This is a genomic window from Bradyrhizobium prioriisuperbiae (genome assembly GCF_032397745.1).
Taxonomy (GTDB): Bacteria; Pseudomonadota; Alphaproteobacteria; order Rhizobiales; family Xanthobacteraceae; genus Bradyrhizobium_A; species Bradyrhizobium_A prioriisuperbiae.
Window position 1 is genome coordinate 2,006,502 of sequence record NZ_CP135921.1, and the last position, 907,402, is coordinate 2,913,903.

The window sequence follows — 907,402 nt, forward strand, 5'->3', positions numbered from 1 at the left end:
GCTTCGAGCGCTCTGGAAGTAGCGATCTTGATCGGATAATCCTTTTCGATGAGGCGCCCCACCAGGGCCGGAAAGTCGATTCCCAACGACATCGAAACGATATCGGCCTTCCGTTTGAGCGCCCACTCCAACCCGAGGGTCACAGCTTCGGTCGAAGCGCCCTCCGGTCCAACCACTTTTACGATCAGCCCCCTGTCGATGCCCGGAGCGACTCCGATCCGCTTCCCGTCAACCGTACAACCGAAAGCCGTGCCAGCGACGTGAGTACCATGCCCGCTAGGCTCGTCCGGTGCACTGCCCTCCACACCTTCCGGATGAGCCACGAAATCAATAAGCTCCAGCTTAGTCTTGGTGAACGCGACGTGATTGTGGTCGATTCCAGTATCGAGAATGGCGATCGTAACGCCGCGACCAACCTCATCGCAGCGATTGGCGCCGACCGCTTCAACTCCCCATACTTCGCCAGCTCCGGCATCCGGAGATTGCGACGACAGCTCTAGCGGAGCGATCAAGCTCAAGTTCACGGATGGAATTACGTCTTTGACTAGCCCTTCTCGTCGCAGATCAGCAGCTTCGCTGTCAGTCAACTCCTCAGTGACCACCTCGAATGGAAAGCCACGGTACTCCTCGTCGGGTGAAGCGAGCTCAATACCCGCTTCCACTTCCGGCCGTCGTTTTATGACGAGATGCGTTTCCGCGCGTCTTTCCATTTAGTCCCTCATTTGGGCTTCCAATCGAACGAATTCCTCGTTCGATGGTGGACGGAGGTCCAGGCGGCCATCGCTACGTGGGCTTCCGATGCGATTTCCTCTACTTGCAGGCGCGAACGGCTAGTACACAACTCGACCTGCAAATTCGTCGTCCCCGATAACTTCATCGTACATCCGTGAACTTCGCCAGTAAAAAGGCACGATCGTCAACGAAGATCCGCCAAGTCGGCAGGCCGTAGAAACACCGCACCATTCCTTTCCACTTGGCCTCGCCTTTGTTTCTGAAAAGCGAGTTGACGCAGCGAATGCTTACGCCGCTCGAACGCTCTGAGGATTTCTGACGACCCGCGGGTGAGACTGCGTTTCTCGATATCCTCGAGTGTATCTCGGTGCACACGAGCCACCACACTTTTCTGGTCAACCAAAATTCCAAACTCGATTTCGTCCTCGGATACGATCCTGGTCATTTCATCGAGAAACAACTCTGGCCGCTGCTCGCGCTCCTTACTTGGCTCGGTCAACGGAAACGTCGCCAACACGGCAAGAGCTGCCTCCTCGGAAGGAAACAGGTTCAGATTCGGATAGAAGCGGATGGAATGATGCAGCTCGTCACGCTCGTAGGTCTTCTCCGACACGATCCCGAGAAAGTGGACACGTTCGCGAAAGTGCCTCGCGGCTTTAGTCGGGTTCCCAGGATCAAATGCACCTCGGATTGGATGCTGCCTCCCGTCACCAGTCACAAACCGACTCTCGATGCATTCCGGAACAGCGTTAGCTCCGTACGCGATCAAATGACCATCAATCCGGTCAGCGCCCATGACACCGAACGCTCGCGCGTCGACTACCAGCATAGAGAAGCGCGAGCCATCCGGACTCGGAAATTTCGCGGGCTGCCCCGCCTGAGCTGCTTTCCGCACCATGCGCTCAATGGCTTTTACAACCTCGCCCGCCGGGCTTTGTTTGGCCAACCTCTCCAGTCGTTGGCGCTCTTGATGGGCCTCCGCAACAATCTCTCGCCGGATCGCTTGTTTAAGCGCATCGTGTTCGCTACTCGCGTCCAACATCGCCAAGTCTCGTTCGCGCTTCTGGTCGGCTTCCTCGATCTCCCCAGGGCTTGGCGGTTGGTACGTAACTAAGAAGCGGCCAGAAACCGGCCCCTCTTGCCAGGTCGCGGCTTTGAGTGCGTCGCTTTCGTCCAGGGAGTAGAGTTCAACCAGCCAATGCCCAAAGCGAAAATCGACCGTCGTGTTGCCCACCCCTGCGGCATGCTCGTACTCTGGCGTAATTCCCCGGTCATGCAGCGCCAGCCCAAAGCGGCCCTCGAAAAGTGACGCCATGTTGTCGGTAGACAGCCCCCCTGTCTTCGCGATCCGCGCCACCAGTTGAGCGGCCCAAGACACGCCGCGGAGAGTGTCGAGAGCGCTCCGTGTCGCCTCGGCCTCGGCTTGGGACAAGTTGAAGAACTGTGTCATCAATTAGTCGCGGGAAAAGACCGATTTCGTCCTTTATCGCATGAGCTTATCCCACGGCGGTCCTAAGATTCAACGGCTCGGCCAGGTAAGGCATGCCCACCAGTCATGCCGCGGGCCAATCCCTCTCATCGGCACCAGATCCACCATGGTTTGGACAAATATGGCCTCAAGTGTTGGACGTATTCGGGTCAGCCCCTACATGTATTTGCCCGTCCCCCTTTTGTGAGACCGCTCCATGAGCGACGATCTTTGGCACCAACTGCCTTGCGGCTTCCTCAAAAAGACGTCCAAAGGCTGGATGCGTCTGGACCGGGACTTGAGACTGTTGATCGTGAAACTAGCCAGTGCGCAGAAATTTCGATGCGCATTCTGTGACCGAACCAAAGGTCTTATTGTCGAGCACGACCATTCGCCGGTGCGCGGCAGCGGCGACAAGCCCACGATCTACAACGTCCGTGGCCTCGCGTGCCATCGATGCAACTGGCATCTAGGTATGTACGAAGCCGACGCGCGAGGCGATTATCTCGCCTGGAACGATGTGTACATCCGCATCTCTGAATGCGATTTTGATCCATATAACTACGCCTACGAGTGCCGCGTACTTACATTGCTGGAAAATGAGCTTGAACAGCAGCTTGAGCCAAGAAATTACTGGCGTAGGCGCCAATTCCTACAGAAGTTCGACGATTGGAATGAATGGGGCCGCGGCTGTTACCCATGGCGGTCGTATTTCGCCGAGATCAAGGAACGGCAGCGCCGAAAAATCCGAACACCCGAGCAATTCTGGAACAATCTGGCGGATATCGTCCGTTTCTTCATCGAACAGCGGCAGAAGAATCCGGATGCCGAATTACCGGATTCGTTTGCAAAGCTTCTCGTCCGCCTGAAACCGATTTTGGACAATGCACGACCGATTATTGAGGAACGATATCGCGAAATTCAAGCGAGCCAGCTGACCATCGCGACTGACCTTCTTCCGCACCGCTGAAATGCGGAGGTGCGTGGGAGGAGTTCAGCCCATCACTCAGGACGGCCATCGGAAGCACCAACAACCTCCTCCACCTCGCTCGCGAGCACCCCACCGAGACAACGCAAACGAGTGCGGCGCCAGTCGAAGTGCGTCCCTAACGGACTATTCATCAGCGATGATCTGCATTTGGTGTCAAAAAGAGTTCGAGCGTCTCTCAGTTGAGCATGGGATCCCCCAGGCTCTTGGGTGCCCTGATGCCTTGGTCATGCGCAGGCCGGCGCACTTCGCGTCCGCGGCGGCCACGCTGGACAACCTGACCGGCGGCCGCGTGCGGATCAACATCGTGTCGGGCAAGGACAACCTCGCTGCGTACGGCGACAGCGAGGGTGATCAGGCCCACCGCTATGCCCGCACCAAGGAGTTCATGCGGCTGGTTCGCCGATTGTGGACCGAAGAGAACGTGACTTACGCCGGCGAGCACTTCCGCCTGACCGGGTCCACCGCGATGCCGCGCATTCCACTTCGCGGCGACCGCCGACACCCCCGGCTCTATTTCGGCGGAGCCTCGGAAGCAGCCGAACGGGTGTCCGCCACCGAAGCCGACGTACAGCTGTTCTGGGGCGAGCCGCGCGAGGGCGTCCGGGAACGGATCGCGCGACTCAACGCGTTGAGCAGGGAACTGGACCGCGACCTGCCTGCGCTGGAGTTCGGGTTGCGGATCACCACGCTGGTCCGCGACACCACGGAGCAGGCCTGGGCCGATGCCGAGGCGAAGGTCGCCGAGATGGCCAAGAGCAACGGCGCCGGCTGGAGCGACCACCGCGAGGCGGTCGCGGAGGGACAGCGGCGGCTGCTCGACCTGCACACGCGCGGCGAGGTGCTCGACGACAACCTCTATACCGCGCCGGGCAAGTTCGGCGGCGGCGGGGCCGGCACCACCTGGCTGGTCGGCTCAGCAGAGGACGTCGCCCGCTCCCTGCGCAAGTATCAGGATCTGGGCATCACGCACTTCGTGCTGTCCGACACGCCCTACCTGTCCGAGATCAAGCGTCAGGGCGACCAGTTGCTTCCGTTGCTGCGCAACTGAAACTCGGGGCATTGAACGCGGTCCTTGGTCTTTGTCATTCCGCGCGGAACTTGACCCCGAGCAGGTCCTCGAACGGCAACACCATCGCGCCTTTGTCCTTGTCGCCGTGCCCCTGGCGCAAGGCGGTCTGGTAGGTCGCGGTGGCGGCCGCCGTGACCGGCATCGGGAAATTGCCCTCAACCGCGACTGCGGCAGCGCTGACGAGATCCTTGTAGGCCTTGCCCATGGGATAGCCCTCATCGAACAGACCCTTGAGGATGCGCGGCACGAAGTACTGCGAGGCATAGCTGCGGCTCGTGCCTGATGTCACGACCTGCCCGAACTTTTCCGGATCAAGCCCCATCGCCACCGCCATCGGCAGCACTTCGGCAAGCGCAGCGATATTGATGTCGTAGAGCACGTTGTTGAGCGTCTTGGTCAGCTGCCCCGAGCCGCTCGGCCCCATGTGCAATACGTTTGTGCCGATGCGCGCGAGCAGCGGGCGCACGGCCTCGAACGCCGCCGCGTCGCCCCCGCACATCACCGTCAACGTGCCGGCCGCCGCTCCCGCGGGCGCGCCGGAGACCGGCGCATCGACGAACTTTTTTCCCTGTGCCGCCAGTGCCCGGCCGATCTCCAGCGCCTTGCCGTGCGCGGGGTGCTGAGGTCGACCACGATTGCGCCGTCGGCAAGCCTCGCCGCGACTCCGTCCGCACCGAACAGGACCGTCTCGACCACGTCCCCATCGGGCAGGCAGAGGAACAACACCTCCGCCCCCGCGATCCTCTCGCGGTCCGTTGTGGCGACGAGCCCCGGCGCAACAAGACCTTCAAGGCGGGCAGGGTCGGCATCCAGCGCCACGACCTTTTCGGAGTCCGCTTCGCGCTTGTTGGCGAGGTGGAGAGCGACCGAGCGCCCCATCGCACCGAGGCCGATGAGTGCGATGTGTTCCGTCGTCATGCGCTTCTCCGGTGATCTTGTCGGGGCAGGCAGACGTTTCCGGGAACGCATTCAGCCCGCCAGCAGGATGGTGAGCCGCAGTATAAGGGGGAAAACAGCAAGCGACAGCGCCATGTCGTGATATTCGGAGACCACATCGCCGCTATGCGGAGCGAAGCGGCCGGCCCTGCTCCGGGCCACCTTTATGTGCTGCAGGTGAAGGTCAAGGGGGCGATGTGGTGGAACCGCGCCGCGACGTCATTCGAGACAACGCGCTGACCACAAGCGTGGACGTCTGACGCGGTGACATTCCATGCGCTGGTTCGTTGCCGGAGCCCGATCTCGTTGAAACCGAAATCGGGCTCCAATTTTGGGCGTAACGCGTTTTGTCCGCGCGACACAATGCCGAGATCAGTCCCGATCACCGCCGCTGGAAGATCGCCTTGGCGACGTCGCCGATGGCTTCGACATCTTCGTCCATCCCCTCGAAGCAGACGATCCGGCAGGGACAGGCCTCGAGGCCTTCGTAGCGCCAGGGGAACGCGCCGATGATGGCGCGCTTGTTCAGCATCTTCTCGATGTCGCCGCCGACGTTCTCGGCGTGGATCAGTCCTTCCTGGAAGGCGTAGGAGTGGAAGGGAAACATGTCCTCGGTGACCTCGCGGCCGGACTTCTTGTGGATGTAGTTGTACTCGCCGAAGAAATGGTCGCAGCTCATCCCCACCTTGGCCTCGAAACGCTTGGTGAGATCGGGGCGCATCAGGCGGATCGAGGTGTTCATGGAGTGGTCGCCGGACCCGCAGTCGATTCCGAACCACTTGATCTTCTTCTTCAGCATCCATTCCAGCAGCTCGATCTTGCCGCCGGGATGCATACAGAAATAGCGCACGAGATCCTGCTGCGGCTGGCCCTCCCAATAGCGATGCCAGCCGGTGTGGAGGATCAGGATGTCGCCCTCCTTCACCTCGACGGGCGCGGCCTCGATCATCTCCGGCGTGATCACCGCCCAGTCGTCCATGTGGGCCGAGACATCGACCACGGCACCGGGACCGACGAGGAAATCGAGCGGATAGGAGGCCATGTCGCCCATGCCGTCGGTGCCGTGCATCGCGCCGTCGATATGGGTGCCGACATGAAGCGCGGTGTCGATGCGCTGCGCGACGATCATCTTGGTCTGCAGATTCTGCGCATAGTACATCTTGTTGCCGGCGTACCCGACCCAGCCCGGGGTATGCACGTTCATCAGGTGGGTCATGTCAACGATCTTCATAGCCGCTTCCTTCGGTCGGATGTGGGTTAGCTCTCACGCAGCCCGGCGAAACCAGGATTTGAAAAGTCCCTTCAAGGCCACCAGGAGCAGTGCAGCCCCGCCGATCGGCTGGACAGCAGGGCTGTCGACCTCGCGCGCCGCGTCCGTGCCACCCGTCACCGCTGCTGCGGACGTCCGGTCGGCGACAAGGGCGGCCTCCGCATTCCTGACAAAATCGGCGACCAGGGCGTTGGCGATTTCAGCGATCAGGCCGGTGCGGCCGAACTGCGCGATCGTGCCGGACAACTGGATGTCGGAATCGACAACGACACAGGTAGCCGCGCCGGAGGCCTGCAGGGCGCAGACCATCGTCATCTTGCCGCGACTGGCGCCCTTGCGATCGACGCCCTTGCCGTCCAGCGCCACCGACTTCTGCTGGTCGTCGTAGCGAACACCCGCCTCGCCCTCGAAGCTCGCCTGAAACGGACCGACCTTCGCCGAGACCCTGCCCTCGTGCCGGCCGTCTTCCTTGAGGCCGGTGTATTCGGCGCCCGGCAGGCACGCCGCGACACGGGGCACGTCGTGAAAGAAATCCCACACCGCGTCGAGCGGTTGCGCAATGGTGAATTCCTGATGCAGCTTCATGGTGCGGCTCGTTGCGGAGGGATCGCCGTTTTGCCTGAACGATGACGACGCGCGTCGCGGGGATTTGCGGCTATTGCGAGGGCGGCGCGGCATCCGGCGGCAATGCACCCGCGGCCTTCAGTAGCGGCACGTCCGCGGGACTGGGACCACCGACACTGACAACGCCGGTGCCGCGGTCCGCCTTGACGGCGTGTTTGACGCCGACCGGCACATGGACGATGCATCCGGCGTGGAACGGCAGCGAGATGTCGTTGGTGTAGTCGTGGATCGTCCCCTCGCCTTCAAGGATGAAGATCGTGTCCTCGGACAGCGTGTGGATGTGGGGCACGTTGCCCTCACCCGCCTCGAGGCGGACATAATTGAGGTTCGCGTCCCAGGCGCCGACTCCCGGCCAGATCACGAAACGCGCATCCTTCGAGATCAGCGGCAGCCGCAGCGTGGGATGGTCGCGATGAAACAGACGAATTGCCATCTGGAAATCAGCCCTCCTTCGATATCAGGCCTGCATAAAGGCCGGCGTCAGGCGGGCACGGCCCGCCGACGACCGTGATGCCGCCGTCGCCCGCCTCGATGCGATAGCCGTCGCCGGCGTCGATGTGGACCATGTGGCCTTCGGCGAACGCGAGGCGGGCGCCGCCATTTTCGTCGACGATGCAGCCTGTTCCCGCGATCACGTAGTAGACGCAGTCCGATCCATGGCAAAGGCTGACGGTGCGGGCGCCTTGCTGCAGCGAGATCAACTGGAAACTGCGAAACGTCCCGCCATTGTGCGGCGACAGCACGACCTTCGCGTTGCCCTCACCCTCAACGATGGGTATCTCTGGACATCCGGCCGCGCTGTCGATGACCCGGACACGGGAATGGGGGACGCTGCTCATGGCCACCTTGAATTTGAATATAAATCAACTATTTTTAATACAGTAAAAAAAGGCGACCTGCAATGTCCTCGTCACCCAAGCGAAAAACATCCCTGCGAGGCAAGCGCGAGGAGCGTTCGGAGCTCGGCAGTTCCCGCCCCGTCCCTCTCGGCGGCGGCGCCGAGGCTGCCGCATCGGAGGAGATCGCGGAGACAACCGCGAGCACCCTCGCCGCGATCGGCGTCCGAATCCGGGAGCTGCGGCAGTTGCGCGGCCTGAAACTGCAGGAGCTGGCTGATACGTCCGGCCTCAGCCCGTCCATGCTCAGCCTGGTCGAACGCGGGCGCGCGTCGCCCTCGATCGGCTCGCTGATCGTCATCGCCAGCGCGCTCGGCGTGGCGATGTCGGACCTGCTGGTCAACGGCGACGACAGCGAGGAGAAGATCGTGGTGCGCGCCTCGGAGGCCCGCATTGTCGAGACCGCCCAGCACGTCGTGCGCCGGCTGCTGCGCGAGGATCGCGCGCGCGGAGTGTCGGTCGCCGTCAACGAATACGCGCCTCACACCGGGAGCGCCGAGCATCCGATCACCCATGACGGCTTCGAATACGGCTTCGTGCTGGAAGGCGAGCTGACCGTGGAGGTCGACGGCTCCAAGCACGTGCTGCAGCAGGGCGATCTCATTGCCTACAGTTCCCGCCGCCGGCACAAGATCTGGAACCACGCCAGGAAGAAAGTCCGGACGTTGTGGTTCAATCTCGACAGAGAATAAAGGCCGGCACCGCGGCGCGCGATCGGCAGGGATCATGCGCACCGTCCCGCGAGAATGGCATGCAGGCGGTCGGGCGTGATCGGCAGCCGATCCACCGCACCGGGCCTTTGAATCGCGGCATCGATCGCCGCCGCAAGCGCCGCGCCCACCGCGGTGATGCCACCCTCGCCCGCGCCCTTGACCCCGAGCGGATTCAAGGGACTTGGCGCATCCTCGCGCAGCAGGACCTCGACATCGGGCACCTCGCGGCATGACGGCATCAGATAATCGGCAAAGCTGGTCGCCAGCGGCTGTCCGTTGTCGTCGTAGACGAACTCCTCCAGCAGGGCTCCACCGATGCCCTGCGCCGCGGCGCCGACGATCTGCCCCTCGATCAGCATCGGATTGATGGCCCGCCCCATATCATAGGCGACCAGATAACGCTCGATGGTGATGCCGCAGGTGGACGGATCGACGCTCACCTGGGCGAAATGAACGCCATAGGGATAAGTCATGTGATCGGCGCTGAACCGGCCCTCGCCGGTGAGCCCGCCGGCTCCGGCGAGATGGGCCGCGATCTCCGCCAGCGACAGCGAAGCGCCGCCCGTCGCGACGCCGATGCTGCCGTTCGACAGGCTGAGATCATCGACCCTCGCCTGCAGCAGATCGGCGGCCACGCCCATCGCCCGCGCGCGCAGCGCTTCGGCGGCGATCTTCACCGCGGAGCCGGTCATCACGGTGACGCGGGAGGCAAAGGCGCCGAAGCCAGTTTCGATCCGCACGGTCTGGCCATGGATGACCCGTATCCGCTCGATCGGAACATCGATCACCTCGGCACAGATCTGCGCCAGCACCGTCTCCACGCCCTGACCGACGGAGGCGACGCCGGTGACGATCTCGATGGTGCCCAAGGCATCGACGCTGATGCGGACGAGGTCATGCGGACCGAGGCCGCTCTTCTCGATGAAAAAAGCAACACCCGCTCCGACCATCTCGCCATCGGCCCGTCGTGCGGCGAGCTGGGCCTGCAGCCGGTCATAATCCAGATGGCCAAGCATGCGCTCGAACAGGTCGCGATACTTCCCGGAATCGTAGACCACATGGGTGCCGAGCGTCTCGGTGCCGCGGTCGAACGGCATCGCCTCCTCGCCGATGAGGTTGACCCGGCGCACATCGACCGGCGAGAGCGCGAGCGCGCTGGCGATGGCGTCGATCAGGCGCTCGCGGGCGAAGGTCGACTCATAGCGGCCGGGTGCCCGGTAGGTACCGGCCGGCGTCTTGTTGGTCAGCCGGATGTGGCCTTCCACGCGATAGGCCGGAACGAGATAAGGGCCGGGCAACAGGCCGGCGGAGAGATCGGTCACCGTGGTGCCATGGGTGCGTACATAGGCGCCCTGATCGGTGAAGAATTCCGCCTTGAGGCCGAGGATAAAGCCGCGGCGGTCGACGGCGGCCTGCAAACGATAAGCCTGGTCGCGCGAGTGGTTGGCGGCCAGCAGATGTTCCTTCCTGTCCTCGATCCATTTCACCGGCCGGCGCAGCCGCAGCGCTGCGGCACACACCAGCACATCCTCCGGATAAAGCTCGCCCCTGATGCCGAAGCCGCCGCCGACATGCCCCTCGCTCAGTTCGAGCCGGCCGGCGGCGAGGCCCAGCATCCGGCTGATGGCATCGCGGTTGTAGTGAGGGACCTTGGCTGCGCCATACATGGTGACGCCGTCGCGCCCGGCCTCGTAGACAGCCAGCACGCCACGGGTTTCCAGCGGAACCCCGGTATGGCGTCCGACTCGCGCCTCGCACGCGACAATGCGGTGGGCGGCGGCGAACGCCGTGTCCACATCTCCGTAAGCGCGCCGGATCACCGCCGGCTCGGACATCAGGCCGGGATGAACCTCGGGCATGAAGGCCACCGGCTCGGCGGTGGCATCGAGATGGGCGTCGAGTTCGTCGATGTCGCAGAACACGAGCTCGGCCGCGTCTTCCGCCACATAGGGATCGACGGCGAAAACGACCGCGACCGGCTCGCCGACATAACGCACATAGTCACGGGCGAGGACCCATTGCCGATAGGGCGCGAGCCGATCGAGGCCCATCTGCCGGAAATCGATCGGGGGCAAATCCTGGATGTCATCGATCGTCCAGATGGCGACGACCCCTTCGAGCGCAGTGGCCTCGTCGCACTCGATTCCGCGGATCCGCCCGAAGGCGAGCGGGGACCGCACCAGGCGCATGTGGAGTTGATCCGGCCAATTGCAGTCGGCGGCAAACACGCCGCGCCCGAGAAGCAGCGGATGATCCTCGATCCGCTTCAGCGACCGGCCGATATAGCTCATCCGCGTGGCTTCATCCGCAGCTCCCGCGCCGCGAGCCGCACCGCCTTGACGATGTTCTGATAGCCGGTGCACCGGCACAAATTCGAGGACAGCACCTCCTTGATCTCGTCGTCGGACATCTCGGGATCCTCCTGCAACGCACCGGCCGCGAGCATCAGGAAACCCGGCGTGCAGAAGCCGCATTGCAGGCCATGGTTTTCCCAGAATGCCCGCTGCAATGGATGCAGGGTGTCGCCATCGGCCAGCCCCTCGACGGTACGGATCGCCTGGCCCTGCGCCTGGACGCCGAACATCAGGCAGGAGCGCACCGGCTTGTCGTCGACCAGCACGGTGCAGGCGCCGCAGACGCCGTGCTCGCAGCCGAGATGGGTTCCGGTCAGGCGGCAGTCGTCGCGCAGCACGTCCGCCAGCGTCCGCCGCGGCTCCACGCATACCGCATGGACCTGGCCGTTGACGGTGAGATTGAAGTTGAGCTTGCTAGGCATGGACTGGTGCTCCCGCGCGGCGCAGCTGGTCGCGAATCCGCTGGGGCGTCGCCGGCATCTCGAACATCTCGATGCCGAACGGCGACAGCGCATCGACGACGGCGTTGATCACCGCCGCCGGCGCGCCGATCGCACCGCCTTCGCCAACGCCTTTCGCCCTGGTAACGCTTTCGGGCGACACGGTTTCCATATGGACGATCTCGATGTCGGGCATCTCGGCCGCCGTCGGCGGCAGATAATCGGCGAACGATGCGGTCAGCAGATTGCCGGCTTCGTCGTAGATCATCTCCTCGAACAGCGCATTGGCGATGCCCTGGGCAACGCCACCGGCGATCTGGCCGTCGACGATCATCGGATTGATCAGCACGCCCGCGTCCTCGACCACGAGAAACCGTTCGATGGTGACGCCACCGGTCTCGATATCGACCTCGACAATGGCGACGTGGCAGGCATTGGAAAAGGTTCCGCCCGGATCATAGACGGCGTTCTCATGCAGTCCGGGAGACAACTCCGCAAACCGATGGCTCTGGTGATAGGCCGCCCGTGCCAAAGCGCCGATCTCCATCGCCTTGTTGGAATTGGCGACGCGCGCCCAGCCGCTGTCCAGCGTGATGTTGTCGGGATCCGCATCCATCAATTGCGCGGCGATGACCTTCAGCTTGACGGCGATCTTTCCCGCCGCGAGCTTCGACGCCCCGCCGGCGATCACCATGGAGCGGCTGGCGAAGGTGCCCCAGCCATAGGGCGTGGCATCGGTATCGCCGGACACGATCCGGATGGTGTGCGGATCGATGCCCAGTTCGTCCGAGACGAGTTGGGCAAGGCTGGTCTTCAGACCCTGGCCATGGGGCGAGGAGCCGATGCGCAGCACGACATGACCCGAGGGATCCATCGTGCAGTCGACGATCTCGTAGCCGGGCACGATCTCCATGCCGCGGGCGGCGTAGGCCGGCGTGCCGTATCCGGTGCGCTCGCTGAAGACCGACAGGCCAACGCCGAGATAGCGCCCCTGCCGGCGCATCGCGGCCTGCCGCAGCCGGAATGCCGGGAGATCGATGGTGTCGACGGCCACCTCCATCGCCTGCCGATAGGAGCCCTGGTCATAGAGCAGCCCGGTGGGCGAGCGATGCGGAAACGTCTCGATCAGATTGCGGCGCCGGATCTCCACCGAATCGATGTTCAGGCGCTTCGCCGCGACCTCCATCAGGCGTTCCATGGTGAAGGTCAGCATCGGACGCGACACGCCCCGGTAAGGCGCCATCATGCAGGTGTTGGTCGCAACGCCGCGCGAACGGGCGCCATACTCCGCAAACGCGTAAGGGCCGGGCAGTTCGGCGAACGCCATCAGCGGCTCGACGCCGCAGGTGACGGGATAACAGGAGAAGGCGCCGACATTGGCGCGCAGATCGGCATCGAGGCCGAGCAGCCGCCCCTCCTGCGAAAACGCGCCGCGAACGGTGAAGGCCTGGTCGCGGCCATGGGCCGAAGCGAGAAAATTCTCCCGGCGATCCTCGATCCAGGCGACACTGCGCTTGAGCTTGCGCGCCAGCCAGACCAGGACGACATATTCGGGAAACAGCGACATCTTCTGGCCAAAGCCGCCGCCGACGTCGGGCGCGATGACGCGCAGATCGGCCTCGACGATGCCGAGCGTATCGGCGATGCCGGTGCGCAGCATGTGCGGCATCTGAACCGACGCCGTCAGCGTCACCCGTCCCGTCGCGGCGTCGTAGGTCGCAAGCCCCGCGCGCGCCTCCATCGGTGCCGCCGATTGACGATGCGACCGCAGCTCAAGCGTCACGATCTCGGCTGCGGCGGCGAACGCCGCATCAAAGCCCGCCGTCTTCATCCGCCCCTCGACCAGCACGTTCGAGGGCGCCTCGGGATGCACCGCCTCGGCACCGGAGACGAGCGCCAGGTCGAGATCGACGATCGCGTCCGTCGTGTCGATATCGACGAACACCGCGTCGGCGATGTCCTCCGCAAGCGCCGGATCGTCGGCGACGACGACGGCCACCGCCTGTCCACTGAAACTGATGCGATCGACCGGCAGCACGGGCTGGCCAATCGCAACATAATCCGGACGATGCAGGATCGGCCGGATCGGCTTCACCTCGGGCAGATCGCGCCCGGTGAAGACGGTCGCGCCCGGCGGAATCTCGATAGCGAGGATCGTGCCCCGCGCGATTGGACTGCGCACGAAACGGACGGCGGCGGCGCCGCTGATGCGATCGGCGACATAGCTGCCGCCGCCTTTCAACAAGGCGGGGTCCTCGAGCCGCGGCAGCGATCGCCCGATCCAGTTCATGCCACGGCCTCCACGAGCGCACGCCTGACCGCCGTTGCGATCAGGTCGCGGCGATACTCGGGCGACGCGTGAATGTCGCCGGTCGGCGTGATGGACTCGCGCGCCTCGCGCGCAATGGCGTCGATGACGTCCGGCGACGCGGGCCCACCGATCAATCGGCCTTCCAGCTGCCCGAGCCGGATCGCACGGTCCGCAACGCCGCCTATTCCGAGCCTTGCGTCCTTGATGATTCCGTTGTCGATCCGCAGCGCCGCCAGCGCCATGCCCAGCGCGAAATCGCCGGCGCGCCGCGAGAACTCGTAGAACCCCACCCGCCAGTCCCGCGACAGCGCTGGCAGGCGGATCTCGGTCAGCAGTTCGTCCGTCGCGAGCGCAGTCGAAAACGTGCCCCTGAAGAAATCCCGGCTGCCGATCACCCGTTCGCCGCGCACGCTGGTGACGACAAGATCGGCGCCGAGCGTAGCAGCGACAAGACACCATTCCGACGCCGGATCGGCGTGCGCCAGGCTGCCGCCGAAGGTGCCGCGCTGCCGGATCGGATAATGCGCGATGTGCCGCACCACCCTGGACAACAACAGTCCCAGCGGGCCGTCGACCACGGGGCGATGGAACGCGGCATGGCGCGTCAACGCGCCGATCGAGAGCCTGTCGCCATCCGGCCTGACATAACTCAGGTCCGGAAGGCGGTTGATGTCGATCAGAATCGACGGCCGCGCCAGCCGGAAATTCATGGCCGGAACGAGACTTTGCCCGCCCGCAAGAATCTTGCCGGCATCACCATGCGCCGCCAGCACCGAAATCGCCTCGGACAGGCTGGCTGGCTGGACATAGTCGAACGGCGCTGGCTTCAATTTTTTAATCTTGTTAAAGATGATTGAATTTTACTAACATGGAGAAATGGCGATGTCCACATCGGTCCTCCTGTTTCGGCTCCTGCCCGTTTCCGCACGGGCCGCGATTGCCATGACGGCGCATTCAGCGCCTGCTCCAGCTGTCCAGCAGATCGGAGGCGTCCATCACCAGGCCGAGATGCAGCGACACCATCCTCAGCGCCGCCTCTTCCATCTCATCGTCGGTGCCACGCACCAGGTCGCGCAGCACGATCACCCGATAGCTCAGATTGCTGGCATCGAAGGCCGCATTCAGAACGCAGCAGTCGGTCATGCCGCCGTTCAGGATCACAGCGCGGGCGCCCATCTGGCGCAGCAGGAAATCGAGATCGGTGGCGAAGAACGGCGACAACCGCTTCTTGCCGGCGACCACCAGGTCCTGCGGCTCGACGCGGGTCACGAATTCAGTCCAGCGCGAGCCTTCGATGGCATGGGCATCGGAGTTGGGAATGGCGCCGACATGGAGCGGGAACGTGCGGCGCCATGCGGAGGGAATGCCCGCGATGTCGTCGACACCGCCCTTCCGCAACACCGATTTGACATGGATGATCGGCACGCCCAGGGCGCGGGCCGCCGCGTGAAATTTGTCGATCGGCTCCACGATGTCACGTGCGCGCGGCGCCGGGCAGGGGCAATCCGGCGTATCCGCAAGATGCCCCTGGTGCATGTCGATGGATATGATCGCGGATCGCGCGGCGTCGGTGAAATCCTCGAACCCATTCGGAAGATCACGCCGGGTGCCGTAAACGTAGGTCTTCATCACGCCTCCTGTCATCGCCTCGGTTGTATCGGAACGGCGCTTCGCGCTCCCGGCAAACCACGCATGTTCGAGTGCAAGGCAATATCCAGGCCGCACGTCGATGCCGTCAGGCACGCCAGGCCGCGGTCTGGCCGCGACATCTTTCTTCAACACGAGCTGGAGGCCACATCCAGCAATCGGCACGAAACCATGATCGGTCTCGTACCAAGCAGGGAGGGGAAGTTGCCCATCGATTGGCTCGACGGTGACTAAACAATTGGCGTGCTATTTTTCCCAACAATGCGAAGATTTTTCGCCGCGCCCTTTGCGCCGACCGAAAAACCCCGCACAGCAAAAGGACTTTGCGTCATGCGATGGACTGCCATCCCCGTTCTTGCGGCTGCCCTGACCGGCGGTGCCGCGATCGCCTATGCAGCAGGCTTCACGCTGCCGGCTCCGCCGAAAATCGCCTTCCTGTACTTCATGGACAAATCCGACGGCGGCTGGACGCAGGCCTTCGAAGAGGCTCGCGTGAAGGTCGAAAAGTCGATGGGGCTGCAGATGCCTTTCGTTGAAGGCGTTCCGGAAGTCGCAGGCCAGATCACGCCGGCGGCCGAGCGTTTCATCCAGCGCGGCTACAATGTGATCATCGGCACCGCCTTCGGCTATTCCGACACCTTCAAGGAGCTCTCGCAAAAGTATCCGAAGGTGGCGTTCCTCAATGCGTCCGGCACCACCAACGGCTCCAACCTCGAATCCTTCTACGGCCGCACCTATGAGAGCCAGTATCTGTGCGGCATGGTGGCCGGCGGAATGTCGAAGACCGGCAAGCTCGGCTTCGTGGCGGCGCATCCGATCGGCCCGGTGAACTGGACCATCAACGCCTATGAGATGGGCGCGCAGAAGATGAACCCGAAAGCCACGGTGACCGTGGTCTTTACCGGCGCCTGGAACGATCCGGTCAAGGAACGCGCGGCGGCGCAGGCGATGGCCGACCAGGGCATCGACGTCATCGGCCAGCATGTCGACACCCCGACGCCGCAGATCGTGGCGCAGGAGCGCGGTATTTACGGCACCGGACATCACCGCGATTTCCGCGAGTTCGCACCGAAGGCGACGCTGTGTTCGTCGGTCTGGACCTGGGATCACTTCCTGACGCCGGAACTGAAGAAGGTCGCGGCCGGCAACTGGGAACCGAACCCCTATGGCGCGTTCCCCGGCATCAAGGATGGCGGCACCGATATCGCCTGCTGCAACACGGTGGTTCCGAAGGATGTGGTCGACAAGGTGATGGCCGAGCGCGATGCCATCATCGCCGGAAAGAAGATCTTCACCGGGCCGATCAAGGACGCGGCGGGCACCGAGCGCGTTGCGGCCAACGCATCGCTTGACGATGCCGGCCTCTGGAAGATGGACTGGTATATTCCAGGCGTGATCACCCAGAAATAACCACTGGACCGTTCACGCATGACCATGGCGTTGCAACTCGTCGGCATTCGCAAGTCGTTCGACGGTGCACTGGCTCTCGATGGCGCGTCCTTCGAGAGCCGGGCCGGCGAGGTGCATGCGCTGCTCGGCGAGAATGGCGCCGGCAAATCATCGCTGATGAATGTCGCGGCCGGACTCTATGCCCCCGATGCGGGATCGATCGTCATCAACGGCAGCGACGTTGCCCTGAACGGCCCGGCCGATGCCCGACGGCACGGCATCGGCATGGTCCACCAGCATTTCAAGCTGGTGAGGCCCTTCACCGTGGCGGAGAACGTGCTGCTGGCGAACCCGCGACCGCATTTCTCTTCCGGGATTCGCGATATCCGCGCCGCCATCCGCAAGCAGGCGGCCGACCTGGCCTTCGACATCGATCCGGACCGCCGCATCGACGCCATGACGGTCGCCGAGCAGCAGCAGGTCGAGATCATCAAGGTGCTGGTCGGCGGCGCGACCATCCTGGTTCTGGACGAACCGACGGCTGTGCTGACCGATGCGGAGTCCGAGAGCCTGCTCACGACGGTTCGCCGGCTGGCCGCGGCCGGCACCGCGGTGGTGCTGGTGACGCACAAGTTGCACGAGGTCAAGCGCTTCGCCGACGCCGTCACGATCATGCGCGGCGGCAGGACCGTCGCCAGCCTCGACCCGCGCCGCGCCAGCGCGGAGGAGCTGACCGAGCTGACGGTGGGGCAGACCGCGGCGCTGCCCGAGCGCACGCCGCATGAAGGCGGACCGACGCGCCTCAATGTCGGCGCCCTGACCTATGCGCGCGGCGATGGCCGCACCATGCTGAACAACACCAGTTTCCATGTCCGCGCCGGCGAGATCTACGGCATCGCCGGTGTCAGCGGCAACGGCCAGTCGGAACTCGCCGAGGCGCTGATCGGCGCGATCGAACCGAATTCGGGCGAAATCTGGCTCGACACCATCGGCAACATCAGCCATGCGGACCGCAGCAAGCGCCGCGATGCCGCGATCGCCGCCGTGCCCGCCGACCGTTATGCCTACGCGCTGGCGGGCAGCCTGTCGCTGGCCGACAACTTCGCGGTCGCGCATATCCGTTCCGGCCGTTACGGCGGCGTCGCCCGCCTCAACCGATCGGCGATGCGGCGCGAGGCGCGCGACGCCGTCAAGGACTATGATGTGCAGGGCGTGCGCAGCGTCGGGCAGAAGGCATCGCTATTGTCCGGCGGCAACGCACAGAAGCTGGTGATCGCGCGGGAGTTCAGCCGAGATCCGCAGGTCGTGGTGGCGCACAGCCCGAGCCGCGGGCTCGACGTGCGCGCCTGCGCCGCGGTTCACCAGCGCCTGATCGCCGCGCGCGAGCGCGGCGCCGCCATTGTGTTGATCAGCGAGGACCTCGATGAAATTCTCAGCCTGTCGGACCGCATCGGCGTGATGACCAAAGGCGCCATTGTCGCGGAGTTCAAGCGTCCCGCGGATCGCCAGGCGATTGGGCGCGCGATGGTGGATCATGCATGACCGTCTGCGCCAGCCGGCGATTCCCATGACGCCTCCCGCCGTCACCACTACGCCGCGCCGGTTCGGCCGCCTCACGCTCGACGTGCGTCAGAACGTGTCGCCATGGAAGCAGGCCGCGTTCGTCGGCGGCTCGCTGCTGATCGGGCTGGTGGTGTCCGTCGCCATTCTCGCTGTCACCGGCATCCCGCCGCTGACGCTGGGAAGCGAACTCGCCGGCGTGCTGGTCGCCGAGAACCTGCGCGGCGTGCTGATCCAGGCCGCTCCGCTGATCCTGGTCGGGCTGGGGGCGAGCCTCGCGTTCCGGATCGGCTTCTGGAATCTCGGGATCGAAGGCCAGATGGTCTTCGGCGGCATCTTCGCCGCCGCGATCTCGATCTACGACATCGGCCCGCCCGCCACACGGCTGGTGCTGATGGGAACGGCCGCCGCGATCGGCGGCATGCTCTGGGTGCTGCTGGCGGCCTTTCTCAAGACGCGATTCCGGGTCAACGAGATCATCGCGACATTGCTGCTGAACTACATCGCGATGTATTTCCTGTTTCACCTGCTGTACGGCACCTGGCAGGATGCCAAGACGGCGTTTCCGCAATCGTCGCCGTTCCGCCCGTTCGAGCGGCTCACCGACATCGCAGGCGGCGTCAACAGCGGTCTCTTGATCGCGATCGCCGGCGTGCTGGCCGCGGGCTGGCTGATTCATCTCAGCCGGATCGGCTTCTACACCCGTTTCATCAGCGCCAACCCGCGCATGGCGAGGATCGTCAACATTCCGGTGCAGGCAGTGACGATGAGCATCATCGCGGCCTCCGGCGCCTGCGCCGGCCTTGCCGGCTTCATCAACATCGCGAGCCAGGAGGGCCGGCTGACGCAGTCCTTCTCCAACGGCTATGTGTTTTCCGGCGTGCTGATCGCCTTCCTGTCGCGCAACGATCCGATCGTGGTCGCGGTGGTCGGCTTTTTGATCGCGGTGCTGTTCATCACCGGCCAGACGCTGCAGGTGTTCTACCAGATCCCGTTCACGATGGTGCAGATGATCGAAGCGATCATCGTCATCGCCGTCGCATCCTCGGAATTCCTGATCCGCCATCGCATTCGCTGGATACGTTAGGGCATGACCCGGACCCGGAGGGCCGCGTTAGCGCAAAGTGGGGACCGGTTCTCCGAAGAGGTCATGCTCAAGCAGAAGGCACCATCGTGAACGATTTCCTGATCAACTGGATGGCCAATGCACCGGTGACCGCGGTGCCCTACGCGCTGGCGGCGCTCGGCCTGATCGTGTCGGAACGTTCCGGCGTGCTCAACCTCACCGCGGAAGGCCTGATGCTGATCGGCGCGCTGGCGGGGGCGGGGACCTGCCTGACCCTCGGCGGTCATCCCGCGATTGCGCTGCTGGCCGCGATGGCCGCCGCCAGCCTCGTCTCGCTGCTGTTCGCGGGCCTCGTGGTGGTGCTGCGGATCAACCAGGTGATCGCGGGACTGGCCGTGGTGTTCTTCTGCCAGGGCTTCACCGGCCTGATCGGCACACTGGCGAAATGGCAGAACAAGCAGCTGACCGGCCTCGCCCCGCTGAAGCTCTGGCCGTTGTCCGAGATTCCCGCGGTCGGCCGGATCCTGTTCACGCAGGATCCCATCGTCTACCTCACCGTCCTGATCTTCATTGCGGTGAGCTTCCTGCTGTTCCGGACCATGCTGGGACTGCGCATCCGCGCGGTCGGCGAAAACCCGGCGGCCGCCGACGCCGCCGGCACCAGCGTCGTGCTGCACCGGATCCTCGCGATCGTCGCCGGCTCGTCCCTGATTGGTCTCGCCGGCGGCTACATCTCGGTTGTCAGCGTCAAACTGTGGGTGACGGGAATGACCGGCGGCCGCGGCTGGATTGCGGTCGCGCTGGTGGTGTTCGCGCGCTGGGCGCCGTGGCCGGCGCTCTGGGGCGCGCTGCTGTTCGGCTGCATCGAGGCGCTGATCCCGCATGTGGCCGCCGCCGGCATTCGCGTGCCGCAGTATCTGATGCTGATGACGCCTTATCTGGCGACCCTTGCCGTCATGATCTGGGTCGGCGCCAAGGACCGCAGCGGTGGCCGCGAGCCGGGCGCGCTGGGGCAGCCGCATGTGCGCGAGGAGCGGCGGTAGTGCAACGAGTCGTTCCCCCCTGTGGGGAGCGAGCCGCGCAGCAGCAACGTCCTGCCATGGGCAATGTCGAAGATCTCAATCTCAGTGCCCGGCCTGCGCGAGCGCGCCGGAGATCATGTCGGGCGACAGCGGCACATGGTGGAATTTGGGCGCACCGAGCGATCGCAGCGCATCTTCCACCCCCGAGGCGATCACCGCGCCCACCGCGATGCAGCCGGCCTCGCCGACGCCTTTGACGCCGAGCGGATTCAGCGGCGACGGCGTTTCCAGATGCAGGATCGAGATGTTGGGAATCTCGGTGGCGTAAGGCACCAGGAAATCCATCAGGCTGGCGTTGGCGAGATTGCCGTCGGGCTGATAGTCGAGATGCTCGTACAGCGCGCCGCCGATGCCCTGGGCGATGCCGCCGAGCACCTGGCCCTCGACGATCATCGGATTGATCATGTTGCCGCAGTCGTGGATGCAGACATATTTTCTGATCTTGACGGTGCACAGGCCGGGATCGACCTCGATGATCGCGGCGTGGACGCCATAGGCCCAGGTGGATTGCGACGGGCTGTAGTAATCGGTCGCCTCCAGCCCCGGCGCCTGCCCCTCCGCCAGCGGCGGGCCATCATGCTTGCTGGCCGGCGCGAACTGGGTCGCCGCCTGCGCGGCCTTGTTGAAGGCATAGCGCAGGGGATTGCTGGCGGTGGCGATCGCCGCCAGCGGCACAAAGCGGTTCGAGCCCTTCACCCAGGCGGCTGAGTCGCGCAGCTCGATGCTGTCGATGTCCACGTCCAGCATGTTGGCGGCGGCCTGCAGCACCTTGTTGCGCACGGTGATCGCGGTTTTGTGGATCGCGTTGCCGCTGACCACGGCGGCGCGGCTGGCGAAGGTCGCCACGCCCCAGTCGAACGCCTTGGTGTCGCCCTCGACCACGATGACATCCTGCGGGCTGACGCCGAGCTGATCGGCGACGATCTGCGCGAACACCGTGTCATGCCCCTGCCCCTGGTTGCTGAGACCGGTGTTGACATAGACCTTGCCTGTGATGGGGTGAATCTTGACATGGCCGCCCTCGTACGGACCGAGCCCCGTGCCCTCCACATAGCAGGCGAGGCCGAGCCCGAGATAACGCCCCTCGGACAGCGCCTTCGCCTGCGCGGCCGTGAAATCGCCGGCGCCGACTTCGGCGGCGGCCATGCCCAGCGCCCTGGCGTACTGGCCGCTGTCGAGCGTGACTTTCAGCCCGTCGGCGAACAGCAGGCCTTCGCGCTCGTACGGAAACTGGTTTTCGCCGATCAGATTGCGCCGGCGGATCTCGAAGCGATCGAGGCCAAGCTCCTCGGCCAACTGATCCATCGCGCGCTCGATGGCGAAGCAGGCCTGCGGGCGGCCGCAGCCGCGATAGGGCGTCACCTGCACCGTCGGGGTGTAGACCGCCTTGAACTCGACGAAGATGTTGGGAATCCGGTACGGACCGGCGATCGAGGTGGAAGCGACCTGCGCCACCGCGATGCCGTAGGGAATGAATGCGCCGGTGTCGTGCAGGAACACATCGCGCAGGCCGATCACCTCGCCGGTCTTCAGCGCGGCGAGCTCGATGGTGTGGATCTGGGTCCGCTCCTGGGAGGAGCCGATGAAATTCTCGCGGCGATCCTCGATGTACTTGACCGGCCGTCCCAGCCTCATCGCGGCCATCGGCACCAGCAGCTCATCGGGATAGAACAGCAGCACCTTCTGCCCGAAGCCGCCGCCGACATCGGGCGCGATGACGCGGACCTTGTCCTCGTCGAGCTGGAACACCGAGGCGAGGCCGCCACGCACCGAGATCGGCGCCTGCGTTCCATCCCACACCGTCAGTTCGCCGGACACCGCATCCCAGCGTGCCGCCACGGCGCGGCATTCCATCGGCGCCGCGGTGGAGCGATCCACCTGCACGGTGATCCTGGTGACGTGCTCGGCCCCCCTGAATGCGCCCTCCGGATCGCCGCTGGTCTGGACGAAGTGCGCCGCGAGATTATTCGGCACCGCCGCATGCACCGGCGGCGCGCCGTCAAGCAGGGCCTTCTCCAGATCCATTTCGACCGGCAGCGGGTCGTAGTCGACCTCGATCATGGCGGCGGCGTCCTCGGCGGTGTAGCGATCGACCGCCACCACCATCGCAATGGTCTGCCCGACATAATGGACGTCGCCCCGTGCCAGCGGGCGCTGGGTCTGCGGATTGGTCATCGACGGATGTGGAATCAACAGCGGCATCTCGACGTCGAGCGCACCGATATCGTCGCAGGTGTAGATCGCCACCACGCCGGGATGGCGCATAGCCGCCGCGGCGTCGAGACCACGCATGCGCGCGCGTGCATGCGGGCTGCGCAGGAAGGCGACGTGCAGCGCCTCCGGCAGCGGGATATCGTCGACGAAGGCGCCTTCGCCGCGCAACAGCTTCGGATCGACATTGCGCTCGACGCGTGCCCCAAACATCCGTGTCGACATCCGCGCCTCGTTCTTCAGGTTCGCCCGAGCAATTCGGCGGCGCGGCGCACCGCGGCGATGATATTGAGATATCCGGTGCAGCGGCAGAGATTGCCTGACAGCAGCTCCCGGATGCCGTCATCGGACAGATCGAGCGCTTGCGGCTCCTCGAAGCGTCCGACGATGTTCATCACCATCCCGGGCGTGCAGTAGCCGCACTGCAGGCCGTGGCATTCCTTGAAAGCCTGCTGGACCGGATGCAGCGTGCCGTCCGCGGCGGCGACGGATTCGATGGTGCGGATGCTGTATCCGTTCGCCTGCGCGGCCAGCGTCAGGCAGGCGCGGCCGGGCTTGCCGTCGATCAGGACGGTGCAGCAGCCGCACACGCCGTGCTCGCAGCCCACATGGGTCCCGGTCAGGCCGAGCTCATGGCGCAGGAAGTCGCTCAGCAGCATGCGCACGCTGACAGTGCGGCGCACCGTTTCGCCGTTGACGGTCAACGCCACATCGACGGTGGCATCGGCCGAGCGATCGGCACTGGCGGGCTTCATGGTCCGCGTCATTGCATCGTCCCCGTTCGCGCACGTTGCGCCGCTTTGGCGACCATTCTGCGGATCAGCGTGCCGAGCGCCCGGCGGCGATAGCTTGCCGACACGTGCATCTCGTCGGGCTGCGTCACCGCCGGCAGCGACGCCGCCACCGCGGCATCAAGGTCGGAGACGCCGAGCGCCGTGCCGTTCAGGAGCGCCTCGGCGGCTTTCAGGCGGACCGGCCGGTCGGCGATGCCGCAGGCCGCGAGCCGCACACCGGTGACGCGGCCATCGTCGTCCAGCGCCAGAACACAACCGACACCGACGATGGCGTAGTCGCCATGCCGCCGCGTCACCTCGTCGAAGGCCCAGCCCGCGCCGGGCGGCAACGGCGGGAAGCGCGCCTCGACCACGATCTCGTCCTGGCGGCGCGCGGTGGTGAGGAACGACTGGAAGAAATCCTCCGCGGCGATCTCGCGCTGGCCAGCGGGTCCCTGCGCGATCACCGAGCCGCCGAGCAGCACCAGCAGCAGCGGCATTTCCGCCGAGGGATCGCCATGGCAGAGGCTGCCGACCACGGTGCCCCGGGTGCGGATCGGAATATGCGCGACATGCTGCATCACCTCGGCGACCAGCGGATTGACCCGCAGCACCGCTGCATCGAGCTCGAGCTCGCGGTGCCGCACCATCGCCTTCACAACGACGCCGTCATCTCCGACCGCGATGCCGCGCAGGCCTGCGACATGCTGAATGTCCACCAGCAGCGTCGGGTTCGCGGCACGAAAATTCATGGCCGGCAGCAGGGTCTGCCCGCCGGCGAGCACGACGGCGTCGGCGTCGCCGGCCAGCAGGCGGACCGCGTCCGCGATGGTGACAGGCGCCTGATAATCGAAGATGGGAGGCTTCATCGCGTATCTTCAGGTCGCCGGGCGATCATACCGACCTCGCATGTTCAGCCACCGCTGTCATGAACAGCGCGACCAGCCCGTCGGGATCCGAGAGCTGCGGCGCGTGATCGCTGTCGAGACCGTAGACCGCGCGGCAGGGCGACATCTCCTGCATCTTGCGTTGCAGTGGCAGATGCACCGAGCGATCCGATTGCGCTTCGATATAGACCCGCGGAACGGTGTCGAACCGATCGGCGGAGAGCTGCAGCCGCGAGCGGCGGCCGCCTTCGGGCTGCGGCGTCAGACGCCGCGCGGCCGCCTCCGCCAGCGCGCGATCCGCCTTGTGATAGAAGACCTCCACGGCAGACACTGGATCAATGCGCGACAACAGCCCCGCGGCGTCATGGGTGACGCGGGCATGGGCGCCACGCATCCATGGCTCCAGATGCAAATCATAGAACTGCAGCACCGACATGCCGTTCGGCAGCAGGAACGCGGCGAGGAAGATCGCGAGCGCGATCCGCTCGGGGCGCAGCTCGCAGGCCTGAGCCGCCGCGGTGCCGCCCATGCTGTGCCCGACCATGACGATGGGACCGGGCGTCGCATCGATGATATCGACCACATGCGCCGCATAGCGCGCGAGATCGACTTCGGCCGGCGGCATCGGGTTGTGGCCGTTGCCCGGCAGGTCGACGGCGATGGCGTCGTGCCCCGCGGCCTTCAGGCGCGGAACGATGGTCTCCCAGGCCCAGGCGCCCTGCCATGCGCCATGGATGAGGATGAAAGTCAGGCGAGAGGGCGCGGCGGTCATGCGAGGGCCAGACCTATTTGTACGTGCGCCGGTACATCGCCCGCATGTGCTCCTCCACCGTGATCGGCGGATATTTCGGCTGCTCGCCGGGCGCAAGGCAGGTTGGAATGCATTCGACCTTGTGGGCGTAGTTGCCGGTATAGAAGAACGGCACCGAATAACGCTGCTGGCCGGAGGCATTGACCACGCGATGCAGGGTCGAGCGGTAACGATCGTTGGTCCAGCGCGCGATCATGTCGCCGAGATTGACCACGAAGGTGCCGGGCACCGGATCGGCATGGATCCAGCCACTGGTCCCCTGATCCCAGACCTGCAGTCCGCCGATATCGCCCTGCCGCAACAGCGTGAGGCCGCCGAAATCGGTATGGGCGCCGGCGCCTTTCTGGTTGGGAACGCCCTGCGCCGGCTGCGGCGGATAGTGCAGCAACCGCACAGTGGCCATCGCATCCGTGCAATAGCCGGTGAAATAGTCTTCGGACAGGCTCAGCGACAGCGCGATGCCGCTCATCATCCGCTCCGACAGCGCCAGCATCACCTCGAGATAGGCCTCCATCACCGGCTTGAACCGCGGCCGCGAGGCCGGCCACTGGTTGGCGCCGTGATTGAACATGCCGGCAAGAACCCGGGGATCGGCCGCGGCGTGCTCGGGGCCGATGTAATATCCCTCCTTCAGGTCGGGCGGCGCGCCGGGCTCCAGCGTCTGCCCCTGCAGCGGCTCATAACCGCGATTGGCCTTGGAGCGGGACTTGTCGACCTCCGCCTTGCGCTCGGGCGGCAGCTCGAAAAACGACGCCGCCTCGGCGAAGACGTCGGCGACGAGCTGGTCCGACACGCCATGATGGCTGATGTAGAAGAAACCGTTGTGCAGGCACGCCGCGCGCAGCCGGGCACCGACCGCCTCGCGATCGGACAATTTGTCCGACGACAGGCCTCCGATATCGATCACCGGCAGACTGGCCGACTGCACTCTTGCCGCTTCAAGCACGTTGCTCATGTCGCATCCCCGTTCCGATGGTGTTTTGCCTGACGTGTCTTGAGGGCCCGCGCCGACGATAGCGCCTGGCGCCACGGTTCCCCGCGCTCAAAGTTTCGGCAGGCTTCGGATTTTCTGAGCAGCCCGGCTCCAAACAACTCATGTCTGACCACCGCGGCAGCCATCAGGTCCTGCCACCGACATTGGCGAGGCCGCGCATGTGCTCGGTATTAACCACTCGTCCATGGCTGATCACCACGCGCGGCGGTGCGTGAAAGCGAAGCGCCTCGGTCACGCTCGGCTGATCCAGCACGACGAGACTGGCCGGATGGCCGACGTCGAGGCCGTATCCCCTGACGTTCATGGCCGTCGCCGCATTGGTCGTGATCATGTCATAGAGCGCATCGATCTCGCGCTCGCGCGTCATCCACAAAAGGTGCGAGGCGAGGAAGGCGATCTCCAGCATGTTGTTGCGGCCGAATGGATAGTAGGCGTCCGAAATATCGTCCTGCCCGAGGCAGACATTGACGCGCTGCCCCAGCAGTTCCTTGACCCGCGCATGCAGGGGGCCGGTGTGCGGATCGCTGACGATGCTGATGCGCGCCCGCCGCAGCAGATCCGCGAGCTCCTCGAAATAAGTATTGGAATAGAGCGCCATCGCCCGACAGTGATGCGCCAGCGCGCGTCCCTCGAAGCCGCGCGCCAGCGCCTGCCGGGACATCAGATCCAGCGTCGTCATATCGGCGTTGCCGACATCATCCAGCAGCATCGAGACATCGGCATCGAACTCGGTGGCGAGATCGAAGCAGAAGTCGATGTGCGCCCTGGCGGCAGCGTCCGTCGGCTCGATCCACGGGATGCCGCCGACGACGTCGGCTCCCATTTCCATCGCCTGGCGCATCAACGCATCGGTACCGGGTTCGCGGACAATGCCGTCCTGCGCAAAGGCCACGACCTGGATGTCGACGATGCCACGAAACTCCTCGCGCACCGCAAGCAGCGCCTTGACGCCTTGCAGGCGCGCCTTGGTATCGACGTCGGCGAAGGCGCGGATGTGCAGATTGCCGTGAAGCGCGGCCAGCGCCACCGCGCGCCGCGCGTTCGGGATGATCCACGACGCGTCGTATTTCTCCTTGACGCCCGCCGCGAGATCGATGGCGCTGAGCGCCTCGCTCATCCCGGCGCCGTGATAGGCCGCGAGCGCCGCCTCGGACATCATCGGCAGCGTCCAGACCTTGCAGAGATGCAAATGCGGATTGACGAAGGCCGGCGTGACGAGGTTTGCCCCGGCATCAATCGTCGTGCGGGCGTCCACGGCAAGGCTCTCTCCGATTCCGGTGATCAAGCCATCGGCAACGGCGATATCCACGACCGCATCGGCACATCCACGCAGCCGGGCATTGCGGATCAGGATATCAGCGTCGTCCGGCATGGCCGCGCTTCTCCGTCTCGGATTCAGCAAAATGCGCGCGTAGCGTTGAATATCTGGGTGCCATACCGATGAACCGCAGTGCAAGCGGCATCAGTATGTCTGCCATGATCGCGCCAAGTCAAAAATCGAATCGCGATGCGACTATCGGAAAAGCCGATAGCGCGGCAACGCCAAAACACGACGACGTTACAGCTTCGTCCCGAGCCTGATCGAGAAGGTCTCGCCGCCGGTCTGGTAGGCGCCATACACCGAGATCAGGCTTTTGACGGTAACGGTGAACGGGTGCTCGTCGACCTTGAAGGTGTAGGAGACCGCCGGACCGAGGGCGAGCAATTCGGCGCGCCGGCCATCCGGCGGAACACGGATGCCATTGCGCGTGTCGTCATTAAGCTGGGCCACGTACAACCCCACGAGCCCGACCTGATAGCTATCGAACCGCTCCGACACCGCGAAATTGATATTGACCACGTTGCCGTTGTGATAGCCGGTGGCGTCGTTGCGGCTGTAGGTATTGTAGAAAGTGCGAGCGCTGATCTCGGTGGCACGCCCCAACATCCCGCCGAAAATGCTGGGCACGGTGTAGGTCAGCGCCATATTGGGCGTGACGTCGAACACATGTCCGCTGTTATTGACCGACCGCTGTGCCGAATAGGCACCGGTCGGAAAGACCGTGCCGAGCCCGAACTGAACAGCGAGCCCATAAGGGATCTGCGGCAGGTCTTTGGGCTGCGCGGCGAAGTGCGCGCTCGGGAACAGCCGGCTCCAGAGCAGCAGATCGGAATACATGTCGCGCAAGCCCTGGACGCATTGCGTCGGGCCGGTCACCTTGATGCAGAGTTCCTGGGCACTCACCGAGAGCGTCGAGGCGATGCGGCCACCGAACACCTCGGCGTCATAGACATAGGCCAACGCGGCACCGCCGGCGAACTGGCTGCCGGACATCTGCGTCTCGGTGGATGTCGACAAATGATATTTGTCGACATTGGCGCCGAACATGCTGAGCGCGCCGTAAAGACCCGGCGCGGGCAACAGCGCCTGGCGAAAATCGCCGCTGCCGATCACACCAGGAAGCGTCAGCGCTTCCGCGGCAGTCGCGGGGACCCGTCCGCCGGCAGCGTAAGCCACCAGCAGCCCCAATGCCGCAACACGCCAGCGCGGTCTCATCCCCTGTGCCCCCACACAAGCCCGGCGACAGCCGGTGATCGAGACCTATCACGCCGCTTGCCGCCCGGGCCAGCACGGCCCGGTAGCAAAGACCGTCCTGCTCGCCAGCAGTGACGTCGCTGGCAGGGTCAAGCCGTCGCCGCCCCGCCCAGGATGGCCATCGCGGCACGCTCCGCCACCATCACCACGGTGGCGTTGAGGTTGGCCGAGATCATCTTCGGGAACACCGAGGCGTCGGCGACCATCAGCCGATCCACGCCATGGACCTGGAACGAGGCGGGATCGACCACCGCCATGGGGTCGGCGCCCATGCGGCAGGTGCTCGACGGATGATAGAGTGTCATACAGTGGCCCCGGATATGGCTGATAATCTCCTCGTCGCTCTCGCATTCGGCGCTGGGCGACAGCTCATGCGAAATCATGCCGGCGAGCGGTTCGGCGGCTGCGATCGCCCGGTTGATCCTGATGCCTTCGACCAGGGTCGCCAGATCGGCGCCCGACGGATCGCTCGCGAAATAGCGGGGATCGATTGCCGGATGCGCGATCGGATCGGCCGAGCGCAGGCGAATCTCGCCGCGGCTTTCGGGCCGCTGCAGCACCGCGAACAGCGAGAAGCCGGAGCCCGGATACAGAAACCGGGCGTAATCGCGATGCGGGCTGGCGACGCCATAGAGCTGCAGATCGGGCTCCACGCCAGGCCGCGAGCAGACATGCGCGCCGGCGGAGGCCCAGTTCGACGTCCGCGGGCCGGTCCGCTTGTCGCTCCACTCCATGAATGAGCTGGCGAAATCCTCGTCGGCCATGGCGCCAAGGCCGATCGGCTGCTTCGCGGCAAACGACGCCACGACGCAGATGTGATCCTGCAGGTCCTTGCCGACACCGGGGAGATCAACAACCGGCGCGACACCGGCGCCGCGCAGCTCGTCCGCAGGTCCGATGCCGGACAGCATCAGCAGATGCGGTGACGCGATGGCTCCGGCCGCGAGGATCACTTCGCTCGCAGCGAAGACGCTGACCGGCTGCCCGTTTTCAAGATAGGAGACGCCCACCGCCCGTCCCTGCTCGATCAGGATGCGGGTCGTCAGCACATGGGTCTTAACGGTCAGGTTTGGCCGCGCCATCGCCGGCGCGAGATAGGCCTTGGCGGTGCCGAACCGTTCGCCATTGCGAACCGTCAACTGGAACAGGCCGGCGCCCTGCTGCGACGCGCCGTTGAAATCCGTGTTCAGCCGGTGTCCGGCCGCTTGCGCGGACGCCAGCCACAGCCGTTCGCCGATATCGAGATAGGGGCAATCGTTCACGGCCAGCGGCCCCGTGGCCCCATGATGCGGATCGTCACCGAGGCGGCCATTATTTTCCGACCACAGGAAAGTCGGGCGCACGTCGTTCCAGCCCCAGCCGGGGCACCCCATCGCCTCCCAGCCGTCATAATCCGATGGCAAGCCGCGCATGTAGATCATCGCATTCAGCGAACCGGAGCCGCCGATCATGCGGCCGCGCGGCCAGAAGATCCGGCGGCCGCGGCAGCCGGGCTGCGGCTCGGTGTGATAGCCCCAATCGACGCCGGTGTTGAACATCGTGGTCCAGTCGGACGGTATGGCGGCGGCCTGCGGCGCGGGTCCTCCAGCCTCCAGCAGCAGCACCCGCCGCGCCGGATCCGCGCTCAGCCGGTTCGCCAGCACACAGCCAGCCGACCCCGCACCGATGATGATGGTGTCGTACATGCAGCTCCATTCGTCCTGGGTGTTGAAAATCCGGGGCGCGATCTGGCCCCTGCGTAATAAATTGAAACAAGAATATTTGAAAAGGCAAGCTTCTTTGGCAGGCACCGACGCATGCGCGAAGGGCGCGAGGCAGGACCGGTGCTCCCGGTTTGACATCGCCGGAGCCGGAGTTATGAGTGCAGCATCACACCCCGACGAGACTCCCATGACATCATCCGGGCCGTCATCCGGCGCACTCGCTTTGCTGATCCGCGGCGGCACCGACAACTGGTCGAACGAGCGCTGGAAGGCGCGGTTCACCACGGCCTGTCCCGGACGACCGATCGTACAGGTGCCCGAAGAAGGGTTCGATGCCGCATCGATCTCCTATGCGGCGGTCTGGAAACCGAGGCCGGGAGAACTGGCTGGGTTTCCCAATCTCAAGGTCATTTTCAATCTGGGCGCCGGCGTCGATGCGGTGCTGGCCGACACGCAGATGCCCAATGTGCCGCTGGTCCGTGTCGCCGTCGACGACCTGACCCAGCGGATGACGGAATACATCGTGATGCATGTGCTGATGCACCATCGCCAGCAAAGTTATTTGGCGGGCTGCCAGCAGCACAAGCAATGGAAGCCGACGCAGCAGTGGGCGGCCGGCGCCGTGCGGGTCGGGCTGCTCGGACTCGGTGTGCTCGGCCGCGACGCCGCCGATGTGCTGACCCGGCTTGGGTTTCGCGTGGCGGGCTGGAGCAACAGCCCGAAGACAATGCCCGGCATCGAGTGCTACGCGGGCGCCGCCGGCCTACGCCCCTTCCTCGCGCGCACCGACATCCTGGTCTGCCTGCTGCCGCTGACGCCGGACACACGGCATATCTTGAATCGCCCGCTGTTCGCGCAGCTGGCGAAAGACGGCCCGCTCGGCGGCCCGATCCTGATCAATGCCGGCCGCGGCGGCCTGCAGAACGAAGCCGATATCCTCTCCTGCCTCGAGGACGGCACGCTCAATGCCGCCACCCTTGATGTGTTCGAGACCGAGCCGCTTCCCGTCACCAGCCCGCTCTGGACCCATCCGCGCGTGACGATCTCGCCGCACAACGCGGCCGACACCGATGCCGACGCCATTTCGATATACGTCGCGAGACAAATCGCCGATTTCGAACGCGGCCTGCCACTTGCGAATGTTGTCGACCGATCGCGCGGCTACTGACTCCAGACCTTACGACGCCGATCGCCCATCCCAGCCATGCGGTCAGTCAAGCTTCGACGGCACCGCCACATAGGCCTCGACTTCGAGCAGCAGATCCCGCTTGGCGAGCGCCGCCACGCCGACCATGGTGCTGGCCGGCGGATTGCTCGACGACAGATATTCGGTTCGTACCTTCCGGATCGTCGCAACCGCTTCTTCGGACAAATTCCTCACGAAGAAGGTGAACTTCAGGATGTCGTCAAATGTCGCGTCGACCGCATCGAGCGCATGCGAGAGGTTCTCCAGAACCTGCCGTGTCTGCCGGGCCAGATCACCGATGCCGACAATGTTGCCGTCGCTGTCGTAGGCAACCTGTCCGGAAATGAATGCGAGCTCCCGGGCGGAGCCCAACGCGATATGCGAAAAGCCGCTAGTGTCCCGAATTCGAAGTTCGCATCATTTACCGCACCCCTGAACGAACTTCGAATTCGAAAAGGACACTAGCAACTTTATGATTCTAGTGTGCTTTATGAACGCGAAGTTCCTGAAAGAGCTAGCCGCATAATCACAGGAACTTCGCGTTCAGCACACTGGGCTTCGACAGTGCTGCGGGATTGATGAAACGCAGTCGATTGGGCATGTGGCGGTTCCTGGTAAAACCGGTGCGATTCGTAGATCGTGAAAGCCGACGGGAATGGTAGGCTCGGTACGGTTTTTCCCAAGCGGGAAAAAGCCCACGTGGCATCGGAGGTCAAATCAGGGCCGCGAGCCGCATGCCAATGGAGTTCAAGGGATGAAAATCACGAAGGTCGAAGGTGTTTTGCTGAGCGCCCCGCTCGCGGAGGAACACATCGTGCGATGGTCCGGCGGCGAGATGACGATCACCAATGCGGCGCTGGTTGTCATCTCCACCGATACCGGTCTTACCGGCATCGGCGACACCTACGCCGGCGGCTGGTTCTATCCGAAAGCCGCCAAGGCCATGCTCGAACACTTCGCGCCGCTGCTGCTCGGCGAAGATCCCTGCGAGCCCTTGCAGCTGGCCCACAAGCTGCGCTCGCGAAGCCTCTATTGGGGGCGCGTCGGCGCCTCCATCAACGCGATCAGCGCCATCGAGAACGCACTGTGGGATATCGCCGGGCAGGCGGCCGGGCTTCCGGTCTGGAAACTGATCGGCGGTCTCGCCCACGACAGGCTGCCGCTCTATGCCTCCGCCGGCCTCGACAAGCCCCGCGACGCCGTCATTAAGGAGATGGAGATCCATCTCGCCGATGGATTTCGCGCCGTGAAGATCCGGGTCTCGACCGACCTTGCGCGCGCAGTGGACAAAGTCCGGCTGTGCCGCGAGGTGCTTGGCCCGGGCACCAGGCTGATGGTCGACGCCGTGATGGGATCACACCCCGATCCGTGGGACGCCAAAACCGCCATCGGCTTCGCGCGCGCGATCGAACCCTTCGACATTGCCTGGCTCGAGGAACCCTGCGGCGGAGACGACTATGAGGGGTATGCCAGGGTTCGCGCCGCGACATCGATTCCGATCAGCGGTGGCGAGACATCATTCGGTGTTGGCGAGTTCATGCATTTCCTTCGCGCCGGCGCGCTCGACATCGTTCAGCCGGACGCCTGCACGTCCGGCGGCATCGTCGAAAGCCAGCGCATTGCCACTGCGGCCGCGGCGCATGGCCTGAAAGTGGCGCCGCATGCGTGGGGCTCGGCGGCGACGGTCACGGCCAATGTGCATTGGGCCTTCACCCAGCCGAACGTCGTGATCCAGGAATATCCCGCGTGGGGCTTCCCGTTACGGGACGCGCTTCTGGCCGAACCGCTCGACATCCGCGATGGCTTCATTCACCCGCCGCGGCAACCGGGACTTGGCGTCGTTCTGACCGACGACATTCGCCGAAAATTCGCTTGGCGCGAGGGCGGCGGCGCGCGCATGCGCGTCGACTGAGGACAAGCTGCACGCGCGACCGCGTGTCGCTCGGTGCAGGCGACCCATGGCAGCGCATTTGCTCAGGCTGCGCCACGCGATACGTGACTCGCATCTCGATGATGCGTTGCGATCGGACCGCACGCCACACTGGTAAACGACTGCGGGTGCGACAATTGCAAATGATGGCGATGATACCGTCACGCGGTACATACGTCCGCCAGCTCACGTAGAAACGCATACAAATTAATTGCGTTTTTCGCATTCGCTTATCGTTCTAAACTCTGCGGTGTAGATCGACGTATTCTCGTTGATCGGAGTTTCCCTGCGTCATGTCGTTGTTCAGGCACACAGGCAGCTTTCTGGTGTCGCGTCCTGCTACAATCGAGCGAAACAAATTAACGACTGGTAGTTTTTTACTCCGCCATTTTAACGCACCGACACTGACCGTCGCCTATGTCACGATTGCCCTGGCCGAATTCCTCTCGCTCGCAATCGCGGCCCTGGTGGCCATCGGATATCACGTCGCGGCTGACCCTCGTTTGCAGGTCGGCAAATTCACGATCGCTGCGGCGATCTTCGTCGGTGCAAGCGAGGTTGCGATATCGGTTGCGTCCAGCCAGTTCCGCCTGATCCAGCAGCCAACGCCGAATCGCTATCTCGGCATGGGCTTCGCGTCCGTCGTGTCCGCTTTCGTGCTGCTTGCAGCGCTCCTGTTCATTGGTGGCGTACCCACGATGTATTCTCCAAACATCCTGTTGCTCCAGATGCTGTTGTGCTGCACGGCGGTTCTGGTGTTCCGATTGGTCGCCTATGAGCGATTCAAGTCTGCCGCCGCCAGGGGACTGATCCATGGCCGGCGAGTGGTTTTGATCGGCCGGCAAAAGCATTTCGAAGACTATGCCCGCCAGCTCCGCTTCTCCGGCGCCGGTATCCAGATCATCTGCCGCCAGATCCCGCCCCGCGATGCGGACGGCCAGATCTGCACGACCGTGGACTCGATCGCGTCGACACTGGTCGAGGAGTGCCGTGCGCTGCAGGCCGACGACGTGGTGCTGCTGGCGGACGAGGCGCGCCAGCACGAGCTGTCACGCATCACGGCATCATTCATGGAGATTCCCGCCGCTGTCTACGCGGTCCCCCGCCGCAACCTCGGCTGGTGGGCGCAGGCGCATCTCGCAGAAGTCGCAGGCGTCGTCGCCATCGGCCTGTCGCGACCGCCGATGTCGCCGCTCGGCCTCGCGGTCAAACGCGGTTTCGACATCGTCGCGGCCATACTCGGGCTGATCATTCTCTCCCCCTTGATGCTGCTGATCTCCATCGCGATCAAGCTCGACTCCCGGGGACCGATTCTCTTTACGCAGACCCGGCACGGCTACAACAACCAGCCGATCCGCGTCATCAAGTTCCGCTCGATGCGGACCGCGCCCGACGCCGCGTTCCTGCAGGCAACCAAGGGCGATCCGCGCATCACCCGGCTGGGACGGCTGCTGCGCGTCACCAGCGTCGACGAACTGCCGCAGCTCATGAACGTGCTGCGCGGCGACATGTCGATCGTCGGGCCGCGCCCCCATGCCATTTCACACAACGCGATGTTCGTTTCGCACATCAAGCTGTTCTCGCGCCGGCACAACGTGAAACCCGGCCTGACCGGCTGGGCCCAGGTGAACGGCTTCCGCGGCGAGACCGACACCATCGACAAGATGATCCGGCGCATCGAATGCGACCTCTACTACGTCGACAACTGGTCGCTGTGGTTCGATCTCCAGATCATCCTGCTCACGCTGTTTTCGAAGAAGACATACACAAACGCGGGATAACACGCGTTTCATTCAACAGGTAGGTCGTTATGCGTATCGCTGTGGTCGACTACTCCGGGCATGCATTTGCCGTGCAATTGTCCCGCGCGCTTGCTTCACGCGGGCACGAGGTGATGCATCTGCACTTCTCCGAATTTCAGAGCCCACATGGCGAGCTGGAAATGAATGCCGACGATCCGGCCAGCCTGACGATCAAACCGGTTTCGCTGGGCAAGCCGTTTCACAAATATTCGTTCCTGCGCCGGCGCTTTCAGGAGGTGGCGATCGGACGCGTGTTCGCGGCCGAGATCGAGGCTTTCGCGCCCGAAGTGGTGCTGGCCGGAAACTGCCCGCTGGACAGCGTTGCCGAGATCGGACGCAGCGCGCGCCGCAACGGCCGGAAATTCGTATTCTGGCAGCAGGACATCTATTCCGCGGCGATCGGCCGGATTCTTGGCCAGCGCATCGGCTGGCTCGGGCGTTTGATCGGGCGGCATTACCGGCGCATCGAGCGCAATGCGTTGCGCGCCAGTGATGCCATTGTGGTCATCAGCCAGGATTTCGTCGACACCATCCGCCAGGAGCTCTCGCTGTCGGCGCGCAATGTCCATGTGATCGAGAACTGGGCGCCGATCGCCAGGCTGCCGCTGCGGCCAAAGGACAACAGCTGGGCCCGCCGCCACGACCTGATCGGCAAAAAAGTAATCCTGTATAGCGGCACCATCGGACTGAAGCACGATCCGCATCAACTGCTCGACCTCGCCTTGAATCTGCAGAGCGAGCCCGACACCATGCTGGTGGTGGTCTCGGAAGGCCCCTACGCGGACTGGCTGAGCAAGCAGTGCAAACTCCTGGACCTCTCCAGGGTGCTGGTGCTGCCGTTCCAGCGGTTCGAGGATTTTCCCGATGTGCTGGGCAGCGCCGATATCGCCATCGCGGTTCTCGAGCCAGACGCCGGCGTTTTTTCCGTACCGTCGAAAATCCTGAGCTATCTCTGCGGCGGCCGTCCCATCGTGCTGTCGTCGCCGCCGGAAAACCTCGCCGCGCGGATCATTCGCGGTTGCGACGCCGGACGCGTCGTCAATGCCGGCGACCGCTCGTCGTTCGTCCAGGCGGTACGGCTGTTTCTGGGAGATCGCCAGTTACGCGAGGATGCCGGCCGCAATGCCCGCGCCTATGCAGAGGCGGCCTTCGACATCGACCGTGTCGCCGCGCGCTTCGAGAGCGTTTTCGCTGGCGTCCTCAACGGCCGCCACACCTCGCAATCGGCTGACAAGCCCTTGCCGGAGGAGACGGCGCGCCCCTCCATCAAGCCCGTGCGTCGGTAGAACTACGCGCCACACCGGTATCGATCATGCTGCAGAGATCACGTTACTTCAAATCCCGATCGACAACGCGATGCCTGGCGGGCCACGCGCGCCAGGCCGCCTTAACCGTTCGTAATTGGACGTCGTGCATGCTCTTCGACGGGGCGCGACGCCAATGAGCAAGAAACGCGTTTTGATTATTTATCGATCGTACTTTCCGTCGCAGTCGCATCTGGGCCCGGCAACCGCGATCAAGAATCTCGTCGACAACATGAGCGCCGATTACGATTTTCATATCCTGACGCTGAACCACGACTTCGCGACCGGATCCCGGCTGTTCGCGCAGCCGCATTTGCGCGTTGTGATGCCGCATGTGGTGATCGAATACGTGCCCAGGGGAATAAAGGGCCTTCGCATCCTCGCCGCCCGGCTGGCCGAGGAATTCGACGTGGTCGATATCCAGTGCGCCTTCGATCCGCTGCTGGCGATCCCGGCGCTGCTGTTGTGCAAGCTGGGCCTGAGCGGCAACAGCCGAATCTTCCACACGCCGCACGGCATCTTCATGGACGTCATCATGGGGACGCGGCGGCCGCGCAAGACGCTCTACTGCCGGTTCTCGGATCTGATCGGCCTGTACCGCAACGTGGTTCATCTCGCTGGATCTCCCGGCGAGAAAAGCGACATCGACCGCAACCATCGGCGATCCCAGAATGTCGCCGTGGTCTCGCAGTTCGTTGAGCCGCTGCCCGCCGCCCAGCCACGCAACGCAAAGCCCCGCAACCGGCTGAAGATCGCCTTTGTGGGGCGGGTCACCGAACAGAAGAACCTGATCGCCGCCATCGAGATGCTGCGCCATCTGCCGGTTCCCGCCATCCTGGACGTGTTCGGCGACACCGCGGACACCGCCTATTACGAGCGCTGCGTCGCCATGATGCAGGCCGGCACCGGGCCCTGCGAGATTCGCTTCAAGGGCAATGTCAGCAAGGACGCCCTGCTGCAGGCCCTTCCCAGTTACGACGTGCTGCTCCATCCGACGCTGGGCGAGAACTTCGGCCACTCGATCGTAGAAGCGCTGCATCTCGGCGTGCCGGTGCTGATCAGCGACCGCAGCCCGTGGACTGATGTCGAAGCGAGCCATGCCGGCTGGGCGCTGTCGCTGTCGAACACCTCGGCTTTCGTCGACAAGCTCGCCACCATCTATGCGATGGGCGAGGAATGGTCGCAGCTGAGCGCCGGCGCCATCCAGTACGCACGCAAGACCTTCGACAAATCGCAGACCGTGCAGAGATACCGAGGCGCCTATGGCTGAGTCTCGGCAATATCCGGCCGGCAGGGAACAGACGCCATGCAATGGATGACCCTGAAGAAAGGCGCCTACTGCATGCTGCGCCCACGGCTGTGGCCGCAGATGCTGCACGGGGTAGCGCCTGCGATCGAGCACACCCGTGCACTCGGGCGCTTCACGTTCCGCACCGTCGTCGACGTTGGCGCCAATCGCGGCCAGTTTGCCACCTTCGCACGGTCGATGTTCCCGCAGTCGCAGATCTATTCGTTCGAGCCACTGGACGGGCCGGCACAACTGTTCAAGCGTTATCTTGGAAGCGAGGATCGCGTCCATCTGTTCAACAGTGCGATCGGAGACCATGCCGGCGACAAGACCATCTTCGTGGCGAGCAGCGACGATTCCTCCTCGCTGCTGCGTCCCACCGATGCGCAGAACCAGATCTTCGGCATCACCGTGGCGCGCACCGAGCAGGTGTCGGTGCGGCGGCTGTCGGAATGCCTGAGCGGCAGGCAGTTGCAGGGGCCTGCGCTGCTGAAGATCGACGTCCAGGGCGCCGAACTCGACGTGCTGCGCGGCTCGGCGGACCTCCTGAACCTGTTCGACGTGGTCTATGTCGAATGCTCGTACCTGCCGTTGTATGAAGGGCAGCCGTTGTATCCGGAAATCGCGCGCTGGATGGACGGCCACGGCTTCCACCTGGCCGGGGTCTACAACCAGCACGAAGACGCCACCCACGGGCCGATCCAGGCCGATTTCCTGTTTGCGCAGTCGTCGGGCGCCGCCATACGCAGGGGCGCGGCATGAACAACCTGCTCAATCCGATCGTCGTCAATATCGTGCTGCTGCGCAATCTGCTGATGGGCGGCTTCCTGAATTCGGCCGGGATCGGCTTCGTCGTCTATATCGGCGTGATTTTCCTTCCCGGCGTCCGCGGCACACCCGCGATGCTGGAGAGCCTGCGCGCCGGCGACACCACCATGGTCGACGTCGGCGGGGCCGGCCTGTTTGTCGCCGTGCCGGCCCTGCTGATCGGTCTTCTGGTGTTCGCGCGCCATGGCGCCATGACAGTGATCACCCACTTTCAGGCCGCGCTGGTGTTTCTCTGGGTGTTCTCCTGCCTGGTTATGCTGTTTACAGTCCTGCTCGGCGATTATCCGGACTCGATATCCCAAGTCACCCAGTACATCGTCACACTCGGTGGCTTCGTGCTGTGCATATGCTTCTGGCAGGCGGCCGAGCACGATGTCGACAACGCACTGACCATGGCGTTCGTCGCCCTCAGCGCCGGACTAATCATCGCGGCACTGGTGCAGGGCTTTCACGATTATCGATGGGTCGGGCTGATCCATCCCAACCATTACGGACGCTACGCCTACATCGCCCTTGTCGTGCACAGCATCTTGATTCGTCGGGTCAGCCTGCCGGTGTTCGTGCTCTGCCTCGCCGCCACTTATATGGTGAGCGCCCGCACCATCATGATCGGTTTGTTGCTGTTCTATGCCGGATACATATGCTGTACGTTCCCCGGTATTCCGGCGAGCCGTACCGGTCGCGATAAACTGCTGCGGCTGCTCGCCGCAGCCCTGATCGGACTGCCGATCGGGCTCGGCGTGATGATGCTGGTGTTCGACGGCAGCCGGCTGGTGAGCCGGCTGAGCGAGCAACTCGCGATCCTGGATCCCGATCGCGGCATCTTCTCCGGCTTCACCGGCCGGTCCGATTCCTGGAACGCGTTTTTCGATTCGATGGATAAGTTCGCGTTCTTTGGCTACGGCTTCCGCTCCAGCCGATACAACATGCATTCCGTGCACAGTGGCATTCTGTCCTATTTCATGGACTTCGGGCTGCTGCTCGGCGGCTTGCTGCTTACAGCCGTTCTGATTCGAACGACCTATCTGATCTGGTTCGGCCTCAAATTTCCGGACCGGCGATCGCTGATCTGCGGACTGGCGCTCGCCAGCACCCTGGTCATCCAGTGCCTGGAGCCCGACAATTTCAACATCGGCTTCATCGGCGCATTCTTCTTCATGATGATCCTCGCTTACGCCAAACGACCGCTGTCCGGCACCGCGATGCGGCCGCTGGTCTGGCGAGCGACGGATCCCGCGAACGACAATGCCAATCTCATCCGGCGGTATCGCGGCCTGGAATGGCTGCCTCCTTCGACGCCGGGATCTGCACGGATGACCTGACGATGCACGACACTTGAGACGACGATATTGAAGACGCGGATATTCAGACGACCGATACTGAAGACCTGAGTATTGAAGACCTGGAGAAAGCGGGAAAGCTTTTGGTGACACCATGATCAAGCTGGCAATTCAAATATTGGGGTTCATTTTACCGTGGTCGTTGCGCCGTCGCCTGCTTGCGGCCTGCTTTGGATACCAGTTGCACCCGGACTGCCGCATCGGCCTGTCCTTTGTCTTCGCCGATGCGGTGGAGATGGCGAAGGGAGCGCGGCTCGGCCACCTGAATTATGTCGGGCGCCTCAACAAGCTGCAGATGGACGAAGACTCCTTTATCGGCAACTTCAACTGGATCGGCGGATTCTCGACGCAGATCGAGACGCCATTTTTCAAGAGCGCAAAGAACCGCTACTCCCAGCTCACCATGGGAAAATGCAGCATGATGGGACACCAGCACTACATCGATTGCACTGACAGAGTGACATTCGGCCCGTTTTCGGGGCTCGCCGGATTTCGCTCCCAACTGGTGACGCACGGTGTCGAGATCATCCGGTCCAGACAATCCTGCGGACCGATCTCGGTCGGCGACTATACGATGATCGGCGCCGGCTCCCTGATCATGAAGGGCGTCAACATTCCGAACTGCTGCATCGTCAGTGCCGGTTCGGTGATCAATTATATCCACGCCGAACCCTATTCGCTGATCGCGGGCAACCCGGCCGAATGCACCCGCAAGGTGCCGGAAAAGGCGAAATTCTTCTCGCGGACCGGCAATGTCATTTACTGAGCACCGGCGGCACCATGATGGTGGGGTGGCCAGGGGCACGCGCCGGAAGGACGAAGATACCATCATCGACACTTTCAACTGGGTAGTTGATCAATTTTCAACTAGATAGTTGAACCTCGACGCCGGTCGATAGACCATTCTTAGGAAGCGCAAAACACGAGCACTCCGAACTCACCATGGGACGATGCAGCATGATGGGGCACCAGCACGATATCGAACGCGCCGACGATATCTCAAGCCACGACGTTGGCATCGGCTCGGTCATCAGCGGCGAATCCTGTTCGCCGATCGCGAGCGATCCAGCGGAATGCACGCGCAAGTTATCCAAAAGGGCAAATCCTTCTCTCGGACCGACAGTATCATCTAGTACAGAGGATCGGTGGCTCCAATGAAATCGATCATCGTCACCGCCCTCGTCGCGTGGCTGGCCCGCGCCCTCGCCATCGTCCTCAATCTCGTGGGGTTGCCTTTCGCGCTCGACAAGCTCGGACAATCGCGCTTCGGCCTGTTCCTGGTCGTCCTGAGCATCGGATCCTGGGTGGGCTTTGCCAACATCGGCATGGGCCGCGTCATCGCCAACGGGATCGCGAAATACGCGATTCGCGCGCCGACCTTCGTCGCCCGTTTTGTATCGATGGCGACGGTGCTGGCCGCGATCATCAATCTCGGCCTGTTCTGCATCAGTTCGGCGCTGTTTCTCGCGGTGGTGGCGACGGTTGAGCTGCCGCCGATCATCGCCGAGCACAAGACCGAGTTCATCACCAGCGTGTTGAGTCTGTTCCTGGCGATGAGCCTGTGGTTCTTTTTGACGGTGTTCGAAGGCATCGATGCCGGGTATCACAAGCTGCACCGGCTTTACGCCTTCCAGCTCGGCAGTTACGCGTTGTCGCTGGTGCTGCTGTTCGTGGTGTTTCCCCGCTACCCGTCGATCACGTTCGCCGCCTACCTGCTCAATCTGAGTTTCCTGCTGGGATCGATCGTCCATGGGTTCGACGTGGTACGGCGCAATCGCGGGCTGTTCGTCCGCCGCATCGTCTGGCACCGCAAGACCGTGCAGTTGTTGCTGCTGAGTTCGCTGGATTTCACCATCATCAGCCTCGGCCTCATGATCCTCTACCAGCTCTCCACCGGATTGTTCGGCCTCATCGCCGGGCCGGACGCCGTCATCGAGGTCGGCATTTTCATGCGCCTGCTGCAGTCGTACGGGGCGCTACTGGTGGCCTTCACCTTTCCGCTGACCAATGTGATTGCTTCGCGACTGGCGCACCGCGACAACGCCGGCGCCCTGCATGCTGCGCGCCTCAGCGGACTGATGGTGCTCGGCCTGGCAGCCACGGGAAGCCTCGGGCTCTATTTCCTGGGGAATCCGTTGCTCGCGCTGTGGTTGCATTCCGGCATCCAGTTCGAGACCGGCTTTCGGGTCTGTGCCGCTGCTCTGCTCTTTGCCAGTACGCTGCACTTCTATCTGGCGGCGCTGCTGATGGGGAGCGGGGCCACCAAAATGGTCGCGCGCGTTCACCTTGGCGAGGCGATGGTGTTCCTGCCTCTCGGCTACCTCTGCTTCAGCACCTTGCAGCAAACCGGCATCCTGTTGGCCCTGAGCGTGATCGTGACCTGCGGCAGCCTGCTGATGATCCGCCGGCTGATGACCCACGACGTGCTCGGCGACATCGTCGGATTTGGTTCGCCTGAGCGAGCGTCCGACGCGACACTCCTGAACCGAGAGTTGGCCACCGACCGATCGTAAGGCGCGGGATTCACACCACTCGATCTGACGCTGCCGAGACTGGGCGATGATTTTATCCCACATTCTTCGCGCTCTCACCGAGAGCGAACTGACGGAACGCTACGCTGTTCTCGGCAACTTTGCGTTCGCTGCATGAGCCCGCCCCTCTCGGGAGCAGGCAAGACAGCTCTCAACGACAGGGAGCGGCTTGTCTCACGCTGGCGGCTTCGTAAGCCTTAGCCTTGCGTATGTCGTCATGCGCGGCCCTGCCCAGCCTTCTCTCACGAAGCCGGGCTATGAGAGCGAAGTTGATGAGCGGCATCATTCCTGGAAACGCTCGCCTTTGGCCGGCTCGCGGCGCGTCTCGAACCATAAGGCCAGCCTGCGTTCACGGTGACAAGGCCCGCGACGACGGCAGGTCATGACGCGTTGTCGCGCACCACCCAGTGGGAATCCACCTTCTCGGACAGGCGGCGCAAAGCGCCGAAGTGCCACTGATACTGGCCAAGCTGATCAGTCTCGGCCTTGTTCAGCACCACGCCGAGCAGCCGGTCCTTGAGGGCGCGGGTCGCAATCAGTGCTTCCTCGACCGCGTCCACTCGGGTCTTGCCCCATTCCATCACCAGAACATACTGCTGGATGAAGTGGGTTGTCGCCCGCACGTCGATCGCCGGCATCATCGGCGGCAGGTCGACAAAGACATAATCGAACTGTTCGCGCAGTTTCGTGAACAGCTCATTGATGGCCGTCGATCCAAGTACCTCGTTCGAATTCGCCATCGGCGCGTTCAGCACCGCCGGCAGGAAGGCCATGCCGGTCTCCGGATCTCGCCAGATCACATCCTCGAGGGGCGTGAGCCCGGTCACCACCTGGAGTAGTCCGACGGTGGCCGACGGACTCAACTGCTTGGTGAGCGACGCATGGCGCAGATCACAGTCAACCACGATGGCTTTGGCGCCGACCTGCGCACTCAGCAGGCCGACCGAGGCGGCAACGGTCGACTTTCCTTCGCCCTGCAGCGTTGAAGAGAACCCGATCACCCGCGCCCGCTCAGGCCGATCGCTGAGATCGATGGCCCCCTTGATGGCCCGAATGCCTTCTGCGTAGCTTGAGAACTGGTCATGCAGCGCGCTCCACCCGATCGAGGCGTTGCGCGGAATACTGCGCGGCCCCGAAGGCTGGTCCGGAACGAGCGGGACTCCGGTGTCAGCAATCTTGGGCAGCAGCGACAGGCAATCGATGCCCAGCACCGATTCAGCCTGGCCGCGGGTGCGGATCACCCGATCCGCCATGTCATTGATGATGCCGATGCCGATCCCGAGCATCAGGCCGCTGACGCAGCCCACCAGCAGCACGAGCAAGGTCGAAGGGCTGCTGCGACGGCCCGGCCGGCTGGCCGACGAGATCACCCGCGCTTCGGTGATCGGATAGGTCTGTTGTTGAATGGTGTCAGTGTAACGTTCGAGGAAATTCTCGTAGATCGTGCGATAGGTCTGGGAGTTGCTCTCCAGTTCCTTCAGCCGGACCTGCGCCTGGCCGGTCATCTGCGAGTTCGAGACCGCGTCGTCGAGCGCGGCCTGCACGCCCTTCTCCCGCTGCTGGGCGATAGAATAGTCGCTGCGATAGGTCTCGGCGAGACGGCGGAGCTCTTCGCTGATCGAACGCCTCACTTCCTTCATCTGGTTGCGCAGGTTGACCGCGGCGAGATGGTTCGACCCATAACGGGACGACAAATCAGCCTCGCGATTGGCCATGTCGAGGTATTGACTGCGCAGCTTGGTCACGACTTCGCTGCGCAGCGCATCGGTCACCGTGGCTTCGCGCAGGTCGGACTTGGTGATCTGGTCGATACGCTCGAGCTTGACGCGGGCTTCGTTGGTCTGCGCCTTTGCCGCCGCCAGCTCCTTGCTGAGGTCCGCCACCCGCTGCTCCGAGATCGGACGGCCGCCGGCATCGACGATCTTGTTCTCGGCCTTGAAATCCGCGATCGATTTTTCGGCCGACATCGCCTGGCCCCGCAACTCGGCGATCCGGTCGGACAGCCAGGTGCTGGCCCGGCGGGCCGCCAGGTACTTCGCATTGAGCTGATCGTTGATGTAAGCCTCGGCAACCGCATTGGCGATCTTTGCCGCGCGCTCCGGATAAGCCGAGCGAAAGCTGACCTCGATCACATAGGTGACGCCGACCCGCTTGGCGCTGAGGCTCTTGGTGAACTGGCCGAGCGCGCGGCGGTTCGCCGCTTCCTCGGAGGTCGTTCCGCTGAAGTCGAACAGATCGAAGATTGAAAAGAAATAGTATTGGAGGTTGCCGAGGATGCCGCCGCCGTAACGCGTGAACTCCGAATCGTCCGCGAGTTTCATGTCCTCGATGATGGAGCGGGCGATGTTGTCCGACTTGATGACCTCAACCTGGCTTTCCACCGTCGGCGCATCCATCGGCGCGTCATTGAACAGGGATTGCGACTGAACCTGCACCTTTCGGGTGTCCATCAGGATGGTCGCCTGCGCGGTGTAGGTCGAACGCACGATCAGCAGATAGCCAAGCGCGAACAGCGTCGTCGCGACCAGCGCCATCAGCACGATCGGATATTGCCGCCGGAAGAACGCGATGATTAGCGAGAGGATCTGATCCGGCGCCATAACTTCCCCGGCCGGACTCTGCCGGTCGGTAACACGACTCATCTTCGAAATCTTCATGCTCATCACTTCACCAGATTGTGCAGGGCAACCCCGTTATAGGCTGCAACGATCGGATCGTTCACGGTGGCGGTCACCAGCCGGATGTAGTTCAGCATCTTAGCCACTTCGACCGCATGAGCGTTGGAAATATACAAAACATCCTTATTACGGGCGACCATCTGAGTGGTCAGGAAGTACATCGACGGGTCGCGCATGTTGAAATTGTAAACGATCGGAACGATCGGCGTGGTGAATCGAGCACAATCGACACCGAGACGTTCCGCGATCTCGCGCGTCTCGCCGCGGTAAACAAACACCGAGCCGGGATCGGCCATCGCATCGTTAAGACCACCAGCCTTCGCCACGGCTTCCGCGACGGTGACACGCCAGGCACCGAAATCGAACTGGCCTTGTTGTCCAGCGGCGCCGAATGCCACGAACGTCTGCGGCTCGCGGTACACATAGATCGTGTCTTGCGGATGCACGAAGATATTGTTCGACGGTTCATAAACCAGCGCACCAAATGGCACCTTGGCCCGCCGGCCGCCGCGCTCCAGTGACACCCAGGTATCATAGCCCTGCGCCTTCGGTCCGCCCGCACGGGCGATCGCGTCGAGCAGATGTTCGCCGGCGGCATTCGCCGGAAAACGCGACGGCACGTTCACCTCGCCAAGCACACTGATCAGCGACGTGCGCTGATCGATCAACGCCACCACCGCCTGCGGTTCGATCGCGCGATTCTTCAACGCACCGGCGATCGCCTGCTGCACTTCCGACGGAGTCTTGCCGGCCGCACGGATCGGGGGGGCATACGGAACCGAAATGTTTCCCTTGCTGTCGACCGGCTGGTTCGGCAGCGCGACGAAGTTGCCGGGCCGCACACCTGCCTCGATCGGAATGAACAAACCGCCAGGCGCCGCCTCGAAGATGGTGACACTGACCACGTCGCCGATGCCGAACCTGATTTCATTCGGCGGTCGCCGGTCGGCGAAGGCCGATGTCAACCGGCCGGTCGTCTCGCTGAGGATCGACACGACATCGGGCGTGACGTTGACGACGGCGTATGGGAGACTTTCGGGCGACACCGGCCGCTGTGACCTGATGTCACCGCTGTCCGGACCGTTCCTTGGCATTGTCGAACAACCGGCGAGCGCAAGGGCGACTTGAACTCCCGCGACAAAACACAACAAACGCTTTGGTAAATTTTTCTGCACCATGCGAAAGACGATGCACGCGTATGGTTAATGCAGTTTTAGAACCGCGATTTTGACACGCGGATTACGCATTCAAACGTAGTCCTGCCGTCCCGATACACCACCGCGACATCGAGCCCGGATTTTCCTACGCTCTCGAATAAGTACATTCGCGTAATCGACGCGCCGTCCGCTTCATCGGGTCACCGCGTGCGGTACGAATCGCTGATTCGCCGGACATGCGACGACATGCGCGGACGTCATGGGCAACGAATCGTATTACGTGGAAACACGCAGGCGTAACCATGCGGACGAATGGGTCCGTGAAACGCTTCCTTAGCCATGACTTCAACTGGTAAACCACGCGCGATCGACCGAACGAGCTCCAAGAACCATTTCAGGACAGCATGCACAGAGCCGTACAACTTTTCGCCGTTGCCGCGCTGGCCGCCGTGATCGTTCTCACGGTAGTTCCGGCGGCCGAACGGCCGGTAACCGGGTTCGGTCAGAACCTGGAGCACTTCATGTGTTTCGCTGTTGTGGGCGCGCTGACGGCACTCGCATTCGAGGTGCCGTTGAAGTTTCTGCTGCCGGCGACAATCGTGTTCGCGCTGGTGCTGGAACTCGTGCAGATTCCCCTGCCGACGCGTCATGCGCGGCTGGAAGACTTCATCGTCGATGCACTCGGCATCGGCTTCGGCGTACTCAGCGCGCGATTGTCGATACGGCTGCTGCAACAAGCCGGCTTTGGACGCGGCAAGCCTGTCGGCCTGCGCTGAGGCAGCAGCTCAGTCAGACAAATAAATCAGCGTGGCCCGGTGCCGGCATAACTGCCGGTGTAGCTGCTGACGTAACCACCGGTCCTGCTCGGATACGACCCCGTGGAAAACGGGCTGACGAACGGACTGCGAAAGGTGTCGTTGGTCGGGAATGTCGTGGTCGGCGAGTTCGGCGACACGGTGTACTGGTTCTGCCGCTGCTGGTTGACGGTGCCCAGTGCCGGATTCAGCGGATACATTCCCTGCGCAACCGCCTGACCCGGAATAAGCGCCAGACATGCGATGAGGGCGGATAGAACCTTCATGAGCGTGGTCCCTTCGATAAACGAATCGCTTTTGACGACGCAACGCAACTGACGCTCGATCTCTGCATGATCTCTTCTAACAATCGGTATCCACTGATCATGCCGCCGCAACCGCGAGGAACTCGGGCCGGCACTGCCCCAATTGCCAGTAATGCTCGAATACGGCGGTTTTGCCGATTCGTTCGCCGTAGGTGGCACTGACATGCCGCGGCAGGTCGCCATCCGGCCCGACGAACACCACGGCATTCTCGGCACGATTGAACAGGCGCGCGACGCCATAGGGCGTTGCACCGTCACGGCGCATCGCATTCGGGTAGGTAAACGTCGTCAGCGCATCATCGACACGCGACGCGGTGATGGTTTGAAAAATCTCGGTCGTGTCGGTCAGGACCGTATGCAGCGCGTCGGCGGGATCGGACAGATCGTTGGTGGCCGCGATCAGTCCGGCCGCGCCGCCTGAACGGCCGGTGGTCCAGTTCAGCACCGCGCCCATGTAGCGCGGCACGGCCGGCAAAGTGACCTTGCCATAACCCGCAAAGGCCAGGCCCAGGCCGCCCGAGCGCGCCACCCATTTGCCGGCGGCAATCGCGGTGTCGACATTGCCGACCTTCGCAATCGACTGGCCTGTCGGCGACCAGCCCAGCCATCGGCTATCCAGCCGATCGAAATCATCGAAAAACACCTGCTCCCGCAGGCTTGCTTCCGCGCAATCGATCGCGCTTGCGTACAGCGACAGCCGCTTGATGGTGGCGTTCCAATAACCCGTGGAGCCGCGGCCCAGCCGCGCCGTGGTCATTCCCGCAGGCGGAGCGACATCGATCCATTTCGGCGCCTTGCCGTTGACCGAGCCCAAGACGCTCGTCGCCCCCATCGCGATCGCCGCCGTCAAGCGCGCCAGCGGGGGAACGATTCCGAGTTGCGCCTCCGTCGGGACGCCGTTCGCAACCACCCTGACGAACAGCGCATGGTTGCGGAGCTGCAGTTCGACGAAATTTCTGTCGTCTTTCCATTCGCTCCAGAGCGACGCCGTTCCAGCAACGCGCGGCGCGTCGGCCGTGATGACCACCGACCGCTCGGGCTGCGCCAGATAGGCAGCGTGAGCCGGCGACAGCGTGATGTCATCGGCCGGGCGGGCCGATACGCCATAACTCGACCGCCAGGTTCGCTTTTCCAGTTGCGGACTGTTGATCTCGAAGCTGACGTCATACGCGCCCGCAACGGATATCTTGAGCGCCAGATTGGCATGGCTGTTGTGGCCGGCCACGGAGCGGACCTGAGCCCACCAGGCCTTGTCGGCCTGCAACTGCTGGATCGGCGCCACGCGCAGCGAGGCGACGGCCGGAACCCCCGCGGAATCGTTTTCAACGTTGAGCAGCCCGAGCCCCGCAACGTTGGCCATGGACCCGCCAGCGAGCCGGATCGCCAGCGAGCCTGTGAGATTCTCGCCGGCGGCAATCGCGAAATGCTTGGGCGAACCGAGCACGAGGTAGAGATCCCGCGTCGCCTGCCCCGTGAGCCGGAGCAGCCCTTGTCCGGCCCCTCGCCTGGTGAATGTCATGGTACATTCGGCTGTTGTCACCGGCTGCGGCAGCACGCGCCAGCCATTGGGGAGGGCCGTATCGCTGGAGTAGCCGGCATCCTCAATGCCGTTGGTCGACGCTTCCTCGACCAGAATGCCGGCGCAATCGCCGAACACCTCGTGATCGACATAACGCAAGGCGCCGGTCAGCGACTGCGCATGCGCGCTCTTCGCCGCCGGATCGGCCAAATCGAGATCAAGACGTGGTGTGGGATTGCGTTCGGTGGCGCAAGCCGATCGGATCGATCGCGGCGGGGCCATCGCCACGAGCGATCCGACGACAAAAGAGCGGCGCGAGAGCATGATTCGCAGCTTTCACATGCGCGACGGCGCATGCTGAGGAACAACGAAAAGATTATGTCACTCAAGTCCGCATTGTTACGTAGGGCTTTTATCATGCCATGTCGGGTCGACAGCCTCATCCATCGGCGAGGTGCAAGAGAGCGGCATGCCAGCAACAACTCAACGTGGAGCGGCGAACGGCACCAGCACGTCATCGACGATCCGGACGATCAGCTCGTCGGTGATCGGATCACCGGTGACGAGCAGCCGATGCCAGAGCACGCTCTGGCCCAGTTCGCGCGCGATGTCGACGGAGACATCGGATCTCACATCGCCGCGCGCGATCCCCCGCTGCAGCAACGCCACCATCTCATCCTTGCGCCAGCCGATGACATCACGACGGAATGTCTCTGCAAGTTGCTGGTCGTGAGACATGGCGGTCACCACGGCGCGCAATGCACCGGCTTCGGCGCCGCTGAACAACGCGAGCCAGCCACGCAGCACAGCAAGCATATCGCCGCGATAACTTCCAGTGTCGGCATGGGGGATCGCCGCCGCGGCCGTGTGCAGCAGGATGTCGCGCAGCAGCGACTGGCTGTCCGGCCACCGGCGGTAGAGCACGGCTTTGCTGGTTCCGGCTGCGACTGCGACCGCATCCATGGTCACACCGGCCGGACCATGGCGCTCGAGCAGCACCAGCACCGCCGACCTGATCGCCGCCTCCAGCTGCTCGCCGCGGCGCCGTTGCATTCTGACCTCAACCATCTACCAATAAGAAACGTTTGCGTTCCCTACCGCAAGGGTCTATAGCAACAAACCATAAGAAACGATTCAGTATCTTAATGCCTTGAACGTTTGGAGGCAAAACATGCCCCGACCCGTGCTCTATCCGCTCCGGACCGTGGACACGGCCATCGTCGGTTACATGCAGGCTCCGCACCTGCGCCGGCGGGTGACGATCGATCATCGCCCGCTGGCCGGAATCACGCCCGCGATGCTGCTGAACTGGTTCACCCATATCGGCGAAACCATGGAGTATGGCGGCGAGACGATTGAGCGCTATCTGGCGTGGCACCCGCTCGATCACATCCGCTGGGAATTGGCGCGGCCGGCGCCTGGTGGCGGCGCGGCCGAAGGCGCACGGTTTCGCATTGTCGAGAAATTCGGCAACCGCGATGAATTTGCCGTCGACGTGATCGACCGCGTCGAGAAGCTTGATGAGACCGGCATCCGGCTGGTGCAGCGCGTCGCCGGCGTCATCGTGTTCCAGCTCGAACACACCTGGTCCGCAGGGTCAGACGGCGCGCACTATGTCAGCGTGCTGGATGTCGGCGCTCGTTCGCGGCTGTTCACCCCGGTGAACTACCTGCTCACCCGCCGCTTCTCCGACGAAATGCTCCGCGCCTGGGTCAAGCACAACATCGAGGAAGTCGGTCAGCTCGCGTACCTGCTGCCCGCACTTCAGAGCGGCAGCTACGATGCCAGCGCCTTCATCTCCGCATAGAGGTCGGCCTTGCCCTCGAAGCCGATGCCCGGCAGTTCCGGCATGGTGATGAAACCGTTCTCCACCCGCACGCCGTCGGGGAAGCCGCCATAGGGCTGGAATAGATCGGGATAACTCTCATTGCCGCCGAGCCCGAGGCCGGCGGCAATGTTGAGCGACATCTGGTGACCGCCATGGGGAATGCAGCGCGACGGCGACCAGCCCTGGGCCTCCAGCACCTTCAGTGTGCGTTGGTATTCGCACAAACCATAAGACAGCGCGCAATCAAACTGCAGCCAATCACGATCCGGCCGCATCCCGCCGTAGCGAATGAGATTGCGGGCGTCCTGATGGCTGAACAGGTTTTCGCCGGTCGCCATGGGCCCTGGATAGAATTCCGCCAGCGCGGCCTGCAGCTGATAATCGAGGGGATCGCCCGCTTCCTCGTACCAGAACAGCGGATAGTCGCGCAGCATTTTGGCATAGGCGATCGCGGTCTCCAGATCGAAGCGGCCGTTGGCGTCGACGGCGAGTTGGGCCTGACTGCCGATTTCCTTCAGCACCGCTTCGATCCGCGTGCGGTCGTCTTCGATCGGCGCGCCGCCGATCTTCATCTTCACCACGTTGTAGCCGCGATCGAGATAGCCGCGCATCTCGGCACGCAGCATCGACAGGTCCTTGCCGGGATAATAGTAACCGCCGGCGGCATAGACGAACACCTTCGGGTTCGCCGCCCTGCCATGGCGCTCGGCCAGCAGGCGAAACAGCGGCTTGCCCGCGATCTTCGCCACTGCGTCCCACACCGCCATGTCGATGGTGCCGACCGCGACCGAACGCTCGCCATGGCCGCCGGGCTTCTCGTTCATCATCAGCGTCGCCCAGATCTTGTCCGGATCGAGATTGTCGCTGGTCTCATCGCGCAGGGTTTTCGGATCCGCCTGCAAGATACGGTCGCGGAAACGCTCGCGGATCAGGCCGCCCTGGCCGTAACGGCCATTGGAGTTGAAGCCATAGCCAACCACCGGATTGCCGTCGCGCACCACGTCGGTGACAACAGCCACCAGGCTCGACGTCATCTTGCTGAAGTCGATGTAGGCGTTGCGGATCGGCGAGGCGATCGGCTTGGTGACTTCACGAACATCGATAATGCGCATGTGGCTGTTCCCGGACTGAGCTTTTGGTCTATCGTCATCGCGTACACCGCCCGTTGTCGCAAGGCCAATGCCAAGATCGGTTTTGTCTATAAACGATCGGCATGACCTCCATGGATCGAACCTGGACCTGAGATGGACCTGAACTGGCTCGAAGACTTTCTCGCGCTCGCCGAACAGCACTCCTTCTCACGCGCCGCCGACTGCCGCAACGTGACCCAGCCCGCTTTCAGCCGCAGGATCCGCGCGCTTGAAGAATGGATCGGCGTGCCGCTGTTCATTCGCAGCGCGCAGGGCGTCTCGCTGACTGCGGCCGGCGCGTTTCTGCAGACCCATGCCGAGACCATCACCCGCGAGCTCTACCGTGTCAGGCGCGAGAGCCAGGCGATGGCCGAGCGCGCAACCGCGACACTGTATTTCGCCGCCACCCATGCACTGTCGTTCACGTTCTTTCCCGGCTGGATCCGCCGTCACATCGACTTCGAAGGGCTGGGCACGCTGAACCTGATGTCGGACAGCATGGAGGCCTGCGAGCAGATCATGCTGGATGGCAAGGCGCATTTCCTGCTCTGCTATCACCATCCGATGGCGCCGACGCGTTTTGCGCCGGAGCGGTTTCCAAGCGTGACTGTCGGCGGAGATGTCCTTGTGCCGCTGTCGGCGCCGGGACGGGACGGCCGGCCCGTCTGGCCTGCAGCCGGCGGCGCGCAGGCGCCGACACGCCGCCTCGCCTACAGCAACTCGTCGGGCCTCGGGCGAATCCTCAGCGCGATCCAGACCGGTAGCGTGGTCGGGAGTGAAACGGTCTTCACCTCGCATCTCGCCGCCACGCTGCTGACCATGGCGCGCCAAGGCCACGGCCTCGCCTGGCTGCCCCAAACCCTGGCCGACGACGATCTCGCAGCCGGGCGGCTTGTTGCTGCAGGCGCGGCTGATCTCAACATTCCGGTCGAAATCCGGATTTTCCGCGATACCAGTTGCCGCGGCAGCGCCGCCGACGCGATTTGGCAGCGCTTGACCCAGCAGACGGCGACATGACGACCCGCGGTTCCGCGAATGCGGCCATGCTTTCGCGACTGCTTGAACGCACCGTCGTGGCCGCCTAACCTGCGCGCGCTCAGGGAGAACCAACAACAATGGCGAATGAAACCGCGACGCTCGCAGCCTATGTCACAAACCTGAAATTCGGGGACATCCCGCAGGACGTGCTGGCGCGCGCCAAGGTGCTGACACTGGATTTCCTGGGCAGCGCAGTGCGGGCCCGACGCGAGGCGGATTCCACCGGTTCGATCCTGGCGATGCTGTCGGCGCTGTCGCTCGATGGCAGCGGCGACGCCACCGTGTTCGGCGACAGCAAGACCTACACGCCGGCCGTCGCGGCGCTGCTGAACGGCGCGCTGGGGCATTCGCTTGACTTCGACGACACCCATGCGGACTCCTCGCTGCATCCGAGTGCGCCGGTGGTGCCGGCAGCGTTCGCCGTCGGCGAGATGGTCGGCGCATCGGGACGCGAGGTGCTGACCGCGATTGTGGCCGGTTATGAAGTGTGCTGCCGGCTCGGCAACGCACTCGATCCGACCTCGCATTATGCGCGCGGCTTCCACCCGACCGCGACCGCCGGCACCTATGGCGCGGCCGCCGCAGCCGGAAAATTGCTGGGACTCTCCGAACAGCAACTGATCGCGGCGTTCGGCGTGTCCGGCAGCCAGGCTGCGGGATCGCTGCAGTTCCTGGTCAATGGCGCCTGGAACAAGCGTTATCAGGTCGGTGCCGCCGCCATGAACGGCGTGGTGGCCGCAACCCTTGCCAAGCAGGGTTTTGTCGGCGCGACGGAATCGGTCGAGGGCAAGCATGGCCTGCTGGTCGGCTACACCGACCATGCCGATGCGAACAAGGCGACCGCGGGACTCGGCAAGGTTTATGAGACCATGAAGATCGGCGTCAAACCCTATCCGAGCTGCCGCTACACCCACGCCGCGATCGACGCGCTGATCGCCATGCGCCGCGAACACAATCTGACGCCGGAGCGAATCGCAAAGGTCGAGATCGGCCTGCATCGCAACGGCATCACGCTGACCGGCGATCCCGACACCAAGCGCCATCCGCGCAGCATTGTCGGCGGCCAGTTCTCGATGTTCTTCACCGGCGCACTGGCGCTGGAGCAAGGCAGCTTCGGCTGGGACGATTACAAACGGCTTGGCGATCCCGCCATCGACGCGCTGGCCGATCGCATCAACGTGGTGCAGGACGACCGGCTCGAGGTCGGCCGCACCCATCCGTTCGGCGCGCGTGTCAGCATCACCAGCGACGATGGAACCCATGAGCGGCTGCTGGCCGATCCCTCGGGCGAGCCGGTGTCGTTTCCGGATGCCGCCGCCATGCAGCAGAAGTTCCTGCAACTGGCGCGTCCCGTGCTGAATGGGGGCGCGGAGAAATTCGCCGATGCGATTCTGTCGCTGGAGCGGTTTGCGAAAGTGAGCGAGGCGACGAGGCTGGGGCGGTGATGGCTCCCCATCCTGAGGCGCCTGCGAAGCAGGCGTCTCGAAGGATGAGGTCCGGACGCAGCAACTCCGCGCTTCATGGTTTGAGACGGCACAAGTGCGCCTCCTCGCCATGAGGGTTCAGGTCAGAGCGCTCTGCCTCAGATCGACTTGAAATCTCCGCCGCGTCCCAGGCCTGAGGAAAACCGTGCCGCGCCCTTGGCCGCTTCCGCGCGCAGCGGCGCTTCGCCGCCTTCGCCTTCGTGACGCAATGCGTCGGCGATATCTTTGCCCCATTGGGTGTAGCTCGACATCCGGTCGGCGCGCATGCAGACCTGCGGAAACTGCGCCAGCTGCGCCGCCAATTGCTCGGCCTCGGCGCGCGCGGTGCCTTGCGGCACCACGCGGTTGGCAAGCCCGAACGACAGCGCTTCGTCGGCGGCGACCGGACGCCCGGTGAGGATCATGTCCAGCGCGCGGCTGTGGCCGATCAGGCGCGGCAGCCGCACGGTGCCGCCGTCGATCAGCGGCACGCCCCAGCGGCGGCAGAACACGCCGAACATCGCCGACGTGGAGGCCACGCGCATGTCACACCACAAGGCCAACTCAAGTCCGCCCGCCACCGCGGGTCCCTCCACCGCCGCAATCACCGGTTTCGACAGCAGCATGCGCGACGGCCCCATCGGCCCTTCGCCCGCGGGCTCGCTCCGCGGCGCATTGGAGACGGTCTTCAGATCGTAGCCGGCACAGAAATAACCGCCGGCCCCGGTGAAGACGGCGACATCACTCGTCTCATCCTTGTCGAACGCGGCGAATGCGGCGCGCAGCAGCAGTGCGGTTTCATGATCGACCGCATTGCGCGCCTCCGGCCGGTTGATGATGACCGTGGTGACGGCCCCCTGTTTCTCGACAATGACTTTGCTCATGACATCCTCCCGCATCAGATCCTGCGTTCACGCCCGGCCCAGAACGGATCGCGCACCGCGCGCCGCAACAGCTTGCCGACCGGACTTTTCGGCACGTCGTCGATGAAGCGCACGGATTTCGGCACCTTGTAGCCGGCGAGGCGGTCCCGCGCGAAAGCGATCAGCTCCGCTTCCTCGACCGAGGTGCCATTGCGGATGGCAACAAACGCCGCCACCGCCTCGCCCCATTTGTCGTCGGGAATGCCGACCACGACCACTTCGCGCACCGCCGGATGCGCAGCCAGCGCGTCCTCGACTTCGCGGGGATAGACGTTGTAGCCGCCGGTGACGATCATGTCGGAGGTGCGGTCGACCAGGTAAAGATAGCCCTCCGCATCGAACCGGCCGACATCGCGGGTGCGGATCCAGTGTCCCGGCATGATGGTCTGCGCGTTGAGCTCTGGGGCGTTGTAATAGCCGGCCATGGCGAACGGCGCGCGCAGCACGATCTCGCCGCTGTCGCCAGGCGCGACATCACGGCCGTCTTCATCGATCAGTCGGATTTCGCAATCGATGCTGGGACGCCCGCAGGCGGCCAGGCGCTTGTCGGCGCCGGGACTGACGTGATCCTCCTTGGTCAGCACGGCGATGAACAGCGGCGCCTCGGTCTGACCGTAATACTGGATGAAGCGCGGCCCCCACAGTTTCAGCGCCCGCTCCATGGTCGGGCGCGGCATCGGCGAGGCGCCATAAAGCATGGTGGTCACCGAGCGCATGTCGACCTCGGCAATACCCGGATGGTCCAGCAGCATGCCGATCATGGTGGGCACGAGATTGAGCGCGGTCGGTTTCCAGCGCTCCACGGCCTCAATATAGGCGTTCGGCATGAAGCCCGGCAGCACCGCTGCGGTGCCGCCGCGAATCCAGTATGGCAGCACGAAACAACCGCTGGCATGGATCAGCGATGCCGCGTGCAGCATGATGTCGCCGGGTTTGATCTCCATGTTGCTGAGCACGTTCTCGCTCATCGCGGCCCAACTCGCCTGGGTGTGCAGCACGGCCTTCAGCTTTCCTGTGGTGCCCGAAGTATAGATCGCGATCACCACATCGTCCGGCTCCGGCGTGCGGTCGGGCAGTGTATCCGGTTGCGTCTGCGCAATCTCAGCAATATCGCCGTCGCCACCGGCGCCCAGGCTGCGGATTTTCAAACCCGGCAGGAGCTGCGCGAGCTCTCGGGCACGCTCGACCAGATCCGCGCCATGCAGCAACAGCGTGACGCCAGCGCCTTCCAGCATCTGCTTCTGTTCGTTGGCCGACAGCCGCGAGTTCAGCGGCACGCGAACAATACGGGCCTTGGCGCAGGCAAAATCGATCGGCATGCTCAGCAGCGAATTGTTCAGCAGCAACCCGACACGGCCACCGATAGCCAGGCCTTCGATCGCGATCAACGCATTGGCAAGCCGATTGGACAGGCGATCGACGTCGTCGAACGTCAGGCTTTGGTCGCCAAACAGCACCGCTGTGCGCGGGCCATGATAGAGCGCACCCCGCCGGACCATTTCCGTCATCAACACGGCATTTCTCCCGAATTTTTTATGTGATTGCCGGTGATGTTAGCGGCCGCCGGTCGCGTGTCAATCAAGCGAACGCGTGATGACAGCGCTCGCCACGCCTGCACCGAAATCAGGGCGACATCTTGCGGTCACACGCTACGCGGTCGCGCCGCAGTGGCAATTCCTTGCCATGTGGCTTAATCTTCCGATTGCGTTCCTGATGGAGACTTCCGATGAGCTGGCAACCCTCTTCCGATCCCGTGCTTGGCGATCCGCAATCCTGCGATGCGCTGGAACTCGTGGTGGTGCCGCGGGTGCGCGACCTCGGCGACGGCTTCAACGTGCGGCGCGCGCTGCCGCACGGCAAGCGGCAGATGGTGGGCCCCTTCATCTTCTTCGATCATTTCGGCCCGATGCAGTTCATCGCCGGCAAGGGCATGGACGTGCGGCCGCATCCGCATATCGGGCTTGCCACCGTGACCTATCTGTTCGACGGCCACATCATGCACCGCGACAGCGAGGGCAACATCCAGGAGATCATGCCCGGCGCCATGAACCTGATGACCGCCGGCCGCGGCATCGCCCACTCCGAGCGCACGCCGGATGTGCAGCGCGCGGTGGGGCAGAAGATGCTGGGCCTGCAGAGCTGGATCGCGCTGCCGGCCGGCCGCGAGGAAATCGATCCCTCGTTCCAGCATTTCGACGCGACACGGCTGCCCGTGGTGCAGGACACCGGGCTGAGCGCGCGGGTCATCGCCGGCTCGGTGTTCGGCGTGACCTCGCCGGTGGAGATGGTGTCGCCATGGTTTTATGCCGAGGTGACGCTGGAGGCCGGCAAGTCCGCGCCGCTCGACGCGGACCACGAGGAACGCGCGATCTACCTGGTCGAAGGCGAAATCGAAATCGCGAGGGATAAATTCGAGGGCCCGCGGCTGCTGGTGTTTCGCCCTGGCGATCGCATCACCGTCAACGCTCTCAAGCCGTCACGCATGATGTTCCTCGGCGGCACCGCGCTGGAAGGCCCGCGCCACATCTGGTGGAATTTCGTCTCGTCCAGCAAGGACCGCATCGAACAGGCCAAGGCGGACTGGAAAGCGGGGCGCTTCGCCCACGTGCCGCAGGAGCACGAGTTCATTCCGCTGCCGGAGTGATTGAGCAGCAACGCGGCGCATGCTAAGCGTCGGCCCGCTGAAAAAGGCACGGCCGGATCGGTAAGCCCGGCCAATCCCCTTGCAGGGATCTCTGCCCCGCCGCCCTGCGGCTGGAGGACCCACAGCCAGACAGGGTGTGCTCACGGAGCCACGCTGCTGGCGGGTTCATGGGCAAACTATCCTGACCGTCAGCAGTGCCGAAAGTCCCCCCTGTCTGTTTCCTCACACCAGACAGGAGCTCTCCATGCGACTTGAACACGCCAATCTCGCGACATCGGATGTCGCCGGTCTCACCACTTTGTTCATCCGGTTCCTTGGCTTCGAATTGGTCGAAAAGCGCGGCAAGGAAACCTTCGCCCTGCTGCGCAACCAGGACGGCTTCGTGCTGACCTTGATGAAACGCAAGGCGACCGACCCGGACAGCTATCCGGCCACGTTTCATCTGGGCCTCTACTGCGATACGCCCGAGCAGGTGCGCGCCAAGCATGCCGAGCTCAAAACCGCCGGCTTCTCCGTTGGCGATATCCAGACACCGGACCGCGGCGGTGATGTTACCGCGTTCTACTGCACATCTCCCGGCAACATCCTGATCGAAGTCGCCACGCCGCCGGGCTGGCGATCGGAGTCGATGGCGCCGAAAGCGTAGCAGCGGCAGTCCGTAGGATGGGTTTCGTTGCGCTCAACCCATCCTACTGTGGCGCCGAGGTCTGGCTCGCCAGATCTTCTCAGCCTGATCACGGCATCACGGGATGAGTCACTCTCTGACCAACGTCACGCGTCGAGAGTCGTTCATCGTGTCGGCCCGCGGCACGTTGCCGCCGCTCGAACCAGGCCAGGAAAGTCCCCAGCATCGTCAAATGAGCACGCTCGCTGTTGTATATCAGACTGATCGGCCACGACATCGACTCGTCAAGCGCGACCGGCACGACATCATCGGAACAGCTCTGGATCATCGCGAGATCGGCAAGACCTATGCCCGCGCCTTGGCTGACCAGCGCGAGCAGTGTCCGCTGGATCGACACCTCATGCACCAGCGACGGTTTTACCCCGCGATTCGCCATCATCGCTTCGGTCGCGGTGCGGATATGGTTGGGCCGGGCCAGCTGCACGAAGCGCTCACCATGAAGCTCGCTGAAATCGACCGAGGTGCGGTTCGCGAGCCCGTGGGCCCGCGGCACCGCGAGTGCCAGCCGGCTCTCTCCGAACGGAAGAAGCTGCAGATCGGTTCCGATCGGCTGCGGCCCGATGATCATGCCGATATCCGAGCCGCCCATCTCGATATCGGAGACAATCGAATCGATCGTCTCCGTCTTGATGGACACGGCGATCTCCGGATGATCGCGCAGATAGTCGCCGATCAGCGATGTTAGAGCACCCTCGGCGAGAAACGGAATGGTCGTCGCGTGCAACGTTCCCGGCGGCCCCGCGCGCAGCTCGGCAATCGCCTTGGCCACGGTCCTGAGGCCGGCCCATTGACGCTGCACCACGTCGAGCAATTGCGCACCGGCGGTGGTGAGCGTCATGCCGTAGCGGCCGCGCTCGAACAACGCGAAGCCGCATTCCTTCTCGAACGCGCCGATCGCGCGCGTGATGTTGGGCTGGGTGGTGTTGAGTTTGTGCGCGGCGCGCGTGGCCGATCCCGTCGCGGCGACGGCCCGGAAAATCTCAATCGTGCGGCCGTCCGGCTGAACCATGCAATCTACTGATGAGAAGTTCGAGAATTGGTATTTCTGGTTGAGTCGTCGTTACGCTAATAACAGTGCCGAACGAACCGGATCGCGTTTGCAGGGCAAGACTTCTGAACAAAGACCCTTCTGAACTAAAGACCCTTTTCTGAACTAAAGACATTCCGAACAAAGCCTTAGACCCACGGCTCAGAGCCGCGACCGGACCGACCCAGAATAGCATCAGGACTCGTAAACGGGAGTCACCTCCGTGTGTGAGGGGACGCGCGACGGTATTTAATAACAGTTTTAATCAAATTTGGCCGACATGAGGCCACTAAACAGGGCTGGAGGTTGCGATGACAGATGTCGGAAAACTTGCCGAGACACTTGCAGGAATGATCCTGTTCTGGGGCGGGCAAAAGAACAACATTCCTGCCGGCTGGCACGAATGCGACGGCACGCTGCTGCAGCAATCGCAATACCCCGACCTCTACACCGCAATCGGTTACGCCTTCGGCGCGTCTCCGCCCGCGGGACAATTCTACCTCCCCGACCTTCGCCTTCAGTTCGTGCGCGGTGTCGCCGACGGCGTAACCGATCCGGACAGCTCGACCCGCCACGATATGCAAAATCCCTCGCTGCTCTACTCCGGCGTCGGATCGGTCCAGGCGTGCGCGCTCCAGAATCATCAGCATAGTTATACGGAAGTCTCGAGTTCCTCCTCTTCACTCGTGATCGACGACGCCAAGTCCTATGGCTTCGTCGGATCGAACACCGGCAATCCCTCCGGCGCCAACACCAGTGGGTTCGAAACGCGGCCCACCAATGCGGCGCTCTATTACATCATCAATCTGGGTCTCCCGAAAAACAGGGCGCCGCAGCCATGATCATCAAGGAGCGCGACCTCTATACGCAGTCCACAACGGCTGCATTGATGAGTTCCGGCACCCGGATCGGAACCACCACCATTCAGTATGAGGTGCGGCGTTATGTCGACACCCGCAACCTGACGTCGACGAACAGCTTCGTCGTGACCTGCACGCAGAGGTTCTTCGTTCCCAACGGAGATCCCTTCTCGCCGACGGCGCAACAGGTCACGGGATTCGTGGACTATCCGGCACTGATCACCAACGGCATCACCTTTTCCGATCCGGACAGCATCGTCTCGACCATCCTGCTGCTCGACTATGCGCCGAAGACGATGAACACCTCGGTGACAACGAGCCAGAACGCGGCAACGTCGACCGGCACGACCAACACGCAGGAATATTCTTCGGGATCGAGCGTGGCCCAGACCAATTCCTACGGCGGGTCACTGTCGCTCGGCTTCTTCGGCAAGTCGCCCACCGGCGACATCGGCATCAGCGGCTCGAAGTCGAGCACCAACGAATCTTCATGGTCGCAGGGCTCCGGCCACACGGTCGATAGCGGGGCGCAATATTCCAACGACGCGTCGATGGCGATCAAGGACTGGGGCAGCTACGCCCAGCTCGATGCCACGACCAACTGCTGGCCGACCTGGATCTGGGGACAGGAATACCCCTGGGACCTGATCGACTTCCGCAACACGGACGAGAACGACAACATCGTCCTGCCGCAATATGTGATCGACCGCCTCTATGACGGCACCCAGGTCTATCCGCCGTCGGAGCTCGCCTTGCTGGGGGTCAATTTCGCCTCCAAGGCCTCATGGCTGGTGACGCTCAAGGCCGGCACGACCGACACCACGTCGCTCGATTTCGACCATGCACTGACGCTCTGCGTCGCCACGCACCAGTTGCAGTCGTCCGCGCTCGTCGCGACCATCCGCACCTATCAGCCCGCGACCGAGACAGTGACAAATCTGGATCTGGCGAGGCTCGCGCTCGATCCGATCGGCGGCAACAACGGCGCTGCAATGGTCGGCTTCATCCCCACTCAGTTCGACGCTGCCCCGACATCGACGGGCGGCCCGTTCCAGATCCGGGCTGAATCGAACCTGATGCTGGTGCGCGGCTCAGGCTTCACCGGCGCATCGCAGACCGGATTCATGACCACCGACTTTTCGGCCGGGACAGTCACGCTCACGCTCTATTTCAAGGTGCTCGAAACGTCCGAGGATGTCAGCCTGTCGTTCAAGCACTGGGTCGAGAACGGCGGAGTCACGCTGTCCATTCAGGTCAATGGCGGCACAACGATCACCAGGCTTATCGACGCACCCGAGGCGGGCGGTGGCGGCGACAACGTGACCGTCGTACCGCTCAGGCGGAAGGATTTCACCTCGGTCGACTTCTGCGACCTGCTGTCGCTCGGGACCAATACCGTGGTGGTGACTTTCGCCAAGGCCTCTTCAGGTTCCGCGGCCAACTACACATTGATGGCGATCGCCGCCGGCTGATCGCGCCACTGCGGGAGGAGGCGGCGGTGCCAAAGACCAAGGACGATTTCCTCGTCTTCCACTGGAACCTGCAGAAGAAGTCGCTGAACAGTTTGATAAGCGACAACGATATGGCGCAGCTGGTTGCCAAGGGAATTACCGACAATGTCCGCCGCCGTGGCAAAAGCCGCGACCCGCTGCCGTTGGTCGGGTTTCTGCAGGAGGTGATAGGAACGAGGGACGACGTCGCCAGCATATGCGGGCGGCTGAAGAAGGAGTTCGAGGCCCAGCGCGGCGAGGATGCAAAGCACCTCGGCAACGTCACGTTCGAGGCGTATCCCACCGGCGGGAAGGCCAGCATGAAAGAATGGACGGTCGTCGTGAGCCAGGGCCTCGACGTGACGAAGGTCGAGGATCTCAACGTTCGCGACGAGTACGCAAGGGTGATTGAGACGGACAAGACGGAGGCCGCGCAGAAAAAGCACGCGTTTGATAATCGCCCGAACAAGCGAGCCGCGCAAAAAAAGGCGAAGCAAGAGACCTACCGCAGCACCTCGTATGAAGCCAGGGACTTCCGCGACGGGCTCGTTGCCGAAATCAAGTTGCCGGGCAACCAGAGCTCCCGCATCGCCACAATCCATGCGCCCGGGCCCAAAATCATGAAAGATCTTCCCGGGCTTCTCCCGGCGATCCCGCGCTCCGCCGCCACGGCGAACGTGGCCTTCCTGACCGGCGACCTGAACGCGGACGGCAACCTCAACAAGAACGACGAAGTCGTGAAGACAGGCTTCCGGAACATCGGCGCGGATCTCGGGGGTACGACCTTCAAAAAATCGGCGATCGCGCCCGGCTCCAACCCGCTCGGCGTGAGGGTTCGCGACCGCAGCTTCGTTCACGAATCCTCCCAGCTTTATACAAAGAGGTGGAAGCCAATCGCGGTAGACCGGCAGCGCACACCGCGCGTCGTGGTGACTATGGTGCCGAAAAAATCGAGGCCGGGTTTCGCAACGAAGCGCAAGTCTAAATCCAAGCGCACTGTTTTAACGGGCGAACGAGCTGCGAACCTGCTCAAAACCGTGCAGCCGGACCTCTTCACCGATCACGCGCTGATCGTGACCAAGGTGCGCTGGAACGATCCCGCGCCGAGCGTCGCCGGCACGTCTCCACTGCAGCCGGCGCCGTCTGTCGACAAGACCTTCTCAGTGACGCTCAAAAAGGGTGCCGCTGCTTCGACGCACAAGCTGACCACGGACGAAAATACCCTGGACGACCCCACGAACCCAATGAATGAAGAGGAAATGACGGACGTCACGCAAGTGGGCGCCGAAGATGACGCGGGCGAGGAGGATGAAAACGGAGTAGCCACCGAGGCCGAAAGTGACGCGGAAATGGGCGCCACGGAAGAACTGGGAGGAGAGGAAGTCATCGATCTGCTGGCATTGGCCCTGTGAGCGCCCGCTGCAGGATGGGTTGAGCCAAAGGCGAAACCCATCATCAAATCGACGGCACAGAAGGATGGGTTTCGCTGCGCTCAACCGATCCTACGTCTGGTAACTGCGTCTGGTCACAAAAGACCGCGCATCACTGCGCGGCCTTTTACACTTGCTGTTATGGCAGCCTTAGATCCCCGCCATCATGATGTACTTGATCTCGACATACTCTTCGATGCCGTGATGGGAGCCTTCGCGGCCGAGGCCGGATTCCTTGACGCCGCCGAACGGCGCCACCTCCGTGGTGATCAGGCCGGTGTTGACGCCGACCATGCCGGACTCCAGCGCTTCCGCCACCCGCCAGACCCGGCCGAGGTCGCGGGAATAGAAGTAGGAGGCAAGGCCGAACGGCGAGGCGTTGGCCATGTCGACGACTTCCTTCTCGTCCTTGAAGCGATACACCGGCGCCAGCGGGCCGAAGGTTTCCTCGCGGGTGACCAGCGCATCCACCGGAACATTCGCCAGCACCGTCGGCTCGAAGAAGGTGCCGCCGAGAGACGAGCGCTTGCCGCCGGTCAGCACCTTGGCGCCATGCGACACCGCATCCGCAATGTGCTCCTCGACCTTCTTCACCGCGTTGGCGTTGATCAGCGGACCCTGCACCACGCCGTCTTCGGTGCCGTCGCCAACCTTCATCGCCTTGGCCCTGGCCGCGAGCTTCTCGACAAACGCGTCGTAGATCTTGTCCTGGGCGTAGAGGCGGTTGGCGCAGACGCAGGTCTGGCCCATGTTGCGGAACTTGGACACCATGGCGCCTTCGACCGCGGCATCGAGATCGGCGTCATCGAACACGATGAACGGCGCGTTGCCGCCGAGTTCGAGGCCGAGCTTCTTCACGCCCACCGCAGCCTGCTTGTACAGGATCTTGCCGACTTCGGTGGAGCCGGTGAAGCCGACCACACGCACCGCCGGATGTTCGCACAGCACCTTGCCGATGGCCGCGGAATCACCGGTCAGCACATTGAACACGCCTTTCGGGAACCCTGCCTTCTCCGCCAGCGCCGCCAGCGCCAGTGCGGTGAGCGGCGTCTCGGTCGCGGGCTTGAGCACCACGGTGCAGCCCGCGGCCAGCGCCGGCGAGACCTTGCGGGTGATCATCGAGCAGGGAAAATTCCAGGGCGTGATGGCGCCGGCGACGCCGATCGGCTGGCGGATCGCGAGGAGACGCGCATCGCCGCGCGGCGAGGGAATGGTCTCGCCATAGATGCGCCGCGCTTCCTCAGAGTAGAACTCGACATAAGCGCCGCCGATGTCCACTTCGCCCTTGGCTTCCGCCAGCGGCTTGCCCTGCTCGGAGGTGAGAATCAGCGCGAGATCGTCGCGGTTGGCGACGATCAGGTCGAACCATTTGCGCAACAGCACCGCGCGCTCTTTCGCCGTGGTCTTCGACCAGGTCTTAAAGGCGCGCTCAGCGGCTTCGACCGCCTCGGTGGCTTCCTTGGCGCCAAGCCGCGGCACGCTGACAATGGTGGCCTCGGTTGCCGGGTTGTCGACCTTGACCGATGGCGTGCCGACCCAGGCGCCGTCAATGAAGCAGCGGTCGCGCAGCAGCGACGGATCTTTCAGGCGGTCATGCAGGGACGCAGCAGACGATGCCGCGCGGGCGGTGGAAGAAGCAGGTGTCATCTCGGAAGGTCTCCTGGGCTTACGGCTAGCCGCGGAGAACGATTCGTTCAGGCGGCACCACTGAGATAGGTTTCGCGGCGGCCAATCATGCGCTCGGCCGCGGTTTTGGCATCCGCTTTGGTTGCGGTCGCACACGTCCGGTAGTCGAGATCGGGTGGCGCAGCTTCACGCCTTGCAAACCACGATGTCAACGATTTCGGCGCAACCTGGAGCACCGACAGTGCCAGAGCGAGATTATCGACCGCGCCAAACGCGAACAAGGCACCTGATGAGCGGTAACGCACCTCGTAGATACCGGGTCCGATGGGAGCTTCGATATTTTCACCGCGCGCTGCCTTGGGGTAGCGCTTCCACTCCGTCCAACTCGGGATCATGACCAGACCTTTCGCGGCATGGGCTGCCGCTCTCGCACGCTTTAACTAACCAGCTGTCCCCAGGCTGCCCCTAGCGGCGGTCTGGCATTGTGGCGTGACGTCAAACTCGCAGGCTGGGGATTCGTTCCGCGAAATTGTCGCCGCATGGCCATGGATATGGCGATTGCGCGATTTTGCTGCAAGTGCGTCCGCCCCCATTCCAAACACGGCTTTGTGAGATGGACCGCGACCGAGTGTCACAAATCCCGAAGCCCAAAAATCCAAGATAGCCGGGCGAGCATGTCCAGCACCGAAGCGCTTGCCGTCTCGAACCAGCGGGATCAAGATTATCGCCTCAAGAAAAACCAAAGGGGAAATGCATCATGGGCAATTCAGCACAAATTGATCAGGTTCTGCGCGCGGCTGCCGAGTCCGGCGCGATTCCCGGCGTGGTCGCAACCGCCGCGACCGGCAGCGATGTGATCTACCAGGGCGCCTTCGGCAAACGCGACCTCTCGAAGGATCAGCCGATGACTGGCGACAGCGTGTTCTGGATCGCATCGATGACCAAAGCCGTTACCACGGCGGCGGCGATGCAGCTTGTCGAGCAGGGCAAGCTCTCGCTCGACGATCCGATCGGCAAGGTCCTGCCCGATCTCGCCAGCCCGCAGGTGCTGGAAGGCTTTGGCAGCGACGGCGCGCCGAAACTGCGTCCGGCGAAAGGGCCGATCACCCTGCGCCAGCTGATGACCCATACCGCCGGCTTCTGTTACGACATCTGGAACGGCGACATGGCGACCTATCTGGAAAAGACGGGCACGCCGGGTGTCACCACCTGCCTAAATGCCGCGCTGAAAACCCCGATCATGACCGATCCCGGCACGCGCTGGGAGTACGGCACCAACATCGACTTTGTCGGCAAGGCGGTGGAGGCGGTGAGCGGCAAGAAGCTCGATGCGTATCTGCGCGACCACATGTTCACACCACTCGGCATGAGCGACACCGGCTTCAAGATCAGCGACGCGATGCGCACGCGGCTGGTCGGCATGCACGCCCGCGGCCCCGACGGATCGCTCACACCGATCCCGTTCGAGCTGGAGCAGGAGCCGGAATTCCACATGGGCGGCGGCGGCCTCTACAGCACCGCGCGCGACTATCTCCAGTTCACCCAGATGATCCTGAACAAGGGCCGCGGCAACGGCCAGCAGGTGCTGAAGCCGGAAACCGTGGCGCTGATGGGCCAGAACCACATCGGCGAGTTGCAGATGACCAAACTCACCACGGCGGCGGCGCCCCTGAGCAACGATGTCGACCTGTTCCCGGACATGGTGAAGAAATGGGGCCTCAGCTTCCTGATCAACACCGCGAAAACGCCCGAAGGCCGCAGCCCCGGCAGCCTGTTCTGGGCTGGCCTGGCCAACACCTATTACTGGATCGATCCGTCACGCGACGTGTCCGGCGTGATCCTGATGCAGGTGCTGCCGTTCGCCGACCACAAATGCCTCGACGCCTTCGCAGGCTTCGAGCGCGGCGTGTATGCGTCGCTGGATGAAGGCAAGCGCGCGGCGTGAGGGCTGAGTCCTCGCGCGACTTCCTATCTTGTCGTTGCCGGGCTTGTCCCGGCAACCCCGCTTAGGGACGCACTGCGCCCCTAAGCGAGATCACCGGGACAAGCCCGGTGATGACAATAGTGAGGTAAGACGACAAACCTAAACCGGCAGCCCGTGCTTCTGCGCCAGGTCCTTCAGCGAGGTCTGCGGCCGCGCACCGACATGCTGGATGACTTCGGCCGCAGCCAGCGCGCCAAGCCGGCCGGCGTCCTCGTGGCTCGTGCCGCGCACCAGGCCGAACAGGAATCCTGCGGCAAACAGGTCGCCGGCGCCGGTGGTGTCGACAAGCTTGTTGATCGGGAAGGCCGGCACCGCCGTCACCTTGTCCTTGGTCACCACCACGCAGCCCTTTTCGCTGCGCGTCACCACTGCGAAGCCGATGTCGTTGCGCAGCTGCGTCAGCGCGGCATCGACATCGCTGGACTGATACAGCGACAGCAGTTCGGCTTCATTGGCGAAAATCAGGTCGATGGTGTTCTTGCGCATCAGGCTCAGAAATTCGTCGCGATAGCGGCCGACGCAAAAAGAATCGGACAATGTCAAAGCCACCGTGCGCTTGGCGCCGTGCGCGATCTCGGACGCCTTGACGAACGCGTTCTTGGCCTCGGCCGGATCCCACAGATACCCTTCGAGATAGGTGATGGACGACGCCGCCACCTGCTCCGCATCGATATCGTCGGGGCGCAGGTTCTGCGCCGCACCGAGATAGGTGTTCATGGTGCGCTCGCCGTCCGGCGTGATCAGGATGTAGGAACATCCCGTCGCCGGACCGTCCGTCGCCGCCGGCGTGGTGAAGGTGACATTCGCGGTGCGGATGTCATGGCTGTACAGGCGACCGACCTGGTCGTCCTTGACCTTGCCGACATAGACGGCGCTGGCGCCGAACGCCGCGACGCCGACGATGGTGTTGGCGGCCGATCCGCCGGAGACCTGCGTCGCCGGTCCCATGGCGCTGTAGATCGAGGCGGCACGCGTCTCGTCGATCAGCTGCATGGCACCCTTGGCCATGCCCTGGTTGGCCAGGAAGGCATCGTCGGTCTGCACCAGGATATCGAAGATGGCATTGCCAATGCCGAGAACATCGTATTTCGCTGTGGTCATCGACAATCGCTCCGCGGGCGCTATCGGACAGGCCCGGTCAGGTTTGTGTTGCACGGACGATCGTGCAGAATGGGCCGACCTATCACGTCCCCGGCTTCGCCAGCAAGAGTGCGACAGCCCCATGCTTAAAATGCCATCATGATTCGCCACGTTGTCACGGTTTCTTCGGGCACCCTGTGCTCACGGCTCCTGGGTTTCGTGCGCGATTCCCTGATCGCGGCGCTGTTGGGCGCGGGGCCGATTGCCGACGCTTTCCTGGTCGCGTTCCAGTTCATCAATGTGACGCGGCGGCTCCTGGCCGAGGGTGCGCTGAATGCCGCCCTGGTCCCCGGTTATCTGCGCGCCCGCGAGACCGGTGGCGCGGTGGCGGCGGCCGCCTTCGCCGGGCGGGTGATGGGCACGCTGAGCCTGATCCTGATCGTGATCGCGGCACTCTTGGCGCTGCTGATGCCGCTGGTGATGGCTTTTCTGGCGCCGGGCTTCGTCGCCACCACACTGCAACTCGCGGTCACCGATGCGCGGCTGATGCTGCCCTATTTTGCTTTCGTCGGACCGGTGACGGTGATGATGGGCGTGCTCAATGCCGAGCATCGTTACGTGCTCAGTGCATTCTCGCCGCTGCTATTCAACATCACCCTGATCGGCGTCACCCTCGCGCTGCTGATCTGGCGTCACGATGCGGTGTTCGCGTCGACCGTGATGGCCGCCACCGTCGGCATCGCAGGACTGCTGCAGATGCTGGTGCTGATCCAGCGCCGCCGCGGGCGCGACGGCCTGGCGTGCCCGATCCGGATTTCGTTCGATCCGGAGATGATCGGTTTCCTGCGCAAGGCGGTGCCGGGCATGTTCGCCAACGCCGGCCCGCAATTCCTGATCGTCGCCGGCGCCATCATGGCCTCGTCATCACCCGCCGCGGTGTCCTGGCTGTACTTCGCCAACCGGCTGATCGACCTGCCGCTCGGCATGGTGGGCGTTGCCATGGGCACGGTGCTGGTGCCGTCGCTGACCCGCGCCGTCCATGACGACGACCACTCCCTGCTGGTCAAGACCGAGTCTCGCGGTGTCGAATTCGCCGTCGGTCTGGTGCTGCCGGCCACGCTGGGGCTGATGGTGTTGTCCGAGATGATCGTGCGCGTGCTGTTCGAGCACGGCGCTTTTACCGCCAACGACACCAAGTTCACCGCACAGGCGGTGATGGTGCTGGCGCTGGGCTTGCCGGCGCACGTGCTGATGAAGACACTGTCGCCCGCCTTCTTCGCCCGCGACAACACCGCGACGCCGCTTTATGCAACGCTGGCCGGGCTCGCCGCCGCGGTCGTTGCGGGCTTCATCCTGAGTTCGCGTTTCGGCGCCAACGGTGTCGCCGTCGGCATTGCCCTCGGCGCCTGGTGCTGCGCCGGCGTGCTGCTGTGGCGCAGCGCGCGGGTTTTCGGCCTGTCGCTCGACGCGAAAGCCCGCCAGCGGCTGCCGCGGATCGCCGCAGCCGCGCTGGTGATGGGCGGTGTGCTGTGGCTGGCGGAAACCTTCGTCGCGCCGGTGATGGCCAGCGCCCAGTTCATGGCGCAGCTCACCATCCTTGGCGGCCTGGTCGCTGTTGGGCTGGCGCTTTACGGCACGCTGCTGGAGCTGTTCGGCATCGTCAGCTGGAGCCAGGCGATCGACGACTTGCGTGCATGAGGCGACCGTGGCAATGGACGACCCCGCAGGGCCAAATGCCCCTCAGATGAACGGCTGGGAAACAAGCAAATGACGGCAAAAGAACTGGTGTTTTCCGGCGTGCAGCCGACCGGCAATCTGCACCTTGGCAACTACCTCGGCGCGATCGTCAATTTCGTCAAACTGCAGCAGACGCACGAGTGCATCTACTGCGTGGTCGACATGCATGCGATCACCGTCTGGCAGGACCCGGCCGAGTTGACCAAGGCCACGCGCGAAGTCGCCGCCGCCTTCATCGCCGCCGGCATCGACCCGACAAAACACATCATCTTCAACCAGAGCCAGGTGTCGGCCCACGCCGAGCTCGCCTGGGTGTTTAACTGCGTCGCCCGCCTCGGCTGGCTGAACCGCATGACCCAGTTCAAGGAGAAGGCCGGCAAGGATCGCGAGAACGCCTCCGTCGGGCTCTATGCCTATCCCAGCCTGATGTCTGCCGACATTCTGGTGTATCGCGCCACCCACGTGCCGGTGGGCGAAGACCAGAAGCAGCACCTCGAACTTGCGCGCGACATCGCGCAGAAGTTCAACAATGATTTCGGCGACACCATCCGCAGTCACGGCTTCAATGACGGCCTGTTCTTCCCGCAGCCGGAGCCGCTGATCACCGGCCCTGCAACGCGCGTGATGAGCCTGCGCGACGGCACCAAGAAGATGTCGAAATCCGACCCGTCGGATTATTCGCGCATCAATCTCAGCGACGACGCCGATGCCATCGCGCAGAAGGTGCGCAAGGCCAAGACCGATCCGGAACCGCTGCCGGTCGAGGAAAAAGGCCTGGAGCACCGTCCCGAGGCCGACAATCTGGTTGGCATCTATGCGGCGCTGTCCGGACGCGGCAAGCCTGACATCCTGCAGGAGTTCGGCGGCGGCCAGTTCTCGAATTTCAAATCGAGCCTGGTCGATCTCGCGGTCGAAAAGCTCGGGCCGATCGGCGCCGAGATGAAACGGCTGACCGGCGACCCTGCTTACATGGATTCAGTGCTGGCCGACGGCGCGGACCGCGCCCGCGTTTTGGCCGATGCCACCATGAACAAGGTGAAGGACATCGTCGGCTTCATTCGCAAGGCGTAACCCGCGAATTGAAGCGCTGTAGCCCGGATGAGCGAAGCGACATCCGGGATCGTCCCAGCCCCGGATGTCGCTTCGCTCATCCGAGCTACGGTGCCACGTTTTTGACAGAGCTCGATCGCGACTCCAGCCACGCCCCCAGGCCATTGGGAAACAGTTGCAATCCGGCCGCTGAGAGGTCTGCCGGATTGACCCATCGGGCACGGGCGGGCGTGCCGTCGTTTTCGGAAAACAGAATCTCGGCGCGAGCGTAAAGCGACGTGTCGACCAGTTCCACGTCGGCCGCGAAAACAATCTCGTGCCCGAGCTGGCCTTCGTGCCGATAGATGTTTTCGAACACATGCCAAGGCCCGGCGATTGTAATCCCGGTTGCGAGCTCTTCCTGAAACTCGCGATGCAGCGCCTGCTCTCTGGTTTCGCCGTAATCGATGGATCCGCCCAGCGGACGAACGCCTTTCACCGTCCCGCGATCGGTTTCGACATCCGCCACCAGCAGCCGCCCGGCATGCCAGGCCAGCCCGATCGCTTTCACCCGAATGCTGTTCGGAGGCCGCCAGACGGTCATGCTCAGATCCTCGATGTGCGCTGCGTCGCCGCGAGATTTCTTACCTTTGCCACAATCGGTGCAGGAATTCGCGGACCTGTTTGCTTGCCCGCTGCGGCATCGGCGTGGCAGCATCGCCGCAAGGCAGACTTCCGTTTTGGGGCATGCATGAGCACTCAGCGTCGCGCCTACGAATCCGGCCACAAGCCGAAATGCCTGGTCATCGTCGACGACACCGCGGAAGCCGATCGCGCCGTCTATTACGCCAGCCGCTGGGCGGTGCGCCTTGGCGGCGGCGTGGTGATGCTGCGGGTGATCGAAATCGAGGACCGCAATCAGCAATGGCTCGGCGTCGCCGACATCATGCGGGCGGAAGCGCATGAAGAAGCCAACACGGCGCTCGACCGCGCCGCCGGCCGCGCCAACGGGTTGGCCGCGATCACACCGGAGCGGGTGATCCGCGAGGGCAATCCAAGCGAGCAAATCCTCGACGTCATCGACAAGGACGTCGACATCGCCATGCTGGTGCTGGCCGCGAGCACCGGGGTCGAGGGCCCCGGGCCGATCATCACCGGCCTCGCCAGCATCGCTGGAACCTTCCCGATCCCGGTCACGGTGGTGCCCGGCGGGCTGTCGGACGCGGATATCGATGGCTTGTCATGACGGAGCCGCCCGGCCTCAAGGCCGCATCCCTTGCGCCAACCCCTTGATCCTGCTCGGCAAGAGACCATGTGAGATTGCAGGTCGGCTTGCGATAAACCGCGTTCCAGAACGCTCCGATCAGGCTTCTTTGTTTTGACGCGTTTTCTTCACGCGAACCGGTATCCACTTCGCTCGAAAACGCTCTAAGATGCCCATTCTATCAACCCCTTGGCCACACCGGCCTTGAACCGGTGAGCGGCCGGAGACATCGATGTTTATCCAGACCGAAGCGACCCCCAACCCGGCAACCCTGAAATTCCTTCCCGGCCGCGATGTGCTCGGCGAAGGCACCATGGAATTCCGCGTCCGCGAAGACGCCACCCGCTCGCCGCTGGCGGAACGGCTGTTCGCCGTGCCCGGTGTCACCGGCGTGTTCTATGGCTCGGATTTCGTCACCGTGACCAAGGACGACAGCGACTGGCAGCATCTGAAGCCGGCGGTGCTCGGCGCCATCATGGAACACTACATGTCCGGCGAGCCGCTGCTGAACGACGGCGCCCACGATGCCGACGCGGACGAGTTCTTCAATGAAGCTGACGCCGAGACCGTCGAGACCATCAAGGAGCTGATCGAGACCCGGGTGCGCCCGGCGGTCGCCAATGACGGCGGCGACATCACCTTCCGCGGCTTCAAAGACGGCATCGTCTATCTCGATATGAAGGGCTCTTGCGCCGGCTGCCCGTCGTCCACCGCCACGCTGCAGCACGGCATCCAGAACCTGCTCAAGCACTTCGTGCCTGATGTCGTCGAAGTCCGGCCCATGGCCTGAAAGATTTGACCTGAAAGATTTGGCCTGAAAGTTCTGGCCTGAAAAGATTATGGCCTGATCTTCCGACGGCGGACGCCGCGATCATTCCAGAGGGGGCAAGCGTCGAAACGCTTGCCCCCAATCCTTTTGACACGATGGTGTTTGACAGGCACTTTCGCGGGACTTCGATCCCCACGAACCATTGGCTCCATGCTCATTCTCGCCATCGATACCGCGCTCGACGCTTGTGCCGCGGCCGTGCTCGACACCGACGCCAACAAATTGCTGGCACAGGAGTCGCTGCCGATGAAGCGCGGCCACGCCGAGGCGCTGATGCCGCTGCTCGACCGCGTCATGAAGGCCGCGGCGGTGCCGTTTGCGGCGCTCGATCGCATTGCGGTGACCACTGGCCCCGGCAGCTTCACCGGATTGCGCGTCGGCTTGTCGGCAGCACGCGGCCTCGCACTCGCCGCCAACAAGCCGGTGGTCGGCGTCACCACTCTGTCGGCCTACGCGGCGGCGCCGGTGAGCGAGAACGGCGACGCGCCGGTGATCTCGGTGATCGATGCGCGTCACGACCAGGTTTATTTCCAGGTGGTCAGCGGCAGCGGTGGGACATTGATCCGACCGCGGATCGCGCCGATCACCGAGGCGCTCGAGGCCGCGCGCTTTGGCGCGCCGCGTCTGGTCGGCAATGCCGCGCAACTCGTTGCCGATCGCTGGCCCGGCGACGCACCGGTTGAAATCAAGCAGCAGCCGGCGCCGGAAATCGCCTGGGTGGCGTGGCTTGGCGCCGCGGTCAGCCCGAACACCGCGCCGGCGCGGCCGTATTATCTGCGTGCGCCCGACGTCAAGCCGCAGGCCGGCGCGCGACCTGCTCCGGCGCAACCCTCGTCACTGTGATGCGCGGCTGGCTTGCCAAGCTGTTCGACAGGAGTCCGCCGACGGTCGAGGCGGCGAACCTGCGCGACGCGCCACGGCTGGCACAGTTGCATGGCGCGTCGTTTCATCGCGGCTGGGGCGCGAACGAATTCGAACAGATGCTGCTCGACCGCAATACACTGACACACCGGTTGCGGCAGGGCCGGCAGATCATCGGCTTTTCGGTGTCGCGCATGGCCGCCGACGAAGCGGAGATTCTCTCGATCGCCATCGCGGCCGGACAGCGCGGCCGCGGCTTGTCACGCGACCTGCTGCGGACCCATCTGGGGCACCTGGCGGGACGCGGAATAAAAAAAGTTTTCCTCGAGGTTGAGGAAAACAATCAACCGGCGCGGCGGCTGTATGAACGGGCCGGATTCCGCGGGGTTGGACGGCGCGAACGCTATTACCGCGAGGCCGGCGGGGAACAACTGAATGCCTTGGTGATGCAACGCGACTTGTCGTAAACTGCGCACAATGGCACAACGGGCCATCCAAAGACTGCCACCAAGAAACGCCACCAAGGGATACCGAGCTTTGTCCGCCGCACGCCGGAATGGTTTCGGCTGGACAAACTCGAACGGGATTGAACCATGACGACGCTGAAACCGGTCACCGCTTCCGATCCGACCGACATCGAGAAACGTTGCGCGGCGACCGGCATGCGCATGACCGAGCAGCGCCGCGTGATCGCGCGCGTGCTGGCGGAAGCCGTCGATCATCCGGATGTCGAGGAACTGTATCGCCGCTGCGTCGCCGTCGATGACAAGATTTCGATCTCGACCGTCTATCGCACGGTGAAACTGTTCGAGGATGCCGGCATCATCGAGCGCCACGATTTTCGCGAGGGCCGCGCGCGTTATGAGACCATGCGCGACAGCCATCACGATCATCTCATCAACCTGCGCGACGGCAAGGTGATCGAATTCACTTCCGAGGAGATCGAGAAGCTGCAGGCCGAGATCGCCCGCAAGCTGGGTTACAAGCTGGTCGATCACCGGCTCGAGCTCTATTGCGTGCCGCTCGACGACACCCCGGACAAATCGTCCTGAGCCAGCTGTTCCCGAGACACGTCCGGATCGGGACGCCGATATCGGGCCGTTGCGGCCGCAAATGACCGCATTGTGCGCCACAATGGCCGCAAATCGTGTTGTAAAAGCTGGTATTTCCGGCCTTTTCGCTATATCTGACCGGCAATCCCGCGGGAACGCCCCGCGCTTTCATGTCTGCTGGAAACGTAAGTTCTGTTGAGAAGATGAGCGCGCCGCGCAAGCTGCATATCAAGTCATACGGCTGTCAGATGAATGTCTACGATGCACAACGCATGGTGGACACGCTGGCGCCCGAGGGCTTTGTCGAGACGGCGAACGCGGACGACGCGGATCTCGTGATCCTCAACACATGCCACATCCGCGAGAAGGCCTCCGAGAAAGTCTATTCGGAACTCGGCCGGCTGCGTGAAGCCAAGGATCTGGCCGCGCAGAGCGGCCGCACGGTCACCATCGCGGTCGCCGGCTGCGTTGCGCAGGCCGAAGGCCAGGAGATCATCCGCCGCGCTCCGGTGGTCGACGTAGTCGTGGGCCCGCAGAGCTATCATCATCTGCCGCAATTGCTCGCGCGTGCCGAGCGTCAGGGTCGCGCCCTCGACACGGAATTTCCGCTCGACGACAAGTTCAACTTCCTCGCGCCGCCGAAGCCGGCGGCGATCCGCGCGCGCGGCGTGTCGTCGTTCGTCACCGTGCAGGAAGGCTGCGACAAGTTCTGCACCTTCTGCGTGGTGCCCTACACCCGCGGCACCGAGGTTTCGCGCCCGGTTGCGCGCATTGTCGACGACGTGAAGCGTCTCGCCGACAACGGCGTGCGCGAGATCACGCTGATCGGGCAGAACGTCAACGCCTTCCATGGCGACGGCCCCGACGGCAAGCCCTGGCCGCTCGGCAAGCTGCTGCACCATCTGGCTGAAATCCCCGGCATCGTCCGCCTGCGCTACTCGACCAGCCACCCGCGCGACGTCGAGGACAGCCTGATCGACGCCCACCGCGACCTGCCGGCCCTGATGCCGTTCGTGCATCTGCCGGTGCAGTCCGGCTCCGACCGCATCCTGGCCGCCATGAACCGCAAGCATACCGCCGATGATTACCGGCGGATCATCGACCGGTTCCGCGCGGCCTGCGAAGACATTGCTTTTTCATCGGATTTCATTGTCGGCTTTCCCGGCGAAAGCGATCAAGATTTTGCCGCGACCCTCGCGCTGGTCGCGCAAATCGGCTACGCTGGCGCATATTCGTTCAAATACTCACCGCGGCCGGGAACGCCGGCGGCGGACATGCAGGAGATGGTTGCGACCGCAGTGATGGACGAGCGATTGGCGCGGCTTCAGGAGTTGATCGACAGCCAGCAATCGGCCTTCAACAAGGCCACGATTGGAAAAACCGTCGACGTGCTGTTCGAGCGCCCTGCGCGCAATCCCGGCCAGATCGTCGGCCGCACCGCTTATCTGCAGCCCGCCCATGTGATGGCCGGCCCCGACATCATCGGCCAGGTCCTGCCGGTCAAGATCGACAGCCTGGAGCGCTACAGCCTGTTGGGCGCGCTCGCGACATCAGCGGCCTCATCCGCCGAGATACGGAGCGCGACTGCGTCTCCGGCCATGACAACCGGAGCCTGAAAACCCTTGCCAAAAAGCGCATCGGATTCGCCTTCTCTCGCCCCTGGCCGCAAACTCGACCGTGATATTCAGGCCTTGCAGACTCCATCGACCTCGCAAGCCAACTCCGAGACGCAGGTCGTCGTCGCGTTCGACGACAACCGCGCCGCCTCCGCCCTTGTCGGCCCTTACGGCCAGAACCTGGCGCTGATCGAACGCCGGCTCGGCGTCGTGGTCGACCAGCGCGGCAACCACATCACCATCGCCGGATCGCGCGACGCCTGCGACGCCGCCCGCCGCGTACTGGAAACGCTGTATGAGCAGGCCGTTCGCGGCCAGGAGCTGGCGCAGGGCGATGTCGAGGGTGCGATCCGCGCCGTCATCGCCCAGGGCTCGCTGTTCGATTTCGATCCGAAGCTTGCGAAATCGGCGTTCGAGGAAATCAACCTGCGCAAGCGCCCGGTGCGCGCCCGCACCGCCGCGCAGGACTCCTACATCCGTGCCCTGAAACGCAACGAGCTGGTGTTCGGCATCGGCCCCGCCGGCACCGGCAAGACCTGGCTTGCGGTGGCGCACGCCGCGCAGCTGTTCGAGCGCAAGGAAGTCGATCGCATCATCCTGTCACGCCCCGCGGTGGAAGCCGGCGAGCGGCTCGGCTTCCTGCCCGGCGACATGCGCGAGAAGGTCGATCCCTATCTGCGCCCGATCTATGACGCGCTGTATGACCTGATGGACTCCCGCATTGTCGAGCGCGCGCTGCAGAGCGGCGAAATCGAAATCGCGCCGCTCGCCTTCATGCGCGGCCGCACCCTGACCAACGCGGCGATCATTCTCGACGAGGCGCAGAACACCACCTCGATGCAGATGAAGATGTTCCTGACGCGCCTGGGCGAAAACAGCCGCATGATCATCACCGGCGATCCGAGCCAGGTCGATCTGCCGAATGGCCAGCCATCGGGCCTCGCCGAGGCCGCAAAGCTGCTCGACGGCGTCGAAGGCATCGCGCAGGTCAAATTCACCGCCGAGGACGTCATCCGCCACGAACTGGTGGCGCGGATCGTCGCCGCCTACGAAGGCCTGCCGCAAAAGCCCGCGGCCGCGAAACGTTGATGTCTCCGTTATCTGCCGCAAGATCCAGATCGATGCCGCGCCAGGACCCTCCCCTTACCGATATTCTCGTCAGCGCCGATTGCTGGCCGGATGACGCCGGTTATGAGGAGACCATCGTCCGCGCGATCGAGGCCGCGGCCGAAGCCGCGGCCGATCCGGCCTCCAGCGGCGCGGAGATCGCCGTGATGCTGACGGACGATGCCGGCATCCAGACCTTGAACCGCGACTGGCGCGGCTTCGACAAGCCGACCAACGTGCTGTCGTTTCCGGCCGCCGAACAACCGGCCGCAGACGACGATGATGCGCCGCGCATGCTCGGCGACATCGCCATCGCCTATGAGACGACCCGGCGCGAGGCGGAGACCGAACACAAACCGTTCGAGCACCACCTCAGCCATCTCGCTGTCCACGGATTCCTGCATTTGATCGGCTACGACCACGAGACCGACGACGAGGCCGAGGAGATGGAAGGCCTCGAGCGCACCATCCTGGCGCAGCTCGGCATTCCCGATCCTTATGCGTCTTCCGATGAGGTGGGTTAAGTGACACCCGACCCACAGTCGTCCGCAGCCGAATCGCGCGACAGCGCGGCCGAGATAGCGCACGAGCCGCGCAACCTGCCCGTCCCGGTGCAGCAGGGCGAAATCCTGCGTCCCGCGGCCGATACATGGTTCATGCGCGCCTTGCGCACGCTGTTCGGCTGGAAGCCCGGCTCGCTGCGTGCCGACCTGCAGGTGGTGCTCGACGCCTCGACACCGGACGAGACCAGCTTCTCGGCCATCGAGCGCACCATGCTGCGCAACATCCTGGGATTGCGCGAGCGCCGCATCGCCGACGTCATGGTGCCTCGCGCCGACATCGTCGCAGTGAAGCGCGACATCTCGCTGGGCGAACTGATCGACATCTTCGAGAGCGCGGCACACTCGCGCCTGGTGGTCTACAACGATACCCTCGACGATCCCGAAGGTATCGTGCACATCCGCGACCTGCTGGCCTATATCGCGGAACGCGCCAAGGTCGACCCCGCCGTCAATGCCAAGCGCAAAAAGCCGTTTCCGGCGGGCCTCGACCTGCGCGCGGTGAACCTCGGCGCGCCGCTGTCGGACACCAACATCATCCGCAAGCTGCTGTACGTGCCGCCGTCGATGCCGGCGCATGATCTGCTGGCCAAGATGCAGGCGAGCCGCATCCACCTGGCGCTGGTGGTCGACGAATATGGCGGCACCGACGGGCTGGTGTCGATCGAGGACATCGTCGAGCAGATCGTCGGCGAGATCGACGACGAACACGACAGCGACGAGCCGCCGGCGGTGGTGCGCCAGGCGGATAATTCGTTCATCGCCGATGCCCGCGCCAGCCTCGAGGACGTCAAGTCGGTGATCGGCGAGGATTTCGTGATCGGCGAGGCCGGCGAAGAGGTCGATACGCTGGGCGGCTATCTGGTGGCGCAGGTCGGGCGCCTGCCGGTGCGCGGCGAGATCATTTCCGGCCCGGGCGATTTCGAAATCGAGGTGCTGGATGCCGATCCGCGCCGGGTCAAGCGGCTGCGCATCGGCACCCGCAAGGATCGCTCCGCCTTGCGGCATCGGGAAACCCGACGACGCGAAGCCGCCGCCGATGCCGCGCGCCCCCCCGACAGCGGCGGCGCGTCGCCACCGGCGGAAGGAGCTCCGCCCTCGTGAGCATCGCGGCGCGGCTTCATCCGACGCGACTGGGCGCGATCGGTCTCGGAATCATTCTGGTCTGGGGCTGGAAGCGGGCACTGATTGCGCTCGCGGCCGGCGCGGTGTCGGCGCTGGCGATGGCACCGTTCAATGCCTGGCCGGTGCTGTTTCTCACCTTTCCCGTCATGGTCTGGCTGGTCGACGGCGCGGGCGCCGGGCGGCTCGGCGGCGTGCCGGCAGCGGCGCTCAGCGGATGGTGGTTCGGCTTCGGTTATTTCCTCGCCGGGCTCTATTGGGTCGGCTACGCCTTCCTGGTCGACGCGGATATCTTCGGCTACCTGCTGCCGTTCGCGGTCACCGCACTGCCCGCCGGCCTCGCGCTGTTCATGTCCCTCGGCTTTGCGCTGGCGCGGCTGATCTGGACCCGCGATGCATCACGAATCCTGTCATTGGCCGTCGGCCTCACCGTCAGCGAATGGCTGCGTGGCCATGTCCTGACCGGCTTTCCCTGGAATGCGTTCGGTTATGCGCTGACCGAGCCGCTGGCGCTGGCGCAGACAGCATCGCTGATCGGATTGTGGGGGCTGACGTTTCTGGCGGTCGCGATCTTTGCGTCTCCAGCGGTTCTGATCGATCAGCCGCCGCCACGCGCCTCATGGCTGAGCAAGCCATGGATCGCGCCGGCCATGGCTGTGGCCGTGCTGATCGCCATGGGCGTTTTCGGCACAGTGCGGCTGGCGCACGAGCCGGTCCGGCTGGTGGAAGGCGTGCGGCTGCGGCTGATGCAGCCCAATCTGCAGCAGGACATGAAGTTCAACTATTCCGCCAAGCAGGCGGTGATGCAGAAGTATCTGACGCTGTCGGACCGTGCGACCGGGCCGGCCACCTCCGGCGTCAAGGATGCGACCGTCCTGATCTGGCCGGAATCGGCGTTTCCTTTTTTCCTGACGCGGGAAGCCGACGCGATGGCGCAGATCGCCGCGCTGCTGCCGCCGGGCACAACGCTGCTGACCGGCGGGGTGCGACCTCCGGATGCGCCGTCCGGTCCTCACGTTACCCGTGCTTACAATTCGATCTATTCCATTGACCATGATGGCAGCATCCTGAGCGTCTACGACAAGCTGCATCTGGTGCCGTTCGGCGAATATCTGCCGTTCCAGCAGGTGATGGAACGGCTCGGCTTCATTCAGCTGACCATGCTGCGCGGCGGCTACATTCCGGGACAACGCCGTAAGACCATGGAACTGCCGCACGCGCCGAAGGTGCTGCCGCTGATCTGCTACGAGGCGATCTTCCCCGGCGATATCGTACCGCCGGGCGAACGTCCCGGCTGGATCGTCAACGTCACCAATGACGGCTGGTTCGGCATCAGCACCGGCCCTTATCAGCATCTGCAACAGACCCGGCTGCGCGCGATCGAAGAGGGGTTGCCGATCGTACGTGCTGCGAATACCGGGATTTCCGCGGTGATCGACCCGTTCGGGCAGATCGTCGCCCGGCTCGGCCTCGGGGTCGAAGGCGTGCTGGACTCCGGGCTGCCGTCGGCGATTGCGCCGCCCTTGTACGCACGGGTGGGAGATTTGCCGGTGGCAATCCTGGTGGCACTGGCGGCGATTGTGGTCGGCCGGCGCCGCACCAAAACCACTTTGCTGGGCCGATGATCGGATCGCGCGATTCGTAGTCAATTTCGCAATGCGGAATTTATCTTATAATCGGACTTGATGTAGGCTCGGTTTTTTGAGATTTAGACAGTTGGCTTAATCAACTGATCAGTTACGATTTGACCTTGTCCGAACAAACGGCGTATGTCCGTATGAGCCGTTAACTATTCATGACAGCTATGCAAGGGGTGAGGAGTATGCTGATGTCGGCTAAGGCGCCCAATCCGGTTGACAAGTATGTCGGCAGCCGCGTGCGAATGCGCCGTATCATGTTGGGTATGAGTCAGGAAAAGCTCGGTGAGGCGCTCGACCTCACGTTCCAGCAAATCCAGAAATACGAAAAAGGCACCAACCGCATCGGTGCCAGCCGGCTGCAGCAGATCTCCGATATCCTGCAGGTGCCGGTGTCCTTCCTGTTCGAGGGCGGTCCGACCGGTACGCTCAATGCCGAAGGCCTGACCGATGCACCGTCGCCGGCCTATGTCTCGGATTTTCTTGCGACCTCCGAAGGCCTGGCCCTGACCCGGGCATTCACACGGATCTCCGATCCGAAACTCCGCCGGACCATTGTCGACCTGGTCGAGCAGATGGCTTCGCGCGAACAACCCGACCGGCGCTGATCGTTCCGTTCGGGACCTAACGATTATCGCTGGCCTCGAACGCCAGGGCGATGATCGAGACGATGATTTAAGAGCATTCTTGCTTCAGACGATCCTTGCTTCACGGGTCTTGTGTCCAAGGTCTTGCGTCCCTGGTCGCCGGCCGATATCAGGCCGCGCACCCGCGAGCGATGTTGAGCTCGCACCATTGACGCGGACAAGGATATGCCTGTGACAGACGACCCTGCCGGAGGCGATCACGCCGGTCATGCGCAGGGGTCCTTCTTCGGACGCCGCAAAGGCCACAAGCTTCGCAGCCATCAGGCGCAGCTCATCGAGGAGCTGCTGCCGCAGCTGGCGCTCGACCTCGCGACGCCCGCGCCGGCCGACCTGCGCACGCTGTTCAGCGTGCCGGTGAATGACGTGCGCCTCGAAATCGGGTTCGGCGGCGGCGAACACCTGGTGGCGGAAGCCCGCGCGTTCCCGCAGACCGGCTTCATCGGGGTCGAACCCTACGTCAACGGCATGGCCAAAATTCTCGCCGAGATCGAGGCCCAGCAGATCGGCAACATCCGGCTGCTGGCCGGCGATGCCGCTGAGTTGTTGGCGTGGGTGCCGCCCCAAACGCTGCGCCGCATCGATCTCATTCACCCCGATCCGTGGCCAAAGCGGCGGCACTGGAAACGGCGTTTCGTGCAGGATGCGACCATCGCCATGATGACGCGCGCGCTCATGACGCGTGGCGAATTCCGGTTTGTCTGCGACATCGATCATTACAGCGCATGGACACTCGCCCATTTCGTCCGCGCGCACGATTTTCGCTGGACCGCCGAGCGCGCCGACGATTGGCGGCTGCCGTGGCCGGACTACACCATGACGCGGTATGGACGAAAGGCGCAGCGCGAGGGGCGCAAGGCCGCGTATTTGATCTTTCAGCGCCGCGATTAGGTCCTACGCGGACAATCAGACTTCGGCGTGAGCCTCGGCCGGGCGCTTCTGCCAGAATTTGAGCACCCGCTGCGCCGTCGCCGGCACCAGCCGCTCATAGTTCATGCGCGCCTCTTCCATTTCCGGAATCGACGGATTGGGTTTGCCGGGTCCGATCCGGACGATGATCAGGGCGCGCACCGTGGCCCACTGCAGCCCCAGCGATTTGCCCATGATGAGGATCGGGTCATGGCGATCGCCGCGGATCAGATGGTCGATGATCGAGAGACTGACGCCGGTCATCACCGACAGGGTGGCGACGGTCTCTTCGTATTTGTGCTCTTTCGCGAACGCCATCAGCGCGGCTTCGTTCAGCTCTTCCGCCATGCTGAGTGTCAGGATTTCCCGCTGCGCACGGGCGAAGTCGCGCGCGCCGCGCGACGGCGCGGAGCCGATCCCGATCATGGCCTGGTTGATCGCCACCTTCTTGGCCGGCGATGCCATGTCGAACAGGCGGCGGCGCACGATGTCAGCCGAATGCTCGAGCAGCTCCTTGAGCTGCATCTGGGTGATGTCATGGCGCTTGCCGATCGCCAGCGCCAGCACGCCGTCGTCGCTGGCCCGGGTCAGCAGGCCGGAATAACCGGTGGTGGAGAACTGTGCGCCGGAGTTGCCGGCAACGCTGCGGATCACGTCGCGATCGCCGCGGCGCACGATCACGTCGGTGACCGGAGGCGACAGCGTGGCGCGCTCCGAAATCGCGAACAAATGGCCCTGGCCCTTGGCACCGGCGATCTCGATCAAGGTCGGCTCGTCGACCAGCGGCGACGAGCGCAGCAGCGGACCGGAGATGGCGATCTCGTCTTCGTGCACCAGGAGGCCGACCAGCGACGGCGGGGCATTGGGAATCGGGGCAATCTGCTCGGCGAGACGCACGCGGGCGTCGATCTCGACCAGCGGCACGAGGCCAATCAGGATACCGTCGAACAATTCAACGTGCCTGGGCTGGAAATGCGCCGCACCCTGCGCGAACAGATCGGACAGTTTGCGGATGATGTCGGCTTGCCGGCGCGCGTCACCACCCCTTACGACATCGTCGAGTTCCGGAATTATCGGTGTCGGTACGGCCATTACGTATCCTTGCCCGGCACAAGGTGTTGCCCCTGCCGCGCGGTGTTTGGGTCCGCCCTACGCTATTGCGCCCAGGTGAACGAAGGGTTTAGTCCGGCGCGCGCCTTCGCTTGATCGGATGAAATGGAACCGAAACGGCCGCAAGTGAGGGGTCAGCGCCCTTGCCCAGCGCGCAAGAAAAGGCTATATTGGCACCACTAAAGACGTCTCATACGATCGCGTATTGAGAGTGGGCTCCTCCGGGGACCCGCTCTTTTTTATTACCTGAAACAGGCTTGGAAACGGACCGCAGCAATGCGGGAAACACGCCCACGCCCGCGATGGCAGCGAGCGATCGGGGCTCCCTGACCGGGCGCCGGAACGGGACATTAGACGACGCTTAACCTTAAATCGGGTTTGGGATTTTGACTTCGGACATAAACGATCCAACCGCGCAGCCTGCGATCGACGAATTGCTGGACGAACCCCGTCTGGTGGTCGAGCCGGGCGTTGCCGCGCGTGTTGCCGCGGTCGCCGGCCCGGTGCTGCAGGGCATGGGTTATCGTCTGGTCCGGATCAAGGTATCCGGTGAAGCCGGCTGCACCGTGCAGGTCATGGCGGAGCGGCCCGACGGCACCATGCTGATCGAGGACTGCGAAGCGGTCTCGCGGGCGCTATCGCCGGTGCTCGATATCGCCGATCCGATCGAGCGGGCCTATCGCCTGGAGATCTCCTCACCGGGCATCGACCGGCCACTGGTCCGCCGCAGCGATTTCGAGCGCTATACCGGCCATCTGGTCAAAATCGAAATGGCCGTCGCCCATGAGGGCCGCAAGCGGTTTCGTGGCACCCTGACCGGGGTGGAGGGCGACCGCCTCAACCTGCGCCGTGACGACGCGCGTGCCGATGAGGTGGCCGACGTCGCGCTGGTGATGGAAGACATCAACGATGCGCGGCTGGTGCTGACCGATGAATTGATCGCGGAATCGATGCGCCGGGGCAAGGCGGCCGAACGCGACTTGCGCGAGGATCTCGGTCTCGCGCCGCCGCCGCCGTCCCATGCAAAGCGCGATCGTCAGAAATCGATGGCCGCGCCGCCGAGGAAGCCAACGCCGAAACCGAAGCCGAAAGCCAAACCGACCAACACCAAGCAACACCGGCTCGATGCGCAAAACCAGCGCAACGGGCACCACGAAGGAGACTAGGACCATGGCCGCTATCAGCGCCAACAAGCTCGAACTTCTGCAGATCGCCGACGCTGTCGCGCGCGAAAAATCGATCGACCGCTCGATCGTGATCGCGGCGATGGAGGACGCCATCGCCAAGGCGGCGCGGGCGCGCTACGGCAGCGAAACCGACGTGCATGCCGAAATCGATGGCAAGAAGGGCGAGTTGCGGCTGTCGCGTCACATGCTGGTCGTCGAACAGGTCGAGAATTCCTCAAACCAGATTTCGCTGGTCGACGCACAGCGTGCCAATCCGGGCGCGCAGGTCGGCGACACCATCGCCGACACCCTGCCACCGTTGGAATACGGGCGCATCGCGGCCCAGTCCGCCAAGCAGGTGATCGTGCAGAAGGTCCGTGAAGCCGAGCGCGACCGGCAGTACCAGGAATTCAAGGATCGCATCGGCGATATCGTCAACGGCACCGTCAAGCGGGTCGAATACGGCAGCGTGATCGTCGATCTGGGCCGTGGCGAAGCCATCGTGCGCCGCGACGAGATGCTGCCGCGCGAACTGTTCCGCAACGGCGACCGTGTCCGCGCCTATCTGTTCGACGTCCGCCGCGAGACCCGCGGACCGCAGATTTTCCTGTCCCGCACCCATCCGCAGTTCATGGCGAAGCTGTTCGCCCAGGAAGTACCCGAAATCTACGACGGCATCGTCGAGATCAAGGCGGTGGCCCGCGATCCGGGCTCGCGCGCCAAGATCGGCGTGATTTCGCGGGATTCCTCGGTCGATCCGGTCGGCGCCTGCGTCGGCATGCGCGGCTCGCGCGTGCAGGCCGTGGTCAACGAGCTGCAGGGCGAGAAGATCGACATCATTCCGTGGTCGCCCGACATCGCGACCTTCGTGGTCAACGCGCTGGCGCCGGCCGAAGTCGCCAAGGTCGTGATCGATGAAGACCGCGAGCGTATTGAAGTCGTGGTCCCCGATACCCAATTGTCGCTTGCAATCGGCCGCCGCGGGCAGAATGTCCGACTTGCCTCGCAGCTGACCGGCTGGGACATCGACATCCTTACCGAACAAGAGGAATCGGAACGGCGCCAGGCCGATTTCGAAAATTCAACCCGCGTTTTCATGGAAGCGCTCAACGTCGACGAAGTCGTCGGGCAACTGCTCGCGTCGGAAGGCTTTTCGTCGGTCGAGGAACTGTCATTGGTGGATATCAAGGAACTCGCAGGGATCGAAGGCTTCGACGAGGAAACCGCGCAGGAACTGCAGAACCGCGCCCGGGAATACCTTGAGCAGCAGGAAGCCGAACTCGACGCCAAGCTCAAGGAGCTGGGCGTCGATGAGGCGCTGAAGACGGTGCCGGGCACCAATCTGAAAATCCTGGTCAAGCTCGGCGAGAACGGCGTCAAGACCATCGAGGACCTGGCCGATTGCGCCACCGACGACCTCGCCGGCTGGACCGAGCGCAAGGACGGCGAGACCACCAAGCATCCGGGCTTCGTCGAAGCCGCGGATCTGTCACGGGAAGATGCGGAAGCCCTGATCATGCAGGCACGCGTCGCGGCGGGATGGATCTCGGAGGCTGACCTCGTCAAGCCGGCAGCGCCCGACGCCGCCGACGATCATCCGGCGTAAGGTCATGCCCTCGCATGCTGGCAGCCCTCGAACCCGCAGATCTTGACGACGGACCCCGGACCGCAAAGTCCGGGACCGAACGGATGTGCGCGGTCACGCGGCAGGTGCAGCCGATCGAGGACCTGATCCGGTTCGTGGTCGCGCCCGACGGCCAGGTGGTCGCCGACCTGAAACGCAAGCTGCCCGGCCGGGGCCTGTGGGTTTCGGCCGCGCAAGGAACGGTCGCGGAGGCCGTCAAGCGCGGCGTATTCGGCCGCGGATTCAAGCGCGATGTGCGCGTTTCGCCGGATTTCCTGGCCGAAACCGAAAATCTGATGGTCCGCAGCCTGATCGAGGCGCTGGCCATGGCCGGCAAGGCGGGCGCCGTGGTCTCCGGCTTCAGCAAGGTGGAAACCGCGCTGCAGCGGGGCGAAACCGCCGCCCTGATCCATGCCTCCGACGGCGCCGCCGATGGAATCCGCAAGCTGGACGCGACAGCGCGGCAAATCGCGGGCGAAACCGGTGAAATTCCGGTTCTCAACGCATTGACCTCTGCAGAATTGGATTTGGCACTAGGGCGGTCAAATGTGATACATGCTGCCCTGCGCGCGGGCTCGGCGGCCGAAACCGTCCTTGCCCGCTGCCGACGCGTCGTCCGGTTTCGCGCTGAACCGGACCGCCGGGTGACAAAAATTTCAAAGTCAAAGGACGTCTGAAGCAGACGGCTTGGACCGAGTGACGCGGCGCGCTGGCGCGCCCAACGAGATTAGGGATGACTGAATGGCTGAGACGAAGAATCCTGGCGACAAGACGCTAAGCGTCGGTTCGAAAACTCTGTCGCTGAAGCCGCGCACAGAGACCGGCGTCGTGCGCCAGAGTTTCAGCCACGGCCGCACCAAGTCGGTGGTGGTCGAAAAACGGACCAAGCGTCGCTTGCCCGGTGAAGGGCCAGGGCCGAGCGAAGCCCCACCGCGTGCGCCGGAACCGCCGGTGAAAGCTGCGCCCGTCGCTCCCCCGCGCCCGACCCCGCCGTCCCGTCCGGCTCCGCCGCCCCGTGGCGGTTCGGGCGTCGTGCTGCGCACTTTGACCGAGGACGAGCGCAGCGCGCGCGCATTGGCGCTCGCCGATGCCAAGGTCCGCGAAGAGGAAGAGCGCCGCGTCGCCGAGGAAGAGGCCGCGCGCCGCAACACCAAGGAATTCAAGGAGCAGCAGGAACGCGAAGCCGCCGAAGCGCGCCAGCGCGAGGAAGCCAACCGCCATCGCCTGGAGGCCGAAGCCAAGCGCAAGGCCGAACTCGAAGCCAAGAAGCGTTTCGGCGAGGAAGAAGCCAAGCAGCAGGCGGCGACCTCGGCTGCGCCGGCAGCGGCACGCCCCGCCGCGGGCGCTCGCCCCGCGACTGGCACCACGCCCGCACGCCCGGCCATCACGACCGCGGCCCGCCCGGCCGGAGTTCCGGCCGAGCCGGACGAGGATGACGGTCCGCGCCAGATCCGCCGTGGTCCCGGCGGCGCCGCGCGCCCCGTCATCGCGCCCAAGCCGACCGCCAAGCCGGCGCCGGCCAAGCAGCGGGGACGTCTGACGCTGGTCACCGCACTGACCGCCGACGATGTTCGCGAACGCTCGGTTGCCTCATTCCGCCGCCGCACCCAGCGGCTGAAGGGTCATCAGTCGAACGAGCCGAAGGAAAAGCTGATTCGCGAGGTGGTGATTCCCGAAGCCATCACCATCCAGGAGCTCGCCAACCGCATGGCGGAGCGCGCCGTGGACGTGATCCGCATGCTGATGAAACAGGGCCAGATGGTGAAGATCACCGACGTGATCGACGCCGACACGGCCCAGCTGATCGCTGAAGAACTCGGCCACACCGTCAAGCGCGTCGCCGAATCCGACGTCGAGGAAGGCCTGTTCGACGTTGCCGACGATCATGCCACCGATCAGACGCCGCGTTCGCCGGTGGTGACCGTGATGGGTCACGTCGACCACGGCAAGACCTCGCTGCTCGACGCGCTGCGCCACGCCAATGTGGTCAGCGGCGAAGCCGGCGGTATCACCCAGCACATCGGCGCCTATCAGGTGACCTCGCCGGAGAGCGGCAAGAAGATCACCTTCATCGACACCCCGGGCCACGCCGCGTTCACCGCGATGCGCGCCCGCGGCGCCAAGGTGACGGATATCGTGGTGCTGGTGGTGGCCGCCGACGACGGCGTGATGCCGCAGACGATCGAGGCGATCAACCACGCCAAGGCGGCGAAGGTGCCGATGATCATCGCCATCAACAAGATCGACAAGCCCGATGCCAAGCCGGAGCGTGTCCGCACCGAACTGCTGCAATACGAGGTTCAAGTCGAATCGTTTGGCGGTGAAGTCGTCGATGTCGAGGTCTCCGCCAAGAACAAGACCAATCTCGACAAACTGCTCGAGATGATTGCGCTGCAGGCCGACTTGCTCGACCTCAAGACCAATCCGGATCGTCCGGCGGAAGGCACCGTGATCGAAGCCAAGCTCGATCGCGGCCGTGGCCCGGTGGCGACCGTGCTGGTACAGCGCGGCACGCTGCGCATCGGCGACATCATTGTCGCCGGCGCCGAAATGGGCCGCGTCCGCGCCCTGATTTCGGATCAAGGCGTCTCGCTCGACGAGGCCGGTCCGTCGGTTCCAGTCGAAGTGCTCGGCTTCAACGGTCCGCCGGAGGCCGGCGACCGGCTCGCGGTGGTCGAGAACGAAGCCCGCGCCCGCGAAGTGACCGACTATCGCGCCCACCAGAAGCGCGAAAAGTCCGCCGCCAGCATCTCCGGCATGCGCGGTTCGCTCGAACAGATGATGTCGCAGCTCAAGACCACGGGCCGCAAGGACTTCCCGCTGGTCATCAAAGCGGACGTGCAGGGCTCGCTCGAAGCGATCCTCGGCTCGCTCGAGAAGCTCGGCACCGATGAAGTCGCAGCCCGCATCCTGCATGCAGGCGTCGGCGGCATCAGCGAATCCGACGTGACGCTGGCTGAAGGCTTCAATGCCGCGATCATCGGCTTCAATGTGCGTGCGCACAAGGAAGCCGGCAATCTCGCCAAGCGCAACGGCATCGAAATCCGCTACTACAACATCATCTACGATCTGGTGGATGACGTGAAAAAGGCGATGTCCGGCCTGCTCGCGCCGACGCTGCGCGAGACAATGCTCGGCAACGCCCTGATCCTGGAGGTGTTCAACATCTCCAAGGTCGGCAAGATCGCGGGTTGCCGCGTCACCGACGGAACCGTGGAACGCGGCGCCAATGTGCGCCTGATCCGCGACAACGTGGTCATCCATGAAGGAAAGCTTGGGCAACTCAAGCGCTTCAAGGACGACGCCAAGGAAGTCGTCTCCGGTCAGGAATGCGGCATGTCGTTCGAAAATTATCAGGACATGCGGCCCGGCGACGTTATCGAGTGTTATCGTGTGGAGACGATCCAGCGCTCGCTGTAAGTCCAAGTCTTACATCGAGTTTGGGATCGCATTACGAACCGACCTCATTTCGCGAGCAGCCCGTTTGAGCGGCTGCTCGCGATGAGGCCATAAATCTTTTAATCACTCACGATGAGGCGCGCGGCCTGCCGCGCGTCCCCAGTTCGTGAGGCAATGAGCAGATTTCAAATCATGCCCCGCCATCAACAACGCGGTCCAGGCAAGCCTTCTGGAAACAAGGCTTCTGGCAGCAAGGCTTCCAGCACCGAAGGTTCGCAGCGTCAGCTGCGCGTCGGCGAGTTGGTGCGCCATGCGGTGGCCGACCTGCTGTCGCAAGGCAGCGTGCACGATCCGGACCTCGAAGGTCACATCATCACCATTCCAGAAGTGCGGATGTCGCCGGACCTCAAGCTCGCCACCGTTTATGTGATGCCGCTCGGCGGTCAGGGCATCGACAAGGTGCTCGCCGCGCTCGAACGCAACAAGAAGTTTCTCCGCGGTGAAGTTGCGCGGCGCATTAACTTAAAATTTGCGCCTGATATTCGCTTTCGCGTTGACGAACGATTCGACGAGGCGGAACGAATAGAGAAGCTACTGAGAACACCTGCGGTTCAAAAAGATCTCAGACAAGAATCGGACGAAAACGAATGAACGGACATCCGCAAAACGACATCGATCTCGCCCCTTCGGATGATTCGAACGAGCATGCGCAAAATAAATTTGCTGGTTCGCAGGCCGTTAACAGCGAGCCGGATTTCCGCGCGCATCGGGAACAGCAGCCGCAGCAATCGCGCGGACAACATCGCGGACAGCAGGGCGGCGATCGCTCCGGCAAGCCGAAGCGCGACAAGCGTGACGTGCACGGCTGGGTGATTCTCGACAAGCCGATCGGCATGACGTCGACCCACGCGGTCGCGGTGATCAAGCGGCTGTTCCAGGCCAAGCGCGCCGGCCACGCCGGCACGCTCGATCCGCTGGCCTCCGGCGGACTGCCGATCGCACTCGGCGAAGCCACCAAAACGGTCCCGTTCGTGATGGACGGCCGCAAGCGTTACCGCTTCACCGTGACCTGGGGCGAGGAGCGCGATACCGACGACACCGAGGGCCGGGCCACGGCCACCAGCACGGAACGCCCGACCGCCGAGGCGATCCGCGCCCTGCTGCCGCAGTTCACCGGGCTGATCGAGCAGACCCCGCCGCAATATTCGGCGATCAAGATCCAGGGCGAGCGCGCCTATGACCTTGCCCGCGACGGCGAGGTGGTGGAACTGAAGCCGCGCCCGGTCGAGATTCACGAATTAATCCTTGTGGAACAGAAGGATAGCGACCGTTCGGTATTCGAGGCCGAATGCGGCAAGGGAACCTATGTCCGGGCGCTGGCCCGGGACCTTGGCCGGCTGCTGGGCTGTTATGGCCATATCAGCGCATTGCGCCGGACCCTGGTGGGCCCGTTCGTCGAAAACGACATGATTCCACTGGAACAACTGGAGGCTTTGTGCGATAGAGCCGCGTCCGGTGGGGCTAGCCTCGCCGACGCGCTTTTGCCCGTTGAGACCGCGCTGGACGACATCCCGGCACTGGCCGTCACACGGGCGGATGCGGCAAGGCTCCATCGGGGCCAGGCCGTCTTGTTGCGCGGACGGGATGCGCCCAATTCGAGCGGCACAGTCTATGTCACCGTCGGAGGCCGTTTGCTGGCCCTCGCCGAAATTGGCAATGGCGAACTCATCCCCAAGCGCGTGTTCAACCTGACCGGGCTGACAGCCAGTTCCAGTCGCAACGAAGGTGTTTGACGATGTCGATTACCGCAGAACGCAAAGCGGAAGTCATCAAGACGAATGCAAAGAAGTCCGGCGACACGGGTTCGCCGGAAGTCCAGGTCGCGATCCTCTCGGAGCGCATCACCAACCTGACCGAGCACTTCAAGACCCACGTCAAGGATAATCATTCCCGTCGTGGTCTGCTCAAGCTTGTGTCCACCCGCCGTTCGCTTCTCGATTATGTGAAGAAGACGGACGAGGCGCGCTACAAGGCGCTTCTCGAGCGGCACAATATCCGTCGTTAAGACAAGTCCACGCGCGCACAACCTGCGCGCGTTTTGTCATGCAGGCCGCTTATCGTGAACAAGTCACGGCGACCTGCATGATCCGCCCGCCGCAATACGGCGGCAGGCGGTGACGGGCAAGGGGCCCGTGAATCGAAGGACAGACGTTATTCGAAGCATGAAAGCCATGGCAGGATCGCCGGACGCTGACGTCGCAATTCATTTGCACGCAGCGTCTCGCCATCTTGGCATGGCTTTGGTGTTTTTGGCGTCCGGCCGTCGAAAAACCGATGAAAGATAATTACGATGTTCAATGTACATTCAGTCGAACTGGATTGGGGCGGACGTCCCCTCAAGCTTGAAACCGGAAAAGTTGCGCGCCAGGCCGATGGCGCCGTCATTGCGACCTACGGCGAGACCATCGTGCTCGCGACCGTCGTCTCCGCCAAGAAGCCGAAGGAAGGCATCGATTTCCTCCCGCTCACCTGCAACTACCAGGAAAAGACCTATGCGGCCGGCCGCATTCCCGGTGGCTACTTCAAGCGCGAAGGTCGTCCGACCGAGCGCGAGACGCTGATCTCCCGCCTGATCGACCGCCCGATCCGTCCGCTGTTCGCCGACGGCTATCGTTGCGACACCCAGGTCATCGTCACCACTTTGTCCCATGACCTCGAGAACGATCCGGACATTGTCGCGATGGTCGCGGCCTCCGCCGCGCTGACGCTGTCGGGCGTGCCCTTCATGGGCCCGATCGGCGCCGCTCGCGTCGCCTTCATCGACAACGAGTTCGTGCTCAATCCGCAGCTCGACGAGATGGCCGACAGCCAGCTCGAACTGGTGGTCGCCGGCACCGGCGACGCCGTGCTGATGGTGGAATCCGAAGCCAAGGAATTGCCGGAAGAGGTGATGCTGGGCGCCGTGATGTTCGGCCATCGCCACCTGCAGCCGGTGATCAAGGCGATCATCGAGCTCGCGGAAAAGGCGGCCAAGGAGCCGCGCGACATCGCGACCATCGACAATTCCGAGATCGAAAAGGAAATGCTCGGTCTCGCCGAGCAGGAGCTGCGCGCCGCTTACGCCATTCCGGTGAAGCAGGATCGCTACAAGGCTGTCGACGTCGTCAAGTCCAAGGTGCTGGCGCACTTCTTCCCGGAAGGTGCCGAGCCGAAGTTCGACAAGCTGCGTATCGCCGGCGTGTTCAAGGAACTGGAAGCCAAGATCGTTCGCTGGAACATCCTGGACACCGGCAAGCGCATCGACGGCCGCGACTCCAAGACCGTGCGCAACATCGTCGCCGAAGTCGGCGTACTGCCGCGCGCCCACGGCTCGGCGCTGTTCACCCGCGGTGAAACCCAGGCGCTGGTGGTGACCACGCTCGGCACCGGTGAGGACGAGCAGTACATCGACGCGCTGCCGGGAACATACAAAGAGACTTTCCTGCTGCACTACAACTTCCCTCCCTTCTCGGTCGGTGAAACCGGCCGCATGGGCTCGCCCGGCCGCCGCGAAATCGGCCACGGCAAGCTGGCCTGGCGCGCGATCCATCCGATCCTGCCGCTGCATCACGAGTTCCCCTACACCCTGCGTGTGGTGTCGGAGATCACCGAATCCAACGGCTCGTCGTCGATGGCCTCGGTGTGCGGCGCCTCGCTGGCGCTGATGGATGCCGGCGTGCCGTTGAAGCGGCCGACCGCGGGCATCGCGATGGGCCTGATCCTGGAAGGCGATCGTTATGCAGTGTTGTCCGACATCCTCGGCGATGAGGATCATCTCGGCGACATGGACTTCAAGGTGGCCGGCACCGAAAAGGGTGTCACCTCGCTGCAGATGGACATCAAGATCGCCGGCATTACCGAAGAGATCATGAAGGTCGCTCTCGGTCAGGCCAAGGATGGTCGTATTCACATCCTCGGCGAAATGGCGAAGGCTCTCACCGCGGCACGTGCCGAACTCGGTGAACACGCCCCGCGCATCGAAGTGTTCCAGATCGCAACCGACAAGATCCGTGAAGTGATCGGCACCGGCGGCAAGGTCATCCGCGAAATCGTGGAAAAGACCGGCGCCAAGGTGAACATCGAGGACGACGGCACCGTGAAGGTGGCGTCCGCCAATGGCGAATCGATCCGCGCAGCCATCAAGTGGATCAAGTCGATCGCCTCCGATCCGGAAGTCGGCCAGATCTATGACGGCACCGTGGTCAAGGTGATGGAGTTCGGTGCGTTCGTGAACTTCTTCGGCCCGAAGGACGGCCTGGTTCACATCAGCCAGCTCGCCGCGGCCCGCGTGCAGAAGACCTCCGACGTCGTCAAGGAAGGCGACAAGGTCAAGGTCAAGCTGCTCGGCCTCGACGATCGCGGCAAGGTTCGGCTGTCGATGAAGGCTGTCGACCAGACCACCGGCGAAGACCTCGAAGCCAAGCCCAACGCGGGCAGCGAGCCGCGCGAAGCCGCCGGCGAGTAATCCACGTCGTTTGAAAATACCGGAGTCGGAAAGGGCGGCCGCGAGGCCGCCCTTTTTCGTTCAGGCCTGTGATTCGCGCGCATGGAAGCAGTGCAGCATGACCGGCACGAGCCTCCCCTGACGAAACCAAATTCGCTTTCGATTTGAGCAAAATCAACGGCTTAAATTTGCGGCCGCGCGGCTCAGTAGAACTGAGCACCGCCTTTTGATATCAAGTAACGCGCGATTCAACCGCGCGTTGGTGATCAGGGGAAAGCAATGACGAGAAAGCTCGCGGCAGAGTTCTTCGGAACGTTCTGGCTGGTGTTCGGTGGATGTGGAAGCGCTGTTCTCGCTGCGGGCTTTCCGCAGCTCGGCATCGCCTTCGTTGGCGTCTCGTTTGCGTTTGGACTGACGGTGCTGACGATGGCCTATGCCGTCGGCGGCATCTCGGGCGGTCACTTCAATCCTGCGGTCTCGCTTGGCCTGGCGATCGGCAATCGCTTCAGCTGGAGCGAACTCATCCCGTACTGGATCGTCCAGGTCGCTGGCGGCCTGGTGGCGGCGGCGGTGCTTTACGCCATCGCGTCCGGCGCTCCCGGTTTCAAGCCGGGCGGCTTCGCGTCCAACGGCTATGGCGATCTCTCACCCGGGCATTACAGCCTGTTCGCCGCGTTCCTGGCGGAGACGGTGCTGACGGCTGCGTTTCTCATCATCATTCTGGGATCGACGTCGAAAGCGGCTCCGGCCGGCTTCGCACCGATCGCCATCGGCCTCGGCCTGACGCTGATTCACCTGATCTCGATCCCGGTCACCAACACGTCGGTCAATCCTGCACGCTCGACCGCCGTGGCGTTCTTTGCGCAGACCGGTGCGGTGTCCCAGCTGTGGCTGTTCTGGGTCGCGCCGCTGATCGGCGCCGCCATCGGCGCGATCATCTGGAAAGTGCTGCTGGCGTCGGATGAATCGTAGGGCTTGATGACGCTGCCGTATCGTCGACAAAGCCGCCGTGCTTCGAACGAAGCATGGCGGCTTTCTATCATGCGATCACGCCTCCGAGGGATGCCGCGCGCGCAACGTCTCGGCCGACAGACAGATCACCTCGGAAATCTGCAGCAACTGCCGCGCCAGCGGGCTTGTCTTGCGCCAGACCATGCCGATGGTGCGCGCGGGTTGCGGATTCTTGAAACGCGCGACGGACACCGGCGCCGAACGGGTTTCCACCGCCACCGCCATTTCCGGAATCAAGGTGACACCAATGCCGGCGCTGACCATCTGAACGAGCGTCGATAGCGAGCTCGCTTCCAGCACTTCCCGCGGCGGCGTCTGCATTTTGCAAAACGACAGCGCCTGATCGCGAAAACAGTGCCCTTCTTCCAAGAGCAGCAACCTCATCTCGCGCAGCGTTTCGATACTGGGCACCGGCGTTGCCTTGTCGGAGTCCGGCCTGACCAGCAGGAAATTTTCGTTGAACAAGGCGACCTCGGTTAGCGAAGGCTCGGACACCGGCAGAGCAACGATCGCCGTATCGAGCCGGCCTCCGGCGAGCTCCTGGATCAGCTTCGGCGTCACCGTCTCGCGGACATGAATGTCCAGTTCGGGATGCAGGCGCGTGAGGTTGCCGATCACTTCAGGCAGCAGATAAGGGGCAATGGTCGGGATCATGCCGATGCGCAACTGGCCCACCAGCCGGTCGCGCGACGCCCGCGCAAAATCTCCGAGTTCATCGACCGAGCGCAGGATGTCGCGGGCGCGTCGGGCGAGATCTTCTCCGAATCGCGTCAGCACGACCTGCCGCGCGCCGCGCTCGATCAGCACGCCCCCCAGGATTTCTTCCAGCTCCTTGATCTGCATCGACAGCGCCGGCTGCGAGATCGAGCACGATTCCGCCGCGCGTCCGAAGTGGCCATGACGTGCCAGCGCATCGAAGTAACGAAGCTGCCGGAGCGTGACATTATTCATCAGATTATCTTATTGCTGTAATCATTAAAGTCAATTTTACCTGATGATATCTGCTACGTAGAGTGGTTCTAACCAGACTTTTAGTTGCACTTGGAATTCTCAGAGGAGGCCACGATGGATGACAAAACCAAATGCCCGTTTTCGGGCGGAACCCCTGCACCCGCGAACCGGGACTGGTGGCCGAACCAGCTCGATTTGGGGATTCTGCACCAGCAATCGAACCTATCCGATCCGATGGGCGAAGCGTTTGATTACGCCAAGGAATTCAAGACCCTCGACCTGAATGCCGTGATCAAGGACCTGCACGCCTTGATGACGGATTCGCAGGATTGGTGGCCGGCAGACTTCGGCCATTACGGGCCGCTGTTCATTCGCATGGCCTGGCACAGCGCCGGCACCTACCGCATCGGCGATGGCCGCGGCGGCGCCGGTGCCGGACAGCAGCGCTTCGCGCCACTCAACAGCTGGCCTGACAACGCCAACCTCGACAAGGCGCGCCGGTTGCTGTGGCCGATCAAGCAGAAATACGGCCGCAAGCTGTCCTGGGCTGACCTCCTGATTCTCACCGGCAACGTTGCCTTGGAGTCGATGGGCTTCAAGACTTTCGGTTTCGCCGGCGGCCGCGCCGACGTCTGGGAGCCCGAGCAGGACGTCAACTGGGGCCCCGAAGCCAAATGGCTGGATGATCAGCGCTACACCGGCGACCGCGAACTCCATGGTCATCTCGGCGCCGTGCAGATGGGCCTGATCTACGTCAATCCGGAAGGCCCGAACGGCAAGCCGGACCCGCTCGCTTCGGCGCGCGACATCCGCGAAACGTTCGCGCGCATGGCGATGAACGACGAAGAGACGGTGGCGCTGATCGCCGGCGGTCACACCTTCGGCAAGACCCACGGTGCGGGCGACGCGACGCTGGTCGGTGTCGAGCCGGAAGGCGGCAGCATCGAGCAGCAGGGCCTCGGCTGGTCGAGCAAGCATGCGACCGGCATCGCCGGTGACGCCATCACCAGCGGTCTCGAAGTCACCTGGACCTCGACCCCGACAAAGTGGAGCACCAACTTCTTCTGGAACCTGTTCGGCTACGATTGGGAATTGACCAAGAGCCCGGCCGGCGCACACCAGTGGACGCCCAAGGGCGGCGCCGGTGCCAACTCCGTGCCGGACGCGCATGATCCGTCGAAGCGTCACGCCCCGGCCATGCTGACCACCGACCTCGCGCTGCGCATCGATCCTGCCTATGAAAAGATCTCGCGGCGTTTCTACGAGAATCCGGATCAGTTCGCCGACGCGTTCGCACGCGCCTGGTACAAGCTGACCCACCGCGACATGGGCCCGACCGTGCGTTATCTCGGCCCGCTTGTCCCCAAGGAAGAGCTGATCTGGCAGGATCCGATTCCGGCCGTCGACCACGAACTGGTCAGCGATCAGGACATCGCGGCGCTGAAGGCCAAGATCCTGGCCTCCGGCCTCACCGTGTCGGAGCTGGTTTCGACGGCCTGGGCCTCGGCATCGACGTTTCGCGGCTCCGACAAGCGCGGCGGCGCCAACGGCGCGCGCATTCGGCTTGCTCCGCAGAAGGACTGGGAGGTCAACCAGCCGGCTGAACTTTCGAAGGTGCTCGGCAAGCTCGAAGCGATCCAGAAGGAGTTCAACGCCGGTGGGAAGAAAGTCTCGCTCGCCGACCTGATCGTGCTGGGTGGTTCCGCTGCGGTCGAGAAAGCAGCCAAGGATGCCGGATACGACGTGAAGGTGTCCTTCAAGCCGGGCCGCATGGATGCGTCACAGGAACAGACCGACGTCGACTCCTTTGCCGCGCTCGAACCGACGGCTGACGGCTTCCGCAACTATATCCGCGGCAAGCATCCCGTGTCGTTCGAGGCCCTGCTGGTGGATCGCGCCCAGTTGCTGACGCTGACCGCGCCGGAAATGACCGTGCTGGTCGGCGGCCTGCGTGTGCTCGGCGCCAATGTCGGCAAGTCCAAGCACGGCGTGTTCACCGACAAGCCGGAGACGCTGACCAACGACTTCTTCGTCAACCTGCTCGACATGCGCGTCGTGTGGGACCCGGTCGCAGGCTCCGAGCACTTGTACGAAGGGCATGATCGCAAGACCCGCGCGGTCAAGTGGACCGGCACCCGTGCGGACCTGATCTTCGGATCGCACTCGCAGCTGCGCGCCCTTGCCGAGGTCTATGCCGCCGCCGATTCGAAGGAGAAGTTCGTCAAGGACTTCGTGGCGGCATGGACCAAGGTGATGAACGCCGACCGCTTCGATCTCGCCTGATCGCAGCGGAGGGTCTACGAGGCCTTCCAGCTCAAACGCAGGGCGGCGCTTCCGTGTGAAGGCCGCCCCGATACAGACCCTCTCGATGGGCCCCCAGGTTCAAACCTGGCGGGCCCATTGTCTTGAGCTCGCTTTCGGCGAGGGACCTTCGAGATAGCCGGCTGATCGGTCGCAGCATATATTTCTCCCGGCGACGCCACGGCCGATGGATTTTATCCGCATTTAGCTGCAAGAAGAGACAACTCGTCTGCATCAGTTCCGTGGTCGCCATCACGTCAGCCGGAGTCCCCGTCATGATGAAACTGTATTATTCGCCCCGCTCGCGATCGTTCACCGGCCTGTGGCTGATGGAGGAGACCGGCCAGCCCTATGAGCGGGTGCTGACCGACATCTCGACCGGCGCGCAGAAGACCCCCGAGTTTCTCGCCGTCAATCCGATGGGCAAGGTGCCGGCGCTCAGGGATGGCGATGTGGGCCTGGGCGAAGCCGCCGCGATCTGCGCCTATGTCGCCGAGCGTTACCCGGATGCCGGGCTGGCGCCGCCGGTCGGCGATCCCCGCCGCGCGCATTATCTGTACTGGATGTTTTTCGCCTCGACCTGCATCGAGGCGGCGGTGATGCAGATCTTCACCAAGATTCAGGTGCCGACGTCGACCGCGGGCTGGGGCGAGGCGACCCAGGTGTTCGACGTGCTCGACAAGGCACTCGAAAAGGGGCCGTGGATTCTCGGCGAAAAATTTTCCGCGGCCGACATCCTGATCGGTGCAGGTCTGAACTTCGCGATCAACATCTTCAAGATGGTGCCGGCACGGCCGTCATTCGACCGCTATCTCGCACGCTGCGTCGCCCGGCCCGCGTTCCAGCGCGCCATGGCGCTGGCGGCTTGAGCACACGGCTGTTGTAAAGACTCCCGGCGCCTCACACGCGTCGATATTTGCCGGCCATCACCAGCGACCAGGACGCGCCGCCGTCGAACGAATTCTCGACCACCGTCGAGAGCCCGTCCTCGCCGGCAACACGAAATGAGTGCCGCGCCATGCCGCGCGGCGAGGTCCTGATCAGGACCAGGTCGGAGCCTGTCCAGTCGCCGCGCGCGAGCGCCGGCGGCACGAAGCCGTAGCTGTCGAACCAGGCCATCGCATAATCAGATGTCTCGGTATCCCAGGTGATACGCGCGTGCGCTTCAAAGATAGCCTTGCCGTCGCGGCGCTGCACATGATCGAGCGTTAGCCAGAAGCCCTCGAGTGTCAGCGATGCGGACAACTCTGCGTCTGCCGCGCCACCGAGGCCCCACTGCGTCGGCGCAACGTGGTCAGTCCCGACAAAGCGGCCGCTCAACGCCGCCAACCGGCGATGCTGATTCATCAAGACAGGCATAACGATCAGGTCAGGCTTCGTCGGCCTTCAGTGCGCTCGGCTTCGGCATCAGCACCACGTTGTAACCGGAATCGACGTAGTGAATTTCGCCGGTGACGCCGCCGGACAGCTCCGACAGCAGATACAGCGCCGAGCCACCGAGTTCATCAAGAGTGACGCCGCGTCCGAGCAGCGAATGCTTCTCCTGGAAGGCGAACATCGCGCGGGATTCGCCGATGCCGGAGCCGGCCAGCGTGCGCACCGGGCCCGCGGAGATGGCGTTGACGCGGATGTTCTGGCCGCCATAGTCGGCGGCCAGATAGCGCACCGAGGCTTCCAGCGCCGCCTTGGTCACGCCCATGACGTTGTAATTCGGCATCGCGCGCAGCGAGGCCCCGAACGTGAGGGTGATGATCGAGCCGCCTGATGGCATCATCGCCGCCGCGCGCTTGGTGATTTCCGTGAACGAGAAGCACGAAATCACCATGGTGCGCGAAAAATTCTCCCGCGTGGTGTCGGCATACAGGCCGCGGAGTTCGTTCTTGTCGGTGAAGCCGATCGCGTGCACCACGAAATCCAGTGTGCCCCACTTGCTCTTCAGCGCATCGAACACCGCATCGACACTGGCGATATCCTCGACGTCGCAGGGCAGCACTGTGTCGACACCAAGCGATTCCGCCAGCGGCTTGACCCGTTTCGCCAGCGCCTCGCCCGCATAAGTGAAGGCGAGTTCGGCGCCGTGCGCATGCAGCGTCCTGGCGATGCCCCACGCGATCGAATGATCGTTGGCGATGCCGAGGATCAGCCCGCGTTTGCCTTGCATCAACCCGGTCATGACGACGCTCCGTTATTAAGGAATCCAGTCACCACACGCGACGGCGCGTGATGCGTGCTACAAAACGTGTGATTGCGAAAATTTCGCAGCCGCGCAACAGACGAAGATCTGCCCAGTCGACGTCACGCATCCAGCCGCTTGAACACCAGCGTGGCATTGGTGCCGCCAAACCCGAACGAGTTCGACAGCACGGTTCCGACCTTGGCGTTGTCGACGCGCTTGCGCACGATCGGCATGTCAGCGAACGCCGGATCGAGCTCCTGGATGTTGGCGCTCTCGCAGATGAAACCGTTGTTCATCATCAACAGCGAATAGATCGCCTCCTGCACGCCGGTGGCGCCGAGAGAGTGGCCGGTGAGCGACTTGGTCGCGGAGATCGGCGGGCATTTCTCGCCGGCGCCGAACACCTTGCGGATCGCAGCGATTTCCGGGGCATCGCCTGCCGGCGTCGAGGTGGCATGCGGATTGATGTAGTCGATCGGTCCCTTCACGGTGGACAGCGCCATCCGCATGCAGCGCTCGGCGCCTTCGCCTGATGGTGCCACCATGTCGTAGCCGTCGGAGGTCGCGCCATAGCCGACGACCTCACCATAGATCTTCGCGCCGCGCGCCTTGGCATGATCGAGCTCCTCGAGCACCACCACGCCCGCGCCGCCGGCGATGACGAAGCCGTCGCGGTTGACGTCATAGGCACGCGACGCGGTCGTCGGCGTATCGTTGTATTTCGACGACATCGCACCCATGGCATCGAACAGCACCGACAGCGTCCAGTCCAGCTCCTCGCAGCCGCCGGCGAACATCATATCCTGCTTGCCGATCTGGATGGTCTCGTACGCATTGCCGATGCAATGGTTCGAGGTGGCGCAGGCCGACGAGATCGAATAGTTCACGCCCTTGATCTTGAACCAGGTGGCGAGCGTCGCCGACGCCGTGGACGACATCGCCTTCGGCACCGCGAACGGTCCGACACGCTTTGGTCCCTTGGTACGGGTGATGTCGGCGGCCTCGACCACGGTACGCGTCGACGGGCCGCCCGACCCCATGATGATGCCGGTGCGTTCGTTGGACACATGGCCGTCTTCGAGGCCGGCATCGCGGATCGCCTGCTCCATGGCGATATGATTCCAGCCCGCGCCCTCGCCGAGGAAGCGCATTGCGCGGCGATCGACGACGTCAGCGGGATTGAGGCTCGGCGCGCCATGCACCTGGCAGCGGAAGCCGAGCTCGGCATACTTGGCTGCGCGCGAAATGCCGGACTTTGCCTCGTGAAGACTCGAAAGCACTTCCTGAGTGTTGTTTCCGATGGACGAGACGATCCCCATCCCCGTCACCACAACCCGCCTCATGATGTACCCTCACTCTCGAATGGAAATGCGTTCTGCTGACTGTGCGACGGATCAACGCGTTCGACACGTCCCGTCACCGGACAATCTTGTGTCATGCCCCTGGCAGCGTGGCGTCCTGCTGGAACAGGCCCACCTTCAGATCCTTGGCGCGATAGATAATCTCGTCGTCGGCTGAAAGCCAACCGTCGCCTATCCCGAGCACAAGCTTCGAACGCATCACGCGTTTCATGTCGATATTGTACACAACCTTCGTGACATGAGGCAGAACCTGGCCGGAAAACTTCAGCTCGCCGATGCCCAGCGCACGCCCGCGTCCGGCGCCGCCGAGCCAGCCCAGGTAGAAGCCGACCATCTGCCACAGCGCGTCCAGGCCGAGACAGCCCGGCATCACCGGATCGCCCTTGAAGTGGCAGCCGAAGAACCAGAGGTCGGGTTTCACTTCGAGTTCGGCGCGGATCAGGCCCTTGCCGAATTCGCCGCCGGTCTCCGAAATCTCGGTGATGCGGTCGAACATCAGCATCGGCGGCAACGGCAGCTGCGCATTGCCCGGGCCGAAGATCTCACCACGACCGCACGCCAGCAGGTCCTCGTAGTCATAACTGCTGCGCCGGTCGTGCATGCCGTACTTACCCCTCTGAATTAGCTATAGGAACGCGTTCGGCCGCTCTCTAACATAGGCCTTGTGGCGGGCAAAGCCGCCTTATGCGCCCGCCACGGCAAGTCTGCAGTTGCGAAAAACTTGCATGTAACTGCATGCTTATCCTATAATGGCTGAAATCCGAATTCCTTGCATAGGGCGGGCGATTTCCCGTTGTAAAATGAGTGACTTAACCCACACCCACGACGAACCGACCGATGCCGAGATCCTTGGATCGGTCCGTGCGCCTGCACTGACCGGCTGCCCTTGGCATGACGTCAACGAGATGCTGCAATCCGTGGGATTGCGCCCGACCCGCCAGCGCATGGCGCTAGGCTGGCTGCTGTTCGGCAAGGGTGATCGCCACCTGACCGCGGAAATGCTGTACGAGGAAGCCACCCAGGCCAAGGTGCCGGTGTCCCTCGCCACCGTCTACAACACGCTGAACCAGCTGACCGAAGCCGGCCTGCTGCGTCAGGTCAGCGTCGACGGAACCAAGACATATTTCGACACCAACGTGACGGCGCATCACCACTTCTACGTCGAGGGCAATCACGAGCTGGTCGACATTCCGGATCCGCATCTGATGCTGCAGAAGATGCCGGACGTGCCGGAAGGTTACGAAATCGCCCGCATCGACATGGTGGTCCGGCTGCGCAAGATCCGCTGACGCCAAGGTTTCTTTCGGAAGAAGACCCGTTCCAGAATGCAAAAGGCCGCGCCCAGCGCGGCCTTTTTTGTTGTCCAGTCCAACGCGTTAATCGATCTTTTCGTCGGCGTAGACACCCCACAGCCGCTGCTGCTCGATCCAGCCATCGAATCCCGTGCCGGTGACACGGCACCAGCCTGCGGCGCAGCGCTTCACCGACGTGACCACACCGGATTGCAGCCGGGCGGCGACGGCGCTGGTCGGATCGGCGCGATCGTACAGCGGCGCAAGATCTTCCTTCGACTTCAGCGTCACCACCGCGGTGCGCTTGCCCGACAGCAGCGAATGGTAGACCCAGCCTTCCGCACCCTCGGAATCGCGCACCCGGCGCCAGTTCTCGAATTCCGCGGTGACCTCTACCGGCAATCCGGAGCGGGTGTAGACCCAGCTGACGTCATTGTCCTTGGTGGGACCGCCGCGCACATTGACGTGGTCGGATTTCAGACTGACGTAACGCGGCACCGGCAATCCGCTGACCGCGCCGGCGGCATCCTTCGCCGCAAAAGCGCCCTGCGCCCCGCAGCACAGCCCCGCGAACACCGCCCCAACCAAATAACGCTTGAACCCCATTGCCTTGATCCCCTGCCGAGATCGTCCTGACCTCGAACGGCCGGCGCATCCCCGTGCGGACAGCCTGACACCCCGAAAATTCCGCCGTAACGAGCCCGTTTTCCGGTTCCTGGCTGGGTTCTTGTCTTGGCCCGGCCTTCTGATAGAGAGGACCGAGCGTAAGACCCATCACAAGAGCCAGCGAGAGCTTGCGACCGGCGCGGAGCGGCAGTTTCGGACAGCCCGGTTAACGAGACCTCAATGTCCCGGCAGAAGCTTTGGGAAACGCAGGGCGTCAGCTACGCTTAGGTGGAAGTCGTCGCTTGTCTTTAGTTGTCTATGGCCGTGGAACACACACGATGACCGTCCGGAAAAAACCTCTTGTTGTCGTCACGCGAAAACTGCCGGACAGCATCGAAACGCGCATGCGCGAGCTGTTTGACGCGCGGCTCAATCTCGACGACCAGCCGATGACCCAGGAGCAGCTCGCCGACGCGGTCCGCACCGCCGACATCCTGGTGCCCACCGTATCCGACGACATCGACGAGGCGGTTCTCAACCAGCCCGAGCGCAAATTGAGGATGGTCGCGAACTTCGGCAATGGCGTCGACAATATCGACGTCACAGCGGCCCATAGCCTCGGCATCACCGTGACCAACACGCCGAAAGTTTTGACCGAAGACACCGCCGACATGACCATGGCGCTGATCCTCGCGGTGCCGCGCCGCCTCACCGAGGGCGCCACCATTCTCACCGAGGGCAAGGACTGGGCAGGCTGGTCGCCGACCTGGATGCTCGGCCACCGCATCGGCGGCAAGCGGCTCGGCATCATCGGCATGGGGCGGATCGGCCAGGCGGTGGCGCGCCGCGCCCACGCCTTCGGACTGCAGATCCACTATCACAACCGCCGCCCGGTCGCGCCGCAGATCGAGGAAGAGCTCGGCGCCACCTACTGGGAGAGCCTGGACCAGATGCTGGCGCGGATGGACATCATCTCGGTGAACTGTCCGCATACCCCGGCGACTTTCCACCTGCTCTCGGCGCGCCGGCTGAAGCTCGTGCGCAAGGACGCCTACATCGTCAACACCGCGCGCGGTGAGGTGATCGACGAAGACACCATGACCAAGCTGATCGAAACCGGCGACATCGCCGGCGCCGGTCTCGACGTGTTCGAGCACGAGCCCGCGGTCAGCCCGAAACTGGTGCGGCTGGCGCGCGCCGGCAAGGTGGTGTTGCTGCCGCACATGGGCTCGGCCACCATCGAGGGCCGCGTCGAGATGGGTGAAAAGGTGATCATCAACATCCGCACCTTCCTCGACGGCCACAAGCCGCCGGACCGCGTGCTGCCGAGCATGCTGTAACAAGCGTTCCGCAAGGAATCACACCGCCGGCGAACGCGCGCTCCTGCGCGAGTCCTTGCGCCATTCCTGCACGAACGCGATGAATGCCCTCAGCGCGGACGGCGGCTGCCGCCGGCTCGGGTAATACAGGAACGGCCCCGGAAACGGTTCGCACCAATCCTCCAGCACGCTGACCAGCGCACCGGTCGCGACCGCCTCGTGCACATAACCCTCGAAGGTCGAGAGAAATCCGACACCATCGAGCGCCGCCCGCAATTGCAATCCCGGGCTCAACGCAATCAATTTGCCCGTGGGCGTCAGCCTGATCACCCGGCCGGCCTTCTCGAACTCCCAGTCGGGCAGCGCGCCGGTTGGAAAGCGGGTCAGGATCCGGGGATGCGGCAGCAGATCCCTGGGATGTTTTGGCTGACCGCACGCTGCGACGACCGCGGGCGAGGCCACCACCGCATAACGCTGCGGCGGCCCGAGCGGCACCGCGATCATGTCCTGCGCGAGATGTTCGCCATAGCGGATGCCGGCGTCGAACCCCTCTTCCACGATATCGATCATCGCGGTCTCGGCGATAATCTCCAGCTCGACCTGCGGATGGCGCGCAAGGAACGGCGCGACCATGGGCGCGAGCACCAGATCGACGGCCGGCGGCGGCCCGTTGATCCGCAACCGGCCGGACGGCACGTCGCGCAGCCCCCTCAACTGCTCCAGCGCATCGCCGACATCCTGCATGATCGGACCGACCCGGCCGAGCAGCAGTTCACCGGCCTGCGTCAGCGCCACACTCCGCGTGGTGCGGTTCAGCAGGCGAAGGCCCAGCCGCTCCTCCATGGTTCGCAGCCGCTGGCTGAGGCTGGAGGCCGAGACGTTCAGCTCGAGCGCAGCGCGGCGGAAATTGCGAGTCCGCGCCACGGCCACGAAGGTTTCCAGATCGCGGAGGTCGAAGTCCCTCATTGTTCACTATTTTGAACAAGCTATTCATGATTGTCCAGCTTATCCCCGCAATGGGACTGCGCCATATCAGCGGGCGCAGGCGACGCGTCGCGCCGCTTCAGATCCCCGAGCCTGCTGCCGGACGCCACCCAGCACGCTCCCTGACCGGAGAAAGCACCATGAAACAGCACAAGCTCGGAGCCGCCGGCCCCAACGTTTCGCTCATCGGCCTCGGCTGCATGGGCATGTCCGGCTTGTACGGCCCCTCGGACCGCTCTGAGAGCATCGCCACCATCCATGCGGCGCTGGACACCGGCATCACCTTGCTCGACACCGGTGATTTCTATGGCATGGGCCACAATGAGCTTCTGATCAGCGAGGCGCTGAAGGGGCACAAGCACGACAACGCTCTGATCAGTGTCAAATTCGGCGCGCTGCGCGACCCCGCCGCCGGCTGGATCGGCTTCGACTCCCGGCCCGCCGCGATGAAGACCTTCCTCGCCTATTCGCTGCAACGGCTCGGCGTCGATCATATCGACGTCTACCGCCCGGCCCGGCTCGATCCGGCGGTGCCGATCGAAGAGACCGTCGGCGCCATCGCCGACATGGTCAAGGCCGGCTATGTCAGGCACATCGGCCTGTCGGAAGTCGGCGCCGACACCATTCGCAGGGCCCACAAGGTGCATCCGATCGTCGATCTCCAGATCGAGTATTCGCTGATCTCCCGCGGCATCGAGGCCGACATCCTGCCGACCTGCCGCGAGCTCGGCATCGCGGTGACCGCCTATGGCGTGCTGTCGCGCGGCCTGATCAGCGGCCACTGGTCGAAGGACGGCGGTCGCGAGAACGACTGGCGCGACCTGAACCCGCGTTTCCAGGGCGACAATCTCGATCACAATTTGGCGCTGGTGGAGCGGCTGCGCGCGATCGCCGGCAAACGTGGTGTCTCGGTGGCGCAGCTCGCGATCGCCTGGGTGCTGGCGCAGGGCAACGACATCATCCCGGTGATCGGCGCGCGGCGGCGCGACCGCCTGAACGAAGCGCTCGGCGCACTCGATGTCACGTTGTCGGCGGACGACCTCGCCGCACTCGCGAGTCTTGGTGCTGCTGCCGGCGGGCGTTATGCCGAGGCGCAGCTGGTGCACCTGGACAGCGAGAAGGGCGCGCGCGGCTGAGAGCGTTCAGCGCGAAGCACCTCAAGTCGTCGCCGGCCGTTTACGGCCGGGACGACAGCTCGAGGGCGCTGGTCAGATCCCCCAGCGGCGGCTGATTGAAGGACGCGGTCGCCTGATCCCGCACCGTGATGCCGCGCAAGGTGGGCAACTCGAACCGGCGGGTGATGAAACGCAGGATCGAGGTGGTGTCCATCGGCGTGTGATCGACAAAGCCGCGACGCGCGAAGGGCGAAACAATGATCGCTGGAATGCGGCTGCCCGGCCCCCAGCGATCACCTTTCGGTGGTGCCACATGATCCCAGATGCCGCCGTTCTCGTCGTAGGTCACCACCACCAGCATGTGCGGCCATTGCGGACTTTTCTCGAGATGCGCAATGAGGTCGGCGATGTGACGGTCGCCGGCCTCGATGTCGGCATAACCGGAATGCTCGTTGAGATTGCCCTGAGGCTTGTAGAAGGCCACTTGCGGCAGCGTGCCCGCATCGATCGCCTTGATGAATTCCACACCGCCGAGGCCGCCGTCGCGCAGGTGCTCGGCGCGAGCTGCGGTGCCCGGCGCGAAGTTGACATAGTAGTTCAGCGGCGAGTGATGGAATTGAAAATTGGGGGCCGGCGTCTTGTTGCCGTGGTCGAGCACATCCTGCCAGGCTCCGCTGTACCAGGCCCAGCTCACGCGCTTCAGGCTTAGAAGGTCGCCGATGGTCGGCTCGGTCTGCGGCGGCAGCGTGGTGGACTTCTTGGGGTCTGCGAGGGCCGGGTCGCCCTTCTCGGCCGGCGGATTGCCACTCGGCTGGTAAGGCGGCTGCATGGTGTTGACGGCATAGAAATCCGGCGTGAGGTTGCCGTCGCCGACGAACTTCGGAATCCCGTCCATCGCCGACTTGGGTGAGTTGGCCGCAAGCGTGAGCGTCACGCCATCCGGATCGACCACGGCAATGGAGGGCTTGGCCGGGTTCTTGTCGGCATCCGGATAGACCGGCGCACAGGCGCACACCAGCCATTGATGATTGAAGAACGAGCCGCCGAAGCCGCCCATGAAGAAGTTGTCGGCGAGGGTGTAGGTCTCGGCCACCTTCCACATCGCGGTGCGCGCGCCGTCCCACATGCCCATCACCATGGCGCCGGAGTCGGCATAGGCGACGAACATGTCGTTCCGGCCGCCATTGATCTGCATGATGTTCTGGTAATAACGATGCCAGAGATCGCGGTTCATGGTGCCGAGCGGCAGATTGAAGCCCTGCGGATCGTCGACGAAATAGGGCCGGTTGGGCAGATGCTCGGTCTGCGCCTCGGTCACCGGTGGCGTCACGCCCTTGGACGTCAACCCTTCCCAGACCGGCGGCAATTCCGCCAGCGGCGTCCCATCCCTGTCGCGCTGGATCAGCGCGGTGGGCGACGCATTCTGAAAACCGTTGGCGCCGGGAAAGCGTCCAAACAGATTATCGAAGCTGCGGTTTTCCGCATAGATCACGACAACCGTTTCGATCAGTTTCAGATTCTGCGCGGGAGCGTCATTGACGCCGGCGGCGCGAGCCGATCCCGCAAGCCCGGCGGCGAAAGCCAGCGCCGCAGCCGCAGCGACCATCTCCGGTCGCTTTCCGATCTTTCCCACGGTGCAATCCCTCCCCGGTGCGCGTTGCGCTGGTCCCGCTCTCGTGTTGTGCTCTTTTCCTCGGCGAAGTCACTTCTCTCGTGCGGCGATCGCCTGACCAAACGACGGACGAAAAGAAATCATGGAACGGCCCCGGCATGCAAGGGCAGGACTGTACGCGATCCTGATCGCTGTCACCGCACTGACTTATATTCACGCGGGCCGCGCAACATCGGAACCGACGCAGCGCGACACACCAGGCGTTTCCCAGGGCGGCGGGCTATCACGCGCGGATGTGCGGCGCCGGGTCGAGAAGCTGAGCGAACTCGGGCGCGCGATGTTCTTCGATCCCGCACTGTCCAGCTCGGGCAAGATGTCCTGCGCATCGTGTCACGACCCACAACATGGTTTCAGCCCCGCGAACGACATGGCGGTCCAGCGCGGCGGCAGCGACCTGCGTCAGGCGGGATTGCGCGCCGTCCCTACACTCACCTATCTCCAGGTGGTGCCGCCTTTCACGGAGCACTTCTTTGACTCCGAAGACGACGCCGACGAAAGCGTGGACAACGGTCCGACCGGCGGCTTGACGTGGGACGGGCGGGTCGACCGCGGCCGCGACCAGGCGAAGCTTCCTTTGCTCTCGCCGCTCGAGATGGGCAATGCCGATGCGGCGGAGGTCGCACGCCGGTTGCTGGCCGCCGGATATGGCGCGCCGATCGCCGAGGCGCTCGGCCGGCCGGATGTGCCCGATTCCGACACGCTGTTCGCGACGGCCACCAAAGCGCTGGAAGTGTTCCAGCAGGACCACCGCACATTCTATCCTTATAGCAGCAAATACGATGCATTCCTCGCCGGCAAAGCGACGCTGACGCCTCAGGAAGAGCGCGGGCTCGCCTTGTTCAACGATGAGGCCAAAGGCAATTGCGATTCCTGCCACATCAGCCGGCGCGGCAAGGACGGAACACCGCCGCAGTTCACCGATTTCGGCCTGATCGCACTCGGCGTGCCGCGCAATCCGGCGATCCCCGCCAACCGCGATCCAAGCTTCTTCGACCTCGGCCTGTGTGGTCCGTTGCGCACCGATTTTACCGACCGCATGGAGTATTGCGGCCGCTTTCGCACACCGACATTGCGCAATGTGGCGCTGCGCAAGGTGTTCTTCCATAACGGCGTGTTCGGCTCGCTGCGGCAGGCCGTGGAATTCTATGTCGATCGTGACATCAATCCGGGCCGCTGGTTCTCGCGCCGGGCGGACGGCAGCATCAATCTCTATGACGACTTACCTGATAACGCCAAGGTGAATGTCAACACCGAGCCGCCCTTCGACCGCCGCCCCGGTCAGGCTCCGGCGCTGAATGCAACGGAGATCGATGACATCGTCGTTTTCCTCGGCACGCTCACCGACGGGTATGCGCCACCGCCGTAGCGGTCTTCAGGTGCCGCGGGATCCCGCGGGGAGATCGACGATCTCGGCGATCGCATCGACGCCACGGCCCTGCGCCGTCGCGGCGCCGCTGTCGTGCACATTGAGCGTGGCCCCATTCGAGAATTGAAGCACCCATCCGTCGTCGCTGTCGTTGCGGCGGCGGTCCGTCAGCTCGATGCCTGCTGCTGAAATCTGCGCAATGGCTTTGTCGACATCCATGATGTTTTCACCCGGCGACAGAAGATCACCCCCGTCCATTAGCGATCCGCCGCGACGGGAAGTCAAGACAGACGCGACGGCGGACTTCTCTCAGCGATGTCCGCTCAAATCCCTGATGGTCGGATGATCGCCATTGAGCGGATTCGACGGATCGCGCTGATAACGCAGTGTCTCGAAGCGCATGGCGCGCGCGTCGATCATCACCAGACGCCCGACCAGGCCCTCGCCAAAGCCGACGATCTCGCGAAGCACTTCCAGCGCGGTCATCGAACCGACCATGCCGGCCAGCGCGCCGAGGATGCCGGCCTCCTCGCAGGTCGGCACCGTGCCCGGCGGTGGCGGATCAGGAAACAGGCAGCGATAGGTCGGATTCAATTGCCCGTCTGCATTGGTCTCATGCGCGCGAATGGTGGTCAGCGACGCATCGAACACCCCGAGCGCCGCGCTGATTAATGGCTTCTTCGCCAGATAACAGGCATCCGAGACGAGATAGCGGGTGGCGAAATTGTCCGAGCCATCGGCGATGATGTCGTAACCGCCGATCAGCTCCTGCACGTTGGCCGCCGTCATGCGTTTGGCGTGGGCGGTGAAGGTCACATGGGGATTGAGCGCGCGGATCTTGTCCGCGGCGCTGTCCACCTTCGGCCGGCCGACATCGGGGGTGAAATGGATGATCTGCCGCTGCAGGTTGGACAGCGACACGGTGTCGTCATCGACCACGCCGAGGGTGCCGACACCGGCCGCCGCCAGATACATCAGCGCCGGCGCACCGAGCCCGCCCGCGCCGATCACCAGCACCCGCGCCTTCTGCAAAGCCGCCTGTCCCGGACCGCCGACCTCGCGCAGCACGATATGGCGCGCATAACGCTCGAGTTCGTCCGCGCTCAACACCTCAGTGTTTTCCTTCCATCATCCGCTGAACCAGCGGTTACCTGTTGCCGACCAAGCAGATATGGTACTTCCAGCCTCCCTGCCAGCCCAAACAAGCCATGAAGGGCGCCTCATGCGTACGATGACCGCTGCAGCTCTGATCGTCACGCTCACCAGCGTCGCGGCCCTTGCGCAAACGCCCACCGCGGGCGCTCCGAGCGCGGCGAAGCCAGCAGCCCCGGCGCCGGCTGCCTCGACCGCCCCCAAGCCGGTGAAAACCACCACGGTCCGGCCGGACGGAACCAGCGTGCCGGCCCGCCCCACGACACAGACCCCCGTCGACACGGCCAACGCCATGGCGGCGCAGGAACGGCAGGCGATCCAGTCGGACCTCGCCTGGGTCGGCGCCTACAACGGCGCGATCAATGGCGAAGCCAGCGAACGCCTGATCACCGCGATCAAGACCTTCCAGAAGGACAACAGCGGCAAGACCACCGGCGTGCTCAATCCGCAGGAGCGGGCTGCGCTGGCCGCCGCCGCCAAGGCGCTGCAGGATGCTGCCGGCTGGAAAATCGGCCTCGATCCGGTCAACGGCATCAGGCTGGGATTGCCGACCAAACTCGCTCCGGTGCAAAGCGCCACCGCCGCCGGCACCAAATGGTCATCGGCGCAGGGCCAGATCCAGATCGAGACCTGGCGCAACAAGGACACCAACCTGACCATTGCGGCGATGGCGGACAGCGAAAAGAAGGAGCCCGCCGGTCGCCGGATCGACTACAGCGTGGTGAAGCCGGACTTCTTCGTGCTGTCCGGCCTGCAGGGGCTGAAGAAATTTTATGTCCGCGGCCAGATCAAGGGCAGCGAAGTGCGCGGCATCACCATCCTGTACGATCAGGCCACCGAAGGCAGCATGGCGCCGGTGGTGATCGCGATGTCGAGCGCGTTCGCGCCGTTCAGCGGCAGCGAGATCGCGCTGACCGTGGCGCCCCCGCCGCGCAAGAAGGTCGAATACGCCACCGGCATCGTGGTCAGCAAGGATGGCGGCATCGTCACCGACCGCAATGCCGTCGATGGTTGCGAGACCATCGTGATCCCCGGCCGCGGCAACGCCGATCGTCTTCGCGACGATCAGGCCCGCGAACTGGCGCTGCTGCGCGTCTATGGCAGCACGGACTGGAAGCCGGTCGGCTTCGGCGGCGCCTGGAAATCGGAGGTGACCGTGACCGGCATCGCCGATCCGCAAAATCAAGGCGGCGGCGGCACCATCAGCAGCATGGCAGCGCATCTCACCTCGAACGGCGGCGACGTGAAGCTCGCGCCCGCGCCCGGCGTCGGTTTCTCCGGCGCGGCGGTCACTGACGCCGATGGCAAATTCGCCGGCCTCGCGCTGCTGAAATCGGCGGTGGTGGCCGGACCCACGCCCGTGCCAGCCCAGGCCGCGCTGGTGCCCGCGGAGATCGTGCGAACGTTTCTGACTGCGGCGAAGGTGACCGTGGCAGCGGGACTGTCCGACGCCAAGGCGTCGGTCGTCCGTGTGATCTGCATCAGGAAATAGAATCTTCGGGGCGGATTCCGTCGTTTCACCTCATGGTGAGGAGGCGCTCTTGCGCCGTCTCGAACCATGAGGCCGATGGCTCGCCATTTACTCACCATGCCCGGGCCTCGTCCTTCGAGACGCAGGCTTCGCCTGCTCCTCAGGATGAGGAGTCAGGTCGAGAATAACGCGGCAAGATTGGCTCTACTTCTGGCACACCGGGCACCAGAACGTGGAGCGGCCGTTCTGCGTGAAACGCTTGACGGTGCCCTTGCATCCCCTGGTCTGGCATTTCTCGTCTTCGCGATCGTAGACGCGAAACGAATGCTGGAAATAGCCGAGTTCACCCGAGGTCTGGCGATGATCGCGCAAGGACGAGCCGCCGGCCTCGATGGCCTGGTTGAGCACGGTGTGAATGGCATCCACCAGCCGCTTGGCGTGATCGGATGGCGCGCCGTTGCGCAGCGCCAGCGTCGAGGCCTGTCGTTTCGGCGACAGATGCGAACGGAACAGCGCTTCGCAGACATAGATGTTGCCGAGCCCCGCCACCACGCGCTGATCGAGCAGCGCCGCCTTCAGGCTGGTCTTCTTGCCGACACAACCGGCGGCGAGCAGCGCTGCGTCGAACGAATTGCTCAGCGGCTCGGGGCCGAGCCCGCGCAGGAACGGCTCCTCCTCCATCTCGCTGTGGCGGATAATCTTCATGTAACCAAAGCGGCGCGGATCGTTGAACGAGACGATCGCGCCCGATGCCATGTGGAAGATCACATGATCGTGCGCGCGATCCTCGCTGCGCGGGCGATGAAAAACACCGGGCGCCTTCGCCGAGGCATGCTGCACGATCCGGAACGAGCCGGACATGCCCAGATGCATCAAGAGCACGTCGCCGGAGGACAGATCGGCCATCAGGTACTTTGCGCGCCGTCCCAGCCCGACAATGGTCTGGCCCTCCAGCCGCGCGACAAAATCCTTCTGGAACGGGAATCGGAGATCGCCGCGCCGGGCTTCGACCCGCGTTATCCGATCTCCTTCCATGACAGGCTGCAATCCACGGCGGACGGTTTCGACTTCGGGTAATTCAGGCATGCGGCGATCGATTTATGAATGACGGTTGCGGCTGAGATGTGCGCTGATTTAGCCCTTGAACCGGCTCGCGGGATTCACCATACGACACGTGTCAAGGTGGGGTGGAGCGTTAACGATCCCTGCTTGTAGCGCGGGCCGACGCGCCGCGCTATGGTCCCGCCGCGGAGAGAGTATGTGATGGATCGAAGCGACGAAACCACCCATTTCGGCTACCGGGACGTGCCGCTGGGCGAGAAGCAGACGCTGGTGAACGACGTGTTTCACAGCGTGGCCTCGCGCTACGACCTGATGAACGATCTGATGTCGGCGGGCCTGCACCGGCTCTGGAAGGACGCGATGATTACCGCGCTCAATCCGCCGCGCGGCGACCAGCCATTCGCACTGCTCGATGTCGCCGGCGGCACCGGCGATATTTCGTTTCGCGCAGCCAAGGCGTCTGGTTTCGGCTTTCAGGCCACTGTCTGCGACATCAACACCGACATGCTGGAGGTCGGCCGCGACCGCGCCGTCAAACGGCAGCTCGACGATCGGGTGACGTTCGTCGAAGGCAATGCCGAAGCACTGAGCTTCGCGGACCGCAGCTTCGACGCCTACACCATCGCGTTCGGCATCCGCAACGTGCCGCGCATCGACGCGGCGTTACGCGAGGCGTTTCGCGTGCTGCGCCCCGGCTCGCGTTTTCTCTGCCTGGAATTTTCCGCAGCCGACCTGCCCGGGCTGGACCGAATCTACGACATGTATTCGTTCAATGTCATCCCGGCGATCGGGCGCGCGGTGACCGGCGACGCCGAATCCTATCGTTATCTGGTGGAATCGATCCGGCAGTTTCCAAAGCCAAATGCCTTTGCCGAGATGATCCGCGACGCCGGCTTCTCACGCGTCAGCCATCAGGCGATGTCCGGCGGCATTGTCGCGCTGCATTCGGGCTGGCGTTTGTGATTTCGGCGATCCCCCATGTCCTGCGCCTGACCCGCGCAGCGTATGTCGTTGCCCGCGAGGGCACCTTCGCCGTGGTCGATCCGGAGCCATTGCCGGCGCCGCTGCGTTTCATGCTGCGGGTGGCGCGGCTGATCGAGCGCCGCGACGCCAAATCCGGCCCGCGGCTGGCGCGGGCGCTGACCCGGCTGGGGCCGACCTATGTCAAGCTTGGCCAGGTGCTGGCGACGCGCCCCGATGTGGTCGGCGTCAAGATGGCGCGCGACCTGGAGCGGCTGCAGGACAAGCTGCCGGCATTCTCCCAGGCAGAAGCCGAGGCGGTTGTCGCCGCATCGCTGGAACGCCCGCTCGCACAGGCGTTTGCCGTGTTCGGCCCGTCGGTGGCCGCGGCCTCGATCGCGCAAGTGCATCGCGCCGAGATCGATAAAGATGGCGTGCGCCAACTGCCGGTCGCGGTGAAAGTGCTGCGGCCCGGTATCGCCGATCGTTTCCGCCGTGATACCAGCTCGCTGATGTTCGCCGCGCGCACCGCGGAGCGGCTCTCGTCGGAAGCTCGGCGGCTGCGCAGCATCGAGATCGTCGAGACGCTGGCGCGCTCGGTGGCGATGGAGATGGATCTCCGCCTCGAGGCGGCTGCGCTGTCGGAGATGACGGAAAACACCCGCGACGATACGGATTTCCGCATCCCCACCGTGGACTGGGACCGTACCAGCCATCACGTGCTCACCATGGAATGGATCGACGGCATTCCGCTGAGCGATCGTCCCAGGCTGGAAGCGGCCGGCGTCGATCTGCCGGATCTCGGCCGCAAGGTGATCCAGAGCTTCCTGCAGCATGCGCTGCGTGATGGCTTTTTTCATGCCGACATGCACCCGGGCAATTTGTTCGTCGACAGCGACGGCCGGCTGGTGGCGGTGGATTTCGGCATCATGGGCCGGCTCGGCATGAAGGAACGGCGCTTCCTCGCCGAGATCCTGCTCGGCTTCATCACCCGCGACTATCATCGCGTCGCCGAGGTGCATTTCGAGGCGGGCTATGTGCCCGCGCACCATTCGATCGACAATTTCGCGCAAGCCATCCGCGCCATCGGCGAACCGATCCACAATCGCCGCGCCGATGAAATCTCGATGGCGCGGCTGTTGACCCTGCTGCTCGAGGTCACCGCCCTGTTCGACATGCGGACGCGGCCGGAATTGATCCTGCTGCAAAAGACCATGGTGGTGGTCGAGGGCGTCGCCCGCTCGTTCAACCCGCGGCTCGACATTTGGAAAACCGCCGATCCGGTGGTGCGGGCCTGGATCGAACGCAATCTCGGCCCGATGGGCCGGATCGAGGGTGTCGCAAGCGGCGCCGGCCAGATCGGCAAGCTCTTGTCCGGGCTGCCCGTCATTGCCGGCCGCGCGGTGGCGGCGCTGGAGCAGGTCGAGGCCATGACCCGGGAGGGCCTGGTGCTGGCGCCCGCGACTGTCGAGGCCATCGGCCGGGCCGAAGCGCGGCAGAACCGCTGGCAGACCCGGGCGCTCTGGGTGATCGCCCTGACGTTCCTGGCTATTCTCTGGAAAATTAGCTGATATGATATCATTGCAATCAAATATTGATGGCATTGATATCATTTGCTAGCGTCGGCCATCCCCATCGAGGCGACGGATATGGCCAGTCTGACGGTTCGCAAGCTCGACGAAGCCCTGAAGGCCGAACTGCGGCTGCGGGCAGCCCGCAACGGCCGCTCGGTGGAAGACGAGGTCCGGGTCATCCTGCGCGATGCCGCCTTCGACCAGCCCACCGCCGGCGCTGGCCTGCCGGAGGCCGATCCATCCCCGTCGGAGAGCCATCCAGCCGCGCCCCTCGCCTCCGCTGCCGGACGGCGGGTGACCCTGATCATCGGCGGCGGCATCGCCGCCTTCAAGTCGCTCGACCTGATCCGCCGGCTCAAGGAGCAGAAGCTGCAGGTGCGCTGCGTGCTGACATCAGCCGCGCAGCAGTTCATCACACCTCTAAGTGTCAGTGCCCTGGCGCACGAGCCCTGCTACACCGACTTGTTCGATCCGCGCAGCGAGTTCGATGCCGGGCACATCCGCCTTGCCCGCGACTGCGATCTGATCGTGGTGGCGCCGGCGACCGCGGACCTGATGGCGAAGATGGCGAACGGCCATGCCGACGACCTCGCCACCGCCATTCTGCTCGCCACCCATCGTCCGATCCTGCTGGCGCCGGCAATGAACCCGCTGATGTGGAGCAACCCCGCCACCCGGCGCAATGTGACCCAGCTCACCCGCGACGGCGTGTTTCTGATCGGCCCCAATTCCGGCGAGATGGCCGAAGCCGGCGAGGCCGGCACCGGCCGGATGTCCGAACCGCTGCAGATCGCCGCTGCCGCGCTGGACGTGATACGTCCTCCGGCAAAGGACCTGCCGCTGCACGGCAAGCACGTCCTGGTCACCGCGGGGCCCACCCACGAGCCGATTGATCCGGTGCGTTATATCGCCAACCGCTCCTCCGGCAAGCAGGGCTTCGCCATTGCGGCGGCCGCCGCTGCGGCCGGCGCCGACGTCACGCTGGTGTCCGGCCCGGTGAACCTGGCCGATCCGGCCGGCGTCACCGTGAAGCGCGTGGAATCCGCGCGCGACATGCTGGCCCAGGTGCAGGCGACGCTGCCGGTCGATGTCGCAATCTTCGCTGCGGCCGTCGCCGACTGGCGCGTGGCCAATGCCGGCGAGCAGAAGATCAAGAAAACCGCAGGCGGCCTGCCATCGCTGACATTCGCGGAAAACCCGGACATCCTGGCGACGGTCTCGAAGCTTGCGACCAATCGCCCGCCGCTGGTGATCGGCTTTGCCGCGGAAACCGAACACCTGATCGACAACGCCCGCGCCAAACTCAAGCGCAAGGGCTGCGACTGGCTGGTGGCCAACGACGTGTCGCCCGCATCCGGCGTGATGGGCGGCGACCGCAACACCATTCATCTTTTAACCCGCGAAACCGTCGACTCCGGCGCTGTCGAAACCTGGCCGGTGATGAGCAAAGGCGAAGTCGCGACAACATTGGTCGCGCGGATCGCCGAATCAATTGGAGACACCACGCAATGACCTCGCCCATCAGCATCGACGTCCAGCAGCTGCCGCATGGCCAGGATCTCCCGCTGCCCACCTACCAGACCGCACATGCGGCCGGCCTCGACCTGCTCGCCGCGGTTCCCGCGGATGCGCCGGTGGTGCTTGCACCGGGACAGCGCGCGCTGATTCCCACCGGACTCGCCGTTGCGCTGCCACCCGGATTCGAAGCACAGGTGCGGCCGCGCTCTGGCCTCGCCGTCAAGCACGGCATCACGGTGCTGAATTCGCCGGGCACCATCGACGCCGACTACCGCGGCGAGATCGGCGTGCCGCTGATCAATCATGGCGACGTTCCCTTCACCGTGCGCCGTGGTGAACGCATCGCCCAGATGATCGTCGCACCGGTGGTGCAAGCGGCATGGGTGCCCGTGACCTCGCTGTCGTCGACCGAGCGCGGCAGCGGCGGATTCGGGTCCACCGGACGGTCGTCAATGACACGTGCAACGCTGCTGAACGATCTTGCCGAACGCATTACGCGTCTCGCACCCGGGATGCCGATTCGCGTCGCCATCGACGGACGGACCGCCGCCGGCAAGACCACTCTGGCGGACGAACTTGCCGTCGCGATCAGCCGCAGCGGCCGGGAGGTGATTCGCACCTCGATCGACGGCTTTCACCGGCCGAAGGCGGAACGTTATGCCCGCGGGCGCACGTCCGCTGAAGGCTACTACCACGACGCACGTGATCTCAAGGCCATCATAGCCCTGCTGCTGGCCCCGCTGGGCCCGGGTGGAGATCGGCACTATCGCACGGCGTCATTCGACCTGGAGAACGATTGCCCGATCGCGCAGGACGCGCTGTCGGCATCCGCCGACGCCATCCTGATCGTCGACGGCACGTTCCTGCAGCGGCCGGAGTTGCGCGACGGCTTCGACCTGACGATTTTTGTCGAAACCTCCGAGCGCACCTCCGAACAGAGGGGCGTCAACCGCGATGCCGATCGTCTCGGCGGCATGGCGGCGGCGGGCCAGCTCTACGCGAATCGGTATAAGCCTGCCTTCGTCCTGTACGAGCAGCTCTGCAAACCGGCCGATAGGGCGGATGTGATTCTGGACAACGACGACCTTGAGCGGCCTCTGATGCGAATCCGTCCGGACGGACGGCTGTCGGCCAGCGCATACGCGCTCCCACGGAAACCATAGGTTCCACCGCCGTTCGCAACATCTAGTGGTCGCGCGCCATCGGTGGCCAAATGCTGCGATGGCCAAATTTCGCCGGCACTCAATTTCAGCGGCTGCGACCACGTTCACGGTCTGGACTCTTACCCGTCGAGTCCCCTTGAGGATATTGTGAAACGATTCGCGAACGGTGGAGCGGACACCGCGCGAACGAAATTGCGAACTTCGCCGCGTGAAACCCGCGCGGCCGTGTGGAATTCGACGCCGGATCACGGACAATCGGTCGCCCGCCTTCGACCGGCGACCGTGATTGCGGCAGGGGCAGATCATGTCGGGCGTGGTCAGGGCGATACGTCGGACCTTGATGACGGGCACCGCGCTTGTGCGCGGTGGTCTCTGCGCCGCGCTGTGCGCGACGTCTGCACTGGCCGACAGCGGCAGGCCCTCGCTGCTCTCCCTGGAAGACATCTTCACCCTCAGCCAGCAGGAAACCGCGGCCCTGGCCGTGGCCGCAGCGATCCTCGGCTTCACCGTGGTCGCGACCATCCTGCTGATGCGCACGCGGGTGCGCGCATCGCGCGTCGAAACCCGGCTGCGCGCCGACGTGCGCGGGCTGCAGGCCGAGACCGACAGCCTGCGCGCACTGCTGTTCACCGAACCGCAGGTGCTGATCTCCTGGCCGGCAGCGGGCACCCGCCCTGATATCAGCGGTGATCTCGCCTTGCTGCTGCCGCAGACCGCCCAGCAATCGCCGCAGCGCGTGCTGGCGTTCGGCACCTGGCTGCAGCCCGAGCAGGCGCTGAAGATGGATCACGCCGTCGACGCGCTGCGCGCTGACGGCACGAGTTTCACCCTGCAATTGACCACATCGGCGGGACGGTCGATCGAGGCGCTGGGACGGGCGATCGGCGGCCAGGCCATCGTTCGCCTGCGCGAATTGAGCGGCGTGCGCCGCGAACTCGCGGAAATGACCCTGCGCCACCGCGACCTGCAGGAGGAGACCGGGACACTGCGGGCCTTCGCCGCCGCCCTGCCATGGCCGGTGTGGGCGCGCCGCGATGACGGCACGCTGGCGTTCGCCAATGCCGCCTATGCGCAGGCGACCGAGGCGACCGACGTCACCGACGCGGTCGGCCGTAACCTGGAACTGCTGGACAGCGGCGACCGGCAGGACATGACGCGGGCACTGAGCGAGACCGCGAACTTCAACGCGCGGCTGCCAATCGTGATCGGCGGCCAGCGGCGGATGTTCGACGTGCGCGCGCAGCGCGTCGCCGGTGGCACCGCCGGCGTCGCAGTCGATGCCAGCGAAGCGGCCATGCTGACCGACGCGCTGGAGCGCATGGCGGAGGCGCATCGCCGCACGCTCGATCAGCTCTCCTCCGGGGTCGCCGTGTTCGACGGCCAGCGCCGGCTGGCGTTCTACAACGACTCCTACCGGCGGCTGTGGAACCTGGACCCCGCGTTCCTCGACAGCAATCCCGACGATTCCAGCGTGCTCGACCGGCTGCGCGCGGCCCGCAAGATCCCGGAGCAGCCGGACTTCCGGCAATGGAAGAACAAGCTGCATGAGGCCTATCGCGCGGTCGAGACCGCCAAGGACGTCTGGTATCTGCCCGACGGCCGCGCGCTGAGTGTGGTGACCACGCCCAATCCGGAGGGCGGCGTCACTTATCTGTTCGACGACGTCACCGAAAGCCTCAAGCTCGCGCGCGAATTCGACGGACTGATCCGGGTCCAGCGCGAGACCCTCGATAATCTGGCGGAAGCGGTCGCGGTGTTCGGCAGCAACGGCCGGGCACAGCTGTTCAATCCATCGTTTGTGAAGATGTGGCAGCTGACGCCGGAGGCGATGGAGGCCCACCCGCACATCGAGACCGTGGAAGGCTGGTGCAAGCCGCTGTTCGACGATGCCACGACATGGCGCACCATCCGTGCCGCCATCACCGGCATCGATGACCGCAAGCCGGTGCCGCTGAAACTGGAGCGCAAGGACGGCAGCGTGCTCGACTGCATGGCGATGCCGCTGCCCGACGGCGCCACCATGCTGACGTTCCAGGACGTCACCGACACCGTGAACGTGGAACGCGCGCTGCGCGAACGCAACGAGGCGCTGGAGACCGCCGACCAGATGAAGGTCGACTTCGTCCACCACGTCTCCTACGAGCTGCGCTCGCCGCTCACCACCATCATCGGCTTCGCGCATTTCCTCAGCGATCCCGCCACCGGGCCACTCACCGTCAAGCAGGACGAATATCTCGGCTACATCACCTCATCGACCAATGCGCTGCTCGCGATCATCAACAACATCCTGGATCTCGCCACCATCGACGCCGGCGCGATGACGCTCAATCTCGGCCCGGTCGACATTCGGCGCACCATCGAGGCCGCCGCCGAAGGCATCCAGGACCGACTGGCGCGCGACCACATCAAGCTCGAAATCGATGCCGATCCCGGCATCGGCCAATTCGTCGCCGATGAGCGGCGCATTGTGCAGGTGCTGTATAATCTGCTGGCCAATGCGGTGGGCTTCTCGCCGCAGGATGGTCTCATCACCATCAGCGCGCGCCGCAACACCGACAACGTCTCATTCACCGTCAGCGATTCCGGGCCCGGCATTCCACCCGACGTCAAGGACAAGGTGTTCGACTGGTTTGAAAGTCACACCAACGGCTCGCGGCATCGCGGCGCGGGCCTCGGCCTGTCGCTGGTGCGCTCGTTCGTCGAACTGCATGGCGGCAAGGTCCGGGTGGACTCCGTGGTCGGCAAGGGCACGTCGGTGACTTGCGATTTCCCAAGTGACCAGGCCGCGCACCGCACCGCCGCCGAATGACATCGCCAGCCACATTCTCGCTCGCTCTCGCCAACGAAACGGCCACCGCGCACCTGATGGCCGATCTGGCGCTGCTGATCGGGCCGGGCGACGTCATCACCCTGACCGGCGATCTCGGCGCCGGCAAAACCGCGGCCGCCCGCGCATTGATCCGTTATCTCGCCGGCGACGAGACGCTGGAGGTCCCGAGCCCGTCCTTCACGCTGGCCCAGGGCTATGAGCTTCCCGCCTATCCGGTGCTGCACGTCGATCTCTACCGCGTCAACGATCCCAATGAGCTCGAGGAGATCGGCCTGGTGCCGCTGCCCGATGGCGTGGTGGCGCTGATCGAATGGCCGGAGCGCGCCGGCAACCAGCTGCCCGAGGACCGCATCGACATCACGCTGAGTCATCGCCCGGCGCTGGGATCGAACGCCCGCGCCGCGGAAATCACCGGCCATGGCCGCGCCGCGGCGCAGGTGGCGCGGCTGGAAAGCCTGCGGCAGTTCCTCGATCTCGCCGGCTACATGACCGCGCATCGCGTGCGCATGCCCGGCGACGCCTCGACGCGCAGTTACGCGCGCCTTGTCCGCGACGCCGATGACGGCGGCGGCACCAGCATCCTGATGAATTCACCGCAGCGTCCCGACGGCGCCGCGATCTATGGCGGCAAGTCCTACAGCGCGGCCGTTCATCTCGCCGAAAACGTCAAGCCGTTCGTCGCCATCGCCAATGGCTTGCGCGCCAACGGCATCTCGGCGCCGGCGATCCATCACGCCGATCTCGAAGCGGGCTTTCTCATCACCGAGGATTTCGGCAGCACGGGCTTTATCGACGGCACGCCGCCGGCTCCGATCGCCGAACGTTATCAGGCGGCCGCCGACCTGCTGGCGAAACTGCATCGCGAGACGCTGCCGGACACCCTGCCGCTGGTGCCGCAACGCGACTATCCGATTCCGACCTTCGATGTCGACGCCATGCTGGTCGAGATCGGCCTGATGCTGGAATGGTATCTGCCGGACCGCGACGTCCGACTGAGTGAGCCGCTGCGCGCTGAATTCATCACGATGTGGCGCGAGTTGCTGGCGCGTCCGGTGCTGTCACGCAAGACATGGATGCTGCGCGACTATCATTCGCCGAACCTGATCTGGCTCGACGACCGCCAGGACATCGCCAAAGTCGGCGTGATCGATTTCCAGGACACCGTGCTCGGGCCGCCGGCTTACGACATGGTGTCGCTGGCGCAGGATGCGCGCATTGACATTCCCGACGAATTGGAGATCGCGCTGCTGACCCGTTATGCCAAGGCCCGCCGCGAAACGGACTCCAGCTTCGATCCGCCGGCGTTTGTCGAGAGCTATGCCATCATGTCGGCGCAGCGCAACACCCGCCTGCTCGGCACCTTTGCGCGGCTGAACCGCCGCGACGGCAAGCCGCATTATCTCAAGCACCAGCCCCGGATCTGGACGTATCTGAACCGTTCGCTGGCCCATCCGGCCTTGGCGACGCTACGCGCCTGGTATGAGGCCCACGTTCCGCCGCCCAAGACCTGAGTTTTTCAAGGCCTAAACATGCGCGGCATCAGGCCGCCATTTACCGCTTGTTTACCTCGTATTAGCCACTGCGACCTACTGTCGGCCCGACGACCTGAGACCGGTTGTCCGACGGGAGCGACGATGATGGCAGAACGCCGCAGTGGCGAGCGAGTGAGTTTCGAGCGCGGCTTTTCCGCGCACATGATGGGCATCGACGGCACCTGGCGCCGCAACTGCATGATGGAAGACGTGTCCGAGACCGGCGCGAAACTGACCGTCGAAGGCTCCGTCGAAGGTTTGAACCTGAAAGAATTTTTCCTGCTGCTGTCGTCGACCGGACTGGCCTACCGCCGCTGCGAGTTGTCGTGGGTCAATGGCGACCAGATCGGTGTCACGTTTCTGAAACAAGTCGACAAGAAGAAGCGCCCGAGCCGCCGCAACAGCAACCAGACTGTTGACGGCTGATCGCGCCCGACCTCGCGTCGCACATCCGTCACGTTCGATATTTACAGCTGGCGGCGAAACGAATCGTCGGCAGTGCGCGTTGTTGGGACGCTGGCCGCGGCCACATTCGATGCTAAAATCATGCTAAGATCGCTTTTGAGATAATTGAGCCGAGACCATTTCGAGATGTCCGAGAAGCCCACCACCGCCATGGTTCTTGCCGCCGGCCTCGGCGTGCGGATGCGGCCGCTGACAGACCGGATGCCGAAACCGCTGGTGCAGGTCGCGGGCAAACCGCTGCTCGATCATGTGCTCGACAAGCTCGCGGATGTGGGTGTGCGCAAGGCCGTGGTCAACGTGCATTACCTGCCGGACCAAATCATCGCTCATGTGGCCGATCGTCAGCACCCGCAGGTGGTGATCTCCGATGAGCGCGACGTCATTCTCGGCACCGGTGGCGCCGTGGTGAAGGCGTTGCCTCTGCTCGGCGATAAGCCGTTCTTCCATCTCAATGCCGACACCATGTGGATCGACGGCGTGCAGCCCAACCTGGCGCGGCTGGCCGAACGCTTCGATCCCGCGCGCATGGACATCCTGCTGCTGATGGCGCCGACCACCGCCAGCATCGGTTATGACGGCAGCGGCGACTTCGCGATGGCGCCGGACGGCGCGCTGCGCCGGCGCAAGGAAAACCAGGTGGTGCCGTTCGTCTATGCCGGCGCCGCGATCCTGTCGCCCGCATTGTTCACTGAGGCACCCGCGGGCGAGTTCTCGCTGAACCGGATCTTCGATCAGGCCAACGAACGCGAACGCCTGTTCGGCCTGCGCCTCGACGGCACCTGGATGCATGTCGGAACGCCCGCCGCGGTGGACGCGGCGGATGAGGCGTTTCTCGCCAGCGTGGCGTGAGGGCGCGAGCCGGGCTTTCATTCAAGGCCGACTGATTCTCTCATCTGACAATGCGATCGCCGCTTGCTGGACCGCGGCAGCAATCCGTGCGCCGAGCGCCTTCTCGGGAACAGCGCGCGCGAGCATTGCGCCGCCTGCCAGCAGTGCAAGCAACGTCCAGGCCTGCGCCTCCCGCTCCTTGCGTGTCCCATTCGGCAATCCCGCGGCGATCGCGGCAACCAGCGACATCAGCTCCGTCTGATATGCCGTGCGGGTGGCGGGCTCGGCGCGCTCTACCTCCGCCGACAGCATCGGCAGGGTACAGGCTTCGGCCAGATCACAGGTTCGCTTCGGCCCAAGATAGATGCCCACGAAATCACGGATCCATCCGGACGTGCTGGTCGCGCGCAGCGCCTCGATCCCTTCCCGCAGGTCCTGCAGACCTGCGACAACCGCGGCTTGGAATGCATCGGCCTTCGACTTGAAGTGGCCGTAGAACGCGCCGTGGGTGACGCTGGCCTCCTGCGCCAGGCCGTCGACCCCGATGCCGCCATATCCGAGCTTGCGAAAGCCCCGCCCGGCGGCAGCAACAATCCGCGCCCGGCTCTCCTGCTTGTGTCCCGCGCCGTAGCGTGCCATCTGCCCTCTTTATGTTACGATCGCAATTTAATTCTTGATGATATTGCGATCGTAATGTAACCCTTGTCCGAGCGAAAGCGATCTGTCGCCGCGCGTCCGGAGGAGCACCCGCCATGCAGCTCGCCAACTACCTGTTCTTCACCACCACCTGCGAACAGGCGCTGGGGTTTTATGAACGCTGCGGCCTCGGTCGGACGGTGGAAATCCTGCGCCATGGCGAAAACGGCATGCCCGTTCATAACGAGGCGATGCGCGGCAGGATCATGCATGCGCGGTTCGAAGGCCCTGGCGTGCTGTTCTTCGCCTCCGACAATCACGACGCTGAGCCCATGCGCGGATCGGCGCACATCCTGATGATGGACGACCACACGCAGACGGACACGCTGTTCGGCAAGCTCGCCGATGGTGGCCGCATCACCACCCCGCTCGGGATGCAGCCATGGGGCGACTACTACGGCAAGCTGACCGACCGCTTCGGCGTACAGTGGATGCTCAATTGCGCGATCGCCTCGCGCCGCGACAGCACCGCGTAACGATCCGCATCCCCAACGCGTCAGCCCTGCACGAGCCCGTGGTACAGCGCCGCATACTGCCGTGCTGGCCGCTCCCAGCTGACATCGCTGCGCATGGCGCTGTGCTGCAGCCGCAACCAGACATCAGGGTCCTGCCAGGCGCGCAGCACACGCTCCAGTGTGTGGCGCAGCGCGTCGGTGGTGACCGGGGCGAACTGGAAACCGGTGGCCGCATCCGCGGCGAGTGCGGCTTCGTTCGCATCGATGACGGTGTCGGCAAGGCCACCGACGCGCGAGACCACCGGCAGGGTGCCGTAGCGTAGCGCCGCGAGCTGGGTCAGCCCGCAGGGTTCGAACCGCGACGGCACCAAGAGCGCGTCGCTGCCGCCCTGGATCAGATGCGCCAGCGCTTCGTCATAACCGATCCGCACGCCGACCGTGCCGGGAAACGCGGCAGCAGCCTGCGTGAAGGCTACCTCGAGATTGCGATCGCCGGTGCCGAGCACGGCCAGCTGCGCACCGCTGGCTGCGAGCTCCGGGATCACCTCCGCGATCAGGTCGATGCCCTTCTGCCCGGTGAGACGACTGACTATGCCGAACAGCGGGCCTGCGGTATTTTGCTCAAGTGCGAACGCCGCACGCAGCGCCGTCTTGCTGGCGGCCTTGGCCGCAATCCGCGCGGCGTCATAAGGGGCCGGCAGATGCGGATCGGCGCCGGGATCCCAGACCTGGGTATCGATGCCGTTACAGATGCCGGTGAGGACGGAGGCCCGCGCCTGCAGCAGGCCATCGAGGCCCATGCCGCCCTCATGGGTCATGATCTCGGCCGCATAGGTCGGCGACACCGTGGTGATGGCGTCAGCGAAATGCAGACCGGCTTTCAGGAAGCCGACCTGACCATAAAACTCCACGCCCTCCATCGCCATCATCGCGCCAGGCAATCCCAGCGCGCCGAAGATCGCCGGGTGGAACAGGCCCTGGAAGGCGAGGTTATGGATGGTCTGGACCGTGCGCACCCGCGTGTTGCCCGCGGCGCGGATGTAGGCGGGCGCGAGGCCGGCCTGCCAGTCGTGCGCATGGACGATATCGGGGCGGAAGTCCGGCAGCAGCCCCTGGCCGATGGCTCCTGCGATCCGGCCGAGCGCGGCAAAACGACGCCAGTTGTCCGGCCAGTCCCGTCCCGCGGCGTCGACATACGGATTGCCGCCCTGCCCATACAAATGCGGTGCATCCACCACCAGTAGGTCTAGCCCGGCGACCTCAGTGCGCAGCACGCGGGCCTCGGCGCCGAACAGATCGGCTTCGCGATGAAGCGTCTGCGCGTTGCCGATTTTTTCCATCACCGACGGATAGCCGGGGATCAGCGAGCGCACGGTGAAACCTTCGCGCGCCAGCGCAAGCGGCAACGCACCGGCGACATCGGCGAGCCCGCCGGTCTTGACCAGCGGATAGATTTCGGACGCGACGGACAGAACTTTCATCGATTGGTCAGGCGATCGATCATCGGCTGGGTGATGAGGCAGATGCCCTTCTCGGTGCGGCGGAAACGCTCCGCATCCGCAACCGGATCCTCACCGACAATCAGCCGATCGGGAATCCGGACGCCGCGATCGACGATGGTGTTGATCAGGCGCGCGCCACGCCCGACCTGCACATGGGGCAACACCACCGTATTCTGGATGCGCGCCCCGCCATCGAGCCGCACGCCGGTGAACAGCAGCGAGCGTTTGACGCTGCCCGACACAATGCAGCCGCCGCCCACCAGCGAGTCTTCGGCGACTCCCGTATGGCCATTGCCGTCACCAACGAATTTCGCCGGCGGCGTCACCTCGGCGAAGGTCCAGATCGGCCAGTTGCGATCATAGAGATCGAGCGACGGCAGCGGATCCGTCAGATCGATATTGGCCTGCCAGTAGGCGTCCAGCGTGCCGACATCGCGCCAGTAGGCCTCGCCGTCCGGACTGCTGCGAACGCAGGAGTCCGAGAAGCGATGCGCCACCGCATTGCCCTGCCGCACCAGGAAGGGAATGATGTCCTTGCCGAAATCGCGGCTCGATCCGCTGTGGGCCGCGTCGCGGCGCAACTGGTCGAACAGAAAATTGGTCTCGAACACATAGATGCCCATGCTGGCGAGCGCCATGTCGGGCTTGTCCGGCATGCCGGGCGGGTCCTCCGGCTTTTCCAGGAAGGACACGATCTTGTCGGTGTCGTCGATGGCCATCACGCCGAAGCCGGACGCGTCCTCCCGCGGCACCTCGATGCATCCCACCGTGACGTCGGCGCCGGACTGCACGTGCTGCTGCAGCATCAGCTCATAGTCCATCTTGTAGACGTGGTCGCCCGCGAGGATGACCACATACTTCGGACGATGGCTCTTGATGATGTCGATGTTCTGGTACACGGCATCGGCTGTGCCGGCATACCACATGGAATCGTCCATGCGCTGGCTCGCCGGCAGGATATCGAAACTCTCGTTGCGCTCCGGCCGCAGAAAATTCCAGCCGCGCTGCATGTGCCGGATCAGGCTGTGGGCCTTGTACTGGGTGGCGACCGCGATCCGGCGGATGCCCGAATTCAGCGCATTTGATATGGCGAAATCGATGATCCGCGATTTGCAGCCGAAGAACACGGCGGGCTTGGCGCGCTTGTCGGTCAGCTCCAGCAGACGGCTGCCGCGTCCGCCGGCGAGGACATAGGCCATGGCATGGCGTGACACCGGTGCCGAATGGGTGCGGGGGCTCGCCATGCGTTTTCTCCTCTTCGGAAGCCCGCAACTCTGCGGGGACTGTCAGCGAAGGCCTCCGTCCACGAACGACAGGCTGGCCGTTTCAGCGGGATGTGTCAACGAGAACGCCGCTGCCCCACGGCTCGTTCCTGATCTTGGCTGTCCGTTGAAAGATCGTGGCGTTCGTCCTCACTACGCCGCTAAAATATGCTTTAAGCCATTTCATGATGGCGCCATCGAATCAGGCGCGGCTCCGGATTTGGTATGCACGTCTTCAATATTCCAGCCTCGGTTCCCTTCCTGCCGGCCCTGATCACGGCGCTGGTCGACGGCCGGCTGATCGAGGGATTCGAGGCGCGCCGGCAACCGGAACGGCTGGCCGACGTCACGCTGTATCTGCCGACACGGCGCGCCGGCCGGATGGCGCGCGAAGTGTTCCTGGACGTGCTGCAGACCGACGCCGTGGTGCTGCCGCGGATCCTGCCGCTCGGCGACATCGACGAGGACGAACTCGCCTTCGCGCAGGCGGCCGCACACGCCCCGCTGCTCAGTCTCGATATTCCGCCGGCGCTCGGCGGCCTGGAGCGGCGGCTGGTGCTGGCGCAGCTGATCGGCGCCTGGGCAAAGACCACCGCGCCGAAAAATCCCGCCGACGCGCCGCTGGTGATCGGCGGCCCCGCCTCGACACTGGCGCTGGCCGACGACCTCGCACGGCTGATGGACGACATGACCACGCGCGAGGTGCCATGGCAGGCGCTGACGCAGCTCGTGCCCGACAACCTCGATGTGTACTGGCAGCAAACGCTGAAATTCCTGCACATCGCCACCAAGGCGTGGCCGGACTATTTGAAGGAACGCGACAAGATCGAGCCGGCACAGCGCCGCGACCAGTTGATCGAAGCGGAAGCCACGCGGCTTGCCACGCAGCCGACCGGCCCAGTGATCGCCGCCGGCTCCACCGGATCGATGCCGGCCACCGCGAAGTTCCTGCACGTCATCGCCAAGCTGCCGCATGGGGCTGTGGTGCTGCCGGGACTCGACACTGATCTCGATGCCGCCGCCTGGCAGTTGATCGGCGGCACCCAGGATCGCAACGGCGCCACGCTGTCGATGCCGTCACCCGGCCATCCGCAATTCGCGCTGCATGCGCTGCTGGAGCGTTTCGGCCTGTCACGCGACGATGTTGTGCCGCTGGAGGTCCATGCGCCGCAGGGACGCGAACTGCTGACATCCGAAGCGCTGCGGCCGGCCAGCGCCACCGCGCAATGGCATCAGCGCCTGACTGACGCCGTCATCAGCCAGCGCATCGCCGACGGCATGACCGAGCTTGCGGTGATCGCCGCGCCGACCGCGGACATGGAGGCGCTGGCGATCGCGGTGGCGATGCGCGAATCTTACGAGACCGCAGACAAGACCGTGGCATTGGTGACACCGGACCGGGCGCTGGCGCGCCGCGTGATGGCCGCACTCGATCGCTGGAGGCTGGCGTTCGACGATTCCGGCGGCGATTCCCTGATGGACACCTCCGCCGGCCTGTTCGCGCGGCTGGTCGCGGCCGCGGCCACCGACAATCTGGCACCGGCCACACTGCTGGCGCTGCTGAAGCACCCGCTGCTGCGGCTGGGGCAGCGCGCTGGCACATTCACCACCGCCATCGCCGACCTCGAACTGGCACTGCTGCGCGGCACCCGCCCGCAGGGCGGCACCCAGGGACTGCGCCGCGACTTCGACAGCTTCCGCGGCGAACTCGCCAAGCAGGCGCGCGGCGAGCCTTCGCTGCTGCATCGCTCCGAGCCACGCAGCCGCCTCGACGGAACGGCACTGGCTGGTGTCGACGACCTGATCGCGCGCCTCGCCACGGCGTTCGCGCCGCTCGAACAACTTGCCGTCGGCAAGGCGCATGATCTTGCTGATATCGCGGCCCGCCATCGCAAGGTCATCGACGCCCTGTCGCAGGATGCCTCCGGCATTGCCGTCGCCTTCGAGGGCAGCGACGGCTTGGCGCTGGCGCATGCCTTTGATGAGCTGCCCGATGACGGTTCGCCCAGCGGCGTGCCGCTGCCGCTGTCGGACTATCCCGACGTGTTCCAGACCGCATTCGGCGATCGCATCGTGCGGCGACCACCGGTCGCCCATGCGCGGCTGCGCATCTACGGTCCGCTGGAAGCGCGCCTCACCACCAACGACTGCGTCATTCTCGGCGGCCTGGTCGAAGGCGTGTGGCCGCCGGAGCCGCGCATCGACCCCTGGCTCAATCGCCCGATGCGGCATAAGCTCGGCCTCGATCTGCCGGAGCGGCGCATCGGCCTCTCGGCCCACGACTTTGCGCAACTGCTCGGCGCGAAAGACGTGATCCTCAGCCATGCCGCCAAGGTCGGCGGTGCACCGGCGGTGGCCTCGCGCTTTCTGCATCGGCTGGAAGCTGTCGCCGGCGACACGCACTGGACCGCGGCCACGGCCAAGGGCGACACTTATCTCGCCTGGGCCGCGGCGCTCGACCGCCCCAATGCGGTGCGCCCGATCGGCCGGCCGCAGCCGAAGCCGCCGCGCGCCACGCGTCCGCTGAAAATGTCGGTCACCGAGATCGAGGACTGGCTGCGCGATCCCTACACGATCTATGCCCGGCGCATCCTGACGCTGCAGAAACTCGATCCCATCGACATGCCGCTGTCCGCCGCCGACCGCGGCTCGGCGATCCATGCCGCCATCGGCGATTTCACCCAAGTGTACAGCGACCACCTGCCACAGGATCCGGTGCGGGCGCTGCGCGCGATCGGTGAAAAAGCGTTCGTGCCGCTGATGGACCGCCCCGAAGCCCGAGCGCTGTGGTGGCCGCGCTTCCAGCGCATCATCGCCTGGTTTGCCAACTGGGAAATCGAACGGCGCACCATGATCGCCGGCATCACGGCGGAAACCCGCGGCGAGATCGTCATTCCGCTCAGCCGCGGCCGCGCCTTCACATTGTCCGCCCGCGCCGACCGCATCGACCGGCGCAATGGCGGCGATTACGCCATTCTCGACTACAAGACCGGCGCGCCGCCGACCGGCAAGCAAGTGCGGATGGGGCTGTCGCCGCAGCTGACACTGGAAACCGCGATTCTGCGCGAAGGCGGCTTCGAGGGCATCCCGGCGGGATCGTCCGTCGGCGAGCTGATGTATGTCCGCCTCAGCGGCAACACGCCGCCCGGCAAGGCCGAGCCGCTGGAGCTGACACGCGACCGACGCACCGATCCGGCGATTTCTCCCGATGAAGCGGCGATCGAGGCGCGCAACAAGCTGGAGGCGCTGATCCGCAAGTTCGAAAACGAGGACCAGGCCTACACGTCGCTGAACCTCACCATGTGGGCGAACCGCTACGGCGACTATGACGACCTTGCCCGCATCAAGGAATGGTCGGCGGCCGGCGATGGCGGAGACGAGCTGTGAGTGGTCCGCGCCTCATTCCGCAGGACGCTCGCGCCAAACAGACGCGCGCCTCCAATCCCGCGGCCTCGGTGTTCGTCTCGGCCAATGCCGGTTCGGGCAAGACCCACGTGCTGGTGCAGCGGGTGATCCGGCTGCTGCTCGCCGACGTGGCGCCGGAAAAGATCCTCTGTATCACCTTCACCAAGGCCGCCGCTGCCAACATGGCGGAGCGGGTGTTCGAAACGCTCGGGCACTGGATCACGCTTGACGATACGGCCCTCGACGCCGCGATCCGCGATGCCGGCGCAACCACTGGACCGGCGATGCGGCGTCGCGCGCGCGAGCTCTTCGCCTGCGCGCTGGAGACGCCGGGCGGCCTGAAGGTGCAGACCATCCACGCGCTGTGCACCCGGCTGCTGCAGCAGTTTCCGTTCGAAGCGAATGTGCCGGCGCGCTTCAGCGTGCTGGATGACCGCGACCAGAACGACCTGATGGAACGCGCCAGCCTCAAGGTGCTGCTCGACGCCGCGGCGAAGTCCGACAGCCTGGCCGGCCAGGCGCTCGCCACCGCCATGACCAGCGCCGCCGATGTCACCTTCCGCGATGTGGTGCGCGAAGCGGTGCTCAGCCGCGACTATTTTCAGGCCTGGACCCATCAGGCCCGTACCCTCGACACGGCGCTGGCGCAGCTGAACCAGGCACTCGGCGTCGTGCCCGGCGACAGTCTCGAGCAGATCGAAGGCGAGATCGTGGATGGGCCGCATCTGCCGCGCATCGACTGGGCCGCGATATCAGCGCAGTTTGCCAATGGCTCGAAGTCTGACGGCGACCAGGCGGAGCGGCTGCAACTGGCCCTCAGCCTCAGCGGCACCGCGCAGGTCGAGGCTTATCTCGGCATTTTCTTCACCGGCGCGGGCGAACTGCGCAAATCGCTGCTGACCAAATCTCTCGCCAAGGACAATCCGGGCCTTGCAGCGGCGCTGGAGCGCGAAGCGTCGCGGGTGCTGGCACTGTTGCAGCGCCGCCGCGCCGTCGCCATTCGCGACCGCACCCGGGCGCTGCTGGTGATCGCCACCGCCGCCGCCGACAACTACCGCCGCGAGAAGGAAGAGCGCGGCCTGCTCGACTATGACGACCTGATCGACAAGACGCTGGCCATGCTGGAGCGTACCGCGTCGAGCTGGGTGCACTTCAAGCTCGACCAGGGCGTCGACCATGTGCTGATCGACGAGGCGCAGGACACCAGCCCGCGGCAGTGGGACATCGTCGAGCATATCGTCTCGGAATTCACCTCCGGCGCGGGCGCGCGCGGCGGCATCAAGCGCACCATTTTCGCCGTCGGCGACGAGAAGCAGTCGATCTTCTCGTTCCAGGGCGCGGCGCCGCGCGAGTTCGACCTGCGCCGTGGCCGCTTCAAATCCCGTTTCGAGGCCGCCGAACTGACGTTCGACCCGGTGGTGTTCAACTATTCCTTCCGCTCCGGCGCCGGCGTACTGCAGGCGGTGCAGAGCACGTTCAAGACGCCGGAAATCTATCGCAGCGTCACCTCCGACACCGACGGCATGGCGCCGCACATGGCGCTGGAGGACGCAGCGCCCGCCATGATCGAGCTGTGGGAATTGCAGGAGGCCGACGAGCGACAGGACCTGGAAGGCTGGCAGGCGCCGTTCGACGCAGTGTCGGAGACGAGCCCCGAGGTGAAACTGGCGCAGCGCATCCGCGACCGCATCAAGGCGCTCATCACCGAGCGCACCGCGACCGGGATCGCGAGCAAACGGCGCCTGCTGCGGTATGGCGATATCCTGATCCTGGTGCGCCGGCGCGGCAAGACCTTCAGTGCGGTGATCCAGGCGCTGAAACAATCCGGCATCCCGGTGGCCGGCGCGGACCGGCTGAAGCTGACCGAGCACATCGCGATCATCGACCTGATGAACCTCGCCGATGCGCTGCTGTTTCGCCGCGACGACCTGGCGCTGGCGGTGGCGCTGAAGAGCCCGCTGTTCGGGCTCGGCGACGACGAGCTGTTTCGCCTGGCCCACGATCGCAAGGGCAGCCTGCGTGATGCCCTGACGCGACATGCTGACGGTGATCTCGTGTTCAAGGCCACACTGCAGCGGCTGGAGAGTTATGAAGCGCGCGCGCTCAGCGGCACCCCGTTCGCGTTCTATGCCTGGCTGCTCGGCGGCGATGACGGCCGCGCCCGGATGCTGGCGCGGCTGGGCGCCGAGGCCAACGATGCGCTCGACGAATTCCTGGAGCTGGCGCTGAGTTATGAGCGTCGCGGCCCCGCCTCGCTGCAGGGCTTCATGGCCTGGCTGCGCTCCGCCGACACCGACATCAAGCGCGACATGGAGATCTCGCGCGACGAAGTGCGGGTGATGACGGTGCACGGCGCCAAAGGCCTGGAAGCGCCGGTGGTGATCCTCGCCGACACCACGTCGTCGCCGACCGACACCCAGCGGCTCAGCCTGATCCGCCTGCCCCATGCACACGGCGCCGGCGGCACCTGCGTGGTGTGGGCCGGCCGCAAGGCCGACGATCCCGCAAGCGTCGCCGCCGCCCGCGCGGCCATGACCGGCGACACCGAAGACGAGTACCGGCGGCTGCTGTATGTGGCGATGACCCGCGCCGCCGACCGGCTGATTGTCGGCGGCTGCATGCCCGGCAATCGCAACGAGGTGCGCGAGCACTCCTGGTATGACCTGATCCGCAAGGGCCTCGAGACGTCCGATCTCGCGGAAGAGACGATCGAGACCCGCCACGGCCCGGTGCGCCACTACACGCGATCGGCCGATCCGCTGCTGCCGGCGCCGATTTCTGCCGCGGCCGAGCCGGAAAGCACCGCGCCGCTGCCACCGTGGCTGCGCACATCGGCGCCGCGCGACCGCATCGACACCGTGCTGTTGCGCCCCTCCGAAACCGACGACGGCACGGGACATGAAACCAAGCCCGGCGAAGCCGCAGCCCAGCGCGCCCGCGCGCTCAAGCGCGGCGTGCTGGTACACCGGCTGCTGCAGTCATTGCCCGATATCGCCGCCGAACGACGGCGCGAGGTGGCGCTGCGCCATCTCGCCCGCAATGTCGCCGACTGGGACGAGACCGAGCGCACCGCGCTGGCCGACCAGGTCGCGGCACTGATCGCGGCCGAGAAGTTCGCGGCCGTGTTCGCCGCCGGCAGCCGCGCCGAGGTTCCGATCGTGGGGCGGCTCACGCGATTCGGCCTGCCGCCGGTGCTGGTGTCCGGCCAGATCGACCGGCTGGTGGTGACGCCGACGGAGATCCTGATCATCGACTACAAGACGAATCACAACCCGCCTAAGACCGCGGCCGAGGCGCCGGCGGCCTATCTGCGCCAGCTCGCGCTGTACCGCGCTTTGCTCGGCCGCCTGTATCCCCAGGCTATCGTCCGGGCGGCGCTGCTGTGGACAGAAGCCGCTGAAATCATGGAGATTCCCGCTCCCGTCCTGGACGCAGAGCTGGCCCGCATCATCTCCTCGTGACGAGCCTTGACCCGGCAACAGGCCGTTCATAGGTTCGTTTTATCTTTTTGGCGCGAATCTCCGCACGTTCCCCAGTTCAACGAGGCTCATCATGTCGGTCGGCAAGGTATCGGACGCCAATTTCGAAGCAGAGGTCCTGAAGGCGTCGGGACCGGTCGTGGTCGATTTCTGGGCCGAGTGGTGCGGTCCCTGCCGCATGATCGCTCCCGCGCTTGACGAGATCGCCGGCGTGATGGGCGAGAAGGTCAAGATCGTGAAGCTCAATGTCGACGAGAATCCGCAGACCGCCTCCAAGTATGGCGTGATGTCGATCCCGACTTTGATGATCTTCAAGGGCGGCGAGATGGCCTCGCGCCAGGTCGGCGCCGCGCCGAAGGCGAAGCTGCAGCAGTGGATCAACACCGCGGTCTGATCGCGCCTCGCATGTGATTACGAGACGGCCGGCCTCGCGCCGGCCGTTTTGTTTTTGATGATTGTTCTTCACGCAAATGGAACAGCAGACGTCGTCTAGCTCAGACAACGAGCTCCTCAATCAGCTCGCACAGGCGAGTCTCATCACCATCGCTTGCTGAGAGACCTTGATAGAAATTTGCGGCCTTGAGTTCGCCGAATAGCTTATTTGCCTGACTCTCTCGATATTTTCGGGAAAGCAAAACGGATTACCGCCCTTTGCGATGCGCACCGAGCGTGGCTTTCCCGCCCATTCGTAGACATCCTGAAACAGATGATGATGCACGGCACAGTAATGTGCAAAATCCAATTCACCGCCCGGCAACGGCTCAGTCGCACGCTGCGTGCTGATTTCCGCTTCGAAAGCATTCAAATCCGCGGCTTCGCGAAGATCCAGCTTGTTCCTTAAGACAGTGGAGCGGTCGTAAGTATAAGGATCATCGCTCGCATCGTACATCTGATCGGCGCTTAGCCCTTGCGATGCGCCCGAATGATGGTCTTGCGGGCGTCTTCGGCCGAAAGGCCCTTCGCCGTCGAATTTTCGGCCCGCCTGACCATCGCCGCCGACAAACGAATGCCTTCGACCGAGCTGATCTTGGTGAAGCTGTCCCGGCCAATCACGTAACCGGTTCGGCTTGCTTTTTCGGGCATCTTTTTCTGGTTCGGCATGATCGAAGCCTAGCATGAATTCAACGGCTTCGCCACACGTCCGAATCCTCGCACTTGCGCTGAAGCCTAACGTACCCAGCCGCTGCCGAGTGCGCGAACCCAGGTGCCGCGCCCCTTGCTCTGCGCTAGCGCGATCATGCGTGCGGGATCGTACGGCACATAACGGAACGTCACCTGCCAGCGGCCACTGCTGTTGTCGAGAATGGCGTAGCAGGGATCCGGCGTGCCGGTTTCCACCACATGCGGCACCGCGTGGGTCGGATCGGAGTAACCGGGGCAGCCGGCGCTGCCGGGATTGACGATCAAACGGCCATCGGGGAGGCGCACCACGCGTGGCAGATGGCTGTGTCCGCACAGGATCAGCGACTGCGAAATTCCTTCCGCAAATTTTTCGATCTGGGCCAGCGGCGCCAAGGCGACCGTGCCGTCCGGACGCGCGGTTTCGAGCCAGTAGGTTTCGTCGTGCACGGGCGTCGCGTGGCACAGAAAAACACTGTTGCGAAACACCTCTGTCATCGGCAGCGCGCGCAGCCAGTCGAGATGAACGCGCTCGAGCTGGCCGTGGACGTCGGCCTCCCACGGCCCCATGCCGTCGAGCGACAGGTCGGTCAGAAACCGATCGTGGTTGCCACGCACCGTCACCATGTCGCGCGCCATCAACAACTCGATGGTGCGCCGCGCCTCCAGCGGGCCGCTGGCGACATCGCCGAGATTGACGATGTCGGTGATGCCCTGCGCGTCGATGTCGGCAAGCACGGCCTCCAATGCATCACTGTTGCCGTGAATGTCGGCGATTGCGGCAAACTGCATTGGGAGGCCTTTCAAAACAGAGATAGGACAGCACGAAGATGGTTCGAAAAGATCATGCACAGCGGCGAAGATAAAGCACGATTGCGCGCCACGGCGGGCCTGCCGTTTGGTCAGCTCTCCGCAAGATGACGCGCGATCAACGCGACGGCTGAGCCGAGGAAATCCTGCTGGCTTAAGCCGGCGGGATCCTGGGCAACACTTGCGAGCAAGCTTTCGCCCGACATCGCCGCATGCATGTGGGCCGCGCTCAACAGAGCAATGGCGTATTGGGTATCAGACTTCGGCGGAGCCGGCCGCTTGGCTTTTCGCGCGGAGTCAATCCGCGCGCGATGAACGCGCTCGACCAGCGGCGCGAGCATGCCTGATCCCTTTGGCCGCCAGCCGGTGACGCTCAGCCAGAGGGCCAGCCTGGCGGCGCGTTCGTCCGCATAAGCGCGCTGAAACAGCCGGCCGAGCGCGGCAACGTCAATCTGATCGGGCGCCCAGCTTTCGATGGTTGCTTCAATGTCATCCACCAGCCGTCGCCCAATGCGACGCAGGAGGGCATCCATCAACGCTTCGCGCGTGCCGAAATGGTAGTGCACCGCCGCGTCGGTGATCCCCAGATCGGCGGCGATGCGCTGGATGCGCACGCCTTCGGGACCCTCGTCGTGCAGCCGCTGCTCCGCTGCATCCAGGATCGCAAACTTCGCCTCTTGCGGTGTTCGACGTTGTCGCGTGGTCATTGACATTCCTGCGTTGCTAACGCTTACTTAGGATACCCTAAGTAAGCGGATTGTCTATGGACGATTGGCATCCCGAGGCCCTGGCGCGAATAGCCGACCGGCTCGGCATTGCCTTGACCGACCTCACACCGCCGCACGCGCGGAGCTTCCGCGCGCGGGGCGGACCCCGCATTCACGCCCTCGATTGGGGGCGGCAACGGCCCTCCGGTGCTGCTGCTGCACGGCGGCGCGCTCACCGCGCACACCTGGGACTATGTCGCCCTTGCGCTGCGGGCGGATTTTCGAGTTTTTGCGATCGACCTGCGCGGTCACGGCGCCAGTGATTGGGCCGACGACTATTCAATACAAAGCTACGCGACCGACCTCTTGACCGCTCTCGACGGCCTCGGGATCGAACGCACCCACATCGTCGGCATGTCGCTGGGCGGGACGGTCGGGTGTGAATTCGCACTGCGCCACCCCGATCGCACCGAAAGCCTCGTCATGGTCGATGTGACCTCACGGCCCGTCTTCGCGGCAACGGCACGCATGCGCAGCTTCATGGCGGACTTTCCTGGCGCCGCGACAGTGACTGAGGTGGTTGAGATGGCGCTTGCGGTGAGTCCCAACAGCGATCGAGAACGCCTTCAGTATCGGATGCGTACCTTGCTGAAACGCGGCGAGGACGGGCGCCTCGTATGGAAGAGCGACCGCCGTCGTCCGTGGGATTATGACATGATCCTGAAACATCTCGCAGGTTTCGAGGCGCGTGTTCCCGGCATGGCCGCGCCGTTCCTGCTGGCCAGGGGTCGGGAAAGCCCCATTGTCACCGAAGACGCGGCGCGCGATTTCACCGCGCGTTTCCCCGACGGACGCTGGGTCAGCATCGCCGGCGCGCGCCACAACGTCCAGGAAGACAATCCGCGCGATCTGGCCGACGCGTTGAGAGCCTTCTGGGGCGGACGTCTGCAGAGCATGACACCGAAGGACACTCAATGTTGTGATGCGTCGTGATCCGCACGCGGCCCTATTTCGGCGGCGTGCCGTTCACCGCCAGCACATGGCCGGCGAGATAAAGCGAACCGGTGATCAGGATGCGCGGCGGCACTTCATAGGCGAGCCGCGCGATGACGCGCAGCGCCGCCTCGACACTGACAGCCGATTCCACCCGCATGCCGAGATGGCGGGCGGCATCGGTCAGCACGTCCACCGGCATCCCATTGTCCTGATCGGGGATCGCGACCGCGATGATGTGCCGGGTGAGACCTGCGAAATTCGCCAGGAAGCCGCGTGCATCCTTGTTGCCCATCATGCCGGCGATGACCACCAGCGGGCGCGAGACGCGCTCTTCCAGATCACCCAGTGCCGCAGCCACCACACGGCCGCCGTCGATGTTGTGGCCACCGTCCAGCCAGATCTCGCAATGGACCGGCGCCGCGGCCACCAGCGCGCCGGTGGTGAGCCGCTGCATGCGCGCCGGCCATTCCGCCCGTGCAATGCCGGCTTCGAACGCGGCGGGGTCGATCTTGAAGACATCGGTCGCGCGTAAAGCTGCGATGGCGAGCCCGGCATTGTCGAACTGATGGCGGCCGAACAGGCGCGGCGCGGAGAGATCAAGCAGGCCGCGCTCGTCCTGATAGACCAGACGGCCGCGCTCGACATTGACATGCCACTCCTGCCCCGCGGCGTGCAGCGGCGCGCGCGCCCGGCTGGCTTGGCTTTCGATCACGGCGGCAGCTTCCGGCCCTTGCTCGGCGCACACCACCGGTACACGTTTTTTGATGATGCCGGCTTTTTCGGCCGCTATCTTCAGCAGGGTGTCGCCGAGGAAATCCTGGTGATCGATCCCGATCGGGGTAATGACGCTGACCGCAGGCGCCTCGATCACATTGGTGGCGTCGAGACGACCGCCAAGGCCGACTTCCAGCAGCACTGCATCGGCGGGATGCTGCGCGAACAGTGTCAGCGCCGCCGCTGTTTCCATCTCGAAAATGGTGATGGGATCACCGCCGTTGACCTCTTCGCAATGCGCCAGCGCCGCCCGCAATTGATCGTCGGTCACCAGCACGCCGCCGCCGACCTGCCCAAGGCGAAAGCGCTCATTGATCCGCACCAGATGCGGCGAGGTGTAGACATGCACGCGCAAGCCAGCGGCTTCAAGGATCGCGCGCAAATAGGCGACGGTCGATCCCTTGCCGTTGGTCCCGGCCACATGGATAACCGGCGGCAGCTTGCGCTCCGGATGATCCAGGCGTTCGAGAATCCGCAGCATCCGGTCCAGCGTCAGATCGATCCGCTTGGGATGCAACGCAGACAGCCGCGCCAGGATCTCGTCGAGAGCAGGCAGCGGTTTTGCCGCGGGAGCACTCACGCGGGCGGCGCGGCGATGACGGCCGGATCCGGCGGCGGCAACGCATCCGCGGGTGCGGACTTTGGCGCTTGGACCTCGACAGCCGGCGCCTTCATCAGCAGGCGACAGAGCCGCGCCAGTGTCGGGCGCAGCTCGTGACGGTGCACGACCATGTCGATCATGCCATGGTCCTTCAGATATTCCGCGCGTTGAAACCCTTCGGGGAGCTTTTCGCGAATGGTCTGCTCGATGACCCGCGCGCCGGCAAAACCGATCAGGGCACCGGGCTCGGCGATCTGCACGTCGCCAAGCATGGCGTACGACGCCGTGACACCACCGGTGGTCGGATTGGTGAGCACGACGATATAGGGCAGCTTGGCCTCGCGCAGGATCTGCACCGCGACCGTGGTGCGTGGCAGCTGCATCAGCGACAGGATGCCTTCCTGCATCCGCGCGCCACCGGAGGCGGCGAACACGATGCAGGGCGAGCGCTTCTCCACCGCGAGCTCGAGGCCCTTGACGATGGCTTCGCCCGCGGCCATGCCGAGCGAGCCGCCCATGAAATCGAAATCCTGCACCACGACCACGGCCGGCGCGCCTTCCAGCTTGCCGTAACCGACCTTCACGGAATCGTTCAGGTTGGTCTTAGCGCGGGCGTCCTTGATGCGATCGACGTACTTGCGCTCATCACGGAATTTCAGCGGATCGGGCGTGACATCGGGCACCGCCACGTCGAACCAGGTTTCGTTGTCGAAGATCGACTTCAGCCGCGCCACCGCGCCCATGCGCATGTGGTAGTTCGAGCCGGGAATGACGAACTGGTTGCTCTCGACATCCTTGTAGAACACCAGCTGCCCGGAATCCGGGCACTTGATCCAGAGATTCTCCGGCGTCTCGCGGCGCAGGATGCTGCGGATCTTCGGACGGACGACGTTGGTGATCCAGTTCATGGTGCAACCTCCATCACCGCATTGATGTGCGGTTTGGGCGCCCCCGCGACAAGGGGGCAGGGGTAAAAAGCTATTCGGCGGCCTGTTTGGCGCCGCGCACGCCATGTGCGAGCGCCGCGGTCAGATCGGCCACCGCCTTCACCGTGCTGGCCGTGGCCCGGCCCTCGCTATCGAGGCTGCCACGCACCGCGTCGACCAGCGCGGTACCGACCACCACACCGTCGGCATGGCTTGCGATCGCACGCGCCGCCTCCGGTGTCCTGATGCCGAAACCGACGCAGACCGGCAAAGCGGTATGGCGCTTGATCCGCGCCACCGCCTGGCCGACAGCCGTGCTGTCGGCGCTTGCGCTGCCGGTGATGCCGGTGATCGAGACGTAATAGACAAAGCCCGAGGTGTTGGCGAGCACGGCCGGCAGGCGCTTATCATCGGTGGTCGGCGTCGCCAGGCGGATGAAGTTCAGCCCGGCCTTGAGGGCGGGGATGCAGAGCTCCTCATCCTCTTCCGGCGGCATGTCGACCAGGATCAGGCCGTCGACGCCGGCGGACTTCGCATCGATCAGGAATTTGTCGACGCCATAGATGTAGATCGGATTGTAGTAACCCATCAGCACCACCGGCGTGGCGTTGTCATCCTTGCGGAAGGTGCTGACAACATCGAGGGTTTTCTTCAGCGTGGTGCCAGCCTTCAGCGCGCGCAGGCCAGCGGCCTGAATCGCCGGACCGTCGGCCATCGGATCGGTGAACGGCATGCCGATTTCGATGACGTCGGCGCCGGCCTTGGGCAACGCCTTGATGATCTCAAGCGAGGTCGCAATGTCGGGGTCGCCGCACATCACGAAGGTGACGAAGGCCGCGCGGCCCTCGCGCTTCAGGTCGGCAAAACGGGTATCGATGCGCGTGGTCATGATGCGGCGTTCGTTGTGCTGTACCTCTCCTCATCGGGGAGAGGTCGGCTGCGCAGCAGCCGGGTGAAAAGGGAAGAGCGGAGCGCGACCGTCACTTGCGGCCTTTCAGAATTTCGGCGACTTGCGGGATGTCCTTGTCGCCGCGGCCGGACAAATTCACCACCATCAGGTGATCCTTCGGCCGCTTCGGCGCGAGCTCCATCACCTTGGCGATGGCATGGGCCGACTCCAGCGCCGGAATGATGCCTTCGAGTTTCGACAACAGCTGGAACGCCGAGAGCGCTTCCTCGTCGGTCGCCGAGAGGTAAGTGACACGGCCGGTCTCATGCAGCCATGAATGCTCCGGCCCGATGCCGGGATAATCCAGACCGGCGGAGATCGAGTGCGCTTCCTGGATCTGGCCGTCGTCGTCCATCAAGAGATAAGTGCGATTGCCATGCAGCACGCCAGGCCGGCCGCCGGCAATCGAGGCGGCATGCAGCTGCGTCAGGCCATGGCCGGCCGCTTCCACGCCGAAGATCTCGACGCTGGCATCGTCCAGGAACGGATGAAACAGGCCCATGGCGTTGGAGCCGCCGCCGATACAGGCGATCAGCGAATCGGGCAGCCGACCTTCAGCCGCCTGCATCTGGGTGCGCGTCTCGTCGCCGATGATCGACTGGAAGTCGCGCACCATCATCGGATACGGATGCGGCCCGGCAATCGTGCCGATGCAATAGAAGGTGTCGGAAACGTTGGTCACCCAGTCGCGCAGCGCCTCGTTCATGGCGTCCTTCAGGGTGCGCGAACCGGACTGCACCGGGACCACCTTGGCGCCGAGCGTCTCCATGCGGAACACGTTCGGCTCCTGCCGCGCGACGTCGACGGCGCCCATGTACACCACGCAATCCAGGCCGAACCGCGCGCACAGCGTCGCAGTAGCGACACCGTGCTGGCCGGCGCCGGTCTCGGCAATGATACGCGGCTTGCGCATCCGCCGCGCCAGCATGATCTGGCCCAGCACATTGTTGACCTTATGCGAGCCGGTGTGGTTGAGCTCCTCGCGCTTGAAATAGATCTTGGCGCCGCCGAGATGTTCGGTCAGCCGCTCGGCGAAATACAGCGGCGACGGCCGTCCGACATAATCCCTGAGATGGCCGTCCATCTCGCGCCGGAAGGCCGGATCGGCCTTGGCATCCGCATAAGCCTTTTCCAGATCGAGGATCAGCGGCATCAGCGTTTCGGCGACAAAGCGTCCGCCGAACTGGCCGAAATGCCCGTGCTCGTCGGGACCGCTGCGGAAGGAATTCGGTAACGGCAGATTCATGCGCGGCTCGCAGTCAGGGTTGGCTCGGAGGTGGCGGCCGCGGCACGCGCGGCGCTGATGAAGGCGCGGATCTTCTCGATGTCTTTGACGCCCGGCGCGCGCTCCACGCCCGACGACACATCGACGCCACCGGCGCCGGTGAAGCGCAGCGCCTCGGCGACATTGCCGGCATCGAGCCCGCCCGACACCATGAACGGAATCTTGAGATCGAGGCGCTCGAGCAGATGCCAGTCGAACGGTTTGCCAAGTCCGCCGGGACGAGTTGCATCCTTTGGCGCCCGCGCATCGAACAGGATACGATCGGCGACCGACGCGTAGCCCGGCAGCGCGGCGAGATCGGTCGAGGTCTCGACCGGGATCGCCTTCATCACCGGCAGGCCGAACTTCTGCTTGATGTCACGCAGGCGCGCCACGCTCTCGTTGCCGTGCAGCTGCAGGATCTGCGGCTGCAGCGCGTCGATGGCATTGGCGAGCGCCGCATCGTCGGCGTCGACCGACAACGCCACCTTGACGGCACGCCCCCTCGCCTGCCTGCCCAATTCGCGGGCAGTTGCCAGATCGATGTTGCGGGGCGACGGCGCGAAGAACACGAATCCCACCATATCCGCGCCCGCCGCGAGCGCCGCTTCGAGCGTCTCGGAGGTGGACAGACCACAGATTTTGACAAGCAGGGACATCGCTGAAAACAGGTTTCCGGACAGATGGTTCGGGCCGATCGACGGGGCGGGTTCTACAACGTTGCGCCGGCCTTGTCTCGCAGAGATCGCCGGCATGTCCGGGGCAGAACCGCCGCCGGTTTCGGCCCTATCTCGCGCGGTGCAGCAGCGCCGGGACCTGGTCCGGAACGCTGCGGGCCGGCGCCCGGCTGGCACGCAGATCGTCGAGCTGCAGGCGGGCCGTGCGGGCCTCCGCCTCGTGCTGGCGCGCCGCACGCCGCCAGCGACGCTGCCGGAACCAGGTGGCCGCACCGCCCGCCACCACGCCGAAGATCGCAACAAGAATGATCACCACGAACAGCGGCAGGGTCACCGAGACCGAGGGGGCGCTGGTGTTAAATGGATCGAACGACACCGTCACCAAATGGCGGTTGGCGACCGCGAACACCACGAAGATCACCGCAAGCGGGATCAGCACCAGAGCGTTGACGAATTTTCGCAGCATGATCCCTCGCGCACGATGATCGAAACGGTCCGGATCAACCTAGCACCGAACCTGCCACCGCAGGAGCACAACCAAGTGCACGACCCAGTGAAGCGCAAGACCCGATGACAAGGCCCGGTGAAGCGTCGGCCTTGTCCATGAGCCCACATAACAGACGGCCCACATACCGAGCTGGCTGTGGGCCGACCTTAAATGGATCCGGCCGGCTCCGGCGTGACGACGCTCTCGCCGTTCAGCTCCCGATTGAGCCGCTCGCGCATTTCCTTGCCGGTCTTGAAGAACGGGACGCTCTTCTGATCGACCGGCACATGCTCGCCGGTGCGCGGGTTGCGGCCGGCGCGCGCGGGGCGATGCTTGACTGAGAATGCACCGAAGCCACGCAGCTCGACACGATCGCCGCGCGCGAGAGCGGCGACAATTTCGTCGAGGATCGCGTTCACGATATTCTCCACGTCCCGCTGATAGAGATGCGGATTGTGCTCGGCGATGCGCTGAACGAGTTCAGATTTAATCATCGACACCGGTGTCCATGGATCATGCGAGCTACCATTTCTGTGAAAAGGCAAGGAACTGTCAAGACGTTAATTGCTTTTGCGACACCGCGAAACTGCGTGACAAATGCCCAAAAGGCGGCCTGTCCCAGCCTTCGTCGTTTGCTGCGGCGCGCTGGAACCGGGATTCACGGCGGTCATTGCGAGGCCGCCGGTTGCCAGAGCGCGAGCATGCCGTCGAGACTGACGCGGTCCACGGCCTGGAAAACACCCGACTGCTCGAGCCGCCGCGCCATCGCGGACAGACCGACCGCATCGAGCGTCAACGACGTTGCCGCCCGCAAGAACGTCATGTCGCTGAGACCAGGCGTCAGCTTGAAATCGCGGACCGGCGCATCGGCAGGGATTTTCTTCTCCGTGACCAGCCAGGCGATCGCGGTTTTTTCGTCACCAATCTGGTCGATCAGTTTCAGGCCGACCGCCTGATGGCCGGTGAAGACGCGGCCATCGGCCACAGTCTGCAGGGTGTCGTCATCCATCTTGCGGCGATCTTTGACCAGGTTGCGGAACCAGGCGTAGGAATCCTTCACCAGCATCTCAAGCGCGGCTCGCGCCTCGGGGCTGGTCGGCTCGAACCCGTTGGGCGCAGCCTTCAGCGGCGACGATTTCACCTCTTCGACCTTGACACCGACAGTCTTGAGGACTTCTGAAAAGTTGGGGAACTGAAACAGCACGCCGATCGAACCGACCAGTGACGTCTGCTGCGCGATGATGTGGTCCGACGCCAGCGCGGTGATATAGGCGCCCGAGGCCGCCAGTCCATCGACCACCACCACCAGCGGCTTTTTCGCCTTCAGCCGCACCAGTGCATCATACAGCTGCTCGGAGCCAGCGGTGGTGCCGCCGGGGGAATTGAGGTGAACGATCACCGCGGAGGCGGATGATTTCTCCAGGCGCTCCAGCGCCTCGACACGATCCCGATTGCTCTGGATCAGGCCCTCGATGGTCACCCGTGCAATCGCATTGCGTCCGGTCAGCGCATTGCGCCCGGCCGGCGTCAGCACCACGGCAATCACCACGATGGCGACAATCGCCGCCACAGTCGCAAGCACGCGCCAGAACGTCAGCTTCCGGCGGATCCGGCGGCGGTCGACGATCGCATCGGGTTCGTATGACATCGGATCTCTCCTGAGCTTCCGCCACGCGCCAAGGTCATGTCGGCGTGGCGTTGAAATGCCGTAACCTGATTTGATCAATTGCAACGCAATATGAAAAAACCATGGTGGTGCGGGCATTTCCGCAACACCGGCCCACACATATCGTTTCAGTAGAGCATTTTCCGGCGAGGGGAAACCCGCCCCGGATGGGGTGCGTGCGCCCGCGGCATCCGGCGAATCGATCGATGCGTTTGCATGATCCGGCGCCACGTGCGGCGCGGCTCCTGATCCCAAACCCGGCTCGATAAAAAAAGGGCCCCGGCGATGCCGGAGCCCTTTCACGTAAGGGATAACCCTTATGTCTTACTTGTCGCCACGCTGCTTGAGCGCGGTGCCGAGGATGTCGCCCAGCGTCGCACCCGAATCCGACGATCCGTACTGCGCGATGGCTTCCTTTTCTTCGGCCACTTCCAGCGACTTGATCGACACCTGGACCTTGCGGGCCTTCTTGTCGAACTGGATGACGCGGGCATCGACCTTCTCGCCGACCGCGAAACGCTCCGAGCGCTGCTCGGACCGATCACGCGCCAGCTCCGAGCGCTTGATGAAGGTGTTGAAGTCGGTGCCGACGATCTGCACGTCGATGCCGCCTTCCTTCACGTCCAGCACTTCGCAAGTGACGACAGCGCCCTTCTTGACATCGCCCGGCTCGGCGAAGGGATCGCCTTCGAGCTGCTTGATGCCGAGCGAGATGCGCTCCTTCTCCACATCGACGTCGAGCACCACGGCCTTGACCATGTCGCCCTTCTTGAAGTTGTCGATGACCTGCTCGCCCGGAAGCTTCCAGTCGAGGTCGGAGAGATGCACCATGCCGTCCACGTCGCCGTCGAGGCCGAGGAACAGACCGAACTCGGTCTTGTTCTTGACTTCGCCTTCGACAGTGGCGCCGACCGGATACTTCTCGACGAAGGTCTCCCACGGATTGCGCATGGTCTGCTTGAGACCGAGCGAAATGCGGCGCTTCGACGAATCGACTTCGAGAACCTGCACTTCGACTTCCTGCGAGGTCGACACGATCTTGCCGGGGTGCATGTTCTTCTTGGTCCACGACATCTCGGAGACGTGGATCAGGCCTTCGATGCCGGGCTCGAGCTCGACGAACGCGCCGTAGTCGGTGATGTTGGTGACGCGGCCGGTGAAGCGCGAGTTCAGCGGATACTTGGCCTCGATGCCCTGCCACGGATCGTCCAGCAGCTGCTTCATGCCGAGCGAAATGCGGTGGGTCTCGTGGTTGATCTTGATGATCTTCACCTTGACCGTCTGACCGATGGTCAGCACTTCGGTCGGGTGATTGACGCGACGCCACGCGATGTCGGTGACGTGCAGCAGGCCGTCGATGCCGCCGAGATCAACGAACGCACCGTAATCGGTGATGTTCTTGACCACGCCGTCAATGACCTGACCCTCTTCGAGGTTCTGCACCAGCTCCTGGCGCTGCTCGGCGCGGGTCTCTTCGAGAACCGTGCGGCGCGACACCACGATGTTGCCGCGGCGGCGGTCCATCTTGAGGATCTGGAACGGCTGCGAATTGTTCATCAGCGGGCCGACGTCGCGGATCGGACGGATGTCCACCTGCGAGCGCGGCAGGAAGGCGACTGCGCCGTCGAGGTCGACGGTGAAGCCACCCTTGACCTGATTGAAGATGACGCCGTTGACCTTTTCGTTGTTCTGGAAGGCCTTCTCGAGCTTGCCCCAGCTCTCTTCGCGACGGGCCTTGTCGCGGGACAGCACGGCTTCGCCGAGTGCATTTTCGATCCGGTCGAGGAACACTTCGACCTCGTCACCCACCTTGAGGGTGCTGTCGCGGCCGGGGCCGGCGAACTCACGAAGCGCCACGCGGCCTTCGGTCTTCAGGCCGACGTCGATGACGGCCATGTCCTTCTCGATGGCGACGACCTTGCCCTTGATGACAGAGCTTTCCTGCAGGTTGCCACCGCCGAAGCTCTCGTCGAGCATTGCGGCGAAATCGTCACGAGACGGATTGTAGGAGGTAGCGGTAGATGCAGCCATTTGTTCTCCAGATGCGGTGTCTTGCCGGCAGTTCGGGGTTAAGGGCGCATCACGCGTGAAGGGCCGGGGTCCGCAACCCCGACAACCGTCCTGCAAACCTCCAGCGAGGAAACCCTCAAACGAAGGATCAGCAAAAACGGGCCGGCAGAATGCCTGCACGAACGATGCGATGGTTATCTTGTCCGGGGTTCTTCAGGTGAAACGCACCTGAGGCCAATCGGGCCAGAGACCGGGAGCGGGCATTCCTCCAATGACGGCAGGGAGTTAGACCCTGGACCGGCCCGCTCGGACAGCCTCGACAATTGCGATGGCGGCCCGGACGCCGCCTTCTATATCCAAATGCGAATTATCGAGCAAGACCGCATCGGTGGCTTGTTTTAAAGGGGCCGCGGCCCGGTTCCGGTCGCGTTCATCGCGGCTGAGGATATCGGCAAGGATCAGCGCCTCGTCGGCAGGCTCTCCTCGGGCCTCCGCTTCCAGGGTGCGGCGGCGGGCCCGGATTTCGGGGGCCGCGACCACGAAAATCTTCACATCGGCGTCGGGGCAGATCACGGTTCCAATATCGCGGCCGTCCAGCACCGCCCCCGGTGCCCCGGCGGCGAACTGCCGCTGAAAATCGACCAGCGCCTGGCGCACGGCCGGGATCGCCGACACCACCGACGCGGCTCCGCCCACGGCTTGGCTCTTCAGGGCCGGATCGCCAAAGGTCTCCGGATCGAGCGCCTGGGCGGCAGCCACCGCGCGGGCCTCGTCGGTCAGTTCGAAACCGGCGTCCAGCAGCGCCTTGGCCACCGCACGATAGATCACCCCGGTGTCGAGATGGCGGTAGCCGTAATGCGCCGCAAGCCGCTTGCCGAGCGTGCCCTTGCCCGAGGCGGCCGGTCCGTCGATGGCGATGATCATGCGATCTCCGCGCCGAGCCGCCGCATCATCGGCACGAAATCCGGGAAGCTGGTGGCAATGAAGCTGGAATCGTCGATCTTGACCGGCGCGTCGGAGGCGAGGCCCATCACCAGCGCCGACATCGCGATGCGATGGTCCATGTGGGTGGCGACCAGACCGCCGCCGGGCACATGGCCGCGACCCTCGACAATCAGATCGTCGCCGGAGATCTCCACTTTCACGCCGTTGACGCGCAGCATGGCGGCCGTCGCCTCAAGCCGATCGGATTCCTTGACCCGCAGTTCCTGCAGGCCGCGCATGATGGTGGTGCCTTCGGCGTAAGCCGCCGCCACCGCAAGCACCAGATACTCGTCGATCATCGACGGCGCGCGCTCCGGTGGCACGGTGACGCCGCGCAGCTTAGATCCGCGCACCCGCAATTGCGCCATCGGCTCGCCGGCATCGCCGCGCAGATGGCTCTCTTCAATGAAAGCGCCCATTTCCTTGAGAGTCGTGAAAAGCCCTGTGCGCAGGGGGTTTGTCATCACATCGGTGAGCACGATGTCGGAATTCTCCACCACCAGTGCGGCCACGATCGGAAACGCGGCCGACGACGGATCGGCCGGCACCACCACCTGCGCGCCGACAAGCTCCGGCTGCCCCTGCAGCGCGATCTTGCGGCCGTGGACGCCTTCCTTCTCCGAAACGACCTGCGCGCCGAAATGCTTGAGCATCAATTCAGTGTGGTCGCGGCTCGCCTCCGCCTCGATCACGGTGGTGACGCCCGGCGCCGAGAGACCCGCGAGCAGCACCGCCGACTTGATCTGCGCCGACGCAACCGGCGTGCGGTACAGGATCGGCAGCGGATCGCGCGCGCCCTGCAGTGTCATCGGCAGCCGTCCACCCTCGGCTGAGCTGGTGGCCTTGGCGCCCATCAGTTCGAGCGGATCGAGAATCCGCCGCATCGGCCGGCCGCGGAGCGACGCGTCGCCGTCGAAGGTCGCCGTAACAGGGCAACCGGCAACCGCACCCATCACCAGCCGGCAGCCGGTGCCGGAATTGCCGAAGTCGAGTGGCTTGTCGGGCGCCGCAAATCCGGCCACGCCGACACCGCGGACCGACCAGGCGGTCTCGCCGGTGCGCTCCACCTTGGCGCCCAGGGCCTGCATGGCCTTGGCGGTATTGAGGACATCTTCGCCCTCGAGCAGCCCGGTGATGCGGGTTTCCCCGACCGCCAGGGCCCCCAAGATCAGGGCGCGGTGGGAAATCGACTTGTCGCCGGGGACGCGCACTTGCCCGGTGAGGGCAGAACTGGCGCTGGCCTGCAGCGGGCGGGCGGGCGAGCTGGAATGTGTCAAGATCGTGGTCCCTGAGCGTGGTCCCGGTCCGGACCGTCGTGAACGATGGCGCGGGGCTCGTATCATGCCTTAGCTTCGCCCGAAACCCGCTATTGACAGCAGCGCTTCAACTCGCCAAGTGAAGCACCGAATTTTCAGGACATTTCAGGACTCTCGCACGTGGCCAAATCTGAGCTTGGAACCAAGCGTATCTGTCCGACGACAGGCAAAAAATTCTACGATTTGAATAAGAATCCGGTGATCTCGCCCTATACTGGCGAGGTCGTGCCGATTGCACCCATCGCGCCGGCCCGTGTGAGCCGCGGTGAAGCTGCGCGCGCATCGGCAGCCGCCGAGGATGTGGCACCGGAGGCCGCGGAGATGGAAACCGTGCCGCTCGAGGAAGCCGATGCCGAGGAAAATACCGGCAAGGTGTCCGCGGCGGTGCCGGAATCGGAAGACGACATCGAGATCGACGAGACCCTCGACGACGACGATGACGACGATTCCACCTTCATCGCCGACGAAGAAGAAGGCGACGAGGACGTCACCGACATCATTGGCGACGTCGGAGGCGACGAAGAGACTTGAGATCATCCCTGATTTGTGTTCAGGGTTCGCCGCGCGCCGGTTGATTTGCCGGCAGCGCGACGGTTAGGGGCCATAGCTCAGCTGGGAGAGCGCTTGCATGGCATGCAAGAGGTCGGCGGTTCGATCCCGCCTGGCTCCACCAATTCCCCGATCTATTCCACACCGTGGAAATTTTACGATCTGATCCGACGCGCCGGCCTGTTGGCCCGCTGCCTTGATTGCCTCGCGCAATCGCCGCCCGCTTGATCGCACGGCCAAACCAGTATCCACTTTTGCAATACGCCATGACGGAAAGCGGCTGGCTCAAGCCAGCGGCCGCCGATATGGCTTTGCCATCATCATCCGGGAACCAGGGTTGACCTCATGACTTCAGAAGCTGCCGGCGGCGCAATGACGGGACTGCGCGTGATCGATCTGACACGCGTGCTCGGCGGCCCCTATTGCACGCAGGTGCTGGCCGATCACGGCGCCGACGTCATCAAGGTCGAACCGCCCGCCGGCGACGAAGTGCGCGAATGGGGCCCTCCGTTCCATGATGGCGACGCGGCATATTTCATCGGCATCAACCGCAACAAGCGCTCGATCGGCCTCGACCTCGCCTCCCCCGGCGGCCGCGAGGTGCTGATGACCCTGCTCGAGGGCGCCGATGTCCTGATCGAGAATTTCAAGCCCGGCACGCTGGACAAATGGGGCATCGGCAATGACGTGCTGCGCGAAAAATTCCCGCGCCTGATCCATTGCCGGATTTCCGGTTTCGGCGGCGATGGCCCGCGCGGCGGCAATCCCGGCTACGATGCCATCATCCAGGCCATGACCGGCATGATCGCGGCTACCGGCTCGCCCGAGAGCGGCCCGATGCGGATCGGCGTGCCGCTGGTCGACATCTCGACCGGATTGTTCGCCACCGTCGGCATCCTGATGGCGCTGGCGGAACGGCAGCGCTCCGGCCTCGGCCAGTTTCTCGAGACCACGCTGTACGAGACCGGCCTCGCCATCATGCATCCGCACACCGCCAACTATTTCCTACACGGCAAGCCGCCGTCGCTGACCGGCAACGAGCATCCCAATCTGTCACCCTATGCGATCTTCGCCACCCGCGACGGCAAGATCTTCACCGGCGTCGGCAATGACGGCACCTTCCGCAAGCTGTGCAAGGAGATCGGCAAGCCCGACCTCGGCACCGATCCACGTTTCGCGCGCAACCGCGACCGCGTCATCAATCGCGCCGAGCTGCGCGTCGAGCTGGAATCGGTGTTCAGGGAGCACGACACCGAGCCCTTGTGCGACCGGCTGCTGTCGGCCGGACTTCCCGCCGGTCCCGTGCAGTCGATCGACAAGGCGCTGGAGAATGCCCACACCGCGCACCGCGGCGATGTGATCACCAAGGACTGGTACAAGGGCGTGGCGTCGCCGATCCGATTCGACCGCAGCAAGGCATCGCTGCGCGGCACGCCACCGAAATTCAGCCAGCACGCGGAAGAGGTGCTGACCGAGTTCGGCTATTCAAAAGCCGACATCGACGGCCTGGTCGCCAAGGGTGTGGTCAGCGGTCCCGAACGCAAGCGCTGATTCGACCGCCGGACTAAGGATCCGGCGTCGACCTTCCCTGAATTGTCGCGCCGCATCATCCGCCATCCGGGCGATGCGGCACGCAATCCATTACGCCCACCGACGGATTGCTGAGACCGCCTGAAGATTTTCCGCTTTCCATCCAACGCTTTCCGCCTTTACCATCATCCGCGTCACACGCACGTCGTCCGGCGCAATTAACGCGCTTCCCACACATGACGACGGCTTTGCTGGAAACACGCGCAAGGAGCTCATCGATGACACGTCACCGGATCGGTTTTGGCCTGCTGGCCTCCGCCCTCGTTGCGCTTGCCTCGCCCGCGCATGCGGTGACCGAGATCCAGTGGTGGCATGCCCTGACCGGCGCCAACAACGACGTGGTGGTCAAGCTGGCGGAAGAATTCAACGCCGCGCAGAGCGACTACAAGGTGGTTCCCTCCTACAAGGGCAGCTATCCCGACACCATGAATGCCGGCATTGCCGCATTCCGCGCCAACAACGCGCCGCACATCCTGCAGGTGTTCGAGGTCGGCACCGCCACCATGATGGCCGCCACCGGCGCGGTGAAGCCGGTCTACAAGCTGATGCAGGAAACCGGCGAAAAGTTCGATCCGAACGCTTACCTCCCCGCGATCACCGGTTATTACTCCACCGCCAAGGGCGACATGCTGTCGTTCCCGTTCAACTCGTCGTCCATGGTGATGTGGATCAACAAGGACGCGTTGAAGAAGGCCGACATCGCAGAGATTCCGAAGACCTGGCCGGAGGTGTTCGCGGCCGCCAAGAAGCTGCATGCGGCGGGCTTCGCCAGTTGCGGGTTCTCCACGGCCTGGGTGACATGGGCCAATCTCGAACAGCTGTCGTCCTGGCACAACCTGCCGCTCGCCACCAAGGCCAACGGCCTGGATGGCTTCGACACCGAATTGAAGTTCAATGGTCCGGTGCAGATCAAGCATCTCGAAACCCTGATCGAGCTGCAGAAGGACAAGACCTACGACTACTCCGGCCGCACCAACAATGCAGAGGGCCGTTTCACCTCCGGCGAATGCCCGATCTTCCTGACGTCATCAGGCTTCTTCGGCAATGTGCGCGCCAATGCCAAGTTCGACTGGACCAACGCGCCGATGCCCTACTATCCAGACGTCACGGGTGCGCCACAGAACTCGATCATCGGCGGCGCGTCGCTGTGGGTGATGGGCGGCAAGAAGCCGGACGAATACAAGGGCGTCGCCAAGTTCCTCGCCTTCCTGTCCGAGACCGACCGCCAGGTGGCGATCCACAAGGCGTCCGGCTATCTGCCGATTACCAAGGCCGCCTACGCCAAGGCCAAGGAGCTCGGCTTCTACAAGGACGCCCCCTATCTGGAAACGCCGCTGCTGGAGCTCACCAACAAGGAGCCGACCGAGAACTCGCGCGGCCTGCGGCTCGGCAACATGGTGCAGTTGCGCGACGTCTGGTCGGAAGAGATCGAGTCCGCTTTGGCCGGCAAGAAGACCGCCAAGGAAGCCCTGGACACCGCAGTGCAACGCGGCAACCAGATGCTGCGGCAGTTTGAACGCACCGCCGCGCGCTGATAGCGTAGAGACTTCGCTTGTGCGGGCCGAGAACGTAGCCCGCATGAGCGAAGCGACATGCGGGACAGGTTTCCGCACAGCCATCGGCCTCGCTCCCGGATATCGCTGCGCTCATCCGGGCTACGGGTAACGTTTCAATCGGGGGCTCATGGAAAAGCAGTCGGTCTTCCAGTCGCGCCTGCTGCCGTATCTGCTGCTGGTGCCGCAACTCGCGGTCGTGCTGATCTTCTTCTACTGGCCCGCGTTCCAGGCGGTGTGGCAGTCGTTCCTGCTGCAGGATGCGTTTGGGCTGTCGACCACGTTCGTGGCCTTCGAAAACTACGCCGAGCTGTTGTCGCAGCCGGAGTATCTCAATGCCATCCTGCGCACCTTCGCCTTCTCGGCGGCCATCGCCGGCTCCTCGCTCTCGGCCGCGCTGCTGCTTGCGGTGATGGCGGACAAACCGCTGCGCGGCGGCGCGATTTACCGCACACTGCTGATCTGGCCCTATGCGGTGGCGCCCGCGGTCGCCGGTGTGCTGTGGCTGTTCATGCTGCATCCGGCGCTGGGCGTGTTCTCCCGGGGACTGCGGGCGATGGGCATCGACTGGAATCCGCTGCTCAACGGCAATCAGGCCGTTGCGCTGATCGTGCTGGCGGCGGCGTGGAAGCAGATTTCCTACAATTTCCTGTTTTTCCTGGCCGGCCTGCAGGCGATCCCGAAAAGCGTGATGGAAGCCGCCGCGATCGACGGCGCGCGGCCGATGCGGCGCTTCTGGACCGTGACGTTTCCGCTGCTGATGCCCACCGTGTTCTTCCTGATCGTCATCAACATCGTCTACGCCTTCTTCGACACCTTCGGCATCATCGACGCGATGACCGGCGGCGGACCGGCGAAGGCCACCGAAACCCTGGTCTACAAGGTTTATCTGGACGGCCTGCTCGGCAGCAATCTCGGCAGCTCCGCCGCGCAATCGGTGATCCTGATGTTTATCGTGATCGGCCTGACCGCGATCCAGTTCCGCTATGTCGAGCGCAAGGTGACCTACTAATGGTCGAGAAGAAGGGCATCCGCGGACTGGTGGCGCATCTGATCCTGTGGATCGGCATCGGCATCGTCGCCTTTCCGGTCTATCTCGCCTTCGTCGCGTCGACCCAGGACAACGCGGCGATCGCCAACGGCCAGATGTCGCTGCTGCCGGGCAGCCACTTCATCGACAACTATTATCGCACCCTGTTCGTCGGCACCTCCGGCTCGACGCGCGAACCGGTCGTCCACATGCTGTGGAACTCGCTGGTGATGGCGATGGCGATTGCGTTCGGCAAGATCGTGATCTCGATCCTCTCCGCCTATTCGATCGTCTACTTCCGCTTTCCGTTCCGCAAGACCGTGTTCTGGCTGATCTTCATCACCCTGATGTTGCCGGTCGAGGTGCGGATCTATCCGACCTACAAGATCGCCGCCGACCTCTCGCTGCTCGACAGCTACGCAGGCTTGACGCTGCCGCTGATTGCGTCGGCCACCGCGACGCTGCTGTTCCGGCAGTTCTTCATGACCGTGCCGGACGAACTGCTGGAAGCCTCTCGCATCGACGGCGCCGGTCCGTTCCGGTTTTTCAAGGATACGCTGCTGCCGCTGTCGCGCACCAACATGGCGGCGCTGTTCGTGATCCTGTTCATCTATGGCTGGAATCAGTTCCTGTGGCCGCTGCTGATCACCACGCGCGACGACATGCAGACCGTGGTGATCGGCATCCGCAAGATGATCACGACGCAAGACGCGATCACCGAATGGCCGCTGGTGATGGCGACCGCGGTGCTGGCGATGCTGCCGCCGGTCGCCGTGGTGGTGCTGATGCAAAAGCTGTTCGTCCGCGGCCTGGTCGAGACCGAGAAGTAGTTTCAGGGGAAGTTATGGCGAACGTCGTCCTGCGTGATGTGCGAAAGACCTATCCCGGCGGCGTCGACGCCATCAAGGGCGTCAGCTTCGCGATCGATGACGGCAAATTCTGCGTGCTGGTCGGCCCCTCCGGCTGCGGCAAGTCCACGCTGCTGCGCATGGTCGCCGGGCTGGAGACCATCACCGGCGGCGACATCGCGATCGGTGATCGCGTGGTCAACACCATCGAGCCGGCGGACCGCGATATCGCGATGGTGTTCCAGAATTATGCGCTCTACCCGCATATGAGCGTCTACGACAACATGGCCTATGGCTTGCGCAACCGCGGCATGGCCAAGCCCGAGATCGACACCCGTGTGCGCGAAGCCGCGCAAATTCTGGAGATCGGCCCGATGCTGGCGCGCCGGCCGAAGCAGCTCTCCGGCGGCCAGCGCCAGCGCGTCGCCATGGGCCGCGCCATTGTGCGACAGCCGAAGGTGTTCCTGTTCGACGAGCCGCTGTCCAACCTCGATGCCAAGCTGCGCATCTCCATGCGGGTCGAGATCAGCAAGCTGCAGCGCCGGCTGAAGACCACCTCGATCTATGTCACCCATGACCAGCTCGAGGCGATGACCCTCGCTGACATCCTGGTGGTAATGAACGGCGGCGAGGTCGAGCAGATCGGCAATCCGCTGGACATCTACAAGGCGCCCGCCACCACCTTCGTGGCGTCCTTCATCGGCGCACCGCCGATGAACCTGTCGCCGCTGACCGCGGCGGAGGCAGCGACGCTAGCCGGTGCCGCCGCCCCCACTGAGGGCGCCATCCTGGGCATCCGGCCCGAGGACTTCGCTATCTCGGCCGATGGAACTCCGCCCGGCGGCGTGGCGCTCGACCTGACGGTGGACGCTGTGGAACTGGTCGGGCCGGAAATTTTTGTTTACGGCACCCGTTCAGGCGGCAGGCCGGACATCCAGTCCGACGTCATTGTACGGATTCCGGGCCAGGAGGCGCCCGCGCCCGGCGCACAGCTGCGGGTGGTCGCTCCCCGGAGCAAGCTCCACCTCTTTACCACCGACGGCCGCCGCCGGATCACGATTTCGTAACAATATCAATCTGGTGAGTAACCCGGCCCGCCGTCTTGAACGGTGTTCCGCGATGCACATATGATAGGGACCGGACGGTGAGAATCACTGGCCGGAAGGGGTGCCAATCCTGGGCCCCGTCAAAGTCGCTTCGAGAGGACTTTGTAGAATGTCTCGTGTTCCTTCGTTGTCCAGTCCGTTTCTTTTGGGATTCGACGAAATCGAGCGTGCGCTCGATCGCGTCGTGAAAGGCGCCGACGGCTATCCTCCCTACAACATCGAGCGGCTCGACCGCGAAAACGGCGAGCCGGAACGCCTGCGCATAACGCTGGCGGTGGCGGGTTTTACCCGCGACCAACTCGATGTGACTGTTGAGGAAAAGCAACTCGTCATTCGGGGCCGCCAGCAGGACGACAAGACCCGGCAATACATCCATCGCGGCATCGCCGCACGGCTGTTCCAGCGCACCTTCGTGCTGGCGGACGGGATGCGCGTGCTGGGTGCGGATCTGAAGAACGGACTGTTGTCGGTCGACCTCGCCAGGCCAGAGCCTGAACGGGTCGTTAAGACAATAGCTATCAATGAGCACGAATAATAACGGAACGACAGCGGACTCGACCGCTTGTTTAACTAGAGGAGTCGAGGACCATGACTGAAGCGAACATCATCTATGATACTGCGGATGTCTCGCCGGAAGCTCTCGCGTCGATGGGCGAAGGCCACATCGCGTATGTGAAGCAGATCCGCTCCGAGGATGTGCCGGGCCTGTTTCCCCAGGCGCCCCACATCGCGCCGGGATTGAAGCTCTTCACGCTCAATGCAGCCGACGGCACGCCGATCATGCTGACCGATAGCCGCGAGGCGGCGATTGCGAATGCATGGAGCAACGAACTGGAAGCGCTCAGCGTCCACTGAGCATTTCAGCTCCGCTGTCGCTTGCGAAGATCAGGCGTGCGACATGCGACTGCGAGACGAGCACGTCTGCGAGAAACGAACGGCGGCGCCTTATGCCGCCGTTGCCGGGGGCAGAGCCAGAACCGAATAAAGCGCCTGCGCATCGCTTGATGCCCGAAGCTTTTTCGCGATCTCCTGATCCCGCAACAGACGCGCGATGCGCGCCAAGGCCTTGAGATGGTCGGCGCCCGCGCCTTCCGGCGCCAGCAGCAGAAACATCAGGTCGACCGGCTGGCCGTCCATCGCCTCGAAATCGATCGGGCGCTCGAGCCGCGCAAACAATCCAAACAATCTTTCCAGCTTGGGCAATTTGCCGTGCGGAATGGCGACGCCATAGCCGACGGCGGTCGTTCCGAGCTTCTCCCGCTGCAACAGCACTTCAAAGATCGCACGCTCATTCTGCCCGGTCAGCGCGGCGGCGCGCGCCGCGAGCTCCTGCAAAGCCTGCTTCTTGCCGTTGACTTTCAACGCCGGGAGAATCGCCTCGGGCGCGACCAGATCGGTGATCATCATGGGACGTTCCGAGGATAACGCTTTGCCAGGTTAAAGTGGACCAGCAGGTTTCAACACAAGTCCCAGACGGGGGCTGCATCCCGGTGCAGGAGCAGTCTGGGGCCGCAAAGGCGCCGGACCATAGGGACGGTCCGGCAGGGCGTCAATGGCGATACTTGCGCGTATTCCGCAAAAGTGGGAACCGGTTTTGCGATCAGAATACGCGCCAGATTTCAAATTTGAGCATTTTCTCATGAAAATGCTCTAGGTAGATTTAGCGTTAACTTCCGGGGGATCCACCCACCCCACGTTACCGTCGGCCCGGCGGTAGATCACGTTGATTCGGCCGCTGGAACCATGCTGGAACACCAGCACCGGCGCTCCCGTGAAATCCAGTTCCATCACCGCTTCGCTGACCGACAGCGAACGCAGCGACGTGGTGGATTCCGCGATGATGACGGGATTGAACGCGGTGACTTCGTCCTCGCCCTCACCCGGCGCCTCGATCACATAACTCGGCGCGTCATACTCCGACTGCGCGACCGCCGCCGCGTGGGCCTTGCGCGTGGAGCGATCTTTCAGGCGGCTCTTGTAACGACGCAGACGCTTCTCGATCAGCACCAGCGCCTGGTCGGCGCTGACATAGGCATCCGCCGCAATCGAATCCGCTTCCAGCGTAATTCCCGAATCGAGATGCAACGAGCAGTCGGTGCGGAAGCCGAAACCATCCTTGCTGAAGGTGATGTGTCCCGAATAATTTCCGTCGAAATATTTTCTCAAAACCTCCTCGGTGCGATCGCTGACGCGCCCACGCAGGGCTTCGCCGACGCTGATGCTTTTGCCGGAGACTCTGATCGTCATGTTTATGCCTCGCAAGTCATCTCGAGAGAAAGCCCATTTCGAAAGACACTCCACGCGCAGTCTGTTTCGAGCGGGTAGTTTCTTTGCGATCAGACGACGCGCAAGACCGTAGCATTCAGGCTGTTGGTGTCGCCGTCAAGCGGGTGCAGTGTCACGGGAGCGGGAGGTCATGTGCAGTGAACTCTGCTTTTCGCGCCGCCGCTGGACGGACGAGGGAATCCGCATGGCTTCGCGGTATTTCGCGACGGTCCTGCGGGCAATGTCAATGCCGTCGGCGCGCAGTTGTTCCACGATGGTATCGTCGGATAGAATGGCCGCCGGGTTTTCGGCATCGATCAGAATTTTGATGCGGTGGCGAACGGCTTCGGCCGAATGCGCCTCGCCGCCGTCGGCCGACGCGATCGAGGCGGTGAAGAAGTACTTCAATTCGAAACTGCCGCGATTTGTCGCCATATATTTATTGGCGGTGACGCGCGACACCGTCGATTCGTGCATCTGGATCGCGTCCGCCACGGCCTTCAGGTTGAGCGGCCGCAGATGCGCGACGCCATGGGTGAAGAACCCGTCCTGCTGGCGAACGATCTCGGTCGCAACCTTGAGAATGGTGCGGGCGCGCTGATCCAGCGCGCGCACCAGCCAGGTCGCGCTTTGCAGGCAATCCGAGAAGTACGACTTGTCGTCCGACTTGCGGATCGTCTTCGACAGCTGGGTGTAATAAATCTGGTTCACCAGCACCCGGGGCAGGGTATCGCTGTTGAGCTCGACCAGCCAGCCGCCGTCGGGGCCGGGCCGCACATAGACATCCGGCACCACCGTCTGCATGCGCGTTGAGCCGAACTTCAGCCCCGGCTTGGGATCGAGACGACGGATCTCAGCGATCATGTCGACGAGATCATCGTCGTCGACGCCGCAGATTTTCCGCAGCTGGTTGAAATCACGTTTTGCCAAGAGATCGAGATGCTCGACCAGCGCCTGCATCGCCGGATCGAATCGATCGCGGTCGCGTAACTGGATGGCGAGGCATTCGCTCAGATTGCGGGCACAAATGCCCGGCGGATCGAACTTCTGCAGCACCGCCACCACGGCTTCGACATCGCGCTCGGCCGCGCCCAGCCGCTCGCCGGCCTGGCCGAGGTCGGGCGGCAGATAGCCGGCCTCGTCCACCAGGTCGATCAGATACTGTCCGATCATGCGCTGCGCCGGCGCCGTGAACGCCACCGCAAGCTGTTCGGCGAGATGGCCCCCCAGCGTGGTTTCCGCGGCAACGAAGGCCTCGAGATTGTAGTCGTCGTCGTTGGACGAGCCGCCGCCCCACTCCGTGTAGGCGGTCGGCGCTGCGTCCTGGGCGACCCGCGCGGCGGCTTCCGCCGGCTCTTCCGTGAACACATTGTCGAGGCCGGTATCGAAGGTCTGTTCCATTTCGGACCGGCTGCCGAGGTCGCGGCTGAGCCAGTCCTCAGGCGCCGGATCCGCGCCATTGATGCTGGAGCGCTCGAAGCCGTCCCCAGAGCCGCCGTCTGCCTCGAAACCGCCGCCGTCACCTCCGGACTCATCACCGCCATCGGCCGACGGTTCATAGGAAGGTTCGCGGGCCTCGGCCGGCTCGCCGGTTTCCGCGGCGCGATCCAGCAGCGGGTTGCGTTCCAGCTCCTCCTCGACGAACGTGGCCAGATCGAGATTCGACAGCTGCAGCAGCTTGATGGCCTGCATCAGCTGCGGCGTCATCACCAGCGACTGGGTCTGGCGGAACTCTAATCTTTGGGTCAGCGCCATTGAAGCAAGAACCGTTCCGTAAATTGGTCCGATTTTTGCTTATACCTAGTCTGGCGACGAAGTACACGACTTGACGTACGGAAAAATGCGGTCCTAGCGCGGTGGTTAAGAAAACCCCGCCACCCCCTTCGCCCCGCCCCAAAGCCAATTCACGAGAACCGGAACCTCGACCTCGGACAGGCTCTGACTTGCCTATCGACCAAGCAATCCCGGCAGCGTCCTGTCGAGGCTTGCGGTCAGCAGGGCGCGCACGCCATCGCGCAGGACCGCATTGCTAACCACATCCGAGGGCGATCGCGGAAACGCTGTCTCCTCGAAATCGCGATGCGGTCCCACAACCCGGTCGGTCAGTCCGCGCAACATCGCGGGCTGATCGCTGGTTGACGCCACATCATGCTTGGTGACCGAGAAGTCCCGTCCATCGAAGATCTGGATGTTGGTCAAAGCGAACAGAATGGCCGAGGCCTTGATAATAATGGTGCCGGGGGTGCCGACGATGCCGATGCCCTCGACCGTTTGATTGGAGCTGCCAAAGCTATTGCTGGTCCTTGTCACCACCACGTAACGCTCGCAGTTCGCGCTCCCCGCGACTTGCCGCACAAGATCGCCGAACTTTATCGCTGGGCTGCTGAATAAACTGGCTGGCTTCAAGTAATCCGCGAATGTCCCTTTGGGATAAGTGATTCTCCGCACCGCAACACCGGGACCGGCCGCAGCACGAACGCGCGCGACGATTAGGTCGTCAAGATTCCAGCCGGCGACCGAGGTTTCGGCGTGTTCGTTGCCGAACACGGTGATGCCGACCCTCTGGACCACGAATTGATCTCCAATCACCGGAATGACACCGATCGCGCATGGTCCGCTCTCGGCGGGCACGACCGGCTTCACGGCGGCTTTCGCTTTCGATGGCTTCGCAGCGGACGTGTTCGGAGAGGATTTGGCCGTCGACTTTGCAGTCGATTTGGCAGGCGCGGCCGCGTTTGCAGGCGGCGGAGCGGCCGTCTGCGCGTGAGCCGGATGCGCGACATACAGCAGCGCAAACAACAGTGCGGCGATGCGAATCATGGATGCCCCCCAATGGGGAACTCATACATCAGCGCATGTCGCTGCGGCAAAACTAAAGCCGGAATTCCTCGCCGAGATAGAGGCGGCGCACGTCGGGATCGTTGACGATCTCTTCCGGGCTGCCTTCGGTGAGCACCTCGCCGGCATAGACGATGTAGGCGCGGTCGGTGAGGCCGAGCGTTTCGCGAACGTTGTGGTCGGTGATCAGCACGCCGATGCCGCGGTTGGTGAGGTGGCGCACCAGGTCCTGAATGTCGCCCACCGCGATCGGATCGATGCCGGCGAACGGTTCGTCGAGCAGCATGTAATTCGGCCGCGTCGCCAGCGCGCGCGCGATTTCCACGCGCCGCCGCTCGCCGCCCGACAATGCGATCGACGGCGACTTGCGCAGCCGCGTGATGTTGAATTCGTCCAGCAGCGCATCGAGTTCGCGCTCGCGCTTGCGGCGATCCGGCTCGACCACCTCGAGCACCGCGCGAATATTGTCCTCGACATTGAGGCCGCGGAAAATCGAGGCTTCCTGCGGCAGATAGCCGATGCCGAGCCGGGCGCGCTGATACATCGGCAGCTTGGTCACGTCATGGCCGTCGAGTTCGACACGGCCGCGATCCGCCGGAATGAGGCCGGTGATCATGTAGAACACCGTGGTCTTGCCGGCGCCGTTGGGCCCGAGAATGCCCACCGCCTCGCCGCGGCGCACATACAGGCTGACACCGCGCACGACCTGGCGCGAGCCGAAGGTCTTTTCGACGCCGTGAATGGCCAGGAAGCCCGAACGCGGCGCGGCGCGCTGCTGCGGCGCGACGTTGCCCGCTGCCGTGGCAACCCCATTGGCCATCCAGCGCGGCTGTTGCGGAGCCTCGTCGTACTGCTGTTCGTCGTAAGCTTCGTCGGCGGCGGGTTCGGATGGTTGGCGGGCCACAGCCGGCGCCGCCGGCGTTTCGCGCGACGGACTACGAAGCAGATCACCGACACGATCACTGAGTGACGTGATGTCCTTGGCGCGCCCGAATGCCTGCGGGCCGCGCGGTGGTCCCTTCCGACGGAACATGCGCAGGAGATCAACCATACCCGCTTCAATCAGCCTTTCGCGGCAATCGCCGTCGCCGCGCTTCGCAGCACCGGCGTGCGTCCCCGGGAGGGACGAGACCAGGAAGAGATAGGTATCCCCGCGCCAATGCCCATCGCGCGCGGTCCCGGTCCCCCGTCCCCAATACAGGCTTGCGTCGCACCGTTCAACCTCAGCGCTTTCCCGAACCGGTCAAGTCGTTGAGATTCGTTGGTTTTCCGGCACTGTTGGGCTTCGCTGGCGCAGCTGGAGGCTCACCGCCGCCGGGAATCAGCCCGCCGGGACCCGCTGCCTTACCGGCATTTGGAATCAGCATCTGGACCCGGCCACCGCTCTTGACCTCGACCCGGGACACGCCGGTGGTCATGTCCACGATCAGTCTATCGCCGCGCAGCACTTTGTCGGCCTGGGTCATGACCACGTTGCCGTTCATGGTGATGGTGTTCGACCGCATGTCGAACTCGCCGGTATCACCGGTCACGGTCTGGTCTTTCTGGGTGACGACAACGCCACCCTTGGCCTCGAGCCGTTTGATCGACGAGCTGCCGGTGGGACCTGGGGTCGCCGACGTCATGGTCGGCTTCGGCTGGCTGGATCCGCCGGAGTTTGCCCCGCCGTCGTAATACACCACCAGAACCTTGCAGCGCATGGTGGTGTCGCCCTGCACCACCTTGACGTTGTCCTTGAATGTCGCGGCCTTGTCCTTGTCACGCAGTTCAAGGCTGCCGGCATCGATCTGGATCGGCTTGTCGCGATTTTGCGAAAAGCCCTGCATCGCGTTGGGGCCCGCCTGCATGGTCGCGCCCTGTGCCGCAGGACCTTGCGCCCACGCATCGCAGGCGCCGGCCAGCGTCATCACAACCAGCGCCGCGCCGGCGCTACGCACCCATGGACTGCGCAGCCATACACTGCAGCCCCATATCCTGAAGCTTGATGTCCTGAAGCTTGATGGCCTCACCCGTCGCGTTGTCGGCACAAGCGTCATGAATTTCATTTCTTCTTTGCCGACGACACCGGCGCGGCGGACACCGGCTCGTCGCGCTGCGGCGCCGCCGGCGTAGCGGGCGGTTCCGGGATCATGATCATCGAAACACCGCCGTCGAACACCACCAGCGCGCCGCTGTCGGTGATGCGCAAACGATTGGCATTAAGGGTTCCGTTCAGCAGCTTGACGTCGACAGGCTGATCCGACGCGACCGTTCCCTTGGCGATATCGACCTGCGCCTGGCTGAGGCGGGCTTCATACCCGGTGGAGGATTGCAGGAAGATGTTGTCCTTGAGATCCAGGATCTGGCTTTTGGTATCGAACCGGCCGTTGAGCGCATCCATGGTCACGGTCGACTTGTCTTCCATCTGCACTTTCGAGCTCAGCTGATGCAGATCGACATGATTTGGATCGGTGACATCCTGGGTCGCGGTTTTCGCCCGCAGATCGTAGGGCCGCTGATCCGGGGTGAAGCCGGCGAGATGCGGCGATTCCATCGTGATCTTGGTGCCCGACACGGCGATATTCTTGATATCGATCGGCAACCCCGTGATGTACCGAAATGGATTGAAGATCGAGGCGCCGGCGATCACCAGCAGCGAGCTCACCACCACCACCGGAATCGCCTTGCGCATCAGGCGCACGCGCCGGCTGTGGCGATCGGCCCGCGCGAACCGCACCTCCATACCGGCCTGATAGGTCTGGCCTTGAATTGACACGGCCGCTCCGGACATTGGTCCCACCAACGAGTTTACGCCGAACGGCCGCCCGACGCAGCCCGCTTCCCATCACACAGACCGACGACTTTGACCGAAACGGGGCGCACAGCCCAAACGGCTGCGACCGGCGTTCTCGTTCAGGAATGGGCGAAAATATCCTGCTCGCTCCATCCCTGCAGATCGAGCAGCGCGCGCGCCGGGAGAAACCCGAAGCAGGCGTCCGCCAGCGCGGTCCGCTTTTCCCGCGCCAGCATCTCGTCGAGACGGGTGCGCAGGTCATGCAGATGCAGCACGTCGGAGGCGGCATAGGCAAGCTGCGCATCGCTCAAAGTCGGCGCGCCCCAGTCGCTCGACTGCTGCTGCTTCGACAGATCGATGCCCAGGAGCTCGCGGACGAGGTCCTTCAGGCCATGGCGATCGGTGTAGGTACGAACCAGCCTTGACGCGATCTTGGTGCAATAGACCGGCTGCGGCATCACGCCAAGCGCGTGGAACAGCGCCGCGAGATCAAATCGCGCGAAGTGGAAGATCTTGGTAATGGCCGGATCCGCGAGCAGCTTCTTGAGATTGGGTGCGTCGCTATGCCCTGCCGGAATCTGCACCACGTCAGCGGTGCCGTCGCCATTCGACAGCTGCACCACGCAGAGCCGGTCGCGATGCGGATTGAGGCCCAGAGTCTCCGTATCGATGGCGACCGAGGTGGTATAGCGGCCGAGGTCCGGCAAATCGCCGCGATGCAGGCGGATGGTCATCTGGTCTCAACCTGGATTCATGAACAATATGAGGCCGTTTAGCCGACTCAGGCCGCAAACGCACCCAAAAATAACGGGCAGATCTTAATGGATCCGGCAGCCAGGACCAGCGCCGGCATCCTTCGCGCCGATGATCTCGGGCAATCGTCCAGCGACCGCAGGATCGGGCCGACTTCGCAGCTGATGGGAGTTCTGATGGGATCAGCACCATCATCTGAAAATGATGGTGCCCAGGAAAGGACTCGAACCTTCACGACCTTGCAGCCACTGGCACCTGAAGCCAGCGCGTCTACCAATTCCGCCACCTGGGCATTGGGGCGACACATAGAGGTTCAGGTTTCGCCTTGTCAACAGGGGGATACCGGGCCCGGCGGATAGAGCGGGCAAAACCCCGAAAACCTTGGTCAAAAGGGGCTTTTAGTCTGCTCAGGACTGCGCGATCCGGCCAATCAGGTCGAGCAGCGGCCGGTCGTCGGCGAACTCCGTCAGAATCGGTGCCGCTCGCTCGATGAAGGGACGCTTGTCGGGCTGGATGAAGGTCACCCCCATGCGCTCCACGGTGCCCCGCGCCTTGGTCTGGAAATCGGCCCACAGCACATTCATGCGGTCGTAGGACGCGAGCGCCGCCTCGCGAACCATCGTTTGCTGCGCCGGGGCCATGCTGCTCCAGCGCGCCTCGCTGATCAGAAACACATCAGGCACCATGGTGTGCTCGTCGAGCGAGTAGTGCGACACCACCTCGCCATGCCGGCCGACGATCAGCGCCACGACGCTGTTCTCGGCGCCGTCCACCAGGCGGGAGCTGAGCGCCGTGAACACCAGGTCCCACGCCATCTCGACGCCTTCGGCGCCGAACAGACGCATCATCCGCGCCATGGTCGGCGAGGGCTGGATGCGAATCTTCAAGCCCTTCAGGTCGTCAGGATGATTGATCGGCCTGTGGCCGTAAAAGCTGCGCGAGCCGGCGTCATAATAGGTGAGGCCGACAAGGCCGACCGAGGATCCCGACGCCAGGATACTGTCACCGACCGTGTTGGTGGTCACGCTGCGCCAGTGGGCGTGATCGCGGAACACGAACGGCAGGCTGAACACGCGATACGCCGGCGCCTCACGCTCCAGCGCACTGGCGCTGACCTTGGCGAAATCGAGTTTGCCGGCCTTGAGCTGCGCCAGCAGATTGGTTTCCTGCCCGATCTGGCCGTCAGGAAACACCGCAAGCTCGATCGCGCCGCCGGATTTCTCGTGCAGCACATCGGCGAAATGCTGGATCGCCGGATGCACCGGATGGGTCACCGGCAAGGCGTGCCCAATCCGCAACCGCAGCGGTTCGGCGCGCAGCACCGCCGGACAGGCGAGCATCGCCCCTCCGATAGCCAGCACACGCCGCCGTGACCAGTGTCCCATTCCCCGCCCGACCATTGCCCAAATCCCCGGCCCAAAATTGCCAAATACGAACGCCGGCACTGAAAGTTTCGTGAGCCGGACCTGATAATTCAGCCCTTGAACAGGCCTGTCATCGTCATCTATCAGGTGTAAGTATGCGACAGCGTCGCACCCCCTTACAACACTCGGCGATGAGGGGGTCAGGCGACCAGCCCGGAAGAGATCACATGACTGACGCGCCCGCGACTTCAAGCCCCGTCCAGACCTCGACAAACACCCTGGTCACGATTTTCGGCGGCTCCGGGTTCCTCGGTCGGCATGTGGTGCGGGCCCTGGCCAAGCGCGACTATCGCATCCGTGTCGCCGTACGCCGTCCCGATCTGGCCGGGCACCTGCAGCCGCTCGGCAAAGTCGGCCAGATTCATGCAGTTCAGGCCAATCTTCGTTATCCGGAGTCGGTCACCGCCGCCGTGCGCGATGCCGAAATCGTCGTCAATCTGGTGGCCATTCTGGCCGAGAGCGGCGCACAGACCTTCGATGCCGTGCAGGTGCAGGGCGCCGCCACTATCGCAGCCGCCGCCAAGGCCGCCGGTGCCCGCCTGATCCACGTCTCCGCCATCGGCGCGGACACGAATTCGTCCTCGGCCTATGCCCGCGCCAAGGCTGCCGGCGAAAAAGCCGTGTTTGACGCCGTGCCGGACGCCACCATTTTCCGCCCGTCGCTGATGTTCGGACCGGAGGATCAGTTCACCAACCGCTTTGCCGCGCTTGCCCGCATCATGCCGGCGCTGCCACTGGTCGGCGGCGATACGCGCGTGCAGCCGGCTTTCGTCGGCGACGTGGCCCGCGCCATTGCCGACGCGGTCGACGGCCACGCGCGCAGCGGCGCGACTTATGAGGTCGGCGGCCCCGAAGTGATGACCATGCGAGAGATACTGGACTTCATCCTGAAGACCATCGAGCGCGACCGCGTGCTGATGCCGCTGCCGTTTGGCCTCGCCGGGATGATGGCCTGGTTCCTGCGGTTCGCACCGGGCGCGCTGAAGCTGACGCCCGACCAGGTGCAGCTGCTGCGATCGGACAATGTGGTGTCGGATGCGGCAAAGACCGCCGGCCTGACCCTGGAAGGCCTCGGCCTCGTGCCGGAGTCGCTCGCCGCCATCGCGCCGTCGTATCTCTGGCGCTTCCGCAAGACCGGCCAGTTCCGCAGCAGCGCGGCCTGATCGAACGAACTCAGCCTGTAGCCCGGATGAGCGTCAGCGACATCCGGGACTGACGGCATTGCCCGTCCCGGATGTCGCGAAGACGCTCATCCGGGCTACGAGCAAACCCACGTCCTTACTTTATTTCCCGAGCGCCAGCGCGATCAGGCCAAGCACGCCCACCGTCACGCGCCACCATGCGAAAAACGCGAAGCCGTTACGGGTCACGAAGTTCAGGAATGTCCGCACCACGATGATCGCGGTGATGAACGACACCACGAAGCCGATCGCGACAATGGCCAGATGATCGGTATTCATCTCGGCGCGATTCTTGTAGAAATCGTACGCGAACGCGGCGACCATGGTCGGAATGGCGAGGAAGAACGAAAACTCCGCCGCCGAACGCTTGTCGGCGCCGAACAGCATCGCCGACACGATGCTCGCACCCGAGCGCGACACGCCGGGAATCATTGCTGCGCATTGCGCGATGCCGATGCCCAGATACATCGGCAGCGAGAACGTGGTGGCATCGTGAAACCGCGGCTTCAAATCGAGGCGATCAATCCAGAGCAGCACCGCGCCGCCCACGATCAACGAGAAACACACCACCCAAGGATCGAAAAGTTTCTCCTTGATCCAATGTCCAAATAGCAAGCCCATCGCTACGGCAGGCAGGAACGCGATCAAAACCCCTATCACAAAACGCTGCGCAGCGGGGTCCGAGAACATATTCAGCGCAATGCGCCACAAGCGTTCAAAGTAAATCACCAGGATCGCCAGAATGGCACCAAGCTGGATCAGCACATTGAAGGTGTTCCAGAAGCCGCTGCCGTCGAGACCGAAAATATGCTGCACCAGCAACAGATGTCCGGTGGAGGACACAGGAAGGAATTCGGTGACGCCCTCGACGATCCCGAGAATGATCGCCTTGATTGTATCGGAAAGCATGTGATGACCTCGATCCTGCCCCGCAAAAAGCGGCCCCTTGTGGCCTATTCACCTGGCCGCCGCAACGCCAAAAAAACGCTTGCCACCTGCACAAAACCGTGTCGGCGCGCCTTAAAAATTCCTTCAAGACCTTGGTGCAATGGAGATTCTCGCCGCGGGCGAGACCTCCTTGAAACTTCCCACTGTCGCGGCCCGGCATGGGTAGTGTGCGGCACACGGCCGTCATATAACGGCCACGAACTTTTAAGCTTTTGCCTGTTGATCAGGGTTCTCATGTTCACACTGTTCCATCATCCGTTCTGCCCTCACTCTCGTTTCGTCCGGCTCGCGCTCGGCGAATACGGTCTTGACGTGCGGCTGGTGGAAGAGCGGGTGTGGGAGCGGCGTGAAGCATTTCTCGCCCTCAATCCCGCGGCGGCAACGCCCGTGATGGTGGTCGAGGGCGTTCCGCCCATTCCCGGGCCCGCCATCATCAGCGAATATCTTGATGAGAACCACGGCGCGGAGCTGGCCGATCACCGCCTGCTGCCGACGTCGACGGGCGAGCGCATCGAAGTGCGCCGGCTGATGGCCTGGTTCAACGAGAAATTCTACGAGGAGGCCAGCAACCCGCTGGTCACCGAGCGCATCTACAAGCGCTACATGAGCGAAGAGGACGGTGGCGGCGCGCCATCCATGGATGTGATCCGCGCAGCCAAGGCCAATGTGCGCTATCATCTGGCCTATATCGGCTGGCTGGCCCGCTCGCGGAACTATCTGGCGGGTGACACGCTGACCTACGCGGACCTCGCGGCGGCGGCGCACCTCTCAGCCATCGACTATCTGGGCGATGTGCCATGGATCGAGGACGACGCGGCAAAGGCGTGGTACGCGCGGATCAAGTCGCGCCCATCGTTCCGCTCGCTGCTGAGCGAATGGCTGGCGGGGGTTCCGGCCTCGCCGACCTATGTGGACCTCGACTTCTGAACACCTCGGACCAGAACGCGTCCCACAAGGCCACCGGCCCCGACCTCAGGGCGGCGCTGGAACGCGAAGCCACCGCGCTCGGCTTCGACGCCCTCGGCATCACCGATCCCGCCGCCATCGGCAGCGCGGGAGACAAGCTGCAGCAATTTCTGCAATCGGGCGCCCATGGCGACATGGCATGGCTTGCCGACACCCGCCGCACCCATCCCCGGCTGCTGTGGCAGGACGTCCGCTCGATCATCATGCTCGGCGTCAATTACGGGCCGGACGAAAATCCGCTCGCCGTCCTCGCGAAGCGCAGCCACGGCGCAATATCGGTCTATGCTCGCGGCGACGACTATCACGAGCTGATCAAGAAGCGCCTCAAGGCGCTGGCGCGCTGGCTGCTCGCGCAGGCGGGCGGTGACGTCAAGGTGTTCGTCGACACCGCCGCGGTGATGGAAAAACCGCTGGCGCATCAGGCCGGCCTCGGCTGGCAGGGCAAGCACACCAACCTGGTCTCGCAGGAGTTTGGCTCCTGGCTGTTTCTCGGCGCGATCTTCACCACGCTGGACCTGCCGCGTGACGTCGCCAAAACCGATCACTGCGGCTCGTGCCGCGCCTGTCTCGACAGCTGCCCCACGGCAGCGTTTCCCGCGCCTTATCGGCTCGATGCGCGGCGTTGCGTGTCCTATCTGACCATCGAACTCAAGGGGCCGATCCCGCACGAATTCCGCCGCGCGATCGGCAACCGCATCTATGGCTGCGACGATTGTCTGGCGGCCTGCCCCTGGAACAAGTTCGCCGAGGTCGGCCGCGAAACAAAACTCGCTGCGCGGGACGAACTGCGCGCGCCCGCGCTGCGCGATCTGGCCCGGCTCGATGATGCGGCGTTTCGCGCGACATTCACCAAGTCGCCGGTCAAGCGGATCGGCCGTGATCGTTTTGTCCGCAATGTGCTGATCGCGATCGGCAATTCCAGCAATCCGTCGCTCGCGCAGGAAGCCGAACGCCTGCTCACGGACGACAGCGCGATGGTCCGCGGCGCCGCGGTGTGGGCGCTGGCGCAATTGCTGCCGGCCGATGAGTTTGCAAGACTTGCGGCATCCGCGCACGATCCGGATGAGGCAGTGCAGCAGGAATGGACGCAGGCACTCGCGTCCAGCCCTGCTCAAGCAATTCCGATTTAGCCAGCCCGAGTCACGACAATTCCGTCACCGTCGCCAGCAGGCGCGAAATGTCCTGCGGACGGGAGAGCCGGTGGTCACCGTCCTGGATCATGGTGAGGACCACATCCTCGCTCGGCAGCCGGTGGGTCAGCTCGAAGGCGTGCTGCCACGGCACGTCGGGATCCTTCGCGCCCTGCAGAATGCGCACCGGGCAGCCGGTGTCGATGGTGGAGCCGAGCACGAGGTGCTTGCGCCCGTCCTCGATCAGCGCCCGCGTGATCGGCTGCGGATCGCCATACTCCGACGGGCGATACCAGACACCGTTGGTCTCGATCTCGGCCTTGATCGCCGGCGAGAACGCCTTCCACATCAGGTCTTCGGTGAAATCCGGCGCCGGTGCGATCAGGATCAAACCGGCGAGCGAGGCGCGCGGCGGAGACGCTTTGGAGCGCTTGGCCAACTCCTGCGCCAGCAGCAGCGCCATCCATCCGCCCATCGACGAGCCGATCACGATCTGCGGCCCCTCGCAAAACCGGTCGAATACGGCGAGGCTGTCCTCGCACCAGCGACCGATGGTGCCGTCGACGAATGCACCACCGGACTCGCCATGCCCCGAATAGTCGAAGCGAACGCAGGCCCGACCCTTCTTAGCCGCCCATTCGTCCAGCGCCTGAGCCTTGGTGCCCTTCATGTCGGAGGCGAACCCGCCGAGCCAGAACAGGCCGGGCGAAGTTCCGCTCCGCGCACGGACCGCGATGCGCCGCACGTCCTGCGCGGGCCCGACCTCGGTGAAGACAGGGGCCTCGGCACCCGAAATGCTCATGAATTGACCGCCTTGCGATGAAACCCAAAGCCGGCCTCCGCGTTACCGCTTGCGAAAGCTGGTTGCCCTTTCTATGTCAGTCCCGGGAATTTTGAACCACTTCATATTTCCGGACCACCCATAGGGCGGCGGGTTGGGGCGGCGGGTTGCGAGGCTGAAATACCTCTCATTTGATGGTTTTGGCGCTCGATCTGCGCATCGGTGCTTGCTCGCACCGGTTGAATGCTTCAAACTACCGGCTTCACCAACAACATTGGAGTTTTACCCATTCGCCGTCCCAGCAGAGCGCCAGCCCCCGTCCAAAAGGACGGACCGCGCATCAACGATGAAATCCGCAACGCGCAAATCCAGCTGATCGATCAGACCGGTCTCAACCACGGCACCGTGGAAACCATCGTGGCCGTCAAGTTGGCCGTCGAAGCCGGCATGGACCTGGTCGAGATCTCTCCGAACAACAATCCTCCCGTATGCAAGATCATGGATTACGGGAAGTACAAGTTTCAGGCGCAAAAGAAGGCTGCCGAAGCCCGCAAGAAACAGAAGGTCGTCGAGATCAAGGAAATCAAGCTTCGTCCGATGATCGACGATCACGACTACGAAGTGAAGATGAAGGCGATGCAGCGGTTCTTCGAGGAAGGCGACAAGGTCAAGATCACCTTGCGTTATCGGGGCCGCGAAATGGCGCACCAGGAAATCGGCACCAAGCTGCTCGATCGCGTCAAAACCGATGTCGCCGAGCTCGCCAAGGTCGAGCAGGACGCCAAGTTCGAAGGACGTCAGGTCGTGATGGTGCTGGCGCCGCGCTAACGCCTTCCATTACAGGCAAATCCAAATCCCAGACAATGTGACGGCCTGTCAGGTATCTGGCGGGCCGTTTTGCTGTGACGTGACTGAAACTAAAAATGGCGCCGCTATGCGGCGCCATGTCCGATCAGGACGCACGATCGAAATCGCGCTTGTCCCGCTTGTTAGAGACTGCGCACCGCTTCCCAGCGGCCGCTGCACGCGGTCGAGGCCGACTTGCCGCTCCACTGGCCCGCACCGGCATTGCCCTTGAGCTTGCCGCTGGCATTGGCGCGCTGATCGCCACGAGAAATCGAAACGCTGACGTTGCCGGCTTCGCCGACATTGCCGGTGATATCGAAGCTGCCGTTGCCGGAATAGCTGACCTGGCCGCCGGCCACTTTCACCGCATAGCTGTAGGCCGGATCGCAATCGCCGGACTGGGTGATGATGGTCACGCGCCAGTCGCCATCATGGGACGCGCTGGCCTTGGAATAACCCGCGAGCGCGATCGCCGCGGCAAAAGCGGCAATGGCAAAGAACCAGCGGAACAGCTGCAGGCGGGAGGTGTCCGAAGACAAAGCAATCGTCTTGGCGAAACGGGCCATGGGTAACGTCCGGATAAAACGAGAATGAATTGGTCGGCGGTGATGACAGGGATATAGGTTTCCTTTCCCAATTTCGCCAGTGCGCTGCACAATAAATCAGTCATCTAGTGTGCTGAACGCGAAGTTCCCGCAATTGTGCGGCAGGCTCTTCGGGAACTTCGCGTTCATAAAGCACACTAGAATCATAAAGTTGCTCGTGTCTTTGTCGCTTCGCAAGTTCGTACGGAGGTCGCTGAGAACGCAAACGAACTTGCGAAACGAGACACGAGAGTTGCCATTTTTGCCTCGCTCTGCCATAAGCCCAGCCTTCGTCGCCCGGCTGATTAAGGGCTGCCGTGTCGACGACCCTGCTGGCCATCTCGAATTTCGAAATGAGCAAGCAATTTCAACGCTCTAGCGAGCATTAACCGACCGAACCCCCTCGCGGGGAGTTCTTGCGTGTCGGAACAGGAGAGCCAAATGCCCAAGCTGAAGACCAAGTCGGGCGCTAAAAAGCGCTTCAAGGTGACCGCCTCCGGGAAGGTCAAACATGCTCAGCGCGGCAAGCGCCACGGCATGATCAAGCGGACGAAGAAGCAGATTCGTCAGCTCCGTGGCACGCGCGTGCTGTTCAAGACCGACGGCGACAACATCAAGAAATATTTCTTGCCGAACGCCTGATCGATCCCCCGGGCCGCGCTCGCGCGGTATATCTGTCACCATTGATTTGAAGGAGATCTGTCATGGCACGCGTTAAACGCGGTGTGACGGCTCACGCCAAGCACAAGAAAGTCTACAAGGCCGCCAAGGGTTTCTACGGCCGCCGCAAGAACACCATCCGCACCGCCAAGCAGGCGGTGGAGAAGGCCGGCCAGTACGCCTTCCGCGATCGCAAGCGCAAGAAGCGGACCTTCCGCGCGCTCTGGATCCAGCGCCTGAATGCGGCCGTGCGCCCGTTCGGCCTGACCTACAGCCGATTTATCGACGGCCTCGCCAAGTCGGGCGTGACTGTCGATCGCAAGGTGCTGTCGGATCTGGCCATCCATGAGCCGGCGACGTTCCAGCAGATCGCTGAAAAGGCCAAGGCCGCCCTCGCGGCCTAAAACCTTCGCCCGTTTTGGGCGCGTATTCCGCAAAAGTGGACACCGGTTTTGCGATTAGAATACGCGCTAGTTAAAAATAGCGCATTTTCTTACGGCAAACCGGCTTCCACTTTGCCGGAAAATGCGCTGCCGACATGACCGGGGCTTAAAAAGCCCCGATCCGTTCGGCTGGGCTTGCTTGACCCCTGCCGGACGGTCCACAGAGATGACCGTTCCGATTGGGGCTCATGATGTCCGATATCACCGCACTACAAGACGACTTGCTGAATCAGATCGGCGCGGCTTCCGACGAGGCTGCGCTTGAAGCCGTGCGCGTCTCCGCGCTCGGCAAGAAGGGCTCGATCTCGGCGCTGCTTGCCACGCTCGGCAAGATGTCGCCGGACCAGCGCAAGGTCGAAGGCGCCGCCATCAATGCGGTGAAGGACAAGGTCACCCAGGCGCTCGGTGAACGCCGTGATCTGCTGAAGTCCGCAGCCCTCGATGCCCGCCTTGCCCGCGAAACCCTCGATGTCACGCTGCCGGTGCGCGATGCCCCGGCGGAAGCCGGCCGCATTCATCCGCTCAGCCAGGTCTGGGATGAACTGACCACCATCTTCGCCGACATGGGTTTCACCATCGCCGAAGGTCCGGACATCGAGACCGACGATTACAACTTCACCAAATTGAATTTCCCGATCGGCCATCCGGCGCGGGAGATGCACGACACGTTCTTCTTCAACCCGAAGGAAGACGGCTCGCGGCTGTTGCTGCGCACCCACACCTCGCCGGTGCAGGTACGCACCATGCTGAGCCAGACGCCGCCGATTCGCGTGGTCTGCCCGGGCCGCACCTATCGGATCGATTCCGACGCCACCCACACGCCGCAATTCCACCAGGTCGAAGGCCTTGTCATCGACAAGGGCTCGCACCTCGGCCACCTGAAATGGATCCTGCACGAATTCTGCAAGGCGTTCTTCGAGGTCGACAACGTCAACATGCGGTTCCGGCCGTCGTTCTTCCCCTTCACCGAACCGTCGCTGGAGGTTGATATCCAGTGCCGCCGCGGCAAGGATGAAATCCGTTTCGGCGAGGGCGAGGACTGGCTGGAGATTCTCGGCTGCGGCATGGTTCATCCGAACGTGCTGCGGGCCTGCAACATCGATCCCGATGTCTATCAGGGCTTCGCCTGGGGCATGGGCATCGATCGCATCGCCATGCTGAAATACGGCCTGCCCGATCTGCGCGCGCTGTTCGACGCCGACGTGCGCTGGCTCAATCACTACGGCTTCCGGCCGCTCGAAGTCCCGACACTGGCCGGAGGTCTGTCGTCATGAAATTCACCCTCTCCTGGCTGAAAGAACATCTTTCGACCGACGAGCCGCTGGACAAGCTTGCCGACAAGCTGACCATGATCGGCCTTGAAGTCGAGCACATCGACGATAAGGCGAAGGCGCTTGCGGCCTTCACCATCGCGCGGGTGATTTCCGCCGAGCAGCATCCCAATGCCGACCGGCTGCGGGTGTGTATGGTCGATACCGGCCATGGTGCGGCTCCGGTGCAGGTGGTGTGCGGCGCGCCGAACGCGCGCACTGGCCTTGTCAGCGTGTTTTCGCCGCCGGGGACCTACATCCCGGGCAAGGACATCACGCTCGGCGTCGGCACCATTCGCGGCGTCGAAAGCCATGGCATGCTGTGCTCGGCCGCCGAACTGCAATTGTCGGAAGACCATGACGGCATCATCGAGCTGCCGGCAGATGCGCCTGTTGGCGCGACCTATGCCGAGTGGGCGAAGCTCGGTGATCCCGTCATTGAGATCAACCTGACGCCGAACCGGCAGGACTGTACCGGCGTGCACGGCATTGCGCGCGATCTCTCCGCCGCCGACATGGGCACGCTGAAGGATCCGGCGATCAAGCCGGTCAAGGGCGAGTTCCCCAGCCCGGTCAACGTCACCGTCGAAGACGCGGCGCTGTGTCCGGGTTTCGCGCTGCGGCTGGTGCGCGGCGTCAAGAACGGCCCGTCGCCGGAATGGCTGCAGAAGCGCCTGACCTCGATCGGGCTGCGGCCGATCAATGCGCTGGTCGACATCACCAACTTCATGACCTTCGACCGCAGCCGTCCCCTGCATGTGTTCGACGCCGCGAAGGTGAAAGGCAATCTCACGGTGCGCCGCGCCCGCGACGGCGAGACGCTGCTCGCCCTCGACGGTCGCACTTACACCCTCGACAGCAACATCTGCGTCATCGCCGATGAGCATGGTGTCGAATCGCTGGCCGGCATCATGGGCGGCGAAGCGTCGGGATGTTCGGAAGAGACCACCGATGTGCTGATCGAATCCGCGCTGTGGAACGAGATCAACATCGCCCAGACCGGACGCAAGCTCGGCATCAATTCGGACGCGCGTTACCGCTTCGAGCGCGGTGTCGACCCCGCCTTCATGGTGCCCGGCCTCGATATGGCAACCAAGCTCGTCATCGAACTGTGCGGCGGCACGCCGTCGGAGGCCGTCGTGGTCGGCAAGAGCCACGGCGACGACCGCGTGATCGATTTCCCGCTGACGGAGGTCAAGCGCCTCGCCGGCATCGAGGTGCCGTTGATCGAGATGCGCCGTATCCTCGGCCATCTCGGCTTCATGGTGGCCGGCAACGGCCCGGTGGTGAAGGTGGCGGTGCCGTCCTGGCGCACCGATGTCGACGGCAAGGCCGACATCGTGGAAGAGATCGTGCGCATTGTCGGCGTCGACCGGGTGCCGATGGTGCCGTTCCCGCGCGGTGACAATCCGCGCAAGCCGGTGCTGACCCCGCTGCAGCAGCGCACCCGGCGCGCCAAGCGCGCGCTGGCCGCTCGCGGCATGACCGAGGCTGTCACCTGGTCGTTCATCTCTAAGCCGCATGCCGAACTGTTCGGCGGCGGCCAGCCCGAACTCGCGCTCGCCAACCCGATCGCGGCCGACCTCAGCGACATGCGGCCGAGCCTGTTGCCAGGCCTGGTGCGCTCGGCGCAGGCCAATGCCGACCGCGGCTTCAACGACGTGGCGCTGTTCGAAGTCGGCCAGATCTTCAAAGGCGACCGGCCGCAGGATCAGTTCATTGCTGCCGGCGGGCTGCGGCGCGGCCTTGCCTCGTCGAAGGGCGTGGCACGCCATTGGTCCGGATCGGCAACCGCTGACGCGTTCGACGCCAAGGCCGATGCGCTTGCGGTGCTGACGGCAGCCGGCGCTCCGGTGCAGGGGCTGCAGGTGGTGCCGGTGCAGGACAGCAAGAATGCTCCGACCTGGCTGCATCCGGGACGTTCCGGCGCGATCCAGATCGGGCCGCAGAATGTGCTGGGATATTTCGGCGAACTGCACCCGCGCGCCCTCGAGGCGCTCGGCGCGGAGGGGCCGCTGGTCGGCTTCGAGGTCATCCTCGACCGTATTCCCGACGCCAAGGCCAAGCCAACCCGCGCCAAGCCGCTGCTGGATCTCTCTGCGTTCCAGCCGGTGTCGCGCGACTTCGCCTTCATTGTCGATCGCGGCGTCAAGGCCGGCGACATGGTGCGCGCCGCGCAGGGGATTGATCGCAAGCTGATCACCGCCGTCGATGTGTTCGATCTCTATGAGGGCAAGGGCATCGAGGACGGCAAGAAGTCGATCGCGATCGCCGTGACGCTGCAGCCGCGTGAAAAGACCCTGACCGACCAGGAGATCGACGCGGTCGCCGCGAAGATCGTGGCCGAGGTGACCAAGAAAACCGGCGGGGTGCTGCGAGGATGAGCCTCGCCGCGCTGCTGCCGTCGGGAATCAGCGTCAGTTCCGTCACCGCGATCTGCGTCATCGCGCTGATCGCAGGCGTCGCGCGCGGATTTTCCGGCTTCGGATCGGCGCTGATCTTCATGCCGCTCGCCAGCAGCATCGCTGCACCGAGCCTGGTCGCCGGCCTTCTGCTGGTGATCGATTCGATCGCCGCGGCGCCGCTGATTCCCGGCGCCTTCAGGCATGCGGACCGCAAGGCAGTGATCACCATGGTGGCCGGTTCGGCCGTCGGTGTTCCGCTCGGCACCTATGCCCTGACCCAGCTCGATCCCGTGACCACGCGCTGGATCATTTCGGCGTTTGTCATCGCCATGCTCGCGCTGCTTGCATCGGGCTTTCGTTATCGCGGCGAGGATCATGGCCCGATCGCCGCCGGCGTCGGCGGATTGTCGGGGTTTTGCAGCGGACTGGCGCAGACCGGCGGTCCGCCGATCGTCGCTTACTGGCTGGGCCGGCCGATCACCCCGGTGATGGCGCGTGCCAATATCGTGCTGTTCTTCGCGGCGGCTGACGTCTTCTCGGTGGTGAGTTACCTGATCGCCGGGCTATTGACCACGGATGTCCTGAAGCTGTCGCTGGTGGTCGGCCCCGTCTTCGCGTTCGGCCTCCTTGTCGGCGCGCAGATGTTCGGCAAGGCAAGCGAAACACTGTTTCGCATCACCTGCTACGCCCTGATCGCGCTCGCCGCCGTGATCGGCCTGCCGCTGCTCGACGGGCTGCTGCGCTAAGCGGCCCCCGGGCACGGCTTGCCTCGGCTACCGGGAGAAGACTAGGGTCTCCCGACCTCAAAAAAAAGCAGACCGGGAGAAACCATGATCGACCGCCGCGATATCCTGAAACTCGCAGTTGCTGGCGCCGCCACATCCCTGGTGTCCGCGCCGCGCGCCTTCGCGCAGGACGCGGCGAAAAAGCCGCGCACCCGCATCATCTTCCTCGGCACCAAGGGCGGCCCGCGCGTCGGCGCCGGCGCTTCCAACCCGGCCAATGCCGTGATCGTGAACGGTGTGCCCTATGTGGTCGACTGCGGCAACGGCGTCACGCGCCAGCTCGCAAGTGCCGGTGTTGCGCTTCCCTCGGTCAAATACATCTTCATCAGCCACCACCATTCCGATCACAATCTGGAATACGGCAACCTGGCCTACAATGCCTGGGCCGCCGGGCTCTCGACGCCGATTCACTCATTCGGCCCGAAGGGCATCGAGGAAATGACGAAGATCTATTGGGAACTGAACAAATTCGACGTCGAGACCCGCATTGCGGATGAAGGCCGGCCCGATCCGCGCAAGCTGCTGGTTGCGAAGGACATCACCGACGACGGCGTGGTGCTGAAGACTGACGATGTCACCGTCACCGCGTTCCGCACCCCGCATCCGCCCATCGTCGACAACTTCGCCTACAAATTCGAAACGCCTGACGGCACCGTCGTGTTCTCCAGCGACACCGCCTACAACCCGAAGCTCGCCGAGTTCGCCAAGGGCGTGGACGTGCTGGTGCACGAGGTGCTGTACCTGCCCGCGGTCGACAAGCTGGTGCTGCGCACCAAGAACGGTGCCACGCTGAAAAAGCATCTGCTCGACAGCCACACCTCGGCCGAAGACGTCGGCCGCATCGCCGCTGCCGCCGGCGTCAAGACATTGGTGCTCAGCCACATCGTGCCGCCGCCGGGCGACGGGCTCGATGTCACGGAAGAAGGCCTGATCGCCGGTGTGCGGCAGAATTTCAGCGGCAAGGTGATTGTTGCGAAGGACCTGATGGAACTGGCGTTGCCGGTGTGAGCCGCCGGACGATGACCCAAGAGTCGAGTTAAGAAGCAAATTCAGGTTGACCGGTTATTCCGGGGCGTGCGCGCAACGCGCGAACCCGGAATCTCGACAGTCACGACGATGCGTCATCGCAAGCGTCAGCTCCTCGGCCACGCCAGGCCGGGCGCGCGCTCCGGCGCGCTGGATTTCGGACGCGGTTTCCTTGCCGGACGCTCCGGCACCGGCTCCGCGGACTCCTTCAACGCGCCGATCTTCCGCAGCGCGGCTTCCGCCGCACGCTCGCCACTCTCCCACGCGCCGCCGACCGTGCCCCACTGGGTCTCGTGCGTGGCTTCACCCGCAAGGAACAACGCGCCCGAGGGCTCCATCAGCACGCGGCGCCCGGCCTGGCCGCCAGGCGCGGCCGCCGACATCGCGCCCAGCACATACGGCGCAGCATCCCACCGCGTCGTGCTGGAGCGCTTGATGCTACCAGCAATATCGCTGCCGAACAATTTGACCAGCCACTCGGTCGCGAACGCAACCATCGCGGCGTCGCCGCGCGCCGCGAGATCGCGTCCGAAGCTGCCGCCGACATCGACCATGCACAGCGACGAGCCACCAATATTGGCGTAGAGAATGCCGGTGCGATTGTCCTTGCTCTGCTCGATCAGAACATCGTCGCGCGACAATCCCAGCGGATTGCCCGGCAGCTCCAGCGCGATGTGATCGTAGCTGCCGAGCGAGAGCTTCGCCGCCGCCTCAAACTGCCGCTTCGGCAAGTCCGGCGCGAACTTGATCTTGCCTGACGTGAGCACATTGGTCGACGCGGTGACGATGACCGCGCGCGCGGCAATAGTGCCGGCGGACGTCTCGACACTGGCGTCGCGATTGCTCCACACAACGCGGGTGGCGGGCGTCGACAGCGCGACCGGCAGGCCTTCGCCGAGTTTGGCGATCAGGGCGCCGAGCCCGCGACGCGACAAGGCCACGGCATCGCGATGGGTCGAGCGGAATTGATCGCCGACCGAAAGATCCTTGAGATCCTTGCCGCCACCGAATGGCCCGAGCAGGAATTCCGCCGTGCCGGCCCAGTCGCCGAGATCTTTCGGCAGCACCGACGCGCAGGCGACATCGCTGCGCCGCGCGGCCTCGTCGATGGCGCGATTGGCGCGCACCAGTGTGGCCAGGAAATCCTCCGCTTCGCCCGCGCGCGCGTTGCGCCGTCCGATCCGGATCTTCTGGCCCTGTGTCGCGGGCGCGATCTCCATCCCCGCGCCGCGCGCCAGCTTGACCAGCGGATGGCTGTCCGGGTTGTACAGCCACCAGGCGCCGCGATCGAACGGCACTCCGAAGGTCGTGACATCGGTCTGGCAGCGGCCGCCGATCTGGCCTGTGGCCTCGACCACCAGCACCTTGCGGCCCGCGGCCACCACCCGCCGCGCCGCGGCGATGCCGGCGGCGCCGGCGCCGATCACGACAATGTCAGCATCGCGCGGCAGCGGCGCGGCAATGGCCCGCAGCGGGCCGGCTGCGGCCAGACCCAGCGATAGCCCCATCAAACCACGGCGCGTCAGCGGCATTGCCGGGTTTCCGAAATTGTCATTGGCATGGTTTCCGAAAGCTTGGCCTGATGGCTCTGGTGCTGGCACAGAGCGCGAACTTGCCGTATTGAGATGCCGTGGGCAACGGTCATGGTTACCTAGGAATGACCGCAATCGCCGGCCCATGAACCAAATTGCAATGGCTTTCGACCACCATGATGGGCACCAAACAAGCGGCCGGAACGAGCCGCAGCGGGAGAGAGACCCTCATGGGCCTGATGCTTGATACGGTCGGCAAGTTGATCGCGCGCTACCTCCAGAAGGAGGTGCCCGGATATGAGCCGTTCACACCCAGCGATCCGGAACGGCTGCGCGGCCTGATCCAGCCCGGTGACGTGCTGCTGGTCGAGGGTAACAACCGCATCTCCGGCATCATCAAGTATCTGACCCAATCGACATGGTCGCATTCGGCGCTGTTCGTCGGCCCGATCGACGGCGCGTCCGAACCCGACGGCGAGCCGCATGTGCTGATCGAGGCCAATGTGGGCGAGGGCGTGACGTCGGCGCCGCTGTCGAAATATTATCCCTATCACACCCGTCTCTGCCGTCCGGTGGGACTGTCGTTCGAGGACCGCACCACGGTCTGCCGCTACGCCATCAATCGCATCGGCTTCGGTTACGACACCAAGAACATCCTCGATCTGATGCGGTTCCTGATCCCGCTGCCGGTGCCGCAGCGCTGGCGGCGGCGCATAATCGCCATGGGATCGGGCGACCCGACCAAGATCATCTGCTCGGCGCTGATTGCGCAGGCGTTCGGCGCGGTGCGTTATCCGATCCTGCCGAGGGTCACCGAGGCCGGCAGCCGCCAGGCCCGCCGCGAAATCCTGCACATCCGCGATTCCTCGCTCTACATGCCGCGCGACTTCGACATCTCGCCCTATTTCGCCATCATCAAACCGACCATCGAGCGCGGCTTCGACTACACCGCGCTGCATTGGGCGGACAAGCCGAAGCCGCTCGCGGAGGTGGCGGCCGAGGAAGATCCCTTTCCAGCGCGAATCCACCAAGCGCCGGAGGCGCCGCTCGCGCCAGCCGACGACGTCGTAGTGCCCATGCGTCGACCTGCCGCACGCAGATTGGAACCGGTCGACTGAACCGCCGCAGACACCCACAAGCCTCGTTCTCCGCAAGATCTTGCATCCCAGCCCCGGCATATCTAACTCTGCCTGCGATTTTGCGGCATCGCGGTGATGTCCCGCGCCAGGAGAACGAAATGCTCGACGCGGCCGTCAAAGCCCTGTCCCAGATGTTGTCGGCCCCGATGCGCGCCATCCTGTGGAAGGCAATCGGCCTGTCGCTGGTGCTCATCGTGGTTGCGGGCATCGGACTGCAGCGCCTGCTGACCTGGTTCGCCGGCTCCGGCGAAGCCTGGATCGAGGCCTCGCTCGGGCCGGACTATCACACGGCCATCAATGTGCTGGCCTGGATCATCTCGATCGCCGCCAGCCTCGGCATCGTGTTCGGCGCCGTGTTCCTGATGCCGGCAATCACCTCGTTCGTGGCGAGTTTCTTCGTCGACGACATCGCCGACCATGTCGAGCGCGAGCATTATCCGGCCGAGCGTGTTGGCACCGCGCTGCCGCCCGGCGTCGCGGTGATGGAAGGCAGCAAGACCGCGCTGTTGACCATCCTGGTCTATTTGGTCGCGCTGCCGTTCGTGTTCCTCGCCGGCGCCGGCTTCATCGTGTTCTTCATCGCCACAGCCTGGCTGCTTGGCCGCGAGTATTTCGAACTCGCCGCCATGCGCTTCAGGCCGCCTGCGGAAGCAAAGGCGATGCGCAAGCAAAACAGCGCCATGGTGTTCACGGCCGGTCTCTTCATCGCCGCGTTCGTCTCGATTCCGATCGTCAATCTGGCAACGCCGCTGTTCGGCATGGCCTTCATGGTTCACATGCACAAGCGGCTGTCGGGACCGCGGCCGGAGCTGATCGAGCCGGGCCGGATCAAGGTGCCGACAACTTAAGCTGGCGCCTATTGCGGCTCGATGCCCGCGTCCTTGATCAGGCGCGTCCACAGCACGAGCTGGTCCCTGACGAATTTGTCGAGCTCTTCCGGTGTGCCGGAAAACGGCTCCATGCCGAGTTCGGACAGCCGCGCCTTGACCTCCGGCTTCTCGACGATCTTGCGGACCTCGGTGTTGAGCCGCGTCACGATCTCCTTCGGCATGTTGGCCGGACCGAACCAGGCCTGCCATGAGCTGATATCGAAGTCCGGCACGCCGGCTTCCTGCATGGTCGGCAGCTCAGGCATGAGCGAGGAACGATAGGTGGTGGTGACCGCAAGCGCGCGCAGCGCGCCTTCCTTGACGTGAGGCAGGCCGGTCGGGATGTCGACGAACATCATGCTGACACGGCCGCCGATCACGTCGGTCAACGCCGGCGGCGAGCTGCGATAGGGCACGTGCAGGAGATCGATGCCGGCCCGCCGCGCAAAGGTCGCTCCGGAAACGCTCGCCGACGAACTGCCGCTGGCATAGCTGAACTTGCCGGGCGCCCCCTTGGCCAGCGCCACCAGTTCAAGAACATTCTTTGCCGGCACGTCGGGGTGGATCAGCAGCATGAACGGCAGATCGCCGGTGCGTGCGATCGGCGTGAAATCCTTGATCGGATCATAGCTCATGGTCTTGAGCAGGCTCGGATTGGCCGAGTGCGTGGTGTTGGTGGTGACAAACAGCGTGTAACCGTCGGGCGCCGCACGCGCGACATAGGTCGCCGCGATCGAGCCATTGGCACCCGACTTGTTTTCGATCACCGTACCGACGCCAAGCGCCACGCTCAGATGCTGTGCGATGATCCGCGTCGTGGTATCGGTGCCGCTGCCGCCGGCAAACGGCAGCACCAAAGTAATGGTGCGGGTCGGATAAGACGATTGTGCCAGCGCGGTGGTTCCGCCACCGAATGGCGTGGCCGCGATCATGGATCCGAAACCGAGCTGTCCCAATCTCCGTCGTGAAATTTCCATGAGCCGTCCCTCAAGACTATTGTGCCATGCAGCGTCGAGCGCCGCTTGGGCGGCAGGCTAACGGGCCGAACACAAAACGCAAAGGCTTGGGAGATCGATCCCGGTCAGAATCTTTCGGCAAAATCCGCGGCGCGAAATTTCCGAACCGCTGCTCTCAAACGGCCTTTTCGGGCCAGCGGCAGAGATCGTTGATCAGGCAGACGTCGCAGCGCGGCTTGCGCGCGATGCAGATGTAACGGCCGTGCAGGATCAACCAGTGGTGCGCATGGCGCTTGAATTCCGCCGGGATGATGCGCTCAAGCCCGAGCTCCACCTCCAGCGGCGTCTTGCCGGGCGCGAGACCCGTGCGATTGCCGAGCCGGAACAGATGAGTGTCCACCGCAATGGTCGGCTCGCCGAACGCCATGTTGAGCACCACATTGGCGGTCTTGCGGCCGACGCCGGGCAGCGCTTCCAGCGCTTCGCGACTGCGCGGCACTTCACTGTCGTGATGTTCGATCAGCAGCCGCGACAGCGCCATCACGTTCTTGGCCTTGTTGCGATAGAGCCCGATGGTCTTGATCATGTCGCGGACACGATCCTCGCCCAGCGCGATCATTTTCTGCGGCGTGTCGGCGATGGGAAACAAATTCCGCGTTGCCTTGTTCACGCCGACGTCGGTGGCCTGGGCCGACAATGCCACCGCCACCAGCAGCGTATAGGGATTGAGATGCTCCAGCTCGCCTTTCGGCTCCGGATTCGCCTCACGAAACCGGCTGAACGCGTCGACGACTTCGGCCGCGCTCCAAGGTTTTAGAGATTTGGGTTTGAGCGCCTTCAATTTCAGAGCTTTAGATTTCGCAGTCTTTGATCGCGCCGACGCGACCGGCGTCTTGCCGGCGATTCGCGGGGCGGTCTTCCCAGCTGTTTTTGCAACCTTGGTTTCGGAGGTTTTGGTTTTTGCTGCCGAACCGCTCGTCTTTTTTGCCATGATGTTCGTATAATGAACCGTCATGACCTCGGGCAACGATTTTGATCAGGGACCGCAGCCGACGCTGTTCACAGCCCGCCTGACGCCGCACCGGTCGCTGAACCGCACCGGCTTCATCGTGCTGATGGCCTTCATCAGCGCCGTCAGCTTCGCGGCCGGGGTGGCGTTCCTGCTGATGGGCGCCTGGCCGGTGTTCGGCTTCTTCGGGCTCGACGTGCTGGTGATCTACTGGGCCTTCAAGGTGAACTTTCGCGACGCCCGCGCCTATGAGGACATCAGCGTGTCCTATTCCGAACTGCGCCTGCGCCGGGTCAGCCCTCAGGGCCACGCCATGGAATGGGTGCTCAACCCGCTGTGGATCCGCATCGATCGCGAGGTGCATGAGGAGTTCGGCGTGGAGCGGCTTTATCTGGTGGCGCGCGGCCAGCAGATCGCTTTGGCGCGCTTCCTCGGGCCCTCCGAAAAAGACAGTTTTTACAAAGCCTTGTCCGCCGCGCTGCAGGAGGCGCGGCGCGGTCCCACCTACAATCCGATAGTCTGAGGCCGAGTCGGGAATCGGGTGGTTCGGACATCCGCCCGGGCTTACATTTGAGCCATGATGAACCTTGCCATGAATGATCAACGCCTGACCAAACCCGGTCCGCAGAATGCCGCGCTGCGCGACTACGATTCCGTGCGCCGCGCCATCGCCTACATCTCGGAGCACTGGCGCGCCCAGCCGACGATCGAATCGATCGCGGAAGCGGCCAGCGTCACGCCGGATGAGCTGCACCACCTGTTTCGCCGCTGGGCGGGCCTCACCCCGAAAGCCTTCATGCAGGCGCTGACGCTGGATCACGCCAAGGGCCTGCTGCGCTCGTCCGCCAGCGTGCTCGATGCCGCGCTGGATTCCGGACTGTCGGGGCCGGGACGGCTGCACGATCTGTTCGTCACTCACGAATCGATGTCGCCGGGGGAATGGAAAGCCGGCGGCGCCGGCATGACGCTTATCTATGGCTTTCACGCCTCGCCATTCGGCACCGCGATCGTGATTTCAAGCGGCCGCGGCCTTGCCGGTCTCGCGTTCGCCGATCCCGGCGAAGAGCGCACCGCGTTCGCCGACATGCAGCGGCGCTGGCCCAATGCCACCTTTATCGAGGATCACCCCGGCACTGCTGGCCTCGCCCAGCGCATTTTCGACGCCAAGCTGTGGCGGCCGGACCAGCCGCTGCGCGTGACCATGATCGGCACCGACTTCGAGGTCCGGGTGTGGGAGACGTTGTTGAAGATCCCGATGGGATGCGCGTCGACCTACGGCGACATCGCCGCCAAAATCGAACGGCCGACCGCCTCCCGGGCCGTTGGGGCCGCCGTTGGCAAGAACCCGCTGTCGTTCGTGGTGCCCTGCCATCGCGTGCTCGGCAAAAGCGGGGCCCTAACAGGATACCACTGGGGTATCACCCGAAAGCAGGCCATGCTGGGCTGGGAGGCCGGGCAGGTCGGAATGAACTGACCCTTCGCCTCCCCCATTGACGATTTTTCCAAGATAATGGATTATCTATCCATCTTATTGGAAAATCCGATGACTGAGCCAGGCATCAACCAGCAGATCGCCGCGCGGGTGCGCCAGCTGCGGACCCAGCGCGCTTTGTCGCTGGAGGCACTGGCCGACCAGAGCGGGGTCAGCCGCTCGATGATTTCCCTGATCGAGCGGGCGGAAGCGAGCCCCACCGCCGTGGTGCTGGAAAAGCTGGCGGCCGGCCTGAACATGCCGCTGGCGGCGCTGTTCGAGCCCAAAACGCGTGCCTCCGGCCCCGTTGCGCTGAGGCAGGACCAGCCGGTCTGGCGCGACCCCGGATCGGGTTATCTGCGTCGCAACGTGTCGCCTCCGGGCAATCTGACCCCGATCCAGATCGTGGAGGTGGAATTTCCCGCGGGCGCGCGCGTGGCCTATGAGAGCGGCGGCCGTCAAACCCCGATCCATCATCAGGTCTGGGTGCTGGAAGGCGCCATCGACGTCACCATCGGCGACGAGTGGTACGCGCTCGAGAGCGGTGATTGCCTGGCGTTCGTGCTGGACCAGCCGACCACCTATCACAATGTCAGGAACAAGCCGGCGCGCTACGCGGTGGTGATCACCTCATGACGACACCGCCCCCCGACGACATCACGATCGACAGGCTCGACGAGTTGCGTGAAGCGGACGTTGCCCAGCTCGCCGACGTGCTGATCGATTGCGTCGATGGCGGCGCGTCGGTCAGTTTCATGCAGCCGCTCTCGCCTGACAAAGCCCGGGCGTTCTGGCGCGGCCAGACGCACGACATCACTGATAGCAAACGCATCGTGCTGGTGGCGCGTGACGCCAAGGGCATCATCGGCACTGTGCAGGTGATCTGCGCACAACCGGACAACCAGCCGCACCGTGCGGATATTGCGAAGATGCTGGTGCACCGTCGCGCACGCAAACGCGGCATCGGCGCCAAACTGATGCGATCAGCGGAAGATGCGGCACGCGCCGCCGGCAAGACACTGCTGGTGCTCGACACCGTCACCGGCGGCGATGCCGAGCGGCTCTACGCGCGGCTCGGCTGGGTGTTTGTCGGCATCGTACCGGACTACGCGCTGTGGCCGCAGGGTGGTCTCTGCAGCACCAGCTTCTATTATCGCAAGCTTGCGTGATTACCGGCCCAGATCGACCTTCGAGGCCACGGTGGAGTCGTCATTCAGCGTGTAGATGATCGGCGCGCCGGTCGCGAGTTCGCGCTTGAGGATCTGCTCCGGCGACAGCTTTTCCAGCACCATGATCAGCGCCCGCAGCGAATTGCCGTGGGCCGAAATCAGGGTGCGCTTGCCGCGCATGACGAACGGCAGGATTTCCTGCACATAATACGGCAGCGTGCGCGCCAGCGTATCCTTCAGGCTCTCGCCACCGGGCGGCGGCACGTCGTAGGAGCGCCGCCAGATCAGCACCTGCTCCTCGCCCCATTTGGCGCGGGCGTCGTCCTTGTTCAGTCCCGAGAGATCGCCGTAGTCACGCTCGTTCAGCGCTTCGTCCTGGATCACCGGAAGGCTGGGCTGGCCGAGCTCGGCGAGCGCCAGTTTGAGCGTGTGCTGCGCGCGGGTCAGCGCCGAGGTGAAGGCGATATCGAACTCGAGGCCCTGCGCCTTCAGCTTGCGGCCTGCCTCTTTGGCTTCCGCGACGCCCTGCTCGGTGAGGTCGGGATCCTTCCAGCCGGTGAACAGGTTTTTCAGGTTCCATTCGCTCTGGCCATGGCGGACCAGCACAAGACAACGATCGCTCATTCTTGAAGCTTCCGGTTTTAGAGCCTGATCCGGAAAAGTGGGAACCGGTTTTCCGAAAAGATCAGGCTCAAACAAAGAAATGAGATCGTGATGCGATGGCAATCGCATCACGATCTCGGTTGTCAGTCAGTGAGACCGAGCACGTCGGTCATGGAATAGAAGCCTGGCTTCTTGTCCTTCGCCCACAGCGCCGCCTTCAACGCGCCGTGCGCAAAAATCATGCGGTTTTCCGATTTGTGCGCGAGCTCGATCCGCTCATACGGACCCGCGAAGATCACCGTGTGATCGCCGGTGGCGGTGCCGCCGCGCAGTGTCGCAAAACCGATATCGCCGGGTGTGCGGGCGCCGGTATGACCATCGCGCGCGCGCACCGAATGCGATTGCAGATCGATGTTGCGGCCTTCGGCGGCCGCCTTGCCGAGCATGTAGGCGGTGCCCGACGGGGCATCGATCTTCTGCTTGTGATGCATCTCCAGGATCTCGATATCGAAATCCTGATCCAGCGACTGCGCCACGCGCTTGACCAGCGCCGCGAGCAGATTGACGCCGAGGCTCATATTGCCTGACTGCACCACGACGGCGCGTTTGGTGACGCTTTTGATCACCGCGTCGTCGGAGGCCGACAGGCCGGTGGTTCCGATGACGTGAACGATGCCACGCTCCGCCGCGATCGCCACATTGGCGATGGTCGCAGCCGGCACGGTGAAGTCGATGATGCCGTCGGCCTGCGCCGACAGCGCCCAGAGATCCGCGGACAGCAAAACACCGTTGGCGGGCAATCCAGCCAGCACGCCCGCATCCTGGCCGATCAGTTCGGAGCCCGGCGCTTCCAGCGCGCCGGCCAGCACGGCGCCGGACGTTTCCGCGATGGCGCGCACGAGCGTGCGACCCATCCGGCCGCCGGCCCCAGCAACGATCAATCGCATGTCAGACATGACGCAAGAACCTTTGGCTCAGACCTCGAAAAATACCCCGCCTCTATAGGCGATGGGGCCGCCCTTGTCAGCCCGGCTGCGGCCCGTCATAGCCATCGATGACGATGATGTCGGCGGTGCTGTGAGGCGCACGGATTGCGACCAGCCGCAGATATTCCGGGGACTGGTAGCAGGCCAGCGCGGTGGCGTAGTCGGGGAATTCAATCACCACGTTGCGGCTGCGGTGACTGCTGCCTTCCTTGGCCTCGAACGGGCCGCCCCGAATCAGGAACTTGCCGCCGTATTTGGCGAACACCGGCCCGTTCTGCTCGACATAGGCCTTGTATCCCTCGGGATTGTGCACATCGACGCGACCGATCCAGTAGCCTTTTGCCATTTTTTGTCTCCCTGATCCGTTCGAGTTTCAATCCAGCGCGCTGGCGATCTCAGTGACGATCGCCTCGGCCGCAGCCTTGGGATCGGTCGCGGCCACCACCGGGCGAGCCACCACAAGATAGTCGGCGCCGGCCTTGATCGCCTGCCCCGGTGTCATCACCCGCTTCTGGTCACCGGCATCACTGCCGGCGGGACGAATACCGGGAACGACCAGGTCGAGGCGGCTGCCGACCAGTTTCGACAGATGCGTCACTTCCTCGCCGGAGCAGACGAGACCGTCGACACCGATCGCCTGCGCCTGCCGCGCGCGCGTCTCGACCAGCGCGGAAACGTCGAGGCGATAGCCCGCCTCCTGCAGGTCGGCGTTGTTGTAGGACGTCAGCACGGTGACACCGAGAATACGCAGTGCTGAGGTGCCACGGCCTTCGACCGCGGCTGTCATGGTTTGCGGATAGGCATGCACGGTGAGGAAGGTCGCGCCGGATTTGGCGATGCTCTCCACGCCCTTTGTCACCGTGTTGCCGATGTCGTGCAGTTTGAGGTCGGCGAACACTTTCTTGCCGGCGTTCGCAAGCTTGCGGATCAGCGGCAGGCCACCGGCATAAGCCAGCTGGTAGCCGATCTTGTAGAAGGTCACGCTGTCGCCGAGCCGGGCGATCATCGCCTCCGCGGCCTCCACACTCGGCAGATCGAGCCCGACGATCAAACGGTCACGCGTTTCGATTTTGGCAATCGGCATGTCCATGGTCCCTCCTCACATCATCTGTTGTGCGACATCGATCAGTTGCTTCACCAGTGCGCGCAGTCCTTCGGCGTCGCGGCTGTCCTTCAAGTGTTCGTTGTCGTCGAACGCCTGATCCGCGCCGGACAGCGCGAACTGGCGTGGAATGACAGTCGCGCCGCAGCCCAGCGCCAGCACCTGCCGCAGCGCCATCAACGCGCGCAGGCCGCCGAACTTGCCTTCCGATGCCGCGGCGATGGCGAAGGCGCGATCGTGAAACACCTGCAGCGGCGGCTCGCCGCGCTCGCGCACCCGGCTGACCCAGTCGACCGCGTTCTTCAGCAACGGCGGCACCGAGGCATTGTATTCCGGGGTGACGATCAGCACACCGTGATGCGCGCCGATCATCTGCTTGAGATCGATCGCGGGCTTCGGCGCGCCGGAGCGGACTTCGAGATCGGCGTCATAGATCGGCAGCGGATAATCGGTCAGCGAGATCCGCGTCACATCGATGCCTGCCAGCGCGATTTCCTTCGCCGCCAGCGCCGCGAGGCGCGCATTGAAGGAGCCGGTACGGATCGATCCGGGAATCACGAGGATTTTGATCGCGGGCATCTGTTCCAGGGCATGAACCTGCGCGACAGCGCGGGGGTATCAGCCCTTGCGATACACCCAGACGCGCGCCGGCGGAAGGTTCATCCAGATCCGTTCCGACGCTTGGGTGTGGACACCCGACAGCGATCTGGGAATCGGCGGCGCCACCGAATAGGTGAACTGGATGAAGGGCGCACCGGGTGCCAGCGCCACAAAGGCGTCGCGGATCAGCTTCAGGCGGGTTCGCATCGGCTTGGTGACCAGCGGCAGGCCCGAAACCACCGCCGACGCCGGCTGGCCCATGACCTCCCAGAGCGTATCGCGCAACGCATAGGCATCGCCCTGCACCACGGTCGCCTGGGGATAGCGCTCGCGCAGCAGCGCGCAGAAGCCAGGATTGTATTCGACCAGGACCAGACGCTTCTGGTCGATGCCGCGGGCGATCAGCGCATTGGTAATGGCGCCGGTGCCGGGCCCGAGTTCGACGACCGGTGCATCGGAATGCGGATCGACATACCGCGCCATGGTCCGCGCCAGGACTTTGCCCGACGGCATCACCGCACCCATGTGCAGCGGCTTCTCGATCCATGAGCGCAGAAAGCGCACCTCATCATCAAGACGAAGCGGCTTTTTCAGAACACGCACAGACGATTGCGAAGGCATATCGGGACCGGCAAAGCTGAAAGCGGGGCGGGACGTCAGATTTTCGTCATAAATGGGTATCGCTGCCCGCCGCCATGGTCAAGTTTTAGGCTCAGGCCGTGCCGGCGCGCGGGCCAAAGAAGTCCTTGACCTTGGTGAAGAAACCTGCGGCCTCCGGCTGGGTTTCCCCGGACGACAGCTTTTCGAACTCCGCGAGCAATTCTTTCTGCTTCTTGGTCAGATTCTGCGGCGTTTCGACCACAACCTGCACATACATGTCTCCGGTCTGGCGCGACCGAAGCACCGGCATGCCCTTTGATGCAATGCGGAATCGCCGTCCGGACTGGGTTCCTGACGGGACTTTGACCTTGGTCTTGCCCTTGTCGATGGTCGGGACCTCGAATTCACCGCCCAAAGCCGCCGTGATCATCGAAATCGGCACGCGGCAGTGCAAGTCTGCCCCGTCGCGCTGGAATAGCTCGTGCGACCCCAGCGACAGGAAAATATAGAGATCGCCCGCGGGCCCACCACGCACGCCGGCCTCACCCTCACCCGCAAGACGGATGCGCGTGCCGTCTTCGACGCCGGCGGGAATGTTGACGGACAGTGTACGGTCCCGCGTGACACGGCCGGAGCCGGAGCAGGAGGAACAGGGATCCTTGATCACCTGGCCGCGGCCCTGGCAGCCCGGACAGGTGCGCTCCAGCGTGAAGAAGCCCTGGGCCTGGCGAACGCGGCCGGCGCCGCCGCACATCGCGCAGTTTTCCGGCCGGGTACCGGTCTTCGCGCCGGTGCCCGAGCAGGATTCGCAGGTCACCGACACCGGAATATGGATTTCGGCTGTCTTGCCGAGGAAGGCTTCCTCGAGCGAGATTTCCATGTTGTAGCGCAGGTCCGCGCCGCGCTCGCGGCCACCACTGCTGCGTCCGCGCTGTCCGGCCATGCCGAACAGGTCTTCGAAAATATCGGAGAACGACGAGGCGAAGCCCGCACCGAAACCGGCGCCACCACCGCCAGCCATGCCCTGCTCGAACGCGGCATGGCCAAAGCGGTCATAGGCGGCCCGCTTCTGGCCGTCCTTCAGGACCTCATAGGCCTCGTTGATTTCCTTGAAGCGCACTTCGCTGGACTGGTCGCCCGGATTTTTGTCGGGGTGCCATTTCATCGCCAGCTTGCGAAAGGCGGTCTTCAGACCGGGCTCGTCGACGGAACGTTCGACTTCCAAGGTCTCGTAATAACAGCGTTTCGTCATCGAGTTACTTGCTCGCAAAAACCTCCCCCGCGAGGGGGAGGTGATTGATCATGAGGATTACGCTGACTTCTTGCCGTTCTTATCGTCGTCGACCTCGGTAAATTCCGCGTCAACAACATCGTCCTTGGCGGCGTCCTTCTTGGCGTCGGCCTCGGCTTGCTGCGTATACATCGCCTCGCCGAGCTTCATCGACGCCTGGGCCAGCGTATTGGTCTTGGCCTTGATGGCTTCGGCGTCGTCGCCCTTCAGCGCTTCCTTCAGATCGCCAACGGCGTCCTCGATCGCCCGACGCTCGGTCTCGGCGACCTTCGACCCGTGCTCGGCCAGTGCCTTCTCGGTGGAATGCACCAGCGCGTCGGCATGGTTCTTGGCGTCGACCGCCTCGCGGCGCTTCTTGTCCTCGGCCGCATTGGCCTCGGCATCCTTGACCATCTTCTCGATGTCGCCCTCGGACAGACCGCCCGAAGCCTGGATGCGGATCTGCTGCTCCTTGTTCGTCGCCTTGTCCTTGGCGGACACATTGACGATGCCGTTGGCGTCGATGTCGAAGGTGACCTCGATCTGCGGCATGCCGCGCGGCGACGGCGGAATGCCCATCAGATCGAATTGACCCAGCATCTTGTTGTCGGCCGCCATTTCGCGTTCGCCCTGGAACACGCGGATGGTAACCGCATTCTGGTTGTCTTCCGCGGTCGAGAACACCTGGCTCTTCTTGGTCGGGATCGTGGTGTTGCGCTCGATGATGCGGGTGAACACGCCACCCAGCGTCTCGATGCCGAGCGACAGCGGCGTCACGTCGAGCAGCAGCACGTCCTTGACGTCGCCCTGCAGCACGCCGGCCTGGATGGCCGCGCCGATGGCGACGACTTCATCCGGGTTGACGCCCTTGTGCGGCTCCTTGCCGAAGAACTGCTTCACGACTTCCTGGATCTTCGGCATGCGGGTCATGCCGCCGACCAGCACCACTTCGCTGATTTCAGCGGCGGACAGGCCGGCATCCTTCAGCGCCTTGCGGCACGGCTCGATGGTCTTCTCGACCAGATCGCTCACCAGCGCCTCGAACTTGGCGCGGGTCAGCTTCATGGTCAGATGCTTCGGACCGGACTGGTCCGCGGTGATGAAGGGCAGATTGATCTCGGTCTGCGTGGTCGACGACAATTCGATCTTGGCTTTTTCAGCCGCCTCTTTCAGGCGCTGCAGCGCAAGCTTGTCGTTGCGCAGGTTGATGCCCTGCTCCTTCTGGAATTCGTCGGCCAGATAGCTGACCAGGCGCATGTCGAAGTCTTCACCGCCGAGGAAGGTATCGCCGTTGGTGGACTTCACTTCGAACACGCCGTCGCCGATCTCGAGCACCGACACGTCGAAGGTGCCGCCGCCGAGGTCGTACACCGCGATGGTGCCGGTCTTCGCCTTGTCGAGGCCATAGGCGAGCGCGGCCGCGGTCGGCTCGTTGATGATGCGCAACACTTCGAGGCCGGCGATCTTGCCGGCGTCTTTGGTGGCCTGGCGCTGGGCGTCGTTGAAGTAGGCGGGAACGGTGATGACGGCCTGATCGACCTTGGCGCCGAGATGCGCTTCCGCGGTCTCCTTCATCTTCTGCAGAATGAAGGCCGAGACCTGCGAGGGCGAATAGGTCTTGCTGTCGGCTTCGACCCAGGCGTCTCCGTTGCCGGCCTTGACGATCTTGTAGGGAACGAGGCCCTTGTCCTTCTCGACCATCGGATCGTCGTAGCGGCGGCCGATGAGGCGCTTCACTGCGAAGAATGTCCGCTCGGGGTTGGTCACCGCCTGGCGCTTGGCCGGCTGGCCCACCAGTCGCTCGCCGTCATCGGTGAAGGCGACAATGGACGGCGTCGTCCGCATGCCTTCCGCGTTCTCGATGACCTTCGGCGTTTTGCCATCCATCACGGCAACGCACGAATTCGTGGTGCCGAGGTCGATACCAATGACCTTTCCCATGGTTCTCACATCCTTGTTTTGCGGCGGGTTGGCTGGGCCCTGACGGCACCCCGGCCGAACCCCCTATTCATCAATTCTCCGCGACATGCGGCGCTCCGCCTCATATAGGAGGGGGGGTGCTGCCTGCAAGGACCGAAACGGGGTCTCGCCCCTAAAAGCAGAGGGTCTTCAAGCTCCGACGGACGGCACCTCCCACGATGGGGCAGGTTTCCGGCCTGTTCCGCGGCGTTTGCAAATGGCCTTGCAAATAGCGCACTGACCGACTGCGGGCCGGCACGACCCAAGGCTCACGACCCAAGGCTTAAGCAAGGCTTAAGGGGGAGGCTCACGATGGAGGCTCGCGACGGATCACATTGCGCGACCGACCGGCCACTCGACTGTCGGCGGGAACGGAATGGAGATAAGGGAGATGGGATATTGAGAAACAATGGTGCGGCCGCCGCGGCCTTCGGTCTCATCACAGGCACCATGGAACGGCCTTATTACAATCACATGAGACCTGCCATGAGACAGCTCCGCTCCCTCGCCCTTGCTCTCACTTTCGTTCTCTCCAGTGTTCTCTCGGGCCTTGCTGTCGGCCTTGCCACAAGCCCCGCTTTCGCCGCCGATCCGATCTTCCCGAAGGGCGCCCGGGTCGGCCTGGTTCCGATCGAGGGGTTGGCCGCAGCGACCGCATTCCCCGGCTTCGAGGCCACCGACAAGCGCGTCAAGGTGGTGGTTACCGAGTTGCCGAAGGAAGCGTTTACGTCGGTCGAGACTGCCTTCAAGACCGATCAATCCGCCCCCAACCGGCCGAAGCTCGAACCGTTCGAGCTCGCGTCCGGCAACAAGGCCTACCTCACGCGCGAAACCGCGGTCGATGAGGGCACCAATGTCCGGCGGTTCTCGCTGCTGGTGTCCGGCACCACATTCTCCGGCTATGTCGCCGCGCAAGTTCCCGACAACGCCAACTCGGCCTACTCGGACGAAGCCGTGCGCAAGATGCTGGCCAGCACCACGCTGCGCACCGACGTGCCGGCCGCCGAGCAGATGGACCGGCTGCCGTTCAAGCTGACCGAACTCAGCGCATTCAAGACCATGCGCACGCTTCCCATGGCCACCACCGTGCTGCTGACCGACGCGACCGACGAGGACAATCTCGACACCGCGCCCTACATGCTGATCGGCCTGATGGGAAATGGACCGGCGACGCCCGAGGACCGGGGACGCTTCGCCCAGCAGATCGCGGCCTCCCTGCCTGGCCTGCGCGATGCGCGCATCACGTCGTCCGAGCCGATGCGGATCGACGGCACGGCCGGCTACGAGACCCGCATCGAAGCCGTCACCGGCAAGGACAATACACCGATCACCGTGGTGCAATGGCTGCGGTTCGGCGGATCGAACACCACGCTGCGGATCGTCGCCGGCGCCAAGCGCGACGCATGGCAGCCGGCGTTTACGCGTTTCCGTGCCGTGCGCGACGGCATCGCACCGCGGTAGTCGCCCCAACCGTTCGGCAGGACCAAGATTAGGTCTTGTGCTTCAATCACCGGCTGTCGATGATCATCCCGTCATTGGGCGGAGGCTGTACGATGGTCGACAGACGACAATTCCTCGGCGGACTGGGTGGGGTGGCGGCGATGGTCAGCGTTTCTGCAAAGGCCGCCGACAAGGTCAAAGTCGATGCCGCATCGGTCCTGATTGTGGTGGACGTGCAGAACTGCTTTCTGCCGGGCGGCAGCCTCGCGGTGAAAAACGGCGATCAGGTGATCCCGATCATCAACCGGCTGGCCAAGGGCTTCGCCAATGTGGTGATGACCCAGGACTGGCATACACCCGAGCATATCTCATTCGCTTCCAGCCATCCCGGCAAGAAACCGTTCGAAGTGGTCGAGCTCGAGTACGGCAAGCAGGTGCTGTGGCCGGACCACTGCGTGCAGGGCACCGACGGCGCGGCGCTGTCGAAGGACCTCGCGATTCCGCAGGCCCAGCTCGTGATCCGCAAGGGTTTCCACAAGGAGGTCGACAGTTATTCGGCCTTCATGGAAGCCGACGGCAAGACCACCACGGGACTGAGCAGCTACCTCAAGGCCCGCAAGATGAAGAAAGTTTTTGTCACCGGGCTGGCGACGGATTTCTGCGTGGCCTGGACCGCGCTCGACGCCCGCAAGGCCGGCTTCGAAACCTACATCGTGGAAGACGCCTGCCGCGGCATCGACACCAAAGGCTCGCTCGCCAAGGCCTGGCACGACACCAACAAGGCCGGCGTGAAGCGGATCCAGTCGGGCGACATTGCCGTGTGAACCACAAACAACATCAAACAAAAAAGGCGCCGCGTGATGCGGCGCCTTTTTTCTTTCAACCTTGCTCTCACAACAACGCAACGTGTCCCGACAACAAGACCTCAGGTCGTAAAATCCGTCGTCGGCGCCGGCTTCGGGCCACCCTTGGCCACGCCGACCAGGGCGGGACGCAGGATGCGCTCGCCGATCTTGTAGCCGGACTGCACCACCTGCACGACGGTGCCCGACGGCACCGACGCATCCGGCACCTCGAACATGGCTTGCTGGAAGTTCGGGTCGAACTTCTCGCCCGACGGATCGAACTTCTTCACGCCGTTCTTTTCCAGCGTCGAGTGCAGCGAGCGCTCGGTCAGTTCGACGCCCTCGATCAGGGCCTTCAGGCCAGGATCGGCGGCCTCGCGCGCTTCCGCGGACACCGCATCCAGCGCGCGCTGCAGGTTGTCGGCGATGTCGAGCACATCACGCGCAAACGAAGTGATGCCGTAGGCGCGGGCGTCGGCGACTTCCCTGGCGGTGCGGCGGCGCAGGTTTTCCATCTCTGCCAGCGTGCGCAGCACCTTGTCCTTGGCTTCCGCGACCTCGCGGGTCAGTGCCTCGACCGATCCTTCTTCCGGATCGTCCGGCATGACATACGGCTTTGAGACAACAGGCTCAGCGGCCGCGTTGTCCTTGGTCGGATCGTCGGGATTTTGATGCCCGTTGGCTTCGGTCATTACTCCGCCTTCTAACTAAATGTCTCGTTCAAAACTCAAGCCCGCATATCAGGGCTCCGGAGCTGAAAATCAAGCTCCAGATCGCCTGGAACCGGCGGTCCAACCGCCTTTCCGGCTCTAAATAGGGTGGCAAAGTCCTTTGAAAATCACTTGCCGAGCATCTGGCTGACGATACGCGCGGCATAATCGACCATCGGGATCACCCGGGCATAGTTCAGCCGGGTCGGGCCGATCACCCCGAGGACGCCGACAATGTGGCCGGCGCCGTCTCGATAGGGTGCGATGATGGTCGAGGACCCCGACAGGGAAAACAGCTTGTTTTCCGAACCGATAAAAATGCGCATGCCGTCGGCGCGTTCCGCCCGTCCCAAGAGATCGATGACCCCGCGCTTGGTTTCGAGATCGTCGAACAACAGCCGCACTCGCTCCAGGTCTTCCAGTGCGTGCAGGTCTTCCAGCAGATTGGCATGGCCGCGCACGATCAGCTGCCGCTCGTCATTGGCGCCGCCCGACCAGCTTGCGATCCCCGCCGCCACGATCTTCTGGGTCAATTGGTCGAGCTCGCTGCGGCTCTGCGCCAGCGCGCTTTCGAGCTCGACGCGGGCTTCCGCGAGCGTGCGGCCGCGAATTCGCGCATTGAGGAAATTCGACGCTTCCGTCAGCGCCGAGGCCGGCACGCCCGGCGCCAGCGCCAGCACGCGGTTCTCGACCTGGCCGTCTTCGGCGACCAGCACCACCAGCGCCTGTTCCGGCTCCAACCGCACGAATTCGATGTGCTTGAGCCGGACATTGGATTTCGCCGTGAGCACCACGGCGGCGGTGCGGGTCAGGCCGGACAGCCGGGTCAGCGCCTCGCTCAGCGCAGCTTCAACGGTTTGCGCCTTGTTGACGGTGGCGAGCTGGGCCTCGATCGACTGCCGCTCCGGCTCGCTGAGATCGCCGACCTGCATCAGCGCATCGACAAAAAAACGCAGCCCGAGTTCGGTCGGCAACCGGCCCGCGGAGGTGTGCGGGGCATAGATCAGCCCGAGCTGCTCGAGATCCGACATCACGTTGCGGACCGAGGCTGGCGACAGCGGCAGCGTGATCAGGCGGGAAATATTGCGCGACCCCACCGGCTCGCCGGTCGCCAGATAATTCTCGACAATCTGGCGAAAAATGTCGCGCGAACGCTCATTGAGCTGCGCCAGCCCCGAATTGGGTGTGATCAGGTGACCGATCGGATCGTGGTGGGCCACGGCATGCTCCTTTGCGGCAACCCCATTTGTTCATATTCCGGGGCCTTTTCAAGCCTTTGAATGTGGCGGGGAATACGGCGGGCGCCTCAGCCCGTTTCAGCCCTTGCCGCTGCGGTCCTGCCCCCCTAAAAGCACCGCGAGATCATCATTTCCCTGCTTCTGGAGGACTTCCCATGCGGCCGAGCCGCCGTGCGCCCGATGAACTGCGCCCCGTGTCGCTGGAACGCGGCGTGGTCAAATACGCCGAAGGATCCTGCATGGTGAAATTCGGCGACACCCACGTGCTGGTGACGGCCACGCTGGAAGAACGTCTTCCCCCCTGGCTGAAGGGCCAGGGCCGCGGCTGGGTCACCGCCGAGTACGGCATGCTACCCCGCGCCACGCTGGAACGCACCCGGCGCGAGGCCTCCGCCGGCAAGCAAGGCGGCCGCACCGTCGAGATCCAGCGCCTGATTGGCCGTTCGCTGCGCGCCATCGTCGATCTCGAAGCACTCGGCGAGCGCCAGATCACAGTGGATTGCGATGTGATCCAGGCCGATGGCGGCACCCGCACTGCTTCGATCACCGGCGCCTGGGTGGCGCTGGCGGATTGTCTCAACTGGATGAAGAGCCGCAACATGATCCGCGGCGAGGTGCTGCGCGACAATGTCGCCGCGGTGTCATGCGGAATCTACAACGGCACGCCGGTGCTCGATCTCGATTACGCCGAGGACTCGGAAGCCGACACCGACGCCAATTTCGTCATGACCGGCGACGGCCGCATTGTCGAGGTGCAAGGCACCGCCGAGAAGACGCCGTTCACCCAGGACGAACTGCTGAAATTGCTGGCGCTGGCGCAAAAGGGCGTGACCCGGCTGGTCGACCTGCAGAAAATGGCTGTGGCGTAACCCGCCACGTCGTCTTCCGATTTTTGCTGCACCCTAGACCGAGGGTCTCTCGGACCCTCGGATCATGATAGGATTCGCTGATGAATCGCCGAATCACCGGACGCCTCGTGATCGCGACCCACAATCCCGGCAAGCTCGCCGAGATGCGCGAGCTGTTGGCGCCGCACGGCGTTGAGGCGGTGTCCGCCGGCGAGCTCGGCTTGCCGGAACCGGAAGAGACCGGAACCACGTTTCGTGCCAATGCGGCGATCAAGGCGATCGCGGCGGCGCAAGCAACCAAGCTCCCGGCATTCGCTGACGATTCCGGGCTTGCGGTCGATGCGCTTGACGGCGCGCCCGGCATCTATTCGGCGCGCTGGGCCGGCGCGAGCAAGGATTTCAACGCCGCCATGGCGCAGGTGGAACGGCTGCTGCAGGAACGCGGTGCGACCACTCCGGACAAGCGTGGTGCGCATTTCGTGTCCGCGCTGTGCGTGGCCTGGCCCGACGGTCATCTTGAAGAAGTCGAGGCGCGGGTGGACGGCACGCTGGTGTGGCCACCGCGCGGCACGGCGGGCTTCGGGTACGATCCGTCTTTTCTGCCCAATGGTTACGATCGCACCTTCGGCGAGATGACCAGCATCGAGAAGCACGGTCTGCCGCCGCATGGCCTCGGGCTGTCGCACCGCGCCCGCGCCTTCGTGAAGTTGCAGGAGCTGTGTCTTTCGCAGGAGAAGTCTGTTGGCTGAATCAGGCACACCAGCGGCTTTCGGCGTTTATGTGCATTGGCCGTTCTGCCTGTCGAAATGCCCGTACTGCGATTTCAACAGCCATGTGCGCCATGCACCGGTCGATGAGGAGCGCTACGTGCGCGCCTTCACCCGTGAGATCGAAACCACGGCGTCCCGCACACCGGGACGCACCGTCTCCTCGATCTTCCTTGGCGGCGGCACGCCGTCGCTGATGAAGCCGGAAACCGTCGGTGCCGTGCTCGATGCCATCGGCAAAAATTGGGCGGTCGCGCCCGACGTGGAAGTCACGCTGGAAGCCAATCCGACCAGCGTGGAAGCAACGCGTTTCCGCGGTTATCGCGCCGCCGGCGTCAACCGCGTGTCCCTCGGCGTGCAGGCGCTCGACGACGCCTCGCTGAAGGCGCTGGGCCGGTTGCACACCGCGCAGGAGGCGCTCGACGCGGTCAAGATCGCGCGCGGCGCATTCGATCGTTATTCGTTCGACCTGATCTATGCACGCCCCGACCAGACGCCGCAGATGTGGACGGCCGAGCTGAAGCAGGCGATCTCGGAAGCCGCCGAACATCTCTCGCTGTATCAATTGACCATCGAACCGGACACGCCATTCTTCGGCCTGCACGCCGCCGGCAAACTCAAGACGCCGGACGAAGCCGTCGCGCGCGCGCTCTATGATGTGACGCAGGACATCTGCGCCCAGCATGGCCTGCCGTCCTACGAGATTTCCAATCACGCGCGGCCCGGCGCCGAGTGCAAGCATAACCTGGTGTACTGGCGCGGCGACGAGTATGCCGGCGTCGGCCCCGGCGCCCACGGCCGCCTCGACATTGACGGCCGGCGCCACGCCATCGTCACCGAGAAGCGCCCCGAGGCCTGGCTGATGCGGGTCGAAGCCAGCGGCGACGGTATTTCAGCCGACGACCTGCTCAACAGCGAGGAGCGCGCCGACGAATTCCTGCTGATGGGTCTGCGGCTGGTGGAAGGCATCGATCCGCAGCGCTACGCCGCATTGGCCGGCCGCACCCTCGATCCCGCCCGCATCGCCCTGCTGCGCGAAGAAGGCGCCATCACGGTGGACACCAGCGGCCGCCTGCGCGTGACGCAGGAGGGTTTTCCGTTGCTGGATGCGGTGGTGGCGGATCTGGCGGCGTAAAATCCCTCGATGGATCGAACAGCCTATAAGTACAATCTGGAGTACAGAGCGACTGTCCGAATCAGGCTGGCTTCACTCGCAAAGAGCTTCATCGATGGCCGGCTTGGGGTAATCGAAGCTGCGCGTGAACTTGGTCGCCTTGGCGACGGATTTGAGCCAGAGATCAACGCGGTGCTTATCGCTTTTGTTGCCATCAACTCTGAAACTGACTCATTGCCCGTTGGCAAAGAACGTGCCCTTTGGAACAAAGACGCGCTAGCTCAGCATGATCACGACATTGTCGTTGCTGAAAAGCGTTGGCGAGACGAAGCAATAGCTGCAGCAACACAGCTCGTGAAATTGCTCGAGCAGAGCGCTTAGTTTCCGGATTTCGCGAATAAGCGCGCCGATTTTTTCGAACTCAAGTCGCAAAACTCTTCGGCGAGCCGGCCACCGCCTGGCCGCCGCCTGACGCGACCTTCATCACGGCGAGGCCGCGTTCGTTGGTGCCGTCATTGCGAAACCGAAACAGGCCGTCGATGCCGGCGAAGCCCGACGAGTTCAGCAGCACGTCGGACGAAAAGCGCTGGCCGCCTTGTGTGCGCGCCAGCGCCGCGACCAAGGCCACCGCGTCATAGGCCAGTGTCGCGGTGCGTACCGGCTGCTGGCCGTATTTGTTGCTGTAACGGCCGGCAAACGAGCGGAAGCCCGATGGATCCGGCGCGGCATAGAGCCCGCCTTGCAATGAGGCGCTGTTGAACACCCGCGGGCTGTCCCACAGGCCGGTGCCGAGCAGTTGCACGCGCTTCAGATTGGCGCCGCTGGTCACCAGCGAATCGGCGGCCGCGGCCAGTGAATCGCCGTCATCGGCCATGAACAAGGCATCGGCGCTGCCGAGCGCCTGCGCCACATTGCGCGCCGGACCGGTGCGATCGGCGCCGTATTTCTCAAAGGCAACGATGCGGCCGCCGCGACGGCCGACCGCCTGCTTGAACGCGGCCTCCACCACACCGCCATAGGCATTGTCCGGCAACAGCGCCGCGAACGATCGCTTTCCGGTGCCGGCGGCATAATCGATGATGCGGTTGACGTCGGACTCCGGCAGGAAGCTGAGCAGATAAACGCCGCGGCCCGCCACACTCGAATCGGTCGAGAATGCGATGACAGGCACGTTCTTCGCGCGGGTCAGCTGCGCCGCCGGGGGCACCGACTGCGCGAACAGCGGCCCGAGAATGATTTCGGCGCCTTCGTCGAGAGCCTGTTGCGCCCCTTGCTGCGCGCCTTGCGGCGTGCCGGCGTCGTCCTTGACCAGGAGCTGGATGTTCGGGTTCTGGAATTCGGCCAGCGCCATCTCGGCCGCATTCTTCATCGACTGCGCGGCAACGCCGGCATTGCCCTGTCCCGACAGCGGCAGGATCAGACCCACCTTGACCTGCCCGCTGCCCACCGATGACGGTTGCTGCGGCGGACCGGACGGACCGGGCGGCGGCGAATCCTGCCAAGGCAAATTCGACGTGATCGAGTTCCAGCCCGACTGCATGCTGGAGCAGCCGGCGACCAGCGGGCCCGCGAGCAGCAAACCAAGCGCCGACCGCCGGGAGGAACCCGGGCGTGGCGTCAACGGATCGTGCGGGGCAGCCATCGCGTCTCTTTCATAACCCTCGCCAGGTCACCAAGTCGGGAGACGCGAGGTCGCCCCTGCTCTGGAAGGGGATTGGGGCATATTGTCGTCCATTCGTTAAGCAACGCAAAAGGATTTTAACGACTGAGGACCAAGGAGTTACGCCATAATCGCATAGCTTTTAGGCAGGAAAACTGTCTCTGAGGCAAGACACTGCCTCTGAGGTGGAACGCAGCCTCTCGCAAACCGCTCTCCCCTTTTCCGGCACATACACTAGATTGCCCCCATGCGCGCCCGTCCCCATTCCACACCCGCCCCGTCCGATCCATCCGATGCCGAGGCGCGGACCTTCACGCTTTGGGGGCAGGTCCTGACCGCCCCGAAAGCCGCCGCCGGGCTGCATCTGGTGGCGACCCCGATCGGCAATCTCGGCGACATCACCCTGCGGGCGCTGGAAACCCTCGCCGGCGTCGACATCGTCGCCTGCGAAGATACCCGCGTCACCCGCAAGCTGATGGATCGTTTCTGCATCAAGGCGACGCTGAAACCCTATCACGAGCACAATGCGGCCCTCGCCCGGCCGGTGATCCTGCAGCATTTGGCGCAGGGCACATCGATCGCGCTGGTGTCGGATGCCGGCACGCCGCTGATTTCCGATCCCGGCTTCAAGCTGGTGCGCGAGGTCAGCGCCGCCGGCCACCCGGTGATCACACTGCCGGGGCCCTCGTCGGTTTTAGCAGCGCTGACGGTGTCGGCGCTGCCGACCGACCGGTTTTTCTTCGAAGGGTTTCTGCCGTCCAGGGAAGGGGCGCGCCGCACCCGGATCGGCGAACTGGCGCGGCTGGAAGCAACCCTGGTGCTGTTCGAATCCGGCAACCGCGTGCAGGACAGCCTGCGCGACCTCGCCGAGATCCTCGGTGCCCGGGATGCTGCGATCTGCCGGGAAATGACCAAGCTGCATGAAGAGGTGCGGCGCGGATCGCTCCCTGATCTTGCAGCCGGGGCCGATGCGCTGGAAACCCGCGGCGAATTCGTGCTGGTGATCGGGCCGCCGGCCGCGGCCGCCCGCGTGATGCCCGAGAGCGAGCTCGACGAGTTGCTGCGCACGCGGCTGCGGCAGGACAGCGTCAAGGATGCGGTGGCCCATGCACTCGAGGTTTCCGGCCGGCCGCGGCGCGAGATCTATGCCCGGGCGCTCGAATTGGCCAGAGAGCGGGACGATGGCGAAACCTGACGACATGACCTCGACCTCGAACGCGAAAGAGCCCTCGCCCGAACGCGTCATCGCATTCCAGACCGGCATCTCCGCAGAGAGCCGCGCCGCGGCCTACCTGCTGGCAAAAGGTTATCGCATCCTCGCCCGCCGCTTCCGCACCCGTTATGGCGAAATCGACATCGTCGCCCGCCATCGCAACCTGCTCGCCTTTGTCGAGGTCAAGGCCCGCGCCACACTGGATGACGCCGCCTACGCCATCACGCCGCAGCAGCGCCAGCGCATCATCGCAGCCGCAGAGGCTTGGCTGATGAACCATCCTGAACACGCCAATTTCGATTGCCGTTTCGATGCCATCCTGATTGCGCCGAAGTCGCTGCCGCGCCACCTGACCGCGGCGTTCGACGCAAGCACCTGAACCGTCTAAAAGACACCCCAACTCGATCGATCATCGCACCCGGACATACCCATGAAGCTGAATATCGCCGTCCAGATGGACCCCATCGCGCGCATCAATATCCGCGGCGATTCAACCTTCGCCATGCTGCTGGAAGCGCAGAAGCGCGGCCACACCATCTCCTATTACACACCGGACAAGCTCTCCCTGCGTGGCCAGGAGGTGGTCGCGCCGGTGCAGCCACTGACTGTGCGCGATGAAGAAGGCAATCATTTCACCCTCGGCGAGGCCAAGCGCACCAACCTCGAAAGCTTCGACGCGATCCTGCTGCGGCAGGACCCGCCGTTCGATCTCGCCTACATCACCACCACCCATCTGCTGGAACGGATTCATCCCAAGACGCTGGTGGTGAACGACCCGGCCAGCGTGCGCAACGCGCCGGAAAAAGTGTTCGTGATGGAATTTTCCGACCTGATGCCGCCGACGCTGATCTCGCGCGACGTCGACGAGATCAATGCGTTCCGCGCCGAACATGGCGACGTGGTGATGAAGCCGCTCTACGGCCACGGCGGCTCAGCGGTGTTTCGTGTCGTGCAAAAGGACATGAACTTCGGCTCGCTGCACGATATGTTCTCGACCATTTTCCGCGAACCCTGGGTGATCCAGCGCTTCCTCCCCGAGGTGAAGAGCGGCGACAAGCGCATCATGCTGGTCGACGGCGCGTTCGCCGGCGCGGTCAACCGTGTGCCGGCCGAGAACGACCTGCGTTCAAATATGGTGCGTGGCGGCGCGGCGAAGGCCACCGATCTGAGCCCCAGGGAACGCGAGATCTGCGAACGGCTCGGACCATCGCTGCGGGCGCGCGGACTGCTGCTGGTCGGCATCGACGTGATCGACGGTCACCTGACCGAAATCAACGTGACGTCGCCGACCGGCATTCGCGCCATCGCCCGGCTCGGCGGACCGGATGTCGCCGCCATGGTCTGGGATGCCATCGAACAGAAACGCACCTGACCGACCGGCACGCAGGCGCCTTAATGAATTGCTGACGACCTTGTGGCATTCAAATCGATGGGGTGAGGGACCGGGTCACTACGTACGTCGCGCAAGCGCACGTTCGGGTGTCCGATGCTCCCGGGGGTGCGAGTCGGGGTCGAGCTGCCAATGGCCATTGAGGTTTTCACCGGGACGTCGATTCCGCGTGATCTGTCGACCGCCGACATGGAATACCTGTGGGCCAAGTGGCGGACCCTCAACGCGACCAATGACCTGACGCTGCAACGGCTGATCGACGACACCGACCGTCCCTTGCGTGACCGCAGCATCGCCCTGATCCCTGTCGGCGATGATTTTGCCTATATCTATGTCGGCGAAGCGATGCTGGATTTCGTCAAGCGCGGTGCATCCGACACGCTGCTGATGCGCGGCGACAGCGTCGTGTCCAAGGACCTCGCCGAGGTCTATCGCCGGGTGATCCGCGAGATGAGCCCGGTCTTCATCCGCTTCACCGGCCGCCGCTCCGCACCCGGCACGCTCTGGCATCAGGTGGTCTTCCCGCTCCCGGTGGCCGGCGATCAGGTGATGCTGGTGAGCTATTCGGAGCTCGTCAGCCATCAGCTCGAAATCTATGAGCATCTGTTCCGCACCGCCCCCGACGCCATCGCGGTCGCCTCGCCCATCAGCAACGACGCGGGACATGTCACCGACGGCTGGGTGATGATGATGAACGATCGCGCCCGCGAGCTGTTGCGCTACACGGGACCGATCGGAAACCTGCGCCTGAGTTCGCTGCCGCAGTTCACCGGAATCGACCTGTGGGGCCGGATCTACGCGCCGCGCTCGGCCGTCACCTCGACGCTTTTGACCGCGCCGGACTTCACCATCGAGATCCTGCGCTTTCCCCATGTGTTCGGCCTGCGCCTGACGCCGAAACTGCCCGCCATCTTTGACGATGAGGTGACGCTGGCCTCGCAGCCGTTTGATGCGGAGCCGGTGCTGTAGACACCCAAATTAGGCCGTGCGTCGAGTTTTCGATCGGATGTTCCGGCCGCGTCTCACTGCTCGCGCGCGACAGCCGGCTCCGCGCTAGGTCGCAGGCCGACTACGCACCGGAACAATCTCCTTAAGGCGGTCAAGGATGAGGTTGCGGCATATGGTGGCGCGCTTCTTGCCGTACAGACCATACGGAATCAATTGTTTTTCTATGATTTCAATGGCTTCATTGGGAAGCGAAATTGAAAATTGGGGAGATTCGCCTTCTTGGTTCATGGGACGCAGCTACAATGTAATTGCAATGGAAAGACATTGTTATACAATAAAGCTGTAAAAGCGAATCGACATCGGTGGTGTGGATGCGCTTAAATAAAAAGCCCCTCGCAAGAGGGGCCTTTATTGATGGCGCGAGCGACCAGATTCGAACTGGTAACCGGGAACTTAGTAGGGACCTGCTCTATCCAGTTGAGCTACGCCCGCCACCACCAGAACGCCTCAGTGTTGCAAGCACTGGGGCGTTTTCTTTGCTCGACTCACCGAATCTGATGCGCCGGACATTGCTGAACGGTAAGACGAGTCCGTTCCAGCGGTCAAGGAATAGAGTCGGTTCCTAAATCAAGTACTAAATGTGGTGGAAGATTGGGAAAGGGCGGGTGGCCGATTCAACTCTCATTCACCGTAAGTATCAGTGAGTCCTCAGGGATTCGAAGCTAGAAAAGTTTCCGACAGCGGGTTTTTCTCACGCTCGCCTGCCTCATCACGGCGGAATATTTTGCTATTGGACCTCCATATTTGCGGGCAACCATCCTGAGAGGAGTTCGCGTTACCTCCGACGAACATAGAATTCCTGAACAGGCACGCCTCGGCTGAGTTGTTGAGATAAGCTCACCTGCCTGCGTAGAAGCTTCCGCTTCTCCAGGATGAACTCAGCGGCAAGGTCACCTTCCTCGCAAATCTCCAATCCCTCACCTAGCCCTTCGTGTTTCTCGAAATAGGCGAGCGCAGCCTCAGGGCTTGTTTCACCCGGCACCGACCAATCGTCTTTTTCTGGAGGGGAGAACTTCGGGGTGAGTCTCCTCAAGTCGTACCAGTGAACTTCCTTAGCCTCCGTACCAATGAGAGGCTGCTTCGTGAGGAGTTCTATCGCCCCCTCATAATCCAACCTCGCTTTCGTGAGCTGATCGATGGTTTCTGCGGTGTCATCCACGGTGCCAGTCACTTCAGCCCTTCCCGTTCGCATCTTGCCCGCTTCCAGCATCTCAAGTTGCCGCATGATCATCTCCCGCTTCGCCAGATAACTCATTGCCGTTTCCATCAAGACCGTCACAGGACCCGGAATATCGCGTGCGCCAGCTTCCCATCTGCGTACGGTGCGCCCACCATCAACAAGACCAAGCATGCGAGCGAGCCCATCCGCGCTGAACCCCAAGACGGCCCGAGCAGCCTTCAAATCATCGGGTGTTCGCACGAGTTTTGGGGGGATCGCCACTTACAACTCTCGCCATGTCGGGCATTGCGCCTAACCAGTATAGGCTAAATAATCCTATATCAAGTAGGTCCAATGGACCTAGCTTATCGCCATTGATGAGTGAGTTGCTGCGGATGTACAAATGGAGCCTTGCGGGCCGAGTTCGGAGAACTGGTAAGGAGCATATCATACGCCCGGCCATTTGTTCTTCTAATGTTCTTGCGTCCCTGCCCCCCTTCCGCTAGCCTTTTGCCCGGCACGGGGGCGGCATGGTCCAGCGGGTTTCCACGGTGGCGTTCGAGGGCATCGAGGCTCGCGCCGTCGACGTCCAGGTCCAGATCATCCCCGGATTGCCCAACTTCCTGATCGTGGGCCTGCCCGACAAGGCGGTGTCGGAAGCCCGCGAGCGGGTGCGGGCGGCGCTGGTCGCCTCCGGCCTCGCGCTGCCGGCCCGCCGCATCGTGGTCAATCTCGCGCCGGCCGACCTGCCGAAGGAAGGCAGCCATTATGATCTGCCGATCGCGCTGGGCCTGATGGCTGCGATCGGCGCATTGCCGTCCGACGCGCTTGCGGGCTTTACCGTGCTCGGCGAACTCGGCCTCGATGGCTCGATTGCGCCCGTTGCCGGCGTGCTGCCGGCCGCCATGGGCGCCAATGGCCGCGATGAGGGCCTGATCTGCCCCGCGGCCTGCGGACCGGAAGCGGCCTGGGCAAGCCCCGACATGGAGATCATCGCGGCAAGCTCCCTGATCCAGCTCGCCAACCACTTCAAAGGCACGCAAGTGCTGTCGCGACCGCAGGCCGCTATCCGCACTGAGGCCCCCAACCTGCTGGATCTGCGCGACATCAAGGGACAGGAGAGCGCCAAGCGCGCGCTGGAGATCGCGGCCGCCGGCGGCCATCACCTGCTGATGATCGGCGCGCCCGGCGCCGGCAAGTCGATGCTGGCGGCACGGCTGCCGTCGATCCTGCCGCCGCTGTCGCCGCAGGAATTGCTCGACGTCTCGATGATCGCCTCGGTGGCCGGCGAGATCAGGGACGGCGCGCTGACATCGCGGCGCCCGTTCCGCGCGCCGCATCATTCCGCCAGCATGGCCGCGCTGACCGGCGGCGGCATCCGCGCCAGGCCCGGCGAGGTATCGCTCGCCCACAACGGCGTGCTGTTTCTGGACGAACTGCCCGAGTTCGAGCCGCGGGTGCTGGATTCGCTGCGGCAGCCGCTGGAGAACGGCGAGGTCGCGGTATCGCGGGTCAATCATCGCGTCACGTATCCCGCCCGCTTCATGATGGTGGCGGCAATGAATCCCTGCCGCTGCGGCGAAGCGTTCGCGCCGGGCTTTTCCTGCAAGCGCGGCCGCATCGACCGCTGCACGTCGGATTATCAAAGCCGCATTTCCGGCCCGCTGATGGATCGCATCGACCTGCGCATCGAAGTGCCCGCCGTCACCGCCGCCGACCTGATCCTGCCGCCGCCGGCGGAAGGCTCCGCCGAGGTCGCGGCCCGCGTGGCGGCGGCGCGCGCCATCCAGGCGCAGCGCTACGCCGCCGCCGGCTTGCCCAGCGTCCGCACCAATGCGGAAGCGCCCGCCGCCGTGCTGGAGGAGATCGCGAAGCCCGATGCCCAGGGGCTCGCACTATTGCGCGACGCCGCCGACCGCATGCGCCTGTCGGCGCGTGGTTATCACCGCGTGCTGCGGGTCGCACGCACGCTGGCCGATCTCGACGGCGTGGCCAGTGTCGGAAAACTGCATCTGGCAGAGGCGCTGTCGTATCGCGCGCTGGCGGATGGTGTGCGCAGCGCGGCGTAATGCAATGGCGTCGAAGGCTCCAAGGAACATCCCCTCTTCGCACAACCTCCTGATGAGCTTTGAACCCAGCACTATTTCAAACGACATACCCCATATTGCTCATCACTGAATTGCATTTGACGCATTTGTCGCGACGACGGCGCTTTTCGCCGCGCGCGAAACAGGAGATTGCCATGTCCGTTGTGATGCGGTGGGATCCCACCATCCGCAATGATGTGACCGAAAGCGAGTGGCTCGAGGGCGTGAAGAGCACCTGGCATTACCTGATCGATCTGCCGCCCAACACGACCAGTCTCGCCATCATCAATGCGATACGAGGGACCGGCAAGAAGATCACGATCGTGCCGGAACCCAAGCCCTACATGCCCGATAAATCGGATGCCAACGCGCATGCCGATCCGGTCAATCCGCAGGCCGCGACCCGCCCCGGCGGCACACCGGAAGGCGGGACCAACCCGGGCTCCGGCACCGGCGGCGGTAGCGACGTGGTGCTGGCGTTTGTCGCGCAGGATTGGGACAAGCCGTCGGCGGCCGCCTCGCTGCGTGCGGCGGACGAAACGCTGCTGCACGAACTCGTGCACGCGATGCGCCAGGCGCAGGGACTGGAAGACACGATCCCGCTGGAGGCGCCGTTTGCCGTGCTGCGCAAGGGCAGCGGGAGCATTTCCTCGCTGATGAGCGGGGAGGCGGGACCGACCACCAAATACAGCCAGATCTACAATGAATATGAAGAGTTCGTCGCCATCGTCATTACCAACATCTATCGCTCGGAAGCCCAGCGCATCGGGCTCAAGCGCGACCATCTCGGCGAGAAAGGCAAGGACGCCGAGCTCAGATACCCGCTCACCAATCCCCGCAACTTCCTCACTGTGTGGCGAACGCAGCTCGAGCAGATGAGCCGGGAGATGCCGCGGGTCTGCGGCAAGCTTGCGGAGGTCCGCTGCGCCTTTAATCCGATCTCCGAACTGTACGCGAGCCGACGCAACGCGGCGTGACATCTCGGACGTCGCGCTGAGCGAACAGCAGGCGGCGGCTCACTCGGTCGTGCGGGCAACATGCAGATTCGGCACGCCCACCCCGCGGGCGCGGATCGGTACCGCCAGCTGCCCACCGCTGACATCGAGACTAAAGCCATCGCCGTCGGGGCGCAGGCGCAATGCGATTGTCCTGCCTGCATTGCGCCAATCCGCCGTCTCGCCATCGTCGAGATAGACAACGGAAGCGCCATGATCGCGTGTTCCGAACACGATCGCCGTCAGCCCGTTCTCGTCTTCGATCGGAACGATCGCGCCCGCGCGAACGAACAGCGGCAGCCGGCCCAGAGGGGCCGCAACGGTGACGGTTCGCCCGCCCTCGCATGGCGTGCCGTCATGCCAGTCGTACCAGCCGCCAGGATGGGCGGGCAGATAGACCTCGCGCGTGGTCGCTCCCTCCTCCAGCACCGGAGCGACAAGCAGATCGGGGCCGAGCATGAAGGCATCCTCGACGGCGCGCGCGCGCGCGTCCGCAGCGAAATCCCACAGCAGCGGGCGCACCGGCGGCACGTCGTCCGCCGCCGCGCGCCACATCTGGGTGTAGAGATAGGGCAAAAGGCTGTGGCGCAGGTTCATCGCGGACCGGACCTGGGGAAGCACGTCGGGATGCATCCAGGGCGCGGTGACGATGCCGCTGGTTTTCCAGGAGTTCATCACCATGCGCGGCCACAGCGCGCAGAACTCGACAAAACGACAGAGCAGTTCCGGGCCGGGCGACGGGCCATGGAAGCCGCCGACGTCGTGGCCGATGTTGTAGAGCCCCGACAGGCTCATGTTCAGGCCCTGGGTCAGATTGTAGCGCAGCGTCTTCCAGGACGTCTCATTGTCGCCGCTCCAGGTCTGGCCGTAACGAGCGATGCCGGCGCCGCCGGCGCGCGTGATGGTGTAGGGGCGCTTGCTAGGTGCCTGCGCGGCCTGCGTCTCATAGGCGAGCTTGTGCATCAGCAGCGCCTGCGCGGGACGCGCCAGCATTTGCGGGAACGGCCGGCCGTCGCCATTGCACACCGCGTCCTCGTCCCAGATCTCGAATTCGTTGTTGTCGCTCCACACTGATGTGACGCCATAGGCGAGCAGCGCGTCGCGGATGCCGTCCGCCCACCACTGCCGTCCCCCGGGATTGGTGAAGTCAACATGGAAGCCAAGGCCGTCCCAGAATTGCGCCACCGCAGGCTCGCCGGTCTCGCCGTCGGCGACCAGGATGCGGTTGGTCTTTGCCTGGTCGAGCCGCGGATGATCGTCGAGCAGGCAGGGCTTGATGTTGGTGACCGGCTGCATGCCGGCCGCCTTGAGCCGCGCCATGGTCGCCGCCGGATCCGGAAACTTGTCGCGATTCCAGTTGAAGACATAGCGCCGGTTGCCGATCGAGGTGTAGCCCGAGCCGAAATGAAAGCTGTCGCAGCGAATGCCGTGGCGTTTGCACTCGTCGATAAAGGCGGTGATGCGCGCGTCCGCATCCGGCGCGTCGGCGATGGTCATGGTGGTCATCGCGAAGCCGAGCGTCCAGCGCGGCGCGAACGCCTGTCCGCCGGTCAGCCAGGAAAACCGGCGCGTCACTTCAGGTACGGTCGGGCCGGCGAGCACGTAATAGTCGAGGTCACCGTCCTCGGCACGATAGCTGCGGAACAGCCCGTGGTAATTGTCGAGCGTGCAGCCGAGGTCGACCGCGCCAAGCGCAAGATTGTCGTAGAAGACGCCGTGAGCGCCGCGCGCGCCGTCGACAATGACAAACGGCAGCATCTTGTAGAGCGGATCGGACAGTTCGGCGTCGAAGCCGCAGGGGTCGACGGCATCGATCGCGAATCGCCGTCCGGTGCGATCGAGCGGACCGGCCTTGTCGCCGAGGCCGTAATGGCGTTCGTCCTCGTGCCGTTCCATGGCGTGCAGCAACGCGCCGGTCTTGCGCGACAGGAAATAAGCCTGGGTCGGGCGGTCGCGCAGAAATGCCTGGTCCTCGTCGGCGCGAAACCAGTCGATGCCGAACGGAGCGAGCCGCACCCGCGCGCGCAGGCCTGCTGTCACGAGCGTGATCACGCCATCGGTTTCCGACACCGTCGGCGCCGGATTGGCAAAACCTGAGACGTCATCGCGCGGCCGCCCCGCGAATGGCGGCTCGGTGCGGTTCGGGGCAATCGCCCAGCCGCGATCGAGGCGGTAGCCCTCTGGCCGGCGCAGGGTGACGCGGCCGATGTCGCTCTCGAGCATCGCGATGCGCAGCATGGCCAGCGGGGCCGCCGCCGGTCCGCTCGCGAGGTCGAACAGCGCGGCGTGGCCGTCGAGGCCGCGAAAACGGCCATGGGTCAGGGCTTTCATGAGATCAGGCTCCGGGGTCGATCAGGGCCGGGCGAGTGCTGCGCCGGTGTCGTCGAACAGATGAAGGTGGTCGGCGGCGAGGCGAATTGCGATCGCATCGCCACGGGCGAAGTGCGACTGGCCATCCTGGCGCAGCGTGATCTGCGGCAGGCCGGGAGCAGACGCATAGAGGAAGGTGTCGCCGCCGAGATGTTCGACGAGATCGACAGTCAGTGTCAGCATGCCTGCACCGGGCGCGACATCGATATGCTCGGGGCGGATGCCGAGCGTGACGTGCGCCCCGGCCGCGAGGCCCGAAGCCGCGCGCGGCAACGCGACCTCGCGCTCGCCAACGGTGAGGCGGAGCGTGCCGTCGTCGGAGATCACCGCCGCGGGCAGGAAGTTCATGCGCGGCGAACCAATGAAGCCCGCAACGAAAGCATTGGAGGGACGGTTGTAGAGCTCGAGCGGTGTGCCGATCTGCTCGATCCGGCCAGCCTTGAGCACCACGATACGGTCTGCGAGCGTCATGGCTTCGACCTGATCGTGGGTGACATAGATCATAGTGCCGCCGATCTCGGCATGCAGCGCGGCGAGTTCCTTGCGGGTCGCAACGCGGAGCTCCGCGTCGAGGTTCGACAGCGGCTCGTCGAACAGGAAGATCTTCGGATCGCGCACGATGGCCCGACCGATGGCGACGCGCTGGCGCTGGCCGCCGGAGAGCGCCTTGGGCTTGCGGTCCAGATAATCGGTGAGACGCAGCATGGCAGCGGTGCGGGTGACGCGTTGCTCGATCTCCGCCGGCTTCATCCCCATGTTCTCCAGCGCAAAGGCCATGTTCTTGCGCACGCTCATGTGCGGATAAAGCGCATAGGACTGGAACACCATGGCCAGCCCGCGCTCCGACGCCGGCAAATGGGTGACACGCTCGCCGTCGATATGGACGTCGCCGCTGGTCACGCTTTCGAGTCCGGCGATGACGCGCAGCAGGGTCGACTTCCCGCAGCCCGATGGACCGACGAAAACGACGAATTCGCCATCCCTGACCGCGAGATCGATGCCATGCAGCACGTCGATGGTGCCGAAGGACTTGCGCGCGTTGGTGAGTGTGAGGTCAGCCATGTTCGATAACCCGATCGGTCATTTCATCCCCGTCGAGCCGATGCCCGTGGTGATGAAACGCTGGAGGAACACGAAGACGAGGGCGACGGGAATCAGCGTCACCACCGTCATTGCCAGGAGGTAGTGCCACTGGGTCTGCAGTTCGCCCTGGAAGGCGTTGAGACCGATCTGCAGCGTGTAGGTCTCGGTTTTTGTCAGCACAGCCAACGGCCACAGGAATTCGTTCCAGCGCCACATAATCGAGAAGATGGCCAACACCGCCAGCGCCGGCAGGCTCAGCGGCAGGATGATGCGCCAATAGATCTGCCACTCGGAGGCCTTGTCCATGCGCGCGGCCTCGATCAGGTCCTTCGGCAGCGTCAGCATGTATTGCCGAAGCAGGAAGACGCCGGTCGGCGTCGCGGCGCCCGGAAGAATCACCGCCCACAGCGAGTTGACGAGGCCGAGCTTGGTCACGACCAGATAGACCGGCACCAGGATGATGGTCATCGGGATCATAAGTGTTCCGATCACCGCCAGGGTGGCCGCCGTCTTGCCGCGGAACTCGTAGACGGCCAGCGCATAGGCGGCCATGGAATTGATCAGCAGCGTGAGCAACGTGGCGATGACCGTCACGAACACGGAATTGGACAGGAAGCGCAGGAAAGCGAAGCGCTGCAGCGGCTCGCTGTAGTTCTCGGTCGCCAGCGCAATGCGGCGCACCGGTTGACGCTTGTCGATCGCGACACGGAATTGTTGCGAGGGGTCGGCGGGATCGACCATCTGGGCGATGAGCCCGATGCGCCGGACCTGCGCCAGTTCGCGGACCGAGCCGTCGGGAAGCGTCGCGCGGAATAGCGGCAATGGCTGCGGCTGACCGGGCACCGTCACTTCGACCTGGGAGAACGGCAGCAGCGACGGCGGAAACTCCAGCAGCGCGCTCTGGGTCTTGAACGACGACAGCACCAGCCAGAGCACGGGGCCGAACATCAGCACCACGCCGAGCGCGAGATAGGCGTAGGCGGCGATGTCGGTCCAATGCAGCGGGTGCCCTCGCCCGTTGCGACGCTGACCCAGCAAGCCGGCGAGGCGCATGGCGGCCATCTCAAACCTCCTTGCGCCGCGCGGCGGCGAATTGCAGCAGCGTCAGGACGAACAGCACGACACCGAGCACGACGGACGCGGCTGCGGCGAGGCCGAAGTTCTGCACCTGGTTGGAGAAGGCGGTCTCGTAGATGTACTGCACCACCATCAGCGTCGCGGTGCCGGGACCGCCACCGGTCAGCACGAACACCTCGTCGAAGGTCTGCGCGCCCTTGATCAGCGCGAGCACGATCACCACGATCATGTTGGGCCACAGCAGCGGCAAGGTGATACGCAGCAGCACGCGCCAGCGCGGCGTCGCATCCATCTCCGCCGCCTCGTAGAGATCGGCGGGAATCGCCTGCAGGCCGGCGAGCAGGATCAGGGTGTAGAAGCCCATGTGCGCCCACACCGAGACGAACACCGCCCAGAACATCGCCCAGCTCGGATCGACGAAGAACAGGATCTTCTGGCCACCGAGTGTGGTGATGGCGGCGTTGAGCAGCCCGTCGCGCTGCAGGATCCATTTCCAGATCAGCGCGACGACCACCGGCGACAGCAGCACGGGGAAGAAATAGACCGCACGGAAAAAGCCGCGTCCGCGGATCTTCATGTTGAGCACGAGCGCGGTGATCAGCGACAACAGCACCATCGCCGCCACCTGGAACACGACGAACTTGATGGTGTTGGCGACGCCGCGCCAGAAGTGGTCCTCGCGGCAGGTTCCCGGATCGAGATAGGAGCCGCAGTCGAGCAGATAGGCGAACTGGTCGCCGCCGACATAGGGCCGTTCCGAGGGAAACAGCGCCGTGCCGCCGGTCACCGAGAACACGATGTTGATGCCGATCGGCAGGAACACGAACAAGCCGAAGAACGCGAAGTTGGGCAACAGGAACAGATAGGCCATGCGCCGCGCGCCGATGACGCGCTGTATCCCGCGCATCGGCCCATCGAGCAGACGCATCGCCAAGTGAACCGGCAGGACCACGACGCGCCCGAGCTCCGCGAGCACAGCGGCGCCCGTGCCACGCGCCGATGGAGAGGCGAGCGGACTGTCCGTCATCGCGGTGACCCTCCGACCCCCGCCCCCGTTGTCTTCACTTCTTGTTGCGCTCGGCGATTTGCTGCGCGACGTCGGCGGTGATGCGCTTGTAGGCGTCATCGAGCGTGGTCTCGCCGGAGACCGCCTGGCCGAGCCGGCTGATCACCGCGTTGAAGATGATTCGGCTGTTGGTGTAGCCCTGGGTCCGGTAGGCGATCGGCGAAATCTTGGCCGCGCTTGCGGTAAAGACTTTCAGCGCGGCGGCGACGTCCGGGCTCGCCGTCGGATAGTCGATGCCTTTTTTCGCCAGCCCAAGGTGGCCGGGCACGAACAGCGCGCGCGCATAGAACTCCGCCAGCACCGGTTCGCTTGCGAGATATTCCATCAGCCGCGCCACTTCCTTGGGATGCTTGGTCCCCTTGAACGCGATGAGACCGGCGCCGCCTGGCATGCTGCTGCAGCCGCCCGGCCCACAGGGATTGGGGACCGCCACCCAGTCGAAGGCGTTGCCGATGGTCTTGGCGAACTGGCTGGTCTGCCACGACCCGGACAGATACATCACGACTTGTGCGTTCTTGAATTCGTCGTTGGCGCCGCGATAGGCCGTGCCGGAAACCGACCCCCACAGCTCCTTCGACATCACGCCGGACTTGTGCCAGTCGTAGACCAGCTGAGCCGTCCGCTTGAAGCCTTCGTCCACCACCTCAGGTTCGCCGTTCGCACCGAAGACCTTCGTCCCTTCCGACACGGCAAGCGCATAGAAACGATGGCCGGAGCGGTCGAGCGCCAGCGGGAACGGCGCCTGGACCTTGCCCGCAACCTCTTTCACCGCCTTGGCCCAGTCCTCCCAGCTCGCCGTCTCGCCCGGCATCGCGATACCGGCCTGCTCGAACAGGGTCTTGTTGACGAACGGGCCGGAGACAGTGAGCTGGGTCATGAAGCCCGGGATCGCCTGGGTCTCACCCGGCGGGCGCATCCATGCGAGGAAGGGGCCGAAGTTGCTGTCCCAGTAGGCCGGATCCTTGAGAAGAGGCCGCAGGTCGAGGGCGTAACGCGACAGGCCGCCCATATCGACCACACGCGCCATGTCCGGGCCCTGGCCGGAGGCCAGCTGCACCGGCAGGTTTTCGTTGATCGCCTTGAAGGGCACCTGATCGAGAACGACGTCGATGTCCTTGTTCTGCTCATGGAACCGCTTGAGCAGGTCGGCCATCACCTCGCCCTCGTTGCCGTCCGAGTACCAGGTCATGCGAAGCGTGGTGGTGTCGGCCGCGGCCGGCCCGCCGAATACGGTGGCAGCCAGCAGGGACAGCGCAAAAGACATGAGGACGGGCGTGGCGGCACGCATGGTGGTTTCTCCTCCCTGTTCGCCGGCCCGTTGCGGATCCCAGCGAGATGAAGCGCCCGGGTTCCGTTCTCCGACGGACTCCCCAGCGCAGACGTTTCCCTCGACGTCGGCGTCCGCCCAATCCAGCTCCGGGTCGGACAGCCGCTTCTCACGAGTTTGGTTGCACGGCTTGCAGTGACACGAACAACAGGCAGCAAACCGCCTGCACCCCTCGTACCACTAAAAACGACTTTGGCAAACGTTTGCCAAATTGTCAATCGCCGCTAAACTGGCCTTATGGCCAAGGCTGGAGGGGCTCGACAGCAGCCCCTCCAGATGACACTGAGAGCAGTGATCGGACCAGACCCCCGGAGGCCGATGCCGGAAGACGTTTCCCTTGCAACAGTCGCGGCGCGGGCCGGCGTCTCGGTTTCGACCGTGTCGCGGATCGTCAATGGCGAGATGCGCCGCGCCTCCGCGGCCACGGTGGCGCGGGTGCTCGACGCGATCGAGGCCGTGGGCTACCGGCCCAATCCGGTGGGACGGGCCCTCCAGCGCGGCCAAAGCCAGCTCGTGGCAATGATTGCCGCCAATCTCGACAATCCGGCCATGGCGACCATCGCAAGTTCCACCGAGGCGGCCCTGCGCGAAGCCGGCTACGTCATGATCCTGTGCGATACCCATGACCGCCCCGAACTTCAGGACGAGTATCTCTCCGCGATGCGCGCCCAGATGGTGCGCGGCTATGTCCTGGTCGCGGCGGTGCCGAGCCCCGGACTGAGCGAGTTTTCCGCCCTGGGTGCCCCGACGGTGTTCGTAAACCGCCGTAATCCGGCCGGCATCGGCCCGTTTGTCGGAATCGACGATCGCGCCGCGGGTGCAACCGTCGCCGACCATTTCGCCGATCTCGGGCGGCGCGCCCCAGCCGTTGTTTTTCCGCAGCTGAGCTCATCCGCATCGCGGGACCGCGTGTCCGGCTTCCTGGCCCGGCTGCGTGAGCGTGGCTGGTCCGACGAGGCGATCATCCAGGCCGACGGGGAGGGACGATCGCATCTCCAGGTCGGCTATGATGCCGGCGCGCGCATTTTCGGCGGCAGCAAAACCCCGGACGCCATTCTCTGTGTCAGCGACCAGATCGCTTACGGGGTGACCCGGCGCGCACGCGAACGCGGTCTCAAAATCCCCGATGATTGCGAGCTCGTCAGCATCGACGGCACGCCTCTCAACCAGTGGGTCGCGCCGTGGCTGAAGTCGATCGAAATTCCCTATACCGGCTATGGGGCGGAGATCGTCGCCGGCCTGCAATTGATCTGGCAAGGCGAGCCGTTTGGCGGACGCCTGCTTCCCTACACGTTCGGCTGACACACGGCTGTTCACGGCGATGCCGCACCGGACACGAATGCCCGCGCGCGCTCCTGTCAAAAATGCACATCGCGATTCACCACGCAAACCATCCGCTAACGATTTTCGTTTACGCTTCACCAACCATAAGCCGGTGTTTCGGGCTTATCCCCGTTGTGTTGCGTGTCGAGTTCGTCAGCCATGCTGCGTTTGAAGATTCTGGTATCGATCGTTCCGCTGGCCGTGGCCGGGTTCTTCGCGCGGGACCAGTTGAGCGCGGCCATCCGCCCCTGCATCGCCACCGCGACTGCGTCGGTTCAGATCGCGCAACTGCCCTGGCTGGCGCAGCACCGGGTCAGCTTCACCAGCGATCCCACCGCGGCCAACGTCCGTGTCCAGATCATCGACAGCCCCGAGATGGCCGATCTCACCGTGATCGATGACGTCGAGACCGCGGAAGCGGAGGACTGCGATGGCGCCGGTCCAACCGAGTTCATCGGCATTGCCGCCGAGCCGGCCACGGCACCGACCGTGATCTATCTGTCGCGTGACGGCGAAGCCGACTACCGCATCTTCGTCCGCTCCAAACGCTTCACCGCACGAGAGGCCGCGGCTCTCGTGGTCGGCGCCCATGGCGGGCGGCAGCAGCAGGTCGCCGGCGCGCTCTAGATTTACTCTTTATTAACCCTGTTTTCATCGCACGGCTCTCCGTCTTTTCGACCTCAAACACTTCGCAACATCCCCGCTGCACGTTTGGATCGGGGATCTCGCTCCACCCATTTCGGGACATCGGGTCATGACGCGGGGATTACGGATCAGACTGCGCTATCGCCGATTCAGGCGGCGGCACCCGTTGGCCGTCGCCTTGGCGCGCTCGCTGACGATCTTCTCGGCGGCGTTCGGCGGTACCTATGGCTTCATCGCCGGCAGCTATTCCAAGGACTACAATCCGCATACCTTCGCTCTCGGCATCAGCTTTTTGCTTGCGCTGGCGTGCCTTGCGCTTGCAAGCCTGAGCTTCCGGATGCGGCGGCTGCGCAAGGCGATGGCCGCGGTCGCGTTGCGCAACGAAGCCTTGATCGATCGCAACTGGGAACTGAAGGAAGCCGAGGAACGCTCGCGCAGCCTGTTTGAATCCCGCAGCGACCTGATCGTGCTGCGCGACGCGGAGCAGCGCATCACCTTCACCAACGACGCCTTCTGCGCGCTCGCACAAAAATCCCGCGACGAGCTGGTGGGCTCGATGTTCGTGCTGCCTGTGCTCGAGCAGGGCGATGCGGCGCTGGACGTCGACGGCACCCGCGTGCACGACCAGAAGATCGCAAGCGCCCTGGGTCCACGCTGGATTGCCTGGCGCGAAGCCCTGATCCGCACCGAGGCCAACCGCCCGGCCGACATGCAGAGTGTCGGCCGCGATGTCACCGACCGCGCCGAAACCGAACGGGCGCTGGGCGATGCCCGTGACCATGCCAATGCGGCCAACCGCGCCAAGTCGCGTTTCCTGGCCATGGCGTCGCATGAGATCCGCACGCCGCTCAATGGCATCATCGGCATGAGCGGGCTGTTGTTCGATACACAGCTTTCAGCCGAACAGACCACCTATGTGCGGGCGGTGAAGACCTCCGGCGAAGCTCTGCTGCTGCTGATCGACGAGCTGCTGGACTTCTCCAAGATCGAAGCCGGCAAGATCGACCTCGAGCATCGCCCCTTCGTGCTGGCGGCAATGGTCGAGGAGATCACCGAGCTGCTGGCGCCGCGCGCGCAGGCGCGACACCTGGAGATTGCCGCCTATATCGACGAGCGCCTGCCCACGGAAGTGATCGGCGACGCCGCGCGGCTGCGCCAGGTGCTGCTCAATCTCGCCGGCAATGCCATCAAGTTCACCGCGACCGGCGGCGTCGCGCTGATTGTCGAGCCCGGGATCTGGCCCAACGAGGTCAGCTTCCTGGTTCGCGATACCGGCATCGGCATCGCACCGGAGGCGCAAGAGCGGATTTTCCGCGAGTTCGAACAGGCCGACGAACGCACCGTCCGCAATTATGGCGGGACCGGCCTCGGCCTAAGCATTAGCGAACGCATCGTCAAACGCATGGGCGGACGCATCACCCTGGACAGCGCCCCCGGACGTGGCTCGACGTTCGAGGCGTCGATTCCGTTGATTGCATCCGCAAACCCCGCCGCCGGTGCATCCGCGTTCGTCGCCCCCGACCTGCGGGACAAAGCGGTCATGCTGGTGGCGCCGCAGGCGATCGAAGCCTCGCTGGTCGCGCGCCGGCTGGAGCGCTGGGGCGCTCAGACCTGTTCGCTGACCGACGCGGTGGTGGCGCAGGCGCTGCTGCCGGAACGGGCCTGGCACGCAATCATTGTCGACCACAATCTCGGCGCTGAAGAAGCAGAGCAGCTTGCCGAGGCCGCCCGTTATCATGCCCTGCACCGGATCGTGATGGTGACGCCATCGACGCGACGCGAGCGGCAGCCGTCGGACTCGAGCGCGTTCACCGGCTATCTGGTCAAGCCGTTGCGCGCTGCGTCGCTGGCGGCGCGGCTGGTGATGCCGGACGTCACAGACGCGCCGAAACTCGCTGTTGATGACGCGGATCTCGTCGAGGCCGCGCCGCGCCCAACGCCCTCGAGAGGCCTGTCGATCCTGGTCGCCGAGGACAACGAGATCAATGCGCTGCTGATGCGCTCGCTGCTGACCCGGCTTGGCCATCGTCCGGTCATCACCGTCAACGGCGCGCAGGCCATGGAATCCTGGCTGGCGGCGGAGACCGCCGGCGCGCCTTATGACCTGGTGCTGATGGACGTGCAGATGCCGGAGCTCGACGGCATCGAGACCACGCGGCGCATCCGCGCCCGCGAAACATCGCTGCAGATGCGTCGCACGCCGATCATCGCGCTGACGGCGAACACGCTGGTGGAAGATCGTTACGCCTGCTTCGCCGCCGGCATGGACGGCTTCCTGGTCAAGCCGCTGGATCGCGACAAGCTCAACGACGTGCTTGCCAGCATTCCAGCCTCTCCGCACCTTGCTGCGCAAGCGGTCCGATTCTAACATTCGCATCCCGTTTCAGCTGGTGTTTCTGCGAATGTTAAAATCGAAGGACCTCTTGCAATTGTAAATCACTCGTGGAGCTCTGGATTTGACATTCGCATGTCGGACTCGCGGCAACGTGGGGTGCGAATGTCAAATCCACTCCACGAGTGTCACGAATCTGAAATCATTGCGCCTCGCGCGTCGCATTGGGGATACGCGCAAGCGCCCGCCACTTGTCATAAATCCTTTGAACGCCCGTGATTAATGAAATCCACGGCCGCAGCGATTCGATGCGATCAGCGCGGCCGCGAGGGATTTCATGAAAGCCGATGAATTCGCGCGCTCCGGCCTCAACCTGAAGCAGATGCTTCGGCCGGACAACGCAGCCGCCGTGATGGCCAAAACCAAGGCCGTCGCCGGCCTGCTGATGCCGGCCTTTGTCAGCGAGGCCGCCATCAAGCTGCGGCCCGGCATCCATGCCCCCGCAGCACCGCTCGGCCGGATCGGACCGCTGGAGGTCCGGCTTGCGCACAAGAAGGCCGACGTGAAACGCGCGCAGAAACTGCGCTACAAGGTGTTCTACAAGGACGGCAGCGCGATTGCGGATGCCGCCACCATGCTGGCGCAGCGCGACAAGGACGCCTTCGACAAGATCTGCGATCACCTGCTGGTCATCGACCATGCCGCCAAGCCGTCGTTGAGCGGCAAGCAGCCGGTGGTCGGAACATACCGCCTGCTCAGGCAGGACGTCGCCGAGCGTCACGGCGGCTTCTACACCGACAATGAATTCGACGTGTCGGAGCTGGTCGATCGTCACCGCGGACTGAAGTTTCTCGAACTCGGCCGCTCCTGCGTGCTGCCGCCCTATCGCAACAAGCGCACCGTGGAATTGCTGTGGCATGGCATCTGGAGTTACGTGCGTCAGCACAATTGCGATGTGATGCTGGGCTGCGCGAGCTTCGAGGGCACCGATCCGGACCGGCTTGCGTTGCCGCTGTCGTTCCTGCATCACTATTCGCGCGCGCCGGAAGCCTGGCGGGCAGCGGCGCATCCGTCCCGCCGCGTCGAAATGAACCGGCTGGCCAAGGAAGCGATCAATCCGAAGGCCGCGCTGCACGAACTGCCGCCGCTGATCAAAGGCTATCTGCGGCTCGGCGCCTTCATCGGCGACGGCGCCGTGATCGACCATCAGTTCGGCACCACCGATGTGCTGATCGTGATGCCGGTGTCCGCCATCAACGCCCGCTACATCGACCATTTCGGCGTCGATGCCAATCGGCACGCGGCGTAAGCAAGTCCCGCTCTAGAAATCGAGCCGCCCGTAGAGATCGCTGAAAGGGATCATGACGTGCTCGCGATAGGCTTTTCGCTCCTGCAGCCGCTGATACCACGCCGTAACGTGCGGGATCGTCGGGCGATTAATCTCCAGCTCAAAATAGCGGTAGAGCGAGGTGCCGGCCGGAATATCCGCAAGGCTGAAACTGTCACCGCATAAGTACCTGCGATCCGCCAGCCAGCCGTCGAGCAGCTGAAAATAGGTCGAACAGCGCGCAATGCCCTGATTGATCGCAGTCCAGTTTCGCTGATTTTCTGGCGTCCGATAGAACCCCCAGAACACCTCCGTCAGAACGGCTGGCTGCAATGAAGTCTGCGACCAGTCCATCCAACGATCCACTCCGGACCGTTCGCCGGCATCCTTCGGCCAGAACCGATCTGCACCAAATCGCGCGGCAAGATATCGAAGGATGGCGTGGGACTCCCACACCACCGTTCCGGCATCATCGATCACGGGCACCCGCCCATGAGGGTTCATTGCAAGAAAATCCGGGCCATCGAGTTGGCCGAAACTGCCGCCGGCAGGTATGTGCTCGTGAGCGAGGCCCAACTCGCCTATCAGCCACATGACCTTTTGCACATTGAAAGAGTTGCGTCGCCCCCACACCTTCAACATTGCTCACCGTCATCTTTGCCGGCAGTCACTCCGTGCCAACTGCTTCGGAAAGCGCACCTACAGCCGCCGCAGCGACACCTTCTCGATCACATGCTCGCCGCCCTTCTTCAGGATCAGGGTGGCGCGGGGACGGGTCGGCAGGATGTTGTCTTCGAGATTGGCGAGGTTGGTGCGGTCCCAGATCGCGGTGGCGGTGGCGATCGCCTCGTCGTCCGACAGCAGTGCGTAGCGATGGAAGTATGATTTCGGATCGTGGAACGCGGTGTCGCGCAGCGACAGGAAACGCTGCACATACCACTTCCGCAACACCGGCTCTTCCGCATCGATATAGACCGAGAAGTCGAAGAAGTCCGACACGAACGGAATGGCCTGGCCGTCCCGCGGCAACCGTCCGGTCTGCAGCACGTTGACGCCCTCGAGAATCAGGATGTCCGGCTGGTCGATCTCGACGCTCTGGTGCGGCACGATGTCGTAGGTGTGGTGCGAATAGATCGGCGCCCGCACCGACCGCCGGCCCGCCTTGATGTCGCTGAGAAAGTTCAGCAGCGTCGGCAGATCGTAGCTTTCCGGAAAGCCCTTCTTCTGCATCAGGCCGCGGCGTTCCAGCACCGCGTTGGGAAACAGAAAGCCGTCGGTGGTGACCAGGTCGACCTTGGGGCGCGGCGACCAGCGCGCCAGCAGTGCCTGCAGCACACGCGCGGTGGTGGACTTGCCGACCGCCACCGAGCCGGCGACGCCGATGATGTAGGGCATCTTGCGGTCTTCGATGCCGAGAAAGCGGCGCTGCGCGAAGAACAATCGCTGGGCGGCGGCGACATACATCGACAGCAGCCGAGACAGCGGCAGGTAGATGTCCTCGACCTCCTTCAGGTCCAGCCGGTCGTGCAGCGAGCGCAGCGCCGCGATCTCGTCGGCGGCCAGCGTCATCGGCGTATCGTCGCGCAGCTTCGCCCACTCGTCGCGCGAGAACACCCGGTAGGGATTGTACTGAAGATCGATCCGCGCATCCATGGAAGCGGTACTCCCCACAAATTCCGAGTATTCGTCTGCCAAATACCCGTGTCCCGAATTCAACGTTCGCATCAGCGCTTGCGCGCCGCCTTCTCCTCAAGCCCGGACTGCTGGGTCCGCTGCGCCAGCACGGCCTCGACATCCTCGATCGACACGCCGCGCGATTTCAGCAGCACCAGAAGATGAAAGATCGCGTCGGCGCTCTCGGACACCAGGTGATCGCGGTCGCCCTCGACCGCGGCGATCACCGTCTCCACCGCCTCCTCGCCGAACTTCTTGGCGCAATGGGCCGGACCCTTGTCGAGCAGCTTGCGCGTATAGGACGCCTCCCCGCCGGACGCCGCGCGGGCATCGATGGTTGCAGCGAGATCATGGATCGTAAACCGGGACATCGCTACTCTTTCTGTCACATCCCTATCATATTGGGCTGAACTCGGCGTTAGCGAGTCTGGCCATTCTGGATCAAGGATCGAGACGCATCGGCAAACCGGCGCCGCGCATGTGCTCCTTGGCCTGCCGGATGGTGAATTCCCCGAAATGGAAAATCGAGGCCGCCAGCACCGCGGTGGCGTGGCCGTCGCGGATGCCGCCGACCAGGTGATCCAGGTTGCCGACACCGCCGGAGGCGATCACGGGAATTGGCACCCGGTCGGCCACCGCTCGGGTCAGTGCAATGTCGAAGCCCTGGCGGGTGCCGTCGCGGTCCATCGAGGTCAGCAGGATTTCACCGGCGCCCAACGCAGCCACTTCCTCGGCATAGCCCAGCGCGTCGATCCCGGTGGCCTTGCGGCCGCCATGGGTGAAGATCTCCCAGCGGTCCGGCGTGCCAGGCGCACTGACTTTCTTGGCGTCGATGGCGACCACGACGCACTGGCCGCCGAACTTCTCGGCCGCCTCGCGCACGAATTCGCGCCGGCTGACGGCGGCCGAATTGATCGACACTTTGTCGGCGCCCGAGGTGAGAAGCGTGCGGATGTCCTCGACCACGCGAACGCCGCCGCCCACGGTGAGCGGCATGAAGCAGGCTTCCGCCGTCCGCCGCACCACATCCAGCATGGTGCCGCGGTTCTCATGAGTGGCGGTGATGTCGAGGAAGGTCAGTTCGTCGGCGCCGGCGGCGTCATAGGCGATCGCCGCCTCCACCGGATCGCCGGCGTCGCGCAGGTCGACGAAATTGATGCCCTTGACGACCCGGCCATCCTTCACATCGAGACAGGGAATGACGCGCACCTTGAACATGATCAGGCCGCCTTGCGCGCTGACAGGATCAGCGCCATCGCTTCCGCAGGATCGAGCCGCCCGTCATACAGCGCCCGGCCGGAAATCGCGCCGGCCAGCTTTTTCGCCGCCGGCGTCAGCAGCGCCTTGACGTCGTCGATCGAAGCCAGGCCGCCGGAGGCGATCACCGGCACCGAAATGGCCTCCGCCAGTGCGATGGTGGCCTCGAGGTTGAGGCCCTTCAGCAGGCCGTCACGGGCGATATCGGTGAAGATGATGGCGGCAACGCCGGCATCCTCGAACCGCTGCGCGATCTCCAGCGCGGTGACCTGGGAGGTCTCGGCCCAGCCCTCCACCGCCACCTTGCCGTCGCGGGCGTCCAGTCCGACCGCGACCTGTCCGGGAAATGCTTTCGCGGCCTGCTTCACCAGCGCCGGATCGCGCACCGCGGCGGTGCCGATGATGACCCTGGCGATGCCCTTGCCGAGCCAGGCTTCGACCGTCGCGAGATCGCGAATGCCGCCACCGAGTTGCACCGGCATTTTCACCGTCGCCAACATGGACTCGACCGCCTGCGCGTTCATCGGCTTGCCGGCGAAGGCGCCGTCGAGGTCGACCACATGCAGATACTCGAAACCCTGGGTCTCGAAGCTTTTCGCCTGCGCCGCGGGATCATTGCTGAACACAGTGGCGCGGGCCATGTCGCCCTGTTCGAGGCGAACACAAGCGCCGTTTTTCAGATCGATGGCAGGAAACAGAATCACGGGGCCCACGTCAGAAAGTTGCCGATCAGAGCGAGCCCAAAGCGCTGGCTCTTTTCAGGGTGAAATTGAGTGCCGATGGCGGTGTCGCGGGCGACGATGGCGGTGACCGGGCCACCGTAATCAGCGCGGGCCACCACATCGGCGTCGTTTGCGGCGTTGAGGTGATAGGAGTGCACGAAATAGGCGTGACGACCGTCGTCACCCAGCGGCAATCCCTGCAGCACCGGATGCGGACGCTGGACCTGCAGCGTGTTCCAGCCCATGTGCGGGATCTTCAGGCTGGCATCACCAGGCGCGATCTTTTCGACATCGCCGGCAATCCAGTCGAACCCGGCCGTGGTGACGTATTCCTTGCCGCGGGTCGCCATCAGCTGCATGCCGACACAGATGCCGAAGAACGGCCGCGCCTTGCCGCGCACCGTCTCGTTCAGCGCCGACACCATGCCGTCGAGCGCGTCGAGGCCATGACGGCAATCGGCGAACGCACCGACACCCGGCAGCACCACGCGATCCGCCCGCGACACCACGTCGGGATCGCGGGTGACGACGATCTGCGGCGGATGATCGAGGCTGCGCGCCGCCAACTCAAACGCCTTCGCGGCGGAGTGCAGGTTGCCCGAACCATAATCGATGATCGCGACACTCATCGCGGCGCTCCCGGCTGCGGGAATAGCCCCATGATCTCGCCATGCGGCGGCTGCACCCGCGCGGCCGGACGCACCGGCGGCGGCGATCCGCGATCGATCGAGGCGCCATCGGCGGACGCTGTGCGTCCCTCGGCCCAGCGATCGAAGAACCGGCGTTCCGCCTCATCGCTATTCCTGGCGGCCACCACATCGAGTTCCCGCCATTTGCCGCGCGACAGGGTCCAGCGCCGCAGGCTGGACGCCTCGAAGCCCATCAGCAAGGCGATCAAAAGCATGACCGTAAAGCGCACATCGGAGCCGAGGCGCAGCGCCCAGAGCCCCGCCGCAACGGCCACGACAAGCACGAGGTAGCCCACCAGCGCCAGCCACAGCCGATGGAAAGCCAGCCACAGCGGAGCCGCGACCGCTGCCCAGACATGAAAGCCGTCGCGCACGAACACAAAGCGGTCGGTCGCCTCAGCGGCGCCACCTGCCGTCACCGGGCCATGAACTGTGTAAACCGGCATTGCACTCTCCGGATATCTTGCAGCTTCGCGCGACACCGCGAAGCCCGATCCGCATGACGGATCGCTATGAATCTTTATGTTTGAGCATGATCTTGTCGGAAAACCGGTACCCACTTTTCCGGATCATGCTCTAGCCGCCGAGCTGTCCCTTGGTGGACGGCACTTCGCCGGCATTGCGCGGATCGATCGCGACAGCCGCCCGCAGGGCCCGCGCCAGACCCTTGAAGCAGGATTCGGAGATATGATGGCTGTTCTCGCCATACAACGTCTCGACATGCAGGGTGATGCCGGCATTCATGGCGAACGCATTGAACCACTCGCGCACCAGTTCGGTGTCGAATTCACCGATCTTGTCGCGCGGGAAGTCCACCTTGAACACCAGCACCGGGCGCCCGGAAATGTCGATGACCACGCGCGTCAGCGTCTCATCCATCGGCATGTGGACGCCTGCATAACGCGTGATGCCCGCCATGGTGCCGAGCGCCTGCTTCACCGCCTGGCCCAGCGCGATGCCGACGTCCTCGGTGGTATGGTGATGGTCGACATGCAGGTCGCCATCCGCCTTGACGGTGATGTCGATGCGCGAATGCCGCGCCAGCAGGTCCAGCATATGGTCGAAAAAGCCGATTCCGGTCGCAACCTGGGACACGCCGGTGCCGTCCAGATTGACGGATACCGCGATGTCGGTTTCCTTGGTTTTGCGCGTAATCGTGGCCGTGCGCATTGCTGAAGAGCCTGTTTTGGAGGTCGGAACCGGGGCCCTTTTAACAGGCACGGACCGCCTTCGCTACTGCAGTATGACGCTATTATTGCAGCTATGGTGACCGGAAATCGCATTCCCGGGCAATGGGAAGACCCTGAAAAGGCGTCGGAAACGCCGCTGATTGCAAGTCGGCCACCGGCCCCCTAAATCTGGCCGATCGAAAAGGACCGGATATGCACCCATCGAACTCGGAAAACACCCCCGTCTGGCATGGCACCACCATTCTGACTGTCCGCAAGGGCGGACGGGTGGTGATCGGCGGCGACGGCCAGGTCTCCATCGGCCAGACCGTGATCAAATCCAACGCCAAAAAGGTCCGCAAGCTCGGCAAGGGCGACGTGATCGGCGGCTTCGCCGGCGCCACCGCCGACGCCTTCACTTTGTTCGAGCGGCTGGAAAGCAAGCTGGAGCAATATCCGGGGCAATTGACCCGCGCCGCGGTCGAGCTTGCCAAGGACTGGCGGACCGACCGTTACCTGCGCCGGCTCGAGGCCATGATGATCGTCGCCGACAAGGACGTCTCGCTGGTGCTGACCGGCACCGGCGACGTGCTGGAGCCGGAAGGCGGCGTGATGGCGATCGGCTCGGGCGGCAACTATGCCCTCGCAGCCGCCCGTGCCTTGGTCGACACCGACAAGGACGCGGAAACCATCGTGCGGCGCGCGCTGGATATCGCCGCCGACATCTGTGTCTACACCAACCGCAACCTGACCATCGAAGCGCTGAGCGCAACCTGACATGAGCAGATCCGGCGAGGCGCCTCAGATCGCGGCACCGGCGCCCGGGCTGTCGCTCTCCCGCGGGGTGACGATCGCGGTGCTGCTGATCGTCGCGCAGGCGGCCATCCTGTTCGCCATGGGTCGGCTGCCGATCTGCGCCTGCGGTTATGTCAAGCTGTGGCACGGCGTGGTGCTGAGTTCGGAGAACTCGCAGCACATCGCCGACTGGTACACATTCTCCCACATCATCCACGGCTTCATCTTTTATGCCCTGACCTGGCTGCTGCTGCCGAAAGCCACATGGATCGTCCGGCTGATCGTTGCCATCCTGGTCGAAGGCGCCTGGGAGCTGCTGGAGAATTCACCCATCATCATCGATCGTTATCGCGCCGGCACCATCTCACTGGATTATTACGGCGACAGCATCGTCAACTCGGTGTCCGATACACTGGCGATGGTGACCGGCTTCCTGGTCGCAAAAAAGCTTCCGGTGCTGGTCACGGTTGCGATTGCCATCGCCTTCGAGGTTCTGGTGGGCCTGCATATTCGCGACAATCTGACACTCAACATCATCATGCTGATTCATCCGTTCGAGACCATCCGCGCGTGGCAAAGTGGCCCACCGATCATCTGAACAGGCGACTTGTGATCCGGCCAATGCTGCTTAGGTCTCCACTGGACAACCGATGCCCATGATAACGAACGACATGTTGGCGAGAGGCGTGGCTGACGGCATCATTACTGCCGAACAAGCCGAGCGCCTGCGCGCGCTGGACAATTCAAGCGAACCGCTGGATCTGCCGTCGTCCCCCGACGATGAGCAACTGCGTTTTGTCAGCGGATTCAGCGATGTTTTCGTCACCCTCGGCCTTGCCATGTTCGTCGGCGCCGTCGGCTATTTCATCGACCGGTCGTACGGCGGCGCGGCCATGTGGATCGGCGTTGCCGTGATTACCTGGTTGCTCGCGGAATTCTTCACCCGGAAGCGGCGGATGGCACTGCCGAGCATCGTGCTTCTGATCGGGTTCGCCGCCGCGGCGTTCATCGGCTTGGATGCGCTGCTGGCCGGCCTGTTCGTGGACCACGGCGGCAGGCAAACGCCGTCCACCGCAATACCGCTGGGTATCGACGGCGCACCGCCCACGGTCATGGCGGTCGCGGCGCTGCTCACGGTTTTGCTGACGGCCGCACATTACTGGCGGTTTCGCGTGCCCATCACCATCGCCGCCGGCTGCGCCGCGCTGACGATTGCGGTTGTCGGACTGGCCTACAGCCTGATCCCTCAACTGGCATCGGTCGGATACGCTGCGGTCATTTTCGTTTGCAGCCTTGCTGTTTTCGCTTTGGCGATGCGCTTCGACATGTCTGACCCGGAGCGCCTGACCCGGCGCACCGACATCGCCTTCTGGCTGCACCTGCTCGCGGCGCCCTTGATCGTTCATTCGCTGATCCGAGGATTGCTGGTCGATCCCACCAGGCTGGACCCGGCATCGGCTGTTGCCATCATGGTGGTCTTTCTGGCGCTGAGCCTCGTCGCAGTGCTGATCGACCGCCGTGCGATGCTGGTCTCTGGCCTGGCCTACACCGGCTACGCCTTCGCGACATTGTTCCGCGCGGCGGGGTTTTCGGACATCACCACGCCGGCGACACTCCTGGTGCTCGGCGCCTTCGTGCTGCTGCTCAGCGCAGGCTGGCGGCCGCTGCGGGCGGCGGTCTGGCGCGTGACGCCATCAGTCCTGACCCGCCGCCTCCCCCGACTCAGTGTGCAGACCACCTGATGACGGACCACACCTACCAGTTCTCTCCAATGACCAGCGACGATCTGCCAATGGTGCGGCGCTGGCTGGAGACGCCTGATGTGATCGCATGGTGGGGCGATGCCGCCGAACAGTACGCGCTGGTGAGCGGCGATATGGACGAGCCGGCGATGGCGCAGTTCATCGTGGCGACCGACCGGCAGCGATTCGCCTATTTGCAGAGCTTCGATCTCACCGCATGGCCGGAGGACGGCTTTGGCCCGCAGCCCGCCGGCACCCGCGCCATCGACCAGTTCATCGGCGAGCCCGGCATGCTCGATCGTGGCCATGGTTCGGCTTTCATTCGCGCGTTTATCGCTGATCTCTTCACAATGGGAACACCCCGTGTCATCACCGATCCTGACCCCGCCAATGCGAGGGCGATCCGGGCCTATGAAAAGGCCGGCTTTCGTAAGGGTGGCGTGGTGACCACGCAGGGCGGCCCCGCACTTCTGATGGTATGCAACAATGACTGACTTCTCTCCCCGTGAAATCGTATCCGAGCTCGACCGCTTCATTGTCGGCCAGGGCGATGCCAAGCGCGCCGTCGCGATCGCGCTGCGCAACCGCTGGCGCCGGCTGCAGCTCACGGGCTCGCTGCGCGAAGAAGTGCTGCCGAAAAACATCCTGATGATCGGGCCCACCGGCGTCGGCAAAACCGAGATTTCGCGGCGGCTCGCCAAGCTCGCCGGCGCGCCCTTCATCAAGGTCGAAGCAACGAAATTCACCGAGGTCGGTTATGTCGGGCGCGACGTCGAACAGATCATCCGCGACCTGGTCGAGGTCGGGATCGGCCAGACCCGCGAGCGCAAGCGCAAGGACGTGCAGGCCCGCGCCCAGCTCGCCGCCGAGGAGCGCGTACTCGACGCCCTGGTCGGCGCCAATTCCAGCACGGCGACCCGAGATTCCTTCCGCCGTAAACTGCGCGCCGGCGAACTCAACGACAAGGAAATCGAGATCGAGGTGCAGTCTTCCGGCGGCATGCCGGCGTTCGAAATTCCGGGCATGCCGGGTGCGCAAATCGGCGCGATCTCGATCGGCGACATCTTCGGCAAGATGGGCAACCGCACCAAGCCGCGCCGCTTGACGGTGGAGGACTCCCACGAGCTTCTGGTCAACGAGGAATCCGACAAGCTGCTCGACACCGACAAGCTGATCGGAGAAGCGATCCATGCGGTGGAGAACAACGGCATCGTGTTCCTGGACGAGATCGACAAGATTTGCGCCCGCGATGGCCGCGCCGGCGCCGACGTCTCGCGCGAAGGCGTGCAGCGTGACCTCTTGCCACTGATCGAAGGCACCACCGTCACCACCAAGCATGGCCAGGTGAAGACCGACCACATCCTGTTCATTGCATCAGGCGCGTTCCATGTGGCGAAGCCTTCCGACCTGCTGCCGGAACTGCAGGGCCGCCTGCCGATCCGAGTCGAGTTGCAGGCGCTGACCCGCGACGATTTCCGCCGCATCCTGACCGAGCCGGAAGCCTCGCTGATCAAGCAGTATGTCGCGCTGATGTTAACCGAAGGCGTGACGCTGGACATCACCGATGACGCCATCGACGCGCTCGCCGACGTCGCCGTTGGCGTCAATTCCAGTGTCGAGAACATCGGCGCGCGGCGGCTGCAAACCGTGATGGAGCGGGTGCTGGACGAGATTTCGTTCGTCGCGCCGGATCGCAACGGCGAAACCATCCGTATCGACGCCGCCTATGTGCAGAAGCATGTCGGCGATCTCGCCAAGAACACCGACCTCAGCAGGTTTATTCTGTAAACACCTCGTGGCTCGACGGTACCTGCGATGTCCAAGCTCACATCGAATGTTTGGTCTTACTGGCTGAAGCGGGCAGACATCGTTGCGGAATACGCTTCGTGGAGCGGCGATGCCGCCCCCGATCTCGGCTTTCACTTTCACCGGACCGCGCAGATCACCTGCGTCAGGTCCGGTAAACGCGCCTTTCAGATCGGTGGGGAAACCCACGCGGTCGCCGCCGGGCAGAGCATCCTGATTCCCGCGATGGTGCCGCATCGAAGCCTGCCGTTGCGCTCCCGTGACGTGACCTGCCTGAATGTCTATCTGCCGCTTCCGCCGCTCGGGAATCGCCCGATCGTGGTCACTGCGCACGCTCCAGCGGAAATTCTCCGGGATGCCGCCCCTGTTGTCACGCGGCGTGCCATCGAAGCGCATTTTTTTGGTCACGGACGACTGGTCCAGCGCGATGCCGGTTTGCCGACAAATCCACTCGGCCGTGTTGCAAACACCACCGAGAGCATCGGCGCGATCGCAGCGCGTGCCGGGCTGAGCCGGGAAGGCTTCACCCGCAAATTCATCCGGGACATCGGCATGGCGCCCCACGCTTACCGCACTATCCATCGGTTGAACGAAGCCCGTCACCGCCTGCAGCAGGGCGACAGCATCGCCGGCGTTGCTGCGGACCTGGATTTTTCCGACCAGAGCCATCTCGGGCGGCTGTTCCGGCGCAGCTTCGGCGTCACGCCGCATGCCTACCGCGAGAGCGTGCGCTGATCACAAACGTTCCAGACGATGCGACCCCGGCGGTTTAGCTTTCCGGTTTTCGGAAGGCCTCCCATGGACTGGACAATCGTTACCCTCCTCATCGCGGCCGGCGTTGCCGGCGGCATCATCAACGCCATCGCCGGCGGCGCGACACTGATTACGTTTCCGGCCATGCTGGCGGCGGGACTCTCTCCGGTCCTCGCCAACGCCTCCAATGCTGTTGCGATTTCTCCCGGTCATCTGATCGCCGCGCTGGCGGATCGGGACAAGCTGCCGCCGTTCAATCGCCGGTTCGCATGGTCGCTGACCACGGCCGTGCTCGGTGGAATCGGCGGCGCGCTGTTGCTGCTGGCGCTGCCGGACAGGCTGTTCGTCCTGCCGGTCCCGGCCTTGATCGGCTTTGCCACCCTGCTGTTCGCGTTCGCGCCGCAGATCCAGGCATGGGCGGAGCATCGCTGGGCCGGCGCCGCGCCCTCGGCCACCGCAGAGCTTGCCGTGCTGGCGGGAGCCTCGATCTATGGCGGATTCTTTGGCGCGGGGCTTGGCATCGTTCTGACCGCGGTGCTGTCGATCGCCGAGCCCAATGACATCCGCAAGGTCAAGGTCCTGAAGAACCTCTTGGCAACTGGCGTCAGTGTCGCTGCGATCGTCGTCTTTGTCGGCCTGGGCGTGGTGCAGTGGCGGGAAACCATGCTGATGCTGCTGGGCGCGCTGGTCGGCGGGTATGCCGGCGGTTATCTGGTGCGGGTGCTGCCTGCAAATGTCGTCCGCTGGGCCGTGATTGTGGCGGGTACCGTGATGACGGCGGTCTACATCAGGCGTTACTGGTTTTGAGAGCGTTTTCGAGCGAAGTGGGTACCGGTTCGCGTCAAGAAAACGCGTTTGCGGCAAGTGGTGCAGGAACTTCAGATCGGCGGCACTGGATTACGTTTGTGTAACCCGTTGAACGTGTCTATGGCGGGCGCAGACTGATGTTCACAGGAGAACATCATGCGCGCCCTCATCATCCCAGCCCTACTCATGAGCACGCTCTCAGCGAACGCCACCGCCATATACCACTACCGTGATGTGCGACCCCGCCAACAGCACGATAGCAACGATACCGCGACCGAGAAATGCGACCCCTCTCACCAGCAGGAGTACGGGAGCCGCGCATTCAACAGGTGCATGCTGGCCCACGGCTGGCAGTTCAATTATATCGAGCACACACAGGACGACAGCTCGTCTTCCGATGGGTATGTCCCTCACTCCGCACAGTTTGATTCCAGCAGAGCTTTGATTCCGGGCTCTGACCGATAACCTTGGGCTGTCAAACCAAGCTCCGTGCCGAGGTCTTCATTGCAGCCGACTTGGAAGCATAGCTGGGGTTACCATGCCCCTCGGGGTGACGGATTACCTCGATTTAACTTCATACCAGCATGTTCGAGATTAAAGGCGCCGCCGCCGCACGCGCACATACAGCGCGCCGCCGCCGCCATGGCCGATGTGGGCTTCCTCGAAGCCGACCACGCAGTTGCGAAACTCCGCCAGTCCCAGCCATTCCGGCACCTGGCGCCGCAGCACGCCGCGCTCGGACCCCTCGGCCGTGGTGCGGCCCTTGCCGGTGATGATGAGCACGAACGACAACCCGTCGTCACTGGCCCGCTGCAGGAAGCCCAGCAGCGCGCGATGCGCACGCGCCTGGGTCATGCCGTGCAGATCGAGCCGGGCGTCGATATCCTTGATTCCGCGCGAGAGTTGCGAGCGTTCGCGGCGGCCGAGCGGCGCGAGCGACGGCGGCGCCGGTTTGGTGGGCTTGGCCGGCACGGCTACGGGACGAAGTTTGGGGAACGCCGCCACCTTGGTGGCGGGCTTCGGAATCTCTTCGGCTGCGACCGGCGAAGCGACCTTGGTCAACCGCGGTCTTTTCTTGAGCGGCTTGGTCGCGTGCGCCACCGCCTCCCATAGCTCCTGCTCCTCCGCGCTCAACGCGCGGCGGCGGCGCGACGACGCCGGCCTGGCAATATCGAGATCGGGTGGCGGCACGCGTTTCATCTGACATGCCGATGATGGCGGCGATGCCGAGCAGGTCGCCGGCGCTCAGGGCGCGCGGGGGCGGCGCGCTCGATCTTGTCGCTGGGGCGCGCTTCGGGCAGCGGCACTTGTTGCGGCTTCGTCTCCAACTTCGCTTCGGGTTTCGTCTCGGATTTGGCGTCGGCGACCGGCGGCACGGCGGGCGGTTTGGCGGAGCCGGTCACCTCTTTGGATGCTGCCGCCGCCGGCTGATCTTTCAGATCGCTTTTGGCTGCAGCAGGATCTTTGGCCGCAGCATCCTTCGCCGGCACCGCCTGCTGCGGAAACAATTTCGCGATCACGGCCGACGGCCGCGCTTCCGGCAGCGGCATGGTTTTGCCGCGCGCCGAGGGGTCGAGGCTTTTCGGAATCAGCATCACGAACTGGGCGCCATTGCGCAGCCGCCCCGACACCCGTCCCGCTTCATCGCCGGCACCGAAATAGATATCTGCCCGCGCCGGACCGATGATCGCCGATCCCGTGTCCTGCGCCACCATCAGCCGCCGGAACGGTGTTTTCGATTGTTCGGATTCCAGCGGCAGGTTGCCCTCGATGAAGAACGGCGTGCCGTAGACGTGCAGCGCCTTGTCGACGGCGATCGAGCGCCCGGCCGTGAGCTGCACGCCCTGCGCGCCCACCGCCTCGTCCTTCTCCGACAGCTGCACCTCGCGGAAAAACACATAGGAGCGGTTCTGCCGCCGCAGCTCCTTGGCGCCGTCGGGATTCTCCTCCATCCATTGCCGGATGCGCTGCATCGACATCTGCTCTTTCGGGATGATGTTGCGGTCGATCAGTACGCGCCCCACCGGCGTATACCGATAGCCGTTGTGCGCGTCGTAGTTGATGCGCACCACCGATCCGTCCTGCAGGCGGATGCGCGCCGAGCCCTGGATCTGGATGAACAGCAAATCCGTCTGGTTCTTGAGCCAGCAGATTTCCAGCCCGCGGCCGGCGATGGCGCCGTCCTCGATCTCGCCGCGGTCATAATAGGGCACCAGCTTGCGGCGGCCGATCTTGCGAAACACCTGGCCGCCATTGGGCAGGTTGGTCGCGCTCTGCTTGAAGCCGCGCACGAACAGGTTGGACGGCCGGCGATAGAGCGGCACGTTGTAGACGTCGGTCTGGGTGCGGGAGCCGTCGACAATCGGCTCATAATAGCCGGTCACGAAACCTTCGCTGTCGCCGAGCTTGGAAATACGCAGCGGCAGAAAATGCTCTTCGAAGAAGTCCCTGGCTTTCGCTGCGGTTGAAATACCGGCAGCCTTCGCAACCCGGCACGGCTCGCGCAGCGATAGGCCCAGTGCCTTGGCATCCGCCGGCGGCTTGGTTTGGGCAACGATGGCGGTGCAACTGGTGCGGAAGGTCTGGAACGCCGCCAGATGATCGTCGTCGGCCCAGCCGGGAATCTCCGTCCAGCCGATCGGCGCATATTGACTGTTGGGGATTTCGGGGGGCCAGATCGGAGTCACGACAGGGCGATGCGATACATGGCGGTGAACCGCTCGCCGCGCTTCCGTATCCGACGACAGCGAGAACATGATGAATGGAAGCGCTGCGAGCGCCAGTCCCGCGCGGATTGCGGCGCGCCTGCCTTTAATGTCCGCTTTCGGTGCCAACCAGCTTCCAGTTCGGATCGCGCGACGAGATATCGCGGGCGAACGTCCAGATGTCGGTGACATCGGTCACTTTCTCCGGGCTGCCGTCGACCACGGCACCGGCCTTGTCGCGGGTGACGGTCACCATCTGCGACACGAAGCGAACCGTCAGCTGCGCGGCGCGATCGCGCACCTCTGCATTGACGAGCTCCGCCTTGTCGATACCGACAAAACGCGTCTCGACCTTCTGCTCGCGCTGTTCACGCTCGCGGATGGCACCGTCGAAGCCCTCATAGACTTCCTTGGACAGGAGGTCCTTCAGCATGCGGCGATCGCCGCCGGCGAATGCGAGCACAATCATCTCATAGGCGCCCTTGGCACCGGTGAGGAAATGCTGCGGATCGAACGAGGCGTCGGAGGCGACCACGGCGTCGAGACCCAGCGCCAGCGCTGAGCCGGACTCGGCGACACCCTTCCAGCGATCGGGCGCGGGCCCGGTCTCGGACGGTGCGACGGGGGGTGCGTGATCGATCACGGTTCCGGGCATCGGAACAACATTGTTGTTGCCGGCCGCACCATTGGCCATGTCGCGGGCCGCCCGGTCGTAGGGCGGCCGTTCGCTGCCCGTGCGCTGTCCCAGGACGTTACGCAACCGCAAAAAGATGAACACGGCCAGGGCCAGGAAGATGATGGTATAAATATCCACGTCGCATTCACTTTCTGATCGGCACTGGATCTATTCATCTGGCGATGCATCGTTCCGGCGGCGGAACGGCGCTTTTCGCCCGGTCATGCACAAACTCGTTATGCATAGCCCGACATGCATACTCCGTTATGCGTACCCGGTCATGTAAGTCTCAAATCGGGCAGAGCCAATGACGCCTTTTGGCACGTGCACCATTGGGCGGCAGCTCTGGTTTAAGTCACCTTAGTGGCGCTGGTTTTCGGCGGATTCTAGACGATCCGGGGGCCGGGGCCAACCTCCCCCGTCTGCCCAATCGGCGTGCGTGATCCTTGTCGAGGGCCCGGGGCCTGTGATAGCCACTCGCGCGGACAAGGATCTTGATCTACCGCCCGGCGGATCCCGCAAAAATGATCACTTTTGCATCCGGATCAGCCCAGACCCCTGTCCATGATCTTCCGGGGATGACGTTTCAAATTATACGCTTTCTTCATGCGAACCGGACCCCATTCGCCTGAAACTGCGTCTGGAGACATTTTATGACCAATGGCAACGGCGCACCGCCCGAGAACGCCCCCCCGCCGCAGCTCAACGTTCTGGCGCAGTATATCAAGGACCTGTCGTTCGAGAACCCGAACGCGCCGGCCTCGCTCGCACCCCAGCAGCAGGCCCCCCAGATCGGCATCCAGATCAATGTCGGCGCCCGCAATGTCGCCGAACATGACTATGAAGTGACGCTGTCGATCGAGGGCAAGGCGGAAAACGCCGGCACCCTGCTGTTCAGCTTCGAACTCGCCTATGCCGGCGTGTTCCGGATCGTGAACGTGCCGCAGGAAAACATGCACCCGCTGGTGATGATCGAATGCCCGCGGCTGCTGTTCCCGTTCGCCCGCGAGATCGTCGCCACCTCGGTGCGCAACGGCGGCTTCCCGCCCTTGATGCTCGACCCGGTCGATTTCGTCGGCCTGTACCGCCAGAACATGGAGCGGCAGGCCGAGCAGCTCAAGCCGAGCTGAGCTCGATCAGCGACCGCGCGATCAACAACGGCCCGGTGCAGCAATGCCCGGGCCGATTTTTTATGACGTGGAGAATGAAAGACGCTTCTCCATACTCAGCGTCACCCGCGGGCTTGACCCGCGGGTCCAGCTCAAGCGTTCGATATACACTGGGACGGTGGAAGAAAGCTGGATTGCCGGGTCAAGCCCGGCAATGACGCAGTGGGGGGCAATCTCCCCTCACGCCTCCGCCAGGAATTCCTTCCAGATCAGCTTCTCACCAAAGGTGGCGATGAAGGCGCGGTGGGCTTCGCGGTCGGCGTCGGTCACTCGCGGTGTCAGCGGGGTCGGGCGTTGCCGCCGCGGCCCGTCAGCCTGCATGGTGGAATCCGACCGCGGCGTATCCGCCAGCAGCAGCTGCGACTGCCGCGCCCCCACCAGATCGATATAGACTTCCGCCAGCAGTTCGGCGTCGAGCAACGCGCCATGCTTGGTGCGGTGTGAATTGTCGATCGAATAACGCGAGCAGAGATCGTCCAGCCGGTTCGACACGCCCGGATGCTTGCGCCGCGCCAGCAGCAGCGTATCCACCAGCCGCTCCCTGGGGATTGGCGGCCACTTGATGCGTTCGAGCTCCGCATTGATGAAGCTGATGTCGAACGAGGCGTTGTGGATCACCAGCGGCGCGTCGCCGATGAATTCCAGGAACCCATTGACCACCGCTGAAAACAGCGGCTTGTCGGACAGGAACTCGGTCGACAGGCCGTGCACCGCGAAGGCCTCCTGCGGCATGTCGCGCTGCGGGTTGATGTAGCAGTGATAGCTCTGTCCCGTCGGCATGCGGTTGAACACCTCGACGCAGCCGATTTCCACCAGGCGATCGCCGCGCAGCGGATCGAGGCCGGTGGTTTCAGTATCGAGAACGATTTCACGCATGGAAGTCTGAATCCGTCAGGTCGCTCGCGAATCAGGCGCGCCGTCGTGGCATCTTAGCAACCTGCTCCAGAATTTCCCGGATTCGCTGCCGGACCGGATCGAGCCCGTGGGAGGTATCCACCACGAAATCCGCCCTTCGGCGCTTTTCCGCGTCCGGCATCTGCCGCGCCAGGATGGCATCGAGTTTTTCCGGCGTCATGTTGTCGCGCGCCAGGATGCGCTCGCGCTGAATTTCCGGCGTGGTGGTCACCACCACTACCGCATCAACGCCGGCATCCCCCCCGGTCTCAAACAACAGCGGCACGTCAAGCACGGCAACGGGAGCCCCGGCGCGCTCGGCGTCCTCGAGGAACTTCTGCCGATGCGATCGCAGCATCGGATGCACGATGCCTTCCAGCCGCTTCATGGCGTCGGGATTGTGCAGCACCGCCGCGGAGAGCTTCTGCCGGTCGACCTTGCCGTCCACTGTGGTGCCGGGAAACGCGGCCTCGACCGCAGGCGCCCCTTCGCCATCATAGACCAGATGAACCGTGGCATCGGCATCATGCACGGGAACACCGGCCTCCATGAACAATTTGGCGGTGGTCGACTTTCCCATTCCGATCGAGCCGGTCAGTCCGAGCAGCAGCATTCAGTTTATCCGCAATTGTGATGGCGTTTTATGCGGCCAGCAGACCCTGGTTGCGCAGGAAATCAAGCAAGGGCAGCAACGGCAGCCCCAGAATGGTGAAATGATCACCCTCGATGCGACTGAACAGGTGAACACCGAGCTTTTCCAGCTGATAGGCGCCCACGCTTGTCGTCACGACATCGCCCGCCGCATCGAGATAAGCGGATATCTGCGCCTCGCTCAAGGGCCGCATGGTCATCCGCGCCACCGACACATGCGCGAACAGCACGGTGTTGTCGCGGACCACGGCAATGGCGGAATGCAGCTCATGCATATGCCCCGCCAGGGCCTGCAGCTGATCGAAGGCGCCGGCGCGGCCGGCGGGCTTGTTGAACAGACGCTCGCCGAGCGCGAGGGTCTGATCAGCGCCGATCACCAAGCGCCCAGGATGATGCCTGGCGACAGCCGCGGCCTTCTCCGACGCCAACACCTGCGCGATGTCACCAGGCGCAGTCAGGCCCGACGATTGCTGGATCACCCGCTCGTCGATGTCTGCCGGAATAGCCTCGAAATCCAGACCCGCATTCTGCAGCAGTATCTGCCTGGAACGGCTTTGGGAGGCGAGAATCAGCGGCGTCGCACCGCGCCAGAGCGTCATGGTGTCAGCCTCGTTGCCGCTGCCGGTCGGCATAAAGCTTCATGATCGCGGCGGCGGTTTCTTCGATCGAGCGGCGCGTCACGTCGAGCAGCGCCCAGTTGTATTTCGCGCTCAGGCGACGCGCGAAGGTCACTTCCTCCGTCACCGACTGACGATCGATATAAGTGTCATTGCCGATCGGCGCGCCAATCCCGAGCAGCCGGTTCTGCCGGATCTGGATCAGCCGCTCGGGGGTGGCATGCAGGCTCACCACCAGCGGCTTGGTCAGGGTCTCCAATTGCCGCGGGATCGGAATGCCGGGAACCAGCGGCACGTTGGCGGTGCGCACGCCGCGGTTGGCAAGATAGATCGAGGTTGGTGTCTTGGACGTCCGCGACACCCCGACCAGGACCACGTCCGCCTCTTCCAGGCCTTCGACATGCTGGCCGTCATCATGGATCATCGAATAATTCAGGGCATCGATGCGCTTGAAATACTCCGCATTGAGTGTGTGCTGGGCACCGACCCGATGCGACGTCGCGGCTCCGAGATAAGCCTGGAACAGCTGCAGCACCGGCCCAATGATGGACAGGCTCGGAATGTTGATTTCCTTGCACTTGGCCTCGAGCCGCGACACCAGGTCTTCTTCCAGCAGGGTGAACAGCACGATCCCCGGCGATTCCTCGATTTCGGCAAGCACGCGGTCGAGCTGCTTCTGGCTGCGAACCAGGGGGTAGACATGCTCGACGGGGGTCACCGAGGAATATTGCGCAGCCACCGCACGCGCCACCGTGATCAGGGTTTCGCCGGTCGAATCCGACACCATGTGAAGGTGGAAATAACTACCGGTACTGGTCGCCATCACGCCGTATATCCTGTGAATCAGTGTGGGGTTCGTGCGGCATGAGCGGCCGGAGGTCGCGGTCTCTGGGAAAAACCCGGTTTTGCTTCACAGGCCTCATTGTGGGATGAAGCCCGACGGCAAAACGGATGATAATAAGGTTATGTGGATTTGTCTCTTGATAATCATCCCCGGAATGCGGCGAAGTCCTTGAAATCGTCCAACTTCCTCTGCCCCTGGGGACAATCCGGGAGATGCGGATAACCTCTGCGGCATGTGGATAGCACGGGGACAAGGAGTCGATGGTTTTGCGTGAGTCCAATCCACCGCCTAACAACTACAAACCTAAGAATCTTTAAGTATGGTTTTAGAGAAGAGTGAAGGACGACAAACCGGTGAGTAACTCGGTTCTCAATGTGCTCGCTGGCGGATCGGTTGTTCAGCCTCCGGTCTGGATGATGCGCCAGGCTGGCCGCTATCTGCCGGAGTATCGCGAGCTGCGTGCCAAGGCAGGCTCGTTCCTCGATCTCTGTTTCAATCCGGAGATGGCAACCGAAGTGACACTGCAGCCAATCCGCCGTTTCGGATTCGACGCTGCGATCCTGTTCTCGGATATCCTGGTCATTCCGCATGCTCTGGGCCAGACGGTCACGTTCGCGGTGGGCGAAGGACCTCAACTCACTCCGCTGGCGGACGAAGCTGCGATCGATCGCTTGCCACTCGAAGTGGATCAAACAATTCTTGCGCCGGTTTACGAGACGGTTCGCCGGGTCAAGGCGAGCCTCGATCCGGCTGTTGCCCTGCTCGGCTTTTGCGGCGCGCCGTGGACGGTTGCGACCTACATGATCGCCGGCCATGGCACGCCCGATCAGGCGCCGGCGCGGCTGTTTGCTTATCGGCATCCAAAAGCCTTTGAAAAGCTGATCGAACGGCTGATCGTCAATTCCATCGAGTATCTGCGGCGCCAGCTCGAGGCGGGCGCCGATGCGGTGCAGTTGTTCGACACATGGGCCGGCGTGTTGCCGCCGGAGGAATTTTCGCGCTGGTGCGTGCAGCCGGCGGCGCGAATCGTCGAAGGCGTGCGCAAGCAGGTCCCCGATGCAAGGATCATCGGCTTTCCGCGCGGCGCCGGCGCGAGCCTTGTGGATTACGTGGATCGCGTGCCGGTGAACGGCGTCAGCGTTGACTGGATGGCCGATCGCAGGCTGATCAGGGAGCACGTGCAGAGCAAGGTTGCGGTTCAGGGCAATCTCGATCCGCTGGCGCTGCTGGCGGGCGGTGATGCGCTGGATCGCTCAGTGGATCGCATCCTGGGGGATTTTTCCTCCGGTCCGTTTATCTTCAATCTGGGCCACGGCATCCTGCCGGAAACACCGATTGCGCACGTCGAACGAATGCTCAAGCGCGTCCGCGGTTGAGATTGGACTAAGCTAGTGTCCCGAATTCGAAGTTCGCATCACTTTGCAGCATCCTCTGAGCGAACTTCGAATTCGATCGGGACACTAGAAAACCTTAGACTCTAGTGTAGCTTGTATTTCCGAAATTCCCTCGACGAGGTCGCCGAGATGGGAGGGGAATTTCGGAAATGCTACCTAGGATCGTTGCGATGTATGAATGGCTGAAAGCGTTGCACGTCATCGCCGTGATCTCGTGGATGGCCGGCATGCTCTATCTGCCGCGGCTATTTGTCTATCACTGCGAGGCTGCGCCGGGCTCGCCGCAGTCCGAAACCTTCAAGGTGATGGAACGGCGGCTTTTGAAGGCCATCATCAATCCGGCCATGGTCGTGACCTGGATTGTCGGTCTGTATTTGGCCTGGGCCGGCCATTGGTATATGGCGGGCTGGTTTCACGCCAAGTTCGCCATGGTGCTGGCGATGTCGGGTCTGCATGGCTTTTTTTCCGCCCGTGTCAGGGACTTCAGCCTGGACCGGAATACCCGAAGCCATAAATTCTATCGTATTATCAATGAGGTAGTTACGCTTTTGATGGTCGGAATCGTCATCGTGGCGATTGTGAAGCCGTTCTGAACCAGCCCGGCAGTTTCCGCGACCGATGTGGGAGATGCGGAAACGATCTTGCGAAAAGCACCGCTGCTTTCTATATTTGCGTCATCCCACCCAACGCAGGCGGATGTGGTCGTGACACGGTTCATTTTTTAAACCGGTCGCCACATCAGGTTCTAGGCCTTCACCGGTACCTTCACGCTCAAGACCTGCGGATCTCCCTTTCCTTGTGATTCGCACGTCTGAGCCACCCTGCACCCTCCTCCTCTTCGCTCCCTACAGGACCATCCCAATGCGGGAAATGAAACTCCAGGACCTCAAGTCCAAGACCCCAGCCGAACTCGTCTCATTTGCGGAGGAGCTTGGGGTCGAAAACGCCAGCACCATGCGCAAGCAGGAGCTGATGTTCGCCATTCTCAAACAACTGGCCATCCAGGAAACCGATATCATCGGCGAAGGCGTGGTCGAGGTGCTGCCGGACGGCTTCGGCTTCCTGCGCTCGCCGGATGCCAACTACCTGCCCGGCCCCGATGACATCTACGTCTCGCCCTCGCAGATCCGCCGCTTCGGCTTGCGCACCGGCGACACCATCGAGGGCCACATCCGCTCTCCGAAGGAAGGCGAACGTTATTTCGCCCTGCTCAAGGTCAACACCCTCAACTTCGAGGATCCGGAAAAGGCCAAGCACAAGGTCAATTTCGATAACCTGACGCCGCTGTTTCCGGATGAACGTTTTCGGCTCGAGCTGGAAGATCCGACACGCAAGGATCTCTCCGCCCGCGTCATCGACATCGTCGCTCCGATCGGCAAGGGCCAGCGCGCTTTGATCGTGGCGCCGCCGCGCACCGGCAAGACCGTGCTGATGCAGAACATCGCGCACTCGATTACCGCAAACCATCCCGAGTGCTATCTGATCGTGCTTCTGATCGACGAGCGTCCGGAAGAAGTCACCGACATGCAGCGCTCGGTGAAGGGCGAGGTCGTCTCCTCGACCTTCGACGAACCCGCGGTGCGCCACGTCCAGGTGGCCGAGATGGTGATCGAAAAGGCCAAGCGCCTGGTCGAACACGGCCGCGACGTGGTCATCCTGCTCGACTCGATCACCCGCCTCGGCCGCGCTTACAACACCGTGGTGCCGTCATCCGGCAAGGTGCTGACCGGCGGTGTCGACGCCAACGCCCTGCAGCGCCCGAAGCGCTTCTTCGGCGCGGCGCGTAACATCGAGGAAGGTGGCTCGCTTACCATCATCGCCACCGCGCTGGTCGATACCGGCAGCCGCATGGACGAAGTGATTTTCGAAGAGTTCAAGGGCACCGGCAACTCGGAGCTCATCCTCGACCGCAAGGTGTCGGACAAGCGCACCTTCCCGGCGATCGACATCACCCGCTCGGGCACCCGCAAGGAAGAGCTGCTCACTGATCCGCAGCTGCTCAAGAAGATGTACGTGCTGCGCCGCATCCTCAATCCGATGGGCACCATGGATGCCATCGACTTCCTGCTCGACAAGCTCCGCAACACCAAGAACAACTCGGAGTTCTTCGAGTCGATGAACACGTAACGCAACCTCTGTTGCGACAATCTGAGATGACGATGGCCGGGCTTTGTCCCGGCCATTTTTCTTTCACGAACGGTGGTGTGGCGGAGGGCGGTTCTTTTCACTCCGTGTCATCCGCGGGCTTGACCCGCGGATCCAGCTTAAGCGTTTGATGCATACGACGACGGTGTTGAAGAAAGCTGGATTGCCGGATCAAGTCCGGCAATGACGCGGTGGGGATGTTCCGCTTCGACCGGAAAGTTAGCCTCCGGTCGTGCCGTGCTCCACCAACGCAGCCAGCGCTTCCGGTTTGATCACTGGCAGCGAACAGCTCTGTCCTCGGCAGACAAAGGCCGCGGCCTCACCCTTTATGGCCGCGATCTTGTCACGCGCCGGATGTTGCGGCGGCAAAGCATCGGTGCTCACAGCATGGAAGATGATCGTCGTCGCATGGGGCAGGCGTCGTGCCGCTGTGAGCAGGGCGTCGGATGCCTCGCCGTCTCCGGTCACCACGATCTGCGCGCCGCGCAGATGCAGGTCGAGTGCGTTGAGCAGCGACAGATGGCCGAACACATTTTCGGTGGCGCCGGGCAGGATGGCTGCGAACAGCGCATCGCGTTGGCGTCCCCAATGGGCATCGCCGGTCAGCACCGCCAGCCGCACCAGGTTCTGGGCGATCAGGCCGTTGTGATTCGGTATGGAGTCGTCGATGGTCGCGTGCGGCCGGACGATCAGGCCTTCGGCATCGTCGGCGGTGAGATAATAACCGCCGTGCTCGGTGTCGGCGTAGTGCCGGTCGAGGGCGTGCTGCCAGCGCACGGCCTGGTCGAGATAGCCTCGTTCGCCGGTCGCCTCATACAGAGCGAGGCCGGCGCGGATCATGGCGGCGAAGTCCGAGGCCAATCCCGGAAACAGCAGCTTGCCCTCGCGCCAGGAATGACCGAGCCGGTCGCCTTCTTGGGTGTTTTGGGTCATGGCTCGCGCCACGAAAGCGAAGGCCTGTTTGGCGATCGTTAGCCATTCCGGCGCGTCAAAGGCGGTGGCGCCGTGGGCGAGGGCTGAGATCATCAGCCCGTTCCAGTCCGCCAGCACCTTGTCGTCGAGCCCAGGTCGAACCCGCTTGCTGCGCTTCTGCTGCAGTCTGGCGCGCAGCATGGCGAGGCGCGCCTCGTCGTATTCCTTGTGGTCTAAACTATTGAGCCGGTTGAGGATATTGTGTCCCTCGAAGTTGCCGGCAGCGGTGACGTCGTAAATCGCAGCAAAATCTGCGGCGTCCGCGGAACCCAGGACCTGCTCCACCTCAGCCAGCGACCAGACGTAAAACTTGCCTTCCTCACCCTCGGAATCGGCATCCAATGAGGACGAGAAGCCGCCTTCCGGAATCGTCATGTCCCGGATGAACCAGCCGACGGTTTCCTCTGCCTGCTGCCGGAGCAGGGGGCTTTGGGTGCGCGAGAAATCCAGCGCCAGCAGGTCGAGGATCTGGGCGTTGTCGTAGAGCATCTTTTCGAAATGCGGCACCAGCCAGTGCTCGTCGACCGAGTAGCGGGCATATCCGCCACCGAGATGATCATAGATGCCGCCCTGGCTCATCCGCATCAGCGCCAGTTCAGTGGTGAGAAAGAAGCGCTGATCCGCCATGCGTGCGCCGGCGCGCCAGATGAATTCGAGCATCGCGCATTGCGGAAATTTTGGCGCACCGCGCAGGCCGCCATGCACGGGATCGGTCGCACGCGCAATCGAGGTGGCCGCGCTGTCGAGTTCGGCAAGGCCTATATTTGCAGGGTTATTCGTTTGCGCGCGCTCGGCGAGACGTGCGACCAGTGCGTTGCGATTCTGCGCAACTTTGCTCGGTTCCTCGTGAAAGATGCGCGCGACCTCACGCAGCACGTCGGTGAAGGCGGCGCGGCCGTATTGCGCGTGTTTCGGAAAATATGTGCCGCCCCAGAACGGCGAACCGTCGGGCGTGAGGAACATGGTCAGTGGCCAGCCGCCTTGCTCGCCAAGATGGTGCAGGGCGTTCATGTAGATCTGATCGATGTCGGGCCGCTCCTCACGGTCGACTTTGATGTTCACGAACAGATCGTTCATGACGCCGGCGGTGGTCTCGTCCTCAAAGCTTTCGTGGGCCATGACATGGCACCAGTGGCAGGCCGCGTAGCCGACCGACAGCAGGATTGGCTTGTTGGTCCGTTGCGCCTCGGTCAGGGCGTCGGGCCCCCACGGCCACCAGTCGACCGGATTGGCTTTATGCTGCAGCAAATAGGGGCTGGTTTCCGCAGCAAGACGATTATTGTGCGATGCAATATCGGCCATGAGCCGTCTTTCGGTATTGTTGCGATGCAACATGGAGCCCTAGAGCGCCGTTGTGCATTGCAACATAAGAGCTGATGGTGGCATGCGATTGCCAGCCGCCCTGATGGGAAATAAGCCTAAGCCATGGACTTAAGAGATCAAACCATCTTTGCATTGTCGTCGGGACGGCCGCCCTCAGCCATTGCGATTGTTCGCATTTCCGGCCGGCGGGCAGGGGCGGCGCTCGATTTACTCGCGGGACGGCGCCCAGTTCCGCGACTGGCGACGCTGGCCACACTTCATGATGGAGCTGGCCAGCCGATCGACGAAGCGGTGGCGCTCTGGTTTCCCGGGCCGCACAGCGCCACCGGCGAAGACGTCGCCGAGCTGCATGTCCATGGCGGCCGCGCGGTGCTCGCCGCGGTGTTCGAGACCCTCGGAGCCATGGACGGGTTGCGCGCGGCCGAGCCCGGCGAATTCACCCGGCGCTCCTTCGAGAACGGCAAGCTCGATCTGACCGAGGCCGAAGGTCTCGACGACCTGATTCATGCGGACACCGACCGGCAGCGGCGCCAGGCACTGCGGCAGCTGAAGGGCTTGCTCGGTGGTAAAGCCGAGAGTTGGCGGCAGCAGATCATTGAGGCGTCCGCGCTGATCGAAGTCGGCATCGATTTTTCCGACGAGGGCGATGTGCCCGACGAACTGATCGCGCCGGCCCTGGCGCGGATCGCGGCTCTCAAAGCTGAAATCGAAGAAACCCTTGCGGTATCGGCACAAAGTGAACGCCTGCGTGATGGACTGGTGGTCGCCATCGCCGGCCCGCCAAACGCCGGCAAGTCGACCTTGCTCAACCGCCTGGCCCGGCGGGAGGCGGCGATCGTCTCGCCCTATGCCGGCACCACCCGCGATGTGATCGAGGTGCATCTCGATCTCGACGGGTATCCGGTGACGCTGCTCGACACCGCCGGCGTTCGCGAGACCACCGATCCGGTGGAGCAGGAGGGGGTGCGTCGGGCCCAGCAGCGGGCGGCGTCCGCCGATCTGGTGCTCTGGCTGGTCGATGCCCGCGATCCGGCGTCACCTGGCGCCATCGGCGATGGGGCGCCGGTCTGGCGGCTCCGGAATAAGGTGGACCTTGTCGACGGCCCGGCCCCGACGCCTGATGGAGCCACGGGATTTGACCTGTCGGCAGCCCGCGGCGATGGGCTGACCGAACTGATCGCCGCCCTGGTGGTGTTTGCCCGGGACACATTCGGTTCCGGTGAGACTGCCCTGATCAGCCGTGTCAGGCATCGGACGCTGCTGCGGGAAACGGCGGACGCGCTGGGGCGGGCGTTGATCACGAAGGGGCAGGGCGAAGAGCTGGTTGCCGAGGAACTGAGGGTCGCAATTCACGCGCTTGGGCGGCTGACCGGGCGGGTGGATGTCGAGGACATCCTGGATGTCATTTTCCGCGAGTTCTGCATCGGCAAATAGCCCGGGGTGTTTCACGTGAAACAATTTGGGCCGCTGGTCCTGTTTCACGTGAAACATCTCGTTCTGGCGCCCGAGATCCACATATGACTTCCGGGTTTTATGTTTGCGCGATAGAAGGTGCCGCGAGCGCACCATGAGCACTGGTTTCGACGTCATTGTTATCGGGGGAGGCCACGCCGGCTGCGAAGCCGCGACGGGGGCTGCCCGCATGGGCGCCCGAACCGCCCTGGTGACTCACCAATTTGCCACCGTCGGCGCCATGTCCTGCAATCCAGCCATCGGTGGCCTCGGCAAGGGCCATCTGGTCCGCGAAGTCGATGCTCTGGACGGGGTGATGGGCCGGGTGGCGGATGCCGCGGGCATCCAGTTCCGGGTTCTGAATCGCCGAAAGGGGCCTGCCGTTCGCGGTCCCAGGGCTCAGGCCGACCGGAAGCTTTATGCCGCCGCCATGCAGGCCGCGATCCGGGAGACCGCCAATCTCAGCGTGATCGAAGGCGAGGCCGATGATCTGTTGCTGGCCGGCGGCCGGATTGCCGGGATTCGCCTGGCCGATGGCCCGGAATTCGCGACAGGAGCAGTGGTTGTCACCACCGGAACCTTCCTGCGGGGACTGATCCACCTCGGTGAGAAGAACTGGCCCGCTGGCCGCGTCGGCGAAGCCCCAGCCATGGGACTCTCCAAGGCCTTCGAGCGCATTGGCTTTACCCTGGGACGGCTGAAGACCGGCACCCCGCCGCGCCTGGATGGCACCACCATCGACTGGTCCGCGGTGGACATGCAGCCCGGCGACGATCCGGCCGAGCCGTTCTCGGTGCTGACGTCCAGGATCACCACGCCCCAGATCGAATGCGGGATCACCCGGACCACGCCGGCCACCCATGAGGTGATCCGGGCCAATGTGCATCGCTCGCCGATGTATTCCGGACAGATCCAGAGCCGGGGGCCGCGCTATTGCCCCTCGATCGAGGACAAGATCGTCCGGTTCGGCGATCGTGATGGCCACCAGATCTTCCTGGAGCCGGAAGGGCTCGACGACACCACGGTTTATCCCAACGGGATCTCGACTTCGTTGCCGGAAGAGGTGCAGCAGGCGATCCTGGCCACCATTCCCGGCTGCGAGCGCACCCGCATGGTTCGCCCCGGCTATGCCATCGAATACGACCATGTCGATCCCCGCGAGCTCGATCCGACCCTGCAGACCAAGCGGATGCCGGGGCTGTTCCTGGCCGGACAGATCAACGGGACCACTGGATACGAAGAGGCGGCCGCCCAAGGCCTGGTGGCCGGGTTGAATGCCGCATTGGTCGCGAGCGGCGGCCACCCCATCGTGTTCGATCGCGCCGACGGTTATCTCGGGGTGATGATCGACGACCTGGTGACTCGCGGAATCACCGAGCCCTATCGCATGTTCACCTCGCGCGCCGAATACCGGCTGACCCTGCGGGCAGACAATGCGGATCAGCGCCTGACCGAGCGCGGCATCGCGCTGGGATGCGTTGGGGCAGGGCGAACCGCGTTTCATCGCCACAAGATGGAAGCACTGGGTGCGGCCAAGGCGCTTGCGAAATCACTCAATATCACTCCGAACGAGGCGGCCAAGCACGGCCTGGCGCTGAACCGCGACGGGGTCAGGCGCTCGGCGTTCGAGCTGCTGGCCTATCCGGATATCGAATGGCACACGCTGTCGGCGATCTGGCCTGAGCTCGGCGGCATCGATCCGGCCATCGCAGTGCATGTGGAGATCGATGCCAAGTACGACGTCTATCTCGCCCGGCAAACCGCCGACGTCGACGCCTTCCGGCGCGACGAAGGCTTGCTGCTGACCGAGATCGACTACGACGCGGTGCCCGGTCTGTCGAACGAAGCCCGGCATAAGCTGGCCGCGGCACAGCCCCGGACCGTGGGCCAGGCCGGCCGCCTTGACGGACTGACGCCGGCGGCGCTGGCGATCCTCGCCGCCTATTTGCGACGGCAATCCCGCAGCCATGCGGGCAAGCCCGCGGCGGCCTCAACTTCATAAGGACAATGCGCCGTGGCAAATCAGTCGGCGGCCTTTCAGATCTCCCAGAACGACAAGGCGGAGGCTTTGGCGCTCACGCCTGTTTCACGTGAAACAGAGGCGCGGCTCGATCGTTATGCCGAGCTGCTGGTGACCTGGCAGGCCAAGACCAATCTGGTGGCGCCATCGACCCTGCCCCAGATCTGGACCCGGCACATTGCCGATTCGTTGCAGCTTCTCGAGCTGGCGCCAAACGCCAGGACCTGGGTTGATCTCGGCAGCGGCGGTGGCTTTCCCGGAGTGGTGCTCGCCTGCGTGATGGCGGATCGCGAAGGCGCCATGGTGCATCTGGTGGAGCGCAACGCCAAAAAGGCGGCGTTCCTGCGCGAGGCGCTGCGGGTCACCGGGGGACGGGGCACGGTGCACCTCGCGGATATCGTGGATTATGTGGATAGTTTCCGCGGTCCGATCGATTGCGTCACCGCGCGTGCGCTTGCATCGCTTAACGTGCTGCTGGGTTTTACGGAATCTCTGGTCAAAAACGGAGCCAAAGCTTTGTTTTTGAAAGGACAAGATGTAGAGTCCGAATTGACCGAAGCTACTAAATATTGGAAAATCGAGCCTAAGCTCCATCCCAGCCGCACCGGCGGACACGGCTGGGTCGCTGAATTCGACCGGATCGAACGGCGTCTCGCATCCCCCTCGGCAACGCAAACGGCCAGCAAATGAGTGAAAATATTCAATTGGATCAAGATCATACGGGCGAGAGCGCGTCTCCGCTGCACCCCCGCATCATCGCATTGGCCAACCAGAAGGGTGGCGTGGGAAAAACAACCACGGCCATCAACCTCGGCACGGCACTGGCAGCCATCGGCGAGCGGGTGCTGATTGTGGATCTCGATCCCCAGGGCAACGCCTCCACCGGGCTCGGCATCGACCGCCGCAACCGCGATTGCTCCACTTATGATGTGCTGATCGGCGAGGCGACGCTGCGCGAGGCCATCGTGCCGACGGCGGTGCCGCGTTTGCATATTGCCGCCTCCACCATGGATCTGTCCGGTCTCGAGCTCGAGCTCGGCACGACCCGCGACCGCGCCTTCCGTCTGCGCAACGCCATTGCCGTGCTCAACGAGAATTACCCCGAAGGCAATGATTACACTTATGTGCTGATCGACTGCCCGCCGTCGCTGAATCTGATCACCATCAACGCGATGGCTGCATCCGACGCCATCCTGGTGCCGCTGCAGTGCGAGTTCTTCGCGCTCGAAGGTTTGTCGCAGCTGATGCAGACCGTGGAGCAGGTGCGCTCCACGCTCAATCCAAACCTGTCGATCCACGGCATCGTGCTGACCATGTTCGACTCGCGCAACAACCTGTCGAACCAGGTCGTCGCCGACGTGCGCCAGTTCATGGGCAAGAAAGTCTACGACACCATGATCCCGCGCAATGTGCGGATTTCGGAAGCGCCGTCCTACGGCAAGCCGGTGCTGGTGTACGACCTGAAGTGCGTCGGCAGCGAGGCCTATCTGCGGCTCGCAACCGAAGTGATTCAGCGCGAACGTGAACTGCTGGCGCACTAGTCGAGCGCTTGCCTTTATCCCTCATCCTGAGGAGCCCGCGCAGCGGGCGTCTCGAAGGATGAGGCCGTGAAGTGAGCGCCTTGGCCTCGTGGTTCGAGACGGCGCTTTGCGCCTCCTCACCATGAGGAGATGAGTCTTTGTTTGAATGTATGTCGAGAGTGGAGCGCGGAGTTGAATCCAAAGGAGATGGTGGCGATGGCCGATGAGACGCGCTCGCGGTTGGGTCGTGGTCTTGCGAGTTTGATCGGCGACGTCGGCGGCGAAGCGGCGGCGCATCCCGAGCGCGCGCGCGCGCAGCGCAAGGTGCCGATCGAATTTCTCAAACCCAATCCGCGCAATCCGCGCCGCACCTTCGACGACACCGAGCTCAACGAACTCGCTGCGTCGATCAAGGAGCACGGCGTCATCCAGCCGATCGTGGTGCGGACTTTGAAAGGCTCGGCCGATCGTTTCGAGATCATCGCCGGCGAACGCCGCTGGCGTGCGTCACAGCGCGCCGGCCTGCACGACGTGCCGATCGTTCAGATCGAGGTCAGCGACACCGACGCGCTCGAGATCATGATCATCGAGAACGTGCAGCGCGAGGACCTCAACGCGATGGAAGAGGCGCGCGGCTATCACGCGCTCGCCGACGAGTTCAAGCACAGCCAGGAGAACATCGCCAAAGTCGTCGGCAAGAGCCGCAGCCACGTCGCCAACATGATGCGGCTGACCAGGCTGCCGGACGAAGTGCAGGACTACATCGCCTCCGGCCAATTGTCCGCGGGACATGCGCGGGCGCTGATCGGCGTGGCGGCGCCGACGGCGGTGGCCAAGCGGGTTGTCGAGGAAGGCCTGAGCGTGCGCCAGACTGAAGCGCTCGCCCACGAGGAAGGCGTGCCGGTCCGTGCGCCGCAGAAGCCGCGCGCCGCCAAGGCCGAAAAAGATCCGGACACCGTCGCGCTGGAAAAACGCATCGGCGATGCGCTCGGCATGAAGATCAATGTCGATCACCGCGATCCCGGTGGCACCGTGCAGATCAAGTACGGGACTCTCGACCAGCTCGACGAGATTTTGAGAAGGCTGGAAGCGGCGAAATAAGAGGCCAAATTTACAGGTAACGCGCCCCGCAAATTCTGCGTCATCCGCGGGCTTGACCCGCGGATCCAGCTTAGACGCTTAACGGGTGTTGTGATCTTGTTGAAGAAAGCTGGATTGCCGGGTCATGCCCGGCAATGACGGAGTGGGTGTGGCGAGCCTGCGCTCCTCACCCCCGCCGCCGCGTATTCACCGCCACCGCCATCAGCGCACGCTGCGCGATCGGGCTGGCGAGGTCGGACTGCTTGCGCATCTCGAAGGCGGCGTCGGCGAGCTGGCCGATGATTCGCATCAGCCGGTCCGCGGTCGAATTCTGCAGCGCTGTCTCGACCATTGGCTTTCTGGAAAAATGCAGCCGCGGAAATCCGGCATCGGCGGCGGACGAGACCGACATGCCGTCTTCAACCGACAGGCGGACCTTGTGCAGCAGCGCCGCCTGGCGCTGCGCTGCCATGATGATCATGCCGGGGTAGGTGCCGGACGCCATCGCCTTGGCGAACGCGGTTTCCACGTCCGCCGGGCGGCCGGCGAAAGCGCCGTCGACAATGGCGTCGAGTGCGAGCGCGGAGGCGTCGGTGACCACGGCCATGACATGCTCGAGCGTCACCTCGCGCTCACCGCGGGCGTACAGCGCGAGCTTGCGGATTTCGTTGCGGGAGGCCTGGCGGTCGCCGCCCAGCAGTTGCACCAGGGCGTTGCGCGCATCCTGCGAAATCCGCAGCTCGAATGCGCGCAGCTCGTCGTCGATCAGCCGCGCCAGGTCGCGCTCAGTATCGGGATAACAGGCGATGGCGACGGCGGTCTTGGAACGCTCGCAGGCCTTGCGCAGCGGTGCGTCGGGGCGCAGCTCGCCCGCCTCGATCACAATGCGGCAATCCTTCAGCGACATCTCGGCGAGGGTGTCGATGCCGCTGGAGAAGTTCTTGCCCCCGGCGCGGATGCGGATCGCCCGCCGGCCGCCAAACAGCGGGATGGTCATGGCCTCGTCGACCAGGCGCGACGGTTCGCTTGCGAGTTCATCGCCATCGAGCCGGATCAGGGAAAACGGATCGCTGGGATCATCGACCGCCGACGCCATCAAGGCATCGGCGCGCTCGCGCACGAGGCCGGTGTCGGGGCCATACAGCAGGATGATTGGGCGGTTTGAATCGGGCCTTGCGAGAAAGCCGTCGATTTCCTTGCCCCGAAGCGCGACCAAGGCGCGACGTCCTTATGACAATAGAGGATTGGTCAGGTGCCGGCGTACATGAACGAGGCGAGCCGGGTGTTGATGTTGTCGGCGACGACGCCGGCCGCACGATCCTCGGCGTCGCGCAGGCCGCGGTTCTTCGCGAAGCGCTGTTCCTGTCCCGGAATGTCGTAGGACACCCGCGCGAAGGTAGAGCCGGTCAGCACCGTCTTGCCGGTGGCATCCTTCAGCTCGTAGGTCACGTCGACGCCGTAGTTCTCGACCGCCGGCAGCTGGGTGGTGGTGTCCAGGATGATTGAAGTCCGCGACGCGGTCAGCCGCAGCAGCAGCTTATGGGTCGGCGCCGCGCCGACGGCATCGCCGTACATCTTGAACATCAGCGCATTGCGGATATTGAGGCCGACCCGGGCCTCGCGCGAGGCCTGCGGATAGTCCAGCGGCGGAACCTCGATGCCGGCCAGCCGCTCGCGCAAGGCGGGCTTGCCGTCGCTGCGTTCGGCATACATCGGCTGGAAACACCCGGCGGTGAAGGCGGCCAGAACGGCCACGACCAGCAACCGGCCAGCAATGCGCAGATCAAGCGACGACATTCACAATCCTCTGAGGAACAACGATAATCTTGCGCGGAGCTGCCCCATCCAGCACCCGTTTTACCTCATCGAGGGCCAAAACGGCAGCTTCAATTTCCCCGTTGGTCGCATTTCGGGCCACTGTGACATCCGCGCGCTTCTTGCCATTAACCTGGACCGGGAGCGTAATTGTGTCCTCGACCAGCAATTCCGGCTCGATTTTGGGCCAGGCTGCCTCGGACACCAGCCCGGATTGCCCCAGCGCCACCCAGCATTCCTCGGCGAGGTGCGGCATCATCGGGCTAAACAGTTGAATAAGGATGATCGCCGCCTCGCCGATCGCCCAGGCGAGATCAGGCGAGGGGGTGCCGGGACGCGCCAGGGTATCCGCCAGGGTGCTGGCGAATTCCCGGATATTCGCCAGGCAGACGTTGAAGTGCATCTTGTCGATGCCGCCCGAGACCTTGTCGAGGGCGCCATGGGCGGCCTTGCGCAGGGCCAGGGCATCGGGGCCGAAGGTAACCGGCCGCGTCGAGGGCGCGGATTTGGCGATTTCGGCGGATTCATTGGCCAGGCGCCACAGCCGCTGCACGAAACGGCTGGCGCCCTTGACGCCTTCCTCGCTCCAGATCACGTCGCGATCGGGCGGCGAATCCGACAGCATGAACCAGCGCGCGGTGTCGGCGCCGTAGGTGGCGATGATGTCGTCGGGGTCGACGGTGTTGCGCTTCGACTTCGACATCTTCTCGATCGAGCCGATGGTGACGACTTCGCCGGTCGAGAGCAGGGTGCCGTGGCGGTCGTTGCCGCTGATTTCGATTTTGACTTCATCCGGCGAGGCCCAGCCGCCGTCGGGCTTCTTGTAGGTCTCATGAACCACCATGCCCTGGGTGTATTGGCCGGCGAACGGCTCATCGAATACGATGTGGCCGGTGGCCTTCATCGCGCGGGTGAAGAAGCGGGCATACAGCAGATGCAGGATCGCGTGCTCGACGCCGCCGATATACTGGTCGACCGGCATCAGCCGGTCCACCACTGTGCGGGTGGTCGGCGCGTTCTCGTTCCACGGATCGGTGAAGCGCGCGAAGTACCATGACGAATCGACGAACGTGTCCATCGTGTCGGTTTCCCGCAGGGCTTTGCCGCCGCACTTGGGACAAGTGACGTGTTTCCAGGTCGGGTGATGATCCAGCGCGTTGCCGGGCTTGTCGAACGAGACGTCGTCCGGCAGCACCACCGGCAGATCCTTTTCCGGCACCGGCACCACGTCGCAGGTCGGGCAATGGATCACCGGGATCGGGCAGCCCCAATAGCGCTGCCGTGAAATGCCCCAGTCACGCAGCCGGAAATTGACCTGGCGCTGTCCCACCGGCCGGTTGTCCAGCTTCGCGGTCTCCAGTCGTTTCGCGATCTCTTCCCTCGCCTCGGCAATGGTTTTGCCGTCGAGGAAGCGTGAATTGATCATGCGGCCGTCACCGTCATAGGCGGTGGCGGTGATCACGAAGGTTGTCGGATCCTGGCCTTCCGGACACACCACCGGGATGTTGCCGAGGCCGTATTTGTTGACGAAGTCGAGGTCGCGCTGGTCGTGCGCCGGGCAGCCGAAAATGGCGCCGGTGCCATAATCCATCAGCACGAAGTTCGCCACATAGACCGGCAGCGTCCAGCTCGGGTCGAGCGGATGCACCGCCTTGATGCCGGTGTCGAAACCCTGCTTTTCGGCGGTGTCGATCGCAGCCTGCGCGGTGCCGGTGCGACGGCAGTCGTCGATAAAACTCGCGAGCGCCGGGTTTTTCTCGGCAGCGGCGCCGGCAAGCGGATGATCCGGTGACACCGCGATGAACTTGGCGCCGAACAGCGTGTCAGGCCGGGTGGTGAAGACCTCCACCTCGGCTTCGTTTCCCGGCGTGGTTGCCGTCTCGAGCGCGAACCGAACCAGCAGGCCTTCCGAACGGCCGATCCAGTTGCGCTGCATGGTGCGGACCTTGTCGGGCCAGCGGTCCAGCGTATCCAGTGCGTCGAGCAGCTCCTGCGCGTAGGTCGTGATCTTGAACACCCACTGCGTCAGCTCGCGCAATTCCACCGGCGCGCCGGAGCGCCAGCCGCGGCCGTCGATCACTTGTTCGTTGGCGAGCACGGTCATGTCGACCGGATCCCAGTTCACCTTGCGCTTCTCGCGCTCGGCGAGGCCGGCCTTCAGGAAATCCAGGAACAGCTTCTGCTGATGCTTGTAATAGCTGGGATCGCAGGTCGCGAACTCACGCGACCAGTCCAGCGACAGCCCCATGGTCTGGAGCTGCTTCTTCATCGCCGCGATGTTGTCGTAGGTCCACGCTTTCGGTGCGATCTTGCGCTCGATCGCGGCATTCTCCGCAGGCAGGCCGAAGGCATCCCACCCCATCGGGTGCAGCACATTGTAGCCCTGGGCCCGCCGGTAGCGCGCGATCACGTCGCCGAGGGTATAGTTGCGGACGTGGCCGATATGGATGCGCCCCGACGGATAGGGAAACATCTCGAGCACGTAGTATTTCGGCCGGGAATCGTCGTTGCGGGTTTTGAAAATCGCCTGCTCATCCCAGACGCGCTGCCAGCGCGGCTCGGTTTCCCCTGCGTTATAACGTTCGTTGGTCATCTGCGGTCTAGTGTCCCGAATTCGAAGTTCGCATCATTTGGCAGCGTCCTCAGAGCGAACTTCGAATTCGATCAGGACACTAGAAAACTTTAAGATTCTAGTGTGGCTCATATTTCCGAAATCCCCCTGAGGGCCTAGCCGCGATGTTGAGGGGGATTTCGGAAATGCCACACTAGCGTCCGTCGGCTCATCAAAAGGCGGCCGACTAGGACATAAAAGAGCACGCCCGGTCAACGCTTTGGGCCCAGGAAATTGCTGCGGAAACGGCGATTTCAGGCCCCACCGGGCCGTTCAACCGGCCATGGAAACCGGCGGAACGAACGCCCCGATCAGGCCGTGCGTGACCACCCGGTTGCGGCCCTGGTGCTTGGCGGCATAGAGCGCGGCATCGGCCGCTTCGATCAGCTCGGTCGGCGCCAGGCCTGCGTTCGGGGGGATCGCGCCGACCCCGACGCTGACGGTGACGTGGCCGTGTTCACTCAGGATGTGCGGGACCAGGAGCCGCTCCACCGCCTCGCGGACCATTTCACCGACCTCGACGGCGCGGGAGCGGTCGGCGCCCGGCAGCAGCAGGCAGAACTCCTCGCCGCCATACCGCGCGGCGAAACCCATGGTCTTGTCGGCGATGCCGGCCAGTGTTTCGCCGACGCGGCCGAGGCAGGCGTCGCCTTCGGGGTGACCGTAAGTATCGTTGAACAGCTTGAAGTGATCGACATCGATCATCATCAGCGCCAGGTGTCCCTCCACCTGCTGCAGCTTCAGCCATTCGAATTCGAGCCGGCTCTGCAAACCGCGCCGATTGGCCAGCCCGGAAACCATGTCGACCGACGCCATCACGGTCAGGCGGTCGTTGCTGGCGATCAGGTCGCGTTCGCGCTCGGCAAGTTGCGCGGCCATGACGTTGAAAGCGGTGGCCAGCGGCTTGAATTCGGAGGGCAGCCGCGCGCCGGTCGCCCGCGCCGTCAGATCGCCCTGTCCGAACCGGTTTGCCATGCTTGTCATCATGCGGATCGGGCGGATGATGAATTGCTCGCCGACCAGCCATGCCCCAAGCAGCGCAAGCAGGCTGACAATGGTGAGCTGGACATAAGCCTTCTGGATGTCGCGGTTGATCGGTGCCAGCATCGCCTTGTGATCGATGCTGACGACCAGGCTTGTCTCGGTGCCGGGAATGCGGACGAACGACACCAGCTTCTTGACGTCTTTGCTGGTGATCGTGGTCGAGCCGAAGTCGTTCTCGGCTTTGATCTGGCCCATCTCGAAGCCATCATAGACCTGGCCGACGATATCGCGCCCGGGAGGCTGAGCCGCGAGAACCGCGCCCTTGCTGTCGAGCAGGGCGGCTTCGACGCCCGGCCGTTCGCCGATTCCACTCAAAAGCTTCGACATCCACTCCATGTTGAGGCCGGCGATGATCACCGAGGGCTCACCGCCTTCGACCGCCGATGTCGGATAGTTCGCGAGCAGCAGCGCGTTGCCGGTCAGCCGGCTGATCACCAGGTCGCTCAGCACGAAGCCGTGGGTTTCAATGGTTTTCCGATAATAGGCGCCGTCGCTGACATCGAGGCCGACATAATTCGGGTGGGTCGAGCATGTGATGCGCCCGTCCTTGCCGACGACCGAGAGAGAATTGATCCATGGCATTTCGACGCGCAGGCTGGCGCGCAGGATCGCGCAGCTGCGCCCGGTTTTGTCTGAGGCGACCTGGATATAGGCGGCGGAGCGCAGCATGGCTTCGACCGACGAGATGATCTCGCGCTGCGCCGTGGCGCTGTGCTGAGCGAGTTTCATCAATTCGTCGCCGGCGAGCTTGATCTGTTTGGCGCGGGTGTTCTCCAGAACGAACACGCGATCCATCATCAGCGGCACCACCAGGATCAGCGCCAGCATCACCAGACGCGCGCGAATCCCGAACAGTCCCTTGAACCTTGACGCCCTGCCGCTGGAATGACTACGAGACACCCGACGTTCCCCCTTGCCCCGGGGGAACCATGCGGCAAGAGCACTCAAAAACACTTTCGTACATTCGCTCAAATTTGAACTATCTTTAAAATTTAGGAATCGATTGCTGCGATGAACGACACTGACGCGTCGAATGTAACCGGGTCTTTACCAACCGGGCTCGCCACGGTGGAGCGCGAGATCGTGACAGCCTGTCGTGATGCGGGGCGCGATCGCGCGTCGGTGACGCTGATGGCGGTGTCCAAGACTTTCGGCGCCGCCGAGATTTCGCCTGTCATCGCTGCGGGCCAGCGGGTTTTCGGCGAGAATCGCGTGCAGGAAGCCAAGGCGAAGTGGCCGGAGCTGATGTCGGCGCATCCCGGCCTCGCGCTGCATCTGATCGGTCCGTTGCAGTCGAACAAGGCCAAGGAAGCGGTGGCGCTGTTCGACGCCATTCATTCGGTGGACCGTCCGAGCATTTGCGAAGCGTTAGCCAAGGAAATCGTTAAGCAAGCGCGCAAGCCATTGCTGTTCGTGCAGCTCAACACCGGCGAGGAGCCGCAGAAGGCCGGCATCGCGCCCGTCGACGCCGACGATTTCATCGCGCGCTGCCATCAGACCTATGGGCTGGAGATTTCCGGGCTGATGTGCATCCCGCCGGTGGATGAAGCGCCCGCCCCGCATTTCGCGCTGACGGCCAAGATCGCCGCGCGCAATGGATTGAAGCTCTTGTCGATGGGCATGAGCGCGGACTTTCCGATCGCCATCCAGTTCGGCGCCACCCATGTCCGGGTCGGCTCCGCCATTTTCGGCCACCGCCCTCCTTTGGTCTGAACTCTACCCGATCACAATCCGGGTTCGCGGCCCGAGGCGGCTCAACAGCCGCAGCATCGCCGCCTGGGTCATGGCGACGCACCCCGCCGTCGGTCCGAACTGCGGCCGGGCCAGATGCAGGAACACGGCGCTGCCCCGATGGGCCACCCGGGGACGGGCATTGTGGTCGATCTCGATGATGAAATCGTACAGCCGGTCCTCGCGGGTCAGCCGGTCGCCATCGGCGCCAGGCTGGCGTCGTACAGGCCGGTTATAATGTCGGCTGGCCGGATCTTCATCCCAGGCATCCGTGGGTTGTATCGCCCTGATCGGAAGGAAGGTTTTCGGGCGTGGATGCCGGTCGGAACGAAACCACAGCCGCAGCGGGTGGAACGTGCCGCGGGGTGTTCCGCCGTCGCCCTCGCGCTTGTTGGCCCTGATGCCGCCGCGTCCCAGCGCCACCGGAATGGTCTGGCCGCCGGCCGTCAGCCAGCCACGAGTCGGGTGGCCTGCGATGGCGCGAATGACGATCAGCGAGAGCGGGCGATCACGGATCGGTGTCCGATAAGTGATTGGAAAATAAGTGCTTCCCATAAGATACAGCAGCTCCATCTTGCACTTTTGGCCGCAAGTGCTCTATTGCGGCCACCATCACCCACTGAGCCGCCGGCCCAAAGGATTGTACGCAATGGCGAATGCCCGCAAGATCCTGATCGTTGATGACGATACCGATCTCCGCGATGCGCTGGTCGAACAACTGTCGCTGCACGAGGAGTTCGAAGCGTCCGCGGTCGATACCGGCGCCAAGGGTGCCCAGGCCGCCAAGGCCAACACCCCCGATCTGGTTCTGATGGATGTCGGCCTGCCCGATACCGACGGCCGCGAAGTGGTTCGCAGCCTGCGCAAGGGCGGCTTCAAGTCGCCGATCATCATGTTGACCGGCCACGATACGGATTCGGACACCATTCTCGGCCTGGAATCCGGCGCCAATGACTATGTGGTCAAACCATTCCGGTTCGCGGTGCTGCTGGCGCGGATTCGCGCCCAGCTGCGCCAGCACGAGGCGAGCGAGGACGCGGTGTTCTCCGTGGGTCCGTACAGCTTCCGCCCCGGCTCCAAGATGCTGACCGGCGCCAACGCCAAGAAGGTCCGGCTGACCGAAAAGGAAACCGCCATCCTGCGCTTCCTGTATCGGGCCGGCCAGCAGCCGGTCTCGCGCGAGACCTTGTTGCAAGAGGTCTGGGGCTACAACTCGGGCGTGACCACCCACACCCTGGAAACCCACATCTACCGGTTGCGCCAGAAGATCGAGAAGGACGCGGCCAACCCCGAGATCCTGGTCACGGAATCGGGCGGCTACAAGCTGGTGCCGTGATACGATTCGGGCAATGATTCGTGTTTGCGGCCGGTTTGGCCGCGCACGGACCTTGTTTGCCGGTATCGTATGACGATTGAAGACGATGTTGCCCTGCTTGAACGCGTGCCTACGCTCCGGCTGTTGGGACGCGAAGCGCTGCGCAATCTCGCCTTTGGCTCCGAGCAGCGCGATGTCCCCCGTGGCGAGGCCCTGTTCCGGGCCGGCGATACCGCCGACTCCGGCTTCATCGTGCAGAGCGGTTCGTTTCGTGTCAGCGCCGACGACGGCAGCAAGCATGAGGTGATCGCCGGACCCGGCTCGCTGATCGGCGAGCTCGCGCTTTTGGTTCCCATGCAGCGCCCCTCGACCGCGGTCGCGCTGGAGTTCTCCTCCACCATCCGCATCTCGCGCAGCCTGTTCGGCCGTGTGCTGGAAGGCCACCCCGACGCCGCCCGCCGCCTGCGCGACGAACTCGCCGGGCGCACCAGCCAGGCGGCCAGCGACATTGTGCTGGTCGGGGCCAAGCTGAGTTGATTGATCGAAGTTTGTAGCCCGCATGAGCAATGCGATATGCGGGACTCGGATTGCGATCGTCCCCGGATATCGCGCTTTGCGCTCATCCGGGCTACACGCCTCAAAGCTCCATCACCGCCGTCACCGGCACATGATCCGACGGACCTTCCCAGCCGCGGGCGGCGCGGGTGATGCTGAAATCCGTGACACGGTCGCCCAGCGCCTGCGACACCCAGATGTGGTCGAGCCGGCGGCCGCGATCCGAGGCCACCCAGTCGGCGGCGCGGTAACTCCACCAGGTGTAGATCTTCTCGGACATCGGAATGCGTTGCCGCGCGATGTCGATCCATGCGCCGGCGCTCTGCACCGCAAGGAGTTTCTCGCATTCGATCGGGGTGTGCGACACCACATTGAGCAGTTGCTTGTGCGACCAGACGTCGTGCTCGTATGGCGCGACATTGAGATCGCCGACCAGGATATGCCGGTCGCCTTCAGCGGGATGCAGCGGCGCGCAGTCCCTCATCTCGTCCAGGAACGATAGCTTGTGCTCGAACTTCGGGTTGAGCTTCGGATCCGGGATGTCGCCACCGGCCGGGACATAGAAATTATGCAGCACCAGCGGCGCACTCATGCCGGCGCTTGATCCGAACGACACCGAGATGTGCCGTGAATCCACTTTGCCGCAAAAGGTGCGGATGTCGTGCGACTCGAAGGGAATGCGCGACACGATGGCGACGCCGTGGTGACCCTTCTGGCCGTTGAGGACGACGTGCTCGTAACCCAGCCGCTTGAAGCGCTTCAGCGGAAACGCATCGTCGGGGCACTTGGTTTCCTGCAGGCACAACACATCGGGCCGCACCGCCTTGATGAATTTGGCGACGAGGTCGATGCGGAAGCGCACCGAATTGATGTTCCAGGTGGAGAGCGTCAGGCGCATGAAGCCCGCGGGCGGGAGAATAAGGAGGACGTGAAAATGCGATGCAGGCTGCGAGTCGGAGACAAAGTCGCGATGATTATTGCACGTTGCGATACTGGTCGATGGCGTAATCGATCTTGAACTGGCTCGGATCGATTTTCCGCACCGTGTCGAGATTGTAGATCGCGACCGTGGTGTCGTAACCCTGCGGATCGGTGATGGTCCACTGCTTGAGCTGGTTGTCCTTGGCACCGAGCATCAGCATCAAGCGGCTGGTGCCGACCAGCGGCTGCTTCTCCTCGATGGTGACGCTGACGAACATGTCATCAGCGGTGACGCCGACCACATTGGTGTCCTTCATCAGGTCGATCTTGTCGGACAGCAGGAAACGCAGCGGCGTCTGCGACAGCGGATAGAGATCCTGGGTCGCAAGCTTGGTATCGCGCACGATGACCGACGATCCGTCGGCGACGATCGCGATCTTGCTCGGCGGATCGTATTCAAAACGCACCTTGCCCGGCTTCTGGATGAAGAAGCTGCCGGTGCTGCGCGAGCCGTCCGGACCGACCTGGACAAAGCTGCCGCTGAGATTCAGCAGCGACGACAGATACGAGCTGATCTTGGCGGCCTGTGCCCGTTGCTTGTCGTCGAAGGTGGTGAAGATGCTCGCCGGCGCGCGGTTGCGCGGATCCGGGATCACCGGATTGGGCGGCGTGGTCGCAGCGGTGGTAACCGGCGCCGGCGTTGTCGAGGCCGTCGGCTTGGCGGCATTCGGCGCGGCGACCACCGGTGCGCCATCACGGGCCTTCGGCGCCGGGCGCGGCAGCGGAATGGCTTGCGCCATCGCTGAGGGCACCACCATCGCCGCCAGCAGGGCAATCGAGAGCACGGCGGCGCCGCAGCTCAGGCGTGAGCCGTGCCGTTTCAAATCTTCAGCCTGCTGTTTCGCCATCATGCTCAATCGCTTGAATCCAAATAACCTAGCCGTTTTGCTCGCCCGCGCTAGTGTGCTGAACGCGAAGTTCCTGCGCCTGCTCGGCTGGCTCCTTCAGGAACTTCGCGTTCATAAAGCACACTAGAATCATAAAGTTGCTAGTGTCCTTATCGCTTCGCGAGTTCGTCCAGAGGTTGCCTAGAGTACAACGAACTCGCGAAGCGGGACACTAGTCCCTAAGCTGTGGCGATTTCGCGGCCTCGGGTTCCCTGCAAGTCATACGGATGCAATGCTGTTTTCGCGGATCAGAAGCGTTCCTCTTCCTCACCGACCAGGATTTCACGTTTGCCCGCATGGTTGGCCGGGCCGACGATGCCTTCCTGTTCCATCCGCTCCATCAGCGACGCCGCGCGGTTATAGCCGATCTGCAGCCGGCGCTGGATGTAGCTGGTGGAGGCCTTGCGGTCGCGTTTGACGATCTGCACCGCTTGCGTGAACAAGTCGTTGCTCTCGCCGCCGCCCATGCCGGTGGCGTCGAACACCGCGCCGTCCTCTTCGCTCTCTTCTTCGACGGTGACCGCTTCGAGATATTCCGGCGAGCCCTGGGTCTTGAGGTGGCGCACCACCTTCTCGACTTCGTCGTCGGAGACAAAAGGTCCGTGCACGCGGCTGATGCGTCCGCCGCCGGCCATGTACAGCATGTCGCCCTGCCCCAGCAGCTGCTCGGCGCCCATCTCGCCGAGAATGGTGCGGCTGTCGATCTTTGACGTCACCTGGAAGGAGATGCGGGTCGGGAAGTTGGCCTTGATGGTGCCGGTGATGACGTCGACCGAGGGACGTTGTGTCGCAAGCACGACATGCAGGCCGGCGGCGCGCGCCATCTGCGCCAGGCGCTGCACCGTGCCTTCGATCTCCTTGCCGGCCACCATCATCAGGTCGGCCATCTCGTCCACGATGATGACGATGTAGGGCAGCGGATCGAGCGCGAGCTTTTCTTCCTCGTAGATCGCCTTGCCGGTCTCCTTGTCGAAGCCGGTGTGCACCGTGCGGGTCAGTTCCTCGCCATTGGCGCGGGCTTCCCCCAGTCGCACATTGTAGCCATCGATATTGCGCACGCCGAGCTTCGCCATGTTCTTGTAGCGCTGCTCCATCTCGCGCACCGCCCACTTCAGCGCGACCACGGCCTTCTTCGGGTCGGTGACGACGGGGGTGAGGAGATGCGGGATGCCGTCATAAACCGACAATTCCAGCATCTTCGGATCGACCATGATCAGCCGGCACTGGTCCGGCCGCAGCCGGTACACCAGGCTCAGGATCATGGTGTTGATGGCGACCGATTTGCCGGAGCCAGTGGTGCCGGCGATCAGGAGATGCGGCATGCGGGCGAGATCGACAATGATCGGTTCGCCGCCGATGTTTTTGCCCAGGCACAGCGGCAGCTTGTGCGAGGTCTCATCCTTGGTCGACAGCATTTCGCGGAAATAGACCTTCTCGCGATGCTCGTTCGGCAGTTCGATGCCGATGGCGTTGCGGCCGGGGACCACGGCGACGCGGGCGGACAGCGCACTCATCGAGCGCGCGATGTCATCGGCGAGGCCGATCACCCGTGACGATTTGATGCCGGGCGCCGGTTCGAGTTCGTACAGCGTGACCACCGGGCCGGGCCGTGCATTGGTGATCTCGCCGCGCACGCCGAAATCCTGCAGCACGCCTTCGAGCAGTTTCGAGTTTTCCTCGAGTTCGCCCTTGCTGAGGGCCTTGCGGTCGGACGCCTTTGCGGCGGTGAGCACCGTGAGCGGCGGCAGCACGAACGCCGCGCCTTTTTTCGCCACCGGTGCCGCGGTCTTCGGTGCGCGCTTTTTCGGCGCGCGGGCTACCGGCTCTTCGTCGTCTTCGTCCTCGCTGTCGGCCGCTCCGTGACCCGCGGGCGCCTCGTCGTCATCATCGTCGTGCGCATGCGGCGCGATCGGCGGGCTGGTGCGCTCGCGTCCCCGCTCGAGGCTGGGTTCACGGCGATCGAACGATGCGGTGCGCGGCGCCTCGCGGCTGGCGATCAGGAAACGATAGGCCATCTTCAGGCCAACCCACATCCGCGCCTTCAGGCTGAGCAGCCCGTGCACCAGCCATCCCAGCGAGATCGAGCGGCTGTCATTGTCGTCATAGGCGTCGTCGTCATCGTCGTCGAGCACCGACGGCTTCGGTTCGACCACGGCTTCGCGCGATCCGACGCCGCTGGCGAACAGGAAGGTGGCGATGACGGCGGCCAACAGCAGCGTGCCGAGGATCAGCCGGTAGACCAGCCCCGGAGGGCCGAACATCACTGCGGGCGCGCGCACCAGCGCGTCGCCGACCACGCCGCCGAGGCCGGTCGGCAGTGGCCATGCGGCCGAGCGCGGAAAGCAGCTGAAGAAACCCGCCGCGACCACGGCGCAAAGGATCCAGCTGCCGATCCGCAGCGCCTCGCGGTCGAAATGGCGATGGGTCATCATCCGCCAGCCCCACACGGCGATCGGCAGGATCACCATGACGGCGCCGAGCCCCATGATCTGCATCAGCAGATCCGCGCCGATGGCGCCGGGAAATCCCATGATGTTGCGGATCTTGCCCGCGGTGGCATGGCTGAGCGAGGGATCCTGCACCGACCACGTCATCAAGGCCGCGGCAACGATCCCTGCAAGTCCGACCAACGCGAGGCCGGTGAGTTCGCGCAGGCGGCGCGCCAGCATCTCGCGGATCGGATCCGGCAACTGGCCGACGATGGGAATCACACGCTCGATTGCGGGCATGCTCATCGGTCCTCCCGAACGTGCTTGCCGTCCAGCACCGCAACAATCCGGTGCAGGCCTTCCGCCGCGGTTTCGCTGTCCTGCACCAGCGCGACGCGGATGTAGCCGGCGCCGGGATTGCTGCCGTCGGCCTGCCGCCGCGCCAGATAGCTGCCGGGAATCACCCGCACCCCGGCCTCCTTGAACAGCCTCACCGTGATCGCCGTGTCGTCGCCGAGTGCGGAGACATCGAGCCAGAGGCAGAAACCGCCGGCCGGCCGCTTGTAGCCGTAGCGCGATCCGAGAATCTGGTCGGCGAGGTCGAACTTGGTCCGGTACAGCGCGCGATTGACCTCGACATGGTCTTCGTCGCCGTAGGCGGCGGCGGCAACATGCTGCAGCGGCACAGGCACGGTGGGAGCCGCGACATTGCGCAGCTCATGCATCTGCGCCAGGAATTTTTTGTCGCCGGCGGCAAAGCCGACCCGCATGCCCGGCAGGTTCGAGCGTTTCGACAGCGACTGGAAGGTCGCGACATTGGCGAAGTCGGGCCCGGCGTGCTCCAGGATGCTGCCCGGCGCCGCCTTGGTGTAAATCTCCGAATAACACTCGTCGCTCAGCACCACGAAGCCATGGTGGTCGGCGAGCTGCTTCAGCCGCTTGAAATAGGAGGCCGTTGCCACCGCGCCCTGCGGGTTGGCGGGCGAGGCGATGAAGAAAGCCACGGTGCGCGCCAGCGTCGCGTCGTCCAGCGCCTCGAGATCCGGCAGGAAGCCATTGTCCGGGGTGGTCGGCAGCAGGATGCGCTCGCAGCCGGCGGCGTCGGCGCCCGCCGCATAGGCCGGATAGAACGGATTCGGCAGCAGGACCGCGGGCGTTCCCTTGCGCGGGCTGACAAAGCGGGCCGCGGCGATGGCGCCAAAAAACAGCCCCTCACGGCTGCCGCTCAGCACCAGCACCTCGGTTTCCGGGTCCACGGCCCGCGGCAGGTCGAACCGCCGGCCGAGCCAGGAGGCCACGGCCTCGCGGAACGGGGCAATGCCCTTGGCGATCGGGTAACGGCCGAATTCGGTGGCGTGCTGCGCCAGCACCGGACCGACAAAGCCGGGGACGGCATGCTGGGGTTCGCCGATCGACATATTGATCAGGGGTTTGCCCGGTTCATGCCCCTTCAGCAGGTCGGTCAGCCGGGCAAAGGGCGAGCGTTCGCTGTCCTTCTCCCCGGCGCCATCGGCCGGTTGGGATAAAGCGGGTGTAACCATTCTGAAACGCCAGCACTTTTGGTCTGTCGATCGCACCATGGATCGAGCGGGATCGGATCAGATCACCATAGATGCGGCGAGGTTAAGACGCGATTAACCATCGGTCGAGGGGTGGGGTTTCGACTTTATAATAGGCTGCGCTGTCAGCCCGCAGCCGCCGGCGGATCTGTCAGGCGTCCCTACCGCGCCGGCAGCTTCTCGAAGGCCGGCATCCCGTCGGGCACGTGGTGGAACGCCTGCTTGTCGCAGGTGTAGATCGCCATCTGCGGGGGAAAGAGCTTTGGATCGTCCAGGGTTCCGATCTTGATGATCGCGGCGGGCAGGCCGGGCGCCTTGGTCACCAGATGCGTGCCGCACTCGGGGCAAAACTCGCGCGTCACGGCGTGTTCGAGGTCCTTGCGGCTGAATTGCTTGGGCTCGCTGGCGGTATATGTGAAGCCGGTGACCGGCATTGCGACGAACGTGTTGGCCCCGCCGCCCGAGATGTACTGGCATTCCCGGCAATGGCACTGCCCCGCCATCATCGGTTCGCCCTCGGCCTGATAGCGCACCTTGCCGCAATAGCACCCGCCTTCGACCTTCATGACCTCCTCCCGGTTTGTTGGCTCGGCCTCACGTTTCACGAAAGCGTCTGGGCCGGCGCTTCCGGCCATACTGTCTCAAGTGGTGGAAAAAGCGAAGGGCCCCAGCTTGCGCTGGAGCCCCTCTGACGGCCGGTGCATTGCCGGGTTTGTGCCCCGACCGTTGTCTCTTCAATCTACGCGTATCCTGATCGCAAAACCGGAAACCACTTTTGCGGGATACCCGGTGACGCTTACATGTTGTAGGCGCGCTCGGTGTGCTCGGTGACGTCGAGGCCTTCGCGCTCCTTTTCGACATTGGCGCGCAGTCCGACGATCACATCGACCACCTTGTAGAGGATCGCCGAGCCGATGCCCGACCACACCAGCGTGGTGGCGACGGCCTTGCACTGGGAGATCATCTGGGTGGTGAAGTCGTAGTCGCCGATCTTGCCGGCCACGTAGTCCATCACGCCGGTGCCGCCGAGCGCCGGGTTCACCAGGATGCCGGTGCCGAGTGCGCCGACGATGCCGCCGATGCAGTGGACGCCGAACACGTCGAGCGAGTCGTCATAGCCCAGCGCGTTCTTGATGACGGTGCAGAAGAACAGGCAGACCACGCCGACCACCAGACCCAGCACGATGGCGCCCATCGGACCGGAATAACCGGCCGCCGGTGTCACCGCGACAAGCCCCGCAATCGCACCCGAGAGAGCGCCGAGCAGCGAGGGATGACCCTTGATGATCCACTCCGCGAACATCCAGGCCAGTGCGGCTGCGGCGGTGGCGAGGAACGAGTTGGTCATCGCCAGAGCAGCGCCGCCCGAAGCTTCGAGGTTCGATCCGGCATTGAAGCCGAACCAGCCGACCCAGAGCAGCGACGCGCCGATCATGGTCATGGTCAGCGAGTGCGGAGCCATCAGGTCCTTGCCGTAGCCGGTGCGCTTGCCGACCAGCAGGGCGCCGACCAGGCCGGCAATGCCGGCATTGATGTGCACCACGGTGCCGCCGGCGAAGTCGAGAGCACCCCACAGGAACACCTGGCCGGCATCGGCCATGACTTCATCAAGCTTGGCCTGCGCCGCAGCCTTGGCATCGGGAGCCGCTGCCGCCAGTGCCTTCGCCGCGTCGACGATGGCGTCCGGACCGGCCCAGTACCAGACCATGTGTGCGATCGGGAAATAGATCAGCGTCACCCAGAGCGGGATGAACAGCGCCACCGCCGCGAACTTCATGCGCTCGGCGAACGCACCGACGATGAGGGCCGGCGTGATCGCCGCGAAGGTCATCTGGAAGCAGAAATACACCAGTTCCGAGATGTTGGCGCCGGCGGTGAAGGTGGCGGCCATCGAGTCGGGCGTGATGCCCATCATGAACGCCTTGGAGAAGCCGCCGATGTAGGGCGAGCCGCCGGTGAAGGCGAGGCTGTAGCCGTAGAGCGCCCACAGGATGCAGACGATGCAGACGGTGTAGAACACCTGCGCGAGCACGGAGAGCATGTTCTTGGAGCGGACCAGGCCGCCGTAGAACAGCGCGAGGCCGGGGATGGTCATCAACAGCACGAGCACCGTCGAGGTCAGCATCCAGGCGTTGTCGCCCTTGTTGACCGTCGGCTCGGCGTGTGCGGCGGTTGCGGCCAGAAGGCCGACGGCGAGAGCTGCCAATCCCGCGCCAGTGGGACGCTTAAACGTCATTGTGTTTTACTCCTGAGTGAATGAATGAGCGCGAAATCAGAGCGCGGCCGCGTCGGCTTCGCCGGTGCGGATGCGAACCGCATGGTCGAGGCTGATGACGAAGATCTTGCCGTCGCCGATCTGGCCGGTCTTGGCGGCCGCGGTGATGGCGTCGATGGTCTTGTCGACCTGGTCGGAGGCGACAGCGACTTCGAGCTTGATCTTGGGCAGGAAGCTCACCGCATATTCGGCGCCACGATAGATTTCGGTGTGGCCTTTCTGGCGGCCATAGCCTTTCACTTCGGTGACCGTCAGACCGTGAACGCCGATGGCGGTCAGGGCGTCGCGCACCTCTTCCAGTTTGAATGGCTTGATAATGGCCATAACAATTTTCATGGGTTCATTTCCCCGCTTGGGCCCGGTCGGCGTTGACCGGGCGGACTAGACTGAAGGTCACCGCGCGAAGACGAAGCACTCCACGGGCACAGCCGGACCCATAGAATCAAATGCCGTGCCAACCGGCCGGCTTTGCCTAATCGTTTATGAATCCGATACTTTTCGAGCTGGTACGTGGAACAGCGTAGATGCGCCAAACTGACGCGCTTAATTCTTAGGCAGTCATGATCGATGTCTGGGCAAACCAGACATTGGACACAATCGTGCTCATTGGAGGGGCAGAAAATGGAGGCAGGGGTGCGGTAACCTACAACGGGCAGGAAGACCCGAGGCCTTCGCACAATCCTTCCGGGCATCGGTAAGCGTTCCCTCCCCCCTTATGGGGAGGGAACCGAGAAAAAGCATCGCGGTCGTTGTGGGCGATGTCGGATTGAGATGTGTGAAGCCGAAGGCTCCAGCCCGCCGCCGCCCGCGCTCACGCCGCCAGATCGCGTTGCCTGACGATCTTGTCGATCAGCCCCCATTCCAGCGCCTGCTCCGCCGTCATGAAGTGATCACGGTCCAGCGTCCGCTCGACATCCTCATAGCTGCGCCGACAATGCTCGGCATAAAGCCGGGTCATGCGCCGCTTGGTCTGCTGTATCTCCTCGGCATGGATCAGGATGTCGGACGCTTGCCCCTGAACGCCGCCGAGCGGCTGATGCACATGCAGGCTGGCGTTGGGCAGCGCGGCGCGCTGACCGGGCTCGCCGGCCATCAGCAGGAAGGATCCCATCGAGCGCGCCGTGCCCATGCACAGGGTATGCACCGGCGCCTTGATGAAACGCATGGTGTCGTACATCGCGAGCCCCGAGGTGATCACCCCGCCATAGGAGTTGATGTAGAGATTGATCGGCCGGTTCGGATTGTCGGCTTCGAGAAACAGCAGCTGCGCGCAGACAAGACCGGCCACCGCGTCATTGACCTCGCCGTTCAGGAAGATGATCCGTTCGCGCAAAAGCCGCGAATAGATGTCGAACGATCGCTCGCCGCGCGCGGACTGCTCAACGACCATGGGGACGAGCTGCATCATGTCGCGCATCGGCGACCTCCCTTTCTGCGGATGAGATGTTGAATTGAGTACGTTGTTGGAGCGGGACGAATTTAAGTTGAAGTAACTCCGTCATCCTGAGGTGCGAGCCTTGCGGTGCACTTGCACCGCTGGGCGAGCCTCGAAGGATGCACGGCCGATTCTACCTAAGCATTGGCCGTCGCCCTTCGAGGGCCGCGCTACGCACGGCCACCTCAGGATGACGGATTACGTTGATCGAACCATATCTCACCCCGGTTTAGATCGGTTTCTAGCAAAACTAAAAAATTTCTAAGCGGCGCGCATCAGGCTGCACCGGTTGCTGTTCGCAGCGGTCAGCATCCGCCTGACGTCGGCGCATGCGATTTCATGAATGATGCGGAAGCGCGTTCCGCCGGCTTCATTCGGCTCGATCCGGAACGTCACATGGCTTTCGAGATACGGCGGCTCGGCCTCGCGCATGCGATAACAAATCTCCTCGCCGGGCACCGACGACACTGGTTCAGCTCCCGCCAGATCGGATTGCGGCAGCCAGCGCTCGCGCAGAGCAGGGATCGTCACCGCACGCCAGACTTTGTCCGGCGGCGCATCGAGCTCGTACTCCAGCACCAGCTCGCGCTCGTCGTCGTGTGCGTCGCTTGTTGGTCCATCGCTCATTGATCCAACTCCTTCAGCAGGTCCTTCAGGGCGTCCACGCGCGTCGGCCAGTAGGAGCGATACTTGGTGAGCCATTTGCCGATGTGGGCGATGCCGGCGGGATCGACTTCGTAATTCACAAAGCGACCCTGACGCTGTTCGCGCACCAGGCCCGCGGTGCGCAGCACCGCCAGGTGTTGGGACATCGCCGGCTGGCTGATCGCCATGCCCTCGCGCAGCGTGGTGGCGTTCATGCTGCCGTCGGCCAGCTTCTCGAACACCGCGCGGCGGGTCGGATCGGCCAATGCCTTGAAGATCTCGCTCTCGATCATATCAGACACATAAGCATACACTTATCTGATGCGCAAGGCCGAAAGCCGGCATGAAAAAAGCCCGGCGGATGAGCCGGGCTTTGATCTCTGATGGCTGGTCGCAACGCCTTATTGCAGCGCCTCGCCGTGCTGGGTGATGTCGAGGCCTTCCTGCTCGTGCTCGCGCGAGACCCGCAGCGGCACCATCACATCGACGATCTTCAGCAGCACGAAGGTCATGCCGCCGGTCCACACAAAGGTGACGGCCACGCCATAGAGCTGGCTCAGGATCAGCCGCGAATTGCCTTCCAGCAGGCCCGATGTGCCGCCGATCGCCGAGGTCGCGAACACGCCGAGCAGGAGTGTGCCCAGCATGCCGCCGATGCCGTGGATGCCGAACACGTCCAGCGAATCATCATAGTTGAAGCGATGTTTGAGGCTGGTGCAGGCCCAGAAGCAGACGGCGCCGGCGATGATGCCGATCACGATGCCATGCCAGGGCGCGACGAAACCGGACGCCGGCGTGATGGTGCCGAGGCCGGCGATCGCGCCGGAGATCATGCCCAGCACCGACGGCTTGCGGCGGGTCAGCCATTCGATCAGGGTCCAGGTCAGCGCGCCGGCGCAGGCGGCGAGATGCGTTGCGAGGATCGCCATCACAGCACGCGGGCCGGCCTCCAGTGCCGAGCCGCCATTGAAACCGAACCAGCCCACCCACAGCAGACCAGTGCCGATGAACGCCAGCGACAAATCATAGGGCGCGAGATTGTCCGAGCCGTAGCCGCGGCGATTGCCCATCACCAGCGCGGCGACGAGACCCGCGGTGCCGGCGCTGAGATGAACCACCAGGCCGCCGGCAAAATCCAGCGTGCCGGCCTCGGCCAGGAAACCGCCGCCCCACACCCAATGCGCCAGCGGCACATAAACCAGGGTGAACCAGCAGATCGAAAACGCCAGATACGCCGAGAAACGCAGACGATCGGCCACCGCACCCGCCACCAGCGCCACGGTGATGACCGCGAAGGTCATCTGGTAAAGCGCGAACAGCGCTTCCGGAATGGTCTTGGCCAGCGGATTGACGCTGGTCATGTCGATGCCCGTCAGCAGGCCGCGATCGAGCGAGCCGATCCACGGTCCGTCGCCGACAAAGGCGAGGCTGTAGCCATAGATCACCCACAGGATCGAGATGACGGCCACCGCGGCAAGGCTTTGCGCCATGGTGGCGAGCACGTTCTTCTTGCGCACCATGCCGGCATAGAACAGTGCGAGGCCCGGCAGCGTCATCATCAGCACCAGGGCGGTGGCGACGAGCATCCAGGCGGTGTCGGCCGGGCTGATGGTCGTTGCCGGCGCGGGCGTTTGCGCAAACGCCGGTGTTGCGAGCAGGCCTGTCACCACGATCGATGCGATCGTGGCGACAGGTCTGATCTTGAAAGCTTTGGCCGTCATGGATGTCCCCGAAAAAAGATGTGAAGCATGGGCTGTCCTTGTCACGACGGCATGGACAGCTGTCCGAACACAGCCAGCAATGCGATGACGAGGCTGACGTAGTTGGCGCGCGATGTGGTGAAGGTGTGCTCGACCTTTTTCCGAAGCAGCCGCATGCCAAAGAAGATCACGGCCTGGACCACAAAGAACAGCAGCACCGGCGACACGAATAGGCCGAGCGGCTCTCCCCAGTTGCCGTGGGAAACGGACACGGCGGTCGACTTGCCGTAAAGGATCAACATCGCGACGATCAGAATGGTGAGCGAAATCGCCTGATGCATGCCGTCCGTTTCCTGTGGGATCGCCGTCCGCCGGCATACGGGGCCTGTCGTGGCGACAGGCCGGCTTGCGGAGGGAGCTGACGTCAGAGCGCGTCGTTGTCGGTCTCGCCGGTGCGGATGCGCAGCGCATGATCGACCGGCGTGACGAAGATCTTGCCGTCGCCGATCTGGCCGGTGCGCGCGCCGGCGGTGATCACTTCGACGGCCTTGTCGGCGAGCTCGGAGGCGACCGCGATTTCGATGCGCAGCTTGGGGAGGAAGTTCACCACATACTCGGCGCCGCGATAGATCTCGGTATGGCCCTTCTGCCGGCCATAGCCCTTCACCTCGGTCACCGTCATGCCGTGCACACCGATCGCGGTCAGCGCCTGACGGACTTCGTCCAGCTTGAAGGGTTTTATGATTGCAACGACGAGTTTCATGGTCAGGCTTTCATTCTCTCAGGTCCAGGCTCAGTATTTGGGCATGTCGGATGGTGCCTCATGCCGGCCCGAACTTGGCATCTTTCTGAGCAAATGGCACAAAAAAGTTGCAGGTTTCCGGGGAAACCTTCCGACCTGATGATCCCGGTCCCTGTACGAGACCCGGAGGGTCAACCAGAATGGGGCTTCACGAGTCTTTTTGGCCCCGCCAGAGCTCCGGCTGTTTTTTAGCGACACGCTTTTCAGGGAAATGAGAAAAAGATGGCAGAACGATCCTGGTTTTATGTGTCGAATGGCGAGCAACAGGGTCCTTACCCGGACGCGCAATTCCGCGATCTCATCGCCCGGGGGACGGTCGGCGCGGATACGCTGGTATGGACCGACGGCATGGCCGACTGGCAGGAGGCTGGGCACATTCCCGGTCTGGCCCCCGGCGGTTCTGGTCGGCCGTTAAGTCCGCAATCCCGCGGCATGCCGGTGAGCGCCGGCGGCCAGGACGGCGGACCGCTTTCGGCGGACCTGCCGGTCTGGGGTTTGTTCGGGCGCGCCCTGCTCTATGTCATCGGAATAGTGGTGGTGATTCCGCTGCCCTGGATCGTGACCAGCGTCTATCGCTGGTTCGTATCGCGTCTCCATGTTCCGGGGCGGCCCAACCTCGCCTTCAACGGCCGGGTCGGCGATATCTGGTATGTCTTCATCGCGATCGCGGTGCTGTTCTATGGTGGTCTGTACAGCGGCTACATCCAGCTCCTCGGGATTCTGGTCCAGGGCTTCCTGTCATGGATGATCGTCCGTTGGGTTGCAGCCAATCTCAGTTCCAACGATCAGCCGCTGCCGATTTCATTCAATGGCAGCCCGTGGATTTTCATCGGCTGGCAGGTGGCGCTGATTGTCTCCGCCATCACCGTCATCGGCTGGGCCTGGGTGCTCACCGCGATGATCCGCTGGATATGCCGCAACATCGAAGGCACACGACGCGAGGTCGTCTTCAATGGATCGGGATTGGAGCTGCTCTGGCGGACCATCGTGTACACGATCGCCAGTGTCTTCATCATTCCGATTCCGTGGATGCTGCGCTGGTACGCCAATTGGTATGTGTCGCAATTCGCGCTGGCCGAGCGGGGCGCTCACGCCGAAGCGTGAAGGCTATCCGCAAAATATTGCGGCAGATGATGGTTGATCTGCCGCGCAGCAATCGGCCGGTTAGGTCTTGCGCTCCCGGACCGAGCCTTCTTGGGCAACCGAGGCCACCAGAGTGCCGTCGGGCTTGAAAATCAGCCCCCGCGTGAGGCCCCGGCCGTCCTGGGCGCTGGGCGAATCCTGGCTGTAAAGCAGCCATTCATCGGCGCGGAACGGACGGTGAAACCACATGGCGTGGTCGAGGCTGGCCGGCATCATGCGCTTGTCGAATAGAGTGCGGCCATAACGCGCCATCACCGCGTCGAGCAGCGAGAAGTCCGAGGCATAGGCCAGGGCACACATGTGCAGCGCGGGGTCGTCCGGCAGCTTGGCGGCGGTGCGGATCCAGACATGAATCTTGCCGTCGTCGATCTTCTGGCCGAAGTAACGCCCGAGTTCGACCGGACGCAGTTCGATTGGTCGGTCGGATTCATAATAGCGGCGGATGAACTCCGGCATCTCCTTGAACAGTGGCTGCTTGGCGACCTCTTCCGCGGTGAGTTTTTCCGGCGGCGGCACGTCCGGCATCTTGTCCTGGTGATTGAACGATCCCTGCTCCTCCGCATGGAACGACACCATCATCGAAAAGATGGCGTGGCCGTGCTGGATCGCGGTGACGCGTCGCGTGGCGTAACTCTTGCCGTCGCGCAGCCGCTCGACTTCATAAATGATCGGAATCTGCGGATCGCCGGGCAGGATGAAATAACAGTGCAATGAATGCGGCATCCGGCCTTCGACGGTGCGGCACGCCGCCACCATCGCCTGCCCGATCACCTGGCCGCCGAACACCCGCTGCCAGCCGGTCTTCGGGCTGGTGCCGCGAAACATGTTCACTTCCAGCGGCTCGATATCGAGGATCGCGAGCAGGTCGATCAGGCTTTTGGACATGGCGTCCCTTTCGCAGCGTCTTTTCCGTCTGGCAGAACGTCAATTCGGTGCCGCAATCGACACGGAATGTTCGGGTTCCGGACATGCGGTATTGCTGATAGAACCGCGGCGTCGCAGCTCCTCGTGGGAACTATGTTGCCCATGCGAAGGTTTGTGGCAAGGGCGAGAATGGGAAGGCGACCATGACCATGCAGCGAGGGATCGTCATCGGCGGAGGCGCGTTTGCGGGTCTCGCGCTGGCACTGGCGCTGCGGCAGGGGTTTGGCGACGACACGCCGATCGTGGTCGCCGATCCGGCGCTGGCCACGCGGCCGTCGCGCGATCCCCGGGCCTCGGCCATCGTGGCTGCCTGCCGCCGTCTGTTTGAAACACTCGGTGTCTGGGAGCAGGTCAGCGCGACGGCGCAGCCGATCCTCGACATGGTGGTCACCGACAGCCAGCTCAACGATGCAACGCGGCCGGCGTTTCTCACCTTTGGCGGCGAGGTCGAGCCTGGCGAGCCGTTCGCCCACATGGTGGAGAACCGCCATCTGATCGACGCGCTGGTGCAGCACGCGGAGGCCGAGGGCGTCACGCTGCGCGCCACCGCGGTGACAAGTTTCGAGTCCAGTGCGGATGGTGTCACGGTCAGCCTGGGCGACGGCAGCACCATCGAAGCCAGTCTTCTGGTCGCGGCCGATGGTGCACGTTCGAAATTGCGCGAGCGCGCCGGCATCGCCACCCATGGCTGGGAATACGATCAGTCCGGCATCGTGGTTACGGTCGGCCATGAGCGCGACCATGAGGGACGCGCGGAAGAACATTTCCTCCCCGCCGGTCCGTTCGCGATCCTGCCGCTGCAGGGGCCGCGCTCCTCGCTGGTGTGGACGGAAAAACGCGACGAGGCCGCGCGCATCGTCGCCTTGCCCGAAGATGAATTTCATCGCGAGCTGGAGACGCGTTTTGGCCTCAAGCTTGGCGAGATCCGTGCGCTGGACAAGCCGCGCGCATTCCCGCTGGGCTATTTCGTGGCGCGCTCCTTCATCGCGCAGCGGCTGGCGCTGGTCGGCGACGCCGCGCACGTGATCCATCCGATCGCGGGGCAGGGCCTCAATATGGGCCTGAAGGACATTGCGGCACTGGCGGAATGCATTGTCGACGCCGCGCGGCTCGGCACCGACCCCGGACAGATCGACGTGCTGGAGCGCTATCAGCGCTGGCGGCGCTTCGACACCATGGCCATGGGCGTCGCCACCAACTCCCTCAACGCGCTGTTCTCCAACCACTCGACGCTTCTGCGCAGCGTCCGCGACATCGGCCTCGGCCTGGTCGATCGTTTGCCGCCTTTGAAGAATGCCTTCATCCGCCAGGCCGCGGGCCTCTCCGGCGACGTGCCGCGGCTGCTGCGTGGCGAGGTGCTGTAGACGCGAAATCTATTTCCTGCGTCATGGCCGGGCTTGACCCGGCCATCCAGCTTTCTTTATCGGCGATGCTTGAAGCTGGATCCGCGGGTCAAGCCCGCGGATGACGACTGGATTTGTTGATGTGATGTGTCGTCTCACCTCTAATCCAGCTTCCGTGCCTCTTCGGGCAGCATGATCGGAATGCCGTCGCGAATGGGATAGGCGAGGCGGGCGGCGCGCGAGATCAGCTCCTGGCGCTCGGCGTCGAATTCCAGCGGGCCCTTGGTCAGCGGGCACACCAGAATTTCCAGTAGTTTCGGGTCGACGGCGTCGGGGCGCCCGGCTGGGGTGTTCATGCGTTCGCTCCAGAGAAAGGCTGATCTGTTGCCGCGGTCTGTAGCACAGAGCGGCTGTTGATTGGTACAGGGGCTAGGCTTCAGCGATCCGGATCAACTCCGCGATCACCTCGTCCTGCCGCGCGCGCGGCAGCGGTTTGTCTGAGAGCACGTATCCCAGGAACGCCCAATAGAGAATCTGGGCCCGGGCGCGGGCTGTCTCGTTGGACGCGCCGGATTGCCGCAGCAACTGCTCGATATAGGACAGCCGCCGCTGGTCGATCGCCTGCACCGCCTTGCGCGCGGCGGTGTCGTGGGTGGCCCAGCTGCGCACCGCGAGTTCCAGTTCTGTCCTGAAGCTGAATGCGCTGCGCAGCAACTGCGGCAAGGCGTCGCCATGGGGCTGCGCTTCGAGGTTGACGATCACCTGCTCGGTGGCGATGTCGCGCCAGCGTGCCAGGATCGCCGCATGGAAGGCGTCGACGTCGGTGAAATGCCAGTAAAAGCTGCCGCGCGAAACGCCGAGCTGCTTGGCCAGCGGATCCGCCTTCAGCGCGGTGAAGCCACTTTTGGCCAGTGTTTTCAGGCCCTGATCGAGCCAGTCGGTCGCGGAGAGTTGGTCAGCCATGATCGGTTCCCGTGCCCCTCACCGTACACAACTGTATTGACAGGTGGCAATGTCAGCGCCATGCTCCATACAGCAGTGTATGGAAGGAGAGCGCCATGCGGGATATCTTATTGCAATGCGCCGGTGTCGTGGCCGTGGTGGTCGCGCTGATTCATGGCGTGCTGGGCGAAACCAAGGTGTTCGCGCGCGCCACCATCGAGCCCGCGTGGACGCGCACGCTGCTGCGGCTGGTCTGGCAGGCCGGCACCGTCGCCTGGATCGGTGGCGGCGTGCTGCTGTTCGCCGCACCCCTGATGGCGTCGGAGCCGGCGCGGCACTGGATCATCGCAACGATGTCCCTGGTGTTCGCGTTCGCCGCGATCGCCAACGCCATTGCCACCCGTTTCAGGCATTTCGGCTGGATGGCGATGACCGCGGTAACGGCGCTCGCCGTCGCCGGATATTAATTACTGCAGCGGCGGATCGCCTGACGTCTTCTTCTTCGCCAGATCCATCTCGGTCACCGCGATCAGGATTTCGGCGCGCGACTTCAGGTCGAGGGCTTCCAGCAGCGCCTGCTTTTCCGCGGCCCCATACGGCGACATCATCGCCAGCGCATTGACCAGCGCCTCGTTCGGCGCGTTGTCGATGCCGTCCCAGTCCACCTTCAGATTGTTGGCTTTGAGGAAATCGCGCAGCACCGCCAGCAGCGCCTCGCGGTCGACCTTGTCCTCGCCCTTGCGCGGGGTGAAATCGTCGATGAAGTCCTCGTAGCGAACGCGGCATTGCCGGTAGGGCGTCGTTGCCGCGATCTCTTCCATCAGCTTGAAGCGCGCCACGCCGGTGAGCTCGAGAATGTAGCGGCCGTCGCCGGATTCGGCGAGCTGGGTGATGCGCCCGATGCAGCCGACCTGAAACAGCACCGGCTTGTCGGCATTGTGCGAGTGGGTCGAATCCGGCTGGATCATGCCGATCAGCCGGTGTCCCGCACGCAACGCGTCGTCGATCATCGCGAGATAACGCGGCTCGAAGATGTTCAGCGGCAATTGTCCGCGCGGCAGCAATAGCGCGCCGGACAACGGAAACACCGCAATGGTGTTCGGAAGATCCTGCGGCCCGCGATATTCGGCATTGATCGGCATGAATTGGCCCTCGGCCTCTATCGCGGCGGTGTGCGGAGCGGTTTTAAGAAAACAGGATCGACGACAGCCGCCGGCGTCCTTCCGCGGTGGCCTCGTCGGTCGGCCCCCACGCTTCGAAGAACTGCACCAGCTGCTTGCGCGCGCCGTCGTCGTTCCACTTGCGATCGCGTTTGACGATGGCGAGCAGATGTTCGGTGGCGGCGGCACGATCGCCGGCGGCGTTCAGTGCGGTGGCCAGATCGAATCGCGCCTGGTGATCGAGCGGATCGGCGGCGATCTTCTGCTCGAGCTCCGCCACCGGTCCGACCGACTTGGCCTGCTCGGCCAGGTCGAGGATCGCCTGCACCGCCTTGACCGCGGGATCGTTGCGTTTGGATTCCGGCACCATCGCCAGGGTCTGGGTCGCCTGCTCCACCGCACCGGTCTCGGCGTAGCAGCGGGCGAGCCCGGCCAGCGCCGCGATATTTTCCGCATCCTCGCCCAGCACCTGGGCATAGATCTGCGCCGCGGACGACGGATCGCCCTCGTTCAGCAAGGTCTCGGCTTCCTTCAGCGCTTCGGCGATGCCGTCGCCACCCGGCGCGCCCTTGGACAGCTTGTCGATGAAGGCCGTGACCTGGCCTTCGGGCACGGCGCCCATGAATCCGTCAGCCGGCTGGCCGTTGACGAAGGCGATCACCGCGGGGATCGACTGGATGCCCATCTGGCCCGGGATCTGCGGATGCTCGTCGATGTTCATCTTGACCAGCTTGACCTTGCCCTTGGCGGCCTTGACGGCCTTTTCCAGGATCGGGGTCAGCTGTTTGCAGGGGCCGCACCATGGCGCCCAGAAGTCGATCAGCACCGGCTGGCGCTTCGATTCCTCGATGACGTCCTTCATGAACGTCTGGGTCGTCGTGTCCTTGATGAGATTGGCGGCTGCCGGCGCTGTGTCGCCGCTGTTTTGATCGATAATGCTCACGTGGTTCCTCGCCAGACGCCTTGAATGTCAGGATTGGGCCAATCCTAGCACGGCCCGGACCATAAATGGCGGCAACGGGTGGTATTTTCAATCCGGGCAACTGAGGGGAATCGCCGCGGAAAGCCCCCGATTCACCGGGCATCTCGGCCCGATCACGGCAAATCCCGCTGCCGGATCAATAGTTGCGCCAACGGTCGTCTGGCTGTTGCATTCTCGGGCGGCATTTGGCATAGGTCTGCCCGGCAGCGCCCTCCGGGGCGCCAATTTCTGCGATGCGGGTGTAGCTCAGGGGTAGAGCACGACCTTGCCAAGGTCGGGGTCGAGGGTTCGAATCCCTTCGCCCGCTCCAGAATTTCTTCTGTCCGGCCCGGAGACATAGGTAACAGACCGTACCTAGGACACGGGACATCAGAGTGTTACGAAAAGGCCGCCGCGAGGCGGCTTTTCGCTTTTCGGCGTGGTGTCCACCTGGGCTGGCATTCCTGAACGGCTCAAATGTGTTGCGTCTGAAGATTAGGAGAATGGTCATGTCGAGTGATTGCGTCACCATCTACACTGATCGCAACTTCAAGGGTGGAAGCGTTCAACTCGGGCCGGGAGACTACAACGTCAACTTTGCCGAGGTTGGCAACGACACCGTGAGTTCGATTCGCATCCCGCCGGGCTGGTCCGTGTCCGTATGGGAACACGTTGATTTCAACGGCGCCTCGGCGACATTCGCTTCCGACTCGCCCGACCTCGGCACCTTCGACAACAAGATTTCGTCGATCACGGTTCGCGGGGGAGCACCGAAGCGGCTCGGCGTTCTTTCCAGCAGTCTCCTCGAGGATAGCACGCTTCTCGGCGATCTTACCGGTTTCGGGACTGGTGTCTTGAAGTAAATAACCGCAATCGCCGCGGCTGATGCGTGAGTGTTCACGCGGCCTCCTGATGTTTACAATGACATAAGGGCTTCCGCCTCTTGCCAAGGTCGGGGTCGAGGGTTCGAATCCCTTCGCCCGCTCCAGAATTTCATATCTTCAGGACATGCGAGCGATAAAGACGGTCCTTCGGGGCCGTTTTTGCTGTGGGCGTTGTCCAGCGCCACCTGGAAGATGGCCTGTCTACGCCGGCAGCAGGCCCGCCGCGCGATAGCTCTCGATCAGCGAGTCGTACAGCGAGATGTCCGCGCGGCTCCGCGCCATCAGCTGCGCGCCGGCGACTGCGGCGAAGATCGCGCGCGCCCGCGATTCGCTCTCTCCGACACCGACCACAGCCGCAGCGGCGAGCACCTTGCTCAGCCATGCCACGTTGACGTCGGCAAAGGCCTGGACCTCCGTCTTCACCGGATCGGGCAGGTCGTCATATTCGGCAGCCATGAAGCTGCAGAGGCAGACGCGATTATCGTTTTCCAGCGCCTTGCGAAACGTATCGGGATAATGGCGCAGGCAGTGCAGTGGATCCGATCCGGCCAGCCATGTCTTCAGGCCGGCCGCGGTGTCCTCCCAATAGCGCCGCGCGACCGCGGCGCCGAGATCGGCCTTGCTCGGGAAATGGTGATAGATACTCGCCGCCTTGATGCCCACGTCGTCGGCGAGATCGCGGAAATTCAGCCCGCCATAGCCGTGTGCCTGTGCGGTTCGTTTGGCGGCCGCCAGGATGGCCTCCCGAGAGCTTGAACTCATGTCTCGCTGCCTCAATTGCTTCTGAGCTCCCTACCATGTGGCAGATAGGCGTTGACTGCACAAGCTCGGGGCCGCTATATGGGTCCTACCAAGTGACAGGTAGAGAGAAAAGCGATGAAGATTCACGATTGGCCCACAGGCCCCTATCCGGCGCGTGTGCGTATCGCGCTAGCCGAGAAGAACATGCGGGCGCGCGTCCAGTTTGTGACGGTCGATCTTTGGAAAGGTGAGCACAAGACGCCTGAATTCCTCGCCAAGAACTACTCGGGGACCCTGCCGGTGCTCGAACTCGACGACGGCACCTTCATCGCCGAATGCACGGCCATTACCGAATACCTCGACGCGTTGGATGGCGAACCCACCCTCACCGGAAGGATAGCCCGCGACAAGGGCGTGATCCACATGATGAGCAAGCGCGCGGAGCTGGAGCTGCTCGATCCCATCAGCGTTTATTTTCATCACGCCACGCCAGGGCTCGGACCTGATGTCGAGATCTACCAGAACGCCGAGTGGGGATTTCGTCAGCGCGACAAGGCCCTGAGGGGCATGCACTACTTCGATGGCATTCTGAAACGGCAGCCATTCGTTGCCGGTGACGTTTTCTCGATGGCCGACATCACGGTTATCGGCGGTTTGATCTTTGCGGGGCTCGTGAAGCTGCCGGTGCCCGCGGCGTGCGAGGCACTGCAAGCTTGGTACGCACAGATGCAGCAGCGTCCCAGTGTCAAGAACCGGGTGACGATGTCGAAGCCGATCGGGGCGTGAGTTTGAATCCGCGTTTTGAATCGATGTTTCCGCGCCCGCGGTTCACCTCGCCCCGCTTGCGGGGAGAGGTCGCCGCGCTATTGCGCGGCGGGTGAGGGGGCGTCGCCATGAGCTCAGCGGATTGAAAGCGCCCCTCATCCCGACCTTCTCCCCGCAGGCGGGGAGAAGGAGTGTGCTGCCGTTGCCGCAGCGATTCACCTCAAGCTGACGACGGATGGCGTTGACCGAACCGTATCTCGTACCGCTTGAGAGCCGGCGGATCGAAACCGCCGGGCAGCATTCTGCTTCGGTCGTGCGCTCAAGCCGCCGCGTTCGGCTGCCGAAACGCCGCATCCATCTCCCGGGCGCATCCGCGCCGCATTGAACTTCAGGCGACGGCGATATATATTCCGATCCATCGGAAGAATTTATGGAGGCTGTCATGAGCTCTGCTGCGGACATGCTGAAGCCCTCCGAGGCTGCGGTGGTCGCGCGCGTCGCGCTCCGGGATGTTAATCGGGTCATCGACGAGCACATCCTGCCCGAGTGGTCTATCTCGCTCGATGATGGCCGGCGCGTCGCAGCGACCGCCTGCATTCTCATCGGCTTCTACTTCGATAGCGCCAAGCGCCTCACCTCGGAGAAGCGTCTGTTGGCGATTCGGGAGGTTGGATCGCGCCTCTATAAGTTCCGCGCCCGCGATTTGGCCTCGCTGATCGAAGAGGATTGGATCGTTCGCGATGAGTTCCTCACGATCGACTTGGCGTCCTTCGTCCGGCGGACCAAGGAGCGTATGGAGCGCTTGGCGGCCGCCCGCGAGATCGTTGTCTCCGATCCGGACGTGCTCGGGGGAGCCCCGATTGTTCGCGGCACGCGCGTTCCCGTCCACGACATCGCCGCCTCCGTAGTATCTGGCCTCCCGATGAAGCGCATCCTCGCGGCCTATCCTTCCCTCGATGCGAACAAGGTTGAGCTTGCAGGGATCTACGCCGAAGCAAATCCCGCACGGGGCCGCCCGAAGGCGAGCGATGAGCTTCCCAAAGGTGCGATCGTCGTCGCCAAACGACAGGTCCCCCGCCGCGAGAAGGCGGGATGAAGTTCTTGATCGATGAGTGCTTGAGCCCCGAACTGACCAAGCTCGCGCACGCCAAAGGATATGGACAGTCGTCCCACGTCGTCTGGCTCGGTCGGGCTGGCCTGAAGGATTGGGAACTGAAGCCCATCATCCTGGACGGGGATTGGACCTTCGTGACCAAGAACTCCGTGGATTTCCGCGGCCCGCCGGAACGGCCCGGCGCGAAGGGCCAGTATGCGGACGTTGCTTTGCACGCCGGCCTCGTTTGCCTGAACGGGCCGCCGGGCATGGATCTCGACATGCAGATCGAACTGTTCGAGCAGGCGCTGGATGAGGTGGCTACCGATCCCGATCTCGTGAACCAGGTGTTGGAGATCTCTTGGGACGAGAAGGAGCTATATATCGTTCGTTATCGGCTTCCAGATATCGATTAGGCTGCGGGACATTCACGGGCGGCCAATGTAGTCGATAAAGCAAGGAGCTCGATAGTTCATGATTCGGCGCGGGTTGATCTCGCTGGCGGTTATGGCGGCGATTGTCTGGGCGCTGGTTGTGATGTTGCGGATCGTCGAAGCCGGACACAGCAAGATCGCGCCGTCTCTGTCTGTGCATGCCGATTCCGGTAATCCTGGATTGCGGGCCGATTTTGTGGAAAAGCTGCAAGAACAGCTGAATACGACAATGGTCAGGGCCGAGGTCCACGTGGAAGGCCCCAATGGGACGGTGCTGTGCGTTACGCGACTCGCGATTTCCCGACGCGAGCTTGAATCGCTGTTTCATCCGTATTGGGACGATCTTCCCCGGCAAGGCTTTGAGACCGTGCGTTTCTGCACGTCTGGGAAACGGGCATGCACCGAGAGCTACATCAAGCAAGACGACGAGAATCTGCGGTAGGTTCATCTTGCGAAGCGGTCGCATGCGCGCCGTTGAATTGTGAGGCCATGGTAGAGAGCGGCGCGACATGACATCGCGCCGCCGGATGACTTACCTTCGCTTACAAAGCCGCATTCGGTTGGCGGAACGCGGCTTCCATTTCCCGGCGCACCCGCACCGCGAAATTGTCCGGATCGTAGTCCACATCAGCCCACCGCAGCCGCTGTCCCTCGGCGATGTCGTTCTTGAGCTTGACCTGGTGGGCGAGGCCGAGCGGCAGATAACCCTGCCGCAGCGAGGCATCGGCGGGGGTCTGTTTGCCCCAGACACAGAAGCCGCCTTCGCCGTCGAGCATCTCGCCGGCCTTCAGCTTGCGCTTGGCGGTCGCCACCACATCCGAATTGAAGGTGATGGGTGCGCCGGTGGCCTCCTTGCGCAGGGCCGCGGAGGCGACGGAGATGCCGAGTTCGAGCCCGATCATGTGGATCGGACGATACAGCGAGGCGTATTTGCCGCTCTTGTCCTGCAGCATGCTGTATTCGCGGAAACACTCTTCGGAATAGGCGCTGTCGGTTTCGAACACCACATAGGTGCCCATCACCAGGCTGTTGGGCACATCGGTGCCGTCGCGATAGACCGATGACGTCACCTCGGTGACGCCGGCGCTTTCCAGCACGCCGCCGGCCGATTTCGGCTTGCAGATCTCCGCATGCTCGAAGCGTGTCGCCGGTGGAAACGACAGGCCCTCGCTCTGCGCCCGCAAGCCGGTGGCATTGCAGACCGCCGTCATCTCGATGCCCGACTTGGTGCCATCGACAAAGGAGTTGAACATCTTCGGATTGATCGAATTCCGGTCCTTGATTTTCATGTATTTGTCGAGGATGTCCCAGACCGAATCCGGGGTCGACTGGTGATAGGTCGGGTGATAACGCGTGCCCTTGCCGGCCGCGACCACCTTGAAGCCGGCAGCGCGGGCCCAGTCGACATGCTCGGCGATCAGCGCCGGCTGGTCGCCCCAGGCCAGCGAATAGACCACGCCCGCCTGCTTCGCTTTCCGCGCCAGGATCGGCCCGGCCACCGCATCGGCCTCGACATTGACCATGATGATGTGCTTGCCGTTCTCGATCGCCTTCATGGCGAAACGGATGCCGGCGCCGGGATCGCCGGTCGCCTCGATGATCACTTCAATCGCCGGATGAGTGATCAGAGCGTCGGCATTCTCGGTGACCACCGTGCTGCCGTGCTTCAGCGCATCGTCGATGGATGTGGCTGCATATTGCTCGTTCGGCCAGCAGCCGAGCTTGAGCTGCGCACGCGCCCGCGCGCTGTTGAGATCGGCGATGCCGACCAGGTGCATGCCGTCGGTCTGGCGGACCTGCGACAGGAACATCAGGCCGAATTTTCCGGCCCCGATCAGGCCAACGGTGATCGGTTTGCTGGCCGCCTTGCGCTCCAGCAGCATGCGATGAAGATTCATGAGACCGTCCTTGAGTGTCCTCGGGTGACGGCGGGTTGTCGCGGCTGTGAAGCGTGATGCGTCCCGCCTGTTCGCCTGAAAACGTTAGGCAGCGGACTCCCTCGGGGCAATTCAGATATTCGGCGCGACGATGTAGCAGCGCTAAAGAGTCAACGCATTGCTTTGCTCTCGCCAGAGATCGCGCTCGCCGCGCAGCCAGTCGAGAAAAGTGCGGGTCTTGCGGTGGCGCAGGTGGCCATGCGGGCAGACGATCCACTGCGTCGTCAGCGTCACCGCGGGTGGAGTCTTCACCGGGCAGATCAGCCGGCCATCGCGCAGCTCGCGCCAGGCCAAAAGTTCACTCTCCAGCCCGATGCCCACACCGTCGACCGCCGCGTCGATCGCCATGTGGCTGCGGTCGAACAGCACGCGACGCCAGCGTGTGGTCGACGCAACACCGGCCTCCACGAACCAGCGCGGCCACTGCACCTGGGATTTCACCGAATGGATCAGCCGTTGTTCCAGCACGGCGTCCGCCGACAGGCTGCCGGGCGCGTGCAACGACGGCGCACACAGCGGAAAGAAGCGCTCGTGGCCCAGGCTTTCGACAAACAGGCCGGGCCAGCCGCCTTCGCCATGGCGGATCTCGATGTCGACATTCTCCTTGTCGAAATCGGTCGGCTCATTGGTGCCGTCCAGCCGCAGTTCGATATCCGGATGGGCGTCGACAAAGCCGACGATGCGCGGTAGCAGCCACTTGCTGGACACGCTCGGCGCGGCGCGCACGGTCAGCGTGGTGGCGGAGCGGACGCCGCGCACATGCTGCGTCACGTCGGCGATGTGCTCGATCTCGCGGCCGATCATCTGGAAATAGCGCTCGCCGGCCTCGGTCAGCGTGATGTTGCGGCCGACGCGCGAGGTCAGCGCCGTGCCGAGATGCAGCTCCAGCGCCTGGATCTGCTGGCTGACGGCCGAGGGCGTCACCCGCAGCTCTTCCGCGGCCCGCGACAGGCTGCCCGCGCGCGCCACCGCATGAAAGACGATGATGGCGCGGAAGGGAATCTGCATCGTGAACCTTTTAGGTCAGCTAAAGAGACGACGAATATAATTCAATTGTCGCGCGTGACCAGCAATCTAGGCTTCTCTCCCGAAGGCAGGCCCGCGACAGATGGGCGCCACGAGGAAACGGACGGCGCAAAAGCAGCCGGTCCGCCTGGGATGGAGGGAGACGCTTCTCGAAAAGCCCTTTTGCCCGACGTTGCGATTCCGGCCGATGCGGCCGGGCGCGATGCAGGTGCACGTGTCAAATGATAAAAAAAGCGTTTTCCAGCGAAGTGGGTACCGGTTCGCGTGAAAAAAACGCGTCAAAAAAGAATCTGGCGCCGCAGTGCGCCGAACAAACATTTTGGGGAGGACACTCGATGCCGGACAACACCACGTCCAAGCTGCAGCGCGGCCTGTCTCGCCGCGCGATCCTGGCTGCGGCGGCGGCATTGCCGCTGGTCGCCATCCGGACACGGCCCGCGCATGCAGCGGAGTTCGAATACAAGCTGGCCACGGGCCAATCGCTGACCCAGCCGATCAATACCCGTCTCGAACAGGCCACCAAGCGGATCAAGGAGGCGAGCGGCGGCAGGCTGGAGGTCAAGTTCTTTCCGGCCTCGCAGCTCGGCTCCGACACGGATCTTTTGACCCAGATCCGCAGCGGCGGCGTCGATTTCCTCAACATCGCCGGCTCGGTGCTGTCGACGGTCTCGCCGGTCGCCGGCATTGCCAATGTCGGTTTCGCGTTTGCCGACTACACGCAGGTCTGGAGCGCGATGGATGGCGATCTCGGCAAGCTGATCGCGACCCAGATCGAGAAGACCGGCGCACTGGTGGTGGCCAAGCCCGCCGACAACACGTTCCGGCAGATCTCGTCGTTCTCCAAGCCGCTGAAGACACCGGCCGATCTCGCCGGGTATCGCATCCGCGTTCCGGTCTCGCCGATCTTCACCTCGCTGTTCAAGTCGCTCGGCGCCAATCCGACCTCGATCAACTTCAACGAGCTTTACACCGCGCTGCAGACACATCTGGTCGACGGCCAGGAGAACGGCCTGGTTACCATCGAGTCCGGCAAGATCTACGAGGTGCAGAAATACATCGCGGAAACCAACCACATCTGGGATCCGTTCTTCATTCTCGGCAATCGCCGCTCGATGAAGGCGTTGCCCGACGAACTGCAGGCACTGGTGCGGCGCGAGTTCGACCAGGCCGCTGTGGAGCAGCGCGCGGATGTGGGCAAGCTCAATCTGACCCTGAAGGACCAGTTGATCGCCAAGGGCATCACCTTCGTGCAGCCCGACAAGGACGCCTTCCGCAAGGGGCTGACCACGGCCGGTTTCTACAAGGAGTGGCGAACCAAGTTCGGCGAGGACAACTGGAAGACGCTGGAATCCGCCGTTGGGGCGCTGGCATGAGCGCCGTCGTCGACCATCGGCTGGCGGTCGCGCTTGGCGAGGAGCGCGGCACGCGAGCCAGCAGCTATGGACTCCGGCTGGAGCAATGGCTGCGCCGGCTGGTGGAAATCCCGGCCGCCGCGGTGGTCATCGCCGAGGTGGTCATCCTGTTTGTCGGCATCGTCGCGCGCGGCGTCTTCCATAAGCCGATCATCTGGTCGGATGAACTGGCCTCCATCCTGTTCCTCTGGCTCGCCATGCTGGGCAGTGCGATCGCCGTGCAGCGCTCAGCCCACATGCGGCTGACCTTCTTCATCTCCAATCTCTCGCCGCGTGGGGAGGCCTGGGCGTCGACGCTCGCTTCCGGCGGCGTGGCGTTGTTCCTTGCCATCATCCTGCATCCGGCGCTGGAATACGTCGACGATCAGGCTTTCGTGGAAACGCCGGCGCTTGGCTGGTCCGGCACCATTCGCGCGGCAGCGATTCCCGTCGGCTGTCTCATCGCGCTCGCTAGCACCTGCCTCGGCCTTGTCAGGCATTCGATCCGGGATCTGTTGTCGGTGGCGTTGCTGTTTGCGCTGGTCGGTGGCGCGCTGTATCTCGTCGGTCCCTCGCTCAAGGCACTCGGCAACTGGAATCTGCTGATCTTCTTTGTCGGCCTGCTCGGCTGCGCGGTGATGGCCGGTGTGCCCATCGCCTTTTCCTTTTGCCTTGCCACCGTCGCCTTCCTGCTGATCACCACGCGGACGCCGCTTTTGGTCGTGGTCGGCCGGATCGACGAGGGCATGAGCTCGCTGATCCTGCTGGCGGTGCCGCTGTTCGTGCTGCTGGGGCAGCTTGTCGAGAAGACCGGGATGGCGCGGGTGATGGTGGCGTTCCTCGCGTCCATCCTCGGCCATGTCCGCGGCGGCCTGTCCTATGTGATGCTCGGCGCCATGCTGCTGGTCTCAGGCATTTCCGGCTCCAAGACCGCGGACATGGCGGCGATTGCGCCGGTGCTGTTTCCGGAAATGCGCAAGCGCGGCATGAAGGACGGCGAACTGGTGTCGCTGCTCGCCGCCTCCGGCGCCATGAGTGAAACCATTCCGCCGTCGATCGTGCTGATCGCGATCGCGTCGGTCACCGGCGTCTCGATCGCGGCGCTGTTCACCGCCGGCATCCTGCCCGGCGTGGTGCTCGCCATCGTGCTGGCGTTTGTCGCGCGTTACCGGGCCGGCCGGGAGGAGGACGCCGCGGTCAAGGTCGCGCGCGCGCCGCTGTCCATGGTGGCGAAAACGTTCTGGATTGCATTGCCGGCGCTGGCGCTGCCGTTCCTGATCCGCAGCGCGGTGGTGGAAGGCCTTGCCACCGCCACCGAAGTCTCCACCATCGGCATCGCTTATTGCCTGGTGATTGGCCTCCTGATCTATCGCGGCGGCCTCGCCTGGAAGAGCGTGATGCCGATGCTGGTGCAGACCGCGTCGCTGTCCGGCGCCATCCTGTTCATTGTCGGCGCTGCCAGCGCCATGGCCTGGGCGCTGGCGCAGTCCGGCTTCTCCCACGAGCTGGCCGCGCGCATGGCTGGCGTACCCGGCGGCGCCTACGGCTTCCTGTTGGTGTCGGTGCTGGCCTTCATCGTGCTCGGCAGCGTGCTGGAAGGCATTCCGGCCATCGTGCTGTTCGGCCCGCTGCTGTTTCCGATCGCGCACCAGTTCGGCATCCACGAAGTGCACTATGCCATGGTTGTGATCCTGGCGATGGGCCTGGGCCTGTTCGCGCCGCCATTCGGCCTCTGTTATTACGCCGCCTGCATCATCGGCAACGTGCCGCCCGATGCCGGCATGCGCCGGATCTGGATCTATCTCGCCTGGCTGTTTGTCGGCCTGCTGCTGATCACCTTCGTGCCGTGGATATCGGTGGGCTTTTTGTGATGGACTGGGGCCAAAAGCGGTCGTCGGACACCAGCCACACGACCAAGAAAGAGAGACCGCCGTTGCCAACGATCTCTCTTATGGCATGGTCCGATTAGCCCTTTTGAACGGCGGCCGCGGCCTTGCGGATCACCTCGATCACGAGGTCGGGCTGGGAGAGCATCGGCACGTGACTGCTCGCCACCTCGGTGACGGTCGCTCCCATGCGTTTCGAGACCCAGCGCTGCAGATCAGGATGCACTGTACGGTCCTGCGTGGCCAGAATGTACCAGCTCGGCTTCGATCTCCACGCGATATCGTCGGCGCTGAGCTTCTGTTGACGGAATAGATCGTAGACGGGCGCATAATGGGTGGCCCACACGAGTTTCTGCTCTGTCTCGGAAAGGTCTCCAGCGAAGAACTCGGTGCCGTTCGGAAGCATCCAGGCGCGGCCATCTGCGACCTCGACGCGGGAGAAAATATCCGACGGATACTTGTCAAGCTGGTCCTGCACGGTCTCGCCGGCGTCCGGGGCGACCGCTGCAATGTAAACGAGGCCGACCACGCGCTCATTGGTGCCCGAGGCTGTGATGGTCGCGCCACCATAAGAATGACCGACGAGAAGGACCGGGCTGCCGACACGATTGAGCGTGCGCTTCACCGTCGCCAGGTCCTCTTCGAAGGAGTCCAGGCCATATTGAACCGCGATGACCTCGTGCCCGTCCGCCTGCAATGCAGGAATCACCTTGCTGAAGCATGAGCCATCGGCCCAGATGCCATGGCAGAAGACGATGGTTGGTTTTTGCGCAGGCATATGTCGTTCCCTTTTTGCACGAGTTGGACGGCGAATTCTGACCCTGGATATCTGCTGGCCGCTCTGGGGGTCGGGGCAGTGACCGCGGGCCTCATTGCGCGGGCTAGACTATTCGTTCATAGATGGCCGAATAGATGGAAATCGTTCGGTTCTTTCGCGATCAGATGTCCTGAATGGCAACGATTTTGGAAAAGACCGCCGGCCTGCTTGCCTTTGTGCGGACGGTTGATGCGGGGTCTTTTGCCGGCGCCGCAAAGTTGATCGGCGCCAGTCCTTCAGCGGTATCGAAAAGCGTCGCGCGCCTGGAACAACGTCTCGGTGTCCGCCTTTTGCAGCGGTCAACCCGCACACTCAGTCCGACGTCCGAAGGTGCCGCGTACTACGAGCGCGTGGCCCCCCATCTGCGCGCCATCGAGGAAGCCGAAGACATCGTGCAGATTCCGGGCAACGTGCGTGGCGTGCTTCGGGTTTGCGTGCCGACGACATTTGGACGCCCCCTGATCTCTGCATGGTCCGGCTCGTTTCTGGAACGCTACCCGGACATCAAGCTCGACCTCAGCGTCACAGACCGCCGTGTTGATCTGATTCGCGAAGGTTTCGACCTCGCGGTGAGAATCGGAGACTTGGAAGATACGAATCTGGTCGGCCGCTCGTTGGGCGTCTTGCAATATGTCCTGGGCGCATCGCCAGACTATCTCCAGCGCCGGGGAATCCCCCGGACGATCGATGATCTCAAGCAGCATGCTTGTCTCGGCCATTTGCTGGCCGGCCGGCCGCAACCATTCACGTTTGCCGACGGCACGCGGATCTTGCCCGCGGGCCCCTTCGACAGCGACGATGCTCAATCGTTGATCGAGGCCGTCCTGAAGGGTGTCGGTATCACGCAATTCATGCGGCTGGCGATCGAGGGTGACCTTGCAACCGGACGATTAAATGTCGTGCTGCCGGAGATACCGATGTTCACCACACCGATCTACGTCCTTCACGCATTCGAGCGGCAACTTCCGCTCCGGGCGCGTCTGTTCATCGATTTTCTTGTCGAGGCGCTGGGCGTTGATTCGAATTGAATGGGGGTCCGTTGCGCCTCCGATCGCGAGAGCCGGGCATACGAGCCATCCAGCTCTCCCGTCTTGCGCGAAGGCCGATGAATCGCAAATATCCCGGCATCAGCCATCACCCGCCTTACGTCTCACCTCAGGGAATTTCAGACCGATGCTATTTGATGACGTGATCCTCGGCCGCCGCAGCATCCGTGGATACAAACCGGATCCAGTCCCCAGAGCGCTGATTGAGGAAATCATCGGCCTGGCGATCCGCGCTCCGTCGTCGATGAACACCCAGCCCTGGAATTTCTACGTCATCACCGGCGAGCCGCTCAATAAAATCCGCGCCGGAAATACCGAGCGCATGGTGGCAGGCGTGCCGCAGTCGCGCGAGTTCCGCACGGGTCAGGCTTTTGCGGGCCAGCACCGCGACAGGCAGGTTGGCGTCGCCAAACAATTGTTCTCGGCCATGGGGATCGCACGTGACGACAAGGACATGCGACAGGACTGGGTGCTGCGTGGCTTCCGTCAGTTCGACGCGCCTGTCTGCATCATTGTGACGTATGATCGCGTGCTGGACGGCAGCGACGATACGCCCTTCGATTGCGGTGCCGTGGCGACCGCGCTGGTCAATGCCGCATGGTCTCGCGGACTTGGAGCCGTGATCAACAGCCAGGGCATCATGCAATCACCGGTGGTGCGTGAACATGCCGGAATAGCCGATGATCAAGTCATCATGAAAAGCATCGCACTGGGGTGGCCGGATGAAACCTTCCCGGCAAATGCGGTGGTGTCCGAACGAAAGTCAGTCGAAGAAGCCACGGTGTTTGTGGGGTTCGACGGTTAGCCAAGCGCCCGGCCGCTATCGCAGCAGCTGCCGCTGATGCGTTCTCTTACGGCGGCCGATGCTCCACGCCATAACGGGCATAGATCTCGCGGATGGTGCCGGCGGCCAGCAATTTGTCGACCGCCGCATCGATCCTCTCGCGCAGCGCAGCATCCGAGCTGCGCATACCGACAGCGACAGTCCACGCAAGTCGTGGCTCCTGCTCATAGGCATGGACCAGCCGGACTTTGCGGTCGGGGTGGGTCATGTTGAAGTAGCCGATGCTGACAGCCGATACCGCGGCGCCGTCGAGCTCGCCCGCCGACACCGCCTCCACCATCTCGTCCTCGAAGCCGCGCGGCGTGGTCGCGAGGCCGCGCTGCGACAGGATCATCTGCGCCAGCGAGCCGACCTGCACGCCGATGCGCTTGTCCTTGCCGAGATCGCCGAAGCCTTTGATCGCATCCGTGCCTGCCGGCAGCGCCAGCGCCACGCCGCTGCGATGATAGGGCTTCGACACCTTCACCGGGCTGTCGGCCTGGATCTCCTTGTCGACGATGGCATCCAGCACGATGTCGCAGTTCACGCTGGAGCGCTGGAACAGCACCGTCACCCACGCCACCTCGAGCCCGACCCCGAGCTCGCGGGCGAGTTCGCGCGCGATCTCGATCTGGATGCCGGGCGGCTTGTCGGCGCGGCTCGCGAACGGCAACGCGTTGGCATGCGCGCAGACGCTCAGCGCGCCGCGTGCCTTGATGGCGTCGAGCGTGCGGCCGAACGCTGCCGCCGGTATCAGCGCCAACAGCAGCACCATGGCTGTGAGCCGGCGAATGCGGGCGGTGAGCGCGAGGGTCATGGGACGATCACGATCCGTCCTTCAGGCCGCGGATATAGGCCACGATGGCGTGGATCTGCGCATCGTTGAAGGTCTGGCCGAAGGCGGGCATGCCCCGTGGATTGCCTTTCCGGATCTGGGTGATGATCTCCTCATCGGTTTTCTCGGTGCCCATCAGTTTGGGCCCGCGTCCCTGGGTGCGCCCGCCGTTCTGATGGCACCAGCCGCACGAGGTGGCGAACAGCTGCTTGACATTGATGTCCGCGGGCGCGGCATCATCTGCGTGACCCGGCGTGGCCGCGCACGCCAGCGCGTACGCGACCACTCCCGCTTTCCACCGATCCTTCACGATCAAGGCTTACCGCGCGTCCGGCAGTGCAAACACGACCAGCGAACCCGCGTCCTTGGGCATGTTGACGTAGTTGCCGCCGAACAAGGCGACGAACTCGTCACCCACCAGCGAGCCCCAGCCGGTCATCACGGCGACATACTGCTTGCCGCCGGCCGCGTAGCTGATGATCCCGCCGACATGGCCGATGCCGTTGTTGTGCGACCACAGTTCCTCGCCGCTCTTGGCATTGTAGGCATGCAGCAGGCCGCGCGAGTCCGGCACGAACAGCAGGTCGCCGCCGGTCGTGAGCAGGCTCGCCAGCGGCGGTTCGGGGAATTTGATCTCCCACTTCTTTTCGCCGGTGATCGGATCTCGTGCATCGACATGGCCGTGGGCCTTGTCGCCCTCCGGATCGCGCAGGGTGAAGTTGGCGCCGATGTTGAGTTGCGCCATCGGCTCCAGGATCGGCGTGGTCTTGACGACCTCGAGATCCATGCACCACTCCTGGCCCACCTTGTAGTAAAGGCCCGTGCGCGGGCTGTAGGCGCCGGTGTTCCAGCTGATGCCGCCGGCGATCGCCGGGCAGAGGTTCTTGTGCGATCCCTCCGCCATGTCGCGCCGGCCCTTCAACTCGCCGGTTTTCGGGTCGATGTCCGTCACGAAGTTGATGTTCTTCACCAGGCGCCAGACATTGGCGACCTTGGCGTCGTTGCGGTCGTAGACGAACACGAAGCCGCCCTTGTTGGGATGCACCGCGAGGTCGCGCCCGTCGCGCTCCAGCAGCAGGAATTCGCCCACCGCGCTGTCGAAGTCCCAGGCGTCATGCGGGATTTCCTGATGGTAGAATTTCAATTTGCCGCTGTCGGGATCGAGCCCGATGACGGAGGTGGTGTAGAGATTGTCGCCGGGCCGCGGGCCCTTGGTCTTCCAGTCCGCGCCGGACCAGTCGTACAGCGGCGCCGGGTTGCCGGTGCCCCACCACACCGTGTTGGTCTTGGCGTCATAGGTGCCGGGCATCCAGCCGCCACCGCCACCGGTGCGCCAGGACTCGCCGCCCCAGCTTGCTTTCGATTCCTCGGTGCCGGCCACGGTGAAGAACTCCCACTTCTTCTCGCCGGTCCTGGCGTCGAGGCCGTAGATCGGCCCGCGCCACGGCCATTCGCCGCCCTGCGCGCCGATGATCACCTTGTCCTTCACAAACAGCGGCGCGCCGGTGAAGCCGACCGTCAGCTTCTTGGAATCGATCAGTTTGGTTTCCCACGCCACCTTGCCGCTTTTCATGTCGAGCGCGATCACGCGCCCGTCGACGGTGCCGACATAGAGCTTGTCCATGCCGAGCGCGATGCCGCGGTTATAAGGCGAGTGCGTCTGCGCTGCGACCAGGTCTTCGTCGAGCTTGGGAATGTAGGACCACTTCACCTCGCCGGTGGCGCCGTCGAGCGCGAACACCCGGCTGTACGATCCGGAATAATACAGCGTGCCGTCGGCCACCAGCGGCATGGACTGCAAGCCGCGCGTCGCGCGTCCCGGCTGATGCATCCAGGCCACCTTGAGCTGGCGCACATTGCCGGCGTTGATCTGGTCGAGCGGGCTGAAGTGATAGGAACGATAGGTGCCGTGATAGGTCAGCCAGTCGTTCGGGTTGGGATCGGCCGCGGCGAGCCGCGACGGATCGACAGCGAGCGCTGGGGATGTGAGTGCTGTGGCAAGAGCAACAGTGCAGGCAAATAGAGACACACGTCTGGAAACCAGCGTCATCGGCTACCTCCCTATGTTCGTTTTTTGCAGTCGTTATTTTTCTTGTTGGTGTCCAGGTATCTTATCCGCGCGTCACGCCCATGACGACAACAAAGCTTTGTTTCAAAATGTCGGGACAGCATGCGCTGCAGCGCAACGTGGACACAGCGCCAAGTGGATTGCGCGTCGCATCTCGGGATGATGCAAGCTTTTGCATCGATTGCGATTCCACCGGTTGTTGCAGCTGCGACATTGAGCTGCAATCCGGAGCGGCCGGGGCCGTGCATGCGTGGTTCCGCGTTCGAGACGCCATGCACCGGACGTCACGACATCTCTTCGCTGACGGGGCCCAACGCAGGCGAACGCTCGGCATGAACGTCGCCCCACGAGGTTGTTGACATCTCGGTTGCCGCCAAATACCCCTTCATCAATAGTGCGAAAATAATTTCGCAATCCGAAAAAACGGAGGGGACTACGTTGGCTCAGCCGCGCGTTTCGAATGCGAGATCCGCCCGCCGCCGCGCCGGCGATGCGGAGGCCGCGCCGGCCGACAACCTGCGCAGCACCGTGCAGTCGCTGGCCAAGGGATTCCGGATTCTCGAAGCCTTCAACGCCGACAATGACGAGATGACGCTGAGTGAGCTGGCGCTGGCGGCCGGGCTCGATCCGGGTACGACCTTCCGCATGCTCAACACCTTGGTCGATCTCGGCTATGTCGCGAAGGTGCCGAACACCAGGTGTTTCACCTTGACTTTGAAGGTGCTGGACCTCGGCTTTCACGCCATCGGGCACAAGGATCTGCGCGCGGTGGTGCGCCCCGCGCTGCGCACCCTGGTCAACGATGTCTATGAGGCCGCGAGCTTCGCGGTGCTGAACGGCGCCGAGGCGCTCTATATCGAGCGCGTGCGCGCCGGCATCGCGCGGCTCGGGGTGGACATCCGTGTCGGCACCACCGTGCCGGCGCACCAGAGCATCATCGGCCACAGCATCCTCGCCTTCCTGCCGCCGGATCACATCGCAAAACTGCGGCAGACGCCGCCGCGCGAAACCATTTCCGCGCTGCACCGGATCGGCTGGGACGATATCGGTCCTTCACTGGCCGAAATCCGGCGCGACGGTTATGCGCTGCGCGATTCCACGTTGAGCGAAGGGCTGCGCATCCTGGCGGTGCCGGTGCGTGATCCCGATGGCGTCGCCATCGGTGCGATCAGCATCGCTGCACCGGCGGCGCGGATCTCCGCCGAAGATTTTCGCTCCCGTGCGCTGAAGCCGGCACGCGCCGCCGCACGCGACATCGCTCGCGCCCTCGAGGCCGGCGGCAGCGTCGGTTTCAGTCCTTAAAGCAGGATGAGGGACGACAACGGGATGAGGATATCTGCGATGTGAAATCGGCGTGGCAAACGGCAATTTGCCACACCGACACGCACTGCGGTGTGAACCACGGCACGGATGGGTGAGATTGGAACTGCACCCTCATCCGAGCCTAGCAAATTTTGACGCCCGCCGCCTAGCGGCGGGAGCGCCTTTGCTCGCGCTGCGCCGGGCGAAAGGCCGATCAACCATCGCAGCGGGTGAGGAGAAGCTTCATGCTGACAAAGACGGACTCGCAGTCCGCCCCAGTGAGCGCGCAGGACATCAGCGCGCGGCTGGAGCGGTTGCCGATCACGCGAAAACTGATGCTGACCCGCATCATCATCGGCGCGGCCACGTTCTTCGATGCCTACACGGTGCTGGCCATCGCCTTCGCCATGCCGGTGCTGGTGCGCGAATGGCAGCTGACGCCGGCGCAGGTCGGCATGATCCTGTCGTTCGGGTATCTCGGGCAACTGGTGGGCGCGGTGTTTTTCGGCTGGCTGGCCGAGCGGATCGGCCGGCTGCGGGTGCTGCTGCTGACCATCGTGCTGTTTGTCGCCATGGATGTCGCCTGCCTGTTCGCCTGGAGCGCGTGGTCGATGATCGCCTTCCGTTTCCTGCAGGGCATCGGCACCGGCGGCGAGGTGCCGGTGGCCAGTGCCTATCTCAACGAATTCATCGGCGCCAAACGCCGCGGCCGCTTCTTCCTGCTTTATGAAGTGATCTTCCCGGTTGGCCTGATGTTCGCAGGCCTCGTCGGTTACTTTTTTGTGCCGGTCTATGGCTGGAAAGCGATGTTCATCGTCGGTCTCGTTCCCGCCGTGCTGGCCATCCCGCTGCGCTGGTTCATCTCGGAATCGCCGCGCTGGCTGGCGTCCAAGGGCCGCCTGCAGGAAGCCGACGCCATCGTCTCCGCGCTCGAGCGCGCGGCAATTGCCGAGGGCAAGGATTTGCCGCCGCCGCAGCCGGTCGCGGCGACCGCCGCGTCGAAGCGTGACACCGACTGGCGCGAGCTGTTCCAGGGACTCTATGGCAAACGCACTTTCACCATCTGGGCGATGTGGTTCTGCACCTACATGGTGATCAACGGCCTGATCACCTGGCTGCCGACGCTCTACCGGGAGGTCTTCAAGCTGCCGCTGCAGACCAGCCTCGCTTATGGCTTCACCACCTCGGCCTGCGGCGTGGTCGCCTCCATCGCCTGCGCACTGTTGATCGACCGGGTCGGCCGCAAACGCTGGTATGCCTGCGCCTTCCTGCTCGGCACCGTTCCGTTGGGCGTGCTCGCGATGCTCGGCGCCGATACCGCGACCCATGTGCTGGTGCTGGCGACCTTGGCCTATGCCATCATCCAGACCATCGCGTTCTCGCTCTATCTCTATTCGGCGGAGCTCTATCCCACCCGGCTGCGCGCGCTGGGCACCGGATGCGGCAGCGCGTGGCTGCGGCTGGGCTCCTCGGCGGGTCCGCTCGTGGTCGGTTCGATCGTGGCCGGTTACGGCATCCATTATGTGTTCGCGATTTTCGCAGGCGTGCTCGTCGTCGGCGCGCTGGTGACCTCACTGTTTGCCATCGAGACCAAGGGCCGCGTGCTGGAGCAGCTCTCGCCGTGACGTAGGCCTCTCTCTTGTCGTTGCCGGGCTTGTCCCGGCAACCCCGCTTGGGGACGCAGTGCGCTCCTAAGCGGGATCACCGGGACAAGCCCGGTGATGACAGCAGTGGGTGGGATGCCTTCATGACAACGAAGAACGACCCCATCGAATTTACTTTTCCATCCTCCTCGGAGACCTCCCGTGACCACTCGCATCGATGCCTGGACGCACATTTTTCCGCAGGCTTATTTCGCCCGGCTGCAGACGCTCGCCACCGCGGCCGGACCGCTCAAGCGCTGGATGGAGCTGAAGCCGCTCTACGATCTGGATCAGCGTTTCCGGCTGATGGATGGCTTTGACGGCTACAGCCAGATCCTCACTCCCTCGATGCCGCCGATCGAAGATCTCGCGGAGGGGGAGGGCGCCACAGATCTCATGCGCCTGATGAACGATGGGCTGGCCGATCTCGTCGGCCGCTATCCGCAACGGTTTCCCGCCTTTGCCGGCGCGCTGTCGCTGCTCGATCCGGATGCTGCGATCACTGAAGTGGAGCGCGCCGCCGGTCTCGGCGCCATTGGCTTCCAGATCTGCACCCATGTGCGCGGTCGCGCGCTGGACGAGCCGCGCTTCCAGCCGGTGTTCGACGCCATTGCGGCGCGCAACCTCGCCATCTGGCTGCATCCGGTGCGTGGTCCCGTGCCGGACTATCCCACCGAGACCCGCTCGCGCCATGAAATCTGGTGGTGCTTCGGCTGGCCCTATGACAGCAGCGTCGCGATGGCGCGGCTGGCGCTGTCAGGCCTGTTCGACCGGCATCCGCACCTGAAGATCATTACCCATCACATGGGCGCGATGATCCCGTTTTTCGCCGGACGGATCGAGCAGGGCTGGGGGCTGGAAATGGGCTCGCGCACACCGCCGGCAGATGCGCATCTGCTGCCCGGGCCGCTGAAGCGCAACCCGCAGGATTATTTCCGCATGTTCTATGCCGACACCGCCTTGTCAGGCTCCGCGTCGGCCACCCGCTGCGGCCTCGATTATTTCGGCGCGGATCATGTGCTGTTCGCAAGCGACTTTCCGTTCGATGCGGAAGGCGGCAGCTATCTGGTGCGCGAAACCATCCGCGCCCTGGACGAGCTCGCCTTGCCGGCCACGGTGCGGCAGCAGATCGACCATGGGAATGTGACGGCGCTGATGCGCAAGGCGGGTGGGACATAGCGGTCTGGAGGATTGGTCGCCATTTTGCTCCCGGAATTGGTTCTTTTTTGAACCATTGCCAGGGTGCACATTGCGGGCTCCCCCACCAAAAGGATGCAAGGACCCGCGCGCCGTGACCGACACTTTGACCGAGGATACCCCGAGCTTTCCCGTCACCGAGCGTAACCGGGTCAAGCGGATGCACGAGCGCGGCCGCTACGATCGCGCCGCCGTGTTCGCGGTGCTGGATGCCGGCCTGCTGTGCCACGTGGCCTATACGCTCGACGGCCAACCCTATTGCACGCCGACCATTCACTGGCGCGAGGACGATAGGCTGTACTGGCATGGATCGTCCGCCAGCCGCATGCTGCGGCAGCTGAAGGCGGGAACGCCGGCCTGCCTCACCGTGTCCCATCTCGACGGCCTGGTGCTGGCCCGCTGCGGCTTCAATCACTCGGCGAACTATCGATCAGTGATGTGTTTCGGCACCGCGCGGATCATCGACGATCCTGAGGAGAAGGCCCATGCACTGCTCGGTGTGGTGAACCGCTTCTATCCGGGCCGCAGCGATGACCTGCGCACCACCTCGGCGCAGGAGAGCAAGGCCACCACCGTGATCGGCATGCGAATCGAAGACGCCTCCGCCAAGGTCCGCGCCAAGGGCGTCGCGGACGACGAGGAAGACTATGATCATCCGGTGTGGGCGGGCGTCATTTCCGTGCGCACGGTGATCGGCGCCGACCAGCCCTGCCCGCGCCTGCTCCCCGGCATCGCGCGCCCGGACGGCCTCTCGGCCTATCGCGAAGGCGAGCGGCTGGACGAGGCGCTGCTCCAGACGCAGCGGCTTTATGAGAACGAGTCGTAAACCCGCGGACGCTGGACGTCCCGGACCTGTTTGCGCGACCACGTCTCAACACTCTCTGTGTCATCACCGGGCTTGTCCCGGTGATCTCGCTTAGGGACGCGGTGCGCCCCTTATCGGGGTTGCCGGGACAAGCCCGGCAACGACAAAGGAAGGTGATCGTGTCGTGGTGAAGGGGCGTTTCCTGCAAGCCCACATGATGGGCACGGCGCGCCTGCTGTCACGCGGGTGACAATGCGAAGTCACATCCCGCCTTGGCGGAACAGCACCCGCACGGAACAACACTTGCAAGACAATCCGCGCCGCCGGTTTGTCGCGCCGCCATAACTTGTGCGCAGTCCGGTTGTAGTCTGGGTTTCAACCTCCGGATGGAGCGCAACCATGGTCCAGTCAGCGATCGCGGCGGTCACCGCCCGCATCATCGAGCGCAGCAAGCCGACCCGCGAGCCGTATCTCGGCCGCCTGGATGCGGCGGCGCGCCGGGGGCCGCGGCGGGGCGTGCTCGGCTGCGCCAATCTTGCGCACGGTTTTGCGGCATGTGGTGCCGGTGACAAGGCGGCGCTGGCCGGCGACGTGGTCCCAAATCTTGGGATCGTCACTTCCTACAACGACATGCTCTCGGCGCATCAGCCCTATGAGCGTTATCCCGCGCTGATCAAGGACGCCGCGCGCGCGGCCGGTGGCGTGGCGCAGGTGGCGGGCGGCGTGCCGGCGATGTGCGATGGCGTGACGCAAGGACGTCCCGGCATGGAGCTGTCGCTGTTCTCCCGCGAGGTCATCGCGATGGCCACGGCGATTGCGTTGTCGCATGACATGTTCGACGCCGCGGTGTTTCTTGGGATCTGCGACAAGATCGTGCCGGGCCTGGTCATCGGCGCGCTCACGTTCGGCCATCTGCCCGCGGTGTTCGTGCCGGCGGGGCCGATGCCGTCGGGCATCGGCAATGATGAGAAGTCCAAGGTTCGCCAGAGTTACGCCGAAGGCAAAGCCACGCGCGCCGAACTGCTGGCCAGCGAGAGCGCCGCCTATCATGCGCCGGGCACCTGCACGTTTTACGGCACCGCCAATTCCAACCAGATGCTGATGGAGGTGATGGGCCTGCATCTGCCGGGCGCGGCCTTCGTCAATCCGGACACGCCGTTGCGCGATGCGCTGACCCGCGCCGCCGCCACACGGGCGCTGGCGATCAGTGCGCTCGGCAACGACTACACGCCGATCGGGCACGTGCTGGACGAGCGCGCCTTCGTCAACGGCATCGTGGCGCTGCATGCCACCGGCGGCTCCACCAATCATGTGATGCATCTCACGGCGATGGCGAAGGCCGCCGGCATCGCGGTCACTCTCGACGATTACGCCGAGCTCTCGGAAGCCGTGCCGCTGCTGACGCGGATCTATCCCAATGGCTCTGCCGACGTGAACGCCTTCACCGCGGCAGGCGGCACCGGTTTCCTGATCCGCGAGCTGGTCGGCGCTGGCCTGGTGCATCCGGACGCCCGCACCGTGTCGGGCGCGCCGCTGGCAGAGTATGAGCAGGAGCCGTGGCTCGATGGCGAGGTGCTGCGCTGGCGCTCGGCACCGAAACAAACGCGCGACGACACCGTGTTGCGTCCCGCCGCGCGTCCCTTCGCCGACAATGGCGGGCTCAAGGTGCTGGACGGCACGCTGGGCCGTGCCGTGATCAAAATCAGCGCGGTGAAAAGCGAACATCATCATGTGCGCGCGCCGGCGCGGATCTTCCACGCCCAGGAAGAGCTGGAGCAGGCCTTCAAGGCCGGCGAGCTGTATCGTGATCTGATCGCGGTGGTGCGTTTCCAGGGGCCGCGCGCCATCGGCATGCCCGAACTGCACAAGCTGACGCCGCTGTTGTCCTCGGTGATGGCGCGCGGTTTTCAGGTGGCGCTGGTCACTGACGGGCGCATGTCCGGCGCCTCCGGCAAAGTGCCCGCCGCCATTCACGTCACCCCCGAAGCCGCCGAGGGCGGCCCCATCGCTCGCCTGCGCGACGGCGACATGATGACACTCGATGCGGTTGCCGGCACGCTGACCGTCGAGGTGGACGCGGCGGAATGGGCCTCGCGCCCGCTCGCCACCCATGACCTCAGCGATAACACCCATGGCATGGGCCGCGAGCTGTTCGGCGTGTTTCGCGCGGCGGCGTCGGGGGCTGCGACGGGGGCGAGCGTGTTTGGGTGAATTGTTGGCGACCTTGTCGTTATGCAGCTTGTCCCCATACTCTGCTGTCATGCCCGCGAATGCGGGCATCCAGTACGCCCGGTACGAGTTGAGCGAACGCAGTGCACACCACGAAGGCCTGCGTTTACTGGATCGTCCGGTTAAACCGGACGATGACACTGAGAGTGGCGATACGCTTCAGTTCTTGGAAGCTTATCCCGCCACCCTTATCTCCCCCCACCCAGCGCATCGAACGTGCCGCGGATCGTGAACATGAAATTATGTCCCGACCTGTCGGCGCCGGGCGGGGTGTTGTCGCGGGTGGTGGGTTGCCAGGATTTGCTGGCGGCCTGCTTGTAGGCATCGCGTTCCGCAATGGCTGCCAGATAACTCTCGCGGTCGTGCAGCGTGCCCACCTTCTGCTCGTCGTTGGCGCCGGTCGCGGCGCTTGGCGAATAGGTGTAGGTGATGCCGACATCGAGATCGACTGCACTGGTCACGCGTTTGGCGTAACGCAGGTCGAGATAGCCGAAATACTGCACCTGGCCGAGATTGGACATGTCGGGTTTCGCCAGCCCGGCAATGGTGCCGGACACACCCGCGCTGCGTCCGTAACGGGAATAGTGCAGGCCCAGTGCCGGCACGGGGACGTCGAAGAACACGCCCTTTGGAATCACCTGCGCGCCGCCGATGAACATCTCGCGGTCCGGCAGCGCCGCCAGCTGGATCGGCAGCAGCTCTTCGGTCGCCCCGATCACCGGGCGGCGCAGCGGCAGGATCGAGCTTGCGCTCAGCTTGATGAACGAGATCGGCAGGCCCAGCTTGACGGTGGCTGATGCATCGAAGCTCACGCTTTGCAGCAGCTGTTCGACGTCGCCCCGGCTCAGGCCGCGCCGCTTGGCGAAACGCACGACGGTGTCGATCAGCTGGCGGTTGTCGTAATGCAGCCGCAGCTTGAAGTCGCTGCGCAGCACCTTGAAGACGCTCGCGCTTCCCACCACGCCGATCTGCGACGGGCTGATGCTGGTGCTGGTGACTTTAAGCGCGATCTCGGTGGGGCTGTCGAACTGCGAGGGATAATCGGTGGCGAGCTCGAGCGTCGCCTTGGCTTCGCCGAACAAAGTCAGGGTGCTGAAATCGGGCGAGAGCGTCGTGTCTTTCAGGCGCAGTTTCAGGCTCGGTTTTTTCAGGCCGCCGCCGACGGTAGGCTGCGGCCGCCGGGCGTCGCGGTCGCGCAGCGGATGCAGTTGGTCACCGACCAGGTTGGTGGCGTTGCCTTCAGCCGGGCCCGGCACATCCGCGGCGCGGTAGATGTCGCCCAATATGTCGAGAATGTCCCGGCCGCCGCGGGTGAAATCCATCACGACGCCGGCTGCATCGTCCAGCCGTTTGAAGATCTTGGTCAGGTTGCGCATCGTCCCGACGATGCCGCCGTCTTCGGGCGGGCGCATGTGCAGCCCATCGAGAGGAGTGCCACCCATCGTCGACCTTTCTTAGCCGCGAAGCTGGGGGCGCGCCTGCGCCTCGCGCGACAATGTCCGTATGTTTTGGTCTTTCGGCCATGCCCAGTGGTTCGAAGGCCGGGACGGGGGCGGCCAGCGCCCTGCGGCCGATTGTCCGGCCAGTCACCAAAAAAGTTCCGTTTCGCAAGATTGCTGCAATTGAAGGCAACGAGAGTGCGGCGGTCGCTCGCGTTCGGCCCCCCCCCGGGACAAACGAGAGGCTGGGGTTGCCGGGCCCGTCGCCCGGCCGCCGTCCCGTCGTGAAAGTCGTCCACCCGTGCAGTCTCATATGGAATGTCGTTGATGCGGATTCTGGTCGTCGAGGATGAACCGGAGATCGCGTCCTTGCTGCGAACGGCATTGGAGCGCCAGGACATCGTGGTCGACCATGTCGTGCTGTTGGCCGACGCGGAGGAGGCCGCGCGGCGCGGCGTTCACGACGCCATCATTCTCGATCGGCGGCTGCCGGACGGGGACGGCCTGACACTGGTGCCCCGGCTTCGGTCCCTGGGCGTGGCCATCCCGGTGATCGTGCTCACCGCGCGCCGCGACCTGCCGGATCGTATCGAGGGGCTGAATTGCGGGGCGGACGATTATCTGACCAAGCCGTTTGCGCTGGAGGAGTTGCTGGCGCGGTTGCGCACCGTGCTGCGCCGGGCCGCAGGCCTTGGCGTGAACGAGGTCCGGTTCGGCACCCTCACCTTCAATCTGCACCATCGCGCGGCGAGTGTGGCCAACAGTCCGGTGCATCTGTCGCGGCGCGAACTGCTGGTGCTGGAAACGCTGATTCGGCGCGGCGGGCGAACGGTCTCGCGGTCGGTGCTGGAAGAGGCGGTGTACGGTTTCCAGGAAGAAATCCAGCCGAACGCGATCGATCCGCATGTGTCGCGGCTGCGCCGCAAGCTCACCGAGGCCGGCGCCGCAGTGGAGATCCGCAGCGTGCGCGGCATCGGTTATCTGTTGCGGCAGCTGCCATGAGCACCAGGAGCGACAAGACCGGCAAACGGCCGGGCTCGCTGCACTGGAGGCTGGTGCGCAACCTCCTGGCGCTGCAGGCAGTGGTGTTCGTGCTGCTGCTCACCCTGATCATCGTGGTGCTGAGCCTCAACGAGGTGGAGGACGACGCCGCCATTGTCGATGCCGTCCGCGGCGCGGTGTTTCGCGATGCAGCCGGCGCATTGGCGTTTCGCGACACGCCTGATTTGGCCAAGCTCCGCCTCGTCCGTCCGACGCTTTGGGTCGTGGTGCGCGATCAGGCCGGCGTGATGGCGTCATCCGGCGACGTCCCTCCTGAATTCAGGGGAGACTTCGGCGGTCCGCTCGCTGCGGCCGACCGGGCCACGGTCAGTTGGGGCCTCGGCAGTTCGAGCCCGACGGCTTCTCTCAAGCGGCTGACCACCGACGCCGGCCTGGTGCAGATCCTTGCCGGCACCGGCGAGCGCCGGCAGCGCGCCAAAACCGTCGGCCTGGATCTGGATGTGCGGCTGGAGGTGGCCGAAAACGCCGGCGGCCTGGAGACATGGCTGCGGATCCTGGCGGCGCTGGCGCTCGTGTTCGTGGTCAGCGGCATCTTGCCCGTGTTTTTCATCATGGGCGCGGCCACGATGATCGCCACGCCAATCGTGGTGCGGCGGGCGTTGGGCGGGCTGGTCGAAACCGCCGATCATGCGAGCTTGATCGATATCGATCGTCTTGCCGTTCGCCTGCCGATCGGTCGGGTGCCGACGGAGGTGGTGCCGCTGGTGCAGGCGGTCAATCGCGCGCTTGATCGCCTCGATGAGGGGTACGACCGCCGCAGCCGGTTCATGGCCGACGCGGCCCATGAGCTGCGCACGCCGATCACCATCCTGCAGACGCGGCTTGAGCTGCTGCCGCCCAGTCCCGAGCGCACCCGCCTGATCGAGGACGTGGCGCGCCTTGCCTTGCTCGCCGAACAATTGCTCGATCTGCAGCGCCTCGACCACCTCGATGCGCTCACCCCGCTCGACCTCGTGGCGCTGGCCCGGCATGTGGTCGAGGACATGGCGCCGCTGGCGATCGGCGCCGGTTATGATCTCGCGTTCGAGCCGGAGCAGGCCAGCATCTGGGTGCCCGGCGACCGGATCTCGCTGGAACAGGCGCTGACGAATCTGATCCAGAACGCCATCGAGCATGGCGGGCGCAAGGGCGTCATCACCGTTGCGGTGGACGGATCAGCCGCGGTCGAGGTGCGCGACGAAGGCGCGGGCGTCCCGCTCGAAGAGCACGCGCGGATCTTCGAGCCGTTCTATCGGCTGCACCCGCGCACCACCGGCGCCGGGCTCGGCCTCAACCTGGTGCGCGAAATCGCCAAGCGGCATCAGGGACGCATCAGCGTGGTCGACAGGCCGGAGGGCGGCGCGTGTTTCCGCTTCGCGCTGCCACGCCACATCGAAACGCCCGCTCCAGAGCCCTCCCACTCATCTTGCATCTGAAATCAGGAGTTTGAAGTGATGTCGTCCCGGATCAATGCGGCGCGTTTCGGCGCGCTGCTTTCGGCTCTGGCGTGTCTTGTGGTCGCCGGCTGCGCCTCGCAAGTCATGAAGTCCTATGTCGGACAGCCGATTGAATCGGCGATCGCCGACTACGGGCCGCCGGTCAATTCCTTCGCATTGGACGACGGCCGCCGCGCCTTTCAGTGGCGGCAGGTGCAGACGTCAGTTGTGCCGGGACAGACCCGTGTGGAGGTGCGGGACACTCGCCATGGCGAACGTTATCAGGCCACCACCACGCCCGGTCATGTGGAAAGCCGCGAGTGCTTTTATACGCTTTACGCGCGTTCGATTGACGGCCGCTGGATCGTCAATGATTTCCGGCAGCCGACGCTGTTGTGCGAATGAAGTGGCTGCCGAACTCTATGGCCTCGGATGCGGACCCTGACCCCCACGCGGACCATCGCCTCCACGCGGAGCGGGCTGCAGCGGCGGGGGCCAGCCCTCCCTGATCGGATTCCACCACGCGACCGTGGCCGGGATATCGCGCAGGCGGTTGAAAAAGTCTCGCTGTTCACTCCGAAATCTCTCCAGAACGCGCATATGGCGGCCTCTGTTGAGAAACGTTTCTGGATTTAGCAGGGGTGTGAAGGCCTGGTGATTGGCGCGAAGCTGCCGCGATCCTTTCTCGGCGAGGTAGATGTTACTCAGCACGACGGCGATAAACTCCTCCTCATCGCCGTATCCTTCATCCATTGCAGGCGGGTCATCGAAGTCGCGCACCCCTCTCATGGCACGGGAGGCGTGAACCAGTTCGTGAAACAGCACCTCATCGGCCCCGACTCCCACTCCCGTCTTGCCGGAAGTGCCGGTGACGAGGTGCGTCGCCGGATCATAGGTCACCGGACCCCACATCGACGCGGTGTACTCGATCACCGCGGTGCCGCTGCGGGTCGCGCCTGCGGTTGCATTAGGCCCCCATTGCGGAAAGATAGGGTTTTTGTTTCTGTAAGGCGTCTTGCCGAAATTCCAGTATGGGAAAATCTTGACCGTGGAATCGGCCGCAATGATTTCCCGCAGCAACGCTGTGCCGGCCTGCCGTTTCAGGATTTGATCGAGTTGGAAGAAAACGCCTCTGATGTGCCGATCTCTCTGGCTCCGGTAACTCCAAATGTTGACGTCGAGATTCCGGATCAGGGATGGGTCGAATCGATAGAGCCACAGAGGAAAAGGACGGTAGGTGACAACGATGATGCTGTCGGCTCCATACTCCACTTCCGGGGGTGAGAGCAGGCCAAGGCAGTCTGCTGGCCGCTCCCGCCGGAGCATGTCTTTGATTTTTCGCGACCAGTTCAGATAGCTGCGGCGGGCTTCGCTTCGGTCGGACATGATGCACGGCTCCTCTTCCGGCGCGCCGATATCGTGGCAAACGAGCATGCGCGTGGATGTCAGCCCGGCGTCAGCCGAACGTCAGCGGGGCGTATTGGTGGTGTCCGGAAGGGCGGAATGGGTCGCCATTACGCCCGCCGCCTAGAACAGGACAGTCACGCGTGAGGTGAGCAGTTGTGCTAGATCGGTGCGACCAACGCAACGATTGCCGGCCGCGCGAACAGGGGATGCACGACAATTCCGGGATCCTATGACACCGGCGTCGTCGTCTCCAAAGACGGCTGTCAGATCGGCTACCGGCAGATGGGCCGTGGGCCGGGTCTTGTTCTGGTCCATGGCGCCATGCAGTCATCGGCAAGCTTCATGAAGCTCGGTACCGCGCTTTGCGATGCGTTCACTGTCATCATCCCCGATCGCCGCGGTCGCGGCCTGAGCGGCCCGCATGGTGACGGCTACGCCATGGCGAAAGAGGTCGAGGATCTCGATGCGCTGCTGGCTGCTACCGGTGCGCGCGATGTCTTCGCCCTGAGCTCAGGCGCCCTGATCACGCTGCAGGCGGCGTTGACATTGCCCGCCATCCGCAGGATCGCGCTGTATGAACCGCCGCTGGTCCTTGACGGTGCGTCGTCGCCGGCGCTGGATTGGGTGCCGCCTTATGAAAAGCAACTCGCCGCCGGGAATCTCGGTGGCGCGATGGCTTGTGCCCTCAAAGGAACGGGCGACCGCGAGCTGTTCACCCGGTTGCCGCGATGGATCATCGCCGCAATGATGGGATTTGCGGTTCGCGCCGGTGCGAAGCAGGGCAGCGCGGAGGCGCCGTCGTTGCAGACGCTGATTCCCACAGTGCATTTCGATGGTCTGCTGGTCAGGGAGATGGCGGGCACGCTGATGCGCTTCAAGGCCATCCAGGCCGACGTGCTGCTGCTCGGCGGTGATCGCAGCATCGCCTATCTGCCGCCGGCGCTCGATGCGCTTGCAACCGTGCTGCCGCATTGCCGCCGTGTCGAACTTGCGGGCGCCGGTCATCTAGCAGCCGACGACGTCGGCACGCCGCAGCGTGTTGCGGATGAGCTGGCGAAATTCTTCTCGTAGAAAACGAGGACTACCCCCGCCGCTTGCCCTTCGGCCGCACCGTCTCGCCCAGCGAGACCACCAGGGCGCAGATCGCGACCAGTACCAGGGACGCGGCGGAGGCCGCGGGAAGATCGGTGCCGGTTTCGGAAATCTTGCTGTAGAGCACCAGCGGCAGGATGTTCACCTGGGTGCCGACCAGCGCGAGAGCCGTGCCGTAGGCGCCGACCGCCACCGCCGAGGTCAGGCAGAAAGCGGCCACCAGACTTGGCAGGATCTGCGGCAGCATGATTTCCACCACTGAGCGGAAGGCATTGGCGCCCAGCGAGCGAGCGGCGATCAGTTGGGTGCGGTCGAAATTGGTGATGGCCGGCAGCACGATCAGCACCACACGCGGCACCAGGTAATAGGAATACGCAAGCCCGAGCCCGATCGGGGAGAAGATGAAGGCGCCGATCACGGTCGGATCGAAGCCGAGCTTGGCCAGGAGAAGTGTGACGAAGCCCGCGCGCCCCAGCAGCAGGATGAAGCCATAGGCGACGATCAGTCCCGAGAATGTCAGCGGCAACGAGATCGCGATCAGCGCCGCGGTGCGCAGATGAGGTGCGACGCGCGACAGGGTCAGCGCGACGCAGAAGCCGATCACCAGCGAGAACAACGGCGCCACGGTGCCGAGCACCAGCGTGCCGCGCAGTCCGTTCCAGAAGATGCGATCGGCGCTGAGACGACCGAATGCCGCACCGCCGTCGGCGAAGGCACCGATCAGCACGGCGCTGACCGGCAGCAGGAAGAACAGCCCAAGCACGGCGATGCCCGGCAGGGCGAACGCAGTCAGGATCGATCGGGGAACGCGGGTGCTCATGGGGTGAAGCACGATGCAGTTGGGTTGACGCGGACTCTCCGCGCCCGCGGCTCACCTCGCCCCGCGTGCGGGGAGAGGTCGACGCGCACTTGCGCGGCGGGTGAGGGGGCGTCACCGCGAGCTCTGTGTCTCGAGCAGCCCCTCACCCCAGCCCTCTCCCCGCAGGCGGCTCTCCGATTCACACATCTTGGAGCCTCAAGGTGGTGCCGTATTTGATGCGCTGGAAGTCGTCGAGACCCCGACGCATGGTTTTTGGACCAGGTTTATCATAGTAACCGGTCCAGCCGCCGAGACGAGCGATGACCCATGCGGCGAAGGCGAGCGATCCCTTCGGATGCGGGTTCTGTTGGCGTGCGGTTTTGCCTTCCAGGCGGGCCGAGACGGCCTCCAGGATTGGTTGATCGGCTGGTTCGAAGGCCTCGAGCAGGCTTTGATCGGTGGTACCGTCGCGAGCTTTGACAAGTTGCATCACCGTGACTGCCGCGATGGCGATGGCCGCGACCAGCTTGATCATGACTTCGGGGTCGGCGATATCGGCCTGTTCGATGCTGAAGCCTGCGGTCTTGATGGTGTGGAAGTATTCTTCAATGACCCAGCGCATCCGATAGAGGCCGACGATCCTTTGCGCATCGGCAAGGCTCCTGACCGTGTGCGTCGTCAGCAACCGCCAATGGATCGGCTTTTCGCCCTCAGTTGCCGAGGTTTCGCGGACATCGACAACGCTCACCGTGGTCGCGGGCGGCAGATCAGAGGCGCCATGCAGCGGCCTGCGCAACTCGACGCGGCCAAAGCGGACAGCCAGTTCGCCCGTGCGCGCCGCCCGTCCCGGAGCCGCCGGGATTTCAACGCTAAAGCGGCCTTGTTCGGGCAGGCTGTCAACGTGCGCGAACAGCAGCCTCGTCTGCTCCTCATCGTCGGCTTCAATCCGTCGATTCTGGCACGCCCGCACGATCAGATGCATGTTGGCCGGACATTGCACGAAGTGCTCGTAGATGTCGCTTTCCCGATCCGATACGCCAGTGATGCTCCGCGCCGCTGCCAGCACCGCACCGGCACGCGCCGTCCCATCGAGCCAGCGCTGCGATTCCTTCTGCGCCGTCGTCCGCGATCGGCGGGATTTGACCTTGCCGCCGCTGCGGTTCCTCACCGGCGCATCGACGAGGCCCAACACCGCACCGGTACCGGCATCCACCGCTAAAACCGCGTGCAGCAACAGCCCACGCAGCGCCCCGCCTTTTCCCACCGGACCGTAGCCATTGGCCTTGGCACGACGACCTCCCAACGCAAGCTCGCTCGTATCCTGCACGACCAAAACATCGCGCCCTGCAACTCGCGCCGCCGTCCGCTCCGCCGCGTGCTCAGCCATCGCTGTCGCCGTCACCGACCCATTGCGAAGAAAGCGCGTAAACTGCATCTCGCCGGCCCGCGTCCCGCCCAGCCGGCGGATGCACGACCCCGGTCGGTCGACCAGCGCCGCGTGCAAACGCGCCCCCCTTTTTCCAGCCGCAGGTCGCCGAACCGCCCCAGGCCAAATTCCAGTCCAGACATCGAACGCTCCGTGAATCATCGAACAACCCACGGAATCAGTGATCAAATCATCTGGCAAGATGTGTGCATACGAGAGCCGCAGGCGGGGAGAGGGAGGGCGCCATCCGTCAACGCAACGCTTTGACCTGAATACCTCACTGCCCGAGCACGGCCTTCGCCCAGCCCGTATCGATCTCACCCTTCTTCGCCACCGCCTTGGCGATATCGATCGGGCGGATCTGCGGCGCGGCCGGCATCTTGTCGGCGACGGAGGCCGGCAGGGCAACACCGGGCACCGATGGGCGCACAAAACCTTCGGCAAAGATCTTCTGGCCCTCATCGGTCATGATGAAGTTAAGCCAGAGCTTGCCGGCGTTCGGGTTCGGGCCGTTCTTCACCAGCGAGATCGCGTAGGGCGCCGCGGCCGACGCCTCCTGCGGAATCACCACGGCGATGCTGTCGCCCATGCCGTCGACATAGCGCGCTTTCAGGCCGTCATTCTCGTAACCGATCCAGATCGGGATCTCGCCCTTGAGGAATTGGGCATAGGGCGTGGTGCCGACCGTGCGCAGCACGTTGCCGGCCTTGGTCAGCTTGCCGAGATAATCGATGCCGGGCGCGATGTCGTCCATGCTGCCGCCATTGCCGAATGCGGCGCCGAACGCCACCACCTGGCCCTGGCCGGTGGAGCGCGGATCGAGATAGACGATCGAACTCTTGTATTCCGGCTTCAAAAGATCAGCCCAGCTCTGCGGCACGTTCTTGACCAGCTTGGTGTTGACCAGGAAGGCGATGTTGAGGGTGTGGATGGTGAACCACTGCCCGCCTGGATGGCGCAGCGGCTCGGGCAGCTTCTCCAGGTTGACCGGTTTGAAATCGGTAACCACGCCCGCCTTGGCGGCATCGAGCGCGGAAGCCGCGAAATAATAGGCGGTGTCGGCCTGCGGCCGGTTGCGCGCCTTGTCGAGGGCAACAACGGTCGCCGCCGATCCCAGGTCGTTGTAAACCATCTCGACACCGGGATAACGCTTCTGGAACGCCTTGAACTGCGCCGCCCAGTTCGCCCAGGTCGGGCCGGTGTCGAACGACACCACGAGGCCTTCCTTCTTGGCCGCGTCGAACAGCGCCTGTTCGCCGGGATAGAGTTCAGCGCCTTCGAAGGCCAAAGCGGATCCGGCTGACAACAGCATGGCGGCTGCAGTCGCGGTGCGGAGCAATCGACGTCGGGTCACTGTTGTGGTCATTGGCAAATCTCCCTCCAGTTTGCACTCATATGATCAGGTGGCCGGCAGCAGCCGGATCGCATCGGGTGGAATCGTCACAGCCGTGACCGGCTCGCGCAGATGGGTTTCGACACGGATCAGCCCGCCGCTGACACTGAGATCGATGCGGCGGATCGGGCCGAGATAACGATCGGCGGTCACGGTACCGCTGAAACGGCCGACCGCATGCGAGTGCACCGTGGCCAGCGGCTCCACACGTTCGGGCCGGACGAACACGGTGACAGGTTCTCCCTTGGATCGGCCGCCGGTTTCGCAAGCGAGCGGCCCCAGCGCGGTATCGACCAGGCCCGTGCCGGCGATCTTGCCGGGCCAGAGATTGGACTGTCCGACAAAGGCGGCGACGTCGGCGTTGACCGGTGTCTCATAGAGCTCGCGCGGCGTGCCGACCTGCAGCAGGCGGCCGTCGCGCATCACAGCCACCTTGTCGGCGATCGACAGCGCTTCTTCCTGGTCGTGGGTGACGAGCAAAGTGGCGATGCCGGCGGAGCGCTGCACCCGCAGGATTTCGTCGCGCATCTCCAGTCGCAGTCCGGCGTCGAGCGCCGACAGCGGCTCGTCGAGCAAGAGGCCACGTGGTTCGAATACCAGCGCGCGGGCCAGCGCCACCCGCTGCTGCTGGCCGCCGGACAGCGCGGACGGAAAATCGTCCGTGCGATGGCCCATGCCGACCCGCTGCAGCATCGTTTCGGCGCGACTGCGCCGTTCCTGTTTGGACAGCCCGCGCACCTTCAGCGGATAGGAGACGTTCTCCCAGAGACGCATGTGTGGAAACAGCGCATAATTCTGGAACACGACGCCGAGCCGCCGCGTCTCCGGCAATTCCGCGCTGACATCCTGGCCGTCGATCAGCACCCGCCCCGATGTCGGCTTGACGAAGCCGGCCAGAAGTTTCAGCACGGTCGACTTGCCGGAGCCCGATGCGCCGATGATGGCGAGCAATTCGCCGCGGCCGATCTCCAGCGAGATGTCGAACACGCCGGTGGTCGTGCCGGGATAGGTGTAGCTCACATTCTCATAACGCAGGGTCATGCGAGGGCCTTTCCCTTGCTGGCGCCGGCAACCTGCGCAGTGATGCTGCTGGCGAGCGAGGCGATGATCGCCAGTGTCAGCAGCACGATGGTGGCCGCGCAGGCAAACCCTGTCGCGCCGTAGAACGCCTGCAGCAGCACCACCGGATAAGTGCGGGAGAGGAACCCCGACACCAGGTTGGACAATTGGAATTCGCCGATCGACAACGCCGCGACCGTCAGTGTCGACGAGAGAAGACTGGTGCCGAGTAGCGGCAGCGTCACATCGCGAAAACGGGCGATGAACGATGCGCCCAGCGTTGCCGCGGCATGCTCGTAATCGTCCAGGCCGAGCTGGTCCATATCGGCGATCAGCGCGGTCACCGTATAGGGCAATGTCAGCACCAGGTGTCCGGCGGCGAGCAGCCAGAAACTGCCAAGCCAGGGCAACGCGTCCGACGAAAACACCAGGATGAAGCCGAACGCCAGCACGAGCTCGGGCACAGTCACCGGCAGGAACGTCACGAGGCGCGCGGCGATCCGCACGCCGCCGCGAGCGCCGGCCTGGATCGCATAGGCCAGCGGCAGGCCGATCAGGATGTTCAGCACACAGGTGGTGACCACGATCTGGAGACTGGTGGTGAAAGCCCGGCGGAAACTGGGATCGGTTGCCACCTCGACAAACCAGCGGGTGGTGAAGCCAGTGGGGAGCAGGGTGTTGCTCCAGCTTTCGCCGAACGAGCCCAGCCCCAGCAGCAGCACCGGCGCTGCCAGGAAAATCAGGTACGCGATGGTGATGAACGGCAACCGGCGCTCCCCCAAACCGAACGTCGTCTTAAAGTGTCGTCACGCGCTTAGCGGCGTTTCATGATGGAACGGTGACAAAATGTAAGAAAATTTACAAACCCAGAATCAACCGATCCGCAATTCGTGCCAGCGCTTCGTCGACGGTCTTCAGTCGCGGCACATTATCGACCTGCGGCGCGTCGGCCAACGCCAGCACCAGCCGGTTGAACTGCAGTCCCAGGGCCATTTCCGACAGCGTGCCGACGCTGCCGCCGATTGCCACCAGTGCCACGCAGCAGCGGGCGATGATGGCGTTGCGGGCCGGGCCGATGCCGGTGGCGATCGGGATCGCCACATAGGCATTGGCGCCCTGCCATTCCTCGTCCGGCAGCAGGCCGATCGGCAATCCACCGCCCGCGGCATGGCCGCGGCAGGCCGCCTCCATCACGCCGGTCTTGCCGCCGCACAGCATTTGCAGGCCATAACGCGCGAGCTCGAGGCCCAGCTCCTCCGCGAGGTCGCACTGCGCCGCGGTGGCTTCGCGCGGCCCGATCACGCCGATCGGAACCCGCCTCAGCCGGCTGTCCGCCGCAAGGCGGGCCAGCGCCTCAATCGCGGTGATCGTTTCGCCCGTTCCAGCGGGACCCGGGCCTGCGCGCCAGGACAATGTGACGGGATCGAAGATATCCCCGTTCTTCACCAGCGTCTTTGCCGCGGGAAACCATTGCAATGCCGTCGTCACGTCCCCTCCAACTCTCCGGGCTAGACTTGCCGTCTTGATGTCCCACCCATCCACGGGTATGTAAGATATCTTACATGAAGGGGAAACATCAAAGGGAAAGCCGCATGGCCGGCGTGAACGGAATATTCGACGGGATCACGCTGCGGCAGCGCCAAATCATCCAGATCGTTGGCGAAAAGGGCTTTGCCACCATCGATGCCCTGGCCCAGCATTTCGAGGTCTCGGCGCAGTCGATCCGCCGCGACATCATCCAGCTCGACCAGGGGCGTTTCCTGCAGCGCTTCCATGGCGGCGCGGGCTTGCGCGATTCCACGGTCCGGCTTGGTTATGCCGAGAAGCATGGTCGCTCGGCCGAAGGCAAGGCGCGGATCGCCAGCGCCGCCGTTGATCTCGTGCCCGACGGCGCCTCGGTGTTTCTTGATGTCGGCACCACCGTGGAGGCGGTGGCGCGCAGACTGCGCCATCGCAACGGCCTGCGGGTGTTCACGTCGAGCCTCGCCGCGGCGATGATTCTCGCGGGACACGACGACATCGAGTTGCATGTGTTCGGCGGCACATTGCGCGGTCCGGACGGATCGCTGGTCGGCGCCGCCACCATCGCGGCGATCTCCGACATCCATTTCGATTGCGCGTTTCTCGGCTATTCCGGCTTCGATGACGACGGCGCGCTGATGGACTTCGATCTCGACAAGATCGCCGTCAAGCGTGCGGCGTTGCGCCGCGCCACCAAGGCCATTGCGGTCGGCGATGCCACCAAGTTCTCCCGCCGCGCGGTGGCGCGGTTGTCGCCGCCCGAGGATCTCGCGCACCTCATTACCGACGGCAAGCCGCCGGCATCGCTGTTGGCGGCGTTTCGCAAGGCCAACCTCGCGGTGACCGTGGTGTAGGCGCTGCGCGGCGGGTACCAGTAGATTCATCAGGTCTGTTTCGCCGCGACGCGTGGCGCTAAAGCGGACGAAAGCGGGAATCAGTATCGGAATGGCGAAGTCGTCTAAGCTCGTTGCCGCCAAGCGCGGCAAGATTCTTCTGGTGAGGCGTTGCGCCGATGGACTCTGGATGTTCCCCGGTGGGCGCAGACGGGCGCAGGAATCCGAGAAGGATTGCGTGCGGCGTGAAATCCGCGAGGAGCTGCCGGGACTCAAGCTCGGCCGCCTCAGCCTCTGGAAAGAGATCAAGACCAAGAACAAGCTCTCGGGCCGGAGGATGAGCGATGCCATCTTCATTGCGAAGAATGCCAAGGGCAGGCTGACCATCGGCGACAAGAAGGAAATCGATCGCGCCGTGTGGCAAAAGCCGCGCGCCGTCCGCCTGACACCGACCTCGCGCTACATCCGCGACCAGCTGTTTCCGCGGAAGCCGAAGTAGGCGCTTCCGCGACACGTGCGAGCACAACGAGTGGGTGGCAAGGCGTTTCATCCTCTCAGTGTCGTCCCCCGGCTCGACCGGGGGACCCAGTAAGCGGCACGGTCAATTGCTGGAACTCCGGGGCCAGACGCGGTGGCCACGAGGGCTTTGCCACCTCTTCATCCTCATTACACGCGCTGCCGGATACTGGATCGCCCTAGTACCCGGAATCAGAGCTGAGTGATACGCGATCCTCTGCGGAAGAAGGGGCTTCTCTTGCTAGCAGAATCATCCTGACCTTGAATCGCGACTCACGTTCCAAGAAAAGGGGGTACTAGCAACTCGGCTATGCCGAGTTGCGTTCTTTTATGCCGCAAGTCGGAAACATCCGACTTGCGGTCCTTCGGCCGGGCGATGACACCGCGTGTGGAGCGAAGCGTTTAAGCAGCGAGCGCCTCGGCTCAACCGAGCCCTTCGCCGTCCCCAAACATTCCTCCACGGCAGCTCAGCCCTTCGTCAGATAGCGGAAGTCCGGCTCGCGGGAGGGCCAGAACTGGTAGCCGCCGATGGTCTTCTGCATCGCGACGTCATGCAGCGGCTGCACGATCGGGATGACCGGCATATCGCTTTCGGCCAGCGCCACGAAAGCTTCGACATTCGCCTTGTACTCGGCCGGATCGTTGCTGAGGCGCGCCGCGTCGATCAGCTTGTCCATCGCCGGGTTCTGGTAGCTCGAGATGTTGAAGATCGAATTGCTGCCGTGGAAGTTCCAGAAGAAGTAGTAGTCCGGGAAGTCGAGCCATCCGCCAAAGCGGTTGATCGCCATCGGATGGATCTTCTTGTTGAGCTCGCCGCGAAAATTCGCGCCCGGAATTTTCGACAGCTCGACCTCGATGCCGATCTCCGCCAGCGCCTCCTTGAGCAGCACCGCCATCGGCTCCGCGATCGTCGCCGCGCCGGAATCGAAGATCAGCGAGGTCTTGACGCCGCCGGGCGCGGCTTGCGCCACCAAGTCCCTGGCCTTGACCGGATTGAATTCATAAGGGAAGGGCTGCGGCCAAAGGGAGGTCGGCCTGGCGGGGCCGCCCCACATCGCCACGCCGCGCCCGAACAGCGACGCCTGCATGATTTTCTCGTATGGCATCGCCCAGGCCACGGCCTTGCGCAAACGGACGTCGGTGAATGGTCCGGTCGCGGCGTTCAGCGCGACATACCAGAGTGCGTTCGGCACCGGCACGCCGACGACCTTGAGCTTGCCGGCGTCGAGCAGATTCTTGAAGTCTTTCGGCGGCAAGCCGTAGGAGATATCGGCATCGCCACGCTCGATCAGCGCCCGCCGTGTCGCGGGCGAGGGAATTTCGCGCGCGATGATCCGGCGCAGCGACGGCAGCTTGCCGGATGTCCAGTCGTCGTTGCGCACGTAGATCGTCTCGCTGCCGGGCTTCCAGCTCTCGACCTTGAACGCGCCCGAACCCGCGACATTGTTCTTGAGCCATTCCTTGGCCCACGGGTCGTCGCCGCCATTCCTGATCGCGAGCTCGCTGTCGATCACGAACGGGATGGTGACCGCGAGGTTCGGCAGGGTCAGTTTGTCCTTGCGCAGGAAGTCGATCCGGAACGTCTTGTCATCGACCACGACGAACTGCTCCGGCTTCTCCAGCGAGCCCGCCGCCATTTGCGTCCTGGCGAACCCGCCGATCGCGATGGCCCGGTCGAGCGACCATTTCACATCCTTGGCCGTCACCGGCCGGCCGGAATGGAATCTCGCCTCACGCAGCTTGAAGGTGATGCTCATGCCATCAGGCGCGATCTGCCAGCTCTCGGCCAGCTCCGGCTCGATGTCGGTCATGTTGAAGGTGCTGCCGTCGCCGCCCGGCAACGGCACGGGCTTGAAGCGGATCAACCGGTCGTAGCAGTTCAGTGCCACGCCATTGATCGGCTGCGACGAACCAATGCCCTGCATGTCGAGGCTGTTGGGGCCGTATTCCTGTACCAGCAGCAGCGTCTCGTTGCGGCTCGGCGCCTGGGCTTTGGCGGGTATGCGCGTCATGAAGGGTGCGGCGAGGCCGGCGGCAAGGGCGGTGCGGCGGGTGATTGTCATCGAGTCAATTCCTACGGTAAGCGACCAAACGCCCCCATGAGGTGGCGGTCCGACTCCATGCACGGAGTATGCCGCTCCGGGCGCCTGGTCAGCGTGCAGGAACAACCCGTCTCAACGACCCCCACGTTCGTCGCCGACGAAGAAGTGGGCGAGTGCGGTGAAGCGCAACGCCTTGTGAAGCTGGATCAGGCGGAGCGCACGCCCAGCAGACTGCTCGCGACCTGGCGCCGAATCGCCTCGCGCGTCTCCTGGAGCAAAGCGGTCCGCACCGAAGCCTTCTCCTGCGGGATCTGCGACACCAGCTTCAGCATGTGCAGGAGAACGATGGCCTTGGTCTCGGCGTTGGCCTGGGGCAGTCGTTGTGACGCCGCGGTCAGGATCGCGGCGATGCGCCGGCGCATGTCGCCGCGCAGTTTCGATCGCAGGTTGGCGCGATCGCTGCGGCTCTCCACGAACGCCAGCACCGCGTCCCGCTCCGGCAGCCGTCCCTGCATCATCTCGATCAAGGCGTCCGCGATCTGGTCCGGCGAGAGCTGCGCTGCGCGCGCTTCGATATCGTCGAGGGCGGCCCGCAGCCTTTCCCAATGGCGGGTGAGCAGCGCGTCGGCCAGCACCTCCTTGGTCGGGAAGAAGCGATAGAGCGAGCCGATGGCGGTGTCGGCCCGTGCGGCGATCTCCGTCATCGTCGCCGCGTCAAAACCTTTCTCGGCAAACACCGCGGCGCCTGCATCCAGGATCGCGGCCACGCGCTGGCGGCCGCGTTCACGTTTTGGTGCAAGGGCGGCGGCTGGCTGGGTTATTGACTTTTGCGAGGGCATCCTCAACTATCCAATATGCGAGACTGTCCTCGCATATCATTCCCTTCAGATCACGTCATCCGGCTTTCACGAATCCCCTTCACGAATCCTTTGCAGGAACCGTCACCATGCTCGACCTCGATCCCCGCACCACCGCGCTTGTCCTGATCGATCTGCAGAAAGGCATCATCGGCCGGCCGCTCGAGCCTCGCTCCGGGGCCGAGGTGCTGGCCGAGGGCAAGGGCTTGGCGCAGCGTTTTCGCGCGGCGGGGGCGCTGGTGATTCTGGTGCGGGTGGCATGGGCGGAGGATTTCGCTGACGCGCCCAGGCAGCGCGTGGATGCGCCGATGTCGGTGTCATCGGGCGCTCTGCCCGCCGACTGGATCGAATTGGTCGACGATCTGGCGCATCCCTCGGACATTGTCATCACCAAGAAGCAATGGGGCGCGTTCACGGGAACGGAGCTCGATCTGCAGCTGCGCCGCCGTGGCATCCGAACCATTGTGCTTGGCGGCATCGCCACCAATTTCGGCGTGGAATCGACCGCGCGCCATGCCTGGGAACTGGGCTACGAGGTCGTGCTGGCCGAAAATGCCTGCGCCAGCACCTCGCACAAACTCCACGACATGGCCGTGGGCGTGATCTTCCCCCGGATTGCCCGCGTGGTGCAGGCCGCCGACATTGGTCTGGTGGCGTGAGGGAGCGACGTTGATGGAGGCGGTCGCGAAGCGCCTTTTCGATTCGATTTTGCCGCGATGGGGCCTCATGCTGGTCTTGTCGGCATTGCTCGCCGTTGGCCTGGAATACGCCGGCTTGCCCGCGGCACTGCTGATCGGGCCGCTGCTTGCGGCGGTTGTCGTCGCAGTGACGGCCGGTCCGGTCGAGATCCCGGCGCCGTCCTTCCTGTTCGCGCAGGGAATCATCGGTCTGATGATGGCGCACAGCGTTCCCGTGTCCATTGCCGGCGAGATGGCCAGGGACTGGCCGCTGTTCGTGGCAGGCGTGCTGTCGGTGATGGTGGTGGCCGCCGCGCTCGGCTGGATGTTGGCGCGCTGGCACGTGCTGCCCGGCACCACCGCGATCTGGGGCTCGTCTCCCGGCGCCGCGACCGCGATGATGATCATGGCCGAGGCGCACGGCGCCGACATTCGTCTGGTCGCCTTCATGCAGTATCTGCGCGTGGTCTGCGTCGCGCTGGTTGCTTCCGTCGTCGCCCGCTTCTGGGTGGGAAGCACCGGCGACGCGCGGCCGCAGATCGACTGGTTTCCGGCGGTGGCGTGGCTGCCGGTGCTCGAGACGCTGCTGGTGATCGGGGCGGGGGTGTTGCTGGCGCGGGTGCTGCGTTTGTCCGCGGGCGCGCTGCTGTTGCCGTTGATCCTGGGCCTGGTTCTGCAGCATCTCGGATGGGTCACGATCACGCTGCCACCCTGGCTGCTCGCGATCGCCTATGCGCTGGTCGGCTGGAGCATCGGGCTGCGCTTCACCCGGCCGATTCTCGTCCATGTCGCGCGGGCGTTGCCCCGCGTGCTGGCCTCCACCTTGGCGCTGATTGCGATCTGCGGCCTGCTGGCTGCGTGTCTCGTTGTCGTCGCCGGCATCGATCCGCTGACCGCCTATCTCGCGACAAGCCCCGGCGGCGCGGATTCGGTGGCCATCATTGCCGCGTCGAGCAAGGTCGACATGCCCTTTGTCATGGCAATGCAGACCATGCGCCTGTTTCTGGTGCTGGTGACCGGCCCGAGCGTGGCCCGCTTCATCGCCGGCCGGGTCTCGGCGCGGGATCGGGCGCAAGAGCGAGCCGAAGAACGGTAGGCCGTCGTGCGTCTTTTGCGCGGCGAGCAACTCCTCCACCTCGAACAGCTGCTCCTTACCGAAAAACATCTCGTCGCCGACCGATTGCGAGCGCGACCGCTTGCAATCGTTGGTCAAAATCTATATTTTGTTCAACAAGGAGTCTCGCCATGTTGAAGACGCGCCCAGACGCGCCCGCCACGCCAGCGCAGCCGAACAACCTCCGGCGCCGTGCTGTCATGGAGACAGCGCGCCAACTTGGCTTGCTCGGTGGCGAGAACAGCCGCATCGGCGGCCGCATTCGCCGGGATCTGTTGGCGGCAGCGAAGAAGAAGTCGGGTATCGCCTCCGATACCGAGTTGCTCGAATACGCGTTGGCGAAGGTCGCGATCGAGGACGACTTCGGCACGAAGCTCGTCCGGCGCAAGGGTCGGATCGCACAAGACGTCGATCTTGAGTTTTGATCTCGCCAGAGCACTGCGGCGGATCAAGCCGCAGCGCATGGCGGAGGCAGTCCGCCGGCGACCATTTGAAGCGCTGCCTGCTGTACAATCACCCGTCGCGGCGGGAGCGGAGCTGCTGCTCGACACTTGTGTCTATATCGACGTCCTGCAGGGCCGCACGCCAGCGAGGATGGATGAATTGCTCCAAGTGCGGATCATCAACCACTCGACGATCTGCCTCAGCGAGATGACGCATCTCTTTGGCCGCCTGGACCCGGCGCATGCCGGCACTAAAGGCGTGTTGCGCGAGATCCGACATGCGATCGAGGACATGCCCGATCATCGTCTCTCATCGCCATCTGAGGCGGCGATGGGCGAAGCCGGCATGCTGGCGGGCCTCGTGTCCCGCCTGCTCGGCATGGGTCGCTCCGAGCGGCCGCTGCTGTTGAACGATGCCAGCCTCTATCTTCAGGCGCTTGAGCGCGGCTGGACGGTCCTCACGCGAAATGTTCGGGACTTCGATTGTTTCGACCAACTTCTTCCCGCGAACAAGGTCCTCTTCTATCAACAAGGATCCTGATCAGCAGGTTCGATCCGTCGACGGCAATTGCCGTGCGCGGGCTGTCGGCTTCGATGAGGGTGAAACGGCGTCGCGATCAAAGGCGGACTAGTGCCCCGCATCCGAAGTTCATGATGCATCGCAGCGTTAATCCGCGGCTCCATGCCGGCGCTCAGGCATCGCGTCCGGATGCCCGTGAGGGAGGCCTAAAAATCGGCCGGCGAAATCAGCGGCCCTTCCCCGCCCCCAGCAGCTCCTCCACGTCGCGCAGCTGCTCCTTGCCGAAAAACATCTCGTCGCCGACAAAGAATGTCGGGGAGCCGAAAGCGCCGCGGGCGACCGCGGTCTGCGAATTCTCCATCAGCCGGTTCTTGACGTCGTCGTCCTTGGTGCGGGTAAACAGTCTCGCGGCATCGAGGCCCGACTCCGTCATGGCTTTCACCGCCACCTCGAGATCATCCATCTTCTTCGGCTCGTTCCACATGTGGTGATAGGCGGCCTCGACATAACGATCGAGCACGCCGTCGAATTGCGCGGCGACCGCGCCGCGCATCAGCAGCAGCGTATTGACCGGAAAGAACGGATTCATGGTGTAGGGTTTCAGGCCGTAATGGGTCAGGAAGCGGCGGGTTTCCACCGCGTGGAATTCCAGCTTGTTCTTGACACCGGCGAAGGCCTCCATCGGCGAGCGGTTGTTGGTCATCTTGAACACGCCGCCGAGCAGGATCGGAACGTACTCGAACTTCACCCCGGTGCGCTGCTCGATCTGCGGAATCACCAGATGGCTGAGATAGGCATTCGGGCTGCCGAAATCGAACAGGAACTGGGGATTGGCCGCGGCCATGGTTTCACTCCACATGTGTTATGGCGGGCCTGATCCGCAGAACAACCGCCTCGCGTCAGGCAGCATTAAAGCAAATCATTCTTCCGCGGCAACCCCGTCTCGGGATTGCGGCTGTCGGCCACCCGGATGCGGTGCTAGGGATCAAGGCCTTTGCTGATGACTGGGAGGGGCGATGATCGATCGAACGACGCTGTTGACATACCTCATTGTGCTGGCGGGTTTTGTCGTAATTCCTGGCCCCGCGGTGTTGCTGACGCTCGCCCGTGCGTCCGGCGCGGGTGTCCGGACCGGACTCGCAACCTGCCTGGGCATTGCAATCGGCGATCTCATTCACACTGCGGCCGTGGTTATTGGGCTGTCGGCGGTGGTGATGACCTCGGCGCTTCTGTTCACCATCATCAAATACGCCGGAGCGGCCTATCTGGTGTATCTCGGCATCAGGGCGATGCTGGAGCGATCCTCAGCGGCAGCGCTGATCGCGTCCGCCGTGATCGAGGCACGGGTGGCCCTGCGTCAGGCTATCCTGATCGAGGTGCTGAACCCGAAATCGGCGATGTTCTTCCTGGCTTTCCTGCCGCAGTTCGTCCATCCGGAGAACGGTGCGGTGTCCCTGCAACTGGTGGTGCTCGGAGTTCTGTTCGTGCTGATGGGGCTGATGAGCACGACCATGGTCGCGGTCTGCGCTGGCCGCCTGAGCGGCCTGTTGCGCAGACACCCCGCCGTGATGCGCTGGCAAGGCAAGGCGATCGGGACGATCTACTGTGCGCTGGGCCTCCGGCTGGCGCTGCAGGAGCGGTAGGCTTTCTCCGTCATGCCCGCTTGTCGTGGGCATGACGGAGTGAGGATGATACGTTCTCCCTACACCAGCCGCTGGATCGGACGCTTGCGCCAGATCAGCAGATAGAAGCTCGCCTGCAGCACCAGCATGGCGCAGAAGGTGATGGGATAGGCGATCCACACACCGTCGAGGCCGATGATCCGGCTCAGGATCTGCGCCGAGGGAACCTCGATCGCCGCGATGGCGAAGATCGACAGTCCCGTCGGCACGAGCACCGTGCCGCTGGCGCGCATCACGGCTGAAAACACGCCGGCCATGCCGAACACCACCGAACTCCACAACACCAGATGCAGCGATCGTTGCGCCAGATCGATCACCGGCGGGCTGGTGATGAAAAAGCCCATGATGATGCGCGACAGCGCGTAACCCAGCACCGCCAGGCCGCCGGTGAGGATCAGATTGAGAACGATGCCGGTGCGGGTGATGGTATCGATCCGGTCCAACTCGCCGCGGCCGATCGCCTGCGCCGCAAAGATCGAAGCGGTGATGGCGATCGAGATTGCCGGGAATTGCACATAGCTGATCACCTGGTTGATCGCGCCATAAGCCGCCGTCGCATCCGACCCGTAGCCATTGACCAGGCCGAGCAGCACGATCTCGGCCAATGCCATCGAGGCGATCTGTACGGCGGTCGGGATGCCAAGCCGCAGGATGGTCGGCAGCAGCGACGTTTCGATCCGCATGCCTTGCAGAAACGCCGCGTCCGGCGCCAGCGGGTGGTTTTTCGCGCGCAGATAGAAGCCGTACCAGATCAGCGTGCCCAGGGACGCGACCACCGAGGCGACCGCGGCGCTGGAAACGCCCAGCCGTGGCAGGCCGAACCAGCCGAGGATCAATGCGGGCGTGACCACGAGCCCGATGATGGTGGAGACGCCAAGCGCAATCAGCGGCGTCACGGTGTCGCCGACGCCGCGGGTGAGGCTGGTCGCCAGGATGAAGGCGAACGTCACCGGCATCGTGACCATCATGATCCGGGCATAGGCTGTCGCCTCCGCCAGGATATCCGGCGGCGTCGCCAGCAGCGTCATCAGCTGCGGCGTGAACAAGGCGCCAAAAATCGCAATCAGGACGCCGCCGATCAGTGCGACGCTGAACGCGGTGCCGGCGACGGTCTTGACCTTGTCGCGCAAGCCGGCACCCCAGGCCTGGCCGATCAGGATCGAGGAGCCCGCGCCGAGCCCGATGATGAAGGAGATCAGGAAGAACAGGATCGGAAAGAACACCGATACCGCGGCAAGCGCGTTCACCCCGATCATCTGTCCCAGGTAGACGTTGTTGAGAGTGCCGAACAGCGCCTGCAGGATGTTGCTCAGCATCATCGGCAGCAAAAAAGCGAGATACGTCCTCCAGAGAGGCACGGGATAGGCGGTCATGACTTACGTCCTTCGAATCCTGGCGCGTTAACCGAGCGTGTCGTGAATTTGGTCCGGACCGTCACAGCCGGCGCGCCAACAAAAAGGCCCGGCGTGAAGCCGGGCCTGAGCGATCTCTTCAGAGAAAAGCTCTTCGACTTCAGATCTCCCTGCAGCTGATCGTACCGATCAGTGCTCCCGGAAAAATGCGATCCATCGAAAAGTCCTCGCGTTTGCTGCGCATGGCGGCGCAAAACTCTTGGCGTTCGTCATCGATGATACTCCGAACGGTTGGTTGACGCTGTCATCGACAGGCCACACCGCCAGAAATTCAGACCGCGCCGTCAACTCTCATTGAAGGCTTGGTCGGACAGACGCCGGGCATGGTCACGCACATCCACCGGCCAGGTGTCTGTCAACTGCGCGAACCGGGCCTGGTCGTCGGCGAACAGCGCGCGGATGGCATCCTCATAGTGCGGCCGATTGCCGGCCATCACCGACGCGAAGCGATAGGCCGCCTCGCGTGCACTGCGCTTGCGATCCCTCGCGCCGTGGACCTTGCGCGCGTCCTCGACCAGCTTGCGGATTGCGACCGAAGCGCCGCCGGGCTGCATCGCCAGCCAGTCCCAGTGCCGCGGCAGCAGCGTGATTTCGCGGGCGACCACGCCGAGCTTGGGACGGCCGGGCCCGCGCCGCGGCGCTTCGCTTGGCTCTTCCGCGTCGGCGGGCGCCGCTGAGGACGTCGACGGTAACCGGCTGAGCACGTCCTCGACTTTGCCGCGCAGGTCGATTTCGATGGGCTGGCTGGTCTGCGCGTTGAACACCAGAATGGCGCCATCCGCGGTGTCGGCGGCCTGTTTGACCAGCCGGGCGACCGTACGCAGGTCGCCCTCGGCAATTCGCTGGTCGCCCTGGAAAGCGATGTACATGGGTTGGCTCATTGGAAAACTCGATCCTGATCTCTGCTAATAATACCCGGATAAATTATGATGTCAATATGATCCGGGTAAAATTACCGGAGTGCCTGCTCGTCATTTCGTTTGCCGCCGGGAGCCTGCTACCACTCAGCCAACGATTTCAGTCGTCAACGCCGGGGGGCCTCCATGCTGACAGTGCATCACCTCAACAACTCACGTTCGCAGCGCGTGCTGTGGCTCCTGGAAGAGCTCGGCGTGCCCTACGAGATCGTGCGTTACCAGCGCCAGCCCAACATGCTGGCGCCGAAGGAATTGCGGGCCATCCATCCGCTCGGCAAATCGCCCGTCATCACCGACAACGGCAACACCATCGCGGAGTCCGGCGCGATCCTCACCTACATCGTTGAAGCCTACGGCAACGGGCGATTGATCCCGCCGCCGAACACGCCGGAACGTCTGCGCTACACCTACTGGCTGCACTATGCCGAGGGCTCGGCAATGTTCCCGCTGCTGCTGAAGCTGATCTTCAACCTGATGCCGAAACGCGCGCCGGCGCTGATGCGTCCATTCACCAAAATGATCTCAAGCGGCGCGATGACCAGCATGATCGATCCGCAGCTCAAGCAGCACATGGCGTTCTGGGAAGGCGAACTCGCCAAGTCCGAATGGTTCGCGGGCCCCGAATTCACCGCCGCCGACATCCAGATGAGTTTCCCGCTGGAAGCGGCATCTTCGCGCGCGGGCCTCGAGAGCGGGCATCCCAAGGCGCTGGCGTTCCTTGCGCGCATTCATGCACGGCCGGCGTATCAGCGGGCGCTGGAAAAGGGCGGGCCGTATCAGGTGGGGAAGTAGTCGCTCCACACTCCGCGTCATCCGCGGGCTTGACCCGCGGATCCAGCTTCCTTCACAAAATTAGCTGCGAATGTTGACCTAAAGCTGGATTGCCGGGTTGAGCCCGGCAATGACGGAGTGGGGAGGGTGCGTCGGCGCAAACCCTGTTGGACAAAGTGCGTAACTAAATCCTCGCCCTACTTCCCCGCCGCCGTCGCACCGCGGGTGCGTGGGTCGGGCGCGCCGAGCCATCCGTCTGGTGTTGCCGCAATCGTATTCGCCGAGGTCTGGCCAAGCCCTCCGGTGATCGCATGTCCCTTCGCTTTCAGCCCGGCGAGCACGTCGTCGGGGAAGCCCTGTTCCACGCGCACCTCCTCCGGCAACCACTGCTGATGCAGCCGCGGCAGCGCTACGGCCTGCGCCGCATTGATCTTGTAGTCGATCACATCGACCACGACCTGCAGCACCGCGGAGATGATGCGGCTGCCGCCGGGCGAGCCCGTTACCAGCACCGGCTTGCCGTCCTTCAGCACGATGGTCGGTGACATCGACGACAGCGGCCGCTTGCCAGGGCCCGGCAGATTGGCCTCGAAGCCAACCAGGCCATACGCATTCGAGGCGCCCGGCGCCGCGGTGAAATCGTCGAGCTCATTGTTGAGCAGCACACCGGTGCCGTCCGCGACCAGGCCGACGCCATAGGGAAAGTTCAGGGTGTAAGTGTTGCTGACCGCATTGCCGTCCTTGTCGACGATGGAGAAATGCGTGGTGTTGGTGCCTTCGCGCGGCGCGGCCTGCAGGGTCGCGATTTCCTTGGCGCTCGTCGCCTTGTCCGGATTGATCGAGGCGCGCAGCCTGGCGGCGTAGTCGCGCGACAGCAGTCGTTTCAGCGGGGCGTCCGCAAATGCCGGATCGCCGAGATAACGGGCGCGATCGGCATAGGCGCGTTTCATCGCCTCAATCAGCAGATGCAGCGAGTCCACCGACCCCTGCTTCAGTTCGCCGAGCTTGAAGCCCTCGAGAATGTTCAGCGTTTCCAGCAGCACGATGCCGCCGGATGACGGCAGCGGCATCGAGATGATGTCATACCCGCGATAGCTGCCGCGTACCGGTTTGCGCACGATCGGCTGATAGTTTTTCAGGTCGTCCAGGCTCATGATGCCGTTGGCTTTGTCGATGGCCGCAATCAGCTTGTTCGCCACCGTGCCCTGGTAGAAACCCGCCGGGCCCTGTTCGGCGATGGCTTCCAGCGTGGTGGCGAGATCGGCCTGCACCAGCCGGTCGCCGTCGCGCAGCACCGTGCCGTCGGGACGTGCGAACAGTTTCGCACTCGACGGCCAGCGCGCGAACCGCTTCATGCCGTCGGGCAGCGTATCGGCAAGATCGTCTGTGACGACAAAACCGTCACGCGCCAGCGTGATCGCGGGCGCGAGCAGATCCTTCAGCGCAAAGCGGCCGGAGCCGTAGCGCTCCAGCGCCAGCGCGAGGCCGGCGACGGTGCCGGGCACGCCGATCCCCAGCGCGGAATCGCGAGACTTCGCGATGTCAGGCCTGCCGTCGGCGCCGAGGAACACGTCGCGGGTGATCGCCGCGGGGCCGGTCTCGCGATAGTCGATGGCGAAAGCCTGCTGGTGGTCGCTCAGATGAATCACCATGAAGCCGCCGCCGCCGAGATTGCCGGCGCGGGGATAGGTCACCGCCATGGCAAAGCCGGTGGCCACAGCCGCGTCCACCGCATTGCCGCCGCGCGCCAGGATGTCCGCGCCGATCCCGGCCGCGATTTTTTCCTGCGCCACCACCAGGCCGTCCTTGGCGGTCACGGGCGTGATGGTGCTGCTGTAAGACGGATTGTAGAGGCTGGTCCGCGCATCCTGCGCGCGTGCAGGTGTGTGGGGGCCGCACAACAGGAAGAGGGCAACGGTTGCGCCGTGCGCCAAAGCCCTGAGCTTATTGGGATGATTCATCCTGCCTCCCGTGTCGGCCGCAAAGGTTGGTATCCCACGTTCATCAGATGTTATGACAGTTGCGGTCGAATCGACATGGCCAGTGCGGAATGCTGGCCATGTCGCGACACGAATCACCATGCTCCGGACGGGGCGTGCCGGAGCAACAGGCATGACGCAATCTTCCACGGCGGCTGATGGGCCCGCGTCCGCGCTGCGCCGCTATCCGCCCCGGTCCGCGGTGATCGGCTGGATCTTTTTCGACTGGGCGGCGCAGCCTTATTTCACCCTGATCACCACTTTCGTGTTCGCGCCCTATTTCGCCACCCATGTCGCCGCCGATCCCGCCACGGGCCAGGCGATGTGGGGCTACGCCACCGCGTCCGCTGGTCTCATTATCGCGCTGATGTCGCCGGTGCTCGGCGCCATTGCGGATGCCAGCGGCCGGCGCAAGCCCTGGATCGCCGCGTTCGGCGCGCTCTTGGTAATCGGCGCATCGCTCCTGTGGATCGGCCGGCCCGGCGATCAGGCGGTGATCCTGCCGCTGTTGATTGCGTTCGGCATCGCCACCATCGGCGTCGAATTCGCCACCGTGTTCAACAATGCGATGATGCCGACCCTGGTGCCGCCAGAGCGGATCGGGCGACTATCAGGCACCGGTTGGGCCACCGGTTATATCGGCGGCATCTTCAGCCTGATCCTGGTGCTGGGTTTCCTTGCCGCCAATCCGGAAAACGGCCGCACGCTGTTCGGCTTCACGCCGCTGTTCGGCCTCGATCCCGTGACCCATGAGGGCGATCGCATCACCGGCCCGCTCACCGGGCTGTGGTTCATCATTTTCGTGCTGCCGATGTTCCTGCTGACGCCGGACTACAAGGCGAAGCTGCCGGTGCGCACCGCTGTGCGCCAAGGCCTTCGCGAACTGCGCGAGACCCTGGCGAGCTTGCCGGGCAACCGGCAGATGGCGACCTTCCTGATTGCCAACATGGTCTACACCGATGCGCTGGTGGCGCTGTTCGCGTTCGGAGGCATTTATGCCGCGGGCACGTTCGGCTGGCACACCATCCAGATCGGTCTGTTCGGAATCCTCTTGGCGATCTCCGGCACCTTCGGCGCCTTCATCGGTGGCAAGCTCGATGATCGTCTGGGTCCGAAAAAAGTCATCGCCGGCAGCATGCTGATCCTGCTGCTGGCGATCATCTTTATTTTGTCGATCGATCGCGACCGGCTGTTCTTCGTGATCGCCGTCGCACCGCCGGTGGCGGGCAACGGTCTGTTCGGCGCGCCGGCGGAGAAGGCCTATGTGGTGCTCGGTGCGCTGATCGGCATGGCGGCGGGACCGCTGCAGGCGGCGTCGCGCACGCTGTTGATTCGCCTGGCGCCGCACGATCGCATCACGCAATATTTCGGCCTGTTCGCGCTGTCGGGCAAGGTCACCTCGTTCATGGCGCCGCTCGCGGTCAGCCTGGTCACCGGCTACACCATGAGCCAGAAAGCGGGCATGGCGGTGCTGATCGTGTTCTTCACCGCCGGCCTTGTGCTGCTGGCGCGGGTGCGCGAACCGGATCGCGTTTCTTAGCCCAGGTTTCTTAGCCCAAGTAGAATTCGAAAAACGTCGTGATCGGCGCCGTTGCCACCAGCGCCGGCAGCGGAAAGTTCCGCCATGGCGCTGCCACGTCGACGGTCGCAAAGGTCTGCAGGAAGGCGTCGCGCAACGTCGGCTTGATCGCCTCGGTGTGAGTCAGGAACTGGCCCCAGCTCGACTGGCCGCTGAGGCGGACCTTTGCCGCGGGCGTGCGCGAGGCGCCATAAGCCGGCGGGAACAGCCGGCGATAGGCCTCGAGATGATAGAGCCACGAGGTGCCCAGGATCGCTTGCGCCGCCGGATCCTCGCTGCGGATCAGCGCGCAGATCTCGGCCAGCTCCTGCTGGCGGCGTTCGGCCTTGGAGCGGTGCAGTGGGCTGAGACCGTCGCTGTCCCGGTTGAGGAAGTGGATGCGCACGATGCCATTCGCGTCGGAGGGATCGACCCCGAAGCAGCCGATGAAGCGGCGATGCGCGGGCAGGGTCTCCTCGGGGCCGCGTGAAAACATCTCCTGGGTCCAGGCGACGCGATCATTGTGATCGCTGAAGTGCTCCAGGCCGGCGACATAAGGCGCCCATTGTGGCGACACGCCCAGATGGTCCGGATCGCCAAGGCCGAAGCGCCGGTGCAGGTTGGTGAAGGTAAGCACAGCCTCGTCCAGCGGCATCGGCATGCGCTGCGCCAGCAGCTCCGCAAAACGCAGCTGCAGGGAGAAGAATTCACGCAGCCGTTCGGCGCGTGCGCGGCGGTCAGTCATTCAAAAATGCTCTAGTGCCGGAAATGCCTGGTGCCGGTGAACACCATGGCGATGCCATGCTCGTCGGCGGCCTTGATCACGAGGTCGTCGCGCATCGAGCCGCCGGGCTGGATCACCGCGGTGGCGCCGGCTTCGATCGCCACCAAGAGGCCGTCGGCGAACGGGAAGAACGCGTCGGACGCTACCACCGATCCCTTGGTCATCGGTTCGGACAGCTTCATCTCCAGCGCCGCGTCCTGTGCCTTGCGCGCGGCGATGCGGGCCGAATCGATCCGGCTCATCTGCCCGGCGCCGACGCCGACGGTGGCGAGGTTTTTCGCATAGACGATGGTGTTGGACTTGATGTGTTTGGCGACGCGGAACGCGAAGCGCAGATCCAGCAGCTCGCTCTCCGTCGGCGCGCGCTTGGTCACGGTCTTGAGGTCCATGTCGTCGACCACCGCATTGTCGCGGGTCTGCACCAAAAGACCGCCTGCGACGGTCTTGGCGGTCAGGCCCAGCGCGCGGGGATCGGGCAGGGCGCCGGCCAGCAGCAGGCGCAGGTTCTTCTTGGCCGCCACGATGGCGATGGCCTCCTCGGTGGCGTCGGGCGCGATGATCACCTCGGTGAAGATCTCGGTGATCGCGCGCGCGGCATCCGCTTCCAGCGTGCGGTTCAGCGCCACGATGCCGCCATAGGCCGAGGTGGAATCGCAGGCCAGCGCCTTGCGATAGGCGCTGATCATGTCCGGGCCCTCGGCGACGCCGCAGGGATTGGCATGCTTGACGATCACCACCGCCGCGGTGCGCTTGGCGTCGAACTCGCCGATGCATTCATAGGCAGCATCAGTGTCGTTGATGTTGTTGTAGGAGAGCTGCTTGCCCTGCACCTGCCGCGCGGTGGCGACACCGGGGCGGCGCTCGGGCAGCGCATAGAACGCCGCCTTCTGGTGCGGGTTCTCGCCATAACGCAGCGCTTCCACCAACCGGCCGCCGAAGCTGCGGAAATCCGGTGCGTCGATCTTCAGCTGGTTGGCAAACCAGTTGGAGATCGCGGCGTCATAGGCGGCGGTGCGGGCATAGGCTTTTGCGGCAAGGCGGCGGCGCAGCGTTCGCGTGGTGGCGCCACCGTGGGCGGCGAGTTCGTCAAGCACGCTCTGGTAGTCGGCGGCTTCCACCACCACGGCCACGTCGTCGTGGTTTTTCGCGGCGGCGCGAATCATCGCGGGGCCGCCGATGTCGATGTTCTCGATGCAGTCCTCTTCGCTGGCGCCTTTGTCGACGGTCGCCTCGAACGGATAGAGATTGACCACCAGCAGGTCGATCGGGACGATGCCGTGCTGGCTCATGGCGCTGGCATGTTCCGCATTGTCGCGAATCGCCAAAAGGCCGCCATGCACTTTCGGATGCAGCGTCTTGACCCGGCCGTCCATCATCTCGGGAAAACCCGTCAGCTCCGAGACGTCCTTGACCGCGAGGCCCGCCGCCGCGATCGCCTTGGCGGTGCCGCCGGTCGACACCAGCTCCACGCCGTGGCCGGCCAGCGCCTTGGCGAAGTCGATCAGGCCGGTCTTGTCGGAAACGGAAAGCAAGGCGCGGGTCACGCGGCGCGGATGGTCGGTCATGGCTCAAAATCCAGCGGGAGGAGAGCCGCCGGGTAGCATGATTTGAGGGGGCGAGAAACCGCAAAAACCGCACTTTTCCGGCATTTTCCCGGCCGGGGGCATTCCGCCTACAGCGGCAACTCCGGCTCGCGGCGGGCGTTGCGGCGGGCATTGGTGGCGGAGGCGGAGGAGGCCGAGCGCGCGAAGCTCCAGCGGACGCTGGGCGCCTGGCGCGCGCTCTGCTGGATCACGATCTGCACGGTGCGGCGCGGGCCGTCGGAGCCGGCCAGAAACACGCTGTCTTCCAGCTCGACGCGATCGTCCAGCGCCTCGAAGGTCCACACATCGCGGTTGGGCAGCACCAGCATCACGCCCTTGGCGTCGCTGAGCCGCGAGGCCTTGACCGACGGATGCAGGTGGAACCGGAGTGCGAAGTCGTCGGTGCCGGCCTTGAAGCGGTGGTTCGCCGGGCTCACCAGCGTGTCCTCGCCGTCGATGCGGCTGCCGTCATTGGCGACCAGCAGCATGCGCCGGTGCACCATGCCGAACTGCGGCACATAGCCGTCATGCGACGCCGTCAGCAGCGTGCCGTTGCCGACGTGCTCGCGCTCGACCTCGACAATCGTCGGTCCGCGGGTGACCGGCGCGCCCTTCAGCAGCCGTTTCATGGCCGACAGTTCGACAAACTGGCACGACGAGGTGCCGTGATAGGTCAAAGTGGAATGCGCCGGCGTGCCGCGCGCGAACGCACGCCAGTTGTCGCGCCCGGTGGCGGGCATGCCGCAATTGGTCAGGATCCGGCTGGTGCCGGCGGAGAGTTCGAACGCCAGGCACCCGGCATGGGCATCGTGGCTCACGGTGGCCGGCGGCGGCGGCCCGGTGTCCATGATCAGTGTCAGCGGACCGGCTTCGAGCCGCTGAAAGCCGGTGTGCGGCATGCTCGCCATCGGGTTGCCATGGGTGTCGTCATAGGCGAGCAAGGTGGCGACCTGATCGGTGGGCGTGTTGCTCATGCCGTTGAACAGGGCAAAGCTGCCGTCGCCATGGCGGAAGAACCGCAGCATCGGCATCATGCGGTCGATGGCGTTGAGCAGGGCCGGCGGTGGCGCGATGTTGCGGGCCGAGAATGTCTGGCGCAGCGGCAACAGGTCCAGCAGCAGTTCGATCAGCGTGCCGGGATTGCGCGAGATATGCCCGCCGTCAGGCAGGATCTGCCGCTGCAGCTCGTCGGAGAGCTTTCGCGTGGCATTGCGGATCTGCTTGGCCTGGTTGGCGAGGCACAGCGAGGCATAAGTCAGGGCGATCATCACCTGCAGCCGCGGCTGGCCGTCGGTGATGTCGACCATGGTGTGGCGCAGATAGCGGATCTCGCGGGTCAGCGAGCGCAGATAACGACGGTAGAACTTGCTGTCGGTGTCGGACAACACCAGCGGCGCCTGCGCCAGCAGCGAGATCACGCGCCGCGCCAGCACGTCGGCGCGCCAGGCGATCTTGCTGGTCTTGCCCTGATTGGTCAGCCAGTCCTCGGTCAGCGAGCGGGCGTTGGCGCGGGTCAGCGCGGAATCCGCCGCGCGCAGATGCCGCAGCCAGCCGAAGCCGAGCAGCGCCGCCTCCCAGTCCTCCGACGGCGGCTCCAGTTCGAAGATCGAGCGGCTGTGGGCGGTGACGATCTTGCCGGCGAACACAAAACGCCCGGCATAGATCTCGGCGGCGCGGGTGGCGTCGGTGGTGCGCAGGTCCTGCGGCGCGATGATCAGCCGGTCGGTCCGCGACGGGAACAGCCGCGACAGCATAACGGACCCGCCGCTGAAGCGCGCAGCGGTCTTTCTCGCAAAGCGGCCAAGCAGAAGAGTCGAAATCCGTCTTCGTTGAGCGGCCGTCACGCGCACCTGTTATCTAGAGTGGAGAATCAGTGCACTCTTTTAATCCGGAAATGTGCTGAAAACACCCTACCGGACAGACCCTAACAAAGCTCCATGAGTCGCAACATGAGCCGCGTAACGGCCTGAATGGCCGACCGAATCAGTGCGCGGCCAGCCGACCGACGTGCCACTGATTCGGGAGCAGTGCTTTCAGGCCTTGATCAGCCTTGCCGCGTAGAATCCGTCCATGCCGGCAAGCCGCGGATCACTGTGGGGCAAATGGCAGGGCAGCGTGCGGACGTCGCCCTGGCGGCTGATGACCTCGGTTAGGCCGCCGACTTCAGAGGCCTCGACCGGCGCGCGCCGCATGCCTGAGTCGCTCGCCAGCAGCGCATCGATGGCGTGCTCGCCTTCCTCGGGTTCCAGCGAACAGGTGCAGTACACCAGCGTGCCGCCTGGCTTGAGCAGCGCCACGGCTTTTTGCAGCAGCCGGCGCTGCAGGGCGGCCAGCGCACTGATGTCGGCCTCCTGCTTCAGCCAGGCCACGTCGGGATGCCGGCGGATGGTGCCGGTGGCGGCGCAGGGCGCGTCGATCAGCACGCCGTCGAAGGTCTCGCCCGGCCATTCCACCGCGTCGGCCACGATGGCGGTGGCGTCCAGCGAGAGCCGGGTGAGATTGTCGCGCAGACGCGCGACGCGGGCGGGCGAGCGGTCGATGGCGGTGACGCGGGCGCCGGCCTGGGCCAGTTGCGCGGTCTTGCCGCCGGGCGCGGCGCAAAGGTCTGCGATGCTTTTGCCATTGATGTCGCCAAACAGAGTGGCCGGCAGCGCGGCGGCGGCGTCCTGCACCCACCACTGGCCCTCGGCAAAGCCGGGCAGCATGGTGATCGGGCCGTGCAGCAGGGTGCGCACGGTTCCAGTCGGCAGCGCTTCGCCCTGCAACCGCGAGGCCCAGTGAACCGCGTCGGTCTTGACGGTGAGGTCGAGCGGCGGCTCGTGGCTGATGGCGCGCACGATCGCTTTCGCGGTGTCCTCGCCATAGTGGGCGATCCAGCGCGTCAGCATCCAGGGCGGCACATCCAGCGATTGCGATTCGACTTCGTTGATCAGTGGTTGCGCTTCGCGCGCGCAGCGGCGCAGCACGGCATTGACGAGGCCGGCATATTTCGCGGCGCGCCGGTCGGCCTGCACCAGCCGCACGGAAAGATCCACCGCCGCATGATCCGGCACGTCCATCCAGAGAATTTGCGCCGCCCCGATCAGCAGCGCGCTTTGCGCGCGCGGCGCGTCGGTCGGAATGCCTTTGTCGAGCAGCCGCGACAGCACATGGCCCAGCGTGCCGAGCCGGCGCAGGATGGTCGCCACCAGCCGGCGCATCAGCGCGCGGTCGCGATCCGACAGGGTCTTCAAACCCGGGTGAGCGGCGGCGCCGTCGAGCTGATCGTCGAGCATGCGCCGCTTGTGCAGCACGCCGTCGAGGATATCAGCCGCAATCCGGCGCGTGGCGAGGCCGGGAACCTCGGTGGGCGGAGCGAATCGCGAAGGCTTCATGCGCGGTAAACAACACTGACAGACAGGAAAAGGGAACGGCGACTGCCGCTGTGGCGGGATGTGGTCTTTGTGCCACGTGAATATGCCGAATATAAGAACGCGTCAGCCACTTCACAGGGCCGCTTCGACTGTTTATCTGCTGCGACGGAGGAGCGATCGGAGTTTTTCAAATGACGACGGACAATAGCAAGCAGGCGTCTTCGTCGACCGAATCGTCACCAGGCAAGGTGTTATCGCCGGCCGCCCAGCGCGCGCTGGCCGAGGCCGAAGAACGACGCGCCAAAGCGCAACAAGATACCGATGCGAAGCCCGGGGAGTTGCAGGGGCCGAAGGGCCTGGAGCCGACGCGTTACGGCGACTGGGAGCACAAGGGCATCGCCTCGGACTTTTGACGAGTCGGCACCGCCTTACCGTCGGCGTGGATATCGGCCGCGGCCGACCTCGACAAGCTTTGCCTGGATAAAGGTTTTGTTCTGGATTTGTGCTAGAGTGTGCACGCCCTGAGTCCCGCCTGAAGCTTTCTCGTCCATGTGGCTGCACCCGCGAATCAACGCTCCCATGCGCAGCCGCATCGCGGCGGTGCTGCCGTGGGTGTTCGTGATCGGGGTTGCGGTCGGCTCCCTGCTGCCGCTGCGCAAGTGGGTGCACATTCCCGGACTCAATTTCGAGACATCGCGCTCCTGGCCCGATCCGGCTGCCGAAATTCTGGGCGGCCGCACCGGCGGCGCCGACATCCGGCTTCCGGTCGAGGTGCTGCGGACCATCGACGGCGATACGTTTGTGGCGCGGGTGCGCCTGCGCGATCCCGATCGCACCATCGTCACGCGGGTGCGACTGCGCGGTGTCGATGCACCGGAATTGAAGGCCGCCTGCGAGAAGGAATGGAAAATGGCGCAAGCGGCGTCCGGCGCGCTGCGCGCGCTCCTGAATGAAGGTGGCGTCACCATCTACAATGTCGGGTCCGACAAATATGCCGGCCGCGTGGTCGCGGATGCCGCGACCACGCGCACTTCGAATATCTCGAGCGCGCTGTTGGCGGCCGGCCAGGTGCGCCGCTACGACGGCGGCCACCGCAATGGCTGGTGCAGGATCTGGGATCGCTGACGAGCAGCGATCTCAGCCGATCAGGCATGCGCCATCATCGGCACTTCATTGCCTCGTGCGTCGTAGATCTTGCCGTTCTGCACGTAGTCGCCGTCGTGCAGTTCGGCGATGGTATGCTGGCGGATGATGCGCTCGGTGCCTGCGACAAACACCGATTGCTGGTCGGAGTTGCCGGCCTTGACGTGATTGAACACGAGGTTCAGCACGATGGCCATGATCGCGGCCGAACTGATGCCGGAATGGAAGATGGTCGCGATCCAGCTTGGGAAGTGCTCATAGAACTGCGGTGCGGCGATGGGAATCATGCCGAAGCCGATCGACGTCGCCACGATGATCAGGTTCATGTTGTTGCCGTAGTCCACCCGCGACAGCGTGCGGATGCCGCTTGCCGCCACGGTACCGAACAGGATGATGCCGGCGCCGCCAAGCACGGAGGGCGGCACCGCCGCGACCACGCGGCCCATCACCGGCAGCAGTCCCAGCGCAACCAGGATCACGCCGCCGGTCGCCACCACATAGCGGCTTTTCACGCCGGTCACCGCAACCAGGCCGACATTCTGCGCGAATGCGCTCTGGGTGAATGATCCGAACACCGGCGCGATCAGGCTCGACAGCATGTCGGCGCGAAGTCCATCGCCCAACCGGCGCGAATCCACCTTGGTCTTGATGATTTCGCCCACGGCCAGGATGTCGGCCGAGGTCTCCACCAGGGTCACGATGATGACGATGACCATCGAGACGATGGCCGCGATCTCGAATGTCGGCAGGCCGAAATGGAACAGTGCCGGCAGCGCCAGATAGGCGCCGTTGCCGACTTGCGAGAAGTCGGTCATGCCGAGCAGCAGCGCGATCACCGTGCCGATGATGATCGCCAGCAGGATCGACAGCCGCGAAATGGCGGAGCTGCCGAGCTTGCTCAGCAGCAGCACGATGATCAGCGTCCCGGCTGCAAGCCCGATATTGGCCATGCTGCCGAAGTCGGGCGCCTTGCTGTTGCCGCCCATGGCCCAGCGCGCGGCCACCGGCAGCAAGGTGAGGCCGATGGTGGTGATGACGGTGCCCGTCACCACCGGCGGGAAGAACCGGATGATCTGGGAAAAGATCGGCGTGATCAGCAGCCCGAGCAGTGATGCGGCCATCACCGCACCCAGCACCGCTCCCATGCCGCCGCCGCTGGTCATGATGGCCACCATGGTGGCGACGCCGGCAAACGAGACGCCTTGCACCAGCGGCAACCGGCAGCCGAAAAACGGAAGGCCGATGGTTTGCAGGATCGTTGCAAGACCGCCGGCGAACAGCGATGCGGTGATCAAGAGGCCGATATCGCTGGGCGGCAGTCCAGCCGCCTGGCCGAGGATCAGCGGGACGGCGACAATGCCGCCATACATGGTGAGGACATGCTGAAGCCCAAAAGCGAGATTGGCGCCTACGCCCAGGTTCTCGTCTTCCGGCCGCTGCGCCGATGCCTCTCCCGTCGCATTGAAATGCACGATAGGATCCTCCGATGTGTTATCTGATCCCGGGTCGTTGCGCCCGGGACTGAGGCTGCAAGCCTCTGAGGCTGTAAGCCTAGCTCGATAACGATCGGCGGATTTTCCGGATTCCTTTGAAACTGCTTCCGCGTGGAGGCAGGCTGCGGCTTGATTTGATTGCGCCGTCTCGATATTTGCCACGCGCTGCGTGCGCGTTGGGAACCCCTCACCCGGATCGCTGCGCGTGTCCGACCTCTCCCCAACGGAGAGAGGTGAAAGAGAAAGCGTCTTGCTTGGAGTTTGCGTCGTTTTCACCTCTCCCCGCTGGGGAAAGGTCGGCGCAGCGCGCCGGGTGAGGCGGCATTGCCGCAGCTGAAACAGACAACTGCCAGGTTGTGGCTTCTCGAACGACTCAGCGCGACGTCACCACCACCGGCGTACCCACCGAAACCCGATCGTACAGGTCGGTAATATCCTCATTGTACATGCGGATGCAGCCGTAGGACACGAAGCCGCCGATCGACGCGCGCATGCTCGGCGCCGTGCCGTGGATGGCGTACTGGCCGCCACCGGACAGCGTCATCGCGGCGACGCCCATCGGGTTGGCGGGCGAGCCGCCGGGGATCACGTCGGGCATCGAGGGCTTGTCGCGCTTTACTTCGGCGGGCGGTGACCAGGCGGGGTTGCGATACTTGCCGTCGATGCGCGCCGAGCCGGCCCACTGCTTGCCGGCCTTGCCGACGCCGACCGGATAACGCACCGCGTGTCCCTCGCCGAGCACCAGATAGAGTTTGCGCTGGCCGGTCTTCACCACGATGGTGCCGGGCTGATAGGCCTCCGGGAACGCCACCAGGTCCGGGCGCGCCTGCGCCGGGCTCAAGGCCACAAGGCTGCCGGCCATCGCCAGCACGGCCATCACTCCAACCGACTTTTTCGCCGACATTCCCGTCTCCAATTTCAATTCCGCGCCGGATCTGGCTCGAGAGCCAAGCCCATGCGTGTGCAATAAAAAATGTAGGTCGCGAGGCCTGCCAATCGGTTCAAAAGACCCGCAATCCGCGCCGTTAAAAAGAAAATTGCGTCGACAAAGTAAATGCCCGGAAAACAACACTCGTCCGCAAAGCGTCCGCCGGCCCGGGTTGGGTGTTGAAAAGTGCGTGATGGTGGCGTGAGGGCCGCAGGGTCGAAGAAAAAGGCCCCGGATTCCGGGGCCTTTGGGGGTTCGAAAACCGGTCCGGGGAAGTCTTAACCCTTCTTCTTGTTTTGCCGGTTATGCACGAGGTCGTCGACCACGGCGGGGTCGGCCAGCGTCGAGGTGTCGCCCAGCGCGCCATACTCGTCCTCCGCAATCTTGCGCAGGATGCGGCGCATGATCTTGCCGGAGCGGGTTTTCGGCAGGCCCGGCGCGAACTGGATCAGGTCCGGCGAGGCGATCGGGCCGATGTCCTTGCGCACCCAGGCCACCAGCTCCTTGCGCAGCGCTTCGGTGGGTTCGGCGCCGACCATCAGCGTCACATAAGCATAGATGCCCTGGCCCTTGATGTCGTGCGGGTAGCCGACCACGGCGGCTTCCGACACCTTCTCATGCGCCACCAGCGAGCTTTCCACTTCCGCCGTGCCCATGCGATGGCCGGATACGTTGATGACGTCGTCGACCCGGCCGGTGATCCAGTAATAGCCGTCGGCGTCGCGCCGGCAGCCGTCGCCGGTGAAGTACTTGTTGGCGTAGGTGGAGAAGTAGGTCTGCATGAAACGCTCATGGTCGCCATAGACCGTGCGCATCTGGCCCGGCCACGAGCGCGAGATGCAGAGATTGCCTTGGGTTTCGCCCTCCAGCACCTTGCCGTCGGCGTCCACGATCTCCGGCACCACGCCGAAGAACGGCCGCGTTGCGGAGCCCGGCTTCAGCGCGGTCGCGCCCGGCAGCGGCGTGATCAGAATGCCGCCGGTTTCGGTCTGCCACCAGGTGTCGACGATCGGGCAGCGGTCGTCGCCGACCACGCGGTGATACCACTCCCATGCTTCCGGATTGATCGGCTCGCCGACCGAGCCGAGCAGCCGCAGCGACTTGCGCGAGGTCTTCTTCACCGGGTCGTCGCCGAACTGCATCAGTGCGCGGATCGCGGTTGGCGCGGTGTAGAAGATGTTGACCTTGTGCTTGTCGATCACATTCCAGAACCGCGAATTGTCCGGATAGTTCGGCACGCCTTCGAACATCAGCGTGGTGGCGCCGTTGGCCAGCGGTCCATAGAGAATGTAGCTATGGCCGGTGACCCAGCCCACGTCGGCGGTGCACCAGTAGATGTCGCCGTCATGATAATCGAACACATATTGATGCGTCATCGATGCGAACACCAGGTAACCACCGGTGGTGTGCACCACGCCCTTCGGCGCGCCGGTCGAGCCCGACGTATAGAGAATGAACAGCGGATCTTCCGCATTCATTTCCTCGCACGGACAATCCGCCGGCACCGATTTGGCGGCCTCGTCATAATAAATGTCGCGGCCGGCTTTCATGGTGACGTTGCCGCCGGTATGGCGCACCACGATGATGCTCTCGACACAGCCGGCCTTGTCGGCGGCGGCATCGGCATTGGCTTTCAGCGGCACTTTCTTGCCGCCGCGCAGGCCTTCGTCGGAGGTGATGAGCACGGCCGAGGTCGCGCCTTCGATGCGGCCGGCCAGCGAATCCGGTGAGAAGCCGCCGAACACCACCGAGTGGATGGCGCCGATGCGGGCGCAGGCCAGCATGGCGTAGGCCGCTTCCGGAATCATCGGAAGATAGATGGTGACGCGATCACCCTTCTTGACGCCGCGCGCCTTCAGCACGTTGGCGAATTTGCAGACTTCGGCGTGCAGCTCCTTGTAGGTGATCTTTTTGTCTTTGCCGGGATCGTCGCCTTCCCAGATGATCGCGGTCTGGTCGCCGCGCGTGGCGAGATGGCGATCGACGCAATTGTAGGCGACATTGAGCACGCCATCCTCGAACCATTTGATCGAGACTTGGCCCGGTGCGTAGGAAACGTTCTGCACCTTGGTGAAGGGCTTGATCCAGTCCACCCGCTTGCCGTGCTCGCCCCAGAAGCCGTCGGGATCGCTGATGGAGCGCGCATACATCTCGCGATAGCTGGCGTCGTCCAGATACGCGCGCTTCGCCCACTCGGCGGTGACCGGATAAAGCTTCTCAGACATGTTTCCTCCACATCGAACTTCGCCGCGCAGGCTTGGTGCGGGCCAACGCTGTTTGTTCCGTCGATTATGCGCCGCCCTTTACGGCGTCGACAAGCTGAAAGGAATAGGACGAAGGGCTAAAACGGGACGAGATATGGTTCGACCGACGTAATCCGTCATCCTGAGGTGGCCGCGCGTAGCGCGGCCCTCGAAGGGCGACGGCCAATACCTTGAGATACCTTGGCCGTGCATCCTTCGAGGCTCGCCCAGCAGTGCGAGAGCACTGCAAGGCTCGCACCTCAGGATGACGGAGTTGGTGCAGCAGTTGCCACGCACCAACGACAGGAACTTTTCTGTCACGGGTGATGGATTGATGAATGTGGCGACAGGTCGCTACGTCTCTGTCAGTCCCAGCAACGTTTCGCGCACCGCAACGATGTCATCGGCGCCCAGTCCCGCGACAACCGCGCCCGCAACCGCAAGTGTGATCACGGTCGCGAGCCCTTGCGGCAGTCCGTCGGCTCGCGCCGCGTCGCGCCAGCGACCATCCGCCGCGCGCAGGGCCGCGCGTGCCGGCGCGTCCGGCGGCAGCGCCGTGCGCAGGATGCCGAGCAAGGCATGGGGCGATCGTCCCTCCACATCAGCGTCGCTCAGCGCTGTGCGGATATGGGCGCGCAACCAGCCGCCGGTGTCGCCGGGGCGTCGGGTGCCGGCCGCGATCCATGCGGCGGTAGCTGCGTCGATCCGGGCGACGCGGCCCTCGACCAGGGCGATGAGCAGCTGCTCCTTGTCGGGAAAATGATAGAGCAGCCCGCCCTTGCTGACGCCGGCCTCCGCGGCCAGCCGGTCGAACGTCAGCGCATCCAGGCCGTGGCGGACAATGAGGGCCCCGGCCGCCGCCAGCAGGTCGGATCTTTTGCTTGCCCGCATCGGTCACCTTAACTATACCGTCTGGACGGTAAAGCTAGAAGGCTTGGATTCCCATGGCAAGAGGCCCATTTATCAGCGGTCCCCGGCCCGGTTTCACTGATCGGGAACCAACCATGCCGAATCGGCATTCCCGTATGGCTGCGCCTCCCGTATAGGGCCTATTACCGCCGATCTGACGGTCCTGCACCAGTTGTTGCAGCCTCGTCCCAGGAACGTCAGATCGAAAAGCGGTAATAGAATCATAAATTTACGAGTGCCCCTGATGCATCCGAAGTTCGCATCAGAGGCTGCTACGATGTTTCGCGAACTTCGGATGCGGGGCACTCGCGAGAGGCGTTATGAAACTGGACCAGCAGACCCTTCGAAAGGCCATGGCGGCACGGGTTGAACCCGTGGTCGTGTTGCCGCGCCCGGAAGCGCCAAAGGCGGGCATGCTGGCGCGCAAGCTGGGGCTCAAGCTCGGCGACCAGAGCGAATTGACCATCCGCCGCATCAAGCGCGGCCGCGGCTACAGTTTCATTCGCGAGAACGGCAAGCTGGTCCGCCAGTCCTGGGAGATCAGGCGCTTCAATGCGCTGGCCGTGCCCCCGGCGTATCAAGACGTGCGTTACGCCGCCGATCCCACGGTGCATCTGCAGGCGGTCGGCCGCGATGCCGCGGGACGGCTGCAATACCGCTATCATGCCGACTGGGAGCAGGTGCGCGAAACCCGCAAGGCGCACCGGCTGGCGACGCTGGTCGACGCGCTGCCGAAAATTCGCCGCGCCACCGCAAAGCATCTCGCGGGCGAGCTGCCGACGCGTGAGTTCGCGCTGTCAGCGGTGATCGAATTGATCGCCCGCACGGCCATCCGTCCCGGCAGTGAATCCTATGCGCGGCTGAACGGCACCCGCGGCGCCGCCACCATGCTGAAGTCGAACGTGACGCTGGAGGATGACAGCTTCATTCTCGCGTTCCGCGCCAAGGGTGGCAAGCAGGTGCGCAAGGAATGCAACGCCGCGAGCCTGGTGCGCGCGATGGGCATCCTGCGCACGGTGCCCGGCAAACGCATCTTCCAGTATCGCACCGACTCCGGTGTCATCCGCCAGGTCTCGGCCACGCAGGTCAACGCGTTCCTGCGCGAGATCGCCGGCATCCGGATTTCGCTGAAGGACTTCCGCACCCTGATGGCTTCCGCCGTGGTGATGGAATCGCTGGCCCGCGTGGTGCCGGCCGATAGCGCCCGCGCCCGCCGCAAGCAGGTGCTGGACGCCGTGCGCGCCGCCGCGGATGAGCTCGCCAACACACCGGCGATCTGCCGTCGCAGCTACGTGCACGACACCATCGTCACCGCGTTCGAAGACGGCATCCTGGAGCGTTTCGCCTCGACGCTGAAAGGCTGCCGCTCGGTGGTCAAACGCGAGCAGTTGCTGGCGAAGGTGGTGGCCGCTGCGGCGGTGTGATTCCTCAGTCTGTAGGGTGGGTTAGCGCAGCGTAACCCACCATTCGCACGCTCCAGCATAATGGTGGGTTACGCCTTCGGCTAACCCACCCTACGCGCTGAGCGCGAGACGCGCCTCACGCCAGCGTCCACACCACCGTGTGCTTGATCTCCGCATCCTCCAGCTCCCGCGTCACCGGCACGCGATAGTCCGCGAGCTGCCGCAGCTTGTCTTTCGGCAGATAACTGCGGCCGGGATCGCCGATCAGCACGGTGGCGCCGCGTTGCGCCTGCCGCGCGAGAAACGCGAAGGCGCGTTCCGCGGTGTCGCGCTCATAGAAGATGTCGCCGGCGAGAATGGTTTGAGCGGTGATCGAATGGTCGCCACTCAGCAGGTCGGCCAGCTCGCAGGTCACAGCCACACCATTGATCTCGGCATTCAGCGCGATCGCGGCGCGGGCGAACGGATCGATGTCGGCGGCCACGACGCTGCGTGCGCCGGTCATCATCGCCGCAATCGCCACCAGCCCCGAGCCGGATGCGAGATCGAGCACATCGCGGTCGATCGCCGCCGTCGGATGATCGATGATGTAGCGCGCCAGCGCCTGCCCGCCCGCCCAGGCGAACGCCCAGAACGGCGGCGGCAGCCCGCTCTCGCTCAGTTCATCCTCGGTCTTGGTCCACAGCGGCACGGCTTCGTCGGCGACATGCAGCGAGATCTCCGGCACCAGCGGCACCGGACGCAGTCGGGTGTTGGCGCGGATGAAGGCGGCGGGGTCGGTGATGCGCGGGGAGGTCATGCGGGGATGACGTGTGTGGAAGACGCACCGCATTTCCACGCCGTCGTGGCTAGGCTCGTTACCGTCTCTCGTTTGTCGAAGCGCATCATCCCCACCGCGTCATTGCCGGACTTGATCCGGCAATCCAGCTTTGTCACGGCAAGTTCAGCTCCAAGATGGATCACCGGGTCAAGCCCGGTGATGACGCAGGGAGTGGAGAGGTGCTTTGCCCAACAAAGCAGGAGCGGCCTCACACCCCGCCCAACTTGCACACATGCTTCCACTGCTCAGCCGTCACGCTCTGCACCGACAGCCGCGAATATTTCACCAGATCCATCTCGGCCAGCGTCTTGTCCGCCTTGATGGCCGCCAGCGTCACCGGGGTCTTCAGCGGCTTGTTGGCCTTGATGTCGACGCAGACGAACTTGCCGGTCTTGTCGCTGGGGTCGGGATAGGCTTCGCGGATGATCTCGGCGATGCCGACGATCTCCTTGCCCTCGTTGGAGTGATAATAGAAGGCGAGCTCGCCCTTTTTCATCTTCTCCAGGTTCTGCTTTGCGGTGTGGTTGCGCACGCCGGTCCAGGCTTCGCCCTTGGCACCTTTCGCGACCTGCTGGTCCCACGACCAGGTCGACGGTTCCGATTTCACCAGCCAGTAAGCCATTGTTGCTCTCCTATCCCTCGGCCTTGAACGGGCGCGCCAGCAATCCGGTGATTGCGGTGTCGATGTCGGTTCGCCCGTCGAGAATTGATGCCACGGCCTCCGAGATCGGCATGTCGATCCCTTTGGTCCGTGCGATGTCCAGCAGCACGGACGCGGTGAACGCGCCCTCGGCGAGTTTGCCGCCTGCCGCCTGCGCCGCGCTCTGTCCCTGGCCCAGCGCGATGCCGAATGAAAAATTGCGTGACTGCGGGCTCGAACACGACAGCACGAGATCGCCCAGGCCGGACAAACCGGCCAGCGTTTCCGGTTGGGCGCCGCAGGCGCGGCCGAAGCGTGTCAGCTCCGCAAAGCCGCGGGTGGTCAGTGCAGCAAGTGCTGAGGCGCCGAGTTTGCGGCCGACCACGATGCCGGCGGCGATCGCCAGCACGTTCTTGGCCGCGCCGCCGATCTCGACTCCGCGCACGTCGGTGGTGTGATAAGGACGAAACGTCGGCGATCCCAGCGCCTGGCACAGCGCCGCGGCGATCGGCTCATCGGGCGCGGCCAGCGTCACCGCCGTCGGCAGGCCACGCGCCACATCGTCGGCGAAACTCGGCCCCGACAGAATCGCCGGCACCGCCCGTGGTGCGAGTTCGGCGATGATCTCGGTCATGAACAGCCCTGTTGTCCGCTCGATGCCCTTGGCGCAAGCCATCACCACGCATCCCTGGGGAATCGCCGCCGCGAACGGCTTCAATGTCGCGCGCAAGGCCTGTGCCGGCACCACCAGCAGGATGACCTGCGCGCGCGCCGCGTCAGCCGCATTGCCGGTCATCACGACCTTGGATTCGAGTTTGATCCCGGGCAGGCGCGGCGATGTCCGATGCATCGCGATGTTCATGGCGGTCGCGTCGTCGCGGGCAACCAGGGTCACGTCGCGTCCGGCGCGCGCGGCCGCATTGGCCAGCGCAGTGCCCCATGCGCCGGCGCCGACGACTGCCACGGAGTTCAAAGCGGACATGTTTCAATCGACTCGTGTTGAGACGTTGCGATCAAGTGTAGCCCGGATGAGCGAAGCGATATCCGGGGCGAGCGTACCGACATACACTCCCGGATATCGCTTCGCTCATCCGGGCTACGAATCCACATCCGGCTCGATAATCGCGACATGATCAGTGCTGCGCGCGGGTGTTGGCGAACTGGGCCGGGGTCGGCGCGTTCTCGTCCAGCCGCCAGCGCGCGCGGGGCGCGGCGTCCATCGTATCCGTCATGCCGAGGGCGAGACGCTCGAGGCCGGCCCAGGCGATCATGGCGCCATTGTCGGTGCACAGTGCCGGCGGCGGGATCATCAGCGGTGTCCCGGCTTTCTCCGCGACCGCCTGCAGCGCCCCACGAATCGCCTGGTTGGCGGCGACGCCGCCGGCCGCGACCAGTGCGCGCGGCGGGCCGAACTGCTCGCGGAACAGCGACAGCCCGACACTCAGCCGGTCGGCGGTCGAGTCCAGCACCGCGGCCTGGAAACCCGCACAGAGATCGGCGATGTCCTGCGGCTCCAGCGGTCCGGTCCGCTCGGCTTCGTTGCGCACCGCCGTCTTCAAACCGGAGAGCGAGAAATTGGCGTCGGAACGCCCGAGCATCGGGCGTGGAAACGCGAACCGGTCGGGATCGCCGCTGGCCGCGGCCAACTCCACCTGCGGGCCGCCGGGATAAGGCAGCCCCAGCATCTTCGCGACCTTGTCGAAGGCTTCGCCGATCGCATCGTCGACCGTGGTGCCGAGCCGCACATACTGGCCGACACCGAGCACGGCCACGATCTGGGTATGCCCCCCGGACGCCAGGAACAGGCAATAGGGAAACGTCAGCGGCGTGACCAGCCGCGGCGTCAGCGCATGGGCTTCGAGATGGTTGACCGCCAGCAGCGGGGTGTTGTGCACCAGTGCAATCGCCTTGGCGGTGGTCAGCCCGACAATGACACCGCCGATCAGTCCCGGGCCCGCGGCGGCGGCGATGCCGTCCAGCCGTGAATAGGACACGCCGGCCTCCCGCATGGCGGTGGCGACGATGCCATCAAGCAGATCGACATGGGCGCGGGCGGCGATTTCGGGAACCACCCCGCCATACGGCGCGTGATCCTCGATCTGGGATTTCACGATATTGGACAAAATGCGGCCAGTGCCGTCGGCCTGGCGCTCGACCACCGCAGCTGCGGTCTCATCACAGGTGGTCTCGATGCCCAGGACCAGTGTGGAGACCAAAGTTGGCGCGTCCGTGAACAATTTCAGCCCTTTTCAGCCTGCCTCGGCTCTTGCGTTTACCGCCGAACCGGAGTTTCCCTTGCCGGCCCGACCCCGGCGTAGCATTACCGCGGATCGAGCAAAAGTGGGGTTTGCAAACCGGGATTTGCAGATTTGGGTTTTCAAGGAGTTTGACGTGCAGTCGCCCGTGCCGAACATCGTTGCGACCATCGGAACGCGGGGCAGCCCGCTGGCGTTGGCGCAGGCCCATGAGGTGCGTGCCCGCCTCGCGCGTGCGCATGCCATCGATCCGGAGCGGATTGCTGTTCGTACCATCCGCACCTCCGGGGACATCATCCAGGATCGCGCGTTGCTGGACGTCGGCGGCAAGGGGCTGTTCACCAAGGAGATCGAGGAGGCGCTGCTCGCCGGCGACATCGATCTGGCGGTGCATTCGTCCAAGGACGTGCCGACCTTCCTGCCGGATGCCACCTGGCTGTCCGCTTTCCTGCCGCGCGAGGATGCCCGCGACGTCTTCATCAGCCACAAGGCCACGTCGCTCGAAACGCTGCCCGCGGGCGCGGTGGTTGGCACCGCGTCGCTGCGCCGCCAGGCCATGGTGTTGCGGCTGCGGCCCGATCTGAAGGTCAATGTCATCCGCGGCAATGTCGAGACCCGGCTGCGCAAGCTCGCAGCGGGCGAGGCCGATGCGACATTGCTGGCGCTCGCTGGCCTGAAGCGGCTGAAGATGGAAGACAAGGCCACGCGCATTTTCGAGATCGACGAATTTCTGCCGGCGGTCGGCCAGGGCGCCATCGCCATCGAATCGCGCCGCAATGATGATCGCATCAATGCCTTTGTCACGCGCATCACCGATCCCGACACCGAGGTGGCGCTGACCACCGAGCGCAGTTTCCTGGCGCTGCTCGACGGCTCCTGCCGCACGCCGATCGGCGGCCACTGCCGGGTCAGCGGCGAGACCATTCATTTTCGCGGCCTGATCATTTCGCCCGATGGCAAGGAATGGTTCGAGACCACGCGCGAAGGCGCGCGCGGTGATGCGGCCAAACTCGGAACTGACGCCGCGCGGGAACTGCGTGAGCGGGCCGGGGAAAAATTCTTCACGCTGTTCGGCGGAGCCTGACCCCATGGCGGTGCTGGTCACCCGGCCGCATCCCGACAATGTGGCGACAGCAGAGGCCCTGCGCGGCAAGGGTTTCGACGTATTACTGGCGCCGATGCTGCGATTCGAGCCGGTCGCGTTCGAGGATGACGGCGCGCTATCGTATGACGGCGTGATCGTCACCAGCGCCAATGCGCTGCGCGCGATCGATGCGTATCCCGGCAAATCGAGTTGGCTGAGCCTGCCGCTGTTCGCCGTCGGCGCGCACACTGCGGATGCGGCGCGTGCGACAGGGTTTCAGGACATCATCGCCGGCAACAGCGGCGCAGCGGGGCTGCCCGATCTGATCGCGGCGCATTTCGACGACCAGAAAAAATCCGGTAACAAGTCTCGCAAGAAATCAGGCAAGACATCAGAGAAGGCATCGGACACGTCGACGCCTGAGGTGCTGCGCACACTGCTGTATCTCGCGGGCGCCGATCGGGCACATGATCTCACCGACGAGATGGACGAGCGCGGCTTTCATCTCGTTTGCCACACAACCTATGCGATGGTCCCGATCGCACGGCTACCCGCAGCCGTCTGCGACGCGTTCGCGGCCGATGATGTCGAGGCCATTCTGCATTATTCACGACGCAGCGCGCGGGCTTTCGTGACAGCCGCGCGCGCCGACGGCGTCGAAATCTCCGCTTTGGCGCTGCCGCAATGCTGTTTGTCCGAATCGGTCGCAGCCGTCATGCGCGACGCCGGCGCGTCCCGCGTTGTTGTGGCGCGCAACCCGGATGAAAAATCCATGCTGGATGCAGTGGAGCGCGCGCTGCGGCCGCAGCAGCGCTGAAGTGATTCGCGACGTATCATCCCCACTCCGTCATTGCCGGGCTTGACCTCAGCGACTTGGCTGCGCCAAGTCGGTCACAATCCAGCTTTCTTCAACAAAGTCACATTCGGGATTGAGGTTTAAGCTGGATCACCGGGTCAAGCCCGGTGATGACGCTGAATATGGGGCGCTGCTTTCCCTTGTTCTTAGAGTCAGACTTTGAGAAGCCCGCGCAACAGCATTAACCCCTGTGGCAGCCTCGCAGGTTTGATTGGACTTGAACGCCTGGGCCGGACTTCAGATGTGTCCACCCCTGATTGAACTTAGTCCGGTCGCAAAACCGGCATCCACTTTTGCCAAATAAGCGCTACAGTGAACCTTGCGTAACAGGAGCGAGCTTGATGGTCGACGACAAACCCGAAGGGACCGGTCCTGCATCGGACGGTGGATCGGCGGACACAGGCCGCAGGGGGCGCACCCCACCGACCATTGATCTGGAAGCCGCTCGGGTCGAGACATCAGATCAGGTTCACGTCGATCATACTGATACCGCTCATGCTGGTTCGGCGGACGCCGAATCGGTCTCCGACGCGGATGCTGCTGCAGCCCAGCCGTCTTCGGACAAGCCGTCTGCAGACAAACCTGCCGAGCCGCGACCGCGCAGAAGCGCCGGCGTGCTGGTGTCCGCACTGACGGGTGCCATCGCGGCGCTGCTGATCGGATTCGGCGCCTGGTTCGCCGGCCTGCTCGGCGGCTCGAATGGGCAGCAGGCGTCGATGGTTGCAACGCTGGAGACCATGGCGGCGCGCGTCGCACGCCTCGAGGCGACACCTGCACCGCCGCCGACGCTGAAGGCGGATCCGGCGCTCTCCGCGCGCCTCGATGCGATGGACAAGTCGCTGGCGATGCTGCGGTCGCATTACGATCGCCTGAACAAGACGATCGAAGACATCAAGGCGGCGCCGCGCGGCACGGCTGTGACGGTCGGGACGCCACCGGATCTCTCCGAGGTTGAAAGCCGGCTTGCGCAGCTTGATGCGAAGACGCAGGCGCTGTCGGCCGAAAGCGCTCAAGTCAAGGAGAGTGTCAAAGAAAGCGTCAAGGAAGCGCAGGCCGGGACCGAGGCCAAGCTCGATGCCAAAGTTGATGCAAAGATCGCCGGCATCAAGGCTGAGACCAAGCCCGCGCCGCCGGCCGATGACAGCAAGCTGCGCCGTGTCATCGCGGCGAATTCGCTGGATCTCGCGGTTCGTCAGGGTGATCCGTTCGCAACGGCGCTGAGCGCGGCAAAACAACTGGCTGATGATGCCGCCGCACTGAAGCCGCTCGAAGGCTTTGCCGCCAGCGGTGTGCCTGGTGCGGCCGCGTTGAGCCGCGAGCTGCTGACGCTGCTGCCGCAACTCGAACCGAAGCCTGACGGCGCACCGGCCGGTGCCGGCTTGCTCGACCGCCTGCAGGCGAGCGCCGCGCGCCTGGTCAAGGTCCGGCGCACCGATGCGGCGCCGGGCAGCGACAGCGACGCGATCCTGTCGCGGGTCGCGGCGGCGGCACGACGCAACGATCTGACTGATGCGAAACGCGAATTGATGACGTTGCCGCAGGCCGAGCGCAGCAAGGCACAATCCTGGATCGACAAGGTCGCCGCCCGTGACGCGGCGCTTGCCGTCTCGCGTCAGTTCGCCGCCAATGCGACGGCGGCCCTCACCACGCCAGCGCGATAGGCTTTGCCGATGTTTCGTATCATTCTGTTTCTTGTCCTGATCGCACTGGCGGCGTTCGGCGCGGCCTGGGTTGCCGATCAGACCGGCGATGTGGTGCTGACCTGGAGCGGCTGGCGCATCGAGGTCAGCCTGCCGGTGTTCGTGCTGGTGCTCGGCGCTGCCGTGGTCGCGGCCATGCTGGCCTGGTGGATCGTGCGCGCGCTGTGGCGCACGCCGGATCGCATCCGGCGCGGCAACCGCGCGCGGCGGCAAACGCGAGGACGCCACGCCATCACCCATGGCCTGATCGCCATCGGCACCGGCGACGCGATCGCGGCGCGCCGTCACGCTCACATCGCGCGCCGCGATGCCCAGCAGGAGCCGCTGGCGCTGTTGCTGCATGCCCAGGCCGCCCAGCTCGACGGCGATCGCACCGGCGCGCAACGCGCGTTTCGCGCCATGGCCGAGCGTGAGGAAACCCGGCTGCTCGGCCTGCGCGGCCTGTTTGTCGAAGCGCAGCGCGCCGACGATCCGGTCGCGGCGGTGGCGATTGCCGAGGAAGCGCTGAAGACCGCGCCGGCCTCGCCATGGGCCTCGCATGCCATTCTCGGTTTTCGCTGTGCCCAAAGCGACTGGAACGGCGCGCTGAAAATTCTCGACGCCAACTTTGCCGCTGGCCAGATCGACAAGGCAGCCCATCGCCGCGAGCGCGGCGTGCTGCTGACCGCGCGGGCGCTGGAGTTGGAAACCCAGAACCGCGACCAGTCCCGCGAAAGCGTGATGGAGGCGGTGAAGCTTGCGCCGACCCTGGTGCCGGCCGCGGTGCTCGCCGGCAAATTCCTGAGCGAAGCGCATCAGATCCGCCGCGCCATGCGCGTGCTTGAGACCGCATGGCTGGCGCAGCCGCATCCGGATCTTGCCGACGCCTACGCCCATGTGCGTCTCGGCGATTCCGCGCGGCAGCGGCTGGTGCGGGTGGAAACCCTGGCGGCGAAAACCCCGGGACATATCGAGGGCGCGCTGGCGCTCGCGCGCGCCGCCATCGACGCCACGGAGTTCAGCCGCGCCCGCGAGGCCTTGGCGCCCTTCATCGCCGCGCCGACCCAGCGGGTCGCCATGCTGATGGCGGAGATCGAGCGCACCGAACACGGCGACAGCGGCCGCGCGCGGAGCTGGACGCTGCGCGCGGTGCGCGCCGCCCATGATCCGGTGTGGACCGCGGATGGCTATGTGTCGGATCGCTGGCGGCCGGTGTCGCCGGTCTCCGGCCGGCTCGATGCGTTCCAGTGGCAGACGCCGCTTGCCGCGCTTCCCTCCGACAAGCCGGTCGAGGTCGAGCCGGAGCCCGCGATGCGCGATCTCCCGCCGCCCAGCCTGTCGCCGGCTCCTGCGCCCCAAGAAACTGCAAAGGTGGTCGCAAAGGAAGTTGCAAAGGACCCCACGCCTGTCGCACCCATCGCCGTGCCACATGAGGCCACCGATGTTCCGGTCGTCGCGGACGCTGCCATCGGCGTGACCGTGCCGGCGGAGACAGCCAGCGAGCCGGTCCCGGTGCAGGACAATTCCCCGCTGCCTGAGCCGCCCCTCGAGGAGGTGCCGCCACCTCCGCCCCCAGCACCGCTGCCATCCCCGCCGGTGTTCCGTTCGCGTCGTGATATCGACAAGACCCCGGCTGTTGCGCCGATCATTCCCATCATCCGGCCGCCGGACGATCCCGGCATCGACGATCCGCTGGCCGAGGAAGACACCTCCGATTCGCCTTATCCGCCCCAGGCCCAGCGCGGCGGCTGGCGCGGATTCCTGGCCCGCTGGGGGGCGTGAAGGCTACGGCATTCGCTCCAATTGATTAGTCGTTCCCTCCCCCCTTGTGGGGGAGGGTTAGGGAGGGGGGTGGCGACAGATCCGCAGCGTGAGTGATCGGCTGCTTCGCGCCATTCTCTTGTGCGGGTTGCGATGATCATTCTGGTCTGAACCCGGTCCGACCGGGTCGATTCCTGACATTTTGGACCGGGCTGATGCCTGACAGTATTCGGTCATTGTTTTGCTGTCGCTGCCGTTTTCTGCTGAACGCGGAACCGGGCGCGCGGGGGAGCAAAGCGGAGGAAACGGTGGTCACGATCGATCACCCCCAGATCCCGGTCGCAGAAGCGCAGGATGTGGCCGCCGGTGTCGCGTTCGGCGAGACCAACGAGTTCGCCTGCAAGCGCTTCACCGACGAACACGAGCTCGCCGCGCCATTTGATTTCGCCGGAGGAACGCACACGGCGGACCTCATGATAAGCATCGTACCAGGGGTCATGGAGATGGCTCGGCAGGGCGCGCGACGGCGACTGCCAGAGCTTGGCGGGCGGCGCTTGATCGAGAGCCTCGTGCGGCCGCTCCTGGTTGAAGTGGTGGCGGAAGACGTCGAACCGGCGCTGCTGCTCGGCAGCCGTTGCCGCCGGCGGTTTCGAGGTCTCAGCCTTCAGAGTGCGGTGCATGCGCTCGTGCCGGGCGTTGTCCTGCGGACTCGCCGGCGGGATGTAGTGCGGCTCGATGCCGAGCTTGAGCCACCACACCGAGAGTGCCGAAAGGCCGCCCGCCCCGTGGATCCGAACGGTGTACCGTTATCGGAGCGGATCGCATCGGGAAGGCCAATGTCCGCGAAAACGCGTTCCAGCGCGCCTTTAACGCCAGCCCAGGTCGGATCGACGATGCGGACCTCGACAAGAAAGCGGCTCGCAGCATCCGTGATGGTGAGCGGATCGCAGCGTGTCCCGTCGCGGGTTCGAAACCAGCCCTTAAAGTCGATCGACCATTCCTCATTGGGGACGCTTGCCGGCGCCACCACCTCGCCCTGTGCAATCGCTCGACGTCGGCGACGGCGTGTCTCGACCAAGCCTTCCCGCTTCAGGATGTCGCCGATCGTCGACGCCGCAGGCCAGTCGATCTCGGCCGCCCGCGCTCAAGCCATGCCTTGACCTTCTTCGGGCCGAAATGCGGGAACCGTCGCCGTGTCGCGATGAGGCAGTCGGCCAGTTGGCTAGCCGTCGCATGCGGACAGCTCTCCACCGCGTGGCTTCTCTCCTCGAACCAGTGCGGCTCCCCGCTCGCGCGGCGGCGCTTCCACACGTAGAAGGTCTCCCGGCTGATGCCATACCGCGCGCACAGCTCCGTCACCGAAAATGCTCCCGTCTCGTACTCCCGAAACAACGCGATACGCTCCTCCATAGGACTGCTCTCCCTGAAAGGCATCGCCTGATCCTCCATCGAATCAGACGAAGCTTGCCTGTCAGGAATCAACCCGGGTCAAATTGTCAGGACTCAGCCCAGTTTGTACCCCAGCACGCCCCCCTCCCAGCCCTCCCCACAAGGGGAGGGAGCCGCGAAAAACATCGTCCGTTGTGGGCAATGTCAGAAGATGGGTGAATCAGATAGGTCTGAGGGGCTCGGCAACGTCCTGATTCCGGGGCGCTTTCCCGGCGGGCCGGCCCCGGCCCGCGGCCCGGCCGTCGCAGGAACTTCATGCTGGGCGCCCGCGGAGTCCTTGCCAATCGGAGGCTTCGCCTTTATCAGGAGCGCACCTGACTGCACCGGTTCGCCGCCTTAGCTCAGCTGGTAGAGCACATCATTCGTAATGATGGGGTCGTAGGTTCGAATCCTATAGGCGGCACCACCTTCCCCCTGAAAAGCCTTGCCATTTGTTTTGATTCGGCTTCATTCGCGAAGTCGGCGAGGGCGCACCTTTGCGCCTGCCGCCATCCTTGATGGCGCAGACGATATCGTCGATCCTGTCGCCAGCGCCGCCGATATCAGAAAGTCTCGCCATGCACTCCCACTCGCTCCACCAATGGACCCACGACCACGTCTTCCTCGGCGCGGCGCATGATCGCAACGAGCGCCGAACCTGGCTCGTTGTCGCCCTGACGGCGGTGATGATGGTCGCCGAGATCGTCGGCGGCAGCATGTTCGGATCGATGGCGCTGATGGCGGACGGCTGGCACATGTCGACGCATGCGGCGGCGCTGGCGATCGCGGCGCTGGCCTATCGGTTCGCGCGCGCGCACGCGCACGATGCGCGGTTCTCGTTCGGCACCGGCAAGCTCGGCGAACTCGCGGCGTTCTCCAGTGCCATCATCCTGGCGATGATCGCGCTGTTCATCGGCTATGAGAGCGTGACGCGGCTGGTCGCGCCGGTCACCATCGCGTTTGCCGAGGCGCTGCCCATCGCCGTGCTCGGCCTTGTGGTGAATCTCGCCAGCGCGCTGCTGCTGCATGACGGCGGTCATCACCATCATCAAACGCATGATCACGACGATGATCACCATGACGATCACGGTCACGATCATCATCATGACCACTCCCATCACGGCCACCACGACAGCAATCTCCGCGCCGCATACGTGCACGTGATGGCGGACGCGCTGACATCGGTGCTGGCGATCGCGGCGCTGCTGGCCGGCCGCTTTTACGGCCTGAGCTGGATGGATCCGGCGATGGGTGTGGTCGGCGCCGTCGTCATCCTCTCCTGGTCATGGAGCCTCATTCGCTCTGCTGGCTCCGTGCTGCTGGATGCGATTCCCGATCCGAGCCTTCTGGTGACGGTGCGCGAGCGGCTGGAGGTCGATGGCGACAAGGTCGCCGACCTGCATCTGTGGCGGCTCGGCCCTGGCCACACCGGCGTCATCGCCGCGATCGTGTCAGACAATCCGCAGGCGCCGGATGCGTACAAGCAGCGCCTCGCTGAGGTCGCCGGCCTGTCGCATGTCACCGTCGAGGTGCAGCGCTGCCTGCATCACGCGGAAGCGGCGTGAGCGAGCCAAGAGCGGTGTCATGCAATTATCAATAACAAGAACCAGACACCGATTGTCGTGCTGACCCAGGCGACAATGCCGAGGCCCGTTGCCAGCCATCGGACTGTGTCGGGGGCTGAGGTTCGCTTCAGAAACCTGGTCGCGATCGCGCGTGTCAGGAGATAGGCAGGCCATCCTGCGCCGACACCGATGGCGTGGATGCCAACCAGCATGGGGATAGCAAAGATAAGGCCCGCGGAAAGCAGAACGGGCAATAGGAACAGCAGCACCGGCACAATGAAAATTGGATTGATTGGCGCCGGTGGAGGCGGCGGGGGAGGGCGCCATTGCCGAAGCGCGTTCAGTTTCTGAACGAAGTTGATCTTGCGAAGGTTCGCTATCTCGGCGTTACCACCATCCGGCAGCGGCTCCAGGAAGTCGTAACACTCGCCGGGCGCAAGCTGCATGCCGGCTTTCCGGGCATCCGACACCAGGCTCGCAAACAGAAATTCGTCCGGCCCGGTGAAAGACAGGCGCCTGCGAAACTCTGTTCTGTTGTGAGCGAATTTCTGCCAGCTGCCGTCGACGGTACTTAGCAAATGGATGCCGTCCCGTGCTTCGAAAAAAACGTCGCCGAAGCTGGAGATCAAAACGACGGTTTTATCGCGCAGGTCGATCCAGTTCACAGTTGCCAAAGCTTGCGCAATTTGTTCGGGAGACGGACGTATGGCGAGGATGTCGAACTTCGGAAGCGGGTCCTGATCCGAGGACACGAAGCTTCCGTTTAAGTCGGCCCGCTGATCAATCGACGACAAAGGTTTTGCCCGCCGCATGTCCCGTGTGCTCGCGCAGAATACACGCTGGCCGGGAATCCGCAAATCAAGTCGGAAGGCGAATCTCTTGCCGCGCGCCTTGATTTCGCCTTCCTTGACCCTCGACCGCTATCCCTGCTGCCGACAAGCGTCGTCTTGCTGAAGTCCTGGCTAGCCAGCTTGACACTGATCTGACGCCGCGCTGACGCGGCCGTGCTCCAATATGAACGCGAAATTGGATGGGGTCGCATCCCCTGGGGGCAGCGTAGGTCGTGATTCTGTCGGAGCGAGCGTATGTCGGATCCCCCTAAGCCCACGAGCCAGTTTTACAAGGACCTCAGGGCTCTGGACCAGGCGATGTCGGATCGCTGGATGCGCGCGACCAACGATAATCCGAGCCGCGCGCTCTCCTACGACGAGATGGTCGACATCGTCTGGTCATCCTGGAGCACGGAGAACGGTATACGAACTCCAATATTCGGCGACATCCGGTTTACCGAAAAGCAGGCGAAGGCGATCGCTTTGCTGATGACCAAGATCGACGGCGATCCCAAGTATAAATTCGTCGCGGCGATGCGGAAAGCCGATGTCAGCGGCATGTTCTTTGATGATACCGCTTACGCGGATGGACTGAAGCTTGTCAGGGAGGTCGTCGGAACCAGCGTTGGCCGCATTAACTGGCGCAGCCCGGGCTCTCAATTTCTGTATATCCCCATGCACTACGCCGCGGTGATCGAGCTGATGAATGAAGGAAAGATCAGTGCGTTCGAAAAACAGGACGGCGGGCTGGGTGAATGGCTGAACAAGGGATCCTTTAGCGACGAGAAGAATGCATTAAAGATTGTCCGCACTCAGTCCGACGCTGTGAGGCGCAATACGATTGTTCATGAGCTGACTCACGCGATCCAGGACTGGTACGATCTCAATATAATCAATTTGTACGCTGAAACCGATGCCCTGATTTGCGGCGCCGTCAGCGATCGCGTCGTGGGCCGGCAGAGCGACCAGGGCGCGATATTTGACGCGGCTTATGCCGCCGCGGAATTTGTCTATCTGAAGAAGGCTGTCAGGGAAAACGCGAGGTGGATGGCCGCCTACAAGGCGGTCGGGGAAGAACTCAAAAAACTGGACCCGAACTGGTCCGTTTCGATGGGGTTCGATGACGCGGTCGGCAAACGCAAAGGAGCCAGTGAGTCCGACATGATCAAGGCCGCTCTCCGCAAGGTCACCGGCGCGGCGAATGCCGGTGCGAGGTCGGGATCGGCAGCTTCGGCCGGCTCCAGGAAATAGACTGAGTTCGCCCGCTTCGTCGCCGCCAATGCGATTGTGATGCGCTCCTCATGATGAAGAGCACGGCATACGCGTCGCGAACCGTGAGTCCCCCTGCGACAATTGTTCCCCTCATTGTCTCGCCGGATTGACGTCGACCTGACGCCGCACTGACGCGGTCGTGCTCTCTTGTCCATGCGAAGTTGGCGCGGTTCGCATCGGGACCGCGTGATTTTTCATTTCGTCGGAGCATGCCCATGCCACCAAGCGTCAAACCCATCAGCCAGTTTTACCATGACCTCAGAGCCCTGGATCCAGGGATCGCGGACCGCTGGAGGTTCGCGACGAATGACGATCCAAACCGCAAACTCGACTTCGAAACGATGGTCAAGATTGTTGGCTGGTCCCGGAAAAAGGAATTCAACAAAAAAGGGCAGAAAGTAAACCGCCTGGTCCAGGGTGATGAATTTAATGGGAATCAAGCCAAGGCGATTGTCCTTCTGCTGGACAAGATGACCAACGAGAAAGACGCGAAAGATATTTTTGTAACGACATTACGTAAACTCGATGAGGAGGGCAGGCTGCTTGCTCGCAAGTGGGTGTTCTCGCCGGACGGAGCGAAGCGCATCACCGATCTCATTTTCTCATGCGCTCACGCACTTAGCTGGCACAGCCCTGGCAGCCGTTTTTCATATACTCCGCTCCAGTATTCCGCCGTGGGCGAGCTCATAAAGACGCACGAGATCGATGTTGTCGAATACTCAAGCGGAGGCTTGGACAGGGTCTTGCCGATTGCCGCTCAATACGACGCGGAGGTAAACTTGCTCAAGATCGATTTATCCAGGTCAGATGCCGAGAAGCGCTATTTTCTCTTTCGTGAGCTTACTCATGCCGTTCAAGACTGGTACGACCTCAAGGTCATCAAGCTGTTCGTGGAGAGCGATGCCTACATTGGCGGCGCCGTCGCCGCGCGTACGTCGGGCCAGCGATTATTTAAGGGTCGGCCGCTTTATGATGCGGCCTTCGCCGCTGCAGAATTCGTTTTCTCGAAAGACACGAGTCCTTCAAACGTGAATTGGATTTATGCGTATGGGGCAGTTGTAACCGAGGTCAAGAAATCACATCCCGACGCGCAGACGATGCCGTCGAACGGAGAAGTTCTCAAAAATGGAGGCAAGAGCGAGCAGCAGAGAATCGAAGACGTGATTAACAGCATCAAGGCGGAGGCTGCGGAGAGGCAGCGCCAGCAGCTGGAAAAACCACTGGGACCATATGACAGGTCAATACCCATACGATAGCTGCACCGGACAGATGTATGGTTTTCAGCCATCGTGCCGCGTCACACCTTCACCCCTGCCGTCCGCAACGCCCCGTTCGACCTGCGCACCCGCTCCCGGTGCGCCGTGTAAAGCCCGCTGGCGATAATGATGGCGGCGCCGACGAAGGTCCAGGCGTCGGGCACGTCGCCGAACACCATGTAGCCGAGGATGGTGGCCCAGATCGGCTGGGTGTAACTGAACGGCGCCAGTACCGAGGCATCGCCGTAACGATAGGCCAGCACCACCAGCCAGTGCCCGGAGGTCGCGGCAATGCCCAGGCACACGGCCAGCGCCACTTCGTGCACTGTCGGTGTGATCCAGAAGAACGGCAGCAGCACCGAGAGCAGGATGAAGCCGGTGATGGCCGAATAGGTCATGGTGGTCACCGCGCTGTCGCGGCCGGCGATCCTGCGCGTCGCTACCAGCGAGAAGGCCCAGCACAGCGCGGAGGTGATCGCAAACAGCGCCGCGGGATGGAACGCGCTGGTCCCAGGACGCACCACGATGATGACGCCGATCAGGCCGACGATGGTCGCGATCCAGCGGCGCAGGCCGACGCTTTCGCGCAGGAACAGGATCGACAGCACGGTGACGAAAATCGGCGACACGAAACTGGTGGTGGTGGCCTCCGCGATCGGCAGGAAACGCAATGCGGTGATGAACAGCAGCGATGAGCCGACCAGAGTGAGGCCGCGCAGCACCTGCAGATCGGGGCGCACCGTGCGCAGCGCCAGCCGCGGCGACATTGCGATCACGGCCGGGCACATGATCAGCATGAAGGTGACATAACGCAGCCAGCCGATTTCGACCGCCGGCAGCCGGAACGCCAGATATTTCGCCATCGCGTCCGATGAGGACAGGAACACCGTCGAGATCAGCACCAGCACGATGCCGCGCAATGGCTTGTCGACCGTCCAGCCGGTCGCGTGCGCCTCGGCCTCGACCTGGGTGACGTCGGCTTCAATGGACGGAGACGCCTGAGGCGTATCCCGCGCGGCTGCTGGCTGTGGAGGTGTCAACGATGGGCTCTGAATATGGGTCGCCGATTCGACGGGTTCGAGCGATAAACAGCCCTCTCACGCTTCGACCGATGTCGCAATAAAAACCCCGCAAAATCAGCGGTTGCTGAGGGCTGCCATGCTCTCAGCGCGGAGCTTTAGACAATCTTAATTTTCTGATGGCCCGTGCGGCCAAATGTCCATCGGGCCGGGCTTAGCCTTAACTTGTACGACAAGTGCATCTAACTTGTACGACAAGTCTGCCGGAACGGCCGGCAAGTGAAACAAGCGCGGGCGTCCCTGCAAGTCCTGCGCATCAGGGAGACGATCGATGCGGTTGAAATTGGCATGGAAACTTTCCTGCGGACTCGCACTGGCCGCGCTTGGCCTTGCTGCACCGGCGAAGGCGCAGGAGTGGCCGGCGCGGAACGTGACCATCATCGTTCCGTTCACGGCAGGCGGCACGGCCGATCTGTTCGCCCGCCATGTCGCCAATCACTTCCAGCAGAAGTTCGGCCATGCATTCCTGGTGGAGAACCGCGCCGGCGCCGGCGGCAATCTCGGTGCCGCCGCGGTCGCCAAGGCTTCGCCCGATGGCTACACGCTGCTGCTCGGCACCGTCAGCACCCACGCCATCAATCCCACGCTCTACAGCAAGCTGCCGTTCGATGCGGCGAAGGATTTCCAGCCGGTCAGCCTGATCGCGCGGCTGCCGAACATGCTGGTGGTGAATCCGAAAATTCCCGCCAAGACTGTCAGTGAGCTGATCACATATCTGAAGGCCAATCCGGACAAGATCTCGTATGGCTCGTCCGGGGTCGGCACCTCGATCCATCTCGCCGCCGAGCTGTTCAAGATCAAGACCGGCACACAGATGACCCACGTGCCGTATCGCAGCTCCAACGAGATCATGCAGAATCTCACCGGCGGCCACATCGATGTCGCCTTCGACAACATCACTTTGGCATGGCCGCAGGCGAAGGCCGGCACGCTGCGGGCGCTGGCGGTCACCAGCGTAACGCGCAGCCCGACTGCGCCGGAGGTGCCGACCATGGCGGATACGCTGCCGGGCTTCGAGGCCACCTCGTGGCACGGCCTGTTCGCGCCGGCCGGAACCCCGCAACCGATCGTGGACAAGATGGTGGTCGAGATGAAGCGCCTGCTGGAAACGCCGGAGACCATCGCGAAGTTTACCGAGATCGGCGCTGTGCCGTCGCCGATGACGCCCGCCGAATTCACCACCTTCATCGCCAGCGAGCGAGAGAAGTGGGCGGAGGTGGTCAAGGCCTCCGGCGCCAGGGTGGATTGAAAGCTGGTCGAAGCCAGCTTGACCCACGCTGCACGCGACGACGGCCGCCACACGCATCGTGTGACGGCCGTTTTCATGCCGCCGTCGCCCGTACAGGGCGTGCGGCGATGCGGCCCAAGCATTACTCAATTGTAACATTCGCGAGCTAATTCAAAGAGCTATGATGGGGTGTCGGTGCGGCCGTAGTCTTGGGGATTGCGGTTGCGTCCGGGTTCCGATTGCAAGGCGTGCGCTTTCGCGCCATAGAACGGGTCCCGCCAGCGCGTCCCAGCGAAACGCAGATATCCGCGACATGTGGATACCGGTCGTGTCCCGGAAACGCAGGCGACTTAAACGAACAGGGTTGGCATATTTCGTGCTCGACCCGACCTGCAGGGCATCGTGGCCCGCAGGAGTGACAGATGATTTTGGTTGTGACGCCGGATGCTCGATAGACTGCGCCAGTTCATTTCCGATGTGGTGTCTCCCGCCGAGGGGAAGCGCCATTTCGACGACACCGATTATCGTCTGGCTGCGACGGCGCTGCTGATTCATGTCATTTCCATCGACGGTGAGCCGTCGGAAGCCGAAAAGAGCAAGCTGCACAGCCTGCTCGAATTGCGTTTCCAGCTCGATCCCGGCACCGCCGACCGGCTGATCGCGGATGCGACGCAGGTCGAGGGTGAGGCGGTCGATCTCTATCATTTCACCAGCCGCATCATGCGCTCCGTCAACGAAGAGGGACGGCTGCGCATCATCGAGATGATGTGGGAATTGGTTTATGCCGACGGGCGTGTCAGCGAGTTCGAAGAGAATGTGGTCTGGCGCGCCGCCGACCTGCTCGGCATCTCGTCGCGCGACCGTATCAATCTCAAGCACCGGGTGGCGGACGGCCGGCTGACGCCCGATGCCGCGTCATAATTGCCGTGCCCATTGTTGTCTCTCCGACCCTCGCCGCCCGTTTTTAAATCCAGCAAGTATTGAAGAGATGTCATGGCCGAACGTGTGACATTGATTACCGGTGCATCGACCGGGATCGGCGCGGAGCTCGCGCGGATTTTCGCGGCCAATGATCATCGGGTCGTGCTGGTGGCGCGGCGCGCCGACAAATTGAGTGCGCTTGCGGACGAGATCGCCAATGGCGGCGGTGCGCCGCCGATCGTGATCGCCTGCGATCTCGAGCGCGCCGATTCCTGCGACATCATCGCCGGCGCGCTGTCGGCGCAGAATGTCGAGGTCGAGTTCGTGGTCAACAATGCAGGCTTCGGCCTGCTCGGCGAAGCCTGCGAGCTCGATCGCGGCGCCCAGATCGGCATGATCGACGTCAATGTGCGCGCGCTGACCGATCTGTCGCTGCGGTTTTCGGAGAGCGTGATTCGCCACACCGGCGGCATTCTCAATGTGGCGTCGATCGGCAGCTACCTGCCGGGGCCGCACATGGCGGTGTATTACGCCAGCAAGGCCTATGTGCTGTCGTTCACCGAAGCGCTGCACCAGGAATTGCGCCCCAAGGGCGTGCGGGTGACGGCGTTGTGCCCGGGACCGGTGCCGACCGAGTTTCAACGGCGCGCCGGCGTCGAGCCCGGATTCGATTCGCGCCTTCTGAGCATCTCCGCGGCGGCGGTGGCGCTGGCCGGCTATCGCGGCCTGATGGCCGGCAAACGCGTGGTGCTGCCGGGGCTGGCCATGAAGCTGATCCCGCTGGCGCTGCGGCTCGCGCCGCGCCCCATCGTGCTCGGCGCCGCCAGCAGCATCCAGCGCAAGCGCTGACGGCTGGCTTTCCGCCTAGGTGCATGATCCGGAAAAGTGGGTACCGGTTTTCCGAAAAGATCATGCCTAATTAAAAAAGCCCAGGTCGCTGGTGCATAAATGGTCGAAGCCTCATTTCGAGGCAGCAGCTGCTTAATAAAAACATTCCAAGTTTGGTAATAAATTCGGTAGTAATATTCCGTGGTTTCGATTTTAAAAGAATATCGATGTCGTCGCAGGCCGATCGGATCAAGGCAGCTTTAGCCTCTCGTCTCGCTCCTCGATTTTGCCAGGGAGTGCCGCCGACCGGCATGTCCGCGCCACAGCGCCCCATTCTCGTCATTCTGCACCAGGAAACCTCGACCCCCGGACGCGTCGGCAATGCCCTGCGCGCGCGGGGTTATGCCCTCGACATCCGCCGGCCCCGGTTCGGCGATCCGCTGCCGGACACCCTGGCGAATCATGCCGGCGTGGTGATGTTCGGCGGCCCGATGAGCGCCAACGACAGCGACGATTTCGTCCGCCAGGAAATCGACTGGCTCGCCGTGCCGCTGCGCGAACGCCGCCCGTTTCTTGGCATTTGCCTCGGCGCGCAGATGCTGGCGCGCCAGCTCGGCGCCCGTGTTGACGCGCACCCGGAGGGGCGGGTCGAAGTCGGCTACTACGCCATCCGCCCCACCGGCGCTGGCCGCACGGTGTGTGGCGAATGGCCCGGTCACGTCTATCAATGGCATCGCGAGGGCTTCGATCTGCCGTCCGGATGCGAGCTGCTGGCCGAAGGCGATGACTTCCCGGTGCAGGCGTTCCGCTCCGGCACTTGTTTCGGCGTGCAGTTCCACCCCGACGTCACCACCGCGATGATGCACCGCTGGACCACCCGCGGCCACGAACGTTTGGCTTCGCCCGGCGCCCGCGTCCGTGCCGACCATTTCACCTCCCGCGCCGTCCACGACGTGATGGAGCGCGCCTGGCTGGATGCGTTCCTGGGCTGCTGGCTGCGCCAGAACGACGAGTCCGAGCCGGCCTTCAATCCCGCGTCGGCCCCATTGCTGGTCGCGGCCGAATAGCCGCCCGTTTTCACACCCGGTCTACGCCCCAACTGACGGCCCGCTGACGCGGGCTGCCTAGCTTCGCGCCCACCACGGCGAATCACGCCGGACAGGGAGTGCGAAGCATGAGTGGAGTGAACGAGACCAAGCTCAATCAGCTGGTCGGGCAGATGCTGTCGGATCTGGGCGGTGCGTCGAGCATCGCGATGGTGCGGATCGGCGATGCGCTGGGACTTTATGAAACGCTCAAGACCAGGGGGCCGCTGACCTGCGCGCAGCTCGCCCGCGCGACCGATGTCAACGAGCGCTATCTGCGCGAATGGCTGTCGCATCAGGCCGCGTCCAACTATCTGACCTATGATCCGGCGGCGGATACGTTCTCGTTGCAGCCGGAACAGGCCATGGTGTTCGCAACCCCCGACAGCCCCGTCAACATGATGGGCGCGTTCGATACGGCCGCGGCCATGCTGGACAACCAGTCCAAGGTGCAGGCGGCGTTCAAGACCGGGGCCGGGGTGGCCTGGGGCCATCAGGCCGGCTGTCTGTTCTGCGCCGTGGCCCGGTTTTTCCGGCCGAGCTATCACAACAATCTCGTCAGTCAGTGGCTGCCGGCGCTCGACGGCGTGGTGAAGAGGCTCGAGCAGGGTATCAAGGTCGCCGATATCGGTTGCGGACACGGCTGGTCCACGGTGCTGATGGCCAAGGCGTTCCCGAAGTCGCTGTTCGTCGGCTACGATTTCCATCCCGATTCGATTGCCGATGCACGGGCGCATGCTGAAGCCCATGGCGTGTCGGCCAATACGCGTTTCGCGGTGGGCCTGGCGAAAGACTATCCCGGCAACGACTACGACCTCGTCACCTGCTTCGATTGCCTGCACGACATGGGCGATCCGGCGGGCGCCGCGACCCATATCAAGCAATCGCTGAAGCCTGACGGGACCTGGATGATCGTCGAACCGATGGCCGGCGATCGCCTTGAACAAAATCTGAATCCGGTCGGCCGCCTGTATTACGCGGCCTCGACCATGATCTGCGTGCCGACCTCGCTGTCGCAGGAGGTCGGCGCTGCACTCGGCGCACAGGCCGGCGAAGCCAGACTGCGCGAGGTGATCACCGCGGGTGGTTTCCGCAGCGTTCGCCGGGCCTGCGAGACGCCGTTCAACATGATCCTGGAAGCCCGGCCGTAGGTCCCTCTGGACAGTTCGCGATCCGCGCCCAGCGCCCCGGTTGGGGCGCTGGGCTCACGCGGGCCGGTTGGGTTCGATCCATAAATCGGAGAATTGAATGAGAGCGGTGTTATGCGGCGAGTTTACGGGTCCCGACAAACTGTGGATTGTCCGACCGGATATGCGGGGCTTGGCGCGCACCATCTCGGGATGACCGGAGAGGAAGCGATCCTGCTGGGGCGGATGGCGGCGCAGGTGTTCGGGCGCCCTAAACCAGGCGATCACTGTGTCGTCACGGCCTGGCTAACGGCAAGGGCCGGCCGCAAGGTGCTTGCCGACAGCGCGCTGCTGGGACCGGGAGGAGAGGTCCTCGCGGTCGCATAGGCAACGTGGGTCGTGGTCGACCCAAAGATCCAGCAGGGCTGACGGCGGCAAAGCGTTCGCTCTCAGAGCTTCGGTGGATCGAGCCGGGTGCAGCCGCCGTCGGCCACCGGGCGCATGATGTCCTCGGCTTTGACCTTGCCCTTGATCTTCAGAAGATCCCATCCGCTGTTGACCTCGGCTGGCGCCTTTACCTCGGCAAGCCACATGTCGTTCATCAACCGGCCGTCCTCGCGCACGCGCGCGCCGGGGGCGAAGAAGTCATCCACCGGCATCGCCTTCATCTTGCGCATCACGGTGAGCCCATCGGTGTCGTTGGCCGCCTCCACCGCGCGCAGATAATGACGTACGGCGCTGTAGACGCCGGCCTGCGCCTGGGTCGGCATCTTGCCGCCGTGCTTGGCGGCGAAGCGCTTGCCGAAGGCGCGGCTGGCGTCGTCATTGTCCCAGTAATAACCGGTCAGATACTGCACGCCCTGGGTGGCCTGCGGGCCCAGCGCATGCACCGAGGTCAGATAGAAAATCAGCACCGCCAGTTTCTGCTTGCCTTCACCGATCTGGAATTCACGGGCCTGCTTGATGTTGGTGACGGTGTCGCCGGAGGCATTGGCGAGTGCGATCACCTTGGCGCCGGAGGACTGCGCCTGCAGCAGGAACGACGAGAAATCCATGGTGCCGACCGGATGGCGGACAGCGCCGAGCACCTTGCCGCCCGCCGCCGTCACCACCTTGGAGACCTCGGCCTGCATCGCATGGCCGAAGGCGTAGTCGGCGGTGATGAAGAACCAGGTGTCGCCGCCCTGCTGCACAACTGCTTTGGCGATGCCCTGGGCCAGCGAGTAGGTGTCGTACAGCCACATCGCACCGGTGGGCGAACACGCCTTGCCGAACACATCGGCGGTGGCGGAGCCGACATGGACCAGAACCTTGCCGCGTTCGCGCGACAGCTCCTGCACCGCGAGCGAGATCGCGGAATTGCCGATGTCGAAAATCGCGTCGACGCCCTGCTGGTCATAGAGATTGCGCGCCAGCGTCACGCCGATGTCGGTCTTGTTCTGATGATCGGGCCCGAGCAGCACCACCGGTTGCCCACGCACCTTGCCGCCGGCGTCGTCGATCGCCAGTTGCGCAGCGGCAAGACTGCCGACGCCGCCCGCGTCCGAGAATACCGAGCTCTTGTCATTGAGGACGGCGACGGTCACCGCCTTGCTCACGGGGTCGGCAGTGGCCGACGCCATCGGCGTCAGCGCAAGGCAGGCGAAAATCAAGCCGGCGTCGAGCTTCATGGTTTTCCTCGCGATGTCTTTTGTTGGTTTGCGATCGGCCTCTTTGGGCCGCCGTGGGCGCCGATGGTCGCACCTCGCGCGCACGCAGACTTGTGTTTAGGCCTCGCGCTGACGTTGATGTCGTGGCGCGGAAACGGGCTGCGTGGGACAGCTCCCCGACGAACAGGGGGGCGCTATCGACGGACTGAGCCTGGATTGGACGAGCTTGGGTGCGGGGTGGTGGAGCCGAGGGGAATCGAACCCCTGACCTCCTCATTGCGAACGAGGCGCTCTCCCATCTGAGCTACGGCCCCCCGCGTCCGGGGGTGAAACCCGCCGAACAAGCGCGCCATTTACAATCCCGGCCCGCGCCAAGTCAATTGCCAAGTCAACCGTCAAGTCAGGGACATGTAAGGCAATGCGGCCGCTGATTTATCGGCCTTTTACGGCAACGTCCCTTGTTCCGCAGGGGGCGAACCAGTAATTTAGCCACATGAGCCTAGCCAGGCCTTCTGGGTGGGCATACATCCGGCAAAGACGACAAAGTCGGCCGATTTTCGATACCCACCCGTCCCCTATCCGCGATCCGCACGAGCCAGATCATTCATGCGCCCAATCCTCGCTATCATCGTCATCATACTTGATCTCTATAAGTATTTGCTGATCGCTGCGGCGGTGCTGTCGTGGCTGGTTGCATTCCAGGTTGTGAATACTCGCAACCAGTTCATCTCGATGATTTCGGAGTTTCTCTATCGGATCACGGAGCCGGTGCTTCGGCCGATCCGCAGGTGGATGCCGGATCTTGGCGGCCTCGATATTTCGCCGATCATCCTGATTTTGCTCATCTTGCTCATCCAGATGTATATCACCGATTACATCGTCCCTAACGTACCCTGAGGATTGGCGCCCGTGATGGCGCCGATCCCGCCGCCATCCCGGGTTCCTTCGTTCTTGGTTCCCTGGCGCGTGACCGATGGAGGCGTCCTGCTGGCAGTGCGCGTGACGCCGCGTGGCGGCCGCGATGCGCTCGACGGCACGGACGTGATGTCCGACGGTCGCGCGGTGCTCAAGCTCAGGGTGCGTGCGGCGCCTGACGACGGCGAAGCCAACGCAGCCGTCATCAAGCTGTTGGCCGCGGAATTGAAGCTGCGGCGGAGCGACATCGATATTTCAGCGGGAGCGACCGCGCGCGTGAAGCAGGTTCTGCTCCGCGGCGACCCGCGGCAACTGACGGCCCTGCTGCAGGAGCGGTGCGGCCCAATTGGCGAGGACTGAGGTTATGACGGCAGCCATCATCGACGGCAAGATCATCGCGGCGGATCTGCGCGCGCGGGTCGCGCAGGAGGTCGCGCGGGTGCAGCGCGATCACGCTCTGACGCCGGGCCTGGCGGTGGTGCTGGTCGGCAGCGATCCCGCCAGCGAAGTGTATGTGCGCAGCAAGGCCAAGCAGACCCGCGCCGCCGGCATGGCCTCGTTTGAACACGCGTTGCCCGCGGATGTTGCGGAAGCCGATCTGCTGGCCCTGGTCGCCAGGCTCAATGCCGATCCCGCCGTGCACGGCATCCTGGTTCAGTTGCCGCTGCCGAAATCGATCGACAGCCAGAAGGTGATCGCGGCCATCGATCCGGCCAAGGATGTCGACGGGCTTAACCCGTTCAATGCCGGGCGCCTCGCGAGCGGTTTCAACGCGCTGACGCCGTGCACGCCACTGGGCTGCATCATCCTCACCAAGACCGTGCACGCCTCGCTTGAGGGCATGAATGCCATTGTGATCGGGCGCTCCAACCTGGTGGGACGGCCGCTGGTGCAGTTACTGCTGAACGAGAACGCCACGGTGACCATCGCCCATTCGCGCTCGCGCGACCTGCCGCAGCTGTGCCGGCAGGCCGATCTGGTCTATGCGGCTGTCGGCCGACCGGAAATGGTGCGCGGCGACTGGATCAAGCCGGGCGCGGTGGTGATCGATGTCGGCATCAACCGGATTCCCGGCGCCGACGGCAAGAACCGCCTGGTCGGCGACGTGGCCTATGACGAGGCGCTGCAAGTGGCAGGCGCCATCACGCCTGTGCCCGGGGGTGTCGGCCAAATGACGGTGGCTTGCCTGCTGGTGAATACGGTGCGCGCGGCCTGCGCGATCAAAGGCTTGCCGGCGCCGGCGGTGTAAGACCCTAAGTCAATCTCAAGACGCCGTGTTCTGGATCAGCCGCCGGTAGAAGCGGATGATGTCGGCGTAGTTATCTATCGACAGCCGCTCGTTGGTGCCGTGAAAGCGGTTGAGGTCCTCCGCCTTCGCGCGCACCGGGAAGAAGCGGAAGATCTTGTCGGTGACGTTGGTGTAGTTGCGCGAATCGGTGGCGGCCACCATCAGGCTCGGTGCCACCACCACGTCGGGGAACACCTCGCGGATGGTCTGGTTCAACGCGCGGTAGGCGAAACTCGTGGTGCCGGTGATCGGCGGCGGGTTGCTGTTGCCCGGCGCCGGCTCGATCTGGATCCGGTCGTTGGCGATGGTGCGGCGGACGTGCTCAACGACGCTTGCCTCGGTGTCGCCGGGCAGCAGCCGGAAGTTCACCGTCGCTTCCGCCTTGCCGGGCAGCACGTTGTCCTTGTTGCCGGCATTGAAGATGGTCAGCGCGGTGGTGGTGTGAATCGCGGCGTCGGTGTTCGGCGCCTTGGCGAAGTCGCGCAGCACCAGCGGCTTGAACAGCCACAGGTTCGACAGCACGACGCGATTGAACGGCGTCATCTCCGGCGCGAGCGTATCGAACATTTCCAGCAGCGGTCCGCGGATCTGCGACGGCATCTGGCGCTGTTCCAGCCGCGCCAGCGCCGCACTCATCATGCCGATGGCGGTTTCCTTCGGCGGCAGCGAGGAATGCCCCGGCGTGGCCGAGACCTTCAGCGTCACCGTCGCATAGCCTTTTTCCGCTACCCCGATCAGCGCCGCCGGCTTGTTCAGCCCGCCGAGCACGCCGTTTAGAATCAGCAGCCCTTCGTCCAGCACGAAATCGAGCTTGACGCCGCGTGACGCGAGCAGGTCCGCCATCGCCTTGGCGCCGCGCAGTCCGCTGACCTCTTCGTCATGGCCGAACGCGAAATAGATGGTCTGCTTCGGCTTGAAGCCCTCCTTGGCGAGGCTTTCGGCGGCTTCCATGATCGCGAAGAGACTGCCCTTGTCGTCCCACGCGCCGCGGCCCCAGATGAAGCCGTCGCGGATCACGCCATCGAATGGCGGTGCTTGCCAGTCACCGTCCGTGCCGGGGGCGATCGGCACCACGTCCTGATGGGCCAGCAGTGCGATCGGCGCGGCTTTCGGATCGCTGCCTTCCCACGTGTACAGCAGGCTGTATTTGGCGACGATCTCGCGGCGGGCGGCGGCGTGGAACGCCGGGAAGCTTGCGGCGATGTGTGCGTGCAGTCCGGCGAACGCGTCGGCATTCTGGTCGGGCGCATTGGCATCGGAAATGGTGCGGAAGCGAATCGCGGCGGCCAGCCGTTCGGCCGCCTTCTGCGCATCGATTGGTGCCACGGCCAGAGGCGCAACCGCGATCTGGCGCGACTTCAGGCTGACCGCGTTAAAAGTCACGATCGCGGCAACCGCGACGATGACCGCAAGCAGCAGCATGGCAATGTAACGGAGAAATCGTGTCAGCCGTCGCATCAGCCGGTTCCGGAGAAGCCGCATCTCTTGTCGACGCGGTTGGGCGGGAGGAGATGTAGCAAAGGATCAAATGCGAAGGGATGAAGCAAGCGTGACGACGTCACGGCTGATACGCTTCGGTGCCTGCGACGGCGGACTCAGGCGGTCCAGGCGAATGCGACCTTGTCGAGGGTCTTGGTGCCGAATTGTTCGGATGAGCGCGCCACCATCCGGCCGCCGAGAGCGCGATAGAACTCCACCGCCGGCTCGTTGTCCGACAAGGCCCAGATCACCATGCTCTTCAGGCCGCTCTGCAGCAGGTCGCGGCGCGCGGCCGCGAACAGCCGGCGACCGAAACCAAGTCCCTGGAACTCAGGGCGCAGATAGAGCTCGTAGATCTCGCCTTCGAAATGCAGGCTGCGGGCGCGGTTGCGACCGTAGTTGGCGTAGCCCGCGATCTGATCGCCGAAGGCCAGCACGCTGACGCGGCTACCTTTGCGGATGGCGCTGTCCCACCACTGCGGACCGCGGCGATTGATCAGTTTTTCGAGCTCTGCGCCGGGGATGATGCCCTGATACGCGGCCCGCCACGCCTCGTCGTGGGTCGACGCGACAGCGGTTGCGTCGGACGTCTTGGCCTGCCGGACTTCGATGAGGATCGTGCTCATGATCCCAATCAAAGCAAGTCGCTGCCCCAGCTTCAAGGTCTATCGTTAATTATCAGTTAACATGTGGACTTTTTGCATCATGTTCCAGACATCAGCTGTGCCGAAAAAGGACAGTTGCAGGGGTGCGCTTGCGAGATGACGATGCCGGCGCAATGATCGGCCGGATGCGGGGCAAAAAATTCCTCAAAATTGCAGGCGCTGTTGTCGGCGCGGCGTTCATCTTCGCCATTCTCTCCGCGTTATCCGCGGGCGCGCAGGCGAGATTCGGTGCGCAATCGGCCGAGACCGAGCCCGCCCGCCGGCAGCAATGGACCGTTCCGTCACCAGATACCGCCACCGTGTCCCACGCGCTGCTGTATCGCCCGCCGGGCGATGGACCATTCCGCCTTGCGGTCATTGCGCACGCCTCGACACAGAACGCGCTGCGCCGCGCGCAGATGCCGCAGCCGGAATACGCGGCGCTGGCTTTGCAACTGGTTGCGCGCGGCTTTGCGGTGCTGGTGCCGGAGCGGCTCGGGCACGGCGCCACCGGTGGACCGTATCTCGAGGACCAGGGCGCCGGCTGCGACGATACGGATTATGTGACAGCCGGGCGGGTCGTGGCCGCAGCGATTCGCGCGGCCATGCTGTTTCTGCAAACCCAACCCTTCGTCCGGAAAGATAGCGCCATTGTGATCGGCCATTCCGCCGGTGGATTTGGTGCACTGGCGCTGGCGTCGTCGGATCCGAAGGCGGTATCGCACATCGTTGCCTTCGCGCCGGGACGTGGCGGTCATGCGGGCGATCGCCGATTTGCCGTGTGCGCGGAGGCGCGACTGGTGACGGCCGCCGGCGAATTCGGACAGGGTGCGCGCGTGCCGGTGACCTGGCTGGTGGCCGAGAACGACAGCTATTTTTCGCCGGAGCTGTCGCAGCGGATGGCTGAGGCGTTTCGCAGCCGGGGCGGCCAGGTCGATTTCCGCGTGCTGCGGGCGTCCGGGGACGAGGGGCACTGGCTGGCGGAGCGAGAGGTCGGGTCGGACATGGCTGCAATTCTTGATCGAGCTATCAGGCCGTCAAGGATTCAGACACGCTAGCGAGTCACGCATCGCTCGATGTGTCGGCCATCAAACAATCAATCAAGATTCTGGGGCAGGGAGATTTCAATGATCATCACGCGCAGGCGCTTCGGCGCAATGTGTCTGGCTGCGGCCGGCACAGTGGGCGCTCCGGCGGTCGTGCGGGCGCAAGGCGCGCCGCGTCAATTGGTGATGGGCTCGCCGATGCCGTCGCGCCATTCGGCTTCGACCTTCATGGTCGCTGCCGCGGATGCGATCCGCAAGGAGAGCAACGGCGCAATCGACATTCTGTTTCTCGCCGACAGCCAGCTCGGCTCGGAGGCGGACATGCAGCGGCAATTGCGTGCCGGTGGAATTCACTTCCTGGTCGCATCCTGCTCGTCGCTGCAGAACCTGACGGCCGTCGCCGGCATGCCCGGCGTCGCCTATGCCTTCAAGGATTACGGCCAGCTCTGGGCTGCGATCGACGGCGATCTCGGCGCTCTGATCAAGGACGCGCTGGGCAAACTCGGGATGACGGCATTCAAGTGCCTCGACAACGGTTTTCGCAACGTCACCACCAGCACGCGCGCGGTCAGCAGCGTCGGTGATCTGCAAGGGCTCAAAATCCGCGTGCCGCCAAGTCCGTTGCTGACCTCGCTGTTTCAGTCGCTTGGCGCATCGCCGACCACCATCAGCATCGGCGAACTCTATTCCGCGCTGCAGACCAGGATTGCCGACGGCATGGAAAACTCGCTGGTGCAGTTCGACGCGTTGAAGATCTACGAGGTCCAGCAGTACTGCGCCTTGACCCGGCACAGCTGGGACGGCCTCTGGGTGATGAGCAACACCCGGGCGTGGGATGCAATGCCTGGGGAGCAGAGGGACCTGATCACGCGGCATTTCGATGCTGCCGTGCTCAGCCAGCATGATGACTTCGCCAAGCAGGACATCGCGCTGAAGGCTGAGTTGGGAGCGAAACATCTTCGTTTCAACGACGTCGATCGCGCGCAGTTCGTCCAGGCGCTCGACAGGGCGAATTATTATCGGGACTGGAAGGCCAAGTTCGGTCCGGAGGCGTGGGCGAAGCTGGAAAAATACACGGGACCGCTCGGAAGCTGAGCGGGCGCCGCTTCAGCCAATCAGGCCCAGCACTTCCTTTGCGGCCCGCTCACCACTGTCGCGCGCGCCGTGGGCGGTGGAGAAGAAGTCCGGCGAGGTGGCTTCTCCCGCAAAGAACAAGCGGCCGTCGACCGGTGCGGCGAGGGTGGCACGGTCGTCGGCGTGTCCCGGCAGCGCATGGGAGTAGGAGCCGGTGGCATAGGGATCGTGCGCCCAGCGCGATTCCGCCAGCGGACGAAGCTTCTTGCGGTAATCCGAGCCGAGCAGCGCGGACACTTCCTCGATCGCCTGCGCTGCCATTGCGCCTTCGCCGGCATCTTCCAGGTCCTGGGCAAACCTGCCGCCGAAGAAGCCGGACACGCAGGGCTGGCCCATTGGACGCAGGTGATAACTGCCGACACCGGCGCGATCGATCCCGCCATACAGATGCCCGTCGGCTGGCAAATCATCCGGCGCGTCGAGCGCCAGCATCACCTTGTCGGCGAGGCCGAGCGGCAGGCCACCTGCCGCCGCAACCTTGTCGGGCAGCGCCGGTGAAAACCGAATCGACTGTTTGGCGATGAGATTGGTCGGCGCGGTGACGATCACCTTGTCGGCCGTTAGCGTTCCCTGCGAGGTCTCGATCCGGATGGTCTTGCCGGAATGATCGATCAGGGAGACCTTGGTGTTCAGCGCCACCTTGCAGGGCGCGCCATAGGCGGCGATCAGCGCGCCATAACCGCGCGCGACCCGCCAATTGATCTCGGTGTCCTCATAGGCGTCCATGTCGTAGGTGGACACCTTATCGAGTTCGCAGCCATTGATGTAGGTGGAGATCGCGTTGATCAGCGGGTTCCAGCTGTTGCCGGGCTCAAGCCATTGACTCGCGGCGCTGTCCTGCGGCAGGTCGGAGGCCGCTTCGGCGCGATCATAGAAGGCGTCGATCGCCGTCACGAACAGCGCGCGCTGGTTGGTCGGGAAGCTGAGGTTGAAGGTCTGCTCGCGCCAGCGTGGGCGGATGGTGTTGATCGCAAAGCCGATGTCCTGTGCGATCGGCACGAACGAATTCCGATCGGCGGAATGCAGCCATTCGCAGCCGACATCGAAGGTGATGTCGCCGGGCAGCTGGACCGTGTGGCTGCGGCCGCCGAGGCGGTCGCGCGCCTCCAGGATCAGAAGCGAAAGATTGGATTTTTCGAGAGTTCGCGCTGCGGCGATGCCGGCAGCGCCCGCGCCAATGATGGCAACGTCGACATGGTTGGGAAGAGCCACCCGATGATCACCCGGCTAAAACTTCCTCAACCCTGCCAAGACTTTGTGATCCTGCCAAGCCCTTCGCCCGAAAAAGGCGTTGCTTGGCAAGATCTTACCCAGCCAATTACCCGGCCAGGACTTCCTTGGTCTTTTCGGCCCGCTTGCGCTCGTTGGCATCGAGATGCTTCTTGCGCAGCCGGATCGACTTCGGGGTCACTTCGACCAGTTCGTCTTCCTCGATGTAGGCCAGCGCCTTTTCCAGGGTCATCCGGATCGGCGGGGTCAGCCTGACGGCTTCGTCCTTCGAGGTGGTGCGGATGTTGGTGAGCTGCTTGCCCTTGAGGATGTTGATCTCGAGGTCGTTGTCGCGGGTGTGCTCGCCGACGATCATGCCCTTGTAGACCTTCCAGCCCGGCTCGATCATCATCGGGCCGCGATCTTCCAGCTTGAACATGGCGTAGGCCACGGCCTCGCCCTGGTCGTTGGAGATCAGCACGCCGTTGCGGCGGCCGGCGATCTCGCCCTTGTAGGGCAGGTAGTTGTGGAACAGCCGGTTCATGATCGCCGTGCCGCGGGTGTCGGTCAGCAGTTCGCCCTGGTAGCCGATCAGGCCGCGGGTGGGTGCGTAGAACACCAGCCGCAGGCGGTTGCCGCCGGACGGGCGCATCTCGATCATCTCGGCGCGGCGTTCGCTCATCTTCTGCACGACGACGCCGGAATGCTCTTCATCGACGTCGATGACGACTTCCTCGACCGGCTCCAGCCAGTTGCCGGTGGCCTCGTCCTTCTGCAGCACCACGCGCGGGCGCGACACCGAGAGTTCGAAGCCCTCGCGGCGCATGGTCTCGATCAGGATCGCGAGCTGCAATTCGCCGCGGCCCGACACTTCCATCGAATCCTTGTCGGCGGCCTCGACCACGCGCAGCGCGACGTTGCCTTCGGCTTCGCGCAGCAGGCGGTCGCGGATCATGCGGCTCGTGACCTTGTCGCCTTCAGTGCCCGCCAGCGGCGAGTTGTTGACGATGAAGGACATCGACACGGTCGGCGGATCGATCGGCTGCGCCACCAGCGGGGTCTCGACCAGGGGGTCGCAGAAGGTATCGGCGACGGTGCCCTTGGTGAGGCCGGCGATGGCGACGATGTCGCCGGCTTCGGCTTCCTCGAGCGGCGTGCGCTCAAGACCGCGGAAGGCCAGAATCTTGGAAATGCGGCCAGTCTCCACCACCTTGCCGTCGCCCGACAGCACCTTCACGCTCTGGTTCGGCTTGATGGTGCCGGACGAGATGCGGCCGGTGATGATGCGGCCGAGATAGGGGTTGGCTTCGAGAATGGTGCCGATCATGCGGAACGGGCCTTCCTCGACGGTCGGCGGCGGCACGTGGCGCAGGATCAGGTCGAACAGCGGCTGCATGCCGAGGTCCTTCGGACCCTCATAGCTGTCCGCCATCCAGCCCTGCTTGGCCGAACCGTACAGGATCGGGAAGTCGAGCTGCTCTTCGGTGGCGTCGAGCGCCGCGAACAGGTCGAACACCTCGTTGATGACTTCGGACGGACGCGCGTCCGGGCGGTCGACCTTGTTGATGACCACGATCGGCTTCAGGCCGACCTTGAGCGCCTTGGAGACCACGAACTTGGTCTGCGGCAGCGGGCCTTCGGCGGCGTCCACCAGCACCAGTGCGCCGTCCACCATGTTCAGGATGCGCTCGACTTCGCCACCGAAGTCGGCGTGGCCAGGGGTGTCGACGATGTTGATGCGGGTGTCTTTCCACTGCACCGAGGCGGCCTTGGCGAGAATGGTGATGCCGCGCTCGCGCTCGAGGTCGTTGGAGTCCATCGCACGCTCGGTGACCTTCTGGTTGTCACGGAAGGTGCCGGACTGCTGCAGCAGCTTGTCGACCAGTGTGGTTTTGCCGTGGTCGACGTGGGCGATGATGGCGACGTTGCGCATATTCATGGGCGTATGTTCTTCCAGCTCTTAAAACGCGGTGTCGTGAGACGACGTGCGTCGAGGCGATCCAGTCCGCTGATGTATCTCAGCAGGGCGCCCGAAAAAGGCGGTGCCCGGTTCTGTTCGAACCGGGCACTCTCACGCGTTGCGGCGCAATATAGTCGGAATTCGCCGAAAAACAATGTGTTTGGATATGAAAATTAGCTCGTTTTGCGGGCTTTTCGGCGCGGAATCAGCTGATTTTCGGATCCAGGGTGACCGACCATAGGGCCGTATCGGCCCGATCTTGGATGTTTCGGTTGTTCCCCCGAACGAGCCATCAACCCCGGCTCGTTTGAAGCCGGCGGATCGACAGCCTTGTCAGAGGAGGTTGAGGGCCGCTGTGAAGTGCTCACTACCCGCGCCTGCGCGAATCCTCTCGGATCATCTCAACACCTCCCCAGGCCATGATCGCAGCGATAATCGCGAGAAGCGACCCGCTGAGACTGATGCTGATTTGGCCAGCGAGGATTTGGGACGCCATCATGTAAAGCACGCCAACAGCCGGCATCATGAAAACGAGACCCGCGAAAACCAATGGCGGGGGAATGCCCAGAAGCATCCAACCGAGATCTCTTAGATCCTCGTGGGGATCGTCAGGGGGAATGATTAGCAGGCGGTCGGGCTTGCTCATCGCGTCAGTTCCGTAGTTGTGCGGGCACGAACTTCGCCGATCACGCAGGTGCCAGCCAAGTCAAAGCTTGATCTGAAAATGGGGCGGCAATTGGTTTGTGAGAAGCGCGGCCACTGAAGCTGCCATGGCCGCGCGGATCGAAGCGGTGACGGGCGATCGCCGGTTCAGCCCATTCTCGGGTCCAACGTTACCGACCACAACGCCGTATCGGCTCGATCGCGCAGGGTTACGGTTAATTGCCCGGTCGCACCTTCGATCTTGCAATGGCCGAAGAACTGCATGCCGGCCGAGGGCGGCAGGTTCTGCTTGTCGGCGCCGGGCGCCTTGATGAACTTGATCTCGGGGCCAAACGTGTTGTCCATCGGGTTGGGGCCGAAGGTGCCGGCGTGCAGCGGGCCGGACACGAACTCCCAGAACGGATCGAAATCCTGGAACTGGGCCTTGTCCGGATTGTAATAGTGCGCAGCCGCATAATGCACGTCGGCGGTCAGCCACACCGTGTTGCGGATGCCGGCGGTCTTGATGAAACGCAGGAGATCGGCGATTTCGAGTTCGCGGCCGCGTGCCGGGCCGTCGCCCTGGGCGATGGCTTCCGATCCCTTGCTGTTGGTCGCGTCGTCATAAACGACGATGCCGATCGGCATGTCGGAGGCGATCACTTTCCAGGTGGCGCGCGAGGCCAGCAGTTCGCGCTTCAGCCAGGCCAGCTGATCGGCGCCGATGAAGTACGCGTCGGGGCCATAAGTCGTCTGCAGATTGTCGCCGTTCGGGCCGCGATAGCTGCGCTCGTCCAGCATGAACACGTCGAGGTGCGGGCCGTAATTGATGGTGCGGTAGACGCGGCCCGGCTCCACGATGCTTTCGCGCATCGGATACATCTCGTGAAAGGCGCGTGCGGCGCGCGCAGCCAAGAGCGTGATGTCGCGCTCCTTGTAGGTGGCGGGCAGTTGTTTCGACAGCGACCAGTTGTTGGTCACCTCGTGGTCGTCCCACTGCACGAAGATCGGCACCTCGGCATTGAATGCGCGCAAATTGTCGTCGAGCAAATTGTATTTGTGCGCGGCGCGGTATTCGGCGAGCGTTTCCGCGACCTTGGCTTTTTCCGGGATGGTGATGTTCTTCCAGATCTTGCCGTCGGGCAGCTTCACCTCGGCGGGGATCACGCCGTCGGCATAGATTGTGTCGCCGGAGTGGATGAAGAGATCCGGATTGTGTTTGCGCATGGCGGAGAAGATGCTCATGCCGCCATCGTCCGGATTGATGCCCCAGCCCTGGCCTGCAACGTCGCCGCCCCAGACGAAGCTGACGTCGCGGCGGCTTCCCGGCGCGGTGCGGAAACGGCCGACCACCGGCTCGCCGACGATGTCGATGTGCGACAGATCGCGAAAGCGCGCGCGATAGAAGATGGTCTGGTCCGACGGCAGGTTCTCGATCAGCATCTTCGCCGTGAAGTCGCTTTCGGGCAGCGCATTGATCGGCGGCAGCGCGCGGGCGTCCTTGAATGATTCGGTGGTCGCAACTTCGACCATCAGTTGCGCGGGACGATCGGCGCGAGCCCAGACCACGCCGGAGTCGAGCGACACGTCGCCCGCCTGCACGCCGTGGGTGACCTGCGGCCGGTCCGCGGCGCGGCTCAGATAGGGCATGGCGATGCCACCGAGGGACGTCATCGCGCCGGTGGCTGCAGCGGTGGTCAGGAAACGGCGGCGGGAAATCGGGCCCTGGCGAATCGGCATGAAGGAAGCTCCATCTTTGGAAGTGTTCCAAACCATGGGTAGCCACGCTTACAGCGCGAAAACGGATCCATGAAAGTTTGATGACGCTGCACTGAAATTACGGTGCGGCATCTCAGCGCGTATTAAGCGCGCAACTGCACTGTCGGGCGCGGTGGCGTCGCCATCAGCACGCTACGGCGGTCGGCGACTGCGGTGTGGAACTGCTCTAGCGCGATGTTGAACGCAGTCAAAGGGCCGTCGTCGATCGCGCCATCTTCGTAGCAGCGCAGCGTATTTCGCAGGATGGTGTCGGCCTCGGCCTGCATCCCGTCCAGTTCTTGGTGGGTGCTGGCCTGACGAACCTGCGACAGCATCTCCAGCAACCGGTCTCGTAACGTGGTGTTGTTCTGGCGTTCGTCGCGCTTCAGATAGCCCGCGAACCAGGCGCCCAGCGAACCCATGGCGGAGAGGCCCATGATGCCCCACCAGATGAAATCGCTGTAGCGATCGAGGAAGGTCTTTTCCTCGCCGTCGACATAGGCGGCCGCGCCCGGATGTGCCGGGATGTCGGCGTCCTTGTCGGTGTCGGGGGTTTCGATCTTGGACGCCGACGGCGCTTCGGCGGCAGCGTTCTGGCGCTGCGCGAAAATCTGCCGCGTCAGCATGCCGATGGTGGCTTCCGACAGCGATTTCCGTGCCACGATGTGGTGCGAGAAGCTGATGGTCTTCACCTCTTCCTCGGGGCGCGGCGGCACGCCGCCGAGGACACCGGCGGGGATTTCCGCCGCGTCATAGGCCGGGAAGTTCTGCGCGATCGCATCAGCTGCGTCGATGGCGAGGAAGGTCGGCTCGCCGCCATCTTTCTGCGAGGCCGCGAGCGCGTCCGCTGTGATCTTGCTGTTCAGCGGGCCGGCGGCCAGGAACGCGTCGACCTTCTGCGTGCGCGTGGCTTCGGCCACTTCGTTGGTCGAGAACTGCACGACCTCGACCTTGGCAGGATCGACGCCGTACTGACGAAGGATCACTTTCAGCAGGTTGATGTTGGCCGTTGTTTTGCCGATCACGCCGACGCGGCGGCCCGCGAGATTCTGGATTTTCTTGATCGGGTTTTTGACTTTCTTGCCCTTGCCGGGGGAGGGAACCCACAGCACCACGAGATTCTTGCGCAGCACCGCGACACTTGCAGCGTCCTTTGGCACGTCGAGATCGCCGCGGATAACAGCGAGATCAGCGACCTTGTTGGACAACGCCGCCGCACTTGCGGTCGCACCTTCGGTCGGAATGATTTTCAGTCGGATATAACCGCGCTCGCGGGAGAAGGTGTGGGCCAGTGCCTGCATCACCTTGACGTCTTCGCTGTTGGGCGGCCCGACGGCGATCTTCAGCGTCACCGGGCGCATGGCGATGTAAATCGCGCCGACCACCACCAGCACGATGGCCAATGCCGCCGCCAGCGGCATGAAGATGCCGGCGCCCTTCGGGGCACGTTTGCCGCGGACGGGCGTTGGTCCCGGCACAGGTTCTCCCGGGCCGCTCAGGGGAGGCGACCGTGAAAACATCTGCTGGAGGTTCAGGTTCATCAGCACCGGTCCGATTGAGAATATAATTATAGCAAATTTAGGAGCTTAAGAGCATGCCCCGGTCCTGCGATCGGCAGATACCGGTTCATGGTTACCAGCCGCCAATCGCGGCACCGCAATTCGATCCCGTTATGTTTAGGGTGAGACTGGCCAGGACGGGGTCAAGTTCATGTGATGACAGGAGGTTTCGATGGTTGAAGTGATATCCGGCGAGGCGAGGCAGGCGGCGCTGGCGGAGCTTCCGGGCTGGTCCCAGGTGAACGGGCGGGATGCCATCGCCAGGACCTTCGTTTTCAAGGATTTCAACGAGGCATTCGGGTTCATGACCCGGGTGGCGCTTGCGGCCGAGAAGCGCGATCACCATCCGGAATGGCGCAATGTCTACAAGACTGTAGAGGTGGTGCTGACGACCCATGATGCGGGCGGCGTCACCACACGCGACATCGAACTGGCCAAAATCATGAACAAGGCGGCCGGTGCTGCGTCCTGAAGTCGCGGCTGCAATCTTGCGATGAACGGACGCGGTCCCCAAGTGTGCGGTGGCGATGGATGCGGACTCCGGTTCCGGCGTCTTCATCTCACTTGATGGAGCGTTGCGATGGGAACCGAACAGACAGCTGATTTCGAGCCGGCCGATCAGCCAGCTCAGGATCGCGCGCGCGTTCGACGAGATCTCTGGGCGAAGATCAAATCGGTGACAGCACAACTGCCGTTCGCCGAGGATTTGCTTGCGGCCTATTACTGCGCCTTCGACCGGCAGACGCCGCGCCATGTGCAGGTGGCGCTGCTCGGCGCGCTCGCCTATTTCATCATGCCGTTCGATTTCATTCCGGACATCATGCCGGTGCTCGGCTTCACCGACGACGCGGCAATTCTCGCCACCGCGATCCAGCTGGTGTCCAGTCACATCCTCCCGGATCATCGTGATGCTGCGCGAGATGCATTGGCGAGGTTGCGCGAGGAGAGTGAATCGAAGGACGCTGCGGCGTAAGCGCAGGGTGTTGACGCAGTGAGAACCGCTGCGTGTCCGCATTTTCAGCGACATGCATTCGTTGTTGGCCCAGGCACTTCACCATTCTCAGCCGTCATGCCCGGCCCTTGGGCCGGGTATCCACGACTTCCTTTGCAGCACCGCCGATAAGGCGTGGATGCCCGCACCAAGTGCGGGCATGACGGCGGAGGGAGCGGAGACGCCTCGACACATCACGCAACATGCGGCGGGCAGTCGCGTGGTGCCTCACCTATCACGGATGCAAAATCACCTTGCCCATCGCCTGGCGGCCGGCCAGCACTTTCAGCGCATCCGCGGTCTGTGCCAGCGGGAAGGTGCGGTCGACATGCGATGAGATCTTGCCCTCCGCGGTCCACTGCACGAGCTTCTGCAGATTGGCGCGGTTCTTCTCCGGATTGAGTTTCGCCCAGGCGCCCCAGAAGACGCCGCGAATGTCGCAGCCTTTCAGCAGCGCAAGGTTGAGCGGGATCTTCGGAATGTCGCCGGCGGCGAAGCCGATCACCAGGAAACGGCCTTCCCAGGACACCGAGCGAAGAGCAGCTTCGGCGTAAGCGCCGCCGACCGGATCGAACACGATATCGACGCCCTTGCCGCCGGTGAGTTTCTTGAGGCCTTCCTTCAAATCTTCCTTGGCGTAATTGAGCGTCAGTTCGGCGCCGTGTTGTTTGGCGAATTCGAGCTTCTCGTCCGATGACGCGCAGGCGATCACCTTCAATCCCATCAGCTTGCCGAGTTCGCATGCCGCAAGGCCGGTGCCGCCGGCGGCTCCCAGGACGGCGAGTGTCTCGCCGGGTTTCGGCCGTGCGCGGTCTTCCAGCGCATGCAGTGCGGTGCCGTAGATGATGATGATGCCGGCGGCACGATCGTAATCAAGGTTGTCGGGAATTTTCACCGCCTGCGCGGCGGGCAGCGCGATCTTTTCGCGTGCGCCATTGTGGCCACACGATGCCACTACCCGGTCGCCGACCTTCAGGTCGGTGACGCCGGCGCCAACGCTCTCGATCAGGCCGGCGACTTCCGCCGCCGGCGAAAACGGGAACGGCGGCTTGATCTGGTATTTGCCCTGGATCATCAGGATGTCGAAGAAGTTCAGCGCCGCCGCCTTGATGGCGATCACAACTTCGCCCGGTGCCGCGACGGGATCCGGGACATCCGCCAGCACGAGGTCATCGGGGCCGCAATACTGAGAACACAAAATGGCTTTCATGGCAGGACACCTGAATCACAAGAGGGACATTGAACCTGAATTCTTCATGGCGGATTTGAGGCCGCGCGACAATCCGGTCATGAGCACTCCGACTATATTGCGAATGTCGGCAGATCGTCGCAACCTGCTTCACAAACAGGCGTTTCCCGGTTATTCCAAGAGTCGGAATATTCGACACTGGCGGATGACGGGGCCATCGCCGAATCTGTCGATACCTGTCTATCTATACCTGGTGCGACGATATCTGGAGCGAGACGCGATGATGTCCATGCGGCAAACACTGACGATGCTTTCAGCGGGCGTGCTGATGTCGGGTGTGCTGTCTGTCGTGGCCGCGCCGCAGGCCGCGCTCGCGCAGAACGCGAAATCCAAATCGTCGAAGCAAGAGGCGGCGACACCAAAGCCCGCCGCGGTCGGCGGCGCGGAGCCGACGCTGATCGGCCAGTTCGGAACATGGGGCGCGTATACGGCCATGCCGAACGGCAAGAAGGTCTGCTTCGCGCTGGCCAAGCCGTCGTCGTCGAAGACCAATCCGCCAAATCGTCCGCGCGATCCGGCCTATGTGTTCATCTCCAGCCGTCCGGCAGAGAAGGTCGTCAACGAAGTCTCCGTGATGATCGGCTATCAGTTGAAGCCGGGCTCGGACTCCGCGCTCGAAATCGGCAGCGCGCGTTATGCGATGTACACCCAGGGCGACGGTCTGTGGATCAAGAATGCGGCCGAAGAGGATCGCATGGTCGAGGCGCTGCGCAAGGGAACTGACGTTACCGTGAAGGGCGTTTCGGCCAAGGGCACCGAGACCACGGACACCTTTTCCCTCAAGGGCCTGGCCCAGGCGCTGGACCGGCTGGCCCAGGATTGCCGCCGTTAACCGTCCCTGGTGTGCTGAACGCGAAGTACCTGCAGTTTCGCGGCAGGCTCTTTCAGGTACTTCGCGTTCAAAAAGCACACCAGAAATCATAAAGTTGCTAGTGTCCTTAACGCTTTGCAAGTTCGTACGGAGCTTGCCTGACATGCTGCGAACTTGCGAAGCTGGACACTAGCCCGGTTGCAAGATTACGGAAAAAAGCTATCTGAAACGGGTATTTCGGGGTAAGCGTTGCGCCGGATACGGTTGCCGGCTCCTTTTGCCCGCCCGACCGCAGGACCAAGTGATCAGATGACCGAGCTATCGCCAGAGGCCATGAAGGCGCGCGAGCCATTGCGCGGCGGCATGCTTTTGGAAAAAACGCCACTGGAATCCTATGTTCCGCCGGCGATGCCGTCGCTGATCGGGCTGTCGCGCACGGAACTGATGGAGAAGCTGGCTGAGGTCGGCGTCGCGGCGCACCAGCGCAAGATGCGGGCCCAGCAGTTGTGGCACTGGATGTATGTCCGTGGTGCGCAGAGCTTCGACGAGATGTCGAACGTGTCGAAGGACATGCGCGCCGAGCTGGCCAAGCATTTCACCGTGGCGCGCCCCGAGATCGTGGCCGAGCAGGTGTCCAGCGACGGCACCCGCAAGTGGCTGCTGCGGCTGCCGAGCGGGCATGCGTCCGAGCGCCCGCACGAGGTCGAGTGCGTCTACATTCCCGAGACTGATCGCGGCACGCTGTGCGTGTCGTCGCAGGTCGGCTGCACCCTGAACTGCTCGTTCTGCCACACCGGCACCCAGCGGCTGGTGCGCAACCTCACCGCCGGCGAGATCGTCGGCCAGGTGATGATCGCGCGCGACCGGCTCAACGACTGGGTCGACCGCGAGACGCCGAACGGCAATCGCCTGGTCACCAATGTGGTGATGATGGGCATGGGCGAGCCGCTGTACAATTTCGATGCGGTGCGCGATGCGTTGCTGATCGTCTCCGACAACGAAGGCATCGGCCTGTCGCGCCGCCGCATCACCCTGTCGACCTCCGGCGTGGTGCCGAACATCGCGCGCACCGGCGACGAGATCGGCGTGATGCTGGCGATCTCGCTGCACGCGGTGCGTGATGAGTTGCGCAACGAGCTGGTGCCGCTGAACCGCAAATATCCGATCGCCGAGCTGCTCGACGCCTGCCGCAATTATCCCGGTGCCTCGAACGCGCGCCGCATCACCTTCGAATACGTGATGCTGAAAGGCGTCAACGATTCGCTCGACGATGCGAGGCTGCTGGTCAAGCTGCTGAAGGGCATTCCGGCGAAGATCAATCTGATCCCGTTCAATCCCTGGCCGGGCAGCCAGTACGAGTGCTCGGACTGGGACCAGATCGAGAAATTCTCCGAATACATCTTCAACGCCGGCTATTCCTCGCCGGTGCGCACGCCGCGCGGCCGCGATATCCTCGCCGCCTGCGGCCAGTTGAAGTCCGAGACCGAAAAACTGTCGGCGCACGAGCGGCAGGCGCTGCGCGCCATGGCGATGACGGACTAAATGGCGCTGGTTGTCCGCATTATTGTCGTGCTGTTCGGCTTCCTGATCGCAAGCTTTGCCGCGGCCGCCGTGGTGATTGGCGCGATCCTGTTTCCCGATCTGAGCGGTCTCGATTTCCAGCTTGACGACAGCACCCTGCAACTGATTGCCGCCTTCGGCTTCATCTTCATCAGCGGCTTTGCGCTGCTGCCGGCGATGCTGATCGCACTGATCACCGAGGCATTCGGCATCCGCAGCCTGCTGGCCTATGCGGTCGGCGGCGCCGTGGTCGGCGCGGCGTGCTATCTGAGCTTGGTGCCGTTCGACACCGCGACCATGTCGTTCAACGGCATCATCCGCCGCGAGCTGGAAGTGATGACCGGCGCCGGCATCGTCGCCGGCTTCGTCTACTGGGTGATCGCCGGCCGCAGGGCCGGGGCGTGGCGTGATGTGCCGCCCGACCAGGCTTCGGCGCGCTGATGACCCGCACGGGGCTTTTTGTGGCGCTCGCGCTGTCGCTCGCCTTTCTGGTGGTGTTCGGACTGCATCCCGAACTCGATCTGAAAATCGCGGCCTGGTTCTACGATCCGGTCACCAAAACCTTCCCGCTGAAATCGAACCTGTTCGCCATTATCGTGCGTGATGTGGTGATGTGGGTGGCCTGGGCGTTCGCGGTGCCCTCGATTATCGCGGTGGCGGTCAAGTTCGCCCGGCCGCTGAAACCGTTGATCATGCCGGGCCGCACCGTCGTTTTCCTGCTGATCACCATCGTGCTGTCTGCCGGCATCCTGTCGAACCTCGTCTTCAAGGGCCATTGGGGGCGTCCGCGTCCAGTGATGGTCGCCGAGTTCAACGGTCCCTGGGAGTTCAAGTCCTGGTATGATCCAAGCGGCGCTTGCCCGAAAAACTGCTCTTTCTTCTCCGGCGAAGGCGCGACCGCGTTCTGGACCTATGCCCCGGCCGCGCTGGCGCCGCCGGCCTGGCGGCCGCTGGCTTATGTCGGCGCCACCCTGTTCGGGCTCGCCACCGGGGGATTGCGGATGGCTTTCGGCGGCCATTTCCTCACCGACGTGCTGGTGTCGGGCCTGGTGCCATTTTTCGTGATTTGGCTGGCTTATGCCCTGATTTACCGCTGGCCGCGGACGCGGCTGACCGACGAAAGGGTCGATGCCACGCTGACCCGGTGGGCGTTGCCGGGCTACCGGTGGCTGCAAAGACTGTTGCGCCGTTAAGGGTTCTGCCTATAGTCCCGCCGAATTGGGACCTGCCGAGAGGGTCGGTCCCCGCCAAATTCCATAGGGTTTTCATGACGAAAGACGTGAAGAAGGTCGTGCTCGCCTACTCCGGGGGCCTCGACACCTCGATCATTCTGAAATGGCTGCAGACCACCTATGGCTGCGAGGTCGTCACCTTCACCGCCGACCTCGGCCAGGGTGAGGAACTGGAGCCGGCGCGCCAGAAGGCGCTGCTGCTCGGCATCAAGCCGGAAAACATCTTCATCGAGGACCTGCGCGAGGAGTTCGTCCGCGACTACGTGTTCCCGATGTTCCGCGCCAATGCGGTGTATGAGGGCCAGTATCTGCTCGGCACTTCGATTGCGCGGCCGCTGATCGCCAAGACGCAGATCAAGATCGCCGAAAAAGTCGGCGCCGACGCGGTGTCTCATGGCGCCACCGGCAAGGGCAACGACCAGGTTCGTTTTGAACTGGGCTATCACGCGTTGCGCCCCGACATCAAAATCATCGCGCCATGGCGCGAGTGGGATCTACGCTCGCGCGAGCAGCTGATCGCATTTGCCGAGGAACACCAGATCCCGATCGCCAAGGACAAGCGCGGCGAGGCGCCGTTCTCGGTCGACGCGAACCTCCTGCACGCGTCCTCCGAAGGCAAGGTGCTGGAAGATCCCGCGCAGGAAGTGCCCGATTACGTTTACTCGCGCACCATCGATCCGGAGAAGGCGCCGGACAAGGCGATCTACATCACCGTCGATTTCGAGAAGGGCGATCCCGTTGCGATCGACGGCAAGAAGCTGTCGCCGGCATCACTGCTGGCGAAGCTTAACGAACTCGGCCACGCCAACGGCATCGGCCGGCTGGATCTGGTCGAGAACCGCTTTGTCGGCATGAAGTCGCGCGGCATGTACGAGACGCCGGGCGGCACCATTCTTCTCGTGGCCCATCGCGGCATCGAGCAGATCACGCTGGATCGCGGCGCGGGGCATCTGAAAGATGAGCTGATGCCGAAGTACGCCGAGCTGATCTACAACGGCTTCTGGTTCTCGCCGGAGCGCGAGATGCTGCAGGCGGCAATCGACAAGAGCCAGGAGTTCGTCACCGGCCAGGTGCGGCTCAAGCTCTACAAGGGCAACGTCATCCTGGTGGGACGCGAGAGCAAGTACTCGCTGTACGATCAGGACCTGGTCACCTTCGAGGAAGGCGCGGTCGCCTACGATCACCGCGATGCCGCCGGCTTCATCAAGCTCAACGCGCTGCGGCTGCGCACGCTGGGCCAGCGCAAGAAGAAGCTGGGGCTGTAATCCCACAATCGTTCCGGAAGCGGCGTGAGCGGCTTTCCGGAACGATGCCGGAGCGTCGATCGCCTTACTTCATGGTCGGCATTACGAAGTCGGCGCCGGTGCGAATGCCGGTCGGCCAGCTGCTGGTGATGGTCTTGAGGCGGGTGTAGAAGCGCACGCCCTCGGGGCCGTGCATGTGATGGTCGCCGAACAGCGATGCCTTCCAGCCGCCGAACGAGTGGAACGCCATCGGCACCGGAATCGGCACGTTGATTCCGACCATACCGACCTTGATGGCATGGGCGAACTCGCGGGCGGTGTCACCGTCGCGGGTGAAGATCGAGGTGCCGTTGCCGAACTCGTGCTCATTGACCATGCGGGCGGCGGTGGCGTAGTCGGGCGCGCGGGCGACCGCGAGCACGGGTCCGAAGATCTCTTCCTTGTAGATCTTCATGTCGGTGGTCACGCCGTCGAACAGCGTTCCGCCGATGAAGTAGCCCTTCTCGTAGCCCTGCATCCTGAAGTCACGGCCGTCGACGACCAGCTTGGCGCCCTCGGTGACGCCGGCGTCGATGTAGCCGCGCACCTTGTCCAGATGCTGCCTGGTGACCAGCGGCCCCATCTCGGCTTCCGGATCCGTGCCCGGTCCGATCTTCAGCGCCCGCACCTTCGGTTCGAGCTTCGCCAACAGCGCCGCGGCGGTGCCTTCGCCCACCGGCACGGCGACCGAGATCGCCATGCAGCGTTCGCCGGCCGAGCCGTAGGCCGCGCCCATCAGGGCGTCGGTGGCGCGGTCCATGTCCGCATCCGGCATGATGATCATGTGATTCTTGGCGCCGCCCAGCGCCTGGCAGCGCTTTCCGGTTTGCGCGGCGGTCTCGTAAATGTAGCGGGCGATCGGTGTCGAGCCGACGAAACTGATGGCCGAGATGTCGGGATGATGCAGCAGCGCATCGACGGTCTCCTTGTCGCCGTGCACGACATTGAAGACACCGTCCGGCAGGCCCGCTTCGGTCAACCATTCGGCGATCAGCAGCGATGCGGAGGGATCGCGCTCGGACGGCTTGAGAATGAAGGTGTTGCCGCAGGCAAGTGCCACGGGGAACATCCACATCGGGACCATGGCCGGGAAATTGAATGGCGTGATGCCGGCGACCACGCCCAGCGGCTGCCGCAGCGCGTGGCTGTCGACGCCGGTGCCGACGCTCTCGGTGATCTCGCCTTTCAGCAACTGAGGTGCGCCGGTCGCGAACTCGACGACTTCCAGACCGCGCTGGATTTCGCCCTTGGCATCGGAGTGCACCTTGCCGTGTTCGGCGGTGATGACATCGGCAAGCCGGTCGATCCGCTCCTCCATGATGCGCAGGAAACGATTGAGGATGCGGGCGCGGCGCAGCGGCGTGGTGGCGGCCCAGCCGGGCGCTGCCTTGTTGGCCGCGGCCACGGCCTCGTTGACGTCGGCGGTGCCGGCGACCGGCGCGGCGCCGGACTGTTCGCCCGTGGCCGGGTTGAATATCGGCGTGGTCCTGCCGCCGCGTCCTGCGATGTGTTTGCCGCCGATATAATGGGTGATCGCCGTGGTCATGTGCCGTGCTCCGTGTGGTTTGGTGCGGTCACCATGGCGCTCGACAGGAATGCACATCAACGCCAAGTATTGCGGTTTCGATGTGCAGAAATTAAAGTCCGGCCTATGGATTGGGATCGCATTCGAATCTTCCTCGACGTGGCGCGGACCGGCCAGATCCTGGGCGCGGCGAAGCGTCTGGGGCTCAACCACGCCACCGTCTCGCGCCAGCTGACGGCGCTCGAGCGGGAGCTGAAAACCAAACTGGTCGAAAGGCACACCACCGGATGCTCGCTGACCGGCGCCGGTGAAGCGCTGCTGGCGGCAGCCGAGCGGGCCGAGTCGGAATTCCTCAAGGTCGGCTCCCAGTTCAAGGGCGCATCCGACACCATCACCGGAACGGTCCGGATCGGCGCGCCTGACGGTCTCGGAAATTATTTCCTCGCCGAGCAACTTGGCGCTCTCGCGACCAAACACTCCGAACTGATGATTCAGCTGGTGCCGCTGCCGCGCACGTTTTCGCTGTCGCGGCGCGAAGCCGATATCGCCATTACTTTGGACCGCCCGAAACAGGGCCGCCTGATCGTCAAGAAGCTGACCGACTACACATTGAGCGTCTATGCCTCAAAGGCCTATCTCAAACGTCACGGACCGATCAGGCAGCAGAGCGATCTGAACGGGCGTCTCTTCGTCACCCATGTGGAAGATTATGTTTATAGCCGCGCGCTGGATTATGCAGCGACGCTGGGCAAAGTGATGACCTGGCACTATGAGTGCGGCAGCGTGGTCGCGCAGATGGAAGCGGTCCGTGCCGGTCATGGCGTGGGAATCCTGCACGACTACGCCGCGCGTCGTTATCCGGAGCTCGAACCGCTGTTGCCGGATATCCGGTTCACTCGAAGCTATTGGTTGGTGTCCCATCCCGACACCCACGAGTCGCGTCGGGTGTCCGAGGTCTATGACCATGTCGTCGCGCGCGTTCGTGCCGCCCGGGGCGATTTCGGTGTTGCGTAGTGCTCAGAGCGTGGTGCGCCCTATCACGCGCCGAGCTTTTCCGCGCTGAAGGCTGATGTCGTATAAGGCACCGTCAGCTCGGGTTTGCCTGCCAGCGTTGGTTCAGACGCAATCAGATCCCGCAGCTGCGCAACGACATTTGCCTCCTGGTCGGCAGGCAGGGCCGCGATGAAGCTGGTCGAGCGCACCCGGTTGATGATGACATCCTCCGGCGTTCCGGTGTGGCCGTGCGGAAAGATATCTTCATGCAGCGGACCGAATCCCGCGTGTGGAAACACCTTCTTCCACGCTCCGCTGGCATAGCGCGGCGCATCGCCTTCATGCTGATTGATGATGCGGGTGAGCTTGGCGATCCAGGCGACGCTCTCGTCGCGCACGTTCCAGATCAGGCCGAGCTTGCCGCCCGGTTTCAGCACGCGATGGATTTCTGTCAGTGCGGCCGATGTCGCGAACCAGTGGAAGGCTTGCGCGCAGGTCACCGCGTCGACGGAGGCGTCGGGCAGCGGGATGGCCTCGGCGGTGCCGGAGAGCGCTTCGACCTCGGGCAGCGTGTGCGAGAGTTTCTCGCGCATCTGCGTTACCGGCTCCACGGCGATGACATGCGCGCCGGTCTTCGCGAGATAGGCCGTGAACTTTCCGGTGCCGGCACCGAGATCGACCACTGTCTTGCCGGTGCCGAGGCCGAGCCGCTGCTGCAGCCAGTTGAGAACATCAGCGGGATAATCCGGCCGTCCCCGTGCATATTCGTCAGCCTTGGCGGCAAAACCGTCGGATGCGGAGTGATGGATCGCAGAGGTGGTCGTGCTCATGGTGCGTCTCCTGTGGCTGGCGCCGGACCCATGCACCACGCTTGTTTGACGCTCCAATCACAAATCGGGGATCTGCGTCATGCCGATGCCGATCGCCGCTCTGTCACAAACGCCACCAGTGCGATCGCCGGCAGCGCCAGGCCGATCCAGGAGGCGAGCACCCAGCCGCCGTGCACGAAGGCCCAGCCGCCAAGGGCGGAACCGACGGCTGCGGCGCTGAAGAATGACGCCATATAGAGGCCGTTGAGCCGGCTGCGGGACTCAGGTCCAAGCGCGAAGATGGCGCGGGATCCCAGCACGAAATTTCCCTGGACGCCGAAGTCGATCAGGATGCCGGCCACCACCAGCAGCGCCAATGCCAGCGTCGAACCGGGCGGCGCGATGTGGGTGATGAGATAGGCCAGCGCAACCGCCAGGATCGCTACTGCCGTAGCTGTGCGGCTCCAGCCGCGATCCGCCACGCGGCCGGCGATTGGTGCGGCGATGACGCCGGCCACGCCGGCAAGCGCGAACAGCGCGATGCCACGCTGCGACAGGCCGAACTCCGGGCCTGCGAGTAGCAGTGGAGTCACGGTCCAGAACATGCTGAACGATGCAAACAGCAGCGCCTGATACAGGGCGCGCCGCTGCAGCACCGGCGTGGTCAGCGCGAGGCGCAGCATCGACGCCAGCAGCGCGCCATAGTGCAGCCGGGCCACCGGCGCACGCGGGGGCAACGCACGTCCCAGCACGATCGCCAGCATCACCATCACGCCGGCCGAAAGCAGGAACACGGTTTGCCATGCGGAGATGGCTGTCAGAAAGCTTGCCAGCGGACGCGCCGCCAGAATGCCGAGCATCAGTCCGGTGGCCACGTCGCCGACCACCCGGCCACGGATGGCTTCAGGGGCAAGATGCGCCGCATAGGGAATGATGATCTGGATCGCGACCGAGCCGAGCCCGATGAACAGTGAGGCGATCAGGAAGGGGAGCGGATGCGTTGAACACGCCGCGCCCAGCAACGCTAGCGCACCGACGCCGAGGGCGATGCAGATCAGCCGGCGATTTTCCAGGAGGTCGCCGAGCGGCACGATCAGCAGCAGTCCGGTGACATAGCCGACCTGTGTCATGGTGACGATCAGTCCCGCTTTGTCCAGCGAGAGCCCGAGTGCGGCACTGATCGGCCCGATCAGCGGCTGAGCGTAATAGATGTTGCCGACAATCAGGCCGCAGGCCAGCGCGAGCAACAAAGTCAGCCGGCGCGATATCATGCCTTGATCGGGCGGGACATCGGCGCTCGTGGTGATCGTCGTCATCAGGTTACTCCAAATAGCTATCTGAATTGAGGCTGCGTCCTGGTTTGGTTTGCACTCAGGCGAGCATCTTCATGGCGGTGTCGACCAGGGCGTCGCCGTCGAGATGGGCGCGCGCCTTGCCGACCACGCGCAGGCCCTGGGTCAGGCAAATCAAGGTGCGCGCGGCGATGTCAGCGTCGATATGTGCCGGGATCGAACCGTCGGCCTGACCCTGACGGATGAGGTCGGTGAGAAAGGCTTCATTCGCCTTCAACGATTCAGCGACGCGGGTGGCGACCACGGGATCGCGTGCTGCAAGCTCGATGGTCGAACTGACCACCAGACAACCGCGCCGGCCTTCGATGCCTTGCGAAGCGCCGGCATAAGAAAGCAGCACATTGCGCAGCCGCTCGCGACCGGATGCACCAACGGCGGCGGCGCCCCGAGTCTCAGCCGTGCGTCGTGCTGCGTAACGATCGAACGCGGCGAGGAACACCGCGTGCTTGTCCTTGAAGGCCTTGTAGATGCTGCCCGACGCGAGCTTCATCGCCTCGGCCAGATCGCCGATGGAGGTGGCGTGATAGCCGCGCTCGCGGAACACCCGCACGGCCCGGTCCAGCGCCTCATCCATGTCGAATTCGCGGGGACGGCCCGGGCCACGGGTCTCGGGGGTAATTGTTTGCATTCACTCCTAATAGGGAATGACCATTTCCAAATCAAGTGAAAATCATCGGGCACCGATAGAAATGACCAGGACGGATGTCCCGGCGATAGCCATGTCGAGATTCCGCGGATCAGCGGCGCGCGTGGCAGGCCCGAACTGCTTCTCAAAACGACCTTCTCAGCAGCGCGCTAGATAATGCCTTCAAGCTCATCCGGGCGAGCGACAAGTATTTTTCTACACCCGCCCGCGGCGGCTTCTTCCGACGTGCCGAACGGAAAAACGGCACTGATCAGGCCGCGTCGGCCATCCACAGACGCCATGAACCTCCACTCGACTCCGCTCGCACCTCCGCTCTGGCTCTCATAGATCGTGCTGGTTCCGGGGCGATAAATGACGATATTCGCCATGACACTCTCGCTGGCCTTGGTGGGTTGGGTGGGCGTGACGTCGTGCCCATCCAAATGGTGTCGACTACCTGGCAATGGGTTCGGAGAATGGCTTGCTTTATTCGACGGCGTTGGTCCGGCTGTACGTCAGCACGTGCTTGTGGTGCTGAGCATCTCCCAAATGAGAATGGCCGGGACATATGTCCCGGCCATTGCCGTGTGGTGATCCCGTGCCTCAGCGGCGCGGCGGCGCGGTGCCCGGAGGCGGTGGCGGCAGCGAGCCGTTCTGGCCTGTCAGCAGCGGTGTGATGCGGCGGACGGTGACACGCCGGTTCAAGCGCTCCGGTCCGTCGGTCGGCACCTTCAGATACTGCTCGCCATAACCCTGCGATGTCAGGTTTTCCGCGGGCACCTGGAATTGCTGGGTCAGCAGGTTGGCGGCGGATTCCGCGCGGCGATCCGACAGCGACAGGTTGTCGACGTCGTTGCCGACCGCGTCAGTGTGCCCTTCGATCAGGAACACCTCGCGCGGATTGCGCGAGATTGCGCGATTGAGACCGTCCGCGATCACTTGCAGCTTCGACGCCTGGTCCGCCGAAATGTCAGACGAGCCGGTTTCGAAGGTGATTGTGTCGAGATCGATGCTCGGCATGCGCTGGCGCACCGACGGGCTGTAGCGGATTTCATCGAGCGAGTAACGACGTTCGATGCGTTCCACCGGCGGCGCGATCATGGTGTCATAGATCAAGTCCGGCGATGCGCGATCGGCGTCGACGATGTAGCGATCCGCGGGGATGCGAAGCACCGGCGGCGGCAGCGCGACGAAGAAGCCGCCGATCGCAGCCCGATCGCGATAGCTGTTGTCGATGATGATGATCTCGCGGCCTTCGCGGTCGCGACGGATCCGGCGCAGCAAGCCGCCGTCCGAACCGGTCACGGTGATGATCTGCGAACCGTCGGGACGGATGATCACGGTGCGGGTGTCATTGCCCTGCCGCTGCACCTGCACGTCGCGGGCGCCGTAGCGGAAGCGGTCGAACTCGTCGTGGCGAATGTACGACTGTCCGCCCGGATCCTGGATGATGACGCGCCCCGGCTCGCGGATGATGGTGCGTCCGCCTTCCTGCGTCTGCTGACGCTGGCCGCGGAAGTCCTCGAGCCGGCCTCCGCCACGCGGCCCAGTGGCCGGCAGCGGCGTGATGGCAGCAGGGGCTCCGGCGGTTGGCGCCGCAATGGACGGCAGCGGTGCAGCCACGGTCGGTGCGGGCGCCGATGCGGGCGTCCCTGGCGGCAGGCCGGGCGGCGGTCCGCGCCGCTCGGTGCGCGGTCCGCCGGGCGCACCCGGTGTCGGGGCAGCACCGGGCGCCGGCGCGAAGCCGGTGCCGGGAGCGGCCCCTGGCGTTGCGGCTGGAGCTGTACTTGGCGTTGTACTTGGAACTGCACCCGGAGCCGCGGTGGGAGGCGTGCCGGGTGCCGGAGGCGTTGCGGCCGGACGTGCTCCCGGTGCTGGAGCAGCATTCGGAGCTGCTGCTGGAGGTGTAGCGGGTCCACCGGCTGCCGGTGGGGCGCCGGGTGCGGGGCGTTGCGGCGTGACATCGCGAACGCCCGGCGCGCCCGGAGGTGCATTCTCGGGCCGGCGGCCAGGAGGCCGTTCGGCTGCGGGAGGTGCGCCTGGAGGCGTTGCGCCTGGCGCTGACGCCGCTGGTGGTGCTGCAGGCGGAGTAGGCGCAGGCGCTGCCTTGGGTGCGGCCGCCGGAGGTGGCGGAGGCGGCGCGGCAGGCGCGGCCTTCGGTGCTGCGGCTGGTGGTGGCGGAGGAGGTGGTGCTGCCTTCGGAGCCTGGGGCGGCGGCGGAGCGGCCGGTCGTGCCGGAGGTTCGGCATGCGGCTGCGCAGGCGCCGCCGGAGGTGCGGGCGGTCGCGCGACCGGAGGTGGCGGCGGAGGCGGAGCCTTCGGTGCAGCAGCAGGCGGCGGTGGTGGCGGAGGCGCAGCAGGACGCGGCGGCGGAGCAGCGGCCGGTGGGGGAGGCGGTGGTGGTGCCGGATGTGCAGCCGGGGGCGGTGGTGGAGGCGCCGCTTTTGGCGCAGCGGGAGGAGCCGCCTTCGGCGGAGCTGCAGGTTGCTTCTTCTCGCCTTCCGCGGGCGCTGGCGCCGGCTGGAATTGCGCGAGGACGATCGGCGCATTCTGTGCGTGCGCGACGATCGATGTGATGGGCACGATCGAGATCGCCGAGGTGGCAAGAAGAGCAAGACGGAGCTTTGTCATGTCGAGATTGTCCCGGAAAAATGTCTGACAAAAATAGTTTCGGTTCGCCGAAGCGGTTCGGCATGAACGATCAACGACTAATCATTAGGCCGGAATGTGGCAGTGACCAAACGCTATCGGGACTTTATTTTGCGCATCTCCCGGAACCAATGCGCGCTTATTCAGCCGGCATTCACACCATGGTCCGCGGTTGCTGTGGCGATGGCGGCGTGACATCGGGGCGCGATGGTGGAAATTCCTGGGGCTGTTCGGGCTCCGCTGGATCGTCGACCACAGGTGGAATCTCCGGCCGCGGCTGCCCTGGAGGCTGCTCACGCGGAGGCTCGCGGGGCGTGCCCGGTGTCGGCGGCGGCACCTCCGGCGGATCTTGTTTCGGATGCTCGGGTGTGATGGGTGTCATGGCGTATTAACGGTCGAGCCCATCTTGCGTTCCAGAGTCCGCAATGCTGACAAGACGTCCGCACGAGGGCCGATCTGCAATGATCATTGCCGGCGACGACGACGGGAGCACAAAATGCCGCTTGCCTACTGGTGTGTGTTGATCACGGCCATTCTGCCGATCGCTATCGTGAGCTTCGCCAAGGCCGGTGGCGGCGGAGACAATCACGATCCGCGTGCCGGAATCGACAGCCTGCCAGACCGGCAGCGCCGCGGTTATTTCGCGCATCTCAACGCCTACGAGAATTTCCCGTTCTTCGCGGTTGCCGTTGTTGTCGCTGTTACGATGGGGGCGCCGATCCACATCGTGAATATTCTGGCGGTCATCTATGTGGCACTGCGGATCGCGCACGCGCTGCTTTATATCGGCAACATTCCAACAGCCCGCTCGCTGGTGTTCCTGGCGGGTTATCTCGTCAACATCGCGATCTTCGTGCTGCCGGCGTTCAAATAGTTCGGGAGAGCTAGCCCGGCGCGTGGCACACGGCCTCGATATTATGTCCGTGGGGATCGCGCACGAAAGCGCCGTAATAGTTGGGATGATAGTGCGCCCGGATACCCGGCGCGCCGTTGTCGCGGCCGCCGGCTGCGATGGCTGCCGCGTGGAAGGCGTCCACCATGGCGCGGCTCTTGGCCACGATCGCGACGTGCAGCGGCTTGTCGATGCCACCTTCGCCGCCGATCCAGAAATCCGGCTTGCCGTCCGCGCCGAAGCCGGCGGCGGGCGCGTCGGCCTCGTTCTGCCGAACCTCCATCATCAGCACATAGCCCAGCGGCGCGAGCGCCTGGACATAGAATGCCTTGGCCCGGTCGTAGTCGGATACGGGAAAGCCGATGTGGTCGATCATGAAATGCGTCTCCTGTCGAAACGGAAGAGCGCGCATCAGAATCGAATCAGGCAAGACCTGCAAGAGCGCTTATTGCCACGCAGATCGCCACCGCTGAGGAGCAATCGGTGTTGTGCCGTGTCTCACGCCTCAGATCTGGCGTTCGACCATCTTCAGCTTGAGATCGGCGATGGCTTCCGAGGGGTTGAGGCCCTTCGGGCAGGCCTTGGCGCAATTCAGGATGGTGTGGCAGCGATAGAGCCGGAACGGATCCTCGAGATTGTCGAGGCGCTCGCCGGTGGCTTCATCGCGGCTGTCCTTCACCCAGCGGCTGGCCTGCAGCAGTGCGGCCGGGCCGAGGAAGCGGTCGCTGTTCCACCAGTAGCTCGGGCATGAGGTCGAGCAGCAGGCGCAGAGAATGCACTCGTAGAGACCGTCCAGCTTCTGGCGGTCTTCCGGAGTCTGCTTCCATTCCTTCTGCGGGGTCGGGCTCGTGGTGTGCAGCCACGGTTCGATCGAGGCGTACTGCGCATAGAAGTTGGTGAGATCCGGCACCAGGTCCTTCACCACCGGCTGGTGCGGCAGCGGCTTGACGTTGACGGCGCCGCCGTCGACATCGTGCATCGACTTGGTGCAGGCCAGCGTGTTCTGGCCATCGATGTTCATGGCGCAGGAGCCGCAGACGCCTTCGCGGCAGGAGCGTCGAAACGTGAGCGTCGGGTCGATGTTGTTCTTGATCCAGATCAGGCCGTCCAGCACCATCGGACCGCAGTCGGCGGTGTCGACATAATAGGTGTCGATGCTGGGGTTTTTGCCGTCGTCCGGATTCCAGCGGTAGATCTTGTACTCGCGCAATTCGCTCGTGGTCTCCGGCTTCGGCCAGGTCTTGCCGCCGGTGATTTTCGAGTTTTTCGGAAGTGAGAATTCAACCATTGATCTCGAGCCTTCTGGGAATGCGCTAATTAGTCAAGGTGCAGCTTGGGTGACGTCAGCCTTGGGAGACATTTGCCTTAGTAAACGCGGGCCTTCGGCGGGATATACTGCACGTCGTTGGTCATGGTGTAGTCATGCACCGGGCGGTATTCGATCGTGGAATTGCCACGGTCGTCGAGCCACGCCAGCGTATGCTTCATCCAGTTCTTGTCGTCGCGCGCCGAGAAATCCTCGCGCGCATGGGCGCCGCGGCTCTCGGTGCGGTTGGCGGCGGAGTCCATCGTGACCACCGCCTGCGAAATCAGGTTGTCGAATTCCAGGGTCTCCACCAGATCGGAATTCCACACCAGTGAACGGTCGCTGGTGCCGACATCACCGATGCCGCCATAGACCTTGTGGATCAGGTCCTTGCCTTCGTGCAGCACGTCGCCGGTGCGGAACACGGCGCAGTTGGTCTGCATCACCTTCTGCATGTTGGCGCGCAGTTTCGCGGTTGGCGTGCCGCCGGAGGCGTTGCGGAAATGATCCAGCCGGCCCAGCGCCATATCCGCCGAGTTCGACGGCAGATCCGGCTGCGAGGCGTTCGGTGTCAGCTTCTCGGCGCAGCGCAGCGCCGCGGCGCGGCCGAACACCACGAGGTCGATCAGCGAGTTGGAGCCGAGACGATTGGCGCCATGCACCGACACGCAGGCGGCTTCGCCCACCGCCATCAGGCCGGGCACCACTGCATTGTCGTCGCCGTTCTTCTTGGTGACGACTTCGGCGTGGAAGTTCGTAGGTATGCCGCCCATGTTGTAATGCACCGTCGGCACGATCGGGATCGGCTGACGGGTGACGTCGACATTGGCGAAGATCTTCGCCGATTCGGAAATGCCGGGCAGGCGTTCGTGCAGCACCTTGGGATCGAGATGATCGAGGTGCAGGAAGATGTGGTCCTTGCTCTTGCCCACGCCGCGGCCTTCGCGGATCTCGATGGTCATGGCGCGCGAGACGACGTCGCGCGAGGCCAGATCCTTCGCAGACGGCGCATACCGCTCCATGAAGCGCTCGCCTTCGGAATTGACCAGATAACCGCCTTCGCCGCGGGCGCCCTCGGTGACCAGGCAGCCGGAGCCGTAGATGCCGGTCGGGTGGAACTGGACGAACTCCATGTCCTGCAGCGGCAGTCCGACGCGCAGCGCCATGGCGTTGCCGTCGCCGGTGCAGGTGTGCGCCGAAGTGCACGACGCATAGGCGCGGCCGTAGCCGCCGGTGGCGAGAATGGTGGTCTGGGCCCGGAAGCGATGCAGCGTGCCGTCGTCGAGCTTCAGCGCGATCACGCCGCGGCACACGCCCTGATCGTCCATGATCAGGTCGATGGCGAAGAACTCGATGTAGAATTCAGCCGAATGGCGCAGTGCCTGGCCGTACATGGTGTGCAGCATGGCGTGGCCGGTGCGGTCGGCGGCGGCGCAGGTGCGCTGCGCCTGGCTCTTGCCGTAGTCGATGGTCATGCCGCCGAACGGGCGCTGGTAGATCTTGCCGTCCTCGGTGCGCGAGAACGGCACGCCCCAGTGCTCGAGCTCGTAGACGGCTTCCGGCGCGTTGCGCACCAGGTATTCGATGGAATCCTGGTCGCCCAGCCAGTCCGACCCCTTCACGGTGTCGTACATGTGCCAGCGCCAGTCGTCCTTGTGCATGTTGCCGAGTGAGGCGGAGATGCCGCCCTGCGCCGCAACCGTGTGCGAGCGGGTCGGAAACACCTTGGTGATGCAGGCGGTGCGCAGACCAGCCTCGCTGCAGCCGACCACGGCGCGCAGGCCGGCGCCGCCGGCGCCAACCACGACAACGTCATAGGTGTGGTCTTCGATCGGATAGGCGTGGCCGTTGGTGGCAGGACCACTCTTGCCGTTTGCGCCGTTGCCAGTGGCGGCCATGCGCTACACTCCAGATGAAAGTTTGATGATGGCGTAGATCGAGGCAAGTCCAACCGCGATCGAGAAGAAATTGTTGGCGATCACCGAGAGCAGCTTGAGCTTCTCGTCGTGCACGTAGTCCTCGATCACCACCTGCATCCCGATTTTCATGTGCCAGCAGCTGGCGACGATGAACAGCATCATGATGATCGCGATCAGCGGCGAGCCCAGGATCTGTGCTGCAGCGGCATGATTGCGCCCGAGCAGCGTCATGATGATGACGACCACCGGGATGAACAGCAGCAGCAACGCGAGCGCGGTCAGGCGCTGGCGCCAGAAGTCGGAGGTGCCGGAATGTGCGGCGCCAAGCCCGCGCACGCGCGCGATCGGGGTGCGGATCGATTTGACGGTGGATTTTCCAGCCTGGCTCATCGGCCGCCTCCCACTGCATAGGCGACGACCCACACCAGAAGGGTCAATGAAATCGAGCCGATCAGCACCGCGCGGGTGAGCCATTCGCGCTCCGTCGGGCCGAAACCGTAGCCCAGGTCCCACACGAAATGCCGCAGGCCGCCCAGCATGTGATGCAGCAGTGCCCAAGTGTAGCCGAACAGAATGAGACGGCCGATCCAGCTCTGGGTGAAGCCTTGGATGTTGGCATAGGCGGTCGGACCGGACGCGGTGGCAATCAGCCACCAGGCCATCAGCAGGGTGCCGACATAGAGCGCGATACCGGTGATGCGATGAACGATGGACAGCGCCATCGTCAGCGTCCAGCGGTACGTCAGGAACGGCGAAAGCGGACGGTTTGTTTGGACTGTCATCGATGTCTTTTTGAGTTGCAGGCCGCGCGCAGGTCCAAAGGCGGGTGATGATATCGGGTGGGCCGACGGCGCTGGGCGGCTGGATAGAGCAATTCTATTTACGGAGTCACTGGATTGAGCGCAACGCAGAAATGATGATGCCGCGAACGCGAGTTCATAGCTTGCATTTTGCTGGTATACCAGCAAATTCCGGCGATAGCGCAAAGCAATGACGCTTGTGTTGTGAAGCATGATTCATCTCGTGACACTGCCGTTCGCATGCCGCGAAGTGGAGCGTTGTCCGAGGTGCGATAACGACACTGCGCATTTTGGTCCCGCATGGCGGCGCGCACAATGCGGAGGATACGCAACCAGCCTTCGGACAATCCGAAGGCTTGAGCGGCTTGGATGGCGCGTAGGGCTAACCCGCCCCGCTGACTGCGGCCTACTTGGTGTAGAGATTGGCGTAGGTGTCGCGCAGCACGTTCTTCTGCACCTTGCCCATGGTGTTGCGCGGCAGATCGTCGACGAAAATCACCCGCTTGGGCATCTTGAACTTGGCCAGCCGGCCGTCGAGCGCATGGATAATGGTATCTTCGCTCAGCGCTGCCGCCTTGTCGGCCACCACCACGGCGGTGACGCCTTCGCCGAAATCGGCGTGGGCGACGCCAATCACCGCGCTCTCGATCACGCCCGGAACCGCGTCGATCTCGCTTTCGACCTCCTTCGGATACACGTTGAACCCGCCGGAGATCACCAGATCCTTGCCGCGCCCGAGAATGTGGACGTAGCCCTTGTCGTCGATCTTGCCGAGATCGCCGGTGATGAAGAAGCCATCATCGCGGAACTCGGACTTGGTCTTTTCCGGCATCCGCCAGTAACCCTTGAACACGTTCGGCCCCCTGACCTCGATCATGCCGATGGTGTCGCGGGCCAGCTCCGTGCCGTTTTCCGGATCGGTGACCCGCACCGACACGCCGGGCAGCGGCAGGCCGACCGCGCCGGGCACCCGGTCGCCGTCATAGGGGTTCGAGGTGTTCATGTTGGTTTCGGTCATGCCGTAGCGTTCGAGCACGGCGTGGCCGGTTTTTGCGGACCATTCGCGATGGGTGTCGGCGAGCAGCGGCGCCGAGCCGGAGATGAACAGCCGCATGTTCTTGGTCGCATCGCGCGTCAACCGCGGGCTTTGCAGCAGCCGCGTATAGAAGGTCGGCACGCCCATCATCACCGTTGCTCGCGTCATCAGGTCGATTACCTGGTTGGGATCGAACTTGCTGAGGAAGATCATCGAGGCGCGCGCGAACAATGTCACGTTGCTCGCTACGAACAAGCCGTGGGTGTGGTAGATCGGCAGAGCGTGGATCAGCACGTCCTTGTCGGTGAAGCGCCAGAAGTTCACCAGGGTTTGCGAATTCGACACCAGATTGTCATGGCTGAGCATCGCGCCCTTGGAGCGGCCGGTGGTGCCGGAGGTGTAGAGAATGGCGGCGAGATCGTCGCCGGCGCGCGCCACAGTAGCGAATTCGGGTTGGCGGCCCGCCGCGCCGTCGGCGATGCTGCCATGGCCGGCCGGATCAAGCGTATCGACCTTGGCGCCGATGCCATCGGCGAGAGTGGTGATGCCGTCGACCTTGGCCGGGTCGCAGACGATCAGCGATGGCTCGGCGTCACCGACGAAATACGCAATCTCATTCAGGGTGTAGGCCGTGTTGAGCGGCAGGAACACCGCACCGGAGCGCACCGTGGCGAGATACAGCACCAGTGCCTGGACCGACTTCTCCACCTGCACCGCGACCCGGTCGCCAGGCTTGACGCCGCGCGAGATCAGGTAATTCGCGGTACGGCCGGACCGCTCGATCAGGTCGCCATAGCTGATGCGCCCTCCGTCGGCGGTTTCAATCGCCAGGCGGCTCAAATCCCTGACATCGTCGAACAGGCGCGAAAACAGGTTTGCATTCATGGCGGCCGAAAGCTCTGGTTGATGGTGTCCGATGGCGTGGACGGAGTGTTCGATTTTTATTCGCGCATTTGGCCAGCAAGATCAAGTTGGTGGGTGCGGTGCGGATAAGCCGCATCGCGGCCCTGCGGCGCGCGCCTTTCCGTATGCCGGCGTCATTGGTTGTGCCGATGTCATGCGGAGCATATGACATCGGTTCCAATGCTGCCCCGGAGTGTTGTGCATGGCGTCTGCAACGATTGCTCAGATGAGAGCCGTGGAGGCCCTTGCCCGGACCGGCAGGTTTTCGCGTGCGGCGGAAGATCTGGGCGTTAGCCAGCCCACGGTATCGACCCAAATTCAGGCATTCGAGGAGCTCTGCCGAACCCGGATCTTCGTCCGCGACGGGCATACCATCCGCCTGGCGCCCGGCGCGAGCGAGATGATCGCAAAAATCCGGGTGGCCTTGAAATGCATCGATGAGGTGGATCGGAGCATCACCGACACGTCTGCCTTGAAAGGCGGGCTGCTTTCGGTCGGTTTCAGTGCGCACCGCTTGATCATGCCGACCTTGACCGCCTTTGTTCGCAAATATCCGACCCTGCATCTGCAGACGCGCGGGGGACCGTCGCTGGAACTCACGGCCTCGGTGCTGCGGGGTGAACTCGATGTCGCCTCGGTGTCGCAAGCGGCTCCGGACCATCGTTTCGCCTCGGTCAAGCTGCGCAGCTCCCGCGTTGCCATCTATGGCGCCAAAGGGCACCGGCTGTTGAAGAAGGGCCGGTTGAAGCTGTCCGATCTCGACGGCCAGGACATGGTGCTTTGGAACAGCGCGTCGGGAACGCGCGTGGTTCTTGAGGAAGCGGCCAGCAAACAAGGGGTTCGCTTGAAGCCGGTTCTGGAGGTGGCGACGCTGGATGTCGCCTATGCGGCCGCGGCCGCTGGTGTCGGGCTTGCGATATCGATCGAAGGCGAAGTGCGTTCCGACGAGTATATCGACGTCGCGCCCGTCGTCGGGCCCGAGCTTGCCATCGGACATTATCTGATCACGTTGCCCGATTGCCGTGAGCACGCCGCGGTGAGTGCGTTTTTTGACATCGCCATGGAGCAGGGATCGGCTGAGGGCGGCGCGATGCCCTGACGGGGGCTATGTATTCATAGGTGGAATCTATAATTTAGCCATTTTCATTTGATTGTCATATAATTGGCCTAGCTCTTGCAGACGTGTTTGAGGTCGGAGGGCATAGCAAATGAAGAGATACGGCTTTGGTCTTGTGTTGATCGCCGCTGCGATCGCCGGCAGTCCGGTCAGGGCCGACACGACGCTCACGGTCTACACCGCGTTCGAGGCGCAGGATCTGCAGCGCTACAAGGAGACGTTCGAGCGGGCCAATCCCGGCATCAAGCTGAACTGGGTGCGCGATTCCACTGGCGTGGTCACCGCCAAGCTGCTGGCGGAAAAAGATAACCCGCGCGCCGACGTGGTGTGGGGGCTGGCCGCGAGCTCGCTGCTTCTGCTGAAAAGCGAAGCCATGCTCGAGGCCTATGCGCCGAAAAAATCCGAGCGCCTCGAGGCGCGCTTCCGTGACAAATCCAATCCGCCGAGCTGGGTCGGCCTTGATGCCTGGGCTGCGGCGTTGTGCGTCAACACCGTCGAGCTGAAGAAGTCGGGTGCGCCGATGCCGAAAAGTTGGGCCGATCTGACCAAGCCGGCCTACAAGGGCAAGGTGACGATGCCTAATCCCGCGTCGTCCGGCACCGGCTTCCTCGACGTCACCGCCTGGCTGCAGATGTTCGGCGAGGAGAAGGGCTGGGCCTATATGGATGCCCTGCACCAGAACATTGCCGCATATTCCCACTCCGGTTCGAAGCCCTGCAAGGACGCCGCGCGCGGCGAAGCCGTGATCGGTATCTCGTTCGATTTTCGGGGCGCCAAGGAAAAGTCTGCCGGCGCACCGATCGAAGTCGTCGTTCCCGAGGAGGGCATTGGCTGGGAGGCGGAAGCGGCCGGCATCATCGCCGGTACCGACAATCTCGCCGCTGCCAAGGCGCTGCTCGACTTCACCGTCAGTGACGAAGCCATGGCGATGTACAATGTCGGCTACGGCATTGTCGCGGTTCCCGGCATTGCCAAGCCGGTCGAGAATTTTCCCGACAACGTCGCCGCCCGGATGATTCCCAACGACTTCGAATGGGCCGCGGCCAATCGCGAGCGCATCCTCCATGAGTGGAGCAAGCGCTATGACAACAAGAGCGAGCCGAAAGGCTAGCTCATCGGCATGTGCCCGCGCCGCGAGAGCGGCGCGCGGCGGTTTACCTTTCCCTCCAGAACCGCAGGTGTTTCGATGGACAAGTCGGTGAGCCCGCAGCCGCACGTGGCGATCGAGCACGTGACCAAGCGTTTCTCGAATTTTCTGGCGCTGAACGATGTTTCGCTCGACATCAGGAAGGGCGAGTTCATCTGCTTTCTCGGCCCGTCCGGCTGCGGCAAGACCACGCTGCTGCGGGCCATCGCCGGCCTCGACATCCAGTCGGAAGGCCGCATCTTCATGAATGGCAAGGACGTCTCCGGACTGCCGCCGTCGCAGCGCGATTTCGGCATCGTGTTCCAGTCCTATGCACTGTTTCCCAATCTGACGGTGGCGCACAATGTCGCCTACGGGCTGCAGGGGCGCGGCATGCCGCGCGCCGATATCGCCAAGCGGGTGGCGACACTTCTGGCGCTGGTCGGTCTGCCCGATCAGGGCGGCAAGCATCCGGCGCAGCTGTCCGGCGGCCAGCAGCAGCGGGTGGCGCTGGCGCGTGCGCTCGCCACAGAACCCAGCCTCATCCTGCTCGACGAGCCGCTGTCGGCGCTCGATGCCAAAGTGCGCAATCATCTGCGCAAGGAGATGAAGGATCTGCAGCGCAATCTCGGCGTCACCACCATCATGGTGACCCATGATCAGCAGGAGGCGCTGACCATGGCCGATCGCATTGTGGTGATGAACAAGGGCCGGATCGAACAGATCGGAACGCCGGAGGGTATCTATGCCCGGCCGGCCAGCGCCTTTGTCGCCGATTTCGTCGGCGAGATGAATTTCATGCCGGGCGAAGTGATCGGCGACAACCAGATCCGGATCGGCAAGGCCAGCTTCCAGGCCGACACCAGCGCCATCAAGCGGCGCGAAGTCGTCGCGGCGATCCGCCCCGAGGACATCATCATCCAGGACGTCACGGCCAGCCAGCCGAACCGGGTGCAGGCCACCCTGCTTGAAAGCGAATTCCTCGGCTCGTTCCTGCGCGCCCGGATGACCGGCGGCGATCTCGCCGACACCACATTGCGCGCCGATATCGCCATGAATCTGGTGCGCAATCTCGGCGTCAGCCAGGGACAGCAACTGCCGATCGTGCTGCCCGCCGACCGGCTTCGCGTCTATCCGCTGGAGGCGTGACATGGCGGATGTCACCATCGCGTCGGGCGCAGCTGGCATCGACGCGCCGGTCCGGGTGCGGCCGAGGCTGTCTCAGGACGAGGCATTGCAGCGCGGCCTGCTGGGATGGGTCATCCTGTACCTGGTGTGCGCGCTGCTGATACCGCTCGGCATGGTCGGGATGAAGGCGTTCCAGACCTTTTCGTTCCGGCTCGACCAGGTCGAGGTGGAATTCCAGCGCGACGGCCGCTGGGGCGAGCGCGCCACGCTGGCCGATTGGGCCGCGCGGTCGAATTACATCGTCAATGGCGGACTGCGCGCGAGCGAGCGAACCCGCGAGCTGCCGAGCAAGATCATCTCGCGCGGCGATCGCCGGGGCGTCAGCGCGATGCGTCTGCGCGACCTGTCGGCGAGCAGCAACCTGCTGATGGTCGACAGTGCCGCCGTTCGGTCCGGCGACTGGTGGGAGGTCCCGGCAAGCGCATTCGGACAGGTGCAGATCCGCCCGGCGATGGCCTACGGCATCGACAATTTCCGGCATTATTTCGGAACGCCGTCGCTGCGGCAGTCGATCCTCAATTCGGTTGGCATCGCGCTCTTGGTGTCGGCGATCGTCACGCCGATCGCCTTCATCTTCGCGTATGGCCTGACCCGCACCAACATGCGCGGCAAGGGGACGTTCCGCCTGATCGCGTCGGTGCCGGTGCTGATCCCATCTTTGTTGCCCGCGATCGGGTTGATCTATCTGTTCGGCAAGCAGGGCGTGCTGACGCCGCTGTTGTTCGGCGCCTCGATCTACGGGCCGCTCGGCATCGTGCTCGCCAGCATCTTCTTCACCTTGCCGCACGCGCTGGTCATCATGATCGTGGCACTGGGGGCGGCCGACCAGCGCCTGTATGAGGCCGCCGAGGTGCTGCGGGCGTCGCCATGGCGCATCTTCCGCACCGTCACCCTGCCCGGCGCGCGTTATGGCCTGATCTCCGCGACGTTCGTGGTGTTCACCCTGGTGGTAACCGATTTCGGCGTGCCCAAGGTGGTCGGTGGCGATTTCCAGATGCTGGCGCTGGATATCTACAAGCAGGTCATCGGCCAGCAGAATTTCCAGATGGGCGCGGTGGTCTCGATGATCCTGCTGGTGCCCGCGGTGTTCGCCTTTGCGCTCGACCGTGTCGTCAGCCGCAAACAGGTCGCGTTGTTGACCGCGCGCGCCGTGCCTTACGAGCCGAAGCTGGATCCGGCGCGGGACCGCGCGTTCTTCGCCGCCTGCGCCATGATCTCGGTGTTCATCCTGGCTGTGCTCGCCACCTGCCAGATCGCAGCCATCGCCAAGTTCTGGCCTTATGACCTCACGCCCAGCCTGCGGCATTTCGATTTCAACCGCATGGACGGTGGCGGCTGGAAATCCTACTGGAATTCATTGCAGCTCGCGGTGCTGGTCGCGACCATCGGCGCGGTGCTGATCTTCCTCGGCGCCTATCTGATGGAAAAGACCCGTGGCTTCGAGGTCGGCCGGCTGATCACGCACCTGCTGGCAATGGTGCCGATGGCGGTGCCCGGCATGGTGCTGGGCCTTGCCTACATCTTCTTTTTCAACAATCCGTCCAATCCGCTGCATGTGATCTACGGCACCATGGCCATCCTGGTGGTGTGCACGGTCAGCCATCTCTACACCGTGCCGCATCTCACCGCCTCCACCGCGCTGAAGCAGATGGACGGCGAGTTCGAGTCGGTGTCGATGTCGCTGAAGCAGCCGTTCTGGCGGACGTTGGGGCGGGTGAGCGCGCCGGTCTGTTTCCCCTCGATCGCCGAGATCTGGATCTATCTGTTCGTCAACGCCATGACTACGGTGTCGGCGGTGGTGTTCCTCTACAGCCCGTCGACCACGCTGGCCTCGATCGCCGTGCTCAACATGGACGATGCCGGCGATATCGCACCGGCCGCGGCGATGGGCATGATGATTTTCTACACCAACGTCGCGGTGCGGGTCGCCCACACCTGGCTGGTGGGGATGATGGTCGAGCGTGGCCAGAAGTGGCGCAAGCGCTAACGATTGCTCGAAATGGAAAGTGAGTCATGACTGACGGATATGATCTTGCGGTGGTGGGTGCCGGCATTGTCGGGCTCGGGGTGGCGCTGGCGGCGGCGCGGCAGGGCAAGCGCGTGGTTGTGCTGGAGCGCAATCCGCAGGCCATCGGCGCGTCGATCCGCAATTTCGGTTTTGTGACCGTCAGTGGCCAGCGCGCCGGCGATCACTGGGCGCGCGCGATGCGCAGCCGCGACATCTGGGCCGAGATCGTCAATGAGGCCGGGATTGCAGTTCATCATCGCGGCCTGCTCATGCCGGCACGGCGCGACGAAGCGGCGACGGTGCTGGAGGCCTTCCTGAAGACCCCGATGGGGCGGGACTGCCGTCTGATCACCCATGCGGAAGCCGCTGATATGGTACCGTCGCTGCGGATCGAACCGGTGCAGTCGATCCTCTACAGTCCGCATGAGTTGCGGGTCGAATCCGCGGACGCGCTGCCGAGGCTTGCAGCCTGGCTCACCCACAAGCACGGCGTTGAGATTCGCTGGCGAACCGCGGTTCGCGCCATCGATGGCCACCGCATCGAAACCAGCCGCGGGCCGGTGCATGCGGACGCGGTTGCGGTTTGTCCGGGCGACGATTTCTCGACGCTCTACCCCGAGCGCATTGCCGCCCACAATTTGCGTGTCTGCACCTTGCAGATGCTGCGCGTTGCGCCCGGTCGCACCACGCCGTTCCGCGCGGCCGTGATGTCCGACATGAGCCTCGCCCGTTACGAAGGGTTCGCGGCGCTGCCGGAAGCCGACGCGCTGGCCAAACGGCTGGATAGCGAGCAGGCGGAAAGCCGCGCGGCGGGCGTCCACCTGATTGCGGTGCAATCCGCGGACGGATCGCTCGTGGTTGGCGACAGCCATGTCTATGGCGACGCCCAGCAGCCGTTTGCCAGCGAACGTTTCGATCAGCTGATTCTCGACGAGTTCGACCGGGTGTTCGACCTGCCGGAGCGGACGGTGTCGCGCCGCTGGATCGGGACCTATGCCTCGTCGCACGAGCACACGGTGCTGGTCGATCGGCCGGAGGATCACATCCGGATCGTTTTGGTGACCGGCGGCACCGGCGCATCGACAGGGTTCGCGCTCGGCGAACAGGTGATCGACGATCTCTATGGTTCAGAATCAGTGATGAAGCGGGTGGCGGGATGACCAAACTCAAGGCGGCGGTTTTCGACTGGGCGGGCACGGTGATCGATTTCGGCTCGTTCGCCCCGATGGGGGTTTTTGTCGAGGCGTTCCATCGCTTCGGCATCGAGGTGACGATCCCTGAGGCGCGCGGCCCAATGGGCTTGCCGAAATGGGATCACATCAACGCCATGTTGCAGTTGCCCCGGATTCGCGACGCCTGGGCGGCCCGCCACGGTGCGCCACCGACATCTGCCGATGTCGATGCGGTGTACAAGGTGTTCGTGCCGATGAACGAAGAGGTGGTGCATCGCTATGCCGAGCTGGTGCCTGGCACCGCCGAGGTCGCCAAGGCGTTGCGCGCCCGTGGCCTGAAGATCGGCTCCACCACCGGTTACACCCGCTCCATCATGGAGCGCCTGCTACCGCTGGCGAAGGCGCAGGATTATGAAGCGGACAATCTGGTCTGCGCCGGCGACCTGCCCGAGGGGCGGCCGACACCGATGAACATGTACAAATGTTTTCTCGATCTCGGGGTCTGGCCCGGGTCCGCGGTGGTCAAGGTGGACGACACCGGCGTCGGCATCGACGAAGGCGTGGCCGCCGGTTGCTGGACGGTCGGTGTGACCCTCAGCGGCAACGAAGCCGGCCTCACGCCGAAGGAGATCGCTGAATTGTCTCCCGACGCGCTGGAGCAGGTGCGGCAGCGTGCGGCCGCGGCGCTGCGCGCCCATGGCGCCCATTATCTGATCGACACCGTGGCCGACCTGATGCCGGTGATCGACGACATCGAACGCCGGCTCGCCGCCGGAGAGCGGCCGTAAGCGCAACGGTCAAGCCGCGCAAACAGGGAGCGCGCCGGAGCATGGCATGCTGCGGTGATGCAGTGCGCGTGGCTGCGGGTTCCCGACAGGCGCACGCGCAGAACCCGCCGCCCGGCAAAAAGTTTCAAAATGCGCGAAAAATATATCCCGAAACCGCCTGTCCGGCGCCTCCGTAGATCGAGCAACGACAGCCAACAGCTCTTGGGTTTCAAGCCCTGGGTTCAAGCCCTGGGTTTCACCGGGGCTTCCAAGCTCGCTGTCGTTGAGACCTTGATCGCGGGCGGATGGTCCGCCGCAAAATCCAGTCGGGAGATGTCGCATGTCGAAGTACGCAAGCTTGCTGTCGGCCGTTGCAATCGGAGCGCTGATGATCTCGGCGCCGGCCGGCGCGCAGGACAAGATGTCGAGTGAGAAAACCGTGAATGTCGGCGGCGCGCCGATGTATCCGTCCAAGAACATTGTCCAGAACGCGGTCAATTCGAAGGATCACACCACGCTGGTCGCCGCGGTGAAAGCCGCCGGCCTGGTCGATACCCTCTCGGGCGCCGGTCCCTTCACGGTGTTCGCGCCGACCAACGCAGCATTCACCAAGCTGCCCGCAGGCACCGTCGACACCCTGCTGAAGCCCGAGAACAAGCCGAAGCTGACAGCGGTTCTGACCTATCACGTGGTGCCGGGGCGCCTGACCGCGGCCGCGCTGATGAAGGCGGTCAAGGACGGCGGCGGCATGGCCAAGTACAAGACGGTCGAGGGCGATGAGCTGACCATCAAGCAGCCGTCCGCCGGCAAGCTGTCGGTCACCGATGCCAAGGGCGGCACCTCGATGGTGACGATTCCCGACGTGCTGCAGTCGAACGGCGTGATCCACGTGGTCGATACCGTGCTGCTGCCGGGCTGAGGGTGTTCACGACGGACAGTCCCCAAAACCGATCCCCATAGTGCGAGCAGCGAGCCGGGGTAACCCGGCTCGCTTTTTTTTAGCCCCGATCTTTCATACCTTGAGATGTCCGGACGTCGATACCGCGACCGGTCTGAATGCGAGAGTCCCAAGCTCACGGAAAACTGATAAATTCGAAGTAGCGGGAAATTTAACCCGTGTAACGAGTGTTAGTTTATTGCGTAGCAAGAGATAGTCGAACCGCATTCCACGGAACCGCCCATGTCCAGTGTCACAGCCGATCACGATCATGTGTCCGACGCCCCAGCCAAGATTCCAACCAAGTCAAAGGTGATTCAGCCCGGCTGGGTGCGGATCGTGCACTGGATCAACGCGGTCGCGATGATCCTGATGATTATGTCCGGCTGGCAGATCTACAACGCCTCGCCTTTGTTCAATTTCACCTTCTCGCCCTCGATCACGCTTGGCGGCTGGCTCGGCGGTGGCCTGCTGTGGCATTTCGCAGCGATGTGGTTGTTGATGGTCAACGGCCTGGTGTACCTGACCGTCGGGCTGCTCACCGGGCGCTTTCGCAAGAAGCTACTGCCGCTGTCACCATCCGGCGTGGTCGCCGACACCAGGGCGGCGTTCACCGGCAAGCTCTCCCATGATGACCTGACCAAGTACAATCAGGTGCAGAAGCTGCTGTATGCCGGCATCATCATTGTCGGCATCGTCATCGTGCTGTCCGGTCTCTCGATTTGGAAGCCGGTGCAACTGCAATGGCTGACTGCGCTGTTCGGTGGTTACGATGTCGCGCGCTACGTGCACTTCGTCTGTATGGCGGCGATCGTCGGCTTTCTGGTCATTCACGTCGCTCTCGCGCTGATCGTGCCGAAGAGCCTGCGCACCATGATTATCGGTCGCTGAGGATCGTTTCATGAGAAAACTTCGCGAATTGATCATCCCCGGTGTCGACAAGCAGTTGCTGGTCAAGGACGCGGTCAAGCTGATGCCCGACGTGACGCGGCGGCGTTTCATCGCCGGCGGCGCGAGTTTCGGCGCGCTGACGCTGCTGACCGGTTGCGACGTCTCGGATAGTTTTTCCGCAGACAATCTGTTGACCCACATTTCGAAATTCAACGACTCGGTGCAGGCGGCACTGTTCAACCCCAACACGCTGGCGCCGACATTTCCCGACAGCGCGATCACCAAGCCGTTTCCGTTCAATGCGTATTATTCGCTGGACGAAGCTCCCGAGGTCGACGGCGAGGAGTACAGGTTCGAGGTCACGGGCCTGGTCGAGAACAAGAAGGCCTGGACGCTGAAGGAGCTGCACGCGCTGCCGCAGGTCAAGCAGGTCACCCGCCACATCTGCGTGGAGGGATGGAGCGCGATTGGAAGCTGGACCGGCACGCCGCTGCGCGACTTTCTCAAGCTTGTCGGCGCCGACACCACGGCCAAATATTGCTGGTTCCGCTGCGCCGAGGGTTACACCAGCACACTCGACATGCCGACCGCGCTGCATTCGCAGACCCAGATGACCTTCAAGTTCGGCGACGAGATCCTGCCCAAAGCTTACGGTTATCCGATGAAGATCCGGGTCCCGACCAAACTCGGGTTCAAGAATCCGAAATACGTCATCGGCATGGATATCACCAACGACTACCGGGGCGGCTACTGGGAAGACCAGGGCTACAATGCCTTCAGCGGCAGCTAGTGGCGGCATCCGACTGACGGCCTCCGCCGATTGTGGAGCCTCGAGGTATGCCTTTCACACCTTACAAGGTATGCCGTTGTGGCGTGTCTTTTCGCAGGACGTGCTAGTTTATCCCATCGCCAATCAAGCCATGAGGTCATGATGATCGTTCGCGCTTTGCTCACCGCCGTCGCTTTTGTCGCACTCGCCACCAACTGCGCCGTCGCCCAGACGGCGAAGGCTGCCGTCAAGAACGCGGATGGCGCCACCGTCGGCAGCATCGATTTGACGCAGGTGTCCGACGGCGTGCTGGTGAAGCTTGCCGTCAAGGGCCTGCCGCCCGGCGAACACGCGTTTCACGTCCACGCAGTGGGAAAGTGCGAGCCGCCGTTCACCACGGCCGGTGGTCACTTCAATCCCGGCAACAAGAAGCACGGCATGATGTCGACTGAGGGCCATCACGCCGGCGATATGCCGAACCTGATCGTCCCGGCGTCCGGCGAAGTCGCGGTCGAGGTGGTCAATACCGGTGTGACCCTCGAAAAGGGCAAGCCGAACTCGCTCTACAAGCCCGAAGGGACCGCGTTCGTGATCCATGCCGCAGCGGACGATTACAAGACCGACCCCACCGGCAATGCCGGCGGTCGCATCGCCTGCGCCGTGGTCGAATAACCAGTCTTTGGATACCGCTCGCCCGGTCCGGTTCCGGGGGCTGTTGGATACCGCGTCCGCCTCCGGAATAAATTCCGGGTGGCGGACGTTGCTTTTCCTGGGCCCGACTTGTTGTCAGGAAACTTGCTCCGATCGCGATCTAACGTAATCGTGAGCGCTCTCACGGCTTCAAAAACTCTTTCCGCTCCATGCGTTACGCCGACGCGACAACAGGTCGCCGGGCGCTGATGTTGCGATGCAAAAGGATGCGGCTCATGTTGGCCAATGAACAGATCTTCAGAATCAATCGCGTTTGATTCCGTCTGCGATCTCTCAATCATCTCATCTGAAGGCTTCAAGAAGGACCTGGAATGTTAGGGCGCTTACACGTGGTTCCGTCGATGCTGCTGGTGTTCGGCGCGGCGGTGCTTCTCTCCGGTTGCAACGAGCAGAGCGTGGCGTCCGCGTCGCCTCCCGAGCCGCCGGAGGTCAGCGTCGTTACGGTCAAGCCGTCGCCGCGCGCGATCGTTCGCGAATTGCCGGGGCGCATCGCGCCGCTGCGGGTCGCCGAGGTCAGGCCGCGGGTGTCCGGAATCATCGTAGCGCGCTCGTTCCAGCAAGGCAGCCGCGTCAAAGCCGGCGATGCGCTCTATCAGATCGATCCGAAGCCGTTCGAAGTGGAACTGCAGGCGACCGAAGCCGCATTGGCAAAAGCCGAAGCGGTGAAGGAACAGGCGGGGCAGCACGCCCGGCGTGTCGGCATTCTCGCCAGCGGCCAGGCCGCGTCGCAAGCCTCGAACGAGACCGCGATCGCTTCGCTGCGTCAGGCCGAGGCCGATATCGCCGCGCGCCAGGCGGATGTCGCGCGCGCGCGGCTCAATCTCGGCTACGCCACCATCCGCGCGCCGATCAGCGGCGTCATCGGTGCGGCGCTGCTGAGCGAAGGCGCGCTGGTGGTGCAGAATGAAGCCAGCAGCCTCGCCACCATCCAGCAGCTCGATTCGGTTTATGCGGACTTCACCCAGTCGATCAGTGAAATGAACCGGCTGCGCCGGGATTTCGAGCGCGGCGATCTCGATCGCGTTGCGCCGGACGCGGCCAAGGTCCGCCTCGTGCTGGACGACGGATCGGTCTATCCGGAAAATGGCAAGCTGCTGTTCTCCGATGCCAAGGTCGACGCCAACACCGGGCAGGTCACACTGCGCGGCGAATTCAGGAATCCAAAGCAGGAGCTGCTGCCCGGCCTGTATGTCCGCGTGCTGATCGAACAGGGCCGTGATCCGGATGCTCTCAGCGTGCCGCCGCAGGCGATCCAGCGGAACAGCTCGGGGGCCAGCGAAGTCTACCTGGTGAAGGACGACAATCGCATTGTTGCGCAACCGGTCCGCACCGGAAACCTGGTCGACGGCCAATGGCTGATCACTGAAGGCCTGGAACCCGGCCAGCGCGTCGTGGTCGAGGGTTTCCAGAAATTCGCCGTGGGCGACGTCGTCAGGCCCAGCGCATGGAACGACGCGCAGGCGGTCGACGGTGCGGCAGCCCGCGATCAATCCGCCGCGGCCAAGCAGACTCAGCCGGCGGTGCGCTGACGAGAGATCGGACTGAGTGTCTCCTCATGGTGAGGAGGCGCGATAGCGCCGTCTCGAACCATATGGTCTCATTTGCCGAGAGGTAGCCAAAGCTGCTGCTCGGAGTCTGACTTAAAGAATAGCTGAAGGCAGCTCGCCACATTCAGCGTCATCACCGGGTTGACCCGGTGATCCAGCTTAGACCCGATCTTTGCCGTTGTTTTGCAGAAGAAAGCTGGATTGCCGGGTCGAGCCCGGCAATGACGGAGTGGGGACGATGCGACATACAGGGACGTAAACCAATGCCAGCGTTTTTCATCGACCGCCCGATCTTCGCCTGGGTGGTCGCGCTCTTCATTTGCTTGCTCGGCGCGATTTCGATTCCGTTCCTGGCGATCGCGCAGTATCCGATCATCGCGCCACCGTCGATTTCGATTTCGACCAGTTATCCCGGCGCGTCGCCGGAAGAGCTCTACAACAGCACCACGCGGCTGATCGAAGAGGAGCTCAATGGCGCCTCCGGCATCCTGAATTTTGAATCCACCAGCGATTCGCTGGGGCAGGTCGAGATTATCGCCAACTTCGTGCCGGGCACCGACTCCAGCCTTGCCTCGGTCGAAGTGCAGAACCGCATCAAGCGCGTCGAAGCGCGGCTTCCCCGCGCCGTGATCCAGCAAGGCATCCTGGTCGAGGAAGCCTCCAGCGCGGTGCTGCAGATCGTCACGCTGCAGTCGACCGACGGAAGCCTCGACGAGGTCGGTCTCGGCGATTTCATGATCCGCAACGTGGTCGGCGAAATCCGCCGTATTCCCGGCGTCGGCCGCGCCACGCTGTATTCGACCGAACGCTCGCTGCGGGTCTGGATCGATCCCGCCAAGCTGGTGGGCTTCAATCTGACCGCCGACGATGTGACCAGGGCGATCACCGCGCAGAACGCACAGGTCGCTTCGGGCAGCATCGGCGCGGAGCCCAGTCCCAAGGATCAGCAGATTTCCGCACTGGTGCTGGTGAAGGGACAGCTTGCGTCCACCGAGGAGTTCGGCGCTATCGTGCTGCGCGCCAATCCGGACGGTTCGACCGTGCGGCTGCGCGACGTCGCGCGCATCGAAGTCGGCGGTCTGGGTTATCAGTTCACCACCCGCCAGGATGGCAAGTCCAGCGCCGGTCTCTCCGTGCTGCTGTCGCCGACCGGCAATGCGCTGGCCACCGCGAGCGCGGTGGAAGCCAAGATGAGGGAGCTGTCGAAGTTCTTTCCGTCCACCATCACCTACGACATTCCCTACAACATCACGCCGGTGGTCAAGGCGTCGATCACCAAGGTTCTTGAGACCCTGGTCGAGGCGGTCGCCCTCGTCTTTGTCGTGATGTTCCTGTTCCTGCAGAACTTCCGCTATACACTGATCCCCACCATCGTCGTTCCGGTGGCGCTGCTCGGCACCTGCTTCACGCTGTTCCTGTTCGGCTATTCCATCAACATGCTCACCATGTTCGGCATGGTGCTGGCGATCGGCATCCTGGTCGATGACGCCATCGTGGTGGTGGAGAACGTCGAGCGCATCATGGCCGAGGAAGGCCTGTCGCCGCGCGAGGCGACGCGCAAGGCGATGACCCAGATCACCAGCGCGATCATCGGTATCACCTTGGTGCTGATTGCGGTGCTCGTGCCGATGGCGTTCTTTCCGGGATCGGTCGGCATCATCTACAAGCAGTTCTCGGTCACCATCGTCGCCGCCATCGCCTTCTCGGCGCTGATGGCGCTGACGCTGACGCCGGCGCTGTGCGCGACCCTGCTCAAGCCAGTCGAGGCCGGGCATGGCCATGCCCGCAAGGGTGTGTTCGGCTGGTTCAACACCCGGCTCGATCAGGTGAAAGATGGTTATGGCCGCGTCGTCGGCTGGTCGATCCGCCGCACCGGCCGACTGTTGCTGATCTATCTGGCGCTGCTTGCCGGTCTCACCTTCGCCTTCATCCGCCTGCCCGGCGGCTTCCTGCCGATCGACGATCAGGGCTTTATGACGGTCGACGTGCAGACGCCGCCGGAATCGTCGTTTAATCGCACCGAGGGCGCGGTCGAGAAGGTCGAAGCTTATCTCAAGACCCGTGCGGGTATCGAAAACGTGACCTTCCTGACCGGGTTCAGCTTCCTCGGCCAGGGCATGAATACCGCGCAGGCGTTCGTCACCCTGAAGAACTGGTCCGAGCGTGGGCCGAAGGAGTCCGCGGCTGCCATCGTCGATGACGTCAACAAGTCGCTGTCCTCGATCCGCGACGCCAAGATCTCGGCGTTGCAGCCGCCGCCGATCGACAACCTCGGAAATTCCAGCGGTTTCAGCTTCCGCCTGCAGGACCGCGGCCAGAAGGGCTACGACGCGCTGATGAAAGCGAAGGACGAATTGCTTGCGGCGGCGAAGCGCAGCCGCATTCTGCAGGACGTCTATGCCGAAGGCCTGCCCGAAGCACCGCAGGTGCAGTTGCTGATCGATCGTGAGCAGGCGGGCGCGCTCGGCGTGACGTTTGCCGATATCAACAGCACGATCTCGACCAACCTCGGCTCGAACTATGTCAACGACTTCCCCAACCGCGGCCGCATGCAGCGGGTGATCGTGCAGGTCGACGGCATCAGCCGGATGAATCCGAACGACATCCTGGCCTACAACGTCAAGAACAGCCGCGGCGAACTGGTGCCGTTCTCCTCCTTCGCCACCGTCAAATGGGCGGTGGGGCCGACCCAGATTATCGGCTTCAACTATTACCCGGCGGTGCGTATCAGCGGCTCGGCGCGTCCCGGCTTTACCTCGGGCGACGCCATTGCCGAGATGGAGAAGCTGGCGGCGCAGCTGCCGCGCGGCTTCGGCTTCGAGTGGACGGGGCAGTCGCTGCAGGAGAAGCTGTCGGGATCGCAGGCGCCGTTCCTGCTGGGATTGTCGGCCCTGGTGGTGTTCCTGTGCCTGGCCGCGCTCTATGAAAGCTGGACGATCCCGATCGCGGTGCTGATGACCGTTCCGCTCGGCATCTGCGGCGCCGTCATCGCCGCCATGACGCGCGGTCTGCCCAACGACGTCTACTTCACGGTTGGCCTCGTGACGATCATCGGACTAGCCGCGAAGGATGCTATTCTGATCATCGAGTTCGCCAAGGATTTGCGCGCGCAAGGCAAGCCGTTGCTGGAGGCGACCATGGAGGCCTGCCATCTGCGTTTCCGCCCGATCCTAATGACCGGTTTGGCCTTCGTCTGCGGTGTGCTGCCGATGGTGATCGCCAGCGGTGCCGGCGCCAAGAGCCAGCAGGCGCTCGGCACCGGTGTGATGGGCGGCATGATCGCGGTGGTGGTGCTGGCGCTGTTGATGGTGCCGGTGTTTTTCGTGGCGGTGCAGAAGTTCTTCAGCCGCTCCGAGCGCGGCGATGCCGCGGGCGACGACACCACCGGCACGAAGCGCCGCCCCTGGTGGCAGCGGCTGCGCTTTGGCAGGTCCAGCACGGATCATGCGCCGCGTGCGGAGTCCGCAGAGTAGCCCTCCGCGTTCCGGTCACGCGGGCTGCGGCAACTTGCGCTGAAACGCGCTGGCAATCGCGCCGATGGCAAGTGTCAGCGCGGAGATGTTCAGCGCGGTGCCGAGGCTGCCCATGGCATCGCTGATGGCGCCGGTAACGATCGGACCCAGTGTCTGGCCCAGGCTGAAGGCAATGGTCATCACCGCGATCGCTTTCGGCCACGCGTCCGGCGGATAGTTGAACCGTACGAAGGCGGTGGTGGAGGTGACCACCGCAAAGAAGGCGTTGCCGAACACGAGCGCCGAGGCCACCAGCATCAGCGGCGAATGCCTCAGCAGCGGCAGCACCGCGCCGACCATTGTGATGCCGATCAGGATCCCCGTGCTCATGCCGCTGGCGCCACGCGCCATCAGTCTGCGCCAGACCCAGGGCGAAGCGAATGCGCCACTGCCGATCAGGCACCAGAACGCCGATTGCGCCAGCGGACTGCCCCCGGCGTCGCGCACATAGGCGATCATGAAGGTCATGTAGGCGATATAGCCGGCGCCGAAACAGAAGTAGCCGACGAGATAGGCCAGCACGGGCGTCAGCGGAATCCGGATCGCGCTGGCGTGCGCCGGCAGCGGTGCGCTGGCGATCGGGTTGAGCATCAGCACGGCGGTCATCAGCGCGGAGATGGCGGCGAGCACCGCCCACACCGTCCACCAGGAGCCCGGGCCAAGAGCCTGCAGCAGGAACGGCGCGATCAGCCCCGACAGCACGATACCGAGTGCGGGGCCGGTGTAGAACAGGCTGAGCAGCAACGAAGCGCGCGCGGGCTGCGACTGCGCGATGGTGGCCCCGAGCGCGCCGCCGCCGACGAAGGAAATCGCAGCGCCCGCGCCGGCGAGGAACCGCGCCAGGCTCAGCACTGTGAAGTTGCCGGTGGCCGCGCACATCGCCAGCGAGATCACGCAGATCACGGCCCCGATCCAGGCTGCGGCAAACAGGCCGGCGCGGCGCACGAAGCTGGCCGCGCCCAACGCGCCGGCGAGATAGCCAATCGCGTTCATGGTGTTCATGAAGCCGGCGGCCGAATATGACCAGCCGAGGCTGTCGCGCATATCCGGGAGCACCAGCGAATAGGCAAAACGGCCGATGCCGAGCCCGATCGCCGGCGACAGGGCCAGAATGAGGATCAGGCGTGCGGGGTGTGCATAGGCTGGTGGCGTCTTGTCGGGGATGTGAACCATCGAAGCTCCGGCGGGCCCCCATTTGGACAGCGCCGGCCCTGTTCCGCAAGCCGGGCGCCCGGAATTGGTGTCTTGCAAATCCCGCAATGGCACTCTAGCACGTGGCCATCTCATCCTTTGGTATCGGTAAAGGCGACCCCCAATGTCGATAAATATGGCGACGACCCATAAGCTGCTGCTCCTGCCCGGTGACGGTATCGGCCCTGAGGTGATGGCCGAGGTGAAACGTCTGATCGACTGGCTGAATGCAAAGGGCATTGCCAAGTTCGAGACCGAAAGCGGCCTGGTGGGCGGCGCCAGCTATGATGCGGACAAGGTGTCGATCACCGACAAGACCATGGCACTGGCGCAGGCCGCCGACGCCGTGATCTTCGGAGCGGTCGGCGGTCCGAAGTGGGACAGCGTGCCCTATGACGTGCGGCCCGAAGCCGGGCTGCTGCGGCTGCGCAAGGACCTCGCGCTGTTCGCCAATCTGCGGCCGGCGATCTGCTATCCGGCACTGGCGGAATCCTCCAGCCTGCGCCGCGAGGTGGTGGAAGGCCTCGACATCATGATCGTGCGCGAGCTCACCGGTGGCGTGTATTTCGGCGAGCCCAAGACCATCACCGATCTCGGCAACGGCCAGAAGCGCGCCATCGATACCCAGGTCTACGACACCTATGAAATCGAGCGCATCGCCCGAGTCGCGTTCGATCTCGCGCGCAAGCGCCGCAACAAAGTCACCTCGATGGAAAAGCGCAACGTCATGAAGTCCGGCGTGCTCTGGAACGAGGTGGTGACGCAGGTGCATGGCCGCGAATACAAGGACGTGCAGCTCGAGCACCAGCTCGCGGATTCCGGCGGCATGCAGCTGGTGAAGGCACCCAAGCAGTTCGACGTCATCGTCACTGACAACCTGTTCGGCGACATGCTGTCGGATATCGCGGCGATGCTGACGGGGTCGATCGGCATGCTGTCGTCGGCGTCGCTCGGCGAGACCGATGCCAAGACCGGCAAGCGCAAGGCGCTGTACGAGCCGGTGCATGGCTCGGCGCCCGATATCGCCGGCCAGGGCGCGGCCAATCCGATCGCGATGCTGGCATCGTTCGGCATGGCGCTGCGCTATTCGCTCGACCTCGGCACCCTTGCCGACAAGCTCGACGAAGCCATCGCGGCGGTGTTGGCCAAGGGGCTGCGCACCGGCGACATCAAGTCCGAAGGTTCGACCGTGGTCAGCACGGCACAGATGGGCGAAGCGATCGTGAATGAGCTGCAGGCGCTGCACGCCTGATCGGCAGGCTCACCGCGGGGAATAAAAGATTCCATAAAAAATGCCCGGCGGTGAGCCGGGCATTTTTCGTTGGGATAGATGAACCGCTCAATCCGGGTAGAACGGGAACCCGGTCGGATAACCGCCGACATCGGCCGGCGTGCTCAGCGGTGAGCGGCGGAAATCCATGTGCGAATTCAACCGGTCGAGGTTCTCGAAACGGCCAGGGCCGCCGGTCGCATAGTCGGTGAACTTGCGCTCGCCCGGCAGCACTTCGGTGCCGGCATCGAGCCAGGACCGCTTGCTGACATAGATGCGGGTGCGTGGGCCGGCCTGATAAGAGGCGTTGACCGATGATTTCGACGCATAAGCGCGCCGTTTCGGGGCCGCATCCGCCTCGTGGGTTGCGAAGGCCGTCATGAGAACGGCTGCGGCAACACCAATACTCAAGAGGGACGGGCTCAGGAATTTCAAAGTCATCATGTCCTCATCGGGAATCCGAATGTCGTCCCATTTTAGCCGGGCGGGCAAGGGAGCCACAAGGTGAATCGGGCAACACCTGCTTACAATAATCATCACCCGTGACGAAATATTTCATCAAAGGCAGGCCTTTAGCTCAGGTCCAATGGATATGGGTGGTCATGCGGCTTTTACAAAGCCGGCCTTGCTTCACGATCTAGATGCGGCCGCGCAGCCGCGGAGCGCCCTCTGTGTCGATCCCGTCCGCAGCCGCGGCTCTGTCACAGCGGCCGCGCTCGGCCTTGGCTTCGGTCTTGGCGAGGCCTTTCGCCTTGCCCTGCTCCTTGTCTTGGCAGGACACGTCGGTACGGCTCTTCGTCGGTTCCAGCAGTCGCTGGCGGCGCATCTGATCCCGTGGGGCCGGCGCGGGCGCTGCCACAGGTGGGGTCTGCTGATTGGCCGCTCGATCGGATGTGGTGTCCGTGGTTGGTGTTCGGTCGCCGTTCGGGATGCCATCGGAGGCTTGTTTTAATGGGGCTTCGGCCCTCGCGGATTCTTTAGAGGAGATTGTTTTTGTAGCCGAATCAATGAGTTCGGTCAGGTTAGATTGACTGGCGGACCACAGCTCCATGGCGATCAACACCAGCGCAATCGGGATGCAGAGATACGCCAGCAGCCGGAGCAGCAGTGCGCGGGTCTCCTGGGCAAAGCTGCGCAGCAGCGGGTGGACGCCGCCGTGTCTCTGGGATGCTTGATCGGACGAGGTCGGCGGCATAGCTGCAGGGGATGCTCTCGGTGGTCGGTGCGGTGATGCAAACGATGCTGTTTGCGATCAGGACGTGCCGGAATTCCCGGGTTTGGCTGCGGAAGCGTTGTATTTTGGGCGTTTTTCGCATAGAAGCGCCCACGCTTCCGTTATCCGCAGTGCGGGTGCCGGAGCATTTTTGAGCGGAGAGTGAACGATGGGTTACAAGGTTGCTGTGGTGGGCGCGACCGGCAATGTGGGCCGGGAGATGCTCGACATCCTGTCCGAACGAAGCTTCCCGGCCGACGAGGTGGTTGCCCTCGCGTCCCGGCGCAGCCAGGGCGTGGAAGTGTCCTACGGCGACAAAACCCTCAAAGTCAAAGCCCTCGAGAATTACGATTTCAGCGACGTCGACATCTGCCTGATGTCGGCGGGCGGCAGCGTGTCGAAGGAATGGTCGCCGAAGATCGGCGCCGCCGGCGCCATCGTGATCGACAATTCGTCGGCGTTTCGCATGGATCCGGACGTTCCGCTGATCGTGCCGGAAGTGAATGCGGATGCGGTGGCGGGCTTCAGCAAGAAGAACATCATCGCCAATCCGAACTGCTCGACCGCGCAGCTCGTGGTGGCGCTGAAGCCGCTGCATGACAAGGCCAAGATCACGCGCGTCGTGGTCGCGACCTATCAATCGGTGTCGGGTGCCGGCAAGGATGCGATGGACGAACTGTTCTCGCAGACCAAGGCCGTCTACACCACCGAGGAGATCGTCACCAAGAAATTCCCCAAGCGCATCGCCTTCAACGTCATTCCCGAGATCGACGTCTTCATGGAAGACGGCTACACGAAGGAAGAGTGGAAGATGATGATGGAGACGAAAAAGATCCTCGATCCGAAGATCAAGCTCACCGCCACTTGCGTACGCGTGCCGGTGTTCGTCGGCCATTCCGAAGCGGTCAACGTCGAGTTCGAGAATCCGATCAGCGCGGATGAAGCCCGCAATATCCTGCGGACCGCGCCTGGCTGTCTCGTCATCGACAAGCGCGAGCCGGGCGGCTACGTCACGCCGTATGAGGCGGCAGGAGAAGACGCCACCTACATCAGCCGCATCCGCGAGGATGCGACGGTTGAGAACGGCCTGTCGTTCTGGTGCGTGTCGGACAACCTGCGCAAGGGCGCGGCGCTCAATGCGATCCAGATCGCCGAATGCCTGATCAACCGCAAGTTGATCAGCGCCAAGAAAAAGGCGGCCTGATCCAGCCTTCTGACGTCAACTGATCCATCAACACGATGCCCTCGAGTGACCTCGAGGGCATTTTGTTTTTAGAGCGTTTTCGAGCGAAGTGGATACCGGTTCGCGTGAAGAAAACGCGTCAAATCAAAAATCTAGAGCCCCGTTTCGATTCTATCGAAACGGGAAAGGCTCTAGGCGCGCTACTTCGCGTCGATGTTCTGCACGCAGTTGCCACCGGCGGCCGCGGCCTGCTGGCAGGTTTGATAATCGTAAAACCGGCAGTCGGTGCGCGTGCCGCCGCCGCCTTCGCCGCCGCCGCCTCGGGCGATGCAGAATGGTGGCGGGCCGCTGTGGACGGCGCTTCGCTTGGTGGCTGCAAGAGCCGGATTGATCAGGCTGAGAGCAATTGCGATCGCCGCTAATGTGGTGGGACCCGGATTTGAAATCGACATCGGCAATCTCCGCGGAGTCGTGAACATCGCGTTCTATATGGGCGGGCAGCGATGTGAACGCCCATCACAATCGCGCAACCGTGACCAGCGTGGGCTCGTCCGCGCGGTTACGCCGCAGCGACACTGACGAATTCGCCGGTCGCCTGGTCCAGCACCGAAAGCGATCCGCGGGCTACGCCGAAATAGGCGCCATGGAGATGCAGCTTGCCACGCTCGGCCAGGATCTGGACGCAGGGAAACGTCATCAGGTTCTGCAGGCTGGTGGAGACCGCCTTCTTCTCCAGCCGGGTGATGAAGTCCTGAAAGTCTTCGTTGGAGCGGCGCGCGTTCTGCTCCAGCGTCGGCTCGAGCAGGGACATCCATTTGCCGATGAAGTCGCCGGGCGACAGCGGGGCTGCGTCCTGCACCAGGGCTTTGATGCCACCGCACTGGGCGTGCCCGAGCACCACGATGTGCTTGACGCGGAGCACCTGCACCGCGAACTCCAGCGCGGCGGAGACGCCATGGGCGGCACCGTCCGGGGCGTAGGGCGGCACCAGGTTGGCGACGTTGCGCACCACGAACAGTTCGCCCGGGCCGGCGTCGAAGATCACCTCCGGCGACACCCGGCTGTCGCAGCAGCCGATCACCATCACTTCCGGCGACTGGCCGCGCTCCGACAGTTCGCGGTAGCGCGACTGCTCGGTGGGCAGGCGCTGGGTTGCGAACGTCCGGTAGCCGGCGACGAGGTCTTGCGGAAACGTGGTCATGCGTGATCCCGTGGTTGGTCTAGTGTCCCCGAATTCAAAGTTCGCCAAACCTGGCAGCACGCTCTTCAGCGAACTTCGAATTCGAGAGGACACTAGCAATCATGATTCTCGTGTGGTTTTGGGTCAGAAATTCCCCTGATGAGCCAGTTGCAAGGTTGGGGGAATTTCTGACCCCCACACGAGGATGGCTAATCATATGCGCTCGGCCCGAACAAGTCTTCCGCCGGAAGCCTTGAAATGCTATCGCGCAAGGCCTCAGCCAATTGACCGGAATGACCTCATGATCCGTCCCCGCCGCAGCCTGCTGTTCATGCCCGGGTCCAATCCGCGCGCCCTGGAAAAGGCCCGCACCCTGCCGGTGGACGGCATCATCCTCGACCTCGAGGATGCGGTGGCCCCCGACGCCAAGGCGGTGGCGCGGGATCAGATCGCACAGACCATCGCGGCCGGCGGCTTCGGCAAGCGCGAGGTGCTGATCCGTATCAACGCGCTCGATACGCCCTGGTGGGTCGATGACCTGGCGATGGCGGCCAAAGCTTTGCCCGACGGCATCGTGGTGCCGAAGGTCTCCAGTGTCGACGATCTCGCGGCGATTTCCGACCGGCTCAACGATCTTGGCGCGCCGATGTCGGTCAAGGTGTGGGCGATGATCGAAACGGCGTTTGCGATCCTGCATGTCGAGGAACTCTCGACCCAGGCCCGCCATGCCGAGGTGCGGCTGGCCGGCTACGTGATGGGGCCGAATGATATCGCCCGTGAGACCCGGATCCGGATGGTGGAGGGCCGCGCCACCATGCTGCCGTTCTACATCAATTGCATTCTCGCCGCGCATGCCTACGGCCTCGAAATTCTCGACGGCCCCTACAGCGATTTCAGCAACGCGGCCGGCTTCGCCGCCGAATGCGCGCAAAGCCGCGACATGGGCTTCGACGGCAAGACCCTGATCCATCCGAGCCAGATCGACGCCTGCAACGCCGCCTTCACTCCGCCGGCCGAAGAGGTTGCGCAGGCGCGGAGAATTCTCGCCGCGTTCGAGTTGCCGGAGAATGCCGGCCGTGGAGCGATTCAGCTCGATGGCCGCATGGTCGAGCGGCTGCACGCTGATATCGCGAGGCGGACCATTGCGATTGCCGATGCGATTGCGGCGATGGGGTAGGCCAACACGTTGCTGCACTCTCTGCAGTCCTGCCCGGCACAAGGCCGGGCAGGACGCAGAATATAGCCAGTGATGTCGAGCTTCTGAGCGTCAGTTCACAGCCAGGGCCGCGAAACCTTTTCCTTGGCTTCGAAGCTGGCGATCGACGCGCTCTTTTCCATGGTCAGGCCGATGTCGTCGAGGCCGTTGAGCAGGCAGTGCTTGCGGAACGCATCGATCTCGAATGTCACCGTGCCGCCGTCGGGGCCGCGGATTTCCTGCTTCACCAGGTCGACGGTGATGGTGGCGTTGGCGCCGCGTTCGGCGTCGTCGAACAGCTTCTCAAGATCTTCCGGCGAGACGCGGATCGGCAGGATGCCGTTCTTGAAACAGTTGTTGTAGAAGATGTCGCCGAACGAGGTCGAGATCACGCACTTGATGCCGAAATCGGCCAGCGCCCATGGCGCGTGTTCGCGGCTCGAGCCGCAGCCGAAATTGTCGCCGGCCACCAGGATCTTGGCGTTGCGATAGGACGGCTTGTTCAGCACGAAGTCCGGATTCTCGCTGCCGTCGTCCTTGTAGCGCTGCTCCGAGAAAAGCCCCTTGCCAAGGCCGGTGCGCTTGATGGTCTTGAGGTACTGCTTGGGAATGATCATGTCGGTATCGACATTGATGATCTTCAGCGGCGCCGCGACGCCTTCCAGTACCGTGAACTTGTCCATCTTGGTTTGTCCTGAGCAGGGGCGTGCAATTCGCCCGTGGAGCTGAGTTTTTATCGCGATTGGCCCTCGGGTAAAAGGCCGAAATCGCATGGCTGGTCATGGGAATGGCTGGTCACTGGATTTCGGCCTCGATCGCCTCCATGTCGGCGTCCGACAGGCCGAAATGGTGGCCGATTTCGTGAATCAGCACATGGCCGACGATATGGCCGAGGGTTTCGTCGTGATCCGCCCAGTAATCCAGGATCGGGCGGCGGTACAGCCAGATCATGTTGGGCAGCGGCGCCACCTCGTCGACGCTGCGGAACGGCAGTCCGACCCCCTGGAACAGCCCGAGCAGGTCGAACTCGCTCTCGGCCTTCATGGTGTCCAGCACCTCGTCGGTCGGGAAATCGTCGATCTGGATGATCAGGCCCTCGCACAGCGCGCGAAAATCGGCCGGCAAGCGCTCAAACACATCACGCGCCATGATTTCGAACTCGGCCAGCGACGGCGCCTTGGCGGAGGTCCAAGGGGCACTGGATAAGACGTCGGATGGGGTATCGGTCATGGGTCCTTCAATAGAGCCCTGAAGGTCTCCGGCCAAGGCGATCTTGAAGGCGATCTTGGGCGGTTGACGGATGCGCGCTAATCGGAGAGCGTGGCGCCGATTGAGGGGTTTTGGTTATTTCGGGGTAAAGGCGTCGACATGCGGATCACAAAAGCGGCGATTTGGACTGCAGGCGCCCTTGCGCTCGCGATCGGTCTGGCCGGACTTGCGCCTGCCGAGGCATCGCCGATGAAGCGCGAGGGTGCGGTTGTCGCGCAACAGGGCCCGACTGATCTTTCGGCGCAAAGCCGACGCCGACGCAGCCCCACCCGGTTGCGGGTCTACCGCGAGTACGACTATCCCGGTCCCAATGCCACGCGCCAGTGCGTTGCCCATTATGAGCAGGAATACCGGCAGGCCGGCACCGTCATCGTGCCGCGCATGCGCTGCTGGTGGCAGCGCGGCTGATCGCGGGCTCAGGCTGCGCGGGTGTTTCGCGACGTTGCTAATGTTTCCATAGCGGGCCGAGCAGGCCGGCGGCGACCACTGCCGCACACGATCCATAGACCACGACAGCCATGGCAATCTGAGTGAAGTCGCTTGCCGTGCCGGGCATGGTGCCCGGGCCTTGCGAAGCAACAGCCGCTGTCGAGCAGGCCCCGATCGCGGCGATAGTTCCGGCGACAATCGATAAGCGAGACATCATCGGGTCTCCCGAGTTGCGCGAACACGACAAGATACGTCGCAGTCGGATTTCGGTTTCGCCGGGTCTGGACGCGAACCGCGAACTGATCAATGCACGCATTCACTTCGCGTTCACGTCGCGAGCCGTAGCCTTTGCAATGCCGATGCAACTTGAGTTGGGAACAATTTGCGGCGTCGGCGTTATTATGGCGCCCACTTGTCAGGAGGACTCCAGAAATGAAAAAAATGTTCGGCTTGCTCGCTGTTGCAGGCTTGTTGTTCATTGCCGCTCCGACCCAGCATGCGCAGGCGCTTTCGCTTGCGAATCCCGGCGCCGCAGCGAGCACAAAATTCGCGTCCGAAAATCTCGGAATCACCACGGACGTCCGCTGGCATCGCCATCACGGACGCCGCCATCACTGGCACCATCGCCATCACTGGCGCCGTCATCATCACCGGCGTCACCACTGGCGCTGATCGCAGCGTCGGCGAAATCACGTCAATGCAAGGCTTCGGCGCAGCTCGCGATCGAAGCCTTGCGTGTTTCGACGGCCTGCTGTGTCACCACGGTTTGATCGAAATGCTGTGACCAAGTGTCGCGATCCGCTGGGTCGCTGATGGCCTTGGGGTTCATGCTCTCGCTAATATTTCGCGCGGATGGGAGGCGTGGACCAACAGCAGAAGGAGTTTCTTGTGATGAGATCGTTGATTGGAGCGATCACGGCGGCCGCGGCGTTGATCGTCATCTCGACCGCGGGTGTCGCACCGGCATCCGCGAAGGCGTCGACGTCGTCATCTGGATATGATGCACGCCTCAACGAGACGGGCGCGACTGATGTCAGCGCCCAGCGGCGGCGGCATCGTCACTATCGCCATTACCGCCCCCACAGCTACTATCAGCCTTACAGCTATCACGGCCCGAGCTACAGTTATTATCGGCCGGCCTACCGACCCTATTACTATCGCCCGTATTATTACCGGCCTTACAGTCCGGTGGTGCCGTTCTATGGTTTCGGCTTCGGGTTCGGCTGGTAACGTCAGGCGTTGACGCTCTCAAACAAACAGGCGCTTCTCTGAAGCGCCTATTGTCATGAGACGGGGGCGAAACCCTTGACCAGCAGCACCACGGCTTCCGCGCCGGCCTTGCGGTCGCGGGAAATCTCCTGATAGCCGGGCGATTGTTCAAACGCGCGAAACGAAGCCTCGTCGGGAAACGACATCATCACGAGCTTGTCGCGCTCCCAATCACCCTCGAGCACCGCAGGCTGTTCGTCAGCCGCAAGCAGGCGCCCGCTGAACTGTCGGAACACCTCGAAGAAGCGTGCCTGATAACGATCATAGGCGGCGCGATCGGTCATCTTGAGCTGGGCGATCACATACACCGTCATGATTACCCCTCTCGTTGCCTGCGTGTGCTGTCGTTAGCCGGTAGGATGGGTTTCGCTGCGCTCAACCCATCCTACATCCGACCCGACCCAATGTCCGCGATGAAACTCAGCGCCAGTCGCGGATGTCGACGAAGTGGCCGGCGATCGCCGCGGCTGCCGCCATCGCCGGCGACACCAGGTGGGTGCGGCCCTTGAAGCCCTGGCGGCCCTCGAAGTTGCGGTTCGAGGTGGAGGCGCAACGCTCTTCCGGCGCGAGCTTGTCCGGGTTCATCGCCAGGCACATCGAGCAGCCCGGTTCGCGCCATTCGAAGCCGGCCTTCAGGAAGATCTTGTCGAGCCCTTCGGCTTCCGCCTGCTCCTTCACCAGGCCGGAGCCCGGCACGATCATCGCGCTGACATGGCCGTTGACCGTGCGGCCATCGACCACCTTGGCGGCCGCGCGCAGATCCTCGATGCGGCCATTGGTGCAGGAGCCGATGAAGATGCGGTCGAGCTTGATGTCGGTGATCTTGGTGCCGGCGACCAGGCCCATATAGGCCAGCGCGCGCTCCTTCGAGGCGCGCTTGGTCAGGTCGGCGATATCTTCGGGATTGGGCACCATGCCAGTGACGGAGATCACATCCTCGGGCGAGGTGCCCCAGGTGACGATCGGCGGCAGTTTCGCGGCGTCGAGCCGCAGTTCGGCGTCGAAGTGCGCACCTTCATCCGTGCGCAGCGTCTCCCAGTAACGCATCGCGGCGTCCCAGTCGGTGCCTTTCGGCGACTTCGGACGTCCCTTCAGGAATTCGTAGGCCTTCTCGTCCGGAGCGACCAGGCCGGCGCGGGCGCCACCTTCGATCGACATGTTGCAGACGGTCATGCGGCCTTCCATCGACAGCGCGCGGATTGCGTCGCCGGCGTACTCCAGCACATGGCCGGTGCCGCCCGCGGTGCCGATCTCGCCGATGATGGCGAGGATGATGTCCTTGGCGGTGACGCCGTCGGGCAATGCGCCGTCGACGGTGACGCGCATGTTCTTGGCTTTCTTCTGGATCAGTGTCTGCGTCGCCAGCACGTGCTCGACCTCGGAGGTGCCGATGCCGTGGGCCAGCGCGCCGAATGCACCATGGGTCGAGGTGTGGCTGTCGCCGCACACGATGGTGGTGCCGGGCAGGGTGAAGCCTTGCTCGGGGCCAATGATGTGGACGACGCCCTGGCGCTTGTCGAACTCGTCATAATATTCGACGCCGAAATCGCGGGCGTTGTCCGCCAGCGTCTTGATCTGCTCGGCGCTCTCCGGATCCGGGTTCGGCTTGCTGCGATCGGTGGTTGGCACGTTGTGGTCGACAACGGCGAGCGTTTTCTCCGGTGCTCGCACCTTGCGCCCGGTCAGGCGCAGGCCTTCGAAGGCCTGCGGCGAGGTCACCTCATGGACCAGATGGCGGTCGATATAGAGCAGGCAGGTGCCGTCGGGCTGCTCGTCGACCAGATGGTCGGCCCAGATCTTGTCGTACAGGGTGGTTGGTTTAACGGACGTTGATTTAGCGGACATGGGATCAGTCCCTCGATAAGCGTTGAATGGGTTCGACCGGCAGCGCCGGCGCAGGCATCAGCGGCGCGAGCGTCAAAGGCCCGCGGCGATCGAGGCTGTGAACCGTCCATAGAATCGCCCGGGCAGGCGGCGGTGATCGTCGAGCACGATCCGCTCCGTCGGCAGGCTGGCTATGGTGGTGTCTGGAACCATTCTACGTTTCTATCACCGGTGTCCGGCCGCCACAATCAAGCAGCCATGCTTTGGCGGAACGATCACATATGCACGCCCAACAAAAAAGCGCGGCCCGTAAGGCCGCGCTTTTGTAAAACTCTCCGTGAGGAGAAAAATTACTCGCCGACGGCGGCCTGGCGTTCCTGCTTCTTCTCGACAATGCGGGCAGATTTGCCGCGCAGGCCGCGAAGATAATACAGCTTGGCACGACGCACCTTGCCGTGACGCACCACCTTGATGGAGTCGATCATCGGCGAATAGAGCGGAAACACGCGCTCGACGCCCTCGCCATAGGAAATCTTGCGGACGGTGAAGCTCTGGTGGATGCCACCGCCCTGACGGCCGATGCAAACGCCTTCATAGGCCTGCACGCGGGTACGATCGCCTTCCTTCACCTTCACATTGACGATGACGGTGTCGCCCGGGCCGAAGTCGGGGATATCGCGACCGGCAGACAGCTTGTCGAGCTGCTCTTTGTCGATCTCTTGAATAAGGTTCATAGTGAAATCTCCATCGGCGGCGCTCCCGGTCGGCGGGGCGCAACGTCCTTCTATCCTGCGCGGATTGGGCGCTCCTATACGGCAAAGCAGACCGGTTGTCACCCTTCCGTCGTCTTTTTTGGCGGCTTTTTGGCCGGGCGGGTGGCGATTTTTGCGGCCCACAAGTCGGGCCGGCGGGCTTGGGTCAGGGCCTCGGCCTCGGCCAGGCGCCAGGCGGCGACCTTGGCGTGATCCCCGGACAGTAAGATCTCGGGGATCGTCCGCCCTTCGAACTCCTGAGGGCGGGTGTATTGCGGGTATTCCAGTAGTCCGTGAGAAAAACTCTCATCATCTCCAGAGCTTAGTCGACCCATCACTCCCGGCAGCAGCCGCACGCAGGCATCGATCAGGGCCATGGCGGCGATCTCACCGCCGGAGAGGACATAGTCACCGATGGAAACCTCCTCCAGCCCCCTGGCCTCGATCACCCGCTGGTCAATGCCCTCAAATCGGCCGCAGACTATCAGCGGGCCGGGCCCGGCAGCGAGTTCCGCCACCCGCCTCTGAGTGAGGGGGGCGCCGCGCGGGCTCATCAGCAGCCTTGGGCCCGCCGTCTCCACCCCATCGATCGCGCGTGCCAGGACATCGGCCCGCAGCACCATGCCCGGGCCGCCGCCGGCCGGCGTGTCGTCGACACTCCGATGCCGATCCGTTGCGGCATCACGGATGTCGCGCGCCGTCAGGGCCCATAGCCCGGACGCCAGCGCCCTGCCGGCGAGGCTGATGCCCAGTGGTCCCGGAAACATCTCGGGAAACAGGGTCAGCACAGTGGCCTGCCACGGTGCGGCCGGCGGATCTGGAAGCGAAGTGTCTGGAATCGAGGTCGTCATGGCCGGCAAACTGGCCTGCCGCGTGCGTGAGGTCAAACCCGCGCCCGGGTCAGATGTGGCGCAAGAATGAAGGCGAGAGGACATATCGCCATGGCCGTGATCGCTGTCGCCATAGTGGCCGCGGTGGGTCCCAGAGCATCGCCGAGCACGCCATAAAGGATCGGGGCGATCGCGCCCGAGCCGATGGTGCCGGTGTAGAACAAAGCAAAAGCGCGCTCCGTGCGACCGGGTGCAAGCTCCGGCACGGTGCCGTACAGCACCGATGAGGTGCCGTTCAGCATCACGCCGAGCAGCGGCAGCAGCATCATCGTTCCTGCGAGAGGCAGCACCAGAACCGCAAGGATGCACGCCGCGGTGCCGCCTTCCGTCAGCAGGATCGTTCGCAATGTGCCGACCCGCTCGCCGAGCCACCCGCATACGAATTTGCCGGCGGCACCGCCGATGAAAACGAGTGTGAGCGCAAGGCCGCTGGTCGGAAGCGAAGCGCCCTTTGCCTGCAGCAGAAACGGCAGGAACGTCAGCAGCCCCATTCTGACGGCGGTGTCGAGAATGCCGATGGTGAACAGCAGCGTGAAGCCGCTGTTGGTTGTCCCAGTCGACGATGCCGCGGCAACTGGCCGTCCTGCGCGTGTTTTTCCAATCGGCGGCATCGCGGCGGCGATGTAGATCGCCACTGCTGTTCCGGCGAGCGCCAGCACGAGCAAGGCGTGGCGCCATGGCATGATGATCAGCAGCAAGGACAGCAGCGCCGGGATCGCAGCCTTTCCCAGATCGCCGGTGAAATTGTAGATGCCGAGCGGTCCCTTGGCGGCCGCGCCGTAGGCGCGCGACACCGCAGCCGATGCAAGAGGGTGCTGTGTGCTCGATCCGGCGCCGGACAGCAGCAATGCGAGACAGAGTCCGATGGCGCTGCCGGAAAGTCCGGCGAGACCATAGCCAAGCGCCGACAGCACCGTCCCGATCACAAGCACGATCTTGCCGTCGATACGCTCGGCGAGGCGCCCGGCGGGAATTTGCAGCCCGGCCATGGCGCCTGCGTAGAGCGCCCGCATCAGCGCAAGGGCGCCGTAGCCGAGTGCGAACTCGTTCTGCCAGATCGGCAGCAGCACATAGATCAGATCGGTATAGCCGTCATGGAGAGCATGATTGACGCCGGTGGTTGCCAGCGTACGCCGGCGATTGCCATGCGTGGTGTCCGGGATCGGCGTTGCGGTCAGTTGATCCAAGATTGTCCTCCGATCATGGCGCCGATCGCTCGTCCGGCTTCACGCCGCACCTCGGCGTTTCGAGTAGCTAGAAAATCTGATTTTGCGGCTGGAGTTGGCCGGCGCCTGATGTTTGTTATAAAGCTAAGATTCTCCAAGATTCTTAAGGCACTATGAGCCGCTTTTTGCCCCGTCACAAATGAGTAATAATCTGGCTATGGGTTAGAGAATCTAACAATGGCTATGCTTGCTCGACGCCGTACCCTGCCGCCGCTCAACGCCATCCGCGCCTTCGAGGCGGCTGCGCGTCTCGGCAGCTTCAAGGACGCGGCCGGCGAACTCGGTGTCACGCACGGCGCGATCAGCCAGCAGGTGCGCGTGCTGGAGCAATGGCTCGGCGCGCCAGCGCTGTTCCGGCGCTCCACCCGGCGCGTGGTGCTGACGGAGAGCGGCGCGACCTTGCTGGCCGAGGTGGGTCCCGCGCTCGATCGTATCGCGGCGGCCGTGCGTCATCACATCGAGCGCCAGGGCAGATCGCCAGCCATGGTGCTGCGCGTCAATGCGCTGGCGACATTCAGCCTGCGCTGGCTGATGCCGCGGATGGCGCTGTTTCGCGCCATGCATCCCGACATCGAGGTGCGGCTGACCACGTCGAACGATCCGGTGGATGCGCTGCCCGAGGCCTTCGACGTGGTGATCCGTGGAGGCCCGGACGCGTTCCACGGCTTTGTCTCGCGACTGGTGCTGTCGGAGCGGCGGTTGCCGGTGTGCGCTCCCGCGCTGCTGACAAGCCTGCCGCTCACCGACATCGCGGATCTGTCGCGCCACACGCTGTTGCATGTGACGTCGATGCCGCGGCTGTGGCGCGACTGGCTGACCCTGGCGGGACAAACGGGTCTGGAGTCCGCGGCGGCGCTGACCTTCGACCACTTCTATCTCACCATCCAGGCGGCGCTCGACGGGCTCGGCGTGGCGATGGGGCCGACGGCGCTGGTGGCCGACGATCTCGCGGCCGGCCGCCTCGTGACGCCGTTTCCGCACCCGAGCCTGCCCGCGCGAAGTTACTTCGCCTACCTGCCCGAGGCGCATCAGGCCGATCCGCCGTCTCTCTTGTTCTGCGATTGGTTGGCGCAGCAGGGACAGCCGGAGATGTGAAGGCGACAGATCCGTACTGCGCGGTCTGGAGCTCAAGCGCTCCCTGCGGGCTTGCTGAAGATGTCCGACAGGGCCAACAGCAGCCGGTCGATCTGGCTGTCCGTGCCCACGGTGATCCGCAGATAATCGGAGATGCGAGGCGCGGAAAAATGACGGACGATCACGGCCCGTTCGCGTAGCGTGGCCGCCAGCACCGCGCCATCATGCGTCGGATGACGGGCGAAGACGAAATTGGCGGCGGATGGCAGCACGTCGAAGCCAAGCCGGATCAGTCCGTGGTTGAGCCGCTCCCGTCCCTGGATCACGAGAGCCCGGCACTGCTGAAAATAGGCTTCGTCCTCCAGGGCGGCGATGGCGCCGGCCTGGGCGGGACGGCCGAGAGGATAGGAGTTGAAGCTGTCCTTCACCCGGGTGAGCGCTTCGATCAGGTCGGCATCACCGATCGCATAACCAACCCGCAGCCCGGCCAACGCCCGGGACTTCGACATGGTCTGAACGACCAGAAGATTTGGGTAAGAGGCGACGAGCGGAATTGCGGTCTCCGCTCCGAAATCGACATAGGCCTCGTCGATCACCACGGGAGCGTCAGGATGCTGTTCCAGCAATGTCACGATCTCAGCACGTGATAGGGCGATCCCTGTTGGTGCATTCGGATTGGGAATGATGAGGGCGCCGGCCGGCCGGCGATAGTCGGCAACACGAATCTGCAGGGACCGATCGAGTGGCACGGTTTCATGAGTGATGCCGAACAGGCGGCAATAGACCGGGTAGAAGCTGTAGGTGATATCAGGGAAAAGCAGCGGCGCATCATGTTTCAGCAAGGCAGCGAAGACATGGGCCAGCACCTCGTCCGAACCGTTGCCGACGAACACTTGTTCGGGTCGTACCTGGTGGTAGGCGGCGAGGGCTGCCCGCAGCGCGGTGGCCTGTGGGTCGGGATACAGACGCAGCGTATCGGTGGCTTCGCCGCGAATGGCCTCCAGCGCCCGTGGTGAAGGGCCAACCGGGCTTTCGTTGGTGTTGAGCTTGACCAGATCCGCGATGCGAGGCTGTTCGCCCGGCACATAAGGCTTCAGGCCGTGGGTCAGGCTGCTCCAGAAGCGACTCATTTTTTATCCAGATCTCAAGGCAGCACGGCCGCCGACAAGTTGAAACGCGATGGTCTCTTTAACGCCGGGGAAGCTCTGCAGAAACATCCAAAGGTGGATGCGGCAAAACTTTTTGTGATCTGACGATTGTCTGCTGAGACCAGCCTCGGCTCACACCGTGCAAGCCCGCACAATTGTCGGGAGATGGCTCTGGCAGAAATCCAGATACGTCCTGACGATGGTGGATTGGTAACGGTGCGGCGGATAGAGCAGGTTGAGGGACCATTCGGGCAGCGGATGCTGCGGCAGCAGGTGCATCAAACGCTTCTCCCGGATTGGCGCGGCCGCCAGGAAGGGCGGTAGTTCCGTGACTACGGAGCCACCGAGGGCGAGATCGCACAAGTGATGATAGTCGTTGGTGGTCAGCACGGGCTTGAGCTCGATCGCGTGATCGCCCAATTCCCACCGGGTGGGGACATCGCCGCGCGACGCCCACACCGCGCATGGGAAACGATGAAGCGCATCGGGCTGTGCGGGTTTGCCCAAGCGTTTCACCAGCCGTGGGCTGGCCACGAGAACATTGCGAAAACATCACGCGTCGCGCCACCATCGCCTCGTGAACAATCGCGCCGACGCGAAGGGCGACATCGATGCCATCCTCGACCAGGTCCATCCGACGCTCGGTTGAGTAGACGTGAATCTGAATGTCCGGATAGCGTCGCTGGTCATCTCTCCGTGGTCATCGGCGACAGCTGCAGCTAGAATAATCCCCGCGATATGGTCAGGGGCACATGCATGCGGAGCCAAACCCGGAAGGCGTCGCGGTCACTCGGTCAACGCGGGCCGTCTCCGCAACGGCCGATTCGCGTTTTTGTCGATAGCCACGAGAGCCGGACCTATGTGGTGCCGCATCGCCATCTCGATCATATGCAGTTTCTCATCCCGACGCAGGGGGTCCTCAAGGTCGCCTCGGCCGACGCATTCTGGATCGTGCCACCGAAACGTGGGATCGTGATCCCGAGGGCTTTCGAGCATTCGACGGCCATGCTTGGCCGCGCCACACTGGTGGTCGCGAACATTCATCCCGATGCCATCGAGGAGGCGGACGCGTGTTGTCGGGTCGTGAACGTGAACGAGCTCATCATGACCTTGCTCGGGACCATAGCAGACATGTCGCCGGAATATTCGCCGGACTCCCCCGAGTCGCGGCTGATCAACGTCTTCTTCGACCAGTTCCGGGCGGCGCCGGCTGAGCCGTTCCGGCTGTCCCGCCCCCGCAATGCCAAGTTGCGCGCGATAGCGGACACCCTGATCGCGACGCCGGACGACAGCACCACTCTCGCGGAATGGGGCCGCAGGCTGGGAGCGAGCCAGAGAACGTTGGCGAGGCTCTTCGACGCCGAGACGGGGATGGGTTTCCGGGACTATCGCAAGCAGGTCCAGATGCACGCGGCGATCGGACTGCTGGCGACGGGCGCGCCCATCAGCCAGGTGGCGCTGGATCTCGGATACGAAACGCCCTCGGCCTTCATCCACGCCTTCCGTTCCGCGATGGGAATTACGCCCGGCCGATTTCGTGGCGTGCCGCGGGCGGATCGGTAGGGTTGCTAGCATTCCCATCCATTGTCACAGATCCAGCACGAGCGATGGGGTTTTCGTGCCGGAGCAGCACGTGATCATCTGATCGTTCCGTGCGTGTTCGTCCGGACTCAAGACCTGGTCGCGATGATCCGGCAGGCCTTCGAGGACCCGCACCTTGCACGATCCGCAGACGCCCTCCTTGCAGGAATGCGGGACGTCGATCCTTGCGGCCAGCAGGGTCTCCAGGATCGTGCTTCCCCGTCCCACCTTGAGCGTCAATTTGGAGCGGTGAAGGCGGATCTCGAATCCGCCCGCAGTCGCCGGCGCTCCCTTCCTTGCGAAATGCTCGACATGGATCTGCGATCGCGGCAGCGCCACGGTCGCCTCCTCGAAAGCGGCGATCATGGGTTGGGGGCCGCAACAGTAGAAGTGCGAGAACGCGGGCGCGGCCGACACGATTGCGGCGAGGTCGAGCCGCGCCCCGTTTGCTTCCGCGCCGAAATGCAACCGGACGCGCCCTGGCCGGAGGCTCTCCAGATGCTGCAGTTCGTCGAGAAACGCCGCCGCGGCCCGATTTTTCGCAGCGTAGAAAAGTTGCCAGCTCAGGCCCTGGCTCCCCAGCCTGTGGATCATCGCCATCAGTGGCGTGATGCCGATGCCTCCCGCGATCAGCACCGTGTGCTGCGCGGTTTCGTCGAGCTTGAAGTTGTTGCGCGGCGGATTGATCCGGATGCGGTCGCTGACCCGAAGGTCCTCATGGACATGACGGGAGCCGCCGCGGCTGCCCGGATCCTTCATGACGGAAACGACATAGCGGTCCCGCTGCTGCGGATCGTTGCTCAGCGAGTAGCTCCTTGTGAGGTTGGGCGCGAGGAGCAGGTCGATATGCGATCCGGCGGTGAAGGGCGGCAGGATGCCGTCGTCCAGAGCACGAAGTTCCAGCGAATGGATGCCTTCGGCCTCCCGGCGGATCGTGCTGATTCGGAGCTCGAGTTCCGGCACCCGGTAGATGAGCGGTTCATGCGGCAGCGGCGGGAGCTCGACCTCGATGGGATCGCCGGGCCGCACGTCGCCCCCTTTCAGGACGATGCTCATGACGCCCGCGCGGCGGACAAGGCCGGTCGGCTTCGGCTTCACGACATGTTTCAGCAGTCCGGGCTGAAACGTCTCGATCTGATGGCACGGATTGCGCAGGCCGGTTAGCTCGATCACCGCCTCCGGACCGAGCCGAAGACGGGTGCCGGTCGGCAGACCCAGCAGGTCGATATTGCGCGTCGACACGTTCTCGCCGAGGTCGCCGGGGCGAACCCTGTGTCCCTTCCCGGACAACTCGTCGAACAGCTCTGTCTGGATCAGGTGGACCTGCCGCAGGTTCGGACGATGGCCAAATCGCCTGATGTGGTAGAGATGCTGGTCGGCCGCGCCGGCATGCGCGTCGCCATCGACCCCGAAGTTCTCGATCAGCCGGATCACATCGGCCGGCGGCTTGCTGAAAGCGTGCTTCTTGCTGATCTGCACGCCAGCGACCCTGGGTAGATTCTCGTCATCGATCGTCATCGATCATCGCTCTCCGAATCACGAGGACATGCGTCTTCGGCCCTCACATCTCCGGCATGATAAGGGCTGCCGCCCCGGGCTGTCTGGCGATAGTTTGACTATAAATGTCGATGTTCGGTCAGACACACAAAACTCCGCTCACGCGGCGGCGCCGGCATCGAACAAGGTGTTCTTGCGAAGAGGGCGCTTCAGGCTGACGGCGCCGCCGCGTCCGGGCTGTCGCCCTCGATCTCCCGCGGCAGCTCAATGATGACGCGTCCTGCTGCGAGGTCGACGGTCGGCACTACGGCGTTGGTGAACGGCAGCAGCAGGGTAGGGCCTTGCGGCGGCGCGATCTCGATGATGTTGCCGGCACCGAAATTGTGGATGGCGGTGACACGACCGATGGGTGCGCCAGCGGTGGTTTCCGCAGCCAATCCGATCAGGTCGGTATGGTAATATTCGTCCTCGTCGGTCGCGGGCAGTTTGTCGCGCGCGATATAGAGTTCGAGGCCATTGAGGCGCTCGGCGTCATCGCGGCTGGCGACGCCTTTCAGCACGGCAACCAGATGTCCCTTGGCCTCACGTGCGCGCGTCACTTCGAACTGGCGCGCGCCGTCCTTGGTGGACAGCGGCCCATAGTGCAGCACCGCGAGCGGATCTTCGGTAAATGGCCACAGTTTCACCTCGCCGCGCACACCATGCGCGGCGCCGATTTTCGCAACGCAGATTTTGGTGTCCTGCGCCAATGGCTTGTCCGGCGAAACTTGTGATGGCGTTGGGATACGCATGAAAAGCCCGTGCGTATCCCACTTTGTCGTCGTTGCCGGGCTTGTCCCGGCAACCCCGCATAGGGAGGCACTGCGCCGATGATCGGGATGGCCGGGACAAGCCCGGCCATGACGAAAACTCAAGCCAGCTTAGGCCGCGGCGGCCTTGCGTTCCTTGCGCGGCACCGCCTTCTCGGGGTTCTTGCGCGCCGGGCGCTTGGCAATGCCGGCGGCATCGAGGAAACGCAGCACGCGGTCGGAGGGCTGCGCGCCCTTGGCGAGCCAGGCCTTCACCTTCTCAAGGTCGAGCTTGAGGCGGGCTTCGTTGTCCTTCGGCAGCAGCGGATTGAAGTGGCCGAGACGCTCGATGAAGCGGCCGTCGCGCGGAAAGCGGGAGTCGGCGACGACGACGTGATAGACCGGACGCTTCTTGGTGCCTGCACGAGCGAGGCGGATCACAACGGACATAATGTTCTCCTTTGAATGTCTGTTCGGTGAATTGCTGTGTGAGAGTTATTTCTTCTTGCCGAAGCCCGGAAAACCTCCGAGGCCCGGCAATGTCGGCTTTCCGAGGCCTGGAAGGCCCGGCAGTCCGGACGGCGAGCCGCCCGGAAAATCCTTTGGTAGTGACGGCATACCCTGAGGCAACCCGCCCGGCATTTTCTCGGCCATGGCCTTGAGCTGGTCCGGCGAGGGCATGCCGCCGCCGAAACCCATCGCCTGCGCAAGGCCCGCCATCGGGCCGCGCTTGCCGCTGCCCATGGCCTTCATCATGTCGGCCATGTTCCGGTGCATCTTGAGGAGCTTGTTGACCTCCTCGACCTTGCTGCCGGCGCCGGCGGCAATGCGCTTCTTGCGGCTGGCCTTGAGGATGTCGGGGTTCTTGCGTTCGCCGCGAGTCATCGAATCGATGATCGCGACCTGACGCTTCACCACCTTCTCATCGAGATTGGCGGCGGCGAGCTGGTTCTTCATTTTCGCGATGCCGGGCATCAGGCCCATCAGGCCGCTGAGGCCACCCATGTTCTGCATCTGCAGAAGCTGTTCGCGCAGATCGGCCAGGTCGAACTGGCCCTTGCGCATTTTCTCGGCGGCGCGTGCGGCCTTCTCGGCGTCGATATTAGCGGCGGCCTTTTCCACCAGCGACACCACGTCGCCCATGCCGAGGATGCGGCCGGCGATGCGGTCCGGATGGAAGTCTTCCAGCGCATCGGTCTTTTCGCCGGTGCCGATCAGCTTGATCGGCCGTCCGGTGACCGCGCGCATCGACAGCGCCGCGCCGCCGCGGCCGTCGCCGTCCACACGGGTCAGCACGATGCCGGTCAGGCCGACACGCTCATTGAAGGCGCGCGCGACATTGACCGCGTCCTGGCCCGTCAGCGAGTCGGCGACCAGCAGCACTTCGTGCGGCTGTCCGGCAACTTTGACCTGCGCGGCCTCGTTCATCATCTCTTCGTCGAGGGTCGTGCGGCCGGCGGTGTCGAGCAGCACCACGTCGTAGCCGCCGAGCCTGGCGGCCTGGATGGCGCGGGTGGCGATCTGCGGCGGCATCTGCCCCGCGACGATCGGCAGCGTGTCGACGCCGACGTCGCGACCGAGCACGGCCAATTGCTCCATCGCCGCCGGACGGCGGACGTCGAGCGAGGCCATCAGAACTTTACGCTTGTCGCGGGTGGTGAGACGGCGGGCGAGCTTTGCGGTGGTGGTGGTTTTGCCGGAGCCCTGCAGGCCGACCATCATGATCGCGACCGGGGCCGGCGCATTGAGGTCGATGACCTGGCTGTCGGAGCCCAGTGTCTGGATCAGCTGGTCGTGAACGATCTTCACCACCATCTGGCCCGGCGTCACCGACTTGACCACGGTGGCGCCGATCGCCTGCTCACGCACCCTGTCGGTGAACTCGCGCACCACGTCCAGCGCGACGTCGGCTTCCAGCAGCGCGCGGCGCACTTCGCGCATGGCCGCATCGACGTCGGCCTCGGTCAGCGCACCGCGCCGCGTCAGCCGATCGAGAATGCCACCAAGCTTTTCCGACAGATTGTCGAACATGCCGTCGCTTCCTGCTGCCTCACCCTGAGGAGCATGCGCAGCATGCGTCTCGAAGGGTGGCTATTCTGCCGTGGCCTCGTCCTTCGAGACGCCGCTTCGCGGCTCCTCAGGATGAGGGTCTAAATCCAAACACCTTTACACCCGAGGGCGCATCGCGCTGTCGGGTGTTGACCTCCGGCCTCTGGGACCGGGCGGCGGGTCGAAAAGAAACTCTTTCCGAAAGATGGCGGACTTAAAGCCGCTGGAGGGGGCAAAGTCAACCGAAAAAGGCCGGCAAGGGCGACCCGGCCAGCGGCTATCAGGTTGATTAAACTAGAATTTTTCGTCTCCGCGGTGCCGGAAGTCATCCGGGAAATCGCGATAAAGCGCGAATTTCACATTCTGGACCGAGGAATTGACGCCAAAATGCAGGCTTTCGATGGGGTCGCGGCGGGAGCCGACGCGCTGGAACGCGCGGTCGAACTGATCGAGGGTTTCGAACTCCATCATCAGATGGAATTCGCCGACATCGGCCGCGCTCAGCCCCAGCTTGCGGCGCATCAGCCGCCAGCCGGCCAACAGGCCCTCGGCCGCGAGGCCGTTCATATAGGTGGCCAGCCGATCGCAGAATTCGACGTCGCTGAGGCCAGGCTTGAGGTCGAACCAGGCGTTGTAAATATTCATTGTCGGCACCATCTCGCTGGGGTGCCAGTGTAATGGCTATCGCGCCGGGCCTTCCACCCGATTTCCGTCATTCGAAGTTGTCCGGACCTCTTGATGCCGACCTACCAAGGCCCTGTCTCCGATCATTTCAACGGCACGCACTTTTTCGATCCCGACGGCGTCGCGCCGAAACGGCTCGGCGATGTCTGGCGCTGGCAGCGGACCCGCAAGCCGGCGAAATGGCCGGCGTGGCAGCCGTCGTCCTATGCCGACACGCCGCCGCAGCGTGTGAATGGCACCGCGGCGCGCTTCTCGTTTGTCGGCCATGCCTCATGGCTGATCCAGGCCGGCGGACTCAATATCCTGGTCGATCCGGTGTGGTCGCAGCGCGCCTCACCGTTCAAGTTGCTGGGGCCCAAGCGCGTCAACGATCCCGGCATTGCGTTTGAGGCGCTGCCGCCGATCGATGTGGTGCTGGTGTCGCACGGTCATTACGACCATCTCGATCTGGCGACGCTGTCACGGCTCACCACGAAGTTCTCACCGCGTGTGATCACCCCGCTCGGCAACGACCTGACCATGCAGGCGTTCGACCGCAAGATTCGCGCTGAGGCCTTCGACTGGGGCGACCGCATCGATCTCGGCGGTGGCGTTGCGGTGAATCTCGTCGCGACGCGGCACTGGACGGCGCGCGGCCTGTTCGATCGCAACAAGGCGCTGTGGGCGAGCTTCGTGCTGGAGACACCGGCCGGGAAAATCTATGCCGTCGGCGATTCCGGTTATGGCACCGGCGCGCATTTCCGCCGGGTGCGGGAACAACACGGAGAGTTGCGTTTGGCGCTGCTGCCGATCGGCGCCTACGAGCCGCGCTGGTTCATGCGCGACCAGCACATGAACCCGGACGATGCGGTGAAGGCATTGTCCGACTGCGGTGCGCAGCAGGCACTCGCGCATCATCATGGCACCTTCCAGCTCACCGACGAGCCGATCGACGAGCCCGCGCAGGGGCTCACTACCGCGCTTGATGCCGCCGGCGTCGCGCGCAACACGTTTGTCGCGCTGAAGCCGGGACAGGTGTTCGAGATCTAGAGCGTTTTCGAGCGAAGTGGATACCGGTTCGCGTGAAGAAAACGCGTCAAAACAAAAATCTAGAGCCTCTGTTGTGATTCAACCAGAACGGAAAAGGCTCTAGAACCTGATCCCAGCGCAAACGCGACGCGCGGAGCTCAGCCCGGCTTCTTTGGCTGAGTCAGCAGTTTGGCCAGCAGCCGCCCGCTCGGCGGCAATGGCCGATCGATCGCTGATATCAGCGAGAACTGTGTTGTGTAGCGGAAAGCCTCTGCCCCCCGGACTTCCTGGAGACGATGGATGGGCCCCAGCATCTCGACGTAATGCGTCGGCAAAAAGCCGATGAAACGGCCGCCGACCAGCATCGTTGCGACGGCTTCCAGCCCAAAGGCGACGGCATGCTGCTTGATCTGCAGGCGTCTCGCCAGGTTCTGTGTGCGTCGGTCGTTTGTGCGCGTCACCAGAACAATCTCGCTGTCGTGCAAATCATCCAGCTCCAGCGGTAGTCCCGCTGCCGCATACAGCCGGAATTCTTCCGTAAACAACGAGGTGTATTCGAGCTTGCCGTTGCTCGCGGGCTGACCGCTGATGGCAAAGTGCAGGCGTCGTTCCAGGACGTCCTCGACCAGCGCGCTTGGCAGGCCGATCGAGATATTGAGCGTGACATCGGGCGCGGCTTCGCGAAAGTGCGTCAGTGTCTCGGCCAGTTGGCAGCGCGGGTTGGACAGGCAATTGTCGGCAATGCCGATCTTCAGTTCGCCCGATAGAATGTTTCGGGCCAGATTGAGTTCGTGACGCACCATGTCCAGCGCATCGCAGGCCGCGATGCTGGCATGCAAAGTCCTTCGACCGAAATCGGTCAGCTCGAAGCCCGACGGACCGCGAAAACAGAGCCGGCCACCCAGTCGTGTTTCCAGCGCCAGCAGATGCCGGCTGATGGTCGAGCGCTCCATGCCGAGCTGGGTTTCCGCGGCGGTCAGTCCGCCGGCTTCCGCGACGGCGCGAAACACCCGCAGCAGCCTCAGATCCGTTTCGGTGAGTTGTGGAACCGGCGCAGGCGTGACGTGCTTCATCGCGGGCGATACGTGCTTCATGTTGCACTCCCTACAAGCATGGTTTCAGCAGTCGTCATTCTGCACAAGGCGAAGCCCGGATTACCGTGCGCCATCACCTCGGCGACCCGCGGGCCGATCGCTTTTCGGTCAGATGCCGATTTGTTCGGCAAATCGAACACGGCGTTATTTGGAGGACGTATGGCTCTGCCCTTGACGGTGCCGCCTTCGCTAAAGCACCAGAGCCTGCTCTGGTCGCCCATCTGCACCGATCTCGATGCTCTTGACGCGCACGTCGCCATTCTCGGCATCCCGTTTGGCAGCGCTTACCAGGCCTCCGCGATCACGAACGATCAGAGCAAGGCGCCGGATGCGGTTCGGTCCGTCACCGATCGCATCTGCCGCGGCCTGGAACGCTACGATTATGACGTCGGCGGCCCGATCTACGGCGGACGTGCCTTGAAAGTGGTCGATGTCGGCAATGTTCCCGCCGACATGACCGACCTCCGCAGCCATTACGTTCGCGCCGAACAAGCAGTAAGCAAGATTCTTGCCGCCGGTGCCCTGCCGATCACCATCGGCGGTGACCACGGCATCCCGATCCCGATCCTGCGCGCCTACAAGGACCATGGCCCGATCACGCTGATCCAGGTCGATGCGCACATCGACTGGCGCGACCATGTCAATGGCGTCCGCGATGGCCTGTCGAGCCCGATCCGCCGGGCATCGGAGATGCCGCATATCGGCGAAATCTTCCAGATCGGGATCCGTGCGCAAGGCAGTGCGCGCCCGGAGGAGGTCGAGGCGGCGGCTGCCTACGGGTCCAACATCATTCCGGCATACGAAGTGCATGACCGTGGCATGGACACGGTGCTCGAGCGGATCCCGGACGGGGGCCAGTACTACATCACCATCGATGCCGATGGCCTTGACCCGAGCGTGATGCCGGCCGTCGAGGGCCCGGCTCCCGGTGGGCTCACCTTCCATCAGGTGCGCAAGCTAATCCACGGCCTCGTTCGCAAGGGACGCGTCGTGGGCATGGACATCGTGGAGATCACGCCGTCCACCGACGTCAACATGATCTCCTGCATCACCGCCGGTCGCCTGATCGTGAATCTGATCGGGGCGGCCGTGCGGGCGAACTATTTCGACGCGCCGCCCGCCTGAGACGATGTCATCATCCGCAACAGCAGAAGAGGTGCCGCCATGCCGCAGATCAAACGCAAAGTGATGGGTCTTCTCGCAGGGAGTGCCTGTTTCGTCGTCGCTGCGAGCGCGCCTGCCTTCGCCGAGACGACGCTGGAGAAGATCAAGCGGACCGGCGAGGTGACGGTCGGCACCGAAGCCGCCTATCCGCCGTTCGAATTCGTCAGGGATGGCAAGATCGTCGGCTACGGCCCCGACATCCTGGCTGAGGTGGTGAAGGAATTCGGTGTCAAGAAACTGAATCAGCTCGATCTGCCCTGGCAAGGCATCTTGCCGGGTGTGCTGGCCGGCAAGTTCGATTTCGTCGCCACCACGGTCGGCATCAATCCGGAGCGCGCCAAACGTTATGCCTACACCATGCCGATCGCCGACGGCGTGTCGTATGCCATGAAGCGCAAGGGCGACAAGCTGAGCAAGCCGGAAGACCTCAACGGCAAGGTCGTCGGGACACAGCTCGCGTCCTCGACGGAGCCAGTGGCGCGGGCCCTCGACGCCAAGCTGAAGGCTGCGGGTGGATCGGGCTTCAAGGAATTGAAGCTGTTCACGGCGTTCCCCGAAAGCTACGTCGCACTCGCCAATGGCGAGGTCGATGCGGTGATCCAGCCGCTGCCGAGCCTCGCCGCACTGGTCAAGGACAAGCCCGACGTGTTCGAGCTGCTGGCCCCGACGCCTCAGGACGGAGGCTTCACGTATCTGTCCTGGGTCACGCGACCCGACGACAAGGATCTGCGCGATGCCATTTCCGCCGTCATCCGCAAGATGCGCGACGACGGCCGGCTCAGCGCACTGCAGAAAAAATGGTTCGGTTTCGAGATGAAGATTCCGGACGACGGCTACCTGCCGCCTGGTGCGATGTAGGCGAGTGGATGGGCGGTCTTTGACCGGCGTGAAAGGTCGATTGCATGGGCTTCAAGCTCGATTATCTGCTCTCGATCCTGCCCGCTCTGATGCGCGCGGCGGCCGTCAACATCCGCCTGGCGCTTCTGATCATGCTGCTGGCGCTGGCGCTTGGCACCGCGCTCACCATCCTGCGCTCCCGCAAGATTGCCGCGGTAAACGCGTTCATCGCCGTCGTCATCAGCTTCGTGCGCGGCACGCCGCTGCTGATCCAGATCTTCATCGCCTATTATGTGCTGCCGGCTGTTGGTCTTGATCTCTCGCCGCAAGTCGCGGGTGTCTCCGCCATTGCGTTCAACAGCATGGTCTTCGTCAGCGAGAGCATGCGCGGCGGCCTCGCGACCATCGATTCCGGTCAGATCGAGGCAGCGACCGCGCTCGGCCTGCCGCCGCGCGCCATCTGGTTCAAGGTGGTGCTGCCGCAGCTATTCCGCCGCATCGTGCCGGTGCTGATCAACGAGGCGACCATCGTGGTGAAGGGCACCGCGCTGCTGTCGGTCATCACCGTGGTCGAGGTGCTGCGCACGGCCCAGCAGATTGCAAGCGCGAGCTATCGGCCGTTCGAGACTTTGATTGGCGCGGCGCTGATGTTTCTGGCCATCAATCTCGTTATCAGCCTGTCCGGCCGGGTGGCGGAGAGCCGGTTCGCGCGGTCGCGGATCTGAGCCATGCATTTCAATCCCGCTTTGCTGCTCGATTACTGGCCGCTGTTGCTGCAGGGCGCTTGGCTGACCGTCCAGGTCTCGGCCACGGCCCTGGTCATCGGCTATGCCGCAGGGATTGCGGTCGCATTGATTGCGCTGATGCCGGGGTGGCCGCCGCGGCTGGTCACCGGGCTCTATATCGAAACGCTGCGCAACATTCCCTTCATCATCCTGCTGTTCGTCGTTTATTACGGACTGCCGTTTTCAGGCATTCGCCTGCCGGCGACCTTCGTCGGGACGCTGGCGCTCGCGCTGTTCGCCAGCGCCTATTATGCCGAGATCGTGCGTGCGGCGATCCTGGCGCTGCCGCGCGGCCAGTTCGAAAGCGCGCGCGCCATCGGCATGTCGCCGGCAGAGGCGATGTGGCATGTGGTGGCGCCGCAGATCCTGCGCACGCTGGTGCCGCCGTCCACCAATATGACGCTGACGATGATGAAGGAGTCCGCCGTACTCTCCTCCATCACGGTGCCGGAGCTCACCTACCAGAGCCTTGTCGTGCAGGGGAACACGTTTGCGCCCTTCGAGGTATTCGCGGCGGTGGCGTCGATCTACTGGCTGATCGCGGCCGTGATTGCGGAATGCTCCAGGTGGCTGGAGCGCCGCGTTGGCGCGACCCAGGCCGGCGGCGTCAGCCGCAACACCATCGCCGAGCGTTACCTATCCCTTGTCGCGCGGAGGGCCTCATGAGCGCGACGCCGATCCTCCGCGTCTCGGGCCTGACCAAACGCTTTTTCGGCGCTGTTGCACTCGACAATCTGTATCTCGACGTGCGCCCGAGCGAGATCGTCGCGCTGATCGGCCCGAGCGGTTGCGGCAAGAGCACATTGCTGCGCTGCCTGACCTGGCTGGAACAGCCCGACGACGGCTTCATCGAGGTGATCGGCAAGCCGTTCGGGCGGGAGTTGACCGGTGGCGGCGTGGTGCGCCGTCAGAGCCGGCGCGAGATCGATGCGCTGCGACCGAAGATCGGCCTGGTGTTTCAGCAGTTCAATCTCTGGCCGCACATGACGGCGCTGGAAAACGTGGTGCGCCCGCAGATGGTGGTGCTGGGGCGATCGCGGGCCGAGGCGACCCGGCGTGGCGAAGAATTGCTGGTGCGGCTGGGGCTCGCGGACCGGATCGATCGCCATCCGCATGCGCTGTCCGGAGGGCAGAAGCAGCGGGTAGCCATTGCCCGCGCGCTCGCGATGGATCCAGCCTTGATGCTGTTCGACGAACCGACCTCGGCGCTCGATCCGGAGTTGGTCGGCGAGGTGCTGGCGGTGCTGCGGTCGCTGGCCGAGACCGGCATGACCATGCTGGTGGTCACCCACGAGATCGGATTTGCGGCCAACGTTGCCGACCGTATCGCCTTCATGGATCACGGCCGCATCCTGGAAGAGGGGCCGGCACGCGAGATTATCGCCGCGCCCAAGGAGCCGCGGCTGCGCAATTTTCTCGATCTGGTGCTGGCGGGCCGCCGTCAGGCCGCGTCCGCGATCAATTCAACGGAGTAACGTCATGTCCTTCAACGTCATGTCCCGCGTCAACCGGCCCTATGTCGGCATCCCGTCGTTCCTGCGTGCACGGATCTGCGAGGACCTGTCGAAACTCGACGCGGCCATCGCCGTGCTTGGCGTGCCCTTTGACGAAGGCTCGCCGTTTATGCCCGGCAGCCGCTTCGCGCCGCGCGCACTGCGCGAACATTCGCTGCGATTTTATGGCGGCGGCAAGGGTTACTACGATCCGGAGACGCGCTGCGAATATCTCGTCGAGGAGATGTCGCAGGGCCTGATCGCCGACGTCGGCGATGTCGATATCCATCCGGCCAACGCGCCGCGCACCTTTGAGAACATTACCGCCATGGTGCGCGGCATTCTCGATCGCGGCGCGCTGCCGGTGGTGCTTGGCGGCGACCACTCAATCACCTATCCGATCTTCCGCGCGTTCGACGAGAAACTGCACGTCATTCACTTTGACGCGCACACCGACTACGCGCCGTTCGAGAACGATCTGACCCTGACCAACAGCCACGCCTTTCGCCACATCGCCGGCATGGATAACGCGCTGAGCCTGACCCAGGTCGGCATCCGCAGCCTGCGCCATTCGCCGGCGCAGGTGGAGGACGTCATCGCGTCGGGCAATCGCATCATTCCAATGGGCGAGTTCCGCCGGATCGGCCCGCAAGGCGTTGCCGATCTGCTGCCGGCTGGCTCGCGCGTCTATGTCAGCATCGATGTCGATGCGATGGACATGTCGCTGGTGCCGGGCTGCGTCTCGGCCGAGCCCAACGGGCTGACCTATCCTGAATTGCGCGACAGCCTGAAGGCCATTGCCGAGCGCCACGATATCGCGGGCTTCGACTTCGTCGAGGTCAATCCGCCGCTCGATGTCGGCACCGGCGTCACCGCCTATCTGGGGGCGCTGACCGTGATCGAATTTCTTGGCCACATCTGCGCCCAGCCCCGTTGGGCCGCTCGTCGCAACACCCGTTTCGCCGCTTGAAGGAGATCATCATGAGCGAAGTCAGCGAGACCATTCCCGCCACCCGCGGCAAAGCCATTCGTCTTGGCCGGGGCCAGGCCGTCAAGGTGATCAACACCCACGGCTCCCAGGTGGTGGACACCTGGGCGTTCTGCATCGAGGATCTGCGACATCACATGTCGATGGAGCATACCAGGGTCGAGAACGCCCGGCTGATGCCGGCCGCCGGCCAGACGCTGTTCACCAACAAGCGCGAGCCGATCCTGGTGCTGGAAGAAGATACCTCGCCCGGAATCCACGACACGCTGATGGCCGCGTGCGACCGCTGGCGTTACAAGCATCTCGGCTGCACCGATTATCATCGCAACTGCGCCGACAACATGATCGAGGCCATGGCGGAGATCGGCTTGAGCGCCGGCCATGTGCCGCAGCCGCTCAATCTGTTCATGAACATCCCGGTCAACAGCGATCTCAGTCTGACCCAAGGCGAGCCGGTCTCGCGCCCAGGCGATCATGTGCTGCTGCGGGCGACACGGGATTGCTACGTGGTCTTCTCCGCCTGCCCGCAGGACATCACGCCGATCAACGGCGCCGAACGCAAACCGACCGAGGCGCATATTCAGCTGATGGGCTGATCGCGTCGGATGGGAGGCCCGGGGATTCTCACATTAAGCGAGAATCCCACATCAATGTATGCGTGTCGTGCCGTCGCGCGGGGCTCTCAGCCATTCCGCGGGGAGCACGATGATCGAAAGGCCCAGCAGGATCAGGGCCATGCCGGCGTAACGCGCCGGACTGAAGATCTCGCCGAACACCAGCGCTGAGGCCAGCACGCCCGTACAGGGCGACAGCAGAGCAAACGGGGCAACTGCGCCGGCAGGATAGCTTTGCAGCAGATCGCCCCAGATCGCATAGGCCATTGTCGCGGCCGCTCCGAGATAAACGGCGCCTGCGAGTCCCAGGAACGAGGCGTCCGAAATCGCTGTTATGAAGCTCGGCTCGTGGTTTTGCAGCGCGGAGATTACTAGCGACGGCAGCGGCGGGATGAGGCTCGCCCACACGATGATGGAAAAGATCGGCACCGCGGGCGCTCGCTTGACCAGCACATTGCCAACCGCCCAACTCAGCGCACCAGCCAGCGCAAGCCCCAGCGCCAATGGTTTGAAATCGGTCCCGACGGTCAGCCCGATCAATATCAGCCCCGCAAAGGCGACAGCCATGCCCGTGCATTGGCGTCGGTTGGGAATGTCGCGCAGGACAATGGCGGAGAGCAGCACGGTTAGAAAAACCTGCATCTGCTGCGTCACGGACGCGAGGCCCGGTGGCAGGCCAGCTTCGAAAGCGAAGAACAACAGCAGGAATTGTCCGGCGAACAGGGTGGTCCCGATCATCACCAGCATGCACCATCCGATCCGTGGTCGCGGCACAAACAGGATGGGCACGCTCGCGATCAGAAACCGCAAGGCGGTGAGCTGCGGTGCGGAGAAGCTTTCCAGGCCCCACTTGGTCGCGACAAAAGCGAAACCCCAGATTAAGGACGTGAGGGCCGCCAGGATCATGTGACGCGGGGTCATCGCGCGCGCTCGTTTCCGCTTGCCGGGTCTCGGGTGGGATGGTGAGCGAGAGGTTAATTTGCTAATGGATCTGCAAGAAGGTCCACTTTCAATATTTAGGTAGACCACTTGAACGAAAAGCGCCCACGTTCGCCCCGTCATCGGGATCAAGTGCTGCCGGCTGCGAGGCCGGGATGGGCCATGCTCTATGACTGGCGACAGGTGGATCGCGGCAGCGAGGCCTCGGTCGTTCACCAGGCCTATTTGCAGGTTCGCTCGGCTATCCTGTCGCGGGGGCTTCGTTCCGGAGCCAGATTGCCGTCCTCGCGCAGTCTGGCGTCGCGGCTCGGCATTGCGCGTGCGTCGGTCATCGCCGCTTATGAGCAACTGCTCGCCGAAGGATATCTCTCGTCCAAACGAGGTTCGGGGACTTACGTTTCGACCGATCTTCCCGAAAGGGTCGACACGGGCTCGCCGGATCGGCAGCGGCATTCGCTGCAGGCAGATCATGTGCGACAAGAAGATCCTGTCCCGGTTGAAAGCGCCGCTGGGTTTCTGGCTCACACGGACGAGCGGCCCTTCAACACGGGGCGCACGCTGCTGGATGAGCGTACCGTCGAGGTCTGGCGGCGCCTGACCCGGCATGCGGCCCGGACTTTCGGGCCCGACCACCTCGGCTACGCCAATCCCTGCGGCTCGCCGGAGCTGCGCCGCGCGATCTGCGATTACCTGCGGGCTGCGCGGGCGGTGCGTTGCGATCCCGGACAGATCATCGTCACCGCGGGCACGCAGCACGCGATCGATATTGCGACCCGCGTGCTGCTTCGCCCTGGAGACCAGGCCTGGGTCGAGGATCCCGGCTATCCCTTTGTCCGGCAGGCGCTCATCAGTTGTGGAATCGTCGTTCGGCCGGTTCCGGTGGATGCGCAGGGGTTGGATGTCGGTGCAGGCATCGGACTGGCGCTGGCGGCGCGGGCGGCGTTCGTGACGCCCTCTCATCAGTATCCGACCGGCGTGGTGCTCTCGATGGCGCGACGGCTCGAGCTTCTTGCATGGGCACGCACGAACGACGCCTGGATTGTCGAGGACGACTATGCCAGTGAATTCCGCTATTCGGGCCGGCCGCTGGCGTCGCTCCAGGGCCTCGATGACAGTGGGCGGGTGATCTACATCGGCACGCTCAACAAGGCGCTGTTTCCCGGTCTGCGGCTCGGCTATGCCGTGGTACCGGCGCCATTGCTTGCGACATTCGCGACCGCGCGCAGTCTCATGGATCGGCAACCGCCGAGCCTGCAACAGGCAGTTATGACCGCGTTCATGCGCGACGGTCATCTCGCCGCTCACATCCGCCGCATGCGATTGCAGTATCGCGTGCAACGTGATGCGCTTGCGGAGGAGCTGACGCGGACGGCGGGTGACGTACTCACCGTGGACGTGCCGGATCAGGGCATGCATCTGGTCACCTATCTCGGCGATGGACTCTCCGACGTCGCTGTCGAGCAATCGGCGCGTGCGCGCGGCGTGATCGTCAAGGCCATGAGCAAGCTATACATCGATGCGCCTGCGCGCTCGGCGCTCATGCTCGGCTTCAGCGGATATCCTCGTGAGGTGATCGTGCCCGCAGCCGCGCGTCTGGCCAAAATCGTGATTGCGGCGAAGCGAGCCAGGCGAACGGAATCGTGAACGGAACTCATTCCGGAGAGCCGCGGCGCGGCTTCCGGAATGACGATTTCATGAAGGTCAATTCTTAAATTACTGCTGCTTGATGGCGTAGGACACACTCACCGCGATCCGCAGCGTCTCTGCGCCCGGTGCGATCGGAGTCGAGTCGGCGCTGGCCGACATCTTGCGCGCATACATCGGCACCGGGCCCGGCGATCCCTCTTCGGAAATGCTGATCGGCGCGCCGAGGTTGACATTGGCGGCCTTGGCGTAGATCTCCGCCTTGCGCTGGGCGTCGGCGATGGCGTGGCTGCGCGCCTCGTCCAGCAGTTTCGAGGCCTGCGACACCGAGAAGCTGATGCCGCTGATCTCGTTGGCGCCGGCGCTGACCAGGGTGTCGATGGCGGTCGCAACCTTGGTGACGTCGCGCAGCGTTAGCGTCACGCGGTTGCTGGCGCGATAGCCGGTGATCTGCACCGGTCCGTTGGGATTGCTGCGCGGCGCGCTCTGCTGCGGCTGCAGCGACAGCCGCGAGGTCTGGATGTCCTTCTCGGCAATGCCCGAGGCTTTCAGGGCCGCCAGCACGGCGCTCATCGCCTTGTTGTTGGCCTCGGCCGCTTCGCGCGCGGTCTTCGCCTCGGTGGTGACGCCGCCATCGATCTCCGCCCGGTCCGGAGCCACCGAGATGGTGGCTTCACCAGCCACCGTGATCGCCGGCGGCATGGTCTGCGCATGGGCCATCGATCCGGCAAAGGAGGTGCCGGCTAGGGCCGCAGCACAGATCAGAGCGAGAGAGGTCTTGCGCATCATTGAAAACTCACTTCCAAAAACCTCACTTCAGAGGCACGAACACATTGATGACGAGCTTGTCTTCCGCGGTCTTCAGCGGATCGGTGACATACTCCTCGATGAAGGTGTCTTTTGCCTCCAGCTTTTTGTCATCAAGATGGTTGGTGATGGCCTCGTAGGTATTGTCCATGTTGTCGTAGGAGCCGCGGTGCACGAACTTCAGCACCTTGCCCTCCGGCGATTTGCTGACCGACATGTCCTTCGCCAGGTTCTTCGGCTCCTGCTCGACCGGAATTTCCGCCAGGAACGTGAAGCCAGCGTCGTCGGTCGAGGTGTAGACGATCATCGAGGAGCCGGCCGCCTTGACGCCCTGCTTGTCCAGGAACGTGGTGAGGGTCTTCAGCGAGTCGGTCAGGGTGTCGAAGGCGGAATCCCAGTTTGCGGTGCCCTTGAGCGCCAGCACGGTTTTCGGCGCCAGGGTCTGTTCCTCGCCGAACGGGTCGACGACCTGGGCCTTCTGATCGGCGGGGGGCGGCGTGGCCGGGGTCTGTGCCGTGGCGGGCGGGGTCGCGGGGGCCTGGGCGGCGGGTGGTGAAGCCGGAGTTGGTGTCGCCGGTGTGGCTGGGGTTGCCGGGGGTGTGGTGGCCGCCGGCGGTGTCGCGGGGGTGGCGGCCGTAGGAGACTGAGCCCAGCCCGTAGTCAGGGTCAGGGATATGGCGGCGGCCGGGATCAACAGGGTGATCGCATGACAAAAAAGGCGGACGCGGCTCATTCAAAATCTCCCCAGGATGATCGCCAGACGTCGACCTGTAAAAGTCGAACGTTTCACGTGACGGATCAGACTACCACGCCAAATCCGCTTTCGTCTCATGACAGATATGTCATGCGATCATGACGGCGAAAAGCAGGCGGAAACGCCGCTCTGGCCAATCCGCAGGCATTCGCCATATAAGGTTTCAAAGGATTGTCATGAGCGCGCTCGCCAACCATAGCTTCGTCAAGATGAACGGCATCGGCAACGAGATTGTCGTGCTGGATCTGCGCGACTCTGCCGGTTCGGTCAGTGCCGACGAAGCCCGGGCGATCGCAGCCCCAGCCGGGGTTCCGTACGATCAGCTGATGGTGCTGATGAAGCCGCAGCTGGCTGGCACCGAGGCCTTCATCCGGATCTATAACAATGATGGTTCGGAGGCGGCGGCTTGCGGCAACGGCATGCGCTGCGTGGCGCGCCGGACCTTCGAGGCCACCGGCAAGACCGCGCTGACGTTCCAGACCAAGGCCGGCCTGCTGAACTGCTGGCAGGGGCCTGAGGCGGACACCTACACCGTCGACATGGGCCCGCCGCGGCTGGGATGGAAGGATATCCCGCTGGCCGAAGAGTTTCGCGACACCCGCGCCATCGAGCTGCAGATCGGCCCGATCGATGCGCCGGTGCTGCACACGCCGTCCGTGGTCAGCATGGGCAATCCGCATGCGGTGTTCTGGGTCGATGACGTCAACGCCCACGATCTCGGCCGTTTCGGTCCGCTGCTGGAAAACCACCCGATCTTCCCCGAACGCGCCAATATCACGCTGGCCCATATCGTCGACCGCGAGCACATCGTGATCCGTACCTGGGAGCGCGGCGCGGGACTGACCAGGGCCTGTGGCTCGGCCGCATGCGCCACCGCGGTGGCCGCCGCACGGCTGCGGCGCGCCAACCGCAAGGTCAGGATTACGCTGCCTGGCGGCGATCTCGTGATCGAATGGCGCGAGAGCGACGACCATGTGCTGATGACCGGCGCCGCAGACTTCGAGTTCGAAGGCAAGTTCGATCCGGCGCTGTTTACACGAGCATGATCCGGAAAAGTGGATACCGGTTTTCTGATGAAGGTCATGCTCAAGAAAAACGTCGCTTAATCGGATGAGCGTCGACGTCGTCACCTTCGGCTGCCGCCTCAACGCGTTCGAGTCCGAAGTGATTCGCCGCGAGGCAGAGGGTGCGGGCCTGGCCGACACCGTCGTGGTCAATACCTGCGCGGTGACCAACGAGGCCGTGGCACAGGCCCGGCAAAGCATTCGCAAGTTGCGGCGTGAGCGCCCCGAGGCCCGCATCGTGGTCACGGGCTGTGCCGCGCAGACGCAGGGGCCGATGTTTGCCGCGATGGACGAAGTCGATCGCGTGCTCGGCAATGACGACAAGATGCAGAGTGCCGCCTGGCGTGCCACCCGTGCCGCGTTCGATGCGGCGCCGGCGTTTGGCATCGACAGCACGCAGAAAATTGCCGTGTCGGACATCATGGCCGTCACCGAGATGGCGCCGCATCTGGTTGAGGGTTTTGGTGCCGGACAGCCGCGGGCGTTCGTCCAGGTGCAGAACGGCTGCGATCATCGCTGCACCTTCTGCATCATCCCTTATGGCCGGGGCAATTCGCGCTCAGTGCCGATGGGCGTCGTGGTCGATCAGGTGCGCGCGCTGGTGGAGGCCGGCCACGCCGAGATCGTGCTCACCGGTGTCGATCTCACCAGTTATGGCGCGGACCTGCCCGGTGCGCCCAAGCTCGGCATGCTGACGCGGCAGATTTTGCGGCACGTGCCGGAATTGCAGCGGTTGCGCATCTCCTCGATCGATTCGATCGAGGCGGATCGCGACCTGCTCGAGGTCATCGCCGATGATGTCAGGCTGATGCCGCATCTGCATCTGTCGCTGCAGGCTGGCGACGACATGATCCTGAAGCGGATGAAGCGGCGGCATTCGCGGGACGATGCGATTGCATTCTGCGCCCAGGTGCGCCGGCTGCGACCCGACATGGTGTTCGGCGCCGACATCATTGCCGGCTTCCCGACCGAGACCGAGGACATGTTTGCGCGCTCACTCGATCTGGTCGAAGTCTGCGATCTCACCTTCCTGCATGTGTTTCCGTATTCCCCGCGGCCCGGCACGCCGGCGGCGCGCATGCCGCAGGTCAAGGGCGATATCATCCGCGACCGCGCGCGGCGGCTGCGCGCCAGCGGCGAACGTGCTTTGCAGCGGCGGCTGGCCGCCGATGTCGGCCAGACCCGCGCCGTGCTGATCGAAAGCGCAAGCCAGGGCCGCACCGAACATTTCCTACCCGTTGCGATCGCCGGCGAGATGCCCGGCGCGGTTCGTGCGCTGACCGTGACCGGCCATGACAACAGCCGGCTGCGCGTCGCCTGATGGCTTTCGCGGTCTGCCTGCTGCTTGACGCGGCGTCGTCATCGGCCATCCGCGCCTATTGGGAGCGGCTGGCGGCGGCGAATGTGTCGCGATCGATGGTCGACCTCGGCTATCCGCCGCATGTCACGCTGGCGGTGTACGACACGCTTGACCGGGACGCCGCGCTGATTGCTCTGGATTGTGTGTTTGCGGGCCGTCCGGCTCTCGATTTCGCGCTGACGCTGCTTGAGACGTTCGGCGCCGAAAGCGGTGTGCTTTATGCCGCGCTCGCGGTTTCGGATGAATTACAGCAGCTCCAGAGCGAGGTTGTCACGGCGATTACCGGTGACTGCCGGTTGCATTACCAATCGCAACACTGGACGCCACATTGCACCATGGCAACGGGACTGTCCGCGGCCAAACTCGATGCGACCCAGCGGTTGCTGCAGCAATATTGGCAATCGAGGCCAGGCGTCTTTCAGGCGGCCGAGCTGATCGAATTTGTTCCGGTTACATCGATCAGGCGCTGGGATCTAGCGCCTCGTTAGCATTCCAGCCACAGGCCAGCATGCGTTCGTGCAGATGGTCCGGCACCGGCGCGGTCACGCACACCGGCGGCTTGTTCTTTGACAGCGGGACCACGATCTCGCGAGCATGCAGATGCAGCGACGGCTCGCCGAAGCGCGGACCATTGCCGTAGATGTTGTCGCCGACGATCGGCCAACCCATCGCCGCGCAATGCACGCGCAACTGGTGGGTGCGGCCGGTGATGGGTTCAAGGGCCAGCCAGGTCAGTCCGTTGCCGCGGCCCATCACTTTCCATGTGGTCTGTGACGGCAGGCCATCGGGATCCGGTTTCTGCCACCAGCCGCGCTCCTCGTTCAGCCGGCCCAGTGGAATATTGATCTCACCTTCGGCCTCAACGGGGCCGTCCTCGACCACGGCCCAGTAGGTCTTGGAAATCTTGCTGTGCTTGAACAGCAGCCCCAGCGAGGCCGTCGCCTTGCGATGCCGCCCAAGAACAAGGCAGCCGGAGGTATCACGGTCGAGCCGATGGGCCAGCACCGGGGGCCGCGGCAGGCCGAAGCGCAGCGCATCGAACGAGGCCTCCAGATTGGCGCCGCCTTTCGGCCCGCGATGCACCGGAATTCCGGCCGGCTTGTCGATCACCAGCATCAGCCCGTCGCGATGAAGCACGCGGGCCTGGATTTGTTCCGGGGTGGGTTGCGGCGTATCCATGAATTAAGTGAGCCGGATCAAGGGAGACGGAGCCAATCGGGATGGAGCAATGGTGACTTTCGTTATGGCCGCGAAACCGCTAACACGGGAAAATCATGAACGATAGCGCGGAACAACCCAAACAGAGCTGGTGGCGCCGGCTCTCCAGCGGCCTGAAGCGGACCTCGAGTTCGCTCGGCAGCGCCGTGGCCGATCTCGTCACCAAGCGCAAGCTCGACCGCGCCATGGTTGAGGACATCGAGGACGTGCTGCTGCGCGCCGATCTCGGCACCGAGGTGGCGGCGCGGATTGCAGCCGCCGTCGGTCATGGCCGTTACGACAAGGCGATCTCGGCGGACGAGGTCAAGGCCGTGGTCGCCACCGAAGTCGAAAAAGTGCTGGCGCCGGTGGCGCTGCCGCTTGTCGTCGATGGCGCGCGGAAGCCATTCGTTATTCTTGTCGTCGGGGTCAACGGCTCCGGCAAGACCACCACCATCGGCAAGCTCGCATCCAAATTGACCCACGAAGGTCACAAGGTGATGCTCGCGGCCGGCGATACCTTTCGCGCCGCGGCGATCGAGCAGTTGAAGATCTGGGGCGAGCGGACCGGTGCGCCGGTGATCGCGCGAAGCCAGGGTTCGGATTCTGCGGGGCTGGCGTTCGATGCGCTGTCCGCCGCGAAGGCGGATGGCCGCGACATCTTGCTGATCGACACCGCCGGCCGTTTGCAGAATAAAGCCGAGCTGATGAACGAACTCGAGAAGGTGGTGCGTGTCCTCAAGAAGGTCGACGCGAGCGCGCCGCATGCTGTGCTGCTGGTGCTCGATGCCACCGTCGGCCAGAACGCGCTGTCGCAGGTCGATGCCTTCCAGAAGACGGCCGGCGTCACCGGCCTGGTTATGACCAAGCTCGACGGCACCGCGCGCGGCGGCATCCTGGTGGCGCTGGCCGAGAGATACAAGCTGCCGGTGCATTTCATCGGCGTCGGCGAGGGGATCGACGATCTCGCGCCGTTCACCGCGCGGGATTTCGCCCGCGCGATTGCGGGACAAGAAGGTTAGAGGGCTGAAGGCTGACATGAACAAAACCGCGCCGCATCCGCTGTTCAAACTCGCCACCGAACTCGGCCCTCTGGTGATTTTCTTCATCGCCAATGCCAAGGCCAACCTGTTCGTGGCCACCGGCGCCTTCATGGTCGCGGTGGTGGTGGCAATGGCGGTGTCCTATTCAGTGACCCGGCATGTGCCGATCATGGCCATCGTTTCCGGCATCATCGTTCTGGTGTTCGGCTCGCTGACGTTGTGGTTGCACGACGAGACTTTCATCAAGATCAAGCCGACCATCATCTATGCGCTGTTCAGCCTGATCCTTGGCGGCGGCCTGCTGTTCGGCCGTTCCTTCATCGCGATCCTGTTCGACCAGGCGTTTAATCTGACGCCGGCGGGCTGGCGGCTGCTGACACTGCGCTGGGCGTTGTTCTTCGGCGCCATGGCGGTGCTGAACGAGATCATCTGGCGCACCCAGAGCACGGATGTCTGGGTCTCGTTCAAGGCGTTTGGCATGATTCCGCTGACCATGATCTTCATGATGACACAGATGCCGCTGATCAAGCGCCACCATCTGGAGCCGGCCACGGCGGAAGCCGGTGATGCCGAACGCGGCGACGTCAGCAAGGGTTGACCAGCAAGCATTCACCGAACCGTTCTTCCAACCGGATTGTGGCTCATGACAATCGACCCCGGACTTTCGAAGACCTCTCTCCTGTCCCACGACGAACGGCTTGATCGTCTCGCCGAGATTGCGATCAGAGTCGGTCTGCAACTTCGCGCCGGCCAGGAACTGGTGTTGACGGCGCCGGTGGATGCGCTGCCGCTGGTGCGTCGGATCACCGAGCACGCGTACAAGGCCGGCGCATCGCTGGTGACCACGCTGTATTCCGACGACGAGACCACGCTGGCGCGGTTCCGGCATGCGCCCGATGAAAGTTTCGATCGTGCCAGCGGCTGGCTCTATGATGGCATGGCGGCAGCGTTCCGCAGCGGAGCCGCGCGGCTTGCCGTGATCGGTGAAGACCCGTCGCTGCTGTCGGGACAGGATTCGCAGAAAGTCGCCCGCGCCAACCGCGCGCGCTCCGCCGCCTACAAGCCGGCACTCGAACTGATTGTCGGCTTCGATATCAACTGGAGCATCGTGTCCTACGCGACGCCGGCCTGGGCCAAGGCGGTGTTTCCGGACGATCCGGCACCGGTGGCGCTGGCGCGGCTGTGGGATGCGATCTTCGCCGCGTCACGGGTCGATGGACCGGATCCGGTGGCCGCCTGGAAACAACACAATGCGGCGCTCAACGCCCGCACCTCGCTGCTCAATGACAAGCGTTTTTCGGCCCTGCATTTCCAAGGCCCCGGCACCGACCTGACGGTCGGCCTCGCCGATGACCATTGGTGGGAGGGCGGCGCGTCGACCGCCAAGAACGGCATCGTCTGCAATGCCAATATCCCGACCGAGGAAGTGTTCACCACCCCGCATCGGCTGCGGGTCGACGGCACCGTGCGCTCGACCAAGCCGCTGTCCTATCAGGGCACCCTGATCGAGGACATCGCGGTGCGGTTCGAGGGCGGGCGCATTGTCGAATCGAGTGCGCGTACCGGTGCCGACGTGCTGGCCAAGGTGCTTGCCACCGACGAGGGCGCGCGGCGGCTGGGCGAAGTGGCGCTGGTGCCGCATTCCTCGCCGATCTCCCACAGCGGCATCCTGTTCTACAACACCCTGTTCGACGAAAATGCCGCGAGCCACATCGCGCTGGGACAGGCCTACACCAAGTGCATCCGCGACGGTGACAAGCTGACCCCACCGCAGCTGACCGAAAAGGGCGCCAACACCAGCCTCATTCACATCGACTGGATGATCGGCTCCGACCAGATCAATGTCGACGGCATTCGTGGCGACGGTGGTCGCGAGCCGCTGATGCGCGGCGGCGAGTGGGCCTGATTTTTCGCCGGGCGACAGTGTTTCGACGCTTGAATCCTGCCGCAACAGCTGCGCCGGCACGCGGCTGCGCCCGCTGTTCGGCTTGAGCGCCGAACGGAGTTAACGCATGATCCGGCCCTCGCTATACGAGGGACGGCATGATCATCAAGAATGAGCAGGACGTCACCGTCGATGCGCTGGCGGTGATGCAGCGGACCACCGACCCGCGGCTGCGCGAGATCATGGTGTCACTGGTCAGGCATCTGCACGGCTTCATTCGCGATGTTCGCCTCACCGAAGCGGAGTTTCGCGAGGCGACCGCCATTCTCAACGCGATCGGCAAGCAGACCACCGACACCCACAACGAGGCCGTTCTGATGGCCGGTTCGCTCGGGGTGTCGTCGCTGGTCTGCCTGCTGAACAATGGCGACGGCGGCAATACGGAGACGTCGCAGTCGCTGCTCGGGCCATTCTGGCGCCTGAACTCTCCGCGGGTGGCGAATGGCGGTACCATTGTCCGCTCGGACACGCCCGGCGATCCGCTGTTCGTCACCGCGCGCGTGATCGATCCGTCCGGCCGCGCCATTGCGGGTGCCGAGGTCGACATATGGCACGCATCGCCGGTGGGGTTGTATGAAAATCAGGATCCCGAGCAGGCCGACATGAACCTGCGAGGCAAGTTCACCACCGACACGGATGGTCGCTTCTGGTTCAGGACGGTCAAGATGGTCGGCTATCCCATTCCGACCGATGGCGTGGTCGGCCGGCTGCTCGCGGCACAGAGCAGGCATCCGTTCCGGCCCGCGCATCTGCATGCGCTGATCTTCAGGCATGGATACAAGGTGCTGATCTCGCAGGTCTACGATCCTGAGGACCCGCACATCGACAGCGACGTGCAGTTCGGAGTGACCAGCGCGCTGGTCGGCAATTATGTGCGGCACGACGAGCCGCATCCCTCGGATACCGGCGTGGCCTCGCCGTGGTATGCGCTCGACTACACCTATGTCATGGAGCCCGGCGAGGCGGTGCTGCCGCGCGCACCCATCAAGTAGCCGCAGTGCAGACAAAGCAGCACAAACAAGAACGCACCGGCATTGCCGCCGGTGCGCTCATGTCGAAATGATTCGAACGTTCAGCTCTTCTGCTTGGCGATGATCTTGTCCTTGATGCCGTCGTAGGTTTTCTCCGGCACGATCTTCTTCTGCACCAGCTCATCCTTGCCCTTGTACGGGCGGCCCTTGATGATGGCGGCCGAATAGGCCTTGCCGACGCCGGGAAGCGCGTCGAGCTGGTCGGCGGTCGCGGAATTGATATCCAGCAGTTCGGCCTTCGGGGCCGGCGCCATCTTCGACTCCGTCGCGGGCGCCATCTTGCCTGCGGGTGCGGGAGCCGGAGCCATTTTCGAGGTGCTGGTTGCAGGCGCAGGCGTTTGGGCCATCAGCGGCGTGGCCGCGATCAGGCCGAGGGCAGTGATTGCTGCAAGCGTGAAATGACGCATTAGAGTTGTCCCTCCAAGGACAGGGTGTGAGCGAATGGAGTGATCCTGAGTTCGCCCGAGGTGTCGTCGCCACTTCGTGTCGACATCATCAAGCTAGCTTTGATTTCGTGGCGGCGCCATGGCCGCAAAATGAATGGCAGATAAATGTGCGAAATATTTTAGAGGCTTAGCCGGCATTTCTGAATGTTGCTTCATCGTCGCCGCCTGGCGTGACGAGCGGGACGTAGCGGCTTTCAGCTACGCTGAACCAGGACAGCTCGGTCTTTCCGGCTGCGCGAAGATACGCGATGGCTTCGACGAACAAGGGATAGTGCAGGTCTTGCGCGGTCAGAGCGTGGCTGTCGGATGTCATGAACGACGCCGCGTGCGGCGTGTCGGAATAAGCCCGCGCCATGTACCACGTCGCGCCGTCCGAGAAGGTGAAGATGTCGTACTCATAGTGATAGTCGTGGAAGCCTTCAGCGTCCGGCTCCGATGCATCCACATGATGAGAGACATCGATCTTCATCACGGACACTATGAGCCTGCTGCAAGCGCCTTGACGATCTCGGGCCGCAGCTTGCTTTCGACATTCTCCGGCGTCACGCCGCCGATCAGTTTGTAGGTGATGCGGCCGTCGCGGCCGACCACGAACGTTTCCGGCACGCCATAGACGCCCCATTCGATCGAGCCGCGGCCGTTGCCGTCGACGCCGACGATGTCGAATGGATTGCCGTAGCGCCCGAGAAACCGCCGGGCGTTGTCAGGCGCATCCTTCTGATTGATGCCGATCATCTGCACGCCTTTGGCCCGCAGCTCCTTGCCGAGGGTGAGCAGCAGCGGCGCCTCGTCATGGCAGGGCACGCACCATGAGGCCCAGACGTTGACGATGCTGACGCGGCCTTGCAGCGCGGCGGGGTCGAGGCCGGGCACCGGCGCGCCGGCGCTGACAAGGCCGTCGAGGGCGGGCAGTTTCATTTGTGGCGCGGGGCGGCCGATCAAGGCGGAGGGGATCTTCGACGGATCGCCGGATCCCAGGCGAAACCAGAAAATCGCGGCGAGGCCGGCGAATACGATCAGCGGCACGGCCACGAGCCAGGAGCGGCGGCGTGGTGCGGGCTGTTGGTTGTTTGGCTGCACGTCGCTGCTCACGCGGCCTCGCGTCCTGATCGACGGGTGATGCCCTTGGCGTCGAGATCGCGCAAGATCGCCTGCTGGCGGCGATAGTCGCTCACCACCCAGCCGATCAGCGCCAGCACCACGACGGTGACGATGGCATAAGACCACACGATGAACGCGGCGTAGGGACCCAGCATGGCGAAACTCATGTCGGCTGCCGGCTGGCCTGCAGCAGTTGCAGGCTGCGCACTCGGCGTCGCAGGATTTCGTTGCGCATCGCGGCGATGTGCAGCGTGATGAACAGCAGCGAGAACGCAATCGCCATGATCAGCAGCGGGATCAGGTAGGAGCGGTCCAGGGTCGGTCCGCCCATTCGCAGCACTGATGCACCCTGGTGCAGCGTGTTCCACCAGTCGACCGAAAACTTGATGATCGGCAGGTTGATGGCGCCGACCAGGGTCAGGATCGCGGCCGCACGCGCCGCGCGCGACGGATCCTCGACCGCGCGCCACAGCACCATCAGCCCCAGATACATCAGGAACAGGATCAGCACCGAGGTCAGCCGGGCATCCCATTCCCAATAGGTGCCCCACATCGGCCGGCCCCACAGCGAGCCGGTGACCAGTGCCAGGAAGGTAAACGCCGCGCCCAGCGGGGCGGCTGCCTTGGCCGCGACGTCGGCCAGCGGATGCCGCCACACCAGCGTGCCCAGCGCGGCAATGCTCATGACCCCCCAGACGAACATCGACAGCCAGGCGTTCGGCACATGGATGAACATGATCTTGACGGTGGCGCCCTGCTGGTAGTCGTCCGGCGCCATGACCGACTGCTGCAGGCCGACCAGCAGCAGGATCACTGTCACGGCGATCAGCCACGGCAGGGCGCGCGCGCTAAAGGCGAGAAAGCGGGTCGGGTTTGCGAGGTCGATCAGGGCCATAGCCGCGCCTTATAGCAGACCGGCGGGCCGTGTCAGGGCCTCACTGGATGACGTTGAGGTGACGGGGCTTTTCGCGTCCCAGACCCGCAGTCTTAAACGCGAAGTCTTAAACGCGAAGTCTTGGCAGCAGGCCCAGCGCGTTGTCACGCTCGATCTTGCGCAGGTCGGGGGCGACCACCTTGCAGCCGGCGAGGTTGTTCACATGCTCGATGCTGGTCCGAAACGGGAAATCGGTGCCGAACACGATCTGGGTTGGCTCCACCAGCAGGCGCAGCGCGCCCATCGCGGCGGGATTGGAGGCCTGGGCGGTGTCGTAGAAAAAACGTTGCAGCGGCGCCCGCACGCCATTCGGCACCATCTTGGCGGCCTGCGGCATGCGCGCCAGGAACTCGAAACGCTCGATCAGGAACGGCATGGTGCCGCCGGCGTGCGAGAAGATGAACTTGATGTCGGGCCAGCGTTCGGCGGCACCGGAAAAGATCAGGCTTGCGATGGTGCGGGTGGTGTCGGTGCCGAACTCGACCACGTTGTCGGGAATATAGGGAATGAGATTGCCACAGCAGGCCGCCGTGGTGGGATGCACCGAGACCACGGCCTTGCGCCGGTTGAGCTCTTCAAACACCGGAATGAAGGAGGCATCGCCAAGCCATTTGCCTTCGTAACTGGTGAACACCAGCACGCCGTCCGCCTTCAGCGTGTCGAGGGCGTAGCTGATCTCGCCCAGCGCCGCGTCTGCATTGGGCATCGGCACCGCCGCGAACGATCCGAACCGGCCCTTGTTCTCGAGACCGAGCTTGGCGGAATATTCATTGCACGCGCGGGCGAGCTTGGCGGACGCGGCGGCATCGCCGAACCACAGTCCGGGGGTGGAGATCGACAGCATCGCTGTCTGCACGGCGGCCGCATCCATGTCGTCGAGCGTCTTGTTGATGGTCCAGTTCGTCGACGGCGGCGGAACTGTCGCCTTGCCGTGGACGGCGGTGATGTAGTCCGGCGGCGTCAGATGATGATGGACATCGATCCGGAACGGGGCGGGCGGCGTTGCGGCTTGTACGGGAGGCTGCGCCGAGGTCTGCGCGATGGCCTTCGCAAACGGATCGACTGCTGTGGCGGCAAACGCGGCCGCGCCGGCCAGGAGATGGCGGCGGCTGATGCCGCACCCGCAGGTGGCCGTTGCGGCGTTCGCCGTCGTGTTGGGAGCGGAATGCTTCATTGCGTCGTCTCTGCGGGCCATCGGCGGCGTCCTATTATTCAGGACATTTGCAGACATACTCTGGTGTTTTTGCGGCATGTGCAATCGCTGTTGGCCGTGGCGGTTAACCGTGGCAGGCCGATTCAAGGCTTAATCAAGCCTCAATCCAGCCCTTGTCGCAGGGAGGCGGCCGCCGCGACCGGGCCAACCACCAGGCCGATCAGCGTCAACGCACCAAGGATCGACACCGGCGCACCCGGGTTTATTCCGTCGGTGACCATGGCGGTGGATGCTGCTACCCCGAAAATCAGAACCGGGATCGATAGCGGCAGCACCAGGACGGCCAGCAGAAGCCCGCCACGGCGCAGTGTCACCGCCAGCGCCGCGCCGATCATTCCGGTCAGGGTCAGGGCCGGCGTGCCGATCAAAAGCGTCAGCGCCACGGCGCCCGTGGCGGCGGCGTCCAGGTTGAGCAGCAGGCCGAGCACCGGTGTTGCGATGATCAACGGCAGGCCGGTGGCGAGCCAGTGCGCGATGGCCTTGGCAAGGCAGGCCAGCTCCAGCGAATGGCGGCCCATCACGATCAGATCGAGCGAACCGTCGTCGTGGTCGGCCGTGAACAGCCGGTCGAGCGTCAGCAGGCTCGCCAGCAAGGCGCCGAGCCAGAGGATCGCCGGCCCCAGCCGCTTCAGCAGGGCGATGTCGGGGCCGAGCGCGAACGGCATCAGCACCACCACGGTGAGGAAGAACAACACGCCGATCAGTGCGCCGCCGCCGGCCCGCCAGGCAATGCGCAGATCGCGGCGAATCAGGGCGATCATGCGGCGTTGCCGATCCGCTGTTCGCGCACCGTCGTGGCGGGCAAACCGCCGTCGGGTGTGCCGATCCTGAGTGGTTCATGGGTGGCGGCAACGATCAGGCCGCCGGTGGCCAGATGATCGGACATCAACCGCGCCATCATGGCCTGGCCATCGGTGTCGAGTGACGAGGTCGGCTCGTCGAGCAGCCAGATCGGCCGCTTCACCGCGATCAGCCGCGCCATCGACAGCCGCCGCTTCTGTCCGGCGGACAAGGTGGAGGCCGGCAAGGTGCCGATATGGCCAAGGCCAGTGGCCGCGAGGCTGGCGTCGAGAGCGGCCTGTTCGCCGCCGAGGAAATTCCGCCAGAAAGCCAGGTTTTCATGCACGGTCAGTGCTGGCTTGAGCGCATCGCGATGGCCGAGATAGTGGGTCTGTTCGCTCAAGGTCAGATCGTCGCGGGGGCTGCCGTCCAGCGTCACGCGGCCGGCCGCGGCCTGCAGCAGGCCGGCGATCAGCCGCAGCAGCGACGATTTGCCGGCGCCGTTGCGCCCGGTGATCGCCAGCGCTTCGCCGGCGTCGACGTGAAAATCCAGTTCGGAAAACACCTCTCGCCCGCCGCGAATGCAGGTCAGGCCGACGCCGGAAAGCCGCAAAGTCTTCATCGCGCCTTTCTAAGCATGATCGAGATCTGTTGGTACCGGTTTCGGCAGGCGTCGACGATCGAAACTGATTCGTCGATCTGCGCGCGACAGGTCAGTGACAGCAAGCGAGGCATATCTTGTTCGTATGGCAAACGCCTTCGCATTGCTCTTGGCGGCCACTTTAAAAAGATTATAAACCGGAGGAGACGATACCGAGTTTGTGCAGGGCAACACCCCGCGTCCCCCCGGCATGTGCAGGTATCTTAATACCTCCAAAAAGACCCCAAAAAAGACCCCCAAGGGTGTCCTTCCACATCCAATCAGGATTGCCTCACATGAGTTCGCTCGACAGCTTCAAATGCCGGAAGACCCTCAAGGTCGGCGCCAAGACCTATGTCTATTACAGCCTGCCGACCGCCGAGAAGAACGGCCTGAAGGGAATTTCCCGGCTGCCTTACTCGATGAAGGTGCTGTTGGAAAACCTGCTGCGCAACGAAGACGGCCGCTCGGTGAAGAAGGAAGACATCCAGGCCGTTGCGAAGTGGCTGAAGAAGCGCAAGCTCGAACATGAAGTGGCATTCCGTCCCGCCCGCGTGCTGATGCAGGATTTCACCGGCGTGCCGGCGGTGGTCGATCTCGCCGCGATGCGCAACGCGATGCAGGCGCTCGGCGGCGACGCGGAGAAGATCAACCCGCTGGTGCCGGTCGATCTGGTTATCGACCACTCGGTCATCATCAATTTCTTCGGCAACAACGCTGCCTTCGGCAAGAACGTGGCCGAGGAGTATAAGCAGAACCAGGAGCGCTACGAGTTCCTGAAGTGGGGCCAGGGCGCCTTCGACAATTTCTCCGTGGTGCCGCCCGGCACCGGCATCTGCCACCAGGTCAATCTCGAATACCTGTCGCAGACGGTGTGGACCAAGAAGCAGAAGATGACCGTCGGCAAGAAAACCGGCACCTTCGAAGTCGCCTATCCGGACACGCTGGTCGGCACCGATTCGCACACCACCATGGTCAACGGTCTTGCCGTGCTCGGCTGGGGCGTCGGCGGCATCGAGGCGGAAGCCGCGATGCTGGGGCAACCGCTGTCGATGCTGCTGCCGGAAGTGATCGGCTTCAAGTTGAAGGGCGCGCTGAAGGAAGGCGTCACCGCCACCGACCTCGTGCTCACCGTAACGCAAATGCTGCGCAAGAAGGGCGTGGTCGGCAAGTTCGTCGAGTTCTTCGGCCCCGGCCTGGACTTCCTCTCGGTCGCGGACAAGTCGACCATCGGCAACATGGCGCCGGAATACGGCGCCACCTGCGGCTTCTTCCCGGTCGACAAGGAAACCATCGACTATCTGAAGATCTCCGGTCGCGCCTCGGCGCGTGTGGCGCTGGTCGACAAGTACGCCAAGGCGCAGGGCCTGTTCCGGACGGCGAAGTCGGTTGATCCGGTGTTCACCGAAACCCTGGTGCTCGATCTCGGCGATGTCGTGCCCTCGCTTGCCGGGCCGAAGCGTCCGGAAGGCCGCGTCGCGCTGCCGGCCGTTGCCGAAGGCTTCTCCGCCGCAATGGCCAGCGACTACAAAAAGCCCATCGACGAGCCGCGCCATGCGGTCGAGGGCCGCAACTTCGACCTCGGCCATGGCGACGTGGTGATTGCCGCCATCACCTCCTGCACCAACACCTCGAATCCGAGTGTGCTGATCGCCGCGGGCCTGCTCGCTCGCAACGCCGCGGCCAAGGGGCTGACCGCGAAGCCGTGGGTGAAGACCTCACTCGCGCCGGGCAGCCAGGTGGTTGCTGAATATCTCTCCAACTCCGGTCTGCAGAAGGATCTCGACAAGGTCGGCTTCAACCTGGTCGGCTTCGGCTGCACCACCTGCATCGGCAACTCGGGTCCGCTGCCGGAAGAGATTTCCAAGACCATCAACGACAACGGCATCGTGGCTGCGGCCGTGCTCTCGGGCAACCGCAACTTCGAGGGACGCGTCTCGCCGGACGTGCAGGCCAACTATCTGGCGTCGCCGCCGCTGGTGGTGTCCTATGCGCTGGCCGGCAGCGTCACCAAGGATCTGACCAAGGAGCCGCTCGGCATCGGCAAGGACGGCAAGCCGGTGTTCCTCAAGGACATCTGGCCGACCACCAAGGAGATCAACGCCTTCATCAAGAAGTTCGTGACCGCAGCGATCTTCAAGAAGAAGTATGCCGACGTGTTCAAGGGCGACACCAACTGGCGCAAGATCAAGACCACGGCCAGCGAGACCTATCGCTGGAACATGAGCTCGACCTACGTGCAGAACCCGCCGTACTTCGAGGGCATGAAGCAGGAGCCGGAACCGGTGACCGACGTGCTCGACGCGCGCATTCTCGCGATCTTCGGCGACAAGATCACCACCGACCACATCTCGCCGGCCGGTTCGATCAAGCTGACCTCGCCCGCTGGCAAATATCTCTCCGAGCATCAGGTGCGCCCGGCCGACTTCAACCAGTACGGCACCCGTCGCGGCAATCATGAAGTGATGATGCGCGGCACCTTCGCCAACATCCGCATCAAGAACCAGATGCTGAAGGGCGGCGACGGCAACATTCCCGAAGGCGGTCTCACCAAGCACTGGCCGGACGGCGAGCAGATGACGATCTACGACGCCGCCATGAAGTATCAGGAAGAGAAGGTTCCGCTGGTGGTGTTCGCAGGTGCGGAATACGGCAACGGGTCGTCACGCGACTGGGCGGCCAAGGGTACCAAGCTGCTTGGCGTGCGCGCCGTGATCTGCCAGAGCTTCGAGCGGATCCACCGGTCGAACCTGGTTGGTATGGGAATCCTGCCGCTGACCTTCGAGGCGGGAACCTCGGTGCAGTCGATCGGCCTGCAGGGTAACGAGCAGGTAACCATCCGGGGTCTGCAGGGCGACCTGAAACCGCGCCAGATGCTGTCGGCAAAGATCGTCTCCGCGGACGGTTCCGCCAAGGAAGTGCCGCTGCTTTGTCGCATCGACACCCTCGACGAGCTGGAGTATTTCCGCAATGGCGGTATCCTGCAGTACGTCATCCGCCAGCTGGCGGCGTGATGCATTGTGATCAGCCTCACTTCGAAGTGAGTGGCAGGTGAACCGAAGGCGGCCTATGAAAGGGCCGCCTTCTTACTGAAGGTATTGGGACATTTCTGTCGGGACACATGTTGAGAGGGCGCCCGTTGCGCCACGAGACTGGATGATCACAGCACTCTCGGGCCAAAAACTGTTGCGATCGGACCCGGCGAGTTCGCGGTGGTCCGCGGTGCTCGGTGTGTGCTTTGCGGTCGGTCTGACCGGCAGCGCGGTGGCCGACCCGCGTGCGGTGGTGGAGCTGTTCACGTCGCAGGGATGCTCATCGTGCCCGGCCGCCGACAAGGTCCTCGGCGATCTCTCGAAGGATCCGTCGATCATCGCGCTCAGCCTGCCGATCGATTACTGGGATTATCTCGGCTGGAAGGACACGCTGGCCAGTTCGCGCTTCTCCGCGCGCCAGAAAGCCTATTCGCATATGCGCGGCGACCGCGAGGTCTACACGCCGCAAGTCGTGGTGAACGGCACGGTGCATGTGCTCGGCAGCGACCGCGCCGGCATCGAGGACGCTGCGATCCGCACCCAGGGCAATGGCGAAGTGATGTCGGTGCCGGTGTCGATCAGGCAAGCCGACAAGCAGATCAACGTCTCGGTGTCCGCCGGCAACAGCGGACGCACCGATCACGGTGAAGTCTGGATTTGCGCGATCTCGAAGTCGGTGCCGATCCGGATCGGTCGCGGCGAAAATCGCGGCCGCGAAGTGACCTATTACAATGTCGTGCGCAACTGGCTGAAGGTCGGTGACTGGACCGGCAAGGCTGCCAGCTGGAGCGTGCCGCTGGAAAACGTCAAGAGTGACGGTGTCGATGCGGCGGTGGTTTATGTCCAGGACGGCAGCCGTGAGAAGCCCGGTCCGATGCTCGGTGCCGCCTATACGTCGCTGGAGCCTGAGCCGGCGATGGTGAGCCAGGCGCGCCGCTGACGTCAAATCGAGATGATTGCCTCGACCCAGGCCATGCTTGAGGTCCTGATGCCGCGTGAAGTCGCGGATCCCATATTCAGCAACAAACGTGCAGAGAATCAGAAACGGCTTCCCGATGGTGCCGCGTTTCAACCAGACCCTGAAAAAACAAAAGGCCCACGCGTGTGGGCCAAAAAATAAAAGGCCAGCTTTCGCCGGCCTTGAAGTGTGATCTTTCGATCCTGCGTTATAGGCCCGGTCCCGACTGCCCCGGGGGGCTGGGGGCTGAGGAATCCGAGACCGAAGGAACCGGGCCAACGCAGTGGAAACGTTATGAAGGCCCACGGCGGCATGGGCTTGACCGAAATTGGGCGGTTTCATGATTTCGCTAACATCGATGTGAGAGCCGTTTGATCCGATCTTAAGGCTTTGTTTTCGAAGCGTAGTTTTAGCGAGTGGTTCGGTGGCATGATTTTGCCGATGGTGTGTGAGGGAACACTTGCAGAGCGCCGCCGCCGGGTTGATCATGTCGGCTGGATGACAGGCGCGTCGGGACCTGCGACTGCAGGGGGCGCGCCGTGACAGGAGGCGCTGCATGGATTTGATCTCGGGGGACACCGAGCCCGGCGAAAGCCGCGGGACGGAGCGCGTGACCGCTACCGTCCCGGTTCAAAGTCGGGTCACATTCAATCGTCTGGAACTGAATCGCATCCTCAATCTCTATGGGCGCATGGTCGCCGAGGGTGAGTGGCGCGATTATGCGATCGACTTCCTGAAAGACCGCGCGGTGTTCTCGATTTTCCGCCGCGCGTCGGAAGTCCCGCTGTACCGAATCGAAAAGGATCCGAGGCTCGCGCGCAAGCAGGGTGCCTACAGCGTGGTGTCCGCGGGCGGACAGATCCTGCGCCGCGGCCATGACCTCCATCGGGTGCTGCTGGTGATCGACCGCAAGCTGTCGGTGGTGTGACGCTGCAAGATGGTCAGGGCGTCGTCGTGCTGCCTGGCCCGAGTTCGCGCTGCATCATCACGGTGTCGAGCCAGCGGCCGAACTTGAAGCCGACATTGCGGTGGGTGCCGATCATCTCGAAGCCTGCGCGGGTATGCACGCCGATCGAGCCGGCATTGGCCGAATCGCCGATCACGGCAATCATCTGGCGATAGCCCCGTGCTTCAGACTCGTCGATCAGCGCGTTGAGCAGTTTTAGCCCGATGCCTTTGCGTTGTGCCTCCGGCGGCAGATACACCGAGTTCTCGACCGTGAAACGATAGGCCGGCCGCGGCCGGTAGGGTCCGGCATAGGCATATCCGGCCACGTGGCCATCGATGACTGCGACGAGATAGGGAAATCCCGCACCGCTCAGGTTGTCGAACCGCGCCGTCATCTCGGCCAGGGTCGGCGGCTCCAGCTCGAAGGTCGCGGTGCCGGTGCGGACCGCATGATCGTAGATCGGGGTGATGGCGGTGAGGTCGGCCGCAGTTGCGGCCCGGATCAGGATGTCGGACATGGAGCGCAGTCTTAATCGCGGCCCGCCAAAAGAAAAGCCCCGGCGGTGAGGCCGGGGCTTGATGACTTTCGACTGTACCCAGGGGTCAGTCGCGCTGTCCGAGCAGCTGCAGCAGCAGCGTGAACAGGTTGATGAAGTTCAGGTAGAGCGACAGCGCACCGGTGATGGCTGCACGCTCCGCCACGTCTCCACCCGCGCTGGCGTAGCCGTAGACGTATTCGTTCTTCAGCCGCTGGGTATCCCAGGCGGTGAGGCCCGCGAACACCAGGACGCCGACCACCGACACGATGAACTGCAGCATCGAGGAGGCGACGAAGATGTTCACGATGCTCGCGATGATGATGCCGAACAGGCCCATCAGCAGGAACGAGCCCATCCCGGTCATGTCACGCTTGGTGGTGTAGCCATAGAGGCTCAGCGCACCGAACGAAGCCGCGGTGATGAAGAACACCCGCACGATCGAGGTGTGGGTGTACACCAGGAAGATCGACGACAGCGAGATGCCCATCAGGGCCGAGAAGGCCCAGAACAGCATTTGCGCGGTGGCCGGCTTCAGCCGCTGGATGCCGAAGGAGATGACGAACACCATCACCAGGGGCGCCAGCATGAACAGCCACTTCAGCGGGCTGGCGAACATCGCGTAGCCGAACGACGTCAGGTAGGTGTTGCCGATCTTGCCGACGGCACCACTCGCATCGCTGGTTACGGCGCCCATATACACGCCGAGCGCGGCGAGACCAGTGATGGCCAGGCCGATCGTCATGTAGTTGTAGATCTTCAACATGTATGCGCGCAGACCGGCGTCGACGGTCGCGGCATCAACACGCCCGGCGGCCCGGCCGAACGGAGAAGCATAGTTACGGTCCAAGTCCGACATGGTCGAAACCTCGTTGTTGTCCGGCGCTCACGAAGGGAAGGGCAGCCGGGGCGAATGTATCCCAGATATCCGGGCCCAATGACACTAAATTTGCGTTAAGCATTCAGGTCGTCGGGTGGGCATCTGTCCCAGAGGATATGTGGGAAAGTAACACATTCGCTGCAACCTTCCACGCGCGGCTGAATGTCGCGAACCCCCCGAAAAGCCTGCAAAAACCCCTCTCGGCCTGCTTCAAATTGTCATCATTGCGGCGCGGGTCTCGCATGCCGGATCGCGGTACCTGCCGGCTGCTGATGGCGCTTCCCAATCCGGCCGATCTCCTGAACACTCGGGTCCGACGCCGGCGGCTGCAAATGTTCTGCGGACCGCCGCAACAACAAGCCTGTTGAGGGAGGAGTTTGTCGTGCCGAAGATCCATCGTTTCGCTCTTGTGGCTGCGTTTGCCGTCACGCTTTTGACCGGCACGGCGGGGGCCGAGGAGCCGATCTCGTTGCGGGCGATGGGCTCGTTTCATGTCGGCGGGCGGCTGGTCGAATTGACCGGCAAGCCGGTAAAGGAGATGGCGCTGACGCCGGGCGGGGTGCCGGCAAAGTTCGATCCCAATGGCACCTACCAGGTCGAACAGATGTACGTGCAGTATTTCCTGCCGGCCCAGGAGACAGGTGCCTATCCCATCCTGTTCTGGCATGGCGGCGGCATGACCGGTGTCAACTACGAAACCACCCCGGACGGCCGCGAAGGCTGGCTGAACCTGTTCCTGCGCAAGGGCTGGAGCATCTATGTGTCCGATGCGGTGGAGCGGGGACGCGCGGGGTGGGCGCAATATCCGGATATCTTCAAGAGCGAGCCGCTGTTCCTCACCACCAGCAATCCGTTCTCGCGGTTCCGCATCGGCGACGGTCCCGACAGCTATGATCCCGATCCGGCAAAACGCAAGCTGCTGCCGGGCAGCCAGTTTCCCAACGACGGCTATGAGAACTTTACCAAGCAGATCGTTCCGCGCTGGACCACCACCGATGACGCGACGCTCGCGGCCTATCTCGCCGAGATCGACAAGGTGTGCCCGTGCATCATCCTGTTCCACAGCCAGGCCGGCCAGTTCGGTTTCAAGGCGGCCCAGGCGCGGCCGGACAAGGTCAAGGGCCTGATCGCGATCGAGCCCGCAGGTATCGGCGATCCGGCACAAGCCGAACGGCTCAAGGCGATCCCGACTTTGATGGTCTACGGCGACTTCATCGCGCAGGATTCGCGCTGGCCGAAAATCCGCGCCACCGGCGTCGCTTTCGGCGACAACATCCGCAAGGCGGGTGGGCACGTCGACGTGGTGGACCTGCCCGCCATCGGCATCAAGGGCAACTCGCACATGATGATGATGGACAAGAACAACGCCGAGGTCGCCGGCGTGATTCAGAAGTGGCTCGGCGACAACGGCTTCGCGAAGAAGCCGTAAGCGTCACAGATTGCGCAACACCGGCGCGGGCTTTTGGTTGAGTGCAGCCAGCGTGCCGATCAGGCCGAGGCCCACGGTCACCACCAGCGCCCCCAGCACCACCGTGGCTGCGCTCTGCGCCTGCCAGATGAAGCTCAGGGTCATCAGCCGGGTGACGATCATCCAGGCGGCGAACGAGCCGGCAATGATCCCGAACACCGCGGTGGCAAGCCCGATCATCAGATATTCCAGCGCATAGGCCCCGATCAGGCGGGCGCGGGTGGCGCCCAGCGTCTTCAGGATCACGGCGTCATAGACCCGATGCCGGTGGCCTGCGGCGAGCGCGCCGCCCAGCACCAGCACCGCTGCGATCAGCGTCACGCTACTGGCGCCGCGGATCGCCAGCGCCAGGTTCTCGACCACGGTCCCGACCGTGCGCAGCGCGTCGCGCACCCGCACGCTGGTCACCATCGGATATTGGCTGGCGACCGCCTTGATGATGGTGGCGTCGCCTTGCGCGCTCGGATGCGGCTCCGACAGCGTGGCGAGATGGGTGTGCGGGGCGCCGGCGAACGTCTTCGGCGAGAACACCAGCACGAAATTGATGCCGAGGCTCTGCCAGTCGACCGTGCGCAGGTTGCTGACGGTGGCGGTGATGTCGCGCCCTAGCACATTGACGGTCACGCTGTCGCCGACCTTCAGGCCGAGGCCGTCTGCGATCTTCTTTTCCAGCGATACCAGCGGTGGCCCCTTGTAGTCGGGATCCCACCACGTGCCTTCGACGACCTTGGAGCCCCGCGGGATGTCGTTGGTGTAAGTCAGGCCGCGGTCGCTCTGCAGCACCCATTCGGTCTTGCTGTCAGGCTTCAGGTTCTCCGCCTTGACGCCGTTGGCGGCGGTGATGCGTCCGCGCAGCATCGGCACCCGCTCCACATGGGCGCCGGGCGCCAGCGTCTGCAGGAATTCGCCAAAACTGTCGGCCTTGGTCGCGGGGATGTCGACAAAGAAAAACGAGGGGGCATGCTCCGGCAAAGCCGCCAGGAATTGCCGGCGCAGATTGCCGTCGATCTGCGAAATCGTCACCAGCACCGTGAGGCCGAGGCCCAGCGACAGCACCACCGACGGCGTCAGCGCGCCCGGCCGATGGATGTTGCCGATCGCCAGCCGCAGCATGGTCGAGCGCGCGCGCGGCAAGTGGCGTGCGATCCGCATCACGCCGGCTGCGACCAGCCGCAGCAGTCCGAACACCACAACCGAGGACGCCACGAACACCGCGGCAACCAGCTTGTCGTAGGCAAGCCCGATCACCACCGCGATCAGCAGTGCGATCACCGCGGCCATCAGCGCGAGATAGCGCGGGCGCGGCCAATGCCCGCTGCTGCCGATGGTATCGCGAAACAACCGTGCCACCGGCACGTCATGGACGCGGGCGAGCGGCCACAGCCCGAAGGCCAGCGCCGTCAGCAGGCCGTAGAGCAGCGAGAGCGCGAGTTCGCCCACGTGCAACGCCGGATCGATCGGCAGCGGCAGCAGCTTGCCGAACACATTGGCGATGATGAAGGGCAGCGCCCCGCCGATCACCAGCCCGATCAGCGAGCCGATCGTCGCCAGCACCACCACCTGCATCAGGTAGATCATGAAGACTTCGCGGCCGGTGGCGCCCAGCGACTTCAGGGTCGCGATCGAATCGCGGCGGCGGTCGATATGGCTCTTGACGGCGTTGGCGACACCAACGCCGCCGACCAAAAGCGCGGCAAGGCCGACCAGGGTCAGGAACTGGGTGAAACGGTCGATCGAGCGCTCGAGCTGCGGCGAGGCATTGCCGCGCGAGCGGATTTCCCAGCCGGCTTCCGGCAGCGCGGCGCGGGCCTCGGTGGCCAGCGCGTCGGTGGCGCGCTCGTCACTGGCCGCATCGGGCAATTTGAGCCGATAAGTCCAGCGCACCAGCGAACCTGGTTGCAGCAGGCCGGTGGCGCGCAGGGCGTCGACGCTGATCAGGAAGCGCGGCCCGAAACCGACACCGCCGGCGAGCTTGTCCGGCTCGGCATCGATCACGCTGCGGATGACGAAGCTGGCGCCTGCGATGGTGACGCGGTCGCCGAGCTTCAGGTCCAGCCGCGCCAGCAGTGCGGGATCGGCGGCGGCGCCGTAGGCGTCGTCGCGCTGCGCCAGCAGGTCCGGGGTTGGCATCGCCGGCGCCAGCGTGACGCTGCCGAGCATGGGATAATTGTTGTCGACGGCCTTGACCTCGACCAGCGCGAACTCGCCGCTTTGCGCCTTCACCATGCCGCGCAGCGTGGCTGCGACCGACACCTGGCCGCGGGTTTCGAGAAACGCGCGCTCTTGCGGCGTGGCCTCGCGCTGGATCAGCGAAAAAGCGGCGTCGCCGCCAAGCAGCGTCCGCCCTTCACGCGTCAGGCCGTCATGCAGGCTGGCCGCCACCGAGCCGACGCCGGCGATCGCCAGCACGCCGAGAGCGATGCAGGCGATGAAGACGTAAAAGCCGTTCAGCCCGCCGCGCAGCTCGCGAAATGCATAACGCAGGGCCAGCGAACCAATCCACGGACGGGGATGAGACGGGGCAGGGGCCGTGCCGTCGAGAGCGATCGTCATGTCGCTGACGCCGTCTCGACCCAGTGGCGGCTGGTGGCCGGACCGTCGATATGTCCCGAGCGCAGCCGCACCACGCGGTCACAGCGTCGCGCCAGCGTGCCGTCGTGGGTGACCAGCACCAGTGTCATGCCGCGCTCGCGGTGCTTGGCGAACAGCATGTCGACGATCTGCTTGCCGGTGGCTTCATCGAGATTGCCGGTCGGCTCGTCGGCGACCAGGATCGCGGGATCGGGCGCCAGTGCCCGCGCCAAAGCGACGCGCTGCTGTTCGCCGCCGGAGAGCTGCGAGGGATAATGATGCAGCCGTTCGCCGAGGCCGACCGCGGTGAGTTCGCGCGCCGCGCGTCCCTCGGCGTCGGGGTGGCCGGCCAATTCCAGCGGGACCGCGACGTTCTCCAGTGCGGTCATGGTGGGAATCAGATGAAACGACTGGAACACGATGCCGATATGGCGGCCGCGGAACCGGGCCAGGTCGTCCTCGCCCAAGCCATTGAAAGACGCGCCGTTCACCACCACTTCGCCATCATCGGGACGCTCCAATCCCGCCATGACCATCAGCAGCGTGGACTTGCCGGAGCCTGACGCACCGATCAGGCCGACCGCCTCGCCGGCGCCGACCCGCAAGCTGACATCCTTGAGGATGTGCACGCGCGCCGCGCCCTGGCCGAGGGAGAGGTTGACGTTGGAGATGACAATTGGGTCCGGAGATGATCCGGCCAGCGACGAGGGCTCGATGAGACTGTCCATGAATCCGTCATATGGGAGCGCCGGGCCGGCGGTCGAGAGGCTGCGACGAAGGTTTATCACCGCTGTGATGACAGGCGTGTTGGGAGCTTTGATGGCGACGATGGTTTCGGCTTCAGCGCAAACGCCGGCAAAACCGATCAAACTCGCCGTGCTGGGGGATTCCCTGACCGCCGGCTACGGCCTTCCGGCCACGGCCGCGTTCCCCGTTCGCCTTCAAAAATCATTAAAAAACAAAGGGATAGAGGTCGAGATCACCAATGCCGGGGTGTCCGGCGACACCACGTCGGGCGGGCGGGACCGGCTCGACTGGTCGATCCCGGAAGGGACCCAGGCCGTCATCGTCGAGCTCGGCGCCAATGATGCGCTGCGCGGCATCGATCCGGCGGTCACCCGGGCGGCGCTGACCGAGATCATCATGCGACTGCAGGCCAAGGGCATCGCGGTGATGTTGTGCGGCATGTATGCGCCGCGCAATTTCGGGCCGGATTATGTGGCGAAGTTCGATCCGATCTATCCGGAGCTGGCCAAGACCTATGGTGTGCCGCTGTATCCGTTTTTTCTCGATGGCGTCGCCGGCGAGACGAAATTGACCCAGTCGGATGGATTGCATCCCACCGCCGAGGGCGTCGACGTGATCGCGCAGCGGATCTTGCCCACGGTGCAGGCATTTCTTGATCAATTTGTGGGTAAACTGCCGGAGCAAAAGGGGTAAACAGCGGCCAACCATCCATCGGAGTACCGCCGGCTCTTCGCACTGTCATCCGGCTACGGTACAAGTAATAGTCACTGATTCGTTGTCGGCCTCTGCATCGAGGGATCCTGTGATGCCGCGTCTCTTTACCGGACTGGAAATTCCTTCCGATATCGGACAAACCCTCTCCGGCTTGCGTGGGGGCCTGCCAGGCGCCCGCTGGATCGACCCGGAAAATTATCACGTCACCTTGCGGTTTATCGGCGATATCGATGGCATGATTGCCAACGAGATCGCCTCGACGCTGTTTCGCGTCAACCGCAAGCCGTTCGAGGTGGCGCTGCAGGGGTTGTCCAGCTTCGGCGGCAAGAAACCGCGCGCGGTGGTGGCCTCGGTGGTTCCGAGTCGCCCGCTGATGGAATTGCAGGCCGAACTCGAGCGGCTGATGCAGCGGATGGGCCTCGATCCCGAAGGGCGCAAGTTCATTCCCCATGTCACGCTGGCGCGGCTGCGCGATGCCTCGAACCAGGATGTCGCCGATTACCTCTCGGTGCGGGGCTATTTCCCCACCCGGGTGTTCACGGCGTCGCGGTTCGTGCTGTTCTCGTCGCGTTCGTCGGTCGGGGGTGGTCCTTACATCGTCGAGGATTCCTATGCGCTGAGCGCATAGACCATTTTCCCAGTCTCCAGCCTCTTGCATTTTCCTCGATTGTTTGGCGGTTAGGGGCCCTGTCCTCCGGCTGCAACGAGACTGCTCACGGATGTGAGCCCGATCTTTCGGAGAACCGGTGTCCTCTTTCCGGGATCGTGCTCCGCGCCTATGGCTTCCGCTCCATTACCCTCCTTCCGCGCCCAGTATCAGGCGCTTGTCTCGGCCGGTGAGATCGAGGCGGATCCGGCGCAAGCGCTTGCCGTCGAGGCTTATACGGCGCTGGACGCGCGGCTCGCGGATTACAAGCCCGGCCACAAGAACGGATTTCTCGGCCGGCTGTTCGGTGGCGACAAGAAGAACGGCGATCCGCTGCGCGGGCTTTATGTCCACGGCGAAGTCGGCCGCGGCAAGACCATGCTGATGGATCTGTTTTTCCATGCAAGCCCGGTCAGCCACAAACGCCGCGCGCATTTCCATGAATTCATGGCCGACGTGCATGAACGTATCCACGGCTTCCGGCAAAAGATCGCGAGCGGCGAGATCGCCGACGCCGACCCGGTGCGGCTGACCGCCCAAACCATTTTCGACGAAGCGTGGCTGCTTTGTTTCGATGAGTTTCACGTCACCGACATCGCCGACGCGATGATCCTCGGGCGGCTGTTCGAGCGGCTGTTCGTGCTTGGCACCGTGGTGGTGGCGACCTCGAACGTTGCGCCGGAGGATCTTTACAAGGGCGGCCTCAACCGCGCGCTGTTCCTGCCGTTCATCGCGCAGATCCAGGATCACATGGAGGTGCTGCGGCTCGATGCGCGCACCGATTTCCGGCTGGAAAAGCTGGCCGGCGCGACCATGTGGCTGGTGCCGGCGGATGCGGCGGCCGATGCCGCGCTCGACAAGGCGTTTCTGAAGCTGACCGGCGGCGCCAAAGGCGCGCCGCGCGATCTCGCGATCAAAGGGCGCACCCTGCATATCCCGCTGGCGGCCCACGGCGTCGCGCGGTTTTCCTTCAAGGAATTGTGCGAGCAGCCGCTGGCGGCGTCGGACTATCTGCGGCTCGCCCACGACTACCACACCATCATGCTCGATCATGTGCCGGTGATGAATTACGACCAGCGCAACGCCGCCAAGCGCTTCATCACCCTGATCGACACCCTCTATGACAATGCCGTGAAGTTGGTCGCCTCGGCGGCCGCGGATCCGGTGTCGCTCTATCTCGCCACCGAAGGGGTGGAGGCCAACGAGTTCAAACGGACGTCGTCGCGGCTGATTGAAATGGGCTCGGAATCCTATCTGGCGCTGGCCCACGGCCGCAAGGATTCGACCGCCAGCGGCGCGAGCACGGGGCTGGTCGAAACATGACGCAACACCAGGTATCCCAGCGCACCGGACTGGCCAATTTCCGGGCAGGCTCCCCATGCGCCCTATTATTGATCCCCCGCCGACTTGAACGGGTGCGGCGAAAGAGCTAACAGCCTTCACAAGATGTCCTTGCAAGGCGTCCTCAAGGCGTTCTTGCAAGATTTCCCTCCCTCCTCCCGCTGGGTTCAAAGGACAGATTCCCATGGCACGCAACAAGATTGCTTTGATTGGCTCCGGTCAGATCGGTGGAACGCTTGCTCACCTCGTTGGCCTGAAAGAGCTGGGCGACGTGGTCATGTTCGACATCGCGGAAGGTGTCCCGCAGGGCAAGTCGCTGGACATCGCGCAGTCGTCCCCGGTGGACGGCTTCGACGCCCACTTCACCGGCGCCAATTCCTATGAAGCGATCGAGGGTGCCGACGTCGTCATCGTCACCGCAGGCGTGCCGCGCAAGCCGGGCATGAGCCGCGACGATCTTCTGAGCATCAACCTCAAGGTGATGGAGCAGGTCGGCGCCGGCATCAAGAAGTATGCCCCGAACGCCTTCGTGATCTGCATCACCAACCCGCTCGACGCCATGGTCTGGGCGCTGCAGAAGGCCTGCGGCCTGCCGGCGAAGAAGGTGGTCGGCATGGCCGGCGTGCTGGACTCGGCGCGCTTCCGTTATTTCCTGGCCGACGAATTCAACGTCTCGGTCGAAGACGTCACCGCGTTCGTGCTCGGCGGCCATGGCGACACCATGGTGCCGCTGACCAAGTATTCCACCGTCGCCGGCATCCCGCTGCCGGACCTGGTGAAGATGGGTTGGACCTCGCAGGCCCGCGTTGACGAGATCGTCGACCGCACCCGCAACGGCGGCGCCGAGATCGTCAACCTGCTGAAGACCGGTTCGGCGTTCTACGCCCCGGCCGCCTCCGCTATCGCGATGGCCGAGAGCTACCTGCGCGACAAGAAGCGCGTGCTGCCCTGCGCCGCGCACCTCAACGGCGAATACGGCGTCAAGGACATGTATGTCGGCGTGCCGGTGGTGATCAGCGCCAAGGGCGTCGAGCGCATTGTCGAGATCGAACTGACCGGCAAGGACCGCGAGGCGTTCGACAAGTCAGTTGCCTCGGTGCAGGGCCTGGTCGACGCCTGCAAGAAGATCGCGCCGGACCTGCTCGGCAAGTAAGCCGGGCAGCCACCACGCATCCCTCTCATTCGGTCTGACGTCTTCAGGGGCTATTGATGAATATTCACGAGTATCAGGCGAAGGCACTGTTGAAGGAGTTCGGCGTGCCGGTCTCGCGCGGCGTGCCGATCTTCAAGGCCTCCGAGGCGGAAGCGGCGGCGAAAGAACTCGGCGGTCCGCTCTGGGTGGTGAAGAGCCAGATCCACGCCGGCGGCCGCGGCAAGGGCAAGTTCAAGGAAGCCAGCGCCGGCGACAAGGGCGGCGTGCGGCTGGCGAAATCGATCGACGACGTGAAGACCTTCGCCCAGCAGATGCTGGGTGCAACGCTGGTGACGATCCAGACCGGTGAGCATGGCAAGCAGGTCAACCGCCTCTATATCGAAGACGGCTCCGACATCGAGAAGGAATTCTATCTCTCGGCGCTGGTCGATCGCGAGACCTCGGAAATCGCCTTCGTGGTCTCCACCGAAGGCGGCATGGACATCGAGGAAGTCGCGCACAAGACCCCGGAAAAGATCATCACCTTCTCGGTCGATCCGGCGACCGGCGTGATGCCGCATCACGGCCGCACGGTTGCGCAGGCGCTTGGGCTCAAGGGCGATCTCGCCAAGCAGGCGGAAAAGCTGATCACGCAGCTCTATACCGCGTTCGTCGCCAAGGACATGGCGATGCTCGAGATCAATCCGCTGATCATCACCAAGCAGGGCGAGCTGCGCTGCCTCGACGCCAAGGTGTCGTTCGATTCCAACTCGCTCTATCGCCATGCCGACGTGGTGGCGCTGCGCGACACCTCGGAAGAGGACGCCAAGGAAATCGAGGCCTCGAAGTACGACCTCGCCTATATCGCGCTCGACGGCACCATCGGCTGCATGGTGAACGGCGCGGGTCTGGCGATGGCCACCCTCGACATCATCAATCTCTACGGCGAGAGCCCGGCGAACTTCCTCGATGTCGGCGGCGGCGCCTCGGAAGAAAAAGTCACGGCGGCTTTCAAGATCATCACCGTCGACCCGAAGGTGAAGGGCATCCTGGTCAACATCTTCGGTGGCATCATGAAGTGCGACGTCATCGCACGCGGCGTGATCGCCGCGGTGAAGGCGGTCGGCCTGCAGGTGCCGCTGGTGGTGCGTCTCGAAGGCACCAATGTCGAGGAAGGCAAGAAGATTATCCGCGAGTCAGGCCTCAACGTGCTGCCGGCCGATGACCTCGACGATGCCGCGCAGAAGATCGTGAACGCCGTGAAGGGAAAGTAAGCCGATGTCCGTCCTGATCGACAAGAACACGAAGGTCATTACCCAGGGCTTCACCGGCAAGAACGGCACCTTCCATTCCGAAGGCGCGCTGGCTTACGGCACCAAGCTGGTCGGCGGCACCTCGCCGGGCAAGGGTGGCTCCACCCATCTTGGCCTGCCGGTGTTCGACACCGTGGCCGAAGCCCGCGAGAAGACCGGCGCCGACGCCAGCGTGATCTACGTCCCGCCGCCGGGCGCGGCGGACGCGATCTGCGAGGCGATTGCCGCCGAGATTCCGCTGATCGTCTGCATCACCGAGGGCATTCCGGTGCTCGACATGGTGCGGGTGAAGCGCTCGCTGTCGGGCTCCAAGTCACGCCTGATCGGGCCGAACTGCCCGGGTGTCGTCACCGCCGGCGAGTGCAAGATCGGCATCATGCCGGCCAATATCTTCAAGCCGGGCAATGTCGGCATCGTGTCGCGCTCCGGCACCCTGACCTATGAGGCGGTGTTCCAGACCTCCCAGGAGGGCCTGGGCCAGACCTCGGCGGTCGGCATTGGCGGCGATCCGGTCAAGGGCACCGAGTTCATCGACGTGCTGGAGCTGTTCCTGGCCGACCCGAAGACCGAATCGATCGTCATGATCGGTGAAATCGGCGGCTCGGCGGAAGAAGACGCCGCCCAGTTCCTCAAGGACGAGGCCAAGCGGGGCCGCAAGAAGCCGATGGTCGGCTTCATCGCCGGCCGCACAGCCCCTCCGGGTCGCCGGATGGGCCACGCCGGCGCCATCATCTCCGGCGGCAAGGGCGATGCCGGCTCCAAGATCGCGGCCATGGAAGAGGCCGGCATCAAGGTTTCGCCGTCTCCCGCCCGCCTGGGCAAGACGCTGGCCGAACTGCTGCGCAAGTAAGCCGGGCCTGCCGAAATACGCCATGCGATGTCGATCGCATCAGTGAAGGCTCCGGATCATTTCCGGAGCCTTTTCGTTGGGCATGGGTAACAGTTGGCGCTTTGTGTCGCACCTGAAAAAGCGGGCAATGTCAGAGAGTTGGAATCTGGCATAACCAACACGAAGATATGAGTTTAAATCCATTTCTTTGTTCTTTTCAGCGCGAACATTCGCCCTAAATAGGGTAAAGCATGCTCGATCAGCCAGTGCGGTCCCGCCGGGCTGTTCCGCCCAATTTCTTCCGCGCGACGCAATAATCAGGACGCAATCATGTCTCGCCAGGACGCGAATGCCGCTTTCGCTCTTACTTCCTTTCTCTATGGCGGTAACGCCGCCTACATCGACGAACTCTACGGCCGCTATGAGAGCGACCCCGCCTCGGTCGACGCCGAGTGGCAGGAGTTCTTCAAAAGCCTGAAGGACCAGCCGGCGGATGTCGCCAAGAACGCGCAGGGGCCGTCCTGGGAAAAGGCCAATTGGCCGGTGGGGCCGACCGACGAACTGACTTCGGCACTCGATGGCAACTGGGCGCTGGCCGAGAAGGTGATCGGCGGCAAGCTGCAGGCCAAAGCCCAGTCAATGGCTCAGGCCAAGGGCACCACGCTGAGCGCGACCGACGTGCAGCAGGCGACGCGCGATTCGATTCGCGCCCTGATGCTGATTCGCGCCTACCGCATGCGCGGCCACTTCCATGCCAATCTCGATCCTTTGGGCATTGAGGGACAGAAGGATCACGAAGAGCTCGATCCGCGCTCCTACGGCTTCACCGACGCGGACTACGATCGCAAGATCTTCCTCGACCACGTGCTCAGCCTGGAATTCGGCACGCTGCGCGAGATCGTTGCGATCTGCCAGCGCACCTACTGCCAGACGCTGGGCGTCGAGTTCATGCACATCTCCAATCCGCAGCAGAAGGCCTGGATCCAGGAGCGGATCGAAGGGCCGGACAAGGAAATCAGCTTCACGCCGGAAGGCCGCCGCGCCATCCTGACCAAGCTGATCGAGGCGGAAGGCTTCGAGAAGTTCTGCGACGTCAAGTTCACCGGCACCAAGCGCTTCGGTCTCGACGGCGCCGAATCGCTGATCCCGGCGCTCGAACAGATCATCAAGCGCGGCGGCAATCTCGGGGTGAAGGAAATCGTGGTCGGCATGCCGCATCGCGGCCGCCTCAATGTGCTGACGCAGGTGCTGGGCAAGCCGCACCGCGCGCTGTTCCATGAATTCAAGGGCGGCTCCGCCAACCCCGACGAGGTCGAAGGCTCCGGCGATGTCAAGTATCACCTCGGTGCGTCGTCGGATCGCGAGTTCGACAACAACAAGGTCCATCTGTCGCTGACCGCCAACCCGTCGCATCTTGAGATCGTCGATCCCGTGGTGCTGGGCAAGGTGCGCGCCAAGCAGGATCAGCATGGCGATCCGCCGGACCAGCGCACCTCGGTGCTGCCACTGTTGATGCACGGCGATGCTGCGTTTGCCGGCCAGGGCGTGGTCGCGGAATGTTTCGGATTGTCCGATCTGAAGGGCTACCGCACCGGAGGTTCGCTGCACTTCATTGTCAACAACCAGATCGGCTTTACTACCTATCCGCGCTACTCGCGCTCGTCGCCGTATCCGTCCGACGTGGCGAAGATGATCGATGCGCCGATCTTCCATGTGAACGGCGACGATCCGGAGGCGGTGGTGTTCGCCGCCAAGGTCGCGATCGAATTCCGGCAGAAATTCCACAAGCCGGTCGTCATCGACATGTTCTGTTATCGCCGCCACGGCCACAACGAAGGCGACGAGCCCTCGTTCACCCAGCCGGTGATGTACAAGAAGATCGGTTCGCACCCGACCACGCTGGAGATTTATGCCAAGCGTCTGGTCGCCGATCGCGTGATGACCGAGGGCGAGGTCGAGAAGGCCAAGGCCGACTGGCGCGCGCGCCTCGATGCCGAGCTCGAAGCCGGTTCCGGCTACAAGCCGAACAAGGCCGATTGGCTCGACGGCAAATGGGCCGGCTTCAAGGTCGCGGATCTCGACGAGGATCCACGCCGCGGCGTCACGGGCGTCGATGCCGCCGAGCTGAAAGAGATCACCCGCAAGATCACCAGGGTGCTCGACGGCTTCCGCGTGCATCGCACCGTGCAGCGTTTCCTCGAGAACCGCGCCAAGGCGATCGAGACCGGTCAGGGTATCGACTGGGCGACCGCCGAAGCGCTGGCATTCTGTACGCTGATGGAGGAGGGCCACCACGTCCGCCTGTCCGGCCAGGACAGCGAACGCGGCACGTTCTCGCAGCGTCATTCGGTGCTGTACGACCAGGAGGATGAGAGCCGCTACACGCCGTTCAATCATCTCTCCGAGAAGCAGGGCCACTACGAGGTCATCAACTCGCTGCTGTCGGAAGAAGCCGTGCTCGGCTTCGAATACGGCTACTCGCTGGCCGAGCCCAATGCGCTGGCAGTCTGGGAAGCGCAGTTCGGCGATTTCGCCAACGGCGCCCAGGTGGTGTTCGACCAGTTCATCTCCTCCGGCGAACGCAAATGGCTGCGCATGTCGGGCCTGGTCTGCATGCTGCCGCACGGCTATGAAGGGCAGGGTCCGGAGCATTCCTCGGCGCGGCTGGAGCGGTTCCTGCAGATGTGCGCCGAAGACAACATGCAGGTCGCCAACTGCACCACGCCGGCGAACCTGTTCCACATCCTGCGCCGTCAGTTGAAGCGCCAGATCCGCAAGCCGCTGATCCTGATGACGCCGAAGTCGCTGCTGCGCCACAAGCGTGCGGTGTCGACTCTGGATGAGATCAGCGCCGGTTCATCGTTCCATCGCGTGCTGCACGACGATGCGGAGAAGGGCGGCGAGATCAAGCTGGTCGCCGACGCCGAGGTCCGTCGCGTCGTGCTGTGCGCCGGCAAGGTGTATTACGACCTTTACGAGGAGCGCGAGAAGCGCGGCATCAATGACATCTACCTGCTGCGGGTCGAGCAGCTCTATCCGGTGCCGGTGAAGACCCTGGTGCAGGAACTCAGCCGCTTCAAGAAGGCCGAGGTGGTGTGGTGCCAGGAAGAGCCGCGCAACATGGGCGGTTGGCACTTCATCGAGCCCTATCTCGAATGGGTGCTGAATCAGATCAACGCGCCGAACCGGCGACCGCGTTATACCGGGCGTGCGGCGGCTGCGGCCACCGCGACCGGAATGATGTCGAAGCATCTGGCCCAGCTCAAGGCGTTCCTGGACGACGCGCTCGGATAACAACTGACGTTGAGAGGGGGCCGTGCCGCGGACATCACGTTTGCGGCACGTCCCGATCCCTTCGCACCACTGCAATTTTTGGCTGCCAAATCTTTTTAGCTGCCAACAAGTAGACATCCTGAATTTCGAAGCCCCGGTGCCGCGCCTAGGTGTCATGCCTTTCGGGTTCCAGACGCTTCACTTCACACGACGATTGAGACGCCGGACCCGGCTGCAACCGGTCGCGGCGCAAGAGGGAAAACATCATGACTGAAATCCGTGTTCCGACGCTCGGCGAATCCGTCACCGAAGCAACCATTGGCCGCTGGTTCAAGAAGGCCGGCGATGCGGTCGCCGTCGATGAGCCGTTGGTGGAACTGGAAACCGACAAGGTCACGATCGAAGTGCCGGCCCCCGCCGCCGGCACCCTCGGCGAGATCATTGCCAAGGACGGCGAGACCGTTGCCGTCGGTGCGTTGCTGGGACAGATCACGGACGGTGCTGCCGCAGCGAAGCCTGCTGCTGCTCCCGCCGCCCCCGCCAAAGCCGCGCCGGCTCCCGCAGCTGCTGCTCCGGCCCCCGCGCCAGCGACGCCCAAGACCCCGCCGGCCGATGCGCCGCTGGCGCCTTCGGTGCGCAAACTCTCCGCGGAGAGCGGCGTCGATGCCTCGACCGTTCCCGGCTCCGGCAAGGATGGCCGGGTGACCAAGGGCGACATGCTGGCGGCGATCGAAAAGGCTGCGTCTGCACCGACGCCGGTCAATCAGCCCGCTGCCGCGGTCCAGGTGCGCGCGCCGTCGCCGGCCGATGACGCCGCACGCGAAGAGCGCGTGAAGATGACCCGGTTGCGCCAGACCATCGCCCGCCGCCTCAAGGACGTGCAGAACACCGCCGCCATGCTCACGACCTTCAACGAGGTCGACATGAGCCACCTGATGGCGCTGCGCACCCAGTACAAGGATCTGTTCGAGAAGAAGCACGGCACCAAGCTCGGCTTCATGGGCTTCTTCACCCGCGCCTGCGTGCAGGCGCTGAAGGATGTTCCGGCCGTCAATGCCGAGATCGACGGCACCGACCTGATCTACAAGAACTACTACCACATCGGCGTTGCCGTCGGCACCGACAAGGGCCTGGTGGTGCCGGTGGTGCGCGACTGCGATCACAAGTCGCTCGCTGAGATCGAGAAGACGATTGCCGAATATGGCAAGCGTGCCCGTGACGGCCAGCTCAAGATCGAGGACATGCAGGGCGGCACCTTCACGATCTCGAACGGTGGCGTCTATGGCTCGCTGATGTCGACGCCGATCCTGAACGCGCCGCAGTCCGCCATTCTCGGCATGCACAAGATCCAGGAGCGGCCGGTGGTTGTCGGCGGCAAGATCGAAATCCGGCCGATGATGTATCTCGCGGTGTCGTACGATCACCGCGTGATCGATGGCAAGGAAGCGGTCACCTTCCTGGTGCGCATCAAGGAGAGCCTGGAAGATCCGGCACGGCTGGTGCTGGATCTCTGATCCGATGACCTTGTCGCCGGAATTCCTGACCCTGTTCGGTGTGTTCGTGCTGGCCGCGATTGCGCCGGGCGCGGACTTCGCCTGCGTGCTGCGCGAGAGCGTCAGTTTCGGGCGGCGGGCCGGGATTGTTTCGGCGCTGGGTGTCGGCTCCGCGATACTGGTCCACGTCGCCTACACGGTGGCCGGCGTGGGCCTGATCATCGCGCAGTCGATCCTGATCTTCACCATCGTGAAGTGGTGTGGCGCGGCGTATCTGGTCTATCTCGGTCTGCGCTCGCTGACGGCGCGCAGCAAGCCGTTGTCGAATGGCGACCACGCCATCGCCGTGGTCGGGCAGTCGCGTTCCGCCGCCATGTCCTATGGCGTCGGCTTCCTCACCAATCTGCTCAACCCCAAGGCGACACTGTTTTTCGTGTCGCTGTTCGCCACCATTGTCTCGCACGAGACGCCGGTTTTGACGCAGCTCGCCTATGGCGCCTCGCTCGCGGTTTTTCTGGCGCTGTGGTTCTCGTTTGTTGCTGTTTTCCTGACCACGCGTTCGATGCGGTCCGCCTATGAACGGATGGGCCACTGGATCGATCGCGCGACCGGGCTGGTGCTCATTGGATTGGGCGTGCGCATCGCCCTGCAAAAAGCGAATTAACGGCAGGGGGCTCATTTGGATCGCGTCGCCATCATCACCGGAGGCAGCCGCGGCATCGGCCGCGCCGCGGCGCTGGCCGCAGCCAATCGCGGCTATCGCGTCTGCATCGGCTATGCCTCGAACGAAGCCGCGGCCCGCGAGGTCGTGGGCAAGATCGAAGCCAGCAATGGCAAGGCCATCGCCGTGCGCTGTGATGTCGCCAGCGAGGACGACATCCTCGCTTTGTTCAAGGCGGCCGATGATTTCGGCCCGCTCGGTGCGCTGGTCAACAATGCTGGTGTGGTCGACGTCTCCGCCCGCCTCGACGACATGAGCGCGGATCGCCTGCATCGCATGATGACCATCAATATCGTCGGCAGCATGCTGTGCGCCCGCGAGGCGGTAAAGCGAATGTCCACCCGCCACGGCGGCCAGGGCGGCGTCATCATCAATCTGTCGTCGGTCGCGGCCAAACTCGGCTCGCCGAACACCTATGTGGATTATGCCGCGTCAAAAGGCGCGATCGATACCTTCACGCTGGGGCTGGCTTATGAAGTCGCCAACGAAGGCATTCGCGTTGCCGGCATCCGGCCTGGCCTGATCGATACGGATATCCACGCCAGCGGCGGCGAGCCCGATCGGGCGTATCGGCTGGCCAAGAATGTGCCGATGCAGCGGGTCGGCACCGCGGATGAAATTGCCAATGCCATCGTCTGGCTGATGTCGGACGAGGCCTCTTACGTCACAGGTTCAATTCTCGACGTGTCCGGCGGACGCTGACAGTCCGCCGTCGTCGGTCAGTCAAGGAGCAGTTATGGCGAGCTACGATCTCATTGTCATCGGAACCGGTCCCGGCGGCTACGTCTGCGCGATTCGCGCGGCGCAGCTCGGCATGAAGGTTGCCGTGGTCGAGAAGAATTCGACACTTGGCGGCACCTGCCTCAATGTCGGCTGCATGCCCTCCAAGGCGCTGCTTTATGCCTCCGAACTGCTGGAAGAGGCCGATCATTCCTTCGCCAAGATGGGCATCGGCGTCGGCAAGCCGAAGCTGGATCTGCCGGCGATGATGTCGTTCAAGCAGGAGGGCATCGACGGCAACGTCAAGGGCGTCGACTTCCTGATGAAGAAGAACAAGATCGACGTGCTGCGCGGCACCGGCCGGATCGTCAGCGCCGGCAAGGTCGAGGTCAAGGCGGCCGACGGCAAGACCGAGGTCTCCGAGACCAAGAACATCGTCATCGCCACCGGCTCCGACGTTGCCAAGCTCAAGGGTATCGAGATCGACGAGAAACGCATCGTGTCGTCCACCGGCGCGCTGTCGCTGGACAAGGTGCCTTCGAGCCTGCTGGTGGTCGGCGCCGGCGTGATCGGGCTGGAGCTCGGCTCGGTGTGGCGGCGTCTCGGCGCGCAGGTCACCGTGGTGGAATTCCTCGACCGCATCCTGCCCGGCATGGATGGCGAGATCTGCAAGCAGTTCCAGCGCATCCTTGAAAAGCAGGGCGTGACGTTCAAGCTCGGTGCCAAGGTCACCGGCGTCGACACCTCCGGCAAGAAGCTGAAGGCGCAGATCGAAGCCGCCGCCGGCGGCAATCCAGAGAGCATCGAAGCAGATGTGGTGCTGGTCGCGATCGGCCGCGTGCCCTACACCGAAGGGCTCGGGCTGAAGGAAGCCGGTGTCACGCTCGACAATCGCGGTCGTGTGCAGACCGACAAGCATCTCGCCACCAATGTGCCAGGCATCTATGCCATCGGCGACGCCATCGTCGGGCCGATGCTCGCCCATAAGGCAGAAGATGAAGGGGTGGCCGTGGCAGAGATCATCGCCGGCCAGGCCGGCCATGTGAACTACGATGTCATTCCCGGGGTCGTTTACACGACCCCCGAAGTCGCCTCCGTCGGCAAGACCGAAGAGGATCTGAAGCAGGCCGGCGTGGCCTACAGCGTCGGCAAGTTTCCCTTCACCGCCAATGGCCGTTCGAAGGTCAATCAGACCACCGATGGCCTGGTCAAGATTCTCGCGGATGCGAAGACTGACCGGGTGTTGGGCGTCCACATCGTCGGTCGCGAAGCAGGCGAGATGATCCATGAGGCCGCGGTGCTGATGGAGTTCGGCGGCTCGGCCGAAGACCTGGCGCGCACCTGTCACGCCCATCCGACCCGCTCGGAGGCGATCAAGGAAGCCGCCCTTGGCGTCGGCAAGCGCACTATCCATATGTAGGAAGCGGCCGGCCCATGCCGGCTCGCCTCACTTGCGCCGTCCTGTTGCAGTGGGATGTTGATCCGGTGCCGCGTGTTGCGGCGCCGCAAGAAGCTCATGCAGGGACGCACCTTGCAAAGTTCAAGCATCTTTATTTTGCCTGCAATATTGCGAGGCCTTGCCGCGGCCTGACGGGAGCGACATGCGATTTGTTTTGAAACCGTTCTGGTTCCTGCTGGCGCTGCTGTTCCTGCTCGAAGCATGGCTGTGGGATCATCTGGTCCCCGCCATCCGCTGGATCGTGGATTCCGTTCCGTGGCAGACGCTGAAAGCGCGGTTGGCGGCTGCGATCGAGCACCTGTCGCCGCCGGCGACGCTGGTGGTGTTCCTGATTCCTGCTGCGGTCTATTTCGGCCTCGAACTCATCGCGTTGTGGCCGCTGGCCTACGGGCGCTGGTTGCTCGCGCTGATCGTGCTGGGCGTGGCCAAGGTGATCGGAGCCGCGATCACCGCGTTCGCGTTCGACGTCACGCGGCCCAAGCTGCTGCAGATGGCGTGGTTCCGCCGCGGCTACGACATCATCATCGGCTGGCGCGATGCCGCGCACCGGCTGGCCGATCCCTATCTCACGGAAATGCGGTCGTGGGTCAGGCAGATCCGGCCCGCGGCCCGGTCGCGGTTCGCCCGCTTCGTGCAACGCCTGCGCCGCCGGGCGCAGGCTGCGGTGTCGCGCCGATAGATACAATTCGACCGATCGGTATAGAAGGTTGCAGTTTTATGTGATTGCAATCTGTACTTGACGTGCCATTGGCCGTGCGAGACAACAAGCAAGCTTTGAAAGCTCCGAACGCGCTCCGTGTGAACGACGCGGTGAGCGTGCGCCGTATCTCATATTGAATGCTGATTTGACGATGCATTTTTGGGAGGCGATCCATGGCATGGAACACGCGCAATTTTTTGGCCTTCGATATTCCGAGCACTACGGGTCAAGGACCTCATTCGCTCTCCGTCACGGGGGAAGTCGAAGTCATGGCGGCGAACGAGACGCCGCATCTGTTGGAAGCACAGCAGGGGATCAATCAGTATGACCTGGTCCTTAGGCTGACTGTTACGAGCTCCGGGCAGGGCGCTGAGGTCCTGACCTGGAAGCGTGTGAGCTTCTCGAAAGAGATCGGCGATCACAAGTACCTCACCGTCACGGTTCACGAGTCGGCGACGCCTCTGATCATCAAGGTCGAGCAGGCTCAATCGTAGAGCGTAAGACCGGTTTGCCCTCGCGACAAATGCGAAGTGTTAACGCGAGAGCGCTGCTTGATCAAAAGCAAAAGCGCGATGTTGATTCGTCATCAAGTCATCGCGCTTTTGATCATGGCCGCCCAGGCGAGTCGCTGAAGCGAGCGTGGGTCGCGCTGTGTCAGCTCAGAACAGATGCACCGCGTGCGGCGCGAACAGGCCGATTGCGGTAAACCCGATGCCGGCCAACGCGAGCAGGCCGGAAACCCACGCCAGCGCAATCATGCCGGTGATGATGGTGGCTGACGCCAGCACGATGGCGATCTGGAACGCCGCCGAGGCGACCTCGAAGTGATGATACTTCGCGAGCGCCAGGTCGCGTTCATGTTCGGAGTGCTTGGCGCGCTCGGCGAGTTGTTCTGAGCCTTCGTTGGTTTCCGGCTCCGAGCGATAGCGCGCCGCGGTCTTCTGCCAGTCCTCGACCTGCTTCAGCGCAGCGGCCTTCTGAGTCGGGTCGGCGATCGTCGGAGCGATGATCCTGAGTTCTTCCGCGGCGGTCTGCACCGCGGTGCGGCGGATGGTCTTGGCCTGGAAGAACGACCAGAGATTCGACGCCTCGACATTCTTGCCGATCGATTCGGTCTGGGCGCCTTTGCCCAGCGTTTCCGACAGCGCCAGACACAGCGCGATCACCGCGATCAGCAGCGCGATCTTCTTGTTCTCGCCAGAGGCATGCTCGGCATGCTCCGCGTGCTCCATGCTTTCGTGCGCACTCATCGTGCTTCCTCCTGCCAAGTCCCACTGCCAAGTTCCGCCAACGTTTGACCGAACAGGGTGGGGTTCGCAAGAGGCAAGTCGGAGCCGAATCAGTGGAAAATCACCGGCAAATCCCGGTCATCACCGTGTCATGCGCGGGGATGGGCCGTCTTGTAGACGTCCATCAGCCGTTCGGCATCGATGCCGGTGTAGATCTGGGTGGTGGACAGCGAGGCATGTCCCAGCAATTCCTGGATCGCCCGGAGGTCGCCGCCGCGGGACAGCAGATGGGTGGCGAATGAATGGCGCAGCGCATGCGGCGTGGCGCTGTCGGGCAGGCCGAGCGCGCCGCGCAGGCTCGCCATCGCGAGCTGAATGATGCGCGGGCTCAAGGGGCCGCCTTTGGCGCCGACAAAGATCGGTCGCTCGGGCGACAGCGTATGTGGGCAGATCGCGACATAGTCGGCGATCAGCGTCAGCACGTTTTGCAGCACTGGCACCATGCGGGTCTTGTTGCCCTTGCCGGTGACCACCAGTACGTCACCGGCGCCCGGTGCGGGAACGTCGCGGCGCTTCAGGCCCAGCCCTTCCGAAATGCGCAGGCCCGATCCGTACAGCAGCGCCAGCACCGCGGCGTCGCGGGCGAGAATCCAGGGTTCGCGGTCTTCACCGGCGCGCAGATCGGCATCGACGATGCGCTTGGCCGTAGACATCTGCAGCGGCTTCGGCAGGCTCTTGCCGATTTTAGGCGCCCGGATCGCTGACAGCGCGCCGACCTTGCCATTGCCTTCGCGCTCCAGGAAACGCGCCAGTGAACGCAGGCCGGCCAGCGCCCGCATCAGCGAGCGGCTGCCGATCTCGTCTGCGCGCCGCGCCGCCATGAACGCGCGCACGTCGGTTGCTTCGAGCTTTGCGAATCGCTTCAGCGTGACGGTGCTGCCCCAATGCTCGCCCAGGAACACCATGAACTGACGCACGTCCCGCTCATAGGCTTCCAGCGTCTTCGGCGACAGCCGACGCTCGGCGCGCAGGTGCGACAGCCAACGGGTGATCTCGGTCAGCAGATCCAGCGCCGCGTAGGGGGCGAGCGCGGATTCGGCTGGCTTTGGATCGGCTGGTTTAGCCACCATACTTTGCCTCGTAGCCCGCATGAGCGGAGCGATATGCGGGACTGCCCTTGCAACAAGCCCCGGATATCGCTTCGCTCATCCGGGCTACACCATGAATGCGGGCCATCATCACGGCTTCAGGTTCAGCCTTCGTTAATTGCAGCTTACTCCGGAAACCGCTTCAGCGGCTCGGGCGTTCCCTCGGGCACCGGTGTGCGGGCGGCGTTCATGGTCATTGCCAGCAGCGTGTAATAGCCGTTGATGCCGAGAATATCGATCACGCCCTGTTCGCCGAACCTGGCGACCGCCTTGGCATAGGTCGCATCGCTGACCCGCTTGGTGCGCTGGATTTCGATCGACAGGTCGTAGGCGGCCTCTTCATCGCCCACCATGCCGGCGGGCCTTCGGCCGTCGGCAATGGCGTCGGCGATCTGCGGTGACAGGCCCGCTTTCATGGCAATGGCATGATGGGCAACCCATTCATATTGCTGGGTCCATTCCCGCGCGGTGATCAGGATCACCATTTCGCTCACGCGCGCCGGCAGGACACTCTTGAAACGCAGGTAGTCGCCCATCGCCTTGGCGCGCAGCATCACCTCGGGGCTGCGCAAAAGTGGCACGAACGGCCCGCGCACCTCATAGCCACGGCCGCCGGCGAATTCCTCGGCGGCCTTCTTTTGCGCCTCGGTGTAGCTCTGGGCGGCGATCGGCGGCATGCGGTCCTGGGCGGCCGCCGGGCCGGTCGCCAACGTGACCGTGGCGGCAACGATAAAGATCATTGTTCCGAAAGCAGGCCGAGGCATCGTTTTGTCTCCCTTTTGTTTTTATATCGCGAATGGGCACGGCGCTCGTCGCGCTGGTCCAGACCCGGCGGGGATTCTAAGTTACCCAGTCCCGCCCTTCGAGTCCGATTCGCCGCATGACCCCTCCCATCAGCACAACCCGCATTGTCGACGTCCTGGTGCCGGTCGCGCTGAACCACACCTATTCCTATCGCGTGCCCGCCGGCATGGAACTTCGGCCGGGTGATATCGTCAGCGTGCCGCTCGGTGCGCGCGAGGCCATGGCCGTGGTCTGGGCGGACAATGCCAATCCCGATCCGCGGCTGCACAACCGCCTGAAGGATGTCGGCGAGAAGTTCGAGGCGCCGCCGCTGCAGAGCGAGTTGCGCAGCTTCGTCGACTGGGTGTCGACTTACACCCTCTCCGCGCGCGGCATGGTGCTGCGCATGACGTTGCGGATGGGCGAAAACCTGGGACCGGAGCGGGTGCGCCTTGGCGTGCGGCTGGTCGGCGCGCCACCGCAGCGCCTGACCCCGGCACGCCGGCGCTTGATCGAGGTGCTGTCCGATGGCCTGCTGCACGGCAAGTCCGATGCGGCGCACGAGGCCGGTGTCAGCGGCGGCGTAGTCGATGGCCTGGTCGACGAGGGCACGCTAACGGTCGAGGTGATGCCGAAACCGCCGCCTCCGCCGGCGCCCGATCCCGCCTTCGCGGTGCCGGATTTTTCACCGGAACAGCTCAGGGGTGCCGAGGCATTGCGTGAGCTCGTCGCCAAGGGCGGCTTTCATGTCGCGCTGCTCGATGGCGTCACGGGGTCCGGCAAGACCGAAGTCTATTTCGAGGCGGTGGCGGAGGTCATGCGCCGCGGCGGCCAGGCGCTGATCCTGATGCCGGAAATCGCGCTCACCGGGCAATTCCTCGACCGCTTCTCCAATCGCTTCGGCGTTCGACCGCTGGAATGGCATTCGGAGCTGACCCCGCGCACCCGCGCGCGCAACTGGGCGGCGATCGCGGCCGGCGAGGCGCATGTGGTGGTCGGCGCGCGCTCGGCGCTGTTCCTGCCCTATGCCAAGCTCGGCCTCATCATTGTCGATGAGGAACATGACCAGGCCTACAAGCAGGACGAGGGAGCGCACTATCATGCCCGCGACATGGCGGTGGTGCGCGGCCATATTGCGAAAATTCCCATTGTGCTGGCGTCCGCCACGCCCTCGGTCGAGACCGAGGTCAATGCGCGCAAGGGGCGTTATCAGCGCGTCGCTTTGCCGTCGCGGTTCGGCGGCCAGCACATGCCGCACATCCAGTCCATCGATCTGCGTCGCGCGGCCCCGGCGCGGGGACGCTTTGTCTCGCCGCCGCTGGCGGAAGCGGTGCGGGCCACCATCGCGCGGGGCGAACAAGCGCTGCTGTTTCTCAACCGCCGCGGTTATGCGCCACTGACGCTGTGTCGTGCCTGCGGTCACCGTTTCTCCTGCAACATCTGTGACGCGTGGCTGGTCGATCATCGGTTTCGCAAGCGGCTGGTCTGCCATCATTGCGGCTTCTCGACGCCGCGGCCCGACGTTTGTCCGCATTGCGCCGCCGAGGAATCGCTCGCCGCCATCGGTCCGGGCGTCGAGCGGCTGCAGGAGGAAGCGGCGGCGCTGTTTCCCGACGCCCGCAGCATGGTGCTGTCCAGCGATCTCATCACCTCGATCGAGACCATGCGCGCGGAACTGACCGAGATCGCCGAGGGGCGCGTCGACCTGATCATCGGCACGCAACTCGTCGCCAAGGGGCATCATTTTCCCCGGCTCAATCTGGTCGGCGTGATCGACGCCGATCTCGGGCTCGGTAACGGCGATCCGCGCGCTTCGGAGCGCACGTTTCAATTGCTCAACCAGGTGATCGGCCGCGCCGGCCGTGAGCAGGGCCGCGGCATCGGCTATCTGCAGACCCATCAGCCGGAGCATCCGGTGATCAAGGCGCTGATCGCCAATGATCGCGAGGCATTCTACGACAGCGAGATCGAGGCGCGCGAGCGCACCGGCTATCCGCCGTTCGGCCGCCTCGCCAGCCTGATCATCTCAGCCGGCGATCGCCCCACCGCGGAGCAATTCGCGCGCGGGCTCGCCGCGCTTGCCCCACGCGACGACCAAGTGCAGGTGCTGGGACCCGCCGAGGCGCCGCTCGCGGTCATCAAGGGCCGCTATCGCTTTCGCCTGCTGGTGAAGTCCGCGCGCGGTTATGATCTCTCCGCCTACCTGCGCGACTGGCTCGCCGCGGGGCCGAAGACCAAGGGCAATCTCAAGCTCGAGGTGGATATCGATCCGCAGAGCTTTCTGTGATCCCGCTTATTACTTTACAAAAGAAATCAATGCCGCATGTTTGCCAACATCACGGGAGCGCGTTGTGTTTTTCAGCCTGGTGATCGCAAGCTTTGTGAGCGCGACGGGGACTGCGTTGATTGCAGCGGCGTTGCATCCGAGCCTTCAGTTTTTCTCGGGAGCTTTTGCAGTTGCTCTTGGCCATGTAGTGATTCTCGGCCTGCCGATAGCTGCCTGGTATTATAAAGAACGTGGCTGGCTTCCCTTGCCTGCGGCTTTGATCGGCGGCTTTCTGGGAGGTGCTGTGCCGTTGTCCTATTTTATGCGCCCCATCGATCTCAGTGTTCTGATGGTTATGGGTGGTTTGGGTTTGGTCGCAGGAGCAACCTTCTGGTTGACACTCAAGCTACTCGATGCCCTGCCGAGCAGGTCGGACGCAGCAGAGCCGTAATCAGTGCAGCGACAAAATAAATAAACCAAAAAGCCTGCCACCGTTTGCACGATGGCAGGCGATCGCGACGCTTGTACGCAGCGCTACTGGGCTGAAATCAAAACGAACGATTACTGGATTTCAGCGACGACCCGGCCAACGCCGCGGCCGGTGAGGCCGACCGCGCGTGCCGCGCCGGTCGAAAGATCCAGAACCCGGCCGCGAATGAACGGGCCACGGTCATTGATGGTGACGACCACGCTACGATCCCCATGGGTGACCTTGAGGCGGGTGCCGAACGGCAGGGTGCGGTGGGCGGCGGTCATGGCGTTCTGATTGAAGCGCTGACCCGATGCGGTGCGGTTGCCGGCTTCATTGCCATAGTAGGACGCGATGCCGGAGAAGGAGTGGCCGCTCGAAGAGCCGACCGAGGCGTTGGCGTCGCGCCAGTGGTGGTGATGCCGGCGGGACTTGGCGTCTGCGGCGGAGATGCCGCCGACGAGAACCGAGGCGGTAACCGCCGCGGTCAGGACATTGCGAACCGAGAGGGCACGCCACGGCGGGAAGTTAAGGTTACGAATCATCAAGTGGAACCCCTGAGACTGTATTGGAACGTATTAGGGCAGGACTGCTGGCTATAACCTGCGACCCCATGGACGTCCGAAGGGTTCACCTGACAATGAGGCGACAACGCGGCACCGGGTTTTGTTCCATAAACCGCTATAGATTCGCTTCAAATCTGAAGCTAATCTTATAATCTTAGAATATACTTGGAATTAACCAATTGGTAACCATAAAGTTGGCTCGAATACTTTATAAGCAAGAATTCATTAAGGGTTGGCAAGAAGAAGCAGGGGTGGGGCGCCTGGCCCCCTGCTATGCGACAAGCGCATTTGGCTATGTGTCCAGCGGGATGCTGGGCGTTGAACCGCTCTCGTGCGGGGCACCTGGCCGGTCGCCGCATGGGGCAAGGTGGATCGCATTTTTCGGTCGGCGGAATTGCCGCCGGGGGTAGAACTCCCCATCGGCAATCTGGCTGCGATGTATCAGCGCAAGGGCGCGGCCAAGCGCTCAGCGGCGTTTCAAATCGTGTTCGCGCCATGTACCGAAGCGGTAAGCCGAACCCAGCGCGGCAGCTGCAACTCAAAAATCTCGGAGGAAGCATGACATCGCATTGGTCGATCACGGCCGCGCGCGTTCTGATCGTCGTCACCTTGATGGCCGTTATCGGCCCGATATCCGGCGCGTCCGCACAGGCCTATCCTGATCGGCGTATCACCTTCGTCGTGCCCTATCCGGCCGGCGGTGCGACCGACGTCGCGGCCCGGTTGCTTGCGACCAAGCTTGCGGATGCCTGGAAGCAGTCGGTCGTGGTTGAGAACAAATCGGGTGGCGGCGGCATCGTCGGCAACGATTTTGTCGCGAAGGCGCCGGCGGACGGCTACACGGTCCTGGTGGCGATCACCCAGATCATCCAGGCGCCCAGCCTGTTCGCCAGCCTGCCTTACGACGTGTTCAGGGATCTCGCGCCGGTGACTCATGTGGCGCAGTCGCCGATCATCCTGACCATCCCCGATGCACAGCCGATGAAGTCGTTCCAGGACCTGATCGCGGCCGCCAAGGCGAATCCCGGCAAGCTGCCCTATGGAACGTTCGGCAATGCCACCACGTCGCATCTCTACGGCGAACTGCTGAAGAAGACCGCCGGGATCGACATGATTCATGTTCCCTATCGCGGCTCGGCGCCGCTGATGAACGATCTCCTGGGCAATCAGGTCACGGCGGCCTTTCTCGATTTCACCACCGCAGGCCCCCAGCTCAGTGCCGGCAAGGTGCGGGCGCTGGCGGTCGGTGGCGAGAGCCGCAAGGCCAAGCTGCCTGACGTGCCGACCTTGGCCGAACTCGGCTATCCCGGATTCGAGGCGGAGGGCTGGATCGGTGTGTTCGTGCCGGCGGCGACGCCCAAGGAGATCGTAACCAAGCTATCCAGCGAGCTGGCGCGGATCATCGCGTCGCCGGAGGGAGTTACCGGACTGCAGGCGCTCAATCTCGTGCCGGTCGGCGGGACGGCGGAGACGTTTGCGGCCACCCTGCGCCGCGATCAGGCGCGCTGGGCGACGGTGGCGCAAACCGCGGGCGTCAAGGGCGAGTGATGGGTTGCCGGCCGCGGCGTCTAAAGTCGCCGCGGCTGTCGGAGCACGCCGTTGAGATTGCTTACGCACGTCCCGATTTATCGCCGGCTTGCACGATGACGCCATACCAGCCCAGCCCGCGATAGGTTTCGTAACCAGGGGTGGCGTGAAATGCGACCGTGGCGCCGTCCGCGCGGCTATAGAAGCCGTTGGTGCGGTTGTCGGTTCGCAGGTCGAACCGATCGCTCAGCGCGCCTTGTGGCGCCGACGAGGCGATGATGCGCCGGTTGGCATCCACCAGCATCACCGTGGTTCGCTGTCGATCCCTGGGATCGATGCGGACGCCCTGGACGATGGCCTCCGCCTGGGGCGCCCAATCAAAATGGATCGCCAGAATGCCGATCGGCGCGCCATGGCTGTCTCCGCCGGCGCGAACCGAGGCGGCATAAGTCGCAACCTGTGCACCGTTCAAGCCGTTGCAGGTCGCAATGTCGCTGACGGCGAAGTCGTCGCCTGAGGCGAGGGCGCTGGCCTTGGCAAACCAGGGCTCGCGCGAGACATCGAGGCCGGTCGCGGCGTAGCGGTCGGGGCGGCCATTGGCGATCACCTTGCCATGCAGGTCGCACAGCCACAGGTCGAGATAGACGGTGTAGGCGCCGAGAATCACGCCGAGCCGCCGGCTGGCGTGGCGCACGGCCTCCGGCGAAGGATCGGTGGCGCAATCCACCACGGCGCTATCGGTGGCCCACCAGCGCACATCGCATGTCCGCTCATAGAGATTGCGATCGATGATCTCGATCGCGTTCAGCGCCAAATCGACCATGCGGCTGCCCTGGGCCGCGGTGGCCATCGACTGGGTCTGTCGGCTCAGCGTGTCGATCTGGGTCGCCAGTTCCGCTTGCAATTTTTCGGCGATGACACCGACACTGCTGGCGATCTCGCGCACCTCGGCCGCGACCACCGAAAAGCCGCGGCCGTGTTCGCCGGCCCTGGCACTTTCGATCAGGGCATTGAGCGCAAGCATCCGCAGCGTTCCAGTCACCTGCTGGATGCCATTGATCTTTTCGGCGGTGGTGGAGCGAAGGCTATTGGTGAGGTCGACGAGATTGGCGATCGACACGGCATCATCGCCGGCGTCTGGGCCGGTTGTTGTTATTGGTCTTGGCAGCGACATTTTCCACCTGATTGGCCCCGTCCCCGGGAGCAGACGGCGCCAACCCCATTGTTGGCGCGATCTCGGTGACAGCATTTGCTGCGGTGCGAGATTTTGCAACTTCGGGATGGCGGAAATCATTCGAATTCGTTAGCAATTTCATAAAGTTGGCGCGCGGCGAGTGCCAGTTTTTTGAGCCGATGGACTAGCGAATAGGCAGCCGAAAAACGTACTGGGGAGCAACGGCTGTCCATTCGGCGGGGCAGCGGGGTCGCGGAACCGAAACGGATCGGGCGATGAGCGCCTGATCATGCGCCGATCGGGCAGGCGCCGTGTGAAAAACCGATCGCAAAATGAGGGCGTGCAGCTCGTCGAAAAGAGTGCCCGCCGATTGCGTGCTGCGACGTGATCGGCTGCGCTGCGACAAACCATCACTGCCATCACGCGGTCGTGTTGCACCTGCGCGCTGCCTATGTTAGCAAACCGCGATTTTCAGCGGCGGCGGCATTCTGCCTGCAGCCCGAAAATAGAAGTCCCGCTTGAATTCCAAGGACTTTGATCGCCTGTCACCTCTGGTGGCGACGATCTCTGGGCTTGGCCTTTCCACAGCCAGATAGAGCGCATTCGTGGCAGCAGATAATCCGTCGGTTTCTGGAGTTTCCGGTCGTTACGCGACGGCCCTTTTCGATCTCGCGCGCGACGAACGATCCATCGACGCAGTCAAGGCCGATCTCGACAGCTTCGACAAGCTGCTCGCCGACAATCCGGACCTGATGCGCCTGGTGCGCAGCCCGGTGTTCACCGCCGATGAGCAGGCCAAGGCGCTCAACGCGGTGCTGGCCAAGGCCGGCATCAGCGGCACCACCGCAAAATTCCTCGGTGTGCTCACCGCCAACCGCCGGCTGTTCGCGGTTCGAGACATCATTCGCGCCTTCAATGCGCTGGTCGCCCGCTTCAAGGGCGAGGTGTCGGCCGACGTCACCGTCGCCGAGCCGCTTAGCGACAAGAATCTCGACGCCCTCAAGACCGCGCTGAAGTCAGTCAGCGGCAAGGACGTCACCCTCAACGTGAAAGTGGATCCCTCGATCATCGGCGGGCTTGTGGTCAAGCTCGGCAGCCGCATGGTCGACAGTTCACTTCGCACCAAACTCACTTCGATCAAGCACGCGATGAAAGAGGCAGGCTGATGGACATCCGCGCCGCGGAAATTTCCGCAATTCTCAAGGACCAGATCAAGAATTTCGGCCAGGAAGCCGAAGTCTCCGAAGTCGGTCAGGTGTTGTCGGTCGGTGACGGTATCGCCCGCGTCTACGGCCTCGACAACGTTCAGGCCGGCGAAATGGTCGAGTTCGAGAACGGCACGCGCGGCATGGCGCTGAACCTCGAAACCGACAACGTCGGCATCGTGATTTTCGGCGCCGACCGCGAGATCAAGGAAGGCCAGACCGTCAAGCGCACCCGCGCCATCGTCGACACCCCCGTCGGCAAGGGCCTGCTCGGCCGCGTGGTCGATGCGCTCGGCAATCCGATCGACGGCAAGGGCCCGATCCAGGGCGTCGAGCGCAAGCGCGTCGACGTCAAGGCGCCCGGCATCATTCCGCGCAAGTCGGTGCATGAGCCGATGGCCACCGGCCTCAAGGCTGTCGACGCACTGATCCCGGTCGGTCGCGGTCAGCGCGAGCTGATCATCGGTGACCGTCAGACCGGCAAGACCGCGATCGCGCTCGACACCATCCTGAACCAGAAGCCGCTCAACGCGCAGCCGGACGAGAAGATCAAGCTGTATTGCGTGTATGTCGCGATCGGCCAGAAGCGTTCGACCGTCGCCCAGTTCGTCAAGGTGCTCGAAGAGCAGGGCGCGCTGGAATACTCCATCGTGGTCGCCGCCACCGCATCCGATCCGGCGCCGATGCAGTATCTCGCGCCGTTCACCGGCTGCACCATGGGCGAGTATTTCCGCGACAACGGCATGCACGCCGTCATCATCTATGACGACTTGTCCAAGCAGGCCGTCGCTTATCGCCAGATGTCGCTGCTGCTGCGCCGCCCGCCGGGCCGCGAAGCTTATCCGGGCGACGTGTTCTATCTGCATTCGCGTCTGCTCGAGCGCGCGGCGAAGATGAACGACAGCGAAGGCGCGGGATCGCTGACCGCGCTGCCGATCATCGAAACCCAGGCCAACGACGTGTCGGCCTACATTCCGACCAACGTGATCTCGATCACCGACGGCCAGATCTTCCTGGAAACCGATCTGTTCTTCCAGGGCATTCGCCCGGCGGTGAACGTCGGTCTGTCGGTGTCGCGCGTCGGCTCCTCGGCGCAGACCAAGGCGATGAAGAAGGTCGCCGGCAAGATCAAGGGCGAGCTCGCGCAGTATCGCGAGATGGCGGCGTTCGCGCAGTTCGGCTCCGACCTCGATGCCTCGACCCAGCGCCTGCTCAACCGCGGCGCGCGCCTGACCGAACTCCTGAAGCAGCCGCAGTTCTCGCCGCTGAAGATGGAAGAGCAGGTCGTGGTGATCTACGCCGGCGTCAACGGCTATCTCGACGGCATCGCGGTCAACAAGATCCGTGCCTACGAAGACGGTCTGCTGTCGCTGCTGCGCGGCAAGCACGTCGAGATCCTCAACACCATTCGCGACAGCCGTGATCTGTCCGATGACGTGGCGGGCAAGCTCAAGAGCGTCGTCGAGGGTTACACCAAGACGTTTGCGTAAAACCTGCGCGTCATTTGCGCGAAAAATTGTTGTCATGACCGGCGCGGGGCCGGCCATGACGAAGAGGGGTTCGCGGTCCAGGTAAAAACTGGATCGCAGGGGTAAACCGAGAATGGCTTCACTCAAGGACATGCGCGTCCGCATCGCCTCCACCAAGGCGACGCAGAAGATCACCAAGGCGATGCAGATGGTCGCGGCCTCCAAGCTGCGCCGGGCGCAGACGGCTGCGGAAGCCGCGCGCCCCTATGCCGAGCGCATGGATACGGTGATCAGCAACATCGCCGGCGCGGCCTCCGGATCGGGCAGCGCGCCGTTGCTGCTGGCCGGCACCGGCAAGGACAATGTGCACCTGCTGCTGGTCTGCACCGGCGAGCGCGGTCTGTCGGGCGCCTTCAACTCGTCGATCGTGCGCCTGGCGCGCGAACGTGCGACGGCGCTGATGGCCCAGGGCAAGACGGTGAAGTTCTTCTGCGTCGGTCGCAAGGGCTACGAGCAGCTGCGCCGCAACTTCGACAAGCAGATCATCGAGCACATCGATCTGCGCGCGGTGCGCCAGCTCGGCTTCAAGAATGCCGAGGACATCGCCAAGAAGGTCGTCGCGCTGTTCGAGGCCGGCGAGTTCGATGTCTGCACGCTGTTCTATTCGCGCTTCAAGTCGGTGATCGCGCAGATCCCGACCGCCCAGCAGATCATTCCCCTGGTGATCGAGGCCAAGGATACCGCCAAGACGGCTTCGGCCGTTTACGATTACGAGCCGGCCGAGGACGAAATTCTGGCCAGCCTGCTGCCGCGCAATCTGGCGGTGCAGATCTTCCGTGCGCTGCTGGAAAACAACGCGTCGTTCTATGGTGCGCAGATGAGCGCAATGGACAACGCCACCCGCAACGCCGGCGACATGATTCGCAAGCAGACGCTGATCTACAACCGCACCCGTCAGGCGATGATCACCAAGGAGCTGATCGAGATCATCTCCGGTGCTGAAGCGCTCTAATTGCAAACAATTTCCGTCACATTGACGGTCGTCTAGTTCAAGACTTCGAGGAGAAAGTTTCCATGGCCCAGCCAGCCAATCAGGTCGGACGCATCACCCAGGTCATCGGCGCCGTCGTGGACGTGCAGTTCGAGGGACACCTGCCCGCCATTCTCAACGCGCTCGAGACCCAGAACGCCGGTTCGCGGCTGGTGCTCGAAGTGGCACAGCATCTCGGCGAATCCACCGTTCGCACCATCGCGATGGACACCACTGAAGGCCTGGTGCGCGGTCACGAAGTGACCGACACCGGTGAGCCGATCGAAGTGCCGGTCGGTGCGGGAACGCTCGGCCGCATCATGAATGTGATCGGCGATCCGGTCGACGAAGCCGGCCCGATCGTCTCGGAAGGCCGTCGTCCGATCCACCAGCCCGCTCCGTCCTACGTCGACCAGTCGACCGAGGCGGAAATTCTGGTCACCGGCATCAAGGTCGTCGACCTGCTCGCACCTTATGCCAAGGGCGGCAAGATCGGCCTGTTCGGCGGCGCCGGCGTCGGCAAGACCGTGCTGATCCAGGAACTGATCAACAACGTCGCCAAGGCGCACGGTGGTTATTCGGTGTTCGCCGGTGTCGGCGAGCGCACCCGCGAAGGCAACGATCTCTATCACGAGTTCATCGAGTCCAAGGTCAACGCCGATCCGCACAATCCGGATCCGAACGTGAAGTCGAAGTGCGCGCTGGTGTTTGGCCAGATGAATGAACCGCCGGGTGCCCGCGCCCGCGTCGGCCTCACCGGCCTCACCGTCGCGGAACACTTCCGCGATCAGGGCCAGGACGTGCTGTTCTTCGTCGACAATATCTTCCGCTTCACCCAGGCCGGTTCGGAAGTGTCGGCTCTGCTCGGCCGCATTCCTTCGGCGGTGGGTTATCAGCCGACGCTCGCCACCGACATGGGCGCGCTGCAGGAGCGCATCACCACCACCCACAAGGGTTCGATCACCTCGGTGCAGGCCATCTACGTTCCGGCCGACGACTTGACCGACCCGGCGCCCGCCACCTCGTTCGCCCACTTGGACGCGACCACGGTGTTGAACCGTGCGATTTCGGAAAAGGGCATCTATCCGGCGGTGGATCCACTCGACTCGACCTCGCGCATGCTGTCGGCGCTGGTGGTCGGTGAAGAGCACTACAACACCGCACGCCAGGTCCAGCAGATCCTGCAGAAGTACAAGTCGCTGCAGGACATCATCGCCATTCTCGGCATGGACGAGCTGTCCGAAGAGGACAAGATCACCGTGGCGCGCGCCCGCAAGATCGAGCGCTTCCTGTCACAGCCGTTCTTCGTCGCCGAAGTGTTCACCGGCTCGCCCGGCAAGTTCGTCGACCTCGCCGACACCATCAAGGGCTTCAAAGGCCTTTGCGACGGCAAGTACGATCACCTGCCGGAAGCTGCCTTCTACATGGTGGGCACCATCGAAGAGGCGGTCGAAAAGGGCAAGAAGCTCGCGGAAGCGGCGTAACGTCGTTCTGAACGCAAGCGGGAATCACCATGGCCACATTCCACTTCGATCTCGTATCGCCCGAAAAGATCGCCTTCTCGGGTGAAGTCGATCAGGTCGACGTGCCTGGTCTCGAAGGCGACTTCGGCGTGTTCGCCGGTCACGCGCCGCTGGTTGCGAGCCTGCGGCCGGGCATCCTCAACATCACCGTCGCCGGCAAGCACCAGAAGATCATCGTGCTCGGTGGTCTTGCGGAAGTCTCCGACAAGGGCCTGACCGTGCTGGCCGACACCGCGACCTCGATGGAAGAGCTCGATCGTGCCGCGTTCGCGCAGCAGATCACTGAAATGGAAGAGAACCTGAAGGACGAGGAACCGGGCAACGCGCTCGACCACGCCATTTCCCGGCTCGACCATTACAAATCGATCCAGCAGCAGATTTCGTCGACCGCGATGCACTGATCGCGTCGTCGAACGCTTCAATTGCAGAAGCCCGGTCTCGCAAGAGGCCGGGCTTTTTGCTGTTGGTTGAACGTAGCCCGGGTGAGTGAAACGATACCCGGGGGCCAATTGCACCATCGTCCCCGGATATCGCGCTGCGCACTCATCCGGGCTACGGATCATCTGTTACTTATTTGTGGATAGCGCGGGGCAGCACACCGATCCATGCGCGCGTCTCAGACAAACCGCGCGAACTCGGTCGCGACCGCCGTGTAGACCTCGCGCCGGAACGGCACCACCTGGCTGGCGACACGGTCGAGCCGCTCCCAGCGCCACTGGTCGAATTCGGGCTTGTTTCCGTCAGGCGGAGTGGCGACGTTGATCTCGCTGTCCGAACCGGTGAAGCGCAGCGCGAACCATTTCTGCCGCTGGCCGCGAAACACCGACAGCCGGTGTGGCGGTCCGTCATAGGGCGGGAAGTCGTAGGTCATCCAGCCGGTTTCGCCGAGATAGTCGGCGTTGGTCGCGCCGGTTTCCTCCCACAGCTCGCGTGTCACCGCGGCGCGTGGATCCTCATTGGCATCGATGCCGCCCTGCGGCATCTGCCATTCGAGGCCGGGGTAGATCACCTCCGGTCCGCTGTCGCGGAACCTGCGGCCAATCAGGACTTCGCCGCGGGCATTCAGCAGCGCGATGCCCACATTGAGGCGATAGGGTTTGGAATCTGTCATGGGATTTACAGGTGCTGTATGAGGGTATTCAGGTGCCGTGTGGTCTGCCGTCGGGCGCATGGCCTGCCGGCTGGGCCGGCATGATCTTGCGGACCAAGACGGCGCGGCCGTGATCGCCTAAGTTGCCGCCGCCCGGTCCCGGGCGGAAACGAGTGAGACGATTGAGGCTTCTCAAGATCATACGACCAAACCGGCGCGACGATGTCCAGCCGGATCACCGATCCGAGCGGCCGGCCGATGGCCCCGCGCGGACTGGCCTCGTGTTTGATCGTGTCGGTTTCCGTCGCGACAACCGTCAGATCTTTGATGGCCTGTCGCTGGATTTGTCCGAGCGGCGGATCGGTCTGATCGGCGACAACGGTTCGGGAAAAAGCACGTTGCTGCGGCTGGCCAACGGCTTGCTGCGCGCCGAGCAGGGTGAGGTGCTGATCAACGGCCGCTCCATGACGCGTGGCCGCGACGAATTGCAGGACGCCGTTGGCTTTGTGTTCCAGAATCCGGATCATCAGATTATCTTCCCGACAGTCGGTGAGGAAATCGCCTTCGGCCTGCTCGAGCGCGGCGGTACGCCGGCGCAGGTGAAGGACCAGGTCGACGCTCTGCTCGTCCGGCATGACTGCACCGGGTGGAGCGATCGCGCCATCCACGAACTGTCCGAAGGGCAGAAGCAGCTCGTCTGCATCCTGGCCGTGATCGCCACACAGCCATCGATCCTGCTGCTCGATGAACCGTTCTCCAGTCTGGATCTGCCGACGCGGACATCGCTGTCGACGCGGCTTGCGAGGCTCCCCCAGCACATCGTCATGGCCAGTCACGATCTTGATTTGCTCAGCGATTTCGATCGCGTGATCTGGCTGGACAAAGGGAGCGTGATGGCGGACGGGTCACCCGGCCAGGTATTGCCGGACTATCGCGCACACGCCGCGGCACGCGGTGCCGCCATGCTGGAGAGTAACGCCGAATGATGGGCGGATATCTCGCCCGCGCGACGTGGCTGCATCGGCTGCCGGCGGGTCTCAAGCTTGCGATGATCGCGGCCATCAGCATTGCGCTGCTGCCGGTGCAGGACTGGCGCTGGCTCGCGCTCTGCCTCGCCCTTGTCGGCGCTGTTTATGTCGCGCTGGGGCGCGAGGCGATGCGGCGCCTCGGCCTGTTCAAGCCGCTGCTGCCGCTGCTGATCATCATCGGCGGACTGCAGGGCCTGTCCAATCGGTGGGAAGACGGTGCGAGCGTGGTGTTGCGCCTGCTGGTGATGGTGCTCACGGCCGATCTCGTCACCATGACCACCACCATGACCGCGCTGATGCGGGCGGTCGAACCGCTGTTTCGCTTGCTTCGTCCGCTGGGCGTCAATTCACGAAAAATCGCGCTGGCGGTGGCGCTGGTGCTGCGCTTCATTCCGGTGCTGCTCGCCAACTGGCGCGCGCGCGAGGAAGCCTGGCGCGCACGTTCGCGGCGGCGGGTCCCGCTCAAGCTCGTTGTCCTGTTCCTGATCGAAACATTGCGCCTGGCTGATCATGTTGGCGAGGCGCTCGATGCGCGCGGCTATGGCCGGACGCGCCGCCAACCCTGAGGAGACACCCGTGGAATCCCGAGCCATTGTTCGAATCTCACTTCTGGCCGCGATGATCGCGGTGCTGGGATTGCTGCCGACATTTCATCTTCCCGTTGCCGGCGGGGTGCCGATCACCGCACAGACACTGGGCGTCATGCTGGCCGGCATCGTGCTCGGCGCGCGCCAGGGCGCGCTTGCGGTGTTGCTGCTGATCTTTGTGGTGGCGCTGGGCGTGCCGCTGCTTGCCGGCGGCCGTGGTGGCCTTGGCGTGTTCTTCGGTCCGTCAGTCGGCTTCCTCTTGGGATGGGTGCCGGGCGCCTTCGTCACCGGTTTCCTGATGCGGCGGCTTGCACAATGGCCGGTGTTTCCCAGCGCGCTGATTGCCGCGACCTTCGGCGGCATCCTGGTTGTCTATGCCTGCGGCATCCTGGGTCTCATGGTCATGGCGCGAATGAGTGTGTTGCAGGCAATCATGGCGACGGCCGTGTTCCTGCCCGGCGACATGCTGAAGGCATTCGCGGCGGCCTTCCTGGCGAAAGCGGCCGATAGCGCCTATCCCGCGGCGTTGGAGCGCCGCGCGTGAGTGTAACGGCGGCGCTGGCGCATCACGCTGCCCGCACGCCGGATCGCGACGCGCTGGTGTTCGAAGATCAGCGGATCGGGTGGCGGAGCCTCAGCGAGGAAGTCGATCGGCTGGCGGCGCTCATCGCCGCCCGCACGCCCGACGGCAGCGGTATCGCGCTGCATCTGCCGACCGGTGTGGCGCTGTCTCTGTTGTTCCTCGCGGCGGCGCGCGCGGGACGGGAGGCGCAGGTCCTGGATCCGGACTGGCCGCTCGACATGGCCCGCACGATCCTGGCGCAGCTGTCGCCGGCCCTGGTCATCAGTTCGGATCCGCGGTTGGCCGGCGATCACACGATTGTTCTGGCCGATCCCTATATGCCGCTGATGCAGCTCGCATCGGCTTTTGGCGCTTCGGCCGACGCGATCCCCAGCTCGGAGCCAGACGATCTGCTGCCGTTCTATGTCGGCTTTACCTCCGGTTCGACCGGAATGCCCAAGGGCTATCGCCGCCATCACCGGTCCTGGACCGAGAGTTTTCGCCATGATGGACTGGAGTTCGGCATCGGCCCCGATGACGTGATTCTCGCGCCGGGAACGCTCACCCACTCGCTGTTTCTTTATGCCCTGATGAATGGGCTCAATGTCGGCGCCCGTGTTATCCTGTGCCGGCGGTTCCGGCCCGACACGGTGGTGCGTCTCATCGAATACGAGCGCGCGACCGTTCTTTATGGCGTGCCGACCCAGTTGCAACTGACGATCAAGGCTGCGGGCGATCGGTCCCTGGCAACCATGCGCTGGGTGCTGTCCTCCGGGGCCAAATGGCCCGCCGAGACCAGGCAGCAATTGCTGCGCCTGTTTCCTGCGGCGCAATTTGCGGAGTTCTACGGCGCGTCGGAGACGAGCTTCATGACAGTCGCGAAAGCCAGCGAGAGCAATCCCGAGACGTCGGTCGGGCGTGCTTTTTCCGGCGTCGATGTGACCATCCGTGATCAGTCCGGTCGCCGTCTACCGGCGGGAGAGCCCGGCTATGTTTTTGTCGAGAGTGCGTTTCTGTTCATGGACTACGCTTGCGGGGAGGATGATTTGTTGCGCGAGGGCGATGCCATGTCGGTCGGCGACATCGGCTTTCTCGATGCGCGCGGCTTCCTCCATCTGGTTGGGCGCGCCAGCCGCAAGATCGTAACGTCAGGCAAGAATGTCTATCCGGAGGAGATCGAACGTGTGCTCGAACGCCATCCCGCGATTGTATCGGCCGCTGTGCTTGGCGTGCCCGATGCCGATCGAGGCGAGCGTTTGATCGCGCTGCTGCGGCTGCAGGGGGAAGCCTCCGTCACCAGTGCGCAATTGATCGCCCATGCGCGCGCGGAGTTGCCGCTGCCCAAGGTGCCGCGCGTCTATGCGGCCGTGCCGGAATGGCCGTTGACGCGCTCCGGCAAGACCGATTTCGAGACGCTGCGCCGCGGCTGGAGCGCGGGCCTCTTTGCGAGGCTGCCGTGAGCGCCGTCTTCATGGTCGCCGCGCGGCGCACTGCGGTTGCTCCCCGCAATGGCGCCTTCGCCCAGATCGAGGCGATCGATCTGGCTGACACGGCGATCCGTGCGGTGCTTGACGATGCCGGCTTTCCGCCTGCGGATGTCGACGACGTGATGTTCGGCAATGCGCTCTACGGAGGTGGCAATCCTGCGCGGGTAGCCGCGCTGAAGGCGGGGCTGCCGGTCACGGTCCCGGCGAGCACGGTCGACACCCAGTGTTGCGCCGGCCTCGATGCCATCCTGTTGGCGGCCGCGCGCATCAAGGCCGGCGAAGCCGATGCGATTGTCGCTGGCGGTGTCGAAAGCTTCAGCCGCGCGCCGCTGCGGGCGCGCAGCCCGAAACAGCCGGGCGAGATTCCCGAACCCTATGACAGGCCGCCGTTTACGCCATGGCCGGAGCGCGATCCGGATATGATCCCGGCCGCCGCGACGCTGGCGGAGGAGTGGGACATCAGCCGCGAAGCTCAGGAGGCCTTCGCGATCGAAAGCCATCGCAAGGCCGTCGCGCGTGGCTGCCCCACGCAGGAATTCGTTCCGGTGTCCGGCCTGGTGCGTGATCCCTTTGCGCGTCGTCTCAGCATGGGTCTCTGCACGCGTCTTCCGGTTCTCGCCGGCAATGCGAGTCATGGCGTCACCGCGGCGACCATCGCCGTCGAGGCCGATGCCGCCGCCGCGGTCCTGCTGGTATCGGAGACGGCGCTATCGCGCTGTCGCTTGGCGGGCCGCGCTGTTCGCCTCGTCGGCGGAGCGCGTTCGGGCGGTGATCCGGAGCGTCCGGGTCTTGCACCGGTCGGCGCGGCGCGCACTGCGCTGCTGCGCGCGAGACTGTCCGCAGCGTCGCTGTCGGTTGCGGAAATCATGGAAGCCTTCGCCGTTCAGGCCATGATCTGTATCCAGGAGCTCGCGCTCGATCCTGCTCGTGTCAATCCCGGCGGCGGCGCGCTGGCGCGCGGACATCCGATCGGCGCTTCCGGCGCGATTATTGCCGTGCGGGTGTGGCAGGAGTTGCAGGCACAATCCTCGGGGGCAACAGGACTGGCGGCGATCGCGGCGGCGGGCGGGCTTGGCTCCGCCTTGCTGTTGTGCGCGGAGTGAGCCCGATGCCGCTGCGTATTCCCCGCCCCGCAGATCTTGCCACGTTGGTCGGAACCGAGCTTTCGCCGAGTGACGAATTCGCGCTGAACCAGGCCGATGTCGATCGTTTTGTCGAAATCAGCGGCGATCGCCAGTGGATTCATTCGGACACCGAACGTGCCCGGGCGGAATTGCCTGAAGGCCGGACCATCGTGCCCGGTAATCTGCTGCTGGCGCAAATCCCGCGGCTGCTGCAGCAGGTCTATGTCGTCGAACGCTTCGCGAAGTGTCTTGTCGCGGGTTACAGCCAGGTCCGCTTCCGGCAAATTGTCGGCACCGGGACCCCGCTGGCGTTGCGGGTGAAACTGGTGTCGGTGACGCCGACACGCAGCTTCGTCCGGGTCGAAACCGAATGCACCATCATGATTGCTGACGATCGCAAGCCGGCGCTGACGGTCCAGGTGACCGACCTGTATTACGAATAGCGGCGGCGGGACTAACCCGTCTTCGCGGATTGGCGGGTTTTTGAAGGGTCGACATCAGCCAGATCAATGGCTTAGCTCGAAAGGTCTTCACTACAGCGGCTGGCTTGGTTGACGGCGGCTGTGGTGATCCTGGGCGGCGGTTGCGGTGGCAGCCGGAGCTTCAGCCGATCAATCAGGAGCTGCAGTTCCGGTTCGGGATGGGTGTAGCGGGTGAGCAGGATCTCGCGCCCATCTGTGGTCGGCAGATGGACGTCGATCATCTGGATGGCGGCGAACTTTTCGAGCGCGCGACGTGCGGTCAAGCCCGATGCGAGGGCATGAAGCCGGCGCGTCAGCGTGACCTGCATGCAGTAGGCCAGGAAGGCGATGAAGATGTGGGCCTCGATCCGGACCTCGTCTTGATGGAACACCGGACGAATCGCCAGGTCGCCCTTGAGATTGCGGAACGCTTCTTCGACGGCAACGAGTTGGACGTAGTATTGCCAGAGCTGGGCGGGGTCATTGTCGGCGAGGTTGGTGCGCAGCAGATAACGGCCTTCGCGACGTCGGGTCTTTCTCAATCTGTTTCGATTGAGTGCGAAGCTGAAGCTCGGGCGCTGCTTGTCGATCTCGATATCGACCAGACGCCAGGCCGCCGGCGCTTTGGATCGCGCGCCGCCAAGCTTCATCAGCAATTCTTCGCGCGTGATCTCCATCGCATCGATTTGCCTGAGCCGTTTCCACAACCACTTCAGCTGCCGCCGGCGCATCGCGCGTTCCTTACTGATCCGATCGGCGCTTTGAGCGAAGACGTAGAGCTCACCGTCCTCGGACAACAATTTGACCTGCACGCCCTCCCGCGCGTCCTGCCAGGGCTTGTCCAGCAGATGCTTCTCCAGCCGGTTCAGGCGTCCCTTCGGCGTACCGACCAGATATTGCACTGGCGGATCGCTGTGGCGCATTTCGGCCAGCACGGCCTCGGTCGGCACGCCACGATCCATCACCCAGACCCGGCGCGCCTTGCCGTATTGCTGCTCGATCTTGGCAAGGAACATCCGCAGTGTCTTGTTGTCAGCGGTGTTGCCGGGCAGCACCTCGTAAGCCAACGGCAAGCCATCGGGCGTCACCACCAGCGCGATTACCACTTGCGGGCAATCCGGCCGCTTGTCGCGGCTGTAGCCGTGGCGGCGCTTGCTGCCTTCCGGCAAGTCCGATGCGTTGACCTCGAAGTAGCTGCTGGTCAGATCGTACAGCAGCACGTCGAAGTCGGCATTGAACAAATCGCGCCAACGCCCGACCAGATGCGAGAATAGCGCCTCCTTATGCGCGAGCAGCAGATCGTGGCAGGCATAGAGTTTGTGCTCTTCCGCGAGGCCGAAGTCTGCTCCCAGAAGATCGGCCATTGCGCTCTGACCGAACCATTGCCGATGCAGCCGCCACTCGCTGCCCGGCGCGATCAGCCGGTAGGTTGCCAGCACCTGCAGGATCTGGTCCCACCTCGTCTTCTTGCGGCTTGGCGGCAGCCGCTCTGCCCAGAACCAATCGAGCTGAAGCTCCTGCCACAACTGTCCGGCCAGCCAGCAGGCGCCCCATTGCCGCGGACGTCGAAGCTGCATCTCGGACAGGCGTAGCTGGACGATCGACGCATCGCCCGCGATCGCCTCGCATCGATCTTCCGGAAACAGCGACAACGTTCGCGCATGTCCGGCGTCTTCGTCGAGCACGTCGATCGCCTTGCGCCACGCCGCTGCCTGCGAGGAATTGATCTCACCGAGATACAGCACATGCCGCTGCACCACTCGCCCGTTATCGAGACGCTTGTTCTCGACAACGTTCCAGTAGCTGTGCGTCTTGCCGTTCTTCTTTCGCTCGGTGCGTCGCAGGAACATGGCGCTGCGAATCTATCCGCACCGTCACGTCATTGGGAATCCGGTAGGTCTTCACTACAGCCGTTTTCGGCCGATTCCGGACACCTCACCCTTTGCAGATCAAAGACTTAGCTCGCCAAAAAATCGCAAAATCGCGATTTTCCAGCGCGAATCCGCGAACTCGGGCTAACCAGGGATCGTAGCCAGCGTCCGGATCAGCGCGCGAGGCGCCGTCGGCTCAACCACCACAGCGCGAGATTCCAGCCAATACAGGTCGCCAGCGCAAGGCTGAGGGCGATCGCCGAACCGAGCGGTCGTGCCGCAACGTGCAGCACGGCAATCCCGATCCCGAATCCCAGCAAACCCCATCCGCTGTTGGCGATCACGGCGGCGGTTGGTCGCCCGCCGATGCGTGGATGCAGGATCAGCATCATGCTGGTGAATACGGCTGGAAACAGCGCGATCACGCCGCTCACCCGCGGGCCGACCCAGCCCGACAGCCCCACCACTGTCGCGACTAGTGTCGCAACCAGCGCGGCGCGCAATGGGACGTCGTACCAGCGCCGCGTCACCAGCGGCATTTTCACGTCGCGGTAACGCCGCAACAACGGCAGGCAGATCGCAAACGCCACCGCATTCGCCGCAAGTCCACCCAACAGCGACCATTGGACGGTTTGCATCAACGCAACCATCCCGAACCAGACGGCCACGGCGGCGGACAGACTGACGGCGACACTGCGGCGCTGCGCCAGCATAACGTAGGTCAGCCCGAGGAAGATGGTCGCGGCGTTGACCGGCAAGCTCGCCAGCGATCCGTCGGAGATGAACGCGGCATCGTGATCCAGCGCCAGGAACACGTACGACGGACCAGCTGATATCGGCAGGGTCGCAATCAGCGCGCCGATCACGGGGCCCGAGCGCTCGGTGATGATCGATGCGGACACCACGAACGCGGCCGCGACGACCATGCGCAGCAGGAGCATCAGGATGAAAACAAGTTCGGGGGACATTGTGAGTTGAGACGCCTTCTCAGGGGAGAGCCGGCAAGCCAACACACCCTGCGCGCTGTAGCCCGGATGAGCCAACGGGTCCGCGCAAAGCGCGGCCCGATGACAGGCTCCGCGACATCCGGGAACAGGCGTGAATATCAATCCCGGATGTCGCTTCGCTCATCCGGGCTACACGTCATTACACGCGCTGCAGCGACACCGACACCTTCGGGCCGTTCTTGATCGTCTGATAGACCACGCAATAACGCTCGGTGAGCTTGAGCAACTGGTCGAGCTTCTCCTGCGGCGCGTCGGTGGCGACGTCAAAGCGCAGGCGGATTTCGGCAAAGCCCACGGGGGCTTCCTTGTCGACGCCAAGCGTGCCGCGGAAATCGAGATCGCCCTCGGCGCTGACATGGCCGGATGCGAGCGGCACATCGATCGCGGTGGCGACCGACTTCAGGGTGACGCCGGCACAGGCCACCAGCGCTTCCAGCAGCATGTCACCGGAACACAGTTCCAGGCCGGAGCCTCCGGTCGCCGGATGCAGGCCGGCGGTCGCAATGGCACGGCCGGTTTCAACCTTGCAGGACAGACCGTCGCTCTCCAGCGATCCATTGGCCTTGAGTGTAATGAAGGCGGCCTTGGGATCGGCGCGATAACGATCCTTGATCGGCGCCTGCATGGCGCGCAGTTGGGTGGAATCCATGTTTTTACTCCCGGCAGTGGGTCAGTGCGTCAACAGCATTGACGCGACTATATGCCTTCGCCCGCGCTCATCCAACCGTCAACCGGGCGGCGAGTGCGATCCAGCGAATGGTCGAGCGATGTCATGACCCGCCGTTTCACCACCTCGAATTGCGGCGAGGTGCGGTCGCGCTGCCGTGACAGATCCACCTTGATCTCCTCGAACAGCCGTCCGGGCCGCGGCCGCATCACCATGATGCGATCGGCCAGGACCACCGCTTCGTCAACATCGTGGGTCACCAGCAGCAGGGTGGGCCGGAAATCCTCCCACAGCGCCAACAGATGATCCTGCAGGTCGGCGCGGGTGAAGGCATCGAGGGCGGAGAACGGCTCGTCCAGCAGCAGCACCTCCGGCCGCGGCACCAGCGCACGGGCAATCGCCACCCGCTGCGCCTGCCCGCCGGACAGTTCCCGCGGCCAGGCGTTGGCCTTGTCGAGCAGGCCGACCCGCGCGAGCGCACGCGACACTTTCTCGCGCCGCATGTCGGCCGTGTCGGATGCGATCCCGAAGCCGATATTGTCGGCCACGCTCAGCCACGGCAGCAGGCGCGGCTCCTGGAAGATGACGCCGATGGCCTCGTGCGGCGATGTGATGCGGGTGCCGTCAAGCGCGATGGTGCCGGACGAAGCACGATCGAGCCCGCAGATGGCGCGCAGCAAGGTCGACTTGCCGCTGCCCGAGCCGCCGATGATGGCAACGATCTCGCCAAGCTGCACCTGCGCCGAGAAGTCCTGCAGCGCATGGACACCGTTGGGATAGACCTTGCCGACATGGTCGAGGACGAGCATCGTCACCTCGCGCCGGAGCCGAACGAATCCTGCCAGCGCAACAGCGGCGTGGTGAGGACTTCGAGCAACCAGTCGGTGGTCTTGCCGAGAATGGCGAACACGATGATGGCGGCCATGATCTGCGCCGGCTTGCCGAGCTGCTGGCCGTCGGTGAGCAGATAACCGAGCCCCTCGGACGCGCCCATGAATTCGGCCGCCACCACGAACATCCAGCCGAGCCCGAGGCCCGCGCGCAGCGACATGATGTAGGCCGGCAGCACGGCGGGCAGCAGGATGCGCCGAATCATCGCCGGCCCCGACAGGCGGAAAATGCGGCCGACCTCGACGATCTTGCGATCGACCGACAGGATCGCACCCATCACGCCGAGATAGATCGGGAAAAACACGCCGACCGCGATCAGCGCGACCTTGGACGGCTCGAAGATGCCGAGCCACAGGATGAACAGCGGCACCCAGGCGATCGACGGAATCGCGCGCAGCGCCTGCAGCGTCGGATCGAGGATGCGCCGCGCCAGCGACCAGTAGCCGGCAATCGCACCGAGCAACGTGCCCGCAGCAACCCCCAGCACAAACCCCGCGGCGACCCGCCACAGCGTCGCGGCCATATGGCGCGCAAGTTCGCCGCTGCGCCCGAGGTCGGCCAGGGTGGCGATGATGCGGCTCGGTGGCGGCACCAGCCGGCCGTTGGAGACACCGGATGCGACCGCCAGTTCCCAGACCAGCGCGAGCCCGATCGGCAGCAGCAGGCCGAGCACGAAGCCGGTCCAGCGCGACGACCCGCGCGCCGGTTTCACTGCAGCGGCAGCGTCCGGCGCCCGATCCTGCGGAGATCCGGCCTGGAGCGACGGGTTTTCGAAGGACGAATTTTCGAGGATCATGGCCATAGCCAAATCGCGTCCCGGCGGAGATTGCAAGTCGGGCATCTCATATAGGCTGGAGCCCCTCAAATAAATGGCCCGCCGGATCGCTCCAGGCGGGCCATATCAACGGAAGCTCAGCGGTTTCAGTTGGTCGGCAGCGGAACCTGATCGTCGATCAACTGGTCCACCGTCGCCTTGACGTCGACCTTGGCCTCGATGACCCCGGCCTGCTGCAGCGCGAGGCCGGCGGCCAGGATCGAATCGCGTTGCGGCGCGCCGATCCGGCTATGGGTCAGTTCGGTGCGCTCCTTGAGCTGCTTGTCGACCACAACGTCCGACAGCTTGGTGACGCCGATGAAGGAGCGCTTCAGGTCGTCATAATGCCCCAGGGAATATTTGCGGGCCTCCTCATAGACCGCGAGCACGCGGCGGACGATGGCCGGATTGTCCTTCAGGAACTCTTCACGGACATTGAGGATACCCCAGGTGTTGGCCTCGGGTTTGCTGAAGAACAGCTTTGCGCCCTCCTCGACCTCAGCCTGCGCCATCATAGGATCGAGCCCGGCCCAGGCGTCGACATCGCCGCGGATCAGCGCGGCCTTGCCGTCGGCGTGCTGCAGCAGCACCGGGGTGATGTCCTTGTCGGTGAGGCCGGCGCCCTGCAGCGCCCGCACCAGGAAGATGTGCGGATCGGTGCCGCGAGTCACCGCAACGCGCTTGCCCTTGAGGTCTTCGACCTTGGCGATCTTGGAGTCCTTGGTGGTGACCAGCGCGGTCCATTCCGGCCGCGAATAGACATAGATCGACTTGATCGGATTGCCGTTGATCCTGGCCACCAGGGCGGCCGAGCCCGCGGTCGAGCCGAAATCGATCGAGCCGGCGTTTAGAAATTCCAGCGCCTTGTTCGAGCCGGCCGACTGCACCCAGACGATCTTGATGCCGTCCTTCTCGAATTCCTTTTCCAGCAGGCCCTTTTCCTTCAGCACGATGGAGACGGGATTGTAGGTCGCCCAGTCGATCGCGATCTGCTTCGGCGCGTCGGCGGCAAAGGCCGTGACCGGCGCGAGCGCCGCAGCCAGAGTAAGGACGGCGAAGGCCCGCCGGGACATCAAGGTCATCGTCTGCTCCATAGCAAGGATCGAAAACCGCGAACGGACATCAAAGTCGTTGCGGGCTGCATTAATTCGATCTTTAATTTCAAATGCTTAGAGTCAATAATCAACCAGAAAATCCGTGCTTTGAGACCTTGCCCTGAAGAAGAAAATTCCGCACCGTCGAGGAAAGCGAGAACGCTTGTATCGTCGGCCTGGAATCGCTTGGTGACACCGCACGCCTTGTCCATTATCCCGGACACTCATGGATAGCGTCTTGATCGAAACATCGCCGCAGCCCGAACTGCTGTTCGACACCGTGCGCATCGAGGCCGACATCGCCGCGCTGGCGCAGAGCTATGCCGGACGCGACGACGCGTTCCGCGCCGCACTGGCGCAACTGCTTAAGGCGGAAACCGCGAAGTCCCGCGAATTTGCCCAGGCCATGCTGCTGAAAGACCGCCACGGCCGCCGTTGCGCCGAGCGCCTCTGCAACATCCAGGACGACGTCATCCGCCTGCTGTTCAATGCCGCAACACGTTATCTCTACCGGACACCCACGCCCTCGGAGGCGGAGCGTATGTCGGTGGTCGCCACCGGCGGTTATGGCCGCGGCCTGCTGGCGCCGCAGTCCGACATCGACCTGTTGTTCCTGCTGCCCTACAAGCAGACCGCATGGGGCGAACAGGTGGCGGAAGCCATTCTTTATTGCCTATGGGACATGGGCCTGAAGGTCGGCCACGCCACCCGCTCGATCGACGAGACCATCCGGCAGTCGCGTGGCGACATGACCATCCGCACTGCGATCCTGGAGACCCGGTTCGTCACCGGCGACAAGGCGCTGTACGACGACCTGGTCACCCGCTTCGACAAAAGCGTGGTGCAGGGCACCGCCGCCGAGTTCGTTGCCGCCAAGCTTGCCGAGCGCGAAGAACGCCACCGGCGCGGCGGCCAGTCCCGCTATCTGGTCGAGCCCAATGTGAAGGACGGCAAGGGTGGCCTGCGCGACCTGCACACGCTGTTCTGGATGGCGAAATATGTCTACCGCGTCCGCGACACCGATGAGCTGGTCGCCCGCGGCGTGTTCGACGCCCAGGAATATCGCACATTCCGCCGCTGCGAAGACTTCCTGTGGTCGGTCCGCTGCAACATCCATTTCTACAGCGGGCGGCCGGAAGAACGGCTGTCGTTCGACATGCAGCGCGAGATCGCCCAGCGGCTCGGCTACACCTCGCATCCCGGCATGCAGGATGTCGAACGTTTCATGAAGCACTACTTCCTGGTCGCCAAGGAAGTCGGCAACCTGACCGCCATCCTGTGCGCCAAGCTCGAAGAGCAGCAGGCCAAACCGGCACCGGTGCTGAGCCGGATGATGGCGCGGCTGCGTCCCGGCGCGCGGCGGCACCGGCTGCGCGAGAACCCCGATTTCATCGTCGACAACAACCGCATCAACCTCGCCTCGCCCGACGTGTTCAAGCGCGATCCGATCAACCTGATCCGGATCTTCCGCCTCGCCCAGAAAAACAACCTCGCCTTCCATCCCGATGCGATGCGGGCCGCGACGCGCTCGCTCAATCTCATCAATGAGAAGATGCGGGAGAACGCCGAAGCCAATAAACTGTTTGTCGAAATCCTGACCTCGAACGACGCCGAGATCGTGCTGCGCCGCATGAACGAGACCGGCGTGCTCGGCCATTTCATCCGCGCGTTCGGTAAGATCGTCTCGATGATGCAGTTCAACATGTATCATCACTACACCGTCGACGAGCACCTGATCCGCTGCATCGGCATCCTGCAGGAGATCGAACGCGGCGGGAACGACGAGTTCGTCGTCGCCAGCGACCTGATGCGCAAAATTCGCCCCGAGCATCGGACCTTGCTCTATGTCACGGTGTTCCTGCACGACATCGCCAAGGGCCGCCCGGAAGATCACTCGATCGCCGGCGCCAAGGTGGCCCGCCGTCTCTGCCCGCGGCTGGGATTCAATGCCGCCGACACCGAGCTGATCGCCTGGCTGATTCAAGAGCACCTGACCATGTCGACGGTGGCGCAATCGCGCGACCTGTCGGACCGCAAGACCATCGAGAATTTCGCCGCGGTGGTGCAGTCGCTGGAGCAATTGAAGCTCCTGACCATCCTGACCACCGCCGACATTCGCGGCGTCGGACCCGGCGTCTGGAACGGCTGGAAGGCGCAGCTGTTGCGCACGCTATACTACGAGACCGAGCCGGTGCTCACCGGCGGCTTCTCCGAGGTCAATCGCGCCCAGCGCATCGCGGCCTCGCAGGCCGAATTCCGCGCCAACTTCACCGAGTGGCCGGAGAACGAGATCAACACCTATATCTCGCGGCAATATCCGGCGTACTGGCTCAAGGTCGACTTGCCGCGCAAGATCCGCCACGCCCGCTTTGTCCGCAGCAGTGAAAACAGCGGCCACAAGCTTGCGGTCAATGTCGGCTTCGACGAGGCGCGCGGCGTCACCGAGCTCACATTGCTCGCGCCGGACCATCCATGGCTGCTGTCGATCATCGCGGGCGCCTGCGCATCCGCCGGCGCCAACATCGTCGACGCCCAGATCTACACCACCACCGACGGGCTCGCGCTCGACACCATCGCGATCTCCAGGGAATACGACCGTGACGAGGACGAGGCCCGGCGCGCCACCCGGATCGGCGAGATGATCGAGCAAGTGCTGGAAGGCAAGCTGCGGCTGCCGGAAGTGATGGCGAAGCGCACGGGGCGGCCGCGGGTGCGCGCCTTCACCGTCGAGCCCGAAGTCATCATCAACAACCAGTGGTCGGATCGCTACACGGTGATCGAGGTCTCGGGGCTCGATCGCCCGGGCCTGCTGTATCAGTTGACCACCGCGATCTCGAAGCTCAACCTCAACATCGCCTCCGCCCATGTCGCGACCTTCGGCGAACGCGCCCGCGACGTGTTCTATGTCACCGACCTGCTCGGCGCCCAGATCACAGCGCCAACCCGGCAGGCCGCGATCAAGCGCGCGCTGGTGCATTTGCTGGCGAACGGCGAAGGTGCCGCGCAGCCGGCGGCGTAGGCTCGTAGCCCGCTTGAGCGAAGCGATATGCGGGATGAAGCCGGCCACGAACCCCGGATCTCGCTGCGCTCATCCGGGCTACAGCTAAACCGAATTTCTCAGGGTTGCCGCAGCGAGGCAACGCTGCCGGCAATGTTGTCGGCGAGGGCTTTGACCAGCGGGACATAACGCTGGACGACATCGGCCCGGTCCAGTGCGGAGACGAAATAAGTCATCCCCACCGTGGCCAGCACCTTGCTGTCGCTGATGATCGGCACCGCGATGGTGCCCGACGAGCGCGGCTCCACCATGGGATCACGCTCGGCAAAGCCCTGCTTGCGCACCGCCGCCAACAGCGTCAGCGCCCGCTTGCGATCCGCGGCCAGCCGGTCTTCCGGCTCCTTCGAGCGGGCCAGCATGTCCAGCAGCATGGAGCGTTCGCCCACCGGGCAGAATGCGAGATAGGCGCGGCCGAGCGCCCGGCACAGCAGGCTGAGATGCATGTTGATGGTGCCATGGAACGGCGATACCGGGCTCTGCGGAATGGTGCTGAAGCGGACGATCACCGAGCTCCGATCGAGCACGGCGATGGCCAGCGGCCACTGATACTGTTCGGTGAAGGCCAGTGTCCATGGACGCGCCGCCTCCACCACCAGTGGATCGCCGTGAAAGCCGTAACTCAGGGACATCACCCGCGAGGCGACGGAATAGCCGCCCTGGTGCGGATCGTTGACCGCATAGCCCATCGCACACAGCGACTTCATCAGCCGCACCACTGTGGACTTCGGCAGCCGCGTGGCGCGATGCAGCACATCGATCGACGCCACCCGATGGCGGTTAAGTTCCTCGAGCAGGCGCAGCGTGCGCGCGGCGGCCTCGACGGTGTCGGATTTCAGCGGCAACGGCTCTATTCCACCTGGTGGAACGACGGGGATTAGCTATGGCCGAAAGCCGACCTCGCTGCAATGGTCCGGCTAACGCCATGGCGCGGCGCCGAAATCCGGCGCTGACGTCGATCAAAAGCCTTTCGGGAGGATCAGCTTGTCCGGTGACGTCATCAGACCACATTATTCCACGTTCCGCCGCAGGTTCACCGACCGGCAGCCGGCTGTCGGCAGCTTCATCAAGACACCGACCACGCACGCCACCGAGATCTTCGGCGCGCTCGGCTACGACTTTGTCGTGATCGACGAGGAGCATGCGCCGTTCGACCGCGCCATGACCGACGTGGTGCTGCTGGCTGCGCGGGCCAGCAACCTTGCCGGCATCGTTCGGGTGTCGTCGGACGATCCGGCAAAAATCCTGTCCGTCCTGGACTGCGGCGCGGCGGGCGTGCTGGTGCCGCATGTTGCCAGTGTGGAGAAGGCGCAGGCCGTGGCCGCGGCGGCGCGTTACCGCGGTGGCAAGCGCGGCTATTCCGGCTCGCCCCGCGCCGGCGGCTACGGCGCCACGCCGATGTGGAGCCTGGTCGAGGAGCAGGACGCCTCGGTGTGCACCATCGCCATGATCGAGGATCCGGAAGCTCTGGACCAGATCGACGCCATCGCCGCGGTTGACGGCATCCATGGCCTGTTCATCGGCCGTGGCGATCTCACCGTCGCGCTCGGCGCGAAATCATCTGCCGAACCAGCCGTGCGTGACGCGGTGACCCGCATCATTACCGCCGCGAACAAAGTCCGCAAACCGGTCTGCGTCATGGTGGGCAGCGTGGCCGAAGCCAAGGATTTCGCCGACCTCGGCGCCAGCGCCTTCATCATCTCCTCGGACCAGAGCCAGATGCGGCGCGCCGCAGCCCAAACCCTCACCGATTTCAAGAAGCTCACCCACACCCCGGAAGCCGCCCAGGAAGCCGCCCATGTATCACAGCACTGATCCCCGCGCCGCGCTCACCGCAACGCCGATCGGCACCACGACGCCCGCGACACATTTCGCCGGCGCCGAATACGCCAAGTTCTATGAAACGCCCCCGGCCGAGACCAAGGACGGCGCGCGCACCTGGTATGCTCGCGGCCAGAACTTCATCATCGCCTACAGCGACGCTGACAAAGGCGCCGTGCTGAACCGCGCCGACCAGCCCGACGAATATGTGGTGCTGCTGTCCGATCCCGGCGCCGGCGCCGAGATCGTCTGGGGCGGCCAGAAAGTGACCGTCAGCGGCCACTCCATCAGCTTCGTGCCGGCCGGCAAAAGCTCCGTGAAGCTGCTCGGGGCCGCCAAGGTCGTGCGCATGATGACGGCGAAATCGGATGACCTCGCGCTGTTATGTTCGAATGCCGCCTCCTACGCGACCCCGCATCCCAATCTTCCGCCGTTCGAGGCCTGGCCCGATCCGGCCGGCGGCCCGAAGGTGCGGAGCTACAGCCTCGAGGTCGCGCCGACACCGGGACGGTTCGGGCGGATTTTCCGCGGCTCCACCTTCATGGTGAACTTCCTCGATCCGAAGAACGGCCCGCGCGACATCACCAAGATGTCGCCGCATCACCATGACGACTTCGAGCAGTGCTCGCTGGCGCTGGCCGGCACCTTCATCCATCACCTGCGCTGGCCCTGGACCCCGGACATGGGGCAATGGCGCAACGATGATCATGAAGTCTGCGGATCGCCGTCCGTCACAGTGATCCCGCCGCCGTCAATCCACACCTCGCAGGCGATGGATCCGGGCCTCAATCTGCTGGTCGACATCTTCTGCCCTCCGCGGGTGGATTTTTCCGAAAAGCCGGGATGGGTGCTCAACGCCGACGACTATCCGATGCCGCACGCGATCTGAAAGGCAGAGATCATGGCCGAAACCACCACAACCTATCCCAACACCGTTCCCCTGCCGCCGCTGTCGCGCCCTGCCGAGGTCGCGGAGCTCCTGGTCGGCGCCATCGATCTGCATTGCCATTCGGGGCCCGCGGCAATGCCGCGGATTCTCGACCATCATGAAGAGCTGATGGACGCGGCCGCCGCAGGTTTCCGCGCCGTGCTCTACAAGGATCATTTCTACCCGGGCATGGCGCACGCCATCCTGCTGGAGAAACTGTTTCCCGAGACCAATGTGCGGCTGTACTCCGGCGTTGCGCTCAACAATGCGTCGGGTGGTATCAACCCCCACGCCGTCGACCACGCCATCAAGCTCGGCGGCAAGATCGTCTGGATGCCGACCTTGTCGGCGGCGAACCATATCAATGTGCAGAGCAGCGGACAGGCCAAGACCTTTCCGAAGACCTCGCAGAAGATGCTCGACCCGACGCCACTGACCGCGCTCGACGCCAACGGCAAACTGACCGACGACACCAAGCAGGTGATCGACCTGATTGCGGAAGCCGACATCATCCTGTCCGGCGGCCATCTGCATGCCAGCGAACTGCATCTGCTGTTCGACGAGGCGGCCCGCCGCGGTGTCAAGAAGATGATGGTCAACCATCCGACCTACATCGTCGGCTGCAGCGACACCGATATCCGCCAGTTGGTGGCGCGCGGCGTGACGATGGAGCATTCGATCTGCATGTTCATCGACGGCAAGTCGAAGAAGTACAGCGCAGACGACCTGGCGCACCTGATCGATGTGGCCGGCGTCGACAACACCATCCTGTCGTCGGACCTCGGCCTAGTGGGATCGCAACGTCCGGTCGACGGTTTCCGCAGCATCACCCAGATGCTGCTGGACCTGCAGATGCCGCGCGACGCGATCAAAAAGCTGATCAGCGGCAATGCGGCAGCGTTCCTGAACCTGCCGGCGGAACGCACGGCAGCGCAGCACGCCGCCGAATAGACCTCAGACAACCACCCAACACCGCAGAGAGCCGTCGCAACGGCTCCGCCGGGAGGAATGAACTATGAGTCCGATCGATCACGACAGCGGCGATGTGCTGATGCGGCGCATCATGTGGCGGATCATGCCGCTGCTCACCGCCATGATGCTGCTGGCGGTGATCGACCGCTCCAATGTCGGCTATGCCAAACTGCAGATGGTGCATAGCCTCGGCATGTCGGAGACCGCTTACGGCCTGGCGTCGTCGCTGTTCTTCATAGGCTATTCGCTGTTCGAGGTGCCGAGCGCACTGGCCGCGCACCGGTACGGCGCGCGGCTGTGGTTCGCCCGCATCCTGATCACCTGGGGCATCCTGACCGTCCTGCTCGCCTTCACCTTCAGCGGTTCGATGTTCGCGGCGGTGCGTTTCCTGGTCGGCGTGGCGGAAGCCGGCGCCTATCCAGGCATCATTTTCTACCTGACCCTGTGGTTTCCCAAGCGCTACCGGGTGCAGGCGGTGGCGCTGCTGACCATCGGCAGCCCGCTGGGCAACATGTTCGGCTCGCTGTTCGGCGGCGCGCTGCTCGATTTCGACGGCATGCTTGGCCTCGCCGGATGGCAATGGGTGTTCATCGTCACCGGCTTGCCGGCCATCATCCTGATGATGGTGCTGTTGAAGTATCTGCCGGACGGCCCCGCCACGGCCGGCTTTCTCAAGCCCGCCGAGAAGACCTGGCTCGCCCAGGAACAGAGCCGTGACGACAGCGCCCAGACCATGCATACCAATCCGTTGCGCGTGCTGATCGATCCGCGGGTGTGGTGGTTTTCCTTCGTCTACACCATGATCACGCTTGCGCTCTACGGCATCATCTACTGGCTGCCGACCGTGGTGAAGGGTTTCGGCACCACCGGCACGCAGAATGGACTGCTGAACGCGCTGCCCTGGGCGGTTGCGGCGGTGGTGCTGATCTGGTTGCCGCGTCATCTGCGCGAGCATCGCACCGTGCTGATCGGCATGGCGCTGATCGCACTGTGCGGCATGGCCGCGTTCTTCACCTCGACGCTGCTGACGCAAAACTGGATGCGTTATGTGGCGCTCGCCGTCGGCACGCCCTGCATCTCGCTGCTGTTTCCGTGCTTCTGGTACCTGCCCTCGCAGATCTTCAAGGGTGCGCACGCAGCCGCGGCCATCGCCGCCATCAGCACCATCGGCAGCCTGGGCGGGTTTGCGGCGCAGAACCTGATGCCATGGGTGGCGCACTGGGCGGGCAGCCCGCTGGCCGCCATGGCGGTGCCGGCGGCCAGCCTCGCCGTGCTCGTTGTCAGCGCGCTGGTCATGCTGATGACCTGGCGGGTCGCGCCCGGCACGGGCTTCACGCTGACATCCGTTGCGGCGACGGAAGCAAAACGCTCGCAGGTTTTGTCGTGATGTTATCGTCATCACTGGCGGCATGAGCGAATGACCATCACCGAGACCGTCTCGCTTGGCGTCACGCAGGCCGCACAATTCCTGACCGACCTGTTCGCCCGCGCCGGCCTGTCGCCATCGGCTGCGGCCGAGATGGGTCTGGCGCTGGTCGATGCCGACCGGGCCGGCCTGCCCTCCCACGGCCTGTCGCAGGCCGAGATGTATCTGCGCCGCCTGCGGCTCGGCAGCATCTCGACGTTTGACGAGCCGCAGGTGGTGGACAGCCGCGCGGCCACCGCGGTGCTGGATGCCCGCGGCATGTTCGGCCATCTGGCCGGCCGCCATGCCATGGGACTCGCGATCGCGCGCAGCAAGGAATTCGGCATCGGCACGGTCGCCGTGCGCAACAGCTTTCATTTCGGCGCCGCGGGCCGTTATGCCCAGCAGGCCAGCGACCATGGCTGCATCGGGCTTGCCATGTGCAACACCAAGCCGATGATGCCGGCGCCGGACGGCCTGACCAAACTGGTCGGCAACAATCCGCTCGCCATCGGCGTGCCGGCGCACGCACCGGACTTCGTGCTGGACATGGCGTTGAGCGAAGCGGCACTCGGCAAGATCCGCACCTATGAGAAGGCCGGCCGATCGCTTCCGCCGGGATGGGCCGTCGATCGAGAGGGTGCGCCCACCACGGATCCGACCGCAGCCATCGAAGGCATGCTGCTGCCCGCGGGCGGCGCCAAGGGCTTCGGCCTGGCGCTGGGCATCGACCTGATGTGCAGCCTGCTGGCGCAGGGGCCGGGCGGCGACAACGTGCCGCCGCTGTATGGCGACCTGTCGAAGCCGTTCGTCTGCTCGCTGCTGTTTATCGCCATCGACATCGCCCATTTCCGCCCCGAAGCCGATTTCCGCGCCGATGCCGCGGCGGCGCTGGATCGCATCCGGTCGTCGCCTGCGAAGGCCGGCCCGCTGCGCACCCCGGGCGAGCGCAACTGGGCCACGCGCTACGGCGCCGACCTGATCCAGATCCCCCGCGCGCTCGCCACGTTGCTGGACGGACTCGCGGACGAACTGGGATCGTCGGAACGGCTTGGCCACTGAGGTATCGGACAACCCCTGCGGTGCGCGGTTCGCATGACGGCGCGAGGCCTCTCTCAAGGCACGTTAAGGATTCATTAACCATAATCCTGTCCCCTCAGCGGGGCTGAGGGCAACAGTTGTGAAGGAGTCCATCGATGCGGCTGCCCCCGCGATCTCATATTTCCAGCGCGTCGCGACGCCGTCTCACACGATGGCTGGTGGGATCACCTATCAGGGACATCGAGCGCGATCTGGTGCTGGAGACACTTGCGAGAACAGACGGCAATCGCACCGCTTCGGCGCGCTTGCTCGGACTTTCCGTGCGAACGCTGCGCAACAAGATCTCGGAATATTCGGCGGAAGGTGTTGATGTGCCTTCCCCCGGAGGATCGACGCACACCTAAGCGTGGCGAACCGTAGATCGGCATCTGCCGAATCAGATCTCTCGTCCCCCAACTTGCGCCATGGATACCGGCCGGGAACCGCGTATGCTGACCGAATCGATCGGTCTTTCCGGGGGGAGCCATCATGTCCGTTCTCGCAAACGTCTTTGTCGCGCTGGTCGCGCTGCTGCATGCCTATTTCCTGGTGCTGGAGATGTTTCTCTGGACCAAGCCACAAGGACTCAAGACTTTCGGCAACACCTTGGAAAAGGCCCACGAGACGGCGGTGCTGGCCGCCAACCAGGGGCTGTACAATGGCTTTCTGGCCGCCGGTCTGGTCTGGGGCCTGGTGCATCCCAATCCGGCCATCGGCTTTCAGGTCAAGGCGTTCTTCCTGCTGTGCGTCATCGTCGCCGGCCTTTATGGCGGCTACTCGGTGAAGCCGAAGATCATTTATGTGCAGGCGGTGCCGGCGCTGATCGCGCTGATTTTGCTGTGGCTGGCCTGATTCCCAATTCACTCCCGCCACGGTCCCTAATTTGCCGTTAACCGCTGCTTAACCCAGCCTTAAACCGCCGCCGATAGCGTGCGGCGGTTCGGTTTTGCGTGGGTAGTTGCGGGATGGGATCAGCACGGCGGAACGGCAGCGGACGCCGCGAGCCCAAGTTTGGGCCGAGTTCGTCGCTTGACGAATTGCGGCTCGGCGCTGACGACCGCGTGCACACCTCCGAGGAGGACAAGCCGAAACGCCGGCGCGCGGCGCCTGCGGATGACGGCGACGAGCCGCCGCGCGAACGCAAGCCGAAAAAAAGCGCCGGCAAGGCTCGCAGCAAGCGCGGCGTAAGCCTCGGGCTTGGACGGCTGGTGTACTGGGGCGCGGTGCTCGGCCTGTGGGCCGTGATCGGCGTGGTCGGTGTGGTGATCTGGGTCGGCGCGCATCTGCCGTCGATCCAGTCGCTGGAAATTCCGAAACGGCCGCCCACCATCCAGATCGTCGGCGCCGACGGCACGCTGCTGGCGAACCGTGGCGAAATGGCCGGCGCCAATGTCGCGTTGAAAGAGTTGCCGCCCTATCTGCCGAAAGCCTTCATCGCCATCGAGGACCGTCGCTTCTATTCGCATTTCGGCATCGACCCGATGGGCATTGCCCGCGCCGTGGTCGCCAACGTGATGCATCGCGGCGTCTCGCAAGGCGGCTCGACGCTGACCCAGCAGCTCGCCAAGAACCTGTTCCTGACCCAGGAGCGCACCATGCAGCGCAAGCTGCAGGAGGCCGAGCTCGCAATCTGGCTGGAGCGCAAGCACTCCAAGGCGCAAATTCTGGAACTGTATTTGAACCGGGTCTATTTCGGCTCCGGCGCCTACGGTGTCGAGGCCGCGGCGCAGCGCTATTTCGGCAAGTCGGCGCGCAATGTCACCGTCGCGGAAGCCGCGATGCTGGCGGGCCTGGTCAAGTCGCCGTCACGTCTCGCACCAAACCGTAATCCGGAGGGCGCCGAGCGCCGCGCCCAGATCGTCCTCACCGCGATGGCCGATGCCGGCTTCATCACCGAAGCGCAGGCCACCGCCAATATCGGCCATCCGTCTTACGCGGTGAAACCGGTCGGCGCCGGCACCGTCAACTATGTCGCGGACTGGATCGCCGAAGTGCTCGACGACCTGGTCGGCCAAATCGATCAGGATGTCACGGTCGAGACCTCGATCGATCCGAAGCTGCAAGGCGTTGCCGAAGCCGCCATCATCGACGAACTCGCGGCCAAGAGCGTCAAGTTCAATGTCTCGCAGGGCGCGCTGGTGGCGATGACGCCCGACGGTTCGGTGCGCGCCATGGTCGGCGGCCGCAACTATGCCGACAGCCAGTACAATCGCGCCGTCACCGCCAAACGGCAGCCGGGCTCCGCCTTCAAGCCGTTTGTTTATCTCACTGCGCTCGAGCAGGGCCTGACACCGGAAACGATCCGGCAGGACGCGCCGATCGACGTCAAGGGCTGGAAGCCCGAGAACTACACCCATCAATATTTCGGCTCGGTGACGCTGACGCAGGCCTTGGCGATGTCGTTGAACACCGTTGCCGTGCGGCTTGGCCTGGAAGTCGGCCCGAAGAACGTGGTGCGCACCGCGCACCGGCTCGGCATCTCCTCCAAGCTCGATGCCAATCCCTCGATCGCACTCGGCACCTCCGAGGTCTCGGTGCTGGAGCTGGTTGGAGCCTATGCGCCGTTCGCTAATGGCGGCAAGGGCATCTCGCCGCATGTCATCAACCGCATCAAGACCACCGAAGGCAAGAAGGTGCTGTATGCCCGGCCGCAGGATCCGCTCAATCAGGTGATCGAGCCGCGCAATGTCGCGCAGATGAATGCCATGATGCAGGAGACGCTGCTCAGCGGCACCGCGCGCAAGGCGGAGCTCCCGGGATGGCAGGCCGCCGGCAAAACCGGCACCAGCCAGGATTTCCGCGACGCATGGTTCATCGGCTACACGGCAAATCTCGTCACCGGCGTGTGGCTCGGCAACGACGACAATTCGCCGACCAAGAAAGCCACCGGCGGCGGCCTCCCCGTCGACGTCTGGACGCGCTTCATGCGCACGGCGCATCAGAACGTGCCGGTGGCGGCGCTGCCGGCGTCCGATCGCGGCTTCTTCTCGAATCTTGCGACCACGTTCGGCGGCAACTCGCAACCCTCGGGCGGGAATCAGACGCCGCCGCCGAGCAACGTGCAAAGCGCGTCGCAGAATCCGTATCCCGCGCAATACCCCAATCCGTATCCGCAACAATCAGCCCCGCCGCCGCAGACCTATGGCGGCGGTGGCGGCCGGCCGCAGGTGGCACAAACCAACGCTCGCCCCGAAGCCTCCGCCGGTCTTGACGGCTGGCTGGTGGATCGGCTGTTTGGCGGACGACGGTAGCGAATTAACAACCGAGCCTGATGCTCGTGCTCACCCGTTCGCCGCACTCTTCGTCCGCTTGGCGAGATGCGTTTCGATCGCGCGGGCAATGCGGGTGATATTGTAGGGCTTGCGCAGCACCTCGAAGCCCTCGCGGCGCGCGGCGTTGGCGCTGCTGCTATAGCCGGTGACCAGGATGATCGGCAGCCCGGGAAACTGCGTGCGCACCTGCCGCGCCACATCGAGGCCATCCATCTCGCCGGGCATCACGATATCCGACAGCACGATGTCGATACCCTTCACATTGCTCAGCGCCGCCAGCGCATCGACGCCGTTGGTGACGGTCACCACGGTGTGGCCGATGCGCTCGAGATATTCGCGGGACACCTGCGCCACCTCTTCGCTGTCCTCGACCAGCAGCACCTTGGCTTTGTGTCCCGAGGACTGAGTCTTGCCGGCGTCGTCAGCCGTGGCGGGCACGGCAGCAAATCCCACGGTGTGGTCGGCCGGCGCCTGGGCGCGTGGAATCACCAACGTCACTGTGCTGCCGAGCGACGGCGCGGTGTCGATCGCAACGGTGCCGCCGGACTGCTTGGCAAACCCGTAGACCTGACTAAGGCCGAGCCCGGTGCCTTGCCCCGGCGGCTTGGTGGTGAAGAACGGCTCGAACACCCGCGCCAGCACCTCGGGCGGAATGCCCTCACCGCTGTCGATGACGCGAAATGCAATAAAGTCCCCGCTCAGGCCGTCGTATTTCGCATCGCCCGACAGCACGATCGGCACCGCCGACAGCGTCAGTCGCCCGCCGTTCGGCATGGCATCGCGGGCATTGACCGCGAGGTTGAGCAGCGCAAGTTCGAGTTCGCCGGCATCGACCCTGGCGAAGCAGGACTGCGACGGCATCATCACGTTCAGTGTGATGTCGCCCTTGATGGACCCGCGCAGCACATCTTCCATCTGGGACAGGAAACGCCCGACATCGACGGTCGCCGGCGTGATCGCCTGCCGGCGCGAGAAGGTCAAAAGATGCCGGATCAGATTTTCGCCGCGCTTGGCCGCGGAGGCGATCATGTCCAGCGTCTTGACGCCCTTGGGATCACTGATGTCGCGCCGCAGCCGATCGACACCGCCCATCACCACCATCAGCAGATTGTTGAAATCGTGGGCGATGCCGCCAGTCAACTGGCCGACGATCTCCAGACGCTGGGACTGGCGTAGCGCGCCTTCGGCACGTTCGCGCGCATCCATCTCGGCGTAGAGCGCGCGGGTTCGTCGCAGCGCGAGCCAGCTGATCGCGATCATCAACAGCGTCGCCGGCACGCCGAAGATCATGTGCGTTCCCATGAACGCCAGCCAGTCGTTGCGGATCGCGCCCTCCGACACGCTGGCCAGCACATAGACCGGATAGCCGCTCAGCCGCCGATAGGCCACGCGCCGCCACTGCCCATCGAAAGCGGAGGTGCCGACGTAGTATCCCGCCTCGGGCTCTTTCTCGATGTTGTGGACGAAGGCCACCGTAGCCGGCAGCGGGACCGCGTTCTCGGGCGCCGGATAGCGCACCAGCAATGCGCCATCGGACCGGATCAGGCTCATCGCCGTTCCCTGGGTGGTGACACCAATGATGCGGCTGTAGAAGGAGTCGAAATAGGACGGCGGCACCGATGCGACGATAACGCCGTCGAACACGCCATTCTCGGTCCGGCGGCGGCGCGCCACATTGAAGGACGGTCGCACCCGTCCCGGCGCCATCAGCACCTGACCGATGTAGGTGCCGCTGTCGGACGTGGACAGTGTCTTGAAATAATCGAGCTGCGACTGATCCTGCTGCACCGGCGGCGACCCCTGCGTCGACACCCGGAGCCAACCGTCGGCCCCCACGATCGCAATCGACTGGATCTGCGGCAGCGCCGTCACGATCTGGCTCAGACGCTGATGCAATTGCGGCTCGCGTTTGATCAGCGCCGCGTCGGAGACGCCGTCGGTCATCTGGTCGACCTCGGCAATGGTCCGCTCGATGGTTTCGAGAACCTTGAGCGCGTGCTCCTGCAGAATGTTGAGATTGGTTTCGAGCCGCTCATCGGCCTGATGCGACGCACTGCGCCACTCCAGCGCCGCAACGTATAAAAACAGCAGCGACGGCACCACGAAGCACGCGGCAACGGTCAACTTCAGAAAGCGAAGCGGTGCCCTGTCCCGGTTTGGCATTCAGCCCGTACGCGGTTCAACCCGATGATGCGGGGTCAGGGGCCAGCGTAGAGGAACCCGGGCGCGGCGCAAAGCGCTGTCCCGGCCGGCCGATCAACATTCGATAACCTCTACGTAGTCTGCCGCATCCCGGGGCATCGCCGGCACCGGATTGTTTGTGGCAACACCGTGTTTTGGTCGACCCGCTGTCCGGTAACCGGCCCTCGCAATTGCCAAAACGGGCTGCGTGTGACAGGGATTTGTGCAACCCGGCGAGCCATCGACGCGCCCGCCCGCACCCCCGATCATGCTGCAGATATGTCTCGTCCCGAACTCAAGAATTTTCGCCGGATTGTGGTCAAGGTCGGCTCGTCGCTGCTGATCGATGCGGCCAAAGGCAGCGTTCGCGAAACCTGGCTGGCGGCGCTTGCCGCCGACGTGGCCAAGCTGCACGGCGAGGGGCGCGACATCATGATCGTCTCCTCCGGTTCGATCGCGCTGGGACGCAGCCGCCTGAAGCTGCCGCGCGGGCCCCTGAAACTGGAAGAGAGCCAGGCCGCAGCCGCGGTCGGCCAGATCGCGCTGGCGCGCACCTGGTCCGAGGTGTTGGGCCATCACGGCATCGGCAGCGGGCAGATCCTGGTGACCCTGCAGGACACCGAGGAGCGCCGCCGCTACCTGAACGCGCGCTCCACCATCGGCAAGCTGCTGGAATGGCGCGCCGTGCCGGTGATCAACGAAAACGACACGGTGGCGACCAACGAGATCCGCTACGGCGACAACGACCGGCTGGCGGCCCGCGTCGCCACCATGGCGAGCGCCGACCTCCTGATCCTGCTGTCGGATATCGACGGCCTCTACGACGCACCGCCGGGTGCCAATCCCAATGCCAAACTGATCCCGCAGGTCGACAGCATCACCGCCGAGATCGAGGCGATGGCGGGGGCCGCGGAATCCGAGCTGTCACGCGGCGGCATGGCCACCAAGATCGAAGCCGCCAAGATCGCCACCACCGCGGGCACCCACATGCTGATCGCCTCCGGCAAGATCGAGCATCCGCTGCAAAATATCGCCGACGGCGGCCGCTGCACCTGGTTTCTGACGCCAGCCAACCCCGTCACCGCCCGCAAGCGCTGGATCGCCGGGTCGCTGGAGCCGAAGGGCACCCTGACCATCGATGCCGGCGCCGTGGCGGCGCTACGCACGGGACGGAGCCTGCTGCCGGCCGGCGTGATCCGGGTCGACGGGCAGTTCGCCCGCGGCGACGCGGTGATCGTGCGCGACCCCGATACCCATGAAATCGGGCGCGGCCTGGTCGCCTATGACGCCCCCGATGCCGACCGGATCAAGGGCCGCTCGTCCGCGGATGTGATGGCGATCCTGGGCATTTCCGGACGGTCGGAGATGATCCACCGCGACGACCTGGTGATCGGGCCGAAACACGGTGATTGAGCCATCGCGCGAGCCGGCCTCTGGGCCAATGGCCGATCCGGCCCTATATCGGCCAGTGGGCCCGCATCGCAGCAATGTCGCCTAGTCCCTCGCGATTCCTGAATTGGGGTGCTAGAACAGGACCTTATCGAACACCGGACACTCCATGACCGCGTCTCTGAAAGCCGTGCAAACAACCCAGGATCTGAACGCGGGCAGCACGCAGGATTTGCCGTCGCTAATCGGCGACCTCGCCAAGCGCGCCAAGGCGGCGGCGCGCCAATTGGCGCTGGCGCCGGCGGAACAGAAAAACCGGGCGCTGGAGGCGATGGAGCGGGCGATCCGCAATTCCGTGCCGGCGATCCTCGCCGCCAATGCGGAGGATGTCGCTGAAGCCCGCGCCAATGGTGCAAGCTCCGCCTTCATCGACCGACTGGTTCTTACCGAGGCCCGCGTCGCCGGCATGGCCGACGGCATCCGCATCGTGCGCAACATTGCCGATCCCGTCGGCAAAGTGACCGAGCGCTGGCAGCGTCCCAACGGCATGACCATCGAACGCGTGCGCGTGCCGCTCGGCGTGGTGGCGGTGATTTTCGAGAGCCGGCCCAACGTCACCGCGGACGCCGGCGTGCTGTGCCTGAAATCCGGCAATGCCGTGATCCTGCGCGGCGGCTCGGAAAGTTTCCGCTCGGGTCAGGCCATTCATCAATGCCTCGTTGCGGGACTGCGCGAAGCCGGCCTGCCGGAAGCCGCGATCAGTTTCGTGCCCACCCGCGATCGTGCCGCGGTCGGGCTGCTGCTCAGTGGTCTCGATGGCACCGTCGACCTGATCGTGCCGCGCGGCGGCAAGAGCCTGGTGGGGCGCGTCGAAGCGGAAGCGCGCGTGCCAGTGTTCGCCCATCTCGAAGGCGTCAATCACGTCTACGTCGATCACACCGCAGGCCTCGACATGGCGAAGTCGGTGGTGCTGAACGCCAAGATGCGCCGCACCGGTGTCTGCGGCGCGGCCGAAACGCTGCTGATCGAACGCGATGCCGCTGCCACGCACCTCAAGCCGCTGGTCACCATGCTGCTCGATGCCAACTGCGAAGTGCGCGGCGATGCCGACGTGCAACGCGTCGACGCGCGGGTCAAACCGGTGACCGAAGAAGACTGGGCGACGGAATACGAGGACGCCATCATTGCCGCGAAGATCGTCGGCAATGTCGACGAAGCGATCGCGCATATCGAGCACTATGGCTCGCATCACACCGACGCCATTGTCAGCGAAGACCGCGCCGCCGCGGAAAAATTCCTCATCGAAGTCGATTCCGCCATCGTGCTTCATAACGCCTCGACGCAGTTCGCTGACGGCGGCGAATTCGGCTTCGGCGCCGAAATCGGCATCGCCACCGGCAAATTCCACGCTCGCGGGCCGGTCGGCGCCGAGCAGCTGACCAGCTTCAAATATCGCATTCATGGCACGGGGCAGACCCGCCCGTGACCACATCCTCGCAGCGCGCGAGATCCGAGATCGAACGAGCGTTGCCGCCTTACGCGGACGGCATGCGCATCGGTTTGCTCGGCGGTTCGTTCAACCCGCCACATGCGGCGCATCGCGCCATCAGCCTGTTCACCATGAAGCGGCTGCGGCTGGATCGCGTCTGGTGGCTGGTGTCGCCAGGCAATCCGTTAAAGGATACCAGCGCGCTGCACGAACTCAGGGAACGTGCTGTCGCAGCACAGGCGATGGCCGACGATCCGCGCATCGATGTGACATGTCTCGAAGCTGTCATTGGCACTCGCTACACTGCGGATACCATCGCGTATCTGCGTCGCCGTTGTGCGGATGTTCGCTTTGTCTGGATCATGGGCGCTGACAACCTTGCGCAGTTCCATCGCTGGAGAAACTGGCAGCTCATTGCTGGCCAGGTCCCGATCGCGGTGATCGACCGTTCACCCCAAAGTATCCGCGCCCTGGCCTCTCCCGCAGCCCAGGCGCTCGCCCCATATAGAGTTAGCGAGCAAAGCGCCGGACTGCTCGCAACCCGCCGCGCGCCGGCGTGGGCTTTTCTGACCGGCCTGAAGCTGAATATGTCGTCCACGTCCCTACGGAACCGGGACGGCAGTTGGAAGAGCGACACTGCTGATACAAAGACTTGCGATACAAAGACTGGCGACAAAAAGACTGACGCAAAAGACACAGACAACAAAGACGATTCAACCGGACGTTTGGACGATTGAAACCATTAACTCAACCTGCGTAATATGGTCATCGGGCGCCAGGATTCGGCGCTCGCGATACAGTGAAAGGAATGGTCCCTGACCACATCTGTATTGTCCCGGGCTTCAGAACAAGCTGTGCCCGTTGCGGTCCTGAAGGCGCGACCAGACGCCGACGAGACCTTGAACCTGATCCTCTCCCGTCTCGAAGACATGAAGGCGGAAGAGACGGTCACCATCGACCTTCGCGGCAAATCCTCCCTCTCCGATTACATGATCGTGACCTCGGGCCGGGCCAACCGGCACGTCGGCGCGATCGCGGAGAACGTGATGAAGGGCCTCAGCGAAGTCGGCATCAAAAGCGTCCATGTCGAAGGCATGCAAAACTCCGACTGGGTGCTGATCGATTCCGGTGATGTGATCGTTCACGTGTTCAGACCGGAAGTCCGCGAATTCTACAATCTCGAGAAGATGTGGACCGCGGGCGAGAAGGCGGCGCGCAAGAGCTAGGTTTTGTAGAGCCAAGTCTTGTAGAGCCAAGTCTTGTAGCGCCAAGTGCTGCCGGACGTCCCCTCGATGACGGCGTGAGTGATTTTGTGTCTGCTTGCCTCTTTGCAGATCGGGTCGCTCGCGGATAATCATCGGGGATGCGGATTCTCGTCGTCTCCATCGGCCGTCTGAAGCAGGGTCCGGAACGTGAGCTTGCGGACCGGTATCGCGAGCGCTTCAACGACGCCGGACGAAAGCTCGGCTTTCGCGGCCTCGACATCCATGAAATTCCGGAAAGCCGGGCCCGCGACACAGCCACCCGGATCGCCGAGGAAGCTGCGGCGATCCAGGCCGCGACACCCGACAGATCCACCCTGGTGGCGCTCGACGAGCGCGGCAAAAGCATTGAAAGTTCCGCATTTGCCCGCCATTTGGGCAGCTGGCGCGACGCCCAGGCCGCAAATACCGTTTTCATGATTGGCGGCGCGGACGGACTTTCGCCTGAATTGCGGCGCAAGGCTGATTTGACGATCGCATTCGGGGCGGCAACATGGCCGCATCAGATGGTGCGGGTCATGCTGCTGGAACAGATTTATCGGGCCGCGACGATTCTGGCAGGGCACCCCTACCATCGCGCGTGACAGACGATAGATAGTTCAAGATTACTTGCCAGAGTGAACGGGACGGGACGGATTCACGTGCAATCGAACAGCTCGCCTTACGCGACAGCGTCTGCATGCTTTGTTCGATTTGCCACGCTTCGATTTGCAGCCACCCGATTCGCTTTCGTACTGCCGCTCGGCTTCGCGCTCGCTTATCCGGTCCCGCTCGCCGCACAAACCACTGCAAAACCGACCGACAAGAAACCTGCTGAGATCGCCGTGCAGACGCCTGCCACCGCGCCTGCTGTCGACGCACCGACCGAGGACGCCATCAAGCAGCGCGCGCAGGAGCTGGAAGCCGCACGCATCCAGCAGAAGAGCGCCGAGGAGCTGCAGCAGAAGCTCAAGGCCGATGCCGCCGCAATCGGGCAGGATCGCAGCAAGCTCAATCAGCAACTGATCGACATCGCCGCGCGGGTGCGCGGCGTCGAAACCCAGATCGGCGAAACCGAAACAAGGCTGCGTCCGCTGGACGCCCGCGAGCAGCGCATCCGCAGCTCGCTGGACTCGCGGCGATCCGAGATCGTGGAAGTGCTGGCGGCGCTGCAGCGTGCCGGACGGCGCGCCCCGCCGGCACTGCTGGTGAAACCGGAAGACGCGCTGCAATCCCTGCGCACCGCCATGCTGCTCGGCGCCGTGGTGCCGGAGATGCGCAGCCGCGCCGAAGACCTGGTCAAGGACCTCGGCGAACTGGTGGCCTTGCGCAAATCGATCGGCGACGAGCGCGACCGCCTGGCCACCGACCGCGACAAGCTCACGACCGACCGCACCCAGTTGGCGGCGCTGGTCGACGAGCGGCAAAAGCAGCAAAGCGCGCTGGAAACCAACATGGAGGCCGAGCGCGGCCGGGCGGCGACCCTGTCCAAGCAGGTCGAGACCCTGCAGGACCTGATCGCCAAAATGGAACGGGACCTCAAAACCGCGGCCAAGGCAGCTGCGGCCGCCAGCCTGCAGGGGGCGCCGGCGAGTATTAATGGTAAACCCAATCTGGCCGCCCTGAAGGATCCGGGCCGGCTCAGCCCGGCCATCGCCTTTGCCGCGGCCAAGGGGCTTTTTTCCTTTCCGGTCAACGGCATCAAACTGCGCGATTTTGGCGGCTCGGATGGCGCCGGGGGGCTGGAAAAAGGCATTTCTTTGGCAACGAAACCGGGCTCCCAGGTCACAACCCCGTGTGATGGTTGGGTTGTGTATTCCGGGCCGTTCCGGAGCTACGGACAACTCTTGATCCTCAATGCCGGCGGCGGGTATCATGTACTCATTGCTGGGATGGAGCGGATATCGGTAAACATCGGCCAGTTCGTGTTAACGGGTGAGCCGGTGGCGACTATGGGGACTACGTCTCAGGTGGCTTCAATCCTGGCGACTGCTTCCAGTCAGCCCGTACTTTATGTTGAGTTCCGCAAGGATGGGACTCCGATTGATCCAGGTCCATGGTGGGCCGCAAGTGAAGGCGAAAAGGTTCGCGGATGATGCGCAAGACTTCTCTGGTTCTTCTCAGTGCAGCGGCAGGTGCGGCGGCGACCCTTTTCATCACGCAGCCTCGCGCGGTGACGGTGGGATCGAGCGCGCGTGCGGCCTCATCCGATACCTATCGCCAGCTCAATCTGTTCGGTGATGTGTTCGAGCGGGTCCGCAGCGATTATGTCGAGAAGCCGGATGACAGCAAGCTGGTCGAATCCGCAATCAGCGGCATGCTGACCGGACTGGATCCGCATTCCAGCTACATGGACGCCAAGAGCTTCCGCGACATGCAGGTGCAGACCCGCGGCGAATTCGGCGGCCTCGGCATCGAAGTCACCATGGAAGACGGCCTGATCAAGGTGGTTTCGCCGATCGACGAAACCCCGGCGTCGAAAGCCGGCATCCTCGCCAACGACATCATCACCAATCTCGACGACGAAGCCGTGCAGGGCCTGACCCTGAACCAGGCCGTCGAAAAGATGCGTGGCCCGGTCAACACCAAGATCAAGCTGAAGATCGTCCGCAAGGGCCAGGACAAGCCGATCGAAGTGACGCTGACCCGCGACAACATCCGCGTCCGCTCGGTGCGCGCGCGCGTCGAAGCCGACGACATCGCCTACATCCGCATCACCACCTTCAACGAGCAGACCACCGAAGGCCTGAAGCGCGAGATCACCAATCTCACCAACCAGATCGGCGCCGACAAGATCAAGGGCTTCGTGCTCGACCTGCGCAACAACCCCGGCGGCTTGCTGGAAGAGGCGGTATCGGTGTCCGACGCCTTCCTCGAGCGTGGCGAAATTGTTTCGACCCGCGGCCGCAATGCCGAGGAAACCCAGCGCCGCACCGCCAAGTCCGGCGATCTGATCAAGGGCAAGCCGCTGATCGTGCTGATCAACGGCGGCTCGGCCTCGGCCTCTGAGATCGTCGCCGGCGCGCTGCAGGATCACAAGCGGGCCACGCTGCTCGGCACCCGTTCGTTCGGCAAGGGATCGGTGCAGACCATCATCCCGCTCGGCTCGGGCAATGGCGCGCTGCGACTGACCACCGCGCGTTATTTCACCCCGTCGGGCAAGTCGATCCAGGCCAAGGGCATCACCCCGGACATCGAGGTGCTGCAGGACGTGCCGGATGAGCTGAAGTCCCGCACCGATACCAAGGGCGAAGCCTCGCTGCGCGGCCATCTCAAGGCCGAAGGCCAGGAAGAGACCGGATCGCAGTCCTACGTCCCGCCGGATGCCAAGGACGACAAGGCCCTCAAGGCCGCTGACGACCTGCTGCATGGCATCAAGGTCAACGCCTCCAACACCGCGACCCCGGCGCCCGCAACGCCGGCTGCCAAGGCGGCCAACTGAGCGCGAAGCTCGTCGGACCGAGACATCAAAGGGCGGCCTGCGGGCCGCCCTTTTTGTTTGTCGTCGAGCCTGCCGACAACGCCATCAGCCAGCCTCAATCCTGACGACTGCTGCGATCCTCCTCCGATCAACCCGGGCTCGGTGAGGCACACGTGAAAGCGAAAGGCTCGTGAAGATGCGCAAGATGTCCCTGGCTTTCGGCATCGCGGCCGTTGCGGCGACGACCCTCCTCCTCGCTCAGCCGCGCGCGGGAATGGCGGAGTCGGACACGAACGCCGCACCGTCCGATACCTATCGCCAGCTCAATCTGTTCGGCGAGGTGTTCGAGCGAATCCGCCGCGACTATGTCCAGACACCCGACGACAGCAAGCTGGTCGAAGCGGCCATCAGCGGCATGCTGGCCGGCCTCGATCCGCATTCAAGCTATCTCGACGCCAAGAGCTTCCGCGACATACAAGTGCAGAATCGCGGCGAATTCGGCGGCCTCGGCATCGAGGTGACGATGGAAGATGGGCGGATCAAGATCGTCAAGCTGATGGAGGACACGGTCGAGGAGACGCCTGCGGCGAAGGCCGGCATCCGCGCCAGCGACGTCATCACGGCCATCAATGGCGAAGCCGCCAAAGGCCTCACGCTCGATCAGGCGGTCGAGAAGATGCGCGGCCCGATCGACAGCAAGATCAAGCTGCAGCTCACCCGCACGGGCCAGGACAAGCCGGTCGAGGTCACGCTGGCCCGCGAGAATGTCCGGGTGCGTTCGGTTCTTGCGCACATCGAAGCCGATGACATCGGCTACATCCGCATCACGAGCTTCAACGAGCAGACCACCACAGGACTGAAGCGCGAGATCAGCAATCTCACCAGCCAGATCGGCTCCGGCAAGATCAAGGGCTTCATCCTCGACCTGCGCAACAATCCCGGCGGCTTGCTGGAGGAGGCGGTCTCGGTTTCCGACGCGTTCCTTCAGCGCGGCGAAATCGTCTCGACCCGCGGCCGCACTGCCGAGGAAACCCAACGACGCACGGCGAGGGCGAAGGCGATTGATCTGATCAAGGGCAAGCCGCTGGTCATACTGATCAATGGTGGATCGGCCTCGGCGTCTGAGATCGTCGCCGGCGCTCTGCAGGACCACAAGCGGGCGACGCTGCTCGGCACCCGTTCGTTCGGCAAGGGCTCGGTGCAGACCATCATCCCGCTCGGAGCGGACAATGGCGGGCTGCTGCTGACCACGGCTCGCTATTTCACGCCGTCGGGCCGGTCGATCCAGGCCAAGGGCATCGTCCCGGACATCGAAGTGTTGCAGGACGTGCCGGACGACTTGAAGGCGAGCACCGACACCAGGGGTGAAGCCTCGCTGCGCGGCCATCTCAGGGCAGACGGTCAGGAAGAGACCGGATCGCAGTCCTACGTGCCGCCGGACACCAAGGACGACAAGGCGCTGAAAGCCGCGGACGACCTGCTGCACGGCGCCATCATCAATGCCTCCAACACCGCAGCACCGCCATCCAGCGTCCCCGCCAAGGCGGCCAACTGAGCGCCAAGCCTCCGGACCGAGACATCATCAAAGGGCGGCCTTCGGGCCGCCCTTTTCATTTCAGGACCTTTCCCGCAAGGCTTTGCAGCGAGCCTTGCTGGCGATCGTGGTAGTGTCGGCGCATTGATTCGCGGGATTTTTGCGGCCGTGACCACCGACGATTTGAGCGCACCTCTGGGGCAAAGTCCGGCGCGAAAGCCGCGTTTCCGCCTCCCGCTGACGGCGCCGCAGGCGCTCGCGAGCGGGCTTGCGCTGTTTCTGGCGGTTTTCGCGGGCTTCGCCCTGTTCAACGACAACCCGCTCGGCGGCGAGCCGGTCGCCCGCGTCACCTACGATCCCGGCGCGCTGCCGGGCGACAAAACCCCCGCCGCGCCCCCGGTGGCCAGCGCTCCGAAACAGGAACCAGGCGTCGTGGTCAAGGCGGCCGATCCGCCGGCCGGCCAGAAGACCGTCACGATCATCGATGGCTCGAGCGGCGCGCGGCGTGACGTGGTGGTGGGCGGTGGCGATGCCGCCAAGACCGATATCAAGACCGATGGCGACGCCCCCTCGACGGCTGTCGCCGTTGGCATCAATCCGCGCCTGCTGGAAAGCTCGCGTTACGGCATGATCCCGGTGATCGCCGACGGGCTGAAGCCATTCCGGGCCTACGCCGGCGGCAGCGACGCCGAGCGCGCCAAAGCGGCGAAGATGCCGAGCATCGCGATCGTAGTGCAGGGACTGGGGGTCGGCGCATCGAAGACGGCCGATGCCATCGTCAAGCTGCCGGCAGCAGTGACGCTGGCGTTCACTCCTTACGGCGCCGATCCCGCCAAGCTTGCGGAGCGTGCCCGCGCGCAGAAGCATGAGCTGCTGCTGCAGGTCCCGATGGAGCCATTCGATTATCCCGATAACGATCCGGGTCCGCAGACCCTGCTGACCTCGCTGGCGGCGGAACAGAACCTCGATCGCCTGAGCTGGCACCTGAGCCGGATCCAGGGCTATGTCGGGCTGGCCAATTTCATGGGCGGGCGTTTTGTCGCCTCGGACCCAGCCATGCAGCTGGTGGTCAAGGAAGCGGCCAAGCGCGGACTATCCTATCTCGATGATGGATCGTCGGCACGCAGTGTCGCGGCCCAAGCCGCCGACAGCGCAGCGCTTCCTTTCGCCAAGGCGGATGCGAGCATCGACGCGGTGCCCACGGCGCCGGAAATCGACCGAGCGCTGGCGAAGCTGGAAAGCATCGCCAAGGAGCGGGGAACCGCCATCGGCGTCGCCTCGGCCTTGCCGATTTCCGTCGAGCGTATTGGCAATTGGTCCAAGACATTGGAAAGTCGCGGGATTATGCTTGTACCGTTGACCACGGTAATGCTGAAATCAAAATCGAGCTGACCAGCCCACCCGGCCGCAACGAACAAGAACAGCCTGCAAACAAGAACAACCTGCAAGAGGTTATGAGGGAATGGCGCACTACGATGATCTGCCCTACCGAACCTGTGTCGGTGTGACGCTGATCAACGAAAAAGGGCTGGTATTCATCGGACGGCGCGCCGGCGGCATCGAGCATGTCGACGACGTCCATGTCTGGCAGATGCCGCAGGGCGGGGTCGATCCCGGCGAAGACACCTGGGCCGCCGCCAAACGCGAACTCTATGAAGAAACCAACGCCCGCTCGGTTGAGAAGCTTGCCGAGGTGCCCGACTGGCTGATCTATGACATCCCGCGCACCATCGCCGGGCGCGCCTGGAAAGGCCGTTATCGCGGGCAGAAGCAGAAATGGTACGCCATGCGCTTCACCGGCAAGGACAGCGAAATCAATGTCGCGAGCCCGGGCGGCCACAAGCCCGAGTTCACGTCATGGCGCTGGGAACCGATGAAAAATCTTCCCGAGCTCATCGTGCCGTTCAAGCGGCAGGTCTATGAGCGCGTGGTGCAGGAGTTCGAGAAGTTCGCGGGCAAATAACTTAGCGACTTTTCGGCTCGCAGCCTGCACCAGACTTACGGATCGATCGACCCGGGCTCAATCGGGCGCATCAGCCGATCTTTCTTGTCACCGGAATCATGGCGTTGCTCGGGATGTTTCCGGCCCACGCGGCGTGGCGCACCCCAAAGCCCGGCGCGATGTGCGTTGAGACCGGTTAGCCCGAGTTCGCGGATTCGCGCTGGAAAATCGCGATTTTGCGATTTTTTGGCGAGCTAAGTCTTTGATCTGCAAAGGGTGAGGTGTCCGGAATCGGCCGAAAACGGCTGTAGTGAAGACCTACCGGATTCCCAATGACGTGACGGTGCGGATAGATTCGCAGCGCCATGTTCCTGCGACGCACCGAGCGAAAGAAGAACGGCAAGACGCACAGCTACTGGAACGTTGTCGAGAACAAGCGTCTCGATAACGGGCGAGTGGTGCAGCGGCATGTGCTGTATCTCGGTGAGATCAATTCCTCGCAGGCAGCGGCGTGGCGCAAGGCGATCGACGTGCTCGACGAAGACGCCGGACATGCGCGAACGTTGTCGCTGTTTCCGGAAGATCGATGCGAGGCGATCGCGGGCGATGCGTCGATCGTCCAGCTACGCCTGTCCGAGATGCAGCTTCGACGTCCGCGGCAATGGGGCGCCTGCTGGCTGGCCGGACAGTTGTGGCAGGAGCTTCAGCTCGATTGGTTCTGGGCAGAGCGGCTGCCGCCAAGCCGCAAGAAGACGAGGTGGGACCAGATCCTGCAGGTGCTGGCAACCTACCGGCTGATCGCGCCGGGCAGCGAGTGGCGGCTGCATCGGCAATGGTTCGGTCAGAGCGCAATGGCCGATCTTCTGGGAGCAGACTTCGGCCTCGCGGAAGAGCACAAACTCTATGCCTGCCACGATCTGCTGCTCGCGCATAAGGAGGCGCTATTCTCGCATCTGGTCGGGCGTTGGCGCGATTTGTTCAATGCCGACTTCGACGTGCTGCTGTACGATCTGACCAGCAGCTACTTCGAGGTCAACGCATCGGACTTGCCGGAAGGCAGCAAGCGCCGCCACGGCTACAGCCGCGACAAGCGGCCGGATTGCCCGCAAGTGGTAATCGCGCTGGTGGTGACGCCCGATGGCTTGCCGTTGGCTTACGAGGTGCTGCCCGGCAACACCGCTGACAACAAGACACTGCGGATGTTCCTTGCCAAGATCGAGCAGCAATACGGCAAGGCGCGCCGGGTCTGGGTGATGGATCGTGGCGTGCCGACCGAGGCCGTGCTGGCCGAAATGCGCCACAGCGATCCGCCAGTGCAATATCTGGTCGGTACGCCGAAGGGACGCCTGAACCGGCTGGAGAAGCATCTGCTGGACAAGCCCTGGCAGGACGCGCGGGAGGGCGTGCAGGTCAAATTGTTGTCCGAGGACGGTGAGCTCTACGTCTTCGCTCAAAGCGCCGATCGGATCAGTAAGGAACGCGCGATGCGCCGGCGGCAGCTGAAGTGGTTGTGGAAACGGCTCAGGCAAATCGATGCGATGGAGATCACGCGCGAAGAATTGCTGATGAAGCTTGGCGGCGCGCGATCCAAAGCGCCGGCGGCCTGGCGTCTGGTCGATATCGAGATCGACAAGCAGCGCCCGAGCTTCAGCTTCGCACTCAATCGAAACAGATTGAGAAAGACCCGACGTCGCGAAGGCCGTTATCTGCTGCGCACCAACCTCGCCGACAATGACCCCGCCCAGCTCTGGCAATACTACGTCCAACTCGTTGCCGTCGAAGAAGCGTTCCGCAATCTCAAGGGCGACCTGGCGATTCGTCCGGTGTTCCATCAAGACGAGGTCCGGATCGAGGCCCACATCTTCATCGCCTTCCTGGCCTACTGCATGCAGGTCACGCTGACGCGCCGGCTTCATGCCCTCGCATCGGGCTTGACCGCACGTCGCGCGCTCGAAAAGTTCGCCGCCATCCAGATGATCGACGTCCATCTGCCGACCACAGATGGGCGCGAGATCCTGCTCACCCGCTACACCCATCCCGAACCGGAACTGCAGCTCCTGATTGATCGGCTGAAGCTCCGGCTGCCACCGCAACCGCCGCCCAGGATCACCACAGCCGCCGTCAACCAAGCCAGCCGCTGTAGTGAAGACCTTTCGAGCTAAGCCATTGATCTGGCTGATGTCGACCCTTCAAAAACCCGCCAATCCGCGAAGACGGGTTAGGGATGAGGGTGAGGTATTCCGTGGCGCTGACTCAGCACCGCCAGGATGGCGTCCTTGTCGTCGACGAAGCGTTGTCCTTGATATCGACCGGTTGCGAGTTCATCCGGTGCGTCGGCCGCCAAAACCAGCAGAGGCACTGATTGATTGTGCTCTCCAACCACATCAATAACCGATTGACGTGGTTTGGGCCACGCGATGCGCTGCACGTCGATTTTCGACAGCAGTGCAGGAAAGGACGCAAGCACACCTTCAAGCAGGGCGCAGTGCCAGCAATAGAAACGCTGGCCCGGGTAAGCCGGGTCCACAAAGTCCGGCCGCAGCAGGAAAAGACGATCGCGAACCATGGCGGTGGTTGCGATCTCAGTCACTTCGCCTCCGCCTGCTTCTTCAGCGCATAAAGCGCATCCAACGCGTCGCGCGGCGACATTTCGTCGGGGTGCAGCGCGTTGACCGCCTCGATCAGAAGATCGCCGGGCCCCTTCGGTGCCGGCTCCGCCGCCGCCCGTGACGGCGTGGCAAACAATGGCAGGTCGTCGGCCAGCGCGCGCGTTGTGGATGTGCGATCCTGAGCCTCGAGTTTCGCCAGCACGGTCTTGGCGCGGGCGATCACTGGCGGCGGCAGGCCCGCAAGCTTTGCCACCTGGATGCCGTAGGAGCGGTCGGCGGCACCCGGCAGCACCTCGTGCAGGAATACCACGTCGCCCTGCCATTCCTTCACCCGCACGGTGGCGTTGAACAGCCGCGGCAGCCGTGCCGAGAGCGCGGTCAGCTCATGATAATGGGTGGCGAACAGCGCGCGGCAGCGGTTGGTCTCGTGCAGATGCTCGATGGTGGCCCAGGCGATCGACAGGCCGTCGAAGGTTGCGGTGCCGCGGCCGATTTCGTCCAAGATCACCAGTGCGCGTTCGCCCGCCTGATTGAGGATCGCGGCCGTTTCCACCATCTCGACCATGAAGGTCGAACGTCCCCGCGCGAGGTCATCGGCGGCGCCGACACGGGAGAACAGCCGGTCGACCACGCCGATGCGCGCGCGTTTGGCCGGCACGAAGCTGCCGATCTGCGCCAGCAGCGCAATCAATGCGTTTTGGCGCAGGAAAGTCGATTTACCGGCCATGTTCGGACCGGTGATCAGCCAGATCTGCCCCGTGGCCTGTCCCGGTGTCGGCGACAGATTGCTGGCATTGGCGATGAACGGCTGCCCGTCGCGCTTCAGCGCCTGCTCCACCACCGGATGGCGGCCGCCTTCGATGGCAAACGCCAATGAGGTGTCGACCTCGGGGCGCGCATAATCCTGATCGATGGCGAGCTTGGCCAATGCAGTGGCGACATCCAGCAGCGCGAACGCATGCGCCGCGGCGCGGAGATCGTCGCCGGCCGCGATCACCTGCGCGCTCAGCCGGTCGAAGATCTCGAGTTCGAGCCCGAGCGCGCGCTCGCCGGCATTGGCGATCTTGGCTTCGACCTCGCCGAGTTCGGTGGTGGTGAAGCGCACCTGGCCCGCAAGCGTCTGGCGATGAATGAAGCGGGCATTGAGCGGCGGCGCCATCAGGCGGTCGCCGTGCTGGGCCGTGACCTCGACGAAATACCCCAGCACATTGTTGTGCCGGATCTTCAGCGCCTTGACGCCGGTTTCCTCGGCATAACGCGCCTGCATGGTGGCGACCACCTGGCGCGATTCGTCACGCAGTGCGCGGGTCTCGTCCAGGGCTGTGTCATATCCGGGTCGAACGAAACCGCCGTCGCGCTTCATCAGCGGCAATTGCTCGTCCAGCGCGTTCGCCAGTTCCTGCGCGAGATCGCGCGATGGTCGCTGCAAGGCTTCGATCGCCGAAGCAATCTCTGGCGGCGGGTTGCTGAGGCGGCTGAAGATCGCCAGCGCCTGGTCGGCGGCGCTGATGCCGTCGCGCAGGCCGGCAAGATCGCGCGGACCGCCGCGGCCGACCGACAGCCGCGCCAGCCCCCGCGACATGTCGGGAGCCGCCTTCAGCGTTGTGCGAATATCATCCCTTGCAGCGCCGTCCGCAACGAACGCGCTGACCGCATCGAGCCGTCGCGTGATGGCAACGACATCCGTCAGCGGTGCGGCGAGGCGCTGCGCCAGCAGCCGCGATCCGGCGGCGGTGACGGTCGCGTCGATCGCATCGAGCAGCGAGCCGCGCCGTTCGCCGGCGAGGGTGCGGGTCAGTTCGAGATTGGCGCGGGTGGCGGAATCGATCGCCAGTGTGGTGCCGGCGGCTTCGCGGCTCGGCGGCGACAGTGGCGGACGTTTGCCGACTTGTGTGCGGTCGATATAGGTCAGCGTGGCCGCGGCCGCGGTGGCCTCCAGCCGCGACATCGCGCCGAAGCCGTCCATGGTGGCGACCGCGAAATAATCGCACAGGCGCCGCTCGGCGGTGGCGCTGTCGAACACGTCGCGGGTCAGCGGCGTCACCGCCGGCAGCGCGCGCAGCAGCGGGCCGAGTTCTGCATCGCTGTAGAGCGCGTCGGTGACGATCACCTCGTTGGGGTTGATCCGCGCCAGTGTGGCGCTGAGTTCAGCCAGACTGCATTCGGTGACAATGAATTCCGCGGTCGAGATGTCGATCCAGGACAGGCCGATGCGGTCGCCGCCCGGCGCCGAGGAACGAGCACGCGCGATTGCCAGCAGATAATTGTTGGCGCGGGCGTCGAGCAGATTGTCTTCGGTCAGGGTGCCGGGAGTGACCAGCCGCACCACGTCGCGGCGCACCACGCTCTTGTTGCCGCGTTTGCGCGCGGCGGCGGGATCTTCCATCTGCTCGCAGACCGCGACCCGATGGCCCTTTTCGATCAGGCGGTGCAGATAGTCGTCGGACCGCTCCACCGGCACGCCGCACATCGGGATGTCCTGCCCCAGATGCTTGCCGCGCTTGGTCAGCATGATGCCGAGGGATTGCGACGCGATCTCGGCGTCATCGAAGAACAGCTCGTAGAAATCCCCCATGCGATAGAACAGGAGCAGGCCGGGATGGGCGGCCTTGATCTCGAGATATTGTTCCATCATCGGCGTCAGGCGCCCGACGGGTTCGGGCGGCTGTTCGGCGTTGAGCTGTGCGGGGTCGGCGGATTGGATTGTCATGGCGGCGCAAACTAGCAAAGTTTGCCGGCGTGATCCCGCTATTCGCCGGAATTATCGGGGTTTTCCCCGCTTCTTGGTTCAGGCGGTGAAACCCGCAGCCAGTGCAGAGGCGGCAATTTGACTATGCGCAGCAAGCATTTGATTTCCTTCGCGCCACTTTCTAAAACTCGGCCAACCAAGGGCCTTGCCGCAACGGCGGGCCGGGCGAACGATTTGTCAGGGAGCTTTCGACATGCGTGACGTTTTTGTGTGTGATGCCGTGCGCACGCCGATCGGCCGGTTCGGCGGATCGCTGGCCAAGGTGCGGGCGGACGACCTCGGCGCCACCCCGATCAAGGCGCTGATGGCGAAGCACCCCAACCTCGACTGGTCGCAGGTCGATGAAGTGTATTTCGGCTGCGCCAACCAGGCCGGCGAAGACAACCGCAATGTCGCGCGCATGGCGCTGCTGCTCGCGGGTCTTCCCGAAACGGTTCCCGGTCAGACCCTCAACCGCCTCTGCGCTTCGGGTCTGGACGCGGTCGGCGCCGCGGGCCGCGCCATCCGTGCCGGCGAGATCGAGTTCGCCGTTGCCGGCGGCGTTGAATCCATGACCCGCGCCCCGTTCGTGATGGGCAAGGCCACCGAGGCATTCCAGCGATCGGCGGAAACCTACGACACCACCATCGGCTGGCGTTTCATCAATCCGCTGATGAAGCAGCAATACGGTGTCGATTCGATGCCGGAGACCGGCGAGAACGTGGCCGAAGAATTCCAGGTGTCGCGCGCGGACCAGGATGCGTTCGCGATCCGCTCCCAGCAGCGCGCCGGTGCCGCCATCGCGGCGGGCTATTTCGCCGAGGAAATCACCCCGGTCACGATCCCCGGCGGCAAGGCCGGCCCGACCATCGTCGACAAGGACGAGCATCCGCGCCCGGAAACCACCCTCGAAGGCTTGTCCAAGCTGAAGACGCCGTTCCGCAATCCCGGCACGGTGACGGCGGGCAATGCGTCGGGCGTCAATGACGGCGCGGCTGCGATGATCCTGGCGTCGGAAGCCGCGGTGAAGAAACACGGCCTGACGCCGCGCGCCCGCATTCTCGGTCTCGCCTCCGGCGCCGTGCCGCCGCGCATCATGGGCATCGGCCCGGTGCCGGCCACCCGCAAGCTGATGGAGCGTCTCGGGCTGAAGATCAGCGATTTCGACCTGATCGAGCTCAATGAAGCGTTTGCGTCGCAGGGAATCGCGGTGCTGCGCCAGCTCGGCGTCAAGGAAGACGCTGATTTCATCAATCCGCACGGCGGCGCCATTGCGCTGGGTCATCCGCTCGGCATGAGCGGTGCGCGCCTGGTGCTGACCGCCGTCCACGGCCTGGAAAAGCGCGGCGGCAAATATGCGCTGGCCACCATGTGCGTCGGCGTCGGCCAGGGCGTGTCGGTAGCGATCGAAAAACTGAACTGAGCGAAACAACACAGAGCGGGATGCGGCAGATCGATGCCGCATCCGGAGGATGAACCAGATGACATTCGTCTATCCGCGCGCCAGCATCGAAGAGTCCTTCGGTCCGCGCCTCTATCCAGGTTACAAGAGCACGATCAAGCGCGCGCCGCAGAAGCCACTGATCATCGCGCCGCATACACTGTCGGAACTGACTGGGCCGGTGTACGGCCATGAAACCGTCAGGGAGCACGACAGCGATCTCACGGTGCAGCACACCGGCGAGCCGATCGGCGAACGCATCATCGTGCACGGCCATGTGCAAGACGAGGATGGCCGCGGCGTTGCCAACACGCTGGTGGAGCTGTGGCAGGCCAATGCCTGCGGCCGCTACATCCATATGGTCGACCAGCATCCGGCGCCGCTCGATCCGAACTTCACCGGGGCGGGCCGCGCCGTCAGCGACGAGAAGGGGTACTACCGTTTCGTCACCATCAAGCCCGGCGCCTATCCGTGGGGCAATCACCACAACGCCTGGCGTCCCGCGCACATCCATTTCTCGGTGTTCGGCCACTCGTTCCTGTCACGTGTGGTGACCCAGATGTATTTCCCGAACGATCCGCTGTTCCCGTTCGATCCGATCTTCAATTCGATCACCGACGAGAAGGCGCGGCTGCGCATGGTGTCGAGCTTCGATCTCGACGCCACCAAGCCCGACTGGGCGCTGGCCTATCGTTTTGACATCGTAGTGCGCGGCCGCAACGCCACGCCGCAGGAGACCCACTGATGAGCGGCCTCACCCCTTCGCAGACCGTCGGTCCCTATTTCAAATACGGCCTGACGCCGGGCAGCGAGTACGCCTGGAACGATGCCTTCAGCAACGACCTAGTGACGCCGGATGTCAGCGGCGAACGCATCCGCATCGAAGGCACAGTGTTCGACGGCGACGGCAAGATCATTCCGGATTCGATGCTGGAAATCTGGCAGGCCGATGGTCAGGGCCGCTTCAACGACCCGCAGGACAAACGTTCGCTGCCGAATGCCGCGTTCCGCGGTTTCGGCCGCTGCGGCACCACCAATCAGGGCACCTATACGTTCCAGACCATCAAGCCGGGCGTCGTGCCGGGCCCGAGCGACAAGCCGCAGGCGCCGCACATCCTGCTCGCGGTCTATGCCCGCGGCATGACCCGGCAGGCGCAGACCCGGATCTATTTCGACGACGAGGCCGCAGCCAACGCCGCCGATCCGATCCTGGCGCTGGTCCCGGCCGATCGCCGCGACACGCTGATTGCGAAGCGCGATGCGGCGGCCGGCGGCATCGTCTATCGCCTCGACATCCATCTGCAGGGCGACAACGAAACCGTGTTCTTCGACGTGTGAGACCCTGGGTTCGATTTCGGGTCGGATGGGTCGCTGAAGACTTCGGCGGCCCTTTAATTTTAAATTCGACCCGCCCAGAAATCGCGGGGCTTGAATTGCGTAGACGGGGGCCTACGTTTGGCATATGCTTTGGCATATGCCAATGGAGCGGACAGTGTTTCCCGAGCGCCACGTTAAGCTTTTCAAGAATGGCCGAAATCAAGCGGTAAGGATTCCGCGTGAGTTCGAGCTTCCTGGCGAAGATGCGATCATGCGCAGGGAAGGCGATCGGCTGATCATTGAGCCTGCCTCGCCGAAGTCGCTTCTGGCGTTACTGGCAACTCTTGCGCCCCTCGATGAGGATTTCCCTCAGATCTCTGATCTGGCGCCGGATCCCATCGAGCTCTGATGCGCTATTTGCTCGACACCAACATCGTTTCTGACCTCATCCGCAACCCTCAGGGTCGCGTCACTGCGCACATCCACGAGGTCGGTGAAGCACAAGTCTGCACCAGCATCATCGTTGCAGCAGAGCTGCGGTATGGGGCCGCGAAGAAGGGATCTCCGCGGCTCTCGGCTCAGGTTGAAGCGGTGCTTGGCAGTCTCGACGTTCTCGCCTTCGAGGCGCCTGCCGATGCAGCCTACGGCCTGATCCGCACCGGGCTCGAACGGGCAGGTAAGCCGATTGGCGGCAATGATCTGCTCATCGCCGCTCAAGCCATCGCGCTCGGCCTTACCATTGTGACTGATAATGACGCGGAGTTTGCTCGTGTTGACGGGCTTCACCGCGAGAATTGGCTTCGATAAGGAGCCGGTCGCGCGCCGCGCGGTAGTTGAATCGGTCACCGCCAGCCAACTCCACAGCCAAGAAAATAGGGCGTCACCGTTGCGGGTGACGCCCCAATCTTTTTTGCGAGCATCTTGTCGTCAGAGGCCGATGGGCTCGCTCCAGCCGGCTCCCAATCCCTAATCCATCACCGCCGCATGGTCGCTCGGCCCCTGCGCCTGCTTGCGCAGTGCCGCCTTGGTCGAGCCGATCATCAAAGCTAGCGGGATCGAGCACAGCGTCACCACCATCACCAATTGGTAGTCGCGCGAAAACGCGATGATTTGTGCTTGCAGCTGCAGCATCGTGTCCATCAGCGCGCGGCCCGCGTCGGTGTTCATGTTGATCATCCGAGTCACGTCTGGCATCTGCATGGCGTTGTTGAACGGGGTGACGTGTTCATTGAGGATGGCATAGGTGCGACGGCTGCCTTGGGTGAGTTCCGCGATCACCACCGAGATGCCGATCGAGCTCGCCACATTGCGCAGCAAAGTCAGCATCGAGGTGCCGTCGGTGCGCAGATGGTTGGGCAGGGTCAGGAAGGCCACCGTGCTCAGCGGCACGAACACCAGGCCAAGGCCAAAGCCCTGGGCGATGCTCCAGGTCACGATGCTGGGAACGCCGGTCTGGTCGGTCCAGCCGGTCATGAAAAACAGTGACAGCGCCATCAGCGACAGGCCTGAGATGATCAGCGTACGCGCCTCGATGTATTTCATCACCCGGCCGACCAGCATCATCGCCACGAAGGTGCCGCAGCCGCGGGTGGCCAGCAAAAGCCCGGCGGTGATGATCGGATAGCCGATCACATTCTGCAGATAGGGCGACGACAGCGCCATGGTGGAGAACAGCACCAGGCCCATGACGGTCATGAACACGCAGCCGCCGATGAAGTTGCGATCCTTGAAAATGGCGAACTGGATGAACGGCTTTGGCGTGGTCAGCGAGTGGGCGAAGAAATAATAGAAACCGGCGATCGAGATGATGGTCTCGATGATGATTTCCTTGGACTCGAACCAGGCCAGCTGCTCGCCGCGATCGAGTGCGATCTGCATGGCGCCGATGCCGACCGCCAGCGCGCCGAAGCCGAACCAGTCGAATTTGAGCCCGGTATCGGTCTTGGTTTCGTCCATGAACGCCATCAGCCCCAGCACGGTGAGGATGCCGAACGGTAGATTGACAAAAAACACCCAGTGCCAGGTGTAGGTTTCGGTCAGCCAGGCGCCGAGCGAGGGGCCCATGATCGGACCCATCATCACGCCCATGCCCCAGATCGACATCGCCTTGGCGCGTTCCTGCAGGGTGTAGGAATCGAGCATCACCGCCTGCGAGAGCGGTACCAGGGCCGCGCCGAACACACCCTGCAGCAGCCGGAACAGCACCATCTGGGTGATGTCCTGGGCAAGGCCGCACATCACTGACGCCACGGTGAAACCGCCCGCGCAGAGGATGAAGATGCGTTTGCGGCCAAAGCGGTTGGCGATCCAGCCGACCGGCGCAGTCATGATGGCGGCGGCGACGATATAGGAGGTCAGCACCCAGTTGATCTGGTCCTGCGATGCTGACAGCGTGCCCTGCATGTAAGGCAGCGCCACGTTGGCGATCGTGGTGTCGAGCGCCTGCATGATGGTCGCCGTCATGGCGCAGATGGTCACCATGTTGCGGCGAAAGCCGGGGACCGCCGCCGAGGAGGTGGCGGCGGCGGTCACCGGTTGTCCTCCTTCGCGGATGCGGAGGAGAAACCGAACAGGCCGGCGAGCGACCGGCGATGCCCGGTGTCGATCCAGACGTAGGTGCTCATGCCGGCTTTCAGCTTGCGCACGGCGGCGTCGTGGGTGTCGAAGTAGATTCGCACCGGCACGCGCTGCACCACCTTGACGAAATTGCCGGTGGCGTTCTGCGGCGGCAGGATCGCGAACTGCGCGCCGGTGCCGGGGCTGAGCGAGCCCACCGTGCCCTTGAACTCATGATCGGGAAACGCATCGACGCTCAGCGTCACCGGCTGCCCGAGCCCGACATAAGTGAAATCGGATTCCTTCAGGTTGGCGTCGACCCAGGGCTTGGCGTCATCGATGATGGTGAACACCGGGGTGCCAGCGGCGATGAAGCGTCCCAGCTGGATGCTGTCGACCTGGGTCGCGGTGCCGTCGATCGGAGCCTTCAGCACGGTGTGGTCGAGGTTGCGCTGTGCCTCGCCGAGCGCCGCATCGGCCTGGCGATAGGGCGGAAACTGCTCCAGCGGCAGGTCCGGATTGTTCAGGAGCTGATTCTTGGTGCTGGCCAGTTGCTGCTGCAGCAGTTCGAGTTGCGCCCGCGCCACCACGAGGTTGGTGATCGAAGTGTCGAGATCGAGCTGCGAGCCGAAATTCTGTTTGGCCAGGGTGGTCTTGCGCTCGACGTCGCGCTGCTTGAGGTCGACGCCTTGCTTGGCGAGATCGAGCATCTGCGTGTAGGACGCATAATTCGACTTCAGGGTGTTGAAGTTGGTTTTCGCGGTCTCGCGATTGGCCTGCGCCTGTTGCAGCGCAAGCTGGAACGGCACCGGATCGATTTCGAACAGCTCGTCGCCGGCTTTGACCTTCTGCCCTTCCTTGATCAGCACCTTGTCGATCTTGCCGGAGATGTCCGGCGTGATCAGCACTTTTTGGGCGCCGACATAGGCGTCATCGGTGGTCGCGTAACGTCCACCCGACAGATAAAAAGCCAGGCCGCCGATCACGGCGATCAGCGGCAGCACCACGAGAAGCAGCGTGCGGCGGTTGTCGCGCAGGCGCTGACCCAGGCTCTTGCGGGTGCCGCCGTCCGATGCCGGCTTCTCCGGCTGAGTCTGGTCGGGCGGGAATTTCAGAACGGGATCAGCCATAACGTTGTGCCTTTGTCTTGGTATCGCTGGCGCTTTGCACCGCGTCGCGTACGTTGTCCTTGATGTGTTCGAGCCGGGCGACGAGGCCATCGGCGTCTGCCGCCGTCATGCCGCCAAGCGCGGTCTCGGTGATTTCGGCGCGCAGTTCTGCGAGCTTGTCGAGTAGCGGCCGGGCCGCGGGCCGCAGATAAAGCCGGTTGACGCGGCGGTCGCTGGCGTCGGCGCGGCGTTCGATCAGGTCATTGTCGCAGAGCCGGTCGATCAGTCGCGTCAGGGTGATCGGCTGCACTTCCATCAGGTCCGCGAGCTCGGATTGCTTCAGGCCTTCGGTGCGTTCGAGTTTCGCCAGCACCGCCCACTGGGCGCGGGTGATGCCGAACCGCGTCGCCAGCTTGTCGGCATAAAGCCGCACCATGCGTTGGGTCTCGAACAGGACGAACAGAAAATCGGTATTGCTCCTCGGCATGGCCGGCAGCTCCCTCATAAGCTTTCGATATAATAAGCTTGCTTATGAGTTATGGGAGCGGCTACGTCAGGAGGCAGCCCTGCAGCATGCGCATGGCTTCCAGAAAGCGTAATTAAAACAATTAATTAAGCGGGATCAGGCCCACTCGACCCCGGATTCGGCGGCCAGGTCGAGGGTGCTTCGCTCGCCGATGTCGTCGAAATGCTGCTCGAGGAAGCGCCGCGCGGCACGCTGCCCGGCCTTGTGCAGCAGCTCCAGGAAATCGAAGTCGGTCTGCATCTTGGTGGAGCCGGCGAGGCGGTTGCCGAGCCTGCCGAGGTCGATGCGGTGGATATTCAGCTTGCGGTACTGGTCCTTGCCTGTGCCGCGCGGCAGATGGCCGTCATCGATCAACTGGTTGATGAAATCCATGCTGCGCAATTCGGAGATCAGCGCCGAGTTGAAGGTGATTTCGTTCAGGCGGTTGAGAATCTCCGACGTGGTGCGCGGGGTGGTCGGCCGGGTCACCGGATTGATCTGCACCACAAGCACGTCTTCCGCCTCGGTGGCCTGCAGGAAGGGGAAGATCGCGGGATTGCCCATGTAGCCGCCGTCCCAGAACGGAATGCCGTCGATCTCCACCGCGCGGAACACCAGCGGCAAGGCGGCCGAGGCCATCACCACGTCGGCGGTGATCTTTTCACGCGGGAAGATGCGCAGGCGGCCGGTGTGGACGTTGGTGGCCGAGATGAATAGTTCGAGGTCGCCGTTGCGCACCGCTTCGAAATCCACCGAGCGTGCGATCAGGTCGCCGAGCGGATTGATGTTGAGCGGATTGAGATCGTAGGGCGAAAAATAATGCGCCATCGCCTCGAACCAGCTTTGCATCGGCGTCGCCGTAAACGGCATCATCGACAGCATGCGGTCGGTGACGGCGCGCTGCACTGGCGGCAGGCCGCCACCCGTGCTCGCTGCGCGCCAGAAATCGGCGAGGCGTTTGCGCGCTTCGTCGTGATCGCCGCGGGCAAGGCCGTCGGCCAGCATCACCGCATTGACGGCGCCGGCGGACGCGCCGGAGACGCCGGTGATCTCGAGCCGGCCATCGGCTAGCAAATGATCCACCACACCCCATGTAAAGGCACCATGGGCGCCGCCGCCCTGGAGCGCGAGATTGATTTTCTTGGCGGCCGGCCGCGATGGACCCGCGCTGGCGCGTTTGGTCCAGTTGGTCAGGCCGTCGAGATAGGACTTCAGATTGCTCGCCAAGGTGCGGCTTCTTTCTCAGGGGCAGAGGCGAAGTTTGTCACGCTCCGCCGCCATCATGGGGGTATGCTCGTCTGGTACGCGCGACTTCGGATGCGCGGAGACCTAGTGTGTGGGCTTGATTTGGGAGTTTTTTATTGCGCTGCAATGAAAAATATTGCATTGCAAAAATTTCATGCAGGAACCTGCTGCTGAAATCACAGGCAGAATCGAGATAAACCGGTTAGATGGTCTCCTGATGACGCAGCCGAAAATGACCCAGTCGAAAATGACTCAGCCAAGTCAGGTCTCAAGTCAGATCTTCCCGACGCCGGATCACGACCACGGCCGCTGCACGGCGGATGCGATCAAGCACGCCGAAAAAGTCTGCGCCGGGCGCGGACAGAAGTTCACCACCATCCGCCGCCAGGTGCTGCAGGCGCTGCTTGCGAGTCACCGCCCGCTCGGCGCCTATGAAGTCATCGACCATCTTGCCCGGGATATCGCGCGTCCGGCGCCGATTACGGTTTACCGCGCACTCGACTTCCTGATGGAGAACGGCCTCGTCCATCGGATTGAAAGCCGCAATGCTTTTCTCGCCTGCGCGCACAATCACGATGAGCTGTCGCACGGACAACAATCGCTGGTCGCTTTCCTGATCTGCGATCGCTGCGGTTCGGTCGGCGAAATTCCCGCGGCGCCTGTCGCCAACAGCATCAACGAAGCCGCGCGCAATACCGGTTTCGCCCCAAAACTGTCCGTCGTCGAAATCACCGGCACCTGCGCGCATTGCCAGGCAATAACAACATAAAAAACGGCACTCCAACTTCATGTCATCCGCAACGTCCTCCGCAGCGGGCCGCCCGCTGAGCATCAGTGCCATCACCGTGATGCTGCTGCTGTGTTTCAGTTGGGGCTTCAACCAGATCGCCATCAAGCTGGCCCTGCCGGATATCCCGCCGCTGATGATGGCGACCATCCGCTCGAGCGGTGCGCTTCTGGTGGTGCTGCTGGTGGCGCGGTTGCGCGGCGTGGAGATCTTTACGCGTGACGGCACGTTGAAGGCAGGTCTGTTCGCCGGCTTGCTGTTTGGCCTCGAGTTCGTGGTGATTTATCGCGGGCTGGTATGGACCAGCGCCACGCGCGCCGTGGTGTTTCTGTATGTGGCGCCGTTCGTGGTTGCGTTCGGATCGTTCCGCCTGCTCGGTGAGAGGCTGGGCCCGGCGCAATGGGGCGGGCTCGCTTTGTCGTTCGCTGGCGTCGTGCTGGCCATCGGCATCCCGCAGGCCGGGGTCGATGGCACGGTGCTGCTGGGCGACCTGCTGATCGTCATCGGAGGGATCCTGTGGGCGGCCACCACCATTGTGGTCAAACTGACCCCGCTTTTGCGGGGGCCTGCCGAGAAAACCCTGGCCTACCAATTGGCCACGTCAATCCCCATACTGGGGATCTCGTCGCTGGTGTTCGGGGAACGGCTCACTGCGGTTCCCGGCCATGTCGCCCTTATCTCATTGGCCTATCAGACTTTTTGGGTTGTGGGCCTGACCTTTTTGTTCTGGTTTATGCTCGTGCGAACCTATTCCGCCAGCAAATTGTCGGCTTTTACCTTCATAACGCCCCTGTTCGGGGTGGCGGCCGGCTATTTTGTCATGCATGACCCCATTACGCCTGCGTTTGCAGGCGCCGCCGTTCTCGTCATCGCCGGGCTAGTGCTCGTTAACCGACCTAGCCGGGCGGAGATTGATCCGTTGCTGCCTGTCACAAAAACCTGATATTTGAGGCCCATGAGCAAGCTCGAAAGTCCATCCCAGATCGATATTGCCGGTCCCGCGGCGCGTCACACAACCACCGCAGTCAAGGTCGGCGGGGTCACCGTCGGCGGTGGCGCACCGATTGTCGTGCAATCGATGACCAACACCGACACCGCGGACATCAAAGGCACCGTCGCCCAGGTCGCAGCCCTTGCGCGCGCCGGCTCGGAAATGGTCCGCATCACGGTCGACCGCGATGAGGCGGCCGCCGCAGTTCCTCACATTCGCGATGCGCTGAATAAGCGTGGCATCAAGGTGCCGCTGATCGGCGACTTCCATTACATCGGCCACCAGCTCTTGGCGGATCATCCGGCCTGCGCCGAGGCGCTCGACAAGTACCGCATCAATCCGGGCAATGTCGGTTTCAAGGCCAAGCGTGACACCCAGTTCAGCACCATCGTCGAGACCGCCATCAAGTACGGCAAGGCCGTGCGCATCGGCGCCAACTGGGGCTCGCTCGACCAGGAGCTGCTGACCAAGCTGATGGAAGAGAACGCGACGTCGGCCAATCCGCGCGAAGCACGTGCCGTCACCCGTGAGGCCATGGTGCAGTCGGCGCTGCTGTCGGCCGCGCGTGCGGAAGAACTCGGCCTCGCCAAGAACCGCATCATCCTGTCGGCCAAGGTCTCCGCGGTGCAGGACCTGATCGCGGTGTACCGCGATCTCGCTGCGCGCTCCGATTACGCCATCCATCTCGGCCTCACCGAAGCCGGCATGGGCTCGAAGGGCATCGTTGCGTCGGCCGCCGCACTCAGCGTGCTGCTGCAGTCCGGCATCGGCGACACCATCCGTGTTTCGCTGACGCCGGAGCCGAACGGCGATCGCACCCTCGAAGTGCAGGTCGGCCAGGAAATCCTGCAGACCATGGGTTTCCGCACCTTCGTGCCGCTGGTCGCGGCATGCCCGGGTTGCGGCCGCACCACCTCCACCGTGTTCCAGGAACTGGCGCGCGACATCCAGGACTTCATCCGTGTCGAGATGCCGACCTGGAAGACCCGTTATCCCGGTGTCGAGAATCTCAACGTCGCCGTCATGGGCTGCATCGTCAACGGTCCCGGCGAATCCAAGCACGCCGACATCGGCATCTCGCTGCCGGGCACCGGCGAAACCCCGGCCGCGCCGGTGTTCGTCGACGGCAAGAAGTTCACCACCCTGCGTGGGGCGAACATCGCCGCCGACTTCAAGACCATGGTGATCGACTACATCGAGCGCCGTTACGGCGTGCCCGGCCAGACCGCGGCGGAGTAACCACTCTGTTATCGCAGTTTGACCACAACGCCGGCTGATCAGCCGGCGTTGTTGTTTTATGCGTGACGCTTCACGCCGTGGCGTCGAGCAGATCGGTGCGCCCAGCCGCCGTACCAACAACGGCACCGGCGGTGGATCTCATCGTCCTTGTGATGAGGGGCTCTTCGCCGCCGCAATGGATTAAGTTGCAACATGAAACCATCCGTGCTACGGATGGAGAGGTATCAAGTTAAAACCAAGACCTTCGGCTTTCTCCCGCCGATCGTGCCTGCGGTCGCTTGCGGCGGGCTGAGGCCGTGCGCCCTCCGCTTCGACAAGGACGAGCTTTCCATGATCCCGCACGACGAGACCTTCAACGGCAGCTTTCCCTTCGCGCCACACTTCAGCGAGGCCCCCGGCTTCCGGATGCATTATGTCGATGAAGGATCGCGCGAGCGTGACGTGGTGCTCTGCCTTCATGGTGAGCCGACCTGGGGTTATCTGTTTCGCCATCTGATCCCGGTGCTGAGCAGTTCTTATCGCGTGGTTGTCCCCGATCACATGGGCTTCGGCAAAAGCGCCACGCCGCAGCACCGCAGCTACTGGGTGCAGGATCACATCGACAATCTGGAGCGCCTGGTCCTCGCCCTCGATCTGCGCCGCATCACCCTCGTTTTGCATGACTTTGGCGGTCCTGTCGGGATGGGCCTTGCGGCTCGTCATCCGGATCGCATCGATCGGGTGATCTCGGCCAATGGGCCGACACCGTTCGGCCAGGCTGACTTGGTTGATCGATTGATCGCAAATGCCGCTGTGTCACCCTGGTTCCAGTGGATCATCAAGGCCGAGACGGAGGGCAGCCTTGAAGCCGTGCTGGGTCAGCTCGGCTTCAACATCCTGAGCACGCTGAAGCTCAACGGGTTCGAGAACAATGCGCTGATCACCGACACCTGGATCTCAGCCTATGGATCGCACTTCGCCCGACCAGCCGATTGCCTCGGCGCGATCGGCTGGGCCAAGGGCGTCGCCATCGGCGCCCATCAATTCGAAATGCCCGACGCGGCGGCCCGCCGTGCGATCGGCACGAAGCCCGCGCTCGCCGTTTGGGGCACCGCAGATCGAACGCTGCAGGCCGATCATTTTCTGCCGCTGTTTGCGTCGCTGTTCCCGCCGGCGCCGATCTATCGGCTGGCGGGCGTGGGTCACTACTGCTTCGAAGACGCGCCCGGGCTGGTTGCTGCGCATATCGCGCAGTTCATCCGGCAGACACAACGGGCGGCAGCATAAGTTAGATTGCGCCGCTCTGATCCAGTTCGGCGAGTTATCGCTTTCTAGAGCATGCTGTTTTTAGACAGAAACATATCCAGAGTTTGTAAGATAGTTTTTGCACTCCGCGGGTGAGAAGAGCTCAAGGAGCTCTCCGACCTTACGCCATGTCGCTTCGACGGTGCGCGGCTGCGCCTGGCGCATCAGATGTTTGAGCTTGGCAAAGACTTGTTCGATCGGATTGAGGTCCGGGCTGTAGGGCGGCAGGAAGATGAGATGCGCGCCTTTGGCCCGGATTGCCTCGCGCGCCGCCTTACCCTTGTGGCTGCCGAGATTGTCGAGGATAACAACCTCGCCTGCCGCCAAGGTTGGAGCCAGCACGTTCTCGACATAGAGCGTGAAGAGTTCACCATTGATAGGTCCATCGATGACCCAAGGCGCAGTGATCCGATCATGGCGCAGAGCCGCGATGAAGGTCAGGGTCTTCCAATGGCCATAAGGTGCCGTTGCTTCAAGACGTTGCCCTCTGGGTCCCCAGCCACGCAGCGGCGCCATGTTGGTTTTGACCCAAGTCTCATCGATAAAGAGCAGGCGCGACGCATCGATTCTGCCCTGGTAGGCCTTCCAGCGTTTGCGTCGGCGGGCGATATCAGGACGATCCTGCTCAGCCGGCAGGATCGTTTTTTTTGAAGCTCAGACCTTCCGCGTGAACAAAAACCCATACGGCGCGCGAGTCTGTCTTGATCCCGCGCTCGGCCAGTTCCGCCGTCAGTTTGCGTAAGGAGAATGGTCCGGAGCGAAGCCGCTGCCGCAGCCAATCAGCGGTCGCGCCCGACAGAACGCGCTTCTTGTGACCATTCATCTTGCCTGGCGCGAGGCTCCCGGTCTCACGCCTCAGATTCTTCCATTTGGTCACGCAGGATGGGCTGATCTGCAGAGCCGCAGCAATTGATCGCACCGTCTCGCCGGCATCCGCTCGCGCCAGAGCTCGTTCCCGAAGGTCTTCCGAGTAGGGTTGCGTCATACACGCGGGCTCCGCTTCCCAGCATGTACTTTGAATCAGAAACTCCCTCCCTTGGGAATCCCGATTCCGTCAAAAAACACCGTGCTCTAGAAGAAAGCATTTTCCGCAGGAACTTGCGGGCAGCGTTGAGGCGAACTGTCAGCAAGTTCCTGACATGATTGAACTCACGCTCAATGTAGATCTTTGCCGCAACGGACAGGCCTGGTTTGACATCATTCGGCTCAGACGAGGGCTGGGTGAGGGAAGGCGGCAATGCGCGCGGACCGACAAACGACATGTCTCCGCGCAGGATGTTGATCAACTGGGGAATTTCGTCGATGTTGAATCGACGCAGCCATCGTCCGATACGGGTGACGCGCTCTGAAACGGGTTGATCGTCCTTGAGCGGTTGCATGGTCCGGAACTTGATCACCTTGAATAGCCGGCCGCCCCGTCCGGCCCGAAGCTGCAGGAAGAAAACAGGTCCCGGCGATTCAAGTCGAATGGCAATGGCCACCAGAACCAGAAATGGGAAAAGAACAAGTGCGGTGATCGCTGCGAGGAAAACATCAAGGACGCGCTTCGGAGTATCGAAGAGGGTGGATGACATTCTCCAGGACGCCAGGACAAATCCCAGGGCCACCACAAGCTTGCTGATGTCACCGGGAATGTCATTGACGTGGCTTGACCACTCCTCGGTGAAGCGCTCGCGTTTGTCCGCGGGCAGCTGCCGGACAGCGATTTTTATGACGCCGCTGGTGATCGATGGCGCCCACGCCTTGAACTCGTCGGAGAGCAACTTCGAAAGAGTCGCGCCGAGGATTCCGAGAACAGCCACAGCGATCAACGCGATCAGGTCCATACGGGCACCTCGGCGTTGGGCGTCAAATCGCGGACCAGCTGTTCAACCCGCTTCGCTCCGGCGGCTGTGATTTTGTAATAGCGACGACGTGGCCGGCCTAAGTCTGCAGGGTCTCCCTCTTCCCACCGGCTTTGCAGCCAGCCCGCATCCTCAAGCCGCGCGAGAATCGGATAGAGGGTGCCGGAAGCAAGCCGCGACTGCTTTGCAATCTCGGCCCCCGACAACTCATCGGCGGGATGAGACATCAGGGTGCTCAGCACCTTGATGGTCTGTGTCGAAAGTCTCGGTTCTTTACCCATGGTAGAAAAGTCTACATAGGGTGGATAGGTCTGTCAATATCAGGCGATACCGCGCCGTTACAGCGGCGTATTCTTTTCCCGGTTGTTGACCGCGGCCTCTTCCAGGTCGAGGTCGCGCTCGATGCGCCGCCGCGTCTCGTCGGTGATCTTGCCCTCGCGCAGCAGCCCGTGCAGGAACTTGCGCTCCGCCGTGATCAGTTCACGGATGATCGGCGCGCCCATGGTGGAGGGCGTGCGGTGTCCCTGCTCGGGATGCGGATCCGGAATGGCGCGGGTGCGGGTCTCCTGCCGCGCTTCGAGGAATTTCACCAGGCTCTGCGACAGGTCGCGGCCGGTGGTGATTTCTTCCAGCGACTGTCGCGCCGACTGCAGGATTTCGCGCCGCGCTGCGATTTCCGCCTCGCGTTCGGACCGGGACTCGAGAATGCCGTGCTGAGCCAGCCCGAGCAGCTTCACCACCCAGGGCAGCGTGAGGCCGATCCCGACCAGCGTGACGAAGATCACGCCGAAACTCGCGAACAGCACCAGGTCGCGATGCGGGAAATCCTCGCCATTCGGCAGTGTCAGCGGCAGCGCCAGCGCCACCGCCAGCGACACCACGCCGCGAATGCCGGTGAAGCCGATCACGAAGATGTAGCGCCACGGCGGCGTCGGATCGCGGTCGCGGACCCGCTTGATCTGCCGCGGCAGATACGTGCCGACGAACACCCAGACGAAGCGGGCCAGGATGACGATCACTGAGGTCACCGCGATCGCGGTCACCACCTCGTGCAGCGGCACCGCTTTCGCCTTCTCCATCAGCAGCCGCATCTGGAAGCCCATCAGCAGGAACAGCAGCCCCTCGATCAGCCAGATCACGAAGTCCCAGAAGAAGATGCCCTGCAGGCGTGTCGCCGCGGAGATGAGCAGCGGTCCGTTCCAGCTCACATAAAGCCCGGCCGCGACGGTGGCGATGACGCCGGAGCCGCCGAGGTGTTCCGGCACCCAGTAAGCGAGATAGGGCGTCAGCAGCGACAGTGTGATTTCCACCCGCTCGTCGCGCGCCCATTGCCGCAGCCGCAGGCTGAGCCAGCCCACCGCGATGCCGAAGAACACCTCGCAGGCCACGATGGCGGCGAAAGAGTAGGTGGCCTTGAGCAGCGAGAACATGCCGGTGCTGACCGCGAGCACGGCGAAACGATAGAGGATCAGTGCGGTGGCGTTGTTGGCGAGGCCCTCGCCTTCGAGAATCACCAGGATGCGATGCGGCAGATGCAGCCGTCGTGCAATCGCCAGCGGAGCCACCACGTCGGGCGGCGAGACGATGGCGCCGAGTACGAAGCCGATGCTCCAGGGCAGCCCCAGCACCCAGTGCGCGGCGGCGGCGACCGCGCAGGTGGTGAACACCACGCAGCCGATCGCCAATAGCGCAATCGGCCGCAAGTTGGATTTGAATTCGCGCCAGCTCATCGAGACGCCGGCGGAATAGATCAGCGGCGGCAGCACGATCAGCAGCACCACCTTCGGCTCGAGCTCGATCTTCGGCATGCCCGGGATGAAGGCGAGCGCAACGCCGATGGCCAGAAACGCCAGCGCCGGGGTCAGTTCATAGCGCCGCGCCACCGCAGCCGTCGCGGCCATGGCGGTGAGCAGCAGCAGAACGATCAGAAAGCTTTCGGTCATGCGAAGAGGCCCCTGAATTTCACTTGGCCTCTGACCCTGCGCAGGTCAAGTCCAGTCCGTCAGATCGCGCTGGCCGCGATGTTGACCATCAGCGCCAGCAGCGCCGTGTTGAAAATGAAGGACGCCACGCCGTGGGCGGTGGCGGTGCGGCGGATGATCTTGTCGGTGATGCCGACATCGGAGACCTGGGCGGTCATGCCGATCACGAACGAGAAATAGACGAAATCCCAGTAGTCCGGTTCCGCCTCGTCGCCGGGGAACGCGAGGCCGCCGGCCTTCTGGCCGCGATAATATTCATGCGCGTAATGCAGCGCGAAGGTGGTGTGGATGGCGGCCCATGACAGCACGATCGTGGTTGTTGCGAGCAGCAGCTCAAAAGATCCGCGATGATCGGGGCCGAGTTCGGCGACGATCGCGCCCAGGGTTGCGAAAGCGGCGACGGCGGTGAGGATCAAAATGACAAAACGCCCGTCGTCCTGCAGGGCGGCGCGGTGGCGCATTTTCGTGGTGCCTGTGGTCATCACCGTGGTGAACGCCAGCAGCAGATAAATCGCCATCGCGATGTCCCAGGCGATCAGCAGCCGCGTGGCCAGCCGCAGCGAAACCGGCATCACGGCGAGTGCGATCAGTCCGATAAGGATGGAGGCGAAAAATCGCGGCCGCGCCAAAACAACGCGCAGCGGCAACGGCCGGCTGCGGAAGCGCTGCAGATGGCCGTCGAAGTTGTCGTCTCCGGCCATATGCGTGTCTCGCTTCCGCGGGGCGTTGGTCTCGATCTCAGGTCTTGCTCAGATCTCGCTCAGTTCTTGCGTTCGGCGACGAAGCGGGCGGCGGCGCGCAGCACGTCGGCCTTGGCGCCGAACGGGGCCAGCGCCTTGTCCGCGGTCGCGAGCAGGTCCTGCAGGCGCTGCTTCGCGCCGTCGAGGCCGAGTTGGGTGACGAAGGTCGCCTTGCCGAGTGCTGCGTCCTGGCCGGCCGGCTTGCCCAGCGCGGCGGCGTCACCTTCGACATCGAGCAGGTCGTCGGCGATCTGGAAGGCTTCGCCGAAGGCGCGGCCGTAGTCGTCCAGCGCCTTGTAGTTGGCCTCCGACGCCTTGCCGAGGATCGCGCCGGCCTGACAGCCGAAGCGCAGCAGCGCACCGGTTTTCATCTGCTGCAGCCGCGCGACATCCGGCTGCGCCTTGTCGCCGAAACGACCTTCGCCGGCGAGGTCGAGGATCTGGCCGCCGGCCATGCCGCCGACACCGGAGGCACGGGCCAGCGCTCGCGTCAGCTTCAGGCGCACATCGGCTTCGGGATGAATCTCGTCCCGGGTGGTGATGTCGAAGGCGATGGTCAGCAGTGCGTCACCGGCAAGGATCGCGGTGGCGTCGTCATAGACCTTGTGGGTGGTGGGACGGCCGCGGCGCAGGTCGCTGTTGTCCATCGCCGGCAGGTCGTCGTGGATCAGCGAGTAGCAGTGGATGCACTCCAGCGCCGCGCCGGCGAGCAGTGCACCGGCCGGCGGCACGTCGAACAGTGCCGCGCTCTCGACCACCAGGAACGGGCGCAGCCGCTTGCCGCCGTTGAGGCTGCCGTAACGCATGGACTCGATCAGCCGCTGCGGGCGGGCGATTTCATTCTCCAGCACCTCGTCTGAAAGCAGCTTGCCGAGCAGGGTTTCGATGTCGTCGGCGGTCTTGTCCAGGCGCTTGGCGAAGTCCTGCGGGCGGGGCGTCGATGTCATTCAAAAAAACTCCGGAAAAATATGCGCGACGATCGGTCATGGCGCCGGACCGTGATTCCCCCAACGACGGGGTCTGCCGCAACTGGAGCGCCGGATCGATCCGGGGTATCCATCAGCGGAAGTGTCGTCCGTCAGCGGGCTTAAGGAACCATCCAGTTTTGGAACCATTCCATACCGTTATTTCGGTGAGCCGGTAGCACAGCCATTGCGCCTTGTCCGCAGACTTCTTCTGATTTTGGTTATTGTGCTGGCACTGCCCTATGGGCTGGTGCTGCTCTACGGAGCCGGCCATCCGGTGTCGACCCTGATGCTCTGGCGCTGGGCGACCGGAGCCCCCGTATCGCGCACCTGGGTGGATCTGGACACCATTTCGGGGGCCTTGCCGCGCACCGTGATCGCCTCGGAGGACGCCAAATTCTGTACCCATCGCGGGGTCGACTGGAATGCCCTGCAGGACGTGATCGAGGACGCCCAGGAGGGCGAGGCGACCCGGGGTGGCTCCACCATCACCCAGCAGGTGGTCAAGAACCTGTTCCTCTGGCCGGGCCGCAGCGTCATCCGCAAGGGGCTGGAACTGCCGCTGGCGCTCTGGATCGAACTGGTGCTGCCCAAGCGCCGGATCCTTGAAATCTATCTCAATATCGCCGAATGGGGCCCCGCCGGCCAGTTTGGGGCTGAAGCGGGGGCAATTTACGCCTTCGGACGGTCGGCAGCGACGCTGTCGGCCCGGGAGGCGGCCCTGATGGCCGCGATTCTGCCCAATCCGGTGACCCGCAGCGCCCGCAATCCGGGGCCGGGGGTGCGCCGGCTGGCCGGCAAGTATGCCGCCAGGGCGCAGGCTTCTTGGGCGCAGCCCTGTTTGGGCCGGAACCGGGCCTCTTGAAGCGGATTTTTTAAGGAAAATCGAGGGTCGCAACCCCTAGATTTGGCCGCCCCCATCCTCTATAAGCCCGGCCTTAATCCGAATTTCGAGCGCGCGCGGCGTGCCGGCCCGTCCAGACCGGACGCGCGACGCCGACGTGATGATCACCTGAAGGATAACCGACATGGCCGTTCCCCGCAGAAAAACATCGCCCTCGCGGCGTGGCATGCGTCGCTCCGCCGACGCGCTGAAGACGCCGACCTATGCCGAGGACAAGGATTCCGGCGAACTGCGCCGTCCGCACCATCTCGACCTGAAGACCGGCATGTACAAGGGCCGCCAGGTCCTGAAGCCGAAGAAGGACGCCTGATCGGCGTTCCCTGCGCCGCGTTCGCGCGGCGCAAGGTCCAACGGCGTGGGGCACGGCGCAAGCCGAGGTGAGCGGGACACGCCGGACGAGTTTGCGTCCAAGCGCAAGACCAGACCCAAAACCAAGCCTTAGAAAGCCTCGCCGATGATGGTCGGTTTCCCGCTGCTGCTGATCCCGCTCGCGATCATCAACATCCTCGTCTTCCTGATGCCGGGGGTGTCGTTCACCGACGCCATCGTTAGCGTGCCGCTGCCTTCGCAGGCGGTGTGGAAGGTCACGTTCGGCGATGCGCTGATTGCGTTCAGCATGCTGCTGCTGCTGTTCGAGGTCATCAAGGCGGCGCGCCCGGGCGGCAAATACTTCACCGATCAGTTTCTGGCGCTGCTGATTTTCGCAGGCGCGGTGGCCGAGTTCGTGCTGCTGCCGCAGTTCGCGACCTCGGTGTTCTTCTTGCTCACGGTGCTGATGCTGGTGGATTTCCTCGCCGGCCTCTCGCTGCGCCTGCGCAGCGAAACCCGCCGTGCGGCCGCCGCCGCAAAGGCGGCCCGCAAGGCGCCGCCTCCAGCCGCAGCCGCGCCGCAAGAGCATGTCGAACCTGTAGTGCCGTCCGCCGTGCCGCCGATGGCCACCATCGAGCCGGCTCGTCCTGCACCCGCGCCCGCGGTGACCCCGTCGCCCCAGTTGCAGCCGGGCGCACCAACGATTCCGCCGCAGGATCTTCCGTCGCGCTGATGCGACGGCGCTGACCGCGGGCTCAGGCCACGCGCGCCTTGCCCACCGGGCGTGCCGGCTGCTTATTCTGATGCACCACCGACCGATAACTCATCTGTGCGTCCATCGAGCTCGCCCGGCACAGGGTGCGGGTCTGCGGCGCGTGGGTGGCGGTCGCGATCAGGTGGGCGACGAACGACAGGTCGGGGTGGGTTATCGCGAAGCCGGTCACGCGTGAACTGTCTCCGCCGGCAAGCGGCACCAGGGCACGGCTTGGCCGCGATTCGCCGATCTGGCTGTCGCTTTCGGCGTCATCCAGGATGATGTCTCGTTTTGGGACAGGGCTGTGCTCCATGGACCTGCCCTCGCAAGCCCCGTGCCGCCGTCCCGGCAACTCCCTACCTCCCGCACAGTTGTCGCGATTTTTAAGTTTTTTAGGAACTTGGCGTAGTCTCTGTATCGCCAGGAATGCGCGCCACGCTGCGAATCACCGCTCCGGAGTAATTGGGCAGCGGGAATACTTGGGCAGCGTCCCGAAATGAGGCGACTTTGAAACCAGCTGTTTCCCTGACCGCACGGTCTGTAACGCAGAGGACGGATGCCACCCCCGAGCCCGGTGCGGTGCTGCCAACCGCGGCGCCGGAGCCATCGGCCATTCTGGCGTCGCTTGGACAGGCGACCTTTACCTGGGACATCGCCAGCGATGTGATGGCCTGGAGCGGCAATGTCGCCGTCGTGTTCGAGGATCTGCCGCACGCGGCGCTCGCCAGCGGCAACGCGTTTGCAACATGCATCGAGCCGCTGCAGGATGTGCGCGCCCAAGCGGTCTTGAATTCCGGCAAGCTCGATCGTGGCGCCGGCGTGCAGTACCAGATCGAATACGGCGTGCGCGCCAAGGCGTCGGCCGAGGTGATCTGGATCGAGGAGACCGGCTGCTGGTTCGCCGGCCCCGACGGCAAGCCCGCGCGGGCACAGGGGCTGGTCCGCATCAACAACGAACGTCATGCCCGCGACCAGCAACTGCTTAGCCTGTCGCGGCACGATCCGCTGACCGGCGAGCTCAATCGCACCCAGCTGGTGGCGTCGCTGGCGGAGGCCGTCGAGGAGGCCGCGCGGTTTCGCGCGTCATTCGCCTTCCTGCTGCTCGGCATCGATCATCTCGCCCATATCAATGACGCCTTCGGCTTCGACGTCGCCGACCAGGTGATCGTGGAAATCGCCCAGCGGATTCGCGCACGGCTGCGCGGCGGCGACGTTCTGGCGCGGTTCTCCGGCAACAAGTTCGGCGTGATCCTGAAGAACTGCAGCAGCGACGAGATGGCGGTCGCATCCGAGCGCTTCCTCGCCGCGATCCGCAACGAGGTGGTGCCGACCCAGCCGGGGCCGGTGTCGCTGACAGCCTCGATCGGCGCGGTCAGTGTGCCGCGCCATGCCCGCTCCGCCGACGAGGCCATGGTGCGTGCCCAGGAAGCCCTCGACCGGGCCAAGGCGCGCCGGTCCGGCTCGTACCTCGCGTGGCGGCCCAATGTGGAGCGCGACGCGCAGCGCCGCGTCAACATCCGCGTCACCGACGAGATTGTCAGCGCGCTCAATGAGCGGCGGCTGGTGATGGCTTACGAGCCGGTGGTCGACGTGCGTTCGCGCGTCCCGGCGTTTCACGAATGCCTGGTTCGCATGAGGCAGGACGACGGTGAGCTGCTGCTCGCGCCGGATATCGTGCCGGTTGCCGAGAAGCTCGGCCTGATCCACCTGGTCGATCAGCGCGTGCTCGAGCTCGTGGTGGCGGAGCTCGCCGCCGCCCCGCAGATTCAGCTCAGCCTCAACATCTCCCCCGACACCACGATGGATCCGGACTGGTGGCTGCGGATCGAAATGCTGATGCGCGCCCATCCCGGCGTCGCCCAGCGACTGATCGTCGAGATCACCGAGACGGTGGCGATCCAGGACATCGACGACGTGCGTGGTTTCGTGACCCGGCTGAAGAACTTCGGCAGCCGGATCGCGATCGACGATTTCGGCGCCGGCAACACCTCGTTCCGCAACCTGCGCAAACTGGGTGTCGACCTGGTGAAGATCGACGGCGCCTTTGTGCAGAACATTGCGCGCTCCGCGGACGACCGGGCTTTCGTGCAGACATTGATCGACCTGGCGCGGCGGCTGGATATCAAGACCGTCGCCGAATGGGTGCAGGACGAAGAGTCCGCCACATTGCTGCGCGACTGGGGCTGCGATTACATCCAGGGCCGTCTGACCGGTCTTGCCTCGTCGGAGCGGCCCTGGGCCGTCGAGCCCCGCGCCGGGCTGCCGGCGGCGGGCTGACAAGCGCGGGGCCGGGCCACGCACAAAAAAATGCGCTCCCGTTTTCACAGGAGCGCATGACGGCGAAATCAGTCGTCAGCTGAAATCTATTCCTTGGTCGGCTCTTTCGACATGCGCTCGAGCCGGTCCTGCATATCCTTCATCTGCCGCTTCAAGTCGTCGATATCGTCGGCCTCGACCGGCGTCTCGGACGGCTCGGGCTCGGCCGTCGGCGGATCCTTGCGCAGCGATCCGATGCCGAACGGCTTGAACATCGCGAAGGTCCGCTCGAACAGCTCCATGTTGCGGCGGACCTGTTCTTCGAGCGGCGCGAACGGGCCGCTGCCGAAGGCGCTGGTCATCTGCTTGCGGAATTTTTCCTGCTCGCGGGTCAGCGAATCGATCGAGGCCTCGAGATATTTCGGCACCACCATCTGCATGCTGTCGCCATAAAAGCGAATCAGCTGCCTGAGGAAGGTGGTGGGCAACAGGTTCTGGCCCGCCTTGTTTTCCTGCTCAAAAATGATCTGGGCAAGTACGGACCGTGTGATGTCGTCGCCGGTCTTGGCGTCGTAGACAAGAAAATCTTCGCCTTCCTTCACCATGGCCGCGAGGTCTTCGAGCGTGACGTAAGTGCTGGTGCCGGTGTTATAGAGCCGTCGGTTGGCGTATTTCTTGATCGTGATGGGTGTTTCTGATTTCGCCATGGGTCTCCCGATCTGAGAGTAAGGGAACTCACCGGACCTTCCCCCGGAGGATGAGGTCATGCATCGCAACAAAGTAAGCATGTCCAGCAGCGCTCGGCTACCGTTTTGTGCAGCACAGTTAAGACTCTAGCACCCCTCGGGCGGCTTGGCGCGGCTGCGAAATCGGCTTGCGCACTGCAATGGCCGATTGACACGCCTGCCCGAGGTTAACAGGATATGAGCCGAGACCTCGCTCTGCCAGCCCGGCACGGGCCTGTGCCCGAAACGCAAAATCCAAGGAGATGTCCATGACCGACGATGTCGTCATCGTCAGCGCTGCACGCACCGCTGTTGGTTCGTTCAATGGCGCTTTCGCCAATACCCCCGCCCATGATCTCGGTGCCGCCGTCGTCAAGGCCGCGCTGGAGCGGGCCGGCGTGGAGCCGGGCCGGGTGTCCGAAGTCATCCTTGGGCAGATCCTGACCGCGGGGCAGGGCCAGAATCCGGCCCGTCAGGCCTCGATCAATGCCGGCATTCCGGTGGAAGCCCCGGCCTGGGGCGTCAATCAGCTGTGCGGTTCGGGACTGCGCGCCGTGGCGCTCGGCTATCAGGCGATTTTGAATGGCGATTCAGATATCGTGGTCGCCGGCGGCCAGGAGTCGATGAGCATGGCGCAACATGCCCAGCATTTGCGCGGTGGCGTAAAAATGGGCTCGCTCGACATCGTCGATACCATGATCAAGGACGGCCTGTGGGATGCGTTCAACGGCTACCACATGGGTAACACCGCCGAGAACGTCGCCAAGCAATACCAGATCACCCGCCAGCAGCAGGACGAGTTCGCCGTCGGCTCCCAGAACAAGGCGGAAGCGGCGCAGAAGGCCGGTCGCTTCAAGGACGAAATCATTCCCTTCATCATCAAGGGCCGCAAGGGCGACATCACCATCGACACCGATGAATTCCCCCGTCATGGCGCTACCATCGAAGCGATGGCCAAGCTGCGCGCCGCCTTCGAGAAGGACGGCACCGTGACCGCCGGCAATGCGTCGGGCATCAATGACGGCGCCGCCGCCCTGGTGCTGATGAGCGCCAAGCAGGCCGCCAAGGACGGCCGCACGCCGCTGGCCCGCATCGTGTCGTGGGGCCAGGCCGGCGTCGATCCGTCGATCATGGGCACCGGCCCGATCCCGGCGTCGCGCGCGGCGCTCAAGAAGGCCGGCTGGAAGGCCGATGACCTCGATCTGATCGAGGCCAACGAGGCGTTCGCGGCGCAGGCTTGCGCGGTCAACAAGGACCTCGGCTGGGATACCTCGAAGGTCAACGTCAATGGCGGCGCGATCTCGATCGGCCATCCGATCGGTGCATCGGGCGCGCGCGTGCTGGTGACCCTGCTGCACGAAATGCAGAAGCGGGATTCCAAGAAGGGCCTCGCCACCCTGTGCATCGGCGGCGGCATGGGCATCGCGCTCTGCGTGGAACGCTGATCTCTGACCACAGCGCACTGCAGCATTTTACAAACGAGTGCCCGGCCTTGTGCCGGGCATTTTCATTTCATGGTCAGGCGCGCGGCCCGAACTATGCCGACGGAGCGCTGGCGCGAAGCTCCAATTGATCGCCATTGAAAATGTGCAGCATTCCCGTGAATGCGGGATGGTCCGCCTCGACGACATAACGCACCGCACCTGCGCGGGTGGTGAACACCGCAACAATAAAGCCGGGATACTCATAGCCGGCGTGCTTCCGAACGGCGTCGCCAACGTTGAAAGCTTGTGTCGTCATATGTCTTGCTCCCTGCTGCGCTCGAATGATTTGCCCAAGGTGAGAGGGGTGAGCAGTCGGCGTCAAGGACTGCTTCATTTAAACTCGGACACGATCCAGGTTTGGTCTTGCAGTTCTCACAATTGGCTTGAATACTTCATCGACTTAAAAAATATCGCGAAGTCATTGAAGGAGGACCTGAGCATGGCACGTGTGGCGTTGGTGACGGGTGGGACGCGAGGAATTGGTGCTGCGATCAGCAAGGCACTCAAGGCCGCCGGCTGCAAGGTCGCGGCCAGCTATGCGGGCAATGACGAGGCGGCGAACAAGTTCAAGCATGAAACCCATATCCCGGTTTACAAATGGGATGTGGCGTCGTTCGAGGCCTGCTCCGAAGGTATCAAGAAGGTCGAAACCGACATTGGTCCGGTCGACATTCTGGTCAACAACGCCGGCATCACCCGCGACGGCCAGTTTCACAAGATGACACTCGAACAGTGGAATGCCGTCATCACCACCAATCTCGGCTCGCTGTTCAACATGACCCGTCCGGTGATCGAGGGCATGCGCGCGCGCAAGTTCGGCCGCATCATCAACATCTCTTCCATCAATGGCCAGAAGGGCCAGTTCGGCCAGGTGAATTATTCGGCGGCCAAGGCCGGCGACATCGGCTTCACCAAGGCGCTCGCGCTGGAGAATGCCCGCGCCGGCATCACCGTCAACGTGATCTGCCCCGGCTATATCAACACCGAGATGGTGCAGGCGGTGCCGAAGGACGTGCTCGAGAAAAGCATCCTGCCGATGATCCCGGTCAATCGCCTTGGCGAGCCCGAGGAAATCGCCCGCGCTGTGGCGTTCCTCGCCTCCGACGACGCCGGCTACATCACCGGCTCGACCCTCACCATCAATGGCGGGCAGTATCACGCCTGAGCTGATGGGTGAGCGGTAGTCCCTCATCCTGAGATTCTGACTCGGGACGATGGGAGGCGGCTCACCATATTCAGCGTCATCACCGGGCTTGACCCGGTGATCCAGCTTGAGCGCTCAATTGCATTGGGCTTCTATCAAGGAAAGCTGGATTGCCGGGTCAAGCCCGGCAATGACGGAGTGGGGATGATACGTCTCGCAAGCCCTAACCGCATTTCCAGTCAGGCTCTCAGGATGAGGAGCTATCTCATCGCGCGCTCTGCCATAACGATTTCATGACTCAGAATTCCGCAACCCTCGTCGGTCTCTCCGCCATCGTGATGTGGTCGCTGCTGGCGATGCTGACGGTGGCGACCGGACGCATCCCGGCCTTCCAGCTCGCCGCCATGACCTTCGCGATCGGCGCTTGTGTCGGGCCGCTGACATGGCTCTGGCGTCCGGGGGCCGCGCAGGCGTTGCGTCAGCCGCCATTCGTCTGGTTGGTCGGTGTCGGCGGATTGTTCGGTTATCACGCGCTGTATTTCCTGGCGCTGCGCTTTGCGCCGCCGGCCGAAGCGGGATTGCTGAACTATCTGTGGCCATTGCTGATCGTGTTGTTCTCGGCCTTCCTGCCCGGCGAGGCGCTCAAGTCCCATCATGTGATCGGCGCGCTGCTCGGACTTGTCGGTATGGTGCTGCTGGTGCTTGGCGGCAAGGGCGCGCAGTTCGGGCATATCGCGCCGGACTACATTCCGGGCTTTGCCGCGGCCTTTTGCGCGGCCTTCATCTGGGGTGGCTATTCGGTGATGTCGCGCCGGCTCAAAGCGGTGCCGACCGATGCGGTCGCCGGCTTCTGCCTGGCCACCGCGGTGCTCGCGGCGTTGTGCCATCTTGCGCTGGAGACCACCGTCTGGCCGCAGACAGCACTGCAGTGGGGGTGCATTATTGCGCTGGGCCTCGGTCCGGTGGGCGCTGCGTTCTATGCCTGGGACATCGGCATGAAACGTGGCGACATCCGCCTGCTCGGCGCGCTGTCCTACGCCACGCCGCTGCTGTCGACCGGATTTTTGATTCTTGCCGGCTTTGCCGAGCCGACGCCGGTGCTGGCGATCTCCGCGGTTCTGATTGCGGGCGGCGGCCTGATTGCCGCGCGCGACATGCTGAAGCGAAGCTAGCTTCAGACGTAGGATGGGTTGAGCGCAGCGAAACCCATCGTTCCGAGTCAGTCGATCAATGATGGGTTTCGCTGCGCTCTACCCATCCTACCGGCTGAATCTGTATCAGCTCTCCGGTACCCAGCCCGGCGGCGCGAGTTCGAAACCGGCGAAGTCAAATCCCGGCGCGACGGTGCAGCCGACCAGGGTCCAGTCGCCGACGCTTTCCGCGGCCTGCCAGGCGCCGGCGGGCACGACGATTTGCGGCACCTCGCCGGCCATCAGGTCCGGCCCCAGATGCAGCGTGCGCTGTCCGTGCTCATCGGCGATCTGCAAGGCGAGCGGGCTGCCGCTGTAGTAATGCCAGATCTCGGCGGCATCGACGCGGTGCCAGTGCGAGCGCTCGTCGCGCGCCAGCAGGAAATAAATCGCGGTGGACGCTGAGCGTCCGTGTGCGTCGGTGCGGGGATCGCGAAACACCTCGCGATAGTGGCCGCCTTCGGGATGCGGCGCGAGGTGCAGCAGTGCGATGATGTTTTCGGCGGTCGGACGGCCGGGCATTGGGATTTATGCTCTCAGGATTTGTTCTTGCGTTCGCGCAATTCGCCGAACACCTCGGCGGCGCTTTTGCCGGCCAGGCCAAGGCCTGCGGCGACAGCCGCATCATCGGCGCGGAGGAAGACGTTGGTCTTTTTCTCCTCGCCGATCCGTGTCGGGATCGTCGGCGTATTGGCGGCACGCTGCTGTGCGGCTTCCTCCGCGCGTGCTTTTAGCGCGGCGTTGTCCTTGTCGACGGTCAAGGCGAACTTGATGTTCGACAGCGTGTATTCGTGGCCGCAATAGATCCTGGTGTCGTCGGGCAGGGCGCGCAGCTTCTTGAGCGAGTCCCACATCATCGGGTAGGTGCCTTCGAACACCCGCCCGCAACCGATCGAAAACAGCGTGTCGGCGCAGAACACCGCGTGCTCGGCATCGAACACATAGGAGATGTGGTCGAGGGTGTGGCCCGGGGTTTCCAGTATCCGCGCGGACAAGGTGCCGACACTGACATGATCGCCTTCCTTGACCCGTTCGTCGACCTGCGCGATCGGCACCGCCTTGTCATGGGGCGCAACCACGCGGCAATTGTACTTGGCCTTCAGCTCGGCGATGCCGCCAACGTGATCGTGATGGTGGTGGGTGACCAGGATGTCGGTCAGCGTCCAGCCCTCGCGCTGCAGCGCCTTGACGATAGGGCCGGCTTCCGGCGCGTCGACCGAGGCGGTGGCGCCACTGACGGGGTCGTGGATCAGATAGCCGAAATTGTCCGAGAGGCAGGGGAAGATGCGGATGTCTGCGGACATGTGAACTCCATCGTCTTGCAGGCGAGTGCCGCGACGCTAGCACAGCCGCAAGGCGGGTTGAAACAAGCTGGGTTGAAATGCGGCGGGAGGCGAAAATGGGGCGTTAACGATGGTCTGGCAGGCGCGGCGTTTTCGCGCTCCCTGCTGCACGTTTCTGCCGGGACATGCTAGAACAGCTGCAATGACGATGGACGTGATCGATCTCAGGAACTTCTATTCGCAACCGCTTGGCGTGGTGGCGCGACGGCTGATCAACCGCGGCATCCGCACGCAATGGCCCCAGGCCAGCGGTTTGCGGGTGCTCGGCATCGGCTATCCCACGCCCTATCTCGGCCTGTTCCGGGAAGACTCCGAGCGTTGCATCGCTTTCATGCCGGCGGCGCAGGGTGTGCTGAAATGGCCGACCTCGCGGCCCACGCTGGCGACCCTGGTGGATGAGTTCTCGCTGCCGCTGCCGGATGCGTCGATCGACCGGGTACTGCTGGTTCATGCGCTGGAGATGTCGGACGATCCGGCCGGGCTATTGCGTGAAGTCTGGCGCATCCTCGCGCCCTCGGGACGCATGATGGTGGTCATTCCCAATCGCCGCGGCGTCTGGACCCGCACCGACAAGACGCCGTTTGGCCATGGCCGGCCCTATTCGCGCAGCCAGATCACCGAGCTGCTGCGGCTGACTTGGTTCACGCCGTCGGCCTGGAGCGAAGCGCTGTATGTGCCGCCGATCGACGGCAGTTGGTTCCTGCGCTCGGCGGGCGCATGGGAGCGCGTCAGCGCCGGGATCTCCTCACCATTTGCCGGCGTGCATATCGTCGAGGCGACCAAGCAGGTCTATCGCGCCATTCCCGCGCGTCGCCAGCGCACGCGACTCATTCCCGCACTCGATCCCGTGCTGGTGCCGACGGCAGCTCCACGCCGCGACGAGGCCGTCACCTAAGCTCGCGAAACTTCGACGGACCACAAAAAACCCTCCGCATCGGAATGCGGAGGGTGATGAGATGCGGCCGCTATAGCACCGGCGTCTTATTCGCCGGTGGGGAAATCTTCGCTCTGCTGCGGTCCGCGGCCTTCAGGCCTTCCACCTTCAGGCCTTGGCCCGTGCGGACGGCGGCGGCGGCGCGGCGGAAAGCGGCCGGCTTCCTGATGGCCGTTGCCTTCGAAACCGTTGGCGCCGTTGCTCGGCTGCGGTTGTGCGCCGGTGATGAACGAGGGCAGCCGGTCAACGTCGCCAGCATCGCCGATCGGCAGCGACGGCTGGACCTGGGGCTGCGGACGCTGCTCACGAAAGTTTTGTTCGCGGGGAGCCTGGTCCCGATCACGGTTACTCTCGCGCGAGTGATTTTCACGCGGCTGATAAGCAGGCTGCGGCTGTTCCCGCGGCTGATAGGACGGCTGCGGCTCGCGCAGGCCGAAGCCGGGCTCCGCACCGAAGTTCGAGAAGCTCTCTTCGCCATCGTCGCCGCCGTCGTCGCGCTGATCCTGGTCCATGCGCGGCTGCTGCTGTTGCGGCTGGCTCTGGCGGAATTGCTCCTGGGCCGCCGCGATCAGGCGAAAATAATGTTCGGCGTGCTGATAGTAATTTTCGGCAGCGACCGGATCGCCGGAGCTTTGCGAATCACGGGCGAGTTGCAGATATTTTTCGCCGACATGGGCGGCGGTGCCGCGAATCTTGATGTCAGGACCGTTGGAATCGTAAACCCGGGTCATCGGGTTTTGGCTGCGGCGGTTATTGTTATTGTTGTTGTTGTTGCTGCTGTGGTTGTTATTCCGATTCCGCATCCGCTTATTGTTATTCTGACCGTTTCTCATGTCGTGCCTTTTCGCCAACCCTGAAGTGTCGATGTCATGATGAAGAGACGGACGCTACCGGCGTCCGAAAGCATTCCGGTTACAAGTCAAACCAATTGCTGTGCCAGGCGATGTATCAAGTGCTGTGGTTCAGAAGTTCCCTTCATCGCCGCCGGGCATCCCCGACGCGAGGGCTGTCCAGCACCCGTTCCGCGAATCGCATCGTCGCGCAAGCGCCGGAGTCGAGACAGCTGATCAAATCGTGCGTCCATCTTGTTCACAAGAGGCGTGTTCATAAGAAGCGCGTCTACAAGAGCCGCGTCCGCGACAGGCCTGCTCACATCGAGCGCATTTACATCAAACGCATTCACATCAGATGCGTTCATCACGGAAGATGATGTGTTCACCACAAACGCGTTCCCCAAACGACGCGTGCCACCGGTCCTGTCGGCCTGATCGGCTGATCAAGCATCCAGTGCAGGCCCGAATTCTCGCAAATGAGTGTGTCGCCGCAATATCAAGCTTTCGTTCGCTTGGCGGTTGCGAGCAGCACGGCTGTTCCAGCCATCGCGCTCAACTCAACCAGTCTTTGGAACCTTTATCCGGTCGGGCTCTCGGGGAGCTTTAGCCTCCGCAGTTCCTGCGGGGTTGGCTGCCTGGACCGATGCTGTGCCCGGAACCTAGTCGCTCTCGGCCGATATTCCAAGAGGTTTTTATTGCCAAAATGAGCCCGCCGGGCCCCATTTCTGCCCTATCACGACACGGGGGATTCCGGCCAGATCGGCCTTCGTGGCAGCAAGCCGCAGGCCCTGCGCCTGCATCAGCGCTCCGACGTCTTGGTCCTGGTGCTGGCCGACTTCAAGCAGCAGCGCGCCCCCCGTTCGCAGCAACAAAGCCGCCTGTGGAATCAGCGCGCGATAGGCGTCGAGGCCGTCGGCGCCGCCGTCCAGCGCCCGGTGCGGATCGTGATCGCGAACCTCGATGGCGAGACCCGCGATCTCCCGCGAGGGAATGTAGGGCGGGTTCGAGACGATCAGGTCGAACGGTCCCTGCAAGGCCTGCGCATAGCTGCAATGGATGAACGTGGTGCGGTTGGCGAGGCCGAGCTGCCGTGCGTTGTCGGCCGCGGTCTCCAGGGCCGCCATATCGATATCGGTGCCGACCCCCGATGCGGTGGGCAGCTCCGACAGCAGCGCCAGCAGGATGGCGCCGGTGCCGGTGCCGATATCGGCGATGCGCGCAATCGCGTCCGCCTCGCCGGTGTTCGCGATCTCCAGTGCGGCTTCCACCACTGTCTCGGTGTCCGGTCTGGGCACCAGCGTTGTGGTGGACAGCCGCAGCGGCAGCCCCCAGAATTCCTTGAAGCCGATGATGCGCGCCACCGGTTCGCCCGCGCCGCGCCGCCGGGCGACATCGGCCAGGCGCCCAGCCTCCTGCTCGTCGATGATGCGGGATGCCGAGGTGGCGAGCCCGGTGAGATCAAGATCGAGTACCGCGCCGATCAGAAGCCGGGCGTCGAGTTCGGGGGAATCGGTCGATGTTTGTTTCAGGAGGCTGGCCAAATGCCGCCGTGCGGCGTCGACGCTGAGCCCCTTGAAGCCGCCGCTCACGCGGCTGCGCCTTCGGCGGCGAGCTGTGCCGCCTGGTGTTCGGTGGTCAGCGCTTCGGTCAGTTCGTGCAACGCTTCGCCGGCGATCACTTGCGGTAGCTTGTAGAGCGTCAGGTTGATGCGATGATCGGTGACGCGGCCCTGCGGGAAGTTGTAGGTGCGGATGCGCTCGGAACGATCGCCGGAGCCGACTTTCTCGCGGCGATCAGCGGAACGCACCGCGTCGATGCGTTGGCGTTCGGCGTCGTAAATGCGTGAGCGCAGAATGTTCATGGCGCTGGCGCGATTCTTATGTTGCGAACGGCTGTCCTGCATGTTGACCACGATGCCGGTCGGAATGTGGGTGATGCGGATCGCCGATTCGGTCTTGTTGACGTGCTGGCCGCCGGCGCCCTGCGCGCGCATGGTTTCGATCCGCAGGTCGTCGCTCTTGATGTCGACGTCGACCTCCTCGACCTCGGGTAGCACCGCCACCGTCGCGGCCGAGGTGTGAATGCGCCCCTGTGTCTCGGTGTCGGGTACGCGCTGCACCCGGTGTACGCCGGATTCGAATTTCAGCTTGGCGAACGCGCCGCGTCCCTTCACTTCGGCGATGATTTCCTTGTAGCCGCCCATGGTGCCTTCGCTGGCGGAGACGATATCGACTTTCCAGCCCTGCAGCGTCGCAAAGCGCTCGTACATCCGGAACAGGTCGCCGGCGAACAGCGAGGCCTCGTCGCCGCCGGTGCCGGCGCGGATTTCCAGCATCACGTTGCGCTCGTCCATGGCGTCTTTGGGCAGCAGCGCCACGCGGATCGCCTGGGCCAGTTCGTCGCGGCGGGCTTCTAACTGCGGCCGCTCGCCCTCCGCCATCGCCCGCATCTCGGTGTCGGTCGAGGGATCGGCGATCATGGCGTCGAGGTCGGCGATCTCGCGCACTGAGGCGCGATAGGCCTTCACCGCATCGACCACCGGCGCCAGCTCGCTGAGCTCGCGGGTAGTCTTCACATAGACTTCCGAGCTGACCTGCCCGAGCAGTTCAGATTCGAGCGCGGCATGGCGCGCCAACAGGACGTCGAGTTTGGCTTCAGGCAGCATGGTTCAAATCTGAGGGCTCACGAGCGTGGCGATGATCAGCGCGCTATTTTGACGTCTGCCCCGGATGTCGCTTCGCTCATCCGGGCTACGGCGCCGAGCGACGGCGCTGGATGATGAGTTCAATTCCGTCTGTAGCCCGCATGAGCGCAGCGACATGCGGGGCCGAGATCGTGATGGTTCGCAGGACAGCCGCTTCACAGCGGCAACCCTTCCTTCTCCGCGAACTCCTTCAGCTTGTCGCGGACCGACACGCTGCCGGCCGGGGCATCGATCAGCGGCTTGATCATCGCAGCCGCCTTGGCGACATCGAGCTCCAGGATCATGGCCTTGACCGGACCATGCGCGGTGGCTGAGAGCGACAGCGATCGATAACCAAGTGCCAGCAGCGCCAGCGCGCCGAGCGGCTGCGAGGCCATCTCGCCGCAGAGCGATGCGGCCTTTTTGGCGGCGCTGGCCTTGGTCACGATGTCGCGCAGCGCGCGCAGCACCGGCGCCGCCAGCGTATCGAAACGATCGGCGACCTTGGCGTTGCCGCGGTCGACTGCGTACATGAACTGGAACAGGTCGTTGGAGCCCACTGAGACGAAGTCGACGCGCTTCAAGAGTTCGTCGAGCTGATAGAGCAGCGCCGGCACTTCCACCATGGTGCCGATATCGATGCGTTCCGGCAGCGGATGGCCGTGCTGGCGCAGGTAGGTGAGTTCACGTTCGACGATGATCTTGGCCTGGTCGAATTCGGCGACTTCGGAGATCATCGGGAACATGATCTTCAGCGCCCGCCCGCCGCCGGCGCGCAGCAGCGCGCGCACCTGGCCGCGCAGCAGGCCGGGCCGGTCGAGGCCGAGCCGGATCGCGCGCCAGCCCAGCGCCGGATTTTCCTCGGTGATGGTCTCCATGTACGGCAGCGCCTTGTCGCCGCCGATGTCGAGGGTGCGGAACGTCACCGGCTTGTCGCCGGCCGCATCCAGCACCGTGCGATAGAGCTGCAACTGCTCGCTGGAGCGCGGCAGCGCCTGGCCCACCATGAATTGCAGCTCGGTGCGAAACAGCCCGATGCCGGAACAGTTGGTGTCCTCGATGTGCGGCAGGTCGATCACCAGGCCCGCATTGATCATCAATTCGATCGGCTGGCCGTCCTTGGTCACCGTCGGCTTGTCGCGCAGTGCGAGGTATTGCGCCTGCCGGCGGGCACGGAAGCGAACACGTTCCGCATAGGCGGATTCGATTTCGGCGGAGGGACGGAAATAGATCGAGCCCGATGTGCCGTCGACAATGATGGCGTCGCCGGGTTCGGCAATGCCGGCCGCATTCGGCACTTCGCCGACGGCCGGGATGCCGAGTGCGCGGGCGACGATCGCGACATGAGAGTTCGAGGTGCCTTCCTCCAGCACCAGGCCGCGCAGCCGCTTGCGATCGTAGTCGAGCAGCGCGGCCGGCCCCATCGCGCGGGCGATCAGGATGGCGTTGTCGGGCAGCTGTTCGCGTGAAGGCGCGTGATCCTGGCCCAGCAATTGCCGCATCAGGCGATGGCCCAGATCCTCGAGGTCGTGCAGGCGTTCGCGCAGATAGGGATCGGTCGAGCGCAGCATCCGTGCGCGGGTGTCCGACTGCACGCGTTCGACCGCAGCTTCCGCGGTCAGGCCGGTTGCCACCGCCTCATGCAGCTTGTGCGACCAGCCATGGTCGTTGGCGAACATGCGATAGGCTTCCAGCACGTCGCGATGCTCGCCGCCGTCGGCCATGTCGCCGCGTTCCAGCATACGGTCGAGGTCGGCGCGCAGCTTGGCCAGCGCGGTGTCGAGCCGCTTGATTTCCTTCGGCAGGTCCTCGGCGATGTAGTTGGTGATCACCACGCGCGGTTCGTGCAGTACCACATGTCCCAGCGCGATGCCGTCGGACAGGATCGAGCCGGTCTGGTGCAGCGAATGGCGGGCGGCGGGCTCGGCACCGGGCCGCGCCAGCGCCGACAGCTCGCCGGAGGCGACCATTTCCGCGACCACCATCGCGGTGGTCTGCAGCGCCTCGACCTCTTCTTCGACATAGGTGCGGTGGGCGCGGTTCTGCACCACCAGCACGCCCAGGGTGTTGCCCGAGCGCAGGATCGGCACGCCGAGGAACGAGTGGTAGATTTCTTCGCCGGTCTCCGGACGGTAGGAATAGGCCGGATGGTTTTGCGCGTTGGACAGGTTGAGCGGCGTCGCTTCGCTGGCGACCAGGCCGACCAGGCCTTCGTGGGCGTTCAGCACGGTCAAATGGACCGCGTCGCGGTTTAGGCCTTCGGTTGCGTACAATTCCAGCGTGTTGTCGACGCGCAGCACATAAGTCGAGCACACCTCCGCCACCATGTTGGCGGCGATCAGCACCACGATCTTGTCCAGCCGCTCCTGAGCGCTGACCGGTTCGGCCATCACTTCGCGGAGCCGTCTCAACAAGACGCGGGGGCCTCCCAGCGCGCTCCGCATGTGCCGTCACCTCCGCCTGCGTTCCCGGCGTTTCGCCTGGTCAGCGCGCCGGAGTTAAACCTCAGAAATACAACAGCTTTTCGTGTGTCCCGAGTGGTCCGGCCAGAACCTGGCCGATTCGGGACACAGTAAACTGTGACACATTTTGTCGCTGCCTATTCCTCAGGCGTATAGCGAAATTGTGTTTGTTTTGCCAAGCAAAACGCCTGCCACGAGGGGCTGTCCGTGGGAGCTGTGCACCGGTGTTTTTCAATCCAGCCGGGTCTCGGGATGCGCCCGTCTGGATTGAGCCGCCGTCGGGTCTGCTTTTGGTGTAATCGGTGTCTAATTACCGATCGAATTCAGCGATTGCCTGCTCGGCAACGTGGAAATCGATGTCTGGGTCATTGCCGTCTTCGAGGAACCAGGCGGCCGACAGGCCGCTCCAGGCGATGATCCATTGCAGCAGGCGCCGGCGCTCAAGGCCCGATCGGGCCGTGACGATCTCCAGCCGGCGCTGGAAACAGCCGGGCAGGGTGGCGACCGGGCGCGAGGGATCGCTCAGGTCCGGATTGCTGAAGATGTTGGCGTAGTCGAAACCGCGCTCGCCGATCAGCCGTTTCGGATCGATGGCGAACCAGCCGCGCTCGCCGAAATCCAGCACATTGTCGTGGTGGATGTCGCCATGCAGCACGGTGATCTCCCGCGGGTCGGCCAGCAGCCTGTCGGCTTCGGCAAGGCAGCGCGCGAGCACGCCACCATGGGCCGATGCCGCCGGTGCCAGATCCTTGAACCACGCCTTGAGCGGGATCAGCTCGGGCGGCTGTTGTGGCCGCGGCGCATGCAGTTTCGCCACGACGTCGCACAGGATCGCGGTGGCCTCATCGTCGCGTCCGTTGCGGGCATAGTCGGAGAGGGACCGCTGACCTAGTGCGCGCTCCAGCAGAATCGCCTCGTCGGACGCCGCCAGCACGCGAGCGGCGCCCTCGCCATTCCACCATGTCATCAGCAGGCCGCCGAACTTCTCCTCGCTGTTGATGGCGATCTTCAGCATCGCTGCCTCGCCCTGCCGGCGCACCGGCAGCAGACGGGCACCCCAGGTCACGATGGGATCGCCGTCCGGCGTCAGGTCCCATCGCGCGAGGTACTCGTCGAACATCGGAGGCAGAAGAAGATCCTATGCCTGGTCCAGGCCGTACAGCGTGTGCAGGGTGCGCACCGCGAGCTCGGTATAGGCCGCGTCGATCAAGAGCGAGAACTTGATTTCCGAGGTGGTGATGGCGCGGATGTTGATGTTGCGCTCCGACAGCGCCTTGAAGGCTTGCGCCGCGACGCCGGCATGGCTGCGCATGCCGATGCCGATCACCGACACCTTGGCGACGTCGGTGGCGCTGTCCACCGACTTGTAGCCGATCTTGTCCTTGGCCTTGGCAATGGTGTCCTTGGCACGGCCGTAATCCGCTGCCGGCACCGTGAAGGTGAGGTCGGTGGTCTTGCCGTCCTCGGAGACGTTCTGCACGATCATGTCGACGTTGATGCTGGCGTCCGCCAGCGGCCCGAAGATCGCGGCGGCGACGCCCGGCTTGTCCTCGATATGGCGCACGGAGATTTGAGCTTCGTCCTTCGAAAAGGCGATGCCGGTGACGACTTGGCTTTCCACGATCTCCTCCTCGCTGCAAATCAGCGTGCCCGGCGGCTGGTTGGCGTACGGGTCAATGTCTTCGGGTTTATCGAAACTGGAGCGCACGAACACGCGCACATTGTGCACCATGCCGAGCTCGACGGAGCGCACCTGCAGCACCTTGGCGCCTTGCGAGGCGAGCTCCAGCATTTCCTCGAACGCCACCTTGTCGAGCCGTCTCGCCTTCGGCACCACCCGCGGGTCGGTGGTGTAGACGCCGTCGACGTCGGTGTAGATGTCGCAGCGGTCGGCATGGATCGCGGCCGCAATGGCCACAGCAGAGGTGTCCGAGCCGCCGCGGCCGAGCGTGGTGATGCGGCCGGTCTGCTCATGGATGCCCTGGAAGCCGGCGATGACGGCCACTTCCTTGCGTTCCTTGAAGCGGGTGATCAGCTCGGTGCCGTCGATGCCGAGAATGCGGGCGGAGGCATGCGCGTCGCTGGTGATGATGGGGATCTGCCAGCCCTGCCAGGAGCGCGCCTGGATGCCGAGCGCCTGCAGCGCGATCGCCAGCAGGCCCGACGTCACCTGCTCGCCGGAGGCGACGATGGCATCGTACTCCCGCGCGTCGTGCAGGGCCGAGGCGTCGGTCGCCCAGGCCACCAACTCGTTGGTCTTGCCCGACATGGCGGAGACCACCACAGCGACCTCATGGCCGGCGTCGACCTCACGCTTCACATGGCGTGCGACATTGCGGATACGTTCGATGTTGGCGACCGACGTGCCGCCGAATTTCATGACAAGCCGGCCCATGCGAGTGGCGTCGTCCTTCACGGGTTAACAAGTTGAACAGCCGCGCAAAAATGAAGTGCGCAAGCCAAAAGGCGCGTATACAGAAAGCCGGGATTTGGGGCAAGTCACCGTGTCCGGCGCCTTTGGGCGGCGCCGGATTTGTTGTCGCAGGGGGGTGCCCGGCGTCCGGGACCGACAGGACAGGCAGACATGGCCCGCTATATCGAGCAGATCCTGCAGCCCGGGGAAAAAGTCCTGTATTCCACGACCTTGCACGGGATCATCTATCTCCCGGCAGTGATCGCCTGGATTGTGGCGCTGGGCTGTTTCGTGATGGAGCGCCGGGCCCAGACCGACGGTGGTAACATGGCTTGGCTCAGTCTCGCAGGGCTTGCCGCCATCGGCGCGGTCTACTGGACCGTGAAGGCCTGGTTTCAGCGCTGGATCACCGAGACCGACGTCACTTCGCTGCGAGTTGTCCACAAGGAGGGCTTCATCCAGCGCAATACCTTCGAGATGAACCTCGACAAGGTGGAAAGCGTGGATGTCGATCAGAGCATCCTGGGCCGCATTTTCGGCTACGGCAACGTGACCATCTTCGGGGTGGGCGAGGGCCGGAAAACCATCGAGATGATTGCGTCGCCGCTGCAATTCCGTAATCATATCACCGCGCGCTAGCGACGGCGCGTGAGTCGTTAGAGCCAAGCAATCAAACAATAAGAACTGTCCGCGACCCCGAAAACCTGTCACACCGAGCAATGGCCGCCAGCAACCCGATTTCGTCTCCTGCCTCGACCGTGGATCCCGCGGAAGTCGCGAAGTTTTCGCGCCTGTCCGACGAATGGTGGGATCCGAAGGGCAAGATGGCGCCGCTGCACAAGATCAATCCGCTGCGGCTCGGCTACATCCGCGACGCCGCTTGCCGCAAGTTCGAGCGCAGTGTGCGCAGCCTGAGCTGCCTGTCCGGGCTGCGCATTCTGGACATCGGCTGTGGCGCCGGCCTGTTGTGCGAGCCGTTCACCCGGCTCGGCGCCCAGGTCATCGGCATCGATCCCTCGGAAACCAACATCGCCACCGCCAAGCTGCATGCCGCCAAGTCGCACCTGCTGGTCGACTACCGCTGCACGACCGTGGAGGAGATCGATCCGCGCGAGCGTTTCGACGTGGTGCTGGCGATGGAAGTGATCGAGCATGTCACTGACGTGGGCGCCTTCCTCGACCGCTGCGCCGCGCTGATGAAGCCGTCCGGCATGATGGTGGTCTCGACCCTGAACCGCAACTGGAAGAGTTTTGCGCTGGCGATCGTCGGCGCCGAATACGTGCTGCGCTGGCTGCCGCGCGGCACCCATGAGTGGAACAAGTTCGTCACCCCGGACGAACTCGCGCTGCATCTGGAGCGCAATCGCCTCGGCATCACCGAGCAGTCCGGCGTGGTCTACAGTCCGTTCGCGGACAAATGGACGTTGTCCGGGGATATGGACGTTAATTACATGGTGGTTGCGGAAACCGCCGGGTAGGTGGCGTTTCGTCGTGCTCAGCCAGGCTTTGTCATGATCGAACTCGCCTGGCTCTGGAGTCCCTTCACTTTGATCGGCGCGGCGGGCCAGGTGGCGCGCAACGCCATGCAGCGTGGCCTGACCGGCCCGCTCGGCACCGTCGGCGCCACCCACATCCGGTTTCTGTTCGGATTTCCGTTTTCGCTGCTGTTCCTGGCAGGTGTCCTGTTTGTCACGGGGGATGCGTGGCCCTCGCTGTCACAGGCGTTCTGGCCATGGCTGGTGCTCGGCGCGCTGATGCAGATTGCGGGCACGGCGCTGATGTTGGCGGCGATGACCGAGCGGTCCTTCGTCGTGACCACGGCCTATATCAAGACCGAACCTATACAGGCTGCAGCGTTCGGCTTCGCGTTTCTCGGCGATCACCTGACCATCGTGAAGGTGGTTGCGATCGTCATTGCGACGTTCGGTGTCATCGTCACGGCGCTGCGCCCTGGCGGCTCCAAAAGTTTTGCCGATCTCAGGCCGACGCTGCTCGGGCTCGCGGCGGCGGCGGCGGCGGCGGCGGCCTTCGCCTTGTCGGCGGTCGGCTTTCGCGGCGCGATCCTCAACGTTCACGGCGTCTCGTTCGTGACTTCGGCCTCGTTCACCCTGGTGTGCGGGCTGCTGCTGCAGACCGTGCTGCTGACCAGCTACCTGATCGCGCGCGACCGGGAGGTGTTGCGGGCGATCATGCGGCTCTGGAAGCCGTCGCTGTTCGCCGGCTTCATGGGCGCGTTCGCCTCGCAGTTCTGGTATCTGGCGTTCGCGCTCACCGCCGTCGCCAATGTGCGCACGCTGGCGCTGGTCGAAGTGCTGCTGGCGCAGGGCGTGGCGTATTATTCGTTCAAGCAGCCGCTGTCGCTGCGGGAGTTTGTCGGGATTGTGTTGATTGTGATTGGTGTTGCGCTGCTGGTGGCGACCTGAGTGGTAGGATTTAGCGCCGTAGCCCGGATGAGCGAAGCGATATCCGGGACAGCCGCGCCAAGATCATCCCGGATGTCGCTTCGCTCATCCGGGCTACAGATTCAGCGCTGGTGTTTAGCGCTTCAACACCAGCAACACAGCGCCAGCCGAAATCAGCGCAATGCCGGCCCATCCCGTCGCCGACGGCCGCTCGCCGAGAAACACGAAGGCGAACAGGGCGACCAGCACGACGCTCAGCTTGTCGATCGGCGCCACCAGTGTCGCCGGTCCGAGCTTCAGGGCGCGAAAATAACACAGCCATGAGGCGCCGGTGGCGAGGCCCGACAGCACCAGGAAGGTCCAGGTCTTGGTCGAAATCTCGCCCGGTGCGCGGAATTGTCCGGTCGCGAGCAGGATCAAGGCGAAGCTGATCAGCACAATGATGGTGCGGATGAACGTGGCCAGGTCCGGATTGATGTTTTCGACGCCGACCTTGGCGAAGATTGCCGTCAGGGCCGCGAATGATGCCGACAGCAGCGCCCAGATTTGCCAGGAGAGCGTCAGTTGCGGTCGTCCGGCAGGTTCGGCAGCGGCGCGACATCGATGCCTTCGTCGATCAGGTCGCGCGCTTCCTCGAGCGAAGCTTCGCCGTAGATCGGCCGATGCTCGATATCGCCATAATGCATCTTGCGGGCTTCGGTCGGGAAGCTCTCGCCGACATTGTCGGCCTTGCTGACGATGTGGTCGCGCAATTCCCTGAGCTTGGCGCGCAGTTCACGCTCCTGCGTCGAGATCAGCGGAACCACTTCAGTTGCAGCGGCTTCGGTCGCCATCGCTTCGGGGACAACAGCTTGAGGTGCGGGTACGGCGGCCGCCTTGGCGTTGCCCTTTTTGGTCAGGCGCGGCGCCATGATCGCCTTTTCCACTTTGGTGGAGTCGCAGGTCGGGCAGCTCACCAGCTTGCGCTTGTGCTGGCTTTCATAGGCCGCAGAGCTCTGGAACCAGCTTTCGAAAGCATGGCCCTTCTCGCACCGGAGCGCGTAGCGGATCATACCTTGCTCCGCACCAGCTGCAGGTAGTTCGGTCCACCATGGGGATCGGCAACACTGAAGCGACGGCCATGCTGCAGCGACGGAACGCTCTTGCGCACGCTGGCCACCTTGGCCGGATCGATCTGCGCCAGCGCCACGCCGGGCTCGGTGCCGCCATCAGCCAGAACCGTGCCCCACGGGTCGACGATCAGGGAATGGCCATAGGTCTCGCGGCCGTTTTCATGCTTGCCGCTTTGGGCCGCCGCAAAGATGTAGCAGCCGGTCTCGATGGCGCGTGCGCGCATCAGGGTGTGCCAGTGCGCTTCGCCGGTCTTCTGGGTGAAGGCAGAGGGAATGCTGATGAACGAGGCGCCGGTTTCCGCCAGCGCGCGATAGAGCGCGGGAAAACGCAGGTCATAGCAGATGGTCAGGCCGAGCCGGCCCCAGGGCAGGTCGGAAATGATCGCGACCTCGCCCGGTTGATAGTTGGCGGACTCCCGATAGGTCTCGCCATTGCCGAGGTCGACATCGAACATGTGGATCTTGTCATAGCGGGCGACGATGTCGCCGGCTGGATCGATCAGGAACGAGCGATTGGCGGCGCGTTCAGCCGAGGCCTTCACCGCCAGTGAGCCGACATGCACGAAAATCTTCAGCTCGCGCGCAAGCTCGCGATAGCCGGCGAGCGACTTGTCGTTGTCGTCGTCCTGCAGCAGGGCGAACAGCGCTTCGCGGTTCTTCTGCATCAGGTTGGTCATCTCGGGCGTCTGCACGTATTCCGCACCGGAGTCCCTGGCCTGACGGATCAGCGTCGCCGCCTGGTCGAAGCTCGCCTCCGGCGACAGCGACGTGCGCATCTGGATCATCGCCGCGGTGAACGGGCGGGATGGTTCCTGAGCAGGCTTGTCCTGATCGGCTGTTGCGCTCACGAAACCGTCTCCTCGCCTGCGAGCAGCCGGTCGAGCTTGCCCGCGTGGTCCAGCGCATAGAGATCGTCGCAACCGCCGACATGCGCGTCATTGATGAAGATCTGGGGAACGGTGGTGCCGCCGTGGGCGCGCGCCACCATTGCCTGGCGCAGCTCGCGGTCACTCGATACGTCGATCTCCTTGAAGGCGACGTTCTTGCGCGTCAGCAAGGCCTTGGCGGCGCGGCAATAGCCGCAGGTCTGGGTGGTGTAGATCTCGACGGCGGCGGTCACGGGAAGAGACGTCATCATGGCCTCGATGTGTATGCTGTGACAATTATATGGGGGATTTGAAGCTCTCCACAACCCGCGCAAACACCAACACGTCGACCTGCCGGGCCTTGGCCCGCAGCAGCGCCCGTGCGCAGGCGTCGACGGTGGCGCCGGAGGTCAGCACGTCGTCGACCAGCACCACACGGCGGCCGGCGATCAAGGCCCGTTTTTCGGGCGGGACCTTGAACGCGCCCTGCACATTCTCCGCGCGTTCCGACCGGGTCAGGCCGACCTGCTGCTGGGTGCGCTTGACGCGCCGGAGCGCATCGCCGGCGAGGGGCACAAGGGTCTCTTTTTCGATCGATTTGGCCAGCAATCCGGACTGGTTGAAGCGCCGGCTCCAGCCCCGCCGCCAATGCAGCGGCACTGGAACCAGCACATCGGCGTCGCCCAAGAGCTCCTGTCCGGCCCGCGCCATCCAGCGGCCCATCACCGGCGCCAAATCCGTGCGATCCTGATATTTGAGGCTGTGCACCAGGGTTTTAGCGGTGTCATCATAGCGCACCGCGGCACGCGCCCGCTGATAGGCGGGAGGGGCGGCGATTGCCTGCATCGACAGCAATCCCGGCCCCGGATCGTAGACAAAGGGAATGCCGAGGCGGGCGCAATAGGGCGGTGCGATGAACGACAGTTGCGCCCAGCAGGTGGCGCAGACGCCTTCGCCGGCCACGGGCTCGCGGCAGGCGACGCAGAGTGTCGGCAGCGCCACGTCGAGGGCAAGGCGGGTGATGGAGCCGAGCGCCGATCCGGCCGCGCGATAGCCGCTCGCGATCAGGCCACGCACATGGCTGCCAAGCGAAAGCGGCGCAACGGTCTCGCCGTCCATGATCCTGCCCATCACTTATGCTATCGCGACGGCCCACGCTGCTCAAGCATCAGCACATTTTGCTGCGGCGAGCCGGTTTCAAAGCTGCTAGAGCCTGAGTTTGACGAGCCAGAAGGAATGTCTTGCGGATGTCGCAGGATAAAAATGAAACCAAAACCGCGCCGATCCTGTTCGATCGCGCGCTGCTGCGTGCACGACAGACTCGTGCCGCGCAGCTCAGCGCCGCGACATTCCTGCTGGACCGCGTCACCGAGGATTTGCTCGAGCGTCTTGGCGCCGTGCTGCGCGAGTTCGCTGACGTCGCCGACATTGGATCGCCGGGCGGTGAGCTGATCGACGCGCTGTCCCAGCGTTTCGGCAACCCTTCGCATGTCGATTTGCTTGGTGCCGAGCATGAGCGGCTTGCGCTCGCGCCGGAGACGCTCGATCTCGCGGTCTCAGCGCTCGCGCTGCAATTCGTCAACGACCTGCCGGGCGTGCTGGCGCAGATCCGCCGCGCGCTGAGGCCGGACGGATTGTTTCTCGCCGCCGTGATCGGCGGCGACACCCTCACCGAACTGCGGCAGGCGTTTGCGGCGGCGGAAGTGGAGCTCGATGGCGGATTGTCGCCGCGGGTGGCGCCATTCGCCGACCTGCGCGATCTCGGTGCGCTGTTGCAGCGCGCGGGCTTCGCGCTGCCGGTGACGGACGTGGATCGCATCGTGGTGCGTTACGACAACGCGTTCGCGCTGATGCAGGACTTGCGGCGCATGGGCGCGACCAACGTGTTGACCGAGCGCCGCCGCATCCCGCTGCGCCGTGCTACGCTGCTGCGGATGGCGCAGATCTACAGCGAGCGTTTCGCCGATCCCGACGGCCGCATCCGCGCCACCTTCGATGTGGTCTGGCTGTCCGGCTGGGCGCCGCACGAGAGCCAGCAGAAGCCGCTGAAGCCGGGCTCGGCGAAAGTGAGTCTGGCCGATGCGCTGAAGCCGAAATAGTTGTTAGAGAGCGCGCGGCAAGCTCGCGCCCACCGCATGGTCGATGATGTAGCGCCATGAGCCGTCCGGCTGCTGTCGCACCACTTCCGCCGAACTGCCGGATGCAATGATGCTTCCATCGTCGGTCACGATCGTCCAGTCCGCGCGCAGCAAAGCGAGGTCGCCCCGCGCGATGCAGAAATTGGTCTTCAGCACCATCTTGCCCGGGGCTTGCAACAAGGTAGCGAGTTCGTTGGCAAGGCTGCTTCCCGTCAGCGTCCTGTCGCCCGGCCCAACCCGCAGCAACGCGCCGGGCTCGTAAAGCGCGAGTACGTTGTCCAGGCTGCGGCTGTTGAAGGCCTGGGCGAACGTCTCGTTCATCGTGTGCGGGTTTGTGACTTTCATGATCCGTCTCCTCTCGTTCCTGCGGTGGAGAAAGCATGCCAACTCAAGGCTATCCAAACGGGAAGGAACGAACCATGGCGCAGCCTGCGGAAATCCGGATCGAGGTCGAACGACCCACGCCACGGCGTCCTCACGATTGCCCGGTTGAAGACTGGCTGGCGTTCCTGGGCCACAGGTGGAATGCCCTGATCCTGTGGCATCTCAACGGCGGAGCGAAGCGTTACGGCGAATTGGCGGCCCTGTTGCCGGGAATCACGCCGAAGGTGCTGGCCGAGCGCCTAAGTGGACTGGAACGCCGCGATCTGATCCGGCGATCCGAGTTGGCGATCTTTCCGCGCGGTGTCGTCTATGCCTTGTCGCAACGCGGCGAGAAGCTCGTCGCGATTCTCGATCAGGTCGAGCTGTGGTCGAGGGGCGACGGTGGCAAACCGCAGGCTTGATGACAGCCCCGTAGGATGGGTTTCGCTGCGCTCAACCCATCCTATGTCTCATCCGTCCGATAAATCGGTGTTTGCCGCTACAACAAATCCGTCAGATGCGGAATCAGCGGCAGATCCGCCGGCGGCATCGGGTAGTCGCGCAGCTTGTTGGCGCGCACCCAGGCGACCTGCTGGCCTTCGCGCGGCGTGATCGTGCCTTCCCAGCGCCGGCAGATGTAGAGCGGCATCAAGAGATGGAAGTCGTCATAGGCATGGCTCGCGAACGTCAGCGGCGCGAGGCAGGCCTCGCGCACGGTGATGTCGAGCTCCTCATGCAGTTCGCGAATCAGCGCCTGCTCCGGCCGCTCGCCGGGATCGAGCTTGCCGCCGGGGAATTCCCATAGGCCCGCCATCGACTTGCCTTCCGGGCGCTGGGCGATCAGCACGCGGTTGTCGGCATCGATCAGGGCGCAGGCGACGACAAGGACGATCTTCACGAGCGGTAATCACCATTGATGGCGACATATTCCTTGGTGAGGTCGCAGGTCAGCACCCGGTCGCGGCCTTTGCCGAGGCCAAGCGCAACCTTGATCTGGATCTCGGCGGCTTTCATCGCGTTCGACACCTGGGTCTCGTCGTAGGACGGATCGCGCGCGCCTTTATGAGCCACGCGAATGCCGTTGAACGAGATCGACAGCTTGTCGCGATCCGCCGGCTCGCCGGCCTTGCCCACCGCCATCACCACGCGGCCCCAATTGGCGTCTTCACCGGCGATCGCGGTCTTCACCAGCGGGGAGTTGGCGATCGACATGGCGATCTTTCGCGCTGATTTCGGCGAGGTCGCGCCTTCGACGATGATCTCCACCAGCTTGCGGGCGCCTTCGCCGTCGCGCGCCACCTGTTCGGCGAGGTCGGCCAGCACCGTGTGGAAGGCTTTGGCGAACGCTTTGAGGCGCGGATCGGAAGCACGGCTGATCTTCGGCGCGCCGTGTTCGGCGGCGGCGCCGGTGGCGAAGGCCAGCAGCGTGTCGGAGGTCGAAGTGTCGCCGTCGATGGTCACGGCATTGAAAGTGCTGACAACGCCGGTCTTCAGCAGAGCCTGCAGCACGGGGGCTGCGATCGGCGCATCGGTAAACACGAACGACAGCATGGTCGCCATATCCGGCGCGATCATGCCGGCGCCCTTGGCCATGCCGTTGATGGTCACGGTGGCCTTGCCGAGTTTGACTTTCGCGGTCGCGACCTTCGGGAAGGTGTCGGTGGTCATGATCGCCTTGGCGGCATCGAGCCAGCCGCCGGGCACCGCGTCTGTCGCAAGCGTATCCAGCACGCCGTTGAATTTGGTGGCGTCGAGCGGCTCGCCGATCACGCCGGTGGAGGCCAGGAAAATCTCGCCCGGCTTGCAGCCGATGGCTTTTGCCGCAATGTCCGCGGTCAGCGCGGTGGACTGCCGGCCGGTCTTGCCGGTGAAGGCGTTGGCATTGCCGGAATTCACCACCAGCGCGCGCGCGCCCTTGCCCTTCAGTCGGGCCCGGCACCATTCCACCGGCGCGGAGGGGCACTTCGATGTGGTGAAAACGCCCGCCACCGTGGTGCCCGGATCGAGCAGCGCCAGCAGCACGTCGGTGCGTCCCTTGTAGCGGATGCCCGCTGCCGCGGTCGCAAGGCGAACGCCGGCCAGTTCCGGCATCTCGGGGACGTTGGTCGGGGCGAGCGGGGAGACGGCAGTCGACATTTGCGGCATTCCGGCTTGAACAAAGATGCGGTTATTTACCCGCGATCCCGCCGGTTGTCGCGGGAGTTGTGGTTTTTTCTTCGCGGCGGCCGTCATCTCGGTTTCACAAATAAAAAGGCCGGGCGTTGAGCCCGGCCTTTTATTGGTTCGCCGTGTGGGCGGCTTATTTCTTCGCCGGCGCCATCTTGCCCGCGTCGGGCTTGGGCGCGTCCTTGGCGGCTTCAGCCGGCTTGGCGGCGGAATTGTCTGCGGCCTTGTCCAGGCGCTCGATCTTGGCGCTTTCACGCAGCTTGGCGACATAGTCGGCCTGCGCCTTGCGGGTGACGTAGGTCTCGATCTGGCCCTTCACCTGCTCGAAGTCCGGCGCCTTGCGGGCGCGCTTTTCCTCGACCTTGATGACATGCCAGCCGAACTGCGACTTCACCGGGTCGGAGATCTTGCCGGGCTCCAGCGCGAAGGCGGCGGTGGAGAATTCCGGCACCATCTGTTCCTTGGTGAAGAAGCCGAGGTCGCCGCCATCGGAGGCGCCGGGATCCTTCGACTTCTTTTTTGCCAGCTCGGCGAAGTCGGCGCCCTTCTTCAGTTCTTCGACCACCGCCTTGGCCTCGTCCTCGGTCTCGACCAGGATGTGGCGGGCGTGAACTTCCTGCTCCGCGGTGATCTGCTTGGAGGCGTCGTCATAGACCTTCTTCATGGCCTCGTCGGTGGTCGCAGCCTTGCCTTCCACCGCCAGCAGATTGTCCATCAAGAGCCGGTCGCGGGCGAACGCCATGCGCTTCTTGAATTCCTCGCGGTCCTGGATCTTCTTCTCTTCCGCGGCCTTGGCCGCGATCTTCAGGTCGACCAGGAAATTGATGATGTTCTCGCGCTTGGCCGCCGGATCCATCTGGGCCAGGCTCGGAGCGAGCTCTTCCTCGGCGATGGAGACGTCGCTTTCGCGGATATCGCTGCCGTTGACCTTGGCGATCACCGGGTTTGAGTCCTGCGCACGGGCCGGAACGGCAGGCACCAGCGCCACGGAGAGACAGACTGTCGCGGCCGCGGCGAACAGCCCCAGGCGCACAGCAGTCATCGTTCGGGACGAAGCGGTCATGGAAAATCCTTATCTGTCAAAGTCGCGCGGACGGGCGATCGGAAGGCGGCGGACAGTCGCTCAAACATGTGATATTGGCAACGCAAAAACCCGACAAAATCATGAAATTTCAGAAATGCTTGCCGCCGTTGACAAGGCATTTGGCCCCCCATATCTGTCCCCGGCCAGGGTCTTGAGATGGTCTTTGGATCATGGTGCGTATATGGTCGCGCCACCGCCGGTGAACCTCGGACAGTCTTTGCTGCACTCATGCGCATGGGTTTGCGCTCGGGTCTGCGCAAGGGATTGCCCGGACAAGGGTTTTCTGGCTAAGGCACACCTCCCCACGAGAGAATTGCAGGGCCGTTTGGCCTGATCTCACCGGCTGACCCGGCCGGCTGCAACACACAGGAATTGCTATGATCGGCGCGATTGCCCGCAAGTTTTTCGGCTCAGCCAACGACCGGCGGATCAAAGCCTACCAGCCACGTGTCGATGCCATCAATGCGTTGGAGCCGGAGGTCGCGGCGCTATCGGATGAGGCGCTCAAAGCGCGGACCGTCGAGTTCCGCAAGCAGATCGAGGAGGGCAAGACCCTCGACGACCTCCTGGTTCCCGCTTTCGCCACCGTGCGCGAGGCGGCCAAGCGCACCCTGGGCCAGCGGCATTTTGACGTGCAGCTGATCGGCGGCATGGTACTGCACGAGGGCGACATCGCCGAGATGAAGACCGGCGAAGGCAAGACGCTGGTTGCGACGCTGGCGGTGTATCTGAACGCGCTCGCCAGCAAGGGCGTTCATGTCGTCACCGTCAACGACTACCTCGCCAAGCGCGACGCCGAATGGATGGGCCAGATCTACGGCTTCCTCGGCCTGACCACCGGCATCATCGTGCACGGCCTCGATGACGAGCAGCGCAAGCTGTCCTATGCCTGCGACATCACCTACGGCACCAACAACGAATACGGCTTCGATTATCTGCGCGACAACATGAAGTACCGCCTGGAAGACATGGTCCAGCGCGGGCACTTCTTTGCCATCGTCGACGAGGTAGACTCGATCCTGATCGACGAAGCCCGCACGCCGTTGATCATTTCAGGTCCGCTCGACGATCGTTCGGACTTCTACAACACCATCGATACCTTCCTGCCCAAGCTCGACAAGGCGACCGACTTCGAGGTCGACGAGAAGCAGCGCACCGTGACGCTGACCGAAGCCGGCATGGAGAAAATCGAGACGCTGCTGCGCGATGCCGGGCAGCTCAAGGGCGAATCCCTGTACGACGTCGAGAACGTCTCCGTCGTGCATCACATCAATCAGGCGCTGCGCGCCCACTCGCTGTTCACTCGCGACAAGGACTATATCGTCCGCGACAACGAAGTGATCATCATCGACGAGTTCACCGGCCGCATGATGCCGGGCCGTCGTTATTCCGAAGGCCTGCATCAGGCGCTGGAAGCCAAGGAGCACGTCCAGGTCCAGCCGGAAAACCAGACGCTGGCTTCGATCACCTTCCAGAACTACTTCCGGATGTACGAAAAGCTGGCCGGCATGACCGGCACCGCGGCCACCGAAGCCGACGAATTCTTCGACATCTACAAGCTCGAGGTCCGCGAGATCCCGACCAACGTCACCATCAAGCGGCTCGACGAGGACGACGAGGTCTATCGCACCGCCGACGAAAAACACGCGGCGATCCTGGCCGAGATCGAGCGCGCCAATTCACGCATGCAGCCGGTGCTGGTCGGCACCGCGTCGATCGAGAAATCCGAGCTGCTCGGTGAATACCTGAAGAAGAACGGTTACAAGCTGATCGACTTCGGCAATCCGAAGGCGCTGGAGAAGCTGTACGCCGCCGCCCGCGCGGGCAAGCCGGCGAAGCTGTTCGCGGTGCTGAATGCGCGCTTCCACGAGCAGGAAGCCTACATCGTGGCCGAAGCCGGCGTGCCCGGCGCGATCACCATTGCGACCAACATGGCCGGCCGCGGCACCGACATCAAACTCGGCGGTTCGCTGGAAATGCGAGCGGGGGCGGAAACCCTCGGCATGACCGACGAGGCCGAGAAGGCTGAAAAGGTCACCCAGATCAAGGCCGACATCGAGCGCTTCCGCGAGATGGTGCTCAAGGCCGAGGAAGTCATCGAGATCGAGCCGGCGAAAGGCAGCCGGCCCGCCAAGACCATCACCAAGCCCGGTGGGCTCTACATCATCGGCTCCGAGCGCCACGAGTCACGCCGCATCGACAACCAGCTGCGCGGTCGTTCCGGCCGTCAGGGCGACCCCGGCCGCTCGAAGTTCTTCCTGTCGCTGGACGACGATCTGATGCGCATCTTCGGATCGGATCGGCTCGACACCATGCTGACCCGTCTCGGCCTGAAGGAAGGCGAGGCAATCATCCATCCCTGGATCAACAAGGCGCTGGAAAAGGCGCAGCAGAAGGTCGAAGCCCGCAACTTCGACATCCGCAAGAATTTGCTCAAGTTCGACAATGTGCAGAACGACCAGCGCAAGGTGATCTTCGAGCAGCGCGTCGACTTCATGAAGGAAGACAGCGTCGCCGAAAGCGTCGCCGACATGCGCCATGTGCTGATCGAGGACCTGGTGGCCAAGCACGTGCCGGAACATGCCTATGCCGAGCAGTGGGATGTCGCCGGTCTCAAGGAAGAGCTGAAGCGCGTGCTCGATCTCGACCTGCCGGTCGAGGAATGGGCCAAGGAAGAGGGCATCGCCGACGAGGAGCTGCTGTCGCGCACCGAGCAGCGCGCCGACGAGCACATGGCGGCGAAGTCCGCGCAGTGGGGCCCCGAGGTAATGCGTTATGTCGAGAAGTCGCTGCTGCTGCAGACCCTCGACCATCTTTGGCGCGAGCATCTGGTGATGCTCGACCATCTGCGCCAGGTGATCGGCCTGCGCGGCTATGGCCAGCGCGATCCGCTGCAGGAATACAAGACCGAAGCCTTCAACCTGTTTGAGGAAATGGGCAACCGTCTGCGTGAGGCGGTCACCGCGCAGTTGATGCGGGTGGAGATCGTGCCGCCGGAAGACCAGCAGCCGCAACTGCCGCAGATGGAGGCGCACCACGCCGATCCCATCACCGGCGAGGACACCATGGCGTTCGCCAACGCCTCGCTTGTGCCGGTCGCGACCGAGCACCGCGATCCGAACAACCCCGCCACCTGGGGCAAGGTCGGCCGCAACGAGGACTGCCCCTGCGGCTCGGGCAAGAAGTACAAGCACTGCCACGGCCGCTACGCCTGAGCGGTCGTCGGGGCAAGTCTGCCCTGACATGGATCCACGCATGAAAACGGCCGGTCTTGTGACCGGCCGTTTTGCGTCAGGCAATTGAAAATCAGGAAGAGTGCGTCAGCGGAACGAGAAGCGGCTATCGAAGGAGTTTGCCGGCAGTGCCGGCTGAGCGCCCGTCAACGTCTGCTCGGCCTGGGCCGATTGGGTCGGCTTGGCCGAAGGCTGCGCGCTGGCGACAGATGCGCGCGCTGCGGCGGTGTTCGGTGTGGCCGCGAGTTTCGGCTCCGGAGTCCGGACATCCCTGGCGGCGGGCTTGGCAGCAACTGCCATCGGCGGCCTGATCACAGGCTGCGACTTGGTTGCGGCCTTCGGCGCCGGCGCTGGTGTGGCGGTCGCGGTGGTGTCCGAACCACCGAGGCCGACCTTCTTGGCGAGGCTGCTGAAGAAGTTGCCGGAGTTGCCGCTGTCGGTGGTGGCTGCCACGCGCGGCTCCGCGACCGGGGCCATGCTGGGCGGTGCGCCGAGGAAGCTCTCGCCGAACTGCGGTTCGGGTGCGCGCGGCGGATTGACGTGCGGCGGAATGGTCCCGGGCGCGGCCGAGTAGGAGGCGACCGAGAAATTGGCGCTGTTGGTATCGGACAGGCCGGTCTGGCCGTTCGGCAGCTTGGAAGCGAACACCACGTTCATGCCGCCATCGATACCGGCGCTGGACTTCGCCGCCGGTGCGCCGCGTGTGATCAGCTCAGCCGTCTTGACCTCATCCTCGCGCTGCTTGTCGCGCACGGCGTCGGCGACCTCGGGCGGGATCTGGTAGACCGGGCATGCGCCGGCCGGATTGAAGGCGAGCGGCTTGTTCGAACCGACGGGCGCTTGCGCGTCGAACACGTAGCGCTTCTCGCAGAAATCGACCTTCGGCTCCTGGCGCGTCACCTCGAAGTGATCGTTGCCTTCCTTGATCATCTTCCAGAACGGCATGTTCGGATTGTTGCGATGCTTGGCCATGTTCTGCGCCGTCATGCGGAACGGATAAGCCTGCACCTGGAAGGCGCGCTGGCCGCCGAAGAAGGATTCGCGGCCCAGCGAATAGATTTCCGAAATTTGTTCGTCGGTCATGGCGTAACAGCCACGCGACGAGCAGTCGCCATGCACCATCAGCTGCGAGCCGGTGCGGCCCAGCGCCTTATCGAAGGCGTTCGGATAGCCCATGTTGAAGGAGAGATAATATGCCGACTGCGGATTCATCTGCGCCGGCGTGATGGTGTAGAAGCCCTCCGGCGCCTGGCGGTCGCCTTCCCTGATCTTGGGGCCGAGATCGCCGGACCAGCGGCAGATCGGATAGGTCTTCAGCAGTGCGTAACGGCCGTTGCGGTCCTGCTTCCAGACTTCGAGCTCGGCTTCCTGCTTGAACAGACGGACCAGCATCGGCGATGCCTTGTCCATGTTCTTCTGGTCCATCTCGCCGACCAGCTTTTCAGGAATCGGTTTGTTGGCCTTGGCGTTGGTCGACAGGCTCTCGCCATCGCATCCGGCAAGCGCCAACGACGCCGCGACGGCAGCCGATGCGAGAAACGCGCGAACAGGCGTGCGAGAATTCAAAACGAAGCTCCCCAAGCGGGTCCCGAACCACGGGTCCCAATGCAGGTAAGTCCCCAAAACCCCAGACGAACTTAAGCCGAACCCGGTGCCCTACGCCGATCCTTAAATTTTTATCCTTAAGGACGGCTTGCTGCAACTCGATTTGCTGTGACCTGCAGCCTGCGGGGCCGAAGGGTAAATCAATCGTAAATCGTCGGGGGGCCGCTGCGGACTGTGAAGTTTTGTCCAGAAAAAGCCGCAATTGCCGCCCGCGAGCGATTAACGTCTCGAAAACAACGTCAAACCATAGGATTGCGTGAATTCGGAGGCGCGGTGCGAGCGGGCGCTATGCCAGCTTGCGGCCGATATTGAGGAACTTCTGCCGCCGCTGGTCACGCAGCGTCTTGCCGTCGAAGTTCCGGAGATCGTCGAGGGCAAGCGCAATCGCAGTGCCGGTGGTGGCGATCATGGCGGCAGGGTCGCGGTGAGCGCCGCCGGCCGGTTCCCTCAGGATGCTGTCGATCACGCCGAATCGCAAAAGGTCCTGGGCGGTGATCTTCATGTTGGTGGCGGCTTCCTGCGCCTTGCTGGAATCGCGCCACAGGATCGAGGACGCCGCTTCCGGCGAGATCACGCTGTAGATCGCGTGCTCCAGCATCAGCACCTTGTTGCAGGTGGCAATCGCGATGGCGCCGCCGGAGCCGCCTTCGCCGATGATCACGGCGATATTGGGCACCGTGAGCTGCAGGCAGGCATCGGTGGAGCGGGCGATGGCTTCCGCCTGTCCGCGTTCTTCCGCGCCGATGCCGGGATAGGCGCCGGCGGTGTCGACCAGCGAAATCACCGGCAGGCCGAAACGATCGGCCATTTCCATCAGGCGCACCGCTTTGCGATAGCCTTCCGGACGGGCCATGCCGAAATTATGCTTCAGCCGGCTCTCAGTCGTGGCACCTTTTTCCTGGCCGATCACGCAGACGCTTTCGCCCTTGAAACGGCCGAAACCCGCGACCAGCGCTTCGTCCTCGCCGAACTTGCGGTCGCCGGCGAGCGGGGTGAACTCGGTGATCAGGGCGCTGACATAGTCCATGCAGTGCGGGCGCGACGGCCAGCGCGCGACCTGGGTCTTCTGCCACGGCGTCAAATTGGCATAGAGCTCGTCCAGCGCTTGCCGGGACTTCTCCTCCAGGCGCGTGATCTCCTCGCCGATGTCGCTGCCGCCGGCGAGCGAGCGCAATTCATCGATCTTGGCATCGAGTTCGGCGACGGGCTTTTCGAAGTCGAGATAGCTGCGCATCACATCCGGGCTTGGAATGAGGTGGAAGAGCGAGAAAGTCGGCAGGTGAAGGAGATGTCGGTCTGGATCAAGAAGTCTTGTTTCTTCAACAGGTTGGTGCGGATTATGGCCGCAGCCTCATACCCCTCGCCGGCGCGCGAAACTGGACTCTGAGCCGGTCCAAGTCAATACGCTGCAGCATATCTGAACGCGGCCACAGCCGGGCAAGCCCCCGGCGCCGGGTTTCCAATGCAGGGTTAAGGGCGATTGTCCCAAGTGAGAATCGTTCGACGAGCTTTAAGCCGGTCAGACAGGCCGCAGCAGTCCGACCGCCTCGACCTCGATCTTGAAGCCGTAGTGCAGTTCGGGAACGGGAACGACGGCACGGGCCGGGCGCGCCGTGCCTGCCCATTGCCTGTAGATCACGTCGAATTCCGGCCACAGGCGAATGTCCGTCACATAGACGCGAACCTGCAGCAGATGGTCGATCGAACTGCCGGCGGCTGCGAGCGCGCATGCGACATTATTGAGCACCTGCTCCGCTTGGACCGCGAACGCCGCATCGTTCAATTTCGTGCCGTCGGGCGCGATCGGCAGTTGGCCGGACACGAACACCAGTCCCTGGCCAGTGATCACGTGGCTGTAGTGGCCGCCCGGCGCCGCCATGTCGGGCGGATTGATCGCCAGGATATTGCCAGCGATATCACCAGCCATCGAACCGCTCCCAGGTTGCGACCGCGCGCTCCCCGTCGATGAGCTGATAGGCGGAAAACTGCGCGCCGGTGGCGCAGGCATGATTGGGCAGCACGCGCAGCAGGCTGCCGATTGGAAAGCGCTGCGCGATATCGGGATCGGCCTGTCCGTCGCGCCGGCAGACGATGCCGTGTTCCTGGTTGGCTGCGGTCATGATGTAGTCGTCGAGCGAACGGCCGTCCTGACCGCAGATCGCGCCATAGCTGTAGTCGATGCCATGCCGCGCGGTGCCGCGATCCCGGCTCATGGCCATCCAGCCGGCATCGACGATCACCCAGCCCTTCTCGGTTTGATGCCCGATCACGGTGGTCAGGACCGACAGCGCGATCTCGTGTGGCGTGCACACCCCGACATTCGACATCACCAGGTCGAAAAACACATAGACGCCGGCCCGCACTTCGGTCACGTCGGACAGATCCCGCGCACACAAGGCTGTTGGCGTCGAACCGACACTGACCTCAGGACACGGCAGGCCGGCTGATCGCAGCCGGGCGGCGGCCTCGACAATCAGGCTGCGTTCCTGTTCGGCCAGCCGCGCGAGCGCTTCATGGGTGTTGAGATCGTAGGAGCTTCCGGCGTGGGTCATCACGCCCTTCACCACGGCGCCGCCCTGATGCAGCGTGCCGGCGATGCCGATGAGCAGGGCGTCATCCGGCTTGACGCCCGAGCGGTGGCCGTCGGTATCGACCTCGATCATCACGTCGAACGCGTGCTGCTCGGCCTGTCCCCTTGCGGCGAGAGCTTCAGCCGCAGCGATCGAATCGACGATCACGGTCAGCCTGCAGCCGCGCCGCCGCAACGCCAGCGCGCGGTCGATTTTGTTCGGCGTGATGCAGGCCGCATAGAGAATGTCGTCGAATCCGGCCGCGAAAAATTGTTCGGCTTCCTTCAGCGTCGACACCGTAATGCCGCTGGCGCCTTCGGCCTGCTGCCGCCTGGCGACCTCGATGCACTTTGCGGTCTTGACGTGCGGGCGCAGGCGAACGCCGAGCGCGGTCATGTGCGCCTGCATCCGTGCGATGTTGTCTTTCATCCGCGTTTCGTCGATCAGCGCGGCGGGGGTTGGGATATCGGTCAGCATCATCTCTAGTGTCCCGAATTCGAAGTTCGCATCACGTGGCAGCGCCTCCGAGCGAACTTCGAATTCGATCAGGACACTAGCAATTTTATGATTCTGGGGTGCTTTATGAACGCGAAGTTCCTGAAAGAGTCAGCCGCATCATCACAGGAACTTCGCGTTCAGCACACCAGTCAGTCCAGTGTTTCGCCGCTTTGCCTGATCAGCGGCACGTCCGTCTTGATGCCATCGGCGATCAGCCTGGAGACGTCAATCGGATCCAATTGTTCCGGGTGCGGAAGTTCGACGCCGACGGCCGCCATCTGCTTGCGCAAATTCGCGTCCGACAGGGCAAAGCGCAGCGCGTGGGTGAGCCTGGTCATGATTTCGGCCGGCGTTTGTTTCGGTGCGAACAACGCATTCCAGGCCCGAACGTTGACGTCGCGATAGCCGGCGCTGGCGGCGGTCGGAACATCGGGCAGTTGTGCGACGGTCTGGTCGCTGAGGACGGCAATCGCCTTGATCGTTCCGCCCGCGATCTGAGGAAGCGCTGTGGTGGTCTGATCGCACATGAAATCGGTGTGTCCGCCAATCAGGTCGTTCATGGCGGGGGCGACGCCCCGATAGGGCACATGGGTCACGTTCAGCTTGAGCGACGAGAGCAGCAGTGCGCAGGAAAAGTGGGAAATGGATCCGATGCCGGCACTGCCAAACGTCATTGTCGCACGGTTGGTCTGCGTATAAGCGACGAACTGTTCCAGGTTGGTAACGGGCAGCGATGCCTTGGTGACCAGCAGAGTGGATGCCGTTCCTGCAAGTCCAATGGGCTGGAAGTCGGAGACGGGATCGTACGGCAGCTTCTTGTACAGCGCGACATTCGCGACATGCGTTCCGATGGTGCCGAAACCGATGGTGTAGCCGTCAGGGGACGCCTTGGTGAATTTGGCGAGGCCGATCGTACCGCTGGCGCCGCTGATGTTTTCGACAACGATCCCTTGGCCGAGATCGATGGCCATGACCTGCGCGACGGCGCGGGCGAGCGCATCGCTCGGCCCTCCCGCAGGGAACGGCACGATGAGCGTGATCGCGCGCGCCGGATAGGTTTGCGCGAATGTCGTGTGCGGGCTGCTGATCAGGGCCGCGGCCGCCATCACGCCTGCGGCCAATGCGCGTCTGTGTGTCATGCGAAGCCTTTCAGCCAGGAGACGACGCCCTCAAAGGTCGGTGACTCGATGTCGGCCGCCGGCGCGCCATCGGGCCGGGCCAGGCCGACACGGTTGTGCCAATAGGTGCGCAGGCCGACCGCGGCGGTGCCGAACAGGTCGTAGCCGGAGCCGGCGACGAATGCTGCGTGCTCCGGCGCGACCTGCAACTCCTGCAAGGCGTGTCGATAGGGACGCGGATCCGGCTTGTAGAAGCCGGCGTCCTCCGCGGTCACGATGCAATCCCATCGTGTGTTCAGCCGGTTCGCGGCCAGCACGCCGAGGCGGCGCGAGCAATTGGTGACAATGGCGAGTTTGGTCTGGCCCTCGATCTCATCCAGCGCCGCCTGAACGCCGCTCCAGACCGGCAGCTCGGTCCAGTGCTCTTCGAGAGCTCGTGGTGAATCCGGCGGCAAACCCACGGTTGCCGCTGCCGTCGCCACCAGGTCTTCATAGGGCACATAGGCGCCGCAGCCGTAGGTGAGGCGCAGGTATTCGGTGCGCCAGGCGCGCCCCTGGGTTTCGGAGCCCGCGGCGGCGTTCCAGACCGTCCATGAATCGAGCAGCGCGGTCAGCAGATCGAACAGCACGGCTTTGGGGAGTGATGTGTTTGCCATATCCCTTGGTAGCACGGCAGCATGAAGCTGTGCTTAAATGGAATAGAAGATACGGTTCAGGAAAATTGAATGATCAGCCTGGATGACCTGCGCTTTGTCGAGGCGCTCAGCCGCACCGGTTCGCTGAGTGCGGCGGCGCGAGCGCTCAACGTCACGCCGCCGGCGCTGTCGATGCGGCTGAAGAAACTCGAGAGCGAACTCGGCGTCGGCATCGTCATCCGCAGTTCGCGTCATATGCGCTTCACCAGCGAGGGCGAGCGTCTGGTGTCCGAAGCGCAGGCGCTGCTGGCCCGCGTCGAAGCTCTGCCGCAAACCCTGAACATCGCCGGCGGCCAGCTCACCGGTCGCCTGCGCATTGTCGCGCCGTTTGGATTCGGCCGCATCCACATCGCGCCCATCGTTGCTCGCTTTCACGCGAAACATCCGGCATTGCAGCCGGAACTCCAGTTGTCGGAAAATCCATGGAAAGCCGGCGAAGATGCCGACGTGGTGATTCACATCGGGGAATTGCGCGATTCGTCGTGGGTCGCGCATCTGCTGGCGCGCAACGAACGCTGGGTGTGCGCCAGTCCAGCCTATTTGAAGCAGGCCGGCGTCCCGAGCCATCCGCGAGATCTGCTGCAACACAGCTGCCTGAGTGTTCAGGAGAACGAGGAAGACGTCACTTTGTGGCACTTCCGCAGGAAGTCCCGGGACCGCGGCAAGGCCGCTCCCGCGGAGTCGGTGCGAATTTCACCGGCGCTCCGGAGCAACGATGGCGAGGTGGTCCGCAACTGGGCGATTGAGGGCCTCGGTTGTATGCTGCGCTCCGAATGGGATGCGGCGCCACTGGTGAAGCGCGGCGAGCTCCAGCGCATCCTGACGGGCTGGGAGTTTGAGCCGGCGAACGTGGTTGCGCTGGTGCCGGCACGGCGCGGGATTTCGGCGCGCGTCGACGGCTTCATGCAATTCCTGAAAAAGCAGTTCGCGCGTAAGCCGCCTTGGCGATGACAGCTTTGGCGATAACAACTTATTTGTCCGCCAGCGGATGCAGGTCGCGCACCAGGCTCTTCAGGCGTTCTTCCACCACATGGGTGTAGATCTGCGTGGTGGAGATGTCGCTATGGCCCAGCAGGGTCTGCACGATGCGCAGATCGGCGCCGTTGTGCAGCAGGTGGCTGGCGAAGGCGTGCCGCAGCACGTGCGGGCTGACCAGGCGCGCCGGCAATCCCGCAGACACTGCGAGGTCTTTCAACTCGCGGGCGAAGTGCTGGCGCGTCAGATGGCCGCTGTCGCCGAAGGATGGAAACAGCCATTTCGACCTGGGGGTCTTGGATGCCTTCTTGGTTCCGGCATTTGTTGGCCCGTCCTGGGCCACCAGATAATCCGCCATCGCCTGCCGCGCGGCGTCGTTGAGCGGCACCAGCCGTTCCTTGTCGCCCTTGCCGCGCACCACGATCATGCGCGCATCGCGCCGTGCCGCTGACACCGGCAGCGACACCAGCTCCGACACCCGCAGGCCGGTGGCGTAAAGCACTTCCAGCAGGCAGGCCAGCCGTAGCGCGCGCAGGCGCTGCGGTGCCGCTGCATCGGTCGCTTCGGCCTGTGCCTTCGCCCGGGTCAGCAGCCGATCGACATCTGATATCGACAGCACCTTCGGCAGGCCGCGGCCACGTTTGGGGCCGGACAGGATCGCGGCCGGATCGTCGCTGCGGATCCGCTCGGTCAGCAGGAAACGAAACAGATGCCGCATTGCCGACAGTCGGCGCGCCACGCTGGACGATTTGAAGCCGCGCTCGTCGAGATCGGCAAGGTAGCCGCGCAGCGCTTCGGTGTCGGCCCGGTTGAAGTTGGTTTTGCTGCGCTGAAGGAATGCGGACAGGTCTTCGAGGTCGCCGCGATAGGCCGACAGGGTGTTGTCGCCGGCGCCCTGTTCGGCGGCGAGCATGTCCAGGAACAGCTGCGTCAGCCGGGCGTCGGAGCCTTTGGTTTCGGAAATCTTGGCCTGGGGCGCCATCGTTGAGCGTCCTCAGCGCTTGAGGAACTTGTCGGGCGGCACGGTGACGGTCATTTCCCGCGATGCGGGGCTGACGAAATTGGCCAGCGCGAAAATACCGCCATAGATCACCCCGCCGATGATCGCCACGACGGCCAGGAAGCGGAGCAGGCTGGGCATGGGCTGGTGGTCCCGGGTTTCGTGCTCGTCATCCCCCAAGATCCCCCTAAGCTGTTGCCGCGAAAGCGGCCTTCACCACGCCTGAGGGATGGGATTTGGTCAACAGTACCAACATGTTCGCTTGGAGATGGCAAGGCTTTGGGCGAGTTCGCTCTGGCAACCAGGTTCATCCGGGTAGTATAGGAATGTCATAACAGATGCCGGACACAGCCCCCGGCGGGAAACGGCTGGACGTTCAAGAGTTCGAGACGAGAGTTCCTGAGACAATGTCCGACGCGGTCACACAGCACAGTGCCTTGCTCGGTCCGGAGGCCGCCATCGTGGCGGCGCTGGGCGCGCGGTCGCTCGTGCTGGTCGGCATGATGGGTGTCGGCAAATCCACCGTCGGGCGGCGGCTGGCCACCCGGCTGCGGCTGCCGTTCGCCGACGCCGACCACGAGATCGAGGTGGCGCACGCCGGCATGACCATTCCGGAAATCTTCGCCGACCATGGTGAGCCGTATTTCCGCGATGGCGAGGCACGGGTGATCGCGCGGCTGCTCGATGGCGCGCCCGGCGTGCTGGCCACCGGCGGCGGCGCGTTCATGCGCGAGGAGACCCGCGACCGCATCCGCGCCAAGGCGGTGTCGATCTGGCTGCGCGCCGATGCCGACGTAATCCTGCGCCGGGTCAAGCGGCGGGTCGATCGCCCGCTGCTGCAGACCGACGACCCGGCGGCGACCATCCAGCGGCTCATCGATCTGCGTTATCCGGTGTATGAGCAGGCCGACCTGACCGTGCTGTCGCGCGACGAGCCGCACGACAAGGTCGTCAACGAGTGCATCGATGCGTTGTATGATCATCTCTGCCGCAGCAATGTTCCGACGCAATTAAGCGAGCTTCCCTTGAGTGACATGCAATGACCGCGCCGCTGAAACAGTCCGCCCCCATCACGGTTGAGGTGGCGCTGGGCGAGCGGGCCTACGACATCATCATCGGCCGTGACGTGCTGGGCTCGCTGGGGCGACGGATCGCGGCGTTGCGCCCCGGTGCGCGCACCGCCATCGTCACCGATCATACCGTGGCGAAGCACTGGCTTGCGCCCACCGAAGCGGTGCTGGCCGAGGCCGGAATCACCACCTCGCGCATCGTGGTCGGCGAGGGTGAGGCGTCGAAAACCTATGGCGTGCTGCAGGACGTCTGCGAAGGCCTGATCGCCGCGAAAATCGAGCGCAACGATCTCGTGGTCGCGCTCGGCGGTGGCGTGGTCGGCGATCTCGCCGGTTTTGCCGCATCGATTGTCCGCCGTGGCCTCGATTTCGTGCAGGTGCCGACATCGCTGCTGGCGCAGGTCGATTCCTCAGTCGGCGGCAAGACCGGGATCAATTCCCCGCAGGGCAAGAATCTGGTTGGCATGTTTCACCAGCCGGTGCTGGTGGTGGCCGACACCGCAGTGCTGGACACGCTGTCGCCGCGCCAGTTCCGCGCCGGTTATGCTGAGGTCGCCAAATATGGCTTGCTCGGCGATGCTGGCTTTTTCGCTTGGCTGGAAGCCAATCACGCCGAGATCGTCGCCGGCGGCAGTGCCCGCGAACACGCCATCGCCACCAGTTGCCGCGCCAAGGCGGCGATCGTGGCGCGGGACGAGCGCGAAACCGGCGAGCGCGCGCTGCTCAATCTCGGCCACACCTTTGGCCATGCGCTGGAGGCTGCGACCGGCTTCTCCGATCGTCTGTTCCACGGCGAGGGCGTCTCGATCGGCATGGTGCTGGCGGCGCAGCTCTCCGCGGAGCTCGGCCTGATTGGCGCTGCGGATGTGATCCGCATCGAACAGCATCTTGCCACCGTCGGGCTGCCGATCCATCTGCAGGATATCGCCGGTTTTCGGCAGGAAGGCCTTGCCGATGCCGACGCGCTGATGGCGCTGATGGCCCAGGACAAGAAGGTCAAGCGCGGCCGGCTGACGTTCATTCTGCTGCAAGCGATCGGCCAGGCCGTGATCCGTTCCGATGTCGAGCCTGTGGTGGTGCGCGACTTCCTCGCGCGTAAACTCGGATGATGCGGCGATAAGCGCAATATGTACTGGCTTGCATTCGCGATCGTGATCGGCCTGCTGTTCGTCTCCGCCTTCTTCTCGGCGAGTGAGACGGCGCTGACGGGTTCGTCCCGCGCCAGCATGCTGCGGCTGCAGAAGCAGGGCAGCCGCGAGGCCGGCATCGTCAGCTCGCTGCTCAATGCGCGTGAGCGCATGATCGGCGCGCTGCTGCTGGGCAACAACATCGCCAATATCGGCGCCTCGGCGCTCGCCACCGGCATCTTCACCGCCTGGTTCGGCGATGTCGGCGTGCTGTATGCGACCGGCGCCATGACCGTGCTGGTGGTGATTTTCGCCGAGGTGCTGCCGAAGACCGTGGCGATCAATGCGCCGGATCGTGTGTCGCTCGCGGTGGCGCGGCCGATGAAGCTGCTGGTCATGCTGCTGGCGCCGCTGTTGGCGGTGATCGAAGCGGTGGTGCGGGTGCTGATGCGAATTCTCGGCATTCCGATCGGCGTCAATCAGCCGCTGCTGTCGCCGACCGAGCGGCTGCGAGGCGCCGTGGATCTCATGCATCACGAGGGCGGTGTCGAGAAGCATGATCGCGACATGCTCGGCGGGCTGCTCGATCTGCAGGAGCTTCAGGTTTCGGACGTGATGGTTCACCGCACCGAAATGGTGCTCATCAATGCCAACCTGCCATCGGAAGATCTGGTGCGCGAGGTACTTGCCACCGAGTACACCCGCATTCCCTTGTGGCGCGACAAGCCGGAAAACATCGTCGGCGTGCTGCATGCGAAGGATCTGCTGCGCGCCATCCGCGCCGCCGACGGCGACATCGCGAAGATCGATGTTGCGGCGATCGCTGCGCCGCCCTGGTTCGTGCCGGAGATGCGGCCGCTGTCGGAGCAGCTCAAGGCGTTCCGCCGCCGCAAGACCCACTTCGCCCTGGTCGTCGATGAGTATGGCGAGGTCGAGGGCCTGGTGACGCTGGAAGATATTCTGGAAGAAATCGTCGGCGATATTTCCGACGAGCACGATGTGGTGGTGGCCGGCGTGCGCGCCCAGGCTGACGGCTCGGTGGTGGTCGACGGCTCGGTGCCGATCCGCGACCTCAACCGCGCCATGGACTGGCGTCTGCCGGACGAAGAGGCGACCACGATTGCCGGCCTCGTCATTCACGAAGCGCGATCAATTCCCGAGCGCGGCCAGAGCTTCACGTTCCACGGCTTCCGGTTCCGCGTGCTGCGGCGGGAGCGCAACCGCATCACCGCATTGCGCATCGTGCCGGTGCCCGGCGAAGTCGAGATCACCGCTCCGGCCAAGAAGCGTCGCGCCGGCTCGTCGTTCTGAAAAAGCCGTTTTTGAGTAAAGTCGTTCCAGGCGATAAGATATTAAGCGCGATCAGGCGCTAAGTGGTCAGGCCCCGTTTTCGCCCGGCGCCAGCGGCTTGAGCGCCAAAGCGTGAACGTTTGCAGCGAGTTCGGCGGCCAGCAGCGAATTAATCATGCGATGGCGTTCGATCCGGCTCTTGCCAGCGAACGCGTTTGACACGATATAAACTCGGAAATGTGTCTCACCGCCCGGCCGATGCCCGGCGTGGCCTTCATGAAGATGGGATTCATCAGTGACGTCGAGGCTGGCGGGAGCGAAAGCTTCGGTCAACTTCTTCGTGATGTTATCTTTGGTCGTCATGATCGCGAGGCGGGCCACACTGAAACTAACGGGTCGCACTGAAAACGGGTCACAGATCGTCACGATTGACAGGATTCGTTACCGTCTGCGGTAAGTGCTATACTAGCTAAGCACATTAACTTGCGTGTCAAGGACTTGAAGGTTTTCGCGTCGCGGGGTCATAGTCGCTGATGGATTCGGATTCAAAATTCTTCGATAAAATTCGCATCAAACCGCGTACGGCGCAAAAGCAGCCGAAAGTACGCGAGGAGGTGGCGATGTGCGGTTGGCCGGGCTGCAAGAAGCCGGGCCCGCATCGTGCGCCAAAGGGGCGCGGCCAGGAGCGCGATTACTGGAATTTCTGCGTCGACCACGTGCGCGAGTACAACGCGTCCTACAACTATTTCTCCGGCATGAGCGATGATGCGGTTGCGCGTTACCAGAAGGATGCGCTGACCGGCCATCGCCCGACCTGGAAGATGGGCGCCAATGGTGGCGTGAAGGGCAAGCCGAAACCGGAAGATCTCGAGGGCGCCGCCGATCCGTTCAGCGTGTTCAGCGAATTGAACGGTCGCGGCAGCTGGCGTCCGGGCCCCGGAAGCGGCGCTGAGGCCAAGGCCGAGACGCGCAAAATCTTCAACGCCGAGCGCAAGGCGCTGCAGGTGATGGGGCTTTCGGGTTCCGTGACCACGGAGGAGATCAAGGCCAAGTACAAGTTGCTGGTGAAGCAGCATCATCCCGATGCCAATGGCGGCGATCGTTCCACCGAAGATCGCCTGATCGAGATCATCAAGGCCTACAACTATCTGAAGACCGTTCCGCGCACCTGAATTTTCTCCTCATAGTGAGGAGCGGCCTTTTGGCCGCGTCTCGAACCATGAGGCCTGAGCTTTTCAACTTGGCCTCATCCTTCGAGACGCCCGCTGCGCGAGTTCCTCAAGATGAGGAGCTGCCTCCAACGCGACGCAATCTAACTACTTCGGCATCGGCCCCACATAAGCCGAGCTCGGCCTGATCAGCCGGCCGCCGCGTTGCTGTTCGCGGGCGTGCGCGGTCCAGCCGGCGGCGCGGGCGACCGCGAAGATCGGCGTAAACGCCTGCCGCGGGATCGCCAGCGCGTCGAGCAGGATCGCGGTGAAGAACTCCACATTGGTGTCGAGCGGGCGGTTGGGTTTCTCTCGCCGCAGCGCCTCGCGCGCATATGCTTCCACTTCTCCGGCGAACGGCAGATCTGTGCCGTTGCCCGCGAGCCGCTCGATTGCGCCCTTCAGTACGTCGGCGCGGGGATCGCGCACCCGGTAGATGCGGTGGCCAAAGCCCATCAGCCGTTCGCCGCGCTTCAGCGCGTCATCGATCCAGGGCTGGATCCGCTCGCGGTCGCCGATCGCGTCCAGCATTTCCAGCACCGGCTCCGGCGCACCGCCATGCAGCGGGCCGGTCAGCGCGCAATAGCCGGCGGTGATGGAGGCGAACAGGTCGGCGTGGGTCGAGGCCACCACGCGGGTCGCGAATGTCGAGGCGTTCATGCCGTGATCGCAGACCGTGACAAGATAAGCGTCGAGCGCTGTGGCTTCGCGGGCGTCCGGCTTGCGGCCATGGATCATCGCCAGCGTGTCGGCGGCATGACCCGCGGTGGCGTCCGGTGCAATCGGCGCCGCTCCTTTCGCGCGCTGCACCAGCGCGCCCGCGATCACCGGCAGTGCGCCGACAATGGTGGCTTCATGGGTCAGCCCGTTCTCGGTGCGCAGGGCGGCGATCCCGGCGCGAAAGCCGTCGACGATCGACAGTCCCTCGGCGGCCGCGAGCAGCACAGGCAGCCGGGCAAAGGCGCGTTCACGTGCAGCGCCGAGTGCGGCCCGCACTGCGGCCTCGCCAATCGGCTGCCCCGTCGCGCCGCTCCACAGCCGGGCCGTCACGCCCTCGAAACTCGATTTGCGAGCGAGGTCGCCGATCTTTTCGCCGGCGATGATCAGTTCGCCCCGCTCGCCGTCGACATGGCTGAGCACGGTTTCGGCGGCCGGGATGCCGTCGAGGCCGATCGGGGTTTTGCCGAGCTGGATGGTCATGGTCGATCTCCTTTGGGGTCCAATTCTTTGGTTCCAGAGAGAAAATCGACCTGCTCGACAGATTGATCAATCTTGATTATATAAATCAATATGAAAAAATCCGGCTCCCTTTATCTGTCGGCCCGGGAGGCGTCGGCCGAACTCGCGGTCGCTCCGGCCACGCTCTATGCCTATGTCAGCCGCGGCCTGATCCGCTCGGAGCCGACCACGGATTCGCGCAGCCGCCGTTATCGCGCCGAGGATGTGCGCGCGCTGAAGGAGCGCCGCGTGCCCTCGCCGGAGCCGCGCGGCCTGAAGAGTTTCGATGCCGATCTGCCGGTGCTGGACTCCGCAATCGCGACCATCACCGAAGACGGCCCGATCTATCGCGGTGTGAACTGCATCACCCTTGCCGAGACCGATACGCTGGAACACGCGGCGACGCTGTTGTGGGACGCGACCAACGTCGATCCGTTCACAGTGGACAACCGCCCGGTGATCTCCGAGCCGATGCGCGCGATCGCGACGGCGGCGCGAAATGCCGCGCCGATCGATCGTGCCATTGCCGTGCTGGCGCTGGCGGCCGGCGCCGATCCGCAGGCCTTCACCCGCGCGCCTGATGGGCGGGCCATGGTCGGTGGCCGCATCCTGCGGCTGGTGGTCGGCTTCATGCTCAACAGCGAGCCGTCGTCGGATCTGCTGCATCAGCAGATCGCGCGCGCCTGGGCGCCTCATGACAAGGCGGCGCCGGATCTGATTCGCCGCGTCCTGGTGCTGCTCGCCGATCATGAATTGAACGCATCCACGTTCACCGTGCGCTGTGCAGCTTCTACGGGCCTGAACCTCTATGATGCGACCATCGCAGGCCTCGCGGCGCTGAAGGGGCCGAAGCACGGCGGCGCCAGCGCGCTGTCGGCGCAACTGGTGCGCTCGCTTGCCGACGTCGATCTCGCCGAGGTCGTCCGCGAGCGGGTGGCGCTGGGTGAGCGTTTCCCGGGCTTTGGGCACGGCGTCTACAAGCTCGGCGATCCGCGCGCCCACATGCTGCTGCGGGCACTGGCGAAGGCCGGTGCCGCAGATCGTTTCACGCAAGAGATTCCCGCGCGGGTGCTGGAAGCGACGGGAGAGTTCGTCAATATCGACTATGCGCTGGCGGTGCTGACCCACGCCTTGCGCATGCCGGTGGGCAGCGAACTTGCGCTGTTCGCCATGGCGCGGACGGTGGGATGGATCGCGCACGCCAGCGAACAGTTGCGCAGCGGCGGCCTGATTCGTCCGCGCGCGCGTTACATCGGTCCGGTGCCGGGGCGTCGCGCGCATTCCTGATTGGTTTTCGTCAGGCGGTCTTGCCGTTGCTGAGGTCGGCGGCCGATCGGGTCGTCACCGTGATGAAATTGCGCACCAGCTCAAGGTTGCTGGTCCGGCGATAGGCGAGATAAAGCGGCAGCGGCGGCAATGCATCCGGCGCCAGCGATCGGTAAACCACGGACTCGCGATGCAGCACCTGGATGGAGTGCGGCACCAGCGAAAGCCCGCGCCCCGCGGCGACCAGATTGATCGCCGCCACCATGCGATGCACTTCATCGACTACGTGGAATGACAGGCCGGCGGCAGCGAAGGCCCGCTCGATGCCGGTGAAAATGCCGGGGCCGTCCGGGCGCCGGTAGACCACGAAATTCTGGTCCGACAGCATTTCCAGCGTCACCGGCTTTGACGGCGCGCGCGCGAGCGGATGGTCACGCGGGATCGCCGCGACCATTGTCTCCTCCGCCAGCACGGCGCTGGTCAGGTCCGGAAATTCGCGCGCCGAAATGTGCAGAAACGCCGCATCGACGCGCTTCTGCCGCAGCGCCAGGATCAGCTCGTAAGTCTCGCGCTCCTCGACCGTGATTTCCGCCAGCGGATAGGCGTTGCGGAAGGCCCGCAACATCTTTGGTGTCCAGGGATGCAGCGAGGCGGAGCTGGTGAAGCCGACATTGAGACATCCGCGCTCACCCCGGTCGAAGCGCCGGACATGATCGACGGCGTCGTTGACGCGCGCGAGCAGGTCCAGGGCATCGGTGAGAAACACCTTGCCGGCTGCATTGAGGCTGATGCGCTTGGCCGCGCGGTCGAACAGCGCGACTCCAAGCTCCTGTTCAAGGGCTCTGATCTGCTGACCGAGCGGTGGCTGCTGGATGCCAAGGCGTTCGGCAGCCTTGGTCACGCTGCCTTCTTCCGCCACGGCCACGAAGTAGCGCAGATGCCGTAATTCCATGGGCGATTCCAACGAGTGTAAGTTAGAACTTATAACATCCTAATATAGGATAAAATGGATATTTTACATCCAATTTCGCCGCCGATAACGTCCCCCGCAACGACATTCAGTTTTTGGGAGGACGACAATGGCAAGAGGCAAACCGTCGATCGCGATCATCGGTGCCGGCATGGGAGGCCTGGCGGTTGCGGCCACGCTCCGGCAGGTGGGCGTCGAGGTGAATGTCTACGAACAGGCGTCGCAATTCGCGCGCGTCGGCGCCGGCATCCAGATGTTGCCGAATTCGTCGCGCGTGCTTCGCGGCATCGGCGTTGAAGAGAAACTGCGCAAGACCGCGTTCGAGCCATACTCCCATCTCAACCGCATCTGGGACACCGGTGAGATCAAGCGCGAACTGCCGATGCCGGAAAGCCTGTTCGGCGCGCCGTTCCTGTGCATGCATCGCGCGGACCTGCATGACGCGCTCCATGCGGTGCTGCCGCCGGAGATCATCCATCTCGGCAAGAAGCTGGTCGGGCTCGACCAGGCCAATGGCGGCGTGACGCTGTCGTTCGCCGATGGCACCAAGGTGTCGGCGGACGCGGTGATCGGCGCCGACGGCGTCCACTCGCTGACGCGCGAAATCATCATCGGTCCCGATGCGCCGATCCATCGCGGACGCATCGCCTATCGCGCGGTGTTCGATGCCAGGCTGATGAACGGCGGCGAGATCAGGCCGTCGCGCACCAAATGGTGGGGGACTGACCGGCACATCGTGATCTATTACACCGCTGCCGACCGCAGCCAGCTCTATTTCGTCACCAGCGTGCCGGAGCCGGCCGATTGGGTGACGGAGGAATCCTGGTCCGCGAAAGGCGACGTGCATGAGTTGCGCGCGGCTTATGAAGGCTTTCATCCTGAAGTTCGCATGGTTCTCGAGGCCTGCCCGGATTGCCACAAATGGGCGATCCTCGAGCGCGAACCGCTGCCGCGCTGGAGCGACGGACGGGTGGTGCTGCTCGGCGACGCCTGTCATCCGATGACGCCCTACATGGCCCAGGGTGCGGCGACCTCGATCGAGGACGCGGCGGTGCTGGCGCGCTGCCTGGCCGGTGTGGACAATGAGGATCTTGAAGGCGCATTCCGCCGCTATGAGGCCAACCGCAAGCCGCGCACATCGCGCATCCAGGCCATCTCCAGCGCCAACACCTGGATGTCCGGCGGCAACGAGGATACCTCCTGGCTCTATGGTTACGATGCCTGGAACGTGCCGCTGGTCGACGCCGACAGCCAGCTGGCTGTGGCGAGTTGAGGGGCACGGCGATGACCACATCGGTTTCCGTGCCCGCGCTTGAGCAGGGTTTCGCGCGCACGCGTGACGGCGTGCGCATTGCCTATCGCCGGACGGCCGCACGGCCGGAGAATGGTTCGCGCATCGTGCTGGTGCATTCGCTGGCGCTTGACGCGTCCGTCTGGGACGAGGTGATTCCGCAGTTGGCGCCGGCCGCCGAGGTTCTCGCCCTCGATTGCCGCGGCCACGGACGCTCGGACAAGCCAGCAGGTCCCTACACGGTCCAGATGTTCGCCGATGATCTCGCCGACGTGCTGGATCATGTGGGGTGGCGCGATGCCGTGGTCGCCGGATGTTCGATGGGCGGCTGCGTGGCCCAGGCCTTCGCGGCGCACTATCCCGCGCGCGTGCGCGGGCTTGTGCTGATCGATACCACGGCCTGGTATGGCGCGGATGCGCCGGTCGAATGGCGCAAGCGCGCGGCAACGGCGAAGGCGGATGGGCTGACCGGAATGGCCGCGTTTCAGACCACCCGCTGGTTCGGCGATCGTTTTCGCAGCGAACGGCCGGAGCGGGTGAAGGCGGCGATGGAGGTGTTCACGGCGAATGATCTCGATTGTTATGCCGCCACCTGCGCGATGCTCGGCGATGCCGACCTGCGCCCGTGGCTCGCGGACTTCCACTTTCCGGTGAGCGTGATTGTCGGTGAGGAAGATTACGCCACGCCGGTTGCTGCGGCCCGCAGCCTGCAGGCGGCGATTCCGGGGGCGACCTTGCAGGTGCTGCCGAGCGCCCGCCATCTCACCCCGATCGAATGTCCTGACGTCATCGCACAGGCGATCGGAAGCCTGACCAGCGTGGCCTTCGCGTCCGGATGAGACGCATACAGCAAAGACAAAGATGATCGGCCAGCAACGGCCGGCGACAAGAACACAAGGGGAGGACTTGATGCAGGGACACGAAGCGCTGGCGATCCCGGAGGCGCCATCAGCGACAGTCGCCGCGCCGGCGGCTGGCTCCTACGATTCCGCACGGGCCACGCTGTTGCTCGCGCGGATGGAACGCATTCCATTCTCGCCCTGGCACACCCGGGCGCGCATTGTGATGGGCAGTGCGACGTTTCTCGATGCGTTCGACGCCCTCTCGCTGGCGTTTGTGCTGCCGATCCTGGTGCGGGTGTGGCAGCTGTCGCCCCTGGAGGTCGGCTGGCTGATCGCGGCCAGTTACATCGGCCAGTTGGTCGGCGCCCTGGTGTTCAGCCGCCTGGCCGAAAGCTATGGCCGCGTGCCGAGTGCGGCGGCCGCCACCGCCATCATGTCGGTCATGAGTCTCGGCTGCGCGCTTGCGGGCAGTTTTTCACTGCTGTTCGTCTGCCGCCTGGTGCAGGGCATCGGTGTCGGCGGCGAGATGCCGGTGGCGGCGGCGTATATCAGCGAACTGTCGCGCGCCAAGGGACGCGGGCGTTTCTTCATGCTCTACGAGATGATCTTTCCGGTCGGCCTGATGGCTACGGGACAGATCGGCACGGTGCTGGTGCCGCTGTTGGGATGGAAGATCCTGTTCCTGCTCGGTGGAATTCCGGGGCTCATCCTCACCGTGTTCTTGCTCCGGCTGCCGGAATCGCCGCGCTGGCTGGTGGGTCAGGGGCGGCTCGATGAAGCCGAAGCCATCATCAGGGATGTCGAGGCCAGTGCCCGGCGCAAGCATGGAGATCTGCCCGACGTGGAGTTGCGGCGAGAGCCGTTGCAGGCCGCGGCTGCGATCAAGCCGGCGCGGAGCCGCTGGCGTGAGCTGCTGTCGCCGCTCTATCGCGGGCGCACATTGATCGCGTGGATGCTGTGGGCCAGCGCGTTCTTTGTCGCCAACGGCCTGAACAACTGGATGCCGACCCTCTATCACACGGTCTATGCGCTCGATCTGCCCGATGCGCTGCGCGCGGCGTCGCTGACCAATGTCGCGCAGGTGGCGATCCTGCTGGCGTGTGCCTTCTGCATCGACCGGGTGGGCCGCCGGTCCTGGGCGGTCGCGTCCTTCCTGATCGGCGCGGTGCTGCTGGCCGCTCTCGCGCTGGCCGGCAGCGGCAGTCTTGTCGCGGTCATCGTGCTGGCAACCCTGGCCTACGGCGTCGTCGGCTCGATCAATGCGGTGCTGTATCTCTACACGCCGGAGATCTATCCCACCCGCATGCGGGCGATCGGCACGGGACTGGCGACATCGTGGCTGCGGCTGGCGTCGGCGGTGGGGCCGGCGCTGGTCGGGTTGATGGTGAACAAGCAGGGCATCGCCTCGGTGTTCCTGATGTTCGCCGTGGTCGCGGCGCTCGGCGCGGTTGCGGCCTCGCGCATGATCGAAACCCGTGATCGGCAGTTGGAGGATATCGCGGCCTAGTTCGAACTGCGTCATATACAAACTATCTCCTCATCCTGAGGAGCCGCGAAGCGGCGTCTCGAAGGACGAGGCCACAGATGCTGCAATTGAGGCCTCATGGTTCGCCGAGCGATGCGCAGCATCGTCTCGAACGCGCGTGCCGCGCTCCTCACCATGAGGAGATGTGAGGTGCGCGACTTAACGCGCGGCGCTGTCGCCCGATCGCTGCGGCCAGCGCTCAAGTGCGGCGCGGCCCTGGTCCGTCAGGGTGTAGATCCCGCGCTCGACGCGGTCGAACCAGCCATAGACATTGTGCTGCAGGATCTTCGGCGCTTCGGGGACCGTGATGGCGAGATCGCGTGGCCGCTGCGGACCCGCTGCCATTGCAGCGGCGCAAAGCAGCGCTTGCTGGCGATAGGCGGTCATCAGCGGCACGCGGGTGCTGCCGCCGAGCGCCGGATCGCCCTTGCGCTTGCGATGCTCGGCGATCAGGCGGGAGCGGCGCTTGGGTTCGCGGCGCGGCTGCGGCGCTTCCGGGCTGACGATGATCTCCACCGTGTCATTGTCTGCAACCCCCAGCAGGCCGAAGCCGAGCCGGCGGCAGAGGTTGCGGAAACGCGCGTCGCTTTCCCGCCCCGCGCCGCGTGCCGAGACCCGCGCCGCCAGCCACACTTCGTCGCAGGCGGCGGCACGGTCGACGCCCTGCAGCACCAGTTCGAGATTGAACCGCTGCTTCAGTTCGCAGATCACCAGCAGTGGCGGCTCGCCATCGCGGATCGCCAGCACGTCGCAGCCGCCGATCTCGCCCTTCACGGTGAAGCCGAGCGATTCAAGGAAGTTTTTGACCGGGCGATAGAGCGTCGTTTCCAGGAGGCACCTTCTTTTAAAACGTTGTCGGTCGCGATCGGCGCTTACTGCAGGCCGACGGGATCGACGATACCTGATTTGCAGCCGGCATCGGTTGGCGAAGCGCTGGCGATCAGGCCGGCGAGCGGCGCGTTGTCGGTGACGTCGCCACGCAGGCCGATGGTCAGTTCGACAATGATGCTGCGGCCGCCGTCGCGCTTGCAGGCCACGCGCACCCGTTCACCTGCGCCCGCGCCAAAGCCCTGGTCGAACGCGGCGCGGATGTCGCTGGTCCTGATCTCGCGGCCGATATTGTCGGCAAACAGCTTCTGCACCGGCGAGGTGTTGATCTGCTCGATCAGTGCGATCTCGCGGCGGAAATAGGCGTCGGCCGATTTCTCGAAAAAGCAGCTGCCATGGACGATCCATTCATGGCGCTCGAGGAAGGACGCCGTCCCGGGCATCGCCTTCTCCAGCGCTGTGCGGGTGGTCGGCTGCATCTGCGGCGCAGGCAGATCTTCCCAGCGGTGCGCCTTGTCGGCGGCGATGTCCTGCGGAGCGACGCCGCAATACGAATTGCTGCGCGGCTGCGGCCACAGGCCATGCAGGGTGAAGTGGGTGGCGTCGTGGCGGGCGTCGGTCTGGGTCCGGCACTCGACCTTGTCCGGCAGGCCCTCGCAGAAGGCTGCCTGCCAGCTGATGGCGAACACATAAGACGGCTTGCCGTCGGTCGGCCGGGTGTCGCCGCGTCGAGGTGTCGGCGATGGCGCAGGCACGCTGGCATCGGAACTGTCCACCGTGCCGCAGCCCACCGGCACCCAGCGCTGCTGGGGATCGGCACTGTCCACCACCACCCGGTAGTGGGTGGCGTCCGCCTTGTTGCGGGCGAGCAGGCGGTAGGAGCGGCCCGGCTCGAGGCTGATATTGCCCGGATTGGTCTCTTTGCGGATCGACTGCAGGGCCGGGCAGGCCTGGGCGGCGGTGAAGCTGCCGCGCATCGGCTCGTCGGCACGGGCCGCGGCGAACGGGACCAGCAGCAAGGCGAGGGTCGACAAAAGGAACGGGAGCCGGCGCATCATGAAATGTCCTGAGCAATGATTTTGAGACGATGAAGATGGAGGCGTCATATGACCTTGATTCGATCCTTTATTCGATCTTTGGGGTCATCGGCCCGATGCAAATACTGCCGGATCGCGAAGGCCACTACGCCCAGCGCAACCACGATCACAGCGAGCGCGGCCAGATGGTGATGCAGGGTGGTGCCCCATTGCTTGAGTGCCGACCCGGCCAGAAGTCCGGGTACCACGTGCAGAGGCGCCCATAATGCGATCGCGGCCACATTGATCGGAAAAAACCGCTGCGGCGGCATGCCCAGCGCCCCCGCCGTCACCGGGACAAAGGCCCGGACCGGCGGCACGAAGCGCGCCAGGAACACCGCCAGAGCGCCGCGGCGCTCGAAGAATTCCTCACTACGTGCAACGACATAGGGGTAGGCCGACAGCGGCCAGGCCTGCAGGATCGCCCGCTTGGCGCGATGCCCGGTCCAGTAAGCGAGGCCGTCGCCAATCACCGCGCCGACGGCAGCGCTGGCCAGCACCGGCAGCAGCTCCAGGCTGCCCGAGCCGATCAGGGCGCTGAGGCCGAGGATCACGGTCGATCCCGGAACGAACGATCCGGCCACCGGCAGCGCCTCCAGCATCGCAGCCAGGAAAATCGTCGCATAGGCCCAGCCCGGATGGGCCGAAACCAGGGCAATCAGGCTGGCGATGGCCGACGTCACCGGCGGCTCGATCTAGTGAAAGTCGACGTGGCTGAAATGAGCGACATGCTGCCCAAACAATGGAAATGCTCCCCCTGATTCGCAAGGCAGCCTTTCAAAACCTGTCGTTCGAACCTATCTTGATGATATCGCAACGGAACTTTGATTGATCGTTGGGCTTCTGCCCGTCGCATCTCTCTGGTACGTTTCATGCCGCACCCCTAAACCGTAGCAAGCTTGAAAACGCCTGGCTTCGGGAGCGCCCGAAATCACGGAGGACTGATGACCGCCGCCACGACCACAGCGACCGAACCGGCCAACCTGCCCGATATGAAAGTTTCGGTTCGCCAGGTTTTCGGGATCGATACCGACCTTGAAGTGCCTGCCTATGCCGAAGTCGATCCGCACGTGCCCGATGTCGATCCGGATTACCGGTTCGACCGCGCCACCACGCTGGCGATCCTGGCGGGATTCGCCAAGAACCGCCGCGTCATGGTCTCGGGCTTCCACGGCACCGGCAAGTCGACCCACATCGAGCAGGTCGCGGCGCGGCTCAACTGGCCCTGCGTGCGCGTCAATCTCGACAGCCACATCAGCCGTATCGATCTGGTCGGCAAGGACTCGATCGTGGTCCGCAATGGCATGCAGGTCACCGAATTCCGTGACGGCATCCTGCCGTGGGCGTTGCAGAACAACGTCGCCCTGGTGTTCGACGAATACGACGCCGGCCGCCCGGACGTGATGTTCGTGATCCAGCGCGTGCTCGAAGTCTCCGGCCGCCTGACACTGCTCGACCAGAACAAGGTGATCAAGCCGCACCCGGCGTTCCGCCTGTTCTCGACCGCCAACACCATCGGTCTCGGCGACACCTCGGGCCTCTATCACGGCACCCAGCAGATCAACCAGGGCCAGATGGACCGCTGGTCGATCGTCACCACGCTGAACTATCTGCCGCACGACGAAGAGGTCGAGATCGTGCTCGCCAAGGCGCGGCACTACCGCACCCAGGAAGGCCGCGAGATCGTCAACAAGATGGTGCGCCTGGCGGATCTCACCCGCAACGCGTTCGCCAACGGCGATCTCTCGACGGTGATGAGCCCGCGTACAGTGATCACCTGGGCGGAAAACGCCGAGATCTTCGGTGACATCGGCTTCGCCTTCCGCGTCACCTTCCTCAACAAGTGTGACGAACTGGAGCGTTCGCTGGTGGCCGAGTTCTATCAGCGCTGCTTCAACGCCGAATTGCCCGAGTCGGCGGTGAACGTCGCACTGAGCTGATCGACATGTGTGTAGCCCGGATGAGCGTAGCGACATCCGGGTCACCTCTCAGCGTACCGGACCCGGATATCGCTATGCTCATCCGGGCTACGGAAACCGGGATATCCGTCCTCCGATGACATCCAACATCAAGTTCAAGACCGGATCGAAAGAGGCGCCGACCGAGCCGTTCAAGCGCGCGGTGACGTCGTGCCTGCGGGCGATTGCCAAACAGCCCGAGCTCGAAGTGACGTTCGCGGCCGAGCGCCCGGGTCTCTCTCCGGGCAAGGCGCGGCTGCCGGAGCCGGCGCGCAAGATGAGCAAGCGCGACGCCGCGGTGGTGCGCGGCCACGCCGATTCCATCGCGCTGCGGATCGCCTGTCATGATCCGAAGGTGCATCGCAAGCTGATGCCGGCCAATCCGCAGGCGCGCAGTGTGTTCGACGCGGTCGAGCAGGCGCGGGTCGAAGCCATCGGCGCGCGGCGCATGGCCGGCGTCGCCAAGAATCTCAGCGCGATGCTGGACGATCATTTCCATCGCGGCAAATTCGACGAGATCACCGACCGCGCCGATGCGCCGCTGGCCGATGCGCTGGCGATGCTGGTGCGCGAACGGCTGACCGGCCAGGCGCCGCCCGCGGCCGCCCGCAAGATGGTCGACCTGTGGCGGCCGGTTCTTGAGCCTAAAATCGGGCCGCGGCTCGATCGGCTGGACAAGCTGACCGAGAACCAGGCGCGTTTCGGCGACGCCATCCACGATCTGCTCGACGCGCTCGAGCTCGGCGACGATCGCAACGCCGATCAGGACGATGACGACCAGCAGGACGACGAGCGTGACGGCGAGAAGGATCAGGCCGGCGCCGATGGCTCGCCGGATACCGATGCCGCGCAGGAGATGAGCGCCGACCAGGCCCAGACCTCCAGCGAGGAGTTGTCGGAAAGCGCCATGGAGAGCGCGCAGGCCTCCGCCAGCGATACCTTCGACGACGGCGACATGGGCGACGACGATACGCCCGGCGAAACCTCGCGACCGCAAAATCGCGGCGCCAACGAGCCCCGCGGTCCCGAATATCATGCCTTCGCGCCGAAGTTCGACGAGGAGGTTGCCGCCGAAGACCTCTGCGAGCACGACGAGCTCGAACGTCTGCGCAGCTATCTCGACAAGCAACTGGCGCACCTGCAGGGCATCGTGGCGCGGCTCGCCAATCGCCTGCAGCGCAAGCTGATGGCGCAGCAGAACCGCGCCTGGGAGTTCGATCTGGAGGAAGGCATCCTTGATCCGGCGCGTTTGTCGCGCGTGGTCACCGATCCGTTCCACCCGCTGTCGTTCATGCACGAAAAGCAGGCCACCTTCCGCGACACGGTGGTGACGCTGCTCCTGGATAACTCCGGCTCGATGCGCGGCCGTCCGATCACGGTGGCGGCGACCTGTGCCGATATCCTGGCGCGCACCCTGGAGCGCTGCGGCGTCAAGGTGGAAATCCTCGGCTTCACCACGCGAGCCTGGAAGGGCGGGCAGTCGCGCGAGGCGTGGCTGGCCGCCGGCAAACCGGCCAATCCGGGACGCCTCAACGATCTCAGGCACATCATCTACAAATCCGCCGATGCTCCCTGGCGTCGTGCGCGCAAAAATCTCGGGCTGATGATGCGCGAGGGGCTGCTCAAGGAAAATATCGACGGCGAGGCGCTGGACTGGGCGCACAAGCGTCTGCTCGGGCGGTCCGAGCAGCGCAAGATCCTGATGATGATCTCCGACGGCGCGCCGGTCGACGATTCCACGCTGTCGGTCAATCCCGGCAACTATCTCGAGCGGCATCTGCGCTACGTGATCGAGGACATCGAGACCCGCTCCCCGGTGGAATTGATCGCGATCGGCATCGGTCACGATGTCACCCGCTACTATCGCCGTGCGGTGACCATCGTCGACGCCGAAGAGCTCGGCGGCGCGATCACCGAAAAGCTGGCCGAATTGTTCAGCGAAACCGAGACGGCGCCGTCGGCGTCACGCCCCCGGCGCAGGCTGCACTCATAACCCCGATGCCGCACCGCTCAGGCCGCCGCCTTCATTACAGTGTGGTCGGCCTCGTTCTGCTGGCAATCTCGGTGATTCCGGCTGCGCTGATGCCGGTCTTCCTGGTGCAGGCGCAGGTGTCCTCTCCATCGCCGCCCCCGACCGCGCCCGGTCCGGTCGCGATCGAGGTGGGCGCGCGTCCCATCGCTTATTTCGACCAGCGCGATTCGAGCCGGGTGCGGTTCGGATCGCTGGAGTTCGTCAGCGGCGTGGCCCTGACGTCCTCGTTTCGCGGCTTCGGCGGATTGTCCGGATTGCGGCTCGATGCCAAGGGCGAGCGCTTCACCGCGCTGAGCGACAAGGGCGACTGGTTCACCGGGCGGCTGGTCTATCGCGGCAAGCAGCTCACCGGTTTGGCCGACGTGCAGACGGCGCCGATCCTGGGGCCCGATGGATTGCCGGTCGGCAAGCGTGGCTGGTTCGACACCGAGTCCCTCGCTGTGGATGGCGACACCGCCTATGTCGGCATCGAGCGGGTCAATCAGATCCTGCGTTTCGAGACCTTCGGGCGCGATGGCGTGCGCGCCCATGGCGAGCCCATCACCGCGCCGCCGGCGCTGCGCCGGCTGCCTTTCAATAAAGGCCTCGAATCGCTGGTCACGGTGCCGCGCAATCTGCCGCTCGGCGGCACGCTGATTGCGATCTCCGAGCGCGGGCTCGATCCCGGCGGCAACACCCTGGCGTTTCTGCTCGGCGGGCCGTCTCCCGGGCAGTTCACCATCCGCCGCACCAACGACTTCGACATCAGCGATGCGGCCATCCTCCCGTCCGGCGCGCTGCTGATCCTGGAACGCAAGTTCTCCGTCGTTGCCGGCGTCGGCATCCGCATCCGCCGGATTCCGTTGTCGTCCATCGTGCCGGACCGGCTGGTGGATGGCGCCGTGATCTTCGAGGCCGATCTCGCCAACGAGGTCGACAACATGGAGGGCCTCGATGTGCACGAAACGCCGGAGGGCGACACCATTCTGACCATGGTCTCCGACGATAATTTTTCGCTGATCCAGCGCACGCTGCTGCTGCAGTTCAAGCTGGTCGAGCCGTAGCGCACAATTGAGCGATGCCCCGGCCGTGCACGGCTCAAGCTGCGCGGACCGTGGCGAGGAATTTTTGCACCTCGGCGCGCAGGTTCTCCGCCTGCTCGGCGAGTTCGGTCGACGCGGTCAGAACCTGCGCGGCGCCGGCTCCGGTCTCTTCCGCGGCCCGGGCGACGCCGGACATGTTCGACGTCACTTCTCCGGTGCCGACCGATGCCTGGGAGACCGAGTCCACGATTTCGTGGGTGGCGGCATTCTGCTGCTCGACGGCCGAGGCGATGGCCGAGGTGGCCTGGTTGATCCCGGCGATGGTGCCGGAGATGCCGCCGATCGCCTGGGTGGCCTTTTCGGTCGAGCCTTGGATCGCCGTGATCTTCGCCGTGATTTCGGTCGTTGCCCGCGCGGTCTGGTTGGCGAGCTCCTTGACCTCGGCCGCCACCACGGCGAAGCCCCGGCCAGCCTCGCCGGCGCGGGCCGCCTCGATCGTCGCGTTGAGCGCGAGCAGGTTGGTCTGCGCGGCGAGCTTCGAAATCGTTTCGACGATGCCGCCGATGCTCGCGGCAACCTCCGTCAGCTCAGACACCAGATGGGCGGTGCTCTCGGCTTCCGTCACGGCGGCCTTGGACATGTCGGCCGAACGCGCGACCTGGCCGCGGATCTCGTGGACGGAGAGGCTCAGCTCTCTGGCCGAGGTCGCGACAGCCGCGACATTGGTCGAGGCTTCCGTCGCCGCCGCCGTGACCGAGGTTGACTGCGCCGTAGTCTCCTGCGCCGACGACGTCAATTGCGAGGCGGTCGCCTGCATCTCGGTGGCCGCCGAAGAAACCATCTGCACGACGCCGCCGACCGCGCGTTCGAATTGCGCGGCGAGATCGAGCATCGCCTGTTTGCGCTCGGCGGTGGCGCGGTCTTCCTGCTGTTTCTGGACCGCGGCCCAATCGGCGATGCGGACCGCGTTTTCCTCGAAGGCCCGCGCCATGTCGCCGACCTCGTCCTCGCGCGAGGTGCCCGAGATCCTGGTGTCGGTCGCGCCGCGCGCGATGGCCTGCATCGCCGCCGTCATGCCGCGAATCGGTCGGGCAATCGTCAGCATCGAGAACACCGCCGAGCCGAGCAAGGTGAGGATGACAGCCGCGCCGAACACAAGCCCAATGATGGCGGCCCGGCTGATCGCGTCGGACGAGGCCTCGCGGGCTTCGCTGGCAAGGCTCCGTGCCTCTGCGAGCGATGCATCGGTCATTCTGACGAGTTGCTGGCGCGTCGTGATGAATTCGTCATCATTGCGCGCCGCCATGTAGGCCTCGTCGATCAGCTTCTTGCCCTGTTCGAACCTGAAGGCGCGGGCCAGTCTCATCGCGCCTTCGCCGAATCTCCCCAAGGTGGTCTGGATGTCCCGCAGTCCGGCCGGGTTTGCCGCGATGCCGATCGACGCGGCCAGGCCGTCCTGGCCCGAGGCGATCGTCGACTTGATCGTGTCGGCGGCCTCCCGCAATTTTTCCGGTGTGTCGGCGAGACGGATGTTGCGCACCGCGACCTGGACCGTGGTCAGTGACAGTCTGGCATTCTGCACGCCCTCGAGGATCGTCTGTTCACGGGTCAGGGCTGCGTTGGCCGCGGTGATGCTCCGGTTGCCGATCCATTGATTGGCAAGCATGCCGGTGACCAGCACGATACCGAGACCTGAGAAGAGTGCGAGTTTGGTGCCAATCGATAGGCGCATTGCCTTGACCTCAAGAATGTGCGGCGCTGCATCGCTGTGATGTGGTGGGTGACGATTGTTCGGTCGCAGCCCCATTGACCGAGAATTTCAATCTTCATCGCAGGGGTAAAATATCGGTTAGGAGTCGCGTTGCAGCGGGCTCTTTTCGCGAAGAACCGGACTGACATCCGCGTGATGGACGCGCGTTTCGAAACTACCGACATTGTGGGCGCGATGCTGATGAATTGCTGAGCAATGCGACGCGCATCATGCGACATTCGCATGATGCGCGTCGTGATCAGCGCCCCGTCGTCTGGTCTTTGTCTTTGATGTCGCTTAGCTCGCGTTGCGCCAGCGCGCCCGGCGCAACGCAAGCGACATCGCTTCGAGGAAGCGATCAATCTCCGCCTCGCTGGTGTAGGCATGAGGAGCGATGCGATTCACCGCCGAAAGGCCGCGGGCTTCCAGGTCGGCCAGGGCATATTGGCGATCGACGATCGCGGTGGCGATATTGGCCTCGGCGAGATGCCGGTTTAGTTCCGCCGGAGCCAGCGTCTCCGCCGCGAAGGTGAGAAAGGCGGGGTCGGCCTCGATCCGTTCAAACACCCTGATGTCCGCGATCGCCGAGAGGCCGGCGTGAAGCCGGGCCAGCCGCGCGCGAATCACGTCGCGGATATTCTCGACACCGTGCCGCAGTGCGTGCTCGACGGCGGCGCCGAGGCCGAGCCGTCCGGCGACGGCGAATTCAAACGTTTCGAAGCGCAGCGCGTCGGTCCGCGTGGCGTATTGGTCCGTCGCGGTCCATGCGGAGCCGGCCTGGCTCAGGATCGGCGGATCGCCGAGACGCTCCAGTGCGCGATCGGACAGCGCCATCATCGCCTCGCCGCGGGGGCCCCGCAGCCACTTGCGGCTCGGCGCGACCATGACGTCGGCGCCGGTGCTTGTGATCCCCAGCGGCATCTGGCCGACGGCTTGTGCCGCGTCGACGAACAGCAGGCACTGCTCCGGACGCGGCAGCGCGGCAATCGCTTCAACCGGCTGGCGCACGCCCGATCCGCTCGCCACCACCGGCAGGCAGATCGCGGCCGTGCGTTCGTCGATCAGGGCTGCGGCGCGTTCGACATCGATTTGGCCGGAGCGCTCGTCGACCGGCATGACGTCGATGGCAATCGTGCCGGCCCGCCGCTGCTTCAGCAGGTTCAGCAGATTGCCGGCCCATTCCGATCGCGCGACCAGAATCCGGGCGTTGCGGCGCAGCGGCATCGCCAGGAAGGCCATCGCCCAGAGATGGCTGGCGCTGCCGCCAAATGCGATGTTGTGTGGCCGGCACTGCAGCATATCAGCGACATTGGTCCGTACCGCGTCGAGGCGTTCGCGCACCTGCGCCGCCGCCCAGTGTGGGCCGACGCTCGCTTCCCGTCCCAGGTGTTCGATCACCGTCTCGGTGACGATGCGCGGAGGCAGTCCGGCGCCTGCCGCGTTGAGATGCACGACGTTCGAAACGCCGGATGTCTGCGCGCGAAACGATCCCGCGTCGAGCGGCGTGCGTGGGGTGGCGATGCGCATGGTCGGTTTCTCTCCTTGGTGGTCGACTGGTTGATCAGATCGCAACGGTTCCCGTTGGCTTTTCTTGTTATTGGCGCAGGATCTTGGACAGGAAGGTGCGCGCGCGGTCCGTCGCAGGCTCGGCGAAGAAAGTTTGCGCCGCCGCCTGCTCGAGAATGCGTCCGCCGTCCATGAACACCACGCGGTGCGCCACATGGCGCGCAAAACCCATTTCGTGAGTCACGACCATCATGGTCATGCCGTCCCGCGCGAGCTCGGTCATGACGTCGAGCACTTCGCTGATCGTCTCGGGATCGAGCGCCGACGTCGGCTCGTCGAACAGCATCGCGATCGGGTCCATGGCGAGCGCCCGGGCGATCGCCGCACGCTGCTGCTGGCCGCCCGAAAGTTCGCTCGGAAGCCGATCGGCCTTGTCGCCGAGGCCGACGCGGCGCAGCAGTGCCATCGCCTTGTCGGAGGCCTCCGATGTCGTCCGCCCCAGCACCCTGATCGGCGCGAGCGTGATGTTCCGCATGATCGACAGATGCGGATAGAGCTCGAAATGCTGGAACACCATGCCGATCCGGCTCCTGAGCCGGGTCAGGTCGGTCCGGCGGTCGCCGACCGCGGTGCCGTCCACGTCGATCGATCCGGCCTGGAAGCGTTCGAGACCGTTCACGCATTTGAGCAGGGTCGATTTGCCCGAGCCGGATGGTCCGCACACCACCACCACTTCGCCCTTGCGGACGGTCATGGAGCAGTCGTTGAGGACCTCGACGCTGCCGTAGGCCTTCGAGACTCCCTCGATCGCGATCACGACCGGCCGCTCCGTCCAGACCTTCGAGACCTGGTGCTGATGCAGGTGCAGGATCGGGACGGTCATCGGCTCACCATGGTTCTCTTGAGCAACTGGACGGATTGGGAGGCGGTGAAGCAGAGCGCGAAATAGACCGCCGTCGCGAACAGATAGAACGCGACCAGATGGCCTTCGCGGTTTGCCGTGACCGACACCGCGGTCATGAAATCGTGCAGGCCGACCACGTAGACAAGCGAGGTGTCCTGGAACAAAGCGATGCTCTGCGACAAAAGGATCGGGGTCATCTTGCGGAACGCCTGCGGCAGGATCACGAACCGATAGGCCTGCAGCGGTCTGAGGCCCGACGCCGCGGCCGCCGCCAGTTGCTGCCTGGAGACGCTCTGGATGCCGGCCCGGATGATCTCGGAGTAATAGGCCGCCTCGAAGATGGTGAAGGCGACCAGCGCCGACGTGAACGCGCCGATCGGGCGGCCGGTCGCCAGCGGGATCAGCAGGTAGAACCAGAAGATCACCATGATCAGCGGAACCGATCGCAGCCCGTTGACATAGGCGGTTGCGAACGCCGCGACCGGCCGCGATCCGGCGATCCGCATGACGGCGAGCGTTGCGCCGAGCGCGATGCCGCCCGTCATCGCCAGCAACAGCAGGCAGAAGCTCGTCCACAGGCCGTCCCAGAGGAACGGCATCGCGCTTGCGATGATCTCGGGATCGATGTTGCCCATGAGGGGGCCGATGATGCTGTTCATGCTCAGGCCCGCACCATCAGGCCCGGGATCGCGATCCGGCGTTCGAGCGCGCGCATGACGACGATCGCCGTCATGGTCAGAGCGACATAGGTCAGGGTCGCGGCGGTGAAGGCTTCGATGCCGTGGAATGTCGCGCTTTCGATCTGGCGGCTCTGGCCGGTCAGCTCCAGCAGCCCGATCGTGAGCGCCAGCGAGGAATTCTTGACGATGTTGAGAAACTCGGAGGTGAGCGGCGGCAGCACATAGCGCGCGGCCACCGGCAGCAGCACATGGCGATAGCTTTGCAGCACCGTCAGGCCGCTGGCGGCGGCGGCCATCGCTTGTCCGCGGCCCACCGCCTCAATGCCGGCGCGGATCTGCTCGGCGACCCGGGCCGCCGTGAACAGGCCGAGACCGATGGCGGCGGTCCAGTATTCCGGCAGCGGAAGGTCGCGCTTGATCCAGTGGCCGATCGTCTCGGGAAGCAGCTCGGGAACGACGAAGTACCAGAGGAACAACTGCAGCAGCAGCGGCACGTTGCGGAACGCCTCGACATAGGCGGTGCCGATGATGCGCGCCGTCCGGCTCGGCAGCGTCCTGAGCACCCCGATGGCGAAGCCGACGATCAGCGCGATCGCCCATGCCGTGACGGCGACGAGCAGGGTCCACGCCAGCCCGGAGATCATCCAACCGAGATACGGTTCGGAGACGAGCACGCTCCAATCCCAGCGATAGCTCATTTCGGCAAGGCCTGGATCGCGAACGCGGTCTTGAGTTCGGGCTCGATCTCGATGCCGAGCGGCCCGAACCATTTCTCATAGAGCTTTTCCGCCTCGGGCGAGCGGAACGCGTCGGCGAAGGCGCGCTTCACCAGCAGCGAGAACTCCAGGTCGCCCCGCTGCATCATGGCGGAATAGGGGTCGTAGGTGAGCAGGCGCCCGATCACCTTGAGCGAGCCCTTGGGCTGCGCCTTGGTCGCCGCGAACACCTTGATCTGGCCGCCATCGGCCGCGAAGCCGTCGACCCGGTCGTTGGCGACGAGCAGGGCGCCTTCGCCGAGATCCTTCGCATAGACGAGCTCGATGCCGAGCTTCTGGGTCTCGTTGAGCGCACGCAGCGACTGCTCGTTGCTCGAGCCCTGCAGCACCGCCACCCGCTTTCCCTTGAGGTCCTCGACCTCCTTCGCGCCACTGGCCGTCTTTACCAGCACCTGGGTGCCGGTGATGTAGAAGATCGGCGAGAACTCCACCTGCTCCTGCCGCGCCAGCGTGTTGGTGGTCGTTCCACATTCGAGATCGATCGTGCCGTTGGCGACCAGCGGAATCCGGTTCATGGTGTTGATCGGCACGTATTTGATGTCGAGGTCGGGCTTGCCGAGGCGCGCCTTCACGGCCTCGACCACTTTCATGCACAGATCGATCGAATAGCCTTCCACGCGCTGGTCGCGGTTGATGAAGGAGTAGGGGGCCGACGCCTCCCGATGGCCGATCGTGATGGCGTTGCGCTCCGCAATCCGCTTCAGGATCGGGCTGTCGCCCGGGCCGGCCGCCATCGCCGGGACCGCTATCGCCGCTGCGCCAACCAGGCCAAAGACGACGCGACGCGACAAGCTTCCGTTTTGCATGAGCATCTCCTTGAGCGAGGGCAGCCGCCATCATTCGCCGCGCCGGCGCGAAGCCGGCGGCGTGACTAGAATTTCCTGCGTAATGTCGTGCACTTGGCCGGTCGCCTGAACCGACGACCGTATTGAACCAAAATGACGCTAGCCGTCGTTGCCGTCCCGCGCCAATGCCGATCGCTTGGACTGCGATGCGGAATTCGCATGATGCGCCGCGGGAACAACGTGTCATCATCGTGACAAGGCGGCGGTCTCGCGCCGTCGACTTCGGAGCGGTTGGATGCTCGATATTCGTTGGCTTGAAGACCTCATTGTCATCGCCGAGACCCGCAACATCACCAGGGCGGCGGAATTGCGCAACGTCACCCAGTCCGGTCTCAGCCGCCGGATCCAGTCGCTCGAGCATTGGGTCGGCGCGCCCCTGATCGACCGCCGGCGCACCCCGCTCGATCTGACCGACGCCGGTCACAAGCTGCTCGCTGTCGCGCATGAAGCGCTGGGAGGGCTCCACGGCGTCCGGCGCGCCATTCGCGAGGATCAGAACGAGCGCCTGCGCAGCATCCGGTTCGCCGCTCCGCATATCCTGTCGGTGACCTTCTTTCCGCGCTGGATCTCGGCGGTCCAGGCCCGGCTCGGCTCGACCCGCCTGTCGGTCACGTCGGACAATCTCCCGGGCTGCATCAGCCTGCTCGAGGAAGGCGCGGTCGACTTCGTGGTCTGTCTGGTCGATTCCGATGGCGCGATCTTCAGGCGGGCGGGCCGCCCGATCGAAGGCCGCACTTCGATCTCGATCGGCAAGGAAAGGCTCATTCCGCTCTCGGCGCCGGCCTCCGACGGCAGCCCGCTGCATCGGCTCGATCGCGGCCCGCGGTCGTCGACCTCCTATCTGTCCTACAGCCCCGAATGCTCGCTCGGATGGGCGGTCGAAGGATTGATCGCGCGCCGGCCCGATCTGATGCAACTGCACAGTCTCTACGACAACTCGCTGGCCGACGGTCTTCGCACCATGGCGCTTGCGGGGCTCGGGGTGGCGTGGCTTCCGCTCACCACCACCCATAACGACATCATCCGCGGCAAGCTGGTGCGGACCGGCGATCCCTCCGCCGCGATCGATCTCGACATTCGCCTCTATCGCCCCGCGCACAGGCTGGCGAAGAAAGCCGAAGAGCTGTGGACGCGGCTGACCACCGACGGTCTCGGAGCGCTGTTCTCGAATGGCGCGCTGCCGTCCGACACCACGGCCGCGATCTATACCGAGGATGCGGTGTAGCTTCAGCAGTAGAATCCCGCCGTCAAACGAGACAAGCGCAACGGTACGTGAGGGATCTCTGCCCAACGCAGCGCGTCGGGCGAGTCCCGTAAAAATCCATCGATTGCACGATCCGTTCGCGGATGATGGCGCGATCGTGGGCACGCTGCTTACGGATGCGAAGTCCTCATCATCGAATTCTCTTTCGGAATTGGACAAATCTTCTTGCGCCGCAATAATTCCCGTATCGCAAACGCAGCATCACGGGACTGGGGCCATGCTCGATCGTCGCGGGTTCATGTTGTCAGGCGGGGTTCTGGCCCTGACCCAAACGGATGCGACGGCGGCCGTCGATGCGGGGCCTGACAAGAGCAGCGCCGCGGCGCAGACAAGCGCTGCCGCCGAGCCGCTGTATGCGCTGACCGCGGGCGAAGCCGAAGTTCTGACCGCCGTGGTCGATGCCTTCATTCCCGCGGACGATCTGTCGCCGTCCGGATCGGACTGCGGCGTTGTGGTCTTCATCGATCGGCAGCTCGCCGGATCCTATGGCGCGGGCGCGCGGCTCTATCAGGACGGTCCGTTCCAGCCGAGCAACGGGCAGGTTCAGTTCGGTCCGCAATCGCCGCTGGCGCCGCTGCAGTTCATCCAGCTCGGCATTGCCGAACTCGACGCATGGTCGACGGCGAACAGTGGAACGCCGGTCAAGCAACTGCCGAAGCCCGAGCTCAATGCCCTGCTGCAGCAGCTTGAGAGCGGCAAGATCGCGCTGCCGCGGATCGATGCCCGCGCGTTCTTCGGCGCGTTGCTGCAGCTTGCGATGGAAGGATTTTTTGCCGACCCGATCTATGGCGGCAACCGCGACAAGGCGTCGTGGCGGATGATCGGCTATCCCGGCTTGCCGGCGACCTACGCCAAGGCAATCAGGCAATACCGCGGGCGCCGCTATCAGGCCGAGCCCCGGTCAATCGCCGACTTCCTCTGACGGAATCGCGGATCGAGGAGGTTGACATGGTGCAGGTCCTGAAATCGACGGATGCGGTGATCGTGGGTCTGGGCTGGACAGGTGCCATCATGGCCCGCGAGCTGACCCGCGCGGGCCTTCAGGTCGTGGCGCTGGAGCGCGGGCCGGATCGCAATCCCGCCGAGGACTTCGCGCTGCCGGCGATCCGCGACGAGCTGCGCTATTCGGTGCGCCAGGAGTTGATGCAGGACCCCAAGATGGAGACGGTCACGCTGCGTCACCGCCTCGACGGCGAGGCGCGGCCGGTGCGGCGTTTCGGGTCGTTCCTTCCCGGCGACGGGGTCGGCGGCATGGGCACGCACTGGAACGGCAATACCTTTCGCTTCCTGCCGTCGGACCACCGCCTGCGCAGCCATCTCGGCGAACGCTACGGCCGCGCGAGCATCCCCGAGGACATGACGATCCAGGACTGGGGCGTCACCTATGAGGAGCTGGAGCCGCATTATTCCCGCTTCGAAGCCCTGTGCGGCGTGTCCGGCAAGGCCGGCAACATCGCCGGCAAGATCCAGGCGGGCGGCAATCCGTTCGAAGGGCCGCGCAGCGGCGAGTATCCGAATGCGCCGCTGGTGGCGTCGCACGCGAATGAGCTGTTCCGCCGCGCCGCGGGCGAGATCGGACTGCATCCGTTTCCGGCGCCGGCGTCGAATGCCAGCGCGCCTTACGTCAATCCGGAAGGGACCCAGCTCGGCGCCTGCCAGTATTGCGGCCATTGCGACCGGTTCGGGTGCGAGGCGAATGCGAAGGCGACGCCGCTCAGCACGCTCGCCCCGTCGTTGCGGCAGGCCTCCGGCTTCCGCAAGGTGACCAATGCCTACGCCACGCGCGTGCTGTACGACGCGAAGACCAGGCGCGCCACCGGCGTGCGCTACATCGACCTGCGCTCCGGTGAAACCTACGATCAGCCGGCAGACATTGTCGTGCTGTCCGCCTGGGTGTTCGGCAACACCCGCCTTATGCTGCTGTCCGGCATTGGCGAGCCTTATGACGCGCGCACCGGCAAGGGCGTCGTCGGAAAGAACTACTGCTATCAGATCCAGCCGACGGTGCAGGCGTTCTTCAAGGACGAGGAACTGAATCCCTTCATGGGAGCCGGTGGTCTCGGCATGGTGGTCGACGATTTCAACGGTGACAATTTCGATCACGCCAAGCTCGGCTTCTTTGGCGGCGGCTACATCTCGCAGAACAGCACCAACGGCCGTCCGATTTCGTTTCGCCCGACGCCGCCGGGAACACCGGCCTGGGGCGCCGCATGGAAGCGTGAGACGGCGAACTGGTATCGCCGGACGGCAACCATGCTGTGCGAGGGCACCAACTACCCGAACCGGACCAACGCGCTGGATCTCGATCCGACCTATCGGGACATGTTCGGCCAGCCGCTGCTGCGGATGACCTTCAACTTCACCCAGAACGATCGCACCATGGCGGATTTCCTGCTCGGCAAGGCCGCGGACATCGGCCGGGCGATGAATGCCACCATCGTCGCGCCGCAGCCGCGCAAGGGCGATTTCAACGTCGTCTCGTATCAGTCCAGCCACAACACCGGCGGCACCATCATGGGCCACACGCCGGCCGACAGCGTCGTGAATCGCTACTTGCAGAGCTGGGACGCGCACAATGTGTTCGTGCTGGGATCGTCCGTCTTTCCGCAGAACGCCGGCTACAACCCCACCGCGGCGGCCGCCGCCGTCACATACTGGTGCGCCGACGCGCTGGTGAAGCAATACCTGAAGGCTCCCGCGCCGCTGGTGCAGCTATGAGGGCGCCGCCGGTGTCCGGGCTGCGTGTCGTTGTCGCCATGTGCGGGGCGATCGCCGCCGCTCCCGTGATGGCCGCCGATGTCGGCGCCGGAAAAGCGTTGTTCGAACAGTGCGTCGCCTGTCACGGCGAAGCCGGCGCCGGCACCGAGCAGGGCCCGTCGCTGCACGCCATCATCGGCCGCAAGGCCGGCCAGATGCAGAACTTCCGCTACTCCCGCGCCATGCAGCGCAGCGGGATCGTGTGGAGTGAAGACACCCTGGTGCAATACCTGTCGAATCCGCAGGACGTCGTTCCTGGCAATCGCATGCCTTTCGGGGGGCTGGCTACGCCCGAGGAAAGCAAGGACGTGGTGAGTTACCTGGAAAGCCTGAAGTAGTCGAATTTTCGAGACCTGCTGACCGCAACACTCCGCGCAGATCGCTGCGCCGGACACGGGATGACTTTGTCTTTTCGCAAGCAGGGTGCCTGCGCGATCAACCAGAGGTGAGGCCGATCATGTCGAAGACGCTTATACTCGGATGCTGCTCGACCGGGGCGAAATACACGCCCATGAACCACCATGCGACGGGCGACGCGATGCTCGATCGCATCTGCACCGGCGCCGACATCGCCGTGACGGAAGATCAGATCGCGCATGAAGTGGAAGAGCTGACGCGTCTCGGTTGTCGCTATTATCACTATCATGGCCGTGATCCGGTCACCCGCGAGCAGACCACTGACAACGGGATCTATCGCCAGGTCAGCCTGCTGGTGCAGCGTCTGTCGCCCGACATGCTGATCAGCTTCGGCGCCAGCCGCAACGGCCCCGAAGTGATCCGCCGCATCGGAGCCTATGGCGAGTGGGAGCGTGTCAGCCACGCCGAGCTTGCGCTCGAGGACGGCGGCGCGCACTTCATCACGCTGCAGGCGGCGATCGAACTGCAGATCGTCTGCGACCTGGAAAACAGGGTCGGCACGCTGACGCGCGAGTTCGTCGACAGCGAGGCCTTCCTGCGCGAGATCGAGCGCTACCAGCCCTCGACCCTGCAGGAAGACGTCAAGATGAACACCAATTCGACCGCGAACGGCAACAATTACGGCCGCTCCTCCGCCGCGGTCCAGCTCACCGCCTACGGGCAGGCGATCGCGGCGCGCCGGCGGCTGCATCTGCTCGACGAGATCGAATGGGTGCAACTGGTCCGCAGCTATGCCATGTCGCGGATGGCGATCGCGCGGCGCGACCTCAGCCTTGCCGGCGCGGATCAGCTCAATGTCACTTTGCTGTTCGGCTTCTCGCCCAAGCTGCCTTTCCCGGAGAGCTACGCCCAGTTCCGCTCGGTGGTGTCGATGGCCAAGTCGCTCGAACGCGACGCTCCGGACGGCCCGCGCAAGCGCAGGGTGTCCATCACCGTCGGCGCCGCCATTCTGCCGCATCACGCCGCGCGCGAAGTCCGCGTGATGGATGTCGGGCCCGATGCGGGGTGTCCGCTCGACGCGATCCGCCGGGTCGTGGGCTATGCGGCGCAGGACGACAGCGAGGTCGATGTCGTGCGCGTCGGCATGGAGGATACGCCGTTCCTGCTCGGCCCCGACGGCAAGATCGCGCCGACCACCAATGTCGAGCTCTGCCGCGTCGCCGCCGACGCGCTCGACCGCTACGGGGTCATGGTGCAGACCGATCCGTCCGGCATCACCGAGCGTCGCGCGCCGCTGGTGCGCGTGGCCGCATGATCCGCGCCTTGCCGGCGCGGCGCGGGTTTCGGCGGCAGCGATACGCAGCGGTGGAAGATTCGGTGAGAGAAGATCCCGCAGGAGAAAAGGCGTCAGCATGACCGTGACCATTCTCGCTCCGATCTTCACGCTGCTCGCCATCGGCTTCGCTGCGGCCAGGACCGGTCTTCTGACCGCGGAGGGCAATGCCGGGCTCCTGAAAACGGTGTCCTGCTTTGCCATCCCGGCCCTGCTGTTCCGCTCGCTTGCGGACGGCCGCGGCGGCTCCGGCAATGCCGAGATTGCGATTGTCTATCTCTGCGGCTGCGCGGCGCTGCTCGTGGTGGCGTTCATCTATGGTCGGATGGCGCTGCGGCTCAGCCTGGCCGAGTGCGTCGTCTTCGGCATGGGCGTCATCTATTCGAATTCGTCGTTGATCGGGGTGCCGATCGCCCAGGCCTTGCTCGGGCGCGAGGGCGTCGCACTGCTCAGCGAGATCATTGCCGTCCATACCCTGGTTCTGATTCCGGCGGCGACCCTGCTGTTGGCCTTCAGCGAGGGCGAGGGCCCCGGGCGTGTCTCGAAGGCTCTGGTGGCGGCGGTCAGCAATCCGATGACGCTGTCTCTCGCCGCTGGTCTTGCGTGGCGGCAGACCGGCGTTCCCCTGCCGGCGCCGCTGGACCATATCGTTGGTCCGCTCGCCGACGCCGCGCCGGCCATCGCCCTGATTGCGCTCGGTGCGACGGTCGCGCGCGTGCCTTTGCTGGCGACGTCGGCGGCTCCGTTCGCCTCGGTCGTGCTCAAGCTGGTCGTCCATCCGCTGCTGATCTGGACGATTGCGCGCAACATGGGCTTGCCGCACGATCAGACGCTGATCGCAACCGTCACCGCGGCGTTGCCGCCGGGCATTAACGTCTATGTGCTGGCCGCGCATTTTGGCCGCCATGCCGAGGATGCGGCGCGTTCGTTCGCCTTGGCGACGACGCTATCGGCGGTCAGTGTTGCCGTTGTCGTCCAAGCCTTTGCCTGGGGGTAGTAGATTTGACCGAACCTGCGGTGCCGTCCAAACCTGTGGCGCCGCTCAAAGCGAGGAGCCACACATGACACCTACGATTGCGATTATCGCGGCCGGTGCGATGGGCAGCGCTGTCGCCGCGCGCTTGACGCGGCACGGCGCCACGGTCCTCACCTCGCTTGAGGGACGTGGGCCCAAGAGCCGGGCGCGCGCCGAGGCCGCGGGCATGCGGCATGCCGACGACCAGCGCATTGTCGACGAAGCCAGCATGATCCTGTCGATCGTGCCTCCGGCCGAGGCGGGAGCGCTTGCCGAGCGTTTTGCCGCCCGGCTCGGCGCCGCCGCGCATGCGCCGATCTTTGTCGACTGCAATGCCGTCAGCGTCTCGACCATGGCCGGCATCGGCCGCAGCCTCGCGGGTGCCGGAGCGCGCCTGGTCGATGGTGCGATCATCGGTTTGCCGCCGAAGGGCGACGAGGCCGGTCCGACGTTCTATTTTTCCGGCGATGCGGCCGGCGAACTTAGGGGCCTGTCGGCCTATGGTCTCGATGTCCGCCTGGTTGATGGCCCCGTCGGGGCGGCTTCGGCGCTGAAACTGTCCTATGCCGGAATCACCAAGGGCCTGGTGGCGATCGCCACCGCGATGGTGCTGGCCGCCGATCGCGCCGGGGCGGGACCGGCGCTAAAGGCCGAACTCGCGGCCAGCCAGCCCCAGCTGTTCGCACGGTTCACCAGGACGTTGCCGGACATGTATCCGAAGGCCTACCGCTGGGTGGAGGAGATGCACGCCATCTCCGAATTCATCGGCGAGGACTTTGCGGAATCGGCGATCTTCATCGGCGCCGCCGGCCTCTACGAACGCATCGCGGCCGATGTCGACGGCGATCGCGCCGCCTGCCAGCGCATCGATGCGTTTCTCTCGGATTAGAGAAGCCGTACGGCAACATCTCTTCCCGCAAGCGCGGGGAGAGATGATACCGGTTACTTGGCGAAGTTCTCCCACATCAGCTCAGCCGCCAGACGGCGCCTGCTTGAGAACACTCCAGTCAAACCCGCGCGCCCAGTCGGCAAAACTGTGCCAGCGAATTTCGGGGAAATCTTTCTGCAAGGCGGCGATGTCGACATCGTAGCCGATGCGATCGAACCATTCCGACATCAGAGCGATATCCTCGCTTTGCTGGCGGATCACGGCGATCGGAATTTCCTGATAGCTGATCGGGTGGCCGATGGCTTGTGACAGGATCTTCGCCTGCTCTTCGCCGGACAACTCGTCCCCGGCGAAATCGAAACGTTTGCCGAACACCTGTTCGCGCCGCTCGACCAGAGCTGTGACGAAGGCGCCGATATCGGCGAGCGACACCAGTTGCAGCACGCGCCTGGGCGGCATTGCAAATGCGTGTGTGCCCCGGCGCAGGGCACCGAGCGACCACGGCGACACGGCGTTCTCCATGAAGGCCACCGGCGCGCTGATGGTGGTGGGAATGCCGAGCCCGGCGAGATGGGTCTCGACGCGATACTTGCTTTCGAAATGCGGAATGCCTGTTGTCTTGTTGGCGTCCGCAACCGACGAATAGATCAGATGCCCGACGCCGGCCGCCTTCACCGCATCGGCGGCAAGAATCCCCTGGCGGGCTTCTTCCTCCGCCCCGGCGGCCGGGCTGCCCATCAAAAACATTGTGTCGACACCGTTGGCCGCCTTTGCGAGGGAGGCCGTGTCGGCGAGATCGCCGGACATGATGTCGGCGCCCGCCGCCGCCAGCCGCCGCGCGGCATCGCCGTCCGGCTTGCGGGTCAGGGCTTTGACGCGGTGTCCCCGCGACAGCAGGGCCTGTGCCACCGCGCCTCCCTGCTGGCCGGTCGCGCCGGTAACCAGAACGCTTCGTTTGGTGCTCATGGGTTTGCTCCGTTGTCTCCAATGGAGGGGAGCTAAGGCCTGTCTTATTGATCCATAATTGCTTATAGTTGGAAAATACTGTCCCAAATTTGGCTACAATGCTGGATCTCAACGATATCGCCGTGTTTGCTCGTGTGGTGGAGGCCGGCAGTTTCACCGCCGCCGCGCGCCAACTCGGCATGCCGAAGACGACGGTCAGCCGCCGCATTGCCGAGCTCGAGCGTGAGATTGGCGTGCGGCTGCTTCAGCGCACGACGCGTAGCCTCAGCATGACGGACGCCGGGCGTCTCTATTACGAGCAGAGCAGCAGGGCCCTGCGCACCATCGAGGATGTGCATCGGCAGCTTGCGGACGCGAAAGCGGAGCCGTCCGGCACGCTTCGCATGTCAGCGCCCGTCGGCTTCGGCGATTCGTTCCTGACCGGCATGGCGTTCGACTTTCTTGCGACCTATCCCAAGACCAGGGTCGAGCTGGTGCTGACCGACGACAAGCTCAATCTGGTCGAGAGCGGTATAGATCTCGCTTTCCGCACCGGCATCCTGGCCGATTCCACGTTGATTGCCCGCAAGCTCGGCTCCACCCATCGAATCCTGTGCGCCAGTCCGGACTATCTTGCGCGCCACGGCACGCCGGAAGGGCCGGCGGATCTCGTGCGCCATCAGTGTGTCATCGCGGGTGCGTCGATAGCCAGTGCGCACTGGGTGCTCGACGGGCCGCGCGGCCAGGAAACGGTGACAGTCACCGGACGCTTTGCCGTCAATGAAATGCAGGCGGTGAGAGCCGCGGCGATTGCCGGCTGCGGCATCGCGCCGTTGCCGCGCGGGCCCGCAGAGGTCGCGATCAGGGAGGGGTGGCTGCGGCGTGTTCTCGGTGATTACACGACGCCGTCCGGCGGCCTTTATGTCGTGTACCCGAGCAGCCGGCACCTCTCGCCCACGGTCAAGGCCTTCATCGCACTTGCGGCCAGAAGAGTGAGCGAGCTCGGGATCGAGAGCGCTGCGGAAAAATAAGCTGAAAAAATAAAAAGGCCGGGCGAACCCGGCCTTGGTCGACAACAACAGTGGGTGTCGCGATCAGCTTGCCGCAGCCAGCTTCTTCTTCTCGATCTGGCGCTTGAGACCGAGCGCCTTCGGCGACAGCTCGTCGGCCTTCGCCTTGATCAGGAAGGCATCGAGGCCGCCGCGATGGTCGACGGTCTTGAGCGCGTTGGTCGAAACGCGCAGGCGCACGGAGCGGCCCAGCGTGTCGGAGATCATCGTGACGTTGCACAGGTTCGGCAGGAACCGGCGCTTGGTCTTGATGTTCGAGTGGCTCACCTTGTGACCCACCTGGGGTGATTTTGCGGTCAGTTCACAGCGCCGGGACATGGCGAAATCCTCTGTCGTCCCCGAAGCGGTCCGAGGCTCAATCCTCGACCTGCACGGGGGTTTAAAATCGTGTCCATTTCAGGAACCGCGGACCTATAGGGGGAGCGGCGGCGATCGTCAAGATAAAGCAGGCTTCCTAGTGTGCTGAACGCGAAGTTCCTGTGAGGGTGCGGCAGGCTCTTTCAGGAACTTCGCGTTCATAAAGCACACTAGAATCATAAGCTTGCTAGTGTCCTGATCGCTTCGCAAGTTCGTCGGAGGTCGCTGAGAACGCAACGAACTTGCGAAGCGGGACACTAGATGCGACGGAAATCGCCGGAACCCGTGATTTCGTGCGGTTTTAGCAGATCTACAGCCTGCGGGAAGCCGTTTTGCCCTAACATATTAACGACGCAATCGCCGCCGCATGATCGGGGCCTTCGGAAAGCGATATCTGTTTGACGACGCTTCGAATTTTACCTTATCGGGAAATGCTTTATTGCCGGTCGCTTTGTTTGTTGGAAACGACGCCTATATGGCCCTAGTGCCGCCGATCTGAAGTTCCTGCACCACTCGCGGCAAACTCATCCCAGGAACTTCAGATCGAAAAGCGGCACTAGAATCATAGATTTGCGAGTGCCCCTGATGCATCCGAAGTTCGTGTCAGAGAGTGCTGCGATGGATCACGAACTTCGGATGCGGGGCACTCGTGGGTGCGGAACAGGACTTGCCGTCGGTGGTGGTTTTTCGGATTTCTGAGCATTGCAGCCGGTCCGTCGTGGCCCGGTTTGGCGTGGCTGTGACGATTTTGGCCGTCTCCGTGACCTCGATCCTGGCCTGGACCGGGGCCGCCAGTGCGCAGGGGCGGCTCGATGCCCGCTACGAGGCTTCGCTGGCCGGAATTCCGGTCGGGAAAGGCACCTGGGCCATCGATATCGCCGACGACCAGTTCTCGGCCTCGGCCAATGGCGCTTCCACCGGCATCATGAAGGCATTTGCCGGCGGCCATGGCACCGGCGCCTCCCAGGGCCGCATCGTCAATGGTCAGCTCGCGCCGTCGAATTATGCGGCCACGATCGCCTCCGATAAGAAGTCCGAGACCATCCGGATCCTGTTGCTGGCCGGCAATATCAAGGACACCGTGATCGAGCCGTCACCGGAGCCGTCACCGGATCGCATTCCGGTGACCGATGCACACCGGCGCGGCGTGATCGATCCGATGACCGGCTCGCTGGTGCGGGTGGCGGGCAGCGGCGAATTGCTGGGCCCCGACGCCTGCAAATCCAACAACGCCATTTTCGATGGCCGGATGCGTTATGACCTGCGGCTGGACTACAAGCGGCTCGAAACCGTCAAGGTCAGGGGTTATCAGGGCCAGGTTGTGGTCTGCGCGATCTATTTCAAGCCGATCTCCGGATACATTCCGGAACGGGCCGCCCTCAAATATCTCGCGGCTCAGCGCGACATGGAGGTGTGGCTGGCGCCGATCGCCGGCACGCGCGTGCTTGCACCCCTCAAGGTCATGGTGCCGACCCCGATCGGCATGGCCGCGCTGGAGGCGACCCAGTTCGTCTCGACGGCGGTGGTGCGCACCACGGCCAAGACGCAATAGAGACGCAACAGGAACCCTATAAAAGATCCGATAGAACGGCGGCCGCGGCGGCAGGGCCGTGCAGAGAGCCGCCGAGGAACGATCAGCAAGGTGCAAGGAATCCTGTTGACTCTTGTCACGAAGGCGCGGCGCCCAGCAATTAACAATTGCGTAGAATTCCGCGTGCAGCTGAAAGGTGATGGACTTGATGTAGTGCCGAGTCGTCGGCGCGAGCGACGACATCTTGACGAGTCTTCCGTGTTCTCAACGCGAGTCAGCGATTCGGACGTGGTTCGTTCCGGACTCGTTCCCAACCTTAAGTTCAGCTTCGCTGGGCGTCACATTGTGAGACAACCCATTCCCGTGACTAACGTTTTCCAGACGTTTTAGATCGGGGTCACACCAAGCCGAGAATCGCTGCACGCATGCCTTTGTCGTCCAGGTCTTTGTCGTCGATGTCGTCATCTCTGCCGTCGCTTGCGAACGGGCGCGCTCCCGGCGCCGGTGTCACCGCTGTCCTCGGCCCCACCAATACCGGCAAGACCCATCTTGCGATCGAGCGGATGCTTGCGCATTCCTCCGGCATCATCGGCTTGCCGCTGCGCCTTTTGGCGCGCGAGGTCTATAACAAGATCGTCGCCCGGGTCGGTCCCGCCGACGTCGCGCTGATCACCGGCGAGGAGAAGATCAAGCCGCCCAAAGCGCGGTTCTGGGTTTCGACCGTGGAGGCGATGCCGCGCGACCTCGACGTGTCGTTTCTCGCCGTCGACGAAATCCAGATCGCCGCCGATCTCGAGCGCGGCCATGTGTTCACCGACCGGATCCTCAATCGCCGCGGCCGTGACGAGACGTTGCTGCTGGGCGCGGCCACCATGCGCCCGATCATCGAGCGGCTGTTGCCGGCCGCCAACATCGTTACGCGGCCCCGGCTGTCGCAGCTGATGTTTTCCGGCGATCGCAAGATCACCCGGCAGCCGCGGCGCACGGCCATCGTGGCGTTTTCCGCCGACGAGGTTTATGCGATCGCCGAATTGATCCGCCGCCAGCACGGCGGTGCCGCGGTGGTGCTGGGATCGCTGTCGCCGCGCACGCGCAATGCCCAGGTCGATCTGTTTCAGTCGGGCGATGTCGATTATCTGGTCGCCACCGACGCCATCGGCATGGGGCTCAATCTCGATGTCGACCACGTCGCGTTTGCCTCCGACCGCAAATACGACGGCTATCAATTCCGCCGGCTGACGCCGTCGGAATTCGCCCAGATCGCCGGCCGCGCCGGCCGTGCCACCCGCGACGGCACCTTCGGCACCACCGGCCGCTGCGAGCCGTTCGAACCCGAATTGGTCGACGCGCTGCAGAATCATGCCTTCGACAGCGTCAAGGTGCTGCAGTGGCGCAATGCGAAGCTGGACTTCTCGTCACTCGCCGCGTTGCAGGTGTCACTGGCGCAAACGCCGTCACACGAGGCGCTGACCCGCGCGCCGGTCGCCGAGGATCTGCGTGTGCTGGATCATGCCTCGCGCGACGGCGATGTCCGCGACATGGCGCAGGGCGCGGCCGCCATCGAGCGGCTGTGGGAAGCCTGCCAGATTCCGGATTATCGCAGGGTTGCGCCCGCGGCCCATGCCGAGCTTGTCACGACCCTGTATGGGTTCCTGATGCAGAAAGGGCGGATACCGGACGACTGGTTCGCCGCGCAAATCGCCCCGACCGACCGGACCGACGGCGATATCGACACATTATCCGGCCGTATCGCCCAGATCAGGACCTGGACATTTGCGGCAAATCGCCCCGATTGGCTGGCCGATCCGGAACATTGGCAGGAAATTTCGCGTTCGGTCGAAGATAAATTGTCAGATGCACTGCATGAACGGCTAACTGAGCGTTTCGTTGACCGCCGGACCAGTGTATTGATGCGCCGCTTGCGGGAAAACACGATGCTGAATACTGAAATTGGAAAGACCGGCGAAGTCGTTGTTGAGGGCCATGTCATTGGCCGCCTCGACGGGTTCATGTTTGCGCCGGATGCCGCCGAGGCGGGCTCCGAAGCCAAGGCTTTACAAGCCGCGGCCCTGAAGGCTCTGGCCGGCGAAATCGATGCACGCGCGGAAAAACTGTCGAAGGCGCCGGACGATCAGTTCGTGCTGGCGTCCGACGGCACGCTGCGCTGGACCGGCGACGCGGTGGCCAAGATCGTCGCCGCCGACGATGTGCTGCATCCGCGCCTTCGCATCATCGCCGACGATCGCCTGACCGGAGCGCCGCGCGATGCGGTGCAGGCCCGGCTCGATCTCTGGCTCAAGACCCACATCGAAAAGCTGCTCGGGCCGCTGTTCGAAGTCTCGAAGGCGGAAGACGTCACCGGCATCGCCCGCGGCATCGCATTCCAGCTGGTCGAGTCGCTCGGCGTGCTGGAGCGCCAGAAGATCGCGACCGAGATGAAAGATCTCGATCAGCCCTCGCGCGCGACGCTGCGCAAGTATGGCGTGCGTTTCGGCGCCTATCACATCTACATCCCCTCGCTGCTGAAGCCCGCCGCGCGCGGCATCGCCTCGCTGCTGTGGGCGCAGAAACTGGACAATGTGGATGCATCCGCGCTGTCCGGCGCGCAGCATCTGGCGTCCAGCGGACGCACCTCGTTTCCGGTCGACAAGGCGCTCAGCCGCGATGCCTATCGTGTGCTCGGCTATCGCCAGTGCGGCGAGCGCGCCGTGCGCGTCGACATCCTGGAGCGGTTGGCCGATCTGATTCGCCCCGCGCTGGCCTGGCGCGAGAACTCGCCGGGCGTAAAGCCGGGCGGCGCTTTCGATGGCCGCGGCTTCACCGTGACCCAGGCGATGACATCGCTGACCGGCTCGGCCGGCGAAGACTTTGCGTCGGTCCTGCGCGCGCTCGGCTATCGCATGGAAAAGCGACCGCCGTTGCCACCGGCGCCCGAAAAGCCCGTGGTCGCTGCTGCTGAGGATGCGGCCGCCCCGGTCGCGGACGATACAGCCGTTGTCGATGCCGGCTCTGGTGAGACTGTGGCAATCGATGCGGGCGAGACACCTGAGACAGAAACAGTCGAGGCCGTCGCAAGCGTCGCGGCGGAGCCGGAAGCCCCGGTGGCTGAAGCCGCCGCTGATGCGGTTGCGCCCGAAGCCGTTGCAACTGAAGAAGCTGTCGCATCTGAAGAGGCCGCCGCACCCGAAGCCATCGCCGATGGTGCATCTTCAGCTGGGGCGCTGGTCAATCCGTTCGAGAGCGCACCTGCCGTCGTCGAAACCGCTGGCGATACGCCGGTGGAGTCGCAGTCTGCGGAGCCCGCGGCCGACGTCACCGCCGAGCCTGCAATTGCCGAAGCTGCAGGCACCGAGCCGGCAGCCACCGAGGCTGCAGAAGCGCCGGCGGCAGAGGCCGTTGCCGCCGAGCCCGAACTGATCGAAGTCTGGCGTCCGGGTGGACGCTCGGAAGAACGGCGTCCGCGCCACGACCGCAATCAGCATCGCCGCCATCAACCTCAGGCAGCGGCCGGTGCGCCGGCTGGCGAGGGCGAGGCGCGGGAGCGTCCGGGGCGTGGCGATGGCCGGGGCCGGCGCGATCGCCGCGACGAATTCCGCAAGCTTCGCGCCGACGGACCTCGTCCTGATGCACCCCGTCCGGAGGGAGCGCCCGCCGCTGCCACGGATGGCGCCCAAGGCCGCCCGCCACGCGACAATGATCATCGCAAGCAGCGCGGACGGCCACCCGAAGGCTTCAAGGGCAAGTTCAGGGGCGGACAGCAGGGCCGCAATGACAGCCGCCCGGGGAACAACGGGCCGCGTCACGGACAAGGCAATCCGCCGCCGCGTGAGCGCGAGCGGCCGATCGACCCCAATTCGCCGTTTGCCAAACTGGCTGCCCTGAAGGAGCAGCTCACGGCGGCGCGCAAGGACGGTTAAACCTAGTGTGGCGTTTCCGAAATTCCCCTCACATCGCGGCGATCTCATCGAGGGAATTTCGGAAACATAAGCCACACTAGAATCTAAAGTTTTCGAGTGTCCTGATCGAATCCGAAGTTCGCTCCGAAAGTGCGGTTGAGTGATGCGAACTTCGGATTCGGGACACTGGCACACAGAGGACGACAGCGCCGCGTGGAGCGCCAGCGCATCGACAAATGGCTGTGGCATGCGCGGGTGGTGAAAACCCGCAGCGACGCGGCGTCGCTGGTAGCGAGCGGTCACGTTCGTCTCAATGGTGTGCGCGAGACGTCGCCTGGACATGGGGTCAAGCCGGGAGACGTGCTGACGGTGGCGCTCGACCGCACCGTTCGCATCCTCAAGGTCACGGGATTTGCCGAGCGGCGGGGTGATGCGTCGTCGGCCCGCGCGCTTTATACCGATTTGCAGAAGCCGGATCCGCAGAACGCGGAGAGTTCGGACCCGCAGGATACCGGCCCATAAAAGGTCGCCCCGGTAATAAGTTGCTTGGGTTGTCCGGGGGGTGACTGCTATGCAGTGCTTCCCTTGCGGCAGCGGGCGTCCTGCGCTACGCCATCGCAAGATATCTGACCCGTTCCGGAGCCTTGGATGACTTACGTCGTCACCGATAATTGCATCAAATGTAAGTACACGGATTGCGTCGAGGTATGCCCCGTCGATTGTTTCTACGAGGGCGAGAACATGCTGGTGATCCATCCGGACGAATGTATCGATTGCGGGGTTTGCGAACCGGAATGCCCGGCGGATGCGATCAAGCCGGATACCGAGCCGAATCTGGAAAAATGGCTTGAGGTGAACTCCAGCTATGCCAAGAGCTGGCCGAACATCACCCAGAAGAAAGACCAGCTTGCCGAAGCCGAAGAGTTTGACGGCCAGGAAGGCAAATTCGAGAAATTTTTCTCTACGAAACCAGGCAGCGGCGACTGATTATTACTGGTCGCCGGCGGAGTTAACCGGGCTCTGCCGCGATGATCCCGCCTAACGCGGCGGAATGATTCAACTTTTAACCCTACTTAATGAATGTGGCCTCATCCGCCACAATTGTTGCGTTGCACACCGGTCATAAATCATTGATTTTTGCGGGAAATGTGCTATTATAGCCACATTCGAGAAGCAGGACCCCGTGTCGGCTGCGTGTATGGCTACGCTGGGGTTTCCCCATAACCATTGAACAGGGGCGTGGCGGTTCCACGCGCAAGTTGTGGCCCACAAAACGCGTAACCAGAGTACCTCGAAAGCTGCGAAGAAACCCTCCGCAGCTGCCCGTAGCACTGCCAAAAACAGCTCTACCAAGAGTGGTGTCAAAACCAGCCGTGTCAAAACCCCTGCCAAAGCTTCAGCGAAGAAAGATTCACGGGTAGCGGCCTCAAAATCGACTGCCCACAAGGCGACAGTAAAGCCTGCGCCTGCAAAGTCCTCCAAAAATACAAGAAGTGAAATGCAAAAAACCTCTGCCAAGACCGTCAAGGCCGCTGTTTCGAAGGCACCTGCTCCTGCTCCGAAGGCTGCTGCCCCGAAAGCTCCGGCGCCGAAGGCTGCCGTTGTGACCAAGCCGCCGGTTGCTGCCGCCGCTGTGGCGAAGCCGCCGGCCAAGCCTGTGGCCGCCCAGCCGCGCGTCGAGGAGCCGAAGAAGCCGCTGACCCAGCGTCAGGGCTTCAAGACCAACGAGTTCGTGGTCTATCCGGCCCATGGTGTTGGCCAGATCCTCTCCATCGAGGAGCAGGAGATCGCGGGCGCCAAGCTCGAGCTGTTCGTGATCAATTTCATCAAGGACAAGATGACGCTCCGGGTGCCGACCGCGAAGGTCGCGCAGGTCGGCATGCGCAAGCTGTCCGAGCCGGCGCTGGTCAAGAAGGCGCTGGAAACCCTCAAGGGCCGAGCCCGCATCAAGCGCACCATGTGGTCGCGCCGCGCGCAGGAATACGAAGCGAAGATCAATTCGGGCGATATCGTCGCGATCGCCGAGGTGGTGCGCGATCTCTACCGCTCCGAGTCGCAGCCCGAGCAGTCCTACAGCGAACGCCAGCTCTATGAAGCGGCGCTGGATCGGCTGTCGCGCGAAATCGCCGTGGTCCAGCATGTGACCGAGACCGAGGCGGTGAAGGAAATCGAAGCGTCGCTCGCCAAGAGCCCGCGCCGTGGCGCCGTCAAGGCCGAGGCGGATGCGGAAGGCGACACTGACGCGGATGATGCCGACGGCGAGGATTCCGTCGCTGCCGAGGACGAAGCCGCGTAATCACGCGCTGCCAAGTTCAGAGATCAAAAGCCCGGCGGTGACGCCGGGCTTTTTTTGTCGGTGATCTTTTTAAGCCGCGCTTTCCGTCATTCATCCTCATGGTGAGGAGGCGCTCTTGCGCCGTCTCGAACCATGTGGCCCGAACGTCCCGGCCTCATCCTTCGAGACGCCCGCTCTGCGGGCTCCTCAGGATGAGGGATAAAGTCGGGTGTGAGGCAATAGAATAGGATCAATCCACCACGATCTTGACCCGGTCGCGGGCCTTGATGGTGTCCTTGGCGTCGAGGCCGTTGATGACCCGGAAGCGCTCGGTCTGGTGGTCGACACCGGCCATGCGATGCGACAGTGACTCGACCGTGTCGCCGGGCTGTACGTTGATCACCTTGATCCGCAGCGGCCGCGCCTCCTGCACCTCCGCCAGCGACAGGCGGCGGAACGAGTTGACGGTGTCACGGAAGCTGCGGTCGTTTTCATTGGTGCGCTGCCGGGCGGCGAAAATGAAGCGATAGACGTCGCTGCCGAAGCGCAAAGCATAGACCCGGAATTGCCATTGGTCGCCGCGCGCGACCGCCGTCGCGGCCGGGAAGCCGTTGACGGTGAGATCCTCCGTCGATGCCTTGTCGACGTTCTCCATCCAGCCGGAATTGAGGTATTCGCTGAGCGTCTGTTCGGACGGCACGCGCACCACGTCGAAGCGCATCGCCTGGCTGCCGCCTTCGCGCACGCCGACCACCGCCTGTGCCGTGTTTTCCAGCGTGAAACCGTCCGGCGACGTAAAGGTGAAGCCGAGTTTCGGATGCAGGAAACGACGGCCGCGGACAAAGCCTTCGCTCGGATCCTCGCCATAAACGATGTTGTCGATGGCGGCGAGATAGTCGTCGCGATCGCGATCGCCGGATTGCGGCGCTGAGTACTGCCGCGCATTGGCCTGCGCATTCTGGACGCGTTCCGGCGTTGCCGGATGCGACGACAGGAAATCCTGTGACCGCGGATCGATGCTGGAGCGTGGCGCCTTCAGCGCGGCGTTGCGCTCCATGGCGCTGAGGAAACGGGCGGCGCCATACGGATCGAAATGCGCGCGGGCGGAAATGCCGACGCCGATGCCATCGGCCTCGAATTCCTGGGCGCGCGAGAAACTCGCCATGGTGAGTTTGGACTTCGCCAGCGCCAGTGCGGTGAGGCCGGGATCGTCGCTCATGTCCTGCACGACGCGGGTGACGAGAGCGGCCTGCCGGGCCTGGTCTTCACGGATTGCCGCGTGCTTCGCCAGCACGTGCGCCATTTCATGCGACAGCACCGAGGACAGCTCGGAGGTATCGCTTGCCAGCGCAATCAGGCCGCGCGTCACATAAAGCTGTCCGGTCGGCAGCGCGAAGGCGTTGACCGCGCCGGAGTTCAGGATGGTGACCTTGTAGGACAGGTCCGGGCGCTCGGATGCCGCGACCAGTCGATCGACGGTCTTGGTGATCAGGGCTCCAAGCTTCGGATCGTCATAGGGCCCGCCATAGGCGGCCAGGATGCGCTCGTGTTCACGCTCGGCCGCCGGCGTCTGAACCACGGGTTTGGGAAATTTAGCTGTGCTGGAAACCGTCGGCGCCGCCGTCTGGAAACGAGTCGCATCGCCGCACCCGCCGAGCCCGAGCACAGCGGCCAGCACAACAGGCGCCGCAAATGCGCGGCCCGATCTCCTGTGCTGGGCATGCCCAAGTTCTCGACCTACCGTCGTCACGTTTCGACTGTCCTACCCAAACAGAATTGCCTACCCAAACAGATTTGCCTACCCAAGCAGAATTGCCTGCCCACCCAAAATTGTTGCGTATGCCACGCGGTACGCGACCCCAAAACTGAATTCACCAAACGATGAATCCAAACCGCGCTTTCGAGAGACTGCCGGCACCATCACGCGGCTACTTTTCACCAACCAGTTCAATCTGCCCCACCTGGAAGATGTCGATCCGCGGGCCTCCGCGCAATTCCACCCAACCACGCACGCGAACTTGCCGGTTTTCGAGTGATTTCGGCGCCAAACCGGCCGTTTCTAACGCTGTTATCATGCGCCTTGAAATAGTCGCGGCAAAGCCTTCTGTCCACCGGCGGCCAAAATTGACATAAAATGTCGCTCCGGCCTGGCGTACTGACAAAACCTTGCCTTCCACCACAACGAACTGCCCCACCAGAGGCAAAATATCGCCCGGTCTTTCCGCGTTTTTTAAGGCAGTCCCAGCGGCCCAGACACCCAGGCGGGATTTTCGTGCACCGGCCTCCGCCTGCATCAGATCCGCGGCGCAGGCACGGTCGGCCATTACGCCGGAAAACAGCGCATATCCCTGCTTGAGCAAGTCGAGTTGCACGGGGCTGTCGGCGTTGTCGAGGAAGACCAGCGCCGGTTGCCGGCCGTAGCGATCCGGCGTGTCGTCAGCGCCCTGCAAGCGAATGTCGCGGCTCTCGAGCAGGGCCGCGAGCTGTGCGGTCGACTTCGCTTGTCCAGGTGCCGGCTCGATGGCGGCGAGGCGAATCTCGCGGCCGTCGGTGAGGCGAAACGTGCGGGCGTCGATCACGGCGCCGACGCGTCCCTCACCCTGCGGCTCGAAACTGCAGGCTGCTTCGCCCGTCGTGGTGGCGACCACCACAAGCCATGCTGCGAGCAGCAGACGGCTTTTGCGATGTCCCACGGTGGCTGGTCTCCGACGTTGGCGCCGCGATGTCGCGTCAACGACGCGTCATCGCAACTCTACGCGCGATCGTGCGCAACGGCTATTCCGCTTTGCGGAAATTGGTGGCGTCATTTGCAGCGAAAAGACCCCGACATCGTAATGCGTTCAGGTCGTGTCACTGTCATTGCGCGCATCTGCTGATTCCAAACAAGTGTTTGGCTTGCTGCCCTTCCGCGGTTGCGGCATGATCCGCGCAACAAAAAAAAGGCGTCGCGCAATGCGATGCCGGAGGAGGGGAAGAAAAGATGTCCATGCTGAAGTCCGTGCTGAAATCATCATTGTTGACCGCTCTCGCATCCGCCGCACTGCTGGCGGCGCCGGCGAATGCCCAGGACAAGCTGCTTCAAGACAAGCCGCTCAAGCTCGGCGCCATTCTCGACATGTCCGGGCTCTATGCCGACATCACCGGTGTCGGCAGCGAAACCGCGGCGAAGATGGCGGCGGAGGATTTCGGCGGCCAGGTGCTGGGCCGCAAGATCGAGATCATCGCCGCCGATCATCTCAACAAGGCGGATCTTTCCGCCAACATTGCGCGCGACATGCTGGACAATCAGGGCGTAGAAGCGATCATCGACGTTGCGGCCTCCGCCACCGCGCTTGCGGCCGGCGAGATCGCCAAGGCGCGCAACAAGATCATCATGTTCAACGGCCCGGGCTCGATCCGCCTCAGCAACGAAGCCTGCGGTCCATATACCGTGCACTATGTGTTCGACACCTTCGCCCAGGCCAATGTCACCGGGCTTGCCACGGTGAAGCAGGGGCTCGACAGCTGGTTCTTCCTGACCGCGGATTATGCCTTCGGCGCCGATCTGGAGAAGGACACCAGCAATGTGGTGCTGAAGTCCGGCGGCAAGGTGCTCGGCAATGTCAAGCATCCGCTCAACACGTCGGATTTTTCGTCGTTCCTGCTGCAGGCGCAGGGCTCCAACGCCAAGGTGATCGGCCTCGCCAATGCCGGCGGCGACACCATCAACGCCATCAAGCAGGCGGCCGAGTTCGGCATCACCAAGAGCGGCCAGAAATTGTCGCCGCTCTTGGCATTCATCACCGACATTGACAGCGTCGGGCTGCCGACCGCCCAGGGCCTGTTGCTCGCTGAAGCCTTCTACTGGGATCTCAACGACGAGACCCGCGCGTTCTCCAAGCGCTTCATGGAGCGGGTGAAGCGTCCGCCGACATCGGCGCAGGCCGGCGTCTATTCGTCGGTCACGCATTATCTCAAGGCAGTGAAGGCCGCCGGCACCACCGACTCCGCCGCGGTGATCAAGGTGATGAAGGAGACCCCGATCAACGACATGTTCGCCAAGAACGGCCGGATCCGGGAAGACGGCCGCATGGTGCACGACATGTACTTGTTTGAAGTGAAGTCGCCGTCGGAATCCAAAGGGCGCTGGGACGACTACAAGCTGCTCGCCACCGTGCCGGGTGAGCAGGCGTTCCAGCCGCTGTCGGACTCGCGCTGCCCGCTGGTGAAGAAATAAGCCGCCGCTGGCCGCGCCGGCGCACCGTCAAGAACCAACAACAAGAGAGACTCTTAAAAGGAAGTATTGCATGACCGATATCGTGCTCCAGCATCTCGACCGCGGGCTTCTGACCATCACCATGAATCGTCCCGAGCGCCGCAATGCGCTGAATGCCGAGATGACCCAGGGGCTGGTCGAGGCGGCGCGTCGTGCCGCTGACGACAGCGAGGTGCGGGCGGTGTTGCTGAAAGGGGCGGGCGGCACCTTCTGTGTCGGCGGCGACGTCAAGGCGATGGCGAGCACGACCGAAAACCCGTCGCTCGAAGCCAAGGTGACGCGGCTGCGCCGCGGCATGGAGGTGTCGCGTATTCTCCACATCATGCAGAAGCCGGTGGTGGCGCAGATCGACGGCGCGGCTGCCGGCGCCGGGCTGTCGATCGCCCTGTCGTGCGATCTGCGCGTCGCCTCGGCGTCCGCCAAGATCACGACCGCGTTCGCCAAGGTCGGTTATTCCGGCGACTATGGCGGCACATACTTCCTCACCCAGCTGCTCGGCAGCGCCAGGGCGCGTGAGCTCTATCTGCTGTCGCCGGTGCTGACAGCCCAGGAGGCGCTGGCGCTGGGCATGGTGACGCGGGTGGTGCCGGATGCGGAGATCGATGCGGCCGCTCATGAGCTTGCGCTATCGCTGGCCCAGGGCCCATCCGTGACGCTCGGCTACATCAAAAAGAACATCAACAACGCCGAGCACCTGTCGCTCGAAGCCTGCTTCGATGCCGAGGCGTTGCACCATTCGCGCTGCTCGGAGACGGCCGATCACAAGGAAGCCGCCAAGGCGTTCGTGGAAAAGCGCGCCGCCGTATTTAAGGGACATTGAACGTGACCCCCGGCTTGCGGCTGCGCCAGATCTGCCTCGTTGCGTCCCACATTGAGCCAGTGGTCGGCGATATCGCAGGCATCATGGGCCTCGATGTCTGTTACCGCGATCCCAATGTCGGCAAATACGGGCTGGAAAACGCGCTGCTGCCGGTCGACACCATTCTGCTTGAGGTCGTGGCTCCCGTTCAGGACGGCACCGCCGCCGGACGGTTTCTGGACAAGACCGACGGCCGCGGCGGCTACATGGCGATTTTCTCCTGCGACGATCCCCGGGAACGGGGGGGCAACGCCGAACGCCTGGGCGTGCGCACCGCGCATGTGATCGATCGTCCGCCTTACCTTGGTGTGCAATTGCATCCGCGCGATTGCCGTGCCGCCTTTATCGAGTTCAATCACATGGCCGGTGGCGATGATCCGCGCGGAGCCTACGCGCCCGCGGGACCAGACTGGCACACGGCGATCCGGCAGGAGCGCACGCGCAGGCTGGTGGCTGTCGAGATGCAGAGCCCCGAGCCCGCCGGGCTCGCCGCGCACTGGAGCGCGATTCTCGGTGCAGCTCTGCAAACGGAAGCGGATGGTCGTCCGGAAATCGCACTGGTCAATTGCACGCTGCGGTTCGACAATGGTCCGGTGGATGCGTTGAGCGGCCTGGTGTTCGAGGCGGCGGATGCGAACGCGATCAGACAGGCCGCTCACGCCAGAGGATATGCCGTCACTGCCGATGCATTCACGATCGGAGGTGTGGATTTCCGCATCTCGTCCTGATCAACAGGTCGAACAACAAAAAGAATAAGGACCATGACTCGATGACTCCGGCGCCAAGCGAAACCACCCTGCAGCATCCGCTCGACAGCTTCTTCTCACCCTCCAGCATCGCCATCATCGGAGCCTCGCGCGAGGCGACCAAAATCCCGGGTATGCTGCTGACTTTCCTGCGCCGCAACGGCTATGCCGGCGCAATTTTCCCGGTCAATCCACGTTATGACGAGATCGATGGGCTGGCCTGTCATCCTTCGGTCGCGGCGATTGGAAAGCCGATCGACCTCGCCATTGTCATCATCCCGGCGCAGCATGTGCTTGGCGCGCTGGAGGAGTGCGCGGCGGTGGGCGTCAAGAATGCCGTCATCATCTCGTCCGGCTTTGCCGAAGGCGGCGGCGACAGCGCCGATGTGCAGGGGGACATCGCGGCACTGGCCCGGCGCACCGGCATGCGGATTTCCGGGCCCAACGCCGAAGGCTTCTACAACGAGATGAAGCGCGTGGCGGCGACCTTCAGCCCGACGGTCGACGTCAAACCGGATGCGCCGCGGCTGATCGCGACACGCAAGCGGATCGGGATTGTGGCCCAAAGCGGCGGCATCGGTTTTGCGATCTACAACCGCGCCAAGGCGCTGGGTGTTGCCACAAGTTATGTGGTGTCGACCGGCAACGAGGCCGATCTCGCCGCGGGCGAAATCCTCGACTACATGGTGCGGGATGCGTCGACCGACGTCATCCTGCTGTTCATTGAAGGCATTCGCGACCCCGACAATTTCGTTGCAGCTGCGGCGCGCGCCGCCGAAGTCGGCAAGCCTATCATCGTGTCCAAGGTCGGGCGCACCAGTGCGGGCGAACGCGCCGCCGCTTCCCACACCGCCAGCATGGCCGGGTGGAATGCCGCCTATGATGCGGTGTTCGCCAAATACGGCCTGATCGCCGCCCACGACATCGATGAAGCGGTCGCGATCGCGGCCGCTCTCGCCTCCAGTCCGCGGCCCAAAGGCGATCGCGTCGCAGTCGTGACCGTGTCCGGTGGCGCCGGCGCCTGGGTTGCGGACACGCTGGCCAGCGAAGGGCTAACGATCCCGGAATTGTCCGAGCCGCTGCAGGCCGAGATTCGCGCGTTGATCCCGTCCTATGGCTCGCCGCGCAACCCCGTCGACATCACTGCCCAGGCGGTTCACAGCGGCGGCCTGCAGAAGATCATCGAGATCCTGTCGCGCTCCGACGAGATCGACATCATCGTGCCGGTGCTGTCGCTGTCCAGCGAAACGCGGATGCCGCTGAAGATTCCCGAGATCAAGCCGGTGATCGACGCGCAGCTGAAGCCGATTTTGCTCCACTCCTACACACTGCCGTCGTTGTTCGCCCGCGATGGGCTGGGACAGGCCGGCATCGTGGTGTTCCACGGCCTGGCGCCGCTCGGCCGCGCCGCACGCCAGATGGTGCGGCGGGCGAACTTTGTTGTCGCTCCGCCCGCTGCGATCGACGAGGCGTTGCCCGCGGCGGCGGGGTCTCTCGACCGGCTGTCCGGCGGCCTGTCCGAATATGAAAGCAAGCAACTGCTGCGCGATTGCGGCGTCTCGCTGCCCGATGAGATTCTGGTGCGCAGCCGGGCTGAGCTCGACGCCGCACTCACGCGGGTGGGTTTCCCACTGGTGATGAAAATCCAGTCGCGGGACATTCCGCACAAGAGCGAGGTCGGCGGCGTGCGCGTCAACATCGCCAGCGCCGATGAAGCGGCCAGCGCCTACGATGCGCTGCTGGACAGCGCGCGGCGTCATTGTCCGGGCGCGAACATCCAGGGCGTTCTGGTCGGCCCGATGGCCAAAAAGGGCGTCGAGATCATCGTCGGCACCGTGCAGGACGCGACCTTCGGCCCGGTGGTGATGGTCGGCCTCGGCGGCATCGCCACCGAACTGTTCAAGGATGTGGTCTATCGCCCGGCGCCGATCGGCGAAGGCGAGGCGATCGCGATGCTCGACGAGCTCAAGTCGGCGCCGTTGCTGCGGGGCTTCCGTGGCGCACCGAAAGCCGATGTCCAGGCGCTGGCGCGCTTGATCGCGCGCCTCTCGCAGCTGTCAGCCGGATTGCGGCAAGTGTCGGAGATCGAGGTCAACCCGGTGATGGTGCACCCCGAAGGCGAGGGGGTCACCATCCTCGATGCGCTGGTGGTCGGGGCGTCGGCGAAGGCGTAGGCTCGTAGCCCGGATGAGCGAAGCGACATCCGGGACAAACGCTCAGCATCCCCGGATGTCGCTTCGCTCATCCGAGCTACTAGCGGCAATCACCGCCGCTTGAAGTTCGGCACCCGGCGTTCTTCCGTGGCCTTGACGCCTTCCTTGAAGTCTTCGGTGGCGCGTAGCCGAGTCTGTTCGGCGAGTTCGTGGTCGGTGGCGGCCTTGACGCGGTCTGCCAGGCCCTGGCGCAGGGTGGCGCGTGTCGACTCGACACCGAGCGGCGAGCATTCGGCGATTTCGGTGGCGAGCTTGATGGCTTCCGCGCGCACCTGATCCTGCGGCACCAGCACCGAGGCCAGCCCCATCTTGAAGGCATCCTCGCCGGTGACACGGCGGCTGGTGTAGAACATCAGCGCCGCATTGGTCTGGCCGACCGCTTCGGGCAGCGTCACCGTGAGGCCGAAGCCCGGGTGGAAGCCGAGCCGGGTGAAGTTGGCGGCGAAGCGCGCTTCGGGGCAGGTGACGCGGAAGTCCGCCGACATCGCCAGTCCCAGCCCGCCGCCGATGGCGGCGCCATGCACCGCGGCTATGATTGGCTTCTTGGCGCGGAAGATACGCACCGCTTCCAGATAGAGATGGTTGATCGGGCCGAGATTGGTGGCCGGATCGCCTTTACCCGACGGCGCATCGGCTTCCTTGCGCTCGGGATCGCCGAAATTGGCGCCGGCGCAGAACGCCTTGCCCTGCGCCGCCAGCACCACCGCGCGCACGCTCGAATCGCTATCGATCTCATCCAGCGCGTCGGCGATCTGGCGGATCAGCAGGATGTCGAAGAAGTTCAGCGGCGGGCGGCGGATCTCGATGGTGGTGACAAAGCCGGTCTTCTCCAAACTAATGTCTTTGAAGCCGATGTCTTTTGGGGCGCTCATGTGGTGTCCTTCAAATGGTGATGTTCAGCGCAGTCCAAGCCCGCGCGCGATGATGCCGCGCAGCACCTCGGTGGTGCCGCCCTGGATGGTGAGTTTGGGGGCGAGCTTGATGGCGAAATCGAGCTGCCGGTCCAGCGTCTCGTGATTGGAGACATCGGGCTCGACGAACGCGGCGAGGTTGCGCACCCGATGCGGCAACTGCTGCTCCCAGATCGTGCCGATATCCTTCACGATGGAGGCTTCCACCACCGGCTCCTTGCCGGCCTGCAGCATGCCGGCGACCGACACCGACATCCGCCGCATGGTGTGCAGTTGTGCCACCAGTCTGCCGACGCCTTCCGCGCCGCGCACGTCCGGCGTCTTGCCCAGTGCGCGGACCAGTTCGGTCAGCACATAATGCGTTTCGAGAAAGCGCTCCGGGCCGCTGCGCTCATAGGCCAGCTCGCTGGTCGCCTGTTTCCAGGCGCCGTCGATCTCGCCGAGCACATGGTCGTCCGGCATGAAGGCGTCCTGGAACACCACCTCGTTGAATTCGTGCAGGCCGCTCATCTGGCCGATCGGGTTCACTGTAATGCCCGGGGTCTTTTTCATGTCGACCAGGAATTGGGTCAGGCCGTGCCGGCGATTCTCCTTGGTCGGCTGTGATGTTCGGAAGATGCCGAGCATGTAGTCGGCGATATGCGCCGACGTGGTCCAGATCTTGGTGCCGTTGAGCAGCCAGCCGCCGTCGGTCCTGGTGGCTTTGGCTTTGGCCGCGAACAGATCGGAGCCGGAATTCGGCTCGCTCATGCCGATGGAGAAGCAGACCTCGCCGCGGCAGATCCGCGGCAGGATATCTAGCTTGATCCGCTCCGGCGCATACTTGATCAGCACCGGGCCGCTCTGGCGGTCGGCGACAAAGAAACGCCGCGTCGGCGCATTGGCGACGCGCATTTCCTCGGTCACCACATAACGCTCCAGGAAGCTGCGCTCATGGCCGCCGTATTTCTTCGGCCAGGTCATGCCGATCCAGCCGCGTTCGCCGACGCGGCGGCTGAAATCAGGCACATCGGTGTCTTCGGTCTGCGGCCGGTGCGGGTCGAACGTCCCGTTGGAAATTTCCTCGGCCAGAAACGCGCGGACTTCCTTGCGCAGCGCCTGGCATTCGGGTGGCAGGCGGATCGGATCGAAACGCAGCGCGGCGGTCATGACAATTGCTCCAGATCAAATGCGCTCATCGTGACGCCACCAGCGGCCAGAGTTCATCGGCGCCAAGTGCTGCCACGCGATTGCCGAGTTCGACCGCCCAGTGGCTTTCATGGCCGAAATCGTCGCGCCAGCCGAGCGCGCGCAGCGTAAAGCGATGCAGGATATGTTCGTCGGTGAAGCCGATCGCGCCATGCACTTGATGGGCGATGGCCGCTCCGGTCTCGGCGGCTTCACCGCAGCGGATTTTCGCTGCCGCTGCTTCCAGGAACAGCGCATCCTGCGGTGCGGAGTGGGCGAAGGCATCGGCCGCCGAGCCTGCCGCGGTCACCGCAGCGGCGACTTCGCCGGCCAGCCTGGCGAGATTGTGCTGCACCGCCTGGAATTTTGAGATCGTCTTTTCGAACGCGACACGTTCGCCGGAATAACGCACGGAGATCTCGAGCGCCGTTTCCAGCGCGCCTGCAATCTGCAGGCTGCGCGTTACGGCGCCCATCAGCAGCACCGACGTCTGGTCGAAGCCCGCCGGCGCCTTGGTTAGCGTGACCGGCTTGCTGCGATCGAAGCTCACAATGTCAGACGGTTCGCCTGCGAGGTTCTTGCCGGCAACAATCTGGCAAGCGGAGGCGGCGACGAGTGCGATCGAGGCGCCCGACGGTCCACTGGCGATCACGGCGATATGGCCTGTGTGTTTCGCGAACGGTACGCCGCGGGCGCGGCCGCTCAGCGTGCCGTCGTCATTGAGTGTGATGCGATCCCTGGGATGGCTCGGCGCGACCGTCATGGCGCCCGCGGGCGATGAAATCTTGCCCTGCGCCAGCAGCCAGCCCGCAAGCATGGTTTCCGCAAGCGGCACCGGCACCGCCGCGCGTCCCGCGGCCTGCAGCACGCCGAATCCATCCGCGAGTTCTGCGCCCGATCCGCCGCACTCTTCCGGCACCCACGACAGCGTCAGCCCGGCGTCGGTGAGAGCCGACCACAGCGGCGTGGCCCAGTCGGTGTTCGATTTGATGATGGTCTGGGCATCGGCGAGATCCGCAAAGATCCGCGCCGCCGTCTCGACGATGATGTTGTCAGTTTCCGACACAGACTTCTCCCGGGCGAGACACCTTCTCATCCTGATCGATGCGGGCCTGAGCACGCGCATCGATGACGGGACGGGTCTTTCGCATTGTTGCCGGCACAATGGGGAAAAGCTTGGGACCTGACAAGCTTGCTCGTCGCAAGGCCGCCTGCGGACAGGACATGCAGTTTAAACGGAATGCATGCGTGATATTCCGTCACGCGGTTTGGTGGAATATTTGTGTCCCGCGCTATCGGCAGGCGCTACGTTGCGGGCCTGCGATGGATGGACTGCGGCTGATCGCCGGTCCGCACAGCGGAACAGATAATTTACAAAAGCTGAGGGTGAGGCAATGTCGACGGATGGTTTGCGCGCGATTGTGACGGGATCGGCTTCGGGACTGGGAGCCGCCACCGCGTTGAAGCTCTCGGGCCCCGGCGCGAAACTCGTGATCAATTATGCCTCCAGCAAGGACGACGCCGAGGCGGTCGCCACGCAGTGCCGCGCCGCGGGTGCGGAGGTTGTGGTGGTCCAGGGCGACGTGTCGCGTGACGAGGATTGCAAGCGGATCACGGCTGCGGCGGCGGCCTGGGGCGGCCTCGATGTGCTGGTCAACAATGCAGGTGCCACCAAGCATGTCGAGCACGCCCTGCTCGATCAATTGTCGGCGGAGGATTTCCAGCGCATCTACGGCGTCAACACCATCGGACCGTTCCAGATGGTGCGTGCTGCGCGCAGCTTGCTCGAAGCCGGCGCGAACGAGCGCGGGCGTGCATCGGCGGTGGTCAACGTCTCGTCGATCGCCGGGCTGACCGGGATCGGATCGTCGATCGCCTATGTGGCGAGCAAGGGCGCGTTGAATGCGATCACGCTGTCGCTGGCGCGGGCCCTGGCCCCCTTGATCCGCGTCAACGCGGTCTGCCCGGGCTATATCGATACGCCGTGGTTCGAGAAGGGCCGTGGCGTCGAGGGCGCCAACCGTGTCCGCGACATGGTCAAGCAGAAGGTGGCGTTGAAGGTCGCGTCGGGTCCGCAGGATATCGCCGGTCTGGTCTGTTTCCTGGCCGGACCGCAGTCCGGCCATATGACTGGTGAACTCGTGCGCATGGACGCGGGCATGCACCTCGTGACCTAGCCGACTCAAAAATCCCGATCGCGATATCCAACGTGGAGAAGCTATCGCGCTCGGATGTTCCGGATTTCGATCAGGCCGCGTCAGCGGCCGTGGTCGGGAATGACGCCGGCTGCGACCAGCCGGTTCCAGATGAACAGCACCACCAGCGCGCCGATGGTGGCGGTTATGAAGCCCGCGCCCTGGCCGGGGCTATAGTGACCGATCGCCTGCCCGATGAAGGTGGCGAGGAACGCTCCCACAATGCCGAGAATAGTGGTGAGGATGAAACCCGATGGATTGTTGGGGCCGGGCGACAGCAGCCGCGCGATGATGCCGGCGACGAATCCGACGATAATGATCCAGAGAATGCCGCTCATGTCGTGGTCCTTTTCAATCGAGGGGGCAGGTCAATCGTCGATGCTGCTATTCGCTGGTCCGGCACGGTGTCAGCGCCGAACCAGCGAAGCTTAACATCGATACATGCGCTTTAGATCCAGCGCGAGGCCTCGTGCTCGGTCGGCAGGCGGCCGTCCGGCGTCAGCTTGTTCACCGCTTCGGGCAGGAACTGACTCAAGCCCTGCAGCAGCTCGTCACGCGACAATCCGCTTTGCGACATCGCGGCACTGATCTGATCGGCGCCCAGCGCATTGGCGAGATCGTTGGGATCGATCGACTTGTTGGGGCCTGGGCTGACCCAGGAGTTCGCGGTGTCGCCGTGGCCATTGTCCTGGAATTGCTTCAGCAGGTCGCCGAGGCCGCCGCTCAGGATGCTTCCGGCCGCACCACCGGCCAGCAAGCCGCCGAGCCCGCCCTTGAGCAGGTCGCCCAGGCCGCCGGCACCACCCGGCAGCGAGGCCTGCGTGGTCTGGGGTGCACCCGGCGTGGGGGCGGGGATCGGCTTCGGGGTGCCCCCGGGCGCCGCGGTCGACTGGCCGCCACCGATATGCTTGACCGCCTTGTAGGCCAGCAAGGCGAGGATCGCCATGGTCAGCGGCGACATGCCGCCGCTCTTGCCCGGAGGAGCGCTTGGGTCCGAAGAACTCGGCTCGCTGGGGCCGCGAGGACCGTTCTGCATGCCATTGAGGATGTCGAGTAAGCCCATCATGTACTCCTGTCAGTTACCCCTTGGACACAAAGACTAGTATTCGCCCATGAAGGTGACAAGACGCAGTGCGCAGCGGAATATTTGTGCAGCGGAGAGGTATTGTTTAACTCGCGTTCAGATTGACTTCGGACCTGCGGCTAAAGGGCCAGCGTTGCGCACAGCGATGCTTGCCGGAAGGGTTGTGCGCGTCAACACATCTTCAGCGCGTTCTGGATCAAGCTTTTTTCCAAGACGGCGTAGCGCTTCGGCTCTATCAATCGAGCCGATCTCACGGGATGAGGACATAGCATGAGCGGATCGAGGCCGATCGTTGTTGCAGGCGCAGGAAGCATCGGCTGCTTCGTCGGCGGCATGCTGGCGCTCGCCGGTCATCGTGTCGTCCTGCTCGCGCGTCCCCGCGTCATTGACGAGATCAAGGGCCATGGATTGCGGCTGACGAGCTTCGAGGGTGCCGACCGGCGCCTGCCCGCATCCGCGCTCGTGTTGTCACCGGACGAACAGGTCCTGCGCGACGCCGCCATCGTGCTGGTGTGCGTCAAGAGTGCGGATACCGCTGAGATGGCGGCGACCATTGCTGCCCACGCGCCGCAAGACGCCGTGATCGTCAGCCTGCAGAACGGCGTCGCCAATGTGCCGGCGCTGAAGGCGCATCTCGCCAGCCAGCGGGTGCTGGCGGGTATGGTGCCGTTCAATGTGGTAGGGATGGGCGAGGGGCGTTACCACCGCTCGACCTCCGGCGACATCATCATCGAGCAGGATGAAGCGGCGACCGCCGCAAAGCTGTCGGTGGCCGATCTCAAGGTTCAGCCTAGCGAGAACATCAGTGGCGTGCAGTGGGGCAAGCTTCTGGTCAATCTCGGCAACGCCCTGAACGCGCTATCGAACCTGCCGCTGCGCGAACAGTTGTCGCAGCGCAGCTGGCGGATGTTGATCGCCGACCAGATGTCCGAGGCGCTGGCGGCGATGAAAGCCGAGGGCATTGATCCGGTGTCGACCACGCCACTGCCCGCGTCATGGGTGCCGTACGTCATGCGGCTGCCGGATTGGGCGTTTCAGATGATCGCCAAGCGGATGGTGCAGATCGATCCGCAGGCGCGCTCCTCGATGTGGGACGATCTGCAGCGAGGGCGACGTACGGAGATCGACTACCTGCAGGGCGCCATCATAGAAATCGCGCAACGCCGCCGATTGGCCGCGCCGCTGTCGAGCCGCCTGGTGGCGCTGATCAAGGATGCCGAAGCGCGCGGCCAGGGATCGCCGGGGCTCAGCCCGGAGCAGATCCGAAGCAGTTCGCGTAGTTAGCTCCTCAACGCTGCGGTTTCAACTGGTAGATTCTAGTATGTACAACCCGTGCTTGCAAACGGCAAAATTCGTGGCATCATCAAAACTAGATCATACGGGCCGAAAGCACTGCCTCAATCGGTCAAGTGCAAATATTACTGCGACTATTTTATCATATGGCGGCTCGCACAGTCCCGAGATCAAGCTGAACCCAGTTTAACGACGGGCAACGCACATGGCTGATACAATCGAGTTCGTCGAGAATGGCGTTAAGCTTGAGTATTCCATCGCTAGCAAGATGGAAGAGGTTGCCGCATCGGCCGCTCTTGGTGTTTTGTCAATTTGGAGCATTGTCGGAGCCGTAGCTTTCGTCGTCAACATCATCAAAACGCTTTCCGAGGACAATACGGTTTCGGAAGCGCTGGTGCGCCTGCAACGGCAGATCGATGAAATCAAAGCCGTTGTTACTGTCTTGGACGGACGTCTGGACGAGCTTACCCACGACGTTGCCATCGTTGCCAATCACTCGAAACTCATCATCCTACAGGACTACGCCGATGGCATTCAGGGGTTGCAAACGCAACTGCTGGATCGGCCGCAAGATATCGATACTGCTGTTCTGGTGGCGAACGAAGCTGGCGTTCTAGCCGACAAGTTCCTGCGAAGTGATTACGAGATCTGGCGTTGGGCGGATATAGTGCTCGATTGGCGTGGGGAAGGCGCTAATCGGCGTCTCGAACCGCAAGTGGCACTCGGCCATTTCAAAAACGTCCCGACTTTGCCCGTTTATATCTTGGCTCTGGTGACCTGGCTCGGCGCGCGCGAAAAAGTGGTGCGGGCTGGGCAAGCCAACAGGCTTGCGGGTGATGCCTTGCGACTACGACGTCATCTCGCCGCAGTTTCCGTCCGGACCGAGTTTGATAAGTATTATGCCGATCGGCCTGCCACCAGCACCGACGATCTTCTCGGCATCCCGCAATCGATTGCTGAAAACATTAAATACCGTATTCGCGCCTACATCTTACCCAGCACTAGATATTCACAGAACAACAAGTGCCACTATTATCACGTGGTCGGTAGCTTGATGACCGGCCGCCGTAAGCCAACACCATCATTCGAAATCTACATGCCCGAGAACAACGTGTTGTGCACGTTGTCGCCAGACATCATCGGGGCGTCCGAGGAAGAACTTCAGATGGAGACCGAGGCCGGTCTCGATGTTCTGGCGGAGTTTTCGCTCCTGCTCGATCGCGTGGCGAACGGGGGACCTCTGCTCGAGCCGATATTCCCGCCGTTCTCACATGGTGAGGGCTACTCGCCCGCTTTTCTTTATATGGTGTTGCTCAACGGTGACGTGATTTGGCGATGTAATGATTCCGCCAACCGGCCCGGCGGATCAACAGAGTGGAGGGAGCCTAAAAAAATCAAGGAAGGGTGGGGCCAGCACGCCAAATTTTTCAACGCGGGCGGACAGTCCATCTACTATATTGACGATGCTGGCAAGCTTTTCGGTCAAAAACACAAAGGTCTCGTTCTCGGGACCAACGATTGGAGTGAAACGGTCCAGGTTGGGTGGGGATGGAATAGTTTCGCCCATGTGTTCTCAGGCGGCAAGAATGTGATCTATGCCATCGAATCCGGCGGAGCGATGCGTTGGTATAGGCATATCGGAGGACCGCTAGGCGGAAATCTATCCGATTGGGACGGCTACTACAAAGACATTACCCCTGCGGCGACCTTGGCCGGTTTGCCGTCGAACCGGCTGGTTTTTTCGGGTGGCGAAGGCCATATCTACAGTGTGACTAACACAGGTGAATTGTGCCACCTTGAGCATCGCGGTTATCGAGACGGGTCCAACGACTGGGCGTATGGGGGTACACCTGGCTTTATTGGTGGAGGTTGGGGCCAATATGTCCAAGCAGTCGCGGCGCCTGACAACGTGTTCTATGCGATTACGGCGGATGGAGAACTGCATTGGCGCCGTTACATCACCGACACGAGGACATGGGAAGGACCCATTACCATGTTAAGGGGGGTGCCCGCTTGCCGCGCGATGTTCGCGAGCATGCCAGGCATCTTCCACGGACCGAGCTAGTTTTTCATACATTGAATTCGACGGATTAAATCTGACGCTGCTATGCCGTTCTCTTCATGTTCCGTTAAAAGGTCAAACCTTCTGTGCACAGATATTAGCTGGCATCCGCCAGCCGGCGCAGCGAGGCCGTGAAGCGGATGCTCTGTTTGCCGAACAGCGCCGTGCCGCCGAGGGTGAAATCCGTCTCGCCGATCTTGCCGGAAAAGCCGATGCTCACCGCGCGTCCACCGAACAGCGGCTCGGCATCCCTGGGCTTGGTGTGCTGATCGACCTCCATCTCGCCTTTCAGCGTGACACCGTCGCTCTCATAGCTGCCGGTGTAGAACAGGAAGGCGTCGCCGCCGAGGATCGTCCCGTCGCGGAAAACGATGACGCCGCTGCCCTTGCCGAAGTGACCGTCGAGCGTCTTCACATGGACCGAGTACAGTCCGTTTTTCATTGGTGTTGCCCATCCATCATCCCCCGAAATTGATAGGACGGATGCGTCGTCGGGCACAACAGCGACGATGGCCGTACGTATGACCCCCGACCCAGAACCGCGTTGCGGTCGCGGGCCCGATCCGGCTGGGTCCGGATCGGGGTCATGTTCACCAGCGATCGACGTTCAGGATTTCGCCGGTCCGTCCGTCGACATTGACATTGATGGTGCGCCCGGCCGGGTCGCGCCCTTCGATGTGCCAGCGCCCGTCATCGAACTGGATTTCGTTGACCCCGATCACACCGATCCGGTTGGCCACGTAAATCGCCTGCTGCATCGAGATGATCGATCCGCTGGAGTCGGCGGCGGCCGGTGTCGGCAAGGTGAGTGTGGATATGCCAAGGGTTGTCACCACGGCCGCTATCATCGCCAGATTGCGCATTCTCAAGTCTCCGTTTCGCTTCAGCCGGGTTTTGAACGCGCGACGCGAGGGATGGTTTCGCATCTGCACGCGCAGGGAACAATGAGGGACCCGGGGGGAACCCGGTCGCTCAGAGCCTGTCCAGCGTTCCCTGGTCGGATGCGCCGGCAAAATATTTGGCGAGAGCGTCAAGGAAGGGGGCGTTGTCAGCCGTCACCTGAGCGAACAGCGTCATGCACGAGTGGAACTTGAGATCGTCGGGCGTGCCGAGGATTTGCCGCGCGGAACGATTGTCGACGGCGAGCACCAGCGCCGTACATTCGTGCAGCCGTGGGCCGAGCAGGGCGTGCTGGAGATAGGCCATCGCCTCGGCTCGCGAGGCGATGGCATAACGCTGCGCCATGGCGCTGTGGCCGAGGCCGGCGATCTGGGGGAAGACGAACCACATCCAGTGGGTGCGCTTGGCGCCGACGCGCAATTCCGTCAGCACCTGCTGAAACACCGGCGCCTGGGCCTCGACAAAACGCTGCAGGTCGTGCGGATCGTCCGTCATTGCTACCGCTCCCGTCGACAGTCGCAGGATGGGCCCGCATCCGGCCTGCTTTTTCAGCCGCCGGTTTGCTGCTAATCAGGCAAACCCATCGTCGTCCCGTCCCTTATAGCAAGGCGCAATCGTTGAGCGGATTCCCTGCAATGAAAAAATGGCTGCTGATCGCCGCGACCGTACTGTCGTTCGCAGGCGTGGCCCATGCCGACAGCATCGCCGGCCAGGTCAGCGCCTATCGCCGGGCCCACGGCCTGACGGCGGTGCAGATCGATGGCCGCCTGAACGCGCTGGCCCTGCAGCAGGCGCAGGCCATGGCGGCGCGCGAAAGCGTCAGCCATACCGCCGGCGGGCTGTTCCAGACCCGCGTCGCCGGTCTGCGCCGCCGCCTGGCCGCGGAAAACATCGCCGCCGGCTTCCTCACCTTCAGCGAGACTCTGAAGCAGTGGGAAGACAGTGCCGGCCATCGTGAAAACCTGCTGATGGTCGGCGCGCGCCGCATCGGCGTCGCCTCGGTGTCGAAGCCGTCGTCGCCCTATCGCCGGTTCTGGGCGATGATCATCACGGATTAGGTCCGCGACCGATTTCGCTTTCGCGGTCCCGCTGATTGACCTTCCATATCGCAAATGTTACGAACTGTAGCATATCGGTCGCCGCTCTCCGAATGGCCGATGCCTCCGACCTTTGCGCCGCCCATCGCTCTCGCCGAGCGGGAAAGGGTCGCCCGGATGAAGTCCCTGCATCGCCGTCTCGCTGGACTATCGATCCTCTGGCTCGCGACTCTCGCCACCGCAGCCCGCGCCTACACCACCGAACCAATGAGCGATCCGGAAGCGCTTGGCTTCTCGTCATCACGGCTGGCGCGGATCGCGGCCTGGCAGCAGACGCAGGTCGATGCCGGCGCCTTCTCCGGCGCGGTTGCGGCGATCGCACGGAACGGCAGTGTTGCCTACATGCAAGCGGTCGGCTTTCACGACCGTGCCAGGACGATCCCGCTGCAGCATGATGCAATCTTCTGGATTGCCTCGATGACCAAGCCGGTCACCAGTGTCGCCGCCATGATGCTGGTGGAGGACGGCAAGCTCGATCTCGCCGCCCCGGTCCACCAGTATCTTCCCGAACTCAGGGACATGATGGTCGCCGTCGAGACGACCGATCCTGCAAGCGGGCAAAGCAAACTCACGCTTGAGCCGCAAAAGCGCCCGATGACGGTGGAAGACCTGCTGCGCCATACCGCCGGACTAGACTACGGTATCGCCGGAACGAAGGTGGGCCGGCTCTACTTCAAAAGCTTCCATGGCCAAGCCGGCGTGTTCCGCCGGGACAACACCCTTGCCGATTTCGTCTCCGCTCTCGCCAGGCTTCCACTTGTTCACCAGCCTGGTGAGGTCTGGGATTACAGTCTCGCCGACGATGTACTCGCGCGTGTCATCGAGGTTGCCTCCAGTCAACCGTTCGATCAATTCCTGGAGAGACGCCTGTTCAAGCCGCTGAACATGGTCGACACCGGCTTTTTCGTGCCGGAAGCCAAGCTTTCGCGCCTGGTTGATCCACCCGCCGGCGGCTGGGGCGGTCCGCCGGACAGCGTGATGGCTGATGTCACCAGGCCGACCAGACTCTTCTCCGGCGGTGGTGGACTGGTGTCGACGGCGGCCGACTATCTGCGGTTCGGCCAGATGCTGCTCAATGGCGGCGAACTCGACGGCGTCCGTATCCTTTCATCAGCGACTGTGCGGCGGATGACCACGAACTCACGGCCGCCAGACATCCGCTTCGCCGGCTTTGCCAGCGGCCTTGTCGGGCCCCAGGCTGGCTCGACCTGGGGATTAGGCTTTGCGGTCCGCAGCGACGCCACGTCGAGTGTTGTGCCTGGATCGGTTGGCAGCTTCTCCTGGATGGGCGTCTCGGGTACCTATTTCTGGGTCGACCCGGCAGAGCAACTGGTTGTCGTGCAGATGATCCATATGCGCGGCGGGAGCGGCCCCTTCCAAGGCATGTTTCGCCATCTCACCTACGGCGCCTTCCATGTTCCCGAGCACGGTGTGACGGCACCCGTGAGGATCGACGCGGCCACACTCGCTGCCTATGCGGGAACTTATGCGTTCTCCTCGACAAGTTCGCGCAACAAACAGGCGCCGAACGGCGACGTTCACGGGTTCGGCGGTCTCGGCATCAATCTCGCCATCGAGAATCGCCAGGTCAAAGTGGTGTCTCCGATCCGCGGCATGCCCGCCGCCAGGGCCGGCATCATGGCCAACGACATCATCACGCACCTCGACGATGAGCCGCTTCAGGGCCTCACCCTCGATCAGGCGATCAAGAAGATGCGCGGGCCGGTCAACACCAGCGTCCGCCTGAAGGTCGTGCGCAAGGGGGTGGAACATCCAATCGATATGTCGATCGTCCGCGCTCAGGTCCGGGTGGCAGGGGTTGGAGCCGACCTCGACGTCACCGTCAGGGACGGCAGGCTCCTCGTCGAGGTAAGCGGCGACCTGCCGGTGCTGGATTTTGAGAAAGGTGCAGCAATCACGGTCGCCCCGATGTCGAGTAACGAGTTCTTCGTGGATGGCGGCGACCACACCCGCCTTGCCTTCTTGCGCGATGCGACGGGCAAGCCGACGCGCCTTGTCCTCAATCCGGGGCCTTGGCAGATCACGGGGCAGCGGATCAACTGACCGCAGAGATGCCGGATGGTCATAAAAAGATAAAAACTCCGCTTGGCAACAAGCGGAGTTTTTTGAATGTCCAGGGATCAGGCTGCGCGTCAGGACCGAGTCAGCGTGATCGTCACACCGGAGAACTCGCTGCCCTGGGAGGTGATCTTGACCGTCTGGCTGTTACCGTGGGTGCTCAGGTTCAGATTGGCGGTGAAGGCCGGCGACGACACCACGACCTGAAACAGCCCTGCCTGGGCGCGGCCTTCCAGATCGCCGCCGACACCTCGGCTGGTCTCGGACCAACTGCCGGAAATCTTGCCATTGGAATTGCGGACATTGCTCGCGAGCTCGAACTTGTAGCTGTCGCTGGCGCAGCGCAGCGTCTGCTGCAGCCCGTTGCCATTGTCGCCGACGGAATAAGTGGCGCGGCACTTGATGCGCTCCTTGGCGCCGCTGGCCAGCGAGATCGAACCGGTGCCGCTCCACACCCCTGCAAGACCTGCGAACGGCGCGGCCTGCGCGAGCGCGATCGACGGTGCGAGAGACAGCGAAATCACGGACAGCGATGAAATCACGGCGTACACGGCGCCCGCCTGGAGACGGCGGCGGGTAAAAAAGTGCTCAATCATTGAGGTTTGCATCCTTCAAACAATCCGCTGACAACCGCAGCAGCCCTGAACTAGTTCCCCAAAAAAAGGCACAATTTGGGTGCGCCCATCTTATGCCATCGCAGGCTTTTCAAAAGCCCGCAAGGTTGAGAAAGTGTTCGCGCCCAGGCCTTGCACCGGGCTCTGTGACATAATTCTGAAATAACCATCCGCAAGCCGCCCGTCAGTGTGCTGAATGCGAAGTTCGTGCGATTTCACGGCAACCGCTTTCACGAACTTCGCATTCATAAAGCACACTAGAATCATAAAGTTGCTAGTGTCCTTATCGAATCCGAAGTTCGCTCCGAAGGTGCGGTTGAGTGATGCGAACTTCGGATTCGGGACACTAGCCCGGATGCGATGATCCCATCGTCACGATCTGTTCGATGTCATGTCTAAAAATGCTGATCGGCCGGGAGCGGGTTGGCCTCGCACGATCCCGGCCGCCTGTTTTCTCGCCTGTCTGCGCAGTCAGACGATCATCTTGCGGTAGAGATGCCAGGTGGCATGGCCCAGCACCGGCAGCACCACGGCGAGGCCGAGGAAGAACGGCACCGAGCCGATCACCAGCAGCGCCGCCACGAACAGGCCCCATACCGCGATGTTGAACGGATTGATCATCACCGCCTTGAGCGAGGTCAGGATCGCGTCGGTGGCGCTGGCGTGCCGGTCCAGCATCAACGGGAATGAGACGACGCTGATGCAGAGCGCCAGCACCGCAAACAGGAAGCCGACCCCGCATCCCACCACGATCAGCATGCGCCCTTCAGTGCTGGTGAAGATGCGGCTGATGAAATCCGGCATGCTCGCCGCCGCCTGGTGGCCGAAGGTCGCGACATAGATTGCGTTCGCCGCGGCGACCCAGACCACGAACAGCGCGAGCAGGATGGTGCCGAGCCCGAGCATGGCGCCGAACGATGGCGAGCGCAGCACACGGAAGGCGTCCCAGGCCGAGGGCTCTTCGCCGCGCTCACGGCGGCGGCTGAGCTCATAGAGGCCGAGCGCCGCGAATGGACCGATCAACGCAAAACCGGCCGCCAGCGGAAACAGCAGCGGCAGCACCGAATAGCCCAGCACCAGCCGCGCCAGCGCGAGGCCGAGCACCGGATAGATCACGCACAGCATCACGGCGTGACTCGGGATCGCCTTGAAATCCTCCCAGCCGAGACGCAGCGCATCGCGCAGGTCGGCGGTGGTGATGTTGCGGATCACGATCGGTGCATCGGCATCGGACACGTGTGCCGCGATTGGCGAGGCGTTGTCGGAAGTCTCTATGATCATTGGGCGCAGCCCTTCTCAGGTCGCAGCAGGTGCGAGGAACCGCAACGCGCACGGCAGACCAATTGAGCAAGAGCCGCCGGACACTATCGTCACGACCTTCGTGGCGAGCTTAGCGTGATTTGTGGTCGCGGTCACTCGCCGCGCTGATCTCGCCTCTCGCCGTCCATTGTGCAACTGCACAAAAAAATCGGCGATGCGCTCTCGCTGTGGCGGCGCATTGCTCCCGTGAAGCACGCGAGGTGTCGATCTATTGACAACCAAGGTGTTCACGGAACATCTTAAGCCAAGGCCCGAAACTCGGTGAGTCTGCTCGGAGAGAATGACGGTCGTTAACGTGTGCTCTATGAACTTGACGTCGCGACCGTTGGAATGGGCGTGGCAGGAGACACACCGATGGTGAGCAACATCCACCATCGATGCAAATATTGAGGCCAAGCCCTTCTTAGTTCTCGTCCGAAGCCTCGACAGGCAAGGATGAACGAGGGATGCCCGTTGCTATTTTGTTGCTTGTGGTTGCTGTTGGTTCAGTAGTGTTCCACTTCCTGAGCCCGTGGTGGTGGACGCCGATTGCCTCGAATTGGCAGTATATCGATCACACCATCATCATTACGTTCTGGATCACCGGCGTGGTGTTTGTCGCGGTGGTCGGCTTCATGGCCTATTGCGTCTGGCGGTTCCGGCACAAGGAAGGCCAGAAGGCGCATTATGAGCCTGAAAACACCAAACTGGAATCCTGGCTGACGATCGGAACCGCCATCGGCGTCGCGGCCATGCTGGCACCCGGCCTGATTGTCTGGCACCAGTTCGTCACGGTGCCGGCCGAAGCCACCGACGTCGAGGTCATGGGCCAGCAGTGGCGCTGGAGCTACCGGCTTCCCGGCAAGGACGGCAAGCTCGGCACCACCAGTGCGCGCAACGTCAGCGCGGAGAATCCGCTGGGGCTCAATCCCGACGATCCCAATGGCAAGGATGATGTGGTGATCGACGGCGGCGAGCTGCATCTGCCGATCGGCAAGCCGATCAAGGTGCTGTTGCGCTCGATCGATGTGCTGCACGATTTCTACGTGCCGGAGTTCCGCGCCAAGATGGACATGGTGCCGGGATCGGTCACCTACTTCTGGATCACCCCGACCCGAACCGGGACGTTTGAAGTTCTGTGCGCCGAGCTTTGCGGCCTCGCGCACGCGCAGATGCGCAGCTCGGTCATCGTTCAGGAGCAGCGCGACTATCACGCGTGGCTCGAGCAGCAGCCGACGTTCGCCGAATTATCGGGTCAGCGCCCGATCAAGAAGGCGGCTGCCGACGACAACTAACGCGTAACGCTTTCCAGACACAGCATCGGAAGGCGGCACACGGTTGAGTGGGAGCGAGACTTCTGGCGCAAGTCTTCTGACTTAAGACCGGAAGCTTGCTCAAAGGAAACGTGCCTGAGCCGAAAAGGCCGAGGAGCAATGCGATGGTGGATGTCCCCTCTGATTTCGTAGGCGTTATCCCGCCGGCCGAAGTGCCGGAGGCCGATCTCTATCATCCGCACAGCTGGTGGACAAAGTACGTCTTCTCCCAGGACGCCAAGGTCATCGCCATCCAGTATTCGTGCACGGCACTGGCCATTGGCCTCGTGGCGCTGGTGCTGTCGTGGCTGATGCGGCTGCAGCTCGGCTTCCCCGGCACCTTCTCCTTCATCGACGCCAGCCAGTACCTGCAGTTCATCACCATGCACGGCATGATCATGGTGGTTTACCTGCTCACCGCGCTGTTTCTCGGCGGCTTCGGCAATTACCTGATCCCGCTGATGGTCGGCGCGCGGGACATGGTGTTCCCCTACGTCAACATGCTCAGCTACTGGATCTACCTGCTCGCGGTGGTGGTGCTGGCATCGACCTTCTTCGTGCCCGGCGGGCCCACCGGCGCCGGCTGGACGCTGTATCCGCCGCAGGCCATTCTGTCCGGCACCCCGGGGCAGGAGGCCGGCATCATCCTGATGCTGGTATCGCTGATCTTGTTCATCATCGGCTTCACCATGGGCGGCCTGAACTACGTGGTGACGGTGCTGCAGGGCCGCACCCGCGGCATGACCTTGATGCGGATGCCGCTGACGGTGTGGGGCATCTTCACCGCCACCGTGATGGCGCTGCTGGCCTTCCCCGCATTGTTCGTAGCGTCGATCATGATGCTGCTCGACCGCGTGCTCGGCACCAGTTTCTTCATGCCGGCGCTGGTGGAGATGGGCCAGCAGACCAAGTACGGCGGCGGCAGTCCGCTGCTGTTCCAGCATTTGTTCTGGTTTTTCGGCCATCCCGAGGTGTATATCGTGGCGCTGCCCGCCTTCGGCATCGTCTCCGACCTGATCAGCACCCACGCCCGCAAGAACATCTTCGGTTACCGGATGATGGTCTGGGCCATCGTGGGGATCGGCGCGCTCTCCTTCGTGGTGTGGGCGCACCACATGTATGTCAGCGGCATGCATCCCGGCTTCGGCTTCTTCTTCGCCACCACCACCCTCATCATCGCGATCCCGACCGCGATCAAGGTCTACAACTGGGTGCTGACGCTGTGGCGCGGCGACATCCACCTCACCATTCCGATGCTGTTCGCGCTGGCGTTCATCGTCACCTTCCTGAACGGCGGCCTCACCGGGCTGTTCCTTGGAAACGTGGTGGTGGACGTGCCGTTGTCCGACACCATGTTCGTGGTCGCTCACTTCCACATGGTGATGGGCGTCGCCCCGATCATGGTGGTGCTGGGTGCGATCTATCACTGGTATCCGAAAATGACCGGGCGGATGCTCAACGAGGGTCTCGGGCAATTCCACTTCTGGGTCACCTTCCTCGGCGCCTATTTGATCTTCTTCCCGATGCATTATCTCGGCCTGCTCGGGATGCCGCGCCGCTATCACGACATCGGCGAGACCGCGTTCGTGCCGGCGTCGGCCCATGACCTGAACGCCTTCATCAGCGTGATGGCGCTGATCGTCGGCTTCGCCCAGATGGTGTTTCTGTTCAATCTGATCTGGAGCCTGCGGCACGGCAAGGAGGCCGGCGGCAATCCGTGGAAGGCGACCACGCTGGAGTGGCAGACCGCGGAGACGCCGCCCACCCACGGCAATTTCGGCAAGGAACTGCCGGTGGTCTATCGCTGGGCCTACGACTACAGCGTGCCCGGCTCCAACCACGACTATGTGCCGCAGAACCAGCCATCGATCCGCTGGAGCGAGCAGGGAAACCCATCGTGACCATTGTCGTCGTCTTCATGGTTGGGCTGGCGGCGGTGGCGGGATGGTGGCTGTCGCACCAGCGCCTGATGTCCAAGCCTTGGCTCGAGGAAGGTGTGATCGGCGACTTTCCCGACGGCCGCGAAGCGCTGCCGCCGACGGCCAAGGTCGGGTTGGGGGTTTTCCTCGCCGTTGCCGGCGCGCTGTTCGCGCTGGTGCTCAGCGCCTATTCGATGCGCATGGCGCTGCTCGACTGGCGGCCGATGCCCGTTCCGCCGCTGCTCTGGTTCAACACCGGTGTGCTGGTGCTGAGCAGCGCCATGCTGCAGTGGGCCGTCTTCGCCGCCCGCCGGGACGACCGCGACAGCATGCTGACCGGCCTGCTCGCCGCCGGCGTCTCCGCCATCATTTTTCTGATAGGCCAGTTGCTGGCGTGGCAGCAACTGATCTCCGCGGGATTTGTGCTGCAATCCAATCCCGCCAACGCCTTCTTCTATCTGATCACCGCGGTGCACGGCCTGCATCTGCTCGGCGGCCTGGTGGCGCTGTGGCGGACCACTTCAAGAGCGTGGCGCAGCTCTACTGCGGCGCCGCTCAAGCTCGGCACCGAGCTGTGCGCCACGTACTGGCATTTCCTGTTGCTGATCTGGCTGATCCTGCTCGCTGTGTTGACCGGGGGCGTGGCCGCCTTCGTCGACATCTGTCGTCAACTGATCACCTGAGGGATACGCGAGGCATTCGATTGAGCGGCGCACTTTAGAGGTTCGCTTTAGAGGTTCACATGGCAGAGACCACGCTCGGACATCATCAGGCTCAAGGCACCGCACCGACCGGCTGGCGCAGCTTCGCCACCGACTGGGGCTCCGACCAGCGGGCGTTCAAGAACGTCTCCTGGGGGAAGGCCATGATGTGGATATTCCTGCTCAGCGACACCTTCATCTTCGGCTGCTTCCTGCTGTCGTACATGACGGCGCGCTCGTCCACCACGGTGCCCTGGCCCAACCCCAGCGAGGTGTTCGCGCTGCACATCGGCGGTCAGAACGTCCCGCTGATCCTGATTGCGATCATGACCTTCGTGCTGATCAGCAGCAGCGGCACCATGGCGATGGCGGTGAATTACGGCTATCGCCGCGACCGCAAGAAGACCGCCATCCTGATGCTGCTGACGGCGGCCTTCGGCGCCACTTTCGTCGGCATGCAGGCGTTCGAATGGACCAAGCTGATCATGGAAGGCGTGCGGCCCTGGGGCAATCCGTGGGGCGCGGAGCAGTTCGGCGCCTGCTTCTTCATGATCACGGGTTTCCACGGCACCCATGTGACCATCGGCGTGATTTTCCTGCTGATCATCGCGCGAAAGGTCTGGCGCGGCGATTTCGAAACCGAGAAGCGCGGCTTTTTCACCAGCCGCAAGGGACATTACGAGATCGTCGAAATCACCGGTCTCTATTGGCACTTCGTCGATTTGGTGTGGGTTTTCATCTTTGCCTTCTTCTATCTGTGGTGAGGACAACATGGCTGAAGTGACACTGCATGGCGCATCGCCCGGTACCCACGCCGCCGCCCCCGCCGCGTCGCATGCGGAAGGGCAGCAGCATCCGATCAAGCTCTATCTCGTGGTCTGGGGATGGCTGTTCATTCTCAGCGCCTGTTCCTACGCCGTCGATTACTTCCACGTTCACGGCTATCTGCGCTGGGCGCTGATCCTGCTGTTCATGGTGCTGAAGGCCGGCCTGATCGTCGCCGTGTTCATGCACATGGCGTGGGAGCGGCTCGCCATGATGTACGCCATCCTGCTGCCGCCGGTGTTCGTGCTGGTGTTCACCGCCCTGATGGTCTTCGAATCGGAATACACGCTGTTCAGCCGGCTCACATTTTTTGGAACCGGACACTAGAGCAGAGCGTTTTCCAGCGAAGTGAGAGGATTTGAGAGAGGTAGCTTGGCGGAGGTTCCGGGCCGGTCTGGGGTCGACTGAACAAGGGGTCGATTGAACAATGGGGGCTCATGCGAGGGAGATCCGCCATGACCACCTACATCATGCTTGCGAACTGGACCGAGCAGGGAATGAAAGGCGTGAAGGATTCGCCGAAGCGGCTGGATACCGCGAAGAAGGCGCTCAAGGAGATGGACGGCGAATTCAAAGCCTTTTTCCTGACCATGGGGGATTATGACATCGTTGCGATCTACGAGGCCCCGGACGATGCCGTGGCCGCGCGCTTCAATCTGCAACTCGGCATGCTCGGGAATATTCGAACACGCACGTTGAAAGCGTTCCCGGAAGCCGCCTACCGGGAGATCATCAATTCTCTCGGTTAGAGCGTTTTCGAGCGAAGTGGATACCGGTTCCCCGCGACAAACGCGAAGCGTTTGCGCGGAAAAAGCGCGTCACAGCAAGAATCCAGGGCCTTTTCCGTTTCCATTCTATCGAAACGGCGAAGGGCCTGGCACCCGCAAGGTTCTGAAACCGTCTTGTGAAAACTGTCTTGTGAAAACTGTCTTGGAGGACGTTGGATGCGAATGTCTGTTGCCGTGCTTGTTGCCGGGGTCGGAGCCGGATTGCTTGCCGCCGCCGTTCCGGCGGTCGCTCAGGATGCCGCCGCCGGAGAGAAGACCTTCGCGCAGTGCAAGGCGTGTCATCAGATCGGGGAAACGGCGAAGAACGCCATCGGGCCGGAGCTCAATGGCGTTATCGGGCGCAAGGCCGGCAGCGCCGAGGGCTACAGCTATTCGGCCGCGAACAAGAATTCCGGTCTCACCTGGGACGAGGCCACGTTCCGCGAATACATCAAGGATCCCAAAGCCAAAGTTCCCGGCACCAAGATGGCTTTTGCAGGCGTGAAGGATCCCAAGCAGGTCGAGGATCTGCTGGCCTTCCTCAAGCAGTATGATGCTGCCGGGAAGAAGAAAGCCGCGATGGTGCCGAGCGACAGCAAATGGGCTAAGATGTAGCGGCGGTGCGGTGCTTCGGCCCTCGCTGCCAGGCATAGGAGGTGACCGGTGCATTTCACGATCGGGTACAAGCTCCACGGCAAGGCGGATCGCATCATGGTGGATGCCGAGGATGCGCTTGTCGCCGCGCTGAAAGCCAAGGCGCAGCGGCCGGAGGCGATCATCATGTATGTCCGCCCGCAGAACCGGCGCGGTGATGCGCGCCATCCGTCTCACCTGCTGTCAGACGCGACGCACTGACCTCGGGCGAAGAGAGGTCATTTTGCCGCACGGCGACGGCCCGCCGGGGCCTTCGCTGGCGGCGCCGCGGCGGCTAGGTTGCGCACAGCCTGCAAAAGTGCTGGAAGCTCAGATGTCTTTGACTTGATCGTTCAGGCACGATCCGACCATGAGCTTCTGATCGACGATGCAACGCTCCCCCGGCGAACTGACCGATTTTCTGCAACCCGAGCGGCTCACCGCTGTGGTCGATGTCGGCGCCAATCCCATCGATGGCGATCCGCCCTACAAGGCGCTGCTGCAGCGGCGGCTGTGCCGTCTGACCGGCTTCGATCCGTTTCCGGATGTGCTCAATCCCCTGAATGCCAGCAAGAGCGATCTCGAAACCTATCTGCCTTTCGCCGTGGGCGATGGTGGTCGTCAAACGCTCCGGCTCTGCCGCGGCATGGGGTTCGCCAGCCTGCTGCAGCCGGATCCCGTGGCCCTGATGCATTTCCCGCAGTTCTCGGAACTGGGCCAGGTGGTGCGCGAGATCGCGCTGGACACCCGCCGGCTGGACGACATCGCCGAGATCCAGGCAATGGATTTCCTGAAGATCGACATCCAGGGCTCGGAGCTGTCAGTGTTCGAGCACGGCCGTGGCCGGCTCGCACAAGCGGTGGCTGTTCAGACCGAAGTCTCCTTCATTCCGCTGTATCGCAATCAGCCGGTGTTCGGCGAGATCGATCTCGCGCTGCGTGGCCTCGGTTTCGTTCCCCATACCTTCGCCGCCATCAACAGGAAGATGATCCTGCCGATGACGCCGCCGCATCCGGCGGCCGCCTTCAATCAGCTGGTCGAGGCCGATGCGGTGTATGTCCGCGATTTCACCAAGCCCGATGCGATGAGTAGCGAACAGCTCAAGCATCTCGCCATCGTCGCGCATTATTGCTACGGCTCGTTCGACCTCGCGGTGAATTGCATCCACCATCTCGTCCGCCGCGGTGCCGTGGCTGCGGATACCGGCGGCCGTTATCTGACATTCGTCCAGAACACGCGACCGGCAACTTAGACAAAAACGCTCCACCCACTATCGTCATCACCGGGCTTGTCCCGGTGATCTCGCTTAGGGGCGCAGTGCGTCCCTGATCGGGGTTGTTTCCGCGACTTCGGCGAAGCCGAAGTCGCTGAGGACAAGCCCGGCAACGACAAAGGAGGGGTACCGTGTCGCGATCAGACCCGTCGAACGAGAGCTTTCGTTAACTTCTGGTGCCGCCCACCGGCTTTGCCACGCTGAAGAAATTCTTCACTCCGGTCGATAATTTCGACCAGGTGCACGACAGTGTTTCCTCTCCGCAGGTCGCGGCCTTCGGCTTTGCTGTCTTCCGTTTCGCCAGGGGACGCTGCGCATCGGTGGATGCCAGCCTGATCGGATCGGTGCGCTTCGGCGGCGCCTGCATGTTGAAATCCGCCAGCGCCTGCTCGCGCTGTTTTGCCAGCAGCGCCGCCGCGATGGCGGCGCGCCGCTGGCGGTCCAGGTAACCGATATATTCCTCGTCGAATTTTCTGAGCTCGTCGGGCGTCGGATTGGGACCCGCGATATCGAAGCTGCGGTTCTGCATGAAGTCGAAATAGCTATAGCCGCCGCCGGGCTTGCGCCGTCCGACGAACTTGCTGTCGCATGCGGAGATCAGCGACCTGCGCTCGTCGGCGTTGTTGATCGTTTCGGCGCGTTTGGCGCACTCTTCATAATCCCGGGGCGCGAACGACCACCACTGCGCGTTCGCGGCCGTCGATGTCAGCCCGATGACAGAGAGGATCAGCACGCGTGGAAACATCACAGTCAATTCGATTACTCAATGCGGGATCGGTTGAAGGCAGCGAGTGGATTTTGTCCATTTCTCCATGCGCGTCATCCCTCGAATACAGCTTTCCCCATCGTTTTGGAAAGCTGGAAATTGCCTGCCTGGAATTGTTCAAATGCCATCGATCGAATTCAGCGGTGCATGACGGCGACCACGAATGAATCTGTGCAAGGACCGTGCCTCGGCTCGACAATGTCTGCCTAGGTGCTGGCGGAAAGCCGAGTCGCAGCCCTGCTGTCGGTCTTGGCGAGCCCCGTCCGCGTGAAGATCAGCGGCGCCACAAACAGGCTGACAACGCCGACCGCGACATAGCGCAGATACTGCAGCAGATAACCCGTCATCGAATAAGTATCCGCGATCGCGCTGAACGTCATTCCCAGGATCTTCAGCGTTGCCAGTGCCAGGGCGACCGAGAGCAGATAACGCATGATCGTGGCCGGCACCGAGCCGCTCCGGGGGTCGAAATTCACCAGGCCGATTTCGAGCGGGCGCGCGATGACGATTCCCGTCAACGTGCCTGCGGCCCCCATGAAGGCGACGGGAAAAAGGCCGCGGGGACTCCGAGTTGTCGCTGGGTTTTGCCTTATCGGCGCTATGAATTGAAGCGTCTCGCCATTCTCAGTGTCATCGTCCGGTTCAACCCTACAAGATTCACACATCTCAAAAACAGACTCTGCATCAAACACTTAGCTGACCCCATGCTTCGGCAAAATCTAGTAACAGGCTTCGAGTGCAAAGCTTGAAAAGGCTCAACTTTTGGGGCCCTGTGAAAACGCTCCGATGAGATGTGTGCATATCGTAGGGTTCAACCGGACGATCCAGTACTCCCGGTGTGCATGGTGTGATCGATGAACTGACGAATGTGGGCTGAAACCCGCCGCTTTTGACGTCATCGCCCTACCCATCAGCCTTATGGCCTACTGGATCGCCCGGTTGAACCGGGCGATGACACAGAAAATGTTGAGCCGCTTCGGCAAACAAAAAGGGGAATCTTAGCGCCTACCGGGCTCGCCCGGTGAAGCCGGGGCCGGCTCGGATGCTATGGAAATATCTGCCCCTTGCTGTCAAGGTTCGGCAGGCGATCGAGGGATGGCGGCGCCAGCGTCGTCACCTCGTCCGCGATTTCGAAGCTCATGCGGTCGAGGCCCATCAGCAGGGGGCCGGCATATCCCGCGGCTCGCGTGCGGGTGATGATCTCGTCCTCGCCTGCTTTGCCCTGCAATTCCTTGGTGACGATGTGGGAATAGACGGCGAGTTTCGGTTTCGCCCGTTTGAAGACCTCGGCGGCCTGCTCCGGCGTCGTCAATTTGGCCAGCACGCCCTTCATTTCCGGCATCGCGCTGAGACGTTCGCTGAACGCGATGACGTTATGCACGATCAGGTCGGCGCCAGCGCCTTGCTTGATCACGTTCTCGCTCAGCGTGGTGTCGCCGGACAGCACGACCGCATGTCCATTGCTCTCTATCTTGTATCCGAACGCGGGGTTGCCGTCGGCGTGTTCGACGGTGAAGGCGGTGACCTTGACGCCGTTGTTGTCGAACACCACGCCGTCGCCCACCACGTGGGTCTGGATCGCCAGGGTAACGATGGGGTTGAATTGATTGACCCGCGCCGCGAGGTCGTGGCCAAACATTGCGCGCATGCCGTCCACCATCTGCGCCGTGCCGTCCGGGCCCCACAGCTCCAGGCCATGGTCGCGCCCCAGCAGAAACCACGGAGTCATCCAGAGATCGGGCAATCCTTCGATATGGTCGCTGTGGAGATGGGTCAGGAAGATTCTTGAAATATCCTTGGGGTTGACCAGGCTTTGATAGAGCCGCTGGTTGGTGCCGCGGCCGACGTCGAACAGCAGCTTCTCGCCGTTCGCCTCGATCAGCGTCGATATCCCCAGCCGGTCCGGGAAATACTCGGGTCCGGCTGTGCCCAGCAGGATGACCTTCATTTTCGGTTCGGCCGCATGCGCCGTGGCGACGATTGTCAGGATCGGAAGAGCGATTGCGATACGGAGGAGGATGCCGCGGAAGAACATGGTGTGATACCTGCTGAGCGCCTGTCGGATGGTGCCATGGATCGGGGTCGGCAAGATCCCTAGCAAGATGCGAGCCATGCGCGGGCGCAACGGTCCCGTGGCTCGGCCGGACAAAACGGCGTTTCTGGACCTTCGGTGCTCTGAATCTCGTGGGTTTGCGCCCTGTGAGACCTTTCAACCCGCGAGGCGTCTTGACGGCCGGGCGCGGCGCTGGACACTCCCATCCATTCATGAATGAGCCGATGCGTTGCGCGGACAATCTCCATTTCAGAACGTGATGCATTTCAAACCCGCGGGAGCACGCCGTGCAGTATGAATTGACCATGCGGATCGATCCTCAGGCGCTGCGCCGGATCCATGAAATGGATATGGGGCTCACGCTGGTGAAGAGCGTCGTGTCCAGTCTCCCGGCGCACCTGCCGGTCGCGTGGGTGCAATTCCAGCCGCTGGAGGTCAACCAGGTCACTTGGACCGAGGCCTGCTCCATCTATGCAACCGAGACGCCGCTGCAGCCCGGTGAGACGATCGTGCAGATCTCGGAAGCTCCGGCACAGCCCGGATGGGTGTACATCTTCAACGAGGGTGGGCTCGAGGGAGAGCCGGCCAACCTCGGTGAGGTCTGCAAGGTGGTGAACGGGCGGCAAGGTCCGTTTGCCTTCGGTCTGGCGCAGCAGGCGACAATCGGTGGTAATCCCATGCTCGCACCGCTCAATGCCGTGACGGTGCCCTTCAACGAGACGGTGAATTTCACACCCAAGGAAACTGTGTCGATCTGTCTGGCTCCGCTCACAAGCAACGGGGTTGTGCTGTCCCGGGTCCCCGGCAATGCGCTGACCCTCAGTCTCACCGCGCAGGCTCCGACTGCTGTCATCGGCTTCAACGACGAGAGCAATACGTTCTATTTGATTTCCCGGGGCGAATAGGCGCATTCGGGGGCAGCCGCATCAGGCGGTAAGAGCGCTTGGCGATGGCGGGAAGATTCGTTCGGGCGCGTGTTGCGCGAGTCGCTAAAATCCTTCGCTTGGTAGCGCGGGCATGGTCAAGATAAGGCGTTTCAGTTCGCCGATCTGAAACTGAGTGTCCATGAGCTGTTGGAATTGCGCGTATACCGCCTCATTTCCGAGACTGAGCTGCGGTGTCACCGCCGGAGTGGCATGAAGCCAGTCGATCACGGCTCCCCACGGGACTTGCGAGAGAGCCTCTATCAGGTATCCGAGCCCGTACGCCGAAAATCCAATTGCGTTAAGGAGTTGGATGATCTGCTGAACGACCAAGGCCATGCCGAATCCCCTGATCAGGACGCTGAAGAGTAACCCGATTCGCCTGGGTGCCATCTGTGAATTGCGGGGATATTAAATCTGGTTGCAACCCGCTGTTTCTGCGTGTGTATTTGAGACGTGGGGAAGCCAATGAAACGGACAAAAAAACGAACAAAGCAGCCGGACAAAGCCCTGCAGCAGGAGGTGGGGCATTTGCTCTACGGCCGCGGATACGACATTACCATGGGGCCGTTGATGTCGCCCTCACATCGAGCGGATCTTGTGGCTCGCCGGAAAGAGGCAGGACGCCTACATACCATCGCAATCGACTTTGAGGTGCGGCTCAACTTTGAGAACATTCGTGCCGCCCTCGAACGAGCAACGGACGCACTCAAAAATACCAAGCTCAGCCTAGACGAATACTGGATAGTTGTTTCCGGCCAGTTCTCAAATATCGTTGCCGCGAGAGGTTTCGATAAGCGCATCCAAATCTTTGAAATCGAAGACCTGAGAGAAAAGCTAAGCCGTCAAGTGAAGCCTTCCAAAGCCCGATCCAGCCGTGCCCGCACCACCGTAGGCAAGGCCGTCGAGGCAAGCGAGAAGGAAATCAAGCTCGCGATCTCTGGCCTCATCCTGCAAATTGACGAAAAGCTGGATAAGCTAGGTGACGATCGCCCGAACTCGGAAGATGCAAGAGCTAAAATTGCGGCGGATACTTCTGACCTCGAACGGATGAAAGCCGAACTGGAGAGAATCCGTGAGTTGGTGATGGCCTTCAATAAAGGCAAAGCCCCGGAGAAAGATGTCGTCCAATCGGTAAAGACCTTCAAGGACGACATTCAGCATTGGTGGGATAAAGAGCACGATGGCTTGCTGACGAGCGCTGCTAAGTCAACTCTCTTCGTCTCCTCTGTTGGAGTGCTGGCATTGATGAAGGCAGATACCCCCACTGCAATTGCGATCGCGGGTGCACTGATCGGCGGCAAAGTCATTAAGACGATTAAGAAGGTCGGCAAGAAGATGCTGGGCGGCGTATCATAAGCACGGGCAGTTCTTCCCTCGATCGAGAGGTGTATTCGCGGTTAGCAATCCCGCGCGCATCCTGATAGAGCGCGGGATAAATCACGTGTCGCGATTGCCGACTGCAAATATGGCCAACAAACTAATCCTCGGCCCTAATGGAGGTCTCGATTGGTAAGGCATCATGGTGGTAAGTGAGGCACTCGACAAAGTTGAAGCCGTACGATGACAATTCGGCCCTGAGCGTTGCGCACGAAACTGCAGTGGCCATGTCAGGGCAGCCAAGTATCATCTAAACCGAGCAACATTAATCCACTGCACATTGAGTCGCTTTGCGAGTTGTTTTATTTTATTGGTGGGATGAAATTCAACGACAAGAATGGATTGGATCACGCGCGCTTGGTTCCTCTGAGAGCACATTGCTCGCATCAAGGCGCGATATTTGATGCACTGAAACATGCCCCGCCACATCTCCGCTTCGTTGTTGCTTGCTTTAACCTCAACGCCCAGCCACGACCTATCATTCTCGAATAATACGTCGATCTCGTCACCAGATTCGGTTCTAAACTCGGTACGTCCGATACGGAAGTGTCCGTATTTCCGAAAGACCTTTGGGTTGTGCATTACCCAATATTTCAGCGACTTGTGGGCTTCCCCTTCTCCGCCAGTCCTTCGGGGGATGTTAATTGGCGGCTCTATTGGTCCAGAAAAATTCCCATCGGGATCTGCTCGCCGTAGCGGGATATTAAAATGATCCGCAATTTGCCTGAGCTTCGGATAGTCAAAGACTGCATCAATTGCATCCTCGGCAAGTTCGTGGCGTTGAAGGGGCGTAAGTCGGATGCCTGGCCTGAAACGTTGGAGATAATAGTTGGCGCCGCTGCCCGAAACTTTCGTTTGTTGATTTACCAGTATCGCGTTCAATGGGGGAATGGCTTCGCCCCATTCATTAGAGAGGGCAAGTAGAACGTCGCCGATTATGCCAGCTGGCCGCCCATAACATGCCGCATGGGCAGCGGGCACTCGGTGACGTTTTTGTAGTAGCTGTGCCATCTTGCCATAAGTGATGCGATCGCCTTCAATAGCTTTCTCGATTAGTAAGCCGATCATCAGCCGCGCAACACGACTCGACCACGTGTCGCCACTAAGGAAGATATCTCGAGCGGATTGCATTGGTAAAAGCCTTGCTTTTCTAAGCGTGCAGGCGAATATGGGAAGCGGGGCGCTCATCTTATGCATGAAATCAACTTGTTGAAGATGCGCAACAAAGAAGAGTCTTTGGCATTCGTAACGAAAATATTCGTGCTGCGGCCTTTCGATGCCGTTCTAGTCTCCATCTCATGATGGAGACTTTCGACGGAAATTCCGAGAGCTATAGCCGGCGAGTTGTCGTTGTTCTGCTTGGGCACTTAACCGGCCCGACAGAGGGCGATCAATAGCGGCCAGTTGTTGTGTATTTAATGCTTTTGATCTTGCATGATTTTGCGTAGAAATGTGAGCAATCGCACAGCCAGCGAAACAATCTGCCTGGCTTGGTTCACGGGTCTTGCGTTCGACGCCTCTGTCCGCGCGCCACCGTGTTCGGTAGGGGTAGCGAGCCGCGTCTCCGCCTGCTATGAACCGGCCTCCGGCTGGCGCCTGCTTGCCGGTCGCGCAATGGTCCCGTAGCTCAGCCGGATAGAGCGACGGTTTCCTAAACCGTAGGTCGGAAGTTCGAGTCTTCCCGGGATCGCCAGCGCCGAAGTGCAAGAAACCCTTTAAAAATAGGCATTTCCGGCGGTACGCCGTCTGTTCCGGTCCCAAATCGGGGTCGACATGGGCCATTTCGCCCATTACGTCCAGTACAAGCTGTTACAATGGGTTACGCCCAGTACCGTCTGCTCCGTGCAACACGGGAGACCCACGATGTTCTCCGTTCGCCCCGCTTCACTCGCCGCATTTCGATCCTTTGGCCGCAGGCCCTTTTTGAAGCTCAAGCGTGTCAATCGGCGTTCAAATTTGACCCCGTATCGGCGTCCAATTTTGACCCCTTTGAGCGGCGGGTTTTGAGGGCAGCGCTCGCCTCGTCGGAGCTGGCCGGGGTTGCGAAGACGAGGCGAGCGCGGGCGGCTTGATCGTCGTCGCGGCTTTTGAAGCGCCAACTGTCGTTGCCACTCTCGACGATGTCGCAGTGGTGAACCTCGACAGGCCGCCCGACAGCGCTGGCCGTAACAGAGTATTTATTGTTGTCGAAGCGCACCAGACAGGTCTTCGAGACCGATGCCGGCACAGCGTGGAATCCGTCGAACCGGCCGGCATAGGGAACGAGCATCGGTCGCTCGGCTTCGAACACCTGCCAGACCGTTTGCTCGATCAGTTCCGGATGCCGGTGCGCTTTGGTGTAGGCGATGCACTTGTCCAGCAGCCAGACGTTTAACTCGTCGAGGTTCTTGAACCGCAGCCGTGGCGTGAAGAAGCGTTCGCGCACAAGCCCAACCTGGTTCTCGACCTGGCCCTTCTCCCAGCCCGACGCCGGCGTGCAGGCTACCGGATCGACGAGGTAATGGCTGCACATCTGCATGAAGCGGCGATTGTAGAGACGACCCTTGCCGATGAAGATCGTCTCCACGGCTGTCTTCATGTTGTCGTAGATGCCGCGCACGCAGGTTCCCTTGAACAAGGCGAACGCCCGGTCGTGAGCGTCGAACACCATCTCCTGTGTCTCGCGCGGGTAGCACCGCACGAATAGCATCCGGCTGTGGCAGAGCCGGACATGGGCGGCCTTCACAATCACCGTCACGCCATTGAGCGGGACGACCTCATGGCTCCAGTCTAACTGATAGGCTTCTCCCGGCGCAAAGCTCAGCGGGACGTAGGCCGCAGCCGTCGATTGTCCACGCTCCTTGCTCCACCGCTTGGCATAACGCCGCACGGCGTCGTAACCGCCGTCATAGCCGCGGCCACGGAGCTCCTCGAAGATCCGGATCAACGTCAGCTGCTCGCGAGCGGACTTGGCTGCGTTCCCTGACAGCAATCCGTCGAGTTCTGCTACCCATCGTCCCAGCTTCGGCCGCGGCTGGACAACACGCTCGTACTCGAATGAGGTCGCTCCCGATCTCAGCACCTTCCGGACCGCGTTCCGCGACACCTTCAGGTCCCGGGCGATCTCCTTGATCGTCTTGCTCTTGATGAAGTGCTCGCGCCGTATCCGGGCAATGGTCTCCACGATCAGCATCCCCAACCACCTGCTTCGTTACGAAGCAGGCAGCGCAACATTCGAAGGCATTTTGCGACTGCTTCCTCACTGCGATCAGAATTATAAATCCAGCTTATCAGGTGATTAGTGGCTGCTGCTCGGCACTCGGACAACAAACCAGTCGAAATATCAGCATCTGAAGTTCCACAAAGTGTGCTTTCATTTCGCTGCGGAAGTCCAACGAGAAGGATTAAGCAAATGGCAATCATAGCACGTAGAGATTTTATGATAGGCGCTGGCGCGGCGGTTCTGACGACCATTCCGCGCCGATCTAGCGCAGCGACACCTGCCTTTAAGACGGTGACGCCCGGTGTCCTTACGATAGCTAACAGCGGCGAAATGCCGATGATTACGACGGAAAGTGGCAAGCTTGTCGGTTCGGATGCCGACGTAGTGGTGGCTATCGCTCGGAAGCTCGGCCTTGATGTTGCTTCTGCCCAGATGGAATGGTCGGCAACCGTCCAAGCAGTGAAGAGCGGCCGGGCCGATATCATGGTTGGCAATATGGGTTGGACGCCGGCGCGAGCGAAGGCGTTGCTCATAACTGACGCGATCTATTATGCCGGCGCGTTCGTTTGCATGAAAAAGGACAAGCCGTTCAGCACCGGCATCACGACGGCTGACATCAGGGGCCATTCGATTGGTACCGTAAACGGCTTCTTTATCGTACCTGAAATGAAGAAGCTTCCCGGTACAACCGAGGTCAAGCTATACGACAACAGTGACAGTTGTGTTCGAGACATAGCGGCTGGCAGACTAGAGTTCGCGGTGCTCGATGGGCCGCTAGTGGATTACATAATCCTCAAGAACCCCGATTGGAACCTGAAACAGGTCGCGCTTTCGTCCGACCCCGCTTATCCGCAGCTGACAAGCAAGCAGCATACAGTGATGGGAATGAACCAGGACAACCACGATCTCTTCGATGCCGTAAACGCTGGTGTCAAATGGGTGTGGAAGACTGCACAGAATGGGACGTCGTTGCAGAAATATGGCATCACCAATCCCGACTATCTTGTTGCTCCGCAAGAGAACCCTCGAATAGGTATCGACCGAGACGCTTCCGGCGGCGTCGTTGGAGCGGGTGGGCACGTGGTCAAGGACTATTCAGCGCTGTTCGCGTAAGTGATGTCTAGTATGGGGTCTCACAGCAAACCGGCCTTCCTCCTCGAGATTCACGATGTGAGCAAAAGGTTTGGCGAACTTGATGTTCTGAGGAACGTGAATCTCAATATCGCGGTCGGCGAAAAAGTCGCGATCATTGGGCCGAGTGGATCCGGTAAGACGACGTTACTTCGCTGCGTTGCCCATCTAGAGCGACCAACGTCCGGCCACGTCACAATTGCAGGGGACCGCGTTGGCAAGCGACTAGAAGGCAATACATGGCGTGACATGTCGGACGGGGAATTGGCAAAAGTACGAACTGGCATCGGGATGGTGTTTCAACGGTTCAATCTTTTTCCACATCTAACCGCATTGGAGAATGTAATGCTGGGACCAATTCAGGTCCTTAAACGCAGCCGTTCTGAAGTCGAGCCCTTAGCGTGCGACCTACTGAGAAAGGTCGGTCTTGCCCACAAAGCGTCAGCTTATCCGGAGCGGTTGTCCGGTGGCCAGCAGCAGCGCGTTGCGATCGCGCGTTCGCTCGCCATGCAGCCACGCTTGATGTTATTCGATGAGGCAACTTCTGCACTCGATCCCGAACTCATCGGTGAAGTGTTGAGCGTGATGCGCGACCTTGCGGCGGATGGAATGACGATGATGATCGTTACTCACGAAATGCAGTTCGCGGAAGACGTCGCTGACCGGGTTGTTTTTATGGACCATGGCCGCGTCATCGACCAAGGACCACCGAGCGAACTGTTCCGGTCGCCCTCCCACCCCCGAGTGCAGACCTTTCTACGAGCCGTAATCGACCGCCAGGCCATGGTCGAGCCCATAGTTGCGAGTGCAACGATTTGAACGCTTGGGTCACCACTCTTGGCTTGGTTCCAGACCTCCTCATTGCCGCCGTGACCACGATTAAGATCACGCTCGGTGGATTGTTGGTTGCCCTGGCTCTCGGACTATTTTGCGCAATCCTGCAGAGTTTGCAGTCTGGTATCCTCCGGGTCGCCGTTGCCATCTATGTGGACGTATTTCGGGCAGTACCTGTGCTCACCCAGCTCTTCATCATCTATTTCGGGCTCACTGCCATAGGCATTAGACTTGACCCGGTGCCGGCAGCTATCGTTGGCTTTGGAATCAATGGGGGCGCCTACTTAACGGAAGCGTTCCGCGCCGGGATCGGCTCGGTCAACCACGGACAGCTTGAGGCGGCACATATGTTGGGTATGACTAAGCTGTCTACGATGCGCATTATCATTTTGCCGCAAGCCATGCGGGTCGTCCTACCGCCGCTGGGAAACTACGCAATCGGCTTGCTGAAGGACACAGCGTTAGCATCAGCTGTTGCCGCGCCAGAACTGATGTTCCGAGCTCGCATTCTCGTCGACAAGACCTTTTTAAGCACTCAAATCTATCTCGCGGTCGCGATCCTCTATCTCGGCATGAGCCTCTGTCTTGGACAGGTAACCCGCTGGGCTGAAGCGCGTTTAGCATGGACTAGGAAGTGACCTGGAGCATCTTCGTCGACAGCGTGCCGGAACTGCTTCAGGCCGCGCTTAGCACGTTGCAAATGACGGTGATGGCCTTTTGCCTTGCCGCGGTGTTAGGCTTGCTGCTCGCGCTCGTGCGAATGGCGGGTGGGTGGCCTGGGCAGTTTGCCTTCTTATATATCGAAATGCTGCGCGGTACGCCCGCGCTCGTCCTCCTGTTCCTGATATACTTTGGCCTCGTCTCGCTCGGCATACTACTGCATTCCTTTACTGCCGCCGTAGTGGCCCTCGGTCTTAACGGCGCCGCCTATACGGCGGAGATTTACCGGGCAGGGATCACCGCCGTCGATGCGGGCCAGCGAGAAGCCGCCCAAATGATCGGGTTGCGGCGACGGCAAATTATGCATCGCGTAGTGCTACCGCAGGCATTACCCGTAGTGCTGCCATCAATGGGCAACTACGTTGTTTCACTGCTCAAGGACACGTCAATCGCCTCCCTTATCGCCGCACCTGAATTGATGTTGCGTGCACGTGATCTTGCTGGAACTTACTATCTGCCGATGGAGTATTACTGTGTTGTTGGTGTCATGTATCTCGCTATGGCTTGGCCCATGATGCATGGCCTGCGACGGTTAGAACTCCGACTTGGCCGCCGGCACCCGCCGAGCATTATGACAGGAACCTAGAGCGAGCAGAAACCGTCACGCGTTCTGCACTTACATGCTCTCTCTTCTTCGCGTTTATTTCGGGGTGCTGAGAATATTTGCAAAGTGTACCGCATCGAAATATTGCTACAAATGGCGAGAGATACAGCTGGAGTAAAAACATGACTGACAAGGACATGGTTCTCGCGAATAGTAAAGTTAAGTACCAAATGCTTCTTGAGGAAGAAGTCTACGCCGTCACAAAGACAACGGTGCTCGCTGGCGGTGAGACGCAGTGGCACCGTCATACAAACGTTAACGATCGTTTTGTCGTCGTTTGTGGTGTGTTGACCGTCGAGTGCCAAGTCGACGGTGTAGTAAGCAAAGCAGAAGTGCGTGATTATTTCGATGTTAAGCCTGGTGTGAGTCATCACGTCAAAAATGAAACGGACGATGACGTCGTTTACATTATGGTCCAGTCCGGGGGAAAGCGAGATATCGTGCTTGAGCTTGCTGGGACACCGGCTGAAGCTAGGCTCGTTAGGGTCTGAGAATTGCGCCGTGCGCGGGGTCGCGGCGACATATTGGCGTTCGTTTCCGCTGCTTGTAAGTGTCTTCCGGCTTTAATTTCGCCGTTGGATGCGGCCGTTGGCAAAGCCGAAATTGCAACGCCATCGAGTCTCGGACGGAGCCTATGGTGTTGGAGGAGATCCGCAAGGGCTTCGGTGACGCCGACCGGATAGCGCATTGGCACGACCCTGCTCGGCATGGCGTTGTTCGGACCGGCCTGGCAGGCCTCCGTCAGCGAGCAGGTGCCGGCGGAAACGCTGCCGCAGGCGGTCGCTCGGAGTTTGTGGCAGTTGGCCAAGCACTTCCGCCAATGCAACGGCAGGATCAGCGGAGCCGGGCCGCGTAGCCTCGAAATTCACCTGATCCGTGATGACCGTCGTTATCCTGCTCCGCCTGCTATTCCGGTAATGCCGCTTGATACCGCCAGTGGCTTGCCTGATTCGAAGACGTGCTCGTTCGAACACTCACCGCGGAGTCGTTCGTTGAAACGGGATGGAACGAACGCATTTTAAACTGGCTTGCCTGTTACAAGGTAATGCCGGTCGATGCCGGTTGCTTCGATCCAATGTATGACCGCGTGTAAACCCCGGGCCGACGTCCCGTCGCATGGAACGCCGACAAGGTTCGGTGCCTCATCATTACGGATTGCCGACACCGGGCTCGTCCCGGATAGAAGGGAAACTCGGCTCCTCGGATATCGCAGTCTTCGGATCCGAGTTCCGATGCGATGTCTGGCCTACCTTCTGACCCCAGGGACAGAATCGTGCGCCGGAAGCGCATCATCGCGGAACTCGATGCCGACACGATGGATGCCCCGCGCAGCCGCGTGAAGGTCGAACCGCTTCTGTCCAAAATCGTCGCGGGAACGCCGAAGAAGCTGCGACCCTCGTCACGATCGAAGCGAGTGCGTTGGCCAGCTCTGACCGCGGTAATCGCGATCACGCGAAACCGCATCTTGGATTTTCGAGCGTTTTCAATTGAAGCGGAGCATGTGGTCCAGAATATTCCAGTTATGTTGAGCCAGCACTGATTGATGTCGCGTCGGAACATGCTTCGCCTTTGACTTCAGATGGCACCGCCTGCAGGAACTGGCGACTTTTAAGTCCCTTATTCGGTCCGTTCTCAATCAGACTGACGACACGATCATTGGCCTCCGACTTGGCACAGCACCAATCTGTTTGGACCCGGCCATTGCGCCACGTGACCTCGCTTCGCAGTCGACGAGCGGATGGAAGCCGAGGCGCTGGCTTCCGGTACTCTCGTGCTTTGGCCCCTCGACGCAACTGATGTGCAACACGTGATAGCTAAGTCATTGATTTATCATATGCCGAAACGGTTTCCTAAACCGTAGGTCGGAAGTTCGAGTCTTCCCGGGATCGCCAGCGCCTGCGTTGTCATCTGTAAGATAGTATCTGGCCGTGTTCGTCATGAAGCTGGATCAGATCGATGAGATTCCTGCTGATACAGGCTGGTTTTGCTGCTCTCTGTCTCGCAGTTCTCGCCGTCGCGCCCGGGGAAGCTCAAGACGCGGAAACAGACGATCCGCCGCGCCTGTCGCGCGAAGAATGGCTTGCCACCGTCGAGGCCGCGCGTCGGCGCATCGATCAAATGAGGCGCGAGCACAAGAGCTTTCTTCCAACCGCGGAGGATGACGCGGAGGAAGCCTCGCGGCGGGTGATTGAAGACGAGAGTTTGCAAGCGGGGGATATCGTGTCCACCAGCAAGGGCCTGCTCCGGTTCAAGGGGCGGCCCGGCAACAGCCCCAGACCCGACGATTTTGTTCCCCTCGCTAAGCCCGGCCGATAGGCGGTGACTTGACGACGAAACTGGTCGGCCTCCGCTTCAGCCTGCCGGAGGTCAGTTTGCCCTGGATCGCCATCAAGGGGTGCCCTGTTGGCCTGTCCGCGATCGCGCGGCTGTCGGTAATCATCGAGGCGCTGGAACGACGAGGGGTCCCGCAGGCAGCCTTGGCTTTGAACCAAGTCATACGCCGGCGCGACTCCTGATCATCTGGTGTCGTGGTCTGTCACCGGCTCGAGGGCGGCGGCCTGCCCGTGTCCGCTCGCCCCGAAAACCACTTCGTTTCGGTCGATTTTGGGCCCTTTTCGGGCCCCGCTTTGCCATCCGCTCCGGGTTACAAGCGGTTCTCAGATGGATTTAACCGACCGTCCCAATCATTCATCCCAATCACTTTTGAGGTATTCATGACCCCCACCATCTCGCTGACGTCGCTCGTTTGTGCCGCCGCGCTCGCTCTGATGTCGCTTGTATCGATCCCTTCTTTTGTCGCGCCGGCCGCGGCACAGGACCGCGCGGCCCAGGAGAAAGCCTGCTCGCGCGACGTGTCGCGTCACTGCCGCAAGCTGATGAACGACGGCGACTTCGCCATCCAGCAGTGCCTGCTGCAGAACCGCGAGAAACTCAGCCCGTCCTGCCGCAAGGTCGTCGAGGGTCAGTGAGGCCGTTGCCCGCGCGGTCACCGTGAGGTGACCACGGCTGCGCAAGCGGCTGGCGCTGGCGTCATCGGTTCAAAATCACATATACGACGGGGCGAATGGCCCGCCTTCTGCATGCCAGAAGGCGGGTTTGATTTGCGATGAGCAAAGACGACAAGACACGACGAGTTGAGGAAATTTGCGATGGATCTTCTGCCCAAGGACATGCGGTTCGGTGCCGGTTTGCCGGTCAGGCGCGTCGAGGACCAGCGGCTGGTGACCGGACGCGGGCGTTATGTCGACGACCAGGCCCATGCGGATGCGCTCTGGCTGGTTGTGCTGCGCTCGCCCCACGCGCATGCCCGCATTGCCTCGATCGACACCTCGGCCGCGCTGGCGATGGAAGGTGTCGCCGCGATGTTTACCGGCGCCGATCTGATTGCCGACGACATCGGCGCGCTGCCGACGCTGGCGATCTTCAAGCGGCCCGATGGGGCGCCGATGGCGTTTCCAACCCGCCGGCTGCTCGCGCACGAAGTCGTGCGGTTCGCCGGCGAAGCTGTCGCCGTGGCCGTGGCGACATCGCGTGCGATCGCGTTGGCGGCAACCGAGGCCGTGGTGGTGGACTACGAGGTGCTGCCGGCGGTGACCGATCCGGTCGCGGCCACAGAGCCGGGCGCGCCGCTGGTGTGGCCGCAGACGCCGGACAATGTCGTCGCCGGCATGAGTTATGGCGATGCCGCGGCCGTCGAGGCCGCGTTCAAGACGGCCGCGCATGTGGTCTCGCTCGACGTGGTCAGCCAGCGGCTGGTGCCGGCGGCGATGGAGCCGCGCTCGACCGTTGCCGAGCTGGACGCTGGCAACGGCCGGCTCACCATGCACATGCAGACCCAGACGCCGACCACCACCCGTGACATCCTGGCCGACGCGGTGCTCAAGCGACCGAAGGACAGCATTCGCATTCTGGTGGGCGATATCGGCGGCGGCTTCGGCCAGAAGACCAACCTTTATCCTGAGGACGGCATGGTCGCCTATGCCGCCGTCAAGCTGAAGCGCAAGGTGCGCTGGCGCGGCGAGCGTACCGATGATTTTGTCGGCGGCACCCATGGCCGCGATCTCACCTCCACGGGTGAATTCGCGCTCGATGCCCGGGGGCGCGTGTTGGCGTTTCGCGTGCGTTCGATCGGTGGCACCGGCGCCTATCTCAGCGGCACCGGCGTGATCATTCCGCTGGTGCTCGGGCCCTTCGTCGCCACCGGCACCTACGATCTTCCACTGGTGCATATCGACGTCCGGGCGGTGATGACCCACACCGCGCCCACCGGCGCTTATCGCGGTGCGGGGCGGCCGGAAGCCGTCTACATTGTCGAGCGTCTCATGGATGCGGCCGCGCGCCAGATCGGCATGGATCCGCGCAAGATCCGCAAGGTCAACTTTATCAAGTCGAGCCAGATGCCGTATCAGACGGCGACAGGCCAGACCTACGACAGCGGCGCGTTCGCCCATATGCTTGACCGCGCCTCAGATCTCGCCGATTGGGACGGCTTCGCCGCCCGCAAACGCGCCGCCCTGAAAAAAGGCTTGCTCTATGGCCGGGGCCTCGCCAGCTACATCGAATGGACCGGCGGCCGCGTTCACAATGAAAAGGTCAGCCTGCATGCCACCGGCGATGGCAAGGTGGTGCTGCATTCGGGCACCCAGGCGATGGGGCAGGGGCTGGAAACAGCCTATTCGCAGATGATCAGCGCCGCGCTCGGCATCCCCATGGACAAGATCGAGGTGGTGCAGGGCAACACGGATCTGGCGCAAGGCTTCGGCAGCGTCGGCTCACGCTCGCTGTTTGTGGGCGGCACCGCGGCGGTGGTCTCCGCCACCGACCTGATCGCCAAGGCGCGGGAGACCGCGGCCAATGTGCTGGAAGCCGGTCTCGGCGATATCGAATACAGCGACGGCTGGCTGACGGTGGCCGGCACCGATCGGCGCGTCAGCCTGTTCGATCTGGCCAAGCATGAGACCAATGCGCGGCTCAGCGTCGACAGTGAGGGGCAGGTCGATGGTCCGACTTGGCCCAACGGCAGCCATATCTGCGAGGTCGAGATCGATCCGCAAACCGGGCAGACCAAAGTGGTGCGCTTCACCACCGTCGATGACGTCGGTGTTGCGATCAATCCGATGCTGGTCGAAGGCCAGATCCATGGCGGCGTTGCCCAGGGCATCGGCCAGGCGCTGTATGAAGGCGTGCACTACGATCCCGAAGGACAGCTCCTCACCGCGAGTTATCAGGACTACTGCATCCCGCGCGCCGACGACGTGCCGGCAATCACGGTCACGCTCGACGAAAGCGCGCCCTGTCGCACCAATCCGCTGGGCTCCAAAGGCTGCGGCGAATCCGGCGCCATCGGCGGTCCCCCTTGTGTGGTGAACGCCGTGATGGACGCGCTGAGCTCCGCCGGCGTCAAGAACCTGCACGCGCCGCTGACCCCGATGAAGGTGTGGGAGGCGTTGCGACAGGCGCAGGCGGCCGCGGCGTGAGAGGGCCGAAGCGAAGTAACTGAAAGCGGGTCTCCACATTCAGTGTCATCACCGGGCTTGTCCCGGTGATCTCGCTTGGGGACGCAGTGCGCCCCTAAGCGGGGTTGTTTCCGCGACTTCGGCGAAGCCGAAGTCGCTGAGGACAAGCCCGGCAACGACAAAGGAGAATGTGGTGATCGCCGAGTCCACACAACGACCGGGCTTTCATACTCGATCACCAAAAATTCGAAACCAGTGCACGCATTGATAAAATCAGCGCACCGCTGTGCATAGCTCCCCATTTCCATCAAATCCCATTCATTTCCGGCATCTTGAATTTACGATCTTGGCGCCTGATAGCCGCATGCGATTGCAGCGCTCACATCTCAGCATCGTGCGCTCCATCAGGCAGCTCAGCCTGCTGCGTGGCTGGCTACGCGCGCGGGGCGATGCGGGGCTGCCGAGCATCGTCAGCTTCGAGCCGGATGCGCGTGCGGGTGACGCACCCGACCTCGCGCTGTTCAAGGTGGCGCGGCATGGTGAGGCGATGGACTATATCTGCCTGCATGCGGGTGAGCGGGTTCGCGCCGTCTACGACACCACCATGTGGGGGCGCTCGCTGTTTGAATGCCTGGAGCCGGTCATCGCGGCCGCCGCGGAGCCGATCTGGCGGGCCTGCGTCGCGACCGGGCTTCCGGTCTATGCGATCGTTCCGGTGGTCGACCGGCAGGGATGTCCGGTCACCATCGAACAGCTGGTCCTGCCCTACAGCCGGGCGTCCTCCCGCCCCGATTTCATCGTGGCCTCGCTGCATGCCTGGAGCACCGAAGGACGGTTTGTAACCCGGGGACTGCTCCACCACGGGACGCAGGCGCCGGCGCACTGGGCGGTGGTGATCGACCCCGAGGCGACCGCAGCTACCGAGCCGATGCATGACGATTTGGCCGGTCCCGGGTGGCCTGTTTCCGACGGCCATGTCGTTCAAGCTGCCATCTAGTGGGCGGGATAGTGTGCCGGGGCTATTTATAGATCGTCACACCACTGTCGTCATGCGCCGGCCCGCCGCGCACGCATGGCCCATCGCATCAATTGTCATGTGACACACTGAAAAATCAGCACTTTTCGCCCAAAGAGCGAGACCTGTTTTCGCTGAAAAATTTCTGGAATCGCGAGCGATTTCGGCTTTTCGCCGAAACTGTCATCCAGCTTTCAAAAGCAGCGGTCAAGTTGTCGCACCAAGACCATTGTTAACAGGGGCTTACTTATGAGTGATTTGGCATTACCCGGTTCGATCGAGCCTGCCCTTCGGAAGGGACCAGATCTCGACAAGGGCTTTCATCCGATGACAGGTGTTATCTATCTCGGCGTCATTGCCGCCGCGCTGCTGTTCGTTGCCTACAGCATTTATGCCGACGTCGACGCGACCGGGACCAAGATCACCAGCTTCCTGCCATACATTCTGTTGTTCGTTGCCTTGCTGATCGCACTGGGCTTCGAGTTCGTCAACGGCTTCCACGACACCGCGAACGCGGTCGCGACCGTGATCTACACGCGGTCCATGCCTGCTCATATCGCGGTGGTGTGGTCCGGCATGTTCAATCTGCTCGGCGTGCTTTTGTCGTCGGGCGCGGTTGCCTTCGGCATCGTGTCGCTGCTGCCGGTCGAATTGATCCTGCAGGTTGGCAGCAGTGCCGGTTTCGCCATGGTCTTTGCGCTCTTGATCGCCGCCATTCTGTGGAATCTCGGCACCTGGCTGCTCGGTCTGCCGGCCTCCAGCTCGCACACCCTGATCGGATCGATCATGGGCGTCGGCATCGCCAATGCCTTGCTGCGTGGCCGCGACGGCACGTCCGGTGTGGATTGGTCGCAGGCCGGCAACATCGGCAAGGCGCTGCTGCTGTCGCCCTTGTTCGGGTTCGCGGTGGCCGCGCTGCTGCTGTTCGTCCTCAAGACGGTGATGCTGCGCGCCACGCCGGCGCTGTTCGCTGAGCCGAAGGGTGACCAGCCGCCGCCGGTCTGGATCCGCGGAATCCTCGTCCTTACCTGCACCCTGGTCAGCTTCTTCCACGGCTCGAACGACGGTCAGAAGGGCATGGGTCTGATCATGCTCATCCTGATCGGCACGGTGCCGACCGCCTATGCGCTCAACCGCGCGCTGCCGGCCAGCGAGACCGCGCACTTCGTCGACGTCTCGACGGCGGCGAGCAAGGTGATCGAAGGCAAGGCTGCCGGCTACAATGTGCTGGGCAACCCGCGTCCGGCGGTCACCAACTATGTGGCGCAGCACCAGATCAACGAAGGCACCTACCCGTCGCTGTCGGTGCTCGTGAAGGACATCGCCCAGCAGGTCACGCAGTACGGCTCGCTGGCGAAATTCCCGGCCGATCAGGTGGGCAATACGCGTAACGACATGTACCTGGCGTCCGAAGCCATCCGTTTCCTGATGAAGGACAAGGAAAGCGAACTGAACAAGGAAGAGGTCGCAACCCTCACCAACTACAAGGGCTCGCTCGATACGGCGACGAAGTTCATCCCGACCTGGGTGAAAATCGCCGTCGCCATCGCACTGGGCCTGGGCACCATGATCGGCTGGAAGCGGATCGTGGTCACCGTCGGCGAGAAGATCGGCAAGACCCACCTGACCTACGCGCAGGGCGCCTGCGCCGAAATCACGGCCGCGGCGACCATCGCCGCCGCCGACGGCTTCGGACTTCCGGTCTCGACCACCCACGTGCTGTCATCCGGCATCGCCGGCACGATGGCAGCGAGCGGCTCCGGACTGCAGTGGTCGACCATCCGCAACATCGCGCTGGCCTGGGTCCTGACGCTGCCGGCCTCGATGGTGCTCTCGGGCTTCCTGTACTACGTGTTCTATCACATCTTCTGATCCGTCAGAGTGGACCGACGTCACGAAAGCCGCGCATGATTTGCGCGGCTTTCTCTTTTTGGAGAGATACAATCGCCTGCCCCGCTTGTCGCACTGCATCAACCCCATCCCAACTGGCCATTTGATCCCACGCGCCTTTGTCGGGGTGGTGTATAAGTTCCGTCCGATTTAGAATGGTTCCGAGTTACGGCTCTTCGGCCTTTGTTGATTGATTCGACGGTCCCTCGGCCGTCCCTGCACATGAGGTTGGTATGGACACGCTGATGCTGCCGTTTACGCCGCGCTTCATCATTCTCACGATCTGCTGTGTGGTGACGGTGCTGCTGTTCGCCATCGGTCTGTACGACCACAAGGCGTTCGCGGTGGTGCTGCTGCCGCTGGTGATTTTCGGCGCGCTGGCGGCGCTGGGGTTTCGCGATCTCTTGCAGACCCGCCACGCGATCCTGCGCAACTATCCGATCTCGGCGCATATGCGTTTCATGCTGGAGGAAATCCGGCCCGAGCTGCGGCAGTATTTCTTCGAGAGCGAGAAGGACGGGCGCCCCTTCAGCCGCGACATCCGCGCGCTGGTGTATCAGCGCGCCAAGATGGACCTCGACAAGCGTCCCTTCGGCACCCAGAACGACGTCTATCAGGAAGGCTATGAGTGGATGCACCACTCGGTGGCGCCGAAGCCGATGGCGTCGGAAAAATTCCGCATCACCATCGGCGGGCCTGACTGCACCAAGCCGTATTCGGCCTCGATCTTCAACATCTCGGCCATGAGTTTCGGCGCGCTGAGCCCGAACGCGGTGCGCGCGCTCAATGGCGGCGCCAAGCGCGGCGGCTTCGCCCATGATACCGGCGAGGGCGGCCTCAGCCCCTATCACCGCGAGATGGGCGGCGACATCATCTGGGAAATCGGCTCCGGCTATTTCGGCTGTCGCACGCCGGACGGCAATTTCGATCCCGAGAAGTTCGCGGCCCTCGCCACCATCGACCAGATCAAGATGGTCGAACTGAAGATGAGCCAGGGCGCCAAGCCGGGCCACGGCGGCGTGCTGCCGGCGGCGAAAGTGTCGAAGGAGATTTCGGAAATTCGCGGCGTGCCGATGGGGCAGGACTGCATCTCGCCGCCCTATCACAAGGCGTTCTCGACCCCGATCGCGATGATGCAGTTCATCGGTGAAATGCGCCGGCTGTCCGGCGGCAAGCCGGCCGGCTTCAAGCTCTGCATCGGCCATCCCTGGGAATTCCTGTCGATCTGCAAGGCGATGCTGGAGACCGGGATCTATCCCGACTTCATCGTGGTCGACGGCAATGAAGGCGGCACCGGCGCCGCTCCGCTGGAGTTCATGGACAATCTCGGCATGCCGATGCGTGAGGGTGTTAACTTCGTGCACAATTCGCTGATCGGCATCGGCGCGCGTGACCGCATCCGCATCGGCGCGGCCGGCAAGATCGCCACCGCCTTCGACATCGCCCGCGCCATGGCGATCGGCGCCGACTGGTGCAATTCGGCACGCGGATTCATGTTCTCGATCGGCTGCATCCAGTCGCTGAGCTGCCACACCGACCGTTGCCCCACCGGCGTCACCTCGCAGGATCCCACACGGCAGCGGGCGCTGGTGGTGCCGGACAAGCTCGAGCGCGCCTACAACTTCCATCACGCCACCCTGCATGCGCTGGCCGAACTCACCGCCGCCGGCGGCTTCGAGCATCCGCAGGAGATGAAGCCGGTGCATTTCTCGCGCCGGGTCTCCGGCGTCGAGGTGATGTCGTTCGACCGGCTCTATCCGTCGCTGCGCCCGGGCGAACTGATCGACGGCACCAGCGATCTTCGCTTCAAGACCGCCTGGGCCATGGCACGCGCGGAGTCGTTCTCCGCGGTGGCGTGAGGCACTGACTCGTAGACTCGGACTCGTAGGGCTGATTAGCCGCAGCGTAATCCGCCGCGGCCTCTCAGGATAGAAATGGCGGATGACGCTGCGATAATCTCACGAAGCGGGTGGTCTCTTTTTGGCGAGCCCGTCCAGATGCGCACGGCGTGCGGCAGTTTTTCGCGCGCGCTCTTTGCCACGGCAGGCGCGGCAGCGTACGGCCTTGGTAAACACGTCGCCTCTTGCGGTCTCGTACCACCATTTCTGCTGTAATGGTGTCCAGACCTCCGCGATACCGCAATCCTTGCAGACGAAAGACTCGGGTCGATAGGTCCCGCGTTCGATGAAATCGGGGATAGAATAGCTGCCCGAAGGGGCCAGCCGCGTCGTATCCACGGAGACTTCGCCGCGCGCCAGCGCATTTTCGACATCACGGCGACGGCGCAATTCGGCGTCTTGGCGTGCCTGCACACGAAGCCGCTCTTCTTTCTTGAGCCGCCTTGCCTCGATCTCCTCACGCTTCTGCTTGTTGCTCTTCACGTCCGCACATCCATCAAAGCCGTGTCAAATGGGAGATCCGCGTTGGCGCGCCGGCGACAGCTGCCGTGTCCGATCGGAGTAAGCGCGAGCAACCTTAGCCGAAAGATCTGTTGTTGAGACCTCCCTCGTTCATTTTGCTTGGTTCGTCCTGCGCGCTGGCGGTCTTGAATCGATTCACTCTGCGCGGCCCGATGGCTCCGAGGGCCGCGATGAGATATTGTTGGCGGTCTGAGCCAGCGAACATTGAGCCGTTATATCCGCCTCGGAAACGATCATGGACACCATGCTCCCTTTCAAGACCATGGCCTATAACAACGCCTGGGCGAACCATCGTCTGCTGTCCGCCTGCGAGCGGCTGTCGGAGGATGAATTCGACGCGCACCGCCCCGGCTTCTTTCCCAGCCTGCGCGCCACCCTCAACCACATCCTGGTCGTGGATTTGTTTTACGTCGATGCCATGGAAGGCGGCACGCTCGGGCCGGCAGCGTGGGCCGACCCGGAGCCCTGCACAACCGTCGCCACCCTGCGCGCCGCGCAGGCGGCGGTCGATCGTCGCCTGATCGCGGTGGTCGAAGCCTTGGACGGCGCCGGCCTTGCGCGCATCGTGTCCGTGCACCGCCAGACCAGCATCCAGCGCGAACGGATGGATCGCCTGCTGCTGCATCTGTTCCAGCATCAGGTCCATCACCGCGGCCAGGCCCACGCCATGCTGAGCGCCACCTCGGTGCCCCCGCCGCAACTCGATGAATTCTTCTCCGCAGGCGAGGCGCCGCTTCGCGCTGCCGAGTTTGCGGAGCTCGGGTGGACGGAGGAGATGGTGTGGGGGAAGATGTAATACGCGACCCGTAGGGCGGATTAACCGAAGGCGTAATCCGCCACCCAATCACGCGGCTGCTGCCAATGACGGATTACGCTCGCACTAATCCTACTGAGTCAGACGGTCGCAGTCATTGAGGCTGAGAATCAAGTAATTGAGGAGATTCAATATTTGGCGCGCGGAGGGCCGGATGAATCTCGATCAGGGTGGGGATAGCGAAACGCGGTTTGCGGAGTATGTAGCCGGTCTTGGAAGCGTGATCGGTCACGTGGAGCGGACGAGACCGCTGCGCGACTATTGCACGGGCCTGATGCTGCCTGGGGAACGCAAGAGCGTGGAGCCGATGGCGGCGCGGACGGCTCCAGCGCGCACGGCGGCACAGCATCAGTCGTTGCTGCATTTTGTCGCCAACGCGGCCTGGTCGGACGAGGACGTGCTGACCAAGGTGCGCGATTTGGTGCTGCCGGCGATCGAGAAGAGCGGGCCGATCGAGGCGTGGATCATCGACGACACCTCGTTCCCCAAGCAAGGCAAGCATTCGGTCGGCGTGCACCACCAATATTGCGGGCAGCTCGGCAAGCAGGCCAATTGCCAGGTGGCGGTGTCGCTCTCGATCGCCAATCATGCCGCCAGCCTTCCGGTGGCCTATCGGCTGTACTTGCCGGAAGCCTGGACGAAGGATCGTGCCCGGCGGAAGAAGGCAGGCGTGCCGAAGCAGATCAAGTTCAAGACTAAGCCGCAGATCGCGCTGGAGCAAATCCGCTGGGCCTGCGAGAGCAGTCTGCCACGCGGCGTCGCGCTGATGGATGCGGCCTACGGCAGGGACGCGCGGCTGCGTGCCGGCATGACAGAATTGGGCTTGCCTTACGTGGTCGGCATCGTGCCGACCATCTTGATGTGGGCCCCTGGCAGCGGCCCGCGGCGGATGGACAAGCCGATGAACAACACCGGCCGCCGCGACGAGCCCGAACTGGTCTCGGCCAAAAAAGTGGCACTCAGTCTCCCGAAGCAGGCCTGGCGCACGGTGGCGTGGCGGGAAGGCTCGGCCGACCAGCTATCCTCGCGCTTTGCGCGGGTGCGTGTCCGCGTCGGGTACAACAAACTGATCCCCGAGAAGCTGTCGCCGGAGTGGCTGCTGATCGAATGGCCGGAGGGCGAAGCAGAGCCGACCAAATACTGGCTCGCCACGCTGCCGGAGAACGTCAGCTTCACGCAGCTCGTCAATCTGGCCAAGCTGCGCTGGCGCATCGAGCGCGACTATCAGGAGCTCAAGCAGGAGGTCGGGCTCGGTCACTACGAGGGGCGCGGCTGGCGTGGCTTCCATCATCACGCAACCCTGTGCATCGCGGCCTACGGCTTCCTGATCGCCGAACAGGCGACGATTCCCCCCTCAGAAACTTGTTCCGCCGCGCCAGTCCAGGTCCCTCCCTTACCCGACAATTATCGACCCAGAGGATCTGCCCTTGCGGCCTGAACGCCACGTCCCGAACTCGATCGCAACCATGCGCGTGCGGTTGAGCCGGGCCCTCAGCAAAACAATCATACGATGCCCTTGTTGCGGCGCCGTCGCAGCATCACCCACGCGCAGAAAAATCATGACGCAGTAAGACTAATCCGCCCTACGTGAAGTCGTTATCGACAGTGGCCTGATCAACCACAGGTATATTCCTTGATGAGAGACAAGAAACAATCAGGGCGCTCTCCGCTGACAACTGGGGAGTTGGAGCAGTTGAAGGCGGATGATTTTGTGCGTTTAAAGCTGACGGAGGATGAGAAGGCTCGGCTACGCCAGATTAATGAAGCGCGGCGATGGGAACGGCTTCAGCGTTCGGCGCGACTTAGGGTGGAAGAACAACCGATTCTTGCGGATTTACACGATGTCGGTTTGAGTGTCCGGTCTGTTTGGGACTTAGTTAATACCTCAACCAAATATTCTGAAGCTGTTCCAGTTCTGCTCAGACATTTGCTATTTCCATATTCAGATCGAATACGTGAAGGAATTGCTCGTGCACTCGCAATTCCCGACCCAGAAGTTCGCAAAGCCTGGTCAACTCTGGTTGAAGAGTATCGCAAGGCGCCTGCAGGGTGGGGCGTTATCGCGCGAGGGGATACTAAGGAATATCGTTTAGGTGCGAAAGGTGGCTTGGCGTGTGCACTGGCCGTTGCCGTTTCTGATGAAACCCTGCCCGAACTGATTGCCATCGCAAAAGATCGGTCGCAAGGCGAAACTCGTGTGCTGTTACTGTCGGCCCTGCGCAAATCCAAGAGCTCGCTGGCGAAGCAGGCGATAGAAGAACTGGCGAGCGATCCCGATCTCGCAAAGGAAATCAGCTCTTGGCGGAAGCCGAAGCGATGATGGCTATTCTCGCACCGCGTCGTCTTGAAGGATGACGGCTTCATGCAGCATCGCATGCTCGTAGGGCGGATTAACCGAAGGCGTAATCCGCCGCTTGCCGAGCAATGCGTGCGATGGCGGATTACGCGGAGCCTGTCATCGGGCCGCGCGTTGCGCGGACCCGTTGGCTAATCCGCTCCGCCCGCGCTGTTGAGGCTGTTGGCGAGAGGTTTCCGGTGCGGTTTTCGGCCAAGGCACCGGATTTGTGCCTTGCAACATACAACCATCGGCGCATACTTCCGGGATGGGTCAAGCGTGGCAAAATCGACCGTCTGTTGGCGAGTTCCAGTGCGCTCAATGTGGTGCACTGTATGGGGTCGTCATCACTCGCCTTTCTGCCTCGGTCTATGACGAGGTTGTCTGCCAGGTTTGCCAAAGGGTCATGAACGAGTGGCGCGGCACAGTGGGGCGCGCGTACACGCTGAAATCTCGGACAGATCATGCCTAACTAAGGCGTGCACCGCTTTGGCCAAATCGGATTATTATATCGTCACGTCGAGTGACATGAGCCGGCGTCCTCGTCCGTGGGGATGGGAAATTCGACGCCGTAGCGAGCCAATGGGTACAAAGTTGTCCGGGCAAGGCTACCAGTCGAACACAGCCGCAGAGTTTGCCGGCAAGCGAGCGCTTCAAGAGTTCCTGAATCTGTTGTCCCAAGAGGAAGGGCGCAAATGAGCGCTCCTAGAGGCTCCAACGCCGCCAAGCGGAATATGCTCGCCGCCTGGCAGATCGAGGGCGAGGCAGTGAAAGTCCGTATTACGATGACACCCATTAGCCGGCCCCTCGTCAAGGGTGCAAAACTACTTTTCAGCAGCGCGAGCTGCTCAATGTTTCGTTCGTCGTTCCAGCGATAGTGTTCGAGCCGCGCCCGTTTCTTCGGTTTGTGGCTGCGCCGCATCACGGATCGCGCCAGACACCCATGAGGATCAAGCATCGGCCCGATTGAGGCCTGCGCCCTGGCGGCATAGCCGCCCCAGAAGAACGTTGGTACCGAGCCGCATCCAAAAGAATTTCACAGAACCGTGGCTACCGGCGTGCCGGCGCCAATCTCCGAATGGCTTGCGGTGCGGGCGATCGTCGTCACTGCAACTGGTGACGGCGATCCGGCGTCCAATTCAGTGCAGCTGGTTGCGACCCCAGTCACCGTACGTGGCTCGCCGGATCGTCGTCGTCCTTCAGGCAAAGCAGCGCGTTACGTCGAACGGTTTGCTCTCCTTCAGGATGTGGTAGCAGGCGCGCGCCAGCTTGTGCGCCAACGCCTTGGTGGCGACAATGTTGTTGGTCCGGGCCTTCTTGCGCTCGTGGAAACGCTTGGCCTCTGGGCAAAACCGCACGGCAAAATTCGCCGCCTCGACGAACGCCCAGGCGAGATACTTATTGCCGTTCTTGACGTTGCCTTCGCCTTTCTTCTTGCGATTGCTGGTGTGCACGCTGTTGACGCAGCGCGCGTAGGACGCAAAGTTGCCGACGCCGGCAAACCGATCGATCGGACCGGTTTCCAGAAGAATGACGGTGGCGAGCGTCGGGCCGATGCCGGGTACGCTAGTCAGGAAGCCGTAGTGAGGTCGGGGTTTGACGCATTCTTGCAGGCGCTTTTCGAGGACCGAGATCTGTGACTGCAGGGTCGCGATGACCGCGACGTTGGTCTTGATCGCCAGGCCGACATCGGCCGCCAGCGGCATATTGTCGATTGCGTCGGCGGTCAGGCGCTTGATCTGATTGCTGGTCATCCGCCCACCCAATTGCCTGGCCATGATGTTCTCGACCGCGAGGACATGCGTGGTGCAGCAGTGCACCATCTGCATGCGCTTGCGCGCCAGATCGCGGACGACGCGGTGCTCTCGTGGCAGGATCGTGCCCGTCGGCAGGATACCCAGCCGCAGCAGGTGGGCCAGGTGCTGCGCATCCGTCTCGTCGCCACTGTGCTTGAGTCCGTCGTATTGCTTGATCGCGGCGGTGTTGGCGAGGTGCACGTGGAGTCCCGCGTCCTGCAACCCGTCGACCAGCCAATACCAGTTGTAAGTCGACTCGACCACGACGCCGGCCAAGTCATCTTGCCATCGAGTTAGAAATCCGACGATCTTCGTGATGTCGTTCGGCAGGCGCTTCTGCGCCACAACGCGATCGGCATCGTCGATGATCGCGATAACGCTGTTGTTGGAATGCAGATCAATCCCGCTGTACATCATCTTCGCCTCCTTGTGGCCTAAAGTGATTCGGTGATGCCGAATTCACATTAGCCCCACCGCCTTCTGTGTTGCGAAGGCCGGCTAGATGATCTTCAGTGCGCTTTACCCACTTGCCTTACTTGAGTGCGCACAAGTAATCGCGATGTGCCCGAGGTCGGCGGACAGGAGGGTGGCGACGATTGTGTCGCGTAGACCGCCACCACGTCACGCACGCTAAAACTCCGCGTGCACCCGCCCCGAAAAAATAGACACCGGTCCGCGGTCCGCATTGTAAGCGGGGTTGGCGATCAGCTGATAATCGGCGGTCAGCGTCACGCTCTTGTCGATGGCGAAGGCGTAATAGGTCTCCAGAATCTTCTCGGTCGAATAATTGAGCCGGCCGTCGCCGATCAGCAGGCCATTGCCGCCGGCGGCAAGGAAGTCGCGGTGCGCGCGCGACAGGCCGTTGACGGCGCCGCCGAAGCCGATGGTGTCGTTCGGGCGGCCCCAGTAACTCCCTTTCACCGAGATTCCGCCCGACAGGCTGCGGTCGATGTCGGTGAAGGAGAGGATTTCGTTCTGTCCGTCGTTCCAGCTGAAGCGGCCGAACAGGCCGATGTCGGTCGCGACCTGCTGTTCGCCGTTGAGATAGAAGCCGTACTTCCAGTTCTCCTTGCGGATCGCCGCCGTCACAGCGTTGATATCCAGCGCCGGATCGGCGACCACGATGCCCAGCGCATCGCGATAGTTGGCGGTGTTGCCGCGGGTGCCGAACACCCCGAGGCGCAGCTTGCCGGGCTGACCGAGGATCGCGTAACGCTCTTCCAACTCGACCACGCCGCCGCCGCTGTTCCAGGTCAAAGAATCGCTGTTGGGTTGCGACGGCACCTGGAAAACGCCGGCGCGCAGCGCCCAGTCTTTCTTGTTGAGTTCGACCACGGCGCCGCGGGTGAAGCCGGGCAAATCGGCCGGGAAGTCATAAGCCGCGGACGCCCACATCGCCCAGTTCATGAAGTCGGCGCGCGGGTCCTTGGCGTAGGAATTGCCGTCGAAATAATCGCCCACCGCAAACCGCCCAATGGTCAGTGTAACGCGATCGATGTCGCGCTTGCTGGCCAGTTGCATCGGGCCGTCGGCGACATCCTCCTGTTCGCCGCCGAGGCCGAAGGTCTGGCGGAAGATGTAGCGCTGCGGCCGGAATTTTGGATACTCCGCGCCGCCCTTCTGTGCCTCGCCATTGGAGAAGCCGGCAAGGCCCAGCGTGCTGCCGATGCCGAAGCCCTGTGCCAGCTCCGGATTGAAATAGAGCTCGCCGCCCTGCCACAGCCGCACGCCGATGAAGGCGTCCACGGTCCAGGTCTCGCGTCCCCGGCCGAGGCCCGGCAGGCTGTTGCTGCCCTGATAGGGCGCACGGAACGTCGGATAGGCCTGGGTGATCAGCGTGGTCTGGCCATGCACATTCCAGTTGGTGGACTCCGGCAGCACGAGTTTCGGCGCCACGCCGGACTGCCACGGCGGGGTGTCCCAGAGCCGGTAGTTCAGCCCGAGCTTGAGCATGTGCAGCTTGGGATCGACCCGCGCACCGAATGGCGGGGCGTCGAACGCGAAGTCGCGCGCGCCCAAATCGATGTAGTTGTATTCGAGCTTGCCGCTCCAGCCCTGGCCCAGCGCGAGTTCGAGGCCGGCGCCAGCTGCCCAGCCGACATGCAGCCGCGCATTGTGGCCGGCCACGCTGCCATCGGCATCGTTGACGTCCACGACCGTGCGCCCCCAGGCGAGGCCGCCGGTGACATACGGCAGCCACGCGCCGGTGGCGTAGCCGATCCGGCCGCGCACGGTGCCGAGATGATCGAAGGTGGTGTCGAACGGCGCCGGTGTCCGCTTGCCCTGGTCGATCGGCCCCATGAACGACATGTCGGCCTCGAGGCCCAGCACCACGCGGTTCGGCAGTTGAACGTTATAGCCGGCCTGGAAACCCCCGGTCATGCCGGTGAGGCTGTGCGGCAGGAACACCGCCTGCAGCGGCAACCCGTTGCTGTCCGGCCCGAGGCTGCCGAAACCATAACCGATATGGCCACCGAGATAGAATCCGGTCCAGTTGGTGAAGGGAACGGCGGCGACAGCTTTCACAGGCAGGCGCGCGGCCATGTCCGCGGCAAGCGCAGGACCGCTGAGTGACAGCGCCACGAGCGCCACACTGGCCAAGACCTTTTTCATCATCCCTCGTCGTCACGCCGCAAATCCCGTGTCGCACAGGGGGGCACCCGGCGCCACCAAGCCAGCGGTCGCAGTCATCGTTTTTTCAGTGTGTGAGATGTGTCGGCAACAACGGCGCGACCATCCATCAACTGCAGTCCGGCCGTATCAGCACCGCGCGGCGCAGGTCAACCGAGTGGGGAGGCATGCCACGGCTTTGCGACAGTTGTGTAACAGCGCAAAAGAATGACCCGCCCGGGGGGACAACCGGGCGGGTCGGGTCGCGACACGGGGTGGATGAGGCGCCCGTGTCGGACGCAATCCACGAGAGTTTTCGCTCGAAGGTGTCGATCAGTAATTGCAGGTTCGGGCGCGGCCGATGTAGTTGCCGTAGGCGTCGTACTGGCGGACCCAGCCGCAGCGGCGATAGCCGTAATACGGGCCATCGGCGGCAACCGCGGCACCGACGGCGACGGCACCGATCACGCCGGCAGCGATGCCGAGGCCAAGGCCGATGCCACGGGCTTCGGCAGGCTTGGAGGTGGCGGCGATACCACCGGTCAGGGTGAGGGCGGCGAGAGCGAGTGCTGCAATCTTGGTCTTGATCGACATTGGATATCTCCATCCGTTTTGAGTGGGCGCCCATTGGGTGCGCGTGCCCATTCGTCTGCGGCACGGGAGATTCGGTTCGAAACAAATGACAAGGAAAAGTCGGATTTCGAATATGGTTGATAAATCAGTCGACTATCGGTGCGCAGAGCCCCTCTCCTCCGCATGCCGCGGGAGCTGAAGCGCCTCGACCGAACCAGGTGTTTTGTTCGACCGCGACCGAGCCGCGCTGACACCTCGCCCCGCAATTGCGGGGAGAGGTCGGATCGCGTAGCGATCCGGGTGGGGGGCGGTCTCCGCGCGTTCAAAGTCTTCTTGTCAACCGTCTCACAGCAACACTTGCGGCGTGTTCTGCAGCGCGGTCATGTCGAAGCGCTCGACGTCGGCCAGGAGCTCGCAGAACGCGCGTGCGCCGTGGTCGATCAGGCGTGCGCCCTTGTCCGCTGTGGCCTGGGTTGCGTCGCCGACCGCGCCACAGGGATTGAGGTCCTGCGCCTGCCAGGCGAACGGCGCGGGACGATGCGTCGACAGCCAGCGATAGGTGGCATCGAAGTCGATGCTGGCGGGACGAAAGTCCGCGATCTTCTCGTTGCGGACATGCTGCGGATAGGCCGCCAGCATGATCGAGGTTTCGACCGCGCCGCCATGGATGCCATGGCGGATCTCGGACTCGGTGAACAGGCCGTCCGGCTGGCCGAAACGATGCCAGCTCGTGGTCACCGCCAGCATGCCGTGCTGCGCCCGCAGGTCCTGCGCCACCAGCGACATCGCGGCGCTGTTGCCGCCATGGCTCGTCACCATCACCAGCTTGCGGATGCCGGCCGCCGCCGCGCCGGCGCCGAGCTCCATCCAGGATTTCAACGCCACCTGCGTCGACAGCGTCACGGTGCCAGGGAAATCGGTGTGCTCGGTGGACAGGCCGATCGGCTGGACCGGCATGAAGGTCACTGGAATGCAATCCGGCACCAGGGTGCGGACCCGGGCCAGAAAGGCGTCCGCAATCAGGGTGTCGGTGTCCAGCGGCAGATGCGGTCCGTGCTGCTCGGTGGCGGCCAGCGGCAGCACGGCGATCCAGTGCGCGGTATCCCCTTTCGGGACCTCCGCCCAGCGGATCGCCGCCCAGTCATGAGGTGGCTTCCGGGGCGGGTCTTGTAGCGGGGGGGCGGTGGTCTCAGGCATTTCTTTACAAGGGTTTGCGAGGTAGCTTGCGACCCTCCCGATGCGGCAGGGGCGGCTGTCCAGTCTGTCATCGTCACCTGTCCACCACGAGACCAAATAGTCAACGGAGTCCCCTGATGCGGCCCATGGAGCTGTTTCGCGCGTTCACCCTCGGTTTTGCCGTTGCCGGCGCCGCTTTTGCCGCCACGGTTCCCTCCCGGGCACAAACGCCGGCCAGGCTCGACAAGGTCTCGTTCGGCACCAACTGGGTGGCCGAGGCCGAGCATGGCGGCTTCTTCCAGGCGGTGGCCGACGGGACCTACAAAAATTATGGCCTCGACGTGACCATCGTGCCGGGGGGGCCCAACATCAACAACCGCATCCTGCTGATCGCGGGCAAGCTCGATTTCTTCATGAGCGCGAACTCGCTGCAGTCGTTCGACGCGGTCGCCAACAATGTCCCGGTGGTGGCGGTGGCCTCGATGTTCCAGAAGGATCCGCAGGTGTTCGTGGCGCACCCGGAATCCAAGGTGACCAAGCTGGAAGACCTCAAGCCGCTGACGCTGTTCGTCTCCAAGGAAGGCATGCCGACCTATTATCAGTGGCTAAAATCCGAATACGGTTTCAGCGAATCCAATGTGAAGCCCTATACTTTCAACGCGCAGCCGTTTCTCGCCGACAAGAAGAGCGCGATGCAGGGATATGTGACGTCTGAACCTTTTGCTGTGGAGAAGCAGGCCGGCTTCAAGCCCACCGTGGTCCTGCTCGCCGATTATGGCTTCAACAGCTATTCCACGCTGATCGAAACCCGCCGGGAGACCGCCGACGGCAAACCGGATCTGGTGCAGCGCTTTGTCGATGCCTCGGTGATCGGCTGGTACAATTACATCTATGGCGACAACCGTCCCGGCAACGACCTGATCAAAAAATTCAATCCGGAGATGACCGACGATCTCTTGGCCTATTCGGTGGCGAAGATGAAGGACTACGGCATCGTCGATTCCGGCGATGCGCTGAAGGATGGCATCGGCGCCATGAGCGATGCGCGGATGGCGAGCTTTTTCGAGAAAATGGTGCGCGCCGGCGTGGTCCGCAGCGACATCGACTATCGGAAATCCTACACTCTGCGTTTCGCCAACAAGGGCGTCGGTGTCGACCGCCGCCCGAAGAACTGACCGGCGCGCGTGGCTGATCCGGCGATCGAGAGACCTGGCGCAGACGTGGGGCTGCCGGCCGGTGTGGCCGTCAGCCTGCGCGGCGTCGACAAGACCTACGACAATGGCGTGGCTGCGCTGGTCGGCCTCGATCTCGACGTGTCGCGCGGCGAATTCCTGTCGCTGCTGGGCCCGTCCGGCTGCGGCAAGTCGACGGCGCTGCGGCTGATCGCCGGCCTCAGCCAGGCGACGAAGGGCTCCGTGAGGGTCACTTCTGGTGCAAACCGCGGCGGGCAAGCGATCGGTTTTGTGTTCCAGGAGCCGACTTTGATGCCCTGGGCCAGCGTTTCGGACAATGTGCGGCTGCCGCTGAAGCTCGCCCGCGTCGCGCGCACCGCGGCGGATCAGCGCGTCGACGCGGTGCTGGCGCAGGTCGGCCTGTCGGAGTTCGCAAATGTCTATCCGCGCGAACTGTCCGGCGGCATGAAGATGCGGGTGTCGCTGGCGCGTGCACTGGTTACCGATCCCGATATCCTGCTGCTGGACGAGCCGTTCGCGGCACTGGACGAGATCACACGCTTCAAACTCAACAACGACCTGATGGAGCTGTGGCGTAGCCTGCGCAAGACCGTGATCTTCGTCACCCATTCGGTGTTCGAGTCGGTCTACCTGTCGCAACGCGTGGTGGTGATGACGCCGCGGCCCGGTCGCATCAGCGCGCAATTCCACATCGATGCGCCGGAGCCGCGGTTGGAGGAATTTCGCACGTCGGCGGGCTATGCCGCGCAGTGCCGCGAAGTGTCGATCGCACTCGCCAATGCCAGTGCGGCGACCAAGGGGATCGCGCGATGAGCATCGCCAAAGGTCCCGATCGTCGCGAACCCGCTATGTGGGCAAAGCCAGCCGCGCGCACCTCCGACGCCGGCCGGGTCTTCCGGTTTCTGCTGCCCATCGTGGTGCTTGCGGTCATGATCGGCCTCTGGGAAGCGGTGGTCCGTATCAACGCCATTCCGCCTTATGTGCTGCCCAGCCCGGTCGTGGTGTTTTCCACGCTGCTGCAGGACTGGAACCTGCTGTTCGGATCACTGCTGGTCACGCTGCTGACCACACTGGAAGGCTTCATCGCGGCGGCGGTCGGTGGCATCGGCCTCGCGCTGCTGTTCTCGCGCTCGAAATGGCTGGAATATTCGCTGCTGCCCTATGCGGTGGTGCTGCAGGTCACGCCGGTGATTGCGATTGCACCGCTGCTGCTGATCTATCTGCCGCAGCCGGTCGCGGTGGTGACGTGCGCCTGGATTGTCGCGTTTTTCCCGGTGCTGTCGAACACCACCCTGGGGTTGAAGTCCGTCGATCGCAATCTCGCCGGGCTGTTCACGCTCTATGGCGCCTCGCCGCTGCAGACCCTGCAGCTTTTGCGGCTGCCGTCGGCGCTGCCCTACATTCTGGGTGGCTTGCGGATCGCCGGCGGGCTGTCCCTGATCGGGGCCGTGGTGGCTGAAATTGCGGCAGGGTCGGCGGGGGCCGGCTCGGGCCTTGCCTATCGCATTGCGGAATCGAGCTATCGCCTCAATATTCCGCGCATGTTCGCGGCGCTGTTGCTGCTGTCGGTGGCCGGGATTGTGATTTATATGGCTCTCTCGCTGGTGTCGTATCTTGTGCTACGACGCTGGCACGAAAGCGCGCTTGGAAAGGATATGTGATGAGTGCGGAAAAGATCGACGTTCTGGCCTACGGGCAGTCCAAGAAGCTCGTCACCGACGGCTTGAGCAGCATGTTCACGGTGCACGCCGCCGAAAGCCGTGGCGACCTCGACCGGATCAGCCCGGCCATCGCCGAGCGCATCAAGGGGGTCGCGGTGAACGGCCTGGTCAGCGCCGACAAGGCGATGATGGAGAAATTTCCCAAGCTCGAGATCGTGTCCAGCTTCGGCGTTGGTTACGACCATGTCGACACGGCGTTTGCCCGCGACCACAACATCATCGTCACCAACACGCCTGACGTGCTGACCGAGGAAGTCGCCGACGTGGCGCTGGGCCTGCTGATCGCCACACTGCGCGAGTTCATCAAGGCCGATCGTTATCTGCGATCCGGACAGTGGACCAAGTCGAACTATCCGCTCACCGTCGGCTCGCTGCGTGGCCGCACCGTCGGCATGGTCGGCATGGGCCGCATTGGCCAGGCGATCGCGCGCCGGCTCGAAGCCTCGCTGGTGCCGGTGGTCTACCACTCGCGCCGCCCGGCCGAGGGCGTGGCCAACAAGCATTATCCCAACCTGGTGGAGATGGCGAAGGCGGTCGACACGCTGGTCGTGATTACCCCCGGTGGCGCGGCCACCGCCAAGATTGTCAACGCCGAAGTGATCGATGCGCTCGGCCCCCGTGGCGTCATCGTCAATCTGGCGCGCGGGTCGGTGATCGACGAGCAGGCGCTGATCGCGGCGCTCAAGGACGGTAAGATTCTCGGCGCCGGCCTCGACGTGTTCGCCAACGAGCCGAACGTGCCTGACGAGTTGAAGGCGCTGCAGAACACCGTGCTGCTGCCGCACGTCGGCTCCGCCTCGGTCGTCACCCGCGATGCGATGGACCAGCTGGTGGTCGACAACCTCAGGCACTGGTTCTCCGGCAAGCCGCCGATCACCCCGATCCCGGAGACGCCCGTCAAGGGTCGCTGATCATGCGCGCGTGGCTGCGTGGTGTCGTGGTGCTGACGCTGTGGACCGTTTTCGGTTCCGCAGTGCAGGCGCAGGATACGCGCAGCCTCGCCCAGGACATGGTCGGGCAATGGGAGCTCGCCACCGCCGAGCGCAACAAGACCTGCGTCGTCACCTTGAAGGGTGATCCGATCGCCGGCGGCATGAAGCTTGAACTGGAGAAGGGCTGCGTCGCGGCGCTGCCCTTCACCAAGGACATCGTGGCCTGGAGCATCAAGGGCCTCGACATCGTCCGGCTGCAGGATGCCAAGGGACAATCCATCATCGACGTCACCGAAGTCGAGAGCGGCATCTTCGAGGGCCAGCGCAGCGGCGAGGGCGTCTATCTGCTGCAAAATCTCGCTGCCGCCCGCGCGCTGTCGAAATCGATGGACCAGATGATCGGCGACTGGTCGGTGGTGCGCGGCAACGATCGCGCGATCTGCAGCCTGACCCTCACCAACACCGAAACCGCGCCGGACAATTATGCGGTTTATCTCAAGCCGCGCTGCGATCCGATCGTGGCGGGCTTCGGCCCGGTCACCTGGCGGCTGGAGCGCGGCGAACTGCAGTTGACGTCGGCAAAAGGCGAAGTCTGGCGCTTCGAAGCCGACGACAACGCGCAATGGCGCCGCGTGCCTGATAGCGCTGATCCGTTCATCCTGACACGGCAATGAGCTTGCTGCGCGTCCGCGCGATCGACGGTGTCATTGCGGTGGTGGGGGCCAGCGAATCTGCGTGCCGTCCGGAAGGTCGCGCAGCATGGTTGCAAGCCGCCCGGTTTGCCGCAGATAGGCGGCTCCATTCTGGACCCGCAGATTGTCCAGACTGTACGTCCCTCCCAGCACAAAGGGCCTGATCGGCGTCAGCCGCGCATCCGCCGCCAGTTGACCATGTTGCGCCTGCCAGGCGTGGCACAACGGATGGCCCGTCAAATATTCGTAGTCGCCGAGAATGCCGTCGCACCATTGTTCCAGCGAGGAGCCGAGGATTTCAACCTCGCCGGTTTCCGCATTGAAGCTGCCGAACCCTTCTGTCGTCACGCAGAACTGGTTGCCGAACACATCCTGGGCAAAGAAAATCAGACCGTCGGCTAGGCTTCCATAAGTGTCCCGCCACAGGCCGGGGCTGTTCCACGCCGCGAGATCGCACGGCTCCGACGCGAGAGCGGGAAAAACCTGGAGCGCGGATTCGAACGCAAAAAATCCGTTTCGTGCGGCCAGCAATTCGGCGATCGCGTCGCGCGACGCCGCGGGTATGGTTTCATCGATCGCGGCGAGAACCTGAGCGGTAGCCGTCTGGTCGATCGCCGGCGTCAAGCCCGCGCTTGAGTGACTCAGCAGCCGTTGCGTTCCAGGTCCCATCTGCTGTCCAGGTTAGAGCACGATCCGGAGAATTGCATACCGGTTTTGCGACCGGAATAGGTCCAAATCGCCGTTCTCGGCATTTCGCGCCGGCCCGCTTGCTGCAGAAGCCACCCTGGTCATTTGACGATCTTGAACCAGACTCTCACGCCATCCAAGAAGGACCTGAGCTGGCCGCCGAACGAGGATCCCGACCCGCGGTTATCCGCCTGGTCGATAAGCCGGATATCGGCGCCGTCGCCGCCCTCGGCGAACATCGCCGGCGGATATTCGTCCCGGTCCAGACCGGCCGCCGTTTTCACGCCGCGAAGCGAGGCCCTGCGATTGGCCTTGGCTCCGGAGCGTTCGATCGTCAGAACCTCATCATGGCCTGCCTTCTGGGCATCCCGAATGTGCGCCGCCGACTCCGGATATTCCGATTCCGGCATCTCCAGGATGACATCGTACTTCGCGCCCTTCTTGGTCTTTCCGCTCTTGTCCTTGACCGTGCATGGATTGTGGACCCAGATTTCATTGGCGCCCGCGAAATACGAGTGATCGGGGGCGAGATAAAGATTATGCACCGTGATGGGGACGGGAGGCTTCAGCCGCGTCACCGCGACCACCCGGGCGCTGTCACCGGTGTGCGTCACCAGTTCGGTGCCGGGGACGAGATGTTCGGCCGCAATCCAGCGGCCTCCCGCTGTCGCAACCGGATGAGCCGGAGTGACCAGCAGCCTTTCCGAGCTGCGGCCGGCGATTTGTAACGCGATCAAGTCTCTGACGGTCCGTGACATCGCCCTGGTGACCGGCCGCGGCCGGTCGATGCCATCGATCGCATTGCGCGACAGGACGCTCTGGCCGATGTGCAGGCTGTCGATGCGCACCGGGCCATCGGCACTCGCCACCGGCGTATCGGCCGTGAAGCTCGCCGCCGTGCATTCGTCCTCGGCGTCGGAGCCGAGATCCGTGCCTGCCTCGTCTGCCTTTTCGGAGGCCTGCGTTCCGACGTCGATGGAATCCCGTTCGACCCCGGTTCGGACCGCCGTGCCGGCGGCATCGGTTTCGATATCGTTGCTCGTCGCGGTGGCGGCGCGCTGTGCCGACGTCTCCACCGCATCGCTCGCCGCCTCTTCGCCCGCGGCGGCTTCTTCTCCGAACCCTCCGGTCACCGCGCCGATCACGAAGCCTGTGGCGTTCTGATCGCCGAATTGCTTCCAGCTGAAATGATTGCCTGCGGTCGCGCTGTATTGCACGCTGTTGATGCCGGCGCCGATCAGGCCCTGGCCAAGCGGCTCGAGCGCGCCGTCGCTCAAGACATCGATGGCGGCTCCGGCAGCGACCTCGGCGACGCCGATAACCGCGCCGAGGATCGAATCGAAGATATTGTGGCCGGCCTCGTCGATCAGTGTCGCGGGATTGTTGATCGCGAAGGCATAGCGGTTGAGGGCGTCCGGCCGGAACACGTTCGTTGCCGGTTGGGTGTCCGCCGTCAGAAAATGCCCCAGCCCGGGCTCATAATGGCGTGCGCCGAAGTAATAGATCTGTGCGGTTTGTTCGAATTCGTTGCCCTGGAACTTCGGCCGTACGTCGTCCGGGCCGCTGCTCGCCGCCGGGACCGGGGCTCCGAACGGCATGTAGGCGAAGCGGGAGGACAGCCGGCCCTGGTCATCCAGCGTTACGGTGGTGCTGCGCACCTGATTGGCGTGCACGAAACGCGTACCGGGGACCGGCGTTCCGGTCGGGCGTTTCGCACCCGTGCCGCCTTGGCTGATCGCGGCGTACCTGCGCGAACCACCGGTCAGATACACCGTCGTTAGCGGTGCGACGCCCGGCACCTGCGTTACCTCGAAATTCGCGAACGGGTAGACCACCGTGGTGCCGTCAGGGGTTCGCTTCGCAAGGCGCCGGCCGGTGTTGGTAAACGCCAGATTCTGCAGTTGCGCGGCCCCTGTGCTCTGCACCAGGGTCAGGCGGTTCTGGGCATCGTAGGTGAAGCTGGTGGTGACGCTGCCGGTGGTGCGCGAGCTGACATTGCCGTTGGGATCGTAGCTGACGGCGAGCACCGGTTGCGATGCATTCGTTGCGCCGACCACGCGATGCGCCTGATAGGTCAATTGCAGATCATTGACCTGGGTCCGGTTGCCGTCGGCGGAATACTGGTAGGCCTGGTCCGCGTAGAGTTGATTGGTGGTGGCGCCGACAAGGCGGCCCGAGTCGTAAGTGAATGTTTCGCTGTAGTCATGGCCGCCGGGTTTGATCTGGTCGGCGACACCGCGGAGATTGAGCAGTCCGTCCCATTGCAGCAGGTTGTCGACCTGCTTCGCGCCGGTGGCATCCACCAGGGTTTCCCGCGCGGGCAGTCCGCTCGGGAGATAGGCCACGGTCGCGGCGGCGTTGTTGGCATATTGTGTGGTCGTGGGCTGGCCCAGCGCGGTATAGGCCTTGAACGTCACCTGGGGCCTGCCGTTCAGGTCGATGCCGCGCAGGTTGCCGCCGCTGTAGCGGCGCACAATCAGCGAACCGTCGGGATAGTGCTCCTGCTGCACGCGCGCTTTCGGGTCGAACACCTTGCTCGCGGTGTAGGAGCTGCGGGCGGCCGTGACCGTGATGGTTTCCAGGTTGCGATTGCCGTAGCTGTCATAAGCGAATGCGCGGCTATAGCTCGGGTTGCCTGCATTCGTCGCGCTGACCGAGGTGAGCCGCTCGACACCGCTGGCCGTTGGATTGTCATAGCCATAGGTGATGGTCCCGTCGGGGTCGGTCTGCTGCAGCACACGGCCCCGGGCATCGCGGGTAAAGCTAGTGCGTTGCCCCTTGGCGTCGGTGCGCGAGGCCAACAGGCCGTCAAGACCGTAGCTGCGGATCTCGGCGCTGATCGCGGGATTGCCGGTCGTGTTCTGGTCCGGGTTGTCGACGCGGATCTGGCGTCCGACCGAGTCGTAGCCGATCGTGGTCTTGATCCCGGATGGGTTGTTCGCGGTCGGCGGTTCGACGATCGATGTCAGCTTGCCCGTCGGATCGTAGCCGTAGACGGTTGGGCCTGCGCCGGCGAGCGCCATCGAGACGATCTTGCGCCGGCCGTTGAAATAGCCGGACTGAACCGTCGTCTGCAGGAGGTCGGAGTCCGTGCCCTTGGTTACGGTCGACACAAGTCCGGATGCGTAGGCATATGTCGTCGATGTCGTGCTGCTGCCGTCCGCGGTGAGCGGCGTGGAGGAGGTGACCGGGCGGCTATAGGCATCGAATGTCTGGGTCGCCCACAGCAGGCCGCTGCCCGACGACGAGCCGCACGTCTGCTCCTGCAGGAACGCGGGAAGCGACGTGCGCGATGTGCGGCTGTCGGCATCGAAATTCGCGCAGACCATGACGCCGGACGGATTCTCGTCCGACTGCGCGGTCAGCATGTACTGGCGTCCGAGGCCGTCCTGATAGGAGCGGCGCCAGCGCACTTCGCCAGGTGTTTGGCCGACTGGCCAGGATTCGGCCTGCTGCACCTCGACATAGAATCGATTGGACGCATCTCGCATCGGGCGTGCCGTTGCCGTGGTGACCACCGCCGCTTGTTGAAAAGCGGCGGGACCGGTATTGGGGCCGACACAATTGACGCCGGCGCTCACGCCTGCCGGAGCCGTGGGGACGGGTCCCTGCGTTGCGGTGACGCGTCCGATGTCGTCGATGCACGCGATGAAGGTCGCGCCATTGGAATTGGTGCGTGCGACCTGTTGGCCGAAGCGCGGATCGTAGCCATAGGTCGTGACCGCCGTGCCGCCCGATTGCGTGGGCACGGTGACCGTCAGCAAATATGTGTTGTAAGTCGGGTCGAAGCTCAGTTGTCTCGACCGGTTGCCCGGCAGGACCTCTCTCAGGCGATTGCCGAAGCCGTCGTAGCTGTAGGTTGTGACCAGCTCCGCGGCGTTGCCGTCATCGTAGATCGCGTAGCTCACCTGATTGAACGCGCCATCGTAGGTGTAGTGCTCGAGGTGAAAGTCCTGCCCGGCGGTGAACGTGGTGAAATTGTTGCAGTCGGTGGAGCGAGACGTCTTCCGGTGCTGGAGATAGCCGAGCGCCCAGCCGGTTGCGCTGGTCTGGTTGAGGTACGCCGAACAGGTGTAGACCGGATTTTCGGCACCGGTGACGCCGAAATCCGCGATGTGGGCGATGTTGCCATAGCTGTCGTATTGATAGGCGCGCCGCCGCGTGAAATCGGGCTGCCCGTAGTTGAACGCCGAGACGGCGACTTGTTGCAACCGGGTATCCTGGATCGGCGTTTGCAGCGGCCCGGCGCCGGCTGCGACGGTGACCGCGGCGAAGCTGTTGACGGTCTGATTGAGCAGCATGCGATCGCCGCTGCACTTCGGATCGGGGCTTGTGCCGTGGGTGCAGTAAAGGCTGACCGACGCCGCGGTGCCGGTGAGCGGAAAGGCCTGATTGTAGCTGATGACGCGAATACGCCCGAGATCGGCCTGAGTGCGTTCGACGGCCTGAAAGCCGAGCCAGCCGCGGCCGCTCAAATCGACGAGGCCGCCGGCGTAGCGAAAGCTCTCGGTGTATTGATAGGCACTCGCGTTCAGTTGCGGATCATTGCTGCGGGTGATGTTGCGCACCACTTGCCGGACGCCGCCGCCGACCCGCTGGAAAGGTCCGGTGCTCGGCGTCATGCGATAAGCGTAGGTCAGCGCGTCGGATCCCGACGTGCCGGGTGTGTAAAGGGTCGGGTCCGACAGCGGCCCGTACGCGACGGTCGTGACATTGCCGAGGCCGTTCGTCACCGACTGGATCAGGTCCGCGCCGGTGTTCGCGTTTTTGAGGCCGGAGACGGCCGCGGCGCCATTGTTGCTCCAGACCTGCAGCAGGTCGGCGCGTCCATTGCCGATATAATCCGCCGGCAGGATGCTCGAGGCGGCCGATGCGCTGAAATTCGTGCTGAAGGTTTGGCCGGCGCTGAAGATGCCCGCTGTGGGCAGGAACACCGAAGCCGAGATGTTGCCGCCGTCGCTGTAGATCTGCACCATACTGGGGGTGCCGCTGCCGGTCGTGTCGAGTGGTCCGAGAAAGATCGTGTTGGCGGCCGGGCTGTTGGTAATCGTCTGTGTGCCCGCCTCGAAGCCCCCGGCGCCGTTGGCAAACAGCGGCAGCAGCGTGACCACATTGTTCGCTCCGGTCTGGGCCAAGACCATGTCGGTTAGACCGTCATGGTTGATATCGACCGGCCACATCCCGAGCATGCTGTTCAAGGAGCTGGTGCCGAGCTGGGTTTGGATCGGAGTTCCGAAGGCCGCGCCATTCGACTGCGCGGCGAGGACGAGTGCCGTGTTGTTGGGGCCGGATGTGATCTGCACCAGGTCGACCATGCCGTCGCCATTGACGTCGGCGGGAAAGATGTTCGCACTGGTGGGGTCGAACGCGAGCGTGGTCGAAACCGGGGGCGCGAGGGTGCCGCCCTGGCTCAGCATGACCTCCACATCCAGGCCGGTCGGGGTTTTCCAGGCCGCGACCAGATCGGTCTTGCCGTCGCCATTGATGTCGGCGGCCCACTGATAGTCCGGGTTGGCGGGAAGGTTGAAGGTGCCGGAGGGGCCGGTCGTGAAGTCGCAGCCGCTTTGCGATCCGAAGAACAGCGCGAAACCGAACAGGCCGCCCTGTTGAAAGGTGTAGACGAAGTCCGAGGCGCCGTCGGCGTTGAGGTCGGCGGCCAGCGCAAAGCCGCTGGGCTGAATTGGAATCTGCAACGGATTGGGACAGACGCTGAAGGTCGAGCCGTTCGAAATGGCCGGCGCCACATACTGGTTGACGTTGTCCTGGGTCATTCCGACGAGGTCGCCGATCCCGTCGCCATTGGCATCCATGACGACCGGCGTGATCGTGCCGGGCAGAGCCGCGGAAAAATTCAACGCTTGCGGTGTGAAAGTCGGTGGTTGCTGGCCCTGCCAGGCGATGGTCGTCGGTGTCAGGCATTGGGATGGCGAGCAGCGCTGCAGCTGCGTGAGCAGCGATCGGCCGGTGGCGACGCTCGGGGTATAGGACATCGTCAGGTCGCGGACCAGGGCCGCGTCGACGTAGGTCTGGACGTGCGTCAACAGAGCGGTCTGCCGATAGGATATACCGCCGACATAATTGGTGATCGGATCGGACCGCGTGCCGTCCTGATACACAAAACGAACGAACCGGTTTGCTGCCGTGCCGGCCACGGCGGTGTTCTGGCCGTAAGCAATGGTCTGAATGTTCGGGCTGCCACCCTGGTTGGGCGCGTAGGTGAATGTCACCAGATTGCTGTTGGTGTCGCTGGTCGATGACATCAGCCAGCTGCGCACGTTCGGTCCCGAGCCGGCCAGTGCACGACTGTCGGGCGTGCCTCCGAATACGGTCACCTGTCCGGTTTTGGAGGTGCGTGTGAATTGGCAGGGCGCGTTGCCGCACATGGTGCTCGAGCTGACGACGAGCTGCCAGGATTCGCGTTCGGTGCGGTACACCGTCCCCGGTTGACCATAGTCTCCGGAGACATTGATGAGGCGCTGGCCGTCGAGGCAATAGCGGTCGTCGCTGTTGAAGGAAACCGTGCCGCGCCGCTGGTCGACCGCCGGAATGGCCGGGCACCGGGTGATCGCCGAAAATCCGGTCAACTGCCAGCCGACGCCGAGCAGGCCATTCACGCCGCCGCTGCTGTAGCGCAGCGACAGGCTCGGCTGCGCCTGGCCGATGCCGGGCGGCACGTCGATCGGGATGGTGACGGTGAAGTTGCCGTCGGCGTCGCTTCCGGCGTCGAGCCTGATTTCGCCGGGTGTTGTCACGGGCGCGGTCGCTGCCGCCGGCCTTTGTGCTAGCGCATAAATCGACGCAGCAGCAATCAGCAGCAACGCAAAACAGCCCGCGAGCCAACGGTAAGGATTGTTCGACATCGCTCGAGCCTTCTTGATGACGTTACCGAGTTGCGCCTTGTGAGGCGCGTGAAGCAACGTGTTCTGAAAGTGCGGCACGATGCCGGGCCGGCATTCGGACCGCCTGCAACATTACCGCACGGAAATTGGCTGGATCGGCACGAACGCGGTGCCGGTGGGGTTATTGTGGTTCGGCCAGGCGAAGAAGGTGTTGAGTGGCGAGATCGCCCACAGTGCCGTGTCGGCGGCGCGGTAGCCGCTACCGCTGTCGTTCCAGAGCAGGGTACTCAACTCGTATGACTTGGCGTCGTTCTCGATCTGGACGATGTCGCTGGGCGTCTCCGGGATTGATCCATCCGGCTGGCAGTAGACCGAGCCGTTGGTGATCGCGGACGCAATCTGCGTGAATTGACTGACAGGCTGAATCTCGAGGACAGGTAAGCTCATTTGAATAGTCTCCTGTAAATCGGAGTGGCTATTGTTCAAAAAGCTTGTTCGACCGGCAAACGCGTTCGGCCGCGACTGGATGCGATCAGTCGGGCATGACGGGAATGGGCTGGCTCGGGATGTACGCTGAAACTGTCGGCGTCACGCCGTTCTGCGGCCACACGAAGAAGGTTGCAAGCGGTGCGATCGACCAGCACGACGTATCGTAGTTACAGCCGCTGCCGTGATCGTCCCAGATCAGCGTGGTGAGCGGATAGGACTTGGCCAGATTGGCGTTGAGGCATCGGAAGGTCGGAATATTGGGCGGCGGTGCGTCCCCCGTCGCAATGCGATCCAAAATCTTGACTATTCCTCCGTCCATCGTGAACAGGTCTCGATCGGTCTCGGACGGAACATACGTGGTCCAGACGTGTCCGCAGCCCACATAGCCCTGTGGGGCTTGGGGCGCCCAGCATAGATACAGAGAGGGCGGAAATGTCGAATAGAAGCCCGTTGTGATGAAATTCCATCCACTTGGCGCCGCGAGGGCCGGGGAGGTGGGATCATCTTGGACGACCTGGACTACGAATCCGGAGCCGAGAGGGCCTTGCGTCCCCGGCTGGCAATAGTCGCCGAAGAAGAACCAGCCGTCCGGCGTGTTCGGGCGGAAGATGGTGACGGCGGTGTCCGCGCCGGTGTCTTGCACGACCTGGCTGAAATCCATGGTCGGCTGAATCTTGAGAACCGGTAGAGGCATCGTCCACTTGCCCAATCAATGATCAAAACTTGTTTTTATCGCAATACAACCATCAATACAGGATTGCCCGGTCGCGGGCAACGCGGACACCGTCTCAATGAGCGCAAATCTGTTCGTGCGACATGAGCAGGACTCGGCCGCGAGACTGTGGAATCAGGACATCCCGAATTCGTCGTCAGGACATGATAGGCTGTGTTGGAACGAAGGCCAAAGCCGGCGGCGTCACGCCGCTTAGCGGCCAGGCGAAGAACGTTCCCAGCGGTGCAATCGACCAGCATGCGTACCGGGGAGGGTTGCCCTGATCGTTATAGAGCAGACTCGCGGGCGCGTAGGATTTGGCCAGGTTTGCATTCAGGCACCGCAGCGTCGGGATCACCGGCTTTTCACCGAAATTCGTCGTTGCGAACACATGCCCGCAGGCCACATAATTCTGCGGGGCTATGGGAGCCCAGAAGCCCGATAAAGTCTGAATGTCCGGGGGCGATGTGATGGTGATGAGAGTCCATCCGACGGGTTCGGCCAGCGCGGGCGAATTGGGGTCGTCGTCGGACACCTGGACCAAGTAGCCCGGACTGAGCGGCGATTGCAACCCCGGCTGCGTATAGTCGCCGAAGATAAACCAGCCATCCGGAGTGTTTGGGCGCGAGACAGAGAGGTTGCTAGTGCCGGCGATGCCCCCGATTTGCGTGAAATCCATCGTCGGCTGAATCTTCAGAACAGGCAGCGGCATTGATCCCCCTGTCGCAATCGATCTATGAAATCGTTTCCCAGATGCAATCCATGAGCAATACCGCATCGGCCGATTGCTGACAATCGGTGCCGAGTGTGGCTTAAGCTTATGGTTTGAGTTCGTAGCTTCAATTCATGGCTTCAATTCATGGCTCAGGGTATCGCTCGAGGCCGTCGCGCGTCCCGGGCGGGAGCGCGGACAATCGCAAGGATGCCCGCCCGCGATGGATAAGGAAGTTGTCGATGCGGCGCCGTGTCCTGCGAACGAGATGGACGTGTCTGATAGCGCCGATCCGTACGCGGCAGTAAGCGCAGGCGCTTCCCCTCCATGACAAGCGTCAGCGAACCTCCCGCCTGCGCCGATGGCTCGACGAGAGCCTCGAACCGCCGCAGTGGCCGGAGGGTGTTCATGGGCGCACCCTCCTGCCGTCCGATGCGCCGGCGTTGCATGCGTTCTTCACCCAGGTGATCTTGGAATTCCAGCTCCCGTATGAGGCCTGGTGGCAGGGCCTTTCGAGTGATGCGGAATTCGATCCCGCACTCTGCTTTTTGTCCTGCGATGCAGCCGGACACATTGTCGGAGCCGCGCACGCTTCGAGGCCGATGACAACGCGCCGCTGCTCCCGGCGAGGGCCTGGGTGGTGCTCGGCCGGCGCTCAGGCAGCCTGCAGCAATCACCGTTCCGGAATTTGCTGGATCGGCACGAATGCGGTGCCGGTGGGTGTGTTGTAATTCGGCCAGGCAAAGAAGGTGTTGAGCGGCGAGATCGCCCACAAAGCGGTATCGGCGGGGTGGTAGCCGCTGCCGCTGTCGTTCCAGAGCAGGGTGCTCAAGTTATAGGACTTCGCGAGATCGGCGCGCAGGCAACGCAAGCTGGAAATAAAGGGCGGTGTCGGTGGCGGATCATAAGGATCGAAGGTCTGTTGGGGACCTACCGTCATCACGTGTCCGCACGCGACATAGTTTTGCGGCGGGACAGGGAGCCAGCTGTACCAGATGTTTGCCCAGCCCGGAGTGAATTCGATTTCACCGTTGGAGGTAATCAGGGTCCAATCGACCGGGGGCATAAGCGCGGGATTGTTCGGATCGTCTTTCTCGACCTGCACGGCAAAGCCGGGCGACTCGGGGCTGGATCCATCCGGCTGGCAGGTGTCGCCGAAATAGAACCACCCTGCATCCAGACTGGGCCGCCAAAGGCCCATCTGTCCGCCGTAAACGGACATCAGTTGCGTGAATTGATTGACCGGCTGAATCTGGAGAACAGGCAAACCCATTTGAGCATCCTCTGAAAAAGAGGCGGTATTCGATTTAAAAAATCACGATCGGCAATGACTTGGCCAATGACTTGGCCCCGGCAGGGCGTGATCCGAATGGCGCAATCAGAACGGCGCAATCAGAAAGGCGATTCGGGAATAGGCTGGCTGGGAATGTACGACGAGACCGTCGGCGTCACGCCGTTCTGCGGCCAGACGAAGAATGTCGCCAGCGGCGCGATCGACCAGCATGACGTATCAAGATTGCAACCGCTGCCATGGTCGTCCCAGATCAGGCTGGTGAGCGGGTAGGACTTGGCCACATTCGCATTCAGGCACCGGAAGTTCGGGATATTCGGCGGCGGGAAGCTGTCCAGCGCCATGCGATCCGGAATTTTCGGTGGTCCTCCATCCGTCTCGGACCGGGCGAACATTTCTCGCTCGGCTTCTGACAGGGGGACGCTGGTCCAGACGTGTCCGCAGCCCACATAGCCTTGCGGTGCCACGGGGGCCCAGCACGCATACATCCCGATCTGCGAGATTGGAAAAAGCGAGGTGAAACCCCCCGTTACGAAATTCCATCCGGTTGGCGCCGCCAGCGCCGGGGACGTGGGAACGTCGGTGACGACCTGGACCACGAAGCCCGAACTCAACGGAGCCTGGGTCCCCGGCTGGCAATAGTCGCCGAAGAAGAACCAGCCGTCCGGCGTGTTCGGGCGGAAGATGGTGACGGCGGTGTTCGCGGTGGTGTCTTGCACGACCTGGCTGAAATCCATGGTCGGCTGAATGTTGAGAACCGGTAGAGGCATGGTCCACCTGTCTGAATCAAATGATCAAAAAGATATTTGGTCTTGAAATACGGCTGTCGGTGCGGGATTGGTCGTCGCTGACAGTGAGCGCAATTTAATCGACGAGGACTGAAGCAGATCGTCGTGCCAAAGAATGTGATCTTTCTCACAGGCCCGATACGCAGGAGTGAATGCCAAGGCAGGTTGCTTCGCTCCAGCAGGCTTTTGATCGCATCGAGCTACGGCGGCGTCGCGCCGCTGCAATCCGCACGCGATGATCTTGCCTGCTCCGGCCCGCTGACGTGATTTCGCCCAGCCCGCCCAAAAAACCGACAGCTCCCTATCGAGGCCATTTCTGAAAATCGCTTTCCGACCAAGCCGATGCGGCTGGCACGCGGCTTGCTTTGTGGTTTTTGACCGTTCTTAGGTTTTTGTGGCTTAACCAGAGGGAAGCTATGGCCGAGAAGCTTGATCGCAGGGACTTTCTGAAGAGTGCTGCCATCGCCGCCGGGGCGGCCGGCTTTGTGCAGATCAATCCGGATTTCCTGGTCTCGCCGGCGCTGGCCCAGGGCGCCAAGCCGATGGTCTTCCTGTCCGCGGAGAACATCACCGGCAACTGGGATCCGACCGCCCACACCACGCTGTCGCAGAAAAACATCGAGGGCTTCGTGATGGGTTTCCTGACGCGCACGCCGATGCGCCTGGAAGACCCGGGCACCGTGGTCTATGAGCTCGCCACCGACATCAAGCTGCTGGATCCGCATCGCCTGCAGATCAAGCTGCGCAGCGGCATTACCTTCCACGACGGCAAGCCGTTCAAGGCCGAGGACGTCAAGGCCACGTTCGAATACGGCGCCCGCGCCGATCGCCCGGCGCAATGGTATCCGGGACCGACGGAAACCCTGACCATCGAGACGCCGGACGACATGACTGTGATCGTCGACACCTCGAAGGGCGGTTATCCCGCGCATCTCTTCATGTTTCTCGCCGCCTTCCTGCCGATCATGTCGGCCAAGGACATCGCCGAGGGGCCGGGTGGTGCACTCTCGCAGCGTCTCAACGGCACCGGTCCGTTCAAGTTCGTCGCGCAGCGCGGCAACGACACGGTGCTCGCCGCCAACGACAGTTATTTCAAGGGCAAGCCGGGGATCCCCGGCATCAACTTCACTTTCGTCGGCGATTCCACCACGCGCATGCTGTCGCTGATGAACGGGCAGGCGTCGATCGTCGAGCGGCTGGAGCCCGAGCAGGTCAAGACTGTGCAAGGCAATCCGGACATCGCCATCAACAAGGTGGTGTCGGTGGAGAACAAATATCTCTGGTTCCGCTGCTCCAAGCCGCCGTTCAATGACGTTCGCCTGCGCATGGCGGCGTGCCACGCCATCGATCGCGACCAGATCCTGGAGATCCTGGGCACCGCCGGCCACAAGTCCAGCAACTACGTGTCGCCGGTCAAGTTCGGCTACACCGACCTGAAAAACTATCCGGCCTATGATCCGAAGGCCTGTCAGGCGCTGCTGGCCGAGGCCGGCTTCCCCAAGGGCAAAGGCTTGCCGCCGCTCGAATACATCACCTCGGTCGGCTTCTATCCGAAGACCAAGGAATACGGCGAAGTCATCACCGCGATGCTCAATGAGCAGGGCTTTCCCGTCAGCCTGACCGTGCTCGAGCCGGCCGCCTGGAACGAGCGGTTGTATCACCGTCCCGGCGGCGGTCCTGGCCATATGGTGGACTGCGGCTGGTCCACCGGCTCGCCCGAGCCGGATCTCGTGCTGCGTACCCATTTCCATTCGTCGTCGCACCGCATCTGCGGCATCGAGGATCCGGCCATCGACGCCAGCCTCGACAAGGAGCGCAGCGCGGCGACCCTGGACGAGCGCAAGACCATTCTGCAGACCGAGACCATGCCGCTGCTCGCCAGCAAGGTGCCGGCGCTGTCGCTGTTCACCTCGGTGATGATCCATGCCATGCGCAAGGATCTCGCCGGTCTCTACATCTATCCGGACGGATCGATGGACGCCGCGAAGCCGGCGTGACCTTCCCTGCATGCTTAGTGTCGTCGAAGCGGGCGCTCGCTTGGCCTGCTTCGGCGCCGCGGAGCGGCCGAAGCCGGAGTCAGTGCATCTGATGTTCATTCTCAGCTTCTTCGCCCGTCGCCTGTCGCAGGGCGCCGTGATCATCTCTCTCGTGTCGCTGCTGATCTTCACCTTGCTGCGCGTGGTGCCGGGCGATCCGGTTCGGCTGATGGCCGGCGGCATGGCGCCGGAGGCGCTGATTGAGAAGATCGCCACCGAAATGGGGCTGCGTGATCCGATCATCGTGCAGTTCGGGCGTTATGCCGGGAAGGTGTTGCGCGGCGATCTCGGCCAGTCGTTCGTTCGTCCGGCGAACGGCGCGGCCACCGGCGGGGCGAGCTTCAATGATACGACCCGGGGCGAACGGGCCAAGGTGCTGGACCTGATCGTCGAAGCGCTGCCGATGACGCTGCAACTGGCTGCGACCGCGCTTGCGATCGCGCTGGTGTTCTCGATCCTGCTGGGCGTCGCTGCCGGCCTCAGGCCCGGCGGCTGGGCGGACAAGCTGGCGTTCTACGTGTCCTCGATCTTCATCTCGCTGCCGAACTTCTGGCTCGGCATCGTGCTGGCGCTGCTGTTGTCGGTGAAGCTCGCCTGGCTTCCCGCCATCGGTTATCAGGGATTTTCCTACACGATCCTGCCGGCCATCGTGCTGGCCGTCGAACTCTCTCCGGTGCTCATCCGCACGCTATCGAGCGCTGTCGCGGCGCAGATGGCCGAAACCTATGTTGCCGTTGGTCACGTGCGCGGGCTGACGCGGCCGCGGATCGTGGTCAATCACGCGCTGCGCAACGCCTCGGTGCCGCTGCTCAATTTGCTTGGCGTGCAGTTCTCCAGCCTGCTCGGCGGCGTCATCATTGTCGAATACATCTTCGATTATCCCGGCCTCGGCCTGCTCACGATCAACGCGGTGCTGCAGCGTGACTTTCCGTTGATCCAGGGCATCGCCATCGTCACCAGCGCCATTTTCGTGATCATCAACATCCTGGTCGATCTTGCGGCCACCAGCATCGACCCAAGGCTTGAATACTGATGAGTGTCGCCGATCCGATCCTTGCCGGTGCTATCCCATCGACTCCGGCATCATCTCCGTCGTCGCTCGGCCAGCGGATCCTGCTTCGTGCCGCGCGTTCGACGGAATTCCGCATCGGCGTAGCGCTGTTCGTGCTGCTGTTGCTGGCGGCGGTGCTGTATCCGGAATTGAGCGGCATCGACCCAACCAAGATGAACGTGCGCGCCCGCCTGCTGCCGCCTATTTTCATGGGCGATGGCTGGAGCTGGGCGCATCCGCTCGGCACCGACCAGATCGGCCGCGATATGCTGGTGCGCAGCCTGGTTGGACTGCGCTATTCGTTCCTGATCGGCGTCGCCTCGGTCGCGGTCACACTGTTCATTGGCTGTTCGCTCGGCACCATCGCGGGTTATGTCGGAGGTAAGGCCGATACGATCATCATGCGCATTACCGATGCGCAGTTGTCCATTCCGATGATCATCCTGGCGATCGCGGTGCTCGGCGTGTCGCGCCCCACCATCCCGGCCATCATCCTCGTTCTCGGCCTCTCGAACTGGCCGGTCTATGCCCGAGTGATGCGCTCGGTGGTGATGGCCGAGCGTGGCCGTGAATATGTCCGCGCCGCCAGGGTCTCGGGCGCAACCAACGTGCGCATCGTCCTGACATTGCTGCTGCCGCTGCTGTTTCCGCCGGTGCTGTTCACCTCGGTGCTCGACGTCGCACGAATGATGATCTTCGAATCGACCCTCGGTTTCCTCGGCCTTGGGGTGCAGCCGCCGACACCCACCTTCGGCAACATCATCGCCGACGGCCGCAAATACCTGCTCAACGCCTGGTGGATCGCCACCATGCCCGGCGTGTTCCTCTGCCTGACGCTGACCAGCATCAATCTGATTGGTGCGGTGTTCGAGCGCGCCCGCAATGCCGTCCATGGAGGGGGCACATGAGCGCAACGTCCCCAGCGCCTGTTCTCGCGGTGCGCGGCCTCAGCGTCGACCTTGCTCTGGCCGGCCGCGAGCGGGCGATCCTCAAGGATATCTCGTTCGAGATCCATCCCCGCGAAATCGTCGGCGTGGTCGGCGCGTCCGGGGCCGGCAAAACCGTGCTCTCGAAAGCGGTGGTGAACTGGATCGACAAGCCGCTGGCCATCCGTGCGGGCCAGGTCGAATTTCGCGGCCGGGATCTGCTGGGGATGCCGGCCGCGGACATGCGCCGGCTGCGCCGCGACATCGCTTATGTCGGCGCCGACCCCATGGGCGCGCTGGACCCGACGCTGCCGGTCGGCCGGCAGATCGTGGAAAAGCTGCGGGCGGTCGCCCCCGAGATCGGTCGCGATGACGCCGCGCGGCGCGTGGTTGATCTGCTGGAGGCGGTTCGCATCCCCTCCGCCAAGTCCCGGTTTCACGACTACCCCACGCAATTTTCCGGCGGCATGATGCAGCGGGCGCTGATCGTCGATGCGATGGTCTCCAACCCGGCGCTGTTGGTCGCCGACAACGTCACCCAGCCGCTCGACGTCACCGTCGCCGCGCAGGTCATTCGCCTGATGCGCGAACTGACCGAGCGGTTCCAAACCGCTGTCATGTTCATCTCGTCCTCGCTGCCGGTCGCGCGCGAGGCGGCGAGCCGCATCATGGTCATTGATGACGGCCAACTGGTCGAGCAGCAGCCCACCGAAGCACTGATCGCGACGCCACGCCACGCCTACACCCGCGATCTGGTCGCGCAGATTCCCGCGATCTGGAGCGAGGCACCGGCCATTCCGAATGCGAGCAGCCGCAACACCGCCGCGAAGGTCGTGCTGCGTCTCAATGACGTCTCGCAGACCTACAAGGTCAAGCGGCGCGGCAGTTTCGTCGGCACCGATGCCTTACGTGCGGTCCACCGGGTGACCTTCGACGTCTTCAAGGGTGACAGCTTCGCCGTGGTCGGTGAATCCGGCTGCGGCAAGTCCACGTTGATGCGTCTGTTGAGCCGGCTGGAGCGTCCCGCCGGCGGCGAGATCCTGTGCGACGGCGAGGATATCGCAAAGTTCTCCGGCCGCGGCCTGCTCGGCTTTCGCCGCAAGCTGCAGCTCGTGCTTCAGGATCCCTTCAACTCGCTGCCGCCCCGCACCGCGATCGGCCGCATGCTGGAGACCCCGCTGCGCATCCATGGCTGGCGGGATCGCAAGCGCATCCGCGACAAGGTGTGCGAGGTGATGCATGATGTCGGGCTTCCGATCTCGCTGTACGAGGAGCTTCCGATCGGCCTCAGCGCCGGCCAGCGCCAGCGCGTCAATGTGGCGCGCGCCATGGTGCTCGAGCCGGAAATCCTGGTGATGGACGAGACGTTGTCCTCACTGGATCAGACCGAACAGTTCAAGCTGCTGGGATTGTTCGAAAAGCTGCAGCGCCAGCACGATTTGACCTACATCTTCATTTCGCACGATCTGGCGATGGTGCGCAAAGTCTGCAACCGTATCGCCGTGATGTATCTGGGCGAGGTGGTCGAACTCGCCGACAATGAGCGGCTGTTCTTCGACCCCGGCCATCCCTACACCCGCGCTTTGTTGTCGGCGATGCCGACCCTGGAGACGCGGCGCTATCGTCCAGAGGATTGCCTGATGGAGGGCGAGCCGCCGAGCCCGATCGATCTGCCGGTCGGCTGCTCCTTCCGCAATCGCTGTCCGCAGGCATTCGGCCCCTGTGCCGAGGCCAATCCAGTCCTGACCGTCCGGGGGCAGCGCGATCTGGCCTCCTGTCATCTGGTGCTCTCGCCGCAGGCGCTGGCCGCGCAGCGTCAGGGGCCCATCCCGGTCGTGTCATGACCGCAACGAGCGAATTGCCGCGCGGCGTAACGTATGCCAACCGTGATCCGTCGCAGCAGCCGGTTCACGGGCTGACACGGGGGCGAGGGAACGGGACCATGAGTATCACCGAGCAGCGGCAGCAACTGATCCTCGACGAGTTGCAGCGCGACGGGCGCGTCAGTGTGAACGAACTCGCCGCCCGGCTGCGCATCAGCACCGAAACCATCCGCCGCGACCTGAAGGATCTGGAGATGCGCGGGCATGCGCGCCGGGTCTATGGCGGCGCCGTGATGGATCGCAAGCAGGGTGACCGGCCGCATGACGAACGCGTCCGCGTCCGGGCGCGGGAAAAAAGCCGGATCGCCGTGGCCGCAGCTCCCTTGATCAAGGACGGCATGAAGATCTTCATCGACAGCGGCAGCACGACGCTTGCCTTCGCGCGCCGGCTTCTGACCCGTCGCATCACGATTCACACCAACTCCATCGACATCGCGGCACTGATGTCGACCAATCCGGAGGTGGACGTCACCGTGCTCGGCGGTGTGCTGAAGCCTGACTACAAGGCCCTGTTCGGTGCCCTGACCCTCGCCGCCATCAAGGAGCATTTCTACGATGCCGTGGTGATGGGCATCGCCACGGTGCATGCCGAGCACGGCTTCATGGATCTCGGCCAGGATGAGGCACTGCTGCGGCGCGCGGCGATCGCCCAGTCGCGCCGCTCCATCATGCTGGCCGACAGCAACAAGTTCGGCCGACTCGGAACCGTCTGCACCTTCGGACTTGGCGATGTCAATGTGCTCGTGACCAACGGTGCTCTGAACGGCGAGTTCGCCGCGCAATTCAAGAAATCGAAAGTGAAAGTCATCAATGCTTGAGAAAATACCGGCGTCGCCCGTTGCCGTTCTGATTGATCCCGCGCGGCTGCAGGGGATGATGGAGGCCGTCTCGGCGTTCGGCGGCGGCGAGGGCGGATCGATGACGCGCCTGACCCTGTCGCGTGAGGATGCCGACGCCCGCAACTGGCTGTCGCGCTGGTTTGTCGACCATGGCTTTGCGCCGGCGGTCGATGCCATTGGCAATCAGTTCGGCCGGCTCGATCTGGCCGGACCGGATGCGCCGGTGATCATGGTCGGATCCCATCTCGACAGCCAGCCGAACGGTGGCCGGTTCGACGGCGCGCTCGGCGTCATCTCGGCCTGCGAGGCGGTGCTCGCCGTGCGCAACGCTCTTCAGGCCGGCGGCGCGCGGTCGGCCTGCAATTTCGTGGTTGCGAACTGGACCAATGAGGAGGGCGCTCGTTTCCAGCCGAGCCTGCTCGGCAGCAGCGTCTTCACCGGAGCGGCCGAATTGGACTGGGCCCTCGCCCGGCGCGACGGCGAGGGCGTCAGTGTCGCCGAGGCGCTCGATGCGATCGGTTACGCGGGACACGACCGGATCGCGATCCCCGATGCCCTCATTGAGCTGCATATCGAGGGCGGTCCGTATCTCGAGCAGAAGACCAAGCGTTTCGGCGCCTTCACGCGGTTCTGGGGCGCCACCAAATATCGTCTCGCCTTCCTGGGGCGCCAGGCGCACACCGGTCCCACGCCGATGGCCGAGCGCAAGGATGCGGTGCTGGCCGCGGCTTACGTCATCGCCGAGTTGCGGGATCTGGCGGATCACCACGGTCTCGATCTGCATACCTCGGTCGGGCGATTGGAAGTGTTCCCGAATTCGCCCAACACCGTGCCGGGCGAGGCGGTGCTATTCATTGAGCTGCGCTCCGGCGCGCCGGAGATTCTTGCGGCAGCCGAGGAGGCGCTCCAGCGCATGATCGCGCAAGCGGCGGCGCGGGCGAAGGTCGAATTCGAGGTGCGCTCCATCGACCGGCGCGCCGCCGGGCGGATGCATCGCGGCCTGGTCGGCCTCGCCGGGCGGGTGGCCGCGGCGCGCGGCGAGACAATTCTGCATCTCGATACGATCGGTGGCCACGATGCGGTCAGCCTGTCCGCGGTTTGTCCGAGCGTGGTGCTTGCGGTCCCGAGTGTCGCCGGCGTCATCCACCATCCGACCGAGTTGACCCATCCGCAGGACCAGGCCTTCGGTACCCAGCTGCTCGCCGACATGTTGCATGTGCTGGCCACGGAGGGGCTTTCGGTCATCACGTCTGGAGGGCCCCCGCAATGACAATCCTGATGTCGTCCGCCGATCCGCGTGAACTGGCGGAAGCTGCCCTGCAGAAGGCCTCGGTTCCCGAAGGTCGCGCGGTGCGTTGTTCACCGGCTGTGCCCGGCGTGGCCTCGCCCTCCTATCACGGCGTGGAATCCTCGACCTACGCCGTTGCGCTGGATGATCGGGCGCCGGAGTTTTTCCTGAAAGTGACGACCAGCGAAATCCGCTGGCTGATCGACCAGCCCGCGGCGTTCGACGCGGCCGCCAAAATCGCCGCCATGGGCCTCGGTCCGCAGCCGCTCGCGCTGATCGAGGCGGAAGGCGCGACATTGTTCCGTCATCTCGGCGCCGGCTGGCGGGTCGCGCGTCTGGACGATTTGCGTCAACCGGACCGTATGGCTGATGTCATCGCCGCTCATCGCCGCATCGCGGACGGGCCGAGTTTCGCTCGCACCTGGAACGTGTTCGACGTCATTGCGGAACTGTGGGCTCATATCGGCGCGACGGATGCAGTGTTGCCACCGGACGCCTGGTATCTCAAGGATCATATCGATTTCGCCCGCGATGCCATCATGGCTGCGGGCTTCGACAGCCGCCCCGCGCAGGCCGATCCGCATGCCTCGAACATTCTGTTCGGGCCGGACGGCGGGGTTCGGCTGGTCGATTTCGACATGGCCGCCAATGTCGATCCCTATTATCAGCTCGGCGCCCTGCTCAACGAAGCCTGTCCGTTCGACAGCGAGATGAAGCCCGCGATCGAAATGTTCGAGGGGCAGTGTCGGGACGCAACGCTGCATCGCTGCCTCGCCTATGCGGCGGCTGACGATTTCTATTGGGCGTTGCGCAGCCTGTTGCTTGATCGGGTCGCGCCGCGGCGCAGCCTCGAATTCCGCAAATATGCCGGCTGGCGCTTCCTGAGATGCCGCATGCGGGTCAACCGCCCGGGTTTTGAAGAAATGTTGCGCTCGCTCTAAGGGGACGACGGGTGATGAACGAATTCGGCACGGCTAGTACCGAAGCGGAGCGCGAGATCGAGGCGGCGATCAAAAACGTGGCTCCGTGGCAGGGGCGGCAACTGCGCTATTGTCCGGTGCTGGGCGGCATCAGCAACAGCAACTGGCGGGTGGAGGTCGACGCGACCGAGGCCTACTTCGTCAAGATTCCGGGGCGGGGAACCGAGATGTTCATCGATCGCACCGCCGCGGTCGCCGCCAGCCGGCAGGCCGAGAGCATCGGCGTCGGTCCGCGCACTTTCGACTATCTCGACCATCAGGGAATCGAAATTGCCGCATTCGTCGAGGGACGCCGGCCATCGACCCATCGTGATTTTGCCCAGGCGTCGATGCGGCGGGAAGCGCTGCGGGTCTACCGCCGCTTCCATGACGCGCCATTGCTACCGCTGACCAAGACGGTGTTCGACATGATCGACGAACACACGCGGCAGGTGGAAGAGTTGGCCGGCGTGGTCCCGCCGGATTTCGCCTGGCTCGATCGCCAGTATCGCCTGGCCCGCGCCGCGCTGGAGGCGTCGGGGCTCGACCTCGTGCCGAGCTTCAACGATCCGATGCCCGGAAATTTCCTCATCGCCGAGGATCGATCGATCCTGCTGATCGATTTCGAATATGCCTCGAACAACGACCGCGTTTACGATCTTGCGATCTGGAGCGGCGAGATGTTCTTCCCCGAGGCGGTCGACCGCGAGATCATCGAGACCTATTTCGGACGATGCGATGAGGCCCTCTACGCGCGCTTCATGGTGCACAAGGCCCTGGCGGACATCAAATGGTCGACCTGGGCTATGGTGCAGAATCGCGTTTCCACGCTGGATTTCGATTTCTACAAATACGGCATCTGGAAATACATGCGCGCGCGCTCCATCATCTGCGATCCGCGCTGGCCGGGCTATCTCAAGGCGCTCTGATCGGATAGGAAAGGATCGGTCTCGATCCATACCGAACACGCAAGGGAGCTTGGCGATGCGGCTGAAGGGAAGTTGTCTGTGCACGGCCGTGCGCTACGAGGTCGATCAGCTGGATTCGCCGATCGCGCATTGCCACTGCGTCACCTGCCGCAAGGCCAATGCAGCGGCCTTTGCTTCGACCGCGCGGATCGCGCGGGATCATTTTCATTTGACGGCCGGGGCGGACAAGCTCTCCGCATTCGAATCCTCGCCCGGCCGCTTCAGGCGGTTCTGCGCCAGTTGCGGCACCCACATCGTGGCCGAGCGCGCCGAGCAGCCCTTCGTCGTGCTGCGGGTGGCGACCCTCGACGACGACCCGTCGACACGGCCCGTCGTGCACATCTGGACATCGCACAACGTGCCGTGGTTGGCCGACGAAGGCCTGCCGCAATTTCCGGAATGGCCGCCGGGGCTTTGAGCCTTACGGCCTCGCCTCCAGCACCATGTTGAACGGTGTCTCGGCGGCGCGGCGGAAGCGGGTGAAGCCGCCGGCATTCACCACCTGCCGCAGTCTCACTTCGCCGGCCTGTGCGCCAAGCCCGAATCCAACCTCCTGCGCCAGAGACGCAGGCGTGCACACCATGGTGGAGGCGGCGTAATACACCCGCCCAACGGGGTTGAGGTTCGCACTCAGGGTGTCGTGCGCGAACGGCTCCACGATCATCCAGATGCCGTCCGGCTTCAGTGTCTCGCGCACATGGGCGGACGCGCCGACCGGATCGCCCATGTCGTGCAGGCAATCAAAGAAGGCAACGAGATCGTAGGTTCCGGGATAGGTCTTGGCCTGCGCCACCTCGAAGCTGGTGTTGTTGGCAACGCCGGCGTCCGCGGCAGCCTTGCGGGCGCGCTCGATCGAAGCCGGGTGGTAGTCGAAGCCGGTGAAGTGCGATTGCGGAAAGGCCTTCGCCATCACGATGGTCGAGGTGCCGTGGCCGCAGCCGACATCGGCGACGCGCGCGCCCAGCTTGAGCTTGTCGACCACGCCGTCCAATGCCGGCAGCCACGACGAGACCAGATGGGCGTTGTAGCCCGGGCGAAAGAACCGTTCAGTGCCGCGAAACAGGCACGCGCTGTGATCGTGCCAGGCGAGGCCCTTGCCACTGCGGAACGCCTCCGACACTTTCGGTTCGTCGATCCACAGCGCCGACATCACCTCGAACGCGCCGGTCATGAACGCGGGACTGTTCTCGTCGGCGAACACGGTCGCCTGCTCGGGATTGAGATGGAAGGCATCCTCGTCCCGATCGTAATCGACGTAACCGGCCGCAGCTTGTGCCGCGAGCCATTCACGCACATTGCGTTCGTGGGTTCCGGTGCGCCGGGCGAGTTCACCGGCCGTCACCGGTTCGCCTGATTGCATCGCCTTGTAGAAGCCGAGCCGGTCGCCCAGCACCACCAGCGCGCCGCTGGCGATGCCGCCGAGGTCGCCAACCATCCTGCCGAGGAATGCATCGAGTTTGCCTTGATCTGGCTGCTGCATTGCGTCCTCCTTGTGTTGAGATCCACAATGTTTAGTCGAGCAGCGCGTCACAAGGTTCGCAGTCTGCGCCCGGCATCACAGGCGGGTCAGTCTGCCTGCCTTAAATCGATCGCACGAGACGTAGCGTAAAGGCGAGGCATGCGACTGGGGCAGCGGTGAACACCGCGAACAGCACGAACGCCGCGCGGGCGGTGCCTTCGATGCCTCCGGGATCCGCAAGCCCCGCCGTATTGGCCAGCAGCCCGGCCACCGCGGCCCCCATTGCCGTCGCATAAAGCTGAACGGTCGTGATCGAGGCGGAGGCGCGGTCCTGCTCGTCGGGGGCGGCGAGCTTGAGGATCCAGGTCAGGAGATGCGGCCACCCGAGGCCGACACCCAGGCCGAGGCTGAACAGTGCGATGGCCAGTCCGCCAAGCCGGATCCATCCGCTATCGCTGTGGGTCGGCATCATCAGCAGCAGCAGTACGGTCGCAACCAGGGATACGCAGGGCGCCACCACGAGGACGCGCCGGGCATTGCGGCCACTGAGATTGGAACTGGCTACCGATCCCACCGTCCAGCCGCCGGCCATCAAGGCGGACAGATAACCCGCCACCAGTGGCGATCTCCCGTGAAGAACCTGGAGGAACAGTGGCACGAACACATCGTCGCTGGTCACCGCCATCGCCAGCAAACCCATGGTCGCATAAACCAGCGCGAGGGGCGTGCCGAGACGGAAGGCATCGGCCGGCAACAGTTTTCGCGTGCTGCGCCGCTCGATGCGGACGATCAGAACTGTCAGGATCGCCGCGATCGTGATCCCGGTGACGTTCCAAATCGGGCGTGCGGATACGCTTCCCGCCGAGATGGTGAGAACGGCGATGCTGAGCAACGCGATCTGCACCAGCGGGAGGGGCGAGGCGCGGCCTGCGGCCACCTTGTTGGGCAATACCGAGGCCGCGATGATTGCGAAGGCCACTGCGAGCGGGATAATGGCGTAGAACGCCTGACGCCAGGCACTCATCTCCGCGAACACACCGCCGATGGCCGGACCGACCAGGGTGCCGACGCCCCACATGCCGGATACCAGCGCCATCGCCCGTGGCCAGAGCGGCTGGTCGAATAGCAGGCGGATCATGGCATAAGAGAGCGAGATCAGCAGTCCGCCGCCAATACCTTGAATGGTGCGGCCGGCCAGCAGCACAGGCATGACCGGTGCAAGCGCGCAGACGAGGCAGCCGAGCGCGAACAGCAGTGCGGCAACCACATAGGCGCCGCGTGGCCGCAGCGTCTGCAGCAGATGCGCCGAGCAGGTAGCGCCGATGATCGATGCCACCACGAACAGCGTGGTGCTCCACGCATAATAATCCAGGCCGCCGATATCGCGCACGATCGACGGAAGCATCGTGGTGACCAGAAACACATTGACGGCATGCAGCGCCACGCCGCCCGCCAGCACCATGGATGGCAGGACGTTGCGCCGGCCGAGCAGCGTCGACCAGCCCTGTTCGACGGTGGTCACGATGACAATCCCTTGCTGGGCTGGTGCGGGAATGTCAGAAGTGGGGCAGTGTTCCGGGACGTGTGCATGTGTCGGCTTCCGCGAATTGGATTGAGATATAGAGGATGACTTCCTCGATCGCCGACACCTTGATAAGACCTCAACCCTGGTTGAGGTCAACCCTGTCCGGAAGCGGGCGTCAAATTTGCGTTCTGGAGATCAGGAGCAGTGTTGTCGCGGCCCCAACTGTATGACGGCGGCCATATGAGCGAGGTTCTATTGATTCGTCATGTGTATGCAGTTGCTCTCGCGGCCCACTTGTTCTGTGTGGTCCCGGCGGCTGCGCAAAACATACCGACCGACGAGGCGGGATTCACAACTTACGTGGCTGCGCGCTTGCGAAAGGTTCTCGGCGAGGGCTCTGTGAGTGTGAAGAACGCTCTCACGCTTTCTGTTGGTCCGCTGCAGGCCAATCTCGACCGTATCTATTCGTTCTGTAAAGCGAGCCCTGCCGGCTGCGCCAAGGAAGTGGATACTTACGTCAAAGGCGCCGCGGAGGCTCACCGCAATGGAAGCGACGCGCCGACGAAGGACGTAGTTCGGGTTGTTGTCCGATCGCTTCAATATCTGCAACAGGCGCGGCAATCATCCGGCGGTATGCCTCTCCAGACGAGGCCTCTTGTGGAGGGGCTTGTGGTGGTGCCAGTCTTGGATTCGCCGCGAACACTTCGAATTCTCACGCAGAAGGACAGCGCCAGGCTCGGCCTCACCGCAAATCAAATTCATGATCTGGCCCTCGCAAATCTTCGCAAAGTCTGGAAGCCGATTGCCGAGATAGCAAAAGTCGCAGAGCCTGGGCGAATCGGTCAACTCACCGGCGACGTCTTTCATCCAAGCCGGCTCGTGCTGGCCGCTTCCTGGGCGCCTCTGGCCAAAGCCCAGGGCGGCGTGCTGATTGTTGCGGCGCCGGTAACCGATACCGTGCTCTACATCGGCGATGACTCGCCGGTCGCGATCGACGCTCTGCGCAGCCTGGTGAAGAACCTGTTGGGTCGCGCGCCGAATCCATTGTCCGGCGTGATGCTCCGCTGGACACCCAGAGGATGGCAGGTCGTTTCATAAGATGCAGGTCTTACGATGGCGCAATGGCCGCCTGAGGTGCTAGTGACAGACAGCCCGACAGGAGAACCGCATGAGCAACTTCGAAGATCGTCCGCTTCCGGCGGTTGGCGCCTACTGGATCAAGGAGGCTGATTATTCGGCGCTGCGGGAGATCTTTGGTGACGGCGACAAGATGCCGCCGGCCTGGGCCGAGTGGCTGAGGATGGCCGAGGAAATGGAGGGTGGGCTCAAGGCCTACGGACATCCCGTTCTGCGCGTCTATATCGATCCCGCCACGTTTGCGGACTGGTGCGCCGCTCATGGCACGACACCGGGACGGGATGGGCGCAAGATGTTCGTCGCGGCAGCGGTCAAGGAGAGGTATGGCGATCAGACCTGACCGGTCCGGCTGCGGCATACGCGCCGACGATCGGAGGAGAAAAACGCCGTGGCCATTGCTCTTCAGCCCGCGAACTGGCGCGAGAAGTCACTGGCCTTGAGTGCGAGTTGCGCCACCGCGGATGTGAACCCGGTCGGCCGGTCATTCCGGTACATGACGGCGTAGGGAACGGGCGGAAGCGCGGGCTTCGTGGACACGACGGTGAGTTTTCCGCTGTCGAGAAGGGGCTTGAAGCATTTTTGCGGCAGATAACTGACGCCGAGGCCGGCGACGGTGAGGCCCAGCAGAGCGACAAGACTGTCGCAGGACAGCGCGCGCGGCAGCGCGATGCCGTTCGACTTAAGCCATCGGGTGACCAGCAGATTGGAGCCGGACCGGCTTCCCTGCGTCAGAATGGTGTGCCTGGCCAGTTCGTCGATGGACAGCCTGGCGCGCTTGGGCACCAGCGCCGGGCTCGCCATCCATACATTCTGCACCTCGGCCACCCGCAGCGATGTGATCTCCGGAGCTGAGAAGGCATCGGGAATCACGATCACATCAATGCTGTCCTCGACCAGCCGCTCGTGCAGATTCTTGCTCATGTCGACCTCGGCCTCCAGCACGACCGCCGGATAGGCATCGCGCAAGGCCGCCGCCAGCCGCGGCAGCCAGGTCAGGGCGCATAATTCCGTGACGCCAAGGCGAAGCCGCCGCTGCGGCACCTGCGGCGCATCCTTCAGATCGATGACGTTGTCGCGGTCGGACAGCATCCGCTCTCCGAGCATCAGCAGATGCTCGCCCTTCTCGGTCAGCCGGGCTTCTCGTCGCGAACGATCGAAGATCGTGATGCCGACGGCGGACTCCAATTCGCGAATCCGTTTTGAGATCGTCGATTGCGTGGTGTTGAGCTTGCGTGCGGCGCGTTCGAACGAGCCGAGACGGACGATCGCAACCAGTGCCTCGATCTGCTTCAGCGTCACCATCCGATGTCCCCTTTTGTTATTATATTTCTTTTTCGACTATGACGGCATGAAAATATATCACTTTCTGGGTTCCATTTGGCTGGTTAGCATCACGACACCTGCTCAACATGCTTGGGGGCCGCCAATGACCAGTGAGCCGTCTTCTCCGGGGACAATCGATTCCGCGCCAGCCCTCCTTGAGGCCTTTCGCGGTGCACCAACATCGATCATCAGCGACAATCTTTCGCGTTTGCCCGGCGCGGTCGGGTTGCGGCCGTTTCACCGCGGCGGGCAGCTGCTCGGCACGGCGCTGACCGTTCGCACCCGCGCCGGCGACAACCTCGCGATTCACCAGGCCCTAAAGATCGTGCGGCCCGGCCAGGTCATCGTTGTGGATGGCGATGCGGACATCAGCCGCGCTTTGGTCGGCGAGATCATGATGACCATTGCCGAGCACCGCGGCGCAGCCGGTTTTGTCATCGATGGCGCCATTCGCGATGCCGCGGCCCTTGCGGCCTCGGACTTCCCGTGTTTCGCCCGGGCGGCGATCCATCGCGGGCCCTACAAATATGGTCCGGGCGAGATCAATGTTCCCGTATCGATCGGCGGCTGCGTGATTTCACCCGGCGATTTCGTGGTGGGTGATGACGATGGCGTGGTGGCGTTCGCCCCCGCCATCGCCGCGGCGCTGCTGGAAAAAGTCCAGGCGCAGATGACGCGCGAGGCGGAGATCATCAAAACGATCCGGGAAGGCCGCTACCGGGACGAATACGCCGTGCCAACCGCATCGGGGTCGTGACCACAACAACAAAAAAAAGAAAAACAAAAGGAGGAAAAACAATGAATCAAAAAGCAGAATTCCACAATCTCGACAATCCGCACGACGGCATTCTCCGCGAACTCGGTCCGGGCGTGACAACGCGAATCTTCTCCGGCGAGCAGGCCATGCTGTCGGTGGTGACGCTTGCGCCGCATGCGCAGGGGACGCTGCATCATCATCCCGAGGAACAGTGGGGCGTCCTGCTCGAAGGCAGCGCCGTGCGTGTCCAGGGCGGCGAGGAGATTGCCGTGAACAAGGGCGATTTCTGGCGCACGCCCGGCAATGTTCCCCACACCATGCGTGCGGGACCGCAGGGCGCTCGCGTGCTCGATATCTTCAGCCCGCCGCGGCCGGAATACAAAAAGCCCGGCTCCGGCTTCGCTGGCGCTTAAAAAGCGTTTTCGAGCGAAGTGGATACCGGTTCGCGTGAAGAAAACGCGTCAAAAAATAAGGGCGAGCATCATGGCAAACAATCTGACGCGACGCGCCGTCACCGGGCTGCTGTCGTCCCTGATCGCTGCACCCGCTTGGGCGCAACGCGCCAAGGTCATCACCATCATCGTGCCGTTTCCGGCCGGCGGTTCGACCGACGCCATGGCGCGGTTGCTGCAGACCGGGCTGCAGGAGCAACTCGGCTCTCCCGTCATTGTCGAGAACAAGCCCGGCGCGGTCGGTTCACTTGGCCCGGCCCAGGTCGCGCGCAGTGCTGCCGATGGTTCGAACCTGCTGCTGACCTTCGATTCCCACGCCGTCATTCCGGCGCTGATCGAGCGTCCTCCGCTGGATGTGGAAAAGGATCTCGCCCCCGTCCTGCTGATCGGCACCGCGCCTTATGTTCTGGCAGCGACCGCGGCGCGACCGTACAAGACGTTCGCCGATGTTGTTGCCGCGGCAAAGCAAGCGCCGGGCAAGCTGACCTTTGCCTCGGTCGGGGTGGGCACGATCGGCCATCTGGCGATGACGGTGCTGTCGAAGCTGTCCGGCGTCGAGATCACCCACATTCCCTACAAGGGTGGTGGGCCGGCGATCACCGATGTCATCGGCGGCCATGTCGACATGATCGCCGGCTCTGCTGCGCTCGTCCTCCCGCAGCTGTCCGGCGGCGCGCTGCGGCCGCTGCTGCAGATGGGCCGGACGCGGCTTCCCGCATTGCCCAACGTCCCGACCGCCATCGAAAGCGGATTTGCGGATTTCGAGGCGCTCGCCTGGTGGGGCGTGTTCGCGCCGGCAGGAACGCCGCCCGCGATCATCAGCCGAACGACGGACGCCTTCATCGCCGTCCTGAAAGACCCGACCATCTCCCGGCAGTTGCAGGAGACCCAGCAGATCGAACTCGCGCTGGAAGGGCCGGACAAGCTCAGCGTGTTCTTCACCCGCCAGGTCAAGCAGTGGGGCAAGGTCGTTCGCGATAACAACATCCAGGCGAACTGACGCTGTTACGACGAATGAGAGCCGCGGGCTTGATCCCGCGGCTTCCCGGGGCAAAACTGTGGGGCGCCGCATGACCTGCCATCCCGGAGACGTCGCTTGAGTCAGATCGACACCCTGTTTGCCCGCGCGAAATTCGCTGATGGTTCGCTGAATGACATCGCCGTCTCGAACGGCCGCATCGCCTCGATCTCTTCTGCGGGATCTGAACGTCCGGCGGCCACGGAGACCATTGATCTCGGCGGGACGCTGGTCGTTCCCGGCTTTGTCGAAGGGCATATCCATCTCGACACCAGTTTCTATGGCGATGCCTGGAAGCCGCACAAGCCCTACACCAACGGCTTCAACGTCCATGAGCGCGTCGCCTTTCAGGCGCAGAACATGGCGGAAGCCGCGCCGATGGATGTCCGCGCCCGGAACCAGCTTGAGCTCTGCCTCGCTCATGGCTCCACCCGGATGCGCAGCCATGTGATGGTCGACGGCAGCGTCGGGCTGAAATCGTTCGAAACCATTCTTGCGGTCCGCGAAGCCTACAAGGATGTCATCGATATCCAGCTCGTCGCCTTTCCCCAGAGCGGCATCCTCAAGAGCCCGGGCACGCCGGACCTTCTCGACCAGGCCGTTGCCATGGGCGCCGATCTCATCGGCGGGGTCGATCCGGCCAGCCTCGACCGGGATGTCGAAAAACACCTCGATGTGGTGTTCGGCGTGGCCGGCAGACGCGGCGTGGATGTCGACATCCATCTGCATGATCCGGGCATGCTCGGGATCTTCGAGATCGAACAGATCGCGGCGCGCACCCGGGCGCTGAGCATGGCCGGCCATGTTGCCATCAGCCACGCCTATGCGCTGGGCGGTGTGCCCGATGACGTGGTGAAACGCACCGCCGACACGCTGGCCGCAGCCGGCATCGCCATCATGACCAATGCCCCGGGCAGCCGTCCCTTTCCGCCGGTTGGATTGCTGCGCCAAACCGGAGTGACCGTGTTCGGCGGCAACGACAACATCCGCGACTCCTGGTGGCCCTATGGCGACGGCGACATGCTGCGCCGGGCCAACATGATCGGCTACCGCTCCGGCTTCAACACCGACGATGATCTGGCCATCGCGTTCGATATGGTAACGTACGCTGGCGCGAAAGCGCTGGGCCTTAACGATTACGGCTTGCGGGCCGGCGCCAAGGCCGACTTCGTCACGCTCAATGCCGAGCACGTGCCCGAAGCGGTGGTCGCCGTGCCCACGGGGCGATCGGTGTTCAGGAGCGGAAAGCTGGTGGCGCGGGATGGCAGGCTGATTCGCTTGTGAGGCGATCGCCAATCAACGTAAGCTCGTAGCCCGGATGAGCGCAGCGACATCCGGGGCACGTGCAATGGTATCATCCCGGATATCGCTGCGCTCATCCGGGCTACGCGCTTTATTCAATACTCTGACCCACCCGCCACCCCATCTGCCAGAAATCAGCTTCCAGTCGGGTGGCTTCCTTGAAGATCGCGATGAGTTCGGCCTCGCGGGCCGGCGTGGCATAACGATTGGCGAGCGCATCGAGGTGCGCCTGCGCTTTCGCCGCGACGTCTTGATAGGGCGCGCCCGCATATTCGGCAATCCACACGCGATAAGGATTCGTTGCGGCGTCCGCTTGCGGCTGCGCGGCAAGCCGTGTCGCGATCTCGGCATAGCCGATCACGCAGGGTGCGAGCGCGACCTTGAGCGCCAGCAGGTCGCCGCGCATGCCGGTGTCGAGCACATAGCTGGTATAGGCCAGCATCTCGACCGAGGGCGGCGCCTGCTCGAGGTCTGCGGGCGACAGGCCCCAGCCGGCGCAAAGTTTCACATGCAAATCCATCTCGATATCGAGAATGGCGGAGACGCCCGCTGCCGCTTCGCGCATGTCGGCAAGGTTCGGTGACTTGTAGACCGCTAGAGCATAGGCGCGGGCGAACTCGATCAGGAACAGATAGTCCTGAACCAGGTAATGACGAAACGCGGCCTCCGGAAGCGAGGCGTCTGCGAGACCATTGGTGAAGGGGTGCTCGGTATAGGCACGCCACTCGGCGGAGGCCGCGGACTTCAGTCGCTCGAAGAAACTCATGGTGTCTCGCGAGGGTTGCTTTTCGAGGCCAGCTCTTCCTCCAATAGCGGGGCTTCGTCAAGGCGCGATCGGATCGCAGCTGGTCTCGGGGGCCGAAGATGCTGCTGCACGATATCGGATGCGCATTGCAAAAGTGATATGATTCAACACTCACATCTGATGATGATGTTTTAAGACATCCTGGGGTCGGATAGTGTGCGCGCCGGCCAACAGGGGAATCGTATGAGTATGTCGAGTGTTTTTGCGCAGATCGTCGCCTGGATCGGTGGCGCTGCGCTGGCGTGGCGCCGGCTGCAGGGCGAAGCGCCCGCGCCGGCCTGGGGCAGTGCGCCGGTGGTGCCGGTGGCAAAGCCGCAGGGCAGCCTCCCGACACTGAAGATGCCGACGGCCAAGGGATGGAGCGACGGGCAACGGCCCGTGGCCGCGCCGGGGCTCAAGGTCAATGCGTTCGCGACCGGCCTGGCGCATCCGCGCTGGATCCAGATGCTGCCCAATGGCGACGTTCTGATTGCCGAGGCGACCCAGATTGCGGGTCCGGTCCGCAACGTGTTTGGGTATGCGATGCAGGCAACCATGCGGCGTGCGGCGGCACTTGGTGAAAGCGCCAACCGCATCACGCTGTTGCGTGACGCCGATGGCGATGGCGTCGCCGAAAAACGCGGTAGCTTCATGGAGGGCCTGAGCCAGCCATTCGGCATGGCCCTGGTCGGCGACACTTTCTATGTCGGCAACACCGACGGCGTGGTGGCCTTCCCCTATGTGGCTGATGCGGACAGCATCACCGCGCAGGGGCGCAAGCTCGTCACCTTCAAGCCCGGCGGCCACTGGACCCGCAGCCTGCTGCCGAGCCCCGATGGCCGCAAGCTTTATGCCGGCGTGGGCTCACTCAGCAATATCGCGGAGAACGGCATGGAGGTGGAGGAGGGCCGCGCCGCCGTGTATGAACTCGATCTGGCTGCCGGCACCAGCCGCATCTTCGCCGGCGGCTTGCGCAATCCCGTGGGCCTTGCGTGGGAGCCGCAGACCGGCGCGCTCTGGACGGTGGTGAACGAGCGCGATGGTCTCGGCGATGAAACGCCGCCCGACTATCTCACGTCCGTGCGCGACGGTGGCTTTTATGGCTGGCCCTATTGTTACTGGGGGCAGACGGTGGACGATCGGGTGCCGCAGGATCCCGCGCTGGTGGCCAGGGCTATCACGCCGGATTATGCGCTCGGTGGTCACACCGCGTCGCTCGGCCTGTGCTGGCTGCCGGCCGGCACGCTGCCGGGTTTTCCGGACGGCATGGTGATCGGGCAGCACGGCTCCTGGAACCGCAGCACGCTCAGCGGTTACAAGGTGGTCTTCATCCCCTTCGAAAACGGCTGCCCGTCCGGTCCGCCGCGGGATATCTTGAGCGGCTTCCTCGCGCCGGACGAGAGGGAGTCCTATGGCCGGCCGGTCGGCGTCACGCTCGGCCCCGATGGCTCGCTGCTGGTGGCCGATGATGTCGGCGATGTGATCTGGCGCGTGACGGGGACGTGAGGCTGATCTGGCTCCCGGCGGCGGCTGCCACGGTCGGAACAGGTTTCCCGGCAGGATAGACACGGATCTGCAGTCTTCCAGAACTCAGCCTTCGATCGCACGTATCGCTCCGAGCGTGCGATCGAGGAGTGGGCGGCAGGCTGCGCGATCCAGAGTTCCGGGCTAGAGCGTTTTCGAGCGAAGTGGATACCGGTTCGCGTGAAGAAAACGCGTCAAAACAAAAAGCTAGAGCCTCTGTTGTGATTCAACCAGAACGGAAGAGGCTCTAGTGCCCCGCATCCGAAGTTCGTGATCCATCGCAGCACTCTCTGACACGAACTTCGGATGCATCAGCGGCACTAGATATCAAGATCGACCCAGACCGCGGCGTGATCGGAAGCGGCGTCGCTCTTCTCTTTGACTTCATCATAGACGTCCCACTTCTTGGGCCGAACCCCGGGCCACATCCCCTTCCGCAGCACGCCTCCCTTGGTCACCTTCGCGAAGAGTTGTGGCGAAAGCAGCAGATAGTCGATCTTGTTCTTGGCATCGCAGGCCCCGTACGTTCCCGGGAAGCCGCCGTCATCAAACGAGGGATGATCGAAGGCATCCTTCAGCGTCGTTTCCGCGAGCAGCGGGTGAAGCGGCTCGCTGTCCGGCGTATCGTTGAAATCGCCGATCACGGCGATGAATGTCTCGCCTGCCTTGGCGAGGCCTTCGTAGACCTCCTTGACCCGCGCCGCCTGCGCCCGGCGGCGTTCATTCGAACTCTCCGCGCTGCCATACCCTTTGCTCTTGAGATGATTGACCAGCACGACCATGCGGTTTTGCTTCGGCGTTGCGATATAGTATTCCGGGCAGTCACGGGAAAATACCGGTTCGCCTTTCCTGTTTTCATCGTCCACATGGCTTCGCATCATGCCGATGGGAAACCCTTTCCGGCAGAGCAGGCCGACATCGATGCCGCGGTCGTCATTGCCGTCGATCACCATGACATGCCGGAAAGGAGTTCCGTTGACAGCGGGAATGATCAGCTCATTGAACTCCCGCAACGCGGGACGGCTTTCCACCTCCACCACCCCGATAACATCTGCGTCGAGGTCGGACAGCACCCGGGCCGTGTTGCGCATGGAGCTTTCGTCGATCGGCTCATTGCGCAGCTCGAGCGAGCCCACCCAGTCGGCGCGTGCATCGGCGATGATCTCGAGTCCGCCGCCGCGTGGCCGCTTGAGCAATCCTCCGCGGTTGCGCCTGAGGATGACAAAGGGGCCCGTGTCGGCCTTCTCCAGCCCGAGATCGATCATGAGTTTGACCATCTCTCGCTTCGCCGCGGTGGAGTAGGAAAACTCGCCAAGCAGCGCATTCAATTTGGCGAACCTGGTGAGAATGGGCTTTCCCTCGCTCCACGTGTCGCCGTTCATGGCCTTGGCGCGATCGAACAGGTTCTCCAGATTAAACGCGGCCAGCCTCATGGGGCGTCTCCTCAATTTGCAGGATGCATCAAGTGAACCGATCATCGGTGCTTTGTGTGAAACCTGATTTACGCCGGCGCGGGATGCAAGGGGGCAATCCGACCAGCGTCGTCTGAGTTTCTCTCGTTGCCTGATTGATTGCGCCTGATTCTCGATGTGGCGGCGTTTAATGGGCGATCAGCCCTGTCACGTCCTCGCTCATGTGGGTCAGATGTCGATTGAAACTGCCGCTGCTATCACGCGGGTCTTCGGCCCGTGTCAAATTGTCCAGTGGAATGCGCGTGACGCCAGTCTGCTGCAGGAATTGCTCCTGATGGGATGCGATGCCCATGCGGTCGGTCAGGGCTCATTCGATCATCCCCGCTGGATTTCACGCCAGGGTGGGGTGGCTGTTCCGGACAAACCTGTCGCTGTCGTCGAGGTTGTCGCCGATCAGGACACGATCTTCTTGATCGATACCCTTGCAACGTCCGATCATCTCCAAAACCTCTTTCTCATCGGTCCCGGCTTTTCCGGCATCCGCAAACCGCTTGAAGACCAGCTGTTCGCGCGGGGATGGCGCCGCCATCCGGCCGCGCTCCATGTCTCCGACTATGAGAGAATGCGCGACGATGCGCTGCCGCGTTATGCCATTTACCAGCGCGTCCCCGCGCCGGCCGCCTCCCGGTGGCCTGTCGCGGATTTGCTCAGAGAGCGCAATCTGCATATGGACATGCTGCGCGAGAGCGGACCGCGGGCCGATGCCCATGTCGCTCGTTATGCGCTCGCCGCTTCGCTTGTCCGGTCCGGCGACATCGTTCTCGATTGCGCGTGCGGGCTCGGTTATGGCTCGGCCGTGATCGCCGCGACGACGCAAGCTTCGAAAGTCATCGGCGTTGATGTCGATGCCGGAACGGTGGCCTATGCGGCTGCGAATTACGGCGAACAAAACCTGCGCTTCGAAGTTGGAGACGCGTCCGCCCTTGTCCATATCCCGGATGCCTCCGTCGACTGCATCGTTTCGATGGAAACGATTGAGCATGTCGAGGACTGGAAAGCCGTGGCAAGGGAATTCGCCAGGGTCCTGAAGCCCGACGGGCGCCTGATTGCCAGCGTTCCGGACAGATGGATGGACGAGACCGGACACGACCCCAATCCCCACCACCACCATGTCTTCGACTGGAACAAACTGCGTGAAGGGCTGGCCGAGGATTTTGTTCTCGAAGCCCGCTATGTGCAGGCCGCGCCCGGCGGCTTCAAATGGCCGCAGACGCCGCGCCAGCTCAAGCGCATCCCTCTCGACAGCGATGTCGAAGGCGAATGGATATTGGTCGTGGCATCGGCCAACCCCTTTGCGAGGGCTGAAGACCTGCGCGCGTCATTCCGCCATCCCGCGTTCGCCGATGCCCTGTCCGTCAGTGGCGCGGCGGTTGTTGATTTCGGCGCCTATTACGACAATCCATGGCTGTACCGGACCCTGGTCCAGGTTGGCGAGCGCTTCAGCGACAACGCGGTGCTGGGCCGGCTGGCGCACTGGGTTGCCGAACATGCGCGCCCGGGATCGGCGGATCAGGGCGCCGCGCTGTGCGTCACGGGCTATCGCGTTCTCGAACATCGCCAGGCCGCGGACACCAGCGACCTGATCCGGCGCATCGAGAGCTACTGCCAGGCCACGGAGGATACGACGAACCCGCATGTGCGGCGATGGCGCATCTCGCTGGCGTTTCTGGCGGGGCGCCTGTGCGAATTGTCCGGCGCGCCGGATGACGCGCTCATATGGTTCTCGCTGGCGGCCCGGCTGGACTGGCGATCGTTCTCTCCCATCCTCGCCACCAAGACCATTGCGGCATCTTTTCATGCGGCCCGCATCGCGCTGGCGTGCAATGACGAGGCCGGAGCGCTGTCGTTCTTCCAGACCGGTTTCAACACCGCGCTTGAAGCCGCGCGCGGCAATCCCGGTGATTTTGCCGGCTCGATTGAATCACCTATTCCTTTCGGGCTCACCGAGCTTGGCGAAGTTTTGGACATGGGCAGCCAGTGTGCGGTCGCCATCGCCGCCCTTCCGCTCTGGCGGCGCGCGCCTAGCGCATTCTGGTCCCGGGTGAACGCGAAGCGCTTCGGGCTTTTGTCCTGGAACCAGGCGATCGAGCAGGAGAATGCGTCGCTTCGTCAGCAGTTGCAGAAAGCAGGCTCCCGATAGGACGGCGCCGCCGAATGTCCGGAAGCGTGCGATGGCGACGCATCTGTCGTTACATCAGTTTCATCCCCTTCAGGCTCGTATGCCCGTTCTTGCCGACATCGGTCGCAGGTCCAGTTGATAACCTGCGGCCGATAACGGCTGAATGAAAAAGTCCTATCGATGGTCGCGATCGTCGTCGCGGTTGTCGTGATCGTGTCGCGCCAGCGAGCAGATATGGCGCGAGCAAACCGACGTTGGATCTGAGAGCAAGGTATGCTTGATCGCGCCCGGTGCGCGACCTGCCGAAATACGCACCCGACCTCAATCCAATCGAACGGCCTTTCGGCAAATTCAAGGCGTTCTCCGCAAGGTCGCGACGCGAACTGTTTCGGGCCTCACGCGAGCAATTCGCTCATTCGTCTCACAACTCGGTCCGCCGCTCCTGCACTGCGTCATGAATAATCGTCGGATTTTTGGCGGAAAATCTGCAAACTCACTGCATTTCTTTCAAGCGCGCGCACTTCCCCCAAAACTAGAAATACGTGTGCGTTTTATGACGAACCTTGGGGGACATCGTGATGAGACTATCAGGTTTACGGAAAGCCTTACTCGGCGCATCTGCAAGTATCGTAGCGTTAACTACTGTCCAGGCAGCCGACCTTCCTGCTAAGGCAAAACCCATCGAGTACGTAAAAATCTGCTCACTGTACGGCACGGGCTTCTATTACATTCCAGGCACCGAGACCTGCATCCGGATCGCCGGCATCGTGCGCATCGATACTGCGATCCATGGAGGCATCTACGACACTCCGTATTGGCAAGGCGGAGCAACTGGTGCGGGTCAGTACAACAAAGACTACTTTCAGACGCGCTCGCGCTTGAACCTGTTCCTCGACACGCGCACCGCCACCGATTATGGCGTTGTTCGCGCCGTGGGCGGGCTGGCGTTCGACTGGACGCGCGGCCGTGAAAATATCGCAGGCGGCTACGTTGAAAGCGACTATCTCTTCGTTCAGTTCGCTGGTTTCACCATTGGTAAGGCTGTCTCACAGTTCGATCCGCAGTGGGCGCTAGCAAAACCCTACATTGCCTCCGGCTTTCTTGCCGGCTCGAACAATGCGACCGGCATAAACCAGTTGGCCTATACGGCGTCGTTCGGCAGCGGTGCCTCGGCGACGATTTCCCTTGAAGACGGAGTGCCATATCGATCGGCGGGTGTGGTCAATACATCGCAACCGTTCTTGGGGCCTTTTGGAGTCAACATCTCTGGTTATCTTCTCGCCCCGACCTATGGAACCGTCGCTAATACCTTTGTCGGCAATGCTCAAACCGGGGATCACGTCCCAGATATCGTTGGTAACCTGCGGTTCGACCAAGCGTGGGGCACGGCGCATGTCGCGGTTGCAGCCCATGAGGTGCACGGAACCTACTATACGCCATCGAACAGCGACACAGGGCATCCAAGCTCGACTTGGGGCTACGCGGTTAGCGGCGCGTTTGAACTGAAGAACCTCCCAACGGGCGTCGGCGACAGCTTGAAAGTGGAAGCGACTTTCGCCAACGGCGCACCCAAATATGTGTTCGGCGGAGCTTGGGATGCTTATGGCGCCGGCCGATTTGCTGTCGCAAACGGCGGCACCATGGCATTCGGTTATATTCTTGACGGTGTGTATTCGGGTACCAGTTCTCTGAACGGAAGCGGGATTTCGAAGACCGACTCTTGGGACGTGAGCGCGTTCTATGAACATTATTGGACTCCTCAATGGCGCACCTCGGTCTTTGCGTCCTACAGCCACATTGCTTACGGTTCGGCCGGCAATGCGGCGCTGTTGGTTGCCTTCAATGGACCTGTCGTCACGGCAAACAGCATTGCACCGGGTAGCAAGCTCTCCGGCAATTTTGACCTCAATGTCGCTCAGATCGGCACGCGGACAGCGTGGAGCCCGGTCAAGGATCTGACCCTGGCAGCAGAGTTCTACTACACTCGGATGGATCAGAACTTTACGGGCACAATCAATGTGGTCGGTGTCCCCGGCTACGCAGGCGCATCGCCGTTTGTGCTCAGGGATCAGAATCTTTACAATGGTGGATTTCAGGTCCAGCGAAGTTTCTGAGCCAGCAAGGAAGAACCTCGCTCCACCTCCACGATGGTCATCCGCAATGCCCTGCGGAGGACCATCTTTTTTTGACGTCAGCATCAAGCTGGTCCAGCAGCGATCGCTTCGTCACTCGGCTCGCGGTTCCCTGAACTGAAGATGAGGTTCGCCGCTTTCAGCACTGGCCCGGTGCCACTGTGGGCGTTACGCATTGAAGAGAGTCCGCCCTGCCGACATGGGCCGCGACGGTGGTTGCCTTTGAGACATTGGGCACTGATCGGGATTGGCGAGCACAGCGCCCACACGACGCGCTATGATTCAGCGCAGATTTTTGACAATGGCAGCGACATCTCTCCACCTCGTATGAAAATCCCTCGCCGGACAGGAGGCCACCCTCACAACGAACCTGTGTTTCGTTTTACGCGCAGAGGTAAAGTGCTCGCCTGGTACCGTTAGGCCCGCCGCCGGCTGGGTGGACAGCCCGCGGAGCCGGAGTACCTGCTCTCTGCTTACGTGTTGCGATCCGTTGAGTTACAAGCTTTTTGCGCTATGGCTAGGCGTGCTCGCCGCAGGCATAGGCAATCGCCACAAGCGCGATTTCCGTCATGCACAAACCGGAGGGCGTCGGTGTTTCCAGGGCCGCTCCGCCTCAAGCTGTGCGGCAAGACGAAACAATGTCGCTTCGTCGCCAAAGCGGGCCGCAAACATCATACCGAGTGGGAGTCCCTCGGCAGACCATCCAAGCGGCACCGACATCGCCGGCTGACCTGAAATGTTGAACATACTCGTGCCAGGGCAGAGTCGACGCATCATGCCTCGAACGGCCATCAGATCTCGCTCATTTGCCATCGTGTTGAGCTCGCCGATCCGCAGTGGCGGCGAACAAAGCGTCGGCGAGAGAAATACGTCACACGTCGTGAAGAAAGATGCCAAGCTTCGTGTGATCTGGAATGCGCCGGCCTGGGCCGAGAGGTAATCAGCCGCCGTGACTCGCTGGGCGCCTCCAGCGATTCCAAGAGTCATGCGCTCAAAATCGTGTTCAGTCACCGCTCGCCGCCACTGTCGCTCGGCGAGTCGAACGGTGAATGCCACGCTCGCGCCGACAATAACTGTCATTATCTCTGTCGGGTCGACTGGAAGAACCGGGGCACGCTCCACCACATCATGTCCTAGGCGTTCCAAAAGCGTAGCAACGTCCCGCACTGCGGTGGAAATATCCGGATCAATCTCCTCCCCGTACGGAGATCGATCGGTAAAGGCGACGCGCAGCCGACCCGGCTCGCGCCGAATTTCCTGCAAATACGGCCGCTCCACCGGCGGCGCGACGTACGGGCTGGTCGGCTCCGGCCCCTCAATCGCATCCAGCATGGCTGCACTGTCGCGGACACTGATGCTGACGACATGGCCGCACGAAAATCCACCCCACCCTTCTCCTCGATCTGGGCCCGCGGGCGTCCGCGCCCGTGTCGGCTTTAGCCCGAAGATCCCGCAAGCGGCGGCGGGAATGCGAATTGAGCCGCCTCCATCGGTGGCATGAGCCACGGGCAGTATTCTTGCCGCGACAGCTGCGGCTGCGCCACCAGATGAGCCGCCGGACGAGCGGGACAAGTCCCATGGATTTCGCGTTGGGCCGAACAACCGCGTCTCTGTCGTGGGAACGATGCCTAGTTCGGGTGTCGCCGTCTTGCCGAAAATCACCACACCACTGTCACGAAAGCGCTTCACGAGCGTGCTATCGTGATCAACGATATTGTTCTGCAAAAGGCTCGCTCCAAACGTTGTGCGCGTGCCGGCAAGAAAGTCGATATCTTTCAGCAGAAAGGGAACTCCGCAAAACGGCCCATTTGGGTAACCCGTCTGGAGTTGTTGGCGCGCATAATCATAGTGCTTAATCACCACGGCATTGATTTGCGGATCGATGCTCTCGGTACGACGAAGCGCTTCATTCAAAACTTCCTCGGCGCTGACTTGCCTGCTGCGAATCAGCTCTGCGAGCCCAAGTCCATCAAACTGGCCATACTCATGGAGTCCCGGCCCATCAACCAAGCTGTTTGTCATGCCGGCGCGCACCCTCTCTATTTCCTGGTATCCACCGTTGCGATGCAATGATGCACGTGTGGCGGTCAAAACTATTGTAACGACGCCGCTGGCGCGCCAAACGGTCGAACATTGTTCTTGTGCCTTACCTTGTCCGCCCTAAGCGATCACATTCCTAATGGCATTCAGCGCATTCGGCAGATCGCTACACTCTCTGTTGAGCATCCAACTTCCCGCGGCAGGCGGCGGATACCGCTCCCTGATGTGTCCAGCATTATCAAGTATGACTATGTGGCGACGGATCGGATTGAACGAACGCCAAGCTACTTGGACGAACACAAAAAAATCGAGACAAGTTGGGCAGATCACTACGATAACGACGGCGCACTCGCTTGTCTGTAACGCGAGGCCCTCAATATTCCGCCTTATGTGCGAAAACCAAAGTCAATTGCGGGCCTTAGGCTGGGCCCGCAGCTTCCTCTGCCGGCCAGGCCTATTCCCTGCCTTCGCGCCGAATTCGCTCGGCGTCAGGCCATAGGTCCGTTTAAACAGCCGTGTCAAATGACTGTTGTCGGCAAAACCTGCTTCGGATGCAACGGCTGTAATGTCTAATGTGGAGTTGGCTAGCAAGCGGCGGGCCAGGGAAAGTCGTTGTGCGATGACGTACTGAGCTGGCGTTAAGGCGAACGTCGTACGAAACGCGGGTATCAGCTTCGTAACGGACAGGTTAACAACAGCGGCAAGGTCTTCGAGAGTGATCCGGTGTCTCAGGTTTTCCTGGATATAGTCAACCAACGAGGCTGACATCTGCGCATTCAGCCGCGAGCCGCGCGCTGAGGGCAATACTGCCGAGGGGTCGCCATAGCCATGGCCGAGATGCAGGCAAACGGCACGACTGAGGGTGTGCCCCATCATTTCGGATAGATCGTCGTTTGAAGAAAGAAGTGTTCGCATATAATCGATGATATGATTCAAGAAGGAGTCTTGATAGTAAAACTTCGGTACCAAAGATTGAATGGGCTGCGCCTGCCCTAAATGATCCGCCATTGTCTCAGCATCAATCGATAGGCTTGCAACAAGGATGCGACCATTCCCTCGCCATTCGCTAGCGCATCGCTTGCCTGCAGGCACAAGCAGAGTCTGCCCCAGGTTCGGACCGACTTGGATCGTCCCATTCAAACGGGTTTTTAGAAAAGAAACTTCTGACTCCAGAATCGTGCTGACGCAATGATCGTTCGTCTCACGGGTGACCAGCCGGCCACCATGAACGACTGAAGCAATGAGCGTTAGCTCCACACCTGACCATTTTCGCGAAATGCATCGCGTGCTTTCCGTGAGCCGCGGATCCATTGTGATCCACCCGGTCCGCGTACCGACGTCCTCTTTAGAGCTTGATGCCGTGAGTCTACCTGCAGACGACATATCGGCATTCCTCGGTACCTGCCCGCGCAGAGCTCTCTCCATTCCGGAAAACTGAACCTATCAGGGCGCCTCGTTTGCGGCAGCCATCCCAACGGGAGCGTCTGTTCAGGCTGTAACCGCAACCGGCAAAACGGCACCCCACAAGCTAACTCCGGCATCACGCGACCTGTCAACTGGCCTTGGATCGTTCCCCGCCGATCGCGGATCTGTTGATTGTCCAAGCTATCAACGAATTATCCAATCCCGCTCTTCTGGAAACTTCTACAAGCCCAACACATGGAAGCTCCGCGGGCGACAGAACAGGCAATGCTACCCGACACAGATGCATCGCTGATCACCGCTGAAAGGCTTTTTGACGTCCGCGGCAAAGAGTGCCCAGCATCGACGGGTGCTCCATCGCGGCTTGCTCATGCACTGGGCGACAACAGATGAAAGAAGATCCGCTTGCAGCGTTCGTCTGCGACAGCGCTTGCAGCGCGCCACAAAGGCTATGTTTGAAGCCACAGCGTGTGAACGATCACTACCGGACCTTTTCCGAAAAGCAGTCGCATTGGCTTCATGCGAATTCATCGCAAAATGTTCAATCCAGATTCCAGATTGGTCTCCATACCGACGACGTCATTACAGGCTTCATCAATTGATCGCCCACAGCACAGGCGCGGCGACCAGGCTGATGCAACCAAGCCAACCCTGCCGCGAAGGCGCGCGAGGGTCGCAGTGCTCGTTCGCTGCAGACACTCCGTCCATTCCCGGCAATCTATTTCCTTCAATGCCCACGAATATGACGACGGCGCGGCATCATCACGAGGTGGCAACGAATGCTTTTGAATATCGAGTACAAGACAATGTCGCCACATGCGGTTGCAGCGGACGATGCTCTGTTCGCCAAAATCAGCTGGCGCCTCATGCCTCTGCTGTTGACATGCTATCTGGTTGCCAATCTCGACCGGGGAAACGTCGGATTTGCGCAACTTCAAATGAAGCAATCATTGCCATTTGGTGATGCCGCATATGCGTTCGGCGCGGGAGTTTTTTTCATAGGATACCTTCTGTTCGAGGTGCCCAGCAACCTGATGTTGGAGCGATTCGGCGTTCGGAAGACGTTTCTCCGTATTATGACGACCTGGGGCATCGTCGCTGCCGCCATGATGTTTGTTCAGACCACAACTCAGTTTTTTGTACTTCGGTTTCTGCTCGGCGCATTGGAGGCGGGATTCTTTCCGGGTGTCATTCTGTACCTTACTTACTGGTATCCCGCCGCACGACGCGGGAAAATCATCGCACTGTTCATGGCCGCCTCGGTGGTCGGCGCTCTCGTTTCTGGGCCACTCTCGGGTGGCATCATGAAATATCTCGACGGAGCTGCTGGTTATCGCGGTTGGCAGTGGCTGTTTTTGCTGGAGGGCCTCCCGGCGACAGTCCTTGGCGTCATGGCCTTTCTATACCTTCATGATGGCCCTGCCAAAGCGCGCTGGCTAACCCCGGCCGAGAGAGTCGTGCTGGCGCATTGCTTGACGACCGACGAGTATGCGGTAGCGAAGGCCTCGCATGGATCGATAAAGGAATTGCTCCGAGACAAGCGCATCTATCTTCTCTCGATCGCATGGTGTCTGTTCCTTGGGGCAACCTCTGCGATACTGTTCTGGTCTCCGACCCTCGTCCAGAGCTGGGGTGTCAAGGACGTGTTTATGATCGGGGTGCTCGGCGTTATCCCGGGCCTCGCTGGCATCGTCGGTATGTTGCTGATCGGACGCAGCTCCGATCGGTTACATGACCGACGCTGGCACTATTTTTCTTGCACCGCAATTGCAGCCGTCGGAATTGCCGCGACCGCGCTAACTCTTGAAAACCTGTTCTTGTCAATGATAGCGCTCACCGTCGCAACGGTTGGGACGTCGGCGGCATCACCGTTGTTTTTTGCCGCACTGAGCGAGTACATCCCGAAGAAGACCGCGGCGGCTGGGGTTGCGCTTGTCAACAGCCTGGGCCACCTCGGTCCGGCGTTCGGCCCTCTCGTCATCACCTGGATCAACGATAGTACGGACAGCCCTGTCTATAGCTTGTGCTGTTTGTCATTCATCGTTCTCGTTTCAGGCTGTTTGTTGCTCGCGGTGATACGGCCTGCAGGAAGGAGCCGGCTGCGTCCTGCCTGAACCCTCCACGAGTCAACCGCGGTTTAGGCCTCGCCTTGGAGGAAATCATGCCGATTTGAATGACGATTGCGGCGTTCCAAGTATCTTTTTTTGTAAAAACGAACCCTCTCAAATGTGAGCGCACCTGGTAGGAAAACATGACGGAGACTGATTTTTCTTTCTTTCGGTATCATCTCGATCAAGCATTGAAGTGCCTTGAGGAGAAGACCGATGATATCAACAGAGAGTTCAGGCAGGCGCTGAGTCTGCTGATTGAAGCCGCGAAGAAAGTTGAGTCTTCACCGTCCACGAGAGATACGAATGTGCTTCCGTTTCCGCACGGCCAATGGAGCAAATGATCTGGTGCGATGCCGATGGCGCGGTCCATGCCGGTCTCATCCAATTCGCAGCTTTTGGGTGGCCTGGTTGATAGGCCGTGAATGAACGACTGATCGCACGCGCTATTTACGATGTTCGTTGTGATGGAGATGCCCAGGCCCCAATGCTGCTCGACCTTGGAGCCTGGGGAACGGCTTCTGGACTCGCGCGGAGCCGGAGGATTATCGCTGGCGTGCCGCCCAACTCGGCGCCAGCAGCAGGCTCCATTATCGCGACGTGCCGGCGAACGGATTCGTGCGGCGCATCTAAACCCGCAACAGGAGGGACGTTGAGGAAAACGCATGATAAGACCCGCACGACCGATGAGGTCGGGCTCTGAAGAGTGCCGCCGCCACTGGCAGGCTTATCGAGATTTGCCGTCAAATCGATGAGAGATCCCGTTATCAACGGACCGGCGGGAGACAACAGCTTGATACCGGAACGGCGGCGATGCCGCCGTCGCCGTCCTTACCGACACCGGCTTCAATTTCATGCTACGGCTCCGCCTGCGGATGTCTGGGCAGCCCGAGCGTGGACACGCGGCGGCATCCAAAGAGTGGATTCCGGTTTAATCAGGTCACGGCGTTATGTCTTATGCAGTTGGCGTAGTAGGCGAGGCTGCGTTTTGGCGTACGCTTCTGGCTGATCATATCGACATGGATCAGGCCGAACTTCTTTGTAAATCCCTTCCCCCACTCCCAGTTGTCTGTGGCAGACCAATAGAACAACCCCTTCAAGCGGGCTCCTTGTTTCTGGGCGGCGTGCGCGGCGCTGAGATAGCTGGCAAGATATCCAATGCGCTCGCGATCTTCGACCACGCCATCGAGCGGCGGCGGATCGTCAAGGGCAAAACCCGTCTCGGTCACAAAGAGGTCCGGCGCGTCGTAGTCGTCGTGTAACCTCATCAAGACTTCGATCAAGCCGTCCGGCTCGACGTGAAAATACGCAGTTCGCGGCAGGTTTGCCGGCGGCTCACCCCTTGTCACACCGAAAGCGGTGCCGGCCGCCCTTGCATAGATACGCGTATAATAATTTACGCCCAAAAAGTCGGGCTTGGTCGCGATGACTGCCAAGTCGCCACCCTGAACAAAAGACGACAGCATCGGGGTGAGGCTGGACGGATACCCCTTGCCATACAGGGGATCGAGAAACGCTTTGTTCCACATCGTATCGAGCAGCCGCGCCGCTGCCTCGTTTTCAACCCGATCTCCCTCCGGGCGCACAGGAGCCACATTAATGGTTGTGCCAATCCGGCGGCCTGCCGGCAATGCCGCACGCATGGCCTGCAATGCGAGACCTTGACCGAGATTTTGGTGATGTATCGCGGCAAACACGGCCTTGGCGGAACGCAGTCCCGGCGCGTGCACACCGGTTCCATAGCCCTGCAACGCGACACTGTTCGGTTCGTTGAGCACGATCCAGTTGTGCACACGATCACCAAGTTTGCCGGCGACGATCGCCGCATAATCTGCCAGGTGTTGAGCGATCTCGCGGTTGCGAAAATCTCCTGCCCACACAGGCACGTCCCAATGAAAAATAGTGGGCCACGGCGCAATGCCACGCTCCAGCATGGCGTCGACCAAACGATCATAAAAGGCGAGTCCTGCGACGTTCGGCGTTCCGGGCCCGTCCGGCTGTATCCGCGGCCAGGAGATCGAGAAGCGGAACGCCTTGATCCCGGCATCGGCGAGTAGCGCAAGATCGTCGGGATATCGTTGGTCGAACTCGGTGCAGAGAGAGTTGGTCGAGCCGTCTTCAATGGCGCCAGCCGTATCGGCGAACGTGTCCCAATTGCTGCGACCGCGGCCAGCTCGACTCTCGGTTTGGGGAGCTGATGCTGCAACCCCCCAGACGAAACCATCCGAAAAACGCGCGAGGTTCTTGTCCGCGAAAGCCGGCATACTCGGCAAAGCCACCGTAAGGCCAAGGGCTTGCAACATTATCCGCCGGTTGCACAGCGGCGTGTTCGACGTGTTCAGTGACATATGTGTCTCTCGTGAAATGTTAGCGTCCGATCAACGGGGAGCTGGTGTTTCGAGAACGGGTGGATCAAACGCCTCTCAATGCTGTGGCTCACATGATCGTTTTGGCTGCCGCAACGATCGGCAATCTGGTTTCATCGCCAAGCCTGATATTGCCGAGGGATCAGCGTAGGATCGGTTCAGGATCGTGTCTTGAATGATCTCTTGCAAATTTGAACGAGTGGACGAGCTGTCGCGCCACTAAGCCGAAAATCAATCGGTGCGAAATCGCCAGACGCCACGTCGGTCACGCAACTTCGTATACTCGGGTACGACAAACATTGGTTCTGGTGCGCAACCCCGAGCGCGTTTCTTCTCGATCGATGGTTGCGACCCAGAACGTTGAAGGCTGGTGACGGCGCGGTGTGTGTCAGCGCATGCCGCCACCACCGTGGATATGGCTGCGTGTTGTCTTGCCGAAGGCATCGCGCCAAAGATGCCCGATGTCTATTCGTGCCGCAGCACTGCAGTCAGTCCGCAGACCTCGGACATGTTCGTGGCCTTCTGAGAAACAGCCAGATGATATCACGCACGGACAGCTGCTCCCTGCATCGTGACGGCATGCGTTTGTATGTTTTGGCGACGATCAAGCGACTATATACGCCGCTCGGGCGAGGTCGGATGTATCAAACGCGTTGCCTCTTCCAATCGCACCAACGGAGGCGACGTTCAGGATCGATGTAAATCGGCTAACTGCTTTCAGCCCGCACGTTCGAATTGAATGAAATGTCGCTGATTTGTACAAAATTCAGAAACACGGAAGATTTGGAGTTCGGCCCTATCTGGATTATTTTTGGCATCGGAGGCAGACCGATCCACATGAGCTAGATACGGAGTGATCAGTTGAACGATCCGTTCCCGCTGAGTCCGGACATTCGAATTTCCGAGCAATTGCGAATTGACGCAACGACCGCCAAGACCGCTAGATTTCGGACGCGCACTTGGGCGGGCGTGGAGCTTGGGCTGGCGGACGCCTATGTTTGCAGGCAGGCCGCCTGGGCGTGGGAGTCCGAGCAGCATCATATGAGAGTTATTTTTTCAACCAGTTCCGTTCGCTTTAATATCAAGCAACTCGGCAATGTCGAAAAAATTTCGGTCGCGCCGGGGCGGACTTACTTCACGCCAGCTCGGTGTTGCTGTGTCACGGAAACGCGCGGAACGGGACATCTGGCGGGTGCCGGACTTAACGTCCATCCCTCGGCCATCGCCGACGTGATTGGGATTCCTCGCAGCGATATCGATTTGCGGCCTAAGCACCAGTATTCGGATCCCTTTGTTTGGCAGGCCGCTCTACAACTGCGGGCCCTGCTCGATGACACCGATGACCTGTCCGAGATGCTCGGACAAACCTTAGCGCAGGCGATATGCCTTCATCTGTACCGCGAATACAGCCGGCCTGGTGCCTCGCTCAAGTCCAGCCGAGGGCCTGGCCTTTCAATTCACCTCGCCTCAAAACTGACCGACTATATCAACGAGTCTTTGAGTGAGCGCATTTCGCTGAGTGAGATGGCCAGTCTCCTCGGAATGACGCCGAGCAGCTTGATCCAGTCGTTCCGATCAACTTTCGGGGTCACGCCAGCCCAGTACATTATTGATAAGCGCCTTGAACGTGCGACCGAGCTTCTGACAACGACAGACATGGGGATCTCCCACGTGGCCGCCGAGGTGGGATTCTGCGACAATAGCCATCTTACCAGATACTTTAAGCGCAGACACAATATGGCCCCTTCCGAATTGCGGAAACACCGTCGCGCATAGGCTGCGATCGAAACTGAACGGCAGCGCGCACCAACGCAACGATTGCGCCACGATGAAATCTGGACACATCGACCTCATCGAGGTTCTCGACCGGTTCGCCGCTGATTTAGCCACGACTGGACTCGTTCGCGCTACCGGTGAGCGATGATCGCCGCAGGCAGGAAAACCGGTTTTCATGGCGGCTTCATTGTGTCGCCATGACACGCCTCATGATAATCCGTTGCCGGCGCGCTCGTGGTCGCTCCAGCACTAGATCAGCCGTATCCCCTTCAGGCTCGCGTGCCCGTTCTTGCCGACGATGATGTGGTCGTGCACCGTAGTGCCGGGCGGGGCGGCGATCTCGACGACCGCCTTAGTCATCGTGATGTCAGCCAGCGGCGGCGTCCGATCGCCGGAGGGATGGTTGTGCACCGGGATCAGCGTGTTCGTGGAGAACCCCAGCGCGCGTTTGGCCGCGATTTTTCCGAGCAGGAATGCCGCTAATTGTCCGTCAAGAGAGCAAACCGGCGTCTGTCGATCCGCTCGCGCGCCAGCTGCCCCGCTGCTGCGCAAAGATCGGGCGCATAGAGCTGGCAAGCTCCTCGCTTTTCGAGTCCCCTGTCGATCAGGTCCAGAAGTCGTGCAGGTGCGATGTCGGGCGGTGCGGCAATGCGACCGGTGACGACGTGTTTTTCCATTGTCTCATGATCGGCGTGATCGAAATCGGGGTCGCGCCAGCAATTGGCGCACATGATCTTGAGGTTCTCGGTGTGCGAATAGATAACGGCGTCCCCGTCCAATTCCGCGCTCAGATCGACCAGTTGCCGTGCGGTCTCTTGGGTGCCCGCGAAAGCAAAGAACTGGTAATTCCGGCGCAGCAGCGTTGCCAAATGCGGGAAGACCGGCACCTGCTGTTCCCCGTAGGTGTGGTGCGTAATCGGGGCGCCGTCCATGAGGATGACATCGCCATAGTCGACGCCGAGATTGCGGTACAGTACGCTGCGAATAACGCCATGGCACGGGCTTAACCGTTCGATCCATACCGTTTCCTCCTCCCCTGGATCATCGGAGTCCGCCGTCCGCTCAGCAAGGGGCCGCTCGGCAAGCCTCACCTTGCAGGCCGAATACCCACCTTCCGGTAGCCCGAACCGTCCAGGCTCGATCTTCTGTCCCATCCGCTTCCATACGTCCAAAGCGATCTCGGCGTCCCCTGCGCCCGTGGCGCAGATTCCAAGATTCCACTCGGTGCTGTCGATAACCTCCTGCGCCAGGCTTGCGGCAGCCCGGCCTGCCACTGTGCCTTCCGCAAATCTGCCCCGCGTCTTGTAGAAAAGGCCCAAATTGTATTGATGCGCGCTGTTCGATGGATCGATTTCGGTCAGTTTCCGGAGACTGTTCTCGGCGATTGCATCCATCTGGCGCGCCATCATTCGCGCCGATGTGGCGAGCCCGCGCAGTATCTGCTCCTGTTCAGGCCGCCCCTCATGGAGCTTGGCCAGGCGGTCCAGCTTCGCGACCATCGTCTGAAATATTGGGTGTCCCGGCGGTGGCGCGTTCAGGTCATCGATGTCGCGGACGGCTTCGAGGCACAGGCCAAGTGTTGAGAGGATGCCGATGTTGCCATCGTGGGCATCGGCGATCTCGGAAAGAACGTCGGCCGCCTCTTCCCTTGCGAGACTTTGTTCGTCGATGATCCATAACAATGCCATCGCTGCCTCCGGTTGGTGGGGCTGGGCCTTTCGAAATGGTTGGATCTTCTGCCATGCCACCTGCTTGCGGCCCGCCTGTCCTTCTGCAACGACGTCACGTGTAATCGCGTCGATTTCATCGGACGTGAGAACCGTGCTGGGACCATTCGACATGATCGTCTCCGTGAAGGCGCTTCGTTGGGCAAGGCTTCGTTGGGAAAAAGGCTTCGTTGGGCAGAGTGATGGTTGTGTTGTCGCGTCTCAATGGAACGGGACTACATCAGCCGCAGCCCCTTCAAACTCGCATGCCCGTTCCTGCCGACGATGATGTGGTCGTGCACCGTGATGCCCAGCGGCTCGGCGATCGCGACGATTGCCTTGGTCATCGTGATGTCGGCCTGCGATGGCGTCGGATCGCCGGAGGGGTGGTTGTGCACCAGGATCACGGCGGTGGCTGAAAGCTCCAATGCGCGCTTGACCACTTCGCGCGGATACACCGGGGTGTGGTCGATGGTGCCGACCTGCTGTAGCTCATCGGTGATCAGCTGGTTGCGCTTGTCGAGGAACAGGATGCGGAACTGCTCCTTGTCGGCGAACGCCATGGCGGTGCGGCAGTAATCGACCACGTCGGTCCATGACGACAGCGCCGTGCGCTTCTTGAGCTGCCCCTTGGCGATGCGGCTGGCGGTGGCGGCGATCAATTGAATTTCCACAATCACCGCGTCGCCGACGCCGGTGATCTCCCGCAGCCGTGCCGGCGGGGCGTGCACGGCCTCGGCGAACGAGCCGAACTTTTCCAAAATCTTCTTTGCCAGCGGCTTGACGTCGCGGCGCGGCAGCGCGCGAAACAGCACCATTTCCATCAGCTCATAATCGCTCAGCGCGTCGGCGCCGGCGCTGCGGAAACGATCGCGCAGCCGCTCGCGATGGCCGTGGTAATGCGGCGTTTCTGCCGGTTCGTTGGGCTGGGATGGGTCGTCAGGCTCTGCGGACATCGGTCGGCACGGCGGAAGCTCCCGGGAACCTCAACCATGCCCGGCCGGAGGACATTTGCAAGACGCAAAATCGCCCGGGATCACCCATCGGGCGGCAACACGGCCGTGGATCGCGGCTACTTGATCAGCGCGATCGCCTCGCGGAAGCGCGGGTGCTCGGCGGTCTCCAGCCATTCGAACACCACCATCTCGGTGGTGACGATGTCGGCGCCGTGCCGCTGCATGCGGTGGATGGCGGTCTCCTTGTCCTCGGGAAAACGCGACCCGAGCGCGTCGCGCACGACGTAGACTTTCCGTTTGGCGTCGAGCAGACCGAGCACGGTCTGTTGCACGCAGACATGGGCTTCGCATCCGGCGACAACGATGTGTTTGTCCACCGGGAGTGCGGCCAGAAAACCGGGTTCGCGGACGCCGTCGAACGTCATTTTGTGCAGTAGCCGGCCCTTGCTGGTCGGCAGCTCATCGACCGTGGAGCCGAGTCCCCTGGCGTTCTGCTCGCTGAAGACGATGGGAATGCCGACAAGGGCCGCCATGTCGATCAACTGCCTGGCTTTCTTGACCACAGCCGCGCCCTGATGGATCGCCGGCATCAGGCGGGACTGAAAATCGACGATCAGCAGCAGCGACGTTTTCGGGTCGATGGTCAGCATGTCTTAGTCCTCCGTCAGGTGCCGGACTTTCTCGCGAACATAGGCATCCATCAAATCGGGGGCCGATGCGCCGAACATCCGGATGCGTCCGGTGTGCAGCAGCAGGAGCAGGCCGGTGGCGTGCGCGAAGCAGTCCACCATCAGCATGTTGGCTTTCTGCCGTGTCGCTCCCAGGGCTTCGGCCGCCTCCGCGATCGGGCGCAGCGCGGCCTCGAGCGCCGCGTTCATTTCCTCGTCGCGGGCATGTCCCAGTCCGGCCGGCTTCATGCCGCCACGAAACAGATAGAAGCCGAGATCGAGGTCGCGCGGGTTCGCGGCATAATAACCGAAGAACGCCATCGCGGCGGCCTGAAGTTTCTGTTTGGGACCGCGCGTCTTGGCGACGGCGTCGTCGACGGTTTGGCCGAGCGACACCAGCGACCCCCGCAGAACCTCCGCGTAGATCGCCTCCTTGGACTCAAAATGAAAATACAGCGCCGCGGGCGTATAGCCGGCACGGGTCGCAATCGCGCGCAGGCTCGCGCCTTCGAGGCCTTCCGCGGCGAACACCTCGCGCGCCGCATCGAGAATCAGGTCCCGCTTGTGCCCGCTGACCGACTCTTTTCGGCTCTCCCGCTTCTGCCTCATCCGCCCCAAGCCTTACGCCCCAGGCCCCGATTCCATTCTTGACAGGAATTCCGGAAAATCTAACATCGTTAAAATAATTGAACAATAAAAATCGAGGAAACGCCATGCTGATGACGGCCGCCGATTACAGGGAATCCCTGCGCGCCTACAAGCCGCGGGTGTTCATCAATGGCAGCGCGATCGACAGCGTCGCGGACGAGCCGTTACTCGCGCCCGGCATCGCGGGCGTCGGCGTCACCTACGACTTCGCCCATCGCAAGGAGCATGTGCCGATCATGACGGCGCGTCAGGGCACATCCGGCAAGACCGTCAACCGCATGCTGCACATCAATGAAACCTCCCAGGATCTGCTCTCCAAGCTCGAAGCTGTGCGGCTGGTGTGCCGGACCTCCGGATGCGCCCAGCGTTACCTGACCCACGACGCGTTCAATGGGATCTTCCAGGCAACGAAACTGACCGACGACCGCCACGGCACCGACTACAGCCAGCGGTTCCTCGCTTACATGCACGACGTGCAGGATCGCGATTTGACGCTGGGTGTGGCGATGACCGATGCGAAGGGTGATCGCTCGAAGCGACCGGGCAAGCAGGCCAACCCGGATGTCTATGTGCACATCACCGAGCGCAGGCCCGATGGCATCGTGATCCGCGGCACCAAGGCGATTGTCACCGGCGCGCCTTACATGCACGAATTCCTGGTGATGCCGTGCCGGACCCATGTGCCGGAGGATGCGGATTTCGCCGTGTGCTGCGCCGTCCCATGCGATGCGCCCGGCGTTACCATCATCGCGCGCCCGGCGGGCCGGCCCGGCGAGGCGGCCGCCAAGTTCTCGGCCAAATACGGCCAGTCCGTTGGCGTCGTGATGTTTGACGACGTGTTCGTCCCTCACGACCGGGTCTTCCTGGCCGGCGAGACTGAGGAGGGCGGCTTTCTCACCACGTCATACGCGACCCACCACCGGCACTCCTGCATCGGGGCGCGGGCGGGTTTCGGCGATCTTTTGATTGGCGCCGGCGCGCTGATGATCGAGGCCAATGGCCTGGACGTCGAACGCCATGGCCACATTCGCGAGGCGATGGTCGAACTCATCACCATCACCGAAAGCTTTTATGCCTGCGGCGTCGCGTCATCGGTGTATTGCACCAAAGATCCCGCGGGGTCGGTGATGCCGGATGCGGTGTTCTCCAACATCGGCAAGCTGCTGCTCGCCACCAAGATCTACGACATGCACCGCGTGGCGCATTATGTGTCGGGTGGTCTCATCGTGGCTCTCCCCGGTCCCGAGGAGGATCACAATCCGGACACCGCCGCCTCGCTCGCCGCGGTGATGGGCGGCCGGCCGGACATTCCAGCCGAGCAGCGTGCGGAGGTCGCGCGTTTCATCGAGGATCTCACCGTGTCCCATCAGGCGGGATGGTACTCGGTGATTTCGCTGCACGGCGGCGGCTCGCCGGAGGCGATGAAGCGCGAGATCTGGCGCAATTATCCGGTGATGGAGAAGGCCGAACTGGTGGAAGGCCTGCTCGACCGCGGGATTCTCGACGAAGGGCGCCGGGTCTCCAAACAGCCGGGCCGCTGCTGTGCCAGCGGATGCGAAGTGCCGGAGCCGCTTGCAGGGAAGGCTCAGCCGCAGCTCGAGGGCGCGGCCGAGTAGCTCCCGGCGTTGTGTTCGAGATCAGGCCCGCGCCATCGATGGCGCCGGCTGTCGGGCCTGTGCCGCATCCTCCAAAATCATCTGCGACGCCTTCTCGGCGATCATGATGATAACGGCATTGGTATTGCCCGACACCAGATCCGGCATGATCGAGCCGTCGATCACGCGCAGGCCGTCGAGGCCGCGCACGTTCAGGCGCTGATCGACCACCGCAAGCGGATCGTTGCCCATGCGGCAGGTCGATGTCGGGTGATAGATGGTGCTGCCGCGCCGGCGGCAGTGGGCGAGCAGATCCTCGTCGCTGACGATAGCTGTGCCGGGATCGACCTCCTCGATCACGAACGGCTTGAGTGCCGGCGCATGCAGAATGCGCCGCAGGATCTTGAGACCTTCCACATTGGCGGTGCGGTCGGTTTCTGTCGCCAGATAATTGATCCGGATTTCCGGCGGGGCCGCGGGATCGGCGCTTTTGATGCGCAGCGTGCCCCGGCTTTCCGGCCGCAACTGGCACACCGAGGCGCTGAAGCCGGAAAACGCATGCAGCTTCTCGCCCATCTTGTCGGTGCTGAACGGCAGGAAGTGGATCTGGATATCCGGCGTGGCCAGCCTGGGGCTGGTCTTGAAAAATGCCCCGGCCGTTCCCGCGGCGATGGTCAGCGGTCCCTTGCGCAGGGTCGCATACTGCACGCCGGCCCAGAGCTTGCGGGCGGGGCTGGCGACAATGTCGTTCAGGGTGATCGGCTGCGCGCAGCGCATCACCATGCGCACCTGCATGTGGTCCTGCAGATCGTGGCCTACGCCGGGCGCATCCAGCACCACATCGATGCCGTGCTGCCGCAGCAGGTCGGCGGGGCCGACGCCGGACAGCTGCAGCAGTTGCGGCGAATTGTACGCGCCGCTGCAGACCAGCACCTCCTTGCGCGCGCGGGCGGTACGCACCGTGTCGCCTTGCTTGTAGCTGACACCAGCGGCGCGGCGTCCCTCGAACAGGATGCGCTGCGCCAGTGCGGAGGTCTCGACGCGCAGGTTGCCGCGCTGCTGGGCCGGACGCAGATAGGCCACCGCCGTGCTGGCCCGTCGCCCGCGCCGGGTCGTGGTCTGGAAAAAGCCAGCGCCCTCCTGCGTTGCGCCATTGAAATCGGGATTTGTCGGGATGCCGTTCTCCGCGGCCGCGTCGACGAAGGCCTGCGACAGCGGATCGGGATGGCGCCAGTCCGACACCGCAAGGGGTCCGCCCGCGCCGTGGAATTCGTCGGCGCCGCGCTGCTGGTCCTCGGCCTTCTTGAAGTAGGGCAGCACGTCGTCGAAGCCCCAGCCGACATTGCCGCGCTGGCGCCAGCGGTCATAGTCCTCGTGCTGCCCGCGCACATACAACAAGCCGTTGATCGAGCTGGAGCCGCCGAGCACCTTGCCGCGCGGCTGGAACACCACGCGCCCATCCAGCCCCGGTTCGGGCTCGGTCTGGTACATCCAGTTGACGCTCGTATCTTTGAACAGCTTGCCGTAGCCGAGCGGCACATGGATCCAGATATTGCTGTCCTTTGGGCCGGCTTCGAGCAGCAGCACCGAATGCTTGCCCGATGCGCTCAGGCGGTTCGCGAGCACGCAGCCGGCCGATCCCGCGCCGACAATGATGTAGTCGAAGGTCGAGTCGTCAGAATGAAACGTATCCGATGATCTGCTGTTCATGCGTCCTCAAGTGAAACGGTGTCCGATGCTCGACATCGACGTGGGGGGCGATTGATCAGCGGATGTTTGAACCGGCGGGATGGACAGCGTAGTGCATCGTTTCGGTGCGATCCAGTTGAGGCGGCATGTCGCTGGGGAGATGAGATATGCAATTCGACGTGCGCGCATCCTGTCTCGTTACGGCGCATGTCTCTCGCATCCGCAACATTCAGACTCCGCGCCGCGCCGCCGCGCGTTTGACTGATGCTTTCACAGGCAAAGGGGCTGCGAGAAGCTTGGCCAGTCCCGCCCGGCTGGCGTTGTCCGCCGGCGTATAGACCGAGAGGGTGAAATCCCCGTCGCGGCCGCCGGGACGCAGCGTCGCAAAGTCGAAACGCATCTTGCCGGCGCGCGGATGTCGCACGCTCTTTTGCCAGATCGGTGGTTCGGCGAGTTCGCGATCGTTCCAGCAGGCCGCGAACTCCGGGCTGATGGATTGCAACTGGACGATCATTGCCACCAGCACCGGATCGTCCGCCATCGCCACGGTCGCGAGCCTGAATTGCGCGACGGCGGATCGCGCCACGATGGCCCAGTCGACAAACCGTTCGCGCCACAGCGGATCGAGAAACAGCCGCGCGATCAGGCTGCCGCCCCAATCGTCAGCCGGATCGAACGGGCCGAGCAGGCGGCGTGCCGGATCGTTGCTGGCCACCACCTGCGCATAACGGTTGACGATATAAGCGGGATGCGGCGCCAGGCCCTCCAGAACGGCCAGCAGATTGGCCGACGGCATCTCCTGTTTGGCCAGACGGGGACGCCAGTCGAGATCGGGCCGGGCGAGCTGGAACAGGTAGGTCTGCTCCGGTGTGCTCAGCCGCAGCGCCTTGCCCAGCGCGCGCAGCGCATGGGGCGAGGCCTTCACGTCGCGCCCTTGTTCGAGCCAGACATACCAGGTGGTGCTGATCCCCGCGGCGTCGGCGATCTCCTCGCGGCGCAGCCCCGCGGTGCGCCGGCGGCCGCCGGCGGCGATGCCGAAGTCCGCAGCGTTCAGGCGGGTGCGCCTGTCGCGCAGAAAACGGGCGAGTTCGTCGCGTCGGTTCGGAGCGGTCCGCATGCGGGCACCAGATATACCAGGATAAGATGTTATCTTGTACCATCTTATCCGCCCCCTTTATCTCCACGGATCATTGAATCATGTGGAGACGCCGTCCATGAGCGCGCTGAGCCAGATCAGGCAGATCGACTACACTGTGGTGTTCGCCCGCGACATGGACGCGATGCGGCGCTTTTACGAGATGGTGATGGAATTCCCGCTGCAGCGGACGCTCGGTGACAACTGGATCGAGTATCGCGTCGGGGCGACCACGCTGGCGCTCACCCGCCACGGCGTGTTGTTCAATGATGCGCCGCCGGCGGCAGGCGCGTTGTCCTTGCAACTGGCCTTTCGCGTTGCCCCCGATCAGGTATCGGCCTGCGCGGCGTCGCTGGAGAGCAAGGGTGTCGCACCGGTGCTGCCGCTGACCGACCAGCCCTGGGGCCATCGCACGGTGTTCTTCCGCGATCCCGACGGCAATGTGCTGGAGATCTTTGCCGAGATCTGACGTGGCTCGATCGAGTCCGGGCCACAGGTGCGAACGCAACGGCCTTGATTTCCACCAGGCCGGCGTCCGGAGGGGTGTTGATGTCGCGGCATCCGGGCGGCGCTGCGTGGCCGCCCTAAGAGCGAACCGCTCACGCGTTGGCGCCGCCGTCGACGAGAAGGCCTGCGCCGTTGATGGAGCGCGCTTCCGGGCTGGCCACGAAGGCCACCAGCGCCGCGAGATCTTCCGGTTTGCCGTAACGGGGAATCGCCATCCGCGCTCTCTGCGCTTCGGCCTGTTCGCCGGCCGCCGGATTCATGTCGGTGTTGGTGGAGCCGGGATGCACGATGTTGACGGTGATGCCGCGCGGGCCGAGATCGCGCGCCAGGCCCTGGGTCCAGGCAATCAAGGCCGACTTGCTCATGGAATAGAGGCTCATGCCGGCGTCGGGCACGCGTGTCGCGAGGTTGCTGCCGATCGAAATGATGCGGCCGCCTTCGCCCATGTGAGCTGCGGCGGCCTGCGAGGCCAGCACCACCGCGCGCACGTTCACCGCAAGCGTTGCGTCGATGTCTTCAAGGGTGATGGTCTCGAGCGCACCGCCGCCACGGAAGATGCCAGCATTGTTGATGAGGATGTCGAGGCCGCCCAATTCCTTGGCGGCCCGGTCGACCGCGGCCTTCACCGCGGCGGGATCGGCGCTGTTCGCCTTGATGGCGAAACCGCGACGTCCCAGCTTTTCGATGTCGCTCACCACGGCCTGGGCTTTCTCGGCCGAGTTTTCATAGGTGATGGCGACGTCGGCGCCGTCGGCGGCTAAACGTTTGGCGATGGCGGCGCCAATGCCGCGGCTGGCGCCGGTAACCAATGCTTTCTTGCCCTGCAAAACGTTCATGATGGGTTCCTTTCGCCGTTGATGGCTATTTATGTATCGTTCGACACAGAAATAGGCGGCTTGCGGAAGGGCGTCAAGTAAATTATTTAATGATCGACACAGATATCGGGTGGACAGATGGCGGAACGTGGCCGGCCCAGGACTTTCGACAAGGACGCAGCGCTCCAGCGCGCGATGGAAGTGTTCTGGATCAAGGGCTATGAGGGCGCCTCGATGACCGATCTCACCTCGGCCATGGGGATCGCATCGCCGAGTCTTTACGCGGCGTTCGGCAGCAAGGAAGAGCTGTTCCGCCAGGCGGTGCAGCACTACAGCGCCACCGAGGGCCTGGAAATCTGGGGCAGCGTCACCGAGGCGAAGACCGCCTACGAAGCTGTGGAAGGCTACCTGATGCAAACCGCGCGGGTGTTCACGCGGCGAAACAAGCCGCCGGGATGCCTGGTCGTGCTGTCGGGGCTGCATCCCACCGAACACTCCGAGACCGTACGGCGCGAACTGCTCGGCCTGCGCACGCAGAGCATCGAAGGCTTGCGGCAACGTTTGCAGCAGGGTGTGGCCGCCGGCGAGATTTCGCCACAGGCCGATCTGATGGCGATCGCGCGATACTACGTCACCGTGCAGCAGGGCATGTCGATCCAGGCCCGCGACGGCGCAACGCGCCAGCAGCTGGAGCATGTCGCGCGCGCCGCGCTTGCGGCGTGGACGCCGCTCACCAGCGCGCAAGCGTGATCAGGGCTGCGCCAATTCGCGCAGGGTCATGCGTTTGTAGGCCTCCACCAGCGCGTCGCCTTCCGCGCGATCGACCGAGATCGCCAGCCGCATGGTGGCTTCGCCCAGTTGCCAGATCAGCAATGCACTGGCGGCGATCTTCTCCGGCGCGACGCCCGGATGAAGCCGCGTCATGATCTTGGTGAGCAGCACTGCGCAGGCCCGGCTTTCCTCGAGTTCAAGCGCCCTCAGTTGTTTGTCGGCTTGCGTGGCCGACCAGATGTCGCGCATCACCGGCTCGGCGAGAAAGATCGCGTAATACTGATCGACCAGCCCCGCGAAGGCGGCGAGGAAGCCGTCGAGATCGCGGACACCGGCCAGCGCCTGTTCGATGCATTGCCGGCTCGCCGCACTGATGCGCTCCGCCAGCGCCCGGATGATCGCGCTCTTGTCCGGAAAGTATTGATAGAGCGAGCCGATCGAGATCTTCGCCATCTCGGCGACTTCGCCCATCTTGATCGCATCGCTGCCTTTGGCCGCGATCAGCTCTGAGGCAACCCCCAGAATCCGCTCGAGTCGATCCCGGCTGCGCTGCTGCGCCAGCGTCCGGTGACGGAAGGCCGCGCCGCTGGTCGCCTCGTCGGCCGGATCAGGGGCCGTGCTGGTTGGCGCCACTTTAGCCATGGGATTCCCCGCTTGACTTTCAAAACATGAGAGTTTATCACTTTTAATAAGTGAGCATAACTCATGTTAATAAAGGGAGAGCGAAATGGCAATTTCAATGTCGGCTAACCAGCGGAATTTGATTTTGGGCGGCACCGGCAAGACCGGCCGCCGGGTGGCGGATTTGATGCGTCAGGCGGGGCATGAGGTGCGGATCGGGTCCCGCTCCGCCACCCCGGCGTTCGACTGGACCGACCGCGGCACGTGGGAGCCGGTGCTGTCCGGGGTGAAGGCAGCGTATGTTGCGTTCCAGCCGGACCTCGCCGCTGCCGGCGCGCTCGACATTATCAGGCCGTTCTTCGCGACCGCCGCAGGGATGGGCGTCGAGAAGCTGGTGTTGCTGTCCGGCCGCGGTGAGCCGGAAGCGCTGGACGCCGAGCGGGCGCTGCAGGCGACCAACCTCGACTGGACCATCCTGCGCTCGAGCTGGTTCAGCCAGAATTTCAGCGAGAGTTTTCTGCTCGAGCCGATCCTGGCGGGCGAGGTGGTGCTGCCGAGCGGGCTTGCGGCCGAACCGTTTGTCGATGTCGATGACATCGCCGAGATCGGCTTCGCGGCGCTGACCACCGATGCCCATTCCCGGCAGCTTTACGAGATCACCGGCCCGCGGGCGCTGACCTTCGCCGACGCGGTGGCCGAGATCGCGGCCGTGACCGAACGCCACATCGCCTTCATCGAGGTCGCTCCGGAAGATTATCGCGCCGAGCTCAAGCGGCTGGATCTGCCGGCCGATTATGTCGACCTGATCATGTACCTGTTCACGACCGTGCTCGACGGCCGCAACGTTCCGCTCGGCGATGGCATCCAGCGTGCGCTCGGGCGTAATCCCGGCAGTTTTTCAGACTATGTGCGCCGCACGGCTGCGACTGGCGTCTGGGGAGGCAACAATGCTTGATCGCTCGATGTTCATTCTGACGTTTGCCGCAGCGATCGGCAGCGGCCTGGTCGGCGGCATCTTCTACGCCTTCTCCACCTTCGTGATGGCGGCGCTGGGACGGCTGGCGCCGGAGCAGGGCATCGCGGCGATGAATGCGATCAACGTCACCGTGATCAATCCGCTATTCTTCCTGGCGTTCTTCGGCACAGGTTTGGTCTGCCTGGCGCTGATCGCCGGCTCATTCGTCTGGTGGGGGCACGCGGGCGGCAAGCTCGTGCTGCTTGCCAGCCTGATCTATCTGATCAGCTGCATCGGCGTGACCATGTTTTTCAACGTCCCGCTCAACAACGCACTCGCCGCGGTCAAGACCATGACGCTGGAAAGTGCTGCGCTGTGGTCAGGCTATCTGCGCGATTGGACGTTCTGGAATCACGTGCGCACGGTGGGACCGCTGATCTCGGCGGTCCTGTTCACGCTGGCGCTGATTTTAAAGTAGCTGGTCTGTAGCCCGGATGAGCGAAGCGATATCCGGGGATGGGCCGTCAAGACAATCCCGGATGTCGCTTCGCTCATCCGGGCTACAACAAAAATTCCGAGTGTCGCCCTCAAACCACCGTGTACGGCGGCTTGTCCAGCTTGCCCGGCGACAGGGTGAAGATCTCGACCCCGGTGGCGGTGACGCCGACCGAGTGTTCGAACTGCGCCGACAGCGAACGGTCCCGCGTCACCGCGGTCCAGCCGTCGGACAGGATCTTCACATGCGGTTTGCCGAGATTGATCATCGGCTCGATGGTGAACAGCATGCCCGGCTTCAGCAACACGCCTTCGCCGGGACGGCCGACATGGATGATGTTGGGCTCGTCGTGGAACAGCCGGCCCAGGCCATGGCCGCAGAAATCCCGCACCACGCTCATTTGCTGCGGTTCGACAAAACTCTGGATCGCATGGCCGATGTCGCCGGTGGTGGCGCCGGGCTTCACCGCGGCGACGCCGCGCATCAGCGCTTCATAGGTGACGTCGATCAGCCGCTCGGCCTTGCGCGCGATCGGACCGACCGCATACATCCGGCTGGAATCGCCATACCAGCCGTCCACGATGAGGGTGACGTCGATATTGACGATATCGTTTTCCTTCATCAGCCGGTCGCCCGGCATGCCGTGGCAGACCACGTGGTTGATCGAGGTGCAGGTGGAATAGCGGTAGCCGCGATACATCAGCGTCGCCGGATAGGCGCCATGGCTGAAGGCGAACTCGCGCACGAAATCGTCGATCTTCGAGGTCGGCACCCCCGGCTGCACCAGCGGCACCAGCTCGTCGAGGCACCTGGCGGTCAGCGCACCGGCCTTGCGCATGCCGGCAAAGGCGGCAGGGCCGTGCAACTTGATCTGACCGGTCTTGCGCAGCGAGACGTCGGAGGCTTCAACATAATTCATGCGGGTGTCTTATTCATGCAGGGTCTTCGGGACCAGTGGCGTTACGGGCGTGTTGAGGGGGCGAACAGGCTCAAAAGGCCTGAAATCTCCCCCTAATTTAAGCAATACGGCCGGGAGCGCAAGCGATCAGGCCAGATACCGGTAATGCGGGGCGGTCACGTGACGCGGAGGGATCGCGCCTCACCGCTGGATGGGAACCGGCCCAGCCAGCACGATTTCATGCTGCCGGAGCGCGCAACGATAGGCCAAAGCCTCCACGCCGGCGTCCCGGGCCCGGTCGAAAGCGCGGCCATAGGCGGGATCGATGTCGCGGGCCAGCGTAAAGGCGCGGGCCGAGCCCATCTGGATCACAAACAGCATAGCCGCCCGTCCCCCGCCTTTGGCGATGGTGGCCAGTTCGTCCAGGTGCTTGGCGCCGCGGGCGGTGACCGAATCCGGAAACTCCGCCAGCCCCGGCCGGCGCATCAGATGCACGTTCTTGACCTCCAGATAGCAGGGCGGGCGCTGCGGGTGCTCGAGCAGGAAGTCGATGCGCGAATTCTGCCCATACTTCACCTCGCGGCGAATGGTGGCGTAGCCGGACAGCTCCGGGATCGCATTCGCGGCCAGTGCCTCGGCAACAATGGTGTTGGGGTGCCCGGTGTTGACGCCGATCAGCTCGGGGCCCTCGCCGAAATCCGCCTCGATCAGTTCCCATGAATACGGCAGCTTGCGCGTCTTGCTGGGTGATTTGGACAGCCACACCCGCGCGCCCGGCTGCTGCAGGCCGGTCATGGCGCCCGGATTGGCCACATGGACTGTTAGTTGGGTGCCGTCGGCCAGCTCCACGTCGGCGAGAAAACGCTTGTAGCGCCGGATCAGCGTGGCCGGAACGAGTTCGTTCGCGAACAGCATATCAGGTTGGATTCTCGATCACGGCATCGACCGGCAGCGGGCCGCGCACGCGGATGTCGCGCACCGGGTAGGGCACGCGGATGCCCTCGCGCTTGAAGGCCTCCCACAGCGCCAGCATCACGTCGCTGCGCACATTGTCCATGCCGGCATCTGGATCGGCGATCCAGAAGGTGAGCGAGAAGTTCATGCCGTATTCGGCGAATTCCGTGATCAGGCAGCTCGGAGGCTTCAGCTTGGTGATGCGGGGTGTGGCGGTGGCGACCTCGACAGCAAGCTTGCACACCGCACGCGGATCGGCGTCGTAGTTGGTGCTGAAGCGCACCTTCACCAGGGTGTTCTTGTCGGTGTAGGTCCAGTTCGTCACTTTTTGAGTGACCAGATCCTCGTTCGGAATCAGGAATTCGCGGCCGTCGCCCGCCGCCACCGAAATATAGCGGGTGTTCATGGCACTGATGCGCCCGAAATTATCGCCAACGGTGATGAGATCGCCGGGCTTCACCGATTTGTCCGCCAGCAGGATGATGCCGCTGACGAAATTGGCGACGATCTTCTGCAGGCCGAAACCGACGCCGACGCCGATCGCGCCGGAGAAGATCGCCAGCGACGACAAATTGATGCCGACCGCCGCCAGCACGATGGCGATGGCCGCCACGATCAGGAGCAAGCGCACCATCTTGATCAGCAGCACCTGCAGCGACGGCGTCAGGTCCCGCGCACTGGTGATCCGGCTTTCCAGGAATTTGCTGATCACGCTGGACAGCCACAGCGCAACCGCCATCGCGATGGTGGTCTTGATGATCAGCAGCGGCGAGACGCGGATGCCGCCCAGCACCACGGCCACCGAATCCAGCGCATCGACGGTGGAATCCAGCAGCCCGAGAATGCTCAGCGCCGCGACCGCCCAGGCGGAGACCGACAGCAGGCGCACCGCGAACTGGTTGCGGATCATGCTGGTGGCGAGGCGGATGATCAGCCAGGCGAAGGCAAGGCTCGCCGCCGTGATCAGCAGATAACTCCGGCTCGGCCAGGTCAGATGCACCATGACCAGCCGCACGATCAGGGTCACGATGGCGAACACCGCCGTGCTCGAACTCTCGACCAGCACGCGCACCAGGAGGCGCAGCGGCGTCGGCCAGCCCATGGCCAGCGACGTCATGTCGATCCGCGACCGCAGCGCCGCGGCCACCGCCAGCGCCACGCCGGTCGCGGCCAGGATCAGGCCGAGCTGGGTGTAGAACCAGGGCGAGGTGACCTCGGCGCCGACAGATCGGAATGCCGCGAGCACCCAGCCATAAAAGGCCTCCAGATCCATCGGCTTGTCGTCACCCACTTGCTGTCTCCCGCGGCCCGCCGGATCTCATGCCATCGCGGTTTGGGCCGTTCGTGAAAATCTGATTCGAAGCAATGCCATATCCGGCATGCGAGGGCCATCCGTCGGCGCGCGTGCATGAGGCCCAAAAGTGGCTGCAGCGCAGCTGTCGCAAGTGACAGGCAGAAATGAGTTGGCGTTGCAGCACGGCGCCTATAAGGATGAAAATCCAGTTATTTCAGCAGGTCGTTCAGGCTGACAATGGCGTCTCTCGACTCGTTCAGCATCGCCATCCTTCTTGGCGCGGTTCTGGTGATGGCGGGCATCCTGTCCAGCCTGGTCGCGCTGCGCTTTGGCGCGCCATTGCTGCTCGTGTTCCTTGCACTGGGGATCTTCGCCGGCGAGGCCGGTCCCGGTGGCATTCCGTTCAATGATGTCGGCACCACCTATCTGGTCGGCTCGGTGGCGCTGGCGCTGATCCTGTTCGACGGCGGCCTGAAGACCAAATTCCAGAGCATCCGCACGGTGCTGGCGCCTTCGATGATGCTGGCCACGGTCGGCGTGCTGCTGACGGCGCTGATCACCGCGCCGGTGGCGAAATATGCGCTGGATGTGAGCTGGACCGAGTCGCTGCTGGTGGGCGCGGTGGTGGCTTCGACGGATGCAGCGGCGGTGTTTCTGCTGGTGCATGCGCAGGGCTTGCGATTGCGGCCGCGCGTCGGTGCGACGCTGGAGGCGGAATCCGGCACCAACGATCCGTTCGCGGTGTTTCTCACTTTGGTGCTGGTCGAAATTCTCACGATCGGCCACAGCTCGGTCGGCCAGGTCGCCTGGCAGTTCGCCAAGGAGGCGGTGCTGGGGGGCATCGTCGGCTTGGTGGGCGGCCGGCTGGTGGTGCTGGCGCTGAATCGCGTCGCCCTGCCGCAGGGGCTGCATGCTCCGTTCGTGACCACCGCGGCGCTGGTGATCTTCGGCCTGGCGCAGATCTCCCACGCCTCCGGCTTTCTGGCGGTGTATCTGGCGGGGATCATCATCGGCAACCGGCCGACCCGGGCGCACAATTCCGTGGTGGTGTTTCTGGATGCGGCGACATGGCTTGCCCAGATCGTGATGTTCGTGCTGCTGGGTCTGTTGGCGTCGCCGCAGCGGCTGATTGGCAGCATGCTGCCGGCGATCGCGGTCGCCGCCATGCTGATGCTGGTGGCGCGTCCTGCCGCGGTCTTCATCTGTCTCGCGCCGTTCCGCTTCAACTGGCGCGAAAAGGTGTTCATGGCCTGGGTCGGCCTGCGCGGCGCGGTCGCGATCTTCCTCGCCTCCATTCCGCTGCTGGTCGGCATGCCCAAGGCCTATCTTTATTTCGACGTGGCCTTTGTGGTGGTGGCGATCTCGCTGCTGCTGCAGGGCTGGACGCTGGGGCCCGCGGCGCGACGGCTCCATGTGGCGCTGCCGCGCACCGCCGATCGCGCGCCGCGACGGGTCGAGCTCGACCTGCCGGGCCAGCTCGAGCAGCAACTGGTCGGTTATGCGGTGCGTCCCAACAGTCTGTTCCTGCGCCGTGGCATCATCCCGTCCTGGTCGAAACCGACCCTGGTGATCCGCAAGGAAAAAATCCTGTCGCCGCAGGAAGCCGAGCCGGTGGTCGCCGGCGACTATGTCTATCTGCTGGCGCCGCCGGAAAAAGCCGAGGCGCTCGATCGTTTCTTCAGTGACATGGCGCTGACCGCGGCACCGGATCCGCACCTGCTCGGCGATTTCATGGTGTCCGGCGAGATCACGTTGGGCGCGCTGTCGGACACCTATGGTGTGATCGTCGCACCGAGCGAGTCGGGACTGACACTCGCCGACTATTTCGATGTCCATCTCGATCACGCGCCGAAGGCCGGCGCCACCCTGCCGCTGGACTCCATCGTGCTGGTGGCGCGCAACATCAGCGGCAATCGCGTCAATGTGGTCGGCCTGCGCCTGCCGGAAGACGAAGACGAGCCCGCGCCTGTGCCGGCGAGCCGCAAAGCCAAAGTCCGGACCGCGCTGCGCCGCGCCTGGTCGTCGGTGGTCGAGGTTTAACCAGGCAGCACCTCGGCGCCGCCCGAGGCGACGATCCGGCCGCGCTTCAGCACCACGATGTGGGACGCGAGCAGCCGCAGTTCGCCGACGTCGTGGCTGACATAGACCATCGGCACGCCGGCTTCGTCGCGCAGCTTCACCAGGTACGGCAGGATTTCGGCCTTGCGTTCGCCGTCGAGCGAGCCCAGCGGCTCGTCCAGCAGCAGCAGTTTCGGCCGCCCGAGCAGCGCACGGGCGAAGGCAACGCGCTGGCGCTCGCCGCCGGACAGCGCGCCGGGGCGGCGATCCAGCAGCGCCTCGATGCCGAGCAGATCGACAATGCGCTGCTCGGCGGTCGCGTCATACGCAAATCCGTTCATCCGCCGTCCGTAGTCGAGATTGCCGCGCACGCTGAGGTGCGGAAACAGCCGCGCGTCCTGGAACACGTAACCGATGCGGCGGCGGTGCGGCGGCACATGAAGCTTCGCCGCGGCGTCATCCATGATGTCGTCCCCGATCGAGAGCGTGCCGCGGTCAGGCCGCAGCAGGCCCGCGATCATGTTGACCAGCGAGGTCTTGCCGGCACCCGAGGTGCCGAACAGGCCGGTGACACGACCCTGGCTCTCGAACGCGGTCTCGATCGAGAAGTCGCCCAGTTGCTTGAACACATTGACCTGCAGCATTGTTTACAATCCGTGCAGGCGGCGGGTGGCGCGGCGCGCAAACCACTCCGACGCAATCAATGCCGCCACTGCGATTCCAACCGAGATCACCACCAGCCGCAGCGCGGCGCGGTCGCCGTCCGGGGTCTGGATCAGCGCATAGATCGCCGAGGAAATCGTCTGGGTCTCGCCGGGAATGTTGGAGACGAAGGTGATGGTGGCGCCGAATTCGCCGATCGCCTTGGCGAATCCCAGCACCATGCCGGCCAGGATGCCGGGCAGCGCCAGCGGCAGCGTCACGGTCAGGAACACGCGCCATGGCGCGGCACCCAGCATGCTTGCCGCCTGTTCCAATCGCTTGTCCACCGCCTCGATCGACAGCCGGATCGGGCGCACCAGCAGCGGAAACGACATCACGCCGCAGGCCAGCGCCGCGCCGGTCCAGCGGAATGAAAACACAATGCCGAGATGGTCGGCGAGCCAGGCGCCGATCAGGCCGCGGCGCCCGAATGAGAGCAGCAGCAGATAACCGGTGACCACCGGCGGCAGCACCAGCGGCAGATGCACCACTGCATCGAGCAGGGCGCGGCCCCAGAAATCACGCCGGGCCAGGAGCCACGCCACGGCGATCCCGATTGGCGTGGCCACGAGCGTCGCGATCACGGCGACCCTGAGCGAGAGCAGGATCGCCGTCCATTCCGTCGGAGAGATATCGAACACGGAGGTCTTAAGTGCTCGGGCGTGTCAGCACCGTGAAGCCGTACTTCTCGAAAATGGTCCGTGCCGCAGACGAGCGGAGGAAGTCGAGGTAACCGGCGGTATCGGGCTTGGCGGTGGTGGTCGCTGCCACCGGATAGATGATCGCGGGATGGGAGTCCGCCGGGAAGACGCCGACGATCTTGACGCCGGGATCGACCTTGGCGTCAGTCTCATAAACGATGCCCAGCACAGCTTCGTTACGCGACACCAGCGTCAGCGCGGCGCGCACGCTTTCCGCCATGGCGAATTTGGACGACGCCTTGTCCCATGCACCAAGCTTCTCCAGTGCCGCCTTGGCATATTTGCCGACCGGCACCGACGCCACATCGCCGGTGGCGATGCGGCCGTCGCCAGCGAGCTCGGCGAGATTGAAGCCCTGGCCGATCGTGACGTTGGCGATCTTGGAATCCTTCGGGGCGATCAGCACGATCTTGTTGCCGAGCAGGTTGACCCGTGTGCTCTCGTTGATGACCTTCTTCTGCGTGGCGTAATCCATCCAGTCGGTGTCGGCCGAGAGGAACACGTCCGCCGGCGCGGCCTGTTCGAGCTGCCGCGCCAGCGCCGAACTTGCGGCATAGCTGGCGTTGATCTTGACGCCGGCCTTGGTGAGGTAAGCGGCGTCGACATCGTCGAGCGCGTTTTTCATGGAGGCGGCGGCGAAAACCGTCAGGGTTTTCTCCTGGGCCAAAGTGGGGGAGATCGCCGCGCCGCAAAGCAACGCCGCGACGAGAAGGCGGGACACAAGACGAATCATGATGAAAGCGCTCCATCGGCGTGGCGCACCGTGTGCGCCCGCGTACAATTATCCGGATAATGATGCAGGAGCGCCGTCCCGCGATCCCGGCTGGCTTACGGCCGACCGGGAGAACGCGCGGAAACTAGCGGGGAATAGCTGCGGGGTCAAAGAGTTATGGCGTCGCACGACGGCTCTTGAAGCGGGCTTCATATCTGCCGAGCCCGACCGCTTGTGCGGGAGCTGCGAGCGATAGGATCGAATTGGTCGGCCGCGACTGATGGGCATGTAATCGTCACGAAACCTGGTCGGCGCGACGAAGCGGCTGATGGCCATTCGTTCAAGGCGCGAGCAGCACCTGTTTGCAGGCCGCCGGCAAGTCCGCCATCGTCAGCGGCGGCTTCGGCTTTGGCGGCGTGGTCGGCGGCTTGGGATGCAGCACGGCGTCGCTGAACCAGTAGTCGAGCTCGTGGCCGCAGCCGTCGGTGTTTTGCGGCGGCTCCTGCGGGGTGCAGTCGGCATTGCCCGCCGGGCATTTGATGCGCACATGAAAGTGATAATCGTGGCCGTACATCGGCCGCACCTTGGAGAGCCAGGCGCGGTTGCCGCTGGCCTCGCGGCACAGCGCCTTCTTGATCGCGGCGTTGACAAAGATGCGCTCCACCTCCGGCTCTTCGGCGGCGGCGCGGATCACCGAGAGGTGTTTCGGCGTCCATGTCTTCGGATCGACGTCGAGCCGGCTCGACGCCACCATGTTGATCGCCGACATCTCCTCGCGCTCGTTGCGCGACAGCATGCGGTTGGGCATCGGCGTCAGCCAGATGTCCGCATCGAGGCCGATCTGGTGGCTGGCGTGGCCGGTGAGCATCGGGCCGCCGCGCGGCTGCGACATGTCTCCCATCAGCAGTCCCGGCCAGCCCGCGACCTTCTGCACCTTGGTGGAGAGTTTCTCCAGCAGCGCAATCAGCTCCGGATTGCCCCAGTTGCGGTTGCGCGACAGCCGCATCACCTGCCAGGTCTGGCCGTTGATCGGCAGCGCCTGTGCCCCGGCAAGACAGCCCTTGGCGTAAAACCCGATCGATCGCGCCGCCAGCGGCGTCGGCTGCGGTTTGCGGCCGAACAGTTCCTTCGCGGCGACGTGCGGATCGTTCGGGTTGGCGAGGGGCGGCAGCGGCTTGGGATCGAGCGTTCCCTTGTCCTGCGCCCATGCGGCGACGGACATGGAGGCGGCAACGGCGGCCGGCACCAGAAGACAGAGAATCAGTCGGCGGATCTGCATGCGGTCCGTCTTATAGCGCAAACCACCGCCGCCGCACGATCAGTTCGCCGTAACTGCGCAACACTTTGTTTACCCTGAAGATGAATGGCGCCATTTCGGGCGGCGGCCGAACCACAACATCTCGTGCGCGCGTGACGGCGCTTCCCAGCCCCGCCGGATGCGCGCGAAATGGAGATATTGTCTTAAAAACCGTCACTTGGCGGTGGCGGTGCAGAAAAACTGCGCGGCAGATGGGCGTCGTGTCCCGGATGCGGGCCGTGTTTTCCCCGATCCTTCAGCCGCCGATCCGATCCCAAGATACCGTTTTTTCAGAGACTTGGCCGACAACACGTGGTCGCAGGATGCGAAGTGGGGCGTAGGAATGCCGAAGAAGCGGCCAACGACTGTCGGTAAGAAAAAATTCAGCAAGCCATTTGGCCGTCGTGTTGTACGTCCGCTGCTGCGGACTGTGCCCCGTCTTGCCGGGCGTGGCCCACACACCAGTGACATTGAGCGCATGCGCGCGGAAGCGGACCATGCGGTGGCCGAAGCCCGCCGGGCGCACGAGCGGTTGCGCGAAGCCATCGACCTCTTGCCCGAAGGCATTGTGTTCCTGGATTCCGAGGGTCGCTACATCCTCTGGAACAAGAAATATGCAGACATCTATCGGCGCAGCGCCGATCTGTTCAAGCCGGGGGCGCGTCTCGAAGATACGCTGCGGATCGGCGTCGAACGTGGCGATTATGCCGAGGCGCAGGGGCGCGAGGAAGAATGGCTCGCCGAGCGGCTCGAGAAGCTGCAGCACCCCGATGGGCGTCATGAACAGACCCTCGCCGATGGCCGCTGCATCCTGATCGAGGAGCGGCTGACCAGCGACGGCGGCGTGATCGGCCTGCGGGTCGACATCACCGAATTGAAGCAGCGCGAGGCGTCGTTCCGCCTGCTGTTCGAGGGCAACCCGGTGCCGATGATCGTCTGCGATCCGCTGGATGCGCAGATCCTCAGTGTCAACGATGCCGCGATTGCGCATTACGGCTATGGCAAGGTGGATTTCGAAAAACTCACCATCCGCCATATTCAGGCGTTCGAGGCCGAACTGCCGTGGATGGGCGATCATACCGAGGACGAGACCACCGCGCGCACCTGGAAACACGTCAAGGCCGACGGCACCCTGATCGATCTCGCGATCTATTCGCGGCATCTGATCTATGACAACCGTCCGGTGATTCTGCTCGCGCTGATGGACATCACCGAGCGCAAGCGGGCGGAAGAGCGGCTGACATTCGTCGCGCAGCATGATGGCCTCACCGGCCTGCCCAACCGCAACCTGTTGCGGCAGCGGTTGGATGAGATTCTGTCCCGCACCCGCCGCTCCGGCGAAAAGGTCGCGCTGCTGTATCTCAACCTCGACAATTTCAAGACCATCAACGACACGCTGGGACACGACATCGGCGACGATCTGCTGCGCAGCGTTACCAAGCGCCTGCGCTCGTCGTTGCGCGACGAAGACGCGGTGGCGCGTCTTGGCTCCGACGAGTTCGCCATCGTGCAAAGCCAGATCGGCCGCCCGGAAGACGTCGTGCTGCTGGCCAAGCGCCTGCTCGACGTGGTCAGCCAGCCTTATCTGTTCAGCGGCCATTCGGTGGTGATCGGTGCCAGCATCGGCATTGCCTTGGCGCCGGGCGACGGCGACGAATCCGACAAGCTGCTGAAAAGCGCCGACATGGCACTGTCCCGCGCCAAGCGCGAAGCCCGCGGCAACTACAGCTTTTTCGAGCCGGGCATGGACGCCAGCGCCCAGGCCCGCCGCCGCATCGAAAGCGATCTGCGCGCGGCCATCGCCGGCGGCGTCCTGCAGCCGCATTATCAGCCGCTGGTCGATCTCAAGAGCGGGCGCATCACCGGCTTCGAGGCCCTGGTGCGCTGGCCTCATCCCGAACGCGGCATGATTTCTCCGGCCGAGTTCATTCCGGTGGCGGAGGAGACCGGCTTGATCAATGCGGTCGGCGCCATGGTGCTGCGGCGCGCATGCCTGGATGCGGCGACCTGGCCCGACGACGTGCGCGTGGCGGTGAACCTGTCGCCGCTGCAGTTTCGTGCCGGCAACCTGTTGTCGGTGGTGATGGACGCGCTCAAGCAGTCGGGCCTGTCGGCCAGGCGGCTGGAACTGGAGATCACCGAAACCCTGTTGCTGGAAAAGAGCGACGAGGTGATCGCCACCTTGCATGCGCTGCGCGCACTGGGCGTGCGCATCTCGATGGACGATTTCGGCACCGGATATTCGTCGCTGAGTTATCTGCGCAGCTTCCCGTTCGACAAGATCAAGATCGACCAGTCGTTTGTGCGCGATCTCGGCAGCAACCGCGATGCGCAGGCGATCGTCCGCTCCATCATCAGCCTCGGCAAAGGGCTCGGTGTCACCATCACCGCCGAGGGTGTGGAAACCGAAGCGGAGCTCGGCTGCCTGCGCACGGAAGGCTGCCACGAGGGGCAGGGGTATCTGTTTAGCAAGGCACGGCCGAACGATGAGATCGTGCAACTGTTGACTGCCCAGCGAACGTCGCGCGGGGCAGGCCGCATCCTGGTGGCCTGATCGGGCACGCCCGACGCGCGCCCCGGCGCGAACGTAAAACCCCGGCACCGGGCCGGGGCTCTGCGTGTCAGCAAGATATATTCAGCTTACTTGGTCTGGTCGTCGACGGCCGCGCCGGGGGCGTTCTTCTTGATGGAGTCGATTGCGCTCAGGGCGGAGGCTTTCTGCGCATAGCCTTCCGATGCAAACATGTTTTCGCCGTTCGGCGCCTTGAACCGGAAACGAAACTCACCGGCCTTGTCCTTGTAGACCTCGAACTTGTAAGCCATGAACGTCTTTCCTCTGCCGTTGACTCTGCGGGATCACAGGCGGTGCGATGGTCCGCTGCGGGATACGGAGAGTCAATCGGCGGGGAGGTGAGGTGCTACCGCCCATTCTCGGAATTTAGTCCTATGAGGATAGCTCGCCGAGCGGGCGGAAGCTGCTACCGGCGAAAGCGCAAGTTCTGCCGTGTGAGCTGGTCGACCGAGGTGCAGCCCATCAATTTCATGGCGCGCTCGATCTCGATGCGCATCTGCTCCAGCGCGCGTTCGACGCCGGGCTGTCCGGCCGCCGCCAGCGGGAACAGGTAATAGCGGCCGAGGCCCACAGCCTTGGCGCCAAGCGACAGCGCCTTGAGCACATGGGTGCCGCGCTGCACGCCGCCATCCATCATGACATCGATCTTGTCGCCGACGGCGTCGACGATTTCGGCCAGCTGGTCGAAGCCGGTGCGCGAGCCGTCGAGCTGGCGGCCGCCGTGATTGGACAGCACGATGCCGGTGCAGCCGATGTCGACCGCGCGTTTGGCATCCTCCACCGACATGATGCCCTTCAGGCAGAACTGTCCGTTCCAGTGCTTCACCATCTCGGCGACGTCGTCCCAGGTCATGGACGGGTCCAGCATCTCGGTGAAATATTTGCTGATCGACATCACGCCGCCGCCCATGTCGACATGGGTGTCGAGCTGCGGCAGCTTGAACGACTCATGGGTGATGTAGTTGAGCGCCCAAAACGGCTTGATCGCGAACTGGGCGATCCCGGCGAGATTGAGCTTGAAGGGAATGGCGAAGCCGGTGCGCTTGTCGCGCTCGCGGTTGCCGCCGGTGATGCTGTCCACCGTCAGCATCATCACCTGGATGCCGGCCTGCTTGGCGCGGGCCATCATCTCGCGGTTCAGGCCGCGATCCTTGTGGAAATAGAACTGGTAGACCTGCGGTCCGCCGCTGAGCTTGCGCGCCTCTTCGAGGCTGACGGTGCCGAGCGAGGAGACGCCGAACATGGTGCCGTATTTGCCCGCCGCCGCGGCCACCGCGCGTTCGCCCTGATGATGAAACAGCCGCTGCAGCGCGGTCGGCGAGCAGTACACCGGCATCGCCAGCTTCTGGCCCATCACGGTCACCGACATGTCCACGTCGGCCACGCCGCGCAGCACATTCGGCACCAGGTCGCAGTCGTCGAACGCCGTGGTGTTGCGCCGGAGCGTGACTTCGTCGTCGGCCGCGCCGTCGATGTAATTGAAGATCGGTGCCGGCAGGCGCTGCTTGGCGATCCGGCGGAAGTCGTGGAAGTTGTGGCAGCTGCTCAGGCGCATGTGATCGCTTTCAGGAGGCCTGGATCAGCTGTCCACCTTCAGCGCGGCAATAAAAGCTTCCTGCGGGATGTCGACTTTGCCGAACTGCCGCATCTTCTTCTTGCCTTCCTTCTGCTTCTCCAGAAGTTTGCGTTTGCGCGTGATGTCGCCGCCGTAACACTTCGCGGTGACGTCCTTGCGCAGCGCGCGCACGGTTTCGCGCGCGATCACCTTGCCGCCGATCGCCGCCTGGATCGGGATCTGGAACATGTGCGGCGGGATCAGCTCCTTCATCTTCTCGACCATGGCGCGTCCGCGGCCTTCGGCGCGGGTGCGATGCACCAGCATGGAAAGAGCATCCACCGGCTCGTTGTTGACCAGGATCTGCATCTTCACCAGGTCAGCCGGCTTGTAGTCGGTCAGATGATAGTCGAACGAGGCGTAGCCCTTGGAGACCGACTTCAGCCGGTCGTAGAAGTCGAACACCACTTCGTTCAGCGGCAGCTCATACTTCACCATGGCGCGGGCGCCGATGTAGGTGAGTTCTTTCTGGTTGCCGCGGCGGTCCTGGCACAACTTCAGCACACTGCCGAGATAGTCGTCGGGCGTCAGGATGGTGGCTTCGATCCACGGCTCCTGGATTTCGGCGATCTTGACCACATCCGGCATGTCGACCGGGTTGTGGATCTCGATTTCCGAACCGTCGTTCAGGCGCATCTTGTAGATCACCGATGGCGCGGTGGCGATCAGGTTGAGGTTGAACTCGCGGCTCAGCCGCTCCTGGATGATCTCCAGGTGCAGCAGGCCGAGGAAGCCGCAGCGGAAGCCGAAGCCCAGCGCCGCGGAGGTTTCCATCTCGAACGAGAAACTGGCGTCGTTCAGCCGCAGCTTGCCCATCGCGGCGCGCAGCGTCTCGAAGTCGTCGGCGTCGACCGGGAACAGGCCGCAGAACACCACCGGGATCGCCGGCTTGAACCCGGGCAGCATCTGGGTGACCGGCTTGCGGTCGTCGGTGATGGTATCGCCGACCCGGGTGTCGGCGACTTCCTTGATCGCGGCGGTGATGAAACCGATTTCGCCGGGGCCGAGTTCATCGACCTGGGTCATTTTCGGGGTGAAGAAGCCGACGCGTTCCACGTCATAGGCCGCTTGCGTCCCGAGCATGCGAATGCGCTGGCCCTTGCGCATCACGCCGTTGACCACGCGGATCAGCACGACGACGCCGAGATAGACGTCGTACCAGCTGTCGACCAGCAGCGCGGTTAGTGTGGCGTCGCGGTCGCCTTTCGGCGGCGGCAGGCGGGTGACGATGGCTTCCAGCACATCGCCGATGCCGATGCCGGTTTTGGCCGAGATCATCACCGCGTCGGAGGCGTCGATGCCGATCACGTCCTCGATCTGCTGCTTCACCTTGTCGGGCTCGGCCGCCGGCAGGTCGATCTTGTTGAGGACGGGCACGATCTCGTGATTGTTGTCGAGCGCCTGGTAGACGTTGGCCAGCGTCTGCGCTTCGACGCCCTGGCTGGCGTCGACCACCAGGAGCGAGCCCTCGCAGGCGGCCAGCGACCGGCTGACTTCATAGGCGAAGTCGACATGGCCGGGCGTGTCCATCAGGTTGAAGATGTAATCCTTGCCGTCCTTGGCATGATAGTTCAGGCGCACGGTCTGCGCCTTGATGGTGATGCCGCGCTCGCGCTCGATATCCATCGAATCGAGCACCTGTTCCTTCATCTCGCGGTCCGCCAGCCCGCCCGTGGTCTGGATCAGGCGGTCGGCAAGGGTCGACTTCCCATGGTCGATATGGGCGACAATGGAGAAATTGCGGATGTTGGAAATAGGTGCGGTGGCCATGCGCGCGGGATAGCATTCACGCCCCCGTGCGGCAAGGCTAGTGGCCTGATTCCGGCCAGAATTGGGGCTCCATAACACTATGGAGAAATAAGACGAATTCGCGTTGCGGGCCGGATTCCATCGCGCCGGGAAAAATGCTTTAGCAACGCCAGAGGAATTTATCATGGCAAGGGTTCAATCCGCTGCGGCCCGATCGGCTCCGCGCCCCCGGCGCGCGGGTGGCCTACGGTATCTGGCGGCCCGGTTCGCCATGGGCGCCACCGACGCCAAGACCGCGCCGGCGTTCGTGCTCTGGTTCGCCCTGCTGCACGCGGTGCTCTGGACCGTCATCCTGACGTCGCTGAAGGCCGCCCAGGACGTCCACATGGACGTCGCGGAGGCCTATGGCTGGGGCCAGCAGTTTTTGCTCGGTTATGGCAAGCACCCGCCGCTGTCGGGCTGGCTTGCGGGGCTCTGGTTCAAGCTGTTCCCGGTCCAGGACTGGTCCACCTATGCGCTGGCGATGGCGACACTCGGTGTTAGCCTTGTGATCTGCTGGCATATCGCGGTGCGGGTGGTCGACCGCCGGCGTGCCTTCCTCACGGTAGTGATGCTCGCGATCTACCCGATCTTCAATTTCAAGGGCTTCAAATACAACGCCGACCTGCTGCAATTGGTCACCCTGCCGCTGATCGTGCTGGCCTATCTGCACGCATTCGAGCGGCGCGATGTACGCTCCGGCCTGTGGCTCGGGCTTGCGGCGCTCGCCGGCATGATGACGAAATACTGGGCGATCACCGTCATCGGCGGAGTCGGTCTTGCGGCACTGGCGCATCCGGATCGGTTGCGGTTCATCGCCTCACCCGCGCCGTGGGTTGCGCTTGTTACCCTGCTGGTCGGCTTCATTCCGCATCTGTGGTGGCTGGTCCAGGTTCACTTCGCGCCGATCGTCTATGCGGGCGACATCTATGAAATCTCCTCCCGGACGCTGAGCCTGCAGCTGGCGCTGACCTATATCGGACACAATATCGGTCTGCTGGTCCCGGCGGTGCTGGCGGGACTGCTGGCGCTGGGCTGGATGCCGTTCCGGCCACGCGCCGCCGTGCCCGCAGGCGCCGGCGTCAATCTCGCGCAGGCGCGCAATGTCTGGATGATCCTGGCCATTGTCGGTTTTGTGCCGCCGATCGCGGGTGCCATCCTGACCATCCACATCAAGACCGACTGGGGCATTCCGCTGTTTTTCCTGGGGCCGCTGGCGTTCATCGCGCTGCCGCAGCTGCGGGTGCAGCGGATCGCGCTGATTCGCCTCGCGGCGATCTGGCTGGCGATGACGCTTGTATTCGCGATCCTCTCGCCATGGCTGGCGGCCTATAATCTCAAGCCCACAGCCAGTGTCGGCTCGACCAGCATCCCGGCATCGCAGCTTGCGCAGCAACTGACCGAGGCCTGGCATCAGCGGTTTCGTTCGCGATGGCCGGTGGTTGCGGGGACCATGGAGGTTGCGGCGCCAATGACCTTTTATAGTCCCGATCATCCGGTGACCCTGATGCAGGGTGAAGCGTGGGGATCGGGCCTGACGTCGCTGGACGAGGCGAAGCGCGACGGCTTCATCGGCATTTGCGACACCGGCGACAACCGTTTGCCGGCCTGCGAGGAATGGATGGCGACAAACGCACCGAATGCCGAGCAGCTCAACATGAGCTCGCGCCGCTTCTTCCGCGGCGTCTCCGGTCCGCTGGTGCGCTGGAAAATCTATATCATGCCGCCGGCGGTGCTGGCGAAGTAGGCGCGAGTTGGCAATCGATGTGATCCGTCATCCTGACAGTCTGCTCGACGGAAGGTGGCTCACCACATTCAGCGTCATCCGCGGGCTTGACCCGCGGATCCAGCTTAAGCGCTCAATACGAGCTGTGCCGAAGAAAGCTGGATTGCCGGGTCAAGCCCGGCAATGACGGAGTGGGGATAATATGCTTCGAAAGCCCTGACCGCATTTTCCGGTCAAGCCAGACGATGACACCGAGAGTTGAGAGGCGCCTCGCCCTTACTCTTCCTCACCAAACTTGTTGGTGACGAGCTTCGTAATCGCGTCGAGCGCCGTCTCGGCCTCGCGTCCCTTCGCCGAAATCAAAATCGTGGTGCCGATGCCAGCGGCCAGCATCATCAATCCCATGATCGATGTGCCGCCGACCGTCTCGCCATTGCGGGTGACGGAGATCTCGGCGTCGAACTGCTCGACCATCTGCACGAACTTGGCGGAGGCGCGGGCGTGCAGGCCGCGTTTGTTGGTAATGGGAACTTCGCGCGTATAAACGCCGGGCAAGGACGAGAGGTCGGGCTTGCCCTGGTCGTCCGACATCGCAGTCATTTGCCGGCGAGAACGCGGCTCGCGATGGTCACGTATTTGCGGCCGGCTTCCTGCGCGGCGGCAATGGCGTCGGGCAGCGGCAGGTCGTCACGAACCTTGGCGAGCTTCACCAGCATCGGAAGGTTGATGCCGGCGAGTACCTCTACCTTAGGGCGGCTCATGCACGAGATCGCGAGGTTCGACGGCGTGCCGCCGAACATGTCGGTGAGGATCGCGACGCCGTTGCCGGTGTCGACGCGCTTCACCGCCTCGATTATGTCGCTGCGACACAGATCGGCGTCATCTTCAGCGCCGATCGTGATCGACTCGATCTGTTTTTGAGGTCCCATTACGTGTTCAAGCGCCGCGCGAAACTCGTCCGCCAGGCGCCCATGGGTCACTAGAACTAAACCAATCATCGAAGACTCCTCGCGGGTGCATTGGTGCACCGCACGAAAGGGCCACATCTTGACCATCCAGAGCCCCGAGGCAAGGGGGGATGTTGACGCTATCCCGCTCCTGCGAGCTTCCGAAGGAGGCGGCGGACGTGGTCTATTCGGTGGCGATATTGGGGCTTATATGGTTACCAAACTCCTTCCGACAATCCAGGCGAAGGTCGCGGGTCCCTTGCAGAACCGGGCCCTGTCAGCAGGGCCGCGACCACCAGTGGCAGCGGCTGAAAGCCGCTCCCTACCGGGATTCTCGGTATTTCAATACCTAAAAGGGTGGTTTTGAAGGCCTCCGGTGGCGGCATCCGCTCGGCATCGTCGGCGGCGAGGTCGATCACGAAACTGAGCTGGGCCTCCGCCGTGAAGTCGCAGCGGCGCAGACCGAGCCCGCGGATCTCGATCAGTCCGACCAGCCCGGGGGCGGCGCGGGCGATGATTTTCGAATTCCGCTGTGCGAGATAAATTCTGTCGTCTCCGACTAACGTCGTAGTCGGAATTTGCCCAGAACGGCCGGCCACGATCAGGTCGAAGGCGAGGCGGGACTTGCCGGACCCCGACGGGCCGCGAATCAGCGCCGCCTGGTTGCCGATCAGCACAGCCGAGGCGTGGATGCTCGGGTCTTGATTTGGGCTGGTCCCGTCCTGGCTCATGGCGTCCTGATTCAACTCCGCGCGGCTCATATCGACGGCAGCCGGACCACAAACCGTGCGCCTGCGATCGGCGTGTCGCCGGTCGCATCGGTCTTGCCGGCGCGGTTTTCCGCCCAGATCCGCCCGCCATGGGCTTCCACGATCTGCTTGGAGATCGACAGGCCCAGGCCGGAGTTCTGTCCGAAGCCTTGTTCCGGCCGGTCGGTATAGAAGCGGTCGAAGATCTTTTCCAGGGCGCCGGGCCGCACGCCGGGGCCGTCGTCGTCGATCACGATCTCGATCGTTTTGTTTTTCACGCGGCGGCACACCAGGCGCACGGCGCCGTCCATTTTTGAGAACGATTGCGCGTTCGACAGCAGATTGGCGATCACCTGGCCCAGCCGTGAATCGTGGCCCGGCACCGAGAATGAATCGATCGGATTGCCTTCGAAGCGCGCCTGCACCTGGACATTGTTGTTGCTGTGGTTGGTTTCGTTGGCGACCGAGACCAGTGTCAGCAGCAGCCGCCGCATATCGACCGGCGTCGCGTCCTGTCGTTGCAGTTCGGCGTCGAGGCGGCTGGCGTCGGAAATGTCCGAGATCAGCCGGTCGAGCCGCCGCACGTCATGTTCGATAACCTGGAGCAGGCGGCTGCGGCTGTTGTCGGTCCGCGCCAGCGGCAGGGTTTCGACCGCGGAGCGCAGCGAGGTCAGCGGGTTCTTCAGTTCGTGCGAAACATCCGCCGCGAACCGCTCGATGCCCTCGATGCGATTGTAGAGCGCTTCGGTCATGTCGCGTAGCGCGCCGGAGAGATGGCCGATCTCGTCGCGGCGGCCGGTGAAATCGGGAATCTCGACGCGCGTTTTGATGCGGCGTCGAACGCGCTCGGCGCTGTCGGCAAGCCGGCGCACGGGCCCGGCGATGGTGCTGGCAAGCAGCAGCGACAGCATGATCATCACGGCCGCGGCGAGGCCGAACACCTTCAGGATGGCGAGGCGTTCCGCGGTCACCATCTGGTCGATGTCGTCGCCCTGGGTCGACAGCATCAGCGCGCCATGCACCGCGCGGAAACGTTGCACCGGCACCGACACCGACACGATCACTTCGCCGCGCTCGTTGATGCGGACCATGCTGGCCTTCTGGCCATTCAGGGAGTCGGAGACTTCGGAATAACCGTTGCCGTTCTCCGGGCCGAGTTCGCGATACAGCGGCAGGTCGCCGCGATTGAGCCAGGTGCGCACCGCGATCATCGCACGCTCGGTCAGGCCGGGTTTGTCGGTCGAGGGCGGCGCCAGATCGAACCGCAGCACGTCGCCGCGGCCATAGAGGCTGCGGCTGTCGAGCACCAGCACGCCGTCGCGGTCATAGATCCGCGCCCGTGTCTTGGTCGGCGAGATCAGGCGCCGCAGCACCGGCGCCACGCGCTCGGGATTGATCGGAAAATCCAGACCCGACAGCACGTCTTCGGACGGGCCGTAGGTCTCGCCCGGCTTCAGGTCCAGCAGTTTGTCGGGATCGACGGTGATGGCGTTGGTTTCGACGGTGGCGGAGGCGGCAATCGCGCTGGCAATGATTTCCGCCTGCACCAAGAGGCTCTGTGCGCGCGCATCGATCAGGCCGGCGCGGAACTGCGACAGATAGAGAATGCTGGCGACCAGCGCGATCAGGCCGGCGAGATTGAGCGAGACGATGCGTCGCGTCAGGCTCGAGAAGCTGAGCGAAAAGAAATATTGCCCGGCGCGGCGCAGCCAGCCCAGCGGGCGCTTCCAGCCCGGCACGGGTTTCGCCGCGGCAAGCTCGCGCGCATCCGGTTCGCTGTCCGGCGCGAACGACGGGATGTCGTCGTCCGTGTCCGGATCTCGATCTAGAGCTGGGCGGTCAAGCAATGACAAAACTGCCTGGGTTGTTTCTCTGGCCACGGCCTCAAGTCTATCCCAGTTGCCGTGGCCCGTCAGGTAACAAACCGGCTTGAAGCGGCCGTATCTCAGGTTTCCTTGAAGCGATAGCCGACGCCGTACAGCGTCTCGATCATCTCGAAGTCGTCGTCGACCACCTTGAACTTCTTGCGCAGCCGCTTGATGTGGCTGTCGATGGTGCGATCGTCGACATAGACCTGGTCGTCATAGGCGGCATCCATCAGGGCATTGCGGCTCTTGACCACGCCGGGGCGGGTGGCGAGCGCCTGCAGGATCAGGAATTCGGTAACGGTCAGGGTGACCGCTTCGTTTTTCCAGGTGCAGGTGTGGCGCTCCGGATCCATGCGCAGCAGGCCGCGCTCCAGCGCCTTGGGGTCGGCTTCCTTGGGAGCGGCCGTCGGATCCTTCGGGATCGCACGGCGAAGCACCGCCTTGACGCGTTCGACCAGCAGCCGCTGCGAGAACGGTTTGCGGATGAAATCGTCTGCGCCCATCTTGAGGCCGAACAATTCGTCGATCTCCTCGTCCTTGGAGGTGAGGAAGATCACCGGCAGATCGGATTTCTGCCGCAGCCGGCGCAATGTCTCCATGCCGTCCATCCGCGGCATCTTGATATCGAGAATGGCGAGATCGGGAGGGCTGGTTCGAAAACCGTCGAGTGCCGAGGCGCCGTCCGTGTAGGTCATGATACGATAGCCCTCGGCTTCGAGTGCGATCGATACGGACGTCAGAATGTTGCGGTCGTCATCGACCAACGCGATTGTGGGCATGAGCCTGCTTTCAGAATCAGTTTGGCTAAACGCGAGCGCTTCGTCCCCAAATCCCTCGACTGAAGCTTCGATTGGAAGCTCGTGATCGAAGACCTTCGGTCCTGGTCCCTCAACCGAAGACGCTCAGACGACTGTGCCGTTCGAAACGGCCAATTCACCCAGGCAGCCAGCAATGCAAGCTGGGCGCAAATGTGACCGAGTTCCCAGAAACGTCTCAGGCCGCGGACCGTTCCGGCTATATAGTGATATTTCCGGGCGAAAAACCCCTTAGGTTCCCTAAAGTTGGCCTTTCATGATGACCCCAGACGCTGATTTCGATGCCGGCCGGCTCGCCCGGGACTTGCTGCGCCGCAGCCGCCAGGGCGCCCTGGCCACCCTGATGACCGTATCAGGCGACCCCTATTGCTCCCTGGTCAATGTGGCGAGCGCCCCGGACGGGGCCCCGATCCTGCTGATTTCCCGCCTCGCGCTGCACACCCGCAATATCCTGGCCGATGTCAGGGTCTCGTTGATGCTGGACGAACGCCGTGCCGGCGATCCGCTGGAGGGCGCGCGGATCATGGCCGGCGGCGTGGTCGAGCAGACCCAGGACGAGGCCGCCGTCGCGCTCCTGCGCCGGCGCTATCTGGCGGCCCATCCCAGTGCGGAAGCCTTTGTTAATTTTAAGGATTTCTCGTTTTTTGTGCTCCGTATAGCGACCGTCCATCTGGTTGCCGGGTTTGGCCGGATCATCGACCTGACCCCGGACCAGGTTTTGACCGACCTGTCGGGGGCCGAAGCGCTGCTGGACGGGGAGACGGACGTCCTGGCCCACATGAACACCGACCATCGGGACACCATGAGCCTGTATGCTACCCGGCTGCTGGGAGCCGAGGACGGCGACTGGTTGGCGACCGGCTGCGATCCGGACGGGATGGACCTCACCGACGGCCGGCAGACCCTTCGGCTGGCCTTCCCGCGGCGGATTGTCGCGCTTGATGCACTGCGGAAAATCCTCCGGGAACTCGCTGACAGCGCCCGGGCCGCCTGATCGGATCGTGTTGACGGGCGTTCGATCGTCTCTCGCGGTCGCGTGCGAATTGCATCGATCCATACCGCAATGCATCAAGTTTACCGCTGTTTGAATAAACCAAAATGTGGGCTGGATCAGCTTGGCAATCTGCGCATTGATATCTATTAGATCGCCGGATCGACGCCGGGGGTTATCGTTCGGCGACCGCGGCAGACCATGGCGTGAAGCGAAGCTCACGTGATGGACGCGGGTTCAAGGAGGGAAGTTCTGTGAAAGAGACGGGCGTACGCAACGGCGCATTCGGTGCCGACAAATTCGGCTTCAAGAACCTTAAAGGTGTGAACTGGAATCTGGGTACGCCCGCGCTTTACGAACACTCGCTGCAGAACGGCGAAGCAACTCTCACGGCTGATGGCGCGCTGTGCGCGGAGACCGGTGTGTTCACCGGCCGCAGCCCGAAGGACAAATTCACGGTGCGTGACGCCACCACCGACACGACGATGTGGTGGGCCGGCAATCAGTCGATCACCGCCGAACAATTCGAAACCCTGTATCAGGATTTCCTCAAGCACGCCGAAGGCATGAGCCTGTTCGCACAGGATCTCTATGGCGGCGCCGATCCGAGCTTCCGCATCAAGACCCGCGTCTACACCGAACTCGCCTGGCACTCGCTGTTCATCCGCACGCTGCTGATCCGCCCCGAGGCGTCCGAGCTCGCTGCGTTCGCGCCCGAGTTGACCATTGTTGATCTGCCGAGCTTCAAGGCCGATCCCAAACGTCACGGCTGCCGCTCTGAGAATGTCGTGGCCATCGATTTCGCCCGCAAGATCGTCCTGATCGGCGGGTCTTATTATGCCGGCGAGATGAAGAAGTCGGTGTTCACCACGCTCAACTATTATCTGCCCGCGCAGGGCGTGATGCCGATGCACTGCTCGGCCAATGTCGGCGCCGACGGCGACACCGCGATCTTCTTCGGCCTGTCCGGCACCGGCAAGACCACCTTGTCTGCCGATCCGCAGCGCACCCTGCTCGGCGACGACGAGCATGGCTGGGGCTCAAGCGGCATCTTCAATTTTGAAGGCGGCTGCTACGCCAAGTGCATCAAGCTGTCGGAAGAAGCCGAGCCCGCGATCTACAAGGCGAGCAAGCGTTTCGGCTCGGTGCTGGAGAACGTGGTGTTCGATCCGATCACCCGCGAGGTTGACTTCGACGATGGTTCGAAGACCGAGAACACGCGTTCGGCCTATCCGCTCGACTTCATCCCGAACGCTTCGCTGACCGGCCGCGCAGGCCAGCCGAAGAACCTGGTGATGCTCGCCGCCGACGCCTTCGGCGTGCTGCCGCCGATCGCCAAGCTGACGCCGGCGCAGGCGATGTACCACTTCCTCTCCGGCTACACCGCCAAGGTGGCCGGCACCGAGCGGGGCGTCACCGAGCCGGAGCCCGAATTCTCCACCTGCTTCGGCGCGCCGTTCCTGCCGCGCGATCCCTCCGAATACGGCAACCTGCTGCGCGAACTGATCGCCAAGCACAATGTCGACTGCTGGCTGGTCAACACCGGCTGGACCGGCGGCAAGTATGGCGTCGGCAGCCGCATGCCGATCAAGGTGACCCGTGCCTTGCTCACCGGCGCGCTGAACGGCTCGCTGCGCAATGTCGAATTCCGCACCGACAAGTATTTCGGTTTTGCGGTGCCGACCGCACTGCCCGGCGTGCCCAGCGACATTCTGGATCCGGTGAACACCTGGAAGGACAAGGCCGAGTTCGACAAGACCGCACGCGGCCTGGTCGCCATGTTCCAGAAGAACTTCGCCAAGTTCGAAGCCAAGGTCGATGCCGAAGTCCGCGCCGCCGCCCCCGAGGTCAAGCTGGCGGCAGAGTGAGGCTCAGCAACAGCACCGAATGCAAAAGGGGCGGCTCGGTGAGCCGCCCCTTTTTGTTTTTGCCACGTTGTTGGAGCTCAGGCGTAATTTTTTGAGGCGAGGCCGCCTATCCCCGCCCATCCTTCCCCACCTCACCCACCAGCCAATCCCGGAACGCCAACATCGCCGCCGATTGCCGCTTGCTGCGCAATGACGTCAGCCAGTAGTCGCCGGTATAGGTCTCGATCTTGAACGGGCGCACCAGCCGTCCCTGTTTCAACTCCTCGCTGAACATGCTGGCGGGCAGCAGCGCCACGCCGGAGCCGCGCGCGGCGACTTCCGCCATGATGATGGAGGAATCGAACATCGCGCCCTTGATGGTCGGGCTGACCAGGCCGGCGGCGGCGAACCATTGCGGCCACTCGTCCGGCCGGTAGGAGCGCAGCAATACCTCGCGTTTGAGATCGGTCGGGCGCCGCAGCTTTTTCGCGATCTTCGGTGCGCATACCGGCGTCAGCGGCGCGGCGAACAGCTTGATCGCCTCGGTGCCATGCCAGGAGCCATCGCCGAAGCGAATGGCGAAGTCGAGGCCTTCGCCGGCGATGTCGACGCGGTTGTTGTTGGTCAGCAGCCGCAAGTCGATGCGCGGAAATGCGTCCTCGAACGCCTTCAGGCGCGGCAGCAGCCACCCGGTCGCAAACGTGCCCACCACACCGACGGTGATGACGTCGCGAAGATAACCGTCCGCGAAGCGATCGAGGGTGGCGCGGATGCGGTCGAACGAATCCGAGATCGCCGGTAGTAGCGCCTGTCCCTCGTCGGTCAGCGCCAGGCCGCGCGGCAGCCGGCGGAACAATTGCACGCCGAGAATATCCTCCAGGCTTTTGACCTGGTGGCTGACCGCGGCCTGCGTCACCCGCAGTTCGAGGCCGGCGCGGGTGAAGGACAGCTGTCGTGCCGAGGCCTCGAAGGCGCGCAGCGCATTCAGGGGCAAATGTGATGATCGCATGTTTTGACCCAAATTTTTCTAATGTCTCCTCCGACGATTGATCGTTTGTCAAGTTCGGCGGTCCCCCACAATTTGCCGCCGGGGCAGACAAGGACGAATCGAGATGTTGAATAGACGGGACATTGTGATGGCCGGCGCGGCTCTTGCGGGCAGCGCGCTGATCGGATCGCGCGCTCACGCGGCTACCGCGACCGAAACATTTGTGGCGGAACTGAAGAAACTGGAAGCCGGCAGCACGGGACGGCTGGGTGTGGCGGTGCTCGATACCGCAACCGGTGCGGTGATCGGGCACCGGCTCGACGAACGTTTTGCCATGTGCAGCACCTTCAAGCTGCTGGCGGCCGCGGCCGTTCTGGAGCGCGTCGATGCCGGCAAGGAAACACTGGGGCGCCGCATCCGCTTCAGTGCCTCGGATCTCGTGCCGTATTCGCCCGTCACCAAGCAACACACCGGTGGAGACGGCTTGTCGGTGGCGGAGTTGTGCGAAGCCGCCGTCGCGCAGAGCGACAACACCGCGGCCAACCTGCTGGTGGCGAGTCTCGGCGGCCCTCCGCAGGTCACGGCATTTGCCCGCACCCTCGGCGATCTGGTGACGCGGCTCGATCGTGTCGAGCCCGATCTCAACGAAGGGCAGGAGGACGACGTGCGCGACACCACCACGCCGCAGGCCATGGCGCTCGATCTGCAAGCGTTGACACTGGGCAAGGCGTTGTCGCCGGCGTCGCGCGATCAGTTGATCGCCTGGCTGGTCGCCAACACAACCGGCGATACGCGCATCCGCGCCGGCCTGCCCGCGGGCTGGCGGGTCGGCGACAAGACCGGCAGCGGCGAGAACGGAACGTCCAACGATGTCGCCGTGATCTGGCCGCAGCAGCGGGCGCCGGTCATCATCTCGGTCTATCTGACCCAGGCAAAAGTGCCGAGCGAGAAGCGCAACGCTACGATTGCCGCTGCCGCGCGGGCGGCTGTTGTTGCCCTCAGCAAGTGATCGCTGAACTCAGCGCTGGTGACGCCTGACCGGCCCGCGCTTCCGGGCATCGGGCTTGGCGTCACCCTTCAGCACCAGCCGTGCGGCCAGCAAGTCGATAAAGGCCCGCACGGCCGGGAGCCGGGCGCGGGAGGCCGGAAACAGCGCGTGCACCACCGACGCGGGGCGTTCGTATTTTTCCAGCACCAGCGTCAGCCGGCCGGCTTTGACATGGTCGGCGACATACCACAGCGGCGCCCGCACCAGGCCAACGCCGGCGAGCGCTGCGGTGACCACCGCCTCCAGGGTGTTGGCGCGAAACCGGACGTTGACGCGCACCGCGGTCCTGGCGTTGGCACTGAGTTGATAACGCCAGGTCAGGTCGTTGGGATCGACGGCGAACACCAGGCAGTCATGCTGCCGCAACTGGTGCGGGGTATCAGGCGATCCATGCCGGCGCAGATAAGTTGGCGCCGCGCAGGTCACGATCCGGATCGTGCCGAGCTTGCGATCGAGCAGCGCCGAATCACTGAGCGAGCCGATATGGAGGCCGACATCGATGCCATCCTCGATCCAGTCGGGGTCGCGATCCCGCAGCGTCAGGTCGAGTTGAACTTTTGGGTGGGCCTTCAGGAAGTCCGGCAGGATCGGCACCAGCAGATGCCGCCCCAGCAGCGATGGCGCCGTGACCCGGATATGGCCGCTGGCCTCCAGCGTGACCGGGCGCAGCGCGAGCTCGGCGTCACGGATGTCGCCGGCGATCTTGCGTGCACGTTCTTGAAACAGGTGGCCGTGTTCTGTCAGCGCCAGTGAGCGCGTGGAGCGCACGAACAGCGCGCATCCCAGATGCGCCTCCAGCGCCGACAGTTCGCGGCTGACGGAGGCCAACGACACCCCGAGCTTGCGCGCCGCCGCGGTCAGGCTGCCGCCGTCGACCGTGCGCAGAAAAACATTGATCGCGCGCACATAGTCCATGCTCGTCATCCTTGCAGAAAGCGTAACAATAACTTGCATGAATAGCTGATTATTTACAACGCGAAACCGCTTCATAACAGCGGCCGATGACATCAGAGGAGATCGTGTCATGGCCTCCGAGAACTGGCAGCCACCCCACGCGCGCGTTCGTGTGCCCCCGGGAAAAGAGCGCGAACGTACCCTCGCTGAATGGATCGAACGCTGCCGAAGGGCTGCTGCGGACGCGCGAATGACACTGCGCGAGATTTTTCTCGAACCCCGCCCCGACAGCGGCGAATGGGACAGCGGCGCGCGCGGGCTTTAAGGCATCATGAGAATTGAAGCGGCTGCTCAGCGTCCGGGCTTCACCTCTCCCCGCGAGCGGGAGCGCGTATCGCTCGCGTATGCGTTGTGCCTTTAGCGGCGATTAAAGAAAATGCGCGAGCGCCGCCTTCAGCGATCCCGCCGCCTTGTCGTAACTATCCCACGCCTTGCTCTTGCCGAGCAGCGCCGGCACGGTGCGAATGGTGAAGCGTGTGGGATCGAGCCCGGCTTTGACCTGCGCCCAGGTCACCGGCATCGACACGGTGGCGCCCTTGCGCGCACGCGGTGACAGGGGGGCGACCGCGGTCGCCATCTTGTCGTTGCGCAAATAGTCGAGGAAGATTTTGCCGTCGCGCAGCTTCTTCGCCATGTTGATCAGATAGAGGTCGGGGCTGTCGTCGCTCATCTGCCGGCAGACCTCCTGGGCGAAGGCCTTGGCTTCCTGCCAGTTCACCGCATCGCGTTTGCCGGTCAGCAGCGGCACCACCACGTGCAGACCCTTGCCGCCGGTGGTCTTGCAGAAACTCTCGAGATCGAGTTTTGCCAGCCGCTGCTTCATCTCCTTGGCGGCATCGATCACAGCCGAAAAATCCACATCGGGGGCGGGGTCGAGATCGAACACCAGCCGGCCCGGCATCTGCGGGTCGCCTGGTGCGTTGTTCCAGGGATGCAGCTCGAGGCCCCCCGTTTGCGCCACTGCCACAAGCCCCTCGATTTCATCGATCTGCAGATACGGCTGCCGGTCGCCGGCGACCTTCACCTCGGTGAGATGTTCCGACATGCCCTTCATGGAATGGCGCTGGAAGAACGTCTCGCCGCCGATGCCGTCAGGCGCGCGGACAATGGAGCAGGGACGCCCGGCGATATGGGGCAGCAGCCAGTCGCCGACGGCGGCCATGTAGTCGGCGAGATCGCGCTTGGTCACCGGCTCGCCGTCATCAGCGTCGGGCCACAGCGGCTTGTCGGGTTTGGAAATGGTGACGCCCATCACCACGGCATTGTCCTTGGAGGATTTGGTCGCCGGGGCTCGGCGTTGCGCGGGATGTGATTTGCCGTTCGTGCGTGAAGCCGGTCGCGAAGCAGACTTATCCATCCGCGGCGGCGCCGCCGTCACCGGCTCTTCCGCCACCACCTCGTCCGCGGATTTGTCCTCGCGCAGTCCCTTGAAGGCGGCCTGTCGGACGTTGCCGCCATCGGTCCAGCCGGCAAACTCGATTTCGGCCACCAGTGTCGGTGTCAGCCAGTGGATATCACGCCCGCCTTTCGGGGCATCCTTGCCGCCGAACGGGCTTTTCGAAGCCGCCGCCGCCTTGAGGTGCGGCATCAGTTGCTTGATCGTGTCCTGCCCATAACCAGTGCCGACCAGGCCGGTGAAAGCGAGATGCCGATCCCGGCCATGCTCGCGATACACGCCGGCCATCAGCGAGCGGAATTTGCCGGCGGTGGTTTTCCAGCCGCCGATCACGACTTCATGCCCGATGCGGATTTTCGCCTTGGTCCAGGTGTCGGTGCGGCCAGAGCGATATGGCGCATCGGCGCGCTTGGAGATCACGCCCTCCAGGCCGTCCCGGCGCGCCGCCTCCATCATGGATCCGCCATCGATGTCGAAATGCTCGACATAGCCGATGGATTTGCGGGCGGTCGCGGGCAACGCATCAATGAGCTGCTGCAAGCGCTCCTTGCGGTCCGTCAGCGGCGACTTACGCAGGTCTTCGCCGTCCGCGAACAGCAGGTCGAATGCCAGAAACATCAGCTTGCCGTCGTGGCCCTCGGAGAGCGCGGCCTGCAGTGCGGAGAAGTTCGGTTTGCCGTCCTTCCCCTGCGCCACCACTTCGCCGTCGATGATGGCGTCGGGTAACTTGGCCGCGTGTTTGGCGATGGTCCCGAATTTGTCGGTCCAGTCGAGGGCTTTGCGGGTCAGCAGCCTGGCGCCGCCGTCTGCGACGCGCAATTGCAGGCGATAGCCGTCGAACTTGATCTCGTGCACCCAGCCCTCACTGGAGGGAGCGCTGTCGACCGGGCTGCACAGCTGCGGTTCGATGAAGTCCGGCATCGGCGCGTGTTTGCCGTTGGCTTGCGCTGTCTTGCTGCGGGAGGCGGTCTTGCTGGACTTTGTCGATGTGGCCCGCGCCTCCGCGGCAAGACCGTGGTTCGAATCCCACACCGCGTCCGACGCCACCTCGGCTCTTTTCAGCATGAACGGCTTGGGCTTGGGGCCGCCGCCTGCGGCGATCTCCGCGATGGTGCGCCCGGAGGCGGCAGAGGTGTCCTCGTCCAGAATGCCGTCGGCGTCGCCGACTTTGGAATAGGGGTCGCGGTGCTTGATCAGCAGCCAGTTGGTGCGCTTGCCGCCGAAGCGGTCGCCCTTCATGCGCACCAGCACCCATTCGCCCTGCAGCCGCTCGCCGGCGAGGGCGAATTTGAGGTCGCCCTTGGCCAACCCCTTGTGCGGATCGTTGGACAGCCAGTAGCCGCGGTCCCAGATCTGCACGGTGCCGCCACCGTACTGGTTCTTGGGAATGGTGCCTTCGAAGTCGCCATAGTCCAGCGGATGATCTTCCACCTCCACCGCCAGCCGCTTGTCGTGCGGATCGATCGAGGGGCCACGCGTCACCGCCCAGGACTTGAACACGCCGTCGAGCTCCAGCCGCAGGTCGTAATGCAGCCGCGTGGCGTCATGTTTCTGGATCACGAATCGCAGTTGCGGCGCGGTCGCAATGCGGGCGTCACCACTGGGTTCGGCGGTCTTGGTGAAGTCGCGTTTGGCGCGATAGACATCGAGATTCTTGCGCGCCGTCGTCCTGGCCGCCACTGTCTTGCCGGCCGGCTTCCCGGGAGATTTTTTGGCGGATGGTTTCTTGGCAGCCAAGGCACGTCCTCGCTCTCGCCGATCGCGGTCCGAAACGAAAACGCGGGATGGCCATTGCCGTTCCGGAACCGGAATTCAACAATGGCGGTCTGTGCCAGATGGTGCAAGGCATGCAGCCGGAAAGCTTGCGGTAGCGTGTCGGCTGACGGGCGGCAGGCCCCTATCGCCTTGGGCTGCCGAACATCTCGTCGAACTTGTCCGAACCGCGGCGGCTGAAGCTGACCACGCGAGAATCCTTTTCCCGCCGGGCCCACTTCAAATCATAGAAGCGGTTGAGCAAAGCGGCGCCGAACGCGCCGGCGAGGTGGTTGCGCCGCACGCTCCAGTCGAGGCAGGCCTTGCACAAGGGACGGCGCGAGGCCCCGATGGTGGTGAGATCGATGCCGAAATCCTCGGCAAAACGGCGGCCCTTCGTTGTCAGCGCCAGCAGCGCGTCGTCGAACGAGATCAGGCCGCGCCGGGTCAAATGGTCGAACATCTGCACGCCGCGATCGCCGGCGAGATGGTCGTAGCAGACCCGGGCCTGGCGCATCGCCGGGTCCTTCGGCCCGGTGCGAACGCGGTTGTGGCCGGCATAGGCCGCCAGTCCCATCAGCGCTTCCAGCGCATCGGCCACTTCTTCGCCGCTGATGCGGAAATAGCGATGGCGGCCCTGCTTCTCCGGCGTGAGCAGGCCGCCGCTTTCGAGCTTCGCCAGGTGCGAGCTCGCGGTCTGCGGCGTGATGCCGGCTTCCTGCGCCAGTTCTGTTGCGGTCAGTGCCTTGCCGCCCATCAACGCGGTGAGCATGTTGGCGCGCGCCGGATCGCCGATCAGGGAGCCGAGCAGCGCAATGTCGGGACCTGTTTTCATGGCGCGATCTTAACGCGGGCCGGGCCGCCCGGCCATCGCTCAATGTCCCGGATACTTCGATATCGGTCGAAGTATCGTGACCCCGGATAAAGCTCGCCGGAGTCTTCGACTGAAGGCGCAGCCATAGCCTGAGCTGGACGAACGCGAGGTTTGTTGGTGGTCAGCGCGAGCGCCACCGGCGGCGATAATCTCTTGCATCATCAGGTTCGGCAGGATAACTATCCATCGTGGGAATGTTTCCCACTCATATTGGGCAGTGAAACTGGCGAGGCAAGTGGGGTGTCTGAGATATCGCAGGACGTAGCCAGGCCAAATTTCGCCGTGCTGGAAATGGAGCGACAAAACACGCCGAAAGCTGACCCGATCCAAGGCATTGGATTTCGCAATTTATCTGACGCGGCTGGAGCGAACTCAGTACGGCGTTATTTCGGCGTCGTTGTCGCTCTCTTCCTCGTTGCTGATATCTGTGCAGTGAAAGCCGCTCGAACCCCGGACCTCTCCAATGAGTCGGAAATCGCGGCAGGTGCGGTTTCCGCTCCGCCGTCGTACGGCGTGACGCCCGTCGGACGCCCTCAAAACATCGAGTCAAACGGTCCGGCGCAAGTGCAGGGCCGGACGCCGGTCTCGGAAGGTGTGGTGCCGGCCGCACAGCTTCCCAATGGGGCTTCCTCGATCATCGAGACTTACGGTGATTGGATTGTCAGATGCGTGCTCGACAACGGTGTGAAGCTCTGCACCCTCAGTCAGACGCAAAACGCCAAGGAAACCGGCCAACGTATCTTCGCCATCGAACTCCTTCCCAGGAATGGAAAGACCGAAGGCAACATTCTGATGCCATTTGGGCTCGAGCTGAACGCCGGTGCCACCCTCAAGCTCGATGGCAAGGATTTGGAGCAGGAGCGTTTTTCCACGTGCGCGCCGCAAGGCTGCTTGCTGCCGGTGTCCTTTCCCCCGGTCGTTACCGACGCCATGAGCAGGGCCAAGACGCTGACCGTCGCCGCGCAGAACGTCAATGGTGGTCAAGCCGTCATCTTCAATGCCTCCCTCAACGGTTTTGCCGCGGCCCTCGATCGGACCGTTCAACTCGGAAGCTGACCACCTGGTCTCAAAGGGATAAACCAAAGGGATAAACCAGGGGTCGACTTGTGCTGGGAGAGCCGACCGGATTCCTTCGACGCTTCGAATACTTCGACATGGGCCGAAGCATCGTGACCCGGCCGCGGGATAGGCTCGCCGCGATTTCCATCGTGCAGCGAGGCCGCCATGACCATCACCGTGTTCATCCGCTACCGCATCGATCCGTTCAAGCGGGCGGCGTTCGAAGCCTATGCACGCCGCTGGCTTCAGATCATTCCGGCCTGCGGCGGCGATCTGATCGGCTACTGGATGCCGCACGAAGGCACCAACAATATCGCCTATGGGCTGATCTCGTTCGACTCGCTCGCGAGCTATGAGGCCTATCGCGCGCGGCTGCGCGCGGATCCCGAGGGGCAGGCGAACTTCAACGCCGCCGAGCAGGAGCGCCTGATCCTCGGTGAGGAGCGCTCGTTCCTGCGGCAGGTCGAGCCGGCACTCCGCGACAGCGCCGATTGAGTTGTGCCGGAATTCGTCGCGTCGTCCGTTTAACCCCCGTTCAGGAACGGGGATCGGGACGACGGAATGAGCGATGCCGGCAATCGGGCTTTGAGAGAAGCCATCACGCATTTCGAGTCGGGCCGGACGGCCGAGGCCGGCGCGTTGTGCGGCAGCTTCCTGCTAGCGAATCCCGATCATGTGCAGGCCCTGCATCTTGCCGCTGTCATCGCCTTTGTCACGGACCGGGCGGCGGAGGGCGCCGTCCTGCTGAACCGGGTGTTCAATCTCGATCCTGACAATGCGCAGGCCTTTGCGACGCTGGGCGATGCGCTCGCGGTGAAGGGGGAGCGCGAGGGCGCGGCAGTGGCCTTCCAGCGCAGCGTGACGCTGCGTCCGGACGACGCCGGCCTTTGGGTCAAGCTCGGCGTGTCGCTGAGCGATCTCGCGCGGTTCGATGAAGCCGAGGTGGCCTATCGTCGGGCCATCGCGCTCGCCCCCGATCTGCTTCGGGCGTATTTCAATCTGGCGATCGCCCTGGCCGGGCAGGACCGGCGCGACGAGGCGGCTGGCGTCTATCGCGATATCGTGGCGCGTGATCCGTCCGCCCGCGACGCCCTGCTCAATCTGGGCAATGTCCTGATGGACCTGGGCGAGCTCGATGACGCGATCGATGCCTACCGGCGCACCGTGGAGCTGCAACCGGCGTTCGCGGCCGGTCATCGCAATCTCGCGCTGGCGCTCTGCCGGGCCAGCCGGCCAGACGAGGCGCTGGCGGCGGGCTTGCGGGCGGTCTCGCTGCAGCCGGCCGAGGTCGACGGCCATGTCGTTCTGGGCCAGGTGCTGCTCGCCCTCGACCGGATCGACGATGCCGTCGCGGCCTATCGGCATGCCCTCACGCTGCGCCCGCAGGATCCCGATCTCCACTGCAAGCTGGGAGCGGCATTTTATCACAAGGACGAGCTCGTGGAGGCCGTCGAACTCTACCGCCGCGCGACGGCGCTGGCGCCGGATCATGTCGAGGCGCTCAAGCTCACGGGCCTGGTCCTGCATGAGCTGGGACAGCTCGATGAGGCGCTGCGAACGTATCGGCGGATCTGCGCGCTGCAGCCGGACGATCCGGTGATCCTCAACAATCTCGGTGCCTGCCTGAATCAATTCAACCAGTTCGAGGACGCGATCACGGCCTGCCAGCTCGCCATTGCGCTCGATCCGAATTACGCGCCCGCGCACACCAATCTCGGCATCGCCCTGGAAGCCCGGAATGATTTCGAGGCGGTTGCTGCCGCCCATCGCCGCGCCATCGCCGCCGATCCCGCTTATTCCAAGGGCTATGCCAACCTCGCGGTCGCCCTGCGCAATCTTGGCCGGATCGATGACGCGCTGGCGGCGGCGCGTCGCTCCGTCGAGCTCAGTCCGGACGATCCGCTCACCCACTACAACTATGCGCATTTCCTGCTAATGACCGGCGATCTGCCCGGTGGGTTCCAGGAGTACGAGTGGCGCAGCCGGTCCAAGGCCCTGTCCGACGGCGACGCCACGTTCGAGCAGCCGCAGTGGCAGGGTGAGGCCCTGGCCGGCCGCACGTTGCTGCTGCACGCCGAATACGGACTTGGCGACGCCCTGCAGTTTGTGCGCTATGTCCCGGCTGTTGCCGCGATGGGCGGTTCGGTCGTGCTGCAGGTCCAGCCCGCGATCGCCTCCCTGTTGCGCAACGCGTTGAGCATTGCGGTGGTGGCCCGCGGCGAACCGTTGCCGCCGTTCGATCTGCACTTGCCGTTGATGAGCCTGCCGCGCGTGCTCGGCACCACGCTGGACACCATTCCAGCGAATGTTCCCTATCTCCATCCCGATCCGGCCAGGCTCCTGGTCTGGCAGCGGGCCATCGGCGCGGCGCCCCTGAACGTCGGGGTGGTGTGGGCGGGCAATCCCAGGCACAAGGGAGATCGGCAGCGCTCGCTGTCGGCGCAGGAGGTGCTGCCGCGACTCATGCTCCCCGGCGTGCGGCTCCACAGCCTGCAGAAGGAGCCGCGCCCGGCGGATGGTCCGGTGCTGGCGCGGTTTGGGAGCGCCATCACCGATCTTGCGTCTGCGCTCGGTGATTTTTCCGACACGGCTGCAGTGATCGGTGCGCTCGATCTGGTGATCACGGTGGATACGTCGGTCGCCCATCTTGCCGGCGCGCTCGGCCGTCCGGTCTGGGTGATGCTGCCGTATGCGTTGGACTGGCGCTGGCTGTGCGATCGGGAGGATAGCCCGTGGTACCCGACCATGCGGCTGTTCCGTCAGGCCAGGCCCCATGCATGGGACACCGTTCTCGACCGGCTGCCCGCCGAACTCGCGCGCGTTGTCGGCGGTGAACGTCAGCGGTTGTGGCCGCCCGCGGTGGAACGCTGATCGCGGCTATCGGCTTGCGATCAGGGATATCGGCGTCACGCGTGTCGCGGCGCGATCCGATCCAGAGACTCGATCAACAATCAATCGATATCCGCGCGCTTCTGTTTCGACGCCGGCGTCTTCGGCACGACATTGGTCGGGGCCGGCGCTGCGGGTGCGGTGTCCGGCGCCGCGGTCGGGTCGATCACGTCGGCACTCACCGGCGCGACCTTCATTTCGCCGAGCTTGGCGCGGACGTTCGCGGTCAATCCCGGATAGTCGGCGACCGGCGTGAACTCCGGCGCCTGGTTGATGCCGAGCCGGATGCCGGAATAGGCGAACAGGCCATCGGAGGTCGCGACCACGTCACCGGCCTTCAAGGTCGTATCCAGTGACACATCGACCGGTGCGAGCCCGGTCGGGTCGCGGCCGTTGCAGGTGCAGTCGGCCTTCAGCGCCTTGCGATAGGCGAACGCATTGTCGCTGTCGGCATAACGCTCGCCATTGGCGGCCACCGCGCCGTCGATGTTGCTGCCGAAGAACACTTTGGTTGGGCTCGCGGGACAGAACGCCTGGCACATCTGTGCCGGCGTCGAGCCGCCGCGCCCCTGCACCGGGAAATAACGCCCGTCGCAGCTGCGCACGCAGTAGCCGCTGCTGCCGCCGCGACCGGCATCGGCGCGTGGCGCGGGTGCAGCCGGCGGCGGGGTGTTGAGGCCGAACGGATCGAAGGTGTTGGACTGCGGCGCGCGACGGTTGTCGCCGCCATTGAACAGGAAATCGAAAAATCCGGCCGATGCGGAATCGAACGCGATGCCGGCGAGAACCATCGCCACCGCACCGATCAGCGCCATCCGGCGCCCAAACCCTGACATCACACGTCCCACCAGCGTCACCCATCCACGCGCCGGATATGTGGCCCGGCGCGGCGACGCTATCGCAAGATGGTAAACGAGCGGTGAGCAGGCGGTGTCATGGAGCCGACATCAAGACGCTCAGAAGTAACGCCACCAGAGATAAACGTGGCTGATCGCGACCGACAGCAGCATCATCGGGAACGCATACAAAGTGTAGGTCAGGAACCTGAACGGCACGCCGTTGCGATCACCAAGGCCGGCGACGGTGAGATTGGCCGATGCGCCGATCAGCGTGCCGTTGCCGCCGAGGCAGGCGCCGAGCGACAGGCACCACCACAGCGGCTGGATCTGATCCGCGCCGCCGAAGGCCGGCGCCATGGTCTTGATCAGCGGGATCATGGTGGCGACGAACGGGATGTTGTCGACCAGCGCCGACAGCACCGCGGACGCCCACAGGATGGCATAGCCCGCAGTCGACATCTGCCCGCCGGTCGCCGCCACCAGCTTGGTGGCGAACAGCGTCAGCAGGCCACCAACCTCGACGCCATGCACCACGATGAACAAGCCGATGAAAAAGAAGATCGTGATCCATTCCACATCGCTGAAGGTCTGGTGGATATTCTGCGCCGCCTTCTCCGAGTGGTGCGTCCAGTTGTCGAGCAGCATCAGCACCGCGGCGCCGAGCATGGCGATGGTCGCGGGCTCGAGGTGCAATTGGCGGGCGAACACGAAGCCCAGCATGACGACGGTCAGTACGACCAACGCCTGCTTGAGCAGCCGCCAGTCCTCGATGCTGTCGTTGGCCGTCATGGCCATCACGCGGGCTTCGGCCTCGGGCGCGGCATGCATGCGCCGGCCCCACAGCAGGTGGATGATCAGGGTTTGCACCGCCATCACCACGAGGATGACGGGGGCCAGATGGACGACGAAGTCGTTGAAGGCGAGGCCGGCCTGCGAGCCGATCAGGATGTTCGGCGGATCGCCGATCAGCGTCGCCGTGCCGCCGATGTTGGAGGCGAAGATTTCCGCGAACAGGAACGGGTAGGGCGGCACGTCGAGCTGCCGCGCGATCGCAAGCGTCACCGGCACCACCAGCAGCACGGTGGTGACGTTGTCGAGCAGCGCCGACAGCACCGCGGTGGTGATCTGCAGCAGCAGCAGGATGCCGGCGGGATGGGCCCGGGCCAGCTGGGCCGCCCTGACCGCGACATACTGGAACATGCCGGACCGGCGCGAGATCGAGACCAGGATCATCATGCCCGTGAGCAGGCCGAGTGTATTCCAGTCGACGCCCTTCAAGGCTTCGTTCTGGTCGAACACGCCGACAATCACCATCAGGCCGGCGCCGAGCAGCGCCACGATCGCGCGATTGACCTTTTCGGTCATGATCAGCGCGTAGGTGATCAGCAGGATGCAGGTCGAGACCCACATCGGATTGAGTCCGAAATAGATCTGTGATGCGGCGTGAGTCATGCGAGAAGCCCCCGCCGCAAGGTCGCCAATCGGGCGATTGAAGTCAAACGCGGGCTACACGCCGAGCAGCGACAGGACCACGAACACCGGGCCCAGGATCACCACCGACCAGACGATGTAGCCGAAGAAGCCGGGCATCGGCACGCCGCGTTCGGTGGCGATGGCATACACCATGAAGTTGGGCGCATTGCCGATATAGGTCAGCGCGCCCATGTAGACCGCGCCCATCGAGATCGCCGCGAGCGTCGGCGCCAGCGTGGTCATCAGGCGCTCGGCATCGCCGCCGGCGAGGCCGAAAAACACCAGATAGGTCGGCGCGTTGTCGAGGAAGCCGGACAGCGCGCCGGTCAGCCAGAAATACATGACGTTGCGCGGCTGGCCGTCCGGTGTGGTCACCGCCGCCAAAAGGCTTGCGAACGGGCCGTCCGGGCCGGCCTGCAGCATCGCCAGCACCGGGATGATACAGACGAAGATTGCGGCGAACAGGATCGCCACCTCGCGGATCGGCTCGAAGCTGAAGCCGTTGGCCTCGCGGTGCTCGTCAGGCGTCAGCCACAGCGACAGCAGCGCGATCAGCACCAGCACGCCGTCGCGCAGCAGGTTCTGCAGTTCCACGTCGGTGCCGTAGATGTCGAACACGATCCCGGGCTTCCAGATCGCGGATCCCAGGATCGCGGCGATGATCAGCGCGATCAGCAACAGGTTGATCAGGCCGTGCACCTGCAGATTGATATCGGCGCCGTTGCCGGCCGCGCCCTCGCGCCGCGACAGCACCACGTCGAAGGCGACGAAGATGGCGAGCACGGCGACGCTGACCGCAAGGGTCTGGCCCCACAGGTGCTGTGTGGTCCAGAAAAAATCGACCCCGCGCAGGAAGCCGATGAACAGCGGGGGGTCGCCGAGCGGCGACAGCGCGCCGCCGATGTTGCAGACCAGGAAGATGAAGAACACCACCACATGGGCGTTCGATGGCCGGTGCTCGTTGGCGCGCAGCAGCGGCCGGATCAGGATCATCGCGGCGCCGGTGGTGCCGACCACGCTGGCGATCAACGTGCCGAACGCCAGCAGCACGGTGTTGACCAGCGGCGTGCCGCGCAGATTTCCGGTGACCAGAATCCCGCCGGCCACCACATAGAGCGCGAACAGCAGCACGATGAAGCTGAGATATTCGGCGAGCGCCGCATGGATGAATGCCGCCGCCGCCGCGGGCCATCCATGCCACAGCGCCAGCGGCAGCAGCGTCGCCGCGCCCCAGGCGAGCGCGAACTTGCCGTAATGATGATGCCAGATCCGCTTGAACAGCAGCGGCCCCGTCGCGATGGTCAGGAGGATGCCGGCGAACGGCAGCGCCCATGGCCACGCCAGCCGCGCGCCGTCGAGTTCGGCGGCCGCTGCCGGACGGCACAGCAAGAGCAATACGAGGAGGGCGGCGGTCAGCCGTTGCGGCATGATGGTGATCCCGTGGAGATTCAGCCCCCTAGCAAAGATGTTGACGGATCGCAAAGCACGTCCCGGCGAGCGTGACCACGCGCCGCAGCACATCGCGCCGTCTCAACCCTTGAGGAACTCGCTGGCCTTGTAGAGCGAACGGAAGGGAATGCCGGCGTCCCGGAAGGTGTCGGTGGCGCCTTCTTCGCGGTCGACCATGGTGATCACCAGGGCAATGATGCCGCCGGCATCGCGCACGGCCTCCGCCGCCTTGATGGCGGAACCGCCGGTGGTGGTGACGTCTTCCACGATCACCACCCGCTTGCCTTCCAGGCTCTCGCCCTTGGCCAGCCCCTCGACGCCGAGCTTGGCGCCGTGTTCCTTCGGCTTCTTGCGCACGAAGAAGGCGGCGATCGGATGTCCGCGCATCCAGGAGAGCTGGGCGATGGCGCCGGCCAGCGGCACCGCGCCCATTTCCAGGCCGCCGACATAGTCCAGCTCGTCGTCCTTGAGCGCTTCGAAGGTCAGTTCCGCCAGCAGCGACGCGCCCTCGGGATCGAGCATCGTCGGCTTCAGGTTGAAGTAGAAGTCGCTCTTGCGGCCGGAAGCCAGGGTGATCTCGCCGCGCCCGAACGAGCGTTTGGCGATGATGTCGGCGAGGCGAGCGCGGGCGGCGGACTTGGACACGGAGCGACTCCAGGATTTTGGGAGTCTTACCGGGGCCGGCCGGGTAATTCCAGAGCTTCCGCACCCCCGTCAACAGTCGAAGGAGGCCGAAATCCCAGCGATTTCAGGGATTCGGTGTCAGGAAAGCCCGATTCCGCTCAATCCGATCAGGGCGCCGCCCGCCAGCACCCACAGCGGATGGATGCGGGTGGTGAGCGTGACCAGCGCGCCGGCGGCGGTGATCGCGACCAGGATCCATTCATGGTCGGAGGCTTCCGCGATCAGCAGGGCGCTGGCGGCCACCAGGCCCACCGTCATCGGCACCAGGCCCGCCTGCACGATCCGGCGCCAGGGATGATCCTTGAAGCGTTCCCACACCTGCATCACGATTCCGGTGAGGATGGAACTCGGGCCGAACTTCGCCAGCGATGTCACCAGCACGCCGGGCCATCCCGCCACATGCCAGCCCACCAGCGTCACCACCATCATGTTGGGGCCGGGCGCGGCCTGGGCCAGCGCGAACATCGCGGAGAAGTCACGGGCCGACATCCAGTGATGCACGTCCACCACCTGGCGCTGCATTTCCGGCAGGATGGTGTTGCCGCCGCCGAACGCGAGCAGCGACAGCTGCGCGAAGATGATGGCCAGCGAGACAAGAGCCGCGGTCATGTTTCCAGCCTCCAGGTGGCGAAGATGCTCAGCACCGCGAGCGTCACCATGGTCGGCAGCAGCGGCAGGCGGAATACGGCAACGGCGATGAAGCACAGCGTCGCCATCACGATGGCGACGGGGCGCTTGCGGATCGGCAGCGCGATCTTGATCGCCGTCGCAACCAGCAGCCCGGCGGCGGCGGCCGCGAGGCCGGCGAACAGATGCTGGAGGCGCGGATCGTTCTGGAAACGGTCATAGACCATGCCGAGCATGATCACGATCATCGTCGGCGCCGCGATCAATCCCACCAGCGCTGCGAGTGCGCCGGCGAGGCCACGGAAGCGCAGCCCGATTGCCACCGAGAGATTGATGATATTGCCGCCGGGGAGAAACTGGCAGAGACCAAGCAGCTCGGTGAACTCGGCGCCGGTCAGCCAGCGCCTGTCCTCCACGATCATGCGCCGCGCCATCGGCAGCACGCCGCCGAAGCCCATCAGGCCGAGGCCTAGGAAGCCCGTGAACAGCGCGCCGACTGTCGGCGGCTCCGCTGTCGCGGTGACGGGGGTGGTGGTGGTTGCGTCCATGCTGTGCTCCGCCGGCCCATGATATCGGGCGGCTGACAAATTGGTACGCCAGGCCTCAGCCTATGTCTAATATATGGATCAGACGATATTCATATCGGATGGATATGTTTGAAAGCCGCGTTATGCGCGGCGGGCCTCGAACGCCATCCGCACCGCCAGCGCCGCAAGCACGGTGCCCATCACCCAGCGCTGCAGCTTCAGCCAGGTCGGCCGCGATCCGAAAAACAATGCGATGGAGCCGGCGGCGAGCGCAATCATGGCGTTGACGCTGACACTGACCGTGATCTGGATCAGGCCGAACATGATCGACTGGATCAGCACGCTGCCGTGCGCCGGTTCGATGAACTGCGGCAGCAGCGCCAGATACAGCATGGCGATCTTCGGATTGAGCAGGCTGGTGAGGAAACCCATGCTGAACAGTTTGCGCGGGCTGTCGATGTTGAGCTTGGTCACCTGCAGCGGCGAGCGGCCGTTCGGCTTCAGCGCTTGCCAGGCGAGATACAGCAGATACGCAGCACCGGCGAGCCGCAGCGCGTCATAGGCATAAGGCACCGCCATCATGAAGGCGGTGATGCCGAATGCGGCACTGAGCATGTAGACCACGAAGCCCAGCGTGACGCCGCCCAGCGACACCAGCCCGGCCATCGGGCCCTGGGTGATGGAGCGCGACAGCAGGTAGATCATGTTCGGGCCCGGCGTCAGCACCATGGCCAGCGCAACCAGCGAGAATGTCAGAAGGGCGGTAGGGGTGGGCATCGATAAGTCCTGCGAGCTGCGGGCAATCCTACTGAATCCATAGCGGTTTCAGGTGGTCTCAGGCAGGGGGCCGGGCGGGACACTGGCATGCGGCACGGCCACGAATCCGAGCGGTATTTCCGTGGCGTCTGCGCCCTGTCATGAAGCCTGCGATATAGTGGTGGCGAACCGGCGCAGTACGTATTATTTCACCCCTGCGTTCACTCCCTGGCCGAGGCGAAACACATGGTCGCAAAGATCTTCATCGATGGCGAAGCCGGCACCACCGGGCTGCAGATCCGCGAGCGGCTGGCCGGCCGGCGCGATATCGAGCTGCTCACCATCTCGCCCGACAAGCGCAAGGACACCGATGAGCGCAAGCGCCTGCTCAATGCGGCTGATGTCGCCATTCTCTGCCTGCCGGATGAGGCGGCGAAGGAGAGTGTGCGCCTGATCGAGAACGACACCACGCGGGTGATCGACGCCTCGACCGCCTATCGTGTTGCCGAGGGCTGGACCTACGGTTTTGCCGAGATGGACAAGTCGCAGTCGCACGCCATCGCCACCGCCAAGCGCGTCGCCAATCCCGGCTGCTGGCCGCAGGGCGCCATCGCCACGCTGCGGCCGCTGGTCGAAGGCGGGCTGATCCCGGCGGATTTTCCGGTCACCGTGCACGGCATCTCCGGTTATTCCGGCGGCGGTCGCACCATGATCGAGGACTACGAAAGCAAGGGCGAGGATGCCAACGAGTATCTGCCCTATGGCCTGACGCTGAAGCACAAGCACCTGCCCGAGTTGCAGGCCTATGCGAAGCTCGGCCGCGCGCCGCTGTTCACGCCTGCGGTCGGCAATTTCGCCCAGGGCATGATCGTCAGCGTGCCGCTGCAACTGGGGCATCTCGCCCGCGTGCCGACCAGCGCGCAGTTGCATGCCGCCATCGCCGATCATCACGTTGCCATCGCCGACAGTTTTGTCGAGGTCGCGCCGCTCGGCGATCCCGCTCCGATCAATCCCGAGGCGTACAACAACACCAACCGCATGCGCCTGCATGTCTACGCCAACGACCAGACGGCCCAGGCCGTGCTGATCGCGGCCTACGACAATCTCGGCAAGGGCGCCTCGGGGGCGGCGGTGCAGAACCTCAATTTGATGCTGGGCGTGGCTGCGGATACGTCGCTCGCGGCGTGAGTTAGTTTGCCCAGCGTATCATCCCCACTCCGTCATTGCCGGGCTTGACCCGGCAATCCAGCTTTCTTCGACAGGCCCAACACGAATTGAGCGCTTAAGCTGGATCCGCGGGTCAAGCCCGCGGATGACGCTGAATGTAATGAGCCGCCATCTATCATCCAGAGTGATACTCTCAGGACGGGCGTCGGTCCGATCCCACCTCACCCCGTCGGCAGCCTTGCAATATCCTCACTCAGCCTTCGCACCAGTTGCCGGGCCGGCGCGCTGAGCGGACGTGCCGTTGCCGTCAGCAGGCCGATCTTCACGGTGTTGATCGCCTCGGAGGCGAAGGCGCGCCAGACCAGTTCGCCGCTTTCGATTTCCTCGAGATAGCCGAGCCGGGTGAAGAAGGCGATGCCCATGCCGAGCCGGATGCCGCGCTTGATCATCTGGATGGAATTGGACGTGATCCGCGGCACCAGCCGGGCCCGGAACGCGGTGAACTCCGGATCGACATTGGCGGCGCGCGGCAATGGCCCGGCGGGCGTCAGCAGAGGATAGGCGGCGGCCTCCTCGAACGTGATGCTGCGCTTGCCTGCGAGCGGATGGTCGGCCGGCATGATGACACCGATCGGGGCCGCGATTTCAGCTACGAATTGCACGGAGCGCGCGGTCCGCTCGACGAACGTAAAACCCATATCGGCGCTGCCGTCCGCCACCAGCCCTTGCACGTCCGTCGGCGAGACCGCCGAGATCGTGAAAGTGACGGCCGGAAAATCGGTGCGGAAGCGGTCGATGGTCCGTGGCAGGAAATCAACCAGCAAGGAGTCCACCGCGACGATGGCGACATGGCCGGAGCGCGCCTCCTTGAGGTCGTCGATCTCGGTCCGCACCCGATCGTAATCGTGGAACGTCGCCGTCACATGGCGCAGCAGGAGTTCCCCCGCCGCGGTCAGGCGCATGCCACCGGGCAGGCGGTCGAACAGCGGCGTTCCCAGCTCTTCTTCCAGTTTCAGGATTTGCCGGTTGAGGGCGCTTGCCGCAACGTTCAGATGGGCTGCTGCCTTGCGGATCGATCCCAGTCGCGCCGTCTCGCGGAAATAGGCGAGGGCTGCGGCGTGCATGCCGTCAACCGCCTCGTACAGGCTGGGCCGCCACCAGCGGGTGATCGATCGTCCGGGTGGTCCGCGTGTCGGCGCCGCGCGGCGAGCCCAGCGCGCTCACCGTCTCGCCGAAATAATCCCGGTTCACCGCGATCCACATCACCAGGTCCTCGGGCAGCCGGTCGTCGGCATGGATCGCCGCGACCGGACAGACGGTCTCGCACAGACCGCAGTCGATACACTCGTCGGGGTGAATGTAGAGCGTGCGCGCGCCCTCGTAAATGCAGTCCACCGGGCAGGCCGGGAGGCAGGACTTGTCCTTCACATCGATGCAGGTATCGGTGATGACATAGGGCATGGTTTAGCGCCCTTGCCACACCGGCTTGCGCTTTTCGACAAAGGCCCGCACGCCTTCTGTCGAATCCACCGAGTTCAGGGCTTCTACCAGGGCCGGCAGCCGCTGGGCCTGGGCTTCGGCGGCGGTCAATTGCGCGGTGCGGCGGGCGACCTGCTTGATGGCCCGGAGCGACAGCGGCGCGCAGGCCAGCACTTCTCCCAGCCAGCGATCGACCGCCGCGTCGAGGCCGGCTGACGGCACCACCTCGTTGATCAGGTCGAAGCGCAGCGCTTCGTCGGCCTTGATGCGGCGGCCGGTGAGCAGCATTCCCATCGCCGCGCGATGCGGAATCTGTCGCTGCAGCAACACCATGCCGCCGTCCAACGGCAAGCGCCCGACGCGCGCTTCCGGCAACCCGAAGGTGGCGTGATCGGCGGCCACCACCAGGTCGCAACCCAGCATTATCTCAAGTCCGCCGCCGAGTGCATGCCCGTTCACCCGCGCAATCACCGGCACGTCGAGGGTGTCGCGCAAGGCGATGCCGCCGAAGCCGCCCGGCCGCGGCATCGCCCAGTACTCCAGGCCCGATGCGCCGCTGCCGCCCTTCATGTCGGCGCCGGTGCAGAAGGCGCGCTCGCCGGCGCCGGTCAGAACGACAGCGCGGACATCGCGATTTTGCTCGATCTCCGACCAGATCGTCTGCAATTCCCTTTCGGTCGCCTGGTCGACGGCATTCATCACCTCCGGGCGGTCGATCGTCACCCGTGCGACGTGATCGGCGATATGGACATGAACCGGCATTATTCGGCTGCCTGGCTGGCCGCACGTCCCAGCTCGGCGCGGACCGCATCGGTGTCGCGGCCGAGCGAGGGCGGGGCGGTGCGGATTGTCACCGGCGCGTCCGACATATGGATCGGCGAGCCGATCACCTTGATACGTTCGATGTCGCCGTCGGCCTCGATGATCATCTCGTTGATGGCGGTCTGCTCGTCGGCCAGCGCTTCGGCGAGGGAGCGCACCGGCGCGCACAGCAAATCCTGTTCTTCCAGCCGCGCCAGCCAGTGCGCCATGGTGCCGGACTTGAAACGCTCCTTGAAGATCGCCTGCAGGGCCGGCTTGTTCGCCACCTGATTTTCGAAGCTGGCAAAGCGCGGGTCCTTGCCGAGATGATCGAGACCCAGCGCCTTGGAGATGTCGCCGAGCGGATCGGCCTTGAAGGCGCCGACCATCACCAGCGCGCCGTCCGAGGTCGGGAACACGCCGGACAGCGGCATCGCGCCCCAGTTCACCTCGCGCCCGCGCATCAGGTGCGCAGCCGCCTCCTGGGTCTGCGCTGCCAGCATGGAATCCAGCAGCGACACCGCGATGCGCTGGCCGCGTCCGGTTTTCTCCCGCTGCAGAATCGCCAGCAGCACGCCCTGCACCATGTGCATGCCCGCGGAGTAGTCGGCGAAGGTGGTTGCCAGCACCGCGAGCGGATCGCTCTCGTTGGAGCGCCGGTACAGCACGCCACTCATCGCCTGCGCCAGCACGTCCTGGCCGCCCTTGTGGCTGTTGGGGCCGGTGAGGCCGAAGCCGGTGCCGACCGCATAGATGAGCCGTGGATTGATCTTGATAAGATCTTCGTAGCCGAAGCCGAGCCGTTCCATCACACCGGAGCGGAAATTGTTGACCACCACGTCGGAGCGCCGCACCAGGCCGAGCACCACCTCGCGGTCGTCCGGTTTGCGCAGGTCGAGCACGATCGAGCGCTTGTTGCGATTGAGCGAACAGAACACCGGGCCGAGCAGGCCGGCCGGATCGTTCGGGAACGCGGTGCGCGACAGGTCGCCGGTGCCGGGCTTCTCGATCTTGATCACGTCGGCGCCGTAGTCCGCCAGCATCTGGGTGGCCACGGGCCCCATCATCACCTGGGTGAAATCGATGACCCGAATGCCGGCAAGCGGCAGGGTTGTGGTCTCGGTCACGCGGCATTCTCCATGATTTTGGCATTGGCGGACGGGCGGTCTCCGGGATCGCCGCCCTGGGCCCGAACTTTGGCGCAGATGGCCGCGGGCGAGACCGCGCGCGGGGAAATGTTGGACGCGACCGCGAGCGCGGCCGCGACGCCGGCGGATTGCCCCATCGACATGCACGGTGGAATCTCGCGCGACATTTTTTGCGCCGACTCCGTCGCGGAGTAGTGTCGGCCGGCCACCACCATGCCCTCGATCGCCTTCGGCAGCATGGACCGGTAGGGCGTGTAATAGTCGCGCCCGCGCGCCACCGTATCGGGGAAATGCACGCGGTCCTGCACGTCGTCCTTGGTGACGACATAGTCGCCGTCGAGCAGCCGGGTCTGGCGCACGCCGAGCTGCGGTGCGACATCGATGACAAAGCAAGATTCGAAGCCCGGCATGTTGGCACGGACATAATCGACCAGCGCATAGATGCGCTTGCGTCCCTCGAAATCGGCCTTGGTGATGTCCTCGACCGACAGGCCATCGAGGCCGGTCATGTGCGGGCAGTTGCACCAGACCACGCCGGGCAGCGGCGTCTTCAGCCACCACAGGTCCCAGGAGCCGCCCATCACCCGCTTTGCCTGCCGATCGAGCAGCGCGTATTTTTCCGGCTCCTCAAATCGAAACCGCTCGGCCGCTTCGGTGTCGACGCCGCCCAGGCGAAACACGGTCGTGAGGATGTAGGAGCCGTGGATGAAGGATGAGCCTGCGGCGGCGGCAACGTCGAGATCGCCGGTCGCATCGATGATCACGTCGCCCAAAATCGCCTGGCGGCCGGCCTTGGTTTCGCAGACCACACCGGTGATGCGGTTGCCGTCCATCACCGCGCGCGAGAACCAGGAGTGCAGCCGCACGTCGACGCCGGCCTCCGCGATCATGTCGTTGGAGACCCGTTTCCAGCCGTCCGGATCGAACGCTGCCGCCATCACGATCGGTGCCGGCTTGCTCTGCGCGCGGAAGTCGAATGCGCCCCAGCGCGCCCATTTGCGAAACAGCTCCCAGCTCTGTCCGCGCTCGTCCGGCGGCGGGTAGACGCAGGCACCAATGGCGGCCATCCGGTCGATCATCTCGGTGCAGATGCCGGTGGTGGTGACTTCCTGGCCGTTGTGCATGTCGTCGAGCACCAGCACCATGCCGCCTGAGGCGAGGCCCCCGAGATAGGGGTAACGCTCGATCAGCGTGACGGACGCGCCTTCGCGCCGCGCGGCGACTGCCGCCGAAAATCCGGCCGGCCCGCCGCCGACCACCACCACGTCGGATCGGGCGACTACCGTCGCTTCGTCCGGCTTGTCCATGATGCGCGTGGGTGTCTTGTCTCTTAACATGGGTCGCTCCCGGGAATTTCCTAGTGAGAGTTGGCCGGCTGCCAGCGCACGACCAGACGTTCGATGGTGGCGATGGTGACGAAGAACAGCACGGAGAATGCCGAACCCATCAGCACGGTGGCGTAGAGCATCGCCGAATCGAAATTGTAGGTGGACTGGATGATCAGCGCGCCGATGCCGGTGGTGGAGCCGATCCATTCGCCGACAATGGCGCCGATCACGGCGGTGGAGGCCGCGATCTTCAGCGCCGAGAACAGATACGGCAGCGAGTTGCGCAGCCGCAGCTTGAAGAACACCTCGCGCTTGCTGGCCGACAGCACCCGCATCAGCTCCATCGCCTGCGGGTTCACCGATTCCAGTCCCCGCACCATGTTGACCAATGTTGGGAAGAAGCAGATCAGGGCCGCGATCGCGATCTTCGGCTCCATGCCGTTGCCGAGCAGCAGCACCAGGATCGGGGCCTTGGCCACCACGGGAATGGTATTGACCACCACCACCACCGGGAAGAACGCCTCTTCCATCGCCTTGCTGTGCACGAACACGGTGGCGATCACGATCGCGGTGAGGTTGCCGAGCAGAAAGCCGGAGAACGCCTCGATCGCGGTCGGCAGCAGGTTTGCCAGCAGCACGTCGAACCGGCTCATCAGGGTCGACAGCACCAGTTGTGGCGAGGGCGCGACATACACCGGCACATTGAAGATTTTGATCACAAGGGCCCAGAGCAGCAGCGCCGAGGCGATGCCGATCACCGGCAGCAGCCGCCGGCGCCAGATCAGGCGTTGCCGCTGGGCGCGATGCGCCTCTTCAGCTGCGGCGAGGCCATGGTCGAAGTTAAGATCGACTGTTGTCATTGGCCCCTCCCCAAAGCGTCGCGCAGACGGCCGGCCATGGCGACGAACTCGCTGCTCTCGCGAATCTTCAGGGTGCGGTCGCGCGGCAGGTCGACCCGCGCCAGTTCCGCCACCCGGCCGGGATTGGCTGCGAGCACCAGCACCTGCTCGCCGAGATAGAGCGCCTCGTAGACCGAGTGGGTGACGAACATGATGGTGGTCGCCGTCTCCTGCCAGATCCGGCGCAGCTCCTCGTTGAGACGGTCGCGGGTGATCTCGTCGAGCGCGCCGAACGGCTCGTCCATCAGCAGCAGGCGAGGGCCACCGAGCAGGGCGCGGGCGATCGAGACCCGCTGGCGCATGCCGCCAGAGAGTTCATGCGGAAAGCTGTTTTCCCAGCCGGCAAGGCCGACCAGCTTCAGAAGTTCGCGCGGCGTCGGCGAATTGGCCGGAAGCCCACGCCGGCCGCCGACCTCGAGCGGCAGTTCGACATTCTGCAGCGCGGTGCGCCACGGCAGCAGCGCCGCATCCTGGAATACAAAGCCGAAGCTGCGCGCCGAGCGCGCCTCCTCCGGGCTCATCCCGAACACCGAGACATGGCCCGAGGACGGCGCGATCAGATCGGCGACCACCCGCAGCAGCGTGGATTTTCCACAGCCGGAGGGGCCGAGCAGGCTGAGGAAACCACCGGGCGTCAGATCGAAGGAGACGTTCTGCAAGGCGGTGACGGTTCGTCGTTCGGTGACGAAGCGGACCGTGACATCCTGGCAGGTCACTGCGTTCGAGGGAGGGCGCATGGGCGCAAACCTTTGTGGACGAAGCGGTTATCAACGATGACGAGGGGCGCGGGCGATCAGCCGATCTTCACGCGCTGCTCGGCGGTCTGTTTGAGGATGTCGAGGCTCATCACCTCGTCGAGCTTCGGCGTCTTGCGCGTGAACTGGCCGAGCTGCGCATAGAGATCGATCTGCTCCTGCCAGATTTGCGGATCCATCGTGCCCCAGCCTTCGGCCTTGGTGCGGTCGGAGAATGCATAATCGAGCATGACATCGAGCGCGACGCGTTCGTCCGCTTTGACCAGATTGGGGAATTCCTTCACCAGCAGGTCGACCGCGGTTTCGCGGTTGGCGTGGGCATAGGCCCAGCCCTTGGAGCTCGCGCGCAGGAATTTCGCCAGCAGGTCGCCCTTCTTCTGGACGGTGTCCGCGGTCGCATAATAGGGCAGGGCATAGAGGCGCACGCCGGCATCCCACAGCCGCAGATCCACGCGATCTGGCCCCAGCACCTTCAGCGCGGTGGTGTTGGTCAGCCAGCCGGTGACGACATCGACCTGGCCGGTGAGCAGCGGCGCCATGTCGGCGCCAATGGTGACGACCTGCACCTCGCGCTCGGGGATCTTGTTTTTGGCGAGCAGCGCGCGCAACAGGATGACGCCGGTCGCCTGGATGCCGACCTTCTTGCCGATGAAATCGGCCGGTTTCGTCACCGGGTTCTTCTTCAGCGAAAAGAATGTGTAGGGATGCATCTGCGCGCCGGCGGCGAAGCAGCGTACGGGAATGTCCTGCGATGCGGCGAGCATCAATGAGGGGCTCGACGTCGCTTGCCCGAGCTCGAAACGGCCCGAGGCCACCACCGCGACGCCGTCGATATTGGGGCCGCCGGCCTGCAGCTTCAGTTCGATGCCTTCGGCCTCGTAATAGCCAAGGTGCTTGGCGCAAATCTCGCCGATCTGGTTGCCGGACGGCAGCCAGCCGATCTGCAGGTTCAGCACTGGCCGGCCCTGTGCATGGGCGCCGGTGATCCCGATGCAGGTGCCTGCCGCAGCCGACGTTATCAGGAAACGTCTGCGATCAATCATCATGCCGCGCTCCTTTTGTTTTGCGCTGGACGAAAATTTCCCGGCAGGGACCGCTATAAGGCCACGACAACGCAGTGCCGGGAAGATCAAAGAATCGACGAGGGCGTACGAAAAAACAGCACGCCTGAATCGGGTCGGGAATGGCTTCACTTCCAGCCATTGACGGAGCCATGCCCGCGATGATCGGGCGCACACTGGAGGTTGCATCATGGCTGTTGTGCTTACTCACGCGACGATCGCGACCGTCGATGTCGACGACCGCGTGCTGACCGACAGCGATATTCGCATCGAGGGATCGTCGATCACAGCGATCGGCGCCGGCGGCACGCTGGCGGCGCTGGCGGATACGATCATCGACTGTACCAGCGGATTGGTGCTGCCCGGTTTCGTCAACACTCACACCCACGCAACATTGGCGCTGTTCCGCGGTCTTGCCGACGACCGTATCAGGGCGTTCTGGCCGGAGGGCGGCTATCGCGTGCCCGGCCAGGAGCGTTTCACGACGGATGACTACCGCCGCTCGCTGACATCAGCGTGTTCGGAATTCCTGCTTAATGGCGTGACCACGATTGCCGATCGCGTCGGCGACATGGACCTCTATGCACCGATCATCGAGGCGAGCGGGCTGCGCGCCACCGTCGGGTCCACTATCGTTGACCTAGGTGGCCCGGCCGACTGGGGACCGACCGAGCGGTTGATCGAACGCTACGGCGTCGATCCCTCGCGCTCGCGCATTGTTGCCGGCATTGCACCCCATGCGCTGGATACATGCTCCGACGCATTGCTGGCCGAATGCGCCAAGCGCGCCCGCCGGATCGGGGCGCGGGTCTATCTGCATGTGGCGCAGTGCGAGGCGGAGATTGTTGCGATCCGCAAGCGCGGCCATGCGGGCGCGCTCGCCTGCCTGCGCTGCGCCGGATTGACCGGGCCAGACGTGATCGCAGCTCATGCAATCTATCTCGACGCGGACGAGCGCGACGGCTGGTGCGCCGACGGCACCGCCATCTGTCATTGTCCCGCCAGCAACCTGAAGATCGAGGCGCGGACGTTGCCGCTCGCTCGCTTTCATGGGCGCACGCCGGTCGGACTCGGTACCGACTGGACCGCGTCGGACAACAGCATGGACATGTTCTGGGCGATGCGGCTTGCGGCGCTGGTCGGCAAGATGACCGCCGATGATCCGACTGTGCTGACCACGCGCCAGATGCTGCGGCTCGCCACCATCGACGGCGCCCGCGTGCTCGGCATCGATCACCTTGTCGGCAGCATCGAAGTCGGCAAGCGCGCCGACCTCATGGTGCTCGATCTCACCCAGCCCGAGATGCAGCCGCTGCACGATCCGATCTCCAACATCGTCTATTCGGCATCGCCCCGCAGCGTGCGCGATGTGCTGGTCGACGGCGTGGTCCGCGTCCGTGGCCGGAAATTGAGCGCGGGATAATGCGCCATGTCTTGCCCGACAAATGGGCTGGTTGCCTCTTGCCGGCTTCGGCCAAAGCGCCGACACTTTATGGGATAAGATGCGCCTCACATGGAAATCCCGCCTTGTCCTTTGACCTGATCATCCGCAACGCCACGCTGCCCGACGGTCGCACCGGGATCGATCTGGCTGTTACGTCCGGCCGCATCGCCGCGGTTGAGCCCGGCATCGCGGCCGAAGCCGCGATGGTGATCGACGCCGGTGGACACCTGGTGTCGCCGCCCTTCGTCGATTGTCATTTCCACATGGACGCGACCCTGTCGCTCGGATTGCCGCGGCTCAACCGCTCCGGCACGCTGCTGGAAGGCATCGCCTTGTGGGGCGAGCTCAAGCCGCTGTTGACCGCGGAAGCGGTGATCGCGCGTGCCTTGCGTTATTGCGATCTCGCGGTGGCGCAGGGGTTGCTCGCCGTCCGCAGCCATGTGGACATCTGCGACGACCGGCTGCTGGCGGTCGATGCGCTGCTTGAGGTCAAGCGCAGGGTCGCGCCCTATCTGCACCTCGAACTCGTGGCATTCCCCCAGGATGGATACTACCGCTCACCGAGCGCGGTCGAAAACCTCAGGCGCGCGCTGGACAGGGGTGTCGAGGTCGTCGGCGGCATCCCGCATTTCGAGCGCAGCATGGGCGATGGCGCGGCCTCGGTGCGCGCGCTGTGCGAACTCGCCGCTGCCCGCGGCCTGCGCGTGGATATGCACTGCGACGAGACCGACGACCCGCTGTCCCGTCACATCGAGACGCTGGCGTACGAGACGCAGCGGCTTGGACTGGCCGGCCGCGTCGCCGGCTCGCATCTCACCTCCATGCATTCCATGGACAATTATTATGTCTCCAAGCTGCTGCCGCTAATGGTGGAGGCCGGCGTTGCGGCAATAGCCAATCCGCTGATCAACATTGTCCTTCAGGGGCGCCACGACACCTATCCCAAGCGCCGCGGCATGACCCGCGTCGCCGAGATGCGGGCCATGGGCATCGATGTCGCGTTCGGCCAGGACTGCACCATGGACCCGTGGTATTCGCTGGGGTCCGCCGACATGCTGGATGTGGCACACATGGGCCTGCATGTGGGGCAGCTCACCTCGCGCGACGCCATGCGCTGGTGTTTCGAGGCGGTTACCACGATTCCGGCGCGCATCATGGGGCTCGACGGCTATGGCCTGGAGGTCGGCTGCCATGCCGATCTCGTGGTGCTGCAGGCCGCTGATCCGATCGAAGCGGTTCGGCTGCGCGCCGCACGGCTTTGTGTGATCCGCCGCGGCCGCGTCATTGCCGAGAGCGAACCGCGCCGCACCACGCTGGCCATCGAAGGCCGTCCGGCCGTCGTCGATGCCTCGTCCTACGCGCCGCCGGTGGGGTGAGCTATCGTCCCGGCAGATACGCCTTGGCCAGTACGCAATGCACGCCCTTGTTGTCGTCGACCATTTGCGTGACGCGCAGGTCGGCGACCAGTGAGCACAGCGTGTAGGCATCCTGGGCGGAGAGGCCGGATGCGTCCGTGATCAGCCTGATCATGTCGCGCAGGGCCTGCTTGGCGGCATCGTCGAGATCCTGATTGAAGCCCATGGTGATCCAGGCCTCCGGCGTCTCCGCCCGCGGTGTGGTCAGGCTCATGTCCTTGCGCAGATGGAATTCGAACGTGCCGGTGAGCGCGGTCTCGATCGCGGTGAGGCACACCTCGCCGTCGCCTTGCAGGCCATGGCCGTCGCCGGCGGAAAACAGCGCGCCGGGAACGAACACCGGGAAATAGGTGGTGGTGCCGACGCCGAGCTCCTTGTTGTCCATATTGCCGCCGAATACGCGCGGCTGCACTGATGACAGCCGCCCCCACTGGCGCGCCGGTGCGACGCCAAAATTGCCGAAGAAGGGTTTCAGCGCCAGGTCCTGACCCCACGGCAGCCGCGCGATCATCCTGTCGCGGTCGAGCGGAAAATGGATTCGCCGCAGCTCCGGAAAGTCCTCGGGCAGCGTGCCGAGAAACGGCGCCTGCAGGTTCCAGCCCCAATCCGCGCGCAAGACGATGTCGAGACATCGCACCTCCAGCACATCCCCGGGCTCGGCGCCTTCGACATGGATCGGGCCGGTGAGGAAATGCGGACCCGGCCCACGCGGCGTCGCGGCGAACACGTCTTGTTGTCCCGGCACGAGAGCGAAACCGGAAGCCAGGCCGGGCATGTCTTCCGGCTCTCCGGACAACGTCTCGATGGTGACACGGTCGCCCGACGCGATCCGCAGCACGGGTGAAAGCGAGCCGTCCCACAGCCCCCATTGCACGTTGCCCGGCGTGGAGGCGAGATGGTGATGCATGGCTATTCCCGGAATGTAGCCCGGATCAGCGCAGCGACATCCGGGACCGAATTGACGTGCCTGACCCGGGTATCGCTGCGCTCACCCGGGCTACAGGCTGTCTACGAGTTCTCTCACCCCTTGCTCACCGCCACCGGCGCGGTCACCGCGCTGCGGCTGAGCACGAGGTACAGTCCGCCCGCGACCACGATGCCGGCGAGCCAGCTCAGGTCAGCGCCGCCGAGCAGTCCGGTCGAGATCGGCCCCTGCAGCGCGGGCACGAGGCCGTCCTCGAACAGCCAGCCGGCGACGAGGCCGGCCAGGAACGCGATGATCCCGCTCCAGTTGATGTCGCCATAGGCGCTGACGTCGGGCGCCTTGTAGAGTTCGGCGACGTCGATCTGGCCCTGCCGCTTGATATAGAAGTCGGCCAGCACCACGCCGGCCCACGGGCTCATCCACAGCAGCAGGCTGATCAGCCAGTTGTCGAACGCCTTGGCGAACGACGGCGCGAAGATGAAGTAGATGGTGACGATGTAGCCGGCGATGCCGACGATGGTTGCGAGGGCCACCCGTGAGAGGCGGAGCTCCATGCTCAGCGCGGCCAGCGCCGCCGAATAGACGTTCAGAATATTGGTCGCGATCGGGCCGTGCAGCACCAGCAGCAAGACCAGAATGCTGGTGGCGCCGCCGAACACCGAGGAGACCATCTTGGCCGGGTCGGTGTCCAGCGTGACGCTGGCGATGGTGGCGCCGAGGATGGCGAGCCAGACTGTCGGCACGAACATGCCGACATAGCTGTACCAGAACACGTGCTTTGACGGCACGCTGCGCGGCACGAAGCGCGAATAGTCCGAAGCCCAGGTGACCCAGGAGATGCCCCAGCCGACGCCGATCGCGGTCATCAGCAGCGTCAGCATCGCCAGATGCGCACCGGGCGGCAGTGTGCTGGTGAGGCTCCAGTTGACCACCCCGGGACGGGTCCAGGCCAGCACGCTCATCAGCACCATGATCACCACCGTCACCGGCACGGTGTATTTCTCGAAGGTGCGGATGGCATAGAAGCCGTAGATGCCGATGCCGACCTGCAGGGCCATCACCAGGGTGATGACCACGAGGTTGGCGAACCAGGTGTCGGAAATCCCGAACTGGCCGAGAATGGCCATTGAGATCTTGACCGGGAAATACGTGTTCACGCCGATCCAGCCCAGCGTCATCAGGAACATCAGCGCGCTCGGCAGGTAAGCACCCCGCCGCCCGAAGGCGGAGCGGCTCAGCACCATTTGATTGACGCCGGTCTTGTGGCCCATCACCGTGAAGGCGGCGAAGATCCCGCAGCCGACCAGGTTGCCCAGCACGATCACCGCGATGGTCTCCCACAGGCCGAGCTTGAGCACGATGCCGAGCGCGCCCAGCGCCCAGTTCACCGGCGCGATGTTGGCGCCCGCCCAGATCCACATCTGCTGCGGCCCGGTGGAATCCCGTCCCGAATCGGGGATCGGCTGAATGTCGTGATCGTCGGCTCTGACTTCTGGAGTGCTCATGATCGCCCCCGCTTCGTTGCATCGTCGCCCGCGCCTGTCTGCGTGGCAGGAGCGAAGCAAGAACCGTGCCCGAGGGGCGGGAGATCATGCGGCCAACGGGCTTCCTCAGAGCAGTTTCACCACCGCACCGGCAGCGGCCAGCACCACCACCACGATCCAGGGCGGCGCCTTCCACACCGTGAGCAGCAGGAAACCCGCAAGCACCAGCACGAAGTCGCGCGGCGAAAGCACGGCGCTGGTCCACACCGGGCTGTAGAGCGCCGCACTGAGAATGCCGACCACGGCCGCATTGGTGCCGCGCATCGCCGCCTGCGCTGAGGGGCGCAGCCGCAGCGCATCCCAGAACGGCAGCGTGCCGTACACCAGCAGCAGGCCTGGCAGGAAAATCGCGACCAGCGCAATCGCAGCACCGATGAGGCCATTCGGCGCAGGTCCCATCACCGCGCCGAGATAAGCCGCGAATGTAAACAGGGGTCCCGGCACCGCCTGCGCCAGGCCGTAGCCGGCGAGAAACGCTTCGCTGCCCACCCATCCCGGCGTCACCACCTCGGCCTGCAGCAGCGGCAGCACCACATGGCCGCCGCCGAACACCAGCGCGCCCGCGCGGTAAAAGGCGTTGAACAGCGTGATAGTCTGATAACCCGTTGCCTGCCCGATCAGGGGCGGAACCACGAACAAGGTTGCGACCAGTGCCAGCGCCCATGCGCCACGGCGGCGCGAGACCGGAAAGCTCAGGTGACCGACAGGCGCCGTCGTTTGTGTCCGACACAGCCAGAGGCCAGCAACGGCACCAAGCGCGATTGCGCCGATCTGACCGAGTGATCCACCGGCGAATGTCACCATCGCCACTGCCGCCAGCGCAATCCCGGCGCGTTCGCGGTCAGGCGTGAGGCTTTTCGCCATGCCCCAGATCGCCTGCGCCACCACTGCAACCGCGACGAGCTTCAGCCCATGCAGGGCGCCTTCCGCGATCGGGCCGGTGAAGGCGGCCGCCCCCAGTGCGAATGCAACCAGGATGATGGCCGACGGCAGGGTGAAGGCGGTCCATGCGGCGAGGCCGCCAAGCAGGCCATTGCCGCGAAGCACCCCCAGCGCGAAGCCGGTCTGGCTGGACGCCGGTCCGGGCAGGAACTGGCACAGCGCCACCAGATCGCCATAAGCGGCCTCGTCGATCCAGCACCGCCGCGTCACCAGTTCGTCACGGAAATAGCCGAGATGGGCGATCGGCCCGCCGAACGACGTCAGGCCGAGCTTGAGGAAAGTCACAAAGACCTCAGTGGCACTGCCTGCCGGCTTGTCTGGTGTTGCGTGCTCTGACCCCATGATCGCCGACCGATATCGGGAAACGATCACAGAGCCAAGCGCGACGGTGTGGGATGCAGCCTGATCTTAGCCCGTCTTCGCGGATTGGCGGGTTTTTGAAGGGTCGACATCAGCCAGATCAATGGCTTAGCTCGAAAGGTCTTCACTACAGCGGCTGGCTTGGTTGACGGCGGCTGTGGTGATCCTGGGCGGCGGTTGCGGTGGCAGCCGGAGCTTCAGCCGATCAATCAGGAGCTGCAGTTCCGGTTCGGGATGGGTGTAGCGGGTGAGCAGGATCTCGCGCCCATCTGTGGTCGGCAGATGGACGTCGATCATCTGGATGGCGGCGAACTTTTCGAGCGCGCGACGTGCGGTCAAGCCCGATGCGAGGGCATGAAGCCGGCGCGTCAGCGTGACCTGCATGCAGTAGGCCAGGAAGGCGATGAAGATGTGGGCCTCGATCCGGACCTCGTCTTGATGGAACACCGGACGAATCGCCAGGTCGCCCTTGAGATTGCGGAACGCTTCTTCGACGGCAACGAGTTGGACGTAGTATTGCCAGAGCTGGGCGGGGTCATTGTCGGCGAGGTTGGTGCGCAGCAGATAACGGCCTTCGCGACGTCGGGTCTTTCTCAATCTGTTTCGATTGAGTGCGAAGCTGAAGCTCGGGCGCTGCTTGTCGATCTCGATATCGACCAGACGCCAGGCCGCCGGCGCTTTGGATCGCGCGCCGCCAAGCTTCATCAGCAATTCTTCGCGCGTGATCTCCATCGCATCGATTTGCCTGAGCCGTTTCCACAACCACTTCAGCTGCCGCCGGCGCATCGCGCGTTCCTTACTGATCCGATCGGCGCTTTGAGCGAAGACGTAGAGCTCACCGTCCTCGGACAACAATTTGACCTGCACGCCCTCCCGCGCGTCCTGCCAGGGCTTGTCCAGCAGATGCTTCTCCAGCCGGTTCAGGCGTCCCTTCGGCGTACCGACCAGATATTGCACTGGCGGATCGCTGTGGCGCATTTCGGCCAGCACGGCCTCGGTCGGCACGCCACGATCCATCACCCAGACCCGGCGCGCCTTGCCGTATTGCTGCTCGATCTTGGCAAGGAACATCCGCAGTGTCTTGTTGTCAGCGGTGTTGCCGGGCAGCACCTCGTAAGCCAACGGCAAGCCATCGGGCGTCACCACCAGCGCGATTACCACTTGCGGGCAATCCGGCCGCTTGTCGCGGCTGTAGCCGTGGCGGCGCTTGCTGCCTTCCGGCAAGTCCGATGCGTTGACCTCGAAGTAGCTGCTGGTCAGATCGTACAGCAGCACGTCGAAGTCGGCATTGAACAAATCGCGCCAACGCCCGACCAGATGCGAGAATAGCGCCTCCTTATGCGCGAGCAGCAGATCGTGGCAGGCATAGAGTTTGTGCTCTTCCGCGAGGCCGAAGTCTGCTCCCAGAAGATCGGCCATTGCGCTCTGACCGAACCATTGCCGATGCAGCCGCCACTCGCTGCCCGGCGCGATCAGCCGGTAGGTTGCCAGCACCTGCAGGATCTGGTCCCACCTCGTCTTCTTGCGGCTTGGCGGCAGCCGCTCTGCCCAGAACCAATCGAGCTGAAGCTCCTGCCACAACTGTCCGGCCAGCCAGCAGGCGCCCCATTGCCGCGGACGTCGAAGCTGCATCTCGGACAGGCGTAGCTGGACGATCGACGCATCGCCCGCGATCGCCTCGCATCGATCTTCCGGAAACAGCGACAACGTTCGCGCATGTCCGGCGTCTTCGTCGAGCACGTCGATCGCCTTGCGCCACGCCGCTGCCTGCGAGGAATTGATCTCACCGAGATACAGCACATGCCGCTGCACCACTCGCCCGTTATCGAGACGCTTGTTCTCGACAACGTTCCAGTAGCTGTGCGTCTTGCCGTTCTTCTTTCGCTCGGTGCGTCGCAGGAACATGGCGCTGCGAATCTATCCGCACCGTCACGTCATTGGGAATCCGGTAGGTCTTCACTACAGCCGTTTTCGGCCGATTCCGGACACCTCACCCTTTGCAGATCAAAGACTTAGCTCGCCAAAAAATCGCAAAATCGCGATTTTCCAGCGCGAATCCGCGAACTCGGGTTAGCTGCCAAACCCCGCCGGAATGAATGCCGGCAGCTTGTCCTGGATGAATTGCTTCACCTCCGGTGACTTGAACACCGCGATGAAGGCCTTCAGCCGGGGATCGTCTTTCTTGTCCTCGCGCGCGGTGAAGCGCAGCACCAGTTCGTCGTCGATGGTGCTGTCGAGCACCAGCGCGGATTTGGGATCGCCGCCGGCGGGGATCAAATAAGTGACATTGACCAGTGCCAGCGAGACGTCGTCGAGCGAGCGATAAGTCTGTGCCGGATCGAGTTCGACGATCTTCAAGTTCTTCGGATTATCGATGATGTCGAACTTGCTCACCGAAAAGCCCTTGCCCGGGGCGAGCTTGATCAAGCCGGCCCGCTCCAGCAGGATCAGCCCGCGTGCACCGTTCAGTGGCTCGTTGGGGATCGCGACGCTGTCGCCCGACTTGATCTCGTCCAGCTTCTTGATCTTCTTCGAAAACAGCCCCACCGGTGCGATCACGCCCACCTTGTCGACCTGCACCAGGTTGAAGCCGCGCGTCTTGTTCTGCACGGCGAGATAAGCGCCGTGCTGGAACAGGTTCGCGTCGGCGGCCTTGCTGCTGACGGCCTCGTTGATGGCGATCCAGTCGGTCAGTTCGGTCACCTTGACGTCGATGCCCTTCTCCTGGGCGAGCTTGGCGGCGAAGCCGGCCAACTGCCCGATCGGCCCCGCGCTGGTCGTGATCTTCAGCGGCTCGTCGGCGGCGGCCGCGGTCGTCAGAGCCAGCAGCACGCCGGCGGTGCGCGCGAGTCGAAGCAGTGTCGTTGTCATGGTCGATCCATCTCTCCGGAAAATATCGACGAAGTATAGAGGAGACGATCGCGGGAATAACGAGATCGATATTTTTTTAGCGCTCGCCGTCTTGAACGAAACCGTGCGGTGACGGGCGCGGAGGGAGATTGAAACGACCGGTGGAGAGATTTCATCTGCGGCAGGACGTCGGCGCGAGATTTCATTCTCGGCGAGAGGTGATCACCTCAGCGCATTCCGTGTCATGTCGAGGGTCGGATGATGGAGCGCCTCGCACCCGGACGGCACGCTTATTGGAGTGTCGGCCGCAAGGTCGAGGTCCGTCGTTTCGACCTGCGGCCGCAGCCGGTGGAGATCACCGCGCAGGAGATGCTCACGAAGGATCGCATCGCGCTGCGCGTGACGCTGACCGCATTCCGCCGGATCGTTGATCCGGAGCGTGTGGTGGCGTCGGTGCCGGATGTCGATGCGTGGCTCTATCGCCTGACGCAGTTCGCGATCCGTGAGGCCGTGGCCGGCCGCACCCTCGATGAGGTGCTCTCGGCCAAGGCCGCGCTCGATGCGGAGCTCCGCTCCTATGTCGAGGCAAGGGTTGCGGACAGCGGCATCGAAGTCACGGAGCTCGGCGTCAAGGACGTGATCCTGCCCGGCGAGATCCGTGAGCTGGTCAACAAGGTGGTGGAGGCGGAGCGGGTCGCGAAGGCGAACCTGATCCGCCGCCAGGAAGAGACCGCGGCGACGCGATCGCTCCTGAACACCGCCAAGCTGATGGAGGAGAACCCGTTGCTTCTGCGCTCAAGGAACTGGAGTCGCTGGAGCGCGTGGTCGAGAAGGTTGGCCGGATCGATCTCCATGCCAGCCAGGGCCACGGCCTCGACGCCCTGCTTACCGGGCTCGTTCGCCTGAAGGTGCCGGAGAGTGCGTGAGACCGGTGCATGACGAACCAGAGGGCCGCCCATGGGCGGCCCTTTCCGCTCATGCAAGCCGCAAGTCCGCTGCTCGTTCATAAATCCGTCGCGTGAAATGAGAGGCGCAAGCCGGCATGTCCGCCAGGGGTCGGCGCCAGCCGCGCGCCGCCCTTCCTCCCGTGCGGCCCGTCGTATATGAGACATTGACCACCGGAATCTGCCGATGATTCCCTGAATCAAATATCCGGCATCACCGGCATCATCGGTGGCGGCAGTTTGTTAATTCAATAATTGCAACCTGACACATGATCGACGCATTCCAACCAGGGTATCGCATGGCTAATCGACTGATGACGGCGCAATCCAGGGTGGCGATGCGGTCTTGGGGGCTTCCGGGCCTTGTGATGCTGGCGGCGATGGCCGCACTCCCGGCGCTGACCGTCGACGCCGCGGCGAAACAGGGCCGCCGTGCACAGGTCACCGAGGCGACGGCGCCGCGCGAGGCTGGTGATCCGATCATGGCGATCGTGTCGATCAAGAGCCAGCAGGTCACGATCTACGATGCCGACGGCTGGATCAAGCGCGCGCCGGTGTCGACCGGGGTCAAGGGCCGCGAAACGCCGGCCGGCGTCTTCGCCGTCATCGAGAAGGACAAGGACCACCATTCGACCCTCTATGACGATGCCTGGATGCCGAACATGCAGCGCATTACCTGGAACGGTGTCGCCCTGCACGGCGGGCCGCTGCCCGGCTATGCCGCCTCGCACGGCTGCGTGCGGATGCCCTACGAGGTCGCGGAAAACCTGTTCGACAAGACGTGGATCGGGATGCGGGTGATCATTTCGCCCGAAGACGCCGCGCCCGTCGATTTTTCCCACCCGGCGCTGTTCGTGCCGAATGCGCAGGCCGTCGCCGCGGCTCCGGAGCGCGCCCGGACGCTCGCCCGGGAGTCGGAGGAGGCCAGCAGGATTGCAGGCGAGGCGAAGAAGGCCTCCGCTGCGGCGTCGCGCGAGGCCGCGCCGTTCACCGCGGCGTCGCTGCGCAAGCTGGAGCAGGCCAAGACCCGTGCCGACGCCGAGCTCGCGTCTGCCGACAGGGTGCTTGCCGCCGCCAAGGCGGAGCAAGCCAAGTCGGATCAAGCCAGGACGGATCAGGCTGGAACTGACCCGGCCAGGATCGACAAAGCCAGGACCGAGAAAGCCACGCGGGCCGAAGACGCGAAGCAAAAGGCTGCCACGAAGGCCGCGGATGCGACGACACGGTTCGAGACCGCCAGGGCCGACAGCACCTCGAAGCTCGACGCCGCCGCAGCCGCCAAGGACGCCGCCAAGGCGGCGGAGACCAGGAAGGCCGACACCGCCAAGGCGGCGACCGAGGCGAAGCTCGCGATCGAGCCGGCCTCCGTCTACATCAGCCGCGCCACGCAGAAGCTCTACGTGCGCCGCAACACCCACAAGCCGTGGCCCGATGGCGGCGAAGTGTTCGATTTCTCCATCGAGGTCCCCGTCACCATCCGCGATCCCGATCAGCCGATCGGCACCCATGTGTTCACGGCCATGGCGCGCAACGATGCCGGCCTGCGCTGGAGCGTGGTCACCATCGACAACGGCGACACCGCCAGAAACGCGCTCGACCGCATCACCATCCCGCAGGATGTGCTCGATCGCATCGGGCCGACCGTCTTGCCACGCTCCTCGATCATCGTCTCGGACGAGCCGCTGAGCAGCGAGACCAATTATCGCACCGAGTTCGTCGCGGTGCTGAACAACCAGCCCCAGGGCGGCTTCATCACGCGCAAGCCGACAGTCAACAATGTGCCGATGGCGAGCCGGGACGACGACGGCTTTGGTTTTTTTGCCCCTGGCTGGGGCCCCCAACCGGGCTATTCGCGCCGGCGCGGCGGCCAGTATGGTGGTCAATACGGCGACCCGTACGGCAACCAGTATGGCCGCCAGGATTTCTTCCCTCAGGCGCAGCAGGGCTCGTGGTAAGGCGCGGCCCGCCCCGCGCCCTGCGACTGGTGGATTGCCGAAGCCTCCGCCCGGGGTAAAATTGATTTTGTTGCGGCTGATCGTCGACCCGGACGGTTGTCATCCGACGTCGATAATCAGGACACGAGATATCCGGCACCCGAGATATCCGGCCGAGTCTGACCGGTCAAGTCTGACGGTGTCACGCGGAGACGTATGATGGAGCCCCTCCACGCAGGTCTTTCGACCATCCTCGACCGCATCGTCGACAGGGCGGCGGACAATCTGCGGATAGCAAAGATCTTCATTCAGATGGGGCTCGATCCCAACAACATCACGTCCGACATACTGTTGAACCGGCTGCAGGAGATCGTGCTGGCCAACATCACCCTCGCCAACATGTTTGCCCTGCTTGGCGCGACCTTCTTCGTCGCCACCCTGCTGATGCGGACAATGGTGCCGTTGCGCATCGCCAACATGTGCGGCTCGACATTTTTCGTCGCCTTCGGCGCTCTCTCCGGCAATGTCGCGACGTTTCTGCTGTATCTGCTGCTGCTGCCGATCAATGCCCTTCGTCTTCGCCAGATGCTGAACCTGATCAAGAAGGCGCGTGTCGCGGCGGCGGGCGACATGTCGATGGAATGGCTCAAGCCGTTCATGACCGAGCGCCGCTACCGCCATGGCGACAGGCTGTTCAAAAAAGGGGACCTCGCGAACGAGATGTTCCTGACGGTCACGGGCAAATTCCTGGTCAAGGAAATCGACGTCGAGCTTCCGCCCGGGCGCCTGATGGGAGAGCTTGGCTTCCTCACCCCCAACAAAAGCCGCACCGCGACCGTCGAATGCATCGAGGACGGGCAGGTCCTGTCCATCACCTATGACAGGTTGCTCGAAATCTACTTCCAGAACCCGCAGTTCGGTTATTACTTCCTCGTCCTGACCAGCCAGCGTTTGATGGAAAACATCGCGCGGCTGGAGACGATTGTCGAACACCAGCAGGCCGAGCGTCCGCCTGCCACGGACGATATCGGGTGAGTCCTTTGGTTGCGCCGAATGAATCTGAGGAGCGCCTATGCCGACCAGAAGTGTCGTACGGACGGATGTAGGTAAGCTGAAGGCCCTGCGAGCAGCGGCTCGCCTCGGCGCCGACGCGCTGGATCGCGGCGAATTCAAAGAATTCAAGAACGCCGAGGATCTGCAAATCTATTTGAACGACGTTTCGGAAAAGGTCATTTCCGCAACAGCTCAGGCGCGGGGTGGATTAGCCAAGTAGCCCGCATGAGCGAAGTGATATGCGGGGCGCAGGATGACTAAAGCCCGGATGTCGCTTCGCTCATCCGGGCTACACGAGCTGTCATGGACGGCGGAAAGGCGCCCTCAATGCGCCTCGTCCCAATTATGCGCGGCCCGCGCGTCCACATGCAGCGGCACCGACATCACCACGGCCGGGAACGGTGCGTCCTGCATCACCCGCTGCACCACGGGCAGGGTCTTCTCCACTTCGTTGTCGGGCACTTCGAAAATCAGTTCGTCGTGCACCTGCAGCAGCATCTGGGCCGAGAGTTTCTTGGCGGCCAGCGCGTCTTCCATCCGGATCATAGCGCGGCGGATGATGTCGGCGGCGGAGCCCTGCAGGCGGGCGTTGATGGCGGCGCGTTCGTTGAAGGCGCGGTGCGAGGGGTTGGGTGAGCGGATATCGGGATAGTGGCATTTGCGCCCGAACAGCGTCACCACATAGCCGTGCTCGCGGCAGAAGTCGCGGGTCTGGTCCATGTAGGCGCGGATGCCGGGGAAACGTTCGAAGTATTTCTTGATGTAACTGGAGGCTTCCTCGCGCGGAATGCCGAGCTGGTTGGCGAGGCCAAACGCCGAGATGCCGTAGATGATGCCGAAATTGATCGCCTTGGCACGGCGCCGCACTTCGCTCGGCATGTCCTTGATCGGCACGCCGAACATTTCCGACGCCGTCATGGCGTGAATATCGAGGCCGTCCTGGAACGCTTGTTTCAGTGTGGGGATGTCGGCGATCTCGGCCAGAAGCCGCAATTCGATCTGCGAATAGTCGGCGGAGACGAGTTTATGCCCCGGTATCGAGATGAAGGCGCGGCGGATCTTGCGGCCGTCTTCGGTGCGCACCGGAATGTTCTGCAGGTTCGGTTCCGACGACGACAGCCGCCCCGTGGTGGTGGAGGCCAGCGAATACGAGGTGTGAATGCGGTTGGTCTGCGGATGCACGAAGGTCGGCAGCAGATCCGTGTAGGTCGATCTCAGCTTGGTGACGCCGCGCCATTCCAGGATCTTTTTCGGGAAGTCGTGGCCCTGCTCGGCGAGCTCGTCCAGGATCGAGGCCGAGGTCGACCACGCGCCGGTCTTGGTCTTGCTGCCGCCGGGCAGGCTCATCTTGCCGAACAGGATGTCGCCGAGTTGTTTGGGGCTGCCGGGATTGACCGGCTCGCCGGCCATCTCCTGGATCTCCGCTTCCAGCCGCGCTGCCGTCTGCGCGAACTCGCCGGAGAGACGCGACAGCACCTGGCGGTCGATCGAGATGCCGCGCCGCTCCATGCGGGCCAGCACGCTCGCCATCGGCCGTTCCAGCGTCTCGTACACGGTGTTCATACGCTCGGCGACCAGGCGCGGCTTCAGCACCTGCCACAGCCGCAGTGTCACGTCGGCGTCTTCGGCGGCGTATTCCGTCGCCTTTTCGATCGGCACATGGTCGAAGGTGATCTGGTTCTTGCCGGAGCCGGCGACCTCACTGAAAGCGATCGGCTGATGGCCCAGCCATTTTTCCGACAGCGGATCCATGCCATGGGCGCCGCGCCCGGCATCGAGCACATACGACATCAGCAGGGTGTCGTCGATCGAGGTCACCGCGATGCCATGCTGCAGGAACACCAGCGCATCGAACTTCAGGTTCTGCCAGATCGTGAGCACGCCCGGGTCTTCCAGCAGCGGCTTGATCAGCGCCAGCGCGTCCTGCGGTTTCAACTGGTCGGGCGCCAGGCCGCCGGCAAACAGGCCCGCGCCGTCGCCGCCCTGCTTGTGGATCAGCGGCACATAACAGGCATCATTGGGCCCGAGCGCCAGCGAGAAGCCGCAGAGCTCCGCCTGCATCGGATCGAGGCTGGTGGTCTCGGTGTCGACGGCGACATGGCCCAGCGCCTTGGCGCGGGTCACCCAGGTTTTCAGCTCGTCCAGGGTGCGGACGGTGGCGTATTTTTTGGGATCGATCTTGCTTGCATGTCCGGCGGCCGCGCGGGCCGCGGCGAAGGCCTGCGGTGTCAGCACGTTGCTGCCGGGCGCAGCAGTCGGCTTCGACGCCGGGGATTGCTTGTCTTGCCGGTTGTCTTGCCGATTATCCTGGCCGCCCTCGAAGGCAAAGCCCGGCGCGGCGCCGCCCTGCGGCACTGACGCCGCGGCCGAGGCGCTTTTCAGCCGGTCTTCCGCGGCGATGTCGGCGGGGTTGATTTCGGAATAATCCGCGACCCGCTTGGTCAGGGTGGTGAATTCCATCGCCTTGAGGAAGGCGATCAGCTTGCGCGCATCCGGATCGTGCACCGCGAGGTCGTCCAGCGGCACGTCCAGCTTCACCTTGTCGTCAAGCTGCACCAGCTTTTTCGAAATCCGCGCCTTCTCCGCGTTCTCGATCAGCGCCTCGCGCCGCTTCGGTTGCTTGATCTCGCCGGCGCGCTGCAACAGGGTTTCGAGATCGCCGTATTCGACGATCAGCTGCGCCGCGGTCTTGATGCCGATGCCGGGCACGCCCGGCACGTTGTCGACGGAGTCGCCCGCCAGCGCCTGCACCTCGACCACCTTCTCCGGCGGCACGCCGAATTTCTCGATCACCTCGGGAATTCCGATGCGGCGGTCCTTCATGGTGTCGTACATCATGACGCGCTCGCTCACGAGCTGCATCAGGTCCTTGTCGGAGGAGACGATGATGGTGGTGGCGCCGCGCTGGTCGGCCTCACGCGCATAGGTGGCGATCAGATCGTCGGCCTCGAAGCCGCCCTGTTCCAGGCACGGCAGGTCGAATGCCTTCACGGCTTCACGGATCAGCGCGAACTGCGGGATCAGGTCCTCCGGCGCCGGCGGCCGGTGCGCCTTGTAGTCGGGATAGAGCGTGTTGCGGAAAGTGATTTCCGACTTGTCGAAAATGATCGCCAGATGCGTCGGCTGGTTATCCCTCGGCATGTCGCGCAACAGCTTCCACAGCATGTTGCAGAACCCGAGCACGGCATTGACCTGCATCCCGTCCGACTTGCGGTTCAGCGGCGGCAGCGCGTGATAGGCGCGGAAGATGTAGGACGAACCGTCGACCAGGAAGAGATGATCGCCCTTCTTGAGGGCAGGCGTCTTCAGGGCGGCGGGGGAGGCGGTGGCCGTAGAGGTGCTTTTCGACATGGCCGCAATGTAGGGATTTTTGCCGCCCTTGACACCTGCTCCCGGCCGGCTGCGCACCGGAATCTTTTGGCTATTTGACGGCCTTCATGCAGTCCGCCAGGAACTCCATCACCGCGCGGACCGCGGGCGCATGGCGCAGGTCGCGGTGGACCACGAGCCACACGTCGCGGCTGACCGGCTTCTGCGCCACCTTATAGCGCGCAAGCAGCGGATCGCGGTCGCCGAGAAAATGCGGCAGGGCGGCGAGGCCGACACCGGCGCGTGCGGCGGCCGCCTGATTTTCCAGGTCGTTGGTGCGCAGCACGATCTCATTGCCGCCGGCGATCACCTTCAGCCATTTCTGCTGTGCCGTGTCGCCCATGATGATCTCGTCATAGGCGATATACGCAAACGCATGCGGTGGCGTTTCCTTCAGATAAGCCGGCGCGCCGTACAGGCTGAAGCCGAAACTGCCGACCTTGCGTGCGATCAGTCCCGGCTCGGCAGGGCGCGCCAGGCGCAGTGCGACATCCGCCTCGCGCCGGCTGAGCGAGGCGCTGCGCTTCTCGCCGATCAGCTTGATCCGGATGCGGGGATGACGCTGCCGCAGCCGAACGAGCTGCGGCGCGATGATCGCATTGGCCAGCGACGGCGGCGCGCTGATCGCCACCTCGCCGCTGATGCCGGGTTTCGCCGCCTGTGCCGCACGACTCACCGCAAAGGTCGCTTCCTCCATGGGTGCGGCGATCCCGGCGATGCGCTGGCCGTCGTCGGTGAGCGTGGTTGTGCGCGACCTGCGGTCGACCAGTTTCAAGGCCACTGAGGCTTCCAGCGCGGCGACCCGGCGGGCCACGGTCGCGTGATCGACGCCGAGCGCGCGGGCTGCCGCGGACAGTGTGCCCTCGCGGGCCAGCACCATGAAGTGGTGCAGGTCTTCCCAGTCGAGGTTGTCGCGGTCGAGCCGCTTCCCGGAAGCCGACATGTGCAAATTCTCACATCAAAAGTGAAGATATGGGCAATTTCGCATATCTCGCCGGAGTTCCATAGTCGTCCTGTCGACGAACAGGAGCCATTGTCATGATCCATGCCATCCGATTGAAGGCGCCGGGAGGCGCCGACCAGCTCGAAGCCGTGACCATTGAATTGCCACCGCCAGCACGGGGCGAGGTTCGCATCCGGCAGACCGCAATCGGGGTCAATTTCCTCGATATCTATCAGCGCCGGGGAGAATACGCGCTGCCGGATGGCATTCCCGGCGTCGAGGCGGTCGGTGTCGTCACCGCGGTCGGCGCGGATGTCATCGGGCTTCGCGCCGGCGACCGCATCGTCTATGCGGGGGCGCCGGTCGGGGCCTACACCTCGGAGCGCAACCTGCCGGCCTGGCGCGGTGTCAAGCTGCCGGACGGGCTGTCCGACGAGGCGGTGGCGTCGGTGTTCATGAAGGGCATGACCGCGTACATGCTGCTTCATCGCATCTATCCGGTCGGCCGCGGCACCACCATCCTGGTGCACAGCGCAGCCGGCGGGCTGGGACAACTGGTGACGCCATGGGCGACTCATCTCGGCGCGACGGTGATCGGCACCGTCAGCTCGGATGCAAAGGCTGCCATCGCCCGCACGAGTGGTGCACAGCACGTCATTGTCGGACGCGATGCCGATTTCGCCGGCGAGGTGGCGAAACTGACCGACGGCCGCGGCGTCGATGCCGCCTATGACGGTGTCGGCGGCACGACACTTGCGAAGACACTGGCCTGCGTGCGGCCGTTCGGTGTGGTGGCGAGCATCGGCCAGTCCGGCGGCCCGATTCCGCCCATCGATGTCAGCGAACTCGGTCCACGCCGCAGCATCATGCTCGGGCGCCCCAGCATCATGGGCTATGTGAACAATGCCGACGATTATCACGCTGCCGCGCAGGCCGTGCTGGCGGCGCTTGCGGAGGGCGTTTTGCAGGGGAAGGGCAAGCCATATCGCCTGAGCGAGGCTGTGCAGGCTCATATCGACCTGGAAGCCGGCCGAACCAGTGGCGCGCTGATTTTGGTGCCGTGAATCATCCCCACAGCGTCATTGCCGGGCTTGACCCGGCAATCCAGCTTTCGTCACAACGTGCGTTGGGCGCTGAAGCTGGATACGCGGGGCAAGCCCGCGTATGACGCTGAATGTGGAGAGTCGCCTTCCGCCACACAAACGTGGCCGCGAAAAACCTACTCCGCCGCCTGCAGCGTCGGCCGCGGCTTTTTCGGGGCGATCCAGAACATCGCGGGGCGTTCGAACAGCACGTTCAGCGGGGTGCGGCGCAGGGCCCACCAGATCACCAGCGCGCCAATCACGCCGGCCAAATTGACCAGCAGCGCCACCACGCCGATGTCGCCGATCACGCCGGTCTTCAGCAGCACCGTGCGGGTCACCGCCATCGGCAGGAAGAAGGCGAGATAGATGACGATGGAATGCTCGCCGCAATAACGCAGCGCATCGAGCCAGCGCATCTTCGCCAGCAGAGTGCCGATGACGATGATGGCGCAGGCGCCGGCATATCCCAGCGCCAGCGAGATCAGCGGCCACTCGCTGATGCCGGCATTGACCAGAACGGCATTGAGCAGCGCCCAGGCGCCGAGGCCGGCCACCGCGGCTTCGGGCCGGTTGCGGGCGCCGTCCGACAGCGCGAACACGTAATTGGCGAACAGGTAGCCGGAATAGAAATACACAAAGCGGGACGCGAATTCGTCGATCACGGTCCAGCCGGTGGTGACATGCAGCATCTCCAGCGCAGCCGCCGCGGCCCAGATCATGATCGCCGGGACGCCGCGCGTCAGCTTGGTGACCACGAAGAAGATCGGCAAGAGGTAGATGAACCACAGCGTGCCGAACGGTTCGATGAAGGATTCCAGATACAGCAGGCCGACATGGCCCCAGCCCTGCTCGGCGGCGAACGAGGGCGCCTTGAAACCGAACTGGATGGTCACCCACAGCGCGTAGAAATACGCAAAGTGCACCACCTTGCGGTCCAGGTAGGTGCGCCAGTCGCGGTCGATCACCCGCGACAGGAACAGGCCGGAAATCAGGAAAAAGTCAGGCATCCGGAATGGCTTTGCGAACGCCACCACCACATGCATGAAGCCTTCGCGCCCAGCGGCCGCCTCGACGCCCAGCACCGAATGCATCATCACCACCATGACGATGCAGATGCCCTTGGCATAGTCGACCCAGTCCACCCGGGAGGCAGCGGGATCGGCGGAAAAGGCTGCTGTGCTGTTGCGGCTCATCGGTGTCTCGTTTCGTGCCAGCAGGGCGCCACTATTGGCCAGACGGGTTTCATTCTCCTTTATAGGTTCAAGATGCGTGCCGGGCCGGCTCGTCATGACGCGAGTGTCCCGAATTCGAAGTTCGCATCACTTAACAGCACTCTCTGAGCGAACTTCGAATTCGATCAGGACACTCGCAAATCTATGATTCTAGTGCCGCTTTTCGATTTGAAGTTCCACGACGAGCTTGCCGCACGTGTGGTAGGAACTTCAAATCGGCGGCACTAGCCACTTTGGTATGACCCTGCCGCAAACAAGCCTCGGCATTAACCATGTCCGCGGCGCAGCCACGGTTTTAGTCTTGCGCTCCTTCGACAGCCCGCTTCCGATCGACGCCGTGCTCAGCGAGATCGAAACGACGCTTGCGACGCGCACATCAGCCGTTCTGGTGGCGCCGCCGGGCGCCGGCAAGACCACCCGCGTCCCGCTGGCGCTGCTCGATGCGCCGTGGATTGGCGGCAAGAAGATCATCATGCTGGAACCGCGGCGGATCGCCGCGCGCGCCAGCGCCGAGCGGATGGCCAAGACGCTCGGCGAAAAGGTCGGCGACACCGTCGGTTATCGCGTGCGTTTCGGCTCGAAGATCTCGCGCAAAACGCGCATCGAGGTGGTGACCGAAGGCATCTTCACACGGCAGATCCTGGACGACGCGGAACTCACAGGCATCGCCGCCGTGCTGTTCGACGAGTTCCACGAACGCTCGCTGGATGCTGACCTCGGCCTTGCGCTGGCGCGGGATGCGCAGCAGGGCCTGCGCGAAGACCTGCGCATCCTGGTGATGTCGGCAACGCTCGATGGTGCGCGGGTCGGCAAGCTGCTGGGCGATGCACCTGTCATCGCCAGCGAGGGACGCGCGTTTCCGGTCGAGACTCGTTATCTCGGGCGCAAGCCGGACCAGACCATCGAGCGGCAGATGGCGGATGCCATCGCATCGGCCGTGCGTGCGGACGCGGGATCGGTGCTGGCGTTCCTGCCCGGAGCCGCCGAAATCCGCCGCACGCAGACCTTCCTGAGTGAGCGTATTCACGACGCGGCCATCGACATCGTGCCGCTGTTTGGCGCGCTGGAAGCCGGCGCGCAGGACCGCGCGATTTCGCCCGCGCCGAAGGGCACCCGCAAAGTGGTGCTGGCCACCTCGATTGCGGAGACCTCGCTCACCATCGAGGGCGTGCGCATCGTCGTGGATTCCGGTCTCGCGCGGGTGCCGCGGTATGAGCCCGACATCGGCCTCACACGGCTGGAAACCATCCGCGCCTCGCGCGCCGCGGTCGACCAGCGCCGTGGCCGCGCCGGCCGCACCGAGCCCGGCGTCTGTTACCGTCTCTGGGACGAGCCGCAAACGGTGTCGCTGGAGGCCTATACCCGCCCGGAAATCCTGTCGTCGGATCTGTCTCCGCTGCTGCTCGATCTCGCGCACTGGGGCGTCAGCGATCCCGCGACAATGGCGTTTCTCGATCCGCCGCCGACACCGGCGCTCAGCGAGGCGCGGTCGCTGCTGGAAGAGCTCGACGCGCTGGATGCCGATGGCCGCATCACCAGCGAAGGCAAGAGCCTGCGCGCGCTGGCGCTGCCGCCGCGGCTGGCCCGCATGATCGTGGATTCCCATCGCCTCGGCGCCGGCGAAGACGCCGCCGCGATATCGGCCATCCTCACCGAACGCGGGCTCGGTGGCGACAGCGTCGATCTCGATGTGCGGCTGGATCAGTTTCGCCGGGATCGTTCGCCGCGCGGCGCGGCGGCGCGCCAACTGGCGGAACGCTGGGCCTCTCAGGTCGCCGCCGCCGAGCGCGTGGCTGAGGACGATGCGGCACCGTCGACCGGCGTCATGCTGGCGTTTGCGTTTCCCGATCGGGTCGCGCGTAACCGCGGCAATGGCAGCTTCGTGCTGGCCAACGGGCGCGGCGCCGCCATCGAGCAGACCTCGGGGCTGGCGCGTGCGCCTTATGTCGCGGTGGCCGAACTGACCGGCACGGCGGCACAGGGGCGTATTCTTTTGGCCGCGCCGGTCACACTTGTCGAGATCGAGGCGCATTTTGCCGGCCATATCAAAAGCGATGATGAAATCACGTTCGACCGCAGCGCCATGGCGCTGCGCGCGCGCCGTCGCAAGCGGCTGCACGCCATCACCCTGTCGGAGCATCCGCTGCCGATCACGCCATCGGCCGAGAGTGCGCGGGTGCTTGCGGACGGCCTGATCGAGCGCGGCATCGAGCGGCTGCCCTGGTCGAAACCACTGAAACAGTGGCGCGACCGCGTGATGTTTTTGCGCGCCGCGTCGCCGGACGAATGGCCCGACCTCTCCGACACCGCGCTGGCAGTGCGGCGCGAGGACTGGCTGGTGCCGGCGCTGTTCGACAAGACATCGCTGGCGCAAATCTCCGCCGGCGATCTCTCCGACGCGGTGATGGCGCTGCTGCCCTGGGACCTGCGCGCGCGGCTCGACCGCGAGGCGCCCACCCATTTCGAGGCGCCGACCGGGTCGATGATCCCGATCGATTACGAGGCGGAAGAGGGCGCCAAGATCTCGGTGCGGCTGCAGGAACTGTTCGGTCTCAACCGCCATCCGTCGGTGGCGCAGGACCGCGTACCGCTGGTGGTGGAACTGCTGTCGCCGGCGCACCGCCCGGTCCAGGTGACGCGCGATCTCCCCGGCTTCTGGCGCGGCAGTTATGCCGCCGTCCGCTCCGATCTGCGCGGCCGCTACCCCCGCCACCCCTGGCCCGACGACCCTACCACCGCCGCGCCGACGCGGCGGGCGAAGCCCAGGGGGACGTGAGGGGACGGCGATGCGCGGTCGCATGGTCGGGATGCGCGGGCGGGGGCTTCTTTGTTGTGTGCAGGAGGCGCTTCTCCATTTTCAGTGTCATCGTTCGGCTCGACCGGACGATCCAGTAGGCGACATGGTTGTTTATGGATTGCTGAGTCGAAAGCGGCCATCGCAGGCGCAGGTCACAGACTCGTTCATCCCTTATGCGCACCGGGGTTACCGGATCGTCCGGTCGAGCCCTACAAGATTCACACATCTCAAAAACAGACTCTGCATCAAACACTTAGCTGACCCCATGCTTCGGGAAAATCTAGTAACAGGCTTCGAGTGCAAAGCTTGAAAAGGCTCAACTTTTGGGGCCCTGTGAAAACGCTCCGATGAGATGTGTGCATATCGTAGGGTCGAGCCGGACGATGACACCGCGGGTGCAGAAGCGCCTCGAATCCCAGCCGCGGCTGCGCGCATCCCCCAACGGTTAAACACCACCTCTCCCTCATCCGCCTCCCATTAACGCTTCACTCACTCTTTTCGCCAAAATAGGAGGCTTCCGGATTGCCGTTCACGCCGGCACCTCTGCAGGCGTGGTTTGATCCAGGTTGTGGCGTTTGGACAGGCGTGTGCGTGATGCGTAACTTGATGATCTTCGCCGTCATCCTGGTCGTGGCCGGCACCTATATGGCGCAGATGGCCGACAAGATCAGTTCGGCTGGGACGGCCAACGCGACAGCGGTCAAGTCCGCGCCGGTCACTGTGGCGCAGGCCCAGCCGGACAATGGCGGCCGCACCGTCAAGATCCCGCGCGATCACCGCGGCCACTTCCAGACCGACGGCCGCATCGACGGCCAGCGTCTCTCCTTCATGGTCGACACCGGCGCTTCGGTGATCGCGCTCACCGAGAACGACGCCGCGCGCATCGGCAAGCGTCCCTCCCGCGGCGACTACAACGCGACCGTCTCGACCGCCAACGGCCAGGTCAAAGCGGCGCGGGTGCGGCTGGCCAGTGTCGACATCGGCGGGCTGGTGGTGCGCGATGTCGACGCCATGGTGCTGCCCGACGGCGTGCTCAGCGAGAACCTGCTGGGGCTGTCGTATCTGTCGAAGCTGAAGCGCTTCGAGATGGCCAACGGCCAGATGGTGCTGGAATAAATCCGTCATATACGTTTCATCGGAGAGCGATGCGGCTGCTACCTTTGCGCCGCAATTGACACCTACCGTGGTCTGCCCACCTGTTTGGCGTCTTTCGGAGGTCTTTCCAGTCGTCCCGACCTCCGCTAGCCTTCACGATCAATTCTTTTTCCCAAGAGGCTCCTTGATGTTTCCGAAGCCGAAATCCGCGCTGACCCCGAATACCTATGCCTATGAATCCGAGCCGATGGTGAAGGCCACCGGGTTCCGCGAATACGATGCGCGCTGGCTGTTCAGCAAGGAAATCAACCTGATGGGGATTCAGGCGCTGGGCATGGGGCTCGGCACCTTGATCACCGAACTCGGCCAGAAGCAGGAAATCGTCACCGGCCACGATTTCCGCGGCTATTCCGCCTCGATCAAATACGCGCTGATTTCGGGCCTTTTGGCCTCCGGCTGCAAGGTCCACGACATTGGCCTCGCCGTGACGCCGATGGCCTATTTCGCCCAGTTCGAGCTCGACGTGCCCTGCGTGGCGATGGTCACCGCCTCCCACAACGACAATGGCTGGACCGGCGTCAAAATGGGCGCCAACCGCCCGCTGACCTTCGGCCCCGACGAGATGAACCGGCTCAAGGAAATCGTGCTCAATGCCGATTTCAAGAACAAGGTCGGCGGCTCCTATCAGTTTCACGAGAATTTCCCGGATCGTTACATCGCCGACCTGACCAACCGCCCGAAGCTGAAACGCAAGCTGAAGGTCGTGGTCGCCTGCGGCAACGGCACCGCCGGCGCCTTCGCGCCCAAGGTGATGGAAGCAATCGGCTGCGAGGTGATCCCGCTCGACACTGAGCTGGATCACACGTTCCCGAAATACAATCCCAATCCCGAAGACATGGAAATGCTGCACGCCATCCGCGACGCCGTGCTGGAGCACAAGGCCGATGTCGGTCTCGGCTTTGACGGCGACGGCGACCGCTGCGGCGTGGTCGACGATACCGGCGAGGAGATCTTCGCCGACAAGGTCGGCGTGCTCTTGGCGCGCGACATGTCGGCGCTGCACAAGGATGCGCAGTTCGTGGTGGACGTAAAGTCGACCGGGCTGTTCGTCACCGATCCCGTGCTGATCAAGCAGGGCGCGAAGGCGACCTACTGGAAGACTGGGCATTCCTACATGAAGCGCCGCACCAACGAGCTCAAGGCGCTGGCGGGTTTCGAGAAGTCCGGCCACTTCTTCTTCAATGCGCCGGTCGGTCGCGGGTATGACGATGGCCTGATCTCGGCGATCGCGATCTGCGAAATGCTCGACCGCGCCCCGGGCAAGAAGATGTCGGACCTGAAGAATGCGCTGCCGAAGACCTGGTCGTCGCCGACCATGTCGCCGCACTGCGCGGATGAGACCAAATACGGCATTGTCGAGCAGGTGGTGAAACACTTCGAGGACGCGAAGGCCAAGGGCGCCAAGGTCGCAGGGCAAGCCATCCGCGACCTGGTCACGGTCAATGGCGTACGCGTCACCGTGGAAGACGGTAGCTGGGGCCTGGTGCGCGCCTCCTCCAACAAGCCGGAGCTCGTGGTGGTGGTCGAGAGTCCGGTCTCCGAACAGCGCATGCGCGACCTGTTCGAAGCCATGGACTCGGTGCTGCGGACGCATCCCGAGGTCGGCGAGTATAATCAGAAGATCTGAGGCCGCTCCGCTCATGCGGGCTACGGGTTGGACGCGTTATCGCGTAGGCCTCACTCCACTCTCGGCGTCATGCCCGGCCTTGTGCCGGGCATCCACGCCTTTCTTACTTGAAGCGCTGTTAAGACGTGGATGCCCGCGACAAGCGCGGGCATGACGGATGTGGGTGTGGCGGCGTATTGCCCCCTAAAGCTCCGACACCGCTAAGCCACCCGGATCGTACTCACAAATCCATTGATCTCCGTGCGTAGCCGTTCCGACTGCGACGACAGCCCCGTCGCCGCATCCAGCAACTTCGTCGCCGCCGCATCGACATCGCCTGACGAGCGGGTGACGCCCATGATGTTGGTGTTGACGCCGCGGGTGCCCTGCGCCACCTGATCGACATTGACGGCGATCTCCCGGGTCGCGGCGTCCTGCTCGCGCACGGCTGAGGCGATCGCGCCGGAGATGGCATTGATCTCGCGGATGGTGCCGGAGATCGCCTGGATGGCCGCCACTGCATCCCGGGTTGCGGTCTGGATGCCCTGGACCTGGCTGGAGATTTCTTCAGTCGCCTTTGCGGTCTGGCTGGCCAGCGCCTTCACCTCGCCCGCCACCACCGCAAAGCCGCGGCCATGCTCGCCGGCGCGCGCCGCTTCGATGGTCGCGTTCAGCGCCAGCATGTTGGTCTGGTTGGCGATGTTGCGGATGAAGGTGACGACCTCGCCGATCTTCTCGGTGCCCGCCGACAAGCCCCCGACCATGGTGTTGGTGCGGGCGGCCTCGTCGGAGGCCTTGCCGGCGATCTCGGTCGAGCGGATCGCCTGCTGGCCGATCTCGCTGATCGACGCGGTCAGCTCTTCCGTCGCGGTGGCGACGCTGTCCACGCTGGCCGAGGCTTGGTTGGAGGCTGTCGCGACCGCGGCCGCCAGCCGCGTCGCCTCTTCAGACGTGCCGCTCATCGATTTGGACATCGTCTGCATGTCGGTGGCGGCGACCGCGATCGCCTCGACAATGCGGCCGATCTTGTGTTCGAGTTCCGCGGCCAGCGCGTGCATCGCCGCTTCCCGCTCGTCCTTGGCCTTGCGCTGGGCTTCGCGCTGGGCGTCGGCGCGGTCCTGGTCGGCATGGGCGGTGTCCGCTTCGGCGGCTTTCTCCGCCGCGGTTTCGAACAGTTCGCCGAGTTTCAGCGCAAGCCAGACCAGCACGGCCGCTTCGACAATCAGGATGACGGCGTGCAGCACCACGCGGCCGAGATCTGATCCGCCGGGATAGACCGCCGCGGGCAACAGGAAATTCAGCGAGAGGTGATGAAGCGCGACCGCGACGGTCCCGGCGAGGATCGGACGGTAGTCGCAGTAGGCCGCGAGTGTCGCCAGCGCCGCGAAGAAATACATATGCATGTCCGGCTGCCAGGGATGGCCCGACAGCTGGTAAACGAAGATCGACACGTCCCCCATCAGCGCCACTGCAACCAGCAGGCGGGTCGATGGCGAACTGCCGGCGCTGCGCCAGGACAGCGTCGGAAGGATCGCCAGCACCGCCATCAGCGCCGCCGGCCACAGCCAGTCCGTGCCACGCATCACCCCGATGCAGGCGGCGAGCGGCACGTGCACCCACAGTAGCAGGATCAGCGCCCGGCTCGCGGTCTCGCGCAAGGCGTTCATGTCGGCAGTCTCGTCACGCATCGTCGACCTCAAAACCAGCTTGTGATGTGAAATGTCATTTTGGGTGGAAGGTCATGGCGGGGCGCAGCCACCGATTGCCCGCGGGTCGAGCGCCAGCCAGACGCCGGCGTCGCGCAGCCGCTGCAGCCCGTCGGGTCCGGCGAGTTGTACGATCAGGATGGCGGGGAGGATGCCGGTGCGAATCACGGCGGCGTTGGCGGATGCGGTCGCCGTCATGGCCTGCTGTGCGCTCCACCAGGGCGGAAACACCACGGCGGCAACCTCGGCGCCGGCCGGCAATCGCAGCGAAAGCGAAGCGACGGCGATCCAGCTCACCAGCAGCAGCGCGCCCGCATTGAACCAGATCGGCAGCCTTCGTCCCACGCGCGACGTCCTGTCCACACGACAGGGGATGATCGGGCAAAAGAAATAAGGTCAGGTAAAAAGCGGGGTAGGTGCGTACGGTGAGGGTGTGCGGCTCGTGCGACCAATTAATCCAGCCGGTCGCAGAAGCGCTGAGACTTGAAATGCTTCATCAATGCGTCTGTGACCAAAGCTTGGCGACGGCCGCTTTTGGCTCAGCGTTTTAACAATCGGCCGTGCCGCCTACTGGATCGCCCGGTCAAGCCGGGCGATGACAGCTGATGTTGTTGCGCCCGCCGCTCACGCCGCCGTCGCCGGCGGCACCGGCAGTGCCGTCACTGACTTGATCTTTTCCATCGCGAAACGCGAGGTCACGTTCTTGAGCGGCACCGCGCTGATCAGTTTCTTGTAGAACACGTCGTAGCTCTGCATGTCGGCGACCACCACGCGCAGCATGTAGTCGACGTCGCCGGCCATCCGGTAGAATTCCATCACCTCGGGCATAGCGCTGACCGCCTCGGCGAACTTCTTCAGCCAGGCGTCGGAGTGGTCGCCGCTCTCGATCGAGACAAACACCGAAATCCCCAGGCCGATCTTGTTCTGATCCACCAGCGCCACCCGGCGCAGGATGATGCCCTCGGCCTCCAGCCGCTGGATCCGCTTCCAGCAGGGGGTCGACGACAGGCCGACCCGGTCGCCGATTTCGGCGACCGACAGCGAGGCGTCGTCCTGCAGAACGGTCAGGATTTTGCGGTCGATGGCGTCCAGGCGGCGGTTGGTTTCGGTGACGGCGAGGGCAAGATCGGACATGGCGAAGAACTTTTTTCCAATAGTGAGGATAATCTACCTCTTATATAGAAAATTCTTCTCACGCAAGGCCTCGGGCCTTAGAACCGTTCAGGTTGCGGCGGTTTCAGCCAAAAGCGCTTCAACTTCAGCACGTTGCGGAGCGGCATAAGCGCTGCCGAACCGGGTGCATTTCAGCGCCGCGGCGGCGGAGCCGAGCCTCAGAGCCGAGGAAATATCCTGCCCCTCGGAGATTCCCAGGGCAAAAGCGCCGTGAAACACGTCCCCGGCGCCCAGGGTATCGACGGGCTGGATCGGAAAGGCCGGCGTATGGCGGATCTGGCCGGTTTGGTCGCGCCACTGCGTGCCTTCGGCGCCATCGGTGACGGCCAGAAAGGCTGTCGTCAACTCGGCGATGCGCTTCAGTGCGCCAGTCAGATCTCCGGTTGCGGCGGTGGCGGTCAGCGCTTCGGCCGAGAAAATCACATGGCTGGAGATCGTGAGCAGCGGCTCGTCGAGCGCCATCACGCGGTCGGCATCGAGCACCACGGCGATGTCGCGCCGGCGCGCCTCCGCGCAAGTCGCAGCGACGAAATCGCTGCAGCGGCTTTCGGTCAGCACCGCGTCGACGCCGTCGAGCAACGTGTCGTTGTCCGGCAGCGTCACGCTCCACAGTTTAGGATCGCGGTAGATCACCAGGGTGCGCTCACCGCCGGCATCGATCCAGATGCTGGACATCGGCGTCTGCGCGCCCGCCACGCGCACGAGATGCTCTGTCTCGACGCCTTCTTGCGTCAGCAAATCGAGAATGAACTGGGTATCCGCCGGGTTGTCGCCGATCGGTCCGGCGAGACGCACCTTGCCGCCGAGACGCGCGATCGCGACCGCTGCATTGGTGGCGTTGCCGCCGCTGAATTGATCGAAATGATCGGCCGGAAGCTTGTGGCCGCGCGCCGGCAACGCACCGATCCGAAACAGCATGTCGCGGGTCGGGATTCCCAGGCAGAGAATGTGCGGCCGCGATTTTGCGTCAGTCATGAGTCGTCCGCTGTGCGCGGTTCAGCCGGCCTTGTTCGCCCACTGCGCCAGCAGATGATAGGCGATGGCGACGGGATGCGGGCCCAGGAAGCCGCCGGGATGTTCGCGCTTGAGCATCAGTTCGGCATCGGTGCGATCGAACCAGCGTGCGTCTTCCAGTTCGGTTTTGTCCACCACGATGTCGGTGGTGGTGGCGTGCGCGATGCAGCCGATCATCAGCGACGACGGATAGGGCCAGGGCTGCGCATGATAATAGGCGACGTCCGTCACCCGGACGCCGGCTTCCTCATGCACCTCGCGGCGCACGGCGTCCTCGATGGTTTCGGCGATCTCGACAAAGCCGGCAAGACACGACCACATGCCGGTGGGAAACTGTGATTGCCGTCCCAGCAGGCACTTTTCGCCGTTTGTGACCAGCATGATCACCACCGGGTCGGTGCGCGGGAAATGCTGGGTCTTGCAGTTCGGGCAATCGCGCCGCCAGCCACCGCTCGACATCGCGCTGCGCTGGCCGCAATTGGCGCAGAAACCGTTGCGCTGGTGCCAGGTCACGAGCGATTTCGCCATCGCGATGGTGGAGAGCTCGTCGGCCGGCAGTAGGCCCTGAGTGATCGCGCCGCGCAGGTCCGAGGCCGCGACATCGCTGCGTGTCATCAGTGTCTCGACCGCATTCGCGGGGATGCCCATGCCGAAGAGCGGCTTGCCGTCGCGCAGCCCCAGGAACACCGTGCCGGGATTGGCGCCGTAGTCGCGTGCCTCTTTCAGCGTCAGCGCGGCGGTCGGGCGCTCGCCGTTCTTTTTGATCAGCAGCGAATCGCGATGCACCACATAGGCGCGGGCGTCGCGGTGCTCTTCCATTGCGAGCAATTTGTCGGTGTCGTCACGAAGATGAGCCGCGCGGTCGATGGGATGAGTTGAAAAGCCCGGTGAGCCGACCGGAAACGTGGTGTTTGTTATCATTGATTATGAGCCGAGATGATTTAGCCGAGCCAGATTTTGCGCCGGAGCGCACTGATGAAGGCCGCAACTTCCTGCGGATCGTGGTTGAGCGCCTGCGCCACGCCCCAGACCGGCCGCGGCCAGGCGGCATCGCTCGGGCGCCGCGCGATGATGTGGATATGGAGCTGCGGAACCAGATTTCCCAGGGCGGCGATGTTCAATTTGTCGCATTTGGTGACCTCTTTCAGCACCCGCGACACGCGGGTGATTTCGGTCATCAATTGCGCCTGTTCGACCTCGTCGAGATCGATGATTTCGACCGCATCGATCCTGCGGGGCACCAGCAGCAGCCAGGGATAATTGGCGTCCTTGATCACCAGCACGCGGCTGAGCGGCAGATCGCCGACATTGATGGTGTCTTTTTCGAGCTGCGAATGGAGCAACCAGGTGGGGGCGGCGGCCGACATGCATTTCCCAGGGTGAATCTTGACCCCGAGCCTAGCAGATGTCGGCGAGTCGCGCTTGCTTTCCGGCCGCTTTGGCCCCAAATAGGGGTGGGAGATTGGCGGTGGACGAGCCACTCGCCAACCGGGTCAGGTCCGGAAGGAAGCAGCCCTAACGAGGTCCGGATCGGGTCGCTCGTCAGTCTCCTACTTTAACCCCGCAGATATGAAACCCGCGGAGCTATTCCGCGGCTTTTGGGCGAAACGGTTTTCCCCTCGCCCGAAAACGCTCTATATTTCTGCGACGCGCAGCGCGCGGCAATCCAGACCTTGAGAGACACGCGGACCGTTCGAATGGCTGATGCTGGACCTTCCGGAGCCGATGCGAACACCCAGAACGCATCGGGTTCCGGCCGCGGGTATCGGGTGCTGGCGCGCAAATACCGCCCCACGACATTTGAGGATCTGATCGGCCAGGAGGCCATGGTCCGCACCGTCTCGAATGCGTTCGAGGCCGGGCGGATTCCGCAGGCCTGGATCCTGACCGGTGTGCGCGGCGTGGGCAAAACCACCACCGCGCGCATCCTGGCACGGGCGCTGAATTACGAATTGCCGGACGGCTCAGCCAAGGGCCCGACCATCCAGATGCCGGTGCCGGGCGTGCACTGCCAGGCCATCATGGAAAGCCGGCACATCGACGTGCTGGAAATGGACGCCGCCTCCCACACCGGCATCGACGACGTGCGCCAGATCACTGACGGTGTACGTTATGCGCCGTCCAGCGCGCGCTACAAGGTCTACATCATCGACGAAGTCCACATGCTGTCGGAGAAGGCGTTCAACGCCTTCCTCAAGACGCTGGAGGAGCCGCCGGAGCACGCCAAGTTCGTGTTCGCCACCACCGAAATCCGCAAGGTTCCGGTGACGGTGCTGTCGCGTTGCCAGCGCTTCGATCTGCGCCGCGTCGATGCCGACGTCTTGATGACCCATCTCGGTAACATCGCCAAAAAAGAGCAGGTCGAAATCGAGCAGGAAGCGCTTGCCGCCATCGCCCGCGCGGCGGAAGGCTCGGTCCGCGATTCGCTCTCGCTGCTCGACCAGGCCATCGCGCATGCGGCCGGAACCGTGCGCGCCGACGATGTCCGCCAGATGCTCGGCCTTGCCGATCGCACCCGCGTCATCGATCTCTTCGAATCGCTGGCGCGCGGTGATATCGCCGCCGCCTTCAAGGAGTTCCGCGACCAGTACGACACCGGCGCCGATCCGGTGGTGGTGCTGAGCGACCTCGCCGAGTTCGTCAATTTCATCACCCGCATCAAGGTGGTGCCGGCCACCGCCGACAATCTGTCGCTCGGCGAGACCGAGCGCCTGCGCGGCCGCGAGTTCGCCGCCAAGCTGTCGATGCGGGTGCTGTCACGGATGTGGCAGATGCTGCTCAAAGGCATCGCGGAAGTGCAGGGCGCGACCCGACCGCAGGCCGCCGCCGAAATGGTGCTGGTGCGGATCGCCTATGTCGCCGATCTGCCGACGCCCGATGAAGCGATCCGGATGATCGAGCAGAACGGCGGCGCATCGTCGTCAGTGAGTGCAAGCAGCGCGTCGTCGCGCGGTGCGCCCGCGCCGGTCGCCAGTGCGACGTCGCATGCGGTCGCCAGCAGCAGTTCGTCTGCGCGCGCCGACTCCGGCATGGCGCCGAGGGCCATCGTGTCCGGCCTGCGCGCCAGCGCCGACCCCTCGCCGCGGATGGAGATTGCGCCTGTGCCGCAGGCGCAGACCACGCCTGCGATCGCCCTGCGCACATTTCCCGAATTCGTGGCTTTCGTCGGCAAGCGCGACATCATGATGCAAAAGACGCTGGAGCGCGACGTGCGCTTTGTGCGCATGGAAGACGGCAAGCTCGAGTTCGCGCTGGAACCAAGCGCGCCGCGCGCGCTGCCGAATGAATTGCAGCGCAAGCTGGAGCTGTGGACCGAACGCCGCTGGGTCATCGTGGTGTCGAATGCCGAGGGCGAGCCGACGCTGCGGACGCAGCGCGAGATGATCCGCAGCGAACGCGAGCGGGTGGCCGAGGCCGATCAGCGGGTGCAGGACGTGCTGTCGCGGTTCCCCGGCACGCGCATTGTCGAAGTCAGGCATACGCCGGCGGCGCAAGTGTCGAGCGCCGATTCCGAAGATGCCGTTGAACCAATCGACGGCGACAGCGACGACGATTAGAGCATGATCCGGAAAAGTGGATGCCGGTTTTCCGAAGAGATCATGCTCCAGAAAAAGAGCGTTTCGATTTGAATGCGCGGGATCATCTCGAATGATCGCGAAGCGGACCCAACAGGCACCCAAGAGGACAAAATGGCTGATTTTCTCGGCATGATGAAACAGGCGGCCCAGCTGCAGTCGAAAATGAAGGCGATGCAGGACGAGCTCGAGCAGGTCGAGGTCGATGGTATTGCCGGCGGTGGTCTTGTCAGCGTGCGGATGACGGCGAAAAGCGAGGTCAAGGCCGTCAAGATCGACCCGTCGCTGATCAAGCCAGATGACCGCGAGATCCTCGAGGACCTGCTGGTCGCGGCCCTTAACGATGCGCGCCGCAAGGCGGAGGCGGCGATGCAGGAAAAGATGCAAGCGCTGACCGGTGGTCTGGGTTTGCCGCCGGGCCTTGGACTTACTTAAAGTCCTGGGCTGACCTAAAGCCTCGGGTTGACCTGATCGTCGCCTCATACTTTGGTCGCGCCCGATCCCGGGTCTCGCTGCGCTCACCTGGGCTACAATCCAGAGTTGATAGAGTCGATCGTAGTGCCCGGATGAGCGAAGCGATGTCCGGGGAAGCGACATCCGGGGCGCTGTCGACTAATAATATCCCGTGATTCGCGTGCTCAAAGAGTTCCGCCCGACATGCCGACTGCCGTCGCCGGCCCCGAAATCGAACGTCTGATTCAGCTGCTGGCGCGCCTGCCAGGGCTCGGCCCGCGCTCGGCGCGGCGCGCGGCGCTGCATCTGATCAAGAAGCGCGAGGCGCTGATGGCGCCGCTCGCCGGCGCGCTGCAGGTCGCGATTGATCGCATCCAGGTCTGCAAGACCTGCGGCAACATCGACACACAAAATCCATGTTCGGTCTGCACTGACGACCGGCGCGATCCCTCGATCATCGTCGTGGTCGCCGATGTCGCCGATCTCTGGGCCCTGGAGCGCGCGGTCGCGACACAGGGCCGTTATCACGTGCTTGGTGGCACGCTGTCGCCGCTTGACGGTGTGGGCCCGCAGGATCTGACCATCGACGGGCTGGTGGCGCGCGCCCACGACAAGCAGGTGAGCGAAATCATTCTCGCGCTCAACGCTACCGTCGACGGCCAGACCACGGCGCATTACATCACTGACCTCTTGCAGGACGCCGAGGTGAAGATCACCCGGCTGGCGCACGGTGTCCCGGTGGGGGGCGAACTGGATTACCTCGACGAGGGGACGCTGTCGGCGGCAATGCGGCAGCGGACCCTGTTCTGATTTTTAAGCGATCCGAGTTGAACCTGCGACCCAGAAAAACAACAGACACATCAACAACCGAGACTTGAACGAGACCGCATCATGCTCCTGACTCTGTCCAAAGCCCTTCTCGCATCTGCCGTGATTGCCTCCGCCATGACGGTGGCGTCGGTCGAGGTTTCGGCACAGCAAGCGATCAAGAGCGGCGGCGTGTTGTCAGGCGAACTGCGCGCCATGCGCAGCCGCGATCCCAAGGGCAAGCGGATCAACACCTTCCAGCTCGTCACCGAACCGCGCAAGCTGCCGGGCCCGAACGGCCTGTGCAATCTGGAGACGGGCCCGGAGACCTTCCAGATCGTCACCAGCAACGATGCCGAAGCCAGCCGGCTGAAGAGCTTCATCGGCAAGCAGGTCTCGATAAAGGCGGATGAGATGGCCTGCGCCGAACTCGCCGGCCAGATGAGCGACGCCATCGTCTCGAAGTGGAGTTTGGTGACGAGTCATTGAGGTTGTAGGAACTCGGAGATCACCAATTTCTCCGTCATGCCCGCACTTGTTGTGGGCATCCACGTCTTGACTTCATGCCACTGAAAAGACGTCGATTTATAGCTACTCAGCACTTTGCCGCTTCCTATCCATTTGTGATAGGATGACGCCATGAAGCGGGCAGAGGCTCTTAGGAAACTTCGCACTTTTGCTGACGCCCTCAAGGCGCGCGGCGCGACGTCGCTTTACCTGTTCGGCTCAACGGCCCGGAATGAGGCCGGTGCCAAGAGCGACCTCGACCTGTTTATCGACTACGATCCACGCAGCAGGTTCAATGCGTTTGATCTGGTAGCCGCGAAGCGGTTGCTGCAGAAAAATCTGGGCGTCAATGTGGATCTCACCACACGCAAGGGGCTTCACCCGCTGATCCGGAGACGAGTCGAAGCCGAGGCCGCGCGAGTCTTTTAATGCCGAGTCGTGATCCGATGTTGCGCATTCACGACATGCTCGAGAGCATTCGGGGCATCGAAAAGGCCGTAAGTCGAAAATCCTATCGTGATTACGAGCGATCCTGGCTGCTGCGCTCCGCAGTGGAGCGGGGAATCGAGGTGATTTCTGAGGCCAGTCGTCACCTCAGCCGTGACCTGAAGTCCCAGCACAAGGCAGTTCGCTGGAAAGATATAGCGGGTATCGGCAACATTCTGCGGCACGAGTACCAGCGCGTCGATAGTCGGATCATCTGGAAAGCCTTGAAGGATGATCTGCCGCCGTTGAAGGAAGCTTTGCTGGTGATGAAAGCTTCGCTCACGAATCCGCTGCCCCGAAATGACAAAAAATAGCTGGCCGTTACCTGCTTACCCCGGCCTCCCCAGCGTCTCGAAATGCCCGCGGCGCTGCAGCCACGCCAGCAGGATCAGGCTCGGGATCGCCACCAGCACGCAGATGACGAAAAACAGCGGCCATCCCGTGGCGGTGGCGACAAAACCCGCGCCAGACGAGAGATAGGTCCTGCCGACTGCGGCCAGCGCCGTGAGCAGCGCATATTGCGTGGCGGTGTGCAGCGGGCTTTTGCACAGCGCCGAGAGATACGCCACGAAGATCACGGTGCCGATGGCGCTGGTGAAATTCTCCGCGGTGATTGCCACCGCCAGCGCGTATTGATTGACCCCGACGATCGCCAGCCAGGAGAACGACAGGTTGGCGAGCGCCTGCACCACGCCGCCGATCCAGAGACTCACCGGCAGCGAATAGGCGCGGGCGACAAAGCCGCCGGCGAAGCCGCCGAGCAGCGTGGCGGCAAGGCCGACGCCCTTGACGATCGCGGCGTAGTCGTTGCGGCTGAAGCCGAGGTCGATCACGAACGGAGCGGTCATGGTGCCGGAAAACGCGTCGGTGAATTTGAACAGCACCACGAACAGCAGAACCGCGGCCGCGTCCTTGCGCATCAGGAATTCGGAGAACGCGCCGCGCGCGGCCTCGATCACCCGTGCCATGCTGGTCTTGCCGCCCATCGCGGCGTCGGCGCGGGCCGATTGTCCGGGCTCGGTGGCCACCAGCGCGGTGACGGTGCCGATCAGCACCATGGCGGCCATCACCACATAGCCCCACTTCCAGCTCGCCGCCGCATCGAGCCCGGTGCCTTGAATGCCGCTCACAAGAAACAGCGCGCCCGCGGTCGATACCAGCATGCCGATGCGGTAGGCGGCGACATAGGCGGCCATGCCGGCGGCCTGTTCGCTTTCCGGCAGGCTCTCGACGCGGAACGCGTCGACCACGATGTCCTGGGTGGCGGACGCGGCGGCCACCAGCAGCGCGCCGATGGCGACATGCAGCGGCGCGCGGGCGGGGTCCGCGATCGCCAGCAGCAGGATGGCGGCGATCAGCAGCAGTTGCGCAAACACCAGCCAGCCGCGGCGGCGGCCGAGCCAGCGGGTGAGCACAGGAATATGCAGCGCGTCGACCAGCGGGGCCCAGATGAATTTCAGGGTGTAGGGCGTCCCCACCAGCGCAAACAGCCCGATGGTACGCAGGTCGACGCCGGCCTCGCGCATCCACACCAGCAGCGTCGAGCCGGACAGCGCCAGCGGCAGGCCGGAGGAGAAGCCGAGGAACAGCACGATCAGCACCCGCGGCTGCAGGTACACCGCCATGGCCGCGCGCCATGAGGGACGGCTGACCGGTTGAACGACACTCTCGTCGGGGGCTGACGTCATCGCTTTCCCCCTATCTGATTTGGCCGGGGAGGGCCAATGTGGCAAATCCGCGAGGGATCTCAGCGGATGGCGAAAATCGCCTCGACCTCGACGCTGATGCCCATCGGCAGCGAGCCCATGCCGACCGCCGAGCGCGGATGTCGCCCGGCATCGCCGAACACCGCGACGAACAAATCCGAACAGCCGTTGATCACCTTGGGATGATCCCGAAAATCCTCGGTGGCGTTGACCATGCCGAGCACCTTGACCACCTGCACCACGCGGCCGAGATCGCCGGTCGCCGCATGCACCTGCGCCAGCACATTGAGGCCGGTGACGCGGGCGTCGTCATAGGCTTGCTCCACGGTGAGGTCGCGGCCCACCTTGCCGGTGCGGAGTTTCCCGGTGGAATCGAACGGTCCCTGGCCCGCGATGTAGAGATCGTTGCCGTGGCGCAGAAACGGCAGGTAGTTGGCGGCTGCGGCCGGCGCTTGCGGCAAGGTCAGTCCGAGGGCCGCGAGGCGATCATAAGGCGTGGTCATGGCTGTCTCCGTCATTCCCCCGCCCGCAGCTTGCGCGCGGTCGGGACGGTGAACAATTCCGGCGCGGCTTTGGCCGGCGGTGCTTCGGCCTCGGCCGGGGTGCTGAAATCCAGCTCCTCGATCTTGGCGGCACGCTTGCCGATCTTGTTGACCGAGATCAGCACCTGGCGGACGTCCTCGCTGACCTGGTCGAAATGGCTGCCGAGCTTGCTGACACGGTCGCGCAGCCGCTCCACGTCGCCCATCATGTTCATCACTTCGGTGCGGATCTGGTCGGCGGCGTCGCGCATCCGCGCGTCCTTGAGGATCTGCTGCATCACCTGGATCGCCAGCATCAGCAGCGACGGCGACACCAGCACCACGCGGGCGCGATAGGCCTTTTGCACCACGTCGTCGAAGCCGTCATGGATTTCCGCATAGACCGATTCCGAGGGAACGAACATCAGCGCGGTATCCTGGGTCTCGCCCGGGATCAGATACTTCTCCGCGATGTCGCCGACATGTTTCATCACGTCCTGGCGCAGCCGCTGGGTCGCGATTTTCTTGTCGTCGTCGGAGCGGGCATTATGCAGCGCGGTGACGGCCTCGAGCGGAAATTTGGCATCGATGCACAGTGGGCGCTGGTCCGGCAGGAACACCACGCAGTCCGGCCGCTTGCCGCTGGAGAGCGTGTGCTGAAATTCGTAACTGCCTTTCGGCATGCCGTCCTGCACGATGGCTTCCATCCGCGCCTGGCCGAACGCGCCGCGCGACTGCTTGTTGGCGAGCACGTCGCGCAGCGTCGTCACCTGGGTGGTCAGATCGGTGAGGTTCTTGTGGGCATTGTCGATGATGCCGAGCCGCTCATGCAGCGCATGCAGGCTCTGTGCCGTGTTGCGGGTGGTCTGCTCCATGGATTGGCCGACGCGATGGCCCACCGCATCCAGCCGCTCGCTCACCGCACGGGCCATTTCCGCCTGCCGTCCGGCCAGCGCCTGCCCCATGGCATCGACGCGGCCCTGCGCCTGGTCCTGTGCGCGCAGCAGTTCGGACACCCGCTCCTCCAGCTCATCGGCGCGGATCGCCTGGGCCATCGCTGCGGCCTGGCTGCGGCCGCTGCCGCGGGCGATCACGATGGTGATGGTCAGTAGCAGCGCCAGCACCAGTCCGCCGAAGGCGAGCAACACCATGCCCGTCCGGATCGGCGTGTCGTCGATGACAAAAAGGATCTCGTTCATCTCGCCCTTCTAGCCCGATTCGCCTCTGAATGCGAACGAAGAGGGAACATTTATGGTTAATCCATCGTTAAAAATCATGGTTAACGCCAGGTTAATACCGTCCACGTCGCCGATGGTGCGTGGCCGCGTTGCCGTGATTGACCGCGGGCTGAGCCCGGATTACATCGCGCGCCATGGCCATTCGTGAAATCATCATCCTGCCGGACAAGCAGCTTCGTCTGGTGTCGAAACCCATCGAAAAAGTCACGGCGCAGGTGCGCAAGCTCGCCGACGACATGCTCGAGACCATGTACGACGCTCCCGGCATCGGGCTCGCCGCGATCCAGGTCGCCGAGCCGTTGCGCCTGATCACCATGGATCTGTCCAAGAAGGAGGGCGAGGAGAAGGCTCCCCGCGTCTTCATCAATCCGGAGATCCTGTCGGTGTCCGAGGAACTGTCGGTCTATGAGGAAGGCTGCCTGTCGATCCCGGAATACTATGAAGAGGTCGAGCGGCCGGCGAGCGTGCGTTTCCGCTACATGGACCTCGACGGCAAGATGCGGGAAGAAGAGGCGAGCGACCTGTTCGCCACCTGCATCCAGCACGAGATCGACCACCTCAACGGCGTGCTGTTCGTCGATTACCTGTCCAAACTGAAGCGCGACCGCGTGCTGAAGAAGTTCACCAAGGCCGCGAAGCGGGTGGGGTGAGGCGTACGCATCGGTTTGCAACGCGTTTCGACACCCCGAGGATGAGACGTCCGTAAAATGCGGGTAGTCTCAGAGCGCTCGAAGGAAGAATCTCCGGCCATGTCCCTCCGCCTGATCTTCATGGGCACGCCCGATTTCGCGGTGCCGACGCTGCTGGAACTCGTTGCCCATGGCCACGACATCGCGGCGGTGTACACCCGCGCGCCGAAGCCCGCGGGTCGGGGCATGAAGGAGCAGGTGACGCCGGTGGAGCGCGAGGCGCGTAGCCTCGGCATTCCCGTGCTGACGCCGAAGACGTTGCGGACACCTGAGGCGCAGGCCGAATTTGCCGCACATCAAGCCGATGCCGCCGTCGTCGTCGCCTACGGGCTGATCCTGCCGTTGGCCATTCTCGAAGCCGTACCGCTGGGATGCTTCAACCTGCATGCCTCGCTGCTGCCGCGCTGGCGCGGCGCAGCTCCCATCAACCGCGCCATCATGGCCGGCGATGCTGACAGCGGCGTGATGGTGATGAAGATGGATGTCGGCCTCGACACCGGCGATGTGGCGATGGCCGAACGCGTCACTGTGACCGACGCCATGACCGCCACCGACCTGCATGACAGGCTCTCGCGCATCGGCGCCGACCTGACGGCGTGGGCCATGGGCGCACTGGAGCGCGGCACGCTGCAATTTACGAAGCAAAGCGAAGACGGCGTCACGTATGCGGCCAAGATCGACAAGGCCGAGGCGCGGATCGACTGGAGCAAGCCGGCGCGCGAGGTGCTGCGGCATTGCCATGGCCTGTCGCCGTTTCCCGGCGCCTGGTGCGAAATCCCGAACGACGGCGAGGCGGTGCGCGTCAAGGTGCTGCGCTGCGAACTCGCGCCCGGCTTCGGCATCGCAGGCACCTTGCTCGACGAACATCTCACCATCGCCTGCGGCGATGGCGCCATCCGCATCATCGAGCTGCAGCGCGCCGGCAAGCCGCCGATGAAGGCGGACGCCTTTCTCAACGGCACGCGGCTCAAGCCGCCGCTGCGGCTGGCCTGATGCCCCGCTACAAGCTCACCCTGGAATATGACGGCCGTCCGTTCTGCGGCTGGCAGCTGCAGGACAATCTGCTGTCGGTGCAGGGGGCGCTCGAGATCGCGGCAAGGGCGCTATGCGGCGAGGCCGTGCGCGTGCACGGCGCCGGCCGCACTGACGCGGGTGTGCATGCCAAGGGCCAGGTCGCCCATCTCGATCTGCCGAAGGCGTTTCGCACCGACAGCGTGCGCGACGGCCTCAACGCCCATCTGCGTCCGTATCCCATCGGCGTGCTCTCGGCCGAAATCGTGCCGGATGATTTCGAGGCGCGCTTCTCCGCCATCAAGCGGCATTATCTCTACCGCATCATCAACCGTCGCGCCGATCTCACCCTGGATCTCGGGCAGGCCTGGCGGGTGCCAAAGCCGCTGGATACGGCTGCGATGCACGCGGCCGCCCAGCTGTTGGTCGGCAAGCACGATTTTACGACCTTTCGCGACACCGAGTGCCAGGCCAAATCGCCGGACAAGACACTCGACGTGCTCGATGTCGCGCGCGATGGCGACAACGTCAACATCACGACGTCGGCGCGCTCGTTCCTGCACAGCCAGGTGCGCTCGATGGTCGGCTCGCTGGTGTGGGTCGGCGAGGGCCGCTGGAGCGCGTCCGATCTGAAAGCCGCCCTTGACGCCCGCGCCCGCCCCGCCTGCGGCCCCGTCGCGCCGCCGGACGGGCTGTATCTGATGCGGGTGGAGTATTAGGGGCGCAAACGCTTCTCCATATATTCCGTGTCATGCCCACGAACGCGGGCATCCAGTACGCCCGATGCCGGAGAAGGATGACGCGCGATAGGCTCTACGTACTCCGTCGCGCCTCTGTTGGCGTGAACATCATGATCCGGCCGCGTCCGGTTTGTTGCGATATCGAGCAATTCACTGGCGAGGCTGTGGAACGGGCGTCGTGGCGGGCGCCGCATGGGGTGTCCTCCGTTGTCAACAGACGCGCGAGCTCGCGGCGATAGAGCTGCCGCCAGCTCGCGCTCAAACCCAACAGAAATTCCAGTTCGCGTCCCGAGAGCATCGCCATCATCCGACAAGCCCCGCGGTTGGCGTCACATCGGCGCTGTCGGGAAACACCTTTGTGGCGAGCACGCGTTCGTCCACGCGCAGGTGATCGCGCAGCAGGCCTTTCAGCACGGCGCGCAAATCGGTGGTGGGGTTGAGATCGCGTCCTTCATAGAGCTGCGCGGTCTTCAGCCCCGGCCAGTCCGCCACCACGCGCCCGCCGCGTAGTGCGCCGCCGGCGAGGAAGGCCACGGTGCCCTGGCCGTGATCGGTGCCGTTGGTGCCGTTGATGCGCGCAGTGCGGCCGAACTCGGTGACCACGGCGACCACGGTCTCGCGCCAGGCCTCGCCCATGTTGGTTTCCACCGCGGCCAGCGCGCCGTCGAGTGCGCCCAGAAGATTGGCGAGCTGGCCCATGGCCGCGCCTTCGTTGATGTGGGTGTCCCAGCCGACAAAGCCCAGCGCGCCCACCCGCGGGCCGTCTGCTTTCGCCAGGAGGCGTGCCGCGGAGCCGGCGGCGTCAGTGAAATAGGCACGCACCCGCGCGATGCCCGGCGGTGGCAACTGGGCATCGTCGGCCATCACGCTGCCGGCGCCACCGAGCGCGGCCAGGCGAATCCGGGCCTCCAGCGCGGCTGCGAGTTTGGCATCGGTGTGCCGATAGAGATCGAGCAGCCGAGCCTGGGTGTCGTCGCTGGCGGCCAGCAGTTGCTGTGGCACCCATGACATCACCTGCGCCTGTCCGCGCACCACCAGCGGCGTCACGGCGCCGACGCCGAGCGCGCGGCTGCCGCGCGGGTCGACCCGGCCGTCGGAGGCCAGCGCCAGCAGCGCGCGATTGAGCCAGCCGCTGTCGACCGAGCCGGGCCGCGCGAATCCGCTTTCCAGCACATCCTGGCCGTCGAAATGCGAGCGGTCGCGATAGGGCGTCGCGGTGGCGTGCACGATGGTGGCCTGCTGCGCCTTGTAGAGCCGATGCAGCTGCGGCATCGCCGGATTGAGCGCGAAGAAGGAATCCAGCGGCAACGCCGGGGTCTTGCCGTCGAGCACCAGCGCGCGGTCGCCACGCAGTGTTATCCAGTCGGGATCGCCCACTGGCGCGACGGCGCCGAGACCATCGAGCGCGCCGCGCAGCACGATCACGAGTAATCGCGGATCGCGGCCCTCGGCGCGGGCCAGCCGTGGCATCTGGCTCCAGGCGAACAGCGTGCCGGCGCCCAGCAGGGCTTCGCGGCGGCTTGGTAAATGGTGATGAAGACCCATGGTTACCTCCTCAACATCTCGGCCGACATGAACAGCAGCGCCAACGCCTGCTGGCGGCTTTCGGCGCGGCCCACCGCCTGTTTCGCCTCCGGCGACACAGATCCCAGCACGTTGGCAATCACGTCCTGCGGATCGATCCGCCCCGACAGGCGCTCGGCGAAATTGCTGGCGGCGTCGAGCCGCCGTCCCACGCCGTCGATCCACGACGCTTCATCGTCTGGATAACCGCGCGGCGATGTCGGCCGCCACAGACGCTCGCCAAGCAGCGCTTGCCCGCCGGTGAATCGCACGGGATCGGCTTGCGTCAAGCCGGTGGCGCGCACCATGGCGATAATCCATTCGCTTGGCCGCTTCAGCTTGGCGACTGGCGCGTCCCACGCTTCGTCCGACGTGACCATCGCTTTGGCCACTGCCTTGAGATCGCCATCGGTGTCGCGAAACACCTTCGCCATCCGCTCAATCAGTGCGGCGGGCGGTTGATCGGCAACGAAATGCCGCGCCAGCTTGGCCGCCACATGGGTCGCGGTCGCCGGATGCGTCGCGAGATCGCGCAGCACCGTGCGGCCCTGCTCGGCATCGTCGCCGTCATAGGTCTTGCCCATGATGGTCTGCGCGCCCGGCTCGTGCAGGCGCGGATTGAAGCTGAACTCGCCGCCATGCTCGGGATTGTCGCCCGGCGGCAGCAGCGTCCATCCGGTCAGCACGTTGGCAAAACCGATGACATCGGCCTGGGTGTAGCCGGTGCGCACACCCAGCGTATGCAGCTCCATGATTTCGCGGGCGAGATTCTCGTTCAGTCCGCGGGTGCGGTTGAGGCCGGCAATCGAGTTCGCCCCCATCGACAAGGTGTTGTCGAGATAGAGCAGCATTGCCGGATGGCCCTCGGCCGCCAGCAGCAGGTCGGTGAATCGTCCCAGCACATGCGGGCGGATCACCTCGCGCTCATAGGCGCCGGACATGCTCTGCACTTTGTCGGCCGAGATGCAGAAATGATTGCACCAGAACCACACGAGACGTTCGGCAAAGCCGATCTCGGCGTTCAGCGCCGCCTCGTAATGCACCCGTGCTTCGTCGAGATAGATCAGCCGCCCGGGATCGGGCACGGCCTCGGCGGCGGCTTTTTCCGCCTCCACCATCGCGCCCGCGGTTTCCATTTTCGCCGAAGCGTCTGCCGTCTGGCGTTTTGCTGCCGCGTCCTGCTCCCGCTTGGCCACGACCGCACGCGCCGCTCGTTTCGCGTTCGCGTCGGTGACCAAACGATAGGCTTTGCCGCTGGACGGCAGCGCGGAGGCCGCCACCTGGCCGGCAGTTGGTTTCTCCAGCTCCGCGATCAGTGCCCCGCGCGGATCGCTTGCGATCGCTGCGATCGATCCCGGCCGCGGCCCCATCCCAAACCGGTGAAGCGCCAGCGCTGCGTCAGTTGGTGTCGACCTGCTCATGCCATCCCTCGACAAACATGGCCTCGGACGTGACGAGGCATTCGCGCCGGCCATGTTTGCCGCGCAGCCTCGGATGTATGGTTACGTCATGTAGTGTTACGAATTGTAGCATTAAGGAGGGAGGCGTGCAAGGAGTGCGTTATTGCCGGGAGGAGATTTTTGGAAAGAGTCTCCGCTCCCCACAGTGTCATCGCCTGGGTTTAACCGGGCGACGACACTGAAGGTGTGGCAGCGTCGTACGCATCAATTCGTCAACGCACGCGTTTTGTGCTACTGCGGCCCCAGTGCAATCCGCTCCACCGTGCCGTCCCGCGCCACGCTGATGCGCCACTCCGCGGTGCCGTTGGCGAAGTGGGCCATGTAGATGTCGCTGCCCAGCCCCGTGACGCCGCGGAACGACATCGCGCGCAGTGTGCCGAGCCGGGTCAGGATCGCCTGGTTGAGCGGCAATTGCTGGCGCGTCTGTGTCGCCACTTCCGAAGTCATGCGATCGTAGTCCGGCTCGCCGCGGCTGAGCGCTTCGATGTAGTGCCGCAGCATCGCCTCGCTGCCGGCCAACGGCGCGCTGCGGCGCGCCACCTGCCGCTCCGATGGAGTGCCGGTACGTGCTTCGACAGTGTGATAACGCGTGCGCTGGCCCGTCATCACGATCTCCAGGCATTGGCCCGCGGCATCCGTGATCACCCAGGGGCTGTCCACGGTGGTCCACAGCATCGACGTCATGGTGTCGCCGATGGTGCCATGGGAGATGCGCTTGCCCTGTGCGTCCAGGGCGTAGAGCTGAATCTCCCGGCCACTGCTGTTGTAGATCAACAGGCTGATCGGCGCGGTGCCATCGCGGGGGCGCAGTGTCGCCTCGTCCGAACAGGCGGCAAACCGTCCCAGCTCCTCGTCGCCGTCGGGACGGAACAGCACATCGTCGACCTTGCCGTCGGGTGTCAGCAGCAGTCGGAATTCGGCGGCGCCGCTGGCGAACTTCACGCCATAGATGTCATAGCCGCCGGGGCCGACGCCGCGGAAGAAAATCGATTCCACCGGACCGAATCCCGCGAACATCGGCTGCAGCTGCGCCGCCTGGTTGCGGATCTTGTTGCCGAGCTGTGCGCTCATCCGCGCATAATTCGGCTTGCCCTGTTGCATATCCTCAATCCCGCGCAGTACCGCTTCCTTGCTGCCCGGTTGCGGGCTCTGGTCGCGGAAGCGCTCCGGCACGTCGGCAACGCGCCGTGCGAAATCCTCGTCGATCGCCTTGGCCTTGGCCGCGGAAATCCGCGACGCGATGCGCACGTCGGACACCGGCTCCTGCAGCAGCACGCGTGCCACCTTTGTCTCCGCGTCGCGCAGGAAAATGACGAGGTCGTCGCGCCGGCCGGAGAACGCATCACCACCGCGCGCGGACACCATGACCTTCGGCCGTCCGGTCTCCTGCAGCATCAACCGTTCGCCCTCGCGGGTGACCGTGAGCGCGCGGCCGGGCGTCACTTCGTACGCGCCGACATAGGAATCGAGCTGTGTTGTGTCGAGCGACTGCGATCCCACGAGTCCGTTCGCCGCGAAGCCCGTGATCCGCCTGGCGCGCGTCTCCACGCCGTTCTGGCGCAGCATCAGCTCGGACGGCTGATCCTCGCCCATCGCAAAGACGATGCGACCGCCGGGCGCCGGGTAGGCATAGGTGCCGTCGCCGTCCGCGGTCAGCCGCAGCTTGCGCTGTCCGCTCAGTTGCCCGAACACCTGATCGCCGTCACGGAACACCGCGAAGATCAACCGCCCCATCCCATAGAACGCAGCCTGCTGCGGTGTGTGCGACGAAGTTACTGCTTCGCCCGCACCTTCGATCGCCGGCACGAACACCGGCTCTGAGCGGAAGGCGATGGTGCCGGCGGAGGCGATGGCCACCGGCAGGACGACGGCCGCGGTCCAGATCCGCTTGCGCCATCCCGCCGGCGCGGCAGCCGGGGGCGTGGCAAGAATACGCTCGACACGCAGGCGGATGGTGGAGGCGCGCGCCATCTGCAGGGCGGCCGGGGCGCGGCGCGCCGTCTGCACCATGTCGAGCAGGATCTCGGCGTAGGACAGTTTGTCCTCGAAGGTCTCCATCGCCTGGTCGTCGCTGATGATCTCGGCCAGCTCCGCCAGCCGGGTCAACTGCCACCAGGCGAACGGGCTGAACCAGAACACCGCGCGATTGAGCGAGGCCAGCAGCAGCACATAAAAATCACGGTTGGCGGCATGGGCGCCCTCATGGGCCAGCACCGCCTGCCGTGTCGTGCCGTCCCAGTCGATGTGATGCGGCGGCAGCAGGATGGTGGTCCCGAAGGTGACGGGCCCGCCGATCATCTCGCTCACGCGCACCCGCGCAACGTCGCCGACCATGGGGTCGTCGATCGGCCTGGCGGCACGCGCCAGCCGCCAGGTCAGGCCGAGGCCGATGGCGAGCCGCAGCAGCAGCAGGGTGGCCACGCAGGCATAGATCGCCGTTGCGATCGCCAGCCAGTTGATGCCGGCGTGCGGAAGGCTTGGCACACGTGTCACGCCCGGGGCGACATTTGGCGTGGCAGAGGTCGTCACGTCAGGCGTCGCGGGCGGCGGCACCATCTCCGGCATGTCGCTCGGCCACAACGGCGCCGGCAACTGGGCGCTCGAAGGCACGGCCGTCGGCGCCACCGTGATGGTCACCGTGGTCCAGTGCATCACAAGCGGCATCGCCAGCGAGGCCACCAGCACCAGCACCCAGGCGGTCATCTGCACCTGCGGGTTTCGAATACGCAGAAGATTCAAGCCAACCCACACCGCGCTTCCCAGCAGAAGGGAGCGCAGCGCCGACTCCGCTAGAACCGTCAGCATGGTTATTTCCTCCCTCCCTTCGCCCGCGCCTTGGCAACCTGGTCGGCGAGCGACCGCAGCTGTTTCTGGTCCAGCATGTCGTTGTCGACCATGCCGACCAGCACCTCCTCGACTGAGCCGTTGCAGAACCAGTCCACAATACGCTTCACCGCCTTCGCCGCCACCTCGCCGCGCGGCTGGGCCGCCTGATACACATAGGTGCGCCCGTCCACCGTGTGGGTGGTGTAGCCCTTCTCCTCCAGCCGCCGCAGCACCGTGCGCACCGTGGATTCCTTCAGCTTGCGCGACAGCTGCTCCCGCACCGCCTCGGCCGTGATCGGCCCGTCGGCCCAGACCAGTTGCATCACCTCGCGCTCGAGGTCTCCCAGGTCGGGCAGGCTCTCATCCATATCCATATCCTTGCAAGTTCAGGCGCTTGTAGCGCTACAGATCGTCGCATATGGCAAGGCGTTGCGCAACGCGGATTTGCGCCGTAGCCCGGGTAAGCGAAGCGAGACCCGGGTATGTTATACGGACCAAAATCACCGGGATGCCTTGGCATGGTTGAGACAAGCGCTTTGGAATTCTTGCGCAAATTCGGCCAGTTTCAGCATCAGGCGCAGTGGGAGCCGGTGGAGATCACGCGCCATGGCCGGCGAGAATTCGTGCTGATGTCCGCCGAACACTATGACTGGCTGACCGCGGCTGCCAGGCGCAGGCATTGGACAGTCGATACGTCTCAGGTGGTAATCGATGCCGTTGAGCGCGCCGAGATGGATCCGGAATATGCCGCGCGTGACGAATTGCTCACGTAAGCGCGTAGAGCGAAATAGCGCTGCGTAGTCCGCAATCAGCACTTCCCCGCACCTGCGCTATTTTGGCGCAGCGCGCTCGGCCCATCGATACCCGATCAGCATCGATCGATACCGCAACAGGACTGGACCACGCGAGATTCCCTCACGTACGCTTTCGCAAAACACCGGACCCGGCATTGGCATCGGGCCGCGACACATGGGGGGACTTCACATGGACATCTCACGTCGACATTTGCTGACGGCTGCCGGTGCGAGCGCGGCCACAGTCGTGGCCGGCCGCGCGATGGCGCAGTCGTTTCCGTTCAAGCCGAACCAGCGTTATCCGGATCCTGCGGTCGAAATCCTCGATCCCAGCTTCACGAAGTATCGCATCTACAGCTCGACCGTCGAGCAGCTCGCCTCCGGCATGCGCTGGGCGGAAGGTCCGGTGTATTTCCCGGACGGTGGATATCTCTTGTGCAGCGACATCCCCAACAACCGCATCATGAAATACAGCGAGAAGGACGGCAGCTTCAGCGTGTTTCGCAGCAATGCGAATTTCGCCAACGGCAACACCCGGGATCGCCTGGGCCGCCTCGTCACCTGCGAACACTCGGTCACTCGCCGCATCACCCGCACCGAAAAGGGCGGCAAGATCACGGTGCTGGCCGACAGCTTTGAAGGCAAGCGCCTCAATGCGCCGAACGACATCGTGGTGAAGTCCGACGACACCGTCTGGTTCACCGATCCCTTGTTCGGCATCAATGGCGAGTGGGAAGGCTTCAAGGCGAAGTCCGAGCAGGCCGCCACCAACGTGTTCCGCATCGGCAAGGACGGCAAGCTCACCGCCGTCATCACCGATCTGGTCAATCCCAATGGTCTCGCGTTCTCTCCCGACGAGAAGAAGCTCTATGTGGTCGAGTGGAAAGGCACGCCCAACCGCAGCATCTGGAGTTATGACGTCAAGGCTGACGGCACGGTGGAAAACAAGACCAAGCTGATCGATGCCGCCAATCAAGGCGCGCTCGACGGCTTCCGCGTCGACCGCGACGGCAATCTCTGGTGCGGCTGGGGCAGCAACGGCGCGCTGCAGCCGGAGCCGACGGACGTCGAGGGCCGCAAGGTCTATCAGCTCCGCGGCAAGTCGGAGGATCTCGACGGCGTCATGGTGTTCAACCCGCAGGGCAAGCCGATCGGCTTCATCCGTCTGCCCGAACGCTGCGCCAATTTGACCTTCGGCGGGCCGAAGAACAATCGGCTGTACATGACGGCCTCGCATTCGCTGTATGCGCTTTACGTCGAGTCGCATGGGGCGACGTAATGTCGTCGTCGGGCAAGCGATGGCGCCTCGATCACTTTATCTTTGTCGTTGCCGGGCTTGTCCCGGCAACCCCGTTCAGGGACGCACTGCGTCCCTAAGCGAGATCACCGGGACAAGCCCGGTGATGACAATGTGGGTGGGGTGACTGCCCACGGATCATTTACGAAATGAATCGTATCGATAATCACGTCACCGGAAGGAACGCTCAATGAAAACAACAACACATCTCGCCAAGGGTCTCACCCTCGCTCTGCTGGCCATCGCCGCCAGTCCCATCACAAGCACCCATGCCGCCGACTATCCCGACCACACCGTCACCGTCATCGTGCCATTTTCCGCGGGCGGCGCGTCCGATACCACGGCGCGGCTGATCACCACCAAAATGGCCGAGCGCGTGAAGCAGAGCGTGATCATCGAAAACCGCGCCGGCGCCAACGGCGCCATCGGCGCGCTGGCGGTGAAGCAGGCGAAGCCGGATGGCTACACCTTGCTGGTGGGCTCGATCGGCGTGTTCGCTATCAATCCCGCGCTGTTCAAGGATCTGCGTTACGATCCGCAGGCTGATTTCGATCTCCTCAGCGTCGCCGTCCGCACGCCCAATGTGCTGGTGGCCACGCCCAGTTTCCCCGCCAACACCGTCAAGGAACTGATCGCCTATCTCAAGGCCAATCCGGACAAGGTCACCTTCGCCTCATCCGGCACCGGCTCGTCCGACCATCTGACCGCCGCGATGTTCTGGCAGAAGACCGGCACCACCGGCCTGCATGTGCCCTACAAGGGCGGCGGCCCGGCCATCAACGATCTGATCGGCGGCCACGCCAACGTTTCCTTCCAGAATCTCGGCGCGGTTGCGCAGGCCATCAAGGGTGGCCAGCTCAAGGCGCTGGCCGTCACCAGCGACAAGCGCAACCCGACGCTGCCCGACGTGCCGACCATGGAAGAGGCGGGCGTGAAGGATCTGGCTGTGTATTCCTGGCAGGCGACCGCCGCGCCCAAGGGTCTGCCCCCGGCCGTCAAGGCTACGCTCGAGGCCGAGCTCGCCGCATCGGCCAACTCGCCGGACATCAAGGCCAAGTTCGAGGCCATCGGCTTCGACGTCGTGGCCACGAATGGCGAACAATTCCGGACGTTCCTGGCGGAAGAGATCGCGCGCTGGAAGACGGTGATCGAGGCGGGGAAGATCTCGCCGGAGTAAGTACTTCGTGCGTCATACACAAACCTAATTCCTCATCCTGAGGAGGCGCATGCAGGCAAGTTTACGCAGCCTGCGGCTGTTATGGCGCCGTCTCGAAGGACGAGGCCCCGGATGCCACTATTCGGGGCCTCATGGTTCGAGACGCGCGTGCCGCGCTCCTCACCATGAGGAGAGATGTTGTTCCGGCTCTAACAGGCACAACTCGAGTTATCGCCCACGCCATACCCATAACCGGGATAACTGCTGGAGCTCGGCGCGCCGAGAGGGCTCGGGTCTGATCTGACCGCAGCGCGTCGCACCTTGCGCTGTCGACGGGCGGCGCTGGAGTCGGTCGGGGCGGACACTTCAATCCCGGTGGTCACGGCCGCCTGCGATTCGGTGGGGCTGCGTGCAAAGGCGGCGGATGAACAGGCCGCTGCGACGATCGCAAATCCAAGCAGGATGCTGCCTCGGGTGATCATAGCCGCGTGTTCTCAGGGGGATACGTCCAAAGGACCCCCTCATCTGGGACATCCGGCTATCGGGCACAGCTCACACGGCCGTGCTCAAAACCCCAATTGCCAGAGCAGGAGAACCGCACCCAATGCTGCAACGCAGCTCACAGCCCATCCGGCAAAATAAGTGGCCTCTTCATGCCCCACGCCACGCATGTCCTCTGTGACGTCTCCACGCGCCTGTCGCCAAAGGTCCGCCATCGCCGCCTCCGTTGAAACGCCCGACAGGAGATAACGACGGAGTAGGCTTTGGGTTCCCCGCCGGGCAGGACGGGCGGAGGCCGTCGCGGCCCAACGGTTCCCTCAAGGACTGGGCGCTATCCCTTGTTCATTCCCGTGATCGACGTGCTGACGGCGCGCGGATCGCGGCTCGGCCAGCGCCCGCTTTCGACCTGGGAGAGGAAATCGCCGACGATCCGGTTGTACTCCTCCGGCTCTTCGATGTTGATCGCATGCCCCGCATTCGGCATCACCACCAGGGCTGCCGAAGGGATGTTTTGTTTCATCAGGATGCCCGGCAGAAGGCACGGCCAGTCTTCGTCGCCGGTGATGATCAGCGTCGGCACGGTGATGCGCCGCATCTCCTCGACCAGCGTGTAGAGCGAGGGGCGCTCCTTCTGGACGCCCTGCTGGGTGTTGGCCGATCCAACCGCCGAATGCTCGGCGAGCATCGCCTTGAATTCGGCGTGGCCGCGCGGATCCTTGTTTTCATATTGCACGCGGGTCGGGCCATAAGCGTAGCGTTCGGCGAAGGCCGGCATGCCTTCGCTGCGAATCATGCCGGCGATCACGTCGGCCTCGGCCCGGAAAGTCTCGCGCTTGTCGAGTTCAGCGCCATAACCGCAGCCGCCGATGCACAGCGACAACGCACGCCGCGGGTGGCGCAGGCCGAAATGCAGCGTCGCAAATCCGCCCATCGATAGCCCGATCACATGCGCCTGTGGTTCACCGAGATGATCGAGCACGGCGAGAATGTCGTCGGCGGCGCGGGCCTGCGAATAGGACGAGACGTGCTCGGGCACATCGGACGGCGGGAAACCGCGCGCATTGAAGGCGATGGTGCGATAGCGTTTTCCGAAATGGCGCATCTGCTGCTCGTAGCTGCGCAAATCGCCGGCGAATTCATGCACCAGGATCACCGGATGCCCTGATCCGGTTTCCTCGAAATACAAACGTACGCCGTCGTCCGTGGTCGCATAGGGCATGTCGGTCTCCGCTCGGTTCAGAGCATGATCCGGAAAAGTGGAATCCGGTTTTCCGAAAAGATCATGCTCAAACAAAAAAATGAGATCGTGATATGGCTTTATGGTTGCGCTGCGCCGGGGTGTGCCGGCGGTTGGGTCCGCTGCAGGTATGCTCCATGGCCTTTGGCGCCGACCAGGACGCCGTCGTCCACGACCACGCGCCCGCGGACCATGGTCAGCACAGGCCAGCCCGTCACGTCCAGCCCTTCATACGGTGTGTAGTCCGAATCGTCGTGGATGAGGTCGTGGCGGATCGTGACCTTGCGCTTGGGATCCCACAGCGCGATGTCGGCGTCCGAGCCCACTGCGATCGTTCCCTTGCGCGGATAGAGGCCATAGATCTTGGCGTGATTGGTCGCGGTCAGTGCCACGAACGCGTTGAGGTCGATGCGTCCCTTGACCACGCCTTCCGAGAACAGGATCGGAAGGCGTGTCGCCACGCCCGGAATTCCGTTCGGCACCCAGCGGAAACTGGTGCGTCCCTTGGGTGTCAGTTTGCCCTGCGGATCGTCGTAGCGGAACGGACAATGGTCCGACGAGAACACCGAGAAAACATTCTGCTGCAGGCCTTCCCAGCATGCCTGCTGGCTGTCGACGTCGCGCGGCGGTGGCGAGCAGACGTATTTGGCGCCCTCCATGTTCAACTGATCGAGGTCTTTCTCGGTCAGGACCAGGTATTGCGGGCAGGTCTCGCCCATCACATTGAGTCCGCGCTGCCGGGCGCGGCGGATTTCCTCCATCGCCCCGCGGTTCGAGACGTGCACGATCATGATCGGCACATCGATGAGCTCGGACAGCGAAATCGCGCGATGGGTGGCCTCGCGCTCTACCGGGATCGGCCGTGAGGTCGCATGAAAGCGCGGCGCGGTGTTGCCGGCGCGCTCCAGCCGGTCGGTGAGGAAGCGGATGGCATCGAAATTTTCCGCATGCACCATCAGCACCGCGCCGGTCTCGCGCGCGACCGCCATCGTTTCCAGAAGCTCGCCGTCCGACAGCGCCATGCCTTCATAGGTCATGAAGACCTTGAGCGAGGTGTAGCCGTCCTGCACCAGGGCCGGCAGCTCCTGCCCGAGCACCTGCTCGGTCGGATCGGTGACGATCAGGTGAAAGGCCACGTCGACATGGCATTCACCCTCCGCCTTGGCATGGTAATTCCGCAACGCCTCGCGCAGCGTCTGGCCCTTCTCCTGAAGACAAAACGGCAGCACCGTGGTGTTGCCGCCGAAGGCCGCCGAGCGCGTGCCGGTGGCAAAGCCGTCGGCCATGACAATGCCGTCGCCCGATGGCTGGGCGAAGTGAACATGGCTGTCGATGCCGCCCGGCAGCACCAGCCTGTCGGTCGCATCGATGATCGTATCGGCCGCTCCGAGATCGTGGCCCAGCGCGACGATGCGGCCGTCACGGATGGCGACGTCGCACGCGAACGTATCGGCGGCGGTGGCAACCGTGCCGCCGCGAATGATGGTGTCGAACGGCATTAGCGTGATCCTCCTTTCGCCCCAGGGCGCGGCTTGTGCTCGATCATGGCGGCCAGTGGTCCGGGAAGCCCGATCGTGGGCTTCGGATCCGGGCGGCGGAACGTTCCGACGGTGGCCTTGCGCGGCTTGAGAGTGACGAGGGTCTCCGCCTGCCGTACGGCGGCGGCGGTCGGATCGACCACCGGGACCGGAATGCGATCGCGGATCTTGTCGGCCAGGCCGGCCAGCGGAGCGCCGGACAGGATGACGACATCGGCATCGTCCTGTTCCACCGCGCGGTTCGCCAGCGACACCAGCATATCCTCCTTTTCGGCCTGGACATCGGAAATGGAGGTGAAGGCGCCGTCGAGCGTGCGGATGCCCGCACAGCGGGTTTCGAGGCCGTGCATGGCGACGCATTCCTGATACCAGGGCGCGAGCGCGCGCGCGAACGTCACGATTGAAAACCGGCGGCCCAGCATGCAGGCCGTCAGCATCGCGGCTTCGGCAAGGCCGACGACCGGAATATCGAACAGCTCTCGCGCCCCGAACAGGCCGGGATCTCCAAAAGCGGCGATGATCGCGGCGTCAACGCTGGAATCGGCCGCAGCCAGCATCTCCAGCGCAATCGCGCCGCCGATCTGGGCTTCGGCCCGGGTGGCGATATAGGGCACCCCGCGTTCGGCGGTCGCCGCAATCAGTTCGGTCCCCGGCGACATGATCTTCGAGCCGGCAAGATGGAGCAGGTCGGTCACGGCAACCGTCGTGTTGGGATTGAGCAGCAGGATTTTCACAGGGCGGCCTTTCTCGTCATTGCAATCCGGACATTGCGCCGCGGTTTCGCGGCCTCCGCATCGTCCGCCTGCGCCGGCAGCGCCTCGGCCACCACCTCACCGGTGCGGCGAACGTGATGTGCAAGCAATTGTCCTGCACGCTCCGCGTCGCCGGTCTTGAGTGCGTCCAGAATCTCCTGATGATCTCTGACGGATTCATCCCATCGTCCGAGAACCGACAGGCCGAAGAAGCGCGCCCGCTCCGCGCGCGGCAGCAACACGTCATGGGTGGAGATCAGCACCCCGTTGCGGGAAAAGCCGACGATTGCGCGATGAATCTGCTGGTTGATCTCGAAGTACTGACGCATCTCGCCGCGGCTGTGATGTTTTTCGATGCTGGCCTGGAAGGCCTCCAGCTGTTCCAGGTCGCGCGGCTCCATCCGTGTTGCGGCGAGCTCCGCCGCGCATCGTTCGATCCCGCTCAGCGCTTCGAACAATTCGGCCAGTTCGTCGCGCCGCAGTGGAGCAACGATGGCGGTCCGGTTCAGGCGCAGCTCGACCAGGCCTTCGGAGGCCAGTTGTTTCAGGGCTTCGCGCAGCGGAGTCCGCGACACCCCGAGCGCTTCGGAGAGGTCGGTTTCGAGCAATTGCTGTCCCGGCGCGAGATCGCCGCGGACGATCAGCAGACGAAGCCGTGTCGCGGCCCGTTCATGCAGGCCGGTTCGCGGCACGCGAAGCAGCCGCCGCGGCAGCGCTGCCAGATCCCGTGGCCGCTTGGGTCGGGCTTTGGTTTTGATTTCGGTCGATTTCGTGCGTTTCATGAGGACGACGGCCCTTGAGGTGCCCGGGGCGGCTCCACGCGTGGGCCTGCGGTATCAGCGAGAGCGGGCGTCGTGAACAAGCTCCCCCAGCCCTGGATGCGCCGCGGATCCATACCGACCGCGATCAAGCACGCCCACAGCGTCACTGCAATCGAATCGAACACCGGGACACCCAGCTGCTGTTCCAGGCGATGTGCCGCGCCGGCGCCGCGCATGTTGGTGCAGAGCACGGCAACGGCGTCGCAGCCTTCGCGCACCACGTCTTCGATCAAGCCGGCCACCTTGGTTTCCGGCACCTCCGCAAATGAAAAATTATCCTGCAGCGACAAGTGCCGCTCCGCGACGCATTGCAATCCTTCGGACCCCCAGTTGGTCACGATCCTGGCCTGGACGTCGTCGCGATAGGGCGTCACCAGGCCAATGCGCGTGATGCCGAGGCGCCGGAGCAGGTCGCGATAGGCGAGCACGGTGGTGCAGGCGCGGATGCCGGTCGCCGCGGTGATGCGTTCACACAAACGCTCGTCCCGCTCGAACCCCAGCCAGCTTGCCGATGTTCCGTTCCAGGCGATGACATCGACCTTGGCATGGGCCAGGAGCTCTGCCGCGCGCAGGATTTCGCTGTCGTCGAATTGGCGCAGCGCGGTGTCCGACAAGGCGATTTCGGTGACCTTGAAGCGTGAGAAATGCACCGAGATATCGGTGATGCCCGCCAGCATGGCGTTGGTGATCGGCTCGAGCGCGGTGTTGGACGAGGGGGTCAGCATACCCAAGCGGGTCGGTCGCGGTGTCATGCAAAGGCCTCACGAGAGAGTCATCAATGCGGTGGGGCGATCGATCTCCGCCCCACCGCCATGGGTTCGATACGTGGTTACACCGGCAATTTGCGGCTGTAGTCGATCAGGGTCGAGCAGATCAGCAGTGCAACGCCGGCGGCGGCGAAGAACATCAATGCCAGGAAGTAGGATCCCGTCGCCTGCACGATGAAGCCGACAATCAGCGGCGTCAGAACGCCGGCGATGTTGCCGCCGAGATTCATGCAGCCACCGAGGAAGCCGGATTTTTCGCGCCCCGCCAGTGCCGAGGGAATCGCCCAGTACATGCCGCACCAGCGCAGGAAGAACAGGGTCGCGGACAGCAGCGCCACGACACCGACCGGATCCGTCACATAGGCCACGCAGAAGATCGACACCGTCGCCGATATCGCGGCAATGCCGAACAGGGTTCGGAACACCAGGTTCGGTGCGCCTCCGCGGCTGCGCCAGAAGTCGCCGATCCATCCGCCGATCAGTTCACCGACAAAGCCTGCAAAGAAAATGATGAAGGACGCGCCGCCCAGTGTCTTGATGTCGAAATTGTGCACCTTGAACAGATAGGTCGGCATCCAGGTCAGCAGGCCATAAAAGGTGACGTTGAAGAACATCCAGCCGAGGCACATGCACCAGACCGAGCGATACCGGAAATAGGACATCCAGCTTCCGCCGGCTGGCGCCGGAGTGCCGGCGTCTTCCAGCGCGTGCGATTGTTCGATGTAGCGCGCCTCCGCTTCGTTGACCGACGGATGTTCCCGCGGCGCGTTGCGAATGTAATACCAGGCCAGCAGTCCGCACAGCATGGTGCCGACACCGGCGATGACGAATGCGATGCGCCAGGAGCTGAAGGCGGCGATCAGCCACGCGATGACGATCGAGCCCAGGGCCGCGCCCAGCGGGGCGCCGCCGTCGAGCAGCGTCGCACCGCGCCCCCGTTCGGTCTGCGTCATCCAGATCGCATTGAGCTTGCCGCCCGCGGGATAGATCGGCGCTTCCGATGCGCCCAGTCCAAGTCGGGTCAACAGCAGCACCGGCCAGCTCGTGGCTGCCGCGGCAATGGCCTGGAACGCCCCCCAGAAAATCGTCGCCGATGCGATCACGATGCGCGGCTTGAAACGATCCGCAAGCATGCCGCCTGGAACCTGCATGAACGCGTAAGTCCAGAAGAACGAGCTGAGGATCAAACCCTGCATCGCAGGATCGAGATCGAATTCCTTGGAGATCAGCGGCATCGCGACCGAGAGCGACGCGCGGTCGATATAGTTGATCGAGATCAGAAACAGCATCAGCAGAAAAATCTTCCACCGGACACCGGTGGGTTTTGCGATGTCAGTCGCTGCGACGGCTGAGACGGTCGTGCTCATTGTTCTCTCCAACTGCCGGCCGTCGAAGTCTGATTTATTTGGCGGTCGTCAGCAATCAATTTTTGTATCTTGCATGCAGTTTTTTATAAATTATTGTAATTGCATATATATTTCAATAATTCAGACTGATCGCAGCTGGGCATCACGCCGCCGCCATCGTCTCGATCTCCAGCAACCGCTTGCGGTCAAAATTCCCGCAATGATGATCGTGAGCGTCGGCTTGTCGTCGCCCGACACGTCGTTGCGGACGGTGCGCTTGTCGATGTTGTGCTTGCCATCCGAGGAGAGGGAAGGTCGTGACCTTGACCATGCCCCGGCGCATGCTCAACTGGGACCATCGCATGAGGAGCGCGAGCCGGGATTCTCGGTTGCGCGAGGAGGACGGGCAAACCGCAATTATGCGAATTCGCTGCTGGTGTCGCTCAGTTCCGGGAATATGCGCTCATCCCTGAGAATGACTTCAGCCGTTTGCGTGTAGTGCGCTGTGAGTGCGGTGACGGCCGCGTCCGCATCACCGCTCAACACCGCGTTCATGATCGCCTGATGTTCGTCGGCCACATGCCGGGATGGAAAGGCCTTCCGGATCGACAATCGCCGATATCTGTAGAGCTGGTCGGCAAGCTGTCCGCAAAACGCGATCAATGACTGGGAGCCGCAATTCCCGATCAGGGTTCTGTGGTAGATGCGATGCAGCCTTTCCCACTCCGGATTGTCTTCGAAGTGCTCGGCATTGAGCGAGCGAGGGGTTCGGCCGAGGCGATGCTGCGCAAGCAGAAGCTGCTCCTCCCATTGCGGGGTGGCGGCTGCCATGGATTCCCGCAGCGCGAGGCTCTCGACCCAGCAGCGGGTCTTGGTCAATTCCGCCAATTCGCTGCGACTGATATCCGCGACGTAAAAGCCCCGCTGTTCGCGACATTCGATCAGGCCATCGGCGGTCAGGCGATTGAGCGCCTCGCGCAGAGGGGTCTGACCGGTCAGATACATCTCGGTCAGAAACCGCATCTGCAATTTCCGGCCTGGCTCGAGCTTCCCGGACAGCAGGTCTTCCCGCAGCCGGTCATAGACCGTGCTCGCCTGGGTGGAGGACGGCCTGGGTGACGCCAATCGAAGCACTGATGTCGTGTTCACGCCCATACACCCTTCCGTCGTCAGCCAACCGCACTCGGATATATATACTTTTCCGGCGTTCGACTAAATTTATAAATTTTTGTTGCCACAAGCAATTTCTATAGTTTATCAAAGCAGCCCTGACGGACGCGATCCTCGTCATTTGCGAGAGTGCGAAACGTCTCCTCGGATCAGGACAGCACGTCTCCTAATGACCCACTTTCCCGTTACGGGTTTGCGCAGCGTCGACCTCGATACGCCCGATCTCGCGCGGTCGGAGCACTTCTACACGTCGGTCTGGGGGCTCGATCTCGTGACCCGCCACGAGGGCACCGCATATCTGAGGGCCAGCGGCACCGATCATCATGTGGTTGCCTTGCGGCAGGCAGACCGCCCTGCGCTCAAGGCCATCACGTTTCGGCTGCATATGGATATGGAGTTCGAGTCGATCGCCGCCGCATCGCGGCAGCATGGCGCGACGCTGCTCTCCGGTCCCGTCCCAAACCCGGAGCCCGATGGCGGGACGGTGATGACGATCCGAGCGCCGGACGGCGGTGTCCTGCGCTTTGTGCACCAGGACGCGCGGCACGCTGCATTGCCGCCATCCGCGGATCGGCCGGTCAGGCTGGCGCATGTCAATGTGAACAGTGCTGATGTCGATGGCTCGGCTGCGTTCTATCAGCGGGCTCTCGGATTTCGCCTGACGGATCGGACCAAGGCCATGGCCTTCGTGCGCTGCAACAGCGACCATCATGCGATCGTCATCGCCGACGCCTCCGTGAACGGACTCAATCACGTGGCCTTCATGATGCCGAACCTCGAATCGGTGATGCGCGGATCGGGCCGCATGATCGACGCGGGGTTTCCGATCGCCTGGGGCGTCGGCCGCCATGGCCCGGGCGACAACGTCTTCGCCTACTTCATCGATCCGGTCGGGATCGTCATCGAATACACCGCCGAAGTTCTGCAGGTCGATGACAACTACGTGCTGCGCGGGCCGTCGGAATGGGTCTGGCCGCCCGGCAGGACGGACCAATGGGGCATCGCCTCTCCGAAGGCGGATCATGTCAAGGCGGCGCAGACAGCGGTGCCTTACGCCGATGTTTAACCGCGCGATCCGCACACCGTCGAATCCCGAGCGGAGTCCTGAGTGATGCGTTCATCACAACAGCACCGGAGCGATGTCCAGGTTGTCGTGGTCGGTCACGGCCCTTCGGGAGCCATCGCAGCCAGCCTGCTGGGGGACAGGAACATACGAACGCTGGCCATCGATCGTCAGCGCGACGTCTACGACAAGCCGCGTGCGATCGCGATCGACCATGAGATCTTTCGCCTGCTCGACAACCTCGGCGCCGCGGAGCGCATCCGGCCCTACGTCGCGCCGTTCCCGGCCTCCCGGCATTTTGGCGCCAAGGGCCAGTTGATACGTCAAATCGATATGGTCCCGGAGCCGTATCCGCTTGGCTATACCCCCAGCATGGTCTTCACCCAGCCGCCGGTCGAGGCGGCCCTGCGCGAGCACGCTGCGGCCTATGACAGCGTCGACGTCGAACTCGGAACGGAACTGCTCGGTTTCGATCAGTCGCCGGATCATGTGACGCTGCATCTGCGCGACGACAAGGGAGCGGCGCGCTCCGTCAGGGCTGACTATGTCATCGCTTGCGATGGAGCCTCAAGCGGAACGCGGCAACAGCTCGGCATCGCCCTCGAAGACCTCATATTCGACGAGCCGTGGCTTGTGGTCGATCTGCAGGTCGACGGCGCCGCGCTCGGAAAATTGCCGCAGACTGCCGCGCAATTCTGTGATCCGTCCCGACCGACGACGTTCATCATTGGCCCCGGCAATCATCGTCGCTTCGAGATCATGTTGCTGCCGGGGGAAGATCCGCGTGAGATGGAAGCGCCGGCGAACGTGTGGCGGCTTCTCGCCAGATGGATCGGGCCGCACGACGCAACGCTGTGGCGTGCCGCGAGCTATCGGTTTCATGCGCTCGTTGCCGCGCAATGGCGGCGCGGCCGCATATTCCTCGCCGGCGATGCCGCGCACCAGCAGCCGCCGTTCATCGGCCAGGGCATGTGCCAGGGCATTCGGGATGTCGGAAATCTGGTCTGGAAACTCGATCGGGTTCTCAAGGGACAATCCGGCGCCTCGCTCCTCGACACTTATGGCGAGGAGAGGGGCGAGCATGTCCGCCAGCTCACCACGCGGATCAAGGCGATCGGTCACGTCATCTGCGAGCGCGATCCGGTCGCGGCCGAGGCGCGGGATGCGCGTATCCTTGCAGAAGGCGGCGGTCACCCCCGCACGTTCACCCGCCAGGAGATCGTCCCGCCGCTCCAGAAAGGTCTTTTGGCGTTCCCGCTTCATCCGGCGCACGGCACGCTGTTTCCGCAGCCCTGGATCAGGATGGCGGTGGGACGCCGCTTGCTCGACGCTGCCGCAGGAACCGGGTGGCGGCTTGTGCTGGATGAGCGAAGCGCGCCGGATATCACCGCGGATGTGCGGGCCGATCTGATCCGGCTGGGCGTGCGGCTGATTCGTGTCCATGCCGCCGAGGCAGCGGATCGCGCCGGCCACGATGCCGTCGCCGAGGAGGATGGCGTTCTCGCGGCCTGGTTCGACCGTCACGGCTGCCGGGCCGCGATTGTCCGGCCGGACCATTACGTCTTCGGTGTCGCCAGCAACGAGGCTGCGCTCGGCACGCTGCTCACCGGGCTTGCGGAACGGCTTCAATGATCGACCGCGAGCTGTTGTGTCAATCTCCGTTCACCGCTGCGGTTTTCAACGCCAGGATATCAAAAGGATATCAAGATGAAGTTGGCAAGTTTTCGGATCGGCAATAACAGCACCTGGGGTGTGATCGACGGCGAGCAAGCGCTCGACGTCGGGTCTCTCCTGCGCGATCGGTATCCCGACCTCAAATCGGCTATCGCCGCCGACGCGCTGACCGCGGTGCGCGATGCGGTCCGCGAGGCCGGGCGTTATCCCGCGGCGGACATCACCTGGCTGCCGGTGATTCCAAATCCCGATAAAATCCTCTGCATCGGTCTGAACTACGAGACGCACCGCAAGGAAACCGGACGCTCCGAGGTGGAGAACCCCACCGTGTTCGGCCGATTTGCCAACAGTCAGACCGGGCATCTCGCCGACATCATCCGGCCGAAGGTTTCGCGCGATCTGGACTTCGAAGGCGAGCTCGCGATCATCATCGGCAAGCCCGGACGATACATCGCGCGGTCCGATGCGTGGTCTCACATTGCCGGCTACGCCTGCTATAATGAAGGCAGCGTGCGCGATTTCCAGCGTCATACGCATCAGTTCACGCCCGGCAAGAATTTTCCGCAGACCGGCGCTTTCGGTCCCTGGATGATGACGCCGGACGAACTCGGAGATGTCGCGCCACTGCGACTTCAGACCCGCGTCAATGGACAGATCGTCCAGGACGCGACAATCGATCAGATGATCTTCGATATTCCGCGTCAGATCGAATACTGCTCGTCCTTCACGCGCCTCGAGCCGGGCGATGTGATCGCGACGGGGACGCCCGGCGGTGTCGGTTCCAAGCGAACCCCACCGCTCTGGTTGAAACCCGGCGATATCGTCGAGGTCGAAATTGATCGCCTTGGCGTGCTGCGCAATGGCGTCGCCGACGAAACCTGATCGAGGCGCGGCAGCCGGCGCCGACAGCGCGTCAGGCTGCCCTCTCATCACCGCTCAATTGTCACGCACCCGCAAAAAGCGACCAAGCAAGTCCCGCGGGTGGCCACGTCCAGGAGGAACATCATGCTCAAGCTATTCCGTCGAATACTGGTGACCGGCGCGACCCTCTGCCTCTCGCTTCCAGCATTTGCACAGTCATGGCCGCAACGGCCCGTGTCGATCGTGGTCCCCCAGGCGGCAGGCAACAGCCCGGACGTGCTGTGTCGCCTGATCGCCGAAAAACTCTCCCGGGCTCTCGGGCAACAATTCGTCGTCGAGAACCGTCCGGGCGCCGCCAATCTCATTGGCACGCAGTCGGTCGCCCGTGCCGCTGCCGACGGCTACACGTTCCTGTTTGCCACGTCGGCCTCGCTTGTCACCAATCCCTACACGTTCAAGAAACTCCCCTACGATCCCGTGAAGGATTTCACGCCGGTCGCGATGGTGGGCCGGAGCAACCACGTCCTTCTCGTCAACCCGGAGGTGAAGGCCAAAACGCTGCCGGAATTGATCGCGCTTGAAAAAGCAGCACCCGGCACCTTGAGCATGGCCGTCGACGGCCCGCGCAACCTCTCGGGCCTGATCGCTCAATCCATCAACAAACAGGCCGGCACCGGTTTCGTTTTGATCCCCTACAACACCACCACGAACGCGATCCAGGACAGCATGATGGGACGCACCCAGGTGACGATCCAATCGGCATCGGTTGCAGAGTCCTTCATCACGGCGGGCACGCTTCGGGCGATTGCCGTTGCGGGCAGCAAGCGCATCGAGTCCCTGCCGGACGTGCCTGCGATCTCGGAAACGTTGAAAAGCGTCGATCTGCAGGGCTGGTTCATGGTGATGGCGCCGGTGGGCACGCCGTCGGACATCATCGACAAACTCAGCGCGGGGATTGCGCGCGCTTTGGAGGCACCGGACGTGCGGGAGCGGGCTCCCGTCCTCGGCTTCGATGTCCGCGTCGGTGACGCGGTGACGCCTGCAGGCGCCAAGCTCTTCTTCGAAGCCCAGCTTGCATCCTCAGGCAAGATTATTCAGGACCTCGGTATCGAACCCGAATAGCGGATGATTGGCCAGTCGGCCGCTTCACCCCGCCGCCACCGCCTCAATCTCCAGCAACCACTTGCTGTCGAAAATCCCCGCAATGATCACCGTCATCGCCGGCTTGCGGTCGCCCAACACGTCGTTGCGGACAGCACGATTTTCCAGATTGTACGTCCGGTCCGACAAAAACGTCGTGACCTTGACCAGATTGTCAAAGGTCATGTCGATGGCCCCGAGCTGGGTTTCGATGTTGGCCCACACCAGCCGCGCCTGCTCGGCGAACGTTTCCGGCACCTTGCCGTCCACGTCCTGTGGAATCTGGCCGCTGACGAATGCCCAGCGTCTGGCGTCGCTCACTTCGCAAAGCTGGGCGTAACCGCCGGCCGGCTGCGGCGCGCCAGCGGCATTGATGCTGCGTTTCTGCATGAGAGTTCTCCTTGAATGAAATCCTGTCGCGTTTGTCGAGTTTAGTTCGAGACGCGTTCGGAAGGCCACTCCTGATAAAGAGAACAGCGTGATGGTCGTCAGGACGGATCGGCCCTATTGCGCGACGCACTTCCCCTTGTTGGCGGTGGTCGTGAGGCAGATCGCGTCGGGGCTGCCGATGCGCACACGGCATTCCGCATTGGTCTTGCATGCGGTGACGCATTTGTTGTCCTGGCAGACCTTGCCGCTGCCGCACAGCGCGGCGCTTCCGCTGGTGCATTCGAGAATCGAGTCGCAGCTGCGGCGGCAGGACACGAAACTATCGTTGCAGGTGCTGACGTGCTGGCTGCAACTCGTCGCGCAGCTCGCCAGCGTGCGGTTGCAGGCATTGTTGCAGGTCGAACGATCGGCGGCCGGCCCGCGGTCGCAGTCCCGGGCGCAGTCGGAATAGCTGTCGACGCAGACATTGTTGCAGACACCGGTTGCGCTGCCGCCGCCGGAAGCCGGCAGCGCCGAGTCCAGGCAGAACGCGCGGTGTGCGGAGCAGCGGCGCTGGCAGATGTCCTTGAACGTTGCGGCGCCGGATACGTCGATGGAGACCGGGGAGAATGTCATCAGCCCGGCCACGGCAACGGCCGCAGCGATCAAGGCGACAAGACGAGCAAGCGTTCTCAGCATAGCCGATCCCCCTCTGTCCCGGCCAAATCATGTCCGACAAGAGCGATGACCGCAAGGGTGGTAAAGTCAGAGATTTACCCGGCATCGGATACCGTTGTGGGGATGAGAGGGCGCTTGCGTTGCGGCAAACGTACACATAGCTCCTCATCCTGAGGAGCAGGCGAAGCCTGCGTCTCGAAGGACGAGGCCCGGTGCGGCTCGCGGCCTCATGGTTCGAGACGCGCTGACGCGCTCCTCACCATGAGGGGATAGCGCGCGGCATGTGTTGACATTCGTAGCCCGGATGAGCTCCGCGATATCCGGGGTGCTTACGTCGAGATGGATTCCCGGATGTCGCTTTCGCTCATCCGGGCTACGCAAATATCTCAGGCTTTCCCCAAAATATCCCGCCGCAACACCTCCCAGAACAGATCCTCGCCATTGGCGACGTTCTCGGTCCAGTGATCAGGGGCGTTGTCATCGGCCGCGTCGGTGATGAACTTGAAGGCGCGCCAGGGCACGTCATAACGCTTGCAGGTGTGGGCGATGGCGAACAGCTCCATGTCCACCACGTCGACTTTGTTGTCGGCCAGCCAGGGATCGGCTGACGTGACGAAGCTGTCGCCGGTGCCGCAGATCGCGGTGCCGTAACCCGAGGCCAGCACGGTTGCATCGTCGCTCAAGGGCGTGACGCCGCGCGGCGCCAGCGGCATCGCCATCATGTCGCGCTGGACCACGTGGGAGATTTCCAAAAGGCCATGCAGGTCCGCGGAGATCTTGCCGCAGGTGCCATAGTTCACCACAAGTGCGGGCTTCGCTTTCAGAATTGCCGCCGTCATCGTGATGGCGGTGTTGATCTTGCCGACGCCGCCATAGACAACCTCGACCCCGTCGGGGGCGCGGGCCGCGTTCAGTTCGCTTTGCAACGCAGTCAGGACGAGAATTTTTGTCATGCGAAATACCGATCCAGCACGTTGCGATAAATCTTCGTCAGCCGCTCGAGATCGGCCACGGGGGTGCGCTCGTCGATCTGATGCATGGTCTGGCCCACCAGGCCGAATTCCAGCACCGGGCAGTAATGCGCGATGAAGCGGGCATCGGACGTGCCGCCGCCGGTGTTGAGATCGGGCTTGCGGCCGGTGACCTCTTCGATCGCGCCCACCACCATGTCGGTGAACGGGCCCGGCTTGGTGATGAACACGCCGGCATTCGACGGTTCCCACACGATATGCGCCTTGATGCGGTTGCCGCAAGCCCTTGCCATCCGCGCCTCGACCAGGGCTTTCAGCGACTCCTCGGTGTGGCAGTCGTTGTAGCGGATGTTGAAGCGGGCCTTGGCCTGGGCGGGAATCACATTCCATGCCGGATTGCCGACATCGATGGTGACGAATTCCAGGTTGGAGGCCTGGAAATGCGCGCTGCCATGGTCCAGTGGCTCCGACGACAGCGCCGCCACCAGCGTGGCAATATCCGGCACCGGGTTGGCCGCGCGATGCGGGTAGGCGACATGGCCCTGCACGCCGTCGACGGTGAGGGTGCCGGACAGCGAGCCGCGGCGCCCCAGCTTGATGCAGTCGCCGAGCTCCTCGACATTGCTGGGCTCGCCCAGCACGCAGTGATCGAAAGTCTCGCCGCGCGCCGCGATCCATTGCAACAGCTTGGGGGTGCCGTTGATGGCGGGGCCTTCCTCGTCGCCGGTGATCAGGAACGAGATCGATCCTTTTGAATCTTTCCCGGGCTTGCCGCCATTGTCGGCGAGATAGGCGAGGGTGGCTGCGACAGCGCAGGCGATCGCACCCTTCATGTCCACCGCGCCACGGCCATACAGCACGCCGTCCTTCACGTCGCCGGCAAAAGCGTCGTGCGACCACGCCGATGCGTCGCCCGCGGGTACCACATCGGTGTGGCCGGCGAAGGTGAGGTGCGGCCCTTCGTTGCCGATACGGGCATAAAGATTTTCGGTGTCCGGCCAGCCGGGTTCGCTGAAGGTCAGGCGATGGATCGCAAAGCCCGCGGCGCCGAGATAGCGTTCGAGCACGCCAAGCGCGCCGGCATCCAGCGGCGTCACCGAAGGGCAGCGCAGGAGATCGCGGGCGATAGACAGAGAATCTGTTGTCATGATGATCGGGAACCTGTCGAGGAAGACGTGAGAGGATCGTCGCCGTAACGATTGGGGCCGACCGTGCCGCGCAGGCAGCCGAGTTCGACCACGCCCCAGGTGAACAGCAGCGCGGCGACGATCAGCAACGCGAAGCCCGACGATGCGCTGACGAGGCCGGTGCTGGCGCCGTACAAGAGCCCCGGCAGCGCCAGGAACGGAATGCCCCACCAGCCGGTCTTGTTGCGGTCATGCAGCCGCTTGGCGGCGACTGCGGTGATGGAGAAATACATGGTGAGGAACGTAAGCCCGCCGCCGACATAAAGCACGACCGCCGCGGCATCCGAGGTGCTGGTGACCAGCAGCAGTGCGGCGATGAAGCCGACCAGCACCGTCACCGCATACACCAGCACCGCAAGCCAGTAGCGCGAACGCGGCAGCCGTCCATTGGTGTTGAACAAGAACCACTGCCAGTCCACGTCGTCGTCTCCTTGAGGGGAAAGTGAATCCATTTGCGAAATCATGATGCCATTTTAGCGCGTCATGGCAGGGCTTGTCGCCCCCTTGTGTTATCATGATGGCACATGGCGATATGATCTTGTATTTTTGATCGATGTTTTCTGCGGCTCTTTCCCGGTCCAGCTTGCGACGCCGCTGGTGTCTGTGACAGTCTAGTGTGGCGTTTCCGAAATTCCCCTCACATCGCGGCTATATCATCGAGGGAATTTCGGAAACATAAGCCACACTAGAATCCAAAATTTCTAGTGTCCTGATCAAATTCGAAGTTCGCCCCGGAAGTGCGGCTAAGTGATGCGAACTTCGAATTCGGGACACTAACTGGATGACAAAAAACGCCGCCAAAAATGGCGGAGCTCCGCTCAATTGGGGCCACAGAAAAAAGGGAAACGTGCCCATGAAGATTGCGTTGATGTCGGCTCTCGCCGGCCTGATCGCCCTGTCGCCCCTTGTCGCGGAGGCCCATGGTCCGTCCCGCAAGAAAGTCACAGAAACCATCGTGATCAATCAGCCGCCCGAGAAGGTCTGGGCGGCGGTCGGTCATTTCGATGACATGAGCTGGCTGCCGATCGTCACCAGCACGGTCGCCAAGGGCGGCAACACGGTGGTCGATCCGGACGACGATGCCAAGAACCCGACGCGCCGCCTGACGCTGAAGGGCGGGGCGACGGTCGACGAGGTGCTTTACAAGTACCAGGGCGACAAGATGAGTTATTCCTATCGCATCGCTGCCGTCGACGTGAAGGTTTTGCCAGTGACGAACTATGCCTCGACCATTTCGGTGCTGCCTGCCGAGGGCGGCAAATCCACGGTGGAATGGCGCGCCGCCTTCTATCGCGGTTATCCCAACAACGATCCACCGCCCGAACTCAATGACGAGGCCGCCGTCAAGGCCGTGACGGACCTCTATAGCCTTGGGCTCACGTCCCTGAAAACGAAACTCGAGGCCCTGAGCCAGTGAGGGCTGGATTGAGTGGCGGCCGGTTGGCCGTCGCGTGCATCGCGTTGCTGCGGGCGGGGCTGCTTCTCGTCTGCTTTGCTCGCCCGGTCTTCGCCGGTGAGGCGTTTGTCACCGACCAGCCGGGCGAGCAGGTGGTGATTGTCGACACCGGCACCATGGCGAAGCTCGCCACCATTCCGGTCGATGGCGAGCCGGCGGGCATTGCCGTCTCCGCCGACGGCAAGCGCGCCTATGTGACGAGTCCCGAAGGCAAGATGCTGACGGTGCCAGCGTGCACAAGGTGCTGCGCCGGATCAAACTCGACGGCGGTCCGCTCGGTGTCGCCGTGCATCCCTCGGGACATCCGGTCTATGTCGCCGACTGGTATTCGAAACGTCTGCTCGCGATCGATCCTGACGGTGAGGTGCCGCCGAGATCAGCTGATGTCGGCACCTCACCGTCCGGTGTTGCCGTTACGCCGGACGGTGCCTTCGTGCTCACCGCCGATCGCGACGACGATGCCGTCTCGGTGCTGGAGACCGCGACGCTCGCTCGTGTGGCCGTCATTCCGGTGGGTACACGCCCGTTCGGTGTCACCATCGATGCCGAGGGACGGCGGGCCTATACGGCCAATGTCGGGTCCAACAATGTCTCGATCATCGATCTCGCCGCGCGAAAAGTCATCGGCACCGTCAAGGTCGGCCTGCGTCCCTATGCGGTGGCGCTGGTTCGCGGCAAGGCTTTCGTCACCAACCAGTATGGCAGTTCGGTCTCGGTGTTCGACACCACGACGCTGCAGGTGCTGAAGGCCATCGACGTCGGTGATTATCCCGAAGGCATCGCGCCGAGCGCCGACGGCCAGCACGTCTTCGTCGCCTGCTGGTTCGCCGGCACGCTGAGCATGATCGATACCGAGACGCTCGCGGTGGTAAAGGATCTCAAGGTCGGCGACGGCCCACGCGCATTCGGGCAATTTGTGAGGTAGGATGCGAGACGCGCGTCCTTCAATGCAAGTGGAAGAGAAAGTTGTTTAGCGGCTCCCTCCCCCCTTGTGGGCAGGGGAATCGCATATGGCTTTGCGTCCCCTATTGCATTGGAAGGCAAGACGGATTCTGAACATGACTCCCGGATCACGGAGGGAGTCGGATGGAGCAGTTCAGGAGCAATTTTCGGCAACTGCCGGACCCGCGGGCGGAGAATGCAAGGCACGACCTGCTGGAAGTGTTGTTCATCGCGCTGGCGGCAACGTTGTGTGGGGCGGAGTCCTGCTCGGATATGGCGGACTTCGGCCAGTCCAAAGAGGGGCTGTTGCGGCTGTTCCTGCGTCTGGAGCATGGCATCCCGAGCCACGATACGTTCAGCCGGGTGTTCCGCCTGCTCAAGCCGCAGGCCTTCGAGAACGCATTCCGTCGTTTCATGGCCGCCTTTGCCAAGGCCAATGGGCTCAAGCTTTCTGGAGTGGTGGCAGTCGACGGCAAGGCTTTGCGCGGGGCCTACGAACGCGGTGGCAAGGCCACGCCGCTGCATCTGGTCAACGTCTTTGCGGTGGACGCCCGTATGGCTTTGGCCCAGCAGAAAGCACCCGGTCGCAACGAGACGGCGGGCGCTTTGGAAGTGCTCGAGCTTCTGTCCCTCGAAGGCTGCATCGTTACAGCCGACGCACTGCATTGCCACCGAGCCTTTGCGGCAGCGGTGCGCGAGCGTGGCGGCCACTATGTTCTGGCGATCAAGGCAAACCGCGGGCGTTTGTTCACCGCGGTTACGCAACAGTTTGCGCGATCGGGCAAGCGCAGCGTCGCCGAGCAGATCAACCAATCCACCCACGATCGGCGCGAAGCTCGGCGCGCGACCATCATGCGCAATACCAGCTTGGCCACCCTCTACGGCTTCCCGGGCGCGGCTGCGGTGGGCCGCGTCACATCGCGCAGGCGCTTGCGGGGTCGGCGGGCCGATGCCCCGGCCGTGCGATACTATTTGCTGTCCAAATACATCTCCCCCAAGCGGCTGCTGCACGTCACGCGCAGTCACTGGGGCATCGAGAACCAGCTTCATTGGGTCCTCGACGTCCATTTCGCCGAGGATGGCAATCGTGCGCGAAAAGACAACGCTCCCGAGAACCTCGCCATTCTGCGAAGGCTGGCCCTCAACATTCTGCGAACTCACCCGGATCGAGCTTCTCTGCGCCGCAAAATCAAGCGCGCCGGCTGGGACGATACCTTCCTCATGCAGATCCTCAGCCATATGCGATAGCCCTGCCCTTGTGGGGGAGGGCTGGGGAGGGGGGGTGCCCCACGCGACAACATCAGAGCTGCGCAAGACGCTCAACGTGAGACAGCCAATCCTTCACGCTGAGGATTTGCTGTGACCCCCCTCCCTAACCCTCCCCCACAAGGGGGGAGGGAACGACCCATTGCAGGGCGGGCGCGCTGAAAGAAACGACGGCGCTCAATTGAGCCCGAGATCCATCAATCCCGCAGCAGCTCGTTGATGCTGGTCTTGGCGCGGGTCCGCTCGTCGACGCGCTTGACGATCACGGCGCAGCTCAGTGACGGGCCCGGCGCGCCGTTCTTCAGCGGCTTGCCCGGCAGCGAGCCCGGCACCACCACGGCATATTCGGGCACTTCGCCGATGAAGGTCTCGCCGGTTTCGCGATCGACGATCTTGGTGGAGGCGCCGAGGAACACACCCATCGACAGCACAGCGCCCTTGCGCACGATCACGCCTTCGGCCACTTCCGAGCGCGCGCCGATGAAGCAGTCGTCCTCGATGATCACCGGGCCCGCCTGCAGCGGCTCCAGCACGCCACCGATGCCGACGCCGCCGGAGATATGCACGTTCTTGCCGATCTGGGCGCAGGAGCCGACGGTGGACCAGGTGTCGACCATGGTCGCTTCATCCACATAGGCGCCGAGATTGACGAACGACGGCATCAGCACGACGTTCCTGGCGATGAAGGCGGAGCGGCGCACGATGGCGCCGGGCACGGCGCGGAAACCCGCGGCGCGGAAACGGTTCTCACCCCAGCCCTCGAACTTGGACGGTACCTTGTCCCACCAGTTGGCGCCGCCGGGGCCGCCGGCGATCGGGCTCATGTCGTTGAGACGAAACGACAGAAGCACCGCCTTCTTCAGCCACTGGTTGACCTGCCATTTTCCATCCGCCAGGCGCTGCGCCACCCGGGCCTCGCCCTTGTCCAGCAGGTCCAGCGCATGGTCCACGGCCTCGCGCACCTCGCCCCTGGTCGCGGCATTGACGGTGTCACGCGCGTCGAAAGCAGCATTGAGGGTGGTTTCAAGGGCGGTCAGGGACATGTCGGATTCCTTCGGGCAAACAGAGGTAATTCGAGGCTTTTGTCGGGATTCGGGCGCTCGGAGTCAAGCCAAAGCCGTGGCGTTTTCACCTCTCCCCGCTTTGCGGGGCGAGGTTTAAGAGCGGCCTCTACCCCTTCGCCAACAACCCCTGCAAAAACCCGGTCAGATCATCCGTGACATGATCGACATGGCCGGCGTCGCGGCCTTCCAGTTCCCAGTCCTCGCGCACCACGTCCTTGACGCCGTCGGGCACCACCAGCACCGTGGTCATGCCGAGATCGTGCGGCACCACGAGGTTGCGCGCGAGGTCCTCGAACATCGCCGCCTTGGTGGGATCGACATTGTGCAGGTCGAGAAAGCGCCGGTAGGTCTGCGGCGACGGTTTCGGTTCCAGCTCTGCGGCAATGATGTCGAACACCGCTTCAAAATGATCGGCAATGCCGAGGCGCGCCAGCACATTGCTGGCGTGCTCGCACGAGCCGTTGGTGAGGATCAGCTTGCGGCCCGGCAGCCGTTCGATCGCAGCGCCCATCGCCGGATTGGGTTCGAGCGGTGAGTGATCGATCGCATGCACGTACTTGAGATAATCGTCGGCCCGCACGCCATGCTCGGTCATCATGCCGCGCATGGTGGTGCCGTAGCGGCGATAATAATCCTTCTGGATCTTGAACGCCTCGTCCGGCGTGACCTTCAGATAGGTGGCGACGAAGTCCCCGATGCGGGCATCGACCTGCTGCCACAGATTGACGTGGTGGGGATACAACGTGTTGTCGAGATCGAACACCCAGGTTTCGATATGGGCGAAGTCGCGTTTGTCGGTCATCGTACGTTATCCGTCATCCTGAGGTGCGAGCCTTGCGGTGCGCTTGCACCGCTGGGCGAGCCTCGAAGGATGGCCGGCCCGGGCCGTCGCCCTTCGAGGGCCGTGCTGCGCACGACCACCTCAGGGTGACGGATAACTGAAACAGTTCTCGCATGCCCAGCCTTTGCCTCACGGCATCCCGAACCGCAAGGTCCTGCCGGCACTGGCGTCGATGGTGGCGAAGCCCTGGGGGGCGAGGCCGCGCGAGGCGCAGTCGTTCTGCTCGTTGATCTCGAACTTGGTTTCCCGCGTGCACAGCAAAGTCGGGCCACCCCAGTTCAACGGTTTGGTGTTGAGGCGGATCGCCTTGCCGTCGGCGTCGACGGCTTCCGCGAAACTGAACACGCGTTTGGGCTGGCCGGCCATGTCCGGATGCAGGCATTTGCCGGGCTCGATGCGATACCAGCCACGGCTCACCACCGTCTTGCCGTCATCGATCGCGATCGCGGCCATCACCTGATGCGGCGTGTCGTTGCACCAGGTCAGCCCG

The 907,402-nt window shown here is 63.7% G+C and carries 850 protein-coding genes, 8 tRNA genes, 1 other RNA gene and 8 pseudogenes (2 of these 867 only partly in view); 441 read left to right on the forward strand and 426 right to left on the reverse strand.

Features of this window, described 5'->3' with window-relative positions; translation table 11 throughout:
- Window positions 1–710: the 5' portion of a S8 family serine peptidase gene (locus RS897_RS09385; RefSeq protein WP_315836293.1), read on the reverse strand. Its footprint begins 502 nt before the window's first position; the window shows 710 of its 1,212 coding nt (coding positions 1–710); its start codon is at window positions 708–710; the stop codon falls past the left edge of the window.
- 206 nt (window positions 711–916) lie between these two features.
- Window positions 917–2,182 carry a DUF1488 family protein gene (locus RS897_RS09390; protein WP_315836294.1) on the reverse strand — a complete coding sequence of 422 codons (1,266 nt, stop codon included), beginning with the start codon at window positions 2,180–2,182 and terminating at the stop codon, window positions 917–919.
- Window positions 2,183–2,417: 235 nt separating this feature from the next.
- Between RS897_RS09390 and RS897_RS09395 the strand changes: the two genes are divergently transcribed.
- A complete protein-coding gene (locus RS897_RS09395; protein ID WP_315836295.1) occupies window positions 2,418–3,170 on the forward strand; it encodes an endonuclease domain-containing protein in 753 nt (250 codons plus the stop codon).
- Between the two features lie 253 nt (window positions 3,171–3,423).
- A pseudogene (locus RS897_RS09400) lies at window positions 3,424–4,239 on the forward strand (LLM class flavin-dependent oxidoreductase); the annotation flags it as partial.
- Window positions 4,240–4,273: 34 nt separating this feature from the next.
- Here the strand turns inward: RS897_RS09400 and RS897_RS09405 are convergent.
- The 6 genes from RS897_RS09405 to RS897_RS09430 all read right to left on the reverse strand — a co-directional run bounded on the left by RS897_RS09405 (window position 4,274) and on the right by RS897_RS09430 (window position 7,929).
- Entirely contained in the window at window positions 4,274–4,858 is a 585-nt protein-coding gene (locus RS897_RS09405) for an NAD(P)-dependent oxidoreductase (protein WP_315838570.1), read from the reverse strand.
- The gene (locus RS897_RS09410) at window positions 4,765–5,178 is read right to left on the reverse strand and encodes an NAD(P)-binding domain-containing protein (RefSeq protein WP_315836296.1); all 414 of its coding nucleotides are present in this window, start codon (window positions 5,176–5,178) and stop codon (window positions 4,765–4,767) included. Before RS897_RS09410 ends, RS897_RS09405 begins: the two co-directional genes overlap by 94 nt.
- Before the next feature lie 400 nt (window positions 5,179–5,578).
- Window positions 5,579–6,427 (reverse strand): cyclase family protein, encoded by an 849-nt coding sequence (locus RS897_RS09415; protein ID WP_315836297.1) that lies wholly within the window; start codon window positions 6,425–6,427, stop codon window positions 5,579–5,581.
- A 33-nt stretch (window positions 6,428–6,460) separates the two neighbouring features.
- On the reverse strand, window positions 6,461–7,051 hold the full coding sequence (locus RS897_RS09420) for an SRPBCC family protein (protein WP_315836298.1): 591 nt from the start codon (window positions 7,049–7,051) through the stop codon (window positions 6,461–6,463).
- A gap of 70 nt (window positions 7,052–7,121) precedes the next feature.
- A complete protein-coding gene (locus RS897_RS09425) occupies window positions 7,122–7,523 on the reverse strand; it encodes a cupin domain-containing protein (protein WP_315836299.1) in 402 nt (133 codons plus the stop codon).
- Between the two features lie 7 nt (window positions 7,524–7,530).
- Complete coding sequence (locus tag RS897_RS09430; RefSeq protein ID WP_315836300.1) at window positions 7,531–7,929, reverse strand: hypothetical protein; 399 nt, start codon at window positions 7,927–7,929, stop codon at window positions 7,531–7,533.
- Between the two features lie 62 nt (window positions 7,930–7,991).
- On the opposite strand from RS897_RS09430, the gene RS897_RS09435 reads away from it, so the two are divergent.
- Entirely contained in the window at window positions 7,992–8,678 is a 687-nt protein-coding gene (locus RS897_RS09435; RefSeq protein ID WP_315836301.1) for a cupin domain-containing protein, read from the forward strand.
- A gap of 32 nt (window positions 8,679–8,710) precedes the next feature.
- On the opposite strand, the gene RS897_RS09440 is transcribed toward RS897_RS09435, so the two are convergent.
- The 5 genes from RS897_RS09440 to RS897_RS09460 all read right to left on the reverse strand — a co-directional run bounded on the left by RS897_RS09440 (window position 8,711) and on the right by RS897_RS09460 (window position 15,433).
- On the reverse strand, window positions 8,711–10,990 hold the full coding sequence (locus RS897_RS09440) for a xanthine dehydrogenase family protein molybdopterin-binding subunit (protein WP_315836302.1): 2,280 nt from the start codon (window positions 10,988–10,990) through the stop codon (window positions 8,711–8,713).
- Entirely contained in the window at window positions 10,987–11,475 is a 489-nt protein-coding gene (locus RS897_RS09445) for a (2Fe-2S)-binding protein (RefSeq protein ID WP_315836303.1), read from the reverse strand. The genes RS897_RS09440 and RS897_RS09445 overlap by 4 nt, the downstream gene beginning before the upstream one ends.
- Window positions 11,468–13,783, reverse strand: coding sequence for a xanthine dehydrogenase family protein molybdopterin-binding subunit (locus RS897_RS09450; protein WP_315836304.1), 2,316 nt, complete (start codon window positions 13,781–13,783; stop codon window positions 11,468–11,470). Before RS897_RS09450 ends, RS897_RS09445 begins: the two co-directional genes overlap by 8 nt.
- Window positions 13,780–14,634 carry an FAD binding domain-containing protein gene (locus RS897_RS09455; RefSeq protein ID WP_315836305.1) on the reverse strand — a complete coding sequence of 285 codons (855 nt, stop codon included), beginning with the start codon at window positions 14,632–14,634 and terminating at the stop codon, window positions 13,780–13,782. The genes RS897_RS09450 and RS897_RS09455 overlap by 4 nt, the downstream gene beginning before the upstream one ends.
- Window positions 14,635–14,758: 124 nt before the next feature.
- Window positions 14,759–15,433, reverse strand: a complete 675-nt coding sequence (locus RS897_RS09460; RefSeq protein ID WP_315836306.1) for a cysteine hydrolase family protein — start codon at window positions 15,431–15,433, stop codon at window positions 14,759–14,761.
- Window positions 15,434–15,781: 348 nt separating this feature from the next.
- Here RS897_RS09460 and RS897_RS09465 point away from each other — a divergent pair, with 348 nt between their 5' ends.
- From RS897_RS09465 to RS897_RS09480, 4 genes are all read left to right on the forward strand, one after another.
- Window positions 15,782–16,861 (forward strand): BMP family ABC transporter substrate-binding protein, encoded by a 1,080-nt coding sequence (locus RS897_RS09465; RefSeq protein ID WP_315836307.1) that lies wholly within the window; start codon window positions 15,782–15,784, stop codon window positions 16,859–16,861.
- 18 nt (window positions 16,862–16,879) lie between these two features.
- A complete protein-coding gene (locus RS897_RS09470; RefSeq protein WP_315836308.1) occupies window positions 16,880–18,382 on the forward strand; it encodes an ABC transporter ATP-binding protein in 1,503 nt (500 codons plus the stop codon).
- Window positions 18,375–19,487 (forward strand): ABC transporter permease, encoded by a 1,113-nt coding sequence (locus tag RS897_RS09475; RefSeq protein ID WP_315836309.1) that lies wholly within the window; start codon window positions 18,375–18,377, stop codon window positions 19,485–19,487. Before RS897_RS09470 ends, RS897_RS09475 begins: the two co-directional genes overlap by 8 nt.
- Before the next feature lie 86 nt (window positions 19,488–19,573).
- Complete coding sequence (locus RS897_RS09480; protein WP_315836310.1) at window positions 19,574–20,509, forward strand: ABC transporter permease; 936 nt, start codon at window positions 19,574–19,576, stop codon at window positions 20,507–20,509.
- Window positions 20,510–20,590: 81 nt separating this feature from the next.
- On the opposite strand, the gene cutA is transcribed toward RS897_RS09480, so the two are convergent.
- From cutA to RS897_RS09520, 8 genes are all read right to left on the reverse strand, one after another.
- On the reverse strand, window positions 20,591–22,984 hold the full coding sequence (cutA, locus tag RS897_RS09485; protein ID WP_315836311.1) for an aerobic carbon-monoxide dehydrogenase large subunit: 2,394 nt from the start codon (window positions 22,982–22,984) through the stop codon (window positions 20,591–20,593).
- A gap of 14 nt (window positions 22,985–22,998) precedes the next feature.
- Window positions 22,999–23,526 carry a (2Fe-2S)-binding protein gene (locus tag RS897_RS09490; RefSeq protein WP_315836312.1) on the reverse strand — a complete coding sequence of 176 codons (528 nt, stop codon included), beginning with the start codon at window positions 23,524–23,526 and terminating at the stop codon, window positions 22,999–23,001.
- Window positions 23,523–24,401, reverse strand: a complete 879-nt coding sequence (locus RS897_RS09495) for an FAD binding domain-containing protein (RefSeq protein WP_315836313.1) — start codon at window positions 24,399–24,401, stop codon at window positions 23,523–23,525. The genes RS897_RS09490 and RS897_RS09495 overlap by 4 nt, the downstream gene beginning before the upstream one ends.
- A gap of 25 nt (window positions 24,402–24,426) precedes the next feature.
- Window positions 24,427–25,191, reverse strand: a complete 765-nt coding sequence (locus RS897_RS09500; protein ID WP_315836314.1) for an alpha/beta fold hydrolase — start codon at window positions 25,189–25,191, stop codon at window positions 24,427–24,429.
- 13 nt (window positions 25,192–25,204) lie between these two features.
- The gene (locus RS897_RS09505) at window positions 25,205–26,185 is read right to left on the reverse strand and encodes an isopenicillin N synthase family dioxygenase (RefSeq protein ID WP_315836315.1); all 981 of its coding nucleotides are present in this window, start codon (window positions 26,183–26,185) and stop codon (window positions 25,205–25,207) included.
- Between the two features lie 163 nt (window positions 26,186–26,348).
- Window positions 26,349–27,596, reverse strand: a complete 1,248-nt coding sequence (locus RS897_RS09510) for an amidohydrolase family protein (protein WP_315836316.1) — start codon at window positions 27,594–27,596, stop codon at window positions 26,349–26,351.
- Window positions 27,597–27,782: 186 nt separating this feature from the next.
- Entirely contained in the window at window positions 27,783–28,760 is a 978-nt protein-coding gene (locus tag RS897_RS09515) for a SphA family protein (protein WP_315836317.1), read from the reverse strand.
- Window positions 28,761–28,888: 128 nt separating this feature from the next.
- The gene (locus RS897_RS09520; protein WP_315836318.1) at window positions 28,889–30,484 is read right to left on the reverse strand and encodes a GMC family oxidoreductase; all 1,596 of its coding nucleotides are present in this window, start codon (window positions 30,482–30,484) and stop codon (window positions 28,889–28,891) included.
- 205 nt (window positions 30,485–30,689) lie between these two features.
- On the opposite strand from RS897_RS09520, the gene RS897_RS09525 reads away from it, so the two are divergent.
- Window positions 30,690–31,670 carry a 2-hydroxyacid dehydrogenase gene (locus tag RS897_RS09525; RefSeq protein WP_315836319.1) on the forward strand — a complete coding sequence of 327 codons (981 nt, stop codon included), beginning with the start codon at window positions 30,690–30,692 and terminating at the stop codon, window positions 31,668–31,670.
- Between the two features lie 42 nt (window positions 31,671–31,712).
- Here the strand turns inward: RS897_RS09525 and RS897_RS09530 are convergent, their stop codons facing one another.
- Window positions 31,713–32,093 (reverse strand): RidA family protein, encoded by a 381-nt coding sequence (locus tag RS897_RS09530; RefSeq protein WP_315838571.1) that lies wholly within the window; start codon window positions 32,091–32,093, stop codon window positions 31,713–31,715.
- Between the two features lie 349 nt (window positions 32,094–32,442).
- On the opposite strand from RS897_RS09530, the gene RS897_RS09535 reads away from it, so the two are divergent.
- The 8 genes from RS897_RS09535 (at window position 32,443) to RS897_RS09570 (ending at window position 42,693) form a co-directional block, all read left to right on the forward strand.
- Window positions 32,443–33,600, forward strand: coding sequence for a mandelate racemase/muconate lactonizing enzyme family protein (locus RS897_RS09535; protein WP_315836320.1), 1,158 nt, complete (start codon window positions 32,443–32,445; stop codon window positions 33,598–33,600).
- 311 nt (window positions 33,601–33,911) lie between these two features.
- The gene (locus RS897_RS09540) at window positions 33,912–35,399 is read left to right on the forward strand and encodes an exopolysaccharide biosynthesis polyprenyl glycosylphosphotransferase (RefSeq protein WP_315836321.1); all 1,488 of its coding nucleotides are present in this window, start codon (window positions 33,912–33,914) and stop codon (window positions 35,397–35,399) included.
- A gap of 29 nt (window positions 35,400–35,428) precedes the next feature.
- The gene (locus RS897_RS09545; protein WP_315836322.1) at window positions 35,429–36,706 is read left to right on the forward strand and encodes a glycosyltransferase family 4 protein; all 1,278 of its coding nucleotides are present in this window, start codon (window positions 35,429–35,431) and stop codon (window positions 36,704–36,706) included.
- A 154-nt stretch (window positions 36,707–36,860) separates the two neighbouring features.
- Window positions 36,861–37,994: a glycosyltransferase family 4 protein gene (locus RS897_RS09550; RefSeq protein ID WP_315836323.1), complete on the forward strand. Its 1,134-nt coding sequence runs from the start codon at window positions 36,861–36,863 to the stop codon at window positions 37,992–37,994.
- A gap of 36 nt (window positions 37,995–38,030) precedes the next feature.
- A complete protein-coding gene (locus tag RS897_RS09555; RefSeq protein ID WP_315836324.1) occupies window positions 38,031–38,774 on the forward strand; it encodes an FkbM family methyltransferase in 744 nt (247 codons plus the stop codon).
- Window positions 38,771–40,162 carry a hypothetical protein gene (locus RS897_RS09560; RefSeq protein ID WP_315836325.1) on the forward strand — a complete coding sequence of 464 codons (1,392 nt, stop codon included), beginning with the start codon at window positions 38,771–38,773 and terminating at the stop codon, window positions 40,160–40,162. Before RS897_RS09555 ends, RS897_RS09560 begins: the two co-directional genes overlap by 4 nt.
- A gap of 112 nt (window positions 40,163–40,274) precedes the next feature.
- Complete coding sequence (locus RS897_RS09565) at window positions 40,275–40,946, forward strand: acyltransferase (RefSeq protein WP_315836326.1); 672 nt, start codon at window positions 40,275–40,277, stop codon at window positions 40,944–40,946.
- A gap of 388 nt (window positions 40,947–41,334) precedes the next feature.
- A complete protein-coding gene (locus RS897_RS09570) occupies window positions 41,335–42,693 on the forward strand; it encodes an MATE family efflux transporter (RefSeq protein ID WP_315836327.1) in 1,359 nt (452 codons plus the stop codon).
- Between the two features lie 398 nt (window positions 42,694–43,091).
- Here RS897_RS09570 and RS897_RS09575 read toward each other — a convergent pair whose 3' ends face one another.
- Both RS897_RS09575 and RS897_RS09580 read right to left on the reverse strand, forming a co-directional pair.
- On the reverse strand, window positions 43,092–45,353 hold the full coding sequence (locus tag RS897_RS09575) for a GumC family protein (RefSeq protein ID WP_315836328.1): 2,262 nt from the start codon (window positions 45,351–45,353) through the stop codon (window positions 43,092–43,094).
- 20 nt (window positions 45,354–45,373) lie between these two features.
- On the reverse strand, window positions 45,374–46,483 hold the full coding sequence (locus RS897_RS09580) for a polysaccharide biosynthesis/export family protein (RefSeq protein WP_315836329.1): 1,110 nt from the start codon (window positions 46,481–46,483) through the stop codon (window positions 45,374–45,376).
- A 467-nt stretch (window positions 46,484–46,950) separates the two neighbouring features.
- On the opposite strand from RS897_RS09580, the gene RS897_RS09585 reads away from it, so the two are divergent.
- Complete coding sequence (locus tag RS897_RS09585; RefSeq protein WP_315836330.1) at window positions 46,951–47,322, forward strand: VanZ family protein; 372 nt, start codon at window positions 46,951–46,953, stop codon at window positions 47,320–47,322.
- 26 nt (window positions 47,323–47,348) lie between these two features.
- On the opposite strand, the gene RS897_RS09590 is transcribed toward RS897_RS09585, so the two are convergent.
- From RS897_RS09590 to RS897_RS09600, 3 genes are all read right to left on the reverse strand, one after another.
- Window positions 47,349–47,627, reverse strand: a complete 279-nt coding sequence (locus tag RS897_RS09590) for a hypothetical protein (RefSeq protein ID WP_315836331.1) — start codon at window positions 47,625–47,627, stop codon at window positions 47,349–47,351.
- A 97-nt stretch (window positions 47,628–47,724) separates the two neighbouring features.
- Window positions 47,725–49,467 carry a hypothetical protein gene (locus RS897_RS09595; RefSeq protein ID WP_315836332.1) on the reverse strand — a complete coding sequence of 581 codons (1,743 nt, stop codon included), beginning with the start codon at window positions 49,465–49,467 and terminating at the stop codon, window positions 47,725–47,727.
- A 201-nt stretch (window positions 49,468–49,668) separates the two neighbouring features.
- Window positions 49,669–50,238 carry a TetR/AcrR family transcriptional regulator gene (locus tag RS897_RS09600; protein WP_315836333.1) on the reverse strand — a complete coding sequence of 190 codons (570 nt, stop codon included), beginning with the start codon at window positions 50,236–50,238 and terminating at the stop codon, window positions 49,669–49,671.
- 118 nt (window positions 50,239–50,356) lie between these two features.
- On the opposite strand from RS897_RS09600, the gene RS897_RS09605 reads away from it, so the two are divergent.
- Window positions 50,357–50,992, forward strand: coding sequence for a hypothetical protein (locus tag RS897_RS09605; RefSeq protein ID WP_315836334.1), 636 nt, complete (start codon window positions 50,357–50,359; stop codon window positions 50,990–50,992).
- Here RS897_RS09605 and RS897_RS09610 read toward each other — a convergent pair.
- Complete coding sequence (locus RS897_RS09610) at window positions 50,962–52,125, reverse strand: mandelate racemase/muconate lactonizing enzyme family protein (protein WP_315836335.1); 1,164 nt, start codon at window positions 52,123–52,125, stop codon at window positions 50,962–50,964. The two genes, RS897_RS09605 and RS897_RS09610, sit on opposite strands and share 31 nt — an antisense overlap.
- A 132-nt stretch (window positions 52,126–52,257) precedes the next feature.
- Between RS897_RS09610 and RS897_RS09615 the strand changes: the two genes are divergently transcribed.
- Both RS897_RS09615 and RS897_RS09620 read left to right on the forward strand, forming a co-directional pair.
- Window positions 52,258–53,160 carry a LysR family transcriptional regulator gene (locus RS897_RS09615; RefSeq protein WP_315836336.1) on the forward strand — a complete coding sequence of 301 codons (903 nt, stop codon included), beginning with the start codon at window positions 52,258–52,260 and terminating at the stop codon, window positions 53,158–53,160.
- A 98-nt stretch (window positions 53,161–53,258) separates the two neighbouring features.
- Entirely contained in the window at window positions 53,259–54,626 is a 1,368-nt protein-coding gene (locus RS897_RS09620; protein ID WP_315836337.1) for an MmgE/PrpD family protein, read from the forward strand.
- 137 nt (window positions 54,627–54,763) lie between these two features.
- On the opposite strand, the gene RS897_RS09625 is transcribed toward RS897_RS09620, so the two are convergent.
- Both RS897_RS09625 and RS897_RS09630 read right to left on the reverse strand, forming a co-directional pair.
- The gene (locus RS897_RS09625) at window positions 54,764–55,528 is read right to left on the reverse strand and encodes a crotonase/enoyl-CoA hydratase family protein (RefSeq protein ID WP_315836338.1); all 765 of its coding nucleotides are present in this window, start codon (window positions 55,526–55,528) and stop codon (window positions 54,764–54,766) included.
- A 14-nt stretch (window positions 55,529–55,542) separates the two neighbouring features.
- A complete protein-coding gene (locus tag RS897_RS09630) occupies window positions 55,543–57,075 on the reverse strand; it encodes a class I adenylate-forming enzyme family protein (protein ID WP_315838572.1) in 1,533 nt (510 codons plus the stop codon).
- Between the two features lie 218 nt (window positions 57,076–57,293).
- On the opposite strand from RS897_RS09630, the gene RS897_RS09635 reads away from it, so the two are divergent.
- On the forward strand, window positions 57,294–58,211 hold the full coding sequence (locus RS897_RS09635) for a pirin family protein (RefSeq protein WP_315836339.1): 918 nt from the start codon (window positions 57,294–57,296) through the stop codon (window positions 58,209–58,211).
- 244 nt (window positions 58,212–58,455) lie between these two features.
- Window positions 58,456–58,857: a VOC family protein gene (locus RS897_RS09640; protein ID WP_315836340.1), complete on the forward strand. Its 402-nt coding sequence runs from the start codon at window positions 58,456–58,458 to the stop codon at window positions 58,855–58,857.
- Between the two features lie 88 nt (window positions 58,858–58,945).
- Here RS897_RS09640 and RS897_RS09645 read toward each other — a convergent pair whose 3' ends face one another.
- Window positions 58,946–59,905, reverse strand: a complete 960-nt coding sequence (locus RS897_RS09645; RefSeq protein ID WP_315836341.1) for a LysR family transcriptional regulator — start codon at window positions 59,903–59,905, stop codon at window positions 58,946–58,948.
- Between the two features lie 329 nt (window positions 59,906–60,234).
- Here RS897_RS09645 and RS897_RS09650 point away from each other — a divergent pair, with 329 nt between their 5' ends.
- The 3 genes from RS897_RS09650 to RS897_RS09660 are packed head-to-tail and all read left to right on the forward strand — an operon-like array spanning window position 60,235 to window position 63,685.
- The gene (locus RS897_RS09650) at window positions 60,235–60,765 is read left to right on the forward strand and encodes a phage tail protein (protein ID WP_315836342.1); all 531 of its coding nucleotides are present in this window, start codon (window positions 60,235–60,237) and stop codon (window positions 60,763–60,765) included.
- Window positions 60,762–62,255, forward strand: a complete 1,494-nt coding sequence (locus RS897_RS09655; RefSeq protein ID WP_315836343.1) for a hypothetical protein — start codon at window positions 60,762–60,764, stop codon at window positions 62,253–62,255. The genes RS897_RS09650 and RS897_RS09655 overlap by 4 nt, the downstream gene beginning before the upstream one ends.
- A gap of 26 nt (window positions 62,256–62,281) precedes the next feature.
- Window positions 62,282–63,685, forward strand: coding sequence for a hypothetical protein (locus RS897_RS09660; protein ID WP_315836344.1), 1,404 nt, complete (start codon window positions 62,282–62,284; stop codon window positions 63,683–63,685).
- Window positions 63,686–63,853: 168 nt separating this feature from the next.
- Here the strand turns inward: RS897_RS09660 and RS897_RS09665 are convergent, their stop codons facing one another.
- Together RS897_RS09665 and RS897_RS09670 are read right to left on the reverse strand one after the other, a co-directional pair.
- The gene (locus RS897_RS09665) at window positions 63,854–65,350 is read right to left on the reverse strand and encodes an NAD-dependent succinate-semialdehyde dehydrogenase (protein ID WP_315836345.1); all 1,497 of its coding nucleotides are present in this window, start codon (window positions 65,348–65,350) and stop codon (window positions 63,854–63,856) included.
- A gap of 47 nt (window positions 65,351–65,397) precedes the next feature.
- Window positions 65,398–65,724, reverse strand: a complete 327-nt coding sequence (locus RS897_RS09670; RefSeq protein ID WP_315836346.1) for a hypothetical protein — start codon at window positions 65,722–65,724, stop codon at window positions 65,398–65,400.
- A gap of 362 nt (window positions 65,725–66,086) precedes the next feature.
- On the opposite strand from RS897_RS09670, the gene RS897_RS09675 reads away from it, so the two are divergent.
- Window positions 66,087–67,274: a serine hydrolase domain-containing protein gene (locus RS897_RS09675; protein WP_315836347.1), complete on the forward strand. Its 1,188-nt coding sequence runs from the start codon at window positions 66,087–66,089 to the stop codon at window positions 67,272–67,274.
- Window positions 67,275–67,412: 138 nt separating this feature from the next.
- On the opposite strand, the gene RS897_RS09680 is transcribed toward RS897_RS09675, so the two are convergent.
- On the reverse strand, window positions 67,413–68,414 hold the full coding sequence (locus RS897_RS09680; protein WP_315836348.1) for an adenosine kinase: 1,002 nt from the start codon (window positions 68,412–68,414) through the stop codon (window positions 67,413–67,415).
- Between the two features lie 138 nt (window positions 68,415–68,552).
- On the opposite strand from RS897_RS09680, the gene murJ reads away from it, so the two are divergent.
- Both murJ and trpS read left to right on the forward strand, forming a co-directional pair.
- Window positions 68,553–70,091 carry a murein biosynthesis integral membrane protein MurJ gene (murJ, locus tag RS897_RS09685; RefSeq protein ID WP_315836349.1) on the forward strand — a complete coding sequence of 513 codons (1,539 nt, stop codon included), beginning with the start codon at window positions 68,553–68,555 and terminating at the stop codon, window positions 70,089–70,091.
- Between the two features lie 69 nt (window positions 70,092–70,160).
- Entirely contained in the window at window positions 70,161–71,201 is a 1,041-nt protein-coding gene (gene trpS / locus RS897_RS09690) for a tryptophan--tRNA ligase (RefSeq protein ID WP_315836350.1), read from the forward strand.
- An 85-nt stretch (window positions 71,202–71,286) separates the two neighbouring features.
- Here the strand turns inward: trpS and RS897_RS09695 are convergent, their stop codons facing one another.
- A complete protein-coding gene (locus RS897_RS09695; protein WP_315836351.1) occupies window positions 71,287–71,763 on the reverse strand; it encodes an NUDIX hydrolase in 477 nt (158 codons plus the stop codon).
- 147 nt (window positions 71,764–71,910) lie between these two features.
- Here RS897_RS09695 and RS897_RS09700 point away from each other — a divergent pair, with 147 nt between their 5' ends.
- From RS897_RS09700 to RS897_RS09755, 12 genes are all read left to right on the forward strand, one after another.
- Entirely contained in the window at window positions 71,911–72,405 is a 495-nt protein-coding gene (locus tag RS897_RS09700) for a universal stress protein (protein ID WP_315836352.1), read from the forward strand.
- 250 nt (window positions 72,406–72,655) lie between these two features.
- A complete protein-coding gene (locus RS897_RS09705; protein ID WP_315836353.1) occupies window positions 72,656–73,213 on the forward strand; it encodes a NifU family protein in 558 nt (185 codons plus the stop codon).
- A gap of 189 nt (window positions 73,214–73,402) precedes the next feature.
- Window positions 73,403–74,095, forward strand: coding sequence for a tRNA (adenosine(37)-N6)-threonylcarbamoyltransferase complex dimerization subunit type 1 TsaB (gene tsaB, locus RS897_RS09710; protein ID WP_315836354.1), 693 nt, complete (start codon window positions 73,403–73,405; stop codon window positions 74,093–74,095).
- Complete coding sequence (gene rimI / locus RS897_RS09715; protein ID WP_315836355.1) at window positions 74,095–74,580, forward strand: ribosomal protein S18-alanine N-acetyltransferase; 486 nt, start codon at window positions 74,095–74,097, stop codon at window positions 74,578–74,580. Before tsaB ends, rimI begins: the two co-directional genes overlap by 1 nt.
- A 126-nt stretch (window positions 74,581–74,706) precedes the next feature.
- A complete protein-coding gene (locus tag RS897_RS09720; protein WP_315836356.1) occupies window positions 74,707–75,165 on the forward strand; it encodes a Fur family transcriptional regulator in 459 nt (152 codons plus the stop codon).
- Between the two features lie 203 nt (window positions 75,166–75,368).
- Entirely contained in the window at window positions 75,369–76,781 is a 1,413-nt protein-coding gene (gene miaB, locus RS897_RS09725; protein ID WP_315836357.1) for a tRNA (N6-isopentenyl adenosine(37)-C2)-methylthiotransferase MiaB, read from the forward strand.
- 6 nt (window positions 76,782–76,787) lie between these two features.
- Window positions 76,788–77,870 carry a PhoH family protein gene (locus RS897_RS09730; protein ID WP_315836358.1) on the forward strand — a complete coding sequence of 361 codons (1,083 nt, stop codon included), beginning with the start codon at window positions 76,788–76,790 and terminating at the stop codon, window positions 77,868–77,870.
- Window positions 77,871–77,902: 32 nt separating this feature from the next.
- Window positions 77,903–78,412 (forward strand): rRNA maturation RNase YbeY, encoded by a 510-nt coding sequence (gene ybeY / locus RS897_RS09735; RefSeq protein ID WP_315836359.1) that lies wholly within the window; start codon window positions 77,903–77,905, stop codon window positions 78,410–78,412.
- A gap of 54 nt (window positions 78,413–78,466) precedes the next feature.
- A complete protein-coding gene (locus tag RS897_RS09740; protein ID WP_315838573.1) occupies window positions 78,467–79,552 on the forward strand; it encodes a hemolysin family protein in 1,086 nt (361 codons plus the stop codon).
- Complete coding sequence (gene lnt, locus RS897_RS09745; protein ID WP_315836360.1) at window positions 79,549–81,195, forward strand: apolipoprotein N-acyltransferase; 1,647 nt, start codon at window positions 79,549–79,551, stop codon at window positions 81,193–81,195. The genes RS897_RS09740 and lnt overlap by 4 nt, the downstream gene beginning before the upstream one ends.
- A gap of 203 nt (window positions 81,196–81,398) precedes the next feature.
- Entirely contained in the window at window positions 81,399–81,815 is a 417-nt protein-coding gene (locus tag RS897_RS09750; protein ID WP_315836361.1) for a helix-turn-helix domain-containing protein, read from the forward strand.
- A gap of 204 nt (window positions 81,816–82,019) precedes the next feature.
- Window positions 82,020–82,742 carry a tRNA (guanine(46)-N(7))-methyltransferase TrmB gene (locus tag RS897_RS09755; RefSeq protein ID WP_315836362.1) on the forward strand — a complete coding sequence of 241 codons (723 nt, stop codon included), beginning with the start codon at window positions 82,020–82,022 and terminating at the stop codon, window positions 82,740–82,742.
- A gap of 15 nt (window positions 82,743–82,757) precedes the next feature.
- Here the strand turns inward: RS897_RS09755 and RS897_RS09760 are convergent, their stop codons facing one another.
- Window positions 82,758–83,852 (reverse strand): DUF2336 domain-containing protein, encoded by a 1,095-nt coding sequence (locus RS897_RS09760; RefSeq protein ID WP_315836363.1) that lies wholly within the window; start codon window positions 83,850–83,852, stop codon window positions 82,758–82,760.
- A gap of 416 nt (window positions 83,853–84,268) precedes the next feature.
- On the opposite strand from RS897_RS09760, the gene rimP reads away from it, so the two are divergent.
- The 9 genes from rimP to aqpZ all read left to right on the forward strand — a co-directional run bounded on the left by rimP (window position 84,269) and on the right by aqpZ (window position 95,514).
- The gene (rimP, locus tag RS897_RS09765) at window positions 84,269–85,036 is read left to right on the forward strand and encodes a ribosome maturation factor RimP (RefSeq protein ID WP_315838574.1); all 768 of its coding nucleotides are present in this window, start codon (window positions 84,269–84,271) and stop codon (window positions 85,034–85,036) included.
- A 4-nt stretch (window positions 85,037–85,040) separates the two neighbouring features.
- Entirely contained in the window at window positions 85,041–86,642 is a 1,602-nt protein-coding gene (gene nusA, locus RS897_RS09770; protein ID WP_315836364.1) for a transcription termination factor NusA, read from the forward strand.
- 14 nt (window positions 86,643–86,656) lie between these two features.
- A complete protein-coding gene (locus RS897_RS09775; RefSeq protein ID WP_315836365.1) occupies window positions 86,657–87,337 on the forward strand; it encodes an RNA-binding protein in 681 nt (226 codons plus the stop codon).
- Between the two features lie 64 nt (window positions 87,338–87,401).
- Window positions 87,402–90,080, forward strand: coding sequence for a translation initiation factor IF-2 (gene infB / locus RS897_RS09780; RefSeq protein ID WP_315836366.1), 2,679 nt, complete (start codon window positions 87,402–87,404; stop codon window positions 90,078–90,080).
- Window positions 90,081–90,251: 171 nt separating this feature from the next.
- Window positions 90,252–90,710: a 30S ribosome-binding factor RbfA gene (rbfA, locus tag RS897_RS09785; RefSeq protein ID WP_315836367.1), complete on the forward strand. Its 459-nt coding sequence runs from the start codon at window positions 90,252–90,254 to the stop codon at window positions 90,708–90,710.
- The gene (gene truB, locus RS897_RS09790; protein WP_315836368.1) at window positions 90,707–91,852 is read left to right on the forward strand and encodes a tRNA pseudouridine(55) synthase TruB; all 1,146 of its coding nucleotides are present in this window, start codon (window positions 90,707–90,709) and stop codon (window positions 91,850–91,852) included. The genes rbfA and truB overlap by 4 nt, the downstream gene beginning before the upstream one ends.
- A 2-nt stretch (window positions 91,853–91,854) precedes the next feature.
- Window positions 91,855–92,124, forward strand: coding sequence for a 30S ribosomal protein S15 (rpsO, locus tag RS897_RS09795; RefSeq protein WP_315836369.1), 270 nt, complete (start codon window positions 91,855–91,857; stop codon window positions 92,122–92,124).
- A 285-nt stretch (window positions 92,125–92,409) separates the two neighbouring features.
- Window positions 92,410–94,563, forward strand: coding sequence for a polyribonucleotide nucleotidyltransferase (gene pnp / locus RS897_RS09800; protein ID WP_315836370.1), 2,154 nt, complete (start codon window positions 92,410–92,412; stop codon window positions 94,561–94,563).
- A gap of 258 nt (window positions 94,564–94,821) precedes the next feature.
- Window positions 94,822–95,514, forward strand: coding sequence for an aquaporin Z (gene aqpZ, locus RS897_RS09805; protein WP_315836371.1), 693 nt, complete (start codon window positions 94,822–94,824; stop codon window positions 95,512–95,514).
- 75 nt (window positions 95,515–95,589) lie between these two features.
- Here aqpZ and RS897_RS09810 read toward each other — a convergent pair whose 3' ends face one another.
- Complete coding sequence (locus tag RS897_RS09810) at window positions 95,590–96,504, reverse strand: LysR substrate-binding domain-containing protein (RefSeq protein WP_315836372.1); 915 nt, start codon at window positions 96,502–96,504, stop codon at window positions 95,590–95,592.
- A 114-nt stretch (window positions 96,505–96,618) separates the two neighbouring features.
- Between RS897_RS09810 and katG the strand changes: the two genes are divergently transcribed.
- Window positions 96,619–98,787 (forward strand): catalase/peroxidase HPI, encoded by a 2,169-nt coding sequence (katG, locus tag RS897_RS09815; RefSeq protein ID WP_315836373.1) that lies wholly within the window; start codon window positions 96,619–96,621, stop codon window positions 98,785–98,787.
- A gap of 293 nt (window positions 98,788–99,080) precedes the next feature.
- Window positions 99,081–99,674 (forward strand): glutathione S-transferase family protein, encoded by a 594-nt coding sequence (locus RS897_RS09820; protein ID WP_315836374.1) that lies wholly within the window; start codon window positions 99,081–99,083, stop codon window positions 99,672–99,674.
- Window positions 99,675–99,705: 31 nt separating this feature from the next.
- On the opposite strand, the gene RS897_RS09825 is transcribed toward RS897_RS09820, so the two are convergent.
- The 4 genes from RS897_RS09825 to fabA form a co-directional block, all read right to left on the reverse strand.
- Window positions 99,706–100,152: a DUF1579 family protein gene (locus tag RS897_RS09825; RefSeq protein ID WP_315836375.1), complete on the reverse strand. Its 447-nt coding sequence runs from the start codon at window positions 100,150–100,152 to the stop codon at window positions 99,706–99,708.
- A gap of 22 nt (window positions 100,153–100,174) precedes the next feature.
- Window positions 100,175–100,978 (reverse strand): enoyl-ACP reductase FabI, encoded by an 804-nt coding sequence (gene fabI / locus RS897_RS09830; RefSeq protein WP_315836376.1) that lies wholly within the window; start codon window positions 100,976–100,978, stop codon window positions 100,175–100,177.
- A 122-nt stretch (window positions 100,979–101,100) separates the two neighbouring features.
- The gene (fabB, locus tag RS897_RS09835; RefSeq protein ID WP_315836377.1) at window positions 101,101–102,324 is read right to left on the reverse strand and encodes a beta-ketoacyl-ACP synthase I; all 1,224 of its coding nucleotides are present in this window, start codon (window positions 102,322–102,324) and stop codon (window positions 101,101–101,103) included.
- A 91-nt stretch (window positions 102,325–102,415) separates the two neighbouring features.
- Window positions 102,416–102,943, reverse strand: coding sequence for a 3-hydroxyacyl-[acyl-carrier-protein] dehydratase FabA (gene fabA / locus RS897_RS09840; protein WP_315836378.1), 528 nt, complete (start codon window positions 102,941–102,943; stop codon window positions 102,416–102,418).
- Window positions 102,944–103,142: 199 nt separating this feature from the next.
- Here fabA and irrA point away from each other — a divergent pair, with 199 nt between their 5' ends.
- Window positions 103,143–103,631 (forward strand): iron response transcriptional regulator IrrA, encoded by a 489-nt coding sequence (gene irrA / locus RS897_RS09845; RefSeq protein ID WP_315836379.1) that lies wholly within the window; start codon window positions 103,143–103,145, stop codon window positions 103,629–103,631.
- Window positions 103,632–103,718: 87 nt separating this feature from the next.
- On the opposite strand, the gene RS897_RS09850 is transcribed toward irrA, so the two are convergent.
- Window positions 103,719–104,240 carry an SH3 domain-containing protein gene (locus RS897_RS09850; protein WP_315836380.1) on the reverse strand — a complete coding sequence of 174 codons (522 nt, stop codon included), beginning with the start codon at window positions 104,238–104,240 and terminating at the stop codon, window positions 103,719–103,721.
- A gap of 338 nt (window positions 104,241–104,578) precedes the next feature.
- On the opposite strand from RS897_RS09850, the gene RS897_RS09855 reads away from it, so the two are divergent.
- A complete protein-coding gene (locus RS897_RS09855) occupies window positions 104,579–105,580 on the forward strand; it encodes a 2-hydroxyacid dehydrogenase (protein WP_315836381.1) in 1,002 nt (333 codons plus the stop codon).
- Between the two features lie 18 nt (window positions 105,581–105,598).
- On the opposite strand, the gene RS897_RS09860 is transcribed toward RS897_RS09855, so the two are convergent.
- Entirely contained in the window at window positions 105,599–106,525 is a 927-nt protein-coding gene (locus RS897_RS09860; protein WP_315836382.1) for a LysR family transcriptional regulator, read from the reverse strand.
- Window positions 106,526–106,683: 158 nt separating this feature from the next.
- On the opposite strand from RS897_RS09860, the gene RS897_RS09865 reads away from it, so the two are divergent.
- Window positions 106,684–107,679, forward strand: a complete 996-nt coding sequence (locus tag RS897_RS09865; RefSeq protein ID WP_315836383.1) for an aldo/keto reductase — start codon at window positions 106,684–106,686, stop codon at window positions 107,677–107,679.
- A 40-nt stretch (window positions 107,680–107,719) separates the two neighbouring features.
- On the opposite strand, the gene RS897_RS09870 is transcribed toward RS897_RS09865, so the two are convergent.
- On the reverse strand, window positions 107,720–109,264 hold the full coding sequence (locus RS897_RS09870; protein ID WP_315838575.1) for an acid phosphatase: 1,545 nt from the start codon (window positions 109,262–109,264) through the stop codon (window positions 107,720–107,722).
- A gap of 148 nt (window positions 109,265–109,412) precedes the next feature.
- Between RS897_RS09870 and RS897_RS09875 the strand changes: the two genes are divergently transcribed.
- Window positions 109,413–110,696, forward strand: a complete 1,284-nt coding sequence (locus RS897_RS09875; protein ID WP_315836384.1) for a cytochrome-c peroxidase — start codon at window positions 109,413–109,415, stop codon at window positions 110,694–110,696.
- A gap of 6 nt (window positions 110,697–110,702) precedes the next feature.
- Here the strand turns inward: RS897_RS09875 and RS897_RS09880 are convergent, their stop codons facing one another.
- Window positions 110,703–110,915 (reverse strand): hypothetical protein, encoded by a 213-nt coding sequence (locus RS897_RS09880; protein ID WP_315836385.1) that lies wholly within the window; start codon window positions 110,913–110,915, stop codon window positions 110,703–110,705.
- A 90-nt stretch (window positions 110,916–111,005) separates the two neighbouring features.
- On the reverse strand, window positions 111,006–111,806 hold the full coding sequence (locus RS897_RS09885) for a HesA/MoeB/ThiF family protein (protein ID WP_315836386.1): 801 nt from the start codon (window positions 111,804–111,806) through the stop codon (window positions 111,006–111,008).
- A 112-nt stretch (window positions 111,807–111,918) separates the two neighbouring features.
- Here RS897_RS09885 and RS897_RS09890 point away from each other — a divergent pair, with 112 nt between their 5' ends.
- On the forward strand, window positions 111,919–113,340 hold the full coding sequence (locus RS897_RS09890) for a serine protease (RefSeq protein WP_315836387.1): 1,422 nt from the start codon (window positions 111,919–111,921) through the stop codon (window positions 113,338–113,340).
- A 183-nt stretch (window positions 113,341–113,523) separates the two neighbouring features.
- Here the strand turns inward: RS897_RS09890 and mutM are convergent, their stop codons facing one another.
- On the reverse strand, window positions 113,524–114,405 hold the full coding sequence (gene mutM / locus RS897_RS09895; protein WP_315836388.1) for a bifunctional DNA-formamidopyrimidine glycosylase/DNA-(apurinic or apyrimidinic site) lyase: 882 nt from the start codon (window positions 114,403–114,405) through the stop codon (window positions 113,524–113,526).
- A gap of 177 nt (window positions 114,406–114,582) precedes the next feature.
- Here mutM and ubiE point away from each other — a divergent pair, with 177 nt between their 5' ends.
- The 9 genes and pseudogenes from ubiE to RS897_RS09940 all read left to right on the forward strand — a co-directional run bounded on the left by ubiE (window position 114,583) and on the right by RS897_RS09940 (window position 125,272).
- Window positions 114,583–115,344 (forward strand): bifunctional demethylmenaquinone methyltransferase/2-methoxy-6-polyprenyl-1,4-benzoquinol methylase UbiE, encoded by a 762-nt coding sequence (gene ubiE / locus RS897_RS09900; RefSeq protein WP_315836389.1) that lies wholly within the window; start codon window positions 114,583–114,585, stop codon window positions 115,342–115,344.
- Window positions 115,341–116,912: a 2-polyprenylphenol 6-hydroxylase gene (gene ubiB, locus RS897_RS09905; protein ID WP_315836390.1), complete on the forward strand. Its 1,572-nt coding sequence runs from the start codon at window positions 115,341–115,343 to the stop codon at window positions 116,910–116,912. Before ubiE ends, ubiB begins: the two co-directional genes overlap by 4 nt.
- Window positions 116,913–116,990: 78 nt before the next feature.
- Window positions 116,991–118,427, forward strand: a complete 1,437-nt coding sequence (coaBC, locus tag RS897_RS09910; RefSeq protein ID WP_315836391.1) for a bifunctional phosphopantothenoylcysteine decarboxylase/phosphopantothenate--cysteine ligase CoaBC — start codon at window positions 116,991–116,993, stop codon at window positions 118,425–118,427.
- Window positions 118,424–118,879: pseudogene (gene dut / locus RS897_RS09915) on the forward strand (dUTP diphosphatase); the annotation flags it as partial. The gene coaBC and the pseudogene dut, both read left to right, overlap by 4 nt.
- A gap of 90 nt (window positions 118,880–118,969) precedes the next feature.
- Window positions 118,970–119,596 (forward strand): annotated as a pseudogene (locus tag RS897_RS09920) (nucleoside/nucleotide kinase family protein); the annotation flags it as partial.
- A gap of 304 nt (window positions 119,597–119,900) precedes the next feature.
- Window positions 119,901–122,405, forward strand: a complete 2,505-nt coding sequence (locus tag RS897_RS09925; protein ID WP_315836392.1) for a sensor histidine kinase — start codon at window positions 119,901–119,903, stop codon at window positions 122,403–122,405.
- Complete coding sequence (tsaE, locus tag RS897_RS09930; RefSeq protein ID WP_315836393.1) at window positions 122,402–123,937, forward strand: tRNA (adenosine(37)-N6)-threonylcarbamoyltransferase complex ATPase subunit type 1 TsaE; 1,536 nt, start codon at window positions 122,402–122,404, stop codon at window positions 123,935–123,937. Before RS897_RS09925 ends, tsaE begins: the two co-directional genes overlap by 4 nt.
- 123 nt (window positions 123,938–124,060) lie before the next feature.
- Window positions 124,061–124,384, forward strand: a complete 324-nt coding sequence (locus RS897_RS09935) for a PilZ domain-containing protein (protein ID WP_315836394.1) — start codon at window positions 124,061–124,063, stop codon at window positions 124,382–124,384.
- A gap of 165 nt (window positions 124,385–124,549) precedes the next feature.
- The gene (locus RS897_RS09940) at window positions 124,550–125,272 is read left to right on the forward strand and encodes a nucleotidyltransferase family protein (RefSeq protein WP_315836395.1); all 723 of its coding nucleotides are present in this window, start codon (window positions 124,550–124,552) and stop codon (window positions 125,270–125,272) included.
- Window positions 125,273–125,293: 21 nt separating this feature from the next.
- On the opposite strand, the gene RS897_RS09945 is transcribed toward RS897_RS09940, so the two are convergent.
- Window positions 125,294–125,890, reverse strand: coding sequence for a TetR/AcrR family transcriptional regulator (locus RS897_RS09945; protein WP_315836396.1), 597 nt, complete (start codon window positions 125,888–125,890; stop codon window positions 125,294–125,296).
- A 113-nt stretch (window positions 125,891–126,003) separates the two neighbouring features.
- On the opposite strand from RS897_RS09945, the gene RS897_RS09950 reads away from it, so the two are divergent.
- On the forward strand, window positions 126,004–126,423 hold the full coding sequence (locus RS897_RS09950; protein WP_315836397.1) for a VOC family protein: 420 nt from the start codon (window positions 126,004–126,006) through the stop codon (window positions 126,421–126,423).
- A 20-nt stretch (window positions 126,424–126,443) separates the two neighbouring features.
- Here RS897_RS09950 and glgA read toward each other — a convergent pair whose 3' ends face one another.
- Together glgA and glgC are read right to left on the reverse strand one after the other, a co-directional pair.
- Window positions 126,444–127,883, reverse strand: coding sequence for a glycogen synthase GlgA (glgA, locus tag RS897_RS09955; RefSeq protein WP_315836398.1), 1,440 nt, complete (start codon window positions 127,881–127,883; stop codon window positions 126,444–126,446).
- Window positions 127,880–129,148: a glucose-1-phosphate adenylyltransferase gene (glgC, locus tag RS897_RS09960; RefSeq protein ID WP_315836399.1), complete on the reverse strand. Its 1,269-nt coding sequence runs from the start codon at window positions 129,146–129,148 to the stop codon at window positions 127,880–127,882. Before glgC ends, glgA begins: the two co-directional genes overlap by 4 nt.
- A gap of 243 nt (window positions 129,149–129,391) precedes the next feature.
- Here glgC and addB point away from each other — a divergent pair, with 243 nt between their 5' ends.
- The 3 genes from addB (at window position 129,392) to trxA (RS897_RS09975) (ending at window position 136,444) form a co-directional block, all read left to right on the forward strand.
- The gene (gene addB, locus RS897_RS09965) at window positions 129,392–132,553 is read left to right on the forward strand and encodes a double-strand break repair protein AddB (protein WP_315836400.1); all 3,162 of its coding nucleotides are present in this window, start codon (window positions 129,392–129,394) and stop codon (window positions 132,551–132,553) included.
- Window positions 132,550–136,032 (forward strand): double-strand break repair helicase AddA, encoded by a 3,483-nt coding sequence (addA, locus tag RS897_RS09970; protein WP_315836401.1) that lies wholly within the window; start codon window positions 132,550–132,552, stop codon window positions 136,030–136,032. Before addB ends, addA begins: the two co-directional genes overlap by 4 nt.
- A gap of 91 nt (window positions 136,033–136,123) precedes the next feature.
- Window positions 136,124–136,444, forward strand: a complete 321-nt coding sequence (trxA, locus tag RS897_RS09975) for a thioredoxin (protein ID WP_315836402.1) — start codon at window positions 136,124–136,126, stop codon at window positions 136,442–136,444.
- A 120-nt stretch (window positions 136,445–136,564) separates the two neighbouring features.
- Here the strand turns inward: trxA (RS897_RS09975) and RS897_RS09980 are convergent, their stop codons facing one another.
- The 3 genes from RS897_RS09980 to RS897_RS09990 all read right to left on the reverse strand — a co-directional run bounded on the left by RS897_RS09980 (window position 136,565) and on the right by RS897_RS09990 (window position 138,692).
- Complete coding sequence (locus RS897_RS09980) at window positions 136,565–137,167, reverse strand: Fic/DOC family protein (RefSeq protein WP_315836403.1); 603 nt, start codon at window positions 137,165–137,167, stop codon at window positions 136,565–136,567.
- 50 nt (window positions 137,168–137,217) lie between these two features.
- Window positions 137,218–137,961, reverse strand: coding sequence for a metallophosphoesterase family protein (locus RS897_RS09985; RefSeq protein WP_315836404.1), 744 nt, complete (start codon window positions 137,959–137,961; stop codon window positions 137,218–137,220).
- Window positions 137,962–138,071: 110 nt separating this feature from the next.
- The gene (locus RS897_RS09990) at window positions 138,072–138,692 is read right to left on the reverse strand and encodes a TetR/AcrR family transcriptional regulator (protein ID WP_315836405.1); all 621 of its coding nucleotides are present in this window, start codon (window positions 138,690–138,692) and stop codon (window positions 138,072–138,074) included.
- A 201-nt stretch (window positions 138,693–138,893) separates the two neighbouring features.
- Here RS897_RS09990 and RS897_RS09995 point away from each other — a divergent pair, with 201 nt between their 5' ends.
- A complete protein-coding gene (locus RS897_RS09995) occupies window positions 138,894–139,679 on the forward strand; it encodes an alpha/beta fold hydrolase (RefSeq protein ID WP_315836406.1) in 786 nt (261 codons plus the stop codon).
- 13 nt (window positions 139,680–139,692) lie between these two features.
- On the opposite strand, the gene RS897_RS10000 is transcribed toward RS897_RS09995, so the two are convergent.
- The 11 genes from RS897_RS10000 to aroA form a co-directional block, all read right to left on the reverse strand.
- Complete coding sequence (locus RS897_RS10000; RefSeq protein WP_315836407.1) at window positions 139,693–141,036, reverse strand: bifunctional folylpolyglutamate synthase/dihydrofolate synthase; 1,344 nt, start codon at window positions 141,034–141,036, stop codon at window positions 139,693–139,695.
- Entirely contained in the window at window positions 141,033–141,965 is a 933-nt protein-coding gene (gene accD, locus RS897_RS10005; RefSeq protein WP_315836408.1) for an acetyl-CoA carboxylase, carboxyltransferase subunit beta, read from the reverse strand. Before accD ends, RS897_RS10000 begins: the two co-directional genes overlap by 4 nt.
- A gap of 70 nt (window positions 141,966–142,035) precedes the next feature.
- Window positions 142,036–142,872, reverse strand: a complete 837-nt coding sequence (gene trpA, locus RS897_RS10010) for a tryptophan synthase subunit alpha (protein WP_315836409.1) — start codon at window positions 142,870–142,872, stop codon at window positions 142,036–142,038.
- A gap of 91 nt (window positions 142,873–142,963) precedes the next feature.
- Window positions 142,964–144,178 (reverse strand): tryptophan synthase subunit beta, encoded by a 1,215-nt coding sequence (trpB, locus tag RS897_RS10015; RefSeq protein ID WP_315836410.1) that lies wholly within the window; start codon window positions 144,176–144,178, stop codon window positions 142,964–142,966.
- Window positions 144,175–144,855 carry a phosphoribosylanthranilate isomerase gene (locus RS897_RS10020; protein WP_315836411.1) on the reverse strand — a complete coding sequence of 227 codons (681 nt, stop codon included), beginning with the start codon at window positions 144,853–144,855 and terminating at the stop codon, window positions 144,175–144,177. Before RS897_RS10020 ends, trpB begins: the two co-directional genes overlap by 4 nt.
- 127 nt (window positions 144,856–144,982) lie before the next feature.
- Window positions 144,983–145,339 (reverse strand): lipopolysaccharide assembly protein LapA domain-containing protein, encoded by a 357-nt coding sequence (locus RS897_RS10025; RefSeq protein WP_407654459.1) that lies wholly within the window; start codon window positions 145,337–145,339, stop codon window positions 144,983–144,985.
- Between the two features lie 188 nt (window positions 145,340–145,527).
- Window positions 145,528–145,854, reverse strand: coding sequence for an integration host factor subunit beta (locus tag RS897_RS10030; RefSeq protein WP_315836412.1), 327 nt, complete (start codon window positions 145,852–145,854; stop codon window positions 145,528–145,530).
- A gap of 173 nt (window positions 145,855–146,027) precedes the next feature.
- Window positions 146,028–147,008, reverse strand: a complete 981-nt coding sequence (gene sppA / locus RS897_RS10035) for a signal peptide peptidase SppA (protein WP_315836413.1) — start codon at window positions 147,006–147,008, stop codon at window positions 146,028–146,030.
- Window positions 147,009–147,350: 342 nt separating this feature from the next.
- Entirely contained in the window at window positions 147,351–149,057 is a 1,707-nt protein-coding gene (gene rpsA, locus RS897_RS10040; protein ID WP_315836414.1) for a 30S ribosomal protein S1, read from the reverse strand.
- 264 nt (window positions 149,058–149,321) lie between these two features.
- Window positions 149,322–149,960, reverse strand: a complete 639-nt coding sequence (gene cmk, locus RS897_RS10045) for a (d)CMP kinase (protein WP_315836415.1) — start codon at window positions 149,958–149,960, stop codon at window positions 149,322–149,324.
- Entirely contained in the window at window positions 149,957–151,297 is a 1,341-nt protein-coding gene (aroA, locus tag RS897_RS10050) for a 3-phosphoshikimate 1-carboxyvinyltransferase (protein WP_315836416.1), read from the reverse strand. The genes cmk and aroA overlap by 4 nt, the downstream gene beginning before the upstream one ends.
- A 159-nt stretch (window positions 151,298–151,456) precedes the next feature.
- Between aroA and RS897_RS10055 the strand changes: the two genes are divergently transcribed.
- The 9 genes from RS897_RS10055 to RS897_RS10095 all read left to right on the forward strand — a co-directional run bounded on the left by RS897_RS10055 (window position 151,457) and on the right by RS897_RS10095 (window position 158,867).
- Window positions 151,457–151,867 carry a TIGR02300 family protein gene (locus tag RS897_RS10055; RefSeq protein ID WP_315836417.1) on the forward strand — a complete coding sequence of 137 codons (411 nt, stop codon included), beginning with the start codon at window positions 151,457–151,459 and terminating at the stop codon, window positions 151,865–151,867.
- Between the two features lie 66 nt (window positions 151,868–151,933).
- A tRNA-Ala gene (locus tag RS897_RS10060) sits at window positions 151,934–152,009 on the forward strand.
- 221 nt (window positions 152,010–152,230) lie between these two features.
- Complete coding sequence (locus RS897_RS10065) at window positions 152,231–153,436, forward strand: CaiB/BaiF CoA transferase family protein (RefSeq protein WP_315836418.1); 1,206 nt, start codon at window positions 152,231–152,233, stop codon at window positions 153,434–153,436.
- Window positions 153,437–153,693: 257 nt separating this feature from the next.
- Entirely contained in the window at window positions 153,694–155,010 is a 1,317-nt protein-coding gene (gene ugpB, locus RS897_RS10070; protein WP_315836419.1) for a sn-glycerol-3-phosphate ABC transporter substrate-binding protein UgpB, read from the forward strand.
- Window positions 155,011–155,158: 148 nt separating this feature from the next.
- A complete protein-coding gene (ugpA, locus tag RS897_RS10075; RefSeq protein WP_315836420.1) occupies window positions 155,159–156,040 on the forward strand; it encodes a sn-glycerol-3-phosphate ABC transporter permease UgpA in 882 nt (293 codons plus the stop codon).
- A complete protein-coding gene (gene ugpE / locus RS897_RS10080) occupies window positions 156,040–156,888 on the forward strand; it encodes a sn-glycerol-3-phosphate ABC transporter permease UgpE (protein WP_315836421.1) in 849 nt (282 codons plus the stop codon). Before ugpA ends, ugpE begins: the two co-directional genes overlap by 1 nt.
- 14 nt (window positions 156,889–156,902) lie before the next feature.
- Entirely contained in the window at window positions 156,903–157,973 is a 1,071-nt protein-coding gene (locus RS897_RS10085; RefSeq protein WP_315836422.1) for a sn-glycerol-3-phosphate import ATP-binding protein UgpC, read from the forward strand.
- Window positions 157,974–158,121: 148 nt separating this feature from the next.
- The gene (locus tag RS897_RS10090; RefSeq protein ID WP_315836423.1) at window positions 158,122–158,547 is read left to right on the forward strand and encodes an Hsp20 family protein; all 426 of its coding nucleotides are present in this window, start codon (window positions 158,122–158,124) and stop codon (window positions 158,545–158,547) included.
- Window positions 158,548–158,600: 53 nt separating this feature from the next.
- Entirely contained in the window at window positions 158,601–158,867 is a 267-nt protein-coding gene (locus tag RS897_RS10095) for a BQ00720 family protein (RefSeq protein ID WP_315836424.1), read from the forward strand.
- A gap of 90 nt (window positions 158,868–158,957) precedes the next feature.
- Here the strand turns inward: RS897_RS10095 and ptsN are convergent, their stop codons facing one another.
- The 4 genes from ptsN to RS897_RS10115 form a co-directional block, all read right to left on the reverse strand.
- Window positions 158,958–159,419, reverse strand: coding sequence for a PTS IIA-like nitrogen regulatory protein PtsN (ptsN, locus tag RS897_RS10100; RefSeq protein WP_315836425.1), 462 nt, complete (start codon window positions 159,417–159,419; stop codon window positions 158,958–158,960).
- Window positions 159,420–159,662: 243 nt separating this feature from the next.
- Complete coding sequence (hpf, locus tag RS897_RS10105) at window positions 159,663–160,259, reverse strand: ribosome hibernation-promoting factor, HPF/YfiA family (RefSeq protein WP_315836426.1); 597 nt, start codon at window positions 160,257–160,259, stop codon at window positions 159,663–159,665.
- A gap of 135 nt (window positions 160,260–160,394) precedes the next feature.
- Complete coding sequence (rpoN, locus tag RS897_RS10110) at window positions 160,395–162,032, reverse strand: RNA polymerase factor sigma-54 (protein WP_315836427.1); 1,638 nt, start codon at window positions 162,030–162,032, stop codon at window positions 160,395–160,397.
- A 192-nt stretch (window positions 162,033–162,224) separates the two neighbouring features.
- Window positions 162,225–162,824 (reverse strand): hypothetical protein, encoded by a 600-nt coding sequence (locus RS897_RS10115; RefSeq protein ID WP_315836428.1) that lies wholly within the window; start codon window positions 162,822–162,824, stop codon window positions 162,225–162,227.
- Between the two features lie 46 nt (window positions 162,825–162,870).
- Between RS897_RS10115 and RS897_RS10120 the strand changes: the two genes are divergently transcribed.
- The gene (locus RS897_RS10120) at window positions 162,871–163,044 is read left to right on the forward strand and encodes a hypothetical protein (protein WP_315836429.1); all 174 of its coding nucleotides are present in this window, start codon (window positions 162,871–162,873) and stop codon (window positions 163,042–163,044) included.
- 105 nt (window positions 163,045–163,149) lie between these two features.
- Here RS897_RS10120 and lptB read toward each other — a convergent pair whose 3' ends face one another.
- The 6 genes from lptB to RS897_RS10150 all read right to left on the reverse strand — a co-directional run bounded on the left by lptB (window position 163,150) and on the right by RS897_RS10150 (window position 167,981).
- Entirely contained in the window at window positions 163,150–164,166 is a 1,017-nt protein-coding gene (lptB, locus tag RS897_RS10125) for an LPS export ABC transporter ATP-binding protein (RefSeq protein ID WP_315836430.1), read from the reverse strand.
- 172 nt (window positions 164,167–164,338) lie between these two features.
- Complete coding sequence (locus tag RS897_RS10130; protein WP_315838578.1) at window positions 164,339–165,022, reverse strand: LptA/OstA family protein; 684 nt, start codon at window positions 165,020–165,022, stop codon at window positions 164,339–164,341.
- Between the two features lie 134 nt (window positions 165,023–165,156).
- On the reverse strand, window positions 165,157–165,870 hold the full coding sequence (gene lptC, locus RS897_RS10135; protein WP_407654460.1) for an LPS export ABC transporter periplasmic protein LptC: 714 nt from the start codon (window positions 165,868–165,870) through the stop codon (window positions 165,157–165,159).
- Between the two features lie 137 nt (window positions 165,871–166,007).
- Window positions 166,008–166,622 carry a ribonuclease D gene (locus RS897_RS10140; RefSeq protein WP_315836431.1) on the reverse strand — a complete coding sequence of 205 codons (615 nt, stop codon included), beginning with the start codon at window positions 166,620–166,622 and terminating at the stop codon, window positions 166,008–166,010.
- A gap of 224 nt (window positions 166,623–166,846) precedes the next feature.
- Window positions 166,847–166,933: transfer RNA gene (locus tag RS897_RS10145), tRNA-Leu, on the reverse strand.
- A 115-nt stretch (window positions 166,934–167,048) separates the two neighbouring features.
- Window positions 167,049–167,981: a TRAP transporter substrate-binding protein gene (locus RS897_RS10150; protein ID WP_315836432.1), complete on the reverse strand. Its 933-nt coding sequence runs from the start codon at window positions 167,979–167,981 to the stop codon at window positions 167,049–167,051.
- A 251-nt stretch (window positions 167,982–168,232) separates the two neighbouring features.
- Between RS897_RS10150 and RS897_RS10155 the strand changes: the two genes are divergently transcribed.
- Complete coding sequence (locus RS897_RS10155) at window positions 168,233–169,228, forward strand: complex I NDUFA9 subunit family protein (protein WP_315836433.1); 996 nt, start codon at window positions 168,233–168,235, stop codon at window positions 169,226–169,228.
- A gap of 120 nt (window positions 169,229–169,348) precedes the next feature.
- On the opposite strand, the gene RS897_RS10160 is transcribed toward RS897_RS10155, so the two are convergent.
- Entirely contained in the window at window positions 169,349–170,155 is an 807-nt protein-coding gene (locus RS897_RS10160) for an undecaprenyl-diphosphate phosphatase (RefSeq protein WP_315836434.1), read from the reverse strand.
- A gap of 273 nt (window positions 170,156–170,428) precedes the next feature.
- On the opposite strand from RS897_RS10160, the gene RS897_RS10165 reads away from it, so the two are divergent.
- Window positions 170,429–171,121: a glutathione S-transferase family protein gene (locus RS897_RS10165; protein ID WP_315836435.1), complete on the forward strand. Its 693-nt coding sequence runs from the start codon at window positions 170,429–170,431 to the stop codon at window positions 171,119–171,121.
- Window positions 171,070–172,290 (forward strand): tRNA epoxyqueuosine(34) reductase QueG, encoded by a 1,221-nt coding sequence (queG, locus tag RS897_RS10170; protein WP_315836436.1) that lies wholly within the window; start codon window positions 171,070–171,072, stop codon window positions 172,288–172,290. The genes RS897_RS10165 and queG overlap by 52 nt, the downstream gene beginning before the upstream one ends.
- Before the next feature lie 10 nt (window positions 172,291–172,300).
- Here queG and RS897_RS10175 read toward each other — a convergent pair whose 3' ends face one another.
- The gene (locus RS897_RS10175; RefSeq protein WP_315836437.1) at window positions 172,301–173,092 is read right to left on the reverse strand and encodes an alpha/beta hydrolase; all 792 of its coding nucleotides are present in this window, start codon (window positions 173,090–173,092) and stop codon (window positions 172,301–172,303) included.
- Between the two features lie 267 nt (window positions 173,093–173,359).
- Between RS897_RS10175 and infC the strand changes: the two genes are divergently transcribed.
- Window positions 173,360–173,899 (forward strand): translation initiation factor IF-3, encoded by a 540-nt coding sequence (gene infC / locus RS897_RS10180; protein ID WP_315838580.1) that lies wholly within the window; start codon window positions 173,360–173,362, stop codon window positions 173,897–173,899.
- A 161-nt stretch (window positions 173,900–174,060) separates the two neighbouring features.
- On the opposite strand, the gene RS897_RS10185 is transcribed toward infC, so the two are convergent.
- Entirely contained in the window at window positions 174,061–174,483 is a 423-nt protein-coding gene (locus RS897_RS10185) for a hypothetical protein (protein WP_315836438.1), read from the reverse strand.
- A 459-nt stretch (window positions 174,484–174,942) separates the two neighbouring features.
- On the opposite strand from RS897_RS10185, the gene rpmI reads away from it, so the two are divergent.
- The 6 genes from rpmI (at window position 174,943) to RS897_RS10215 (ending at window position 181,112) form a co-directional block, all read left to right on the forward strand.
- The gene (gene rpmI / locus RS897_RS10190) at window positions 174,943–175,143 is read left to right on the forward strand and encodes a 50S ribosomal protein L35 (RefSeq protein ID WP_315836439.1); all 201 of its coding nucleotides are present in this window, start codon (window positions 174,943–174,945) and stop codon (window positions 175,141–175,143) included.
- Window positions 175,144–175,205: 62 nt separating this feature from the next.
- Entirely contained in the window at window positions 175,206–175,565 is a 360-nt protein-coding gene (gene rplT / locus RS897_RS10195; protein WP_315836440.1) for a 50S ribosomal protein L20, read from the forward strand.
- A 230-nt stretch (window positions 175,566–175,795) separates the two neighbouring features.
- On the forward strand, window positions 175,796–176,878 hold the full coding sequence (gene pheS, locus RS897_RS10200) for a phenylalanine--tRNA ligase subunit alpha (RefSeq protein ID WP_315836441.1): 1,083 nt from the start codon (window positions 175,796–175,798) through the stop codon (window positions 176,876–176,878).
- Window positions 176,875–179,298, forward strand: a complete 2,424-nt coding sequence (gene pheT, locus RS897_RS10205; protein WP_315836442.1) for a phenylalanine--tRNA ligase subunit beta — start codon at window positions 176,875–176,877, stop codon at window positions 179,296–179,298. Before pheS ends, pheT begins: the two co-directional genes overlap by 4 nt.
- Window positions 179,295–180,065, forward strand: coding sequence for a sulfite exporter TauE/SafE family protein (locus RS897_RS10210; protein WP_315836443.1), 771 nt, complete (start codon window positions 179,295–179,297; stop codon window positions 180,063–180,065). The genes pheT and RS897_RS10210 overlap by 4 nt, the downstream gene beginning before the upstream one ends.
- 84 nt (window positions 180,066–180,149) lie before the next feature.
- Window positions 180,150–181,112, forward strand: coding sequence for an MBL fold metallo-hydrolase (locus tag RS897_RS10215; RefSeq protein WP_315836444.1), 963 nt, complete (start codon window positions 180,150–180,152; stop codon window positions 181,110–181,112).
- A gap of 125 nt (window positions 181,113–181,237) precedes the next feature.
- Here the strand turns inward: RS897_RS10215 and RS897_RS10220 are convergent, their stop codons facing one another.
- On the reverse strand, window positions 181,238–182,662 hold the full coding sequence (locus RS897_RS10220; protein ID WP_315836445.1) for a flavin monoamine oxidase family protein: 1,425 nt from the start codon (window positions 182,660–182,662) through the stop codon (window positions 181,238–181,240).
- 230 nt (window positions 182,663–182,892) lie between these two features.
- On the opposite strand from RS897_RS10220, the gene RS897_RS10225 reads away from it, so the two are divergent.
- The gene (locus RS897_RS10225; protein WP_315836446.1) at window positions 182,893–183,780 is read left to right on the forward strand and encodes a C40 family peptidase; all 888 of its coding nucleotides are present in this window, start codon (window positions 182,893–182,895) and stop codon (window positions 183,778–183,780) included.
- Window positions 183,781–183,899: 119 nt separating this feature from the next.
- A complete protein-coding gene (locus RS897_RS10230) occupies window positions 183,900–184,649 on the forward strand; it encodes a sulfate transporter family protein (RefSeq protein WP_315836447.1) in 750 nt (249 codons plus the stop codon).
- Window positions 184,650–184,657: 8 nt separating this feature from the next.
- Here the strand turns inward: RS897_RS10230 and RS897_RS10235 are convergent, their stop codons facing one another.
- Together RS897_RS10235 and nth are read right to left on the reverse strand one after the other, a co-directional pair.
- Window positions 184,658–185,602, reverse strand: a complete 945-nt coding sequence (locus RS897_RS10235) for a Bug family tripartite tricarboxylate transporter substrate binding protein (protein ID WP_315838581.1) — start codon at window positions 185,600–185,602, stop codon at window positions 184,658–184,660.
- Window positions 185,603–185,801: 199 nt separating this feature from the next.
- Entirely contained in the window at window positions 185,802–186,530 is a 729-nt protein-coding gene (gene nth / locus RS897_RS10240) for an endonuclease III (protein ID WP_315838582.1), read from the reverse strand.
- Here nth and RS897_RS10245 point away from each other — a divergent pair.
- From RS897_RS10245 to RS897_RS10265, 5 genes are all read left to right on the forward strand, one after another.
- A complete protein-coding gene (locus RS897_RS10245; RefSeq protein WP_315838953.1) occupies window positions 186,454–186,630 on the forward strand; it encodes a hypothetical protein in 177 nt (58 codons plus the stop codon). The genes nth and RS897_RS10245 overlap by 77 nt on opposite strands.
- 9 nt (window positions 186,631–186,639) lie before the next feature.
- Window positions 186,640–187,158 carry a DUF2244 domain-containing protein gene (locus RS897_RS10250; protein WP_315836448.1) on the forward strand — a complete coding sequence of 173 codons (519 nt, stop codon included), beginning with the start codon at window positions 186,640–186,642 and terminating at the stop codon, window positions 187,156–187,158.
- A 54-nt stretch (window positions 187,159–187,212) separates the two neighbouring features.
- Entirely contained in the window at window positions 187,213–188,109 is an 897-nt protein-coding gene (locus RS897_RS10255; RefSeq protein ID WP_315836449.1) for a methylated-DNA--[protein]-cysteine S-methyltransferase, read from the forward strand.
- Between the two features lie 69 nt (window positions 188,110–188,178).
- Window positions 188,179–188,742: a helix-turn-helix domain-containing protein gene (locus tag RS897_RS10260; protein WP_315836450.1), complete on the forward strand. Its 564-nt coding sequence runs from the start codon at window positions 188,179–188,181 to the stop codon at window positions 188,740–188,742.
- Window positions 188,739–189,275 (forward strand): GNAT family N-acetyltransferase, encoded by a 537-nt coding sequence (locus tag RS897_RS10265; RefSeq protein WP_315836451.1) that lies wholly within the window; start codon window positions 188,739–188,741, stop codon window positions 189,273–189,275. Before RS897_RS10260 ends, RS897_RS10265 begins: the two co-directional genes overlap by 4 nt.
- Here RS897_RS10265 and RS897_RS10270 read toward each other — a convergent pair whose 3' ends face one another.
- The 8 genes from RS897_RS10270 to dnaK all read right to left on the reverse strand — a co-directional run bounded on the left by RS897_RS10270 (window position 189,276) and on the right by dnaK (window position 196,377).
- Window positions 189,276–189,899 carry a 2,3-bisphosphoglycerate-dependent phosphoglycerate mutase gene (locus RS897_RS10270; protein WP_315836452.1) on the reverse strand — a complete coding sequence of 208 codons (624 nt, stop codon included), beginning with the start codon at window positions 189,897–189,899 and terminating at the stop codon, window positions 189,276–189,278. It abuts the gene before it with no gap.
- 122 nt (window positions 189,900–190,021) lie between these two features.
- Window positions 190,022–190,834: a 4-hydroxy-tetrahydrodipicolinate reductase gene (gene dapB / locus RS897_RS10275; RefSeq protein ID WP_315836453.1), complete on the reverse strand. Its 813-nt coding sequence runs from the start codon at window positions 190,832–190,834 to the stop codon at window positions 190,022–190,024.
- Between the two features lie 67 nt (window positions 190,835–190,901).
- The gene (locus RS897_RS10280; protein WP_315836454.1) at window positions 190,902–191,210 is read right to left on the reverse strand and encodes a DUF1330 domain-containing protein; all 309 of its coding nucleotides are present in this window, start codon (window positions 191,208–191,210) and stop codon (window positions 190,902–190,904) included.
- 27 nt (window positions 191,211–191,237) lie between these two features.
- The gene (pyrF, locus tag RS897_RS10285; protein ID WP_315838583.1) at window positions 191,238–191,948 is read right to left on the reverse strand and encodes an orotidine-5'-phosphate decarboxylase; all 711 of its coding nucleotides are present in this window, start codon (window positions 191,946–191,948) and stop codon (window positions 191,238–191,240) included.
- Between the two features lie 15 nt (window positions 191,949–191,963).
- Window positions 191,964–192,545: an NADPH-dependent FMN reductase gene (locus RS897_RS10290; RefSeq protein WP_315836455.1), complete on the reverse strand. Its 582-nt coding sequence runs from the start codon at window positions 192,543–192,545 to the stop codon at window positions 191,964–191,966.
- 39 nt (window positions 192,546–192,584) lie between these two features.
- On the reverse strand, window positions 192,585–193,187 hold the full coding sequence (locus RS897_RS10295) for a class I SAM-dependent methyltransferase (protein ID WP_315836456.1): 603 nt from the start codon (window positions 193,185–193,187) through the stop codon (window positions 192,585–192,587).
- Window positions 193,188–193,278: 91 nt separating this feature from the next.
- Entirely contained in the window at window positions 193,279–194,418 is a 1,140-nt protein-coding gene (gene dnaJ, locus RS897_RS10300; protein ID WP_315836457.1) for a molecular chaperone DnaJ, read from the reverse strand.
- Between the two features lie 57 nt (window positions 194,419–194,475).
- The gene (gene dnaK, locus RS897_RS10305) at window positions 194,476–196,377 is read right to left on the reverse strand and encodes a molecular chaperone DnaK (RefSeq protein WP_315836458.1); all 1,902 of its coding nucleotides are present in this window, start codon (window positions 196,375–196,377) and stop codon (window positions 194,476–194,478) included.
- A gap of 504 nt (window positions 196,378–196,881) precedes the next feature.
- On the opposite strand from dnaK, the gene RS897_RS10310 reads away from it, so the two are divergent.
- Together RS897_RS10310 and pncA are read left to right on the forward strand one after the other, a co-directional pair.
- A complete protein-coding gene (locus tag RS897_RS10310) occupies window positions 196,882–197,856 on the forward strand; it encodes a hypothetical protein (RefSeq protein ID WP_315836459.1) in 975 nt (324 codons plus the stop codon).
- A 92-nt stretch (window positions 197,857–197,948) separates the two neighbouring features.
- Window positions 197,949–198,659, forward strand: a complete 711-nt coding sequence (gene pncA, locus RS897_RS10315) for a bifunctional nicotinamidase/pyrazinamidase (RefSeq protein ID WP_315836460.1) — start codon at window positions 197,949–197,951, stop codon at window positions 198,657–198,659.
- A 101-nt stretch (window positions 198,660–198,760) separates the two neighbouring features.
- Here the strand turns inward: pncA and grpE are convergent, their stop codons facing one another.
- Together grpE and hrcA are read right to left on the reverse strand one after the other, a co-directional pair.
- Window positions 198,761–199,372, reverse strand: a complete 612-nt coding sequence (gene grpE, locus RS897_RS10320; RefSeq protein WP_315836461.1) for a nucleotide exchange factor GrpE — start codon at window positions 199,370–199,372, stop codon at window positions 198,761–198,763.
- A gap of 146 nt (window positions 199,373–199,518) precedes the next feature.
- A complete protein-coding gene (gene hrcA, locus RS897_RS10325) occupies window positions 199,519–200,610 on the reverse strand; it encodes a heat-inducible transcriptional repressor HrcA (protein ID WP_315836462.1) in 1,092 nt (363 codons plus the stop codon).
- Window positions 200,611–200,783: 173 nt separating this feature from the next.
- Here hrcA and rph point away from each other — a divergent pair, with 173 nt between their 5' ends.
- The 4 genes from rph (at window position 200,784) to RS897_RS10345 (ending at window position 203,738) form a co-directional block, all read left to right on the forward strand.
- Complete coding sequence (gene rph, locus RS897_RS10330) at window positions 200,784–201,497, forward strand: ribonuclease PH (protein ID WP_315836463.1); 714 nt, start codon at window positions 200,784–200,786, stop codon at window positions 201,495–201,497.
- A gap of 80 nt (window positions 201,498–201,577) precedes the next feature.
- Entirely contained in the window at window positions 201,578–202,225 is a 648-nt protein-coding gene (gene rdgB, locus RS897_RS10335) for an RdgB/HAM1 family non-canonical purine NTP pyrophosphatase (protein WP_315836464.1), read from the forward strand.
- Window positions 202,218–203,378: a radical SAM family heme chaperone HemW gene (hemW, locus tag RS897_RS10340; RefSeq protein ID WP_315836465.1), complete on the forward strand. Its 1,161-nt coding sequence runs from the start codon at window positions 202,218–202,220 to the stop codon at window positions 203,376–203,378. Before rdgB ends, hemW begins: the two co-directional genes overlap by 8 nt.
- A gap of 9 nt (window positions 203,379–203,387) precedes the next feature.
- The gene (locus tag RS897_RS10345; protein ID WP_315836466.1) at window positions 203,388–203,738 is read left to right on the forward strand and encodes a hypothetical protein; all 351 of its coding nucleotides are present in this window, start codon (window positions 203,388–203,390) and stop codon (window positions 203,736–203,738) included.
- Between the two features lie 40 nt (window positions 203,739–203,778).
- Here RS897_RS10345 and RS897_RS10350 read toward each other — a convergent pair whose 3' ends face one another.
- Window positions 203,779–204,999, reverse strand: coding sequence for a penicillin-binding protein activator (locus tag RS897_RS10350; RefSeq protein ID WP_315836467.1), 1,221 nt, complete (start codon window positions 204,997–204,999; stop codon window positions 203,779–203,781).
- A 265-nt stretch (window positions 205,000–205,264) separates the two neighbouring features.
- Here RS897_RS10350 and rsmI point away from each other — a divergent pair, with 265 nt between their 5' ends.
- The 4 genes from rsmI (at window position 205,265) to RS897_RS10370 (ending at window position 208,589) form a co-directional block, all read left to right on the forward strand.
- Window positions 205,265–206,212: a 16S rRNA (cytidine(1402)-2'-O)-methyltransferase gene (gene rsmI / locus RS897_RS10355; protein ID WP_315836468.1), complete on the forward strand. Its 948-nt coding sequence runs from the start codon at window positions 205,265–205,267 to the stop codon at window positions 206,210–206,212.
- Window positions 206,199–206,609, forward strand: coding sequence for a YraN family protein (locus tag RS897_RS10360; RefSeq protein WP_315836469.1), 411 nt, complete (start codon window positions 206,199–206,201; stop codon window positions 206,607–206,609). Before rsmI ends, RS897_RS10360 begins: the two co-directional genes overlap by 14 nt.
- Before the next feature lie 51 nt (window positions 206,610–206,660).
- Entirely contained in the window at window positions 206,661–207,602 is a 942-nt protein-coding gene (gene gshB / locus RS897_RS10365; protein ID WP_315836470.1) for a glutathione synthase, read from the forward strand.
- Window positions 207,603–207,752: 150 nt separating this feature from the next.
- Window positions 207,753–208,589: a PAS domain-containing protein gene (locus RS897_RS10370; RefSeq protein WP_315836471.1), complete on the forward strand. Its 837-nt coding sequence runs from the start codon at window positions 207,753–207,755 to the stop codon at window positions 208,587–208,589.
- An 84-nt stretch (window positions 208,590–208,673) separates the two neighbouring features.
- On the opposite strand, the gene RS897_RS10375 is transcribed toward RS897_RS10370, so the two are convergent.
- The 3 genes from RS897_RS10375 to RS897_RS10385 form a co-directional block, all read right to left on the reverse strand.
- Window positions 208,674–208,856: a hypothetical protein gene (locus RS897_RS10375; RefSeq protein WP_315836472.1), complete on the reverse strand. Its 183-nt coding sequence runs from the start codon at window positions 208,854–208,856 to the stop codon at window positions 208,674–208,676.
- A 127-nt stretch (window positions 208,857–208,983) separates the two neighbouring features.
- Window positions 208,984–209,060: transfer RNA gene (locus RS897_RS10380), tRNA-Ser, on the reverse strand.
- Window positions 209,061–209,403: 343 nt separating this feature from the next.
- Complete coding sequence (locus tag RS897_RS10385) at window positions 209,404–209,979, reverse strand: hypothetical protein (protein ID WP_315836473.1); 576 nt, start codon at window positions 209,977–209,979, stop codon at window positions 209,404–209,406.
- Window positions 209,980–210,317: 338 nt separating this feature from the next.
- Here RS897_RS10385 and RS897_RS10390 point away from each other — a divergent pair, with 338 nt between their 5' ends.
- Together RS897_RS10390 and RS897_RS10395 are read left to right on the forward strand one after the other, a co-directional pair.
- A complete protein-coding gene (locus tag RS897_RS10390) occupies window positions 210,318–211,856 on the forward strand; it encodes a YifB family Mg chelatase-like AAA ATPase (protein ID WP_315836474.1) in 1,539 nt (512 codons plus the stop codon).
- A 173-nt stretch (window positions 211,857–212,029) separates the two neighbouring features.
- On the forward strand, window positions 212,030–212,851 hold the full coding sequence (locus tag RS897_RS10395) for a hypothetical protein (protein ID WP_315836475.1): 822 nt from the start codon (window positions 212,030–212,032) through the stop codon (window positions 212,849–212,851).
- A gap of 39 nt (window positions 212,852–212,890) precedes the next feature.
- Here the strand turns inward: RS897_RS10395 and RS897_RS10400 are convergent, their stop codons facing one another.
- From RS897_RS10400 to RS897_RS10420, 5 genes are read right to left on the reverse strand one after another with little or no spacing between them, the layout of a single operon-like run.
- Window positions 212,891–215,200, reverse strand: coding sequence for a TIM-barrel domain-containing protein (locus tag RS897_RS10400; RefSeq protein WP_315836476.1), 2,310 nt, complete (start codon window positions 215,198–215,200; stop codon window positions 212,891–212,893).
- 21 nt (window positions 215,201–215,221) lie between these two features.
- Window positions 215,222–216,301, reverse strand: a complete 1,080-nt coding sequence (locus RS897_RS10405) for an ABC transporter ATP-binding protein (RefSeq protein ID WP_315836477.1) — start codon at window positions 216,299–216,301, stop codon at window positions 215,222–215,224.
- 18 nt (window positions 216,302–216,319) lie between these two features.
- Window positions 216,320–217,375: a carbohydrate ABC transporter permease gene (locus RS897_RS10410; RefSeq protein ID WP_315838584.1), complete on the reverse strand. Its 1,056-nt coding sequence runs from the start codon at window positions 217,373–217,375 to the stop codon at window positions 216,320–216,322.
- A gap of 10 nt (window positions 217,376–217,385) precedes the next feature.
- Window positions 217,386–218,426, reverse strand: a complete 1,041-nt coding sequence (locus tag RS897_RS10415) for a carbohydrate ABC transporter permease (protein ID WP_315836478.1) — start codon at window positions 218,424–218,426, stop codon at window positions 217,386–217,388.
- Between the two features lie 34 nt (window positions 218,427–218,460).
- Entirely contained in the window at window positions 218,461–219,753 is a 1,293-nt protein-coding gene (locus tag RS897_RS10420) for an ABC transporter substrate-binding protein (protein WP_315836479.1), read from the reverse strand.
- A gap of 357 nt (window positions 219,754–220,110) precedes the next feature.
- Between RS897_RS10420 and RS897_RS10425 the strand changes: the two genes are divergently transcribed.
- The 4 genes from RS897_RS10425 to olsB all read left to right on the forward strand — a co-directional run bounded on the left by RS897_RS10425 (window position 220,111) and on the right by olsB (window position 225,401).
- A complete protein-coding gene (locus RS897_RS10425) occupies window positions 220,111–221,094 on the forward strand; it encodes a LacI family DNA-binding transcriptional regulator (RefSeq protein ID WP_315836480.1) in 984 nt (327 codons plus the stop codon).
- Between the two features lie 180 nt (window positions 221,095–221,274).
- Window positions 221,275–221,742, forward strand: a complete 468-nt coding sequence (locus RS897_RS10430; protein WP_315836481.1) for a hypothetical protein — start codon at window positions 221,275–221,277, stop codon at window positions 221,740–221,742.
- A 127-nt stretch (window positions 221,743–221,869) separates the two neighbouring features.
- Window positions 221,870–224,128, forward strand: coding sequence for an ATP-binding protein (locus RS897_RS10435; protein WP_315836482.1), 2,259 nt, complete (start codon window positions 221,870–221,872; stop codon window positions 224,126–224,128).
- A gap of 409 nt (window positions 224,129–224,537) precedes the next feature.
- A complete protein-coding gene (olsB, locus tag RS897_RS10440; RefSeq protein WP_407654540.1) occupies window positions 224,538–225,401 on the forward strand; it encodes a l-ornithine N(alpha)-acyltransferase in 864 nt (287 codons plus the stop codon).
- A 12-nt stretch (window positions 225,402–225,413) separates the two neighbouring features.
- Here the strand turns inward: olsB and RS897_RS10445 are convergent, their stop codons facing one another.
- The 8 genes from RS897_RS10445 to hisB all read right to left on the reverse strand — a co-directional run bounded on the left by RS897_RS10445 (window position 225,414) and on the right by hisB (window position 230,931).
- On the reverse strand, window positions 225,414–226,061 hold the full coding sequence (locus RS897_RS10445; RefSeq protein ID WP_315836484.1) for a glutathione S-transferase family protein: 648 nt from the start codon (window positions 226,059–226,061) through the stop codon (window positions 225,414–225,416).
- Window positions 226,062–226,118: 57 nt separating this feature from the next.
- Complete coding sequence (gene coaA, locus RS897_RS10450; protein ID WP_315836485.1) at window positions 226,119–227,072, reverse strand: type I pantothenate kinase; 954 nt, start codon at window positions 227,070–227,072, stop codon at window positions 226,119–226,121.
- Between the two features lie 71 nt (window positions 227,073–227,143).
- Complete coding sequence (locus tag RS897_RS10455; RefSeq protein ID WP_315836486.1) at window positions 227,144–227,464, reverse strand: phosphoribosyl-ATP diphosphatase; 321 nt, start codon at window positions 227,462–227,464, stop codon at window positions 227,144–227,146.
- A 70-nt stretch (window positions 227,465–227,534) separates the two neighbouring features.
- Window positions 227,535–228,311 carry an imidazole glycerol phosphate synthase subunit HisF gene (gene hisF / locus RS897_RS10460; protein WP_315836487.1) on the reverse strand — a complete coding sequence of 259 codons (777 nt, stop codon included), beginning with the start codon at window positions 228,309–228,311 and terminating at the stop codon, window positions 227,535–227,537.
- Window positions 228,312–228,313: 2 nt separating this feature from the next.
- Window positions 228,314–229,054: a 1-(5-phosphoribosyl)-5-[(5-phosphoribosylamino)methylideneamino]imidazole-4-carboxamide isomerase gene (gene hisA / locus RS897_RS10465; protein ID WP_315836488.1), complete on the reverse strand. Its 741-nt coding sequence runs from the start codon at window positions 229,052–229,054 to the stop codon at window positions 228,314–228,316.
- On the reverse strand, window positions 229,051–229,701 hold the full coding sequence (gene hisH / locus RS897_RS10470; RefSeq protein WP_315836489.1) for an imidazole glycerol phosphate synthase subunit HisH: 651 nt from the start codon (window positions 229,699–229,701) through the stop codon (window positions 229,051–229,053). Before hisH ends, hisA begins: the two co-directional genes overlap by 4 nt.
- Window positions 229,698–230,207: a DUF2628 domain-containing protein gene (locus RS897_RS10475; RefSeq protein ID WP_315836490.1), complete on the reverse strand. Its 510-nt coding sequence runs from the start codon at window positions 230,205–230,207 to the stop codon at window positions 229,698–229,700. Before RS897_RS10475 ends, hisH begins: the two co-directional genes overlap by 4 nt.
- A 130-nt stretch (window positions 230,208–230,337) precedes the next feature.
- Window positions 230,338–230,931, reverse strand: coding sequence for an imidazoleglycerol-phosphate dehydratase HisB (gene hisB, locus RS897_RS10480; protein WP_315836491.1), 594 nt, complete (start codon window positions 230,929–230,931; stop codon window positions 230,338–230,340).
- 212 nt (window positions 230,932–231,143) lie between these two features.
- Here hisB and hslV point away from each other — a divergent pair, with 212 nt between their 5' ends.
- From hslV to RS897_RS10515, 7 genes are all read left to right on the forward strand, one after another.
- Entirely contained in the window at window positions 231,144–231,707 is a 564-nt protein-coding gene (gene hslV, locus RS897_RS10485; protein WP_315836492.1) for an ATP-dependent protease subunit HslV, read from the forward strand.
- Window position 231,708: 1 nt separating this feature from the next.
- Window positions 231,709–232,323, forward strand: coding sequence for a DUF2585 domain-containing protein (locus RS897_RS10490; RefSeq protein ID WP_315836493.1), 615 nt, complete (start codon window positions 231,709–231,711; stop codon window positions 232,321–232,323).
- Between the two features lie 52 nt (window positions 232,324–232,375).
- Window positions 232,376–233,467, forward strand: coding sequence for a hypothetical protein (locus RS897_RS10495; RefSeq protein WP_315836494.1), 1,092 nt, complete (start codon window positions 232,376–232,378; stop codon window positions 233,465–233,467).
- On the forward strand, window positions 233,467–233,961 hold the full coding sequence (locus tag RS897_RS10500) for a GNAT family N-acetyltransferase (protein WP_315836495.1): 495 nt from the start codon (window positions 233,467–233,469) through the stop codon (window positions 233,959–233,961). The genes RS897_RS10495 and RS897_RS10500 overlap by 1 nt, the downstream gene beginning before the upstream one ends.
- Window positions 233,954–235,255: an ATP-dependent protease ATPase subunit HslU gene (gene hslU / locus RS897_RS10505; RefSeq protein ID WP_315836496.1), complete on the forward strand. Its 1,302-nt coding sequence runs from the start codon at window positions 233,954–233,956 to the stop codon at window positions 235,253–235,255. Before RS897_RS10500 ends, hslU begins: the two co-directional genes overlap by 8 nt.
- Window positions 235,256–235,282: 27 nt before the next feature.
- Window positions 235,283–236,008: a helix-turn-helix domain-containing protein gene (locus tag RS897_RS10510; protein ID WP_315836497.1), complete on the forward strand. Its 726-nt coding sequence runs from the start codon at window positions 235,283–235,285 to the stop codon at window positions 236,006–236,008.
- Between the two features lie 63 nt (window positions 236,009–236,071).
- Complete coding sequence (locus RS897_RS10515; RefSeq protein WP_315836498.1) at window positions 236,072–236,833, forward strand: sulfite exporter TauE/SafE family protein; 762 nt, start codon at window positions 236,072–236,074, stop codon at window positions 236,831–236,833.
- Window positions 236,834–237,427: 594 nt separating this feature from the next.
- Here the strand turns inward: RS897_RS10515 and RS897_RS10520 are convergent.
- Genes RS897_RS10520 through RS897_RS10530 form a run of 3 tightly spaced genes read right to left on the reverse strand, consistent with a single transcriptional unit; the run spans window position 237,428 to window position 240,352 of the window.
- On the reverse strand, window positions 237,428–238,033 hold the full coding sequence (locus RS897_RS10520; RefSeq protein WP_315836499.1) for a Smr/MutS family protein: 606 nt from the start codon (window positions 238,031–238,033) through the stop codon (window positions 237,428–237,430).
- On the reverse strand, window positions 238,030–239,589 hold the full coding sequence (gene mltA / locus RS897_RS10525; protein ID WP_407654541.1) for a murein transglycosylase A: 1,560 nt from the start codon (window positions 239,587–239,589) through the stop codon (window positions 238,030–238,032). Before mltA ends, RS897_RS10520 begins: the two co-directional genes overlap by 4 nt.
- A 55-nt stretch (window positions 239,590–239,644) precedes the next feature.
- Window positions 239,645–240,352: a Tim44/TimA family putative adaptor protein gene (locus tag RS897_RS10530; RefSeq protein ID WP_315836501.1), complete on the reverse strand. Its 708-nt coding sequence runs from the start codon at window positions 240,350–240,352 to the stop codon at window positions 239,645–239,647.
- 515 nt (window positions 240,353–240,867) lie between these two features.
- Here RS897_RS10530 and secB point away from each other — a divergent pair.
- Window positions 240,868–241,344 (forward strand): protein-export chaperone SecB, encoded by a 477-nt coding sequence (gene secB, locus RS897_RS10535; protein ID WP_315836502.1) that lies wholly within the window; start codon window positions 240,868–240,870, stop codon window positions 241,342–241,344.
- Between the two features lie 219 nt (window positions 241,345–241,563).
- On the opposite strand, the gene dnaQ is transcribed toward secB, so the two are convergent.
- Genes dnaQ through RS897_RS10555 form a run of 4 tightly spaced genes read right to left on the reverse strand, consistent with a single transcriptional unit; the run spans window position 241,564 to window position 244,368 of the window.
- A complete protein-coding gene (gene dnaQ / locus RS897_RS10540) occupies window positions 241,564–242,259 on the reverse strand; it encodes a DNA polymerase III subunit epsilon (RefSeq protein ID WP_315836503.1) in 696 nt (231 codons plus the stop codon).
- Between the two features lie 31 nt (window positions 242,260–242,290).
- On the reverse strand, window positions 242,291–242,890 hold the full coding sequence (gene coaE, locus RS897_RS10545) for a dephospho-CoA kinase (RefSeq protein ID WP_315836504.1): 600 nt from the start codon (window positions 242,888–242,890) through the stop codon (window positions 242,291–242,293).
- A 28-nt stretch (window positions 242,891–242,918) separates the two neighbouring features.
- Window positions 242,919–243,527: a Maf family protein gene (locus RS897_RS10550; RefSeq protein WP_315838585.1), complete on the reverse strand. Its 609-nt coding sequence runs from the start codon at window positions 243,525–243,527 to the stop codon at window positions 242,919–242,921.
- 4 nt (window positions 243,528–243,531) lie between these two features.
- The gene (locus RS897_RS10555; protein WP_315836505.1) at window positions 243,532–244,368 is read right to left on the reverse strand and encodes a pyruvate, water dikinase regulatory protein; all 837 of its coding nucleotides are present in this window, start codon (window positions 244,366–244,368) and stop codon (window positions 243,532–243,534) included.
- A gap of 374 nt (window positions 244,369–244,742) precedes the next feature.
- Here RS897_RS10555 and hemE point away from each other — a divergent pair, with 374 nt between their 5' ends.
- The 3 genes from hemE to rho all read left to right on the forward strand — a co-directional run bounded on the left by hemE (window position 244,743) and on the right by rho (window position 247,910).
- A complete protein-coding gene (gene hemE, locus RS897_RS10560) occupies window positions 244,743–245,765 on the forward strand; it encodes a uroporphyrinogen decarboxylase (RefSeq protein ID WP_315836506.1) in 1,023 nt (340 codons plus the stop codon).
- Between the two features lie 188 nt (window positions 245,766–245,953).
- Window positions 245,954–246,376: a protoporphyrinogen oxidase HemJ gene (gene hemJ / locus RS897_RS10565; protein WP_315836507.1), complete on the forward strand. Its 423-nt coding sequence runs from the start codon at window positions 245,954–245,956 to the stop codon at window positions 246,374–246,376.
- A 268-nt stretch (window positions 246,377–246,644) separates the two neighbouring features.
- Complete coding sequence (rho, locus tag RS897_RS10570; RefSeq protein ID WP_315836508.1) at window positions 246,645–247,910, forward strand: transcription termination factor Rho; 1,266 nt, start codon at window positions 246,645–246,647, stop codon at window positions 247,908–247,910.
- A gap of 237 nt (window positions 247,911–248,147) precedes the next feature.
- Here rho and RS897_RS10575 read toward each other — a convergent pair whose 3' ends face one another.
- The gene (locus RS897_RS10575; protein ID WP_315836509.1) at window positions 248,148–250,202 is read right to left on the reverse strand and encodes a thioredoxin domain-containing protein; all 2,055 of its coding nucleotides are present in this window, start codon (window positions 250,200–250,202) and stop codon (window positions 248,148–248,150) included.
- Window positions 250,203–250,325: 123 nt separating this feature from the next.
- Between RS897_RS10575 and mnmE the strand changes: the two genes are divergently transcribed.
- From mnmE to RS897_RS10600, 5 genes are all read left to right on the forward strand, one after another.
- A complete protein-coding gene (gene mnmE / locus RS897_RS10580) occupies window positions 250,326–251,657 on the forward strand; it encodes a tRNA uridine-5-carboxymethylaminomethyl(34) synthesis GTPase MnmE (protein ID WP_315836510.1) in 1,332 nt (443 codons plus the stop codon).
- 133 nt (window positions 251,658–251,790) lie between these two features.
- Complete coding sequence (gene mnmG / locus RS897_RS10585; protein ID WP_315836511.1) at window positions 251,791–253,677, forward strand: tRNA uridine-5-carboxymethylaminomethyl(34) synthesis enzyme MnmG; 1,887 nt, start codon at window positions 251,791–251,793, stop codon at window positions 253,675–253,677.
- A 12-nt stretch (window positions 253,678–253,689) separates the two neighbouring features.
- Entirely contained in the window at window positions 253,690–254,385 is a 696-nt protein-coding gene (rsmG, locus tag RS897_RS10590) for a 16S rRNA (guanine(527)-N(7))-methyltransferase RsmG (RefSeq protein ID WP_315836512.1), read from the forward strand.
- On the forward strand, window positions 254,382–255,236 hold the full coding sequence (locus RS897_RS10595; RefSeq protein ID WP_315836513.1) for a ParA family protein: 855 nt from the start codon (window positions 254,382–254,384) through the stop codon (window positions 255,234–255,236). Before rsmG ends, RS897_RS10595 begins: the two co-directional genes overlap by 4 nt.
- Window positions 255,237–255,431: 195 nt before the next feature.
- Window positions 255,432–256,316: a ParB/RepB/Spo0J family partition protein gene (locus RS897_RS10600; RefSeq protein WP_315836514.1), complete on the forward strand. Its 885-nt coding sequence runs from the start codon at window positions 255,432–255,434 to the stop codon at window positions 256,314–256,316.
- Between the two features lie 166 nt (window positions 256,317–256,482).
- Here the strand turns inward: RS897_RS10600 and holA are convergent, their stop codons facing one another.
- The 4 genes from holA to RS897_RS10620 form a co-directional block, all read right to left on the reverse strand.
- On the reverse strand, window positions 256,483–257,511 hold the full coding sequence (holA, locus tag RS897_RS10605; RefSeq protein WP_315836515.1) for a DNA polymerase III subunit delta: 1,029 nt from the start codon (window positions 257,509–257,511) through the stop codon (window positions 256,483–256,485).
- Window positions 257,512–257,543: 32 nt separating this feature from the next.
- The gene (locus RS897_RS10610) at window positions 257,544–258,092 is read right to left on the reverse strand and encodes a hypothetical protein (RefSeq protein WP_315836516.1); all 549 of its coding nucleotides are present in this window, start codon (window positions 258,090–258,092) and stop codon (window positions 257,544–257,546) included.
- Window positions 258,079–260,703: a leucine--tRNA ligase gene (leuS, locus tag RS897_RS10615; RefSeq protein WP_315836517.1), complete on the reverse strand. Its 2,625-nt coding sequence runs from the start codon at window positions 260,701–260,703 to the stop codon at window positions 258,079–258,081. Before leuS ends, RS897_RS10610 begins: the two co-directional genes overlap by 14 nt.
- A gap of 291 nt (window positions 260,704–260,994) precedes the next feature.
- Window positions 260,995–262,665, reverse strand: coding sequence for a diguanylate cyclase domain-containing protein (locus tag RS897_RS10620; RefSeq protein ID WP_315836518.1), 1,671 nt, complete (start codon window positions 262,663–262,665; stop codon window positions 260,995–260,997).
- Window positions 262,666–262,776: 111 nt separating this feature from the next.
- On the opposite strand from RS897_RS10620, the gene RS897_RS10625 reads away from it, so the two are divergent.
- Window positions 262,777–263,478, forward strand: coding sequence for a YggS family pyridoxal phosphate-dependent enzyme (locus RS897_RS10625; RefSeq protein ID WP_315836519.1), 702 nt, complete (start codon window positions 262,777–262,779; stop codon window positions 263,476–263,478).
- Between the two features lie 3 nt (window positions 263,479–263,481).
- Here RS897_RS10625 and RS897_RS10630 read toward each other — a convergent pair whose 3' ends face one another.
- On the reverse strand, window positions 263,482–264,051 hold the full coding sequence (locus tag RS897_RS10630) for a L,D-transpeptidase family protein (protein WP_315836520.1): 570 nt from the start codon (window positions 264,049–264,051) through the stop codon (window positions 263,482–263,484).
- Between the two features lie 94 nt (window positions 264,052–264,145).
- On the opposite strand from RS897_RS10630, the gene RS897_RS10635 reads away from it, so the two are divergent.
- Window positions 264,146–264,832 carry a response regulator transcription factor gene (locus tag RS897_RS10635; protein ID WP_315836521.1) on the forward strand — a complete coding sequence of 229 codons (687 nt, stop codon included), beginning with the start codon at window positions 264,146–264,148 and terminating at the stop codon, window positions 264,830–264,832.
- 69 nt (window positions 264,833–264,901) lie between these two features.
- The gene (locus tag RS897_RS10640; RefSeq protein WP_315836522.1) at window positions 264,902–265,348 is read left to right on the forward strand and encodes a cyclic nucleotide-binding domain-containing protein; all 447 of its coding nucleotides are present in this window, start codon (window positions 264,902–264,904) and stop codon (window positions 265,346–265,348) included.
- A gap of 100 nt (window positions 265,349–265,448) precedes the next feature.
- Here RS897_RS10640 and RS897_RS10645 read toward each other — a convergent pair whose 3' ends face one another.
- From RS897_RS10645 to RS897_RS10705, 13 genes are all read right to left on the reverse strand, one after another.
- Window positions 265,449–266,264, reverse strand: a complete 816-nt coding sequence (locus RS897_RS10645; RefSeq protein WP_315836523.1) for an exodeoxyribonuclease III — start codon at window positions 266,262–266,264, stop codon at window positions 265,449–265,451.
- A gap of 76 nt (window positions 266,265–266,340) precedes the next feature.
- The gene (locus RS897_RS10650; protein ID WP_315838586.1) at window positions 266,341–267,105 is read right to left on the reverse strand and encodes an outer-membrane lipoprotein carrier protein LolA; all 765 of its coding nucleotides are present in this window, start codon (window positions 267,103–267,105) and stop codon (window positions 266,341–266,343) included.
- 377 nt (window positions 267,106–267,482) lie between these two features.
- A complete protein-coding gene (locus RS897_RS10655; RefSeq protein ID WP_315836524.1) occupies window positions 267,483–269,969 on the reverse strand; it encodes a DNA translocase FtsK 4TM domain-containing protein in 2,487 nt (828 codons plus the stop codon).
- Window positions 269,966–271,204, reverse strand: coding sequence for an aminotransferase class I/II-fold pyridoxal phosphate-dependent enzyme (locus RS897_RS10660; protein ID WP_315836525.1), 1,239 nt, complete (start codon window positions 271,202–271,204; stop codon window positions 269,966–269,968). The genes RS897_RS10655 and RS897_RS10660 overlap by 4 nt, the downstream gene beginning before the upstream one ends.
- A gap of 179 nt (window positions 271,205–271,383) precedes the next feature.
- Complete coding sequence (locus tag RS897_RS10665; RefSeq protein WP_315836526.1) at window positions 271,384–271,788, reverse strand: GFA family protein; 405 nt, start codon at window positions 271,786–271,788, stop codon at window positions 271,384–271,386.
- Between the two features lie 230 nt (window positions 271,789–272,018).
- The gene (locus RS897_RS10670) at window positions 272,019–273,458 is read right to left on the reverse strand and encodes an ammonium transporter (RefSeq protein ID WP_315836527.1); all 1,440 of its coding nucleotides are present in this window, start codon (window positions 273,456–273,458) and stop codon (window positions 272,019–272,021) included.
- A 36-nt stretch (window positions 273,459–273,494) separates the two neighbouring features.
- Complete coding sequence (locus tag RS897_RS10675; protein WP_315836528.1) at window positions 273,495–273,833, reverse strand: P-II family nitrogen regulator; 339 nt, start codon at window positions 273,831–273,833, stop codon at window positions 273,495–273,497.
- A gap of 475 nt (window positions 273,834–274,308) precedes the next feature.
- On the reverse strand, window positions 274,309–274,914 hold the full coding sequence (locus tag RS897_RS10680) for an ATP-dependent Clp protease proteolytic subunit (RefSeq protein WP_315836529.1): 606 nt from the start codon (window positions 274,912–274,914) through the stop codon (window positions 274,309–274,311).
- A gap of 279 nt (window positions 274,915–275,193) precedes the next feature.
- The gene (locus tag RS897_RS10685; protein WP_315836530.1) at window positions 275,194–275,559 is read right to left on the reverse strand and encodes an SRPBCC family protein; all 366 of its coding nucleotides are present in this window, start codon (window positions 275,557–275,559) and stop codon (window positions 275,194–275,196) included.
- Entirely contained in the window at window positions 275,556–275,870 is a 315-nt protein-coding gene (locus tag RS897_RS10690; RefSeq protein ID WP_315838587.1) for an ArsR/SmtB family transcription factor, read from the reverse strand. Before RS897_RS10690 ends, RS897_RS10685 begins: the two co-directional genes overlap by 4 nt.
- A 108-nt stretch (window positions 275,871–275,978) precedes the next feature.
- Entirely contained in the window at window positions 275,979–277,244 is a 1,266-nt protein-coding gene (locus tag RS897_RS10695) for an ammonium transporter (RefSeq protein ID WP_407654542.1), read from the reverse strand.
- Between the two features lie 95 nt (window positions 277,245–277,339).
- Window positions 277,340–277,618, reverse strand: a complete 279-nt coding sequence (locus RS897_RS10700; RefSeq protein WP_315836532.1) for a hypothetical protein — start codon at window positions 277,616–277,618, stop codon at window positions 277,340–277,342.
- An 83-nt stretch (window positions 277,619–277,701) separates the two neighbouring features.
- On the reverse strand, window positions 277,702–278,040 hold the full coding sequence (locus tag RS897_RS10705; protein ID WP_315836533.1) for a P-II family nitrogen regulator: 339 nt from the start codon (window positions 278,038–278,040) through the stop codon (window positions 277,702–277,704).
- A 261-nt stretch (window positions 278,041–278,301) separates the two neighbouring features.
- Between RS897_RS10705 and RS897_RS10710 the strand changes: the two genes are divergently transcribed.
- Window positions 278,302–279,183, forward strand: a complete 882-nt coding sequence (locus RS897_RS10710; RefSeq protein WP_315836534.1) for a DUF4339 domain-containing protein — start codon at window positions 278,302–278,304, stop codon at window positions 279,181–279,183.
- A gap of 60 nt (window positions 279,184–279,243) precedes the next feature.
- Here the strand turns inward: RS897_RS10710 and tesB are convergent, their stop codons facing one another.
- Complete coding sequence (tesB, locus tag RS897_RS10715; protein ID WP_315836535.1) at window positions 279,244–280,107, reverse strand: acyl-CoA thioesterase II; 864 nt, start codon at window positions 280,105–280,107, stop codon at window positions 279,244–279,246.
- Window positions 280,108–280,289: 182 nt separating this feature from the next.
- Between tesB and RS897_RS10720 the strand changes: the two genes are divergently transcribed.
- On the forward strand, window positions 280,290–281,510 hold the full coding sequence (locus tag RS897_RS10720) for a ubiquinone biosynthesis hydroxylase (RefSeq protein ID WP_315836536.1): 1,221 nt from the start codon (window positions 280,290–280,292) through the stop codon (window positions 281,508–281,510).
- A gap of 140 nt (window positions 281,511–281,650) precedes the next feature.
- Here the strand turns inward: RS897_RS10720 and RS897_RS10725 are convergent, their stop codons facing one another.
- Window positions 281,651–281,845 carry a Trm112 family protein gene (locus RS897_RS10725; protein WP_315836537.1) on the reverse strand — a complete coding sequence of 65 codons (195 nt, stop codon included), beginning with the start codon at window positions 281,843–281,845 and terminating at the stop codon, window positions 281,651–281,653.
- A 73-nt stretch (window positions 281,846–281,918) separates the two neighbouring features.
- Window positions 281,919–282,452, reverse strand: a complete 534-nt coding sequence (locus RS897_RS10730; RefSeq protein WP_315836538.1) for a TetR/AcrR family transcriptional regulator — start codon at window positions 282,450–282,452, stop codon at window positions 281,919–281,921.
- Between the two features lie 95 nt (window positions 282,453–282,547).
- Here RS897_RS10730 and RS897_RS10735 point away from each other — a divergent pair, with 95 nt between their 5' ends.
- Window positions 282,548–282,898: a hypothetical protein gene (locus tag RS897_RS10735; RefSeq protein WP_315836539.1), complete on the forward strand. Its 351-nt coding sequence runs from the start codon at window positions 282,548–282,550 to the stop codon at window positions 282,896–282,898.
- Here RS897_RS10735 and RS897_RS10740 read toward each other — a convergent pair whose 3' ends face one another.
- Window positions 282,899–283,573 carry an LON peptidase substrate-binding domain-containing protein gene (locus RS897_RS10740; protein WP_315836540.1) on the reverse strand — a complete coding sequence of 225 codons (675 nt, stop codon included), beginning with the start codon at window positions 283,571–283,573 and terminating at the stop codon, window positions 282,899–282,901. It lies immediately after the preceding gene.
- Between the two features lie 43 nt (window positions 283,574–283,616).
- The gene (gene trxA, locus RS897_RS10745) at window positions 283,617–284,534 is read right to left on the reverse strand and encodes a thioredoxin (RefSeq protein ID WP_315836541.1); all 918 of its coding nucleotides are present in this window, start codon (window positions 284,532–284,534) and stop codon (window positions 283,617–283,619) included.
- Between the two features lie 274 nt (window positions 284,535–284,808).
- Here trxA (RS897_RS10745) and RS897_RS10750 point away from each other — a divergent pair.
- A tRNA-Gly gene (locus tag RS897_RS10750) sits at window positions 284,809–284,883 on the forward strand.
- Window positions 284,884–284,947: 64 nt separating this feature from the next.
- Window positions 284,948–285,415 carry a beta/gamma crystallin family protein gene (locus tag RS897_RS10755; protein ID WP_315836542.1) on the forward strand — a complete coding sequence of 156 codons (468 nt, stop codon included), beginning with the start codon at window positions 284,948–284,950 and terminating at the stop codon, window positions 285,413–285,415.
- Between the two features lie 222 nt (window positions 285,416–285,637).
- On the opposite strand, the gene RS897_RS10760 is transcribed toward RS897_RS10755, so the two are convergent.
- Window positions 285,638–286,198 (reverse strand): TetR/AcrR family transcriptional regulator, encoded by a 561-nt coding sequence (locus tag RS897_RS10760; RefSeq protein ID WP_315836543.1) that lies wholly within the window; start codon window positions 286,196–286,198, stop codon window positions 285,638–285,640.
- 114 nt (window positions 286,199–286,312) lie between these two features.
- On the opposite strand from RS897_RS10760, the gene RS897_RS10765 reads away from it, so the two are divergent.
- The 4 genes from RS897_RS10765 to RS897_RS10780 all read left to right on the forward strand — a co-directional run bounded on the left by RS897_RS10765 (window position 286,313) and on the right by RS897_RS10780 (window position 288,911).
- Complete coding sequence (locus RS897_RS10765) at window positions 286,313–286,963, forward strand: glutathione S-transferase (RefSeq protein WP_315836544.1); 651 nt, start codon at window positions 286,313–286,315, stop codon at window positions 286,961–286,963.
- Between the two features lie 421 nt (window positions 286,964–287,384).
- Window positions 287,385–288,038, forward strand: coding sequence for a DUF433 domain-containing protein (locus RS897_RS10770; protein WP_315836545.1), 654 nt, complete (start codon window positions 287,385–287,387; stop codon window positions 288,036–288,038).
- 20 nt (window positions 288,039–288,058) lie between these two features.
- Window positions 288,059–288,451, forward strand: a complete 393-nt coding sequence (locus tag RS897_RS10775; protein ID WP_315836546.1) for a hypothetical protein — start codon at window positions 288,059–288,061, stop codon at window positions 288,449–288,451.
- A 58-nt stretch (window positions 288,452–288,509) separates the two neighbouring features.
- Window positions 288,510–288,911, forward strand: a complete 402-nt coding sequence (locus RS897_RS10780; protein ID WP_315836547.1) for a hypothetical protein — start codon at window positions 288,510–288,512, stop codon at window positions 288,909–288,911.
- A 100-nt stretch (window positions 288,912–289,011) separates the two neighbouring features.
- On the opposite strand, the gene RS897_RS10785 is transcribed toward RS897_RS10780, so the two are convergent.
- Both RS897_RS10785 and RS897_RS10790 read right to left on the reverse strand, forming a co-directional pair.
- A complete protein-coding gene (locus tag RS897_RS10785; RefSeq protein ID WP_315836548.1) occupies window positions 289,012–290,367 on the reverse strand; it encodes an NAD(P)H-dependent oxidoreductase in 1,356 nt (451 codons plus the stop codon).
- Between the two features lie 141 nt (window positions 290,368–290,508).
- Complete coding sequence (locus RS897_RS10790; RefSeq protein WP_315836549.1) at window positions 290,509–291,414, reverse strand: LysR substrate-binding domain-containing protein; 906 nt, start codon at window positions 291,412–291,414, stop codon at window positions 290,509–290,511.
- A gap of 353 nt (window positions 291,415–291,767) precedes the next feature.
- Between RS897_RS10790 and RS897_RS10795 the strand changes: the two genes are divergently transcribed.
- Window positions 291,768–292,805, forward strand: coding sequence for a TRAP transporter substrate-binding protein (locus RS897_RS10795; RefSeq protein ID WP_315836550.1), 1,038 nt, complete (start codon window positions 291,768–291,770; stop codon window positions 292,803–292,805).
- On the forward strand, window positions 292,802–294,694 hold the full coding sequence (locus RS897_RS10800) for a TRAP transporter large permease (protein ID WP_315836551.1): 1,893 nt from the start codon (window positions 292,802–292,804) through the stop codon (window positions 294,692–294,694). The genes RS897_RS10795 and RS897_RS10800 overlap by 4 nt, the downstream gene beginning before the upstream one ends.
- A 94-nt stretch (window positions 294,695–294,788) precedes the next feature.
- Here the strand turns inward: RS897_RS10800 and RS897_RS10805 are convergent, their stop codons facing one another.
- A complete protein-coding gene (locus RS897_RS10805; protein WP_315836552.1) occupies window positions 294,789–295,487 on the reverse strand; it encodes an alpha/beta fold hydrolase in 699 nt (232 codons plus the stop codon).
- A 173-nt stretch (window positions 295,488–295,660) separates the two neighbouring features.
- Between RS897_RS10805 and RS897_RS10810 the strand changes: the two genes are divergently transcribed.
- A complete protein-coding gene (locus RS897_RS10810; RefSeq protein ID WP_315836553.1) occupies window positions 295,661–296,554 on the forward strand; it encodes a LysR family transcriptional regulator in 894 nt (297 codons plus the stop codon).
- A gap of 145 nt (window positions 296,555–296,699) precedes the next feature.
- Window positions 296,700–297,377 (forward strand): nitroreductase, encoded by a 678-nt coding sequence (locus RS897_RS10815; protein ID WP_315838588.1) that lies wholly within the window; start codon window positions 296,700–296,702, stop codon window positions 297,375–297,377.
- A 46-nt stretch (window positions 297,378–297,423) separates the two neighbouring features.
- Here RS897_RS10815 and RS897_RS10820 read toward each other — a convergent pair whose 3' ends face one another.
- The 3 genes from RS897_RS10820 to RS897_RS10830 are packed head-to-tail and all read right to left on the reverse strand — an operon-like array spanning window position 297,424 to window position 300,280.
- Window positions 297,424–298,212 carry a substrate-binding periplasmic protein gene (locus RS897_RS10820; RefSeq protein WP_315836554.1) on the reverse strand — a complete coding sequence of 263 codons (789 nt, stop codon included), beginning with the start codon at window positions 298,210–298,212 and terminating at the stop codon, window positions 297,424–297,426.
- A gap of 7 nt (window positions 298,213–298,219) precedes the next feature.
- Window positions 298,220–298,516: a c-type cytochrome gene (locus tag RS897_RS10825; RefSeq protein WP_315836555.1), complete on the reverse strand. Its 297-nt coding sequence runs from the start codon at window positions 298,514–298,516 to the stop codon at window positions 298,220–298,222.
- Between the two features lie 33 nt (window positions 298,517–298,549).
- Window positions 298,550–300,280, reverse strand: a complete 1,731-nt coding sequence (locus RS897_RS10830) for a pyrroloquinoline quinone-dependent dehydrogenase (RefSeq protein WP_315836556.1) — start codon at window positions 300,278–300,280, stop codon at window positions 298,550–298,552.
- A 456-nt stretch (window positions 300,281–300,736) separates the two neighbouring features.
- On the opposite strand from RS897_RS10830, the gene RS897_RS10835 reads away from it, so the two are divergent.
- The 5 genes from RS897_RS10835 (at window position 300,737) to edd (ending at window position 307,456) form a co-directional block, all read left to right on the forward strand.
- On the forward strand, window positions 300,737–301,600 hold the full coding sequence (locus tag RS897_RS10835) for an IclR family transcriptional regulator (RefSeq protein ID WP_315836557.1): 864 nt from the start codon (window positions 300,737–300,739) through the stop codon (window positions 301,598–301,600).
- Window positions 301,601–301,845: 245 nt separating this feature from the next.
- The gene (locus RS897_RS10840) at window positions 301,846–303,225 is read left to right on the forward strand and encodes an MFS transporter (protein WP_315836558.1); all 1,380 of its coding nucleotides are present in this window, start codon (window positions 301,846–301,848) and stop codon (window positions 303,223–303,225) included.
- Between the two features lie 180 nt (window positions 303,226–303,405).
- The gene (locus tag RS897_RS10845; protein ID WP_315836559.1) at window positions 303,406–304,422 is read left to right on the forward strand and encodes an amidohydrolase family protein; all 1,017 of its coding nucleotides are present in this window, start codon (window positions 303,406–303,408) and stop codon (window positions 304,420–304,422) included.
- A 178-nt stretch (window positions 304,423–304,600) separates the two neighbouring features.
- Entirely contained in the window at window positions 304,601–305,266 is a 666-nt protein-coding gene (locus RS897_RS10850; protein ID WP_315838589.1) for a pyridoxamine 5'-phosphate oxidase family protein, read from the forward strand.
- 378 nt (window positions 305,267–305,644) lie between these two features.
- Window positions 305,645–307,456 (forward strand): phosphogluconate dehydratase, encoded by a 1,812-nt coding sequence (gene edd / locus RS897_RS10855; protein ID WP_315836560.1) that lies wholly within the window; start codon window positions 305,645–305,647, stop codon window positions 307,454–307,456.
- A gap of 206 nt (window positions 307,457–307,662) precedes the next feature.
- Here edd and RS897_RS10860 read toward each other — a convergent pair whose 3' ends face one another.
- Entirely contained in the window at window positions 307,663–308,916 is a 1,254-nt protein-coding gene (locus RS897_RS10860) for a hypothetical protein (RefSeq protein WP_315836561.1), read from the reverse strand.
- 324 nt (window positions 308,917–309,240) lie between these two features.
- On the opposite strand from RS897_RS10860, the gene RS897_RS10865 reads away from it, so the two are divergent.
- Genes RS897_RS10865 through RS897_RS10875 form a run of 3 tightly spaced genes read left to right on the forward strand, consistent with a single transcriptional unit; the run spans window position 309,241 to window position 311,795 of the window.
- Window positions 309,241–309,915 (forward strand): response regulator transcription factor, encoded by a 675-nt coding sequence (locus RS897_RS10865; RefSeq protein ID WP_315836562.1) that lies wholly within the window; start codon window positions 309,241–309,243, stop codon window positions 309,913–309,915.
- Complete coding sequence (locus RS897_RS10870) at window positions 309,912–311,390, forward strand: sensor histidine kinase (protein ID WP_315836563.1); 1,479 nt, start codon at window positions 309,912–309,914, stop codon at window positions 311,388–311,390. The genes RS897_RS10865 and RS897_RS10870 overlap by 4 nt, the downstream gene beginning before the upstream one ends.
- Before the next feature lie 18 nt (window positions 311,391–311,408).
- Complete coding sequence (locus tag RS897_RS10875) at window positions 311,409–311,795, forward strand: hypothetical protein (RefSeq protein ID WP_315836564.1); 387 nt, start codon at window positions 311,409–311,411, stop codon at window positions 311,793–311,795.
- A 15-nt stretch (window positions 311,796–311,810) separates the two neighbouring features.
- Here the strand turns inward: RS897_RS10875 and RS897_RS10880 are convergent, their stop codons facing one another.
- Window positions 311,811–312,776, reverse strand: a complete 966-nt coding sequence (locus tag RS897_RS10880) for a type III secretion system effector protein (RefSeq protein WP_315836565.1) — start codon at window positions 312,774–312,776, stop codon at window positions 311,811–311,813.
- A gap of 303 nt (window positions 312,777–313,079) precedes the next feature.
- Here RS897_RS10880 and RS897_RS10885 point away from each other — a divergent pair, with 303 nt between their 5' ends.
- A complete protein-coding gene (locus RS897_RS10885) occupies window positions 313,080–313,868 on the forward strand; it encodes an alpha/beta fold hydrolase (RefSeq protein WP_315836566.1) in 789 nt (262 codons plus the stop codon).
- Between the two features lie 10 nt (window positions 313,869–313,878).
- Here the strand turns inward: RS897_RS10885 and RS897_RS10890 are convergent, their stop codons facing one another.
- The 6 genes from RS897_RS10890 to RS897_RS10915 all read right to left on the reverse strand — a co-directional run bounded on the left by RS897_RS10890 (window position 313,879) and on the right by RS897_RS10915 (window position 320,054).
- On the reverse strand, window positions 313,879–314,709 hold the full coding sequence (locus tag RS897_RS10890) for an ABC transporter permease (RefSeq protein ID WP_315836567.1): 831 nt from the start codon (window positions 314,707–314,709) through the stop codon (window positions 313,879–313,881).
- Window positions 314,710–314,887: 178 nt separating this feature from the next.
- Window positions 314,888–316,192, reverse strand: a complete 1,305-nt coding sequence (locus RS897_RS10895; RefSeq protein WP_315830777.1) for an IS4 family transposase — start codon at window positions 316,190–316,192, stop codon at window positions 314,888–314,890.
- A gap of 199 nt (window positions 316,193–316,391) precedes the next feature.
- A complete protein-coding gene (locus RS897_RS10900) occupies window positions 316,392–317,480 on the reverse strand; it encodes an extracellular solute-binding protein (RefSeq protein ID WP_315836568.1) in 1,089 nt (362 codons plus the stop codon).
- A 33-nt stretch (window positions 317,481–317,513) separates the two neighbouring features.
- Complete coding sequence (locus RS897_RS10905) at window positions 317,514–318,548, reverse strand: ABC transporter ATP-binding protein (RefSeq protein ID WP_315836569.1); 1,035 nt, start codon at window positions 318,546–318,548, stop codon at window positions 317,514–317,516.
- Window positions 318,545–319,333, reverse strand: a complete 789-nt coding sequence (locus RS897_RS10910; RefSeq protein WP_315836570.1) for an ABC transporter permease — start codon at window positions 319,331–319,333, stop codon at window positions 318,545–318,547. The genes RS897_RS10905 and RS897_RS10910 overlap by 4 nt, the downstream gene beginning before the upstream one ends.
- 91 nt (window positions 319,334–319,424) lie before the next feature.
- On the reverse strand, window positions 319,425–320,054 hold the full coding sequence (locus RS897_RS10915; RefSeq protein WP_315836571.1) for a TIGR00725 family protein: 630 nt from the start codon (window positions 320,052–320,054) through the stop codon (window positions 319,425–319,427).
- 104 nt (window positions 320,055–320,158) lie between these two features.
- Here RS897_RS10915 and RS897_RS10920 point away from each other — a divergent pair, with 104 nt between their 5' ends.
- Together RS897_RS10920 and RS897_RS10925 are read left to right on the forward strand one after the other, a co-directional pair.
- The gene (locus RS897_RS10920) at window positions 320,159–320,941 is read left to right on the forward strand and encodes a DeoR/GlpR family DNA-binding transcription regulator (protein ID WP_315836572.1); all 783 of its coding nucleotides are present in this window, start codon (window positions 320,159–320,161) and stop codon (window positions 320,939–320,941) included.
- Between the two features lie 91 nt (window positions 320,942–321,032).
- Complete coding sequence (locus RS897_RS10925) at window positions 321,033–321,419, forward strand: NUDIX hydrolase (RefSeq protein WP_315836573.1); 387 nt, start codon at window positions 321,033–321,035, stop codon at window positions 321,417–321,419.
- Window positions 321,420–321,903: 484 nt separating this feature from the next.
- On the opposite strand, the gene RS897_RS10930 is transcribed toward RS897_RS10925, so the two are convergent.
- On the reverse strand, window positions 321,904–323,499 hold the full coding sequence (locus RS897_RS10930) for an ABC transporter substrate-binding protein (RefSeq protein ID WP_407654462.1): 1,596 nt from the start codon (window positions 323,497–323,499) through the stop codon (window positions 321,904–321,906).
- 185 nt (window positions 323,500–323,684) lie between these two features.
- On the reverse strand, window positions 323,685–324,317 hold the full coding sequence (locus RS897_RS10935) for a TetR/AcrR family transcriptional regulator (RefSeq protein WP_315836574.1): 633 nt from the start codon (window positions 324,315–324,317) through the stop codon (window positions 323,685–323,687).
- A 107-nt stretch (window positions 324,318–324,424) separates the two neighbouring features.
- Between RS897_RS10935 and RS897_RS10940 the strand changes: the two genes are divergently transcribed.
- From RS897_RS10940 to RS897_RS10955, 4 genes are all read left to right on the forward strand, one after another.
- The gene (locus RS897_RS10940; RefSeq protein ID WP_315836575.1) at window positions 324,425–324,994 is read left to right on the forward strand and encodes a hydrolase; all 570 of its coding nucleotides are present in this window, start codon (window positions 324,425–324,427) and stop codon (window positions 324,992–324,994) included.
- A 67-nt stretch (window positions 324,995–325,061) separates the two neighbouring features.
- Window positions 325,062–326,108, forward strand: coding sequence for an AbrB family transcriptional regulator (locus tag RS897_RS10945; protein ID WP_315836576.1), 1,047 nt, complete (start codon window positions 325,062–325,064; stop codon window positions 326,106–326,108).
- Window positions 326,109–326,257: 149 nt separating this feature from the next.
- Window positions 326,258–326,551: a hypothetical protein gene (locus RS897_RS10950; protein WP_315836577.1), complete on the forward strand. Its 294-nt coding sequence runs from the start codon at window positions 326,258–326,260 to the stop codon at window positions 326,549–326,551.
- Complete coding sequence (locus RS897_RS10955; RefSeq protein WP_315836578.1) at window positions 326,541–327,110, forward strand: type II toxin-antitoxin system VapC family toxin; 570 nt, start codon at window positions 326,541–326,543, stop codon at window positions 327,108–327,110. Before RS897_RS10950 ends, RS897_RS10955 begins: the two co-directional genes overlap by 11 nt.
- A 205-nt stretch (window positions 327,111–327,315) precedes the next feature.
- Here the strand turns inward: RS897_RS10955 and RS897_RS10960 are convergent, their stop codons facing one another.
- Window positions 327,316–327,933, reverse strand: coding sequence for a 2-hydroxychromene-2-carboxylate isomerase (locus tag RS897_RS10960; RefSeq protein WP_315836579.1), 618 nt, complete (start codon window positions 327,931–327,933; stop codon window positions 327,316–327,318).
- A 172-nt stretch (window positions 327,934–328,105) separates the two neighbouring features.
- On the opposite strand from RS897_RS10960, the gene RS897_RS10965 reads away from it, so the two are divergent.
- The gene (locus RS897_RS10965) at window positions 328,106–328,732 is read left to right on the forward strand and encodes a LysE family translocator (protein ID WP_315836580.1); all 627 of its coding nucleotides are present in this window, start codon (window positions 328,106–328,108) and stop codon (window positions 328,730–328,732) included.
- A 59-nt stretch (window positions 328,733–328,791) separates the two neighbouring features.
- On the opposite strand, the gene RS897_RS10970 is transcribed toward RS897_RS10965, so the two are convergent.
- The gene (locus RS897_RS10970) at window positions 328,792–330,144 is read right to left on the reverse strand and encodes an MATE family efflux transporter (RefSeq protein WP_315836581.1); all 1,353 of its coding nucleotides are present in this window, start codon (window positions 330,142–330,144) and stop codon (window positions 328,792–328,794) included.
- A gap of 323 nt (window positions 330,145–330,467) precedes the next feature.
- Entirely contained in the window at window positions 330,468–331,064 is a 597-nt protein-coding gene (locus RS897_RS10975; RefSeq protein WP_315836582.1) for a DUF2239 family protein, read from the reverse strand.
- A 162-nt stretch (window positions 331,065–331,226) separates the two neighbouring features.
- Here RS897_RS10975 and RS897_RS10980 point away from each other — a divergent pair, with 162 nt between their 5' ends.
- Window positions 331,227–331,892, forward strand: a complete 666-nt coding sequence (locus tag RS897_RS10980) for a glutathione S-transferase family protein (RefSeq protein WP_315836583.1) — start codon at window positions 331,227–331,229, stop codon at window positions 331,890–331,892.
- Between the two features lie 176 nt (window positions 331,893–332,068).
- Here the strand turns inward: RS897_RS10980 and ggt are convergent, their stop codons facing one another.
- Window positions 332,069–333,832: a gamma-glutamyltransferase gene (gene ggt, locus RS897_RS10985; RefSeq protein WP_315836584.1), complete on the reverse strand. Its 1,764-nt coding sequence runs from the start codon at window positions 333,830–333,832 to the stop codon at window positions 332,069–332,071.
- A 151-nt stretch (window positions 333,833–333,983) separates the two neighbouring features.
- Between ggt and RS897_RS10990 the strand changes: the two genes are divergently transcribed.
- Window positions 333,984–335,390, forward strand: coding sequence for an MFS transporter (locus RS897_RS10990; protein WP_315836585.1), 1,407 nt, complete (start codon window positions 333,984–333,986; stop codon window positions 335,388–335,390).
- Window positions 335,391–335,400: 10 nt separating this feature from the next.
- On the opposite strand, the gene RS897_RS10995 is transcribed toward RS897_RS10990, so the two are convergent.
- The 4 genes from RS897_RS10995 to RS897_RS11010 all read right to left on the reverse strand — a co-directional run bounded on the left by RS897_RS10995 (window position 335,401) and on the right by RS897_RS11010 (window position 341,149).
- Entirely contained in the window at window positions 335,401–336,153 is a 753-nt protein-coding gene (locus RS897_RS10995) for a hypothetical protein (protein WP_315836586.1), read from the reverse strand.
- 11 nt (window positions 336,154–336,164) lie between these two features.
- Window positions 336,165–337,757: a bifunctional phosphoribosylaminoimidazolecarboxamide formyltransferase/IMP cyclohydrolase gene (purH, locus tag RS897_RS11000; RefSeq protein WP_315836587.1), complete on the reverse strand. Its 1,593-nt coding sequence runs from the start codon at window positions 337,755–337,757 to the stop codon at window positions 336,165–336,167.
- 107 nt (window positions 337,758–337,864) lie between these two features.
- The gene (locus RS897_RS11005) at window positions 337,865–339,619 is read right to left on the reverse strand and encodes a heparinase II/III family protein (protein ID WP_315836588.1); all 1,755 of its coding nucleotides are present in this window, start codon (window positions 339,617–339,619) and stop codon (window positions 337,865–337,867) included.
- Window positions 339,620–339,808: 189 nt separating this feature from the next.
- Entirely contained in the window at window positions 339,809–341,149 is a 1,341-nt protein-coding gene (locus RS897_RS11010) for an RsmB/NOP family class I SAM-dependent RNA methyltransferase (RefSeq protein WP_315836589.1), read from the reverse strand.
- A gap of 170 nt (window positions 341,150–341,319) precedes the next feature.
- Between RS897_RS11010 and RS897_RS11015 the strand changes: the two genes are divergently transcribed.
- Window positions 341,320–341,541 (forward strand): DUF1674 domain-containing protein, encoded by a 222-nt coding sequence (locus tag RS897_RS11015; RefSeq protein ID WP_315836590.1) that lies wholly within the window; start codon window positions 341,320–341,322, stop codon window positions 341,539–341,541.
- 166 nt (window positions 341,542–341,707) lie between these two features.
- On the forward strand, window positions 341,708–342,253 hold the full coding sequence (locus RS897_RS11020) for a thermonuclease family protein (RefSeq protein ID WP_315836591.1): 546 nt from the start codon (window positions 341,708–341,710) through the stop codon (window positions 342,251–342,253).
- A 20-nt stretch (window positions 342,254–342,273) separates the two neighbouring features.
- Here RS897_RS11020 and RS897_RS11025 read toward each other — a convergent pair whose 3' ends face one another.
- The 4 genes from RS897_RS11025 to RS897_RS11040 all read right to left on the reverse strand — a co-directional run bounded on the left by RS897_RS11025 (window position 342,274) and on the right by RS897_RS11040 (window position 347,826).
- Window positions 342,274–343,743: a nucleobase:cation symporter-2 family protein gene (locus RS897_RS11025; protein ID WP_315836592.1), complete on the reverse strand. Its 1,470-nt coding sequence runs from the start codon at window positions 343,741–343,743 to the stop codon at window positions 342,274–342,276.
- A 394-nt stretch (window positions 343,744–344,137) separates the two neighbouring features.
- Window positions 344,138–344,668, reverse strand: coding sequence for a L,D-transpeptidase (locus RS897_RS11030; RefSeq protein ID WP_315836593.1), 531 nt, complete (start codon window positions 344,666–344,668; stop codon window positions 344,138–344,140).
- A gap of 302 nt (window positions 344,669–344,970) precedes the next feature.
- Window positions 344,971–346,917, reverse strand: coding sequence for an acetate--CoA ligase (acs, locus tag RS897_RS11035; RefSeq protein WP_315836594.1), 1,947 nt, complete (start codon window positions 346,915–346,917; stop codon window positions 344,971–344,973).
- A gap of 372 nt (window positions 346,918–347,289) precedes the next feature.
- The gene (locus RS897_RS11040; RefSeq protein ID WP_315836595.1) at window positions 347,290–347,826 is read right to left on the reverse strand and encodes a TetR/AcrR family transcriptional regulator; all 537 of its coding nucleotides are present in this window, start codon (window positions 347,824–347,826) and stop codon (window positions 347,290–347,292) included.
- A 338-nt stretch (window positions 347,827–348,164) separates the two neighbouring features.
- On the opposite strand from RS897_RS11040, the gene RS897_RS11045 reads away from it, so the two are divergent.
- Window positions 348,165–349,268, forward strand: coding sequence for a DNA topoisomerase IB (locus RS897_RS11045; protein ID WP_407654463.1), 1,104 nt, complete (start codon window positions 348,165–348,167; stop codon window positions 349,266–349,268).
- A 115-nt stretch (window positions 349,269–349,383) separates the two neighbouring features.
- Here RS897_RS11045 and RS897_RS11050 read toward each other — a convergent pair whose 3' ends face one another.
- The 4 genes from RS897_RS11050 to tsaD all read right to left on the reverse strand — a co-directional run bounded on the left by RS897_RS11050 (window position 349,384) and on the right by tsaD (window position 352,923).
- Complete coding sequence (locus tag RS897_RS11050; protein ID WP_315836596.1) at window positions 349,384–350,046, reverse strand: class I SAM-dependent methyltransferase; 663 nt, start codon at window positions 350,044–350,046, stop codon at window positions 349,384–349,386.
- A gap of 229 nt (window positions 350,047–350,275) precedes the next feature.
- Entirely contained in the window at window positions 350,276–350,689 is a 414-nt protein-coding gene (locus RS897_RS11055; protein ID WP_315836597.1) for an EVE domain-containing protein, read from the reverse strand.
- A gap of 10 nt (window positions 350,690–350,699) precedes the next feature.
- Window positions 350,700–351,689, reverse strand: coding sequence for an NAD(P)H-dependent glycerol-3-phosphate dehydrogenase (locus tag RS897_RS11060; protein ID WP_315836598.1), 990 nt, complete (start codon window positions 351,687–351,689; stop codon window positions 350,700–350,702).
- A 151-nt stretch (window positions 351,690–351,840) separates the two neighbouring features.
- Window positions 351,841–352,923: a tRNA (adenosine(37)-N6)-threonylcarbamoyltransferase complex transferase subunit TsaD gene (tsaD, locus tag RS897_RS11065; protein ID WP_315836599.1), complete on the reverse strand. Its 1,083-nt coding sequence runs from the start codon at window positions 352,921–352,923 to the stop codon at window positions 351,841–351,843.
- 175 nt (window positions 352,924–353,098) lie between these two features.
- Here tsaD and hemC point away from each other — a divergent pair, with 175 nt between their 5' ends.
- The 4 genes from hemC (at window position 353,099) to RS897_RS11085 (ending at window position 358,363) form a co-directional block, all read left to right on the forward strand.
- Window positions 353,099–354,046: a hydroxymethylbilane synthase gene (hemC, locus tag RS897_RS11070; protein ID WP_315836600.1), complete on the forward strand. Its 948-nt coding sequence runs from the start codon at window positions 353,099–353,101 to the stop codon at window positions 354,044–354,046.
- 4 nt (window positions 354,047–354,050) lie between these two features.
- Window positions 354,051–354,863 (forward strand): uroporphyrinogen-III synthase, encoded by an 813-nt coding sequence (locus RS897_RS11075; RefSeq protein ID WP_315836601.1) that lies wholly within the window; start codon window positions 354,051–354,053, stop codon window positions 354,861–354,863.
- 653 nt (window positions 354,864–355,516) lie between these two features.
- Window positions 355,517–356,563, forward strand: coding sequence for a COG4223 family protein (locus RS897_RS11080; RefSeq protein ID WP_315836602.1), 1,047 nt, complete (start codon window positions 355,517–355,519; stop codon window positions 356,561–356,563).
- 9 nt (window positions 356,564–356,572) lie between these two features.
- Window positions 356,573–358,363 (forward strand): heme biosynthesis protein HemY, encoded by a 1,791-nt coding sequence (locus tag RS897_RS11085; RefSeq protein ID WP_315836603.1) that lies wholly within the window; start codon window positions 356,573–356,575, stop codon window positions 358,361–358,363.
- A 212-nt stretch (window positions 358,364–358,575) separates the two neighbouring features.
- Here RS897_RS11085 and RS897_RS11090 read toward each other — a convergent pair whose 3' ends face one another.
- From RS897_RS11090 to RS897_RS11095, 3 genes are read right to left on the reverse strand one after another with little or no spacing between them, the layout of a single operon-like run.
- Window positions 358,576–359,100 (reverse strand): integrase core domain-containing protein, encoded by a 525-nt coding sequence (locus tag RS897_RS11090; protein ID WP_315836604.1) that lies wholly within the window; start codon window positions 359,098–359,100, stop codon window positions 358,576–358,578.
- Complete coding sequence (locus tag RS897_RS42270) at window positions 359,007–359,372, reverse strand: DDE-type integrase/transposase/recombinase (RefSeq protein WP_407654543.1); 366 nt, start codon at window positions 359,370–359,372, stop codon at window positions 359,007–359,009. The genes RS897_RS11090 and RS897_RS42270 overlap by 94 nt, the downstream gene beginning before the upstream one ends.
- 59 nt (window positions 359,373–359,431) lie before the next feature.
- Window positions 359,432–359,752, reverse strand: coding sequence for a helix-turn-helix domain-containing protein (locus tag RS897_RS11095; protein WP_315836605.1), 321 nt, complete (start codon window positions 359,750–359,752; stop codon window positions 359,432–359,434).
- A gap of 369 nt (window positions 359,753–360,121) precedes the next feature.
- Between RS897_RS11095 and RS897_RS11100 the strand changes: the two genes are divergently transcribed.
- A tRNA-Thr gene (locus RS897_RS11100) sits at window positions 360,122–360,197 on the forward strand.
- A 151-nt stretch (window positions 360,198–360,348) separates the two neighbouring features.
- Window positions 360,349–361,335 (forward strand): CDF family Co(II)/Ni(II) efflux transporter DmeF, encoded by a 987-nt coding sequence (gene dmeF / locus RS897_RS11105; RefSeq protein WP_315836606.1) that lies wholly within the window; start codon window positions 360,349–360,351, stop codon window positions 361,333–361,335.
- 17 nt (window positions 361,336–361,352) lie between these two features.
- Here the strand turns inward: dmeF and RS897_RS11110 are convergent, their stop codons facing one another.
- A complete protein-coding gene (locus RS897_RS11110) occupies window positions 361,353–362,147 on the reverse strand; it encodes a T6SS immunity protein Tdi1 domain-containing protein (RefSeq protein WP_315836607.1) in 795 nt (264 codons plus the stop codon).
- Between the two features lie 273 nt (window positions 362,148–362,420).
- Between RS897_RS11110 and RS897_RS11115 the strand changes: the two genes are divergently transcribed.
- The gene (locus RS897_RS11115; protein ID WP_315836608.1) at window positions 362,421–363,416 is read left to right on the forward strand and encodes a hypothetical protein; all 996 of its coding nucleotides are present in this window, start codon (window positions 362,421–362,423) and stop codon (window positions 363,414–363,416) included.
- A 236-nt stretch (window positions 363,417–363,652) separates the two neighbouring features.
- Window positions 363,653–364,693: a hypothetical protein gene (locus RS897_RS11120; protein ID WP_315836609.1), complete on the forward strand. Its 1,041-nt coding sequence runs from the start codon at window positions 363,653–363,655 to the stop codon at window positions 364,691–364,693.
- A 41-nt stretch (window positions 364,694–364,734) separates the two neighbouring features.
- Here the strand turns inward: RS897_RS11120 and RS897_RS11125 are convergent, their stop codons facing one another.
- Complete coding sequence (locus RS897_RS11125) at window positions 364,735–365,733, reverse strand: DMT family transporter (RefSeq protein WP_407654464.1); 999 nt, start codon at window positions 365,731–365,733, stop codon at window positions 364,735–364,737.
- A gap of 310 nt (window positions 365,734–366,043) precedes the next feature.
- On the opposite strand from RS897_RS11125, the gene RS897_RS11130 reads away from it, so the two are divergent.
- From RS897_RS11130 to RS897_RS11155, 6 genes are all read left to right on the forward strand, one after another.
- The gene (locus RS897_RS11130; protein WP_315836610.1) at window positions 366,044–367,021 is read left to right on the forward strand and encodes a Bug family tripartite tricarboxylate transporter substrate binding protein; all 978 of its coding nucleotides are present in this window, start codon (window positions 366,044–366,046) and stop codon (window positions 367,019–367,021) included.
- A 423-nt stretch (window positions 367,022–367,444) separates the two neighbouring features.
- Window positions 367,445–367,921, forward strand: coding sequence for a tellurite resistance TerB family protein (locus RS897_RS11135; RefSeq protein ID WP_315836611.1), 477 nt, complete (start codon window positions 367,445–367,447; stop codon window positions 367,919–367,921).
- A 72-nt stretch (window positions 367,922–367,993) separates the two neighbouring features.
- Window positions 367,994–368,770, forward strand: a complete 777-nt coding sequence (locus tag RS897_RS11140; RefSeq protein WP_315836612.1) for an SDR family NAD(P)-dependent oxidoreductase — start codon at window positions 367,994–367,996, stop codon at window positions 368,768–368,770.
- 206 nt (window positions 368,771–368,976) lie between these two features.
- Window positions 368,977–369,816 carry a glutamine amidotransferase gene (locus tag RS897_RS11145; protein ID WP_407654466.1) on the forward strand — a complete coding sequence of 280 codons (840 nt, stop codon included), beginning with the start codon at window positions 368,977–368,979 and terminating at the stop codon, window positions 369,814–369,816.
- A gap of 107 nt (window positions 369,817–369,923) precedes the next feature.
- The gene (locus tag RS897_RS11150; protein WP_315836614.1) at window positions 369,924–370,985 is read left to right on the forward strand and encodes a class I SAM-dependent methyltransferase; all 1,062 of its coding nucleotides are present in this window, start codon (window positions 369,924–369,926) and stop codon (window positions 370,983–370,985) included.
- 189 nt (window positions 370,986–371,174) lie between these two features.
- The gene (locus RS897_RS11155) at window positions 371,175–371,348 is read left to right on the forward strand and encodes a hypothetical protein (protein WP_315836615.1); all 174 of its coding nucleotides are present in this window, start codon (window positions 371,175–371,177) and stop codon (window positions 371,346–371,348) included.
- A 62-nt stretch (window positions 371,349–371,410) separates the two neighbouring features.
- On the opposite strand, the gene RS897_RS11160 is transcribed toward RS897_RS11155, so the two are convergent.
- Both RS897_RS11160 and RS897_RS11165 read right to left on the reverse strand, forming a co-directional pair.
- Window positions 371,411–372,631, reverse strand: coding sequence for an ABC transporter substrate-binding protein (locus tag RS897_RS11160; RefSeq protein ID WP_315836616.1), 1,221 nt, complete (start codon window positions 372,629–372,631; stop codon window positions 371,411–371,413).
- A gap of 217 nt (window positions 372,632–372,848) precedes the next feature.
- Window positions 372,849–372,924 (reverse strand) — tRNA-Ala (locus RS897_RS11165).
- A 292-nt stretch (window positions 372,925–373,216) separates the two neighbouring features.
- Between RS897_RS11165 and RS897_RS11170 the strand changes: the two genes are divergently transcribed.
- Genes RS897_RS11170 through folD form a run of 3 tightly spaced genes read left to right on the forward strand, consistent with a single transcriptional unit; the run spans window position 373,217 to window position 374,774 of the window.
- Window positions 373,217–373,507 carry a YggT family protein gene (locus tag RS897_RS11170; protein ID WP_315836617.1) on the forward strand — a complete coding sequence of 97 codons (291 nt, stop codon included), beginning with the start codon at window positions 373,217–373,219 and terminating at the stop codon, window positions 373,505–373,507.
- Window positions 373,508–373,522: 15 nt separating this feature from the next.
- Window positions 373,523–373,885, forward strand: a complete 363-nt coding sequence (locus tag RS897_RS11175; protein WP_315838593.1) for a DUF167 family protein — start codon at window positions 373,523–373,525, stop codon at window positions 373,883–373,885.
- 4 nt (window positions 373,886–373,889) lie between these two features.
- Window positions 373,890–374,774 (forward strand): bifunctional methylenetetrahydrofolate dehydrogenase/methenyltetrahydrofolate cyclohydrolase FolD, encoded by an 885-nt coding sequence (folD, locus tag RS897_RS11180; protein ID WP_315836618.1) that lies wholly within the window; start codon window positions 373,890–373,892, stop codon window positions 374,772–374,774.
- Between the two features lie 15 nt (window positions 374,775–374,789).
- Here folD and RS897_RS11185 read toward each other — a convergent pair whose 3' ends face one another.
- The gene (locus tag RS897_RS11185; protein ID WP_315836619.1) at window positions 374,790–376,271 is read right to left on the reverse strand and encodes a M20 family peptidase; all 1,482 of its coding nucleotides are present in this window, start codon (window positions 376,269–376,271) and stop codon (window positions 374,790–374,792) included.
- A gap of 137 nt (window positions 376,272–376,408) precedes the next feature.
- Complete coding sequence (locus RS897_RS11190; protein ID WP_315836620.1) at window positions 376,409–376,918, reverse strand: GNAT family N-acetyltransferase; 510 nt, start codon at window positions 376,916–376,918, stop codon at window positions 376,409–376,411.
- A 164-nt stretch (window positions 376,919–377,082) separates the two neighbouring features.
- Between RS897_RS11190 and RS897_RS11195 the strand changes: the two genes are divergently transcribed.
- Both RS897_RS11195 and RS897_RS11200 read left to right on the forward strand, forming a co-directional pair.
- Window positions 377,083–377,994 (forward strand): alpha/beta hydrolase family protein, encoded by a 912-nt coding sequence (locus RS897_RS11195; RefSeq protein ID WP_315838594.1) that lies wholly within the window; start codon window positions 377,083–377,085, stop codon window positions 377,992–377,994.
- Window positions 377,995–378,063: 69 nt separating this feature from the next.
- Entirely contained in the window at window positions 378,064–379,077 is a 1,014-nt protein-coding gene (locus tag RS897_RS11200; RefSeq protein WP_315836621.1) for a TRAP transporter substrate-binding protein, read from the forward strand.
- A 12-nt stretch (window positions 379,078–379,089) separates the two neighbouring features.
- Here the strand turns inward: RS897_RS11200 and RS897_RS11205 are convergent, their stop codons facing one another.
- From RS897_RS11205 to RS897_RS11225, 5 genes are all read right to left on the reverse strand, one after another.
- Window positions 379,090–380,328, reverse strand: coding sequence for a flavin monoamine oxidase family protein (locus RS897_RS11205; RefSeq protein WP_315836622.1), 1,239 nt, complete (start codon window positions 380,326–380,328; stop codon window positions 379,090–379,092).
- Window positions 380,329–380,434: 106 nt separating this feature from the next.
- The gene (gene typA, locus RS897_RS11210; RefSeq protein ID WP_315836623.1) at window positions 380,435–382,264 is read right to left on the reverse strand and encodes a translational GTPase TypA; all 1,830 of its coding nucleotides are present in this window, start codon (window positions 382,262–382,264) and stop codon (window positions 380,435–380,437) included.
- A 388-nt stretch (window positions 382,265–382,652) separates the two neighbouring features.
- A complete protein-coding gene (locus tag RS897_RS11215; RefSeq protein ID WP_315836624.1) occupies window positions 382,653–382,931 on the reverse strand; it encodes a hypothetical protein in 279 nt (92 codons plus the stop codon).
- Between the two features lie 164 nt (window positions 382,932–383,095).
- The gene (locus RS897_RS11220; RefSeq protein WP_315836625.1) at window positions 383,096–384,667 is read right to left on the reverse strand and encodes an alkaline phosphatase D family protein; all 1,572 of its coding nucleotides are present in this window, start codon (window positions 384,665–384,667) and stop codon (window positions 383,096–383,098) included.
- Window positions 384,668–384,789: 122 nt separating this feature from the next.
- Window positions 384,790–386,226, reverse strand: coding sequence for a TAXI family TRAP transporter solute-binding subunit (locus RS897_RS11225; RefSeq protein WP_407654467.1), 1,437 nt, complete (start codon window positions 386,224–386,226; stop codon window positions 384,790–384,792).
- Window positions 386,227–386,416: 190 nt separating this feature from the next.
- Here RS897_RS11225 and RS897_RS11230 point away from each other — a divergent pair, with 190 nt between their 5' ends.
- Entirely contained in the window at window positions 386,417–386,716 is a 300-nt protein-coding gene (locus RS897_RS11230) for a 4a-hydroxytetrahydrobiopterin dehydratase (RefSeq protein ID WP_315836626.1), read from the forward strand.
- A 108-nt stretch (window positions 386,717–386,824) separates the two neighbouring features.
- Window positions 386,825–387,217, forward strand: coding sequence for a YkvA family protein (locus tag RS897_RS11235; RefSeq protein WP_315836627.1), 393 nt, complete (start codon window positions 386,825–386,827; stop codon window positions 387,215–387,217).
- A 253-nt stretch (window positions 387,218–387,470) separates the two neighbouring features.
- On the opposite strand, the gene RS897_RS11240 is transcribed toward RS897_RS11235, so the two are convergent.
- Window positions 387,471–388,445, reverse strand: coding sequence for an NADPH:quinone oxidoreductase family protein (locus RS897_RS11240; protein ID WP_315836628.1), 975 nt, complete (start codon window positions 388,443–388,445; stop codon window positions 387,471–387,473).
- Window positions 388,446–388,731: 286 nt separating this feature from the next.
- Here RS897_RS11240 and RS897_RS11245 point away from each other — a divergent pair, with 286 nt between their 5' ends.
- The 5 genes from RS897_RS11245 (at window position 388,732) to RS897_RS11265 (ending at window position 393,352) form a co-directional block, all read left to right on the forward strand.
- A complete protein-coding gene (locus RS897_RS11245) occupies window positions 388,732–389,316 on the forward strand; it encodes an invasion associated locus B family protein (protein ID WP_315838596.1) in 585 nt (194 codons plus the stop codon).
- 342 nt (window positions 389,317–389,658) lie between these two features.
- On the forward strand, window positions 389,659–390,837 hold the full coding sequence (rlmN, locus tag RS897_RS11250; RefSeq protein WP_315838597.1) for a dual-specificity RNA methyltransferase RlmN: 1,179 nt from the start codon (window positions 389,659–389,661) through the stop codon (window positions 390,835–390,837).
- Complete coding sequence (locus RS897_RS11255; RefSeq protein ID WP_315836629.1) at window positions 390,838–391,296, forward strand: hypothetical protein; 459 nt, start codon at window positions 390,838–390,840, stop codon at window positions 391,294–391,296.
- Window positions 391,296–392,048 (forward strand): phosphatase PAP2 family protein, encoded by a 753-nt coding sequence (locus RS897_RS11260; protein ID WP_315836630.1) that lies wholly within the window; start codon window positions 391,296–391,298, stop codon window positions 392,046–392,048. The genes RS897_RS11255 and RS897_RS11260 overlap by 1 nt, the downstream gene beginning before the upstream one ends.
- 74 nt (window positions 392,049–392,122) lie before the next feature.
- Window positions 392,123–393,352, forward strand: coding sequence for an argininosuccinate synthase (locus RS897_RS11265; RefSeq protein ID WP_315836631.1), 1,230 nt, complete (start codon window positions 392,123–392,125; stop codon window positions 393,350–393,352).
- A gap of 64 nt (window positions 393,353–393,416) precedes the next feature.
- On the opposite strand, the gene RS897_RS11270 is transcribed toward RS897_RS11265, so the two are convergent.
- On the reverse strand, window positions 393,417–394,916 hold the full coding sequence (locus RS897_RS11270) for a CoA-acylating methylmalonate-semialdehyde dehydrogenase (RefSeq protein WP_315836632.1): 1,500 nt from the start codon (window positions 394,914–394,916) through the stop codon (window positions 393,417–393,419).
- A gap of 105 nt (window positions 394,917–395,021) precedes the next feature.
- On the opposite strand from RS897_RS11270, the gene RS897_RS11275 reads away from it, so the two are divergent.
- Window positions 395,022–395,909: a LysR family transcriptional regulator gene (locus RS897_RS11275; RefSeq protein ID WP_315836633.1), complete on the forward strand. Its 888-nt coding sequence runs from the start codon at window positions 395,022–395,024 to the stop codon at window positions 395,907–395,909.
- 23 nt (window positions 395,910–395,932) lie between these two features.
- On the opposite strand, the gene RS897_RS11280 is transcribed toward RS897_RS11275, so the two are convergent.
- The 5 genes from RS897_RS11280 to RS897_RS11300 form a co-directional block, all read right to left on the reverse strand.
- Window positions 395,933–396,718 (reverse strand): class I SAM-dependent methyltransferase, encoded by a 786-nt coding sequence (locus tag RS897_RS11280; protein ID WP_315836634.1) that lies wholly within the window; start codon window positions 396,716–396,718, stop codon window positions 395,933–395,935.
- Window positions 396,719–396,795: 77 nt separating this feature from the next.
- Window positions 396,796–398,013: an MFS transporter gene (locus tag RS897_RS11285; protein ID WP_315836635.1), complete on the reverse strand. Its 1,218-nt coding sequence runs from the start codon at window positions 398,011–398,013 to the stop codon at window positions 396,796–396,798.
- 55 nt (window positions 398,014–398,068) lie between these two features.
- Window positions 398,069–398,677, reverse strand: coding sequence for a TetR/AcrR family transcriptional regulator (locus RS897_RS11290; RefSeq protein WP_315836636.1), 609 nt, complete (start codon window positions 398,675–398,677; stop codon window positions 398,069–398,071).
- 167 nt (window positions 398,678–398,844) lie between these two features.
- Complete coding sequence (locus tag RS897_RS11295) at window positions 398,845–399,063, reverse strand: hypothetical protein (protein ID WP_315836637.1); 219 nt, start codon at window positions 399,061–399,063, stop codon at window positions 398,845–398,847.
- A 214-nt stretch (window positions 399,064–399,277) separates the two neighbouring features.
- Window positions 399,278–400,297 (reverse strand): OmpA family protein, encoded by a 1,020-nt coding sequence (locus tag RS897_RS11300; protein WP_315836638.1) that lies wholly within the window; start codon window positions 400,295–400,297, stop codon window positions 399,278–399,280.
- A 164-nt stretch (window positions 400,298–400,461) separates the two neighbouring features.
- Between RS897_RS11300 and RS897_RS11305 the strand changes: the two genes are divergently transcribed.
- On the forward strand, window positions 400,462–400,584 hold the full coding sequence (locus RS897_RS11305) for a hypothetical protein (protein WP_315836639.1): 123 nt from the start codon (window positions 400,462–400,464) through the stop codon (window positions 400,582–400,584).
- Window positions 400,585–400,905: 321 nt separating this feature from the next.
- Window positions 400,906–401,250: a hypothetical protein gene (locus tag RS897_RS11310; RefSeq protein ID WP_315836640.1), complete on the forward strand. Its 345-nt coding sequence runs from the start codon at window positions 400,906–400,908 to the stop codon at window positions 401,248–401,250.
- A 227-nt stretch (window positions 401,251–401,477) separates the two neighbouring features.
- Here RS897_RS11310 and RS897_RS11315 read toward each other — a convergent pair whose 3' ends face one another.
- Window positions 401,478–401,705 (reverse strand): hypothetical protein, encoded by a 228-nt coding sequence (locus RS897_RS11315; RefSeq protein ID WP_315836641.1) that lies wholly within the window; start codon window positions 401,703–401,705, stop codon window positions 401,478–401,480.
- A 114-nt stretch (window positions 401,706–401,819) separates the two neighbouring features.
- Between RS897_RS11315 and RS897_RS11320 the strand changes: the two genes are divergently transcribed.
- The gene (locus RS897_RS11320; protein WP_315836642.1) at window positions 401,820–402,197 is read left to right on the forward strand and encodes an MAPEG family protein; all 378 of its coding nucleotides are present in this window, start codon (window positions 401,820–401,822) and stop codon (window positions 402,195–402,197) included.
- Between the two features lie 10 nt (window positions 402,198–402,207).
- Here the strand turns inward: RS897_RS11320 and RS897_RS11325 are convergent, their stop codons facing one another.
- The 6 genes from RS897_RS11325 to RS897_RS11350 all read right to left on the reverse strand — a co-directional run bounded on the left by RS897_RS11325 (window position 402,208) and on the right by RS897_RS11350 (window position 408,161).
- Window positions 402,208–402,591 carry a VOC family protein gene (locus RS897_RS11325; protein WP_315836643.1) on the reverse strand — a complete coding sequence of 128 codons (384 nt, stop codon included), beginning with the start codon at window positions 402,589–402,591 and terminating at the stop codon, window positions 402,208–402,210.
- 129 nt (window positions 402,592–402,720) lie between these two features.
- Window positions 402,721–403,503, reverse strand: coding sequence for a succinate dehydrogenase iron-sulfur subunit (locus tag RS897_RS11330; RefSeq protein WP_315836644.1), 783 nt, complete (start codon window positions 403,501–403,503; stop codon window positions 402,721–402,723).
- Window positions 403,504–403,580: 77 nt separating this feature from the next.
- Window positions 403,581–405,419 (reverse strand): succinate dehydrogenase flavoprotein subunit, encoded by a 1,839-nt coding sequence (gene sdhA / locus RS897_RS11335; protein WP_315836645.1) that lies wholly within the window; start codon window positions 405,417–405,419, stop codon window positions 403,581–403,583.
- A 3-nt stretch (window positions 405,420–405,422) separates the two neighbouring features.
- On the reverse strand, window positions 405,423–405,830 hold the full coding sequence (gene sdhD, locus RS897_RS11340) for a succinate dehydrogenase, hydrophobic membrane anchor protein (RefSeq protein WP_315836646.1): 408 nt from the start codon (window positions 405,828–405,830) through the stop codon (window positions 405,423–405,425).
- Window positions 405,827–406,222: a succinate dehydrogenase, cytochrome b556 subunit gene (sdhC, locus tag RS897_RS11345; RefSeq protein WP_315836647.1), complete on the reverse strand. Its 396-nt coding sequence runs from the start codon at window positions 406,220–406,222 to the stop codon at window positions 405,827–405,829. Before sdhC ends, sdhD begins: the two co-directional genes overlap by 4 nt.
- A 424-nt stretch (window positions 406,223–406,646) precedes the next feature.
- Window positions 406,647–408,161 carry a malonate--CoA ligase gene (locus RS897_RS11350; protein ID WP_315836648.1) on the reverse strand — a complete coding sequence of 505 codons (1,515 nt, stop codon included), beginning with the start codon at window positions 408,159–408,161 and terminating at the stop codon, window positions 406,647–406,649.
- A 220-nt stretch (window positions 408,162–408,381) separates the two neighbouring features.
- Here RS897_RS11350 and RS897_RS11355 point away from each other — a divergent pair, with 220 nt between their 5' ends.
- The 12 genes from RS897_RS11355 (at window position 408,382) to RS897_RS11410 (ending at window position 423,885) form a co-directional block, all read left to right on the forward strand.
- On the forward strand, window positions 408,382–409,278 hold the full coding sequence (locus RS897_RS11355; protein ID WP_315836649.1) for a LysR family transcriptional regulator: 897 nt from the start codon (window positions 408,382–408,384) through the stop codon (window positions 409,276–409,278).
- Between the two features lie 109 nt (window positions 409,279–409,387).
- Window positions 409,388–410,407 carry a putative 2-aminoethylphosphonate ABC transporter substrate-binding protein gene (locus RS897_RS11360; RefSeq protein WP_315836650.1) on the forward strand — a complete coding sequence of 340 codons (1,020 nt, stop codon included), beginning with the start codon at window positions 409,388–409,390 and terminating at the stop codon, window positions 410,405–410,407.
- Window positions 410,408–410,482: 75 nt separating this feature from the next.
- On the forward strand, window positions 410,483–411,571 hold the full coding sequence (locus tag RS897_RS11365) for a putative 2-aminoethylphosphonate ABC transporter ATP-binding protein (protein WP_315836651.1): 1,089 nt from the start codon (window positions 410,483–410,485) through the stop codon (window positions 411,569–411,571).
- Between the two features lies 1 nt (window position 411,572).
- Window positions 411,573–413,597 (forward strand): putative 2-aminoethylphosphonate ABC transporter permease subunit, encoded by a 2,025-nt coding sequence (locus tag RS897_RS11370; RefSeq protein ID WP_315836652.1) that lies wholly within the window; start codon window positions 411,573–411,575, stop codon window positions 413,595–413,597.
- 26 nt (window positions 413,598–413,623) lie between these two features.
- Window positions 413,624–414,778: a TIGR03364 family FAD-dependent oxidoreductase gene (locus RS897_RS11375; protein WP_315836653.1), complete on the forward strand. Its 1,155-nt coding sequence runs from the start codon at window positions 413,624–413,626 to the stop codon at window positions 414,776–414,778.
- The gene (gene phnX, locus RS897_RS11380; RefSeq protein ID WP_315836654.1) at window positions 414,775–415,578 is read left to right on the forward strand and encodes a phosphonoacetaldehyde hydrolase; all 804 of its coding nucleotides are present in this window, start codon (window positions 414,775–414,777) and stop codon (window positions 415,576–415,578) included. The genes RS897_RS11375 and phnX overlap by 4 nt, the downstream gene beginning before the upstream one ends.
- Window positions 415,579–415,897: 319 nt before the next feature.
- Entirely contained in the window at window positions 415,898–416,476 is a 579-nt protein-coding gene (locus RS897_RS11385) for a fasciclin domain-containing protein (protein WP_315836655.1), read from the forward strand.
- 261 nt (window positions 416,477–416,737) lie between these two features.
- On the forward strand, window positions 416,738–417,385 hold the full coding sequence (locus RS897_RS11390; protein WP_315836656.1) for a cytochrome b/b6 domain-containing protein: 648 nt from the start codon (window positions 416,738–416,740) through the stop codon (window positions 417,383–417,385).
- Between the two features lie 10 nt (window positions 417,386–417,395).
- Window positions 417,396–418,175, forward strand: coding sequence for a molybdopterin-dependent oxidoreductase (locus RS897_RS11395; protein WP_315836657.1), 780 nt, complete (start codon window positions 417,396–417,398; stop codon window positions 418,173–418,175).
- 141 nt (window positions 418,176–418,316) lie between these two features.
- Window positions 418,317–418,826, forward strand: coding sequence for a superoxide dismutase family protein (locus tag RS897_RS11400; protein WP_315836658.1), 510 nt, complete (start codon window positions 418,317–418,319; stop codon window positions 418,824–418,826).
- A 350-nt stretch (window positions 418,827–419,176) separates the two neighbouring features.
- A complete protein-coding gene (locus RS897_RS11405) occupies window positions 419,177–420,394 on the forward strand; it encodes an efflux RND transporter periplasmic adaptor subunit (RefSeq protein WP_315836659.1) in 1,218 nt (405 codons plus the stop codon).
- Between the two features lie 281 nt (window positions 420,395–420,675).
- Window positions 420,676–423,885, forward strand: coding sequence for a multidrug efflux RND transporter permease subunit (locus RS897_RS11410; protein ID WP_315836660.1), 3,210 nt, complete (start codon window positions 420,676–420,678; stop codon window positions 423,883–423,885).
- Window positions 423,886–423,900: 15 nt separating this feature from the next.
- On the opposite strand, the gene RS897_RS11415 is transcribed toward RS897_RS11410, so the two are convergent.
- Window positions 423,901–425,097, reverse strand: a complete 1,197-nt coding sequence (locus tag RS897_RS11415; RefSeq protein ID WP_315836661.1) for a YbfB/YjiJ family MFS transporter — start codon at window positions 425,095–425,097, stop codon at window positions 423,901–423,903.
- Between the two features lie 154 nt (window positions 425,098–425,251).
- Here RS897_RS11415 and leuB point away from each other — a divergent pair, with 154 nt between their 5' ends.
- Entirely contained in the window at window positions 425,252–426,367 is a 1,116-nt protein-coding gene (gene leuB, locus RS897_RS11420; protein ID WP_315838598.1) for a 3-isopropylmalate dehydrogenase, read from the forward strand.
- A gap of 87 nt (window positions 426,368–426,454) precedes the next feature.
- On the opposite strand, the gene RS897_RS11425 is transcribed toward leuB, so the two are convergent.
- Window positions 426,455–426,829: a hypothetical protein gene (locus tag RS897_RS11425; RefSeq protein ID WP_315836662.1), complete on the reverse strand. Its 375-nt coding sequence runs from the start codon at window positions 426,827–426,829 to the stop codon at window positions 426,455–426,457.
- 193 nt (window positions 426,830–427,022) lie between these two features.
- Window positions 427,023–427,580: a hypothetical protein gene (locus RS897_RS11430; protein WP_315836663.1), complete on the reverse strand. Its 558-nt coding sequence runs from the start codon at window positions 427,578–427,580 to the stop codon at window positions 427,023–427,025.
- Between the two features lie 187 nt (window positions 427,581–427,767).
- Here RS897_RS11430 and RS897_RS11435 point away from each other — a divergent pair, with 187 nt between their 5' ends.
- On the forward strand, window positions 427,768–428,802 hold the full coding sequence (locus tag RS897_RS11435; protein ID WP_315836664.1) for an aspartate-semialdehyde dehydrogenase: 1,035 nt from the start codon (window positions 427,768–427,770) through the stop codon (window positions 428,800–428,802).
- Between the two features lie 179 nt (window positions 428,803–428,981).
- On the opposite strand, the gene RS897_RS11440 is transcribed toward RS897_RS11435, so the two are convergent.
- Both RS897_RS11440 and RS897_RS11445 read right to left on the reverse strand, forming a co-directional pair.
- Window positions 428,982–429,233 (reverse strand): hypothetical protein, encoded by a 252-nt coding sequence (locus RS897_RS11440; protein WP_315836665.1) that lies wholly within the window; start codon window positions 429,231–429,233, stop codon window positions 428,982–428,984.
- Window positions 429,234–429,340: 107 nt separating this feature from the next.
- A complete protein-coding gene (locus tag RS897_RS11445; protein ID WP_315836666.1) occupies window positions 429,341–429,982 on the reverse strand; it encodes a carbonic anhydrase in 642 nt (213 codons plus the stop codon).
- A 280-nt stretch (window positions 429,983–430,262) separates the two neighbouring features.
- Here RS897_RS11445 and RS897_RS11450 point away from each other — a divergent pair, with 280 nt between their 5' ends.
- A complete protein-coding gene (locus RS897_RS11450) occupies window positions 430,263–431,138 on the forward strand; it encodes an HpcH/HpaI aldolase/citrate lyase family protein (protein ID WP_315836667.1) in 876 nt (291 codons plus the stop codon).
- Between the two features lie 95 nt (window positions 431,139–431,233).
- Here RS897_RS11450 and leuD read toward each other — a convergent pair whose 3' ends face one another.
- Window positions 431,234–431,839, reverse strand: coding sequence for a 3-isopropylmalate dehydratase small subunit (leuD, locus tag RS897_RS11455; RefSeq protein ID WP_315836668.1), 606 nt, complete (start codon window positions 431,837–431,839; stop codon window positions 431,234–431,236).
- Window positions 431,840–431,951: 112 nt separating this feature from the next.
- Window positions 431,952–432,386, reverse strand: coding sequence for a metallopeptidase family protein (locus RS897_RS11460; protein ID WP_315836669.1), 435 nt, complete (start codon window positions 432,384–432,386; stop codon window positions 431,952–431,954).
- 138 nt (window positions 432,387–432,524) lie between these two features.
- Between RS897_RS11460 and RS897_RS11465 the strand changes: the two genes are divergently transcribed.
- Window positions 432,525–432,833 carry a hypothetical protein gene (locus tag RS897_RS11465; protein ID WP_315836670.1) on the forward strand — a complete coding sequence of 103 codons (309 nt, stop codon included), beginning with the start codon at window positions 432,525–432,527 and terminating at the stop codon, window positions 432,831–432,833.
- Between the two features lie 37 nt (window positions 432,834–432,870).
- Here the strand turns inward: RS897_RS11465 and RS897_RS11470 are convergent, their stop codons facing one another.
- The 3 genes from RS897_RS11470 to RS897_RS11480 all read right to left on the reverse strand — a co-directional run bounded on the left by RS897_RS11470 (window position 432,871) and on the right by RS897_RS11480 (window position 433,683).
- Window positions 432,871–433,071, reverse strand: a complete 201-nt coding sequence (locus RS897_RS11470; RefSeq protein ID WP_315836671.1) for a hypothetical protein — start codon at window positions 433,069–433,071, stop codon at window positions 432,871–432,873.
- 182 nt (window positions 433,072–433,253) lie between these two features.
- Window positions 433,254–433,517, reverse strand: a complete 264-nt coding sequence (locus tag RS897_RS11475) for a hypothetical protein (protein WP_315836672.1) — start codon at window positions 433,515–433,517, stop codon at window positions 433,254–433,256.
- Window positions 433,518–433,548: 31 nt separating this feature from the next.
- Window positions 433,549–433,683: a hypothetical protein gene (locus tag RS897_RS11480; RefSeq protein ID WP_315836673.1), complete on the reverse strand. Its 135-nt coding sequence runs from the start codon at window positions 433,681–433,683 to the stop codon at window positions 433,549–433,551.
- 62 nt (window positions 433,684–433,745) lie between these two features.
- Here RS897_RS11480 and RS897_RS11485 point away from each other — a divergent pair, with 62 nt between their 5' ends.
- The gene (locus RS897_RS11485) at window positions 433,746–434,084 is read left to right on the forward strand and encodes a hypothetical protein (RefSeq protein WP_315836674.1); all 339 of its coding nucleotides are present in this window, start codon (window positions 433,746–433,748) and stop codon (window positions 434,082–434,084) included.
- A gap of 53 nt (window positions 434,085–434,137) precedes the next feature.
- On the opposite strand, the gene RS897_RS11490 is transcribed toward RS897_RS11485, so the two are convergent.
- The 5 genes from RS897_RS11490 to RS897_RS11510 all read right to left on the reverse strand — a co-directional run bounded on the left by RS897_RS11490 (window position 434,138) and on the right by RS897_RS11510 (window position 438,776).
- A complete protein-coding gene (locus tag RS897_RS11490; protein ID WP_315836675.1) occupies window positions 434,138–434,437 on the reverse strand; it encodes a DUF1330 domain-containing protein in 300 nt (99 codons plus the stop codon).
- Between the two features lie 106 nt (window positions 434,438–434,543).
- The gene (leuC, locus tag RS897_RS11495; protein WP_315836676.1) at window positions 434,544–435,968 is read right to left on the reverse strand and encodes a 3-isopropylmalate dehydratase large subunit; all 1,425 of its coding nucleotides are present in this window, start codon (window positions 435,966–435,968) and stop codon (window positions 434,544–434,546) included.
- A gap of 329 nt (window positions 435,969–436,297) precedes the next feature.
- Window positions 436,298–436,681 (reverse strand): 50S ribosomal protein L19, encoded by a 384-nt coding sequence (rplS, locus tag RS897_RS11500; protein WP_315836677.1) that lies wholly within the window; start codon window positions 436,679–436,681, stop codon window positions 436,298–436,300.
- Between the two features lie 98 nt (window positions 436,682–436,779).
- Entirely contained in the window at window positions 436,780–437,550 is a 771-nt protein-coding gene (trmD, locus tag RS897_RS11505; protein ID WP_315836678.1) for a tRNA (guanosine(37)-N1)-methyltransferase TrmD, read from the reverse strand.
- Window positions 437,551–437,582: 32 nt separating this feature from the next.
- Complete coding sequence (locus RS897_RS11510) at window positions 437,583–438,776, reverse strand: MFS transporter (protein WP_315836679.1); 1,194 nt, start codon at window positions 438,774–438,776, stop codon at window positions 437,583–437,585.
- Window positions 438,777–438,998: 222 nt separating this feature from the next.
- Between RS897_RS11510 and RS897_RS11515 the strand changes: the two genes are divergently transcribed.
- Window positions 438,999–439,910 (forward strand): LysR substrate-binding domain-containing protein, encoded by a 912-nt coding sequence (locus tag RS897_RS11515; RefSeq protein WP_315838599.1) that lies wholly within the window; start codon window positions 438,999–439,001, stop codon window positions 439,908–439,910.
- Window positions 439,911–439,942: 32 nt separating this feature from the next.
- On the opposite strand, the gene hisC is transcribed toward RS897_RS11515, so the two are convergent.
- Both hisC and RS897_RS11525 read right to left on the reverse strand, forming a co-directional pair.
- The gene (gene hisC, locus RS897_RS11520) at window positions 439,943–441,019 is read right to left on the reverse strand and encodes a histidinol-phosphate transaminase (RefSeq protein WP_315836680.1); all 1,077 of its coding nucleotides are present in this window, start codon (window positions 441,017–441,019) and stop codon (window positions 439,943–439,945) included.
- A gap of 150 nt (window positions 441,020–441,169) precedes the next feature.
- Window positions 441,170–441,571 (reverse strand): LysR substrate-binding domain-containing protein, encoded by a 402-nt coding sequence (locus tag RS897_RS11525; RefSeq protein WP_315836681.1) that lies wholly within the window; start codon window positions 441,569–441,571, stop codon window positions 441,170–441,172.
- Window positions 441,572–441,898: 327 nt separating this feature from the next.
- Here RS897_RS11525 and RS897_RS11530 point away from each other — a divergent pair, with 327 nt between their 5' ends.
- Window positions 441,899–442,600: a helix-turn-helix transcriptional regulator gene (locus tag RS897_RS11530; protein ID WP_315836682.1), complete on the forward strand. Its 702-nt coding sequence runs from the start codon at window positions 441,899–441,901 to the stop codon at window positions 442,598–442,600.
- Window positions 442,601–442,624: 24 nt separating this feature from the next.
- Here RS897_RS11530 and RS897_RS11535 read toward each other — a convergent pair whose 3' ends face one another.
- The 5 genes from RS897_RS11535 to RS897_RS11555 form a co-directional block, all read right to left on the reverse strand.
- Complete coding sequence (locus RS897_RS11535; protein ID WP_315836683.1) at window positions 442,625–444,097, reverse strand: 2Fe-2S iron-sulfur cluster-binding protein; 1,473 nt, start codon at window positions 444,095–444,097, stop codon at window positions 442,625–442,627.
- Window positions 444,098–444,324: 227 nt separating this feature from the next.
- On the reverse strand, window positions 444,325–444,906 hold the full coding sequence (gene rimM / locus RS897_RS11540) for a ribosome maturation factor RimM (protein ID WP_315836684.1): 582 nt from the start codon (window positions 444,904–444,906) through the stop codon (window positions 444,325–444,327).
- A gap of 129 nt (window positions 444,907–445,035) precedes the next feature.
- A complete protein-coding gene (rpsP, locus tag RS897_RS11545) occupies window positions 445,036–445,353 on the reverse strand; it encodes a 30S ribosomal protein S16 (protein ID WP_315836685.1) in 318 nt (105 codons plus the stop codon).
- 45 nt (window positions 445,354–445,398) lie between these two features.
- Entirely contained in the window at window positions 445,399–446,934 is a 1,536-nt protein-coding gene (gene ffh / locus RS897_RS11550) for a signal recognition particle protein (RefSeq protein ID WP_315836686.1), read from the reverse strand.
- Between the two features lie 312 nt (window positions 446,935–447,246).
- Window positions 447,247–447,597 carry a DUF6614 family protein gene (locus RS897_RS11555; protein WP_315836687.1) on the reverse strand — a complete coding sequence of 117 codons (351 nt, stop codon included), beginning with the start codon at window positions 447,595–447,597 and terminating at the stop codon, window positions 447,247–447,249.
- 93 nt (window positions 447,598–447,690) lie between these two features.
- On the opposite strand from RS897_RS11555, the gene RS897_RS11560 reads away from it, so the two are divergent.
- Window positions 447,691–448,665 (forward strand): MBL fold metallo-hydrolase, encoded by a 975-nt coding sequence (locus RS897_RS11560; protein WP_315836688.1) that lies wholly within the window; start codon window positions 447,691–447,693, stop codon window positions 448,663–448,665.
- 137 nt (window positions 448,666–448,802) lie between these two features.
- Here RS897_RS11560 and RS897_RS11565 read toward each other — a convergent pair whose 3' ends face one another.
- Window positions 448,803–449,738 carry a LysR family transcriptional regulator gene (locus RS897_RS11565; protein WP_315836689.1) on the reverse strand — a complete coding sequence of 312 codons (936 nt, stop codon included), beginning with the start codon at window positions 449,736–449,738 and terminating at the stop codon, window positions 448,803–448,805.
- A 159-nt stretch (window positions 449,739–449,897) separates the two neighbouring features.
- Between RS897_RS11565 and RS897_RS11570 the strand changes: the two genes are divergently transcribed.
- From RS897_RS11570 to RS897_RS11600, 7 genes are read left to right on the forward strand one after another with little or no spacing between them, the layout of a single operon-like run.
- On the forward strand, window positions 449,898–450,863 hold the full coding sequence (locus RS897_RS11570; protein ID WP_315836690.1) for an agmatinase: 966 nt from the start codon (window positions 449,898–449,900) through the stop codon (window positions 450,861–450,863).
- Window positions 450,864–450,902: 39 nt separating this feature from the next.
- Window positions 450,903–451,760 (forward strand): transporter substrate-binding domain-containing protein, encoded by an 858-nt coding sequence (locus RS897_RS11575; RefSeq protein ID WP_315836691.1) that lies wholly within the window; start codon window positions 450,903–450,905, stop codon window positions 451,758–451,760.
- A 44-nt stretch (window positions 451,761–451,804) separates the two neighbouring features.
- The gene (locus tag RS897_RS11580) at window positions 451,805–452,464 is read left to right on the forward strand and encodes an amino acid ABC transporter permease (protein WP_407654468.1); all 660 of its coding nucleotides are present in this window, start codon (window positions 451,805–451,807) and stop codon (window positions 452,462–452,464) included.
- A 3-nt stretch (window positions 452,465–452,467) separates the two neighbouring features.
- Window positions 452,468–453,190 (forward strand): amino acid ABC transporter permease, encoded by a 723-nt coding sequence (locus RS897_RS11585; protein WP_315836692.1) that lies wholly within the window; start codon window positions 452,468–452,470, stop codon window positions 453,188–453,190.
- Window positions 453,187–453,999, forward strand: a complete 813-nt coding sequence (locus tag RS897_RS11590; protein ID WP_315836693.1) for an amino acid ABC transporter ATP-binding protein — start codon at window positions 453,187–453,189, stop codon at window positions 453,997–453,999. Before RS897_RS11585 ends, RS897_RS11590 begins: the two co-directional genes overlap by 4 nt.
- Before the next feature lie 4 nt (window positions 454,000–454,003).
- A complete protein-coding gene (locus RS897_RS11595) occupies window positions 454,004–454,987 on the forward strand; it encodes an arginase family protein (protein WP_315836694.1) in 984 nt (327 codons plus the stop codon).
- A gap of 11 nt (window positions 454,988–454,998) precedes the next feature.
- Window positions 454,999–455,601 carry a DUF1989 domain-containing protein gene (locus RS897_RS11600; protein ID WP_315836695.1) on the forward strand — a complete coding sequence of 201 codons (603 nt, stop codon included), beginning with the start codon at window positions 454,999–455,001 and terminating at the stop codon, window positions 455,599–455,601.
- Window positions 455,602–455,652: 51 nt separating this feature from the next.
- On the opposite strand, the gene RS897_RS11605 is transcribed toward RS897_RS11600, so the two are convergent.
- A complete protein-coding gene (locus RS897_RS11605; protein WP_315836696.1) occupies window positions 455,653–456,540 on the reverse strand; it encodes an EamA family transporter in 888 nt (295 codons plus the stop codon).
- A 180-nt stretch (window positions 456,541–456,720) separates the two neighbouring features.
- On the opposite strand from RS897_RS11605, the gene pdxR reads away from it, so the two are divergent.
- A complete protein-coding gene (pdxR, locus tag RS897_RS11610; protein ID WP_315836697.1) occupies window positions 456,721–458,202 on the forward strand; it encodes a MocR-like pyridoxine biosynthesis transcription factor PdxR in 1,482 nt (493 codons plus the stop codon).
- A gap of 69 nt (window positions 458,203–458,271) precedes the next feature.
- On the opposite strand, the gene RS897_RS11615 is transcribed toward pdxR, so the two are convergent.
- Window positions 458,272–458,991 carry an SIMPL domain-containing protein gene (locus tag RS897_RS11615; RefSeq protein ID WP_315836698.1) on the reverse strand — a complete coding sequence of 240 codons (720 nt, stop codon included), beginning with the start codon at window positions 458,989–458,991 and terminating at the stop codon, window positions 458,272–458,274.
- Window positions 458,992–459,013: 22 nt separating this feature from the next.
- Window positions 459,014–459,742, reverse strand: coding sequence for a GyrI-like domain-containing protein (locus tag RS897_RS11620; RefSeq protein ID WP_315836699.1), 729 nt, complete (start codon window positions 459,740–459,742; stop codon window positions 459,014–459,016).
- Window positions 459,743–459,939: 197 nt separating this feature from the next.
- Between RS897_RS11620 and dapF the strand changes: the two genes are divergently transcribed.
- The 3 genes from dapF (at window position 459,940) to RS897_RS11635 (ending at window position 462,675) form a co-directional block, all read left to right on the forward strand.
- On the forward strand, window positions 459,940–460,809 hold the full coding sequence (dapF, locus tag RS897_RS11625) for a diaminopimelate epimerase (protein ID WP_315836700.1): 870 nt from the start codon (window positions 459,940–459,942) through the stop codon (window positions 460,807–460,809).
- 64 nt (window positions 460,810–460,873) lie between these two features.
- Complete coding sequence (gene mtaB / locus RS897_RS11630) at window positions 460,874–462,148, forward strand: tRNA (N(6)-L-threonylcarbamoyladenosine(37)-C(2))-methylthiotransferase MtaB (RefSeq protein WP_315836701.1); 1,275 nt, start codon at window positions 460,874–460,876, stop codon at window positions 462,146–462,148.
- A gap of 95 nt (window positions 462,149–462,243) precedes the next feature.
- The gene (locus RS897_RS11635) at window positions 462,244–462,675 is read left to right on the forward strand and encodes a 2'-5' RNA ligase family protein (protein WP_315836702.1); all 432 of its coding nucleotides are present in this window, start codon (window positions 462,244–462,246) and stop codon (window positions 462,673–462,675) included.
- On the opposite strand, the gene RS897_RS11640 is transcribed toward RS897_RS11635, so the two are convergent.
- Entirely contained in the window at window positions 462,647–463,366 is a 720-nt protein-coding gene (locus tag RS897_RS11640) for an RluA family pseudouridine synthase (RefSeq protein ID WP_315836703.1), read from the reverse strand. The genes RS897_RS11635 and RS897_RS11640 overlap by 29 nt on opposite strands.
- 95 nt (window positions 463,367–463,461) lie before the next feature.
- On the opposite strand from RS897_RS11640, the gene ftsY reads away from it, so the two are divergent.
- From ftsY to RS897_RS11660, 4 genes are all read left to right on the forward strand, one after another.
- Entirely contained in the window at window positions 463,462–464,406 is a 945-nt protein-coding gene (ftsY, locus tag RS897_RS11645; RefSeq protein ID WP_315836704.1) for a signal recognition particle-docking protein FtsY, read from the forward strand.
- A gap of 16 nt (window positions 464,407–464,422) precedes the next feature.
- On the forward strand, window positions 464,423–465,025 hold the full coding sequence (locus tag RS897_RS11650; RefSeq protein ID WP_315836705.1) for a septation protein A: 603 nt from the start codon (window positions 464,423–464,425) through the stop codon (window positions 465,023–465,025).
- Window positions 465,026–465,070: 45 nt separating this feature from the next.
- Window positions 465,071–466,333, forward strand: coding sequence for an aminopeptidase (locus RS897_RS11655; RefSeq protein ID WP_315836706.1), 1,263 nt, complete (start codon window positions 465,071–465,073; stop codon window positions 466,331–466,333).
- Between the two features lie 137 nt (window positions 466,334–466,470).
- Window positions 466,471–467,364: a dioxygenase family protein gene (locus RS897_RS11660; protein ID WP_315836707.1), complete on the forward strand. Its 894-nt coding sequence runs from the start codon at window positions 466,471–466,473 to the stop codon at window positions 467,362–467,364.
- Window positions 467,365–467,444: 80 nt separating this feature from the next.
- On the opposite strand, the gene RS897_RS11665 is transcribed toward RS897_RS11660, so the two are convergent.
- The 8 genes from RS897_RS11665 to ccmA form a co-directional block, all read right to left on the reverse strand.
- The gene (locus RS897_RS11665; protein ID WP_315836708.1) at window positions 467,445–467,810 is read right to left on the reverse strand and encodes a ComEA family DNA-binding protein; all 366 of its coding nucleotides are present in this window, start codon (window positions 467,808–467,810) and stop codon (window positions 467,445–467,447) included.
- Window positions 467,811–467,976: 166 nt separating this feature from the next.
- Window positions 467,977–468,318, reverse strand: a complete 342-nt coding sequence (locus RS897_RS11670) for a hypothetical protein (RefSeq protein ID WP_315836709.1) — start codon at window positions 468,316–468,318, stop codon at window positions 467,977–467,979.
- Window positions 468,319–468,326: 8 nt separating this feature from the next.
- The gene (locus RS897_RS11675; protein ID WP_315836710.1) at window positions 468,327–468,941 is read right to left on the reverse strand and encodes a DsbE family thiol:disulfide interchange protein; all 615 of its coding nucleotides are present in this window, start codon (window positions 468,939–468,941) and stop codon (window positions 468,327–468,329) included.
- Window positions 468,938–469,117, reverse strand: coding sequence for a heme exporter protein CcmD (gene ccmD / locus RS897_RS11680; RefSeq protein WP_315836711.1), 180 nt, complete (start codon window positions 469,115–469,117; stop codon window positions 468,938–468,940). Before ccmD ends, RS897_RS11675 begins: the two co-directional genes overlap by 4 nt.
- A complete protein-coding gene (locus RS897_RS11685) occupies window positions 469,114–469,845 on the reverse strand; it encodes a heme ABC transporter permease (RefSeq protein ID WP_315836712.1) in 732 nt (243 codons plus the stop codon). The genes ccmD and RS897_RS11685 overlap by 4 nt, the downstream gene beginning before the upstream one ends.
- A 106-nt stretch (window positions 469,846–469,951) precedes the next feature.
- On the reverse strand, window positions 469,952–471,058 hold the full coding sequence (locus RS897_RS11690; RefSeq protein WP_315836713.1) for an amidohydrolase family protein: 1,107 nt from the start codon (window positions 471,056–471,058) through the stop codon (window positions 469,952–469,954).
- A gap of 140 nt (window positions 471,059–471,198) precedes the next feature.
- A complete protein-coding gene (ccmB, locus tag RS897_RS11695) occupies window positions 471,199–471,858 on the reverse strand; it encodes a heme exporter protein CcmB (protein WP_315836714.1) in 660 nt (219 codons plus the stop codon).
- On the reverse strand, window positions 471,855–472,490 hold the full coding sequence (gene ccmA, locus RS897_RS11700; protein WP_315838601.1) for a heme ABC exporter ATP-binding protein CcmA: 636 nt from the start codon (window positions 472,488–472,490) through the stop codon (window positions 471,855–471,857). Before ccmA ends, ccmB begins: the two co-directional genes overlap by 4 nt.
- Before the next feature lie 323 nt (window positions 472,491–472,813).
- Here ccmA and acnA point away from each other — a divergent pair, with 323 nt between their 5' ends.
- The 3 genes from acnA to RS897_RS11715 all read left to right on the forward strand — a co-directional run bounded on the left by acnA (window position 472,814) and on the right by RS897_RS11715 (window position 477,435).
- The gene (gene acnA, locus RS897_RS11705; RefSeq protein ID WP_315836715.1) at window positions 472,814–475,531 is read left to right on the forward strand and encodes an aconitate hydratase AcnA; all 2,718 of its coding nucleotides are present in this window, start codon (window positions 472,814–472,816) and stop codon (window positions 475,529–475,531) included.
- A gap of 142 nt (window positions 475,532–475,673) precedes the next feature.
- A complete protein-coding gene (locus RS897_RS11710) occupies window positions 475,674–476,489 on the forward strand; it encodes a DUF1223 domain-containing protein (RefSeq protein WP_315836716.1) in 816 nt (271 codons plus the stop codon).
- A gap of 574 nt (window positions 476,490–477,063) precedes the next feature.
- Window positions 477,064–477,435 carry a DUF2794 domain-containing protein gene (locus RS897_RS11715; protein WP_315836717.1) on the forward strand — a complete coding sequence of 124 codons (372 nt, stop codon included), beginning with the start codon at window positions 477,064–477,066 and terminating at the stop codon, window positions 477,433–477,435.
- A 13-nt stretch (window positions 477,436–477,448) separates the two neighbouring features.
- Here RS897_RS11715 and RS897_RS11720 read toward each other — a convergent pair whose 3' ends face one another.
- Both RS897_RS11720 and RS897_RS11725 read right to left on the reverse strand, forming a co-directional pair.
- On the reverse strand, window positions 477,449–477,973 hold the full coding sequence (locus RS897_RS11720) for a GNAT family N-acetyltransferase (protein ID WP_315836718.1): 525 nt from the start codon (window positions 477,971–477,973) through the stop codon (window positions 477,449–477,451).
- A gap of 85 nt (window positions 477,974–478,058) precedes the next feature.
- Entirely contained in the window at window positions 478,059–478,850 is a 792-nt protein-coding gene (locus tag RS897_RS11725; protein ID WP_315836719.1) for a Bax inhibitor-1/YccA family protein, read from the reverse strand.
- A gap of 403 nt (window positions 478,851–479,253) precedes the next feature.
- Here RS897_RS11725 and RS897_RS11730 point away from each other — a divergent pair, with 403 nt between their 5' ends.
- A complete protein-coding gene (locus RS897_RS11730) occupies window positions 479,254–480,300 on the forward strand; it encodes an alpha/beta hydrolase (RefSeq protein ID WP_315836720.1) in 1,047 nt (348 codons plus the stop codon).
- 3 nt (window positions 480,301–480,303) lie between these two features.
- Here RS897_RS11730 and RS897_RS11735 read toward each other — a convergent pair whose 3' ends face one another.
- Both RS897_RS11735 and RS897_RS11740 read right to left on the reverse strand, forming a co-directional pair.
- Window positions 480,304–482,892: an ABC transporter permease gene (locus tag RS897_RS11735; RefSeq protein WP_315836721.1), complete on the reverse strand. Its 2,589-nt coding sequence runs from the start codon at window positions 482,890–482,892 to the stop codon at window positions 480,304–480,306.
- The gene (locus tag RS897_RS11740; protein ID WP_315836722.1) at window positions 482,889–483,638 is read right to left on the reverse strand and encodes an ABC transporter ATP-binding protein; all 750 of its coding nucleotides are present in this window, start codon (window positions 483,636–483,638) and stop codon (window positions 482,889–482,891) included. The genes RS897_RS11735 and RS897_RS11740 overlap by 4 nt, the downstream gene beginning before the upstream one ends.
- Here RS897_RS11740 and RS897_RS11745 point away from each other — a divergent pair.
- The 13 genes from RS897_RS11745 to RS897_RS11805 all read left to right on the forward strand — a co-directional run bounded on the left by RS897_RS11745 (window position 483,637) and on the right by RS897_RS11805 (window position 498,492).
- Window positions 483,637–484,350: an arylesterase gene (locus RS897_RS11745; RefSeq protein ID WP_315838602.1), complete on the forward strand. Its 714-nt coding sequence runs from the start codon at window positions 483,637–483,639 to the stop codon at window positions 484,348–484,350. The genes RS897_RS11740 and RS897_RS11745 overlap by 2 nt on opposite strands.
- Before the next feature lie 112 nt (window positions 484,351–484,462).
- Window positions 484,463–484,999: an RNA 2',3'-cyclic phosphodiesterase gene (gene thpR, locus RS897_RS11750; protein ID WP_315836723.1), complete on the forward strand. Its 537-nt coding sequence runs from the start codon at window positions 484,463–484,465 to the stop codon at window positions 484,997–484,999.
- A gap of 150 nt (window positions 485,000–485,149) precedes the next feature.
- A complete protein-coding gene (gene zapE, locus RS897_RS11755) occupies window positions 485,150–486,340 on the forward strand; it encodes a cell division protein ZapE (protein WP_315836724.1) in 1,191 nt (396 codons plus the stop codon).
- Between the two features lie 202 nt (window positions 486,341–486,542).
- Window positions 486,543–487,511 carry a malate dehydrogenase gene (gene mdh, locus RS897_RS11760; RefSeq protein WP_315836725.1) on the forward strand — a complete coding sequence of 323 codons (969 nt, stop codon included), beginning with the start codon at window positions 486,543–486,545 and terminating at the stop codon, window positions 487,509–487,511.
- A gap of 56 nt (window positions 487,512–487,567) precedes the next feature.
- Window positions 487,568–488,764 carry an ADP-forming succinate--CoA ligase subunit beta gene (sucC, locus tag RS897_RS11765; protein ID WP_315836726.1) on the forward strand — a complete coding sequence of 399 codons (1,197 nt, stop codon included), beginning with the start codon at window positions 487,568–487,570 and terminating at the stop codon, window positions 488,762–488,764.
- Window positions 488,765–488,768: 4 nt separating this feature from the next.
- Complete coding sequence (sucD, locus tag RS897_RS11770; protein WP_315836727.1) at window positions 488,769–489,653, forward strand: succinate--CoA ligase subunit alpha; 885 nt, start codon at window positions 488,769–488,771, stop codon at window positions 489,651–489,653.
- Between the two features lie 309 nt (window positions 489,654–489,962).
- Entirely contained in the window at window positions 489,963–492,926 is a 2,964-nt protein-coding gene (locus tag RS897_RS11775) for a 2-oxoglutarate dehydrogenase E1 component (protein WP_315836728.1), read from the forward strand.
- Between the two features lie 245 nt (window positions 492,927–493,171).
- Window positions 493,172–494,419 (forward strand): 2-oxoglutarate dehydrogenase complex dihydrolipoyllysine-residue succinyltransferase, encoded by a 1,248-nt coding sequence (odhB, locus tag RS897_RS11780; protein ID WP_315836729.1) that lies wholly within the window; start codon window positions 493,172–493,174, stop codon window positions 494,417–494,419.
- 4 nt (window positions 494,420–494,423) lie between these two features.
- On the forward strand, window positions 494,424–495,062 hold the full coding sequence (locus tag RS897_RS11785; protein WP_315836730.1) for a LysE family translocator: 639 nt from the start codon (window positions 494,424–494,426) through the stop codon (window positions 495,060–495,062).
- A gap of 15 nt (window positions 495,063–495,077) precedes the next feature.
- On the forward strand, window positions 495,078–495,821 hold the full coding sequence (locus RS897_RS11790) for an SDR family oxidoreductase (RefSeq protein ID WP_315836731.1): 744 nt from the start codon (window positions 495,078–495,080) through the stop codon (window positions 495,819–495,821).
- 34 nt (window positions 495,822–495,855) lie between these two features.
- Window positions 495,856–497,259 (forward strand): dihydrolipoyl dehydrogenase, encoded by a 1,404-nt coding sequence (gene lpdA, locus RS897_RS11795; RefSeq protein ID WP_315836732.1) that lies wholly within the window; start codon window positions 495,856–495,858, stop codon window positions 497,257–497,259.
- A gap of 181 nt (window positions 497,260–497,440) precedes the next feature.
- Window positions 497,441–497,977: a hypothetical protein gene (locus RS897_RS11800; protein WP_315836733.1), complete on the forward strand. Its 537-nt coding sequence runs from the start codon at window positions 497,441–497,443 to the stop codon at window positions 497,975–497,977.
- 194 nt (window positions 497,978–498,171) lie between these two features.
- Window positions 498,172–498,492, forward strand: coding sequence for a hypothetical protein (locus RS897_RS11805; protein WP_315836734.1), 321 nt, complete (start codon window positions 498,172–498,174; stop codon window positions 498,490–498,492).
- 165 nt (window positions 498,493–498,657) lie between these two features.
- Here RS897_RS11805 and RS897_RS11810 read toward each other — a convergent pair whose 3' ends face one another.
- From RS897_RS11810 to RS897_RS11820, 3 genes are all read right to left on the reverse strand, one after another.
- Window positions 498,658–499,248, reverse strand: coding sequence for a DUF4337 domain-containing protein (locus RS897_RS11810; RefSeq protein WP_315836735.1), 591 nt, complete (start codon window positions 499,246–499,248; stop codon window positions 498,658–498,660).
- 128 nt (window positions 499,249–499,376) lie between these two features.
- Complete coding sequence (locus tag RS897_RS11815; protein WP_315836736.1) at window positions 499,377–500,357, reverse strand: tyrosine recombinase XerC; 981 nt, start codon at window positions 500,355–500,357, stop codon at window positions 499,377–499,379.
- 143 nt (window positions 500,358–500,500) lie between these two features.
- Window positions 500,501–501,139, reverse strand: a complete 639-nt coding sequence (locus RS897_RS11820; RefSeq protein ID WP_315836737.1) for a carboxymuconolactone decarboxylase family protein — start codon at window positions 501,137–501,139, stop codon at window positions 500,501–500,503.
- A gap of 116 nt (window positions 501,140–501,255) precedes the next feature.
- Between RS897_RS11820 and RS897_RS11825 the strand changes: the two genes are divergently transcribed.
- Together RS897_RS11825 and RS897_RS11830 are read left to right on the forward strand one after the other, a co-directional pair.
- Window positions 501,256–503,445, forward strand: coding sequence for a primosomal protein N' (locus tag RS897_RS11825; RefSeq protein ID WP_315836738.1), 2,190 nt, complete (start codon window positions 501,256–501,258; stop codon window positions 503,443–503,445).
- Window positions 503,446–503,509: 64 nt separating this feature from the next.
- Complete coding sequence (locus RS897_RS11830; RefSeq protein ID WP_315836739.1) at window positions 503,510–503,875, forward strand: hypothetical protein; 366 nt, start codon at window positions 503,510–503,512, stop codon at window positions 503,873–503,875.
- Window positions 503,876–503,985: 110 nt separating this feature from the next.
- Here the strand turns inward: RS897_RS11830 and RS897_RS11835 are convergent, their stop codons facing one another.
- A complete protein-coding gene (locus RS897_RS11835) occupies window positions 503,986–504,438 on the reverse strand; it encodes a septal ring lytic transglycosylase RlpA family protein (RefSeq protein ID WP_315836740.1) in 453 nt (150 codons plus the stop codon).
- 352 nt (window positions 504,439–504,790) lie between these two features.
- On the opposite strand from RS897_RS11835, the gene RS897_RS11840 reads away from it, so the two are divergent.
- Window positions 504,791–505,021 (forward strand): hypothetical protein, encoded by a 231-nt coding sequence (locus RS897_RS11840; RefSeq protein WP_315836741.1) that lies wholly within the window; start codon window positions 504,791–504,793, stop codon window positions 505,019–505,021.
- Entirely contained in the window at window positions 505,018–506,007 is a 990-nt protein-coding gene (locus RS897_RS11845; protein ID WP_315836742.1) for a Bug family tripartite tricarboxylate transporter substrate binding protein, read from the forward strand. The genes RS897_RS11840 and RS897_RS11845 overlap by 4 nt, the downstream gene beginning before the upstream one ends.
- Window positions 506,008–506,068: 61 nt before the next feature.
- On the opposite strand, the gene RS897_RS11850 is transcribed toward RS897_RS11845, so the two are convergent.
- Complete coding sequence (locus tag RS897_RS11850; protein WP_407654469.1) at window positions 506,069–507,160, reverse strand: methyl-accepting chemotaxis protein; 1,092 nt, start codon at window positions 507,158–507,160, stop codon at window positions 506,069–506,071.
- 605 nt (window positions 507,161–507,765) lie between these two features.
- On the opposite strand from RS897_RS11850, the gene RS897_RS11855 reads away from it, so the two are divergent.
- The 5 genes from RS897_RS11855 (at window position 507,766) to RS897_RS11875 (ending at window position 512,788) form a co-directional block, all read left to right on the forward strand.
- On the forward strand, window positions 507,766–508,326 hold the full coding sequence (locus RS897_RS11855) for a F0F1 ATP synthase subunit delta (RefSeq protein ID WP_315836744.1): 561 nt from the start codon (window positions 507,766–507,768) through the stop codon (window positions 508,324–508,326).
- Window positions 508,326–509,855 carry a F0F1 ATP synthase subunit alpha gene (gene atpA, locus RS897_RS11860; protein WP_315836745.1) on the forward strand — a complete coding sequence of 510 codons (1,530 nt, stop codon included), beginning with the start codon at window positions 508,326–508,328 and terminating at the stop codon, window positions 509,853–509,855. Before RS897_RS11855 ends, atpA begins: the two co-directional genes overlap by 1 nt.
- 112 nt (window positions 509,856–509,967) lie before the next feature.
- Window positions 509,968–510,846, forward strand: coding sequence for a F0F1 ATP synthase subunit gamma (locus RS897_RS11865; protein WP_315836746.1), 879 nt, complete (start codon window positions 509,968–509,970; stop codon window positions 510,844–510,846).
- Between the two features lie 62 nt (window positions 510,847–510,908).
- Window positions 510,909–512,348 (forward strand): F0F1 ATP synthase subunit beta, encoded by a 1,440-nt coding sequence (gene atpD / locus RS897_RS11870; RefSeq protein WP_315836747.1) that lies wholly within the window; start codon window positions 510,909–510,911, stop codon window positions 512,346–512,348.
- Window positions 512,349–512,377: 29 nt separating this feature from the next.
- On the forward strand, window positions 512,378–512,788 hold the full coding sequence (locus tag RS897_RS11875) for a F0F1 ATP synthase subunit epsilon (protein WP_315836748.1): 411 nt from the start codon (window positions 512,378–512,380) through the stop codon (window positions 512,786–512,788).
- Window positions 512,789–513,003: 215 nt separating this feature from the next.
- Here the strand turns inward: RS897_RS11875 and RS897_RS11880 are convergent, their stop codons facing one another.
- Window positions 513,004–513,498 (reverse strand): RNA pyrophosphohydrolase, encoded by a 495-nt coding sequence (locus RS897_RS11880; RefSeq protein WP_315836749.1) that lies wholly within the window; start codon window positions 513,496–513,498, stop codon window positions 513,004–513,006.
- A 260-nt stretch (window positions 513,499–513,758) separates the two neighbouring features.
- On the opposite strand from RS897_RS11880, the gene RS897_RS11885 reads away from it, so the two are divergent.
- Genes RS897_RS11885 through RS897_RS11910 form a run of 6 tightly spaced genes read left to right on the forward strand, consistent with a single transcriptional unit; the run spans window position 513,759 to window position 518,708 of the window.
- Window positions 513,759–514,463 carry an energy-coupling factor ABC transporter ATP-binding protein gene (locus RS897_RS11885; RefSeq protein ID WP_315836750.1) on the forward strand — a complete coding sequence of 235 codons (705 nt, stop codon included), beginning with the start codon at window positions 513,759–513,761 and terminating at the stop codon, window positions 514,461–514,463.
- A complete protein-coding gene (locus RS897_RS11890) occupies window positions 514,460–515,071 on the forward strand; it encodes an energy-coupling factor transporter transmembrane component T family protein (protein WP_315836751.1) in 612 nt (203 codons plus the stop codon). The genes RS897_RS11885 and RS897_RS11890 overlap by 4 nt, the downstream gene beginning before the upstream one ends.
- A gap of 10 nt (window positions 515,072–515,081) precedes the next feature.
- Complete coding sequence (locus RS897_RS11895) at window positions 515,082–515,636, forward strand: biotin transporter BioY (protein ID WP_315836752.1); 555 nt, start codon at window positions 515,082–515,084, stop codon at window positions 515,634–515,636.
- Window positions 515,633–517,114 carry an AMP-binding protein gene (locus tag RS897_RS11900; RefSeq protein ID WP_315836753.1) on the forward strand — a complete coding sequence of 494 codons (1,482 nt, stop codon included), beginning with the start codon at window positions 515,633–515,635 and terminating at the stop codon, window positions 517,112–517,114. The genes RS897_RS11895 and RS897_RS11900 overlap by 4 nt, the downstream gene beginning before the upstream one ends.
- Window positions 517,111–518,244 (forward strand): thiolase family protein, encoded by a 1,134-nt coding sequence (locus RS897_RS11905; RefSeq protein ID WP_315836754.1) that lies wholly within the window; start codon window positions 517,111–517,113, stop codon window positions 518,242–518,244. Before RS897_RS11900 ends, RS897_RS11905 begins: the two co-directional genes overlap by 4 nt.
- Before the next feature lie 5 nt (window positions 518,245–518,249).
- Window positions 518,250–518,708, forward strand: a complete 459-nt coding sequence (locus tag RS897_RS11910; RefSeq protein WP_315836755.1) for a MaoC/PaaZ C-terminal domain-containing protein — start codon at window positions 518,250–518,252, stop codon at window positions 518,706–518,708.
- Between the two features lie 71 nt (window positions 518,709–518,779).
- Here RS897_RS11910 and RS897_RS11915 read toward each other — a convergent pair whose 3' ends face one another.
- The 6 genes from RS897_RS11915 to RS897_RS11940 all read right to left on the reverse strand — a co-directional run bounded on the left by RS897_RS11915 (window position 518,780) and on the right by RS897_RS11940 (window position 525,049).
- Window positions 518,780–520,576: an IS1634 family transposase gene (locus RS897_RS11915; protein WP_315831529.1), complete on the reverse strand. Its 1,797-nt coding sequence runs from the start codon at window positions 520,574–520,576 to the stop codon at window positions 518,780–518,782.
- Window positions 520,577–520,770: 194 nt separating this feature from the next.
- Window positions 520,771–521,565, reverse strand: a complete 795-nt coding sequence (locus tag RS897_RS11920; RefSeq protein WP_315836756.1) for a hypothetical protein — start codon at window positions 521,563–521,565, stop codon at window positions 520,771–520,773.
- A 178-nt stretch (window positions 521,566–521,743) separates the two neighbouring features.
- Complete coding sequence (locus tag RS897_RS11925; protein ID WP_315836757.1) at window positions 521,744–522,253, reverse strand: OsmC family protein; 510 nt, start codon at window positions 522,251–522,253, stop codon at window positions 521,744–521,746.
- A gap of 47 nt (window positions 522,254–522,300) precedes the next feature.
- The gene (locus RS897_RS11930) at window positions 522,301–523,080 is read right to left on the reverse strand and encodes an ABC transporter ATP-binding protein (RefSeq protein ID WP_315836758.1); all 780 of its coding nucleotides are present in this window, start codon (window positions 523,078–523,080) and stop codon (window positions 522,301–522,303) included.
- A gap of 2 nt (window positions 523,081–523,082) precedes the next feature.
- On the reverse strand, window positions 523,083–523,964 hold the full coding sequence (locus RS897_RS11935) for an ABC transporter permease (RefSeq protein WP_315836759.1): 882 nt from the start codon (window positions 523,962–523,964) through the stop codon (window positions 523,083–523,085).
- Between the two features lie 119 nt (window positions 523,965–524,083).
- Window positions 524,084–525,049: an aliphatic sulfonate ABC transporter substrate-binding protein gene (locus RS897_RS11940; RefSeq protein WP_407654544.1), complete on the reverse strand. Its 966-nt coding sequence runs from the start codon at window positions 525,047–525,049 to the stop codon at window positions 524,084–524,086.
- Window positions 525,050–525,296: 247 nt separating this feature from the next.
- On the opposite strand from RS897_RS11940, the gene RS897_RS11945 reads away from it, so the two are divergent.
- A complete protein-coding gene (locus RS897_RS11945; protein WP_315836761.1) occupies window positions 525,297–528,089 on the forward strand; it encodes a [protein-PII] uridylyltransferase in 2,793 nt (930 codons plus the stop codon).
- A gap of 98 nt (window positions 528,090–528,187) precedes the next feature.
- Here the strand turns inward: RS897_RS11945 and RS897_RS11950 are convergent, their stop codons facing one another.
- Window positions 528,188–528,970, reverse strand: coding sequence for a DNA-binding transcriptional regulator (locus RS897_RS11950; protein ID WP_315836762.1), 783 nt, complete (start codon window positions 528,968–528,970; stop codon window positions 528,188–528,190).
- 139 nt (window positions 528,971–529,109) lie between these two features.
- Here RS897_RS11950 and RS897_RS11955 point away from each other — a divergent pair, with 139 nt between their 5' ends.
- The 8 genes from RS897_RS11955 (at window position 529,110) to RS897_RS11990 (ending at window position 537,582) form a co-directional block, all read left to right on the forward strand.
- The gene (locus RS897_RS11955; RefSeq protein ID WP_315836763.1) at window positions 529,110–529,940 is read left to right on the forward strand and encodes an HpcH/HpaI aldolase family protein; all 831 of its coding nucleotides are present in this window, start codon (window positions 529,110–529,112) and stop codon (window positions 529,938–529,940) included.
- Entirely contained in the window at window positions 529,924–530,835 is a 912-nt protein-coding gene (locus RS897_RS11960) for a cupin domain-containing protein (RefSeq protein ID WP_315836764.1), read from the forward strand. Before RS897_RS11955 ends, RS897_RS11960 begins: the two co-directional genes overlap by 17 nt.
- A gap of 12 nt (window positions 530,836–530,847) precedes the next feature.
- A complete protein-coding gene (locus RS897_RS11965) occupies window positions 530,848–531,825 on the forward strand; it encodes a DUF6282 family protein (RefSeq protein WP_315836765.1) in 978 nt (325 codons plus the stop codon).
- Between the two features lie 64 nt (window positions 531,826–531,889).
- Window positions 531,890–533,233: an MFS transporter gene (locus RS897_RS11970; protein ID WP_315836766.1), complete on the forward strand. Its 1,344-nt coding sequence runs from the start codon at window positions 531,890–531,892 to the stop codon at window positions 533,231–533,233.
- 30 nt (window positions 533,234–533,263) lie between these two features.
- The gene (locus RS897_RS11975; protein ID WP_315836767.1) at window positions 533,264–534,313 is read left to right on the forward strand and encodes an Ldh family oxidoreductase; all 1,050 of its coding nucleotides are present in this window, start codon (window positions 533,264–533,266) and stop codon (window positions 534,311–534,313) included.
- Between the two features lie 134 nt (window positions 534,314–534,447).
- Window positions 534,448–534,696, forward strand: coding sequence for a helix-turn-helix domain-containing protein (locus RS897_RS11980; protein WP_315836768.1), 249 nt, complete (start codon window positions 534,448–534,450; stop codon window positions 534,694–534,696).
- Between the two features lie 124 nt (window positions 534,697–534,820).
- The gene (locus RS897_RS11985) at window positions 534,821–535,183 is read left to right on the forward strand and encodes a DUF1304 domain-containing protein (RefSeq protein WP_315836769.1); all 363 of its coding nucleotides are present in this window, start codon (window positions 534,821–534,823) and stop codon (window positions 535,181–535,183) included.
- A 113-nt stretch (window positions 535,184–535,296) separates the two neighbouring features.
- Window positions 535,297–537,582 carry a PBP1A family penicillin-binding protein gene (locus RS897_RS11990; protein WP_315836770.1) on the forward strand — a complete coding sequence of 762 codons (2,286 nt, stop codon included), beginning with the start codon at window positions 535,297–535,299 and terminating at the stop codon, window positions 537,580–537,582.
- Window positions 537,583–537,612: 30 nt separating this feature from the next.
- Here the strand turns inward: RS897_RS11990 and RS897_RS11995 are convergent, their stop codons facing one another.
- The gene (locus RS897_RS11995) at window positions 537,613–539,727 is read right to left on the reverse strand and encodes a hybrid sensor histidine kinase/response regulator (RefSeq protein ID WP_315836771.1); all 2,115 of its coding nucleotides are present in this window, start codon (window positions 539,725–539,727) and stop codon (window positions 537,613–537,615) included.
- A gap of 336 nt (window positions 539,728–540,063) precedes the next feature.
- On the opposite strand from RS897_RS11995, the gene proB reads away from it, so the two are divergent.
- The 11 genes from proB to RS897_RS12050 all read left to right on the forward strand — a co-directional run bounded on the left by proB (window position 540,064) and on the right by RS897_RS12050 (window position 552,962).
- Window positions 540,064–541,197: a glutamate 5-kinase gene (gene proB, locus RS897_RS12000; protein WP_315836772.1), complete on the forward strand. Its 1,134-nt coding sequence runs from the start codon at window positions 540,064–540,066 to the stop codon at window positions 541,195–541,197.
- A 145-nt stretch (window positions 541,198–541,342) separates the two neighbouring features.
- Entirely contained in the window at window positions 541,343–542,659 is a 1,317-nt protein-coding gene (locus RS897_RS12005) for a glutamate-5-semialdehyde dehydrogenase (RefSeq protein WP_315836773.1), read from the forward strand.
- Entirely contained in the window at window positions 542,656–543,399 is a 744-nt protein-coding gene (locus tag RS897_RS12010) for a nicotinate-nucleotide adenylyltransferase (protein WP_315836774.1), read from the forward strand. The genes RS897_RS12005 and RS897_RS12010 overlap by 4 nt, the downstream gene beginning before the upstream one ends.
- A gap of 132 nt (window positions 543,400–543,531) precedes the next feature.
- Window positions 543,532–543,888 carry a ribosome silencing factor gene (gene rsfS / locus RS897_RS12015; protein ID WP_315838603.1) on the forward strand — a complete coding sequence of 119 codons (357 nt, stop codon included), beginning with the start codon at window positions 543,532–543,534 and terminating at the stop codon, window positions 543,886–543,888.
- A gap of 137 nt (window positions 543,889–544,025) precedes the next feature.
- Window positions 544,026–544,508, forward strand: coding sequence for a 23S rRNA (pseudouridine(1915)-N(3))-methyltransferase RlmH (gene rlmH / locus RS897_RS12020; protein WP_315836775.1), 483 nt, complete (start codon window positions 544,026–544,028; stop codon window positions 544,506–544,508).
- 234 nt (window positions 544,509–544,742) lie between these two features.
- A complete protein-coding gene (locus RS897_RS12025; protein ID WP_407654545.1) occupies window positions 544,743–545,999 on the forward strand; it encodes a murein hydrolase activator EnvC family protein in 1,257 nt (418 codons plus the stop codon).
- A complete protein-coding gene (locus tag RS897_RS12030) occupies window positions 545,996–547,345 on the forward strand; it encodes a S41 family peptidase (RefSeq protein ID WP_315836777.1) in 1,350 nt (449 codons plus the stop codon). The genes RS897_RS12025 and RS897_RS12030 overlap by 4 nt, the downstream gene beginning before the upstream one ends.
- A 175-nt stretch (window positions 547,346–547,520) precedes the next feature.
- On the forward strand, window positions 547,521–548,879 hold the full coding sequence (locus tag RS897_RS12035; RefSeq protein ID WP_315836778.1) for a S41 family peptidase: 1,359 nt from the start codon (window positions 547,521–547,523) through the stop codon (window positions 548,877–548,879).
- Between the two features lie 147 nt (window positions 548,880–549,026).
- Window positions 549,027–550,250, forward strand: a complete 1,224-nt coding sequence (locus RS897_RS12040) for a divergent polysaccharide deacetylase family protein (RefSeq protein WP_315836779.1) — start codon at window positions 549,027–549,029, stop codon at window positions 550,248–550,250.
- A 70-nt stretch (window positions 550,251–550,320) separates the two neighbouring features.
- Window positions 550,321–550,821 carry an RNA pyrophosphohydrolase gene (locus RS897_RS12045; protein ID WP_315836780.1) on the forward strand — a complete coding sequence of 167 codons (501 nt, stop codon included), beginning with the start codon at window positions 550,321–550,323 and terminating at the stop codon, window positions 550,819–550,821.
- 344 nt (window positions 550,822–551,165) lie between these two features.
- Window positions 551,166–552,962: an IS1634 family transposase gene (locus tag RS897_RS12050; RefSeq protein WP_315831529.1), complete on the forward strand. Its 1,797-nt coding sequence runs from the start codon at window positions 551,166–551,168 to the stop codon at window positions 552,960–552,962.
- 56 nt (window positions 552,963–553,018) lie between these two features.
- Here the strand turns inward: RS897_RS12050 and RS897_RS12055 are convergent, their stop codons facing one another.
- Window positions 553,019–553,366 (reverse strand): DUF3088 domain-containing protein, encoded by a 348-nt coding sequence (locus RS897_RS12055; protein ID WP_315838604.1) that lies wholly within the window; start codon window positions 553,364–553,366, stop codon window positions 553,019–553,021.
- A gap of 20 nt (window positions 553,367–553,386) precedes the next feature.
- Entirely contained in the window at window positions 553,387–556,119 is a 2,733-nt protein-coding gene (mutS, locus tag RS897_RS12060; protein ID WP_315836781.1) for a DNA mismatch repair protein MutS, read from the reverse strand.
- A gap of 232 nt (window positions 556,120–556,351) precedes the next feature.
- Here mutS and pcaF point away from each other — a divergent pair, with 232 nt between their 5' ends.
- From pcaF to RS897_RS12085, 5 genes are all read left to right on the forward strand, one after another.
- The gene (gene pcaF / locus RS897_RS12065; RefSeq protein WP_315836782.1) at window positions 556,352–557,560 is read left to right on the forward strand and encodes a 3-oxoadipyl-CoA thiolase; all 1,209 of its coding nucleotides are present in this window, start codon (window positions 556,352–556,354) and stop codon (window positions 557,558–557,560) included.
- A gap of 58 nt (window positions 557,561–557,618) precedes the next feature.
- On the forward strand, window positions 557,619–558,323 hold the full coding sequence (gene pcaH, locus RS897_RS12070) for a protocatechuate 3,4-dioxygenase subunit beta (protein WP_315836783.1): 705 nt from the start codon (window positions 557,619–557,621) through the stop codon (window positions 558,321–558,323).
- Window positions 558,323–558,916 carry a protocatechuate 3,4-dioxygenase subunit alpha gene (gene pcaG / locus RS897_RS12075; RefSeq protein WP_315836784.1) on the forward strand — a complete coding sequence of 198 codons (594 nt, stop codon included), beginning with the start codon at window positions 558,323–558,325 and terminating at the stop codon, window positions 558,914–558,916. Before pcaH ends, pcaG begins: the two co-directional genes overlap by 1 nt.
- A 142-nt stretch (window positions 558,917–559,058) precedes the next feature.
- Window positions 559,059–559,304: an antitoxin gene (locus tag RS897_RS12080; RefSeq protein ID WP_407654472.1), complete on the forward strand. Its 246-nt coding sequence runs from the start codon at window positions 559,059–559,061 to the stop codon at window positions 559,302–559,304.
- Window positions 559,304–559,702 (forward strand): type II toxin-antitoxin system VapC family toxin, encoded by a 399-nt coding sequence (locus RS897_RS12085; RefSeq protein WP_407654473.1) that lies wholly within the window; start codon window positions 559,304–559,306, stop codon window positions 559,700–559,702. The genes RS897_RS12080 and RS897_RS12085 overlap by 1 nt, the downstream gene beginning before the upstream one ends.
- Before the next feature lie 159 nt (window positions 559,703–559,861).
- On the opposite strand, the gene RS897_RS12090 is transcribed toward RS897_RS12085, so the two are convergent.
- The 4 genes from RS897_RS12090 to RS897_RS12105 form a co-directional block, all read right to left on the reverse strand.
- A complete protein-coding gene (locus tag RS897_RS12090; protein ID WP_315838607.1) occupies window positions 559,862–561,376 on the reverse strand; it encodes an MDR family MFS transporter in 1,515 nt (504 codons plus the stop codon).
- A 47-nt stretch (window positions 561,377–561,423) separates the two neighbouring features.
- Entirely contained in the window at window positions 561,424–562,581 is a 1,158-nt protein-coding gene (locus RS897_RS12095) for an HlyD family secretion protein (RefSeq protein ID WP_315836785.1), read from the reverse strand.
- On the reverse strand, window positions 562,574–563,047 hold the full coding sequence (locus RS897_RS12100) for a MarR family winged helix-turn-helix transcriptional regulator (protein WP_315836786.1): 474 nt from the start codon (window positions 563,045–563,047) through the stop codon (window positions 562,574–562,576). The genes RS897_RS12095 and RS897_RS12100 overlap by 8 nt, the downstream gene beginning before the upstream one ends.
- 135 nt (window positions 563,048–563,182) lie before the next feature.
- Window positions 563,183–564,292, reverse strand: coding sequence for a patatin-like phospholipase family protein (locus tag RS897_RS12105; protein WP_407654474.1), 1,110 nt, complete (start codon window positions 564,290–564,292; stop codon window positions 563,183–563,185).
- Between the two features lie 250 nt (window positions 564,293–564,542).
- On the opposite strand from RS897_RS12105, the gene RS897_RS12110 reads away from it, so the two are divergent.
- The 4 genes from RS897_RS12110 to RS897_RS12125 all read left to right on the forward strand — a co-directional run bounded on the left by RS897_RS12110 (window position 564,543) and on the right by RS897_RS12125 (window position 568,593).
- Window positions 564,543–565,079 carry a Fur family transcriptional regulator gene (locus RS897_RS12110; RefSeq protein ID WP_407654546.1) on the forward strand — a complete coding sequence of 179 codons (537 nt, stop codon included), beginning with the start codon at window positions 564,543–564,545 and terminating at the stop codon, window positions 565,077–565,079.
- Window positions 565,080–565,098: 19 nt separating this feature from the next.
- Window positions 565,099–566,040, forward strand: a complete 942-nt coding sequence (locus RS897_RS12115; protein WP_315836787.1) for a DMT family transporter — start codon at window positions 565,099–565,101, stop codon at window positions 566,038–566,040.
- Window positions 566,041–566,052: 12 nt separating this feature from the next.
- Window positions 566,053–567,327, forward strand: coding sequence for a flavodoxin-dependent (E)-4-hydroxy-3-methylbut-2-enyl-diphosphate synthase (gene ispG / locus RS897_RS12120; protein WP_315836788.1), 1,275 nt, complete (start codon window positions 566,053–566,055; stop codon window positions 567,325–567,327).
- A gap of 330 nt (window positions 567,328–567,657) precedes the next feature.
- Entirely contained in the window at window positions 567,658–568,593 is a 936-nt protein-coding gene (locus RS897_RS12125) for an alpha/beta fold hydrolase (RefSeq protein WP_315836789.1), read from the forward strand.
- A 60-nt stretch (window positions 568,594–568,653) separates the two neighbouring features.
- On the opposite strand, the gene RS897_RS12130 is transcribed toward RS897_RS12125, so the two are convergent.
- The 6 genes from RS897_RS12130 to RS897_RS12155 all read right to left on the reverse strand — a co-directional run bounded on the left by RS897_RS12130 (window position 568,654) and on the right by RS897_RS12155 (window position 574,124).
- Window positions 568,654–569,557, reverse strand: a protein-coding gene (locus RS897_RS12130) for an IS630 family transposase (protein ID WP_315838610.1) whose coding sequence is annotated in 2 segments (ribosomal slippage) — window positions 568,654–569,259 and window positions 569,261–569,557 — 903 coding nt in all. Because the reading frame shifts where the segments join, the coding sequence is not laid out codon by codon here.
- Window positions 569,460–570,437: a sugar transferase gene (locus RS897_RS12135; protein WP_315836790.1), complete on the reverse strand. Its 978-nt coding sequence runs from the start codon at window positions 570,435–570,437 to the stop codon at window positions 569,460–569,462. The genes RS897_RS12130 and RS897_RS12135 overlap by 98 nt, the downstream gene beginning before the upstream one ends.
- The gene (locus RS897_RS12140; protein WP_315836791.1) at window positions 570,428–570,736 is read right to left on the reverse strand and encodes a PadR family transcriptional regulator; all 309 of its coding nucleotides are present in this window, start codon (window positions 570,734–570,736) and stop codon (window positions 570,428–570,430) included. Before RS897_RS12140 ends, RS897_RS12135 begins: the two co-directional genes overlap by 10 nt.
- 57 nt (window positions 570,737–570,793) lie before the next feature.
- The gene (locus tag RS897_RS12145) at window positions 570,794–572,398 is read right to left on the reverse strand and encodes a Na+/H+ antiporter (RefSeq protein ID WP_315836792.1); all 1,605 of its coding nucleotides are present in this window, start codon (window positions 572,396–572,398) and stop codon (window positions 570,794–570,796) included.
- 59 nt (window positions 572,399–572,457) lie between these two features.
- A complete protein-coding gene (locus RS897_RS12150) occupies window positions 572,458–573,138 on the reverse strand; it encodes a DUF1345 domain-containing protein (RefSeq protein WP_315836793.1) in 681 nt (226 codons plus the stop codon).
- Window positions 573,139–573,197: 59 nt separating this feature from the next.
- Window positions 573,198–574,124, reverse strand: a complete 927-nt coding sequence (locus tag RS897_RS12155; protein ID WP_315836794.1) for a polyprenyl synthetase family protein — start codon at window positions 574,122–574,124, stop codon at window positions 573,198–573,200.
- A gap of 205 nt (window positions 574,125–574,329) precedes the next feature.
- Here RS897_RS12155 and mtgA point away from each other — a divergent pair, with 205 nt between their 5' ends.
- The 3 genes from mtgA (at window position 574,330) to RS897_RS12170 (ending at window position 576,088) form a co-directional block, all read left to right on the forward strand.
- Window positions 574,330–575,007 carry a monofunctional biosynthetic peptidoglycan transglycosylase gene (gene mtgA / locus RS897_RS12160; protein ID WP_315838611.1) on the forward strand — a complete coding sequence of 226 codons (678 nt, stop codon included), beginning with the start codon at window positions 574,330–574,332 and terminating at the stop codon, window positions 575,005–575,007.
- A 163-nt stretch (window positions 575,008–575,170) separates the two neighbouring features.
- Window positions 575,171–575,356, forward strand: coding sequence for a 50S ribosomal protein L32 (rpmF, locus tag RS897_RS12165; protein WP_315836795.1), 186 nt, complete (start codon window positions 575,171–575,173; stop codon window positions 575,354–575,356).
- 144 nt (window positions 575,357–575,500) lie between these two features.
- On the forward strand, window positions 575,501–576,088 hold the full coding sequence (locus RS897_RS12170) for a hypothetical protein (RefSeq protein WP_315836796.1): 588 nt from the start codon (window positions 575,501–575,503) through the stop codon (window positions 576,086–576,088).
- Window positions 576,089–576,110: 22 nt separating this feature from the next.
- Here the strand turns inward: RS897_RS12170 and RS897_RS12175 are convergent, their stop codons facing one another.
- Window positions 576,111–576,422: a hypothetical protein gene (locus RS897_RS12175; protein ID WP_315836797.1), complete on the reverse strand. Its 312-nt coding sequence runs from the start codon at window positions 576,420–576,422 to the stop codon at window positions 576,111–576,113.
- A 269-nt stretch (window positions 576,423–576,691) separates the two neighbouring features.
- On the opposite strand from RS897_RS12175, the gene RS897_RS12180 reads away from it, so the two are divergent.
- Window positions 576,692–578,386, forward strand: a complete 1,695-nt coding sequence (locus RS897_RS12180) for a putative bifunctional diguanylate cyclase/phosphodiesterase (RefSeq protein ID WP_315838612.1) — start codon at window positions 576,692–576,694, stop codon at window positions 578,384–578,386.
- 86 nt (window positions 578,387–578,472) lie between these two features.
- On the opposite strand, the gene phaR is transcribed toward RS897_RS12180, so the two are convergent.
- Entirely contained in the window at window positions 578,473–579,072 is a 600-nt protein-coding gene (phaR, locus tag RS897_RS12185; protein WP_315836798.1) for a polyhydroxyalkanoate synthesis repressor PhaR, read from the reverse strand.
- Window positions 579,073–579,359: 287 nt separating this feature from the next.
- Here phaR and RS897_RS12190 point away from each other — a divergent pair, with 287 nt between their 5' ends.
- On the forward strand, window positions 579,360–580,535 hold the full coding sequence (locus tag RS897_RS12190) for an acetyl-CoA C-acetyltransferase (RefSeq protein WP_315836799.1): 1,176 nt from the start codon (window positions 579,360–579,362) through the stop codon (window positions 580,533–580,535).
- Window positions 580,536–580,626: 91 nt separating this feature from the next.
- On the opposite strand, the gene RS897_RS12195 is transcribed toward RS897_RS12190, so the two are convergent.
- Window positions 580,627–580,830: a hypothetical protein gene (locus RS897_RS12195; protein ID WP_315836800.1), complete on the reverse strand. Its 204-nt coding sequence runs from the start codon at window positions 580,828–580,830 to the stop codon at window positions 580,627–580,629.
- A 183-nt stretch (window positions 580,831–581,013) separates the two neighbouring features.
- Between RS897_RS12195 and phbB the strand changes: the two genes are divergently transcribed.
- Both phbB and yddG read left to right on the forward strand, forming a co-directional pair.
- Entirely contained in the window at window positions 581,014–581,739 is a 726-nt protein-coding gene (phbB, locus tag RS897_RS12200) for a beta-ketoacyl-ACP reductase (protein ID WP_315836801.1), read from the forward strand.
- 272 nt (window positions 581,740–582,011) lie between these two features.
- Window positions 582,012–582,890: an aromatic amino acid exporter YddG gene (yddG, locus tag RS897_RS12205; protein WP_315836802.1), complete on the forward strand. Its 879-nt coding sequence runs from the start codon at window positions 582,012–582,014 to the stop codon at window positions 582,888–582,890.
- 105 nt (window positions 582,891–582,995) lie between these two features.
- On the opposite strand, the gene RS897_RS12210 is transcribed toward yddG, so the two are convergent.
- The gene (locus RS897_RS12210; RefSeq protein ID WP_315836803.1) at window positions 582,996–583,430 is read right to left on the reverse strand and encodes a cupin domain-containing protein; all 435 of its coding nucleotides are present in this window, start codon (window positions 583,428–583,430) and stop codon (window positions 582,996–582,998) included.
- A 14-nt stretch (window positions 583,431–583,444) separates the two neighbouring features.
- On the reverse strand, window positions 583,445–584,212 hold the full coding sequence (gene gloB / locus RS897_RS12215; protein ID WP_315836804.1) for a hydroxyacylglutathione hydrolase: 768 nt from the start codon (window positions 584,210–584,212) through the stop codon (window positions 583,445–583,447).
- A gap of 187 nt (window positions 584,213–584,399) precedes the next feature.
- Between gloB and RS897_RS12220 the strand changes: the two genes are divergently transcribed.
- A complete protein-coding gene (locus tag RS897_RS12220) occupies window positions 584,400–585,146 on the forward strand; it encodes a class I SAM-dependent methyltransferase (protein WP_315838613.1) in 747 nt (248 codons plus the stop codon).
- A gap of 86 nt (window positions 585,147–585,232) precedes the next feature.
- Here the strand turns inward: RS897_RS12220 and RS897_RS12225 are convergent, their stop codons facing one another.
- The 6 genes from RS897_RS12225 to RS897_RS12250 all read right to left on the reverse strand — a co-directional run bounded on the left by RS897_RS12225 (window position 585,233) and on the right by RS897_RS12250 (window position 593,558).
- Window positions 585,233–586,018 carry a DUF4167 domain-containing protein gene (locus RS897_RS12225; protein ID WP_315836805.1) on the reverse strand — a complete coding sequence of 262 codons (786 nt, stop codon included), beginning with the start codon at window positions 586,016–586,018 and terminating at the stop codon, window positions 585,233–585,235.
- Window positions 586,019–586,710: 692 nt separating this feature from the next.
- Window positions 586,711–587,607 carry a peptide chain release factor N(5)-glutamine methyltransferase gene (gene prmC, locus RS897_RS12230; RefSeq protein ID WP_315836806.1) on the reverse strand — a complete coding sequence of 299 codons (897 nt, stop codon included), beginning with the start codon at window positions 587,605–587,607 and terminating at the stop codon, window positions 586,711–586,713.
- Window positions 587,604–588,683: a peptide chain release factor 1 gene (prfA, locus tag RS897_RS12235; RefSeq protein ID WP_315836807.1), complete on the reverse strand. Its 1,080-nt coding sequence runs from the start codon at window positions 588,681–588,683 to the stop codon at window positions 587,604–587,606. Before prfA ends, prmC begins: the two co-directional genes overlap by 4 nt.
- Window positions 588,684–588,877: 194 nt before the next feature.
- Complete coding sequence (gene ptsP / locus RS897_RS12240) at window positions 588,878–591,145, reverse strand: phosphoenolpyruvate--protein phosphotransferase (protein ID WP_315836808.1); 2,268 nt, start codon at window positions 591,143–591,145, stop codon at window positions 588,878–588,880.
- A 328-nt stretch (window positions 591,146–591,473) separates the two neighbouring features.
- Complete coding sequence (locus tag RS897_RS12245) at window positions 591,474–592,283, reverse strand: aminoglycoside phosphotransferase family protein (protein WP_315836809.1); 810 nt, start codon at window positions 592,281–592,283, stop codon at window positions 591,474–591,476.
- A gap of 18 nt (window positions 592,284–592,301) precedes the next feature.
- Window positions 592,302–593,558, reverse strand: a complete 1,257-nt coding sequence (locus tag RS897_RS12250) for an aspartate kinase (protein ID WP_315836810.1) — start codon at window positions 593,556–593,558, stop codon at window positions 592,302–592,304.
- 189 nt (window positions 593,559–593,747) lie between these two features.
- Between RS897_RS12250 and RS897_RS12255 the strand changes: the two genes are divergently transcribed.
- The 3 genes from RS897_RS12255 to RS897_RS12265 all read left to right on the forward strand — a co-directional run bounded on the left by RS897_RS12255 (window position 593,748) and on the right by RS897_RS12265 (window position 595,999).
- A complete protein-coding gene (locus tag RS897_RS12255) occupies window positions 593,748–594,215 on the forward strand; it encodes a PH domain-containing protein (protein ID WP_315836811.1) in 468 nt (155 codons plus the stop codon).
- Window positions 594,216–594,295: 80 nt separating this feature from the next.
- On the forward strand, window positions 594,296–595,054 hold the full coding sequence (ubiG, locus tag RS897_RS12260; protein WP_315836812.1) for a bifunctional 2-polyprenyl-6-hydroxyphenol methylase/3-demethylubiquinol 3-O-methyltransferase UbiG: 759 nt from the start codon (window positions 594,296–594,298) through the stop codon (window positions 595,052–595,054).
- Between the two features lie 33 nt (window positions 595,055–595,087).
- Window positions 595,088–595,999 carry an EamA family transporter gene (locus RS897_RS12265; protein ID WP_315836813.1) on the forward strand — a complete coding sequence of 304 codons (912 nt, stop codon included), beginning with the start codon at window positions 595,088–595,090 and terminating at the stop codon, window positions 595,997–595,999.
- A 114-nt stretch (window positions 596,000–596,113) separates the two neighbouring features.
- Here the strand turns inward: RS897_RS12265 and RS897_RS12270 are convergent, their stop codons facing one another.
- Genes RS897_RS12270 through RS897_RS12290 form a run of 5 tightly spaced genes read right to left on the reverse strand, consistent with a single transcriptional unit; the run spans window position 596,114 to window position 599,075 of the window.
- On the reverse strand, window positions 596,114–596,542 hold the full coding sequence (locus tag RS897_RS12270; protein WP_315838614.1) for an EamA family transporter: 429 nt from the start codon (window positions 596,540–596,542) through the stop codon (window positions 596,114–596,116).
- Window positions 596,539–597,030: a DUF1178 family protein gene (locus tag RS897_RS12275; RefSeq protein WP_315836814.1), complete on the reverse strand. Its 492-nt coding sequence runs from the start codon at window positions 597,028–597,030 to the stop codon at window positions 596,539–596,541. Before RS897_RS12275 ends, RS897_RS12270 begins: the two co-directional genes overlap by 4 nt.
- The gene (locus RS897_RS12280; RefSeq protein WP_315838615.1) at window positions 597,027–597,875 is read right to left on the reverse strand and encodes a carbon-nitrogen hydrolase family protein; all 849 of its coding nucleotides are present in this window, start codon (window positions 597,873–597,875) and stop codon (window positions 597,027–597,029) included. Before RS897_RS12280 ends, RS897_RS12275 begins: the two co-directional genes overlap by 4 nt.
- Before the next feature lie 59 nt (window positions 597,876–597,934).
- Complete coding sequence (gene grxC / locus RS897_RS12285) at window positions 597,935–598,210, reverse strand: glutaredoxin 3 (protein WP_315838616.1); 276 nt, start codon at window positions 598,208–598,210, stop codon at window positions 597,935–597,937.
- A 43-nt stretch (window positions 598,211–598,253) separates the two neighbouring features.
- Window positions 598,254–599,075, reverse strand: coding sequence for a ComF family protein (locus RS897_RS12290; protein WP_315836815.1), 822 nt, complete (start codon window positions 599,073–599,075; stop codon window positions 598,254–598,256).
- Between the two features lie 128 nt (window positions 599,076–599,203).
- On the opposite strand from RS897_RS12290, the gene RS897_RS12295 reads away from it, so the two are divergent.
- On the forward strand, window positions 599,204–600,055 hold the full coding sequence (locus RS897_RS12295) for a methyltransferase domain-containing protein (RefSeq protein WP_315836816.1): 852 nt from the start codon (window positions 599,204–599,206) through the stop codon (window positions 600,053–600,055).
- A 3-nt stretch (window positions 600,056–600,058) separates the two neighbouring features.
- On the opposite strand, the gene RS897_RS12300 is transcribed toward RS897_RS12295, so the two are convergent.
- Window positions 600,059–600,439 (reverse strand): YybH family protein, encoded by a 381-nt coding sequence (locus RS897_RS12300; RefSeq protein ID WP_315836817.1) that lies wholly within the window; start codon window positions 600,437–600,439, stop codon window positions 600,059–600,061.
- A 74-nt stretch (window positions 600,440–600,513) separates the two neighbouring features.
- Between RS897_RS12300 and RS897_RS12305 the strand changes: the two genes are divergently transcribed.
- Window positions 600,514–600,879, forward strand: a complete 366-nt coding sequence (locus RS897_RS12305) for a winged helix-turn-helix transcriptional regulator (protein WP_315836818.1) — start codon at window positions 600,514–600,516, stop codon at window positions 600,877–600,879.
- 77 nt (window positions 600,880–600,956) lie between these two features.
- Here RS897_RS12305 and mutT read toward each other — a convergent pair whose 3' ends face one another.
- From mutT to RS897_RS12320, 3 genes are all read right to left on the reverse strand, one after another.
- Complete coding sequence (gene mutT / locus RS897_RS12310) at window positions 600,957–601,355, reverse strand: 8-oxo-dGTP diphosphatase MutT (RefSeq protein WP_315836819.1); 399 nt, start codon at window positions 601,353–601,355, stop codon at window positions 600,957–600,959.
- Window positions 601,352–602,593: a bifunctional glutamate N-acetyltransferase/amino-acid acetyltransferase ArgJ gene (gene argJ, locus RS897_RS12315; protein WP_315836820.1), complete on the reverse strand. Its 1,242-nt coding sequence runs from the start codon at window positions 602,591–602,593 to the stop codon at window positions 601,352–601,354. Before argJ ends, mutT begins: the two co-directional genes overlap by 4 nt.
- Window positions 602,594–602,756: 163 nt before the next feature.
- On the reverse strand, window positions 602,757–603,686 hold the full coding sequence (locus tag RS897_RS12320) for a peptidylprolyl isomerase (RefSeq protein WP_315836821.1): 930 nt from the start codon (window positions 603,684–603,686) through the stop codon (window positions 602,757–602,759).
- A gap of 398 nt (window positions 603,687–604,084) precedes the next feature.
- On the opposite strand from RS897_RS12320, the gene secA reads away from it, so the two are divergent.
- Window positions 604,085–606,922 carry a preprotein translocase subunit SecA gene (secA, locus tag RS897_RS12325; RefSeq protein WP_315836822.1) on the forward strand — a complete coding sequence of 946 codons (2,838 nt, stop codon included), beginning with the start codon at window positions 604,085–604,087 and terminating at the stop codon, window positions 606,920–606,922.
- 105 nt (window positions 606,923–607,027) lie between these two features.
- On the opposite strand, the gene RS897_RS12330 is transcribed toward secA, so the two are convergent.
- From RS897_RS12330 to RS897_RS12355, 6 genes are all read right to left on the reverse strand, one after another.
- Window positions 607,028–608,506: a L,D-transpeptidase family protein gene (locus tag RS897_RS12330; protein ID WP_315836823.1), complete on the reverse strand. Its 1,479-nt coding sequence runs from the start codon at window positions 608,504–608,506 to the stop codon at window positions 607,028–607,030.
- A gap of 325 nt (window positions 608,507–608,831) precedes the next feature.
- Window positions 608,832–609,779, reverse strand: a complete 948-nt coding sequence (locus RS897_RS12335) for an acetyl-CoA carboxylase carboxyltransferase subunit alpha (RefSeq protein ID WP_315836824.1) — start codon at window positions 609,777–609,779, stop codon at window positions 608,832–608,834.
- 285 nt (window positions 609,780–610,064) lie between these two features.
- Window positions 610,065–610,472: a RidA family protein gene (locus RS897_RS12340; RefSeq protein ID WP_315836825.1), complete on the reverse strand. Its 408-nt coding sequence runs from the start codon at window positions 610,470–610,472 to the stop codon at window positions 610,065–610,067.
- Window positions 610,462–611,595 (reverse strand): DSD1 family PLP-dependent enzyme, encoded by a 1,134-nt coding sequence (locus tag RS897_RS12345; protein WP_315836826.1) that lies wholly within the window; start codon window positions 611,593–611,595, stop codon window positions 610,462–610,464. The genes RS897_RS12340 and RS897_RS12345 overlap by 11 nt, the downstream gene beginning before the upstream one ends.
- 167 nt (window positions 611,596–611,762) lie before the next feature.
- Window positions 611,763–612,752 (reverse strand): tripartite tricarboxylate transporter substrate-binding protein, encoded by a 990-nt coding sequence (locus RS897_RS12350; RefSeq protein WP_315836827.1) that lies wholly within the window; start codon window positions 612,750–612,752, stop codon window positions 611,763–611,765.
- The gene (locus RS897_RS12355) at window positions 612,749–613,387 is read right to left on the reverse strand and encodes an HAD-IA family hydrolase (RefSeq protein ID WP_315836828.1); all 639 of its coding nucleotides are present in this window, start codon (window positions 613,385–613,387) and stop codon (window positions 612,749–612,751) included. The genes RS897_RS12350 and RS897_RS12355 overlap by 4 nt, the downstream gene beginning before the upstream one ends.
- A gap of 69 nt (window positions 613,388–613,456) precedes the next feature.
- On the opposite strand from RS897_RS12355, the gene RS897_RS12360 reads away from it, so the two are divergent.
- On the forward strand, window positions 613,457–614,377 hold the full coding sequence (locus tag RS897_RS12360; RefSeq protein WP_315836829.1) for a LysR family transcriptional regulator: 921 nt from the start codon (window positions 613,457–613,459) through the stop codon (window positions 614,375–614,377).
- A gap of 19 nt (window positions 614,378–614,396) precedes the next feature.
- On the opposite strand, the gene xerD is transcribed toward RS897_RS12360, so the two are convergent.
- Window positions 614,397–615,383 carry a site-specific tyrosine recombinase XerD gene (gene xerD, locus RS897_RS12365; RefSeq protein ID WP_315836830.1) on the reverse strand — a complete coding sequence of 329 codons (987 nt, stop codon included), beginning with the start codon at window positions 615,381–615,383 and terminating at the stop codon, window positions 614,397–614,399.
- Window positions 615,384–615,395: 12 nt separating this feature from the next.
- Complete coding sequence (locus RS897_RS12370; protein WP_315836831.1) at window positions 615,396–615,542, reverse strand: histidine kinase; 147 nt, start codon at window positions 615,540–615,542, stop codon at window positions 615,396–615,398.
- Window positions 615,543–615,808: 266 nt separating this feature from the next.
- Here RS897_RS12370 and RS897_RS12375 point away from each other — a divergent pair, with 266 nt between their 5' ends.
- Genes RS897_RS12375 through RS897_RS12385 form a run of 3 tightly spaced genes read left to right on the forward strand, consistent with a single transcriptional unit; the run spans window position 615,809 to window position 618,909 of the window.
- The gene (locus RS897_RS12375) at window positions 615,809–616,444 is read left to right on the forward strand and encodes a shikimate kinase (protein WP_315836832.1); all 636 of its coding nucleotides are present in this window, start codon (window positions 615,809–615,811) and stop codon (window positions 616,442–616,444) included.
- The gene (gene aroB / locus RS897_RS12380) at window positions 616,441–617,580 is read left to right on the forward strand and encodes a 3-dehydroquinate synthase (protein ID WP_315836833.1); all 1,140 of its coding nucleotides are present in this window, start codon (window positions 616,441–616,443) and stop codon (window positions 617,578–617,580) included. Before RS897_RS12375 ends, aroB begins: the two co-directional genes overlap by 4 nt.
- An 18-nt stretch (window positions 617,581–617,598) precedes the next feature.
- Window positions 617,599–618,909: an HlyC/CorC family transporter gene (locus RS897_RS12385; protein ID WP_315836834.1), complete on the forward strand. Its 1,311-nt coding sequence runs from the start codon at window positions 617,599–617,601 to the stop codon at window positions 618,907–618,909.
- A 66-nt stretch (window positions 618,910–618,975) separates the two neighbouring features.
- Here the strand turns inward: RS897_RS12385 and RS897_RS12390 are convergent, their stop codons facing one another.
- Window positions 618,976–619,251, reverse strand: coding sequence for a BolA family protein (locus tag RS897_RS12390; protein ID WP_315836835.1), 276 nt, complete (start codon window positions 619,249–619,251; stop codon window positions 618,976–618,978).
- 170 nt (window positions 619,252–619,421) lie between these two features.
- Between RS897_RS12390 and RS897_RS12395 the strand changes: the two genes are divergently transcribed.
- The gene (locus RS897_RS12395) at window positions 619,422–620,060 is read left to right on the forward strand and encodes a J domain-containing protein (RefSeq protein ID WP_315836836.1); all 639 of its coding nucleotides are present in this window, start codon (window positions 619,422–619,424) and stop codon (window positions 620,058–620,060) included.
- Window positions 620,061–620,204: 144 nt separating this feature from the next.
- Here RS897_RS12395 and RS897_RS12400 read toward each other — a convergent pair whose 3' ends face one another.
- A complete protein-coding gene (locus tag RS897_RS12400; RefSeq protein ID WP_315836837.1) occupies window positions 620,205–621,296 on the reverse strand; it encodes a citrate synthase/methylcitrate synthase in 1,092 nt (363 codons plus the stop codon).
- A 90-nt stretch (window positions 621,297–621,386) separates the two neighbouring features.
- Here RS897_RS12400 and RS897_RS12405 point away from each other — a divergent pair, with 90 nt between their 5' ends.
- A complete protein-coding gene (locus tag RS897_RS12405; protein ID WP_315836838.1) occupies window positions 621,387–622,601 on the forward strand; it encodes a citrate synthase family protein in 1,215 nt (404 codons plus the stop codon).
- A 10-nt stretch (window positions 622,602–622,611) separates the two neighbouring features.
- Here the strand turns inward: RS897_RS12405 and RS897_RS12410 are convergent, their stop codons facing one another.
- Window positions 622,612–623,532, reverse strand: a complete 921-nt coding sequence (locus RS897_RS12410) for a LysR family transcriptional regulator (protein ID WP_315836839.1) — start codon at window positions 623,530–623,532, stop codon at window positions 622,612–622,614.
- Window positions 623,533–623,659: 127 nt separating this feature from the next.
- Here RS897_RS12410 and RS897_RS12415 point away from each other — a divergent pair, with 127 nt between their 5' ends.
- The 3 genes from RS897_RS12415 to RS897_RS12425 all read left to right on the forward strand — a co-directional run bounded on the left by RS897_RS12415 (window position 623,660) and on the right by RS897_RS12425 (window position 627,190).
- Entirely contained in the window at window positions 623,660–624,823 is a 1,164-nt protein-coding gene (locus tag RS897_RS12415) for an FAD-dependent monooxygenase (protein WP_315836840.1), read from the forward strand.
- Window positions 624,824–624,834: 11 nt separating this feature from the next.
- Entirely contained in the window at window positions 624,835–625,680 is an 846-nt protein-coding gene (locus RS897_RS12420) for an alpha/beta fold hydrolase (protein ID WP_315836841.1), read from the forward strand.
- Between the two features lie 70 nt (window positions 625,681–625,750).
- Complete coding sequence (locus tag RS897_RS12425; protein ID WP_315836842.1) at window positions 625,751–627,190, forward strand: MFS transporter; 1,440 nt, start codon at window positions 625,751–625,753, stop codon at window positions 627,188–627,190.
- A gap of 177 nt (window positions 627,191–627,367) precedes the next feature.
- Here RS897_RS12425 and RS897_RS12430 read toward each other — a convergent pair whose 3' ends face one another.
- The 3 genes from RS897_RS12430 to RS897_RS12440 are packed head-to-tail and all read right to left on the reverse strand — an operon-like array spanning window position 627,368 to window position 629,795.
- Window positions 627,368–628,039: a DUF2161 domain-containing phosphodiesterase gene (locus tag RS897_RS12430; protein WP_315838617.1), complete on the reverse strand. Its 672-nt coding sequence runs from the start codon at window positions 628,037–628,039 to the stop codon at window positions 627,368–627,370.
- Window positions 628,040–628,080: 41 nt separating this feature from the next.
- Window positions 628,081–629,094: a ribonuclease T2 family protein gene (locus tag RS897_RS12435; RefSeq protein ID WP_315836843.1), complete on the reverse strand. Its 1,014-nt coding sequence runs from the start codon at window positions 629,092–629,094 to the stop codon at window positions 628,081–628,083.
- Between the two features lie 44 nt (window positions 629,095–629,138).
- Window positions 629,139–629,795 carry a DedA family protein gene (locus RS897_RS12440; RefSeq protein WP_315836844.1) on the reverse strand — a complete coding sequence of 219 codons (657 nt, stop codon included), beginning with the start codon at window positions 629,793–629,795 and terminating at the stop codon, window positions 629,139–629,141.
- A gap of 261 nt (window positions 629,796–630,056) precedes the next feature.
- On the opposite strand from RS897_RS12440, the gene cobS reads away from it, so the two are divergent.
- The 3 genes from cobS (at window position 630,057) to RS897_RS12455 (ending at window position 634,145) form a co-directional block, all read left to right on the forward strand.
- Window positions 630,057–631,052: a cobaltochelatase subunit CobS gene (gene cobS / locus RS897_RS12445; protein WP_315836845.1), complete on the forward strand. Its 996-nt coding sequence runs from the start codon at window positions 630,057–630,059 to the stop codon at window positions 631,050–631,052.
- A 115-nt stretch (window positions 631,053–631,167) separates the two neighbouring features.
- On the forward strand, window positions 631,168–633,063 hold the full coding sequence (cobT, locus tag RS897_RS12450) for a cobaltochelatase subunit CobT (RefSeq protein ID WP_315836846.1): 1,896 nt from the start codon (window positions 631,168–631,170) through the stop codon (window positions 633,061–633,063).
- A gap of 5 nt (window positions 633,064–633,068) precedes the next feature.
- Window positions 633,069–634,145, forward strand: coding sequence for an esterase-like activity of phytase family protein (locus RS897_RS12455; RefSeq protein ID WP_315836847.1), 1,077 nt, complete (start codon window positions 633,069–633,071; stop codon window positions 634,143–634,145).
- A gap of 34 nt (window positions 634,146–634,179) precedes the next feature.
- Here RS897_RS12455 and RS897_RS12460 read toward each other — a convergent pair whose 3' ends face one another.
- From RS897_RS12460 to RS897_RS12485, 6 genes are all read right to left on the reverse strand, one after another.
- Entirely contained in the window at window positions 634,180–635,856 is a 1,677-nt protein-coding gene (locus RS897_RS12460) for a methyl-accepting chemotaxis protein (protein WP_315836848.1), read from the reverse strand.
- A 315-nt stretch (window positions 635,857–636,171) separates the two neighbouring features.
- Window positions 636,172–637,401, reverse strand: coding sequence for an aminotransferase class V-fold PLP-dependent enzyme (locus RS897_RS12465; RefSeq protein ID WP_315836849.1), 1,230 nt, complete (start codon window positions 637,399–637,401; stop codon window positions 636,172–636,174).
- A gap of 67 nt (window positions 637,402–637,468) precedes the next feature.
- A complete protein-coding gene (locus tag RS897_RS12470) occupies window positions 637,469–638,197 on the reverse strand; it encodes an amino acid ABC transporter ATP-binding protein (RefSeq protein WP_315838618.1) in 729 nt (242 codons plus the stop codon).
- Between the two features lie 62 nt (window positions 638,198–638,259).
- Window positions 638,260–638,943, reverse strand: a complete 684-nt coding sequence (locus RS897_RS12475) for an amino acid ABC transporter permease (protein WP_315836850.1) — start codon at window positions 638,941–638,943, stop codon at window positions 638,260–638,262.
- Window positions 638,944–638,945: 2 nt separating this feature from the next.
- Window positions 638,946–639,662 carry an amino acid ABC transporter permease gene (locus tag RS897_RS12480; RefSeq protein ID WP_315836851.1) on the reverse strand — a complete coding sequence of 239 codons (717 nt, stop codon included), beginning with the start codon at window positions 639,660–639,662 and terminating at the stop codon, window positions 638,946–638,948.
- Window positions 639,659–640,546 carry an amino acid ABC transporter substrate-binding protein gene (locus RS897_RS12485; protein WP_315836852.1) on the reverse strand — a complete coding sequence of 296 codons (888 nt, stop codon included), beginning with the start codon at window positions 640,544–640,546 and terminating at the stop codon, window positions 639,659–639,661. The genes RS897_RS12480 and RS897_RS12485 overlap by 4 nt, the downstream gene beginning before the upstream one ends.
- A 274-nt stretch (window positions 640,547–640,820) precedes the next feature.
- On the opposite strand from RS897_RS12485, the gene RS897_RS12490 reads away from it, so the two are divergent.
- The 7 genes from RS897_RS12490 to RS897_RS12520 all read left to right on the forward strand — a co-directional run bounded on the left by RS897_RS12490 (window position 640,821) and on the right by RS897_RS12520 (window position 648,200).
- Window positions 640,821–641,810 (forward strand): LysR family transcriptional regulator, encoded by a 990-nt coding sequence (locus RS897_RS12490; protein ID WP_315836853.1) that lies wholly within the window; start codon window positions 640,821–640,823, stop codon window positions 641,808–641,810.
- Window positions 641,811–642,066: 256 nt separating this feature from the next.
- The gene (locus tag RS897_RS12495) at window positions 642,067–642,771 is read left to right on the forward strand and encodes a gluconate 2-dehydrogenase subunit 3 family protein (protein ID WP_315836854.1); all 705 of its coding nucleotides are present in this window, start codon (window positions 642,067–642,069) and stop codon (window positions 642,769–642,771) included.
- A 26-nt stretch (window positions 642,772–642,797) separates the two neighbouring features.
- A complete protein-coding gene (locus tag RS897_RS12500; protein WP_315836855.1) occupies window positions 642,798–644,567 on the forward strand; it encodes a GMC family oxidoreductase in 1,770 nt (589 codons plus the stop codon).
- The gene (locus tag RS897_RS12505; RefSeq protein WP_315836856.1) at window positions 644,564–644,944 is read left to right on the forward strand and encodes a c-type cytochrome; all 381 of its coding nucleotides are present in this window, start codon (window positions 644,564–644,566) and stop codon (window positions 644,942–644,944) included. Before RS897_RS12500 ends, RS897_RS12505 begins: the two co-directional genes overlap by 4 nt.
- A gap of 119 nt (window positions 644,945–645,063) precedes the next feature.
- Window positions 645,064–646,278: a hypothetical protein gene (locus tag RS897_RS12510; protein ID WP_315836857.1), complete on the forward strand. Its 1,215-nt coding sequence runs from the start codon at window positions 645,064–645,066 to the stop codon at window positions 646,276–646,278.
- 97 nt (window positions 646,279–646,375) lie between these two features.
- Window positions 646,376–647,293: an AEC family transporter gene (locus RS897_RS12515; RefSeq protein ID WP_315836858.1), complete on the forward strand. Its 918-nt coding sequence runs from the start codon at window positions 646,376–646,378 to the stop codon at window positions 647,291–647,293.
- Window positions 647,294–647,357: 64 nt separating this feature from the next.
- Window positions 647,358–648,200 (forward strand): NAD(P)-dependent oxidoreductase, encoded by an 843-nt coding sequence (locus tag RS897_RS12520; protein ID WP_315836859.1) that lies wholly within the window; start codon window positions 647,358–647,360, stop codon window positions 648,198–648,200.
- A gap of 81 nt (window positions 648,201–648,281) precedes the next feature.
- Here RS897_RS12520 and RS897_RS12525 read toward each other — a convergent pair whose 3' ends face one another.
- On the reverse strand, window positions 648,282–649,166 hold the full coding sequence (locus tag RS897_RS12525) for an NmrA/HSCARG family protein (protein WP_315836860.1): 885 nt from the start codon (window positions 649,164–649,166) through the stop codon (window positions 648,282–648,284).
- Between the two features lie 98 nt (window positions 649,167–649,264).
- On the opposite strand from RS897_RS12525, the gene RS897_RS12530 reads away from it, so the two are divergent.
- On the forward strand, window positions 649,265–650,176 hold the full coding sequence (locus RS897_RS12530) for a LysR family transcriptional regulator (RefSeq protein ID WP_315836861.1): 912 nt from the start codon (window positions 649,265–649,267) through the stop codon (window positions 650,174–650,176).
- Between the two features lie 63 nt (window positions 650,177–650,239).
- Here RS897_RS12530 and rpmB read toward each other — a convergent pair whose 3' ends face one another.
- A complete protein-coding gene (gene rpmB / locus RS897_RS12535) occupies window positions 650,240–650,533 on the reverse strand; it encodes a 50S ribosomal protein L28 (protein ID WP_315836862.1) in 294 nt (97 codons plus the stop codon).
- A 778-nt stretch (window positions 650,534–651,311) separates the two neighbouring features.
- On the opposite strand from rpmB, the gene RS897_RS12540 reads away from it, so the two are divergent.
- From RS897_RS12540 to RS897_RS12560, 5 genes are all read left to right on the forward strand, one after another.
- Window positions 651,312–652,124: a DUF3108 domain-containing protein gene (locus tag RS897_RS12540; RefSeq protein ID WP_315836863.1), complete on the forward strand. Its 813-nt coding sequence runs from the start codon at window positions 651,312–651,314 to the stop codon at window positions 652,122–652,124.
- Between the two features lie 404 nt (window positions 652,125–652,528).
- Entirely contained in the window at window positions 652,529–656,020 is a 3,492-nt protein-coding gene (locus tag RS897_RS12545; RefSeq protein WP_407654475.1) for a helicase-related protein, read from the forward strand.
- Between the two features lie 192 nt (window positions 656,021–656,212).
- Window positions 656,213–656,521 carry an RNA-binding S4 domain-containing protein gene (locus RS897_RS12550; protein ID WP_315836865.1) on the forward strand — a complete coding sequence of 103 codons (309 nt, stop codon included), beginning with the start codon at window positions 656,213–656,215 and terminating at the stop codon, window positions 656,519–656,521.
- 126 nt (window positions 656,522–656,647) lie between these two features.
- Entirely contained in the window at window positions 656,648–656,986 is a 339-nt protein-coding gene (fdxA, locus tag RS897_RS12555; RefSeq protein ID WP_315836866.1) for a ferredoxin FdxA, read from the forward strand.
- Between the two features lie 274 nt (window positions 656,987–657,260).
- Window positions 657,261–658,295 carry a CarD family transcriptional regulator gene (locus RS897_RS12560; protein ID WP_315836867.1) on the forward strand — a complete coding sequence of 345 codons (1,035 nt, stop codon included), beginning with the start codon at window positions 657,261–657,263 and terminating at the stop codon, window positions 658,293–658,295.
- 229 nt (window positions 658,296–658,524) lie between these two features.
- Here the strand turns inward: RS897_RS12560 and RS897_RS12565 are convergent, their stop codons facing one another.
- Together RS897_RS12565 and RS897_RS12570 are read right to left on the reverse strand one after the other, a co-directional pair.
- Window positions 658,525–659,952, reverse strand: a complete 1,428-nt coding sequence (locus RS897_RS12565) for a M48 family metalloprotease (RefSeq protein WP_315836868.1) — start codon at window positions 659,950–659,952, stop codon at window positions 658,525–658,527.
- Between the two features lie 250 nt (window positions 659,953–660,202).
- The gene (locus RS897_RS12570; protein WP_315836869.1) at window positions 660,203–660,967 is read right to left on the reverse strand and encodes a thermonuclease family protein; all 765 of its coding nucleotides are present in this window, start codon (window positions 660,965–660,967) and stop codon (window positions 660,203–660,205) included.
- A 293-nt stretch (window positions 660,968–661,260) separates the two neighbouring features.
- Between RS897_RS12570 and RS897_RS12575 the strand changes: the two genes are divergently transcribed.
- The 4 genes from RS897_RS12575 (at window position 661,261) to RS897_RS12590 (ending at window position 666,308) form a co-directional block, all read left to right on the forward strand.
- Window positions 661,261–662,490, forward strand: coding sequence for an ABC transporter substrate-binding protein (locus tag RS897_RS12575; protein ID WP_407654547.1), 1,230 nt, complete (start codon window positions 661,261–661,263; stop codon window positions 662,488–662,490).
- Between the two features lie 70 nt (window positions 662,491–662,560).
- Window positions 662,561–663,349, forward strand: a complete 789-nt coding sequence (locus RS897_RS12580; RefSeq protein WP_315836871.1) for an enoyl-CoA hydratase — start codon at window positions 662,561–662,563, stop codon at window positions 663,347–663,349.
- A 2-nt stretch (window positions 663,350–663,351) separates the two neighbouring features.
- Window positions 663,352–664,116: a VOC family protein gene (locus RS897_RS12585; RefSeq protein ID WP_315836872.1), complete on the forward strand. Its 765-nt coding sequence runs from the start codon at window positions 663,352–663,354 to the stop codon at window positions 664,114–664,116.
- 41 nt (window positions 664,117–664,157) lie between these two features.
- Window positions 664,158–666,308: an acetate--CoA ligase family protein gene (locus RS897_RS12590; RefSeq protein ID WP_315836873.1), complete on the forward strand. Its 2,151-nt coding sequence runs from the start codon at window positions 664,158–664,160 to the stop codon at window positions 666,306–666,308.
- 89 nt (window positions 666,309–666,397) lie between these two features.
- On the opposite strand, the gene RS897_RS12595 is transcribed toward RS897_RS12590, so the two are convergent.
- The 3 genes from RS897_RS12595 to RS897_RS12605 are packed head-to-tail and all read right to left on the reverse strand — an operon-like array spanning window position 666,398 to window position 669,491.
- Window positions 666,398–667,219, reverse strand: a complete 822-nt coding sequence (locus RS897_RS12595) for an enoyl-CoA hydratase/isomerase family protein (RefSeq protein ID WP_315836874.1) — start codon at window positions 667,217–667,219, stop codon at window positions 666,398–666,400.
- A 24-nt stretch (window positions 667,220–667,243) separates the two neighbouring features.
- On the reverse strand, window positions 667,244–668,407 hold the full coding sequence (locus RS897_RS12600; protein WP_315836875.1) for an acyl-CoA dehydrogenase family protein: 1,164 nt from the start codon (window positions 668,405–668,407) through the stop codon (window positions 667,244–667,246).
- Window positions 668,408–668,432: 25 nt separating this feature from the next.
- Window positions 668,433–669,491, reverse strand: coding sequence for an acyl-CoA dehydrogenase family protein (locus tag RS897_RS12605; RefSeq protein ID WP_315836876.1), 1,059 nt, complete (start codon window positions 669,489–669,491; stop codon window positions 668,433–668,435).
- A 328-nt stretch (window positions 669,492–669,819) separates the two neighbouring features.
- Between RS897_RS12605 and RS897_RS12610 the strand changes: the two genes are divergently transcribed.
- A complete protein-coding gene (locus tag RS897_RS12610; RefSeq protein ID WP_315836877.1) occupies window positions 669,820–670,602 on the forward strand; it encodes an SDR family NAD(P)-dependent oxidoreductase in 783 nt (260 codons plus the stop codon).
- An 80-nt stretch (window positions 670,603–670,682) separates the two neighbouring features.
- Here RS897_RS12610 and RS897_RS12615 read toward each other — a convergent pair whose 3' ends face one another.
- Complete coding sequence (locus RS897_RS12615) at window positions 670,683–670,958, reverse strand: GlsB/YeaQ/YmgE family stress response membrane protein (RefSeq protein WP_315836878.1); 276 nt, start codon at window positions 670,956–670,958, stop codon at window positions 670,683–670,685.
- Window positions 670,959–671,068: 110 nt separating this feature from the next.
- Window positions 671,069–671,683: a YidB family protein gene (locus RS897_RS12620; RefSeq protein ID WP_315836879.1), complete on the reverse strand. Its 615-nt coding sequence runs from the start codon at window positions 671,681–671,683 to the stop codon at window positions 671,069–671,071.
- A gap of 291 nt (window positions 671,684–671,974) precedes the next feature.
- Between RS897_RS12620 and RS897_RS12625 the strand changes: the two genes are divergently transcribed.
- Together RS897_RS12625 and RS897_RS12630 are read left to right on the forward strand one after the other, a co-directional pair.
- Entirely contained in the window at window positions 671,975–672,988 is a 1,014-nt protein-coding gene (locus RS897_RS12625) for a 2-dehydropantoate 2-reductase (protein WP_315836880.1), read from the forward strand.
- A gap of 214 nt (window positions 672,989–673,202) precedes the next feature.
- Window positions 673,203–675,062: a tachylectin-related carbohydrate-binding protein gene (locus RS897_RS12630; protein ID WP_315836881.1), complete on the forward strand. Its 1,860-nt coding sequence runs from the start codon at window positions 673,203–673,205 to the stop codon at window positions 675,060–675,062.
- Window positions 675,063–675,156: 94 nt separating this feature from the next.
- On the opposite strand, the gene RS897_RS12635 is transcribed toward RS897_RS12630, so the two are convergent.
- From RS897_RS12635 to RS897_RS12645, 3 genes are all read right to left on the reverse strand, one after another.
- Window positions 675,157–675,501 carry a GrlR family regulatory protein gene (locus tag RS897_RS12635; RefSeq protein ID WP_315836882.1) on the reverse strand — a complete coding sequence of 115 codons (345 nt, stop codon included), beginning with the start codon at window positions 675,499–675,501 and terminating at the stop codon, window positions 675,157–675,159.
- A gap of 148 nt (window positions 675,502–675,649) precedes the next feature.
- Window positions 675,650–675,922, reverse strand: a complete 273-nt coding sequence (locus RS897_RS12640) for a PepSY domain-containing protein (RefSeq protein WP_315836883.1) — start codon at window positions 675,920–675,922, stop codon at window positions 675,650–675,652.
- 109 nt (window positions 675,923–676,031) lie between these two features.
- Window positions 676,032–676,454, reverse strand: a complete 423-nt coding sequence (locus RS897_RS12645) for a DUF1810 domain-containing protein (RefSeq protein ID WP_315836884.1) — start codon at window positions 676,452–676,454, stop codon at window positions 676,032–676,034.
- 140 nt (window positions 676,455–676,594) lie between these two features.
- Between RS897_RS12645 and RS897_RS12650 the strand changes: the two genes are divergently transcribed.
- Both RS897_RS12650 and RS897_RS12655 read left to right on the forward strand, forming a co-directional pair.
- Complete coding sequence (locus RS897_RS12650) at window positions 676,595–677,017, forward strand: CAP domain-containing protein (RefSeq protein ID WP_315836885.1); 423 nt, start codon at window positions 676,595–676,597, stop codon at window positions 677,015–677,017.
- A 156-nt stretch (window positions 677,018–677,173) separates the two neighbouring features.
- On the forward strand, window positions 677,174–679,120 hold the full coding sequence (locus RS897_RS12655) for a serine hydrolase (protein ID WP_315836886.1): 1,947 nt from the start codon (window positions 677,174–677,176) through the stop codon (window positions 679,118–679,120).
- Between the two features lie 89 nt (window positions 679,121–679,209).
- On the opposite strand, the gene RS897_RS12660 is transcribed toward RS897_RS12655, so the two are convergent.
- Both RS897_RS12660 and RS897_RS12665 read right to left on the reverse strand, forming a co-directional pair.
- On the reverse strand, window positions 679,210–679,731 hold the full coding sequence (locus RS897_RS12660; RefSeq protein ID WP_315836887.1) for a hypothetical protein: 522 nt from the start codon (window positions 679,729–679,731) through the stop codon (window positions 679,210–679,212).
- A gap of 489 nt (window positions 679,732–680,220) precedes the next feature.
- The gene (locus RS897_RS12665) at window positions 680,221–681,030 is read right to left on the reverse strand and encodes a DUF2189 domain-containing protein (protein WP_315836888.1); all 810 of its coding nucleotides are present in this window, start codon (window positions 681,028–681,030) and stop codon (window positions 680,221–680,223) included.
- Window positions 681,031–681,515: 485 nt separating this feature from the next.
- Here RS897_RS12665 and coxB point away from each other — a divergent pair, with 485 nt between their 5' ends.
- The 9 genes from coxB (at window position 681,516) to RS897_RS12710 (ending at window position 688,458) form a co-directional block, all read left to right on the forward strand.
- Window positions 681,516–682,343 (forward strand): cytochrome c oxidase subunit II, encoded by an 828-nt coding sequence (gene coxB, locus RS897_RS12670; protein ID WP_315836889.1) that lies wholly within the window; start codon window positions 681,516–681,518, stop codon window positions 682,341–682,343.
- Between the two features lie 143 nt (window positions 682,344–682,486).
- On the forward strand, window positions 682,487–684,262 hold the full coding sequence (gene ctaD, locus RS897_RS12675; RefSeq protein WP_315836890.1) for a cytochrome c oxidase subunit I: 1,776 nt from the start codon (window positions 682,487–682,489) through the stop codon (window positions 684,260–684,262).
- The gene (locus RS897_RS12680; RefSeq protein WP_315836891.1) at window positions 684,259–684,963 is read left to right on the forward strand and encodes a cytochrome c oxidase subunit 3; all 705 of its coding nucleotides are present in this window, start codon (window positions 684,259–684,261) and stop codon (window positions 684,961–684,963) included. Before ctaD ends, RS897_RS12680 begins: the two co-directional genes overlap by 4 nt.
- A 59-nt stretch (window positions 684,964–685,022) precedes the next feature.
- On the forward strand, window positions 685,023–685,745 hold the full coding sequence (locus RS897_RS12685; RefSeq protein ID WP_315836892.1) for a heme-copper oxidase subunit III family protein: 723 nt from the start codon (window positions 685,023–685,025) through the stop codon (window positions 685,743–685,745).
- Between the two features lie 7 nt (window positions 685,746–685,752).
- Window positions 685,753–686,133 (forward strand): cytochrome C oxidase subunit IV family protein, encoded by a 381-nt coding sequence (locus tag RS897_RS12690; RefSeq protein ID WP_315836893.1) that lies wholly within the window; start codon window positions 685,753–685,755, stop codon window positions 686,131–686,133.
- A 128-nt stretch (window positions 686,134–686,261) separates the two neighbouring features.
- Window positions 686,262–686,555: a GYD domain-containing protein gene (locus RS897_RS12695; RefSeq protein WP_315836894.1), complete on the forward strand. Its 294-nt coding sequence runs from the start codon at window positions 686,262–686,264 to the stop codon at window positions 686,553–686,555.
- Between the two features lie 201 nt (window positions 686,556–686,756).
- Window positions 686,757–687,188, forward strand: coding sequence for a c-type cytochrome (locus RS897_RS12700; RefSeq protein ID WP_315838619.1), 432 nt, complete (start codon window positions 686,757–686,759; stop codon window positions 687,186–687,188).
- A gap of 48 nt (window positions 687,189–687,236) precedes the next feature.
- Window positions 687,237–687,428, forward strand: a complete 192-nt coding sequence (locus RS897_RS12705; protein ID WP_315836895.1) for a hypothetical protein — start codon at window positions 687,237–687,239, stop codon at window positions 687,426–687,428.
- A 166-nt stretch (window positions 687,429–687,594) separates the two neighbouring features.
- Entirely contained in the window at window positions 687,595–688,458 is an 864-nt protein-coding gene (locus tag RS897_RS12710) for an FkbM family methyltransferase (RefSeq protein ID WP_315836896.1), read from the forward strand.
- A gap of 187 nt (window positions 688,459–688,645) precedes the next feature.
- Here RS897_RS12710 and RS897_RS12715 read toward each other — a convergent pair whose 3' ends face one another.
- The 3 genes from RS897_RS12715 to RS897_RS12725 all read right to left on the reverse strand — a co-directional run bounded on the left by RS897_RS12715 (window position 688,646) and on the right by RS897_RS12725 (window position 691,358).
- Window positions 688,646–689,224 (reverse strand): hypothetical protein, encoded by a 579-nt coding sequence (locus tag RS897_RS12715; protein ID WP_315838620.1) that lies wholly within the window; start codon window positions 689,222–689,224, stop codon window positions 688,646–688,648.
- A gap of 227 nt (window positions 689,225–689,451) precedes the next feature.
- The gene (locus RS897_RS12720; protein WP_315836897.1) at window positions 689,452–689,763 is read right to left on the reverse strand and encodes a hypothetical protein; all 312 of its coding nucleotides are present in this window, start codon (window positions 689,761–689,763) and stop codon (window positions 689,452–689,454) included.
- Between the two features lie 527 nt (window positions 689,764–690,290).
- Window positions 690,291–691,358, reverse strand: a complete 1,068-nt coding sequence (locus RS897_RS12725) for an MBL fold metallo-hydrolase (protein WP_315836898.1) — start codon at window positions 691,356–691,358, stop codon at window positions 690,291–690,293.
- A 227-nt stretch (window positions 691,359–691,585) separates the two neighbouring features.
- Here RS897_RS12725 and RS897_RS12730 point away from each other — a divergent pair, with 227 nt between their 5' ends.
- Complete coding sequence (locus RS897_RS12730) at window positions 691,586–692,203, forward strand: hypothetical protein (protein WP_315836899.1); 618 nt, start codon at window positions 691,586–691,588, stop codon at window positions 692,201–692,203.
- A gap of 84 nt (window positions 692,204–692,287) precedes the next feature.
- On the opposite strand, the gene RS897_RS12735 is transcribed toward RS897_RS12730, so the two are convergent.
- Window positions 692,288–692,560, reverse strand: coding sequence for a hypothetical protein (locus RS897_RS12735; protein WP_315836900.1), 273 nt, complete (start codon window positions 692,558–692,560; stop codon window positions 692,288–692,290).
- A gap of 129 nt (window positions 692,561–692,689) precedes the next feature.
- Between RS897_RS12735 and RS897_RS12740 the strand changes: the two genes are divergently transcribed.
- Window positions 692,690–693,580: a hypothetical protein gene (locus RS897_RS12740; RefSeq protein WP_315836901.1), complete on the forward strand. Its 891-nt coding sequence runs from the start codon at window positions 692,690–692,692 to the stop codon at window positions 693,578–693,580.
- A 267-nt stretch (window positions 693,581–693,847) separates the two neighbouring features.
- On the opposite strand, the gene RS897_RS12745 is transcribed toward RS897_RS12740, so the two are convergent.
- The gene (locus RS897_RS12745; protein ID WP_315836902.1) at window positions 693,848–694,798 is read right to left on the reverse strand and encodes a hypothetical protein; all 951 of its coding nucleotides are present in this window, start codon (window positions 694,796–694,798) and stop codon (window positions 693,848–693,850) included.
- Window positions 694,799–695,217: 419 nt separating this feature from the next.
- On the opposite strand from RS897_RS12745, the gene RS897_RS12750 reads away from it, so the two are divergent.
- Window positions 695,218–695,294 (forward strand) — tRNA-Arg (locus RS897_RS12750).
- A 246-nt stretch (window positions 695,295–695,540) separates the two neighbouring features.
- On the opposite strand, the pseudogene RS897_RS12755 reads toward RS897_RS12750, so the two are convergent.
- Window positions 695,541–695,735, reverse strand: a pseudogene (locus tag RS897_RS12755) (IS21-like element helper ATPase IstB); the annotation flags it as partial.
- Window positions 695,736–696,773: pseudogene (gene istA, locus RS897_RS12760) on the reverse strand (IS21 family transposase); the annotation flags it as partial.
- A gap of 219 nt (window positions 696,774–696,992) precedes the next feature.
- Here istA and RS897_RS12765 point away from each other — a divergent pair.
- The 14 genes from RS897_RS12765 to RS897_RS12830 all read left to right on the forward strand — a co-directional run bounded on the left by RS897_RS12765 (window position 696,993) and on the right by RS897_RS12830 (window position 710,312).
- Complete coding sequence (locus tag RS897_RS12765) at window positions 696,993–697,916, forward strand: substrate-binding periplasmic protein (protein ID WP_315836903.1); 924 nt, start codon at window positions 696,993–696,995, stop codon at window positions 697,914–697,916.
- Window positions 697,917–697,928: 12 nt separating this feature from the next.
- Window positions 697,929–698,753, forward strand: a complete 825-nt coding sequence (locus RS897_RS12770) for an amino acid ABC transporter ATP-binding protein (RefSeq protein ID WP_315836904.1) — start codon at window positions 697,929–697,931, stop codon at window positions 698,751–698,753.
- Window positions 698,750–699,406 carry an amino acid ABC transporter permease gene (locus RS897_RS12775; RefSeq protein WP_315836905.1) on the forward strand — a complete coding sequence of 219 codons (657 nt, stop codon included), beginning with the start codon at window positions 698,750–698,752 and terminating at the stop codon, window positions 699,404–699,406. Before RS897_RS12770 ends, RS897_RS12775 begins: the two co-directional genes overlap by 4 nt.
- The gene (locus RS897_RS12780; RefSeq protein WP_315836906.1) at window positions 699,403–700,074 is read left to right on the forward strand and encodes an amino acid ABC transporter permease; all 672 of its coding nucleotides are present in this window, start codon (window positions 699,403–699,405) and stop codon (window positions 700,072–700,074) included. Before RS897_RS12775 ends, RS897_RS12780 begins: the two co-directional genes overlap by 4 nt.
- A gap of 140 nt (window positions 700,075–700,214) precedes the next feature.
- Window positions 700,215–700,583: a cupin domain-containing protein gene (locus tag RS897_RS12785; RefSeq protein ID WP_315836907.1), complete on the forward strand. Its 369-nt coding sequence runs from the start codon at window positions 700,215–700,217 to the stop codon at window positions 700,581–700,583.
- Between the two features lie 782 nt (window positions 700,584–701,365).
- Entirely contained in the window at window positions 701,366–701,632 is a 267-nt protein-coding gene (locus RS897_RS12790; protein ID WP_315836908.1) for a hypothetical protein, read from the forward strand.
- A gap of 269 nt (window positions 701,633–701,901) precedes the next feature.
- Window positions 701,902–701,984: transfer RNA gene (locus RS897_RS12795), tRNA-Ser, on the forward strand.
- Between the two features lie 64 nt (window positions 701,985–702,048).
- Window positions 702,049–702,408: a hypothetical protein gene (locus RS897_RS12800; RefSeq protein WP_315836909.1), complete on the forward strand. Its 360-nt coding sequence runs from the start codon at window positions 702,049–702,051 to the stop codon at window positions 702,406–702,408.
- Window positions 702,409–702,416: 8 nt separating this feature from the next.
- Window positions 702,417–702,608, forward strand: a complete 192-nt coding sequence (locus tag RS897_RS12805; protein ID WP_315836910.1) for a hypothetical protein — start codon at window positions 702,417–702,419, stop codon at window positions 702,606–702,608.
- 198 nt (window positions 702,609–702,806) lie between these two features.
- Window positions 702,807–703,061, forward strand: coding sequence for a hypothetical protein (locus tag RS897_RS12810; RefSeq protein WP_315836911.1), 255 nt, complete (start codon window positions 702,807–702,809; stop codon window positions 703,059–703,061).
- Between the two features lie 180 nt (window positions 703,062–703,241).
- Entirely contained in the window at window positions 703,242–705,569 is a 2,328-nt protein-coding gene (locus RS897_RS12815) for a xanthine dehydrogenase family protein molybdopterin-binding subunit (RefSeq protein ID WP_315836912.1), read from the forward strand.
- A 343-nt stretch (window positions 705,570–705,912) separates the two neighbouring features.
- Window positions 705,913–706,545: a PAS domain-containing protein gene (locus RS897_RS12820; RefSeq protein ID WP_315836913.1), complete on the forward strand. Its 633-nt coding sequence runs from the start codon at window positions 705,913–705,915 to the stop codon at window positions 706,543–706,545.
- Between the two features lie 267 nt (window positions 706,546–706,812).
- Window positions 706,813–708,435 (forward strand): inorganic phosphate transporter, encoded by a 1,623-nt coding sequence (locus tag RS897_RS12825; protein ID WP_315836914.1) that lies wholly within the window; start codon window positions 706,813–706,815, stop codon window positions 708,433–708,435.
- A gap of 251 nt (window positions 708,436–708,686) precedes the next feature.
- Entirely contained in the window at window positions 708,687–710,312 is a 1,626-nt protein-coding gene (locus RS897_RS12830) for an FMN-binding glutamate synthase family protein (protein ID WP_315836915.1), read from the forward strand.
- Between the two features lie 99 nt (window positions 710,313–710,411).
- Here the strand turns inward: RS897_RS12830 and RS897_RS12835 are convergent, their stop codons facing one another.
- On the reverse strand, window positions 710,412–710,834 hold the full coding sequence (locus RS897_RS12835) for a zinc-ribbon domain containing protein (RefSeq protein WP_315836916.1): 423 nt from the start codon (window positions 710,832–710,834) through the stop codon (window positions 710,412–710,414).
- Between the two features lie 274 nt (window positions 710,835–711,108).
- Here RS897_RS12835 and RS897_RS12840 point away from each other — a divergent pair, with 274 nt between their 5' ends.
- From RS897_RS12840 to RS897_RS12850, 3 genes are all read left to right on the forward strand, one after another.
- A complete protein-coding gene (locus RS897_RS12840; protein WP_407654476.1) occupies window positions 711,109–711,669 on the forward strand; it encodes a DinB family protein in 561 nt (186 codons plus the stop codon).
- Between the two features lie 172 nt (window positions 711,670–711,841).
- Window positions 711,842–713,125 (forward strand): IS701 family transposase, encoded by a 1,284-nt coding sequence (locus RS897_RS12845; protein ID WP_315831101.1) that lies wholly within the window; start codon window positions 711,842–711,844, stop codon window positions 713,123–713,125.
- Window positions 713,126–713,323: 198 nt separating this feature from the next.
- Window positions 713,324–714,007, forward strand: a complete 684-nt coding sequence (locus RS897_RS12850) for a hypothetical protein (RefSeq protein ID WP_315836917.1) — start codon at window positions 713,324–713,326, stop codon at window positions 714,005–714,007.
- 1,214 nt (window positions 714,008–715,221) lie between these two features.
- Here RS897_RS12850 and RS897_RS12855 read toward each other — a convergent pair.
- The 4 genes from RS897_RS12855 to RS897_RS12870 all read right to left on the reverse strand — a co-directional run bounded on the left by RS897_RS12855 (window position 715,222) and on the right by RS897_RS12870 (window position 720,198).
- Entirely contained in the window at window positions 715,222–716,235 is a 1,014-nt protein-coding gene (locus tag RS897_RS12855) for an IS110 family RNA-guided transposase (protein ID WP_315832213.1), read from the reverse strand.
- 213 nt (window positions 716,236–716,448) lie between these two features.
- A complete protein-coding gene (locus RS897_RS12860; protein ID WP_315836918.1) occupies window positions 716,449–718,431 on the reverse strand; it encodes a carbohydrate porin in 1,983 nt (660 codons plus the stop codon).
- Between the two features lie 330 nt (window positions 718,432–718,761).
- A complete protein-coding gene (locus RS897_RS12865; RefSeq protein ID WP_315836919.1) occupies window positions 718,762–719,022 on the reverse strand; it encodes a hypothetical protein in 261 nt (86 codons plus the stop codon).
- A gap of 324 nt (window positions 719,023–719,346) precedes the next feature.
- On the reverse strand, window positions 719,347–720,198 hold the full coding sequence (locus RS897_RS12870) for a creatininase family protein (protein WP_315836920.1): 852 nt from the start codon (window positions 720,196–720,198) through the stop codon (window positions 719,347–719,349).
- Between the two features lie 116 nt (window positions 720,199–720,314).
- Between RS897_RS12870 and RS897_RS12875 the strand changes: the two genes are divergently transcribed.
- Genes RS897_RS12875 through RS897_RS12895 form a run of 5 tightly spaced genes read left to right on the forward strand, consistent with a single transcriptional unit; the run spans window position 720,315 to window position 724,697 of the window.
- Window positions 720,315–721,352 (forward strand): ABC transporter substrate-binding protein, encoded by a 1,038-nt coding sequence (locus RS897_RS12875; RefSeq protein ID WP_407654477.1) that lies wholly within the window; start codon window positions 720,315–720,317, stop codon window positions 721,350–721,352.
- 9 nt (window positions 721,353–721,361) lie between these two features.
- The gene (locus tag RS897_RS12880) at window positions 721,362–722,183 is read left to right on the forward strand and encodes an ABC transporter ATP-binding protein (protein ID WP_315836921.1); all 822 of its coding nucleotides are present in this window, start codon (window positions 721,362–721,364) and stop codon (window positions 722,181–722,183) included.
- 35 nt (window positions 722,184–722,218) lie between these two features.
- The gene (locus RS897_RS12885) at window positions 722,219–723,031 is read left to right on the forward strand and encodes an ABC transporter permease (protein WP_315838623.1); all 813 of its coding nucleotides are present in this window, start codon (window positions 722,219–722,221) and stop codon (window positions 723,029–723,031) included.
- Window positions 723,031–724,002 carry a 2-hydroxyacid dehydrogenase gene (locus RS897_RS12890; RefSeq protein WP_315836922.1) on the forward strand — a complete coding sequence of 324 codons (972 nt, stop codon included), beginning with the start codon at window positions 723,031–723,033 and terminating at the stop codon, window positions 724,000–724,002. The genes RS897_RS12885 and RS897_RS12890 overlap by 1 nt, the downstream gene beginning before the upstream one ends.
- Window positions 724,003–724,004: 2 nt before the next feature.
- Window positions 724,005–724,697: an AprI/Inh family metalloprotease inhibitor gene (locus tag RS897_RS12895; RefSeq protein WP_315836923.1), complete on the forward strand. Its 693-nt coding sequence runs from the start codon at window positions 724,005–724,007 to the stop codon at window positions 724,695–724,697.
- A gap of 30 nt (window positions 724,698–724,727) precedes the next feature.
- Here the strand turns inward: RS897_RS12895 and RS897_RS12900 are convergent, their stop codons facing one another.
- From RS897_RS12900 to RS897_RS12930, 7 genes are all read right to left on the reverse strand, one after another.
- Entirely contained in the window at window positions 724,728–725,339 is a 612-nt protein-coding gene (locus RS897_RS12900) for an SMI1/KNR4 family protein (protein ID WP_315836924.1), read from the reverse strand.
- A 164-nt stretch (window positions 725,340–725,503) separates the two neighbouring features.
- Complete coding sequence (locus tag RS897_RS12905; protein ID WP_315836925.1) at window positions 725,504–732,262, reverse strand: FG-GAP-like repeat-containing protein; 6,759 nt, start codon at window positions 732,260–732,262, stop codon at window positions 725,504–725,506.
- A gap of 111 nt (window positions 732,263–732,373) precedes the next feature.
- Window positions 732,374–732,688, reverse strand: a complete 315-nt coding sequence (locus RS897_RS12910; RefSeq protein WP_315836926.1) for a hypothetical protein — start codon at window positions 732,686–732,688, stop codon at window positions 732,374–732,376.
- A gap of 85 nt (window positions 732,689–732,773) precedes the next feature.
- A complete protein-coding gene (locus tag RS897_RS12915) occupies window positions 732,774–733,424 on the reverse strand; it encodes a Vps62-related protein (protein WP_315838624.1) in 651 nt (216 codons plus the stop codon).
- Window positions 733,425–733,599: 175 nt separating this feature from the next.
- Window positions 733,600–734,154 carry a Vps62-related protein gene (locus RS897_RS12920; protein WP_315836927.1) on the reverse strand — a complete coding sequence of 185 codons (555 nt, stop codon included), beginning with the start codon at window positions 734,152–734,154 and terminating at the stop codon, window positions 733,600–733,602.
- A gap of 673 nt (window positions 734,155–734,827) precedes the next feature.
- Window positions 734,828–735,427, reverse strand: coding sequence for a Vps62-related protein (locus RS897_RS12925; protein WP_315836928.1), 600 nt, complete (start codon window positions 735,425–735,427; stop codon window positions 734,828–734,830).
- Window positions 735,428–735,546: 119 nt separating this feature from the next.
- Window positions 735,547–736,215 (reverse strand): Vps62-related protein, encoded by a 669-nt coding sequence (locus RS897_RS12930; RefSeq protein WP_315836929.1) that lies wholly within the window; start codon window positions 736,213–736,215, stop codon window positions 735,547–735,549.
- 434 nt (window positions 736,216–736,649) lie between these two features.
- Here RS897_RS12930 and RS897_RS12935 point away from each other — a divergent pair, with 434 nt between their 5' ends.
- From RS897_RS12935 to RS897_RS12975, 9 genes are all read left to right on the forward strand, one after another.
- Window positions 736,650–738,230, forward strand: coding sequence for an ABC transporter substrate-binding protein (locus RS897_RS12935; protein ID WP_315836930.1), 1,581 nt, complete (start codon window positions 736,650–736,652; stop codon window positions 738,228–738,230).
- Window positions 738,231–738,321: 91 nt separating this feature from the next.
- A complete protein-coding gene (locus tag RS897_RS12940; RefSeq protein WP_315838625.1) occupies window positions 738,322–739,302 on the forward strand; it encodes an ABC transporter permease in 981 nt (326 codons plus the stop codon).
- Window positions 739,302–740,228 carry an ABC transporter permease gene (locus tag RS897_RS12945; RefSeq protein WP_315836931.1) on the forward strand — a complete coding sequence of 309 codons (927 nt, stop codon included), beginning with the start codon at window positions 739,302–739,304 and terminating at the stop codon, window positions 740,226–740,228. The genes RS897_RS12940 and RS897_RS12945 overlap by 1 nt, the downstream gene beginning before the upstream one ends.
- Window positions 740,225–742,090: a dipeptide ABC transporter ATP-binding protein gene (locus RS897_RS12950; protein ID WP_315836932.1), complete on the forward strand. Its 1,866-nt coding sequence runs from the start codon at window positions 740,225–740,227 to the stop codon at window positions 742,088–742,090. Before RS897_RS12945 ends, RS897_RS12950 begins: the two co-directional genes overlap by 4 nt.
- Window positions 742,091–742,188: 98 nt before the next feature.
- Window positions 742,189–742,947 (forward strand): DeoR/GlpR family DNA-binding transcription regulator, encoded by a 759-nt coding sequence (locus RS897_RS12955; protein WP_315836933.1) that lies wholly within the window; start codon window positions 742,189–742,191, stop codon window positions 742,945–742,947.
- Complete coding sequence (locus RS897_RS12960; RefSeq protein ID WP_315836934.1) at window positions 742,940–744,238, forward strand: Zn-dependent hydrolase; 1,299 nt, start codon at window positions 742,940–742,942, stop codon at window positions 744,236–744,238. Before RS897_RS12955 ends, RS897_RS12960 begins: the two co-directional genes overlap by 8 nt.
- Complete coding sequence (locus RS897_RS12965; RefSeq protein WP_315836935.1) at window positions 744,235–745,197, forward strand: phosphotransferase family protein; 963 nt, start codon at window positions 744,235–744,237, stop codon at window positions 745,195–745,197. Before RS897_RS12960 ends, RS897_RS12965 begins: the two co-directional genes overlap by 4 nt.
- A gap of 14 nt (window positions 745,198–745,211) precedes the next feature.
- On the forward strand, window positions 745,212–746,144 hold the full coding sequence (locus RS897_RS12970) for a phosphotransferase (protein WP_315836936.1): 933 nt from the start codon (window positions 745,212–745,214) through the stop codon (window positions 746,142–746,144).
- Window positions 746,145–746,199: 55 nt separating this feature from the next.
- Window positions 746,200–746,601, forward strand: a complete 402-nt coding sequence (locus RS897_RS12975; protein ID WP_315836937.1) for a GFA family protein — start codon at window positions 746,200–746,202, stop codon at window positions 746,599–746,601.
- Between the two features lie 3 nt (window positions 746,602–746,604).
- Here RS897_RS12975 and RS897_RS12980 read toward each other — a convergent pair whose 3' ends face one another.
- Together RS897_RS12980 and RS897_RS12985 are read right to left on the reverse strand one after the other, a co-directional pair.
- Window positions 746,605–747,663: a methyltransferase domain-containing protein gene (locus RS897_RS12980; RefSeq protein WP_315836938.1), complete on the reverse strand. Its 1,059-nt coding sequence runs from the start codon at window positions 747,661–747,663 to the stop codon at window positions 746,605–746,607.
- A 100-nt stretch (window positions 747,664–747,763) separates the two neighbouring features.
- Window positions 747,764–749,164: an MFS transporter gene (locus tag RS897_RS12985; protein WP_315836939.1), complete on the reverse strand. Its 1,401-nt coding sequence runs from the start codon at window positions 749,162–749,164 to the stop codon at window positions 747,764–747,766.
- 243 nt (window positions 749,165–749,407) lie between these two features.
- Here RS897_RS12985 and RS897_RS12990 point away from each other — a divergent pair, with 243 nt between their 5' ends.
- Together RS897_RS12990 and RS897_RS12995 are read left to right on the forward strand one after the other, a co-directional pair.
- The gene (locus tag RS897_RS12990) at window positions 749,408–750,265 is read left to right on the forward strand and encodes a DUF1444 domain-containing protein (RefSeq protein WP_315836940.1); all 858 of its coding nucleotides are present in this window, start codon (window positions 749,408–749,410) and stop codon (window positions 750,263–750,265) included.
- 70 nt (window positions 750,266–750,335) lie between these two features.
- Window positions 750,336–750,644 carry a hypothetical protein gene (locus RS897_RS12995; RefSeq protein WP_315836941.1) on the forward strand — a complete coding sequence of 103 codons (309 nt, stop codon included), beginning with the start codon at window positions 750,336–750,338 and terminating at the stop codon, window positions 750,642–750,644.
- A 62-nt stretch (window positions 750,645–750,706) separates the two neighbouring features.
- Here RS897_RS12995 and RS897_RS13000 read toward each other — a convergent pair whose 3' ends face one another.
- Complete coding sequence (locus tag RS897_RS13000; RefSeq protein WP_315836942.1) at window positions 750,707–751,606, reverse strand: LysR family transcriptional regulator; 900 nt, start codon at window positions 751,604–751,606, stop codon at window positions 750,707–750,709.
- 124 nt (window positions 751,607–751,730) lie between these two features.
- Between RS897_RS13000 and RS897_RS13005 the strand changes: the two genes are divergently transcribed.
- The 4 genes from RS897_RS13005 to RS897_RS13020 all read left to right on the forward strand — a co-directional run bounded on the left by RS897_RS13005 (window position 751,731) and on the right by RS897_RS13020 (window position 755,138).
- On the forward strand, window positions 751,731–752,384 hold the full coding sequence (locus RS897_RS13005; RefSeq protein WP_315838626.1) for an RraA family protein: 654 nt from the start codon (window positions 751,731–751,733) through the stop codon (window positions 752,382–752,384).
- 41 nt (window positions 752,385–752,425) lie between these two features.
- The gene (locus RS897_RS13010; protein ID WP_315836943.1) at window positions 752,426–752,797 is read left to right on the forward strand and encodes a cupin domain-containing protein; all 372 of its coding nucleotides are present in this window, start codon (window positions 752,426–752,428) and stop codon (window positions 752,795–752,797) included.
- A 70-nt stretch (window positions 752,798–752,867) separates the two neighbouring features.
- Window positions 752,868–753,836, forward strand: coding sequence for a tripartite tricarboxylate transporter substrate binding protein (locus tag RS897_RS13015; protein WP_315836944.1), 969 nt, complete (start codon window positions 752,868–752,870; stop codon window positions 753,834–753,836).
- Between the two features lie 96 nt (window positions 753,837–753,932).
- On the forward strand, window positions 753,933–755,138 hold the full coding sequence (locus RS897_RS13020; RefSeq protein ID WP_315836945.1) for an amidohydrolase family protein: 1,206 nt from the start codon (window positions 753,933–753,935) through the stop codon (window positions 755,136–755,138).
- Window positions 755,139–755,247: 109 nt separating this feature from the next.
- Here the strand turns inward: RS897_RS13020 and tenA are convergent, their stop codons facing one another.
- Window positions 755,248–755,922, reverse strand: a complete 675-nt coding sequence (tenA, locus tag RS897_RS13025; protein WP_315836946.1) for a thiaminase II — start codon at window positions 755,920–755,922, stop codon at window positions 755,248–755,250.
- Between the two features lie 222 nt (window positions 755,923–756,144).
- Here tenA and RS897_RS13030 point away from each other — a divergent pair, with 222 nt between their 5' ends.
- Window positions 756,145–757,446 (forward strand): PQQ-dependent sugar dehydrogenase, encoded by a 1,302-nt coding sequence (locus tag RS897_RS13030; protein WP_315836947.1) that lies wholly within the window; start codon window positions 756,145–756,147, stop codon window positions 757,444–757,446.
- 338 nt (window positions 757,447–757,784) lie between these two features.
- Here the strand turns inward: RS897_RS13030 and RS897_RS13035 are convergent, their stop codons facing one another.
- From RS897_RS13035 to RS897_RS13045, 3 genes are all read right to left on the reverse strand, one after another.
- Window positions 757,785–758,897, reverse strand: a complete 1,113-nt coding sequence (locus tag RS897_RS13035; protein WP_315836948.1) for an endonuclease/exonuclease/phosphatase family protein — start codon at window positions 758,895–758,897, stop codon at window positions 757,785–757,787.
- A gap of 166 nt (window positions 758,898–759,063) precedes the next feature.
- Window positions 759,064–759,228, reverse strand: coding sequence for a hypothetical protein (locus RS897_RS13040; RefSeq protein ID WP_315836949.1), 165 nt, complete (start codon window positions 759,226–759,228; stop codon window positions 759,064–759,066).
- A gap of 39 nt (window positions 759,229–759,267) precedes the next feature.
- Window positions 759,268–759,603 carry a hypothetical protein gene (locus tag RS897_RS13045; RefSeq protein WP_315836950.1) on the reverse strand — a complete coding sequence of 112 codons (336 nt, stop codon included), beginning with the start codon at window positions 759,601–759,603 and terminating at the stop codon, window positions 759,268–759,270.
- Window positions 759,604–759,609: 6 nt separating this feature from the next.
- Between RS897_RS13045 and RS897_RS13050 the strand changes: the two genes are divergently transcribed.
- Complete coding sequence (locus tag RS897_RS13050) at window positions 759,610–761,076, forward strand: class I SAM-dependent methyltransferase (RefSeq protein WP_315836951.1); 1,467 nt, start codon at window positions 759,610–759,612, stop codon at window positions 761,074–761,076.
- Window positions 761,077–761,633: 557 nt separating this feature from the next.
- Window positions 761,634–763,169, forward strand: coding sequence for a porin (locus RS897_RS13055; RefSeq protein WP_315836952.1), 1,536 nt, complete (start codon window positions 761,634–761,636; stop codon window positions 763,167–763,169).
- A gap of 585 nt (window positions 763,170–763,754) precedes the next feature.
- Here the strand turns inward: RS897_RS13055 and RS897_RS13060 are convergent.
- Window positions 763,755–765,209, reverse strand: coding sequence for an amidase (locus RS897_RS13060; RefSeq protein ID WP_315836953.1), 1,455 nt, complete (start codon window positions 765,207–765,209; stop codon window positions 763,755–763,757).
- A gap of 423 nt (window positions 765,210–765,632) precedes the next feature.
- On the reverse strand, window positions 765,633–766,538 hold the full coding sequence (locus RS897_RS13065; RefSeq protein WP_315836954.1) for an AraC family transcriptional regulator: 906 nt from the start codon (window positions 766,536–766,538) through the stop codon (window positions 765,633–765,635).
- An 890-nt stretch (window positions 766,539–767,428) separates the two neighbouring features.
- Here RS897_RS13065 and RS897_RS13070 point away from each other — a divergent pair.
- Window positions 767,429–768,763 carry an MFS transporter gene (locus RS897_RS13070; protein ID WP_315836955.1) on the forward strand — a complete coding sequence of 445 codons (1,335 nt, stop codon included), beginning with the start codon at window positions 767,429–767,431 and terminating at the stop codon, window positions 768,761–768,763.
- Window positions 768,764–768,900: 137 nt separating this feature from the next.
- Window positions 768,901–769,101 carry a hypothetical protein gene (locus RS897_RS13075; protein ID WP_315836956.1) on the forward strand — a complete coding sequence of 67 codons (201 nt, stop codon included), beginning with the start codon at window positions 768,901–768,903 and terminating at the stop codon, window positions 769,099–769,101.
- Between the two features lie 591 nt (window positions 769,102–769,692).
- Here RS897_RS13075 and RS897_RS13080 read toward each other — a convergent pair.
- Window positions 769,693–771,105 carry a glycoside hydrolase family 1 protein gene (locus RS897_RS13080; protein WP_315836957.1) on the reverse strand — a complete coding sequence of 471 codons (1,413 nt, stop codon included), beginning with the start codon at window positions 771,103–771,105 and terminating at the stop codon, window positions 769,693–769,695.
- 879 nt (window positions 771,106–771,984) lie between these two features.
- On the opposite strand from RS897_RS13080, the gene RS897_RS13085 reads away from it, so the two are divergent.
- Window positions 771,985–772,899, forward strand: a complete 915-nt coding sequence (locus RS897_RS13085; RefSeq protein ID WP_315836958.1) for a helix-turn-helix domain-containing protein — start codon at window positions 771,985–771,987, stop codon at window positions 772,897–772,899.
- 249 nt (window positions 772,900–773,148) lie between these two features.
- Here RS897_RS13085 and RS897_RS13090 read toward each other — a convergent pair.
- From RS897_RS13090 to RS897_RS13110, 5 genes and pseudogenes are all read right to left on the reverse strand, one after another.
- Window positions 773,149–773,349: pseudogene (locus RS897_RS13090) on the reverse strand (JAB domain-containing protein); the annotation flags it as partial.
- Window positions 773,350–773,378: 29 nt separating this feature from the next.
- The gene (locus tag RS897_RS13095) at window positions 773,379–774,740 is read right to left on the reverse strand and encodes a tetratricopeptide repeat protein (protein ID WP_315836959.1); all 1,362 of its coding nucleotides are present in this window, start codon (window positions 774,738–774,740) and stop codon (window positions 773,379–773,381) included.
- A 101-nt stretch (window positions 774,741–774,841) separates the two neighbouring features.
- On the reverse strand, window positions 774,842–775,561 hold the full coding sequence (gene radC / locus RS897_RS13100) for a RadC family protein (RefSeq protein WP_315836960.1): 720 nt from the start codon (window positions 775,559–775,561) through the stop codon (window positions 774,842–774,844).
- Window positions 775,562–775,677: 116 nt separating this feature from the next.
- Window positions 775,678–776,211 (reverse strand): isochorismatase family protein, encoded by a 534-nt coding sequence (locus RS897_RS13105; protein WP_315836961.1) that lies wholly within the window; start codon window positions 776,209–776,211, stop codon window positions 775,678–775,680.
- Window positions 776,212–776,214: 3 nt separating this feature from the next.
- Window positions 776,215–776,838 (reverse strand): TetR/AcrR family transcriptional regulator, encoded by a 624-nt coding sequence (locus RS897_RS13110; RefSeq protein WP_315836962.1) that lies wholly within the window; start codon window positions 776,836–776,838, stop codon window positions 776,215–776,217.
- A gap of 104 nt (window positions 776,839–776,942) precedes the next feature.
- Here RS897_RS13110 and RS897_RS13115 point away from each other — a divergent pair, with 104 nt between their 5' ends.
- Window positions 776,943–778,493: a 4-hydroxyphenylacetate 3-hydroxylase family protein gene (locus RS897_RS13115; protein ID WP_315836963.1), complete on the forward strand. Its 1,551-nt coding sequence runs from the start codon at window positions 776,943–776,945 to the stop codon at window positions 778,491–778,493.
- Between the two features lie 21 nt (window positions 778,494–778,514).
- Here the strand turns inward: RS897_RS13115 and RS897_RS13120 are convergent, their stop codons facing one another.
- Together RS897_RS13120 and RS897_RS13125 are read right to left on the reverse strand one after the other, a co-directional pair.
- Entirely contained in the window at window positions 778,515–780,182 is a 1,668-nt protein-coding gene (locus RS897_RS13120) for a GMC family oxidoreductase (RefSeq protein ID WP_315836964.1), read from the reverse strand.
- Between the two features lie 208 nt (window positions 780,183–780,390).
- The gene (locus tag RS897_RS13125) at window positions 780,391–781,278 is read right to left on the reverse strand and encodes a helix-turn-helix transcriptional regulator (protein WP_315836965.1); all 888 of its coding nucleotides are present in this window, start codon (window positions 781,276–781,278) and stop codon (window positions 780,391–780,393) included.
- Between the two features lie 97 nt (window positions 781,279–781,375).
- On the opposite strand from RS897_RS13125, the gene RS897_RS13130 reads away from it, so the two are divergent.
- Complete coding sequence (locus RS897_RS13130; RefSeq protein ID WP_315836966.1) at window positions 781,376–781,765, forward strand: VOC family protein; 390 nt, start codon at window positions 781,376–781,378, stop codon at window positions 781,763–781,765.
- A gap of 130 nt (window positions 781,766–781,895) precedes the next feature.
- On the opposite strand, the gene RS897_RS13135 is transcribed toward RS897_RS13130, so the two are convergent.
- Window positions 781,896–782,639 (reverse strand): SDR family NAD(P)-dependent oxidoreductase, encoded by a 744-nt coding sequence (locus RS897_RS13135; RefSeq protein WP_315836967.1) that lies wholly within the window; start codon window positions 782,637–782,639, stop codon window positions 781,896–781,898.
- Window positions 782,640–782,756: 117 nt separating this feature from the next.
- On the opposite strand from RS897_RS13135, the gene RS897_RS13140 reads away from it, so the two are divergent.
- Entirely contained in the window at window positions 782,757–783,368 is a 612-nt protein-coding gene (locus RS897_RS13140) for a TetR/AcrR family transcriptional regulator (protein WP_315836968.1), read from the forward strand.
- On the opposite strand, the gene RS897_RS13145 is transcribed toward RS897_RS13140, so the two are convergent.
- Window positions 783,369–784,031, reverse strand: coding sequence for a TetR/AcrR family transcriptional regulator (locus RS897_RS13145; RefSeq protein WP_315836969.1), 663 nt, complete (start codon window positions 784,029–784,031; stop codon window positions 783,369–783,371).
- An 85-nt stretch (window positions 784,032–784,116) separates the two neighbouring features.
- On the opposite strand from RS897_RS13145, the gene RS897_RS13150 reads away from it, so the two are divergent.
- Complete coding sequence (locus RS897_RS13150; RefSeq protein ID WP_315836970.1) at window positions 784,117–784,965, forward strand: Rossmann-fold NAD(P)-binding domain-containing protein; 849 nt, start codon at window positions 784,117–784,119, stop codon at window positions 784,963–784,965.
- Window positions 784,958–785,443, forward strand: coding sequence for an anthrone oxygenase family protein (locus tag RS897_RS13155; protein ID WP_315836971.1), 486 nt, complete (start codon window positions 784,958–784,960; stop codon window positions 785,441–785,443). Before RS897_RS13150 ends, RS897_RS13155 begins: the two co-directional genes overlap by 8 nt.
- A 109-nt stretch (window positions 785,444–785,552) precedes the next feature.
- On the opposite strand, the gene map is transcribed toward RS897_RS13155, so the two are convergent.
- From map to RS897_RS13170, 3 genes are all read right to left on the reverse strand, one after another.
- Complete coding sequence (gene map, locus RS897_RS13160; RefSeq protein ID WP_315836972.1) at window positions 785,553–786,380, reverse strand: type I methionyl aminopeptidase; 828 nt, start codon at window positions 786,378–786,380, stop codon at window positions 785,553–785,555.
- Window positions 786,381–786,560: 180 nt separating this feature from the next.
- Window positions 786,561–787,274, reverse strand: coding sequence for a DNA/RNA nuclease SfsA (gene sfsA, locus RS897_RS13165; RefSeq protein WP_315836973.1), 714 nt, complete (start codon window positions 787,272–787,274; stop codon window positions 786,561–786,563).
- 1 nt (window position 787,275) lies between these two features.
- Window positions 787,276–788,586 carry a mechanosensitive ion channel family protein gene (locus tag RS897_RS13170; RefSeq protein ID WP_315838627.1) on the reverse strand — a complete coding sequence of 437 codons (1,311 nt, stop codon included), beginning with the start codon at window positions 788,584–788,586 and terminating at the stop codon, window positions 787,276–787,278.
- 258 nt (window positions 788,587–788,844) lie between these two features.
- Here RS897_RS13170 and RS897_RS13175 point away from each other — a divergent pair, with 258 nt between their 5' ends.
- Complete coding sequence (locus RS897_RS13175) at window positions 788,845–790,647, forward strand: potassium/proton antiporter (protein ID WP_315836974.1); 1,803 nt, start codon at window positions 788,845–788,847, stop codon at window positions 790,645–790,647.
- On the opposite strand, the gene modC is transcribed toward RS897_RS13175, so the two are convergent.
- From modC to mepA, 4 genes are all read right to left on the reverse strand, one after another.
- The gene (gene modC, locus RS897_RS13180; protein WP_315836975.1) at window positions 790,644–791,309 is read right to left on the reverse strand and encodes a molybdenum ABC transporter ATP-binding protein; all 666 of its coding nucleotides are present in this window, start codon (window positions 791,307–791,309) and stop codon (window positions 790,644–790,646) included. The two genes, RS897_RS13175 and modC, sit on opposite strands and share 4 nt — an antisense overlap.
- A 3-nt stretch (window positions 791,310–791,312) precedes the next feature.
- Window positions 791,313–792,008, reverse strand: coding sequence for a molybdate ABC transporter permease subunit (modB, locus tag RS897_RS13185; protein WP_315836976.1), 696 nt, complete (start codon window positions 792,006–792,008; stop codon window positions 791,313–791,315).
- 7 nt (window positions 792,009–792,015) lie between these two features.
- Complete coding sequence (gene modA / locus RS897_RS13190; protein ID WP_315836977.1) at window positions 792,016–792,801, reverse strand: molybdate ABC transporter substrate-binding protein; 786 nt, start codon at window positions 792,799–792,801, stop codon at window positions 792,016–792,018.
- Window positions 792,802–793,120: 319 nt separating this feature from the next.
- Entirely contained in the window at window positions 793,121–794,059 is a 939-nt protein-coding gene (gene mepA / locus RS897_RS13195; RefSeq protein ID WP_315836978.1) for a penicillin-insensitive murein endopeptidase, read from the reverse strand.
- A 361-nt stretch (window positions 794,060–794,420) separates the two neighbouring features.
- On the opposite strand from mepA, the gene RS897_RS13200 reads away from it, so the two are divergent.
- Window positions 794,421–796,631, forward strand: coding sequence for a putative bifunctional diguanylate cyclase/phosphodiesterase (locus tag RS897_RS13200; protein ID WP_407654478.1), 2,211 nt, complete (start codon window positions 794,421–794,423; stop codon window positions 796,629–796,631).
- 86 nt (window positions 796,632–796,717) lie between these two features.
- On the opposite strand, the gene RS897_RS13205 is transcribed toward RS897_RS13200, so the two are convergent.
- The 3 genes from RS897_RS13205 to lepA form a co-directional block, all read right to left on the reverse strand.
- On the reverse strand, window positions 796,718–796,900 hold the full coding sequence (locus tag RS897_RS13205) for a YegP family protein (RefSeq protein ID WP_315836980.1): 183 nt from the start codon (window positions 796,898–796,900) through the stop codon (window positions 796,718–796,720).
- A 155-nt stretch (window positions 796,901–797,055) separates the two neighbouring features.
- On the reverse strand, window positions 797,056–798,204 hold the full coding sequence (locus tag RS897_RS13210; RefSeq protein WP_315836981.1) for an alpha-hydroxy acid oxidase: 1,149 nt from the start codon (window positions 798,202–798,204) through the stop codon (window positions 797,056–797,058).
- Between the two features lie 24 nt (window positions 798,205–798,228).
- Window positions 798,229–800,034 (reverse strand): translation elongation factor 4, encoded by a 1,806-nt coding sequence (gene lepA / locus RS897_RS13215; protein WP_315836982.1) that lies wholly within the window; start codon window positions 800,032–800,034, stop codon window positions 798,229–798,231.
- 163 nt (window positions 800,035–800,197) lie between these two features.
- Here lepA and RS897_RS13220 point away from each other — a divergent pair, with 163 nt between their 5' ends.
- Entirely contained in the window at window positions 800,198–801,799 is a 1,602-nt protein-coding gene (locus RS897_RS13220; protein ID WP_315836983.1) for a glycosyltransferase family 39 protein, read from the forward strand.
- Between the two features lie 255 nt (window positions 801,800–802,054).
- Here the strand turns inward: RS897_RS13220 and RS897_RS13225 are convergent, their stop codons facing one another.
- The 5 genes from RS897_RS13225 to RS897_RS13245 form a co-directional block, all read right to left on the reverse strand.
- A complete protein-coding gene (locus RS897_RS13225; protein ID WP_407654479.1) occupies window positions 802,055–802,378 on the reverse strand; it encodes an HPr family phosphocarrier protein in 324 nt (107 codons plus the stop codon).
- On the reverse strand, window positions 802,375–802,776 hold the full coding sequence (locus tag RS897_RS13230) for a PTS sugar transporter subunit IIA (protein ID WP_315838628.1): 402 nt from the start codon (window positions 802,774–802,776) through the stop codon (window positions 802,375–802,377). The genes RS897_RS13225 and RS897_RS13230 overlap by 4 nt, the downstream gene beginning before the upstream one ends.
- A gap of 164 nt (window positions 802,777–802,940) precedes the next feature.
- Window positions 802,941–803,486 (reverse strand): HPr kinase/phosphorylase, encoded by a 546-nt coding sequence (locus tag RS897_RS13235; protein ID WP_315836985.1) that lies wholly within the window; start codon window positions 803,484–803,486, stop codon window positions 802,941–802,943.
- Window positions 803,483–805,321 (reverse strand): stimulus-sensing domain-containing protein, encoded by a 1,839-nt coding sequence (locus RS897_RS13240; protein WP_407654480.1) that lies wholly within the window; start codon window positions 805,319–805,321, stop codon window positions 803,483–803,485. The genes RS897_RS13235 and RS897_RS13240 overlap by 4 nt, the downstream gene beginning before the upstream one ends.
- 98 nt (window positions 805,322–805,419) lie before the next feature.
- A complete protein-coding gene (locus RS897_RS13245) occupies window positions 805,420–806,121 on the reverse strand; it encodes a response regulator transcription factor (RefSeq protein ID WP_315836986.1) in 702 nt (233 codons plus the stop codon).
- A gap of 295 nt (window positions 806,122–806,416) precedes the next feature.
- Here RS897_RS13245 and RS897_RS13250 point away from each other — a divergent pair, with 295 nt between their 5' ends.
- Together RS897_RS13250 and RS897_RS13255 are read left to right on the forward strand one after the other, a co-directional pair.
- A complete protein-coding gene (locus RS897_RS13250) occupies window positions 806,417–807,151 on the forward strand; it encodes a HugZ family pyridoxamine 5'-phosphate oxidase (RefSeq protein ID WP_315838630.1) in 735 nt (244 codons plus the stop codon).
- Window positions 807,152–807,402: 251 nt separating this feature from the next.
- Window positions 807,403–809,016, forward strand: a complete 1,614-nt coding sequence (locus RS897_RS13255; RefSeq protein WP_315836987.1) for a phosphoenolpyruvate carboxykinase — start codon at window positions 807,403–807,405, stop codon at window positions 809,014–809,016.
- A 106-nt stretch (window positions 809,017–809,122) separates the two neighbouring features.
- Here the strand turns inward: RS897_RS13255 and gcvA are convergent, their stop codons facing one another.
- Window positions 809,123–810,004, reverse strand: a complete 882-nt coding sequence (gene gcvA / locus RS897_RS13260) for a transcriptional regulator GcvA (protein WP_315836988.1) — start codon at window positions 810,002–810,004, stop codon at window positions 809,123–809,125.
- A gap of 103 nt (window positions 810,005–810,107) precedes the next feature.
- On the opposite strand from gcvA, the gene bla reads away from it, so the two are divergent.
- Complete coding sequence (bla, locus tag RS897_RS13265; protein WP_315836989.1) at window positions 810,108–810,992, forward strand: class A beta-lactamase; 885 nt, start codon at window positions 810,108–810,110, stop codon at window positions 810,990–810,992.
- Between the two features lie 9 nt (window positions 810,993–811,001).
- On the opposite strand, the gene RS897_RS13270 is transcribed toward bla, so the two are convergent.
- A complete protein-coding gene (locus RS897_RS13270; protein ID WP_315836990.1) occupies window positions 811,002–811,946 on the reverse strand; it encodes a LysR family transcriptional regulator in 945 nt (314 codons plus the stop codon).
- Window positions 811,947–812,055: 109 nt separating this feature from the next.
- On the opposite strand from RS897_RS13270, the gene RS897_RS13275 reads away from it, so the two are divergent.
- Window positions 812,056–812,250: a hypothetical protein gene (locus RS897_RS13275; RefSeq protein WP_315836991.1), complete on the forward strand. Its 195-nt coding sequence runs from the start codon at window positions 812,056–812,058 to the stop codon at window positions 812,248–812,250.
- A 102-nt stretch (window positions 812,251–812,352) separates the two neighbouring features.
- Here the strand turns inward: RS897_RS13275 and ligD are convergent, their stop codons facing one another.
- Window positions 812,353–815,061, reverse strand: coding sequence for a DNA ligase D (gene ligD, locus RS897_RS13280; RefSeq protein WP_315838631.1), 2,709 nt, complete (start codon window positions 815,059–815,061; stop codon window positions 812,353–812,355).
- A 217-nt stretch (window positions 815,062–815,278) separates the two neighbouring features.
- A complete protein-coding gene (locus RS897_RS13285) occupies window positions 815,279–815,968 on the reverse strand; it encodes an ArsR/SmtB family transcription factor (protein WP_315836992.1) in 690 nt (229 codons plus the stop codon).
- A 156-nt stretch (window positions 815,969–816,124) separates the two neighbouring features.
- Between RS897_RS13285 and RS897_RS13290 the strand changes: the two genes are divergently transcribed.
- From RS897_RS13290 to RS897_RS13300, 3 genes are all read left to right on the forward strand, one after another.
- A complete protein-coding gene (locus RS897_RS13290) occupies window positions 816,125–817,063 on the forward strand; it encodes an invasion associated locus B family protein (protein WP_315836993.1) in 939 nt (312 codons plus the stop codon).
- Between the two features lie 168 nt (window positions 817,064–817,231).
- The gene (locus RS897_RS13295) at window positions 817,232–817,561 is read left to right on the forward strand and encodes an NIPSNAP family protein (RefSeq protein ID WP_315836994.1); all 330 of its coding nucleotides are present in this window, start codon (window positions 817,232–817,234) and stop codon (window positions 817,559–817,561) included.
- A 66-nt stretch (window positions 817,562–817,627) separates the two neighbouring features.
- Window positions 817,628–819,937, forward strand: a complete 2,310-nt coding sequence (locus RS897_RS13300; RefSeq protein WP_315836995.1) for a tetratricopeptide repeat protein — start codon at window positions 817,628–817,630, stop codon at window positions 819,935–819,937.
- Between the two features lie 80 nt (window positions 819,938–820,017).
- Here RS897_RS13300 and RS897_RS13305 read toward each other — a convergent pair whose 3' ends face one another.
- From RS897_RS13305 to RS897_RS13335, 7 genes are all read right to left on the reverse strand, one after another.
- The gene (locus RS897_RS13305) at window positions 820,018–820,791 is read right to left on the reverse strand and encodes a DUF2865 domain-containing protein (protein WP_315836996.1); all 774 of its coding nucleotides are present in this window, start codon (window positions 820,789–820,791) and stop codon (window positions 820,018–820,020) included.
- A 120-nt stretch (window positions 820,792–820,911) separates the two neighbouring features.
- Complete coding sequence (locus RS897_RS13310; protein WP_315836997.1) at window positions 820,912–822,246, reverse strand: ArsB/NhaD family transporter; 1,335 nt, start codon at window positions 822,244–822,246, stop codon at window positions 820,912–820,914.
- Between the two features lie 54 nt (window positions 822,247–822,300).
- Complete coding sequence (locus tag RS897_RS13315) at window positions 822,301–823,695, reverse strand: sodium:proton antiporter (protein ID WP_315836998.1); 1,395 nt, start codon at window positions 823,693–823,695, stop codon at window positions 822,301–822,303.
- A gap of 102 nt (window positions 823,696–823,797) precedes the next feature.
- Window positions 823,798–824,361 carry an orotate phosphoribosyltransferase gene (gene pyrE, locus RS897_RS13320; RefSeq protein WP_315836999.1) on the reverse strand — a complete coding sequence of 188 codons (564 nt, stop codon included), beginning with the start codon at window positions 824,359–824,361 and terminating at the stop codon, window positions 823,798–823,800.
- 117 nt (window positions 824,362–824,478) lie between these two features.
- On the reverse strand, window positions 824,479–825,009 hold the full coding sequence (locus tag RS897_RS13325; RefSeq protein WP_315837000.1) for a chromate transporter: 531 nt from the start codon (window positions 825,007–825,009) through the stop codon (window positions 824,479–824,481).
- Window positions 825,006–825,575 carry a chromate transporter gene (locus RS897_RS13330; protein ID WP_315837001.1) on the reverse strand — a complete coding sequence of 190 codons (570 nt, stop codon included), beginning with the start codon at window positions 825,573–825,575 and terminating at the stop codon, window positions 825,006–825,008. Before RS897_RS13330 ends, RS897_RS13325 begins: the two co-directional genes overlap by 4 nt.
- 120 nt (window positions 825,576–825,695) lie before the next feature.
- Window positions 825,696–826,331: a LysE family translocator gene (locus RS897_RS13335; RefSeq protein WP_315837002.1), complete on the reverse strand. Its 636-nt coding sequence runs from the start codon at window positions 826,329–826,331 to the stop codon at window positions 825,696–825,698.
- 225 nt (window positions 826,332–826,556) lie between these two features.
- On the opposite strand from RS897_RS13335, the gene argC reads away from it, so the two are divergent.
- Window positions 826,557–827,498 (forward strand): N-acetyl-gamma-glutamyl-phosphate reductase, encoded by a 942-nt coding sequence (gene argC / locus RS897_RS13340; protein ID WP_315837003.1) that lies wholly within the window; start codon window positions 826,557–826,559, stop codon window positions 827,496–827,498.
- A gap of 200 nt (window positions 827,499–827,698) precedes the next feature.
- Here argC and RS897_RS13345 read toward each other — a convergent pair whose 3' ends face one another.
- Genes RS897_RS13345 through RS897_RS13380 form a run of 8 tightly spaced genes read right to left on the reverse strand, consistent with a single transcriptional unit; the run spans window position 827,699 to window position 834,933 of the window.
- Entirely contained in the window at window positions 827,699–828,601 is a 903-nt protein-coding gene (locus RS897_RS13345) for a LysR family transcriptional regulator (RefSeq protein ID WP_315837004.1), read from the reverse strand.
- A gap of 4 nt (window positions 828,602–828,605) precedes the next feature.
- Window positions 828,606–828,938: a ferredoxin gene (gene fdxA, locus RS897_RS13350; RefSeq protein ID WP_315837005.1), complete on the reverse strand. Its 333-nt coding sequence runs from the start codon at window positions 828,936–828,938 to the stop codon at window positions 828,606–828,608.
- A gap of 3 nt (window positions 828,939–828,941) precedes the next feature.
- Complete coding sequence (locus RS897_RS13355) at window positions 828,942–829,718, reverse strand: enoyl-CoA hydratase-related protein (RefSeq protein ID WP_315837006.1); 777 nt, start codon at window positions 829,716–829,718, stop codon at window positions 828,942–828,944.
- Window positions 829,718–830,884, reverse strand: a complete 1,167-nt coding sequence (locus RS897_RS13360) for a CaiB/BaiF CoA transferase family protein (protein WP_315837007.1) — start codon at window positions 830,882–830,884, stop codon at window positions 829,718–829,720. The genes RS897_RS13355 and RS897_RS13360 overlap by 1 nt, the downstream gene beginning before the upstream one ends.
- Window positions 830,881–832,242 carry an FAD-dependent oxidoreductase gene (locus RS897_RS13365; RefSeq protein WP_315837008.1) on the reverse strand — a complete coding sequence of 454 codons (1,362 nt, stop codon included), beginning with the start codon at window positions 832,240–832,242 and terminating at the stop codon, window positions 830,881–830,883. The genes RS897_RS13360 and RS897_RS13365 overlap by 4 nt, the downstream gene beginning before the upstream one ends.
- 20 nt (window positions 832,243–832,262) lie before the next feature.
- On the reverse strand, window positions 832,263–833,093 hold the full coding sequence (locus RS897_RS13370) for an ABC transporter permease (protein ID WP_315837009.1): 831 nt from the start codon (window positions 833,091–833,093) through the stop codon (window positions 832,263–832,265).
- Complete coding sequence (locus RS897_RS13375; protein ID WP_315837010.1) at window positions 833,090–833,869, reverse strand: ABC transporter ATP-binding protein; 780 nt, start codon at window positions 833,867–833,869, stop codon at window positions 833,090–833,092. The genes RS897_RS13370 and RS897_RS13375 overlap by 4 nt, the downstream gene beginning before the upstream one ends.
- 56 nt (window positions 833,870–833,925) lie before the next feature.
- Entirely contained in the window at window positions 833,926–834,933 is a 1,008-nt protein-coding gene (locus RS897_RS13380) for an ABC transporter substrate-binding protein (RefSeq protein ID WP_315837011.1), read from the reverse strand.
- A gap of 205 nt (window positions 834,934–835,138) precedes the next feature.
- Between RS897_RS13380 and RS897_RS13385 the strand changes: the two genes are divergently transcribed.
- Together RS897_RS13385 and RS897_RS13390 are read left to right on the forward strand one after the other, a co-directional pair.
- Window positions 835,139–836,371, forward strand: a complete 1,233-nt coding sequence (locus RS897_RS13385) for an amidohydrolase family protein (protein WP_315837012.1) — start codon at window positions 835,139–835,141, stop codon at window positions 836,369–836,371.
- A gap of 104 nt (window positions 836,372–836,475) precedes the next feature.
- Window positions 836,476–837,768, forward strand: a complete 1,293-nt coding sequence (locus RS897_RS13390) for an amidohydrolase family protein (RefSeq protein WP_315837013.1) — start codon at window positions 836,476–836,478, stop codon at window positions 837,766–837,768.
- 1 nt (window position 837,769) lies between these two features.
- On the opposite strand, the gene RS897_RS13395 is transcribed toward RS897_RS13390, so the two are convergent.
- The 5 genes from RS897_RS13395 to RS897_RS13415 all read right to left on the reverse strand — a co-directional run bounded on the left by RS897_RS13395 (window position 837,770) and on the right by RS897_RS13415 (window position 844,449).
- Window positions 837,770–838,714 carry an acetamidase/formamidase family protein gene (locus RS897_RS13395; protein WP_315837014.1) on the reverse strand — a complete coding sequence of 315 codons (945 nt, stop codon included), beginning with the start codon at window positions 838,712–838,714 and terminating at the stop codon, window positions 837,770–837,772.
- Between the two features lie 113 nt (window positions 838,715–838,827).
- Entirely contained in the window at window positions 838,828–840,237 is a 1,410-nt protein-coding gene (locus RS897_RS13400; protein WP_315837015.1) for a purine-cytosine permease family protein, read from the reverse strand.
- A 105-nt stretch (window positions 840,238–840,342) separates the two neighbouring features.
- On the reverse strand, window positions 840,343–841,560 hold the full coding sequence (gene chrA, locus RS897_RS13405; RefSeq protein ID WP_315837016.1) for a chromate efflux transporter: 1,218 nt from the start codon (window positions 841,558–841,560) through the stop codon (window positions 840,343–840,345).
- Window positions 841,561–841,686: 126 nt separating this feature from the next.
- On the reverse strand, window positions 841,687–843,483 hold the full coding sequence (locus tag RS897_RS13410) for an IS1634 family transposase (protein ID WP_315831529.1): 1,797 nt from the start codon (window positions 843,481–843,483) through the stop codon (window positions 841,687–841,689).
- A 165-nt stretch (window positions 843,484–843,648) separates the two neighbouring features.
- Window positions 843,649–844,449, reverse strand: a complete 801-nt coding sequence (locus tag RS897_RS13415; protein ID WP_315837017.1) for a MetQ/NlpA family ABC transporter substrate-binding protein — start codon at window positions 844,447–844,449, stop codon at window positions 843,649–843,651.
- 240 nt (window positions 844,450–844,689) lie between these two features.
- On the opposite strand from RS897_RS13415, the pseudogene RS897_RS13420 reads away from it, so the two are divergent.
- The 4 genes and pseudogenes from RS897_RS13420 to RS897_RS13435 all read left to right on the forward strand — a co-directional run.
- Window positions 844,690–845,354: pseudogene (locus RS897_RS13420) on the forward strand (slipin family protein); the annotation flags it as partial.
- Window positions 845,355–845,671: 317 nt separating this feature from the next.
- A complete protein-coding gene (locus RS897_RS13425; RefSeq protein WP_315837018.1) occupies window positions 845,672–847,327 on the forward strand; it encodes a L,D-transpeptidase in 1,656 nt (551 codons plus the stop codon).
- A gap of 198 nt (window positions 847,328–847,525) precedes the next feature.
- Window positions 847,526–848,341, forward strand: coding sequence for a Crp/Fnr family transcriptional regulator (locus tag RS897_RS13430; protein WP_315837019.1), 816 nt, complete (start codon window positions 847,526–847,528; stop codon window positions 848,339–848,341).
- 37 nt (window positions 848,342–848,378) lie between these two features.
- Window positions 848,379–848,579 (forward strand): hypothetical protein, encoded by a 201-nt coding sequence (locus RS897_RS13435; protein WP_315837020.1) that lies wholly within the window; start codon window positions 848,379–848,381, stop codon window positions 848,577–848,579.
- Window positions 848,580–848,683: 104 nt separating this feature from the next.
- On the opposite strand, the gene polA is transcribed toward RS897_RS13435, so the two are convergent.
- Window positions 848,684–851,710, reverse strand: a complete 3,027-nt coding sequence (gene polA, locus RS897_RS13440; protein WP_315838632.1) for a DNA polymerase I — start codon at window positions 851,708–851,710, stop codon at window positions 848,684–848,686.
- A 70-nt stretch (window positions 851,711–851,780) separates the two neighbouring features.
- The gene (locus tag RS897_RS13445) at window positions 851,781–852,671 is read right to left on the reverse strand and encodes a LysR family transcriptional regulator (protein WP_315837021.1); all 891 of its coding nucleotides are present in this window, start codon (window positions 852,669–852,671) and stop codon (window positions 851,781–851,783) included.
- Window positions 852,672–852,766: 95 nt separating this feature from the next.
- On the opposite strand from RS897_RS13445, the gene RS897_RS13450 reads away from it, so the two are divergent.
- Window positions 852,767–853,735 (forward strand): quinone oxidoreductase family protein, encoded by a 969-nt coding sequence (locus tag RS897_RS13450; RefSeq protein WP_315837022.1) that lies wholly within the window; start codon window positions 852,767–852,769, stop codon window positions 853,733–853,735.
- Between the two features lie 155 nt (window positions 853,736–853,890).
- On the opposite strand, the gene RS897_RS13455 is transcribed toward RS897_RS13450, so the two are convergent.
- A complete protein-coding gene (locus RS897_RS13455) occupies window positions 853,891–854,949 on the reverse strand; it encodes an acyltransferase family protein (protein WP_315837023.1) in 1,059 nt (352 codons plus the stop codon).
- A 340-nt stretch (window positions 854,950–855,289) separates the two neighbouring features.
- On the opposite strand from RS897_RS13455, the gene hrpB reads away from it, so the two are divergent.
- The 3 genes from hrpB (at window position 855,290) to RS897_RS13470 (ending at window position 860,567) form a co-directional block, all read left to right on the forward strand.
- Window positions 855,290–857,764 (forward strand): ATP-dependent helicase HrpB, encoded by a 2,475-nt coding sequence (gene hrpB, locus RS897_RS13460; RefSeq protein WP_407654481.1) that lies wholly within the window; start codon window positions 855,290–855,292, stop codon window positions 857,762–857,764.
- Between the two features lie 615 nt (window positions 857,765–858,379).
- The gene (locus RS897_RS13465; protein WP_315837025.1) at window positions 858,380–858,901 is read left to right on the forward strand and encodes a TIGR02281 family clan AA aspartic protease; all 522 of its coding nucleotides are present in this window, start codon (window positions 858,380–858,382) and stop codon (window positions 858,899–858,901) included.
- Window positions 858,902–859,067: 166 nt separating this feature from the next.
- A complete protein-coding gene (locus RS897_RS13470; protein WP_315837026.1) occupies window positions 859,068–860,567 on the forward strand; it encodes a phosphomannomutase/phosphoglucomutase in 1,500 nt (499 codons plus the stop codon).
- A 200-nt stretch (window positions 860,568–860,767) separates the two neighbouring features.
- Here RS897_RS13470 and RS897_RS13475 read toward each other — a convergent pair whose 3' ends face one another.
- The 6 genes from RS897_RS13475 to RS897_RS13500 all read right to left on the reverse strand — a co-directional run bounded on the left by RS897_RS13475 (window position 860,768) and on the right by RS897_RS13500 (window position 865,806).
- Window positions 860,768–862,234, reverse strand: a complete 1,467-nt coding sequence (locus RS897_RS13475; RefSeq protein ID WP_315837027.1) for a methyl-accepting chemotaxis protein — start codon at window positions 862,232–862,234, stop codon at window positions 860,768–860,770.
- A gap of 51 nt (window positions 862,235–862,285) precedes the next feature.
- On the reverse strand, window positions 862,286–862,597 hold the full coding sequence (locus RS897_RS13480) for a hypothetical protein (RefSeq protein ID WP_315837028.1): 312 nt from the start codon (window positions 862,595–862,597) through the stop codon (window positions 862,286–862,288).
- Window positions 862,598–862,876: 279 nt separating this feature from the next.
- Window positions 862,877–863,386, reverse strand: a complete 510-nt coding sequence (locus RS897_RS13485; protein WP_315837029.1) for an Lrp/AsnC family transcriptional regulator — start codon at window positions 863,384–863,386, stop codon at window positions 862,877–862,879.
- A gap of 87 nt (window positions 863,387–863,473) precedes the next feature.
- Window positions 863,474–864,400, reverse strand: a complete 927-nt coding sequence (locus tag RS897_RS13490) for a sugar kinase (protein WP_315837030.1) — start codon at window positions 864,398–864,400, stop codon at window positions 863,474–863,476.
- A gap of 21 nt (window positions 864,401–864,421) precedes the next feature.
- Window positions 864,422–865,360 (reverse strand): NAD(+) diphosphatase, encoded by a 939-nt coding sequence (gene nudC, locus RS897_RS13495; RefSeq protein ID WP_315837031.1) that lies wholly within the window; start codon window positions 865,358–865,360, stop codon window positions 864,422–864,424.
- A 20-nt stretch (window positions 865,361–865,380) separates the two neighbouring features.
- Window positions 865,381–865,806 (reverse strand): HIT domain-containing protein, encoded by a 426-nt coding sequence (locus tag RS897_RS13500; protein ID WP_315837032.1) that lies wholly within the window; start codon window positions 865,804–865,806, stop codon window positions 865,381–865,383.
- A gap of 90 nt (window positions 865,807–865,896) precedes the next feature.
- Here RS897_RS13500 and ffs point away from each other — a divergent pair.
- The 7 genes from ffs to RS897_RS13535 all read left to right on the forward strand — a co-directional run bounded on the left by ffs (window position 865,897) and on the right by RS897_RS13535 (window position 870,581).
- An RNA gene (gene ffs / locus RS897_RS13505) (signal recognition particle sRNA small type) lies at window positions 865,897–865,993 on the forward strand.
- Between the two features lie 143 nt (window positions 865,994–866,136).
- A complete protein-coding gene (locus RS897_RS13510) occupies window positions 866,137–867,996 on the forward strand; it encodes a DNA polymerase III subunit gamma/tau (RefSeq protein ID WP_315837033.1) in 1,860 nt (619 codons plus the stop codon).
- A gap of 132 nt (window positions 867,997–868,128) precedes the next feature.
- Window positions 868,129–868,449: a YbaB/EbfC family nucleoid-associated protein gene (locus RS897_RS13515; RefSeq protein ID WP_315838633.1), complete on the forward strand. Its 321-nt coding sequence runs from the start codon at window positions 868,129–868,131 to the stop codon at window positions 868,447–868,449.
- Window positions 868,450–868,671: 222 nt separating this feature from the next.
- Window positions 868,672–869,277, forward strand: a complete 606-nt coding sequence (gene recR / locus RS897_RS13520) for a recombination mediator RecR (protein WP_315837034.1) — start codon at window positions 868,672–868,674, stop codon at window positions 869,275–869,277.
- A gap of 81 nt (window positions 869,278–869,358) precedes the next feature.
- Window positions 869,359–869,763 (forward strand): hypothetical protein, encoded by a 405-nt coding sequence (locus tag RS897_RS13525; protein WP_315837035.1) that lies wholly within the window; start codon window positions 869,359–869,361, stop codon window positions 869,761–869,763.
- 150 nt (window positions 869,764–869,913) lie between these two features.
- Window positions 869,914–870,210: a nucleotidyltransferase family protein gene (locus RS897_RS13530; RefSeq protein ID WP_315837036.1), complete on the forward strand. Its 297-nt coding sequence runs from the start codon at window positions 869,914–869,916 to the stop codon at window positions 870,208–870,210.
- Window positions 870,210–870,581 (forward strand): HepT-like ribonuclease domain-containing protein, encoded by a 372-nt coding sequence (locus RS897_RS13535; RefSeq protein WP_315837037.1) that lies wholly within the window; start codon window positions 870,210–870,212, stop codon window positions 870,579–870,581. Before RS897_RS13530 ends, RS897_RS13535 begins: the two co-directional genes overlap by 1 nt.
- Window positions 870,582–870,596: 15 nt before the next feature.
- Here the strand turns inward: RS897_RS13535 and RS897_RS13540 are convergent, their stop codons facing one another.
- Genes RS897_RS13540 through RS897_RS13550 form a run of 3 tightly spaced genes read right to left on the reverse strand, consistent with a single transcriptional unit; the run spans window position 870,597 to window position 873,693 of the window.
- Window positions 870,597–871,955 carry an AmpG family muropeptide MFS transporter gene (locus RS897_RS13540; RefSeq protein WP_315837038.1) on the reverse strand — a complete coding sequence of 453 codons (1,359 nt, stop codon included), beginning with the start codon at window positions 871,953–871,955 and terminating at the stop codon, window positions 870,597–870,599.
- A 59-nt stretch (window positions 871,956–872,014) separates the two neighbouring features.
- Window positions 872,015–872,476 carry a RidA family protein gene (locus RS897_RS13545; protein ID WP_407654483.1) on the reverse strand — a complete coding sequence of 154 codons (462 nt, stop codon included), beginning with the start codon at window positions 872,474–872,476 and terminating at the stop codon, window positions 872,015–872,017.
- 11 nt (window positions 872,477–872,487) lie between these two features.
- The gene (locus tag RS897_RS13550; RefSeq protein ID WP_315837040.1) at window positions 872,488–873,693 is read right to left on the reverse strand and encodes a DNA recombination protein RmuC; all 1,206 of its coding nucleotides are present in this window, start codon (window positions 873,691–873,693) and stop codon (window positions 872,488–872,490) included.
- A gap of 173 nt (window positions 873,694–873,866) precedes the next feature.
- Between RS897_RS13550 and def the strand changes: the two genes are divergently transcribed.
- The 3 genes from def to truA all read left to right on the forward strand — a co-directional run bounded on the left by def (window position 873,867) and on the right by truA (window position 876,151).
- Window positions 873,867–874,382, forward strand: coding sequence for a peptide deformylase (gene def, locus RS897_RS13555; protein WP_315837041.1), 516 nt, complete (start codon window positions 873,867–873,869; stop codon window positions 874,380–874,382).
- A gap of 99 nt (window positions 874,383–874,481) precedes the next feature.
- Window positions 874,482–875,414: a methionyl-tRNA formyltransferase gene (gene fmt / locus RS897_RS13560; protein WP_315837042.1), complete on the forward strand. Its 933-nt coding sequence runs from the start codon at window positions 874,482–874,484 to the stop codon at window positions 875,412–875,414.
- On the forward strand, window positions 875,414–876,151 hold the full coding sequence (truA, locus tag RS897_RS13565; RefSeq protein ID WP_315837043.1) for a tRNA pseudouridine(38-40) synthase TruA: 738 nt from the start codon (window positions 875,414–875,416) through the stop codon (window positions 876,149–876,151). Before fmt ends, truA begins: the two co-directional genes overlap by 1 nt.
- Before the next feature lie 324 nt (window positions 876,152–876,475).
- Here the strand turns inward: truA and RS897_RS13570 are convergent, their stop codons facing one another.
- From RS897_RS13570 to RS897_RS13585, 4 genes are all read right to left on the reverse strand, one after another.
- On the reverse strand, window positions 876,476–877,717 hold the full coding sequence (locus tag RS897_RS13570; RefSeq protein ID WP_315837044.1) for a DUF1501 domain-containing protein: 1,242 nt from the start codon (window positions 877,715–877,717) through the stop codon (window positions 876,476–876,478).
- A 2-nt stretch (window positions 877,718–877,719) separates the two neighbouring features.
- Window positions 877,720–879,156, reverse strand: a complete 1,437-nt coding sequence (locus RS897_RS13575; protein WP_315837045.1) for a DUF1800 domain-containing protein — start codon at window positions 879,154–879,156, stop codon at window positions 877,720–877,722.
- 270 nt (window positions 879,157–879,426) lie between these two features.
- Window positions 879,427–882,000 carry a M56 family metallopeptidase gene (locus RS897_RS13580; RefSeq protein WP_315837046.1) on the reverse strand — a complete coding sequence of 858 codons (2,574 nt, stop codon included), beginning with the start codon at window positions 881,998–882,000 and terminating at the stop codon, window positions 879,427–879,429.
- A 2-nt stretch (window positions 882,001–882,002) separates the two neighbouring features.
- On the reverse strand, window positions 882,003–882,389 hold the full coding sequence (locus tag RS897_RS13585; protein WP_315837047.1) for a BlaI/MecI/CopY family transcriptional regulator: 387 nt from the start codon (window positions 882,387–882,389) through the stop codon (window positions 882,003–882,005).
- Window positions 882,390–882,539: 150 nt separating this feature from the next.
- Here RS897_RS13585 and RS897_RS13590 point away from each other — a divergent pair, with 150 nt between their 5' ends.
- The 3 genes from RS897_RS13590 to RS897_RS13600 all read left to right on the forward strand — a co-directional run bounded on the left by RS897_RS13590 (window position 882,540) and on the right by RS897_RS13600 (window position 885,289).
- Window positions 882,540–882,794, forward strand: a complete 255-nt coding sequence (locus RS897_RS13590) for a type II toxin-antitoxin system prevent-host-death family antitoxin (RefSeq protein WP_315837048.1) — start codon at window positions 882,540–882,542, stop codon at window positions 882,792–882,794.
- Between the two features lie 211 nt (window positions 882,795–883,005).
- Complete coding sequence (locus tag RS897_RS13595; RefSeq protein WP_315837049.1) at window positions 883,006–884,094, forward strand: SMP-30/gluconolactonase/LRE family protein; 1,089 nt, start codon at window positions 883,006–883,008, stop codon at window positions 884,092–884,094.
- A gap of 208 nt (window positions 884,095–884,302) precedes the next feature.
- The gene (locus RS897_RS13600; protein ID WP_315837050.1) at window positions 884,303–885,289 is read left to right on the forward strand and encodes a Bug family tripartite tricarboxylate transporter substrate binding protein; all 987 of its coding nucleotides are present in this window, start codon (window positions 884,303–884,305) and stop codon (window positions 885,287–885,289) included.
- 811 nt (window positions 885,290–886,100) lie between these two features.
- Here the strand turns inward: RS897_RS13600 and RS897_RS13605 are convergent.
- The 7 genes from RS897_RS13605 to RS897_RS13635 form a co-directional block, all read right to left on the reverse strand.
- The gene (locus RS897_RS13605; protein ID WP_315837051.1) at window positions 886,101–886,988 is read right to left on the reverse strand and encodes an alpha/beta fold hydrolase; all 888 of its coding nucleotides are present in this window, start codon (window positions 886,986–886,988) and stop codon (window positions 886,101–886,103) included.
- Between the two features lie 98 nt (window positions 886,989–887,086).
- Window positions 887,087–888,505, reverse strand: a complete 1,419-nt coding sequence (hydA, locus tag RS897_RS13610) for a dihydropyrimidinase (RefSeq protein WP_315837052.1) — start codon at window positions 888,503–888,505, stop codon at window positions 887,087–887,089.
- Window positions 888,505–889,278: an aspartate/glutamate racemase family protein gene (locus tag RS897_RS13615; RefSeq protein WP_315837053.1), complete on the reverse strand. Its 774-nt coding sequence runs from the start codon at window positions 889,276–889,278 to the stop codon at window positions 888,505–888,507. The genes hydA and RS897_RS13615 overlap by 1 nt, the downstream gene beginning before the upstream one ends.
- Complete coding sequence (locus RS897_RS13620; RefSeq protein ID WP_315837054.1) at window positions 889,275–890,078, reverse strand: GntR family transcriptional regulator; 804 nt, start codon at window positions 890,076–890,078, stop codon at window positions 889,275–889,277. Before RS897_RS13620 ends, RS897_RS13615 begins: the two co-directional genes overlap by 4 nt.
- The gene (locus tag RS897_RS13625) at window positions 890,075–890,869 is read right to left on the reverse strand and encodes a maleate cis-trans isomerase family protein (protein WP_315837055.1); all 795 of its coding nucleotides are present in this window, start codon (window positions 890,867–890,869) and stop codon (window positions 890,075–890,077) included. Before RS897_RS13625 ends, RS897_RS13620 begins: the two co-directional genes overlap by 4 nt.
- Window positions 890,870–890,946: 77 nt before the next feature.
- Window positions 890,947–892,251 carry an MFS transporter gene (locus RS897_RS13630; RefSeq protein WP_315837056.1) on the reverse strand — a complete coding sequence of 435 codons (1,305 nt, stop codon included), beginning with the start codon at window positions 892,249–892,251 and terminating at the stop codon, window positions 890,947–890,949.
- A gap of 396 nt (window positions 892,252–892,647) precedes the next feature.
- On the reverse strand, window positions 892,648–893,379 hold the full coding sequence (locus tag RS897_RS13635; protein ID WP_407654484.1) for a GntR family transcriptional regulator: 732 nt from the start codon (window positions 893,377–893,379) through the stop codon (window positions 892,648–892,650).
- A 190-nt stretch (window positions 893,380–893,569) separates the two neighbouring features.
- Here RS897_RS13635 and RS897_RS13640 point away from each other — a divergent pair, with 190 nt between their 5' ends.
- The 4 genes from RS897_RS13640 to RS897_RS13655 all read left to right on the forward strand — a co-directional run bounded on the left by RS897_RS13640 (window position 893,570) and on the right by RS897_RS13655 (window position 898,120).
- Entirely contained in the window at window positions 893,570–894,466 is an 897-nt protein-coding gene (locus tag RS897_RS13640; protein ID WP_315837058.1) for a VOC family protein, read from the forward strand.
- Window positions 894,467–894,511: 45 nt separating this feature from the next.
- A complete protein-coding gene (gene mhpA, locus RS897_RS13645; protein WP_315837059.1) occupies window positions 894,512–896,095 on the forward strand; it encodes a bifunctional 3-(3-hydroxy-phenyl)propionate/3-hydroxycinnamic acid hydroxylase MhpA in 1,584 nt (527 codons plus the stop codon).
- Between the two features lie 75 nt (window positions 896,096–896,170).
- Window positions 896,171–897,019, forward strand: a complete 849-nt coding sequence (locus RS897_RS13650; protein WP_315837060.1) for a fumarylacetoacetate hydrolase family protein — start codon at window positions 896,171–896,173, stop codon at window positions 897,017–897,019.
- A gap of 123 nt (window positions 897,020–897,142) precedes the next feature.
- A complete protein-coding gene (locus tag RS897_RS13655) occupies window positions 897,143–898,120 on the forward strand; it encodes a Bug family tripartite tricarboxylate transporter substrate binding protein (protein ID WP_315837061.1) in 978 nt (325 codons plus the stop codon).
- A gap of 24 nt (window positions 898,121–898,144) precedes the next feature.
- Here the strand turns inward: RS897_RS13655 and RS897_RS13660 are convergent, their stop codons facing one another.
- The 5 genes from RS897_RS13660 to RS897_RS13680 form a co-directional block, all read right to left on the reverse strand.
- A complete protein-coding gene (locus RS897_RS13660; RefSeq protein WP_315837062.1) occupies window positions 898,145–898,528 on the reverse strand; it encodes a RidA family protein in 384 nt (127 codons plus the stop codon).
- A gap of 114 nt (window positions 898,529–898,642) precedes the next feature.
- Window positions 898,643–899,206 (reverse strand): hypothetical protein, encoded by a 564-nt coding sequence (locus tag RS897_RS13665; RefSeq protein WP_315837063.1) that lies wholly within the window; start codon window positions 899,204–899,206, stop codon window positions 898,643–898,645.
- Window positions 899,207–899,571: 365 nt separating this feature from the next.
- On the reverse strand, window positions 899,572–900,138 hold the full coding sequence (locus RS897_RS13670) for a phosphorylase family protein (RefSeq protein WP_315837064.1): 567 nt from the start codon (window positions 900,136–900,138) through the stop codon (window positions 899,572–899,574).
- Complete coding sequence (gene dapE / locus RS897_RS13675; RefSeq protein ID WP_315837065.1) at window positions 900,135–901,304, reverse strand: succinyl-diaminopimelate desuccinylase; 1,170 nt, start codon at window positions 901,302–901,304, stop codon at window positions 900,135–900,137. The genes RS897_RS13670 and dapE overlap by 4 nt, the downstream gene beginning before the upstream one ends.
- The gene (locus RS897_RS13680; protein ID WP_315837066.1) at window positions 901,301–901,762 is read right to left on the reverse strand and encodes a DUF805 domain-containing protein; all 462 of its coding nucleotides are present in this window, start codon (window positions 901,760–901,762) and stop codon (window positions 901,301–901,303) included. Before RS897_RS13680 ends, dapE begins: the two co-directional genes overlap by 4 nt.
- Before the next feature lie 434 nt (window positions 901,763–902,196).
- Between RS897_RS13680 and RS897_RS13685 the strand changes: the two genes are divergently transcribed.
- The 3 genes and pseudogenes from RS897_RS13685 (at window position 902,197) to RS897_RS13695 (ending at window position 904,989) form a co-directional block, all read left to right on the forward strand.
- Window positions 902,197–902,760, forward strand: coding sequence for an SRPBCC family protein (locus tag RS897_RS13685; RefSeq protein WP_315837067.1), 564 nt, complete (start codon window positions 902,197–902,199; stop codon window positions 902,758–902,760).
- Window positions 902,761–902,807: 47 nt separating this feature from the next.
- Window positions 902,808–903,724 (forward strand): annotated as a pseudogene (locus RS897_RS13690) (beta-propeller fold lactonase family protein).
- A gap of 161 nt (window positions 903,725–903,885) precedes the next feature.
- Window positions 903,886–904,989 carry an ISAs1 family transposase gene (locus RS897_RS13695; protein ID WP_315837069.1) on the forward strand — a complete coding sequence of 368 codons (1,104 nt, stop codon included), beginning with the start codon at window positions 903,886–903,888 and terminating at the stop codon, window positions 904,987–904,989.
- A 215-nt stretch (window positions 904,990–905,204) separates the two neighbouring features.
- Here RS897_RS13695 and dapD read toward each other — a convergent pair whose 3' ends face one another.
- The 3 genes from dapD to RS897_RS13710 form a co-directional block, all read right to left on the reverse strand.
- The gene (gene dapD, locus RS897_RS13700; protein ID WP_315837070.1) at window positions 905,205–906,050 is read right to left on the reverse strand and encodes a 2,3,4,5-tetrahydropyridine-2,6-dicarboxylate N-succinyltransferase; all 846 of its coding nucleotides are present in this window, start codon (window positions 906,048–906,050) and stop codon (window positions 905,205–905,207) included.
- Between the two features lie 127 nt (window positions 906,051–906,177).
- On the reverse strand, window positions 906,178–906,873 hold the full coding sequence (locus RS897_RS13705; protein WP_315837071.1) for a pyrimidine 5'-nucleotidase: 696 nt from the start codon (window positions 906,871–906,873) through the stop codon (window positions 906,178–906,180).
- A gap of 168 nt (window positions 906,874–907,041) precedes the next feature.
- On the reverse strand, window positions 907,042–907,402 hold the end of the coding sequence (locus RS897_RS13710) for a DUF1036 domain-containing protein (protein WP_315837072.1). 614 nt of this gene lie beyond the right edge of the window; 361 of the gene's 975 nt are visible here — the last part of the coding sequence; the start codon falls outside the window, past its right edge — the gene reads right to left on this strand; the stop codon is at window positions 907,042–907,044.

What these genes read in the sequence shown, in the direction of transcription:
- RS897_RS09390 (WP_315836294.1), bottom strand. Translation starts at nt 2,182, where the DNA reads ATGACACAGTTCTTCAACTTGTCCCAAGCCGAGGCCGAGGCGACACGG.
- RS897_RS09395 (WP_315836295.1), top strand. Translation starts at nt 2,418, where the DNA reads ATGAGCGACGATCTTTGGCACCAACTGCCTTGCGGCTTCCTCAAAAAG.
- RS897_RS09410 (WP_315836296.1), bottom strand. Translation starts at nt 5,178, where the DNA reads ATGACGACGGAACACATCGCACTCATCGGCCTCGGTGCGATGGGGCGC.
- RS897_RS09415 (WP_315836297.1), bottom strand. Translation starts at nt 6,427, where the DNA reads ATGAAGATCGTTGACATGACCCACCTGATGAACGTGCATACCCCGGGC.
- RS897_RS09420 (WP_315836298.1), bottom strand. Translation starts at nt 7,051, where the DNA reads ATGAAGCTGCATCAGGAATTCACCATTGCGCAACCGCTCGACGCGGTG.
- RS897_RS09425 (WP_315836299.1), bottom strand. Translation starts at nt 7,523, where the DNA reads ATGGCAATTCGTCTGTTTCATCGCGACCATCCCACGCTGCGGCTGCCG.
- RS897_RS09430 (WP_315836300.1), bottom strand. Translation starts at nt 7,929, where the DNA reads ATGAGCAGCGTCCCCCATTCCCGTGTCCGGGTCATCGACAGCGCGGCC.
- RS897_RS09435 (WP_315836301.1), top strand. Translation starts at nt 7,992, where the DNA reads ATGTCCTCGTCACCCAAGCGAAAAACATCCCTGCGAGGCAAGCGCGAG.
- RS897_RS09440 (WP_315836302.1), bottom strand. Translation starts at nt 10,990, where the DNA reads ATGAGCTATATCGGCCGGTCGCTGAAGCGGATCGAGGATCATCCGCTG.
- RS897_RS09445 (WP_315836303.1), bottom strand. Translation starts at nt 11,475, where the DNA reads ATGCCTAGCAAGCTCAACTTCAATCTCACCGTCAACGGCCAGGTCCAT.
- RS897_RS09450 (WP_315836304.1), bottom strand. Translation starts at nt 13,783, where the DNA reads ATGAACTGGATCGGGCGATCGCTGCCGCGGCTCGAGGACCCCGCCTTG.
- RS897_RS09460 (WP_315836306.1), bottom strand. Translation starts at nt 15,433, where the DNA reads ATGAAGACCTACGTTTACGGCACCCGGCGTGATCTTCCGAATGGGTTC.
- RS897_RS09465 (WP_315836307.1), top strand. Translation starts at nt 15,782, where the DNA reads ATGCGATGGACTGCCATCCCCGTTCTTGCGGCTGCCCTGACCGGCGGT.
- RS897_RS09470 (WP_315836308.1), top strand. Translation starts at nt 16,880, where the DNA reads ATGACCATGGCGTTGCAACTCGTCGGCATTCGCAAGTCGTTCGACGGT.
- RS897_RS09475 (WP_315836309.1), top strand. Translation starts at nt 18,375, where the DNA reads ATGCATGACCGTCTGCGCCAGCCGGCGATTCCCATGACGCCTCCCGCC.
- cutA (WP_315836311.1), bottom strand. Translation starts at nt 22,984, where the DNA reads ATGTCGACACGGATGTTTGGGGCACGCGTCGAGCGCAATGTCGATCCG.
- RS897_RS09490 (WP_315836312.1), bottom strand. Translation starts at nt 23,526, where the DNA reads ATGACGCGGACCATGAAGCCCGCCAGTGCCGATCGCTCGGCCGATGCC.
- RS897_RS09495 (WP_315836313.1), bottom strand. Translation starts at nt 24,401, where the DNA reads ATGAAGCCTCCCATCTTCGATTATCAGGCGCCTGTCACCATCGCGGAC.
- RS897_RS09500 (WP_315836314.1), bottom strand. Translation starts at nt 25,191, where the DNA reads ATGACCGCCGCGCCCTCTCGCCTGACTTTCATCCTCATCCATGGCGCA.
- RS897_RS09505 (WP_315836315.1), bottom strand. Translation starts at nt 26,185, where the DNA reads ATGAGCAACGTGCTTGAAGCGGCAAGAGTGCAGTCGGCCAGTCTGCCG.
- RS897_RS09510 (WP_315836316.1), bottom strand. Translation starts at nt 27,596, where the DNA reads ATGCCGGACGACGCTGATATCCTGATCCGCAATGCCCGGCTGCGTGGA.
- RS897_RS09515 (WP_315836317.1), bottom strand. Translation starts at nt 28,760, where the DNA reads ATGAGACCGCGCTGGCGTGTTGCGGCATTGGGGCTGCTGGTGGCTTAC.
- RS897_RS09520 (WP_315836318.1), bottom strand. Translation starts at nt 30,484, where the DNA reads ATGTACGACACCATCATCATCGGTGCGGGGTCGGCTGGCTGTGTGCTG.
- RS897_RS09525 (WP_315836319.1), top strand. Translation starts at nt 30,690, where the DNA reads ATGACATCATCCGGGCCGTCATCCGGCGCACTCGCTTTGCTGATCCGC.
- RS897_RS09535 (WP_315836320.1), top strand. Translation starts at nt 32,443, where the DNA reads ATGAAAATCACGAAGGTCGAAGGTGTTTTGCTGAGCGCCCCGCTCGCG.
- RS897_RS09540 (WP_315836321.1), top strand. Translation starts at nt 33,912, where the DNA reads ATGTCGTTGTTCAGGCACACAGGCAGCTTTCTGGTGTCGCGTCCTGCT.
- RS897_RS09545 (WP_315836322.1), top strand. Translation starts at nt 35,429, where the DNA reads ATGCGTATCGCTGTGGTCGACTACTCCGGGCATGCATTTGCCGTGCAA.
- RS897_RS09550 (WP_315836323.1), top strand. Translation starts at nt 36,861, where the DNA reads ATGAGCAAGAAACGCGTTTTGATTATTTATCGATCGTACTTTCCGTCG.
- RS897_RS09555 (WP_315836324.1), top strand. Translation starts at nt 38,031, where the DNA reads ATGCAATGGATGACCCTGAAGAAAGGCGCCTACTGCATGCTGCGCCCA.
- RS897_RS09560 (WP_315836325.1), top strand. Translation starts at nt 38,771, where the DNA reads ATGAACAACCTGCTCAATCCGATCGTCGTCAATATCGTGCTGCTGCGC.
- RS897_RS09565 (WP_315836326.1), top strand. Translation starts at nt 40,275, where the DNA reads ATGATCAAGCTGGCAATTCAAATATTGGGGTTCATTTTACCGTGGTCG.
- RS897_RS09570 (WP_315836327.1), top strand. Translation starts at nt 41,335, where the DNA reads ATGAAATCGATCATCGTCACCGCCCTCGTCGCGTGGCTGGCCCGCGCC.
- RS897_RS09575 (WP_315836328.1), bottom strand. Translation starts at nt 45,353, where the DNA reads ATGAGTCGTGTTACCGACCGGCAGAGTCCGGCCGGGGAAGTTATGGCG.
- RS897_RS09580 (WP_315836329.1), bottom strand. Translation starts at nt 46,483, where the DNA reads ATGCCAAGGAACGGTCCGGACAGCGGTGACATCAGGTCACAGCGGCCG.
- RS897_RS09585 (WP_315836330.1), top strand. Translation starts at nt 46,951, where the DNA reads ATGCACAGAGCCGTACAACTTTTCGCCGTTGCCGCGCTGGCCGCCGTG.
- RS897_RS09590 (WP_315836331.1), bottom strand. Translation starts at nt 47,627, where the DNA reads ATGAAGGTTCTATCCGCCCTCATCGCATGTCTGGCGCTTATTCCGGGT.
- RS897_RS09595 (WP_315836332.1), bottom strand. Translation starts at nt 49,467, where the DNA reads ATGGCCCCGCCGCGATCGATCCGATCGGCTTGCGCCACCGAACGCAAT.
- RS897_RS09600 (WP_315836333.1), bottom strand. Translation starts at nt 50,238, where the DNA reads ATGCAACGGCGCCGCGGCGAGCAGCTGGAGGCGGCGATCAGGTCGGCG.
- RS897_RS09605 (WP_315836334.1), top strand. Translation starts at nt 50,357, where the DNA reads ATGCCCCGACCCGTGCTCTATCCGCTCCGGACCGTGGACACGGCCATC.
- RS897_RS09610 (WP_315836335.1), bottom strand. Translation starts at nt 52,125, where the DNA reads ATGCGCATTATCGATGTTCGTGAAGTCACCAAGCCGATCGCCTCGCCG.
- RS897_RS09615 (WP_315836336.1), top strand. Translation starts at nt 52,258, where the DNA reads ATGGACCTGAACTGGCTCGAAGACTTTCTCGCGCTCGCCGAACAGCAC.
- RS897_RS09620 (WP_315836337.1), top strand. Translation starts at nt 53,259, where the DNA reads ATGGCGAATGAAACCGCGACGCTCGCAGCCTATGTCACAAACCTGAAA.
- RS897_RS09625 (WP_315836338.1), bottom strand. Translation starts at nt 55,528, where the DNA reads ATGAGCAAAGTCATTGTCGAGAAACAGGGGGCCGTCACCACGGTCATC.
- RS897_RS09630 (WP_315838572.1), bottom strand. Translation starts at nt 57,075, where the DNA reads ATGACGGAAATGGTCCGGCGGGGTGCGCTCTATCATGGCCCGCGCACA.
- RS897_RS09635 (WP_315836339.1), top strand. Translation starts at nt 57,294, where the DNA reads ATGAGCTGGCAACCCTCTTCCGATCCCGTGCTTGGCGATCCGCAATCC.
- RS897_RS09640 (WP_315836340.1), top strand. Translation starts at nt 58,456, where the DNA reads ATGCGACTTGAACACGCCAATCTCGCGACATCGGATGTCGCCGGTCTC.
- RS897_RS09645 (WP_315836341.1), bottom strand. Translation starts at nt 59,905, where the DNA reads ATGGTTCAGCCGGACGGCCGCACGATTGAGATTTTCCGGGCCGTCGCC.
- RS897_RS09650 (WP_315836342.1), top strand. Translation starts at nt 60,235, where the DNA reads ATGACAGATGTCGGAAAACTTGCCGAGACACTTGCAGGAATGATCCTG.
- RS897_RS09655 (WP_315836343.1), top strand. Translation starts at nt 60,762, where the DNA reads ATGATCATCAAGGAGCGCGACCTCTATACGCAGTCCACAACGGCTGCA.
- RS897_RS09665 (WP_315836345.1), bottom strand. Translation starts at nt 65,350, where the DNA reads ATGACACCTGCTTCTTCCACCGCCCGCGCGGCATCGTCTGCTGCGTCC.
- RS897_RS09670 (WP_315836346.1), bottom strand. Translation starts at nt 65,724, where the DNA reads ATGATCCCGAGTTGGACGGAGTGGAAGCGCTACCCCAAGGCAGCGCGC.
- RS897_RS09675 (WP_315836347.1), top strand. Translation starts at nt 66,087, where the DNA reads ATGGGCAATTCAGCACAAATTGATCAGGTTCTGCGCGCGGCTGCCGAG.
- RS897_RS09680 (WP_315836348.1), bottom strand. Translation starts at nt 68,414, where the DNA reads ATGACCACAGCGAAATACGATGTTCTCGGCATTGGCAATGCCATCTTC.
- murJ (WP_315836349.1), top strand. Translation starts at nt 68,553, where the DNA reads ATGATTCGCCACGTTGTCACGGTTTCTTCGGGCACCCTGTGCTCACGG.
- trpS (WP_315836350.1), top strand. Translation starts at nt 70,161, where the DNA reads ATGACGGCAAAAGAACTGGTGTTTTCCGGCGTGCAGCCGACCGGCAAT.
- RS897_RS09695 (WP_315836351.1), bottom strand. Translation starts at nt 71,763, where the DNA reads ATGACCGTCTGGCGGCCTCCGAACAGCATTCGGGTGAAAGCGATCGGG.
- RS897_RS09700 (WP_315836352.1), top strand. Translation starts at nt 71,911, where the DNA reads ATGAGCACTCAGCGTCGCGCCTACGAATCCGGCCACAAGCCGAAATGC.
- RS897_RS09705 (WP_315836353.1), top strand. Translation starts at nt 72,656, where the DNA reads ATGTTTATCCAGACCGAAGCGACCCCCAACCCGGCAACCCTGAAATTC.
- tsaB (WP_315836354.1), top strand. Translation starts at nt 73,403, where the DNA reads ATGCTCATTCTCGCCATCGATACCGCGCTCGACGCTTGTGCCGCGGCC.
- rimI (WP_315836355.1), top strand. Translation starts at nt 74,095, where the DNA reads ATGCGCGGCTGGCTTGCCAAGCTGTTCGACAGGAGTCCGCCGACGGTC.
- RS897_RS09720 (WP_315836356.1), top strand. Translation starts at nt 74,707, where the DNA reads ATGACGACGCTGAAACCGGTCACCGCTTCCGATCCGACCGACATCGAG.
- miaB (WP_315836357.1), top strand. Translation starts at nt 75,369, where the DNA reads ATGAGCGCGCCGCGCAAGCTGCATATCAAGTCATACGGCTGTCAGATG.
- ybeY (WP_315836359.1), top strand. Translation starts at nt 77,903, where the DNA reads ATGCCGCGCCAGGACCCTCCCCTTACCGATATTCTCGTCAGCGCCGAT.
- RS897_RS09750 (WP_315836361.1), top strand. Translation starts at nt 81,399, where the DNA reads ATGTCGGCTAAGGCGCCCAATCCGGTTGACAAGTATGTCGGCAGCCGC.
- RS897_RS09755 (WP_315836362.1), top strand. Translation starts at nt 82,020, where the DNA reads ATGCCTGTGACAGACGACCCTGCCGGAGGCGATCACGCCGGTCATGCG.
- RS897_RS09760 (WP_315836363.1), bottom strand. Translation starts at nt 83,852, where the DNA reads ATGGCCGTACCGACACCGATAATTCCGGAACTCGACGATGTCGTAAGG.
- nusA (WP_315836364.1), top strand. Translation starts at nt 85,041, where the DNA reads ATGGCCGCTATCAGCGCCAACAAGCTCGAACTTCTGCAGATCGCCGAC.
- RS897_RS09775 (WP_315836365.1), top strand. Translation starts at nt 86,657, where the DNA reads ATGCTGGCAGCCCTCGAACCCGCAGATCTTGACGACGGACCCCGGACC.
- infB (WP_315836366.1), top strand. Translation starts at nt 87,402, where the DNA reads ATGGCTGAGACGAAGAATCCTGGCGACAAGACGCTAAGCGTCGGTTCG.
- rbfA (WP_315836367.1), top strand. Translation starts at nt 90,252, where the DNA reads ATGCCCCGCCATCAACAACGCGGTCCAGGCAAGCCTTCTGGAAACAAG.
- truB (WP_315836368.1), top strand. Translation starts at nt 90,707, where the DNA reads ATGAACGGACATCCGCAAAACGACATCGATCTCGCCCCTTCGGATGAT.
- rpsO (WP_315836369.1), top strand. Translation starts at nt 91,855, where the DNA reads ATGTCGATTACCGCAGAACGCAAAGCGGAAGTCATCAAGACGAATGCA.
- pnp (WP_315836370.1), top strand. Translation starts at nt 92,410, where the DNA reads ATGTTCAATGTACATTCAGTCGAACTGGATTGGGGCGGACGTCCCCTC.
- aqpZ (WP_315836371.1), top strand. Translation starts at nt 94,822, where the DNA reads ATGACGAGAAAGCTCGCGGCAGAGTTCTTCGGAACGTTCTGGCTGGTG.
- RS897_RS09810 (WP_315836372.1), bottom strand. Translation starts at nt 96,504, where the DNA reads ATGAATAATGTCACGCTCCGGCAGCTTCGTTACTTCGATGCGCTGGCA.
- katG (WP_315836373.1), top strand. Translation starts at nt 96,619, where the DNA reads ATGGATGACAAAACCAAATGCCCGTTTTCGGGCGGAACCCCTGCACCC.
- RS897_RS09820 (WP_315836374.1), top strand. Translation starts at nt 99,081, where the DNA reads ATGATGAAACTGTATTATTCGCCCCGCTCGCGATCGTTCACCGGCCTG.
- RS897_RS09825 (WP_315836375.1), bottom strand. Translation starts at nt 100,152, where the DNA reads ATGAATCAGCATCGCCGGTTGGCGGCGTTGAGCGGCCGCTTTGTCGGG.
- fabI (WP_315836376.1), bottom strand. Translation starts at nt 100,978, where the DNA reads ATGACCGGGTTGATGCAAGGCAAACGCGGGCTGATCCTCGGCATCGCC.
- fabB (WP_315836377.1), bottom strand. Translation starts at nt 102,324, where the DNA reads ATGAGGCGGGTTGTGGTGACGGGGATGGGGATCGTCTCGTCCATCGGA.
- fabA (WP_315836378.1), bottom strand. Translation starts at nt 102,943, where the DNA reads ATGCACGACCGGCGCAGCAGTTATGACTACGAGGACCTGCTGGCGTGC.
- irrA (WP_315836379.1), top strand. Translation starts at nt 103,143, where the DNA reads ATGAGTGACTTAACCCACACCCACGACGAACCGACCGATGCCGAGATC.
- RS897_RS09850 (WP_315836380.1), bottom strand. Translation starts at nt 104,240, where the DNA reads ATGGGGTTCAAGCGTTATTTGGTTGGGGCGGTGTTCGCGGGGCTGTGC.
- RS897_RS09855 (WP_315836381.1), top strand. Translation starts at nt 104,579, where the DNA reads ATGACCGTCCGGAAAAAACCTCTTGTTGTCGTCACGCGAAAACTGCCG.
- RS897_RS09860 (WP_315836382.1), bottom strand. Translation starts at nt 106,525, where the DNA reads ATGAGGGACTTCGACCTCCGCGATCTGGAAACCTTCGTGGCCGTGGCG.
- RS897_RS09865 (WP_315836383.1), top strand. Translation starts at nt 106,684, where the DNA reads ATGAAACAGCACAAGCTCGGAGCCGCCGGCCCCAACGTTTCGCTCATC.
- RS897_RS09870 (WP_315838575.1), bottom strand. Translation starts at nt 109,264, where the DNA reads ATGGTCGCTGCGGCTGCGGCGCTGGCTTTCGCCGCCGGGCTTGCGGGA.
- RS897_RS09875 (WP_315836384.1), top strand. Translation starts at nt 109,413, where the DNA reads ATGGAACGGCCCCGGCATGCAAGGGCAGGACTGTACGCGATCCTGATC.
- RS897_RS09880 (WP_315836385.1), bottom strand. Translation starts at nt 110,915, where the DNA reads ATGGATGTCGACAAAGCCATTGCGCAGATTTCAGCAGCAGGCATCGAG.
- RS897_RS09890 (WP_315836387.1), top strand. Translation starts at nt 111,919, where the DNA reads ATGCGTACGATGACCGCTGCAGCTCTGATCGTCACGCTCACCAGCGTC.
- mutM (WP_315836388.1), bottom strand. Translation starts at nt 114,405, where the DNA reads ATGCCTGAATTACCCGAAGTCGAAACCGTCCGCCGTGGATTGCAGCCT.
- ubiE (WP_315836389.1), top strand. Translation starts at nt 114,583, where the DNA reads ATGGATCGAAGCGACGAAACCACCCATTTCGGCTACCGGGACGTGCCG.
- coaBC (WP_315836391.1), top strand. Translation starts at nt 116,991, where the DNA reads ATGGCCAGTCTGACGGTTCGCAAGCTCGACGAAGCCCTGAAGGCCGAA.
- RS897_RS09925 (WP_315836392.1), top strand. Translation starts at nt 119,901, where the DNA reads ATGTCGGGCGTGGTCAGGGCGATACGTCGGACCTTGATGACGGGCACC.
- tsaE (WP_315836393.1), top strand. Translation starts at nt 122,402, where the DNA reads ATGACATCGCCAGCCACATTCTCGCTCGCTCTCGCCAACGAAACGGCC.
- RS897_RS09935 (WP_315836394.1), top strand. Translation starts at nt 124,061, where the DNA reads ATGATGGCAGAACGCCGCAGTGGCGAGCGAGTGAGTTTCGAGCGCGGC.
- RS897_RS09940 (WP_315836395.1), top strand. Translation starts at nt 124,550, where the DNA reads ATGTCCGAGAAGCCCACCACCGCCATGGTTCTTGCCGCCGGCCTCGGC.
- RS897_RS09945 (WP_315836396.1), bottom strand. Translation starts at nt 125,890, where the DNA reads ATGGCACGCTACGGCGCGGGACACAAGCAGGAGAGCCGGGCGCGGATT.
- RS897_RS09950 (WP_315836397.1), top strand. Translation starts at nt 126,004, where the DNA reads ATGCAGCTCGCCAACTACCTGTTCTTCACCACCACCTGCGAACAGGCG.
- glgA (WP_315836398.1), bottom strand. Translation starts at nt 127,883, where the DNA reads ATGAAAGTTCTGTCCGTCGCGTCCGAAATCTATCCGCTGGTCAAGACC.
- glgC (WP_315836399.1), bottom strand. Translation starts at nt 129,148, where the DNA reads ATGGCGAGCCCCCGCACCCATTCGGCACCGGTGTCACGCCATGCCATG.
- addB (WP_315836400.1), top strand. Translation starts at nt 129,392, where the DNA reads ATGCACGTCTTCAATATTCCAGCCTCGGTTCCCTTCCTGCCGGCCCTG.
- trxA (WP_315836402.1), top strand. Translation starts at nt 136,124, where the DNA reads ATGTCGGTCGGCAAGGTATCGGACGCCAATTTCGAAGCAGAGGTCCTG.
- RS897_RS09980 (WP_315836403.1), bottom strand. Translation starts at nt 137,167, where the DNA reads ATGCTAGGCTTCGATCATGCCGAACCAGAAAAAGATGCCCGAAAAAGC.
- RS897_RS09985 (WP_315836404.1), bottom strand. Translation starts at nt 137,961, where the DNA reads ATGCAGTTTGCCGCAATCGCCGACATTCACGGCAACAGTGATGCATTG.
- RS897_RS09990 (WP_315836405.1), bottom strand. Translation starts at nt 138,692, where the DNA reads ATGTCAATGACCACGCGACAACGTCGAACACCGCAAGAGGCGAAGTTT.
- accD (WP_315836408.1), bottom strand. Translation starts at nt 141,965, where the DNA reads ATGAACTGGATCACCAACGTCGTCCGTCCGAAGATCCGCAGCATCCTG.
- trpA (WP_315836409.1), bottom strand. Translation starts at nt 142,872, where the DNA reads ATGACCACGCGCATCGATACCCGTTTTGCCGACCTGAAGCGCGAGGGC.
- trpB (WP_315836410.1), bottom strand. Translation starts at nt 144,178, where the DNA reads ATGAATCTGCCGTTACCGAATTCCTTCCGCAGCGGTCCCGACGAGCAC.
- RS897_RS10020 (WP_315836411.1), bottom strand. Translation starts at nt 144,855, where the DNA reads ATGTCCCTGCTTGTCAAAATCTGTGGTCTGTCCACCTCCGAGACGCTC.
- RS897_RS10025 (WP_407654459.1), bottom strand. Translation starts at nt 145,339, where the DNA reads ATGCTGCGAAAATTCGTCAACGCTCTGGTGCTGATCCCGCTTGCGGTG.
- RS897_RS10030 (WP_315836412.1), bottom strand. Translation starts at nt 145,854, where the DNA reads ATGATTAAATCTGAACTCGTTCAGCGCATCGCCGAGCACAATCCGCAT.
- sppA (WP_315836413.1), bottom strand. Translation starts at nt 147,008, where the DNA reads ATGTCATACGAACCCGATGCGATCGTCGACCGCCGCCGGATCCGCCGG.
- rpsA (WP_315836414.1), bottom strand. Translation starts at nt 149,057, where the DNA reads ATGGCTGCATCTACCGCTACCTCCTACAATCCGTCTCGTGACGATTTC.
- cmk (WP_315836415.1), bottom strand. Translation starts at nt 149,960, where the DNA reads ATGATCATCGCCATCGACGGACCGGCCGCCTCGGGCAAGGGCACGCTC.
- RS897_RS10065 (WP_315836418.1), top strand. Translation starts at nt 152,231, where the DNA reads ATGACTTCAGAAGCTGCCGGCGGCGCAATGACGGGACTGCGCGTGATC.
- ugpB (WP_315836419.1), top strand. Translation starts at nt 153,694, where the DNA reads ATGACACGTCACCGGATCGGTTTTGGCCTGCTGGCCTCCGCCCTCGTT.
- ugpA (WP_315836420.1), top strand. Translation starts at nt 155,159, where the DNA reads ATGGAAAAGCAGTCGGTCTTCCAGTCGCGCCTGCTGCCGTATCTGCTG.
- ugpE (WP_315836421.1), top strand. Translation starts at nt 156,040, where the DNA reads ATGGTCGAGAAGAAGGGCATCCGCGGACTGGTGGCGCATCTGATCCTG.
- RS897_RS10085 (WP_315836422.1), top strand. Translation starts at nt 156,903, where the DNA reads ATGGCGAACGTCGTCCTGCGTGATGTGCGAAAGACCTATCCCGGCGGC.
- RS897_RS10090 (WP_315836423.1), top strand. Translation starts at nt 158,122, where the DNA reads ATGTCTCGTGTTCCTTCGTTGTCCAGTCCGTTTCTTTTGGGATTCGAC.
- RS897_RS10095 (WP_315836424.1), top strand. Translation starts at nt 158,601, where the DNA reads ATGACTGAAGCGAACATCATCTATGATACTGCGGATGTCTCGCCGGAA.
- ptsN (WP_315836425.1), bottom strand. Translation starts at nt 159,419, where the DNA reads ATGATGATCACCGATCTGGTCGCGCCCGAGGCGATTCTCCCGGCGTTG.
- hpf (WP_315836426.1), bottom strand. Translation starts at nt 160,259, where the DNA reads ATGACGATCAGAGTCTCCGGCAAAAGCATCAGCGTCGGCGAAGCCCTG.
- rpoN (WP_315836427.1), bottom strand. Translation starts at nt 162,032, where the DNA reads ATGGCGCTGACCCAAAGATTAGAGTTCCGCCAGACCCAGTCGCTGGTG.
- RS897_RS10120 (WP_315836429.1), top strand. Translation starts at nt 162,871, where the DNA reads ATGACACCGATCGCGCATGGTCCGCTCTCGGCGGGCACGACCGGCTTC.
- lptB (WP_315836430.1), bottom strand. Translation starts at nt 164,166, where the DNA reads ATGGTTGATCTCCTGCGCATGTTCCGTCGGAAGGGACCACCGCGCGGC.
- RS897_RS10130 (WP_315838578.1), bottom strand. Translation starts at nt 165,022, where the DNA reads ATGACGCTGGCCGGCGCCTGCGATGCGTGGGCGCAAGGTCCTGCGGCA.
- RS897_RS10140 (WP_315836431.1), bottom strand. Translation starts at nt 166,622, where the DNA reads ATGACCATCCGCCTGCATCGCGGCGATTTGCCGGACCTCGGCCGCTAT.
- RS897_RS10150 (WP_315836432.1), bottom strand. Translation starts at nt 167,981, where the DNA reads ATGCTCGCCTGTCCGGCGGTGCTGCGCGCCGAACCGCTGCGGTTGCGG.
- RS897_RS10155 (WP_315836433.1), top strand. Translation starts at nt 168,233, where the DNA reads ATGACTGACGCGCCCGCGACTTCAAGCCCCGTCCAGACCTCGACAAAC.
- RS897_RS10160 (WP_315836434.1), bottom strand. Translation starts at nt 170,155, where the DNA reads ATGCTTTCCGATACAATCAAGGCGATCATTCTCGGGATCGTCGAGGGC.
- RS897_RS10165 (WP_315836435.1), top strand. Translation starts at nt 170,429, where the DNA reads ATGTTCACACTGTTCCATCATCCGTTCTGCCCTCACTCTCGTTTCGTC.
- queG (WP_315836436.1), top strand. Translation starts at nt 171,070, where the DNA reads ATGGCTGGCGGGGGTTCCGGCCTCGCCGACCTATGTGGACCTCGACTT.
- RS897_RS10175 (WP_315836437.1), bottom strand. Translation starts at nt 173,092, where the DNA reads ATGAGCATTTCGGGTGCCGAGGCCCCTGTCTTCACCGAGGTCGGGCCC.
- RS897_RS10185 (WP_315836438.1), bottom strand. Translation starts at nt 174,483, where the DNA reads ATGGCCCGTTTCGCCAAGACGATTGCTTTGTCTTCGGACACCTCCCGC.
- rpmI (WP_315836439.1), top strand. Translation starts at nt 174,943, where the DNA reads ATGCCCAAGCTGAAGACCAAGTCGGGCGCTAAAAAGCGCTTCAAGGTG.
- rplT (WP_315836440.1), top strand. Translation starts at nt 175,206, where the DNA reads ATGGCACGCGTTAAACGCGGTGTGACGGCTCACGCCAAGCACAAGAAA.
- pheS (WP_315836441.1), top strand. Translation starts at nt 175,796, where the DNA reads ATGTCCGATATCACCGCACTACAAGACGACTTGCTGAATCAGATCGGC.
- pheT (WP_315836442.1), top strand. Translation starts at nt 176,875, where the DNA reads ATGAAATTCACCCTCTCCTGGCTGAAAGAACATCTTTCGACCGACGAG.
- RS897_RS10210 (WP_315836443.1), top strand. Translation starts at nt 179,295, where the DNA reads ATGAGCCTCGCCGCGCTGCTGCCGTCGGGAATCAGCGTCAGTTCCGTC.
- RS897_RS10215 (WP_315836444.1), top strand. Translation starts at nt 180,150, where the DNA reads ATGATCGACCGCCGCGATATCCTGAAACTCGCAGTTGCTGGCGCCGCC.
- RS897_RS10220 (WP_315836445.1), bottom strand. Translation starts at nt 182,662, where the DNA reads ATGCCGCTGACGCGCCGTGGTTTGATGGGGCTATCGCTGGGTCTGGCC.
- RS897_RS10225 (WP_315836446.1), top strand. Translation starts at nt 182,893, where the DNA reads ATGGGCCTGATGCTTGATACGGTCGGCAAGTTGATCGCGCGCTACCTC.
- RS897_RS10230 (WP_315836447.1), top strand. Translation starts at nt 183,900, where the DNA reads ATGCTCGACGCGGCCGTCAAAGCCCTGTCCCAGATGTTGTCGGCCCCG.
- RS897_RS10235 (WP_315838581.1), bottom strand. Translation starts at nt 185,602, where the DNA reads ATGATCGCGGCCACGCCATTCGGTGGCGGAACCACCGCGCTGGCACAA.
- RS897_RS10250 (WP_315836448.1), top strand. Translation starts at nt 186,640, where the DNA reads ATGACCTCGGGCAACGATTTTGATCAGGGACCGCAGCCGACGCTGTTC.
- RS897_RS10255 (WP_315836449.1), top strand. Translation starts at nt 187,213, where the DNA reads ATGATGAACCTTGCCATGAATGATCAACGCCTGACCAAACCCGGTCCG.
- RS897_RS10260 (WP_315836450.1), top strand. Translation starts at nt 188,179, where the DNA reads ATGACTGAGCCAGGCATCAACCAGCAGATCGCCGCGCGGGTGCGCCAG.
- RS897_RS10265 (WP_315836451.1), top strand. Translation starts at nt 188,739, where the DNA reads ATGACGACACCGCCCCCCGACGACATCACGATCGACAGGCTCGACGAG.
- RS897_RS10270 (WP_315836452.1), bottom strand. Translation starts at nt 189,899, where the DNA reads ATGAGCGATCGTTGTCTTGTGCTGGTCCGCCATGGCCAGAGCGAATGG.
- dapB (WP_315836453.1), bottom strand. Translation starts at nt 190,834, where the DNA reads ATGTCTGACATGCGATTGATCGTTGCTGGGGCCGGCGGCCGGATGGGT.
- RS897_RS10280 (WP_315836454.1), bottom strand. Translation starts at nt 191,210, where the DNA reads ATGGCAAAAGGCTACTGGATCGGTCGCGTCGATGTGCACAATCCCGAG.
- pyrF (WP_315838583.1), bottom strand. Translation starts at nt 191,948, where the DNA reads ATGCCGATTGCCAAAATCGAAACGCGTGACCGTTTGATCGTCGGGCTC.
- RS897_RS10290 (WP_315836455.1), bottom strand. Translation starts at nt 192,545, where the DNA reads ATGCCCGCGATCAAAATCCTCGTGATTCCCGGATCGATCCGTACCGGC.
- RS897_RS10295 (WP_315836456.1), bottom strand. Translation starts at nt 193,187, where the DNA reads ATGCCTTCGCAATCGTCTGTGCGTGTTCTGAAAAAGCCGCTTCGTCTT.
- dnaJ (WP_315836457.1), bottom strand. Translation starts at nt 194,418, where the DNA reads ATGACGAAACGCTGTTATTACGAGACCTTGGAAGTCGAACGTTCCGTC.
- dnaK (WP_315836458.1), bottom strand. Translation starts at nt 196,377, where the DNA reads ATGGGAAAGGTCATTGGTATCGACCTCGGCACCACGAATTCGTGCGTT.
- RS897_RS10310 (WP_315836459.1), top strand. Translation starts at nt 196,882, where the DNA reads ATGAGACAGCTCCGCTCCCTCGCCCTTGCTCTCACTTTCGTTCTCTCC.
- pncA (WP_315836460.1), top strand. Translation starts at nt 197,949, where the DNA reads ATGGTCGACAGACGACAATTCCTCGGCGGACTGGGTGGGGTGGCGGCG.
- grpE (WP_315836461.1), bottom strand. Translation starts at nt 199,372, where the DNA reads ATGACCGAAGCCAACGGGCATCAAAATCCCGACGATCCGACCAAGGAC.
- rph (WP_315836463.1), top strand. Translation starts at nt 200,784, where the DNA reads ATGCGGCCGAGCCGCCGTGCGCCCGATGAACTGCGCCCCGTGTCGCTG.
- rdgB (WP_315836464.1), top strand. Translation starts at nt 201,578, where the DNA reads ATGAATCGCCGAATCACCGGACGCCTCGTGATCGCGACCCACAATCCC.
- RS897_RS10345 (WP_315836466.1), top strand. Translation starts at nt 203,388, where the DNA reads ATGGATCGAACAGCCTATAAGTACAATCTGGAGTACAGAGCGACTGTC.
- RS897_RS10350 (WP_315836467.1), bottom strand. Translation starts at nt 204,999, where the DNA reads ATGGCTGCCCCGCACGATCCGTTGACGCCACGCCCGGGTTCCTCCCGG.
- rsmI (WP_315836468.1), top strand. Translation starts at nt 205,265, where the DNA reads ATGCGCGCCCGTCCCCATTCCACACCCGCCCCGTCCGATCCATCCGAT.
- RS897_RS10360 (WP_315836469.1), top strand. Translation starts at nt 206,199, where the DNA reads ATGGCGAAACCTGACGACATGACCTCGACCTCGAACGCGAAAGAGCCC.
- gshB (WP_315836470.1), top strand. Translation starts at nt 206,661, where the DNA reads ATGAAGCTGAATATCGCCGTCCAGATGGACCCCATCGCGCGCATCAAT.
- RS897_RS10370 (WP_315836471.1), top strand. Translation starts at nt 207,753, where the DNA reads ATGGCCATTGAGGTTTTCACCGGGACGTCGATTCCGCGTGATCTGTCG.
- RS897_RS10375 (WP_315836472.1), bottom strand. Translation starts at nt 208,856, where the DNA reads ATGAACCAAGAAGGCGAATCTCCCCAATTTTCAATTTCGCTTCCCAAT.
- RS897_RS10385 (WP_315836473.1), bottom strand. Translation starts at nt 209,979, where the DNA reads ATGCTTGGTCTTGTTGATGGTGGGCGCACCGTACGCAGATGGGAAGCT.
- RS897_RS10390 (WP_315836474.1), top strand. Translation starts at nt 210,318, where the DNA reads ATGGTCCAGCGGGTTTCCACGGTGGCGTTCGAGGGCATCGAGGCTCGC.
- RS897_RS10395 (WP_315836475.1), top strand. Translation starts at nt 212,030, where the DNA reads ATGTCCGTTGTGATGCGGTGGGATCCCACCATCCGCAATGATGTGACC.
- RS897_RS10400 (WP_315836476.1), bottom strand. Translation starts at nt 215,200, where the DNA reads ATGAAAGCCCTGACCCATGGCCGTTTTCGCGGCCTCGACGGCCACGCC.
- RS897_RS10405 (WP_315836477.1), bottom strand. Translation starts at nt 216,301, where the DNA reads ATGGCTGACCTCACACTCACCAACGCGCGCAAGTCCTTCGGCACCATC.
- RS897_RS10410 (WP_315838584.1), bottom strand. Translation starts at nt 217,375, where the DNA reads ATGCGCCTCGCCGGCTTGCTGGGTCAGCGTCGCAACGGGCGAGGGCAC.
- RS897_RS10415 (WP_315836478.1), bottom strand. Translation starts at nt 218,426, where the DNA reads ATGACGGACAGTCCGCTCGCCTCTCCATCGGCGCGTGGCACGGGCGCC.
- RS897_RS10420 (WP_315836479.1), bottom strand. Translation starts at nt 219,753, where the DNA reads ATGCGTGCCGCCACGCCCGTCCTCATGTCTTTTGCGCTGTCCCTGCTG.
- RS897_RS10425 (WP_315836480.1), top strand. Translation starts at nt 220,111, where the DNA reads ATGCCGGAAGACGTTTCCCTTGCAACAGTCGCGGCGCGGGCCGGCGTC.
- RS897_RS10430 (WP_315836481.1), top strand. Translation starts at nt 221,275, where the DNA reads ATGCTGCGTTTGAAGATTCTGGTATCGATCGTTCCGCTGGCCGTGGCC.
- RS897_RS10435 (WP_315836482.1), top strand. Translation starts at nt 221,870, where the DNA reads ATGACGCGGGGATTACGGATCAGACTGCGCTATCGCCGATTCAGGCGG.
- olsB (WP_407654540.1), top strand. Translation starts at nt 224,538, where the DNA reads ATGCCGGCCTTTGTCAGCGAGGCCGCCATCAAGCTGCGGCCCGGCATC.
- RS897_RS10445 (WP_315836484.1), bottom strand. Translation starts at nt 226,061, where the DNA reads ATGTTGAAGGTGTGGGGGCGACGCAACTCTTTCAATGTGCAAAAGGTC.
- coaA (WP_315836485.1), bottom strand. Translation starts at nt 227,072, where the DNA reads ATGGATGCGCGGATCGATCTTCAGTACAATCCCTACCGGGTGTTCTCG.
- RS897_RS10455 (WP_315836486.1), bottom strand. Translation starts at nt 227,464, where the DNA reads ATGTCCCGGTTTACGATCCATGATCTCGCTGCAACCATCGATGCCCGC.
- hisF (WP_315836487.1), bottom strand. Translation starts at nt 228,311, where the DNA reads ATGTTCAAGGTGCGCGTCATTCCCTGTCTCGATGTGAAGGATGGCCGG.
- hisH (WP_315836489.1), bottom strand. Translation starts at nt 229,701, where the DNA reads ATGAGTGTCGCGATCATCGATTATGGTTCGGGCAACCTGCACTCCGCC.
- RS897_RS10475 (WP_315836490.1), bottom strand. Translation starts at nt 230,207, where the DNA reads ATGCCGGTTTACACAGTTCATGGCCCGGTGACGGCAGGTGGCGCCGCT.
- hisB (WP_315836491.1), bottom strand. Translation starts at nt 230,931, where the DNA reads ATGCGCACGGCCACGATTACGCGCAAAACCAAGGAAACCGACATCGCG.
- hslV (WP_315836492.1), top strand. Translation starts at nt 231,144, where the DNA reads ATGCACCCATCGAACTCGGAAAACACCCCCGTCTGGCATGGCACCACC.
- RS897_RS10490 (WP_315836493.1), top strand. Translation starts at nt 231,709, where the DNA reads ATGAGCAGATCCGGCGAGGCGCCTCAGATCGCGGCACCGGCGCCCGGG.
- RS897_RS10495 (WP_315836494.1), top strand. Translation starts at nt 232,376, where the DNA reads ATGCCCATGATAACGAACGACATGTTGGCGAGAGGCGTGGCTGACGGC.
- RS897_RS10500 (WP_315836495.1), top strand. Translation starts at nt 233,467, where the DNA reads ATGACGGACCACACCTACCAGTTCTCTCCAATGACCAGCGACGATCTG.
- hslU (WP_315836496.1), top strand. Translation starts at nt 233,954, where the DNA reads ATGACTGACTTCTCTCCCCGTGAAATCGTATCCGAGCTCGACCGCTTC.
- RS897_RS10510 (WP_315836497.1), top strand. Translation starts at nt 235,283, where the DNA reads ATGTCCAAGCTCACATCGAATGTTTGGTCTTACTGGCTGAAGCGGGCA.
- RS897_RS10515 (WP_315836498.1), top strand. Translation starts at nt 236,072, where the DNA reads ATGGACTGGACAATCGTTACCCTCCTCATCGCGGCCGGCGTTGCCGGC.
- RS897_RS10520 (WP_315836499.1), bottom strand. Translation starts at nt 238,033, where the DNA reads ATGAAACGCGTGCCGCCACCCGATCTCGATATTGCCAGGCCGGCGTCG.
- mltA (WP_407654541.1), bottom strand. Translation starts at nt 239,589, where the DNA reads ATGTTCTCGCTGTCGTCGGATACGGAAGCGCGGCGAGCGGTTCACCGC.
- secB (WP_315836502.1), top strand. Translation starts at nt 240,868, where the DNA reads ATGACCAATGGCAACGGCGCACCGCCCGAGAACGCCCCCCCGCCGCAG.
- dnaQ (WP_315836503.1), bottom strand. Translation starts at nt 242,259, where the DNA reads ATGCGTGAAATCGTTCTCGATACTGAAACCACCGGCCTCGATCCGCTG.
- coaE (WP_315836504.1), bottom strand. Translation starts at nt 242,890, where the DNA reads ATGCTGCTGCTCGGACTGACCGGCTCGATCGGAATGGGAAAGTCGACC.
- RS897_RS10550 (WP_315838585.1), bottom strand. Translation starts at nt 243,527, where the DNA reads ATGACGCTCTGGCGCGGTGCGACGCCGCTGATTCTCGCCTCCCAAAGC.
- RS897_RS10555 (WP_315836505.1), bottom strand. Translation starts at nt 244,368, where the DNA reads ATGGCGACCAGTACCGGTAGTTATTTCCACCTTCACATGGTGTCGGAT.
- hemJ (WP_315836507.1), top strand. Translation starts at nt 245,954, where the DNA reads ATGTATGAATGGCTGAAAGCGTTGCACGTCATCGCCGTGATCTCGTGG.
- rho (WP_315836508.1), top strand. Translation starts at nt 246,645, where the DNA reads ATGCGGGAAATGAAACTCCAGGACCTCAAGTCCAAGACCCCAGCCGAA.
- RS897_RS10575 (WP_315836509.1), bottom strand. Translation starts at nt 250,202, where the DNA reads ATGGCCGATATTGCATCGCACAATAATCGTCTTGCTGCGGAAACCAGC.
- mnmE (WP_315836510.1), top strand. Translation starts at nt 250,326, where the DNA reads ATGGACTTAAGAGATCAAACCATCTTTGCATTGTCGTCGGGACGGCCG.
- mnmG (WP_315836511.1), top strand. Translation starts at nt 251,791, where the DNA reads ATGAGCACTGGTTTCGACGTCATTGTTATCGGGGGAGGCCACGCCGGC.
- RS897_RS10595 (WP_315836513.1), top strand. Translation starts at nt 254,382, where the DNA reads ATGAGTGAAAATATTCAATTGGATCAAGATCATACGGGCGAGAGCGCG.
- RS897_RS10600 (WP_315836514.1), top strand. Translation starts at nt 255,432, where the DNA reads ATGGCCGATGAGACGCGCTCGCGGTTGGGTCGTGGTCTTGCGAGTTTG.
- RS897_RS10610 (WP_315836516.1), bottom strand. Translation starts at nt 258,092, where the DNA reads ATGTCGTCGCTTGATCTGCGCATTGCTGGCCGGTTGCTGGTCGTGGCC.
- leuS (WP_315836517.1), bottom strand. Translation starts at nt 260,703, where the DNA reads ATGACCAACGAACGTTATAACGCAGGGGAAACCGAGCCGCGCTGGCAG.
- RS897_RS10625 (WP_315836519.1), top strand. Translation starts at nt 262,777, where the DNA reads ATGAACGACACTGACGCGTCGAATGTAACCGGGTCTTTACCAACCGGG.
- RS897_RS10630 (WP_315836520.1), bottom strand. Translation starts at nt 264,051, where the DNA reads ATGGGAAGCACTTATTTTCCAATCACTTATCGGACACCGATCCGTGAT.
- RS897_RS10635 (WP_315836521.1), top strand. Translation starts at nt 264,146, where the DNA reads ATGGCGAATGCCCGCAAGATCCTGATCGTTGATGACGATACCGATCTC.
- RS897_RS10640 (WP_315836522.1), top strand. Translation starts at nt 264,902, where the DNA reads ATGACGATTGAAGACGATGTTGCCCTGCTTGAACGCGTGCCTACGCTC.
- RS897_RS10645 (WP_315836523.1), bottom strand. Translation starts at nt 266,264, where the DNA reads ATGCGCCTGACGCTCTCCACCTGGAACATCAATTCGGTGCGCTTCCGC.
- RS897_RS10650 (WP_315838586.1), bottom strand. Translation starts at nt 267,105, where the DNA reads ATGGTGGTGCCCTCAGCGATGGCGCAAGCCATTCCGCTGCCGCGCCCG.
- RS897_RS10655 (WP_315836524.1), bottom strand. Translation starts at nt 269,969, where the DNA reads ATGAGCATGCCCGCAATCGAGCGTGTGATTCCCATCGTCGGCCAGTTG.
- RS897_RS10660 (WP_315836525.1), bottom strand. Translation starts at nt 271,204, where the DNA reads ATGGTTACACCCGCTTTATCCCAACCGGCCGATGGCGCCGGGGAGAAG.
- RS897_RS10665 (WP_315836526.1), bottom strand. Translation starts at nt 271,788, where the DNA reads ATGAAGGTCGAAGGCGGGTGCTATTGCGGCAAGGTGCGCTATCAGGCC.
- RS897_RS10670 (WP_315836527.1), bottom strand. Translation starts at nt 273,458, where the DNA reads ATGACGTTTAAGCGTCCCACTGGCGCGGGATTGGCAGCTCTCGCCGTC.
- RS897_RS10675 (WP_315836528.1), bottom strand. Translation starts at nt 273,833, where the DNA reads ATGAAAATTGTTATGGCCATTATCAAGCCATTCAAACTGGAAGAGGTG.
- RS897_RS10680 (WP_315836529.1), bottom strand. Translation starts at nt 274,914, where the DNA reads ATGCGCGACATGATGCAGCTCGTCCCCATGGTCGTTGAGCAGTCCGCG.
- RS897_RS10685 (WP_315836530.1), bottom strand. Translation starts at nt 275,559, where the DNA reads ATGAGCGATGGACCAACAAGCGACGCACACGACGACGAGCGCGAGCTG.
- RS897_RS10690 (WP_315838587.1), bottom strand. Translation starts at nt 275,870, where the DNA reads ATGATCGAGAGCGAGATCTTCAAGGCATTGGCCGATCCGACCCGCCGC.
- RS897_RS10700 (WP_315836532.1), bottom strand. Translation starts at nt 277,618, where the DNA reads ATGCATCAGGCGATTTCGCTCACCATTCTGATCGTCGCGATGTTGATC.
- RS897_RS10705 (WP_315836533.1), bottom strand. Translation starts at nt 278,040, where the DNA reads ATGAAACTCGTCGTTGCAATCATAAAACCCTTCAAGCTGGACGAAGTC.
- RS897_RS10710 (WP_315836534.1), top strand. Translation starts at nt 278,302, where the DNA reads ATGGCAGAACGATCCTGGTTTTATGTGTCGAATGGCGAGCAACAGGGT.
- tesB (WP_315836535.1), bottom strand. Translation starts at nt 280,107, where the DNA reads ATGTCCAAAAGCCTGATCGACCTGCTCGCGATCCTCGATATCGAGCCG.
- RS897_RS10720 (WP_315836536.1), top strand. Translation starts at nt 280,290, where the DNA reads ATGACCATGCAGCGAGGGATCGTCATCGGCGGAGGCGCGTTTGCGGGT.
- RS897_RS10725 (WP_315836537.1), bottom strand. Translation starts at nt 281,845, where the DNA reads ATGAACACCCCAGCCGGGCGCCCCGACGCCGTCGACCCGAAACTACTG.
- RS897_RS10730 (WP_315836538.1), bottom strand. Translation starts at nt 282,452, where the DNA reads ATGGCTGACCAACTCTCCGCGACCGACTGGCTCGATCAGGGCCTGAAA.
- RS897_RS10735 (WP_315836539.1), top strand. Translation starts at nt 282,548, where the DNA reads ATGCGGGATATCTTATTGCAATGCGCCGGTGTCGTGGCCGTGGTGGTC.
- RS897_RS10740 (WP_315836540.1), bottom strand. Translation starts at nt 283,573, where the DNA reads ATGCCGATCAATGCCGAATATCGCGGGCCGCAGGATCTTCCGAACACC.
- RS897_RS10760 (WP_315836543.1), bottom strand. Translation starts at nt 286,198, where the DNA reads ATGAGTTCAAGCTCTCGGGAGGCCATCCTGGCGGCCGCCAAACGAACC.
- RS897_RS10765 (WP_315836544.1), top strand. Translation starts at nt 286,313, where the DNA reads ATGAAGATTCACGATTGGCCCACAGGCCCCTATCCGGCGCGTGTGCGT.
- RS897_RS10770 (WP_315836545.1), top strand. Translation starts at nt 287,385, where the DNA reads ATGAGCTCTGCTGCGGACATGCTGAAGCCCTCCGAGGCTGCGGTGGTC.
- RS897_RS10780 (WP_315836547.1), top strand. Translation starts at nt 288,510, where the DNA reads ATGATTCGGCGCGGGTTGATCTCGCTGGCGGTTATGGCGGCGATTGTC.
- RS897_RS10785 (WP_315836548.1), bottom strand. Translation starts at nt 290,367, where the DNA reads ATGAATCTTCATCGCATGCTGCTGGAGCGCAAGGCGGCCAGCAAACCG.
- RS897_RS10790 (WP_315836549.1), bottom strand. Translation starts at nt 291,414, where the DNA reads ATGCAGATTCCCTTCCGCGCCATCATCGTCTTTCATGCGGTGGCGCGC.
- RS897_RS10795 (WP_315836550.1), top strand. Translation starts at nt 291,768, where the DNA reads ATGCCGGACAACACCACGTCCAAGCTGCAGCGCGGCCTGTCTCGCCGC.
- RS897_RS10800 (WP_315836551.1), top strand. Translation starts at nt 292,802, where the DNA reads ATGAGCGCCGTCGTCGACCATCGGCTGGCGGTCGCGCTTGGCGAGGAG.
- RS897_RS10805 (WP_315836552.1), bottom strand. Translation starts at nt 295,487, where the DNA reads ATGCCTGCGCAAAAACCAACCATCGTCTTCTGCCATGGCATCTGGGCC.
- RS897_RS10810 (WP_315836553.1), top strand. Translation starts at nt 295,661, where the DNA reads ATGGCAACGATTTTGGAAAAGACCGCCGGCCTGCTTGCCTTTGTGCGG.
- RS897_RS10815 (WP_315838588.1), top strand. Translation starts at nt 296,700, where the DNA reads ATGCTATTTGATGACGTGATCCTCGGCCGCCGCAGCATCCGTGGATAC.
- RS897_RS10820 (WP_315836554.1), bottom strand. Translation starts at nt 298,212, where the DNA reads ATGACCCTCGCGCTCACCGCCCGCATTCGCCGGCTCACAGCCATGGTG.
- RS897_RS10830 (WP_315836556.1), bottom strand. Translation starts at nt 300,280, where the DNA reads ATGACGCTGGTTTCCAGACGTGTGTCTCTATTTGCCTGCACTGTTGCT.
- RS897_RS10840 (WP_315836558.1), top strand. Translation starts at nt 301,846, where the DNA reads ATGCTGACAAAGACGGACTCGCAGTCCGCCCCAGTGAGCGCGCAGGAC.
- RS897_RS10850 (WP_315838589.1), top strand. Translation starts at nt 304,601, where the DNA reads ATGCACGAGCGCGGCCGCTACGATCGCGCCGCCGTGTTCGCGGTGCTG.
- edd (WP_315836560.1), top strand. Translation starts at nt 305,645, where the DNA reads ATGGTCCAGTCAGCGATCGCGGCGGTCACCGCCCGCATCATCGAGCGC.
- RS897_RS10860 (WP_315836561.1), bottom strand. Translation starts at nt 308,916, where the DNA reads ATGGGTGGCACTCCTCTCGATGGGCTGCACATGCGCCCGCCCGAAGAC.
- RS897_RS10865 (WP_315836562.1), top strand. Translation starts at nt 309,241, where the DNA reads ATGCGGATTCTGGTCGTCGAGGATGAACCGGAGATCGCGTCCTTGCTG.
- RS897_RS10870 (WP_315836563.1), top strand. Translation starts at nt 309,912, where the DNA reads ATGAGCACCAGGAGCGACAAGACCGGCAAACGGCCGGGCTCGCTGCAC.
- RS897_RS10875 (WP_315836564.1), top strand. Translation starts at nt 311,409, where the DNA reads ATGTCGTCCCGGATCAATGCGGCGCGTTTCGGCGCGCTGCTTTCGGCT.
- RS897_RS10880 (WP_315836565.1), bottom strand. Translation starts at nt 312,776, where the DNA reads ATGTCCGACCGAAGCGAAGCCCGCCGCAGCTATCTGAACTGGTCGCGA.
- RS897_RS10885 (WP_315836566.1), top strand. Translation starts at nt 313,080, where the DNA reads ATGGGCCGTGGGCCGGGTCTTGTTCTGGTCCATGGCGCCATGCAGTCA.
- RS897_RS10890 (WP_315836567.1), bottom strand. Translation starts at nt 314,709, where the DNA reads ATGAGCACCCGCGTTCCCCGATCGATCCTGACTGCGTTCGCCCTGCCG.
- RS897_RS10900 (WP_315836568.1), bottom strand. Translation starts at nt 317,480, where the DNA reads ATGACCACAACAGTGACCCGACGTCGATTGCTCCGCACCGCGACTGCA.
- RS897_RS10905 (WP_315836569.1), bottom strand. Translation starts at nt 318,548, where the DNA reads ATGACCCTGCGTTATGAGAATGTGAGCTACACCTATCCCGGCACGACC.
- RS897_RS10920 (WP_315836572.1), top strand. Translation starts at nt 320,159, where the DNA reads ATGGCCGGCGTGAACGGAATATTCGACGGGATCACGCTGCGGCAGCGC.
- RS897_RS10925 (WP_315836573.1), top strand. Translation starts at nt 321,033, where the DNA reads ATGGCGAAGTCGTCTAAGCTCGTTGCCGCCAAGCGCGGCAAGATTCTT.
- RS897_RS10930 (WP_407654462.1), bottom strand. Translation starts at nt 323,499, where the DNA reads ATGACAATCACCCGCCGCACCGCCCTTGCCGCCGGCCTCGCCGCACCC.
- RS897_RS10935 (WP_315836574.1), bottom strand. Translation starts at nt 324,317, where the DNA reads ATGCCCTCGCAAAAGTCAATAACCCAGCCAGCCGCCGCCCTTGCACCA.
- RS897_RS10940 (WP_315836575.1), top strand. Translation starts at nt 324,425, where the DNA reads ATGCTCGACCTCGATCCCCGCACCACCGCGCTTGTCCTGATCGATCTG.
- RS897_RS10945 (WP_315836576.1), top strand. Translation starts at nt 325,062, where the DNA reads ATGCTGGTCTTGTCGGCATTGCTCGCCGTTGGCCTGGAATACGCCGGC.
- RS897_RS10950 (WP_315836577.1), top strand. Translation starts at nt 326,258, where the DNA reads ATGTTGAAGACGCGCCCAGACGCGCCCGCCACGCCAGCGCAGCCGAAC.
- RS897_RS10960 (WP_315836579.1), bottom strand. Translation starts at nt 327,933, where the DNA reads ATGGCCGCGGCCAATCCCCAGTTCCTGTTCGATTTCGGCAGCCCGAAT.
- RS897_RS10965 (WP_315836580.1), top strand. Translation starts at nt 328,106, where the DNA reads ATGATCGATCGAACGACGCTGTTGACATACCTCATTGTGCTGGCGGGT.
- RS897_RS10970 (WP_315836581.1), bottom strand. Translation starts at nt 330,144, where the DNA reads ATGACCGCCTATCCCGTGCCTCTCTGGAGGACGTATCTCGCTTTTTTG.
- RS897_RS10975 (WP_315836582.1), bottom strand. Translation starts at nt 331,064, where the DNA reads ATGAGCCAACCCATGTACATCGCTTTCCAGGGCGACCAGCGAATTGCC.
- RS897_RS10980 (WP_315836583.1), top strand. Translation starts at nt 331,227, where the DNA reads ATGCTGACAGTGCATCACCTCAACAACTCACGTTCGCAGCGCGTGCTG.
- ggt (WP_315836584.1), bottom strand. Translation starts at nt 333,832, where the DNA reads ATGAATCATCCCAATAAGCTCAGGGCTTTGGCGCACGGCGCAACCGTT.
- RS897_RS10990 (WP_315836585.1), top strand. Translation starts at nt 333,984, where the DNA reads ATGACGCAATCTTCCACGGCGGCTGATGGGCCCGCGTCCGCGCTGCGC.
- RS897_RS10995 (WP_315836586.1), bottom strand. Translation starts at nt 336,153, where the DNA reads ATGACTGACCGCCGCGCACGCGCCGAACGGCTGCGTGAATTCTTCTCC.
- purH (WP_315836587.1), bottom strand. Translation starts at nt 337,757, where the DNA reads ATGACCGACCATCCGCGCCGCGTGACCCGCGCCTTGCTTTCCGTTTCC.
- RS897_RS11010 (WP_315836589.1), bottom strand. Translation starts at nt 341,149, where the DNA reads ATGAAGCCTTCGCGATTCGCTCCGCCCACCGAGGTTCCCGGCCTCGCC.
- RS897_RS11015 (WP_315836590.1), top strand. Translation starts at nt 341,320, where the DNA reads ATGACGACGGACAATAGCAAGCAGGCGTCTTCGTCGACCGAATCGTCA.
- RS897_RS11020 (WP_315836591.1), top strand. Translation starts at nt 341,708, where the DNA reads ATGCGCAGCCGCATCGCGGCGGTGCTGCCGTGGGTGTTCGTGATCGGG.
- RS897_RS11030 (WP_315836593.1), bottom strand. Translation starts at nt 344,668, where the DNA reads ATGTCGGCGAAAAAGTCGGTTGGAGTGATGGCCGTGCTGGCGATGGCC.
- acs (WP_315836594.1), bottom strand. Translation starts at nt 346,917, where the DNA reads ATGTCTGAGAAGCTTTATCCGGTCACCGCCGAGTGGGCGAAGCGCGCG.
- RS897_RS11040 (WP_315836595.1), bottom strand. Translation starts at nt 347,826, where the DNA reads ATGCGGGCAAGCAAAAGATCCGACCTGCTGGCGGCGGCCGGGGCCCTC.
- RS897_RS11045 (WP_407654463.1), top strand. Translation starts at nt 348,165, where the DNA reads ATGAAACTGGACCAGCAGACCCTTCGAAAGGCCATGGCGGCACGGGTT.
- RS897_RS11050 (WP_315836596.1), bottom strand. Translation starts at nt 350,046, where the DNA reads ATGACCTCCCCGCGCATCACCGACCCCGCCGCCTTCATCCGCGCCAAC.
- RS897_RS11055 (WP_315836597.1), bottom strand. Translation starts at nt 350,689, where the DNA reads ATGGCTTACTGGCTGGTGAAATCGGAACCGTCGACCTGGTCGTGGGAC.
- RS897_RS11060 (WP_315836598.1), bottom strand. Translation starts at nt 351,689, where the DNA reads ATGTCCGCTTTGAACTCCGTGGCAGTCGTCGGCGCCGGCGCATGGGGC.
- RS897_RS11075 (WP_315836601.1), top strand. Translation starts at nt 354,051, where the DNA reads ATGGCGGTGCTGGTCACCCGGCCGCATCCCGACAATGTGGCGACAGCA.
- RS897_RS11085 (WP_315836603.1), top strand. Translation starts at nt 356,573, where the DNA reads ATGTTTCGTATCATTCTGTTTCTTGTCCTGATCGCACTGGCGGCGTTC.
- RS897_RS11095 (WP_315836605.1), bottom strand. Translation starts at nt 359,752, where the DNA reads ATGGAGGAGCGTATCGCGTTGTTTCGGGAGTACGAGACGGGAGCATTT.
- dmeF (WP_315836606.1), top strand. Translation starts at nt 360,349, where the DNA reads ATGCACTCCCACTCGCTCCACCAATGGACCCACGACCACGTCTTCCTC.
- RS897_RS11110 (WP_315836607.1), bottom strand. Translation starts at nt 362,147, where the DNA reads ATGCGGCGGGCAAAACCTTTGTCGTCGATTGATCAGCGGGCCGACTTA.
- RS897_RS11115 (WP_315836608.1), top strand. Translation starts at nt 362,421, where the DNA reads ATGTCGGATCCCCCTAAGCCCACGAGCCAGTTTTACAAGGACCTCAGG.
- RS897_RS11120 (WP_315836609.1), top strand. Translation starts at nt 363,653, where the DNA reads ATGCCACCAAGCGTCAAACCCATCAGCCAGTTTTACCATGACCTCAGA.
- RS897_RS11130 (WP_315836610.1), top strand. Translation starts at nt 366,044, where the DNA reads ATGCGGTTGAAATTGGCATGGAAACTTTCCTGCGGACTCGCACTGGCC.
- RS897_RS11135 (WP_315836611.1), top strand. Translation starts at nt 367,445, where the DNA reads ATGCTCGATAGACTGCGCCAGTTCATTTCCGATGTGGTGTCTCCCGCC.
- RS897_RS11140 (WP_315836612.1), top strand. Translation starts at nt 367,994, where the DNA reads ATGGCCGAACGTGTGACATTGATTACCGGTGCATCGACCGGGATCGGC.
- RS897_RS11145 (WP_407654466.1), top strand. Translation starts at nt 368,977, where the DNA reads ATGTCGTCGCAGGCCGATCGGATCAAGGCAGCTTTAGCCTCTCGTCTC.
- RS897_RS11150 (WP_315836614.1), top strand. Translation starts at nt 369,924, where the DNA reads ATGAGTGGAGTGAACGAGACCAAGCTCAATCAGCTGGTCGGGCAGATG.
- RS897_RS11155 (WP_315836615.1), top strand. Translation starts at nt 371,175, where the DNA reads ATGACCGGAGAGGAAGCGATCCTGCTGGGGCGGATGGCGGCGCAGGTG.
- RS897_RS11160 (WP_315836616.1), bottom strand. Translation starts at nt 372,631, where the DNA reads ATGAAGCTCGACGCCGGCTTGATTTTCGCCTGCCTTGCGCTGACGCCG.
- RS897_RS11170 (WP_315836617.1), top strand. Translation starts at nt 373,217, where the DNA reads ATGCGCCCAATCCTCGCTATCATCGTCATCATACTTGATCTCTATAAG.
- RS897_RS11175 (WP_315838593.1), top strand. Translation starts at nt 373,523, where the DNA reads ATGGCGCCGATCCCGCCGCCATCCCGGGTTCCTTCGTTCTTGGTTCCC.
- folD (WP_315836618.1), top strand. Translation starts at nt 373,890, where the DNA reads ATGACGGCAGCCATCATCGACGGCAAGATCATCGCGGCGGATCTGCGC.
- RS897_RS11185 (WP_315836619.1), bottom strand. Translation starts at nt 376,271, where the DNA reads ATGCGACGGCTGACACGATTTCTCCGTTACATTGCCATGCTGCTGCTT.
- RS897_RS11190 (WP_315836620.1), bottom strand. Translation starts at nt 376,918, where the DNA reads ATGAGCACGATCCTCATCGAAGTCCGGCAGGCCAAGACGTCCGACGCA.
- RS897_RS11195 (WP_315838594.1), top strand. Translation starts at nt 377,083, where the DNA reads ATGCGGGGCAAAAAATTCCTCAAAATTGCAGGCGCTGTTGTCGGCGCG.
- RS897_RS11200 (WP_315836621.1), top strand. Translation starts at nt 378,064, where the DNA reads ATGATCATCACGCGCAGGCGCTTCGGCGCAATGTGTCTGGCTGCGGCC.
- typA (WP_315836623.1), bottom strand. Translation starts at nt 382,264, where the DNA reads ATGAATATGCGCAACGTCGCCATCATCGCCCACGTCGACCACGGCAAA.
- RS897_RS11215 (WP_315836624.1), bottom strand. Translation starts at nt 382,931, where the DNA reads ATGAGCAAGCCCGACCGCCTGCTAATCATTCCCCCTGACGATCCCCAC.
- RS897_RS11220 (WP_315836625.1), bottom strand. Translation starts at nt 384,667, where the DNA reads ATGCCGATTCGCCAGGGCCCGATTTCCCGCCGCCGTTTCCTGACCACC.
- RS897_RS11225 (WP_407654467.1), bottom strand. Translation starts at nt 386,226, where the DNA reads ATGAACCTGAACCTCCAGCAGATGTTTTCACGGTCGCCTCCCCTGAGC.
- RS897_RS11230 (WP_315836626.1), top strand. Translation starts at nt 386,417, where the DNA reads ATGGTTGAAGTGATATCCGGCGAGGCGAGGCAGGCGGCGCTGGCGGAG.
- RS897_RS11235 (WP_315836627.1), top strand. Translation starts at nt 386,825, where the DNA reads ATGGGAACCGAACAGACAGCTGATTTCGAGCCGGCCGATCAGCCAGCT.
- RS897_RS11240 (WP_315836628.1), bottom strand. Translation starts at nt 388,445, where the DNA reads ATGAAAGCCATTTTGTGTTCTCAGTATTGCGGCCCCGATGACCTCGTG.
- RS897_RS11245 (WP_315838596.1), top strand. Translation starts at nt 388,732, where the DNA reads ATGCTTTCAGCGGGCGTGCTGATGTCGGGTGTGCTGTCTGTCGTGGCC.
- rlmN (WP_315838597.1), top strand. Translation starts at nt 389,659, where the DNA reads ATGCTTTTGGAAAAAACGCCACTGGAATCCTATGTTCCGCCGGCGATG.
- RS897_RS11255 (WP_315836629.1), top strand. Translation starts at nt 390,838, where the DNA reads ATGGCGCTGGTTGTCCGCATTATTGTCGTGCTGTTCGGCTTCCTGATC.
- RS897_RS11260 (WP_315836630.1), top strand. Translation starts at nt 391,296, where the DNA reads ATGACCCGCACGGGGCTTTTTGTGGCGCTCGCGCTGTCGCTCGCCTTT.
- RS897_RS11265 (WP_315836631.1), top strand. Translation starts at nt 392,123, where the DNA reads ATGACGAAAGACGTGAAGAAGGTCGTGCTCGCCTACTCCGGGGGCCTC.
- RS897_RS11270 (WP_315836632.1), bottom strand. Translation starts at nt 394,916, where the DNA reads ATGACCACGGCGATCACCCATTATATCGGCGGCAAACACATCGCAGGA.
- RS897_RS11275 (WP_315836633.1), top strand. Translation starts at nt 395,022, where the DNA reads ATGGATTGGGATCGCATTCGAATCTTCCTCGACGTGGCGCGGACCGGC.
- RS897_RS11280 (WP_315836634.1), bottom strand. Translation starts at nt 396,718, where the DNA reads ATGAGCACGACCACCTCTGCGATCCATCACTCCGCATCCGACGGTTTT.
- RS897_RS11285 (WP_315836635.1), bottom strand. Translation starts at nt 398,013, where the DNA reads ATGACGACGATCACCACGAGCGCCGATGTCCCGCCCGATCAAGGCATG.
- RS897_RS11290 (WP_315836636.1), bottom strand. Translation starts at nt 398,677, where the DNA reads ATGCAAACAATTACCCCCGAGACCCGTGGCCCGGGCCGTCCCCGCGAA.
- RS897_RS11295 (WP_315836637.1), bottom strand. Translation starts at nt 399,063, where the DNA reads ATGGCGAATATCGTCATTTATCGCCCCGGAACCAGCACGATCTATGAG.
- RS897_RS11315 (WP_315836641.1), bottom strand. Translation starts at nt 401,705, where the DNA reads ATGACACCCATCACACCCGAGCATCCGAAACAAGATCCGCCGGAGGTG.
- RS897_RS11320 (WP_315836642.1), top strand. Translation starts at nt 401,820, where the DNA reads ATGCCGCTTGCCTACTGGTGTGTGTTGATCACGGCCATTCTGCCGATC.
- RS897_RS11325 (WP_315836643.1), bottom strand. Translation starts at nt 402,591, where the DNA reads ATGATCGACCACATCGGCTTTCCCGTATCCGACTACGACCGGGCCAAG.
- RS897_RS11330 (WP_315836644.1), bottom strand. Translation starts at nt 403,503, where the DNA reads ATGGTTGAATTCTCACTTCCGAAAAACTCGAAAATCACCGGCGGCAAG.
- sdhA (WP_315836645.1), bottom strand. Translation starts at nt 405,419, where the DNA reads ATGGCCGCCACTGGCAACGGCGCAAACGGCAAGAGTGGTCCTGCCACC.
- sdhD (WP_315836646.1), bottom strand. Translation starts at nt 405,830, where the DNA reads ATGAGCCAGGCTGGAAAATCCACCGTCAAATCGATCCGCACCCCGATC.
- sdhC (WP_315836647.1), bottom strand. Translation starts at nt 406,222, where the DNA reads ATGACAGTCCAAACAAACCGTCCGCTTTCGCCGTTCCTGACGTACCGC.
- RS897_RS11350 (WP_315836648.1), bottom strand. Translation starts at nt 408,161, where the DNA reads ATGAATGCAAACCTGTTTTCGCGCCTGTTCGACGATGTCAGGGATTTG.
- RS897_RS11355 (WP_315836649.1), top strand. Translation starts at nt 408,382, where the DNA reads ATGGCGTCTGCAACGATTGCTCAGATGAGAGCCGTGGAGGCCCTTGCC.
- RS897_RS11360 (WP_315836650.1), top strand. Translation starts at nt 409,388, where the DNA reads ATGAAGAGATACGGCTTTGGTCTTGTGTTGATCGCCGCTGCGATCGCC.
- RS897_RS11365 (WP_315836651.1), top strand. Translation starts at nt 410,483, where the DNA reads ATGGACAAGTCGGTGAGCCCGCAGCCGCACGTGGCGATCGAGCACGTG.
- RS897_RS11370 (WP_315836652.1), top strand. Translation starts at nt 411,573, where the DNA reads ATGGCGGATGTCACCATCGCGTCGGGCGCAGCTGGCATCGACGCGCCG.
- RS897_RS11375 (WP_315836653.1), top strand. Translation starts at nt 413,624, where the DNA reads ATGACTGACGGATATGATCTTGCGGTGGTGGGTGCCGGCATTGTCGGG.
- phnX (WP_315836654.1), top strand. Translation starts at nt 414,775, where the DNA reads ATGACCAAACTCAAGGCGGCGGTTTTCGACTGGGCGGGCACGGTGATC.
- RS897_RS11385 (WP_315836655.1), top strand. Translation starts at nt 415,898, where the DNA reads ATGTCGAAGTACGCAAGCTTGCTGTCGGCCGTTGCAATCGGAGCGCTG.
- RS897_RS11390 (WP_315836656.1), top strand. Translation starts at nt 416,738, where the DNA reads ATGTCCAGTGTCACAGCCGATCACGATCATGTGTCCGACGCCCCAGCC.
- RS897_RS11395 (WP_315836657.1), top strand. Translation starts at nt 417,396, where the DNA reads ATGAGAAAACTTCGCGAATTGATCATCCCCGGTGTCGACAAGCAGTTG.
- RS897_RS11400 (WP_315836658.1), top strand. Translation starts at nt 418,317, where the DNA reads ATGATCGTTCGCGCTTTGCTCACCGCCGTCGCTTTTGTCGCACTCGCC.
- RS897_RS11405 (WP_315836659.1), top strand. Translation starts at nt 419,177, where the DNA reads ATGTTAGGGCGCTTACACGTGGTTCCGTCGATGCTGCTGGTGTTCGGC.
- RS897_RS11410 (WP_315836660.1), top strand. Translation starts at nt 420,676, where the DNA reads ATGCCAGCGTTTTTCATCGACCGCCCGATCTTCGCCTGGGTGGTCGCG.
- RS897_RS11415 (WP_315836661.1), bottom strand. Translation starts at nt 425,097, where the DNA reads ATGGTTCACATCCCCGACAAGACGCCACCAGCCTATGCACACCCCGCA.
- leuB (WP_315838598.1), top strand. Translation starts at nt 425,252, where the DNA reads ATGGCGACGACCCATAAGCTGCTGCTCCTGCCCGGTGACGGTATCGGC.
- RS897_RS11425 (WP_315836662.1), bottom strand. Translation starts at nt 426,829, where the DNA reads ATGATGACTTTGAAATTCCTGAGCCCGTCCCTCTTGAGTATTGGTGTT.
- RS897_RS11430 (WP_315836663.1), bottom strand. Translation starts at nt 427,580, where the DNA reads ATGCCGCCGACCTCGTCCGATCAAGCATCCCAGAGACACGGCGGCGTC.
- RS897_RS11435 (WP_315836664.1), top strand. Translation starts at nt 427,768, where the DNA reads ATGGGTTACAAGGTTGCTGTGGTGGGCGCGACCGGCAATGTGGGCCGG.
- RS897_RS11440 (WP_315836665.1), bottom strand. Translation starts at nt 429,233, where the DNA reads ATGTCGATTTCAAATCCGGGTCCCACCACATTAGCGGCGATCGCAATT.
- RS897_RS11445 (WP_315836666.1), bottom strand. Translation starts at nt 429,982, where the DNA reads ATGACCACGTTTCCGCAAGACCTCGTCGCCGGCTACCGGACGTTCGCA.
- RS897_RS11450 (WP_315836667.1), top strand. Translation starts at nt 430,263, where the DNA reads ATGATCCGTCCCCGCCGCAGCCTGCTGTTCATGCCCGGGTCCAATCCG.
- leuD (WP_315836668.1), bottom strand. Translation starts at nt 431,839, where the DNA reads ATGGACAAGTTCACGGTACTGGAAGGCGTCGCGGCGCCGCTGAAGATC.
- RS897_RS11460 (WP_315836669.1), bottom strand. Translation starts at nt 432,386, where the DNA reads ATGACCGATACCCCATCCGACGTCTTATCCAGTGCCCCTTGGACCTCC.
- RS897_RS11465 (WP_315836670.1), top strand. Translation starts at nt 432,525, where the DNA reads ATGCGGATCACAAAAGCGGCGATTTGGACTGCAGGCGCCCTTGCGCTC.
- RS897_RS11470 (WP_315836671.1), bottom strand. Translation starts at nt 433,071, where the DNA reads ATGATGTCTCGCTTATCGATTGTCGCCGGAACTATCGCCGCGATCGGG.
- RS897_RS11480 (WP_315836673.1), bottom strand. Translation starts at nt 433,683, where the DNA reads ATGAACCCCAAGGCCATCAGCGACCCAGCGGATCGCGACACTTGGTCA.
- RS897_RS11485 (WP_315836674.1), top strand. Translation starts at nt 433,746, where the DNA reads ATGAGATCGTTGATTGGAGCGATCACGGCGGCCGCGGCGTTGATCGTC.
- RS897_RS11490 (WP_315836675.1), bottom strand. Translation starts at nt 434,437, where the DNA reads ATGACGGTGTATGTGATCGCCCAGCTCAAGATGACCGATCGCGCCGCC.
- leuC (WP_315836676.1), bottom strand. Translation starts at nt 435,968, where the DNA reads ATGTCCGCTAAATCAACGTCCGTTAAACCAACCACCCTGTACGACAAG.
- rplS (WP_315836677.1), bottom strand. Translation starts at nt 436,681, where the DNA reads ATGAACCTTATTCAAGAGATCGACAAAGAGCAGCTCGACAAGCTGTCT.
- trmD (WP_315836678.1), bottom strand. Translation starts at nt 437,550, where the DNA reads ATGACGACCTCGATTCCAGACACTTCGCTTCCAGATCCGCCGGCCGCA.
- RS897_RS11515 (WP_315838599.1), top strand. Translation starts at nt 438,999, where the DNA reads ATGCTTGCTCGACGCCGTACCCTGCCGCCGCTCAACGCCATCCGCGCC.
- hisC (WP_315836680.1), bottom strand. Translation starts at nt 441,019, where the DNA reads ATGAGTCGCTTCTGGAGCAGCCTGACCCACGGCCTGAAGCCTTATGTG.
- rimM (WP_315836684.1), bottom strand. Translation starts at nt 444,906, where the DNA reads ATGCGTATCCCAACGCCATCACAAGTTTCGCCGGACAAGCCATTGGCG.
- rpsP (WP_315836685.1), bottom strand. Translation starts at nt 445,353, where the DNA reads ATGTCCGTTGTGATCCGCCTCGCTCGTGCAGGCACCAAGAAGCGTCCG.
- ffh (WP_315836686.1), bottom strand. Translation starts at nt 446,934, where the DNA reads ATGTTCGACAATCTGTCGGAAAAGCTTGGTGGCATTCTCGATCGGCTG.
- RS897_RS11555 (WP_315836687.1), bottom strand. Translation starts at nt 447,597, where the DNA reads ATGAATATTTACAACGCCTGGTTCGACCTCAAGCCTGGCCTCAGCGAC.
- RS897_RS11560 (WP_315836688.1), top strand. Translation starts at nt 447,691, where the DNA reads ATGCCGACCTACCAAGGCCCTGTCTCCGATCATTTCAACGGCACGCAC.
- RS897_RS11565 (WP_315836689.1), bottom strand. Translation starts at nt 449,738, where the DNA reads ATGAAGCACGTATCGCCCGCGATGAAGCACGTCACGCCTGCGCCGGTT.
- RS897_RS11570 (WP_315836690.1), top strand. Translation starts at nt 449,898, where the DNA reads ATGGCTCTGCCCTTGACGGTGCCGCCTTCGCTAAAGCACCAGAGCCTG.
- RS897_RS11575 (WP_315836691.1), top strand. Translation starts at nt 450,903, where the DNA reads ATGCCGCAGATCAAACGCAAAGTGATGGGTCTTCTCGCAGGGAGTGCC.
- RS897_RS11580 (WP_407654468.1), top strand. Translation starts at nt 451,805, where the DNA reads ATGGGCTTCAAGCTCGATTATCTGCTCTCGATCCTGCCCGCTCTGATG.
- RS897_RS11585 (WP_315836692.1), top strand. Translation starts at nt 452,468, where the DNA reads ATGCATTTCAATCCCGCTTTGCTGCTCGATTACTGGCCGCTGTTGCTG.
- RS897_RS11590 (WP_315836693.1), top strand. Translation starts at nt 453,187, where the DNA reads ATGAGCGCGACGCCGATCCTCCGCGTCTCGGGCCTGACCAAACGCTTT.
- RS897_RS11595 (WP_315836694.1), top strand. Translation starts at nt 454,004, where the DNA reads ATGTCCTTCAACGTCATGTCCCGCGTCAACCGGCCCTATGTCGGCATC.
- RS897_RS11600 (WP_315836695.1), top strand. Translation starts at nt 454,999, where the DNA reads ATGAGCGAAGTCAGCGAGACCATTCCCGCCACCCGCGGCAAAGCCATT.
- RS897_RS11605 (WP_315836696.1), bottom strand. Translation starts at nt 456,540, where the DNA reads ATGACCCCGCGTCACATGATCCTGGCGGCCCTCACGTCCTTAATCTGG.
- pdxR (WP_315836697.1), top strand. Translation starts at nt 456,721, where the DNA reads ATGCTCTATGACTGGCGACAGGTGGATCGCGGCAGCGAGGCCTCGGTC.
- RS897_RS11615 (WP_315836698.1), bottom strand. Translation starts at nt 458,991, where the DNA reads ATGATGCGCAAGACCTCTCTCGCTCTGATCTGTGCTGCGGCCCTAGCC.
- RS897_RS11620 (WP_315836699.1), bottom strand. Translation starts at nt 459,742, where the DNA reads ATGAGCCGCGTCCGCCTTTTTTGTCATGCGATCACCCTGTTGATCCCG.
- dapF (WP_315836700.1), top strand. Translation starts at nt 459,940, where the DNA reads ATGAGCGCGCTCGCCAACCATAGCTTCGTCAAGATGAACGGCATCGGC.
- mtaB (WP_315836701.1), top strand. Translation starts at nt 460,874, where the DNA reads ATGAGCGTCGACGTCGTCACCTTCGGCTGCCGCCTCAACGCGTTCGAG.
- RS897_RS11635 (WP_315836702.1), top strand. Translation starts at nt 462,244, where the DNA reads ATGGTCGACCTCGGCTATCCGCCGCATGTCACGCTGGCGGTGTACGAC.
- RS897_RS11640 (WP_315836703.1), bottom strand. Translation starts at nt 463,366, where the DNA reads ATGGATACGCCGCAACCCACCCCGGAACAAATCCAGGCCCGCGTGCTT.
- ftsY (WP_315836704.1), top strand. Translation starts at nt 463,462, where the DNA reads ATGAACGATAGCGCGGAACAACCCAAACAGAGCTGGTGGCGCCGGCTC.
- RS897_RS11650 (WP_315836705.1), top strand. Translation starts at nt 464,423, where the DNA reads ATGAACAAAACCGCGCCGCATCCGCTGTTCAAACTCGCCACCGAACTC.
- RS897_RS11655 (WP_315836706.1), top strand. Translation starts at nt 465,071, where the DNA reads ATGACAATCGACCCCGGACTTTCGAAGACCTCTCTCCTGTCCCACGAC.
- RS897_RS11660 (WP_315836707.1), top strand. Translation starts at nt 466,471, where the DNA reads ATGATCATCAAGAATGAGCAGGACGTCACCGTCGATGCGCTGGCGGTG.
- RS897_RS11665 (WP_315836708.1), bottom strand. Translation starts at nt 467,810, where the DNA reads ATGCGTCATTTCACGCTTGCAGCAATCACTGCCCTCGGCCTGATCGCG.
- RS897_RS11670 (WP_315836709.1), bottom strand. Translation starts at nt 468,318, where the DNA reads ATGAAGATCGATGTCTCTCATCATGTGGATGCATCGGAGCCGGACGCT.
- ccmD (WP_315836711.1), bottom strand. Translation starts at nt 469,117, where the DNA reads ATGAGTTTCGCCATGCTGGGTCCCTACGCCGCGTTCATCGTGTGGTCT.
- RS897_RS11685 (WP_315836712.1), bottom strand. Translation starts at nt 469,845, where the DNA reads ATGGCCCTGATCGACCTCGCAAACCCGACCCGCTTTCTCGCCTTTAGC.
- RS897_RS11690 (WP_315836713.1), bottom strand. Translation starts at nt 471,058, where the DNA reads ATGAAGCATTCCGCTCCCAACACGACGGCGAACGCCGCAACGGCCACC.
- ccmB (WP_315836714.1), bottom strand. Translation starts at nt 471,858, where the DNA reads ATGATCGCCCTGATTCGCCGCGATCTGCGCATTGCCTGGCGGGCCGGC.
- acnA (WP_315836715.1), top strand. Translation starts at nt 472,814, where the DNA reads ATGAGTTCGCTCGACAGCTTCAAATGCCGGAAGACCCTCAAGGTCGGC.
- RS897_RS11710 (WP_315836716.1), top strand. Translation starts at nt 475,674, where the DNA reads ATGATCACAGCACTCTCGGGCCAAAAACTGTTGCGATCGGACCCGGCG.
- RS897_RS11715 (WP_315836717.1), top strand. Translation starts at nt 477,064, where the DNA reads ATGGATTTGATCTCGGGGGACACCGAGCCCGGCGAAAGCCGCGGGACG.
- RS897_RS11720 (WP_315836718.1), bottom strand. Translation starts at nt 477,973, where the DNA reads ATGTCCGACATCCTGATCCGGGCCGCAACTGCGGCCGACCTCACCGCC.
- RS897_RS11725 (WP_315836719.1), bottom strand. Translation starts at nt 478,850, where the DNA reads ATGTCGGACTTGGACCGTAACTATGCTTCTCCGTTCGGCCGGGCCGCC.
- RS897_RS11735 (WP_315836721.1), bottom strand. Translation starts at nt 482,892, where the DNA reads ATGACGATCGCTCTCGACGGCACGGCCCCTGCCCCGTCTCATCCCCGT.
- RS897_RS11745 (WP_315838602.1), top strand. Translation starts at nt 483,637, where the DNA reads ATGAATCCGTCATATGGGAGCGCCGGGCCGGCGGTCGAGAGGCTGCGA.
- RS897_RS11740 (WP_315836722.1), bottom strand. Translation starts at nt 483,638, where the DNA reads ATGGACAGTCTCATCGAGCCCTCGTCGCTGGCCGGATCATCTCCGGAC.
- thpR (WP_315836723.1), top strand. Translation starts at nt 484,463, where the DNA reads ATGCCGCGTCTCTTTACCGGACTGGAAATTCCTTCCGATATCGGACAA.
- zapE (WP_315836724.1), top strand. Translation starts at nt 485,150, where the DNA reads ATGGCTTCCGCTCCATTACCCTCCTTCCGCGCCCAGTATCAGGCGCTT.
- mdh (WP_315836725.1), top strand. Translation starts at nt 486,543, where the DNA reads ATGGCACGCAACAAGATTGCTTTGATTGGCTCCGGTCAGATCGGTGGA.
- sucC (WP_315836726.1), top strand. Translation starts at nt 487,568, where the DNA reads ATGAATATTCACGAGTATCAGGCGAAGGCACTGTTGAAGGAGTTCGGC.
- sucD (WP_315836727.1), top strand. Translation starts at nt 488,769, where the DNA reads ATGTCCGTCCTGATCGACAAGAACACGAAGGTCATTACCCAGGGCTTC.
- RS897_RS11775 (WP_315836728.1), top strand. Translation starts at nt 489,963, where the DNA reads ATGTCTCGCCAGGACGCGAATGCCGCTTTCGCTCTTACTTCCTTTCTC.
- odhB (WP_315836729.1), top strand. Translation starts at nt 493,172, where the DNA reads ATGACTGAAATCCGTGTTCCGACGCTCGGCGAATCCGTCACCGAAGCA.
- RS897_RS11785 (WP_315836730.1), top strand. Translation starts at nt 494,424, where the DNA reads ATGACCTTGTCGCCGGAATTCCTGACCCTGTTCGGTGTGTTCGTGCTG.
- lpdA (WP_315836732.1), top strand. Translation starts at nt 495,856, where the DNA reads ATGGCGAGCTACGATCTCATTGTCATCGGAACCGGTCCCGGCGGCTAC.
- RS897_RS11800 (WP_315836733.1), top strand. Translation starts at nt 497,441, where the DNA reads ATGCGATTTGTTTTGAAACCGTTCTGGTTCCTGCTGGCGCTGCTGTTC.
- RS897_RS11805 (WP_315836734.1), top strand. Translation starts at nt 498,172, where the DNA reads ATGGCATGGAACACGCGCAATTTTTTGGCCTTCGATATTCCGAGCACT.
- RS897_RS11810 (WP_315836735.1), bottom strand. Translation starts at nt 499,248, where the DNA reads ATGAGTGCGCACGAAAGCATGGAGCACGCGGAGCATGCCGAGCATGCC.
- RS897_RS11815 (WP_315836736.1), bottom strand. Translation starts at nt 500,357, where the DNA reads ATGGTGGCTAAACCAGCCGATCCAAAGCCAGCCGAATCCGCGCTCGCC.
- RS897_RS11820 (WP_315836737.1), bottom strand. Translation starts at nt 501,139, where the DNA reads ATGCCTCGGCCTGCTTTCGGAACAATGATCTTTATCGTTGCCGCCACG.
- RS897_RS11825 (WP_315836738.1), top strand. Translation starts at nt 501,256, where the DNA reads ATGACCCCTCCCATCAGCACAACCCGCATTGTCGACGTCCTGGTGCCG.
- RS897_RS11835 (WP_315836740.1), bottom strand. Translation starts at nt 504,438, where the DNA reads ATGATTCGTAACCTTAACTTCCCGCCGTGGCGTGCCCTCTCGGTTCGC.
- RS897_RS11845 (WP_315836742.1), top strand. Translation starts at nt 505,018, where the DNA reads ATGACATCGCATTGGTCGATCACGGCCGCGCGCGTTCTGATCGTCGTC.
- RS897_RS11850 (WP_407654469.1), bottom strand. Translation starts at nt 507,160, where the DNA reads ATGTCGCTGCCAAGACCAATAACAACAACCGGCCCAGACGCCGGCGAT.
- atpA (WP_315836745.1), top strand. Translation starts at nt 508,326, where the DNA reads ATGGACATCCGCGCCGCGGAAATTTCCGCAATTCTCAAGGACCAGATC.
- RS897_RS11865 (WP_315836746.1), top strand. Translation starts at nt 509,968, where the DNA reads ATGGCTTCACTCAAGGACATGCGCGTCCGCATCGCCTCCACCAAGGCG.
- atpD (WP_315836747.1), top strand. Translation starts at nt 510,909, where the DNA reads ATGGCCCAGCCAGCCAATCAGGTCGGACGCATCACCCAGGTCATCGGC.
- RS897_RS11875 (WP_315836748.1), top strand. Translation starts at nt 512,378, where the DNA reads ATGGCCACATTCCACTTCGATCTCGTATCGCCCGAAAAGATCGCCTTC.
- RS897_RS11880 (WP_315836749.1), bottom strand. Translation starts at nt 513,498, where the DNA reads ATGACAGATTCCAAACCCTATCGCCTCAATGTGGGCATCGCGCTGCTG.
- RS897_RS11890 (WP_315836751.1), top strand. Translation starts at nt 514,460, where the DNA reads ATGATGGGCGGATATCTCGCCCGCGCGACGTGGCTGCATCGGCTGCCG.
- RS897_RS11910 (WP_315836755.1), top strand. Translation starts at nt 518,250, where the DNA reads ATGCCGCTGCGTATTCCCCGCCCCGCAGATCTTGCCACGTTGGTCGGA.
- RS897_RS11915 (WP_315831529.1), bottom strand. Translation starts at nt 520,576, where the DNA reads ATGTTCCTGCGACGCACCGAGCGAAAGAAGAACGGCAAGACGCACAGC.
- RS897_RS11920 (WP_315836756.1), bottom strand. Translation starts at nt 521,565, where the DNA reads ATGTCCCCCGAACTTGTTTTCATCCTGATGCTCCTGCTGCGCATGGTC.
- RS897_RS11925 (WP_315836757.1), bottom strand. Translation starts at nt 522,253, where the DNA reads ATGGATTCCACCCAACTGCGCGCCATGCAGGCGCCGATCAAGGATCGT.
- RS897_RS11930 (WP_315836758.1), bottom strand. Translation starts at nt 523,080, where the DNA reads ATGCTCGTCCTCGACCATGTCGGCAAGGTCTATCCCAACGGTGTCCAT.
- RS897_RS11935 (WP_315836759.1), bottom strand. Translation starts at nt 523,964, where the DNA reads ATGGCCATGATCCTCGAAAATTCGTCCTTCGAAAACCCGTCGCTCCAG.
- RS897_RS11940 (WP_407654544.1), bottom strand. Translation starts at nt 525,049, where the DNA reads ATGTCCCGGCGGGCCTTCGCCGTCCTTACTCTGGCTGCGGCGCTCGCG.
- RS897_RS11945 (WP_315836761.1), top strand. Translation starts at nt 525,297, where the DNA reads ATGGATAGCGTCTTGATCGAAACATCGCCGCAGCCCGAACTGCTGTTC.
- RS897_RS11960 (WP_315836764.1), top strand. Translation starts at nt 529,924, where the DNA reads ATGTATCACAGCACTGATCCCCGCGCCGCGCTCACCGCAACGCCGATC.
- RS897_RS11965 (WP_315836765.1), top strand. Translation starts at nt 530,848, where the DNA reads ATGGCCGAAACCACCACAACCTATCCCAACACCGTTCCCCTGCCGCCG.
- RS897_RS11970 (WP_315836766.1), top strand. Translation starts at nt 531,890, where the DNA reads ATGAGTCCGATCGATCACGACAGCGGCGATGTGCTGATGCGGCGCATC.
- RS897_RS11975 (WP_315836767.1), top strand. Translation starts at nt 533,264, where the DNA reads ATGACCATCACCGAGACCGTCTCGCTTGGCGTCACGCAGGCCGCACAA.
- RS897_RS11980 (WP_315836768.1), top strand. Translation starts at nt 534,448, where the DNA reads ATGCGGCTGCCCCCGCGATCTCATATTTCCAGCGCGTCGCGACGCCGT.
- RS897_RS11985 (WP_315836769.1), top strand. Translation starts at nt 534,821, where the DNA reads ATGTCCGTTCTCGCAAACGTCTTTGTCGCGCTGGTCGCGCTGCTGCAT.
- RS897_RS11990 (WP_315836770.1), top strand. Translation starts at nt 535,297, where the DNA reads ATGGGATCAGCACGGCGGAACGGCAGCGGACGCCGCGAGCCCAAGTTT.
- proB (WP_315836772.1), top strand. Translation starts at nt 540,064, where the DNA reads ATGTCTCGTCCCGAACTCAAGAATTTTCGCCGGATTGTGGTCAAGGTC.
- RS897_RS12005 (WP_315836773.1), top strand. Translation starts at nt 541,343, where the DNA reads ATGACCGCGTCTCTGAAAGCCGTGCAAACAACCCAGGATCTGAACGCG.
- rlmH (WP_315836775.1), top strand. Translation starts at nt 544,026, where the DNA reads ATGCGGATTCTCGTCGTCTCCATCGGCCGTCTGAAGCAGGGTCCGGAA.
- RS897_RS12030 (WP_315836777.1), top strand. Translation starts at nt 545,996, where the DNA reads ATGATGCGCAAGACTTCTCTGGTTCTTCTCAGTGCAGCGGCAGGTGCG.
- RS897_RS12035 (WP_315836778.1), top strand. Translation starts at nt 547,521, where the DNA reads ATGCGCAAGATGTCCCTGGCTTTCGGCATCGCGGCCGTTGCGGCGACG.
- RS897_RS12045 (WP_315836780.1), top strand. Translation starts at nt 550,321, where the DNA reads ATGGCGCACTACGATGATCTGCCCTACCGAACCTGTGTCGGTGTGACG.
- RS897_RS12050 (WP_315831529.1), top strand. Translation starts at nt 551,166, where the DNA reads ATGTTCCTGCGACGCACCGAGCGAAAGAAGAACGGCAAGACGCACAGC.
- RS897_RS12055 (WP_315838604.1), bottom strand. Translation starts at nt 553,366, where the DNA reads ATGGTTCGCGATCGTCTTTTCCTGCTGCGGCCGGACTTTGTGGACCCG.
- mutS (WP_315836781.1), bottom strand. Translation starts at nt 556,119, where the DNA reads ATGACAATCCAATCCGCCGACCCCGCACAGCTCAACGCCGAACAGCCG.
- pcaF (WP_315836782.1), top strand. Translation starts at nt 556,352, where the DNA reads ATGCGTGACGTTTTTGTGTGTGATGCCGTGCGCACGCCGATCGGCCGG.
- pcaH (WP_315836783.1), top strand. Translation starts at nt 557,619, where the DNA reads ATGACATTCGTCTATCCGCGCGCCAGCATCGAAGAGTCCTTCGGTCCG.
- pcaG (WP_315836784.1), top strand. Translation starts at nt 558,323, where the DNA reads ATGAGCGGCCTCACCCCTTCGCAGACCGTCGGTCCCTATTTCAAATAC.
- RS897_RS12080 (WP_407654472.1), top strand. Translation starts at nt 559,059, where the DNA reads ATGGAGCGGACAGTGTTTCCCGAGCGCCACGTTAAGCTTTTCAAGAAT.
- RS897_RS12085 (WP_407654473.1), top strand. Translation starts at nt 559,304, where the DNA reads ATGCGCTATTTGCTCGACACCAACATCGTTTCTGACCTCATCCGCAAC.
- RS897_RS12090 (WP_315838607.1), bottom strand. Translation starts at nt 561,376, where the DNA reads ATGGTGACCATCTGCGCCATGACGGCGACCATCATGCAGGCGCTCGAC.
- RS897_RS12095 (WP_315836785.1), bottom strand. Translation starts at nt 562,581, where the DNA reads ATGGCTGATCCCGTTCTGAAATTCCCGCCCGACCAGACTCAGCCGGAG.
- RS897_RS12100 (WP_315836786.1), bottom strand. Translation starts at nt 563,047, where the DNA reads ATGCCGAGGAGCAATACCGATTTTCTGTTCGTCCTGTTCGAGACCCAA.
- RS897_RS12110 (WP_407654546.1), top strand. Translation starts at nt 564,543, where the DNA reads ATGACCCAGTCGAAAATGACTCAGCCAAGTCAGGTCTCAAGTCAGATC.
- RS897_RS12115 (WP_315836787.1), top strand. Translation starts at nt 565,099, where the DNA reads ATGTCATCCGCAACGTCCTCCGCAGCGGGCCGCCCGCTGAGCATCAGT.
- ispG (WP_315836788.1), top strand. Translation starts at nt 566,053, where the DNA reads ATGAGCAAGCTCGAAAGTCCATCCCAGATCGATATTGCCGGTCCCGCG.
- RS897_RS12125 (WP_315836789.1), top strand. Translation starts at nt 567,658, where the DNA reads ATGATCCCGCACGACGAGACCTTCAACGGCAGCTTTCCCTTCGCGCCA.
- RS897_RS12135 (WP_315836790.1), bottom strand. Translation starts at nt 570,437, where the DNA reads ATGGACCTGATCGCGTTGATCGCTGTGGCTGTTCTCGGAATCCTCGGC.
- RS897_RS12140 (WP_315836791.1), bottom strand. Translation starts at nt 570,736, where the DNA reads ATGGGTAAAGAACCGAGACTTTCGACACAGACCATCAAGGTGCTGAGC.
- RS897_RS12145 (WP_315836792.1), bottom strand. Translation starts at nt 572,398, where the DNA reads ATGACCGAAAGCTTTCTGATCGTTCTGCTGCTGCTCACCGCCATGGCC.
- RS897_RS12150 (WP_315836793.1), bottom strand. Translation starts at nt 573,138, where the DNA reads ATGGCCGGAGACGACAACTTCGACGGCCATCTGCAGCGCTTCCGCAGC.
- RS897_RS12155 (WP_315836794.1), bottom strand. Translation starts at nt 574,124, where the DNA reads ATGACATCGACGCCCCGCCCGCAGGACTTCGCCAAGCGCCTGGACAAG.
- rpmF (WP_315836795.1), top strand. Translation starts at nt 575,171, where the DNA reads ATGGCCGTTCCCCGCAGAAAAACATCGCCCTCGCGGCGTGGCATGCGT.
- RS897_RS12170 (WP_315836796.1), top strand. Translation starts at nt 575,501, where the DNA reads ATGATGGTCGGTTTCCCGCTGCTGCTGATCCCGCTCGCGATCATCAAC.
- RS897_RS12175 (WP_315836797.1), bottom strand. Translation starts at nt 576,422, where the DNA reads ATGGAGCACAGCCCTGTCCCAAAACGAGACATCATCCTGGATGACGCC.
- phaR (WP_315836798.1), bottom strand. Translation starts at nt 579,072, where the DNA reads ATGGCGAAATCAGAAACACCCATCACGATCAAGAAATACGCCAACCGA.
- RS897_RS12190 (WP_315836799.1), top strand. Translation starts at nt 579,360, where the DNA reads ATGACCGACGATGTCGTCATCGTCAGCGCTGCACGCACCGCTGTTGGT.
- RS897_RS12195 (WP_315836800.1), bottom strand. Translation starts at nt 580,830, where the DNA reads ATGACGACACAAGCTTTCAACGTTGGCGACGCCGTTCGGAAGCACGCC.
- phbB (WP_315836801.1), top strand. Translation starts at nt 581,014, where the DNA reads ATGGCACGTGTGGCGTTGGTGACGGGTGGGACGCGAGGAATTGGTGCT.
- yddG (WP_315836802.1), top strand. Translation starts at nt 582,012, where the DNA reads ATGACTCAGAATTCCGCAACCCTCGTCGGTCTCTCCGCCATCGTGATG.
- RS897_RS12210 (WP_315836803.1), bottom strand. Translation starts at nt 583,430, where the DNA reads ATGCCCGGCCGTCCGACCGCCGAAAACATCATCGCACTGCTGCACCTC.
- gloB (WP_315836804.1), bottom strand. Translation starts at nt 584,212, where the DNA reads ATGTCCGCAGACATCCGCATCTTCCCCTGCCTCTCGGACAATTTCGGC.
- RS897_RS12220 (WP_315838613.1), top strand. Translation starts at nt 584,400, where the DNA reads ATGGACGTGATCGATCTCAGGAACTTCTATTCGCAACCGCTTGGCGTG.
- RS897_RS12225 (WP_315836805.1), bottom strand. Translation starts at nt 586,018, where the DNA reads ATGAGAAACGGTCAGAATAACAATAAGCGGATGCGGAATCGGAATAAC.
- prfA (WP_315836807.1), bottom strand. Translation starts at nt 588,683, where the DNA reads ATGCTGCCTGAAGCCAAACTCGACGTCCTGTTGGCGCGCCATGCCGCG.
- ptsP (WP_315836808.1), bottom strand. Translation starts at nt 591,145, where the DNA reads ATGCGGAGCGCGCTGGGAGGCCCCCGCGTCTTGTTGAGACGGCTCCGC.
- RS897_RS12245 (WP_315836809.1), bottom strand. Translation starts at nt 592,283, where the DNA reads ATGTTCGACGAGTACCTCGCGCGATGGGACCTGACGCCGGACGGCGAT.
- RS897_RS12250 (WP_315836810.1), bottom strand. Translation starts at nt 593,558, where the DNA reads ATGGGCCGGCTTGTCATGAAATTCGGCGGCACGTCGGTCGCCAACATC.
- RS897_RS12255 (WP_315836811.1), top strand. Translation starts at nt 593,748, where the DNA reads ATGGCCCGCTATATCGAGCAGATCCTGCAGCCCGGGGAAAAAGTCCTG.
- ubiG (WP_315836812.1), top strand. Translation starts at nt 594,296, where the DNA reads ATGGCCGCCAGCAACCCGATTTCGTCTCCTGCCTCGACCGTGGATCCC.
- RS897_RS12265 (WP_315836813.1), top strand. Translation starts at nt 595,088, where the DNA reads ATGATCGAACTCGCCTGGCTCTGGAGTCCCTTCACTTTGATCGGCGCG.
- RS897_RS12275 (WP_315836814.1), bottom strand. Translation starts at nt 597,030, where the DNA reads ATGATCCGCTACGCGCTCCGGTGCGAGAAGGGCCATGCTTTCGAAAGC.
- RS897_RS12280 (WP_315838615.1), bottom strand. Translation starts at nt 597,875, where the DNA reads ATGATCCAGATGCGCACGTCGCTGTCGCCGGAGGCGAGCTTCGACCAG.
- RS897_RS12290 (WP_315836815.1), bottom strand. Translation starts at nt 599,075, where the DNA reads ATGGACGGCGAGACCGTTGCGCCGCTTTCGCTTGGCAGCCATGTGCGT.
- RS897_RS12295 (WP_315836816.1), top strand. Translation starts at nt 599,204, where the DNA reads ATGTCGCAGGATAAAAATGAAACCAAAACCGCGCCGATCCTGTTCGAT.
- RS897_RS12300 (WP_315836817.1), bottom strand. Translation starts at nt 600,439, where the DNA reads ATGAAAGTCACAAACCCGCACACGATGAACGAGACGTTCGCCCAGGCC.
- RS897_RS12305 (WP_315836818.1), top strand. Translation starts at nt 600,514, where the DNA reads ATGGCGCAGCCTGCGGAAATCCGGATCGAGGTCGAACGACCCACGCCA.
- argJ (WP_315836820.1), bottom strand. Translation starts at nt 602,593, where the DNA reads ATGTCGACTGCCGTCTCCCCGCTCGCCCCGACCAACGTCCCCGAGATG.
- RS897_RS12320 (WP_315836821.1), bottom strand. Translation starts at nt 603,686, where the DNA reads ATGACCGCTTCGTCCCGAACGATGACTGCTGTGCGCCTGGGGCTGTTC.
- secA (WP_315836822.1), top strand. Translation starts at nt 604,085, where the DNA reads ATGATCGGCGCGATTGCCCGCAAGTTTTTCGGCTCAGCCAACGACCGG.
- RS897_RS12335 (WP_315836824.1), bottom strand. Translation starts at nt 609,779, where the DNA reads ATGCGCAGCTATCTCGACTTCGAAAAGCCCGTCGCCGAACTCGATGCC.
- RS897_RS12340 (WP_315836825.1), bottom strand. Translation starts at nt 610,472, where the DNA reads ATGGCTGGTGATATCGCTGGCAATATCCTGGCGATCAATCCGCCCGAC.
- RS897_RS12345 (WP_315836826.1), bottom strand. Translation starts at nt 611,595, where the DNA reads ATGATGCTGACCGATATCCCAACCCCCGCCGCGCTGATCGACGAAACG.
- RS897_RS12350 (WP_315836827.1), bottom strand. Translation starts at nt 612,752, where the DNA reads ATGACACACAGACGCGCATTGGCCGCAGGCGTGATGGCGGCCGCGGCC.
- RS897_RS12355 (WP_315836828.1), bottom strand. Translation starts at nt 613,387, where the DNA reads ATGGCAAACACATCACTCCCCAAAGCCGTGCTGTTCGATCTGCTGACC.
- RS897_RS12360 (WP_315836829.1), top strand. Translation starts at nt 613,457, where the DNA reads ATGATCAGCCTGGATGACCTGCGCTTTGTCGAGGCGCTCAGCCGCACC.
- xerD (WP_315836830.1), bottom strand. Translation starts at nt 615,383, where the DNA reads ATGGCGCCCCAGGCCAAGATTTCCGAAACCAAAGGCTCCGACGCCCGG.
- RS897_RS12370 (WP_315836831.1), bottom strand. Translation starts at nt 615,542, where the DNA reads ATGCCCAGCCTGCTCCGCTTCCTGGCCGTCGTGGCGATCATCGGCGGG.
- RS897_RS12375 (WP_315836832.1), top strand. Translation starts at nt 615,809, where the DNA reads ATGTCCGACGCGGTCACACAGCACAGTGCCTTGCTCGGTCCGGAGGCC.
- aroB (WP_315836833.1), top strand. Translation starts at nt 616,441, where the DNA reads ATGACCGCGCCGCTGAAACAGTCCGCCCCCATCACGGTTGAGGTGGCG.
- RS897_RS12385 (WP_315836834.1), top strand. Translation starts at nt 617,599, where the DNA reads ATGTACTGGCTTGCATTCGCGATCGTGATCGGCCTGCTGTTCGTCTCC.
- RS897_RS12390 (WP_315836835.1), bottom strand. Translation starts at nt 619,251, where the DNA reads ATGACGACCAAAGATAACATCACGAAGAAGTTGACCGAAGCTTTCGCT.
- RS897_RS12395 (WP_315836836.1), top strand. Translation starts at nt 619,422, where the DNA reads ATGGATTCGGATTCAAAATTCTTCGATAAAATTCGCATCAAACCGCGT.
- RS897_RS12400 (WP_315836837.1), bottom strand. Translation starts at nt 621,296, where the DNA reads ATGACCATCCAGCTCGGCAAAACCCCGATCGGCCTCGACGGCATCCCG.
- RS897_RS12405 (WP_315836838.1), top strand. Translation starts at nt 621,387, where the DNA reads ATGAAAAAATCCGGCTCCCTTTATCTGTCGGCCCGGGAGGCGTCGGCC.
- RS897_RS12410 (WP_315836839.1), bottom strand. Translation starts at nt 623,532, where the DNA reads ATGGAATTACGGCATCTGCGCTACTTCGTGGCCGTGGCGGAAGAAGGC.
- RS897_RS12415 (WP_315836840.1), top strand. Translation starts at nt 623,660, where the DNA reads ATGGCAAGAGGCAAACCGTCGATCGCGATCATCGGTGCCGGCATGGGA.
- RS897_RS12420 (WP_315836841.1), top strand. Translation starts at nt 624,835, where the DNA reads ATGACCACATCGGTTTCCGTGCCCGCGCTTGAGCAGGGTTTCGCGCGC.
- RS897_RS12425 (WP_315836842.1), top strand. Translation starts at nt 625,751, where the DNA reads ATGCAGGGACACGAAGCGCTGGCGATCCCGGAGGCGCCATCAGCGACA.
- RS897_RS12435 (WP_315836843.1), bottom strand. Translation starts at nt 629,094, where the DNA reads ATGATGCGCCGGCTCCCGTTCCTTTTGTCGACCCTCGCCTTGCTGCTG.
- cobS (WP_315836845.1), top strand. Translation starts at nt 630,057, where the DNA reads ATGACCGCCGCCACGACCACAGCGACCGAACCGGCCAACCTGCCCGAT.
- cobT (WP_315836846.1), top strand. Translation starts at nt 631,168, where the DNA reads ATGACATCCAACATCAAGTTCAAGACCGGATCGAAAGAGGCGCCGACC.
- RS897_RS12455 (WP_315836847.1), top strand. Translation starts at nt 633,069, where the DNA reads ATGCCGCACCGCTCAGGCCGCCGCCTTCATTACAGTGTGGTCGGCCTC.
- RS897_RS12460 (WP_315836848.1), bottom strand. Translation starts at nt 635,856, where the DNA reads ATGCGCCTATCGATTGGCACCAAACTCGCACTCTTCTCAGGTCTCGGT.
- RS897_RS12465 (WP_315836849.1), bottom strand. Translation starts at nt 637,401, where the DNA reads ATGCGCATCGCCACCCCACGCACGCCGCTCGACGCGGGATCGTTTCGC.
- RS897_RS12475 (WP_315836850.1), bottom strand. Translation starts at nt 638,943, where the DNA reads ATGAACAGCATCATCGGCCCCCTCATGGGCAACATCGATCCCGAGATC.
- RS897_RS12480 (WP_315836851.1), bottom strand. Translation starts at nt 639,662, where the DNA reads ATGAGCTATCGCTGGGATTGGAGCGTGCTCGTCTCCGAACCGTATCTC.
- RS897_RS12485 (WP_315836852.1), bottom strand. Translation starts at nt 640,546, where the DNA reads ATGCAAAACGGAAGCTTGTCGCGTCGCGTCGTCTTTGGCCTGGTTGGC.
- RS897_RS12490 (WP_315836853.1), top strand. Translation starts at nt 640,821, where the DNA reads ATGCTCGATATTCGTTGGCTTGAAGACCTCATTGTCATCGCCGAGACC.
- RS897_RS12495 (WP_315836854.1), top strand. Translation starts at nt 642,067, where the DNA reads ATGCTCGATCGTCGCGGGTTCATGTTGTCAGGCGGGGTTCTGGCCCTG.
- RS897_RS12500 (WP_315836855.1), top strand. Translation starts at nt 642,798, where the DNA reads ATGGTGCAGGTCCTGAAATCGACGGATGCGGTGATCGTGGGTCTGGGC.
- RS897_RS12505 (WP_315836856.1), top strand. Translation starts at nt 644,564, where the DNA reads ATGAGGGCGCCGCCGGTGTCCGGGCTGCGTGTCGTTGTCGCCATGTGC.
- RS897_RS12510 (WP_315836857.1), top strand. Translation starts at nt 645,064, where the DNA reads ATGTCGAAGACGCTTATACTCGGATGCTGCTCGACCGGGGCGAAATAC.
- RS897_RS12515 (WP_315836858.1), top strand. Translation starts at nt 646,376, where the DNA reads ATGACCGTGACCATTCTCGCTCCGATCTTCACGCTGCTCGCCATCGGC.
- RS897_RS12520 (WP_315836859.1), top strand. Translation starts at nt 647,358, where the DNA reads ATGACACCTACGATTGCGATTATCGCGGCCGGTGCGATGGGCAGCGCT.
- RS897_RS12525 (WP_315836860.1), bottom strand. Translation starts at nt 649,166, where the DNA reads ATGAGCACCAAACGAAGCGTTCTGGTTACCGGCGCGACCGGCCAGCAG.
- RS897_RS12530 (WP_315836861.1), top strand. Translation starts at nt 649,265, where the DNA reads ATGCTGGATCTCAACGATATCGCCGTGTTTGCTCGTGTGGTGGAGGCC.
- rpmB (WP_315836862.1), bottom strand. Translation starts at nt 650,533, where the DNA reads ATGTCCCGGCGCTGTGAACTGACCGCAAAATCACCCCAGGTGGGTCAC.
- RS897_RS12545 (WP_407654475.1), top strand. Translation starts at nt 652,529, where the DNA reads ATGCCTTTGTCGTCCAGGTCTTTGTCGTCGATGTCGTCATCTCTGCCG.
- fdxA (WP_315836866.1), top strand. Translation starts at nt 656,648, where the DNA reads ATGACTTACGTCGTCACCGATAATTGCATCAAATGTAAGTACACGGAT.
- RS897_RS12575 (WP_407654547.1), top strand. Translation starts at nt 661,261, where the DNA reads ATGCTGAAGTCCGTGCTGAAATCATCATTGTTGACCGCTCTCGCATCC.
- RS897_RS12580 (WP_315836871.1), top strand. Translation starts at nt 662,561, where the DNA reads ATGACCGATATCGTGCTCCAGCATCTCGACCGCGGGCTTCTGACCATC.
- RS897_RS12590 (WP_315836873.1), top strand. Translation starts at nt 664,158, where the DNA reads ATGACTCCGGCGCCAAGCGAAACCACCCTGCAGCATCCGCTCGACAGC.
- RS897_RS12595 (WP_315836874.1), bottom strand. Translation starts at nt 667,219, where the DNA reads ATGAGCGCCCCAAAAGACATCGGCTTCAAAGACATTAGTTTGGAGAAG.
- RS897_RS12600 (WP_315836875.1), bottom strand. Translation starts at nt 668,407, where the DNA reads ATGACCGCCGCGCTGCGTTTCGATCCGATCCGCCTGCCACCCGAATGC.
- RS897_RS12610 (WP_315836877.1), top strand. Translation starts at nt 669,820, where the DNA reads ATGTCGACGGATGGTTTGCGCGCGATTGTGACGGGATCGGCTTCGGGA.
- RS897_RS12615 (WP_315836878.1), bottom strand. Translation starts at nt 670,958, where the DNA reads ATGAGCGGCATTCTCTGGATCATTATCGTCGGATTCGTCGCCGGCATC.
- RS897_RS12620 (WP_315836879.1), bottom strand. Translation starts at nt 671,683, where the DNA reads ATGGGCTTACTCGACATCCTCAATGGCATGCAGAACGGTCCTCGCGGC.
- RS897_RS12625 (WP_315836880.1), top strand. Translation starts at nt 671,975, where the DNA reads ATGAGCGGATCGAGGCCGATCGTTGTTGCAGGCGCAGGAAGCATCGGC.
- RS897_RS12630 (WP_315836881.1), top strand. Translation starts at nt 673,203, where the DNA reads ATGGCTGATACAATCGAGTTCGTCGAGAATGGCGTTAAGCTTGAGTAT.
- RS897_RS12635 (WP_315836882.1), bottom strand. Translation starts at nt 675,501, where the DNA reads ATGAAAAACGGACTGTACTCGGTCCATGTGAAGACGCTCGACGGTCAC.
- RS897_RS12640 (WP_315836883.1), bottom strand. Translation starts at nt 675,922, where the DNA reads ATGCGCAATCTGGCGATGATAGCGGCCGTGGTGACAACCCTTGGCATA.
- RS897_RS12645 (WP_315836884.1), bottom strand. Translation starts at nt 676,454, where the DNA reads ATGACGGACGATCCGCACGACCTGCAGCGTTTTGTCGAGGCCCAGGCG.
- RS897_RS12650 (WP_315836885.1), top strand. Translation starts at nt 676,595, where the DNA reads ATGAAAAAATGGCTGCTGATCGCCGCGACCGTACTGTCGTTCGCAGGC.
- RS897_RS12655 (WP_315836886.1), top strand. Translation starts at nt 677,174, where the DNA reads ATGAAGTCCCTGCATCGCCGTCTCGCTGGACTATCGATCCTCTGGCTC.
- RS897_RS12660 (WP_315836887.1), bottom strand. Translation starts at nt 679,731, where the DNA reads ATGATTGAGCACTTTTTTACCCGCCGCCGTCTCCAGGCGGGCGCCGTG.
- RS897_RS12665 (WP_315836888.1), bottom strand. Translation starts at nt 681,030, where the DNA reads ATGATCATAGAGACTTCCGACAACGCCTCGCCAATCGCGGCACACGTG.
- coxB (WP_315836889.1), top strand. Translation starts at nt 681,516, where the DNA reads ATGCCCGTTGCTATTTTGTTGCTTGTGGTTGCTGTTGGTTCAGTAGTG.
- ctaD (WP_315836890.1), top strand. Translation starts at nt 682,487, where the DNA reads ATGGTGGATGTCCCCTCTGATTTCGTAGGCGTTATCCCGCCGGCCGAA.
- RS897_RS12685 (WP_315836892.1), top strand. Translation starts at nt 685,023, where the DNA reads ATGGCAGAGACCACGCTCGGACATCATCAGGCTCAAGGCACCGCACCG.
- RS897_RS12690 (WP_315836893.1), top strand. Translation starts at nt 685,753, where the DNA reads ATGGCTGAAGTGACACTGCATGGCGCATCGCCCGGTACCCACGCCGCC.
- RS897_RS12695 (WP_315836894.1), top strand. Translation starts at nt 686,262, where the DNA reads ATGACCACCTACATCATGCTTGCGAACTGGACCGAGCAGGGAATGAAA.
- RS897_RS12700 (WP_315838619.1), top strand. Translation starts at nt 686,757, where the DNA reads ATGTCTGTTGCCGTGCTTGTTGCCGGGGTCGGAGCCGGATTGCTTGCC.
- RS897_RS12710 (WP_315836896.1), top strand. Translation starts at nt 687,595, where the DNA reads ATGCAACGCTCCCCCGGCGAACTGACCGATTTTCTGCAACCCGAGCGG.
- RS897_RS12715 (WP_315838620.1), bottom strand. Translation starts at nt 689,224, where the DNA reads ATGTTTCCACGCGTGCTGATCCTCTCTGTCATCGGGCTGACATCGACG.
- RS897_RS12725 (WP_315836898.1), bottom strand. Translation starts at nt 691,358, where the DNA reads ATGGCTCGCATCTTGCTAGGGATCTTGCCGACCCCGATCCATGGCACC.
- RS897_RS12735 (WP_315836900.1), bottom strand. Translation starts at nt 692,560, where the DNA reads ATGGCCTTGGTCGTTCAGCAGATCATCCAACTCCTTAACGCAATTGGA.
- RS897_RS12740 (WP_315836901.1), top strand. Translation starts at nt 692,690, where the DNA reads ATGAAACGGACAAAAAAACGAACAAAGCAGCCGGACAAAGCCCTGCAG.
- RS897_RS12745 (WP_315836902.1), bottom strand. Translation starts at nt 694,798, where the DNA reads ATGCATAAGATGAGCGCCCCGCTTCCCATATTCGCCTGCACGCTTAGA.
- RS897_RS12765 (WP_315836903.1), top strand. Translation starts at nt 696,993, where the DNA reads ATGGCAATCATAGCACGTAGAGATTTTATGATAGGCGCTGGCGCGGCG.
- RS897_RS12770 (WP_315836904.1), top strand. Translation starts at nt 697,929, where the DNA reads ATGGGGTCTCACAGCAAACCGGCCTTCCTCCTCGAGATTCACGATGTG.
- RS897_RS12785 (WP_315836907.1), top strand. Translation starts at nt 700,215, where the DNA reads ATGACTGACAAGGACATGGTTCTCGCGAATAGTAAAGTTAAGTACCAA.
- RS897_RS12800 (WP_315836909.1), top strand. Translation starts at nt 702,049, where the DNA reads ATGAGATTCCTGCTGATACAGGCTGGTTTTGCTGCTCTCTGTCTCGCA.
- RS897_RS12810 (WP_315836911.1), top strand. Translation starts at nt 702,807, where the DNA reads ATGACCCCCACCATCTCGCTGACGTCGCTCGTTTGTGCCGCCGCGCTC.
- RS897_RS12815 (WP_315836912.1), top strand. Translation starts at nt 703,242, where the DNA reads ATGGATCTTCTGCCCAAGGACATGCGGTTCGGTGCCGGTTTGCCGGTC.
- RS897_RS12820 (WP_315836913.1), top strand. Translation starts at nt 705,913, where the DNA reads ATGCGATTGCAGCGCTCACATCTCAGCATCGTGCGCTCCATCAGGCAG.
- RS897_RS12825 (WP_315836914.1), top strand. Translation starts at nt 706,813, where the DNA reads ATGAGTGATTTGGCATTACCCGGTTCGATCGAGCCTGCCCTTCGGAAG.
- RS897_RS12830 (WP_315836915.1), top strand. Translation starts at nt 708,687, where the DNA reads ATGGACACGCTGATGCTGCCGTTTACGCCGCGCTTCATCATTCTCACG.
- RS897_RS12840 (WP_407654476.1), top strand. Translation starts at nt 711,109, where the DNA reads ATGGACACCATGCTCCCTTTCAAGACCATGGCCTATAACAACGCCTGG.
- RS897_RS12845 (WP_315831101.1), top strand. Translation starts at nt 711,842, where the DNA reads ATGAATCTCGATCAGGGTGGGGATAGCGAAACGCGGTTTGCGGAGTAT.
- RS897_RS12850 (WP_315836917.1), top strand. Translation starts at nt 713,324, where the DNA reads ATGAGAGACAAGAAACAATCAGGGCGCTCTCCGCTGACAACTGGGGAG.
- RS897_RS12855 (WP_315832213.1), bottom strand. Translation starts at nt 716,235, where the DNA reads ATGATGTACAGCGGGATTGATCTGCATTCCAACAACAGCGTTATCGCG.
- RS897_RS12860 (WP_315836918.1), bottom strand. Translation starts at nt 718,431, where the DNA reads ATGAAAAAGGTCTTGGCCAGTGTGGCGCTCGTGGCGCTGTCACTCAGC.
- RS897_RS12865 (WP_315836919.1), bottom strand. Translation starts at nt 719,022, where the DNA reads ATGTCGATCAAGACCAAGATTGCAGCACTCGCTCTCGCCGCCCTCACC.
- RS897_RS12870 (WP_315836920.1), bottom strand. Translation starts at nt 720,198, where the DNA reads ATGCCTGAGACCACCGCCCCCCCGCTACAAGACCCGCCCCGGAAGCCA.
- RS897_RS12875 (WP_407654477.1), top strand. Translation starts at nt 720,315, where the DNA reads ATGCGGCCCATGGAGCTGTTTCGCGCGTTCACCCTCGGTTTTGCCGTT.
- RS897_RS12885 (WP_315838623.1), top strand. Translation starts at nt 722,219, where the DNA reads ATGTGGGCAAAGCCAGCCGCGCGCACCTCCGACGCCGGCCGGGTCTTC.
- RS897_RS12890 (WP_315836922.1), top strand. Translation starts at nt 723,031, where the DNA reads ATGAGTGCGGAAAAGATCGACGTTCTGGCCTACGGGCAGTCCAAGAAG.
- RS897_RS12895 (WP_315836923.1), top strand. Translation starts at nt 724,005, where the DNA reads ATGCGCGCGTGGCTGCGTGGTGTCGTGGTGCTGACGCTGTGGACCGTT.
- RS897_RS12905 (WP_315836925.1), bottom strand. Translation starts at nt 732,262, where the DNA reads ATGTCGAACAATCCTTACCGTTGGCTCGCGGGCTGTTTTGCGTTGCTG.
- RS897_RS12910 (WP_315836926.1), bottom strand. Translation starts at nt 732,688, where the DNA reads ATGAGCTTACCTGTCCTCGAGATTCAGCCTGTCAGTCAATTCACGCAG.
- RS897_RS12915 (WP_315838624.1), bottom strand. Translation starts at nt 733,424, where the DNA reads ATGCCTCTACCGGTTCTCAAGATTCAGCCGACCATGGATTTCAGCCAG.
- RS897_RS12920 (WP_315836927.1), bottom strand. Translation starts at nt 734,154, where the DNA reads ATGCCGCTGCCTGTTCTGAAGATTCAGCCGACGATGGATTTCACGCAA.
- RS897_RS12925 (WP_315836928.1), bottom strand. Translation starts at nt 735,427, where the DNA reads ATGGGTTTGCCTGTTCTCCAGATTCAGCCGGTCAATCAATTCACGCAA.
- RS897_RS12930 (WP_315836929.1), bottom strand. Translation starts at nt 736,215, where the DNA reads ATGCCTCTACCGGTTCTCAACATTCAGCCGACCATGGATTTCAGCCAG.
- RS897_RS12935 (WP_315836930.1), top strand. Translation starts at nt 736,650, where the DNA reads ATGGCCGAGAAGCTTGATCGCAGGGACTTTCTGAAGAGTGCTGCCATC.
- RS897_RS12940 (WP_315838625.1), top strand. Translation starts at nt 738,322, where the DNA reads ATGTTCATTCTCAGCTTCTTCGCCCGTCGCCTGTCGCAGGGCGCCGTG.
- RS897_RS12945 (WP_315836931.1), top strand. Translation starts at nt 739,302, where the DNA reads ATGAGTGTCGCCGATCCGATCCTTGCCGGTGCTATCCCATCGACTCCG.
- RS897_RS12950 (WP_315836932.1), top strand. Translation starts at nt 740,225, where the DNA reads ATGAGCGCAACGTCCCCAGCGCCTGTTCTCGCGGTGCGCGGCCTCAGC.
- RS897_RS12955 (WP_315836933.1), top strand. Translation starts at nt 742,189, where the DNA reads ATGAGTATCACCGAGCAGCGGCAGCAACTGATCCTCGACGAGTTGCAG.
- RS897_RS12960 (WP_315836934.1), top strand. Translation starts at nt 742,940, where the DNA reads ATGCTTGAGAAAATACCGGCGTCGCCCGTTGCCGTTCTGATTGATCCC.
- RS897_RS12965 (WP_315836935.1), top strand. Translation starts at nt 744,235, where the DNA reads ATGACAATCCTGATGTCGTCCGCCGATCCGCGTGAACTGGCGGAAGCT.
- RS897_RS12970 (WP_315836936.1), top strand. Translation starts at nt 745,212, where the DNA reads ATGAACGAATTCGGCACGGCTAGTACCGAAGCGGAGCGCGAGATCGAG.
- RS897_RS12975 (WP_315836937.1), top strand. Translation starts at nt 746,200, where the DNA reads ATGCGGCTGAAGGGAAGTTGTCTGTGCACGGCCGTGCGCTACGAGGTC.
- RS897_RS12980 (WP_315836938.1), bottom strand. Translation starts at nt 747,663, where the DNA reads ATGCAGCAGCCAGATCAAGGCAAACTCGATGCATTCCTCGGCAGGATG.
- RS897_RS12990 (WP_315836940.1), top strand. Translation starts at nt 749,408, where the DNA reads ATGAGCGAGGTTCTATTGATTCGTCATGTGTATGCAGTTGCTCTCGCG.
- RS897_RS12995 (WP_315836941.1), top strand. Translation starts at nt 750,336, where the DNA reads ATGAGCAACTTCGAAGATCGTCCGCTTCCGGCGGTTGGCGCCTACTGG.
- RS897_RS13000 (WP_315836942.1), bottom strand. Translation starts at nt 751,606, where the DNA reads ATGGTGACGCTGAAGCAGATCGAGGCACTGGTTGCGATCGTCCGTCTC.
- RS897_RS13005 (WP_315838626.1), top strand. Translation starts at nt 751,731, where the DNA reads ATGACCAGTGAGCCGTCTTCTCCGGGGACAATCGATTCCGCGCCAGCC.
- RS897_RS13010 (WP_315836943.1), top strand. Translation starts at nt 752,426, where the DNA reads ATGAATCAAAAAGCAGAATTCCACAATCTCGACAATCCGCACGACGGC.
- RS897_RS13015 (WP_315836944.1), top strand. Translation starts at nt 752,868, where the DNA reads ATGGCAAACAATCTGACGCGACGCGCCGTCACCGGGCTGCTGTCGTCC.
- tenA (WP_315836946.1), bottom strand. Translation starts at nt 755,922, where the DNA reads ATGAGTTTCTTCGAGCGACTGAAGTCCGCGGCCTCCGCCGAGTGGCGT.
- RS897_RS13030 (WP_315836947.1), top strand. Translation starts at nt 756,145, where the DNA reads ATGAGTATGTCGAGTGTTTTTGCGCAGATCGTCGCCTGGATCGGTGGC.
- RS897_RS13035 (WP_315836948.1), bottom strand. Translation starts at nt 758,897, where the DNA reads ATGAGGCTGGCCGCGTTTAATCTGGAGAACCTGTTCGATCGCGCCAAG.
- RS897_RS13040 (WP_315836949.1), bottom strand. Translation starts at nt 759,228, where the DNA reads ATGGGCATCGCATCCCATCAGGAGCAATTCCTGCAGCAGACTGGCGTC.
- RS897_RS13045 (WP_315836950.1), bottom strand. Translation starts at nt 759,603, where the DNA reads ATGCAGATTGCGCTCTCTGAGCAAATCCGCGACAGGCCACCGGGAGGC.
- RS897_RS13050 (WP_315836951.1), top strand. Translation starts at nt 759,610, where the DNA reads ATGCTGCGCGAGAGCGGACCGCGGGCCGATGCCCATGTCGCTCGTTAT.
- RS897_RS13055 (WP_315836952.1), top strand. Translation starts at nt 761,634, where the DNA reads ATGAGACTATCAGGTTTACGGAAAGCCTTACTCGGCGCATCTGCAAGT.
- RS897_RS13060 (WP_315836953.1), bottom strand. Translation starts at nt 765,209, where the DNA reads ATGACAAACAGCTTGGTTGATGGGCCGGGACTCCATGAGTATGGCCAG.
- RS897_RS13065 (WP_315836954.1), bottom strand. Translation starts at nt 766,538, where the DNA reads ATGGATCCGCGGCTCACGGAAAGCACGCGATGCATTTCGCGAAAATGG.
- RS897_RS13070 (WP_315836955.1), top strand. Translation starts at nt 767,429, where the DNA reads ATGCTTTTGAATATCGAGTACAAGACAATGTCGCCACATGCGGTTGCA.
- RS897_RS13075 (WP_315836956.1), top strand. Translation starts at nt 768,901, where the DNA reads ATGACGGAGACTGATTTTTCTTTCTTTCGGTATCATCTCGATCAAGCA.
- RS897_RS13080 (WP_315836957.1), bottom strand. Translation starts at nt 771,105, where the DNA reads ATGTCACTGAACACGTCGAACACGCCGCTGTGCAACCGGCGGATAATG.
- RS897_RS13095 (WP_315836959.1), bottom strand. Translation starts at nt 774,740, where the DNA reads ATGTCGAATGGTCCCAGCACGGTTCTCACGTCCGATGAAATCGACGCG.
- radC (WP_315836960.1), bottom strand. Translation starts at nt 775,561, where the DNA reads ATGTCCGCAGAGCCTGACGACCCATCCCAGCCCAACGAACCGGCAGAA.
- RS897_RS13105 (WP_315836961.1), bottom strand. Translation starts at nt 776,211, where the DNA reads ATGCTGACCATCGACCCGAAAACGTCGCTGCTGCTGATCGTCGATTTT.
- RS897_RS13110 (WP_315836962.1), bottom strand. Translation starts at nt 776,838, where the DNA reads ATGAGGCAGAAGCGGGAGAGCCGAAAAGAGTCGGTCAGCGGGCACAAG.
- RS897_RS13115 (WP_315836963.1), top strand. Translation starts at nt 776,943, where the DNA reads ATGCTGATGACGGCCGCCGATTACAGGGAATCCCTGCGCGCCTACAAG.
- RS897_RS13120 (WP_315836964.1), bottom strand. Translation starts at nt 780,182, where the DNA reads ATGAACAGCAGATCATCGGATACGTTTCATTCTGACGACTCGACCTTC.
- RS897_RS13125 (WP_315836965.1), bottom strand. Translation starts at nt 781,278, where the DNA reads ATGCGGACCGCTCCGAACCGACGCGACGAACTCGCCCGTTTTCTGCGC.
- RS897_RS13130 (WP_315836966.1), top strand. Translation starts at nt 781,376, where the DNA reads ATGAGCGCGCTGAGCCAGATCAGGCAGATCGACTACACTGTGGTGTTC.
- RS897_RS13135 (WP_315836967.1), bottom strand. Translation starts at nt 782,639, where the DNA reads ATGAACGTTTTGCAGGGCAAGAAAGCATTGGTTACCGGCGCCAGCCGC.
- RS897_RS13140 (WP_315836968.1), top strand. Translation starts at nt 782,757, where the DNA reads ATGGCGGAACGTGGCCGGCCCAGGACTTTCGACAAGGACGCAGCGCTC.
- RS897_RS13145 (WP_315836969.1), bottom strand. Translation starts at nt 784,031, where the DNA reads ATGGCTAAAGTGGCGCCAACCAGCACGGCCCCTGATCCGGCCGACGAG.
- RS897_RS13150 (WP_315836970.1), top strand. Translation starts at nt 784,117, where the DNA reads ATGGCAATTTCAATGTCGGCTAACCAGCGGAATTTGATTTTGGGCGGC.
- RS897_RS13155 (WP_315836971.1), top strand. Translation starts at nt 784,958, where the DNA reads ATGCTTGATCGCTCGATGTTCATTCTGACGTTTGCCGCAGCGATCGGC.
- map (WP_315836972.1), bottom strand. Translation starts at nt 786,380, where the DNA reads ATGAATTATGTTGAAGCCTCCGACGTCTCGCTGCGCAAGACCGGTCAG.
- sfsA (WP_315836973.1), bottom strand. Translation starts at nt 787,274, where the DNA reads ATGCTGTTCGCGAACGAACTCGTTCCGGCCACGCTGATCCGGCGCTAC.
- RS897_RS13170 (WP_315838627.1), bottom strand. Translation starts at nt 788,586, where the DNA reads ATGGATCTGGAGGCCTTTTATGGCTGGGTGCTCGCGGCATTCCGATCT.
- RS897_RS13175 (WP_315836974.1), top strand. Translation starts at nt 788,845, where the DNA reads ATGGCGTCTCTCGACTCGTTCAGCATCGCCATCCTTCTTGGCGCGGTT.
- modC (WP_315836975.1), bottom strand. Translation starts at nt 791,309, where the DNA reads ATGCTGCAGGTCAATGTGTTCAAGCAACTGGGCGACTTCTCGATCGAG.
- modA (WP_315836977.1), bottom strand. Translation starts at nt 792,801, where the DNA reads ATGATTCGTCTTGTGTCCCGCCTTCTCGTCGCGGCGTTGCTTTGCGGC.
- mepA (WP_315836978.1), bottom strand. Translation starts at nt 794,059, where the DNA reads ATGCAGATCCGCCGACTGATTCTCTGTCTTCTGGTGCCGGCCGCCGTT.
- RS897_RS13200 (WP_407654478.1), top strand. Translation starts at nt 794,421, where the DNA reads ATGCCGAAGAAGCGGCCAACGACTGTCGGTAAGAAAAAATTCAGCAAG.
- RS897_RS13205 (WP_315836980.1), bottom strand. Translation starts at nt 796,900, where the DNA reads ATGGCTTACAAGTTCGAGGTCTACAAGGACAAGGCCGGTGAGTTTCGT.
- RS897_RS13210 (WP_315836981.1), bottom strand. Translation starts at nt 798,204, where the DNA reads ATGCGCCTGAGCAGCTGCCACAACTTCCACGACTTCCGCCGGATCGCC.
- lepA (WP_315836982.1), bottom strand. Translation starts at nt 800,034, where the DNA reads ATGGCCACCGCACCTATTTCCAACATCCGCAATTTCTCCATTGTCGCC.
- RS897_RS13220 (WP_315836983.1), top strand. Translation starts at nt 800,198, where the DNA reads ATGGCAAGGGTTCAATCCGCTGCGGCCCGATCGGCTCCGCGCCCCCGG.
- RS897_RS13225 (WP_407654479.1), bottom strand. Translation starts at nt 802,378, where the DNA reads ATGACTGCGATGTCGGACGACCAGGGCAAGCCCGACCTCTCGTCCTTG.
- RS897_RS13230 (WP_315838628.1), bottom strand. Translation starts at nt 802,776, where the DNA reads ATGATTGGTTTAGTTCTAGTGACCCATGGGCGCCTGGCGGACGAGTTT.
- RS897_RS13235 (WP_315836985.1), bottom strand. Translation starts at nt 803,486, where the DNA reads ATGAGCCGCGCGGAGTTGAATCAGGACGCCATGAGCCAGGACGGGACC.
- RS897_RS13245 (WP_315836986.1), bottom strand. Translation starts at nt 806,121, where the DNA reads ATGCCCACAATCGCGTTGGTCGATGACGACCGCAACATTCTGACGTCC.
- RS897_RS13250 (WP_315838630.1), top strand. Translation starts at nt 806,417, where the DNA reads ATGACCCCAGACGCTGATTTCGATGCCGGCCGGCTCGCCCGGGACTTG.
- gcvA (WP_315836988.1), bottom strand. Translation starts at nt 810,004, where the DNA reads ATGCGATCATCACATTTGCCCCTGAATGCGCTGCGCGCCTTCGAGGCC.
- bla (WP_315836989.1), top strand. Translation starts at nt 810,108, where the DNA reads ATGTTGAATAGACGGGACATTGTGATGGCCGGCGCGGCTCTTGCGGGC.
- RS897_RS13270 (WP_315836990.1), bottom strand. Translation starts at nt 811,946, where the DNA reads ATGGACTATGTGCGCGCGATCAATGTTTTTCTGCGCACGGTCGACGGC.
- RS897_RS13275 (WP_315836991.1), top strand. Translation starts at nt 812,056, where the DNA reads ATGGCCTCCGAGAACTGGCAGCCACCCCACGCGCGCGTTCGTGTGCCC.
- RS897_RS13285 (WP_315836992.1), bottom strand. Translation starts at nt 815,968, where the DNA reads ATGAAAACAGGTCCCGACATTGCGCTGCTCGGCTCCCTGATCGGCGAT.
- RS897_RS13295 (WP_315836994.1), top strand. Translation starts at nt 817,232, where the DNA reads ATGACCATCACCGTGTTCATCCGCTACCGCATCGATCCGTTCAAGCGG.
- RS897_RS13300 (WP_315836995.1), top strand. Translation starts at nt 817,628, where the DNA reads ATGAGCGATGCCGGCAATCGGGCTTTGAGAGAAGCCATCACGCATTTC.
- RS897_RS13305 (WP_315836996.1), bottom strand. Translation starts at nt 820,791, where the DNA reads ATGTCAGGGTTTGGGCGCCGGATGGCGCTGATCGGTGCGGTGGCGATG.
- RS897_RS13310 (WP_315836997.1), bottom strand. Translation starts at nt 822,246, where the DNA reads ATGACTCACGCCGCATCACAGATCTATTTCGGACTCAATCCGATGTGG.
- RS897_RS13315 (WP_315836998.1), bottom strand. Translation starts at nt 823,695, where the DNA reads ATGCCGCAACGGCTGACCGCCGCCCTCCTCGTATTGCTCTTGCTGTGC.
- RS897_RS13325 (WP_315837000.1), bottom strand. Translation starts at nt 825,009, where the DNA reads ATGACCGCGGCTCTTGTCTCGCTGGCCATCATCTTCGCGCAGCTGTCG.
- RS897_RS13330 (WP_315837001.1), bottom strand. Translation starts at nt 825,575, where the DNA reads ATGGACGCAACCACCACCACCCCCGTCACCGCGACAGCGGAGCCGCCG.
- RS897_RS13335 (WP_315837002.1), bottom strand. Translation starts at nt 826,331, where the DNA reads ATGCCCACCCCTACCGCCCTTCTGACATTCTCGCTGGTTGCGCTGGCC.
- argC (WP_315837003.1), top strand. Translation starts at nt 826,557, where the DNA reads ATGGTCGCAAAGATCTTCATCGATGGCGAAGCCGGCACCACCGGGCTG.
- RS897_RS13345 (WP_315837004.1), bottom strand. Translation starts at nt 828,601, where the DNA reads ATGCACGCCGCAGCCCTCGCCTATTTCCGCGAGACGGCGCGACTGGGA.
- fdxA (WP_315837005.1), bottom strand. Translation starts at nt 828,938, where the DNA reads ATGCCCTATGTCATCACCGATACCTGCATCGATGTGAAGGACAAGTCC.
- RS897_RS13355 (WP_315837006.1), bottom strand. Translation starts at nt 829,718, where the DNA reads ATGCCGGTTCATGTCCATATCGCCGATCACGTCGCACGGGTGACGATC.
- RS897_RS13365 (WP_315837008.1), bottom strand. Translation starts at nt 832,242, where the DNA reads ATGTTAAGAGACAAGACACCCACGCGCATCATGGACAAGCCGGACGAA.
- RS897_RS13370 (WP_315837009.1), bottom strand. Translation starts at nt 833,093, where the DNA reads ATGACAACAGTCGATCTTAACTTCGACCATGGCCTCGCCGCAGCTGAA.
- RS897_RS13375 (WP_315837010.1), bottom strand. Translation starts at nt 833,869, where the DNA reads ATGCGCCCTCCCTCGAACGCAGTGACCTGCCAGGATGTCACGGTCCGC.
- RS897_RS13380 (WP_315837011.1), bottom strand. Translation starts at nt 834,933, where the DNA reads ATGATGATTGATCGCAGACGTTTCCTGATAACGTCGGCTGCGGCAGGC.
- RS897_RS13385 (WP_315837012.1), top strand. Translation starts at nt 835,139, where the DNA reads ATGGCTGTTGTGCTTACTCACGCGACGATCGCGACCGTCGATGTCGAC.
- RS897_RS13395 (WP_315837014.1), bottom strand. Translation starts at nt 838,714, where the DNA reads ATGCATCACCATCTCGCCTCCACGCCGGGCAACGTGCAATGGGGGCTG.
- RS897_RS13400 (WP_315837015.1), bottom strand. Translation starts at nt 840,237, where the DNA reads ATGAGCACTCCAGAAGTCAGAGCCGACGATCACGACATTCAGCCGATC.
- chrA (WP_315837016.1), bottom strand. Translation starts at nt 841,560, where the DNA reads ATGGGGTCAGAGCACGCAACACCAGACAAGCCGGCAGGCAGTGCCACT.
- RS897_RS13410 (WP_315831529.1), bottom strand. Translation starts at nt 843,483, where the DNA reads ATGTTCCTGCGACGCACCGAGCGAAAGAAGAACGGCAAGACGCACAGC.
- RS897_RS13415 (WP_315837017.1), bottom strand. Translation starts at nt 844,449, where the DNA reads ATGACAACGACACTGCTTCGACTCGCGCGCACCGCCGGCGTGCTGCTG.
- RS897_RS13425 (WP_315837018.1), top strand. Translation starts at nt 845,672, where the DNA reads ATGGCTAATCGACTGATGACGGCGCAATCCAGGGTGGCGATGCGGTCT.
- RS897_RS13430 (WP_315837019.1), top strand. Translation starts at nt 847,526, where the DNA reads ATGGAGCCCCTCCACGCAGGTCTTTCGACCATCCTCGACCGCATCGTC.
- RS897_RS13435 (WP_315837020.1), top strand. Translation starts at nt 848,379, where the DNA reads ATGCCGACCAGAAGTGTCGTACGGACGGATGTAGGTAAGCTGAAGGCC.
- polA (WP_315838632.1), bottom strand. Translation starts at nt 851,710, where the DNA reads ATGTCGAAAAGCACCTCTACGGCCACCGCCTCCCCCGCCGCCCTGAAG.
- RS897_RS13445 (WP_315837021.1), bottom strand. Translation starts at nt 852,671, where the DNA reads ATGTCGGCTTCCGGGAAGCGGCTCGACCGCGACAACCTCGACTGGGAA.
- RS897_RS13450 (WP_315837022.1), top strand. Translation starts at nt 852,767, where the DNA reads ATGATCCATGCCATCCGATTGAAGGCGCCGGGAGGCGCCGACCAGCTC.
- RS897_RS13455 (WP_315837023.1), bottom strand. Translation starts at nt 854,949, where the DNA reads ATGAGCCGCAACAGCACAGCAGCCTTTTCCGCCGATCCCGCTGCCTCC.
- RS897_RS13465 (WP_315837025.1), top strand. Translation starts at nt 858,380, where the DNA reads ATGCGTAACTTGATGATCTTCGCCGTCATCCTGGTCGTGGCCGGCACC.
- RS897_RS13470 (WP_315837026.1), top strand. Translation starts at nt 859,068, where the DNA reads ATGTTTCCGAAGCCGAAATCCGCGCTGACCCCGAATACCTATGCCTAT.
- RS897_RS13475 (WP_315837027.1), bottom strand. Translation starts at nt 862,234, where the DNA reads ATGCGTGACGAGACTGCCGACATGAACGCCTTGCGCGAGACCGCGAGC.
- RS897_RS13485 (WP_315837029.1), bottom strand. Translation starts at nt 863,386, where the DNA reads ATGTCCGATCTTGCCCTCGCCGTCACCGAAACCAACCGCCGCCTGGAC.
- RS897_RS13490 (WP_315837030.1), bottom strand. Translation starts at nt 864,400, where the DNA reads ATGACTGACGCAAAATCGCGGCCGCACATTCTCTGCCTGGGAATCCCG.
- nudC (WP_315837031.1), bottom strand. Translation starts at nt 865,360, where the DNA reads ATGATAACAAACACCACGTTTCCGGTCGGCTCACCGGGCTTTTCAACT.
- RS897_RS13500 (WP_315837032.1), bottom strand. Translation starts at nt 865,806, where the DNA reads ATGTCGGCCGCCGCCCCCACCTGGTTGCTCCATTCGCAGCTCGAAAAA.
- RS897_RS13510 (WP_315837033.1), top strand. Translation starts at nt 866,137, where the DNA reads ATGGCTGATGCTGGACCTTCCGGAGCCGATGCGAACACCCAGAACGCA.
- RS897_RS13515 (WP_315838633.1), top strand. Translation starts at nt 868,129, where the DNA reads ATGGCTGATTTTCTCGGCATGATGAAACAGGCGGCCCAGCTGCAGTCG.
- recR (WP_315837034.1), top strand. Translation starts at nt 868,672, where the DNA reads ATGCCGACTGCCGTCGCCGGCCCCGAAATCGAACGTCTGATTCAGCTG.
- RS897_RS13525 (WP_315837035.1), top strand. Translation starts at nt 869,359, where the DNA reads ATGCTCCTGACTCTGTCCAAAGCCCTTCTCGCATCTGCCGTGATTGCC.
- RS897_RS13530 (WP_315837036.1), top strand. Translation starts at nt 869,914, where the DNA reads ATGAAGCGGGCAGAGGCTCTTAGGAAACTTCGCACTTTTGCTGACGCC.
- RS897_RS13535 (WP_315837037.1), top strand. Translation starts at nt 870,210, where the DNA reads ATGCCGAGTCGTGATCCGATGTTGCGCATTCACGACATGCTCGAGAGC.
- RS897_RS13540 (WP_315837038.1), bottom strand. Translation starts at nt 871,955, where the DNA reads ATGACGTCAGCCCCCGACGAGAGTGTCGTTCAACCGGTCAGCCGTCCC.
- RS897_RS13545 (WP_407654483.1), bottom strand. Translation starts at nt 872,476, where the DNA reads ATGACCACGCCTTATGATCGCCTCGCGGCCCTCGGACTGACCTTGCCG.
- RS897_RS13550 (WP_315837040.1), bottom strand. Translation starts at nt 873,693, where the DNA reads ATGAACGAGATCCTTTTTGTCATCGACGACACGCCGATCCGGACGGGC.
- def (WP_315837041.1), top strand. Translation starts at nt 873,867, where the DNA reads ATGGCCATTCGTGAAATCATCATCCTGCCGGACAAGCAGCTTCGTCTG.
- fmt (WP_315837042.1), top strand. Translation starts at nt 874,482, where the DNA reads ATGTCCCTCCGCCTGATCTTCATGGGCACGCCCGATTTCGCGGTGCCG.
- truA (WP_315837043.1), top strand. Translation starts at nt 875,414, where the DNA reads ATGCCCCGCTACAAGCTCACCCTGGAATATGACGGCCGTCCGTTCTGC.
- RS897_RS13570 (WP_315837044.1), bottom strand. Translation starts at nt 877,717, where the DNA reads ATGGGTCTTCATCACCATTTACCAAGCCGCCGCGAAGCCCTGCTGGGC.
- RS897_RS13575 (WP_315837045.1), bottom strand. Translation starts at nt 879,156, where the DNA reads ATGAGCAGGTCGACACCAACTGACGCAGCGCTGGCGCTTCACCGGTTT.
- RS897_RS13580 (WP_315837046.1), bottom strand. Translation starts at nt 882,000, where the DNA reads ATGCTGACGGTTCTAGCGGAGTCGGCGCTGCGCTCCCTTCTGCTGGGA.
- RS897_RS13585 (WP_315837047.1), bottom strand. Translation starts at nt 882,389, where the DNA reads ATGGATGAGAGCCTGCCCGACCTGGGAGACCTCGAGCGCGAGGTGATG.
- RS897_RS13590 (WP_315837048.1), top strand. Translation starts at nt 882,540, where the DNA reads ATGGTTGAGACAAGCGCTTTGGAATTCTTGCGCAAATTCGGCCAGTTT.
- RS897_RS13595 (WP_315837049.1), top strand. Translation starts at nt 883,006, where the DNA reads ATGGACATCTCACGTCGACATTTGCTGACGGCTGCCGGTGCGAGCGCG.
- RS897_RS13600 (WP_315837050.1), top strand. Translation starts at nt 884,303, where the DNA reads ATGAAAACAACAACACATCTCGCCAAGGGTCTCACCCTCGCTCTGCTG.
- RS897_RS13605 (WP_315837051.1), bottom strand. Translation starts at nt 886,988, where the DNA reads ATGCCCTATGCGACCACGGACGACGGCGTACGTTTGTATTTCGAGGAA.
- hydA (WP_315837052.1), bottom strand. Translation starts at nt 888,505, where the DNA reads ATGCCGTTCGACACCATCATTCGCGGCGGCACGGTTGCCACCGCCGCC.
- RS897_RS13620 (WP_315837054.1), bottom strand. Translation starts at nt 890,078, where the DNA reads ATGAAACGCACGAAATCGACCGAAATCAAAACCAAAGCCCGACCCAAG.
- RS897_RS13625 (WP_315837055.1), bottom strand. Translation starts at nt 890,869, where the DNA reads ATGACACCGCGACCGACCCGCTTGGGTATGCTGACCCCCTCGTCCAAC.
- RS897_RS13630 (WP_315837056.1), bottom strand. Translation starts at nt 892,251, where the DNA reads ATGAGCACGACCGTCTCAGCCGTCGCAGCGACTGACATCGCAAAACCC.
- RS897_RS13640 (WP_315837058.1), top strand. Translation starts at nt 893,570, where the DNA reads ATGACCCACTTTCCCGTTACGGGTTTGCGCAGCGTCGACCTCGATACG.
- mhpA (WP_315837059.1), top strand. Translation starts at nt 894,512, where the DNA reads ATGCGTTCATCACAACAGCACCGGAGCGATGTCCAGGTTGTCGTGGTC.
- RS897_RS13650 (WP_315837060.1), top strand. Translation starts at nt 896,171, where the DNA reads ATGAAGTTGGCAAGTTTTCGGATCGGCAATAACAGCACCTGGGGTGTG.
- RS897_RS13655 (WP_315837061.1), top strand. Translation starts at nt 897,143, where the DNA reads ATGCTCAAGCTATTCCGTCGAATACTGGTGACCGGCGCGACCCTCTGC.
- RS897_RS13660 (WP_315837062.1), bottom strand. Translation starts at nt 898,528, where the DNA reads ATGCAGAAACGCAGCATCAATGCCGCTGGCGCGCCGCAGCCGGCCGGC.
- RS897_RS13665 (WP_315837063.1), bottom strand. Translation starts at nt 899,206, where the DNA reads ATGCTGAGAACGCTTGCTCGTCTTGTCGCCTTGATCGCTGCGGCCGTT.
- RS897_RS13670 (WP_315837064.1), bottom strand. Translation starts at nt 900,138, where the DNA reads ATGACAAAAATTCTCGTCCTGACTGCGTTGCAAAGCGAACTGAACGCG.
- dapE (WP_315837065.1), bottom strand. Translation starts at nt 901,304, where the DNA reads ATGACAACAGATTCTCTGTCTATCGCCCGCGATCTCCTGCGCTGCCCT.
- RS897_RS13685 (WP_315837067.1), top strand. Translation starts at nt 902,197, where the DNA reads ATGAAGATTGCGTTGATGTCGGCTCTCGCCGGCCTGATCGCCCTGTCG.
- RS897_RS13695 (WP_315837069.1), top strand. Translation starts at nt 903,886, where the DNA reads ATGGAGCAGTTCAGGAGCAATTTTCGGCAACTGCCGGACCCGCGGGCG.
- dapD (WP_315837070.1), bottom strand. Translation starts at nt 906,050, where the DNA reads ATGTCCCTGACCGCCCTTGAAACCACCCTCAATGCTGCTTTCGACGCG.
- RS897_RS13705 (WP_315837071.1), bottom strand. Translation starts at nt 906,873, where the DNA reads ATGACCGACAAACGCGACTTCGCCCATATCGAAACCTGGGTGTTCGAT.